At 64.6% G+C, this 908962-nt stretch carries 896 protein-coding genes, 16 tRNA genes, 1 other RNA gene and 10 pseudogenes (2 of these 923 running past the window's edge); 481 read left to right on the top strand and 442 right to left on the bottom strand.

Going from position 1 to position 908962, the window contains the following annotated elements:
- From CP557_RS12950 to CP557_RS12915, 7 genes and pseudogenes are all read right to left on the bottom strand, one after another.
- Nucleotides 1-461, bottom strand: the start of a protein-coding gene (locus CP557_RS12950) for an ABC transporter permease (RefSeq protein WP_097380287.1). It extends 766 nt beyond the left edge of the window; 461 of the gene's 1227 nt are visible here — the first part of the coding sequence; the start codon lies at nt 459-461; its stop codon lies off the left edge, out of view.
- A gap of 2 nt (nt 462-463) precedes the next feature.
- On the bottom strand, nt 464-1744 hold the full coding sequence (locus CP557_RS12945; protein WP_097381638.1) for an ABC transporter permease: 1281 nt from the start codon (nt 1742-1744) through the stop codon (nt 464-466).
- Complete coding sequence (locus CP557_RS12940; RefSeq protein WP_097380286.1) at nt 1734-2495, bottom strand: ABC transporter ATP-binding protein; 762 nt, start codon at nt 2493-2495, stop codon at nt 1734-1736. Before CP557_RS12940 ends, CP557_RS12945 begins: the two co-directional genes overlap by 11 nt.
- 422 nt (nt 2496-2917) lie before the next feature.
- Nucleotides 2918-3064 (bottom strand): annotated as a pseudogene (locus CP557_RS12935) (IS5/IS1182 family transposase); the annotation flags it as partial.
- A gap of 159 nt (nt 3065-3223) precedes the next feature.
- Nucleotides 3224-3523: a hypothetical protein gene (locus CP557_RS12930; protein WP_169924379.1), complete on the bottom strand. Its 300-nt coding sequence runs from the start codon at nt 3521-3523 to the stop codon at nt 3224-3226.
- A gap of 168 nt (nt 3524-3691) precedes the next feature.
- Nucleotides 3692-4235: pseudogene (locus CP557_RS12925) on the bottom strand (ribbon-helix-helix domain-containing protein).
- Between the two features lie 817 nt (nt 4236-5052).
- Nucleotides 5053-5126, bottom strand: a tRNA-Tyr gene (locus CP557_RS12915).
- A gap of 126 nt (nt 5127-5252) precedes the next feature.
- Between CP557_RS12915 and CP557_RS12910 the strand changes: the two genes are divergently transcribed.
- The 3 genes from CP557_RS12910 to ftsZ all read left to right on the top strand — a co-directional run bounded on the left by CP557_RS12910 (nt 5253) and on the right by ftsZ (nt 7462).
- A complete protein-coding gene (locus CP557_RS12910; protein ID WP_097380285.1) occupies nt 5253-5897 on the top strand; it encodes a double zinc ribbon domain-containing protein in 645 nt (214 codons plus the stop codon).
- A gap of 195 nt (nt 5898-6092) precedes the next feature.
- On the top strand, nt 6093-6272 hold the full coding sequence (locus CP557_RS12905; protein WP_006185704.1) for a ribbon-helix-helix domain-containing protein: 180 nt from the start codon (nt 6093-6095) through the stop codon (nt 6270-6272).
- 2 nt (nt 6273-6274) lie between these two features.
- Complete coding sequence (gene ftsZ / locus CP557_RS12900) at nt 6275-7462, top strand: cell division protein FtsZ (RefSeq protein ID WP_097380284.1); 1188 nt, start codon at nt 6275-6277, stop codon at nt 7460-7462.
- A 334-nt stretch (nt 7463-7796) separates the two neighbouring features.
- Here ftsZ and ncsA read toward each other — a convergent pair whose 3' ends face one another.
- Nucleotides 7797-8756, bottom strand: coding sequence for a tRNA 2-thiolation protein NcsA (gene ncsA / locus CP557_RS12895; RefSeq protein ID WP_097380283.1), 960 nt, complete (start codon nt 8754-8756; stop codon nt 7797-7799).
- Between the two features lie 211 nt (nt 8757-8967).
- Here ncsA and CP557_RS12890 point away from each other — a divergent pair, with 211 nt between their 5' ends.
- Entirely contained in the window at nt 8968-9666 is a 699-nt protein-coding gene (locus CP557_RS12890) for a hypothetical protein (RefSeq protein WP_097380282.1), read from the top strand.
- Nucleotides 9667-9780: 114 nt separating this feature from the next.
- Here CP557_RS12890 and CP557_RS12885 read toward each other — a convergent pair whose 3' ends face one another.
- Complete coding sequence (locus tag CP557_RS12885; protein WP_097380281.1) at nt 9781-10500, bottom strand: alpha/beta fold hydrolase; 720 nt, start codon at nt 10498-10500, stop codon at nt 9781-9783.
- 160 nt (nt 10501-10660) lie between these two features.
- Here CP557_RS12885 and CP557_RS12880 point away from each other — a divergent pair, with 160 nt between their 5' ends.
- A complete protein-coding gene (locus CP557_RS12880) occupies nt 10661-11350 on the top strand; it encodes a DUF7095 family protein (protein ID WP_097380280.1) in 690 nt (229 codons plus the stop codon).
- Nucleotides 11351-11356: 6 nt separating this feature from the next.
- On the opposite strand, the gene CP557_RS12875 is transcribed toward CP557_RS12880, so the two are convergent.
- The 4 genes from CP557_RS12875 to CP557_RS12860 all read right to left on the bottom strand — a co-directional run bounded on the left by CP557_RS12875 (nt 11357) and on the right by CP557_RS12860 (nt 13703).
- Nucleotides 11357-11728, bottom strand: coding sequence for a DUF7344 domain-containing protein (locus CP557_RS12875; protein WP_097380279.1), 372 nt, complete (start codon nt 11726-11728; stop codon nt 11357-11359).
- Nucleotides 11729-12055: 327 nt separating this feature from the next.
- Nucleotides 12056-12361: a 2Fe-2S iron-sulfur cluster-binding protein gene (locus CP557_RS12870; RefSeq protein ID WP_097380278.1), complete on the bottom strand. Its 306-nt coding sequence runs from the start codon at nt 12359-12361 to the stop codon at nt 12056-12058.
- Nucleotides 12362-12649: a hypothetical protein gene (locus tag CP557_RS12865; protein WP_097380277.1), complete on the bottom strand. Its 288-nt coding sequence runs from the start codon at nt 12647-12649 to the stop codon at nt 12362-12364.
- A 1-nt stretch (nt 12650) separates the two neighbouring features.
- Nucleotides 12651-13703 (bottom strand): ribonucleotide-diphosphate reductase subunit beta, encoded by a 1053-nt coding sequence (locus tag CP557_RS12860; RefSeq protein ID WP_097380276.1) that lies wholly within the window; start codon nt 13701-13703, stop codon nt 12651-12653.
- Nucleotides 13704-14040: 337 nt separating this feature from the next.
- Between CP557_RS12860 and CP557_RS12855 the strand changes: the two genes are divergently transcribed.
- Nucleotides 14041-14766 carry an SCP2 sterol-binding domain-containing protein gene (locus CP557_RS12855; protein ID WP_097380275.1) on the top strand — a complete coding sequence of 242 codons (726 nt, stop codon included), beginning with the start codon at nt 14041-14043 and terminating at the stop codon, nt 14764-14766.
- A gap of 210 nt (nt 14767-14976) precedes the next feature.
- Here the strand turns inward: CP557_RS12855 and CP557_RS12850 are convergent, their stop codons facing one another.
- The 3 genes from CP557_RS12850 to CP557_RS12840 form a co-directional block, all read right to left on the bottom strand.
- Nucleotides 14977-15597: a hypothetical protein gene (locus tag CP557_RS12850; protein ID WP_097380274.1), complete on the bottom strand. Its 621-nt coding sequence runs from the start codon at nt 15595-15597 to the stop codon at nt 14977-14979.
- A 97-nt stretch (nt 15598-15694) separates the two neighbouring features.
- Nucleotides 15695-16345 carry a helix-turn-helix domain-containing protein gene (locus tag CP557_RS12845; RefSeq protein ID WP_097380273.1) on the bottom strand — a complete coding sequence of 217 codons (651 nt, stop codon included), beginning with the start codon at nt 16343-16345 and terminating at the stop codon, nt 15695-15697.
- A 170-nt stretch (nt 16346-16515) separates the two neighbouring features.
- Complete coding sequence (locus CP557_RS12840) at nt 16516-16881, bottom strand: class I SAM-dependent methyltransferase (RefSeq protein ID WP_097380272.1); 366 nt, start codon at nt 16879-16881, stop codon at nt 16516-16518.
- Between the two features lie 315 nt (nt 16882-17196).
- On the opposite strand from CP557_RS12840, the gene CP557_RS12835 reads away from it, so the two are divergent.
- The 3 genes from CP557_RS12835 to CP557_RS12825 all read left to right on the top strand — a co-directional run bounded on the left by CP557_RS12835 (nt 17197) and on the right by CP557_RS12825 (nt 18885).
- Nucleotides 17197-17820: a DUF6230 family protein gene (locus CP557_RS12835; RefSeq protein ID WP_097380271.1), complete on the top strand. Its 624-nt coding sequence runs from the start codon at nt 17197-17199 to the stop codon at nt 17818-17820.
- 5 nt (nt 17821-17825) lie between these two features.
- Nucleotides 17826-18368 (top strand): DUF6114 domain-containing protein, encoded by a 543-nt coding sequence (locus tag CP557_RS12830; protein WP_245853008.1) that lies wholly within the window; start codon nt 17826-17828, stop codon nt 18366-18368.
- 91 nt (nt 18369-18459) lie between these two features.
- Nucleotides 18460-18885 (top strand): hypothetical protein, encoded by a 426-nt coding sequence (locus CP557_RS12825; protein ID WP_097380270.1) that lies wholly within the window; start codon nt 18460-18462, stop codon nt 18883-18885.
- 10 nt (nt 18886-18895) lie between these two features.
- Here CP557_RS12825 and CP557_RS12820 read toward each other — a convergent pair whose 3' ends face one another.
- Both CP557_RS12820 and CP557_RS12815 read right to left on the bottom strand, forming a co-directional pair.
- The gene (locus CP557_RS12820; protein WP_097380269.1) at nt 18896-19693 is read right to left on the bottom strand and encodes a class I SAM-dependent methyltransferase; all 798 of its coding nucleotides are present in this window, start codon (nt 19691-19693) and stop codon (nt 18896-18898) included.
- A gap of 92 nt (nt 19694-19785) precedes the next feature.
- A complete protein-coding gene (locus CP557_RS12815; RefSeq protein WP_097380268.1) occupies nt 19786-20655 on the bottom strand; it encodes a deoxyribonuclease IV in 870 nt (289 codons plus the stop codon).
- Between the two features lie 137 nt (nt 20656-20792).
- Between CP557_RS12815 and CP557_RS12810 the strand changes: the two genes are divergently transcribed.
- Nucleotides 20793-21509 carry an SOS response-associated peptidase gene (locus tag CP557_RS12810; RefSeq protein WP_097380267.1) on the top strand — a complete coding sequence of 239 codons (717 nt, stop codon included), beginning with the start codon at nt 20793-20795 and terminating at the stop codon, nt 21507-21509.
- Between the two features lie 27 nt (nt 21510-21536).
- Here CP557_RS12810 and CP557_RS12805 read toward each other — a convergent pair whose 3' ends face one another.
- The gene (locus tag CP557_RS12805; protein WP_097380266.1) at nt 21537-23171 is read right to left on the bottom strand and encodes an ABC transporter permease; all 1635 of its coding nucleotides are present in this window, start codon (nt 23169-23171) and stop codon (nt 21537-21539) included.
- Nucleotides 23172-23401: 230 nt separating this feature from the next.
- Between CP557_RS12805 and CP557_RS12800 the strand changes: the two genes are divergently transcribed.
- The 3 genes from CP557_RS12800 (at nt 23402) to CP557_RS12790 (ending at nt 26393) form a co-directional block, all read left to right on the top strand.
- Nucleotides 23402-23947 carry a gluconate 2-dehydrogenase subunit 3 family protein gene (locus tag CP557_RS12800; RefSeq protein WP_097380265.1) on the top strand — a complete coding sequence of 182 codons (546 nt, stop codon included), beginning with the start codon at nt 23402-23404 and terminating at the stop codon, nt 23945-23947.
- The gene (locus CP557_RS12795; protein WP_097380264.1) at nt 23944-25581 is read left to right on the top strand and encodes a GMC family oxidoreductase; all 1638 of its coding nucleotides are present in this window, start codon (nt 23944-23946) and stop codon (nt 25579-25581) included. Before CP557_RS12800 ends, CP557_RS12795 begins: the two co-directional genes overlap by 4 nt.
- A gap of 62 nt (nt 25582-25643) precedes the next feature.
- Nucleotides 25644-26393, top strand: a complete 750-nt coding sequence (locus CP557_RS12790; protein WP_097380263.1) for a dolichyl-phosphate hexose transferase — start codon at nt 25644-25646, stop codon at nt 26391-26393.
- Nucleotides 26394-26490: 97 nt separating this feature from the next.
- Here the strand turns inward: CP557_RS12790 and CP557_RS12785 are convergent, their stop codons facing one another.
- The 8 genes from CP557_RS12785 to prf1 form a co-directional block, all read right to left on the bottom strand.
- A complete protein-coding gene (locus CP557_RS12785; protein ID WP_097380262.1) occupies nt 26491-27534 on the bottom strand; it encodes a pentapeptide repeat-containing protein in 1044 nt (347 codons plus the stop codon).
- A 64-nt stretch (nt 27535-27598) separates the two neighbouring features.
- Nucleotides 27599-29764, bottom strand: coding sequence for an ArnT family glycosyltransferase (locus CP557_RS12780; protein WP_245853005.1), 2166 nt, complete (start codon nt 29762-29764; stop codon nt 27599-27601).
- A gap of 54 nt (nt 29765-29818) precedes the next feature.
- Nucleotides 29819-30943, bottom strand: a complete 1125-nt coding sequence (locus tag CP557_RS12775; RefSeq protein WP_097380261.1) for an extracellular solute-binding protein — start codon at nt 30941-30943, stop codon at nt 29819-29821.
- Nucleotides 30944-30974: 31 nt separating this feature from the next.
- Nucleotides 30975-32135, bottom strand: coding sequence for an alpha-1 4-glucan-protein synthase (locus CP557_RS12770; protein WP_097380260.1), 1161 nt, complete (start codon nt 32133-32135; stop codon nt 30975-30977).
- A 7-nt stretch (nt 32136-32142) separates the two neighbouring features.
- The gene (locus CP557_RS12765) at nt 32143-33300 is read right to left on the bottom strand and encodes a lysylphosphatidylglycerol synthase transmembrane domain-containing protein (RefSeq protein WP_143825074.1); all 1158 of its coding nucleotides are present in this window, start codon (nt 33298-33300) and stop codon (nt 32143-32145) included.
- 112 nt (nt 33301-33412) lie between these two features.
- Nucleotides 33413-34342, bottom strand: a complete 930-nt coding sequence (locus tag CP557_RS12760) for an NAD-dependent epimerase/dehydratase family protein (protein WP_097380259.1) — start codon at nt 34340-34342, stop codon at nt 33413-33415.
- 192 nt (nt 34343-34534) lie between these two features.
- Nucleotides 34535-35392, bottom strand: coding sequence for a hypothetical protein (locus CP557_RS12755; RefSeq protein WP_097380258.1), 858 nt, complete (start codon nt 35390-35392; stop codon nt 34535-34537).
- Between the two features lie 65 nt (nt 35393-35457).
- Nucleotides 35458-36717 carry a peptide chain release factor aRF-1 gene (prf1, locus tag CP557_RS12750; protein WP_097380257.1) on the bottom strand — a complete coding sequence of 420 codons (1260 nt, stop codon included), beginning with the start codon at nt 36715-36717 and terminating at the stop codon, nt 35458-35460.
- A gap of 207 nt (nt 36718-36924) precedes the next feature.
- Between prf1 and minD the strand changes: the two genes are divergently transcribed.
- The gene (gene minD / locus CP557_RS12745) at nt 36925-37776 is read left to right on the top strand and encodes a cell division ATPase MinD (protein ID WP_097380256.1); all 852 of its coding nucleotides are present in this window, start codon (nt 36925-36927) and stop codon (nt 37774-37776) included.
- 285 nt (nt 37777-38061) lie between these two features.
- Complete coding sequence (locus tag CP557_RS12740; RefSeq protein ID WP_097380255.1) at nt 38062-38595, top strand: hypothetical protein; 534 nt, start codon at nt 38062-38064, stop codon at nt 38593-38595.
- Between the two features lie 105 nt (nt 38596-38700).
- Here the strand turns inward: CP557_RS12740 and argS are convergent, their stop codons facing one another.
- The 5 genes from argS to CP557_RS12715 form a co-directional block, all read right to left on the bottom strand.
- Complete coding sequence (gene argS, locus CP557_RS12735; protein WP_097380254.1) at nt 38701-40479, bottom strand: arginine--tRNA ligase; 1779 nt, start codon at nt 40477-40479, stop codon at nt 38701-38703.
- Nucleotides 40480-40564: 85 nt separating this feature from the next.
- Nucleotides 40565-41242: a uridine kinase gene (gene udk / locus CP557_RS12730; RefSeq protein WP_097380253.1), complete on the bottom strand. Its 678-nt coding sequence runs from the start codon at nt 41240-41242 to the stop codon at nt 40565-40567.
- A gap of 87 nt (nt 41243-41329) precedes the next feature.
- A complete protein-coding gene (locus CP557_RS12725; protein ID WP_097380252.1) occupies nt 41330-41866 on the bottom strand; it encodes an NUDIX domain-containing protein in 537 nt (178 codons plus the stop codon).
- A 25-nt stretch (nt 41867-41891) separates the two neighbouring features.
- Nucleotides 41892-43049 (bottom strand): pyridoxal-phosphate dependent enzyme, encoded by a 1158-nt coding sequence (locus CP557_RS12720; protein ID WP_097380251.1) that lies wholly within the window; start codon nt 43047-43049, stop codon nt 41892-41894.
- Entirely contained in the window at nt 43049-44005 is a 957-nt protein-coding gene (locus tag CP557_RS12715) for a succinylglutamate desuccinylase/aspartoacylase family protein (protein ID WP_097380250.1), read from the bottom strand. The genes CP557_RS12720 and CP557_RS12715 overlap by 1 nt, the downstream gene beginning before the upstream one ends.
- Before the next feature lie 229 nt (nt 44006-44234).
- Here CP557_RS12715 and CP557_RS12710 point away from each other — a divergent pair, with 229 nt between their 5' ends.
- The 8 genes from CP557_RS12710 to CP557_RS12675 all read left to right on the top strand — a co-directional run bounded on the left by CP557_RS12710 (nt 44235) and on the right by CP557_RS12675 (nt 51464).
- On the top strand, nt 44235-45479 hold the full coding sequence (locus CP557_RS12710; protein WP_245853003.1) for an MFS transporter: 1245 nt from the start codon (nt 44235-44237) through the stop codon (nt 45477-45479).
- 123 nt (nt 45480-45602) lie between these two features.
- The gene (locus CP557_RS12705) at nt 45603-46526 is read left to right on the top strand and encodes an ABC transporter ATP-binding protein (RefSeq protein ID WP_097380249.1); all 924 of its coding nucleotides are present in this window, start codon (nt 45603-45605) and stop codon (nt 46524-46526) included.
- Complete coding sequence (locus CP557_RS12700; protein ID WP_097381634.1) at nt 46519-47304, top strand: ABC transporter permease subunit; 786 nt, start codon at nt 46519-46521, stop codon at nt 47302-47304. Before CP557_RS12705 ends, CP557_RS12700 begins: the two co-directional genes overlap by 8 nt.
- Before the next feature lie 147 nt (nt 47305-47451).
- Nucleotides 47452-48936, top strand: a complete 1485-nt coding sequence (gene dnaG, locus CP557_RS12695; protein WP_097380248.1) for a DNA primase DnaG — start codon at nt 47452-47454, stop codon at nt 48934-48936.
- 90 nt (nt 48937-49026) lie between these two features.
- Nucleotides 49027-49824, top strand: a complete 798-nt coding sequence (locus CP557_RS12690) for a YqcI/YcgG family protein (protein WP_097380247.1) — start codon at nt 49027-49029, stop codon at nt 49822-49824.
- Nucleotides 49824-50417: a cysteine hydrolase family protein gene (locus tag CP557_RS12685; RefSeq protein ID WP_097380246.1), complete on the top strand. Its 594-nt coding sequence runs from the start codon at nt 49824-49826 to the stop codon at nt 50415-50417. The genes CP557_RS12690 and CP557_RS12685 overlap by 1 nt, the downstream gene beginning before the upstream one ends.
- A 99-nt stretch (nt 50418-50516) precedes the next feature.
- Nucleotides 50517-50984: a phosphopantetheine adenylyltransferase gene (locus CP557_RS12680; RefSeq protein ID WP_097380245.1), complete on the top strand. Its 468-nt coding sequence runs from the start codon at nt 50517-50519 to the stop codon at nt 50982-50984.
- Between the two features lie 75 nt (nt 50985-51059).
- Nucleotides 51060-51464: a hypothetical protein gene (locus CP557_RS12675; RefSeq protein ID WP_097380244.1), complete on the top strand. Its 405-nt coding sequence runs from the start codon at nt 51060-51062 to the stop codon at nt 51462-51464.
- Between the two features lie 35 nt (nt 51465-51499).
- Here CP557_RS12675 and CP557_RS12670 read toward each other — a convergent pair whose 3' ends face one another.
- Both CP557_RS12670 and CP557_RS12665 read right to left on the bottom strand, forming a co-directional pair.
- Nucleotides 51500-51943, bottom strand: a complete 444-nt coding sequence (locus tag CP557_RS12670) for a universal stress protein (RefSeq protein ID WP_097380243.1) — start codon at nt 51941-51943, stop codon at nt 51500-51502.
- Nucleotides 51944-52106: 163 nt separating this feature from the next.
- The gene (locus tag CP557_RS12665) at nt 52107-52904 is read right to left on the bottom strand and encodes a ZIP family metal transporter (RefSeq protein ID WP_097380242.1); all 798 of its coding nucleotides are present in this window, start codon (nt 52902-52904) and stop codon (nt 52107-52109) included.
- 237 nt (nt 52905-53141) lie between these two features.
- Here CP557_RS12665 and CP557_RS12660 point away from each other — a divergent pair, with 237 nt between their 5' ends.
- Nucleotides 53142-54782 carry a potassium channel family protein gene (locus tag CP557_RS12660; RefSeq protein WP_097380241.1) on the top strand — a complete coding sequence of 547 codons (1641 nt, stop codon included), beginning with the start codon at nt 53142-53144 and terminating at the stop codon, nt 54780-54782.
- Between the two features lie 61 nt (nt 54783-54843).
- Here the strand turns inward: CP557_RS12660 and CP557_RS12655 are convergent, their stop codons facing one another.
- The 4 genes from CP557_RS12655 to CP557_RS22595 form a co-directional block, all read right to left on the bottom strand.
- Nucleotides 54844-56106: a digeranylgeranylglycerophospholipid reductase gene (locus CP557_RS12655; protein ID WP_097380240.1), complete on the bottom strand. Its 1263-nt coding sequence runs from the start codon at nt 56104-56106 to the stop codon at nt 54844-54846.
- A gap of 262 nt (nt 56107-56368) precedes the next feature.
- Nucleotides 56369-57295: a hypothetical protein gene (locus tag CP557_RS12650; RefSeq protein ID WP_245853000.1), complete on the bottom strand. Its 927-nt coding sequence runs from the start codon at nt 57293-57295 to the stop codon at nt 56369-56371.
- Between the two features lie 110 nt (nt 57296-57405).
- Nucleotides 57406-57822 carry a universal stress protein gene (locus CP557_RS12645; RefSeq protein ID WP_097380238.1) on the bottom strand — a complete coding sequence of 139 codons (417 nt, stop codon included), beginning with the start codon at nt 57820-57822 and terminating at the stop codon, nt 57406-57408.
- A 208-nt stretch (nt 57823-58030) separates the two neighbouring features.
- The gene (locus tag CP557_RS22595; protein WP_169924378.1) at nt 58031-58180 is read right to left on the bottom strand and encodes a DUF7557 family protein; all 150 of its coding nucleotides are present in this window, start codon (nt 58178-58180) and stop codon (nt 58031-58033) included.
- 154 nt (nt 58181-58334) lie between these two features.
- Here CP557_RS22595 and CP557_RS12640 point away from each other — a divergent pair, with 154 nt between their 5' ends.
- The gene (locus CP557_RS12640) at nt 58335-58574 is read left to right on the top strand and encodes a hypothetical protein (protein WP_097380237.1); all 240 of its coding nucleotides are present in this window, start codon (nt 58335-58337) and stop codon (nt 58572-58574) included.
- Nucleotides 58575-58616: 42 nt separating this feature from the next.
- Here the strand turns inward: CP557_RS12640 and CP557_RS12635 are convergent, their stop codons facing one another.
- Nucleotides 58617-59408: a hypothetical protein gene (locus CP557_RS12635; protein ID WP_097380236.1), complete on the bottom strand. Its 792-nt coding sequence runs from the start codon at nt 59406-59408 to the stop codon at nt 58617-58619.
- Nucleotides 59409-59548: 140 nt separating this feature from the next.
- On the bottom strand, nt 59549-60637 hold the full coding sequence (nirK, locus tag CP557_RS12630; RefSeq protein ID WP_097380235.1) for a copper-containing nitrite reductase: 1089 nt from the start codon (nt 60635-60637) through the stop codon (nt 59549-59551).
- A 234-nt stretch (nt 60638-60871) separates the two neighbouring features.
- On the opposite strand from nirK, the gene CP557_RS12625 reads away from it, so the two are divergent.
- A complete protein-coding gene (locus CP557_RS12625) occupies nt 60872-61978 on the top strand; it encodes an aminotransferase class V-fold PLP-dependent enzyme (protein ID WP_211290204.1) in 1107 nt (368 codons plus the stop codon).
- A gap of 34 nt (nt 61979-62012) precedes the next feature.
- Here CP557_RS12625 and CP557_RS12620 read toward each other — a convergent pair whose 3' ends face one another.
- Together CP557_RS12620 and CP557_RS12615 are read right to left on the bottom strand one after the other, a co-directional pair.
- Nucleotides 62013-62942, bottom strand: a complete 930-nt coding sequence (locus CP557_RS12620) for a ferritin family protein (protein ID WP_097380234.1) — start codon at nt 62940-62942, stop codon at nt 62013-62015.
- 119 nt (nt 62943-63061) lie between these two features.
- Entirely contained in the window at nt 63062-63565 is a 504-nt protein-coding gene (locus tag CP557_RS12615; protein WP_097380233.1) for a hypothetical protein, read from the bottom strand.
- A gap of 396 nt (nt 63566-63961) precedes the next feature.
- Between CP557_RS12615 and CP557_RS12610 the strand changes: the two genes are divergently transcribed.
- On the top strand, nt 63962-64621 hold the full coding sequence (locus CP557_RS12610) for an HAD family hydrolase (protein WP_097380232.1): 660 nt from the start codon (nt 63962-63964) through the stop codon (nt 64619-64621).
- A gap of 55 nt (nt 64622-64676) precedes the next feature.
- Here CP557_RS12610 and CP557_RS12605 read toward each other — a convergent pair whose 3' ends face one another.
- The gene (locus CP557_RS12605) at nt 64677-64910 is read right to left on the bottom strand and encodes a DUF7385 family protein (protein ID WP_097380231.1); all 234 of its coding nucleotides are present in this window, start codon (nt 64908-64910) and stop codon (nt 64677-64679) included.
- 218 nt (nt 64911-65128) lie between these two features.
- On the opposite strand from CP557_RS12605, the gene uvrA reads away from it, so the two are divergent.
- The 3 genes from uvrA to CP557_RS12590 all read left to right on the top strand — a co-directional run bounded on the left by uvrA (nt 65129) and on the right by CP557_RS12590 (nt 69080).
- Complete coding sequence (gene uvrA, locus CP557_RS12600) at nt 65129-68092, top strand: excinuclease ABC subunit UvrA (protein WP_097380230.1); 2964 nt, start codon at nt 65129-65131, stop codon at nt 68090-68092.
- A gap of 49 nt (nt 68093-68141) precedes the next feature.
- On the top strand, nt 68142-68552 hold the full coding sequence (locus CP557_RS12595) for a hypothetical protein (protein WP_097380229.1): 411 nt from the start codon (nt 68142-68144) through the stop codon (nt 68550-68552).
- 156 nt (nt 68553-68708) lie between these two features.
- On the top strand, nt 68709-69080 hold the full coding sequence (locus CP557_RS12590; protein ID WP_097380228.1) for a hypothetical protein: 372 nt from the start codon (nt 68709-68711) through the stop codon (nt 69078-69080).
- Between the two features lie 24 nt (nt 69081-69104).
- Here CP557_RS12590 and CP557_RS12585 read toward each other — a convergent pair whose 3' ends face one another.
- Nucleotides 69105-69512 (bottom strand): CBS domain-containing protein, encoded by a 408-nt coding sequence (locus tag CP557_RS12585; protein WP_097380227.1) that lies wholly within the window; start codon nt 69510-69512, stop codon nt 69105-69107.
- A gap of 173 nt (nt 69513-69685) precedes the next feature.
- Here CP557_RS12585 and CP557_RS12580 point away from each other — a divergent pair, with 173 nt between their 5' ends.
- From CP557_RS12580 to CP557_RS12565, 4 genes are all read left to right on the top strand, one after another.
- The gene (locus tag CP557_RS12580; RefSeq protein WP_097380226.1) at nt 69686-71395 is read left to right on the top strand and encodes a thiamine pyrophosphate-binding protein; all 1710 of its coding nucleotides are present in this window, start codon (nt 69686-69688) and stop codon (nt 71393-71395) included.
- Nucleotides 71396-71482: 87 nt separating this feature from the next.
- Entirely contained in the window at nt 71483-73726 is a 2244-nt protein-coding gene (locus CP557_RS12575; RefSeq protein WP_097380225.1) for a PD-(D/E)XK nuclease family protein, read from the top strand.
- On the top strand, nt 73719-74771 hold the full coding sequence (locus CP557_RS12570; RefSeq protein ID WP_097380224.1) for a PD-(D/E)XK nuclease family protein: 1053 nt from the start codon (nt 73719-73721) through the stop codon (nt 74769-74771). Before CP557_RS12575 ends, CP557_RS12570 begins: the two co-directional genes overlap by 8 nt.
- Nucleotides 74764-78507 (top strand): UvrD-helicase domain-containing protein, encoded by a 3744-nt coding sequence (locus tag CP557_RS12565; RefSeq protein WP_097380223.1) that lies wholly within the window; start codon nt 74764-74766, stop codon nt 78505-78507. Before CP557_RS12570 ends, CP557_RS12565 begins: the two co-directional genes overlap by 8 nt.
- A gap of 102 nt (nt 78508-78609) precedes the next feature.
- On the opposite strand, the gene folP is transcribed toward CP557_RS12565, so the two are convergent.
- Entirely contained in the window at nt 78610-81201 is a 2592-nt protein-coding gene (folP, locus tag CP557_RS12560; RefSeq protein ID WP_097380222.1) for a dihydropteroate synthase, read from the bottom strand.
- A 205-nt stretch (nt 81202-81406) separates the two neighbouring features.
- Between folP and CP557_RS12555 the strand changes: the two genes are divergently transcribed.
- Nucleotides 81407-81778, top strand: a complete 372-nt coding sequence (locus tag CP557_RS12555) for a cupin domain-containing protein (protein ID WP_097380221.1) — start codon at nt 81407-81409, stop codon at nt 81776-81778.
- Between the two features lie 172 nt (nt 81779-81950).
- Nucleotides 81951-84617 carry a PAS domain S-box protein gene (locus tag CP557_RS12550; protein WP_097380220.1) on the top strand — a complete coding sequence of 889 codons (2667 nt, stop codon included), beginning with the start codon at nt 81951-81953 and terminating at the stop codon, nt 84615-84617.
- A 112-nt stretch (nt 84618-84729) separates the two neighbouring features.
- On the opposite strand, the gene CP557_RS12545 is transcribed toward CP557_RS12550, so the two are convergent.
- Nucleotides 84730-85512: an ABC transporter ATP-binding protein gene (locus tag CP557_RS12545; RefSeq protein WP_097381632.1), complete on the bottom strand. Its 783-nt coding sequence runs from the start codon at nt 85510-85512 to the stop codon at nt 84730-84732.
- Between the two features lie 178 nt (nt 85513-85690).
- Here CP557_RS12545 and CP557_RS12540 point away from each other — a divergent pair, with 178 nt between their 5' ends.
- Nucleotides 85691-87355 (top strand): hypothetical protein, encoded by a 1665-nt coding sequence (locus tag CP557_RS12540; protein WP_097380219.1) that lies wholly within the window; start codon nt 85691-85693, stop codon nt 87353-87355.
- A 90-nt stretch (nt 87356-87445) separates the two neighbouring features.
- Here CP557_RS12540 and CP557_RS12535 read toward each other — a convergent pair whose 3' ends face one another.
- Complete coding sequence (locus tag CP557_RS12535; protein ID WP_097380218.1) at nt 87446-87853, bottom strand: DUF5778 family protein; 408 nt, start codon at nt 87851-87853, stop codon at nt 87446-87448.
- A gap of 136 nt (nt 87854-87989) precedes the next feature.
- On the opposite strand from CP557_RS12535, the gene uppS reads away from it, so the two are divergent.
- Entirely contained in the window at nt 87990-88937 is a 948-nt protein-coding gene (uppS, locus tag CP557_RS12530; protein ID WP_097380217.1) for a polyprenyl diphosphate synthase, read from the top strand.
- 52 nt (nt 88938-88989) lie between these two features.
- On the top strand, nt 88990-90384 hold the full coding sequence (locus tag CP557_RS12525; protein ID WP_097380216.1) for a hypothetical protein: 1395 nt from the start codon (nt 88990-88992) through the stop codon (nt 90382-90384).
- Between the two features lie 50 nt (nt 90385-90434).
- On the opposite strand, the gene CP557_RS12520 is transcribed toward CP557_RS12525, so the two are convergent.
- Nucleotides 90435-91040: an undecaprenyl diphosphate synthase family protein gene (locus tag CP557_RS12520; RefSeq protein ID WP_097381631.1), complete on the bottom strand. Its 606-nt coding sequence runs from the start codon at nt 91038-91040 to the stop codon at nt 90435-90437.
- A gap of 186 nt (nt 91041-91226) precedes the next feature.
- Between CP557_RS12520 and CP557_RS12515 the strand changes: the two genes are divergently transcribed.
- Nucleotides 91227-92552, top strand: coding sequence for a DUF92 domain-containing protein (locus CP557_RS12515; protein ID WP_097380215.1), 1326 nt, complete (start codon nt 91227-91229; stop codon nt 92550-92552).
- Nucleotides 92553-92767: 215 nt separating this feature from the next.
- On the opposite strand, the gene CP557_RS12510 is transcribed toward CP557_RS12515, so the two are convergent.
- On the bottom strand, nt 92768-93508 hold the full coding sequence (locus CP557_RS12510; protein WP_097380214.1) for an SDR family NAD(P)-dependent oxidoreductase: 741 nt from the start codon (nt 93506-93508) through the stop codon (nt 92768-92770).
- Nucleotides 93509-93612: 104 nt separating this feature from the next.
- Here CP557_RS12510 and CP557_RS12505 point away from each other — a divergent pair, with 104 nt between their 5' ends.
- Together CP557_RS12505 and CP557_RS12500 are read left to right on the top strand one after the other, a co-directional pair.
- Nucleotides 93613-94068: a universal stress protein gene (locus CP557_RS12505; RefSeq protein WP_097380213.1), complete on the top strand. Its 456-nt coding sequence runs from the start codon at nt 93613-93615 to the stop codon at nt 94066-94068.
- Between the two features lie 474 nt (nt 94069-94542).
- Complete coding sequence (locus CP557_RS12500; RefSeq protein WP_097380212.1) at nt 94543-95007, top strand: universal stress protein; 465 nt, start codon at nt 94543-94545, stop codon at nt 95005-95007.
- 42 nt (nt 95008-95049) lie between these two features.
- Here the strand turns inward: CP557_RS12500 and CP557_RS12495 are convergent, their stop codons facing one another.
- Entirely contained in the window at nt 95050-95481 is a 432-nt protein-coding gene (locus CP557_RS12495) for a hypothetical protein (RefSeq protein WP_097380211.1), read from the bottom strand.
- A gap of 167 nt (nt 95482-95648) precedes the next feature.
- Between CP557_RS12495 and CP557_RS12490 the strand changes: the two genes are divergently transcribed.
- The 12 genes from CP557_RS12490 to CP557_RS12430 all read left to right on the top strand — a co-directional run bounded on the left by CP557_RS12490 (nt 95649) and on the right by CP557_RS12430 (nt 106079).
- Nucleotides 95649-96626, top strand: a complete 978-nt coding sequence (locus CP557_RS12490) for an ROK family protein (RefSeq protein WP_097380210.1) — start codon at nt 95649-95651, stop codon at nt 96624-96626.
- 96 nt (nt 96627-96722) lie between these two features.
- Entirely contained in the window at nt 96723-98258 is a 1536-nt protein-coding gene (locus CP557_RS12485) for an LVIVD repeat-containing protein (RefSeq protein ID WP_097380209.1), read from the top strand.
- Nucleotides 98259-98318: 60 nt separating this feature from the next.
- A complete protein-coding gene (locus CP557_RS12480; RefSeq protein ID WP_097380208.1) occupies nt 98319-98684 on the top strand; it encodes a NifU family protein in 366 nt (121 codons plus the stop codon).
- A gap of 157 nt (nt 98685-98841) precedes the next feature.
- The gene (locus CP557_RS12475) at nt 98842-99411 is read left to right on the top strand and encodes an amino acid-binding protein (protein WP_097380207.1); all 570 of its coding nucleotides are present in this window, start codon (nt 98842-98844) and stop codon (nt 99409-99411) included.
- Nucleotides 99411-100358, top strand: coding sequence for a homoserine dehydrogenase (locus CP557_RS12470; RefSeq protein WP_097380206.1), 948 nt, complete (start codon nt 99411-99413; stop codon nt 100356-100358). The genes CP557_RS12475 and CP557_RS12470 overlap by 1 nt, the downstream gene beginning before the upstream one ends.
- Before the next feature lie 346 nt (nt 100359-100704).
- Nucleotides 100705-101967, top strand: a complete 1263-nt coding sequence (gene tuf, locus CP557_RS12460) for a translation elongation factor EF-1 subunit alpha (RefSeq protein WP_097380204.1) — start codon at nt 100705-100707, stop codon at nt 101965-101967.
- A complete protein-coding gene (gene rpsJ / locus CP557_RS12455) occupies nt 101968-102276 on the top strand; it encodes a 30S ribosomal protein S10 (RefSeq protein WP_004215311.1) in 309 nt (102 codons plus the stop codon).
- Nucleotides 102277-102533: 257 nt separating this feature from the next.
- On the top strand, nt 102534-103220 hold the full coding sequence (locus CP557_RS12450; protein ID WP_097380203.1) for a rhomboid family intramembrane serine protease: 687 nt from the start codon (nt 102534-102536) through the stop codon (nt 103218-103220).
- Between the two features lie 177 nt (nt 103221-103397).
- Nucleotides 103398-103469: transfer RNA gene (locus tag CP557_RS12445), tRNA-Ala, on the top strand.
- Nucleotides 103470-104014: 545 nt separating this feature from the next.
- On the top strand, nt 104015-104266 hold the full coding sequence (locus CP557_RS12440) for a hypothetical protein (RefSeq protein ID WP_097380202.1): 252 nt from the start codon (nt 104015-104017) through the stop codon (nt 104264-104266).
- Nucleotides 104263-104466 (top strand): hypothetical protein, encoded by a 204-nt coding sequence (locus tag CP557_RS12435; protein ID WP_097380201.1) that lies wholly within the window; start codon nt 104263-104265, stop codon nt 104464-104466. Before CP557_RS12440 ends, CP557_RS12435 begins: the two co-directional genes overlap by 4 nt.
- A complete protein-coding gene (locus tag CP557_RS12430) occupies nt 104463-106079 on the top strand; it encodes a DUF7845 domain-containing protein (protein WP_097380200.1) in 1617 nt (538 codons plus the stop codon). The genes CP557_RS12435 and CP557_RS12430 overlap by 4 nt, the downstream gene beginning before the upstream one ends.
- A 487-nt stretch (nt 106080-106566) precedes the next feature.
- Here the strand turns inward: CP557_RS12430 and CP557_RS12425 are convergent, their stop codons facing one another.
- From CP557_RS12425 to CP557_RS12395, 8 genes are all read right to left on the bottom strand, one after another.
- On the bottom strand, nt 106567-106974 hold the full coding sequence (locus CP557_RS12425; RefSeq protein ID WP_097380199.1) for an HNH endonuclease: 408 nt from the start codon (nt 106972-106974) through the stop codon (nt 106567-106569).
- Between the two features lie 388 nt (nt 106975-107362).
- Complete coding sequence (locus CP557_RS12420) at nt 107363-107734, bottom strand: hypothetical protein (protein WP_097380198.1); 372 nt, start codon at nt 107732-107734, stop codon at nt 107363-107365.
- 156 nt (nt 107735-107890) lie between these two features.
- Nucleotides 107891-109096 (bottom strand): ATP-binding protein, encoded by a 1206-nt coding sequence (locus CP557_RS12415; protein ID WP_143825073.1) that lies wholly within the window; start codon nt 109094-109096, stop codon nt 107891-107893.
- Nucleotides 109089-109946, bottom strand: a complete 858-nt coding sequence (locus CP557_RS12410) for a hypothetical protein (RefSeq protein ID WP_143825072.1) — start codon at nt 109944-109946, stop codon at nt 109089-109091. Before CP557_RS12410 ends, CP557_RS12415 begins: the two co-directional genes overlap by 8 nt.
- Nucleotides 109943-110515: a hypothetical protein gene (locus tag CP557_RS12405; protein WP_143825071.1), complete on the bottom strand. Its 573-nt coding sequence runs from the start codon at nt 110513-110515 to the stop codon at nt 109943-109945. Before CP557_RS12405 ends, CP557_RS12410 begins: the two co-directional genes overlap by 4 nt.
- Nucleotides 110516-110560: 45 nt before the next feature.
- Entirely contained in the window at nt 110561-112168 is a 1608-nt protein-coding gene (locus tag CP557_RS12400) for a hypothetical protein (RefSeq protein WP_097380194.1), read from the bottom strand.
- Nucleotide 112169: 1 nt separating this feature from the next.
- A complete protein-coding gene (locus CP557_RS23285) occupies nt 112170-112304 on the bottom strand; it encodes a hypothetical protein (RefSeq protein ID WP_281255560.1) in 135 nt (44 codons plus the stop codon).
- 5 nt (nt 112305-112309) lie between these two features.
- A complete protein-coding gene (locus CP557_RS12395; RefSeq protein WP_097380193.1) occupies nt 112310-112699 on the bottom strand; it encodes a hypothetical protein in 390 nt (129 codons plus the stop codon).
- A 191-nt stretch (nt 112700-112890) separates the two neighbouring features.
- Between CP557_RS12395 and CP557_RS22195 the strand changes: the two genes are divergently transcribed.
- On the top strand, nt 112891-113325 hold the full coding sequence (locus tag CP557_RS22195; RefSeq protein WP_143825070.1) for a hypothetical protein: 435 nt from the start codon (nt 112891-112893) through the stop codon (nt 113323-113325).
- On the opposite strand, the gene CP557_RS22190 is transcribed toward CP557_RS22195, so the two are convergent.
- The 3 genes from CP557_RS22190 to CP557_RS12390 all read right to left on the bottom strand — a co-directional run bounded on the left by CP557_RS22190 (nt 113322) and on the right by CP557_RS12390 (nt 115261).
- Nucleotides 113322-114317 carry a hypothetical protein gene (locus tag CP557_RS22190; protein ID WP_143825069.1) on the bottom strand — a complete coding sequence of 332 codons (996 nt, stop codon included), beginning with the start codon at nt 114315-114317 and terminating at the stop codon, nt 113322-113324. The genes CP557_RS22195 and CP557_RS22190 overlap by 4 nt on opposite strands.
- Entirely contained in the window at nt 114314-114928 is a 615-nt protein-coding gene (locus tag CP557_RS22185) for a C39 family peptidase (RefSeq protein WP_143825068.1), read from the bottom strand. Before CP557_RS22185 ends, CP557_RS22190 begins: the two co-directional genes overlap by 4 nt.
- 66 nt (nt 114929-114994) lie before the next feature.
- Nucleotides 114995-115261 (bottom strand): winged-helix domain-containing protein, encoded by a 267-nt coding sequence (locus tag CP557_RS12390; protein ID WP_245852998.1) that lies wholly within the window; start codon nt 115259-115261, stop codon nt 114995-114997.
- 537 nt (nt 115262-115798) lie between these two features.
- Here CP557_RS12390 and CP557_RS12385 point away from each other — a divergent pair.
- The 6 genes from CP557_RS12385 (at nt 115799) to CP557_RS23070 (ending at nt 118826) form a co-directional block, all read left to right on the top strand.
- Nucleotides 115799-116809, top strand: coding sequence for a tyrosine-type recombinase/integrase (locus CP557_RS12385; protein WP_097380191.1), 1011 nt, complete (start codon nt 115799-115801; stop codon nt 116807-116809).
- A 492-nt stretch (nt 116810-117301) separates the two neighbouring features.
- Nucleotides 117302-117691, top strand: a complete 390-nt coding sequence (locus CP557_RS12375) for a Rid family detoxifying hydrolase (RefSeq protein WP_097380189.1) — start codon at nt 117302-117304, stop codon at nt 117689-117691.
- A gap of 7 nt (nt 117692-117698) precedes the next feature.
- Nucleotides 117699-117944, top strand: a complete 246-nt coding sequence (locus CP557_RS12370; RefSeq protein ID WP_097380188.1) for a hypothetical protein — start codon at nt 117699-117701, stop codon at nt 117942-117944.
- A gap of 47 nt (nt 117945-117991) precedes the next feature.
- Nucleotides 117992-118072: transfer RNA gene (locus tag CP557_RS12365), tRNA-Ser, on the top strand.
- 232 nt (nt 118073-118304) lie between these two features.
- On the top strand, nt 118305-118502 hold the full coding sequence (locus tag CP557_RS23075) for a hypothetical protein (RefSeq protein WP_245852997.1): 198 nt from the start codon (nt 118305-118307) through the stop codon (nt 118500-118502).
- 12 nt (nt 118503-118514) lie between these two features.
- Nucleotides 118515-118826, top strand: a complete 312-nt coding sequence (locus tag CP557_RS23070; protein WP_245852995.1) for a hypothetical protein — start codon at nt 118515-118517, stop codon at nt 118824-118826.
- 144 nt (nt 118827-118970) lie between these two features.
- Here CP557_RS23070 and CP557_RS12355 read toward each other — a convergent pair whose 3' ends face one another.
- Entirely contained in the window at nt 118971-119813 is an 843-nt protein-coding gene (locus CP557_RS12355; RefSeq protein ID WP_097381630.1) for a lipoate--protein ligase family protein, read from the bottom strand.
- A gap of 200 nt (nt 119814-120013) precedes the next feature.
- Here CP557_RS12355 and CP557_RS12350 point away from each other — a divergent pair, with 200 nt between their 5' ends.
- Entirely contained in the window at nt 120014-120922 is a 909-nt protein-coding gene (locus tag CP557_RS12350) for a serine/threonine-protein kinase RIO2 (RefSeq protein WP_097380187.1), read from the top strand.
- 61 nt (nt 120923-120983) lie between these two features.
- Here the strand turns inward: CP557_RS12350 and CP557_RS12345 are convergent, their stop codons facing one another.
- The gene (locus CP557_RS12345; protein ID WP_097380186.1) at nt 120984-121514 is read right to left on the bottom strand and encodes a hypothetical protein; all 531 of its coding nucleotides are present in this window, start codon (nt 121512-121514) and stop codon (nt 120984-120986) included.
- A gap of 222 nt (nt 121515-121736) precedes the next feature.
- Complete coding sequence (locus CP557_RS12340) at nt 121737-122372, bottom strand: IS6 family transposase (protein ID WP_097378791.1); 636 nt, start codon at nt 122370-122372, stop codon at nt 121737-121739.
- 462 nt (nt 122373-122834) lie between these two features.
- On the opposite strand from CP557_RS12340, the gene CP557_RS12335 reads away from it, so the two are divergent.
- The gene (locus CP557_RS12335) at nt 122835-123365 is read left to right on the top strand and encodes a hypothetical protein (RefSeq protein WP_097380185.1); all 531 of its coding nucleotides are present in this window, start codon (nt 122835-122837) and stop codon (nt 123363-123365) included.
- A 164-nt stretch (nt 123366-123529) separates the two neighbouring features.
- On the opposite strand, the gene CP557_RS12330 is transcribed toward CP557_RS12335, so the two are convergent.
- The gene (locus CP557_RS12330) at nt 123530-124126 is read right to left on the bottom strand and encodes a hypothetical protein (RefSeq protein ID WP_394340599.1); all 597 of its coding nucleotides are present in this window, start codon (nt 124124-124126) and stop codon (nt 123530-123532) included.
- 615 nt (nt 124127-124741) lie between these two features.
- Between CP557_RS12330 and CP557_RS12325 the strand changes: the two genes are divergently transcribed.
- The 3 genes from CP557_RS12325 to CP557_RS12315 all read left to right on the top strand — a co-directional run bounded on the left by CP557_RS12325 (nt 124742) and on the right by CP557_RS12315 (nt 128104).
- Nucleotides 124742-125332, top strand: a complete 591-nt coding sequence (locus CP557_RS12325) for a 50S ribosomal protein L15e (protein WP_097380183.1) — start codon at nt 124742-124744, stop codon at nt 125330-125332.
- A 142-nt stretch (nt 125333-125474) separates the two neighbouring features.
- Nucleotides 125475-127610, top strand: a complete 2136-nt coding sequence (pdhA, locus tag CP557_RS23400) for a pyruvate dehydrogenase (acetyl-transferring) E1 component subunit alpha (protein WP_097380182.1) — start codon at nt 125475-125477, stop codon at nt 127608-127610.
- Between the two features lie 59 nt (nt 127611-127669).
- On the top strand, nt 127670-128104 hold the full coding sequence (locus CP557_RS12315) for a universal stress protein (protein WP_097380181.1): 435 nt from the start codon (nt 127670-127672) through the stop codon (nt 128102-128104).
- 114 nt (nt 128105-128218) lie between these two features.
- On the opposite strand, the gene glmS (CP557_RS12310) is transcribed toward CP557_RS12315, so the two are convergent.
- From glmS (CP557_RS12310) to pyrE, 5 genes are all read right to left on the bottom strand, one after another.
- Nucleotides 128219-128665, bottom strand: a complete 447-nt coding sequence (gene glmS, locus CP557_RS12310) for a methylaspartate mutase subunit S (RefSeq protein WP_097380180.1) — start codon at nt 128663-128665, stop codon at nt 128219-128221.
- Between the two features lie 193 nt (nt 128666-128858).
- Entirely contained in the window at nt 128859-129569 is a 711-nt protein-coding gene (locus CP557_RS12305) for a phosphoribosyltransferase family protein (protein ID WP_097380179.1), read from the bottom strand.
- Between the two features lie 158 nt (nt 129570-129727).
- Nucleotides 129728-131674, bottom strand: coding sequence for a threonine--tRNA ligase (thrS, locus tag CP557_RS12300; protein ID WP_097380178.1), 1947 nt, complete (start codon nt 131672-131674; stop codon nt 129728-129730).
- 317 nt (nt 131675-131991) lie between these two features.
- Nucleotides 131992-132444 carry a DUF7344 domain-containing protein gene (locus CP557_RS12295; protein WP_245852993.1) on the bottom strand — a complete coding sequence of 151 codons (453 nt, stop codon included), beginning with the start codon at nt 132442-132444 and terminating at the stop codon, nt 131992-131994.
- Nucleotides 132445-132639: 195 nt separating this feature from the next.
- The gene (gene pyrE / locus CP557_RS12290) at nt 132640-133164 is read right to left on the bottom strand and encodes an orotate phosphoribosyltransferase (protein WP_097380177.1); all 525 of its coding nucleotides are present in this window, start codon (nt 133162-133164) and stop codon (nt 132640-132642) included.
- A 163-nt stretch (nt 133165-133327) separates the two neighbouring features.
- Between pyrE and CP557_RS12285 the strand changes: the two genes are divergently transcribed.
- A complete protein-coding gene (locus CP557_RS12285; protein WP_211290202.1) occupies nt 133328-134287 on the top strand; it encodes an alpha/beta hydrolase in 960 nt (319 codons plus the stop codon).
- Nucleotides 134288-134515: 228 nt separating this feature from the next.
- Here CP557_RS12285 and CP557_RS12280 read toward each other — a convergent pair whose 3' ends face one another.
- Nucleotides 134516-135061: a CDP-2,3-bis-(O-geranylgeranyl)-sn-glycerol synthase gene (locus tag CP557_RS12280; RefSeq protein ID WP_097380175.1), complete on the bottom strand. Its 546-nt coding sequence runs from the start codon at nt 135059-135061 to the stop codon at nt 134516-134518.
- Between the two features lie 170 nt (nt 135062-135231).
- Between CP557_RS12280 and CP557_RS12275 the strand changes: the two genes are divergently transcribed.
- The 3 genes from CP557_RS12275 (at nt 135232) to CP557_RS12265 (ending at nt 138549) form a co-directional block, all read left to right on the top strand.
- Nucleotides 135232-136413, top strand: coding sequence for a M24 family metallopeptidase (locus tag CP557_RS12275; RefSeq protein WP_097380174.1), 1182 nt, complete (start codon nt 135232-135234; stop codon nt 136411-136413).
- A 46-nt stretch (nt 136414-136459) separates the two neighbouring features.
- Nucleotides 136460-137767, top strand: coding sequence for a glutamate dehydrogenase GdhB (gdhB, locus tag CP557_RS12270; RefSeq protein ID WP_097380173.1), 1308 nt, complete (start codon nt 136460-136462; stop codon nt 137765-137767).
- A gap of 107 nt (nt 137768-137874) precedes the next feature.
- Nucleotides 137875-138549, top strand: a complete 675-nt coding sequence (locus CP557_RS12265; protein WP_097380172.1) for a DUF502 domain-containing protein — start codon at nt 137875-137877, stop codon at nt 138547-138549.
- A gap of 100 nt (nt 138550-138649) precedes the next feature.
- On the opposite strand, the gene CP557_RS12260 is transcribed toward CP557_RS12265, so the two are convergent.
- Nucleotides 138650-141826, bottom strand: a complete 3177-nt coding sequence (locus tag CP557_RS12260; RefSeq protein ID WP_097380171.1) for an FAD-binding and (Fe-S)-binding domain-containing protein — start codon at nt 141824-141826, stop codon at nt 138650-138652.
- 1 nt (nt 141827) lies between these two features.
- Complete coding sequence (locus tag CP557_RS12255; protein WP_097380170.1) at nt 141828-142805, bottom strand: NAD(P)-dependent oxidoreductase; 978 nt, start codon at nt 142803-142805, stop codon at nt 141828-141830.
- Nucleotides 142806-142916: 111 nt separating this feature from the next.
- Between CP557_RS12255 and CP557_RS12250 the strand changes: the two genes are divergently transcribed.
- From CP557_RS12250 to CP557_RS12240, 3 genes are all read left to right on the top strand, one after another.
- Nucleotides 142917-144272, top strand: a complete 1356-nt coding sequence (locus CP557_RS12250) for an amidohydrolase (protein WP_097380169.1) — start codon at nt 142917-142919, stop codon at nt 144270-144272.
- Nucleotides 144269-145537: a threonine ammonia-lyase gene (gene ilvA, locus CP557_RS12245; protein WP_097380168.1), complete on the top strand. Its 1269-nt coding sequence runs from the start codon at nt 144269-144271 to the stop codon at nt 145535-145537. The genes CP557_RS12250 and ilvA (CP557_RS12245) overlap by 4 nt, the downstream gene beginning before the upstream one ends.
- Nucleotides 145538-145635: 98 nt before the next feature.
- Nucleotides 145636-145917: a hypothetical protein gene (locus tag CP557_RS12240; protein WP_143825067.1), complete on the top strand. Its 282-nt coding sequence runs from the start codon at nt 145636-145638 to the stop codon at nt 145915-145917.
- Nucleotides 145918-146056: 139 nt separating this feature from the next.
- On the opposite strand, the gene CP557_RS12235 is transcribed toward CP557_RS12240, so the two are convergent.
- From CP557_RS12235 to CP557_RS12220, 4 genes are all read right to left on the bottom strand, one after another.
- Entirely contained in the window at nt 146057-147418 is a 1362-nt protein-coding gene (locus CP557_RS12235) for an aminotransferase class III-fold pyridoxal phosphate-dependent enzyme (protein ID WP_097380166.1), read from the bottom strand.
- A gap of 235 nt (nt 147419-147653) precedes the next feature.
- Nucleotides 147654-149297, bottom strand: a complete 1644-nt coding sequence (locus CP557_RS12230) for a BCCT family transporter (RefSeq protein WP_097380165.1) — start codon at nt 149295-149297, stop codon at nt 147654-147656.
- 390 nt (nt 149298-149687) lie between these two features.
- A complete protein-coding gene (locus CP557_RS12225; protein ID WP_097380164.1) occupies nt 149688-150335 on the bottom strand; it encodes a hypothetical protein in 648 nt (215 codons plus the stop codon).
- A 115-nt stretch (nt 150336-150450) separates the two neighbouring features.
- Entirely contained in the window at nt 150451-151731 is a 1281-nt protein-coding gene (locus tag CP557_RS12220; protein WP_097380163.1) for an amidohydrolase, read from the bottom strand.
- Between the two features lie 706 nt (nt 151732-152437).
- Here CP557_RS12220 and CP557_RS23055 point away from each other — a divergent pair.
- The 3 genes from CP557_RS23055 (at nt 152438) to CP557_RS12205 (ending at nt 154050) form a co-directional block, all read left to right on the top strand.
- The gene (locus CP557_RS23055; protein ID WP_245852992.1) at nt 152438-152728 is read left to right on the top strand and encodes a hypothetical protein; all 291 of its coding nucleotides are present in this window, start codon (nt 152438-152440) and stop codon (nt 152726-152728) included.
- 245 nt (nt 152729-152973) lie between these two features.
- Complete coding sequence (locus CP557_RS12210; protein ID WP_097380162.1) at nt 152974-153576, top strand: helix-turn-helix domain-containing protein; 603 nt, start codon at nt 152974-152976, stop codon at nt 153574-153576.
- 36 nt (nt 153577-153612) lie between these two features.
- Nucleotides 153613-154050, top strand: a complete 438-nt coding sequence (locus CP557_RS12205; protein ID WP_097380161.1) for a DUF4870 domain-containing protein — start codon at nt 153613-153615, stop codon at nt 154048-154050.
- Nucleotides 154051-154080: 30 nt separating this feature from the next.
- Here the strand turns inward: CP557_RS12205 and CP557_RS12200 are convergent, their stop codons facing one another.
- A complete protein-coding gene (locus tag CP557_RS12200) occupies nt 154081-154470 on the bottom strand; it encodes a Rid family detoxifying hydrolase (protein ID WP_097380160.1) in 390 nt (129 codons plus the stop codon).
- Between the two features lie 11 nt (nt 154471-154481).
- Nucleotides 154482-155864: an aspartate aminotransferase family protein gene (locus tag CP557_RS12195; protein WP_097380159.1), complete on the bottom strand. Its 1383-nt coding sequence runs from the start codon at nt 155862-155864 to the stop codon at nt 154482-154484.
- Nucleotides 155865-156347: 483 nt separating this feature from the next.
- On the opposite strand from CP557_RS12195, the gene CP557_RS12190 reads away from it, so the two are divergent.
- The gene (locus CP557_RS12190; protein WP_097380158.1) at nt 156348-158645 is read left to right on the top strand and encodes an amino acid permease; all 2298 of its coding nucleotides are present in this window, start codon (nt 156348-156350) and stop codon (nt 158643-158645) included.
- A gap of 90 nt (nt 158646-158735) precedes the next feature.
- On the opposite strand, the gene thiD is transcribed toward CP557_RS12190, so the two are convergent.
- Complete coding sequence (gene thiD / locus CP557_RS12185; RefSeq protein WP_097380157.1) at nt 158736-160097, bottom strand: bifunctional hydroxymethylpyrimidine kinase/phosphomethylpyrimidine kinase; 1362 nt, start codon at nt 160095-160097, stop codon at nt 158736-158738.
- A 171-nt stretch (nt 160098-160268) separates the two neighbouring features.
- On the opposite strand from thiD, the gene CP557_RS12180 reads away from it, so the two are divergent.
- Nucleotides 160269-161471, top strand: coding sequence for an outer membrane protein assembly factor BamB family protein (locus CP557_RS12180; RefSeq protein WP_097380156.1), 1203 nt, complete (start codon nt 160269-160271; stop codon nt 161469-161471).
- A 113-nt stretch (nt 161472-161584) separates the two neighbouring features.
- Here CP557_RS12180 and CP557_RS12175 read toward each other — a convergent pair whose 3' ends face one another.
- Nucleotides 161585-162625: an AIR synthase family protein gene (locus CP557_RS12175; protein WP_097380155.1), complete on the bottom strand. Its 1041-nt coding sequence runs from the start codon at nt 162623-162625 to the stop codon at nt 161585-161587.
- Between the two features lie 289 nt (nt 162626-162914).
- Between CP557_RS12175 and CP557_RS12170 the strand changes: the two genes are divergently transcribed.
- The 6 genes from CP557_RS12170 to CP557_RS12145 all read left to right on the top strand — a co-directional run bounded on the left by CP557_RS12170 (nt 162915) and on the right by CP557_RS12145 (nt 169226).
- A complete protein-coding gene (locus CP557_RS12170; protein WP_097380154.1) occupies nt 162915-163580 on the top strand; it encodes a heme NO-binding domain-containing protein in 666 nt (221 codons plus the stop codon).
- Nucleotides 163573-165189, top strand: coding sequence for a methyl-accepting chemotaxis protein (locus CP557_RS12165; protein WP_097380153.1), 1617 nt, complete (start codon nt 163573-163575; stop codon nt 165187-165189). The genes CP557_RS12170 and CP557_RS12165 overlap by 8 nt, the downstream gene beginning before the upstream one ends.
- An 85-nt stretch (nt 165190-165274) precedes the next feature.
- A complete protein-coding gene (locus CP557_RS12160) occupies nt 165275-166174 on the top strand; it encodes a dihydrodipicolinate synthase family protein (protein WP_097380152.1) in 900 nt (299 codons plus the stop codon).
- 86 nt (nt 166175-166260) lie between these two features.
- A complete protein-coding gene (locus tag CP557_RS12155) occupies nt 166261-167364 on the top strand; it encodes a putative sulfate/molybdate transporter (RefSeq protein WP_097380151.1) in 1104 nt (367 codons plus the stop codon).
- A 150-nt stretch (nt 167365-167514) separates the two neighbouring features.
- Nucleotides 167515-167994, top strand: coding sequence for a DUF7384 family protein (locus CP557_RS12150; protein WP_097380150.1), 480 nt, complete (start codon nt 167515-167517; stop codon nt 167992-167994).
- Between the two features lie 104 nt (nt 167995-168098).
- Nucleotides 168099-169226 (top strand): guanosine monophosphate reductase, encoded by a 1128-nt coding sequence (locus CP557_RS12145; protein WP_097380149.1) that lies wholly within the window; start codon nt 168099-168101, stop codon nt 169224-169226.
- A 30-nt stretch (nt 169227-169256) separates the two neighbouring features.
- Here the strand turns inward: CP557_RS12145 and CP557_RS12140 are convergent, their stop codons facing one another.
- Together CP557_RS12140 and CP557_RS12135 are read right to left on the bottom strand one after the other, a co-directional pair.
- The gene (locus CP557_RS12140) at nt 169257-169802 is read right to left on the bottom strand and encodes an XTP/dITP diphosphatase (protein ID WP_097380148.1); all 546 of its coding nucleotides are present in this window, start codon (nt 169800-169802) and stop codon (nt 169257-169259) included.
- 91 nt (nt 169803-169893) lie between these two features.
- Nucleotides 169894-170544 (bottom strand): helix-turn-helix domain-containing protein, encoded by a 651-nt coding sequence (locus CP557_RS12135; protein WP_097380147.1) that lies wholly within the window; start codon nt 170542-170544, stop codon nt 169894-169896.
- 83 nt (nt 170545-170627) lie between these two features.
- Here CP557_RS12135 and CP557_RS12130 point away from each other — a divergent pair, with 83 nt between their 5' ends.
- Complete coding sequence (locus CP557_RS12130) at nt 170628-172289, top strand: NADH-quinone oxidoreductase subunit D (protein ID WP_097380146.1); 1662 nt, start codon at nt 170628-170630, stop codon at nt 172287-172289.
- 146 nt (nt 172290-172435) lie between these two features.
- On the opposite strand, the gene CP557_RS12125 is transcribed toward CP557_RS12130, so the two are convergent.
- The 4 genes from CP557_RS12125 to CP557_RS12110 form a co-directional block, all read right to left on the bottom strand.
- Nucleotides 172436-172723, bottom strand: coding sequence for a DUF5808 domain-containing protein (locus CP557_RS12125; protein ID WP_097380145.1), 288 nt, complete (start codon nt 172721-172723; stop codon nt 172436-172438).
- An 88-nt stretch (nt 172724-172811) separates the two neighbouring features.
- Nucleotides 172812-174446, bottom strand: a complete 1635-nt coding sequence (locus CP557_RS12120; RefSeq protein WP_097380144.1) for a bifunctional N(6)-L-threonylcarbamoyladenine synthase/serine/threonine protein kinase — start codon at nt 174444-174446, stop codon at nt 172812-172814.
- A 55-nt stretch (nt 174447-174501) separates the two neighbouring features.
- Nucleotides 174502-174636 carry a 30S ribosomal protein S27ae gene (locus CP557_RS12115; protein ID WP_097380143.1) on the bottom strand — a complete coding sequence of 45 codons (135 nt, stop codon included), beginning with the start codon at nt 174634-174636 and terminating at the stop codon, nt 174502-174504.
- Entirely contained in the window at nt 174637-174963 is a 327-nt protein-coding gene (locus CP557_RS12110; RefSeq protein ID WP_097380142.1) for a 30S ribosomal protein S24e, read from the bottom strand. It lies immediately after the preceding gene.
- A gap of 152 nt (nt 174964-175115) precedes the next feature.
- On the opposite strand from CP557_RS12110, the gene CP557_RS12105 reads away from it, so the two are divergent.
- The gene (locus CP557_RS12105; protein ID WP_097380141.1) at nt 175116-176354 is read left to right on the top strand and encodes a PQQ-binding-like beta-propeller repeat protein; all 1239 of its coding nucleotides are present in this window, start codon (nt 175116-175118) and stop codon (nt 176352-176354) included.
- 2 nt (nt 176355-176356) lie between these two features.
- A complete protein-coding gene (locus CP557_RS12100; RefSeq protein ID WP_097380140.1) occupies nt 176357-177142 on the top strand; it encodes a hypothetical protein in 786 nt (261 codons plus the stop codon).
- A gap of 14 nt (nt 177143-177156) precedes the next feature.
- Here the strand turns inward: CP557_RS12100 and CP557_RS12095 are convergent, their stop codons facing one another.
- The 5 genes from CP557_RS12095 to CP557_RS12075 all read right to left on the bottom strand — a co-directional run bounded on the left by CP557_RS12095 (nt 177157) and on the right by CP557_RS12075 (nt 183058).
- Nucleotides 177157-178230 (bottom strand): WD40/YVTN/BNR-like repeat-containing protein, encoded by a 1074-nt coding sequence (locus CP557_RS12095; protein ID WP_097380139.1) that lies wholly within the window; start codon nt 178228-178230, stop codon nt 177157-177159.
- 106 nt (nt 178231-178336) lie between these two features.
- Nucleotides 178337-179452, bottom strand: coding sequence for a lipid II:glycine glycyltransferase FemX (locus CP557_RS12090; RefSeq protein WP_097380138.1), 1116 nt, complete (start codon nt 179450-179452; stop codon nt 178337-178339).
- A gap of 367 nt (nt 179453-179819) precedes the next feature.
- Nucleotides 179820-180887, bottom strand: a complete 1068-nt coding sequence (locus CP557_RS12085) for a zinc-dependent alcohol dehydrogenase family protein (RefSeq protein ID WP_097381628.1) — start codon at nt 180885-180887, stop codon at nt 179820-179822.
- A 262-nt stretch (nt 180888-181149) separates the two neighbouring features.
- Complete coding sequence (gene ilvA, locus CP557_RS12080; protein ID WP_097380137.1) at nt 181150-182361, bottom strand: threonine ammonia-lyase; 1212 nt, start codon at nt 182359-182361, stop codon at nt 181150-181152.
- A 259-nt stretch (nt 182362-182620) separates the two neighbouring features.
- Nucleotides 182621-183058: a gamma-glutamylcyclotransferase family protein gene (locus CP557_RS12075; RefSeq protein ID WP_097381627.1), complete on the bottom strand. Its 438-nt coding sequence runs from the start codon at nt 183056-183058 to the stop codon at nt 182621-182623.
- Between the two features lie 114 nt (nt 183059-183172).
- Here CP557_RS12075 and CP557_RS12070 point away from each other — a divergent pair, with 114 nt between their 5' ends.
- Both CP557_RS12070 and CP557_RS12065 read left to right on the top strand, forming a co-directional pair.
- Nucleotides 183173-184228 (top strand): DUF7490 domain-containing protein, encoded by a 1056-nt coding sequence (locus CP557_RS12070; protein WP_097380136.1) that lies wholly within the window; start codon nt 183173-183175, stop codon nt 184226-184228.
- Nucleotides 184225-184590, top strand: coding sequence for a hypothetical protein (locus CP557_RS12065; protein WP_097380135.1), 366 nt, complete (start codon nt 184225-184227; stop codon nt 184588-184590). Before CP557_RS12070 ends, CP557_RS12065 begins: the two co-directional genes overlap by 4 nt.
- A 113-nt stretch (nt 184591-184703) precedes the next feature.
- Here CP557_RS12065 and citZ read toward each other — a convergent pair whose 3' ends face one another.
- The 5 genes from citZ to CP557_RS12040 form a co-directional block, all read right to left on the bottom strand.
- Nucleotides 184704-185852 carry a citrate synthase gene (gene citZ / locus CP557_RS12060; RefSeq protein WP_097380134.1) on the bottom strand — a complete coding sequence of 383 codons (1149 nt, stop codon included), beginning with the start codon at nt 185850-185852 and terminating at the stop codon, nt 184704-184706.
- Between the two features lie 253 nt (nt 185853-186105).
- The gene (locus tag CP557_RS12055) at nt 186106-186480 is read right to left on the bottom strand and encodes a VOC family protein (RefSeq protein ID WP_097380133.1); all 375 of its coding nucleotides are present in this window, start codon (nt 186478-186480) and stop codon (nt 186106-186108) included.
- 91 nt (nt 186481-186571) lie between these two features.
- A complete protein-coding gene (locus CP557_RS12050) occupies nt 186572-187234 on the bottom strand; it encodes a helix-turn-helix domain-containing protein (protein WP_097380132.1) in 663 nt (220 codons plus the stop codon).
- An 86-nt stretch (nt 187235-187320) separates the two neighbouring features.
- Nucleotides 187321-188592: a Coenzyme F420 hydrogenase/dehydrogenase, beta subunit C-terminal domain gene (locus CP557_RS12045; protein ID WP_097380131.1), complete on the bottom strand. Its 1272-nt coding sequence runs from the start codon at nt 188590-188592 to the stop codon at nt 187321-187323.
- Nucleotides 188593-190980, bottom strand: a complete 2388-nt coding sequence (locus CP557_RS12040; protein ID WP_097381626.1) for a rhodanese-like domain-containing protein — start codon at nt 190978-190980, stop codon at nt 188593-188595.
- A 479-nt stretch (nt 190981-191459) separates the two neighbouring features.
- Between CP557_RS12040 and CP557_RS12035 the strand changes: the two genes are divergently transcribed.
- On the top strand, nt 191460-191654 hold the full coding sequence (locus CP557_RS12035) for a cold-shock protein (protein ID WP_097380130.1): 195 nt from the start codon (nt 191460-191462) through the stop codon (nt 191652-191654).
- A 199-nt stretch (nt 191655-191853) separates the two neighbouring features.
- On the opposite strand, the gene CP557_RS12030 is transcribed toward CP557_RS12035, so the two are convergent.
- From CP557_RS12030 to CP557_RS12020, 3 genes are all read right to left on the bottom strand, one after another.
- A complete protein-coding gene (locus CP557_RS12030; RefSeq protein ID WP_097380129.1) occupies nt 191854-192216 on the bottom strand; it encodes a cell division protein SepF in 363 nt (120 codons plus the stop codon).
- 312 nt (nt 192217-192528) lie between these two features.
- Complete coding sequence (locus CP557_RS12025) at nt 192529-192765, bottom strand: UPF0058 family protein (RefSeq protein WP_097381625.1); 237 nt, start codon at nt 192763-192765, stop codon at nt 192529-192531.
- A gap of 397 nt (nt 192766-193162) precedes the next feature.
- A complete protein-coding gene (locus CP557_RS12020; RefSeq protein WP_097380128.1) occupies nt 193163-193642 on the bottom strand; it encodes an RNA-binding protein in 480 nt (159 codons plus the stop codon).
- Nucleotides 193643-193755: 113 nt separating this feature from the next.
- Here CP557_RS12020 and CP557_RS12015 point away from each other — a divergent pair, with 113 nt between their 5' ends.
- Nucleotides 193756-194049: a DUF7562 family protein gene (locus tag CP557_RS12015; RefSeq protein ID WP_097380127.1), complete on the top strand. Its 294-nt coding sequence runs from the start codon at nt 193756-193758 to the stop codon at nt 194047-194049.
- Nucleotides 194050-194125: 76 nt separating this feature from the next.
- Here the strand turns inward: CP557_RS12015 and CP557_RS12010 are convergent, their stop codons facing one another.
- Nucleotides 194126-196201 (bottom strand): histidine kinase N-terminal 7TM domain-containing protein, encoded by a 2076-nt coding sequence (locus CP557_RS12010; RefSeq protein WP_097380126.1) that lies wholly within the window; start codon nt 196199-196201, stop codon nt 194126-194128.
- A 210-nt stretch (nt 196202-196411) separates the two neighbouring features.
- Between CP557_RS12010 and CP557_RS12005 the strand changes: the two genes are divergently transcribed.
- The gene (locus CP557_RS12005) at nt 196412-197710 is read left to right on the top strand and encodes an RNB domain-containing ribonuclease (protein ID WP_097380125.1); all 1299 of its coding nucleotides are present in this window, start codon (nt 196412-196414) and stop codon (nt 197708-197710) included.
- Nucleotides 197711-197735: 25 nt separating this feature from the next.
- On the opposite strand, the gene CP557_RS12000 is transcribed toward CP557_RS12005, so the two are convergent.
- The 4 genes from CP557_RS12000 to CP557_RS11985 all read right to left on the bottom strand — a co-directional run bounded on the left by CP557_RS12000 (nt 197736) and on the right by CP557_RS11985 (nt 201906).
- Nucleotides 197736-198266: a GNAT family N-acetyltransferase gene (locus CP557_RS12000; RefSeq protein ID WP_097381624.1), complete on the bottom strand. Its 531-nt coding sequence runs from the start codon at nt 198264-198266 to the stop codon at nt 197736-197738.
- Between the two features lie 193 nt (nt 198267-198459).
- Nucleotides 198460-199419, bottom strand: coding sequence for a bifunctional 2-dehydro-3-deoxygluconokinase/2-dehydro-3-deoxygalactonokinase (gene kdgK1 / locus CP557_RS11995; RefSeq protein WP_097380124.1), 960 nt, complete (start codon nt 199417-199419; stop codon nt 198460-198462).
- A 1015-nt stretch (nt 199420-200434) separates the two neighbouring features.
- The gene (gene rtcA / locus CP557_RS11990; protein WP_097380123.1) at nt 200435-201490 is read right to left on the bottom strand and encodes an RNA 3'-terminal phosphate cyclase; all 1056 of its coding nucleotides are present in this window, start codon (nt 201488-201490) and stop codon (nt 200435-200437) included.
- 56 nt (nt 201491-201546) lie between these two features.
- Entirely contained in the window at nt 201547-201906 is a 360-nt protein-coding gene (locus CP557_RS11985) for a VOC family protein (RefSeq protein ID WP_097380122.1), read from the bottom strand.
- Between the two features lie 229 nt (nt 201907-202135).
- Here CP557_RS11985 and CP557_RS11980 point away from each other — a divergent pair, with 229 nt between their 5' ends.
- On the top strand, nt 202136-203458 hold the full coding sequence (locus CP557_RS11980; protein WP_097380121.1) for an MFS transporter: 1323 nt from the start codon (nt 202136-202138) through the stop codon (nt 203456-203458).
- A gap of 26 nt (nt 203459-203484) precedes the next feature.
- Here the strand turns inward: CP557_RS11980 and mutL are convergent, their stop codons facing one another.
- The 5 genes from mutL to CP557_RS11955 all read right to left on the bottom strand — a co-directional run bounded on the left by mutL (nt 203485) and on the right by CP557_RS11955 (nt 211650).
- Nucleotides 203485-205707 carry a DNA mismatch repair endonuclease MutL gene (gene mutL, locus CP557_RS11975; RefSeq protein ID WP_097380120.1) on the bottom strand — a complete coding sequence of 741 codons (2223 nt, stop codon included), beginning with the start codon at nt 205705-205707 and terminating at the stop codon, nt 203485-203487.
- A 191-nt stretch (nt 205708-205898) separates the two neighbouring features.
- Entirely contained in the window at nt 205899-206699 is an 801-nt protein-coding gene (locus tag CP557_RS11970) for an SDR family NAD(P)-dependent oxidoreductase (protein ID WP_097380119.1), read from the bottom strand.
- Between the two features lie 168 nt (nt 206700-206867).
- Nucleotides 206868-208436 carry a PAS domain-containing protein gene (locus CP557_RS11965; protein ID WP_097380118.1) on the bottom strand — a complete coding sequence of 523 codons (1569 nt, stop codon included), beginning with the start codon at nt 208434-208436 and terminating at the stop codon, nt 206868-206870.
- 91 nt (nt 208437-208527) lie between these two features.
- Nucleotides 208528-211209, bottom strand: coding sequence for a DNA mismatch repair protein MutS (gene mutS, locus CP557_RS11960; RefSeq protein WP_097380117.1), 2682 nt, complete (start codon nt 211207-211209; stop codon nt 208528-208530).
- Between the two features lie 117 nt (nt 211210-211326).
- On the bottom strand, nt 211327-211650 hold the full coding sequence (locus CP557_RS11955) for a tRNA-binding protein (protein WP_097380116.1): 324 nt from the start codon (nt 211648-211650) through the stop codon (nt 211327-211329).
- A 107-nt stretch (nt 211651-211757) separates the two neighbouring features.
- Here CP557_RS11955 and CP557_RS11950 point away from each other — a divergent pair, with 107 nt between their 5' ends.
- Both CP557_RS11950 and CP557_RS11945 read left to right on the top strand, forming a co-directional pair.
- Nucleotides 211758-212516, top strand: a complete 759-nt coding sequence (locus tag CP557_RS11950; protein WP_097380115.1) for a universal stress protein — start codon at nt 211758-211760, stop codon at nt 212514-212516.
- A gap of 135 nt (nt 212517-212651) precedes the next feature.
- Nucleotides 212652-213815, top strand: a complete 1164-nt coding sequence (locus CP557_RS11945; protein WP_097380114.1) for an MFS transporter — start codon at nt 212652-212654, stop codon at nt 213813-213815.
- A 15-nt stretch (nt 213816-213830) separates the two neighbouring features.
- On the opposite strand, the gene CP557_RS11940 is transcribed toward CP557_RS11945, so the two are convergent.
- The 3 genes from CP557_RS11940 to CP557_RS11930 all read right to left on the bottom strand — a co-directional run bounded on the left by CP557_RS11940 (nt 213831) and on the right by CP557_RS11930 (nt 216984).
- A complete protein-coding gene (locus CP557_RS11940) occupies nt 213831-214538 on the bottom strand; it encodes a universal stress protein (protein ID WP_097380113.1) in 708 nt (235 codons plus the stop codon).
- A complete protein-coding gene (locus CP557_RS11935) occupies nt 214538-215956 on the bottom strand; it encodes an APC family permease (protein ID WP_097380112.1) in 1419 nt (472 codons plus the stop codon). Before CP557_RS11935 ends, CP557_RS11940 begins: the two co-directional genes overlap by 1 nt.
- 140 nt (nt 215957-216096) lie before the next feature.
- Complete coding sequence (locus tag CP557_RS11930; protein WP_097380111.1) at nt 216097-216984, bottom strand: ArsR/SmtB family transcription factor; 888 nt, start codon at nt 216982-216984, stop codon at nt 216097-216099.
- Nucleotides 216985-217160: 176 nt separating this feature from the next.
- Here CP557_RS11930 and CP557_RS11925 point away from each other — a divergent pair, with 176 nt between their 5' ends.
- The 5 genes from CP557_RS11925 (at nt 217161) to CP557_RS11905 (ending at nt 221319) form a co-directional block, all read left to right on the top strand.
- Nucleotides 217161-217448, top strand: a complete 288-nt coding sequence (locus CP557_RS11925; protein ID WP_097380110.1) for a DUF3311 domain-containing protein — start codon at nt 217161-217163, stop codon at nt 217446-217448.
- A complete protein-coding gene (locus tag CP557_RS11920; RefSeq protein ID WP_097380109.1) occupies nt 217445-218923 on the top strand; it encodes a sodium:solute symporter family protein in 1479 nt (492 codons plus the stop codon). Before CP557_RS11925 ends, CP557_RS11920 begins: the two co-directional genes overlap by 4 nt.
- A 133-nt stretch (nt 218924-219056) precedes the next feature.
- Nucleotides 219057-219725, top strand: coding sequence for a hypothetical protein (locus tag CP557_RS11915; protein WP_097381623.1), 669 nt, complete (start codon nt 219057-219059; stop codon nt 219723-219725).
- 159 nt (nt 219726-219884) lie between these two features.
- A complete protein-coding gene (locus CP557_RS11910) occupies nt 219885-220262 on the top strand; it encodes a cupin domain-containing protein (protein WP_097380108.1) in 378 nt (125 codons plus the stop codon).
- A 157-nt stretch (nt 220263-220419) separates the two neighbouring features.
- A complete protein-coding gene (locus CP557_RS11905) occupies nt 220420-221319 on the top strand; it encodes an HFX_2341 family transcriptional regulator (protein WP_097381622.1) in 900 nt (299 codons plus the stop codon).
- Nucleotides 221320-221436: 117 nt separating this feature from the next.
- On the opposite strand, the gene msrB is transcribed toward CP557_RS11905, so the two are convergent.
- Both msrB and CP557_RS22590 read right to left on the bottom strand, forming a co-directional pair.
- Nucleotides 221437-221838 carry a peptide-methionine (R)-S-oxide reductase MsrB gene (gene msrB, locus CP557_RS11900; protein ID WP_097380107.1) on the bottom strand — a complete coding sequence of 134 codons (402 nt, stop codon included), beginning with the start codon at nt 221836-221838 and terminating at the stop codon, nt 221437-221439.
- 124 nt (nt 221839-221962) lie between these two features.
- Nucleotides 221963-222124: a hypothetical protein gene (locus CP557_RS22590; protein ID WP_169924377.1), complete on the bottom strand. Its 162-nt coding sequence runs from the start codon at nt 222122-222124 to the stop codon at nt 221963-221965.
- 679 nt (nt 222125-222803) lie between these two features.
- On the opposite strand from CP557_RS22590, the gene CP557_RS11895 reads away from it, so the two are divergent.
- The 3 genes from CP557_RS11895 (at nt 222804) to CP557_RS22585 (ending at nt 225693) form a co-directional block, all read left to right on the top strand.
- Nucleotides 222804-224399, top strand: a complete 1596-nt coding sequence (locus CP557_RS11895) for a bacterio-opsin activator domain-containing protein (protein WP_097380106.1) — start codon at nt 222804-222806, stop codon at nt 224397-224399.
- A gap of 118 nt (nt 224400-224517) precedes the next feature.
- The gene (locus tag CP557_RS11890; RefSeq protein ID WP_097380105.1) at nt 224518-225471 is read left to right on the top strand and encodes a phytoene/squalene synthase family protein; all 954 of its coding nucleotides are present in this window, start codon (nt 224518-224520) and stop codon (nt 225469-225471) included.
- 69 nt (nt 225472-225540) lie between these two features.
- Nucleotides 225541-225693, top strand: a complete 153-nt coding sequence (locus CP557_RS22585; protein ID WP_169924376.1) for a hypothetical protein — start codon at nt 225541-225543, stop codon at nt 225691-225693.
- Nucleotides 225694-225810: 117 nt separating this feature from the next.
- Here the strand turns inward: CP557_RS22585 and CP557_RS22580 are convergent, their stop codons facing one another.
- From CP557_RS22580 to CP557_RS11875, 4 genes are all read right to left on the bottom strand, one after another.
- Nucleotides 225811-225972, bottom strand: a complete 162-nt coding sequence (locus tag CP557_RS22580; protein WP_169924375.1) for a hypothetical protein — start codon at nt 225970-225972, stop codon at nt 225811-225813.
- Nucleotides 225973-226063: 91 nt separating this feature from the next.
- Entirely contained in the window at nt 226064-227044 is a 981-nt protein-coding gene (gene cruF, locus CP557_RS11885) for a bisanhydrobacterioruberin hydratase (protein WP_097380104.1), read from the bottom strand.
- Nucleotides 227037-227909, bottom strand: coding sequence for a prenyltransferase (locus tag CP557_RS11880; RefSeq protein WP_097380103.1), 873 nt, complete (start codon nt 227907-227909; stop codon nt 227037-227039). Before CP557_RS11880 ends, cruF begins: the two co-directional genes overlap by 8 nt.
- Nucleotides 227910-227982: 73 nt before the next feature.
- Nucleotides 227983-229482 (bottom strand): phytoene desaturase family protein, encoded by a 1500-nt coding sequence (locus CP557_RS11875; RefSeq protein ID WP_097380102.1) that lies wholly within the window; start codon nt 229480-229482, stop codon nt 227983-227985.
- A gap of 120 nt (nt 229483-229602) precedes the next feature.
- Here CP557_RS11875 and CP557_RS11870 point away from each other — a divergent pair, with 120 nt between their 5' ends.
- Complete coding sequence (locus CP557_RS11870; RefSeq protein ID WP_097380101.1) at nt 229603-230301, top strand: SDR family NAD(P)-dependent oxidoreductase; 699 nt, start codon at nt 229603-229605, stop codon at nt 230299-230301.
- A gap of 52 nt (nt 230302-230353) precedes the next feature.
- Here the strand turns inward: CP557_RS11870 and CP557_RS11865 are convergent, their stop codons facing one another.
- The gene (locus CP557_RS11865; RefSeq protein ID WP_097380100.1) at nt 230354-231445 is read right to left on the bottom strand and encodes a sulfite exporter TauE/SafE family protein; all 1092 of its coding nucleotides are present in this window, start codon (nt 231443-231445) and stop codon (nt 230354-230356) included.
- A gap of 173 nt (nt 231446-231618) precedes the next feature.
- Between CP557_RS11865 and CP557_RS11860 the strand changes: the two genes are divergently transcribed.
- Nucleotides 231619-231810, top strand: coding sequence for a hypothetical protein (locus tag CP557_RS11860; RefSeq protein ID WP_097380099.1), 192 nt, complete (start codon nt 231619-231621; stop codon nt 231808-231810).
- A 146-nt stretch (nt 231811-231956) separates the two neighbouring features.
- Nucleotides 231957-232130: a hypothetical protein gene (locus tag CP557_RS22575; protein WP_169924374.1), complete on the top strand. Its 174-nt coding sequence runs from the start codon at nt 231957-231959 to the stop codon at nt 232128-232130.
- Between the two features lie 127 nt (nt 232131-232257).
- On the opposite strand, the gene CP557_RS11855 is transcribed toward CP557_RS22575, so the two are convergent.
- The 3 genes from CP557_RS11855 to CP557_RS11845 all read right to left on the bottom strand — a co-directional run bounded on the left by CP557_RS11855 (nt 232258) and on the right by CP557_RS11845 (nt 234122).
- Nucleotides 232258-232542: a translation initiation factor eIF-1A gene (locus CP557_RS11855; protein WP_081603348.1), complete on the bottom strand. Its 285-nt coding sequence runs from the start codon at nt 232540-232542 to the stop codon at nt 232258-232260.
- Nucleotides 232543-232684: 142 nt separating this feature from the next.
- The gene (locus CP557_RS11850) at nt 232685-233194 is read right to left on the bottom strand and encodes a YkgJ family cysteine cluster protein (RefSeq protein WP_097380098.1); all 510 of its coding nucleotides are present in this window, start codon (nt 233192-233194) and stop codon (nt 232685-232687) included.
- 166 nt (nt 233195-233360) lie between these two features.
- Entirely contained in the window at nt 233361-234122 is a 762-nt protein-coding gene (locus tag CP557_RS11845) for a fumarylacetoacetate hydrolase family protein (RefSeq protein ID WP_097380097.1), read from the bottom strand.
- Between the two features lie 250 nt (nt 234123-234372).
- On the opposite strand from CP557_RS11845, the gene glnA reads away from it, so the two are divergent.
- Complete coding sequence (glnA, locus tag CP557_RS11840; RefSeq protein WP_097380096.1) at nt 234373-235725, top strand: type I glutamate--ammonia ligase; 1353 nt, start codon at nt 234373-234375, stop codon at nt 235723-235725.
- 132 nt (nt 235726-235857) lie between these two features.
- Here the strand turns inward: glnA and CP557_RS11835 are convergent, their stop codons facing one another.
- Entirely contained in the window at nt 235858-236088 is a 231-nt protein-coding gene (locus CP557_RS11835; RefSeq protein WP_097380095.1) for a MarR family transcriptional regulator, read from the bottom strand.
- Nucleotides 236089-236256: 168 nt separating this feature from the next.
- Between CP557_RS11835 and CP557_RS11830 the strand changes: the two genes are divergently transcribed.
- Nucleotides 236257-236568 (top strand): hypothetical protein, encoded by a 312-nt coding sequence (locus CP557_RS11830; RefSeq protein WP_097380094.1) that lies wholly within the window; start codon nt 236257-236259, stop codon nt 236566-236568.
- A gap of 65 nt (nt 236569-236633) precedes the next feature.
- Here CP557_RS11830 and CP557_RS11825 read toward each other — a convergent pair whose 3' ends face one another.
- From CP557_RS11825 to CP557_RS11815, 3 genes are read right to left on the bottom strand one after another with little or no spacing between them, the layout of a single operon-like run.
- Nucleotides 236634-237473: a metallophosphoesterase gene (locus tag CP557_RS11825; RefSeq protein WP_097380093.1), complete on the bottom strand. Its 840-nt coding sequence runs from the start codon at nt 237471-237473 to the stop codon at nt 236634-236636.
- A gap of 10 nt (nt 237474-237483) precedes the next feature.
- Nucleotides 237484-239265 carry a hypothetical protein gene (locus CP557_RS11820; protein WP_097380092.1) on the bottom strand — a complete coding sequence of 594 codons (1782 nt, stop codon included), beginning with the start codon at nt 239263-239265 and terminating at the stop codon, nt 237484-237486.
- Nucleotides 239262-240548 (bottom strand): Single-stranded DNA binding protein, encoded by a 1287-nt coding sequence (locus CP557_RS11815; protein WP_097380091.1) that lies wholly within the window; start codon nt 240546-240548, stop codon nt 239262-239264. Before CP557_RS11815 ends, CP557_RS11820 begins: the two co-directional genes overlap by 4 nt.
- 147 nt (nt 240549-240695) lie before the next feature.
- Between CP557_RS11815 and CP557_RS11810 the strand changes: the two genes are divergently transcribed.
- A complete protein-coding gene (locus CP557_RS11810; RefSeq protein WP_097380090.1) occupies nt 240696-241034 on the top strand; it encodes a hypothetical protein in 339 nt (112 codons plus the stop codon).
- A gap of 3 nt (nt 241035-241037) precedes the next feature.
- Here CP557_RS11810 and CP557_RS11805 read toward each other — a convergent pair whose 3' ends face one another.
- Together CP557_RS11805 and CP557_RS11800 are read right to left on the bottom strand one after the other, a co-directional pair.
- Nucleotides 241038-242432: an aryl-sulfate sulfotransferase gene (locus tag CP557_RS11805; RefSeq protein WP_097380089.1), complete on the bottom strand. Its 1395-nt coding sequence runs from the start codon at nt 242430-242432 to the stop codon at nt 241038-241040.
- 191 nt (nt 242433-242623) lie between these two features.
- Nucleotides 242624-243619 (bottom strand): phosphate signaling complex PhoU family protein, encoded by a 996-nt coding sequence (locus CP557_RS11800; protein ID WP_097380088.1) that lies wholly within the window; start codon nt 243617-243619, stop codon nt 242624-242626.
- Between the two features lie 263 nt (nt 243620-243882).
- Here CP557_RS11800 and CP557_RS11795 point away from each other — a divergent pair, with 263 nt between their 5' ends.
- The 12 genes and pseudogenes from CP557_RS11795 to CP557_RS11740 all read left to right on the top strand — a co-directional run bounded on the left by CP557_RS11795 (nt 243883) and on the right by CP557_RS11740 (nt 255400).
- Nucleotides 243883-244989, top strand: a complete 1107-nt coding sequence (locus tag CP557_RS11795) for a substrate-binding domain-containing protein (protein WP_097380087.1) — start codon at nt 243883-243885, stop codon at nt 244987-244989.
- A 118-nt stretch (nt 244990-245107) separates the two neighbouring features.
- On the top strand, nt 245108-246160 hold the full coding sequence (pstC, locus tag CP557_RS11790; protein WP_097380086.1) for a phosphate ABC transporter permease subunit PstC: 1053 nt from the start codon (nt 245108-245110) through the stop codon (nt 246158-246160).
- Nucleotides 246157-248343: a phosphate ABC transporter permease PstA gene (gene pstA, locus CP557_RS11785; RefSeq protein ID WP_211290201.1), complete on the top strand. Its 2187-nt coding sequence runs from the start codon at nt 246157-246159 to the stop codon at nt 248341-248343. The genes pstC (CP557_RS11790) and pstA (CP557_RS11785) overlap by 4 nt, the downstream gene beginning before the upstream one ends.
- Nucleotides 248340-249260 carry a phosphate ABC transporter ATP-binding protein PstB gene (gene pstB, locus CP557_RS11780; RefSeq protein ID WP_097380085.1) on the top strand — a complete coding sequence of 307 codons (921 nt, stop codon included), beginning with the start codon at nt 248340-248342 and terminating at the stop codon, nt 249258-249260. Before pstA (CP557_RS11785) ends, pstB (CP557_RS11780) begins: the two co-directional genes overlap by 4 nt.
- Nucleotides 249260-249988: a phosphate signaling complex PhoU family protein gene (locus tag CP557_RS11775; RefSeq protein WP_097380084.1), complete on the top strand. Its 729-nt coding sequence runs from the start codon at nt 249260-249262 to the stop codon at nt 249986-249988. Before pstB (CP557_RS11780) ends, CP557_RS11775 begins: the two co-directional genes overlap by 1 nt.
- A gap of 92 nt (nt 249989-250080) precedes the next feature.
- A pseudogene (locus tag CP557_RS11770) lies at nt 250081-250527 on the top strand (arsenate reductase/protein-tyrosine-phosphatase family protein).
- A gap of 358 nt (nt 250528-250885) precedes the next feature.
- A complete protein-coding gene (locus CP557_RS11765) occupies nt 250886-251860 on the top strand; it encodes a PstS family phosphate ABC transporter substrate-binding protein (RefSeq protein ID WP_097380083.1) in 975 nt (324 codons plus the stop codon).
- Nucleotides 251857-252780 carry a phosphate ABC transporter permease subunit PstC gene (pstC, locus tag CP557_RS11760; RefSeq protein ID WP_097380082.1) on the top strand — a complete coding sequence of 308 codons (924 nt, stop codon included), beginning with the start codon at nt 251857-251859 and terminating at the stop codon, nt 252778-252780. The genes CP557_RS11765 and pstC (CP557_RS11760) overlap by 4 nt, the downstream gene beginning before the upstream one ends.
- Nucleotides 252780-253670, top strand: a complete 891-nt coding sequence (gene pstA, locus CP557_RS11755; RefSeq protein WP_097380081.1) for a phosphate ABC transporter permease PstA — start codon at nt 252780-252782, stop codon at nt 253668-253670. The genes pstC (CP557_RS11760) and pstA (CP557_RS11755) overlap by 1 nt, the downstream gene beginning before the upstream one ends.
- Before the next feature lie 2 nt (nt 253671-253672).
- Complete coding sequence (gene pstB / locus CP557_RS11750; RefSeq protein ID WP_097380080.1) at nt 253673-254542, top strand: phosphate ABC transporter ATP-binding protein PstB; 870 nt, start codon at nt 253673-253675, stop codon at nt 254540-254542.
- Nucleotides 254543-254715: 173 nt separating this feature from the next.
- Nucleotides 254716-255221: pseudogene (locus CP557_RS11745) on the top strand (metal-dependent hydrolase).
- Nucleotides 255218-255400: a hypothetical protein gene (locus tag CP557_RS11740; RefSeq protein ID WP_097380079.1), complete on the top strand. Its 183-nt coding sequence runs from the start codon at nt 255218-255220 to the stop codon at nt 255398-255400. Before CP557_RS11745 ends, CP557_RS11740 begins: the two are co-directional and overlap by 4 nt.
- 23 nt (nt 255401-255423) lie before the next feature.
- Here CP557_RS11740 and CP557_RS23050 read toward each other — a convergent pair whose 3' ends face one another.
- A complete protein-coding gene (locus tag CP557_RS23050; protein WP_245852987.1) occupies nt 255424-255561 on the bottom strand; it encodes a hypothetical protein in 138 nt (45 codons plus the stop codon).
- A gap of 291 nt (nt 255562-255852) precedes the next feature.
- Between CP557_RS23050 and phoU the strand changes: the two genes are divergently transcribed.
- A complete protein-coding gene (gene phoU / locus CP557_RS11735) occupies nt 255853-256524 on the top strand; it encodes a phosphate signaling complex protein PhoU (protein WP_097380078.1) in 672 nt (223 codons plus the stop codon).
- 118 nt (nt 256525-256642) lie between these two features.
- On the opposite strand, the gene CP557_RS11730 is transcribed toward phoU, so the two are convergent.
- From CP557_RS11730 to CP557_RS11705, 6 genes are all read right to left on the bottom strand, one after another.
- Nucleotides 256643-257278, bottom strand: a complete 636-nt coding sequence (locus tag CP557_RS11730; RefSeq protein WP_097380077.1) for a plastocyanin/azurin family copper-binding protein — start codon at nt 257276-257278, stop codon at nt 256643-256645.
- A 99-nt stretch (nt 257279-257377) separates the two neighbouring features.
- Nucleotides 257378-257815, bottom strand: a complete 438-nt coding sequence (locus CP557_RS11725; protein ID WP_097380076.1) for a hypothetical protein — start codon at nt 257813-257815, stop codon at nt 257378-257380.
- 1 nt (nt 257816) lies between these two features.
- On the bottom strand, nt 257817-259499 hold the full coding sequence (locus tag CP557_RS11720) for an FAD-dependent monooxygenase (RefSeq protein WP_097380075.1): 1683 nt from the start codon (nt 259497-259499) through the stop codon (nt 257817-257819).
- Complete coding sequence (locus tag CP557_RS11715) at nt 259499-261100, bottom strand: electron transfer flavoprotein subunit alpha/FixB family protein (protein WP_097380074.1); 1602 nt, start codon at nt 261098-261100, stop codon at nt 259499-259501. Before CP557_RS11715 ends, CP557_RS11720 begins: the two co-directional genes overlap by 1 nt.
- Before the next feature lies 1 nt (nt 261101).
- Complete coding sequence (locus CP557_RS11710) at nt 261102-261965, bottom strand: electron transfer flavoprotein subunit beta/FixA family protein (protein ID WP_097380073.1); 864 nt, start codon at nt 261963-261965, stop codon at nt 261102-261104.
- A 259-nt stretch (nt 261966-262224) separates the two neighbouring features.
- The gene (locus CP557_RS11705) at nt 262225-263082 is read right to left on the bottom strand and encodes a polymer-forming cytoskeletal protein (RefSeq protein ID WP_097381620.1); all 858 of its coding nucleotides are present in this window, start codon (nt 263080-263082) and stop codon (nt 262225-262227) included.
- Nucleotides 263083-263228: 146 nt separating this feature from the next.
- Here CP557_RS11705 and CP557_RS11700 point away from each other — a divergent pair, with 146 nt between their 5' ends.
- The gene (locus CP557_RS11700; RefSeq protein ID WP_097380072.1) at nt 263229-263426 is read left to right on the top strand and encodes a DUF5800 family protein; all 198 of its coding nucleotides are present in this window, start codon (nt 263229-263231) and stop codon (nt 263424-263426) included.
- A 134-nt stretch (nt 263427-263560) separates the two neighbouring features.
- Here CP557_RS11700 and CP557_RS11695 read toward each other — a convergent pair whose 3' ends face one another.
- From CP557_RS11695 to CP557_RS11685, 3 genes are all read right to left on the bottom strand, one after another.
- The gene (locus CP557_RS11695; RefSeq protein WP_097380071.1) at nt 263561-264124 is read right to left on the bottom strand and encodes a DUF420 domain-containing protein; all 564 of its coding nucleotides are present in this window, start codon (nt 264122-264124) and stop codon (nt 263561-263563) included.
- 106 nt (nt 264125-264230) lie between these two features.
- Nucleotides 264231-264479, bottom strand: a complete 249-nt coding sequence (locus CP557_RS11690; RefSeq protein ID WP_097380070.1) for a hypothetical protein — start codon at nt 264477-264479, stop codon at nt 264231-264233.
- 294 nt (nt 264480-264773) lie between these two features.
- A tRNA-Leu gene (locus CP557_RS11685) sits at nt 264774-264858 on the bottom strand.
- A 165-nt stretch (nt 264859-265023) separates the two neighbouring features.
- Between CP557_RS11685 and CP557_RS11680 the strand changes: the two genes are divergently transcribed.
- Nucleotides 265024-265764 carry a TVP38/TMEM64 family protein gene (locus tag CP557_RS11680; protein ID WP_097380069.1) on the top strand — a complete coding sequence of 247 codons (741 nt, stop codon included), beginning with the start codon at nt 265024-265026 and terminating at the stop codon, nt 265762-265764.
- Nucleotides 265765-265834: 70 nt separating this feature from the next.
- Here the strand turns inward: CP557_RS11680 and CP557_RS11675 are convergent, their stop codons facing one another.
- Complete coding sequence (locus CP557_RS11675) at nt 265835-266038, bottom strand: HVO_2523 family zinc finger protein (protein ID WP_097380068.1); 204 nt, start codon at nt 266036-266038, stop codon at nt 265835-265837.
- A gap of 110 nt (nt 266039-266148) precedes the next feature.
- Nucleotides 266149-269271 carry an adenosylcobalamin-dependent ribonucleoside-diphosphate reductase gene (locus CP557_RS11670; RefSeq protein WP_097380067.1) on the bottom strand — a complete coding sequence of 1041 codons (3123 nt, stop codon included), beginning with the start codon at nt 269269-269271 and terminating at the stop codon, nt 266149-266151.
- A 429-nt stretch (nt 269272-269700) separates the two neighbouring features.
- Here CP557_RS11670 and CP557_RS11660 point away from each other — a divergent pair, with 429 nt between their 5' ends.
- Nucleotides 269701-269886 carry a hypothetical protein gene (locus CP557_RS11660; RefSeq protein WP_097380065.1) on the top strand — a complete coding sequence of 62 codons (186 nt, stop codon included), beginning with the start codon at nt 269701-269703 and terminating at the stop codon, nt 269884-269886.
- Nucleotides 269887-269966: 80 nt separating this feature from the next.
- On the opposite strand, the gene trpG is transcribed toward CP557_RS11660, so the two are convergent.
- The 4 genes from trpG to trpD are packed head-to-tail and all read right to left on the bottom strand — an operon-like array spanning nt 269967 to nt 274001.
- A complete protein-coding gene (gene trpG / locus CP557_RS11655) occupies nt 269967-270596 on the bottom strand; it encodes an anthranilate synthase component II (RefSeq protein WP_097380064.1) in 630 nt (209 codons plus the stop codon).
- Nucleotides 270593-272326: an anthranilate synthase component I gene (gene trpE, locus CP557_RS11650; protein ID WP_097380063.1), complete on the bottom strand. Its 1734-nt coding sequence runs from the start codon at nt 272324-272326 to the stop codon at nt 270593-270595. The genes trpG and trpE overlap by 4 nt, the downstream gene beginning before the upstream one ends.
- Nucleotides 272327-272337: 11 nt before the next feature.
- Nucleotides 272338-272988, bottom strand: coding sequence for a phosphoribosylanthranilate isomerase (locus CP557_RS11645; protein WP_097380062.1), 651 nt, complete (start codon nt 272986-272988; stop codon nt 272338-272340).
- On the bottom strand, nt 272985-274001 hold the full coding sequence (gene trpD / locus CP557_RS11640) for an anthranilate phosphoribosyltransferase (RefSeq protein ID WP_097380061.1): 1017 nt from the start codon (nt 273999-274001) through the stop codon (nt 272985-272987). Before trpD ends, CP557_RS11645 begins: the two co-directional genes overlap by 4 nt.
- A gap of 188 nt (nt 274002-274189) precedes the next feature.
- On the opposite strand from trpD, the gene CP557_RS11635 reads away from it, so the two are divergent.
- Nucleotides 274190-274264 (top strand) — tRNA-Val (locus CP557_RS11635).
- Between the two features lie 234 nt (nt 274265-274498).
- On the opposite strand, the gene CP557_RS11630 is transcribed toward CP557_RS11635, so the two are convergent.
- Nucleotides 274499-274708 (bottom strand): hypothetical protein, encoded by a 210-nt coding sequence (locus tag CP557_RS11630; RefSeq protein ID WP_097380060.1) that lies wholly within the window; start codon nt 274706-274708, stop codon nt 274499-274501.
- A 334-nt stretch (nt 274709-275042) separates the two neighbouring features.
- Here CP557_RS11630 and CP557_RS11625 point away from each other — a divergent pair, with 334 nt between their 5' ends.
- A complete protein-coding gene (locus tag CP557_RS11625) occupies nt 275043-276485 on the top strand; it encodes a selenium-binding protein SBP56-related protein (RefSeq protein WP_097380059.1) in 1443 nt (480 codons plus the stop codon).
- Between the two features lie 112 nt (nt 276486-276597).
- On the top strand, nt 276598-277356 hold the full coding sequence (locus tag CP557_RS11620) for a hypothetical protein (protein WP_097380058.1): 759 nt from the start codon (nt 276598-276600) through the stop codon (nt 277354-277356).
- A 186-nt stretch (nt 277357-277542) separates the two neighbouring features.
- Here the strand turns inward: CP557_RS11620 and CP557_RS11615 are convergent, their stop codons facing one another.
- The 4 genes from CP557_RS11615 to CP557_RS11600 all read right to left on the bottom strand — a co-directional run bounded on the left by CP557_RS11615 (nt 277543) and on the right by CP557_RS11600 (nt 280554).
- Entirely contained in the window at nt 277543-278262 is a 720-nt protein-coding gene (locus tag CP557_RS11615; protein WP_097380057.1) for a prolipoprotein diacylglyceryl transferase, read from the bottom strand.
- A gap of 89 nt (nt 278263-278351) precedes the next feature.
- Entirely contained in the window at nt 278352-279134 is a 783-nt protein-coding gene (locus CP557_RS11610; protein ID WP_097380056.1) for a YihY/virulence factor BrkB family protein, read from the bottom strand.
- Between the two features lie 128 nt (nt 279135-279262).
- Nucleotides 279263-280003 carry a CAP domain-containing protein gene (locus CP557_RS11605; protein WP_097380055.1) on the bottom strand — a complete coding sequence of 247 codons (741 nt, stop codon included), beginning with the start codon at nt 280001-280003 and terminating at the stop codon, nt 279263-279265.
- Between the two features lie 251 nt (nt 280004-280254).
- Nucleotides 280255-280554 (bottom strand): lycopene cyclase domain-containing protein, encoded by a 300-nt coding sequence (locus CP557_RS11600; protein ID WP_097380054.1) that lies wholly within the window; start codon nt 280552-280554, stop codon nt 280255-280257.
- Nucleotides 280555-280660: 106 nt separating this feature from the next.
- Here CP557_RS11600 and CP557_RS11595 point away from each other — a divergent pair, with 106 nt between their 5' ends.
- Nucleotides 280661-281818 carry a CBS domain-containing protein gene (locus CP557_RS11595; RefSeq protein WP_097380053.1) on the top strand — a complete coding sequence of 386 codons (1158 nt, stop codon included), beginning with the start codon at nt 280661-280663 and terminating at the stop codon, nt 281816-281818.
- Nucleotides 281819-281912: 94 nt separating this feature from the next.
- Here the strand turns inward: CP557_RS11595 and radB are convergent, their stop codons facing one another.
- Entirely contained in the window at nt 281913-282662 is a 750-nt protein-coding gene (gene radB, locus CP557_RS11590; protein ID WP_097380052.1) for a DNA repair and recombination protein RadB, read from the bottom strand.
- 162 nt (nt 282663-282824) lie between these two features.
- Here radB and CP557_RS11585 point away from each other — a divergent pair, with 162 nt between their 5' ends.
- The 3 genes from CP557_RS11585 to CP557_RS11575 all read left to right on the top strand — a co-directional run bounded on the left by CP557_RS11585 (nt 282825) and on the right by CP557_RS11575 (nt 285088).
- Nucleotides 282825-283244 carry a hypothetical protein gene (locus CP557_RS11585; protein ID WP_143825066.1) on the top strand — a complete coding sequence of 140 codons (420 nt, stop codon included), beginning with the start codon at nt 282825-282827 and terminating at the stop codon, nt 283242-283244.
- Nucleotides 283245-283302: 58 nt separating this feature from the next.
- Nucleotides 283303-284121, top strand: a complete 819-nt coding sequence (locus CP557_RS11580; RefSeq protein WP_097380050.1) for an alpha/beta fold hydrolase — start codon at nt 283303-283305, stop codon at nt 284119-284121.
- A 193-nt stretch (nt 284122-284314) separates the two neighbouring features.
- Complete coding sequence (locus CP557_RS11575; protein WP_097380049.1) at nt 284315-285088, top strand: hypothetical protein; 774 nt, start codon at nt 284315-284317, stop codon at nt 285086-285088.
- A gap of 149 nt (nt 285089-285237) precedes the next feature.
- On the opposite strand, the gene CP557_RS11570 is transcribed toward CP557_RS11575, so the two are convergent.
- Nucleotides 285238-286737 carry a hypothetical protein gene (locus CP557_RS11570; RefSeq protein ID WP_211290200.1) on the bottom strand — a complete coding sequence of 500 codons (1500 nt, stop codon included), beginning with the start codon at nt 286735-286737 and terminating at the stop codon, nt 285238-285240.
- Nucleotides 286738-287492: 755 nt separating this feature from the next.
- Here CP557_RS11570 and CP557_RS11565 point away from each other — a divergent pair.
- From CP557_RS11565 to CP557_RS11555, 3 genes are all read left to right on the top strand, one after another.
- Nucleotides 287493-287975 (top strand): hypothetical protein, encoded by a 483-nt coding sequence (locus CP557_RS11565; protein WP_245852985.1) that lies wholly within the window; start codon nt 287493-287495, stop codon nt 287973-287975.
- A gap of 517 nt (nt 287976-288492) precedes the next feature.
- Entirely contained in the window at nt 288493-289305 is an 813-nt protein-coding gene (locus tag CP557_RS11560) for a hypothetical protein (protein ID WP_245852984.1), read from the top strand.
- Nucleotides 289306-289842: 537 nt separating this feature from the next.
- A complete protein-coding gene (locus tag CP557_RS11555; protein WP_097380046.1) occupies nt 289843-290085 on the top strand; it encodes a hypothetical protein in 243 nt (80 codons plus the stop codon).
- A 436-nt stretch (nt 290086-290521) separates the two neighbouring features.
- Here the strand turns inward: CP557_RS11555 and larC are convergent, their stop codons facing one another.
- Nucleotides 290522-291889, bottom strand: a complete 1368-nt coding sequence (gene larC / locus CP557_RS11550; protein WP_097380045.1) for a nickel pincer cofactor biosynthesis protein LarC — start codon at nt 291887-291889, stop codon at nt 290522-290524.
- 218 nt (nt 291890-292107) lie between these two features.
- Between larC and CP557_RS11545 the strand changes: the two genes are divergently transcribed.
- Nucleotides 292108-294336, top strand: coding sequence for a CDC48 family AAA ATPase (locus tag CP557_RS11545; RefSeq protein WP_097380044.1), 2229 nt, complete (start codon nt 292108-292110; stop codon nt 294334-294336).
- A gap of 185 nt (nt 294337-294521) precedes the next feature.
- On the opposite strand, the gene CP557_RS11540 is transcribed toward CP557_RS11545, so the two are convergent.
- Nucleotides 294522-296753, bottom strand: a complete 2232-nt coding sequence (locus tag CP557_RS11540) for an AAA family ATPase (RefSeq protein ID WP_097380043.1) — start codon at nt 296751-296753, stop codon at nt 294522-294524.
- Nucleotides 296754-296793: 40 nt separating this feature from the next.
- Nucleotides 296794-297426, bottom strand: coding sequence for a helix-turn-helix domain-containing protein (locus CP557_RS11535; RefSeq protein WP_097380042.1), 633 nt, complete (start codon nt 297424-297426; stop codon nt 296794-296796).
- 86 nt (nt 297427-297512) lie between these two features.
- On the opposite strand from CP557_RS11535, the gene CP557_RS11530 reads away from it, so the two are divergent.
- Both CP557_RS11530 and CP557_RS23280 read left to right on the top strand, forming a co-directional pair.
- The gene (locus CP557_RS11530; protein ID WP_211290199.1) at nt 297513-298415 is read left to right on the top strand and encodes a ribonucleotide-diphosphate reductase subunit beta; all 903 of its coding nucleotides are present in this window, start codon (nt 297513-297515) and stop codon (nt 298413-298415) included.
- 85 nt (nt 298416-298500) lie between these two features.
- On the top strand, nt 298501-298635 hold the full coding sequence (locus CP557_RS23280; RefSeq protein WP_277410040.1) for a DUF7128 family protein: 135 nt from the start codon (nt 298501-298503) through the stop codon (nt 298633-298635).
- A gap of 2 nt (nt 298636-298637) precedes the next feature.
- Here the strand turns inward: CP557_RS23280 and CP557_RS11525 are convergent, their stop codons facing one another.
- Both CP557_RS11525 and CP557_RS11520 read right to left on the bottom strand, forming a co-directional pair.
- The gene (locus tag CP557_RS11525) at nt 298638-298883 is read right to left on the bottom strand and encodes a DUF7508 domain-containing protein (protein ID WP_097380041.1); all 246 of its coding nucleotides are present in this window, start codon (nt 298881-298883) and stop codon (nt 298638-298640) included.
- Complete coding sequence (locus tag CP557_RS11520) at nt 298883-299314, bottom strand: DUF5796 family protein (RefSeq protein ID WP_097380040.1); 432 nt, start codon at nt 299312-299314, stop codon at nt 298883-298885. Before CP557_RS11520 ends, CP557_RS11525 begins: the two co-directional genes overlap by 1 nt.
- Before the next feature lie 125 nt (nt 299315-299439).
- On the opposite strand from CP557_RS11520, the gene CP557_RS11515 reads away from it, so the two are divergent.
- The 4 genes and pseudogenes from CP557_RS11515 to CP557_RS11500 form a co-directional block, all read left to right on the top strand.
- Complete coding sequence (locus CP557_RS11515; RefSeq protein ID WP_097380039.1) at nt 299440-299952, top strand: GNAT family N-acetyltransferase; 513 nt, start codon at nt 299440-299442, stop codon at nt 299950-299952.
- Nucleotides 299953-300037: 85 nt separating this feature from the next.
- Nucleotides 300038-300910 carry a shikimate kinase gene (locus tag CP557_RS11510; RefSeq protein WP_097380038.1) on the top strand — a complete coding sequence of 291 codons (873 nt, stop codon included), beginning with the start codon at nt 300038-300040 and terminating at the stop codon, nt 300908-300910.
- Nucleotides 300907-301242, top strand: a complete 336-nt coding sequence (locus tag CP557_RS11505) for a chorismate mutase (RefSeq protein ID WP_097380037.1) — start codon at nt 300907-300909, stop codon at nt 301240-301242. Before CP557_RS11510 ends, CP557_RS11505 begins: the two co-directional genes overlap by 4 nt.
- A gap of 277 nt (nt 301243-301519) precedes the next feature.
- Nucleotides 301520-302006: pseudogene (locus CP557_RS11500) on the top strand (GAF domain-containing protein); the annotation flags it as partial.
- Nucleotides 302007-302048: 42 nt separating this feature from the next.
- Here CP557_RS11500 and CP557_RS11495 read toward each other — a convergent pair.
- The 3 genes from CP557_RS11495 to CP557_RS11485 form a co-directional block, all read right to left on the bottom strand.
- Complete coding sequence (locus tag CP557_RS11495; protein ID WP_097380036.1) at nt 302049-303293, bottom strand: inorganic phosphate transporter; 1245 nt, start codon at nt 303291-303293, stop codon at nt 302049-302051.
- 460 nt (nt 303294-303753) lie between these two features.
- Nucleotides 303754-305004 carry a ZIP family metal transporter gene (locus CP557_RS11490; RefSeq protein ID WP_097380035.1) on the bottom strand — a complete coding sequence of 417 codons (1251 nt, stop codon included), beginning with the start codon at nt 305002-305004 and terminating at the stop codon, nt 303754-303756.
- The gene (locus tag CP557_RS11485) at nt 305005-306267 is read right to left on the bottom strand and encodes a multicopper oxidase domain-containing protein (RefSeq protein ID WP_097380034.1); all 1263 of its coding nucleotides are present in this window, start codon (nt 306265-306267) and stop codon (nt 305005-305007) included. It abuts the gene before it with no gap.
- Between the two features lie 598 nt (nt 306268-306865).
- On the opposite strand from CP557_RS11485, the gene CP557_RS11480 reads away from it, so the two are divergent.
- Entirely contained in the window at nt 306866-307213 is a 348-nt protein-coding gene (locus CP557_RS11480; RefSeq protein WP_097380033.1) for a hypothetical protein, read from the top strand.
- 365 nt (nt 307214-307578) lie between these two features.
- Complete coding sequence (locus CP557_RS11470) at nt 307579-309456, top strand: hypothetical protein (RefSeq protein ID WP_097380032.1); 1878 nt, start codon at nt 307579-307581, stop codon at nt 309454-309456.
- Between the two features lie 266 nt (nt 309457-309722).
- On the opposite strand, the gene CP557_RS11465 is transcribed toward CP557_RS11470, so the two are convergent.
- Together CP557_RS11465 and CP557_RS11460 are read right to left on the bottom strand one after the other, a co-directional pair.
- Nucleotides 309723-312260, bottom strand: coding sequence for an efflux RND transporter permease subunit (locus tag CP557_RS11465; protein ID WP_097380031.1), 2538 nt, complete (start codon nt 312258-312260; stop codon nt 309723-309725).
- A 3-nt stretch (nt 312261-312263) separates the two neighbouring features.
- Nucleotides 312264-313877 (bottom strand): COG1361 S-layer family protein, encoded by a 1614-nt coding sequence (locus tag CP557_RS11460; RefSeq protein ID WP_097381616.1) that lies wholly within the window; start codon nt 313875-313877, stop codon nt 312264-312266.
- Between the two features lie 268 nt (nt 313878-314145).
- Between CP557_RS11460 and CP557_RS11455 the strand changes: the two genes are divergently transcribed.
- The 3 genes from CP557_RS11455 to CP557_RS11445 all read left to right on the top strand — a co-directional run bounded on the left by CP557_RS11455 (nt 314146) and on the right by CP557_RS11445 (nt 321908).
- The gene (locus tag CP557_RS11455) at nt 314146-314763 is read left to right on the top strand and encodes a TetR/AcrR family transcriptional regulator (RefSeq protein ID WP_097380030.1); all 618 of its coding nucleotides are present in this window, start codon (nt 314146-314148) and stop codon (nt 314761-314763) included.
- A gap of 915 nt (nt 314764-315678) precedes the next feature.
- Nucleotides 315679-318765, top strand: coding sequence for a surface glycoprotein (locus CP557_RS11450; RefSeq protein WP_097380029.1), 3087 nt, complete (start codon nt 315679-315681; stop codon nt 318763-318765).
- 290 nt (nt 318766-319055) lie between these two features.
- Nucleotides 319056-321908, top strand: a complete 2853-nt coding sequence (locus CP557_RS11445; protein ID WP_097380028.1) for a COG1470 family protein — start codon at nt 319056-319058, stop codon at nt 321906-321908.
- Nucleotides 321909-322341: 433 nt separating this feature from the next.
- Here CP557_RS11445 and grxC read toward each other — a convergent pair whose 3' ends face one another.
- Nucleotides 322342-323667 (bottom strand): glutaredoxin 3, encoded by a 1326-nt coding sequence (grxC, locus tag CP557_RS11440; protein WP_097380027.1) that lies wholly within the window; start codon nt 323665-323667, stop codon nt 322342-322344.
- A gap of 312 nt (nt 323668-323979) precedes the next feature.
- Here grxC and CP557_RS11435 point away from each other — a divergent pair, with 312 nt between their 5' ends.
- The 7 genes from CP557_RS11435 (at nt 323980) to CP557_RS11405 (ending at nt 329351) form a co-directional block, all read left to right on the top strand.
- Nucleotides 323980-324255 carry an ArsR/SmtB family transcription factor gene (locus CP557_RS11435; protein WP_097380026.1) on the top strand — a complete coding sequence of 92 codons (276 nt, stop codon included), beginning with the start codon at nt 323980-323982 and terminating at the stop codon, nt 324253-324255.
- Between the two features lie 55 nt (nt 324256-324310).
- Nucleotides 324311-324622 (top strand): hypothetical protein, encoded by a 312-nt coding sequence (locus CP557_RS11430; protein WP_097380025.1) that lies wholly within the window; start codon nt 324311-324313, stop codon nt 324620-324622.
- A gap of 321 nt (nt 324623-324943) precedes the next feature.
- Nucleotides 324944-326944 (top strand): DUF7282 domain-containing protein, encoded by a 2001-nt coding sequence (locus CP557_RS11425; protein ID WP_394340610.1) that lies wholly within the window; start codon nt 324944-324946, stop codon nt 326942-326944.
- Between the two features lie 102 nt (nt 326945-327046).
- Complete coding sequence (locus tag CP557_RS11420; protein WP_097380023.1) at nt 327047-327334, top strand: DUF357 domain-containing protein; 288 nt, start codon at nt 327047-327049, stop codon at nt 327332-327334.
- Nucleotides 327335-327549: 215 nt separating this feature from the next.
- Nucleotides 327550-328536 carry a transcription initiation factor IIB gene (locus CP557_RS11415; RefSeq protein ID WP_097380022.1) on the top strand — a complete coding sequence of 329 codons (987 nt, stop codon included), beginning with the start codon at nt 327550-327552 and terminating at the stop codon, nt 328534-328536.
- A gap of 109 nt (nt 328537-328645) precedes the next feature.
- Nucleotides 328646-328825 carry a DUF7836 family putative zinc-binding protein gene (locus tag CP557_RS11410; protein WP_097380021.1) on the top strand — a complete coding sequence of 60 codons (180 nt, stop codon included), beginning with the start codon at nt 328646-328648 and terminating at the stop codon, nt 328823-328825.
- Between the two features lie 289 nt (nt 328826-329114).
- The gene (locus CP557_RS11405) at nt 329115-329351 is read left to right on the top strand and encodes a UPF0058 family protein (protein ID WP_097381615.1); all 237 of its coding nucleotides are present in this window, start codon (nt 329115-329117) and stop codon (nt 329349-329351) included.
- Between the two features lie 132 nt (nt 329352-329483).
- Here the strand turns inward: CP557_RS11405 and CP557_RS11400 are convergent, their stop codons facing one another.
- Nucleotides 329484-329957 carry a DUF555 domain-containing protein gene (locus tag CP557_RS11400; RefSeq protein ID WP_097380020.1) on the bottom strand — a complete coding sequence of 158 codons (474 nt, stop codon included), beginning with the start codon at nt 329955-329957 and terminating at the stop codon, nt 329484-329486.
- A gap of 141 nt (nt 329958-330098) precedes the next feature.
- Here CP557_RS11400 and CP557_RS11395 point away from each other — a divergent pair, with 141 nt between their 5' ends.
- Nucleotides 330099-330980: a DNA-3-methyladenine glycosylase family protein gene (locus CP557_RS11395; protein ID WP_097380019.1), complete on the top strand. Its 882-nt coding sequence runs from the start codon at nt 330099-330101 to the stop codon at nt 330978-330980.
- A 149-nt stretch (nt 330981-331129) separates the two neighbouring features.
- Here CP557_RS11395 and gvpO read toward each other — a convergent pair whose 3' ends face one another.
- The 3 genes from gvpO to gvpA form a co-directional block, all read right to left on the bottom strand.
- Complete coding sequence (gene gvpO / locus CP557_RS23045; protein WP_097380018.1) at nt 331130-331675, bottom strand: gas vesicle protein GvpO, halophile-type; 546 nt, start codon at nt 331673-331675, stop codon at nt 331130-331132.
- Nucleotides 331676-331754: 79 nt separating this feature from the next.
- Nucleotides 331755-332789 (bottom strand): gas vesicle protein GvpN, encoded by a 1035-nt coding sequence (gvpN, locus tag CP557_RS11385; protein WP_097380017.1) that lies wholly within the window; start codon nt 332787-332789, stop codon nt 331755-331757.
- Nucleotides 332790-332795: 6 nt separating this feature from the next.
- Nucleotides 332796-333080, bottom strand: a complete 285-nt coding sequence (gene gvpA, locus CP557_RS11380; RefSeq protein ID WP_097380016.1) for a gas vesicle protein GvpA — start codon at nt 333078-333080, stop codon at nt 332796-332798.
- Between the two features lie 363 nt (nt 333081-333443).
- On the opposite strand from gvpA, the gene CP557_RS11375 reads away from it, so the two are divergent.
- From CP557_RS11375 to gvpM, 8 genes are all read left to right on the top strand, one after another.
- On the top strand, nt 333444-334067 hold the full coding sequence (locus tag CP557_RS11375; RefSeq protein WP_097381614.1) for a GvpL/GvpF family gas vesicle protein: 624 nt from the start codon (nt 333444-333446) through the stop codon (nt 334065-334067).
- 2 nt (nt 334068-334069) lie between these two features.
- Nucleotides 334070-334324, top strand: coding sequence for a gas vesicle protein GvpF (gene gvpF, locus CP557_RS11370; protein ID WP_097380015.1), 255 nt, complete (start codon nt 334070-334072; stop codon nt 334322-334324).
- Complete coding sequence (locus CP557_RS11365) at nt 334324-334929, top strand: Hsp20/alpha crystallin family protein (protein WP_097380014.1); 606 nt, start codon at nt 334324-334326, stop codon at nt 334927-334929. The genes gvpF and CP557_RS11365 overlap by 1 nt, the downstream gene beginning before the upstream one ends.
- Nucleotides 334926-335840 (top strand): hypothetical protein, encoded by a 915-nt coding sequence (locus CP557_RS11360; protein WP_097380013.1) that lies wholly within the window; start codon nt 334926-334928, stop codon nt 335838-335840. The genes CP557_RS11365 and CP557_RS11360 overlap by 4 nt, the downstream gene beginning before the upstream one ends.
- Nucleotides 335841-335944: 104 nt before the next feature.
- The gene (gene gvpJ, locus CP557_RS11355) at nt 335945-336565 is read left to right on the top strand and encodes a gas vesicle protein GvpJ (protein WP_097380012.1); all 621 of its coding nucleotides are present in this window, start codon (nt 335945-335947) and stop codon (nt 336563-336565) included.
- The gene (locus CP557_RS11350) at nt 336562-336906 is read left to right on the top strand and encodes a gas vesicle protein K (RefSeq protein ID WP_097380011.1); all 345 of its coding nucleotides are present in this window, start codon (nt 336562-336564) and stop codon (nt 336904-336906) included. Before gvpJ ends, CP557_RS11350 begins: the two co-directional genes overlap by 4 nt.
- Nucleotides 336903-337847: a gas vesicle protein GvpL gene (gene gvpL / locus CP557_RS11345; RefSeq protein ID WP_097380010.1), complete on the top strand. Its 945-nt coding sequence runs from the start codon at nt 336903-336905 to the stop codon at nt 337845-337847. The genes CP557_RS11350 and gvpL overlap by 4 nt, the downstream gene beginning before the upstream one ends.
- Nucleotides 337844-338167 (top strand): gas vesicle protein GvpM, encoded by a 324-nt coding sequence (gene gvpM / locus CP557_RS11340; RefSeq protein ID WP_097380009.1) that lies wholly within the window; start codon nt 337844-337846, stop codon nt 338165-338167. Before gvpL ends, gvpM begins: the two co-directional genes overlap by 4 nt.
- Nucleotides 338168-338276: 109 nt before the next feature.
- On the opposite strand, the gene CP557_RS11335 is transcribed toward gvpM, so the two are convergent.
- Both CP557_RS11335 and CP557_RS11325 read right to left on the bottom strand, forming a co-directional pair.
- Nucleotides 338277-338492 (bottom strand): hypothetical protein, encoded by a 216-nt coding sequence (locus CP557_RS11335; protein ID WP_097380008.1) that lies wholly within the window; start codon nt 338490-338492, stop codon nt 338277-338279.
- 372 nt (nt 338493-338864) lie between these two features.
- Entirely contained in the window at nt 338865-339902 is a 1038-nt protein-coding gene (locus CP557_RS11325) for a Gfo/Idh/MocA family protein (RefSeq protein WP_097380006.1), read from the bottom strand.
- A gap of 130 nt (nt 339903-340032) precedes the next feature.
- Between CP557_RS11325 and CP557_RS22570 the strand changes: the two genes are divergently transcribed.
- A complete protein-coding gene (locus tag CP557_RS22570) occupies nt 340033-340203 on the top strand; it encodes a DUF7576 family protein (protein WP_169924373.1) in 171 nt (56 codons plus the stop codon).
- Nucleotides 340204-340389: 186 nt separating this feature from the next.
- Here CP557_RS22570 and glmS (CP557_RS11320) read toward each other — a convergent pair whose 3' ends face one another.
- A complete protein-coding gene (gene glmS / locus CP557_RS11320) occupies nt 340390-342201 on the bottom strand; it encodes a glutamine--fructose-6-phosphate transaminase (isomerizing) (protein ID WP_097380005.1) in 1812 nt (603 codons plus the stop codon).
- Nucleotides 342202-342877: 676 nt separating this feature from the next.
- On the opposite strand from glmS (CP557_RS11320), the gene CP557_RS11315 reads away from it, so the two are divergent.
- Nucleotides 342878-343057 carry a DUF5786 family protein gene (locus tag CP557_RS11315; protein WP_097380004.1) on the top strand — a complete coding sequence of 60 codons (180 nt, stop codon included), beginning with the start codon at nt 342878-342880 and terminating at the stop codon, nt 343055-343057.
- 302 nt (nt 343058-343359) lie between these two features.
- Here CP557_RS11315 and CP557_RS11310 read toward each other — a convergent pair whose 3' ends face one another.
- The 6 genes from CP557_RS11310 to CP557_RS11285 all read right to left on the bottom strand — a co-directional run bounded on the left by CP557_RS11310 (nt 343360) and on the right by CP557_RS11285 (nt 350130).
- A complete protein-coding gene (locus tag CP557_RS11310) occupies nt 343360-344136 on the bottom strand; it encodes a helix-turn-helix domain-containing protein (protein ID WP_245852982.1) in 777 nt (258 codons plus the stop codon).
- A 270-nt stretch (nt 344137-344406) separates the two neighbouring features.
- Nucleotides 344407-347601: a bacterio-opsin activator domain-containing protein gene (locus CP557_RS11305; RefSeq protein ID WP_097380002.1), complete on the bottom strand. Its 3195-nt coding sequence runs from the start codon at nt 347599-347601 to the stop codon at nt 344407-344409.
- Nucleotides 347602-347710: 109 nt separating this feature from the next.
- On the bottom strand, nt 347711-348133 hold the full coding sequence (locus CP557_RS11300) for a universal stress protein (RefSeq protein WP_097380001.1): 423 nt from the start codon (nt 348131-348133) through the stop codon (nt 347711-347713).
- Nucleotides 348134-348202: 69 nt separating this feature from the next.
- Nucleotides 348203-348886 (bottom strand): cytochrome c biogenesis CcdA family protein, encoded by a 684-nt coding sequence (locus tag CP557_RS11295; protein WP_097380000.1) that lies wholly within the window; start codon nt 348884-348886, stop codon nt 348203-348205.
- Between the two features lie 2 nt (nt 348887-348888).
- A complete protein-coding gene (locus tag CP557_RS11290; RefSeq protein ID WP_097379999.1) occupies nt 348889-349431 on the bottom strand; it encodes a TlpA family protein disulfide reductase in 543 nt (180 codons plus the stop codon).
- A complete protein-coding gene (locus CP557_RS11285) occupies nt 349432-350130 on the bottom strand; it encodes an SCO family protein (protein ID WP_097379998.1) in 699 nt (232 codons plus the stop codon). It abuts the gene before it with no gap.
- A gap of 249 nt (nt 350131-350379) precedes the next feature.
- On the opposite strand from CP557_RS11285, the gene CP557_RS11280 reads away from it, so the two are divergent.
- The 3 genes from CP557_RS11280 (at nt 350380) to CP557_RS11275 (ending at nt 354351) form a co-directional block, all read left to right on the top strand.
- Nucleotides 350380-351489 carry an iron transporter gene (locus tag CP557_RS11280; protein WP_097379997.1) on the top strand — a complete coding sequence of 370 codons (1110 nt, stop codon included), beginning with the start codon at nt 350380-350382 and terminating at the stop codon, nt 351487-351489.
- Nucleotides 351490-351657: 168 nt separating this feature from the next.
- Entirely contained in the window at nt 351658-351834 is a 177-nt protein-coding gene (locus tag CP557_RS22565) for a hypothetical protein (RefSeq protein ID WP_169924307.1), read from the top strand.
- A 1311-nt stretch (nt 351835-353145) separates the two neighbouring features.
- Nucleotides 353146-354351: an orc1/cdc6 family replication initiation protein gene (locus CP557_RS11275; protein WP_097379996.1), complete on the top strand. Its 1206-nt coding sequence runs from the start codon at nt 353146-353148 to the stop codon at nt 354349-354351.
- A 203-nt stretch (nt 354352-354554) separates the two neighbouring features.
- Here the strand turns inward: CP557_RS11275 and CP557_RS11270 are convergent, their stop codons facing one another.
- A complete protein-coding gene (locus CP557_RS11270) occupies nt 354555-355706 on the bottom strand; it encodes an aminopeptidase P family protein (RefSeq protein WP_097379995.1) in 1152 nt (383 codons plus the stop codon).
- Between the two features lie 288 nt (nt 355707-355994).
- Between CP557_RS11270 and CP557_RS11265 the strand changes: the two genes are divergently transcribed.
- From CP557_RS11265 to CP557_RS11255, 3 genes are all read left to right on the top strand, one after another.
- Nucleotides 355995-357686, top strand: a complete 1692-nt coding sequence (locus CP557_RS11265; RefSeq protein ID WP_097379994.1) for an alpha,alpha-trehalose-phosphate synthase (UDP-forming) — start codon at nt 355995-355997, stop codon at nt 357684-357686.
- Between the two features lie 6 nt (nt 357687-357692).
- Nucleotides 357693-358544, top strand: coding sequence for a trehalose-phosphatase (gene otsB, locus CP557_RS11260; RefSeq protein WP_097379993.1), 852 nt, complete (start codon nt 357693-357695; stop codon nt 358542-358544).
- A 423-nt stretch (nt 358545-358967) separates the two neighbouring features.
- The gene (locus CP557_RS11255) at nt 358968-359318 is read left to right on the top strand and encodes a winged helix-turn-helix domain-containing protein (RefSeq protein WP_097379992.1); all 351 of its coding nucleotides are present in this window, start codon (nt 358968-358970) and stop codon (nt 359316-359318) included.
- A 6-nt stretch (nt 359319-359324) separates the two neighbouring features.
- On the opposite strand, the gene CP557_RS11250 is transcribed toward CP557_RS11255, so the two are convergent.
- From CP557_RS11250 to CP557_RS11235, 3 genes are all read right to left on the bottom strand, one after another.
- Complete coding sequence (locus CP557_RS11250; RefSeq protein ID WP_097379991.1) at nt 359325-360047, bottom strand: zinc metalloprotease; 723 nt, start codon at nt 360045-360047, stop codon at nt 359325-359327.
- 520 nt (nt 360048-360567) lie between these two features.
- Nucleotides 360568-362574: a bacterio-opsin activator domain-containing protein gene (locus CP557_RS11240; RefSeq protein WP_097379990.1), complete on the bottom strand. Its 2007-nt coding sequence runs from the start codon at nt 362572-362574 to the stop codon at nt 360568-360570.
- A 138-nt stretch (nt 362575-362712) separates the two neighbouring features.
- A complete protein-coding gene (locus tag CP557_RS11235; protein WP_097379989.1) occupies nt 362713-362973 on the bottom strand; it encodes an MTH865 family protein in 261 nt (86 codons plus the stop codon).
- A gap of 165 nt (nt 362974-363138) precedes the next feature.
- Here CP557_RS11235 and CP557_RS11230 point away from each other — a divergent pair, with 165 nt between their 5' ends.
- Nucleotides 363139-363528, top strand: coding sequence for a ribbon-helix-helix domain-containing protein (locus CP557_RS11230; RefSeq protein WP_097379988.1), 390 nt, complete (start codon nt 363139-363141; stop codon nt 363526-363528).
- Between the two features lie 41 nt (nt 363529-363569).
- Here the strand turns inward: CP557_RS11230 and CP557_RS11225 are convergent, their stop codons facing one another.
- From CP557_RS11225 to CP557_RS11195, 7 genes are all read right to left on the bottom strand, one after another.
- On the bottom strand, nt 363570-365165 hold the full coding sequence (locus CP557_RS11225) for a cobyric acid synthase (RefSeq protein WP_097379987.1): 1596 nt from the start codon (nt 365163-365165) through the stop codon (nt 363570-363572).
- Nucleotides 365166-365354: 189 nt separating this feature from the next.
- On the bottom strand, nt 365355-366839 hold the full coding sequence (locus CP557_RS11220) for a hypothetical protein (RefSeq protein WP_097379986.1): 1485 nt from the start codon (nt 366837-366839) through the stop codon (nt 365355-365357).
- On the bottom strand, nt 366836-367588 hold the full coding sequence (locus CP557_RS11215; RefSeq protein ID WP_097379985.1) for an ABC transporter ATP-binding protein: 753 nt from the start codon (nt 367586-367588) through the stop codon (nt 366836-366838). The genes CP557_RS11220 and CP557_RS11215 overlap by 4 nt, the downstream gene beginning before the upstream one ends.
- An 81-nt stretch (nt 367589-367669) precedes the next feature.
- On the bottom strand, nt 367670-368143 hold the full coding sequence (bcp, locus tag CP557_RS11210; RefSeq protein ID WP_097379984.1) for a thioredoxin-dependent thiol peroxidase: 474 nt from the start codon (nt 368141-368143) through the stop codon (nt 367670-367672).
- An 84-nt stretch (nt 368144-368227) separates the two neighbouring features.
- Nucleotides 368228-369238 (bottom strand): DNA replication complex subunit Gins51, encoded by a 1011-nt coding sequence (locus CP557_RS11205; protein ID WP_097379983.1) that lies wholly within the window; start codon nt 369236-369238, stop codon nt 368228-368230.
- Complete coding sequence (gene priS / locus CP557_RS11200) at nt 369235-370410, bottom strand: DNA primase small subunit PriS (protein WP_097379982.1); 1176 nt, start codon at nt 370408-370410, stop codon at nt 369235-369237. The genes CP557_RS11205 and priS overlap by 4 nt, the downstream gene beginning before the upstream one ends.
- 138 nt (nt 370411-370548) lie before the next feature.
- A complete protein-coding gene (locus CP557_RS11195) occupies nt 370549-370923 on the bottom strand; it encodes an ABC transporter permease (protein ID WP_097379981.1) in 375 nt (124 codons plus the stop codon).
- A 214-nt stretch (nt 370924-371137) separates the two neighbouring features.
- On the opposite strand from CP557_RS11195, the gene CP557_RS11190 reads away from it, so the two are divergent.
- Nucleotides 371138-371830 (top strand): LiaF transmembrane domain-containing protein, encoded by a 693-nt coding sequence (locus tag CP557_RS11190; RefSeq protein WP_169924372.1) that lies wholly within the window; start codon nt 371138-371140, stop codon nt 371828-371830.
- A gap of 177 nt (nt 371831-372007) precedes the next feature.
- Here the strand turns inward: CP557_RS11190 and CP557_RS11185 are convergent, their stop codons facing one another.
- The 3 genes from CP557_RS11185 to CP557_RS11175 all read right to left on the bottom strand — a co-directional run bounded on the left by CP557_RS11185 (nt 372008) and on the right by CP557_RS11175 (nt 374954).
- Nucleotides 372008-372685, bottom strand: coding sequence for an FmdE family protein (locus CP557_RS11185; protein ID WP_097379980.1), 678 nt, complete (start codon nt 372683-372685; stop codon nt 372008-372010).
- Between the two features lie 73 nt (nt 372686-372758).
- Nucleotides 372759-374732 (bottom strand): heavy metal translocating P-type ATPase, encoded by a 1974-nt coding sequence (locus CP557_RS11180; protein WP_097379979.1) that lies wholly within the window; start codon nt 374730-374732, stop codon nt 372759-372761.
- A gap of 6 nt (nt 374733-374738) precedes the next feature.
- Nucleotides 374739-374954 (bottom strand): heavy-metal-associated domain-containing protein, encoded by a 216-nt coding sequence (locus CP557_RS11175; RefSeq protein WP_097381612.1) that lies wholly within the window; start codon nt 374952-374954, stop codon nt 374739-374741.
- A gap of 159 nt (nt 374955-375113) precedes the next feature.
- Between CP557_RS11175 and CP557_RS11170 the strand changes: the two genes are divergently transcribed.
- Nucleotides 375114-375650, top strand: coding sequence for a winged helix-turn-helix domain-containing protein (locus tag CP557_RS11170; RefSeq protein ID WP_097379978.1), 537 nt, complete (start codon nt 375114-375116; stop codon nt 375648-375650).
- A 30-nt stretch (nt 375651-375680) separates the two neighbouring features.
- On the opposite strand, the gene CP557_RS11165 is transcribed toward CP557_RS11170, so the two are convergent.
- Complete coding sequence (locus tag CP557_RS11165) at nt 375681-376157, bottom strand: GNAT family N-acetyltransferase (RefSeq protein ID WP_097379977.1); 477 nt, start codon at nt 376155-376157, stop codon at nt 375681-375683.
- 165 nt (nt 376158-376322) lie between these two features.
- Here CP557_RS11165 and CP557_RS11160 point away from each other — a divergent pair, with 165 nt between their 5' ends.
- Both CP557_RS11160 and CP557_RS11155 read left to right on the top strand, forming a co-directional pair.
- On the top strand, nt 376323-376805 hold the full coding sequence (locus CP557_RS11160; protein ID WP_097379976.1) for an archease: 483 nt from the start codon (nt 376323-376325) through the stop codon (nt 376803-376805).
- A 113-nt stretch (nt 376806-376918) separates the two neighbouring features.
- On the top strand, nt 376919-378430 hold the full coding sequence (locus CP557_RS11155) for an RtcB family protein (RefSeq protein ID WP_097379975.1): 1512 nt from the start codon (nt 376919-376921) through the stop codon (nt 378428-378430).
- Between the two features lie 272 nt (nt 378431-378702).
- Here the strand turns inward: CP557_RS11155 and CP557_RS11150 are convergent, their stop codons facing one another.
- Nucleotides 378703-378915 (bottom strand): hypothetical protein, encoded by a 213-nt coding sequence (locus CP557_RS11150; protein ID WP_097379974.1) that lies wholly within the window; start codon nt 378913-378915, stop codon nt 378703-378705.
- A gap of 210 nt (nt 378916-379125) precedes the next feature.
- On the opposite strand from CP557_RS11150, the gene moaA reads away from it, so the two are divergent.
- The 15 genes from moaA to CP557_RS11075 all read left to right on the top strand — a co-directional run bounded on the left by moaA (nt 379126) and on the right by CP557_RS11075 (nt 387236).
- Nucleotides 379126-380097, top strand: coding sequence for a GTP 3',8-cyclase MoaA (gene moaA / locus CP557_RS11145; protein WP_097381611.1), 972 nt, complete (start codon nt 379126-379128; stop codon nt 380095-380097).
- 267 nt (nt 380098-380364) lie between these two features.
- Nucleotides 380365-380447 (top strand) — tRNA-Ser (locus CP557_RS11140).
- Nucleotides 380448-380519: 72 nt separating this feature from the next.
- Nucleotides 380520-381047: a 30S ribosomal protein S13 gene (locus CP557_RS11135; RefSeq protein ID WP_097379973.1), complete on the top strand. Its 528-nt coding sequence runs from the start codon at nt 380520-380522 to the stop codon at nt 381045-381047.
- Complete coding sequence (locus CP557_RS11130) at nt 381047-381568, top strand: 30S ribosomal protein S4 (protein ID WP_097379972.1); 522 nt, start codon at nt 381047-381049, stop codon at nt 381566-381568. Before CP557_RS11135 ends, CP557_RS11130 begins: the two co-directional genes overlap by 1 nt.
- 1 nt (nt 381569) lies before the next feature.
- A complete protein-coding gene (locus CP557_RS11125) occupies nt 381570-381959 on the top strand; it encodes a 30S ribosomal protein S11 (RefSeq protein WP_097379971.1) in 390 nt (129 codons plus the stop codon).
- 3 nt (nt 381960-381962) lie between these two features.
- Nucleotides 381963-382712, top strand: a complete 750-nt coding sequence (locus CP557_RS11120; protein WP_097379970.1) for a DNA-directed RNA polymerase subunit D — start codon at nt 381963-381965, stop codon at nt 382710-382712.
- 129 nt (nt 382713-382841) lie between these two features.
- Nucleotides 382842-382926 (top strand) — tRNA-Leu (locus tag CP557_RS11115).
- A gap of 159 nt (nt 382927-383085) precedes the next feature.
- Nucleotides 383086-383439, top strand: coding sequence for a 50S ribosomal protein L18e (locus tag CP557_RS11110; RefSeq protein ID WP_097379969.1), 354 nt, complete (start codon nt 383086-383088; stop codon nt 383437-383439).
- Nucleotides 383436-383882, top strand: coding sequence for a 50S ribosomal protein L13 (locus tag CP557_RS11105; RefSeq protein WP_097379968.1), 447 nt, complete (start codon nt 383436-383438; stop codon nt 383880-383882). Before CP557_RS11110 ends, CP557_RS11105 begins: the two co-directional genes overlap by 4 nt.
- Nucleotides 383876-384274: a 30S ribosomal protein S9 gene (locus CP557_RS11100; RefSeq protein ID WP_076145159.1), complete on the top strand. Its 399-nt coding sequence runs from the start codon at nt 383876-383878 to the stop codon at nt 384272-384274. Before CP557_RS11105 ends, CP557_RS11100 begins: the two co-directional genes overlap by 7 nt.
- A 12-nt stretch (nt 384275-384286) precedes the next feature.
- Complete coding sequence (locus tag CP557_RS11095; protein ID WP_097379967.1) at nt 384287-384481, top strand: DNA-directed RNA polymerase subunit N; 195 nt, start codon at nt 384287-384289, stop codon at nt 384479-384481.
- A gap of 4 nt (nt 384482-384485) precedes the next feature.
- Entirely contained in the window at nt 384486-384671 is a 186-nt protein-coding gene (locus CP557_RS11090) for a DNA-directed RNA polymerase subunit K (RefSeq protein ID WP_097379966.1), read from the top strand.
- Nucleotides 384668-385873 (top strand): phosphopyruvate hydratase, encoded by a 1206-nt coding sequence (eno, locus tag CP557_RS11085; RefSeq protein ID WP_097379965.1) that lies wholly within the window; start codon nt 384668-384670, stop codon nt 385871-385873. The genes CP557_RS11090 and eno overlap by 4 nt, the downstream gene beginning before the upstream one ends.
- Nucleotides 385870-386679 carry a 30S ribosomal protein S2 gene (gene rpsB / locus CP557_RS11080; RefSeq protein ID WP_097379964.1) on the top strand — a complete coding sequence of 270 codons (810 nt, stop codon included), beginning with the start codon at nt 385870-385872 and terminating at the stop codon, nt 386677-386679. The genes eno and rpsB overlap by 4 nt, the downstream gene beginning before the upstream one ends.
- Nucleotides 386680-386846: 167 nt before the next feature.
- A complete protein-coding gene (locus CP557_RS11075; RefSeq protein ID WP_097379963.1) occupies nt 386847-387236 on the top strand; it encodes a hypothetical protein in 390 nt (129 codons plus the stop codon).
- 18 nt (nt 387237-387254) lie between these two features.
- On the opposite strand, the gene CP557_RS11070 is transcribed toward CP557_RS11075, so the two are convergent.
- Nucleotides 387255-388178 carry a thiamine-phosphate synthase family protein gene (locus tag CP557_RS11070; protein WP_097381610.1) on the bottom strand — a complete coding sequence of 308 codons (924 nt, stop codon included), beginning with the start codon at nt 388176-388178 and terminating at the stop codon, nt 387255-387257.
- Nucleotides 388179-388290: 112 nt separating this feature from the next.
- Here CP557_RS11070 and mvk point away from each other — a divergent pair, with 112 nt between their 5' ends.
- Together mvk and CP557_RS11060 are read left to right on the top strand one after the other, a co-directional pair.
- Nucleotides 388291-389277, top strand: coding sequence for a mevalonate kinase (gene mvk / locus CP557_RS11065; protein WP_097379962.1), 987 nt, complete (start codon nt 388291-388293; stop codon nt 389275-389277).
- Nucleotides 389274-390014: an isopentenyl phosphate kinase gene (locus CP557_RS11060; RefSeq protein ID WP_097379961.1), complete on the top strand. Its 741-nt coding sequence runs from the start codon at nt 389274-389276 to the stop codon at nt 390012-390014. The genes mvk and CP557_RS11060 overlap by 4 nt, the downstream gene beginning before the upstream one ends.
- Nucleotides 390015-390055: 41 nt before the next feature.
- Here the strand turns inward: CP557_RS11060 and CP557_RS11055 are convergent, their stop codons facing one another.
- A complete protein-coding gene (locus CP557_RS11055) occupies nt 390056-391594 on the bottom strand; it encodes a TrkH family potassium uptake protein (RefSeq protein WP_097379960.1) in 1539 nt (512 codons plus the stop codon).
- 207 nt (nt 391595-391801) lie between these two features.
- Here CP557_RS11055 and CP557_RS11050 point away from each other — a divergent pair, with 207 nt between their 5' ends.
- The 4 genes from CP557_RS11050 (at nt 391802) to CP557_RS11035 (ending at nt 394761) form a co-directional block, all read left to right on the top strand.
- A complete protein-coding gene (locus CP557_RS11050) occupies nt 391802-392044 on the top strand; it encodes a hypothetical protein (RefSeq protein ID WP_097379959.1) in 243 nt (80 codons plus the stop codon).
- 146 nt (nt 392045-392190) lie between these two features.
- Entirely contained in the window at nt 392191-392877 is a 687-nt protein-coding gene (locus CP557_RS11045; RefSeq protein ID WP_097379958.1) for a potassium channel family protein, read from the top strand.
- 127 nt (nt 392878-393004) lie between these two features.
- Complete coding sequence (locus tag CP557_RS11040) at nt 393005-394561, top strand: TrkH family potassium uptake protein (protein ID WP_097379957.1); 1557 nt, start codon at nt 393005-393007, stop codon at nt 394559-394561.
- Nucleotides 394558-394761: a hypothetical protein gene (locus tag CP557_RS11035; RefSeq protein WP_097379956.1), complete on the top strand. Its 204-nt coding sequence runs from the start codon at nt 394558-394560 to the stop codon at nt 394759-394761. Before CP557_RS11040 ends, CP557_RS11035 begins: the two co-directional genes overlap by 4 nt.
- Before the next feature lie 115 nt (nt 394762-394876).
- Here the strand turns inward: CP557_RS11035 and trkA are convergent, their stop codons facing one another.
- Nucleotides 394877-396208, bottom strand: coding sequence for a Trk system potassium transporter TrkA (gene trkA / locus CP557_RS11030; protein WP_097379955.1), 1332 nt, complete (start codon nt 396206-396208; stop codon nt 394877-394879).
- 361 nt (nt 396209-396569) lie between these two features.
- On the opposite strand from trkA, the gene CP557_RS11025 reads away from it, so the two are divergent.
- From CP557_RS11025 to CP557_RS11015, 3 genes are all read left to right on the top strand, one after another.
- Nucleotides 396570-397922, top strand: a complete 1353-nt coding sequence (locus tag CP557_RS11025; protein WP_097379954.1) for a ribonuclease J — start codon at nt 396570-396572, stop codon at nt 397920-397922.
- Between the two features lies 1 nt (nt 397923).
- Nucleotides 397924-398976: a geranylfarnesyl diphosphate synthase gene (idsA3, locus tag CP557_RS11020; RefSeq protein ID WP_097379953.1), complete on the top strand. Its 1053-nt coding sequence runs from the start codon at nt 397924-397926 to the stop codon at nt 398974-398976.
- Between the two features lie 213 nt (nt 398977-399189).
- Complete coding sequence (locus tag CP557_RS11015) at nt 399190-400929, top strand: glutamate--tRNA ligase (RefSeq protein ID WP_097379952.1); 1740 nt, start codon at nt 399190-399192, stop codon at nt 400927-400929.
- Nucleotides 400930-400976: 47 nt separating this feature from the next.
- Here the strand turns inward: CP557_RS11015 and CP557_RS22560 are convergent, their stop codons facing one another.
- Nucleotides 400977-401141: a hypothetical protein gene (locus tag CP557_RS22560; protein ID WP_169924371.1), complete on the bottom strand. Its 165-nt coding sequence runs from the start codon at nt 401139-401141 to the stop codon at nt 400977-400979.
- A gap of 42 nt (nt 401142-401183) precedes the next feature.
- Nucleotides 401184-401669 carry a DUF456 domain-containing protein gene (locus CP557_RS11010; protein ID WP_097379951.1) on the bottom strand — a complete coding sequence of 162 codons (486 nt, stop codon included), beginning with the start codon at nt 401667-401669 and terminating at the stop codon, nt 401184-401186.
- Nucleotides 401670-401745: 76 nt separating this feature from the next.
- Here CP557_RS11010 and CP557_RS11005 point away from each other — a divergent pair, with 76 nt between their 5' ends.
- The gene (locus tag CP557_RS11005; protein ID WP_097379950.1) at nt 401746-402486 is read left to right on the top strand and encodes an SDR family NAD(P)-dependent oxidoreductase; all 741 of its coding nucleotides are present in this window, start codon (nt 401746-401748) and stop codon (nt 402484-402486) included.
- 87 nt (nt 402487-402573) lie between these two features.
- On the opposite strand, the gene tmcA is transcribed toward CP557_RS11005, so the two are convergent.
- The gene (gene tmcA / locus CP557_RS11000; RefSeq protein WP_097379949.1) at nt 402574-404835 is read right to left on the bottom strand and encodes a tRNA(Met) cytidine acetyltransferase TmcA; all 2262 of its coding nucleotides are present in this window, start codon (nt 404833-404835) and stop codon (nt 402574-402576) included.
- Nucleotides 404836-405141: 306 nt separating this feature from the next.
- Between tmcA and CP557_RS10995 the strand changes: the two genes are divergently transcribed.
- The 7 genes from CP557_RS10995 (at nt 405142) to sod (ending at nt 410141) form a co-directional block, all read left to right on the top strand.
- On the top strand, nt 405142-406740 hold the full coding sequence (locus CP557_RS10995; RefSeq protein WP_097379948.1) for an oleate hydratase: 1599 nt from the start codon (nt 405142-405144) through the stop codon (nt 406738-406740).
- Between the two features lie 441 nt (nt 406741-407181).
- Entirely contained in the window at nt 407182-407544 is a 363-nt protein-coding gene (rpl7ae, locus tag CP557_RS10990; RefSeq protein ID WP_097379947.1) for a 50S ribosomal protein L7Ae, read from the top strand.
- An 11-nt stretch (nt 407545-407555) separates the two neighbouring features.
- Nucleotides 407556-407780 (top strand): 30S ribosomal protein S28e, encoded by a 225-nt coding sequence (locus CP557_RS10985; RefSeq protein ID WP_006064297.1) that lies wholly within the window; start codon nt 407556-407558, stop codon nt 407778-407780.
- On the top strand, nt 407780-408148 hold the full coding sequence (locus CP557_RS10980; RefSeq protein WP_097379946.1) for a 50S ribosomal protein L24e: 369 nt from the start codon (nt 407780-407782) through the stop codon (nt 408146-408148). The genes CP557_RS10985 and CP557_RS10980 overlap by 1 nt, the downstream gene beginning before the upstream one ends.
- Entirely contained in the window at nt 408145-408609 is a 465-nt protein-coding gene (gene ndk / locus CP557_RS10975; RefSeq protein ID WP_097379945.1) for a nucleoside-diphosphate kinase, read from the top strand. Before CP557_RS10980 ends, ndk begins: the two co-directional genes overlap by 4 nt.
- A 307-nt stretch (nt 408610-408916) precedes the next feature.
- On the top strand, nt 408917-409336 hold the full coding sequence (locus CP557_RS10970; protein WP_097379944.1) for a DUF7344 domain-containing protein: 420 nt from the start codon (nt 408917-408919) through the stop codon (nt 409334-409336).
- Nucleotides 409337-409538: 202 nt separating this feature from the next.
- Nucleotides 409539-410141 carry a superoxide dismutase gene (gene sod / locus CP557_RS10965; RefSeq protein ID WP_097379943.1) on the top strand — a complete coding sequence of 201 codons (603 nt, stop codon included), beginning with the start codon at nt 409539-409541 and terminating at the stop codon, nt 410139-410141.
- Nucleotides 410142-410240: 99 nt separating this feature from the next.
- Here sod and CP557_RS10960 read toward each other — a convergent pair whose 3' ends face one another.
- Entirely contained in the window at nt 410241-412049 is a 1809-nt protein-coding gene (locus CP557_RS10960; RefSeq protein ID WP_097379942.1) for a histidine kinase N-terminal 7TM domain-containing protein, read from the bottom strand.
- 122 nt (nt 412050-412171) lie between these two features.
- Between CP557_RS10960 and CP557_RS10955 the strand changes: the two genes are divergently transcribed.
- Nucleotides 412172-412438 (top strand): DUF5827 family protein, encoded by a 267-nt coding sequence (locus CP557_RS10955; protein WP_097379941.1) that lies wholly within the window; start codon nt 412172-412174, stop codon nt 412436-412438.
- Nucleotides 412435-413265, top strand: a complete 831-nt coding sequence (locus tag CP557_RS10950) for an ATPase (protein ID WP_097379940.1) — start codon at nt 412435-412437, stop codon at nt 413263-413265. Before CP557_RS10955 ends, CP557_RS10950 begins: the two co-directional genes overlap by 4 nt.
- A gap of 41 nt (nt 413266-413306) precedes the next feature.
- On the opposite strand, the gene CP557_RS10945 is transcribed toward CP557_RS10950, so the two are convergent.
- Complete coding sequence (locus tag CP557_RS10945) at nt 413307-413885, bottom strand: MBL fold metallo-hydrolase (RefSeq protein WP_097379939.1); 579 nt, start codon at nt 413883-413885, stop codon at nt 413307-413309.
- 112 nt (nt 413886-413997) lie between these two features.
- Here CP557_RS10945 and CP557_RS10940 point away from each other — a divergent pair, with 112 nt between their 5' ends.
- Together CP557_RS10940 and CP557_RS10935 are read left to right on the top strand one after the other, a co-directional pair.
- Nucleotides 413998-415257 carry a DUF7343 domain-containing protein gene (locus CP557_RS10940; protein WP_097379938.1) on the top strand — a complete coding sequence of 420 codons (1260 nt, stop codon included), beginning with the start codon at nt 413998-414000 and terminating at the stop codon, nt 415255-415257.
- A gap of 116 nt (nt 415258-415373) precedes the next feature.
- Nucleotides 415374-415448 (top strand) — tRNA-Glu (locus CP557_RS10935).
- Nucleotides 415449-415743: 295 nt separating this feature from the next.
- Here the strand turns inward: CP557_RS10935 and CP557_RS10930 are convergent.
- Both CP557_RS10930 and CP557_RS10925 read right to left on the bottom strand, forming a co-directional pair.
- On the bottom strand, nt 415744-415977 hold the full coding sequence (locus CP557_RS10930; protein ID WP_097379937.1) for a hypothetical protein: 234 nt from the start codon (nt 415975-415977) through the stop codon (nt 415744-415746).
- 132 nt (nt 415978-416109) lie between these two features.
- Complete coding sequence (locus CP557_RS10925) at nt 416110-416544, bottom strand: hypothetical protein (RefSeq protein WP_097379936.1); 435 nt, start codon at nt 416542-416544, stop codon at nt 416110-416112.
- Nucleotides 416545-416652: 108 nt separating this feature from the next.
- On the opposite strand from CP557_RS10925, the gene CP557_RS10920 reads away from it, so the two are divergent.
- Entirely contained in the window at nt 416653-417387 is a 735-nt protein-coding gene (locus CP557_RS10920) for a fumarylacetoacetate hydrolase family protein (RefSeq protein WP_097379935.1), read from the top strand.
- A gap of 66 nt (nt 417388-417453) precedes the next feature.
- Entirely contained in the window at nt 417454-418158 is a 705-nt protein-coding gene (locus CP557_RS10915; protein ID WP_097379934.1) for an MBL fold metallo-hydrolase, read from the top strand.
- Between the two features lie 29 nt (nt 418159-418187).
- Here CP557_RS10915 and CP557_RS10910 read toward each other — a convergent pair whose 3' ends face one another.
- Nucleotides 418188-418493, bottom strand: coding sequence for a hypothetical protein (locus tag CP557_RS10910; protein WP_097379933.1), 306 nt, complete (start codon nt 418491-418493; stop codon nt 418188-418190).
- A 312-nt stretch (nt 418494-418805) separates the two neighbouring features.
- Between CP557_RS10910 and CP557_RS10900 the strand changes: the two genes are divergently transcribed.
- Nucleotides 418806-420161, top strand: coding sequence for an Nramp family divalent metal transporter (locus CP557_RS10900; protein ID WP_097379931.1), 1356 nt, complete (start codon nt 418806-418808; stop codon nt 420159-420161).
- Between the two features lie 1222 nt (nt 420162-421383).
- On the opposite strand, the gene CP557_RS10890 is transcribed toward CP557_RS10900, so the two are convergent.
- The 9 genes from CP557_RS10890 to CP557_RS10850 all read right to left on the bottom strand — a co-directional run bounded on the left by CP557_RS10890 (nt 421384) and on the right by CP557_RS10850 (nt 432275).
- Nucleotides 421384-422475 carry a DNA topoisomerase IV subunit A gene (locus CP557_RS10890; protein WP_097379930.1) on the bottom strand — a complete coding sequence of 364 codons (1092 nt, stop codon included), beginning with the start codon at nt 422473-422475 and terminating at the stop codon, nt 421384-421386.
- Nucleotides 422472-424958 carry a DNA topoisomerase VI subunit B gene (locus tag CP557_RS10885; RefSeq protein WP_097379929.1) on the bottom strand — a complete coding sequence of 829 codons (2487 nt, stop codon included), beginning with the start codon at nt 424956-424958 and terminating at the stop codon, nt 422472-422474. The genes CP557_RS10890 and CP557_RS10885 overlap by 4 nt, the downstream gene beginning before the upstream one ends.
- Nucleotides 424959-425080: 122 nt before the next feature.
- Complete coding sequence (locus CP557_RS10880) at nt 425081-425437, bottom strand: DsrE family protein (protein WP_097379928.1); 357 nt, start codon at nt 425435-425437, stop codon at nt 425081-425083.
- Between the two features lie 146 nt (nt 425438-425583).
- Entirely contained in the window at nt 425584-427020 is a 1437-nt protein-coding gene (locus CP557_RS10875) for a dihydrolipoyl dehydrogenase (RefSeq protein WP_097379927.1), read from the bottom strand.
- 112 nt (nt 427021-427132) lie between these two features.
- The gene (locus CP557_RS10870; protein WP_097379926.1) at nt 427133-428131 is read right to left on the bottom strand and encodes a potassium channel family protein; all 999 of its coding nucleotides are present in this window, start codon (nt 428129-428131) and stop codon (nt 427133-427135) included.
- Nucleotides 428128-429387, bottom strand: coding sequence for a hypothetical protein (locus CP557_RS10865; RefSeq protein ID WP_097379925.1), 1260 nt, complete (start codon nt 429385-429387; stop codon nt 428128-428130). Before CP557_RS10865 ends, CP557_RS10870 begins: the two co-directional genes overlap by 4 nt.
- 265 nt (nt 429388-429652) lie before the next feature.
- Nucleotides 429653-430081 (bottom strand): universal stress protein, encoded by a 429-nt coding sequence (locus CP557_RS10860; RefSeq protein WP_097379924.1) that lies wholly within the window; start codon nt 430079-430081, stop codon nt 429653-429655.
- Between the two features lie 107 nt (nt 430082-430188).
- Nucleotides 430189-430968 (bottom strand): sulfite exporter TauE/SafE family protein, encoded by a 780-nt coding sequence (locus CP557_RS10855; protein WP_097379923.1) that lies wholly within the window; start codon nt 430966-430968, stop codon nt 430189-430191.
- 68 nt (nt 430969-431036) lie between these two features.
- Nucleotides 431037-432275, bottom strand: coding sequence for an NRAMP family divalent metal transporter (locus CP557_RS10850; protein ID WP_097379922.1), 1239 nt, complete (start codon nt 432273-432275; stop codon nt 431037-431039).
- Nucleotides 432276-432668: 393 nt separating this feature from the next.
- Between CP557_RS10850 and psmA the strand changes: the two genes are divergently transcribed.
- The 4 genes from psmA (at nt 432669) to gyrA (ending at nt 438842) form a co-directional block, all read left to right on the top strand.
- Nucleotides 432669-433409 (top strand): archaeal proteasome endopeptidase complex subunit alpha, encoded by a 741-nt coding sequence (gene psmA / locus CP557_RS10845; RefSeq protein WP_097379921.1) that lies wholly within the window; start codon nt 432669-432671, stop codon nt 433407-433409.
- Nucleotides 433402-434118 carry an archaeal proteasome endopeptidase complex subunit beta gene (gene psmB, locus CP557_RS10840; protein WP_097379920.1) on the top strand — a complete coding sequence of 239 codons (717 nt, stop codon included), beginning with the start codon at nt 433402-433404 and terminating at the stop codon, nt 434116-434118. The genes psmA and psmB (CP557_RS10840) overlap by 8 nt, the downstream gene beginning before the upstream one ends.
- 115 nt (nt 434119-434233) lie before the next feature.
- A complete protein-coding gene (gyrB, locus tag CP557_RS10835; protein WP_097379919.1) occupies nt 434234-436165 on the top strand; it encodes a DNA topoisomerase (ATP-hydrolyzing) subunit B in 1932 nt (643 codons plus the stop codon).
- Between the two features lie 196 nt (nt 436166-436361).
- The gene (gene gyrA / locus CP557_RS10830) at nt 436362-438842 is read left to right on the top strand and encodes a DNA gyrase subunit A (RefSeq protein WP_097379918.1); all 2481 of its coding nucleotides are present in this window, start codon (nt 436362-436364) and stop codon (nt 438840-438842) included.
- A gap of 99 nt (nt 438843-438941) precedes the next feature.
- On the opposite strand, the gene CP557_RS10825 is transcribed toward gyrA, so the two are convergent.
- Together CP557_RS10825 and CP557_RS10820 are read right to left on the bottom strand one after the other, a co-directional pair.
- Nucleotides 438942-439475: an Rrf2 family transcriptional regulator gene (locus CP557_RS10825; RefSeq protein WP_097379917.1), complete on the bottom strand. Its 534-nt coding sequence runs from the start codon at nt 439473-439475 to the stop codon at nt 438942-438944.
- Between the two features lie 213 nt (nt 439476-439688).
- Nucleotides 439689-440369: a metal-dependent transcriptional regulator gene (locus CP557_RS10820; RefSeq protein WP_097379916.1), complete on the bottom strand. Its 681-nt coding sequence runs from the start codon at nt 440367-440369 to the stop codon at nt 439689-439691.
- Nucleotides 440370-440464: 95 nt separating this feature from the next.
- Between CP557_RS10820 and rocF the strand changes: the two genes are divergently transcribed.
- On the top strand, nt 440465-441385 hold the full coding sequence (rocF, locus tag CP557_RS10815; protein ID WP_097379915.1) for an arginase: 921 nt from the start codon (nt 440465-440467) through the stop codon (nt 441383-441385).
- A 104-nt stretch (nt 441386-441489) separates the two neighbouring features.
- Complete coding sequence (locus CP557_RS10810; protein ID WP_097379914.1) at nt 441490-442659, top strand: NAD(P)/FAD-dependent oxidoreductase; 1170 nt, start codon at nt 441490-441492, stop codon at nt 442657-442659.
- A 161-nt stretch (nt 442660-442820) separates the two neighbouring features.
- Here CP557_RS10810 and CP557_RS10805 read toward each other — a convergent pair whose 3' ends face one another.
- The 4 genes from CP557_RS10805 to CP557_RS10790 all read right to left on the bottom strand — a co-directional run bounded on the left by CP557_RS10805 (nt 442821) and on the right by CP557_RS10790 (nt 445716).
- The gene (locus tag CP557_RS10805) at nt 442821-443465 is read right to left on the bottom strand and encodes a DUF4013 domain-containing protein (RefSeq protein WP_245852980.1); all 645 of its coding nucleotides are present in this window, start codon (nt 443463-443465) and stop codon (nt 442821-442823) included.
- A gap of 439 nt (nt 443466-443904) precedes the next feature.
- The gene (locus CP557_RS10800; RefSeq protein ID WP_097379912.1) at nt 443905-444450 is read right to left on the bottom strand and encodes an acyltransferase; all 546 of its coding nucleotides are present in this window, start codon (nt 444448-444450) and stop codon (nt 443905-443907) included.
- 165 nt (nt 444451-444615) lie between these two features.
- Nucleotides 444616-445398, bottom strand: a complete 783-nt coding sequence (locus tag CP557_RS10795; RefSeq protein WP_097379911.1) for an Nmad3 family putative nucleotide modification protein — start codon at nt 445396-445398, stop codon at nt 444616-444618.
- A gap of 57 nt (nt 445399-445455) precedes the next feature.
- Nucleotides 445456-445716: a hypothetical protein gene (locus CP557_RS10790; RefSeq protein ID WP_097379910.1), complete on the bottom strand. Its 261-nt coding sequence runs from the start codon at nt 445714-445716 to the stop codon at nt 445456-445458.
- Between the two features lie 277 nt (nt 445717-445993).
- On the opposite strand from CP557_RS10790, the gene CP557_RS10785 reads away from it, so the two are divergent.
- Complete coding sequence (locus tag CP557_RS10785; protein ID WP_097379909.1) at nt 445994-446728, top strand: MBL fold metallo-hydrolase; 735 nt, start codon at nt 445994-445996, stop codon at nt 446726-446728.
- Between the two features lie 149 nt (nt 446729-446877).
- On the opposite strand, the gene CP557_RS10780 is transcribed toward CP557_RS10785, so the two are convergent.
- The 4 genes from CP557_RS10780 to CP557_RS10765 all read right to left on the bottom strand — a co-directional run bounded on the left by CP557_RS10780 (nt 446878) and on the right by CP557_RS10765 (nt 451843).
- Nucleotides 446878-447366: a hypothetical protein gene (locus CP557_RS10780; RefSeq protein WP_097379908.1), complete on the bottom strand. Its 489-nt coding sequence runs from the start codon at nt 447364-447366 to the stop codon at nt 446878-446880.
- Between the two features lie 338 nt (nt 447367-447704).
- Nucleotides 447705-447789: transfer RNA gene (locus CP557_RS10775), tRNA-Ser, on the bottom strand.
- A 143-nt stretch (nt 447790-447932) separates the two neighbouring features.
- A complete protein-coding gene (gene ppc / locus CP557_RS10770) occupies nt 447933-450623 on the bottom strand; it encodes a phosphoenolpyruvate carboxylase (RefSeq protein ID WP_097379907.1) in 2691 nt (896 codons plus the stop codon).
- A 290-nt stretch (nt 450624-450913) separates the two neighbouring features.
- Nucleotides 450914-451843: an NAD-dependent epimerase/dehydratase family protein gene (locus CP557_RS10765; protein WP_097379906.1), complete on the bottom strand. Its 930-nt coding sequence runs from the start codon at nt 451841-451843 to the stop codon at nt 450914-450916.
- A 122-nt stretch (nt 451844-451965) separates the two neighbouring features.
- On the opposite strand from CP557_RS10765, the gene CP557_RS10760 reads away from it, so the two are divergent.
- Both CP557_RS10760 and CP557_RS10755 read left to right on the top strand, forming a co-directional pair.
- A complete protein-coding gene (locus tag CP557_RS10760; protein WP_097379905.1) occupies nt 451966-452418 on the top strand; it encodes a MaoC family dehydratase in 453 nt (150 codons plus the stop codon).
- Between the two features lie 264 nt (nt 452419-452682).
- Nucleotides 452683-453183, top strand: a complete 501-nt coding sequence (locus tag CP557_RS10755) for a molybdopterin-dependent oxidoreductase (protein WP_097379904.1) — start codon at nt 452683-452685, stop codon at nt 453181-453183.
- A gap of 42 nt (nt 453184-453225) precedes the next feature.
- Here CP557_RS10755 and CP557_RS10750 read toward each other — a convergent pair whose 3' ends face one another.
- Together CP557_RS10750 and CP557_RS10745 are read right to left on the bottom strand one after the other, a co-directional pair.
- Complete coding sequence (locus tag CP557_RS10750; RefSeq protein ID WP_097379903.1) at nt 453226-453510, bottom strand: sulfurtransferase TusA family protein; 285 nt, start codon at nt 453508-453510, stop codon at nt 453226-453228.
- On the bottom strand, nt 453503-454486 hold the full coding sequence (locus CP557_RS10745; protein ID WP_097379902.1) for a hypothetical protein: 984 nt from the start codon (nt 454484-454486) through the stop codon (nt 453503-453505). The genes CP557_RS10750 and CP557_RS10745 overlap by 8 nt, the downstream gene beginning before the upstream one ends.
- A 144-nt stretch (nt 454487-454630) precedes the next feature.
- Here CP557_RS10745 and CP557_RS10740 point away from each other — a divergent pair, with 144 nt between their 5' ends.
- Nucleotides 454631-455530, top strand: a complete 900-nt coding sequence (locus CP557_RS10740; RefSeq protein WP_097379901.1) for a hypothetical protein — start codon at nt 454631-454633, stop codon at nt 455528-455530.
- Nucleotides 455531-455575: 45 nt separating this feature from the next.
- On the opposite strand, the gene CP557_RS10735 is transcribed toward CP557_RS10740, so the two are convergent.
- From CP557_RS10735 to CP557_RS10720, 3 genes are all read right to left on the bottom strand, one after another.
- Complete coding sequence (locus CP557_RS10735; protein ID WP_097379900.1) at nt 455576-456208, bottom strand: hypothetical protein; 633 nt, start codon at nt 456206-456208, stop codon at nt 455576-455578.
- Nucleotides 456205-456846, bottom strand: coding sequence for a hypothetical protein (locus CP557_RS10730; protein WP_097379899.1), 642 nt, complete (start codon nt 456844-456846; stop codon nt 456205-456207). The genes CP557_RS10735 and CP557_RS10730 overlap by 4 nt, the downstream gene beginning before the upstream one ends.
- Nucleotides 456847-457378: 532 nt before the next feature.
- Nucleotides 457379-457714, bottom strand: coding sequence for a hypothetical protein (locus CP557_RS10720; protein WP_097379897.1), 336 nt, complete (start codon nt 457712-457714; stop codon nt 457379-457381).
- Between the two features lie 227 nt (nt 457715-457941).
- Here CP557_RS10720 and CP557_RS10715 point away from each other — a divergent pair, with 227 nt between their 5' ends.
- The gene (locus tag CP557_RS10715; protein ID WP_097379896.1) at nt 457942-458286 is read left to right on the top strand and encodes a thioredoxin family protein; all 345 of its coding nucleotides are present in this window, start codon (nt 457942-457944) and stop codon (nt 458284-458286) included.
- Between the two features lie 96 nt (nt 458287-458382).
- On the opposite strand, the gene CP557_RS10710 is transcribed toward CP557_RS10715, so the two are convergent.
- The 4 genes from CP557_RS10710 to CP557_RS10695 all read right to left on the bottom strand — a co-directional run bounded on the left by CP557_RS10710 (nt 458383) and on the right by CP557_RS10695 (nt 461013).
- On the bottom strand, nt 458383-458730 hold the full coding sequence (locus CP557_RS10710; protein WP_097379895.1) for a hypothetical protein: 348 nt from the start codon (nt 458728-458730) through the stop codon (nt 458383-458385).
- Nucleotides 458731-458764: 34 nt separating this feature from the next.
- The gene (locus CP557_RS10705; RefSeq protein WP_097379894.1) at nt 458765-459196 is read right to left on the bottom strand and encodes a hypothetical protein; all 432 of its coding nucleotides are present in this window, start codon (nt 459194-459196) and stop codon (nt 458765-458767) included.
- A 244-nt stretch (nt 459197-459440) separates the two neighbouring features.
- Nucleotides 459441-459668 (bottom strand): hypothetical protein, encoded by a 228-nt coding sequence (locus CP557_RS10700; protein WP_097379893.1) that lies wholly within the window; start codon nt 459666-459668, stop codon nt 459441-459443.
- Nucleotides 459669-460044: 376 nt separating this feature from the next.
- Complete coding sequence (locus CP557_RS10695; protein WP_097379892.1) at nt 460045-461013, bottom strand: PGF-CTERM sorting domain-containing protein; 969 nt, start codon at nt 461011-461013, stop codon at nt 460045-460047.
- 526 nt (nt 461014-461539) lie between these two features.
- On the opposite strand from CP557_RS10695, the gene CP557_RS10690 reads away from it, so the two are divergent.
- From CP557_RS10690 to CP557_RS10645, 10 genes are all read left to right on the top strand, one after another.
- On the top strand, nt 461540-462151 hold the full coding sequence (locus tag CP557_RS10690; protein ID WP_097379891.1) for a translation initiation factor IF-2 subunit beta: 612 nt from the start codon (nt 461540-461542) through the stop codon (nt 462149-462151).
- A gap of 209 nt (nt 462152-462360) precedes the next feature.
- Nucleotides 462361-463002, top strand: a complete 642-nt coding sequence (locus tag CP557_RS10685) for an HAD family hydrolase (protein WP_097379890.1) — start codon at nt 462361-462363, stop codon at nt 463000-463002.
- A gap of 39 nt (nt 463003-463041) precedes the next feature.
- Nucleotides 463042-464040 carry an adenosylcobinamide-phosphate synthase CbiB gene (gene cbiB / locus CP557_RS10680; protein ID WP_097379889.1) on the top strand — a complete coding sequence of 333 codons (999 nt, stop codon included), beginning with the start codon at nt 463042-463044 and terminating at the stop codon, nt 464038-464040.
- Nucleotides 464037-464801, top strand: coding sequence for an adenosylcobinamide-GDP ribazoletransferase (gene cobS / locus CP557_RS10675; protein ID WP_097379888.1), 765 nt, complete (start codon nt 464037-464039; stop codon nt 464799-464801). Before cbiB ends, cobS begins: the two co-directional genes overlap by 4 nt.
- Entirely contained in the window at nt 464801-465388 is a 588-nt protein-coding gene (locus tag CP557_RS10670; protein WP_097381609.1) for an NTP transferase domain-containing protein, read from the top strand. Before cobS ends, CP557_RS10670 begins: the two co-directional genes overlap by 1 nt.
- Nucleotides 465389-465390: 2 nt before the next feature.
- Nucleotides 465391-466443 carry a nicotinate mononucleotide-dependent phosphoribosyltransferase CobT gene (gene cobT, locus CP557_RS10665; protein ID WP_097379887.1) on the top strand — a complete coding sequence of 351 codons (1053 nt, stop codon included), beginning with the start codon at nt 465391-465393 and terminating at the stop codon, nt 466441-466443.
- Nucleotides 466433-467494 carry a threonine-phosphate decarboxylase gene (locus CP557_RS10660; RefSeq protein WP_097379886.1) on the top strand — a complete coding sequence of 354 codons (1062 nt, stop codon included), beginning with the start codon at nt 466433-466435 and terminating at the stop codon, nt 467492-467494. The genes cobT and CP557_RS10660 overlap by 11 nt, the downstream gene beginning before the upstream one ends.
- Nucleotides 467487-468287 carry an adenosylcobinamide amidohydrolase gene (locus CP557_RS10655; protein WP_097379885.1) on the top strand — a complete coding sequence of 267 codons (801 nt, stop codon included), beginning with the start codon at nt 467487-467489 and terminating at the stop codon, nt 468285-468287. Before CP557_RS10660 ends, CP557_RS10655 begins: the two co-directional genes overlap by 8 nt.
- Before the next feature lie 45 nt (nt 468288-468332).
- Entirely contained in the window at nt 468333-469304 is a 972-nt protein-coding gene (locus CP557_RS10650) for a D-2-hydroxyacid dehydrogenase (protein WP_097379884.1), read from the top strand.
- A 156-nt stretch (nt 469305-469460) separates the two neighbouring features.
- Nucleotides 469461-469895: a universal stress protein gene (locus tag CP557_RS10645; RefSeq protein ID WP_097379883.1), complete on the top strand. Its 435-nt coding sequence runs from the start codon at nt 469461-469463 to the stop codon at nt 469893-469895.
- Nucleotides 469896-469922: 27 nt separating this feature from the next.
- On the opposite strand, the gene CP557_RS10640 is transcribed toward CP557_RS10645, so the two are convergent.
- The 3 genes from CP557_RS10640 to asd form a co-directional block, all read right to left on the bottom strand.
- Complete coding sequence (locus CP557_RS10640; protein WP_097379882.1) at nt 469923-470231, bottom strand: HalOD1 output domain-containing protein; 309 nt, start codon at nt 470229-470231, stop codon at nt 469923-469925.
- Nucleotides 470232-470284: 53 nt separating this feature from the next.
- Nucleotides 470285-470929, bottom strand: coding sequence for a helix-turn-helix domain-containing protein (locus CP557_RS10635; RefSeq protein ID WP_097379881.1), 645 nt, complete (start codon nt 470927-470929; stop codon nt 470285-470287).
- A 266-nt stretch (nt 470930-471195) separates the two neighbouring features.
- Complete coding sequence (asd, locus tag CP557_RS10630; RefSeq protein ID WP_097379880.1) at nt 471196-472230, bottom strand: aspartate-semialdehyde dehydrogenase; 1035 nt, start codon at nt 472228-472230, stop codon at nt 471196-471198.
- 232 nt (nt 472231-472462) lie between these two features.
- Here asd and CP557_RS10625 point away from each other — a divergent pair, with 232 nt between their 5' ends.
- Nucleotides 472463-472729 carry a hypothetical protein gene (locus CP557_RS10625; protein ID WP_097379879.1) on the top strand — a complete coding sequence of 89 codons (267 nt, stop codon included), beginning with the start codon at nt 472463-472465 and terminating at the stop codon, nt 472727-472729.
- Between the two features lie 135 nt (nt 472730-472864).
- On the opposite strand, the gene CP557_RS10620 is transcribed toward CP557_RS10625, so the two are convergent.
- On the bottom strand, nt 472865-473056 hold the full coding sequence (locus CP557_RS10620; protein ID WP_006432730.1) for a 30S ribosomal protein S17e: 192 nt from the start codon (nt 473054-473056) through the stop codon (nt 472865-472867).
- Between the two features lie 423 nt (nt 473057-473479).
- Here CP557_RS10620 and CP557_RS10615 point away from each other — a divergent pair, with 423 nt between their 5' ends.
- The gene (locus tag CP557_RS10615) at nt 473480-480328 is read left to right on the top strand and encodes a carboxypeptidase regulatory-like domain-containing protein (protein ID WP_097379878.1); all 6849 of its coding nucleotides are present in this window, start codon (nt 473480-473482) and stop codon (nt 480326-480328) included.
- Nucleotides 480329-480561: 233 nt separating this feature from the next.
- Here the strand turns inward: CP557_RS10615 and CP557_RS22555 are convergent, their stop codons facing one another.
- From CP557_RS22555 to CP557_RS10600, 4 genes are all read right to left on the bottom strand, one after another.
- Nucleotides 480562-480699 carry a DUF7331 family protein gene (locus CP557_RS22555; RefSeq protein WP_169924370.1) on the bottom strand — a complete coding sequence of 46 codons (138 nt, stop codon included), beginning with the start codon at nt 480697-480699 and terminating at the stop codon, nt 480562-480564.
- 157 nt (nt 480700-480856) lie between these two features.
- Nucleotides 480857-481837 (bottom strand): alpha/beta fold hydrolase, encoded by a 981-nt coding sequence (locus CP557_RS10610; RefSeq protein WP_245852978.1) that lies wholly within the window; start codon nt 481835-481837, stop codon nt 480857-480859.
- The gene (locus CP557_RS10605; RefSeq protein ID WP_097379876.1) at nt 481824-482252 is read right to left on the bottom strand and encodes a hypothetical protein; all 429 of its coding nucleotides are present in this window, start codon (nt 482250-482252) and stop codon (nt 481824-481826) included. The genes CP557_RS10610 and CP557_RS10605 overlap by 14 nt, the downstream gene beginning before the upstream one ends.
- Before the next feature lie 265 nt (nt 482253-482517).
- Complete coding sequence (locus tag CP557_RS10600) at nt 482518-485379, bottom strand: efflux RND transporter permease subunit (protein ID WP_143825065.1); 2862 nt, start codon at nt 485377-485379, stop codon at nt 482518-482520.
- A gap of 146 nt (nt 485380-485525) precedes the next feature.
- Here CP557_RS10600 and CP557_RS10595 point away from each other — a divergent pair, with 146 nt between their 5' ends.
- From CP557_RS10595 to CP557_RS10570, 6 genes are all read left to right on the top strand, one after another.
- The gene (locus tag CP557_RS10595; RefSeq protein WP_097379874.1) at nt 485526-486167 is read left to right on the top strand and encodes a TetR/AcrR family transcriptional regulator; all 642 of its coding nucleotides are present in this window, start codon (nt 485526-485528) and stop codon (nt 486165-486167) included.
- 141 nt (nt 486168-486308) lie between these two features.
- Nucleotides 486309-486815: an LUD domain-containing protein gene (locus CP557_RS10590; protein ID WP_097379873.1), complete on the top strand. Its 507-nt coding sequence runs from the start codon at nt 486309-486311 to the stop codon at nt 486813-486815.
- The gene (locus CP557_RS10585) at nt 486816-489116 is read left to right on the top strand and encodes an LUD domain-containing protein (protein ID WP_097379872.1); all 2301 of its coding nucleotides are present in this window, start codon (nt 486816-486818) and stop codon (nt 489114-489116) included.
- A 92-nt stretch (nt 489117-489208) separates the two neighbouring features.
- Nucleotides 489209-490786, top strand: coding sequence for an aldehyde dehydrogenase family protein (locus tag CP557_RS10580; RefSeq protein ID WP_097379871.1), 1578 nt, complete (start codon nt 489209-489211; stop codon nt 490784-490786).
- Between the two features lie 255 nt (nt 490787-491041).
- Nucleotides 491042-492232, top strand: a complete 1191-nt coding sequence (glmU, locus tag CP557_RS10575) for a bifunctional sugar-1-phosphate nucleotidylyltransferase/acetyltransferase (RefSeq protein ID WP_097379870.1) — start codon at nt 491042-491044, stop codon at nt 492230-492232.
- A gap of 262 nt (nt 492233-492494) precedes the next feature.
- On the top strand, nt 492495-493217 hold the full coding sequence (locus CP557_RS10570) for a hypothetical protein (RefSeq protein WP_097379869.1): 723 nt from the start codon (nt 492495-492497) through the stop codon (nt 493215-493217).
- A 689-nt stretch (nt 493218-493906) separates the two neighbouring features.
- Here the strand turns inward: CP557_RS10570 and CP557_RS10560 are convergent.
- From CP557_RS10560 to CP557_RS10535, 6 genes are all read right to left on the bottom strand, one after another.
- Complete coding sequence (locus CP557_RS10560) at nt 493907-494761, bottom strand: carbon-nitrogen family hydrolase (RefSeq protein WP_097379867.1); 855 nt, start codon at nt 494759-494761, stop codon at nt 493907-493909.
- A gap of 26 nt (nt 494762-494787) precedes the next feature.
- Nucleotides 494788-495222: an SRPBCC family protein gene (locus CP557_RS10555; RefSeq protein WP_097379866.1), complete on the bottom strand. Its 435-nt coding sequence runs from the start codon at nt 495220-495222 to the stop codon at nt 494788-494790.
- Nucleotides 495223-495278: 56 nt separating this feature from the next.
- Nucleotides 495279-495503 carry a DUF7123 family protein gene (locus tag CP557_RS10550; protein WP_097379865.1) on the bottom strand — a complete coding sequence of 75 codons (225 nt, stop codon included), beginning with the start codon at nt 495501-495503 and terminating at the stop codon, nt 495279-495281.
- Between the two features lie 100 nt (nt 495504-495603).
- Nucleotides 495604-495789, bottom strand: a complete 186-nt coding sequence (locus tag CP557_RS10545) for a DUF7525 family protein (protein ID WP_097379864.1) — start codon at nt 495787-495789, stop codon at nt 495604-495606.
- A 74-nt stretch (nt 495790-495863) separates the two neighbouring features.
- Nucleotides 495864-496895, bottom strand: a complete 1032-nt coding sequence (locus CP557_RS10540; protein WP_097379863.1) for a phosphate signaling complex PhoU family protein — start codon at nt 496893-496895, stop codon at nt 495864-495866.
- Between the two features lie 234 nt (nt 496896-497129).
- The gene (locus CP557_RS10535) at nt 497130-498302 is read right to left on the bottom strand and encodes an ATP-NAD kinase family protein (RefSeq protein WP_097379862.1); all 1173 of its coding nucleotides are present in this window, start codon (nt 498300-498302) and stop codon (nt 497130-497132) included.
- A gap of 152 nt (nt 498303-498454) precedes the next feature.
- Between CP557_RS10535 and CP557_RS23275 the strand changes: the two genes are divergently transcribed.
- Complete coding sequence (locus CP557_RS23275; protein WP_281255557.1) at nt 498455-498589, top strand: hypothetical protein; 135 nt, start codon at nt 498455-498457, stop codon at nt 498587-498589.
- A gap of 15 nt (nt 498590-498604) precedes the next feature.
- Here the strand turns inward: CP557_RS23275 and CP557_RS10530 are convergent, their stop codons facing one another.
- Nucleotides 498605-499288, bottom strand: coding sequence for a competence/damage-inducible protein A (locus CP557_RS10530; RefSeq protein ID WP_097379861.1), 684 nt, complete (start codon nt 499286-499288; stop codon nt 498605-498607).
- A 183-nt stretch (nt 499289-499471) separates the two neighbouring features.
- Between CP557_RS10530 and CP557_RS10525 the strand changes: the two genes are divergently transcribed.
- The 5 genes from CP557_RS10525 (at nt 499472) to CP557_RS10500 (ending at nt 502760) form a co-directional block, all read left to right on the top strand.
- Nucleotides 499472-499828, top strand: a complete 357-nt coding sequence (locus CP557_RS10525) for a winged helix-turn-helix domain-containing protein (RefSeq protein WP_097379860.1) — start codon at nt 499472-499474, stop codon at nt 499826-499828.
- Nucleotides 499829-500155: 327 nt separating this feature from the next.
- A complete protein-coding gene (locus CP557_RS10515) occupies nt 500156-500644 on the top strand; it encodes a 6-pyruvoyl trahydropterin synthase family protein (RefSeq protein WP_097379858.1) in 489 nt (162 codons plus the stop codon).
- Nucleotide 500645: 1 nt separating this feature from the next.
- Nucleotides 500646-501446, top strand: coding sequence for a 7-carboxy-7-deazaguanine synthase QueE (locus tag CP557_RS10510; protein ID WP_097379857.1), 801 nt, complete (start codon nt 500646-500648; stop codon nt 501444-501446).
- 17 nt (nt 501447-501463) lie between these two features.
- Nucleotides 501464-502213 carry a 7-cyano-7-deazaguanine synthase QueC gene (queC, locus tag CP557_RS10505; RefSeq protein ID WP_097379856.1) on the top strand — a complete coding sequence of 250 codons (750 nt, stop codon included), beginning with the start codon at nt 501464-501466 and terminating at the stop codon, nt 502211-502213.
- A gap of 67 nt (nt 502214-502280) precedes the next feature.
- Complete coding sequence (locus CP557_RS10500) at nt 502281-502760, top strand: hypothetical protein (protein ID WP_097379855.1); 480 nt, start codon at nt 502281-502283, stop codon at nt 502758-502760.
- A 15-nt stretch (nt 502761-502775) separates the two neighbouring features.
- On the opposite strand, the gene CP557_RS10495 is transcribed toward CP557_RS10500, so the two are convergent.
- The gene (locus CP557_RS10495) at nt 502776-503993 is read right to left on the bottom strand and encodes an iron-containing alcohol dehydrogenase family protein (RefSeq protein WP_097379854.1); all 1218 of its coding nucleotides are present in this window, start codon (nt 503991-503993) and stop codon (nt 502776-502778) included.
- A 126-nt stretch (nt 503994-504119) separates the two neighbouring features.
- Here CP557_RS10495 and CP557_RS10490 point away from each other — a divergent pair, with 126 nt between their 5' ends.
- The 9 genes from CP557_RS10490 to CP557_RS10450 all read left to right on the top strand — a co-directional run bounded on the left by CP557_RS10490 (nt 504120) and on the right by CP557_RS10450 (nt 514949).
- Nucleotides 504120-504542 (top strand): universal stress protein, encoded by a 423-nt coding sequence (locus CP557_RS10490; RefSeq protein WP_097379853.1) that lies wholly within the window; start codon nt 504120-504122, stop codon nt 504540-504542.
- A gap of 108 nt (nt 504543-504650) precedes the next feature.
- The gene (locus CP557_RS10485) at nt 504651-505148 is read left to right on the top strand and encodes a universal stress protein (RefSeq protein WP_097379852.1); all 498 of its coding nucleotides are present in this window, start codon (nt 504651-504653) and stop codon (nt 505146-505148) included.
- A gap of 99 nt (nt 505149-505247) precedes the next feature.
- Nucleotides 505248-507242 carry an acetate--CoA ligase gene (gene acs / locus CP557_RS10480; RefSeq protein ID WP_097379851.1) on the top strand — a complete coding sequence of 665 codons (1995 nt, stop codon included), beginning with the start codon at nt 505248-505250 and terminating at the stop codon, nt 507240-507242.
- Nucleotides 507243-507374: 132 nt separating this feature from the next.
- Complete coding sequence (locus CP557_RS10475) at nt 507375-509585, top strand: bacterio-opsin activator domain-containing protein (RefSeq protein ID WP_097379850.1); 2211 nt, start codon at nt 507375-507377, stop codon at nt 509583-509585.
- A gap of 349 nt (nt 509586-509934) precedes the next feature.
- Complete coding sequence (acs, locus tag CP557_RS10470) at nt 509935-511914, top strand: acetate--CoA ligase (protein ID WP_097379849.1); 1980 nt, start codon at nt 509935-509937, stop codon at nt 511912-511914.
- Nucleotides 511915-511985: 71 nt separating this feature from the next.
- The gene (locus CP557_RS10465) at nt 511986-512438 is read left to right on the top strand and encodes a DUF4212 domain-containing protein (RefSeq protein WP_097379848.1); all 453 of its coding nucleotides are present in this window, start codon (nt 511986-511988) and stop codon (nt 512436-512438) included.
- Nucleotides 512435-514180 carry a sodium:solute symporter family transporter gene (locus CP557_RS10460; RefSeq protein ID WP_097379847.1) on the top strand — a complete coding sequence of 582 codons (1746 nt, stop codon included), beginning with the start codon at nt 512435-512437 and terminating at the stop codon, nt 514178-514180. The genes CP557_RS10465 and CP557_RS10460 overlap by 4 nt, the downstream gene beginning before the upstream one ends.
- A gap of 2 nt (nt 514181-514182) precedes the next feature.
- Entirely contained in the window at nt 514183-514644 is a 462-nt protein-coding gene (locus CP557_RS10455; protein WP_097379846.1) for a universal stress protein, read from the top strand.
- Between the two features lie 86 nt (nt 514645-514730).
- The gene (locus tag CP557_RS10450) at nt 514731-514949 is read left to right on the top strand and encodes a hypothetical protein (protein WP_097379845.1); all 219 of its coding nucleotides are present in this window, start codon (nt 514731-514733) and stop codon (nt 514947-514949) included.
- A gap of 167 nt (nt 514950-515116) precedes the next feature.
- On the opposite strand, the gene CP557_RS10445 is transcribed toward CP557_RS10450, so the two are convergent.
- Nucleotides 515117-515344, bottom strand: coding sequence for a hypothetical protein (locus tag CP557_RS10445; RefSeq protein WP_097379844.1), 228 nt, complete (start codon nt 515342-515344; stop codon nt 515117-515119).
- A gap of 80 nt (nt 515345-515424) precedes the next feature.
- Nucleotides 515425-515919 carry a DUF5804 family protein gene (locus CP557_RS10440; protein ID WP_097379843.1) on the bottom strand — a complete coding sequence of 165 codons (495 nt, stop codon included), beginning with the start codon at nt 515917-515919 and terminating at the stop codon, nt 515425-515427.
- Between the two features lie 192 nt (nt 515920-516111).
- Between CP557_RS10440 and tatA the strand changes: the two genes are divergently transcribed.
- Complete coding sequence (gene tatA / locus CP557_RS10435) at nt 516112-516423, top strand: twin-arginine translocase TatA/TatE family subunit (RefSeq protein ID WP_097379842.1); 312 nt, start codon at nt 516112-516114, stop codon at nt 516421-516423.
- A gap of 15 nt (nt 516424-516438) precedes the next feature.
- A tRNA-Arg gene (locus CP557_RS10430) sits at nt 516439-516511 on the top strand.
- A gap of 446 nt (nt 516512-516957) precedes the next feature.
- Here CP557_RS10430 and CP557_RS10425 read toward each other — a convergent pair.
- Complete coding sequence (locus CP557_RS10425) at nt 516958-518199, bottom strand: acyl-CoA dehydrogenase family protein (protein WP_097379841.1); 1242 nt, start codon at nt 518197-518199, stop codon at nt 516958-516960.
- A gap of 167 nt (nt 518200-518366) precedes the next feature.
- Nucleotides 518367-519134 (bottom strand): SDR family NAD(P)-dependent oxidoreductase, encoded by a 768-nt coding sequence (locus tag CP557_RS10420; protein WP_097379840.1) that lies wholly within the window; start codon nt 519132-519134, stop codon nt 518367-518369.
- A gap of 324 nt (nt 519135-519458) precedes the next feature.
- On the opposite strand from CP557_RS10420, the gene CP557_RS10415 reads away from it, so the two are divergent.
- From CP557_RS10415 to CP557_RS10385, 7 genes are read left to right on the top strand one after another with little or no spacing between them, the layout of a single operon-like run.
- A complete protein-coding gene (locus CP557_RS10415; protein WP_097379839.1) occupies nt 519459-523088 on the top strand; it encodes an ATPase, T2SS/T4P/T4SS family in 3630 nt (1209 codons plus the stop codon).
- Nucleotides 523085-525133 (top strand): type II secretion system F family protein, encoded by a 2049-nt coding sequence (locus CP557_RS10410; RefSeq protein ID WP_097379838.1) that lies wholly within the window; start codon nt 523085-523087, stop codon nt 525131-525133. Before CP557_RS10415 ends, CP557_RS10410 begins: the two co-directional genes overlap by 4 nt.
- A 1-nt stretch (nt 525134) precedes the next feature.
- A complete protein-coding gene (locus CP557_RS10405) occupies nt 525135-525689 on the top strand; it encodes a DUF7287 family protein (RefSeq protein WP_097379837.1) in 555 nt (184 codons plus the stop codon).
- 4 nt (nt 525690-525693) lie between these two features.
- Complete coding sequence (locus CP557_RS10400) at nt 525694-526302, top strand: DUF7288 family protein (RefSeq protein ID WP_097379836.1); 609 nt, start codon at nt 525694-525696, stop codon at nt 526300-526302.
- Nucleotides 526302-526751 carry a hypothetical protein gene (locus tag CP557_RS10395; RefSeq protein WP_245852974.1) on the top strand — a complete coding sequence of 150 codons (450 nt, stop codon included), beginning with the start codon at nt 526302-526304 and terminating at the stop codon, nt 526749-526751. The genes CP557_RS10400 and CP557_RS10395 overlap by 1 nt, the downstream gene beginning before the upstream one ends.
- Nucleotides 526748-527230 carry a DUF7266 family protein gene (locus tag CP557_RS10390; RefSeq protein WP_245852973.1) on the top strand — a complete coding sequence of 161 codons (483 nt, stop codon included), beginning with the start codon at nt 526748-526750 and terminating at the stop codon, nt 527228-527230. The genes CP557_RS10395 and CP557_RS10390 overlap by 4 nt, the downstream gene beginning before the upstream one ends.
- Complete coding sequence (locus CP557_RS10385; protein ID WP_097379833.1) at nt 527227-528003, top strand: DUF7289 family protein; 777 nt, start codon at nt 527227-527229, stop codon at nt 528001-528003. The genes CP557_RS10390 and CP557_RS10385 overlap by 4 nt, the downstream gene beginning before the upstream one ends.
- Here the strand turns inward: CP557_RS10385 and CP557_RS10380 are convergent.
- The 9 genes from CP557_RS10380 to CP557_RS10340 form a co-directional block, all read right to left on the bottom strand.
- A complete protein-coding gene (locus CP557_RS10380) occupies nt 527981-529231 on the bottom strand; it encodes a hypothetical protein (protein ID WP_097379832.1) in 1251 nt (416 codons plus the stop codon). The two genes, CP557_RS10385 and CP557_RS10380, sit on opposite strands and share 23 nt — an antisense overlap.
- 142 nt (nt 529232-529373) lie before the next feature.
- Entirely contained in the window at nt 529374-530300 is a 927-nt protein-coding gene (locus CP557_RS10375) for a CheR family methyltransferase (RefSeq protein ID WP_097379831.1), read from the bottom strand.
- Nucleotides 530297-530812, bottom strand: a complete 516-nt coding sequence (locus tag CP557_RS10370; RefSeq protein ID WP_097379830.1) for a chemotaxis protein CheD — start codon at nt 530810-530812, stop codon at nt 530297-530299. The genes CP557_RS10375 and CP557_RS10370 overlap by 4 nt, the downstream gene beginning before the upstream one ends.
- Nucleotides 530809-532077 (bottom strand): chemotaxis protein CheC, encoded by a 1269-nt coding sequence (locus CP557_RS10365; protein WP_097379829.1) that lies wholly within the window; start codon nt 532075-532077, stop codon nt 530809-530811. The genes CP557_RS10370 and CP557_RS10365 overlap by 4 nt, the downstream gene beginning before the upstream one ends.
- Nucleotides 532074-532679 (bottom strand): chemotaxis protein CheC, encoded by a 606-nt coding sequence (locus tag CP557_RS10360; protein ID WP_097379828.1) that lies wholly within the window; start codon nt 532677-532679, stop codon nt 532074-532076. Before CP557_RS10360 ends, CP557_RS10365 begins: the two co-directional genes overlap by 4 nt.
- Before the next feature lie 34 nt (nt 532680-532713).
- On the bottom strand, nt 532714-536382 hold the full coding sequence (locus CP557_RS10355; protein WP_097379827.1) for a chemotaxis protein CheA: 3669 nt from the start codon (nt 536380-536382) through the stop codon (nt 532714-532716).
- On the bottom strand, nt 536375-537580 hold the full coding sequence (gene cheB / locus CP557_RS10350; protein ID WP_097379826.1) for a chemotaxis-specific protein-glutamate methyltransferase CheB: 1206 nt from the start codon (nt 537578-537580) through the stop codon (nt 536375-536377). The genes CP557_RS10355 and cheB overlap by 8 nt, the downstream gene beginning before the upstream one ends.
- A complete protein-coding gene (cheY, locus tag CP557_RS10345; protein ID WP_006181855.1) occupies nt 537577-537939 on the bottom strand; it encodes a chemotaxis protein CheY in 363 nt (120 codons plus the stop codon). The genes cheB and cheY overlap by 4 nt, the downstream gene beginning before the upstream one ends.
- Nucleotides 537940-538065: 126 nt before the next feature.
- Complete coding sequence (locus CP557_RS10340) at nt 538066-538866, bottom strand: chemotaxis protein CheW (protein WP_097379825.1); 801 nt, start codon at nt 538864-538866, stop codon at nt 538066-538068.
- Nucleotides 538867-539106: 240 nt separating this feature from the next.
- Here CP557_RS10340 and CP557_RS10335 point away from each other — a divergent pair, with 240 nt between their 5' ends.
- Nucleotides 539107-539565, top strand: a complete 459-nt coding sequence (locus CP557_RS10335; protein WP_097379824.1) for a chemotaxis protein CheW — start codon at nt 539107-539109, stop codon at nt 539563-539565.
- Nucleotides 539566-539597: 32 nt separating this feature from the next.
- Here CP557_RS10335 and CP557_RS10330 read toward each other — a convergent pair whose 3' ends face one another.
- The 3 genes from CP557_RS10330 to tfe are packed head-to-tail and all read right to left on the bottom strand — an operon-like array spanning nt 539598 to nt 541586.
- Nucleotides 539598-540368: a DUF5803 family protein gene (locus CP557_RS10330; protein WP_097379823.1), complete on the bottom strand. Its 771-nt coding sequence runs from the start codon at nt 540366-540368 to the stop codon at nt 539598-539600.
- Between the two features lies 1 nt (nt 540369).
- A complete protein-coding gene (locus CP557_RS10325; RefSeq protein ID WP_097379822.1) occupies nt 540370-541062 on the bottom strand; it encodes a DUF2110 family protein in 693 nt (230 codons plus the stop codon).
- Entirely contained in the window at nt 541062-541586 is a 525-nt protein-coding gene (tfe, locus tag CP557_RS10320; protein WP_097379821.1) for a transcription factor E, read from the bottom strand. The genes CP557_RS10325 and tfe overlap by 1 nt, the downstream gene beginning before the upstream one ends.
- A 158-nt stretch (nt 541587-541744) precedes the next feature.
- On the opposite strand from tfe, the gene CP557_RS10315 reads away from it, so the two are divergent.
- The gene (locus tag CP557_RS10315) at nt 541745-542758 is read left to right on the top strand and encodes an MBL fold metallo-hydrolase (protein ID WP_097379820.1); all 1014 of its coding nucleotides are present in this window, start codon (nt 541745-541747) and stop codon (nt 542756-542758) included.
- A gap of 153 nt (nt 542759-542911) precedes the next feature.
- Here the strand turns inward: CP557_RS10315 and CP557_RS10310 are convergent, their stop codons facing one another.
- The 3 genes from CP557_RS10310 to CP557_RS10300 form a co-directional block, all read right to left on the bottom strand.
- Entirely contained in the window at nt 542912-543703 is a 792-nt protein-coding gene (locus tag CP557_RS10310) for a DUF2182 domain-containing protein (RefSeq protein ID WP_097379819.1), read from the bottom strand.
- 32 nt (nt 543704-543735) lie between these two features.
- Entirely contained in the window at nt 543736-544347 is a 612-nt protein-coding gene (locus tag CP557_RS10305) for a DUF1326 domain-containing protein (RefSeq protein WP_097379818.1), read from the bottom strand.
- A 294-nt stretch (nt 544348-544641) separates the two neighbouring features.
- Entirely contained in the window at nt 544642-546219 is a 1578-nt protein-coding gene (locus tag CP557_RS10300; protein WP_097379817.1) for a class I adenylate-forming enzyme family protein, read from the bottom strand.
- Nucleotides 546220-546475: 256 nt separating this feature from the next.
- On the opposite strand from CP557_RS10300, the gene CP557_RS10295 reads away from it, so the two are divergent.
- Both CP557_RS10295 and CP557_RS10290 read left to right on the top strand, forming a co-directional pair.
- The gene (locus CP557_RS10295) at nt 546476-547663 is read left to right on the top strand and encodes an MFS transporter (protein WP_245852971.1); all 1188 of its coding nucleotides are present in this window, start codon (nt 546476-546478) and stop codon (nt 547661-547663) included.
- Nucleotides 547664-547772: 109 nt separating this feature from the next.
- On the top strand, nt 547773-549065 hold the full coding sequence (locus CP557_RS10290; RefSeq protein WP_097379816.1) for an alkaline phosphatase family protein: 1293 nt from the start codon (nt 547773-547775) through the stop codon (nt 549063-549065).
- Between the two features lie 23 nt (nt 549066-549088).
- Here the strand turns inward: CP557_RS10290 and CP557_RS10285 are convergent, their stop codons facing one another.
- Nucleotides 549089-549922 (bottom strand): ZIP family metal transporter, encoded by an 834-nt coding sequence (locus CP557_RS10285; protein WP_211290197.1) that lies wholly within the window; start codon nt 549920-549922, stop codon nt 549089-549091.
- Nucleotides 549923-550159: 237 nt separating this feature from the next.
- Here CP557_RS10285 and aroC point away from each other — a divergent pair, with 237 nt between their 5' ends.
- Nucleotides 550160-551311 (top strand): chorismate synthase, encoded by a 1152-nt coding sequence (gene aroC, locus CP557_RS10280; protein WP_097379814.1) that lies wholly within the window; start codon nt 550160-550162, stop codon nt 551309-551311.
- A 139-nt stretch (nt 551312-551450) separates the two neighbouring features.
- Here the strand turns inward: aroC and CP557_RS10275 are convergent, their stop codons facing one another.
- On the bottom strand, nt 551451-552107 hold the full coding sequence (locus CP557_RS10275) for a lactate utilization protein (RefSeq protein ID WP_097379813.1): 657 nt from the start codon (nt 552105-552107) through the stop codon (nt 551451-551453).
- A gap of 219 nt (nt 552108-552326) precedes the next feature.
- Here CP557_RS10275 and CP557_RS10270 point away from each other — a divergent pair, with 219 nt between their 5' ends.
- The 5 genes from CP557_RS10270 to CP557_RS10250 all read left to right on the top strand — a co-directional run bounded on the left by CP557_RS10270 (nt 552327) and on the right by CP557_RS10250 (nt 556988).
- Nucleotides 552327-553106: a PHP domain-containing protein gene (locus CP557_RS10270; RefSeq protein WP_097379812.1), complete on the top strand. Its 780-nt coding sequence runs from the start codon at nt 552327-552329 to the stop codon at nt 553104-553106.
- A gap of 234 nt (nt 553107-553340) precedes the next feature.
- Entirely contained in the window at nt 553341-554387 is a 1047-nt protein-coding gene (locus tag CP557_RS10265; RefSeq protein WP_097379811.1) for a thiamine pyrophosphate-dependent dehydrogenase E1 component subunit alpha, read from the top strand.
- Nucleotides 554384-555385 carry an alpha-ketoacid dehydrogenase subunit beta gene (locus CP557_RS10260; protein ID WP_097379810.1) on the top strand — a complete coding sequence of 334 codons (1002 nt, stop codon included), beginning with the start codon at nt 554384-554386 and terminating at the stop codon, nt 555383-555385. The genes CP557_RS10265 and CP557_RS10260 overlap by 4 nt, the downstream gene beginning before the upstream one ends.
- 12 nt (nt 555386-555397) lie before the next feature.
- Nucleotides 555398-556411 carry an NAD(+)/NADH kinase gene (locus CP557_RS10255; protein WP_097379809.1) on the top strand — a complete coding sequence of 338 codons (1014 nt, stop codon included), beginning with the start codon at nt 555398-555400 and terminating at the stop codon, nt 556409-556411.
- A 67-nt stretch (nt 556412-556478) separates the two neighbouring features.
- Nucleotides 556479-556988, top strand: a complete 510-nt coding sequence (locus CP557_RS10250; RefSeq protein WP_097379808.1) for a VOC family protein — start codon at nt 556479-556481, stop codon at nt 556986-556988.
- Between the two features lie 30 nt (nt 556989-557018).
- On the opposite strand, the gene CP557_RS10245 is transcribed toward CP557_RS10250, so the two are convergent.
- Nucleotides 557019-558839 (bottom strand): 2-oxo acid dehydrogenase subunit E2, encoded by a 1821-nt coding sequence (locus tag CP557_RS10245; RefSeq protein ID WP_097379807.1) that lies wholly within the window; start codon nt 558837-558839, stop codon nt 557019-557021.
- Nucleotides 558840-559081: 242 nt separating this feature from the next.
- Here CP557_RS10245 and CP557_RS10240 point away from each other — a divergent pair, with 242 nt between their 5' ends.
- Both CP557_RS10240 and CP557_RS10235 read left to right on the top strand, forming a co-directional pair.
- The gene (locus CP557_RS10240; RefSeq protein WP_097379806.1) at nt 559082-560983 is read left to right on the top strand and encodes a 2-oxoacid:acceptor oxidoreductase subunit alpha; all 1902 of its coding nucleotides are present in this window, start codon (nt 559082-559084) and stop codon (nt 560981-560983) included.
- A 2-nt stretch (nt 560984-560985) separates the two neighbouring features.
- Nucleotides 560986-561921, top strand: a complete 936-nt coding sequence (locus CP557_RS10235; protein WP_097379805.1) for a thiamine pyrophosphate-dependent enzyme — start codon at nt 560986-560988, stop codon at nt 561919-561921.
- Between the two features lie 108 nt (nt 561922-562029).
- Here CP557_RS10235 and CP557_RS10230 read toward each other — a convergent pair whose 3' ends face one another.
- The gene (locus CP557_RS10230) at nt 562030-563199 is read right to left on the bottom strand and encodes a LolA family protein (protein WP_097379804.1); all 1170 of its coding nucleotides are present in this window, start codon (nt 563197-563199) and stop codon (nt 562030-562032) included.
- Nucleotides 563200-563272: 73 nt separating this feature from the next.
- On the bottom strand, nt 563273-563587 hold the full coding sequence (locus CP557_RS10225; protein ID WP_097381607.1) for a hypothetical protein: 315 nt from the start codon (nt 563585-563587) through the stop codon (nt 563273-563275).
- A gap of 154 nt (nt 563588-563741) precedes the next feature.
- Here CP557_RS10225 and lrpA1 point away from each other — a divergent pair, with 154 nt between their 5' ends.
- From lrpA1 to CP557_RS10205, 4 genes are all read left to right on the top strand, one after another.
- The gene (lrpA1, locus tag CP557_RS10220; RefSeq protein WP_097379803.1) at nt 563742-564170 is read left to right on the top strand and encodes an HTH-type transcriptional regulator LrpA1; all 429 of its coding nucleotides are present in this window, start codon (nt 563742-563744) and stop codon (nt 564168-564170) included.
- A 96-nt stretch (nt 564171-564266) separates the two neighbouring features.
- Nucleotides 564267-564746, top strand: coding sequence for an SRPBCC family protein (locus CP557_RS10215; protein WP_097379802.1), 480 nt, complete (start codon nt 564267-564269; stop codon nt 564744-564746).
- Nucleotides 564747-564834: 88 nt separating this feature from the next.
- Nucleotides 564835-565443 (top strand): nitrous oxide reductase accessory protein NosL, encoded by a 609-nt coding sequence (locus CP557_RS10210; protein WP_097379801.1) that lies wholly within the window; start codon nt 564835-564837, stop codon nt 565441-565443.
- Nucleotides 565444-565497: 54 nt separating this feature from the next.
- Nucleotides 565498-566409: a DMT family transporter gene (locus tag CP557_RS10205; RefSeq protein ID WP_211290196.1), complete on the top strand. Its 912-nt coding sequence runs from the start codon at nt 565498-565500 to the stop codon at nt 566407-566409.
- A gap of 80 nt (nt 566410-566489) precedes the next feature.
- On the opposite strand, the gene npdG is transcribed toward CP557_RS10205, so the two are convergent.
- Both npdG and CP557_RS10195 read right to left on the bottom strand, forming a co-directional pair.
- A complete protein-coding gene (gene npdG, locus CP557_RS10200) occupies nt 566490-567158 on the bottom strand; it encodes an NADPH-dependent F420 reductase (RefSeq protein WP_097379799.1) in 669 nt (222 codons plus the stop codon).
- Nucleotides 567159-567368: 210 nt separating this feature from the next.
- The gene (locus tag CP557_RS10195) at nt 567369-567626 is read right to left on the bottom strand and encodes a hypothetical protein (RefSeq protein WP_097379798.1); all 258 of its coding nucleotides are present in this window, start codon (nt 567624-567626) and stop codon (nt 567369-567371) included.
- A 106-nt stretch (nt 567627-567732) separates the two neighbouring features.
- On the opposite strand from CP557_RS10195, the gene CP557_RS10190 reads away from it, so the two are divergent.
- From CP557_RS10190 to CP557_RS22550, 5 genes are all read left to right on the top strand, one after another.
- The gene (locus CP557_RS10190; RefSeq protein ID WP_097379797.1) at nt 567733-568566 is read left to right on the top strand and encodes a glycerophosphodiester phosphodiesterase; all 834 of its coding nucleotides are present in this window, start codon (nt 567733-567735) and stop codon (nt 568564-568566) included.
- A gap of 280 nt (nt 568567-568846) precedes the next feature.
- Nucleotides 568847-571312 (top strand): cbb3-type cytochrome c oxidase subunit I, encoded by a 2466-nt coding sequence (locus CP557_RS10185; RefSeq protein WP_097379796.1) that lies wholly within the window; start codon nt 568847-568849, stop codon nt 571310-571312.
- A 102-nt stretch (nt 571313-571414) separates the two neighbouring features.
- Complete coding sequence (locus CP557_RS10180) at nt 571415-572182, top strand: Nif3-like dinuclear metal center hexameric protein (protein ID WP_097379795.1); 768 nt, start codon at nt 571415-571417, stop codon at nt 572180-572182.
- A gap of 66 nt (nt 572183-572248) precedes the next feature.
- Nucleotides 572249-572689, top strand: a complete 441-nt coding sequence (locus CP557_RS10175) for a GNAT family N-acetyltransferase (protein WP_097379794.1) — start codon at nt 572249-572251, stop codon at nt 572687-572689.
- A 115-nt stretch (nt 572690-572804) separates the two neighbouring features.
- Nucleotides 572805-572963: a hypothetical protein gene (locus CP557_RS22550; protein ID WP_169924369.1), complete on the top strand. Its 159-nt coding sequence runs from the start codon at nt 572805-572807 to the stop codon at nt 572961-572963.
- 104 nt (nt 572964-573067) lie between these two features.
- On the opposite strand, the gene CP557_RS10170 is transcribed toward CP557_RS22550, so the two are convergent.
- Nucleotides 573068-573409, bottom strand: coding sequence for a cupin domain-containing protein (locus CP557_RS10170; protein ID WP_097379793.1), 342 nt, complete (start codon nt 573407-573409; stop codon nt 573068-573070).
- Nucleotides 573410-573544: 135 nt separating this feature from the next.
- On the opposite strand from CP557_RS10170, the gene CP557_RS10165 reads away from it, so the two are divergent.
- Nucleotides 573545-573877: an SMR family transporter gene (locus CP557_RS10165; protein WP_097379792.1), complete on the top strand. Its 333-nt coding sequence runs from the start codon at nt 573545-573547 to the stop codon at nt 573875-573877.
- Between the two features lie 107 nt (nt 573878-573984).
- Entirely contained in the window at nt 573985-574509 is a 525-nt protein-coding gene (locus CP557_RS10160) for a DUF5817 domain-containing protein (protein ID WP_097379791.1), read from the top strand.
- Between the two features lie 28 nt (nt 574510-574537).
- Here the strand turns inward: CP557_RS10160 and CP557_RS10155 are convergent, their stop codons facing one another.
- From CP557_RS10155 to CP557_RS10140, 4 genes are all read right to left on the bottom strand, one after another.
- Nucleotides 574538-575668: an ATP-binding protein gene (locus CP557_RS10155; protein ID WP_097379790.1), complete on the bottom strand. Its 1131-nt coding sequence runs from the start codon at nt 575666-575668 to the stop codon at nt 574538-574540.
- Between the two features lie 208 nt (nt 575669-575876).
- The gene (gene hmgA / locus CP557_RS10150) at nt 575877-577154 is read right to left on the bottom strand and encodes a hydroxymethylglutaryl-CoA reductase (NADPH) (protein WP_097379789.1); all 1278 of its coding nucleotides are present in this window, start codon (nt 577152-577154) and stop codon (nt 575877-575879) included.
- Nucleotides 577151-577372: a hypothetical protein gene (locus tag CP557_RS10145; protein ID WP_097379788.1), complete on the bottom strand. Its 222-nt coding sequence runs from the start codon at nt 577370-577372 to the stop codon at nt 577151-577153. The genes hmgA and CP557_RS10145 overlap by 4 nt, the downstream gene beginning before the upstream one ends.
- A 91-nt stretch (nt 577373-577463) precedes the next feature.
- Nucleotides 577464-577850: a hypothetical protein gene (locus CP557_RS10140; protein ID WP_097379787.1), complete on the bottom strand. Its 387-nt coding sequence runs from the start codon at nt 577848-577850 to the stop codon at nt 577464-577466.
- Nucleotides 577851-578032: 182 nt separating this feature from the next.
- On the opposite strand from CP557_RS10140, the gene CP557_RS10135 reads away from it, so the two are divergent.
- The 3 genes from CP557_RS10135 (at nt 578033) to CP557_RS10125 (ending at nt 580959) form a co-directional block, all read left to right on the top strand.
- Nucleotides 578033-579622, top strand: a complete 1590-nt coding sequence (locus tag CP557_RS10135) for an amidohydrolase (RefSeq protein ID WP_097379786.1) — start codon at nt 578033-578035, stop codon at nt 579620-579622.
- Between the two features lie 55 nt (nt 579623-579677).
- The gene (locus CP557_RS10130) at nt 579678-580661 is read left to right on the top strand and encodes an LLM class flavin-dependent oxidoreductase (RefSeq protein ID WP_097379785.1); all 984 of its coding nucleotides are present in this window, start codon (nt 579678-579680) and stop codon (nt 580659-580661) included.
- Nucleotides 580662-580740: 79 nt separating this feature from the next.
- Complete coding sequence (locus CP557_RS10125) at nt 580741-580959, top strand: DUF2267 domain-containing protein (RefSeq protein ID WP_097379784.1); 219 nt, start codon at nt 580741-580743, stop codon at nt 580957-580959.
- Nucleotides 580960-581174: 215 nt separating this feature from the next.
- On the opposite strand, the gene CP557_RS10120 is transcribed toward CP557_RS10125, so the two are convergent.
- Nucleotides 581175-582104, bottom strand: coding sequence for an outer membrane protein assembly factor BamB family protein (locus CP557_RS10120; RefSeq protein ID WP_169924368.1), 930 nt, complete (start codon nt 582102-582104; stop codon nt 581175-581177).
- Nucleotides 582105-582430: 326 nt separating this feature from the next.
- Between CP557_RS10120 and CP557_RS23030 the strand changes: the two are divergent.
- Nucleotides 582431-582550: pseudogene (locus CP557_RS23030) on the top strand (IS6 family transposase); the annotation flags it as partial.
- A 53-nt stretch (nt 582551-582603) separates the two neighbouring features.
- On the opposite strand, the gene CP557_RS10115 reads toward CP557_RS23030, so the two are convergent.
- Nucleotides 582604-583503: a glycosyltransferase family 2 protein gene (locus CP557_RS10115; RefSeq protein ID WP_097379782.1), complete on the bottom strand. Its 900-nt coding sequence runs from the start codon at nt 583501-583503 to the stop codon at nt 582604-582606.
- Between the two features lie 71 nt (nt 583504-583574).
- Nucleotides 583575-584282 (bottom strand): class I SAM-dependent methyltransferase, encoded by a 708-nt coding sequence (locus tag CP557_RS10110; protein ID WP_097379781.1) that lies wholly within the window; start codon nt 584280-584282, stop codon nt 583575-583577.
- A gap of 222 nt (nt 584283-584504) precedes the next feature.
- Here CP557_RS10110 and CP557_RS10105 point away from each other — a divergent pair, with 222 nt between their 5' ends.
- From CP557_RS10105 to CP557_RS10090, 4 genes are all read left to right on the top strand, one after another.
- Nucleotides 584505-584786: a MarR family transcriptional regulator gene (locus tag CP557_RS10105; protein WP_097379780.1), complete on the top strand. Its 282-nt coding sequence runs from the start codon at nt 584505-584507 to the stop codon at nt 584784-584786.
- Nucleotides 584787-584917: 131 nt separating this feature from the next.
- A complete protein-coding gene (locus CP557_RS10100; protein WP_097379779.1) occupies nt 584918-585715 on the top strand; it encodes an MBL fold metallo-hydrolase in 798 nt (265 codons plus the stop codon).
- Nucleotides 585716-585744: 29 nt separating this feature from the next.
- Nucleotides 585745-586461, top strand: a complete 717-nt coding sequence (locus CP557_RS10095; RefSeq protein ID WP_097379778.1) for a YkgJ family cysteine cluster protein — start codon at nt 585745-585747, stop codon at nt 586459-586461.
- 65 nt (nt 586462-586526) lie between these two features.
- Nucleotides 586527-587192: an MBL fold metallo-hydrolase gene (locus tag CP557_RS10090; protein ID WP_097379777.1), complete on the top strand. Its 666-nt coding sequence runs from the start codon at nt 586527-586529 to the stop codon at nt 587190-587192.
- Between the two features lie 159 nt (nt 587193-587351).
- On the opposite strand, the gene CP557_RS10085 is transcribed toward CP557_RS10090, so the two are convergent.
- Nucleotides 587352-587792, bottom strand: coding sequence for a hypothetical protein (locus tag CP557_RS10085; protein WP_211290195.1), 441 nt, complete (start codon nt 587790-587792; stop codon nt 587352-587354).
- A 255-nt stretch (nt 587793-588047) separates the two neighbouring features.
- Here CP557_RS10085 and CP557_RS10080 point away from each other — a divergent pair, with 255 nt between their 5' ends.
- From CP557_RS10080 to CP557_RS09995, 18 genes are all read left to right on the top strand, one after another.
- Nucleotides 588048-589892 carry a cytochrome D1 domain-containing protein gene (locus tag CP557_RS10080; protein ID WP_097379776.1) on the top strand — a complete coding sequence of 615 codons (1845 nt, stop codon included), beginning with the start codon at nt 588048-588050 and terminating at the stop codon, nt 589890-589892.
- A 26-nt stretch (nt 589893-589918) separates the two neighbouring features.
- Entirely contained in the window at nt 589919-591079 is a 1161-nt protein-coding gene (locus CP557_RS10075; RefSeq protein WP_097379775.1) for a cytochrome D1 domain-containing protein, read from the top strand.
- The gene (locus CP557_RS10070; RefSeq protein WP_097379774.1) at nt 591076-592218 is read left to right on the top strand and encodes a YncE family protein; all 1143 of its coding nucleotides are present in this window, start codon (nt 591076-591078) and stop codon (nt 592216-592218) included. The genes CP557_RS10075 and CP557_RS10070 overlap by 4 nt, the downstream gene beginning before the upstream one ends.
- Nucleotides 592215-593435: a radical SAM/SPASM domain-containing protein gene (locus CP557_RS10065; protein WP_097379773.1), complete on the top strand. Its 1221-nt coding sequence runs from the start codon at nt 592215-592217 to the stop codon at nt 593433-593435. Before CP557_RS10070 ends, CP557_RS10065 begins: the two co-directional genes overlap by 4 nt.
- A 4-nt stretch (nt 593436-593439) precedes the next feature.
- A complete protein-coding gene (gene hemA, locus CP557_RS10060; protein WP_097379772.1) occupies nt 593440-594738 on the top strand; it encodes a glutamyl-tRNA reductase in 1299 nt (432 codons plus the stop codon).
- A gap of 243 nt (nt 594739-594981) precedes the next feature.
- A complete protein-coding gene (locus tag CP557_RS10055) occupies nt 594982-598143 on the top strand; it encodes a molybdopterin-containing oxidoreductase family protein (protein WP_097379771.1) in 3162 nt (1053 codons plus the stop codon).
- A complete protein-coding gene (locus CP557_RS10050) occupies nt 598143-599324 on the top strand; it encodes a 4Fe-4S dicluster domain-containing protein (RefSeq protein ID WP_097379770.1) in 1182 nt (393 codons plus the stop codon). Before CP557_RS10055 ends, CP557_RS10050 begins: the two co-directional genes overlap by 1 nt.
- 7 nt (nt 599325-599331) lie before the next feature.
- Nucleotides 599332-600033, top strand: coding sequence for a TorD/DmsD family molecular chaperone (locus CP557_RS10045; RefSeq protein WP_097379769.1), 702 nt, complete (start codon nt 599332-599334; stop codon nt 600031-600033).
- A complete protein-coding gene (locus CP557_RS10040) occupies nt 600030-601070 on the top strand; it encodes an ethylbenzene dehydrogenase-related protein (RefSeq protein ID WP_097379768.1) in 1041 nt (346 codons plus the stop codon). The genes CP557_RS10045 and CP557_RS10040 overlap by 4 nt, the downstream gene beginning before the upstream one ends.
- Nucleotides 601067-601957, top strand: a complete 891-nt coding sequence (locus CP557_RS10035) for a HEAT repeat domain-containing protein (RefSeq protein WP_097379767.1) — start codon at nt 601067-601069, stop codon at nt 601955-601957. The genes CP557_RS10040 and CP557_RS10035 overlap by 4 nt, the downstream gene beginning before the upstream one ends.
- The gene (locus tag CP557_RS10030) at nt 601954-602616 is read left to right on the top strand and encodes a hypothetical protein (RefSeq protein ID WP_097379766.1); all 663 of its coding nucleotides are present in this window, start codon (nt 601954-601956) and stop codon (nt 602614-602616) included. Before CP557_RS10035 ends, CP557_RS10030 begins: the two co-directional genes overlap by 4 nt.
- 1 nt (nt 602617) lies before the next feature.
- The gene (locus tag CP557_RS10025) at nt 602618-603895 is read left to right on the top strand and encodes a P-loop NTPase (RefSeq protein WP_097379765.1); all 1278 of its coding nucleotides are present in this window, start codon (nt 602618-602620) and stop codon (nt 603893-603895) included.
- 82 nt (nt 603896-603977) lie between these two features.
- Nucleotides 603978-604535: a molybdopterin-guanine dinucleotide biosynthesis protein B gene (mobB, locus tag CP557_RS10020; protein WP_097379764.1), complete on the top strand. Its 558-nt coding sequence runs from the start codon at nt 603978-603980 to the stop codon at nt 604533-604535.
- Between the two features lie 142 nt (nt 604536-604677).
- Nucleotides 604678-605631 (top strand): extracellular solute-binding protein, encoded by a 954-nt coding sequence (locus tag CP557_RS10015; RefSeq protein ID WP_097379763.1) that lies wholly within the window; start codon nt 604678-604680, stop codon nt 605629-605631.
- Complete coding sequence (locus tag CP557_RS10010) at nt 605628-606476, top strand: ABC transporter permease (RefSeq protein WP_097379762.1); 849 nt, start codon at nt 605628-605630, stop codon at nt 606474-606476. Before CP557_RS10015 ends, CP557_RS10010 begins: the two co-directional genes overlap by 4 nt.
- 142 nt (nt 606477-606618) lie before the next feature.
- A complete protein-coding gene (locus tag CP557_RS10005) occupies nt 606619-607287 on the top strand; it encodes a helix-turn-helix domain-containing protein (RefSeq protein ID WP_097379761.1) in 669 nt (222 codons plus the stop codon).
- A 156-nt stretch (nt 607288-607443) separates the two neighbouring features.
- A complete protein-coding gene (locus CP557_RS10000) occupies nt 607444-608208 on the top strand; it encodes an enoyl-CoA hydratase/isomerase family protein (RefSeq protein ID WP_097379760.1) in 765 nt (254 codons plus the stop codon).
- Nucleotides 608209-608316: 108 nt separating this feature from the next.
- Nucleotides 608317-608739 (top strand): hypothetical protein, encoded by a 423-nt coding sequence (locus CP557_RS09995; protein WP_097379759.1) that lies wholly within the window; start codon nt 608317-608319, stop codon nt 608737-608739.
- 136 nt (nt 608740-608875) lie between these two features.
- On the opposite strand, the gene CP557_RS09990 is transcribed toward CP557_RS09995, so the two are convergent.
- From CP557_RS09990 to pyrB, 4 genes are all read right to left on the bottom strand, one after another.
- Nucleotides 608876-610102: a hypothetical protein gene (locus CP557_RS09990; protein WP_097379758.1), complete on the bottom strand. Its 1227-nt coding sequence runs from the start codon at nt 610100-610102 to the stop codon at nt 608876-608878.
- Between the two features lie 261 nt (nt 610103-610363).
- The gene (locus CP557_RS09985) at nt 610364-611209 is read right to left on the bottom strand and encodes a hypothetical protein (protein ID WP_097379757.1); all 846 of its coding nucleotides are present in this window, start codon (nt 611207-611209) and stop codon (nt 610364-610366) included.
- 209 nt (nt 611210-611418) lie between these two features.
- Nucleotides 611419-611940: an aspartate carbamoyltransferase regulatory subunit gene (gene pyrI / locus CP557_RS09980; RefSeq protein ID WP_097381605.1), complete on the bottom strand. Its 522-nt coding sequence runs from the start codon at nt 611938-611940 to the stop codon at nt 611419-611421.
- Nucleotides 611933-612877, bottom strand: a complete 945-nt coding sequence (gene pyrB / locus CP557_RS09975) for an aspartate carbamoyltransferase (RefSeq protein WP_097379756.1) — start codon at nt 612875-612877, stop codon at nt 611933-611935. Before pyrB ends, pyrI begins: the two co-directional genes overlap by 8 nt.
- A gap of 158 nt (nt 612878-613035) precedes the next feature.
- Here pyrB and CP557_RS09970 point away from each other — a divergent pair, with 158 nt between their 5' ends.
- A complete protein-coding gene (locus CP557_RS09970; protein ID WP_097379755.1) occupies nt 613036-613662 on the top strand; it encodes an RAD55 family ATPase in 627 nt (208 codons plus the stop codon).
- 414 nt (nt 613663-614076) lie between these two features.
- On the opposite strand, the gene CP557_RS09960 is transcribed toward CP557_RS09970, so the two are convergent.
- Nucleotides 614077-615045: an FKBP-type peptidyl-prolyl cis-trans isomerase gene (locus CP557_RS09960; protein ID WP_097379754.1), complete on the bottom strand. Its 969-nt coding sequence runs from the start codon at nt 615043-615045 to the stop codon at nt 614077-614079.
- 88 nt (nt 615046-615133) lie between these two features.
- On the opposite strand from CP557_RS09960, the gene cyaB reads away from it, so the two are divergent.
- From cyaB to CP557_RS09940, 4 genes are all read left to right on the top strand, one after another.
- A complete protein-coding gene (cyaB, locus tag CP557_RS09955; protein ID WP_097379753.1) occupies nt 615134-615691 on the top strand; it encodes a class IV adenylate cyclase in 558 nt (185 codons plus the stop codon).
- Between the two features lie 162 nt (nt 615692-615853).
- Nucleotides 615854-617059 (top strand): methionine adenosyltransferase, encoded by a 1206-nt coding sequence (locus CP557_RS09950; RefSeq protein WP_097379752.1) that lies wholly within the window; start codon nt 615854-615856, stop codon nt 617057-617059.
- Nucleotides 617060-617137: 78 nt separating this feature from the next.
- A complete protein-coding gene (locus CP557_RS09945; protein WP_097379751.1) occupies nt 617138-618397 on the top strand; it encodes an MFS transporter in 1260 nt (419 codons plus the stop codon).
- 67 nt (nt 618398-618464) lie between these two features.
- Nucleotides 618465-619643 carry a tRNA sulfurtransferase gene (locus CP557_RS09940; protein ID WP_097379750.1) on the top strand — a complete coding sequence of 393 codons (1179 nt, stop codon included), beginning with the start codon at nt 618465-618467 and terminating at the stop codon, nt 619641-619643.
- 298 nt (nt 619644-619941) lie between these two features.
- On the opposite strand, the gene CP557_RS09935 is transcribed toward CP557_RS09940, so the two are convergent.
- The 3 genes from CP557_RS09935 to CP557_RS09925 form a co-directional block, all read right to left on the bottom strand.
- Nucleotides 619942-620370 carry a universal stress protein gene (locus CP557_RS09935; RefSeq protein WP_097379749.1) on the bottom strand — a complete coding sequence of 143 codons (429 nt, stop codon included), beginning with the start codon at nt 620368-620370 and terminating at the stop codon, nt 619942-619944.
- 361 nt (nt 620371-620731) lie between these two features.
- Nucleotides 620732-621616, bottom strand: coding sequence for a universal stress protein (locus tag CP557_RS09930; protein ID WP_097379748.1), 885 nt, complete (start codon nt 621614-621616; stop codon nt 620732-620734).
- A 397-nt stretch (nt 621617-622013) separates the two neighbouring features.
- Nucleotides 622014-622087: transfer RNA gene (locus CP557_RS09925), tRNA-Lys, on the bottom strand.
- A gap of 163 nt (nt 622088-622250) precedes the next feature.
- On the opposite strand from CP557_RS09925, the gene CP557_RS09920 reads away from it, so the two are divergent.
- Nucleotides 622251-623705 (top strand): DHH family phosphoesterase, encoded by a 1455-nt coding sequence (locus CP557_RS09920; RefSeq protein WP_097379747.1) that lies wholly within the window; start codon nt 622251-622253, stop codon nt 623703-623705.
- A gap of 1 nt (nt 623706) precedes the next feature.
- On the opposite strand, the gene CP557_RS09915 is transcribed toward CP557_RS09920, so the two are convergent.
- The 10 genes from CP557_RS09915 to CP557_RS09870 all read right to left on the bottom strand — a co-directional run bounded on the left by CP557_RS09915 (nt 623707) and on the right by CP557_RS09870 (nt 633734).
- Nucleotides 623707-624000, bottom strand: a complete 294-nt coding sequence (locus CP557_RS09915) for a PRC-barrel domain-containing protein (protein WP_097379746.1) — start codon at nt 623998-624000, stop codon at nt 623707-623709.
- A gap of 125 nt (nt 624001-624125) precedes the next feature.
- A complete protein-coding gene (locus CP557_RS09910) occupies nt 624126-625262 on the bottom strand; it encodes a phosphotransacetylase family protein (RefSeq protein ID WP_097379745.1) in 1137 nt (378 codons plus the stop codon).
- Nucleotides 625259-627370 (bottom strand): acetate--CoA ligase family protein, encoded by a 2112-nt coding sequence (locus CP557_RS09905; protein WP_097379744.1) that lies wholly within the window; start codon nt 627368-627370, stop codon nt 625259-625261. Before CP557_RS09905 ends, CP557_RS09910 begins: the two co-directional genes overlap by 4 nt.
- A gap of 101 nt (nt 627371-627471) precedes the next feature.
- The gene (locus tag CP557_RS09900; RefSeq protein ID WP_097379743.1) at nt 627472-627870 is read right to left on the bottom strand and encodes a hypothetical protein; all 399 of its coding nucleotides are present in this window, start codon (nt 627868-627870) and stop codon (nt 627472-627474) included.
- Between the two features lie 160 nt (nt 627871-628030).
- Nucleotides 628031-629047, bottom strand: a complete 1017-nt coding sequence (locus tag CP557_RS09895) for a metal ABC transporter permease (protein WP_097379742.1) — start codon at nt 629045-629047, stop codon at nt 628031-628033.
- Between the two features lie 5 nt (nt 629048-629052).
- Nucleotides 629053-629790, bottom strand: coding sequence for a metal ABC transporter ATP-binding protein (locus CP557_RS09890; RefSeq protein ID WP_097379741.1), 738 nt, complete (start codon nt 629788-629790; stop codon nt 629053-629055).
- On the bottom strand, nt 629787-630857 hold the full coding sequence (locus CP557_RS09885; protein WP_097379740.1) for a metal ABC transporter substrate-binding protein: 1071 nt from the start codon (nt 630855-630857) through the stop codon (nt 629787-629789). Before CP557_RS09885 ends, CP557_RS09890 begins: the two co-directional genes overlap by 4 nt.
- Nucleotides 630858-631044: 187 nt before the next feature.
- Nucleotides 631045-631467: a hypothetical protein gene (locus tag CP557_RS09880; RefSeq protein ID WP_097379739.1), complete on the bottom strand. Its 423-nt coding sequence runs from the start codon at nt 631465-631467 to the stop codon at nt 631045-631047.
- Nucleotides 631468-631542: 75 nt separating this feature from the next.
- On the bottom strand, nt 631543-632682 hold the full coding sequence (locus tag CP557_RS09875) for a YhjD/YihY/BrkB family envelope integrity protein (protein ID WP_097379738.1): 1140 nt from the start codon (nt 632680-632682) through the stop codon (nt 631543-631545).
- 98 nt (nt 632683-632780) lie between these two features.
- Nucleotides 632781-633734, bottom strand: coding sequence for a carbohydrate kinase family protein (locus CP557_RS09870; RefSeq protein ID WP_097381604.1), 954 nt, complete (start codon nt 633732-633734; stop codon nt 632781-632783).
- Nucleotides 633735-633857: 123 nt separating this feature from the next.
- Between CP557_RS09870 and CP557_RS09865 the strand changes: the two genes are divergently transcribed.
- Entirely contained in the window at nt 633858-635027 is a 1170-nt protein-coding gene (locus CP557_RS09865) for a hypothetical protein (protein WP_097379737.1), read from the top strand.
- 52 nt (nt 635028-635079) lie between these two features.
- On the opposite strand, the gene CP557_RS09860 is transcribed toward CP557_RS09865, so the two are convergent.
- Complete coding sequence (locus tag CP557_RS09860) at nt 635080-636549, bottom strand: aldehyde dehydrogenase family protein (RefSeq protein WP_097379736.1); 1470 nt, start codon at nt 636547-636549, stop codon at nt 635080-635082.
- A gap of 205 nt (nt 636550-636754) precedes the next feature.
- Here CP557_RS09860 and dpsA point away from each other — a divergent pair, with 205 nt between their 5' ends.
- Nucleotides 636755-637300: a DNA starvation/stationary phase protection protein DpsA gene (gene dpsA / locus CP557_RS09855; RefSeq protein WP_097379735.1), complete on the top strand. Its 546-nt coding sequence runs from the start codon at nt 636755-636757 to the stop codon at nt 637298-637300.
- Nucleotides 637301-637429: 129 nt separating this feature from the next.
- Here the strand turns inward: dpsA and CP557_RS22545 are convergent, their stop codons facing one another.
- Nucleotides 637430-637597 carry a hypothetical protein gene (locus CP557_RS22545; protein ID WP_169924367.1) on the bottom strand — a complete coding sequence of 56 codons (168 nt, stop codon included), beginning with the start codon at nt 637595-637597 and terminating at the stop codon, nt 637430-637432.
- A gap of 191 nt (nt 637598-637788) precedes the next feature.
- Between CP557_RS22545 and CP557_RS09850 the strand changes: the two genes are divergently transcribed.
- The 3 genes from CP557_RS09850 to CP557_RS09840 all read left to right on the top strand — a co-directional run bounded on the left by CP557_RS09850 (nt 637789) and on the right by CP557_RS09840 (nt 639281).
- Nucleotides 637789-638112, top strand: a complete 324-nt coding sequence (locus CP557_RS09850) for a hypothetical protein (RefSeq protein ID WP_097379734.1) — start codon at nt 637789-637791, stop codon at nt 638110-638112.
- Between the two features lie 69 nt (nt 638113-638181).
- Nucleotides 638182-638697 carry a macro domain-containing protein gene (locus CP557_RS09845; RefSeq protein WP_097379733.1) on the top strand — a complete coding sequence of 172 codons (516 nt, stop codon included), beginning with the start codon at nt 638182-638184 and terminating at the stop codon, nt 638695-638697.
- A 161-nt stretch (nt 638698-638858) separates the two neighbouring features.
- Nucleotides 638859-639281 (top strand): universal stress protein, encoded by a 423-nt coding sequence (locus CP557_RS09840; RefSeq protein ID WP_097379732.1) that lies wholly within the window; start codon nt 638859-638861, stop codon nt 639279-639281.
- A gap of 99 nt (nt 639282-639380) precedes the next feature.
- Here CP557_RS09840 and purM read toward each other — a convergent pair whose 3' ends face one another.
- The 4 genes from purM to CP557_RS09820 form a co-directional block, all read right to left on the bottom strand.
- Nucleotides 639381-640376, bottom strand: a complete 996-nt coding sequence (purM, locus tag CP557_RS09835; protein ID WP_097379731.1) for a phosphoribosylformylglycinamidine cyclo-ligase — start codon at nt 640374-640376, stop codon at nt 639381-639383.
- Between the two features lie 175 nt (nt 640377-640551).
- Entirely contained in the window at nt 640552-640986 is a 435-nt protein-coding gene (locus CP557_RS09830; protein ID WP_097379730.1) for an SHOCT domain-containing protein, read from the bottom strand.
- A gap of 205 nt (nt 640987-641191) precedes the next feature.
- Complete coding sequence (locus CP557_RS09825) at nt 641192-641839, bottom strand: zinc metalloprotease (protein ID WP_097379729.1); 648 nt, start codon at nt 641837-641839, stop codon at nt 641192-641194.
- On the bottom strand, nt 641836-643596 hold the full coding sequence (locus CP557_RS09820) for a TraB/GumN family protein (RefSeq protein WP_097379728.1): 1761 nt from the start codon (nt 643594-643596) through the stop codon (nt 641836-641838). The genes CP557_RS09825 and CP557_RS09820 overlap by 4 nt, the downstream gene beginning before the upstream one ends.
- A gap of 165 nt (nt 643597-643761) precedes the next feature.
- Here CP557_RS09820 and CP557_RS09815 point away from each other — a divergent pair, with 165 nt between their 5' ends.
- The gene (locus tag CP557_RS09815; protein ID WP_097379727.1) at nt 643762-644199 is read left to right on the top strand and encodes an acyl-CoA thioesterase; all 438 of its coding nucleotides are present in this window, start codon (nt 643762-643764) and stop codon (nt 644197-644199) included.
- A 230-nt stretch (nt 644200-644429) separates the two neighbouring features.
- Here the strand turns inward: CP557_RS09815 and CP557_RS09810 are convergent, their stop codons facing one another.
- Both CP557_RS09810 and CP557_RS09805 read right to left on the bottom strand, forming a co-directional pair.
- Nucleotides 644430-644657 carry a glycine zipper 2TM domain-containing protein gene (locus CP557_RS09810; protein ID WP_097379726.1) on the bottom strand — a complete coding sequence of 76 codons (228 nt, stop codon included), beginning with the start codon at nt 644655-644657 and terminating at the stop codon, nt 644430-644432.
- A gap of 103 nt (nt 644658-644760) precedes the next feature.
- Complete coding sequence (locus CP557_RS09805) at nt 644761-645540, bottom strand: HAD-IIA family hydrolase (protein WP_097379725.1); 780 nt, start codon at nt 645538-645540, stop codon at nt 644761-644763.
- A 219-nt stretch (nt 645541-645759) separates the two neighbouring features.
- Here CP557_RS09805 and CP557_RS09800 point away from each other — a divergent pair, with 219 nt between their 5' ends.
- The gene (locus CP557_RS09800; RefSeq protein ID WP_097379724.1) at nt 645760-646209 is read left to right on the top strand and encodes a hypothetical protein; all 450 of its coding nucleotides are present in this window, start codon (nt 645760-645762) and stop codon (nt 646207-646209) included.
- Nucleotides 646210-646329: 120 nt separating this feature from the next.
- On the top strand, nt 646330-646800 hold the full coding sequence (locus tag CP557_RS09795) for a hypothetical protein (RefSeq protein WP_097379723.1): 471 nt from the start codon (nt 646330-646332) through the stop codon (nt 646798-646800).
- Nucleotides 646801-646862: 62 nt separating this feature from the next.
- Here CP557_RS09795 and CP557_RS22170 read toward each other — a convergent pair whose 3' ends face one another.
- Together CP557_RS22170 and CP557_RS09790 are read right to left on the bottom strand one after the other, a co-directional pair.
- The gene (locus tag CP557_RS22170; RefSeq protein WP_143825064.1) at nt 646863-647003 is read right to left on the bottom strand and encodes a rubrerythrin-like domain-containing protein; all 141 of its coding nucleotides are present in this window, start codon (nt 647001-647003) and stop codon (nt 646863-646865) included.
- 404 nt (nt 647004-647407) lie between these two features.
- Nucleotides 647408-647590, bottom strand: coding sequence for a DUF7501 family protein (locus CP557_RS09790; RefSeq protein ID WP_097379722.1), 183 nt, complete (start codon nt 647588-647590; stop codon nt 647408-647410).
- A gap of 222 nt (nt 647591-647812) precedes the next feature.
- On the opposite strand from CP557_RS09790, the gene CP557_RS22165 reads away from it, so the two are divergent.
- From CP557_RS22165 to CP557_RS09770, 5 genes are all read left to right on the top strand, one after another.
- Nucleotides 647813-647944 carry a rubrerythrin-like domain-containing protein gene (locus CP557_RS22165; protein WP_143825063.1) on the top strand — a complete coding sequence of 44 codons (132 nt, stop codon included), beginning with the start codon at nt 647813-647815 and terminating at the stop codon, nt 647942-647944.
- 374 nt (nt 647945-648318) lie between these two features.
- Nucleotides 648319-649827: a phosphoenolpyruvate carboxykinase (ATP) gene (locus tag CP557_RS09785; protein WP_097379721.1), complete on the top strand. Its 1509-nt coding sequence runs from the start codon at nt 648319-648321 to the stop codon at nt 649825-649827.
- 135 nt (nt 649828-649962) lie between these two features.
- The gene (locus CP557_RS09780; RefSeq protein WP_097379720.1) at nt 649963-650154 is read left to right on the top strand and encodes an HEWD family protein; all 192 of its coding nucleotides are present in this window, start codon (nt 649963-649965) and stop codon (nt 650152-650154) included.
- Nucleotides 650155-650226: 72 nt separating this feature from the next.
- Nucleotides 650227-650529, top strand: coding sequence for a divalent-cation tolerance protein CutA (cutA, locus tag CP557_RS09775; RefSeq protein ID WP_097379719.1), 303 nt, complete (start codon nt 650227-650229; stop codon nt 650527-650529).
- 93 nt (nt 650530-650622) lie between these two features.
- Entirely contained in the window at nt 650623-651111 is a 489-nt protein-coding gene (locus CP557_RS09770) for a 50S ribosomal protein L11 (RefSeq protein WP_097379718.1), read from the top strand.
- A gap of 132 nt (nt 651112-651243) precedes the next feature.
- On the opposite strand, the gene CP557_RS09765 is transcribed toward CP557_RS09770, so the two are convergent.
- On the bottom strand, nt 651244-651852 hold the full coding sequence (locus CP557_RS09765; protein ID WP_169924366.1) for a hypothetical protein: 609 nt from the start codon (nt 651850-651852) through the stop codon (nt 651244-651246).
- A gap of 346 nt (nt 651853-652198) precedes the next feature.
- On the opposite strand from CP557_RS09765, the gene CP557_RS09760 reads away from it, so the two are divergent.
- The 4 genes from CP557_RS09760 to CP557_RS09745 all read left to right on the top strand — a co-directional run bounded on the left by CP557_RS09760 (nt 652199) and on the right by CP557_RS09745 (nt 655671).
- Nucleotides 652199-652831 (top strand): 50S ribosomal protein L1, encoded by a 633-nt coding sequence (locus CP557_RS09760; RefSeq protein WP_097379717.1) that lies wholly within the window; start codon nt 652199-652201, stop codon nt 652829-652831.
- 1 nt (nt 652832) lies between these two features.
- The gene (locus tag CP557_RS09755) at nt 652833-653876 is read left to right on the top strand and encodes a 50S ribosomal protein L10 (protein ID WP_097379716.1); all 1044 of its coding nucleotides are present in this window, start codon (nt 652833-652835) and stop codon (nt 653874-653876) included.
- Between the two features lie 15 nt (nt 653877-653891).
- Nucleotides 653892-654242 carry a 50S ribosomal protein P1 gene (gene rpl12p, locus CP557_RS09750; protein WP_097379715.1) on the top strand — a complete coding sequence of 117 codons (351 nt, stop codon included), beginning with the start codon at nt 653892-653894 and terminating at the stop codon, nt 654240-654242.
- 190 nt (nt 654243-654432) lie between these two features.
- The gene (locus CP557_RS09745) at nt 654433-655671 is read left to right on the top strand and encodes a tripartite tricarboxylate transporter permease (RefSeq protein WP_097379714.1); all 1239 of its coding nucleotides are present in this window, start codon (nt 654433-654435) and stop codon (nt 655669-655671) included.
- A gap of 14 nt (nt 655672-655685) precedes the next feature.
- Here CP557_RS09745 and CP557_RS09740 read toward each other — a convergent pair whose 3' ends face one another.
- A complete protein-coding gene (locus CP557_RS09740) occupies nt 655686-656525 on the bottom strand; it encodes a BtpA/SgcQ family protein (protein WP_097379713.1) in 840 nt (279 codons plus the stop codon).
- Between the two features lie 137 nt (nt 656526-656662).
- On the opposite strand from CP557_RS09740, the gene CP557_RS09735 reads away from it, so the two are divergent.
- Nucleotides 656663-657781: an NADH:flavin oxidoreductase/NADH oxidase gene (locus tag CP557_RS09735; RefSeq protein ID WP_097379712.1), complete on the top strand. Its 1119-nt coding sequence runs from the start codon at nt 656663-656665 to the stop codon at nt 657779-657781.
- A gap of 33 nt (nt 657782-657814) precedes the next feature.
- On the opposite strand, the gene CP557_RS09730 is transcribed toward CP557_RS09735, so the two are convergent.
- The 3 genes from CP557_RS09730 to CP557_RS09715 all read right to left on the bottom strand — a co-directional run bounded on the left by CP557_RS09730 (nt 657815) and on the right by CP557_RS09715 (nt 659750).
- Nucleotides 657815-658603, bottom strand: a complete 789-nt coding sequence (locus CP557_RS09730) for an HpcH/HpaI aldolase family protein (RefSeq protein WP_097379711.1) — start codon at nt 658601-658603, stop codon at nt 657815-657817.
- Nucleotides 658604-658719: 116 nt separating this feature from the next.
- A complete protein-coding gene (locus CP557_RS09725) occupies nt 658720-659283 on the bottom strand; it encodes a thioredoxin family protein (protein ID WP_097379710.1) in 564 nt (187 codons plus the stop codon).
- A 239-nt stretch (nt 659284-659522) separates the two neighbouring features.
- The gene (locus CP557_RS09715; protein ID WP_097379708.1) at nt 659523-659750 is read right to left on the bottom strand and encodes a hypothetical protein; all 228 of its coding nucleotides are present in this window, start codon (nt 659748-659750) and stop codon (nt 659523-659525) included.
- Between the two features lie 119 nt (nt 659751-659869).
- On the opposite strand from CP557_RS09715, the gene CP557_RS09710 reads away from it, so the two are divergent.
- Complete coding sequence (locus CP557_RS09710; RefSeq protein ID WP_097379707.1) at nt 659870-660517, top strand: hypothetical protein; 648 nt, start codon at nt 659870-659872, stop codon at nt 660515-660517.
- Nucleotides 660518-660697: 180 nt separating this feature from the next.
- On the opposite strand, the gene CP557_RS09705 is transcribed toward CP557_RS09710, so the two are convergent.
- Complete coding sequence (locus CP557_RS09705; RefSeq protein ID WP_097379706.1) at nt 660698-661852, bottom strand: ABC transporter substrate-binding protein; 1155 nt, start codon at nt 661850-661852, stop codon at nt 660698-660700.
- Between the two features lie 252 nt (nt 661853-662104).
- Between CP557_RS09705 and CP557_RS09700 the strand changes: the two genes are divergently transcribed.
- The 4 genes from CP557_RS09700 (at nt 662105) to CP557_RS09685 (ending at nt 667208) form a co-directional block, all read left to right on the top strand.
- Nucleotides 662105-662590 carry an Lrp/AsnC family transcriptional regulator gene (locus tag CP557_RS09700; protein WP_097379705.1) on the top strand — a complete coding sequence of 162 codons (486 nt, stop codon included), beginning with the start codon at nt 662105-662107 and terminating at the stop codon, nt 662588-662590.
- A gap of 2 nt (nt 662591-662592) precedes the next feature.
- A complete protein-coding gene (locus CP557_RS09695; RefSeq protein WP_097379704.1) occupies nt 662593-663750 on the top strand; it encodes a pyridoxal phosphate-dependent aminotransferase in 1158 nt (385 codons plus the stop codon).
- A 130-nt stretch (nt 663751-663880) separates the two neighbouring features.
- A complete protein-coding gene (locus CP557_RS09690; protein ID WP_097379703.1) occupies nt 663881-665113 on the top strand; it encodes a GNAT family N-acetyltransferase in 1233 nt (410 codons plus the stop codon).
- Between the two features lie 229 nt (nt 665114-665342).
- On the top strand, nt 665343-667208 hold the full coding sequence (locus CP557_RS09685) for a PAS domain-containing sensor histidine kinase (protein WP_097379702.1): 1866 nt from the start codon (nt 665343-665345) through the stop codon (nt 667206-667208).
- Between the two features lie 58 nt (nt 667209-667266).
- On the opposite strand, the gene CP557_RS09680 is transcribed toward CP557_RS09685, so the two are convergent.
- Both CP557_RS09680 and purL read right to left on the bottom strand, forming a co-directional pair.
- Nucleotides 667267-667854 carry a response regulator transcription factor gene (locus tag CP557_RS09680; protein ID WP_097379701.1) on the bottom strand — a complete coding sequence of 196 codons (588 nt, stop codon included), beginning with the start codon at nt 667852-667854 and terminating at the stop codon, nt 667267-667269.
- 136 nt (nt 667855-667990) lie between these two features.
- The gene (purL, locus tag CP557_RS09675) at nt 667991-670162 is read right to left on the bottom strand and encodes a phosphoribosylformylglycinamidine synthase subunit PurL (protein WP_097379700.1); all 2172 of its coding nucleotides are present in this window, start codon (nt 670160-670162) and stop codon (nt 667991-667993) included.
- 220 nt (nt 670163-670382) lie between these two features.
- Here purL and CP557_RS09670 point away from each other — a divergent pair, with 220 nt between their 5' ends.
- The 3 genes from CP557_RS09670 to CP557_RS09660 all read left to right on the top strand — a co-directional run bounded on the left by CP557_RS09670 (nt 670383) and on the right by CP557_RS09660 (nt 672675).
- Nucleotides 670383-670769: a hypothetical protein gene (locus tag CP557_RS09670; protein ID WP_097379699.1), complete on the top strand. Its 387-nt coding sequence runs from the start codon at nt 670383-670385 to the stop codon at nt 670767-670769.
- A gap of 95 nt (nt 670770-670864) precedes the next feature.
- Complete coding sequence (locus CP557_RS09665; protein ID WP_097381602.1) at nt 670865-671548, top strand: PHP domain-containing protein; 684 nt, start codon at nt 670865-670867, stop codon at nt 671546-671548.
- Nucleotides 671545-672675, top strand: coding sequence for an asparagine synthase-related protein (locus CP557_RS09660; RefSeq protein WP_097379698.1), 1131 nt, complete (start codon nt 671545-671547; stop codon nt 672673-672675). The genes CP557_RS09665 and CP557_RS09660 overlap by 4 nt, the downstream gene beginning before the upstream one ends.
- A gap of 83 nt (nt 672676-672758) precedes the next feature.
- On the opposite strand, the gene CP557_RS09655 is transcribed toward CP557_RS09660, so the two are convergent.
- From CP557_RS09655 to CP557_RS09630, 6 genes are all read right to left on the bottom strand, one after another.
- Nucleotides 672759-673085, bottom strand: coding sequence for a cupin domain-containing protein (locus CP557_RS09655; protein WP_097379697.1), 327 nt, complete (start codon nt 673083-673085; stop codon nt 672759-672761).
- A gap of 174 nt (nt 673086-673259) precedes the next feature.
- Complete coding sequence (locus CP557_RS09650; RefSeq protein ID WP_097379696.1) at nt 673260-674351, bottom strand: Mrp/NBP35 family ATP-binding protein; 1092 nt, start codon at nt 674349-674351, stop codon at nt 673260-673262.
- Nucleotides 674352-674493: 142 nt separating this feature from the next.
- The gene (locus CP557_RS09645) at nt 674494-674802 is read right to left on the bottom strand and encodes a hypothetical protein (protein WP_097379695.1); all 309 of its coding nucleotides are present in this window, start codon (nt 674800-674802) and stop codon (nt 674494-674496) included.
- Nucleotides 674799-676151, bottom strand: a complete 1353-nt coding sequence (nrfD, locus tag CP557_RS09640; protein ID WP_097379694.1) for an NrfD/PsrC family molybdoenzyme membrane anchor subunit — start codon at nt 676149-676151, stop codon at nt 674799-674801. The genes CP557_RS09645 and nrfD overlap by 4 nt, the downstream gene beginning before the upstream one ends.
- Nucleotides 676148-677809: a 4Fe-4S ferredoxin N-terminal domain-containing protein gene (locus tag CP557_RS09635; RefSeq protein ID WP_097379693.1), complete on the bottom strand. Its 1662-nt coding sequence runs from the start codon at nt 677807-677809 to the stop codon at nt 676148-676150. The genes nrfD and CP557_RS09635 overlap by 4 nt, the downstream gene beginning before the upstream one ends.
- Before the next feature lie 358 nt (nt 677810-678167).
- Nucleotides 678168-678842, bottom strand: coding sequence for a helix-turn-helix domain-containing protein (locus CP557_RS09630; RefSeq protein WP_097379692.1), 675 nt, complete (start codon nt 678840-678842; stop codon nt 678168-678170).
- 135 nt (nt 678843-678977) lie between these two features.
- Between CP557_RS09630 and CP557_RS09625 the strand changes: the two genes are divergently transcribed.
- The 5 genes from CP557_RS09625 (at nt 678978) to CP557_RS09605 (ending at nt 680810) form a co-directional block, all read left to right on the top strand.
- Entirely contained in the window at nt 678978-679205 is a 228-nt protein-coding gene (locus CP557_RS09625) for a DUF2249 domain-containing protein (protein ID WP_097379691.1), read from the top strand.
- Between the two features lie 69 nt (nt 679206-679274).
- Complete coding sequence (locus CP557_RS09620) at nt 679275-679508, top strand: DUF2249 domain-containing protein (RefSeq protein WP_097379690.1); 234 nt, start codon at nt 679275-679277, stop codon at nt 679506-679508.
- A gap of 114 nt (nt 679509-679622) precedes the next feature.
- Entirely contained in the window at nt 679623-679889 is a 267-nt protein-coding gene (locus tag CP557_RS09615) for a DUF2249 domain-containing protein (protein WP_097381601.1), read from the top strand.
- Nucleotides 679890-680011: 122 nt separating this feature from the next.
- Nucleotides 680012-680206: a methytransferase partner Trm112 gene (locus tag CP557_RS09610; protein WP_097379689.1), complete on the top strand. Its 195-nt coding sequence runs from the start codon at nt 680012-680014 to the stop codon at nt 680204-680206.
- A 13-nt stretch (nt 680207-680219) separates the two neighbouring features.
- Nucleotides 680220-680810: a DUF7524 family protein gene (locus CP557_RS09605; protein ID WP_097379688.1), complete on the top strand. Its 591-nt coding sequence runs from the start codon at nt 680220-680222 to the stop codon at nt 680808-680810.
- A gap of 22 nt (nt 680811-680832) precedes the next feature.
- Here the strand turns inward: CP557_RS09605 and CP557_RS09600 are convergent, their stop codons facing one another.
- The 5 genes from CP557_RS09600 to CP557_RS09580 form a co-directional block, all read right to left on the bottom strand.
- Nucleotides 680833-681990, bottom strand: a complete 1158-nt coding sequence (locus CP557_RS09600) for a DR2241 family protein (protein ID WP_097379687.1) — start codon at nt 681988-681990, stop codon at nt 680833-680835.
- A gap of 3 nt (nt 681991-681993) precedes the next feature.
- On the bottom strand, nt 681994-682899 hold the full coding sequence (locus CP557_RS09595; protein ID WP_097379686.1) for a CbiX/SirB N-terminal domain-containing protein: 906 nt from the start codon (nt 682897-682899) through the stop codon (nt 681994-681996).
- Nucleotides 682900-683075: 176 nt separating this feature from the next.
- Nucleotides 683076-683486: a TRAM domain-containing protein gene (locus CP557_RS09590; protein WP_097379685.1), complete on the bottom strand. Its 411-nt coding sequence runs from the start codon at nt 683484-683486 to the stop codon at nt 683076-683078.
- Nucleotides 683487-683621: 135 nt separating this feature from the next.
- A complete protein-coding gene (locus tag CP557_RS09585) occupies nt 683622-685349 on the bottom strand; it encodes a radical SAM protein (RefSeq protein ID WP_097379684.1) in 1728 nt (575 codons plus the stop codon).
- A gap of 117 nt (nt 685350-685466) precedes the next feature.
- Nucleotides 685467-685973 carry a hypothetical protein gene (locus tag CP557_RS09580; protein ID WP_097379683.1) on the bottom strand — a complete coding sequence of 169 codons (507 nt, stop codon included), beginning with the start codon at nt 685971-685973 and terminating at the stop codon, nt 685467-685469.
- A 159-nt stretch (nt 685974-686132) separates the two neighbouring features.
- Between CP557_RS09580 and CP557_RS22540 the strand changes: the two genes are divergently transcribed.
- Nucleotides 686133-686291 (top strand): DUF7559 family protein, encoded by a 159-nt coding sequence (locus CP557_RS22540; protein ID WP_169924365.1) that lies wholly within the window; start codon nt 686133-686135, stop codon nt 686289-686291.
- A gap of 206 nt (nt 686292-686497) precedes the next feature.
- Complete coding sequence (locus CP557_RS09575) at nt 686498-686983, top strand: Hsp20/alpha crystallin family protein (protein ID WP_097379682.1); 486 nt, start codon at nt 686498-686500, stop codon at nt 686981-686983.
- Here CP557_RS09575 and CP557_RS09570 read toward each other — a convergent pair whose 3' ends face one another.
- The gene (locus CP557_RS09570; protein ID WP_097379681.1) at nt 686984-688177 is read right to left on the bottom strand and encodes an NAD(P)/FAD-dependent oxidoreductase; all 1194 of its coding nucleotides are present in this window, start codon (nt 688175-688177) and stop codon (nt 686984-686986) included.
- Between the two features lie 321 nt (nt 688178-688498).
- Here CP557_RS09570 and CP557_RS09565 point away from each other — a divergent pair, with 321 nt between their 5' ends.
- Nucleotides 688499-689134, top strand: a complete 636-nt coding sequence (locus CP557_RS09565) for an IS6 family transposase (protein ID WP_097378791.1) — start codon at nt 688499-688501, stop codon at nt 689132-689134.
- 73 nt (nt 689135-689207) lie between these two features.
- Here CP557_RS09565 and CP557_RS09560 read toward each other — a convergent pair whose 3' ends face one another.
- On the bottom strand, nt 689208-689501 hold the full coding sequence (locus CP557_RS09560) for a DUF7521 family protein (RefSeq protein ID WP_097379680.1): 294 nt from the start codon (nt 689499-689501) through the stop codon (nt 689208-689210).
- Nucleotides 689502-689658: 157 nt separating this feature from the next.
- Here CP557_RS09560 and CP557_RS09555 point away from each other — a divergent pair, with 157 nt between their 5' ends.
- A complete protein-coding gene (locus tag CP557_RS09555; RefSeq protein ID WP_097379679.1) occupies nt 689659-689895 on the top strand; it encodes a CDGSH iron-sulfur domain-containing protein in 237 nt (78 codons plus the stop codon).
- Nucleotides 689896-689986: 91 nt separating this feature from the next.
- On the opposite strand, the pseudogene CP557_RS09550 reads toward CP557_RS09555, so the two are convergent.
- The 3 genes and pseudogenes from CP557_RS09550 to CP557_RS09540 all read right to left on the bottom strand — a co-directional run bounded on the left by CP557_RS09550 (nt 689987) and on the right by CP557_RS09540 (nt 693526).
- Nucleotides 689987-692451 (bottom strand): annotated as a pseudogene (locus CP557_RS09550) (heavy metal translocating P-type ATPase).
- Nucleotides 692452-692453: 2 nt separating this feature from the next.
- Nucleotides 692454-693296, bottom strand: a complete 843-nt coding sequence (locus tag CP557_RS09545; protein ID WP_097379678.1) for a sulfite exporter TauE/SafE family protein — start codon at nt 693294-693296, stop codon at nt 692454-692456.
- A gap of 17 nt (nt 693297-693313) precedes the next feature.
- Entirely contained in the window at nt 693314-693526 is a 213-nt protein-coding gene (locus CP557_RS09540; RefSeq protein WP_097379677.1) for a cytochrome-ba3 oxidase subunit, read from the bottom strand.
- 100 nt (nt 693527-693626) lie between these two features.
- On the opposite strand from CP557_RS09540, the gene CP557_RS09535 reads away from it, so the two are divergent.
- The 4 genes from CP557_RS09535 to CP557_RS09520 are packed head-to-tail and all read left to right on the top strand — an operon-like array spanning nt 693627 to nt 696566.
- Nucleotides 693627-693830, top strand: coding sequence for a hypothetical protein (locus CP557_RS09535; RefSeq protein WP_097379676.1), 204 nt, complete (start codon nt 693627-693629; stop codon nt 693828-693830).
- The gene (locus CP557_RS09530) at nt 693827-694636 is read left to right on the top strand and encodes a cytochrome c oxidase subunit II (RefSeq protein WP_097379675.1); all 810 of its coding nucleotides are present in this window, start codon (nt 693827-693829) and stop codon (nt 694634-694636) included. The genes CP557_RS09535 and CP557_RS09530 overlap by 4 nt, the downstream gene beginning before the upstream one ends.
- Nucleotides 694596-696362 carry a b(o/a)3-type cytochrome-c oxidase subunit 1 gene (locus CP557_RS09525; protein WP_097379674.1) on the top strand — a complete coding sequence of 589 codons (1767 nt, stop codon included), beginning with the start codon at nt 694596-694598 and terminating at the stop codon, nt 696360-696362. Before CP557_RS09530 ends, CP557_RS09525 begins: the two co-directional genes overlap by 41 nt.
- The gene (locus CP557_RS09520; protein ID WP_097379673.1) at nt 696363-696566 is read left to right on the top strand and encodes a CbaC protein; all 204 of its coding nucleotides are present in this window, start codon (nt 696363-696365) and stop codon (nt 696564-696566) included.
- Nucleotides 696567-696581: 15 nt separating this feature from the next.
- Here the strand turns inward: CP557_RS09520 and CP557_RS09515 are convergent, their stop codons facing one another.
- Together CP557_RS09515 and CP557_RS09510 are read right to left on the bottom strand one after the other, a co-directional pair.
- The gene (locus CP557_RS09515) at nt 696582-697610 is read right to left on the bottom strand and encodes a mannose-1-phosphate guanylyltransferase (RefSeq protein WP_097379672.1); all 1029 of its coding nucleotides are present in this window, start codon (nt 697608-697610) and stop codon (nt 696582-696584) included.
- Between the two features lies 1 nt (nt 697611).
- A complete protein-coding gene (locus CP557_RS09510) occupies nt 697612-697923 on the bottom strand; it encodes a DUF7091 family protein (RefSeq protein ID WP_097379671.1) in 312 nt (103 codons plus the stop codon).
- Between the two features lie 87 nt (nt 697924-698010).
- Here CP557_RS09510 and CP557_RS09505 point away from each other — a divergent pair, with 87 nt between their 5' ends.
- From CP557_RS09505 to CP557_RS09495, 3 genes are all read left to right on the top strand, one after another.
- A complete protein-coding gene (locus CP557_RS09505; protein WP_097379670.1) occupies nt 698011-698901 on the top strand; it encodes a dihydrodipicolinate synthase family protein in 891 nt (296 codons plus the stop codon).
- A gap of 170 nt (nt 698902-699071) precedes the next feature.
- Nucleotides 699072-700001 carry a replication factor A gene (locus tag CP557_RS09500; protein WP_097379669.1) on the top strand — a complete coding sequence of 310 codons (930 nt, stop codon included), beginning with the start codon at nt 699072-699074 and terminating at the stop codon, nt 699999-700001.
- A 1-nt stretch (nt 700002) separates the two neighbouring features.
- On the top strand, nt 700003-700647 hold the full coding sequence (locus CP557_RS09495) for an RPA family protein (RefSeq protein ID WP_097379668.1): 645 nt from the start codon (nt 700003-700005) through the stop codon (nt 700645-700647).
- Nucleotides 700648-700738: 91 nt separating this feature from the next.
- On the opposite strand, the gene CP557_RS09490 is transcribed toward CP557_RS09495, so the two are convergent.
- Together CP557_RS09490 and CP557_RS09485 are read right to left on the bottom strand one after the other, a co-directional pair.
- Entirely contained in the window at nt 700739-701416 is a 678-nt protein-coding gene (locus CP557_RS09490) for an alpha/beta hydrolase (protein WP_097379667.1), read from the bottom strand.
- A complete protein-coding gene (locus CP557_RS09485) occupies nt 701413-702393 on the bottom strand; it encodes a VOC family protein (protein ID WP_097379666.1) in 981 nt (326 codons plus the stop codon). The genes CP557_RS09490 and CP557_RS09485 overlap by 4 nt, the downstream gene beginning before the upstream one ends.
- Nucleotides 702394-702553: 160 nt before the next feature.
- On the opposite strand from CP557_RS09485, the gene CP557_RS09480 reads away from it, so the two are divergent.
- Nucleotides 702554-702976: a ribbon-helix-helix protein, CopG family gene (locus CP557_RS09480; protein WP_097379665.1), complete on the top strand. Its 423-nt coding sequence runs from the start codon at nt 702554-702556 to the stop codon at nt 702974-702976.
- A gap of 69 nt (nt 702977-703045) precedes the next feature.
- Here the strand turns inward: CP557_RS09480 and CP557_RS09475 are convergent, their stop codons facing one another.
- Both CP557_RS09475 and CP557_RS09470 read right to left on the bottom strand, forming a co-directional pair.
- Complete coding sequence (locus CP557_RS09475; RefSeq protein WP_097379664.1) at nt 703046-703258, bottom strand: hypothetical protein; 213 nt, start codon at nt 703256-703258, stop codon at nt 703046-703048.
- Nucleotides 703259-703407: 149 nt separating this feature from the next.
- Entirely contained in the window at nt 703408-703863 is a 456-nt protein-coding gene (locus CP557_RS09470) for a DUF5814 domain-containing protein (protein ID WP_097379663.1), read from the bottom strand.
- Nucleotides 703864-704042: 179 nt separating this feature from the next.
- Between CP557_RS09470 and CP557_RS09465 the strand changes: the two genes are divergently transcribed.
- Nucleotides 704043-704114, top strand: a tRNA-His gene (locus CP557_RS09465).
- 472 nt (nt 704115-704586) lie between these two features.
- Nucleotides 704587-706383 (top strand): L-aspartate oxidase, encoded by a 1797-nt coding sequence (locus CP557_RS09460; RefSeq protein WP_097379662.1) that lies wholly within the window; start codon nt 704587-704589, stop codon nt 706381-706383.
- A 90-nt stretch (nt 706384-706473) separates the two neighbouring features.
- On the opposite strand, the gene CP557_RS09455 is transcribed toward CP557_RS09460, so the two are convergent.
- On the bottom strand, nt 706474-707208 hold the full coding sequence (locus CP557_RS09455; RefSeq protein ID WP_097379661.1) for an MBL fold metallo-hydrolase: 735 nt from the start codon (nt 707206-707208) through the stop codon (nt 706474-706476).
- Between the two features lie 239 nt (nt 707209-707447).
- On the opposite strand from CP557_RS09455, the gene CP557_RS09450 reads away from it, so the two are divergent.
- On the top strand, nt 707448-707801 hold the full coding sequence (locus CP557_RS09450) for a hypothetical protein (protein ID WP_097379660.1): 354 nt from the start codon (nt 707448-707450) through the stop codon (nt 707799-707801).
- A 30-nt stretch (nt 707802-707831) separates the two neighbouring features.
- Here CP557_RS09450 and CP557_RS09445 read toward each other — a convergent pair whose 3' ends face one another.
- Entirely contained in the window at nt 707832-708680 is an 849-nt protein-coding gene (locus tag CP557_RS09445) for an alpha/beta fold hydrolase (protein ID WP_097379659.1), read from the bottom strand.
- Between the two features lie 100 nt (nt 708681-708780).
- Between CP557_RS09445 and CP557_RS22535 the strand changes: the two genes are divergently transcribed.
- A complete protein-coding gene (locus CP557_RS22535) occupies nt 708781-708948 on the top strand; it encodes a hypothetical protein (protein WP_169924364.1) in 168 nt (55 codons plus the stop codon).
- A gap of 103 nt (nt 708949-709051) precedes the next feature.
- The gene (locus tag CP557_RS09440) at nt 709052-710335 is read left to right on the top strand and encodes a hypothetical protein (protein ID WP_097379658.1); all 1284 of its coding nucleotides are present in this window, start codon (nt 709052-709054) and stop codon (nt 710333-710335) included.
- Between the two features lie 14 nt (nt 710336-710349).
- Here CP557_RS09440 and CP557_RS09435 read toward each other — a convergent pair whose 3' ends face one another.
- Complete coding sequence (locus CP557_RS09435) at nt 710350-711210, bottom strand: aldo/keto reductase (RefSeq protein ID WP_097379657.1); 861 nt, start codon at nt 711208-711210, stop codon at nt 710350-710352.
- Between the two features lie 273 nt (nt 711211-711483).
- Nucleotides 711484-711711, bottom strand: coding sequence for a hypothetical protein (locus CP557_RS09430; RefSeq protein ID WP_097379656.1), 228 nt, complete (start codon nt 711709-711711; stop codon nt 711484-711486).
- A 313-nt stretch (nt 711712-712024) separates the two neighbouring features.
- Between CP557_RS09430 and CP557_RS09425 the strand changes: the two genes are divergently transcribed.
- From CP557_RS09425 to CP557_RS09395, 7 genes are all read left to right on the top strand, one after another.
- The gene (locus CP557_RS09425) at nt 712025-713002 is read left to right on the top strand and encodes an AAA family ATPase (protein WP_097379655.1); all 978 of its coding nucleotides are present in this window, start codon (nt 712025-712027) and stop codon (nt 713000-713002) included.
- Between the two features lie 2 nt (nt 713003-713004).
- On the top strand, nt 713005-713940 hold the full coding sequence (locus CP557_RS09420; protein ID WP_097379654.1) for a DUF4129 domain-containing protein: 936 nt from the start codon (nt 713005-713007) through the stop codon (nt 713938-713940).
- Nucleotides 713941-714507, top strand: coding sequence for a DUF7269 family protein (locus CP557_RS09415; protein ID WP_097379653.1), 567 nt, complete (start codon nt 713941-713943; stop codon nt 714505-714507).
- On the top strand, nt 714500-715825 hold the full coding sequence (locus tag CP557_RS09410; protein ID WP_097379652.1) for a DUF58 domain-containing protein: 1326 nt from the start codon (nt 714500-714502) through the stop codon (nt 715823-715825). The genes CP557_RS09415 and CP557_RS09410 overlap by 8 nt, the downstream gene beginning before the upstream one ends.
- Nucleotides 715822-716334, top strand: a complete 513-nt coding sequence (locus CP557_RS09405; RefSeq protein ID WP_143825062.1) for a DUF7519 family protein — start codon at nt 715822-715824, stop codon at nt 716332-716334. The genes CP557_RS09410 and CP557_RS09405 overlap by 4 nt, the downstream gene beginning before the upstream one ends.
- Before the next feature lie 176 nt (nt 716335-716510).
- Nucleotides 716511-717116, top strand: coding sequence for a beta-class carbonic anhydrase (locus CP557_RS09400; protein ID WP_097379650.1), 606 nt, complete (start codon nt 716511-716513; stop codon nt 717114-717116).
- A gap of 270 nt (nt 717117-717386) precedes the next feature.
- Complete coding sequence (locus CP557_RS09395) at nt 717387-717836, top strand: DUF5790 family protein (RefSeq protein ID WP_097379649.1); 450 nt, start codon at nt 717387-717389, stop codon at nt 717834-717836.
- A gap of 74 nt (nt 717837-717910) precedes the next feature.
- Here the strand turns inward: CP557_RS09395 and CP557_RS09390 are convergent, their stop codons facing one another.
- Nucleotides 717911-718648, bottom strand: a complete 738-nt coding sequence (locus CP557_RS09390; RefSeq protein WP_097379648.1) for a creatininase family protein — start codon at nt 718646-718648, stop codon at nt 717911-717913.
- A gap of 132 nt (nt 718649-718780) precedes the next feature.
- On the opposite strand from CP557_RS09390, the gene CP557_RS09385 reads away from it, so the two are divergent.
- A complete protein-coding gene (locus tag CP557_RS09385; protein ID WP_097379647.1) occupies nt 718781-719125 on the top strand; it encodes a DUF5789 family protein in 345 nt (114 codons plus the stop codon).
- 48 nt (nt 719126-719173) lie between these two features.
- On the opposite strand, the gene CP557_RS09380 is transcribed toward CP557_RS09385, so the two are convergent.
- Both CP557_RS09380 and CP557_RS23025 read right to left on the bottom strand, forming a co-directional pair.
- Nucleotides 719174-721117 carry an ABC transporter ATP-binding protein gene (locus CP557_RS09380; RefSeq protein WP_097379646.1) on the bottom strand — a complete coding sequence of 648 codons (1944 nt, stop codon included), beginning with the start codon at nt 721115-721117 and terminating at the stop codon, nt 719174-719176.
- 37 nt (nt 721118-721154) lie between these two features.
- Complete coding sequence (locus CP557_RS23025; protein ID WP_097379645.1) at nt 721155-721898, bottom strand: DUF192 domain-containing protein; 744 nt, start codon at nt 721896-721898, stop codon at nt 721155-721157.
- Between the two features lie 62 nt (nt 721899-721960).
- Between CP557_RS23025 and CP557_RS09370 the strand changes: the two genes are divergently transcribed.
- A tRNA-Val gene (locus tag CP557_RS09370) sits at nt 721961-722034 on the top strand.
- Between the two features lie 300 nt (nt 722035-722334).
- Here CP557_RS09370 and CP557_RS09365 read toward each other — a convergent pair.
- Nucleotides 722335-722781, bottom strand: coding sequence for a DUF7344 domain-containing protein (locus CP557_RS09365; protein ID WP_097379644.1), 447 nt, complete (start codon nt 722779-722781; stop codon nt 722335-722337).
- A gap of 221 nt (nt 722782-723002) precedes the next feature.
- On the opposite strand from CP557_RS09365, the gene CP557_RS09360 reads away from it, so the two are divergent.
- Nucleotides 723003-723076, top strand: a tRNA-Phe gene (locus tag CP557_RS09360).
- A 206-nt stretch (nt 723077-723282) separates the two neighbouring features.
- Nucleotides 723283-723613 (top strand): annotated as a pseudogene (locus tag CP557_RS23570) (DUF7845 domain-containing protein).
- Between the two features lie 283 nt (nt 723614-723896).
- On the opposite strand, the gene CP557_RS22530 reads toward CP557_RS23570, so the two are convergent.
- Together CP557_RS22530 and CP557_RS09350 are read right to left on the bottom strand one after the other, a co-directional pair.
- Nucleotides 723897-724148, bottom strand: a complete 252-nt coding sequence (locus tag CP557_RS22530; RefSeq protein WP_169924363.1) for a hypothetical protein — start codon at nt 724146-724148, stop codon at nt 723897-723899.
- A gap of 195 nt (nt 724149-724343) precedes the next feature.
- Nucleotides 724344-725213, bottom strand: a complete 870-nt coding sequence (locus tag CP557_RS09350) for a HoxN/HupN/NixA family nickel/cobalt transporter (protein WP_097379643.1) — start codon at nt 725211-725213, stop codon at nt 724344-724346.
- Between the two features lie 112 nt (nt 725214-725325).
- Here CP557_RS09350 and CP557_RS09345 point away from each other — a divergent pair, with 112 nt between their 5' ends.
- On the top strand, nt 725326-725721 hold the full coding sequence (locus CP557_RS09345) for a CopG family ribbon-helix-helix protein (protein WP_097379642.1): 396 nt from the start codon (nt 725326-725328) through the stop codon (nt 725719-725721).
- A 44-nt stretch (nt 725722-725765) separates the two neighbouring features.
- Here CP557_RS09345 and CP557_RS09340 read toward each other — a convergent pair whose 3' ends face one another.
- A complete protein-coding gene (locus CP557_RS09340) occupies nt 725766-726143 on the bottom strand; it encodes a dihydroneopterin aldolase family protein (RefSeq protein WP_097379641.1) in 378 nt (125 codons plus the stop codon).
- A gap of 332 nt (nt 726144-726475) precedes the next feature.
- On the opposite strand from CP557_RS09340, the gene azf reads away from it, so the two are divergent.
- Nucleotides 726476-727249, top strand: a complete 774-nt coding sequence (azf, locus tag CP557_RS09335; RefSeq protein ID WP_097379640.1) for an NAD-dependent glucose-6-phosphate dehydrogenase Azf — start codon at nt 726476-726478, stop codon at nt 727247-727249.
- 166 nt (nt 727250-727415) lie between these two features.
- Nucleotides 727416-728387, top strand: a complete 972-nt coding sequence (locus CP557_RS09330; protein WP_097379639.1) for an aldo/keto reductase — start codon at nt 727416-727418, stop codon at nt 728385-728387.
- A gap of 30 nt (nt 728388-728417) precedes the next feature.
- On the opposite strand, the gene CP557_RS09325 is transcribed toward CP557_RS09330, so the two are convergent.
- The 4 genes from CP557_RS09325 to CP557_RS09310 form a co-directional block, all read right to left on the bottom strand.
- A complete protein-coding gene (locus CP557_RS09325; protein WP_097379638.1) occupies nt 728418-729290 on the bottom strand; it encodes an LLM class F420-dependent oxidoreductase in 873 nt (290 codons plus the stop codon).
- A 218-nt stretch (nt 729291-729508) separates the two neighbouring features.
- Nucleotides 729509-730123 carry a DUF309 domain-containing protein gene (locus CP557_RS09320; RefSeq protein WP_097381600.1) on the bottom strand — a complete coding sequence of 205 codons (615 nt, stop codon included), beginning with the start codon at nt 730121-730123 and terminating at the stop codon, nt 729509-729511.
- Between the two features lie 379 nt (nt 730124-730502).
- On the bottom strand, nt 730503-731591 hold the full coding sequence (locus tag CP557_RS09315; RefSeq protein WP_097379637.1) for an aminopeptidase: 1089 nt from the start codon (nt 731589-731591) through the stop codon (nt 730503-730505).
- A gap of 92 nt (nt 731592-731683) precedes the next feature.
- Nucleotides 731684-732409, bottom strand: coding sequence for a queuosine precursor transporter (locus CP557_RS09310; protein WP_097379636.1), 726 nt, complete (start codon nt 732407-732409; stop codon nt 731684-731686).
- 498 nt (nt 732410-732907) lie between these two features.
- On the opposite strand from CP557_RS09310, the gene CP557_RS09305 reads away from it, so the two are divergent.
- The 4 genes from CP557_RS09305 (at nt 732908) to CP557_RS09285 (ending at nt 735295) form a co-directional block, all read left to right on the top strand.
- Nucleotides 732908-733102 (top strand): cold-shock protein, encoded by a 195-nt coding sequence (locus CP557_RS09305; protein WP_006187181.1) that lies wholly within the window; start codon nt 732908-732910, stop codon nt 733100-733102.
- Nucleotides 733103-733483: 381 nt separating this feature from the next.
- Nucleotides 733484-733759, top strand: a complete 276-nt coding sequence (locus CP557_RS09295; RefSeq protein ID WP_097381599.1) for a PadR family transcriptional regulator — start codon at nt 733484-733486, stop codon at nt 733757-733759.
- Between the two features lie 171 nt (nt 733760-733930).
- On the top strand, nt 733931-734278 hold the full coding sequence (locus CP557_RS09290) for a DUF7471 family protein (RefSeq protein ID WP_097379634.1): 348 nt from the start codon (nt 733931-733933) through the stop codon (nt 734276-734278).
- 51 nt (nt 734279-734329) lie between these two features.
- Nucleotides 734330-735295, top strand: coding sequence for an AAA family ATPase (locus tag CP557_RS09285; RefSeq protein WP_097379633.1), 966 nt, complete (start codon nt 734330-734332; stop codon nt 735293-735295).
- Here the strand turns inward: CP557_RS09285 and CP557_RS09280 are convergent.
- Genes CP557_RS09280 through CP557_RS09260 form a run of 5 tightly spaced genes read right to left on the bottom strand, consistent with a single transcriptional unit; the run spans nt 735284 to nt 741444 of the window.
- Nucleotides 735284-736672, bottom strand: coding sequence for a hypothetical protein (locus CP557_RS09280; protein WP_097379632.1), 1389 nt, complete (start codon nt 736670-736672; stop codon nt 735284-735286). The genes CP557_RS09285 and CP557_RS09280 overlap by 12 nt on opposite strands.
- Nucleotides 736669-738018 (bottom strand): DUF58 domain-containing protein, encoded by a 1350-nt coding sequence (locus CP557_RS09275; RefSeq protein ID WP_097379631.1) that lies wholly within the window; start codon nt 738016-738018, stop codon nt 736669-736671. Before CP557_RS09275 ends, CP557_RS09280 begins: the two co-directional genes overlap by 4 nt.
- On the bottom strand, nt 738015-738692 hold the full coding sequence (locus CP557_RS09270) for a DUF7269 family protein (RefSeq protein ID WP_097379630.1): 678 nt from the start codon (nt 738690-738692) through the stop codon (nt 738015-738017). The genes CP557_RS09275 and CP557_RS09270 overlap by 4 nt, the downstream gene beginning before the upstream one ends.
- Nucleotides 738689-740347 (bottom strand): DUF4129 domain-containing protein, encoded by a 1659-nt coding sequence (locus tag CP557_RS09265; RefSeq protein ID WP_097379629.1) that lies wholly within the window; start codon nt 740345-740347, stop codon nt 738689-738691. Before CP557_RS09265 ends, CP557_RS09270 begins: the two co-directional genes overlap by 4 nt.
- Entirely contained in the window at nt 740344-741444 is a 1101-nt protein-coding gene (locus CP557_RS09260; protein WP_097379628.1) for a M48 family metalloprotease, read from the bottom strand. The genes CP557_RS09265 and CP557_RS09260 overlap by 4 nt, the downstream gene beginning before the upstream one ends.
- Nucleotides 741445-741880: 436 nt before the next feature.
- Between CP557_RS09260 and CP557_RS09255 the strand changes: the two genes are divergently transcribed.
- Nucleotides 741881-742816: a hypothetical protein gene (locus CP557_RS09255; protein ID WP_097379627.1), complete on the top strand. Its 936-nt coding sequence runs from the start codon at nt 741881-741883 to the stop codon at nt 742814-742816.
- 136 nt (nt 742817-742952) lie between these two features.
- On the top strand, nt 742953-744353 hold the full coding sequence (locus tag CP557_RS09250; protein ID WP_097379626.1) for an NAD-dependent succinate-semialdehyde dehydrogenase: 1401 nt from the start codon (nt 742953-742955) through the stop codon (nt 744351-744353).
- Nucleotides 744354-744440: 87 nt separating this feature from the next.
- Here the strand turns inward: CP557_RS09250 and CP557_RS09245 are convergent, their stop codons facing one another.
- Nucleotides 744441-744902 (bottom strand): hypothetical protein, encoded by a 462-nt coding sequence (locus CP557_RS09245; protein ID WP_097379625.1) that lies wholly within the window; start codon nt 744900-744902, stop codon nt 744441-744443.
- A gap of 292 nt (nt 744903-745194) precedes the next feature.
- On the opposite strand from CP557_RS09245, the gene CP557_RS09240 reads away from it, so the two are divergent.
- The 3 genes from CP557_RS09240 to CP557_RS09230 are packed head-to-tail and all read left to right on the top strand — an operon-like array spanning nt 745195 to nt 746892.
- Nucleotides 745195-745704 carry a MaoC family dehydratase gene (locus CP557_RS09240; RefSeq protein WP_342746476.1) on the top strand — a complete coding sequence of 170 codons (510 nt, stop codon included), beginning with the start codon at nt 745195-745197 and terminating at the stop codon, nt 745702-745704.
- Between the two features lie 5 nt (nt 745705-745709).
- A complete protein-coding gene (locus CP557_RS09235) occupies nt 745710-746333 on the top strand; it encodes a PH domain-containing protein (RefSeq protein ID WP_097379623.1) in 624 nt (207 codons plus the stop codon).
- Nucleotides 746311-746892, top strand: a complete 582-nt coding sequence (locus tag CP557_RS09230) for a PH domain-containing protein (RefSeq protein ID WP_097379622.1) — start codon at nt 746311-746313, stop codon at nt 746890-746892. The genes CP557_RS09235 and CP557_RS09230 overlap by 23 nt, the downstream gene beginning before the upstream one ends.
- A gap of 10 nt (nt 746893-746902) precedes the next feature.
- On the opposite strand, the gene CP557_RS09225 is transcribed toward CP557_RS09230, so the two are convergent.
- Both CP557_RS09225 and CP557_RS09220 read right to left on the bottom strand, forming a co-directional pair.
- Nucleotides 746903-747253 carry a DUF5658 family protein gene (locus tag CP557_RS09225; RefSeq protein WP_097379621.1) on the bottom strand — a complete coding sequence of 117 codons (351 nt, stop codon included), beginning with the start codon at nt 747251-747253 and terminating at the stop codon, nt 746903-746905.
- Between the two features lie 371 nt (nt 747254-747624).
- A complete protein-coding gene (locus CP557_RS09220; RefSeq protein ID WP_097379620.1) occupies nt 747625-749418 on the bottom strand; it encodes an acyl-CoA carboxylase subunit beta in 1794 nt (597 codons plus the stop codon).
- 457 nt (nt 749419-749875) lie between these two features.
- Here CP557_RS09220 and CP557_RS09215 point away from each other — a divergent pair, with 457 nt between their 5' ends.
- Together CP557_RS09215 and CP557_RS09210 are read left to right on the top strand one after the other, a co-directional pair.
- On the top strand, nt 749876-751048 hold the full coding sequence (locus CP557_RS09215; protein ID WP_097379619.1) for a hypothetical protein: 1173 nt from the start codon (nt 749876-749878) through the stop codon (nt 751046-751048).
- A 57-nt stretch (nt 751049-751105) separates the two neighbouring features.
- Nucleotides 751106-751345 (top strand): hypothetical protein, encoded by a 240-nt coding sequence (locus CP557_RS09210; RefSeq protein WP_097381598.1) that lies wholly within the window; start codon nt 751106-751108, stop codon nt 751343-751345.
- Nucleotides 751346-751375: 30 nt separating this feature from the next.
- Here the strand turns inward: CP557_RS09210 and CP557_RS09205 are convergent, their stop codons facing one another.
- The 12 genes from CP557_RS09205 to CP557_RS09150 all read right to left on the bottom strand — a co-directional run bounded on the left by CP557_RS09205 (nt 751376) and on the right by CP557_RS09150 (nt 764790).
- A complete protein-coding gene (locus CP557_RS09205) occupies nt 751376-752245 on the bottom strand; it encodes a class 1 fructose-bisphosphatase (protein WP_097379618.1) in 870 nt (289 codons plus the stop codon).
- Nucleotide 752246: 1 nt separating this feature from the next.
- Nucleotides 752247-753041, bottom strand: a complete 795-nt coding sequence (locus CP557_RS09200; RefSeq protein WP_097379617.1) for a class I fructose-bisphosphate aldolase — start codon at nt 753039-753041, stop codon at nt 752247-752249.
- A gap of 185 nt (nt 753042-753226) precedes the next feature.
- Entirely contained in the window at nt 753227-753976 is a 750-nt protein-coding gene (locus CP557_RS09195) for a DUF7409 domain-containing protein (RefSeq protein ID WP_097379616.1), read from the bottom strand.
- A gap of 303 nt (nt 753977-754279) precedes the next feature.
- Entirely contained in the window at nt 754280-755446 is a 1167-nt protein-coding gene (locus tag CP557_RS09190; RefSeq protein WP_097379615.1) for an XdhC family protein, read from the bottom strand.
- An 18-nt stretch (nt 755447-755464) separates the two neighbouring features.
- A complete protein-coding gene (locus CP557_RS09185; RefSeq protein WP_097379614.1) occupies nt 755465-756421 on the bottom strand; it encodes a Rossmann-like domain-containing protein in 957 nt (318 codons plus the stop codon).
- A complete protein-coding gene (locus tag CP557_RS09180; protein WP_097379613.1) occupies nt 756418-757845 on the bottom strand; it encodes a VWA domain-containing protein in 1428 nt (475 codons plus the stop codon). Before CP557_RS09180 ends, CP557_RS09185 begins: the two co-directional genes overlap by 4 nt.
- Nucleotides 757842-758861, bottom strand: a complete 1020-nt coding sequence (locus CP557_RS09175) for an AAA family ATPase (RefSeq protein WP_097379612.1) — start codon at nt 758859-758861, stop codon at nt 757842-757844. The genes CP557_RS09180 and CP557_RS09175 overlap by 4 nt, the downstream gene beginning before the upstream one ends.
- On the bottom strand, nt 758858-759994 hold the full coding sequence (locus CP557_RS09170) for an XdhC family protein (protein WP_097381597.1): 1137 nt from the start codon (nt 759992-759994) through the stop codon (nt 758858-758860). The genes CP557_RS09175 and CP557_RS09170 overlap by 4 nt, the downstream gene beginning before the upstream one ends.
- Before the next feature lie 182 nt (nt 759995-760176).
- Nucleotides 760177-762660 (bottom strand): aerobic carbon-monoxide dehydrogenase large subunit, encoded by a 2484-nt coding sequence (locus CP557_RS09165; RefSeq protein ID WP_097379611.1) that lies wholly within the window; start codon nt 762658-762660, stop codon nt 760177-760179.
- Nucleotides 762657-763316, bottom strand: coding sequence for a (2Fe-2S)-binding protein (locus tag CP557_RS09160; protein ID WP_097379610.1), 660 nt, complete (start codon nt 763314-763316; stop codon nt 762657-762659). Before CP557_RS09160 ends, CP557_RS09165 begins: the two co-directional genes overlap by 4 nt.
- Nucleotides 763313-764200: an FAD binding domain-containing protein gene (locus CP557_RS09155; protein WP_097379609.1), complete on the bottom strand. Its 888-nt coding sequence runs from the start codon at nt 764198-764200 to the stop codon at nt 763313-763315. The genes CP557_RS09160 and CP557_RS09155 overlap by 4 nt, the downstream gene beginning before the upstream one ends.
- Complete coding sequence (locus CP557_RS09150) at nt 764197-764790, bottom strand: CoxG family protein (RefSeq protein ID WP_097379608.1); 594 nt, start codon at nt 764788-764790, stop codon at nt 764197-764199. Before CP557_RS09150 ends, CP557_RS09155 begins: the two co-directional genes overlap by 4 nt.
- A 165-nt stretch (nt 764791-764955) precedes the next feature.
- Here CP557_RS09150 and CP557_RS09145 point away from each other — a divergent pair, with 165 nt between their 5' ends.
- Both CP557_RS09145 and CP557_RS09140 read left to right on the top strand, forming a co-directional pair.
- Complete coding sequence (locus CP557_RS09145) at nt 764956-766185, top strand: molybdopterin molybdotransferase MoeA (RefSeq protein WP_097379607.1); 1230 nt, start codon at nt 764956-764958, stop codon at nt 766183-766185.
- Nucleotides 766182-766781 carry a nucleotidyltransferase family protein gene (locus CP557_RS09140; RefSeq protein WP_097379606.1) on the top strand — a complete coding sequence of 200 codons (600 nt, stop codon included), beginning with the start codon at nt 766182-766184 and terminating at the stop codon, nt 766779-766781. Before CP557_RS09145 ends, CP557_RS09140 begins: the two co-directional genes overlap by 4 nt.
- Before the next feature lie 75 nt (nt 766782-766856).
- Here the strand turns inward: CP557_RS09140 and CP557_RS09135 are convergent, their stop codons facing one another.
- Together CP557_RS09135 and CP557_RS09130 are read right to left on the bottom strand one after the other, a co-directional pair.
- The gene (locus CP557_RS09135) at nt 766857-767009 is read right to left on the bottom strand and encodes an AbrB/MazE/SpoVT family DNA-binding domain-containing protein (RefSeq protein WP_097379605.1); all 153 of its coding nucleotides are present in this window, start codon (nt 767007-767009) and stop codon (nt 766857-766859) included.
- Nucleotides 767010-767088: 79 nt separating this feature from the next.
- Nucleotides 767089-767382, bottom strand: a complete 294-nt coding sequence (locus tag CP557_RS09130; RefSeq protein ID WP_097379604.1) for a hypothetical protein — start codon at nt 767380-767382, stop codon at nt 767089-767091.
- A 244-nt stretch (nt 767383-767626) separates the two neighbouring features.
- On the opposite strand from CP557_RS09130, the gene CP557_RS09120 reads away from it, so the two are divergent.
- Both CP557_RS09120 and CP557_RS09115 read left to right on the top strand, forming a co-directional pair.
- Nucleotides 767627-768481, top strand: coding sequence for a 3-hydroxyacyl-CoA dehydrogenase family protein (locus tag CP557_RS09120; RefSeq protein WP_097379602.1), 855 nt, complete (start codon nt 767627-767629; stop codon nt 768479-768481).
- Between the two features lie 92 nt (nt 768482-768573).
- Entirely contained in the window at nt 768574-769887 is a 1314-nt protein-coding gene (locus tag CP557_RS09115; protein ID WP_097379601.1) for a hypothetical protein, read from the top strand.
- Between the two features lie 38 nt (nt 769888-769925).
- Here CP557_RS09115 and CP557_RS09110 read toward each other — a convergent pair whose 3' ends face one another.
- A complete protein-coding gene (locus CP557_RS09110; RefSeq protein WP_097379600.1) occupies nt 769926-770345 on the bottom strand; it encodes a thiol-disulfide oxidoreductase DCC family protein in 420 nt (139 codons plus the stop codon).
- A 290-nt stretch (nt 770346-770635) separates the two neighbouring features.
- Here CP557_RS09110 and CP557_RS09105 point away from each other — a divergent pair, with 290 nt between their 5' ends.
- The 23 genes from CP557_RS09105 to CP557_RS08990 all read left to right on the top strand — a co-directional run bounded on the left by CP557_RS09105 (nt 770636) and on the right by CP557_RS08990 (nt 790347).
- Entirely contained in the window at nt 770636-771418 is a 783-nt protein-coding gene (locus CP557_RS09105) for a 3-oxoacyl-ACP reductase family protein (protein WP_097379599.1), read from the top strand.
- 201 nt (nt 771419-771619) lie between these two features.
- Nucleotides 771620-772228 (top strand): precorrin-6Y C5,15-methyltransferase (decarboxylating) subunit CbiT, encoded by a 609-nt coding sequence (gene cbiT / locus CP557_RS09100; protein ID WP_097381596.1) that lies wholly within the window; start codon nt 771620-771622, stop codon nt 772226-772228.
- Nucleotides 772225-773145 (top strand): cobalt-factor II C(20)-methyltransferase, encoded by a 921-nt coding sequence (locus CP557_RS09095; protein WP_097379598.1) that lies wholly within the window; start codon nt 772225-772227, stop codon nt 773143-773145. The genes cbiT and CP557_RS09095 overlap by 4 nt, the downstream gene beginning before the upstream one ends.
- On the top strand, nt 773142-774038 hold the full coding sequence (locus CP557_RS09090) for a cobalt-precorrin-4/precorrin-4 C(11)-methyltransferase (protein WP_097379597.1): 897 nt from the start codon (nt 773142-773144) through the stop codon (nt 774036-774038). The genes CP557_RS09095 and CP557_RS09090 overlap by 4 nt, the downstream gene beginning before the upstream one ends.
- A 210-nt stretch (nt 774039-774248) precedes the next feature.
- A complete protein-coding gene (gene cbiG / locus CP557_RS09080; RefSeq protein ID WP_097379595.1) occupies nt 774249-775247 on the top strand; it encodes a cobalt-precorrin 5A hydrolase in 999 nt (332 codons plus the stop codon).
- Nucleotides 775244-776137, top strand: coding sequence for a precorrin-3B C(17)-methyltransferase (locus CP557_RS09075; protein ID WP_097379594.1), 894 nt, complete (start codon nt 775244-775246; stop codon nt 776135-776137). The genes cbiG and CP557_RS09075 overlap by 4 nt, the downstream gene beginning before the upstream one ends.
- Before the next feature lie 18 nt (nt 776138-776155).
- Nucleotides 776156-777196: a precorrin-3B C(17)-methyltransferase gene (gene cobJ, locus CP557_RS09070; protein ID WP_097379593.1), complete on the top strand. Its 1041-nt coding sequence runs from the start codon at nt 776156-776158 to the stop codon at nt 777194-777196.
- A gap of 9 nt (nt 777197-777205) precedes the next feature.
- The gene (locus CP557_RS09065; RefSeq protein ID WP_097379592.1) at nt 777206-777472 is read left to right on the top strand and encodes a ferredoxin; all 267 of its coding nucleotides are present in this window, start codon (nt 777206-777208) and stop codon (nt 777470-777472) included.
- Nucleotides 777469-778176: a cobalamin biosynthesis protein gene (locus CP557_RS09060; RefSeq protein WP_097379591.1), complete on the top strand. Its 708-nt coding sequence runs from the start codon at nt 777469-777471 to the stop codon at nt 778174-778176. Before CP557_RS09065 ends, CP557_RS09060 begins: the two co-directional genes overlap by 4 nt.
- Before the next feature lie 30 nt (nt 778177-778206).
- A complete protein-coding gene (locus CP557_RS09055) occupies nt 778207-779439 on the top strand; it encodes a CbiX/SirB N-terminal domain-containing protein (RefSeq protein WP_097379590.1) in 1233 nt (410 codons plus the stop codon).
- Nucleotides 779440-779480: 41 nt separating this feature from the next.
- A complete protein-coding gene (locus CP557_RS09050) occupies nt 779481-779852 on the top strand; it encodes a DUF3209 family protein (protein ID WP_097379589.1) in 372 nt (123 codons plus the stop codon).
- Between the two features lie 2 nt (nt 779853-779854).
- Complete coding sequence (locus tag CP557_RS09045; protein WP_097379588.1) at nt 779855-781156, top strand: outer membrane protein assembly factor BamB family protein; 1302 nt, start codon at nt 779855-779857, stop codon at nt 781154-781156.
- A gap of 108 nt (nt 781157-781264) precedes the next feature.
- Entirely contained in the window at nt 781265-782335 is a 1071-nt protein-coding gene (locus CP557_RS09040) for a hypothetical protein (RefSeq protein WP_097379587.1), read from the top strand.
- Nucleotides 782332-782769 (top strand): hypothetical protein, encoded by a 438-nt coding sequence (locus CP557_RS09035; protein ID WP_097379586.1) that lies wholly within the window; start codon nt 782332-782334, stop codon nt 782767-782769. Before CP557_RS09040 ends, CP557_RS09035 begins: the two co-directional genes overlap by 4 nt.
- Nucleotides 782770-782813: 44 nt before the next feature.
- The gene (locus CP557_RS09030) at nt 782814-783593 is read left to right on the top strand and encodes a hypothetical protein (protein WP_097379585.1); all 780 of its coding nucleotides are present in this window, start codon (nt 782814-782816) and stop codon (nt 783591-783593) included.
- Between the two features lie 69 nt (nt 783594-783662).
- Entirely contained in the window at nt 783663-784478 is an 816-nt protein-coding gene (locus tag CP557_RS09025) for a hypothetical protein (RefSeq protein ID WP_211290194.1), read from the top strand.
- A 98-nt stretch (nt 784479-784576) separates the two neighbouring features.
- A complete protein-coding gene (locus CP557_RS09020; protein ID WP_097379583.1) occupies nt 784577-785035 on the top strand; it encodes a hypothetical protein in 459 nt (152 codons plus the stop codon).
- Nucleotides 785036-785147: 112 nt separating this feature from the next.
- A complete protein-coding gene (locus CP557_RS09015; protein ID WP_097379582.1) occupies nt 785148-786071 on the top strand; it encodes a substrate-binding domain-containing protein in 924 nt (307 codons plus the stop codon).
- Between the two features lie 43 nt (nt 786072-786114).
- Nucleotides 786115-786786: an ABC transporter permease gene (locus CP557_RS09010; RefSeq protein WP_097379581.1), complete on the top strand. Its 672-nt coding sequence runs from the start codon at nt 786115-786117 to the stop codon at nt 786784-786786.
- 2 nt (nt 786787-786788) lie between these two features.
- Entirely contained in the window at nt 786789-787592 is an 804-nt protein-coding gene (locus tag CP557_RS09005) for an ABC transporter ATP-binding protein (RefSeq protein WP_097379580.1), read from the top strand.
- Nucleotides 787593-787665: 73 nt separating this feature from the next.
- Nucleotides 787666-788370, top strand: coding sequence for a TOBE domain-containing protein (locus tag CP557_RS09000; protein WP_097381595.1), 705 nt, complete (start codon nt 787666-787668; stop codon nt 788368-788370).
- A 59-nt stretch (nt 788371-788429) separates the two neighbouring features.
- Nucleotides 788430-789413 (top strand): PLP-dependent cysteine synthase family protein, encoded by a 984-nt coding sequence (locus tag CP557_RS08995; RefSeq protein ID WP_097379579.1) that lies wholly within the window; start codon nt 788430-788432, stop codon nt 789411-789413.
- Nucleotides 789414-789597: 184 nt separating this feature from the next.
- Nucleotides 789598-790347 (top strand): hypothetical protein, encoded by a 750-nt coding sequence (locus CP557_RS08990; protein WP_097379578.1) that lies wholly within the window; start codon nt 789598-789600, stop codon nt 790345-790347.
- Nucleotides 790348-790456: 109 nt separating this feature from the next.
- Here CP557_RS08990 and CP557_RS08985 read toward each other — a convergent pair whose 3' ends face one another.
- Nucleotides 790457-790936, bottom strand: a complete 480-nt coding sequence (locus CP557_RS08985) for a cupin domain-containing protein (protein WP_097379577.1) — start codon at nt 790934-790936, stop codon at nt 790457-790459.
- A gap of 211 nt (nt 790937-791147) precedes the next feature.
- Here CP557_RS08985 and CP557_RS08980 point away from each other — a divergent pair, with 211 nt between their 5' ends.
- From CP557_RS08980 to CP557_RS08960, 5 genes are all read left to right on the top strand, one after another.
- Nucleotides 791148-791714 (top strand): tRNA (cytidine(56)-2'-O)-methyltransferase, encoded by a 567-nt coding sequence (locus tag CP557_RS08980; protein WP_097379576.1) that lies wholly within the window; start codon nt 791148-791150, stop codon nt 791712-791714.
- A gap of 328 nt (nt 791715-792042) precedes the next feature.
- On the top strand, nt 792043-793215 hold the full coding sequence (locus CP557_RS08975) for an MFS transporter (RefSeq protein ID WP_097379575.1): 1173 nt from the start codon (nt 792043-792045) through the stop codon (nt 793213-793215).
- Nucleotides 793216-793495: 280 nt separating this feature from the next.
- Nucleotides 793496-794071 (top strand): DoxX family membrane protein, encoded by a 576-nt coding sequence (locus CP557_RS08970; RefSeq protein WP_097379574.1) that lies wholly within the window; start codon nt 793496-793498, stop codon nt 794069-794071.
- Between the two features lie 86 nt (nt 794072-794157).
- Nucleotides 794158-794682: a DUF7342 family protein gene (locus tag CP557_RS08965; RefSeq protein WP_097379573.1), complete on the top strand. Its 525-nt coding sequence runs from the start codon at nt 794158-794160 to the stop codon at nt 794680-794682.
- Between the two features lie 56 nt (nt 794683-794738).
- A complete protein-coding gene (locus CP557_RS08960; RefSeq protein ID WP_245852968.1) occupies nt 794739-795131 on the top strand; it encodes a hypothetical protein in 393 nt (130 codons plus the stop codon).
- 183 nt (nt 795132-795314) lie between these two features.
- Here the strand turns inward: CP557_RS08960 and CP557_RS08955 are convergent, their stop codons facing one another.
- The 3 genes from CP557_RS08955 to CP557_RS08945 all read right to left on the bottom strand — a co-directional run bounded on the left by CP557_RS08955 (nt 795315) and on the right by CP557_RS08945 (nt 799473).
- Nucleotides 795315-796457: a thiolase family protein gene (locus CP557_RS08955; RefSeq protein WP_097379572.1), complete on the bottom strand. Its 1143-nt coding sequence runs from the start codon at nt 796455-796457 to the stop codon at nt 795315-795317.
- A gap of 270 nt (nt 796458-796727) precedes the next feature.
- Nucleotides 796728-798026, bottom strand: coding sequence for a 3-phosphoshikimate 1-carboxyvinyltransferase (aroA, locus tag CP557_RS08950; RefSeq protein ID WP_097379571.1), 1299 nt, complete (start codon nt 798024-798026; stop codon nt 796728-796730).
- Between the two features lie 292 nt (nt 798027-798318).
- A complete protein-coding gene (locus CP557_RS08945; protein WP_097379570.1) occupies nt 798319-799473 on the bottom strand; it encodes a LolA family protein in 1155 nt (384 codons plus the stop codon).
- A 102-nt stretch (nt 799474-799575) separates the two neighbouring features.
- On the opposite strand from CP557_RS08945, the gene CP557_RS08940 reads away from it, so the two are divergent.
- Complete coding sequence (locus tag CP557_RS08940) at nt 799576-800772, top strand: M24 family metallopeptidase (protein WP_097379569.1); 1197 nt, start codon at nt 799576-799578, stop codon at nt 800770-800772.
- A 136-nt stretch (nt 800773-800908) separates the two neighbouring features.
- Here the strand turns inward: CP557_RS08940 and CP557_RS08935 are convergent, their stop codons facing one another.
- The gene (locus CP557_RS08935) at nt 800909-801370 is read right to left on the bottom strand and encodes a cupredoxin domain-containing protein (RefSeq protein WP_245853075.1); all 462 of its coding nucleotides are present in this window, start codon (nt 801368-801370) and stop codon (nt 800909-800911) included.
- Nucleotides 801371-801473: 103 nt separating this feature from the next.
- Entirely contained in the window at nt 801474-802490 is a 1017-nt protein-coding gene (locus tag CP557_RS08930; RefSeq protein WP_097379567.1) for an aldo/keto reductase, read from the bottom strand.
- 310 nt (nt 802491-802800) lie between these two features.
- Between CP557_RS08930 and CP557_RS08925 the strand changes: the two genes are divergently transcribed.
- On the top strand, nt 802801-804429 hold the full coding sequence (locus CP557_RS08925) for a potassium channel family protein (RefSeq protein WP_097379566.1): 1629 nt from the start codon (nt 802801-802803) through the stop codon (nt 804427-804429).
- A 47-nt stretch (nt 804430-804476) separates the two neighbouring features.
- Here CP557_RS08925 and CP557_RS08920 read toward each other — a convergent pair whose 3' ends face one another.
- Together CP557_RS08920 and CP557_RS08915 are read right to left on the bottom strand one after the other, a co-directional pair.
- Nucleotides 804477-805046: a GrpB family protein gene (locus CP557_RS08920; protein WP_097379565.1), complete on the bottom strand. Its 570-nt coding sequence runs from the start codon at nt 805044-805046 to the stop codon at nt 804477-804479.
- A 122-nt stretch (nt 805047-805168) separates the two neighbouring features.
- Nucleotides 805169-806125 carry a TIGR03557 family F420-dependent LLM class oxidoreductase gene (locus tag CP557_RS08915; RefSeq protein WP_097379564.1) on the bottom strand — a complete coding sequence of 319 codons (957 nt, stop codon included), beginning with the start codon at nt 806123-806125 and terminating at the stop codon, nt 805169-805171.
- 158 nt (nt 806126-806283) lie between these two features.
- Between CP557_RS08915 and CP557_RS08910 the strand changes: the two genes are divergently transcribed.
- The 4 genes from CP557_RS08910 to truD all read left to right on the top strand — a co-directional run bounded on the left by CP557_RS08910 (nt 806284) and on the right by truD (nt 810182).
- Nucleotides 806284-806724 (top strand): DUF5518 domain-containing protein, encoded by a 441-nt coding sequence (locus tag CP557_RS08910; RefSeq protein ID WP_097379563.1) that lies wholly within the window; start codon nt 806284-806286, stop codon nt 806722-806724.
- A gap of 246 nt (nt 806725-806970) precedes the next feature.
- Entirely contained in the window at nt 806971-807960 is a 990-nt protein-coding gene (locus CP557_RS08905; RefSeq protein ID WP_097379562.1) for an ABC transporter ATP-binding protein, read from the top strand.
- Entirely contained in the window at nt 807957-808730 is a 774-nt protein-coding gene (locus CP557_RS08900) for an ABC transporter permease (RefSeq protein ID WP_097379561.1), read from the top strand. Before CP557_RS08905 ends, CP557_RS08900 begins: the two co-directional genes overlap by 4 nt.
- Nucleotides 808731-808814: 84 nt before the next feature.
- Complete coding sequence (gene truD, locus CP557_RS08895) at nt 808815-810182, top strand: tRNA pseudouridine(13) synthase TruD (RefSeq protein ID WP_097379560.1); 1368 nt, start codon at nt 808815-808817, stop codon at nt 810180-810182.
- A 15-nt stretch (nt 810183-810197) separates the two neighbouring features.
- Here truD and CP557_RS08890 read toward each other — a convergent pair whose 3' ends face one another.
- A complete protein-coding gene (locus tag CP557_RS08890; protein ID WP_097378791.1) occupies nt 810198-810833 on the bottom strand; it encodes an IS6 family transposase in 636 nt (211 codons plus the stop codon).
- Between the two features lie 355 nt (nt 810834-811188).
- Between CP557_RS08890 and CP557_RS08885 the strand changes: the two genes are divergently transcribed.
- Nucleotides 811189-811908, top strand: coding sequence for a helix-turn-helix domain-containing protein (locus CP557_RS08885; RefSeq protein WP_097379559.1), 720 nt, complete (start codon nt 811189-811191; stop codon nt 811906-811908).
- Nucleotides 811909-812060: 152 nt separating this feature from the next.
- The gene (locus tag CP557_RS08880; protein WP_097379558.1) at nt 812061-812798 is read left to right on the top strand and encodes an aspartate/glutamate racemase family protein; all 738 of its coding nucleotides are present in this window, start codon (nt 812061-812063) and stop codon (nt 812796-812798) included.
- Between the two features lie 35 nt (nt 812799-812833).
- Here CP557_RS08880 and CP557_RS08875 read toward each other — a convergent pair whose 3' ends face one another.
- Complete coding sequence (locus CP557_RS08875) at nt 812834-813100, bottom strand: MarR family transcriptional regulator (protein WP_097381593.1); 267 nt, start codon at nt 813098-813100, stop codon at nt 812834-812836.
- A gap of 125 nt (nt 813101-813225) precedes the next feature.
- On the opposite strand from CP557_RS08875, the gene pan1 reads away from it, so the two are divergent.
- Nucleotides 813226-814443, top strand: a complete 1218-nt coding sequence (gene pan1 / locus CP557_RS08870; protein ID WP_097379557.1) for a proteasome-activating nucleotidase Pan1 — start codon at nt 813226-813228, stop codon at nt 814441-814443.
- A gap of 337 nt (nt 814444-814780) precedes the next feature.
- Here the strand turns inward: pan1 and CP557_RS08865 are convergent, their stop codons facing one another.
- Nucleotides 814781-817375: a beta-alanine-activating enzyme beta-propeller domain-containing protein gene (locus CP557_RS08865; RefSeq protein ID WP_169924362.1), complete on the bottom strand. Its 2595-nt coding sequence runs from the start codon at nt 817373-817375 to the stop codon at nt 814781-814783.
- 146 nt (nt 817376-817521) lie between these two features.
- Entirely contained in the window at nt 817522-817659 is a 138-nt protein-coding gene (locus CP557_RS22525) for a hypothetical protein (protein WP_169924361.1), read from the bottom strand.
- 542 nt (nt 817660-818201) lie between these two features.
- On the opposite strand from CP557_RS22525, the gene CP557_RS08855 reads away from it, so the two are divergent.
- Complete coding sequence (locus CP557_RS08855; RefSeq protein WP_097379554.1) at nt 818202-818756, top strand: GMP synthase subunit A; 555 nt, start codon at nt 818202-818204, stop codon at nt 818754-818756.
- Between the two features lie 118 nt (nt 818757-818874).
- Here CP557_RS08855 and CP557_RS08850 read toward each other — a convergent pair whose 3' ends face one another.
- Complete coding sequence (locus tag CP557_RS08850; RefSeq protein WP_097379553.1) at nt 818875-819036, bottom strand: preprotein translocase subunit Sec61beta; 162 nt, start codon at nt 819034-819036, stop codon at nt 818875-818877.
- Nucleotides 819037-819122: 86 nt separating this feature from the next.
- Here CP557_RS08850 and CP557_RS08845 point away from each other — a divergent pair, with 86 nt between their 5' ends.
- Entirely contained in the window at nt 819123-819425 is a 303-nt protein-coding gene (locus CP557_RS08845) for a thioredoxin family protein (RefSeq protein WP_097381592.1), read from the top strand.
- A gap of 204 nt (nt 819426-819629) precedes the next feature.
- A complete protein-coding gene (locus CP557_RS08840; RefSeq protein ID WP_097379552.1) occupies nt 819630-820274 on the top strand; it encodes a molybdenum cofactor guanylyltransferase in 645 nt (214 codons plus the stop codon).
- A 113-nt stretch (nt 820275-820387) separates the two neighbouring features.
- On the opposite strand, the gene yqeC is transcribed toward CP557_RS08840, so the two are convergent.
- The 4 genes from yqeC to ffs form a co-directional block, all read right to left on the bottom strand.
- Nucleotides 820388-821137 (bottom strand): selenium cofactor biosynthesis protein YqeC, encoded by a 750-nt coding sequence (yqeC, locus tag CP557_RS08835; protein WP_097379551.1) that lies wholly within the window; start codon nt 821135-821137, stop codon nt 820388-820390.
- A gap of 151 nt (nt 821138-821288) precedes the next feature.
- Complete coding sequence (locus CP557_RS08830; protein ID WP_097379550.1) at nt 821289-822131, bottom strand: BKACE family enzyme; 843 nt, start codon at nt 822129-822131, stop codon at nt 821289-821291.
- The gene (locus CP557_RS08825) at nt 822128-822361 is read right to left on the bottom strand and encodes a hypothetical protein (RefSeq protein WP_097379549.1); all 234 of its coding nucleotides are present in this window, start codon (nt 822359-822361) and stop codon (nt 822128-822130) included. Before CP557_RS08825 ends, CP557_RS08830 begins: the two co-directional genes overlap by 4 nt.
- 245 nt (nt 822362-822606) lie before the next feature.
- An RNA gene (gene ffs, locus CP557_RS08820) (signal recognition particle sRNA) lies at nt 822607-822919 on the bottom strand.
- Between the two features lie 525 nt (nt 822920-823444).
- Between ffs and nadE the strand changes: the two genes are divergently transcribed.
- Nucleotides 823445-824296 (top strand): NAD(+) synthase, encoded by an 852-nt coding sequence (nadE, locus tag CP557_RS08815; protein ID WP_097379548.1) that lies wholly within the window; start codon nt 823445-823447, stop codon nt 824294-824296.
- Between the two features lie 80 nt (nt 824297-824376).
- Here nadE and CP557_RS08810 read toward each other — a convergent pair whose 3' ends face one another.
- From CP557_RS08810 to CP557_RS08795, 4 genes are all read right to left on the bottom strand, one after another.
- Nucleotides 824377-824703, bottom strand: coding sequence for a hypothetical protein (locus CP557_RS08810; protein ID WP_097379547.1), 327 nt, complete (start codon nt 824701-824703; stop codon nt 824377-824379).
- On the bottom strand, nt 824703-825065 hold the full coding sequence (locus CP557_RS08805; RefSeq protein WP_211290193.1) for a winged helix-turn-helix domain-containing protein: 363 nt from the start codon (nt 825063-825065) through the stop codon (nt 824703-824705). Before CP557_RS08805 ends, CP557_RS08810 begins: the two co-directional genes overlap by 1 nt.
- On the bottom strand, nt 825062-825745 hold the full coding sequence (locus CP557_RS23015; RefSeq protein WP_245852964.1) for a hypothetical protein: 684 nt from the start codon (nt 825743-825745) through the stop codon (nt 825062-825064). The genes CP557_RS08805 and CP557_RS23015 overlap by 4 nt, the downstream gene beginning before the upstream one ends.
- A 231-nt stretch (nt 825746-825976) precedes the next feature.
- Nucleotides 825977-826345 (bottom strand): Hsp20/alpha crystallin family protein, encoded by a 369-nt coding sequence (locus tag CP557_RS08795; protein WP_097379546.1) that lies wholly within the window; start codon nt 826343-826345, stop codon nt 825977-825979.
- A 145-nt stretch (nt 826346-826490) separates the two neighbouring features.
- Between CP557_RS08795 and CP557_RS08790 the strand changes: the two genes are divergently transcribed.
- Nucleotides 826491-826832, top strand: coding sequence for a DUF5798 family protein (locus tag CP557_RS08790; protein ID WP_097379545.1), 342 nt, complete (start codon nt 826491-826493; stop codon nt 826830-826832).
- Between the two features lie 102 nt (nt 826833-826934).
- Here CP557_RS08790 and CP557_RS08785 read toward each other — a convergent pair whose 3' ends face one another.
- The 4 genes from CP557_RS08785 to CP557_RS08770 form a co-directional block, all read right to left on the bottom strand.
- The gene (locus CP557_RS08785; protein ID WP_097379544.1) at nt 826935-827345 is read right to left on the bottom strand and encodes a CoA-binding protein; all 411 of its coding nucleotides are present in this window, start codon (nt 827343-827345) and stop codon (nt 826935-826937) included.
- Between the two features lie 168 nt (nt 827346-827513).
- Nucleotides 827514-828146 carry an RAD55 family ATPase gene (locus CP557_RS08780; RefSeq protein WP_097379543.1) on the bottom strand — a complete coding sequence of 211 codons (633 nt, stop codon included), beginning with the start codon at nt 828144-828146 and terminating at the stop codon, nt 827514-827516.
- Between the two features lie 182 nt (nt 828147-828328).
- Nucleotides 828329-829183, bottom strand: a complete 855-nt coding sequence (locus tag CP557_RS08775) for a geranylgeranylglycerol-phosphate geranylgeranyltransferase (RefSeq protein WP_097379542.1) — start codon at nt 829181-829183, stop codon at nt 828329-828331.
- 200 nt (nt 829184-829383) lie between these two features.
- Nucleotides 829384-829566, bottom strand: coding sequence for a DUF7511 domain-containing protein (locus CP557_RS08770; RefSeq protein WP_097379541.1), 183 nt, complete (start codon nt 829564-829566; stop codon nt 829384-829386).
- A gap of 149 nt (nt 829567-829715) precedes the next feature.
- On the opposite strand from CP557_RS08770, the gene CP557_RS08765 reads away from it, so the two are divergent.
- The 5 genes and pseudogenes from CP557_RS08765 to CP557_RS08745 all read left to right on the top strand — a co-directional run bounded on the left by CP557_RS08765 (nt 829716) and on the right by CP557_RS08745 (nt 833074).
- A tRNA-Arg gene (locus tag CP557_RS08765) sits at nt 829716-829790 on the top strand.
- Between the two features lie 471 nt (nt 829791-830261).
- Nucleotides 830262-830702, top strand: a complete 441-nt coding sequence (locus CP557_RS08760; protein WP_169924360.1) for a hypothetical protein — start codon at nt 830262-830264, stop codon at nt 830700-830702.
- A gap of 35 nt (nt 830703-830737) precedes the next feature.
- Nucleotides 830738-831568: an IS5 family transposase gene (locus CP557_RS08755; protein WP_097379168.1), complete on the top strand. Its 831-nt coding sequence runs from the start codon at nt 830738-830740 to the stop codon at nt 831566-831568.
- A gap of 33 nt (nt 831569-831601) precedes the next feature.
- Nucleotides 831602-832037, top strand: a pseudogene (locus CP557_RS08750) (SPW repeat domain-containing protein).
- Between the two features lie 263 nt (nt 832038-832300).
- Nucleotides 832301-833074: a response regulator gene (locus CP557_RS08745; RefSeq protein WP_169924359.1), complete on the top strand. Its 774-nt coding sequence runs from the start codon at nt 832301-832303 to the stop codon at nt 833072-833074.
- A 17-nt stretch (nt 833075-833091) separates the two neighbouring features.
- Here the strand turns inward: CP557_RS08745 and CP557_RS08740 are convergent, their stop codons facing one another.
- The gene (locus CP557_RS08740) at nt 833092-834090 is read right to left on the bottom strand and encodes a sensor histidine kinase (RefSeq protein WP_097379538.1); all 999 of its coding nucleotides are present in this window, start codon (nt 834088-834090) and stop codon (nt 833092-833094) included.
- Nucleotides 834091-834267: 177 nt separating this feature from the next.
- On the opposite strand from CP557_RS08740, the gene CP557_RS08735 reads away from it, so the two are divergent.
- The 4 genes from CP557_RS08735 to CP557_RS08720 all read left to right on the top strand — a co-directional run bounded on the left by CP557_RS08735 (nt 834268) and on the right by CP557_RS08720 (nt 837902).
- Nucleotides 834268-835932: a sensor histidine kinase gene (locus CP557_RS08735; RefSeq protein WP_097379537.1), complete on the top strand. Its 1665-nt coding sequence runs from the start codon at nt 834268-834270 to the stop codon at nt 835930-835932.
- Nucleotides 835933-836111: 179 nt separating this feature from the next.
- Nucleotides 836112-836471, top strand: a complete 360-nt coding sequence (locus CP557_RS08730) for a DUF7344 domain-containing protein (protein WP_143825061.1) — start codon at nt 836112-836114, stop codon at nt 836469-836471.
- A 269-nt stretch (nt 836472-836740) separates the two neighbouring features.
- Nucleotides 836741-837370, top strand: a complete 630-nt coding sequence (locus CP557_RS08725; RefSeq protein WP_211290192.1) for a DUF7437 domain-containing protein — start codon at nt 836741-836743, stop codon at nt 837368-837370.
- Nucleotides 837363-837902 carry a hypothetical protein gene (locus CP557_RS08720; protein WP_097379535.1) on the top strand — a complete coding sequence of 180 codons (540 nt, stop codon included), beginning with the start codon at nt 837363-837365 and terminating at the stop codon, nt 837900-837902. Before CP557_RS08725 ends, CP557_RS08720 begins: the two co-directional genes overlap by 8 nt.
- A gap of 5 nt (nt 837903-837907) precedes the next feature.
- Here CP557_RS08720 and CP557_RS23500 read toward each other — a convergent pair.
- A pseudogene (locus CP557_RS23500) lies at nt 837908-838915 on the bottom strand (tyrosine-type recombinase/integrase).
- A gap of 440 nt (nt 838916-839355) precedes the next feature.
- Here CP557_RS23500 and CP557_RS08710 point away from each other — a divergent pair.
- Nucleotides 839356-839766 (top strand): UPF0058 family protein, encoded by a 411-nt coding sequence (locus CP557_RS08710; RefSeq protein WP_097379534.1) that lies wholly within the window; start codon nt 839356-839358, stop codon nt 839764-839766.
- 46 nt (nt 839767-839812) lie between these two features.
- Here CP557_RS08710 and CP557_RS08705 read toward each other — a convergent pair whose 3' ends face one another.
- Complete coding sequence (locus CP557_RS08705) at nt 839813-840271, bottom strand: response regulator (protein WP_097379533.1); 459 nt, start codon at nt 840269-840271, stop codon at nt 839813-839815.
- 760 nt (nt 840272-841031) lie between these two features.
- Complete coding sequence (locus tag CP557_RS08695) at nt 841032-841988, bottom strand: PAS domain S-box protein (RefSeq protein WP_097379531.1); 957 nt, start codon at nt 841986-841988, stop codon at nt 841032-841034.
- 331 nt (nt 841989-842319) lie between these two features.
- Here CP557_RS08695 and CP557_RS08690 point away from each other — a divergent pair, with 331 nt between their 5' ends.
- Entirely contained in the window at nt 842320-842754 is a 435-nt protein-coding gene (locus CP557_RS08690; protein ID WP_097379530.1) for a hypothetical protein, read from the top strand.
- A gap of 450 nt (nt 842755-843204) precedes the next feature.
- On the opposite strand, the gene CP557_RS08685 is transcribed toward CP557_RS08690, so the two are convergent.
- Complete coding sequence (locus CP557_RS08685; RefSeq protein WP_097379529.1) at nt 843205-844110, bottom strand: helix-turn-helix transcriptional regulator; 906 nt, start codon at nt 844108-844110, stop codon at nt 843205-843207.
- A 150-nt stretch (nt 844111-844260) separates the two neighbouring features.
- Here CP557_RS08685 and CP557_RS08680 point away from each other — a divergent pair, with 150 nt between their 5' ends.
- Nucleotides 844261-845661, top strand: a complete 1401-nt coding sequence (locus tag CP557_RS08680; protein ID WP_097379528.1) for an FAD-binding oxidoreductase — start codon at nt 844261-844263, stop codon at nt 845659-845661.
- 441 nt (nt 845662-846102) lie between these two features.
- Here CP557_RS08680 and CP557_RS08675 read toward each other — a convergent pair whose 3' ends face one another.
- The gene (locus CP557_RS08675; protein WP_097379527.1) at nt 846103-846432 is read right to left on the bottom strand and encodes a DUF5789 family protein; all 330 of its coding nucleotides are present in this window, start codon (nt 846430-846432) and stop codon (nt 846103-846105) included.
- Nucleotides 846433-846583: 151 nt separating this feature from the next.
- Here CP557_RS08675 and CP557_RS08670 point away from each other — a divergent pair, with 151 nt between their 5' ends.
- Complete coding sequence (locus CP557_RS08670; RefSeq protein ID WP_097379526.1) at nt 846584-846916, top strand: 2Fe-2S iron-sulfur cluster-binding protein; 333 nt, start codon at nt 846584-846586, stop codon at nt 846914-846916.
- A 128-nt stretch (nt 846917-847044) separates the two neighbouring features.
- Here CP557_RS08670 and CP557_RS08665 read toward each other — a convergent pair whose 3' ends face one another.
- The 7 genes from CP557_RS08665 to CP557_RS08630 all read right to left on the bottom strand — a co-directional run bounded on the left by CP557_RS08665 (nt 847045) and on the right by CP557_RS08630 (nt 855471).
- Nucleotides 847045-847260: a hypothetical protein gene (locus CP557_RS08665; RefSeq protein ID WP_245852963.1), complete on the bottom strand. Its 216-nt coding sequence runs from the start codon at nt 847258-847260 to the stop codon at nt 847045-847047.
- Nucleotides 847261-847625: 365 nt separating this feature from the next.
- Entirely contained in the window at nt 847626-848639 is a 1014-nt protein-coding gene (locus CP557_RS08660; RefSeq protein ID WP_097379525.1) for an Acg family FMN-binding oxidoreductase, read from the bottom strand.
- Between the two features lie 333 nt (nt 848640-848972).
- On the bottom strand, nt 848973-849296 hold the full coding sequence (locus tag CP557_RS08650) for a hypothetical protein (protein ID WP_097379524.1): 324 nt from the start codon (nt 849294-849296) through the stop codon (nt 848973-848975).
- Between the two features lie 223 nt (nt 849297-849519).
- Nucleotides 849520-850176 carry a MaoC family dehydratase gene (locus CP557_RS08645; RefSeq protein WP_097379523.1) on the bottom strand — a complete coding sequence of 219 codons (657 nt, stop codon included), beginning with the start codon at nt 850174-850176 and terminating at the stop codon, nt 849520-849522.
- 352 nt (nt 850177-850528) lie between these two features.
- A complete protein-coding gene (locus tag CP557_RS08640) occupies nt 850529-851353 on the bottom strand; it encodes an alpha/beta fold hydrolase (RefSeq protein ID WP_097379522.1) in 825 nt (274 codons plus the stop codon).
- A 105-nt stretch (nt 851354-851458) separates the two neighbouring features.
- On the bottom strand, nt 851459-853054 hold the full coding sequence (locus CP557_RS08635) for a uracil-xanthine permease family protein (protein WP_097379521.1): 1596 nt from the start codon (nt 853052-853054) through the stop codon (nt 851459-851461).
- Nucleotides 853055-853269: 215 nt separating this feature from the next.
- The gene (locus tag CP557_RS08630) at nt 853270-855471 is read right to left on the bottom strand and encodes a VWA domain-containing protein (RefSeq protein ID WP_097379520.1); all 2202 of its coding nucleotides are present in this window, start codon (nt 855469-855471) and stop codon (nt 853270-853272) included.
- A 34-nt stretch (nt 855472-855505) separates the two neighbouring features.
- On the opposite strand from CP557_RS08630, the gene cobN reads away from it, so the two are divergent.
- The 4 genes from cobN (at nt 855506) to CP557_RS22520 (ending at nt 861520) form a co-directional block, all read left to right on the top strand.
- On the top strand, nt 855506-859393 hold the full coding sequence (gene cobN / locus CP557_RS08625; RefSeq protein WP_097379519.1) for a cobaltochelatase subunit CobN: 3888 nt from the start codon (nt 855506-855508) through the stop codon (nt 859391-859393).
- A 69-nt stretch (nt 859394-859462) separates the two neighbouring features.
- A complete protein-coding gene (locus CP557_RS08620; protein ID WP_097379518.1) occupies nt 859463-860209 on the top strand; it encodes a precorrin-8X methylmutase in 747 nt (248 codons plus the stop codon).
- Nucleotides 860206-861048, top strand: coding sequence for a cobalt-precorrin-7 (C(5))-methyltransferase (locus tag CP557_RS08615; RefSeq protein WP_097379517.1), 843 nt, complete (start codon nt 860206-860208; stop codon nt 861046-861048). The genes CP557_RS08620 and CP557_RS08615 overlap by 4 nt, the downstream gene beginning before the upstream one ends.
- 328 nt (nt 861049-861376) lie before the next feature.
- Nucleotides 861377-861520 carry a hypothetical protein gene (locus CP557_RS22520; RefSeq protein ID WP_169924358.1) on the top strand — a complete coding sequence of 48 codons (144 nt, stop codon included), beginning with the start codon at nt 861377-861379 and terminating at the stop codon, nt 861518-861520.
- A gap of 502 nt (nt 861521-862022) precedes the next feature.
- Here CP557_RS22520 and CP557_RS08610 read toward each other — a convergent pair.
- The 4 genes from CP557_RS08610 to CP557_RS08595 form a co-directional block, all read right to left on the bottom strand.
- Nucleotides 862023-864602, bottom strand: a complete 2580-nt coding sequence (locus CP557_RS08610; RefSeq protein ID WP_097379516.1) for a heavy metal translocating P-type ATPase — start codon at nt 864600-864602, stop codon at nt 862023-862025.
- Nucleotides 864603-864687: 85 nt separating this feature from the next.
- Entirely contained in the window at nt 864688-865434 is a 747-nt protein-coding gene (locus tag CP557_RS08605) for a helix-turn-helix domain-containing protein (RefSeq protein ID WP_097379515.1), read from the bottom strand.
- A 145-nt stretch (nt 865435-865579) separates the two neighbouring features.
- Nucleotides 865580-865948, bottom strand: a complete 369-nt coding sequence (locus CP557_RS08600) for a cupin domain-containing protein (RefSeq protein ID WP_097379514.1) — start codon at nt 865946-865948, stop codon at nt 865580-865582.
- 652 nt (nt 865949-866600) lie between these two features.
- Complete coding sequence (locus tag CP557_RS08595) at nt 866601-866951, bottom strand: nuclear transport factor 2 family protein (RefSeq protein WP_097379513.1); 351 nt, start codon at nt 866949-866951, stop codon at nt 866601-866603.
- Nucleotides 866952-867222: 271 nt separating this feature from the next.
- Between CP557_RS08595 and CP557_RS08590 the strand changes: the two genes are divergently transcribed.
- The 4 genes from CP557_RS08590 to CP557_RS08575 all read left to right on the top strand — a co-directional run bounded on the left by CP557_RS08590 (nt 867223) and on the right by CP557_RS08575 (nt 870224).
- The gene (locus CP557_RS08590) at nt 867223-868002 is read left to right on the top strand and encodes a DUF7847 domain-containing protein (RefSeq protein WP_211290191.1); all 780 of its coding nucleotides are present in this window, start codon (nt 867223-867225) and stop codon (nt 868000-868002) included.
- A 417-nt stretch (nt 868003-868419) separates the two neighbouring features.
- Nucleotides 868420-868677 carry a hypothetical protein gene (locus CP557_RS08585; protein WP_143825059.1) on the top strand — a complete coding sequence of 86 codons (258 nt, stop codon included), beginning with the start codon at nt 868420-868422 and terminating at the stop codon, nt 868675-868677.
- 591 nt (nt 868678-869268) lie between these two features.
- A complete protein-coding gene (locus tag CP557_RS08580) occupies nt 869269-869889 on the top strand; it encodes a nucleotidyltransferase domain-containing protein (protein ID WP_245852962.1) in 621 nt (206 codons plus the stop codon).
- Nucleotides 869886-870224 (top strand): hypothetical protein, encoded by a 339-nt coding sequence (locus tag CP557_RS08575; protein WP_245852960.1) that lies wholly within the window; start codon nt 869886-869888, stop codon nt 870222-870224. Before CP557_RS08580 ends, CP557_RS08575 begins: the two co-directional genes overlap by 4 nt.
- A 251-nt stretch (nt 870225-870475) precedes the next feature.
- Here the strand turns inward: CP557_RS08575 and mct are convergent, their stop codons facing one another.
- Nucleotides 870476-871651 carry a succinyl-CoA:mesaconate CoA-transferase gene (mct, locus tag CP557_RS08570; protein ID WP_097379510.1) on the bottom strand — a complete coding sequence of 392 codons (1176 nt, stop codon included), beginning with the start codon at nt 871649-871651 and terminating at the stop codon, nt 870476-870478.
- A 163-nt stretch (nt 871652-871814) separates the two neighbouring features.
- Here mct and glmS (CP557_RS08565) point away from each other — a divergent pair, with 163 nt between their 5' ends.
- The 7 genes from glmS (CP557_RS08565) (at nt 871815) to CP557_RS08535 (ending at nt 879358) form a co-directional block, all read left to right on the top strand.
- Entirely contained in the window at nt 871815-872270 is a 456-nt protein-coding gene (gene glmS, locus CP557_RS08565; RefSeq protein ID WP_097379509.1) for a methylaspartate mutase subunit S, read from the top strand.
- Between the two features lie 8 nt (nt 872271-872278).
- Nucleotides 872279-873712: a methylaspartate mutase subunit E gene (locus tag CP557_RS08560; RefSeq protein WP_097379508.1), complete on the top strand. Its 1434-nt coding sequence runs from the start codon at nt 872279-872281 to the stop codon at nt 873710-873712.
- Nucleotides 873713-874987 carry a methylaspartate ammonia-lyase gene (locus CP557_RS08555; RefSeq protein ID WP_097379507.1) on the top strand — a complete coding sequence of 425 codons (1275 nt, stop codon included), beginning with the start codon at nt 873713-873715 and terminating at the stop codon, nt 874985-874987.
- On the top strand, nt 874980-876041 hold the full coding sequence (gene mch / locus CP557_RS08550) for a 2-methylfumaryl-CoA hydratase (RefSeq protein ID WP_097379506.1): 1062 nt from the start codon (nt 874980-874982) through the stop codon (nt 876039-876041). Before CP557_RS08555 ends, mch begins: the two co-directional genes overlap by 8 nt.
- A gap of 54 nt (nt 876042-876095) precedes the next feature.
- Nucleotides 876096-877139: an L-malyl-CoA/beta-methylmalyl-CoA lyase gene (gene citE / locus CP557_RS08545; RefSeq protein WP_097379505.1), complete on the top strand. Its 1044-nt coding sequence runs from the start codon at nt 876096-876098 to the stop codon at nt 877137-877139.
- Between the two features lie 281 nt (nt 877140-877420).
- On the top strand, nt 877421-878491 hold the full coding sequence (locus CP557_RS08540; protein ID WP_097379504.1) for a glycerophosphodiester phosphodiesterase: 1071 nt from the start codon (nt 877421-877423) through the stop codon (nt 878489-878491).
- A 294-nt stretch (nt 878492-878785) separates the two neighbouring features.
- Nucleotides 878786-879358 (top strand): HalX domain-containing protein, encoded by a 573-nt coding sequence (locus tag CP557_RS08535; protein ID WP_097379503.1) that lies wholly within the window; start codon nt 878786-878788, stop codon nt 879356-879358.
- On the opposite strand, the gene CP557_RS08530 is transcribed toward CP557_RS08535, so the two are convergent.
- From CP557_RS08530 to CP557_RS08505, 6 genes are all read right to left on the bottom strand, one after another.
- On the bottom strand, nt 879355-881322 hold the full coding sequence (locus CP557_RS08530) for a PAS domain S-box protein (RefSeq protein ID WP_097379502.1): 1968 nt from the start codon (nt 881320-881322) through the stop codon (nt 879355-879357). The genes CP557_RS08535 and CP557_RS08530 overlap by 4 nt on opposite strands.
- 230 nt (nt 881323-881552) lie before the next feature.
- On the bottom strand, nt 881553-882704 hold the full coding sequence (locus CP557_RS08525; protein WP_097379501.1) for an acyl-CoA dehydrogenase family protein: 1152 nt from the start codon (nt 882702-882704) through the stop codon (nt 881553-881555).
- A gap of 95 nt (nt 882705-882799) precedes the next feature.
- Nucleotides 882800-883213, bottom strand: coding sequence for a hypothetical protein (locus CP557_RS08520; protein ID WP_245852958.1), 414 nt, complete (start codon nt 883211-883213; stop codon nt 882800-882802).
- Nucleotides 883214-883386: 173 nt separating this feature from the next.
- Entirely contained in the window at nt 883387-883764 is a 378-nt protein-coding gene (locus CP557_RS08515) for a cupin domain-containing protein (RefSeq protein ID WP_097379499.1), read from the bottom strand.
- 217 nt (nt 883765-883981) lie between these two features.
- Complete coding sequence (nikR, locus tag CP557_RS08510; protein ID WP_097381588.1) at nt 883982-884407, bottom strand: nickel-responsive transcriptional regulator NikR; 426 nt, start codon at nt 884405-884407, stop codon at nt 883982-883984.
- Nucleotides 884408-884662: 255 nt separating this feature from the next.
- Nucleotides 884663-885433 carry a creatininase family protein gene (locus CP557_RS08505; protein ID WP_097379498.1) on the bottom strand — a complete coding sequence of 257 codons (771 nt, stop codon included), beginning with the start codon at nt 885431-885433 and terminating at the stop codon, nt 884663-884665.
- Between the two features lie 730 nt (nt 885434-886163).
- Between CP557_RS08505 and CP557_RS08495 the strand changes: the two genes are divergently transcribed.
- On the top strand, nt 886164-886955 hold the full coding sequence (locus CP557_RS08495) for a mechanosensitive ion channel family protein (protein WP_097379496.1): 792 nt from the start codon (nt 886164-886166) through the stop codon (nt 886953-886955).
- Nucleotides 886956-887077: 122 nt separating this feature from the next.
- Here the strand turns inward: CP557_RS08495 and CP557_RS08490 are convergent, their stop codons facing one another.
- A complete protein-coding gene (locus CP557_RS08490) occupies nt 887078-887611 on the bottom strand; it encodes a hypothetical protein (RefSeq protein ID WP_097379495.1) in 534 nt (177 codons plus the stop codon).
- Between the two features lie 140 nt (nt 887612-887751).
- Between CP557_RS08490 and CP557_RS08485 the strand changes: the two genes are divergently transcribed.
- The 3 genes from CP557_RS08485 to CP557_RS08475 all read left to right on the top strand — a co-directional run bounded on the left by CP557_RS08485 (nt 887752) and on the right by CP557_RS08475 (nt 892388).
- Complete coding sequence (locus CP557_RS08485; RefSeq protein ID WP_097379494.1) at nt 887752-888201, top strand: hypothetical protein; 450 nt, start codon at nt 887752-887754, stop codon at nt 888199-888201.
- 120 nt (nt 888202-888321) lie between these two features.
- Nucleotides 888322-891816, top strand: a complete 3495-nt coding sequence (locus CP557_RS08480; protein ID WP_097379493.1) for a PAS domain S-box protein — start codon at nt 888322-888324, stop codon at nt 891814-891816.
- A gap of 122 nt (nt 891817-891938) precedes the next feature.
- Nucleotides 891939-892388 (top strand): hypothetical protein, encoded by a 450-nt coding sequence (locus tag CP557_RS08475; protein WP_097379492.1) that lies wholly within the window; start codon nt 891939-891941, stop codon nt 892386-892388.
- On the opposite strand, the gene CP557_RS08470 is transcribed toward CP557_RS08475, so the two are convergent.
- A complete protein-coding gene (locus tag CP557_RS08470; protein ID WP_097379491.1) occupies nt 892373-893041 on the bottom strand; it encodes an O-methyltransferase in 669 nt (222 codons plus the stop codon). The two genes, CP557_RS08475 and CP557_RS08470, sit on opposite strands and share 16 nt — an antisense overlap.
- 215 nt (nt 893042-893256) lie before the next feature.
- On the opposite strand from CP557_RS08470, the gene CP557_RS08465 reads away from it, so the two are divergent.
- Nucleotides 893257-893703 carry a dCTP deaminase/dUTPase family protein gene (locus CP557_RS08465; RefSeq protein WP_097381587.1) on the top strand — a complete coding sequence of 149 codons (447 nt, stop codon included), beginning with the start codon at nt 893257-893259 and terminating at the stop codon, nt 893701-893703.
- A gap of 38 nt (nt 893704-893741) precedes the next feature.
- Here the strand turns inward: CP557_RS08465 and CP557_RS22155 are convergent, their stop codons facing one another.
- The 3 genes from CP557_RS22155 to CP557_RS08455 form a co-directional block, all read right to left on the bottom strand.
- Complete coding sequence (locus CP557_RS22155) at nt 893742-893954, bottom strand: hypothetical protein (protein ID WP_143825058.1); 213 nt, start codon at nt 893952-893954, stop codon at nt 893742-893744.
- A gap of 136 nt (nt 893955-894090) precedes the next feature.
- Complete coding sequence (locus tag CP557_RS08460) at nt 894091-894891, bottom strand: enoyl-CoA hydratase/isomerase family protein (protein WP_097379490.1); 801 nt, start codon at nt 894889-894891, stop codon at nt 894091-894093.
- Nucleotides 894891-896459: a long-chain-fatty-acid--CoA ligase gene (locus CP557_RS08455; protein ID WP_097379489.1), complete on the bottom strand. Its 1569-nt coding sequence runs from the start codon at nt 896457-896459 to the stop codon at nt 894891-894893. The genes CP557_RS08460 and CP557_RS08455 overlap by 1 nt, the downstream gene beginning before the upstream one ends.
- Nucleotides 896460-896643: 184 nt before the next feature.
- Here CP557_RS08455 and CP557_RS08450 point away from each other — a divergent pair, with 184 nt between their 5' ends.
- Nucleotides 896644-897264, top strand: coding sequence for a universal stress protein (locus CP557_RS08450; RefSeq protein ID WP_097379488.1), 621 nt, complete (start codon nt 896644-896646; stop codon nt 897262-897264).
- 498 nt (nt 897265-897762) lie between these two features.
- A complete protein-coding gene (locus tag CP557_RS22515) occupies nt 897763-897933 on the top strand; it encodes a hypothetical protein (RefSeq protein WP_169924306.1) in 171 nt (56 codons plus the stop codon).
- Nucleotides 897934-898366: 433 nt separating this feature from the next.
- On the opposite strand, the gene CP557_RS08440 is transcribed toward CP557_RS22515, so the two are convergent.
- Nucleotides 898367-898627: a hypothetical protein gene (locus tag CP557_RS08440; protein WP_245852957.1), complete on the bottom strand. Its 261-nt coding sequence runs from the start codon at nt 898625-898627 to the stop codon at nt 898367-898369.
- Between the two features lie 321 nt (nt 898628-898948).
- On the opposite strand from CP557_RS08440, the gene CP557_RS08435 reads away from it, so the two are divergent.
- Nucleotides 898949-899293, top strand: coding sequence for a hypothetical protein (locus CP557_RS08435; protein WP_097379487.1), 345 nt, complete (start codon nt 898949-898951; stop codon nt 899291-899293).
- Between the two features lie 417 nt (nt 899294-899710).
- Here the strand turns inward: CP557_RS08435 and CP557_RS08430 are convergent.
- From CP557_RS08430 to CP557_RS08400, 7 genes are all read right to left on the bottom strand, one after another.
- Nucleotides 899711-899784, bottom strand: a tRNA-Thr gene (locus CP557_RS08430).
- A 12-nt stretch (nt 899785-899796) separates the two neighbouring features.
- Nucleotides 899797-900312, bottom strand: coding sequence for a GNAT family N-acetyltransferase (locus tag CP557_RS08425; protein WP_097379486.1), 516 nt, complete (start codon nt 900310-900312; stop codon nt 899797-899799).
- Nucleotides 900281-901501 carry a phosphoglycerate kinase gene (locus CP557_RS08420; protein WP_097379485.1) on the bottom strand — a complete coding sequence of 407 codons (1221 nt, stop codon included), beginning with the start codon at nt 901499-901501 and terminating at the stop codon, nt 900281-900283. The genes CP557_RS08425 and CP557_RS08420 overlap by 32 nt, the downstream gene beginning before the upstream one ends.
- Nucleotides 901502-901602: 101 nt before the next feature.
- Nucleotides 901603-902211, bottom strand: a complete 609-nt coding sequence (locus CP557_RS08415) for a CBS domain-containing protein (protein WP_097379484.1) — start codon at nt 902209-902211, stop codon at nt 901603-901605.
- A gap of 84 nt (nt 902212-902295) precedes the next feature.
- On the bottom strand, nt 902296-903066 hold the full coding sequence (locus CP557_RS08410) for a GTP cyclohydrolase III (protein ID WP_097381586.1): 771 nt from the start codon (nt 903064-903066) through the stop codon (nt 902296-902298).
- 73 nt (nt 903067-903139) lie between these two features.
- Nucleotides 903140-903466, bottom strand: coding sequence for a DUF5785 family protein (locus CP557_RS08405; RefSeq protein WP_097379483.1), 327 nt, complete (start codon nt 903464-903466; stop codon nt 903140-903142).
- A gap of 205 nt (nt 903467-903671) precedes the next feature.
- Complete coding sequence (locus CP557_RS08400; RefSeq protein ID WP_097379482.1) at nt 903672-904028, bottom strand: DUF555 domain-containing protein; 357 nt, start codon at nt 904026-904028, stop codon at nt 903672-903674.
- Nucleotides 904029-904332: 304 nt separating this feature from the next.
- Here CP557_RS08400 and CP557_RS22510 point away from each other — a divergent pair, with 304 nt between their 5' ends.
- Nucleotides 904333-904503, top strand: a complete 171-nt coding sequence (locus CP557_RS22510) for a hypothetical protein (protein ID WP_169924357.1) — start codon at nt 904333-904335, stop codon at nt 904501-904503.
- 153 nt (nt 904504-904656) lie between these two features.
- Nucleotides 904657-905388: an archaeal proteasome endopeptidase complex subunit beta gene (gene psmB / locus CP557_RS08395; RefSeq protein ID WP_097379481.1), complete on the top strand. Its 732-nt coding sequence runs from the start codon at nt 904657-904659 to the stop codon at nt 905386-905388.
- Between the two features lie 83 nt (nt 905389-905471).
- Here psmB (CP557_RS08395) and CP557_RS08390 read toward each other — a convergent pair whose 3' ends face one another.
- Nucleotides 905472-906596, bottom strand: a complete 1125-nt coding sequence (locus tag CP557_RS08390) for a Gfo/Idh/MocA family protein (RefSeq protein WP_097379480.1) — start codon at nt 906594-906596, stop codon at nt 905472-905474.
- Between the two features lie 362 nt (nt 906597-906958).
- Between CP557_RS08390 and CP557_RS08385 the strand changes: the two genes are divergently transcribed.
- Complete coding sequence (locus CP557_RS08385) at nt 906959-907654, top strand: ThuA domain-containing protein (protein WP_097379479.1); 696 nt, start codon at nt 906959-906961, stop codon at nt 907652-907654.
- A 55-nt stretch (nt 907655-907709) separates the two neighbouring features.
- Here CP557_RS08385 and CP557_RS08380 read toward each other — a convergent pair whose 3' ends face one another.
- Nucleotides 907710-908962 carry the 3' portion of a TIGR00341 family protein gene (locus CP557_RS08380; protein WP_097379478.1) on the bottom strand. The gene runs 40 nt beyond the window's last position, so the window shows 1253 of its 1293 coding nt (coding positions 41-1293); its start codon lies beyond the right edge, outside the window; it ends in the stop codon at nt 907710-907712.

Below are 908962 nucleotides of genomic sequence, written 5' to 3'. Positions count from 1 at the left end.
GGCGGTGGACTGGCGGCGGCCTCCTCGTCGACCTCGAACCCGCCACCCGCCTGAAAGTCGAACTCGTGGTGGGTCCGCTGGACGCCGACCGCAGGCCTGCGCTGGAGCGCAGTCGTATTCGTTCCGAGATAGACGTCGTACATCGCGATCGGGGATGCAGTCTGAACGTCGTCGCGTGCGGTCATTTCCGCCGCTATCCCGTGGGCCCCGACGATCGGGTTTTCGGTCCCGCTCGCGGCCGGATCGACCGGGTCGCTCGTCATCCAGATGTCCCGGTTCGCCCTGTCGAGTCCCTCCTCGCCCTTCTCGACGACGCCGACGCCGAGGCTCGCGAGCACCGTTACCGAGAGCACGGCCAGCGCGACCGCGAGCACGGAGAGTGCGGTTCGGCCGGGCGACCGCCGGAGCTGTGCGACGGCGAGCCCGATCACCGCACGGATTCGAACTGCCTTCCGCCACATCGTTATCGCCCCACCTCCTCGAGGACGGACGTTCGCGCGGCAACGGCAAGCGGGTACGGAACGGCGACCAGCCCCGATAGGAGCGCGACCGCGATCGCGTATGGGACGAACACCGGGTGAAACCGGGCGACCGTACCCGGTGCGACGGTCGCGCCGGCGACGGCATTGACGCCGACGATCCCCGCCATCCCGAGACCGATGCCGACGATCGACCCCACCAGCGTCGTGGTCCCCGTCGACACCGCGACGACGGCGAGCCGGCTCCGGGCGGGGAAGCCGACCGACTCGAGGACGGCGAGCATCCGACGGTCCTCGTCGATGGTCATCCCCATCGTCGTCGCAACGAAGGACGCACAGATCGTCACGCCGACCAGCAACGCGATCACGCTCGTTGCGAACGCCAGGCCGTCCTCGAACAGCGCCGACGGATCGGGGCCACTCACCGGTTCGACCGCCGCGGTCGGGTACGCGTCGGTGGCAGCCGACTGTGCCGCCTGAGGGTTCCCCCAGACCACCAGTCGATCGGCGAGTTCGCCGTCGTCGGCCCCGGCGAGCGACTGGAGCTCGCTCAGGTGCACGAGCGCGATCGGTGCCCCTGTTCCGCCGGTCCGCTCGTCCGCGATCGCCGTCACCGTCACCGAGGGTGCAGCGGCGTTCGTCCGCTCTTGTCCACCCCCCGAAACGGCGAGTTCGTCGCCCACGGACGCGCCGAGCCGGTCCGCTGCAGTGGGCGAGAGGACGATCTCCCTCGTCAATCGGCCGTCGTACGAGCCGTTGGCGTAGTGGGGATCACCCGGCTTGAGGGCGGCCGTCGACAGCCCCGCGACGGTCCGTGGCTCGTCGTCGGGAACGACGCCGACGAGACGGACCGGCCGTGGGTCGCCGTCCGACGACTCGAATCGGACCGTCTCGAGCAAGACCGGTGACGCGTGCTCGACGCCGCCCGCCGAACGGATCGTTTCGGCCCGTTCGTTGGTCGCCCCGAGCCGCGGCCCCTCGACTCCGTCGACGGACGACAGCGTCCCGCTCGCTTCGGGCGTCACGCGGATGTCGGCGTCGTCCGTGCTCGCCACGCCGCCGTCGGCAAGCGCCAGCGCGATCCCAGTGACGACTACCAGCAACGCGATCGTCAGCGCGACGGCGGCGATCGTCGATGCGATTCTGCCGACCGTCGTTCCCGTCGCCCGCTGCCACCACCTGCGTAGCGTCACCCCGACGATCCCGAGCCACCGGGTTCGTCGCGGACCGTCCGCCCTTCCTCGCCCGTCGCGCTCATCGGACATCGTCAACCCGTCCATCGCACAGTGTGACAACCCGATCCGCGACCTCGAGCGTCGCCTCGTCGTGCGAGGCCACTAACACCGCCCGATCCCGTCCGACGTCGGTCAACAACTCGAGGACGTCCGCGCCGGTCGCCGTGTCGAGTTCGCCGGTCGGCTCGTCGGCGACGATGACGTCCGGGTCCGTCGACAGCGCCCGTGCGATCGCGACGCGCTGTCGCTCGCCGCCGCTGAGTTCGCCGGGCAGGTGGGTCGTGCGGTCACCGAGACCGACGGCCTCGAGCAGCGCCGCCGCGCGCTTGCGCCGATCCCGGCGCGGGAGCCCCGTCTGCACGAGCGGCAACGCGACGTTCGCGCGGGCGGACAGCGACGGGAGGAGATGGAACCGCTGGAACACGATCCCGATGTGGCGTCGCCGCAGCCGCGTTCGCTCCGCGTCCGACAGCCCAGCGAGATCGGTTCCCAGGAGTTCGACGCTCCCGTCCGACGGCACCAGCAACCCCGAAACGGCATGCAGCACCGTCGACTTCCCGCTCCCGCTCGGTCCCTCGAGTCCGACGATCGTTCCCGTCGATACCTCCAGGGAAACGTCGCGAAGCGCGGTCACCGTCCGCTCGGCGCTCGAGCGGAACCGCCCGCCGGTGGCTCCGTACCGGTGGGTAACGCCCTCGAGTCGAACGGCGGTCGACGATTCGCGTTCGTCCGTTCGATTCTCCGCCGACGATCGCGAATCCGGAACTGAGTGGGTAAACATCCACAGCGGTCTCACTGCCAGCGGACGGGCCACCGACTCATTGTTTCGATCCCTTTACCCCTGTCAGACGACTGCTACACGTTTTGTATGGGGTCGTGTGGCCGGCGGGTCCGTGCCGAGAGACTCGTCACAGCGGCTGTCCGTCTCGTCGACTGGCCGTCGGCCGCTCGCGGACCGTCTGACAGAGTAGGTGTATGTTGTGCCCCGGTCGCCTACTGAAACGGGCCCGTACACGTTGCCGTTCGCGAACGTTTACGGCCCTTCGAGGATGTCCTCGATGTTCAGTTCCATCCCACCGAGTCATGAATAATGGAGCTGTCAGTACGGGAACCGACCCCGATCCGGTGACGAATCGTCCTCGAAGACCGGATTCGCGGACATACAGAATCGCGTGGCTGTCTGTGTCGATAAGCGCGGTGGGTTTCTCGGTACGCTTTCTCCAGATAAACCCGCGGACAGTGCAGCGACAGCACCGCGTACTCGGCGAAGCCGCCACCCCATTCGGGGGCGGCGACTTCGCATCGCCCACCAACAGCATTTTTAGCTAACTGGATCGCTTTACTTTCCAATAGTAGCTATTGAAACGAATTGCACACTGACCGCAACGCCATCATGCGGTCAGGTGTGCATTGACTTTCAGTGGCTAGTATAGTTCTGACGGTTAAAGTCGACGCTGTACAGCGATTCACCAGTGCTGTTTGATACTCTCTTAAGGATCACTCATAGAGTCACCCTCGGAAAAGAATTTCGGGAGCGAATACGATGAGGGCAAGTAGACCAATCAACAGGAGAATCGCGGAGACACGCAGTACACCTGCTGTCCGTCGCCGCTCCGTTGGGAGAAATTCAGCGGCCCCGGCCAAAGCGAATCCAACCGCCATAATGAGGAGATTCAAAGAGGGAACATCGAGTAGAATACCGTAGTAGACGTAGAAAACCAGTAAAAAGAGTGAGATGGTGAACTGTATAATTGGGTATAGTCCACCACTTGGCTCACTAAAAACAATATCTCTGATGTTGAAGGACACAGAACGGAATATTCTCTCGAAAATGTAAATAGCTATCGTAAACCGAAGACCGCTACTATGTGATTTTCGAGAGGATCGAACGGTACAGCCATCATCTCTACTTCTTGGTGTAGGTTACAAAAATCGGACTACTGAAAAAATCTGATGGAAAAAGCGGCGGGGTATCGCTTACACGGCAGCCTTTTCGTCAGGTGAGGCCACGTCTTCGCCGTCAGTGTCGGTCATTGGCGGGACGACGATCCACCCGTTTTCGTGCCCAGTCGCCACCGAGATGTAGTTCATACTCTCGAGCGGCTTGATGAGCTCCTCGAAAACGGCGATCTTGGGCGTACTGTTGTCGTAGAGCTTTTTTTCGCCGTCTCGAGTTTCATCCGTCGCTTGATCTTATGGGGAGCAGACGCTCTCTCATGAAGCATCCGGTAGGCTTCGGCGAGTCGCTCGTCATCAGGTAGTATTGGCTGGAGTTCGTTCAGATCGCCCCTTCGCCTCGACTTCTTTCTCGACTATAGTAGCAACTGAAACGATTTACACACTGATCGCAACGCTGTCGTGCGATCAGGTGTGCAATGACTTTCAGTTGCTACTATAGCTCGCGAAGCTTCTCGCTCCGATTCTTGTCCTCCCGGTCGGCGATCTCGTCGAGCGTCTCGAGCAGGTCGTCGGGACAACCGAACGAGACGCGACTCGAGGGGTCGTAATCCATCCGGGACATCAGTGGCTCACCCTGATTTGCATCTCCCGTGAATACGGGGACGGCGTTGGGATCGGCAGTTCGTATCAAGGGAGGAAGGGAGTCTTTGTCATGGCTTCGCGCGAGTGTGCGTGCACGCTATGCGAGACTCCACGTCCCGTTCATGCTGGGCCGCCCGTTCGATCGCGGTGTCGTGTGGCTCTCCCTCAAATGTCTCGCCGATAGCCTGTTACATCTTACACCTGTCCGACACGCTGCCGTCGGTTGGTTCGACATCGATCATCTCGAGGCAATCGGCCTTCCGAAGCGTGCAGAGATGCGCACAGGGGCCGTCGTGGTACTGCCAGCCTTTTGCAGTCGCACCGGCCGAGATACTCGTCGTCCTCAAGTTCGAGAGCGCAGTAGTGGACGTCCTTGCTATCTCTGAGCGCACCTTGTAACCGAGCCGTCCGAACGATTCGATCAGCGCCTCACGCGGGTGCGCTCGAGTCCACGACTCGCTTCTTTCATCGCGTTCTTCAAGGTAGTCGACGGGCTCCTCATCGGTAGTTCTGGGAAGGTATGCATTGGTCTCGAGACACCTCCTGAACGTCGTGAGGTCCGTTTACACAGACACGACGGAATACCGCCGGCTGATGTCTCGGTGACCATCCAGCCACCGCAGTGAGGACAGTAGCGGTTCACGCGGCCCCCTGTGGATAGCTCTGCAATTCGCAAGCGGGCGCGGACCATCGTTTTGTAACAAGTTCTACTCCGAATTTTGAGCCGTCTGAGATCGGGTAAAAGTGCGAGACGGCGGTCTATTCGGGGGTCAACCATACTTCGACAGGAAAGAGGATCCGCCCTCCCCGATTTGAACGGGGGGCAAGTCGATCTACAGTCGACTGCTCTACCAGTCTGAGCTAAGGGCGGGCAGGCACTTCTACGTAGTCCGCGAGGTGCACATAAGGGTTATTATTCGACGCCAGCTCAGGTCACTGATCGTGAACGGAAGAATGATTGATATAGGAGGCGTGATAACACGGGAGCAACTGGCCCATGAGCAAGATCACGTTCCGCGCCGACGACGACCTCGTCGAGGAACTCGAGGACCTCGAGACCTCCAAGAGCGAAGCGATGCGCGAGGCACTGCGTGCGTATCTCGAGGGCGACGGTGGAACGGCGGTCGGCGGCGAGCGGTCGGAACGTGACGGGGAGGGGGCGATCGAGGAACTGGTTCGCGAACTGGTCGACGAGCGACTCGCGACGCGACTCCGGGAGCTCGGAATCGAGCAGCCGAACTCGCGCGCACACGAACCGAGGTCCGCCGATCCCCGAGACGTCTCCGTCTCGATCTCGCTCGAGGGGGCGACCGTCCGGTCCGACGAGGGGGTCCGTGTCGACGACGAGCGGACGCGTGAGACACCGCCCGCGGACGGACGGCAGCCTGATCGAGGTCACCAGCGGAGTCAGACACAGGGGTCGAGGGATGCCCGAGCCGGCGAGGAGACCGTCCAGTGTACCCAGTGTGGTGACACTCTCGAGGGCGATCACGTCTACTGTCCCAACTGCGGCGAGAAGGCCTCGCGGCGACTGTTCTGTGACTGTGGCGACGAGATCCGGTCGGACTGGTCGTTCTGTCCCAGCTGCGGTCGTCGGACGCCCGCGGCCGACGTCCTCGAGTCGGACACTGGTCACTACTAATTGGTGTAAGACGATGAAAGTCACGTCTGACGAAAGTTTTATTATCAATGCCGGACATCCCCTTAGTCGCGTAAGACGGATTGTCTTACAACCGTCGGAATAAAAGCAAACCGCCCGATGTCGGGCGGTTCCGTCGTAAGACACGCCGCGTCTGACAGGGGCGCGCCACCGTCTTACCCAACGGGGAATACAACCATGGAGCGTGTGACACTGCGAATCCCGAAACAGCAGATCGAAGAAGTAGAGCAACTGGTCGACTCGGGCGAGTTTCCGAACCGGAGCGAGGCGATCCGGTCGGCCGTCCGCGAAATGATCAACGAGCAACAGGACGGGCCCAGCGAACAGTCCGGTAAACGCAACTGGGCGAAGGTGTAACGATGCAGGATATCGTTCAAGACGCCCTCGAGAACGCGGAAGAAGAGGCCCGGGAGATGGACGCCTCGATGGACGACGACGAGTTCGGCGACCCTCGAATCGTCATCATCGGCGCTGGCGGTGCCGGGAACAACACGATCAACCGGCTGTATAACATCGGCGTCGACGGTGCAGACACCATCGCGATCAACACGGACAAACAGCACCTCAAGATGATCGAGGCCGACACGAAGATCCTCGTCGGCAAATCGCTCACGAACGGGCTCGGCGCCGGCGGCGACCCGTCGATGGGCGAGCGTGCGACCGAGATGGCCCAGGGCACGATCAAGGAAGTGCTGGGCGATGCCGACCTCGTCTTCGTGACTGCCGGCATGGGCGGTGGCACCGGTACGGGTGCCGCCCCCGTCGTCTCGAAGATCGCCAAAGAACAGGGCGCGATCGTTGTCGGCATGGTCTCGACCCCGTTCAACGTCGAGCGTGCCCGCACGGTCAAAGCCGAGGAAGGCCTCGAGAAATTGCGCGAGCAGGCCGACTCGATCATCGTGCTGGACAACAACCGGTTGCTCGATTACGTCCCGAACCTGCCGATCGGGAAGGCGTTCTCGGTGATGGACCAGATCATCGCCGAGACCGTCAAGGGGATCTCGGAGACGATCACCCAGCCCTCGCTGATCAACCTGGACTACGCCGACATGTCCACGATCATGAACCAGGGCGGCGTCGCCGTGATGCTCGTCGGCGAGACCCAGGACAAGAACAAGACCGACGAGGTCGTCAAGGACGCGATGAACCATCCGTTGCTGGACGTCGACTATCGCGGTGCCTCGGGCGGACTCGTCCACATCACCGGCGGCCCCGACCTCACGCTGAAAGAGGCCGAGGGCATCGCCGACAACATCACCGAGCGCCTCGAGGCCTCGGCGAACGTCATCTGGGGCGCCCGAATCCAGGAGTCCTACAAGGGCAAGGTGCGGGTCATGGCGATCATGACCGGCGTCCAGAGCGCCCAGGTCCTCGGACCGACGACGCAGAAACAGGCCGACAAGTCCCGCCAGAGCATCGAGGGGCTGAACGAGGCCGACTTCGATGCGAGCAACAACGTCAACAACGCCGACTCCGGATACGGCGCACAGAGCGACGGCGGCCGTGAAGAACTCGAGCGACAGAACGGCGTCGACGTGATCCGGTAATCGCGACGGAGCGGACCGATCCGGCACGGACACGCGGTCGACACACCACCGTCGTGCCGGTCTCCGTTCGGTTTCGTCGGTCGTCTTTTCTCACAGTTCGACTCGCGAGTGACGACACGCGTCTCGACACGGTATCGCGTCGGACGACCGATACCGGCGGGCCGGCGGCGTAGCCGACTCCGCTCGCCGTTCGGTAACCCGTCCGTTTACGACCGTATACGGCCGAAAACCGGTCCGTTCGCGGGGCCGGCGGGCGGATCCCGATCGGCTGCAACCGGCGGTCGTCGCCGGCCGGGATCGAGTCCGTCGACCCGAGGAGGGAACGAGAGCCCCCTCAGACGAGCGACTCGAGCAGCGAACACTTTCGACAGACCTCGCGCGTGGTCGTCGATCCACACTCGACACACTCCTGCAGGTCGGCACCGCCGTCGCCGGCGTACTTCTCGGCGGCGATGTCCGCCAGTTCCTCGTACCCCGAGAGGATCGAGTGGCGAGTCCCGGGATGGTTCTCCTCGAGGTCGTAGAGGAGTTGCTGGATCTCGCCACGGTAGGCCTCGCTGGCGTGTGGACACTCGGTGATGTGGGCGGGAAGGTCGTCGATGTGGGCGTAGAGGGCGACCTCCTTTTCTGGCACGTCACGAAGCGGCTTCGCTCGCGGGACGAACTCGTCTTGCTCCTCGCGCTCGGAGAGTGGGCCGAGGCTGGCGTCGAAGTGTTTCGCCATCTGCTCGACGTCGCCTTCGAGGACGTTCATCAACGCGGTTTGGGCCTCGTCGTCCAGATTGTGGCCGGTCAAGAGGAGGTCGGCCTCGAGTTCCTCGGCGTATTTCGAGAGGAGGTCCCGCCGGAAGACCCCACAGTAGGCGCAGGCGGCCATGTTTTCGGGGTCGTCCTCGACGACGTCGTCCATTCGGACGCCGAACTCGTCCTCGTAGCTGACGAGTTCGTGGCGGATTTCGAGGTCCTCGCAGAGTTCGACGCAGGCCTCGACCGACTTGTCGCGGTAGCCCTCGATCCCCTCGTGAATCGTCAGTCCGACGAGTTCGATGCGGGGGTCGTCGGCGAACGTATCGTGGAGGATCCGCGTGAGGACGACGCTGTCTTTCCCGCCCGAGAGGCCGATCACCCAGGTCTGGGGGTCCGCTGGCGTTACGTCGTGGGGGACGAGGTCGTCCCGTCGGACCCGGCGACGCACCCGTTTTTCGACCGACTCGCGGAAGTGGTCTTCACAGAGGTGTGCCCCGGAGTAGGCGGCGTGCATGACCGCCTCCTCGTTGCACCGGTTACAGTCCATTAGCGGTCCGTTGTCGGTCGCTGCCAATCACGGTTTCGTCTGCCGGAGACGAAAGCGGCGGCTGCTACCGGTGTCTTACGGACCGTGTGACACGAAGATAGGACGCGTCTCTACCGTCTCGAGACGGCGCTGTCGACCGATTCGGCCCGAACCCGAAACCGAGATTCGGTCGTCCGAAAGTAACTTCGAGTAGCCTCGAGACGGCGAATACATGGTGATATACGACAGGTCGTCATCGGCCTCGACTCGACTGATCGACGAGTTCGACGGCGGTATCGGGTGGCTCGCCCATCCCGACGAAGCCGGGAGGCGGGCGAGTCACGCCCTGCTCGGCGACGAGGGCGGCGTCTGGCTGTTCGACCCGCTCGAGGCACCCGGAACCGACGAGGCGATCGACGCCCTCGGCGAGGTGGCGGGTGTCGTCGTCTGCTCGGCCTACCACGCTCGCGACGCCGATCGGTTCGCCCGTCGGTTCGACGTCCCCGTGTACGTTCCCCGGTGGCTGGAGCGGGTTTCCGAGCGACTCGACGCGCCCCGCGAGCGGTTCGACGGCGAACTCGAGGGGTCGGGGTTCGCGGTCCGCGAAGTGAGCCCGGTACCGGGCTGGTCCGAAGCGATCGCATATCGGCGCTCCGACGGCACGCTGTACGTCCCCGATCTCCTGGGAACTGCACCGCCGTATCTCGCCGGCGACGAACGGCTCGCCGTCTACCTGCTGCTTCGGCCGGTCGTCCCGACGGGCGTCTTCGAAGGAATCGCGCCGAAACGGATCCTCCTCGGACATGGAACTGGGGTTTTCACGGACGCCGCGGCCGTTCTCGCCGACGCGCTCGCGACTGCACGACCACGGTTTCCCCGTGCCCTGCTCGAGGGGAGGTCTCAATTACGTGCGCTGGTCGACGCCCTCTGAGCGAGTCGCCGAGGGTCGGATATCGAGCGGATACAGCCGGACTCCTGTCAATCAGTGCCGGCACACCCGCACGGCGGGCACGACTGGGCCGGGACCCAGTGGCACCAGCCCGTCTCAGGCGGGGAGCCGTTCCCGGTGCTCGACGGCTTCCGAGCCCTCCTCGAGTGCGGCGAGCAGGAGGTCGACGTACCGATCGCGACCGGACGAGGAAAACAGTTCGTGGCCGCCGTTGTAGAGAACGACGTGCTCGGCGGGAACCCGCTCGCCGATCGGCCGGAGACTCACGACGGGATCGCGCAGCGAGCAGAAAACGACCGCATCGTGGTCGATCGTCAATAGCTCGTCCTGTGCGCGGCGGGTTTCCCGGACGAAGGCGGGTGAGATCCACGACGGCGTCGTCTCGAGTTGGTGGTCGGTCGCCCGCTTCCCGAGTGCCTCCCTGTCGAAGCCGCCCGTCGGGAGACAGGGGAACGAGGTCGCGAGTTTCGAGACCGCGTCCAACACCGGTTCCGGGAAGCCCTCGCCGTAGCCCCACCACGGACTCAGGTAGACGTGGTTGTCCGCACCGTCGAGAGCCTGGGCGACGAGCGAACCCGCGCTGTGGCCCAGCAGCTGGTACTCCTCGAGGTCGCGGACGTATTCGGCGACGGGCTCGAGCCAGTCGGCTTTGAAGTCGTCGATGTTCGTGGGGAGTTCGAACGCGTGAACCCGGTAGTCGGCCTCGGTCAACTGGCCGATGAGCCAGCTGACGTTCTCGTGGGTCCAGCGGTTGCCCCAACCCATGACGAAGACGAGTTCCTCGTCGCCGTCCTCGTTGAAGATCCGGTGTCGCATAGCGTTCCGTTCACCGGGAACGGATAAAAAACCTGATCACTCGAGCCGGGTTGCGAGACGGTCCGGTCGCCGTGGGGATCGCCCTGCCGTCTCGTCGTGTCCGATTGCGCTTGCGACAGCGGAAGAAACGACTTTGCGCGTCCACACCAAAGGGCGATCGATGACTGGACTGGACCGCAGTGACGCGGTCGACCGCCTCGAGCGACTCGTGGACACCGTTGAAGCCGAGCGGATGCCGGTGCCCGTCCGCGAAGTATGGGCCTTCGGCGACGTCGCGCTCGGCCTCGATCCCGTCGAGCGACTGGACGTGTACGTGACCAAGGATATTTTGCTGGGCGACGACAGCGAGTCCGCTTCCGCGGGTCCCGAGGGGGATTCCCAAGCGCCCGCCGCGCGATTCCGCGAGTCCCACGGCGTCAGTGGCGTCGGCAAATCGGTGCGGGCCGACTGGGCCGTGGACTACCCCCACTACCTCCGGGCCAATCGAAACGGCCACGCGGCCCCCGAACGGTGTCTCGCCGCCCACCTCCTCGAGGAGGACGAACCGGTTCACCTCGAGGTCTGTAACGCGTCGTTCGAGGACAACGTCACCCAGCGGTTGCGCGGCGCCCAACTGCGCGAGGATTACACGCAGTTGCTCGACCCGCGTGGGGTCTGCCTCTGGGCCGACGGTACCAGGAGCCACGACGCGTTCCGAAAGCTTCGGGCGGGTGAACTGGCGTTGCCGACGCTGTCGGCCGCGCTCGAGATGCTCGGAATGGACGGTGACGAGGCCGAAACGGCGGCTCGAGAGCTGTCCGACTGGCGAGCCCAACAGGACGGGCGGACGGTCCGCGGCGACATCGTCTGACGGAAGTTACCGGTCGAGTTGCGTCCCCTGCAGCTCCGCGACGGTCGCACGGACCTGCTCGAGACACGCTTCAGTCGTCGCGCGATCGACGTGAACGGCGCCGCTCTCCCGGTCGTATTCGATGAGGCCGGCTTCGTCGAGCTTCGGCAGGTGAATATGGCGAAGCTCCGTCGCAACGGCCGTTCGATCCGGGGTCGTTTCGATCGATGCCGAGACTCGATCGACGACGTAGTCGACGGCTTCCTCGTGTGTGATGACCGCCGTCTCCGTTTGCATCACGTATCGACAGAGCGACCGGCGGCACGGATCGCGCAACACGTCGAACGACTGGTCGATCGAGTCGGGTTCTCTCGCTCGCTTCTTGTTCTGGTTACTCATGGGTGTTCGGGCGGATAGCTGTGCTTTCGGACGGCCACAGCAGGCGTCGGTTCTGCCGTGTAAACGAGCCGTGACGCCTCTCGGCCGCAGGATGGTGCTGATACGTACAACCGCTTCGACGGGGGCTGATGGAGAGACGGTCACGCGTGTGATACGGTAGTACCATACATGATCTGTAGAGGGCATCGCTCCGGATTATCGTTAGCGTGACCCCTCGGAAACGCGGTTATTTTAAACTGTTCCCGTCGTTCCCGAGCGCCATCGATGGCGCTCCCCGTCGGCCGGTATCGAAACTCGGCATCGATCGGGGGAAAGCGGGGCGTCCGATCAGAAGGCGTCGAGACCGAGTAGTTCGTCTTGAACGCGTTCCCCAACTCGAATCACGCAGTCGGTACGCGGGGACGAACAGCAAAGCAACACGTACCCGTCGGCTTCCTGTTCTGGGGAGAGCGCCGTTCCGTTGCTCTCGAGTTCGCCCGAAAGCAGTTCGCCCGCACAGGCGGTACACATGCCGTTCCGACAGGAGTGTGGGAGGTCGAGCCCCGCCCGTTCCGCCGCGTCGAGGACGGATTCGTCCGGGGCGACCGCGACGGTTTCCGCTCCCTCCTCGAGGGAGAACGTGACGTCGTACATCTAGAGCCGTTGGCGAAGTTTGTACAGTTCCAGCGCCTCGAGACGGGGATCACCGGTCCCGACCGCGTCGTGGTCCAGGCTGGCACCGCTGATGCTCTCGTTGAACGACGTGCTGACGCCCTCGTCCTCGAACGTCGAGTCCATGATATAGGCGACGTTGTCGCGAACGTCCTCGAAGCGCTGATCGAGTTCGTCCGCAGCCGTCTCGATCGCATCGCGTACCTCCTCCTCCGAGGCGGTAAACGCTGCACCGCGGGCCAGCTCGTCGAGTTCGGTCTCGCCGGACATGTTATCGCCCACCATCGATTTCGACGCCGCGCTGGCGCTGGTAGCGGTCCCGGTACTCCCGGACTGCCTCGTCGATGTCCGTCTCCAGACAGTCTTCGTGGCGGTCGGCGACGAGTTCGAGGATCGTGCGGTGGTCGATATCGAGGTCGAGCGCCTCGTTGAACTGGCCGTCGATGAGATGGCCGACACGGAACAGGAGATCGTCGAACTCGATCTCGAGGGGATCGCCGACGGCGTCCGTGAACATGTAGCCGAAGTCCGCGACCGCCCCGACGTTCTCGTAGAGGACGTCGACGATCGCCTCACTGACTCCCTGGAACTCGGGTTTGCCGGCGCGTTCCTTTTCGATCAGTTCGCCCAACGCCTCGACGCCGTGGGTGATGTGACGGCCTTCGTCGGTGCTGATGAGCTTGAACCCGTGGTTCAACAGCGGGAGCGGCGCGTTCGCCGAGAGCTTGTTGACCGAGTAGAAACCGCCGCGGGCGAGCAGCCCCTCCACGATCATGTGATACACCGTCAACGCCTCCGCGATGTCGACGGGGTCCTGTGAATGTGCGGCCCGCGCGGTTAGCTGTCCCTGTCGATCGAAGATCTCGCCGAGCCCGGTCGCCTGTACGATCGGGATTCGAGCACCGCCTCGTTTCGGGTTCAACTCGGCGAACACGTCCTGATCGCCCATCACCTCGTGCATGTAGACGTCGAGGAACTGCGTGTGTTTGTGTTCGGTCAGCGTAAACATCGTCATATACATCCCCATCTCCTCGCTGTGGTCGAAACACGGCGCTCCGACGATGCGCTGGAGGTGGTGACTCGCGTCCTCCCCGACCGCGAACTCGCCGTCGAGAAAGCCCGACAGCAGGTATCTGATTTGCTTTCGCTCGTCGGCCTCGAGGGACGCCCAGCGTTCGCGATCACGCCGGAAGTCGACCTCCTCGAACAGCGTTTCGACGTCCCAGGTTCCGAGTTCGACGCCCTTCTGGAAGAGGTCGTACCACTTGTTCGAGGTATCGATCCGCTCCGCCCGAAAGTCGGTTGATGTGATAGCTTGTGACACAGACGTAGTTTGACCGAGTCGCTGATCAACCTACTCGCTCGAATAACCAGTCGTTGAAGGCCAGACGAGCGCGTTCGAGCCCTCGGTTTCCGTCTTGGTGGGGTCCCCGCACGTGTGGGGCGTCATCACGTATGCGTCCGGGGGGAGACGTCGTGTTCGTCTCCTCCGTCACTAATAACAGCCCTCGGATGACTGGAGCAACCACAACAAGCGTTCACAGTAATCGTACACCCATATGGCCGGCCGCGAGTCGGTGCGGGGTTCGACCGAACGATAGTCGCCCTCCCGTATCCGTCTCGGCTCGGCCGTCGCTATCGGGGCGACCCGAACACACACAATGAGCACGCAACGAGTTCGACCGATCGAACAGTACTTCCCGACGGAACCGTGGCTCGAACAGTACCGGCGAGCGATCAACGAGAACGACGACTACGCCGATCGCTCGGAGGGGTGGGGCGTCGATTTCGACGGCTCGTTCGTCTTCCAGATCAAGGACGTGCCACTCGAGACGACGACGCTCGCCGGTTTGCCACCGGAGATCGTCGACGCGATCGAGGACGAGCTTTCGGATCGCTCGGCGGACGCGATCGAACCGATCGTCGAGGCGGCACCGGCGGACGTCCGCGAGCGGATCGACGCCCGCGAGGGTGCGCTCGAGGACCGGCTCACTGCCGAACTCTGCCGGACGACGATCGCGGACCTTCCCGCCCGGACGTGGCCGGAACTCCTGACGGCAGGTCCCGACATCCTCGAGGATTTGACCGGGCAAGCGGCGGCGAACGTCGTGGACGGGACCATCTACTCGTATCTGGATCTCTACGACGGCGAGTGCCGAGGGGTCGAGGTGCTCACCGAGCCCGACGAGCACGAATACGGCTTCCGGCTCGCCGGCGAGTACGAGACATGGACGAAACTCGTTCGGGGCGACGGCGGCATCGTCGACATGCTCATGGCCGGCGAGCTGGAGCTGGACGGTGACATCCAGCGGCTCCTGCAATACTCCGACGCGGCGGTCGGCCTGGCCGACGTCGCCGCCGCTGTCGACTCGCGGTTTCTGTTCTGAGTGCGTGGTCCCCATCGTAGCCACTGAACGTCACTGCACACCGGCTCGTACGATAGCGTTGCGAGTAGTGTGTCCTCGTTTCGGTGGCTTCCATCGTTCGAATCGCTGGCCCGCGACGAAGCGCCGGTTCATACGGTCTCCTCGCCGTCAGTGCCGGTGGGACGGGGACCGCCCTGCGGTCCCACCGGGAAATCGGGACAGCAAGCCGTATCAGTGTTCGAGGAGCAGCCCGTATACCAGCCCGAGCGTGCCACCGTAGACGGTCCACGCGACGACGGCGACGACTCGCTCGAGCGAGAGGATGGGAACGGCCGTCGGAACGTCCAGTACGACCGTCACCCACAGGGGCTGTAGGAGCAGCCCGAAGCCAACTCCCACGGCGGCTCCATAGCCGTTGCCGAGTCCGAACGTGATCGTCGCGAGGGCGGATCGATCGAGGAGCGCCACGAGTACCGCCCGGAGGGATGCGTTGTGACGGACGATTCCCAGCAGCCACTCCACGAACGGGTCGAGACAGATCGAGACGAACGCGATAAACGGCAGTGCAAACAGGACCCCGAGGGTGAACATCGCGAGCCAGCCGCCGTCGAGCGTCGAGGCACCGAAGACCGCGCCGACCCGTCTGATCGCGTCGGTATCCCACCGCTGGATCAACAATGCCGCCGGAAACGCCCCGGCGAGTCCGCCGGCGATCGCGGCTTCGACCTCGCGAGGGTCGAACGAGACCGAGTCGGCCGCCTCGAAGAACGGGGCCAGTGCCACGCGGTACGGCGGCCGATCCGCGGTCGCGTTCGAACCATCGGGTTCCGTACTGGCGTCGGCGTCTGTCATACTCGCCTCCTGTCGTCGTTCGTCGGTAACGTGTCTCAGTGTTGGTCCGGGTATCGACGGTGGTTTATACGGCTTGGCGGAGCGATCGTGAGCCGATTCACGGAACGATCTGTGAGAGGATTTTGGCCTCGATTTTCCGCAGATGACCGCCGACCGTCCCGCCCGTACAGTCCAGTTCCTCGCCGATGGCGTCGTGGGTCGCTTCTCGAGGAACGTTGTAGTAGCCCATATCGACGGCGGTCCGAAGGATCTCCTGTTGTCGATCGGTGAGCTGGGAGAACAATCGGTCCGTGTTCGGTTCGTAGGTCCCGGTCTTGAGGAGCTTGAGCGTGATCCCGTCGGGAATGTTCGGCACGGCGTTTTGAAAACTCACCACGTCGCCGATCAGCGTGACACAGAGCCCACCGCGTCGCGTGTACTCCAGGGGCGTATCGATGATGAATTCGAACTGTCTGAGCATCTTCATCAGTCGGACGAGCCTGTCGTATCGCTCGAGATGGAGATAGGCGTGTATCGTGTCGGCCCGCCCCGAGAGGTGAAACTTCCGAACCATCCGGGAGTCGGTCAGAACCTCCTCGAGGGCCGTTCGGTCACCCGACAGTTGAAAGAGGGTCACGATCGTTTCGTCCTCGAGGAGACTGACGTTGTGAAGGAGTTCACGCGTGAGGTCCGTGTGTTCGGCGATCCGCTTGTCGACGGGATGTAATCCCGCCTCGTCGGTAATGATGATGCACTTTGCGTATCTCATGGCACGATACTCACCGCGTTTCGAACTGGCCGGCCGCTGGGATGGGACTGCTCCGTGTCGCCCCGAGACGGTCGACGTCGACCGGTGACGACTCGACGGACTGATCGCCGTCGGCAACGATACGCCAACCGAACGCCTCGAGCGGTCATTGCTGTCATCATCGGTCTCATCTACGCCGGGAAATCCGCGGTGAAGTCGCCGTGAATCGCGATCCCGCCCTCGAGGATCTCGCACTGGTGGTACAGCGTCACGGCCTGCTCGACCGACGACTCGCTTTTGATGTCGATCGTGGCTGCGACCCGCGTGGGAACGCTGCCACGTCCCGTCCCGATGTCCAGCAGCGTATCCGTCGCGTCCACGTCGAGTTTGGCGGCGCAAACGCCGTTGGAGCGTTCCATGGCCTCCCGATGGCTCGTGTGGTCGTCGTCGTAAAAGCCATAGTGGAGGTTGGCGTCGCTCCGGAAGAAGCGATATTCCCACGCAGTGTCGTTGTAGAAGTCGACGATTGCTTCGGTGTCGAACCGCTTCCGTTGCATGCTCCCACAGGGACCACTCTCTCCAATAGTTATTACCCCGGAAATACACGTTTTTTTATACTATTCACTCGAGCGGCGAGCCGATCGGTCCCGCGTTGCTCCGTACTGAGGCGGGGAGGGTGTCGCTATCGGTCGCGCAGTGAGTCGGCCATACCACAGTATAAATGCCCCCGTATCCGAGGGGGAAAACAGATTGGAGGTTGCGTTGTGTGTGGTTCTGTGCCATGCGAGCGAAGTACCGATTCAGCCAGCGTGTGAATGGATCCTGCAATCGTCTGGGGAGGATGAACTCGTCGATCGAGCGGAGGACGGAGTATGTATGAAAAGAAGCGGCTAGTGGCCGGAACCGGTATCTCGATGCTCGCTGTTGCGATCGTGGGACTCATTATTCTCTCCTCGGCAACGGCGTACGCTGCACCGCTGGCCGGTGCTGGCGGGTTCACCGTCGAAGCCGACGAAATCAGATCCGATGAGTTCCTCCTCTATCCCGGCGTCGGAGAGAGCGATAACGCGGAAGCGACGCCAGCCCTCATCGTCGAACAACGGGATGTCGAAATCGACGGACTGAGACTGACCAGAGAACAATCGGTCGACGAACTGCCCGGACTCAGCGGCACGATGGAGATCTCGTTCACTGCCGACGAGACTGTCGAGGCGGATCAGCAGTACATCAAGATGACGGGACTCGACGCCGAGGAGGCGTCGTTCAACGGACAGGTCATCAAGACCCAGTACCACGACGATCCCAACCGGCAGTTCCAGCAGGCGGCCGGCGAGAACGCCAACCCCGAAGACGGCTTTATCACCGATATCGAAGGTGAGAGCCCCGGAACGGTACAGAAAGACGTCGAGATCGATATGCTGTACCTCGCCTCGAACGAGATTACGCTCCCCGGTCTCAGCGTCGACCTGAATTACAACCCCGATGGTGACGAGTGATTCCGATGGCAACGAAAGACGGTCGGGACGACTCCAGGCTCCCCACCCAGTGGATCGCGACTCGATGGCAGCGGTTCACACGATGGCGGTTGCAGCGGCCGTTCCTCGGCGGTATGTTGCTGTGCATTGCCGGCGTTTTGATCGCGTGGGTCCCGATGCAGATCCTGCCGGAGATCATCTTCATCGGCGGTGAGATGGCTGGCTTTCTCGCCATCGGAGCGGCGTTCGGGGTGTTCGTCTTTCTGACGGGAGTATTCGCACTGTACCGACCGGAGCTCGCCGACGTGATCGGAGTCGTCGGCGTCGCCCTCTCGATCCTCTCGATTTTCGGTTCGCTCGGCGGACTACTGGTCGGCATGCTGCTCGGGATCATCGGCGGGAACCTCTGTCTCGCGTGGAAACCCGATGACGAGAGCACGACGGACCCGAGCAAAGTCGACGCGACGGTTGCGCGAGTGTGTCGCCCGTTTCGATCGGTCGTCGCGAGGGCAACCTCGCAACTGCGCGAGCACGTCGAACACATCAAACGGCGGACCATGGGTAAGTGAAGGGGGATCGACCACATCGATGGACGCGTTCACTGCGCGAAATCGGCATGCGTTACCAGTACTCCGTTCGAATATCCGATGAGTGGTACGGATGACTGAATCCGAGGTGATCGACACGTGGATCATCGTTGGGGCGACTCTCGTCGGGATCCTCATCAATCTCAACGCGTTGCTGGTGCCGTTGCTCACTCGTATCGGCGGTGGCGTCGTCGCCGGATTCATCGCCGCCTACGCCGCCGGACGGGTTACGTCCGGCATCGTTCACGCGGCGATCGCGAGCGCGCTCGTCGGCGGCGTCGCGGGAACGGTGACCGCCTCTCTCGGAACGCTACTGGGACTATACAACGAACCGCCGCTGTTGATATTCGCATCCATCGGTCCGATCAGCCCGATGCTTTCAGGACTCGGACTGCCGAGTATCGTCCTGATCGCACTCGCGTTCTCGCTGCTGACCGTCGTCGACGGGCTCGTCGGCGGCGTCGTGGGCAGCCTGTTGCGCGCGTTGCTCCCGTGGTGACCCGTTCCGATCACGGCACCCGGCCGACCGTCACGAAAAACGGCACGACCTCTTCGCGGCGGTACTCCCGTGTTTCCATCTGGTCGATTACGTCCCGCCCCATCTCCCGCCACGAACCGCGAAGGTCGTCGTACTCCGATTCGGTCAACGCACCCGAAAGCATCGTCGCCCGGTCGTCGGCCAGCCCCTCGCCGGTCGCCTTCCGACGAGCGGCGGTCAGTGCACCGGTGCTGTAGGGCGGCTCGACCGTTCGAACGTGGTCGTACCGGCGGGTCGCGAGTACCTCGAGCCCCGCCGCTTCGACGGCCTCGCGGGCGTCGGCCCCGAGCGTGACGTCCGTGTCCACACCGTCGATGTAAGCCCGCCGTGCCCGGCCCTCGAGTCGACCTTCGGCGTCGACGCTCGAGTCGATTTCGACCGCGGCGTTGTCCGGTTCGACGGCCGCGACGAGGTCACTCGAGACGCGTGCGAACTCGGCGACGGCGCGTGCGGGTTCGGGGAGGTTGATCAACAGCGCCTGGCAGACCACGAGATCGAACGCACCGTCGGGAAAGGGCAGCCGACCGGCGTCGCCGGCCACGACCGGGACGTGCTCGCCGGCGGCCCCGAGCAGGTCGAGATCCGCATCGCAGCCGATCACCTCGCCCGGCGACTCCGCCGCGAGCACGCGACTCAACTCGCCGGTTCCACAGCCCACGTCGAGAATCCGATCGCGGGACTCGAGTTCGAGTGGCTCGAGCGCGTCGCGGGAATCGGCCCACATCCCTTCGCGGGTCCGGCTGAGATAGGATTCGGAGAACTCGCGCACGGCTCCGGATACGGCGCCTCGAGTAAAAACGGGTCGGTTTCTCGAACGATCGAGGGGGGACACGTGGTCGTGGGCTTCGCCGGTGCGACGGGTTACGACTCCTGCAGTTGCTTGACTTTCTCGATGTTCCACGCGAAGCCGCGGCCGTCTTCGGTCGGCGTCTCGAGTGCAAAGGGCAACTCCCGCAGGTCGGGATGGTTCACGATGGCCTTCATCCCGTCCTCGCCGATGTAGCCCTCGCCGATGTGGGCGTGTTCGTCCTTGTGCGTGCCGACGTCGTGTTTCGAGTCGTTGAGATGGATGTACTCCAGATACTCGAGGCCGACCTCGTCGTCGAACCGGCCGATCGTCTCGTCGACGGCCTCGGGCGTCGTGAGGTCGTTGCCCGCGACCAGCGTGTGGGCGGTGTCGATACAGATGCCGATGTCCGTTTCCGTGCGATCGATGATCCCCGCGAGGTGCTCGAACTCCCCGCCGAGCTTCGTCCCGCTGCCCGCGTCGGACTCGATGAGGATCCGTACGTCCTCGGGGACCTCGAGTTCGTCGATGACGCTCGCGGCGTTGTCGAGGCCACCCTCGACGCCGGCACCCGTGTGGGCCCCGAGGTGGACGTTTACGTACGGAATACCCAGTTTGTCGGCGGCGTCGAGTTCGGCCTGCATGCTTTCTATGGACTTCCGCCGGAGGTCGTCTTTGGGCGTACAGAGGTTCACGAGGTACGCGGAGTGGATCACCCACGGCCCCTCGAGTTGCTCGTCGCTCTCCGCGCGAAAGCCCTCGGCGGCCTCGTCGCTGAGGTCGGGCTGGGCCCAGACCTGCGGCGAGGTCGTGAAGATCTGCCCGCAGTTGCCGCCGAACGCGACTTGACGGTGGACGGCGTTGCGAACGTCGTCGTAGGGCGGCGTTTCGTCGTCCGAGGAGACGCGCGAACCGGAAATCGAAACGTGTGCTCCGACTTTCATGGCCACTCGTCAGTACCCGTTCGTGATAGGTACTTCGGAGCGGATTCACGCGGTGGTTCCGAGCAGGCCCGCGTGGTTCGATTCGTTCACGGTCGTGACCGGATAGGCCTTTGGGCCAGTGCTCCGAGGACACCAGTATGTGCGGTCGCTACACGCTCACCGTCACAGGGGACGACCTCGAGACCCGGTTCGACGCCCGGTTTCGAGCCGCTGAGTCGGGCTCGGGATCGGACGCGACGTTTACGCCGCGGTACAACATGGCGCCCGGCCAGGAGCTGCCGGTGATCACGAACGAAGAGCCGGAGACGATCCAGCGCCTCGAGTGGGGTCTGGTGCCGTCGTGGGCCGACGACGACAGCGGCGGGCTGATCAACGCGCGGGCAGAGTCCATCGACGAGAAGCCGAGCTTCGAGTCGGCCTACGAGCGGCGGCGATGCATCGTCCCTGCGGACGGGTTCTACGAGTGGGTCGAGACTGCGGACGGAAAACGGCCCTACCGGGTGACCTTCGAGGACGATCGCGTGTTCGCGATGGCGGGCCTCTGGGAGCGCTGGGAACCGGAAACGACCCAGACGGGGCTCGACGCCTTCGGTGGCGGCGTCGAGGAGCCATCCGAGAGTGGCCCCCTCGAGACGTTTACCATCGTCACGACCGACCCCAACGACCTCGTCTCGGAGCTCCACCACCGGATGGCCGTCGTTCTCGAGCCGGATGCGGAAGAACGGTGGCTGTCGGGCGACGAGCCCCAGGAACTGCTCGAGCCGTATCCGTCCGACGGGATGGCGGCGTATCCGGTCTCGACGGCGGTGAACGATCCGGCGACGGACGAGCCGTCGCTGATCGAGCCGATCTAGATCCGCGAGCGGAGCGGTGACCGCGGGTTACAGCCCCTCCCGACCGCCCTGGGTGAGGAGGACGAGCAGCGAGAGCCCGGAGACGGTGAGCAACAGCAGTGCGGGGATGACGGCGTACTGGAAGAACGCCTCGCCCTGTGCCTTCCAGATGATCGTGACGAGGGTTTCGAAGCCGGTCGGCCGAAGGAGCAGCGTTGCCGGGAGTTCCTTCATCGTCGTCAGGAAGACCAGTGCCGCGCCGGCGGTCACGCCCGGGGCGATGAGCGGCAGCGTCACCTTTCGGAACGTCCGCAGCGGCGTCTCGCCGAGCGTGTGTGCAGCTTCGACCAGTTTCGTATCGACCTGTAGCGTCGTCGTCCGGATCGAGCCGACGGCCTGGGGCATGAATCGGACGACGTAGGCGAACACCAACAGCGGAATCGTCTGGTAGAGCGCCGGGAGGGCGGTAAGGCCGTACGACTGTCGAAGGGTCTCGTAGGTCGTCGCAAACGAGACGAGCGCGAGCCCGAGTACGATACCCGGCACGGCGAAGCCGACGTAGGTCGATCGCTCGAACAGCGTCGACAGCGGCGACTCGTCTCTGGCCGCGACGTACGCGACCGGCAGGGCGACCAGGACGGCGACGAACGCGGCCGCGCCGGCCACCAGCAGGGAGTTCAGCGCGTACTCGAGTTCGAACGCGAGCTCGGGCCGTGCGTCCGGATCGGCGGTCACGAGCCAGAGGCCGAGGATCCACAGCGGCACCAGCAACGCGATGCCGGTCACGCCGGCGGGAAGGAGCGTCGCCGGCCAGCGCCATCGCCCGAGTTCCACGACGGGGCCGTCCGCCCCCTCCGACCCGTCGCCCTGGACAGTCCGGTCGGGTCGGACCCACCACTCGAGGACCAGGACGACGAGGACGATGACGAGCAGTTGCAACGAGAGAAAGGCCGCGTAGTCCCGGCCGAAGGAGCGATATTCGACGTAGATCTGCTGGGTGAACACGGGCAGTCGCATGATCGCCGGCGTCCCGAAGTCGGAGACGGCGTACAGCGCCGCGAGCAACGCCCCGGCGACGACGGCGGGCCGGATCTGTGGGAGCGTCACGCGGCGAAACGCCGTCCACGTATCGTGGTTCAGGGTGCGGGCGGCGTCGAGCAGCGTCGTGTCGAACGACAGCAACGCGGCCCGGACCGTCAGGTAGACGTATGGATAGGTGTAGAGCGTGATGACCAGGGTTGCACCGGGGAGGCCGTAGATTTCGGGCAACCGCTGGATCCCCAGTGGCTCGAGGATCGACTGGAACTCGCCCTGTGGCCCGAACGCCGAGACGAACGCGAACGCGCCGATGTAGCTCGGGATGACCAGCGGGAGGGCCGCGACGACGGACCAAAAGCGGCGAAACGGGAGGTCCGTCTGGACGGTGAGCCACGCCAGCGGGACGCCGAGCAGCGCCGAAAGGACCGTGACGCCCGTCATCAGCAGGAGGCTGTTCGTAACGATGGTCGCGGTTTGCGGGCGGACGAGCATCTCCCAGAGCCGGCCCGTGTCGACGGTCATCGCCTCGAAGAGGAGGTACGTAAGCGGGAACAGGACGATGACGGCGATGGCACCGGACAGGAACAACAGCCCGAGCGTCGGTCCGTCGGTCGTGTCGCGTCGTCGTGAGAGCAGAGATTTCATACGTAATTCGTCGTTGGTGGTACTGTTGGACGGGATTGGCGACCGTTGTGGGATAATCGGTCCGACAGTGCGGAATAGTTGGCGGTTCCGCGTCGACCGTCATCGACTCGTTACCCGACGGCGACCGTCGCCCTCGGGCCGACCCGAAGCCATTCCGCTGTGTCGGTGACCCATCACTGGAGCGTCTCGTTCCAACGAGTATAAGTTTTAGGTTTACCTAATCCGCTCGCATGGAGCTGACCAGACGGGACGCGGTCGCCGCGCTGGCTGCGCTCGGCGGGGGGACGCTGGCGGGCTGTGCCGCTCCCAGAGGAGCGCCTCCCGATGGGAGCGGCACCGATTCGGGGACCGACATCGACACCGAACGGATTCGGGAGACGATGGTCGCGGCTGCCGAGGTCGTCTATCCAAGCGCGGTTACCGGGACGCGACCGTTCGTCGAGCGGTTCCTCGAGGGTCGACTGGCGGATCCGGCACACGCCGCCGAACTGGACGCGGTGGTCGCGGAACTGGACGAACTCGCCGACGCGTGGTACGCCGACGGCGTCGCGGCGCTGTCCGTGGCCGAACGCGATCGGTTCTTCCGGGAACTCCGCGCCGATACCGCCGAGGAGAACCCGGACGGGACGACCGCCCAACGGGTCCGGTACTACGTCGTCAACGAACTCCTGGTGGCACTGTACGCCTCGCCGACGGGCGGGGAACTGGTCGGCATCGAGAACCCGCAAGGCCACGCGGGCGGGATCGAAAGCTATCAGCGGGGGCCACGGTCGTGAGCGGGGCTCGGTCGCCCCCCGAATCGGCGGCGCCCGCCACTGAGGAAGCTGTCGACCGAACGCCCGTCGCGGACGCCGACGTCTGCGTGATCGGCGCGGGGCCCGCGGGCGGGATCGTCGCGGACCGCCTCGCCGAGGCGGGTCGCGAGGTCGCGATCCTGGAGGCCGGGCCGCGGTTCGATCCGGCCGACAGGCTCGCCAGACAGGAGCGGGCGATCCGCCCGTTCTACGACCGGCCGGCCGTCTGGGACGGCGATCCCGAACGCGACGCGTACTCGTCCTCGAGCGACCGCTTCTATCCGCTCAATCACGCTCGAGCGCGCGGCGTCGGCGGTTCGACGCTCCACTGGCAGGGAATGGTGATGCGCCTCCACGAGGACGACTTCAACGCTCGAAGCGCCCGCGGCGTCGGCAGGGATTGGCCGATCGACTACGATGACCTCCGACCGTACTACGCGGCGGCCGAGCGGGAACTGGGCGTCGCCGGTGCCGACGACAATCCCTTCGCGCCGCCCCGAGAGGAGCCACATCCGATGCCGGCGTTTCCGCCCTCCTACAGCGACTCGCTGTTCGCCGAGGCCTGCGACGACCTCGAGATCGCGATGCACTCCGTTCCGAACGCGCGCAACTCGGAGGGGTACGACGACCGCAGCGCCTGCGTGGGCTATGGCACCTGCCAGCCGGTCTGTCCCTCCGGGGCGAAATACGACGCGACCGTCCACGTCGAACGCGCCGAGGAGAAGGGGGCGACGGTGATCGATCGCGCGCCGGTCCAGCGTCTCGTACACGACGCCGACGAGATCGAGGCGGCCGTCTACGCGACCCCCGACGACGAGCGCCACCGCCAGGAAGCCGACGCGTTCGTCGTCGCCTGCGGCGGCGTCGAAACGCCCCGCCTGCTGCTCCTCTCGGAGTCGACGCACTACCCCGACGGACTCGCGAACTCGAGTGGCCTCGTGGGGCGGTTCTTCATGGACCACCTCTTTGCGGGGACGGGCGGGGTTCTCGAGGAGCCGACCCGTCAGAACCACGTCGGCTTCCTGACCAGCGAGTCCCACCAGTTCTACGACGACGCCGACGAGGAGTTCGCGCCGTTCAAACTCGAGTTCTTCAACTACGCCGGTCCCTCGCCGGTCGAGATGGCACTGACCGGCGACGACTGGGGCGACGACCTGCTCGAGCGGCTCCGCGAGGGCTACGGGAACAACGTCGGCATGGGCGGGCTGGTCGAGCAACTCCCACGGGAGGACAGTTACGTCGGACTCGACCCCGACCGGACCGACGACCGCGGCAACCCCGTTCCCGACGTCCACTGGACGGTCGACGATCGGGCGCTACGGACCATCGAGCGCGTCAACGAGATCCAAGCGCGGATCCTCGCGGAACTCGGCGCGGAGATCACCTGGCAGGTCGGGCCCGAGAACACGGGCCCGGCCTACCATCACATGGGCACGACCCGGATGGGGACCGATCCGGCGGAGAGCGTCGTCGGCCCCGACCTGCGGACCCACGACCTCGAGAACTGCTGGATCGCCTCGAGTAGCGTCTTCCCCACCGGCGGGGCGATGAATCCGACGCTGACGATCGCGGCGCTCGCGCTCAAGGCCGGAGACCACGTCCTCGAATCGGTTTAGCGTCGACACTCTCTTTTAGGCAAACCTAAAAATATAAATACGGGGGGCCGAGAGTACCGCCAATGAGTAGCGGAGAGCAGACCGAGACGACGACCGAAACCGGCGAGGCGGAGTACACGTTCGACGATCTCAGCGTCGTCATGGGGACCTACAACGAGGAGGAAGCGATCGGCAAAGTGCTCGCGGACATCGAGGACGTCGCCGACGGGAAGGCGGCGGTCGTCTGCGTCGACGGCTCGGCCGACCGGACGCCCGAAATCGCTCGCGAGCACGGCGCGACGGTCATCGAGCAAGAACCGCAGGGGTACGGCGTCGCCGTGCGCGCGGCGATCCTCGAGCCCGATCGCCCGATCGTCGTGACGACCGACTGTGACGATACGTACCCGATGGAGCAACTCCCCGAGTTCCTCGCGTTGATCAACGAGGGCTACGACGTCGTCAGCGGCGACCGGCTCTACCACGGGGCCGACGCGATGCCGGGATTCAATCGCTTGGGTAACCACGCGTTCGCGGCGATCGCGAGCGTCCTCATGGGAACCCGCGTCCACGACACGACCACCGGAATGCGGGCCTACCGCCGCGACGTCGTCGAATCGATCGAGTGGACCGAGAACACCGGGCTATCGGCCGAACTACTGATCCGCCCGCTGATGCGAGGCTACGACGTTCGCGAACACCCCATCGAGTACCGCGAACGAGCCGGCCAGACGAAACTCGATCCGCTCAAAGGCGGCGCCGAAATCGCGCGGTCGATCGTCAAGGTCTCGCTCGAGGAGCGGTTGCGGGAGCTGCCACACCGGCCGACGCAGTAAGCACCGAGTCGAGCGTCGGCGATCCCTTTCGACCGAACGCACCCCAGCCCGCTCGACTGCTTCCCCCGAAGACCGATTGTCAGCGGTTCAGCGCCGCTCAATAGTGGACGCTCCTCGTCAGGACGAAAACGAGCAGCGCCATCAGTACCGAGCCGAGCAGGGTCTCGATGCTGGCGATCGCGCGAGCGAAGCCGGCGACCGGCTGGATGTCGCCGTACCCGAGCGTGGCGAACGTGATGATGCTGAAGTAGAGGCTCTTGAGGAACGCTCGAACGAGAACAGGGCCCGGCGTCTCGGCAGGGTCTTCGATCTGGTACGTAACCGCGGTCTCCGTCCCGACTTCCTGAATGCCGCCGGTCAGCGGGTACAGCGCGGCACAGACGAGAATCAGGAGCACCGACGTCGCCACGACGCGCCACGGGCTCGTCCCGTAGTGCATGACCCAGCGCGAGCCGGCGAGCTTTATCGCCTGGAGGTACGCACCGACCCGCCACGCCTGTTTCCGGCGAAGGTCCATCTCGCGGAGGTAGTACGCGTGGACCTTCTCCGGAAACGCGTTCTCGTCGTACAGTCGCTGTAGCTCCCGATACACCCATTTTGCGGAGTCGACCGGTTCGGTACCCTCGTCGCTCGGCGGCGACCCGACGATGTCGTCCTCGTACACCGACCGCTCGTCGAACGCCGTCTCGAGGTTCAGCCGGACGTCGGTCAGGCCCGCGCGATAGAGCCTCGCACCGCGGAAATCCGCACCGCGGAGATCGGCGAAGACGAACACCGCGTCGTGGAGGTTCGCGTTCCGGAACGACGTCCCGTGGGCGTCGATGTCCCGAAACGTGGCCCGCCGGAGATCCGTCTCCGAGAGGTCGGCACCGTCGAGGACTGCGTTCGTGAAATCCGCCTCGAGGAGTGATCGGCCCGCGAGGAACGACGCTCCGCTCAACGTCGTTTCTCGGAAGTCCGCCCCGTCGAGTCGTTCGTTTGGCTCCGGGGCGTTGCGCTCGTATTCGTTCCTCGGAACGACGCGCTCGGTGTGCCAGAGACAGTAGTCGGTCTCCCTCCACGTGGGCCGCCAGCAACAGATCGCCCCCACTTCGTCGACGCCGCTGCTGTTCGTCACGTGACCGCAACGCTTCTCGGTCATAGGCGTTCTGCGGGAAGTCGGCTCCTAACGTTGGTGCCTGAATTACCGCACTCCTGTCGACGGACTATTCGGGCTCGCTCGCCTCGAGTCGGGTCTCGAAGCGCTCCCACTCGCTGTGGCTGTCGGGCCGGTCGGGGAGGTAGGTCCCGTCGGCCCCGCAATCGGTAACGAGCGGACAGGCAGTCCGTTCGGGCGGCCAGACCGCCTCGACGCCGTCGTCGGTCGTCCGGACGGTTATCTCCTGGCGGTAGGTGTGGGTCGCCCCCTCCGGCTGGACCTGTGTGATCGTCAGGACGAGCTCGTCGGCCCCGTCGAACGACACCGTCTCGGTCGTCGATCCGTTCAGCCGAGCGATACCGCCGTCGCCGGCGCTCGCGTTCCCATCGGTTTCGGAGCCTGCAGCGCGCTCGAGCGACCACGCGATAGACAGTTCGTCGTCGGGATTCACGATCGTCTCGCTGGCGACTGCCCCGTCGTTCTCGAGTCGAACGTACGCCCGATCGACCCGGTTTGCGATCCCGACGGTGGTTTCGCCCTCGAGGCGCTCGCCCGATCGAACCGACAGCTCCTCGAGCTGGGCGGTGATCCGGTCGCTGGGAGTCGGTGTCCACTCACCGCGATACGCGTAGCGATAGGTGGTGCGATCGGGATAGGCGTCGAGCACGGCGAAGTCCCGTTCGGGCGGTCCGTCGAGCGCGTAGACGACCTCGCCGTCGAGATCGGGGTCGTTTCGGAGCGCCTGGAACGGATGGCCCTGCCACTGGCCGTACGGCGTCGGCAGGAAGACCAGCGCGTTCTCGAAGTCGCGTTCCTCGATGGGCTCGTAGGCGGACTCGAACCGATCGGTATGGGCGGCGTTGCGCTCGATCGGCGTCGACAGGACCGCGGCGTTGGCCGCGCCGGCGACGAGCACGCTAACGAGGAGGACGGAGAGGACCACAGCGCGGGCGGCTCGCGGCGATGCGACGGTGGCGATTCGGTCTCGAACCGCGGCGTCGCGCCACTGCTGCCAGCCAGCGACGACGGCGAACGCGGCGAAGATCGAGAGCGGAACGAGCAGGTCGAAGTGGTAGAACGGCCCGAACTGCGAGAGCAGCCCGGTCGTCGGGTCGTCGATCCCCGCGTGGATGTTGAAGTTGCCCCAGAACGGAACGTTTCCCAGCGGCACGGAAACGAGGAGTCCGGCCAGGAGGAGTCCCGAAGTTCGAGCGTGGTCGCGTTCGCGGTCGGATCGACGAGCGGCGAGCCAGCGCCGGAACGCGACCGTCACCCCGAACAGGGCGGCGACCGCCCCGAGCGGGCCGGCCGTGAACCACCGCGTGGCGAAGTACCAGAGCGCAGCCCCGTTCGCCTCGAGGGCGAGCGCCGGCGTGTACTCGAGGGAGTGGCCGGTGATCTCACGATAGCCGAAGCCGGGACCGTCCAGCGGGGCGAACGCTTCGTAGGGAAAGACGAGGGGCGAGCCGGTAAGCCGTGCGTTGTACGCCAGCGCCAGCCCGACGAACCCGACTCCGATCGCGGCGGTGACCGCGTTGCGCCGAAGGGGATCCGGAAGCGGGCGGAGCCGTCGGTCCTGCCAGCGACGCCGAACGGAGCCCAGAACCGTCCAGCCCGCGTGACAGATGAACGGGGCCGCGAACAGGACGGCGGTGTAAGGCCGGGCGAAGAAGGCGAGCCCGATCGCCGTGCCGGCCACGGCGGCGTCTCGAAGCCGGCCGTCGCGGACCCCCCGGAGGTACCACACCGCGAAGACGAGGTTCAGCAACGTCGTCGGCGCGTAGGGGAGAAACACGGACGACGTCAGCAGTGCCAGCGGCGAGGCGGCGAAGATCGCCGCTGCGACGACGCCGACTCGACGGTCGAAGACCATCGAGCCGAGCGCGTAGACGAGCGCGGCGTTGCCCGCCGCGACGGCTGCGAGGGTTACCCGTGGCTCGCCAAACAGCGCGATCGAAACGGCGTACATCGCGGGCACGACCGGCGAGTACTTCGCGTAGAGTCTGCCGCCGTCCTCGATGAAGAACCACGGGCGGAACGCGTCGGCGAGGTCGCCGGCGTGAATCTCGAGTTGCCCCTCGAGTAACAGTGCGGCCTGGAGGAGATAGACGCCCTCGTCGTCGTTGCTCGAGTGGTAGGGAAAGAGCTCCGTCGCGAGGACGAATACCGCGACGCCGGCGAGACAGGCGACGGTGAGTGCGGCCAGGTCGAGACGGCGTTGCCGGTCGGACACTACCGACCGGAACGTGTGAACGGGATCACGGATCACGAGGTCTGTGGCGGGTCGTTAGACGTTGATGCCCTCGACGCTGCGCATGAGATCCAGCGTCGGCTGGAGGTCGGACAGTTCGGACGGGTCGATGTCCGGAACGTCCAGTTCGGGGATCGTCGGGAGTTCGCCGACCGGATTGCCCTCGGGGATGAGCGGATATTCGAACGTTTCGACCGCGAAGTACTCCTGGACTTCCGCCGAGAGCAAGTGTCGGACGAAGTTCTCCGCCAGATCGGGCACGTCCGTGTTTTCGATAACGGTTGCGCCCGCGATGTCGAAGGTGGCGCCCGCGTCACCGTCGGTAAACACGGTGTCGAGGGGTGCGTCGGGCGATCCCTCGAGAACGCGCTGGATGTAGTAGTGGTTCGTGAAGCCGGCGTCGATCTCGCCGTCCGCGACGGCCTGACAGACCGCCATCTCGTTGTTGTACGCCGAGATTCCCGCGTCGACGACGCCCTCGAGCCACTCGCGGGTCGCCTCCTCGCCCTCGAGCAGCCGCATCGCGGTGACGAACGACTGGCAGGAGCCATAGGAGGGGGCCCAGCCGAGGTCGCCCTCGAAGTCGGTGTAGGCGTCGATGCTCGTCGGCATGTCGCTCTCGGAGAACGCGTCCGTGTTGTACGGAATCGTTCGGATACGGCCGGAGGTTCCGACCCACTGGTCGGTTCGGAACTCCTGGGGAACCATCTCCAGAACGTCGTCCGAGAGCGACCGCGACAGGCCCTCGTTCGCGACCTCGCCGAGCGCGGCCGAGTCGACGGTAAAGAAGACGTCCGCGTCCGTTCCCGCCCCCTCCTCGGCGATCTGGTTCGCCAGATTCGAGGATTCGTTGTATCGCGGCCCGACGACATCGAACCCGTCGTACATGTCTACGAGGCTGTTGATGAGCGTCCCGACGAGGAACTCGTTTCGCCCGGAGTAGATGTGGAGTTCCCCCTCGAGGTCGGGGAGGTCCGCCATCGGCGTCCCGCCCGGCTGGTCGCGACCCGCGCGGCCGGAGCCGATCTGGTTGAAGACGTTCTCTTCGGTTTCCTCTTCGCCCCCGATCAGGCCAGTACAGCCGGCCAGACCGGCCGTACCGAGCGCGGCAGAGCCGGCGAGAAACGCCCGTCGGCCCGCGGAGTCGTATTCCTTCGTCATGGGTTTTAGGCTGCCCTAAATGTACTTATAGTCATCGATTCCCCACAACGGCCGAGGGTCGCTCGAGGGCCGAGAGACACTCGAGCCAGTCGAGCATGTGTTCGCCGACGTCGTTGAAGAACGCGCCGTTGTTGTACGCGTCCCAGTCGCCGTCGGCGAGTTCAGTGGCCATCGCTTCGAAGACGTCGGCGTAGTCGTCCGCGTCGCCGCCGACATCGTCGATTACGCGCCAGAGATGCTCGTTGAGTTCGAGGCCCGGCACTTCGTTGTTGAGGTCGTCGAACGTGCTCCGGGGTGCCTTGTTGTGCTCGCACAGCGGCGCGCCGTTGTAGATCCGCTTGCCGAGCACGTCGCAGGCCCGTTTGAGGAAGACGCCCGACCAGATGTCGTCGAAGCGGCCGACCTCCCACTCGTTGTCGTCCATCGGCAGCTGGTAGAACGCGGGGATCACCTCGCGCCGGAAGGCGAGGTTCATCGAGCAGACGGTGAGGTAGTTGCCGCGAGCGGCGACGAAGTCGTCGCCGAAGTCGTCGCTCGAGGTGCGGGTCTGGGCCTGACCCTCGAGGTCGCCGTCCATGAGGATGCGGACGGCGTCGAGATCGGGGACGTTGGTCCACAGTCCCTGGGAGGCGACGACGTCGCCGCCGTCGATCTCGGTCGTCCCCGTTTCGACCGTTTCGTTCATCGCCGAGTAGGGGTAGCCACGCGGGTAGAGGCCGTGGTCGTCGGCGTTCTGGTAGAGAACGTTGACCCACTGTTCGTCGGAGGAGACTTCCTCGATCTCGCCCTCGAAAGCGATGTTTTCCATGTGCATCCCGAAGAAGTCCTGATCCTCGTGGGGAAGCGTGTCGTCGTCGATGAAAAAGCCGTAGTCGAACTCGTCGTGGGCCCACATGTAGAGCAGGCCGAAGCTCGTCTCGGCGTGACTGGCGGCCGGAACGACGTGGCCGTACTCCGCTACGTCGTGGTCGTCGTACCACTCCTCGCGACGGCTCCCGTCGAAGACCTCGCCCGAGACGCCTTCCGCCTCGAGCATCGCTTCCATCTCGTCGGTGTCACAGAAATCCTCGGTGACGAGGACGACGTGCAACCGTGAGAGGTCGAAGCCGTGGTTGCGAGCGTTCGCGAAGTACGAGCGCATGCACTCGTACTCCCGGATCGTCGGGACGATCACGCAGATATCCTGACTCATTGCTCCGCTATTTTTTAGGCTCTCCTAAAAGCGTATCGGTCCCCCGCGTCGCGTCCGTGTTCGACTCCGCAGCGTCGGAAAGCGAAATCCCAAGCGAGGCGACCGAACCGGCACCGCCGACCAGCGTGACGCCGTTTTTCAGTGCGTGATCGACGATCGCCGCGGCCAGGGCCGTACTCGCGCCGATCGGTGTCAGTCCGACGACCAGTGCCGTGAACGCGGCCTCGTAGAGCCCGACGCCGCCCTGGGACAGCGGCAGGACCTTCGCGAGGTTCCCCACGCTCACCGCCAGCGTTCCGACCGCCAGCAGCGGGCCGACCGCGAGCCCGCTGCCAAGCGCCGCGAGGACGAGGACCGCGGTGAGCACGTCGAGCACCCACACCAGTAGACTCCCCATCCCGATGGTTGCCAGCGCTCGCGGCTTCCGGGCGACCACCTGTACGTCGCCCGCGAATCGGAGCGCCGTCTCGAGCAGTCCTTCGAGGCGCGATCGACCGTCGACCCGCGTCCGAAGCCACGACCCAAGGCCGTGATCGGCTCGAGCGGACGTCACGACCACGAACCCGACGCCGACGGTCGCCGTACTCACGGCGGCTGCAGCGACGAGCGCGGTCCGCGCGCCGCCGGCCTCCGCGAGGATCTCGAGGGGACCGGCCGCGCCGCCCAGTGCGAGCCACGTCGTCGCGAGCCCCGCGAGGGCGGCGATCGTCGCCAGATCGAACACCCGTTCGACGGCCAGCGACGCGAAGCCGGCGGTGTAGGGAACGTCTCGATAGGTGTTCATCACGTATGCGCGGACCGCATCGCCTCCCCGCGCCGGGATCACGAGGTTCGCCGTCTGGCTGACGAAGACGGCTCCCGTGGCAAACGCCGTCCCCCCACGGTGGCCGATCGCGGCCAGCACGTCGCCGTACCGGCGACCTCTGAGCGGCCACGAGGCGACGTACACTGCGACTGCCGCCACGAGCACGAGCGGATCGGCACTCGAGATCTCGGCGGCGACGGTCCGGGGATCGATCTCCCGAAGGGCGACGAGCAGGCCGAGTACGACGAGAGCGGTTCCCGCAATCGTCAGTCGACGGCGGGTCAGCGCCCCGGCGAGCCCGCCGCTCCCGGAGCCGTCGGCGGGTGCTTCCGACCTCGATCGCTCCCCCCCGTCGTTCATAGCGATTCCTCTCGAGGCCAGATATTTAAGCCCACCTAAAACGGGATCGGAGGGGCTCGACTGTCGCTCTCGAGTTAGATTCCATCGGAACGGACGAGGACGGAGGCCGCGCTTACTGCAGCTCGTCGATGATCTCGCGCGTCGACCGGCGGACCGCCTCGTCGCTCGAGTGGCGGGGCTCCCAGCCAAGCGCGGAGAGCTTCTCGATCGAGAGGCGCATCTTCGGCACGTCGCCGGTCCACCCCCGCTCGCCGCCGGTGTATTCGTGTTCGGGATCGACGCCCAACTCCTCGGCGACGATGGCTGCGATCCGGTCGACCGAAGTCGTCGTACGCGTGCCGAGATTGTACGTGTTCATCGCGTCGTCAGCGTGCTCGACGGTGTGGAGAATCGCGTCGAGACAGTCCTCGATGTGGAGGTAGGACTTCTCCTGCCGGCCGTCGCCGAGAACCGTGAGGGTCTCCGGGTTCTCCCGGAGTTTCTCGATGAAGTCGGGGATCACCGCTCCCCGCAGGCGCGGCCCGACCACGTTCGCGAATCGGAAGTTCCAGACCGTCAGGTCGTGGCTGTGCGCCCGCGCGGAGAGTAGGCCCTCATCCGCGAGTTTGCTCGCCCCGTAGGCGCTGATCGGCTCGAGGGGCGCGTAATCCTCCGGCGTCGGCCGGGGGGCCTCGCCGTACACCGTCGACGAGGAGGTGTAGGCGATTTCGGTCACGTCGGCCTCGGCCATCGCCTCGAGAATGTTGCGGGTCATCCGCGTGTTGTCGTCGAACTGGGCGTGGGGCCGGTCCGTGTCGACGTGTTTCGACGCCGCGAGGTGGACGACGAGGTCGATATCGTCGAGGTGACCCTCGAGGGCGTCGGGATCGGTGAGGTCGGCCTCGAGGAACGTGGCCGCCTCGGGCACGCGGTCGGGCTCGCCGTTCGAGAGGTCGTCGACGACCGTCACGGTCGCGCCGTCCGCGAGCAAGCGCTCGGTGAGATGCGAGCCGATGAACCCGGCACCACCCGTGACGAGCACGTCTCGGTTCGAAATGGACATACTCGAGTGTTCACGGACGTGGTGTTAACGCTGTTGTGTTCCGGCATGGGCGGTGCCTGAAAGCGACGACGGCCGTTTTTCCACGGTCGCCGTTTTTCGATGGCGCGTGTTTCATCACCGCTTGTTCTCTTGGGAGATACCCGTCCCGAACGACATCGGAATCACCCGACGCTCCGGTCTCGACCCCTTCACCTACCATTCGACATAGGTGAGATACGCAACGCCCTCGTACTCCAGGAGCCACGTCCCGTAGAAATCCTCCACGTCTATCCCCTCGTGCTCCCGAATGCGGTCGACCACCGACCGGAAGGCGTCGTCGTCTTCGAAGTACCCGCCGTCGATCGCCTCCTCGACGACCGCCCTTTCGGCGTCGGAAAGACCCTCGAGCGTGAACAGGTACTGCTCTCGGACCTGGTCGGCGAACGTGTCGACGTCGGACGCGACTTCGGTCACCTCGTACCGATACTCGGCCTCGGTCGCGGTTCGCGAATCGACTGTGACTCGGGACCGATCCCCGTCGTGGATGACGATATCGTACTCGGGTTCCGGCACGAACACCGACCCGTTCCCGACCTCCTCGGCGGTTCCGTACTCGACGCCGATATCGTCTCCGTCCTGCGTCGGCGGGTCGTCTTCCGAGAAGAGTCGATCGAGGCGTTGGCGGTCCGCCTCGGGGAGGTCGCCGTATTCGATCTCGCCGCGCTCGGGCGTGGAATCGGCGGGGTCGAAATCGATGCGGAGTTCGTAGACGGTCTCCTCGTTGCTCCCGAGTCGAGTCTCCGAGACGTCGTAGAAGGAGTCGTCGACCCGAACCGTCTCGGTACGATCGAACAGTTCGGACCGCCCTCTCCGCGTTGCCGAGCCGTTCTCACGGGCCGACGAAACGACCGAGTACTCCTCGGAATCGGGCTCGACCGTCATCGAGACTTCGTTCGCGATGTCGTCTGTCGTCGCTTCGTCCATATCGAGGACGACGGGCGGGTGGCCACAGCCGGCGAGAGCGACGGTGAGGAGGGCTGTTCCGCTTGCGAGGAACTGACGGCGTCGCATACCATAACTGACAGCGAACCGGAACGAAAGCGTTCCGATTCGCCGATCGAGAGCGAAGGGAGTGGTTAGACCCCGGTCGAGTAGCGCAGGAGACCGGCGAAGCCGCCGAAGGCGTTGAGGAGCTGTTCGCCCTTCTCGAAGTCCGTGGAGATGAACTTGGTCTCGGTGCCACGCTGTTCGGCGATCTCGATGAGGTGGTCGATCGCGTCCTCGCGGTCCTCCTCGGACCCCTCGACGTCGGTGCCACACTCGGTGCAGGTGTGGGTCGGCATCGACTTGCGCCGATCGATCACCTCGCGCTCGGTGGCCCCGCATTCGGGACAGTCGTAGGTGATGACGTCCTTCCGGAGGTCCTCGCTGATCAGGAGTCGGTCGACCGACCCCATCATGAGGTTTCGCCGGGTCTGCTCGAAGCCGTAGGTCGCCAGCTCGCCGGCGTTGAGCTCCTCGAAGAACTCCTCCATCACCTTCTTGTCCTTCATCACCTCGGCGTCGGCCAGCGCGTCTTCGGCGTTGTCGACGAGGTCTTTCAGGCCGGATTCGTCCGTGTAAGCGACGTCGAACTTCCCGATGACGTTGTCCTGGATCTCGTGGTGAAGGTAGTCGCCGTCGAGGAACTCGTCTTTGGTCGGCGAGGGACCGCCGACGAGGATCCCGTCGAGTTCGTGGCGTCGCGGCACGAACAGGTCGTTTGCCATCCCCGCGACCTCCTGATAGAAGTTGTCGATGGCCTCGAGTCGCAGGCGGGCGAATCGCTGGGCGGACTGGCCACCTTTGCGCTGCTTGCCGGGGACCAGCGAGGATGCTGACTTGACCGGCTCGATGCGCTTGCCCTTCAGCCAGCCGACGTTGGCCTCGCGGCGGTCGAGGACGATCAGGCCGTAGAGGCCCTTGTCGGCCAGCATTTCCTCTAACGGTTCGGTCAGGAAGTCCGAGTCGCAGTGATAGCGGAACGATTCGATGGGCTGGGGCGGGCTCTCGAGGACCTTCGTGACCATGTCGGTCCGGCCGCCACCGGAGTCGACGGCACCCGAAAACAACACGATGCCGTTGTCCGGCGGAAAGGTATCGTAGTATCGCAGCCGGTCTTTGATACTCGTCAGCGCGTCCTGAACGGCCGTTCGCGTCTGCTTCGATTTGATGTTGGCCGCTTCGCTGTGTTCCTGGGTGACGTGTTGTACGACGTCACTGATCTGTCTGTCGTCGGGAACGTAGATCGTCACGAGCTGCGTTCCGGAGCCGTCGTAGTCCTTGAGGTCCTCGATGACCTTCCGGAACTCGTACTTTTTCCGGTCGGATTGCTCCTGTGCGGCCTCCTGGCTCATTAGCCGTATAAAACGGGGCTGTGGGTAAGAATCCTTTGACACACCGGTTGACGCGGGACCGGTGACGCTGCGGACGTGCTCGGCGGTGCTGGGCAGCCAAGCGACCGCATCGCCGTCGCTCACGATCTGTCGGCCACTCGCCACGACTCGTCGGGTGAGGTCACGATTTAAGGTGTTGCCGTTCTAGGATCCGGACAGTATCCGAATATGTCTCAGGAGACGGTCTACGCTATCGCGAGCGGGAAAGGCGGTGTCGGGAAGACGACGACGACGGTAAACCTCGGGACGGCGCTGGCCGAGGCCGGCAAGCGCGTCGCCGTCGTCGACGCCGACCTCGGCATGGCGAACCTCGGCGGGTTCGTCAGCCTCACCCCCGACTCGACGACCCTACACGACGTGTTAGCCGGAGATGCATCGGTCGACGACGCCACCTATCGACTGGCGGAGAATATCGTCGCGGTTCCAAGCGGTACCAGCCTCGACGACTACGCCGAAACCTCCCCCGAAGGGCTGCGGGAGGTCGTCGCGGATCTACGATCGAGGTTCGACTACGTCTTTCTCGACGTCGGTGCGGGCGTCAGCCACGAGACGGTCCTCCCGCTTGGACTGGCCGATTCCGTCGTCCTCGTCTCGACGCCCGAACCCGCCGCCGTCCACGACACGAAGAAAACCGTCGAGTTGACCGATCGCTCGGGCGGTGCCGTCGCTGGGCTCGTCCTCACCCGGACCCGCCCGGACGGCGATATCTCCCACACCGAAATCGCCGACCGCCTCGAGGCGTCCCTGCTGGGAACGATCCCCGAAGATCCTGCGGCCCGCGATAGCGTCTATGCTGGGACGCCGCTGGTCGTCTTCGAACCCCACGGACCCGCCGCGGTCGCCTACCGCCGTCTCGCAGCGGAGTTGACCGGGGTCGACATCCCGGTTTCGACGGCTGGCGAGGAGACCGACTCGACGGACGGTTCCGCGCCAGTCGATTCGGATTCCGACGCCGACGAACGGGAGGCTGCACACGACGACGTCTCGAGTGCGATCACGGAAGCCGAGTCCGACCCCTGAACCGCGAAATCGGTCGGTAAGCGGTGCCTTCCGCGCTCGAGTCGTCGCACAACGGCGTCACTGCCATCGAATGCGATGATTACCACCAGCACGTGACTGTCATCGTCTCTCACTCGGTGGACCGGTTTTCCGCCCGTTCCGACACGGAACGCGCTCGCTTTGGACGCGTTTGTCCGCCGTTTCCGCTCCCCGTTCCGCGAGCGCGAGCGGTCGGATTCGTCGGTCGCGAGAACAGAAACGATAACGAACTGATTACTAATCATGACTGTTCTCGATGGATCGCCCATGGAGCGACGAAAGATCCTCCTCGGCAGTGGCGCAGCGCTCGCAACCGTCCTCGCGGGTTGTTCCAGTGACGAGACCGACGACGACTCCGACCCGAACGACGACTCCGACCCGAACGACGACTCCGACGAATCCCTCAACGACGACGGGGGAGACGATACCGACGGCACTGACGACGACTCCGAGGTTCCGGGGCTCGACCGGGACAAACTGAAATTCGACAGCGACAAGCTGACGATCAAAGACGTCAACAAGGACGGCGACGAGGTCGATATCGTCGCGACGACGACCACGACGGATCCCGAGACGCTGGCCGCGGAACTGGAGTCACTTGGGGAGACCATCGCCGCGGCGATCACCGATCCCGACGCGTTCAAAGCCGCGATCAAGAGCGTCACGTGGGTGCTCGAAAACGACGGCGCGAAGGTGATGTCGTTCTACGTCGACGTCCAGTGGGCGATCGCATACATCAACGACGAGATGAGCGAGGACGAGTTCGTCGAGACCGTCCTCGAGACCAGCGACGAGACGTAGTCCGTACGGGAGCGCCTGCAGACGGTGTTCTTTCGGTCGCAACGGCGACCAGCCGTGTGGCCACCCGGCGTTACGGGAGCAGTGATGGCGGCGAGCGGCGGCCGCTCACATCGACCGCGGTGCGGCCACGCCGAGGATCGAGAGCGCGTTCGCGACTGCGTGTTTCGAGGCCGCGACCAGCGCCAGCCGCGCCTCGCGGACCTCGGGATCGACGTCGTCGGCTAGCACCGGACACTCCCGGTAGAAGCCGTTGAACCGATCGGCGAACTCGCGCGTGTAGGTCGCGATCCGGTGGGGCTCGAGGTCGTCGGCGGCCTCGTCGACGACCGCCGGGAACCGCGCGATCGTCTCGAGGAGGTCCCGCTCGGCCTCGGTCTCGAGGCGGTCGGCGTCGACGGCGGTCTCGACGTCGTCCATTCCGGCTTCGGTGTCGATTCCCGCTTCCTCGAGGATGCCACAGCACCGCGCGTGGACGTACTGGACGTAGGGGGCAGACTGGGCCTCGAAGTCGAGTGCCTGCTCCCACTCGAAGGTAATCGCCTTCGTGGGCTGTTTCGAGACGATGTCGTAGCGGACCGCCCCGATGCCGACCTGGTGGGCGATGCGCTCGATGTCCTCGTCGTCGAGTTCGTCGTCGCGGATGCGGTCGTCGAGCCGATCCTCGACTTCTTCGCGGGCGCGATCGATCGCCTCGTCGAGCAGATCGTCGAGGTCGACGCCGGTTCCGCGGCGGGTGCTCATCTTCCCCTCGGGGAGGTTGACGTACGAATAGAGGACCTGCCGGAGCTGGTCCGTTTCGTTGCCCAGCAGTTCGAGCGTCGTCCGGACCTGTTTCGCCTGGAGCTTGTGGTCCTCGCCGAGCACCGTCACCGCGCGGTCGTAGTTGTCGAACTTCCACTCGTGGTGGGCCAGATCGCGCGTGGCGTACAGCGAGGTGCCGTCCGAGCGCAGGAAGACGAGGTTCTTGTCGATGCCGTGATCCGCGAGCTCGAGTTGCCAGGCGTCCTCCTCGTAGACCGATTCGTCGAGTTCCTTGAGCCGGTCGACGAGGTCGTCGGTCGCGCCCGAGCGCATGAACCGCGTCTCCTTGACGAACTCGTCGAACTCCGCGGGCAGGCGGGCGAGACACTCCGTCATGCCCCCGAGTACCTGATCGACGACCTCGCTGACCCGTTCGTAGGCCTCGTCCTCGCCGGCCTCCAGGCCCTGCATGATCGACTCGATTTCGGCCTCGGCGGCCTCGACGTCCGACTCGGGGGCGTTCTCGAGGTAAGCGTTGCCCTTGCGGTAGTAGCGCACGAGGTCGTACTCTTTGCGGTCGCGCTCGGGCTCTCCCTCGAGATCGTCTTCGTCGAACGTCTCGTAGGCCCAGGTGAAGACGGCCATCTGCCGGCCGGCGTCGTTGACGTAGTAGTGACGGTCGACGTCGTAGCCGGCGAAATCCAGCAGGTTGGCCACGGCGTCGCCGATGATCGGGTTCCGAGCACGGCCGACGTGGACCGGCCCCGTCGGGTTCGCGCTCGTGTGCTCGACGGCGACCGATTCCTCGCGGTCGGCGAGGTGTCCGTACGTCTCGTCGGTCGCTTCGGCGAGCGTGTCGGCGAGATAGGCCTCGCTCGGCAGGAAGTTGAGATAGGGACCCTGCGTCCGAATTTCGGAGACGTAGCTCAACTGGTCGGCGTCGATCTCGTCGGCGATCTGCCCCGCGACCTGCGGCGGCGGCGCGCCGGCCTCGCTGGCGAGGCGAAAGGCGACGCTCGAGGCCAGAACGCTTTCGACGTCCTCGGGCGGTTCTTCGATTCCCAGATCGTCCGTCGGAAAGGCAAGCGTCGAGAGCGCCCCCTCGAGGGCGTCCTCGACCTCCGCGCGTAGGGAGAGGAACATACCCGCCCGTATTCAGGGCCGGAGTAAAGGAATGTCGGGTTCCGTCTCGGTACTGTCGGGGAGCATCGCTCCGAACCGACGGCCGTCAGTCCATCGACTGATCGACGACGGAACGCTCGCGGCCGGTGTCGCCGGGTCGTTGCGAGTCGTCCGACAACTCGGACTGGATCTTCTCGATCAGGAGATCGAGCGCCATCCGGTTTGCGCCCTCGGGAATGATCACGTCCGCCTGCTTCTTCGTCGGGGCGACGAACCGCTCGTGCATCGGTTTGACCGTCTCGAGGTACTGGTCGATGACGCCCTCGAGAGCGCGCCCGCGCTCGATGACGTCGCGTTCGATTCGACGCAAGATGCGGACGTCGGCGTCGGTCATCACGTACACTCGCAGGTCGAGCATCTCGCGGATCGCTTCGTCGTGGAGCGCGAGGATCCCTTCGAGGACGATGATGTCGGACGGCTCGACCGTGACGCGCTCGTCCGTCCGGTTGTGCAGTTCGAAGTCGTACTGAGGCATCTCGATCGACTGGCCGGTCAACAGTGCGTCGAGTTGCTCCCGGAGCAGTTCCCACTCGAACGCGGAGGGGTGGTCGTAGTTGATCTCCTCGCGCTCCTCGAACGTCAGCTGCGAGCGGTCCCGATAATAGTTGTCGAGCGGGATCCGCGTGACGGCCTCGCCGACGGTCTCCGCGACCGTGCGTGCGACCGTCGTCTTCCCGGCTCCCGTGCCGCCAGCGATCCCGATGGCGAACGACGGTAGACTCATCGTCCGGATCTGGATCGGATCGCTAATGAATCCCCTGATCCCGTCGTGTGCCGGTGCGTCGGACGGGGCCGACCGCCGGCCACGGTCCTACTCGAGGGCCGCGGCGGCCTCGCGGAACCGCTCCTCGTGGATCGGTCGAAACGTCTCCTCGGAGGCGTCGAACGCGGCCGGCGTCCAGAACCGAGCGTCCGTGGCGTCGCTGCCCGCGACCGGCTCGCCGTCGGCGTCGGCGCGGTCGGCCACGTAGTGGACCGTCACGACGTGTTTGCCCGCTCGAGGCGGCATCGCCGACGCGGCCAGGATCTCGAGGTCGGCCGGATCGACGGCGACGCCGGTTTCCTCTCGAAGTTCACGAGTGGCCGCCTCGGGGGGTTCCTCGCCGGTCTCCATGTGGCCCCCGGGGATCGTCCACTCGCCGACGCCCGGCGGGACGCCGCGTTCGACACAGAGCACGGCGGGCGCTGGACCCGATCGGTCGACCACGGCGACGCCGGCACAGGGGACCGGATTGTGCCAGACGATCGCTTCGCAACCGGGACAGCGCATCCGGTCGCGGTCCTCGATCGTCGTCGACTCGAGGGAGCGACCGCAGTCGGGGCAAAACGTCGGCGGGCGGCTGACCATCTACCGGGGTATGTGAACTCGACCGTCAAAGGGTTTTCAGTCCGCTGCCGGTCAGCGGTACGACGACGTCGTCGTCGGCGTCGATGACGCCGTCCTCGCGGTACTGCTCGAGGGCCGCGGGCGCGACCGCACAGGTCGGCTCGACGTAGAACCCGTTGCGGTGGAGTCGATCGAGTGCGGTCTCGATCGGATCCGAGCCGATCGCGATCGCGTCGCCGCCGGTTTCCTCGATCGCCTCGAGGATCTCGGTACCGCGGGCGGGCTCGGTGATCTGGATCCCGTCGGCGATTTCCGTTCGCTCGTCGTCCGCGTCAGTGGGATCGCCGCCGAGTGCGGTGACGATGGGTGCGTAGCCGGCCGCCTGTGCGCCGAGTAATCTGGGCATTTCGTCGACGATACCCGCCTCGTTCAGCAGCGAAAACCCCCGATATGCGCCGAGGAAGAGGGTTCCGTGGCCGATCGGGAGGACGAGGGCGTCGGGGGTCGTCCAGCCCTGCTGGGCGGCCACCTCGAACGCGAACGTCATCGTCCCGGCGTAGAACGCGGGGTTCCAGGCGTGGCTGGCGTACCAGCCTGGTCCCGTCTGATACGGCGCGTCACGCCCGCCGGTCGCCGTCTCGTCCGTCCTCGAGTCGCCCTCGACGGCGTCGAGACAGGCCGCCGTGACGTCCTCTCGCGCCCCCTCGATGCGAACCGGACGGGCGTCGGCCCGCTGGATCGCCATCAGTTTGGACTGGTTGACGTCCGCTGGCATGTATATCTCCGCGTCGAGCCCCGCTCGAGCAGCGTAGGTCGCGATCGACGCACCCGCGTTTCCGGAGGAGTCTTCGATCACCGTTTCGACGCCGAGTTCGACGGCCCGCGAGAGGGTCGTCGTCGCGCCCCGGTCCTTGAACGAGCCCGTCGGAAAGACGTACTCGAGTTTGAACTGGGCGTCCCACGCGGGGGCGTCGACCATCGGCGTAAACCCCTCGAAAAACGTGACGTGTTGTTCGATCGGGAGGAACTCGAAGAACGTCCACAGCCCGTCAGTGGTGTCGAGACTCTGCAGCGGGAGCGGTTCGCCCTGCGGATGGGGGCGTTCGGTAAACTCCAGGGCGCGGCCACAGGCACAGCGCCACGGCTCGTCCGGACCGGCCTCGTAGACGGCACCGCAGTCGGGACAACTGAGATCGGCGGGCATCAGTACTCACCGATGTCGGTCCCGACCGAACAAACGTACTCACCCGTCGCGACCTGGGGAAGTCGCCGTGCTCGCCAGAGGATGCCGTTGCCGTCGGCGGTCACCTCGGCTTTCGGTTCGCCGAAGGGGGTGGTGACTTCGAACAGCGTCTCGCCGGGGCGTACCGGATCGCCGAGCTCCTTTTGCAGGGTCACCAGCCCGCCCGCGGGAGCGCCGTACTGTTCGAACCCCGTGGCACGGGTCTGGGTCTCGAGGGAGTGACTCCCCTGGAGGAAGTCGTAGTATCGGAGCACGTTGAACACGCCGTCGACGCCTTTCCGAATACTCCGCTCGTCCCAGCCGACGGCCCCGCCGAGTTCGGGGTCGACGGTCGGGATCCCATCGTCGGGGGCTGCACGGGCCAACTGTCCGTCCGGCCCCTTCTGATCGAGGATGTAGCCACAGCCAAACGCTTTCGCGAGTTCGAGACACTGCTCGTGAAGGCGGTGTCGGTTCCCACACCGGACGCGGACCTCGTCGAGCATCCGACTGGTCGATCCCTGATGGAGGTCGAGGATCAGGTCCGCACGGGTGGCGATGTCGAACGTCGCGGCGGCGATCCGCTCGCTCGAGGTGCCCCCCTCGTTGCCGGGGTAGGCGCGATTCATCTTCGTGTCGTCGATCGGGTTGCGGTGTTCGGCGACCTGAAACGCGTGGTAGTTGACGATCCCCACGATGAGGATCGTCCCCGAGATCTCGGCAGGATCGAGCCGTGGGACGACCCGCTGGACGACGCCGACGCCGTTGAGTTCGTCGCCGTCGCTTGCTGCCTGCATGTAGAGGGTCTTCCCCGCGGCTGCCCCGTTTACCACGGCGACCGGAAGCCCGACCGGACTTCCGTCCCGCGTCTCGCCGACCTCGAGACGGCCCGTGTCGATCTCGCCGGGCCCCGCGCTCGCCGTTCCGAGCGTCGTCATGTCCCTGACGTAGCACCCGCTCGCCTTTATACTATCCTTTGCCGTCGAGTCCGCCGCTACCTGAGAACTGACTCCGCGAGTGCGAATCGAACGACAGCGTCGCGACCGCACCGGCGTGATCGGGGCAGTTGTGACACTCGCGTCGTCGGTCACAGCGACCTGCCCGGCTCGTGTTGAGAGGTCTCACGTACCAGAATATATAACTCGAACTCGCCGAATAGCAGACGGTGTGGACGACAACGATCGGTCGATCGTCGGGTTCGTTACCGTCGGACACGCGATGGTCCACACCTACGAGCTATCGGTTCCGATCCTGATGACGATCTGGCTGCTGGAGTTTTCGACGACGGCGGCGGTGTTGGGCGTCTCGGTCGCGATCGGCTACGGACTGTTCGGCATCGGCGCGCTCCCGGCCGGGCTGTTGGTCGACCGGTTTGGCTCTCGAACGTTGATTACCGCCTGTCTCGCCGGGATGGGGCTCTCGTTTCTGGCCCTGAGTCTGGCACCGGGCGTCGTCGGCGTGACGGTCGCGCTGGCGCTGTGGGGAGCCACGGCGAGCGTCTATCACCCGGCGGGGCTCACGCTCATCAGCAACGGCGTCGAGGAACGCGGACGGGCGTTCGCCTACCACGGAATGGCCGGGAACGTCGGCATCGCTGGCGGACCGCTGGTGACCGCCGTCCTGTTGCTCAGGTTCGACTGGCGGCTCGTGGCGGTCGTCCTCGCGGTTCCGGCCCTGGTCGCCGCTGCCGCCGGCCTGACCGTCGAGTTCGATCCGACCGCGGCGGTCGAGTTGACGAACGACGGCGGACAGCGTCGGATCCCCGCGTCGCCCGCCGAATTCGTCGGTGAGACGCGACGCCTGTTTAGCCTCGGCTTTCTGCTGGTTTTCGTGATCGTCGCGTTCAATGGGCTCTACTACCGCGGTGTGTTGACCTTCCTTCCCGACCTCCTCGGTGACTTCCTGACGGCGGCCGTCGGCGACGTCCGGCCCGGGTTCCTCGATCCCGACAGCCCGGTTGCCGAGGAGTTCGACCTCGCACAGTACCTCTACGCCGGACTGTTGACCGTCGGCATCGGCGGCCAGTATCTCGGGGGCCGGCTCACCGACGCCATCGAACCCGACCGCGGACTGATCATCATGCTGACCGCCCTCACGGTCGTCGCGTTGCTATTCCTTCCCGCAGCCCAGGCGGGCCTCTGGGGGCTGTTGATCGCCAGCTTCGTCCTCGGGTTCACCATCTTCGCGATGCAACCGCTCACGCAGGCGACGATCGCGAAATACTCGAGCCCGGAATCCAGGGGGCTCTCGTTTGGCTACACCTACCTCGCCATCTTCGGGATCGGTGCCCTCGGAGCGGCCATCGTCGGAACGGTGCTCACCTACGCCTCCGTTGCCGTTATGTTCGTCGTCCTCGCAGGGTTCTCCACCACTGGAGGGGTGCTGGCGATCAAACTCGTCACGAGAGCGTAGACGGTGTGTCCGAATCGAGGGTCGGTGACGACGCGTCCGTGTTGCCCGGTGGCCCTTTCTTCTGAGACCGCCATAGTGTAATGTAACCAATACAATCAAACCGAACGGTCGCGTAGGTATCACATGGCTGCCATCGAGCTCGAGGGGCTCACGAAGGACTACGGGGAGGTCCTCGCCGCGGACGAATTGACGTTCGACGTCGAGGCCGGCGAGATCTTCGGCTATCTCGGCCCGAACGGGGCGGGCAAGACGACGACGATTCGATTGCTCCTCGGGTTCATTTCGCCGACGGCGGGGACCGCGCGGGTGCTCGGCCACGACGTCCGGGATCGAAGCGGGCTGATCGAGGCGAAACGACGAATCGGCTACCTCTCCGACGAACCGGGGTTCGACGAACGGGCGACCGGTGCCGAGGTGCTCGACCTCCACGCGTCGGTCAAAGGCGACGACCGACGGGCCGAACTCCTCGAGTTGTTCGCTCCCCCGCTCGATCGCCCGGTCCGGGAGTACTCCAGCGGGAACGTCCAGAAGCTGGGGCTGGTGACGACGTTCATGCACGATCCGGACCTCGTCGTACTCGACGAGCCCACCAGCGGGCTCGATCCGCTGATGAAACAGCGCTTCGCCGAGTTTCTCCGCGCGGAAAACGAACGCGGCGTCACGGTGTTTTTCTCCTCACACGTCCTGAGCGAGGTGCGACGGCTCTGTGATCGCGTCGGCATCGTTCGCCAGGGGCGTCTCGTCACGGTCGAGCCCGTCGAGACGCTGCTGACTCGCAGCGGGAAGGCGGTTCGTCTCCACAGCGCGACCCCGATCCCGACGGCGGTGCTCGATCTCGAGGGGGTACACGACCTCGAGACGAGCGGTCCGGACCGGACGGACGACCCCGACTCGACCGGGACGTTCACCGAGTGTGCGTTCACGTTTACGGGCGATATCAACGCCCTTCTCGAGGCGCTCTCGACGCACGTCCTGCTTGACTGCTCGATCGAAGAAGCACCGCTCGAAGACGTGTTTCTGCGGTTTTATGGGGCCGACGATGCTTGAGTTCCTCCGGTACGACGGTCGCAAGCGGCTCACGGAGAGTGCGTCGCTGACCGTCGGAATGGCGCTCCTGGCCGCGATGATACTCTGGGTCTACCCCTCGTTCCGGGAGTCGTTCGCCGCGGACGAACTCCTGGCGGCGTACCCCCAACAGCTCGTTCGACTGTTCGACGTCGAGACGATGACCTCCCTCGGGGGGTTTCTCGCGTTCGAGTTGTACGTGTTCGGCTGGGTGATCCTGCTCGGCCTCTATTTCGCCTACAGCGGCGCGGGCGTGATCGCCGACGACATCGATCGGGGCCGGATGGATACCCTGCTGGCGATGCCGGTCTCCCGACGGCGGCTCCTCGCGGAGAAGTTCGCCGCACTTGGCGTTCCGATCGTCACGGTAAACGTCGTCCTCCCGCCCGTGATGGTCGTCGGTAGCCGACTCATCGACGAGCCCCTGTCGATCGCCGACGTGTTCGCGGTCCACCTCCTGTCGATCCCGTACCTGTTCGCCTGTGCCGGCATCGGGATCCTCTGTTCCGTCGTCTTCGACCGGGCGAGTATCGCACAACGGGTCGCGATCGGAGCCGCGTTCGGCCTGTTCTTGCTCGAGTCGCTGCTCGAGGGAACCGCCTACGAGGTCGTCGGGGCGCTGGCACCGATGCGGTACTTCGATCCCAACGAGATCCTGCTCGAGGGGACCTACGACCTCGTCGGGGCGGCGATCGGGATACTGATGACGCTCGTCCTCCTCGGTGTCAGTCAGTTCTGGTTCACTCGCAGAGACATCTGAGCGAGCGGCGGGTCGCCACTCGCGATCTCGATGCAGCCACCGCTCGACGGTCAACAACTATTTGCCCCCCACGGACGAACTCGTATATAAATCGGTCTCTGTACGCGATTCCCGCGTCACCGCACCCCTCGCGGGGACAGATCTCCAATGGAAGACACGTCGAAATACCTCATCCACGCGGACGTCACGGCTGACGGGGTCGTCGAGCGAAGCGACGTCGTCGGTGCGATCTTCGGCCAGACCGAAGGCCTCCTCGGCGACGACCTCGATCTCCGCGACCTCCGACAGTCCGGCAAAGTCGGCCGTATCGATGTCGAAATCGCAAGCACACAGGGCAAATCCCACGGAAACGCGACGATCGCGACCAGCCTCGACAAGGTCGAAACCGCCACGCTCGCGGCCTCCCTCGAGACGATCACCCGCGTCGGTCCCTGCCGGGCCGACCTCCAGATTCGAGAGATCGAGGACGTCCGTGCGGCAAAGCGAAAGGAAGTCGTCGATCGCGCCAAGGAGTTGCTCCGGACGGGCTTCGACGATACGATCATGTCCTCCGAAGAGATCCTCGCGGAGGTCCGCCAGCAGGTTCGCGTCGAGGACATCACCGAGTACGAGGGGCTTCCCGCGGGTCCGCGGGTCACCGATAGCGACGCCATCATCGTCGTCGAGGGCCGCTCCGACGTGCTCACCCTGCTCAAGTACGGCGTCAAAAACGCCATTGCCGTCGAGGGAACGAACGTCCCCGACGCGGTGGCCGAACTGACCCGCCACCGGACCGTTACCGCGTTCCTCGACGGCGACCGCGGCGGCGACCTCATCCTCGAGGAACTCGCGCAGGTCGGCGACATCGATTACGTCGCCTTCGCACCCGCCGATAGCTCCGTCGAGGATCTCGACCACCACGAACTGTTCGCCGCGTTGCGGAACAAGGTCCCCTACGAGACCGTCTCGGAACTGAACGAACCGCGGGAGGCGGTCGCCGCAACTGACGGGAGCACGACGCCGGCACCGCCGCCGTCCGAACCCAGGGCCGCGTCGCCCGCGACTATCGACGAGGAACCCGACCAGCCCGACGCCGATTCCATCGGAACGGAGACGACGGCCGATTCGGGCGGGAAGACGGCACCCGACTCGAGTAGCGATTCCACGGCGGCCGAGGCTGCCGACGGACCGACGGCGAAAGCGAAGACCGAACGGGCGGACGCGAACCCGGCGTCGGTCCGGACGCAGCCACCGGCAGAACCCGGCGACGGAACCGACGCCGAGTCGGCCCACCGCCACGGTGAGACGACGGGGTCGCAGGCGGAGTCGGATCGGAGTTCCGAAACCGTCTACGACCACGCGGCCGCGATCGTCCGCGCCGAAACAGACCGCGTTCGGTTCCTCGACGCGGACAACGAGCCGATCGCGGACGTCGACGCGAGCGATGCCTACAGCACGCTCGAGTCGCTCGAGTCGGTGCCGACGACGGTCGTACTCGATGACATTCTCGGCCAGCGGCTGCTCGATCTGGCGGCCGATCGCGGCGTCGATCGGATCGTCGCGCGCTCGCTCGGGCAGTTCACCAAGCGGCCGACCGCGGTCAGCATCCACGCGATCGACGACATCGCGGAGCGACCGCCCGAGACGGACTGAGTCCGTGCCACGGTAGCAGGGCGTCTTCGGTCGGGAGCCGATCGACGGAAACGGAAGCTACATTTTCTCGAACCCGAAGAAAATACTAGGATGAACGAACCAGGGATCCAGTCGCTGCTGGACCAGGAAACGCTCGATCAGCGCGTTCGGACCGGACGGGCACCGGAGTGGGTGGCCGATCACTGGCGCTCGTTCCAGGACGGACTACTCGGCGACCGAAACGGGACGCCGTTTCCGTGTTTTTTCGGCGCAGAATCCGTCGAGAACGGCGACCCGCTCTACACCGCAGTCCCATCGTTGAGCGATGCGGACGCGTTGTTGACGCTGCGTGATCGAATCCTCGAGTACCTCGCGGTCTACGAGGACCACTCGGAGCGGGCCTCGCTGGTCACGTTCTTCAAGCCGCCCGCGGAGTCGCTGTCCGAACGGGAGTACCACGACGCGCTGTGGCACATCCTGCAGACGCTCCACCTCCACGATCCCGAGCCCTGGCCCGCGGAGATCCCGACCGATCCCGACGACCCCTACTGGGAGTTCTGTCTCGGTGGCGAGCCCATGTTCCCGACCTGCCGGGCACCGTTCTACGACACGCGCAAGAGCCGATACTGTCCGGTCGGCCTCGAGATCACGTTCCAGCCGCGGGCGCTGTTCGAGTCGCTCGGCGTCACGGCCGAGACCGAAGCCGGCCAGCACGCCCGGGACGTGATTCAGGATCGACTCGAGGGCTACGATGGAGTCTGTCCACACGCCGACCTCGGCGACTGGGGCGTCGACGGCGACCGGGAGTGGCCCCAGTACATGCTCTCGGCCGACGACGAACAGGCCCCGTCGACGTGTCCCATTACGGTGACCCGTACGCATCCCAAACCCGCGGCGAAACTCCCGTGATGAACGGCGAGCAGCCGACTGACAACAGGGGCGGAGACGAGCGACTCGAGGACGCCGCGCTCGTCCTGATCGACTTCCAGCAGGGGTTCGACGACCCTTCGTGGGGAGAGCGGAACAACCCGGACGCCGAAACCCAGGCGGCGCGGCTGCTCGAGTACTGGCGCGAGCGAGCGCGGCCGGTAGTCCACGTTCGCCACGACTCGACGGACCCGGAGTCGCCGCTCCGGGCCGACGGGCCGGGCTTTGCGTTCGCGCCCGAGACGGCACCGGCCGAAGACGAGCCGACGCTGGTCAAGGACGTCAACAGCGCGTTCATCGGGACCGGCCTCGAGGACTGGCTGCGTGAGACCGGCGTCGAGACGGTCGTCATCGTCGGTCTCACGACTGATCACTGTGTTTCGACGAGTACGCGGATGGCCGAGAACCTCGGGTTCGAGCCGATCGTCGTCAGCGATGCGACCGCGACCTTCGATCGGCGCTTCGACGGCGAGCGCTTCGACGCGACGACGGTTCACCGGACCGCGCTGGCCCACCTCGAGGGCGAGTTCGCGACGGTGACGACGACCGCCGACCTGCTCGAGCGCGACTCCTGACGCCGGCGGCTCGGGACGGCGATCGACGACTGACAGTCGATTCGACCGGCGGGGTGTTCCGTCCCATACGTATAACTCCGCTCCTGCTCGACACCTCGTATGCGAATCGCAGTCGCCGGTACGTTCGGGCCGCTCCACGACGGCCACCGAACCCTCTTCGAGCACGCGCTCCGATTCGGCGAGGACGGCATCGTCGTCGCCCTGACCAGCGACGAACTGGCAGTCGAGACGCGCCACGAACCCCGCTTCGTCCCGTCGCTCGAGGAACGAACGCGGGGCGTGACGGACGCTATCCGCGACCTCGACGAGTGGGGCCGCGACGTCGAACTCCGCGTCCTCGAGAGCGAGTACGGGATCGCGACCGACGAGCCGTCGATCGACGCGCTGGTAGTCTCTCCCGAAACGGCCCCCGAACTCGAGGCGATCAACGATCGCCGCAGGGACCGCGGTTTCGAGTCGCTCTCGGGGGTCGTCGCTCCATACGTCTACGCCGACGACGGCGAACGGATCTCCTCGACGCGGATCGTGAACGGCGAGATCGACGCGCACGGACGGGTGCTCGAATAGCCCTGTCCGAGCCGTGTGGCCCTGAACGAGTCGATGACACAACAATAATAGCTCGGGAGACAGTCTGCGTAGCCAATGAGCGGAGATCAACGACCGCTGTTGGTCGTGTTGCTCGGGAGTGCGCTACTCGTAACGGTGGCCGTCCACGTCTCACTGGTGCCCCGATACGTTCCCAACGAACCGCTTTCGGGCGGGCTGGCGCTCGTCGCCGGCTGGGTGAGCTACACGCTCGTCTTTTATTCGATCGGGCGACTGCGGGCGGATCCCCAGGAGTTGCCCACCATGCGATTCGCGGACATCGGGATCGCACTCTTCCTCATTTCGTTGCTGCTCGCGCTCGCACTCGACGCGGTCGGCGTCCCGCTCGAGTCGATCGTCGGGCCGTACGTCCTGCCCGCGAGTGGGGTCTACGCCGGGCTCGCACTGATCGGCTGGTCGATCGGCCACCGGACGGCGGCGATCAACGAGATCGTGCGGTGATCGACGGCGGTCGATGCCGTCCGCGACCGCGACGCTCACTCCGGCTGTGACGCCGAGTTCGCGACGAAGACCGGAATATCGCCGAATCGGATCACGTGATCGGTGACGCTCCCGAGTGCCATCCGGTGGACGCCGCCACGACCGCGCGTTCCCATGACGATCAGGTCGGCGTCGATCTCGCGAGCGTACTCGAGGAGTGCCTCCTCCGGTGGCCCGTCGAGTACCGTCCCGGTGACCGCGAGTCCGGCTGCGTCGACTCGTTCGACGATCGCGTCGACGTACTCCTGGGCTCGGCCCCGGATCGCGTCTTCGGCGCTTGCGGCATCGCCCGGAAGACGGAGGTCACCCAGCGGGCCAGTATCGGCGACACAGGCGACGTGGACGGTCGCGTCGTGGACCGCCGCGAGCTCGATACCGGTTTCGGCGGCCGCGCGTGCGTGTTCGCTGCCGTCCGTCGGGAGCAAGATCGTGTCGAACATCGTACCGGTCGTACGGCGAGGACCGTGAAATTCCTGCCGAAGTGGCAGGTTAGTAGCCACTGAACGTCACTGCACACCTGACCGCACGACGGCGTTGCGGTCAGTGTGTCACTCGTTTCAGTGGCTACTATAGCTCTCGACTGCCAGAAGCCCCGTCAACGGGTCAGACGAACGTCAGGGGCACCATAACCAGAATCCCGACGAGGATACCGCCCGCGAGTTCCGGCTTGCCGCCGCTGGGTAGCCGCTCGCCGATATCCAGCGCTTCGGGGACGAACTCCGTGAGCACGAGGTAGATCATCGCGCCCGCGGCGAAGCCAAAGCCATAGGGGAGGAACTCGCGGGCGTACCGGACGAACCCGAACGCGAGGACGGCCCCGATCGGCTGTGGAAGGCTCGAGAAGACCGCCCACCAGACGAGCTTCCAGTTCGCGACGTCCATCGAGCGCAGGGGAATCGAGATCGCGGTTCCCTCCGGAATGTTGTGGATCGAGATCGCGACCGTCATGAAGATCGCCAGCACTGGAACGGTAAAGCCGAGGAACTGGGTCCCGCCCTCGAGCCCGAGATCGGCAAAGGAGACGCCGATCGCGACCCCTTCCGGAAAACTGTGGACGGTCAGGATGCCGAGGATGAGGACGAGCTTCTTGAAATCCGCCGTCTCGTACTGCTTTGGGTCGATATCGGTGTCCATCAGTACGTCGTGGGCGATGACGACGAGCGCGACGCCGGCCGCCATGCCGATCGCGATCTCGAGGGGCGTCCCCTCGGCCAGTCCTTCATCGACGAGGCCGAACGTCGACGCCGAGAGCATGATGCCCGAGGACAACCCCCAGAGAATTACGTTTCGTCGGTCGCTGATCCCCTCGAAGAAGAAAAACGGGAGCGCGCCGATCCCCGTCGCCAGCGCCGTGATCAGGCCGGCGACGAACACCAACAGGAGGTTCTCGAGGAGCACCATCTGCCGGAGTATTGCACCCGGCGTATAAATCGTCGGCGAAGGCGGACACGCTGGCCGTGTCACCGGCGTGAGACCCTCGGTATGGCGGTGCCTACCAGCGCCCGACGGGTCACTGCCAGTCCTGTCGGGAACCGATCAACGGCGCAGCCGGTCGTCGTCGGACACGGGAGACTGTCAGCAGCCGGTCGTCGTCGAACGACCGATACCGTCAACAGTCGTCCGCCGAATAGGTCGTGTATGTCCCTGTGGCGATCCCGCCGCACCCGCCACTATCTCGTTTTGGTGGCCGTGGCGACCGTTGGCTCCACGTTGCTGTACAATTACGGAATGGCAACGTGGGAAAACGACCCGCAGCCGCTCTTTCGATCGCTTGGAATCGTCTTTCAGTCGTTTACGACGACCGGCTATGGCGAGGATGCTGGGTGGGCGACGCCGCAAATGTACATGTTGACGATCGGGCTGCAACTCATGGGAATCGGCCTGATCCTCACCGCGGTCGACATCTTCGCGGTGCCGTGGCTCCGAAACACGCTGGCGGTCACGCCGCCGTCGGCGGTTACCGACCTCGAGGACCACATCGTCATCTGCGAGTACACGTCCCGCGGCGAGGCGTTCATCGAGGAACTCGAGTCCCGCGGCGAGGCGTTCGTCGTCGTCGAATCCGACGAGGAGACGGCGACGGGGTTACACGAGGCCGACCACCGGGTCGTCCACGGCGATCCGGAATCGACGACGGTGCTCGAGAACGCCGGGATCGAACGGGCGAGGGCGGTGGTGGCCGATTCGGCCGACGATACGAACGCGAGCATCGTCCTCTCCGCGCGCGAGGCGAACCCCGACGTGCGGATCGTGACGCTGGTCGAGGACCAGCGCCTCGCGGCGTACCACGAAATCGCGGGCGCTGACGAGGTCCTATCGCCACGCCAGTTGCTCGGCGAGAGCCTCGCCCACCGGGTGCCGACGGCCGTGACGACCGCGGTCGACGAGGGGATCGAGATCGGGAACGATCTGGAGCTGGTCGAGCTCTCGATCGCTGACGGAAGCGATCTCTGTGGGCGGACCGCGGACGAAATCCAGCCCCGCGAACGGTTCCGCGTCGACGGGATCGGTGCCTGGATCGACGGGGAATTCGAGAGTCCGATCCCGCCGGACCGCGAGTTCGACACGGGGATGCGGCTGCTCGTCGCCGGTGAGCCGGAACGGATCGACACCTTGCGGGCGGAAGCGATGTCGACGGTCCATCCGTTTTCGGCCCAGAACGTGATAATCGCCGGCTACGGAGAGGCGGGCGTGGCAGCGGGCGATGCGCTCGCCGATACGAACACGCGAGTAACCGTCCTCGACAGCGCCGACAGGGACGGCGTCGACATCGTGGGCGACGCCCGCGATCCAGCGGCGGTCCGTGAGACCGGTATCGACGACGCGTCCGCGGTGATCGTCACCCTCGACGACGACACGACCGCTATCTTCGCGACGCTGGTCGCGCGGGATCTGAACCCGTCGGTCGATATCGTCGTCCGAGCGAACGATACGGAAAACGTCCAGAAGCTGTATCGGGCGGGTGCCGACTACGTCCAGTCGCTGGCGACGGTCAGCGGGCGGATGCTCGCTTCGACCGTCTTCGAGGACGAGGAGGTCCTGGCGATCGACCGCCAGGTCGACGTCGTCAAACTCCCGGCGGGCCGGCTGACGGGACGGACGGTCGTCGACGCCAACGTCCGCTCGCGGACGGGCTGTACCGTCCTCGCCGCGGTGAGAGACGGCGAGACGATCACCGAGTTCGATCCGAGCTCGTTCGTTTTCGAGGAGCGCGACGAGGTCGTTCTCGCCGGGACGGACGAGAGCGTCCGGGCGTTCGAGGAGCGATTCCTCGCGTGAACCGTCTCGGGGTCAAGCCCCGAGGCGCTCGGCCTGCTCCGCGTGTAGAACGGTTGCGTCGCTATCGACCGATCGATAGCAGGGAGCCGAGATCGAGATCCAACTGCTGTTTCGCGAACCGGGCGAGCAACGGCGCGTCCTCGAGTTCGAGCAGGCGCGCGATGGCGAGGGGGTCGCCCTTGTTCGCCTCGGCCAGCGTGTCGTCGTCGAGCCGCTGGAGGTCCTGCATGAGCCTGTCGTAGCGGTCGTTCGGTGCCAGGTAGAGGAGCTGGGTCATCAGCAGCCGGCTTTTCGCGTTGGGGGCGACGTCTCGGTGCCAGAGGGTCTCGTACACCTCGAGGTTCTCGGCAGTCGGCTCGACGCTATCGTATTTGAGACAGCTGTCGGCGGTGGCGGCGGCCGCGCGACCGGACTGCATGCACTTGTTGATCCCCTCGCCCCAGAGCGGGTCGAGGCTCGGGACGGTGTCGCCGATCGCCATGAACCGATCGGTGTGGAGTGCGCCGGGTGCCTGAATGTGAGCCGAGCCCCGGTGTTGTTTGCCTTCGATCCGCTCGGCGTCCTGGAACCGTGGATCCGTCTCGAGCCAGTGGGAGAGGTAGTCGTCGATGGTGAAATCGTCGCGACTGTACTGGTCGTGGCTGCCGTTCTGGATGTAACAGAGGCCGACCTTGGCGGTGTCCTCGCCGGTGTGGAAGATCCAGGAGTAGCCGCCGGGTGCGATCTCGTGGTCTAACCGTAGCATCATCGCATCGCGCAGGTCCGCGAAGCCGGGACGATCGATATCGATCCCCTCGAACTCGTACTCGATCCCGATGGCGTGGTTCTCGCGTTTGAGATCGACGACGCCGAGTTTCTTCGCGAGGGGTGCGCTCGGCCCAGTTGCGTCGATGACGATGTCGCCGTACACCTCCTCGTCGCCGTTGTAGGTGACGCCGACGATTTCGCCGCCCTCCATGATCGGCGCGGTGACGCGGGCGTCGAAGCGGTACTCGGCACCGTCGTCGCGGCCGTCGTTCACCAGGAACCGCTTGAAATCGGCGAACTCCAGTACCGCGCCGCTCTGTTCGCGGACGTAGTGCTCCATCGGGGACTCGAGGACGACGCTGTCGGTGAACTGCATCACCACGTCGTCGGGGATCCCGAAGGCGGCCATCATGGAGGGGAACGTCCCCGCGGTGGACTTGTTACTCTGCCGCGGGAACTCGGCCTCGGCCTCGGTCTCGAGGACGACGACGTCGTATCCCCTAGCGACGAGGTCGCGGGCACACTGTGCGCCGGCGGGACCGGCACCGGCGATGACTACGTCGTAGCGGTCGTTCATGTAATCGGGACTGTCGTGGACCTTAATTAGTTTGTCCTGTTACGGTCGCCGGTACGTGGCGGGATCCCTTGAGTACCGGCCTTGACACTGGAAGAGCGTACTGCTGTGATCACCGCGTCAGTATCGCACGATAGTCCGTCGCTCGAATGGGTCGAACGACGAGTTACACGTCCGACGGACCAGCGTGATCGCGGGCGGTAACGGAGATCGATCGCTCGGTTCTCGGTGGAGTCCGTCCGACCCGGTTCGCACGCCGATACCGTCATTGATACGCTTGTGGTGGCCTGAGTTCCGCTCTGTACTCACTGCCGTCGTACCGGACGAACCAGTCTCCGGTCTCCTCGTTTCGCTCGAGCGCGGGTTGCGAGAGAAACCGTTCGGACAGCGACCGAAATACCTCGTCTCCCTCATCACCGACGTACCTGCTCTCCTCGATCGCCTCGGTGACGATTGCCCGCTCGTCGTCCGAAAGCCCGGTTAGATCGAACCGGTATTCCGATCGGAGCCAGGTCAGGAAGTCGTCGGCCGTCGACGCGACACGCTCGGCCTCGTAGTGATAGGTGTACCCCTGTATTTCCTCGGTACTCGCCAGTTCGACCGGATAGCGCTGCCCGTCCCGGAGGACGGCAGCGTATTTCGTCTCCGGGACGAGGACTGACGTTTCCATCTCCTGTGTGTCGTAGTATTCGTGAACGGATTCGTACTCCCGTTCGCCGGTTTCCGGCGGGAGAGCGCCACGAAGTGCTGCTCTGTCTTTCTCCGAAAGCGTCTCGTATTCGACCGCGTTCGTCGCATCGTCGGACCGCGGTTCCGACGCTTCGACCCGGAATTTGGCTTCGGTTAACGTCAGTTCGACCGTGTTCGTCACCGAGAGCGTATAGTACGCCCCGTCGTACTCGAGTGGCCGGTCGACCGACGAGCCGGCGACCGGCGTCGCGGGCCTCGGGTGTGGCTCCGGGGAGGGACTGTTCCGTTTGTTGGTGCCGTTTTCGATCGTCTCGACGATCGGACGGAGCCTGTCGGACGTGGTGTCGGCGGGGATCGTACTGACCGCGCTCGAGAGGAGATCCGAGTCGGACGTCTCTCGCATCTCCATGTGCGGCCCGTGAGCCACGCATCCGGCGATCATCGCGGAAATCGCGGCAGTGGCGGCCCCGAGGACCTGTCTTCGGTGGAGGGATGGCGGCATGTCGCGTCCGACTACTCCCATTCTCAGTAAATATTTTCTGTTTGACCGTTTCGAGGAGAGATAACGGGCGGTGAACGCGAGGCCGTCGATCGGACGCGTCCGGCCGACCGCTAGCGGACGATCGTCACCGGAACGGGCGCCTGTCGGGCGATCCGCTCCGCGACGCTGCCCAGCAACACCCTCGAGAACCCGGTCCGACCGTGACTCCCGACGATGATTCGATCGACCTCGTTTTCCACGGCGTAGTCGACGACGGCGTCGGATGGCTGTCCGACGACCGTCTCCGTCTCGATCGCACACCCCTCGTCGGCCGCGCGGTCCTCGGCCGCCGCGAGGAGTTCCTGTGACGCCTCCTGCTGGCGCTCGAGCAACACCTCCGGCCCCAGGTGTGCCGCCTCACCGTAGCTGCTGTTGGTCGGATCGACGGCGTGGACCACCGTCACCTCGTCGTCGGGATGTTCTCGACAGGCGAACTCGAGTGCCGCCCACCCCGGTTCCGAGTCGTCGAGTGCGACCAGCAGATGCATACTGACCCGTACGGGGAGCAATTACTTGAGTGTCATCCACTATCACGTGTTGCGGGCTGGCAATCACGGACCAGCAACTGTCGGCGGCGACGGCTGCAATTCCAGGACCCTCGAACTCCGTCGCTTCACACGGTCTGCTGTCACTGGGTCTCGTCGCATCCCCACAGCGGGTCGGGACTGAGTCGGCACCCACTGACAGGAGTCCGTCTCACTCGGAGTAGCCTTCCTGCAGGAACGTCCCTTCGGTCTCGTACACCGAGACCAGTTCCTCGATGAGTTCCGCCGGCGACTGCCCTTCTTCGCAGTGGCTGTCGAGTCGGTCCTTCAGATCGTCGCTGATCTCGAGTGTCTGTGTCATGGGTGGTGTGTGGGTCGGAACGCGTCGACCGTATCCGTCGTGGTGCAGCGGCAAATAGCCCCGGGGCGCGTGCGCAGCCGGCGTCGACGGGCCGGACCCACACCGGCACGGGACGGCCGTTCGGTTATCCGGTTCGTCGCGGTAGGGTTCGACGATGACAGCGCAACTGACCGACGACGACGTCGGCAAAACGGTCGTCGACGCCGAAGGAACGGAACTCGGTATCGTCGCGACCGTCGAGAACGGTCGGGCCGCCGTCGATCCGAACCCCAGTCTAGCCGAACAGGTACTCGCGTCGATCGGCTGGGGTAGCGAGGACGAGGAAGACTACGTCGTCACCGAAGACATGCTCGAGCGAGTCGACGCCGACGTCGTGTTGCGCGGTGAACTCTGAGACGCCCGCACGCCTCCTCCGCAAGATCGCACGGGGAATGACTTATTCGATGGAGCCGTCGTCGAAGGACTGTTCGCGCCAGGTCGTCCAGTCGTAGAGTCGCTCGAGTTCCCCGCCTTGCTGGCGGATCGCGACGGCGGTGTTGAACAGGAAGGCGGCGACGAGCGTCGTCCCGACGAGCCAGGCGGCATCGGCGAGCGCGCCGTACCCGGCCGCGTAACTCGTCAGCAAGTCGACGAAGATGACCGCAGTGACACAGACGATCGCCGGCAGCAGGTGGCGGGTCAACGCGGCGAACGTCGTTCCCTCGTGGACGCGGACGGCCCGAACGCCATAGAGAACCGCCCACGCGGAGGTGACGACCCAGCCGATCGCGACAACCAGCCGAGTCGAGGAGGTCTCGACGAGGAACGTCCCCCACCAGGCGGCGACGAAGCCGACGATGACGACGTAGTCCGCCCACGCGGGCAGCAGCCGAGAGCGGTCGCCCCCGGTCGGCTGGTCGTGGTACATCGCACGGATCGCCAGCGCGAGAAAGAGGATGAAAAAGAGGATCGCGCCGTCGACGAATCGGCCGATCCAGTCGGGCTCGAGCAGCAGCGAGGCGACGCCGGCGGCGGCGTAGACGATCGCCGCGCCGATCCCGATCAGGAGATACCACTGCTCGGTAGCCGCATCGACCGCGAGGACCTCGCGGACGTAGATTCGAGCGTAGTAGAGCAACACCACTGCTGCGACGCCCATCGCGAGATACGCGAACAGCCGCCCGATCGCGACCGTCGTGGCCGGATCGCTGGCATCGAACGTGATCGACGGAATCGGGGCGAACACCATCGGGTGAAACTGGCGGCCGAACCGGTATAAGTATATAGCCCCGTTTCCGGCGGTCGGGAAGTCACCGGCGTTCGCCGCCCGCTGGCTACCACGCGAGAAATCGATACCGGAAAAGAGCCGACGGTGTGCGTGTCGATCCCTTACGGGTCCTCGTCGTAGATGTCTCGAGTGGGCTCGCCGTCGACGTCGATGACGGCGAGGGCACCGCGGCGAGTGGCCCGCGTCAGCGCGTGGTCGACGATTTTGACCGGCCCGGGGACGGGGAACTCCAGCTCGCCGGCGGTGGTCGTCCCGGGGGCGACGGGCGCGGTCTCGATGTTCAGGTCGGGCTCGCTGAGGAGGTCGCCGTCGCGGTAGTAGCGGCTCCAGACGTTGCCGATGGGGTGAAGCGAGCTCAGCAGGTTGGGCCCGCCGTTGGCGAAGTACACGCGTGCGGTGTCGCCCGTTTCGGCCGTCATGGGCCCGACGCCGTTCTCGGTGAAGCCGTAGGCCTGGCCGTTGAAGACGACGTAGGTCGGCGACTCCTCGAGCATGGCGTCGAAGTCGAAGCTGTGGTGGCCGGCTTCGCCGACGTCGCCGTCGGTGTAGATCTCGTGTTGGCCGAGGTAGTACTCGTGGTCGACCTCGGGGAGGCCGTCTTCGGGCTCGACGAGGATCGAGCCGAACATCCCCGAACTGATGTGTTGATCCATGTTCGGGATCGCACAGTGGTAGATGAACACGCCGGCGTAGTCGGCGGTGAAGCTGATCCGGGCCGGGTCGTCGCCGGGCGCGATCGTGGTCGCCTCGGCTCCGCCGCCGGGGCCGTAGACCGCGTGGAAGTCCATGTTGTGAGCCGCCATGTTCAGGTCTTCCGGGACGTCGAACGTGAGGTTCACGCGGTCACCGCGCCGGACGCGGATCATCGGCCCCGGCACCTGGCCGCCGAAGGTCATGTACTCGAACGTGACGCCGGGCTCGATCTCGGCCGTCCGCCGAACCGTTTCGACCGTCACGTCGTGCTCGCGGGGCTCGTTCCAGTCGACCGGCGAGGGGATGTCCGTCGGATCCCGCGCGATCCGGTCGACGTCGACCGCCTTCGCTGCCGGCAGTCCCTCCGCATCGGCCGACTGGTTGGTTTCAGCGGCGTTCCCCGCTTCGTTGCCATCGAGGCAGCCGGCAACCGCCAGCGCGCCGGTCGCCCCGATCGCCTGCATCACCCGTCGTCGACTGAGTTGCGGTTGGGTCATCGTTCTACTTGGTCATAGTAGTGGACATATGATCAACCATCGCGACGGTTCCCGCGGCATAGTAATCCATTCGGAGAGTCCCCGTATATCGTGGTCATTTAAATGCCCATCCAGTCGACCGTGTGGCCAGAACGGGTTTCGGCCCCCTGTCGTCGGGTGATCGGCCGCTCACCGCCGACCAGCCACTCGAGAGCGACCGTCAGAACGAACACGAATCCGATGCATAGTCGTCGTATGAAACCGAGCGAGCTTCGCGAAACGATGCCTGCCCTCGAGTCGAGCGTCTACTGCAACTGGGGGGCTGGCGGTCCAAGCCCGCGCCGCGTCGTCGATGCGGCCGAATCGGCGCTCGAGTACCACGAGTACGAGGCCCCCGCGGCGGAAGGGGTGTATCCGGCTGCGTTCGACGCGTACGACGATGCGCGGACTGCCGTGGCCGACCTGCTCGGGGCTGCACCGAGCGAGATCGCGCTCACCCAGAGCACGACCGACGGGATCAACCGGGTCGCGGGCGCGTTCGACTGGACGGAAGGCGACGTCGTCGTCCGAACGGATCTCGAGCACTCCGCGGGGATTCTGCCCTGGCAGCGCCTCGAGCGGGAGTTCGGAGTCGACGTTCGGGTCCTCGAGACGGAGTCGGGGCGGCTCGATCTCGAGGCGGTGAAAGCGGCGGCCGACGACGCGAGGCTGTTCTGTGTGAGTTCGCTCACCTGGACCCACGGCACTCGGTTCCCGATCGCCGATATCGTCGACGTCGCTCACGACGCGGGGGCGCAGGTACTCGTCGACGCCGTCCAGTCCCCCGGCCAGGTACCCGTCGACGTCGGCGAGTGGGGTGCCGACTTCGTTGCCGGGGCGGGCCACAAGTGGTTGCTCGCCCCGTTCGGTGCCGGATTTCTCTACGTTCGCGACGGACTCGAAGCCGACCTCGTCCCGGCCGCGATCGGCTACCGAAGCGTCGCGGACGCAAACGCCAGCGACTATCAGTACGCCGCCGGGGCGCGGCGGTTCGAGGTCGGGACCACGAGTCCGGCACCCCACGCCGGACTGTCGGAAGCGATCGGGGTCCTCGAGGCGGTCGGAATCGAGACGATTCAGCGGCGCATCGAGAGGCTCACCGATCGGCTCAAGGACGGCGTTCCGGACGAGCGGCTGCTGAGTCCACGGGGATACGAGTCCGGGCTGGTGACGATCGCCGACGACGAGCCGACGGCGACCGTCGAACGGCTCGCCGATCGGGGAATCGTCGTTCGGTCGTTGCCGTTTCCGGACGCCATCCGCGCGTCGATCCACGCGTTCAACAGCAGCGAAGACGTGGACACGCTGCTCGAGGCGCTGTAGACCGCCCTCGAACGCGAGATCGACGGCGCATGTGTCAGTCCGCAGCCTGGCGTTCCTCGAGGGCAGCGCGAACGTCGCCGTAGCGCTCGAACCGATCGGCACCGATGTAGTCGACGGTGTCTTGCAGGTACTGGACGAGTTGTGTGCCGATCTTTCGTTGATCGTAGCCGTCGAACGGCTGGTCGTCGTAGAGCGGACCCGTCAGCAGTCGATTTTCGACGTACTCCTCGATGCGCGGTTCGTAGACGTCCGCAACGATGTCGGGGTTGGCCTCGGCCAGTTTAGCCAGGATCCACCGCCCGTTCTCGATGTGACGCGTCTCGTCCTGCCGGACCTTCCCGATGGCCGTCTGGAAGGACTCGAGGACGACGTCTCGGCCCATCTCCTCGGCTTTCAGTTCGATCATCTGATCGAAGCTGAGGTAGCCCCCGCGGGCGAGTTGCGCCTCGACGATGCCCATGTAGTTCAGATAGGCCTCGCCGAGCGCGTAGACGAGTTCCGTCCGGTCGCCGCTCGTGGTCGCCGCCAGGAGGTCGTCCGCAGTGTCGTAGAGGTCGTCCGTGCTGTACCCCTGGTCCTGATAGCCGCCCTCGCGGTAGGGATCGGTCTCCTGCGTTTCGAAGACCTCCTCGAAGTAGCGGCTGAAGAGGTCGGTGTGCTTGGCTTCTTCGTACACCTGCTGGGCGAGGTAGATCTCCTCTTGAACGGTGTCGAACGGCATCTCCTCGTTCGGCAGGGCGTCTAAGGCCATCATGTACGGCGCGAGCGTCCGCGTGACGTCCTCCTCGCCGTCGTAGAACCCAGCACACGTCGCGAGGAACCGCTGTTGCTCGGCCTCGGAGAACTGGTGCCAGTCCTCGCGGTCCGCTTCGAGGTCGTAGTCGTCGGGGTCCCACGTCCCCTCTCGCTTGCCCTTTCGGTAGAGTTCGTAGGACTTCTCGCGCTCGCTGTAGTCGATCGCCATATGTTGCCCGCACAACACGATCGACAATGAATATTTGGGTGAGGGTCACTACCAGTGTAAACTCGAGCGACGACCGATCCGCCGATCACGTCCGTCGGCGTCCAGTCCGCCCGCTCCGGCTATTCTGATCCGGAGTCGGCCGACTCGGCCGCGACCTCGACCATCGTCTGTCGCTCGTCGAAGTACGCCGGCGCGTCGGCGTCGGCCTCGAACTCGACGATGCGGGTCAGCGCTTCCTGGCCGTCCTCTACCTCCGAGACCAGCTCCGCGGCGAGCGTCGTGTATTCCGCTGCCAGATCCTGAAAGGCCTGCATCCGTGCCTGTTTGGCTTCCACGAGGAGTTGCTTCTCCTCGAGTTCTTCCTGGAGTTCCTCGATCGCCGCCACGTCGACGTCGGCGGCGTCCGGGACGTCCGCGGTCGACGGCGTTTCGGTCGCCGGGACCTCCTCGGGCAACGTCTCGAGGCGCGATCGGATGTCGGCCATCTCCTGGTCGATCTCGTCGAGGAGTTCGTCGGCCTCCTCGCCCATCGTCTCGACGTGTCCCGAGAGCAGGCCGGCCTGGGTGCGACAGTACTCGACGAATTCCTCGACCGCGAGTGTCTCCGCGGCGTCCTCGCTCATAGGTCCCCTTGGGACTGCCGGCCGAAGTCACTTTGGTCCGTTGCCCCCCGTGGGCGCGCGGGCAGCAGATTCGCGAGCATCGGTCGTGGGGACTTGGTCTAAAAGGGCTCCCGCAGAGTCGGTGAGAAGAACCGATTTGACGGGGAGTGTGTCGCCCGCTTCTTGCGATGAGATGAGCAGCACAACTGCGTCACTGGGGTATGGTGGCAGCCGATTACTGGAGGTCCCTCGAGAACCGTCCAGAAGACGAACGGCCGGTGATCGGTCGGAGACACGGGGCTGCACGACTCGCTCTCTAATTGACGCGGGGAGTCACATCGCTGGACACGGGTAGCCACATCGCTGGATTGAGGGCACCGGGAGACCGTCGGAACACTACTCACGAAAGACACACGCATGGAATACGAGGCCATACTCTTCGACAACGACGGCGTACTGCTCGAGCGAACGTCGAGCGATCGGTCCGTTTTCGAGGCTGCCATACGCGACGCGTTCAATGAACACGGGGTGACTGCGCCCGATCCGGAGCACGTCGCCGACCTCGTCTACGGTGTCACGGTCTCTCGCTTGACCACCATTTGTGAAACGTACGGACTCGAGACCGACTCGTTCTGGCTCTCCCGCGATCGAGCGTGTTCGCAGGTCCAACGCGATGCGATCGCGGCAGGGGAAAAAGGACTGTATCCCGACGTGAACGCCCTGAACGAACTCGAGCGGCCGACGGGTGTCGTCAGCACCAATCAGCACCCGACGCTCACGTTCGCGTACGATCGTCTGGATACTCCCTCGTTCGACGTCGTTCAGGGACGGCCCATGACCGTCGAGAGCCTTCGACGCAAGAAACCGAACCCCTACTATCTCGAGAAAACGCTACACGACATCGGTACCGAGGCCGCTCTCTACGTCGGCGACTCCGAACACGACGTGATCGCTGCACGGAACGCGGGGATCGACGCCGCGTTTTTGCGACGAGACCACAACGATGATGTGTCCCTGTCCGTCACGCCGGACCACGAACTCGCCAGTCTGTACGGCCTGTCTGCGATACTGGAGTGAACGGGTTGCTCGCTCGGCACGGACTCGAAAAGACGGACTCGACAGCACTGGATCGTTACTTCTTGTGCGTGAAAATGACCGCCTGACCGTCCGCCGATCCCACGCACAGATCCAGTTGTCTCGAGAGGTTGAGACTCGTCGGGTTCTCCTTGCACACGATGAGGTCGTCGAACCGCGAGTCACAGGCCGGACAGGACACTGCCACCGTGTTCTGGTAGCTCTTGATCGCCTGGTTTTCCTCGCGAAGCGTCAACGAAGCCACGAGTTCGTCGAGGTCGATGTCGTCCATACGCACCCTTCTGATCCAGCACGCATAAAAACAGGTGACGGTAGCGACCGCTTCGGCGGGACGGATCGTCCGCCGCTCGTCGGACCGCCCCACTGGTTGTCAACTGATACCATGGCATTGGGCTTTCAGACTCGTTAAGGTCTTCCGGCCACTGACTCAGACACAATGAATCCGGAACCGTATCGACAGGAGAGACAGTCCCGCTCCCGGATCGAACGATGAGCAAGGACTACATCGAAGTACGTGGCGCGGAGGAGCACAACCTCAAGGACCTCGACGTCACGATCCCCCGCGAGGCGTTTACGGTCGTTACCGGCCTCTCGGGCTCGGGGAAGTCCTCGCTGGCGTTCGAGACGGTCTACGCCGAGGGCCAGCGCCGCTACATCGAGAGCCTCTCGGCGTACGCCCGGAACTTCCTGGGGCAGATGGACAAACCCCAGGTCGAAACCGTCGAAGGCCTCTCGCCGGCGATTTCGATCGACCAGAAGAACGCCGCGAACAACCCCCGATCGACCGTCGGGACGGTCACGGAGCTCCACGACTACCTGCGCTTGCTCTACGCCCGCGTCGGCACGCCCCACTGTCCCGACTGTGGCCGCGAGGTCGGCGAGCAGAGTGCGCAAAACATGGTCGAGCGCATTCTCGAGTTGCCGGAGGGAACCAAAGCCAAACTCGCCGCCCCAGTGGTCCGCGACCAGAAGGGTGCCTTCGAGGACCTCTTCGAGGAACTCGTCTCGGAGGGGTACGCCCGGGTCGAGATCGACGGCGAGGAACACGACCTCACGCTCGACGAGCCGGACCTCGACGAGAACTTCGACCACACCGTCGACGTGATCGTCGACCGCGTGAAGGTCAGCGCAGAGGATCGTCCGCGCATCATCGACAGCGTCGAGACGGCGCTGGACGAGGCCGAGGGCGTCCTGAAGGTCATCCTCCCGGACGCCTCCGAAGAAGTGGCCGCGGATCTCGGCGAGGAAGCCCGCCGGACCGGCGCGCTCGGCGAGGAGACCGAGGAGAACGACCGCTTCGTCGTCGAGTTCTCGAAGGACCTCGCCTGCACGCACTGCGGGATCGACATCCCGGAGATCGAGACCCGGTCCTTCTCGTTCAACTCCCCGCACGGGGCCTGTCCCGAGTGTGAGGGACTGGGCGAGACCAAGGAGGTCGACGAGGCCCTCGTCCTCCAGGACGAATCCAAGCCGCTCAAACACGTCTTCGAGCCCTGGAGCTACAACCGCTCGTACTACCAGACCCGGCTGGACGCCGTCGCGGAGCACTTCGGCGTCTCACTCGAGACCCCGTTCGAAGACCTCGCGGACGATGTCCAGCAGGCGTTCCTCTACGGAACGGACGGCGAAGTGGTGTTCAAACGGAGTACGAAAAACGGCACTCGGCGGAAGCAAAAGCGCTTCGAGGGGGTCATTCCGAACCTCGAGCGCCGCTACATCGAGACCGACTCCGACTCGACCCGCGAGCACATCGAGGACTACATGTCGGTCACGGAGTGTCCGGCCTGTGACGGCACTCGCCTGAAGCCGGCCTCGAGAGCGGTGCTGGTCGACGATACGTCGATCACCGAAATCAACGCGATGAGCATCGGCGACGCCCGCGATCACTTCGAGGCGATGGAAGCCGACCTCACCGAACGCGAGAAGGTCATCGCCGAGGAGATCCTCAAGGAGATCCGCGCCCGCCTGGGCTTCATGTGCGAGGTCGGCCTCGACTACATCACGCTCGACCGGGAGGCCTCCACGCTGTCGGGCGGCGAGAGCCAGCGGATCCGACTCGCCACGCAGATCGGCTCCGGCCTCGTCGGCGTCCTCTACGTGCTCGACGAGCCCTCGATCGGGCTCCATCAGCGGGACAACGACCGGCTGCTGGACACGCTCGAGGAACTCCGCGATCTGGGCAACACCTTGCTCGTCGTCGAACACGACGAGGAGACGATGCGACGGGCGGACAACGTCATCGACATGGGGCCCGGCCCCGGCAAGCGCGGCGGCGAGGTCGTCGCCAACGGCTCCGTCGAGGAGGTCAAAGCGGCCGAAGGATCCGTGACCGGCGAGTACCTCTCCGGCCGGCGGCAGATCCCGGTGCCCGACGAGCGCCGCGAGCCGGACGGGACGCTGACGATCCGCGGGGCGCGCCAGCACAACCTCAAGGACCTCGACGTGGAGATCCCGATCAGCTGCTTTACCGCGATCACCGGGGTCTCGGGCTCCGGGAAGTCCACCCTCATGCACGAAGTGTTCTACAAGGGGCTGGCCCGCCAGATGAACGACAACACGTCGGTGATTCCGGGCGACCACGACGCCCTCGAGGGGCTCGATCGGATCGAGACTGTCCGACTGATCGACCAGTCGCCGATCGGCCGCACGCCCCGATCGAACCCCGCGACGTACACCAGCGTCTTCGACTACATTCGGGAACTGTTCGCCTCGACGAAGCTCGCGAAACAGCGCGGCTACGAGAAAGGGCGGTTCTCCTTCAACGTCAAGGGTGGCCGTTGCGAGGAGTGTGGCGGCCAGGGAACGGTCAAGATCGAGATGAACTTCCTGAGCGACGTCTACGTCCCCTGTGAAGAGTGCGACGGCGCGCGCTACAACGACGCCACCCTCGACGTCACCTACAAGGGCAAGACCATCGCCGACGTCCTCGAGATGTCCGTCGAGGAGGCCTACGACTTCTTCGAGTCCTCGAGCCAGATCCGCCGCCGACTGAAGCTGCTGAAAGACGTCGGACTCGACTACATGAAACTCGGCCAGCCCTCGACGACGCTCTCGGGCGGGGAGGCCCAGCGGATCAAGCTCGCCGAGGAGCTGGGGAAGAAAGACTCCGGCGAGACGCTCTACCTGCTCGACGAACCCACCACGGGCCTCCACAGCGAGGACGAACGCAAACTCATCGACGTCCTCCACCGGCTGACCGACAACGGCAACACCGTCGTCGTCATCGAACACGAACTCGACCTCGTGAAAAACGCCGATCACATCATCGATCTCGGCCCCGAGGGCGGCGAGAACGGCGGCGAAGTCGTCGCGACCGGGACGCCCGAGGACGTCGCCCGTCTCGAGGACTCCCACACCGGACGCTACCTGCGGGACCTGCTCCCGAAGATCGATCTCGAGGGACCACGTGGCGAGCGTGTCGAGCCCGTGAGTGCGCCGATGGACGACGACTGATCGCGACAGTCAGAAGGACTCATTGCGATTCGGGCCAACGAGGAGACAGATGAGTCGACTGAAAGACATCGTTCGTCGCGGGTTCGCCGGTGGCGGGATCGCGACGCTACTGCTGGCCGGGCTGTTCGTCCTCGGTGGCCCCGCTCCGTCGACGCTACTGGTGGCCGGCTGGCTCGCTATCGTCGGGCTCTCGCTGTTCCTCGCCGGCACCCGCGAGCGAGTCCCCGTTGCCGGCCGGCTCGTCGGCTGGCCCCGCGTTGGCGCTGCCGGCATCGCCGCGTTCGCGATCGGCGCGGTCGGGTTCGGGCTCTCGCAACTCTACACGCTCGAGGTCGCCAGCGGGACGTGGCTGCTCACTGTTGCGATCACGGTCTTCGTCCCGGGGTATCTCGCGTGGTTCGCCCTCGAGTGCTGGGCCGGCGGCCGTCGACTGGACGACGAGATGTTCGCGGTCGAGTAACGCGGCTCCCCGACGCTGCCGTGTGTCGCATCGACTTCCACTGGCGTTGTCCGAGCCGATACGACCGCCCACGACTGGGGTTGTCGACGATGGGCCCTCGCCGGGGCGAACCCGACCGGGAGCACAGTCAAGGGGGAGACTCGCCAAGGAGTACGTATGGCAGACGATTCCACACACTCCGAGGCGGGATCGGCACGGACCGTCGAAGATCCGACAGACTCGTTCGATCTGACCCGCTCGGAGCGCGTTCAGATCGGTGTCACGCGGGGCGAGACCGACCTCGAGATCGGACCGCCGCGTGACTATCCCGACCGGGCCGACATCTCGGTTCGACCGCGGTCTGACGACGGCCACCGAGTGGTGGTCAGTATCGATGCGATGGCGGGTGACCACGGGACGGGCCACGCCGACGTGGAGTTGACGCCGGCCGAGGCTCGCGCGCTCCGGGATCGACTCGACGAAACGGTGCGCTGGATGACCGAAGACGACGAGTCCGACTCTCCGGACGAGGCTGCCGATCGAAACTGATCCCGTCCGACGGGTTCGACGGCCTTACTCGTCGGGGCTGGGCGACTGGACGCGCGAGATGTAGCCGGCCAGGTCGGACGTCGTGACCATTCCGATGGCGCCTTCCTCGTTGTCGACGACGGGGATGTGATGGAAGCCCCGTTCGACCATCGCGTCCGCAACGTCGCGGACGCTGTCCTGGGCCGAGGCCGTGACGACGTCCGTACTCATGTACTTCGAGACCGGCGTCTGATCCTTCGGTTTCTGCTCGGAAACGATCCGGACGAAGTCCGTCGTCGTCAGGATCCCCTCGAGTTGGTTGTCGTCGTCGACGACGACGACCGATCCGATCCCGTTCTCGAGCATCAACTGGGCGGCGTCCTCGACCAGCGTGTCGGGCGTTACCGTGTGCAGGGACGTGGACATGACTCGAGCGACGAAAATGTCTTCCATATTGCGTGGTAGTCCGCACACCCTATAAGAACTGTCGAAGAATCTCGAGACTCCGGTGGACTGGCCGTCGACCGCGGAGTCGCAGCTGGAGCCGTCGGTGGATCGGCTACGCCCAGGGAGCACACGCGACGACGCGACCAGTTCATAAATAGTCGGCCGTCGAGGTGGCGGACATGCGCGTGAGCCATGCGATGGTCGAGCGACTGGCGGCCGCCGGGATCGACACCGTGTTCGGCATTCCTGGCACGCAGACGCTCCCGCTGAACGACGCGATCGAGAGGCGAGACGATATCCGGCACGTGATGGCCCGCCACGAGACCGCCGTCACGCATCAGGCCTGGGGATACGCCGAGACCTGCGGCGATCCCGCCGGGACGCTCGTCGTCCCGGGTCCGGGCGACATGAACGCGATGAACGGCCTGCAGAACGCGCGCAACGACTGTACGCCGCTGGTTCACATCGCCGTCGAAACCGACCCCGAGATCCGTGGCGGTGGGGGTATCCACGAGACGCCGCCGGAAACGTACGATACCGTCGTGAAATCGAACGTGGTCGTCGACCAGCCCGAGGGGACGGCCGCCGCGCTCGAGGCGGCGATCGCAACCGCGGAGCGGCCGCCGAAGGGGCCGGTCAGGGTCGGGGTTCCGAAGCGCTTTCTCTCGCTGGATCGCCCCGTCGCGACGCCCGGCGAGTACAGTCGCGAGTCCGTCTCGGGCGTTGCCGAGGACGATATCGACGCGGCCACCGATCTGCTCGCCCCGGCCGAGCGACCAGTCATCGTCGCGGGTGGCGGCGTCCGCGCTGGGAACGCCAGCGCCGAACTACGGCGCGTCGCCGACCGACTCGGCGCGCCGATCGTTACTACGTACAAGGGGAAAGGTGTCGTCCCCGACGGCTCCGGCGGGTACGTCGCCGGAACGCTGGCGGGCAGTGCGTCGCCTGCCCTGCTCGAGTTGCTCGCCAACGCCGACGCAGCGCTCGCAGTCGGAACGGATTTCGACGCGATGACGACCCGCACCTGGAGCGTCGACCTCCCCGCCGACCTCGTCCACGTCACGCTCTCTCCCGCAGACCTCGTCCACGTCACGCTCTCTCCCGCAGACCTCGTCCACGTCACGCTCTCTCCCGCAGACCTCGGAAACGGCTACGAGCCGGCGGTCGGGGTCGTCGCCGACGCTGCCGACGCGCTGTCGGCGCTCGAGGCGACGCTCGGAGATCGAGACGGCGGTCGGGCCGACGGGAGCGCCCGCGAGCGCGCCCGGCGCGTTCGACGGGCGACGAGCCGGCGACTCGAGGAGCTTCGGGGTTCGTCCCCGCCGCTGACCTCGGTGAGTGCACTCGAGACGATTCGGGACGCCGTGCCCCGAGAAACGATCGTGACGCTCGACGCCGGCGGCTTTCGCGTCTGGGCGCTGAACGCCTTCGAGGCGGCGGGGCCGCGGTCGTACGTCAATCCCGGCTCGTGGGCCACGATGGGGACGGGACTGCCCTCGGGAATCGGCGCACAGTTCGCGAACCCCGACGACGACGTGGTCGTGCTGACCGGCGACGGCGGGCTCTTGATGTGTGTCCACGAACTCCATACGGCCGTCGCCGAGGAACTGCCCATCACCGTCGTCGTCTTCGTCAACGAGGACTACGCGATCATCAGCGACGAGGCCGATCGGGCGTTCGAACTCGCCGCCGACACGTACGGCTGGGGCGACGCGCCGATCGATTTTACGGCGCTTGCGGCGAGCTTCGGCATGCGAGCCGAACGAGCGGAAACCCCGGCGGCGATCGAGTCGCGTCTCGCGGCGGCGATTTCTGCGGCCGAGCCGGTCCTGCTCGCGGTGCCGACGGATCCGGCCGAACCGCAAGCCAGCGACTGGATGGGCGAGTGACGGCTGGCGATCGCCCGGTCGACCGGGAATCGTCCTGATACTATATTTTAAATAGGAACTCCCCCATATTCGGTGACGTACCGACCGATGATCCCCGCATCGCCCGCCCTCGAGGGCCACTGCAAGCTTCTTCCCGCACCCGCGCCGACAACCGACGTATTCGCGGCCGTCGCCGCGGAGTACGCCGCGCTCGCGGACGAGTACGGCCCCCGGAACGTCCTGGTCCTGAAACGGCATCCGGCGGGTCTCGAGTCCCTGACGGCGGCGCTTGCCGATGCCGACCGCGAACGGCCCGCCGGTGGCCCCCGCTCCCCCCGCGTCGAATCGCTCCCGGAACACGCTTCGAAGACCATCGAGGAGTACGATCCGACGCTATCCCGCCTCGAGTACGAGGAACGGATCGAACTCATCTCGCTGGTGATCGACGGGGCGAGCCGAGCGATACCCGACTACCTCGAGCGGGCCGGGGCCCACGAGAGCTTCTCGCGTGACGTGGGGCAGCTGCTCCTCGAGGCGACGCGCCAGCGGATCCGCCGCGACGACCTCGAGACCGACGACCTCCACGACTGTCTGGCCTTCCTGTACGCGATGAACGACCGGTTCCACGCGGAACTCGAGGAGCGGGGCTACGTCGAGCGAGCGGACGTGGTGCCCCAGGCGATCGACCTGCTCGAAGCGAACGCGGACGGCGTCCGGACCCGCGTTACCGCCTCCTTCGACGCCGTCCTCGCGGTCGAGTTCGAGGAATACCGCCGGCTCGACCGTCGCTATCTCGCGGCCCTCACGGGGGAGGCCGATCTGGTCTGTTTCGGCGAGTGCCACGCCAGCGTCGAGCGGACGCGAGTCGAACCGGGCGGTATCGCGACCATCGCGACCGACGCGGGCCTCGAGGTCGAGCCCCTCGAGCCCGCATCCGACCGCGATGGGAACGAGACGCAGCCACACCGACCGATCACGCGATTCCTCGCGACCGGCGAGCAGCCGGCTCGAAACGAAGCGACCGAAGACGAGTCCACGGCGTGCGACCCGGCAGGACGGGCCCGACGAATCCGTGCCGAGACCGCCCGCGAACAGGGCCGGGCGGTCGCGACCGAGATCCAGTCGTTGCACGACCGCCGGGGCTGGTCTTACGACGAATTCGCCGTCGCCGTCCCGCGGATCGAGCGGGTACCCGAGACCAGACGGCGACTGCGGGAGGCCGGCGTTCCGACCGCGACGATCGGGACCCCCTCGCTGGCGGAGGATCCCGCAGTGAACGAGCTCTACGCGGTCGTCACGCTCCAGTGTGCCCGCGAGCGCGACGGGGAGCCCCTCTCGCGGCCGGATCCAGGACGGGATGCGAGCGACCCACGGGACGTCTCGCTGAACCGCCTCCGGGCCCGCGTTCCGGACTTCTCGCCGGACCTGCTCGGCGAAACCGCCGGCGCGAGCGTTCGGCGATCGCTCGAGCGCTGGATCCGACGGACGGACCTGAAAGGCCGGATCGCCCGCGACGAGGACTGGATCGACGCCCGCGAGGGGTACGAGGGCGTTCGCCGCGTGCTCGAGATCGCCCGGTTCGTCGAGGAGACGGACCTCGTGGGGCCGGACTGGCAGGGACTGCGCCGGATGCTTCGACGGACGATTCAGTACGACGCGCCCTACGTCCACGCGGTCGAGACGCAGCCGCCGACCGGCGGCGTCACCGTCTGTGCCGTCGACGACCTGAAGTACGACTCGCGCACCGCCGTCTTCCTGCTCGACCTGATCGACGGGACCTACCCCGGCGAGCAGTTTCTCACGCAGCTGTTCCCGCCGGCGTGGCTCCGGGCGATGCCGTCCTATCCCGCGGTCACGGATCCGTCGCTCGAGGAGATCACCGACACGTTCGACACCGTTGCTGCCGCCGACGTCGGGGATCCCTTCGAGAGCTATCACGCACAGCGCTCGCGTCGGCGACTCGCGCTCGGCTCCCGCGCGGCCGAACGGCTCCTCTACTGGTGTTCCTACGAACGCGGCTCCGGTGGGCTCCGTCGAACCTACGACGAGTCGCGCTATCTGAAACTGATCGAATCGACGCCCGGGCTCGCGCTCGCGGAGCGAGACGACGACGACGCTGCGATCCACGGCGAGACGAACGCACTCGACGCGTTGCTCGCCCAACCCCGCGGCGAACTCGAGCGGGTGCTCCGGGAGGCCAGCACCGGCGGTGAGGCGGATCTCGGCGAGACGGAGACGGTGTTCGAGGAGATCGCCGTCGTGCTCGAGGACGGCGACGTCGACGACGAACTCGTCGAAGCGGTCCGATCACAGTTCGAGTTCGCCGCCGGCGAGGTGGTCCGCGATGACTGACGGGACGACGACCGCCGAGTCGCTCTCCGTCGAGGGGCTCAGATCGGCACTGCACTGTCCCCGGCGGTACGAGTTGGCTCACGTCCACGGGATCGAGGACGACGAGGAGGACGCGGTCGGCGACCGCGTGGCCCTGCTTCGGACCGCGATCTGTGACGCGCTTCGGAGCGGTGAGACGGACCGCGAGGAACTCGAGACCGTCGCCCGCGATCGACTCTCGACGCTGTGGACCGACCACGAGGAACCCTTCCACTCCCGTGCCCAGCGTCGCCACGAACGACGGGTGCTCGAGGCGACGCTCGCCGCGTACGTCGAACGCGTCGGCGGCGAGCACGCCGGGGGGATCGAGCGGCTGGCTGCCGACGCGACCCGCGACGAACTGATCGGGCCGGAACTGCCGCTCTCGAGTACGCTCGAGCTCCCCGAACCGGCCGGCGGAGCGGACCCCGACAGCGAGAGGGAGACGGTGACGATCGATGCCACGGTCGACTACGTCTACGACGACGGCTCGTCGATCGTTGGCGTCCGATTCGTCCCGACCCTCGCGCCGCTTGGGCCCCTGCGCTACCGCTCGGAGTGGGAGGGTGACGTGGCGGAGCGATTCACCGACCACTTCGATACCGATTCGGACACGTTCGAGCCGGATCCGGTCGGCTCGCTCTTCGAGACAGCGGTCGTCCTCGACGGGCTCCGCACGCGTCGGGACCGCCTCGAGCTCGGCGACCGGACCTGTCGCTACGTCCAGATTCCGCTGGCCGATCGGTCGGGGACGGCAGTGAACTGGGTCCGAGAGACCGTCGAGACGAACCTCGAGGTCGTCGATCTCACCGACGTCTACGTCGATCACCACACCTACGGAATGACACACGATCATCGAAACGGAACCGTCGACGACCGGCTCGGACGGGTCGCTTCGGGCCTGCTGTCCGGCCCCTTCGACCCGTCGGACCGATGGGATCGGATCGCGGAACACGCCTGTCCGACGTGTGACTATACCGTCTGCTGTCAGGACTACATCGCAGGGGAGGTGCGGTTCGATGGGTGAGGAACCACGGCGAGCGGGCAGCGGCGGACAGGAGCTCGAGCCGGGGGCCGATCCGGACGACGACACGTTCGACACGGCAGCGACCGCCGGGCTCGCGTCCGCCGACGAGATCGAGCCGAAAGGGAATCAGCGGGCAGTCATCGACAGCCACGCAGCCTGTACGTCCGTCGACGCGGGTGCCGGGACCGGGAAGACGACGACGATGCTCGTCCGGATCGAGCGCGCCATCGAACGGGGCGAGGTCGATCCCGAGGACGTGCTCGTGTTGACGTTCGCGAACGAAGCCGCCGCGAGCATCCGGACGGCGGTCGGGGAGCGGCTCGATCCCGACGCAGCAGCCGCGATCGATGTCTACACCTACCACTCTTTTTGTTACCGACTCGTCCGCGAGTACGCCTACTACCTCGGCTACTCGCCCGAGTTCGACGTCGTGACCGAACGGGACCGCCGTCGGATCATCGGTCGCCTGCTCGCCGAGAACGACTACGACTTCGCGGCTGCGTCGACCCGAAACGACGGTTCCCCGACCGATCTCGTCGACGCGGTCGATCGGTTCATCCAGGCGATGAGCCAGGAGAACATCACGCCTGACGACCTACAGTCGGGCCTGCCACCGATTCGCACCCTCGAGCTGTGCAACGAGTTCGTCCTCTGGCTCGAGCGCATGGCTCGCGAGAACCTCTCCTTCGACAACGAGGCGCTGCGCTACTTCAACCGGGAGGAGTACCTCGAGACGGCCCGGGAGTCGCTGGTCGACTACGGCAAACTCGTCTCCTACTGCCGGGAGAAAATCGCGGAGGCGCCGGACGCGTTCCGCGAGGACGATCTGGTTCGGGAGATCGATCGCTACCTCCGGGTCCTCCAGCGGTGCGTGACGAACACGATCGACGCGCTCTCGTTGGACGACCGGACGACGAAACACCTGCCGCGGGCGCTATTCGGCAACGAAATCTGGGGGACGGCGACGAGCCGGATCGAACAGACCCCCTTCGGCCGGCTGAAACACGCCGTCGAGTTCCTCCGGCTGGCTCGCCACTACGCCGACGTCTACGCGGACTATCACGACCACCTCGAGGCCGAGCGGACGATGGACTTCGACGAGCTGGTACGGACGGCGACTGGACTGCTCGACGACGACGCGATCGCTGACGAAATCACGGGCCAGTGGACGCAGGTCTACTGCGACGAGTTTCAGGACACCGACGGGACCCAGTTTTCGCTGCTCACCGAACTCACCGACGGCCCAGATCGGCCGGATCTGTTCGCGATCGGCGACAAGGACCAGGCGATCTACGGCTGGCGTGGCACCGACCGCGAGGGACTCGATCGGCTGGCCGACGCCTACGACGACCACGAGGCGATCGAACTCGAGCTCAACTTCCGGTCGCGACAGGAAATTCTCGATCTGACCAACGCCTGTGACTACGGCCCTCAGTCCTCGAAGACGCTGCGGGAGGACGGCCGAACGCCCGGAACGTACGACGAGCCGGAGCCGTCGGACCGCGTCGTCAAAGTCGAGAGCGACGAGATCCCCCAATCGACGGCGGCACAGGTCGCGACGACGGTCTCGCGGCTCCTCAACGGCGCGGCCGAAACCGTCCCCCAGCGCTCGCTGGGCGATCTCGCGATTATCGTTCGGACGAACCGCCACGCACAGGCGGTCGCCGACGAACTCCGGGACCTGCAGATCCCCTACGAGATCTCCGGCTCGCCGCGTGGCGAGATTTCGCCCGGGATCCGGACCGTGGTATCGTATCTCCGAGTGCTCGTCGAGCCGGACGCGGACGCCCACCTCCGGCGCGTGTTACTCTATCGCTACCGACTCACCGAGGCGGATCTCGCGACGCTGCAAAGCCAAAGCGAGACCTTGTACGACGCGGTGGTAGACCCTGATCCGGACGTCGAATTCGAGCAACCGGAGCGGCTCGCGGACGCTCGGGAGCACCTCGCGACCCTCGAGCAGTTTCGGGACGTCTACCCGCTGTCGGGATTCCTCCGTCGGTTTCGGGACCTCACTCGGATCGAATGGTTCTGCTCGAGCGACGAGCGCGCGCAGTTCGATCGGATCGAGCGCTTCGTCGAGGCCTACGGCGCTGACGCCGTCGTCCAGTCGCTGTCGACCGAGTTCGTGGACGCGTTGGCGTCGACGTTGCAAAGCGGTGGCAGCGATCGAACCCGCGGAACGCGGTCCACGGACAGCGTCGACGTGATGACGGTCCACCAGGCCAAGGGCCTCGAGTTCGATACCGTTCTCGTCCCCTACCTCTCGGACGAGGAGTGGTGTGTCGACGGTGACTACGTCGAACGAGCCCGGTACCGGTTACTGGCCGCGACGCTCGACGCCGAGATCGAGTCGCCGTTGCTCGCCGATCTCGCCGCCGAGCGGGTCGGCGAGGAGTGGCGGGTGCTCCACGTCGCGCTCACGCGAGCCGAGAACCACCTGTTCCTGTTTGGCTCCGACTACGAGTACGACGGCGCGGACGACGAACTGGCGGCGTCGACGGCCGAGACCTGCTTGGCGAGCGAAATCGAGTGGTCGGTGACCGGCCAGCGGATGGATCTCTGGTCGTCGCTGACCGAGAGCTTCCGGCAGGTGCGAGAGAACTACCCCGAAACGGTCGTCGACCGGACGACCGAGATCGCCGCGTCCGCCGGAGAGAGCCCCGGAACCATTACCTACTACGCCGACTACGGTGATCGCCCGGTCGAGCCCCTCGAGACGCGCGAGGCGATCGAGACGGTCCACCGACTGGGGCGGCAGCTTCGCGACGGCACGCTGTTACCGGCTGCCGATGCCGCGAGCACCGCTCGGCTCGAGGACACCCCCGCCGATCGCTCGAGTGGGCTTTGGGTTCCCAGCGGCCGTCGATCGTCCGCGCTGACGACCGACACGGTTCGATTCCCCGTCGAAACGCTCGCGAGCGCGACTGAACTCCCCGTCGCGATGCGCCACAGCTACTCCGCGATGGACACGCACGACACCTGTGCCCGAAAACACTACCTCGATCACGTCGTTCGAGCGATCGACGATCCGCTCGAATCGATCGAGGGGGACGGGACGGCTACGCCGACGGTCGACGACTCGGCGTCGCGAATTGTCGGCACGGTCTTCCACGATGTCGCCGAGGAGGCCTTCCATCGCGAGTACCACACGCGCGAAGCGTGGCGGGAAGCCGCCCTGCGTCAGCTCACCGCACGCGACTTGCTCGCACACCGCGAGGCCGTCCTCGCCTGTATCGACCGGTACTTCGAGGCGAGCGTGCCCGGGTTCGACCGGCCGATCGCCGAGTGGGACGCCGTCGCCGCGGAGTTGCCGTTCTCGCTCGAGGACGTGACCGGCGTGACCGGAGACGTCGTCGGCTACGTGGACTCGATCAGGCGGCTTCCGGACGGCGGGCTCGCGGTCCTCGACTACAAGGCGACCGCGGGGCGGATCGATCCCGGCGATGCAGTCCAGTTGTCGCTCTACCTGCGGGCTTGCGAGAACCGGTTCGACGAACCCGTCTCGACCGTCGGCTACGTCTACGTCGGCGACGTCGACGGTCCGCGCGTCGACCTTTTCGAGCCCGAGGAGCTTCCCTCGTGGGAGTCGGTAGTCGAAACGCTCGCGGCGGTCGACGAGCCGTCGTTCTCCGAGACGACGCCGGGCGACCACTGCCGACACTGTCCGCATCGGTCGCTTGGCTGCGGACCGGCAGAACATGCCCACGGTGGAGACGGTTCGGAAGACGGCTGAGAACGGACCGGAGTAGTCGGAGCGCCCGTCGGGCGCAGCCAGCCGTCCTCGCCGGTCATCTCGTCTCCACACGACGAAAACGGGGAGCGATAGGGTCGCTGACTACGGCTCCCACTCGAACCGTTCCGGATCGCGCGTCGCAAGCGCCGTCCGGACCGCGGCGACGTTCTCCGCGGCGTCGTGAACGCGGACGATATCCGCCCCCCGATCGGCCGCCAGGGCGGTCGCCGCGACGGTCGCCTCGAGTCGGTCGCCGGCCTCGCGACCGACCTGTGCGAACATGGACTTGTGGGAGTGGCCGAAGAGAACCGGACAGCCCAGCGCGTGGAATTCGTCGATCCGATCGAGGAGCTCGAAGTTCTCGCTCGCGGACTTGCCGAACCCGATGCCGGGGTCGACGACGATCTGGTTCCGGTCGAGTCCGGCCTTTTCGGCCAGCAGGATGCGTTCGGAGAGCTGGTCGATCACGTCCGCGACGACGTCGTCGTACTCGATCTCGCGGTCCGGGACGACCGGCGCGTCGATGCTGTGCATCACGACCAGTCCCGCGTCGTGGTCGGCCGCGACGAAGCGCATCTCGGGGTCCTCGAGCCCCGAAACGTCGTTGATGATGTCGGCACCGGCCTCGAGGGCGGCGTCGGCGACGGCGGCTCGGCGGGTGTCGACCGAAATCAGCGCGTCGAGGTCGGCGACCCGTTCGATCACGGGGACGACCCGGTCCAGTTCCTCGTCGACCGAGACGGGGTCGGCACCCGGTCGCGTCGACTCCCCGCCGATATCGATCACGTCGACGTCGGCCGCGACCATCGCCTCGGCGCGGGCCACGGCGTCCTCGAGGGCGTCGTACTCGCCGCCGTCGTGGAAGCTGTCGGGAGTGACGTTCAGAATGCCCATGACGGCCGTCCGATCCGACCAGGGAGCGGGCGGGCCACTCGAGTTGGCGGTCCGCCAGTCGGGCCGGGCCGGCACGCGTTCCGTCCCCGCCGTCTCCGCGTCGCCGTCGATTGTGGTCCCGGCTCCGGCATCGATCCCCGCGTCGTCGCCGACGCCGGTTCCGGCATCGATCTCGAGGGTGTCTCGCAACGTTCGAGCGATATCGGTGACGCCCTCGGGACGGCTCCGGTCCTCGAGGCGTTCGACCAGCGTCTCGAACTGTGCGAGCGTTCCCATCAACACGGCGTCGACGGTCTCCTCGTCCCGGTCGAGACCGGAGAGGGCACACTCCCCGCCGAGGCGCAGCAGTTCCTCCTTCAGGACGGTCGCCTGTCGATCCCGCAGTGCAGTCCTGACGACCCGGTGGACGGCGTCGCCGTCCAGTCGGTCGACGTCGTCGCTGGCGACGTTTGCCTCCTCGAGGGCGTCGCGAGCGTCCGCCCGGTCGCGGATCCGCTTTGGAACGTCGGTGCGGGTCCACCGCGAGCGTGCCTCCGCCACTGCGTACAGCGACCCGGTCACGAGCACGCAGTCGTCGCTCCCGGCGTCGGCGAGCGCGGACGCGAGGGCATCCGCCACGGCGGTCTCGGTACGGACCGTTCCGGCACCGCCGTCGGCGAAGACGTCGGCGAGGACGGCCCGGTCCTCGGCGCGATCGAGTGCCGGCTCGGTCGTCACGACCGTATCCGGCGTCGGCAACGTGGCGGCCATCTCGCGGTGGTCCTTGTCGTGCATCGCACCGAAGACGAGGTGGAGACGGTCGTACGCGTACGTATCGAGGGTTTCGGCGAGCCCCTCGCAGGCACCCGGATTGTGCGCGCCATCCAACACGACCAGCGGGTCGGTGTCGAGTACCTCGAACCGACCCGGCCAGTGGGCGCTTCGCAGTCCGCGTCTGAGGGCCGCATCCGACACGTCGCCGACCTGGCGGGCGAGGACGGCCGCGATGCCCGCGTTTTCGGCCTGATGTTCGCCCAGCAGCGGAATCCGCGTCTCGAGGTCCCACTCGCCCGCGTCGACCGAGACGGCGGCCTCGGTGTGGTTGGTGCGGCCGCCGTATTCGACGTGGACGTCCGGTTGTGACTCCGCGCCGCTGCCATCGGCCACGTCCCGCCCGACGGTCACCACGTCACCGGCCACGTCACGGATCGCCTCGAGTGGCCCCCCAGTGACGCCGGTCACGAGCGGCGCGTCGGTCGGGGCGACGTGGGCCTTGTCGCGGGCGATCTCCGCAACGGTATCGCCGAGAATGCCCGTGTGTTCGAGGGTCACGCTCGTGACCGCGCTCGCGACGGGATCGACGACGCTCGTGGCATCGTACTTGCCGCCGATACCGACCTCGAGGACGGCGATATCGACGTTCTCGCGCCCGAACTGCCACAGCGCCATGGCGGTCATGGTCTCGAAAAAGGTCGGTGACTCGCCGTCGGCACCGCGCGCCGTGACGTACTCGCCGACGGCGTCGACGTACTCCCGGACCGCCGTCCGGGGAATCTTCCGGCCGTCGACGCGAATTCGCTCGCGGAGGTCGTCGAGATGCGGCGAGGTGTAGAGGCCGACGGAGTAGCCGGCCTCCCGCAGGGTCCGCTCGAGCAGTCGCGCCGTGCTCCCTTTCCCGTTGGAGCCGGCGATCTGGACGCAGTCGACGGCATCGTGGGGGTTCTCGAGGTGGGCCAGCAGGCGGGCCGTCGACTCCGTCCCCGGCTTCGGGCGGAACCGCCGCAGATCGAAGAGGAAATCCGCCGCCTCGTGATACTCCATATAGGAATAGGAGAGGCCGACCGTTTTTGAGTATTCTGTTCGGACGCCGTCGTCACCGCTCACCCGTCGCGGGCGTGGTCGCCGCCCGGTACACGACGGCGACCGGCGGCGCAAATATGTTCGGGAGAAGAGCGACTTCGGCGGCCGACCTCGGTTCGCCCACGGCTTTAGGCGGGCCTAAACCGCCGGCCGGAGGAGATACTGTATGCCAGCAACCGATTTCGACGCCGAACGGACGTACGACGAGCATCGATTCAGCACGCGGTCCGTCTTCCGGAGCGACCGAATGAAGGTGGTCCTCGGCTACTTCGAACCGGGGCAATTCATTCCGGTCCACGCCCCCGACAGCGACGTCACGATCTGTGTCCGGGCCGGTACCGGCGTCGTTCGCGAGGGGGAGACGGACCACACCGTCGGCCCCGACGACGTAGTCGTCGTCGAGGCGGGGGTCGAGCGCGGCGTTCGAGCCGACGAAGACGGGCGACTCGAGGCGCTCCTGGTCACGAGCCCGCCGCCGACCGACGCCGAACACGAGCCCGTTCGAGAGGGTCTCGAGCGCGGCGTCTTCGAGCCCTGAGACGGTCCCCCGTCTGAGCGACCGGCGACCCCGCGATCCGTCCGTGGAGTCGCCGGTACTGACTGGCAGTGGTCCGTCTCCCCCTCGCGAACGAATCGTTCCGTTCGACGGTATCCGTTGCCGACGTGCCGCCGGCAAGAAACTTATCTCGCTCAGTACCTAGCAGGTAGACATGAGTAGCCGACCGGGTGCCGCTGACGAGGGGTTGTGGGACGATACCGACCCCGACGTGGCGCTCCAGCGGTATCGGACGCTCGTCGATACGATCGATGACGGGATTTATCAGCTGGATGCCGGCGGGCGATTCGTCGCTGTCAACGACGCCGTCGTCGAGGTGACCGGTTATCCGCGCGAGGAACTCCTCGGCCAGCACGTCTCGATCGTCCTCGCGGACGAGGACGTCACTGCCATCGAACGAGAGATCGTCGTCCAACTCGCCACCGACGACGACGGGATCCCGACCTTCGAGTTCGCCATTCACACCGCCGACGGTGGCCGCCTCCCGTGTGAACTCCGGATCAATCCCCTCGTCGACGGCGAGGAGTTTCGGGGAACGATCGGAGTCGTGCGAACCCGCTCCGAACCGACCCACCGACTGCGAACGTTCGCGTCGACGGAGGCGTCGTCCGAATCGATCGCGAACGGATTGGACGAGGGCAACATCGGCGTTCTCGTCCTCGATCGCGCGTTCGAGATCGCGTGGGTCGACGAAACGATCGAGGAGTACTTCGACGTCGATCGTCAGGCGATCGTCGGCCGGGACAAACGGACGGTGCTTGAGGAGATCCTGACGGAGCGAGTTGCCGACCCCGGCTCGTTCGCCGACACCGTCCTGGCGGCCTACGACGAGGGTCGGTATCTCGACGGGCTCGAATGTCGACTCGGTGGTGACGGAGACGGGGCGTTCGACGGCCGCTGGCTCGAATATCAGAGCAAACCGATCGAATCGGGTGCGTACGCCGGTGGACGGATCGAGCTCTACGCCGATATCACCGAACGGAAACGGTCCGAAGGAGCCCTCCAGGAGAGCGAGGAGGCGTTCTACTCGCTGGTCGACGCCGTCGAGGAGTACGCGATCTTCCGGCTGGACCGGGACGGCCACGTCATCAGCTGGAACACGGGTGCCGAGCAGATCAAGGGCTACGACCGCACGGAGATACTCGGCGAGGAGTTCTCGACGTTCTACACCGAGGCGGACCGAGCGGCGAACGTTCCCGAACGGAACCTCGAGCGGGCGCTCGAAGCGGGTTCCATCGAGGACGAGGGCTGGCGCGTCAAAAAGGACGGCACGCGGTTCTGGGCGACCGTCACGATCACGGCGGTCCGGGACGACGACGGCACCCATCGGGGCTATCTGAAGGTGACGCGCGACATGACCGACCGCAGGGAGCGTCAGCAGGAACTCGAAAGCGAACTCCAGCGCGTCCTCGGGAGGGTCTCCGACGCGTTCTATGCGGTCGACGATGAGTTTCGATTCACGCACGTCAACGACCGCGCCGAAGACCTCCTCCGGCGCTCGGAGGCGGAACTCCTCGGGAAGCGACTCTGGGACGTGTTTCCCGACCTCGTCGAGACCGACGAGGTCTGGGACGCCTTTCACACGGCCCTGGAAACGCAAGCGCAGACCAGCTTCGAACTCTACTACGACACGCTCGACTTCTGGGTCGAGGCGAACCTCTATCCCTCCGAGACGGGCATCTCGGTCTACTTCCGCGACGTCACCGAGCGCAGAGAGCGCGAACGGGAACTCGAGGAATCCGAGCAGCGCTATCGTACCCTCGCCGAGCACTTCCCGAACGGGATCGTCACTCTGTTCGATCGCGACCTCGAGTACACGCTGGCGGCGGGCAAGGGGTTCGACAACATTCCTATCGAGCCGACGGATCTCGAGGGAGAGGCGGTCCACGACGTCTGGCCCGACGAAACCCTGACGGCGCTCGAACCCGCGTTCGAGGCCGCACTCGCCGGCGAGGAGCGCTCGGTCGAACTCTCCTATGCCGACCGGGAGTGGGTGCTCCACGCGGTCCCGATCACTGACAGCCAGGGGACCGTCTTCGCCGGCGTGACGATGGCCCACGACATCACCGAGCGCAAGGCAAACCAGCGCAAACTCGAGGAGACCGTCGCACAGCTCGAGGCGTCCAACAGGCGGTTAGAACAGTTCGCCTACGCCGCCTCACACGACCTCCAGGAACCGTTGCGAATGGTCTCGAGTTACCTCCAGCTCATCCAACGTCGCTACGTCGACGAACTCGACGAAGAGGGCGAAGAGTTCCTCGAATTCGCCGTCGACGGTGCGGACCGAATGCGAGCGATGATCGAGGGACTGCTCGAGTATTCCCGCGTCGAGACACAGGGCGCACCCCTCGAGCCGGTCGAACTCGATCCCCTCCTCGAGAGCGTTCTGGCGGATTTACAGATCCAGATCGCGGAGACGAACGCCGAGGTTGCGGTCGAATCGCTCCCCCGTGTCAGGGGCGATGCCGATCAGCTGCGTCAGCTCTTCCAGAACCTGCTCTCGAACGCACTCACGTACAGCGGCGACGAACCGCCACGGATCCACATCGACGCCGACCGACGAGGGCGCGAGTGGGAACTCTCCGTTCGGGACGACGGAATCGGGATCGAATCCACCGAGCAAGACCGCGTGTTCGAAGTCTTCCAGCGCCTCCACAGCCGCGAGGAACACCCCGGCACCGGTCTCGGACTCGCGCTGTGTCAGCGGATCGTCGAACGCCACGGCGGCGAGATCCGGATCGACTCGGAGCCCGGCGAGGGGACGACGGTTTCGTTCACGCTGCCCGCAACGGAGACCGACGACGGACCGACGCCGGACTGACGCCGAACACCCGTCGCCGAACTGACGCCACACGCCACCGCGGAGCGAAACCGTGGCCGAGCGACGGTCTCCATCGACGGCGGTCGACTGCTCGAGCGAGCCGACGGGTCCGTCACTCGGCAGTCCCCTCCGTCGCCAGCCCGTCGTCGCCGTGTTCGCGGGTTAGTTCGAGGAACGCGTCCTCCAGACTGCGGGGCCCGCCGGTTTCGGCGCGGGACTTGAGCCGTTCGGGGTCCCCCTCGGCGACGAGCGTTCCGTCGTGGAGGACGCCGATCTCGTCGGCCAGTTCGTCGACGACGGGCAGGATGTGCGTCGAGAGGAAGATCGTCATCTCCCGATCGGCGAGTTCGGCGATGGTGTCCCGCATCGTCCGGGCGGCGCGTGGGTCGAGTCCGCTCGTCGGCTCGTCGAGGAACGCCACGTCGGGTTCGTGCAACACCGCCTGGATGACGCCGACCTTCTGGCGCATCCCTTTCGAGTACTCCTCGATACGCTTGCTGGCGTCCGCGAGCAGGTCGAAGCGCTCGAGCAGCGATTCGATGCGTTCGCTCGCGGCCGTCTCGGGCATATCGCGGAGCCCGGCGGCGTACTCGAGTTGTTCCCGGCCAGTGAGTTCCTCGTAGATCGGCGGCTCCTCGGGTAGGTAGCCGATGTGGGGGGTAACCGACTCCCGCTCCGCGATGGGGTGGCCGGCGACGCGGGCCGATCCGTCGGTCGGGACGGTCAGCGTCGTCAGCATTTTCATCGTGGTCGTCTTCCCCGCGCCGTTGGGACCGAGGAAGCCATAGACCGTGCCGCGCTCGACGGTCATCGTCAGACTCGAGACTGCGGTCGTCTCGCCGTACCGTTTCGTCAGTCCCTCGGTTTCGATAGCGGGGCCGTCGGCAAGGCTCATACAGTTCCGTTCGTGGCAAGCGACGTAAACCTCGGCCATCCCCGTCGTCGCTGCGGGCGTGGGCTCGTCCGATCGATCGGATGCGGACAATGCCAATTATTTACTACCGCCGTGACACGATTGTACCCATGAACCCCGTCCGCTCTTGCTCTCCACGGCTGACCCGAGGTGTTCGCTGATGGGACGCGGTCGTCCGTCACTCGCCGTCACCGGAACGGAGTTCCGACGAACGGTTCGCGCAGTCAGCGGGAACCGGACGAAGCTCCTCCTGATGACGGCGGTCGCGATTGTCGCACTCGGTCCGATTACGGCCGTCGGGCTGCTCTTTCTGCCGACGCTGGGTGAGGAAGCCGCCGCCGGAACGCTTTCCTCGAGCGAGGCTACGATGGCGACGGAACTCGTGACCGGTGGCGTCGCGGTTCTGTGGGTCGCGCTGGTCGGGATGACGGTCATGCGGACGATCACGACGGTCGCCGATCTCGACGAGCCGGCCTTCCTCCTCCTGTCGGCGTCCGTTCGGAACACCGTCGTCGGCGTCGTCGGCGCGGAAATCGCACTCGTTGCGGTCTGGACGCTCCCCCCAGTGGTACTGCTCGCGGCCGCGTTCGCGTTCGGTGCGGGAACGGTGCTTCCGGTCGTCACCGCGCCGCTGGTGCTCGGTTTCGTCCTGCTCACCGCCGTTCCCGTCGGGTTCGCCGCCGGTATCTGGATCCGGCACGTGATAACCGCCTACGAGCCGATCGCGCGGTACCGAACGCTGCTGTTCGCCGGGTTCTGGCTCGTCTACTTCGGCGTGATCGCGACGGGTGAACTCGACGCAGTCACGAGTACGCTGTTCGCTCGGTTGCAAACCAGTCCGTTCGGATGGCCCGGCCACCTGTTGCTGCTCGGGATTCCCGGCATCGAACCATCGGTGACCGGGATCGGCGGGACGGTCGTCGGGTCGGCACTCGGTATCGCGCTCGCGCTCGCCGTCGCTATCGCCGGTGCGAGAACCCACTGGTTCGCGGATCCGGCCCGTCCCGACGACGAGGTCGACGCGGAGACGTCGTCGGACCGCCTCGAGGGGCTCCTCTCGGGACCGATCTCGCGACCGGTCCGAACGGTGACGGTAACCGCCATCCGCCGGACGAAACGATCGCCGATCCGGCTGGCCTACGCCGGCTATCCGCTCCTGGGCATCCTCGGGTTCGTCCAGCAAATCATCGAGGCGGGGACGATTCCGCCGTACATAGCCCTCCTGTTTGCACTCTACGTCGTCTGGGCGGCCGGCGTGTTGTTCACGCTCAACCCCCTCGGCGACCTCGGCCCCGGCCTCCCCGCCGTCCTGACCTCGACGCTCACCGGTCGGCAAGCGATTCGTGGACGAATCATCGCCGGCGCACTCGTCAGCGTCCCCCTCGCACTCCTCGTCTCGCTCGCCGTCGGGCTCGTCAGTCCGCTCTCGCTCGAGCGAACGGCCGCGTTAGTCGCCGGAACCGTCGTCGGCGCGGTCGTCACGCCGGCGCTGGCGACCGGGATCGGCTCGGCGTTTCCCCGCTTTGGGAGCGTCTCCGTGACCAACAACCGCGAGGCGGTGATGCCGAGCAAGACGGCGTTTTTCGTCTACACGCTCGCGATCGCACTCCCCACGGTCGCCGCCGTCGTGATATACCTCAAGGCCCCGGAACTGATCGCTAACGCGCTCACGTCGGTCGCGGCGTGGGCACCAACACCCGCGCTATCGATCTCCGCCCGCTCGATCTCGATCGGTGCCTGGACCGTCCTGATCGGCGGGCTGGTCGCCCCCCTGGTCTCCTATCGCTACGCGATCGAACGGTTCGACTGGTACGTCCTCGAGTAAGGGGGTCACCAACCGGGGACCCGCCGAGCGAACGAACGGCCACGAGATACTGGAAAGCGCGATACAATCGAACGCGGCCGTCTCAGGTGCTCACTCGTCGCCTTCGACGCCCGTCACGTCGAAGCCCAGGTCTCGAATGCCCTCGAGGATCGCCTCGTGATCGGCGCTCGCCTCGTAGTAGATGACGATGTCGAAACTCCCCTCGCGAAGCAGTTGCTGACACTCCCAAACGAATTCCTCGTCCTCGAGGGTCAGCCCCTGGTGCTGGTTCGAGGAGAAGTCGGAGTCGTCGTTGCCCGAGTAGACGTAACAGTCTCCCGGATCGTACCCCGAGTGTTCGGCGATGATGTCGCCGACGTCGATCGTCGCCTGCATCATCTTGACGTCTTCCTGGCCGTCGTAGTCGGTGTGGACGACCGCCCCGTTGAGGGCGATGTCGCCGGGCTCAAGCAGTGCCTTCGTCCGCTGGTAGAGGTCGTCGTCGATCGTGTCTGGCATTACGGTCGCGTTCGCAGTCGGGACGGATAGCCGTCACGATTCCCCCGTTGGGCCCCCAGCGGGAGACGGCGTTCGATTCTCACTGTCGACGGCTGTCACACAAGACACATAGTCGTCGGTGACCTTCCCCGAAACAATGAAGCGGTGGCTTCGTCAGCGCGTCGATGCGGCCTACGAGCGGCTCCTCTCCAGGGAAGTCTCCGGCGCACCGACCCACGTCGCGGTGATCCAGGACGGCAACCGTCGGTACGCGCGCAATCAAGGCGGCGACGCACACGACGGTCACCGTGCGGGTGCCGAGACGACCGAACACGTCCTCGAGTGGTGTCAGGATATCGGCGTCGAGGAACTGACGTTGTACACGTTCTCGACCGAGAACTTCGAGCGGCCCGCCGAGGAGAACGAGCCCCTGTTCGATCTCCTCTGTGAGAAACTCCGGGAGTTCGCCGAGGCCGACCGCGTCCACGACAACGAGGTTCGCATTCGGACCCTCGGCGATACCGATCAGCTCCCCGAACGGGTCCGCGAGGCCGTCGCCTACGCCGAGGAACGGACCCGCGGCTACGACCGGTTCGTGCTCAACATCGCGCTCGCCTACGGCGGTCGTGCACAGCTCCTCGAGGCCGCCCGCGGGGTCGCCGAGGGCGTCGATGCGGGCGAACTCGAGCCGAGCGAGATCGACGTCGAGGACATCGAACGGCGGCTGTACGACCGGCCCGTCCGGGACGTCGACCTGATCATCCGAACCGGCGGTGACGAGCGCACGTCGAACTTCCTCCCCTGGCACGCCAACGGTAACGAGGCGGCCGTTTTCTTCTGTGCGCCCTACTGGCCCGAGTTCTCGAAGGCCGACTTTCTCCGGGGGATCCGGACTTACGAGCACCGCCAGGAGTCCTGGCGGCGGACCCGCGCTCGACGCGCGCTGGCTCTGCTCGGTGCCCTCAGCGAGCCGGAACTCGCCGAAGCCCGCTCGATCGTCGACCGGTTTCGCGACTCGCTGCCCTCCGCCGAACGACCCGATTCGGGTGAGCTCGAGGCGGGAGAGCTCGAGACCGGCGACTCGAGCAGCCGGATCGCCGACTAATTTCGGCCGAGATACCATAGCATTCTAAACGGTTCGGCGCGGTCTGCGAGACATGCGTCGCCTCGCCGTCCGTCTCCTGTTCGGTGTCGCGGTACTCTGTGGGATCGTCGCCGGGTCCGCGGCCGGGACGACTGTCCGTCCCGATCCAGCCGACGGGAACGTGACGATGTATCGTGCACACGACGGCGTCGACCTCGAGAACGTCTCCGACGTCCGAGCGGGAATCGAGAACGCCTCGCGGCTCGTCGTGAACGAAACGCTGGTGGTCGAAATCGAGTCCGACCGGTTGGCCGCCGAACTCGAGGCCGAAAACGCTTCTCCGACGGCGGCCCTCTTCGACTCGAGCGGAACGGATCCCACCGACCGGGACGTCGTTCTCGAGTGGTCCGGTCCACCGGGATTGCAACGGAACAACGTCCCCCTCGGTCCCGAGAATACGACCGTTCATCGGCACGGAAACGAGACCTACGTGGTCGTCGATACCCGGTCCGTCGATCCGGAGAAGGGGTCGTTCTCGGACATACCGTCGTATTCCATTCGGGTGGGCTCTGGAGCAGAGGCCCTCGAGTGGCACGGGCAGAGCGTTCGGTTTTACCGGCACGCAGTCGAGGTGAGGGGGCTGTCCGACGGCGAACCGCTTCCGGCCGAACCGATCCGGCGACGCGTCGAGGTGCACGTCGGCTCGACCGACGACCTTGAGGCGCGTCTCGAACTCGAGGACGGCGGGACACGGACTGAGGGCATCGAACCAGCCGAAAGGGACGGTGAATTCGCGTTCGATCTCAGCGACGTCGATCACGGCACGGCATACACGCTCGAGGTGCGTCGCGCCGGCGAGACGGCTCGGACGATACGGGGTACGGTTCTGCAACCACATGCTCGGCTCGAGGTACGAGACGCGAACGCGACGACGAACGCGTCCTATCGAAACGCCTCGAAGGCGATCAACGCGACCGTTACACTCGCCAACGGCGGGGCGGTCAGGATACTGGACCCGACCGCCGATTCGACCTACGACAGGGAAGCTATCAGTCCGAACGAGACGCACAACGTGACGCTTTCGTTAGTTACGTCCGATGGTGTGGTCAGTCCCGCTGCCGAGGCGGAAGTTCACGTGTACCTCGATCGCGAATCGGACGCGTTCGAACCACACTATCCGAACGGATCGCCGGCAGCAGTCGTCCACGAGAACGGATCAGTGACCCAGTACGCTGCAGACTTCGAGGCACCGACTGCAGACGTCGTCGACGATCCGTCGGAAACCGAGCGTCCAACGGCGGACGAGAACGAGTCCGCGACGGAGCCGTCGGAAACCGAACACACGACCTCGAATACCACCCACCCTACCGACGAACCGTCAGACGAGGACGTCGTCCCCGGATTCACTGCAGCCGTCGCTGTGGCCGTTCTCCTCCCTTTCACGCGCCAGATCGGTCGTCGCACCTGACACCCACCCACGACGTAGCCGTGGGCTTTCGCCTCGAAACCCTGTCCTCCCTAGCGACCGAACCGCCGCGATCGGTTGCAGTACTCCCGGACCGCCCGCAGGAAGTCCCGCTTGCGGAAATTCCGCCAGTTGACGTCCGTGAAGTACAGTTCCGAGTAGACCGACTGCCAGATCATGAAATCCGAGAGCCGTTCCGCACCGGTCTTGATCACCAGGTCCGGCTCCGACGGGAACACGAGATGGTCCTCGACCTGTTCGTCGTCGATCTCGGCGGGCTCGAGTTCGCCCGCGTCGACGCGCTCGGCGAGCGTCCGGACCGCACTGGTGAACTCGTGTTTCCCGCCGAGACCGATCCCGATCCGGATCGGCGCGTCGGCCCGTGCGTCGTCTTCCGGCCCGCGGACGGCGACCGGCCGCGGCGCGTCGATCGTCTCGAGTTCGCGCTGTAAGGGCGGTACCGCCGCCGCGTCGAGGACGCTCACGTAGACCGTTATCTGCGTGGCGTACTCGGTCGCCCACTCGAAGAACTCCGTGAGCGTTTCGTAGGCGCCCCGCTCCAACAGGTCCCGTTCGGTGATCACGAGCGCGATGTGATCCGGCGGCACCCCCTCGTGGCGGCGGATCCGGAGGGCGAGATAGCGTTCGTACAGTCCCACGCTCGAGAGTTCCCCGGCCGGTGACATACCGGTTACGGGTTGCGTTCACCGAGCACCCGAACGGACTCGGTCAGCATCGTCTGTAGAAGACGACGGATACCGTTTCAGCCCACTGAAACCAACGAAAACCGGCTCACGCCGGGTTCACGAACCTTCAAGTGAACGCCACAGAAAGGGATCGATATCGTGACAGCACCCGTTCGGCGAGCCGGCGTGTTCGCGGCCCTCTGTACGCTCTCGCTCGCCGTTCCGCTCTTCGGTCCGCGGGTGGGGGCCGCCGTCGCGGGGGTCGTCCTGCTCGGGGCCTACGTGATCACCGACGGCCCGCTGTTCGAGCTGCTCGCCTATCCGGGCGATTACGAGGATTTCCGTCTCTATGGCCTCATCACGTTCGTCCTCTCGGGAGTCGCACTCGGCCTCATGGCGACCGCGGCGTCGATGCCCGTCGCCGTCTTCGTCGGGACGATACTGCTCGTCGGATACGGGAACCTCGGCGAGCAACTCGTCAGACTGCGGACGGAGAACGCGGTCGTTCGCGTGGCCAGCTTCTGTCTCGCGGCGATCGCGGCCGCCGTCGCCGGACAGGCGATCACGTACTCGCTTGCCGGCGACGCCGTCACATCGCTCCTCCCGGTGCTCCTCTTTCTGGCGGCCAGTGGCGCGCTTCTCGCCGCACTCCTCCGCGACGTCCTGTTACGTTCTGACGACCCGATCGTCGTCCTCTCCGTCGGGCTCTTGCTCTGGCTCCTCGCGGAACTCGAGGCGACGATCGGCACCGGCGAGGTCGTCGTCGCGATCGCGGTGACGGTCGCCTTCGGCTATGCGTCGTACGCCCTCGAGACGGCCTCTATCGCGGGGATGCTCACCGGGGTGTTGTTGGGACTGTTGACGATCGTCCTCGGGGGCTACGAGTGGTTCGCGGTCCTCATCTCCTTTTTCGCGATCGGTGGCCTCTCGACGAAGTTTCGCTACGACCGAAAGCAGGCGCTGGGCGTCGCCGAGGACAACAACGGCGCACGCGGCAGCGGCAACGTCCTCGGGAACGCGGCCGTCGCGCTCGCCGCAGTGCTCGGCTACGCCGCCAGCGATGCCGGACTCCTCCTCGGGGAGCCCGAACTGTTCCTCTTCGTCTTCGCCGGCTCGATCGCGACCGCGATGAGCGACACGCTCTCCAGCGAGATCGGCAGCGTCTTCGACCGGCCGCGACTGATCACGACCCTCGAGCAGGTCGAGCCCGGAACCGACGGTGGCGTCACGTGGCAGGGCGAACTCGCCGGTCTCGTGGGTGCCACCATCGTCGCCGGCCTCGCGTACGGGCTGTTCCCCGAAGTCGACGCCGTCGGGGCCGCGGTCGTCGTCGCCGCCGGCGTCGTCGGGATGACCGTCGATAGTCTCCTGGGCGCGACCCTCGAGGGCACCCTGTTGGGCAATCAGGGCGTGAACTTCCTCGCGACGCTGTCCGGTGCGCTCGTCTGTGCGCTGCTGGTGCTGTCGTTTGCCCTCCTCGGATAGGGAGCCGAGGCAGCGGAGAGTGGCGGCCGCGCGATCGCTTAGACCTGTTCGGGCAGCCAGCCGCCGTCGACCTCGATGTTCTCCACCCACCTTTTTACTGCGTCGGGCTTCTCGCTTCGCGCGGCGCGATGCGCCGCGCACTGCTCGAAACCCGCTCCTTGCAAAAATCTGGACCAAAAACTACCCGCGGCGCGACGCGCCGCGGTTCGATCGAGTCACACGTCTTCGGGCAGCCAGCCGCCGTCGACTTCGATGTTCTCACCGCTGACGTACTCGCTGTCCGGATCGAGAAAGAAGTACAGCGGCGCGATCAGATCCTCGAAGCTCGCGGGCCGGTCGCGGGGGAGCTCCTCGGGGAACTCGTCGGAGTTCTCCACGACGTACGGCGAGATCGCGTTGACGGTGATGCCGTCGTTCTGCGTGTCGGCCGCGAGCATGCGCGTGAACATCAACACGCCCTTCTTCGCGACGAAGTACGGGAAGTTCTTCGGGCTGACGAGCCCCTGTTCGCTCGAGGCGTAGCCGACGTTGACGATCCGGCCGTAGCCGCGCTCTCGCATCCCGGGGAGGGCCCGCTTCGAACAGAGGTAGGTGCCGTTGAGGTTCGTCTCGAGGACCCGGTTCCAGGTCTCGAACGCGATGTCGTCCCAGCGAGCGGGCGCGAAGTCGCCGACGTTGTTGACCAGGACGTCGACGCTCCCGAGCTCGGCCTCGACGCCGGCAAAGAGGCCGTCGACGCCCTCGGGATCGGTGACGTCCCCCTGGATCGTCATCGCGTCGGCGGCACCGCGCTCGAGGGCCTCGGCGGCCACCTCGCTGGCTGCGTCGGCGCTGGTGTGGTAGTGAACTGCCGTCCGCGCGCCACAATCGGCCGTCGAAAGCAGGAGTTCACGACCCACGCCCCTCGCACTGCCCGTCACCAGTACCGTCCGGTCCGAGAGCGCCGGTTCGTCCATGGATCCGTTCAGGTCGACTGTGTCGAAAAACCATTCGGAACTGAACCACGGTGGTCCGTTTTCAACGCACATATTTACGACAGTCCGTGTGAATAGTTTCTATCATGACGCTGGATACTGTGTTGCTGGCCGTCGGCCCCCACGACGCCGACCGAAGCGAGCACCTGGCCGAAGCGGTCCTCGAGGTAGCGAGCCCAGCCGACGCGACCGTCGTTCTCGCACACGTCTTCACCGACGGCGAGTACGACGACGTACTCGACCGCCTCGAGTTCGGCGAGAGCGCCGGGGAGGTCGATCCCGACAACGTCGCCGCGCGACATTCGACGATTCAGGACCTTCAGAGGGTCCTCGAGGAACACGACGTCGATTACGAGATTCGGGGTGCCGTCGGCGAACACGGGCCGTCGATCGTCGAGCTGGCGACGAGCACCGGCGCAGACCGGGTCGTCGTCGGCGGCCGACGCCGGTCGCCGACCGGCAAAGCCGTCTTCGGCTCGACCGCCCAGGAAGTGCTGTTGTCTGCCCCCTGTCCCGTCACGTTCGTCCGACACGACGACTAGTGGCGGTCCACGCCTGCACTGCAGGGTCGAATCGGACCATGCCGCCGGATTCGACCCTGCAGTCGACGGGTGGAACGGAACTATAGTCGCCACTGAAAGTCACTGCACACCTCATCGCACGACGACGTTGCGATGAACGTGTCACTCGTTTCAGTGGCTACTGTCGCTCGAGCGACATCCAGCCCGCGCTTCAGGGCGGGGCCTCCTCCTTTGTCTCACCGGCCCGACTCGAGGGGCACCGCTGCGTCGAGGCAACCGCCGTTTCGCTCCGAATTGGTCACACAGCCTGCGATGGCGCGCGCTGTGACGCGGTTCGTCGATGGAGGCTGACGAGATCATCGACGGAACCGGTGTGGAGACGGTGGGTGATTTCTGATCGATGGGATAGCAGTCCGCCCGCGCCGACGAACCGGTGTTTCCGTAATACTGCAACGACGAGAATACTTAAGCGGGTGGCCCCACCACTGTGACGGTATGGCAATCGATACGGTACTCCTTGCGGTCGGACCGATGGACTCAGTACGCGCACCGGAACTCGCCGAAACCGTTCTCGAGATCGCCGACCCTCTGGGTGCCACCGTCGTGATCGGACACGCCTTCACCGAAGACGAGTACGAGGACGTACACGAGGAACTCGGCTTCGACGCTCGCGCCGAAGACGTCGACCCCGACGAGGTCGCCGCCAAGCGTGCCCCGGTCCCCGAACTCGCGGAGCGGTTCGAGGAGGCCGGCGTCGACTACGAAATCAAGGGTGCGCTCGGCGAAGTCAGCAGCAAGGTCGTCGACATGGCGATCGACGTCGACGCCGACCGGATGGTCGTCGGCGGCCGGCGACGCTCGCCCGCCGAAAAGGCAGTTCTGGGCTCCGTCTCCCAGGAGATCATTCTCCAGGCCCCCTGTCCCGTCACGTACTTCCGCGACCTCGACGTCATGGAGTAACGACGCCTCGTTCCGTTCTCGCGTTTGCCGTTTCTCTCTCCGTTATGGGTCGTCAGCACGACGCTTCCACTCCCGCTCCTGCCGGCGCTCGCGGACGTGGCGCTGGCCGTCGGCTAGCTCCCGTCGAACCCGTCGCTCGAGCGACCGCGTCTCCGCCAGCAAGCTCTCCTGAAAGTTCTCCAGAACGTCGTAGGACCAGCGGTCCTCGTCGACGACGCCGTGGGGAAGCAGTTCGGTTCGGACCGCGTCCGCGAGTTCGTCGTGGCCGGTCGCTCTGAGCAACTCCTCGGCCCGATAGAGGTGGTCCATGCCGTGGCCCGTCGCGTGGTGGAACTCGAGGAGGCTCCCCTGGGCGCGCTGGACCCACTCGAGGCCGAGTTCGACTTCGTGGAGGGCGTCGAACTCCGCGTCGGACAACGCCGGTCCCGGCTCGGACGAACCGCTTCGATTCGGAGACGAATCGTCAGTGCCCATATCGCGGACTATGTCACATGGTGTCATACATGTGTCGTCGATCGATCGCCCGGCGTCGACCGCTCGTCACACCGGTCCGCGATCGCTCCGTAACACGTCGAAATCGCTACTCGTTGGCGAGTATAATCTGGGTAGTTAAGTACGGCGACGGTCGTTCATAGGACAACATGGTCTACTATGCGGGCGTCGATCTCGGCGCGACCAACGTCCGGGCGATCGTCGCCGAGGCCGACGGGACGACGATCGGCACGAGTCGTCGATCCACGCCGCGTGGCCCGACGGGTATCGACGTGACGGAAGGAGTACTCCGAACGCTTCGCGAGGCGTGTGGCGATGCCGGGATCGATCCCGCGCGGATCGCTGCCGCCGGTATCGGCTCGATCGGGCCGTTCGATCTCGCGGAGGGCGCAGTGATCGATCCGGCGAACCTGCCCGCTTCGATCGATCGCATCCCGCTGACGGGACCGATCGCGAAGCTGATCGATAGCGAGGACGTCTACCTCCACAACGATACGATCGCCGGCGTGATCGGTGAACGCTTTCACGCCGACCGAAACCCCGACGACATGGTCTATATCACCATCTCCTCGGGGATCGGTGCCGGGGTCTGCTGTGACGGCGAAATCATGTCCGGCTGGGACGGCAACGCCGGCGAAGTCGGCCACTGCGTCGTCGATCCCCGAGGTCGGCTGACCTGTGGCTGTGGCCGCGATGGCCACTGGGAGGCCTACTGCTCGGGCAACGCCATCCCCGACTACACCCGACTGCTCGCCGAGGACGATCCGACGATCTCGACGTCGCTCCCGCTCGAGGGATCGGAGTTTACGGCGAAGGACGTCTTCGATCTCGCGGGGGAGGACGAACTGGCCGATCACGTGATCGACCAGCTCGCCCACTGGAACGCGATCGGCGTGACGAACGTGGTCCACTCGTTCGCGCCGATCGTCGTCTCCTTCGGTGGCGCGGTCGCCTTGCACAACGAGGCACTCGTCGTCGATCGGATCCGCGAGCGCGTCTCCGAGATGGTGATGACGAACGTCCCCGAGATCCGCGTGACCGATCTCGGCGACGATGTCGTCGTCGAGGGAGCGCTGGCGAGTGCCCTGACCGAGGGAACCGGCGACCGACGGCGGCTCCGCGGCTGAGCCGTTCGGGGTCGCAGTCCCGGCGCCCGAGCGAACCGTGTTCGTCGGATGATCGAGTAATCAATCCTATATATACGCATCCCCTATCCAGTAATTATGGACCGGAGAGCGTTCCTTCGAGCGAGCGGTAGTAGCGGTCTCGCCCTCTCTGTGCCGGCCACGACTGCGGCAGCTCGATCGAGCATCGAGTTCCCCTCACGAGAGGGATACGAGCCACTCGGTCGGATTCCGATCACCGGCGCTGCGGAAGGCGTCGTCGGCGACGACGGCGAGACCGCCTACGTCGCCGCCACCACCGGGTTCGTCACCGTCGACATCAGCGACCCCGCCGAGCCGACGCTCCTCGCCGAGGAACGCGACATCGAACTTGAGGGGGGGTCCCTTTCGGGGCTCCTCGACGTGACCGTGGATGGCGATCGATTGGTCGCGGCGGGGCCGGCCAATCCGGGCTTCGGTGGAATGGGGTTTCGCTGCTACGACGTGAGCGACCCCGCAGACCCCGTCTCGACCGGCGCACTCGAAACCGGCTATCACATCCACAACTGCTATCTCGAGGGGGATCTGCTGTTCGTCGCCGCGAACACGCGAGGGGAGAATCGGCTCGTGATCTTCGACGTCGGCGGCGACGAAATCGAGCGGGTCGGCTACTGGTCGCTGCTGGAACGCGAGCCCGGCTGGCGCGATATCTACTGGCTCGCCCGCTACCTTCACGACGTCTTCGTCCAGGACGATCTCGCCTATCTCCCCTACTGGAACGCCGGCACCTACCTCGTCGACGTCAGCGATCCGACCGAGCCCGAGTACGTCTCCCACGTCGCGAAGACCACTCTCGAGGAGCAACGGGAGTGCCGTGATCCCGACGCGGCCGTCAGGGGGCTCCCGGGCAACGACCACTACGCTGCGGTAGACGAGACCGGCGACCTCATGGCGGTCAGCCGGGAAGCCTGGGCAACCGGCAGCGGGGAATCCGATAGGCCGGGCGGGATCGATCTCTACGACGTGACCGATCCCGGGGACCCGGTCCACCAGGGCTCGATCGGTGCGCCGCGGACGGACGACGAGAGCTATCGTGGCGGTATGTGGACGACCGCACACAACTTCGAGTTGCGTGACGGGCACCTCTACTCCTCGTGGTACCGCGCCGGGGTGAAGATCCACGACGTCTCCGATCCGACCGACCCCGAACAGCTCGCCTGGTGGCGCGACCCCGAAGCGACCGGGTTCTGGACGGCACGCGTCGTCGAACCCGGCGACGCGTTCCTCGCGACCAGTACCGAAGCGATTCCGAACGCCTCCCTCGAGGGCGCACTCTATACCTTCCCGATCGAGGCCGGCGAGCAGGCCGATCCCCCGTCGCTCCGGGATCCAGCCGGTGGAACGGACGGGAACGGAACCGACGACGGGACGACCGACTCCGCGGAAACCGACGGTGATGCGACCGGAGCCGCCAGTACTGGTGACAGGACCGACGGGACGGACGGCGGTCCGAACGGAACCACCGAGACCGATCGTGAGACGACCGGAACCGACGGTGCCGATTCGATTCCCGGATTCACCGGGCTCTCCGCTCTCGTCGGTGGCGGGGTCGCCCTCGAGTGGCTGCGCCGACGCGACGGAAACGTTCAGGATTAATTCGACTGATTTCGGCCGCGCGACCGAACTTATTCCCCGTTCGAGTTCCTAGCACGACCCATGACTGACTCCGAGGACGAGCCGCCCCTGAAGGAACGCGTCGAGCAGTGGATGGCACGCGAGATGCCGATCATCCAGATGCACGGCGGGACGAGCGCGGTCCGGTCGGCCGACCCCGACACCGGCGAGGTCATCATCGAACTCGGCGGCGGCTGCAAGGGCTGTTCGGTCAGCGACGTCACGACGGGCAACATCGAGGCCGAACTCATCACGTGGCCCGAGATCGACGAAGTGACCGTCCGCGTGCCAGACGCGCGCGACAGCCTCGGCGGTCCCGACCAGCCCGAATCGATCATGGGCGTCGACCGGACTGAGGGCGGCCGTGGTGACTGGGGATCGTCGAACCCGGGGAAAGACCACCTCTGAGCGGCCGCTCGGTCCGTTCCCCTGCGTCGGTGCCGTTCTGTGTGTCGCGTTGACAGGGGCGGAGAGTTTTGGGAAGTCCTATATCCTTTTACGCGCCCATTACGCACATCGTATATCATGACGACGAGTAGACGCCTGCAGGCTGGAGGTGTCGGCGATGGGTGACGCGCCCGCGCCCGGCGACGAGGACGAGCCCGACGCCGAGACCGACGGCGGTCTTCGTGCCTATACCGTTCGGCTCGAGCTCGTCGACGAACCCGGCGAGTTGCTGCGCGCGCTCGCTCCGATCGCCGACAACGGCGGTAATCTGTTGAGCATTCACCACGAACGCGGCAACATCACACCGCGAGGACACATTCCCGTCGAGGTCGACCTCGAGTGTCCGCCCGACCGGTTCGACGACGTCGTCGGGGGGCTCCGCGACGCCGGTGTCAACATCATTCAGGCCGGCGCGGAGCACTACGGCGAGGAGGTAAACGTCGTGCTGGTCGGTCACCTCGTCGAGACGGATCTCTCGGATACCCTCTCCCGGATCGAGGACGAGGCCGACGCCGCGGTGTTGGACCTCTCGCTTGCCGCGCCCGACGGGACCGACGGCGTCGCGAGCGCCCGCGCCCGACTCGCGATCGACTCCGGCCGGTCCGAGGAGGCACTCACGGCGATCCGCTCGATCGGGACGGACAAGGAACTGACCGTCGTCGAACCCCTACTCGGAGGTGATGCCTGATGAAACTCGCAATTCTCGGTGCCGGTGACGTCGGCCGCTCGGTGGCCGACCTCGCCGACGAGTACGGCCACGAAGTCGTCGCGCTCGCCGATTCTACCAGCGCTACCGTCGATCCCGGTGGGATCGCCGTCGACGACGTCCTCGAGCGCAAGGTCGGCGGCGAGCCCCTCGGCGCGGGCGACCCCGAAGACGTCTTCGATACGACCTACGACGTGCTCGTCGAGGCAACGCCGACGACGCTCGGCGACGCCGAACCCGGCTTTACGCACGTGAAACGTGCACTCGAGGCCGACCGCCACGTCGTCCTGGCGAACAAGGGGCCGGTCGCCGAACGCTACGAGGAACTCCGTGCACTCGAAGCCGAGAGCGCGGGCTCGATCCGATTCGAGGCGACCGTCGGCGGCGCGATCCCGGTGCTCTCGACGGTCGAGGACTGTACGCCACAGGCAGTCACCGCGGTCCGGGGCGTGCTCAACGGCACTGCGAACTTCATTCTTACGCGCATGGCCGCGGAGGGACTCGATTACGAACACGTCCTCGCGGAAGCCCAGGATCTCGGCGTCGCCGAAGCCGATCCGACGTTCGACGTCGACGGCACCGACGCCGCCCTGAAGTTCGTCATCCTCGCGAACGTGCTGGCCGACGGTGGCTTCGCGCTCGAGGACGCGACGGTCAAGGGCATTCAGGACATTCCGGGGAGTGCGCTCGATCTCGCCGCCGAAGACGGTCGGACGATCCGCCTCATCGGCGAGGCGACCCGCGACGGGGTCCGCGTGGGCCCCCGACTCGTCCCCGAAAACGGCGCGCTGGCCGTGACCGGCACGCGAAACATCGTCCAGATCGAGACGCGAAACGCAGGCTCGCTGCACTCGAGCGGTCGCGGTGCCGGCGGTCCGGAGACCGCGACGGCAGTCCTGTCGGACGTCGGTCGACTGCCGCCCCTCTGAGAGCGGGCCGCTGCTGTCTTCTGTCCTTGCTGTCGTCACCGTTCCTCGAGTCGTATCGGTGTCGCGACCACTCGAAACCGGGGCCGGTGCCGTCGAACGCCTGTACGGTCCGCTGGACGGCCTCATCGATCCGCGCGTCACGAGTTTGCCGCTCCCTCGAGGCGAGATCACCCGTTCGTGGCCGTCCTCCTGGGCGAAGTCGTCGCCTCTCGAACGTTCCGTGCCGTGTGAATCCTAGCCAAACCGCAAGACGGGATCGGGATCGACTGAATACGCTTTCGAAATGGTTTTAACCGCAACGAGCCAAAGAGACCGATATAAGCGCCTCTGCGCGTGAGCTACAACAATGAGCGACCAACACCAGAACCTGGCCATCATCGGTCACGTTGACCACGGGAAAAGTACGCTCGTGGGACGACTCCTCTACGAGACGGGGAGCGTACCCGAGCACGTCATCGAACAGCACCGCGAAGAAGCAGAAGAGAAGGGCAAGGGTGGCTTCGAGTTCGCCTACGTCATGGACAACCTCGCCGAGGAGCGAGAGCGTGGTGTCACCATCGACATCGCCCACCAGGAGTTCTCGACGGACGCCTACGACTTCACCATCGTCGACTGTCCTGGCCACCGGGACTTCGTGAAGAACATGATCACGGGCGCATCCCAGGCGGACAACGCCGTCCTCGTCGTCGCCGCCGACGACGGTGTCGCGCCCCAGACCCAGGAGCACGTCTTCCTGGCTCGAACCCTCGGTATCGACGAGCTCATCATCGGCATCAACAAGATGGACATCGTCGACTACAAGGAGTCGACGTACAACGAGGTCGTCGAGGAAGTCGAGCAGCTGCTCAAGCAGGTTCAGTTCAACACCGACGACGCTTCCTTCATCCCGATCTCGGCGTTCGAAGGCGACAACATCGCCGAGGAGTCCGACAACACGCCGTGGTACGACGGCGAAATCCTCCTCGAGGCCCTGAACAGCCTGCCGGAGCCGGAGCCACCGACGGACGCGCCGCTCCGACTCCCGATTCAGGACGTTTACACCATCTCCGGAATCGGTACCGTCCCCGTCGGACGTATCGAGACCGGCATCATGAACACCGGCGACAACGTCTCCTTCCAGCCCAGCGACGTGGGCGGCGAGGTCAAGACGATCGAGATGCACCACGAAGAGGTGCCCAAAGCAGAGCCCGGTGACAACGTCGGATTCAACGTCCGCGGCATCGGCAAGGACGACATCCGCCGCGGTGACGTCTGTGGCCCCGCCGACGATCCGCCAAGCGTCGCCGAGACGTTCCAGGCACAGATCGTCGTCATGCAACACCCCAGCGTGATCACGGCCGGCTACACCCCGGTCTTCCACGCTCACACGGCTCAGGTCGCCTGTACGATCGAGTCGATCGACAAGAAGATGGACCCCTCGAGCGGCGAGGTCGCCGAGGAGAACCCCGACTTCATCCAGTCGGGTGACGCCGCTGTGGTCACCATCCGACCGCAAAAGCCCCTCAGCATCGAGCCGTCCAGCGAGATCCCAGAACTCGGGAGCTTCGCCATCCGCGACATGGGTCAGACCATCGCCGCCGGCAAGGTCCTCGAAGTCCACGAGAAATAAATGCAGCAGGCACGCGTTCGACTCGCGGGCACGAGTCCAGACGACCTCGACGACATCTGCGACGACGTCCGCGAGATCGCGAACAACACCGGCGTCAACCTGAGCGGGCCGATCCCGCTGCCGACGAAAACCCTCGAGGTGCCGACCCGGAAATCGCCTGACGGCGAGGGCACTGCGACGTGGGAGCACTGGGAGATGCGCGTCCACAAGCGCCTGATCGATCTGGACGCCGACGAACGCGCACTCCGACAGCTCATGCGCATTCAGGTGCCAAACGACGTTTCGATCGAGATCGTCCTCGAAGACTGAGGCCGTCTCCGATCGCGGCTCGAAGAGGATATTTACCGTTTTTCTATAGTAGTCACTGAGAGTCAGTGCACTCCTGAGCGCACGACAGCGGTGCGATCGGTGTGTCAATCGTTTCAGTGACTACTATAGCCACCGAACGCCCGTCCGCAGCGACGGTTGCGTCCCGATCAGGCGCCGGGGTTTCCGGGTCGTCTTCCCGAGTCCCGTTCCACCAGTCCGTACCGGGACTTTTGTCGCTCGCCGTCCCAGCTATCCACATGGCGAGACGCTCGCGGTCGCGGTCGAAACCGGCCGTCCGATCCGGCGGAGAGGGGCCCGAATCCGGCTCGAACAGTCCGATCCTCGAACTCCTCGTCGTCTTTGCCGTCGTGTTCGCCGTCCAGAGCCTTACCGCGCTCGCGGGGCTGGTGGGCGGGTTGTTCGTCCTCGCGCCGCCGCTCACGGCGAATCCGTGGACGATCGTCACGAGCGTCTATGCCCACAACGGCGTGGGGCACCTGCTCTCGAACAGCGTCGCACTGATCGTCTTCGGCTGGCCGGTCGCGCGAGCCACGACTCGACTCCGATTTCACTCGTTCTTCGCGATCACCGGTGCGATCGCGGGGGTCGCCCAAATCCTCGTCACGGGGGTACTCGCAGCGGTTCCGTTCGTCCCCGTCGCGCCGACCGCGGGCGTCCTCGGAGCCAGCGGAGCCGTCTTCGCCCTGCTCGGCTATCTCGTCGCGTCGAACCGGCTCTCGAGCGGCCTCGCCTCGTTCGTCGACGTTCCACGCTGGCTGGCGATCCTCGTGTTCGTCGGGCTCGCGATCACGGTGACGGTCATGACTGCCTCGCCCGGCGTCGCAGTGATCGCCCACTTTACCGGGTTCCTCGTCGGGACGATCGCCGGTCGTGCTCGAGTGCTCGCCGCCGGTACCGACGCCGACGGTCGGTCGGCCGTTTGATACGGACGACCATCAGTCGGTGCCGGCACACCCACGACCCGCCTACGAGTGTGCGGGACCCAGTGACAGCAGCCCGTAGGAATCCCGCCGTCGACTCGAGACCCCATCGTGGTGCAGTGTCCCGATCCGGCCCCGAAACACAAGCTACAAATAGAAACCGGGGTTAGGAACGTGCGAGGGCTCGTAGATCAGTGGTAGATCGCTTCCTTCGCAAGGAAGAGGCCTCGGGTTCAAATCCCGACGAGTCCATCCGTAAAAAAGTCGGTTTCGAAGGTACCGAATTCGGTGCCCTCGGCCGCTTTTCCACCCCGATTTCTCGTCACACCCATCGTATAGAGCGGTGGGTCTCGTCGGGAGTTCAGCACTGTCAGTGCTGCACCCCCTCACCGTCTGCCGGTGAGACGAGTAAATCGGGGTGGTGCGCGTGAAGTCGCTGGACGAACTTCTCGCCGATATTGATCCGGATGAACTCGAGAGGCGGGTGTGGACTCACCCCGAACCGCGTACCTCTCGAGAGTTCACGTGTCCGGAGTGCGAGGCGCGCTGTACCCGGTTGATCAACAAGGACGGGGAGGCCGGCCATGCGAGAGGGTGTCCCCGCCGGATGCAGCGGACGGGCTCACAGCGGGTTCCGCCTGTACTCACCGATGGCGGGGAGGTGGACCGATGACGGACGAATTCGTCCGTGCCAGCCGTCTGTACGACGTGGAAACGAGGACCGTTCTTGTCCATCCAGCCTATCAGGCAACCGATGACCAGATTCGTCGCTCCCTCGAGAATCGAGGTGAATCGGCGTGACGGTCACGGTGCATCAGACCGGACTCGGCTACGAATACGTCCGGTGCCGTGTAGGTGACGACGACTCGACGGCGTACATTCACCAGCTGGTCGCCTGTCTCGAGAACGATCCGAGCGACGTGTTCGGCGACGAGTTCGACGTTCACCACTGCAACCACATCCCGTGGGATAACCGGCCCGAGAACATCGTTCTCGAGGAAGCGTACAACCACCGTTGCGCGCACCTGGAGGGACGATCGCCGGCATGACCGAGGACTTGACAGCCTTCGGTCTTGAGCCGCAGGACTCGTCTGACGAACTATCGGAAGCGGAATCGGAAACCGATTCGGAGCCGGTCTGGCCGGAGTGTGACGACTGCGACTACGTTGGGCCGGAAGTGAAGTGCCGACTCGGCCAATCGATCCCGCTCTGTACCGCGTGTTTCGCGGAGCGCGAGGGGCTGCTATGAAGGCCGTCGAACTGGCCTTCCACGAGTTCGCCGCGAACTACCTGTTCGACGACCACGCACTCAAGCCGTTCTTCGCCTGTGATTCGCGGGTCAAGGACGGTGACGGTTCACAGGTTGCCGAATTCGAGAGCGGGACCGAGCGGTGGATCGTCAAACTGTATTATCAGGACAGCGGCATCGTTCATCCTGGCCCCGAGAATCCCCAGGGAACACCGTTCAGAATCAACGAAATCCGCGAATTCCGGTTCTCTGTGGCTCGACATCCCGAGGAAGATCCAGTTGGTGAGCAGTCGTTCAACGCGCACCTCGCCCCACGGTGGCAAGGAATGGAGATCGAGAACGACCAGGGCGAGCGTTCGGAGTACAGCGTTCCCGAGACGATTACCGAGGCTGTGAACGTCAAAATCAACGGATCGAACATCGATTTTCGCCGGTACCACGAACTGCTTTGCCGAGCCGCGGAGTCCGTCGGAATCCACCGCCGCTACTTCGATCGGCCCCACCCGTTCAGCAACGTACAGGACGCCGAGCGGTACGTTCGTCTGGATAGTGACCGCTCCGGACCGATCCACGCTCGGGACGGACCCATCGCCAGCATGGCGCACTTGCTCGAGAACGACCGAGACGGGTATCGGAAACTCGTGCAGAACGAACGCGACGAGAAGGGCCGCCACCTGCCCGGCTACTATCATACGGTCACACTCGGCCCGAGACGAGTCGCTGAAGCGTTCCCGAGCCACACGTTTCCCCGTGAGGTGAAACACTACTACAGCCGCGAGGCTGCCGGGATGGACGACGACGAGACGCTGGCGAACCCGAAACTCGGTGCGTCGTATCAGGTGAGCCGGTGGGACGAAACGATCGGCGTTACCGACGACGACCTCGAGGAACTGATAGCGCAGTTGGACGAGACAGTGTGTTCGGTGATGGCCGACGCCGGCCTTCCGGTTCACCCTGCCGACGACGATCGTGGCAATGGACCATTCGTCGCGGATGCCTATTTCGATCCAACCGAAGAACAGGAGGTAAACATCGTCTCGCTGGATCTCACCCGGATACGTGAGACGCAAGAGAGCATCGTGGTGAAACACCTCTCGGACGGCCTCTCGCCCGTCGAATGGGAAGCCCTCGAGACGCTGGTGACCGATGGAGGACAGGTGTCGCCCCAGGAGATCGCCGAGGACCACGGTCGCCACGTCGATAGCGTTCGGCGGGCGCTGAAACGGATTCCCGAATTAGTCGAATCCGAGTACGGGTCCGTCTCGCTCCGATCGAACCACGTCGCCGAGATGGTCCACGACGCCGTTCAGCAAGCGCGAGATGCGACTCGGCGAGCCGTCGAAGCCGGAGCGAAGGCGATCGAAGCAGCCGAGCGAGGAATCGATGAAACGACGAGTGCGCTGGTAGCGTGGTGTGCGAAGCACGGGGTCGATGTTGATGACCGGCAGGAAGCGCGGGTGATGTTTCGACTCCAGGGCGTGGAGAACGTCGAAACTCGACTGAAGGAAGCCTACCGACTGTGGACGGAAGCCGGGAAAGATCCAGCACGGTTCCGCTCCGCACAGGTTGACCTCGGCGAGCGCGGCAAGAGCGCAGCCTGGCGCTGGTTGTAGCGCCGGGCCGACCAGTGGCAACACTATTCTAACCACCTTATTTCGCCGTTTTCAGCGTGTAATAGCCCCGGATGGGTCCCGATCGGCGCGCGCCGCGGGGTGGCCGGGGACAAGCCCCGGCCACACCTGACGGGGAACCACGACGGGGGCCGTCGGGTTCCCCGTTAGGGGTGTGGCTAAGGCCACATCATCAAAACACACCGCACCGCTCCGCGCAGCGGAGCGCATTCGCGCCCCCACCCCTTGAGGGTGCGCGAAAATTTGGCTCTGTTGAAACCCTCAACGCTTGATAGGAATTATGTGCTGAATACAGAGGCTGGATGCAGCACAACGGATACGTTCTGTTCAGAGGTTCTCGACTGAACCAGCCGTGAGCTGTGGCTGTAAACTGAGTACTGAAGTATTGATCAGGATTAGCCGATAACCAGTACACCGTACTGAACAAAGAGTGGGTAGTTATCACCAAATAATGAAGGTAATATAGCAATCACGCTTCTGAGACGGCCTTTTTCACCTTTTCCCATTTAGTGTTACTAAGCCCCTCAGGTCTACTGTATGGTAGTTCACATTTTGAAAAATGTTTCGCGTATGCTCTCCAGTCGCCTCTTCGAATAATAGAACTACAGGTTGGGCAAGCATACATTCTATCACTGCTATCGTTTTGGTTATCGCTTACCTGATTCCCATTATGGATAGAATCATGACACCTTTTGCAAACTGTTATTAGGTTGCTCAGCTTGTCACTTCCGCCTACACTTTTTGGAACAACATGGTGAGCGTGAAGTTCAGCATCCCCTTTCCCCCTACCTTTTCGGCCGCAATTTTGACATTTGTAGTTATCACGTTTATATACCTGTCGCCTTCGTCTATCCCAGTCACTCGGATAATCAGGCATAGAGCCGTGGTGAGACTACTAGTTAGTTAATCTAATGATTGTACTTTCACGACTTAGACGATGTAGCGCCACTTGGTGAGTGGCTGGTCGCCCGTTCCCGTATAGGGCCATCGATGAATGTACGCTCTGTATCGACTCTGTATCGACTGATCGGTACCAGCCGAACCTGACGTTTTTCCTGTGCGAGATATGCGCTCTGTATTCAGCACGACCGCTGAAACATATCACCGTATGAGGGTTTCAACAAGTCCGAAAATTTTGAGCACTCATCGACCGCGCTTGTCGTCAGCTGGGTGGCTCGGCGCTCCGAGTGGAGCTGCCTCTCGCGCCTCGGTCCTCCTCCTCAAGCGCGGTCGGCACGGTCGCCGCGATCGCGACTCGACGAGGATCAGAAAACGCGGTCGATCGCCAGTTTTGCTTGCTGGGTTCCCCGGTGATCGCCGCCGCCGTGCCACGATAGGCGCGGGATCTGTGACGAGTGCTTTCGTTTGAGCTTTAGGATTTTGAAGGGAGACGATTTGTAGACGCCGAAGACGTAATAGCCATCGTGACGCCGGAGCTTCCGATGATACTTCTCGTAGATCTTGAAGTTCCCGGATCCACCATCGGCGTGCTCGAGGCGTGTACTCTTGATTTCGACTGGTTTCCCGTTCTGCATGAGCGCATCGTGCCACGGCGATCGGGATAGCTCGAGCCGGTATTCATCGACCACTCGCTTCTCGACTGCAGTGCCGAATTTATTGGATTTGTGACTTGGCATCGGTGAACCTCTCGCGCGTATTATATATAGTTCGACCCCGGCTACTGTCCATGCTAACATCGCCCATAATCACCTATTCATCGCCCATCGTGCGGGATTCCCTTACTCTACGGGACGGGGTCGGTTGTTGTTGGAGCGGGTTGGAATCCATCGCTGTCATGCGATCGCCTGCTGAATCTCGGCAACTACCTCGCCGTGCTCGCCGTCCTGATACTCGTTCCACCGTCGTCGGACCCATTCCGCGGAATACTCGCCGTACAGCCGCTTACTTGCGATATCTCCATTCGACGGTGGATCGTCCGGATTCCTCGTCTTCTCCTGAACGACGGTCCATATTGCCAACTCCCGAAACGCGTCGTCTCGAGCGATATGACTGCCGTTTCCGTCGGTTTCGCTCTCCTGTCCGTCGTCCCACGACCACGGTGCCGGATCTTTGTCGTTGGGACTCCATTTCGAGTCGGGCCAGCCTTCGATCTGGGGTGTGATCGGTTGCTTTGGGTTCCGATTTGTGATAGTTTCGTAGAACCGCGCCTTCTTTTTCGACTCCTTATGGAGAACCATGCAGAGTTCCCGAACGGCCGGGTGCAGGTCTTTCCCGTCGTGACCGATGATGATGATCGCACCGCCGAACTTGCGGATCTTGTAAACGAGAGTCGCGAGTTTCGTCCCTGTCTCCCAGCCGTCCTTTCCGCCGCCGCTGGCCTGCGATGACGCTTCGTCAAACAGGAACAGTACCGGCGCGACGTTCTCCGCCAGTACATCCTCCATGTCGGCGTATACTCGCTCTTTCAGGTCTGGCCAGTTGTCTACCCAGATGATCGACTCGTCTTCGCTCGCGAGCGTTCGGATGTTCGTGATAACGTAGGCATCGTCATTCCCTTCGTCTCGCTGTTGCTCGAGCCAATGACGGGCAGCGAGACAGCCGGCACTGGTCTTCCCAGAGCCTGGCTCGCCGTACTCGTAGAGCCGAAGGTGCCGATCTGAGACGATGTCCCGGATTCGTTCGATGTCGTGCCAGCCGCTCACGTCGATCTCGTCCGACTGACTGCCGACGTGGTGCCGGATCTTCGCCATTTCGCCCTGCTCGAGCCGCCGACTGAACGTCTCGGTCTCGTGGTATCGCAGTCGGTCCTGGTACAGGTCAGTTTCCTCGAGCGAGTCGGGCCACTCGCTGTCGATCCAGCCGCGAGAGTATGCGCGTTCGTACGCCCGGCTGAGTGCCGTTAGGTGCCGCCTCGTCTTGCTATCCGAGACGATGGCCGCGTGCTGTTCGACGTGTTCGTTCGACCGCTTGTGACGGCCATCCTTCCAATCCTTGCTCTCCGACGCTGCCCACTCGCCGTTACTGTCGCTCTCACTCATCGGGCTGCCCTCCGTCCGTCGCTGCCGCCCGTCCACCCTCGGGACGGAGATCGTCCATCGCATCGTCAACCGAGTCGGCCACCTGGAGATCTAGCGCTCGCTCTCGAGGGGTTCGGTCGTCCTGAGCGGGAGCGTCCGGCAGGTCCTTCACGTCCGATTCCATGTCTTCGATTTCTTCGATAATCTCGACGCCTGGCACGAGGTCGCTTTGCTCGTGTTCTGCGATCTCGGTCATAATCGTCGCGTCGTGTACGTCGGTGATCTTCTCCGAGACGTTCCGTTTCAGGTGTGCGTATCGGCGCTTGAGCGACTGGTGGTGATCGAATATCGTGTCCACTCGACTCGCGTTGACCCACGCCTCGGCCGGCTCGAGCGTGGTCTGGTCCGCACCGCGCACTTCGATTTCGCCGATTTCCTCGTACCACTCGAATCGAGTCACCACGTAGTCGAACTTCCCTTCCGGCGGCTCGAGCGGAGACATCTCGACTTCGCTCCGGTCTTCCCACACATCCGGCTTGACCTTCTTGCCGTCATAGAGTCCGGTTTTCTCAGTCTGAGTCCCTGCCGTGCCGGGGTCTGCGATACCGACGTATACCCAGTTCGGGCCGGGATAGAGGTACCGAGCGATCCGCATTCCGGCCATGTACGTCGGGATGGCCAACAGGAACGCAGATATAGAGAAGTGAACGGCTGAGGCCGGTGGTTTCGGGACCTTTGGTGTCCACACTGCAAGGATAACCAGCGTCGCGAGGAACATCACTGACAGTGGGATCTTGTACTCGGCGACCAGGTAGACGAGACGGTCCCGGTTACTCGCGAACGTCGGCATTGGCTGAGGTTGGTCCGTCATTCTACCGTCACCACATCGCCGTGTTCCTCGTTTCTGACCTTGTACGCGGCCGCTCCCATCATCGCAACGGCCGTGAACGCGCCGCCGAACCACCCCGACGGTGATCCCGTCCGGTGGAACGGCGTTTCCGATTCCCCGATTCCCGTCGAAAGGACCGTGTAACTCCCGTTATCGATGGATTCCGGGGTTGTGATCGATACACCGGCCTTCCCGGCCGTCGGTTTGACGGGTAGCTTCACCTTGCTGGTCCCTTCCGGTATCTGCTTCTGCTTGATCCGTCCTTTACTCGCTCCTGCCTCGAATTGACGGGCCTCAGTCACTGTGACGGTCTTACTCTCGTCTGACTCGAATTCGATGTATACCATTTCTTCCTCGCTATCGTAACGCCACTCGAGAACGCGGAGAGTCTGGTCTACTTCGGTCACATACGACGTGTTCTCCGCGTTCTCTGCTGTCTGATTCCCCCATGTTGCGCCGTTTCCGGGGTTCTCCGGTGCCTCCTGTGCGGTCACTGGCCCAACGCCCATGCCCATGCCCACGGCGATCGCGACGACCGCGAGCCCGAACACTATCCGCCGTCCTGAGAGATACTGAAAAATCATTAGTCGTGAGTGTTAGGGACCGAGAGAGTCCACGATGTCCGATACCAGAGACGCAAGGATCGCCACGATGACGACCGCTACGACGAGTGCCGCTGCTGTCTGTTGAGAGGCCCCGTCTCCGAGATCGGGCCATCCAATCCCGGCACCTCCGTCACTGCCTCCATAGGTGTCGATGATGTTGGACTGTTCCCGCTGGGCATCGTCCATCGTCTGAGTGTACTCGGTGGCGTTGAAGGTCTGGTAATCCGCTCCGCTGTCCCAATCAGTGCTATTGATTTCGTTACCATCACCATCCGTCATTTTCTGGATCGTGAGAGTTCCCTGGTAGAGGTGAACGTCTTGGACAGTTCCGTTCACCGGAGTCGTCATCACCGGAGTCCCGTTTAACGCACCGACATCGTAGGATTCGCCCGTTTGGAATCCTCCAGGCGGCGTTTCGTCAGCGAACAGCATTCCCTCATAGGTCGTATTCACATGGCTGGAATACTCGAATCCTTGGAAGGTGCCGTTATCGGAGACGTTGCGATCGCGCTCAGTGGCACCATCGTAATGAGCAACGACGGTCGTGTTGAGACTGCCCCGGTCCATGTCAAACATCGACCGCAGAGCCCACTGATATCGTTGATCCGAGATATCCGCATCTCCGCTCTTATCCCGAACCGTTCCCTCAATCCCTCGGAGGTCTTCAGTGGACAACTCACCACTATCCAGTTTGGCGTAGAAGTCCTGTGCGGAGCCATCCGGGTAGTTTGACGTGAGCGTACTGGATTGGTCCGCGAGTTCGTCAAATCGGTCACGAACCAGACGGTAGTCGTAGACCATCTTACTGTCGAGATCGCCGGTATTCAGGAGGTGAACCGTTCCGGGCCACTCATACGTTCCGCCAACCGTGTCGAAATGCGTGACAGTCCCATCCGACTGTGTGCTAACCGGATCTTCGGTTATATTGACGCTGCTCGATTCCGTGAAGTTCGGTATCACATAGGTGTGAGTGGACCCGTTTGTCAGAGTCGCCGTTTTCGTAACCGTCCCGTTCTCAACCGGGTTGTCCGATACAGTCGCTCCGTCATCGGCTCCGTGAACGAACTTGTCATTGACATTAGGATGGGCTCGAGCAGTCTCAGCCCGGTCAGCAATTGCCTTGCTGTGAACGGACACGTCCTCGAGTAGATTGATCTGTTTTAACGCGTAGTAGTCCGAGATGGCCTGCTGGGCCTTGGAGTCAGCGACGGCCGGATCAGTCCCGTTCTCGTATGCATCCGCGAACTCTGCCCGCGCCTCGATGGAGGCGATCGAGCCGGTGTCCTCAACATAGTTCGAGATGATCGTATCCGTCGATTCGTAGCTCGCTTTGGTCGCGACCGAATCGTGATGAATCTGGGCTTCAACCGCGCTCGCAGATTGGTCCAGTGATATTTGGTCGGGGTTCTCATCGGTACAGGTGAAGATCCACCAGTTCATCCGATCATACATGCACTCGTTTTCAGAATCGGTGCTATTCTGGGCCGCGACCGTCCCCGTCGCCGCGATCGGCGCGACGAGCGAGCCGACCAGGAGCGCCGCGAGCAGGACGACCCCAACCCGTTGCCCGACCGTGGGCTGTGGGCTTTGGGCCGACATTTCAGAGTCCCCCCGTCGCGAGCAGCAGCGCGAGCATTCCCAGCTCGTACACGGCGATCGCCGAGACGATCCCGACGCCGAGCGTGACCAATCCATCCTCGAGCAGGGCCGCCGTCGATTTGATTGAGTCCGTCATCGTGATCACTCCGTGTACGACGTCCAGACTGCCCCGACACAGACGCCGAAGTACAGGACGACTCTGAACATTTCTGGTTCGAAGAACGTCGCGAAGAACGGGACGAGCGCGTAGAGGATCGGAGCCGCGAAGACGAAGACGATCGTATAGAATTCGGCTTGTGAGTAGTTCGTACCGTCGAATTCGTTGCTCCAGACGATCCACGCGAACGAGAGGATCGTCAGTGCGAGCGCGACCGAGATCTCCGTGCTACCGTAACTCCAGAATCCCTGACTGAAGTCGTACCCGCCGAAGACCGTCACCGACCACGTCCAGATGCCTAAGACCATCCCGGTCGTGATCGGGTACAGTACCAGTGACAGCATGTCGATGCCGTCGAATCTGTTTGATGCCATAGTGCAAGCCGGAACGTTCCGGAACTGAGTAATAAAGGCCCGTTTTGAGAGGTACTGGCCCCTCTAAGGCCAATATTTGCTGCCTCGTCAACGAGACATCTTCACTCATGGTTAATTAGGCCCTGGTATTGTATGAATGATATACCCACACTCTACAGTACATTTTTCACAAACAATTATAGAAAGGTACTATGGAGGAATCTGAGAGCTACGAATTTGAATCAGAATCTGAAAGGGAATCAACTTCTCATGAGGAGCAACCTCAAGTTGAAGGTGATGAGGAAGTCGACTTAGACAAATATCCTGTAGGGGAAAGCCCAGATGCAATATCTTCAGCAGTAGAAAGAGGATTTGAGCAAGGAGCGCTATCTGAAGTGCTATCCGATTATAGCCCTAGTGAATTTAATGAATTAATAGAGAAATTGTCGGGTGAGTATAAGGAAATACAATGGCGTAAAATAAAGTATCGAATATTTATCCTTTTTCTTAGTGTTGTTTTGGTCCTCGCACTCTTTGGAGGACTCGCTTGGATCACAATGGAACTTGGTCGTGATGGTGGTGCACTGATCTTTTTCGCAGGGACACTTTCCGGTTACTTCATGAGATTAGCTACTGAGTTGACCTAAGCCATCACGTCTGAAATAGGGGATAGAAGGTCATCTTGTCGAAGTAGATCCTCCTTGACCTCAGAACGTCCTTTCCATGCACCGTCACGATCTTCATCGCATTTGAGAATCTCTACTTCTTCAAGTTGGATCATGTATCGAGGAAGCTTGAACTGCTTTTGAGCACGGTTGTTCCCAGCGTAATTCTGGCTAATTTGTTCCCGAAACTCTGCTTCTGTAATCGATGGATGTCCATCCTCAACTTCTAAAGCACGCTGATAATAATATCCGGACAATATCAGGTACGGTCCAAGAATCTCACGAATTGTCTCAATATGATCTGCCCCTTGTCGGAAGAAATGAGCTAGTGCACCATCTAACATTTCAGTGTGTGTGTCCTTTTGTGCCTGAATCTCAATGAATATATTATCGGCTACAATTTCATCTCCACGAGTCCTAACTAAGTTCACCTGTTCAAGCATTTCGACATAATCATGGTATTTCTGTTTATCAGCTGCATTCATTGCATCTAAATCTTCAGGACGGACTGGACCCTGGAGAATTAGGTGCGAGAGCAAATCTGTAATTGGCGTATACCGGTGTTCAGGAAATGGCAATTTCGAAAACCGACCGGCAGATGACCGTACAAGGGCCTTTTCAACCGTTTTCTTTATCTCCTGCTCCTGACTTCGTATCTTTCGTTCAATCTCATATATGTGAGATCTATCTTTTAAATCGCCAGAGTTTCCATCAATCCTGATTTCCCCTACCTTTTCACTTGACATGAATTTAACATCAACTGGGGACTCCCGATCTTCATCAAATATAACTCGGGGCAAAGTAGTGACTATTGGAAATACATACTCTGTTTCCGTCTCTTTGGCGTCTCCTAGATGTGGAATATTCCCTATTTCAAAGGCCAAGACCTGTTCTGCTTCTCGTCTGGCCTCTGTCTCACTAATCAATTTTTTATTTGTGTCTTTAGACACGCCTCCCTTATTGTCTGGGCTCATGCCGGTTCAACCTCTGTTTGAACAGTATCCAGCGAGTCTTGTTGAACTGCTTCTATTGATATTAAACGATTTAATTTTGTGTCCCAAGCATCAGTTACAATCTCTCTTTTTAATCTGATTGCACTATCTCGCCAGGGATCGGCGACAACAACATGGGTTGGAGAAATTCCTGTTATAACAATAGCATGCTGCCCATCTTCAGAATTGAGTCCCTGAATCTGCTTTGCATCAACGATTGCTATTGTAGGCATATCTCTCTCTAATCCTGCTTCAACTATATCACCGAAGGCACCCATCGGTGGAGATCGTCGCCAGTATTGCATAGAGAGATCTAGTACGCCCAACTCATCTGATAGTGTCTGCAGATCATCGTTAGTAGGTGCCCAACCAGAATCACGAACCCTGATATATTCATTTTTCATTTCCTCAGGGCTCATGAACTCAGAGTCATCACGGATGGCAGATGAAGGATGAACATTAGAGCAGTATCGAAGACTCATAGCAACTGCGTAGAGGAGACATTCTTTTTCTCTATTAGGCTGAGTCATTAATGGAACGTAAAGTGCATCGACCCCACCCACTTCAATAGTATGTGACTGGTCGGATGACATAGAGTCCTAGTTCGATATACTTGTGAATCAACTTGAACCTTCTCCAAAGAAAACCGTTTAACTCTTTTATTGGTCAGATTGTTCAAGTTCATCAGCATCGAGTTCGCCCTTGAGATACGCATGGCCTCTATTGGTGATAGCATAGAAACCACCTTCCTCATACTCTTTCTCTACTAGTTCTGCCTCACGGAGAAGTTTCAGCCGTCGATTAACCGTCGAGTAGGAGATACTAGATTTGTGTCTTGTGTTAAGATTATATTCGATTACTCGAGGTGAAAGCGCCAACTCGTATTCTGAAAGGAACTCTAGAAGAGTATCATCGCTATCGGTCATCCATGCTGCTCTCGGACGCATTCATACCCATATTTCTCGGTTGCCGCTTAGTAATATCGTCTTCTTGGATGATTAGCAATGTATAGATCATTCTGTGATAACCTACATTGCCAAATCTATAAGTAATCCGAATACTACGATAGATCTACGGAAGCTACACGCGGACCTGACTCTCACGGGTCCTGAAATGTAGCGGACCGGTGTTAGGGCCACCGGGTCCGCGAGAAGCTCCCGTAACCACACTACGGAAGCATGATCGACAACACACACGCGGGGTATAAACTCCCCGTTCGATGGACGCCGTCTGGCAGTATCGGAAGTATCGGAAACGGCTCGGTTAGAATTAATATTACGCCGGCCAGTCGTTACAAATCACCGACGGACAGCAGCCGTGCACGCCCCCGCTCCTACACAGTGGCGTGCACGGTTCGTCCGCGGTCCCAATACACTGAGCACTGAGACCATGCCCGAATGCACTCCACACCACGGTAAGAGTACCGAATTCAACCATCCCGCTGACACGCTCGAGGTGAGTCGATGAGCGACGATCTCGAGCCGATGACGCCGACCGAGGGTGTCGAAGCGTTCCTGGCACACCGGAAGCCGAGCGTCGCGGAATCGACGTACTACAACAATCAGACGACGCTCGAGCAGTTCACTGCGTGGTGTTCGGACAACGAGATCGACAACCTGAACGACCTTTCCGGGCGGGACCTGGCACTGTTCGTCGCTCACCGCCGCGAGAAAGTGAAGCCGATCACCCTCCAGAAGAACCTGAGTGCGATTCGGGAGTTCCTCTCTTGGGCCGCCGATATTGAGGCCGTTCCGGAGGGACTGAACGAGAAGGTCCACGCACCGGTAGTTCCCGACGGGTCCGAATCCCGGAGTATCAAGCTCGAGCGCCCTCGAGCCGAGAAGATTCTGGAATACCTCGACCGGTACGAGTACGCGAGCCGGGATCACGTCATCATGGCGATCCTCTGGCGGACCGGGATGCGTCTCTCGGCGCTCCGGTCCATCGACCTCGATGACCTCGAAGGCGATCAATTCGCGATCTACCTCAAGCACCGTCCCGAGACGGATACGCCGCTGAAAAACAAGGACCGCAGCGAGCGGTGGGTATTCCTCGGTCCGGAGTGGTACAGCGTCGTCTCGGAGTACATCAAAGTCAACCGAATCGAGACGACCGACGACTACGGGCGTGAGCCGCTACTGACGACCAAACAAGGCCGTATCTCCGGTGGATCGATCCGCAACACCGTCTACCGCTGTTGCCAGCCGTGTTTCGTCGCGGACTGTCCGCACGATCGCGACCCCGAGACGTGCGAAGCGGTCGGAGCCGCGAGTGTTCCGTCTAAGTGCCCCTCGACGCGCTCACCCCACGCTATTCGTCGCGGCGCGATCACCGGCCACCTACTCGAGGACGTGCCGCCGGAGATCGTCTCCGACCGGATGGACGTGTCTCTCGATGTGCTGTACCAGCACTACGATGCGCGCCAACCTGACGAGAAAATGGAACAGCGGCGCAAGTTCCTGGAGGGGTTCTGAATGGCGGTCGCTGATACCCTCCGAACCCTACGCCGTCTGGTTAATTTCACGGTTCCCGACGAGTCCACTATTCTGCGCCGCGAGCAAATTCGCGAGCGGCGCAAACCGTCGTCGACATCCGGATGTGAGGCCCTGTGGGTCGTGGGTCGAGAGACGCCGTTAGCGTCTCTCGTTATCACGCGATCCGGAGTTCGTGGACGAGTGATTCCGACGGAATCGATTGCGGTCGGGCGACAACGCCGCCCAACGATAGCGAGCGATCTTCGTCCCTCGAGCAGTCGCCGCTTCGCGTACTCGTTCGCGAAGACCTGTCTGGAACTCGTCTCGCGGTTCGCTGACGACGAACCGTGCCACAGCGTTCGACACCGCAGGCCCGCTTTTCGGGTGGGTGAGACAGCGATTTCCGTCACCGATCGCGTTCCTCGAGGGAAGCGGCGTCTCCGGAACGGAACTTCGCCCGCTTTTAAGCCGTCTCGCTGTGAGGGATCGAGTATGAAACGAATTATCGAGACCGACGACGCGCCCGCCGCGGTCGGTGCCTACAGTCAGGCGACGACGAACGGCTCGCTCGTGTTCACCGCCGGCCAGATCCCCATGACCGCTGACGGCGATTTGCTCGACGACGAACCGATCGAGAACCAGACGAATCAGGCCCTTTACAACCTCGATGCCGTCCTCGACGAAGCCGGCGCGAGCTACGAGGACGTTCTGAAGGTGACCGTCTTCCTCGACGATATCGACGACTTCGAGGCGATGAACGAGGCCTACGCCGACTACTTCGACGACCAGCCGCCGGCACGCAGCGCCGTCGAGGTCGCCGCGCTCCCGAAGGGCGTCGGCGTCGAGATCGAAGCCATCGCGAGCGTCGAGCAAGGCGAGTGAGCCCACCGTGAGCGGGTATCCGTCCGGGAAGCGGGGGATCGATCCGCGATCCAAATCGGCGTTCCTGTGGGGCCTCGTCGGCTTCCTGTCGTTTCTGGTGCTCGTCCAGGGCTACGCGCTGCTCGCCGAGCCGATCGCGACGATTACACAGGCGCTGGCCCTCGCAGCGCTGGTTGGGCTCGGAGCGGGAGGTGGGGCGTATCTGCTCGAGCCACACGTCGCCGCATGGGCGGCCGATCGCGGGGACGCGTAAGCGTATCTCGTAACAGTTAAACGACGGACGTGGTTAGGATGACCTGAGCCAGGATGGCCGAACGGTAAGGCGCACGCCTGGAAAGCGTGTTCCCTTTGGGATTCAGGGTTCAAATCCCTGTCCTGGCGTATACCGTCACTGGAAACCAGTGAGCGCATTCGCCGCGCAGTCACGGCGAATGCGTGTAACCGTTACAGTTGACGATCTATTCTGTCGACATCGGCCGACGAGCGATGCTTCTCCCGATCACGTGGACCACGAGTGTCCCGATTCGTGGTCCGACGCGCCTGTCCCTTCGTCTTTCCTGTCCGAACGTCGTGATCGGAGGACTTTCACCCGTGGTGGTGTGATCCGTGACGGATGCGCCGAATACTGCTCGTCGTGACGCTGGCAGTATTCGTATCGATTGCCGATCGTTCGGGCTTTGGCGGTGACACGGCCGTCCCATCGTCCGATACCGGCGACACACTCGAGTCCGAGGATCCGTCCGTCAACGCGACGGCGACCAATCAATCGGTCCGAATCGAGGCTACCGAATCGGTCGTCGGCAGCGAGTGAGAGTCGCTCTCGGTGACGTATCCACGGGAGAACTTCACCGTCGACAGCGCCCAGCACGGGGAGATCGTGCTCGGCGTCGACACGAACGGTGACGGATCCGTGGACCGAACGCTCAACGAGACACACGTCAGCGGCGTCACCGACACGACTATTCGTAAATCATTGCGGGTTGTCGCTGACGAACGGGTCGGCGAAAAATGGAGCGTGATCGCGCTCGCATCGACAGGGGGATCGATCGCAAGTACCCAGTCGGAGTCACTCGATCGCCGCGTTCCAGAGTACCACACTGACACACCACCGTTTCGAATCGGCCGACCGGAATGACTCCGACGATGACTCCATCGGGATCGAATATCGTAACGGGGTCCGTACCGACCGGTCGGATCGCAGTAAGGACCTCGTACTACCGGTTTGGCGGTTACAGCCGTTTCCGATCGCTCGTCTACCGGCCAGCCGGTCGCTGGGTCGTCACCGTGTGCTGTCACCGGCCGCGAGCACTTCTCGATCTCGAACCCACTCGTCAGCGCCGAACTTCCGGTCGGCGAGTGCTCGAGCGGCCTCGAGTTCGCCGTCGCGCCAGCTCGATTCGTCGGCGTCACACCAGTCCCGTAGCGACTCGGCGATCGTCTCGACTGCGTCGTCACGATCGATCCCTGCCACATCGCGAACGCTCGTCACTCGATCGGTAAACGTCGACTCCGCGAGGGCGGCGTCGAAGACGCCGACGTGGTTCCGGGGCTCGAGGGCGTAGCTGATCGAACCGTGCTGGATGACGACGTCGCGCTGGCGATACTGGGCGTTGCCGCTGATCTTGTTCGCCCCGTCGCCCGCCTCCGTCGTCGCGACGATGTCGTGTGCCGGGTTGATGTCCCGGAGATAGCACGAGGGCTGGTAGATGGCGTCCTGTTCGACCGACGCGAAGGCGGCGTCGACGCCCATTCGATCGAAGGCCTCGAGGATGGGGTCACAGAACAGTTCGTAACAGTCCATCAGGTCCCCCGGGACTTCGTCAGCCGGGGCCACGATCGTATACGAGATGTCGGCGAAGCGGTCGTGATAGATCCCGCCGCCGCCGGTTTGCCGGCGAGTGACATCGATCCCCTCCCGCTCGCAGAACTCCCAGTCGACCGTGTCTGCGTCCTGTCGATACCCTAGGGAGAGCGTGCTCGGCTCCCACGAGTACGTGCGGACGGTTCGAACGCCGTCCTCGAGCGCCGTTCGCGCGGCGATTTCCTCGAGTGCCATCTGCATCGCGCCCTCGCGGGAGCCGTCTCTGATCACTCGCCACTCTCGATCGTCTAGTGCCGTCATGTACGAATCCACGCGGACGAGGTCGAAAGTCCTTCCGACAGCGTGCGATTTCATATATCGGAATGTAATTTATCGAGGAGGATTGCCAGTTCGAATCGATTCGAACGACCCGAAACGGGAGGGTCTCCGAGCGACCGACGGTTCCCGACTGCAGCCCGTCCGTCACGCCGTTTTTACGTACACGCCGGCTACCGGTATCCATGGTGCGAAACGTCGCCGGGTTGCTCCCGGAACTCGAGGATGAGGATTTCTATCTCCTCTCTGGGGTCGAACAGGGGATGCGATTCTCCGAGTGGGTCCAGCGGGAGAAACTCCCGAAGTTCACGGAACTGACCGACGAAGAGGTCGACTACCGGCTCGAGCGCTGTCTCAAGCGCGGCCTGATCGAAAAAAAGACGATCCAGTACGAAGGCTATACCCTGCAGTTCGAGGGATACGACGTCCTCGCCCTGCGGGCGCTCGTCGAGCAGGACACGATCTCGGAGTTCGGCTCGCCACTCGGCGTCGGCAAGGAAAGCGACGTCTACGAGGTCAAATCCTACAAACCGCTCGCGCTGAAGTATCACCGCGAGGGCTATACGAACTTCCGGGAGGTACACAAGGAGCGCGACTACACGTCGGACAACGACCACGTCTCCTGGATGTACACCGCCCGGAAGGCCGCCGAGCGCGAGCACGGGATTCTCGAGTCCCTCTACCCCGACGTCGCGGTCCCCCAGCCGATCGGGCAGAACCGCCACGCCATCGTCATGGAGAAGATGGACGGCGTCGAGCTCTCGCGGACCCGACTCGAGGACGAACAGATACTCGGTGTTCTGGAGCTGTTACTCGCCGAAATCGCACGTGCGTACACGAACGGCTACGTCCACGCCGACATGAGCGAGTACAACGTCTTCGTCGATGAAGCGGGAGTGAAAATCTTCGACTGGCCCCAGGCCGTCCCGACGGATCACGAAAACGCCGCCAAGTTCCTTCGGCGTGATCTGACCAATATCGTGGGATATTTCCGCCGAAAGTACCCACAGTACGTCCCCGACGACCTCGGGAGCGACGAACTGGCCGAATCGATTACTGCCGACTCCTTCGAGACGATTACCGACTTCGTCTGAGAGGCCAGCGCTGGTCCTCGTGACCCCCGAGTGTCTCGATTGACCGACTCGAACTCGGGAATTACCAGCCGGTCGTGATCCGACCGTAGAATTCGAGTTCGTTCTCGTCGGATACCCCGCCGAGCACCGTCTGGAAGACGAATTCCGTCCGATCGTCGGCTTGGAAGACGGTCCCGAACACGTCTTCGATGTATTCGCCGCCGCTGAGTCGAATGCCCCGGTCGTCGCTGCGAGACGGCTCGGTGACGGACGCGCTCCCGTATACCCGGATGCCGCTGTACGTCCCGACTGGTATCGGGCGCTTCTCGAGGAGCGTGAGTTCGCCGTTCGTGTCGTCCGTGGCGTCCGACCAGAGCTCGACGGTCCGATCCGCCTCGTAGACGACGGTGGGAACGTCGGCGCCGTCGAATTCGATGCGCGATACGTCCAGTGTCACGCCGTCGTCAGGCGTGTCGTAACTGATCGACTCTCTCGCCGTAACCGCCACCATGGCATCGCCGTCGGGGTCGGTTATCGCTGCCGGCTCACGATCACAGTTCCCGTCGCCGGAGTCGGCAGGTTCCGAACCGTCGGATTCGGCGTCACTGGGCACGGAATCGCCGGCTCCGGAGGTATTTGCCTCGGAACCACCTGGTCCAGCGTTCGGCTGCGAATCGGGCCGACTGCCCAGACACCCTGCCAGACTCCCAGCAGCGAGAGTGGTGCTGGCAGTTCGGAGCACCCGCCGACGGGAGCGGTCGTCCAGTGACCTCATTTCTCTTCAACTGACTCTATTCGTCGAGCAAAAACGTTCGGTCTCTCCGTCTGGTAGTGTTCAGATAAGCTGATTCCATGCGAAGCTGAACGATCTGAGCCAGTCGTCGGCAGTTTCTGCTTCGGCGTTGCTGAAGCAGTTTGAGAAGCAGAGTGTTCGTCGTTTTATCTCTCTAAAGACACGTTCAACAGCATTTCGATTTCCATGCTTTTCGTATCTGAAATCGAAGCCGTGGCGCTGACATGCATCTTGTAACGAGTGCGACCCATCAACGAGAAACACGGCGTCAGAGACGTTGTGTTTCTCGGATAGTTCCGTAAGAAACGAATGAGCGAGAACCTTCGTTGTTGTCGGTTCAAGCTTTGTATGGAGCAATTCGTTTGTCTCTGGATCGATTGCGGCGTACAGCCAATACTGCTCATCGTTCAGTCGGATCACGGTCTCGTCAACCGCAACGTGATCCGGACACCGGCCAGATTCGGGCTGTAGATCGGCCTTGTGTACCCAATTGTGAACAGTAGACCGAGCGCGTTTGACACCGAATACCTCAAGAACAGAGACAGTATTCGAAAGCGAAAGTCCAGCGAGGTGCAGTTGAATACTGAGCTTCATCAGCAATCGCGGTGTCGCTTCTCGTTCAACAAACTCTAAGTTGATCTCGTCTAAACAACCGTTGAGGCGGTCGTTTTCGGGCATAGATCACTCAGAAAACGAACCGCCTCATCCTTCATCCTTATCTGAACACCGCCCTCCGTCTTGGAGGAACCGATCCAGTACGGGGGTTCGACAGGACCGGCGGCAGCCGGTCTGGGATGCGAATCGCGAAACCAGGAGAACACGGTGGCGAAATCCGATTTGAGGCCGCGACGACCGTCTCGTCGGCGGCAGCGGCTTCGAGTGGACGCCCGTCTGCGGTCCCGTTCGAATCGTTGTAGGCACCGTGATATATTATATATCGATATATGGAATGTACGACCGTCAGTCCGCAAGCGATCATAACTCCTTCGAGGGCGGTGGAGTGGACGGCTCGAGGCTACACGAACGCGAGAATCGACGACACGAGTGGAGGGCAGATGCGGCGACACTATCGGGAAACCCGACTTTCAGGGATCCCCGTCGATGGTCGAATTGATTACACTCGCTTCCATAGCCCCACATATGGAAGATAATAACACACACGATCTGGACGGGATCGGGACCTGGGGCGGCGGCGTGACGGGCGGCGTCGTTGCCGGGATCGCCATGGGACTGGTCCTCCACTTCGGTGGGAACCAGATCGAGCTGCTTGGCGGGCTCGCGACCGATCCCGGCACGGCGGTCGGCGTCGGCTGGACGATCCATTTGATGATCAGCATCGCCTTCGGGCTCCTGTTCGCCGCGATCGCCTCGAGGCGGGCAGTTCAGCAGCTAGTGGACGATTTCAGCGACTACGTCGTCCTCGGGCTCGTCTTCGGTGCGCTCCTCGGGCTCTTCGCCGGCGGCGTCGTGTTTCCCCTGGCGATGGAACGGGCCGGTGTGGTGGCGTTGCCGCTTCCCTTCCTCCCGATTTCGGGGCCCGCAGCGGAGCTGTTCAGTGCGCTCCTCTTTGGCCTCGGCCACCTCGTCTACGGGCTGGTCCTGGGTGCCGTCTTCGCGACGATCAACGGGATTACGCCGAGTGGCGTTCGGGAGCGCGTCCCAGTGCGGTAATCAACTGCTGAGCGAACACACGGGTACACCGTATGTCCACTCGAGAAACGCGTGAACCGAAGACGAATCGGAGTAACCGAGACGTTGGGAGGGTTTGTGGCTACTCGAACGGCTGACTGAATCTGTAACTCACTAACGATTTCAACGGAGCCGTCATTGTGTGGTTACGTTCCTGAGACTCCAGTACTATTGACACGGCGGCCAAGCAGGCCGTTGACTCTCCGGCCGAGTGTTCCGAGTACGAAGCCGATTATCCCGAGAGGGATTCCCCACACGAATGCAAGGAAGAGGGACGTTCCCAGAGTCTCTACTGGACCGACTGTCGCGACGTGCAGATCCGTGATACCGAACCATCGGTGAAGTTTGCTCGGTGAGAAGTGCTCGATGAACGTCCCGTATCGTGCGAGGACGATCCCGAATACCGGTCCCATAACCAGGATGAGCGTTGGCACCAAACCGGAGTTTTTAGCAGCGAACGCCACGAGCATACCGATGCCGACGAGCGCTATTGCGTTCGCTCCCGTCCCGTTCAACGGACCTAGAACCAACTGTCTAAGGCTGTAGGTATTGCCCAGAACCCACCGCTCGATCTGGCTATACCCAACCGTGGTGGCTACCAGTGGGCCGGTCACAACTGCCAGTACCGGCGCGGACAGGATCGCTTTGACTGACGTCCGTCGTCGCCGGCCGACTACTCCATACCAGACGCGCTCGAGGGAGGAGCGGGATGTGACGGGATCCCTGAACGACGCGTACAACACGGCGATCGCTGCGATGACGTGTTTGACTGCCGCAACGGCGTGTTCGAAAGCGGTTCCTTCGGGGGGTTTACCGGGGGTTCATTTCGATCTGGGGACACAGCGACATGAGTTTTCTGAACAAAATAGACCTTGCTGTATTATTGAAACCACCTATGGATAATTGTCGCGTTGGGGAATCAATCGCGGTGCAAATCACAGGTACGTTCGTTTCAGTTCTGCTCGCTTCCGTTACTTCGGTGATGCCGTCTCAAAGCGTATTCCACAGACGGTATCGAGCACGTACGTGTTCGTCCGTGCGGCACGCGACGCCGGACCCGTTTTCGTGGGTGGTTGAGGGCATCCGTGCCGGCTTCGATCGGATCGACGAGTCGACGTTTAGGGATGGCCGCCTTCAGGTCGCCGTCGACGGCTCCAATGCCGTTTTCCGTACGGACTGAGGTGGCTCGTCGCTCGCTTCGAAGCGCTTATACACGGCCGCTGGATACGTTTGGGTGACTCGCTGGTTCGCGGGCATCAGCGGGCACCTGCACGGCAGTGTGCCACAGGTCGGGATGTGATCCGCGGGGCACGCGCCCCGGTCGGGATTGAACCACGCAACGCCCGCGGGTGAATACAATGGCAGAAAGCTTCTATTCCCACATCAAGGACGCATGGAAAGACCCCGACGACGGCAAGCTCGGGGAGCTGCAGTGGCAGCGCAAACAGGAGTGGCGCGACCAGGGTGCGATCGAGCGGATCGATCGCCCGACGCGTCTCGACAAGGCACGCGAACTCGGCTACAAGGCCAAACAGGGCATCATCGTGACCCGGGTCTCGGTCCGGAAAGGGACCGCCCGGAAACAGCGACACAAAGCCGGTCGGCGCTCGAAGCGCCAGGGTGTCAACCGCATCGGGCGGCGCAAGAACATCCAGCGCATCGGTGAGGAACGCGTCTCCCGGAAGTACCCCAACATGCGGGTGCTCAACAGCTACTGGGTCGGAGAAGACGGCTCGCAGAAGTGGTTCGAAGCGATCCTCGTGGATCCGAACCACCCCGCGATCGAGAACGACGACGACCTCAACTGGATCTGCGACGACGCCCACCAGAACCGCGCGTTCCGCGGGCTCACCAACGCCGGCAAGGCAAACCGCGGGCTCAACAACCGCGGCAAAGGTGCGGAGAAGGTCCGCCCGTCCAACACCGGCGGCCAAGGCCGCGCGAAGTAACGCAGTCACTGCAGCCGGTTTCACACCGATTTTCTGGGACTCGTTTCGAGAGCGCCTGCTTTCCGTCCTGGCCAGCGGCCCGGAACGCGAGCCGCGCAATGGCCGAGGCGGGCACTAAGTGGGCGACCGTGGTACCGGTCGTATGCCACGCTCTCAGCTCGCCACGTTCTCGATCGATCGCGTCGAGATACTCGACCAGGACGGCCGCGTCGACGAATCGCTCGAGCCCGATATCGACGACGAACGCCTGCTCGAGTGGTACCGGACGATGAAGCGCTCGCGGCGGCTCGATCAGCGGGTGATCGCGCTCCAGCGACGGGGTGAGCTGGGAACGTTTGCGCCCGCGACGGGTCAGGAGGCCGCTCAGGTCGGGAGCACCGCGGCGCTGGACGAGGACGATTGGACGGTGCCCGCGTTCCGGGAGCATCCGTCGGCGCTCGCCCGCGGCGGCTCCGCCCAGGAGATCATCGAGTACGCGATGGGCCTCGAGGAGGGGGGAGAGCCCCCCGACGACGTCCCGATGCTGCCGCCGTCGATCGCGGTGGGGACCCAGCCGCTACACGCCGCGGGGATCGGCTGGGCCGAGGCGATGAACGACAGCGATTCGGTCGCGCTCACCTACTTCGGCGACGGTGCCACGAGCGAGGGCGAGGTGTACGAGGCGATGAACCTGGCCGGGGTCTACGAGGCACAAACGATCTTCTTCTGCCAGAACAATCAGTACGCAATTTCGACGCCGCTGTCGAAACAGACGCGCGCGGCGACGCTCGCCCAGAAGGCCGTCGCGGCGGGGATCGAGCCGGTGCAGGTAGACGGGAACGACGTGCTCGGCGTCTACGCGGTCACGAGGAGGGCCCGCGAGCGCGCCCGTCGCGGCGTCCCGACGCTGATCGAGGCGACGACCTACCGCCGGGAGATGCACACGACGGCGGACGATCCCTCCGTCTATCGGACGACCGAGGAAGAAGCGTCGTGGGAACCACTGGACCCGATCCTGCGATTCCAACAGTACCTCCGGGAACGCGGACTCCTCGACGACGAGACGGTCGAATCGATCGACGCCGAGATCGAGGCCGACCTCGAGGATGCCCTCGAGGCGGCCCGGGAGACGAAAGCGAACGCCGATCCGGCGGACATGTTCGACACCGCCTACGCGGAGCGACCGCCCTATCTCGAGCGCCAGCGCGAGGCGTTCCGTGCGGACGAGGGCCGGACGGTCGCTCCCGCAAGCGGGGACCGTCGCGGTGACGGCGGGTCGTCGACGGCCGATACGAGGGCCGGTGCCGACGCTGCCACCGATGCGGATCTCGAGAGCGCCGACCGACTGAACATGGTCGAGGCGATCCGGGGGACGTTACACGCCGAACTCGAGCGGGACGACGACGTGCTCGTCTACGGCCAGGACGTCGGCGTCGACGGCGGCGTCTTCCGGGCGACGCAGGGGCTCCTGGAGGGCTTCCCCGGTCGGGTCCACGACGCGCCGGTGGCCGAGGCGGGCATCGTCGGCCTCGGCGTCGGTCTCGCAGCGGCGGGCTATCGGCCGGTAGCCGAGATCCAGTTCGCCGGCTTTAGCTTCCAGGCGTTCGCACAGATCCACCAGCACTGCTCGCGGATCCGCAGTCGGTCGCGCGGGACGATCACGTGTCCGATGGTGATCCGCGCTCCCTACGGCCTCGGGGTGAAGGCCCTCGAGCACCACTCGGAGAGCTACGAGGCGGGCTACGCCCACATTCCGGGACTCAACGTCGCGATTCCCTCGACGGCCAGGGACGCTGCCGGCCTGTTACGGTCGGCGATCCGCAGCCCCGATCCGGTCGTGTTCCTCGAACCCATGGTGCTGTATCGGGCAGCCAGACGGCCGGTTCCCGAGGAAACCGTCGTCCCGCTAGGTGAGGCGCAGCTGGTCGATCAGGGGACCGACGCCACCGTCGTCGCGTGGGGAGCGATGGTCCGGGAGGTCGAAGACGCAGTCGCCGATCTCGAGGCCGACATCGAGGTGATCGACCTGCGGACGATCAGTCCGATGGACACCGAGACCGTCCTCGAATCGGTCCGCAAGACCGGTCGCTGCGTCGTCGTCCACGAGGCTCCCCGAACGGGTGGGTTCGCCGGCGAAATCGCGGCCCGGATCGCCGACGAGGCCGTCTGGTACCTCGAGGCACCCATCGAGCGGGTGACGGGCTACGACGTGCCGGTTCCGCTGCCGGCCCGCGAGGAGTCTTACCGCCCCGGTCCGGATCGAATCCGTGCCACGATCGAACGGGTGCTCGCCGCGTAGCGTCCCACCGCGTCGGATTCAGAGGTGGACTTATTCCGTCGGCTGGTATACTGGGGCGTATGGCACGACACGTTCTCGTGGCGGTCGATGACTCGAATCAGTCGACTGAAGCGCTCGAGTTCGCCTGCACGGAGTATCCGGAGGCGACGATCACCGCCCTCTACGTCCTCGATCCGGGCGACTTCTACGCGGTCAGCGGCGTCGAGGGGACCGCGATGGCCAATTACGACGAGATACAGGGCCACCACGAGGACCGGGCCGAGGAGATCCTCGAGCGAGCACGGGAGCAGGCCGCCGACCACGGCGTCGAGATCGAAACCGAGCACGCCCTCGGCGGCGTCTCGCGCTCGATCGTCGACTACGCCGCCGAACACGACGTCGACCACATCGTCGTCGGCAGTCACGGCCGGACGGGCGCGAGTCGGATCCTCCTGGGCAGCGTCGCGGAGACGGTCGCCCGCCGGTCACCGGTCCCGGTGACGATCGTTCGATAGTCCGCGGGCTGGGACGTTGCGTCGTCCCGGTCGCACGGCTAACGTCGAAAAACAAGAGTAGCAACCACTCTCAGTCGGGTTAGAAGACAGCGTGTGACATGGACCCAGCGTCAGTTATGCGGACACCGTCCGGCCTTCCCGTTCGCCCTCCGTCGAGCGCATGTCGAGATCAGCCGTGAGGGCTTCGATGGCGTCCTCGGGATCGGTCTCCGAATCGAAGACGCGATCGAATCCCATCTCGCGGAAGAACTTGCGGGTCTCCTCGAAGTCGTCCTGCCCGACGGCGAGGTTGCCGCCGATGTAGGTCGTAACGTCGAGGTCGGCGTCCGCGATCCGCTGGTGGAAGCCCTCGCAGTCTTGTTTGGCGTGGCCATAGAGCGAGGAGACGAGTACAGCCTCGGCGTCGTTGGCGGATGCGGCTTCAACGAACTCTTCTTGGGAGCTTTGGACCCCCAGATTGACGACGTCGAATCCGGCTGCCTCCAGGGCCTGTTCCAGGATGGTAATCCCGACGACGTGAGCGTCGGACCCGATCACGCCGAGGATGACTGTCTTCGTCATGTGCGTACCACCACAAACTGGGGGCACCACCATAAACCTAATGATTAATAATGTGCTAATGGTTCACACGCCTCCCCTCGTGTGATTACTCGCCGTTTCTTTGCGAACTGCGTGCTCGAGAAATCGTCCGTACATCCTCGCAGCCGAATCCCGTCCGATCGTCCCGTCGATGATCGAAACGCGAGTCGATCGGTCACACGCTCGTGAGCGAGCCGATCGGGGCGTCGGTGCGTTCGCGGGCGCGCCGGATGCCGTCCTCGCCGGCCGCGATGAGCGCGAAGACACCTGCGACATCGGCCTCGGCGCTGTGGGCGATGTCGAGGAGCAGTTCCTGGGTCTCGCCCGACCGGATGAGGTCGTCGACGACCAGGACGGACTCGCCCGACTCGATCGCGGCGGCCGGAAGGTAGTAGGTGAGTTCGATCCCCGACTGCAAACGCTGGCGGGCCTCGATGAAATCCTCGACGGCAGTCTCCTTGCGCTTTTTCGCGTAGGCACAGCGGACTCCGTAGTAGCTCGCGAGCGCGGCCGCGAGCGTGATACCGTCGGTCGCAGCGGTGAGGACGACGTCGGGGCGATCGAAGTCGAACCCGTTTGCCACGACCGGTGCGGCCAGATCGAGGAACGGCTGGTCGAAGACGGTCGCGGAGTTGTCGACGTACCCCTCGTCGTCGACGGTGATTCGCGCGTCGAGTTCCGCCGCCAGCGCCTCCCGGCCGAGCTCCTCGACGACCTCGCGCGCCCGATCGGTCCCGGGGAGGACGTGCCCGTTGACGTAGCGATTGAGATCGCCCGCCGGAAGCCCGGTCGTCTCGGCAAGTTCGTCGTAGGTTCTCGTCTCTTTCAACATTCGCAACACGTCGACGGCCCGCAACTGAAGGGCTGCCTTCTCCGCTCTGTTCATACAGATATGCACGATCCCACAACTATGGGTATTACGATCGGATTCAGGCAAGCGAATCAGCACGAACGTGGTTCATCCGAGCGACCACCGCCTCGCTCGAACGGGTCGGCGGATCGTCGACGGTAGCCGAAAAACGCGGCGACGGGGTCTCGAGGGCGCTACTGCAGGAAGTCCGGTTCCGTCCGCTTTTCGTCGCGTTCGTCCTCGAGGTGAGCGCGGAACGCGTCGATCTCGACGTCGTACTCCTGGTCCTCGAAGCGATCACGGACCGAGATGTTACCGTCTTCCTCCTCGTTGTCCCCGACGATGATCTGGTAGGGGACCCGGTCGTCGTGGGCCGCGCGGATCTTGCGCTCGAGGGTGGAGTCGCGATCGTCGACCTCGACGCGGAAGTCGTCGAACTCGTTTGCGACGCGGTGGGCGTAGCCGAGGTTGTCGTCGGAGATCGGCAGCACGCGGACCTGTTCGGGTGCGAGCCACAGCGGGAACCGGCCCTCGTAGTGCTCGATGAGCACCATGAAGAACCGCTCGTAGCTGCCGTAGATGCCGCGGTGGATCATCACCGGGCGGTGCTCCTCGTTGTCCTCGCCGACGTAGCTCAGGTCGAAGCGCTCGGGCATGTTGAAGTCGAGCTGGACCGTCGGGCCGTCCCAGAGACGACCGATGGCGTCCTCGAACCCGAAGTCGATCTTCGGTCCGTAGAACGCGCCGTCGCCCTCCTCGACTTCGTACTCCATCTTCGACTCGTCGAGCACCGACTCGAGGATCGACTCGGCTCGCTCCCAGATCTCGTCGCTGCCGACGCTCTTCTCGGGACGCGTCGCCAGCGACACCTCGTAGTCGAGATCGAACGTATCGAGGACGGTAAAGATCATGTCGATGATCTGCCTGACTTCCCGCTCGATCTGATCGGGGCGGACGAACAGGTGGCCGTCGTCGATCGTGAACGCCCACACCCGCGAGAGTCCCGAGAGCTCGCCGCGTTGTTCCTTGCGGTAGACCTTGCCGTCCTCGGCGTACCGGATCGGCAGGTCGCGGTAGCTCCAGGACTGATCCTGGAAGATCGCGGCGTGGCCCGGACAGTTCATCGGCTTCAGACCGAACTCGTCGTCACCGACGTCGAAGACGAACATGCTGTCCTGGTAGTTCTCGTAGTGGCCCGACCGGTGCCAGAGATCCGTCTTGAAGACGTGGGGCGTCTCCACGTAGTCGTAGCCCGCGTCCTGGTTGAGTCCCTCGACGAACCCCTCGAGCTCTTTGAGGATCGTCTTCCCCGGCGGGTGATAGAGCGGGAGACCGGGGCCGGTGACGTCCTGGATCGAGAACAGGTTCATTTCGTTGCCGATCCGGCGGTGGTCGCGCTTCTCGGCTTCCCGCTTGCGCTCGAGGTAGGCCTCGAGGTCGCTCTCGTCCTCGAAGGCGGTGCCGTAGATGCGCGTCTGCATCGTGTTTTCCTCGTCCCCGCGCCAGTAGGCACCGGCGATCTCGAGCAGATCGATCGCGCCGATTTCGCCCGTCGACTCGACGTGGGGGCCGGCACAGAGGTCCTCCCACTCGCCTTGCGTGTAGAAGGTGACGGTGTCGTCCGTCTCGGCGAACTCCTCGAGGAGTTCGAGTTTGTAGGGCTCGTCGGCTAGTCGCTCCCGTGCCTCCTCGATCGAGACGACCTCGCGCTCGATGTCGTAGTCTTCGGCGACGATCGTCTCCATCTCGTCCTCGAGTTCGGCGAGGTCTTCCTCGTCGACGTCGAGGTTGTCGAAGTCGTAGTAAAAGCCCTCGTCGGTCGGCGGACCGATCGCGAGTTTGACTTCCTCGGCGTCGTATAGGCGCTCGACGGCCTGGGCGAGACAGTGGGCCGCGGAGTGGCGCATGACCTCGAGATACTCCTCGCTCCCGTCGGTGATGATCTCGAGTTCGGCCCCGTCGTAGACCGGCTCCTCTTTAGCGACGAGGTCGCCGTCGAGTTTGCCGGCGACCGTATCGCTACCGAGACCGGGCCCGATCTCGTAGGCACAGTCCTCGACCGTGGCGTCGGCGTCGACCTCGAGTTCGGATCCGTCGGGCAGTACGACCGTTAGCTGCTCCTGTGAGTCTGATTCTGACATGGCTGTGGATGTGGTGAAAATCCGGTGGCGTGTCCGCATCCGCGTTCCGCACACTGGCCGACTCGTGCCGACACAATACGCGGTAGGTGGGAGTTAGAAACGGGGGAACGCCCCTGTAAAGCGGACACCTACCATCGTGGCTACGCGTACTCTCGAGTCGGATAAAAGCGTTGTGATGGGGGGCGAGCGGCGGCGGCGTCACCGGACCTCGAGCGAACGGCCGGCGACGAAATCCGACGATCGATTTCGGAGACGCCCGCTGCGATCGAATGCAGCAACGAGGAGCGGACCGACCACAGTATGCCGTTCCCGCGTTCTCATCGTCGAAGGGGAATCTCGATCGTCTCGAGATGCCGGTCGTCCCGCTGCCCGTTCAGGAACTCGAGAACGGGCCTGACCTCGCCGAATCGCGGCCCTCTCGTGACGACGTGGTCGTCTCGGTTCCACTCGACGAAGCCGTACTCGGCCAGTTTGGGCAGGTGGATATGACGTTTCACGAGGAGTTCCTCGTCCGCTTCCGAAACGCGTCTGGACGCTGCCAGGTGCGTGCGGAGCAGTTCCTCGTCCGCCTGGGCGAGTTCCCGGGAAACGCCGGTCACTGTCGAAACGTGCTGGCGAGTACAGTGCAACAACTCGAACAGCAACCGGCGGCGGTGAACGTTCGCCAACGCGTCGAATATATCGTCGACGTCGCTTCCATCGTCGGTCTCGACTGTACTCCCCCCAGCGATCGTCCCGTCGACGTCGATTCTATCGGTCTTATCGATCATGGGCAGCCCCTCGGTCCCCGTCTACGATCCCATATTCCATAAGTAGCTGATGTTTTCACGATTCGCCGCTGTTTTGAGTAACCGAGTGACAACGATCGCGGGGGCAGTCCCACCGTCGGGCGATCGGTCCGGACGTACCCGTCGGCCGCGGACGTGCCCACACATCCGCTCGCCAACCGCGCTCGAGGACGTGCCTTACTGACTCTCGAGCAACTCGCTTGCCGTCACCAGCGACTCTAGTTCGACGCCGGCATCCTCGACGGTCTCGCGGCCGCCTTCCTCGCGGTCGACGACGACCAGTGCACGGTCGACGGTCGCGCCCGCGTCCCGCAGGGCCTCGACGGCCTCGACGAGGCTCGTCCCCGTCGTGACGATGTCCTCGACGACGACGACTTCCTCGCCGTCGGCGAGTTCCCCCTCGATCAGGTTCCCGGTACCGTACTCCTTGCGCTGCTTGCGCGCGATGACGTAGGGGACGCCGGCCGCGACGCTCGTCGCGGCGGCCAGAGGGACGCCACCGAGTGCGACGCCGCCGAGTTTGTCGTCCGCGTCGAGTCGCTGGGCGAAGGCCTCGGCGATGGACTCGAGGCAGTCGGGATCGGTCTCGAAGAGGTACTTGTCGACGTAGTACTCGCTGGTGCCGCCATGGGAGAGTTCGAACTCGCCGAATTGGACGGCGTCGGCCGCGCGAAGGGCGTCGATGAGGTCCTGATTCGTCATTGCTCGAGAGAGCGTCCCGCACCGAAATAAGCGGTGTGGAACCGGACCGGTCGGTCGCGCTCGAATCGGCGTCGAGGATCGGAGCCGATCGCTCGAGCGCGACGCACTGACTGCGTTCCGCTGGAGGTATCTTTTTATCCTCCACTCCCAACTGTTCCGTACGATGACACCAACCAGGGCGGACGAACCACACCCGGACGTGCAGGCGTTTCTCGAGCTATACAACTCCCTCGATACGCCCTCGTTCGACGAGGTTTCGGCACAGGAGGCTCGCCGGATGTTCGCCGAGATGCAGGTCACCGACGAGCCCGCCATCGACCTCGAGTCCGTCGCGGATCGGACCATCGACGGTCCCCACGGCGACCTGCCGATCAGGATTTACGATCCAGGAACCGACGGCGAGGACCGGCCGCTACTCCTCTACTTCCACGGCGGCGGCTGGGTCATCGGTAGTATCGACACCCACGACGGCACCTGCCGCAAGCTCGCCGCCGAGTCGGGGTATCCCGTCGTCAGCGTCGACTACGGCCTCGCGCCCGAACATCCCTTCCCCGAGGGGCTGGAGGACTGTTATGCCGCCCTCGAGTGGGCCGCCGACGCGGCCGACGAACTGGGCGCAGACCCCGAACGGATCGCCGTGGCGGGCGATAGCGCCGGCGGTAATCTGGCAGCGGGACTGTCCCTGTTCGTTCGGGATCACGGCGGTCCCGAGATCGCCTATCAGTTGTTGATCTACCCCAGTACGGGCGATGCGACCGAGACGGCAGCCTACGAGGAGAACGGCGAGGGCTACCTGCTCACGGCAGAGGAGATGGAGTGGTTCCGGGATCACCGCTTCGAGCGCGTGATCGATCAAGGGAACGTCTACGCGATGCCCCAGCTCGCACACGACCTCTCGGAGCTGCCGCCGACGACGGTCCTCACGGCCGGCTTCGATCCGCTCCGGGACGACGGGGCGAACCTCGTCGAGCGGCTCGAGGACGACGGCGTTCCCGTCGAGTACCACCACTACGATGACGTGATCCACGGCTTCTTCGGCATGGTTTCCGAGCCGGTCGATCTGGATCGGGCCCACGAGGCACACGCCCAGGCGGTTTCGGATCTGCACGCAGCCCTCGAGTGAGTTCGCCACCGCGGCGAGTCGTCGACGACGATCGAGTCCGACGTCGCGGAATCTGCGGACGGACCGACGCCGGACTTGATGGCGGATGGCCGCTATCGTAGCCACTGAAACGAGTTCCACACCGACCGCGACGCCGTCGTTCGGTCAGGTGTGCATCGACGTGCAGTGGCTACGATAGAACGAGCCGCCGCCGTTTCGAAGCGAACGCAGCCGACAACCGAGCGACGCCTACCAGGGCTCGTTCTTCAGCCCGAGTTTGTACGCGATCATGTTCGTCGTCACGTGGAGGATCGGCGTGAGGACGACGACGACGAGGATGACCTCGAGCGTGAACCACTCGCGGAACCAGTCGGTCGCCAGCAGCGCGGTCAGCGGCAGGGAGACGACGACGAAGTCCAACTGGTCGAGGCCGGGGAACATCGCGCCGCGCTCGCGGCCGCTTCGACGTTTCAGAAACGAGGCGAGGATGTCGCCGAGCATCGCGCCGCCGGCGAGACCGAGCGCCGCGGACGGGGAGAATTCCGGAACCGTGAAGCCGAGCAGACTACTGACGTCTTCCGCGAGGAGGGTCAACGCGGCCGCCAGCGCGAGGCCCGCAGTGACTCCGATCGCCGTCCCGCGCCACGTCTTGCCGTTTCCGAGTACTCGCTTCTCACCCCACGTCCGGCCCCCGTCGATCGGTCGGCCGCCACCCGCCAGTACCGCGGCGTTGTTGGGAACGTAGGCGGGCAACATCGCCCAGAACGCGATCGCGATAGTCTCGAGTACTGCCATATCGGCCGGGAGGAACCGACGTGTCTTAACGGGCGGTGGTTCGGCGGGAGCGATTCCCGACCGCATCGCCGGGGATCCGGCAGCTCACAATGTAAACAGTATCTGTGTTCTATATACACGAAAAACTTTTATTACTCCTGATCGATGCACCTCGTAGAGCCCCTGTCACCATGCCACGAGAGCATATTTTCGACGAAGCCGAGTACGAGCGGCGGGTCGCTCGAACGAAGGAGCGGCTGCGCGAGGAGGACCTCGACGCCATCGTCGTCGCCGATCCGGCGAACATGAACTACCTGACGGGGTACGACGGCTGGTCGTTCTACGTCCATCAGGCCGTCGTGGTCACGCCCGACCGCGAGGAGCCCGTCTGGATCGGCCGCGACATGGACGGCGGCGGCGCGCGAGCGACGACTCATCTCGCCGACGAGAGCATCCGCGCGTACAGCGACGACCACGTCCACTCGCCACACGACCTCCACCCGATGGACTACGTCGCGGGCGTCCTCGAGGAACTCGAGGTCGACGACGGTCGGATCGGTCTCGAGATGGACGCCGCCTACTTCACCGCGAAGTCGTACACTCGATTGCAGCAAAACCTCCCCGACGCCGAGTTCGAGGACGCGACGCTGCTGGTCGGCTGGGTCCGGATCAAAAAATCGGAGCAGGAACTCGAGTACATGCGCGAGGCCGCCCGCATTTCGGAGAACGCGATGCAGGCGGGCCTCGACGTCATCGAGGCGGGCGTCCCGGAGTACGAGGCCGCAGCGGCGATCTACGAGCAGTTGATCACCGGCACCGACGAGTACGGCGGCGACTACCCCTCGATCGTCCCGCTGATGCCCTCGGGCGATCACACCGGCACGCCACACCTGACCTGGACCGACCGCGAGTTCGAAGACGGGGATCCGGTCATCATCGAACTCTCGGGCTGTCGCCACCGGTATCACTCGCCGCTGGCCCGGACGACGTTCGTCGGCGACCCGCCCGAAGAACTCGAGGAGACCGCCGAGATCGTCGTCGAGGGACTGGAAGCCGCACTCGACGCCGCCGAACCGGGCGTCACCTGCGAGTCGGTCGAGAAAGCCTGGCGCGAGACGATCGCACAGTACGGCCTCGAGAAGGAGGACCGCATCGGCTACTCGATGGGGCTTGGCTACCCGCCGGACTGGGGCGAACACACCGCGAGCATCCGCCCCGGCGACGAGACGGTGCTCGAGGAGGACATGACCTTCCACATGATCCCCGGCATCTGGACCGACGAGATCGGCATGGAGATCAGCGAGACGTTCCACGTCACCAGCGACGGCGCGGAGACGCTGGCCGACTTCCCGCGACAACTGTTCACGACGTAACGCGATCCGTCTCGACCACCCCACCCCCGACACTATTGCCATACCAATGACGACACCATCGCCCGCAACCGAGAGCACATCCGAGGACGACCTCGATTCGGCGCTCGTCACCGCCCGCCGACAGTTAGAGCGAGCAGCGACCCACGCCGACGTCGATCCCGGCGTCGTCGAACGGCTGAAACACCCGACGCGGGTCCAGCAGGTATCGGTCCCCCTCGAGCGCGAGGACGGCACCGTCGAGGTCTTTACGGGCTACCGGGCACAGCACGACGACGTTCGGGGCCCCTACAAGGGCGGGCTCCGGTATCATCCCGAGGTCAGCGCCGAGGAGTGTACCGGGCTCTCGATGTGGATGACCTGGAAGTGTGCGGTGATGGATCTCCCCTTCGGCGGCGGGAAAGGCGGGATCGCCGTCGATCCCAAGTCGTTGACCGGCGAGGAGACCGAGCGGCTCACCCGTCGGTTCGCCGAGGAACTGCGCGACGCCGTCGGCCCGACCAAGGACGTCCCCGCGCCGGACATGGGGACCGACGCCCAGACGATGGCCTGGTTTATGGACGCCTACTCGATGCAACAGGGCGAGACGATTCCCGGCGTCGTCACCGGGAAACCACCCGTCGTCGGCGGCTCCTACGGTCGGGAGGAGGCTCCCGGTCGCTCGACCGCGATCGCCGCACGCGAGGCAATTCAGTACTACGATCGCGAGGTCTCGGAGATCACCGTCGCCGTCCAGGGATTCGGCAGCGTCGGAGCCAACGCCGCCCGCCTGCTCCACGAGTGGGGCGCGTCGATCGTCGCCGTGTCGGACGTCAACAGCGCGCTCTACGACGTCGACGGGCTCGACGTCGAGGCGATCCCGTCCCACCACGAGGAGCCGGAGGCGGTCACCAGCTTCGCGAACGACCTCGACGGCGACGACAGCGTCCGGCGGCTCTCGAACGCGGACCTGCTCGAGTTAGACGTCGACGTCCTGATCCCGGCGGCCGTCGGCAACGTCATCACGGCGGACAACGCCGACGCGATCGCCGCCGACATCGTCGTCGAAGGAGCTAACGGGCCGACCACGTTCGCTGCCGACACTATCCTCGAGGAGCGGGACGTGCCGGTGATCCCGGACATCCTCGCGAACGCGGGCGGCGTCACGGTCAGCTACTTCGAGTGGCTCCAGGACATCAACCGCCGCCAGTGGTCGCTCGAACGCGTCAACGAGGAACTCGAGGAGCACATGCTCGAGGCCTGGGACGACGTTCGCGCGGAGGTCGACGCCGAAGGACTGACCTGGCGTGACGCCGCCTACGTGGTTGCGCTCTCCCGAATCGCGGCGGCAAAGGAGACGCGCGGGCTCTGGCCGTAGTCGAACCCGACCAGCAGCCACGACGGGAGACGTGGTAGCGGAGTTCCCCGGCGATCCGGAACGGGAGAAGGGAAGGGCTCATGTCCCAGCGGTCACATGCGTCGATAATGGCGTCGTGGAAGCGGACGTTCGCGAGCGGGTTGATCCTCATCGGGCCGATACTCGTCACGCTGTACGTCGTCTACCGGGCCTACGCGATCGTAACCGGTATCACGCCGACGCCCACGTTCGACGCCGCGATGCTGGCCGGCACCATCGGTCACGAGCCGACTCGCATGCTGATCGTCCGCCTCCTCCAGATTACCGCTTCACTGAGCGCCTTTCTGCTGTTGACGATCGCGGTCGGCGTGTTGACCCGAACGACGATCGGTGACGTCTTCGCGCGGACCGTCGACGGCATCGCGAACCGCGTTCCCGGCCTGCGCGTCGTCTACAACGCGTCCAAGATCGCCGCCGAAACCACGCTCGGCACGGAACAGGCGTTACAGGAGCCGGTCAGGGTCCAGAGCTGGGACGACGTCGAGATGCCTGCCTTCAAGACCGGACACACGACCGACGACGGGCGAGTGGTACTGTTCATTCCGACGGCGCCGAACGTCTCCTCGGGGTTCGTGGTCGAAGCCGACGCCGACCGGGTCACCGAAACGGACGAAACTGTCGAAGAAACGCTCGCTCGAGTGCTGAGCGGCGGGTTCGGCGAGTCGAAACATCCCCAGAAGAGCGATCCAACGGTCCCGTTCGACACGGCCGACGATCGGACGACGGACGAAGAGCGACGGTAGGCGGACTCGAGAGCCTACCAGAGACGACGAGAGCGCGGGAGAGAACTCGAGTGGAGACGGCGAGACGCGACAGTGCGTCGATTCGATTCCGTGAGGGGGTCTACCGCGAAAGCGCAGCCGCGAGTTTTTCGATCGGGTGGGGCGGGTCGTCACAGCCGTCGTAGCCGGAGAGCTGGGTCCGGCAGGACGCCCCCGGCGCGACGACGGTCTCGCCGTCGCTGTCGTCGACCTGATCGAAGAGAATTCGCGCGATCGACTGGCTCAGCGAGTAGTGTTCGGCCTCGTAGCCAAAGGAGCCGGCCATGCCACAACAGCCCGAATCGAGCGCGTCGACCTCGTAGCCGGCCGTCCGCAGGACGGCGGCCGCGTGTCCGTCTTTCTTCGTCGCCTTCTGATGGCAGTGGCCGTGGTAGGTCAGCCGTTCGCCGGGCGCGGCGGTCGGCAGGTCGGCTGCCAGTTCGAACCGGTCGAGATACTCCATGACGCCGTAGGTGTTGGCCGCGACCCGCTCCGCGTCGCGTCCGGACAGTAGGTCCAGATAGTCCGACTGGAGCATCACCGCGTCCGAGGGCTCGACCAGGACGACCTCCCAGCCGTCCTCGATTCGGGGAGCCAGCGCCTCGACGTTGGTTCGGGCGCGCTCGCGCGAGACGTCGAGGAACCCCTTCGAGTGCGCCGGCCGGCCGGTCGAGGTCACGCCGTCGGGGAGTTCGACGCGGACGCCGGCCGTCTCGAGCACCTGCACGGCCGCCTTCCCCGCTCGCGGATGGTTGTAGTTGGTGTAGGTATCGGGGAAGAGTAAGACCGTGCGCGTGGCCTCCTCGAGCGGGACCCGGGAGCCGCCACGGGCCTCGAACCAGTCCGCGAAGCTCTCGCTCGCGAACGTCGGTAGGTCGCGTTCGCGCGCGATGCCGACCGTTTTCTCGGCGATCGTGCCGGCACCGGGCAGCGACGCGGCCCAGTTCGAGAGGGGCGCGAGCGCCGAGCCGACGGCGTTGAGTCGGTCGACGTTGGCGAAGAGCCGATCGCGGAGGGACGCCCCGTTTTCCTCGTGGTTCGCGTGCTCGACTTCGGCTTTGAGTTTGGCCATGTCGACCTCGCTCGGACAGTCCCGGGCACAGCCCTTGCAGCCGATACAGAGGTCCATCACCTCCGCCAGGAACTCCGGATCGGCGGTCTCCGCGTCGAGTTCGCCGTTCATCGCACCGCGAAGCATGTTCGCGCGCCCACGGGTGCTCAGACTCTCCTCTTCGGCCGCGCGGTAGGTCGGACACATCACGCCGCCGGTCGTCTCCTGACTGCCCCGACAGCCGGCACAGCCGTGACAGAGTTCGACCATCCCCTGCATGCCGTTGTCGACGTCCCACTCGAGGGCGGGCTCGAAGCCGGCATCGAACTCGTAGTCGGGCGAGAACCGGAGGTGCTCGGTCATGTCGTGATCGCCACAGACGGTGCCCGGATTGAGGAGCCAGTCGGGGTCGAAGGCCGTCTTCAGGTCGCGGAACAGCGACCAGACGTCCTCGCCGTAGAGTTTCCGGTTCCACTGGGTCCGAGCGCGCCCGTCGCCGTGTTCGCCCGAGACCGACCCGCCGTACTGGACGACGAGATCGGTCACGGCGTCGGCGATCGCCTCGAACTGGGTCAGCCCGGCCGGACTCTTGGTATCGACCAGCGGCCGCATGTGCATACAGCCCGGCCCGGCGTGGGCGTAGAAGCTCGCGAACGTGTCCTGTTCCTCGAGTACGTCCTGGAAGTCGGCGACGTAGTCCGCGAGGTTCTCCGTCGGGACGGCCGTGTCCTCGATGAACGAGATGTGCTTGGCGTCGGAGGTCCGCGAGAGCAGGATCGGTGCCGCGCTCTTGCGGAGCTTCCAGAGTTCCGCGCGATCGGCGGGCTCGTAGGCCTCGAGGGCGTCGAACGCGCGGACGGGGGCTTCACCGGCCTCCCGCTCCTGGACGGTCGTTCCGCCGTTCGGTGTCGGGGCCTGCGGTTCCGGGAGCCGGTCGGCGAGCATTTCGGACACGTTTCGCCGCGCGTCGGCCTCGCTGTCGGCGTAGAACTCGACGAGCAGCGCCGTCTCGGTCCCCTCGGGGAGGGTCGCCGCGAGGTCGGCGAACTCCTCGGTGTTCCGGGCGAGTTCGAGCAACACGTCGTCGATCGCCTCGATCGCCGCGGGGTCGTAGTTGCGGACGATCGTGTCGACGTCGGCCATCGCCTCGAGCAAGTCCTCGTAGGTCAACAACGCGACGCCCGTCGTCTCGGGAACGGGCTCGAGCGAGACGGTGGCCTCCGTGATCACGCCGAGCGTCCCCTCGCTGCCGGCGAAGACGCGGGCGAGGTTGACGGTCGCGTCGGGCTCGGGATCGCCGTCGATTTCGACCGTCTCGTCGGTGTTTTCGTCGAACGCCTCGGGCTCGCCGTAGGCTTCCGCGACCAACCGATCGAGGTTGTAGCCGGAGACGTTCCGTTTGAGTTGTGGGAAGACCTCGCTGATCGCCGCGGCTTCCTCGTCGACGACGCGGCGCAGTACCTCGGAGATCCGCTCGAGGAAGTCGCCGTCTGGATCTGCGTTCTCGCGGAGGTCGGCGACCGTCACTTCGCCGAAGCGCTCGACGGAGCCGTCGGCGAGGACGACCTCGACCTCGTCGACGTAGGCGTCGGTCTTGCCGTACTGCAGCGAGTGTGCGCCCGTGGAGTTGTTGCCGATCGCGCCGCCGATCGTGCTGCGATTTCCCGCCGCGGGATCGGGCGCGAACTTCAGGTCGTGGGCCTCGAGTGCGCCGTTGAGGTCCGCGAGGACGGTTCCGGCCTGGGCCGTCGCGTGGCGTTCGTCGGGCGCGACCTCGAGTACGTCGCCCATGTGCGTCGTGAAATCGAGGACGACGGCCTCGTTGACCGCCTGGCCGGCGAGGCTGGTGCCACCGCCCCGGGGGAGGACCCGTATCCCGTTGTCCGCGCAGTACTCGACGACTGCAGCGACGTCGTCGGTCGAGCGCGGAAGGACGACGCCGACCGGGGTCACCTCGTAGGCGCTCGCATCGGTCGCGTAGAGTCGCCGGCTGTACTCGTCGAACCGGACCTCCCCGTCGATCCGCTCGTCGAGGGCCGCGACGAGTTCGGGCCGATCGATATCGCCGCCCACGTAGTCGTAGTCGGCGCGCGGGTCCGCTGCGGGATCGCCGGTTCGCGGATCCGACGGCGGTCCGAGCTCCCGCTCGTCCGGGGTCGACGTCCGCTCGCTGTGGTCGGTCGTCGACCGCGAGTTATCGGTCGCCATCTTACGCTGCGTCGGCGTCCGGCTGGAAGACGGCGTTTTCGAGCTCGCCGCCGGTCTCGAGGGCGTCGACGTTGCCCGCGACGATGTCCGCCAGCCGGTCCCAGTGTTTCGGCGTGTGACCGCCGGTGTGGGGCGTGATGAGACAGTTCTCGAGGTCCCAGAGCGGGTGATCGGCGGGGAGCGGCTCGGGGTCGGTAACGTCGAGTGCAGCGCCGCGGATCCCCTCGAACTGCAGCGCCGAGACGAGCGCGTCGGTATCGACGATGCCGCCGCGGGCCGCGTTGACGACGACCGCGTTCGGGGGGAGCGTCGCCAGTTCGTCCTCGCCCACGAGCCCGCGAGTCAGGTCGTTGAGCGGACAGGCGAGGACGACGTAGTCGCTCCGGGAGAACGCCTCGTGAACGTCGTCCGTCTCGAAGCCGAGCACCTCGTCGGTGGGGCCGCCTTTCTCGGGGGTGTAGCGGATGCCGATCGTCTCGACCTCGAACCCCTCGAGGCGCTGGACGATCTCCTGCCCGATCGAGCCGAGACCGACGATCGTGACGGTGCTGTCGGTAAATTCGTGGGACTGGAAGTGCCGCCACTCGCTGTTCTCCTTGCGCCGCCAGCCCTCGTGGAGCCGGCGCGCGAAGACGAGCATGTTGCCGATCGATTGCTCGGCGATGCCGGGCGCGTGGATGCCCCCCGCGTTCGTCACGGTGACGCCGTGGTCGGCCAGCGCGTCCATCGGCACGTGGTCGGTGCCGGCGAAGGTACACGCGAACAGTTCGAGACGGTCGGCCCGCTCGAGGAGGTCGGCATCGATCGTGATCCCGGTGACGACCCGTGCCTTCGGAACGAGTTCGCGCTCCGCTTTCGGCGTCCGCGCGAGCGCGACGGTGTGGTCGGGCAACCGATCGCGAAGCGTTTCGGCGTACGATTCCATCGACAGCCCTTCCGTCCCCTCTCGAAGAACGACGACGTCTGGATCGGTGCTCATAGGGTTGGTACGTTGGCCTACGATTGTCATCGGCCGACTTATTCCTTTTGTGTATCCATCGTAAACACTGATTGTGTATAATTAAGTTGCTGGGGCGCGTCAGCGACTCGCATGAACGAGCCGATACGGGACCGCCTCGTGTCCCTCCGGCGGAGTCTGCACCGCTACCCCGAGCCCGCGTGGCGCGAGTTCTACACCACCGCTCGCGTCGTCGAGGAAATCCGGGCTATCGGCGTCGACGAACTGGCCGTCGGCCCGGACGCCTACGACCCCGCCGATCGGATGGCCGTCCCCGATGCCGATCTCACGCCGTGGCTCGAGCGCGCCCGCGAGCGTGGCGCGGACGACGCGCTCCTCGAGCGGATGACCGGCGGCAACACCGGCGCGGTCGCGGTCCTCGAGCGCGGCGAAGGGCCGGCGATCGGGCTGCGCGTCGACATCGACGCGCTGTTCATCGAGGAATCGACCGACGATGATCACGACCCCGTCGACGAGGGCTTTCGCTCGGAGATCGACGGGACGATGCACGCCTGTGGCCACGACGCCCACATGACCTGGGGGCTGGCGACCCTCGAGGCGATCGCGGAGAGCGACTTCTCGGGACGGCTGGTCGTCTTCTTCCAGCCCGCCGAGGAGACCGGCGGCGGGGGCTGTCCGATGGCCAAGAGCGAGTTCGCCGACGACCTGGACTACCTGCTCGCGATCCACGTCGGACTCGACCACCCGACCGGCGAAGTGGTGGCCGGCATCGAGAAGCCACTGGCGATGTGCCACGTCGACGCGACCATCGAGGGGACCTCCGCGCACGCCGGGAAGGCCCCACAGGAAGGCGACAACGCCATGCACGCCATGGGGACGGCGATCGAGAACGCGTACGGGATCCCCCGGCACAGCGACGGGATGACCCGCGTCAACGTCGGGAAAGCGGAAGCGGGGACCGCGAGCAACGTCATCGCCGAGCGCGCACACATGGAGGCCGAAGCCCGCGGCGAGACCACCGCGCTGATGGAGTACATGGAACGACGACTCGAGCGGACGGTCAAGTCGGCGGCGAAGATGCACGGCTGCCGCGCCACGGTCGACGTCGTCAGCAAGTCGCCGCGAGCCGACAGCGATCCCGAACTGCAGGCGCTGGTCAGCGAGATCGCCGGCGGCGTCGAGGGGATCGAGCACGTTCTGCCGGCCGCCGACTTCGGCGCGAGCGAGGACGCGACTTTCCTCATGGAGCGCGTCCAGCAGGACGGCGGCCTGGCGACGTACATGATCGTCGGCACTGACCACCCCACGAGCCACCACACGCCGACGTTCGACGTCGACGAGGAAAGTCTGCGACACGGCCTCGACGTGCTGGTCGGGACGATCCGGGAACTCGAGCACCGACATCCGGTTCCACAGGTCGACGCGATGGCGGACGACGGACAGGTCGACGACGTGGCAGGCGGCGGGGACGCCGAGATCGACGAATGAACGAGAGCAGCGACTCGACGGGGATCGACGGGGCCGGTGGATCCCGCGTCACTCGCGAGGACGTCGAGGCAGCCCGGGAGCGTCTCGCCGATGTCGTCCACCGGACGCCCCTGGACACCTCGCGGACGTTCGCCGAGATGAGCGGTGCGGCCTCGGTGGGCCTCAAACTCGAGAACGTCCAGCGGACGGGCTCGTTCAAGATTCGAGGCGCGTACAACACGATGGCACAGCTGTCGCCCGCCGAGCGCGAGGCGGGCGTTATCGCCTCGAGCGCGGGCAACCACGCCCAGGGCGTGGCGCTGGCTGGCGACCGACTCGATATCGAGACGACCATCGTCGTCCCCGAGGTCACCCCGGCCGCGAAGATCGAGGCCACCCGCGGCTACGGTGCCGAGGTGGTCGTCGAGGGCGACATCTACGAGCGCTCCTACGAGCACGCCCTCGAGCGCGCCGCCGAGACCGGTGAGACGTTCGTCCATCCCTTCGACGACGAGGCCATCGTCGCCGGACAGGGGACGGTCGGTCTGGAGTTGCTCGAGCAATACCCCAGCATCGACACCGTGCTGGTCGCCATCGGCGGCGGCGGGCTCGTCTCGGGCATCGGGACCGTTCTGAAAGCAGCCGAGCGCGACGTGCGCGTCATCGGTGTACAGCCCGAGGGCGCGGCGCACGCGAAACCATCGCTCGAGGGGGAGGAGATCCACGAACTCCCGGACGTCGACACCGTCGCGGAGGGGATCGCGGACACGCGCATGCTCGAGACCACCTTCGAGATCGCTCGCGACGTCGTCGACGACGTGGTGAGCGTGAGCGATCGGGAGATCGCCGCTGCCGTGACGCTGCTCGCCGAGCGCGCGAAGACGGTCGCCGAGAGCGCCGGGGCCGCCCCGCTGGCCGCCGCGCTTTCGGACGAGTTGGACCTCGAGGGAGCGCACGTCGGCGTCGTCGTCTCGGGCGGGAACGTGAACCTCACCGAGCACGCCGAACTCACCCGGACCGGCCTCCACGAACTCGAGCGCTACACCGAGGCGAGACTCGCGCTCGAGGGGTGGCCGACGGCGGTCGGCGACGTAGTCGAGACCGTCGAAGCCGAGGGTGCCGAACTGGACGTCCTCGAGCGCGCCCGTCGAACGTCGGTCGATCACCCGAATCGGACGCCGGTGACGATCGGGCTCGAGGGGAGCGGACCCAAGCATCTCGAAGGGGTGCTCGAGGCGCTGGCGGGGCTCGAGGACGTGGCGGTCGTCGAGCGCTCGATCGAGTAGCCGCCGGCCGTATTCCCGTTCGTCCGACGAGGAGGACCGGCCGGCGATCCGACGAATGTCAACGAAACGTTTTCTACACTGCGTAGACAAATCCGAACGTGAATCGACCGGTCGTCTATCACATCTCACAAATGGTCGTCGGCGTCGGCCTCGCCCTGATCGCGGTTTCGAACGTCGTGACTGGCGATCTCGACGGGTTCGTGATGCCCGTCAGCACGGCATTGATGATCATCGGCGGCGTCGGGATCGTGCTCGGTAACGGCTACCATATTCTGAACGAGAACGCCGACCGCGTCGACGTCGGGCCCGTGAGCTTCTGGCTCTCGATCGTCGCTGCGGTGCTCATTCTGATCGCGGGCGTGTTGTCGTTCGCGGTCTAACGCGGAGCGGCGGAGTCGTTCCTCGCGCTCCGGTCGATTCAGCGAGTCGGGATTCGGGTATCTGGCCGGCGAAAGGAGATCAGCGGGCTCGAATGGTGCGGTTAGGGAAACGACGTTCGATCGGCGGGAACGAGGACCGTCAGGCCGCCTTCGCGCTCGCGCCGACGGCCTCGATCGCCTCGAGGAAGATGTCGATCCCCATTTCGATCTCGCGTTCGGTCGAGTCCAGCGGCGGGAGCAGCCGAATGGTCTTCTTGCCGCAGCCGAGCGTCAGGAGGCCGCGCTCGAGGGCGGCCTGGACGACCGCACTCCGGCGCTCGGGGGTGTCGAACTCGACGGCGAGCATCAGGCCCTTGCCGCGGACGTCCTCGACGTAGTTGGGTGCATCGTCGCGCAGAAGCTCTTTGGCCTGCTCGCCGCGCCGAGTCGCGTTGTCGAGCAGGTCGTGTTCCTGGATCGCCTCGAGCGTCAACGCGCCCATCATCGAGCCCAGCAGGTCGCCGCCGCCAAACGTCGATCCCAGCCGGTTCTTCTGGCTGGGGAAGACCTCCGACCGCGAGATGGTCGCGCCGACGCGCAGGGCCTTCGCGCTGGCGATGACGTCGGGTTCGATGGGATAGTGATCGGAGGCCCAGATCTCGCCGGTGCGGCCCACGCCCGACTGGATCTCGTCGACGACCAGCGGGATGTCGTACTCGTCGGTGACGTCCGCGACCTCCTGCATGAAGGCCTCGCTGGGGAAGCGGTAGCCGCCGACGCCCTGGATGGGCTCGAGGGTGAGGAAGGCGATCTCGTCGGGATTGATGTGACCGCCCTCGGGCGACAGCGAGTTACGGAGTTGCGAGCCCGGATCGGTGAAGAAGCCACAGTCACAGCTATCGGCGTCACAGCCGCGATCGGCACAGAACGGGACCGTTTCGATCCCGCTGATCTCGGGGTAGTGGCGCGTGTAGACCTCCTTGGACTTCGTCAGCGAGAGCGTTCCGAGGGTGCGGCCGTGGAAACTCCCGGAGAAGGCGACGCCGTATTTCGCGGGCGCTCGCCGATCGTGGGTGATCTTCATCGCGTTCTCCATGGCCTCCGCGCCGGAGTTCGAGAGGAAGACGGTGTCCATGCCGTACTGACTCGAGACCTCGGTGAGCTTCGCCATGAGGTGACTCGAGCCGGGGAAGTCGGCGTCGTCGGGGCTCGGGCCGGAGCCGAAGTACATGTCCTGGCCGGCGATCTTCATCGGCTCGACGAGGTCGAACTCCCGGAGCTTTCCGAGGACCTTCTCGTTGTTGTAGCCAAGCGGTGCCGCGCCGATGTGGCAGGTGAAATCGAGGAGCACGTTGCCGTCGACGTCGGTGACGAACGGCCCGTCGGCCTCGCGAGTGATGTCCCAGACGAACTCGTGGGAGTACTCGCTGGGCGCGGAGTACTCCTGGTGGAAGTCCACCCACTGCTGGGCGTTCGGACCCGGAATCGCGTCCGCGTCGGGTTCCGCTGTGTCCCTGTCCATACACAGTTTATGTGTACCTCATACATTAAAACTTGTTATAGATTGTCGAGGTACCGACACGGGACGCGAACGGGTACACCCCGAACGCGAACTGACGGACAGCATGACGGTCGACGGATGCCGTCGACCGGCGAGGTAGAGGGCGTCGTCGATTCATACGGTTTGCTGTCCCGATGTCCCGGTGGGACCGCAGGGCGGTCCCGATCCCACCGGCACTGACGGACAGGAGACCGTCTCAGTCGTCGTCGGATTCGACGGTGCCGGGCGGTCCGGACGGCGAGTCGGTCTCGCTCGTTCGACTCGAGCCGATGAGGACGGTTTCGTCCTGCAGTAACACCCGGCCGTAGTTCGAGCTGAAGTTCTTGATCAGCGAGAGCATTGCCAGGAAGCAGACGAACGCGAACGGTGCCCCGGTGATGATGACCGCGTTCTGGAGCGCGCCCGTCCCGCCCTCACCGCCGATGATCATGAGGATCGCAGCGGTCATCCCGAGGACGACGCCCCAGAAGACCCGATTGATCGTCGAGGGTCTCGCTTTCCCGCCGGTCGTCATCATCGAGACGGCGAGCGTCGAGGAGTCCGCCGACGTGATGAAGAACGTCGTCACGAGGATCATGAAGGCCACCATGAACACGGTTCCCAGGGGGAACGCTTCGAAGAGGATGAACCCCGAAATTTCCGGGGTGCCGTTGGCGATCACGGAACTGAAGTCGGCCGTGCCGGTGTGGTGGTATTGTAACGCGGTGCCGCCGACGAACGTGAACCACGGGATGGTCGCGGCCGAGGTCGCGCCGATACCGGTAAAGGCGACTTCGCGGACGGTCCGACCCTTGGAGATGCGGGCGATGAACAGGCCGGCGAACGGAGACCACGAGAGCGCCCACGCCCAGTAGAAGACCGTCCAAGAGTTCATCCACCCGGTACCGCCGTCGGAGCCGGCTCCCGTGTAGAGGCTCATAGACGTGAAGTCGGCGATCATGCCGCCCATCGCCTGCGAGCCCAGCAGGAGCAAGAACAGCGTCGGCCCGAGGATGAACGTCGCGAGCATGAGCACGACGAACAGGATCATGTTGAAGTTCGACAGCCGGCGGATCCCCCTGTCGACCCCGAGCACCATCGAGATCGTAAACAGGAGCGTCATCGTGGTCACCACGAGGAGGATGCCGACGTTTCCGAGGTCGATCCCCCACTGGTAGTTGAGGCCGGCGATGAACTGGCTCCCGATGAAGCCCAGCGACGTCGCCACGCCGCCGATCGTCGCGAACACGGCGAGGATGTCGATGACTTTCGCGAACGGCCCATCGAGGTTCTCCTTCCCGATGATCGGCGTCAGCGCCGAGGACACCCGGAGCGGGACGTTCTCGTAATTGTACGCGAAGTAGCCGATCGCAAGGCCCATGATCGTGAACACGGCCAACTGGGGCAGCGCCCAGTGGAACAGCGTCTGCTGGATCGCGATCGGAATCGCTTCGCTCGTCCCGCCTTCGACGCCGAACAGCGGCGACGGGTTATCGTAGTAGAACAGCGCTTCGGTGGGGCCCCAGAAGACGACACCCGCCGCGAACCCGGCGGAGTACAGCATCGCGAAGAACGACAGAAAACTGTACTCGGGATCGGTGTCGCCCATCTTGATCTTCCCCCACGGGCCCACGATCAGGAACAACAGGAAGAGAACGATCAGGAACACGATCACCAGCAGTGCCCAGTTCAGATACGTGACCACCCACTCGTAAACGGTCCCGATCGTCTCGGTGACCAGTGTCTGGTTGATGAAGAACGCCGCGATCACGCCGACGGTCAACAATGCGCCGAACGCGAAGACGACCAGGTCGATCTCCTCGAGGAACTCGTCGACCATCCCCTTCTCGGCACCGCTCATCCGATCTCACCCCCCGGAGCCGGACGACAGCGTGCTGATTGCTCGTGACTCCACCTACCGTTCGCCATGCTGCATGATGGCATACCGCCACCATTGACAGCGTATACAATAAGTGTTTCTCACTCTGTTCATCCATCCACGGATTACGTTTATTTGACGTTTGATTAGATATCGAACAGAAACCAGAAGTATATGTGCATTCGGATCGCTATTCAACATATAGTAAAACAACTGGGCGGGAAATCCCACTATATTGTGGGAAATAGATGCATATAGGGCTGTTCGATATCTGATTACAACAGGACGAAACGAGGCGGATCGTCGATCGGTCCGGTGGCGTGCTGGCTCCGAAGCGTCGCGAGTCGTAATCGAAAATCGATGCGGCGGCTCTCAGTTCGTCAGTTCCTCGAGCGTCTGCTCTCGGGAGTCGGTGCTTTCGGCCACTTGCTCGGCGAACTCGTCGACGCGGTCTTTGATCTCCTCGCGGTTGTCCGACGGCGAGAAACCGTCGGACATCGTCAGTAGACGGACGAACGCGCGGAGTTCCTCGTCGGTGAGCTGAGCGAACTCTTCGTTCTCGAGCTTTTCGACGACCTCGTCGACGTCGATCTGGCCGACTGGCTCGACGTTGAACTCGACGTTGACCATCCGGTAGTTCGAGCCGGCGAGGCGCTGTTCGGCCTTGCCGACGCCCTCCGAAAGCATGTCCTTGAACGGCGTGTGATACCCCATCGTTCCCAGATGGAGGAATGCCAGCATGTCGGTGATCCCCTGCGTGTAGGCGTCGCGATCCTCGTCGTTGGGGTCGAAGACGGTCTCCCGGTCGCGTTCCTCCATGTACTCGAAGAGAATGCTGAAATCGAGAATCGCGTTCCGGACGCGTCGTCGGATCCGGTTTCGCTTCTGTTTCTTCGAGTGATCCGTGTAATCCGTCTTGCGGCCGAGCAGAAAGTCGCGATCGGAGGGGGTGAGGATTCCACGCGGGCGATCCGAGTCCGCCGCCATTCGCAGCGACTCCGGCACGTCGTCCTGGCTCATACGGGGTACACGGGGAGCGGGCGAATTAACGTTACTGATTCCCCGAACGTGGATTTAGACGAACAATCCATCACTTATCGTAATATGATTCCGGGCCGAACGCTGCCGACGGCAATCACGGCCGTCGCCGAGAGAGTTCGATCGCCGTCTCGGCGAGCAGTCCCACCCCGATCTCGAGGCTCGATTCGTCGATGTCGAACGTCGGCGTGTGGTGACTCGTCGGGTGGTCGGTGCCGACGAGCACGTACGAGGCGAGGCCGCCGTTGTCCTGGACGCGTTGCATGAGGTAGGTCACGTCCTCGCTGACGCCGAACTCCTCGGTCGGGATCACTCGGTCGACGCCCTCGACCTCCCAGGCGACGTTGCCCACGAGATCGCGGAGCGCGGGGTGGCTGTCGACGCGGGGCGACTCGCTGATCACTCGCGGCGCGACGTCGCAGTCGTGCATCTCCGCGGCGGCGTACAGCACCCGCTCGAGTTCCGTGCGCATGTACTCCATCAGCGCGGTGGTCTCGCCGCGGACCTCGGCCTCGATCGCGACCTCCTCGGCGATGACGTTGCTCGCGGTGCCCCCCTCGATGTGGCCGACGTTGATCCGGGTCATCCCGTCGCTGTGCCGGGGAATTGCGTACGCGTTCTGGACTGCGGTCGCCGCCGCCTGCATGGCGTTTGCCCCCTCGTTGGGAGCCTTGCCCGCGTGGGCGCTCGCCCCCTCGAAAGTCGCGGTCAGGTGGGCCATCGCCAGCGGTTTCTCGATGCCGGCGACGATCTCGCCCGTCGGATGGTCCAGGCCAACGTGGAGCGCGAGGAGGTAGTCGATGTCGTCGAGGTAGCCGGTCTCGGCCATCGCCTTCCCGCCGCCGGAGATCTCCTCGGCGGGCTGGAAGAAGATCTTCAGCGTCCCCTCGAACTCGCTTTCCTTGACCGCCTCGAGGGTCCCCAGCGCGATCGCGAGATGGGCATCGTGCCCGCAGGCGTGCATGTAGCCGTCGTGTTCGGAGCGGAATCCCTCGGTGGCTGGCCGGTGATCGCTCTCGGAGGACTCCCGCATCGAGATCGCGTCGAGATCGACGCGCAACCCGATACACGGCCCCGAACCCTGCTCGAGCACCGCCACGACCCCGGTGTGACCGTCGGCAGTGCGCTCGAGGATGTCCGATCGGACCCCCGCTTCCCGAGCACGTTCGAGCCACGGCTCGAGCTCCGATGCCGGCGGGACTGCCATGCGCTCGTCGACCGCCAGCGCCTCCCGGCCGACGGCGATCTCGTCGACGCCGATCCCCTCGAGTTCCTCGACGACGCGCGCGGTCGTCCGAAACTCACGCCAGCCGGGTTCGGGGTGGCGGTGAAACGCCCGCCGGAGATCGCTTAACCTGTTTCGCACGTCGTAAGGCATTCTTGCCGCTTCTACGCGCGGGAGATACTTAATCGTAGTCAATAATCGTGTACCGATTACGCACGATCGATGGAGGGATTCGGGAGACCGTTCACGAACGATAGCGGGAGTCACGGATCGATCTCGGTTCGATCCGAAGTCACCGGCCGCCGGACGGAGGCCCGGCGCACCAGACCGAAACCGCGTGGAGGGCCGAAGGGTGAGCCCGAGGAGCGTGCGGTACCGCTCCCGTCGGCGTATCATCTAGTTACCGGGGATAAATCCGGGCCTGAATTCGGTGGCCGCCACGCGCCACCCGGCGTCCGCGACCCAGTGACGGCGTCCGATTCGCGGCTCGAAATCGGACGCCGTCACTCGAGGCCCGGTCGGCGTCCGTCAAATTCGATAGGGGATTTATGCGACATCGCGTCGAGAGCCGCCATACACATGTCGACGCTTCCGACGTGGATCGAAGACCGGATCGAATCGGAGCCAACCAGCGCGCTCACTCAGCGCCGCGTCGCCGAGGCGATGCTAGCAGCGGATCGCCCGTTCTTTCTCGGCGTCCCAACTCGGTGCGCGGATCGGCCCGGACGCCACCGAAAAGCAGGTCCGAAATCGCCTCGAGGAACTCCGTGAACGCGACGTCGTCGCCGTCGAGACGTATCCGGCGTCGACGGCCCTCTACTATATCGATCATCCGGGCGGTGCCGGCGCAGGCCACTCGGTGGAAACGCGGGCACGACCACCGGCAAACCCGCTCGATCGGCTCTCGGCGAGGGACTTCCTGTTGCTTCGAGAGCCGGACGGGATCGGGACGCTCGTCCTCGCGGGGTACCAGCTCGCCCTGGTGTTGTTCACGCTCGGGATCGTGCTGGCGGCTGTCGGGATCGAGGCACCGGTCGACAGCAGCCACGGGCTCTGGGCAGCCGCGCTGAACCTCCTCTTGCTCTGTGTCGGGATTCGACTCGCCGAACGAACCGCACGACGGATCCGCTCGCGGCGCGATCGCTCCTGAGGCGGTCTGCTGTCAGTCAGTGACGGTGCAACCGCGACCCGTCTAGCGGTGGCACCGGGCCATCGTTACCACGGACCGTCTGACTCGAGCCCCCGACACCGGTCGAACGGGTGACTCCTGGAAGAGCCGGCTGATTCCGGTTTTCAATGGATAACTGTGTCGTTTTGCGGGCACGAATTCGAGTTTGGTGCCCGTCAAATCCGGGCAGGGGTTTACTGTTTCGCCAACCAATGGATGGACGAACGATGACGACCCTCCCGACGTGGATCGACGACCGAATCGATCCCGCGTTCGATAAGAAACTCACGCAACGACACGTCGTCGAGGTGATGCTCGAGTCCGACCGGCCGTTCTTTTCGATCCAACAGCTCCGGTCCCGCGTCAGCCCGACGGTCAGCAAGGAAACCGTGCGGAACCGACTCAACGAACTCCGCGAGATCGACGTCGTCGCCGCCGAAACGTATCCGGAAACGATCACCCTGTACTACATCAACCACCCCGAATCGAACTGGCCGCTCTCGCCGGCGGGCCAGCAGGCACTCGCCGTCGACTCGCCACTCGAGACACTGTCGCTGACGGACTTCCTCCGACTCCGGAATCCAGCCGGGATCAGAACGCTGGTGTTGGCAGGCTTCCAGCTCAGTCTGTTGTTGTTCTGTGTCGGCGTCGGCATGGCCGTGCTGACGATCGAGGCACCCGTCGAAGCGAGCCACGGACTGTGGGTGGCCGCTGGCAACCTCTTCGTCGTCTGTCTGGTCCTCCTCGGTGCCGAGCGCCTCGCTCGCAAAGTCCGCGACGACGGCCTCACCCGTGCCGTTCCGACGGCCGATCGTTCCGGGCAGCAGTAACGCACCCGTCTCAGACACCACTCACCAACGCAATCCATGTCAACGAATCCATCACCGACCGAATCGTCGCCGACCGAGCCCGGACCGTCGCTCCTCACGGAGCGGTCGCTCCTCGGGATCTTCGTCCATTTCATCGCAATGTTGCCGTTCGTCGGACTGATCGCCACCGTCGTCATTTACGTGGCATCGAACCACGAGTTCACGCGAGCCAACGCTCGGAACGCGCTCGACTGGCACCTGTTCGTCAGCGGATCGTTCCTCGCGACGTTCGTCCTCCTGTTCGGACTGGACGCGCTGTTCGAGTACGTTCGGCCGCCGGAGATAGTCGAAACCGTCGTCTTCCTTCCCGTCTTCGCACTGGCGTTCATCGCGATCCTACTCGGGTTCCTCAGCGTCTTCCTTTGGATCATCGCGATGGCGAAAGCCATCTTCGGCGAGGCGTGGCGCTACCCGTTCGCCCCGAAACTCGTCTAATAGGGCCGGCAGTGCTTGGCCCGGGACGGCTCAGCCCAGATACGCGGTTGCGTCCAGTTCGACGCGAACGTCGTCGGGGAGCCGTGAGACTTCGACGCAGACGCGTGCCGGCGGTTCCGCGCCGAATCGTGCGCCGTAGGCCTCGTTGACTCGCTCGTAGTCCTCGAGGTCGGTCAGGTAGACGGTGACTTTGACGACGTCCGCGAGTCCGTCACCGCCGGCGTCCGCGACGACGGCAGCGATGTTGTCGAGCACCTGGTCCGTCTGGGCTTCGATGTCGCCGTCGACGGGCTCGCCCGTGTCGGGATCGACCGGGCCGTAGCCGGAGACGTAGAGCGTGTCGCCGGCGCGAACCCCCTGCGAGTAGGGGTTGTCGTTGCTCGGTGCGTCGTCGGTTTCGATGGCGTGAGTCTCGGACATAGTGGTCCGGTTCAGGCGGCCCGATTCGCTTCGGCGGTCACTTCTTCGATCGCTTCGACGACGACGTCGAGTGCCGTTTCGGCCAGCTCGTGGGTGAGCACGAGCGGCGGCAGGAATCGAAGCACGTTGCCGTGGCGACCGGCCGTCCAGATCAGGACGCCGCGTTCGAAGCAGTACTGCTGGATCGCGTCGACGAGATCGCCGTCGGGCTTGCCGTCGCTATCGACGAACTCCGCGCCGATGAACAGGCCTTTGCCGCGGATGTCGGCGAGGTGTTCGTTGCCCGCGCCGGCCTCGCGGAGCCGACCCTGAATGTATTCGCCGAGGTCGCGGGCGTGTGCGAGCAGGTCGTGGTCCTGGATGTACTCGATGGCGCGAGTGCCGGCGCGCATGCCGACGACGTGGCCGCGGTAGGTACCGGCGTGGTCGCCCGACCCCCACGTGTCCAGATCCTCGTGGTACATCGTCGCCGAGAGCGGGAAGCCGACGCCGCCAAGCGCTTTCGCGGAGGTCATCGCGTCGGGGGTGACACCGTCCCAATCGCTGGCCCACCACTGGCCGGTGCGGCCCAGCCCACTCTGTATCTCGTCGAAAACGAGGGTGACGTCGTTGTCGTCGGCGATGTCGCGCAGTCCCTGGAGGAAGCCCTCCGGCGGCGTGACGATCCCGCCCTCGCCCTGGATCGGTTCGACGATGATCCCCGCGGGGTTCGCGAGGCCACCGTAGGGGTCCTCGACGATCGCCTGAACCTCCTCGAGCGCGTGATCGACGGCCGCTTCGGGCGTCTTGTCCTGTCGGAACGGGTGCGGATAGGGCGCGTGGACGACGTCGGAGAGCAACGGCGTGTAGTGGCCTTTGAACTTCTTGTTCGACGTGACGCTCATCGCGCCGGTCGTCGCGCCGTGGTAGGCACCGCGGAAGGCGATGAGGCCGTCGCCGCCGGTGTTGTACTTGGCGAGTTTGATCGACGCTTCGACGGCGTCGCTGCCGGTCGGGCCGCCGAAGACGACCTTGTTCTGGCCCTGGAGCCCGTCGGGTGCGATCTCGTCGAGTTTTTCGATCAGCTCGAGGCGCGCCTCGGTCGGGAAGTCGACCGTGTGGACGAACTTGTCCGCCTGCTCGTGGACCGCCTCGAGCACGTAGGGGTTCGAGTGTCCGACGTTGAGCACGCCGATCCCCGCGAAGAGGTCGATGTAGGTGTTGCCGTCGGCGTCCCGGACCGTCGCACCTTTTCCCTCCTCGAAGGCGATCGGGATGTCTTCGGGATAGGCGACTGCGCTGCTGTCGATCTCGCGTTGTTTCTCGAGCAAGGCCCGCGTGTTCGGACCGGGAACGGAATCGACGGTCGGTGCGTCCTCGAAGTGGAGTTCGTCTATCGGCGGTCCTGCCGTCATACGTATGGCCAGGTGGAACGATTATAAATAACTTGTCCACAATATCTATGCAGGTAGTATACAGTTATTGAATATCGATGTCGTGGCGAGCGGACCCCGTCGCTTCCTCGAGACGGCGAGCGGAAGCGAAGGGCGGCCATCGATCACGTTACGGCGGTCGTTTCGGACGATGTTTCGTCTTCGCCCCAACATTCGGATAATTGTAGCCGTGAATTATCCACGCCCGTCACTATTTTATCAGGAAAAACGGATCCAACGAGACAATCCGGGGGTTTATCATCGTCACCTTCACAACTCCGAATCAATGAATCCTCGTCATCGTGTGCGCAGTCCCCCCGGGAGGTCGGTATCGAACGCGACCGGCGGCCGGAGTCGGCGGCCGAGACCGCGTGGCGCGGGTGTGAGTCCGATCAGTGACGCCCGCGACGAGACGGATTCGGATTTCGATGTCGACGGAAACGGCACCGCCGGGGGTGGCCCCATATGAGCGCCGACGAGGAACTCGCGAAAGACCTCGGCCTGCTGTCGGCGATCGCGATCGGTATCGGGACGATGATCGGGGCGGGTATTTTCGTGCTTCCGGGAACCGCCGTCGCTCGAGCAGGGCCGCTCGCGGCGCTCACCTTCGTTATCGGCGGCGTCACTGCCCTGTTTACGGCACTGTCGGCCTCGGAACTCGGAACGGCGATGCCCAAATCCGGCGGGGCGTACTTCTACATCAATCGCGCGCTCGGTCCGCTGTTCGGGTCGATCAGCGGCTGGGCGAACTGGCTCGGACTCGCCTTCGCGTCCGCGTTCTACATGTACGGCTTCGGCGAGTACGTCAACCAGCTCGTGGGCGCGCCGGCGCTGGCACTGGGGCCAGTGACGATTTCGGCGGCCCAGACGATCGGACTCATCGGGGCGGCGCTGTTCATCGCGATCAACTACATGGGTGCCAAGGAGACCGGCGGGCTCCAGATCGGGATCGTGCTCACGCTGCTGGCTATCCTCGGGATGTTCACGATCGTCGGCCTCTTGAACGCCGACCTCGAGTCGTTGCGACCGCTCGCGCCGGCGGGAACGACCGGCGAAGTACTCCCGGTGACTGCGATCGTCTTCGTCTCCTATCTCGGCTTCGTCCAGATTACCTCCGTCGCCGAGGAGATCAAAAATCCGGGTCGGAACCTCCCGCTCGCGGTCATCGGATCGGTCGTCATCGTCACGATCGTCTACGCCCTGTTCCTCCTCGTGTTGCTGGCGGCGGTTCCCAACGACCTCGTCGCGAACAACGACACGGCCGTCGTCGAGGCCGCCGAGTTGCTGTTCGGACAGTACAGCATCTTCGGCTTCAGTCTGGGCGTGCTCGGCTGGGGATTACTGCTGCTCGGCGGATTGCTGGCGACGGCCTCGAGCGCGAACGCGTCGATCCTCTCGTCCTCGCGGATCAACTTCGCGATGGGCCGGGAGAAGATCATCTCGCCGTCGGTCAACGAGATCCACCCTCGCTTCGGGACCCCGTACAAATCCATCCTGATCACCGGCTCACTCATCATCGCCTTCCTCCTGTTTGGCAACCTCGAGATCCTCTCGACCGCTGGCTCGGTCCTTCACCTGATCGTCTACGGCCTGTTGAACATCGCACTGATCGTCATGCGGGAGGCCGAACCGGCCGAGTACGATCCCGACTTCGAGGTGCCGCTGTATCCGGTCGTCCCGATCGTCGGGACGATCTCGTCGTTCGCGCTGATCGCGTACATCGACCCGTCCGTTATCTTCCTTTCGGCGGGACTGGTCGTCTTCGCGACCGTCTGGTACCTGCTCTATGCCCGCCAGCGCGTCGAGAGCGCCGGCGTCTTCGCCGGCTGGATCCTCGATCGATCCGAGGCGATGCCCGACGCCGCCGTGACCGCGGCCGACTCGGTTCGCCCCGACGCCGCCAGGACACTCGATGCGAGCGCCGACGGCGGTGACTTCCGCGTGATGGTCCCGCTGTCGAACCCCCGTACCGAGAAGGAACTCATCACGCTCGCCGGTGCGATCGCGACCCAACGCGGCGGCACCGTTCACGCGGTCCACATCGTGCAGGTCCCCGACCAGACGCCCCTCCAACGCGCCGAGCAGGCCGAACGGATCGACGCCGAGTCCGAGAAGTTGCTCGAGCAAGCTCGAACCGACGCCGAGACGTTCGGCGCTCCCCTCGAGACGCACACGGTGCTCTCACACCGCTCCTTCGAGGAGGTGTTCGACGCCGCGCGGACCTTCGACGCCGATCAGGTCGTCATGGGCTGGGGGCCCGCCGCCCACGGTCGCGCCGAGTCCCGGATCGACGAACTGACTCACGACCTCCCCTGTGACTTCCTGGTGTTGAAAGAGCGGGGCTTCGACCCGTCGCGCATCCTGTTGCCGACTGCCGGCGGCCCGGACTCGGTGCTCGGCGCGGAGGTCGTCCGACTGCTCCGCGACGAGTTCGACTCCCGGATCACGCTCTTGCATGCCCTCTCCGGGGACGAATCCCACGAGGAGGGCGAGCAGTTCCTCGAGGAGTGGGCCGCCGAGAACGGGCTGGCCGATGCGGAACTGCTCGTCGACGATCGCGACGTCGAGACCGCGATCGAGGATGCGGCCACGGACGCGACGCTCGTCGTCATCGGCGCGACCGAAGAGGGGCTGCTCTCGCGGCTCGTCCGGGGGTCGCTGGTGCTGGACGTCCTCGACGACATCGAGTGTTCGGTGCTGCTCGCCGAGACGGCCCGAAAGCGGACCCTGCGGGAGCGGCTCCTGGGTCTCAAAGAGGAATAACCCAGCCGTCCGGCCTGGGTACGGTGGTCCGTGCCCTCCCGGTATCGGTCGCTGCCGGCGACGGAGGCCGTCGATCTCGAGGCCGGTCGCTCACTGGCCGAGCGTTGACTCGAGCGTCAGCGCTCGATCGGCGAGGGCGTCCGGATCGGCGGCGAGGAGTTTCACGAGCGCTTCTTTGCCGACCTCGCCGCGATCGATGACGGCGACCGGTGGCTCCTCGCGGTCCGCGAAGGCCTGCCGGGCCCCCCAGCCCATCGTACTACCCTCCGTGTCCCTGATTTCACTCGGCTGAGCGCCCCGGTCGTACTCGGCGACGGGCCAGTCGCGTTCCTCGAGGGCGACTTCCACGTCCGCGTCGAAGCGACAGTTGAGCGCGAACCGGAGGTCGGGGGCGAACTCACGGGCCGCGAGGAGGAAGCGGGCGACGTGACTCGAGGCACCGAACCGAACGCCGCGGTTGGGCTTGATTCCCGAGAGCGTGCGCGTGATCCGGCCTTCGACGGCCGCGGTCTCGGCGACGGATTCGGCGTAGGGCGTCGCGCCGACGACGTTCATCCCGACCTCGGGAACCAGCGACGAGACGTCGGCGTCGACGAACCGGTCGACGAGTGCGTGCACGTCCTCGGCGGTGGGCTCTCGAGCGGCCTGGTTTCGCAGCGGTGCCATGTGGTTGACCGCACCGTCGCCCTCGCCGACGTCGTAGGAGTACCGCACCGCGCGGGCGAGGAAGTCCGTCGCACCCTCGACGGCGGACTCGAGGGAGTCCCCGCTCGCGAGTCGCGCCGCGATCGCGGCGGCGAGCGCACAGCCCGAGCCGTGGGTCGCGTCGGTGTCGACGCGGGGGTGTTCGAACGCCCGGACACTGTCGTCGGTGACGAGGACGTCCCGAACCCGTTCCCCGGGGACGTGGCCCCCCTTGACGAGGACCGCGTCGACGCCGGTCTCGAGGATCGCCTCGCCGGCTTCGCGGGCGCTCTCCCCGTCGGTCACGGCGACGTCGGTCAGGACCGCGGCTTCGTCGGCGTTGGGCGTCGCCAGCGTCGCCTCGCCGAGTAGGTCCTCGTAGGCGCGTTCGGCGTCGGCCTCGAGGAGCCGATCGCCCGACGTCGCGACCATGACGGGATCGACGACCAGCGGGAAGTCGAACGCTCGAGCGCGGTCCGCGACGGTCTCGATCACAGTAGTCGTCGCGAGCATGCCGGTCTTGGCCGCCCCGACCGCGAAATCGTCGGTGACGGCCTCGAGTTGCGCCTCGATCTCCTCGATCGGCAGGACGTGCGAGGACTCGACGCCGCGCGTGTTCTGGGCGGTGACAGCGGTGACCGCCGAGGTTCCGAAAACGCCGTGGGCGGCCATCGTGGCGAGATCGGCCTGGATTCCCGCACCGCCGCCGGAGTCGCTACCCGCGATCGTCAGCGCGACCGGCCTGCTATCGGGTGCTGGTATTCTCATGTGGGACTGTATTCTCGGGTTATACTAAGCGGTGATGGTCAGCAACGGTGAGAATCGATCGGTTATCGGCGACAGTGGCCGGAGAGATCACCGTAAGTGACGGAAAACGAAAGGAGAATCGAGCGCGCAATTCACAAAATACATCACTTCTTCCGTCCCAATTATGGGAAGATGCCCTCCAGACGCGACGTTCTTTTCGGAATCGGAGCGGTCGGTACCGCGGCGGTCGCGGGCTGTCTCGGCGGACCGTCCGCCGACCCAGGGTCTCTCGAGTCCTACACGTGGACGACAAGCGGAGCCGATCGCCGCAACTCACGAGCGATCCCCGACGGTACCGCACCGCGAGACGAGCCGACTGTCGACTGGCGCGTCGAGTTCGGGTCACCCGTTGCTACCGACGAACCGATTGTGACCGACGATACCGTTCTAGTCGCGGTCGGAACTGACGTCGTGGCGTTCGACAGGGAAACGGCGGACCGACGGTGGTCTATCGACCCCGAGAACGATGCTTACATGTACAGAAGCTCGCCAACGGTGTTCGATGGCACGGCGTACGTCCCCGAAGTGACCTCCCTGACCGCCAGAGACCTCGAGACCGGCGAGATCGACTGGTCACACGAGTTCGACACGACGATCGGGCAAGGATCTCTGTTGGTTTCGGACGGCGGAGAGAACGGCCGCGTTTTCGCGGCCGGCGGCAACTATGTGCACGCGCTTGATGCCGAGACTGGCGATCACCTGTGGGAACAGGAGTTGTTCGGAACCGCGCGGTACTCGCTCGCGAAGTATACGGATTACCTGTACGTCGCGACGAGCGGCGGCGAATTGTACGCCATCACTCGATGGGGAGCCGTCGAGTGGCGGCGAACCGTCGAAGCGGGGATCACGAGTGCGCCGATAGCCCTCTCCTCGAGCGACGGTGACGCCGGACCGGGCGTGGCGGTCGCGGGCGGAGACGGCTCGATCACCTACTTCGGCATGGGCGGAGCACGAGAGTGGCAGACCGAGCTCGGCGGGTTCGGAGACGACGGATTGGCGATTGCCCACCGAACGCTGCTCGCCCGGTCGGGATCAACGCTGCACGCCCTCGATCCGAACGACGGAAGCGGCCGCTGGCGCGTCGATCTCGGTCGTGGCTCCAACAACCCGCCGATCGTCGTCGGTGATACGGTATACCTCGGCGGCGACAAGCTCCGAGCGATCGATATCGACGGCGGGATCGGCATTCGATCGCTTCGCGTCGGCGAACAACGATTCGAACACGACGAGGACGACGCGGTCTCCTTCGTTACTGCAGCTGACGGGAAGCTGTTCGCGACGACGAATGTCGAACGGTTCGGAGATGAGTCCGCAGAACTGGTCGTCCTCTCGTGACGACGCGCGTGGACATCCGTCGCGGTTCGTCAGTCGTCCGCCGTGACATTACGTCTGCCACCAAACGACTGGACTCCAGACGGACTCGAGTCCGGTGAAGTCGATCCGGGGCGTTACGATTCCCCGTCGTTGGTCTCCGCCGCGGCTAATGCGGCATATGCCTCCCACGACGGATCGACGCGCGGATGCTCGAGGCGGTCCCCGTCGACCAGCACGTCGCTCCCCTCGTCTCCAGGGGTCTCGACGCGACCGATTTCGGCAACCGGCGTGTTCCGGTCCTCGAGCGCACCACGCACGTCGTCGACACCGTCGGGGTCGACCGCGATCACGAGCGAGCCACAACTGGTCGCCGCCCAGGGGTCGAACTCGAGCGCATCGCAGACCTCGCGGACGCCGGGACGCATGGGGACGGCGTCGCGGTCGATTGCGAATCGGACCCCCGCACCGTCGGCCATCTCGTTGAGCGCGCCGGCGAGCCCGCCTTCGGTCACGTCGTGCATCGCCCGCACCGGCCCCGCAGCGGCCGCCGTGAGGGCGTCGCGGACCGCGAAGACCTCCTCGAGGCGGTCCTGGGCGGCCGCGATCACGTCGTCGGACAACTCGAAGCGGTCGCCATAGAGGGTGCTCAGGAGGCCGACGGATTCGACGGCGGGGCCGTTCGTCAGGAGGAGCCGATCGCCCGGCCGGGCACCGTCGGGGCGAACGATCTCGTCGTGGTCGCCGACGCCCATCGCGGTGGCGGCACCGACCCACGGATGCGAGGGATCGGCGTAGCGGGCGGTGTGGCCCGTCACGACGGCGACCCCCAGATCGGCACACTCCGCGTGGATCGTCTCCCAGACGGTCGCGAACTCCTCGTCGGTCATCCCCTCGGGAAGCGTGAAACAGATCGAGAGATGCGAGGGGGCGACGCCGCTGACGGCCACGTCCGCGAGCACGAGATCGAGGGCGAACCGTGCGGCTCGCTCGAGGCCCAGCGCCGGCAGGATCGACAGCGGATCGGTGGCGGTAACCAGTGCCTGGCCGCCGACATCGATGACGCCGAAGTCGACGCCGTGGGTCGGGCCGACGGCGACGTCGTCGCGGTCGGCACCCAGGTTCGGTGCGATGTGACGGTCGAAAAACGCCCGATCGATTTTTCCGAGGTCGCTCACGGGTACTCGATCCCGTCCGGTCACCTTATCCGTGCTGATTCGTCGATTGGATCGCGATCAACGGCGTCCACCGCCGATGCGATCGTTCCCGGACGGACGACTGCAACGACAGGTGTCGTCTCGCCACAGTCGATCGGCTCGAGAGCGGGACACTGTCGATCGATCGGTTCCCACCCAACAATGTAGGGAAAGCGATTAAACAGGAATAATTACAACAGAAGTTTTCAGTCATGAGTTCTGATTCGGACCGAACAGAGATCGCCGGGGGGACGGAAAAAAGAGGGGCCATATGCACGGAATAATTCTGAAGACGCTGCAGGCGTTCATCGTGGATACCTACGGCGAGGACGCCTGGCTCGCGATTCAAGCCCAGGCGGACATCGAGGAGAAAGTCTACGTTCCCGTCACCGTCTATCCGGACCGCGACGTCTACGAGATCGCGCGGACGGCCGGCGAGCTCACGGATCAGAGCCCGCGGACGATTCTGACCCAGTACGGCACGTGGGTCGTCCCCGCACTGCTCGAGACCTACGATCTCCACATCGACGACGAGTGGGAGGGGTTAGAGCTCATCGCGAACATCCAGCAGTTCCACACGTCCCTGCGGACGCGGGATATGACGACGTTGACGACGCCGCGAATTCGGTCGGAGCGAATCGACGACGATCGGGTCCGGATCACCTACGACTCCGATCGAAAGCTCTGTGACGTCGCTCGCGGTGCGATTCAGGGCGTCGCCGAGCGGTTCGACGAGGAACTGATCGCGGAGGAGCGAACGTGTATGCACGAGGGCGACGACGCGTGCCAGTTCGATATTCGACGAGCCGCGACTCCCGGAGCCACGCACGCGGCGAAGTCGGAATCGGACGCGAGCGCCGCCGATGAGACGGGAGCCGCGTTCGAATTCGACGCTCAATCGGCGACCGATGCTCCCAGTGGGGAAACGAATGACTGAGTCCGCAAGCGCCGCCGAGCGGTCGTCGCTCCCGTCCGCGATCCAGTCGGGGAGTCCGGTCGGGTTCGGCTTCGTGATCGCGGTCGTCGGTCTGGTCGTCGTGGCCACAGCAGCCGCCGCTCTCGGGGAGCTAACCCCGACGGTTCTGGGAGTCGGTGCCGGCGGCGTCGTCGCGGCCACCGGGGTCGCGGCGTCGATCGCTGCAGTCTCGGACGTTCGCGCTGCACCGCGCCAGCGCGAGGAACTCCGCGAGGGGATCGCCGACGTGGCCGAGCGGACGGCCCGTCTCGAGGACGGAGCGTACGATGTCTCCTTCGCGACCGACCGTGAGGACGCGCTCGGCCGACTCGGGGGGTCACTCGCGGGGATCCGGGACCAGCTCACGGCGGGCGAGCAAACGGATCGGTCGCTGGACGAACTCGAGAGCACCGTCTCGGCACACGCCGAGACGACGCGGGCGGTCGCAGCGGGCGATCTCACGCGTCGATTCGACCAGCAGGGGACCCACGATGCGATCGACGAACTGGCCAGCAACTCCAACGCGATGCTGGCGGAGTTCGAGGACACCTTCGGGACGCTGAAGTCGTTCTCCGGCGAGGTCGTCACCTACAGTCGCGAACTCAAAACGAGCATGGAGACGGTCCAGGCGGAAGGCGAGCGCACGAGCGAGGCGCTCACCGAGGTCGTCAGGGACAACAGGGAGCAAAACGACCAACTTCGGAGCGTCGCGACCGAGATGGAGTCGTTCTCGACGACGATCGAGGAGATCGCCGCGACGGCCTCGGAAGTCGCGGACACCGCGGATCAGACCGCCAGAGCCGGACAGGACGGGAGCAGTGCCGCCAGCGATGCGATCGAAGGAATGGACGTGATCGACAGGGAGAGCGAACGAACGCTCGAGGAGATCGAGGCGCTCGAGGCCGAGGCCGAACGGATCGACGAACTCGTCGATTCAATCAGCGACATCGCCGAGCAGACGAACATGCTGGCGCTCAACGCCAACATCGAGGCGACCCGATCGGACGAGGGCGGCGGCCAAGGCTTTGGCGCGGTCGCCGACGAGATCCAGAACCTCTCCGAGGAGGTCTACGACTCGGTCCAGGCCGTCGAGGAGCGCCTCGAAGGGCTCAAGCAGCGGGCGATGTCGGCGGCCGACGAGGTCCGGACGAGCCGCGACCGAATCACGGATAGCGTCGCCGACGTCGAGGAGGCGGCGAACGCGCTCGAGCGGATCGCGACCCTCGCCGAGCGGACGAACGACGGCGTCCAGGAGATCTCCGCGGCGACCGAAGAGCAGGCCTCGGCGACCGAGGAGGTCGTCGTCCTGGTCGAATCCGCCGCCGAAACGAGCGACAAGACGGCCGAGACCTCCGCGAGAGCGGCCCGCCGAGCCTCGGCACAGGCCGATGCGCTCTCCCACGTCGCCCGCAGCGCCACCGTGCTCACCGAGCAGGCCAGCGAGTTGAACGCCCAGCTCGAGCGTTACGTCACGGAGAGCGGGTACGATCTCCCCGAAGCGCGGACGGCCGACGACGTGGATCCGGAGGCAGTGTCGACCACCGATTCGGTGCCGGAGACGATCGGAGACGGCGCCAGCGGGTCCCGATAGCGGCGTCGTCCGGTCGCTCGAAACCGGGTGGCCGCTCTCGGAGCGAACGAGCAGTTTTAGGACCGTGTCGTTCGTGGCCCCCTGCATGCAGGGAACTGGTGTCCCGGTCGTCACGCCGTTCGATTCGTCCGGCCGCGTCGATCACGCGCGGCTTCGAAGCCTCGTCGACTGGCTCGAGGAAGCAGGCGTCGATTTCCTGGTTCCCTGCGGGTCGTCGGGCGAGGCACCGCTGTTGACGGCCGACGAACGGGTCGCGATCGTCGAAACCGTCGCGGAGGCTACCTCGCTGTCGGTGCTCGCGGGAACCGGATGGGAGGGGTACGAGCCGACGCTCGAGACCACCGAGCGCGCCGCAGCGGCGGGTGCAGAGGCGGCACTGGTCGTAACTCCCTCCTACTACGCCTCCGAGGACGCGGCGCTTGCTGCCTACTATCGATCCCTCGCCGACGAGTCACCGATTCCGATCTACCTGTACAGCGTCCCGAAGTTCACCGATCACGCCCTCTCGCCGCGGACCGTCGCGTCCCTCGCCACCCACGAGAACGTCGCGGGGATCAAAGACTCGAGCGGGAGCCTCGAATCGATCCAGCGACTCGTCCGTCTCACCGCCGACGAGTCCTTCGCGGTGCTCGTCGGCAGCGGAAGCATCTACGCCGCCGGCCTCGATGCGGGTGCCGATGGCGGTGTATTGGCGCTGGCGAACGTCGTCCCCGGACGGGCGAGCGAAATCTATCGTCGTCACGAGGGCGGTCGATCCGAGCGGGCACGATCACGGAACGCCGACCTCGTCGAACTCAACCACGCCGTCACGACCCAATACGGCGTGCCGGGGCTCAAAGCCGCCCTCTCGTTACGGGACCGGCCGGCGGGCTCGCTTCGGCGACCGCTCGAGCCCCTCGCGGAGACGGCCCGCGAGGAACTCGATTCGGTACTCGCGGACGCCCTCGAAGCGACGGACTCGACGAACCCGGATTCGTCGACGTAACCAAAACCACACTTCTGACGCCAGGGAACGAAATCGGTTGCGGTTACTGCCAAGAGTCAAGATGGCGGCACTCATAGCGGGGATAGATGGCGTACACGGTCCGATCGGGGGCGGAATCCGACCTCGAGTTCTCCGTCGGCGAACTCACCGGCGCGCTAGGTGATTCGGTTACGGTATTGCCGCTGGTGGTGGCACTCGGTGCGACGACGAGCGTCTCGCTTCCCCACGTCCTGCTTGGCTTTGGCGTCTTCCAGATCGTCTGGGGGCTCCACTACGGCATGCCCCTCTCCGTCGAGCCGATGAAGGCACTGATCGGCCTCGCGATCGTCGGAGCACTTTCCTACGCCGAACTCGCCGCCGCCGGGATACTCGCCGGCGGCGTTTTGCTCGCCGTCGGCCACCTCGGGCTCGTCGGTCGCCTCCAGCGGGTGGTCGGCGAACCCGTCATTCGCGGCGTCCAACTCGCCGTAGCGCTGCTCCTGCTCGAGGCGGCCGTCGATCTCTCGCTTGGAAACCCCGCCGTGGCGGCGGGCGGGCTGGTCGTCGTCGGGCTCCTGGCGCTGGTCGGCTACCGCCAGGCGAGCGTCCTGGTCGTGCTCGGAGTCGGCGGGATCGCTGCCGTCGTGACGGCCGGGGTCCCCTCGCCGGCGGTCCCCCAGCTCACCCTCTTTCCCGCCGGTGTGCCGTCGGTTACCGCGGCCGCACTCGAGGGGACCGTCGCCCAACTCGGAATGACCGTCGGGAACGCGGCGATCGCGACCGCGTTGCTCTGTGGCGATCTCTACGACCGAGATATCTCCGCGGATGAACTCTCGAGGAGTATGGGGGTTACCTGTCTCGCGGCGGTTCCCCTCGGCGGCGTGCCGATGTGTCACGGCAGCGGCGGCCTCGCCGGCAAGTACGCCTTCGGCGCGCGAACCGGCGGCGCGAACGTCCTGCTCGGGGTGGGCTATCTCGCGCTCGCGTTGGTCGCCGCCGGAGCCGTCCTCGCCGCCTTCCCGATGGCGATCCTCGGCGTCTTGCTCGTCGTCGTCGCACTCGAACTCGGGCGCGCGGCGTTCGCGCCCGTCAGCGACGGTCGCTCCCTCGCGCTCGTCGCGGGCGTCGGGATCGTCGGCCTCGTGGGCAACGTCGGCGTCGCGTTCGTCCTCGGCACCGTCGCGTTCTGGTTGCTCTCACGGCGGCCGTGAGGCAGGCTCGAGCCGGACGACCTTTGATGCCGTGGCTCCAACGGCCACCGATGAGCGCGAGCTGGGAATCCCTGTTCGACCGGGCGGCGGCGTACGACGGCGATCTCGAGCGAATCCATACCGAACTCGAGGCGATCCGAGAGGGCGACGATGACTGAGGACGAGCGACCGAATCCCGCTCGCGTCGTCGCGGACGCCGATGTCCTCGCGGCGGATCTCCTCGTCGGCGGCGAGGCACGCGAGGCGCTCGATCACGTGCGCGAGCATTCCTGGATCGACCTGATCGCCAGCGACCCGCTGCTCGAGGAGACCGAGCGACTCGTCGCGGCTCTCGCCGATCCAGCGCTCGCCGCCGCCCACCGCGAGCGACTCGCGGCCGAGCGCGTCGCGGTCGACCAGCCCGAGGGCGACCATCCGGCGCTGGCCTCTGCCTACCAGGGCGAGGCGGCCCACCTGCTCTCCTACGACGAACGGCTTCGATCGACGAAAGCCGGATTGACGCTTCAGCCCCGCGTCGCCGTCAGTATCCGTCCGCCCGACGCGTTCGCCCGGCTGTTCGATCCCGCGAGCCTGTACGAGGTCGTCGAGGGCGGCGAGTATCCGGGACCGGATCGGGATCCGCGAGCCTGACCGATCGAGATCGCCCCGCAAGCGCACCTGACGGGGCTCGATTTGCAGTTCCTGGACACTCGCCGACAGTCTTATTTGGCGGGAACACTGATCCGGTACGGGTTATGAACGATCTCCGCACCGGGTTGAGTTACGGCGACGTACTCCTCGTCCCGAAACGCTCGCCGGTCGATAGCCGCAGTACCGTTGACCTCTCGACGATGTTCACACCGAGCATCGAGTTGGAGCGGCCGCTCGTCTCCGCCGCGATGGACACCGTCACGGAGGCCGAGCTGGCGATCGAACTCGCACGCGCCGGGGGCGTCGGTATCCTCCATCGGTTCCTCACGCCGGCGGAACAGGCCACACAGGTCGAACGGGTCGCCGCCGCCGGCGAACAGGTCGGCGCTGCCGTCGGGATCAACGAGGATTACGTCGCTCGTAGCGACGCCCTGGTCACGGCGGGCGTCGACGCGCTCGTGGTCGACGTCGCCCACGGCCACCTCGAGCGGACGCTCGAGGCCGTCGAGATCCTGCGGGAGGAGTTTCCGGAGACCGATCTCGTCGCCGGCAACGTCGCGACGCCGGCGGGCGTCGAGGATCTGGCCGCGGCCGGAGCCGACTGCGTGAAGGTCGGTATCGGTCCCGGCTCCCACTGTACGACCCGGAAGGTCGCCGGTGCCGGCGTCCCACAGCTGACCGCCGTCGACGACTGTGCGACCGCGGCCGAGGAGCTGGACGTGACGATCTGTGCCGACGGCGGGATTCGAACGTCGGGCGATGCGGTGAAGGCGCTGATGGCAGGCGCCGACACCGTAATGCTGGGAAGCCTCTTTGCCGGGACCGAGGAAGCCCCGGGTGCGGTGGTCGAGGTCGACGGGACGCGGTACAAGCGCTCGCGGGGAATGGCGACCACGACGGCCGCCGAAAAACGCGACGACAAGGACGCCGACGTCCGCGCCGACGAAGGCGTCGAGGCGCTGACGCCGTACAAGGGACCGGTCGCCAACGTCGTCGACGAGTTCTGTGCCGGTATCCAGTCGGGGCTCTCCTACTGTGGCGGCCACACGATAGCCGACGCCCGCGAACGGGCCGAGTTCATCCGCGTTGCACCGAGTGCGAAAGAACGCGAGGGATACCACGCCGATCAGGACTGGGAGGGCGTCAGCGTGGATAGCACAGCGAAGATAGACACCGAATCGGGGGTCGGAGACGACGACACCGCAAACTCCGCCGCCGAGAGCGACGACTGAGGTCGGCCGATCGACCACCAGCAGGCCGTCTCAGCGGTCGGCGTACCACTCCGCGAACGCCGCCAGCGCGCGACCCCGATGCGAGATCGCGTTCTTCTCCTCGGTGCTCATCTCGGCCATCGTCTGCCCGTTGTACTCGAAGATCGGGTCGTAGCCGAACCCGCCGTCGCCGCGGGGGGCGACGAGCGTTCCGGCGACGCTTCCATCGAACGTCTCGGTGCCGTTCTCGTCCGCGTACGCGAGAACGGTTCGAAAGCGGGCACGACGGTTCTCCTCCGCCTCGGCGAGCCGCCAGAGCCGTTCGACGCCGACGGTGTCCTCGACGTACGCCGAGTACGGCCCCGGGAACCCGCCCAGCGCGTCGACGAACAGTCCCGCATCGTCGACGAGCACCGGATCGTCGCTCCCCAATTCCTCGAAGGCCTCGCGGGCTCCGTACGCCGCGATCTCCGCGAGCGAGTCGCTCTGTACCTCGGTGTAATCGTACTCGATCTGTTCGACGGGATCGATCCCCTCGAGGTACGCCCGCGCCTCGCGGACCTTCCCTTCGTTGCCGGTGACGAACCGAACGGTCATGTCGGAGGGAGCGTCCGCGACCGGAAAATAGGCGTCGATTACCCGCGTTCCGGCGGCGGTTTCCCCGGTTCGGCGGCCCGATCGTCGGACGCTACAACTCGAGGGCGTTCATGACGGTCGCCTCCGCCTTCCGGAGGTGTTCGGCGGCCGTCCCCGGTGCACAGTCGAGTTCTGCGGCCACGTCGTCGACGCTCGCCGAACGGGGAACCTCGAAGTAGCCCACCTCGCGGGCGATCCGAACTGCCTCGCGCTGGCGTTCGGTCAGCGCTCCGACCGCGGCGTCGCTCCCGTCGTACTCGCCGATCCGGTCGACGGTCGTCTCGATCCCCTCGGGAACCTCCTCGAGTGCCTGCCGGAGATCCGCCGGTTCGCCGACGACCGAGAACCGAGTCGTCCAGTCCGACCGATATTCGATCGGCGGGAGCGTCACGAGACTCCCCTGCGTGAACGATCCGAGCAGTCGCTCGTCGATTCCCTCGGGCGTGTCGCGAACGTAGACGGTAAACGACCGGTCACCGGTCCGCGTGAGTTCGTACTCGCGGACCCGGTCGGCGTCCGCGAGTGCGGCCTCGTAGACGTCCGGATCGCCGACGACGTGGAAGATGAAGGCATGATCGTCGCCCCCGGCGAAGTTTCCGTGGACCATCCGGTAGGAATCGAACGCGTCGCTGTCGGCGACGAACCGGTGCATCGGGTGGATCGTCTCCGCGTCGTACCGGAGCGTGAGCCGAACCGTCTTCACGACCGGATACTCCGGTCGGCGTATATAAATAGCCTCGCTCGTGACGCAGAACCGACACGCCGACCGCGTCCGAACGGGTAGCTATGTCACCGGATTCGACGCTCGAGTCCCGACCGGCCGACGCCGCGGCCGGCCGCGACCTCGAGGCCCTGCTCGGCGACGCCGTTCTCCGTCGCGACGATCACCTGAACGCACCGGGCTTCGTGATTCGGCCCGACGCGGTCCAGCGCGTCCTCGAGACGCTCCGCGAGGACGCGGGGTTCGACCACTGTTCGTGCGTGACCGCCCAGCAGTATCCCGATCGGTTCGAGACGATCTATCACCTGAAATCCTACGATGATCCGACCCGCGAGGTGAGCGTCGTCGTTCCGACGGCGGTCGCGGACCCGGTCAGCGAGTCCGCCGAACCCGTCTTCCGAACGGCGGACTGGCACGAGCGCGAAGCCTACGACCTCGTCGGCATCGCGTACGAGGACCATCCCGACCTGCGACGGATCCTCCTGCCGGACACGTGGCAGGGCCATCCGCTCTCGCTGTCGTACGATCAGGCCCAGCCCCAGGTCGTCACTCTCTCGGAGCACGAAAACCCCATCGCGGGCGACGAGCACGACGCCGACTCGGAGACGATGTTTCTCAACATCGGCCCGCACCATCCGTCGACCCACGGCGTCCTCCACGTCAAAGCGGTGCTGGACGGCGAGACGGTCGTCGACGCCGACCCCGACATCGGCTACATCCACCGCTGCGAGGAGCAGATGTGCCAGAACGCCACGTACCGCCACCAGATCATGCCCTATCCCGACCGGTGGGACTGGGTCTCCGCCGGCCTCCTGAACGAGTGGGCCTACGCCCGCGTCGCCGAGGATCTGGCAGACATCGAGGTCCCCGAGTACGCCCAGATCATCCGGACGATGGGGGCCGAACTCTCGCGGCTGGCCTCCCACTTCATCGCTCTTGGGACTTACGCGCTCGACATCGTCGGCGAATTCACCGCCACCTTCCAGTACGCCATCCGCGATCGGGAACTCGTCCTCGACCTGCTCGAGGCGCTGACCGGCCAACGGATGATGTTCAACTACTTCCGGCTGGGCGGGGTCGCTTGGGACCTGCCCGAACCTCGAGAGGAGTTCATCGCGGACGTCCGGGGGGTCCTCGACGGACTCCCGGCCAAACTCGAGGAGTACCACGACCTGCTGGTCACGAACGAAATCTTCCAGCGCCGGTGTATCGACACCGGTGTCCTCGAACCGGAGGTGGCCAAACAGTACGGCTGTACCGGCCCGGTCGCCCGGGGCTCGGGTATCGACTACGACCTCCGGCGAGACGACCCCTACGGCTACTACGAGAACCTCGAGTGGGACGTCGTCACGGAGCCCGACGGCGACAACTACAGTCGCGTGCTCGTCCGCATGCGCGAACTCGAGGAGTCCGCGAAGCTCGTCGAACAATGTCTCGACCTGCTCGTCGAGTGGCCCGACGACGACCGCGAGATCCAGAGCAACGTGCCCAGAACGCTCAAACCGGAGGCCGACGCCGAGAGCTACCGCGCCGTCGAGGGGGCGAAAGGCGAACTCGGCATCTACGTCCGTTCGGACGGCACCGAGACGCCGGCGCGGTTCAAGATTCGAAGCCCCTGTTTCTCGAACCTCTCCGTCCTCCCCGAGATCACTCGCGGCGAGTACGTCGCCGACCTCGTCGCGGCGATCGGCAGTCTCGACTGTATCATGGGCGAGGTCGACCGGTAATCGGCCCGCGGACGGCAGATCCGTGAGCTATCACGTGACCGCGAAAACGAATTTACAGCCGCTCGGACGGGCTGTTGTCACTGGCACCTGGCGCACCTGTACGGCGGGTTCGCGAGCGCGCCGAAACTGACCGACAGCAAACCGTCTCAGTCGTCCGTGTCGCCGTCGACGATGACCTCGACGGGTTCGTCCGTCGTGTCCTCGCTCTCCTGGCCGGAGCCACGTTCCTGGTGCCACAGGAGCGCGCCCGCGACGAGGACGACGATCCACGACCGCCAGTTGGCGAGGTTCAGGGTGTAGCCGACCCCGAAAGGCTTCTCGACGAGCATCCCCTCGCCGGGCTGCCAGTACGACGAGAGCATGCGACTGATGCTCGGTCGCTCGAAGTTGTACGGTACCCCAAGAATCTCACCCGAAGTCGGCTTCTCTGCCATGGCCGGTGATACGTCTTCCCCCGATAAAGGTATTGTGTGCTGCGACGATCGGTGCAAACAGTCGACTGCCGCCAGTCGATCCGCCCCGTCAGGATCGATAGCGGCCGCGCCCCTCGACGTCTCGCAACCGCTCGAGGACCCGCTCCTCGCCGACCTCGCGGTAGCCCTCGCGGACGGCCCCGCGGAGCGGCTCGGGCTCGTCGGCGGTGCCGACGAGGCTCTGATCGAAGACGTGCAGGTCCATCGCGTAGTCCTCGACGTGATCGGTGTGATAGCCGAGCCCGAAGTCGATGAGGTAGGTCCGGGCTCCGTTTACCCGTACGTTCCGGGTCGTCGGATCGCCGTGGACGAACCCCGCCCGATGGAGTCGAGCGAGATGACGGCCGACGTCGCGGACCCGTTCAGGGGACAGTCCATCGCGGAGATCCCGCTGGCCGACGTACTCGAGGTCGAGGCGCGCCTCGCGGGGATCGACGTCCGAGAGCACGGGCGTCGGAACCCCCTCGCGGCGGGCCAGACTCGTCAGGCGAGCCTCGAGCGTAGTCCGCTCCCTGCGGAGTCGGTCGTCGAGTTGGGGGTGGCGGTAGGTCTTGGACTCGCGGCGCTTCCGCACGCGCCCTCGCTCGGGCACGATGTCGACCAACGCTTCGGCCCCGCGGACCTGCCGCTCCGCCGTGGCCCCCTCGCCGCGTCCGGCCGCGAGCTCCGGTTCGTCGACCCGCCAGCTCACGGGTACCTGGTCGGGACGGAAATCGGGATCGACGCGCGAGTCCTCGAGCGCGAGCGTGTCACCGGCCGCGTACATCTTCGCCCCGAGGACGGCGATCATCCCCGCGTTATCGCGCAGGAAGCGCGGCTCGGGCGCGTGGAACTCGGCCCCGCGCTGGGCACACATCTCCGCGAGCATCTCGCGCAACCGGGCGTTCTGGCCGACGCCGCCGCCGAGGACGAGTTCGTCGCTGCCGGTCAGCGAGAGCGCGCGTTCCGACACCTCGGTCAGCATGCCGAAGACGTTCTCCTGCAGGGAGTAACAGACGTCTTCGACCGGCGTCCCGTCGTCGACGGCCTGCTTCGCGGCGCTCATGATCCCCGAGAAGGAGAAGTCCATTCCTTTGACGACGTACGGAAGGCTGACGTAGTCACCGTCCTCGGCAGCCGCTTCGACCTTCGGCCCGCCGGGATGTGACCAGCCGACGTGGCGCGTGAACTTGTCGATCGCGTTGCCGACGCCGGTATCCATCGTCTCGCCGAGCACGCGATACCGGCCGTTCCGGTAGGCCAGCAGGTGCGCGTTCGCCCCGCTCGCGTTGAGACAGACCGGGGAGTCGAACCCCGACGTGTGGCGGCCGATCTCGAGGTGTGCCACCATGTGGTTCACGCCGACGAGGGGTACCGCGAGTGCCTGACTCAGTGCACGCGCGGCGGTACCGACGACGCGCAGGCAGGGACCGAGGCCGGGACCGCGGGAAAAGGCGACGGCGTCGATCGGTGGCTCCGTCGCCGGGCCGTCGTGGCTCTCGCGGGCGTGCTCGAGGGCCCGCTCGACGACGCGGGGGATCGCGTCGTGCATGTGCTCGGCGGCTTCGCGGGGGTGAATGCCGCCGCTCTCGGGCTGGTAGGCGTCGCTTTCGATCACCACGTCGTCGCGATCGGCGTCGTAGACCGCCGCGCTGGCCGCCCAGGCGGTGCCCTCAATCCCGAGAACGCGAACGGTGTTACTCACGGATTAGAACGGGTGTGGTCGTGGTTCGATCTGCCGCTGTGGCCGACACAGCGCCTTACTCCCACTCGGTGTAACTGCACTTCCCGCAGTGCTTGCGGTCGCCGTGGTTGGCGAGGAAGACGTCGCCACAGCGGGGACAGAGTTCGCCCTCGGTGGAGCCGTCGTCGCCGTAGAGGTCGTAGCGCGCCATCTATGCTTCCTCCGCTTCGGCTTCAGCCTCGGCCTCGGCCTCTTCCTCGGCGCCGATCTTGTTGCGCTCGAGCATGTGGTCTTGCTCGACGTCGCGGGCGTAGTCGGCCGTGTCGTAGACTTTCGCCTGGCCGACGGTCTTGCGCATCCCGAACTTGGTGTCGAGTTTGCGGATGACGACCTCGTCGGCGTCCTTGTTCAACTTCGCCGCGAGGCTGTCCCGAACCTGCAGTCGTTCGGGGGTCGCGTCCTCGTGGGAGAGTTCGAAGGTCACGTCAGTCCGATGCAACATGGGGTTTTCCTCTTCGGAGATGATGTCGACGTCCATGATATCACTCAGTTACCCTACTATCCCCGTGTAGCGCCTAAAAGGATTTCGAAGCGCCCGACTCGCTCGCGACCGACCGGCTCGAGCGGACCGCGTTGCGAACCGGCGAGTTCACGAACTGTTTTTGTATCCGAACTGAGCATGTCGTAACAATGACCTCCAGACGTCGTGTGCTCGCCGTCGGTGGACTCGCTTTGACGGGCATCATCGGCGGAACGCACCGGCTCGACCGACCGGTGTCGGCCGCGACAGCCTCCGACACTGACTGGCCGATGGCCCGGTACGACGCCGCCGGAACCGGCTACAACCCCGCGGCATCGGGACCGAAAGACGGCGTGACGATTCGCTGGGAACGCGAGCCCGACGCGACCGTCAGGGGACCGGCACCGCCGACGCTACGCGGCGGGACGCTCTCGGTCGTCGGTCGAACGTCGCTGATCGCGCTCGAGCGACCGAGCGGCCGGCTCCAGTACGAACGGGACGGCTACTCGTACCTGTCGTCGCCGACGTGGGCGAATGCAACGGCCTATCGCACTGCCACCCTGGCCGTCAGGGGGATCGACGGGATCTACGGGCTCCAGGCCGGCGGCGGCTACGACGTCTTCGGCCGGAGCGTCGGCCTCGAGCGCTGGCACGCGCCGGGACAGCCACCGCCGATCAAGCGCATCGCGAATCCGACCGCGCCCGCTCCCGTCGCGGTCGACGGGGTGATCTACTCGGTCGTCCCCGAGACGAACCGCGTCGTCGCGCTCGATGCCAGCAGCGGCCGGGTCCGCTGGGAGATCGAGATCGGCGAAGGGTTGCACACCGCGAACCGACCGGCGGTTCGCGACGGCACCGTCTACGTGACGTGTGGGGCCGGTCACGTCGTCGCGGTCGACGCCGAGACCGGCGATCGCCGCTGGGACGGGCGGGTCGAACCCCTCGATCCCGACGACGAGTTCGTCGCTCGCCAGAGCAACCCACCGACTGCGACCAGTGCGGGGCTCGTCGTCCCGAACCGGCGCGCCGTGACGCTTCTCGAGCCCGGCGGCGACGATATCCGGTGGGAGTACGTCCACGACGGGGTCGCCAGCCACGGGAGCGTCGCCGTCGCCGACGGAACGGTCTACGCCACGGACGGCGACGAATCGCTCCATGCGATCGATCTCGAGACCGGCGACGAGGTGTGGACGGCCGAGTACACCCGCGACGTCCATCCGGTGGTCGCAGACGGCGTCGTCTACGTTGCGGATTTCTGGCTCCCCGAACTGCACGCCTTCGACGCCGAAACCGGTGACAGGCGATGGACGTACGAACTCTCACACGGTCCCTCCCAACCCATCGTCGGCGACGGTGCCCTCTACGTCGTCGCACACGGACGCGTGCTCGCCCTCGAGGAGGCCGAGTAAGCATGTCCGGAGAACACGATCCCGCGGCGGTGTGCGACGCCGAACGAACGCTGTCGCACCCTCTCCGGGCGGCGCTCGCCCGGCTTCGTCGCGATCCGGCGCTGTTCGGGCCCTTTCTCCTGGTCGGAATCGCGCTCTCGCTCGTCGACTGGCTCCGCCGACGCGATCCGCTCCCGGCACCCGAGCGCGCGGGGTTCGGAACGAACGGCATCGATATCCGGCTCGAGTTCGTCGGCTATCCGACGGGGATCGGCCAAACGATGCGTCCGCTCGAGTCCCTGATCGGGCTCGAGCCGGGGTATCTCGTCTGGGGGCTGGGACTGTACGGGCTCACGACCCTCGCGGTCAGCGTCGCTGGCGTCGTGACGATGGCTCACGCGATGGGGCGAGACGTTCGGCTCGGAGCCGTGCGCTCGCTGTTCGGGTTCGTCGTGGCAACGGACCTGTTCCAGCGGCTGCTGGGATCGATCGAGCTATTGCAGGCGATGGGGTTGTGGGGCGTCGTTCCGCTGGCGATCTATTGCTACCTGTTCGTTCGCTTCTTCGTCGCACCGGGGCTGCTCGTCGACGGACGCTCCATACAGGCAGCGATCCGGGGCAGTCTCCGACGGACGGCGGGCCGTGGCTGGCGGCTCTTCGGACTGGTCGTCGCGATCGGACTCTCGGCCTGGCTCCTCGCGAGCCTCCCCCTGGGAACGGTCCTGAGCAGTGCCCTCGTCGCGCCCGTTCACGCCGTCGCGATCGTCGTCGTTCTCGAGCGCGACCGGAGCCACCCCGCGTTCCGGTAACTGCTCCGGGTCGATTACGCTGGCAGTGCGACCAGCCCGCGTGGCGACTGCGTCTCGAGGGCCGTCGGCCACTCGGTCTCGATGCGCGTCCACGAGCCGCCAAAATCCCGCGTCAGGAACAGCCCGCGGTTGTTCACCGCGAAGACGACGCCCGGCTCGCCACTCGTCGCGAACACCGCTCGGACGACTCCCTCGCCGGTCGGTAGGCCACGGCCGTCGAGACGGTCCCACGGTCCGCCGTCCGTACGGCGGTAGACGAACGAGTCGGCCCTGCTCGCAGTGTGGGCCGTCGCTGCGCCGCGCGCGCTCGAGACGAGCACCCGATCCGGGTCGTCGGGATCGGGGACGACCGACCAGCAGTAGCGGTGCTCGAGCCCGTCCTGTGGCCGTCGCCACGACTGGCCGCCGTCGTCGCTCTCGGCGTAGCCGTCGCCGGCAGCCGCGTAGAGTCGCCCCTCGAGAGCCGGGTGCGTCGCCAGGCTGTGATTATCCCGACGGGAGCCTGGCGGCCGATCGCGCCAGGTCTCGCCGCCGTCGGGCGTGTAGACGAACGCACCGGCTTCGATCCCGACGGAGAGTCGGTCGGGATCGGTCGGATCGACCGCGAGACAGCGGACGTGATGGGTGTGCGGGCGCGGGGGGAACGACCACTCCTCGGCGGAGGGGAGGGCGGTCAGGCCCTCGAGGCGGGACCAGGTGTCGCCGCCGTCGCGGGAGCGGTAGACCCGGCTGGGTTCGGTGCCGGCGTAGACGACGGTCGGATCGTGAGGGCTGATCGCCGCGGCCATCACGGGATCGCCCCCGCGGTCGGCCGTCCCGCCGCCGGGTTCCCCTGCCGTGCGTCCGCTCGACGAGCCACCGGCGACGAATCGCGTTTCGAGGCGGTCGAACGACTCCCCGCCGTCGACGCTCCTGTAGAATCCCTCGTCGGCCCCGACGAAGATCCGGTCGGGTGCGCTCGCGTCGGCGGCGACGCATTCGAGGGCGTGGCCCTCGAGTCTCGTCTCGGTCGTCCAGCCGTCCGGGCCGATTCCGTCGGCCGTACAGACGAGCAGTCGATCTCGGAGGGCCGCGATCACCGTCGTCATACGGCTCCCAACGTGGTCGGTGCACATGAGTCGTCCCCCGGTGGGAGCGGTGACTCGAGGTATCGGTCCAGTGATCAGAGCAGGTCGAAGTCGATCACGACGACGCTCACGTGTAGTACGGCCAGTACAGCGCCCGCCCGGCTTTTACGAGCGGCCAGAGCGGACTACAGCCCCGCTCCCAGACCAGGATCGGCACGGCCCGCCCGCCGAACCCCTCTTTGAACCGAAACACGCCGTCCTCGAAGTCCGTGTTCGTACTCCCGAAGTCGTACGTTTCGTAGCCGTTCTCGATCCCCCACCGGAAGACGTAATCGTAGAGGAGTTCCGACGCGTGGTCGTCGAAGTACTCCCGGGGAACGGCGGCGAAAAAGCCGTGGATCGAATCGCGCTCGTCGTCGAGCAACTCGAGCATTCCGCCGGCATACTCGCCGTCGATCCGAAGCGTCACGAAGAGGAGCCGATCCTCGAACCCCAGGAGGGCCTCGAAGAACGAGAACGGATACACGCTCCCGCCGACCCGCTCCATAACGCGTTCGTACGTCCGATAGAACCGCGAGAGGTTCTCCCGCGTGAGCGGCTCCTCGGCGATCTCGACGTCGCCGTCGCGACCGCGTTCGATCCCGCGCCGCCGGGTCCGACTCATGTCCGCGAGGATCCCCTCGTGGCCCTTGGTGAGGTCGAGCAGGAACCGACACTCCCGCCGAAAGGGACGATAGCCCGACGACTGGAGCGCGTCGTTGTACCGCAGGTAGCTCGTATCGAGCCCGCGGATCTGGTGGACGATCGCCGTCCCCCGACAGACCGCCGGGACGGCCCCGAGGATCCGATCGAGCGCGTCGCTCGTGTCAGTCGGCAGCAACGGGCCACCGAAGCCGGGATAGAGCGACGAAAGCCGGTCGAACGGGGTTTTTTCGATTTCGACCACGAAGTTGGGCATCGCGCCGATCGTGTTCCCGTCCTTGGTGACCGTGAGGTGTCTTGGCTGATAGCCCAGCCCGGTCTCGATCGCCTCGAGCCACTCGTAGCGATGGAAGACGCTGCCGCGACTCGAGCGCTCGACGAGCCCGTTCCACTGGGCTTTCCCCACCTCATCTATCGATTCGACGACAGTCACCTCGAGACTCGACTCCCTGTTCCCCGTGGACCGCCCATACCGGTTCGAGAACAGCGACCCGATCCGATGCAATCTCGAGCGTGGAGTGCCGCCGGTCTGTTGTGCCATTGCCCGATGTCAAGAGGGGGATCCTATTTGGTAGTCCGTCCATTCCGTCTCGGGGCCGTGATGGTAACCACACCCAACCGGTATCGCGCTATCGTCACACTGCCGGCCCGGCGCGGGAGCGTCGCCGGTGACGGTCAGCGAACATTCGCTCACGAACTATAGTAGCAACTGAAACGATTTACACACTGATCGCAACGCTGTCGTGCGATCAGGTGTGCAATGACTTTCAGTTGCTACTATAGCGGCCAGCGACGCCGCCCCTGGAGACGCTTTGCACGCTCCGGGATCGGCGTGAACGTCACGCCATCCCATTCGACATGTGTGATTCGACAGACAGTAGCACCCACAAAAAGAACACAGGTGCGGGTTAGCTACTGAAATCGTTACAGACTGGGATGCCGACGGTGTTGAAATCGGTCATCGCCTCGAGTTCGTCCGGCACCTGATGAATGTCGATTTTCTCTTCGACGAGGGCGGTCGGGTCGAGTTTGCCGCTCTCGATCATATCGAGCATCTCCGAGTAGCGCGATGGCTGCAATCCGAGCGAGCCGACGAACTCGATCTCCTTGGCGACGATTTCGTCGGTCGGAAGCGGAATCTCGCCCCGTTCATCGCTGGTGGTGAGCCCGATCTGAACGTGACGGCCACCCTTTCCGAGCGAGTCGACGGCGTTTCGACAGGTCGTCTCGATTCCGAGCGCGTCGACGGAGACGTCGGCACCGCCGTTCGTGATATCGCGGACCTCCGTGGCAGGATCGTCGACGTCCTTCGCGTTGACCGTCGTCACGGCACCGAGTTCTTCGGCTCTGTCGAGTTTGTCGTCCATCAGGTCGACGCCGATGACGTTCGCACCCAGCGCGTTCGCAATGTGTATCGCCGAGAGCCCGATCCCGCCACAGCCGTGGACGACGACGTCCTCACCGTTGCCGACATCCCCCTGATGTGCCATTCCGTGATAGGATGTCATGAAGCGACAGCCACAACCGGCGGCGGTCTCGACGTCAATGCTATCCGGAAGCGGGACGGCGTTGATGTCTCCGTTCGGGATATGTACTTCCTCGGCGAACGCGCCCGGTGCCTCGTTCATAAAGCCGAGTCCGATGTGGTTCTCACAGATGTTTTCCCGCCCGTTCCGGCAGAGCGAACACTTCCCGCAGGCGAAATTGAAGGGGATCGCGATCTCTTGGCCCTCTTCGATGTTCTCGACGTCGTCACCGACCTCGACGACGGTTCCAGTGGGTTCGTGGCCGAGGATGTGCGGCAGATCGGGACGGTAGCCAAACCAGTCCCAGTCTCCCTGCCAACAGTGCCAGTCGCTCCGACAGACACCACAGCCCTCTACCTCCGCGATCACGCCGTGGGGCTCCGGATCTGGCCGTTCGACTTCCTGTACGTCGAGCGGTTCTTGAAATTCCTCGAGGACGACGGCTTGCATCGACATTACATGCTAGTCGATACCAAACCAGGGTATAAGTTGAGGGGGTATCCTCATCGATTGAAACGTCTCCCGGATTCCGAAGTCCCCCTGGATACAGCCGCTATTCAGCAGTTGTGTGACGCGAGGGAGGGACTGCTCGGTGCGACAGGAGTGTTTCATCGGTGCTCTCGCGATCAGAGATGTCGCTCGCTGACCCCGCTTACTACCCACAGCTCCTGAACTGCTGCACACCGGTAGCTCCGGGATCTGCTGGCGCCAGTCAGGCGAGCACGTCGACCTCGTACCCCGCCTCGCGGAGATCCGAGAGGAAGGCGTCGACGTGGTCCGGGCCGCGCATCTCGAGTTCGATCTCGACCTCGGTGTCGCTCATCTCGACCTCGCGGGAGGTCCGGTCGTGGTGGATCGCGTAGATGTTCGCCCGGTGAGCGGTGAAGATGTCCAGCAGGTCCTCGAGCGCGCCCGGCCGATCCTTCAGCACGGTCCGGATCTTCAGGTAGCGGCCGGTTTCGACGAGGCCGCGGACGATGACGTTGGTGAGCGTGTTGAGGTCGATGTTGCCGCCACAGAGCGCGGGGACGATGACCTCCTCTTTCTCGTAGTCGAAGTGCTCGAAGAGGACGGCGGCGAGTGCGACTGCACCCGCGCCCTCGACGAGGGTCTTCGAGCGCTCGAGCAGGTAGACCAGGGCGACGGCGATTTCGGGATCGGAGACGGTAACGACCTCGTCGACGTATTTCTGAATGTAGGGGAACGTTTGCTCGCCGACGCTGCGGGTGGCGATGCCGTCGGCGATCGTATCCACGCCGTCGAGCGAGACCCGTTCGCCTTTCTCGAGGGACGTCGCGGCGCTCGAGGCACCCTCCGCCTGGACGCCGATCACGCGCGCGTCTGGCTTTTGCTCCTTGATGGCCGTTGCGATGCCGCTGATCAGCCCGCCACCGCCGATCGGGACGACGACGGTCTCGACGTCGGGGCAGTCCTCGAGGATCTCGAGGCCGATCGTCCCCTGACCGGCCATGACGTACTCGTCGTCGAAGGCGTGGACGTAGGTGCGGTCCTCCTCGCGCTCGATCTCGTGGGCGCGCTCGGCGGCCTCGTTGTAGTCACGTCCCGAGAGGACGACCTCCGCGCCGTAGCTCTTGGTCGCCTTGACCTTCGAGATCGGCGCGTGCTCGGGCATGACGATCTTCGAGTCGACGCCCGACCGCGTGGCCGCGAGCGCGACCCCCTGCGCGTGGTTGCCCGCACTCGCGGTGACGACGCCCGCGTCCTTCTGGGCCGCCGAGAGCGTCGCGATCCGGTTGGTCGCCCCGCGGATCTTGAACGCGCCCGTCCGCTGGAAGTTCTCCAGTTTCAGGCGGATGTCTGCGCCGGTCATCGCGGAGTACGTGTGCGAGTGCTCGAGTGGCGTGTGCCGAGACGTCTCTCGGACCCGCTCGCGTGCCTCGAGGATATCGGAGAGTTCGAGCATATCCCCGTCTACTCGGCGTGTGGTGTAAGGATTACTGTCGGAGACCGTGAGAGCCGTTTCGGGCTCGCACCGTCGTCCGCTGACAGTGATGTGCCGCCAGATCTGGGCAACACGACAGGGAATACAGGGAATGCACGGCGTGTGACGTGCGAATGAGGAAGGGAACCCCGTCCATATAAATCTCATGCACCCGCGGTGAAAGTGAAAGCGCACTACTGCGGCGGGATTTTGGCGGCGTCAGACGCAAGACAGACGCGTGTCATTCGCGGGTTCGGACGGCGATCCCAGTCCGTGACACGACCGATCGAACGCGCTCTCGAAACGACCCGCCGCCGGGCCAGGTCGCGTCGACGTCGAGTCGATCCGGTTTCCCGACGTATGCCCAACACTGATCGCCCTCGGCCACCCCCTCTCCCCCGTCGTCTACGGCCGCCACTGGCACTGCGACCCGGACGTACAGCCCGTTTTCGACCCCCTCGTACCGATCGAGTGCGGCGAGTTCGGTCTCGTCGACCGCGAGCAAACGTCCGTCGACGCTGCCGCCGGGTGCGAGTGTCGGATAGCGGCCATCGACCCGGTGGAGTCCCTCGAGCGTCGCGTTGCCGACGAAGCGATCGGCCGCCGCCGGCGGTTCCAACTCGAGGACGGCTGTGACTCGAGCGGGATCAGTCAGGGTTCCGTAGACGAAGACGAGCACGCCGGATCGTTCCGTCTCCGACCCCTTGCTCGTACTGCTTCGGTTCACAGTCTCGGACGGTCGTGCTCGTCGTACTACACAAAACACTTATAGAACTGATTGGTGGTCTCTGACATGAACCGCGAGTCCCTCCTGGCCGTCGCGACGGTCATCGTCGTGGTCGGGGCAATCACGACCCTCGCTCTCGCCGGCGCGGTGTCCGATCCCGACGAGTCCGAGACCGCGGCCGACGTCGAGACTCCCGGCCACGTGTCGCTGACGGAACTCACGATCAGCGCCGACGAGATCAGCGGCGGCACCGCCACGCTCGCCGTCGACACGTATCTCGAGCACCGGGGCAACCCCGTCAGGAACGTTACCGTCGTCCACCGGGCGACCGATATGCAGACCGGGCTCGTCGAGGACACCACCGAGCGGGAGGTCGGGACGGTCGACGACGAATCCGAAGTCGTCGTCTCCGGGACGGTCGCAGTTCCACGGCAAAGTGGTTACGAAATCGAAACCTTCGTCTACCGCAACGGAACGCGGACCGAATCGGCCAGCCACACCGTCGAGGGAGTCGGTTCGCTGACACCCGCCTACGCCGATACCGACGTCGAGTTCCACCGCTTTGGCGGGGAGTCCGGTGGGAGCCTCGCGGACGTTCCCGCGATCAGCTACTCGGTCGCGTCGACGGCCGACGAGACGGCGACCCTGGAAGTCGATAGCTATCTCACGAATACCGGCGACGATACCGAGTCCGACCTCGTGCTCCAGGTGATCGCGCGACAGTCGGATTCGAACGTCGTCGCCGATTCGGCGACCGCCGAGCTGTCGGCGATCGAGCCCGGGAAAACCGCCTCGCCGAGCGTCGACCTCACGGTTCCCCAGGAGTACGACTACTACCTCGATGCGGTTCTCTGGCGGGACGACACCATCGTCGCCACGAACCGCGCGGTCGCGAATCTCGGTCCCGGATCGCTGTCCGTCGACGAACCGAACGGGTCCGAGGGGATCGAAGTGAGCGACTTTTCCAGCGACTCCGGGACGGCGGCGGGCGACGGGCGGGCCGCCGACGAAGGAGGCGACGCCGAGGACTCGACCGTCGACGGGACGCCCGGCTTCGGGATCGTCGCCGCCGCTGTTGCACTGCTCGCGACGGCCGCACTCGCACGGAGGGCCCACCAATGACTGACACACCGACACGAACGCAAACGGAGGCATCGATCGACGACGAGGCCGAAGAGACGGCCGACCGACCGGACGAGTGGACGGAGACACCGCAGCCGGCCGGCTCGAATCCGACGACTGGGTTCGATGGCGACTCCGGTACGATCCGACGTTACATCGCCTGGGGCGGGCTCGGCATCTGTTCGTTGCTCGCCGTCGTCGCACTGATCCGGTTCTACGGCAGCGTGACGGCCGCGATCGATCTCTGGGTCGATCCCAAGTACCAGCCCCTGATACACGCCGCGTTCAACCTCACCGTCCTGCTGACCTCCCTGATCGGGGTGTCGCTGCTGGTCCGCGAGCTGACCGATAGCCGCCGATAAGAGCCAGCGACCACTCGCTTGCGAACCTGCAGCCAAGCACGGGTACGATAGCCGATCCGGTCGCTATCGAACGGCGCGGAGAACGAGAGAGGAGATCGCTGGACTCGAGGCGGTTACCGATCCTCGAGCGGGACGAACTCCTGATCCTGAGGCCCGGTGTAGCGGGCGCGCGGGCGGATGAGGCGGTTGTCCTCCTGGTACTCGAGGACGTGGGCGATCCAGCCGCCGGCGCGGCTCATGGCGAAGATGGGCGTGTACATGTCGATCGGGATGCCGAGCTGGTAGTAGACGGAGCCGGAGTAGAAGTCGACGTTCGGGGCGATCCCCTTCTCGGTGAGACCCTTCTCCTCGGAGAGGTACTGTTCGATCGTCGTGGTGTAGTTGTACCACTTGTCCTCGCCGTTTTCGGCGAGTTCCTTGCTACGTTCCTGGAGGATCTTCGCGCGGGGGTCCTTGACGTTGTAGACCCGGTGGCCGAAGCCGGGGATCCGACGGCCCTCTTCGGTCGCCTGCTCGACCCACTCGCGGTGGTCGAGGTCGCTCTCGTCGATCTCGATGAGGACCTCCATGACGTCCTGGTTCGCGCCGCCGTGGAGCGGCCCCGAGAGGGCGCTGATGCCGCCGGTCACGGCGCTGTAAATGTCGGCCATCGTCGACCCGATGACCATCGAGGTAAACGTCGAGGCGTTCAGCCCGTGGTCGGCGTGGAGAATGAGCGCCTGATCGAACGTCTCGGCGGCGATCTCGTCGGGCTCCTCGCCGGTCAGCATGTAGAGGAAGTTGGCGGCCAGTCCCAGATCGGGATTGGGATCGACCGGCTCCTCGCCCAGCCGGTAGCGCTCGAAGGCCGCGAGCGCGGTCGGGATCTTGGCCGTGATGCGACGCCCCTTCCGGAGCGTCGCCTCGAGGTCGCCGGGGTCGGCGTCGTCTTCCGGTTCGGAGGCCGAGAACATCGAGACGGCGGTCCGCAAGGCGGCCATCGGCTGTTCGTCCGCGTCCGCGAGTCGCTCCATCGTCGCGAGCACGTCGTCGTCGACCTCGCGTTCCGCCAGGAGCGCGTCGGTAAACGGCTCGAGCTCGTCTTCTGTCGGGAGGTGACCGTGCCAGAGCAGGTACAGCACCTCCTCGTAGCTCGCGCCACGCGCCAGATCCTCGATCGTGTAGCCGCGGTAGATCAGCCGACCGGCGTCACCGTCGATCGAACTGAGCTCCGATTCGGCAACCAACACGCCCTCGAGCCCTTTCTTGAGGTCGTCAGACATAGTCAGGGATTTCGGACGCCAATGGAAAAGTATTATCGTTTGGCCGGTGGCGGCGGTCGGCACATTGGATGTGTGTATTTTGCCGCTTTTACGAACACGTACGGGTGGTATTTCGATGATCGAACGAACACACAGTCAGTCGATTCCCGACCGGGTACTGTAATCGTCTTTCATTGGGAATCGCGACTACGGTCCCGCGTTCGTCGTCGCGTCTCGAACCACGTGAGAACGCTCCGGACTGTAAGGACCGACCTCAATCGAGTGCTTCGACCAGTTCGACGACGTAGCCGTTCGGATCCTCGACGAACGCGACGCGGACGCCGATGTCGGCCATCGTCGTCGGCTCCGTGTGAACCGGCGGATCCTCTCGATCGACCAGTCGCTCGAAGGTCTCGTCGGTGCTGTCGACACTGACGGCGACGTGGGCCATCGTCCCCGAGTCGATCTCCGGTCCGTCCTCGGGATCGTATTTGAACTGGAACTCGCCGTTCTCGCCGCCGATGTAGACGTTTTCGACGCCGTCATCGGTCGAGAACGACCAGTTCTCCTCGAGTCCGAGCGCGTCGACGTAGAACTCCCGCGTTCGCTCGAGGTCCGATACCCACAGCGCAGTGTGAATGACGTCCATGTCCCTCTGGAGAGCGTCGTCCGTGAAAGCGTTACTGGCGGAGCGCTCGAACTGAGAGGTCCCGTCCACTGTCGTCACGGTAGCGGTGACCTTAGGACTGCCGACGTTCGTCTTCGAGGATCGCGTCCATGAGTTTCGTCTGGGCTGCTGCGAGGTGTTCGGTGAACGTCGATCGGGCGACGTCGAGTTCCTCGGCGACGTCCGTCGCGTTCGCCCCCTTCGGGTAATCGAAGTAGCCCATCTCGTGGGCCGTCTCGAGGATTTCCCGCTGTCTGGTCGTGAGCGCGTCGCGGTTGACGACGACGGGATCCGCGGTGGCGTCGTCGTGATCTTGCGTGAGTTCTTCGACGAGTACCCCGTCGAAATACATCCGCAGGTCGTCGACGATCTCGGCGATTTCGGCCAACTCGAGCGTCCGAAAGGAAAGGAGCAAGGCACCGTCCTGACCGCGGATCGACGATACCGGGGTTCCCGTTCGCTCGATGATTTCACAGGCACAGTCGACGTCACTGTCGCGCTCGAACCGATAGATCGACTCTCGGTCGGTAGACTGAACGGGCGTCAGCTCCACGTCGGAATCGCCGTCGATCGAGGCATCCGCGGCGATGCCGAACTCCTCGACGACCGTTCCGTCGGCCGTCGACTGGGCCGATCGGGAGACGGAGTCGACCGGTTCGCCGGTATCCCCGGAGATGTCGGCGACCGGACAGTCACCCGGTTCGTCGATAACGACCGTTGCACGAAAGCCCGTCATACCGAGTTGGTACGGCCGCACGCGCCATAACCGGCCCCGGGAATTCCCGCCGGATGAAAATACCTCACACGGACCGCGCGACCCGGTCAACACCACTCCTCGTACTGATGGACACGAGCAGGATTCAGTGGCTTCGGCTCGCGATCCGTCCCGTCGTAGGCTGCCCGATGGTGCTCGTAGCTGATGCCGATGCTGTCGTCCGGGTCGTACTCCCGCGGGAGGATCGATTCCGCACGCCGCCGGTTCCAGTCCGCCAATTTCTCGAGCGCCGCCGGCCGGTCGATCGCCGTCGTCTCGAGGCCGCCCGCGACGGCCCGATTCCAGGCGGCTTCTCCCGTTTCGGTCCGGACGATGGCGGTCGTATAGCCGTCTTCGCTGCCGACGTTGCCGACGCTGATGTCGGCCGCGCCGCCGACGAAATCGGCACACTCGTCGCAGCCGCGCAGTCCCGCCGCGTCGAACGCGTCGACGTCCGATTCGAGGAGGGTCTCGCCGTTCCCGTCGACCGCACGAAGCCGCCCGTCACTGATGTCGAGCGTGTCGACCGCATCGGGATCGACGCCGAACGACTCGAGACGCGAGACCAGACGGCGATGCTCGAAACTACGGGTACACATCAGCGCGACCGTGAGCGCGATGGGATCGGCCGGCGCGTGGTCGTAGCGATCGAGCGCGGTCGCCCCCTGTATCATACAGGGCGTGCCGACGAGCGCGAGGTCCGGGTCGTCGGTTCCGATGGCTGCATCGGCGAGCAGCGTCTCGATCTGTCCCAGCCCCATCGTCTGGTTGTAGATGCTGCCGCCCGCCTCGAGCAGGTCCTCGCGGGAGGTCGCGAGGAACGCCTCGCCACGGAGCGGGTCGTCGTCGCGCTCCCGGGCGACGACCGCGCCGTCCAGTTCGCCGCCCTCGATCAGCGCCGCGAGCAGCGCCGTTACGACGCCGCCGTCCTGTCCCGCCTCGGCGGCGTCACCGGTCGCTCGAGCAGCGTACGTGGCGGGCTGGGCGAGCCCGCGTTCCTCGCGCGCGAGCTCGAGGTGACGCTCGTAGCGCAGCCCGCTGCGGGGACAGAAATCCCAGCAGCGCGAGCAGCCGGTACACATCTTGACGAGGGTGGGACGGCCCTCGTCCTCGTCGATGCCGATGGAGTCGGAGGGGCAGGCGGCGACACACGAGGCACACTGGATACAGCGGTCGGCCTCGATGACGGCCTCGTCTAAGTCCCGGAACCAGATCTTACCGGGGGCCTCGGCGACGTCGCGGTCCTGTTCGCGCGGATCCGCGCCGACGCCCTTGACGCCCGCTTGCGGGATGCCCGGACGGGGACCGCTCGCCGCGTCCGACGGGTTCGTGCCCGACATCTAGCTCACCTCCGTCCCGATGGCGGGCGGGTCGCGCGCCGGCTCGTCCGTGACGATCTCCCGAAGCGCCGCGTTCGAGGTCCGGCGGGTCCACTCGGTAAAGGACTCGCCGGGCTCGCTGTCGGCGTCGTAGGCGCGCATCGTCGCCTTGACGACGCCGGGCACGTCGTCGATCGGGATTTTCCCGACGAGCCAGTCGATGAACTCGTCGTTCCCGAGGTCGCCGCCGAGTCCGAAGTCGGCCGCCCGCCCGGACTCGTAGTCGTCGCGGTAGACCTCGCCGCGCAGCCCGAAGTCACCCAGCTGGGGCTGGGCACAGGAGGCCGAGCAGCCGGACATGTGGATTCGGATCGCCTCGTGATCGTCGGCGATTCCGGCCTCCTCGGCCCAGTCGTCCAACTCGCGGGCCCACCTGATCGCCCGATTCTTCGTCTCGATGATCCCGTAGTTACAGAACTCCCGGCCGGTGCAGGTGACGATCCCGCGCGTGAACGGCCCCGGATCCGGGCTGTAACGCTCGAGTAGCGGGTCCGCGAGCAAGTCCTCGAGTGCGTCGTCGTCCAGATGCGGGACGAGGACGTTCTGGTTGGGCGTCAGGCGGAACTCGTCGTCGCCGAGATCCGCGGCCAGACGAGCGAGGTCGGCGAACTCCTCGCCGGCCAGACGGCCAGTCGGGACGTTCAACCCGACGTACGAGCGGCCGTCACCCTGTTCGTGGACGCCGACGTGGTCCCCGCGGTAGTCCATCGTCAGCGTCTCGTCGGGCTCGACGAACTCGAAGTCGGCGTAGGTTGCGAGTTCCTCGCGGAACGCCTCGGGTCCGAATTCGGCGACGAGGAATCGCAGCCGGTTGACCGCAGTGTCGAGGTAGCTCCCGTGGTCCATGAACAGGTCGGCCATCGCGGCGACGAGGTCCTCGACCCGGTCGGGTTCGACGAACAGATCGATGTCGCTGGCGACCCGCGGGCCGTCCGAGAGGCCCCCACCGACCCGCGCGACGAACCCATCGCGGCCGTCCTTGCGGGCAGGCGTCAGCCCGAGGTCCTGAATGCCCGATCGGGCGCAGTCCTCGTGACAGCCGGTGACGCTGACCTTGAACTTCCGCGGGAGGTTGGCGTAGTGGTGATCGCCGAGGAACCGCTGGCTCACCCGCTCGACGACGGGCCGGATATCGACGGTCTCGTCGGGGTCGAGTCCGGCCGCCGGACAGCCGACGACGTTGCGAACCGAGTTCCCGCAGGCCTGCATCGTCGAGAGCCCGACCGCGTCGTAGCGGTCCCAGATCTCGGCGATGTCCTCGATCTCGATCCAGTGCATCTGGACGTCCTGACGCGTCGTCACGTCGAGGTAGCCGTCGCCGAAGACGGGATTCTGATCGGGGCCGCCGTACGCCTCGGGAGCCCTCGCGAACTCGTCGGCGACTTCGCCGACGGTGCGGGTCTGCTCGGCGGTGAGGACGCCGCCGGGGGCCCGCGTCCGGAGCATGAAGTAGCCCCGCTGTTTCTGGTGGTAGAGCCCGATCAGCTTCAGGCGGCCGAGCACGTCCTCGCCCAACTCGTCGACCATCGCCTCGAAGCCGCCGTTGTCGGCGTAGTAGCGGACCTGCGCCTGCAACTCGAGGGGGTCCCACTCCGGCGCTTCGGCGCGCACCCAGTCCGTCAGGCTCCCCTCGTAGAACGAGACGTCCCCGTAGCCCAGGTGTCGGAGCGTGACGAAGGTGTGACTGAGTCGCCGAGCCGTGTTGCAGTAGAGGACGATCCGTTCGTCGGGCGTGAGTCCGTTCTCGGCGAGCAGGTCCTCGAGCACCCCCTCGTCTCTGAGCCGGCCGTCCTCGAGCAGGTCCTCCCAGTCGAGGTGGACGGCTCCGGGAACCCGCGACTGCTCGTACTCGGCGGCGGTGCGGGTGTCGACCACGACGGCGTCGCCTTCGACGGCAGCGTCGACGTCCTCGCGGTCGACGATCGGCGCGTCGTCCTGGAGCCGAGCCTCGTAGGCAGTCGGTTCGGGATCGGGGGCGTCGGTCGAGAGGGATCGATCACCCTCCTCGAGCCACGCCTCGAGGCCGCCGTCGAGTAGATAGCAATCCCCTTCGTGGCCGTAGACGGTGGCGGTCAGCAGAAACCGCGCCGCGAGCGGGCCGCCGTCGTCACCGTAGGCGACGATGGTATCCTCGCGATCGATTCCGACCGCGGACAGGAGCGCCGCGAAGTCGTCGGCGGCCGGGAGCTTCCCGTCAGCGACGCTGCTCGGATCCCGGAACCGATCGGCCGGGACGGTGACCGCGTCCGGGACGTGCCCCAGTTCCTCGTAGTCGCGGGTCTCCCGGACGTCGACGACGACCACCGAATCCGCGTCGCGGTGGGCCTCGAGCCACACCGGCGAGACGATTCCGAGGGCGGAGCTCACCGACGGTCACCCGCGTCGTGGCGGTCGGCGTCCTCGTCCGATCGTGACTCGATCGGGCTCCCGGTTATGGCGTCATATCGGATCTTCGATACTGTCTCAATCATGCTGTGGCTGGCGGTAGCATCCGAGACCCCTTTCAGCTACGCGTACGGGTAAGCAGTACCGTCGCTCCCGGACGACGGCAGCGAGCCGTCGTCGTTCGTGACAACTTCGTTACCCGTGGTATGGACTGCTTTTATTCGTCGCTCGAGACGAAACGGACTCCTCGGCGTCCGTCCGTCCCGGGTGGCCCCTCGCCCGGTCCGTCGCCGAATGCGGCAACAAACTCCTGGTCCGAGCGAACGGGGAGGACCGAACCGAGCCCTCGATCTGGAACGATCCGAAATCGACTCCCGCGGGGAGGTCGTGGTACCACGACTCTCGGAACTCTTATCCCCGAATCGGCCCTACGTTTGTTTGTAATGGCGAAAGGTAACGTTGATTTCTTCAACGACACAGGCGGCTACGGTTTCATTTCGACGGACGACGCGGACGACGACGTTTTCTTCCACATGGAAGATGTTGGCGGTCCGGACCTCGAAGAAGGCACAGAGATCGAATTCGACATCGAACAGGCTCCCAAGGGCCCACGCGCGACGAACGTCGTCCGAACGTAAGTTCGAACTAGGTAGTCGTCTCTGACGACACTTTACTACTGTTTATCGCACCGCTCCCAGTCCCCCATAGCGGCGTGACTGTATCGTCAGGCCGTCCGCACCTCGATAGGAGGATGAGCGGAACCACCGGAAAACAAGGTACCGGTCCGGTAACGGAACTGTGTCCTGTCCGGAGCGTCGACGCGACCTCGAGGCGTGACTACAGCTTCTGGCCCAGTTTTTCGCGGCTGATCCGAACCCCCGTCGGCGTGATGATCATCTGATCGTCGCCTTTCCGGACGATATCGCCGTCGACTTCCTGTGCGACCTGGCGCAGTTCGTCGACGATGTGTTCGACGGTGCTGTCCTCGGTCCGCAGGCGCGTGATGTCAGCGACGACGATATCGCCGTCGTAGACGGCGTCCTTGATGTCGATCGCATCGGCCTGACCTCCGACCTCCGCGATGTGTACTTGCATCGTCGCTTCGGCCGGGCTCGTCGAGGCGTCGTCGAGATCCAGTTCGGCGTAGTCCTCGACGGTTCTGGACTGGTCGCCACCGAGAATTTTGCTCATGAGTCCCATTGGCGATACCCACCGCCGCCGCGAGTATAGTTCTTACGTCAGACACGGTCCCGTCTCCGGAACCGTCCGGAAATCCGACCCGAACGGCTGCCTCGGGTCACGGGGACACGTCAGCGACGACGCCTCGGTCCAGAGCGCGGCAGTGGTCGTCGAGACGACCGAATCTCACGCCATCGAACCGCCGTACAACGGCGTCCGTTGGAGGGGATCCCACTCGGTCGCCGCGTTGGGTTCGCTATCAAAACAGCAGCGACAGCACTCCTCCGCGAGTTCCGTCGAAACCAGGGGTCGGTGTCGGAGGCGTCCGGCTCGTTACGTCGGCGGTGCGTTTTCCGGTGGTGGGTGTTTTTGAATGGATCGCCTAATCCCCTTCAACAGTAGCTTGATTCCGCTCTTGTGTGCTTCCTTTCCCTTGTGAATGTGAGTGGGGCGAACCGGTTGTTCATCGTAGGTGTCGAACGCGCCAGGCGGAACGGCCCCCTCCTGCTCGAGTTCTCGACGCACCTCGAACAGCAATGCATGAAGGTGGATGTGTTCTTGGCTCTTCATGGGGACATTCAACACTTCGCCATCCATAAAGAATTTTGCAGTATTTTCTTGATGTACTAATATGAGTGACTGTGACAGCAACGGGGCGGTTCGAGGGAATCGTGGTCTGCGTTCGGGGCGAGGCAACGTCCGACTCGAAGGGGGTCGATCGAGAGCGCCGTCGCTCAGAAGCGTCCAGCGACGAATCCGGGAGCCATGATCGGCGGACGGACGCGGAGCAGATGGGACGTGTGTACTGGCGATCAGCAGGCTATCGGAGCCACTGGCGGCCACTGCACACCGAACCGTACAAGCGTTGTGAGCAGTGTGTGAATCGTTTTAGTGCCTCCTGGAGACCACGGAACGTGTCCACGCAGCCGGGAGGTGGGAAGACGACCGTTCGTCGTCGCCGAGCGGACTACCCGGTAAACTCGTAGAGTTCGTCACCGACGTGGTGGAGCGAATCGACGACCTTGCCCTCGTCGCCGACCATGTCCGCGCCGTCGACGCGGGCGCGACCGATCGCGAGGACCTTCCCGTGGGATTCCTCGGCGATGACGACCAGATCGTCCGGCGAGACGTCGTCGGTCGCCTCGGTGATTCCCGGTCGCATCACGTCGGCCCCGTCGCTGACGAAGGAGACGGCCCCCGCGTCGACGGTGACCAGCCGTTTCTCGGGATCGTAAGCGTTCGCTCCGCGAACCGTCAGGAACGGGTCATCGTCGAAGTAGGCGACCTGTGGTTCGCCGTCGATGAGGATGACTTCCCAGTCGGTGTCCTCGAACTCGACGCGCTCGTAGGCCTCACCCGCAGGCGAGACGCCGAGTTGCTCCTCGAGGGTGTCCTCGAGATCCGAGACGGCGTCGCTGCGGAGGTGGTGTCGAGATTTGACCTGCATGGTCGGAGCAACGCGTGGTCCGGAAATAAAAGGCCCGTTCCCGGCCCTGCGGGTCATCAGTCGGCACCGCTTGCGTGCCAATTGCTAAGTGTATTCACGCCGTCGGACCGCGTATGTGGCCCTCTCGGACCCGTACCGAGACCGTGACGTGTCTCGCCTGTGGTATCGAGTGCCCGCGCGACGAGGCCCGCGAGTACGACAAGCACGGTGACCGCTGGGATCGCGCGGACAAGACGTTCGAACACCTCTGTAAGTCCTGTCACCGCGAGCTGTGCCATCACCCGCGGGCCGAACTCGAGGGGCTCCTAGTCGAACTCGAGGCCGGCGAACGGGACCGAGACGCCTTTCTCGCGAGCTATCTCTCGGCTGTCGAGGAGCGGTACGGAACGCTCGAGGAGGAGTCCTGACCATCGCACACCGACAACACGTGACGGAGGGTGACCGATATCGGCCGTCTCCGACGACTTTCGACACCGAACTCGACTACCCGTTGGAGAGTGCGTCTTCCTCCAGCGACTCCGTTATGGGCTGTGAGTCGGTCACGAATTCGAAACGGGCTCCGCCGTCGGTGCCCTCGGTGACCCGAATCGACCAGCCGTGGCCCTCGGCGATCCGACTGACGATCGCCAGCCCGAATCCGGTTCCTGCCTCGGTCTTGGTATAGCCGTATTTGAGGACGTCCCGGCGGTCGTCGGCGGGAATTCCGGGACCGTCGTCTTCGACGAAAAACCCGTCCGCGACCGTTTCGACCCGCACGTTGACGTCCGACCCACCGTGCTCGATGGCATTTCGAAAGAGGTTCTCGAGCAACTGGAGGAACCGGTCCTCGTCGGCGACGATCGGTCGGTCGCTTACCACCGTCAGCGACGCCTCGCCGGTATCGACGTGCGTCCAGGCCTGTTCGACGGCCTGTTCGACGTCAACCCGCTCGGTTTCGCCGATCGCCTGGCCCTCGCGGGCCAGAACGAGGACGTCCCCGATGATCGTTTCGATGCGGTCGTGTGCGAACTCGATATCGTCGTGGTACTCGCAGTCGACGGCGTCCCTGGCCGCCTCGAGGTAGCCCTGTGCGATCGTGAGCGGGTTTCGGAGGTCGTGGCTCACGACGCCGGCGAACTCCTCCAGTTGGTCGTTCTTTCGCCGAATCTCGCGCTCGCGCTTCTTGCGTTCGGTGACGTCGCGGGTGTTCAGGACGACGCCGTCGACGAACGGGTCGTCGAGCAGGTTTCGACCGACCGTCTCGACGTCCCGCCACTCGCCGTCGGCGTCCCGGATCCGGTACTCCTCTCGCTCGCTCGAGGACGGTTCCTCGATGCCCTGGGAAAACGCGCCAGCGATCCGCTCCCGGTCGTCCGGATGGACGAACTCGGTGTAGTTTCGGTCCTCGAGCGCCGACGGATCGTACCCGAGCACGTTCGTGCTCGACGGGCTCTGATAGCGGATGACACCGTTGTCGTCGATGACCGTAATCAGGTCGGACGCGTTCTCGATGAGCGCCTGATATCGCTGTTCGACGGCGTGTTGGTCCGTCACGTCCCGGAGGAGGAGGAGTCGAAACCGCTCATCGTTCGAGAGTCGCTGGACCTGGACTTCGAACAACCGACGACGATCGCTGCTATCGACGGCGATTTGGGCGTGGTCGGTCGAGGGGCCGTCGCGAACGATCCGCATCACCTCGGGAAACACGGCGGCGATGTCGCGGCCGATGATCGACTCGTTGTCGTCGTCAGCGATCTGCGATCGAACGGCCGCGTTGACGTCTCGAACGCGATTCGTTTCGTCGATCACGAGGAATCCATCGCGCATGTTTTCGACGACCGCAGTGCGGGCGACCGGGACGACATCGAGGAGCTGGTGCTGAGAGATCGCGACGGCATACACGAGCCCGGAGACGACGAACGCGACCGGGGTGAAATCGAGGTTCCCCATCGGCCCCAGCTCGAGGAACCAGACGACGTTCGCTAACAGCGGAACGAAGATGCTGAGCAACACTGCGCTGGCTTGCATTCTGTAGACGTGGTTCGCTCTGTAGATGGTCCTGAGCAAGAAGCCGGCGCTGAGGACGAGAAGGCCGTACAGATACAGGACGTGAACGATTCCCATCGGACCGAACGTCCGATCGATCATGACGAGGTCGGAAACGACCGCAGTATCGACCCGTTGGGTGTACAGGTTCCGATACTGCGTCGTGAACAGGACGAACGCGACGATCGGTTCGATCGCGAGCACGAGGGCGGTTCGTCGGGACAGCAACCGCTCGTTCCCGGAGTAGGCGACGGCAAAGGTAAAACAGGACACGGAGACCAGTACAGCGCCGAGAAACGCCACCGTCAGCCACCCCCGTTTGGTCGAGACGGTCACACTCAGTAACTGCATCGCGTACGCTCCGGCCCAGAGCGCACAGCCGACGTTCAGGCCGACGAACGCCCGAACAGTCGGCTGGTGCATCGCATCCGTCCACACGACGACAGTGTAGACGGTTAACCCTCCCGCGAGGAGCACCGAGAGGAAGAGCACACCGACGTACGGAAGGATTTCTGGAGTGTACTGCCAGGTCATGTCTGGATAAGTGTCACTTAATGATTCTACCCCGGACATATACCTATTTTGGCCACCAAATCACTCGAAAATCGATTATATAAAATGATATAAATACAATAAATCCGGCCCATAGTCGGATTTACCAGCCCCCAATAAGCTACCGGCCGCTCGAACTGATTCGATTCGGATCCCGACACGACTTTCACCCTCACGTCCGTAGCCATCGCCATGAGTGACGACGCACAGGCCGACGCCGGAACGGTGGAAGGCCAGGGCCCAGTCGAGATCTCCGAGGATCTCGCGCGCCATCTCGAGAACAAGCGCGAGGAGCTATTCGAGAAGTTCGAACTCCGCGACGAGTTCCCGCCCGAGGTCTTGGAGGAAGCCGAGGCCCGAACGGAGGGCGTGACGGCGGAGATCAGCGACGAGATCGAGGACCGACAGGATCTCCGTGACCTGACGACCTGGACGACGGACCCGATCGACGCCCAGGACTTCGACGACGCCCTCTCGATCGAGGAACACGACGACGAGTACGTCCTCTGGGTGCACATCGCTGACGTAACCCACTACGTCAACCCCGAGACGGCGATGTGGGACGAGGCCGTCGAACGGGGTAACACGGTTTACCTGCCCGGCTACACGGTCCATATGCTGCCGCCGGTGCTTGCCGAGACGGTCTGCTCGCTGGTCCCCAACGAGGACCGACTGGCACACACCGTCGAGATGCACCTCGACAAGGAGACCCTGAGCTACGAGAACATCGAGATCTACAAGTCGGTCATCGAGTCCGACGAGCGGCTCACCTACGCCCAGGCCGAGAGCCGGCTCGAGGACCCCGACGCGCCGCTCCACGAGGAGAACGCGCTGGTCTACGACCTCGCCGAGCAGATGCACGAACAGCGCAAGGAGGACGGCTCGCTCGTTCTCAACCCGAGCCGCGATCGGGCCCACACCATCATCGAGGAGTGCATGCTCAAGGCTAACAAGGCCGTCACGCACGAACTCATGTGGAATCGCGGCGTCGAGGCGATGTACCGGGTTCACCCCCAGCCCAGTCCGGACGAGTGGTCCGAGGCCCTTCGGGAGATCCAAGATCTGGACGGCGTCTCGATCCCCGGCAGTACCTGGGACGACCCGCGAAAGGCCGTCAACGCGACGCTCGAGGAGGCACCCGGTCGCCAACTGGACAAGATCCAGTGGGCGGTGATGAAGGTGATGCCTCGAGCGCGGTACATGAACGACCCCTTCGGCGGCCACCACGCGCTGAACTTCGAGATCTACGGCCACTTCACGAGCCCGATCCGACGACTCAGCGACCTGATCAACCACTGGATCGTCTACCAGAACGACGTCCCCGAGAACCTCATCGAACTCTGCGATCGCGCGAGCGACAAACAAAAAGACGCAGAACAGTGCGAACGCGAGTACAAGACCTTCCTGCAGGAGGTCGGTCTCGATCCGATGGCGGTCAACAACCGCGGGATCGAAGTCGTCGACGAGGCGGAAGCGGAGAAGACGTTATAGAGCCGTCCTACCGATCCCGGCGCGATCAGATCGATTTCTCGTACACCCGCTCCTCGAGGTCCGTCCCCAGATCCGACGGTCGCGTCTCGACGTGCTCGAAGCCCGTCGACTCGTAAAAGGAGATCCCGATCTCGTTCGCAGCGAGGACCGCCAGCCGGAGCCGGTCGAACGCCGCCGGGAGTTCGGTCACGAGGGCGTCGAGTAACGCCGTCCCGGTCCCGTCGTTCCACTTGTCGGGTCGAACGTACAGGCGCGCGAGAAACGCGACCGACCGATCTTCCGGCCAGGGAACGGCGTGTGCGAATCCACGGGAGTCGGTTTCGCCCTCGGTGCCGGCCGCCGGCGGGTCCGAAGCGACGAGAAACGCGGCGTCGCGACGGCCGTTCGCCTCCGTAATCGAAGACTCGAGGTCCCCGATCGCGTACCACTCGTCGACGACGTCGTCGACCGTCTCGGGGCCGAGAAGGTCGTCGTAGGCGGCGTGCCAGCTTTGGCGCGCGATCTCGTGGATGACCCAGGCGTCGTCGACCGTCGCGTGCCGGACAGCTCGAGACACACTGAACGGTATCACAGCGGCCGGCAAAAAGCGACGCCCGATCGCCTTCGATCCGTTACGTTCGCCAGCGGCGACGAATCGGGGAGGGTCGCGTTTCCCTCGCATCGTACGAGAGCCGGCTGTGATTGCGGATTCGAACGGTCCGGTGGACCTGATCACGACAGAGTGGGAGGCGACGGCACCGTTCGAGAGACTATCGCGAAATCGCTTCGTCCTGCTCGTTGACGACGGTCTCGACCTCGTCGGCCGTGACGAGCGCGACGTCGCCGGGGATCGTTCGCTTGAGCGACGCGGTCGCGGCGGCGTACTCGAGGGCGGTCGAGACGTCGTCGCCGGCGAGCCGGCGGGCGATGAACGCGCCGGTGAAGGCGTCGCCGGTCCCGATCGGATCGACGGTGTCGGTCTCGTAGGCGTCGTGGTCGTGGACGACGCTGTCGTGCCAGCCGACCGCGCCCTCGGAGCCGCGGGTCACGACGACGGTCGTGAAGTCGTACTGGGAGCCGAGTTTGTGTGCGAGCTGTCTGGGATCGCCCTCGAACCCGAGGACCGTCCGCGCGTCGCGAGCGGCGATCACGAGCACGTCGATTCCCGGGAACAGCTTCGTCATGGTCTCTCTGGCCTCGTCGGGCGACCAGAGCTTGCGCCGGTAGTTGAAGTCGAAGGCGGTCGTCGTCCCGCCCTTCCGGGCCGCTTTGAGCAGGTTGAGCGTCGTGTCCCGAAGCGTCGTGGAGAGGGCAGGCGTGATACCGGTCGTAAAGAAGACCTTCGCGTCCTGAATCCGGTCGATGTCGAACTCGCGGGCCTCGGCCGTCGAGATCGCGGTGTTCTCCCGATCGTAGATCACGTTCGTCCCGCGGGGTTTGCCCGCTTGCTCGAGGTAGTAGGTCCCCTGGCGGCCGCGGTGGCTCCAGACGACGTCCGTCTCGATACCGTGGCTCCGGAGTTCGCCGGTGACGCGCCGCCCGAGCGCGCTTTCAGGGACTTTCGATATCCAGGTCGCGGACGCACCCAGTCGACTCGCCGCGATGGCGACGTTGCTCTCGGCTCCGGCGGCACGCACCTCGAACTCGGCTGCGTTCTCGAGGCGTTCGTGATCGGGTGGCGATAGCCGGAGCATCGTCTCACCGAACGTGACGATGTCGGTCTGGCTCACGGCTCGACCCTCCGGATCGATCGACAGCGAACGGCAGTCTCTCCGTCGGTCATACGCGGGACAACGGTCGGCGATGCTATAAGTTGTGGCGATTGTTGACGACCGGCCGATCAGTACGCCGAACGGAAGGTGGTCACCGATCCGCCGAGGGAGGTGACGAGGTGCAGTTTCGGACCGGTACTGTCGGGAGCAACTCCCGTCGCTGGATTACGCCGACGGCGGAGCGGTTTCGCTCGTACCGACTGCAGTCGACTTCCGCCGATAAGTCCAAGTAGTCACTGTCCCCTCACGTACTCGTGAGATCGTACGTTCCAGAGGGAAGCAATCCACAGAGACACCGTATGGGATCAAAAATCGAACATTCATCAAACTACACATAGCCTACAGCGTGGATTCTCTTCTATATCAACTTCCGAGAAGAAGGGATCGTACTTCGACGAAAGTAGAATCATATGAAGAGAGTCATATACGCCATCTCGTTGGTTTTGGCTGACTATCCTGATTTCAGCAGTGTCTTCGTTCTCAGCATGGTTGGACTGGGGTGTTTCTCACTAGCGCTGTTAGGCCTTGATTGGCTCGTCGGCGCACCTTACTCCGATATAGACGCGTATAGCTGACCGAGTACTCAGCGTTCAAGTTGGAAGGAGTTACTTCCTACAGCGACCGAGAAGCGAAAGACCTTCGATAATACTGCGCCGCAGGCCTCTCTGTATGCATACCCAGTGACACACCGGCGGGCGGCGTCCCATCGGAGAAGGGCATGTCGAGCCCGTCGGCGCTGGTCGTGTGTTGGATCGGTAGAAGTTCGGTCGTATCTTCCCAAGTGCCTCCGCACCGCTTCAACGACTCGGATTGACGGTGTCTTCCCTCGAACAGCATAGTCCCGCTAGCCGCTGCGTCGAGGGATATCTACCAGCAGTCTCCCTCCGTATTTCGAAACGACTGTTCGGTGCAGGCGTTCCACGCCGCGTTTCGCGGCGCGCCCTCAGTTCCGTCACAGAAGGGTATTGGGCAACTACCCAAGTCCGCCCAGCGGCGACGCGACCGACACCATCGTCGTCTCGCCGTCGCACTCGAGGATCACTTCGACCCCGAACGCCTCGAGCAAGTCACGTCCCGCTTCGATGTGGTCGGTCACGGCCGGCACCCGGACCCGTCCGCCGGCGACAGCGAGGAAGACGAGCAGCTGATCGGCCATGTGCCGATCGACCGGGGCCGCCCCCGCGAGAAAGCGGTTCGCGGCGTCGGCCGCGTCTTCGCCGACCCGCTCGGCCGGTTTCCCGCGTTCGCCGAGGGCGGAGACGCCGGCGATCCCGGTCCCGTGATCGATGCGAATCACGATCGCGGAGCCCGGCGAGGGACTGGCCGCGGCAGTTTCACACTGCGTTGCGAGTTCGGGGGCGTCCGAATCGAGCCGCTCGAGCGCCCCTTCCGCCTGCCGGTGGGCGACGTCGCGGTCGGCCAGCGATTCCGACTCGGTCGAGTAGAGGTGCAGGGCTTCGAGTGACCCTCGCTCGACGAGGTCGATCGGCTCGAGAGCGGACGGCTCGAGCCGGAGCATGACCTCGCCGCCGCCGTCGGGGTAGAACCCGCGACGACCGGCCTCGCACGCGGCCTCGAGGCCGAACCGTCGGACCAGCGGCAGTTTCACCGCCCGTAGGTAATCGAACGGCGGGGACCACGCCACGTCCGTCCCGCCGGTGATCGTCACCGACAGCGGCGACTCGAGGACCGTCACCAGCGGGAGGAGCGCATTGCAAAGCAGCGTCGCGCTGCCGGCGGTCCCGATGTCGGCGGCGTACTCGCCCCCCTCGAGCCCGCCGTCGCCCTCGAGTCCGGGGTCGAACGCGACGGTCTCCGAGCCGAGTTCCGCGCCCGAGACGTCGGCGTCACAGGCCTCGGCCATCGTTTCGAGGACCGCCAGATGCTGGTGGCGAAGCCCGGGCGTCGGCCGGTCGCCGCGGACGTTCTCGAGGCGAACGGGCTCGTTCGCGAGGACCGATAGCGCGAGCGCGGTCCGGAGGAACTGGCCGCCGGCGCTCGCACCGTCGAGTTCGCGTGGGGTCGTCATCGGTGGTGGTTCGGCCTCGAGTCACCTACCAGTGGCGCTCGCCGGTCACCGACCGCCTACGGCTCGGTCACGCAGAACCCGTTGCCCTCGGGATCTTCCAGTATCGTCCAGGTCGACGTCCGGGACGCGACCGTCTCGGTCTTGGTCTCGCGGACGGACGCTCCGAGGTCGCGGAGTCGGTCGACGGTCGCCTCGCGATCGTCCGTCGCCAGATCGAGGTGGATCGGCAGGTCCTGCTCTGTGCCTTTCGGTAACTCCTTGAACAGCAGATCCGGCCCGTCGCCGGGTCGATCGACGACCTCGGGATCGATCGACGGCGGGAGGTCCCGCCGTTCGCCGTCGAGCGCCGCCTCCCAGAACGACGCCAGTCGCTCCGGATCGTTACAAGCGAAAGTAATAGTTTTGATCTTAACCATGCGTCACAAGCATATCTCGGGCCCGATAAACGCCTACTGGAAACGGCAATTTCCGTCACTCTTCCAACCATTCGGCGCGTTCAGCTCGGTCGAATGCGGCGGGTTCGAGGACTCGTTCCCGCACCGCCGTCACCCATCGTCGGTCCCACTACCGACGGAGAATCGATCGAGCCACCCTCGTTTCCGGTTGGTGAAGTTTTTCGGTGCTCGGCCGGGGAATTGGAGCGACATGCGACTCTGGCACGATCCGCTCCGGCGTCGGTGGCTCCTGTGGGCGATACTGGGGGTTCTCTTCCTGTTGGTCAACGTCAGTCGACTCTCGACGGCGGTCCTCTCGGAGGATCTGATGGCCGCATTCGGCACGACCGGGACACAACTGGGCACGCTCCACGCCGTCTTCTTCTGGGTCTACGCGGCGATGCAGATCCCGTCCGGCCTGCTGGCCGACCGGATCGGCCCCCGGCTGACGGCCACCGCCGGGGCGGTCGTGATGAACGTCGGCGTCGTCTGGTTCTCGTTCGCGGAGGGGTATCTCGCGGCGACGCTGGCCCGCGGGCTGATCGGCCTCGGCGGGAGCGTGATCTTCGTCTGCGTCCTCCGGTTCTGTGCGAACTGGTATCGGACCGACGAGTTTGCGACGATGAGCGGCGCGACCTTCGCCGTCGCCGGCTTCGGCGGCGTCTTCGCGACGACGCCGCTCGCGCTCGCAGTCGGGCGGTTCGGCTGGCGATCGACGGTCGCCGGACTCGGTGTCCTCGGCCTCGCGGTGACCGTCGTCGCGTTCGCACTCGTCCGGAACTCCCCGAGCGCCGCCGGCTTCGAGCCGCTCGAGGGCGTCCCCGGACAGGAGGTCCTGACGAACGCCCAGCTCAAATCCTCTCTCGCCACCGTCCTCCGGGACCGCTGGCTCTGGGTCGTCAGCGCCATGCTGTTCTGTGCGACTGGGGTGAACATCACCCTGTTCGGGCTGTGGGGCGTGCCCTACGTCGTCCAGACCTACGACGTGACGGTGACCAGGGCCTCCACGCTGACCCTGTTGGGCGGCCTCGGGCTGATGATCGGCCCGCCGGCCATCGGCTGGCTGGCCGACCGCCTCGAGCGCCGGATCGAACTGATGGTCGTCGGCGGGGTCTGTTACACCGCCTGTCTCGCCCTGCTCGCGGTGGTCGGGAACCCGCCGCTGCCGGTCGTCGGCGCGGTGTTTCTGATCGCGGGGATCATGCTCGGCACGTTCGTGCTGGGGTACTCGGTCGTACAGGAACGCCACCCCAGCAGCGCGAGCGGTATTTCGACGGGGGCGGCAAACGCCGCGGCCTTTACCGGTGCGGCGATCTTCCCGACCTTGATGGGGCGGGTGCTCGACGCCTACTGGACCGGCGACCTCGTCGGCGGCGTCCGGGTCTACACGGAGACCGGCTACCGGATCGCGTTCGGAATCGCCACCGTCGCCGGCGCAATCGCCTTCTGTTGTACCGTCTGGCTGTACAGACACCGCCGCCGAACGACCGCCGAGGCCGACGATCCGGCCCTCGAGGGAGCAAGCGGCGAGTGAGGAGCAGACGGGAGCGGTCGTGAGGTCTAGCCGCCGTGACCAGGGTAGTCGCGCTCGAATCGATCTTCGATTTCGCTCTCGTCGAACTGGACGATCACCGGCCGGCCGTGTGGACAGGAATAGGGATTCTCACAGTCGTCTAGCGCCGCCAGCAGGTCGACGACCGATCCCTCCGTCAGCGACGTGTTTCCGGTGATCGACGGGTAGCAGGCCAGATCGCCGAGGAACTCGTCGGCCAGCGCGTCGACCGTTTCGGCCCCCGCCTCGCGGTCGCCGGCGACGAACGAGGCCAGCACGTCCCGCAGCCGGTCGGGCTCGAGGGTCGCCTCGAGCACCGCGGGGACGGTCGTCACGGCGACCGTGCGGTCGTCGACCCGATCGGCGTAGAACCCCAGTCGCGAGAGCGCCTCGCTGTACTGTTCGAACGCTTCGGCTTCGGCCGCCGTCAACTCGAGTTCGACGGGCGCTGCGAGCGCCTGCGCGCTCGGATCGTCCGCGAAAGCATCCTGCAAGCGCTCGTAGTTGACCCGCTCGTCGGCGGCGTGCTGGTCGATCAGGACGAGTCCGTCGGGTGTCTCACAGACCAGATAGGTGTCGCGGAGCTGGCCCAGCACCCGAAGCGAGGGCAGCGACTCGAACTCGGATCGCTCGCCCGTCGCGGCCTCGCCGGTCAGCGTCCGCTGTTCGGTGGCCGCGTCGAACTTGCGTCCGGGGTCGAGATCGCGATTTGGCTCCGCCGTCGAGTCGTGGTCCCGACCCGATGCCGGTGGAGCCGAACCCGTCCCCGGCGACCCGGCCGCGGAACGGCCACTCGTCTCGGAGCCCGTCGCTGCATTCGGTTCCGTCGCGGTCGTCGATCCCTCGTTCTGGCTAGTCGAGCGCGGGCGTTGATCCGCGGACCGATCAGCCACGGCGGTGTCCGAGCTGCTTGGGTCGGGTTCCGTCTCCCCGCTCGAGTCGCCGTTTCCACCCCCGCTCGCGGGGTCGGTTGTCGGCGGTTCGGCGTCCGCTCCGGCGGTCGACGCCGAGGTCCCGGATCCGGTCTCGCGGTCGCCGTCGGCCGATCCGTCGGCGGGCGATGTGGGGCCGGCGCTGCGCTCGAGCGTGGTCGGCTCCGAGTCGGGTGAATCGGCCCCGCGAGTTCCGGGTTCGACTCGCGCCTCGCCCGGTGCCGATCGACCGCGGGGGGCGCGAGACCGGAGGAGGCCGTGCTCGAGCAGGGCGCTCTCGACCGCGGCGTCGACCTGCCGGCGGACCGCGTCGTCGTCGTCGAAGCGGACCTCCCGCTTGCGCGGGTGGACGTTCACGTCGACCGCGTCGCCGGGGACCTCGAGGAAGAGCGACACGAAGGGGTAGCGGTCGCCGCCCAGTTGCGTCCCGTAAGCCCCCATGATTCCCTCGCGGACGGCGTCGGCCGTGACGGCACGGCCGTTGACGTAGGTCGCGAGGTAGTCCCGACTCGAGCGGTTCGTCTCCGGGTGGGAAACGAGGCCGGAGACGGACTCGAGGGGTCCCGGCGGGAGGTCGTCGCCGTCGGCGTCGACGGGGATCATCGCCGAGGCCACTTCGCGGCCGTAGACGGCCAGGACGGCGGCCTGCAGGTCGCCTTGGCCCGTCGTCGAAAACACCTCGCGGCCGTCGTGGGTCAGCGTGACCGCCACGTCCGGGTTCGCGAGCGCGTAACGCGTGACGACGCGGTTGACGTGGGAAAACTCCGTCGCGGTCGTCTTGAGGAACTTCCGGCGAGCGGGGGTATTGTAGAACAGCTCCTCGATCTCGACCGTCGTTCCCTCGGGACAGCCCGTCGGCTCGACGCTCGTCACGTCGCCGCCCTCGTAGACGAGTTCCGTCCCCGCGCCCTCGCTCTCGCGGGGTCGCGAGCGGATGGTCAGCCGCGAGACCGAGCCGATGGTGTGCAACGCCTCACCGCGGAATCCCAGCGTCGCGACGCCCGACTCGAGGTCCTCGAGCCCTTCGATCTTGCTGGTCGTGTGCTCGCGGACGGCTGCCCGGAGGTCCGCCTCGGACATGCCCTCCCCGTCGTCGGCGACGCGAATCAGCTCGGTACCGCCTTCCTCGACGGTGACGTCGACGCTATCGGCGTCGGCATCGAGGCTGTTCTCGACGAGTTCCTTCACCGCGCTGGCGGGTCGCTCGACGACCTCGCCGGCGGCGATGCGGGCGACGGTGGCTTCGTCTAACTGGTGGATGTCGGTGTCGTGCTTGGATGGGGTACTCTCGTCGCTCATAGTGGAGGTGGCGTCGGTAACGCGGTGGGTCCGACGCGCCGAACGTGGTGCCTACTCGTACAGAAGGCGGGTGGTTAGGTCTTACGTCCCGGTCGGTTCGACTCGAGCCGTCGGCAGACGGACTCCTGTCAGTGCCGGCCCAGCCGCGACCCGCCGAGGGGTGTGCCGGGAGCCAGTGACGGCAGACCGTCTCAGTCCTGCAGCCCCAGATCCTGCGACATCGAGTTGCCGGCGCGGGGCACGCCTTTCACCGTCACGGTCTCGCCGTTCATGAAGGAGGCGGCGGGGCTGGCGAGGAACTGTGCGACGTCGGCGATCTCCTCGCCGTGGCCGATACGGCGGTCGGTCTCCTCGCGGGGCGGCATGTCCTCGCTGTCGATGCCGAGCGTCTCGGCGACGCCGGGCGTCTGGATGAGACCGGGCGCGATACAGTTGACGCGGATGCCGTCTTCGGCCCATTCCGTGGCGAGCGTCTCGGTCAGTCGGATGATCGCGGCCTTGGACGCGCCGTAGTGGCTCTCGCCGGGCGCGGCGTGTTGTCCGTTGACCGACGAGAGGTTGATGATGACCCCGCCGTCGCCCTCGCGCATGACCTCGCCGGCGAGTTGCGTACAGTGGACGGTGCTGTTGAGGTTGAGGTCGACGATGGTCTTCCAGCCGTTCGCGGAGATGTCCTCGAAGGGCGCGACGAACTCCCCGCCGGCGTTGTTCACGAGGATGTCGACGTCGCCGAACTCCTCGACCGTCTCGTCGACGAGGGTCTGGACCTGCTCGCGCTCGCGGACGTTGCACTCGACGGCGAGCGCGTCGCCAGCGTCCGCGGCCTCGTTGATCCCCTCGGCGACCGGTCCCACGCGATCCATCGATCGCGAGCAGATCGCGACGTTCGCCCCGCTTGCCGCGAGTGTTTCCGCGATCGATTGGCCGATTCCCTGGCTCGCACCGGTGACGATGGCGGTCTTCCCTGCCACGTCGAACGTTGCTTCGTGCATCGTGCTAACTGGTCCCCTACCAGCCCATAGTTGTATCGATCCAACACGTCAGCCGTCGGCCGATCACGCGACCCGATCGAGTACCGTCGCGGTTCGAAATATAATGACTGACTCACACTGCGTCGCTCCGTAGCGGTTCGGTGGCTCGGGGACCGTCCGCCATCTCGGTTAGCCGCTGGCGTCGGCGCGCGGTACTTCGAGGCAGATCGTCGTTCCGTTCGAACCGGTCTCCTCGACGGTGATCGTGCCCCGTGAGAGCGTCGCGATCCAGTACACGAGCCAGAGCCCCATTCCGAGGCCGTGGTAGAGGGGTTCGACAGCCTGATCGCCGGTAAGAATCCGCGCTTCCTCCGCGGGAAGGCCGGGGCCGTCGTCGGTGATTCGTATCCGGACGGTCTCGGGCCGACGGTCGACGCGAAGCACGACGACCGGTTGCGATCGCTCGCCGTGGGCGAGTCCGTTCTCGACGAGTTCTCGAATCGCCGTTTCGAGGGCCGGGATCGCTGAGACGGTCACGGCGGACTCTCCCTCGAGCGTGATCTCGGCGTCGGGATACTCCGTCGCGACGGTTCGAATCACTCGACGGCACAGCGACTCGATCTCGATCGGGCCCGGGGACGGACGGTCGCTCAAGAGGCGAACGATCGATCGATGCTTGTCCGTGATTCCCAGCAAGTGGTCCGTCTCCTCGATGATCGTTTCCGCGGCGGTCTCGGCGTCGGTCGCCCCCTCGAGGAGCTGTTCGGCAGTGCCCCGGACGATGTTCAGTTGATTGGAGAGGTTGTGACGTAAGACCCGGTGCAACACCCGGAGTTGCCGGGTCGCTTCCTTGCGGTCGGTGACGTCCTGCTGGAAGCCGACGTAATTCATCACGTCGCCGTCGTCGTTCGCAACCGGGGCGATGGTAACCCGGTTCCAGAATTCGCTCCCGTCCTTGCGGTAGTTGCGGAGTTCGACCGTACACGGCCGCTCGGCGTCGATGGCCGCCCGCATCTCCGCGAGCGGTTCGGGTTCGGTTCGAGGCCCCTGCAGGAACCGGCAGTTTCGCCCGAAAGCGTCTTCGCGCGCGTAGCCGGTGAGCTGTTCGAACTGTTCGTTCGCGTAAATGAGGGGATTATCGTCGTCGGGCGCACTGAGGGTGATCCCGATCGGGGCCTCGTCGATCGCTCGGTTCTTCAACTCGAGTTCCCGTCGCCGTTCGGCGCGGCGGTGGTTCCGAAGGGCGCGGTGCACGACGTCTGCCACGTCACCGGCGAACCGGATTTCGGCGTCGCTCCACTCGCGAGTCCGTCCCACCTGTTCGTGACAGACCATGCCGATCACGTCGCCGTCGGCCCGGACCGTCGCGTCTAGCAGCGAGTCGATCCCCGCTGGCTCGAGATACGCCGCCGTCAGTTCCCGCGTTCGCGGATCCGACCGGGCGTCGACGGCACTGATGGACCGATGCGTTCGGAGCGCCTCGAAGTACGCGGGATAGTCGGCTGCGGTTAGTTCGGTCCCGGCAGCGTGCTCGTCCGTGCGTCCGTCGTACCGATCGACACAGCGGACGTGATCGCCGTCGAAGAGCCAGATACTGGCGCGCGTGCAGTCGACGGTTCGGACGGCCGTTTCCGTAATCGAGCGCACTGCATCGTCGAAGTCGCCGTCGACGACAGTCTCCTCTCGCATGAGTTCGAGGACCGCCTCGTGGTGGCGGCGGTCCCGCTGCCGGTCGCCGCCCTCGTTCTCGACTGTCATCGAGTCATACCATGTTTCGTATCGGATCGAAAGAAACTTCGGGTCGGTCCGGATCGGGTTTCGCGTCCCCGAACGCGACGCTTCGAGGGCGCTACTCCTCGAGTCGGTTCTGTAGCTCCTGGACCTTCGAGACGAGTTCGATGGGTGGCGTCGCGTTGACGTCGATCGACTCGAACTCCTCGAGGACCGCCTCGGTGGCGGGATCGATCGGCTGTCCCTCGGATCCGGCCTCCGTGGGACCGCCGTCGGTCGATGCCGCCTGCCTCTGTGACTGCCCCTCGGCTTGCCCCTGGGTCTGCATCGTCCCGCTCCCCAGATCGAAGACCGCCTGAACGGGCTCGCTCGAGCCCCCGCCTTTGGCCTCGATGGCCTTTTCCTCGCGCAGGCGCTCCAGGACGTCCCGCGAGCGGTCGACGACGGGAGCCGGAACGCCGGCGAGGTCGGCCACGTGGATCCCGTAACTTCGATCCGTCGGCCCATCCCGGACGGTACGGAGGAACGTCACCTCACCGTCCCGCTCGTCGGCCGCGATGTGGACGTTGGCGACGCGAGGGAGCGTCTCGGCGAGCCCCGTCAGTTCGTGGTAGTGTGTCGCGAAGAGCGTTTTCGCCTGGACCTCGTTGTGAAGGTACTCGGTCGCCGCCCACGCGATCGAGATCCCATCGTACGTCGCAGTTCCGCGGCCGACCTCGTCGAGGATGACCAGCGACTCCTCGGTCGCGGTGTGGAGGATGTTCGAGAGTTCGCTCATCTCGACCATGAACGTCGACCGGCCCTGTGCGAGTTCGTCCAGCGCGCCGACCCGCGTGAAGATGCCGTCGACGAGGGAGATTTCGGCCGCCTCCGCCGGGACGAAGCTCCCGATCTGGGCGAGTAACACGATGCAAGCGACCTGTCGCATGTACGTCGACTTCCCGGACATGTTGGGCCCAGTGACGACCAGAAAGCCCCGATCCTCGTCCAGTCGCACGTCGTTGGGAACGAACTCCGTCGTCTGCTCGACGACCGGATGCCGACCCTGCTCGATCTCGAGTCGATCACCCCGATGCAGGGCGGGCTGAACCCAGCGGTTTTCGGCCGCGTGGGTCGCCAGACTGGCCAGTGCGTCGACCGTTGCCAGCGCCCGCCCGACGTCCTGGAGCAGTTCGGCTCGCGCGGCGACCGCCTCGCGAAGCTCCACGAAGAGTTCGTACTCGAGTTCGCCGCGGCGTTCCTCGAGCCGGAGGATCTCCCGTTCTTTCTCCTCGAGTTCGTCGGTGGTAAACCGCTTGGAGTTTTTGAGCGTCTTGATCTCCTCGTAGTGGTCGGGAACGCCGTCGGCGGCGGACTTGCCGACCTGGATGTAGTACCCGTCAGTTTTGTTCCGGTCGACGGTGACGTGGGAGAGCCCGTACTGCGCTTTCTCGCGCTCGGCGAGGCTACCGAGCCACTCTTTGACTTCCTCGTGACGGTCGATCACCTCGTCGAGTTCGTCGTCGTAGCCGTACTGGAGGAGTTCCCCCTGCGTCACCGTCGATGGCGGCTCGTCGGCGATCGCCTCCTCGAGGGTTTCCCGCAACTCCCGTGCGAGATCCCGATCCGGCCGATCGACGATCTCCGAGAGGGGTGAGTCGGCAAGCTCCGGGTTCGATGCGACGATATCGGCCACCGCGGGCAGGACCGCCAGCGTCTCCTGAACGGCGAGCAAGTTCCGCGCGTCCGCGCTGCCGTGGGTCGCCTTCGAGGCGAGCCGCGCGAGGTCGTATGCCTCGTCGAGCGTGTCCTGTATCTCGTCGCGGGCGAGCGCTGCCGTCGAGAGCGCGGCGACGCTCTCCTGACGGTCCTCGAGGCGCTCGAGCGAGCGCCGCGGCCGCTGGAGCCACTCCTTCAGCAGGCGGCCACCGGCGCTGGTTTCGGTGTGATCGATCGTCGCGAACAACGATCCCTCGCGCTTGCCCTGCATGGTCTCGGTGAGTTCGAGGTTGCGCTGGGTGGTCGCGTCCAGCGTGACGTGGTCGTCGCCGTGATGGGCCTGAATCCGGGTCATCGAGGCGAGCACGCCCGCACCGGTCTCGTCGACGTAGGAGAGGATCGCGCCGGCCGCTGCGACCGTGGGCTCCCCGACCGTTAGCCGGTCGACGGTCTCGGTGCCGAACTGCTCGCGAACGGCGTGATCGGCGCGCTTGGGCGCGAACGATTCCGTCTCGTGAAGGGTGAGCGCCGCGTCGACCCGCTCCCGGATCGTCCCCAGCAGTTCGTCGTCGGTTCGGACGTCCGGTCCCGGCAGGATTTCGACCGGATCGAACCGGTACAGTTCCGTTAGCGCGTCGTCGGCGTCCGTCGCGTCCGCGACGAGGAATCGCCCAGTCGTCACGTCGGCGAACGCGAGCCCGTACGCGTCCTCGGTCTCGCTCGAGCCGCCGTCGACGATCGCCGCGAGGTACTGGGCGTCGGCGTCGGTCGTCTCGAGCAGGGTGCCCGGCGTCACGACGCGGACGATCTCCCGTGCATGCCCGGAATCGGTCTCGTACTGGTCGGCGACGGCGACGCGATAGCCGCGCTCGACTAAGGCCTTGAGATACGGCGTGAGATCGTCGATCGGCACGCCAGCCATGGGGTAGGACGACCCGTGCGAGGACTTCTGGGAGACTTTGAGATCGAGCTCGTCGCTGACGGTTTCGGCATCGTCGCCGAAGAACTCGTAGAAATCGCCACACTGCATCGCCAATAAGTCGGCGTCGGTTCCCTCTTTCAGGGAGAAGAACTCTCCGACGATACCCGTCGCCTCGGTCATAGTCGGAGACTCTGCTTCCACTGCAAAAACCCTGCGGGATCCGCGGTGAAAGTGGTCGGTCGGCGACCGGCGACCCCATCAGGTTCAGTTCCCGGTACGCCCGAAGGGGAGTCCCGGTCAGTACAACAGCGCGCCGAGGGGCACGTCTTCGTCCGGCGACACTAACACCGGATACCCCTCCTCGCTGGGGACGCCGACGGTCAGCGCCTCGGATTTGAAGCCAGCGATCCGCACCGAACCGAGGTTCGTCGCACACAGCACCTGGCGACCGACGAGGTCGTCGGCGTCGTAGTGGTGGGCCAGTTGGCCGGCGGACTGGATCTCCTCGTCGCCGAGGTCGATCCACAGTTTGGTCATCTCGGGTTTCTCCGCTTCGGGGAACGGTTCGGCGTCGATCACGTCGCCGACCTCGATCGTTACGTCGAACGGGCTCTCGACCATGTCCCGGGATATCCTGCCGGCAACTACTATAGCTCCCGGTTCTCGAGACGGTGTCGCCGGCACGGGATCTATTATGCTCACCGTGGTAGAGGGATGGAACCCGAACGATGTCAGCACATCGAGACCACCGCGTCTTGGTTCCAGTCGACGTTCTCGAGGGCCAGAGCGTGCCACGAACGATCGTCGACGCGTTCGCATCGATTCCGGTCGTCTTGCTCGGCTATCGCGAGGTGCCCGACCAGACCGGGCCCGATCAGGCACGCGAACAGTACGGCGACCGCGTGCAAGCGGAACTCGCGGAACTCCGGACGGTGTTCGAAGACGCCGGCTGTGACGTCACGTCGCGATCGGCGTTCACCCACGACCGGCTGAAGACGTTCGAACGCGTCGCCGTCGACGAATCCTGTGACGCCGTCCTGGTGCTCAATCCGGCACCCGTCCTCGAGACGGTACTCGTCGCGATACGTAGCGACGTCAACGTCGAACACATCGCGGGACTGCTCGGAACGATCCTCACCGACACGGCCCTCGAGCTCACGCTGTTTCACGTCGTCTCGGACGAGGCAGAGCGTGACGGGGGAGTCGAACTCCTCGAGACGGCACGGTCGGAACTGGTCGCTGCGGGCGTCGATGCGAGTCGAATCGACAGCTCGGTCGTCGTCGACGACTCGCCCACGGCCGCCATTCTCGAGGCAGCGACCGACCACGACCTCCTCGTCGCGGGCGAAAGCCGACCGTCGATCCGTCGGTTCGTCTTTCGCGACCGGGCCGAACGGCTGGCCCGTCGGACGGTCGATCCGGTGCTCGTGATTCGCGGCGAGTATCTCGAGTCGGACAAAGAGGACGCGATCGACGGCGACGGATAACGGACGAACTGTCGTCCCCGTTCGATCGATCCGTCCGCGGCTGGACTCGCCACGTTCTGTCTGACTCGCGGCGAACACAACGCGGAGTGAAGATACAAGACTTATTTACTGGAGTTGGATTGATAGACCGAGCAGGTGAAACGGAACCGAACGGTACTGCTGATCGGACTACTGCTGGTCGCACTGAACTTCCGACCGGCGATCACGTCGATACCGCCGGTGCTCGAGGCGATCCGCGCCGATCTGGGACTCAGTTACACTGCGGTGAGCCTGCTTACGACGGTTCCAACGCTTCTGATCGGGCTCTTCGCGTTTTCCGCAGCACCCGTTTCGCGGCTGCTCGGGCGGGAACGTGCGATCCTGTGGGCGACCGTCCTCGTCGGTGTGGGGACAGCACTGCGGGTTTGGGGGGCAACCGCGGTCGTCCTGTTCGGGACCACCGTCTTGATCGGCATCGGGATCGCGATCAGTCAGACGCTCCTGCCGTCGATCGTCAACGATTACTTTCCCGAGCGGGCAGCACTCGTGACCGGGCTCTACACCACGAGCCTGGGCATCGGTGCGGCCGTGGCAGCCGGCGGAACCGCCCCACTGACCGGCGTTCTCGGATCGTGGCCCAGGGCACTCGCCGTCTGGGCGGTGTTAGCCGGTATCGCCGCCGCCGTCTGGGCCCCGATCAGTCGGTCCGACGACTCCGGGTCGCGTGGGGCGCAGTCGACGCAGAACCAGCTTCCGTGGCAGCACACCGGGGCGTGGATCACGACGCTGTTTTTCAGCGCGCAGACGCTTCTGTACTACTCGGAGCTGACGTGGATCGCACCGCTGTACGTCGATCTGGGATGGGAGACGGAACGAGCGGGGTTCGTCCTGACCCTGTTCGTGATCGCACAGCTGGGTGGTTCCCTCGGCATTCCGGCGCTGGCCGACCGCTGGACGGATCGCCGACCGTGGCTCGTGCTGGCGGGCGTCCTGAACGCGATCGGTCTCGTGGGGTTCGTCTGGTTCCCGTTCGTGAGTCCGTGGGGATGGGGCATCCTCACCGGCATCGGGATGGGAGGGCTGTTCGCGCTCGGTCTGACGCTTCCGAGCGATCTGGCCCCGAACGCGGACGCCGCCGGCCGGCTCACCGCGATGATGATCGGCGTGGGCTACGTCGTCGGCGCGGTCGGCCCCGTCGCCATCGGCGGGGCGCGTGATTTACTCGGCAGTTACGACCCGTCGTTCATCGTGCTCCTGGGACTCAACGTCGCGATGCTCGTCACGATGCTGTGGTTCCGGCCGAATCGGAGCGTCGCGTAGTCCGCCGCCTCTGTTTTAACGGCTCATATCGTCGGGTTCCTCGGGATTTCGGACGACGAGTACGGGCCCGACCGATTCGGCAGCGACGCGTTCGGCCTCCTCACCGAAGAGAAACGACCGGAGCGAGGGTGCCTGGTCGCCCATGACGACGGCGTCGTGGCCGGCCGCGGCGTCGACGAGCGCCTCGACGGGAGGCTCGTCGACGGCGAGTTCGGTCGCCACGTCGATGCCGTGCTCCGAGAAGAGCGCGGCGGCGGACTCGAGCGACTCCCGCCCGCCGGCCCCGTCGTCGGTCGCGAGGAAGAGCGTGACGTCGATTTCGCGCTCGTCGACCAGTTCGGCGACGAACGCACAGATCCGTTCGACGGCGACGGTGCCCGTCACCGTCACGAGAAGTCGATCGATCGGCCCGGTCACGCCCGTGATCGCGTAAGCGTCCGCCCCCGTCTCCGACGCGATTCGATCGATCGTTTGCTCCCGGTCGTGCGTGAACACGAGCCGGTGGTCGGCCCGCCCGCCGGCCGCCTCGAACTCCGCCACGAGATCGGTCAGCGCATCGGTCGCTTGGTCCTCGTACTGGAGTCGGGCCTGGTCCGGCGGCGTCTGCTCGGGCAGGACGTGGTAGCCCAGCACGGTCACGTCCATCGGCTCGAGCAGCGTCGTCAATCCGGCCGAAATCGATTCACCCTCGAGTATCGCCAGCGGAACGAGTACGTGTGTCATTATAATACCCCCTTCAGCGTCACGTCTCGGGCGTAGTAGGCGTGCCACCCGGCAGTCGCGATCATGATACCGATACCGATGAACTGTGACGTGCGTTGCATGAACCCGATCAGGGCGAAACTGGCGAGCGCGCCGAGTATCGGGACGGCTGGATAGCCGGGAACGCGGAAGTCGGGATCGTACCACTCCGGTTCGTCGCGACGCACCGCGAGCAGCGCCACGCAGATCAGCCCGTACATGACGAGGTGCAGAAACGAGGCGACTTCCGCGAGCAGTTCAACGCGGCCGGTCGCGACCAACAGGAGTATCGGCCCACCGGCCATCCCAAGCGCGACGTGTGGCGTGCCATAGCGGAGATTGATGTGACTCGCGCGTCGTGGTAACAGGGCGTCCTTCGAGACGGCGTAGATGGCTCGAGACGTGCTGAGGACCGACGCGTTGGCACTCGACATCGTCGCGAGCAGTCCGCCGAAGACGATCGCGAACGCCCCGGCCGCGCCGAGATAGTGGCGGCCGACCTCGACCATCGCCGTCTCGCCGAATTCCGAGAGTTGCTCGCTCCCGAACGCACTCGTCGCGACGAAGACCGTCACGACGTAGAGAACGCCGACGATGACCACGGAGCCGACCATCGCCAGCGGCAGGTTTCGACCGGGATTTTTCATCTCCCCGGCGACGGTCGCCACCTGTGCAAACCCGAGATACGAGGTGAACACGAGCGCCGCGGTCGTCAGGATGGGGAGCGTCCCGAACGGTGCGAACTGCTCGGGTGCGGTCGGTTCGCCGACGAGTCCGACTGCATCGAGTCCGCCGTATCCGAGGAAAACCACGAGAATCGACAGCAACAACGCGACGATTCCGTTTTGGAGTTTCGCCGCGTTTTCCGTCCCCGTGACGTTCAAAACGGTAAAGCCCGCGCCGAACAACAGCGCCAGCGGAATGACGAAGCCGTCACCGACCGTGACGCCGAGTTCCGCGAGCGTATCGACGGCGTAGTAGCCGAAGCCGACGAGGTAAAACGCCGTCGCGAACACCAGTCCGAACCACAGCGACAGCCCGACGACGGTCCCGGCGAGCGTGCCCAGCCCGCGGGAAATATAGTAGTAGCCGCCCCCGCTTTTCGGCATCGCCGTCGCGAGTTCGGAGGTCGGCAGCGCGACCAGGAGGGCGACGAGCGCGCCGATGGCGAACGACGCCGCCGCAGCGGGGCCGGCCTCCCCGGCTGCCAGCCCCGGAAAGACGAAGATGCCGGCGCCGATCATCGTCCCGATCCCGATCGCTAATCCACCGGAGAGCCCGAGCGTCCGCTCGAGTTCGGCGTCGTCCGTGATCGTGGCTTCGTCGGTCTCGACTGTCGGCTCGACCTGTGGGGACTCCCCTTCGATGTTGGTCCCACCGGTCGACGACGTGTCGCCCATGATGACAATGATTCGTGCGGTCCATAAATCTCTACTGCTGGCTGCACGTCGCTGGGACCGCCGCCGGCATCGAGCGATCGGGCCCTATCTAGCCGAGTCGACTCCGTTCGAGTCGTCGTTGTCCCCGCTCACACGCCGGTTCAGTTGATGCGATACCGCGGCCGATACCAGTACCAGTACACCACGATCACGAGCAGGACGGCCAGTCCGCCGAGGAAGAAGAGCAGTCCCGGTGGGACGGTTTCGAGGACCGGTTCCGCCGCGTCCGTGGCCCCGTCGGTGGCGTTTTGCAGCGTCTCGTTGTCGGCATCGAACCTCGGGTCTACCGACCCCGAATCCCCCGCCCCGGCGTCCCCGCCCCCGGCGTTTTCGGCGGCGCCGCCGTCTTGGTTCTCCACGTCCGCGATGCCGACGTCGTCTCCGCCGTCGGTCGTCTCGGCATCCATGCCATCGTCGGCCGAATCGACAGCCCGATCGTCCCGCGAGCGTTCGTCGGTCGACTCGGTGGCCGCTCCGTCCGGTTGCCCCCCGTCGCCTCCCGCTGCCGGCTGTTCGGTCCCGCCCGGCGTGGTGCCCGTGCTGGTTTGCCCGAGCCATCGGGTCACCCCATACTGGACCAGCAAGCTCCCGCCCGCCAGCACACCGATACCGCCGACCAAGCGCGAGAGCGCCTCCTTCAGTTGCGTCGCCCGCGATTTGTCGCTGGTAACGATCAACGGCCCGTCGGTCGTCGCGTAGACGCTCATCTCGTTGCCACGCGAGGAGTACCAGGTGTCGACTACCTCGACGAGTCCGGCGTCCTCGAGCTTCTCGAGGTGGTAGCGGACGTTCTGGATCGAGGAGTCGATCGCGTCGGCGACGTCGCTGGGGGCGCCGGGTTCGTCGTCGAGATGCGAATAGATCTCCCGTGCCGTCGTCGAGGAGAGCGCGCCGAACACCGCGTCGGCGTCCTCGCCCTCGAGGTCGACGACGCGGGGCTGGCCCTCTTCGGTAGCCGTCTCGGAGCGAAAGGGGAACAAACGGGCCATACGGGTGTCGATTCCTAATCGCTGTCAGACACACATACTCTTTTTCCTCGGTGAAAGCGCGATTTTAGCTACCGAAAACCACGGCACGCGATCGGGTGGCCCGACCGATGAATAAATCTCTTCGATATCCTGGATCGAATAGTAAGAGTTACCCATATCGCGACAAAGGGTCGCACATGCGTCGGAACGAACTGGGGCGCTGGCTCGTACTCGGAGTCGTTCTTGCGGGACTCGCGATCCCGTGGTTCCTGTGGGGGTCGGCGACCATCGTCGCCGGGCTTCCGGTCTGGCTCTGGTGGCACGTCGGCTGGATGGTGCTGGCGTCGGCCGTCTTCTGGGTCTTCACACAGCGAGCATGGGGAATCGGCGTCGAAACCGACGGAGGCGGTCGGGGCTCACGGGGCACGGGGCTGACCGATCCCGATCGTGCTCGAGACCGGCAACCCGGTGGTGATCCGCCGTGAGACCGGTCACGCTGCAGCTGGCTATCATCGTCGGCTACCTCATGATCGCGCTCGCGGTCGGGCTGGTCGCCTACCGACTGACCGACCGCACGGCCGAGGATTTCTATCTGGCGAGCCGAACGCTCGGGACGGTCGTCCTGCTGTTTACGACCTTCGCGACGCTGCTGTCGGCGTTTACATTCTTCGCCGGCCCGAACATCGCCTACGCGCAGGGCCCCGAGTGGATCCTCGTCATGGGGTTGATGGACGGCATCATCTTCGCGATACTCTGGTACGTCGTCGGTTACAAGCAGTGGCTGCTCGGCCAGCGATACGGGTACGTCACCCTCGGGGAGATGCTCGGCGACCGCTTTGGCTCGCGGTGGCTCCGTGGGCTCGTCGCCGGCGTTAGCCTCATGTGGCTCTTTCCGTACGTCATGCTCCAGCAGGTCGGGGCTGGGACCGCACTCGAGGCGCTCACCGAGGGCGCGGTCTCCTACGCCGCCGGGGCCGGCCTGATCACCGCGTTCATGATCCTCTACGTCGTGGTCGCGGGGATGCGCGGCATCGCCTGGACCGACACGCTGCAGGGTGCGTTCATGCTCGTCACCACCTGGGTCGCCGTGCTGTGGGTGCTCGCGGCCGTCGGCGGCCCCGGCGCTGCGACGGACGCGCTCGCATCCAACCCCGACACCGGCGGCTTCCTCTCGCTTGGCAGCGACTACTACACGGTCCCGTGGATGCTTTCGACGGCGATCACGATCGGCTTCGGCGTCGCGATGTTCCCGCAGGTCAACCAGCGCTTCTTCGCCGCGGGATCCAAAACGGTCCTCAAACGGTCCTTCGTCCTCTGGCCGATCCTCTGTGTCCTCCTCTTCGTCCCCTCGTTCATGCTCGGTGCGTGGGCCGCCGGCCTCGAGGTGGCGGTTCCGGAGGGTGCGAACGTCCTGCCGCTGGTCCTCGCGGAATTCACGCCGACCTGGTTCGCCGCGCTCGTCATCGCCGGCGCGATGGCCGCGATGATGTCCTCCTCGGACTCGATGCTGCTGTCGGGGTCGTCGTACTTCACGCGAGATCTCTACCGGCCGTTCATCGAGCAGGACCTCTCCGATCGCCGGGAGGATTTGATCGCCCGCTCCGGGGTCGTGATCTTCGCGACCGCTGCGTTCGTCGTCAGTCTCGTCCAGCCCGCAACGCTGTTCGAGATCGGTAACGCAGCCTTTAGCGGCTTCGCCCAACTCGCACTGCCGATCCTCCTCGCCCTCTACTGGCGCGGAACCACGCGAGCGGGCATCACTGCCGGAGTGGTAGTGAGCCAGCTCTTCTACATCCTGAGTCTCTTCCTCGCTGTCGTTCCGAACTCCTACGCCGGCTGGTCGGCCGGCATCGTCGGCATGGGACTCGGACTCGTCGTCACCGTCGTCGTGTCGCTCGTCACGTCGCCGGCGGCCGCCGAACGGCGCGCGATCTACTTCGACCGACTGGGCGCGGACTGAGGGGGTTTGCCGTACCGATCGACCGGCGCACCCGCAGGACGGGTCGTGGCTGGGCCGGCACTGACGTACGGTAGTCCGTCCGAGCGACTCGGAACCGCCACCCTGAACGGCCCCGCCCGTGTACGCGACGACGATGGCTATCGACCTGCCGCCCGCAGTCGCCGACGACTGGCGTCGTCTCGGCGGCCGAACCGACGAACGCAGCCTCTCGCTGGCGACGGTGACCGCCGAAACGACCGTCTTCGAACACCGACCGACCGCCGACGCCCTCGAGCGGCTCCGATCGGACGGTGATGTCCCGGCCCGATCGCTGTTCACCGTCGACCTCCACGTCAGTCCCTCCCTGTCGGCCATCGGACTCTCACCGGCCGACGCGCTCGAGCTGGCCGCCCCCAAAGCCCGCGAGGTGTTCGTCGAGACCGTCGAGGACGATGGCATCGCCGTCGGCGGGGAACGCGCGAGCGAATTCATCGACCGGCCCGATGGAGCCGTCGGCCATCTCACCGTCCTCGAGGCGTCGTATCCGACCGACGGAGCGACGGCGACCGACAGCGGTACGAGCGCCGACAGCGGTACGAGCGCCGACAGCGGTGACGAAACCGCGACGATCGACGCCGAAGCCCACGTCGCCGTCTGGCCCGCCGCCGACGCGTACGTGATGGCCGGCGGGATCGTCCCGCTGGAGGCCCCCGACGACGCGGACCTGCTCGCGGCCGCCCTCGACGTCGATCCGACCCGCGACCGCGAGGCGATCGTCGATCTGTTCCGGGGACTCGACCTCGAGCCCGCGTCCGACGGTTGATTCGGGTTCGCAAACGGGCTCGATCTTTCGTCGGCTCCTCGTCGCCAGCCCGGCCAGCCACATCACCCCGTCCGATCACGGCCGCGAAGTTATACATAATATTACACGACGATTATCAAAATCCGTACTAATTTATCCCCGGGGAGACAACCGGATGGTATGGATTACCAAGTCGTGGATCCAGAGACGCACGGTCGACTGTCGGATCGGCCATGCCGGACCCATTCGATCACTGGCGCCGACGACGGGATGACGTTCGACCAGCTCGGCGTTCGGCTGTACGTCGCCGAACCCGGCGAACAGCTTCCGCTCCAGTATCACTATCACGAAACGCAAGAGGAGGCGTTCTACGTCCTCTCGGGGACGCTCAACGTCGAAACCCCCGAGCGAACCTACGACGTCGAGGCGGAGAACGTGTTCCTCGTGGAACCGGGCAACCCACACCGCGCGTTCAACTCGGATGAATCGACCGACACCGTCCGCGTCCTCGCGATGGGCGCCCCGACGAACGACGGTGGGCAGCCATACGAGCCATAATGTACCGTTCGAATCATTAAAAAGGATACTAAATCGTCACGTCTCTTCTCCGTCCGGGAGGATGGCCACGGACGACGCATCGACGGACACCGACGATCCCCACACCAACGGTACGAGAACTGGTGCTTTTTATAAACGGCACCGCAACGTATCGGGTATGCAAACGCACATCGTTCCGGTCGGCTTCGACTACGACCGGCTGATCGCGCCCCTCGTGCGCGATCAGATCGACGTCGACAGCGTCATTCTCCTCGAGGGGGCCGTCGGGAGCGAGGCCAACGTCGAGTACTCGCGACATCTCTCGAAGAAACTCGAGACGGACTTCAAGAACCTGCTGGGGGCCGAGACCGAGCGGTTCGTCTTAGAGGACGTCTACGACTACGACGACGCCTTCGAGCAGGCCTACGAGCTCATCACCGCGGAGCTCGACCGGGGCAACGAGGTCTGGGTCAACGTCGCCGCGATGCCCCGGACCGTGAGTTTCGCCTTCGCCAACGCCGCCCACTCGCTGATGGTCGAACGCCAGGAGGACCGCGAGGGGATCCACACCTACTACACCGCCCCCGAGAAGTACCTCGAGACCGAACTCGCCGAGGAACTGCGCGAGCAGATCGCGCTGCTCGAAGACCTCGGCGAGGCCGACGACATCGCGGACGACCGGATCACGAGCCGCCTCGAGAGCGCGTGCGATCTGTTAGACGAGTTCGACGAGCGCGGGACGACGATCGGCGCGAAGGAGATCGACGGCAAACACATCGTCGAGTTGCCGGTTGCCTCCTTCTCGAACGTCAAGCCCTTCGAGGAACTCATCCTCTACAAGCTCGGCGAGGACGGCGAGTTCGACTCCGTCTCGGAGCTCGCGGAGTCGCTGGCCCGCGAACTCAACGAGGAGTACACCGATAGCTTCCGGTCGAAGGTCATCTACAACGTCGACCGGCTCGGTCCCGGCGGCAAGGGCTACATCGAACGCGAGGAACACGGCAAGTCCTACCGGACGCGGCTCTCCCGTATCGGCGAGTTGTGGGTGCGAGCCCATTCCGACGACGACTCGAGGTAGCGACGACCGGCCGATCGGTCGGCCGTCTCGCGTCCGCCGGATCAGAGCAGCCCGAAGCGTGATAGCCGAGAGAAGGAGACCACGGTTTTCGCGCGGCTGGTCCGTCGGGAACGGCGATCACTCCTCGTCGAACTCGAGGGCGAGGGAATTGATACAGTAGCGTTTGCCCGTCGGGTCGGGGCCGTCTTCGAAGACGTGGCCCAGGTGGCCGCCGCAGTCGGCACACAGGACCTCGGTACGGCGCATGCCGTGGCTGGTGTCGGTTCGGGTGTCGACCAGGTCGTCGTCGACGTCGTAGAAACTGGGCCACCCGCAGCCGGAGTCGAACTTCGTCTCGGAGTCGAACAGTTCGGCCCCGCAACCGGCACAGGCGTAGGAACCGTCCGCCTTGTGATCGACGTACTCTCCGCTAAACGGGGTCTCAGTGCCGGCCTCGCGGAGGATCCGGTACTCCGCGTCGCTCAGTTCCTCGCGCCATTCCTCGTCGCTCGTCGGGACGGCATTCGGCTCGTTGCTCATGGGTGGCCGTTAGTGGGAGACACTCAAGAGTCTGTCTGCCCCGGTTGCCGGTCGCGGCCCGATCGCCCATCGGGAGCGGTGTCCACAATCCATCGAGACGGAGCGTCGGCTCGAGCGGGCCGACTCACCGGCTGGTGATGACGTCCGTACTCTCACAGTCGGGACACTGGGTCATCCGGCCGAGTTTCGGAACCTCGATCCGCTGCCATTCGTCGTCTCCGCCGGGTGCTTCGAACCCACAGTTCCGACAGCGTGACCGTTCGCGCGTGCGGTGGTCGCTTGCCATAGTCCGTGATATGTCATAGGGTCACATAGGCGTTTATGCAGGCAGCTGCGAACGTCAGGGGTTCCAACGGGAGCTGTGACCGGTCGTCGAGCGGCGACCGGTCACCGCTACGCCACGATTGACAGGGGTGAGCGTGGATCGCGTTGCTCGTCCGGGCCGACCACGCCGACGCGTGCCGTCAGGCCCGTCGAGCCGCATTGGGTTCGATCGGAGACCGGCTCGTCGGTGTCGCTGTGCCCTCGAGGGCCCGACTTCGAGTGAATCGGTGTCGTCGTTCCCCATCCGGTGTCGGACGGACTACTGTAAGCCGGTGCAACCGGGACTATCCTGGGGTCGCACCGGTCGAACGGTACACCAGACCGTATCAGCGCTCGAATCGTCGCTCGCGTGGATGAGGAGTCCAGCACACCGGATCTCCGTGGTGGTTGTCAACGAACACCTATATAAATATTGACTGCCCAACGCGACCGCTCGGTCTCGAACCGGACGATCGGAGCCACCCCATTCGGCGACTGGCAGGACCGGACGGGAGCAGTCGCCTTTCTTGCAAACCGGCCGCTCGGCTCAGGAGACTCGATCGGCGTAGCGCACCGGAACGGTCGCCGAACTGTCGATTCTGACCCCGTGTGCGTACCACTCCTGTTAAGCGTTAAGCCAGGGCAGGACGTATTCGCAGGCGATGGCTTCCCGGCAGGACCTCGCTGCGGCGACGCTCGAGACGCTCCCGATCACCATCGCCGTCATCGACGACGACGGCGAGATCAGGCTGACGAACCGATCCTGGCGCGAGTTCGCTCCCGAGAGCGAGGACCACCTCGGTGTCGACTACATTGCGACTGCCACCACTGCGGACGACGAACACGCCACTCGAGCGGTTGCAGGGATCGAGCGCGTGCTCGACGGTGACCAGGAGTCCTTCGAGATGGAGTATCCCTGTCACTCACCGGCGGCAAAGCGCTGGTTCATGATGCGGGCCAGCCGGTTTCGCGACGGCGACGAGCGACTGGTGTCGATCGTCCACGTCGAGATCACCGAGCGGAAACTCGCCGAGATCGCCGCCGAGGAAAACGCCCAACAGGTCCGCGACGAACGGCAGGCGCTCGAACACGTCCTCGAGCGCGTCGACGGACTCGTCCGTGATGTCACCGACGCCGCCGTCGGTGCGGAGACGCGGGGAGAGATCGAACGCGAAGTCTGTGCGCGACTCACCGAAACCGATCCCTACGTGCTCGCGTGGATCGGCCGGGCCGACGTCACGAACCGGCGGCTGTCCCCCCAGGAGTGGGCCAGCGAGGGGGACGTTTCCCTCGAGGACGACGAACTCGTCATCGGGACTGACGAAAGCCATCCCGCGATTCGGGCGTTCGAGGACGGCCAGCCACGCGTTATCCAGGATCTCGACGCGTTCGACGCTGCCGACCGATGGTGGCCAGAGGGGGCCGGCGAACACGTCCAATCGCTCATCGCCTTGCCGTTGACCTACGGTGAGATCACCTACGGCGTCCTCGTCGTGTTCGCCGCCGACCCCGAGGCCTTCGACGAACGGGAACGCTTCGTTCTCGAGTCGCTGGCGGAGACGATCGCGACCGCGATGAACGCGCTCGAAGTCAGGCGGATGCTCACGACCGAGACCGTCGTCTCCATGGCGGTTTCCCTCGAGGATCCGTCGCTGTTCGTCACGGCGTTGTCGACTGCCGTCGACGCTACGATTACCTACCGCGGCGTGACCTACGACGCTAACGGGACGCCGCTCGTCTTCCTCCATGCCGATCGCGAACTCGACGCTGCCAGCGTGCAGGACGCGTTCGAGAACGGACGCGACGTAGAAATCCTCTCCGAGACCGAGAGCGACACCGTCCTCGAGGTCGAGGCCGAAGACGGACTCGTGACGGTGCTGAGCGAGTACGGTGGGGTGATCCAGGAGCTGACAGTCACCGACGGTGTCGCCGATCTCGTCCTCGAACTCCCGGACGGGCGATCCGCACGGTCGGCGTACGACCTGCTCGAGCGCCGATACGACCGTGTCGAACTCGATAGTTATCACGAAACGGAAGAACCCGCCCGGACCCGGAAGGACATCGTGACGCGACTCGAGTCGTCGCTGACCGACCGACAGCTCATGGCGCTTCGAAAGGCCTACTACGCGAACTACTTCGAGTGGCCCCGAGACATCTCCGGCGAGGAGTTGGCCGCGTCGATGGACATCTCGCGGTCGACGTACCACCAGCATCTACGGACTGCCCAGCGAAAACTCCTCGACGAACTCCTCGAGTGATCCGCCGTACTGACACTGCGTACAGCGGTCGTCCGAACATAGTGAGGGGGTGGTATTTTATATACATCTGTCGTATCGTATACATCCGTTCACTGTCGGAGGGTCAACGGGGCAGAGAATGCAACAGGAACACATCGACGCAGGCAAGACGATACAGAAGCGAACCGGGAAGACGTTCTATCTCGCGACGCGGTTCCTTCCCGAACGAGTGCGCCACGCCACGCACGTCCTCTATGCGTTCTTCCGGATCGCGGACGAGGTCGTCGACGATGCGGCGGACGTCGATCCGGAGACACAGCGCGCGCAACTCGAGGACATTCGGGCTCAGGCGCTGGGCGAGCAACCACCCGACGATCCGGTGCTCGAGGCGTTCCGGGAACTCACGGAGCGATACGGGATCGACGATGCGGAAATCAATACGTTCATCGACGCGATGGCGACCGATATCGAGACCAGCCGGTACGAAACCTACAGCGACCTCGAGTCCTACATGCGAGGGTCGGCCGCGTCGGTCGGTGTCATGATGACCGCGATCATGGAGCCGGAGGCCGAGGAGACGGCGATTCCCCACGCCGTCACGCTCGGCGAGGCGTTCCAGATGACGAACTTCCTGCGGGACGTCCGCGAGGACATCCTCGAGCGCGATCGGATCTACGTTCCACAGGAGACGCTTCGGGACCACGGGGTCGACACCGAGCAGATCGAACGGCTCGAGTACTCCGAGTCGTTCGGCGCGGCGATGGCCGCCGAGCTCCAGCGGACCGAAGAGCTCTATCGAGAGGGCGTCGCCGGGATCCGATACTTGCCCGAGGACTGTCAGCTCCCGGTCTTGCTGGCGGCGGTTCTCTACGCGGAACACCACACCGTCATCCGCAATCAGGAGTACGACGTGCTTTCGGCGGAGCCATCGCTGTCGACGGTACGAAAGCTGTGGTGTCTCGCGAAGACGCGCTGGCACTGGCACTGGAATCGAGATCCCGAAGCAGTGTTCCAGCGGGTCTCGGCGGTGCCGACGGCCGACCGAGATCGGCACAGCCCCGAACACGGGGACGGCGTTCCCACCCGGTCGTAACCGTCGCATTATCAAGCCCCTCGATATAGTGGCTCACCGTTCGTTGTCTTCACGGCCAAACGGCTGCGTATGTCCACGGAAACCAGTTCCGGGATCGGTGACGAAGAACGACAGATGGCACGCACGACGGCGATCGGGCTCGGTATCTGGCTCGCCCTGACGATCGCCGCCGTCGTGTTGTTGCTCCTGTTCGGCGACGCCATCTCGAGCCTGTTCGTGTGAGACGGTCTACTGTAAGTTATCGCCGGTGGGACCGCGACCGGTCTACGGTCCCATCGGTGAATCGTTATAGCAAACCGTACGAGCCCCCGAGTCGGTGCGACCGCGGTCGTGCTGGCGCTACTCCGAAATATCGTCGCTCGCGAGCGCGGTCGTTTCGGCGACGATGAACTTCGCGAGCTTGCGTTTTGGATGTTCGTCGACCAGATGCTCCTCGAGTTGTTGACCGGCGGCCGGCGGTTCCCGACAGACCGGACACTCGATCGGTTCACGAGTCACCATAGTGGTGACAACAGTCTCACACGCAAAAGTGACTCCCTGGCATACTCGTCCCGGCGCGATCCGTTCCGAATCGGTCCACGCCTCCGCCGTGTTAGGTTCCGAGCCACCTGTTCGCCATCGTCGCGAGGTCGTAACGGTCGGTCCTCAACAGCCCGAGACAGAACAGGCCCGCGACTCCAGCGGCCAGCCAGTTGCCGTACAGCGCGTTGATCGTCCCCCAGAGCAACACGAAGCTCACCAGATCGTCGAGTGCGAACGCACAGGTTCGGACCCGCTCGAGCAGCGCCGCGCGATCGAAGGCTAGCTCGACGAGGAGGACGGCGACGGTCCCGGAGAGGAGCCACCCCCGGTAATTCGAGGCGGGGACGCCGTAGTAGCCCCCGGGCGGCACGTATTCCCAGAAGCCGATCGCGACGGCTGCGGGGTCGAGTACGAGGTCGATCGCGACGACGGTGGCGATCGCCCCGGGCACTCGCACGAACACGTTCTCGGCCCGTTCGCCGAAGACCAGCAGCGTCAGCAGGTAGGCGTTGAGTACCAGGGGCACGAAAAACAGCGGGAGGGCGAGGGGGATCTCGCCACCCACCATCGGTCCGAGCCGAATCCCGTACTCGAAGGCGCCGTAGGGCCAGTCCGTCCGCACGCCAACGAGTTCGATCGCGTACGTGTACGCGGTCAGGAGGCCGAGAGAGGCGATCGCCCGCCGATCGATGCGGGGCAACAGGGCGACGACCAGCGGCGAGCGCATCACCAGCGTTCCAAACAGGATCAACAGGGGATTGTACGCGAGCGGCGGCGGCAACAGTTCCTCGGCGCTTGCGACCAGCGTCACTGCCCCGATCACCGGGAAGACCACCGCGATCGTGAACCGATTCGCGCGGACGAGCGCCTCCAGACGGCGCTGGACCGCCGCTCGTGTCGCGTCACGTTCGGTGTGAGCGCGCTCGCCGTGGGACCCGCCCCTGCTGTCCCGCTCGTGAGAGGACGGTCCCGAAGGAGCGTCCGTCCCCGACCTCGAGGCGGGGTCCGAACCCGGACTCGAGCGAGGTCGATTCGAGTCGCTGCTATCCATAGAGGAGCCTCCAGAGGCCGCCCATCGTCAGGAGCGCGCCGACGACGGTGTTGATCGCCGGGAACCACCAGTACGCTCGGTCGACGGCGACGCTCGCGGTGGCGATCGCGGCGACGAGTCCCGGATAGACCAGCATGAGCGCCCCCAGCCGGACGTCGAACGTTCCGAACGCGGCGGCGCTCGCGAGCCAACAGCCGGCACAGTAGCCGTAAGTCCGATGTTCGCCGAGTACCGTCGCGGTCGTTCGGATACCGGTCTCGCGGTCGGGCTCGATGTCGGGGATCGCCGAGAAGGTGTGCATCCCCATCGCCCAGAGCCAGCCGCCCGCGATCGCGAGGAGGGGCGGCTGTGTGCCCGAAACGGCGGCGTATGCGGCTGCGCCCGGCGTGATGTAGAGCCCGTTCGAGAGCGAATCGAGCAGCGGCGTCGTCTTGAACCTGGCCGGCGGCGCGCTGTAGGCCGCACCGAGGAGGAGAAAGGCGACGAGCCACGGTATCGCGGCCCTCGCCAGCAGCGGCGCGAACAGCAGCGGCAGGGCTCCACAGAGCCCGACGGCGAGGGGAACGTACTGCTGTCCCCGGTACCGCGTCTCCCGGTCGTCCTTCTTCGGGTTCGCCGCGTCGATCTCCCGGTCGTAGACGTCGTTGATCCCGTAGAGGAAGACGTTCGCCGGCAGGAGGAAGTACGCGAACAGGGCGATCGTGGCCGGGGTAAACAGGTCGTCGACGGACGCCGCGGCGTAGGCGACTCCGACGACGACGGGCCCGGCCAGATACAGCCAGAAGCGCGGCCGCGAGAGGGTCAACAGGTACGACAGCTGGTCGCCGACGCTGGCTTCACTCGCTGCCGCGGATTTCGAAGTCATCGTTGGAGTCTCGAGCGTGTGCGATCGTGGGTTCGGATCGGGCTCCGTTCGTCCCGACGACTCATTCCGTGGCTCACGACGGCCGCTTCGGGGTGCCGTGATCCTCGAGTACCTTCTCGGCCGTCAGGTCGCCGCTGATGAGACACATCGGGACGCCGATGCCGGGTGTGGTGTCACCGCCCACGAAGTAGAGTCCGTCGACCTCTTTCGACCGGTGTGGGGGTCGGAAGAGCGCGGTCTGCCGAAGCGTGTGGGCCAGTCCCAGCGCCGTCCCGCCGTAGCTGTTGTACCGGCCGGCGAAGTCTTCGACCGAGAACCGCTCCTCGAGGACGATCCGATCCCGGAAGTCGGTTCCCGTATTCGCGGCGATGTCCTCGAGGACGAGGTCGCGATACTCCTCGCGGCGTTCGGGGGTGTCCTCGAGTCCGGGTGCGATCGGCACGAGGACGAACAGGGCGCTGTGGCCATCGGGCGCGACGTCGTCGTCGGTTTCGGAGGACACACACAGGTAGTAGGCGGGGTCGTCGGGCCACTGGGGGTCCTCGAAGATCTGATCGAAGTGCTCCTCCCAGTCGGTCGGCAACACGAGCGTGTGGTGAGCGAGTTCCTCGACGTCGCCCTCGACGCCGAGATAGAGGAGGAACGCGGAGGGCGCGTAGGTCCGTTCGTCCCAGTAGTCGGCGTCGTGGCCGCGCCGTTCGGGAGTCAGCAGTTCCTGTTCGGTGTGTGCGTAATCGGCGTTGCTCACGACCAGATCCGATCGGACCGGCCCGGCGGGCGTTTCGACCTCGAATCCGCCCGTGCGACCCTTGATCTCCGTCGCGGGACGATCGGTGTCGTACTCGACGCCCAGTTCCGAACCCAGTTCCGCGACTCCATCGATGACCGCGCCGATCCCGCCGTCGGGGTACCAGACGCCGAGGTTGAAATCGACGTGGCTCATCAGGTTGTACAGCGCCGGCGTGTTCGTCGGCGAACCGCCCAGGAATACCAGCGTGTACTGCATTATCTGCTGGAGTTTCGGATGGTCGAAGTAGCCCTCGACGTGGCCCTGCATCGAGCCCAGCAGCGAGAGTCCCCGCGCCTGGCGAGCCACGTCGAGATCCAGATAATCGCGAAGGCGTTCCCGATCCTCGTAGACGAAGTGTTTCATCCCGACCTCATAGTTCTCCCGTGACTTCTCGAGGTAGCGCTCGAGTGTGTCGCTGGCACCCGGCTCGTACTCCTCGAAGACGGCTTTCGTCCGCTCGAGGTCCGGCGTGATATCGACCTGGTCACCGTCTTTGAAGAAGATTCGGTAATGGGGATCGAGATGCGAGAGCTCGTAGTAGTCGCTCGGCGTCCGATCGAAGTCGGCGAAGAACCGCTCGAAGACGTCGGGCATCAGATACCACGAGGGACCCATGTCGAACGTGAAGCCGTCTTTCTCGAGGCGACTCGCCCGGCCACCCAGCTGTTCGTTCTTCTCGATGACGCGGACGTCGGCACCCGCATCGGCGAGGTAACAGGCCGTCGAGAGCCCACCGATCCCGCTCCCGATCACGACGACCGACTCACCGGCCAGCGATTGCATGGTCGAACGTGAGTATCGGACGGATGTTAAACGTGTGTCATACATAGGTAGGGAATCGGATGATACCGTCCGAGCCGACCGGCCCGGTGGGTTCCTGTGGGTTGGAGCCGTAGGGTGCGTATGGACGGAACGACAGCCGTCGTGACTGGCGGCACTCGCGGTATCGGACGCGCCGTCGCCGAGGCGTTCGCAGTCGAGGGAGCCGCCGTCGTCGTCGGCGCTCGAGACGGCACGGACGTCGACGCGACCGTCGACGCGCTCGAGGCGACGGGTGCGACCGCAGACGGCCACAGGACCGACGTTCGCGACGAGTACGACCTCGAGCGGTTGACCGAGACCGCCTCGCGGACGGGCGGGGAAACGGGTATCGACGTCGTCGTCCCCGCGGCGGGCGTCTACCACGGCGAGGCGGGGCAGACGCCGACGGACGACGAGTCGTATGCCGCGTTCGACGATCACTGGCGGACGAACGGCCGCGGCGTCTACGCGACGATCCGCGAGTCGCTGCCGCACCTGAACGACGGGGCACGGGTGCTCGTGCCGACGGGCTCGGTCGCTCGAGACGGGGAGGCAGGATACGGCTCCTACGCGATCTCGAAGGCGACGGCGGAGGCCGTTACTCGCGGCTTCGCCGCTGACACCGATCACGTCGTGGGCTGTCTGGACCCCGGGATCGTCGCGACGGGGCTGTCGGGAGGGAACGGCCGCGATCCGGACGCCGTCGCTCCGATGTTCGTCTGGGCGGCGACCGAGGCGGAGCCGACGGCCGTCGACGGGGCGGTCGTCGGACTGCGCGAGTGGAAGCAAGCGACGCGGTAACGGTCGAGGACACGAGTGCCTCGAGTCGATCCCGAATGGGTGTCGTCGGCGCTCAGAAGCCGACGGCCATCAGGAACAGCGCGACTGCGATGATCGCGAACAGCCCGCCAACGCCTTTCTTGATCGTTCCCGTGTCCAGTGTGGCCGAGACGTATGGCGCGATCTGTCCGCCGAGTGTCGTCGCGGGAACCGTCCAGACGACCATGTTCCACGGCGTCGAGGCGAGGTCCATCGTATGGCCACCGGGGACCAGACCGCCGCCAAAGACGTGGACCATCGAGGCTAACACGGCCGTCGTCGCGACGACGATGTGATTCGTGCCGATCGCGACCCGGACGGGGACCTCGGTTCGGAGCATCGAGATGATGCCGAGTTCGCCGATTCCGAAGCCGGCCAGCCCCTGAAAGACGCCGCCGACGCTGTAGTTGGCGAAGCGCTCGAGATACCCCGCGCGAGAGTACCTGTAGTCGTTGCCATCACGGTCGACGCGGGTTACCGTGCCGGCATCGTCCGTTTCGACCCCGGCCGGACCGAGTTTGTTCGCGTCGTTGGGGAGTTCGCTCGCGGTGCCCCCGTCGGCTGCGGCCGTCTCGCCGCCGGAGCCACCGCCGGGTTCCTCGTGGCCGAGGTTCGCCCGGAAGAGGAGGTACGACGCCGCGAGGAGTGCGATCCCGAGTAGCGCGTGGAACAGCGGCTCCGGAATGACGAACGAGAGCAGTGCTCCCCCGACGACGAACGGAATACCGCCGAGAACGAGCGTCGCGCCGAGTCGGCGATCGACCAGTCCGTACTGAATAAAGGCGAGCGCGGAACTCGAGAGGCCAAAGGACTCGCTGATGAGGCCGATTTTCACCAGCGTATTGGGTTCTAACGGATACGCCAAAAGCGGGAAGACGAAGATGAGGAAGGGGACGAACAGCGCGGAGCCGCTGATCCCGACGGTATTGACGATCATCGCGCCGATGACGAACGCGATAAATAGCCACCAGTACTCGAGCCAGTAGGTGGTCCCTGGGTTGGCAGGCTCCGTCGGTGCGAAGAAGTACACACCGACGATGAACACGAGTGGTGCGAGAAATACGACGAGGTGTTGATACTTGAGAAAGGTCTTCTGGATGCTGGAAGTCGATGCCGAAGGTGTCATTGAGCCGTGAGCGCTGCTTTGTGAGGTCCAAAATAAGAATATTGTCGTCTATCGCGGCCCTGTGAACCGTTCGTATGGGGGGGTGTCGTGGGAACCGGCCGGCACCCGTTTCGTCCCACGCGCTCGGAATTTCCCCACTATTTATCACACTAGATGTGCTACATGCTACCACAATGAGTTTTCCAGAGGGGCCCCACAACCCGGGTGAACAGCCCGCAGTAGACGACAGCGGTGACGCGACCGATCGTGCCCCGACGGACGGACTCGTCGCGACCGTCCTCGAGTCGCTCCGGTTGCATTCCCGGACCTGGGCGGACCGCTACGTCGAGATGCGCGTCAGTGCGCGGACCGACCGTCGGGAGTAACGACTTCTCGTGGTTCGCTACGGTCGACTCGACTGGTTCTTCGGACACGCGACGGAGCGAACGCTCGCGTGAGCACCGTCTCGCGTCGTCCGGCTGACGGCAACGATTATACGGTCCCGTGTTGTGTGGTATCGTGGCGAACGAAGATGAACGAAGTTGCAACGAAAGCGGTCACCTGTCCGCACTGTGGGGAGAACGCGAGCGTCCCGCTCCCCGGCGGGGAGACGGAAGTGAAAGTGCGGAAATCGATCGCGGCGTTCGGCGAGCACACCACGGTCACGTGCTCACGGGGCCATACCTACTGGGTATACTTCTGTTAACACGCCTCGTTTTGGCGGTCCTATCACCGGAGTACCGGCGAGTCATCGAGTACAAGCGCCAGCGCGGCCGCTGCGGGCGATCTGTCGGTGGGAGAAATCTAGTAGTTAGCGGAACCGATACCGGGGATCAATCGATGTGGCCTTCACGACGCAGTTGATCTGCGTCCTGGCCGGTGTAGCGCCATTCGATGGTGGCTTTCTCGTCTTGCCAGTCCCAGGGTTCGGCGACGACGATGTCGTCTTGCTCGATCCAGGTTCGGTATTTCATGCGACCCGGAATGCGGCCGAGTCGCTCCTCGCCGTCCTCACAGCGGAGGCGAACGTGGTTGCCTCCGAGGTGTTCGGTTACGACGGCGAATACTTCATCGCTGTTGGGCATACGGAGGTTCCGTCGCCCGGAGTCTTCTGTCACAGTTTAACTACGTGCGGTAGACGTTTAAATGGTTGGGGAGTCGTGGTAGCGTGGGCCGTACTGCTACAAATCCGTGCACCGCTCATCCGAACGGCCCTCCGATCGTGACCGTTCGTCGGACGGATCACTGTCGATTCGGCGGCTACAACTCGCGGTCCGAATCCGGATTCTCGAGTTCCCACAGGAGTTCCGGCAGGAACGCCTCGAGGTTGTCGATAACGCTGCGCTCGCTGACGTTCAGTCCCTCGCAGTGCTCGTAGGCCGAGTCACGAATGTCGACGTGGAGGTCACCGTCCTCGAGCCAGACCCCGAGGGGAAAGACCGAACAGCGGGTGGGTTTCCAGTCCTCCTCGAGGTGGAGCGAACAGAGGCCGTCCTCCCGGAGGAACGCACAGGCCGAGCCGTCCTCGCCGACGTGGTCCTCGCGGTCTTTGCCCTCGCGCGTGACGAACTTCTCGCCGCGAAACTCCGTCGTGGTCTCGGCGAGGTTCGCCCGCTGGGCCAACTCGAGGAGGTCCCTGTCGTAGAGGAGCACGCCGTGATGACAACACCACGTGCAGTCGTCGACGCACTCGAAGGTAAGCTCGGGATCGAACTCGACGACGACTTCGCGGTCGGGATACACCTCGACGCGTCGGTGGTCGGCGCTCACGTGTCGTCGGTGGGCGGTCGCCGTGAAGTGCCTTTCTACCCGTCGTTTCGAACGGTCGTCTCCGAACTGTCGCCGCTTCCTCGAACACCCCTGCCCGTTGTCCCGCCCGGCGGCGGATCGGTCGGGACGCCGTCTCACGCCCTCGAATCCGTCGATTCGCGACGCGCTACGTGCGGACCGTCTCCCGCTCGAGCGGCAGGGTCTCGCGTTCGCTCGCATCGACCACGGTATTGCGGAGCGTGCCGACGCCTTCGTAGGTAATTTCGACGGTGTCGCCGGGTTCGACGAGACCGGGGTTGGCTGGGCTGCCGAAGGAGACGACGTCGCCGGGACGGAACGTGACCCGGCGGGAGAGGTGCGCGATGATCTCGTCGGGGTCGAACAACATCAGTTCGGTGTTGGCCTCCTGGCGGCGCTCACCGGCGACGTCGGTGTACATGTCGATGTCGGTCGGCTCGACGGCGGTCTCGATCCACGGCCCGAGCGGGCCGGACGCGTCGAATGCCTTCCGGGGCGTCCGCTCGCCCTGATCGAGCGCGTCCATGTCGTTCAGGATCGTGTAGCCACGGACGACCTCGGACACCTCCGCTTCCGAGAGGTTCCGACAGGGCTCGTCGATGACGGCCGCAAGCTCGCCGGCGTAGGTCAGTTCGTTCGTGACCGTCGGATACGGAATCGGATCGCCGTGGCCGACGAGCGACGCCGGCGGCTTGATGAAGAAGTCGGGCTCGTCGGGGCGTTCGTAGGACATCTGGTCGATCGTCGCCGCGAAGTTCCGGCCGATACAGTACAGCGCCGAAGGTTCACAGGGTGGCAGGAATCCGTCGTCCGCCCCGACCTCGTAGAGGCCGTCGTCGGCGTGAACGACGCCGTCCTCGTATCGTCCGGATACCGGGCCATCGTCGGTCGCGATCCGCGCGAGTTTCATTGTCGGCGGTCTCGAGGCCGGGAGATTAGTGGTACCGGTTCGCGGCCGAATCGGTCCGGTTCGACCGGGTCGCTCGAGACGACGGTACACGCGTATCCAATTGTGGTGCCCGTTTTCCGGTCGATGTCATCCTCGTTCCGAATACGGCATATTATAATATGCGTTTGACCAGTTTTACCTCTATTTGCGGATATTCGCCAACAACAATAGAACTTTAATAGTAGAATCCGTTTGCTTAGGCGAGCAGAAGATGACGAACGGAAATCTGACCGCCGCGGAAGAGGACGTACTGGACGAGATCGAAGACGAAGACATCGACTTCCTTCGGCTGCAGTTTACCGACATTCTGGGGACGGTCAAGAACGTCTCCGTGCCCGCACGGCAGGCCGAGAAGGCCTTCACCGAAGGGATCTACTTCGACGGCTCCTCGATCGAGGGGTTCGTTCGCATTCAGGAGTCGGACATGCGGCTCAAGCCCGACCCCGACACGTTCGCGATCCTCCCGTGGCAAAACCGCGAGGACGGTGCATCGGCCCGGATGATCTGCGACGTCATCGACACCTCGACGGGCGAACCCTTCGAGGGCGACCCGCGACGCGTCCTCAAGAACGCACTCGAGCGCGCCGACGATCTGGGCTACACCGTCAACGCCGCGCCCGAGCCGGAGTTCTTCCTCTTCGAGGAGGACGAGGAGGGCCGCGCCACGACGGAGACGGGCGATCACGGCGGCTACTTCGACCTCGCGCCGAAAGACCTCGCCAGCGACGTTCGCCGCGACATCATCTACGGCCTCGAGGACATGGGCTTCGAGATCGAAGCGAGCCACCACGAGGTCGCTCGCGGCCAACACGAGATCAACTTCGAGTACGACGACGCGCTCTCGACGGCCGACAACGTCGCGACCTTCCGCACCGTCGTCCGCGCGATCGCCGCCCAGCACGACCAGCACGCGACCTTCATGCCCAAGCCGATTCCGCGTATCAACGGCTCGGGGATGCACACCCACCTCTCCTTGTTCGAGGACGGCGAGAACGCCTTCCACGACGAGGACGACGAGTTCGACCTCTCGGAGACCGCTCACTCCTTTATCGCCGGCATCCTCGAGCACGCGCCGGCGATCACGGCGGTCTCGAACCCGACGGTCAACAGCTACAAGCGGCTCGTGCCGGGCTACGAAGCGCCGGTGTACGTCGCCTGGTCCGATCGCAACCGCTCGGCGCTGATCCGCAAGCCGGCCGCGCGCGTCCCGGCCGCCTCGCGCATCGAGGCTCGCTTCCCCGATCCGTCGTGTAATCCCTACCTCGCGCTGGCGGTGCTCATCCACGCCGGTCTCGACGGGATCGAACGCGACCTCGAGTGTCCCGACCCGGTTCGGGAGAACATCTACGAGTTCGACGAAGCGAAACGCGACGAGTACGGCATCGAGACGCTGCCGACGAACCTCGGCGAAGCCGTCGAGGCACTCGAGGACGACGAGGTCATCTACAGCGCACTCGGCGAGCACGTCGGGCCGAAGTTCGTCGAAGCCAAAGAACAGGAGTTCGAAGACTACCTCGTCGACGTCTCCGATTGGGAACTCGAGCGCTACCTCGAAACGTTCTGAGCTGCCGTCGAAACGGTCGCTCGCGGTCGGCTCGCTCGGGCACGGGGGTCGTCCGTTCGGATCCGATCCCGTTTGTATCAGCTGTCGCGAGAACGGCGACGCAGCCGTCGCTTCATGACGACGCCGTCGGGATCAGTTCGCGAGAACGTATTCCGATTCGGCTTGCTCGACGTAGCCGGCACTCGACAGCGAGTTCAGCACGCTCAGGATGTTGATCTTCTTCATCGCCAGTATCTCCCCCAGTTCTTCGATCGTCGCCCCGTCGGCGACCTCCAGGTAGATGTAGACGAGTTTCGCGCGGGCTGACTCGAGATCGTCGGGAACCGGATCGATGCGTGCTCTGTGGCGCGTTTGCGAGGCCATAGTCAGCCGTACGGACCTCGTTCTGGTATATAAATCTACACGTATTTGGAGTATCAATGAATATTAGGACTCCATATACTGCGTGGTATCACGCACCAATATCCTCCATCGGGGGGAGCCCGTCTCGAAAAACCATGGTTTACGGGCATCCTCGTCCCATCGGCGTATATGACCGCCGACGAGCGACCGACTCCCCCGCGGGAGTTGGACCAGGTGAGCCGCGACGTACTCGAGGAACTCGCCGGGCGAGACGTCGCCACCCTCCGGGCGATGAGTTCCTATCTCGAGGACGTGGCGACGTGGAAAGCACGACGAACCGACGACGGGGAAGCGACGTCGGCGACGGCCGATCCCGACGCGTACCCCGACGATGTCCCGGACCGAGCGAGCGTCTCGGTGACCGAGATCGGCGGCACCGAGTACTACTACTATCAGTGGCGCGAGGACGACGAGATCAGATCGCGGACCGAACAGCGGTAGCCGGACGCGACGCATCTCCCCGCTTAAACCGAGGCCACGCTGCATCGTCTCGGGTTGTGGGTGGCTCAAACCGACTCGTAGGGTCCGAGTCGCGTTCCGTCCAGCAAGTAGGCGTCGCCCTCCGCCAGCCCCGCCGGGATGAACGGCGAGAGAAACGACTGCCCGGAGACGTTGATCCAGGTTCCGCCGACGAGGTCGTTGAACGCCGGGAACACGACTACTCCGGGCGGCGATCCGTCCGCCCCCTCGAGCCACGACACCCCCTCGTACTCGGGACGGTCGCGAAACGGGTCGGGATCGAGCCGCCCCCGCAGCCACGCACGCTCGACGCGACTGCCGCCGACCTCGTCCTCGAGTCGCACGCAGGGATGTTCGTGGCCCAGGCAGATCACGTCGCTTTCGAGGACCGCCGGTGTGGGCCACGTGTGGCCGTGACAGACGCCGACGTCGCCGAGCGCGATGCCGTCGCCGGAAACGACGGTGACGTCCGCACCGATATCGTCACTGTCCGCGAGCCAGGTTTCGATTCGACCGTCGTGGTTCCCTTTGACGACGGTGACCGCGAACGCCGCCGGAAACGACTCGAACAGCACCTCGAGTTCGCCGCGTTCGGCCCCGCCCGGCTCGCCGATCGAGTGCATGAGATCGCCGAGGACGACCAGCCGATCCGGACGGACTCGCTCGAGGAGTGCCAGCAACTGCTCGCGCCGGTCCGGCGCTCGACTGGGAACGTCGACGCCGCGCTCGTATCGCAGGCCGGCCTCGTAACCGGCGTGATAGTCGGCGACGAACAAGACGCGTTGGCTCCCGACCGTGGCCGTCGCGGCCGGTTCGCCGGGGAGAGGCTCGACTCGCGGCGGCGTCGACGCGGGTCCGGACGCGGAGCGACGGTGACCGTCTCCCATCGTCGGCCGATCAGATCGCCTTCAGCGTCTCGTCGTCGGGTTCGTAACACTGGCCGCCCATCAGGGCATCCTGGATCGCGTCCTCGACCTCGTCGGTGGATGCCCCGGTGTCGGCGGCGACCCGCTCGATCAGCGCCGTTCGATCGGCACCGTCACCGTCGTCGAGGTCGGCCATGGTCTCGACGACGTAGTCAGCCAGATCGACGTCGTCGGCCAATTCGCCCTCGCCCTCGGCCCCATCGGCTTCCGAGCCCTCCTCGGCCGGCGACTCGTCCGCATTCGACTCCGGCTCCGACTCGTCCGCATCCGATTCCGGCCCCGACTCGTCCTCGTCTTCCGGCTCCGGCTCGAGGGAATCGTCCGCTCGGCTGTCGTCCGCGGCCTCGAGTCCCGATTCCGGCGGGGAGCCGAGATCGGTGTCCGGGTCGGCAGCGTCCGTCTCGCCCGCGCCGTCGTCGGCCGCAGGCTCGTCTTCGCCCAGCCCCGAATCGCGCTCCGTCTCGCCGACCTCGCCCGCTTCGGGCTCGGGCACGTCGATGTCGGCCGCGCCGGGCTCGTCGACCTCGCTGCCGGTCGTGAACTCCGCGCCGAACTCCGCCTCGAGCTGTTCGCGTTCCTCCTCGTCCATCTCGTACATGCCGTCGTCTCCGTCGCTGACATCGAAGTCGCCGAGTTCGTCGTCCCCGTCGGCGTCGTCGTTGGCCACGGCAGACTCGTCCGTCGACGCGTCGGCAGCCTCGTCGCCGGCTGCCGTCGCACCGTCGCCCTCGGCTGTGTCAGTCTCGGGTTCTGCCGTAGTCGTCTCCGTCTCGGGGTCGGCCCCAGCCGTCTCGGTCTCGAGGTCGGCATCGACGTCAGTCGTGGCAGCGGTATCCGTCCCGTCGCTCGTCGCCGTCCCGGCGGCGGAGCCGTGCTGTGTGTCCGCTGGGTCGGCCGCTTGTGGGCTCCCGCCGGCCGTCGCCACCGCAGGCTCCGTCGACTGTGGTTCGGACTCGGGTGTCGAGTCGGCGCTGGCTTCGAGGTGCTCGAGATCGACGCCGTCGAGATCGGCCAGCGATGCGACCGTCGTCTCGAAGTCGGGGCTGGTCGCGTCGGGTGCGATGTCGAGTCCGCTCACCTGATCGCGGTCGCCCGCGACGACCTCGACCGCCTCGAGCGCACACGCTCGCAGGGCTGCCAGGTACGACGGCGTCGTCCCGTAGTGGTCCTGTGCGAGCGGAACGCCCGCCGCGAGGCCGGATTCGACGCCGGCCTCGAGCAGGGCGTCGGTCAGGGCCTCGCCGCTCGCGTCTAGCTCGGCGGCTCCGGCGTAGGTGCCGATCCGATCGATCGTCTGTTCGGCCGCGCTGACGACCCAGCGGTCCCGGGTGTCGGCGTCGACCGTCGCGATGCTTTCCGGGCGGATCGAAGTGTACACCTGGTTCGAATCGTCGGGCTGGAAGGTTCTGGCCTTGCCCGTCACTGCGACGAATTCGGGGGGTTCCGTTCCCTCGAGGAAGGCCAGTTCGTCGGGCTGGTACTGGCCGGCGTAGACGACGAACGCGCCGGTCGGGTCGACGACGCGGGCACGGACCATCTCGTCGTTGACCGACGTGACTTCGGTGAGGGTCCCGACGACGAAGACGCGGTTGAGTCGGGCACCGGTCGGCGTGATCACGTAGTTGGGTGCCCGTTCCTCGTCGCTCTCGGCGTAGGACAGCGTCGCGTCGTCGTACTCGGCCGCGAAGAGTCGGTAGGCGAGTTCTCGTCCCGGAACCTCGTCGTCGCCGTTGCCGTCGCCGTTCGCGCTCATGCGTCCACCTCCTCGAGGAAGGCCGTCGCACGGTCGGCCGGATCGTCGTCGCTCTCCTCGAAGGTCTCGGCGTCGAGGTTCGCGCCGTACTCGTCGACGGAGAGGTGGCCGCGCACGCGGTATTCACGACCGACGATTCGCTCGCGGATCGTGTCCGCGACGACTTCCTGGTCCATGGCTTCCCGGGCCTGTTCGAGGGCGTCGTCCAAGGTGCCGTCGTAGACCCGCTCGGTGAGTTCGTCGTCGAGGACGACGGTGACGGTGCCGGTGCCGTCGTCGAGGATCGCCTTGACGCGGAGGTCGTCGATGCCCTCGACGTCGCCGTGCGTTCTGCACTGTCCCTTCTGGATGACCCGGTAACACTCGGGGCAGCGCTGGATCAGCCCCGAGCCGTCACGGACCGCGAGCAGGTTGCCCACGACCTCGACGTCGTAGATGCCGCCCGTGCCGACGGCGTCGCCGACATCCATCGTCGACGTGTCGCTGCCGACGTCGATCTCCCGGTCGAGTTCGGTGACCGTCGAGAACGCCGAGACGTTGACTTCGGGCACGCCACGGAACTCCTGGACGTACGCGTTCTCGATGCGGACCGAGCCGCCGTCCTCGATTTCGGGTGCGGGATCCCAGTTCGTAAACGGCAGGCGACCGCTCTCGTCGCCGAAGACGCCGCTCAGGATGTCCGTCTCGCCGTCCCGTCCGTCGATCGTCTTGCGCTCGCAGTCGACGACCGTGACCTCGATCGTGACCGCGCGATCGCCGGTCCGGAGGTCGGCCAGCTGTGCCTCGCCGCCGATCTCGTAGGAAATCCCGTCAGAGATTTCGAGCGAGCCGTCCTGAAACGACAGCGAGGTGCTCTCGCCGAGGTTGAGTTCGGGTTCGCCGTCCCACTCGCGGACGCCGGCGTTGCCCGCGGTGATCGTATCGCCGGGCTCGAGGCCGAAGTCCTCCCAGGCGGTGTAGTCGATGACGCCGGTCTCGTCGGCCAGTCGGCCTTCGACGATGACGTGATCGGCGCCCTGATAGCGGATCGATCGCTCGCCTGCCGTCAGGACGACGCCCGTCACGGTGACGTTGCTCTCGTCGGGCGTGATCTCGGCGATGTCCTTCGCGGACGGGGTCCCGCCACCGCCGCTGGATCCGTCGCCGTACTTCCGCCGGAGGCTCTGTTTGGCCTCGTCGACCGGGACGCTGTACTCCACCAAATTCTGCAGGTCGGCTTTGACCTCCTCTTTGTCAACACCGAGGTCGGAGGCGAGATCCTCGGCATGATCGTCGAGTTCCATCGTTTGCCTTTCGAGTTGGGGCATAAAAAGCGTTCCCGCAGGGCGGTGACCGTGATCCGGTCGGCGCTCGCGGAGCGCCGCTCGTCATATACCCTGTCGGATTGCAGGTCAAATCATAGAACGGGTCCCGGAGAAATTATCGGGCGTATGGCTACCGTCGAGACCATCCTTTCGTCGATCTTCAGTACTGTCCTCGAACTCCATTCGGGTCAGCTCGGACTCCTCTCGGGGATCCTCATCGGTATTCTCTACTGGCACGGCTACCGCCGGTCGTCGCTCGTCCTCCTCACCGCGTTCTATCTGCTGGCACTCGGTCTCGTACCTGCCTCCACCAGGGGCATGGCAGTGGTTCAATCCAAGCCGTGGTACTTTTGCTCGCTCCTCATTATCACCTCGCTCGGCGCGATTAGCGCGCGTATCGTCTGGACGCGAGTCTCCCCCTCGAGTCAGCCCCGCTCGCTGGACGTCGGACACGGCGATCTGTAACGCTCACTCGTGCTCGCGGGTGACCGGGAGCCGGACCCGAATACTCGATCCGCGGAGCCACCAGCGGATCTCGAGGCTGGCCCAGGTCAGCCCCGACAGGAGCCCGACAGCGATGGCGGCGGCCTCCGCCTTCCCGATCCAGACCGGCGCAACGAAAATCAACGCGTTGGTGAGCCGGTGAGGGAGAACGCGCTCGAGAAGTCGACCCACGAACTCGACCGGTCTGAACGCGCTGGCATCGGTGTCGCCGCCGTCGGTGACGGTCCGTGATTCGAGTCCGAGTTCCTGTGCGCTCTGCCCGCCCTCGCTTTCGGCACCCGTCTCGAGACGCTCCGCGTCGTAGGGGAGCGTGGAGCCGACTTGCCAGACGATGGCCCCGGATTCGTTGACTTCCATCACGCGATTGCCGTGGGTGTCGGTGATGAGCGTGTTGCCGTTGGGGAGTCGGTCGGCATCCCTGGGCCACTGGATCCGATCGTCTTCCCACTCCCAGGTGCGATTCCACTCCCCATCTTCGCGCTGGAACTCCTGGATACGTCCGTTCTCGGAGTCGGCGACGACGACGGCGGGACCGCCCTCGCTCTCGGGGATGTAATCGGGGTTGTGCTGTTCGTACTGCACGTCGTACTCGTTTTCCGCCCCGAGCGTCCAGTCCTCGAGCAGGCCCTCCCGACGGTCGAGGAAGACGACCTGATCCTGGTTGCGGAGGCTGACCATGATTCGACCCGCCATCGCTCCGCGCTCGATGTGTTCGACGTCGTTAATGTGGGCCCAGTCGTGGGGGAACGAATGGCCGCTCTCGAGGGAGAAGTCGCTCTGGGCGTCCCAGAGCCACTCGACGATTTCCGTCTCCGTGTTCACGATGAAGACCTGATCCGCCACGATATCGGCGACGACGACGTGGCTCTCGTTGAGACGATCCACGTCGTGCCACTCGCCGGCGGTTTCCTGGTGATCGTAGCGCTCGTAGAGTACCTCGACCTCGCCGGTCTCGAGGTCGGCCCGTTCGATGACGTTCAGCGCACACGGGGGCTCGGAGCAGGTGGGGCCCGCCGTGTGGATCGTGTCGGTCGCCGTGTACTCGACGGTCAGTGGATCGCTCTCGACGGGATCGACGTCGAAGTACTTCGTTCGCGAGTTGTTGTAGTAGCGGACCTCGCCGCTGGGACCGTAGGCAGTGATCGTCCCCGCTCGTCCCGATTCGGTGACGACAGTGTGGTTCTCGGTCGGCGGGGCCGCCGGAACAGCCGCTTTCGACGCCGTCGAGAGCCCGCCCGACGCCGAGCTGGCGACGACGGCAGCCGAGAGCAACACGAGGACGGCGAAGGCGATCCGGAGCCGACAGCGCGTGAGCGCCGATCGAACGCGAGCGAGCGACGGACGTGACCGGTCAGTCACGCGAGACTCCCTCGAGCGCAGGAAGATTCGTCTGGGAAGCCATCGATAGTCGGTTTCAGCGTGAGATACTAGTACGTTTTTTCACTCGTCGATGACTGTCACGGAATCGAACCGAGTAGAACGACTGGACAGCCATCGAGACGGCATCGTATTCGTCGGTCAACGCTGCCACCGGGTTCCGGACGGCGATCTCAGGGCCGCGGGGCGGCCTTCTGGAGTGCAGTCTCGGCGATGTTGCCGCCGTAGTCGGCGCTCCTGGACAGCGAGTCGACGATCAACCCCAGCGACTGGGCCTGTACCGGCTCGAGGTCGCGGAGCATATCGTCGATCTGGCGGGTGTGTTCGTCGATCTCGAGGACGGCCTCGCGGGCCTCGTGGCCGAGTCGGTTCGCCTCCTCGGTTTCCTCGGCGAACAGCGCGTCCATCGCCTTCTCGAGGACCGTCGAGGCGTCGGCTTGCAGTTCCTCGAGCCCCTCGGCGACGGGCTCGGGGATGTCGTCGAGTTTGAGCGCGAGGTTGCTGATCTTGGCGGCGTGGTCGGCGACGCGTTCGAGCTGGCGAGCGCTGGAGTGGAAGTCGAAACAGTCCTCTCGGGGGACGCCGAGTTCCTCGGCGGCCCGGGGTGATCGAAGCGTCGCGCGGAAGATCCGCGAGACGACGAGCCAGAGCCGGTCGACGTCGTCGTCGCGTTCGATCACGTCGTGTGCGATGTCGTCGTCGTTCGTAATCAGCGCCCGGACGGCGTCCTCGAGCATCGACTGGGAGATCAAGCGCATGCGCGTGACCGCGTTGACGATCGACAGCTCCGAGGAATCGAGCAGGTCCTGAATGACGACGCTGTCGGTCGTCTCCTCGAGTACCTCGACGCCGACCAGCCCCTGCGTCGCATCGCGGATCGCCCGGCGCTGGTCGGTCGTGATCCGCCCGGCCTCGAGTCGGATGATGTCGAAGCCGCTGACGTACATCGTCATCACCGCTCGGGTCAGCCGCTCGCCCTCGAGGTTCGAAATGTCGAGGGTGCCCTCCTGTCGTTTCGTCTCGCTACGAGGCGTCAGCAAGAGGGTCCCGTCTTCGGGATAGAACTCGACCGTCGTGCCGGCGCTGACGTCGTTGTCGGTCGCCCACGTCTTCGGCAGTGAGACGGTGTACGTCGATCCACCCGTCACCTGCACCTTGCGCGTCTCCATGTGGCGCGGTTTTTGACCGGCGGACTATAAATCTGTATTCGTCTATAGACTCCCGCCGAGCCGTTCGCTGTCCCGATCTCGCCGGCGAGTCGAACAGGGCGAGTACTCGAGCCTCCGTCCGGATCTATCCTCATATATATCTCTATATATCAGTACTGCTCGAACGATATCGATATGTACCGCTTAGTTCGCTACGTACCGATCATATTCGAAGGTACCCCTATTATAAACCGCTTTAATAAGTCATAGCCCCTTTTCTGGTGATGGCGCACGACTCAGATCGTCTGTCTAATCCGGTATCGCGGCGGAAATTCGTGGTGGCCTCGGGGGCGGCCGGCGTATCTGCACTCGCGGGCTGCTCGAGTCAGAACTCGGACGAGGGTAACGGTAATGGTAATGGTAATGGTAACGGTAACGGTTCGTCGAACGGGCAGACCTCGGCGTTGACCGCCGACGGTTCCTCGACGGTGTATCCCATCACGAACGACGCGTCCGCGCTGTGGAACGGCAATCCGCCGGCGGACGATCAGGAGTACTGGGGTCCCGGCCAGTACGACATCGATACCGATCAGAACCTCGCCGACTACTGGGCGGGGCGCTACGGTTTCGAAGCGACCGAGGAGCGTAGCGTCCCGCCGTTCCAGACGCAGGTGGCACTGAGTCACTCCGGGACCGGCGTCGAGGCCGTCATCAACGACCGCGTCGATATCGGTGACGCGAGTTCGACGGCACAGTCCATCCTCGGCGAAGACAGCGACGAACTGGACAACATCGTCGATCACGTTGTCGGCGTCGACGGCCAGCCGGTCGTCGTGAGCAGGGAGATCGCCGACGCCGGCGTCACGCAGGTCACCGGTGACGAGCTCCGAGCGATCTACAAACAGGAGATCACGAACTGGAACGAGATCGGCGGCCCGGACAAAGAGATTTACGCCGTCGGTCGTGCGGAGGACTCCGGCACTGACACCGCGTTTCGGGCGAACCTCTACGGCGACCCCGACGAACCGATCAGCCCCGATACGCGGCGCGGACAGAACCAGCAGGTGGCGACCCTCGTCGAGCAAAACGACAACGCGATCGCCTACATCGCGCTCGCGTTCGTCGACCCCGACGGCGCGACGCCGCCGATCGGCCTCGAGCTGGACGGCACCCTCTACGAGTACGGCGAGAACCTCGGTGCCAAGGGGTATCCGCTTAGCCGTGACCTCCACTGTTACACCTACGAGGATACCGACGAACGCGAGAGCGCGTTCCTCAATATGATCCTCTCGGACTTCGGACAGCAGAACTTCGTCGAACCGAACAACTACTTCATGCTCCCGGAGGAGCGCCGCGAGGAGGAACGCGGGAAGCTGGCCGATCAGGCGTAGTCGGGCTCGTCCGCGACGGTCGGTGACCGTCGTGGAACCGCGTTGATTTCACGCTATCATGTTCAATACGATTGGTATACGGACGATATCGCAGACGGTGTCGGGGGTATGGGGACAGATGCTGGCGATAATTCGGACGGCGGCGGAGCTTGACCGACCGAGTCTGCTTCTCGCGCTGGCACAGATACTGTTCGCCACCGTGGTGTTCGTCGGCTTCGTCGTACAGTCGGCGTGGACGATCACGTTCCTGTACGGGTTCCTGATGATCGCCGGTATTGGCTGGGTCGCCCGGCAGGCGCTGACCGCCAAGGTCGTGACGTTCCTGATGACGGTCGCGACGCTGTCGACGCTCGGACTCATCGCGGTGTTTCTGGTGATGGAGGCGCTACCGGCGTTTCGCACTGCCGGTCTCGACCTCGTGTGGCCGTTCGGTTCCAACGAGTGGAGTACCTCGGCGGAGCAGTACTCGCTCGTACCGATGATCTGGGGGACCGCGCTGACGACGGCCGTCGCCATCCTCGTGGCGGCGCCGTTCGGCGTCGCGGGCGCGTTGTTCATCAGCGACATCGCGCCCGACTGGCTCCGGGAAATCGTCAAACCGGCAGTCGAACTGCTGGCGGGTATCCCGTCGATTGTGTACGGGTTCATCGGCTTTACCCTCATCAACCCTTACGTCGGGAACCTCCTCTCGATCAACCCCGGAGCGCTGTTCGTGATCGGACTCGTGATCGGCTTCATGGCACTCCCGACGGTCGTCTCGGTAGCCGAGGACGCCCTCTCGGCGGTCCCGGAGTCGATGAAAGACGGCTCGCTGGCGATGGGTGCGACGGAATGGCAAACGATGAAGAGCGTCTCCGTCCCGACCGCGTTCTCGGGGATATCCGCGGGCGTCTTGCTCGGGATCGGTCGCGCGATCGGCGAGACTATGGCCGCGACGGTTATGATCTCGCACAGCCGCCGGTTGCCCCGGCCCGAACTGTACAACGCCTTCGACAGCACGGAGACGCTGACGACGTTTATCGCCGCGAGTTACGGCCACGTGACACCCGGTGAGATGTTCTGGAGTACGCTGTTCGCCGCCGGCGTCCTCCTGTTAGTCATCGTCACCGGGCTTGGTATCGTCTCGTCGCTCATCGAACGACGGATGCACCGCAAACTGGAGGGACAATGAGCGGCGCCTACGAAACGCGGCTCGTCGACGGTGGAGGGACGACCTACGAACGGGTCGCAATAGCGGTCGTCATCGGCTCGCTCGCGGCCTTTGCGCTCGGGGCCGCGGCGCTGTTCGAGTGGGTCCCGATCGACGTCACCGTCAGCGGCGCGTCGACGGCCACGTACTTCGGTGCCGTGTTGCTGGCGCTCGGCGCCGCGATCGGTGCGTTAGGCGTGCTTTCGCGCTGGGGTGGCGTGCGGACAACACCCGACCGATCTGTCGGCCTCGCCGGTGCGACCGTCCAGTTCGTTCTCTGGACGATCACTGCCGGTGCGATCGCGAGCAACACCCTCGGACTCGACGCGGTCGGCTGGCTCCTCGGCGTTCCGATCGGAGGGATCGTTGGCTATCTTACCCTCGTCGCACGCGAGGATATCAGCGCGACCCTCCCCGTCGCCGCGTTCGTCTGTTTCGTCGGCGTCGTCGTCACGACCGGCGTGATCGCGCCGAGTTGGACGTGGGAACCGTCGGGATTCGACGCCGTGATCCCCGGACGACTCGTGATCCCGCTGTTGACAATGGTCGGCGGTCTCTTCGCCGGCCGAGCGAGCGCCGCCGCCTACGCCGGCTTCGGGACGCGCGGCAGACAGAACGGGGCCTTTCTCCTGATCTCGCTTGTCGTCCTCCTGACGCTGTCCGTCCTCGCGTTCCTGCTCGTGTTCGTCTTCGAGCGCGGGATCACGGTCGTTCTCGAGAACCTCACGGTAGGCGCGGGGACGGCGCTGTTGCTTGTCGTCGGGGCGCTCGCGTCGCTGGTCCGCAGTGGCCGGCTCGATCCGGCGACCGCCGACGGCACCGACAAACTGCTTTCGTTCGTCGGGCTCGCCGTCGGAAGTACGCTCGCGCTCGCCGGGGCCGCGCTGGCGGTCGTCATCGTGAGGGGGCGGTCCATCTCCGGGTACGCGGTCACGATCGAACCGACGGCCGTGATCGGTGCGGCCCCGGGACTGCTCGTCGGAACGATCGTCCTGGCCGTGCTCCGGCGCTCGCGGTCACCGTGGGTGCCGACCACGGAGCGGGGGCGAACCGTCGCTCGCGGTCTTCGAGTCGCGGCCGGCGCGATGATCGTCACCGCGTTGCTCGAACTGGGAACCGGGGGCGAACTCGCGGTCGTCGGTATCGCGGTCGTTCCGACGATTGCGTTCACCGTCGCCGGCGTCGCGGTGATCGCCGCCGGAGCGCGTGCGGCTACGCGGCTCGCTGCGGATCGATCGCCGCCGGCGTGGGTGCCACCACTGCCATCGACCGGTAGCCTCGCACTGTGGGCGTTCGTCGTCGTCTGTCTCCACGGCGTCGTCACCGGCAACTCGTTCGGCGGGGCGGTCGGCATCGACGGCAGCGGCACCATCGACTGGCCGTTCCTGATGAATCCATCGCAGGGACTCGGCATCCAGAAGGGCGTGATGCCGGCGCTGGTCGGGACGGTCTGGATCGTCCTCGGGGCGGTCGTTTTCGCCGTCCCGTTGGCCGTCGGTGCCGCCGTCTTCCTCACCGAGTACGCCGAAAACAGCCGTTTTACACAGGCGGTCGACATAGCCACGAACGGGCTCTGGAGTACGCCCAGTATCGTCTTCGGTCTGTTCGGGCTCGCCTTCCTGGTGCCCCGGTTCGGCGACAGTCCCTCGATCTTCGTCACCCAGTTGGTACTGGGATTCATGCTGCTCCCGCTCGTGCTAATCACGAGCCGCGAGGCCATGAAAAGTGTCCCTGACGAGTACCGGGACGCGAGCGCCGCACTGGGCGTCTCGAAGTGGGACACGATCAAAAGCGTCGTCATCCCCGCATCGATGCCGGGGGTCATCACCGGCGCCATCCTCGGCGTCGGTCGAATCGCGGGCGAGACCGCGCCGCTCTTGCTCGTCCTCAACGGGCCGAACTTCCCGAACGCGTCCCCGCGGATTCTCGCCGGGTTCACCGTCGATGTCGGCCTCCGGCCGCCGTTCCTTCACGTCGCCAATCCGGCGTTGCTCGAGCGGGCGAGCGCGCTCCCCTACCAGCTGTACGCGGTTATCACCGCCGGCGTCGGCGCGGAGGAGTCGTTCGGCTGGGGGACGACGCTGGTGTTGCTCGGGGTCGTGCTGGCCTTCTACGCGATGGGGATCGCCTCGCGACGGTATTTCAGGAGTAAACTACACCAATGACGGAAACTAGCGTTACCACGACCGACGGCACCGAGTCCGACGCTACTGCGTCGAGCATCGAAACGACGACCGGCGAAAGCACCGAACGGACGAAAGCGGAGTGGCGCGAGTACTCGTTCTACGGCAAGCGGGTCCTGTCGGTCGAGGACCTGAACGTCTGGTACGGCGACGACCACGCGCTACAGGACATCTCGATCGACATTCCCGAAAAGAGCGTCACGGCGCTGATCGGCCCCTCGGGTTGTGGCAAGTCGACGTTCCTCCGGTGTCTCAACCGGATGAACGACCGGATCGATGCCGCCCGTATCGAGGGGGCCGTCGAGTTCAACGGCGAGGACATCTACGCCGACGGGACCAACCTCGTCGAACTCCGGAAGCGGATCGGGATGGTGTTCCAGCACCCGAACCCGTTCCCGAAGTCGATCCGGGAGAACGTCGCGTACGGCCCGCGAAAGCACGGCGACATCGAGCGGGGGCTCGTCCCCAAGCTGCTCGGCCGCGACGAGAAGGACAAGGAGGACGAACTGGTCGAGCAGTGCCTCCGCGACGCGGCTCTCTGGGACGAGGTTGCCGACCGCCTCGACGACAACGCGTTGGGTATCTCGGGGGGGCAACAACAACGGCTCTGTATCGCCCGGTGTCTCGCCGTCGATCCCGAAGTCATCCTGATGGACGAGCCAGCCTCGGCGCTGGATCCGATCGCCACCGCGAAGATCGAGGACCTGATCGAGGACCTCGCCGAGGAGTACACGGTCGTCATCGTTACCCACAACATGCAACAGGCCGCCCGCATCTCCGATCAGACCGCGGTCTTCCTTACTGGCGGCGAACTCGTGGAGTACGGCGATACCGATCAGGTGTTCGAGGATCCGCGGAGCCAGCGCGTCGAGGACTACATCACTGGCAAGTTCGGGTGATGGGCCGCCACGAGTATCGCGAACGCCTCGAGCGGCTTCGCGACGCCGTCGTCGCGATTGGCGATCGCGTCTGTGGGCAACTCGACGATGCCGTTACTGCCCTATTTACCGACGACCTCGCACTCGCACGCGTCGTCGTCGAGACAGACGCCACCGTCAACGATCGCTGTCTCGAGATCGAACGCGAGTGTCTCGACCTGGTCGCGCTACACCAGCCGGTCGCCGGCGACCTCCGTTTCGTCGTGGCCGCGTTCAAGATCGTTACCGACCTCGAGCGAGTGGCCGACCTCGCGGCGAACCTGGCCGAGTATGCGCTGGATTCGACCGGATCCGCCTCGCCGCTTCCGGACGTCGACTTCGAGCGAATCACCGCGCTCGCGCTCGAGCAGATCGAGCGCGCACTCGAGGCGTTCGTCACGGACGATGTCGAGGCCTGTTTCGCCGTCGCCGAGCGCGACGACGAACTCGACGCCCGCTGTGCCGGGGTCGCCGAACGGATCGTCCGGACCCTCATGGAGTTGCACGTCGAGGGCGGGACGGACGGGGAGCGGCGAGTCCAAGGCGATGCCGGAGGGCCACCGGTCGCGGACGTGATCGCGGACGTGATCGCGGACGTCTCGCGGACGTTCGTGATCGCGCGTGACCTCGAGCGCGTCGGCGATCACGCGGTGAACGTGGCCGCCCGGACGCTCTACGCCCTCGAGAATAGCGAGGAACTGCTTCGCTGATTCGACGACCGACGTAGATCGGAACCGTGCGGCAACGCCGGCAGTTCCGGCGTCGATGAGCCGATATCGACACGCGACCAACACACGAACCCATGTCCTCCGACACCGATTCCACCGACACGATTCGCATCGCCTTCATGTGCGTCCAGAACGCGGGCCGTTCCCAGCTGTCGACGGCGTTCGCGGAGCGGGAACGCGAGCGCCGGGAACGCACCGACGAGGTCGAACTCCTGACCGGCGGGACCCACCCCGCGGACCGCGTCCACGAGGAGGTCGTCGACGCGATGGCCGACGCGGGGTTCGATCTCGCCGATCGCACGCCACGAAAAATCTCCCTCGAGGAACTCTAATCGTGCGACTACGTCGCGACGATGGGCTGTTCGACGCTCGATGTTGGCGAGGTCGGCAGCGGCGTCGATGTCCGCGACTGGGGGCTCGACGATCCGGACGGCCGCGACCCCGAACGCGTCCGCGAGATCCGCGCCGAGATCGAACGGCGGGTGATCGCACTGTTCGACGAGTTCAGCACCGCCGAGTAACCACGTCGTTCGAGCCTCGCGTTTTCAGTCATCGTCAGAGCCCGCCGTCGAACGTATCCGTTCGATGCGAGACGTTCTACTACCGGTTCGTCTGCCAGCAGCCTGGCTCTCCAAGCGATTCTTGCGAGCCGCAGTACTACGCCGTCTATATATTCCCGGACACGCTCGACCGAACAATTCGGATCGACAGTGCGGTAGCTCACGTCGATTTCGGCCAGTGACAACTATTGTCATACATAAGTGCCAACCGGGGTATTATCTCCCCTGATCACTGAACGTCCCGACGGGACTATAGATAAATAGGTCTATATAGCGATCATAGTAGTATACTTATTTACTCTGTGGCTTCGATACGGTGATGTCGAGAGATTCCACGGCGTCTTTGTCGGCCGGACTCGGCCGACGTGATTTTCTCGCCGCGGCAAGTGTTGCTCTCTCCGGCGGACTGGCCGGCTGTACCGGCGTCTTCGCCGCGGAGGGCAACCAAGTGAACATCGCGGGAAGCAGTACGGTGTTTCCCGTGACCGAGGCGATCGCGTCAGCCTTCTCCGAAAAGAATCCCACTATCAACCTCTCGCTCAGTAAGACCGGGACGGGTGGTGGGTTCGGGAACTTCTTTTGTGCGGGGCGAACCGATATCAACAACGCAAGCCGTTCGATCGCGGATGCCGAGATCGACCAGTGTGACGACAGCGGTGTCACGCCACTCGAGTTCCCGGTCGCGACGGACGCACTGACGGTCGTCGTCAATCCGGACGCGGACTGGGTCGACTGTCTCACCGTCGAACAACTCCACGAGATCTGGCGTGCCGACGGCGCCGAGCGCTGGAGCGATATCAACGAGTCGTGGCCAGACCAGGAGTTCGAACTCTACGGCGCTGCGACGACCTCCGGCACGTTCGATTACTTTAACGAGGCGATCCTCGGGGAGGAAGCCAACCACACGGGCGACTACTACGCGACCGAGCGCGATCGATCGATCGTCCAGGGCGTTCGCGGGTCCCAGAACGCGATCGGGTACTTCGGCTTCGCGTACTACAGCGAGAATCCGGACCGAATCAAAGCCGTCTCGATCGACAACGGGAACGGCTGCGTCGAGCCGTCGATCGAGACTGCTAAAACCGGCGAGTACAAGCCCCTCTCGCGACCCCTGTTCATTTACGTCGCCAAAGAGTCGCTCACGCAACCGGCGGTCCGGGACTTCGTTCGCTTCTACATGGACCAAGCTACGACCGATCTGGTCTCCGACGTCGGCTACGTGCCAATTACCGAAACACAGCGCGACGAGAACCTCGAGAAACTCGAGAGCGCGATCGAGGAGGTAACCGAATGAGCCAGCCCGACTTCTCTCACGACGGGATTCGCACGGCACGCGGAACGGTGTTCCGATACCTCTTCATGCTGTGTGCGCTCCTGTCGATTCTGACGACCGCCGCAATCATTCTGACGCTGCTCGTCGACGCAATCGCGTTCTTCCAGACCGTTTCGCCCGTCGAATTCCTCACGGGAACGCGATGGAGTCCGACGAACGAACCGATCGCGTTCGGCGTCCTGCCGCTTATCTCGGGGACGCTGATCATCACCGTCGGCTCGGCGCTGATCGCGCTTCCCATCGGCCTGTTGACCGCGATCTATCTCAGCGAGTACGCTTCCGAGCGCCAGCGAGCGTACCTCAAGCCCGCACTCGAGGTGTTGGCGGGCGTCCCGACGGTCGTCTATGGCTACTTCGCGCTCGTCTACGTCACGCCCGTACTGGACACGTTCTTGCCGCTGTCGACGTTTAACGCGCTCTCGGCGTCGATCATGGTCGGAATCATGATCATCCCGATGGTCTCCTCGATCAGCGAGGATTCGATGAGTGCGGTACCGGACTCGCTTCGTGAGGCCAGTTACGGCCTCGGCGCGACGAAGTTCACCGTCTCGACGTCCGTCGTCGTCCCGGCGGCGCTATCGGGCATCTTCTCCTCGTTCATTCTCGCGCTCTCGCGAGCGATCGGCGAGACGATGATCGTCGCCATCGCCGCGGGACAGACCCCGCGGATGGCCGATGTGACCGACCCGGCAGGGATGTTCCTGGATTCGATTCAGACCATGACTGCCGCGATGGTCCAGATCGGAACGGGGGACATCGTCGGCCAGGGCGTCGCGTACAAGAGCCTCTTTGCGGTCGGACTGACCCTGTTCATCATCACATTCGTCATGAACCTCATCAGTGAACTGGTTGCGTCGCGCTATCGGGAGGTGTATCGATAATGGCGACTGACGCGAAGGACGCACCCGCCGACGCGGGCTTCGGTCGAATCAGCCGAACGAAGGACGTCGCCTTCCGCCTGATCGCGCTGGCAGCGACCCTCGTCGGTATCGTCTCGCTCGCACTGTTGCTTGCGAACGTCGCTATCGACGCCGTCGGCTGGCTCGACTGGCAGTTCCTCACGAACCCGCCCCATCCGAACCCGTACGAAGCAGGGTTCCTCCCGGCACTGATCGGCTCCATCGCGATCATGCTCTTGATCGCGCTCATCACGTTCCCGCTGGGGGTTGGCGCAGCAGTCTACCTCGAGGAGTACGCCAACGACAGCTACCTCACGCGATTCATCCAGCTCAACATCGCCAATCTCGCCGGCGTCCCGTCGGTCGTCTACGGCCTGTTGGGACTGGGACTGTTCATCGGTCTCCTGAACATCGGCTATGGGACGATACTGGTCGCCGCGTTTACCGTCTCCCTGCTGATTCTGCCGATCGTCATCATTTCGGCACAGGAGGCCATCCGGGCAGTACCCGACTCCCAGCGGCAGGCGTCCTACGGGATGGGCGCGACGAAGTGGCAGACGATCCGCAACGTCGTCTTGCCCCGGGCGATGCCCGGTATCATGACCGGAACCATCCTCGCGCTCGGCCGCGCGATCGGCGAGACGGCACCGCTGATCATGATCGCAGCTCCAACGACCGTTTTTGGAGCTCCGACCAGCCTCTTTAGCAAGGTCAGCGCCATGCCCCTGCAAATCTACAACTGGGCGTCCTACCCCCAGACGGAGTTCCAGTACGGAGTCGTCGCCGCCGGCGTCGTCACACTGCTCGTCGTCTTACTGACGATGAACTCGATCGCGATCGTCATCCGGAATCGGTATCAACAGCGCACCTGACAATGACTAACGAACAGATGACCTCCTCAGAAACGGAACCGACTGACGACCAGCCAGCCCCGACGCCGGGAACTGACAGCCTTACGGACACCACCGATACCGGCGAGCGGACGACGACGGATCGAACGCTCCTCGAGGCCCGTGACCTGAGCGTCTACTACGGCGAGGAGCAGGCACTCACCGATGTCGACATCGAAATACCCGAGAAGAAGGTCACGGCAGTTATCGGACCGTCGGGCTGTGGGAAGTCCACGTTCCTCCGGTGTATCAATCGGATGAACGACCTCGTCGACAGCGCTCACGTCGAAGGCGAACTGCTGTTCGACGGAAAGAACGTCTACGACAACGATGTCGATCCCGTCGCGCTGCGCCGGAAGATCGGCATGGTCTTCCAGTCGCCGAACCCCTTCCCCAAGAGCATCCGCGACAACGTCGCCTACGGGCTCAAAGTCCAGGGCAGAGACGATAACGTCGATGAGAAGGTTCGAACCGCCCTCGAGCGAGCGGCACTGCTCGAGGAGGTCGAGGATCAACTCGACTCGAGCGGGCTGGACCTCTCGGGCGGGCAACAACAGCGGCTCTGTATCGCGCGAGCGATCGCGCCCGATCCGGACGTCATCTTGATGGACGAGCCGGCGTCGGCGCTGGACCCGGTCGCGACCTCGAAGATCGAGGACCTGATCGAGGATCTCGCCGAGGAGTACACGGTCGTTATCGTCACCCACAACATGCAGCAGGCCGCTCGTATCTCGGACAAGACTGCGGTCTTCCTCACCGGCGGCGAACTCGTCGAATTCGACGACACGGACAAGATCTTCGAGAACCCCGAACACGACCGCGTCGAGGACTACATCACCGGCAAGTTCGGATAGCGCCATCGTCGCGCGCTATTCGGTCGCCGTTTCCGTTCGAACCACCCGTTTCTGTCACCGTGTATATTTCCTCAGACAGTTCCAATCAGTCCAAAGAAACCGTCTGAACGGAGAATGAGTCTTTCGTACTGACCATGCTACTTATGATCTGAGATGGTGTGGTTTCGGGGACGATGGTCGCCACCGGGGTACACGTCCTGCTCGGGATGGCACTGGTCACGGTGATCGGTCGGTCCAGGCGGGCCGAACCGTACCTCGTCGCGGCACTCGCCGCCGCCCTCCCCGACATCGATACGTTCGTCTTTGGCCCGCTGGTGGAGTTCGGACACGTCGGGGGAGTGCTCTGGAGTCACCGAGCGCTTACGCACTCGCTCCTCGTCGGGGTCGTCGCGTCGGGGTCGTCGTGATCGCCCTCTGTTCCGCTGTCGGCCCCTGGTGGGCCGCTGCCATCGGGTTCGGCTCTCACGTCGCGACGGATCTCCTGAGCGGCGGCGTTCGACTGCTCGCACCCGTCGACAACACGGTGTACGGACTGTCGATCGATTGGTTGCTACTGAATGCCCTCACGTCGATCCTCGCAGTGACTGTAATTCTCGGCGGGCTGATCGGTATGAAATCGGATCCCCGGTCTCGAGTCGCACCCCACACTCCGGATTCGGTCGTCGAGTGGCTCCGATGACGGCCGCCGTGTTGCAACGACGTGGCGTCCCGGAGCGACTCCCCGGCCGGTCTCGGTGGGACTCGTCCGGTGGCCTGCGCGTGATTTCCCACCGCACCGCCCTCGAGGACGTCCCCGAAATGGGCGAACGGTTCGACGAGCGCGAGGAGGGCGTGACGAAGGTCCTCCCCACGCCGTGAGCCGTGCCGACGAACAGTGACGGTCAGGCGGCATCGATGCTGCCGTCAGGACGGACCGTCACGACCGGGTGTCCGGTTCGAACGACCGGCGTCGCCCCGAGGCCGCGCGCTTCGGCGTCCTCCGCGAGGTCGGCCGCCCATCCGGTCGCGAGGTCAGTCAAATCGAATCCGACTGCCGCCGCTTTTTCGGCGTATTTACCCCATCCGTCGGAGTTACAACTGAGATATCCGTTGATTGGTTTTCGATATGCCAATATTAACTACGGTCGTACAGCGATTACTTTGCGAGCAAGGCTTCGAGAAGAATCGTCGACTGAGGTGGTGTGGTGAACGGTGACGGGGAAACTCCCGTCCCTCACACCCGATCGAGTCGGTTTCAATGGGGGACGGTCTCTCTCACGATCGCTGCGACGAGCACAAACTATATCCTTGCCCGCAAAGGTGGCTGCAATATGGCCAGACAATCCTACCAGGACAAGCTCACGGAACTCCGTGAGGACGTTCTCTACATGAGCGAAGTCGTCATGGAGCGGCTTCGCATGGGACTCGACGCGCTCGAGCAGAAAGACGAGGACCTCGCCCGCGAAGTGATCGAGGGCGACGGCGAGATCAACCGGATGTATCTCGACCTCGAGCAGGACTGTATCGACCTGCTTGCGCTCCAGCAGCCGGTCGCGAGCGATCTGCGATTCATCGCGGCCTCGTTCAAGATCATCACCGACTTGGAGCGGATCGCCGACCTCGCGACCAACCTCGGCGAGTACACGATGGACGCCGAACGGGACCTGTTCCCCGACGTCGACGTCCAGGAGATGGGGGAACTGACCCTCGATATGCTCGAGGACGCGATGATCGCCTACGACACCGAGAACACGGACGCCTGCCGGGAACTGGCCGGCCGCGACGACGACCTCGACCAGTTCGCCGAGCGGGCCAGCGAGATCGTCGTCCGGGATCTCATCGAGCGCGAACTCGAGTCCGCCGACGAGGTCGAACAGATCCTGCAGGACGTCTCACGGCTCCTGTTGACGATCCGTGACCTCGAGCGGGTCGGCGATCATACGGTGAACATCGCTGCGCGGACGCTGTACATGGTCGAAAACGACGACGAACTCATCTACTGACGCTGCGTGGACGACCGCCCGCTGCAGACACTGTCGGGGTACCCATCCCCCAGGTTCGACAGTGCAGTCGGCGCGTGGGTGTTCGGTTCGTGCGGTACGCTATCGACGGCGAACGCCGTCACTCGCTCGTCTCGTTGTCGCTCTCGTTACCACCGGTTTCGTTGGTAGTCTCGTTGCCACCGGTTTCGTTGCCCTCGGTTTCGTTGCCCTCGGTTTCGTTGCCCTCGGTCTCGTTGGCGGCGCCACCGTTACCGCCTTCGATCTGGAGGTCGCCGACCATCTGGGTCTCGTGGGGCTGACAGACGTACGTGGCCATCTCGCTGCTGGCCGTGATGTCCAGCATCTGGTTTTCGTCGGGTTCGGAAACCACTTCCGTCGAGAGGTCGCCGATGACTTCGTCGTTATCGTTTCGGATCTCGATGTTGTGCGGTTGGTCGTTACCCTCCGTCCAGCCGATCGTGTAGTCTTCGCCCTCCTGGAGGATGAGCGTCGGGTTCTCTTCGCCCTCGATGTCGGACGGTGCGAGTCCTTCCCAGTGGCTGGTCTGGCCGCTAAACTCGATCGTCGTACCGGGCTCGATTTCGAAGCCCTCGGCGCTCCCACCGTTGCCGCTTTCGTTGCCGTTTCCACCGTTTCCGCCGTTTCCGCCGTTTCCGCCACCACCGCCACCACAGCCTGCAATGACTGCCATCGATGCCGCGCCACCTGTCAACTGAAGTACTCGCCGTCGGGATAACCGATCATCTCGTGCCATCACGCTCCATTTGTGACCAACGAGGATAGTCGAACACCCGTCGACTGCGTGGGACTCAAGTGTGCGCCGGTTTGCACGAAATTCGTCGCGAGTTTCGGGTCAGCCGACGTGATCGGCGCGTCCGGCGTCTCGTCCCGCCGATTTCGTTCGCCGGCCACGCTCGGGAACGCGGGTCAGCAACTGCGCCGTGTCGTCGATATTTCGCGTTTCGAGCAGGAGTTGGGCCGCCTCTCGAACGGTGAAGTCGGCCTCGAGTGCGACGCCGTGACAGCATGTGTAACACTCGAGCCAGCGATTCATCGCGCCCTCGAGGGCGGTAAGCTCGGCCTGGGTAAACGGAACCAGCCGACCGCCGGTGCGTGCCTCGACGTAGAGCCAGATGGCCCGCCCTGCACCGTCCCGGAGGTACGCGTCGGCGTCCTCGGGGCTCCCGGTCGTATCGACCGCGTCGGCCGATCGACGATCAGGATCGAACGCCGCCCGCTCGCGCTCGGCTCGGCGGGCGAGTGCGGCTATTCGAGGCCCGTATCGACTCACGTTACCCCTCGCGGTATTCGACACCCTTGCCGCCCCGCGGGTGTTCCCACTCGGTATCGGCGACGATCGCGCAGGTCCCACACTCGACGCAGGGCTGGGTATCGAGGCTGATCAGCGTCTCCTCGGTCCCGTTCGTCTTGACAGTTTCCGACCGGTAGCAACCCCCGCCGAAGTCCTCGGCGCTGACCGGACAGGCGGTGACCGCCGCGCCGCTCGCAGCGGCTGTGGCATCGACGAGCTCGATATGGGGGTTCCCCACGTCGGTGTCGTACGTGAGATCGCCGATTCGCTCCTCGAGGCTCGGCGGTTCGATGTCGTTCTCCCAGTGGATCGTTTTGCCGTGTTCCTCGGCGATCAGCGTCGGCAGGGAGACGTAGCCGGTCTTCGTATCGGGGAGCATCGACACCAGAAACGGCGAGTTGTACGCCCGCTTCAGCAGGCGATCCGCGATCGGATTCCCGATCGCGAGCGAGCCGATCGGCGACTCGAGGACCCGCTCGACCGCGTTCGTCACGGCGTCGTGCTCGCCGACCGTTCGGGAGAGCTCGTATCGCCGGGGCCGGAGCTTGTCCATCGTCCCCGAGTCCTCGAGCATCTTGGTGTACCGGCGGCCGGCGGCCTCGGGATCCGTGTTCCCCCGGGTGACGGCGAACGCATCGGCCGCGAGCGCGCCGGCGGTGACGGCGTGGTTCATGCCCTTGATGATCGGTCCCTGGGCCTGCATCTGACCGGCGGCGTCGCCGACGAGCACGAGTCGGTCACGATAGGGCTCGCGGTGGGCGACCTTCTTCGAGTCGGGGACGAGCTTCGCCGCGTACTCCCGTTCGTGGTACTCGTTTTTGAACCAGCCCGCGAGCAGCGGGTGGGTCAGCAAAGCATCGAGCAGTTCGTGTGGCTCGGCTTCTTGCTCGACGAGACTGTCGAGGTGGAAGACGGTCCCGATCGAGAGCGACTCCTCGTTGGTATACAGGAAGCCGCCCCCACGGACGTCCTCGAAGAGGTCCCCCGAGAACAGGTGGGCGACGCCCTCGTCGGTCTCGAGGTCGAACCGGTCGTCGATCGCGTCGGGGTCCATGTCCACGACGGCCTTGACGCCCTGGAACCACTCCTCGGGCTCCTCCCAGTCCATCAACCCGGCCGCACGTGCGAGTTCCGAGTTGGCCCCGTCGGCCGCGACGATCAGATCCGCTTCGATCGGATCGAGCTCGTCGCAGGTGACGCCGACGATCTCGCCGTTTTCCTCGAGCAGCCCGTTGACCCGAACGTTCGTCAACACGCCGCCACCGGTCTCGCTCGTCTTCTCGTGGACCCGCCGCTCGAGCCAGGAGTCCATCTCCCGGCGGAGCACGGCGTCACACCAGTCCGTATCGTGCTCGTGGAGATCGGTCAGATCGTAGGTCTTGACCGTGTTTCCGGCGACGTTGTGGATGTAGTAGTCCGTGACGGGTCGTTCGGCGGCCGCCTCGCGAAAGCCGTCGAAGAGGTCGTCGATCGCGTAGGGCGCCGAGTCCTCGGCGTAGATCAATCCGCCGGAGACGTTCTTCGAGCCCGCTTCTGTCCCGCGCTCGAGGACGAGCGTCTCGACGCCGTGATCGGCCAGCCGCGCGGCCGCCGCGGCTCCGCCGGGGCCACAACCCACGACGACCGCCTCGTAGTGTTCGTAGTCGTCGGTCGCGGCGGCCATCACTCGTCACCTCCGTCGGCGACGGCCTCCGGCTCGAGATCCGTCTCACCCGCTTGGACGGCCGCCGTCAGACGCGGCAGGACCTCGAAGAGATCCCCCTGGATGAAGTAATCGCTGAAGTCCCTGATGCGGGCGTCGGTATCGGTGTTGATCGCGACGATCGTGTCGGACTCGTCCATGCCGACCTTGTGCTGGACGGCACCCGAAACGCCCGCCGCGATGTAGACATCGGGTGCGACGACCTGTCCGGTCTCGCCGATCTGGCGTTCCTCCTTGGAGTACTCCTCGACGTGGCCCTCGAACTGGTAGGTGGAGGTGACGATCCCTCGCGTAATGCCGAGTTCGGCGTCGTCGAACGCGTCCACGAGATCGAGACCCAGCTCCATCCCCTCGGTCGGCGCGTCGGCGATTCCGCGACCGAGACAGACGATCACGTCGTGGCCGGTGAGATCGATCCCGGCCTCGAGTCGGTCGTACTCGGTGATCGCGACCCGGAACCAGTCGTCCTCGAGGTCCATATCGTGTTCGACGACCAGCCCGTCCCGATCGTAGTCCGGCTCGAGCGGGTCGAAGCTGCCGGGGATGACCGAACACCCCTGCGGGTGGAAGTCCCGATCCGGATTATCGAGACAGAGAATCGTCGAGTACTCAAAGCCCGAGAAGTCCGGCCGCTTCATGTGCAGGACCTTCTCGACGGTCTTCTTGACGCCGGGCTCGCCGGTCTTGACCGGGTTCGAAATCTCGTTGTTCTCGATGAACAGGTCCGAACAGTCCGAAGCTAACCCGGAGTCGAGTTCGGCCTGGACCTTCGCCGAGAGGTCCCGCCCGTTGTTCGTCGCCGGGAACAGGATGTAGCGTGGCTCGTCGTAGTCCCGCCAGTCGGTGCTCTCGACGGTTCCCTGCCCACGAGCCATGTGGGCCGCGATCTCTGTGTAGGGCTTGTGCAGGAACCGCTCGAGACGCTCGTCGTCGTGATAGACGGCGACGTCGGCCCCGTAGGCGATACACTCCTCGGCGAGACCCTCGCAGTCGTCGCCCATCAGGAAGGCGACGACGTTCTCCTCGTCGCCGTACTCCGCTTCGAACCCATCCATCAGCTCCCGTGCCTTGCCGAGCATCTCCGTCGACACGTCGAGCAACTCTCCGCCCTGGGTCTCACAGAAGACCCACATGTCCGCGTAGTCGCCGTCCTCGAGCGCTCGAACGTGTTTCTTGTCCCGGGTCGGATGGCTGAGCCCGTCGTCCGCGTCGTCCTCGGCGTCCGTCTCCGCTTCTTCGTCCTCCGTGTCGTCCGATTCCGTCGCCGAGTCGTCGATCTCGTCCTCGTCGCGGTCCTCGCCATCCGCGTCCTCGCCGACGGCTTCGCTCGTCTCCTCGTACTCGCCTTCCGTCTCCGTTCCCTCCTCGACGCCGTCGCTCTCGCCGGCCCCGTCGGCACCGATCTCCTCGAGCCGCCGGTGGACCGCCTCCCGGGCCGTCGCCCGATCCTGGCCGGCCCGCTCGGCCTCGAGGATCGCCCCCAGTTCGTCTTCGTCGTCGATCGTTTCGAGTTCCTCGGTCAGTTCCTCGACCGTGTGATCGTCCGGATCTAGTGCTGTCATTTCACTCACCTGCTCCCGCTGCGTATGGTTGCATCTCTCCGAGTACCTCGTCCAGTCCGTCGTCGGGCTCGAGCATCGTCGCCTCCCGTTCGGAGGGCGCTTTGGGGATCGGATCGACCGACGAGACGATCGTGGGTGAGCCATCGAGCCCGATGTAGTCGGGATCGAGGTTCAAATCGGTGTGGTCCCACGTCGTCAGATGATCGTCGTGCTCGGCGGCCCGTTCCTCGGTTTCGGCTCGTAACTCCTTGTGCGTCAGCCGATGGGAGGCCTTCCGATAGGTCGGTTCGAACTCGGGATCGGTGACGACGAAACAGGGCAAGGGTGCTTCGACCGTCTCGATCTCGTCGACGTCTCCCTCGACGAGCCGTTTCGCCCGCAGCGTTCGCTCGTCGGGGTCGATGTCGAGCGCGATGACGTGGGTGACGATCGGCCAGTCCATCGCCCAGCACGTCTGTGGGCCGGTCTGTCCGGTCTCGCCGTCCGCGGTCTTGAATCCCGCGAAGACGACGTCGATCTCCGCGACCTCCGCCTGGTATTTCTCGAGGCCCGCACTGAGCGTGATTGCCGTCGCCCACGTGTCGGAGGCAGCCAGCTCCCGGTCGGAAAGCAGGTAGCTGTCGTCGGTGTACACCGTCTCCATGGCCCCTTGCAACACGTCGGCGTACCCCGGCGGCCCCATGCTCATCCCGCTGACGTGGCCGCCGTGGCGGACCGTCGTCTGGAGTGCGGCCCGCAGCGCGAACTCGTCGTTCGGGTTCATCACCGTCGGCGTCTTCCCGCGCTCGAGATGGCCGTCCTCGTCGAAGGAGACCGCTCCCTCCGAGAAGTCCGGGACTCCTTTCGTCAGTACGATCGATCGCATGGATCCCTCCGTCGCTGTTGTGTGTCTGTCGTTAGCATACTCGTCTCTCTCTATCGTAATTATCAGTATTAAGAATACGGGTGAAAATCACCGATAGAACGGGACGAATATTCCGAGTCCCCCCAGACTCCCTCGAAATGGGGACTCCACGCCCGCGCGACGCCGTCGCTAACGGATGCTATCCCATTCGAGTGACGGTCCCGCCGGCTGGCGCTCGGCCGTCGGTTCAGCGGGCACCGGCGTCGTCGGACGGATCGTGTTACTCCCGCTCGCGTTCGGTCGTCCCCATCGTGATCTCGCCGTCGGCCCGGATCGTGCCGTCGATTTCGGCGTCGGGCCCGATCTCGAGGTCGTCACAGGAGACGTCACCGAGGATACGGGCGTCGGGCTCGATGACCACGTCGCCGTCGCGGGTGGTCGCGTCGCCGTGGATACGGGTTCCCTCGCCGACGGTGACGTCGCCGCGCGCACGGAGACTGCCAAAGACGTTGCAGTCCGCGCCGACGTCGACCGTTTCGGCACGAACGTTGCCGTGAAGACGGCAGTCGTCACCGATGGTCGCCGGCGTCGAGACGCGCCAGGCGTCGTCGCCGACGGTCGCGTTCCGGGGGATCACGAGCGGCTCCGCGTCGGGTTCGCCGTCCTCGTCGTCGACGAGTTCGTCGATGAGTCGCTGTGCGGTGTCTTCCTCGCCGATCAACAGGAGATGTTTGAGGTAGACGAACAGGAAGACGATCGTCGGCATCGGGTTCCGAATGACGATCCAGCCGTTGGCCTCGAACCCCTCCTCGATCTCGACGTCGTCGCCGATGTCGAGGTCGCCGGCGACTTTCAGTCGGCCGCCGATGTGGACGCGCTCCCCGATGTAGGCGTCCTGGCCGACCAACACGTTCTCGACGACGTCACACCACATGTCGAGCCGACAGTCGCCGTCGGCCTCGATCGCACCGCCGAACTCGGCCGCTTCGCCGGCCAGGACGTTCCGACCGCGCACGCCGAACTCGACGGTCGAGCGACTCCCCACGAGGATATCCCCGTCGGTCACGAGGTCTCGTTCCTGGGCTTCCGTTCCGTCGGGAACGACGAGTTCGTCGAGCGGGTCCCTGCTGAAGGCCACACTCGCATCCAAAGGGAGTACCGCCTAATAAACCTCGCGCGTCGTCAGCCGCTCGTCTGACGTCCGTCCGCCCCCATCGGCCCCGTTTCCCGTTACTGTCGCGGGCAGTCGCCTTGCTTTTAGACCCCCACCCCGTACGACCGAGCATGACTACGCTCGCGTTCGACGACGACGGCGTCGACGTCGTCTACGAAGGCACCGAGTTCCGCCTCGAGCGGGACCTCGTCGAGGAAGCCACCGAAAAGTCCTACTACGACGTGACCGATCACGAAGTGCTGCAGATCGTCGCGGAACAGCCGAACCTGCAGGGCGAACCCCGACGCATCGGCGACATTCTCGACTGAGACGGGCTACTGTGCGTCATCGACGGCGCAATCGCGGACCGCCTGCGGTCGCGCCGGGACAGCGGTACAACGGATCGGATGACCTCTCGCGAGCGCGCCCGTCGATACCCGATCACTCCCGTGCTCCCGATCGGTCAGTAGACGACGTGGAGCAACACGAAGACGACGATCCCGAGCGAGAACGAGATCAGCCACAGCGTCGCCGCGATCCGGCCGACGCGGGCGTGGCTCGTCTTCGGAATGTCCGCGATCGGATGGGCGAACGCGAGCAACAAGACGTAGTAGAGCAGGGGGATACAGACGACCGCGAGGAAGATGTGAATCGCCAGCAGCGGGAGATAAACGAACTGGTAGACCGGGTCGGGACCGGGAAACGGCTGTGGCCCACCGGTCACCGTCAACCGATAGAGATAGAGCGCGAGGAATCCGACGAACAGCCCGAACGAGGCGACCATCGCGACCCGGTGGCGCTCGATCGCCCCGCGACGGATCGCCCGCCAGCCGATCGTGATCGTCCCGATCGCGACCGCGCTGATCACGGCGTTGACGAGCGGAATCGTTTCGATGACCCACTCCGGTGCCGCCGGCACGCTCGAGGACGGGATCCGCCCTCCTGCAGCCGCGAAGACGACCGCCAACGAGACGACGCTCAAGACGGCAGTGAGGAGACGCACGCGCTCTCGAGGGACGTATTCCATGTGCGATCGTTCGACCGGAGCGGCAAAGCGGTTACCTTCTGTACTGGAGACCGCCGCGAGGGTACAGGTCGACGAACCGGGAGCCGACGGCGCACGACGGATGCTCCTACCTCGCGGCAGGCCTTCGGTCGACGCGGTCCCTCAGCAATGCGGACACGACCAGGAGGAGGAAATCGACTACGATCGTCGCCAGTATCCCGTACTGAAACAGGACGACGATACCTGCGACCGCAGCGATCACTCCGGCGAGCACCCCGCTCACGCTCCCGGCGGCAGCGAGAGACTGGGAGACGTGATAGCCGATACCGAACTGGAGAACGATTACGACGAGACCGAACAGGGACAACGCGGGCATTACCAGCAACGGGGATTCGGAACGGCATACATGTTGCTGAACGAGGATGATCCGCCCCTTCCTGTGGTCGGTCCCAGTGCTCGTTAGGCGGCCGAGTCACGCACAGAAGCGTTCCATCGGATAGGAAAACGCCAGAATACTGCATCGGCCGTGAAAATGTCTCCGTGGGACGAACTCTCCGCCGCGCTTGGCGCTATCGCTCGTCGGTGTAGTGTCGGAAAGGATTATGCGTGGGTGATGTCCTCGAAGGGAGATCACCTGCATCGTTGGTGGCGGTGTTTCCGCCGTGTGCGATGCGTGGGACCGGATTTGAACCGGCGGACCCCTACGGGACAGCGCCCTCAACGCTGCGCCGTTGGCCTGGCTTGGCTACCCACGCTCGCGGTCTCTGTCTGCACTCACTCGTATCCAGTGTGATTATAAAAGCCCTTTCCTTTGGGTCGGCGACTGCGGCTGGGTCACACGAACTGCACCCCACAATCGACGGGTCGGTCGAACGACGGGAGACACAAAGCCTTCAACCCTCGAGCGAAACTGTCGATCGATGCCGGCCTCGTCGGTTCGGATGCGTGCGCTCGCAGGCGTCGTCGTGGCCAGCGGCGCGGTCGCCGCGGGCCTCCTCGTCTCGCCGTCGACGATCGTCGGGACCGTCGATTCCCTCGTTGCGGACCCGGTTCGCTTCGGTCTCCTCGTCGCCGGGCTCTACCTCGTGCGACCGCTGTTGGCCTGGCCCACGACGCCCCTCGCGGTCGTCGCCGGCTACGGCTTCGGCGTGGCGATCGGCGTCCCGATCGCACTCGCCGGCGTCGTCGTGACCGTCCTCCCCGTATTCCTCGCCATCCGATGGGCGACGACGCAGCGCGCTCGAGGCGGGCCGTCCGACCGGCCCGAGCGCGACGGCGACGGAGGCGGTCTCCTCGATCGAACGAGCGCTGTCGTCGCCCGGTACTACGACACGGCGGGGCCGCTCCGTGGAGTCACCGCCTCGCGCCTGGCACCGATTCCGTCGGACGTCGCGACGGGTGCCGCCGCTGTCAGCGGGGTCGAACTCCGGCACCTCGTCGTCGGGACGGTACTCGGCGAACTGCCGTGGACGATCGCCGCGGTCACGGTAGGGGCTTCGATGGCGACGATCACCTCGAGCGGGGTCGGCGAACTCGGGCTGACGTTCTCGATCGCCTGCGTCGGTGCTGCCGTCGTCCTACTGGCTGGCCCCGTCTACCGGACGCTTCGGGCGACGAACCGAACGCCAGCGGAGGAATCGAGTCGATCGACGGACGGGTGAGTGGTCGATCGGTCGCCGTCGCAATTCCGGGGCGGCTCACCGACCGGGTTACTCCCGACAACACGGGGGTTCAACGGAAGGGGTCGCTGCAATCGATAATGACTCCGTGCTGGGGACAGACGTACTTGCAGTGGCGCTTGTACATCGGCGCGTCACAGTGTGGACAGCGCGGCGCACCCGCCGTTCGGTCGCTCGAACGATCCGCATCGCCGCCACTCGCGGTGGCATCCGTCGTGGCACTCCCAGCAGCACCATCCACACCGTCGGCAGTCATACGAGACGGTTCTCGCCAGCCGGTGCTAAGTGTGGTGTTTGCGGTAGCCTATCGAAACCGAGGGAAAACGCACCGACGAAATACAGCGCCGAACCGACCTCACTCAGCGCTCAACACTCGCTCCAGCCACACGATTCGCACGTCTTGCAGCCTTCGGAGAAGTACAGGGTCATCGAGCCACAGTCGGGACACTCCGGCGACTCGCCGGCGTCGATGAGGTCCTGGGTCGTGTCGTCGGCGTCCGCGGGCGCACTGCCTTGTGCGGCGGCCCCACCGCCGTCGGTCTTGGGACCGTCGTAGTCGGCGATCTCGGCGTCGGCCGACTCCTCGAGGGTCTGCTGTTTCGGGTAGGGTTTGTCGATCTCGCCCTCGAGGTATCGTCGCATCGCGGTGCCGATGGCGTCCGGGATGGACTGGATCTGTTCGCCCTTGTCCCAGGCCACTTTCGGCGAGCGCGTGCCACAGAGTTCGTCGACGATCTCCTCGGGATCGACGCCCGAGCGCAGCGAGGTCGAGATGACCTTCGCCAGCGCCTCGGTAAAGGAGTTCGTGAAGCCACCGGAGTGGCCGATGTTCGCGAACAGTTCGAACGGCTGGCCAGTCTCGGGATCCTCGTTGATCGTCACGTAGATCTTCCCGTAGCCGGTGTCGATGCGCTGGCTGACGCCCTGGAGGGCGTCCGGTCGCTCGCGCTTTTCGGTGAAGTCGACCTCGACCGGCTGGCGGTCGTCGTCGGCCAGCGAGCCGATGTCTTCTTCGAGAACGTCCCGGACCTCGTCGCTCTCGAGGAAGGCCTCGAGGCCGCCGAAGATCTCGTCGATCTGCTCGACGAGGGCCTGGGCGGCTTCGGTCTCGTCGGCGAAGTCGGCGTTGTCCGCGCGCGTGGTCAGCACCTGCTTGCTGCGGGTGCCGTCGCGGTAGTAGGTGACGCCTTTCCCGCCGTTCTCGTAGACCCACTCGAAGACCTCCTTGGCGTCCTCGAGCGTGGAGTCGTTAGGTGCGTTGACCGTCTTCGAGATGGCGGAGTCGACGCCGTTCTGGCAGGCACACTGGACCGCCGCGTGCTGTTTCGCGGTGAGATCCGAGGTGATGACGAAGAGTTCGCCGATCGCGTCCGGAACGGTCGACAGCCCTTCGACGCCGTCGAACTGGTTGGTGGCCATCTGCTCTTGGGCCTCCTCCTTGACGGCGTCGACGTCGATGTCGTTGGCCTCCAGCGTGCGCAGGAAGTAGTCGTCGAACTCGACGAGCATCTCGTCGCCCTGGACGTCGTCGGTGACGTTCTTGTAGTAGGCGACGTTGTAGATGGGCTCGCAGCCACCCGTCGTGTTGCCGACCATCGAGGTCGTCCCGGTCGGGGCGATGGTCGTGACGTTGTGGTTGCGGATGGGGAAGCCGTCTTCCCAGTCGTCGGCGTCCTCGCCGGTCTGGCGCTCGAACCACTCGCGGTACTCGGTCGGGGTCGCGTACTTCGACTCGTCCCAGTCGTTGAACGACCCGCGCTCTTGGGCGAGTTCGTGGCTCTTGGCCTTCGCGCCGTGGTTGATGTGGGTCATCAGCTGGCTGGCGACCTCGTTGCCCTCGTCGCTGCCGTACTTGATGCCAAGCTGGACGTACAGCTGGGCGAGTCCCATGACGCCGAGACCGATCTTGCGCATGTCCCGGACCTTCTCCTCGATCTCCTCGACCGGGAAGTCCGACATCGTGACGACGTTCTCGAGGAAGCGCGTACCGTACTCGATGCGCTCGTCGAACTCCTCGAAGTCGATGGCCTCCTCGAGGAACGCCGAGACGGCCGCTTCTTGCGAGTCGTACTCGTCGCCGTGCTCGTCGGACCAGACGCGCCAGTCGGGGGCGTCGAGATCCGCCAGCGTCGAGAGGTTGATGTGGCCGAGGTTACAGGCCTCGTACTCCTCTAAGGGCTGCTCGCCACAGGGGTTGGTCGCGAGCATTCGGTGGTCGTCTTCCTTCTCGACGTCGAAGGAGTGTTCCTTGTTGACTCGCTCGAGGTAGATGACGCCCGGTTCGCCGTTCTCGTGGGCTCCCTGAACGATGCGCTCCCAGACGAGTTCCGCGGGAACGGAGAGCGGTTCGCCGACCTCGACGTGCTCGCCGAGGTCGTAGCGGCTGTACATCTCTTTGGTCTCCTCGGTGGCGATGTGGGGTTCCTCCGTTCGCGGGTTGGTGAAGGTGTACTCCTCGCCGTTCTGGACGGCGTCCATGAAGTCGTCGGTGACGCCGACGGAGATGTTGAAGTTCGAGAGATGGCCCTCGACGGCGTTGCGCAGGTGCTTGGGGACGCGCCCGTCCTCGTCGATCAGGTCCCGGGCTTCCTCGAGCGCTTCCGAGAAGGTCGTGTAGGTGTAGTCGTCGGGGTCGTTCAGTCGCAGCGTGTGCGCCAGCGAGACGTCCTTGTTCTTGGCGTGGATGAACTCGATGACGTCGGGGTGGGAGACGCGCATGATGCCCATCTGGGCACCCCGGCGGGTCCCGCCCTGGGCGATGGTCTCACAGAGCTGGTCGTAGGTCCGCATGAAGGTGATCGGGCCGGAGGCGATGCCGCCGGTCGAGCCGACCGAGTCGCCGTAGGGGCGCAACTGCCAGAAGCCATAGCCGACGCCGCCGCCGGACTGGAAGACCTCGGCCGCCTTCTTGGCGGTCTCGTGGATGTCCGAGAGGTCGTCGTCGGGCGACATGACGAAGCAGGCCGAAAGCTGCTGGAGTTCGTCGCCGGCGTTCATCAGGGTCGGCGAGTTCGGCATGAACGAAAGCGATTCCATGCCTTCGGTAAAGGTCCCGGCGACGTCCTCGACGTGGCTGCGTACCTCGTCGGGGAGTTCGGGGACGACCGTGTCGTAGGCGAACTTGTTGACGTTGCGCTCGGTGAGCGTCGTCTCGGCGTCGTCGTCCGCGGTGACGCCCTCACCGAAGACCTCCTCGGCGAGGTCGTCCCGGCGCGGGTGGTCGGGCTTGAGCTGATCGGGCGTGACCGTGATCTCGAGGTCACGCTTTTCGGCCTCGTAGACGGCTTCGGCCAGCGCGATGTTCTTGCCGACGCGGTCGAAGAGATCCTCTTGGGTCTCGATCAGGTCGCCGTTGGCGTCCTTGCGGAGATAACGAGCCGGGAGAATGTTCTGATAGGCGTTGTCGGTCAATCGCTCCTCGAGGGTGTCCCCGTCGGAGCGTTTGATCGGGAGGGTGAGATCGGCCGCAGATAGTTCGGTGTCGCTCATGCGCGCGCCACCTCGTCGCTATACCGGTGCCGCGTGCCGATTCTGGCGTGAGTCGGAGTCCTTGCTCTCATCATTCGTGACGAAGGTTCGGTATTCATGCATCCATCATAAAACGTGGTGTTGTTGTCCTACTTTTCTTGTAGTAATACAAATGTGGTTGTACAGATGAGTCTATAACCTATGGTTTCTGGGTCTCCCACGGCCGCCGAGACGGCCGCCTGCGTGGCTATCAACACCTACGCCGTCGACGCTCTTAACCATTTTCAGACCGGACTGAAAGTGACTGTCACCGACGAAACGGCCTCGCAGTCCGGTGATTTTCACTTTTTCCGATTGGAACCGACGCAGTCGTTGTCACGGATCGCTCATCCCGTCGAGACAGTCACGGTCTCCAGAAAGATTACGTCCGTGCAGCGCGGGTGATGTCGTATGATCGATGCACTGCCATCGGTACCACCGGTCCTCCTGGTGCTTGCCCTGCTCGCCGCGTTCGCGGTCGCCGTCATCGCGATCCGGATCGCAATCAAACTGGCCGTCCGCGTCGGGATCGTCGCCGCAGTCGTCCTCGCAGCCCTCTACGCGGTCGGCCAACTCGAGTTGCTTCCCGGCATCTAGTGGCGGTCCACGCCTGCACTGAGGAGTCGAATTCGGCGGTCTGCTCCTCGTCGACTCTGCAATCGACGGGTGGAACGGGACTAGACGCTCGAGAGGAAGTTCTCGATCACGTCGTGGCCCCGCGCCGTGAGTACGCTTTCGGGATGGAACTGCACGCACTCGAGTGGGAACTCTCGGTGGCGTACGCCCATGACGAGCGTCTCGTCTGCGTGGTCTGCGGTCGCCGACACCTCGAAGGAGTCGGGCACCTCGGTCGCGATAAGCGAGTGGTAGCGACCCGCCCGAAAGCCCTGCTCGAGCCCCGCGAAGACGCCTTGTCCGTCGTGCTCGACCGCGGAGGCTTTCCCGTGAATCGGTTCGGGTGCCCGGCCGACGCTGCCGCCGTACTCGTAGACGGCGGCCTCGAGCCCCAGACAGACGCCAAGCGTCGGTATCTCCGGGGAGAGTTCCCGAAGCACGTCCATCGTAACGCCGACGTCCCGGTCGTTCTTCGGGTGACCGGGTCCGGGACTGATGACGATCGCGTCGGGATCGACGGCGCGGATAGCCGCGAGCGAGGCGGTGTTCTTGCGTACCTCGGTCTCGGTGCCCGGCAGTTGGCTGACGTACTCCACGAGGTTGTAGGTAAAGGAGTCGTAGTTGTCGACGAACAGGACCGTGACGAGGTCGGCGTCACCGTCGGCCCGACGACTATCGCCAGTCGCACTCATCGACGCACCTCCGCCGTCGTTTCGGACTCGTCGTCCGCGTTCGATTCCGCGGCCGGGTGTTCGATCTCCTCGAGCGCGGCGAGGACGCCGCCCATCTTCTTCTCGGTTTCCTCGTACTCGGCGGCCGGATCGCTGTCGGCGACCAGTCCCGCGCCGGCCTGAACCGTGATCCGATCCCGCTCGCCATCGTCTCGCGGGTCGTCTCTCCCCGCTCGCCCATCCGCGGCGCGTGGCGCCGCGCCCTCCTCCACCGTTGCGGTCCGAATGACGATCGCGAAGTCCGTGTCGCCGGTCCAGGAGTAGTAGCCGACGCCGCCTCCATAGAGGCCGCGTGGCTCGGACTCGAGGTCGTCGATGATTTCCATGGCCCGGATCTTCGGCGCGCCCGAGAGGGTCCCGGCGGGGAACGACGCGCGGGTCGCGTCGAACCCGTCGGCGTCGGCGGCCAGTGTGCCCGTCACCGTCGACTCGATGTGCTGGACGTGGCTGTACTTGAGGACGTTCATGAATTCGTCGACGCGGACCGAACCCGGCTCCGAGACGCGGCGCACGTCGTTGCGCGCGAGATCGACCAACATCGTGTGTTCGGCACGTTCCTTCCCGTCGGCCAGCATCTCCCCTGCGAGCCGGCGGTCCTCGACGGGACTCGAGCCCCGGTTACAGGTCCCGGCGATCGGATTGGACATGACCTCACGACCGCGGACGGAGACGAGCGTCTCGGGGCTGGCTCCGACGACCGTCAGGTCGTCGTGGTCGAGGAGATACATGTAAGGCGACGGGTTCACCTCCCGCATCGCCTCGTAGAAGCCGATCGGATCGACGTCGCCGTAGAGTTCCCGCGTCCGCGAGATGACGCCCTGGTAGATGTCTCCGTCGAGGACGTGCTCTTTAGCCCGCCGAACGCTTTCCTCGTACGCCGCTCTGGAGCCTGCGACCTCGTCTTCGCGGACGAACCCACCCGTCTCGGGTCGGTCGGCCTCGCGAAGCGTCGCCGCCACGTCGGCGGCTTCCCGTCGCAGGGCGTCGTACACCGCCTCGGGGTCGTCGTCGGCCTCGAGCACGGGCGTGAAGACCAGCGAGACCGTCCCGTCGCGCTCGTCGAAGGCCAGCGTCTTCGTCGTCAGCAGGAACTGCGCGTCCGGGAACCGCGAGTCGGGCCGCTCGAGCCCGACCTCCTCGAGCCAGAGGTCGTAGACGGCGTCGTAGGCCAGAAAGCCGACCAGTCCGCCCTCGAGGTGCTGGCGCTCGTGGTCGGGCATGTTCGCGAGGCGGACGTCCGGCATCGCGGCTCGAAGCGCGTCGACGGTATCGCCGTCGGCATCGGTCCGGATCGCCTCCAGCGGTGCGTCGTCGGACAGTGCGTCGACGGTGGCCGCCCCGGATTCGACCGTCACGACGGCCTCGGGGTCGTAGCCGACGTAGGAGTATCGCGCGTGGCGCTCGGCGTCCGCCCCGCTCGGTCGGAACGCGCCGTCGGGATCGCTCGAGGCGGTCTTCTCCGCGCTCTCGAGCAGGAACGCGTACGGCGAGCGCTCGCGATCGCTCGCGTCGGAGCGGCCCGTCAACGCGGCGTAGGCTGCAAGCGGCGTCGTTTCACACTCGAGTGTCGCGACGGTGCGGACGACGACGGGCCGATCCCCTCGGTCCGCGTTCGTGCCCGCGTGGTCGCTGAACGTCTCCCGGTCGATGTCGAACGTCGGGTTGGCCGACGCGGATTCGGAATCGTGCATACTGGTCACCGTTAGGGCTCGACCGGTTTGCGGGCGTTCTTGGCTCGGTCGACGAACGATCGGACGGCGTCGATGTCCTTGACGCCGCCGCGCTCCTCGACGCCGCTCGCCACGTCGACCGCAAAGGGTTCGACGGTCCGGACCGCGTCCCCGACGTTCGCCGGCGTGAGTCCGCCCGCGAGGATCAGCGGCGACTCGAGATCCTCGATTGCCAGTCGGGTCCGGTCCCAGTCGTGCGTGCGACCGGTTCCGCCACCACCCTCCTCGCTCACGGTATCGACGAGGAGGGCGTCGACGATGTCGTCGTAGGCTTCGGCGGCCGTTGGATCGTCGGCGTCGACTGCGAGCAGGAGTTCCGTCTCGAGGTTCGCGCGCAGATATGCGAGGTCACCGGCACACAGTTCGCTGTGAATCTGAATCGCGTCGGGCTCGATCTCCTCGACGAGTTCGATCGCCTCCTCGGGATCGCCGGGCATCGTCACGAGCACGCTCGTCACGAACGGCGGCGTGGCCGCTGCAAGCGCCGTGGCCTGCTCGATCGAGACCTCCCGTGGCGTCTCGACCGAGACGTCACAGATGATGCCGACTGCGTCCGCACCCGCGTCGATGGCCGCCGCGAGGTCGGATTCGCTGGTCAGCCCACAGATCTTGACGCGCGTCATTGTCCCTCGGCCGTGGCCGTCGCGCCGCGGAGTTGCTCGAGTTTCCGGGCCGCCTCCTCGGCGTCGATCGCCTCGCGTGCGAGGTCGGCACCGCCCTCCAGCGAGTCGGTCTCCCCGGCGACGTAAATCGCCGCGCCGGCGTTCGCGAGGATGACGTCCCGTTTCGCACCGGTCACCTCGCCCTCGACGATGCCTCGCATGTCGTCGGCGTTTTCGGCCGGCGAGCCGCCGGAAATGTCCGCGATGTCGTGTTCCTCGAGCCCGAGATCGGCCGGCTCGAGGGCGTACTCCTCGACGGCGTCGCCATCGACTTCTGCGACGACCGTTTCACCGTGAATAGCGATTTCGTCGGTCCCTGCACCGTGGACGACCAGCGCTCGCTCGACGTCCATTCGAGCCAGCGCGTCCGCGAGGACGGGCACGAGGTCGGGGTCGTAGACGCCGACGACCTGTGCGTCCGCGCCGGCCGGGTTGGTCAGCGGGCCGAGCACGTTGAAGACCGTCCGCATCCCGAGTTCCTTGCGAGGGCCGATGACGGCCTTCATCGCCGGGTGAAACACCGGCGCGAGCATGAAGCCGATGCCGTCCGCTTCGATGGCGTCCTCGACTGCCGGCGGTTCGGCCTCGACGTTCACGCCGACCTCCTCGAGGACGTCCGCGCTGCCCGAGGACGACGAGACCGAGTAGTTGCCGTGTTTGGCGATCGGAACGCCGGCCCCGGCGGCGACGATCGCGCTCGTCGTCGAGACGTTGATCGTATCGTAGTCGTCGCCGCCCGTCCCACAGGTGTCGACCAGCGGGTCCCGATCGGGTGAGATCGTCCTGGCCGCGTCGCGCATCCCTTCGGCGAACCCGGCGATCTCGGCTTCCGTCTCGCCTTTCGAACGTAGCGCCGCCAGCAGTGCGCCGATCTGTGCCTCCGTCGCACCCTCGAAAACGGCCGTCGAGGCCGCTCGAGCGTCCGATTGCGTGAGATCCTCCCCGTCAGTGACTCGTTCGACGTATTCCTGCATAGTGGACACCAATGTACGTAGTTGTCTTGTAATGACCAAATCAGTACATCGACTTAAGCGTATCGACCGGGTGCGTGGTGGCGACTCGCGTACGGGGATCGATTCGAAACCTTCAATTACGGTGGCGGGCAACGAACGAGTGCAGTCAGGAAGCGTGGCGACGCGCGCCGCGAACGAACGCAAAACCAGGGTTGGTGGTCTAGTCTGGTTACGACACCTCCTTGACATGGAGGAGGCCGGCAGTTCAAATCTGCTCCAACCCACTACTTTTGCTGCGAGCAAATTCGCGAGCAGCGAATTCGTCATGTTGTGCATATTTGAACGAGACGAGACGCGCACAGCGTACGTCTCGCCGTAGTTCAACTCTGCTCCAACCCACTACTTCTGTCGCGAACCGATCCGTGAGCGACAGGATCGGCACCGCTCCGACCCATTGTTACCGACACGACCGAGAGGCCGTGCGTCGCAGTCGGAATACGGAGGCCGAGCAGTCGGTCCTACTCGTGGCTGTACAGGCCCCCGACGACGAGGACCACCGCGGCGAGCAGGACGAGGAGGAGTATCAGTTCGGACAGTACCCGAACCGGCCACGGGCCGACGTGACCGAGCCGAACGAATCTGGCCGCGAGAACCACGATATTCGCTCCGAGAAGCAGGTTCGTCGTCTCTTGGCTCCCGGCCCAAGAGCGTCCTGCGTCCGACGACATCAGTCGCCACTATTCAATACGGAGGTATTCCTATTCCGGTGACCGAAAACTCACAGTCGGATCGACTCGAGGTGCTCGAGAACGGGTGTGAAACGCCGTCGACGACCCGTCCTCGAGCGGGGGCGGACGCGGGGCTTGCCCCACGTCAGTCCCCTTCTCATCGGGTGCAGACCGCTCGAGCCGGTCGGGCGACCCGCTGCCGTTGGTCGCCTCTCCGTCTCTTGGAGTTCCACTTTTTGCTGCACGAACCCATCACACCGAAACACCTGACCGAGAAAATCCTCATTGTTTTCCACGATATTCGTTTATGCTGCTGGTCGTCGTAAGATAGGACATGAGCTCCCACTCAAAACCATCCGATGAGAGCCATGTCCACGAACACCACGCGAGTGCAGTCGGGTATGCGACGCCACAGGCCGCCATCGAGCAGGCTCCTCGAGAGACTGTCGCGTACGTGCCAGCACTGTACGTCGAGACCGAGACCGACGCCCCCGACGTGCTGACCGTCGTCGACGTCGATCCGGAATCGTCGACCTACTGTGAGGTCATCGACCGGATCGAGATGCCGACCGTGGGTGACGAACTCCACCACTTCGGCTGGAACGCCTGCTCGTCGTCCTGCCACGTCGAGGACGCGGAGCGACGGTACCTCGTCGTTCCCGGCAACCGCTCGTCTCGGATCCACATCGTCGACACCGACGACCGCGAGAACCCCGAACTCGTCGACGTCATCGAACCGGAGGAGGTCTTCGAGTACGATCTCTCGGCCCCCCATACCGTCCACTGTATCCCGGACGGGATGATCATGATCAGCATGCTCGGGAACGCCGACGGCGAGCTTCCGGGCGGGTTCCTCCTTCTCGACGAGAACTTCGAGATCGCGGGCCGATGGGATACGCCGGGGGACATTCAGATGAACTACGACTTCTGGTACCAGCCACGCCGGAACGTGATGATCTCCTCCGAGTGGGCCGCCCCGTCGACCTACCAGCCGGGGTTCGACCTCGAGGATGTCGAAGCCGGAAAGTACGGCCAGAAGCTCCACTTCTGGAACTGGGAGGACCGGACGGTCGAGCAGACGATCGATCTCGGTGACGAGGGGATGATCCCGCTCGAGGTCCGCTTCCTCCACAGTCCGGAGGCCGAGCACGCCTACGTCGGTGCTGCGCTCTCGTCGAACGTGTTCCACCTGTACAGGGAGGGGAGCGCGACGCGTGGCGGCGCGGATGAGACCAGCGGCGGCGAACCGAGAGCACGCGGCGAGTGGCACGCGGAGACCGTCATCGACGTCGAGGCGCGCGAGCACGAGGACTGGGACATGCCGGTCCCCGGACTCATCACGGACCTCGTGGTTTCGATGGACGATCGCTACCTGTTCTTCGTGAACTGGCTCCACGGGGAGGTTCGCATGTACGACATCTCCGACCCGTCGAATCCGCGACTGACGGACACGATCTCCGTCGGCGGGCTCTTCGGCGATGTCAGCGAGGTGAAGGAGCGGCCGATCAACGCCGGGCCACAGATGCTCCAGCTCTCCCTCGACGGCGAGCGGCTCTACTTCACGACGTCGCTGTACTCGACCTGGGACGACCAGTTCTTCCCCGCCGAAGGCGAGCAGGGCTCCGTGATGCTGAAAGCCGACGTGGACCCACGAAACGGAACGATGACCCTCGACGAGGAGTTCCTGGTCGACTTCGGGACGCTCCCCGAGGGGCCGGCTCGCGCCCACGAAATCCGGTGGCCCGACGGCGACTGCACGAGCGACGTGTGGATGTGAGCCGATCGTCGGGAACACCTCGAACTGCAACCTGTGGTCGCAACGATCGGACCCGACGGACACGAGAGATGAGTCAGCATTCGATCAATGAAAGCGCTGAGAGGCGGGAGAGATGAGGCGAGCCATCGCAACCGCGCTCGTCGCGATTCCGGTCTGGATCGTCGCCGGCTGGCCCGTTCCCGTCAGCGCTCACGACGTCGGCACGCACGCGGGGAGCCAGGAGCCGGCGGTTCCGTTCGTCGTCGCGATCGGCCTCTCGGTGGTCCTCAGCGTCGCGTTCGGACTCGGAATAGTCTCGTACTATCGATCCGCTCTCGGGTCCGCCGGCCATAACGGTGTGGGGACGCGGCGGGAAGTCGCGGTACTCGTGGTCGTGCTCGGCCTCGTGGCGTTGCTCGCGGCCCTCACACAGGCGTCGCTCCTGACGATCGGGGCCGGGATCCTCGGCGGTGTGATCGCGTGGGTCGGCCGAACTCGCGGGCTCTCACCGCACGCCGGTTGTGCGGACGCGGCGCTCGGCGCGATACTGGCCCACCGGGTCGTCGAAGGGATCCTCATCGCGGGCATCTATGCGACGACCACCTCCTTCGGAGTGCTCGCGCTGGCGCTCCTGACGGGACACGCCATCGCCGAAACGGCTGCCGTCGGTGGACTGTACGCGCCCGTCGGTCGCGGCTGGGGGATCGCGAGCGTCGTCGCGGTTCAACTCGGCTTCGTCGCCGGTGCCGTCGGCGGTGGCGTCCTCGCCGGGGGCCTCTCACCGCCGGTCGTCACTGCCCTCCTCGCGAGCGTCGGGGGGCTGCTCTTCGTCGCGGGCGCGACCGAATTTCGCGTGGTGACGGTTCGGAACCGGGACCACCTCCGGGCCTGACGCCATCACGACTCGAGTCGTCGGCGTGTCCCTCGAACGGAGGTGGCAGAGACAGCGTCTCGTCCCGGTGGTGTGCGAACTGGATTCCTCAGTGCAGGCGAACAGCGTTTCACTCCGGATTGAACCTCGAGCCGGCGGGCGAAATCGCACTTGGGAGACGGATTCTCCGACACCCGTCTCGAGATCCTATCGCGAGAAAAGCCCCTTGAGCCGGCCGAGCAGTCCGGTCCCGTCGGACTGTCGGTCGGCACTCGAGTCGGCGTCCCCGTCGCGATCGCTCGAGTCGGCAAGCGGGCCGGCGTCGTCGGGATCGATCGAACCGGCGAGCGGGCCGGCGTCGTCGGGGCGGGTCGCCTCGGCAGCGGTTCCGCTGGCTCCCGTCGTCTCGAGGTCGTCCATCGAGAGTTCGACTTCGTCGATGTCGGGAGTCGATTCGCGCCCGTCTCCGGCCTCGGCCGCGCGGACGTCCGCGCCGGTGACGGTTCCGTCCTCGACGCGGGCTGCGAGTTCCTCGAGCGACGGATCGTCCTCGGCGCCCGCGTCGGTCGCCGGGTCCGCATCTGTCGCCGAGTCCGCCTCGGTCGACGGCTCGGTGTCGTCCGTTGCCGCCGACGACTGCTCGTCGGTACCAGGTCCAGTCTCGGCGGCTGGGATAGCCGTCTCGTCGAACTCGCTCGTCACGGTGTCGTCGGCGTCACTCGTCGTCTCGTCGCTCGAGTCCGCCGACGCCGGTTTTGCCGAATCCGATTCCGTCGAGCCGAGGGAGTCGAGGATGTCGTCGACGCTCTCCTCGGAGACGACGCGCTGGGGACCACCGCCGGGCTCGAGGGGATCGCCCGCGTCTGCGTCGTCGGCCGTCGCGGGTCCATCGGCCGCGGCGGGACTGGATGATCGCTCGTCGCTCATGGTGGAGATCTGTCGCTGCTGGGGACATAATTGTTCCCCTGTACAGGGGGCTCGGGACCCACCGACCGACGGTCGGCTCGAGTCGATCCCTACGCGGCCAGCGAGGGGCGCGCTCGGACGACGTTGAGCACGGCACCGACGAGAATGATGATGCCCGCGAAGTAGAGCCAGGTGACGAAGAGGAGCACGGCACCGACGGCCCCGTAGGCTTCGTACTGGGCGGCGTTTGCCGCGTACAGCTGGAAGCCAAACTGGAGGACGGTCCAGCCGACGGCGGCGAAAACCGTTCCGGGGAGGATCTCGCTCACCTCGACCGGAACGGGCGGGAGGACGTAGTAGATCGGGAGGAAGACGAGGATGAGCCCGGCGAGCAATGTGAGCCAGCTCACGAACCCGGCGAACGGAACAGTGTCGGCGACGAGGCTGAGTACGGCCCCGATCCCGAGCATCAGGACGAGCGCGCCCGCGCCGGCGACGATCACCGTGAGCCCGTCCCGGATCTGATCGACGAGCGTGTCCTCGGTGACCTCGTCGTAGACCATGTCGAACGCCAGACTCAGGCCGCGAAAGACCTTGAGCGCGCCCCAGGTAGCGACGCCGAGTGCGACGACGGTCGCCTCGGCCCGACCGGACTCGGTCGTCAGGGCGTCGGTGACCAGTTGCTCGCCCGCTGCCGGAAGGAAGTCGCCGGCGACCCTGATCAGCCGCTGGGCCGTTTGCTCCCCACCCAACAGCGAGCCGACCACGAGCGCGAGCAAGACCAGCGGGATCAGCGAGACGAACGCGTAGTAGGCGAACCCGGCCGCGAGAAAGGTCAGATCGCGGTCGCTCGCCGTCCGATAGATCAGCGTGAGTGACTCGGGGAGTTCCATACAGTCACTCCGACGGTCAGGTCCAATAACGTGTAAGTCGTTCGCAGTTCCTGCGTGAGCCAGTCCCCGGTCCAGTCACCCCGTCACCGCTCGAGTGAGCGCGTTCCGGGCCGTCGACAGCGACAGCATCACCGCTCGTGACAGAAGTTCTGACCGGCGTAAACCGAGCCGTCCGGGCCGATGTAGACGCCGACGCCCGCTCGATCCCACTGGGGCGTCTCGCCAGTCTCGAGGATCGCTTCCCGGTGGGCCGTGGAGTTCATCCACTGATTGACCAGCCCGTTCGCGAGGGTTTCGGCAGTTCGGTAGCGGACGACATCGCCGCTGGAGCGCTCGACGCGCCGATCGACCCACGTCCTGGCGATGTTCTCGCCGTATCCCCGGCAGTAGTTGTCGACGCTCCGGAATCGGTCGTACGGCTGCTCTCCGTCGGGGTTCGTGTGCGCGAAGTAATCTTTTTGGGCCATCTCGTAACTGTGAGCGCGTGCGACGGACGCGATCGTCCCGTCCCACTCGAGGGGCTCCAGGCCGTGCTCGGCCCGGCGCTCGTTGATCTCGGCGTGGACGAAGTCCTCGACGGTCGATGAGGTAACCGTCTCGACGTCGGTTTCGTAACTCGAGTTGCCGGGATCGGCCGGATCGGTCACCGCGGGGTTGCGCTCGCCGGCCGGTGGCGGATCGGGACTGGGTTCGGCGCTGCCCCCGAGTTCGAGCCCGTCGACGAGCTGGGGTGCAAGCAGTGTGGTTCCGAGCGCGAGCGAGCAGACGATGAGTGCCCCGAGAAGGACCGTCACCAGTCCCCGCAGGAGGGCACGGTCAGGGTTGCCGTCAGTATCGGTCGCTGTCATCTCGGATCGCCGGCCGTCCATCGAATTACGTTTTGGTCTGTCGACACAAGATAGTCGCGGACGATCCCACTCAGTGAGAGACGACCGGTCGGCGTGTCGCGCCGCCATTTGGATCGACCCTGATCGGCCATACAGTCGATCGCGGATAGGAGACTGGCGGACGGTTACGACACCTGCGTTTTCGACCCGTCGTACGGACGTCCGTCAGTCAGTGCCGGCCCGGTCGCGACCCGCCGTGTGGGTGCGCCGGAACATCGGTACACCAGCCCGTCTCAGTCGTCTCCGAAGATCGTCTCGTGGACCCCGACGACGAGTCCGGGGACGACCGCCATGAAGAGGTGTTCCTCGAGCGGGATCCCGGCGATATCGATCCCGGTCCGGAGTTTGATGTCGAAGACGCCGACGGCGAGCGTGTATCGGTCCCAGACGTAGGCGATCGGATAGAGCGCGAGGATGGTAATCACAGCCTTCCGGCAGGCGTTTGCCCGCCGGAGCAACAGGGCGGCGACGGTTCCCCACACGATTTCGGTGACGAGGTAGGTGTAGCGACCGAAAACGCTGATGTCGAGCATTAGCCGCCGATTCAACGGCGTATATAAAAAGTCTCAGGTCTAGAGCCACCCGGATAAAACGGGCAGTATGTTAAATACCCCGGCGGCTCTACGCTCATGTAGAAGGATGAATATCGCTGATATTGCTACCACGGAGTTTATCGAAGTCGATGTTGGAACGCGCATGGGGAAGGTCCGTTCGATGTTCGAGAACGGCAACCCCAAGGGGATCATCGTCACCAACGATGGGGAGTACGAGGGCGTCATCAGCGAGCGAGAGGTCCTCCAGTCCCACGTCGAGGACGACGCCAAGGTGGCGGCGCTCACGAAACCCAGCCGGAGCACGCCCTCGCCCAAGGTCGACCGCCAGGAGGACGTCCGAGAGACCGCACGCGTGCTCGTCGAGAGCAACGCGAAGGTCGCGCCGGTCTTCGAGAACGGCGACCTCTGGGGCGTCATCACCGACGACGCCATCCTCGAGTCCATCCTCGAGAACCTCGATACGCTGACCGTCGCGGACATCTACACCGACGATCCGGTCACGCTGACCGAGGACGACGGAATCGGGAAGGCGATCAACCTCCTGCGCGAACACGGTATCTCTCGGCTGCCGATTCTCAACGAGAACGGCTACCTTTCGGGGGTCGTGACGACCCACGACATCGCGGACTTCGTCATCCGGGAGAACCACACGACGACGACCGGCGACCGGGTCGGCGACAGCCAGCGCCTGCTCGACGTGCCGGTCTACGACATCATGACCAGCCCCGTCGAGACGACGACGCTCGACGCGACTGCCAAGGAAGCCGTCGAAGCGATGCTCGAGGACGACTACGCGGGGTTGATGGTCACGCCCGAGGACGACGACCGGCTCGTCATCGGCGTCATCACCAAGACGGACGTCCTGCGCGCGCTGACGTTCACGGAGGAGGAACACATGGACGTTCAGATCACCAACATCTCGATGCTCGACACCATCACCCGTGAATCGATCGTCCAGGACATCGAGGCCGTCGCCGACAAGTACGCCGACATGCAAGTGATGCACGCCCACGTTCGGTTCCACGAACACAACGAGAAACTCCGTGGCACCCCGCTCGTGCAGTGTCAGATCCGCCTGCGAACCAACAAAGACCAGGTCGCCGGCACCGGCGAAGGCTACGGCTCGGAGAACGCCTTCCGCGTCGCGCTGGACAAACTCGAGCGCAACGTCTTGGAACTCAAAGGCGTTACCAGCGACGAGGAGTACCGCGGCCAGCTCCTGCGGAAGCTCAACCAGATCTAACGGTCCGGCGGCGCTGACCGACCGCGCCTCGACCGCTCCCGATCGTATTTTTACCGATGAGAATCCGACCCGACTACTCGACAGTGGACGCGGCTCAGGGCCGTCCGGTCTCGTCTCCGCCCTCGAGACCCGTATCCGTGATTCGGAACTGGACCGATTCACCGGCGGGTTTCGAGCGGTGTTTCTCGAGGGTCGCCCGTCGTTTGCCACCGCGAAACCGCTCGAGGCGGACGACGGTTCCCGTCCAGTGTTCCAAGGTATTGCCACCCAGTCCGCGGGTCCGATCGGAGTCGGGATCGGCGAAGACCTGATTCGTCAGGACGACCGCCAGGTCGTGTTTTCGGGCCAGCGAGAGGAGATGCGTCACCTGTCTGGTGACGCTGCGCAGTGCCTCGCCCTCGTCGCCGTCGGCCGTCCGCTCGAGCCGGTAGAAGCCGGTCGCGCTGTCGAGGACGATGAGTTCGGCGCGCTCGGCGAACTCCTCGGCGTCGCGGACGGCCTCGGCCTGTTCCTCGAAATCCAGCGCGTCCTCGATGACGATCCGCGAGGCGACGGCCTCGACGTCGTCGGTCTCGCCGTCTCGCGGTGCCCCGGTCCGATCGCGAGCCGGTCCGCCGACCGCGGCCTCGAGCAACTGCTGGAAGCGGTCGAGCGAGACGCCCTCGGTATCGATGTAGACCGCCGTGCCGCCGCCGACGGCCGTCTCGACGGCGGCCGACAGCGCGAGATTCGTTTTCCCGGCGGCCGGCGGGCCGTACAACTGCGTGACGGTGCCGCGTTCGAACCCGCCACCGAGCAACTCGTCGACCGGGCCACAGCCGGTTGGAATCGCCTCGTCGGTCACGGTTCGAGTTGACCGGGTATGCGCAAAAAGGCCCCGGAACCGACCCGGCTCGATCGTTCCGGCGTGTCGGATGTACGAGACATCGGCTCCACGCTTCGACTACGACCGATCCCGCACGCGGGTCGGGGTCTCGCCGTCGTTGGTTGTGAACGGTTTGGTAACGTGACTGCCAGGGCGCTGAGAGATGCGCCTGTTGCAGATCGCCTCCCCGTCGGGAAACGAAACGCCGTCGAGACGATGCTCGCGGCGTCCGATGTCGAGTATTTTCTCACCGACGAAACGTGCCGGCGGGAGTACGGTGCACTCGTGTTCGTTCCGACTGGGACGGCGGATATCGAAGCCCTCGTGGACGAACTCCGGGACATCTGGGTTCAAGAAGGGGGCTACGTGACGATCAGCACGCTCGAGAACGTCCTGTCGATCAACGTCGCGAGTCTCGGCACGCTCTGGGTGCAGGAATACCGGCCGGGTACTGGTTCGCCGAGCAAACCGCTCGGCGTGCCGGTATCCGCCGAGCAGCACCGCTCGTCGAACGACTGGTTCGGAGACCGGCCCTCAACCTGCGTCTATTCTGTTGACTAGTATCGAAATCTAATTACAATTCAACTACAATTCACGAATCACGACTCCGAGCACGACTATGACATCGGAACTGTCAACCGCTGAATGTACGCTCTCGGACGGACGAACGCTCTCCTACGCTATCGGCGGCGACCCGCAGGGGAATCCTGTCATCGTTCACCACGGGACACCTGGCTCTCGATTATTCGCAGCAGTGTGTTCCGATGCTGCCGCTCGGAACGACATCCAGCTCGTCGTTCCGGATCGGCCCGGGTACGGGCGATCGACGTCGCCACCGCATGACTGGACCTGGAACGACTGGCAGGACGACCTGCACGAACTGCTCGACGCCGAGTCGATCGATCGGGTCCCGTTCGTCGGATTCTCCGGTGGAGGCCCATTTGCACTCGCAGCAGCGACGGCCGACCGAACGAGCCAAATCGGACTGGTCAGTACCGTCGTTCCACCCGCCGAGAACAAACTCACCACGCTCTCGAGGGTCCCGTTCGCGCTGCGCATCCTCTTTCGACTCTCCAAGTCGATCGCCCGCGTCCGCGGGCCGGACGCGGTCGTCCAGCAATACACCGACCGGTCGGTGTCTGACCCTGTGCGGACGGCGGTCGCAGACGACTTTCATGAAGGAGTCCGACAGGGTGAAGACGCCGTTATGCGCGAGACCCGGATGTTCGCCGACAGTTCGTTCGACTCGGTTCGATCCGACATTCCAGTCCGCGCGTGGCACGGAGTCCAAGACGAGAACACACCACTCTCTCCCGTCGAGACATTCCTCGAGGATACGCACGGTACCCTGATAAGCAGGGACAGCGACCATCTCGGGACGTTGCTCGATTGTCGACAGGACGTTCTCGAGTGGGTCACCGACTATAGTAGCAACTGACAGTCATTGCGCACCTGATCGCACGACAGCGTTGCGATCAGTGTGTACATCGTTTCAGTTGCTACTATCGGGGTTGGGGGAAACCCGTAGGACGATTACCGAGTCGCTCTCCTGTCGGCGCACGGATACCATTTCCCACCGATCAGAACGGAGTTCGCGTACGTTTATTCCCCGTCGCTCCGAAGGTCGACCTGTGATCGTCGTCGCCACGGCAGACTTCGAGGTATACCACGGCGTCGTCAACGAACTTCGCGAGCGCGGAACGGCGTTTACGACCCTCGAGCCCGACGAGGAGTTGCCCGAGCGAGCCACCGTCGTCGTCACCGGGGCCGACAACGCCGAGACGTTCGCGGACGCAACGACGGTCGTCGCCGATCCGGACGAGCCACGGCGTGCGGTCGATCAGGCACTGGCCGCGGTTCGGGGCAACGGCGGCCGGACGGTCATCGGCGTCGACCCGGGCCAACGGCCCGGCATCGCCGTGCTCACTGGCGAGACGATCGTCGCCGCCTTTCAGGTCCCCCTCGGCGACGCCGTCGACGTGATCCAACGCGAAGCCGCCGACGCCCCGTCGCCGATCGTCCGAATCGGCGACGGCTCCCGCCTCGAGAGCGCGAAACTCGTCAACGAACTCGACGACGTGACGGTCGAACTCGTCGACGAAACCGGGACGACCCCGTATCTCGGGACGGGTGCCCGAGGGATGGGTGACGTCCTCGCCGCGGTCAACATCGCCCGACTCGAGGGAGACGTCGTCGATGCACGCGAGATCGAACCGACGGACGGCGAGATTCAGGTGATCAAGGATCGCTCCCGCGAGGAGAGCGAGCACAATCGGGCGATCGACGAGCTACTCGCCCGTCGAGTCGCTGCCGGCGAGTTGACCATCGACGAGGCACTCGCCGAGCATCGTGACGACGACACGGCGACGGAGACGACAGGAACGGACGGCTCCGACGGTTCGTAGCCACCCCGTAGAATGCGGTTCGTCGGTCCGAGCGGGACACACGTGGAACGGCGTCCCCGACCGCCGAGCAGAGCTCCCGAGCGAGCCGCCGAAAGAAACGGAAACTGTCAGTCACGTCGGTCGAAAACCGACCGTGTGACGGACTGTAATTATGCGCCGACCCAGGTGTTCGTCGAGGCGACGGACGTGAACTGGATGTTCTCGTTCTCCTGCATGGTGATCTGCGAGCTACCGGCACTCCCACCGTCTTCGGCGACCGCGACGGAGGTGTGTTGCTCGTTGATGTTCTCCTGGGTGATGAACTGGTGTTGTTCGATCGCCGCGCTCGCCGTCTGATCGCCGTCGTTCGTCTGCGTGGCGTTGCCGGCGTAATCGTACGACATGCCGGGGTTGGAGTCGCCCGCATTGCCGTCGATCGTCGCCGTCGTACTCGAGGTTCGGGTGATGTCGTCGGAGACGTAGCCCGGACTCGCGTAGACGTTGAGTGCGTCGGCGTAGGCGATCTGAGCGTTGTAGTTTTGCTGGTAGGCCAGCTGGATGGCCGTGGCATCGCTCCCGTTCTGTGCGATCGCCATGGCGCTGTTTTGCAGGTTGATGTTTCGCTGCTCGACCCCCTGCTCTTGGGCCACGCCGGCGGTCGCCGTCTGCTCGCCCCCGTCGTCGCTCTTCTTGTCGGGCTTGTGCGTGTCGGTGTGCGTCGAGAGGACGTCACTGCTCACGTTGCCCGCGGTCGCGACGTTCATCCCGACGCTCGAGGCCAGCAGGTTCGTGGCGTCGGCACTCCCGAGCTGTTCGTTGAGGTTGCTCTGGTCGGTGAACTGGATCGCCGTGGCGGTGCTGTTCTCGCCGATCGCGATGGCGACGGCACCGCGCTGTTCGTTGAGGTTCGCCTGTTCGACGTCCTGTTGTTGCGTGACCGTCGCGTCAGCGTCCTGGCCGGTGGACGGACCGTGGTCGCCTGACTTGTCCTTCTTGTGGCCGAACTCGCCGTCGCCGAGGTAGACGTTGGACGCGTTGGCGACCCCTTCCTGGAGGTTCTCGTTGCGCTGGTAGGACTGCTGGACGGCGGTCGCCTCGCTGTCGTCGACGGCGAGGGCGAAGGCGGTACTCTGGTTGTTGTAGTTGACCTGAGCGACCTCCTGTGACTGGGTCACGGAAGCGAGGGCCTCCTGGGTGATCGTCTCGTCGTCACCCTTCTTGTCTTTGACCCCCCAGCCGTCGAACTGTTGATCGCCGCCGTTGCCGATGATGATGTTGACGTCGCCGACGTCTTCGAACTGCGTTTGTGCGCTCTGGAGGCGACTCTCGGCGTTGGCCGACCCGCGCTGTTCGTTGTCGTTGTACTGGTTTGCCTCCTGAATGGCGGTCGCCTCGCCACCGTCGATCGATATCGACACCGCCGAGCCTTGCTCGTTGATGTTGACTTGATCGACGTCTTGGTACTGGATGACTTCGGCCGCGGAGTCGGCTTCGCCCTCCGCGTGCTCGTCGATATAGTCTTCGAGCGATTGCTCGCCGAGGTCCGCTCCGAAGACCAGGTACAGCTCCTCGCCATCCTCGAGCGCGTGGACCGTTCCGTTCTCGAGGTCGCCGTCGCCGCCTGCCGCGGCCGTCGGCACACCGGCCGCTACCATCGACAAGACGACCATACAGGCCATAAGGAGTGTCGTAGTTCGTGAGCGTCTCGTTGTCTTGTTTCTCATTGATCGTTTGATTTGTGTCGTGATTGTGATTTCTTGCTAGGTCTGTGCGTCGCAAACCCTCCTATCCCGATTACAGACTTTGTTATCTGTATATTTCCGCGGCGAAGAAGACTGATACCGAACTGAAGGGGGGCCATTACGCGAGCTGCCTCGAGACTGGCCCGAACCGCGACCGTCGGCACACTCGCTGAGACCCTCCCAGCACCACAGAAGACCCAGGTCCGATCGAACCCCCCGAAGCATCGTTTCCGCGGGACCATCGCGACGCCGATACTGTCAGAGTATCTGACCGGTAACTCGAGTAGCTGTTACATAGCGGAAAGTTCGGGTTAGGATCGGCGAGAGATCGAGTATACCGGCGGAAAATCCCCCTCTCGAGCCGGAAAACGCCCCACCCACGCATCGGTCCGAGCCCCAGCTTCGGATCGGTACGGACGCCATACGCGATCGATAGTCTCGAATTTCGAGTCTGCGCTGAAACGATCGGTCAATTCGAGATAGGAACTGAAACGATCTGGTCAACCGTTGCTATGGAACGAAACCATGCCCCGTCTTCATATGAATCTCCGAAGTGAGCCTTAGTCGGGAGACACGCAGCGAACGGGAGGCTAACGGCGGTTACGTCCGACGAGCCGCAGCTATCCGTCGCATGCCGGCTCGGTAGCGTTCGTGTCTCTCGAACCGATACCAAGATTCCAACTATGAATGTGACACGGAACACGATCCTGACGCTCGTACTCGTCGCCAGCCTGCTGCTGGTTGGCTTCGCCGGAACGGCAGCAGCAAGTGGTACCGCCGATACGGCTGACACAGCAGACGTCGACGACGATGACGATAATCAGCTCGCGGCAGCAGCTGTCGTCCAGAACCAAGAGGTCGCTCAGGTTAACGACATCGACCAGAACGCCAACCAGACTGCCGAGCAGGAGGCAACTGGATTCGAGGTCACTGTCGACGACAGCTTCAATGAAGATAACGAGTTCCCGTTCCCACTCGGGAGCGCAGCCGACAGTGGGGCTTCGACCGATAACGTCAACGATAACAACGATAACGGAGATGGCATCAGCGTCGAGATCGGCACCACTGGTGACCAGACGATAGAGCAGAACATCAGCCAGTCGGCCGAGGCGTCCAACACGAACTCCCAGGTTGGCACTGCGTCCGCTGCTAACTTCGGCTTCTAACGACGCGACTCGCCGCTCGATTCGGGATAGTACTTTTTTACCGAAGCGGGATGGAAACTGGAGCCGTTCGACCGACCGGTCTCGAGTCTCCTGACTCCGAGTCGACTCGCGAGGGGGCCGACTGTAGCAGTCGGATAGCAATCGATAGTACGACCCTGATTTCGGTGCCAGCCGTCAGGGGCTGGAGTCGCCGTCTGTGTTGGTTTTTACTACCGTTCGAAGCACTATGACTGATCCCAAACACTATTCTGTTCTCGAAATACAAGTGGTGATGCTATTCTGTAATTTTAGATAATATATGGGTCTGCACAATGTAGGAATCGGATAGCACTGTGAACAGTGATTTGCCTTCATATGGGCTGCTATGGTCCGATCTGACCGGGCGAGGCACCACGTCAATGCGGGAAGAGACCGAGACGCGGTCGGTACGCGGTGTCGTGTGTTGCGACGGCCAGTGTCCTATCGGAAATCCCGCATGACACGTGTGTGCCCACCCGGACAAACGATCTACCAAACTATGAGACGGACAATAACGGTACTGATGACGCTCGCTCTCGTCGGCAGCATGGCCTTCGTTGGCTTTGCAGGAATGGCTGCTGCAGGCGGCGGCCATCACGATGACGACGGCGACAGCAGCGACGATAGCCTTGCGGCCTCGAGCGTCAGTCAGTCACAGAGCGTATCGCAGACGAACGTGATCGAGCAGAACGCGAGCCAGTTCGCCGATCAGGACGCGACCGGGGTCGACATCGACCTCGAGGACATCATGGACGATGGCGACGACGGTGATGATGGTACTGACGGCGATAACGGTGAGGATACCCAAACCGGAATCCAGACCGTGACGTTCATTCGCGAAGAAGGAAATCAACCCTACGCTACGTTCGAATGGGATGGTGATGACGATGAGTTCGACCTAGCATCTAGTACGGGTCAGGGAGATAACATCGACCTAACCCCTGGAGAAGCGCGTGCCAGTGACGGCAATCCGCTGGCCGCTACCTGGACCTTCGACCCACCGGGCCAGAGCGAAGCCCAAACGCCGGTCCGGGCCCTTGTGACCAATTCTGATGGGACGACGTGTACCTTCGAGTATGGAGACGCCCAACTGGAAGGGAGTGTTGAAGCATGTGAGACGGACAACGGTGGCAACGGTGACAACGGCGACAACGGTGATAACGGCGACGTCACCGACGGCATCGAAGGATCCGTTGGTGACCAGACCGTCAACCAGCTAATCGAACAGAACGCCGACGCGTCGAACTCGAACACGCAGAGCGCCAGTGCGGACGCCTTCAGTGGCGACCTGGCCGCGATCGTCTCCGGCTGAGACGGTCACTCTCCGGACGATTCCACGTTCGCTTTTTTTTGTGCGCTGTGCTCGAGTCGACCACGTGACCGTCTCGACTACGAGTTCGTGACCGACTCGAGACCGAGTGACGGTGACTCCGGACCGACTCGAGGCCGAGTGACGGCGACTCTAAATTCCGCGCTCGGGTTCACGGGAGTCGCGTCGAACGACCGCTCGCGGTGGGAGCGATCCCAGCAACTGGTTTTGGAGCCCGTTCTCGAGTCGGGGTCGATCCCGGCGCGAGCCCCACCGCTCGAGGCGATATGATTACGAACTGTTAACAGTAGATATAAGTTACAACACGTCAAACCGAAAACTGGAAGCCGGTCTCCAGCGACAGGGGGCTGTATCGAAATGCCCCGGGTGCTGTGACCACCCGAGACTCGCTTCCAAACCCGCGAGGGTTTCGAAGCATGATTACGTTGATTCTACCGGGATATAAACGTCCCGCACGACGACAGAATCGCCAGACGCGACCAGTGTCGACGCCGCGCTCGATCGCGAGGTGCGATCGCGATGTGTAGCGACGAGACGGGGGATCACGACGATCGACGAGCGGACGACTCGGCGCTGCTCTCGTGTCCCAGTTGCGGCCAGCCCATTACCGCGCTGACGTCGACCGGGCCCCATACCGGCGTCGTCAGGCCCTGTGGCTGTTCGGTCGCCCCTGGGCTGATCCACCGCGAGGCCGACAGCGGCATCCACCGCGAGCGCGCCAGCAGCGTCCATCGCGAGCACGACGACGGGACCGACGAGTAACGCGGGGCTCGGCGCTCGAGCCCCGCCGGGTAGCCGACCGGTCGGCGGTGCGCGTCGAACGGACGACACACCACCACTCCGTCGACACGATCGGCGGCCGGTCGGCTCGGAACCGGGCCTCGAGTCCAGTCAGATCGGATCGGCACACTGTCTGCCACGGCGGACAGCGGTGAAACGCGTGAGCAAGATTCCAGTGTCTCGAGCGCGGTGTTCGATTGGGATGACCGGAACGAAGCGTCCTGCTCCCGTGGCAACAGGGAGTACCCACACCCTCCCCAGCCGATTCGCTCGCTCCCTGTGGTCGCTTGTCATCCATTGGAAGACGCGACGCGTCTTCCACGCCTTCGCTCACAGCGTTCGCGAAGACCTCGCACACTGTCGTCGACTGCCCTCGGTATCCCTCGGACAGTCGACAGCGCGCGCCACCGCATATCAGTTACTCGGGCCCGTGATCGGCTCGGACGGCCGCTTCCGCTCGCTCCATCACGGCTCGAACCGGGAGGGAAGTCTGGCCCGCGACTGCCAGCGCGTCGTCGTACTCCGCGCTGACGTCGTAGACCTCGCCGTCGGCGTCGCTCGCGAGTTTGACGCTGACCGCGTACTCGTCGCCGTCGATCTCGAGGGAGGCCGTCTCGAACTGCCGATTCGCGATCCATCGGTGGGTGGCCCCCGCATCCCGAACGCCCAGCGTGCCGGTCTCATCGGCCAGTTTCCGGGCGACGCGCTCCCGATCCGCAGGTTTGCAAATGACCTTCACCAGATGACCGGGTCGGGACTTCTTCATCGTCGCGGGGAGGATCGAGACGTCGCGTGCGCCCGCGGCAGCGAGCGTTTCCTGGAGGCCGCCCAGCACTTCGGGCGGTGCGTCGTCGAGGTTCGTCTCGAGGACCGCGATGTCGTCTTTGACGAGTTCACTGCCGCCCTCGTCCGAGCCGACCAGTACCCGCAGGACGTTCGGATGCGGATCGAGGTCGTAGCCGCCCGCGCCATACCCCGCGGCATCGACCGAGAGGGCGGGCACCGAATCGACGCCCTCGGCGACGTGGCCCAGGATCGCCGCGCCGGTCGGGGTGAGGAGTTCCGCGTCGACGGGCCCGCCACGAAGCGACCAGTCGGCCCGCTGGGCGATTTCGACGACCGCCGGCGTCGGCACGGGATACTCGCCGTGGCTCATCGAGACCGTTCCGCCGCCGGTCGCCAGCGGCGTCGTCACGACCCGGTCGGGCTCGAGGTCGTGGAGCAAGGCCGCGGCACCGACCACGTCCGCGATGGCGTCGTCGGCCCCGACCTCGTGGAAGTGGATCTCCTCGAGGTCCTCGCCGTGAACGCTCGCTTCCGCCTCGCCGAGCAACTCGAAGATCGCGAGTGCGTCGCGTTCGACCGCCGGCTCGAGGGCCATGTCGGCGACGATCTCGCGGACCTCGAGATAGCTGCGATGGGGGCCGTGGCCTTCGGCGTGGCTGTCGTCGTGCGCGTGTCCGTGGTCGTGCGTGTGGCCGTCGTGTGGACCGTCGCCGTGGTGATCGTGGCCGTCGTGATCCGAGTCGCCGTGATCGCGGTCCGAATCGTCGTGTGAGGTATCGTGGCCGTGATCGTCGTCGGCAGGGGACGCCGTGTCCGTCAGGAGCACGTCGACCGCCGTCGCGGCGATACCGCTCTTGTCGGCCTCGTCGATCCGGTACGCTACGTCGAGTCGGTCCGTAACGGGCTCGAGGGCGTCGGGGTCGCCGCCGGCATCGAGGAGCGTGGCGAGGATCATGTCGCCGCTGGCTCCCATGTGGCCGTCGAAGGCGAGAATACGCATGGCTACGTTCGGAACGCAAGCGGCAAAAAGCCATCCGTCTCCGCCCTGACGGGCGGGATCGATAGGGACCGAAACCAACCGATGCCGGTACATCTTTGTAGCGTCCAGCCCAACTAGGCATGGTAGCAACTAGCACAGGATTAACAGGAGATGACTTGCGCTAGCAAAAAACCTATCCGGTCACGAATCGGAGTCACTGACATCGCGGTTCCTAAATCATGAACGAAGTCCAACTGGAGGTTGCGAAGGCGTACCCGAACGACTCGGGTCGTGGTATCGCCCGACTCGACCCGGACACGCTGTTGCATTTAAAGCTCAGTCCGGGCGACATCATCGAGATCGAGGGTGCGGATACGACTGCGGCGAAGGTCTGGCGTGCGGATCGGCAAGACTGGAACACGGATACCGTCCGTATCGACGGGTTCACCCGTCAGAACGCCGATGTCGGTATCGGCGAGCGGGTAACGATCCGGAAGGCCGAAGCGACGAAAGCCGAGAAGCTGGTGCTCGCACCGCCCGAGGAGGCGTCGGTCCAGTTCGGGTCCGACGCTGCGGGCATGGTGAAACGCCAGATCCTCAAGCGCCCGGTCGTCGGCCGAGATATCGTCCCCGTGATGAGTTCGACGAACCACCCGTTCATGCGGTCGCCGGGGCAAGCAATTCCGCTGATCGCCGTCGAGACCGAACCCGAAGGCGTCGTGCTCGTCACCGAAGACACCGACGTCGAACTCCGGGAGGAGCCGATTTCGGGCTTCGAGAAGACCGGCGGCGGGATCACCTACGAGGACATCGGCGGCCTGCAAGGCGAGATCCAGCGGGTCCGGGAGATGGTCGAACTCCCGATGAAGCACCCGCAGATCTTCAAGAAACTCGGCATCGAGCCGCCACAGGGCGTCCTCCTGCATGGCCCGCCGGGCACCGGGAAGACCTTGCTGGCCAAGGCCGTCGCCAACGAGACCTCCGCCAGTTTCTTCTCTATCGCCGGTCCGGAGATCATCTCGAAGTACTACGGTGAATCCGAACAACAACTCAGGGAGATCTTCGAGGACGCGACCGAGGAGTCGCCGTCGATCATCTTCATCGACGAACTCGACTCCATCGCCCCGAAACGCGAAGACGTCACCGGCGAGGTCGAGCGACGGGTCGTCGCCCAGTTGCTGACGATGATGGACGGCCTCGAGTCCCGTGGCCAGGTGATCGTCATCGCGGCGACGAACCGGGTCGACTCGGTCGACCCAGCCCTGCGCCGACCCGGCCGCTTCGACCGCGAGATCGAGATCGGCGTCCCCGACGAGACGGGCCGCGAGGAGATCCTGCAGATCCACACGCGCGGGATGCCCCTCTCCGACGACGTCAGCCTCGGACATCTGGCCGATGAGACCCACGGCTTCGTCGGTGCCGACATCGAGAGCCTGACCAAAGAGGCGGCGATGAAGGCCCTGCGGCGTTACCTCCCCGAGATCGATCTCGACGAGGAGGACATCCCGCCGAGCCTGATCGACCGGATGATTGTCAAGCGCGAGGACTTCCGGGGTGCGTTGAACGAGGTCGAACCCTCCGCGATGCGGGAAGTCCTGGTGGAACTCCCGAAGATCTCCTGGGAGGACGTCGGCGGCCTCCAGGACGCCAAGGACCAGGTCCAGGAGTCCGTCGAGTGGCCCCTCTCGACGCCCGAACGGTTCGAGCGGCTGGGGATCGATCCGCCGGCCGGCGTCTTGCTGTACGGCCCGCCGGGCACCGGGAAGACGCTCATGGCGAAAGCCGTCGCCAACGAGACCAACGCGAACTTCATCTCCGTGCGTGGTCCACAACTCCTCTCGAAGTGGGTCGGCGAATCGGAGAAGGCCATCCGGCAGACCTTCCGCAAGGCCCGCCAGGTCTCCCCGACGGTCATCTTCTTCGACGAACTCGACGCGCTCGCGCCGGGTCGAGGCGGTGAAGTCGGCTCGAACGTCTCCGAACGCGTCGTCAACCAGCTGCTGACCGAACTCGACGGGTTAGAGGAGATGGGCAACGTCATGGTCATCGGCGCGACCAACCGGCCGGACATGATCGACCCCGCACTGCTTCGCTCGGGGCGGTTCGACCGGCTGGTCATGATCGGCGAACCCGACGTCGACGGCCGCGAACGCATCCTCGAGATCCACACCGAGGACACGCCACTGGCCGCCGACGTCACCCTGCGCGAGATCGCCGAGATCACGGACGGCTACGTCGGCAGCGACCTCGAGTCGATCGCCCGCGAGGCGGCCATCGAGGCGCTGCGCGAGGACGAGGAGGCGGACATCGTCGAGATGCGCCACTTCCGACAGGCCATGGAGAACGTCCGGCCGACGATCACCGACGACATCCTCGACTACTACGAGCAGATCGAAGAGGAGTTCCAGGGCGGCACGAGCGGTCCCGATCCGACGGGTCGTCGCGGCAGCCGGATCGGCTTCCAATAAGCCGACCGTCGCCGTCGGCGGGATTTCAGCGCGGTTTTTGCGGGTCTGCGTTCGGCGAGCACTATCGGACGGAGAGCACGGCGGATCGGCGGCCACCGTTCGACTGATATGGTCTCCTGTCCGTCAGTGCCGGTGGGACCGGGACCGCCCTGCGGTCCCACCGGGAAATCGGGACAGCAAACCGATTACGAGACGTCCGTCTCCTCGCGAGCAGTCTCGAGATGGCGGCGCTCGACGACGACGTCCGAGGCCCGTTCGTTCGCCGCTTCGGGACCGTGCTCGCTGGCGACCTCGCGGATCGCCCGCATCGAGGCGTTCCTCACCAGTGCCTCGAGGTCGGCACCGGTGTACCCCTCGAGTTCGGCGGCGAGTTCGGAGATGTCGACGTCGTCGGCCAGCGGTTTGCCCTCCGTGTGAACCGCGAGGATCTTCTCTCGAGCTTCCAGGTCGGGTTCGCCGACGAAGACGTGCGTGTCGAGTCGGCCGGGTCGGAGCAGTGCGGGGTCGATCTGGTCCTTGCGGTTGGTCGCGGCCAGTACCACGAGGTTGGGGTTCTCTCGCATCCCGTCGAGTTCGGTCAACAGTTGTGAGACGACGCGCTCGGTGACCTCGTGGCCCTCGCCGCGGGCGGCCGTGATCGCGTCGATCTCGTCGAAGAAGACGATCGACGGGGCCGACTGGCGAGCGCGTTCGAACACCTCGCGGATCGCCTTCTCCGATTCGCCGACGTACCGGTCGATGATTTCGGGGCCATCGACGCGGACGAAGTTGACGTCGGTTTCGCCCGCCAGCGCGCGAGCGAGCAGCGTCTTCCCGGTTCCCGGTGGGCCGTACAACAGGACGCCCGACGGTGGGGCGGTGTTCGTCTCCTCGAAGAGTCGATCGTAGGTCAGTGGCCACTCCACCGACTCGCGGAGCGTCTGTTTCGCCGCCTCGAGCCCGCCGACGTCCGCGAAGTCGGTGGTCGGCGATTCGGCGACGTACTCGCGCATCGCGGACGGTTCGACGGACGCGAGCGCGGCGTCGAAGTGGGCCTTTCGTACCGTCGGGTTCCGGTTCCAGTCGCGACGCTCGTCCGTGTCGGTCGGCCGATCGCGGATCGCGGCCATCGCGGCCTCGCTCGCGACGGCGTCTAAGTCCGCCCCGACGAACCCGTGGGTCCGCCGCGCGATCCCGTCGACGTCGACGTCGTCGGAGAGGGGCATCCCGCGCGTGTGGACCTCGAGGATCTCGCGGCGGCCTTCCTCGTCGGGGACGCCGATCTGGATCTCGCGGTCGAAGCGGCCGCCCCGTCGGAGCGCGGGGTCGATCGTATCGACGCGGTTGGTCGCGCCGATGACGATCACCTCGCCGCGGGCGTCGAGGCCGTCCATCAGGGTCAACAGCTGGCCGACGATCCTGTTTTCGGCGTCGCCGTCGTCGTCGCGCTGGCCGGCGATCGAGTCGATCTCGTCGAAGAAGACGATCGTCGGCGCGTTCGCCTCGGCGCGCTCGAACACCTCGCGAAGCCGTTCCTCGCTCTCGCCTTTGTACTTCGACATGATCTCCGGTCCGGAGATCGTCTCGAAGTTTGCGTCGACCTCGTTGGCCACCGCGCGGGCGATCAGCGTCTTCCCGGTGCCCGGCGGGCCGTACAGGAGGACGCCGGAGGGCGGTTCGACACCGAGTCGACGGAACAGCTCGGGCTCCGACAGCGGGAGCTCGATCATCTCGCGGACGAGCTCGAGTTCCTCGTCGAGCCCGCCGATGTCTTCGTAGGTAACGCCGGAACTCGGGGTCGGAGCGTCGGCATCGCCGTCGGAACCGGGGCCGCCGACCGCGGCCTCCGTCGATTCGGCGGTGGTGGGGTCACGGCCGGACTGTCCAGATCCCGCCGAGCGTGGGGTGCCACTCGGCCTGCCCCCGGTGTCGACGATCCGGATCGTCGTCGCTTCGGTGATTCGAACGTCGCCGGCGGGGTCCGTGTCGGTGACGCTGAACGGCTGCTGGTCGACTCCCTCGATTCTGATCTGCTCGCCGGCCCGGACCGGCCGATTGCGGAGCTTCTCCGTGGCTTCGCGTTCCGCGGCTCGACGCTGGCGCTCGGGGAGTGCCGACGGCGCGGCCAGCGTGACCCGCTTGGCGTCGGTAATCGTGGACTTGTCTTTGGCCCGGACCGCAACCGTCTCGCCCACGTGGACGCCGGCGTTCGCACGAGTGTCCCCGTCGATCTGAATCGCGGTGTCCGGGACCGACTGGTCGGCGGGCCACATCTTGGCGACGGTCGTCTCGTCGCCCTCGATGACGACGGTATCGCCGCTGAGAACCCCGAGCCGTCGCCGAACGGGCTCCGGTATTCGAGCGACGCCCCGGCCGGCGTCCCCTTTCTCAGCAGCGCGAACGGACAGCGTCACATCGTCCGATTCCGACGAGCTCATACCTGTTCCTTTCGGGCCAGTTCCCTTGAGAATTGTCCCATCACAGCGCGCTCTCGAGGAGCCGATCGATACCTCGTCGCAGTCGCTCGGAGGCCGACGGTGCCGAGATCCCCAGTCGATCGCCGACGTCCTCGGTCGACGCCTCGCGCGGGACCGCGAAGTATCCCTCGTCGCGGGCGACGAGCAGCGCCTCGTGTTGCTCCCGAGTGAGGCCAAACGGTGGGTCGTCCGTCGACGACTCGCGGGTGAGTCGTTCGAGCTTGAAGGTTCCACCACGGTCCGTACAGAAGCGCCGGTACTCAGCGAGGGCTTCCCTGTCGGGGAACCGTGCTCGCCCCCACCAGCCGTCGACGGTCACGATCCCTCCCAGCGGCGTGGTCCCCAGTTCGACGTACTTCCGGTAGATCGGGAGCGGGGGATCCCGTAACCTGATTCGATACATGTCACCGCCGTCCCGCGCGTCGAGCATCGTGTACGCGTCGACCGTCGGATCGCGTGCAAGCGCCTCCGAAAAGTCGTCGCTCGCCTCGACGGCCCGACAGAGGACGACCGGTCGGTCGGGGTCGACGACGAGGATCCGTTCGATATAGAGCGTGATGTCCGGAACGGCCGCGACTGCATCCGTCAACGGCAGGTCCGACGAATTGAGTTGGAACTCCGCGATCAGGCCCATACGACCACGTTCGCCCGATAGTACTTAAATGCCCTAATCCATGAGATACAGGTTGATCGGACGGCGACGCATATGTTCGGCTGACAATGGCCAGCAGCGAAGACCCCGCGATGCAACTCAGTACGGGCACTCGAGCGCACAACTACTACCGAAACGCCGTCGAGAAACACTGGGACCCTCACGAGATCGATCTCGAGGCCGACCTCGAGGGAGCCGCCGAACTCCCCGAACCGGCGTTTGTCGGACTCAAACAGTCCCTCGCGCTGTTCGGTGCGGGCGAGGAGTCGGTGACCGAAGACCTCGCGCCGCTGGCGGTCGTCCTCGAGGACATCGGCGACCAGATGTTCCTCACCACGCAACTCTACGAGGAGTCCAAACACACGGACTTCTTCGATCGCTACTGGCGCGAAGTGATCCACACCGAAGAGGAGCGCCGCGGGCAGGAGCTCTCGTCGCCGACCGACGAGAAGTGGTTCAACGAGCCCTACGACGAACTGTTCGAGCGCAACGAGCAGGCCATGGCTCGACTTCTCGAGGACGATACGCCCGAAAACCGCGCGAGGGCCCACTGTCACTACCACCTGACGATCGAAGGGATTCTGGCCCAGACCGGCTACTACGGACTCACCCTCGCGTACGGAGAGAACGAGCCCGAACTGCCGGACCTGCCGGGACTCGTCGAGGGGCTCAAACTGGTCCGTAGCGACGAGGGACGCCACGTCGGCTTCGGGATGGCGAAACTCAAGTCGCTCGTGAGCGAGGGCGAGGTCGAACCCGACCTCCTCCGAGAGACGGTCGACGAACTGGTGCCGCTGGTTCAGGAGAGTCTGGCGGGCGACGACGGAGCGAGTTCCGAATCCGGTCCCGGTCCGAGCCCCGCCGATCTGGCCGACTACGCGTACACGAAACACGAACAGCGGATGCAACAGATCACCTCCGCGAGCGAGCAGATCCCCGACGTCGACGAACTGACCGAACTCGAGGCCTGATCGCAAGATCGACCGCTTGGAGTGGGGGTCGCGGGCCGCCGGGGCCGGAGAAACGCCTTTTGTCGTTCGTGTCCCAGCAGGTACTATGGTCGTCCAGACAGAGCGCGACGACACCACCTGGTACGAGTGTGAAACCTGTGGCCTGCTATTCGACGAGAAGTCGGACGCGACGGAACACGAGAAGCGATGCGACGAGAGCGATCCGTCCTACATCCAGTAACGCTACTCGAGGCGTTCGCGATGCTCGGCTGCGAGCTCGCCGGCCCCATCGAGCGTGTGGGTCTCCGTCCAGCGGACGCGGTCGCCGTCGCCATAGGCCAGCGCGGTCTTGAGTTCGTCTCGGAGGACGCCGTGGTCGACCGCCAGCACCGTTCCCGAAGCGTCGCCGAGTTCGTAGACGCCGGGTCGATCCGGCGCGGCGGCGACCGTCTCCCGCTCGAGGTCGCGCCAGGGTTTTTGCAACGGCATCAGTCGGCGCTCTCGACGAGTTCGTAGGCGTGTTCGCTCATCTCGTCCTCGGCGAAGACGAACACGCGGCCGTCGACGACCGAGAGATCGGCTTCGACGCGGACCGAGTAGGCCTCCGTCGCGACGGTGACGCCGGGGAACAGCTCTTCCTCGTCGTCGCGCTCGAGCATCACGCGGCCGACCCCCGTGGTCTCGAGGATGTCGTCGTGGGTGTTGCGGTCGTTGACGTACGTCATGACGCCTTCGACGCCGTCGGGGTCGGTGACGAGGACGTGGACCTCCTTCCCCGGTGGGGTCGTCAGCGCCCCCTCGACGGGCTCGGGGGGGCCGTGGTAGAACACCTCTCGACCGTCGTGGTACTCGACGACCACGCCACCGTCGACGAGATCGACGCCGATCGTACTGGGGGGGACGTTGTTGCGCGCGCTCATTGTCACGTCTTGGATTGGCGGAGGGAAAAACAGTGTGCTCCGTCGTTCGTGGGGCCGAGTGCCCGCCCTCGTTTCCGGCCTGCGTTGGCGGAAGCTATTTGCGTCGGACGCGAGACTGTCGCCCCATGCCGGGTACACAGTTTCTTTCGGGAGACCGCCTCACGCTTCGGCCAGTCGAGCCGGACGATTACGGGTTCCTGGCCCGCCACTGGAACGATCCCATCGTCCGCCACGGGACCAACAGATACACCCCCGTAACCGAGTCGGACATCGCGGACCTCCTCGCGACCGACGATACGGTCCATTTCCTTTCCTGCCGAGACGGCGAGCCGATCGGCCTGACCTGGCTGTTCCAGGTGAGCGACGTCCACGGGAACGCCGAACTCGGCTACTGGATCGCGACCGCCGAGTCCGGGCAGGGGTACGCGACCGAGGCCGCACGGCTCTGTCTCCGCTACGCCGTCGACGAACGAAACCTCCGAAAGGTCATCGCCCGGGTCTTCGAGGACAACGACGCCTCGATGCGGGTGCTCGAGAAACTCGGCTTTCGGGAGGAGGGACGGCTCCGGGACCACTATTACGTCGACGGACGGCGCGTGAATGCCGTCCTCTATGGGATCCTCGACGCCGAGTTCTGAGTCCGGGGATCCCGGTCCAGACGCGCGCGAGCCGCGACTTCCACGGATCGTTAGCCGTAAGTACGCCCTCTGAGAGAGTCCGTGTATGGATGGCCGTGCTGTCGCTCCCGCAGCCGGAACGGTACTCAACGCGCTCGCGACCGGGACCGGCTCGGCGTTCGCGATCGACCTCGAGACGACGGCGACCGTCGAACTTACCGAGGACGGCGACGTCGTCGGCGAGGTCGCCGGCCAGCCCGAGGCCGACACGACGCTCGTCGAACGCTGTGCTGCGATGACGATCGACGATTACGCCGCGCAGGCCGGGCTGGACGAGTCGACCGTCGGCGCTCGCGTCCGGACCGACAGCGAGGTCCCGATGGCGTCCGGGTTGAAGAGTTCCAGCGCCGCGGCCAACGCGACGGTACTCGCGACGCTCGACGCCCTCGCGGTCGCCGATTCGGTCGAGCGAATCGAGGCCTGCCGCCTCGGCGTTCGGGCGGCTCGCGACGCCGGCGTGACGGTCACTGGCGCGTTCGACGACGCCAGCGCGAGCATGCTCGGCGGCGTGACGGTCACCGACAACACCGCCGATGCGTTGCTCGCCCGCGAGGAAGTCGACTGGCACGCACTGGTCTACACCCCGCCCGAACAGTCCTACAGCGCCGATGCCGATGTCTCGGCCTGCGAGCGCATCGCGCCGATGGCCCAGCTCGTCGAAGAACTCGCACTCGAGGGCCGGTACGGCGAGGCGATGACCGTCAACGGCTTCGCGTTCTCGGCCGCACTCGAGTTCTCGACGGGACCGATGATCGACGCCTTGCCCGACGTCGCCGGCGTCTCGCTGTCCGGAACGGGGCCGAGCTACGTCGCCGTCGGGGAGCGGGAGACGCTCGAGGCGGTCCAACGGCGGTGGGACGAGCGAGCGGGAACGACACGATTACTGGAGACGCGAACGGACGGAACACGAACGACATGACTCGAGAGCCAACGGACACGGTGACGGACGGGGGAATCGACGACGAGGAACGCACGCCCGAGGAGATGGACCTCGACGAACTCCGCGAGGAGATCCGGACGATCGATCAGGAGATCGTCGAGTTGATCGCCCAGCGAACCTACGTCGCGGACACGATCGCGGCGGTCAAAGACGAACAGGGGCTGCCGACGACGGACGAGAAACAGGAACAGCAGGTCATGGAACGGGCGGGCGACAACGCCGAACAGTTCGACGTCGACGCGAACCTCGTCAAGGCGATCTTTCGGCTGTTGATCGAACTGAACAAAGTTGAGCAGCGTGAGAACCGATAACAATACACGGGGAAGAGAATGGGACAGACCGATACTTGTATTTTGAGGTACGATTAGCGAACATCGATGACCCATCAGGAAGAGTTCGAGTTCTCCTCCGTTCGATTGGTCCCGAATTCTCCTCGTACTGTACGGACGAAAACATCGTGAGTTCAGCGAAACGGCTTCGTTTGTTTCGTGCTGAAGCCACTGAACCAGCCAATCGGTAGACCTGCGGACTGATCATTATGCTCAGTTGAGAAATAGAGGGTTTTACCCCTCTCTTTTAACCGTGGTAATGGATTCGACTTCTGAGCGGGCCACCGAACTCCATACTCGGATTCAGCAGCAGGAGGTGGTCGTCGAACTCGGAAAGCAAGCGCTCGAAACCGATGATCTTGACCAGTTGATGCACGATGCTGCTGTTGCCGTCGCAGAAACGCTCAACAACGAATACGCAAAGGTTTTTGAATTACTTCCTGGTGACGACGAGGTCTTCCTCCGATAGGGCGTCGACTGGAGCGATGGCCTCGTCGGAAACACTACCGTCCCAACAGATCGAGATTCGCAGGCAGGATTCATGCTCCACTCTGAGCAACCAGTCCTCGTCGATGATCTCCGAACCGAAGAGCGCTTCTCGGGTCCCGAGTTGCTCACCAGCCACAACATCGTCAGCGGGATCAGCGTCATCGTCGGATCGGTAGAAGAGCCGTGGGGTGTATTGAGAACACACAACCGAGTACCGCGAATTCACGGAATACGACGCCAATTTCGTCCAGAGCATCCGGGACTAAGAGCTTCGCTTCTGCAAGTTCCTCAACTCTCGCTCACAATAAGAATACGAATACCGGATAGGAAGCGGCAACCGATAGCGCTGGTGTCAACACCCAAAATACAACGATACGCTTGGCTGCTCTCGGATCGAAGAGACTTCGCTCGTCAAGATCAGCCGGTCCTTCCGCGCCGATATCCGGCACGTCCGGTATCTCCTTCGGTTTGTCCATTGGTTCCTCATGTCGGGCAATATCTCCGATTGTCGGGCTCGCAGGGGCTCCCTCGACGCGTGAGGTAACCAACGCTCCTGTCGAAACCTCCAGGTCCGGATTTTCAGGCGCAGGTGCCGCCAGTTCTACCAGTGTCGCCGCTCGACTTGCCCGACCCCACCCGAGCCCGATAATCGCCGATGTGGTACTCACCGCAAGACTCGCAGGTATCCCCAAATAGGAGAGGATCGTGATGACTGTGCCGCCCACGACGGAAACAATCAGCGACGCGAGGATTGGGAGCTCCGTAATATCGTCTCCGACCGTCTCCAGCGTGCGGCGGGCAATGGTGAAACTGCCCAGCCCGAAGGCGAACACCGCGAGCAGGACCCCCTGATTGACCGTCAGTGATCCTCCCTCACCAACGAGGGGAGCCACGGCGTTCGCCGCGTTTGACGCACCTGCGGAGAACGCCATATAACAGGCAATGACGACCACCGAGAGCGATCCAGCGATGTCCTGTAGTGACGCATTCGAATTAAATCGCGGACGTGGAATCGATCCCGAGCGGTCGAGTTGGATGAGATGGAGATTGAACGTCGTGAACGCTACGTAGCGATCGAGATATGGGTAGATGTAGCGGCCTACCACGACCCCGATGGTCAAACTGAATAGCGGCGCAATAATCCACGCCGAAACGATAGTAAACATGAGTGCCTGGTTGAGTGTCCCAGACGCAAGACCGAGCCCAACAATAGCGCCGACAGCCGTCATCGAGGTTGAGGCTGGAACGCCGTAGAGATTCGAGATGAGTAGCGACGCGCCGGTGAAAAACAAGACGGCAACACTTGCGGCAGGTGTGAATTGGGTTGCTGGCACGATGCTGCTACTCATTGTTGCGATGACGTTCCGACCAACAGTCCACGCACCAAGAAGGGCGAAGCCGACGAACAAGCCCCCCGCGGTTGTCTTCCGAACGAGGCGTGAGCCGACTGCCGGACCGAATGCGACGCCCGTTGATGACCCGCCAATATTGAACCCGACGAATACGGCGACAACGACACCAGCTACGGCGAGTAGTGACACCATTGTACCGTTCCTAACTCACAATGGTCTATCTCTCGTATATAATTCCCAGTATTTGCGCCAGGTTGCAACAGAACGTGGACACACACTTGCGTCTCAAAGCGCGGAGGAGTCGATCTTCTCGAGACTGTTCGGACGCGTCGGTCAAGTCGGTCGGCCTCGTGGAGTGCTGCATTCACACCCTGTATTCAGCACGGCTGTTTAAACCTATTAGCGATTGAGGTTTCCAACAAAGCCTCACATTCACCATCGACGATTCTTTGTATGCGGTTACGTTTCGAGGGCTGTAACAGCTGATATCGGCACCCTTAAACCGGAAACACACCCTATTTTCACAGACAGTCATTATGGTTTTATATGCCTGAACAAAGTAGAGCAGCGTGAGAAACGGTAGCTGAAAACGGCTATTTTAGACCGTGTATCGCCTGTCCGATTACGGAATCTCCTTCCAGTAGCTGTTCTATTAGAGAGCCACGAAGAGGTCGGTCGCGTACATCACACCGAAGCCGATCAGGAAGGCCAACAGGTTCGTGGCGCTCGCCACGCGCCCACCCGCGTCCCGAACCATTCGTGCGATTTCCCAATCGACCTGGAGGATCGCACCGACGCCGATCGCGAGGAAGAACGCACCGATCGTCGGCGAGTAGGCGAGACTCCCGATCCACCCGCCGAGGATGACGGGCGCGCCGGCGAGGAGCCCGAGTGCCGCGAAGTGCCTCAACGCCGGGCGCTCGTCGCGGGCAACCGGTGCGACGACCGCCGGCCCTTCGGTCACGTTATGGAGCATGAACCCGATGACGAGGAACGCACCGAGCGAGACACGCCCCAGCGCGAACGAACTACCGATCGCCAATCCCTCGGCGAGATTGTGGAGGCCGATCCCGAGGGCTACCAGATACGCGATCCAGAGCCCGCTGCTCGCTCGACTGTCACCGGCGGCGACGCGCCCCTCGCGCCACGAACTGATCGCCTGCACGAGTAACAGCGCACCGAGGATGCCGGAAACAACCAGCAGTTTGCCTTCGTAGGCGCCCGGAATTCGCTCGGCGAGTTCGAACGCCTCGAACCCGGCATCGAACGCGAGAAAGCCGAGCACACCGGTGGCGAACAAGAGGACGGCGTGCAAAGCGCGATCGCTCATCGTCCGGAGGAACGGGAACCACAGCATTCCAAGTACGACCGGGATCACCCCGACGAACAGCCCGATGAGCGCCAGCGTCCACAAGACGTCAGTACTGAATCCGGGCGACTGTTGGGGAGCTTCGACATCGTGGGGGATCGTTGTCCCGTCCGAGAGGACGAGATCGACTGCCAAATCCCATCCGGGATTCCAGTGATATGGAACAACGACGCGCGCGCTTTCTCGAGATTCGATCGTTTTGTCACCACCGGCTCCTTCGACCCGGAAGTTCCAGTAGGCTTCATCGACGAGCACCTGGGCGATCGTAACCTCCTCCGGGCCGTTGTTAGTGACATGGAGGACGACCGTATCGTCACTGGGCAAGGTAGCGTGGCTGACCGTCACATCGGGGAGTGGGTCGCCGCTTCGAACGTCGGCGAGCGGCGACGTGAACACAAACACGCCCAAGACCAGTGCGAGCAACACGATGGGGAGCAACGCGAAGACCCAGCGAGGGAGCCCGAGAGGCTGTGCGATCTCTTTGTCAGCCGTTACCCCGCCGTCTGTCGTCGTCTCTCGGTCTTTGCCCGTCATTTATATCACCTCGAAGAAGCTCATCCAGCCGAGTTCGGCGAACTCCGACTGGTGAGCGTGGAACATATATAGCCCTGGCTGGTGATCGGCGTAATCCAGTTCGATGATGCCGCGCTGAGCCTGCGTCTGCATGATCGTATCAACGGTTTGGCTCGTCGGCATCAGGGTCGTTCCGTGGTCGTAATAATCGAAGAACTGAGAGTGCGTATGGAACGAATTGATGAAGTCGAACTCCGTTGCATTGACGAGATACACCCGCTGTCGTTCGTTCTTGTCGATCTGAATGGGACGTTTTGTCTCGCCCGCCGTCCAGTTACCGTTGGCATCGGTTTCGCCGACGCCGTACGCGAAGGCCCGCGTATTCGCGGCGTAGACCTCGTTCTCACCGTCGAAATTGGTATCGAACGAGTTCATCACCATCACCATCTCGTTGACGGCATCGTTCTCCGCGTACTCGTGGTTCCGCGTCTTGGCTTCGTCGACCAGATCATCACGCATCGCGTCAGTGATCTGGCTCGGATGATCGGTTACGTAGTCGCCCGGATTGTCGCTGACGCGTTCGGGGTCGGGATCGACGATAATTGTCCCGTAGAGCCCTCGATGGAGGTGTTCTTTCAGCGGGAGTGAGTGGCAGTGATAGAAGTGAACACCGGCGGGTTGGGCGATCCACTCGTACGTGAAGGACTCGCCAGTATCGAGTACCCCAGGACCATTCGGCGGCGTGCCATCCATCTCTGGATTGAGATTCTTCAGGTGTGGATGGATTGTGTGGGCGTGCTGCCCGAAATTCGTGAACTCGATTCGAACGAGATCGCCCTCGACGGCTCGAATCGTCGGCCCGGGAACTTGCCCGTTGAACGCCCATGCTTCGAACTCGAGGCCCGGTGCGATCGTAATCGTCGTGTCGACTGCGTTGAACTCGAACTCCCGAACAGTCCGCCCGTTCTCTTCGGAGACTCGTTGCGGGACGGACGCTTGACCGCTCTCTCCGGTGTTGAACGTAGTCAGAAACTCGTGTGGGTCGAAGTCCGTATCACGATATTCGTCGACTGCACCGAAGTTGCCGTGTTCGTCCTCGTCATCGTGGGCGGGGCCGGCACTCCCCCGAGTGCTCCCGAACCCTACTGCTGCACTCCCAGCGATACCGAGACCGCCGAGTACCGTCCGCCGGTCGACGCTCGTATCACTCCCGAGTGACTTGACGAGTCGCTGTTCGAGCCGTTCTGTGATTTCAGCTGCGCTATAGTACTCTATCGGTGTCATATGCTCATCTCCACACCGTGTTTCGGCTCCTCATACGACGCTGTTAGACGACTGCCTATTTGTATTTGATGGGGCTAAACTTTGATTGCGTCTAGGCTAATTTTCGGTACGGTCGAAAACTCGCTTGGTGGGGTCGAGAACCGACAGATCGGATCAACGTGGCGTACGATATACACAGAGACGGTCGAGCAGCACCCAATTACGGCCTACAAGGGCCTGACAGACAGTGAACGCACTGGCTCCCCCTGAAGACGCTGTCAGATCACTCCGAGTTGGACCTCGCTGATGAGCGTCAGAGATCGATCGCCTCCAGAGCAGCCCTACAGGTATCACATAGATATTAGATGTGTCTAAACCCTTGTTTGGCTGGTGTGATCAACTGGCGGCAGGCAGAAACACCGATCGATGCACGAACCAGCTTCTAGTCAGGGTGCAGAACTACCTTCTAGACGACTCGCACTCGCAGGTACGACGGAACTCATAGAACGACGTTCAACGGCGGGAGTTCGAGAAGTGGGCCGATTGCCAGAACCAGTGAACACGATACGTGCGAACAGCACTCCGGAACTGTTATCGACTTATTCGAGTCATCTAACGTATGGGAGACGAAATATCGTTTGATGGCCGGACACTCGCTGGCGTTGCAAATGACGAAGACGGGGAAGTGGGTGCAGATACCGTCTTCCACTTCGAGCAGACCGGTGAACGAATCTATGCGAACTACGCTGGTGGCGAGATCGTGGATGGACACTTGGTTGGGACGTTCGACGGGGAGCAATGGGACATCAGATACACCCAAATAAATACGGATAACGAAACCGCAACTGGCCACTCCGTCGGTGACGTCGAACACCTCGACGATGGACGTATTAGAGTCGTGGACGAGTGGGAGTGGGAATCAAAACCCGGTACTGGCGAGTCGATTCACGAAGAAATCGACCAGTAGATAGCACCAACGAATCACGTCTCGACTGGTCACTACGTGACCGATACTCGTTCCGCAGTGAGACGGTCACTCCGTTCTCTAGACGTCGTTGGCCCCTCTTCGATGGCGGCCTCGAGGGCTGGCGCCTCGGAACGAATGCCTGCGACCTCGTTCCAGAACCGTTCTCCTGCGAGGCGCTTGACGGGTTCACTGAAGCGTTGTCCGCCCTTCTTCCGAGCCTTCAGCGCTCGGAAGCTTCCTCGTCGAGTCTCTTCTGTGTACCGTTCAGTCGGTTCTCGCTCGTTCTCCGATGCTCGAGTGGAATACAGTCTCGTTCGTTAGAGATACACACACTTAATACCTTCCGAAACATATATACGTCGTTTATGGAGAATACGCAGCGCATCGAGACGCCGGTGGGCGATCGAAACCCGACTGTGACGCGCCGACAATTACTCGCAACCGGTGGCATTCTCGCCGCAGGTGGGCTGAGCGGGTGTCTCGAGCGGGTTGCGGGCGCGACGACGAACACCGGGGCCTCACCGGCCGCATACTACGACGGCGACGCCACACGCGCGACGTCGGGTACCGAGGCGATCCGCGCGTACGGGGCAGGCCCGACGGACGTCCGGTACGTGCCGGCCACGATTCGGGGCGGTGCCGGCTTCCTCTCCGGCGAGCTCGATCTCGAGGGGTGGAGCACCAGCGCCGTCACGAAGGCACAGGACTACAACTCCTCGCGGTCGAACAAACCGAGCAGCGAGTGGTGGGACCAGTCCGACGACGGCGACGACGCCAACGACGACAGCCACGCCACGGTACTCGAGGTCGAACGGGAACTGTTGGGCCACGTCGATTCGGCGCTGGACGCCGTGAGCCGACGATCGAAAGCCGATAGCAAGAAGGCCCTCGACGCCTTCATCAACGCTACGACCAGGGCGCTCAGGCCCGAACTCGACCGCTGTACCAGCGACGTCTGTTCGGCCGTCAGAGAGAGTTCCGACGGTCGAGTAAAGAGCATTCGCGCCACGATGGACGCCGTCGACGCCGAGGACTGGGACGAGGCGGACGGACTGCTCGAGGAGGTCCGGGGCGTCGTCGAGGGAGACATCACGCGGTTGGAGGACGCCCGTACAAACGACAACACGCGGAGTAACGGATCCGGATCGACGATACGGACTCCGGACTGGATTGACGACATGGACGACGACGGCGACGGCATTCCCGACGAAGTCACAGCGCTGTACGACTATCTCGACGACGACCCGACCATCGGCGAGCGGTTCACCGTCTGTCTACCCGACGCCCGTCTGCCGGCCGACCGCGGCGCGCTGGTCGACGAACTCACGCCACGACGGGTGATCGAATACTTCACCGGCGAGCCAAACGGCGAGCGGTGCGAAGCGAACGGACGCGAGGGGGCTGCCAGAATCCACCGAGATATCGCGTGCCGGAATCTCCTTTCGGCAACGCTCGACGAACAGTCCTACAAGGGCAGCCGGGGCGTCGCTGCGTTCACGACACGCGGTGGCGTCTGCGTCACGGGCGTCCTGCCGGATGCCGACGGTGCCGAAACGATGCTGTACGTTACGGAGGACAGAACGACGCCGAAGCTGTACCAGGGTGTCGCGTACGCGCCCGACTCTCTCGATGAGTGGGGGGAGGAAACGGTGGCAGATGGCGTCGCCGTGACGCCGACGCTGGTCTGTCCCGTGCTGGCGACGCCGCCGGGTTGCCCGTGCCCGATGCCCGCGCTGTTCTACGTTCGGCGCTGTAAGCACGACGAGCAGTACCTCTTCACCGGCGGGTGGCTGATCGACGACGGCGCACTCTACGAGAACACCATGACCCTCCTGGCCAGCGAGGGCCCGACGGAGGTGGTCGCTGTTTCCGCGGCCGACGTCGACGGCGACGGCTACGGCGACCTCGTCGCCCGTCGCCTCTCACGTCCCCGCAGTCACTACGGAACGACGATGGTCAGCGGTGAGCACGACCGGGACGCCGACTACTTGCCGGCGGCACTCCGGACCGAGGACGGAGCAGACGGGCTGAACGCGTTGCGAGAAGGCAACGACCGGGTCGTTCGCAAAAAGCCGGGTCGGACACGCGGAGAACAGGCCGGTGATGACGCTACCGATGACGGCGATTCAGCCGAGATGCTCGTGATGGCGTTGGATGCGCCGGTCGTCCATCTCGCCGCTGTCGAGGCCTCGAACGACGTGAAGTTCAAGGCCGGCGCCGAGCTTTCGAAATCGGTTAACTGAGGGGTCCCTACTCGAGTTGGACGCCCGGCCGAACGAGCTGACCGGGCGAGTACGTCACGCGTTCCGTTCACGCGGTATCTACGATACGCGACATGGGGAACCCGAGCGGACCGACCTTCCGTGTAACTCACGGCAGGCAGGAGCCCGAACTGCTGACGTCCTGACTGCGATCGCCAGTCGACTGTCATGGGAATCGAGACTGGCTTGCAGCGATCCGACGAGATCGGCACGCGGGAAACCGGCGTGTGACGCCGGTTCGAGAGACGCTACTTCCGTCCGGTCAAGGCGCGAGCCGATTCCCGCCACTGCAGGTCACCGATCGTCCCGAATCGCCGCTCGAGGCGGTCCCAGACGACGATCGTCGACGGAAGCAAGAGGAGCGACGTGAGGTAGGCGTAGAAGACCCCAAGCGCGAGCAGGAGCCCGAACTCCATGATCAGCGGGATCAAAGCGAGATACAACACGCCGAGCCCACAGACGGTCGTGAGCATACTGCCGGTCAGGGCACCGGCCGTTCCGCGGACGGTCACCGCGAGCGCATCGTGAACGTCGGCTCCTCGCTCGTACTCGTCGACGAACCGATGCATGAAGTGGACGGTGTAGTCGACGCCAAGCCCGATCGAGACCGACAGAATGGGTGCATTGAACGGGGAGAGCGGAACGTCGAAGAGCCGCATCGACCCCGCCAGCATCGCGACGGTCACGAGGACCGGCACGAGGTTGATCACGCCGTAGATCATCCGTCCCTCGAGCCACCAGTAGGACAGCATCAGGAAGACGGCGGTGAGGATGAACGCGACGACCAGACTCCTGATCGCCGAGTCGCTGATGCGGTCGATGAGGGCCTGGTTGACCACCAGACTGCCCGTCGCCGTCGCGTCCATCTTCATTTCGTCCGCGACCGCTTCGGCGGCGTTCGTCGCCTCCGTCTGGTCCGCGTCGACGTCTACCTGATACACGATGCGGGTCGCGCTCCGGTCGCTCGTGACGTACTGGCGAGCCGCGTCTTCCTCGAGCAGTTCGTCGTAGACCCGGTCGACGTCCCGGTCCGGAAGTCCGTCACCGTTCGAATCGGTCCGACGGACTGTCGCCGCGAACTCGGGATCGGTCTCCTTGCGTTGCTCCATCGCGCTGATCATGCTATCGGCTTCCGCGCGGCGGTCGGTTTCCTTGAACGCGTCGGGGGGGTCCCTGATCGCACGGTCGACGTCCCGAAACGCACTGTCCGATCTGACGTCCGGATCGTCGATGTAGACGGTGACCGACCCCACGAATCCCTGATCGAAATCCTCCTCGAGGTAGTCGAGGACGGCCATGAACGTGTAATCGCTGGGTGCGAACGGCTCGGGAAGCCGTTCGTACTGGGCGATCCGGTCCTCGTCCGGGAAGAACGCCTCCTGTGAGAACTCCGTATCCACGCCCGTCCCGTAGGCTGCCGCTGCCCCACCGAAGACGAGCGCGCTCACGAGCACGACGGCGGGCGCAATCCGTGCGAGCTTCGCTCCCACGGGAAGGACGTACCCGAGAACCGAGTCCTCGTTTCCGAGCGGCGCAGATCCGAAGTTCGGGATTCGCGTTCCCTCCCGAAGTCGATCCAGCCCGACCTTCCCGGCCGGCAGGAAGACCCCGAAGATGAGGAACGTGAAGATGATACCGACGGCGGCGACGATACCGAAGTCACGCAGCTGGGAGAGCGAACTCGTCAGGTTCGCGGCGAATCCGATGACGGTCGTGATCGTGACGATCAGGAACGCACCGGAAAGCTGGCGCGTCGTGATGCCCATCGCGTCGCCGATCGCCGCTCCCGCCGCTCGTTCCTCTCGATACCGGTTGATGATGTGAATCCCGAAGTCGATTCCGACGGCGAGCAACAGCGGAAAGACCGTGACGAGCGAATCCGAGAACGGGATCCCCGCGTACCCCATGAACCCGAACGTCCAGATCAGCGTCATCACCAGCGCCAGCAACCCAAGCGAGAGGTCGATCGGGTCGCGGTAGGCGACGAGCAGGAAGAACATGATCAACACGAGCGCCGCCGGGAACACGACGATCGCGGTGTCTCCGAGCAACTGCACCGTCTCTTCCTGGATGAGCGCGTTGCCGAAGACCTCGACGTTCTGGCCCGTCTCGTAGCCGTCGATCTCGCCGGCCAGTTCGGCCGTTCGCGTCTGTAGTTCGGCCTTGTCGGAATCGTCCGCGTTCGGCGGCGTATCGTATGTGACGGCGATCTGAGCGACGTCCGCCTGTGCCGACTCACGAGTAAAGTCCGTGCTTACCGGCAGCCCCCTACTCTCGTCGGCGTCTGCGATCGCCGCCTCCAGTTCTCCCTGGGAGGCCCGCTCGATGGCACGTCGCTGTGTTTCGGCCGTGTCGGCCTCCGGATCGAGTTGCTGCGCGACGAGCGAGGCCGGACTCGTCGAGGAGACGATCCGGAGCCCGTCCTCGTTTTCCGCACGCTCCTGAAACTCGAGCATCCGAAGCAGACTCGGCTTCGAGAGGGTGTTGTGGTCGTCAGTGATAAACAAGCTCGCGGACGATCCGCCGTCGTCACGACCCCCGCGTTCGAAGTCGTCCTGCATGTCCTCGAGGGCTTCCTGTTCCTCTAGACCCTCGGTGAACTGGTCGGTGCCGGCTTCTTGCTCGCCACCGCCTCCGATGCCACCGATGAACAGGCCGGTCACCACGACGAACGCGAGGACGATCCGCCAGGGGTGGTCGGTGATCAACGTGTTGACTCGATCGGCGAGATCGAGACCGTCCCCACTCGAATCGCTACCTTCAGGGCGTTTCTCGAGGTCCCTCATCCGTTAGCTCCGTCGCAACCAGAGGCCGACGCCGAGTCCGGTGACGGCGAGTGCACCCGCGATTCCGACGATAGTCGACGGGAAGCCACCCCCGTCGTCCTCGCCGGGCTCGACCTCGATGGGATGCTGGTAGACGTCCGAGAGGACCGTCTCCCCGCGCTCGGTTTCGTACTCGAAGTCGAGTTCGACGGGGTGGGTCTCGACGCGTGCACCGTCCCCCGCCGAGACTTCGAACGGTAGCTCCGCCGACTCGCCGGGCTCGAGTTCGTCGACAAAGGCCTCGTCGTCGGGGGCGTCGAGATCACCTTCGGTGTAGAGTCTGGCGTCGATGTTCGACAGCGTCTCCGCGCGCTCGTTCGTGATCTCGAGTACGAGATCGCCGGTTTCGCCCTGGCGGACGGAGACGCCGTCGTCGCTGATCGAGAACTCGTCGGTGCGCTCGTCGACGACGACTCGCTCGGAGATCGGACCGTCCTGGAGCATCGTATCGCCGCTCCCGGTGTATTCGACGGTAAACCGAAGCTGTCGTGCACCTGCGTCGGCCTCTCCGCTGACGTCGGTCGGATAACGGAACGTCGCGGCTTCACCCGATTTCAGTTCGGGCAGCGCGTAGCGGGTATCCTCGACGAACAGCGAATCGCTCATCGGCTCGACGATCAGCACTGCGTCGTCGACGGGTTGTGGCCCGTCGTTGACGACTTCGCCGGTCACCTCTCCCTCGTAACCGACCGAGAGGGTGTCCTCGAGCGTTCGAATCGAAAACGACTGCTCGCCCGCGGGCGTAAACGTCGATCGGGTGGGGGGTGACGTCCGCTCGATTCCCGACCCGTCTTCGTACGTGAACATCGCCTCGACCGACTTGGCCGTCTCACTCGTCGAGTCGGCGATTGCCGCCTTGACCGTCGTCGTCGTCGACTCGTTGGGCGCGAGATCGCCGATGGCGTTCTCGCTTGCCCCGCCATCGATCGTCACGCCACCGAACCCGGTCACGGAGACGCGGGTTTCGTTCGCGGGTTCCGTTCCCGTGTTTTCGATCTCGAGCGTCATATCGCCGTTTTCGCCGGGCGCGACGTCGGTCTCGACGTTCGAGATCGAAAACCGTGGTTCGTCGGGAACGACGACATCTAGCTCGAGCGTTTCCGTCGTCGTGAACCGCTGTTGGGACTCCGACACGCGGTTCGTGTAGGCGTACCTAACTTTAACGTCGACTTCGTATTTGCCGGGCTCGACGTCCTCGGGAACCTCGAGTTCGAGCGGCGCAGTCGCGATCGTCCCGTCCTGGATCGGACCGACGGCGACCTCGCCGGAGCCGGATTCGAAGGGACCGGCGTCCTCGATCTCGGCGGTGACGCCGCGGGCCGTCAGGACCAGATCGGCCTGTGAGCCGGTTTTGAGATCTCCGTCGTTTTTGATCTTGACTTCGAGGGTCGTCTCGGTACCCGGCGTCACTTCGGGGTTCGAGTTGACGACCTCGAGTTCCGGTTCACCGCGGGTCAAATCGTTGCCGGACTGCTGTGGTGCCTGTTGTGCCAGCGTTGCGGTCGCGCCAAGCGGGGCGAGGAATCCGACGACGGTGATCGCAGCGAGGGCCAGGGCGAGACGCCGACGGCGGCTCACGGGAACCACCTAGTGGGTGTGTCGCGAGCGGGTGACGCGTCGCGCGGCGACGGCGTCGCCCCCGATACATGTTCGGCGGTGTTACTTTCGCTCATTGTCAGATGTCCGGGAGGGGCAGGCTATAACTCTTTTGAATGAACGTTCAATCAAACCGGTTATGGTGTCCGACGCTGTGCTGTCACTAGATGCAACCCTTCGATCTGGTCGCGCCGTCGAGACTCGCCCGGGGACAGTCGGGCGGACCGACGCGGTTCAGAGGTGGCCCGCCGTGACGATCGACGTGTTCGACGACCCGGCGGATACCCGCGAAGAGATCCTGGCAGCGACCTATCGCAGTCTCAGGGACCACGGTTACGCCGGGCTGACGATACAGACGATCGGCGAGGAACTCGACCGGAGCCCGTCGCTGATCTACCACCACTACGAGGACAAGGACGCGCTGGTACTCGCGTGCCTGGAGTACCTCCTCGAGTACTTCCAGGACGAACTCGGGCAAGGCGGCGTCGACGAGCCACGGGCGCGACTCGAGGAACTCCTCGAGTGGTGGTTCACGGTGGACCAAGAAGAGGAGTGGGGAGCGTTCGTGACGACGATCCTCGAACTCCGGAGCCAGGCGGTCCACGACCCGGCCTATCGAGAACACTTCACCCGGAGCGATCGGCTGTTCAGCGAGTCGATCACGGCGATCCTTCAGGCGGGTATCGACGACGGGGCCTTCCGCGAGTGTGATCCGGAGGCCGTCGCCGAGACGATCCAGACGACGGTTCTCGGGACGGTGTTGCGCCGCTCGAGTACGGAGGACGATGACTGGCTCGGAGGAATTCACGATGAACTAAGCTATTATCTTCGGACGCGCGTGTACGCGAAGACGGTCTCCGATGAGTAAGCAGCTCTTTCCCGGATCGGTTGCCGAGGAACACGGGACCGGTAGCCGTCCCCGATCGTGGGAATCACCCAGCTGAGGACCAGCACCGGCAGTACTCGGCAACGGCCTCGCCGCCAGTTTCAGGTACGGTATTACTCTCGCTATCGATCCAGTTGCAACCTATGATAGTCAACATTGGACATAAGACAAGTTGATAAGCGGCGAGTCGATAGCCTCCGATGGCGGGGACGGATGGGATCTCACCCTGCTCACCCACACTCGATCGATCCCGCCCTGTGGGTAGGGGTACCAGGGTGTGTATCACCAACCATCCGACTTTCGGTGCAGCCAACCATCGTTTCTTGTCATCGGAGTAATTGTGTCAACTCGGCACAATTACTGCTTCCCGAAATCCCCGTTCCTCCGTATGGGACGTGGGTACACGACCCCCACCTGGAGGGATCTCCGCTCGAGCGGTGCAGATCGCGGTTGTAATACCGTCTTACCGTACTCTACTAACTCTTTTTCAGTAGTCATAATAGTGATACCGACAGTCTCGATAATTATACAATCCGTATCAGACCTCTAAATAAGTATTTCCTACCGAATTCGTGACATAGGTCTGATCCGGGTGTCGATTTCGGCCAAGTAGCGGGTTGAACGGTTTGATGCGGGCATAATCGGAGATATTATACCCGCCATAATAAGAGACACACGACTGTTCCTGTATGTCATAGAGTATACTCATCTGTCGTGACGTACAACAAAGTATTTAAGACACGCCTATGAAATATCGTCCGTACCCCTACCCATGGTCATGCAAGCTAGTAGGATCGGACGGCGTCTTTCGGACCGCATTCAACGTTCGATTACCCGGACTCACGATCGGAACGCAAGCGTGGCCACTCAGGAGAAGCAACCCAACTAACATAACATATGACAAGAAACGACAAACCAACCTATCGCGAGAAGGGACGCGCAGTGTTCCTGACCGTGATGATGGTACTGTCCGTTGTCGCCATGTCCGCAGCGTTTGCGGGCGGGGCGGCGGCGGCAGCGACCGCGGTTAATTCGGACGATACAGCCTCAGGCGAATCGGATATTACGGTCACTCACGATGCGGGTGACTCGAACGTAGCATACGTGGTGAGTGCCGACGCCACTTACGACGCTGGTACCGACCTCTACGCCAGCGCATCGGCAGATAGCTCCGGCGAAACCACCTTCGAAAGCGTAGACATCACTAGTCTCGCTGCAGACAGCTACAACGTCTACGCGGTTTCGGGTAGCTCGAGTGCGACTGCCGAACCAGCCGATGGTGGCAGCCTTGCTACAGCTGACTGGTCCGACGTCGAGAACGTCGACGAGCTGACCGTCGACCCAGCCAACTATCAGGTTTCGAACATCGATGCACCACCGTACGCACCGTACGGTGCGGACATCACGGTCAACGCAACGATCGAGAACACCGGTGACCTCGCAGGAGATCAGACGGTCTCCTACCACGTGACTGGTGTCGGAAACGGGGCAGGTACCCTTGCCTTCGACGGAACTGACGAGAAGGACAGCCAGACCAACGTTGTGATCTCGCCTGGCGAAGAGGCGAACGTTGAGTTCACGCCGAACACGGGAGACGATACCGTCTTCAGTGGCGCTACTACTGACTCCAACGACAACTACGGTCACGGTGTCGCCACGGCCAACTCCAACGCTGGAGTAGACCTGACGATCGCAACGGACGACAAGGGGACCGTGAGCACTGACGTCATCAATGCTGACACCCGTGAACCCGTCGCGGATACTACCGTCAACATCTACGATGCTGACGAGTACAACACGGACCCGTCCACTGCAGTTCCGCTCGACTCTCTCACGACTAACGACGACGGATTCGTCCGCTTCGAGGGCCTCGCTGTTGGTCCTTCGCAGGCAGACTCGTACGACTACGTCGTTGAAGCTGAAGGGAGCGCCCTCCTCGTCTCGAACACCCGTACGGCTTCGCTCTACACGCCGGGTCAAACTGGTGACAGCGTCGAAGTCGAACTCGAGAGCGACGAAGCGCCACAGGAGATCGGCATTGGCGTCTTCGACGAAGAAGAGCAGGAAATCGTCAGTAACGAAACGACGCTTCTCGCAGACGGGGAGCTCGACAACACGCAGACGTACGTCGTCTACTCGCAGACGCAGAACGACGACAACCGCGCTGTGAACCGCGACGTTACGGTCGACCTCAGCACTGCTGAAATCGATCCCGTGGCTGCAGGTACCTTCGACATCGCGACCTTCCTCGATGAACAGGGTAACTCCACGCAGGACCTGACCGTCACGATCACGCCCGACAGCCCCGAAGGCAACATCGACGACAATGCCGCGACGGGCAACTGGTCGTACGAAACGTTCGAAGTGAGTGCTGACTACGCCAACGAGAGCAACATGACGGACGGCGCCGGAGACATCCAGCCGATCGTCAAAAACCTCATCGACGGCGAAGCAGTTTCCGGCCTCGACGATGACGCCACTGCAGACGACGCGAGTGCTGCAGCTAACGTCACGTACGTCCTCGAGGGCGACGAAGTCGTCACCGGTGAGATCCGCGACGGCGAAACCCAGGAGCCGATCGAAGACGCTAACGTCTGGGTCGCCTACGACGGACAGGTCGACCAGTCCTACGATTACATCAACGACACCTTCGTTAACGATGAGGGAGACTCCTTCCTGACCGCCGAGACCAACGAGGACGGCGCTTACGTCGTCAGCGGTCTCGCCGGTGAGCAGACGGAGTTCAACCTCTACGTGTCCTACAACGACCAGTACGACCAGATCAACCTGTCCTCTGAGGCAGCCGGTCAGTTCGTCGCTGGTACGGACCAGAACCTGAACACTGGCGCTGCGAACGACCAGGTGACCCAAGACGTCGCTATCTTCCAGGAAGACGTCGTCTTCGACTACCGTACGAACGTGTACGTCGAAGAGGATGGCGAATGGGTGAACGCGACCTCTCTGCCGCTCGACGACACGACCAACGTTCAGGTCGTGACCGAGCGCAACCCACAGACCGGCGACGACGAGTGGAGCCCCGCTCCGGGTCAGGACGTTGAGCTTACCACCAACGACGGTACCGTCGGTGCACTCGACGCTACCAACCTCACGACCGACGATAACGGTACGGCGATGACGACGTTCGTCAGTGGCCCGAACACGGGCGTCACTGACATCAACGCCACTACCGAGAACTCCGAAGACACGGAGTTCACCACCGACGAGAACCAGAACGCCGAAGTCGAAGTCTTCGGTGTCGGTCAGATCACTGGCGACGTTGTTGACGCAGAAGACAACAACATCCCCGGTGCAAACGTCGAACTCTACGTCTGGAACGTAACCAGCCAGGAGTACGACCTCGTTGGCCAGCGTGAAACTGGTGCCACTGGTTCGTACGCGTTCACGGACCTCCGAACCGGTATGGACTACCGTACTGAAGCGACGTTCAATGAACAGACTGGTTACACGATCGACGAGAACCTCCCGCTCGGGACGACCAACGCTGACATCGTGATCGAGGGTGTCGAGGCCCCCGAAGGCTTCGCGGTCTCCGACCTGGCTGCACCTGCGGACGCAGCCCAGGGTGACACGATCACGGTGACGGCAAACGTCACTAACACCGGTGCCGAGAGTGCCACCAACACGGTCGACTACATGTTCGACGGTGCAGTCGTGGACTCCACCGATGTCACGATCGATGCTGGAGAGAGTACCACGGTCGAGTTCGAGTACACCGTCGACGCCGAAGCTGGTGACTACGAGCACGGCGTCTCGACGTCGCTCAACGACCAGACTGCTACGCTGACTGTCACTGAAAACGACGGCAATAACGACTTCGACGTGTCGCAGTACGACACGAACGATAACGGCCAGATCGATATCAACGAAGTCCTTACCGCAATTCAGGACAACAACAACGGCGATATCGGCACGACCGAAGTGCTGACCGTCCTTCAGGCGTACAACACCGACCAGGAAGTCTGAATTCGCTCAGACTCTCCAGTCGGCTCGCGAATTGAAATGTAGCTTATTTTTTGACGTCCGCTGAACGATTACTTATAAGTGAATTGCTATTCACTCCGGCGAATACATATTGGCGTTCGAAATACGTTATTACTCCTTTGCTTTCCACAACTGTTACTAAGAGGCGCTATACTGTGCGTCTACACCAGCCATTAATACCTCTCTACCACTCGGTGAATGATCTATTTATAAACATAACAGGGGAACACAAAGCATTTAATAGATGGTGCGCAACCAACGTCTGGAGTAGCATGACAACTACAAGAAAACAACTTATTGGGATCACACTGTCGCTGATGATGGTGCTATCCGTGTTCGCTGCTGTGCCGGTTTCGGCACAGGAGTCGGGCGCGAACGCATCTCTCGACGCGTCAGTCGATGATGCGACTGTGGCCCCTGGCGAAGAAGTAGAGATTACCTATACCCTGGAGAATACTGGGGATGAGGATGGAACGGCAACTGGTATCGAACTGAGCGAGCTTCCCTCCGATTGGGACGTGACGTCTGACAGTAGCGACTGGCAGAGCGGTTCCCAGTCGTGGCTCAGCACGTCCGAAACGGTCGCCGCTGGCGAGTCCTACGAGGTCTCCGCTACGGTTACCGTTGACGACAACGCTGCTGACGGAGACTACGACATCGCTGCAACCGGCTTCGTGACGCCGGACTCGAGCGATGACGCGACCGTCACGATCACCGTCGACAGCAGCGACGGCGACGACGGCGACGATGGAGACGACTCCGACGAGGAGGACTCCGACGAGGCTGACGTGTCCTTCGACGACACGTCCGACCTCGCTGGTGACCTCGTCTGGAGCGGCCAGGAAGTCCGCGTTGGCGGCTTCGAGGCTGGCGACACCGTCGTGCTCCGAAAGAGCACTGGTGACAGCTCCTCCGACCCAGCAAACCAGCTGACTGCTGACGAGGACGGCTACATCACCTTCGACACCAGCGGCGAGGAGACGGGTCAGTACTTCATCGACGACCGGGACAACATGTTCGACATCCTGGTCCAGGAGTTCGACACCGCCGAATTCGAGGCTGACAGTGTCGACGACACGACCGACGACTTCGAACTCGAGTTCGAGTCCCGGCGTGCTGCCTACAACATCAACGTCTCCGCCGACGGTCTCGACGTCGAGGAACTCGAGCACATCTTCGGAGACGACTTCGACATCTCGGAGACGTACGACGATGACGAGATCGTCACGCTCGAGGACGTCGAGGACGACACCTACGAGACGAACTTCACGAACATCGACGCGGACGAATACACCTTCGACTTCGAGGTGACGGACACGACCGCCGAAGCCTCGGATACGGTCAACGTCACCGAAAGCGACGGTGCCGACCGCTCGATCGACGGCAACCCAACAGGCGCACAGGGTGACAACGTTGTCATCCCGATCGACACTGACGGAACCGACAGCAGCGTCATGCAGGTCGGTGACCACGAAGAGAACAACTACGAAATCGGCCTCGATATCGACTCCTCGGACTACGACGAGGATCAGTTCGGTATCTCGATGAACACGTACATCGCTGGTACCACCGAGGACGAAGCGAACGTCTTCAACCCGATCTACCTCGAAGGTGAGGACGCAGGCGACGTCATCGACGACGTCGACGTTGAGGTCGCTTACACGAACGTTACCGAAGACGGTGACGGTCCGCTCGGCGAACGTCTCGGCGACGGTGAATACCTGGTCAACATCGGTAACGACTGGGAGTCCACCCCTGAAGACAACCACGGCGAGATCGACGACGAGCAGGACACCGGCTTCCTGTACCTCAACGAGCGAGCCGAACCCGGCGCGCTCGCGGCTCACACCGCACCGAACAGTGACTCCGTAGACAACCTCGAAGACTTCGAGGACGACGACACGACGGTCACGCAGACGTCGACCATCGCACAGGAGGACCACCTCCTCGTGACGGTCGAGGATCTCGGCATGACTGGTGTCTTCGCCAATACGGAGAACGGCGACGACGTCACCGAAGAACTCGCCAACGCAGGCGTTTCCTTCGAGATGGAGCAGGCAGAACCCGGTACGAACCGGGACCCACAGGTCCTGAACCTCACGGCCGCTGACGACGCTGACCAGCTCAACGTCGTTGCGGTCAACGGTGACGATTACAACGGCAGCCAGCTCATCCTCGTCGTTGAGGACGCTGGTAACAACCTCATGTGGGACGACGAGGATTACACCGCGAACCTCACGATCACTGAGGACAACCCGTACATCGACGACGAGGACGACGAAGTCTCCTCGGAAACCAATATCACGCTCGAAGAGCGTGATATCGAGTGGACCGACAGCGCCGAAGAAGTGCCCGCAACCGATGGTGCAACCATCGAGGGTGACACGAACGTCGCCCCCGGCACGGAACTGCGAACGCGTGTCCGTGCGGAAGGTACCTTCACCGACACCGCTGACGGTATGGTCATGAGCGATGGCGGTGACCGGTACTTCGTCGCCGAATACGACTTCGGTGACTACGAGCCCGGTACTGAGTTCACGCTCCGCGCAAGCGACGTTGTCGCGAACAACGGCGCTGGCGAGAACGAGATCGACTCGGTTCTCATCGAAGCGACCGAACCGCAGCCGTTCAACTACGACGTCTCCACCGACCCGGCCGAACCCGTGCCTGGTGACGACGTGAGCGGTACGGTCACTGCTGAGAACACCAACGACGACACCGTCACCGAGAACGTCCAGTTCGTCTTCGACGGCGACGAACTGTACAACGACACCGTCGAACTCGAGGGCGGTGCCTCCGAGACGATCGTTGACGCAACCCTCCTCGAAAACGCTTCGGCTGGCGACTACGAGTGGGAACTGATCGTCGACGGCGAATCCGAGAAGGACGGTACGCTGACGGTCGAGAAAGACCCCGGCTCTGACGACTCCGGCAAGGACGACTCCGGCTCGGACGACTCCGGCTCGGACGACTCCGGCTCGGACGACTCCGGCTCGGATGACTCCGGCTCTGACGACTCCGGCTCTGACGACTCCGGCGACGACACGACGCCCGGCTTCGGTGTCGGCGTCGCTCTCGTCGCGCTGCTCGGCGCTGCCATGCTGGCACTCCGCCGTCAGAACTAAGTCGTAACACTACCGGCTCACGCCGGCCCTGATAGTCGCGGTTTTCTTTTATCGACCGTTACACGATCACCGACAGGTATCTCGATCGAGTCGACCGGTGACGAGAAGTGACTCGAAACACGGTCTCTGCCGTCCGTCCGCGGCTCGTGGATCGCGGCTGTGTACGAGGAGGTACTCAAACGGGAAGCGCTTGATAGTGGCGTCGGTGCCCCCGTATGGAGGCCGGTTGGTCTTGCGAGCGCACTATGGGCGTGGTTCCACTAGTGCCGTGCGATGAATGAGCGGCCAACGGGCCCGGACGAACGATCCGGTGTGATGGTCGTTCGCGAGCTACGCCCTTCGGGACCGCCCAGTTCTCGTGACGTCGGAACGCGACGGCGGACCGTAGAACCCCGACCCACACGCTCGAGCGAGCGGCGATAGCGGAGAAGAGTTAGTCGTCGGCGGCAGCGGCTTCCGCGTCCGCGACGCTCGAGTCGGCTCGCTCGAGGTCCTCGAGGTATTCGTCGGCGTCCAGTGCGGCTTTCGACCCCATCCCGGCGGCGGTCACGGCCTGCTGGTAGTGATAGTCGACGACGTCGCCAGCGCCGAAGATGCCGGGGACGTCGGTTTCGGTCTGGCCGCCACCCTCGCCGCCCGTAGTCTTCAGGTAGCCATCAGCGTCGGTTTCGACGCCGGTGCCCTCGAGATAGTCGGTGTTGGGCGTGTGACCGATCGCAAAGAAGACCGCGCCGACGTCGAACTCGAACTCCTCGGTTTCGGGGTCGTCGAGGCGGTCGGTGGGGTGGCCCTGCTCGTTTTCGACGAGAGTAACGTGGTCGACGCCCTCCGCCTGGGAGCCGTGGATCTCGATCAACTCGGTATTCTTCATGATCTCGATCTCGCCGTTTTCGACCTTCTCGTGGACGCGGTCGATCCAGTAGTCCTCCGCGCGGAACTCCTCGCGGCGGTGGGCGATGTAGACGGTATCGGCGAACTTCGTGAGGAAGGTCGCTTCCTCCATCGCGGCGTCGCCGCCGCCGACGACGAGCATATCCTCGCCGCGGAAGAACGCGCCGTCACAGGTCGCACACGTCGAGAGACCGTAACCCATGAGTTCGTCCTCGCCGGGGATACCGAGGGTTCGGGCGCTGGCACCCGAGGCCGCGATGACGGCGTCAGCGGTGTAGACGTCGCCGTTCGCGAGTTCGACGCGGAACGGGCGACTCGAGTCCTCGACCGATTCGATAACCCCGTTTTTCAGGTCGGCACCGAACTGCGTGGCCTGTTCTTTCATGTTGTTGACCAGCTCCGGACCGCCGATGCCCTCGGGGAAGCCGGGGTAGTTGGCGACGTCGGTGGTCAGGGTGAGCTGGCCGCCGGGTTCGTCGCCCTCGATGACCAGCGGCTCGTTGTTCGATCTGCCGGCGTAGATGGCGGCGGTCAGGCCGGCGATGCCGGTGCCGGCGATGATCAGTTTTCGATGCTCGACGATTTCCTCGTCGGTTTCCGTGGCGATGCCGAGTTTCTCGTCGAGTTCGCCCGTCTCGTTCAGCGCGGCGGTGTCGTCCCAGCCGCCGATCAGTTCGTCGTCGATGAACACTTCGGGGGCGGTCTGGCGACCGTCCGCGCGCTCGACCATCTCCTCGAAGCGTTCGTCGTCGCCGGTGACGTTGTACGTCTCGTACTCGACGCCTTTGCTGTCGAAGAGGTCCTTTGCCTTCTCACAATAGGGACAGTCCGTTTTGGTATAAATCTCGACGCGTGGCTGGTCGCTCATGTATCAGGTGTAGGGTAGAGTATCCTAAACCCCTTGCGCTCTCAGCAAGTGCTCCCTGTTGCGACGACGGCCCTGCTCCCCGTTCTACCCGATCGAGAGGGCTCACTCGAGTGGACAGCACTGGGATCCACTCCAGTGGGACGTCCCCGATTCGAGCACACGGGAGTTCGAAATGTCACGGCGGCGGTCCGTAGTCAGTGGCTGTCGATTCAGCGGACATCTGAACCGGGGCAAACGTGCCCCGTCCGTCGATTGCGGTTATGCTTCCCCATACGTCATAGTTTAAGACAGTCGAGTGAGTTGGCCCGGATAATGGAGGCGGCACTGTGGTACGTGCTGACCGGCACTCGCGGCGGCACGAACCGCGTCCGCATCCTCAACGCGCTCGACGAACAACCGCGAAATGCCAACCAACTCGCGGAGGCGCTCGAGCTCGATTACAAGACGATTCGTCATCATCTCGACGTGCTCCTCGAGAACGATATCGTGACGAAGAGCGGCGACGATTACGGTGCGATTTACTTGCCAACGGATCGCACGCGCCGTCATTGGGAAACAGTCGAGCAGATAATCGAACAGGTGGAGTAATTATGGACGAATTTGGGAAAGAGTATATCGCATATCGTTTCCAACGGAGGAATAGATGAGCCTCTGGATCGCCGCTGCGAAGATCGCAACTGCCCTCAACGTCGTGCTACTGGTGGGTTTGGGCTACATTTGGGGCCGCAACTACTTGACGTTCAAGTCGAAGCACACGCTCGGCCTCCTCGTCTTCGCGGCGTTTCTGTTGCTCGAGAACGCCCTCGTTCTCTACTACTACCTGATCGATCCGGATCTCTCGGCGTGGTGGCACAACGAGTCGCTGGTTCCGATGATCGTCTGGCAGACCCAGATGGCGATCAACATCGCGCAGACGGCTGGCCTGAGCTTTCTGCTGTGGATCACGCTCGACTGAGGGCGCTCACCGCTTCCTGCTGGTTTCATTCTTCGCGATAGTTCGGGATCCGATACCGACGGTTCGTGCTCTCTCACCGACGACTACGACGGTAGTGACTGCACAGTGCGATGCCTGCGCCGATGTCTTGTGCTGTTGTATTTTACAGAAGACAGTCACCTTCGAACGGACGTTTTGGGTCGAATTTGGGTACAAGTCCGGTCGGAGTCCCACGGGAGTGCGGTCCGAGTTCGGAAAATCCTTTTTTAAGTACTCCGGGCAGGGTAGGCCATGCGCCAATACAGCGCAGTACTGATGGGAGCCGTCGTTTTGGTCAGCGCGATGCTGGCCGGGACGGCGGGTGCAGCCGGCGCGACCGATGCGTCGCCTGCGATAGCACAGGACGGACAGGCAGCAGTCACGTTCGATGGGCAGACGTCAGGCGGGTCGACCGTCGTCGACGAAGTACGGCTCCCCGAGGGCGGCTTCGTGACGATCCACGACAGCTCGCTGGGTGACGGTGCGGTGCTCGGTAGCGTCGTCGGCTCGAGCGCGTATCTCGAGTCCGGCACGCACGAGGACGTCACCGTCCACCTCGAGAAACCGCTCTCGGAAGACGACACGCTGTTCGCAATGGCACACACCGACTCCGACGACGATCGAGTCTACTCGTTCGTCTCGAGCAACGGCGAGGCGGACGGCCCGTACACCGTCGACGGTGACATCGTGATGGCGGACGCCGAGGTCACCGTCTCAGCCGACCTCGAGATGAGCGAGCAGCCGACGACCGGCGACAGCGTCGTCGTCGATCGCGTCGAACTCGCGGAGGGCGGCTTCGTGACGGTTCACGACAGCACCATCGCGGACGGTGCGGTCTTCGAGAGCATCCGCGGCACGAGCACCTACCTCGAGGCCGGCGTTCACGAGAACGTCCGCGTCACGCTCGACGACCCCCTCACGGGCGACGAGACGGTGTATCCGATGGCGCACCGGGATTCGAACGACAACGAAGCGTACGACTTCGCGACGAGTGAGGGAGCCGAGGACGGGCCGTACGCGAACGGCAACGGCGACCCGGTGATGGCCCCGACTGGCGTGACGGTGAGCGACGACGCGGCGGTCTCGTTCGAGAACCAATCCACCGGCGGCAGCTCCGTCGTCGTGGACGAGATCTTCGTCCCCGAGGGCGGCTTCGTGACGATGCACGACAGCACGATCGCAGACGGCGCGGTCTTCGAGAGCATCCGCGGCACGAGCGCCTACCTCGAGGCGGGACTCCACCGCGACGTCGTGGTCCACCTCGACGACGAACTCGACGAGGACGACACGCTGTTCGGAATGGCACATCAGGACACGAACGACAACAACAAGTACGATTTCCCCGCCAGCGAGGGCGAGGAGGACGGTCCGTACACGACTGACGGCGATATCGTGATGGACGACGGCGACGTCACCGTCTCGGCCGCCGTGTCCGCCTCGGCGCAGTCGTCGGACGGCACCACGATGACGATCGATCGAGTCGATCTCTCCGAGGGCGGCTTCGTGACGGTTCACGACGCCAGTCTCTTCGAGGGAGACGTCTTCGGGAGCGTCGTCGGCACGAGCGAGTACCTCGAGGCCGGCACGCACGAGAACGTCGAGGTCACGTTCGACGAGCGCCTGACGGCCAGCCAGACGGTTGTGCCGATGGCACACCAGGATACGAACGGCGACGAGACGTACGACTTCGCCGCGAGCGAGGGCGAGGACGACGGCCCGTACACCGCAAACGGTGAGGCCGTCGTGGACACGGCCAAGCTGACCGTTCCGGCGACGGTCGATGCGATGGATCAGGAGGGTAACGGCGAGACGATCACCGTCGAATCGGTGACGCTCCACGACGGCGGGTTCGTGACGGTTCACGACAGCACGCTCGCGGACGGCGCGGTCTTCGACAGCGTTCGCGGAACGAGCGCCTACCTCGGCCCCGGCACGCACGAGGACGTCGAGATCACGCTGGATGAGCCACTGACGTCCGACGACGACGTCTTCGCGATGGCACACCAGGATACCGACGCCGACGAGGCGTACGATTTCCTCGAGAGCGAGGGCGCAGCCGACGGTCCCTACGCGGCTGCTGGGGGACCGATCATGTCGCCCGCTAGCATCACGGTCGAGGGTGACGATACGGACGGCATGGACGACGGATCGATGGACGGCGAAGATGGAAGTAACGAAATGAGTGATCAAGATGGCGACGACGAGATGGCCGAAGAGTCGGGCGACAGCGTGCCCGGCTTCGGTATCACCGCAGCACTCGTCGCCCTGCTCGGCGCAGCAGCGATCGCCCGACGCGCCGACTGAGCGATTCGAGGGATCGAAATCCACCAGTAACCCAACCGTTCCCGCGATGACGAGAATCGACGGAGACGACGCACTTACGGACTCGAGGGACGAGGAACGACCATGGCCGCCGATCTCGAGGAGAAGACGAACCGCTACGGCGAACTGCTCACCGAAGCGCTCGAGGCGGCGACTGTCGCACCGCCGGAGGGAACTCCGATGGCTGACGCAGCCGCCGACTGCTACGAGATGGCGGCGTCCTATCTGGAGGACGGCAATCATTTCCGGGAGCAAGACGACCTCGTCAACGCACTGGCGTCATTTTCATACGGGCACGCGTGGCTCGACGCCGGTGCTCGAGTCGGACTGTTCGATGTGCCGAGGGACGGTCACCTCTTTACCGTCGAGTGAGTGGGACGGCGTATCGGATCGATTCCGCCTCCTGTCCCGCACATTCTAAACGATTAATAACTATATAACCGGAACCTATATAATAGCAAATCCAGTTAGTTTATAAAGTAGGCGAAACATTTATATGCCTTACGACCTTACCCTATGTTAGCCGAGGCGACCGGGTTTCTTCTGGATTACCCCACCCGGGAGCCCCGAGTAACCCACCCGACACAATGACAGATACGAGCATCCGAACTTATACGAACGAACGAGAGACCGAGACGGAAACCGAAGACGAAACGACGTCGGTGACCGACGAGCAAGAGCACTGTCCGGAATGTGGCGGCCGACTGATCTCCGACGACGAACACGCCGAAACGGTCTGTACGGACTGTGGACTCGTCGTCGAGGAAGACGAGATCGATCGTGGCCCCGAATGGCGTGCGTTCGACGCCGCCGAAAAGGACGAGAAGTCCCGCGTCGGTGCGCCGACGACGAACATGATGCACGACCAGGGGCTCTCGACGAACATCGGCTGGCAGGACAAGGACGCCTACGGCCGCTCGCTCTCGAGTCGCCAGCGCCAGAAGATGCAGCGCCTGCGCACCTGGAACGAGCGATTCCGCACTCGCGACTCCAAGGAACGCAACCTGAAGCAGGCACTCGGCGAGATCGACCGGATGGCCTCCGCGCTCGGGCTCCCCGAGAACGTCCGCGAGACCGCGTCGGTCATCTACCGTCGCGCACTCGAGGAGGATCTGCTACCGGGCCGTTCGATCGAAGGCGTCGCAACCGCGTCGCTGTACGCCGCCGCCCGCCAGGCCGGTACCCCGCGTAGCCTCGACGAGATCTCGGCCGTCTCCCGCGTCGAGAAGATGGAGCTGACCCGTACGTACCGCTATATCATCCGGGAACTCGGTCTCGAAGTCAAGCCGGCCGACCCCGAACACTACGTCCCCCGGTTCGTCAGCGACCTCGATCTCTCCGACGAGACCGAGCGGATGGCCCGCGACCTGCTCGAGTCGGCCCGTCAGGAGGGCGTCCACAGTGGCAAGTCGCCGGTCGGCCTCGCCGCCGCGGCAGTGTACGCCGCCGCGCTCTTGACCAACGAGAAAGTCACCCAAAACGAGGTCAGCGAAGTCGCGAGCATCTCCGAAGTCACTATTCGAAACCGGTACAAGGAACTGCTCGAGGCATCGGACACGGCTGCACCCGCGTAAACGAGAACTACCGTCGCGTCGACATCTGTCGGTCCGCAAACGCGGGTGGCGTTTTCGGTCGAACGGAACTGCGACAAAGCTTTTCATGTCTCGTGTGAAAGGGAGTGGCATGGACCAGACGACCGTCCAACTGTTGTGTCCAGAGTGTGCGAAAGACTGGCAGGTGTCTCCGGACGAACTCCCCGCGGCCGCCGAAATGTTTCACTGCCCGAACTGTCATGCCTCTCGCCGGACTGCGGAATTCATGCGAACGGATCGTGATCTACAGACGCTGAAACAACTCGGATAGGCTGCTGTATCGATTTCGAGGACAGTTCCGATAGCAGCAGCGTTTTCAACCCGTCGTTCTCGCAATACCTACAGTTTCGGTCCCGGTGGGAGCGTGTCGGATGATGTCTGAAAGAACTCGTTACTGTGGTAAATACGATCGTAACACGCTGTTATGATTCCGTTTTCTTCACGTAGGGGGGACGTTCGAATCGTTTCGATCGATGCTACTCCGGCCGGTGAAGCGGGACAGCGTGTTAACGCGACTCAAGATAATAATATAACCCTGCAGTGGATAGGATTGCATGGTTATGAAGAAACAGGAGCTCATTCACCTTCACGGCCTTCTTGCGGAGGTATCCAATCAGTGTGCCGAGTGGGACGATTGTCAGATCGACCTCGAAACGTACGAATCGAAGGGGATCCGGCCGACATCCATTCACAAGTCGAAAACCGATCACAAAGCCGCTGTTTTTGCACTCGCTGGCGGGATCACGAAGAACATGCGCGAAGAAGAGCAGGAAGCAGTCCCCGCCACCGCGGACTGAGATTCTCGTCGTATCCTCGAATAGATCAATACGGCAACTGGCGAGACTGCGCTCGATACACGGAGCCACGAGCTAAACGGCAGCCCCTTCTCACTCACACTACGGGTGCCAAGAAAGACGAACGGTTACTGATTATTCGACGAGGTCTTCGAACTCGGGGAGGATTTCCTCGTCGTCGGACTCATCGTCACTGGCGTCTGGGGTGGGAGCCGTCTCCGTCCGGTCGGTGTCCGACGACTCGTCGGTCTCGTCCATTTCGTTGTCGTCTTCGTCTTCGAGGATGTCGATCTGCGTGACTTCGAGCGGGATGTTCTCGAGGCGTTGCCCGATCTCTTTGCGTGCGATACGCGAGGCGTGCTCCTCCCGCTCGACGTTGAAGACGGTCATCTCCAGTTCGAGCGCGACGAGCGCTTCGTCGGCCGCGATAAACGCTGGTGGGAGCTCCTCTCCCGATGGGGACGTCCGCTCTCCCATGTTGATTTCGACGTAGTTGAGGTCAGGGTTCAACATTTCGCCGGTCTTCGAAATGGCAATACGGATCGCTTCGTCTTCCGTTTCAACGTCGAATACCGGCACGGCAGCTTCGACGACGACCCTGCAATTCATACATAATCATTGTATCGCCTCCAGTAAGAAGGTTCGCCCCAACGGCTGAACGCCCGCTCTGGCTCCCGTGGACCATCGACAGCGTCGTCTCGCTCGCCCGGTCCGAAAGGCAAAAGCCCACACCCTCGAAGGGGCAAGCGAATGGCAACCGGGACGATCCCACTCGACGAACTCGCCGGTGGACTCGATCTGTATCGAACGCTCGAGAGCGGGCAGAGCTACCTGTGGCGACGCGAGGACGGCGATATGTACACCGATACGCCGGCCCCCGGGACGTGGTACGCGACGGTCGTCGACGGGGCGGTGATCCGGGTCCGGACTCGCGACGGTCGCCTCGAATGGGAGTCGACGACCGATGCCGAGCCGACCGTGCGCAGGCTGTTGGGTCTCGACGACGATCTCGAGGCGATCGTCGCGGCTGGACCGGACGATCCACTGCTCGCGGAGGCTTACGAGGCCCATCGTGGGATGCGAATCGTTCAGGATCCACCCTTCGGGACGTTGATCTCGTTTATTTGTTCGGCACAGATGCGAGTCGGTCGCATTCACACGATGGTGTCGACGCTGGCCCGCGAGTACGGCGACGAGGTCGCGTTCGACGGTCGGACCTATCGCGCGTTCCCGACGCCGGCGCAACTCGCGACCGCGACCGAAAGCGACCTCCGCGAGCTCGGTCTCGGCTACCGGGCCCCCTACGTCGTCCGGACCGCCGAGATGGTTGCCAGCGGCGACGCCGATCCGGCCGATGCGCGGGACCGCGAGTACGAGTCGGCTCGGGAGTACCTGACCCAGTTCGTCGGCGTCGGCGACAAGGTCGCCGATTGCGTCCTCCTCTTTTCGCTCGGGTTCGACGAAGCCGTGCCGCTGGATACCTGGATCAAGTCCGCGATCGAGGAGTACTATCCGGACTGCGATCGGGGCTCCTACGCCGAAACGTCGCGGGCGCTTCGCGAGCGCTTCGGGAACGAGCACGCCGGCTACGCCCAGACGTACGTCTTCCACCACTTGCGAACCGCCAACTGAGTCTCCCTGTTGCACCGGCGGCTGAGGACGGGCGGACTCGTACGAACTCGAGATAACAATCATCGTTCTGATGGATCAAGCGGACGGTAGTGAGCGACAGGCCGGATACCGTTGTCACTCGAGTCCCCTCGAGAGCGACTCACTCAGGCTCACTCGAACTGGGCGGTGTCGCCCCGTCGGTACCGGTCGACTCGTCGGTAGCCGTGGACGGTCGCGTCGGTGTCGAGTTCGATCTCGTAGCGCCCGATGATGTCCTGGGTGTCGGGAACGGCTCGTCGTTCGACGACTTCGACGACGGACCGCCAGCCGTCGTCGGTCGGCGAGATTTCGCTGACGCCGTCGAACTCGTGGCCGATGAGCTGGCTCGCCGTCGACTGAACCGTCCGTCGGACCGCGAGCACGCCGGCGATCTCTTCCCGATCGGTATCGACGTCGGCGTCGACCTCGTCGGGATCGGTCATCTCCTCGGCGGTCATGGGAGCCGTCCCGCGGGATCGCGGCTCCTCGATGTCGCCGGATTCGGCCTGTTCGTCAGCCTGTTCCTCTTCTTGGGCTGCCTGACTGTCGCTCACTGTTGAATCACTCTCGTCGTGCTGGTAGCAGAAGCCGTCCTCTCGGGCCGGCCGCGAGCAGCGCTCGCCGTCCGTAGTGAGGGCCTTGCACTGCTCCTGTGATTGCGTGTCGGCTTCGGCCATTGGTCTGAATTCGTGCTTCGTGTCGTTAGATTCGGTCGCCGATGGATCGTGTGGTTCGGTTCTGTCGCCGTCGCGTCGCTCAGATCGTCTCGACGATTTGCGTTCGCAGCTCGTCGATGTTGCCCTCGCCATCCCCGGCGATCTTCGGTGCGAGCACGTCGGTGAAGACGTTGGTCAGCGTCTCGTCGTCGAACCCGCCGGCCTCTCGGGGTTCGCCCTGGCCGTCGAAGACGGCAAGCCCTTTCGCGGCCGTGATCGCGGCACGGGTCCCGACCACGATCTCGAATTCGTCCCGAAGCGCTCGCGTCGTTTCGACGACGGTCGCGATGTCGTCCGCTGAGAGATCGACGTGTGCAGCGACGATCTCGCGTTCGGTTTCCGCATCGTAGTAGTCGACGTGGACGCCGACGAACCGGTCGAGCAGCGCGTCCTGTTGTTCGTGGACGCCGGCGTACTCGGCGTCGTTCGACGTGAGGATCGCCCGGAATTCCGGATGGACGTCGATCGTCCGGTCCTCGCCGCGTTTGCCGGGTCGCTCCAGAACGCCCTCCTCGAACACCGACAGCAAGACGTTGTGGGCGGCGGGGTCGCTGCGCGAGAACTCGTTGTAGACGAGCGTCGCGCCCTCCTGGACGGCGACGGACAGCGGGTTGTCCACCCACCGCTCGCGGACAATCTGGGTCTTCTTGTCGACACCGCCGACGTATTGGTCGTGTTCTTCGTAGCGTTCGCCGCCGGCGTGGGAGCCAACGAGTGCGGCCGTGTCGACTGCCTCGTCACCGTTGAGCCAGACGACCGGACGACCGCGTTCGGCGGCGGCCGACAGCGCGAGCGCCGTCTTGCCACAGCCGGTCGGCCCGATCAGGTGAATCGGCTGATCCGCCTCGAGCCAGCCCGTGATCCGCTCTTGGAGGGTCCGGACGGCGTCGGTCTCGACGAACGGCTCGGGCACGACCGTTTCGGGATCGGCGAGGGGGCTGTCACCGTTCAGTTCGCCGACACTCGCTGCCGATCGCGCGAGCTCTTTCTTCGCTCTGCGGCCTTCCTTCTGCTCGCGGCTGGCCCTGATTTTCTTCCCGCGGACCTTGCGCTTGCGCGAGGCGTCGTCAGCCATGGGGAGTTACTCCGCGGATTTCGGGGACGATTCCGGGCGGGGCTCGACCTCGAGCTCCTCGAGTTCCTCGAGGTCACCCTCGGCGGTGGCTTGCTCTATTTTCGCGATTTCCTCCGCGTAGTGGAGGAAGGTGTCGACCGAGGCGACCACGACGCGGGCCTCGATCGTTATGAGCTCGATCCCGACGACCGAGATTCGCGCCCAGACGTCGATGACGACGCCCTTGTCGAGGACGCGGTCCAGTACTTCCGCGAGACTCGAGGAGTCGGGTCTGCGTTGTGGTTGTGCCATGCAACGGACGTTATCCGGCCCGTCGTAACATGACTTGGACTGCGACTGCAAGCCGGTCGGTCCGCGAGATTTCCATCGGCCGAGAAATAGGGTTCCCGGCCGAGAGGCCCTGCTTTGGAGCCGGTAGGCCGGCCTTGCGAATGCGGGCTGCGACTGCAAGCACTACGGTAACCCGACAGCGCGACGAATCGTCTGTGACGATACTCGAGTGGTCGTCACGGCAGTCGTCGGTCACGAGACGCACCGTTATCGTATACCCATGTCATTCAGCCGCCCAATCCCCGATCGAACTCCATGCAACTCGATGCACAGTCAGCGAGTGATTTCGAGGATGCCCGACGAGCGGTCGACGGAGGCGCGTCGATGAGCAACCGATACGTCTACGGCGTCGTCGCGTCCGATACCGTCGAGTTCGAGACGGAGGCCGTCGCCGGGGCCGAGCGCGTGTACACGATCTCCCACCGCCGACTCGGTGCCGTCGTCTCGGACATCGACACCACCGATCCAGAAGAGACGGACGAGGACGCCCAGCGTCACGACGACGTCCTCCGGGAGATCATGGAGTACGACGGCGGGACGACCGTCGTTCCGATGCAGTTCGGCATGGCCTTCGAGAGCGATCGGGCGCTGAAGAACGTCTTGCGCGGTGCGAGGCCGGCGTTCAGGCGCGCGATGAACGACATCGAGGGAAAGATCGAACTCGGCCTCAAACTCGTGCGCGAGGAAGACGCCGATGTCGACCCCGAAGCGATCGAGACGGCGGTCGCCGACCTGCTCGAGCCGATTGCGGCGCAGTCAGTCGCGAACGACCTGTTCAGTGATCGGCTCGTCCTGAACCGCTCGTATCTCGTCGCGGAATCCGACCGTGAACGTTTCGACGACGCGATCGCCCGCTTCGAGGACGAGCACGACGAGCTCATGGTCAAGTACACGGGTCCGTTCGCGCCGTACAGCTTCGTCGACGTGAAAATCGGAGCCCAGCAATAGCCATGTTCGTCATCGACGACCTCCTGTTTCGGCCGTTCGTCGGTATCATCGACGCGCTGCACACGATCGCGCTCGACGAGTTGTACGACGTGGACGCCCTCGAGGACGACCTCAAGGAGAACCAGCTGTTGTACGAACTCGGCGAACGCTCCGAGGCGGAGTATCGCCGCCGCAAGGAAGAACTCGAGGCGGAGCTCGAAACCGCCCGCGACGTCCACGAGCGGCTCTCGAGTGGCCGCGTGGAGGTAAAACGATAATGAGCGACAGGGTTCCGCCGGACGACCGCGACGAATCGGACGACGACCACCGATCCGACGACAGTCGGATCGACGACGAGCACTGGCTCTCGAGCCTGCTATCCGCGCTCGAATCGCTCGAGAGCGGATCGACCTCGGGGCGTCGGCGGGGTGATCGGGCGATCTTCGATTACGACATCTCGATTCGCTCCGGTGACGACCGCTCGGCGGACGACTCGCCACTCGGTAGCAACCCGTTCGGTGGCGAGGAGAGACGAGACCGTGACGGCGATCGGTCGCGAACGCGCCGCATCCGATCGTCGGGCTCCTCGAGCGATCACAACGTATCAACCCGGAGCTACGACGACGAACTGGTCGTCACCGCGGATGTCGCCGGTGCCGATCCGGACGACGTCACGGTCGGGTTCGACGACTCGATGCTGGTCATCGCCATCGAGGGGCGCGAACTCGATCGCATCGAGATCCCCTGGCGAGAGAACTCGTCGGAGGCAATGATGAAAAACGGCGTGCTCACCGTCCTGGTCAGGCCGAGGACGGCCGAGAGCGAGGACGCTGACGAGACGGCGAAAACAGGGGCGGACGAAAACACGGAGGACGAAACGTGAGCGACGCCGAGCCCGGGGACACGTTCGACGCACTGCTCGAGGACGCCGAAGAGAGCCTCGAACGACTCGAAACGGCCCTCAGCGAGGGCGAGGCGATCGACGACCTCGACGACGAGAACCTCGAGACCGTCGTGGGCGACGTCGAGACCCTCGTACGGGTCGCCGAGGAGACCGTCGAACTGCTCGAGGCGATGGATCTGAGCGAGTTGCCGGACGCGGTCGACGGGGACGAACTCCTCGAGGCGATCGAACTCGGCGAGATCCCGGACGTGCTGGCGAACGAGGACGAGGGCGTGACCGATCTCGTCGACTTCACGGAGCTGTTCGACGCGGTCGACCTGCTAAACGCCTGGAACGCCGCGGACCTGGGCGACGTTTGGCAGGAGAAAGGCGAACTCGAGGACGCGCTGGACGACCTCGAGGACGGCGACGACGCCGGGATGGTCGAAGGCGCGGTATCGGACGTCGCGACCGGCGACGAGGACGGCGACGGACTGGTCGGCGACGACGAGGACGGCATCCTCGACACGGGAATGGACGCCGGCTCCGCAGCCAAAGAGGCGCTGGGGGGCATCGACGTCGCCGAGGATCCGGAGGCCTATCAGGTCGCCATCCAGCAGCAGGCGATGCGCGGAATCGACGCCTTCCGGACGGCCCTGCTCGAGACCCACGAAACGTTCGAGCGACTCTACGAGTTCAACCGCGAGAAGATGCGGACCAAGGACACGAGCACGAACTCGCGGAACCCGACGGCGTCGTCGACGATCCCTACCGACCGACGTGATCTCGGCGGCGGGGCCCGCTACTCGACGGTCCCCCGGGATGTCAAGCTCTCGACGGCACCCAGCCGAACGCGGATCTACGGCCGTCGGTTCGAACTCGAGCGGGAACGACAGCGGCGAAACGACTGAGCTACCAACAATGACCGATCTACTGAACCGACACGTACACGGATGCGAGGTGAGCCCGACGACCGACTCGGACCGAGGAGTACCCGACACCGGGGGTGAGCGCGATGGTACATGACTTCCAGCCCAGCCGCCAGAAGACCGACCTCGCGGAAGTGGTCGAAATGCTGCTGGACAAGGGGATCGTCATCAACGCCGACATCGCCGTCTCGATCGGCGACACGCAACTGCTCGGCGTCCAGGTTCGGGCCGCGATCGCCTCCTTCGAGACGGCGGCGAAGTACGGCCTCGAGTTCCCCGAGGGGACGGACATGCGCCGGGTCGCCGAAGCAGCCGGGGATCCCGAACTCGCCGAAATTGATCGGCCGAACCCGGTGATCGACCCGACGAGAGGCGTCAACGTCACGGCGGACGAGTCGGAGACGGCTCGTGAGCGGAGTGACGCGAGCGAGAGCGACGACGGTTCGACGGAGTCCAGCGGGCGTGATTCGGCCGTCGACGACGAGAAACGGGCGAGCAAGCACCTCGGTACCAGACCGAATCCGGACCGTCCCACCAGCGGCGGCTTCGATCTACTCAGTGACGATTCGGGGGCCGACGCGGAATCGGGTGACGAGGTGGGGTCGGAGACCGACTCGAGCGACGACGGGGCGGAATCGCCCGACGAGTCCGAGACCAGCGAGGGAGCTCCGGAAGCGGCGGCGGAATCGGAGGACGAGGAGTCGTGACGGCGATCGACGTCGGCGACGGCGAGGACGCACGGGATGGGCTGATGACGCTGATCGTTACCGTCGTCGAGATCCTGATCGAAGCACTCGAGCGGGAGGCGGTTCGCCGCATGGAGTCGGGAAACCTCACCGACGAAGAGGTCGAGCGCCTCGGGGAGCAACTCGCGACGATCGAGGCCGAGATCGAACGGCTCAAGCAAGACGAGGGGATCGAAAACGGCGTCGACGACCTCCGAGGCGACCTCGACGGGCTGGTCAACGACGCGATCGAAGGGCTTCACGGCGAACCGACGGCCGCTCGCCGACCCGGGTATTCGGTGTTCGGAGGTGACGACAAATGAGCGACGGCGAATCCGATACCCCCACCGGACGCGCCGAGGCGATCGAAGAGCAGGCGACCGCCGAACCGGCGGAGGCACCGACGATCGACGAGGGGCGCTACCTCTATTGTATCGTTCGGGCCGACGAGGACGCCGACCTCGAGACGACGGGCGTTGACGGCGAACCGGTCTCGGTCGTCGTCGAAGACGGTATCGGTGCGGTCGTCCACCCCTGTGACGGGATCTACGACTCGGCGGACATCGCGACGATCAGGCGCTGGCTCGTTCGTCACCAGACGGTCGTCGACGAGTCAGGACAGGCCTTCGGCACGCCGATCCCGTTCCAGTTCGATACGATCCTCCGAGGGGACGACGACCGGGTCAGGGAGTGGCTCCGCGAGGAGTCGGATACCCTCGAGCGTGCGCTCTCCGGACTCGCCGGCCACTGGGAGTATCGCGTCGAGGTCGTCGAAGTCAACCCGATCAGTGACGAGGCGCTGATCGAACGCGACGACCGCTTGCGCGAACTCGACGAGCAGATCGGCGACTCCCAGGAGGGGACCGCGTTCCTGCTCGAAAAGCAGTTCGAACAGCGGTTGACGGAACTCCGGGCTGCTCGACGGGAGTCGCTGACCGCGGACCTCGAACGGCGGTTGGCCACCGAGGCGCGCGAAGTCCACGCGCTCGAGCGGTCACCGAGTGCGAAACTCTCGAACGACGTAGCCGGCAGCGGTTCGGAAACTGACGGCGCCGACGACGGCGAGACCCTCTCACGGCTCACGCTGTTAGCTCACGAGGACGACGAGGGGGCGGTCGGCTCGATACTCGACGACGTGGCCGCGAACGAGGGACTCGAGGTCAGGTTCACCGGCCCGTGGCCGCCGTACACGTTCGCGCCAGAACTGGGCAGTGATAGCGACGGAAACGCACCCGCCGCGGACGATGCGAACCCACACCCATGAGACCGCGACGGGACGACGAATCGTTCGTCGACGTGATCGACGTGCTGCTCAGGGACGGTGCGATCCTCCGAGCGGACGTCATCGTCTCAGTTGCCGACATCCCGCTGCTGGGAATCAAACTCACGGCGGCGATCGCCGGCATGGAGACGATGAACGAGTACGGTATCTTCGAGGAGTGGGACACCACTCGACGACTAGCGGGTATAAGCCGCCGTCAGAACGACGACCGCGAGCAGAACGGGGAATTCGACGAACTGACCGAGCTCGGTATCGGCAGTACTCACGACGGTGTCGAAGAGAGCGACGAATCGGAGAACTGACGGAGAACTCGAGCGGAGAACGGAAGGGAGACCGAACGGCGAGAATCACACCTGTCTTCGATCCGGGAGAGCGAACGGGTCGACTGCGCCCCCGAACGGGGGCCGACCGTCAGGCGTACTTCGGCCGTTCCGTCGTCCGTTCGACGTCGCCGGTGACGGTCTCCTCGTCGCTGTCGTCGTCGTAGACGTACTGTCCGGTCGCCCCACAGAGGGTACACTCGTAGGTCTCGGAGATCTCGTTGATCATCTCGCCGTCCTCGAAGTAGACGCGACTCTGCGTGATCTGCAAGAACTGAGGGGTCTCGCAGTTAGTGCAGGTGATCATACCCGTTCGATAGCCGTCACCGGTTGTAGTTATCCGGCTTGTAACCGAAAGGGACGGGAGACTATCACTGTCTTACCGGGACGTCGATCGCTTCGCTGCCGATCGGCGGGTCCGGAGGCGATCCTCGGCGGCTCGAGCCCGAAACCTCGCGAGTAATAACGTCATAATCGCACGACTTCGTCGGTATCGACGACGACGATTCGACGACGCGTTTCCGTAACGAAAAACGATTTTTCTCGACGAAATACGTTGTTAGACCCGCGCTCGTACTGGCGAACACGACCACGGAACCTGCCAGTTGCGGCGGCAGGGGAACGGGGGCGGTGCGATCGCCCTGGGACGGTGGCGTCGATCGGTTCGTGGCCGGCACCCTCAGTCACCGTCCGTGACCGACGAGTCCAGCGAATCGATGCTGATCCGCTTTCCCGTCCTCGCTGCCTCGTATGCCGCTTCGGTCAGTGCCGTCACCCGGAGGGCGTCGCGGACCGTCGCCGGCGGTTCGGTTCCCTCCCTGACGCTCTCGAGGAAGGCGTCGGCGCGGGACGGCTCGCCGTGGGGATCGATATACGGAGCGTACTCGCCGGCGTCGGAATCGATCTCGAGGACGGTTCGAGACCCCCACTGGACACCCTCGAGATAGACCGCTCCCTGCTGGTCCCACAGGTGGACGTGTTCACGGACCGACGGCACGTCACCGTGAAACGAGAACGTGCCGGTCGCGCCGTTCGTAAACTCGACGTCGAGGTGGGCACGACGGTCGATCCGCCCGTCGTCGTCGTGAAAGTCCATGCTCGCGGCGACGGACGCCGGCTCGAGGCCGGTCGTCCAGAGGACGCCGTCGAGGACGTGACTCCCCGTGTCGTACAGGAACCCCCCGCCCGACAGCTCCGGCTCGAGCCGCCACGTTCCCCGCGAGTCGTCGATCCAGTCCTGTGTGATCGACGCGGTCAGCCACTGTGGCTCGTGTTCGAGGAACCGCTCACGGGCCGTCCGAAACGCGGCTTGCAGGTGTCGCTGATAGCCGACCATCACCGTCAGCTCGGTCCGCTCGGCCCGCTGGGCGAGATCGCGGGCGCGCTCGAGATCGGTCGTCAACGGCTTGTCACAGTAGACGTGGACGCCCCGATCCAGGGCGGCGACGACCTGATCGTAATGCAGGGTGTGTGGTGTCCCGACGAGGACCGCGTCGACCGACGCGTCCTCGAGCATCGCTGTATAGTCGGCGTACTGGCGGTCGTCGGGGACGCCGAGGGTTCGGCCGACTCCCTCGAGACGGTCAGTATCGAGATCGCAAATCGCCTCGACGGTTGCGTTCGGATGGTGGTAGAACTGGCTGCCGACGGTCGTCCCGATGTAGCCGAGTCCGACGATGCCGAGACGAATCGGGGGGCGTGCTGTCCCGTGGCTCATACCACATGCTACGGACTCGAGTACCGTCCTTCTGGAGGCCGTCAGAGGCAAGCACGAACAACTTCGCCCGGCCTGGCCGAATCCGCCGCAATGGATTCGTTCAAGTGGGTCTCGTTCTACCTGTCAACCGATGACTGACTCGACCGACGAGGACTCACCAGCGTGTCGACAGTGTGGCAACCCCGTAGGACCGTCTTCCGAACAGCGCGTCATCACGACCGTCGAGGACGGAACGACCGTGTATCGACACTTCTGTACCGACGAGTGTCGCGAACAGTGGGAGTCCTCGAACACTGTCTGAGCGGCACGCGAGAGAGGCGTGTGCCCCGGAGAGCGTCTCGCGAGGTACTGGGGGCGACCGGACTCGGCTGCACCCGCGGCGACGGCGACTGCCAGGGGTGCCCACGAAAACGAATCGAGCCGACAGTTTCGGTGGCCCCGGGACGACTCGAGGTCGACCGCGCTGGAACGGACGGTGAACCCGGCGTCACTCGACGGTGACGCTCTTGGCGAGGTTTCGCGGTTTGTCGATCGGGCGATCGAGGAGGTCGGCGGCGTAATAGGAGAGCAACTGGAGCTGGACGTTCGCGAACAGACCGGCGAGGTCGGAATCGGTTTCCGGGATCGACAGGTGCTCGTCGGCGGCTTCGACGGCCGGATGGCCGTCGGGACAGACCGCGATGACGGGTGCGCCACGGGTCCGGGCTTCCTCCGCGTTCTTCAGCGTCTTCTCGTCTTCCTGGCCGGTAAAGATCGCGAACACCGGTGTCTCGGGAGTCACCAGGGCCAACGGGCCGTGTTTGAGCTCACCCGCGGCGAACCCTTCGGCGTGTTCGTAGGTGATCTCCTTGAACTTCAGTGCCCCCTCGAGCGCCACGGGGTAGCCCAGGCCCCGTCCGATGAAGAAGTACGACCGGCTGTCCCTGTACTGCTCGGCGATCGCTTCGGCGTCGGAGTGCTCGAGCAACTCGTGGATCCGACTCGGCATCGACTCCAGTGCCGGCAGCAACGACTCGAGGTCGGCCGACGGCTCCCCGCGGAGGTCGGTGGCGATGCGGTGACCGAGCAAGGTGAGTATGACCGCCTGTGAGGAGAACGTCTTCGTCGCAGCGACACCGATCTCCGGTCCCGCGCGGATGAAGAGCGCGTCGTCGGCCTCGCGGGCGGCCGTCGAGCCGACGACGTTGGTCACGGTGAGCGTGCGAGCACCCTCGGCAGTGGCTTGCCGGAGTGCGTTGAGGGTGTCGGCCGTCTCGCCGCTTTGCGTGACTGCGATCACCAGCGTCGTCTCGTCGACCGGGGGCGCGGCGACGCTGTACTCGTTCGCCAGCAAGGCGGTCGCCTGCACGCCCGCCTGGTTCAACGCGAGCGAGCCGTACAGCGCGGCGTGATAGGAGGTCCCGCAGGCGACGAACTGGACGCTGTCGATCGCTTCGAAGCTGCCCGGTTCGAACGCGGACAGTCCGATCCGGCCGCTCGTGGGATCGATCCGTCCCTCGATCGCCTGCGCCAGCGCGGTCGGCTGCTCGGTGATCTCCTTGAGCATGAAGTGGTCGTACTCGCCTTTCCCCGCCTGTTCGGGGTCCCAGTCGACCGTCTCCGTCGTGCGCGTGATCGGATCGCCGTCGAGATCAGTGAACTCGACGCCGTCCTCGTCGACGATGACGACGTCCCCGTCCTCGAGATACACCACGTTGTCGGTGTACTCGAGGAAGGCCGGCACGTCGCTCGCGAGGAAGTACTCGCCGTCCTCGATTCCGACGACGAGCGGCGAGCCCTGACGGGCCGCGTAGAGGACGTGCTCGCCGGAGACCATCGCGGTGACGGCGTAGCTGCCCTCGAGTTCGTCGATCGCCTGTCGGAACGCCCGCTCGCTGTCGAAGCCCGCGTCGAGATAGTACTGTACGAGATGCGGAATGACTTCGGTGTCGGTGTCGCTCGTGAACTCGTAGCCGTTGGCCGCCAGCCGCTCCCTGAGTTCGGCGTAGTTCTCGACGATCCCGTTGTGGACGACCGCGACGTCCTCGCTTTCGTCCGTGTGGGGATGGGCATTTGCGTCGGTCGGCGGGCCGTGGGTACTCCAGCGGGTATGCCCGATCCCGACGTCACCCTGGAGGGGTTCGCCGATCGACTCCTTCAGTTCCTCGACCTTCCCGGATCGTTTTTCGACGTTGATGCCGGTCCCGTTCTGGACGGCGACGCCCGCCGAATCGTAGCCGCGATACTCGAGGTTTTCCAGTCCCCGCAACAACGGCTCGAGGGCGTTGCCGTCGCCGACGCGGCCGATGATGCCACACATCGGTTACTCACCGACCGTCGGGCCGTTCGGTGTGGTCGTGTGGCCCGGACACGGTATCGATTCCAGTCGACGCTTCGTCGACGCGACGATGCTTAGAACGTGATCGGAGGGACGGCGTCGTCGCCTGCCGATCCCCGGCGATCGGTCGAAACGATGGGGAGTACGCAGCCATACACGGAGTTCAACCCTCCCGAACCCATTACTATAGACGGACTACTGAATCGCGTAGTCTCCGGGTACCCCGGCGCTGACTGACGGTCTCGCCGCGGACGACCGTCGTGGTCGAACTCCGCGACGATCCGTAATTTCCAACGACTGTTCGATGAGACCCGTTCCCGTTGCGCTTTTTGGTCGGTTGTTGCCATCAGTTGAAACGTATGCCAAACGAACAGCTGATTCCCGATCGGTACGAACGCGACTAGTCGGCACCGACCGGGGCCGATACTGTCGGATACGAGCGGGTGATTGCCGGACGCGAGTACGCAGTTTCCAGGCGAAGGTCCAACTCACCGCTCTCGCACGGACAGAGACGGGAACGGGAGGCCGTTCGGAACGGTTACCGGCGGTCCTCGAGTCGACCGTGTCCCGTCACGGAATCGTCGCGTGTCGACCGGGAACGAGCGACGGAGATGGACCAAACCGGCACACCTTTTGCAGTGGCGCGGGACGTACGGGTATGGGTTTTGGTAGCTACGACGAATCCGAACAAAAAGAGCAGACGACCGACGACGAGGACGTCGAAGCCGTTAACGTCCACGAAAACGATCATCACGGCGAAATGTCGTTCGAGTCCGACGTCTCGACGGACGAGCTGGTCGACCAGCTCGGGTCGATGAAAAGCGACGACGAAGAGTAAACCACCGCAGTCCGTCGCTGTCCGGAACGGTCCCGTCGATTTGCCTTTTCTCGCGTCGACTCGACACGTATCGACCGATACGGCTCCGGCGAACGAACGTCACGGGCTCACCGGGTGGCATCTTCCCCGGAACGCCCGTTGCTACCCGATCGAACCTACAAAGAGATGTCGGCTAATCGGCAGGAAACGTCGGTTCGACGCGATAAGCAAGGTATGGGGCCCTAGCACCGCTCCACCCGTCGGCTGCAGGGTCGACTCGGATCACGCCGCCGGATTCGGCCCAGTGGAGGCGTGGACCGCCACTAGGTGAGTTTTGCGGCACAGAGTTCACCGATCGCCCGTCGTAGCCGCTGGGAGACGGCCGACTTCGAGACGTCGAGTCGATCCGCGAGTTCGTCCTGGGAAATACCGCGCGGGACATCGAAATACCCTTCCTCGTGGGCGACCGCGAGTAGCTCCTGTTGTTTGTCGGTGAGGGCGACGACGCCGTCGTCTTCCTCGTCGGAGACGCGAAGGTGGTCGACAGTGACCGAAATATCGATGTCTCGACAGTAGTCGTTGAACGCGACGAGACGGTCCCGGTCGGGGAACCGAAGCTGGACGAGCCAGCCGTCCCGAGTGCTCGAGTACTCGAGCACTCGGCCGCCGACCGCGGCGGTTTTGGCGGTAAACGGGAGCGCACGGTCGGTGCGCTCGACGCGGTAGACCCGTCTGTCCGGGTAGCGATCCACGAGAACCGGATCGGCGACGGTCGGGTCCGTCCCGAGGGCGGTTTCGAACGCCTCGAACGCGGAGCCATACACGGTGACGAACACGAGCGTTCGGTCCGGTTCGACGGTCGTCCAGTAGTCGGGCTGGACGGTAACGGCCGGAGCGTTTCGGAGCGTCGGACCCAAGAACAGGTTCGGATGCTCGAGGCGAAGTTGGGCGACGATGCCACCGTCTGCCGTCGATGGGACTCCGGGCTGGTCGTTCTCGGCTGGCGCTGCGGTGTCGGTGGCGCTCTCAGCGGCACCGATGTCTTCGGTCACATCCCCGGTCTCGGCGACGTCCTCGGTATCGGCGATATCGATACTCACGGGTCCATCCGCCATCCGGGGAGATGGCCGCCGTAATCGTCACTTACCTCGAACGCGCTCATTGAATGCCATATTAGGAGCCGCGGTGATGATTGTAGACGCTATACACCCAACCCGAGCTGGAATCGCTGCCAATACATATTCATCCGGCCGTTCGGCGTCGCCGGTTGCCGGGGCGGAAAGGCATGATTTCCCCGGGACGAGTCGAGGTTAATCCGTGCTACTGGCCGGTGCTGGCAGGTCGGAGAGCCGACCGGCTCGCTCTTCGAGTCACTCGTCGAACAACGACTCGAATAGCTTTCGTTGGGCGACTCGGAGATGGCGGCTGAACGTCGGCTGTGAGATACCGAGGGAGTCGGCGACCTCCTCGCCGGTATGCTCGCGGGGCCACTCGAAGAAGCCGCTATAGTAGGCCGCCTCGAGCGTCCGCCGTTGTCGCTCCGACAGCGCCGCGATCGGGTCGGCGAACGAGCGCGCCGTTCGCGGCGACCGATCCCGGTCTCGTCGGGCGACCAGCTCCGTTTCCGAATGGACGTTCTCGAGTGCCCGCAGAAACGACCGGACGTCGATCGGATTCCCGAGGTCGATCTCGAGTCTGCTCCGATCGTCGACGGGGGTCAGCGATCGGAGGACGCCACCGTTGTCCGCGATCGTCCGCCCGATTGGCGGGTCGTCGGACTCGCGGAGCCCGATCTCGAGGACGGTCTCGCCGTTCCCGTCGCCGACGACCGAGACCGAATCGACCGCGGCCACCGACGCGATCGGCACCTGAACCGCGTCCGCATCGCCCGGAACCGAGCAAAACACCGTCGACCCACCGGACGAGCGGGGGATCACGGCGCGGAACTCGATGGGGCGGCCGAGCCGATGGGCGATCGACGAAAGCGGCTCCGAGGCACCGTCCCGAACGACGACCTCGAGTTCGGTGACCCGATCGGCGAGGAGCGCATCTCTCCGCTCGATCGCGCCGATCGACTCGCCGGCGATCGACGCGAGGCGTTCGCAGGCTCGTCGGATCGCGTCGTCGAACGCGGCTGGCTCCTCCGCGTACGCCGTGAGCGTGCCGTATCGGAACTCGCCCGACTCGAGCGGGACGCTCAGTGCGGAGCGAAACCCCCGATCCAGGAGGCGCTCTCGCCACGCATGCGCCTCGTCCGTGCCGTCGTTGCCGATGGCATTGTCCGTATCGAGACGGTCGAGAACGACCGGCTCGCCGGTCGCCGCCGCGTTTCCGGCCGGGAAGTCGCCACGTTCCAGCGGCAGTGTCACCGACTCGAGGACGTCTCCGTCGCGACCGGCCCACGTCTGGGGAACGATCCGCTCGCGCCCGTCGTCCACCCGACCGACCCACGCGAGGTCGATTCCGGCGGCCGATTCGGACGGGGTCAACGAGACGATTCCCTCGCAAAGCCGTTTTTCGACCGCATCACGCGTGGGTGCGTTCAGCAGCGATCGCATCGTCTCCCACGCTCGCTGGGTCCGCGCGACGGTCGTCCGAAGTCGATCGACCTCCTGTCGACACGTTCTGCGGGCCGCGGCGTGTTCGAGGCCCTCGAGGGCCATCGCCGCCGCGTCCGACAGCGTCTCCACTGGCCCCAAATCGATCCCGTCGAACGCCATCGGTTCTTCACTGGTCGCGACGACGATGCCTCGGTCCGCGACCGGGACGACCAGGAGTCGTTCGGCACGGAGGCCCGTCCGAGCGAGCACGTCCTCGAGGGCCGTCCGCTCGTAAACGGTCGGCTCCTCGCTCTCGAGGGCGGTTGCCAGTGGGGTGTCGTCGATATCGATCGGGGGCGGATCGAACGATGTCCGGCCGCTGGCCGACCGTCCGTCCGTCGCCGTCGTAACTGTCGCGGGGCGAAGGCGGCCGTCGTCGACGAGAAACCAGATGGCGGCATCGGCATCGACACACTCACGGATGGCGCTGGCGACGCGCTCCCGAACGGGGGTCGGCGTGTCCACACGACGAAGCGTCGCGACCGTTTCCTGGAGCGTCGACAGCGCGGCACCACGAGAGCCGCGTCTGTCGCGGACGAGACAGAGCGTTCGATCGGGAGCCGACAACGGCGCGACGAACACGTCGACCGGGCGGCTCGCGTCGGTCGCGAGTTCACCCGTCGCGGGTTCGACCCATCTGACGACCGGCGACCGTGCCCGTTCGCGAACCGCCGCCGCGAGATCCTCGTCGAACACCGCCTCGAGGCCCCGACCGGCGAGTGCGTCCGTCTCGGCGAGTGCCAGCAAGGCGGGGTTCGCCAGTCGGATCGTCTCCCCCTCGAGGACGGCGATGCCGTCGTCCAACGCGTCGACGATGGATTCGTAGAGCGCGAGGCGATCCCGGTCCGTCGAGCGATCGGCAGCCGGTCGCTGTCTCGCAGTGAGCGTGACGCCGTCGTCGCCGGGATGGACGGAGACGGAGAGCGCTCCCTCGAGTTCGGGAACGGTCGTCTCGAACTCGACGACGGAGTCCGTCGCCTGCGCCTCGTGGATCCGGTCGGCGACCGTTTCGCCGAACTCCGCCGGGAAGCGATCCCAGACGATCGCCCCGCTCGAACGGTCGCCATTCCCTCGATCGTCGGAAAACAACTGTTCTGCCGCCTCGTTTGCGTACTGCACTTCCCCCCGCGGGCCGACCGCGATGACCGCATCTGCGAGCCGGTCGACCCCGTCTCGAGCGGGAGTATCCGACTCGGACCCCGAAACGCCGGTCCGGGTGACGACGATCCCCTCGACGGACGGGTCCGCGAGTCGGTTGGTATAGGTGAGCTCCGAGACGTACCAGCTCCCGTCGCCGTGGCCCAGTCGGACGGTCACGCGCTCGGTCGTCCCGAGCGGGGCGGCGGCGACGGACGCACGCGTCTCGCGGGCCGTCTCGCGGTCGTCCGGGTGGACGAGCCGGCTCATCGCCGTCCGCTCGAGTTCCGTCGGGGTGTACCCCATCCGCGATTCGACGGCCGGGCTCGCGTACTCGATGTCGCCGTCGGCATCGAGGACCCAGACCACGGCCGTGGCGTGCTCGAGGATCGACCCGGGCTGTCGGTCCGCGTTCGCCGCGGCCAGACGGTACCGTTCCCGCTGGGCAGCGGTTCTGACGCGGGCGGTCAGTACCGCCGCCGATGCGTCCCGATCGACGACGTCGGTCGCCCCGGCCTCGAGCGCCCGGTCGGCGTTCTCGTCGTCGACCACGGCGAGTATCGGCCGCTCGTCGGTTCGGGCAGCGAGCGCCGCCAGCATCGAATCGGACGCTGCCGATCCGTCGGCGACTGGGAACGGACAGACGAGACAGTGAACGTCTCGGTCGTCGAGTCGCTCGAGCGCTCCCTCGAGCGTTCGCTCCCTGAGGAGCGAGACGCGGTCGAACCGTGTCGCGAGCGCTGCCATCGCGTCGTCGGCTGGTTGGGAGTCGCCGACGACCAGCACGCACGAGACATCCCCGAGGACGGTTGCGGTGCTGTCGCTCATCGGATCGGGACGCTGGGTATCGGTCTCGCCTCCGCGCCGACCGCAGGATTCGGCGTCCGAGCCACCGATGTGGCGTCTCGGCGTGGGACGGGACGAGCGCTCTGGTCCATCAGGTCCGTTCGCGAACGGTGAGGACGGGAACCGGCGCGTTCCGGACGATCTCCTCAGCGACGCTGCCCGAGATCAGATGGTCGAGGCCGGATCGGCCGGCCGTTCCGACGATGACCATGTCGATCGGGTTCGTCTCCGCGTAGTCGACGATCTGCTCCTGGGGAACGCCCTGGCGGATATCCGTCGTCACGTCGACGCCCTCCCGACCCGCCGCCTCTCTGGCGCTCTCGGCGGCCGAGACGGCTTCGTCGTCGGGCTCCGACCGGAGTCGGTCCTGTTTCTCGGTCGCTTGGGGGCCCGCTTCGGAAACCGACAGCACGTGCAGGGTCGCCTCGAGTTCCCCCGCGAGTTCGATACCGTGATCGGTCGCTCGACGAGCGGCGTCGCTCCCGTCAGTCGCGAGCAGCAAATCCTGATACATCGTTTGCACACCCGTTCGGGAGACGACGGGATAGCTCCCGGACCTGCCGTTGCCTGCCGGGTGGCCCGGTCAGCCCAATCGAAGTACCTCGAGAACGACGATAGCGAGATAGAGTTGACCGATCCCGGCAACTATCATGACCGCGCCCGCGAGGCGTTTGAGCTGTCCCGTATAGGCCGCAATCCGGCTGGCACCGGCGCTCAGTCCCATCCCCGTTGCGACGGTCAACGAGACCATGAGCACGACGAAACTCCCGACGTACGTCGCGAGGAGGATCGCCGCTGCGGTCGTCGGCAAGGAGAGCGCACGGGTGACGACGCCGAAGAACACCGGTGCGACACAGCCCGCCGCCGCCAGGGCGTAGCCGACGCCGAACACGCCAAAGCCGAGCACGCTTGAACGGCGTTTGGGGAGCGCGATCGACGGCGATGGAGCGCGATCGAAGACGAGTAGCAGACCGAAGGCGATCAGGGCGACTCCGGCGATCACTTCGAACCACGTGATGTTCGATAGCGTCGAGTAGCCGACCCAGAACGTCGCTCCGAGCAGCACGGCGAGCGTGACGAGGCCGCCGATACCGGCGACCAGTCCCCGACTCAATGCACCGCCGAGTGACGCCTGCTCACCGTCGGTCTGACTGACGTAAAAGCCGACGTACCCCGGCAGGAGGGGATACGAGCACGGGGAGAAAAACGTCCCAACCCCGGATATCAGTCCGAACGTGATCGTCGCCGCGAGCGGAGCATCGACCATTCTTACTCCGCCTCGGCCTCGAGGGCCCGTTCGATGCCGTCGACGAGTTCGTCAGCGGACTTCCGCCCGCCCTCCGACCACTGGATGCGTCCGTCCGCGTCGATCGCGACGGCGTAGGGGACCCCGCCGATGGAGTACTCGGCGCTCAGTTCGGCGGTCGGATCGATGCCGACTGTCCAGTTCCCGTCGTGGTCGGCCCACCAGTCGGCGACCTCGGCTTCCGTCACCGACCCCCCGACGTTCTCGTTCGTGACCGACATGAACAATACGTCGTCGCCGAGACGCTCGTGGGCCTCGACGAGGGCGGGCATCTGCTTGGCACAGGGAGCACACCACGTCCCGAAGAAATCGACGAACGTCGGGCGGTCGGTCGCCGGGACGCGTACCTCGCCGGCCTCGCTGCCCCGTGCGTCGATCGTCTCGATGGTGTAGGGATCGACAGTTGGCTTCCCGAGGAACGACGGCATCCCCTGTATCGCCACCGCGCCTGCGCCCCCGATCACGGCCAGGCTGCCGACGCCAGCGAGGAGATCCCGCCTGCGCATCTACCCCGTCACCACCGTTTCGAAGTCGTCGACGAGCCGTGAGATGTCCACGGTGTGTCCTCTGACGTATACCCGTTCGACGATCCCCTTTTCGTTCACGAGGAAAATGTAGGGGAGATGCGGGAACGTGTACTCGAGTTGCTCGTATTCGGTGTCGTACTGCTTCTCGAGGCTTCCCTCCGGCAGTCCGTACGTGTCACTAATGATCGATTGTGCCTCTTCGTACCGTTCGGGCCGCAGGAAGTGCCAGTTCCCGGCGTCGAGATCGACGCTTCGTTCTTCGCCGAAGGTACGCAGCGTCTCCGCGGTATCGCGCTCTGGATCGAACGTCATCGCGAGGAACGCGGCTTCGTCACCGTACCCCTTCTCGGCGGCGACCTCCTGTGCCCGTCGCAATCGGAGCGTCAATGCGGGACACATCCCGTCGGGACAGTTGGTATAGAGAAAGGTCATCAACACCGTACGGTCTCCCTCGAACTGATCGGTCGAGATCGTCTCACCAGACAGGGGATCCGGCACGCTGACTGCCGGGTATTCGTCGCCGTAGCTCGGATGCGTCGCCTCGCTTAGGTCCGTCTCTGGCGGTCCGAGCACGGTGTCGTCGTCACCCCTGATGCTCTTGAGCGCTCCGCCGAGGCAGCCGGCGACGCTTGTGAGTCCTGCAACACCAGCCGAGCCGAGGTATGTCCGCCGGTCCATGTATAAATCGTAGGAACCACCGATCAAAGGTTCGTTGGTTCGGTTCACGAAGACGGACGGTATACCGAAACCAACGGACTGCTGGCGGGCTGACGCTGACGACCGTCCGGATGGAGTCGACGACCGCTGGTCGAACGGATCCCGGTAACTGCTGGCCGGATGGACACGGTGGAGCACACCGTGGCTGCCTCGGCGCGTTCGACCCGCGAACCAACAGGCGTTTCCTCGCTGCGTTCCAAGCGATGGCCAATGAATCGTCGGGGTTTCCTCCGTGGAACGACCGGGATCGGAACCGCCGGGATCGCCGGCATCGCCGGCTGTCTCGAGCAACTGGGGTTCGAGGAGGAGTCCGCTTGGGCGAATCCGCCGCTCGTCGAGAATCGGCCCGACGCCGTCTATCTCCCGGCCTCCAGAGAGGAGATGGGGATGTACGGCATGGCGACCGACGGCGACTACGCCGTCGCGCTCTCCTATACGTTTCCACACCGGTTCTGGATCGTCAGCGGCGGCAAGGAGCTAGTCGAGGTCAACGCCGACGATAGCCTCCATCTCATGGTCACCCTCTGGGATCGCGAGACCCACACCGTCCTTCCGGTGGACATGCGCCTCGAGATCCGACAGGAGGGGTCGCCGATCGACGGCGGGGTCTTCTCGCCGTGGCCCATGATCTCCCAGCGGATGGGCTTTCACTACGGCGACAACGTCCGGCTCCCCGGCGAAGGCGAGTACACGGTCCACGTTCGAGCCGATCCCCTCACGGGCACCGCTCGAACCGGCGCGTTCGAGGGGCGACTGAAAGCACCCGCATCGCTCGAGGTCGACTTCGAGTACGCCCGATCCGACATCAACGGCCTCTCGTTCGAGACGATCGACGAGGATCGGCGGGGAAGCCGCGATGCGCTGTCACTGATGGCTCACGGGGAGGAGGGGAGTGACGGTGAATCCGACGGTCAGGGAGCCGGGCCGCCGACGGGGCAGGGGCCGTCGGTCGATGAGCTACCCGGTGAACTGCTCGGGACCGAGCGCAGCGGTGACGCGAAACTCCCCGCAGTCGTGACCGATGCCGATCGGTTTACCGACGACGGATCGTATCTGGCCGTCTTTCCCAGAACGCCGTACAACGACGTTATACTCCCGTTTACCTCCCTGTCGGCAGCCATCGAACGCGAGGGAGAGCGCCGCGACGACGGCTCGCTCACGGCGACGCTCGACGACGAGTTCGGGTATCACTACGGGCTCGCGGTCGACGACGTGCGCGAGGGGGATCGTGTGACGATCACCGTAGACTCTCCACCGCAGGTATCCCGCCACGACGGCTACGAGACGGCGTTTTTCGAGTTCGAAGCCGTCACTTACTAGCCGGTTCGAGAAGGGGCACGCAGGAAGAGGAAGATCGAGTCGCCGGCGTTCGGGCCGCGTGTTTCGCGGGTAAACCGGACTCTGCTCGAACTGAACGGTCGGACGGAACTGCCAGCGGTGCCGTATGGTTGGGATAACAATCACCGATCATGGAATACCCATGGGTCCATGTCTCGGACAGGCAACACGGATATGGATATCGGTTGTCCGGAGTGTGATGCCACCGTCACTGCGTCCCTCCCGCCAGGCCCTGGGATCCATCCGGAGCGCGACTCGAACCGACTGCTCGGCAGTGAGACCCAGTGTCGGAACTGCGGCCACGAACTCGAACTCTACTACTATTGATCTCCTGTACTCGGCGTACGACCGATTTTACTCCCCTCAAGTACACAGGCGGTCTCACGACGTTGTGCCGGTTTCCTGTCGGTCCAAACGACGTCCGTGGTGAAGTTGGAAACAGGCGTCTCGAACCCTGCGGGACGGATCCAGGGACGGAAGCGAGTTCGACCCTCGAGACGGATGCGAGAGGCGGGTCCGGTTCCCACACCGCGTTTCCGGTGAAATCCGTCCGGCGGCATCCGGCCGGTGATCCGGTTTTCGTCGGACACACCGGGTTTCCGGTGAAGCGGCGTCGCATTGCCGGCGGATTGCCGTTCGTTTTGCCGATAGACCGCCGTCCGTTCTGCCGGTATCCCCGTGCGTTCGATCCGACCGGTCCGGGGGCGTGGACACCGTGTTTCCGGTGAAGTGGGATCTCGTTCGGTCGTCCGATACTCGAGTATCGCTTGGCGAAGTGTTCACGGGAGGGGAGAAGCCGTGAAGTCAACTGTCCGGTCCATTCTGGTCGTACTGCAGTGTGTCGCGCCGTACCGGGCTGGTGAACGGGTGTTTCGGATGCACACACCGGGTTTCCGGTGAATCGACGCGGACCGCTGCGTGTGAGAGCACCCGAACTGTAGAGCTAGTAATGATGCTAGGACTAATCACCCCACACCGGGTTTCCAGTGAAACGCCGATGTATCCTGCGAGGGGTGTTAGTGAGCTACGGTACCACGACCACAGTTGTGGAAGCAGTCAGGACGGGCAACGACGTATTCCGGTGGTGGCAGGGGCCGTATTCCGGATCGGTGCTACAGGGACACACCGTGTTTCCGGTGAAGGTCTCGGACTACTGTTTGGAGGGATGTTCTCTCGAACTTGATAATCTATAAGTAGCACTTATGACTATAGTCCATTAGCTGGATCAGTTCCCTACTTAGATCCTGGTCAGTAACCGACCGCACTCGATCCAGGGGTTGCTTCCATTTCGATCGAGAGCGGCGGCTTCGGTCACAGGTGCAGTGTTTTCGGGTGAGCTGTCCGATCTTCGATCTCGGTTGCGCTCGATGCCGTCCCGACCACGTTTCCGGTGAACCCAACCCCCGTTTCAATTCCACCCGCCACGCCACCTCACCTCATTTCACCGGAAACACGGTGTGTGTCCACCTCGATCCAGTCTCCCACCGACCCACAGAGCGCGAGCCGATTTCCATCGGCCGAGAGCGTGAACCGACCGGTTCTACCGCCGCTCGAGCCCGTTCGGAGCGCGGTCCGTCTCGACGCCGGACCAGGAGAGCAAACGGAACAGCTATTTCACCGGAAACACGGTGTTCGATTATGTCGAGTTCCGGCGACGATCTGTTTACCCGCGACGATCCGATCTTCGAGAACAAGGAACTGCTCGAGATCAACCATCTCCCCGCGGAGGGACGAATCGTCGGTCGGGACGACGAGATTTCGGAACTCGCGAACGCGGTCAACCCGGCGATCTTCGGTCAGAGTCCGAGTAACCTCCTCATCTACGGCAAGACGGGGACGGGCAAGTCCCTCTGTGCGAAGTACATCTCGGAACGGGCCGTCCGCGTTGCTGGTGACGAGGAGATCACTGCGGCGTTTGCGTACGTCGACTGTGCACAGGACAATACGGAGACACAGGCCGTCCAGACGATCGCACACACGCTCAACGAGCCGTCCGTCACCGACGTTCGAATCCCCGACAAGGGACTCAGCACCTCGACGTACTACAAGCGCCTCTGGACGGTGCTCGACTCCCAGTACGACGTCGTCCTCGTTATCTTAGACGAGGTCGACAAACTCGACGACGACGACATCCTCATGCAACTTTCGCGGGCGGGCGAAGCCGGCAAACTCGAGTCGTGCAAGATCGGCGTCATCGGGATCAGTAACAAGATCAAGTACAAGGATCGGTTAGACGAGCGGGTCAAGTCAAGCCTCTGTGAACGGGAGTTCGTCTTCCCGCCCTACGACGCGAACCAGCTCCGGGACATCATGCAGGCCCGCAGCGACGCGTTCAAGGACGGCGTGCTCGAGCCGTCAGTGATACCCCGTGCTGCCGCACTCGCGGCCCGCGAACACGGCGACGCGCGGAAGGCGATCGATATCCTCCGGTACGCCGGGGAGATCGCCCAGTCGAAGGGGAGCGAGACGGTCCGGGAGGACTTCGTGGTTCAGGCCCGCGAACGGGCCGAAACCGACCGGTTCCGTGAGCTCATTCGTGGCTCGACGCCCCACTCTCGATACGTCTTACAGGCGCTTGCCGTCCTCTCGCTCAACGCGGCCGAGGAGGACGGGTTCCGAACGACGAAGATCTACGACGTTTACGAGGAGATCTGCCGCCAGGAGAGCTCCGACCCGCTCTCCCTGCGACGGGTCCGGGATCTCTTGAAAGAACACGCGTTTCTCGACATCTTGGAGCAGACTCGCCGGAGCGGCGGGAGCGCGGAGGGCAGCTACACCGAACACCAATTGCTCGAGGACCCGGAGGTCGTCCGGACGGTCCTCGTGGAGACTGGCGATCCGTAGCCGTCACAGTACGTCTCCTGGTCGTCACGGCACTCGTTTACTGGTGGGTCACAGTACGTCTCCTGGTCATCACGACACTCGTTTACTGGTGTCGTGTCAACCAGTCTCCTCAGCCGCCAACACGCCGACATTTCATCGGAAATCCGGTGTCCCCTGTTCGACGGTGTCCCGCCTCACTGGGTCGGGCCGTTCACTCCGTCGTCTCACTCGAGGTCGGTCTCCCAGCCACGTGACGTCTCGTTCAGCCGCGTTGCTCCGCCCTCGGTCACCACGACGAGGTCCTCGATCCTGACCCCGAATTCGCCCTCGAGGTAGATCCCCGGCTCGACGCTGAAGACCATTCCGGGCTCGAGTTCCCGATCGCTGCCCGCGACGATGTACGGCGGTTCGTGGACCTCGAGACCGACGCCGTGGCCGGTCCGGTGGACGAACGCGTCACCGTAGCCGGCCTCGTCGATGACCGATCGCGCCGCGTGGTCGATCGAACTCGCGGTAGCACCTGGCTCGACGGCCTCAATCGCGGCCCGTTGTGCCTCCCTGACGATCTCGTGAATTCGCTCGTACTCGGGCGCTGGCTCCCCGACGACGATCGTCCGCGTCTGATCGCCCGGATACCGGCTCGTTCCGGCCTCGAGATCGGCGGGCACGAACGCACCGAAATCCAGCACGATCGGATCGCCGGCCTCGATCTCCCGCGTGCCGCTGTGGTGGTGTGGCCGTGCGCTGTTCGGCCCGGCGGCGACGATCGTGTCGAACGCCGGCTCCTCCCCGCCCGCCGCTGCGAGCAGTCGGTCGATCTCGCTGGCGAGTTCCGATTCGGTCGTGCCGACGAGGTCGGTCCCACGCCCCCGAATCTCGAGCGAAACGCGATCCGCGATCTCGCCGGCCCGCCGGAGCGCCTCGCGTTCGACCACGTCCTTTCGGAGTCGGAGCCCCTCGAGAACGGCACTCGCGAGGTCGAACTCGGCGTCGGGAAGCAGGTCCCGGAGATCCTGCGTGAACGTCGCCCACATCCGGTCGTCGACGAGGACGGTCGCCGGCTCGGATCCCCCGAGCGAATACTCCTCGAGGACGTCCACGACGCATTCGAGTGGATCGTCCGTGTCGTCCCAGAGGCGCAGTTGTCGGGCCGCGATCGGAAGAGCCGACAGTTGCGCCGCGTACATCGCCGGCGCGACCAGCGTGGGGTCGCCGCGTTCGGGGACGAACAACAGCAGGTGGCGTTCGGACGGCGACTCCTCGAAACCGGTCAGATAGGTCAGGTTCGGGCCCGGGAAGCAGACCGCGAGGTCGGCTCCCGTCTCCGCGAGCCGTCGCTGACAGGCCGCGATCCGGCGCTCGAAGGGCGTTTGCATGGGAGATAGTTCGCTCGAGCGAGAAATCAACGTTTGGTTGCCCGTCGGTGAGTGGCTCAGAGCCCTCACACAGCTTGCCCGGGTGCCCTCACTATCGTTCGGTCGCTCGACGGATACGCCACCGCCCCGTCGATCGTTCGATACGTCGAGCGGGACGGCGGGTGCGGAGCGGTGACTGTCGCCGCGAGCGGATAGTCGGTTGCCCGCGACCGCTAGCGGGAACGTATTAACCCCCCGGCGGTCGCAGGCCGCGAAGCAACCAGGCGGGATGCTGTGGTATTTCAGCGAATGCGAGTTACCGAGCGGTTGTCGTCGACGACTGTGCGTAATCGACAGCGACTGGCGGACGGCCGTGGACGGGCGGACGAGGCGTTCGCGTCCGACGGCCCTAGCTGTCCCGGTTCGTTGATCGTTGTCTCGAACCGGCAACCGTATCGTCACGAGTACGAAGACGAGGCTGCGGATTCGAACACTGGTTCCGCGAATATCAGTGAAGACGAAGCTCCGCCAGCGGGGACCGATGGCGGTGCTCGTTCGACGGCCGAGACGCGATCCATCACGGTCGACGAGCCGACTGGCGGCTTGACCGCCGGCCTCGATCCCGTGGTTCAGCGGACCGACGGGACCTGGATCGCCTGGGGGGACGGCGACGCCGACTTCGCGGTCACGGACGAGCGAAACTGTGTCGCCGTTCCACCCGACGACGAGGCCTACACGTTGCGCCGGCTCGACCTCTCCGAGGAGGCGATCGACTCCTACTACTACGGGTTCAGCAACCGCGTCCTCTGGCCGCTCTGTCACGGCTTTTCGGACTTGATCGAGAACCGACCGAACGACTTCGAGTGGTACCGGACGGTCAACGAGCGCTTCGCCGAGGCGGTCGCCGATCACGCCACGAACGACTCGGTGATCTGGCTGCAGGACTACCATCTCGCGCTCGCGCCGCGGCTGATTCGGGACGCGGTCCCCGCAGGCGCGACGGTCGCCCAGTTCTGGCATATTCCGTGGCCGACGCCGGCGAGGTTCCGGCAGTGTCCCGGCCGCAGGCAACTCCTCGAGGGACTGCTCGGGAACGATCTACTCGGCTTTCACGTCACCCGGTACGCCGATCAGTTCCTGGCGTGTGTCGATCGCTTCCTGCCGGAAGCGACCGTCGACCACGCGCATCGAACGGTCCGGTACGATGGCCGGACGACTCGCGTCGTGGCGACACCGATGGGGGTCGACGCCGAATCGTATGCCCGTGAGGCCCGGTCGATCGATCCGGATCAGCTCTCGACGTTGTTCGAAACGTATGGCATCCCCCGGGACGTGACGATCGGACTCGGCCTCGACCGCCTCGATTATACCAAGGGGATCCCCGAACGCCTGACCGCGCTCGAGCGGTTCTTCGAGCGCAATCCCGACTGGCGTGGCGAGTTCACGTTCGTCCAGAAGGCGACCCCCTCGCGGACGGATATCGAGACCTACGAGCAGTACGGCGAACTCGTCCGCAGCGAGGTCCAGCGGATCAACCGTCGCTTCGAGACCGCCGACTGGCGGCCGATCGTCTACACGGAGGATGTCCTCCCGAAGGAGCAACTCTGTGCCCTCTACCGGTGTGCGGACGTAATGGTCGTGAGTCCGCTGGCCGACGGCATGAACCTGGTCGCACAGGAGTACGTCGCCGCCAGCGTGGACGGCGACGCCACACTGTTGTTGAGCGATCGGATCGGCGCACACGAGCGACTCGGCTCACACGCCCTGACGATCGATCCGACCGACGCGGTCGGCGTGGCGGCCCAACTCGAGACCGCGCTCTCGATGCCGCCGTACGAACGCAAGCGACGAATGAACACCCTTCGACAGCGCGTCTGCAACGGGGACATCGAGTCCTGGATGGAGACCCAGTTCGACTGGATACGACGCGTACACGACGACCGGCGGGGGGACGAAACGGACCGTGATTCCGATTCTCGGGAATCGACGTCGCTCGTGTAGTCGATCATGGAGAGCGAGTCACCGCCGCCACGACTTGCGGCGCGTCTCCCGGCGATCCGGGCGAGGATCGAGGCCGCTGCCCGACTGCTCGTCTGTCTCGATTTCGACGGCACGCTCGCACCGATCGTCGAGGATCCGGACGCCGCAGCACCGACCACGCGGAATCGGAACGCCGTGGCCAGGCTCGCGGAACGCCCCGACGTGACCACGGCAATCGTCAGTGGCCGTGCGTTGACCGATGTCCACGAACGCGTCGACGGGCCATCGATTTACGCCGGCAACCACGGACTGGAACTCGCGCGCCACGGATCGATCGCCGTCCACCCTGTCGCACGAAAACGCGCTGCTCGAATCGAACGGATCTGTTCGCTCCTCGAGACGGCCCTCGCCTCCGTCCCGAACTGCCGGATCGAGAACAAGCGGCTGACCGGGACGGTCCATCTCAGAGCCGTTCCGGCGGCCGCCGAACCGATCGCACGACGGATCACCCGCCGGACCGTCGATCGGTTCGGCGGGGACGAACTCGAGATTTCGACCGGCAAACGAATCCTCGAAATCGGGCCGGACTTCCGCTGGGGAAAGGGAAACGCAGTCGAGTTGATCGCCGCCGACGAGCCACCGGGGACACCGGTCGTCTATATCGGCGACGACGTGACCGACGAATCGGCGTTTCGAGTCGCCGAGTCCGACGGGATCGGGATTCGGGTCGGTGGCGATGAGCCCTCGAGTGCGTCCGCCCGGGTCGAGTCACCCGCTGGCGTCGCATCGGTTCTCTCGTGGCTCGATTCGCTCGCGATCGAAGCGGCTGATCGAACGGAGTCGGTGCCAGTAGACTGCCCCGAGAACCGGTCGCGGTAGCGTCTCCTCGTTTCTCACGCGTTGGCTGGTCGTCGCTCGCGCGTTGGCCGGTATCGACCCGATAGCCGGACGGCTTCGACGCCACAGACGTGGGCCGGGACTACCCAGGAGTGGTATCGGCGCTGTCGGCTCCGTTCGCCGGCCGTCCGGAAAGGGGATGGGGGGATGGGGAGCGGGTGGGTGCCGAGTAGCGGGAGGTGACGACCGAACACGGGTCGGAGGGGGGAACTCCAGACCCGCGCTCGGTTCGGCTGAGGCGGTGTAGGGGGGAGTCCGTCTGGGGTCGCTCGGCCCACCCAGTCGGATCGTTTTGTCGCCTCCCACTTAACGATACCGATACGAATTACCACAACAAATACCGGATCTCGAGCCGAAAGTATTAGTTACCACTGGAAATATAGTCCGGTACGAGAGTGAACGAGAGTGAAACTCCGACAACCAACTGATTTCCTGATCCTCGAGGCACTCGAGGATACGGGACGAAACGTCGCAACGAACCTAGCCGCACACACGGGAAAGAGCCGAAAGAACATCAACACCAGACTCCCGGTGCTCGAGGATTACGGTCTCGTCGACAAGATCGGGCCCGCCGAACGGTCCGGTCTCTACGAGATCTCTTCGACGGGAAAAGCAGCGCTGGTCTACCGTGACCAGTACGACGAGGTCGACGATTTCGAGGCGCTCATCGAAGGGCCAAACGCCGGCACGGACCAAGACGGGGACGCGCAGGCGAGTTTCGCCCGCGGCGAGAACGACGGCGAGGACGACGAGTAAGACGCCTTACTCGAGCTCGCGACGGGCACAGGACGAAAACGCCAGGCTGAGTTTTCGTTCCAGACCGTCCGTGCTCGGATGTATCGTTCCACAGCGAGAGCGATCAGTATCGTAGGTCGGATCCCACGCGTAGCTGCTGAGCATCGGCGTCGCGATCACGGCCCCACCATCGCGAAACGCAACGCCGTGGTCGTGTTCCAGTCCGAGCGCGTGGCCGATCTCGTGGGCGAGTACCTGTATCGTTCGTGCCGGTGTCGTGTTCGGAACGATCCAGTCGTCGTCGACCAGGTCGTCGAACGGCTCGAGAGCGGCGATCTGTCGCGCCCCGCCGACCGAGGCGATGTGGGGAATGCCGTACCCGGTGGGAGCCTCTTCCATCCCGCCATCGGTCACCAACAGATTGACGTCCGACACCGGCTCGAGGTTCCGCCGGCTAAGTTCGCCCGCCGCGACGGCCATCGGCCATTCGCCACGAGTGGTGAGACGAGCGGCGTTTTCCGTCGAGACCGGGACCGTTCCGCCGACGGAGAGCTTCAGTGTCCAGTGGTCGAACCCGAATATTTTCTCGAGATAGTCGAAGATACGGTCGGTCACTCCCTCGTAGCTGGCGGCCTGCTCGGAGAGCCAGACCCGAACGGCGAGCGTCTCGAGGGGGTCACGTGTCGCGTATGCCAGCGTCCCAAGCGAGGCTATCGAGCCGACCGATCCCAGGAGCACGCGACGATTCACGGTCGAAGTCGTGTGGGAGGGCCCCAGATTCTAGGTGTGAACATAGACGGCTATTACGACCCAGGCGTCGACGAACCCGATGTCCGGGCTCGACCGACCCGCCCGGCGGCGATCCACGCCGCGTATCGACGACGCGGGCGTGAGTATCGGAAACGCGAACGTGGATGCCGGCGGGCAATCCGGACGGGTCGACGGGCGTGAGCAGGAGAAGCGCTTCGTCTTCGGTTTCGACCAGCACCTTGTGGGGTTCTCGTTGCCGAATGCAGAGCGTCCAGACGCCCGTTCGAAGCCGGTTCCTGACTTGCCAGCCGGTGTAGTACCGGCCGTTTGCCCCTTCGAAGAGCGTTCCAAACGGTCGCCCGATCACGGGACATCTGCCCACCATCGAGTGAGGGCCTGTCTTTTCCAACCGGGCATCGTCATTCGTACCCGACCGGTCGGCCGTCGTGACTATCCACACTGGGGTTCACATAGGCTACGTTTAAGAAAAGATGACTGTCAAGGGAGAGCGAACGGTTCCCTAATCGTGTCTGCTGTCCTCGAAGAACTCATCGAGGATCGCCCTGAGCCCCTTCCGAAGGTGTTGGTGCATCGTCGGCGGCGAGATATCCATCGCCTCGGCGATTTCCTCGCCCGTGCTCTCCCGCGGCCAGTCGAAGAAGCCGCCGTAGTAGGCGAGCCGAAGCGTCGTGAGCTGACGGTCGGTGAGTCCATCGAGGATTCGATTTCGCCGCTCGGCCGCCGTTCGAACCGGCCGATCGACCTCTCGTTTGGCGACGAGTTCGGTGTTCTCGTAGATGACGGTCAGTGCCTCCGCGATCTCTCGAACGTCGGCGTCCTGTGACACCTCGACCACGCACGTCCCGACGCCGCGTTCGACCGTCACATCCCGGATCGTTGCGCCGTGATTCCCGAGCGTTCGGACTCCCGACCTCGTCAATCGTATCTCGATCGTACAGCGCTGTTCACCGTCGTGAATGAGCCGACACTCCTCGATGGAGTCGTGATCCCTGGCCGCTTCGAGGACCGTCTCGCTGTCGATCCCGTCGATCGTCACGTACTGGAAGGTTCGTCCGTTCGCGGTCGTCCCGGCCCACTCGAGCGAGCAGGTACAGCCGTATTCCTCGGACAGGTCGAAAGAGAACGTATCGCCGCCGTCGATCCGAAACTCGAGTTCGACGACGGTGTCCGCAAAGAGCAGTTGGCGGTTCTTGACGGCCATGATGGTGAAGCCGATCGTCTCCCCGAGAAGTCTGAATCCGGCTCGTTCGCGTTCGCTGAAGGCATCGGCTCGGCTCGCCAGAACGGTGAGGACGCCGTAGGTCGCGTCCTCGTGGGTGATCGGGACGGCGATCGCGGATCTGACGTCGTCTTCGTCGGCGGCTTCCCTGAGTGGCTCTGGGAACGTTTCGTCCTCGAGAATGCGGTTGGTCGTCCGAATCTCGCCGGTTCGCGCTGCCTTCGTCACCGGTCGCTCGTGATCGCTCGAGCGGCCACGGACGCGCTCGAGATAGCGCTCGGCCTCCCCCGCGCCGGTTCGATAGGACAGCCGTCCGTCGCCGGTCCGTTCGGCGATCCACGAGCCACAGTACAGCTCCGAATCGACGAGTTGTGCACAGACTTCGCTCTCGATCGCATCCCGAGCAGGTGCCTCGACTAACGTCTCGATCACCTGTCGAACGACCGCATTGATCCGGTTGAGCGTCTCGAGTTGATCCTGTCTCGATCGGAGTTGTCGTTCGCGTCGGACCCGTTCCGTGATATCTCGAGCCAGCCAGACGACGGCCCGTTGACCCTGGACTCGCTGATCGATCGGAACGACACGGGCCTCGAATCGCCGGCGGCCCTTGGTCGTCTCCGTATCGTACTCGACCGACTGGACGTCGTCAGTTCTGATCGCCCGATCGACGCAGTCCTGGAGTTTCGCCGCGACCTGGTCGGGGAACGCGTCCGCGAGCCTCGTTCCGCGTAGTTCGTCGGCGTCCGTCGAGTACAGGTCCGCCGAGTCGGGCCGGACCTTCGCCTCGAGATAGGTACCGTCCTCGCCGATGACGAAGGCCTCGTCGGGCAGTTCGTTGGCGAGAATTCGGCTATGTCGTCGCCCGTCGCCGTCCGATGGCGGTTCGGGTACGGACCGAACTGTCGCCACGATCCGGTCGACGGGGTCCTCCTCGCGCTCCGTCGGGACGTATTCGGTTGCATCCGCCCTGAGTGCAACGGTCGCAAGCCGTTCGCTGCCCTCGCGTGGTGCAACGATCGTCGGGATCTCCGGCCATCTGGCGTGGACGCGCCGGAGAACGGTCCGTATTTCGCCCGGACAGTCGATTTCGAGGACCACGGCGCTCGGGGTCTCCAGTACGGACCCACTGTCGGAGGCCGGGTCGACGGCGTCCTCGAGATCCCCGGCTGTGGAAACCGTTCGAACGTCACGATCGATCGCGTCGTCGAGTCGCGTCCGAAGATCGCTTGCTTCTTCTTGACGGCCCGTTACGACGACGATCGGTTTCGATCGATGGACAGCGGTCATCCTTTTTATTCCACACAGTTGCCCACGTTTTACTCACTACTCGACACTATTCTATCAAGAACAATTCGAGAACAAAAGCTTGCTGGTCGGCTGCTGGCATCCCTTCCGACACGAGATCCATTGGCACGACCAGCCGGGTCAAGCGGCTTCCAACTCACCCTGTTCCTGTAACTCTTCGATGATATCGTCGACGAACGACTCGACGTCGTCGTACGGGAAGTCGCCGCCGGAGGTCTTCGCGTTCAACTCCATCACAGTCATCGAGAACTCACCGGATTCGAACCTCGTTCCGGGGCCGTTCGGAAGCGCCGGGAGGAGCTCCATCGGACCTGAGACCGGGTAGTCAGCGTCCTCGAACGCCTCGGTCAGTTGCTCTCGGAGGTGGGCTTCGTCCGCCATTACGTGCTGTCGTTCTCGGCCCGAAACAATAAATCTGAAGGGCGAATGCTCCCGTCCGTCGTCCACCCGCCGATTCCGGTCTCGTGGGGAAGACGCGAACGGTGGTCGGTCGATTCCCTCGAACAGTAGAAACAATAATTAGTCAGTAGTGAACAGTATCGGTACATGGCGAAAGATACCGTCAGGTATCCCGACGACGTGGTCGAGGAGATCGACGCGCTCGTCGAAGACGGTATGTTCGAGAGTAAATCCGAGTTCTATCGGTTCTCCGCGGAGTACGTGTTGACCTTGATCGACGACGAACACGAGGTCAAGACGTTCAACTTCGACGAAATCAGGTCCGAACTCGATATCAGCGACCGCGACCACGCCGAAGCGCTCGGGGCCGACGGTGGAACCTTCTTCCTCGATGCCGTGATAAACGTCCGCAAACACGGTCTGCGTGGCAACTACGAGGCCGCCGAACGGTTCATCGACACCCACTACGACGAGACCGACCAGGAGTGTATCATCCTCGAGGAGTTGCTCGGTACCTACCGCGACGGATCAGCGTGATCGGCCGGGTGACGATCGACCGCACCGTTTCTCCCGCGATCTCACTCGCCGAAGGGGTCGCCAAGCGCCGCTAGATCGACGTTTTCGCGGACGAGTCGCGCTGCCCGATCGTACGGCGTCCGTTCGGATACCCCCGGTTCGGTCGACGACGACGACCCATCAGTAGCGACTGGCGTCGGCCGGTCGACGCCTGCCCTCGCGGCGACGGCATCGAGAAACGTCGTTCGAACCGATTCGTTGTCGAACAGGCCGTGGAGGTAGGTTCCCAGTACCCGTCCGCGGGCCGCACTCGAGTCACCCAGCGGCCGCGTCACGTCCTCGAGCGCCCGCGTCCGGCCGGCGTGGATCTCGTAGCCCGACGCCGGGCCGTCGGCCCCCTCGAGGAGCGGTGATGCGCTTCCGTCGACCGGAACGGTCGTTTGCTCGAGGCGCTTGCTCCCCTCGAAACGGGTTTCGACCGGGAGCAGACCCAATCCTGTGACGACATTGTCGTCCTCCGTCCCCTCGAGCGCGGCGTTGGTGATCCGCTCGCCGAGCATCTGATACCCACCGCAGACGCCGACGATCGGCCCGTCGAAGGCCACGAGGGCCTCGGCGAACCCGGCTTCTTGGAGCGCCAGCAGATCGTCGACCGTGTTCTTGGTTCCCGGAAGGACGACCGCGTCGGCGTCGACGCCCGCGAGGGGACCGGCGGAACTGCCGTCGACTGGGACGTACACCACCGAGACGCCCGGTTCGTCGGCCAGGGCCTCGAGATCAGTCGCGTTCGAGATCCGCGGCAGCCGCGGCACGGCGATCCGAATCCGGCGGTCGGCTGCAACGCCGTCGTCGTCGCCGACGATGCCCCGCTCCTCGCTTCCGGGCAGTCCGACGCTGTCCTCCTCGGGGAGGCCGGGGTCGTCGTACGGCAGGACGCCCAGGATCGGCACTCCCGTCCGCGATTCGATTTCCTCGATGCCGGGCTCGAGCAGGGACCGATCGCCGCGAAACTTCGTGATGAGCGCGCCGACGATCCGATCGCGGAGCGCGTCGGGGACGAGTTCGATCGTGCCGTAGAGGCTGGCGAAGGCTCCGCCGCGTTCGATGTCGACCAACAGGAGGATGTCGGCGTCCGCGAACCGGGCGGTTTCGACGTTTGCAAGGTCGCGATCGTGCAGGTTGATCTCGCCGATGCTCCCCGCACCCTCGGCGACGATCACGTCGTTGTCGGCCGCCAGCCTCCGATACGATGCTTCGGCGGCCTCGCACGCCCGTTCCCAGTACTCTTCGTAGTAGGTCCCGGCGGGCACGTGATCGTGAGCCTCCCCGTGCAACACGAGCTGGCTCTCTCCGTCGCCGCGCGGTTTGAGCAAGACCGGATTGCAATCCGTTGTGGGGGTGGTTCGAGCCGCTCGAGCCTGGACGAACTGGGAGACGCCGATTTCACCCCACCGGTCGACGGTGCTGCCGTTGGATTCGCTGCCGTCCTGGCCGGCCACGTCCGGCCGAACGACGACGCGAGCGTTGTTGCTCATGTTCTGGCCCTTGAACGGCGCGACGTCGATCCCCCGATCGGCGAGCAGCCGACAGAGGCCGGCGGCGACCGTCGACTTGCCGACGTGGCTCGCGGTTCCGGCGACGAGAAGGGTTCTGGTCATCCGCGTTGGGCGGTAGTCGCGGGGCCGGGAGTATCGTCCTATCGGTTCCGGTCGTACGCGGGGGTCGGCGCGACTCGAGGCCGTTCGAGTTCGTCCGGAATGGAAAAGGCCGACGAAATCGAGCGGTACGAGACCGCACCGCGACCCGACCGAGAGGGTCGTGCCGGGATCGCAGCGCCTCCAGACCGGCTATTCTGCCCGATACCGCGCGTCCCAACGCGGCCCGGCCCGACTCGAGAGGACGAGCCCCACGATACCGAGTCCGATCCCCGCGAGCGCGAGTCCGACGGCGAGTTCGAGCGACGGCGGGACGACGACGAAGCCGGCGACCAGCGTCGGCACGAGCGCAACGGCGACGCCGACGGTAAACGTCGTAAAGCGGACGGCATCGAAGAGGAACTCGTTGGGATCGAAGCCGGCGATGTAGACGGTGAGGCCGTAGTAGTACAGCGCGTAGCCCGCCAGCAGAACGGCTCCGACGACGGCGTCGACGAGCGTCGCGTCGAACCAGCGGACGGCCGCGAGGTATGGCAGGGCGACCGTCGGCGCGCCGACCAGGACGAACGCGATCCGTTTGGCCCGGAAAACGTCCTCGATCGAGACGGGGTAGACGAGGTAGGCCTCGAGCGAATCGAACTGGGTCAGCCAGTTGTACGTCGTAAACGCCGAGAGGCCGAGCACGCCGCCGAAGAAGATTCCGGGCGCGGGTTCGATACCGGTAATCGCGTCGACGACGCCGACGAGCGCGGCCACGAGCGCGAGCAGGATGCTCGCCGAAACGAAGGGCTTCCAGACGCCCCCCGAGGAGCGCGCGAGATCGAGCAGCGACTTCGTGACCAGCGGCGCGTCGTCGATCGGAAGGGCGGTACTGAGTCGAGCGAAGCGATCGGTTGCGGTCCGCGAGGGACGACCGTACGTCGGATCGTAGACCGCGAGCGATCCCGTCGCCACGAGAAGCGTCGCGACGGACAGTCCGACAGCGGGTAGCGCCGCTCCGCTGATCGGAACGAGCACATTCCGAAGCGCCTCGAGTCCGCCGGTCGTCCAGCCGCCGACGACGGCGAGTCCGATCACCAGGCCGATCGCCCACGACGGCACGCCGCGAGTTCGAACGGCGATCACCGCGACGGTCACTGCCATCCCGGCCGCGAAGACGAGACAGAGGGAGAGCCAGAACAGGAGGATCGAAAGCGGCGTCGTCGCCGACACCCCATCGACGGCGACGCTGCCCAGTGCCATCGGCAACACGAACGCGACGCCGTAGAACAGCCCGTCCTTCAGGAGGAACACCCCCAGTAATCGCCGCCGCGAGAGCGGGAGCGTCGTCGACGACGAGAGCAACAGCGACAGCTCCCCGAAGACGTTCTCGAGCATGTCCGAGCCGGCAAAGCCCGCGGTCCCGCTGTAGAGTCCGAACCCGACGGCGAGAACGTGGAGTCCGCCGACGACCGTCGCCGGCGCGGTGCCGGTCTCGACGAGCGCGATCGTCGCGCTGATCGTGAGCAGTGCGATCACGAACGGGAACAGGGCGAAGCGCCAGCCGCCGAACAGCTGGGTGTGCAGTCGCCACTCCTCGCGGAAGAGGACGGCGAGCAACTGCGCGGTCGAGAGTCCCGATCCGGATCGGCCCGACTCCGTCGCGCTCGTCCGGTCAGTCGTATCGATCCCGCTCATCGGTCGATCCGTTCGAGCGTCGGGGTATCTCGTACGTCTTCACCGTCGACGCGGTCGAGGAACACCTCGAGTAGGGATTCGTCGCTGCCGTCTTCTACGGACCGCTCCGTGACGAGTTGGCCGTCGGCGACGATGCCGACGCGGGTGCAGATCTCCTCGGCGACGTCGATGTTGTGCGTCGAGACGAAGACGGCGTTGTCGCCGGCCGCATAGGAGACGAGAAAGCGCTTGACTTGCTCCTGGACGAGCGGGTCGAGGTTCGCCAGCGGCTCGTCGATGAAGACCACGTCGGGTTCGTGGAGAAACGCCTGCGAGATCATCACCTTCTGTTGCTGGCCCCGGGAGAGATCGGTATGGAGCGTATCGAGCTTGCGCTCGAATCCGAGCCGTTCGGCCCAGGCATTGGTCCGGTCGGCGACCCGGTCGGGCTCGAGGTTCCGCACCTCGCCGACGAACTCGAGGTACTCACGCGGCGTGAGAAAGCTCGGCGGCGATCCCTGTTCCGGCAGGATACCGACCTGCCAGCGCGTCTCGAGTGGCTCCGCGACCGGGTCCGTCTCGAGAACGCGTACCGAACCCGAATCCGGCCGTATCTGGCCGGTCAGTATTCGAATCGTCGTGGTCTTCCCGGCACCGTTTGGGCCCAGAAAGCCGTACAGCTCCCCCCGTTCGACGGTGACGTTCATCCCGGCCACTGCCTCGACGGCTCCGTATGACTTCCGCAGTCCGTCTACGCGAATTGCACCCATCGAACGGGACTGTTCACGAGAATTGATAATAACACTACTGGTAACATACTGGGACGATAGACGAAACGCCCGTAAACGCCGTCAGTGTGCGATGTCCGCCGGCTGGAGATCCGCGAGGACCTCGTCGGCGTGGCCGTCAGGAGAGACGCCTTCGTAAGCTTCCTCGATCCGCCCGTCCGGACCGACGACGTAGGTGTTCCGGAAGACGCCATCGAACGTCTTCCCGAACATTCGCTTCTCGCCGTAGGACTCGTAGAGCGTCGCGACTTCGCCGAACTCGTCGGACAGGAGGTCGAACTCGAGGCCGTAATCGGCCGCGAAGTCGTCGATATCGTCGACGGGATCGTCACTGATGCCGACGACTGCGACGTCGAGGTCGTCGAGGCGCGGGAGCGCGTCGTTGAACCCGCAGGCCTCGGTCGTACAGCCCTCCGTGTTAGCACGGGGATAGAAGTACACGACGAGTCGCTGCCCCTCGAAATCGGAGCGGTTGACGGTCTCGCCGTGCTGGTTTGTCAGTTCGAACTCGGGTGCCTCGTCGCCGACATCGAGCATGCATGCGAGTTAGCGAGCGGTAATGTATGCGTTACGATTTCACACGACTCCCGACTGCGACCCGGCCGGGGAGAAACCTGGCGCTCACTCGAGTCGTTCGGCGGCCTCTCGATCGACGAGGGGAGCGGCGTTCTGTTCGGGCAGTGTGACGACGTCGTCGGTCGTCAGGGTGTATTCCCGGTCGTCGACGCCGAGAATCGCGCCGATATCGCTGGTGATGCGGACCGTCGTCCGGTCGACGGCAGCGTCGGTGGGGCTCAAGTCGGCGGTGTCGTCGGTGCGGTTCGAGCCGGCCGTTCCGCTGGGAGCTGCCGCCGGATCCGATGGCGTCTGTGTCTCGTCGGGATCGGCAGGTCGGTCGCCCCGTGCGTGCTCCGACGACCGTTCGGACTGTCCGGTCGGCTCCCCGGCGGCGTCGGTCCGATCGCCGCCGCTCGCGTCCGCCTGATCGATCGAACGGCCGGTCCCGCCCATGACGTCCGCGGGGGAAACGCCGCTTGCCTCGTCCGCTTTCGGTCCGTCGGCGGCTGCAGCGCCGGCGTCCGTCGGTGGTTCCTCGGGGGGAGCCGGCGGGACGTCGTCCGCGGTCGCGTCGCGTGGCGACTGCGGCTCGGATCGCGACTCGGCATCGTCGGGGAGAGCTGGCCCAGCGGGATCGGAGCCGGTCGCGGAGTCGGTGCCCGCGTCGGGGGCGACGGCCGACTCCTCCGCGCTCTCGAGGACGTCCAGCACGCGGCTCTTGTTCGAGCCGATGCGGTCGACGAGGTCGTCGAAGAGGTCCGCTTCTTCGGCGGTCAGTCCCTCGTCGTCGGCCGCCATTCCGGCCGCGGCGAGGCTGGCCTGCTTGACGAGTTTCCCCATCCGGCGCTCGTAGATCGCTTCGACGACGTCCTTGGCGGTCTCGATCTCGTCGGTGAGTCGGCCCACTTCGGGCGAGGAGAAGGGATCCTCGGCCCGCTCGGCGACGCGATCGCGTTCGTCCTCGAGGTCGGCGATGTACTCGCCGACCTCCTGGTAGAAGGAAGGGCGCAGGTTCTGGAGGCTGTCCTTCTGGCGCTCCTTGCTCTGGACCGAACGCAGTTCGTCTAGGTTCATTCTTTCTCCTTCTCGGCGCAGCCACGTGCCATGAGGAACACGGCGACGTACTCGGGTAGTGACTGGTCACCCTCCGAGACCGTAAAAGTATCTCCTCCGAGTTCGACCTCGCCGCCATCGCTCACGTCGACGGTGATTTCGTGGCCGACGAACGTCTCCGGGACGGCGTCCACGAGGGGATCGAAGTCCGCGATCTCGTCGCGCTCGAGTCGAACCGTTTGCAGCCCGCTGCCGCCGTGTAGGCTGCCCGGAAGCCTGATCAGCCGGTTCGTGTCCGTCGTAACCGGTTCGTCGATCGGGGCGTTGTCCTGCTGGACGGCCTCGCTCGCGAACCGCTCGGCCAACTGCGCGACGGCGGTGTGGACGGTGACGTTGCCCGCCTCGAGTTGCGCCCGATTGTTGCGGGCCGCGTTCAGCGTGGCCTGGGCTTTTCCGTCGCCGATGCCGTCGAACGACTGGAGCCGCTCGAGTGCGGCGTCCTCCTCGAGTTCGAGCAACTCGTCGACGAAGGCCATGAAGTGGTCGTGGGTCCGAGCGCCCCAGCCCCCCTCGATCTGGAGGGTGCGCCGTTCCGTCGGCGTCTTCCGTCCCAGTCCGGCGACGGTCTCGGTCTCGATCAGTTCCTCGAACTCGAGACCGATGCCCCGAACGTAGTCGACGATCTCGCGGCGGTGCTCCCGTTCGAGGTGGAGGACGTTCTCGTCGCGGACGTGGACGTGATACCCCCGGCCGCCCGAGAAGACGATCTCGAGGTCCTCGAACGCGAAGTCGTCCTCGAGGAACTCGAGGAGCCGACGCAGGGCGTCCTGACACTTCGCGAGCATCTCCCCGTAACTGTCCTCGCCGAGCGTGACGCTGGGCAGGTGGTCGGCGTCGAGATCGAAGACGAGGTCGGCGGACTGCCAGTCTTTCTCGTGCATCGAACTCGCGCCGGGATCGCGAAAGCGTCCCGCGGAGAAGTAGACGTGTCGCGGGCGCTTTCGGACGAGAAACTCGGAGAGATCGCCCAACTCGAGCAGCGAACGGTGACGGACCATCGTCGTGTCCGGTCCCTCGGTCCAGGGGATGTACCCCCACTCGCGTTCGTTGGCCGCGGGCGGCGGCGTGATCTCCGTCCGTCGATAGTGGTCGCGGAATCGCCCCCGCAGATAGGCCCTCGTTCGCTCCTCCATACGACTCGAGTAGTCGTGGATGGGGGCGTATAATCTTGCCGAATGTTCGACCTCGTGGGGGGACGTTCCGGTAACCGAATATCCGATCGACGGTATTCCGGGGTGAGCGATCGCGGACGGTCCGGGAAAGAGGGTCGTTTACAACCGAAGGTGGACGAGGAGTAGCCCCAGAATCCCCAGATTGGCGACGACGCCAGCGTAGGCCACCGTCCAATCGAGGACCGTCAATGCCAGTGAAAATAGCGTGACCGCGACCAACAACCACCGCCACGATTGCCAGTCCGTGAGGAACGCGCCAGCCGACACGACGAAGCCGACGGCGGCCACTCCCCAGAGGACACCGAAGACCCGAACCCCTCCGTCGCCGACGTCGACGGCACCACCGAGCAACGTCGTCTTGTATGGAAATTCGGCGACCGTCGCGAGGTCGAGGTACACCGTGAATCCGAGCAAGTGGACGAGTCCGTGAGCCGCGAGCACGAATGCAATCAGGTACGTTACGATTCCTGCCATACGCACATGTAAACTGGTGTGATTATCATTTGATCGATTGGTGGTGACGGATACCGCGAGTGGGTCACAGAACCGCCGTAATGGGGCACATTGCGGACGTACAGAGCGAACGCTCGTCGGGTAGCCCGGGCGGACGGTGACCGATACCCATCGAATTCCTGACCAGAGAGAACCGTACACCCTCTATATCGTCTCTCTCGCCGTCTTTACCTGTATGGCTACATCAACGACCGCACGTCGACTCCCGACCGCCCAGTTTCTCCTCGGGACTGTCGTGATTCTGGTGGGGATATTGCTCCTGCTCGAGACGACTGGTCTCTCACCGACGCGGAACATCCTGCTGTACGTCCCGTCGTTGTTCGTCCTCGTCGGTGGCTGGGGGCTCGTCCGGAGCCGGTTCCGCAACGTCGTCGGGCCAATCGTCCTGATCGGTGTCGCCGGAGCGTGGCAACTGGTCGCGCTCGACTACGCGACGGTCGATCAGGTCGTCGTCTTTTGGCCGGTCTTCGTCATCGCGTTCGGACTCTCGATCATCGCGGGTCAGTTCCAGTCGCGCGTTCGCGCTACCGACGACACCTTCACGTCCGCGTTCGCCGCGTTCGGCGGCGTCGAGAAACGAATCACCTCCAGGACGTTCACCGGCGGCGATCTGACGGCCGTGTTCGGCGGCACCGAACTCGATCTGCGGGACGCCGAGATCGACACCAAACCGGCACGGGTCACCGTTCTCGCCGTGTTCGGAGGGGTCGAGATCGTCGTCCCTCGAGAGTGGAACGTACAGATGGACGTCTTCCCCGTGCTGGGTGGTGCCGCCGACGACCGGCCACGGCGGGAGGGAACCCACGAGGAGGTCGATCTCGTGGTAACTGGATTCGCCGCCTTTGGGGGCGTCTCCGTGACGGACTGATCGTGGGCTGTCCGGTTGGCCCTCGTAGCGTACCCGTTCGGATCGTTTTGGAACACCCCGTCTGACGTGATTTCTCGCACGGATCGTCCTGCGTCCCGACACCGGATGCCGAGAGCATCCCGGCACTGGCGGCCGAGACGGACTCGAAACGGGAGGGACGATACGGGGGTCGCGAGGCTACTGATCGGCGGAATTCGGATTGGGCGATCGCTCGACGGTCACGTATCGGTCCCCGTTCAGGACCGCGTCGACGCGGCCGTGCCAGTCCTCGGCGAAGGCCTCGCGTTCGGCGTCGGTCGCGGTGCCCTCGATCAGTTTCGGCAGGTCGTCGACGGCCGGTCCGCCGGATGGGACGTCCGCGACGTGGTAGATCACCCGAACCGTCTCGTCCGTGTCCGTGCGCGTGAATTCGAATGCAATGCCGTCGGTGCCGATGGCACCGTAGTGGAGCAGGTTCTTCCGGCCGCCGTGGCCGCCGGCCAGTCCGGCGAAGCCGTCCTCGCCCGCCGCACCCGTCACGTACGAGATCAGGCGCGCGGTGACGCCGTAGGCGGGGTCGTCCCGCGGCCCGCCAGCAAGTACGTCGATGTCGCCGCGGACCGGGAGTTCGTCGCCGGGGTAGAGGGCCTCGAGGCCCGTCTTGGCGATCCGGTACGCGCCAGCCGCCGTGGGACAGGAGTGGCCCGCCGCTTTCACCACGTCCGCGTACGTGATGACGATCGGATCGCCGGACTCGAGGACGGCCAGGGCCTCTGCAGCGGGGTCTCGCAGTCGGATCGGATCGATATCGTAGTCGACGTTCCAGTCGGTTCGGTCTCGGTTCGAGGGGTCGGATTCGTGGGTGGAATTGCTCATTGATGGATCGATGTGTTGTGTTGATCGTTCGGTGTGGTTCGATTCGCGACGCCGTCGGGGAGCCGTCCCGCTGTCAGTACCGCAACAGCCGCATCCCGTTGAGGATGACCAGCAGGACGCTGCCGATGTGGATGAGCATGCCGCTTGCCATGTGGACGTAGCCGGCGAAGACGCCGGCCAACAGCAGGCCGACCGTCGCGACCGCGATGGCGACGTTCTCCGTGACGTTCCACCGGGTCGCCTTGCTGAGTCCGACGGCGTAGGGAATGCGTGCCAACTCGTCGGCCATCAGCGCCATGTCTGCGGTCTCGATGGCGGTGTCGGTCCCCGCCGCGCCCATCGCGATCCCGACGTCGGCGGTCGCCAGCGACGGCGCGTCGTTGATCCCGTCGCCGACCATCGCGACGACGTAGCCCTCTCCCTGGAACGACTCGATCGCTGCCTGTTTCTCCTCGGGGAGCAGTGTCGCACGGTAGTCGTCTATTCCGACCGTCTCGGCGACCGCGCGAGCGGTCCGCTCGTTGTCGCCGGTCAGCATCACCGTTCTATCGAGTCCATTGGCGTCCTGCAGCGCCGCGACGACGTCCGCCGCGGCGGGCCGGAGTTCGTCCCTGATCGAGATGACGCCGACGATTTCGCCGTCGAGGGCGACTGAGACGGCCGTCTCGCCGCGTTCCTCGTACTCGCGGATCTGGGCGGCGATCCGGTCCGGAACGTCGATCTCGCGTTCGGCGAGAAGCGCGCGGTTGCCGACCACGATCCGCCGCCCGTCGTGGCTCGCGACGACGCCCTTGCCCGCGACGACCTCGAACTCGTCGGGATCGGGAATCGTCCGCGCGTCCCGTTCGAGGTCGACGCCGGCGGCAGCGGATTCGACGGCACCGCCGTCGGTGGCGAGATCGGAGCCGTGACGGTTCCGGGCGGCCGCGAGGATCGCGTCCGCGAGGTGGTGTTCGCTCTTCTTCTCGGCGATGGCCCCGTTGCGGAGCACGGCGTCCTCGTCGAGGCCAAAGCCCGTGACGCTCGAGACGGTCGGCTCGCCCTCGGTCAGCGTTCCCGTCTTGTCGAACGCGACGAGGTCGATCTTGCCGGCGGTCTCGAGGTGTTCGCCGCCTTTCATCAGGACGCCCGAGCGCGCCGCCGAGCCGATGGCGCTGACGATGCTGACCGGCGGCCCGATGACCAGCGCGCCGGGACAGCCGATGACGAGCAGCGTCAACGCCGTGACGGCGTTGCCGGTGATCGCGTAGGACCCGACCGCAAGCACGACGATCGCGGGCGTGTAGTAGGTCGCGAACCGCTCGATGATCGTCTCCGTCGGCGCTTTCGCCTCCTGGGCCTCCTCGACGCGGCGGATGATTCGCTCGAGGGTCGTATCCCGGCCGGTGCCGGTCGCGACGACCTCGAGGGCTCCCTCCTGGTTGATCGTCCCCGCGTACACCTCGTCGCCCGCGGCCTTGGGGACGGGCGCGCTTTCGCCGGTGACGGGAGCCTGATCGACCGTGCTCACGGGGTCCCCGTTCGCTCGAAGGGTCTCCGACCCGTCGCTACTCTCGCCGTCAACGACCTCGCCGTCGACGGGGACCTTCGCGCCCGGCTTCACGATGACGGTCTCACCGGGCTCGACCTCGTGAGCGGGAACTTCCTCGGTTACGCCATCGCGGCGGACGATCGCCGTGTCCGGGGTCATCTCGAGCAACTCCTCGAGTGCCGACCGGGTCTTGTTCATCGTCCGTGCCTCCAGGTAATTTCCCAGCGAGAACAGGAAGACGACGGCGGCGGCCTCCCAGTACTCGCCGATGACGATCGCCCCGAGCGCGGCCAGCGTGACGAGGGTGTTGATCCCGACGGTTCCGGTACGCAGCGTGTAGTAGGCCTTTTTCGCGACGTCGTACCCGCCGACGACCGCCGCGATGAGCAGCAGCGCCGCGCTCAGTCGGGGCAAATCGTGAGCGGTGCCGACGCTCCAGCCGACAGCGAGCAGCAGGCCGCTGGCCGCGACGACGATCGGCGTTCGGTGGGCCCGGACGTATCGCTCGACGTTCACGGTCGGTCACCGGGGACGGGGCGTGTACCCCTGGTTCGTGATGGCTCGCTCGAGGCGATCGGCGTCGACGGCCGTCTCGTCGAACTCGATTTCGACGCGACCGGTCGTGTAGTGGACCTCGACGCGCTCGACGCCGTCCGTTTTGGACAGGGCTCGTTCGACGTGGCTCGCACACGTCGGACAATCGAAGTCGGTGACGCGGTATTCGGTGATCTGGGTCATCGGTGCTCGAATACTCGTACGAACCTCGTCCATAAATACATCACTCAAATGATTTGTTTGACTTCTATCACGGCCGTTTCCACCGGTGAAACGACCCGTCTAGACGGCCGCGCGGCCTGAGCGACTTATACGGATCGCCACCCAACGACCGGGTAACCGATGCCCGAATTCACGTCGGACGTGACGATCGACGACATCGCGGTCCGGGATACGAACGTCTCGAGCGCCGTCGACGAACCGGTTCGTGCGATGATCCTCGACATGCTCGCCGACACGACGCTCTCCGTGACGGAGATCGACGAGGAGCTCGCGGGACGGGGGTACGATCGGACGCTCAATACGGTGCGCCACCACGTCAACGAACTCCGCGATGCCGGCCTCGTCGAGGTCGCCCGTCTCGAGGAGCGAAACGGCGGCACGACGAAGTACTACCGCGCGAATACGATCGTCCTCTCGTACGCGCTACCCGAGGACGCACGGGCGGACGTCGACTCGATGGCGCGGGAACTCGCACCCGACGTCGCAGCGCTCGTCGCGGACCTCGAGGCGGCCCACGGCGAAACGTTGGATCGGATCGCCGACGAGATGGCACCCTGTGAGCACTGTCGAAGCCAGAAGTACGAGACGTACCTGCTGTTGACGATCCTTCGACGGGCGTTCGTGGCGGGAACCCTTCGAGACGACCCCGTACAGTAGTTCCGTCTCGCCGAGCAGTAGCGTCCCGTTTTAACGCCGTATCAGATCGGAAATCCGGTCGGCGATACCGACGTCGGCCCCGAGTTTCAGGTAGTAGGCGTCGCCGCCGTCCTCGTAGTAGCCGTCGATCCGGCGTTTGATCTCGAAGCCGAGATGTTCGTAGAACTGGAGGGCGTTCTCGTTGCTCGTCCGAGCGTGGCACGTGATCGTATCGTGGTCGTCCGCGACGTGGGCGACGAGGCGTTTTCCGACGCCTTCGCTGCGGAATTCGGGGTCGACCGCGAGAAAGAGAATGTAGCCGTCGCGTCGAACGGCGGCGAAGCCGATGAGGTCCCCCTCCCGGACGTAACAGTGTACTTTCGACCGGCGATACGCGTCAGTAAAGAAGTCGTGTCGCTGCTTGAGCACACCTTCCTGACGGTTGATCTCCTCCTTTAGCTGCCAGGCTTGGTCGACGAAGTCGTCGCTCCCCGGCGCGACGACCCGACTGTCGATGTTGACGCTCACTACCATACACTACCAGCGTCGTCAATATAATTCCACCGGCAGCCGATGTCGTCGACCATCGGAGGCGACCTGTTCGTCGCGCTGTCCGTTCGATCGGAGCGAACCGACGACCGAGACGCTCCGAAACGACGCACATAGGTCACCGGCCGTCGAAGGAACGCCACGATGGGATTCGACCTGTGTGACCACACGGCCGACATCGCGGTGTCGGCGACCGGCGACTCGCTCGAGGCGGTTTTCGCGGCGGTAGCCGACGGCCTCGCGGCCGCATCGTGTGACGGGATTCCGGCGGACGCCGGCGACCGGTTTTCCCTCGCCGTCACGGCCGAGAGCCGCGAGGCGCTGCTGTTCGACTACCTCGACGAACTGATCTACCTGCGGGACGTCCGGTCGGAACTCCCCGTCGACCACCGCGTCGAGTCGATCGAGCCGCCGTCGACACCCGATCGCTCGGCCGGCGGTGACGGGGCGGCGGGCGACGGATCCGACGAGTGGCAACTCGACGCCAGCGCCCGCGGCGTCGGACTCGCCGAGATCGACGCTCGCGAGATCAAGGCCGTGACGTATTCCGAGATGCGACTCGAGCGGGTCGAGACCGACGGGAACGAACCCGGCGGCTGGGAGGCATACGTCGTCTTCGACGTGTGACCGCTGTCCCGGATGCCGGAACCGGATTCGCAGTCCGACGGTGACAGTGACAGTGACTATCGGGGAGGCCGAAGAGACGAACATCTTTCATCGCTGCCACCCGAGTTCCGCGTATGACGACCTTCGACGCCAACGGCATCACGCTCGAGCGGGTGCGCGAGCACGTCTGGGAGATCCCACAGGAAGGCGATATGCGCGTCCCTGCGCGGGTACTGGCGAGTGAAGCACTGCTCGAGGAGATCCAAGACGACAAGACGCTCGAGCAGATCACGAACACGACTCACCTGCCGGGGATCACGAACTACGCGATCTGCATGCCAGACGGGCATCAGGGCTATGGCTTCCCGGTCGGCGGGGTCGGGGCGCTCGACGCCGAGAACGGCTGTATTTCGCCGGGTGCGGTCGGCTACGACATCAATTGCGGCGTCCGGATGATGCGGACGAACCTGACCTACGACGACGTACAGGGCCACGAGGAGGAACTCGTCGATTCGCTCTTCGCCAACATCCCATCGGGCCTCGGTGGCGGGGGGATCGTCGAAGGCGGCGTCGACACCATCGACGAGATCCTCGCGCGCGGGGTCGACTGGGCCCTCGAGAACGGCCACGCCGTCGAAGACGACCTGCGCCACTGCGAGGACGAAGGGATGCGCGAGGGCGCAGCGCCCGAGAAAGTGAGCCAGAAAGCCAAAGATCGCGGGAAGAACCAGATCGGGTCGCTGGGGTCGGGCAACCACTTCCTCGAGGTCCAGCGCGTGACCGACGTCTTCGATTCGGGCGTGGGCGAGGCCTACGGACTCGAGGAAGACCAGATCGTCGTGTTGATCCACTGTGGCTCCCGCGGATTGGGCCACCAGACCTGTAACGACTACCTGCGGAAGATCGAGCAACAACACAAGGGACTGCTGGACCGCCTGCCCGACAGGGAACTCGCGGCCGCGCCCGCGGGGTCACAACTCGCCGAGGACTACTACGGCGCGATGAACGCGGCGATCAACTTCGCGTGGGTCAATCGGCAGCTGATCATGCACCGCACGCGGCAGGTCTTCGAGCGCGTGTTCGATCGGTCCTGGGAGTCCATGGAGATGGACCTGCTCTACGACGTGGCTCACAACATCGCGAAGAAGGAAACGCACACGGTGAGCGCGGAGCCGCGCTCCGCGGACGGAGCGAGCGGCGTTGAGCCGCGAATCGACGGCGAGGAACGCGAGCTCTACGTCCACCGCAAGGGTGCCACGCGGGCCTTCCCCGCCGGCCACCCCGAGGTGCCCGACGCCTACCGCGACGTCGGTCAGCCGGTGATCATCCCCGGCAGTATGGGCGCGGGCAGCTACGTCCTCCGCGGGGGCGAGAATTCGATGGACCTCACCTTCGGCTCGACCGCGCACGGTGCGGGGCGACTGATGAGCCGCACGCAGGCGAAAAACGAGTTCTGGGGCGGCGACGTCCAGCAGGACCTCGAGGACCAGCAGGCGATCTACGTCAAGGCCCAGTCCGGAGCCACGATCGCCGAGGAAGCGCCGGGCGTCTACAAGGACGTCGACGAGGTCGTCCGCGTCTCGGACGAACTCGGCATCGGCGACAAGGTCGCGCGGACGTTCCCGGTGTGTAATATCAAGGGCTGATTTGGAACGACGGTCCTCTCTCCATAATCGACCTCCAATTCCGCTATAGTTTCGTCACGTACTCCGTGCCACGCGCGTTAGTACCACGAGACGACGTGGAAGACGTGATCGCCGCGGCGAGTTACGTCGCGGACGACGGATTTCCTCCACTCGATGCCGTGCATCTCGTCGCATCTAGGATAGTTCGATCGTCTCGAGCGGGTCGGAGTCCGATGGCGACTCCGAACGGATCAACGTAAAAGAACTGGACTGATCGTCGGTGCGTTTGCTCCTCACTTCAGCCGATATGGACTTTCGTCGTCTTCGTCAGTATCGTCGTCGCCCTCGTACGGTTTCCGAGCAGTGATCGTCACGGTCGCCTCCGGGTCGTCCTCGTCGGCCCACGGGCTGTCGTAGGCCGAGATCTCGAGGTCGGTGACGTCCCAGCCCTCCGCTTCGATGAGTTCCACGAGGCGACGCTGGTCGGCGAGCATGTCCTCGTCCATGGGCGCTCGTTCGGTCGGAACCGGGGTAGTTCTTCCGCCGAGCGAAACCGCCGTGGACTGTGTCCGCTCCGACGATGTCCCGTCGACGAGCGGCGGACTGGGCGAGACCACGATCCATCCAACGGGCTGACACCATTTGTGAACCGAAACCGGTTACGAGACGTCGAAATCCCCCGCGCGTTTAAGCGGATCCGGATGCAACTCGGTGACATGCTCGCCGACGAATTCGGTCGGGAGGTTACTGGGGTTCGCGTCTCCCTCACCGATCGATGTAATTTCGACTGTGTCTACTGTCACAACGAAGGGCTGGGGGATACCCGGGGACCGATGGATCCACAGGACGACGAGATGTCGACCGACGACGTGGTTCGGTTCCTCGAAGTCGCCGCGGAGTTCGACGTCGACGCGGTCAAGTTCACCGGGGGAGAGCCGATGTTGCGACAGGATCTCGAGGAGATCATCGAACGCACGCCCGACGAGATGGAGGTCTCGCTGACGACCAACGGGACGTTCCTCCCCGGTCGCGCCGCGGATCTCGTCGATGCCGGCCTCGAGCGGGTCAACGTCTCCCAGGACGCGCTCGATCCGGAGGACTTCGCCGCCGTGACGAAAAGCGGGGCCTACGAAAAGGTCCTCGAGGGAGTCGAAGCGGCACTGGACGCGGGGCTGGACCCGGTCAAGCTCAACATGGTCGTTTTCGAACACACGGCGGGGTACGTGCCGGAGATGGTCGATCACGTCGCGGCAAACGACGGGCTCCAGCTCCAGTTGATCGAATACATGCCCGAGCTGACGGGCAAGCCGGAGTGGAACATCGACATCGGGCGGGTCCACGACTGGCTGGCCGAGCGGGCCGACGAGATCGAACACCGGGAGATGCACGACCGAAAGCGGTACTGGGTCGACGGCGGGATGGTGGAGATCGTCGATCCCGTCGAGAACCCGACCTTCTGTGCGAACTGTCACAGGGTCCGTGTGACCCACGAGGGGCACCTGAAGGGGTGTCTCAACCGCAACGACGACCTCAAGTCGATGGGCGAGATGACGAAGCCGGAAATCCGCGAGGCCTTCCGCGACGTCGTCGCGAATCGGGTCCCATACTACGGCGAGTACATGATCCAGAACGGTGACGGCGAGTGGGAGCTCAACGAAAAGTACATCGAGGAGTACGCCGGCGTTTGAGGCGGTCCCCTGTCACTGGGTCCCGGCCCACCCACAGGGCGGGTCGCGGCTGGGTCGGCACTGATCGACAGGAGTCCGTCTGGGCCGTTGGGAGAGCGGTCTTCCGTCCCCCTGTTTCGAGACGCAAGCGCGATCACCACGAGTATGTGACTCACTCCCGTCTGGCCACCTTTCGTTGCCCTTAAGTAGTCGACGGGGGTAGGTTCGGGTGCAATACGTGTAGGGGAGCGATCCCCGAGTCCGCGAGGGCGACGATAGACCGACGGTGTTGTGGTAGCCAAGCGGCCCAAGGCGCATGGTTGCTAACCATGTGGCGTCAAGCCTCCGGGGTTCGAATCCCCGCCACAACGTCGGACACTTCACTGGCGCTTTCCCGCCAGTCGATTTGCAACGCAGGCAGACCAGATACAGATACACGACATATGAGCGCCGAAGAACCTCAAGAACAAGAAGACGACGAAGATCTTCGATACTTCGTCCGCATCGGGCAAACCGACCTCGATGGGACGAAGTCCGTCGAGCGCTCGCTTTCGGAGATGAACGGGATCGGTCGCCGAACCGCCCGGCTCATCGCCGATGAAGCGGGTGTCGACCGAACGGCGACGTTCGGCCGACTCGACGACGACGTCATCGAGACGGTCGTCGAGGTCGTCGAAAACTACGCTGCGGAAGTTCCGGACTGGCTCAACAACCGCCAGGACGACTTCTACAGCGGCGAAACGACCCACGAGATCGGTAACGATCTCCAGTTGACTCGACAGCACGACATCAACCGGATGAAGATGATCGACTCCTACAAGGGAACTCGCCACAAGCGCGGCCAGAAGGTCCGTGGCCAGCGAACCAAGTCCACCGGTCGGACGGAGGGCACCATCGGAGTCAACGTCGAAGAGATCCGCGAAGAACAGGCCGAAGAGGCCGCCGCCGAAGAAGAGGACGAGGGTGAATAATGCCACTCGGCACTGACACCAAACAATACGAGACGCCGAACCACCCTTACCAGGGTGAACGCATCGCCAGCGAGCACTCCCTCGTCGACCGCTACGGTCTCAAGAACAAAGAAGAGCTCTGGCGCGCCCAGTCCGAGCTTCGCTCCTACCGGCGCGAGGCCCGCGAACTGCTCGGCCAGGCCCAGGACGACGACACCGTCATCCGCCGCTCCGACGAGTTCCTCGGACGGCTCAAACGCGTCGGCATCCTCGACGAAACCGACGAACTCGGCGACATCCTGTCGCTCGAGGTCGAGGACATCCTCGAGCGTCGACTGCAGACGGTCGTCTATCGAAGCGGACTGGCTAACACGGCCCAGCAGGCCCGTCAGTTCATCACCCACGGCCACATCGTGGTCGACGGACAGCGCCACCTCGTCCCCTCCTACGTCGTCGACATCGACGAAGAGGATCTGGTGGCCTTCGACGAGAACAGTCCGCTCGCGGACGAACTGCATCCGGAACGCGCGGAGGGTCAGTAACATGAGCCAGAACGACGAAAAGTGGGGCATCGCCCACGTGCACGCATCGTTCAACAACACCGTCATGACCGTGACCGACCTCACGGGCGCGGAGACGATCGCCAAGTCCTCCGGCGGGACGGCGGTCAAGCAGAACCGCGACGAAGCGTCGCCGTACGCGGCCATGCAGATGGCCGAATCCGTCGCCGAAGAGGTCAAATCGGCCGGCATTACGGGTCTGCACGTTCACGTGCGTGGCCCCGGCGGCAACCTCCAGAAGTCCCCCGGTCCCGGCGCGCAGGCGACGATCCGCGCGCTCGCCCGCTCGGGCATCGAGATCGGGCGCATCGAGGACGTCACGCCGATCCCACACGACGGATCGCGCGCTCCGAAAGGTAAGGGCGGCTACTAGATCATGACTGAAGCGTACGACGTCGAGTTCGTCGAACGCGAGGATCGTGAGGCACGATTCCTCGTTCGCGGCGTGACACCCGGGTTCGCAAACGGCATCCGTCGAGCGATGGTCGCCGACGTGCCGACGATGGCCGTCGATACCGTTCGGTTCGTCGAGAACTCGTCGGTCATGTTCGACGAGCAACTCGCCCTCCGTCTCGGGCTCGTCCCGCTGACGACGCCGCCGGTCGGCGAGTTCACCGAGGACGACACCGTCACGCTCTCGATCGACGTCGAAGGGCCGGCAACCGCCTACTCCGGCGATCTCGTCAGCAGCGACGAGCTCGTCCAGCCCGCGGACGAGAACGTTCCGATCATCGAACTCAAGGACGGCCAGCGCCTCGAGGCCGAGGCCGACGCCGTGATCGACCGCGGCAAAGACCACGCCAAACATCAGGGCGGGGTCGCGGTCGGCTACCGACACCTCCAGCGCGTGGCGGTCGAGGGTGACCTGCCGGAGTTCGAGGATCAAGAGAGTCAGATCATCCGTGGCGTCATCGAGGACGACGGCGAGCTCGTTCCGACGAGCGAGTTCGACCACGATCTCTCGAATCGCTATCCGGGCAAAGAGGTCCGGGTCGAGGACGTGCCAAACGCGTTCGTCTTCCACGTGGAGACGGACGGCTCGTTCCCCGTCGAGGAGCTCGTGACGCGGGCCGCGGAGACGCTCGAGGCGCGTGCGACCGAACTCGAAGACGCAGTACAGCTGTAGCAATGAACCGACGCCCCCAACCCACTCAGGAGACGCTTCTCGCCGGCGCCGTGAGCGACGAGACCGGCGATCGCGTTTCCACTGGAATCGAAAGGGGTTTGAAGGGGCGACGGGTAGACGGAAGTGCGAGCAGGGATAGCCAAGTCAGGCCAACGGCGCAGCGTTCAGGGCGCTGTCTCGTAGGAGTCCGCAGGTTCAAATCCTGCTCCCTGCATCACTTCTCTACGACCGAACGATACTCGAGGAGCAGTCGATCGTGTTTCGATCACGATCGCTCCTCGAGCGGTTTCGTTCGGCAGTACAACGATTTCGATTCCACAGTCGACGACGTGGTTCCTCGCGTCGTCGATCAGTTAGCAGTTGGAGGATACCAATGAGTAGCAAGACTAATCCGAGGCTCAACGATCTCATCGCCGAGCTAAAGTCGACGTCCCGCGAAACGGACGCCGACGTCTGGCGAGACGTTGCGGATCGACTCGAGAAGCCCCGACGCACCCACGCTGAGGTGAACCTGGGCCGCATCGAGCGATACGCACGCGAAGAAGAGACTGTCGTCGTCCCCGGCAAAGTGCTGGGATCCGGCGCACTACAGAAGAACGTCACCGTCGCCGCCGTCAACTTCTCTTCGTCCGCGGAGACGAAGATCGATCAGGTCGGCGACCCGGTACCGCTCGAGCAAGCGCTCGAAGAGAACCCCGACGGCTCCGATGTCCGGGTGATTCGATGAGTCTCGCAGAGTTCGACGCGGATCTCGTCGTCGACGCACAGGACTGTATTCTCGGTCGAGTCGCGAGCGAGGTCGCCCAGCGCGCGCTGGACGGCGAACGCGTCGCGATCGTCAACGCCGAGGACGCGGTCATCACCGGCGACAAGGAAGACATTTTCGAGACGTACCGCACGCGGCAACAGCTCGGCTCGGACCGCGGGCCGTACTACCCCAAACGACCGGACACGATCTTCAAGCGGTCCGTTCGCGGGATGTTGCCGTACAAGAAACCTCGCGGCCGCGAGGCACTCGACAGCGTCCGGGTCTACGTCGGCAACCCCTACGAGAACGACGACACCGAGTCGGAGGTCCTCGAGGGAACGTCGCTGGATCGCCTGTCGAACATCCGCTTCGTCCACCTACACGAAGTGTCCGAACAGTTAGGTGCTAACGTCACATGGTAACCAACACGAGTGGCAAGAAAAAGACGGCCGTCGCTCGCGCCACGGTGCGCGAAGGCGAGGGTCGCGTTCGAATCAATTCCCAGCCGGTCGAGCTGGTCGAACCGGAGACCTCTCGCCTCAAGATGCTCGAGCCGTTCCGCATCGTCGGCGAGGACCTGCGCGGCGAGATGGATATCGACGTTCGCGTCGAAGGCGGCGGCATCAGCGGCCAGGCAGACGCCGTCCGAACCGCTATCGCACGCGGGATCGTCCAGCACACGAACGACGCGGAACTCCGCGACGCGTTCATGGAGTTCGACCGCTCGCTGCTGGTCAACGACGTTCGTCAGTCCGAACCGAAGAAGTGGGGCGGCCCGGGCGCTCGGGCGCGCTACCAGAAGTCCTACCGCTAAGGTGATTCAAGCATGATGGTACCGGTCCGGTGTTTCACCTGTGGCAACGTCGTCGCCGAACACTGGGAGGTGTTCGACGAGCGGGCCAACGAGGGCGACGAGGACCCCGAGAAGGTTCTGGACGAACTCGGCGTCGACCGCTACTGCTGTCGGCGCATGCTCGTCAGTCACACCGATCTCGTCGATATCGTCTCCCCGTACCAGTAAGCCAATGCAACAGCAAGAGCACAACCGCTACGAGAAGGCACGCATCCTCGGCGCTCGAGCGCTGCAGATCTCCTACGGTGCGCCGGTGTTGATCGAGACCGAGCAGACGGAACCGATCCTCATCGCCGCCGAGGAGTACGACGCCGACGTGCTTCCCTTTACCGTCAAGCGGGGGTACGACCGGAAATGACGCGTATTACCGACGTTCGGCTGCGCCGGATTCTCGACTCGCGAGGGAACCCGACGGTCGAAGCGGACGTCCTGACGGAAAGTGGCGGCTTCGGCCGCGCTGCAGCACCAAGCGGTGCCAGCACCGGCGAGTACGAGGCCGTCGAGCGGCCGCCGAACGAGGCGATCGCCGCGGCCCGGGAACACGCCGTTCCCCGGCTCGTCGGCGAGGTCTACGCGGGCAACCAGCGCGACGTCGACGCGGCGCTCCACGCCGCCGACGGGACCGACGACTTCTCCGAGATCGGGGCCAACAGCGCGGTCGCGATCTCCATGGCCGCCGCGAAGGCCGGTGCCGACGTGCTCGGTGCACCGCTCTTTCAGCACCTCGGTGGCACGTTCCGCGGCGAGAACTTCCCGATTCCGCTCGGGAACGTCGTCGGTGGCGGCGAACACGCCGCCGACGCGACCGACATTCAGGAGTTCCTGGCTGCACCCGTCGGCGCTCCAAGCGTCGCGGATGCCGTCTTCGCCAACGCGGCCGTCCACGCCGCCGTCGCCGACCTGCTCGAGGAACGCGACGTTCCGTGCGGGAAAGGCGACGAGGGCGCGTGGGCACCGTCGATCGACGACAGCGAGGCCTTCGAGGTCGTCGACGAAGCGGTTTCGATGGTCGCCGACGAGGTCGGCTTCAACATCGGCTTCGGGCTGGACGTGGCCGGCGCAGAACTGTACGATTCCGACTCCGGGACGTACGAGTACAGCGACCGAAGCCGTGACACCGACGAGCAGATCGCCTACATCGCCGAGCTCGTCGAGGAGTACGATCTGGTCTACGTCGAGGATCCCCTCGACGAGGACGATTACGACGCCTTCGCCGACCTCACCGACGAGGTCGGCGATCAGACGCTGGTCTGTGGTGACGACCTGTTCGTCACCAACACCGAGCGTCTCGTCGAGGGAATCGATCGCGGCGCGGCAAACAGCATCCTGATCAAGCCAAACCAGATCGGGACGCTGACGGACGCCTTCGACGCGATCGAACTCGCGACGCGGAACGGTTACGATTCGGTCGTCTCCCATCGGTCGGGCGAGACCGAAGACGCGACGATCGCACACCTCGCTGTTGCGACCGACGCCCCCTTCATCAAGACGGGTGCCGTCGGCGGCGAGCGAACTGCAAAGCTCAACGAGCTCATTCGAATCGCAGACGACGCGACATGACAGAGAACGATGCAACCCAGGAAGGGCTCGACGCCGCCGAGGAGGCGATCGACGAGGAGCCAGCCGAAGGGGCTGGCCCCGCCGCCGACGCCGACGACGTCGAGCCAGTAGACGAACAGTCCGCCGACGCCGAGGGAGCCCCCACGGCCGACGCAGAACAAGCCGACGACGCCGAAAGCGAGGATGCCGGGCCGACCCTCGACGACGACGTGATGTCCGACGAGGAGGCCGACCTCCTCATCCCCGTCGAGGACTACCTCGGCGCTGGCGTCCACATCGGGACCCAGCAAAAGACTCAGGACATGGAGCGGTTCATCCACCGCGTCCGAACCGACGGGCTCTACGTGCTCGACGTCTCGAAGACCGACGGCCGTATCCGGACGGCCGCGGACTTCCTCGCGAACTACGACCCCGAGCAGATCCTCGTCACCTCGAGTCGCCAGTACGGTCGGTTCCCGGCGGAGAAGTTCGCCGAAGCCGTCGGCGCTCGCGCCCGGACCGGTCGCTTCATCCCGGGAACGCTGACGAACCCCAAGTACGACGGCTACATCGAGCCGGACGTGCTGGTCGTCACCGACCCGATCGGCGACGCCCAGGCCGTCAAGGAAGCTATCACGGTCGGCATCCCGGTCATCGCGATGTGTGACTCGAACAACCAAGTCAGTAACGTCGACCTCGTCGTCCCGACGAACAACAAGGGTCGCAAGGCCCTCTCGGTCGTCTACTGGCTGCTCGCCAACGAGGTTCTCGATCGACGCGGTGCCGAGCCGTCCTACTCGCTCGAGGACTTCGAAAGCGGCGTCTGATTCGGTCGCGTTCGGCACTGTTCGTTTTCCCACTGCCCGCTTCGAACAGCGACTGGTTCGGGGCGTGCGCGGTGACTCGATTGCCGGTCTCGGCGTCCGCCGATCACGACCATTGGTGAATGATAGCTCACCACAATGTTTAGTGGTCGCGTATCCATTTCGGGAGCATGTGCGGATCACTGTCCGGCGGACCGGCGGCCGTCATCGATCGATGGAATCGGATATTCGAGGTACTCGCTTCGGGGCCGCGACGACAGATCGTGGCCGCGCTGTTAGACGCTCCGGCCGGCGAGTCCGTCTCGCTTCCGGAAGGCGCGGCGAACCCGAACCTCGAAACGGATCGCAAGGAGTTGCGGGTTCGCTTGCGCCACCACCATCTCCCGCTTCTGGAATCGGAACGCATCGTCCGGTGGGAGCGTGAACCGCTATGTGCCTACCGCGGCTGTGATTTCGAAGACGCCGCTATCGTCCTGCAGAGCCTGTACGCGAACGCGGAGGAAGTACCAGAGCGTCTGCTTGTGGACTGTCGGACGCTCGAGAGCGAACTCAGCGGCTAACACGAGGTCGTCGGCCGCCTACCTGGATCGGGCCTCGAGCAGGGCCTCGATCAGTTCGGCGGCCTCGACTGCCGTCGCCCCGAAGACGTAGCTTACGGGCTCGATCCCGAACGCGCCCTGGTGGTAGGCGACGGCGGGAACGGTGCCGCGGGCGGCGAACCGCTCGCGGAGGTGTTCGCCGCGGTCCTCGTAGTCGGCGTCGAACTCGAGTGGCTCGAGCCCCAGCTCTCGAGCGGCCTCGAGCAGGCCGTCGTCGGTGGCGACGTTGATCGCCGCCCGGATCTCGGAGTCGGCGTCGTTCGCGGCCAGGACGGCCGTCGCGACGTGTTGCGACGCGCCGAACTCGGGGTTCGCAGGAATTTCGATGCGGCCACCCATGGCGTAGATCCGGCCGGGGACCGCGGCGACGTCGGTTTCGTCGCCTGGTTCGGGAAGCGACATTCCGACGTTAGTTCCGACGTTCGGGACGATGTCGGCCATTCCGGGAATCGAGGCGAGCGTACGCGCGGCGGTCCGGACGTTCGCGAGGACGTCCCGTTCGGCGCGGACGTCGGGATCGAGGCCGCGAACGCACAGATCACAGCCCAGCCCCCGAAGGGCAGGCATCTCCTCCTCGTGGAGTTCACAGATCGGACCCCGATCCTCGAGGGTACGGACGAGCGAGAGGAGTTCGGCCAGCGCGTCGTAGCCGTCCATCTCGCCGCTGGCCAATCCGTCAGCGATGCGTTCGACGGTGGCGACGGTTTCGGGATCGTCTCGAAACCGGTCGTCACCGCCGCTCTCGCCCCCGACGTACTTGCTGACCGCAGCCTGGGTCACGCCGAGTTCGGCGGCGATCTCCCGTTGGGTCAGCCCGCGGTCGGCGAGGCGTGCGGCCAGCATCGCCCGGACCGTCGGCAGGAACCGATCGACGACGAGTTCGCTGGGCAAGACGAGCGACATACGACCGACGTTCGACTGCACGATCATAAGTCCGCCTACGCGACGGGCCGACGGACCGCCAGCGGGCGACGACACAGACAGCTATTACTCCCCCTCGGACGAACGCCCGGGCATGACACGCTCGAGCGCTCCCGGGAAGGTGTACCTGTTCGGGGAGCACGCGGTGGTTTACGGCGAACCCGCCGTTCCATGTGCGATCGAACGGCGGGCGCGAGTGGAGGTCCAGCGACGCGACGACGGGCGGCTCCGGGTCAACGCCGAAGACCTCAGCCTCGATGGCTTCACCGTCGAGTACGGTGCCACGGCCGACAGTCGTCCCGACGTGGACGTCCCCGAATCGCTGGTGACGGCGGCGACGCAGTACGTCGACGGCGCGATCGAACAGGTTCGAGAAGTGACCGGCGAAGACGACGCCGGCTTCGACGTCACGATCGAGAGTGACATCCCGTTGGGTGCAGGCCTGGGGTCCTCGGCGGCGGTCGTCGTCGCCGCCATCGATGCGGCAACCCGCGAACTCGGCGTCACGCTCGAGCCCGCGGAACTCGCCGAGCGAGCCTACCGGACGGAGTCGCAGGTGCAGGACGGCCAGGCCTCGCGGGCCGATACGTTCTGTTCGGCGACCGGCGGCGCGGTCCGCGTCGAGGGCGACGACTGCCGCTCGCTCGAGGCACCCGAGTTGCCGATCGTGATCGGGTTCGACGGTGGCGCGGGGGACACCGGCAAGCTGGTTGCAGGCGTCCGCGACCTGCGCGAGGAGTACGATTTCGCGGCCCACACGGTCGAGGCGATCGGCGACGTCGTTCGGAACGGCGAGGACGCGCTCGCGGACGGGGAGATCGACGAAATCGGCCGACTGATGGACTTCAACCACGGCCTGCTCTCCGCGCTGGGCGTCTCCTCGCGTTCGCTCGACACGATGGTCTGGGCGGCCCGTGACGCGGGTGCCCGCGGCGCGAAGCTCACGGGAGCCGGCGGCGGCGGCTGCATCGTCGCCCTCGATCCGACCGAGGAGACGGAGACCGCGCTGTCCTTTACGCCGGGCTGTGAGGACGCCTTCCGCGCGGAACTCGCCGAAACGGGGGTGGAGCGACTCGAATGATCGTTCTGAAACTCGGCGGCAGCGTCATCACTGAGAAGGACCGGCCGGAAACCCTCGACGGCGACGCCCTCGAGCGCGCGGCCGACGCGATCGCGGCGACACGAGAGAGCGGTACCGAGGACCTCGTGATCGTCCACGGCGGCGGGAGCTTCGGCCATCACAACGCCAGCGAGCACGGCGTCACCACGACCGAAGGGACCCACGACGCGTCGGCAGCGCTGGACATCCACGGCGCGATGACGACGTTGAATCAGTTCGTCCTGCGTCGACTGCTCGAGCGCGACGTCGAGGCGGTGCCGGTCCATCCCTTTTCGGCAGCCGCCCGCGATAGCAAGGGGGAGCTCGACTTGCCGACCGGCCAGGTCGAAACGATGCTCGCGGAGGGGTTCGTCCCTGTTCTCCACGGCGACGTGATCGCCCACGCCGGCGCGGGTGCGACCGTCGTCAGCGGCGACGAACTCGTGGCGGAACTCGCTCGAGCGCTCTCGGCCGATCGGGTGGGGCTGTGCTCGACGGTCCCTGGGGTGTTAGACGACGGTGACGCCGTGATCGACCGGATCGCCGACTTCGAGACCGTCGCCGACGTGCTCGGGACCAGCGAGGCGACCGACGTGACCGGCGGAATGGCCGGCAAAGTGCGGACGCTGCTCGGACTCGAGGCCGCGGCATCGATCTTCGGCCTCGAGTCGCTCGCGTCGTTCCTCGAGGGCGAGAATCCGGGGACGACGATCGACTGAGAACGATAGCGGGAGACGAGCGAAGAAACGGCGAGACCGTCTCAGCGGGTCCAGAACCCGCCGGTGAAGAGGACGAGAACGGGGATGATCTCCAGTCGGCCGATCCACATCAGGAAGACCATCAGGAGTTTCGAACTGTACGGGAACTCGAGGTAGTTCCCGAAGGGGCCGAGCGAACCGAACCCGGGGCCGATGTTCCCGATCGTCGCGAGACTCGCACTGAACGCCTCGATGGGCTCGAGGGAGTAACCGATTCGGCTGGCGTCGAGCATGATGACCAGCGTGGCGAGAGCGAAGATGAAGAGGTACATGAACGTGAATCCGAGGACGCCGCGAATGGCGTCCTCGTCGACGACGTTGCCGCCGAGTCGAATCGGGCGGACGACCTCGGGATGAGACGCCGTGAACAGCTCTCGGCGCAGTACCTTGAAGACGATCAACCATCGAACGACCTTGACGCCGCCACCGGTCGAGCCCGCACAGCCGCCGACGAGCATCGCGAACAGGAGCACGACCTTGCCGGTCGCGGACCACGCCGCGAAGTCGCTGGTCGCGTAGCCGGTCGAGGTCAACAGTGACGCGATCTGGAAGGCGCTCTGTCGCAGCGAGTTCTCGACCACGCCTTCCGTCACGCCGCCGAGATCCCCGAGCGCCGGCGCGGTACCGACGTAGAGCATCCCGGCGAGGAGGACCGTCAGCCCGGCGATCGCGCTCACGTAGGCGCGGAACTCGGAGTTACGGACGAAGCGATGACCTTCGCCGCTGAAGACGTGCCAGAACAGGGCGAAGTTGGTCCCGGCGATGATCATGAACGGAATGGCGGTCCACTGGACGATCGCGGAGAACGCCGCGACGCTGTCGGCCTCCGGCGAGAACCCGCCCGTCGGGAGCGTCGTGAACCCGTGGGCGATGGCATTGTAGAGGGTCATGTTGTCGGCCATCCCCGCCAGATGGAATCCGTAGAGAATGACGATGTAGAGAACGGTGAACGCGAAGTAGACGAGCCAGAGGATGCGCGCCGTCTCGGCGATGCGCGGCGTGAGTTTCTGTAACTGCGGTCCCGGCGCCTCCGACTCGACCAGTTGCGCGCCGCTGACCGCTAACTCGGGGAGGATCGCGACCATCAACACGATGATCCCCATCCCGCCGAGCCACTGGGTGAGCTGTCGCCACATCATGATCGCGTGGGAGTGATCCTCGAGCGAGATGCTCCCGAGGACCGTCGCCCCGGTCGTCGTAAAGCCGGACATCGACTCGAACAGGGCGTTGACCGGATGTGCGAGCGTCGATTCGGTTCCCCAGCCCGCGACCACGTAGGGAACTGCACCGATCATCGCGACGGCCAACCACGATATCGCCACGAAGAGCATTGCTTCCCGGACCTGTAGATCCGGCTCGGGACTGAGTTGCTCGAGGCCGTGGCCGATGGCGATCGTAAGAACGATCGTCGCGACGAACGGGAACACGGGGTCGCTATAGATCAGCGCAACGACGATCGGAATCACCAGTGGGACGGAGAGATACTTGAGCACGGTTCCGACGAGCGCGACGCTGGCGCGCCAGTCAGTACGGATCCGCATAGTACACCCCACTCGCGCAGTCACGTCTGGACACGGTATATAACGGCATTTTGGTTCGGTCTCATTAATCCATCGTAAGTCGCCGTCCGTCCCGACCGGGCCCTCGTACGGATCACTACTGGTGGAACGCGGGCAGTTCCGGCCAACGAGTACCGTTCCCCGGCTATGGGACGAGGGTCTATATACGAACTGTGCGTATACTATACCATGAGCGTTCGATTACCAAGCGTTCGTCACCCACACTCGTTTTACGACGTGTTCGGCGTCGTCGCCGCCGCGGTGACGATTATGGCCCTCGTGCTCGCCGTTCGGTACGGGTCGGTCGTTCGGCTCGAGATGGCCGTCTTCATGACGGCCGTCTTCCTGTGGGCCGGCTGGGCGATCGAGCGGATTCTGGCGGAATCCAAAGACCGAGCGAGAACACAACGGCGGGATCCACCCTGGGACTGATGCCGTCGCGGCAGTAGACCGTCCGTTGCAATCCGTGGGTCGACGGGACACGAAGGGAATCGTTCGGTTCCCACGCGATGCCGACGCCGCCGACCGAGGTCCCCAAAACGATATATTTTCAATGGTCACGCAAGAAAGCCGATGCAATGTATATCGTCATCGTCGGCGCGGGCGATATCGGGATGCCGCTCATCGATATCGCAACTCGGTCGGGAAACGAGGTCGTCGTCATCGAGAACGACCCCGAGCGAGCGGACCGAGTCGCCGGTCAGTACGACTGTCTGATCCTCAACGACGATGCGACGGCTCACGATACGCTTCAGGACGCCGGGATCGAGAAGGCGGACGCGCTGATCAGTACGACCGATCGGGATCCGACCAACATTATGGTCTGTTTGCTCGCGCAGGAACACGAGGTGCCCAATATCGTCTCGGTCGTTCACGACCCCGAACACATGAACGTGTTCCGCCAGATCGGCGTCAATACGATGGAAAACCCACAGGAACTCATTGCCGAATACCTCTACCGGGCGGTCGCCCGCCCGGCGATCGTCGACTATATGCGAATCGGCGAGAAGGCGGAGGTGTTCGAGATCACCGTCACTGAAAACGCGCCGATCGACGGGAAGACGCTCATCGAGGCAGCGGACGACGACCTCCTCCCCGAGGACGTTCTGATCGTTGCGATCGAACGCGAAGGGGAGGATCCACCGATCACGCCGCGAGGGAACACGAGAATCGAGACCGGCGATTTGCTCACCGTCTATTCGGCGTTCGGAGCGGAACCTACCCTCACAGACGTGTTCGGCCACCCAGAAGACCGGGCAGAATGATGGTCGCACACAACGGATCGCAGCCCCGCGTCGGGCAGCCACGATGGTCGTCCTCTAACGACTGCCCGCGATCGTCTCATCACGATTTCGTCGTGTATTTGAGCCCGGATCGGGCAAGGTATAACGGATGAATGGGGCAGCGGAAACTATCGGCCGGGACCTCGGTCGCATACTCGAGGCGCTGGCCGGCCTCATGTTCGTCTCGATTCTCGTTCCGGTCGTCTGGGGCGAATACTACGCGATTCCCGCGCTGATCGTCTCCGGAGTGATCCCGTTCGCTATCGGCTACTCCTTCAGAACGAGGTTCCGGAAAGCGGCCAGACCCGGAAAGTTACACGGGATGATCATCGCCGCAGTGGGGTGGTTCTGCGTCGCGATCTTCGGATCACTGCCCTTCTACCTCATCGCGTGGACGGTCGAGTTTGCGCCGCCGGTCCTCGAGCAAGCGTCACAAGCGTCGTCGCCGACGCTCGCGGCGTTTACCAACCCGCTAAACGCGCTGTTCGAGAGTATGAGCGGCTTTACTGGCACCGGGCTGACGATGACCGACAACGAGGAGGTGCTGCCGCGGACGCTGCAGTGGTGGCGCTCGTTCATCGAGTGGGTCGGCGGCGTCGGTGTGATCGTCCTCACGACGGCGATCCTCGCTCGTCCGGGGAGCGGATCGCTCACGCTCTACGAGAGCGAGGCGCGATCCGAACGGATCCATCCGAGCATCGTCTCGACCGTCCAGACGATCTGGTGGATCTTCATCCTGTTTACCTTCGTCTCGATTCTCCTCCTCTGGGTCGTCAAAATGCCGCTCTGGGGTGCGATCAACCACGGCATGACGGGGCTCGCGACGGGTGGATTCTCGATCAAAGACAATTCGATCGCAACCTACGATAGCGTGGCCATCGACTTCGCTCTCTTGCCAGTCATGCTCCTCGGCAGTATCGCGTTCCCGGTCCACTATCTCATCCTGCAGGGCGACCTGCGGAACCTCTATTCGGACCTCCAGACCCGGTGGGTGTTCATCTATATGAGTATCGGGACGGCCCTCCTCACCGCGTTAGTGTACGTGGGCGACACCTACGACTCCCTGTTCACCGCCTTCCGGTATGGCTCGTTCCAGTTCGTCTCGGCGGCGACCTGTGCCGGCTTCCAGACCGCCGTCGATTCGACCAACGTGGCGCTGGGACGCTGGTCGGCCCAGGCCCAGCTCACTGTCGCGTTCGGCATGCTCATCGGCGGCGCGGCCGGATCGACGGTGGGCGGGATCAAGCTGATCCGTGCACTGACGCTATTGAAAGGCATTCGATTCCGTATTGCGGATGTCTTCTATCCCGAGACGGCCGTTCGGCGGCTGAAGATCAACGGACGCCGCCTCGACGAACGGGAGGTCCGCCAGGAGTTCGAGGAGGCGGCGATTATCGCGGCTCTCTGGTTCTTCTTCCTCGGTATCGGGACCTTCGTACTCCTCCTGATACTCCCGCAGGGCGAGTACACGCTCGAGAACGTCATCTTCGAAGTCGCGAGCGCACAGGGTAACGTCGGCCTCTCTGCGGGGATCACTGGACCGGAATCGCTGCCGACGCTCGGCAAGATCATGTTCCTGTTCAATATGTGGATCGGCCGCCTCGAGATCATTCCCGTCCTGGTGACGCTGCGAGCGGTCTTCGACCGCGGAGGGCTGTACCGATGACCGTCGGCGAGATTCCGATCGTGGGCGAACTCCTCGAGGCGGGTGCCGAAGATCGGGTCTTCGATTCGCTCTTGCTGCTCGGTCCCCTCCTGATCCTCGTCATTGCGCTCGTCGGTCGGTCCCGTCTCACGACCGGACTCGCGGCCGCCTACGTCGGTTTCTTCGCCGCGTACGTCCTCTTTCGCGGTGTTCGCACCTGAAGCGGGTCGATCGCGTTCGGCTACTCGAGCGGTCTCGAGCCGTGGTCGGCCGCGTCGCTCACTGAGACGACTCGGTGCGACAGCGGTGCGCAGAGCGCGAAACGGGCGGAGTCGGCTAGATCAGTTCGATGACCTCGTCGAGGACGGCCGCGTCGACGAAGACGATCACGTGATCGCCGGACTGAACGACCGTCGAGCCACGCGGCGTGATATGCTCGCCGCTTCGTGAAATCGCGCCGATGACGACGCCCTCGGGGAGGTCGTCGGTCGCCTCGGCGATCTCCCGACCGACGAGGACGCTCTCCTCGCCGACCTCGATCTCGATGACTTCCGCGAGGTCGTGCTCGAGCATGGCCACTTTCTCGGTGTGGTCGGTTCGGGTAAAGCGGATGATCTCCTCGGCGGTCTCCTCGCGGGGGTTGATCGCGACGTCGACCCCGACGGTCTCGAAGAGGTCGGCGTACTCGGGGTTCTCGATGATCGCGACGGTGCGGTCGACGCCGAGCCGGTCGGCCAGTAGGGAGACGAGCAGGTTCTTCTCGTCGCTGTCGAGGGCGGCGACGACGACGTCGGCTTCGCCGACGTGCTCGCGGGCGAGGAACTCGGAGTTGGTCGCGTCGCTTTCCATGACCATCGTGTTCGGGAGCGATTCGGCGACCTCACGGGCCCGGTCGTGGTCGCGTTCGATCATTCGCGGTCGAAAGCCGTGATCCTCGAACTCGCGGGCGGTCTGGTAGCCGATTTCGCTCGCGCCGACGATGACGACTTCTTCCGCCTCCTCGGGCATCGTGGCGACCTCGTCGGCAAACTCGTTGATCGAGGCAGGGCTGCCGATGACGACGACGCGGTCGCCCGCCCGGATGACCGTGTCACCCCTCGTGACGACCATCTCGTTGTCCCGAAAGATCGCGGCGAAGGTGAGCGAATCGTAGCAGTCGGCTTCGCTTACGGTCCGGTCGGCGATCGGACTCTCCGGGGGGATGTCGAACTCGGCCATACGGATGAGGCCGCCGGCGAACGTATCGACGTCGTGTGCGCTCGGCAGTCCCGAGATCCGAAAGATCGCCTGCGCAGTCAGCAGGTCGGTACAGACCATGAAGTCGACGCCGAAGGCACCCTGCGAACCCTGCCAGGTTTCCAGCAGCGTCCGTCGTCGAACCCGGGCGATGGTAAACACCTCGGCCGTCGCCTTCGCCGCCCCACAGACGACGGCGTTCGTCTCGTCGTTGTCCGTACAGGCGATGACGAGCCCCGCTTGCTCGAGACCAGCCTCGCGCAGTACCTCGAGGTCCGTTCCGTCGCCACGGATCGTCAGCACGTCCAGCGAGTAGGTGAGTTCATCGACGACATCGGCATCCCGATCGATAACGACCACGTCGTGGGTCTCTTCCAGGTTCGCGGCGATCGAGCGGCCGACCTCGCCGGCACCGACGATGATTACGTACATGACGATCCCTCCGAAAGCATAGTTAGTGAGAGCCGCTTTTGGTGCGACCGTCAAATGGATTGCGGTGTCCCGAAGCGACCAGATCTGCCGGTGAGATGCGATAACCCGCCGGTAGGCGGTGCCACCGGCGGCGAGTGAACCCACTGCGTTTTTAACACCTGGGCGTGTACGATGCCATAGCGAAACCCGCGGGCAAGTGCGTTCGGGCTTGCGATGTCGCAAGCGACGGACGACGGAACCGCCGTCACCGAGCGCATAGCGGGATGGCCGACGTGCTGTAAGACGCCGGGGCCGGACACGACTAGGCGTCCGCGGACCGTTTCGATGAGAGTCCAGACAGCGGCTTTCAGTGCTACGAACCATGGAAATCGAAATCGCAACCATCGGCGGCTACGAAGAAGTCGGTCGGCAGATGACTGCCGTCCGCGCCGGCGACGACGTCGTCATCTTCGATATGGGTCTGAACCTCTCGCAGGTCCTGATCCACGACAACGTCGAAACCGAACAGATGCACAGTCTCGATCTGATCGATATGGGCGCTATTCCCGACGATCGGGTCATGAGCGACCTCGAGGGCGACGTCAAGGCTATCGTGCCGACCCACGGCCACCTCGACCACATCGGCGCGATCAGCAAACTGGCCCACCGGTACGACGCCCCCGTCGTCGCGACGCCGTTTACGATCGAGCTGGTCAAACAGCAGATCGAGGGCGAACAGAAGTTCGGCGTCGAGAACGACCTCGTCAAGATGGAGGCCGGCGAGACGATGTCGATCGGCGACTCCGGCAAGGTCGATCTCGAGTTCGTCAACGTCACCCACTCGATCATCGACGCGATCAATCCCGTGCTTCACACGCCCGAGGGCGCGGTCGTCTACGGACTCGACAAACGGATGGACCACACGCCCGTCATCGGCGACCCGATCGATATGGAGCGCTTCCGCGAGATCGGCCGCGAGGGAGAGGGCGTCCTCTGTTACATCGAGGACTGTACCAACGCCAACAAGAAGGGCCGAACGCCGTCCGAAAACGTCGCCCGCGAACACCTCCGGGACGTCCTCTACAGCATGGAGGACTACGACGGCGGCATCGTCGCCACCACCTTCTCGAGTCACATCGCCCGCGTGAAATCGCTGGTCGAGTTCGCGGACGATATCGGTCGCCAGCCCGTCTTGCTTGGGCGCTCGATGGAGAAGTACTCCGGGACGGCGGAACGACTGGACTTCATCGACTTCCCCGCGGATCTCGGGATGTTCGGCCACCGCAAGTCCGTCGACCGCACGTTCAAGCGCATCATGAACGAGGGGAAAGAGAAGTATTTGCCCGTCGTCACCGGTCACCAGGGCGAGCCCCGCGCGATGCTCACCCGGATGGCCCGCGGCGAGACTCCCTACGAACTCGAGGACGGCGACAAGGTCGTCTTCTCCGCTCGCGTCATTCCGGAACCGACCAACGAGGGCCAGCGCTATCAGGCCGAGAAACTACTCGGCATGCAGGGCGCACGGGTCTACGACGATATCCACGTCTCGGGTCACCTCAATCAGGAAGGCCACTACGAGATGCTCGACGCCCTCCAACCCCAGCACATCATCCCGGCACACCAGGACATGAGCGGCTACTCGAGCTACGTCAACCTCTGTGAGAGCGAGGGGTACAAGATGGGCCGAGACCTCCACGTCACGCGTAACGGGAACCTCATTCAGCTGGTCGACTGATATGACGAGTCCCGAGGCACGCGAAGAGGCGGTACTCGAGGCGGTCCGACAGCGCCGCGAGCAGGTCAACGAGGCGATTCCCGACGAGTTGCCGATCAAGCGACCGGAGCGGCTCTACGAGGCCTCGCGATACCTGCTGGACGCGGGCGGCAAACGACTGCGGCCGACCGTTCTGTTGACGACCGCGGAGGCGCTTGCCGACGCCGAGCCGCTGTCGACGGAGTACCGCTCGTTTCCCGCGCTCGACGAGAGCGGACCGATCGACATGATGGCAGCCGCCGTCAGCGTCGAGGTCATCCAGTCGTTTACGCTGATCCACGACGACATCATGGACGACGACGATCTCCGGCGTGGCGTCCCCGCCGTCCACAAGGAGTACGACCTCGAGACGGCGATTCTGGCCGGCGACACGCTCTACTCGAAGGCCTTCGAGATCATGCTCGAGACGGGGGCGAAGCCGGATCGCATCGTCGAGGCGCTGGGCGTGCTCGCGACGACCTGTACCAAGATCTGCGAGGGCCAATCGCTGGACGTTACCTTCGAGGAACGGACCGACGTCTCGCCCAACGAGTATCTGGAGATGGTCGAACAGAAGACGGCCGTGCTGTACGCCGCCTCGGCGTGTCTCCCGGCGATCCTGCTCGGAGCCGACGACGAGACGATCGACGCACTCTATGGCTACGGCCTCGATATCGGCCGGGCCTTCCAGATTCAGGACGACGTCCTCGATCTGACGGTGCCAAGCGAGCAACTCGGGAAACAGCGGGGGAGCGATCTCGTCGAGAACAAACAGACGCTGATCACCGTCCACGCCCGCGAGCGCGGTGTCGACGTCGACGAACTGGTCGACACCGACGACGTCGACGCGGTCACCGAAGCCGAGATCGACGACGCAGTCGCCGAACTCGAGTCGGCCGGCTCGATCTCCTACGCCAACGAGACCGCCCGTGACCTCGTCGCCCAGGGGAAGGACCGACTCGAGGTCCTGCCGGACAACGAAGCACGCGCGCTGCTCTGTGACCTCGCTGATTACCTGATCGAACGCGGCTATTGAGACGGTCCCCTGTCCCGACTGGACACCACGGACGGGTTCGTTGGTCGCCGGCACTGCCCGACGGCGCTCCGTCTGAGCCACCTCGGGCGTCGCTTTCGAATCGGATCGACGCTCGGGCCGGTGACCGGCCGTCTCTCCGGACGGCAAGCGCGGAGCCGGCCGAGTCGCGAGGAACCGCGAGGGTTTTGAGATGGGCACGACTAGTCCGTTGTAATGAACGACGAGTTACGCGAGCGCGTCGAGCGCGAAGCCGAGAAGCACGCGCTGTTGAACGCCGTCAAACACGAGAGCGACGCCGCGGTCGGTGCCGTCATGGGGCCGCTGATGGGTGACAACCCCGACTTCCGCGAGCACTCCGACGCCGTCCCCGGCGTCGTCGGCGGCGTCGTGAGTCGCGTCAACGACCTCGACTACGAGGAAAAGCGGGCCCGGCTCGAGGACCTCGCACCCGAGGAACTCGCCGAGATCGAAGCCGAGGAGGAGGAAGACGAACACGACCTCCCCGATCTGCCCAACGCCGAGGAGTACGACGAGATCCGGATGCGGTGTGCGCCGAACCCGAACGGCCCGTGGCACGTCGGCCACGCCCGGATGCCCGCCGTCATCGGCACCTATCGCGAGCGCTACGACGGCTGGTTCTGTGTCCGATTCGACGACACCGACCCCGAGACCAAGCGGCCGGATCTCGAGGCCTACGACGCGATCCTCGAGGATCTCGACTATCTCGGCTTCGAACCCGACGCGACCTACAAAGCCAGCGACCGCCTCGAGACCTACTACGATCACGCCCGCGACCTGATCGAGATGGGCGGAGCCTACACCTGCTCGTGTTCGGGCGAGGCGTTTTCGGAACTGAAGAACTCCGGTGAGCCCTGCCCGCATCGCGACAAGGACGAGGAAACCGTCCGCGAGGAGTTCGACGCGATGGTCGACGGCGAGTACAGCAGCGGCGAGTTGGTCCTGCGGGTCAAGACCGACATCGAGCACAAGAACCCGGCGCTGCGCGACTGGGTGGCTTTCCGGATGATCGACACGCCACATCCGCGGGAGGCAGCCAGCGAGTACCGCTGTTGGCCGATGCTCGACTTCCAGTCGGGGGTCGACGACCACCTGCTCGAGGTCACACACATCATCCGCGGGATCGACCTGCAGGACTCCGCGAAGCGCCAGCAGTTCGTCTACGATTATTTCGGGTGGGACTACCCCGAAGTCATCCATTGGGGACACGTCCAGCTCGACGACTACGACGTCAAGATGAGCACGTCGACCATCTCCGAACTGATCGAGGACGGCGCGCTCGATGGCTGGGACGACCCGCGAGCGCCGACGCTCAAGAGTCTGCGACGGCGCGGTATCCGCGGTGAGGCCATCGTCGAGGCGATGACCGGCCTTGGTACCTCGACGACGGACGTCGACCTCGCGATGAGTTCGATCTACGCGAACAACCGGGATCTGATCGACGAGGAGACCGACCGCCGCTTTTTCGTCCGCGACGGCAACCAGCTCCCCCTCGTCGGGGATCCGCCCGCCGAAGCGAACCCGCCGCTCCATCCCAACCACGAGGAGCGTGGGGTCCGCGAGATCCCCGTCGGCGACTCGGTCATGCTCGAGGTCGACGACGTTCCCGACGACGAGAGCGGCGATCAGCGCATCTGGCTGAAGGGACTGGGCTGTTTCCGGTTCGACGACGGCGTCCTGCGATACACGGACGACGACATCGACGTGGTCCGCGAGGGCGGCGTCGACGTGATCCACTGGGTTCCCGCAGACGGGAGGGTCCCGGTCCGTATGCGAACGATGGACGGCGACGTGACCGGCCACGCGGAACCGGGGGTCGGCGACCTCGAACCGGACGAGATGGTCCAGTTCGAGCGGGTCGGGTTCGCGAGAATCGACCGGCAGGAAACCGACGACGAAGACGAGGAGACGGTCGCGTACTACGCGCATCCATAGGATTACGTCCGCCAACTCGGCGACGCTGGCTCGCTCGCCGTGCGATCTCACTCGAGCAGGTCGTCACTCAGCTCCGGATCCGGATCGGCGACGACGCCGTCCTGCCGACCGAGGACGCGGGCGTGGGCGGCACAGACGAAGCGGTTGTCCGCCCAGGGAATGTGCAACTCGACCGCAGCCGGCCGATCACAGTCTGACTCGGAACACTCCATTCACGAATGACAACGACACCCACAGCTTCAGTGTTTCCCAGGTCACAGCACGAAGACGGCCACGAGGAATCCCAGCAGGATCGACGCCGTCAGCAGGACCTGGACCGCCGTCGATGCGAGGGTCCCGATGGTCGTGTAGACCGCCGAGCGCGCGCTTCCCTCGAGTTCCTCGCCGCGGACGAACTCGAGGACGAAGACGGTCCCGAAGAGGCCGACGAGCAGTCCCAGCGGCCCGGTGACGACCATCAGGAGGAGACCGACGACGGCGGCGACGGCGGTGGTCAGCCACGATGCCCCGCCGGCCCGTGCGGCGATCGAGCCGCCGAAGAACTCGACGAGTGCGGTGATGACGGCGATGAGGGCAAGGACGGTGAAGGTGAGCGCGCTCAGTTCCGCGGATCCGGCTCCGACCCAGTAGACGACGAGGCCGGCCAGCGAGAGCAGGCCGCTGGGGACCATCGGGACGGCCGCGCCGACGATTGCACCCACGAGCAACGCGATGGCGATGACGAGGACGGCGTCGACCATATTAGGGGGACGACGGACCGCGGCAAAGGCGTACCGCCTTCAGTAGCATTAGGTGACCGCCTCCGAACCCGTGGATATGACCCACTCGCGTGGAGCGATCATCGTTGGCGCGTCCTCGGGTATCGGCGAAGCACTGGCTCGGCGACTCGCGGCGGAGGGGTACGAAATCGGTCTGGCGGCCCGTCGAACGGAGCGGATGCAAGCGATCGGTGCCGAACTGCCGACCAAATCGTCCGTCGCGACGATGGACGTTACCGACGTCGACGACGCTCGAGACGGCTTCTTCGAACTGGCCGAGGCGATGACGTCAGTCGACCTCGTCGTCATTAGCGCCGGGGCTGCGACCGTCAACCGGGACCTCGAGTGGGTGCCCGAGCGACGAACGATCGACGTCAACGTCCGCGGCTTCACTGCCATCGCGACGGCCGCAATGGAGTTCTTCGAGGACGATCCCGAACACGCGAGCGAGAGCGACGGTCACCTCGTGGGAATCTCGTCCATGGCGGCTCACGTCGGTAACGGCGACGCGCCGGCGTACAACGCCTCCAAGGCCTACGTCTCGACGTATCTCGAGGGGCTTCGCTATCGAAGGACCGGTCGCGACGTCGACGTGACGATCACGACCATCGAACCGGGGTTCGTCGACACCAAGCTATCGCTGGGCGGGTTCTGGGAGTGTTCGCCCGAGACGGCGGCCGAGCAGATCGCTCGAGCGATCCGTAACGAGCGGGCTCACGCCTACGTGACGCGGCGATGGCGGGCCATCGCGTGGCTCGTGGATCTCGCTCCGGAGTGGCTGCTCCGACGACTGTTCTGAGTCGCCTCTCGATGTGGTGCCAGCGGCTCACCACGACCCAGCGTGCGCCACCGCCTGCCGTGTTCCGGTTCGGACGGCCACGAGCGATCACTCGTCGACGAATCGCGCTCGCACCTCGAGTGCGGCGTCCGTTCCGTAGTGGTCGACCAGCGGACAGAACGCGTCGCCGAGCGCGCGCATACACTGTCCCGAGGAGTGGTACTCGAGGCGGTCGGCGACCGTCTCCCAGCCGTGGCCCTGGAGTGCACGCAGGACCAGCAACCGCTCCTCGCGGTCCGTCAGGGTGACGGTGTCGGGGTCGTCGACGAGGTATCGGACGACGAGGTCCCTGAACGGCCCGGGATCGACGTCGAACAGCCCCGGACCGTAGGCCGCACCGGCGACGACTCGCCACTCGTGGTCCGTCATCGAGAGCGGCGGGCCGGCGTCGGCGTCGACGGTTCGGAGGAGCGCTCGAGCGACGTCGGGCGCGAGGTCGTCGAGCGCGTCCGAACTGAGTGCGGCGACCCGGCGGACGAACCAGTCGGCGTGGCGATCGTGGAGCGCACGGCCGTCGTCGCCGGTCGGCGCGAGCATGAGCGCGGAGTACTCGCCGCTGGCGTCGTTTCTGGTCGTCGAGACGTGGACCGTTCGATAGCCGTTCTCGTGCCAGAACTCGAGGAGGCCGGGCGTCGCGCCGAAGCCGGTGCCGAGCCAGTCGAGCGCGGACTCGTACTCCGCGTGGACGCGCTCGAGCAGGTGCGAGCCGAGCCCGCGCGAACGGGCCGCGTGGTGGGTCGCGATCCGGACGACGCGGCGGCCGACGGGCTCGCTCGCCGCCTCGTCGCGCAACTGGCTCGTCAACACGTCCGGCAGCATGTTGCCGCGGACGCGGCCGCCCTCGTACATCATCGCCCGCGTCTCTGCCGGGAGATCCCCCTCGCGAGCGAGCAGGGCGACGCTGACGACGTGGCCGTCGTGGAGTAGCGCGTGAGCCGCGAGGTTCGGGGCGTCGAGTAGTCGCGCGAGGTCGTTTGGCTCGGTCCGATAGTGGGCGAGGACGAGCAGGCCGAAGGCCTCCCGGAGCAGTCGGTCGTCCGCGAGGAGGTCCTCGGGCTCGAGTCGTCGGTACTCGACCGTTTCGGGCGTGGCGTCGGCCACGAGCTGGTCGACCGGCGGCCGGGCGTCGAGCAACAGTGCGCGGAAGGCCCACACCTCCACGGGATCGCCGGCCGCGTACCGGATCGGTTCGACCAGCGTACGGTCGGTCACCTCGTGGTCGCTCTCGGCGAGTCGATCCCGAAAGCGGACCGAGAAGCCCCGCCCCGCGCCCTCGTAGCCGTGGATCGTCGTCGCGAACGCGACCCTGTCGGCCCCGAGCAGCGACTCGAGGGTTGCGACCGGGAGCGCGGCAGCTTCGTCGACGATAACGACGTCCGCCGACTCGAGGGCCTCGATGGCGTCCGACGGCTCGAGGTATCGGACAGCGCCACCGGCAGCCGTCTCGATTCGGCGGGTGTCGACGGTGGCGTCGTCCCCCTCGAGTCGCTCGCAGAGTTCCCCCGCCCGCTCGAACAGTTCCGCCACGTTCCGCGCGGCGGGGGCGGTCACCAGCACGTCTTTCCCGCCAGCGGCGAACGCCCCTGCGGCCAGCCCTGCGGCGCTCGACTTGCCCCGGCCGCGGTCGGAATCGACGACGACGGCCCGATCGTCCTCGAACAACGATTCGAAGGCGGCAACGGCGTCGACCTGATCGACCGTCAGGCAGGCCTCGTAGGCAGCGGCCGGAAACCGATGGTTCGTGGGTGGTGTCGGCGCGGCCGCTGCAAGCCGCGGAGCGGGGTCCGTCAGGCCGTCGGCCTCGAGGCGATCCGCCTCGAGATCCACGATCGCGATACCGCGGTGTGCCCGTAGCGTCTCGACGAGACGGCGTTTGAATCGGCCGGTGACGTCGTCCAGTTCGAACGGCGGGACCGCGAGCGATTCGTCGAACGCACCGCGGCGGTCCGGCCACGTCTCGAGGGAGGGCGTCAGAAGAACGAGGAGGCCACCCCCGTCGACCGCGCCGGTGACTGTGCCGAGCGCGTTCGGCTGGAGCCCCTCGTGGACGTCGACGGCGATGACAGCCCGCGTGGTCCCGAGGAGGTCGCTCGCGTTGACCTGTCGGCGGTGTTCACACCGGAGCCGATCCTCGGGACCGACGAGCGTCGTGCCGGTGATCGGGACTGAGAGGGCGTCGAGGATCGACTCGAGGCGGTCGTACCCACGGTTCCGGCCTCCTGCAAGCACCAGCACCCGGCGCTCGTTGGCTCGCGTGGCTTCCGTGCGGAGCGCTCGTGCGAGCGTAACGACATCCGCGTCCGCGTTCATACGGCCGCTTTGTGGGCTCGAATATAATAATCTCGCATGCGTGTTCCCTCCCCTCGAGAACAGCGACGTCCGTTCCGCCGAACGCCGAGCGTGTACAGCGGTTACCACAGCAGCTTCTGATTGGTGTGGGCGATATCTAAAAACATATAACTGGTTTATGATTTCCGCCCCACGAGAATCGCTTCACCCTTTCAATACCATTCGTATCAAAAATTTGAACGTGATCGGAAATGTACAGCAACACGGAGCTGCACCGGCTACACCTGGGAAACGAGACGACGGTCGAGAGCACGGAGAGTGAGTCATATGAGTAACGAGAGTACCCAACGACAGGACGGCTCGGAACGGGAAGCGTACTTCGTCGGCGGGGGCATCGCGTCCCTCGCCGGGGCTGCGTTCCTCGTTCGTGACGGCGAACTGCCCGGCGAGAACGTACACGTGCTGGAGAAACTGGACGTGATGGGCGGGGCACTCGACGGGGCCGGCTCGCCCGAAGAGGGGTACGTCATCCGTGGCGGCCGGATGATGAATTTCCCGACGTACGAGTGTACCTGGGACTTGCTCGAGACGATCCCCTCGCTCGAAGACCGCGACAGGTCGATCAAGGACGTGATGGACGAGTTCAACGAAGCACACCAGACGTATGCGATCGCACGGCTGCTGGGCGACGATCAGGACGTACTGGACGTTTCGTCGTACGACTTCGAGATAGAGCATCGGCTCTCGTTATTACAACTGGTCTTGACGCCCGAGGAGCAACTCGGCGACACGCGGATCGAAGAGTGGTTTTCGGAGTCGTTCTTCGAGACGCCGTTCTGGTACATCTGGGCCACGACGTTTGCCTTCCAGCCCTGGCACAGCGTCGCGGAGATGCGCCGATACATGCACCGCTTCATGCACGAGTTCCCCCGGTTGAACACCATGGAGGGCATCCACCGGACCAAGTACAACCAGTACGACTCGATGGTGCGCCCCATTCGGCGGTGGCTGGAAGACCACGGCGTCGAGTTCCGGGGCGGCTGTGAAGTGACGGACATGGACATCGTGCCCGGTCGGGAAGGCAAGACCGTCGAAACGATCCACTACGAGGCCGACGGAACGGCCGAGACGATCGACGTCGAGCCGACCGATCTCGTCTTCGTGACCAACGGGTCGATGACCGATGGCTCGGATCTCGGATCGATGACCGAAGCGCCCGAACTGAACACGACGGGGGCGTCCTTCGAACTCTGGACGAACATCGTCGAAGACAACCCCGAGTTCGGGACGCCGTCGGCCTTCGCCGACCACGTTCAGGAGACGAAGTGGCCGTCGTACACCGTCACGCTGGACGAACCGGACCTGCTCGAGCACATCGTCGAGGTCACCGGCGAAGCGCCCGGAAACGGATTGATCACCTTCACCGAGTCGAACTGGTTGATGTCCATCGTCGTCGCCGCCCAGCCCCACTTCGCGAACCAGCCCGACGACGTGAAGGTCTTCTGGGGATACGGACTGTTCCCCGAAGAGGAGGGGAACCACGTCGAGAAGAAGATGGAGAACTGTACCGGCGAAGAGATCCTCGAGGAACTCTGCTACCACCTCGGATACCTCGACGAACTCCCGGCGGTTCTCGAGGACGCGAACTGTATCCCCTGCAACATGCCGTTTATCACGAGCCACTTCATGCCCCGAACCCCCGGCGATCGACCGGACGTCGTTCCGCCGGGATCGAACAACCTGGCGTTTATCGGACAGTTCGCCGAGGTCCCACAGGACGTGGTCTTCACGGTCGAGTATTCGGTGCGATCCGCGATGATGGCAGTCTACGACCTCATGGACGTGGATCGTGAGGTTCCGCCCGTGAGTACACATCAGTACGAACCCGAGGTCCTCGTCGACGCCGCGAAAGCCGCGTTCAGGTAGGTCTCGAACGAACGACGGCGGAACCGATCGGACTCGGGACGGGGCGGCTCTCGTCGCCACCGCACACTCGGATCGCACGACCGTCGTGCGATCGGTGTGTAATCGGTCCAGTGACGACTATAGGGCCTCGCGGAAGCGGGCGTTTCGACGGAGTCCGACGGCGGGACCGCGAGCCTGCACCACGAATTGAAAGCGGGCGTCGAGGAACGAGGGGCTGGCTGAACCTGAACGGGAGACCGGTCCGCCGTGCGGTGGTATCCCACGGCGTCATGCGTTTGAACACGCTTTTAAGGGGGGCAACGCTATTCAGGTGTACACCCTACGCGGGGTTGATGATGCTCCTAGCTTCACAGGACTTTCGCCGGGATCGACCCGGTACGGGTACCCAGTGCCCGGACGGCAGGGGAGCGCGAGCCCACGTGTAGGAGAGGTGAACAACCAATGTCAGTTTACGTAACCACCGACATCCCAGCAGACCTCGCCGACGACGCCCTCGAGGCGCTCGAGGTCGCACGAGACACCGGACGAGTAAAGAAAGGAACGAACGAAACCACGAAGGCGATCGAGCGCGGCAACGCCGATCTCGTTTACGTCGCCGAAGACGTCTCCCCCGAGGAGATCGTCATGCATCTCCCGGAGCTCGCCGACGAGAAGGGCATTCCCGTCGTCTTTATCGAGACCCAGGACGACGTCGGCCACGCAGCCGGTCTCGAGGTCGGCTCGGCCGCTGCGGCGATCGTCGACGCTGGCGAAGCCGAAGACGACGTCGAGGACATCGCCGACAAGGTCGAGGACCTCGACTGAGGTGATCAGAGATGAGTGCTGAAGAGGAAGAAAGCGGCTCTACGCCCGCCGAGGTCATCGAGATCGTCGGCAAGACCGGCATGCACGGCGAAGCCATGCAGGTCAAATGCCGAATCAAGGAGGGCGAGAACCAGGGACGCATCATCACCCGTAACTGCCTCGGGCCGGTCCGCGAAGGGGACGTACTCCAACTTCGTGAGACCGCCCGCGAGGCCGACTCCATCGGAGGACAATAATGGTCGAGAAACGAACCTGCGACTACACGGGCGAAGAGATCGAACCCGGAACGGGCATCATGTACGTCCAGACGGACGGCACCGTGCTCCACTTCGTCGACTCCAAGGCGGAGAAAAACTTCAAGCTCGGGCGCGAACCGCGCGACCTCGAGTGGACCGAAGAAGGTCGTCGCGGCAAGGGTCCCGCACAGGCTGACACGCCTGCCGACGAGGAAGTCGACCGGACCGAAGAGGTCGAGGCCGGCGACGACGAGGACCTCGAGACGGATGCCGTCGACGACGAGGACGACGTGTCCGCGGGGGACGAAACCGTCGACGAGACGGAAGAAGCCAAAGCGGCTGACGAAGCCGAGGAAGCCGAACAATGAGCGATCACGAGCGCACCTTCGTGATGGTCAAGCCCGACGCCTTCGCACGCGGACTCGTGGGCGAAGTCGTCTCTCGACTCGAGGACCGCGGGCTCAAGCTCGTCGGTATCAAAGTCGAGAACATGCCCCGCGAACGGGCAGAAGAACACTACAGCGAACACGAGGACAAGCCGTTCTACGACGACCTCGTGGACTTCATCACCTCGGGACCGGTCGTCCCGATGGTCTGGGAGGGCCAGGACGCGACCCGTCAGGTCCGCCAGATGATCGGCGAGACCGACCCGCTCGAGGCTGCACCCGGAACGATCCGGGGCGACTACGCGCTCGATCTCGGTCGGAACGTGGTTCACGCCGCCGACCACGAGGACGAAGGCGCAAACGAACGCGAAATCGCGATCCACTTCGACGACGACGAGTTGATCGACTACGATCAACACGACGCCGAGTGGCTCTACGAGTAAGGAGACGCGACATCGGGTGCCGTTTTTCTCACGTCGTTTCAGACGGTTCCCTGTCCCGAGCGACCGGCGACCCGCGACCCGTCTCTGGGGACGCCGGCACTGACAGCGGTCCGTCTCAGTCGTCGTGTCGCCGTGAAATGCCGATTGCGGTGATCGGCTGCGACGGCGGGAGTACCCGCCCCACTACCGATAGTTCGTATATTATTAGATATATGTACTTTTCTAGAGATACGTAAAGTCTAATGTGGCGGCTGTAGTAGAGGTGGTTGGTGGTTTCGAATGGTAATACACGGTAGGTGGTTCGTGAATGCGTGATACGGAGGGTATGGCCATGGTGAGGGCGGAGGGGACGCCATCACTCGACCTCGTTTTCGATCTCCTTTCGAACCGTCGACGGCGGTACGTGCTCTACGCTCTCGCCGATCAGTCGGACGGCGTCGCAACGATCGAACGACTCACGGAGGCCGTCATCGCGTTCGAACGGACGGCAGCAGACGACGACGTGGGGGCGGAGCCGAACGCGAACCCGGAGTTCGATGGGACTCACGACTCCGTCTCGTCGGACGAACAGATGGCGGTACGGATGGAACTCCAACACGCCCACCTTCCGAAACTCGAGAACGCGGGGATCCTCGAACACGACCGGCGAAGCGAGACGGTTCGGTACTGGGGCCAGCCCTCCGTCGAGGAGTGGCTCGAACACGCACGGTACAAGGAGATCGGATAGCGCGACGCGAACGGTGCTCTACTCGTGGCCGTACTGAATGCCGATCGGAACCGCCGAAAGGTTTACTACTCAGTTCGTGGTGGAACCAGCGGAGTGTCGGTAAATCGCCGGACGGGGCGGTCGAGACTTATGTGGTGTGATATCGTCCCACTCCTCAAAACTTAACAGGCGAGATACCGATACAGAACGTGAGGTGCATACTATGACTGACCACGAACTTCCACCACTCCCGTACGATTACGACGCGCTTGAACCATCACTGTCCGAACAGGTACTGACCTGGCATCACGACACCCACCATCAAGGGTACGTCAACGGCCTCAACGCCGCCGAGGAGACCCTCGCCGAGAACCGCGAGGAGGGCGACTTCGGCTCGACGCCCGGAGCCCTCAGCAACGTCACCCACAACGGCTGTGGCCACTATCTCCACACGCTGTTCTGGGAGAACATGTCGCCAGACGGTGGCGGCGAGCCGGAGGGCGACCTCGCCGATCGCATCGAAGCGGACTTTGGCTCCTACGAGGGCTGGAAGGGCGAATTCGAGGCCGCTGCCGGTGCTGCCGGTGGCTGGGCACTGCTGGTATACGATCCGGTTGCGAAACAGCTTCGCAACGTCGCGGTCGACAAGCACGACCAGGGCGCACTCTGGGGCTCCCACCCCATCCTCGCGCTGGACGTCTGGGAACACTCCTACTACTACGACTACGGTCCGGACCGCGGTGACTTCATCGATGCCTTCTTCGACGTCGTCAACTGGGAGAAGGCCGCAGACGAGTACGAGAAGTGCCTCGACCACTTCGAGTAGACGACTCGGTCGAACCCTGATTTTTTGGCGGGTCAATGCGCGTAGCATCGACGCCGCATGCGCTGTGAGAGTCTCCTATAGCGTCTTTCCCGTCCGCCTTCAGGACCCACCGTTCGGGTTCGTGTCCGCTGGCTGCCGGGGTGTGGAACCGGTCGCGTCGTCTCCCGTCTCGATCCCGCGGAACTCGAATCGGGCACCGCCGTGCTCGCTCTCGCCGGCTTCGACGGTCCAGCCATGGGCAGCGGCGATCCCGGAGACGATACTCAGACCGAATCCCGTTCCGTCCGGATTGGTCGTGTAGCCGTCCTCGAAGACGTCTCCATCGTCCGGCAGTCCACGGCCGTCGTCGGCGACGTAGAACCCGGTCGGACCGCCGGTCCCATCCGTCCCGACGGTCCCCACTTCGACAGTGAGCGACGACCGCTCCGAGGCCTCGGTCCCCGTCGTGTCCTCCGAGCCGTCGGCCGGCCCGTGTTCGACAGCGTGGTGGTCCGCCTGCGAAGTGGGTTCGTTCGCGCCGTGTTCGATGGCGTTCCGAAACAGGTTCTCGAGCAGGCGCGTTACCCGATCGGCATCCGCGAGGATCGTCGTCTCCGATGCGATCACGAGGCCGGCGTCGCCGGTATCGACGCTCTCCCATGCACGCCCGGCGAGAGCGGCCAATGAGGCCGGTTCCGGATCGGTGATCGTCGTCCCGTCGCGAGCCAACGCGAGGACGTCCTCGATGATCGCGGCCATTCGATCGTGTGACTGTTCGATCTCGTCGAGAGACGGCTCGGGGTCGTCGGCCTCGCGAGCGAGATCGAGGTATCCCTCGGCGACGTTCAGCGGGTTCCGCAGGTCGTGAGAGACCACGCTGGCGAAGCGCTCGAGGCGTTCGTTCTGCCGTTCTACCTGTGCTTCCTGGCGCTTTCGGTCGGTGATATCGCGGACGATACACAGCCAGCCGATGTGGCGATCACGTCCGTCCTCGAGCGGTGTCATCCGGAGGTGATAGTGGCCGCCAGCGACCGCGACCTCGCTGTCTCCGTCGGTCCGAGTCGCGGTCAGCGCTCGGTACTCGTCCCATAACTCGGGGTAGTCGGCCAGCAGTGACTCGAGACGCTTGCCGATCGGTGCGGGATCGATATCTTCGAGGAGGGCCCGTCCGGCGGGGTTCAGGTCGATCAACCGATCCTGTTCGTCGACGACGAAGATCCCGTCGGAGACGTTATCGAGGACGCGATCTCGAGCGATCGGGACGAGATCGGTCAGTCGGTAGTGAACGATCCCGATCGCGTACAGAATTCCGGTTACGAGGAAGCCAACCGGGGAGACCTCCACGTCGACCAGATCGAAGACGTACACGCTGTTGGCGGCCCAGGCTGCGATCGTTCCGACGAGCATGACGGCGATCTGTCCCCGGTAGACTGCCTGGGACCGATAGAGCAGTCCGAAGATCAACATCGTGACGACGGCCAGAATCGTGTAGGCGTAGGCCGTGTGGATCCAGAACCCGATTCCCCACTCGACGGTGCCATCGACGACGTCGAAAAAGAACCCATCGGGGTTGACGGCGACGAAGATGATCACCAGAATCGGCTCGATCGAGAGCGCAGCGACTATCGACGGTCTGATAAAGCGCTCCCGACCGGTATACTCGAGCGTGAACACGAGTAGCGTTAGCAAATACAGCCCGATACTGAGAAACACGATCACTAGAAACACGCGAGCCACGAGGCCGCGGTCGACGACGGTTCGAGCGAGCAACGACCCGGCCCACAGTCCGGTCGACAGAACGTTCACGAGCAACGGCACCGCCCCGGTCCGGCCACGATGTCGCCAGAGGATGCCAGCGAGGGCAACGCTGTTGAAGACGACGATCAGGTAAATCAGTTGAATGGGTGCGATACCCGTCGGAAAAGCCATCACCCCTACTCGAGTAGCAACGCTGTAAAATGCACTGGCCGTTTCCGCTACGGACCGGTCGGTCCGGCCTCCAGGCGAACGCGAACGAACCATTTAGGCGTCGGCCGCTGATACGTGAGCGTATGCCCGTCCCGAAATCCGAGTTCGAGAGCCGTCCGCCGTGTGACTTCTACACGCCGGCGGAACTGTTCGAGGACGACCAGATGTATACCGTCTACGAGATCGCCCGCATGCTACAGGGGGTCGAACCCGACGCGGATATCGACCGCGAGACCGAGGATGTCCTGCTCGACTGGGCGATTCCGTGGATCATGACCAACGCCGACGACCTCGTGGTCGCCGAGCCACGAGACGAGGACGAACCCGGCTACTACGGCCTGAAAGAATGATCTTCCTCGTGGTCGGGGCGGATCGCGTCGACGCCGGCAAGACCACGTTCTCGGCCGGTCTGCTCGAGCGAACCGGCGCGGTCGGCTACAAACCCCGCGCCGGGAACGACTTCTGGTTCGACCACGACGATTGTCGACGCGCGCTCGCCGACGGACGGCTCTACGGAAAGGATGCGGCGCGTCTCTCGGCGGCCGACGGCCGCGAGCGTCCGCCCGAGCGCCTCAATCCCGTCCACCGGCTGTGGCAGCCGGCACCCGGCGGTGGGACCGGCCTGCTCGGCCGGGCGGACAGGGAGTTCGTCGTCGACCGTGTCGGACGTGATGGCGACGACCCGCTGTTCGTTCGCAACGCGACCGCCACGGTCCCGGACGCGGTCGCCGACGCGCTTTCACTCGCCGAGGCCGTCCCCGTCGAGACCGTCGACGAGTTCAACGACCTCGCGAGAGAGCGGTACGTTCCCGCGTTCGAGGGAGTTGCCGCGGAGATCGAGGCGACCGACATCGCCGTCGTCGAATCCTACAGCGATATCGCACGGCCACTCGAGACTCTTGAGCCGGCGTCGATCGCCGCCGTCGCGGCCGTCGAGCCGGGGCGCGTACGGATCTATCGGGGCGATCGCTACTGTCGTGCATGCGAGATCGCCAACTCGAGCCCCAGAGACGGGGCCATCGAAAAACGCGTCCCCGACGTCCTCGAGTATCTCGACCCGCTCGAGCGGGTGTCACTCCCGGCGCTTTCCGGTCCCGAACGGGACGACCCCGCTCGGATCGCCCGTGCGTACGCGGACGCCTACGAGGCGGTCCTCGACGCCGCCGGCGGGGTGTAGGCCCCGCCCTCGAGTCCGGCACGATTCGAACCCGGACGAGATCACGCTTGCCGGGCCATCCGTGCCGAGAGTTCGACGTGATCGTAGGGGTCGGTCGTCACGCTCGGTCCGTGTCCGGTATGCATCTCCTCGAGCCCCGGATCGATCCACTCGAGCACGCGGTCGATACTCTCGATCAGGGCCTCGCGGTCGCCCTCTTCGAGATCGGTTCGACCGAAGCTCCCGTTCTGGAAGACGAGATCGCCCGCGAACAGTACCCTCGCCGCCTCGGAGTGAAAGCAGAGGTGGTCGTTTTTGTGGCCGGGGGTGTGGAGCGCAACGTACTCGTGGTCGCCCAGCTGGACCCGTTCCTCGTCCGCGATAGTGCGATCGACGCCGTCGATCGACGTATCGTATCCCCACGCGTCGATGTCGAAGGCGTCCGTGACCGCAGCGAGATTGCCCACGTGGTCGCGGTGTGTGTGCGTGAGGATCACGGCTTCGAGGTCGTCGACGCGGGAGCGGACGGCATCGACGACGTCGAAGTTCGCTCCCGTATCGACGAGGACCGGCCGATCGCCGGAGACGAGGAAGACGTTGCTCGTGAACGCCTGCACGCCCTGTGCGAGATTGGTTATCACGAGAATCGATACGCCGTCGATCGATTTGTACGTGTCGACACGGAAGGGTATCCGGTCCCGTCGACTCGTGTATTCACAACCATTTTTAGCTCCGGCACGTAGTGGTAGACGAATGAATCGGTCGGCCCCTGTCGGAATCGTCGCTCTCGTCTTCCTCGTGTCGGTCGCGAGTGTCAGCGGGCCGATCGTTCTCGCGACGCCCGGGCCGGCCGATCCGTCAGCGCCGGAGCCCGCTGCCGTCGAGCCCCGGGCCGAACAGGTGACCGACGCTGCGGGTACCAGCCCGTTCGTCTCACAGGAGACACAGCGGTTCGACAATCGGACCTTCGAGATTACGATTCACGAGAACGGAAGCGCGACGTGGACGTTCCGATACGAACGGCAGTTCGCGAACGAGGACAACGAAACGGAGGCGAAAGCGAACTTCAGAGCGTTCAAAGAGGAGTTCGAAGCGAACGAAACCGGCCTGTACGATCGATTCATCAATCAGTCCCGGTTACTGGTCGAGGCTGGATCGCGGGAGACCGGCCGTGAGATGGAAGCGACGGACTTCGACCGATCGGCGCGGGTCGACGGGTGGCCAAACGAGCGAGGGGTAGTCGAAATGTCGTTCCTGTGGGACGGCTTCGCGGATGTCACCGACGAGACCATCGTCGCGGGTGACGTCTTCCAGGACATCTATCTGTCCGCCGACCAGGCGATCGTCTTCGAGGCAGGTGGTGATCTCACGTTCCGTACGATCGAGCCCGAGGGAGAGTACGCCGGCTCCTCGCTCGAAGACGCGGATTCGGTCCAGTGGAACGGCCAACAGGAGTTCGTCGACGGCCGGCCGCGTGCGGTTCTCGATCGTCCCGACGGTGCCACAGTCGGAGGCGGTGATACCGAAGGGATCGGACCGACGGACACCGCTGATACGACCCGGTATCTCGTGGGGGCCCTCCTGCTAACCGGACTCGGTATCGCAGCCGTGATCTGGTACCGGCGGTACGGTCCCGGCGCTGACGATACTGCTGTGAGCGGAGCGACGGATCCCGCAGCTCCGTCGGCCCAACCGGCAGCCGGAGCCGACGGCGCCGGCGAATCCGGAACGGTCGCGGAGACGACCGACTCGAGCGACGGTGCGACCGCCGTCGCCGACGAGGAACTCATGTCCGACGAGGATCGCGTCGTCGCTCTCATCCGGGAGAACGGCGGCCGCATGAAACAGGTCAACATCGTCGACGCGACCGGCTGGTCGAAATCCAAGGTCAGCATGTTGCTCTCGGAGATGGAAGACGACGGAACCATCAGCAAACTCCGCGTCGGCCGCGAGAACATCATCAGTCTCGAGGGCTTCGAACCCGAAGCGACGAAGTCGCCGTTCGACGAGTGACGACCTCGATAGCCACGCGTCGGTGACTGGCTCTCACGTGAGAAGGGACACCACTCCCGGGACGAAACGGAATGCTTAAACATCGTACGCTGCTACGATTGAGTGCGAAGCACCGCGCTCCGATGGTGTAGTCCGGCCAATCATATTGCCCTCTCACGGCAATGACCAGGGTTCGAATCCCTGTCGGAGCATCCCCACTTTTCCAGCAGTTCTACCTTCGTTACTGTCCGGTGGGTTTCCCGTCTATTGACCGAATTCCCACTCCGTGTGGTAGCGGCCCCCGTCTCCGAGGAAGGGTCGGACACTCTAACTCCACGCCAGCGAGAAGACGACGATCCCGCTTCGATTGGCTTCTCGACCGGGATAAAATTCGAAAACGGATACAGTGAAGACGGCGGCACGGTGGGTGTGATGGGAACCAATCGGGGAGGTGACTGCGGTGGTCGATTGGACGCAGTTCGGACGGGGACGCTCATCGACCGACGTTCAGTCCGCGATCAGCAGATACGTTCGGCCGCCGCGGTGCTCGAGCGAGACGGCGTCGGTTTCGACGTTCGTGCGGACGAACTCGTCGAGTCCCGCCGCATCCAGGTCGGTGACGTCGATCCGTCGGCGCTGGCCGTGGGCCGTCGTTGGCGGTTCGACGCTCGGTCGAGCGTCGGAACGCCCGCCTTCGTCGCGATCGGTCCGTTCGTCAGCGGCCTCGACGATCAGTGACATATCTCTCAGTTGGACTGAACGTACGTCAAACCGATCCGTCCGGAGTGAAAGTGAAAGTACGGGAACGCGTCCGGTTCGACCGAACGGAGCCCATGGGCTCGGTGACCGGGAGTCCGTTCGGTCGACTACGGCCTAGCCGAGCGGTTTGAGTTCGACCCGGTGTGTCCCGTCGTCGGTCTCGAGCGCGACCGAATCGACGATCCCGTCACGAGCGCGCGCTCGCCAGTCGTCGACGGCGTCGGCGTGACGCTCGCGGATCCGATCGGCCTCGGTCGAGTTCTCGGCGTCGAGGGTCGACTCGAGGTCGGGGTACGCGTCGATGAGGTCGTTCGCGATGATCGCCGACGGCGAGAGGTGGACCGCACCGGTCAGTTCGGTGTCGTCGACGCGGTAGACGTGAAGGCGGGCCCGCATCCGACCGTGGAACGGCGGGGTAACTCGAAGCACGGCCTCTCCGGGGTTTTCCTGGCTGTAGATGAACGCGTCGACGGCGTCGTCCGGCGACAGCGCGATCGAGCGGATCGCCGCTGGGTCGTCCTCGGATGCGGAATCGTCGTGCTCGGCCATCGTCCGACCGTAGGACGTGTGACGGGTTAATTGTCGGGTTCGAGTCGACGATCCCCGTACACGCCGTCTTCTCAACCCTTTTTACCCCCCTGTGACTATCCATCGACGATGAAATACGTCCGCTTTCGCGATCCGGCCGGTGCAGTCCGCCGCGGCGAGTACGAGAACGGGCACGTCCACTTCGGAAACGAGAGCTACGCGCTCGACGATGACATCGACGTGCTTTCGCCGACCGACCCTTCGAAAATCGTCTGTATTGGGCGCAACTACGCCGACCACGCTGCGGAACTGAACTCCGACGTCCCCGACCGACCGTTGCTCTTCTTGAAGCCACCGAACGCGCTCGCGGCCCACGGCGATACCGTGACCCTCCCGGCAGGTAAAGAACGAATCGATCACGAGGCCGAACTCGGTGTCGTGATCGGCGAGCAGTGTCGCCACGTCTCCCAAGGGGACGCGATGGACGTCGTCGAGGGCTTTACCTGCGTCAACGACCTCTCGAACCGCGACGACCAGCGTCAGGAACAAAACTGGGTACGCGGGAAGGCCTTCGACGGCGCCGCGCCGATGGGCCCCGTGCTCGCGACGCCCGAAGAAGTCCCCGCCGACGCCGCGGTTCGGACCCGCGTCAATGGCGAGACGAGACAGGACGGCTCCCGGGACCAACTCGTGTTCTCGGTTCCGGAACTCATCGCCGAGATCACCACCTACCTCACTCTCGAGCCCGGTGACGTGATCGCGACTGGCACGCCCGAGGGTGTCGGCCCCCTCTCCGACGGTGACGAAGTCGAGATCGAAATCGAGGGCGTGGGCACGCTCGAGCACTCGGTCCGGGTTCCCTGAGCTGGACTCGCGTCGCAGACGATCGAGCGTCAACACTTTTCGGCCCGCTCGAGGAATGGGTCAGCAATGACTGTTCGCTTCGATGCAGTGACCATCGACTGGTTCGGCCTCGGAACCGTTCGACTCGAGGGACAGACCGGCGCGGTCGTCTATACCGATCCGGGTCCGGAACGGTACGGCCTCCTTGACGGCTTCGAGGCCCGCGACGGCGACCTCGTTCTCGTCAGTCACGGCCATCACTACGATCCCGCGTCGATACGACGGGTCGCACACGAGGACGCGCTGGTCGTCGTCCACGACTCGGTCGACGCGACCGAGATCGATCACGCCGACGAGGGGCCGGACGAGCTGCCGTTCGACGTCGAACGCGTCCGTGCGGACGAATCGTTCGTTCTCGGGCCGCTCGATCTCTTTACGACACCGGCGTATAACGATCCCGACGGCCCCCACACGGCCGAGGACGGAACTCCCTATCATCCCGACGGAGAGGGCTGTGGATTCGGTGTCACTATCGACGGCATCACCGCGTTCTGGCCCGGCGATACCGACGCCCTCCCGTTCCACGAGCGCCTGGACATCGATCTCTTCCTCCCGCCGATCGGGGGCACGTTCACGATGGATCGCCACGAGGCGGCGTCGCTGGCCGAAACCATCGGGCCCGACCTCGTCTTGCCCGTCCACTACGATACCTTCGACGCGATCGACACCGACGAAGAAGCGTTCGTCGTCGACGTCGCGAAACGCGAGGTTCCGGTCGTCCTCGACGAGTAGCGGTCGAATCGGCGGCGAGTCGACGGAACTCAGACGCCCATTCGCGACCAGGCGAACGCTGCAATAGCGATGAGTACCAGGACCCCGAACGCGGCCCACTGCCCGAGACCGGTATCCGCGATCGGCGCGAAGACGTCGACGAGCCCGGTCCCCTGCAAGAGCCCGAGCGCGAGGAGGACCATCGCACCGATCGCGACGAGGCCGACCGTGATTCCCTCCTTCATCATCCACGCGGTCTCGTCGGCCTCCTGTGCGCTCGAGGTCGTGGGTTCGTCGATCGCCTCCTCGTCGGGGTCACTGTGCAACGGCCGTTCGCTATCGTTTTCGTCCGCCATGTCACCAGTCTAGCGAATTGGACCCGCCACAGACGGGTACCGATTGTACCTGCAGTCACAGGCCATCGCCGGCGAACCGGTCGCGTTCCGCGACGAAAGCGACAGTGGGGGACGTCGACGCGGTGGTTCCGCTGACGTGAGCGTTGGACCCCCTGGCGGGAGCGGTCGCCTCCCGGCGATTCGCACGATATAAGTGGCCCCTGCGGAATTCTTCGACACCCATGATTCGTATTCCCACAGTGAAAACGACGAAATCCCCCATCTCACCGGTTTCGGGCGGCGGGATGACGGCAGCCACGATCGGTGATCGCGATGGCCGGTGAGGGGGCCACGGACGTTTCCAACGCGGACCTCGAGTATCCGGAACGGGACTGGCGGGGGTTCTTCAGGGAACACTTCGGGCCGTCGATGCTGTGGGCCCTGATCAGTATCGGCGGGAGCCACATCGTGCTCGCGCCCACTCTCGGCGGGACCTTCGGGCTCGTTGCGATCTGGATGTTCGGACTCATCTACGCCGCGAAGTACGGGGCCTGGGAGCTCGGCATTCGGTACAACTACGGCGTCGGCGCGAACCCGATCGAAGCCTACGACCAGCTCCCCGGTCCCAAGAACTGGGCGCTCTGGGTGACGATCCTCGTGTTCACCGGGATGTACACGTTCATCACGGCCAGCGTCGGGATGAGCACGGCGGCGTTCGTCGCCGCACTGACTCCCGAGTGGTTCACTGCAACCATCGCGTACGTCGTCTTCGTCGGCGGCGCAGGGCTACTCGTCGTCGTGTCGCGGTACAGCCTGCTCGAGACGGCCCTGATCGCCTTCACTATCGCGTTGGGCCTCCTCGTCTTGCTTGGCGTGATCGTCGGCCCGCCGTCGGGCGATGTCGTCCTCGAAACGGCCTTTGCGGTGCCCGATCTGACCGGGCCGGTCTTTATCGGACTGTTCGCCGCCGCCGCCGGCTTCGCGCCGACCGGCTTCAGCACGAGCATCCTGATCGGCAGCTGGAGCATGGCGAAAGGCGACGGCGCGAGCGAACTCGAGGAGCGAGACCTCGATCCCGAGGACCCGAAACACCACGACTACATCCGGGCGTGGATCCGGACCGGTCGGCGCGACTTCAACATCGGCTACGTGTTTAGCTTCCTGCTGATCGTCGCGATGGTGATTCTGGCGTCGAACGTGCTCTATCCGGAGCCGCCGACGGATGCGAACCTCGCGGTCGCGATCGGGTCGATCCTGAGCGACTCCTTCGGCGAGTGGTCGTACTACGCGATGTTGCTCGGCGGGTTCGCCGCGCTGTACTCGACGGTTATCACGCTGCTGGACGGCGCTGCGCGCGCCACCGGAGACATCCTGCCGATGGCCCTCGAGAACGACGACATCGACAGTGAACGGGTGCGGAAGCTGGTCGTCGTCGGCGTCGTCGCCGTCAGCAGCGCCATGGTCATCGCGCTCGGCGAGGTCCCGGTGACGCTGTTGCTCTACGTCGCCGCGGTGCTGGCGGTCACGGAGATCTTCTTCTACCCGGCCAACTGGTACGTCGTCGAGAAGAACCTGCCCGAGCCGTTCCGCCCCTCGCGGGCCTGGCACGCGTACTACGTCGTCAGCCTGCTCCTGGTGTTGGTCTTCGGGGCCATGGGAGCGGCGGTTCGACTCGGGTTCCTCGGCTAACGCTGCCCGAATTCTCGATTCGGCCCCCGAACCGACACCACGTCCGCCCGGCGTTCGTCGAACGGCGGACCGTGATCGATCGACGGCGGGGCACTCCCTGCCGCTCTGGTTGGAATGTCGATAGCTCCAAAGAGTTAGTGTCGCAGTCGGCGACGGTCGACTATGCGCAGTGACCGTCCTCGACGCCGGCGTCACGGCCGAACCGGGTCGCTGTACTGCACCGACTGCGGAGCGCCCCTCGAGTCCTCGATGCACTACTGTCCGAACTGCGGCGTGCCGATCGACCGCTCGAGCGAACGCTTGCGGTCGGCTTCGGTGCCGAAATCGCGGTCGGCTTCCGAGAGGCGACTGCGAACGAACACGAGCCGCGACGCAGCGAGGACGACCGGCCGCGACGCGACCGAGGCGGCGGACCGCGACCGACTCGAGCGGCGAATCGCCGCCGCCTCGCGGGACGGCTGGCGACTCGAGCGCGACTTCGGCGATCAGGCGGTGTTGGTCCGACGAACGTTCGGGGGCGTGGCCGATCACCTGTTGATCGCGCTGCTCACCGTCTGGTGGACGATGGGGATCGGGAACGTCCTCTACGGCGCGTACCGATACGTCGACGGTACCGAGCGGACGGTCCTGCGAGCGGAGCCGATCGGCAGGGAGGAACCCGACGACGCCACGACCGACTCGAACCTGCTTGCGCGGGCGTCCGCAGCCGTCGCGTGGCTGCTGGCGGGGCTAACCGTCGCGCTCGGCGTCCAACTGGGTGCATCGACTGTGGGGTTCGTCCTGTTCGCGCTCGCACTCGGCCTCGCAGTTGCGGGGACGAGCGTCCTCCCCTCTGTCAGTCGCCGCCTCGAGGATCGCCACTCGGTGCTGACGAACGGGCGGACCCACACGGTCGACGAACGAACCGTCGCCGCCCCCGAGCAGCCGTGTGCCGCGTGTGCCGGCCCCGTCGACCGCGGACTCGAGCGGAGCTACCGCTCGGAGGTGTGCGTGCTCGGCGTGCCGGTGACCGCCAGCGGCGGTCGCAACTACTACTGCCGGCAGTGTGCGAACGCGGAGTCGGCCACGACCGGCGCGAGCAACCGTTCGGCGGTCGCGGAACCGCGGGTGGACGGCCCGCCGACGGATTCGAACCCGGATCGAGAATCGGAGCCGGACCGGGTCTGGCGGACGAGAGACTCGAGTCCGCCACGAAGCGTCGGAAGGCGGTCCGGTCGTGATCTCAGAGGACGCCCATGTCGTCCAGCCGCTCGGGCAGATAGGTATCCGTCACGAAGTCCAGTCCGTGAGATGCCAGCGACTGCTGTTCGGACTTCTTCCCGAGATCGAGTTGCAGTTCGATCTGTTCCTCCCAGTAGTCGGTCTGGAATCGCGGGTCCTCGAGTTCGCTCTCCAGGGCGTTGATGTCCGAATCCGAGAGGGGGTCGGTCGGCAGTTCGTACTCGACGATGTCGGCGGGCTGGATGCCGATGAAGTCCGCTTCGGGGGTCGCGAGGTACTCCGAGAGGTGGGCGGACTTGATCGAGCCGTAGGCGACGGAGCCGTAGATGCGGTACGACCACGGGTCGCCGTCGGTAAAGACCGTGACCGGGAGCCCGAGTTCGTCGTGGAGTCGCTTGGTGATCCGGCGGGTCGCCCGCGCGGGTTGGCCCTTGAGGTGGACGATCAGCGCGTTGTACTCCTCGTCGAAGCCGTTCTCGACGAGCCGATCGCGCATGCCACCGGTTTCGACGGCGAGAATGAAGTCGGCGTCACAGTCCAGAAACTCGATCGTGTCGGGGTTGTTCGGGATCTGGTAGCCGCCCTCGCCGACGTCCTCCTGGCAGTGGATCTCGCGTTCCCCGCGGCGTGTCTGCTCGCGGAGGTGCAGGGGCCCCATGAGGGTCGCACCGGACTCCTCGGGGCGCATGTGGAAGTCCTCGCGGGTGACGCCCGAGACGATTTCGAGGTCCTCGACCATGCTGTTGGACTCGTCCTGATCGTTGAACTGGGCCTCGTCGTTGTCCCAGCTCTCCGAGAGGTAGTAGAGTTCACGCAGGGTCGAGGAACGGTCCTCCTCGAGCTGGTCGGCGAGGAACTCGATCGTATAGACCGCCTTCAGGAGTTTTCGTGCGCCGCGGACGGAGTTGGCCGACCGAGTCGACTCGCGGTCGCCGTAGACCCAGACGTCCATCTCCTCGTCGTACTCGATGTTGTTCTTCGTCCGCGTCGGCACGGACATGTGGGGAATCTCGCCCAGTTCGAACTGGTCGTAGAACTGCGCCGCGAGATCGATCAACTGTTCTCGTGCCTGCTGGTTGTCGTCTGCGCTCATTGGTTTACGGTCAGCTTCTCGCTCTCGACGCCTTTGACGTCCAGATCGAACGTCGCGTCGTCCGATACCTCGTACTCGAGGGCCGCCTCGTCGTCGCTTCCGACGTCGGGTTCCCACTTGACGAACCACTCGCCGTCCATCTCGACGACGGACGCGCCATCCGAGAGGCTCGTCGGCTCGGCCGAGACGATGTCAGTGACCTCCAGTGATTCGTTCGTACTCGAGTTGTTCTCGACGACGACGGAAACCGCCTTTCCGTCGCCGTTTTCCTCGACGGTCCGCTCGACGAGGACGTTGTTCATGATGCGGGCGATCGCGTCGTCGATGTCGGGTTCCTCGCGGCCGGTGACCTCGGCGACCTTCGTGGCCATCTCCGGGAGGATCTTTCCGAGGACGTTCTGTTTCTTCCGGCGCTGTTGCATCGACCGGCGCTTGTTGAGGAAACTCTTGAGCTCCCGAGCCGCTTCCCGGACCGCGAGTTCGATCTCGTCTTCGATCTCGGGAACGTTGGCGACCGCGTCTTTCGATTCGCTCGTGAAGGGGACGTTCGTCGAGGCGACGTGGACCATGATTACGACCGGCCCGTTGGGGAGCCCCGAGCCGCCCGGCTGGTCGAGCCCGTAATTGCGCCAGCCGATCGATTTGACGACGTCGGTCGTCGCACAGGCACCCCGCTGGTAGACCAGCGGAACCCGGTTGGCAAAGCGCATGACCTCGGCGGTTCCCTCGGCCGGCAACTCGCCGCCGTAGGCGATCCCTGCTTCGACGATGAACGGATCGCCCCCGGAGACGCCGGCGTCCCGCGTCGCCGAGGCGTAGAAGTCGGCGTCGAACTCCTTCTCGAGGCCGGCGGTGATGAGCTCCTCGGAGATGGGCGCGAGACACCGCGTCGGCGGTGCCATGATGTCGGTCGCGCGCATGGCATCGACGAGGTTGCTGGTGGCGTCGCGGTCGCCGTCGAGTTCGCGGACGAGCGGCGGGTCGTCGGGGACGGTTGCCATCACGTCCCAGATCGCCTTGACGACGTTCTCGCGGGCCGTCTCGCCAAAGGAGACGTCGTCGTACTCCTCGGTGAGGTCGGCGACCCGGTCGACGTGCTCCCGAAGTCGCCGGTGGGTGAGCCGGTGACGGACGTTCCCGTCGTCCTCGTCGTCGCTCTCGAGTTCGTCCTCGAACTTGCCGGCGAGCCGGTCCGCGAAGGCCGTGATGACTTCGTCGTCCTTGCGGGTACTCGTCGCGTCGTCCGCGAGGTCGTAGAGATCGGCGACCAGCCGAGAGTCGCCGTCTCCCTCGGGACCGTCGCTCTCCTCCGTTTCCGGGTCTCCGTTGCCGGCGTCGATCAGTTCGAACCAGACGGCCTCGACGGCGTTTTCGCGGACGGTGTCGCCGAACGTCGTTCCGTGGTCGTCCTCGACCGCCTCGGCGGCCGATTCGACGATCTCGAGCAGTTCGTGGTGGGCGATGCGATCGGCGTCAGCGACCGCGTCGGCGATCGAGTCGGCGAAGGCAGCCGTCGGCTCGGGACCCTTGTTCGCCGTCGCGTCCTCGACCGCCGCGTGGAGGTCGATCCCTTCGTGACTCGCCGGCGGCCGCCAGCGCATCTCCCGTCCGTAGTGGCGATCGCGGAACGCGTCGATGATCGAGTCGGCGGTCTTCTTCCCGACGCGGGTGAACTCCTCCTGTACGAATCCCGACACCGTCTGGGAGTCCGTCGCCGCCAGCATTTTCATCACGGTGCCGAGTTCGACGCCGTGGGGATGGGGGCGGATCTCCTCGGTCTCCGCTGGGAGCTGGTCGGTCGCGCGTTCGAACTTGAAGTGCTCCTGTGGTTCGCGAAGCTCGAGGCGGGCGTGGGGGTTGACGACTGCCGTGTGCTTGATGTAGTCGTGGAGCTGCTGGCGGGCGCGCATGTTCGCCTCCATCTCGAGTTCGATGCGGGTCCCGTGGGGCCGATCCCAGGTGGTCGTCTCCTCGACGCTGATCTCGGGCTCGTTGTCGTCCGTATCGACGATGAGCTCGAAGTATTCGGCCTCGCTCGAGCCCTGCGTTCGGCTCGTAATTTTGGCGGGTTTCCCGCTGGTCAGCTGGGCGTAGAGAACGGCGGCAGAGATACCGATCCCTTGCTGACCGCGGGACTGTTCGCGTGCGTGAAAGCGAGAGCCGTAGAGTAGTTTCCCGAAAACCTTCGGGAGCGATTCTTTCGTGAGTCCCGGACCGTTATCCTCGACGATCAGGCGGTAGTAGTCACCGGCTTCCTGGATTTCGACGTAGATATCCGGGAGAATGCCCGACTCCTCGGCGGCGTCCAAGGCGTTGTCGACGGCCTCTTTGACGGCCGTGACGAGGCCTCGAGCGCCGCTGTCGAAGCCGAGCATGTGCTTGTTCTTCTCGAAGAACTCGGCGATGGAGATCGACTGCTGGCTTGCTGCCAGCTCCTCGGCGATCCCCTCCTCCTCACCGAGTGTCGACTGGAACGACGTCATCGTCTCCCTGTACTAACGGGGAGGCTAAAAGGTGTGTGCTACCGGAGTGAAAGTGGTGCCGCCGCGTGTTCCCGTCCGGTTCGATGTCGGTTCAACGGGCGATATCGGGGTTGAACGCCCGATTAGAAGGTGATGATCTCGTAGTCGTCACCGATCAGCGAGCGGATGCTCGGGTGGCCGTTGTTGTCGTCGATGGTGACGACGCCGGCGTCGTCGACAGCGTCGTCGACGCCGAACGCGCCGGCACAGTAGTCGCAGGCGGCCGCCTCCTCGCTGACGGACTGGTAGAGGTCGTGGTAGTCGTGCGCTTCGTCTTCCAGTTCCGGGATCCATTGGGTCCCGGCTCCGTCGAAGATCAGTTCCAGATCGTCATCGGGATTCTCGGCGAACTCCCTCGCTGCCTCGAGGCCGTTGACGAGACGGCCGAGGTCACTGTGCGATTCGGTCCCTGCCAGAATGATAATCGCTGCGTTCGTCATTACGAAGGGTAATACAGCCCGTGATGGAAAAAGGGGAATGCGGTCGTGTACGGCGGACGCAACTCCGGTCGGCTGTGGGATGCCGGTGACCCGACCGATCCCGCGGGCCGGGATGAGCCGGTGAGTGCCGACCGAATGACCGTCGATCAGTGGCTGTGTCTGTGATCGTGTCCACCACCTTTGGTGAACTGCCCGGAGAAGGCACGCTGAACGACCTCCGAAAGCGCAGGATGGATGTGGACCGACTGGCGGATGTCCTGGACCGTTCCGGAGCCGGCCGTCATCGCGACGACGACCTCCTGGATCAGATCCGAGGCTTCGGGGCCGATGATGTGACAACCGAGGATCTCGCCCTCGAGATCGATGATCGGTTTGACGAACCCCTCCGCGTTCATCGCGCTCCCGCGAGCCGTCTCCTCGTAGCGGTAGGTTCGTGTGGCGTACTCGCGGTCGGTGGCTCGCAGTTCCTGTTCCGTGAGTCCGACGCCGGCGACTTCCGGGGAGGCGAAGACGGCGAAGGGCATCGCCGAGTAGTCGACCGGCTCGAGGTCCTCGCGGAAGAGGTTTCGCGCGACGGCCCGCGCCTCGTGGTTCGCGTTGTGTTTCAGCAGGTACTCGCCGACGATGTCGCCCAGCGCCCAGACGCCGTCGGCGGTCGTTCGCAGGTACTCGTCGGTCCGGACGAACCCGGCTTCGTCGGTTTCGATGCCGGCGGTTTCCGTGTTCAACGTATCGGTGTTGGGTACGCGGCCGGCCGCGACGAGCAGTTCGTCGCCGGTGACCGAGACCGGTTCGTCCGAGCCCGCGTCGCCCCCGTCGGGGTACGTGTAGGGGCGAGCCTCGACGGTGATCGAGCCGTCCGCCGCCGAGACGGCGGTGGCCTCGTAGCCGGTGTAGACGTCGAACCGGTCGGCGTAGCGTTCGGTGAACGCGGCGGCCACCTCTTCGTCGGCGTCGGGAAGCAGGGTCGGTCGCCGACCGATGATCGACACGTCGCTGCCGAACGTCCCGAAGAACTGTCCCAGTTCGGCGGCGATGTAGCCCCCGCCCACGATGACGAGGTGGTCCGGTGGGGCCTGCAACTGCAGCGCCTCCGTGCTGGTGAGGTAGTCGACGGTCTCGATGCCGTCGATCGGCGGAATCGCGGGACGGGTCCCCGCCGCAACGAGGACCGTCTCGGCAGCGAGGCGCTCGCCGTCGTGGTCTCCGCCGGTTAGCTCGAGCGTGCGTTCGTCGACGAATCGCCCCTCCGCCTGGTAGAGGTCGTGGCGGTCGGAGGAACTGAGACCGCGCCGGATCGAGTCCGAACTCCCGTGGACGTCCTCGGTTACCTCCCGGACGATCTCGGCGAAGTCAACGTCGGTGACCGTCGCGTCGATCTTGAACTCGTCCGCGCGCTCGATCGTCTCCATGACGTCGGCGTGGTACAGCAGCTGCTTCGATGGAATACAGCCCCGATTGAGACAGGTACCGCCGAGTCGCCCCTTCTCGACGACCGCGACCGATTGGCCCTGATTCGCCGCCGCGTTCGCCACGTCGAGCCCCGATCCGGAGCCGATGACGAGGAAGTCGTACTCCTCCATGGGTACGAGTGGGTCCGGAGCGCAATGAATACCGTTCCCCGTTTCCGGCGCGGTCGGGATGAATACACCCGATCCGTGACCGGAACCCGAGCGGATCGTCGAACGGCCTGCCTCACTCCTCGACGGGCGGCCACTCCCAGGCGTCGGCTTCGACCACGGCGAGCAGTCGCCGTCGTCGGTCGGTCAGGTCCGTGAGGGCCTCGGCGAACGCGTCGTCGGAGACGGCCGGGATGTCGTCGTCGCGCAAGCGCTCGAGGTCCGGGGCTCGCGGAACGGACGGCGCGGGTTCGATGAACGCCGTATCGAGCGTCTCGAGGTAACTTTGTGCACTCGACCGGCCGGACTCGACGACCGCGGGGTCGGGGCTGTGCTCGTCCGGAACGCCGTATCGAAGAAGCATGAGCGCCTCGTCGAAGATCGGCACCGCGACGGCCGAGGCTCGATCGGCCTGTTCGCTGTGGTAGTAGTGCAAGATCGGATAGGATTTGTGCTGTTCGGCGAGCAGACTCAGCTCCGTCGCGAGCGACTCGAGAGCGAGGTCCAGTCCCTGAAAGTCCTCGCCGGTCCACCCCGTTCGAACGATCGATTCGCTTCGTTCTCCCAGTCCCGTGACGGTGCTGGCAAAGGACCGTTTGTCCGAGACGGCTCCGAGGACGGTGAGGATGTAGGAGACGCCGAGCGTGACGAAGGCCATTCCGGTAGCCGTCGTGAACGAACTGGCGATCTCCCAGACGTCGCCGAGGGGGCTATAATCGCCGTTACCGTCGGTAAACATCGTGTACGCGACGTAGTAGAACCGCCCCGACCAGTCGGCGACTGCGCCGGTGCGCGTACTGATGAGCGAGGCCGGATAGCTGGCGAAGACGAGCGTCCACCCGAGCCAGATGAGGCCGATCCACATCGCGAGGGTGAGGATGAGAATGAGCGGCCCGGCGATACTGAGTACCCTGTCGCGGTCACCGCTTCCAATCCGGAGTCCGTGCCAGACGGCGGTCGTGAGCCGGCCGGAAATCGGTCCGGAACCCCCGTCGACCCAGAGGGTCGTCCAGATGATGTCGACGATCGCAGCGACGAGGATGCCGATCCCGGCGACGAGATAGAACGGATTCATTCTGCGACTGCCCGCTCTTCGACGACGTCTGCTAGCACCTGCGCGATCTCCGCGTTCGTCTCGGGACTGTAGTGGCCCCCTTCTCCGCGTTCAACGTACAGGGACTCGACCTCGCCGTCGTCCGGTGAGAGGTGAGTGGCCATATCGATCGTCGTCAGGTCGTCGTAGCGCTCGTCGAGCCGATCCATCAGATCGCCGTAGATGGGGCCGTGCTCGGACTCGTACTTCGCGTATCGGAGCTGCTGGACCATCACGAACGTCGCCTCGAAGCCCCGTTCGTCCGCGTAGTCGACGAACTTCTCGACGAGCGCGTCCAAGAGGTATTCGTGAGTCTCGAACAGCCGCTCGTGGTATCGAACGCGAGGTTGTTCTAACCGCAGTGCGGACTGTGTCTGGGCCAGATCGAAGTCGATCCCCGGGATCGAGCGCTCGAGTCGGCGCTCGAGTTCCTTCCCGGCGGTATACGCGGCGTAGCGGACGTATTCGTTTTTCTCGAGGAAATCCGCAGTGTACGGCCGCGACGCGACGTGTGGCTCGAACCAGTGTTCGTAGTGAAAGTCGTATTCCCGGAGGAAGTCGGCTTTCGACTCGAGATCGAGCAACTCCTCTTTCTCGTCGACGGGGCTCTCGATGCGCTCGAGTTCGCCGTCCTCGAGGACGTACCGGGGTTTGACGGCGAGGACGTTGCCGAACTCCTGGTAGTGTTTCCAGACGCTGAGGATGCGCGCGATCGAGGAGGCAGTGACGACCACGAAGACGTGATCGGTCGGGTCCTCGGGATACCGGCGCTCGAGTCGCATGAGCGCCTGATCGAGGCCGTAGTTGCCGCCGCCGTAGTTGGCGACGTGGGTGTCGAGTTCTTCGGCGAGGTAGTGTTGGAACGTCTCGTCGTCGTCGACCTCCCGGCAGAAACAGTAGGAGTCGCCGTAGGTCGAGACCGTCAACTCGGCGTCGGGGTCGCGCTCTTTCGCAGGGCAAACTCGACTCGCGTACTCGTCGGTCGAGTACGTCACGACGCTGCGGAGTTCCTCACCGGGGAGGTGATCGCCGGTGTCCTTCTGTTTCTCCCGGCTCGGCTGGGGGCACCAGCCCAGTTCGGCGTCGAAACTGCTGAACTTCCCCAGTAATTCGCGGTCGATCTCGGGAAACTCCTCGGTCGCAACCGACGGAATCCGTTCGAGGGCCCGGTACGACACGGCCTCGAGAACCACCACGCCGACGACGAGAGCGAGTGCGGTCGCGACGAGCGGAAGCATCGGACCACCATACCAGAACGGGGGATAAGTCGATTGTGCCGGAGTATGCCACTTTCAGGATTGTGGAGAGGAAGGGGCGTGGATCGGTCCGTCGACGGGAATCGGCGGTTCAAGTCGCCGTTCGTCGCACGTCGACCCGGCGACAGCAATCGCGGATCGCGTAGGCGCTGTAGCCACGTCCCGCGTTCGCTCGGATTCGGTTCGAAGGGCGTTCTGTCGGGGCCGGTCAGCTCGTCGTCACCGCGGAATTCGCCACGGCAGCCTCTCACCGAACCACGGTAACCGGTACCGGCGAGTGGCGGACGACGACTTCCGCGACGCTGCCGAGCAGGATCCGTACGACGCCCGATCGACCGTGACTACCGATGACGACGTGATCGACGGGATTCCGTTCGATGTACTCGAGAATTTCCTGGGCCGGGATCCCTATGCGAGTCCGCGTTTCGACCGCCGTTCCGTGCTCGTCCGCGATGGTCTCGGCCGCGTTTCGGTGATCAGTGGCTTCGCCGAGAAACGTTCGGGCGTCGTCGCTCGATCTGGTATCGTCCGCAGCGTTCGGAACGAACGGCAGCGAAGACGTATCGACGACAGTCAGAACGACGATGTCGCCGTCGGGAAACAGGTCGAAGGCGTACTCGAGGGCGTCGGCGGCAGGCTTCGAATCGTCGAACGGAACGAGGACCCGTGGAACCATAGCTACCTCCGTCTATCCGTGTCCCCTTCAGTCTGTGTCAGGCGATTTCACCGTCGCCGAGGACCGGTCGGAAACGACCATCCGCAAACTGGCGATCGGCTCGGCGATCAGAGGGCGAGATAAGGGCCGACGCCCAGCAGGACGACCCCGAGAACGACTTTCAGCCGCTCTGGGTCGATGGCGTGGGCGACCCGCCAGCCGATGACGACGCCGAGCAGGAGCGGCGTACCGATGACGACCGCGAGCGGAACGGAGACGTTCCCCTGCAGGAAGTAGCCCGACGCCGCGAACGTCGCGATGAAGATCGACTGGACCTGTGCCGCGGCGACGGCGAGCAGCATCGGCACCCCGACGAGCACCAGGGCGGGGACGGCCAGCACCGGGCCACCGATCCCGAGCAGGCCGCTACAGGCTCCGAGGACGAACCCCAGCGCTCCCAGAACGATCCGGCCGGACCGGGTCAGCGGTTCGAGGTCGTAGCTCGGTCGAAAGCCCCGACGCTCGCGGTAGAGAATGATACCGCCGACGGCCATCGCGACGCCGCCGAGCAGGAGTCCGAACAGGGAGCGCGAAACGAAGGAGTTCACGTACGCGCCGACGAGCGCGCCGAAGACGCTCGTCGCGCTGAGGATGATCGCGATGGCACGGCCCTCCCCGGTGTCCATCTCGCCGGAGTAGACGTAGGCGGCGCTCCCGACGAGACCGGTGACGATGAACGTCGCGTGAGCGGTTCCGGCGACCTGACTCGAGGCCAGCGGCGTCAGCGAGTAGAGGGCGATCGTCACGAAGATACCGCCGGGACCGATGGTCGTGATTCCGATGCCCGAGAAGAAGGCGATCGAAACGAGCAACAGCACCAGTGAGAGTTGGAAGGGCAGTTCGAACATGGAGGGGCGGTGTTATTCACGTGTCCGTCCCAGCGCGCCTGACTCTTCCGGTCGGACCCGGTCCAGTCTCAGAGGAGTTCGAGGATCGAACGAGTCAGCGATTCGGCCGTCACGAGCGACGTGAGGAATATCAAGACGACGACCGCGAGGAAGAGCGCGCGCTCGAGTCGAGTCGGCTCGAAGTACCGGTTGATCGCGGCGAACAGTGCAAGCGCCGTGATCGGCAGGCCGATGACGCCATTGACCGCGGGCATCAGTAGAGCCAGCCTCACTGGCGTAAAGTCGGTGAAGGCGAGGATCGGGATGACGAGAAGGACCGACAGTCCGATCAGGAAGTGGACGGTCCGCCGGAAGTACATGTCGCCGAAGTGGGTCGTCAGTTCGTAGGATTGTGGCACCATGAAGCCGGCAGCGAACAGCGTCCCGGTCGCGCTCGTGAACGACGCAGCGCCGACGGCGAGGACGAACACGCCCAGCACCCACGGGCCGATCATATCGGTGAGCGGTTCTGCGGGTGCGGTCAGCGTGAGCGTCTCGTCAGGGACGGCCATCGCGGCCGCGATAATAACCGTCGCACTGAGGGCGACGACGGCGGCCAGTCCGACCGTGTGGTCTTTCCGATATCGGGAGACGTCCGTCCAGTCCTTCTCGTGTTGCATGCTCGTCTGAATGAAGAAGTTCGGGTAGTAGACCGTCGTCCCCAGCAGTGCGATAATCATCGTCAGGTAGTTGAGGTCGGCGGAGATCGTCGGAACGAACCCGAGGGCGACGCCGCCGAGCGACGGCTGGAGGTTCGCGACGATGACCAGATAGGAGGCGAAGATCGCCAGCACGAGCGTTGCGATGACTCCCTCGATACGGCTATAGACGCGAAGTTCGACGAGCGAGATACCGAGTGCGGCCGTGATGATAATACCCACGTACAGATTCGAAACCGGAGTGAGAAAGACCAGCGCAGCTCCCGCGAGTGCGTAGTTGGCAACACTCCAGAACTGCATAATGAATGCGATGCCGAACGCGAACGGTTTCGCGGCCCCCGGTCCGATCACGTCCCTGATGTAGTCCATCAGCGGTTCGTTCTTCGCTGCCAATCGAGCGGACATCTCGTGCATCGTCAGACCGACGCCGAGCGTCAGCGGCAAGACCCACAGGAGTCCGAAGCCGAAACTAGTTCCGGCCTGCGTCAGGATATAGACGGACCCAGCTCCGAAAATATTCGCCGCAAAAAGGAGCCCGAGCCCGTATTGGTGAATTGTTTCTTTTGCCTTTTCGACAGGAATGTCGACCGCGGTACTGTGTTCTTCCATATGTAATCGTGCCCTGAAAAGCTCGGGCGTCTCAGCCCCTCGAGCCCGCGACCGACCGCGAGGACTGGGGGACTGCCACCGGTATGCTGTTTACTGGAGTCCGAAATCCCGTACTGACCCAAGGAACGGGATTCGTTTCAGCGGAAAGCTTGAGATAGCAGCCTACCCTGCAGATAGCTGGATCGAGTAAGATGGAATTGACGCGAGTACGGTACGAGAGCGACGAGCGAACTCGAGTGGCGACGAATACTGAGTGGTCACTGAGAGCGGACGCACTCGGGAGGCTGCCGGCAGTACGCTCTTACTACTCCAGGGCGAACGCACCGATGGAGAGGAAGTTGCCTTCAGAAGAAGGCATATATATTTCTATCCCTTACCCAAGGTGAAGACCAAATGCAAGGACAATCCCAACAGCAGGCCTACGATCGGGGGATCACGATCTTCTCCCCGGACGGACGCCTCTACCAGGTCGAATATGCACGCGAGGCCGTCAAGCGTGGGACCGCGAGCGTCGGGCTCCGGACGCCCGATGGCGTCGTCCTCGCCGCCAACCGACAGGTCAGTTCGCCGCTCATGGAGCGCTCGAGCGTGGAGAAAATCCACAAGGCCGACGAGCACATCGGCGTCGCAAGCGCCGGGCACGTCGCCGACGCCCGCCAGCTCGTCGACCTCGCGCGTCGCCGCGCACAGGGCGAACAGCTCCGATACGGTCAGGAGGTCGGCGTCGAAACCCTGACGCGATCGATCACGGACCACATTCAGGAGTACACCCAGACCGGTGGCGCGCGCCCCTTCGGCGTCGCGCTCCTCGTCGGCGGCATCGACGAGGGCGAACCGAAGCTGTTCGAAACCGACCCGTCGGGGACGGACTACGAGTGGAAGGCAGCCGCCATCGGCGGCGATCGCGACACCATTCAGGGCTACCTCGAGGACCACTATCGTGAGGATCTCGACGTCGACGGTGGCATCGAACTCGCCGTGAGCGCACTCAGCGAGCCCGAGGAGGAGGTCGTCGACGCCGAAGCGGTCGACGTCGCCACGATCACGACCGACGACGAATCGTTCCACTCGGTCGAGGAGAGCCGACTCGAGTCGATCCTCGCGGAAATCGACACGGAGGAGACCGATGAATAACTGGAGCCAGCCGTCGACGCCCCAGGGGAACGGCGATCCCTCGCCCTACGAGCCCGAACTGGGCTCGCTTCCCGACGGGAACGGGGGCGACGACTACGGCGAGAACGTCAACTCCACGGGGACGACGACCATCGGCATCACGACCGACGAGGGCGTCGTCATCGCGACGGACATGCGCGCCAGTCTGGGCGGCCGGTTCGTCTCGAACAAGGACGTCCAAAAGGTCGAGCAGATCCACCCGACCGGCGCGCTCACGCTCGTCGGTTCGGTCGGCGGCGCGCAGTCGTTCATCCGAACGCTGCGGGCCGAAGTTAACCTCTATGAATCCCGTCGCGGCGAGCCGATGCCCATCGAGGCACTGGCGACGCTGGCGGGTAACTTCGCCCGCGGCGGGCCGTTCCGAGCGATCAACCCCATCCTCGGTGGCGTCGACGCCGAGGGGAGCCACGTCTACAGTATCGACCCCGCTGGCGGGGTCATGGCCGACGACTACACCGTCACTGGCAGCGGGATGCAACTCGCCTACGGCCTCCTCGAACAGGAGCACGAGGACGACCTCTCGCTCGAGGACGCCAAGTCGGTCGCGGCTCGCGCCATCAAAAGTGCCGTCGAGCGCGACACCGGCTCCGGGAACGGCGTCTTCCTCGCGGAAGTGACCGACGAGGGCGTCGACATTCAGGGCCACAACGAGTTCGACGCGGTCATCTAGGCCGCGGTTGGTCGTTTATCGGGGCAGGCCGTTTATTGGGGCCATCCGGCTCGCGCTCGCGCGCGTACACGTGACTTTTATTAGGGCCGGACTGCTATCCGAAAGCAGGTTTTACATGTCCCAGGAAAGCGAGTACGGAGCCGGGCAGATTCAGGTCCTCGAGGGCCTGGAAGCCGTCCGAAAGCGACCGGCGATGTACATCGGCTCTACCGATTCTCGAGGACTCCACCATCTGGTCTACGAAGTGGTGGACAACTCGATCGACGAGGCACTGGCCGGCCACTGCGACGACATCACCGTCACTATCCACGAGGACGAGTCGGTGAGCGTCGCTGACGACGGCCGTGGTATCCCCGTCGACACACACGAGGAGTACGACCGCCCTGCACTCGAGGTCATTCTGACCGTCCTCCACGCCGGCGGCAAGTTCGACAACAAGTCCTACCAGGTCTCCGGCGGCCTCCACGGCGTCGGCGTGAGCGTGGTCAACGCCCTCTCCGAGCGTCTCGAGGCCGAGGTCAAACGCGACGGCGGCGTCTTCCGCCACGCGTTCGAGGGTGGCGAACCTATCGGTGACATGGAACGCGTTCGCGAGATGCAGCCCGACGAGGAGACAGGGAGCCGGATCCGGTTCTGGCCCGATACGGGTATCTTCGAGACGGGCGACGTCTCGTTCTCGACGCTATCGAACCGGCTTCGGGAACTGGCCTTCCTCAACTCGGGCGTCCGCATCACGCTCCGTGACGAGCGCGCGGACGACGACGAGGGCGAGGCCGTTACCGAGACCTACGAGTACGACGGTGGCATCCGCGAGTTCGTCGACTACCTCAACGAGACGCGCTCGGCGATGCACGAGGACGTCATCTACTTCGAGGACGAAGCACAGAACATCCAGATCGAAGTCGCGATGCAGGCCACCCAGGAACTGCAGGGGTCGATCCACGCCTTCGCGAACAACATCAACACACGCGAGGGGGGGACCCACCTCACCGGGTTCAAGACCGCGCTGACGCGGTGTGTCAACGATTACGCCAACGACAACGACCTCCTCTCGGATCTCGACGACAACCTCACGGGCGAGGACATCCGCGAGGGGCTGACCGCAGTCATCTCGATCAAACACCCCGATCCCCAGTTCGAGGGTCAGACGAAGACGAAACTCGGCAACTCGGAAGTACGGGGCATCGTCGAGAGCGCCATGCACGAGGGGCTCGGAACCTACTTCGAGGAACACCCCGACACCGCCGAGGCGATCGTCAACAAAGCGGTCGAAGCCGCGAAGGCACGCATGGCCGCCCAGAAGGCCGAAGAGCTGACCCGGCGGAAATCCGCCCTCGAGTCCACCTCGCTGCCCGGGAAACTGGCCGACTGCCAGACCAAAGATCCCGAGGAGGCCGAACTGTTCATCGCGGAGGGTGACTCCGCGGGGGGGAGCGCGAAACAGGCTCGGAATCCGGATTTCCAGGCCATCCTGCCAATCAAGGGGAAGATTCTGAACGTCGAGAAACACCGACTCGACCGCATCCTCGAGAACGACGAGATCCGGAACATGATCACCGCGATCGGCGCGGGGATCGGCGACGAGTTCGACGTCGAGGACGTCCGCTACAAGAAGATCATCATGGCGACGGACGCCGATGTCGACGGGGCACACATCCGGACGCTCCTGTTGACGTTCTTCTACCGGCACATGCGCCCGCTGCTCGAGGGCGGCTACGTCTACGCGACCCAGCCGCCGCTGTACCGCATCCGCTATCGCGGCGAGACCTACGACGCGATGACCGACGCCGAACGCGATCGGATCGTCGAAGAGAAGTGCGACGGCAATCCCTCGCAGGTCCAGCGGTTCAAGGGGCTCGGCGAGATGAACCCCGAACAGCTCTGGGAGACGACGATGAATCCCGACAACCGCATTCTCAAACAGATCACGATCGAGGACGCGGCCGCGGCGGACAAGATGTTCTCCGTCCTGATGGGCGACGCCGTCGAACCCCGCAAGCAGTTCATCAAGGATCACGCGCCGGAGGCGGAGTGGATCGACATCTAAGAACGGACTTTCACCCTGCGTACGGTCGCGAAGCGACCGCACTCGGTGAAAATTCGATGAAAAGGACTCCCCCTTCCCCTCCGTGCGGGCACGCCGCGTTCCGGGTCGGTCGTCGGCCCGCTCGAGCGTCCCCAGAGCGGACGCTCTCACGGATGCAACACTTTGCAGATAACCACCCCACCAATCAGCTGAGAATATGAGTTCAGACGTACCCGATCCGACGGACATAGAGGCCAGAGCGGTCGAAAACGTCCGTATCGAAGACGAGATGGAGCAGAGTTACATCGACTACGCGATGAGCGTCATCGCCGGTCGCGCACTCCCCGACGCCCGCGACGGACTCAAACCCGTCCACCGGCGCATCCTCTATGCGATGCACGAGATGGGCGTCTCCTCGGGGAGCAGCCACCGCAAGTCCTCCTCGATCGTCGGGGAGACGATGGGTGACTACCATCCCCACGGCGACAGCGCGATCTACGATACCCTGGTCCGGATGGCCCAGGACTTCTCGATGCGGTATCCGCTGGTCGACGGCCAGGGGAACTTCGGCTCGATGGACGGCGACCCCGCCGCCGCGCCCCGATACACGGAGGCTCGGATGGCCTCCGTCGCCGAGGAACTGCTCGAGGACATCGACAAGGAGACGGTCGACTTCTCGGCGAACTACGACGACCGCCTCCAAGAGCCCGACGTGCTTCCGGCGGCGTTTCCCAACCTGCTGGTCAACGGCTCCTCGGGGATCGCGGTCGGGATGTCGACGAACATCCCGCCCCACAATTTGGGCGAGGTAATCGACGCGACGATCGAGCTGATCGACGACCCCGACGCGACCGTCGACGACCTGATGGCGCACGTCAAAGGCCCGGACTTCCCGACGGGTGCGAACATCGTCGGCCGAGACGCGATCTACTCGGCGTACAAGACCGGCCGCGGGCGCATCCGCGTCCGCGCCGAGTTCGAGGTCGAAGAGTGGAAGTCGGGTCGCGAACGGATCGTCGTCACGGAACTGCCCTTCCAGGCCAACAAGGCTCGACTGGTCGAACGCATCGCCGAGGACGTCAACGAGGGCGAGATCGAGGGAGTTTCCGACCTGCGCGACGAGTCCGACCGCGACGGCGTCCGCGTCGTCATCGAACTCAAACGCGGCGCGAACGCCGACGTCGTCAAGAACAAACTGCTCGAGAATCACCTCGAACGAACCTTCGGCGTCATCAACCTCGCGCTGGTCGACGGCCAACCGCGCGTGCTCTCGCTCACGGAGACGCTCGAGGAGTACATCTCCCACCGCCGCGAGGTCGTTCGCCGACGCAGCGAGTACGACCTCGCGGCGGCCGAGGATCGGGCACACATCCTCGAGGGACGGCTGACGGCCGTCGAGAACGCCGAAGACGTCGTCGAGCTGATCCGCAACAGCGAGGATCGGTCGGCAGCGAAAGCGGCGCTACAGCAGTCCTACGACTTCTCCGAGGAGCAGGCCACCCACATCGTTCGGATGCAACTCGGCAGCCTCACCTCGATGGAGGCCGCCGAAATCGAAGACGAGTACGAGGAGGTCCAGGCCGAGATCGAACGCCTGACCACGATCCTCGAGAGCGAGTCGGAACTGCTCTCGGTCATCAAAGACGAGCTCCGCGAGATCAAAGACGAGTACGCCGACGACCGCCGCACCTCGATCGTCGAGGACGAAGGGACGGTTACCCACGAGGACCTCATTCCCGAGGAGGAGGTGTTCGTCGTCATGACGGAAGACGACTACGTCAAGCGAATGCCGATCGAGCAGTTCGACCCCCAGGGTCGCGGTGGGAAGGGGATCATCGGCGCGGACGTCAAGGAAGACGACCGCGTCTCGGCGGTCTTCCGGGCGAACACCCACGACTATCTACTCTGCTTTACGAATCAGGGCGAGGTCTACCGACTCAAGACCTACGAGATCCCGGAGATGGGCCGGACCGCGCGTGGTAAATCCGCGGTCAACATCCTCGATCTCGACCCCGGCGAGGACATCACGGCCATCGTCGACACCGACGCGTTCGGCGACGACGAGTTCGTGACGATGGCGACTCGGAACGGCTACGTCAAGCGCACCGCCGGCGAGGAGTTCGACAACATCCTCTCGACGGGGATCATCGCCGCGGACCTAGAAGAAGGCGACGAACTCGTCGACGTCGAGGTCACCGACGGCTCGCAGGACCTGGTCATCGCGACCGAGGGCGGGATGACGATCCGCTTCGACGAGGACGAAGTCCGTGCGATGGGCCGGAACGCCCGCGGCGTCAACGGCATCAAACTTCAAGAGGGCGACGCCGTCGCAGGACTGGTCGCGACCGACGAGGGCGACGAGCAGGCGCTGCTGACGGTCACGAAGAACGGCTACGGCAAGCGGACTCCCCTCTCGGAGTACAACACGCAGTCCCGCTACGGGAAGGGATTGATCGACATCAAGACCGGCGAGCGAAACGGTCCCGTGACGGCCGTCAAGGCGGTCTCCGACGACGATCAGCTCGTGATGATGAGCGAGCGCGGACAGATCGTCCGGACCCGCGTCGACGAGATCTCGACCGTCGGGCGGAACACGATGGGCGTGATCGTCATGGACGTCGAAGACGGCGACGCGGTCGCCGCAGTCGACGACCTTCCGGCGTCGGCGACCGCCGACGCAGCCGACGACGCGAACTGAGCCGGTCGGCTTCGGCACGGCCTCGGCTCGAAGCGGATTCGTTCGTCGATCGGGAGGGCAGTCACTAGAGAGAATCGAAGCAAACGCGGCGACCGTCCCTCAGTGGGCCGGTTCTTCGGCGGGCGCAACCATGTCGTCGATCCGTAGGATGAGGATGTTGTTCGTGTCGTCTTTCCCGTCGACGGTGCCCTCGATGACGAGTTTCGAGAGCGGCGTCGGGCCGACGGTGACGGCGTCGTTCTCGTGAATGTCGCCGAGCGTGCCCTGAATGTGGATCTCCGCGCGACAGAGTTCCGGGTGATGGACGCTCGAGAGGTCGATCTCTTCGATAATCGTATCGTCGACGGGTTCACCTTCGTGTTGCATCGGAACGGCCGCTGGCTCGTCCATCTGCTGGATCTCGAGCGCTTCGTAGGCAGCGGCCGTGGGTTTGTAGCCCCCTTTGGGTCCGGGTACACCCTCTACTAGTTGGAGGGCTTTGAGACTCTGCATTTGGTTACGAATCGTCCCCGGATTGCGATCGACCTGCTCGGCGATATCCTCGCCTTTAATCGCGTCTTCGGTTTCTTTGTGAAGATTCGTCAGTGCACGTAGAATTTTCTTCTGGCTCGGGGTGAGTTCGATGGATGACATAGGTATTTATTCGTATTTGGTTTCCTTAAACCCGACGGGTAGACCCGGCCGGGTGGTGGGATCCTGGCCTTCGAAGCGGGCACGGGAAGGTGTTTCTTTTCCGGTTTCGGAGGGAAAGCGGCGTCCGTCGGTAATTAACGACAGGTGTCGTTTCGGATTTAATCCGGGAGCGACCGATGGACTCGAGACGGGTCCCGCGTACAACGCCACCGGCTACGGTTCGGGTTCGACGGGTTGTGCGACTCGGACGTGGTGTGCGACGGATTCGGGCAGCGAAACGGGTTCTGCAGCCTCGCTCGAGCGAGCCGTCACCATTCCGAAGGGCGCGATTTCGAGTATCTCGAGTTCGACGCCGGGTTCGACGCCGTGCTCGGCGAGATAGGAGAGGACCTCCGGATCGCGGTCGGCGACCTCGGCGACGGTTACGACGGTGCCTGCCTCGAACTCGGTGATGGCCTCGCCCTCGGGTCGTTCCGGCGGCTCGAGGTCGGCACCGGGGATCGGGGAACCGTGCGGATCGACCGTCGGCTCACCGAGGGCATCGGCGACGCGATCCTCGAAGTCCTCGCTGATGTGGTGTTCGAGCCGGTCGGCCTCGGCGTGGACTTCCGACCAGTCGTAGTCGAGGTGCTCGGTGAGGTAGGCCTCGAGCAGCCGGTGGTGACGGACGATCTCGAGGGCGACCGTTTCGCCTTCGTCGGTCAGGGTCACCCCGCGGTACTTCTCGCGGTCGACGAGTTCGCGCTCCTCGAGTTTGTCGAGCATGCTGGTGACCGTCGGCGACGTGACGTCCAGCTCTCCGGCGATTTCGGAGGTTTTGATCCGCTCGTCGGTCTCGCGCTGGAGCTGATAGATCGCTTTCAGGTAGTCCTCCATCACGTCGCTCAGCATCATGCTGTAGCGAAATTAGATCGGTCTAACCCTAAAGCTGTCGCCAGCGAATCGGCGTGGATCGTCACGATCAAACCAGCCGACGGCGTACCAGGGGTATGGAACGAACCGTCAGAATCATCGGTGCCCCGATGGACTACGGGGCGAACCGCCGCGGCGTCGACATGGGACCGTCCGCGATCCGCTATGCCGACCTCGCGGACGGCCTCGAACGCGCTGGCGTCGAACCGGTCGACGACGGCGATTTGTCGATGCCGCGGGCGGAAGAGCGCGATCCGGACGCCGACCAACCTACCGGCGGGAACGCGAAGTTCCTCCGGGAAGTCGAGGATGTCTGCCGGCGAGTGAGCGATCGGGTCGCGGCGACGCTCGCGGACGGCGAGTTCCCGCTCGTCTTGGGCGGGGACCACTCGGTCGCGATCGGCTCGCTCAACGGCTCGGCACATGAGGCCGACCTCGGTGCCATCTGGTTCGACGCCCACGCCGACCTCAACACGCCGGAAACCTCTCCCAGCGGTAACGTCCACGGAATGCCCCTGGCTGCGGCGCTGGGTCGGGGTGCGTTCGGCGAGACGGAGTGGGCACCTGCTCCCCGATTGCGAGAGTCTTCGATCGCCTACGTCGGGCTCCGGAGCATCGACGACCGCGAGCGCGAACTGATCCGGGAGAGCGATATGACCGCCTTTACGATGTCCGACATCGACCAACGGGGCATCTCCGCAGTCGTCGACGACGCCCTCGCGGTCGCGACCGATGGAACCGACGGCGTCCACGTCAGCCTCGACCTCGACTGGCTCGATCCGAAGGCGGCACCCGGTGTCGGTACCCCCGTCCGCGGCGGCGTCACCTACCGGGAGGCCCACGCCGCCCTCGAGAGCCTCTCTCGGCGTCACGACGCCGACGGGGTGCTCCGATCGATGGACGTCGTCGAGGTAAACCCGATTCTGGACGAAGCAAACGAGACTGCGACGCTGGCGGCCGAACTGACCGCGAGTACGTTCGGCAAGCGCATCCTCTGAACCCGTTGCATACAGTGTGTGCCACACCATCGTGGCACGAGAACGGTGAGCACACTCACTCGCGTTTCAACACCTTTGTATCATAGTGATTCTCAGTGTGGGGTATGACTGAGAACGTCGTCGTGCTCGGAGCCGGATATGCCGGAACCGGTACGATCAACAAGCTGCAATCGGAGCTCGGGGGCAACGTGCGGCTAACCTGGATCGCTGACGTCGACTACCACCTCGTTCTCCACGAATCCCACCGCGTGATTCGCGATCCGAACGTCCGCCCTGACATCACGTTCCCGATCGATCAGATCGCGGACCCGTCGACGCGGTTCATCCAGGACGAGGTTACCGGCCTCGACGTCGACGAACAGGTCGTCAAACTCGAAGACAGCGACGACGTCGAGTACGATTACGTCCTCGTCGGACTCGGCAGCCAGACCGCCTACTACGGCATTCCCGGCCTCGAGGAGCAGTCCCTGACCCTGAAGAGCCTCGACGACGCCCTCGAGATCCACGACGCGGTCAACGACGCCAGCCAGGCGGCGACCCGCGGCGACCCCGCACAGGTCGTCATCGGCGGTGCCGGCCTCTCGGGCATCCAGACCGCCGGCGAGATCGCGGAGTTCCGCGACAACCACCGTGCGCCGATCGAGATCCACCTCGTCGAAGCCCTCGAGGAGATCTTCCCCGGCAACGATCCGGAGATCCAACAGGCCCTGCGCGACCTGCTCGAGGAGGCTGGCGTCCACATCCACACGGACGACCCGATCACCGAGGCGACCGACGACGCCATCGAGTTCGACGAAGGCGAGCCGCTCGAATACGACGTGTTGGTCTGGACCGGCGGGATCACCGGCCGCGACGCGATTGACGATGTCGACCTCGAAAACGAGCACAACCGAATCAACACCGGTGCGAACTTCCAGACCTCCGACGAGCGCGTCTTCGCGATCGGTGACTCGGCGATCATCGATCAGGGCGACCAGCCCGCGCCACCGACGGCACAGGCCGCCTGGCAGGCCGCGGAGGTCGCCGGCGAGAACATCGTTCGTGCGATCCAGAACCGCCCGCTGAAAACCTGGGAGTACGACGATAAGGGGACCGTCATCTCCGTCGGGGAGGAAGCCGTTGCCCACGACGTCAAACCCGCGTTCGGCATCTCCCTTCCCGTCGATACCTTCGGCGGCTTCCCGGCCCAGAACCTGAAGAAGATGATCGCCGCCCGCTGGATCGCCGACATTACCTCCTGGAACGAAGCCCGACGGTCCTGGTCGTCGCTGTAACTCGGTTTTGTCTCGACGTCGTTTTTGTCTCGATGCTCTACGATGACGACGCTGTGTTCGATGGCGTGGGCCGCAAAATCGGTACTCGAGGGGGTGGCTCCAAGCGGCCCAACGGGGCTCCCGTCAGTGTATCCTCGATGTCTGAAACGGGTCGTCGGCCGTCACTCGAATCCGAGTGATGCGTCCGGCTCGACGGGTTCGACGTCGCCCGCTTTTGCTGCCTCGTTGTAAATGTAGCCCCACAAGGCAAACGACAGGTTCACGAGATACACCGGGAACACGATGTACAGTACGAGCACCAGGGGGATGCCGATGATCGTGATCGCGAGTATGAACGCACCGATCGCGAACGCAATATACAGGCCGATGGATATCACGAACAGCAATAGGATCCCCTTGAGATAGTGCATCGAGAGTGCGAACTCGAGAATTCGACGGTCGGAAAACGTCTTACTGAGGCTTCCCGTCCCGATCAACACCGGTACGATCGCGCCTGCGATATAGCTGCCAGCCAGTACGGCGATCGTTCCGATCCCGATGATCGGGAGCGCAAGCGTCGACGACTCCCCGACTGCGCTGACCGCCAGGGAAATGACCGCTGTCACGGCCGCGAGTGCGATCACTACAGCGAGATAGACCGCCACGAGAATCAGGCCGTCCCTTCCCATACCGGGCCAGTCGTCGAACGACGGGACTTCCTCGTCGCCGCGTGCGGCGGCACGACCGACTCGATAGGAGTAGCCATACGAGACGATCAGCGGTATCAAGAGGAGAAACCAAAAGAACGTGAAGACGGAATCGATCACCAACGGTTTCCCGCCTTTCCCGAGGGGGTATTTGAACGAGAAGGTAAAAATATCAATACTGTGGTATTTCGGCTCTGACGGATCGGGCGATCCTGGACCCGATGCCGCTGCCGGATCCCGGTTCCGATCGGTCGACCAGCCTGCCGTCGAATCGTCGATCCCCGAATCGTCAGTTGACCACCCGGACGTTGCGTCGCTCCCGTCCGAACTGCCGTCTGACCACCCGGCCGATGCGTCTCCGACGTCCCCCTCTGCCAGTTTCCCCCCACAGTTGGGACAGAGAATCGTCCCCGTTTCGAACTCCTCATCACAGTCGTGACAATACGACATAGCCGAGGATTCGTTCACGGCTGTATATGTGTTCTGCTTTCGGATACGATCGGGGTAAAACGAAGGAGAGGATACGGAGTGGGCGAACAACAGCGATTTGATAGATCGGTTATTCGGCTCGAGTGGAATCGGCCTCCGCGTCGCTATCGCCGCCCATCGGTCGGGCCGGGACGCCCGCAACCGTCGTGTCCGGCGGCACGTCACGGGTCACCAGCGAATTCGCCGCGACGCGAGCCCCCGAACCGATTTCGACGCCGGGAAGGAGGATCGCACCGGCACCGATCATCGCCCGTTCGCCGACGACGACCTCGCCCGTCCGGTACTCGTCCTGGAGGAACTCGTGACAGAGAATCGTCGCGTCGTAGCCGACGATCGCGTCTGCCTCGACGGTGATCAGCTCCGGCCAGAAGACGTCCGGCGTGGCCTCGAGTCCCCAGGAGACGCCGTCACCGACCGTGACACCGATGGCGGTCAGGAGCCAGCGCTTGAGCCGCAGGCTCGGCGAGATCCGAACGAGCCAGACCACGACGTAGTTGATCGCGATCCGGAACGGGTTGCGAGCGGTGGTCCAGTGGGCCAGCGAGTTTCGCGGGCCGGGCGTTGCGTGGCGCTCGACGCGGTCGTGTCGGGGTGTCGTATCGTCGGAAGCCGTCACTGGCTGTCCCGTTCGACGTGTTGGTACATCAATCCGATCGATGCGGAAACGGCTCCCGTTTCGCCGTCGCTCAGATACCGTTCGCGTGTAGGAACGATCGCTGTCGGGCCCGCCGATCGTCGCTCTCTCCCTCACTGCCCCACCCGGCCACCCTCGTGTTCGCTGTCACGCGTCGGGAGTCCCGACCAGCTCCCGGAACGCAGCGCCCGAGAGCGCACAGCGGTAGGCCGGCTTGAACATCATGTTCGCGCCGCCGGCCCGTACGTTCCACTCGTCCGCAATCTCCTCGCGCAAGTAATACTGCGGGCGTTCGTTTCCGTCCCTGACGTAGTACTCGCTGAGACGAATCGGCTCCCGTTCGAAGAGCCCACCCGGCTCGCGGCCGTCGACGATCACGACCGGTTTCTCGAGGTAGAGGTCACCGTTCTGGGCGCGTTTCGCGTGTGCGTTGTCCGGATGGGCAGCGAGGATGGCCTGCCGTTCGCCGGGCGGTGTGTCGGGGCCGACGACGAGCACCTCGTCGACGGTGAAGTAACCGATCAGGTACCTGTGGGCGCGGTCCCCGCTGGGCCGTCGCAGGCCGGCGTAGAAGCCGACGACATCGCCCGACTCGAGCGCACGGAGCCGCGAGACGTAGCCGCTGGTTCGGTGTTCGCCGTACGTCAGCGCCTCGAAGTTCGGATCGTGGTGGAGCGGCCAGGACGCGAGTTCGTCGCCGGCCACGGTTTCGGTCCCCTCGTGGACCGGCTGGGGGGTGATACGGGTCGTCAGATCCGCTGCGGTGCCGTCGTCGGCTCGGAGCTCCCACGAGCCGAGTGTTTCGGATTCGGTCGTCTCACGTGTTTTCTCCGGGATCGGAACGTACTCGAAGCGGCCGTCGTCGTACAGCGGCGCCAGCGCACCGAGGTTCGTACTGTCCGCACCGACGCCGGCGAGAACGACAGTCATTGGTTCGTCCCGCTACTCGAGCCGAGACGGCGATAAAACCGCCGATCGGCCGTTCCATCAGCGATCCGCCGTTCGAGCGGCGTAGTACAGCGGGAGGGAGATGACGAGAAATACCACCCCCATCGCGGCCATTCCGATCCAGGCCGTCGACAGCAGGTGTGCGGGGAGCATACCAGCGATCTCGAGGATCCAGAGGAGGCTGTACCCGCCGATGACCAGCAGGCTCGCAACGTACGCTCGAAAGAGCCAGCCGACGGCGCGGTACAGCGTCGTCTTCGTGACCGACGCCGGGAGCGACGCCTGGAAACGCCCGCTCATTCCGTCACCGTCCGGTCGGCGTCACGGATCGCGCCCGCTGTGTCGTCAACGGCGGGACGACCCGCAGGGTTCGGAACCGAGTTTCGATCGTGGTCGGTAGCGCGTGAATCCATCGAGGCGATACCGTAGGGTGACGGGTCAATCCGCTTGAATCTTTGTACCGACTCGAGCGCTGTCGACGAGCGTGGTGCAGCGGTCGACCGCCGATCAGTGACCAACCAGCGCTCCGGCGGCGCCGAGAGACACCCTTTTCGGGACGGGCGTTCCACACTCGCGTATGCGTGTCACCTTTCTGGGCACGGGCAGCGCGATGCCCACCGGCGAACGCTTTCAGGCTGGTATTCTCCTCCAGGACGACGGTCGAACGCTACTGGTCGACTGCGGTGCCGGCGCGCTCCAGCGACTCCAGCAGTCCGGCGTCGGCTACGAGCACGTCTCGAGCGTCCTCCTGACACACCACCACCTCGACCACGTCACCGACCTGCTCCCCCTGATGAAGGCCCGCTGGCTCGCCGGCGAGGAACACCTCGAGATCGTCGGCCCGCAGGGAACCAAGGGCCTGGTCGACGGCCTCCTCTCGGTCCACGAGTACATGCAGGACAAACTCGAGGTGCAGATCCGGGAGGTCGTCCCCGGGGAGTTCTCGGTCGCGGGGTTCGACGTGACCGCCTACGAGACGCGTCACTCGCTGCCGTGTCTGGCGTATCGGTTCGGCGACCTGTTTACCTTCAGCGGTGACAGTGAGGCCTTTACCGGGCTGGCGAACTTTGCGGAGGGCTCGGCGATCCTGGCCCACGATTGCTCGTTTCCCGACGACGTCGACGTCTCGAACCACCCCACGCCCGAGAGCCTCGGCCGCGCGCTCGCCGGCCACGACATCGGCCGCGTCTACCTGACCCACCTCTACCCCCACACTGAGGGCCGACACGAGGAGATGCTCGAGTCGATCGGCGCTCACTACGACGGCGACGTCCGATTCGCCGAGGACCTCAAAACGGTCTCGATCGAGTAACCGTCAATCGGTGAGTGTCAGAGAGGCCCTCTCTCGGTTCCGAGTACAGCCACGGTTACGGTCAATTGACCGAGACATACGTGTGTGTACTGAGCGCGAGTTTCATGTCCAACTCTGAATAACGGAACCGGATCACCAACTACTGCTAATTAATCCCTTTCGCTATTGAACGTTCTATCCGTTCCAAAGGGATAATTTTGGAGCCCAGTCTGTTGTGTCGTATTATCCGTTATACGGTAGGTGACTGAGTAGGTAAACTCCTCCGATGCAGCCAGTTGCGATGCGTCGGTAACACCGCCACGACACTCTAATTGGGCGTGAAACTCGTCCGTACTACCGTTTGAGACTGAAATAGAGGTACAGTTAGCTATCACTCTGTCATCGTCATCGAGCCTGTGGTTATTGCTTGCGAGTAGGTCGTTATAGAAAAGGCGCTCTTCGTAAGTAACAGTATAGTCAACGCCATTCGAGGAGTTTAACGGGGTCGGTTTCTCCGGACCAACGGGATAACTCTCGACATTCGAAACACCCTCACCCGGCGTATCAGGCTGAATCTGGAACACGATACCCATCCCCGCTCCAACAAGAAGTACGAAGACAAGAAACCCGAGTGGGATAATCGCCCAGTCCGAATCCATCAGTTCATGTTCTACTTCTAATACAATAGGTGTTGTGCAGATTAAGAATCGGTGTACCGAGTGTTACGTCTCCTGTCTGTACTTACCGGTTCGTCGATTCGAAGAGAGATGGTGTGCGACGAGTTCTACGGACACCCCGTTCGACCGGCGAATTTCGCCATCGAGGGCGTCACGCTCCGCTCACCGTCTTGTGCTGCTGCAAAAGCGCCGAGAGGGAGAGTTGAACCACGGTCGTTTCGCTCCGCTTCACTCCCTGATTCGAATCTCCGTAGCCGTTTACAGCGACTGACTAACTCGCGCCGCTACGCGTCGCTCGTTGGGTGGGGCCGCTGCAAAAGCGCCGAGAGGGAGATTTGAACTCCCGAGTCCGTGAGGACAGTAGATTTCGAATCTACCGCCTTGGCCGGGCTAGGCTATCTCGGCTCACTCGTATATATCGGGGAGACGTTTTTACCCGTTTCGATTTTTCGCTCCCACTGTGATTCGTTCTCTCGCGATCGGCCAACAGCTTCGGCCCCGCTCGAGTCGCGGGAGCGGACCGGCCCGAGCGGGGCCGGCGCGCTCGATCAGCCCGTGTTCTTCATGCCGGCCGCGATCCCCTTGACCGTCAGTCGCAGGGTTCGTTCCTCGATGTCCGTCCGATGGGTCCGATTGAGCAGGTAGACCTGGAGCATGTTCAGCGGGTCCACGTAGGGATTGCGCCGCTCGAGGTTTTCACCGAGCCAGTCGCGGGTATGCAGCTGGTCGCGCTGGCCGATCTCGGTGATCAGGTCGGCCGTCCGCTCGTACTCGTCGGAGACGCGGGGGAAGAACCGATCGCGAAGCTCTTCCTCGGCCATGTCGGCGTACCGCTCGGCGATCTCGAGTTCGGTTCGCGACAGCGAGAGGGCGGCGTTGTCCAGCGTCGTCCGGAAGAACGGCCACTCGTCGTACATCTCCTGGAGGGTCTCCATCGAGCCACCGTCCTCGAGGTAGGCCTCGACGCCCGTCGCGATGGCGTACCAGCCCGGCAGGATACACCGCGACTGGGTCCAGGAGAACACCCACGGGATCGCCCGCAGGTCCTCGACGGTCCGCTCGCCCGACCGGGAGGCCGGCCGCGATCCCAGATCGAGGTCTTCGATGACCGTAATGGGGGTCGCCTCTTCGAAGTACTGGACGAACCCGTCGCTCTCGAGGAGGTCGCGGTACTCCTGGCGAGCAGCGTCGGCCATGGTCTCCATGGCGTCGACCCACTCGTCGTGGACCTCCTCTTCGGGTTGGTCCATCGCCTGCTTGCGTGCCCGTAGCTGGGCGTTGAGCATCTGTTCGATGTTGCGCTCGGCGATGCGCGGGTTGGCGTACTTCTCGGCGATCGCCTCGCCCTGTTCGGTGAACTTGACCTGGCCCGTGACCGTCGAGTTCGGCAGCGCCAGCAGCGCCTCGTTCATCGGACCGCCACCGCGGGAAATCGAGCCGCCCCGGCCGTGGAACAGCCGCATGGTCACGTCGTGGTCGGCACAGATCTCGCCGAGCCGGCGCTGGTTCTTGTACAGCGACCAGTTCGCGGCGAGGAAGCCGTTCTCCTTGTTCGAGTCCGAGTAGCCCAGCATGATCTCCTGGGTCCGTCCGCGCGCCTCGAGAGCCTGTGCGTAGGCCTCGTTCTCGAACAGCGTGCCCATGATCCGTCGGGCTCCCGAGAGGGCGTACTCGGTCTCCAAGAGCGGGACGATGTCGATCCCGGCGTGTTCGGGCAGGGAGACGACGCCCGCCTGATCGGCCAGGAAGAGCACCTCGAGGACGTGGCTGGGTTCCTCGGTCATCGAGATGGCGTAGGTGTCGATGGCGTGGCTGCCGTACTCCGTCTGCCAGTCGGCGAGGCTGTCGAAGAGTTCGAGGACCCGACCGGAGTCGTCCGAAAGCTCCGCGGTGTCCTCGAGGTCGATGACGGTTTCCTCCTGCAGGACGGCGTCGGTCAGGAACTCGACGCGCTCGTCCTCCGAGAGCCCGTGGTAGTCGATTCCCTCGCGCTCGAGTGCCTCGGCGATCGCGTCGGTGTGTTTCGCCTGGTGCTCGCGCAGGTCGAGGCTCGCAAGCGAGAAGCCGAAGGTGGCGACCTGGCGGCGGATCGGATCGACGTGGGCGTCGACGACGCTCTCGGCCCCGTTGTTCCGCAGGCTCTTCGCGATGACCTCGAGATCGTCGAGGAGTTCGTCGACGTCGTCGTAGCCGCCGGGGCGGACGTCGCCGACGCGGCGGAGCCGCTCGCGCATGAGCTTGAGTTTCTGTCGGTAGGGTTCGCCAGGGTAGCGCTCCTCGGCGGTGCGGGCGCTCCCTGGCAGGCGCTCGCGATCCGCCTCGAGGGTCGCCTGGAAGGCGGAGCCGGCGTCGATCCGGCTGCCGTCCTGGCTCAGCACGCCCGAGAGGCGCTTGAGCTGCTCGCGATACTGCTCGAGGACGACCGAGCGCTGGCGCTCGAGGGTGTTGGCGGTGACGTCGGGCGTCACGTAGGGGTTGCCGTCGCGGTCGCTGCCGGCCCACGAGCGGAACTCGAAGAGCTTCGGAATCTCGAGGTCGCCGGGGATTTCGGCGTCGATCGCGTCGTCGAGTTCGTCGTAGACCTCCCCGACGACGTCGAACAGAGTGTTCTCGAGGTACCACTGGACGTTGCGGGCTTCGTCCTCGGGTTCGGGCTGGCGGTTGCGCACCTGTGGGGTCTGCCAGAGGCTCGTCACCTCGGCGTCGATGTCCCGCCAGACCTGACTCTCCTCTTTGTCCGTCAGCAGTCGTTCGTCCAGGGTCTCGAGATAGGTCGAGATCTCTCTGAGTTTGGATTTGACGGTCTTGCGCCGGGCTTCGGTCGGGTGGGCGGTAAAGGTCGGCTCGATCAGGACGTCGTCTAGCACCTGTCGGACGGTCTCGATGTCTGCCTCGCCGAGCTCTTCGGCAGCGGTCTCGAGGCTGTCGTCGAGGGTCCCCTCGTGGGAGGCCGTTCGAATCGTTCGGACTCGCTCGCGTTCCTCCGCGAGGTTGATCAACTCGAAGTACGTCGTGAACCCGCGAGCGACGACCCGCTGGTGGTGGGGCGAGAGCCCCTCGAGTTCGGTGACCAGCGGCTCTCGTGAATCGCGCTCCCCGGACCGGTACTCGATCGCCGCTCGCCGACATGATTCGACGGTCTCGAACGCGCTGCGGGACGTCTGATCCTCGAGGACGTCTCCCAGCAGCGCTCCGAGTTCTCGGACGTCCTGCCGGACATCCCGATTGTGGAGTCGCATATCTGTGGATATGTGTGCCATGGTAAAAACCCCTCGCAGGAGAGTTGGCGGCTCATACATCGTTTTCCGTGATAGTTATCGCTCGAGCCACTCCGCTGACTGCCGGCTCGTCCGCTCGGCCGACCGACAGCTCTCGAGTTCGTAGATCGTCTGACGGCGTCGATGGTAGCCACTGCAACGATTCCCGTACAGACCGCAACGCCGTCATTCGGCCAGATGTGCAGTGACGCTCGGTGGCTACTATAGAAATCGTTTTCCCGCTGCGTCGATCCGGATCGAAGGGACAAGCGCTACGCGTCGGTATACTGCGCACAGACGCGACGGATCCCGTCCTCGAAATCGATCTTCGGTTCCCAGCCGATCGCTTCGCGAATCTTCGAGGCATCGGCACAGGTGTCGTGGACGTACACCGAATCGGGAATCGGGTTCTCGACGTACTCGGGCTCGACATCCGTTCCGAGTTCGTCGTTGAGCATCTCCACGACCGTATTGAAGTCGTACGCCTCTCCCGTCCCGAGATTGTAGATTCCGTCGAGTTGGGCGTCGGCAGCGCCCTCGAGCCCGCGGACGATGTCGGAGACGTGTGTGAAATCCCGCGTCTGCGTGCCGTCGCCGTAGAGGACGGGCGACTCGCCGGTGGCGATGTCGTCGGCGAACTGCGCGATCACGTTGGCGTACTCGCCTTTGTGTTCCTCGGCACCGCCGTAGCCCTGATAGACCGAGAAAAACCGCATTCCGGCCATCGACATGTCGTAGTGGTTCGAGAAGTACTCGCCGTAGCGTTCCCGGGCCAGTTTCGAGGCCTCGTATCCGGTGTTCACGTGCACGTCCATGTCTTCGGGCGACGGGTCGGTACGGCTCCCGTAGATCGACGACGTCGAGGCGTAGACGACCGTCTCGCAGCCCTCCTGTCGAGCCTGCTCGACCACGTTGACGAATCCCTCCACGTTCACCCTGGCACCGGTCGTCGGGTCCTCCTCGTGCATCGCGTACGAGGACAGCGCCGCCAGATGGAACACCACGTCGACGTCGGTCGGGAGATCGTCGTCCAACACGCTCGCATCGACGAATTCGACGTCGTCGGAGAGGTTCTCCGGCGTTCCCAGATAGCAGTCGTCGACGACGGTCACGTCGTTGACCTCGACGAGTTGGTTCGCCAGATTCGACCCGATAAATCCCGCACCCCCGGTGACGAGGACGGATTGCGCCTCGAGAGTCATACCAGGAACCCCCATTCGGCAATCCATAGGTGTTGTCATCTCCCGACAGCGGATCTCGCCGTCGCCAGTCGATCCTGCCCCGTCCCACAGGTTCTTGATGAATCGTCTCACACCACACGATAATGCAGTACTACGAGGACATCGAGGTCGGCGACACCCAGGAGTTTGGCGAGTATCACGTGACGAAAGAAGAAATCATCGAGTTCGCCGAGCAGTACGACCCACAGCCGTTTCACGTCGACGAGGAGGCTGCGGGCGACTCCGCGTTCGGCGAACTGGTCGCCTCCGGCTGGCACACCGCCGCGATGTGTATGCGGCTGCTTGTCGACGGTCCGCTGGACGACCGAGCCAGCATGGGTGCCGGCGGCGTCGACGAACTTCGCTGGAAACAGCCCGTCAGACCCGGTGATACGCTTTCGATCCGGACGGAAATCATCGACAAACAGGTCTCCGAGAGCGATCCGAATCGGGGGTACGTCGACAGCCGTCTCGAGGGGATCACCCAGGACGGCGACGTCGTCATCTCCTGGATCGCCCACGGCATGATCGCCCGTCGGAATCCGGGCGGCGACTGAGACGGTTTGCTGTCCCGATTTCCCGGTGGGACCGCAGGGCGGTCCCGGTCCCACCGGCACCGACGGACAGGAGACCGTATGAGCCGTCACGGCTCGTGACTCTCCCTCGAAGTCGATGCGATTCGAGGGAACCGTTCTCCGCGCACCGACGATCATATCGGTAACGCTCTCCGTTCGCGGACGACCTCGAGAGAGCGATTGCCGGTGTCCGTGACCGGAGATGTTCGGATCTGCCCTTATCACCTGTGGGACCGTCCGCTCCGTATGAGCGATCTCAGGGAGTTCGATGTCCGATCAGGCGTCGACGAGGATGCCTGGCAACTGTCGGTCACGGGGACGGTCGAGCAGTCCGTCGCGCTCTCCATCGACGAGCTCCGGGCGCTTCCGCTCGAGACGTACACCGAGGACTTCGCGTGTGTCGAGGGGTGGGTCGCCGAGGACTGCTCCTGGCGCGGGGTTCGCGTCGCGAGCGTGCTCGAACTCGCCGAGCCGACCGACGCGAGCACGTACGCGCTCGTCCACGGGATGGACGACGAGTACGCCTGTTCGTTCCCGCTGGCCCGGCTTGCCGACGCCGTCCTCGCCGTGGAACTCGACGGCGAGAGGCTCCCGGTCGAACACGGCGGCCCGGCGCGACTCGTTCCCACGGCGTCGGAGAGCGACTGCTGGGAGAGCATCAAGTGGGTACGTCGGATCGACCTGCGGGAGACGGAACCGATCGCGGATGACACCGCCGAAGAACTGGCGCTCTCCCGAATCGAGTGAGTGAGCGGCCGGACGGTCACCTCACGGCCACCAGTCGTCGATCTACGGCTCTCCGATCTCGAGATACGTCGTATACTCCTTCCTGAGCAGCCCGTTCCGGTTCGTTTCGATCGCGAGCAGGTCGTGATCGGTCTGTGCCGCCAGGCGACCGTACTCCTGCTTTGCCCGCCGGTCCGTACTTCGAATGCGCAGTATCGACCCCGGCCCCAGGTCCTCGAGCGCACGCTGGACGCGGGCGATGCCGCTCGCACAGCCCCGTCCCCGGTTGTCGACCGTCAGATCGGGTTCGACGTCGGGTGCCGTCTCGGGGATCTCGATCTCAGTCATCGGCGTTCCCTCTCGCCCGTAGTTCGGCCGACCGATCCGACTCTCGCTCCTCGAGGTCACAAACCCCATCGATCGGCGAGCAGGCGCGCCACATCGGACAGAGTTTGAAAATGACCGCCAACACCCCGATACTGGCAACCTTGGCGAGGACGGCCACGCCAATCGGCGTCGCCACGTAGCTCTCGACGCGGACGCCCAGGACGGTGACGGCCTGGAAGAGCCCGGTCAGAAACAGGAACGGAATGATGAACCGAACCGCCCAGCGGAACCGCTCGAGTTGCTCGCCGGCGGCCCGGGCGACGGCGGCGGTCGGTCGCTTCTGGCCCGTCGGGACGGCGACGAAGATGTTCCAGACCGCGCCGCCGAGCCACGCGACGAACGCGAGGAGGTGTCCCGTTCGGATGCCCGCTGCGATCGGCTCGAACCCGCGCAGGCTCACCTCCGCGAGTCCCGTGCCGACGACGACGGCCAGCGCCAGGCCCAGTGCGAGGAGTCCGGCCGGACTCCGGAACTGCGCGTCGACAGCTATCGAGCGCCGCGTCGTCACGACGAGGGTTCCGATCCACATCGCGAACAACGCGCCGAGGGCGATCACGAGCGGCCCGATCCCGAGGACCGAGACGTACGCTGCGAGGACGACGGGCCCGGTCGCCACGAGGACGACGACGGCTCCGGTCGCGATCCTGTCGAATCGGGCGTACATCTCAGCACAGTACTCGCTGGCTGCCGTCCCGAGATCCTGCGGCCGCACGAAGCAATGTTTCCAGACGAGCCCACCCGTGAGCACGCCGAGTGAAACCAAGTACGACCACTTGGCGAGCGTCACGACTGCCGACTGGCCGCCCAGACGTCCCGTTACCCACGTTCCGATCAGCGAGCCGGTCAGAATAACCACGAGTGCGATCTTTGGCAGTACGTACTTGTCGAAGAGATCAGTCGAGACGGTGGGTTGGACCCCCGTCGATGAATCGGCCATCGAGCAATCACCTGCTCGAGGGTTGTGGCTCACCGGGGCTAAGTTCGGTCACGGACATATTCGGATTCCGTCAGCGACGATTGCCCGAACATCTCCGGAAACAGCGTTTCGATCGTCCGTATCCGACCGGTACCGTGGAGGCCGATGAGCGAACCAATGGCGGCAGTCGATCGGACGACGGAGAGGCGCTGGAACCGGTCGTCCCACGCGGCGTATCCGGAACCGATCGTCGAGCGCTCTCCCTACGTCGAACTCGCACTCGAGCACCGCGACCTCGAGGCGACGGAGTACGGGGAGTCGTTCTTTCCGGACGCCGTGCCGTACACGTGCGCGGGCACCCATCGGGTCTTTTACTGGCGGCCGTCGCTACCGGCGGCGGCCAGTGAACCGGCAGCCTGGGACGGGACCTGTGCGACGACGGACTCGCTCTCGACGGTCACGGCGACCGATCCGAACGGGATCGATCTCGTTTCGCGACGGCGCGGGGCGACGGCGGTGACCGTCGACGCGACGATCGCCGGCGAGTCGACGAGCACGCTCCTCGAGTCGTACGCCGTTCCGGACGTTCGCGTCCGAGCACTGGCCGAATCACGCCTTCGACTGGGCGTCGAGGGAACCACGTTCGTCGTTCCGGCGGGAACCCGACGACGAGTCTCGCTCGCCGAGCAGACGGTCGCTCGAGTCGACGGCGGCGGTGAACCAGCGACCACGACGCCAGAACTCGTCGTTCGGTTCCCCGGCGACCGAGAACTACACCATCCGGCCCTCGGAGCCGACTATCGATTGTTCCCCTCGTTCGGGTTGGACCTCGAGTCCGTGCCCAACCCCCTTTCCGTTCCGACGGTGAACGGCGAACTCGATCACGAGGCCCTCGCGGAGTCGCTGGCCGTCGACCTGACCGCTCGTCCCTATCCCGAACGCGTCCTCTGGCAGGCCTTTGCCTACACAGCGTTCGATCCACATGCCGACACCGACCCGCGTCTCTGCCAGTTCCCGACGGGCCATATCGCACTCCCGGACGAGCCGGCTGCCGACGGCGGGTGACGGAGTGACGGCTGGCCGACGGTCGCGGGACGACCCGCGACGGGGTCAAGAGTCGACCGATACCAACCGTTCGCGGACCGTTTCGGCGACGTCAGTCAGATGGACCTGACCGAACACCGCGATGATGAGCGCGCCGACCGAGTTAAACATGATATCGCGGATCGTGTCGTCGAGTCCGTGCTGAGCCAGTGGCATCGTGAGTCCAGTTTCGAGGGCGACGAGATCGAGCGCGAACTCGAACAGTTCCCAGATGACGCCGAAGGCCATCACGATCACGAAGATGTAGACGAACGCGATCCGACTGGGGATGTGAATGTCGTCGACGTGGAGGTCGACCGCTCGAGCGGCCGTATAGCCGGCACCGGCGACGAGAGAGGCCGATAGCGCGTGCGTGAGGTGGTCCCACCACTCGATCTGGCCGTACAGACCCGCCGAGCCGAGCGTGTGGAGGAACACGGCGGACGTGATCCAGAGGCCGAGCCACGGATCCAGCGGAACGCCGTAGTTGCGCTCGAACAACGCCGGAAGGAACGTAATCAGGAGTGCAACGCCGCCGTTGACGATCGCTTTGGGCTGGCCCGCGAGGAGACCGTAGCCGACGAGACCGACGAGGACGAGTTGCATCAGTCCCGTCAGCAGCCGCTGATTTCGTACCGAGGGCCGTGGGAGGAGCGTCATCGACGGACCACCCGTCTGAGGGCCCGACGGAGCCGTCGGTCCCGTCGTCTGAAGTACGCGTCGAACAACACTCCGGCCGCCAGCCCGGCGACGGTCACGGAGAGCCACTCGTACATCAGCGCCTCGTTCGTCGAGAGATACGACGTTCCGAACGCCCGATCCAGGTTCCACCGCAGCACGGACCACGCCGCGACCGATGCCAACGTCGTCAACACGACCAGTGCCACGGCGAACCAGTGGGTGACGCGAAGCGACGTGAACATGTGTAGCTCGACCGTGACGAGCAAAGCCAGGCCCGCGACCGCGAGATACGCGGCGAACGTCCCGACGCTGCCGCCGAACAGCCCTCTGACGAGGATCGGCAACGTCGCGAGGACGAGCAACTCCCAGGGGAGCATGACTCGCCAGTCGCCGTAGGCAGCGGGCGGAATCAGTACGATCACACCGACGCTGGTGACGAAGCCGAGCCACTGGAGGTCGAACTCGAGTGCACTCTCGATGAAGACCGTCGCGAGGACGGCGACGACCAGCCACGCGATGAGTCCGTTCAGCCGACTGCTCCGGAACAGTTGCTCGAAGAGTTCCGCCGAGCCATCCGAACCGTCACCTCGGGAGGAATGTCCGTCGTTGTCGGGCATATCGGAGTTCCAGACACTACCGCAGGATAAAGCCGGTGGGATGATTCGGTGACTCCTCCCCGAGATCAGCCGTGTTGCTCCCGACAGACGCGCTGGCGGGGCTGGCGATGGCAGCGCCGCTCGTCTCCCCATCCCGAGCTTGTATCGGTGGCGCTCGTGGGCGCGTTCGCTGGCAGCGTCTGTCAGTCCACTGGTCGGATTCGATCCCGCTGTGGGGCATCCGCGACGGCTACACGACCCGACGATCGACGCGTTCGTCGCCCTCTCGGTCGCCACTACAGCAGTTCTCGTCACGACGCCGTGGCTCGTCGATGAGTCGCTCCTCGTCGGCGGCACGTACGGCGTTCTCCGACGGCTCGCACGTATCGCGCCGCCCGTCTCGGGTTGGTGTCGGACTTACTCGGCGAGTACGTCCCGAGTCACGCAGACACTATCGTAGCCGCTGCAAGTCACTGCACACCCGATCGCACGACAGTTGTGCGATCGGGTGTAAACCGTTGCAGTTGTTACTATAACCGGTCTGGTCGCGGCGCTACGAGCCGACCCACGATCTGGCACCGATCGCTGCGTTCAGATTCGTGTAGCCGACGGTGATGGACGCCCGCCAGAGGGTCGCCGAGCTACGGAAGGCCCGCTGCCAGGCCGTCAGAAACGGTGCAGGCGTCCGATCCGGTGTCGGGTCGTGCCGACGCGGCCGTTTTACGAGCGTCGTTTCACAGGCCGGACAGACGTACGCGACGTCTCCGTCCTGTGACTGCAGCCGCCAGTCGCCATCGATGGGACTCGAGTGGTCGCACTCCCAGCAAAACAGCGTCGCTTTCCGCCGTTTCGGCCTCCCGTCGCTTCGGCTGGATGCGGGCTGGGTCATCGAGCATGGATACAGGCCCCAGCCATAAAGCCGTCCCCTGTAAGTTGATACCACGGCGCTTCGGCGACGTGGCACCGGTCGCCGCGACACACCTCGGCTGCGGGATCCCGCAGTTCGTAGGGGCACGGACGTTCGGATCCCGGGATTCTCGGGGTCGTCGATCGATCGCGCCGACTCCCGGTCGTCCCAGCCGTCAGGCGTATTTGGGGCCGGTCCCTAGTGCGACCATGACAACCACCCCACGCCGACTCGAGGGCGGCAGTGAACTCGACGACTTCATCGCGAGCCACGACGTGGCACTCGTGGAGTTCTATACCAGCGGGTGTACCCTGTGTCAGGCGATGGAACCGGTACTGGGGAACGTCGCCCGCGCGACCGCAGTCGACATCGGGATGATCAACCCCGGCAACGACATCGAACTCGTCGACCGGTTCGACATCCGATCGGTTCCGACACTGATCCTGTTCGAGGACGGCTCGGAGATCGCACGGCTGGCCGAGGGGTTCCAGGGCGGCGATGCCGTCACCGACTTCCTCGCGACACACGTTCCGACCGCGGTCGGGAGTTCGTAAGCATACCGCCGGATCCCCCTTCTCTCGGGCGCGAACCGAGACGAGCGGTCCCATCCCCGCACTGTCCGGTGGCCCTTGCAGTCACCGAGAGGGAGACTACTCGTCGGGCTCGAGTTCGCTCGGATCGAGGTCGCCCGCGAGGTAGCGTTCGCCCGCGTCGGTCACCTCGTAGACGCCCGGGATGTGCTGTTTCAGCAGTCCGTATTTCGTCAGTTCGCGACACCGATACGAGCCGTACCGCGCGGGACAGATCCCTTCGTCGTCGAACTGTGTCGGTTCGAAGGCGTCCTCCGCTTGCATGAACTCGAGGAGTCGCCTGTCGACGGGTTCCATCCAGTCCGCGTCGGTCTCCGACTCAGCGTCGTCGGCGTCGGTCTCCGCCGCAGTATCGACAGCGCCGTCGGCGTCGGTCTCTTCGTCGGCGTCGGGAGTCGGTTCGTCCATTGGCGGTCGGTACGTCCTCCTCCCGGGAGTATGTTTACGTCTGGGATCGTTCCGGGCCGTCGTAATCGACGTGAACGTTCGGCGTGGTCGTCGGTGCCAGGCCCGTGATCCCGCGATCGACGAACGTGACGTCAGTTAGGTCACCGGCAAATCGGAACTCTACCGTCCCGGTTCCGATCGTCCCTTCGATGGTCGTTCCCGAAACGACAGTCACGTCCGCCGCTTGCGCCGCGTCGACCAGTTCGATGTCGTCCTCGACGGTAACTTCGAAACTCGAGGGCGTTCCCTGGCCGATGATCGTCAGCGTGTTCGGCAACTCGCCGTCCGCGTCATCGGCACCCGCTGCCGTGCTCGTCGCCGCGATCGTCGCGGTCCGTTCGGCGCTGATCGGCGCTGGGGCCTGCTCCCCTGTCTCGGCTGTGGGGCGTCCGGAGTCCTGATCGGCTGTCGCGTTCTCGTGTGGCATATAGTGGACACAGTCGGGTATCACAGTATAAGCCTTCTCACTGAACCAACGGTTGGATTAGACGAAATATAACGTCTCGAGCAGCGATGTCGCGAAATTTTGGACGGCAGGTGAATCGCTGTTGCACATTCGCAGGCGGTCCTCGTCGATTGGTATCGGTTCGAACCCGCCGATCGACGGCTCGAGGAGAGCACCGGCGGCGTTTCGTGGGCACACGGGATCGGTCCCCGTCTCGTGTGTCCGTTCAGTCAGTTTCCTCGAGGAGGCCGAGTTCGGTTGCGACGAGATCCGCGATTTGATCGGCGATATCGGGGTCGACTTCGGCGACATCGTCGCCGTCGTGGAGCTGGTCGTTGTGCCGTTCGATGGCGTCGGCGACGTCCGAGAGCGCAACGCGGGAGGTCGTCTCGCAGTCCGGACAGACGACCGGGACGCGTGGCGTCTCCTCGTCCGGCTCGCTTGCGTTCGTCATTTGTCGGCTATCTCGCGGCGACCGTCAAAACCTAATTGGTTCGGAGCGCCTCGTTCTGACATGGTATGTCAACACATAACTCTCGATCGTGGGGTTTTCCCACCCGTTTTCGCCAATTCTGCCGGCATTCGGCCAGCAGTATTATTGTGATCCGGTCGAATCTTCGGATAGACGGGGGGTACGACAGTCTGGTGGTGGGTTGCTCCATCCGTTCGGTTCACCCCGTCATGACGTGCGAGGAGCTCCATGGTTCCCGGCTACATCCGTAGCCGTTCCCTGTCTTTCGTGGTACCAATCTGCGCGTAGAGCGCCAGTTCTACTCCCGTCGGCCGGATCCAACCTCGGATAGCCGACGCCGTCTCGACCGGTCTCGAGTTCAGTGGTCTCCTCGAGAGCGAGCGAGGACGGCGATCGAGAGGGCGAGAACGGCTGCGAGCGCGCCGAATCCGGGCATCGAATCGGTCTCGTCGCTGTCGTTTCCGCCGGTGTCGTCCCCGTCGGTCGCGTTCGTGGACTGGTCGGACGACCCCGAATCGGAGGCACTCGAGCCGTCGGGATCGAACCGCTCGTCGGCTGGTGCGTCGAGCTGGAGGATGACGTCTACCTGTCCGTGGGTGGACCCGTTCCGGTAGGTCCAGCCGCCGCCGGCGTCCGCGTAGGGTTCTGCAGCAGCGACCGGGTCGATATCCGTGTCCCAGCCATCGCCCTCGGGGACCTGCTGGATGTAGCCGGCAACGTCGATTCGGTCGGCGTATTCTCCCGAGACCTCCGCTTCCCCGTACTCGACGGTCGCGTCTTCGGGAAGTCCGTGTAACTCGATGCAGTGCGAGTCCATGTAGCCGTCGCCCTGTGCGATGTCAGGGCTCGTTCCGAACTGGTCGGCGTCGAGCGGGCGATCATAGTGGTCGGTCATGGGGAACCGGACGGTCATCGGGTCGGCGTGGGAGTGCCAGCTCGTGACGTCGTTCGTCGGAATCGTTACCGACGTGTTCGGTACCGATTCGCCGACGACCGGGTCGCCGTTTTCGTTGACCAACGTGACACAGACTTTCCCAGAGCCGTCGCCGAGATACGGGCTTCGATACTCGTCACGTGGGTTCTCGTAGCTGATCCAGCTCCCATCGTCCGCTGCTGCCTCGAAGTACGCGTCTCCCGGCTCCGGTGCTTGCTCGACGTACGCTTCCTCCGAGACGGATTCGTTCGGATCGGGACTGACAGCGCCTGTGGATGCACCCGCAGCGCCCGCCACGACGAGACTCGCGATCACGGCCAGACCGATCCCGAGGACGAGGACGGCCCGCTGTCCGCCTGGCAACACACCCCGAAGCGTTCGTGCTCCGAACATGGTCACGCTCCGTACCCCGCTGTGGCTACTACGTCCGTGATCGTGCGACCGTTCCGTGACGACGACTGTCGTCTGGGAGGACTGGTCATCGAATTGAGGTACCCGATTCCCCGTCCTATATATGAGCCACATACTCGAGCGGTAGCGAGAGGCTATACGGAGTAGGCACCGTTTACACGGCGACGAGGGGACCGGAGCGCCACGCGAGTGCCGGCCGGGTGCGTTTTCGAGGGGTGGTACTAGCCCCGCTATGAGCGACGACGAACCGAGCCGCGATCGGGTTCAGGATCGGTCCGAACGACGCAAATCGAACGCGCAGCCCACACCGAATCGATCCTCGAGGACGTCGAGCGCCACCTCGAGGAACTCGACGCCGAAACACAGGGAGCGCTCGGCGAGAGCGGGGTCAGCACGGGCTGAGGAATCAGGCCGTCAACCCGGGGGGCGTCGTCCCGTGGTCTCTCGCCGAGCGCCGGTGGATCGTGATAGCAGAACGGATTTACGTTCCGATCACCTGTTCTCGCGTATGGATTACGAATCGAGTCTCGACCGAGCGATGGAGGACGTCCCCGATATCGGGGGCGACGAACAGCGGCTACAGATCCCCGACCCGCAACCACAAAAAGACGGCGCGTTCACGCGGGTGACGAACCTCGACGAAATCGCCGATGTCCTCTCTCGAGACACCGAACATCTCCACCGGTTCATTCAGCGCGAACTGGGGACCAGCGGGAAACTCGAGGACGGTCGCGGCCGGTACAACGGGACTTTTTCCCAGACGGATCTCGATGCGGCTATCGACGCCTACGTCGACGAATACGTCCTCTGCTCGGAGTGTGGCCTGCCCGACACCCGGCTCGTCCGCGAGGACCGGACGCCGATGTTGCGCTGTGACGCCTGCGGTGCGTTCCGACCGGTCACCAAGCGCTCGACCAGCAGCCAGCAGCAACAACAGCAAGACGCCGTCGAGGAAGGGAACACCTACACGGTCGAAATCACCGGCACCGGTCGCAAGGGCGACGGGGTCGCGGAGAAGGGCAACTACACGATCTTCGTCCCCGGCGCGGAGGAAGGTGACGTCGTCGACATCTACATCAAGAACATCTCGGGCAACCTGGCGTTCGCTCGGCTCGACTGAGGCGGTCCCCCTGTCTCGATGTCCCGCGCAACCCCAGGGCGGTTCGCGGTTGCGCCGGCACTGACCGACAGGAGTCCGTACGAGACCGCCGATTCGAACGGTCGATTTCCGCGGCGGGCTCGGGCGGATCGGTAACGAGACGCCGATCGACGGCCCACCGATACGAGGGGATCGCGAAATTAAAGTGAGTTTGTCCTAGTCACACTGTCGTGGGAGTATCGTTCGACCTCTTCGGAACGCTGGTGACCGCCGACCGGCCAGACGATCCTGCGACGGCCGTGGCAACCGAATTAGCAAACCGGGACGTGACGGTGCCCGACGACTGGGCCGAGGCGTACGCCGAGCCCCACGTCGACGCTCCCGACGGGGCGGAAGTACCGCTTCCGGCACACGTCTCGCGCGCGCTCGCGAGCCGTGGCGTCGACAACGAACACAACGCAGCCAGACGGGCCGTCGTCGCGGCCTTCGATCCGGTCGTCGAGACGAGGCCGGGCGCGCTCGAGGCGGTGGCCGCTGCTCGAGAGCGGGGGCCGGTCGCGATCTGTTCGAACTGTAGCGTTCCGGAGCTGGTCGGGCGGACGCTCGTCAGATCCGCGTTCGACCGCGACGACTTCGATGCGATCGTGACGAGCGTCGGCTGTGGCTGGCGCAAGCCCGCACCGGAAATCTTCGAACTGACCGCCGACGAACTCGGCGTCGACCCGGCCGATCTCGTTCACGTCGGTGACGATCCACGCGCCGACGGCGGGGTCGAGGCCGTCGGCGGGACGGCGCTGCTCCTCGATGAGGGTTCCCTCGCCGACGTCCCGACGCAACTGACGTCGCTGGCCGAACAGAGCAGTCATGACTGAGCGTCGATTCTCTCAGGATAGCATGGAGGCGGTGACGGAGTGTTGACGACGCTGGCAGTCATCGGCCTGGCGTTCAGTCTCGACCTCCTGATCGGGGAGCCGCCGACCCCGATCCATCCCGTCGCCTGGTTCGGCCGGCTCGTCGGCGTCCTCGATCGTGTCTGGAGCACGGACGACCGCCGGCAGCGGCTGGCGGGCCTCGTGATCGCTGCCCTCTGCCCGCTCGTTCCCGCTACCGTCGCCGCTGGAGCCGTCCTCGCAGCGACCGAACTCCATCCGATCGGCGGGGGCATCGTCGCCGCACTCCTCCTCTTTCTGACGACGAGCCTCCGCTCGCTGCTCGAGCTCACCGAGGGCGTCGTCGCAGCCACTGACGGCTCCCTCGAGCGGGCTCGGGAGGACGTTCGGGGGCTCGTGGGCCGAGACGCATCGACGCTCTCGGCCGGGGAACTTCGCAGTGGTGCCGTCGAGAGTGCGGCGGAAAACCTCGCGGACGGGCTGGTCGCGACCCTCCTGGCGTTTGCGGTGCTCGCACCGGTGTCACTGCCGGCCGCCGGGGCGATCGCAGCCTGGATCAAGGCCGTCAACACGCTGGACTCGATGCTGGGTTACCCCTCGAAACCGATCGGCACCGCGAGCGCACGTCTGGACGATCTCGTCATGTACCTCCCCGCCCGCATCGCGGCAGGCGCGATCACGATCGCCGCGGGGGACCCGCTCGCGCTCGTTCGTGCCAGGCAGTGGGCACGGGTGCCGCCGTCGCCCAACTCCGGCTGGCCGATGGCGACGCTGGCCTGTGCGTTGGCGGTTCGCCTCGAGAAGCCGGACGTGTACGTGCTCAATCCCGGCGGCGAACTCCCGACGCTGGCGGACGGTCAGCGGGCCGTCACCGTCGTCGGCCGGGCGGCCGTCGTCTCGATCGTCCTCGCCGTCGTCCTGGCGATCGTCGTCTCCGAGTTCGGACGGGACCTCGAAGCTTACTGGCAGGCACTGGCGACGCTGAACACGGAGCACGCTGCGAGGGTGAGACCGAAATGACCGTGATCGGGCGCTGGATCGGTGCGGTTCGCGGCGCGCTCGGATTTCTGACGCGGCTCCCGATCGGGTACCGCGACGGCGACTGGGAGGCCTTCCGAGCGACGCCGGCGGCGTTTCCGCTCGTCGGCCTGTTCGCGGGTGCGCTGGCGGCGATACCGCTGCTCGGGACCGAGCGACTCGCGGCCCCGACCGTCGCGCTTGGCTACCTGCTTTCGGTGTACGCGGTGACCGGTATCCATCACCTCGACGGGATCGCGGACCTGGGCGACGCGCTGGTGGTTCACGGCGACGTCGAGCGCCGTCGCGACGTGCTCAAGGACACGACGACCGGCGTCGGCGCGCTGCTCGCGGTGACGATCACCGTCGCCGCGCTGGCGCTGGCGGGCCTCGGACTGGCGGAACTCCCCGTCCCCGCGGCGATCGGCGTCGCGGTCGGGGCCGAAGTCGGGACGAAATTCGGGATGGCCGCGATGGCCTGCTTCGGACACGCGGCCTACGAGGGAATGGGAAAACAGTTCACCGACGCAGCCACCGCCGGATCGTTGTTCGTCCCCATGGCCGTCGTCCTCTCAGCGGCCACGTTCGTCTGGCCCCACCCCGGTGTACTCGCCCTCTGCGGGGCCGTCGCCGGGATCGGGCTCCCCTGGTACTGGGCGAATCGCTATCTCGGGGGGATCAACGGCGACATCTTCGGCGCAGCGAACGAGATCGGCCGCGTCGCCGGCGTCCACCTGGGGGTGATACTGTGGACGCTGTCGTGATGTGTGGCGGGAAGGGCACCCGCCTCGAGAGCCCTCACGAAAAGCCCCTGCACCCGATCGACGGGATCGCGATGATCGATCGCGTCCTCGCGGCGCTCGAGACGAGCCGGATCGAGACGAGCTACGCCGCCGTCTCGCCGAACGCACCGGCAACGCGGTCCCACCTCGAGCGAACTGACGGCGTCGCGACGATCGAGACGGCCGGCGACGGCTACGTGGCCGACCTGCTGGCGGTCCTCGAGCACCCCGACCCCTCACCGCCGATCCTGACCGTCGCCGCGGATCTGCCGCTGCTCGAGGGGTCGGTCCTCGACCGAATCCTCGCCGCCCACGGCGACGGCGACGCGTCGCGGACGGTGTGTGTCCCTGCGGCGCTCAAACGGCGACTCGGCGTCAGCATCGATACGCGACTCGAATCCGACGACTACCTCGCGCCGACCGGGGTCAACGTGGTCGGCACGACCGACGAATCCACGACGATGACCGACGTGTACTACGACTCACGACTGGCAGTGAACGTGAACCGACTCGAAGACGCCCGTCTCGCAGCCGACCGACTGCGGAACCGTCCCACGGAGGGCCGGTAGCGATGCGTCTCATCCTCCCCGCCGGAACGACCGAGACGGCCCTGATCGACGGCATCAGCGCCGCCGGGGCCGCCCCGGAGCTGATGGAACACACGCCCTCGGCGGACGTCGAGATCCTCGAGTACGGGGAGCCGGTCGCATCGCCGGTGACGCCGGTGAGCCCGAACGGTTGTCCGACGCCCGCCGCCGTGACCCGGGCCGTCCGGGACGTCGTCGGCTTCGACGTGGCGGTGGTCGATGCAGGACTCACCCGGTCGACGGCCGCGCCGACGGTCGAACTCGGCGGCGAGCCTGGCACCGACATCCGAGAGGCGTCCGCCGTGCCGGCCGCCACCGCCGCCTTCGACCGGGCCTACGATTACGGCGCGAGTCTGCCGGACGATCGGCTCATGATCGGCGAGACGGTCCCCGGTGGAACGACGACCGCGCTCAGCGTCCTCACCGCGCTCGGCGAACCGGCCGGCGTCTCCTCGTCGCTGCCGACCAACCCGGTCGAACGCAAACGACGGGTCGTCGACGAGGCCCTGGCCGCCAGCGACCTCGAGCCCGGCGACTGCGAGGACGCCCCGCTCGAGGCGATCGAAGCGGTCGGGGATCCCGTTCAACTGACGGTAGCCGGGATCGCGGCGGGCGCACTCGAGGCCGGGACTGCGGTGACGCTGGCCGGTGGGACCCAGATGGTCGCCGTCGCTGCCGTGTTGCGCCACGCCGGCATCGATGCGGGCCTCTCGATCGCGACCACCTCGTTCGTGGCCGACGAGCAGGGGGATCGGCTCGCCGAGGCCTGCGAGCGGTTCGACTGCGAGCTCACCGTCACCGATCCCGGCTTCGACGAGCGCGACCACGTCGCGATGCAACGCTACTGTGCCGGCGAGGCCAAGGAAGGCGTCGGCATGGGCGGCGCACTCTCGCTCGTTCCAGACGGCGAGATGGCCGCCGTCAGGGATCGACTCGAGACGATCTGTGCTCGGCTGGGAATCGAGAGCGGGCCCGAGGACGACCCGACCACCGAACGGACTGCCGACGAGCCAGCGGAGGGCGGCCGTGGACCCTGACGCCGTCCGAACCGGGAGCCGGGTCCCCCACGGCGGCGAACCGGACCCGGACCTGCTGGATTTCTCGGCCAACACTAACCCGCGAGCCCCGGACGGCGTCGGGGACGTCTACGCGGCCGCACTCGAGGAGTCGCGGCGCTATCCGGACGACGACTATCCGGCCTACCGCAGGGCTGCAGCCGAGTTCGTCGACTGCGATCCGGCCGCGGTGATTCCCACCCCCGGCGGGCTGGCCGCGATCCGACTCGCAATGGAATGTACCCTCGAGCCCGGCGACGAAGCGCTGGTGCCGTACCCGAGCTTCGGCGAGTACGCCCGTGAAGTCAGCCTCCAGGGTGCGACCCCCCGGTTCGTTCGCTACGACGAACTGTGTGAGATCGGCCCCGCCGTGCTCGAGGCGTGTGCGCTCGCCGTGGTCTGTACGCCGAACAATCCGACCGGCGACGCGATCGATCCCGACGCGCTCGAGGCGTTTGCGACCCGATGTGGGGACGCCGGGACGACGCTGCTCGTCGACGAGGCGTTCCTCGGCTTTACCGACCGCTCGTCGGCCGCCGAACTCGACCTCGAGCACGTCGTCGTCGCCCGGTCGCTCACCAAACTGTTCGGCCTGCCGGGGCTCCGTGCCGGTTTCGCCGTCGCGACCGGCGATCGACGGGACGCACTCGCGACGGCCCGCCGCGCGTGGTCGGTCGGGACGCCCGCTGTGCGGGTCGGCGCGTACTGCCTGCGACAGGACGCGTTCGTTCGCGAGACCCGCGCTCGCGTCGCCCATGAACGCGAGCGGATGCGCGAGGCACTCGCGGAGCGATTCGAGGTTCATTCGTCGGACGCGCCCTATCTCCTCTGTGACGTCGGCGACCGCGACGTGTCGACGGTAATCGACGACGCGCGGGCCGCCGGCGTCGCGATCCGCGACGCAACGACCTTCCGCGGGCTCGATTCCCACGTCCGCGTCGCGGTCAAGGACCGCACGGCAAACGATCGGTTGCTCGCGGCGCTGGGCGTCCACAACCGCGACGACGCCGATCGCGAAACCGAACATGACTGACTCCGACCCGGCGTACGCCGCGATTCGCCGGGACGGCGTCCTTCGAATCACGCGACCGAACACGGAGTGGCTCTCGACCGGCTGGAACGGGGGGCGTCGCGTCGCCGACTGCGCGTACAACGTCTCGGTCCCCGAGGGCTGGGATCGGACGGATCTCGAGGCCTACGTCGACGAACGGCTCGAGCGCGCGGGGTTCGAGACCCCGGAGAACGCGACCGGGCCCACGCTGCTGACCGGCGTCGACATCGGCGACGCTCGCGGTGCTCGCCGCGGTCCCGTGACGGCGTATGCGACCGCCGGTATTTCGAATCCGGCCGCGTTGCCCACGACGGTGGAACCGGAGAGCGAACCGGCGTCCGAGACGCCGGCGTCCAGTGAGGGTAAACTCGAGCAGGGTCGGGGAACGGTCAACGTCGTCGTCGGGACGACGCGAGCGCTCGCGGCTGGGGCCCTGGCGAATCTGGTCGCCGTCACGGCGGAGGCGAAGGCAGCGACGCTCCTCGCCGAAACGGGCTTTCCCGGCACGACGACGGACGCGATCATCGTCGGACACGATCCGGACGGCCCGTCGGCGGCGTTTTCGGGAAGCGGCACCGAGGTCGGCGCGGCGACACGTGCCTGCGTCCGGGATGCCGTGCTGGCATCGCTTCGTGCCCACTACGCGGCGGCCGACGCGGCCGCTCCGGAATCGGTCGCGGACGCGCCCTACGGCGTTTCGACGGACGAGCGGGCGACGGTTTTTCGACCGCCCCTCGAGACGAACGTCGACGACGATCGAACGTCGACGCGCTGACGGCGAAGACGAACGCTTTTGATCACACCGGCCGACGGGTGGGACATGACTGCAGTTGACACGCCGGACGTGCTCGTGTTACGCAAGGGGACCCACGGGATACCGATCGAACGGTACGCCGACGCGATCCGCGAACGACTGCCCGATCACACCGTCGCGCTCGCACGAACTCCGGCCGAGGAGCGCGACGCGATTCGGGACGCGCGCTTCGTCACCGGCATGACCTTCGACGACGAACTGCTCGAGGCCGCCGAGAACCTCGCGGTCTTCGCGTGTGCCTACGCGGGGACCGGCCACCTGCCCCTCGATCGACTCGAGGAGCGCGGCGTCGCGGTGACGAACGCCTCGGGCGTCCACGGGCCGAACATCGGCGAGCACGTCCTGGGTGCGATCCTCCGATTTACCCGACGATTCCACGTCGGCGCGCGCCGGCAGCGCCGTCGCGAGTGGCGCCACTACAAGGCCACCGAGCTACAGGGGTCGACGGTCACCGTCGTCGGCCTCGGCGCGATCGGCCAGTCGGTCTGTGAGCGCCTCGAGCCGTTCGGCGTCGACACGATCGGTGTGCGATACACCCCCGAGAAGGGAGGGCCGACGGACGAGGTGATCGGCTTCGAGGGCGAGGCGTTCGACGACGCGCTCGCGCGGACTGACTACCTCGTGCTCGCGTGTCCACTGACGGAGACGACGCACGGACTGATCGATCGAGAGGCCCTCGTCACGATAGATCCCGAGGCGGTACTGGTCAACGTCGCCCGCGGCCCGGTCGTCGACACCGACGCGCTCGTGGCGGCGCTGCGATCGAACTGGATCCGCGGCGCGTCGCTGGACGTCACCGACCCCGAACCGCTTCCCGAAAAGCACCCGCTGTGGACCTTCGAGAACGTCCAGATCACGCCCCACAACGCGGGCCACACGCCCAACTACTACGATCGATTGGCCGACATCGTTGCCGAAAACCGCCGGCGGTTCGACGACGGGGACTCCCCGTCACTCAGAAATCAGGTCCTGCCCTGATCGAACCGATCGAATGGCGATCGGAATCCGCATGGCCGCGGTCGGTTCCAACTCGCTCCGTTCGAGCCGTTCGGCCCATCTTTTTGATCCCCTGTGGCGAATGACGAGTATGGACCGTTCACTAGCCGGTCGATGCGCCCGAGCGGAGGGTATCCAGTGTCGCTAACGTTCGACGGGACGATCCTCGTCCCCGCAGCCGACCCCGACGACGGGGAGCGGACGGCGGCGGCACTCGCACCGTATCTCGAGCCCTCGAGTCGAGTGATCGTCGTCAACGTGATCGAGAAGGCCGGCGGCGCGCCCGACAAGGCCTCGGTCGAACAGCGCGAGGAATACGCGCGGGAGATCTTCGACCGTGCCCGCGGCCCCCTCGAGGAGCGGGCCGGAGCCGTCGAAACGGCGATCCTCTTCGGTACCGACGTCGTCGAGACGATCTCCGAGGCGGCGATCGAACGGAACGTCGACGCCGTCGTCTTCGAGCCCCGCGACGGGAACCGGTTCGTGGAACTACTCACCGGTGACGTGGCTCGCCGGCTGGTGAAAAACGCCTCGGTTCCGGTGGTCGCGCTGCCGCGAAACGAAGAGGAGTAGCGGAGCAGTCGTCCCGAGTTTCGTCCGTTATGCTCGGTCTTCGAGTACTACTTCGCCGTCCTGATCGACCGTTACTCGATAGGTGGCGTACTCGAACGTGACGGTGCCGACGGACCGCTCCGTCTTCAGGCCCGACTGAAAGAGCGAGTCCAGTGCGGTCGGATCGATCACGTCGTACAGCGGGCCGAACTCGTCCGCGAGTTCGAGCGTGTCCAGTTCGGATTCCGATGCGATCGCCGCGAGGACCGCTTCGCTGAGTGGCTGGTCCGGGTCGGCCTGGTAGGTGTGATCAACGGTGTGCAGTTGCGTCCCGTCGGCTGCGGTGTCGGTTTCCATACCCGTCATACCGGTGTGACGGGGGAAACAACCCCGATTGGAGCGCCAACGGTTTAAGAGGGGGGAGAACTTCCGAGCGTGTTCCGGAGTAGGTTGGCCTGTCCCCGTCGGAGACGCGCCGAGAGTGCCTGATCCGAAATATCGAGCTGTCCGGCGACCGCGGACAACGTCGTCTCTCGTGGGACGTCGAAGTACCCCTCCTCGAGTGCGATGAGGAGTGCTTCCTGCTGTCTATCGGTGACCCCGTATCGATCCCGTGCCTGGTCCGATTCCTGGAAGATACGTAGGATCCGAAACGGAATCCCCTTCTCGAGACAGCGATCGCGATACGCGAACAGCGCCTCCCGCGTCGGGACGCGGGCACGGATTCGTGTCTCCTCCGTGACGGTGATCTCGCGGTAGCCGATATCGTACTCCGCCGCCGTGGGATATGTCAGATGACTTTCGCCGTGTTCGGATAGCGTGACGCTGTAGAGACGCCGGTCGGCCGATTCCTCGAGCAGGGTCCATCCCCGTACGGTGTCGTCGTCGGCCAGCGTCCCGTCGACCCGCTCGAGGTCGTCCCCGTAGACCCAGCAGATGAGCTTCGTTTCACCCGTTTCGGACCGGTAGATCTCTTCGACGTCGATCCTCGAGACGGTCTCGACGGTCTCTCGGAGGATCGGCGTCTCGATTTCGAATTCGACGATGAGGACCATGGTACTCTCACGCACTGTCGACGGTCCGAATAGCTGATCGACTGTCCGGACGGCCGAGTCGATACATACCGAACGTGTGGTTTGCCGTCCGTCGAGTACTTCCCATAGTATCGGCGGTCGTACGTACTTACCCCTTGCAAGTGAACAGACACCGTGACCGCTCGGCGTGGTACCGGCCTCGAACCGGACCCGAACGGAAGAGTCGATCGATCCGACGAAATCGCCCGCTGTCCGCAGCGATAGCCGTTCTCGAGCAGCAGTCGTCCTCAGAGATAGCCGTTCTCGAGCAGCAGTTCGCCGTTGAGCACGCTCGCACCGGCGGCACCGCGGATCGTGTTGTGGGCCAGACAGTTGTACTGCAGGCCGAACGGCGATGCCTGAAGGCCGCCGGCGGCGATTGCCATCCCGTCACCCAGCGTGCGGTCCATCCGTGGCTGTGGTCGATCGGGCTCCTCGAAGACGTGGATGAGCGGGTCGGGCGAGGAACGCAGGTCGAGCGAGGGGTACTCCCGCATGGCCTCGGCGGCCGCGTCCGTGGTCAGTTCCTCCTCGGTCTCGACCCAGACGTTCTCGAGGTGGCCGTCGATCGTCGGGATGCGGTTACAGGAGGCCGCGACGTCCATGCCGTTGTGCGACAGCTCGGCGCCGTCGAACTCGCCGAGTAGCTTGCGGGACTCGGTCTCGAGTTTGTCCTCTTCGCCGCCGATGTAGGGAATCGCGTTGTCGATGATCTCCATCGAGGTGACGCCGTCGTAGCCGGCCCCGGAGACGGCCTGCAGGGTCGAGACGTGGACTTTTTCGAGGCCGTAGTCGGTCAGGGCCGCGAGCGTGGGGACGAAGGTGATCGTCGAGCAGTTGGGGTTCTTGACCATCGCGCCGTCCCAGCCGCGCTCGTCGCGCTGGACCTCGAGCAGGTCGAGGTGGTCGGCGTTGACCTCCGGAATCACGAGTGGGATGTCGTCGTCCATCCGACCGTTCGAGGAGTTCGAGGAGACGACGTAGCCGGCCTCACAGAAGGCAGGCTCGACGTCCGCGCCGACGCTCGAGGGGAGCGAGGAAAACAGCATGTCGACGTCGCTGGGGACCTCGTCGGGATCGGTCGCCGTGACTGTCATCTCCGCAACGTCCGCCGGGATCGGGCTGTCGACGCGCCACTTCGCGGCCTGTCGATACGTCTTGCCGGCACTGGCGTCGCTCGCGGTGAGTGCGGCGATCTCGAACTCCGGATGGGGATCGAGCAGCTGAATCAATCGCTGTCCAACAGCGCCAGTCGCACCGAGTACGCCTACTCGTACTGCCATTTTCCGCCACTCCGAGTTGTGTCCGCAAAACCGTTTGGGTTTTCGGTAGCAGGTGTCAATCGGCGGAGACCGCGCCGTCGTTCCTCGTCGCCGGTCCGGCGACAGCATCGTCCGCCACCACCGACGGCTGCTGCCAGCGTCCGCTGAACGGATAGAAGCTATTAAGAAACGGGAGTGGCACCTAGAGACCGATGCACTATCGACAGGATCGACGCGAGGTCGCCGGCCAGAGGTGGTCCCGATGACGAGTTCGACCGCGAGTACGAGCGATCGAGGACTGTTCGAGACGCGGTTTAGCGTGGGTGCAGCGGCCATCGGTGCCGTCGCGGCGCTGCTCGGAATCGTCTTCGCCTGGACGGGCTACAACGATTCGGCACTGCCGGGTATCGGCATGGAACTGTCCATCTTGACGGGTCTTATCGGCCTTCTCTTCGCGTTCGGGATCGCTCTCGTCGCGTTCGTCGCCGCGCTCTACATGGAGCCCGGCTTCGACGAATAACGGCTCGCCGACTCCTCTGTACGATCACCCTCCTCGAGAATCCGTTCGATGGCGTCGCCGTGGCTACGACCGCAGCGCTAACGACAGTTGCTCGCGTCCGTCCGAAGTAACTTGCTGGACGTCCTCAAGAACGACTTACGCGGGAACTTCAGCGCCTTTCTTTCGAGTTACGTAGCCCGCGATACGGTTGCGGACGCCCTTGGACTCGACGTTCGTGAGTTTCGTGACGCTTTCTTTGTTCTGCTCGAAATCGGTCGTGAACGCTTCCGGATACCGCTCTAAGAGGAGCGTTCCGGTCTTCTTGACGTAGGCCGGTTTGATTGCCATACGAGACGATTCCGTCCAGAGGCTCTTAATCCCTTTCTCTTTGGCGCTTGGACCCCTCCCTTGCTGGCACCCTCTCGGACGGTCTCCCGTCTCGACTCGAGTTCTCGAAACTCGTTGGCTATCCCGTGACCACGACCGAGACACAGCGAGACTGGTATAGTAGCCACTGCAAGCCACTGTACGCCTGGCCGCATGGCGGCATTGCGGTCAGATGCAAATCGTTCTCGGTGGCTACTATGTTGTACGTAGACGCTTCAGCATCCGGTTTTCGGTGGCTTTCGATCGAAGCCCCTCTAGAGCCGGCATCGCTTCCTTCGCGGAGATGATTCACTCCCTGTAACCCGTTCCTAATTAAAAGTTACAGCCATATACGGGCAAAAATACAATCAGGATGTCGTTGACTCCCCAGACGGCGTGATAGCCATGACAGACAGACAGATCCGGGCAACACTACTTGCTGCCCTGGTGGTTTTATCACTCGTCGCTGCCCCCATCGGGGCCGCAGGGATGAGTGGCGGTGCAGTACCGGCCACCGAACGAATTCAAGTACAGAACGACGACCCCACACAGGTCGTCGAGAGCGTCAACGACAACGAGATCGCGACCACAAACGACGCGATCACGTCGTTCAACGACGAACTCCAGCAGAAAGCTGGACTCGTCGGTGCCGACGTCGAGAACGTCGAACAGGTCGACCCGGTCGAGGCCGAGAGCGTCTCGGAGGCACAGGCGGAAGCCGATCGCCTCCGGACCGACGCTGACGACCGACAGGCCGCGATCTTCGATCGAGTCGTCGCAGTGATCAATCAGGGCGGCATCGCCGATGTCGACCCTGCGGAGGTCCAGTCGCCGGCCGACGCACGTGACGTCGCCGACGACCTCGAAGAACAGGGCGGGCTCGCCGGGACGGCAGCCCAGTCGCTGCGCGACGCCGCCGACATCGTCGAAACCGACATCCAGTCCAACCTGAATAGCGCGGCCGACCAGCTCGAGGCACTCGAGGAGCCCGAGTCGGCGGTCGGGACGGTCGAAGGGACCGTCACCGACGCCGACGGCGCACCGATCGCGGGCGCGACCGTGACCGTCGGCGACGAGCAGACGACGACCGACGACAACGGGAGCTATGCGCTCGAACTCGAGGGCGGCGAGTACACCCTCGAGATCACCGCCGACGGCTACGAGGACGCCACCGAGAACGTCACCCTCGAAAGCGATTCGACTGTAACCGTCGACGTGACGCTGAGCGAGCCCGAGCCGGCGGTCGGGACGGTCGAAGGGACCGTCACCGACGCCGACAGCGAGCCGGTCGCCAACGCGACCGTCACCGTCGGCGACGAGCAGACGACGACTGCCGACGACGGCAGCTACGCGCTCGAACTCGAGCCGGGCGAGTACACGCTCGAGATTACCGCCGACGGCTACGAGGACGCCAGCGAGAACGTCTCGGTCGAGGCCGATTCGACCGCGACAGTCGACGTTACCCTCGAGACCCCGGACGACGACGGGGACGAGGGCGACGAAGACGACTCGGGTGAGGGATCGGACGAGGTCGCCACGACCGTCGAGAGCGTCAACGACAACGAGATCGCGAGCGCCAACGACGCGATCGGCTCGTTCAACGCCGAACTCCAGCAGAAGGCTGGACTCGTCGGGGCCGACGTCGAGAATGTTTCGGAAGTCGATCCGGTCGAGGCCGAGAGCGTCTCGGAGGCACAGGCGGAAGCCGATCGCCTTCGAGCGGATGCTGACGACCGCGAAGCGGCCATCTTCGATCGAGTCGTTGCAGTGATCAACCAGGGCGGCATCGCCGACGTCGACCCTGCGGAGGTCCAGTCGCCGGCCGACGCACGTGACGTCGCCGACGACCTCGAAGAACAGGGCGGACTCGCCGAGACGGCAGCCCAGTCGCTACGCGACGCCGCCGATATCGTCGAAACCGACATCCAGCCCAACCTGAACGGTGCGGCCGACCAGCTCGAGGCACTCGAGGACGACGACCCGACGCCGACTGTCGGCACCCTCGAGGGAACCGTCACCGATACGGATGGCGAGCGGGTCGCCAACGCCACTGTGGCCGTCGGCGACGAGCAGACGACGACCGCCGAGGACGGCTCCTACGCGCTCGAACTCGAGAGCGGTGAGTACGAACTCACCGTCTCGGCAGCGGGCTACGAGGACGCCAGCGAGAACGTCACGGTCGAAGCTAACTCGACTGTGACCGTCGACGTCTCGCTGGTGCGATCCGACGATACCGACTCGGCTGTCGGCACAGTCGAAGGAACCGTCACCGACGAGGACGGCGAACCGATCGCCGGCGCGACCGTCAGTATCGACGACAAGCAGACGACGACCGACGACGACGGCTTCTACGAGTTCGAGATCCAGCCAACCGTCGGGACAGTCGACGGGACTGTCACCAACGCCGACGGCGAGCCGGTCGGCGACGTGCCAATCACCGTCGGTGACAAGCAGACGACGAGCGCCGACGATGGCAGCTACGTCCTCGAACAGGGACTGGACGAGTACACCCTCGCAGTCAGTTCTGAGGGGTACGGAGACACCAGCGAAACCGTGACCGTCGTCTCCGGTGAGACGACTGTCCTCGACATCACCGTCGACGAGGAAGACGTCGAGCCGCCCGTCGGGACGGTTGCGGGGACCATCACCGACGCCGCCGGCGAGCCGGTCGCCAACGCGACCGTGACCGCCGAGGGTCAGGAGACGACGACTGCCGACGACGGCTCCTACGAACTCGAACTCGAGCCCGGTAACCACACGGTCACGATTTCGGCCGAGGGATACCAGAACGTCAGCGAAGTCGTGACAGTCGAGGCCGACGAGACGAACACTGTCGACGTGACGCTCGAGGAACTCGAGCCGACCGTCGGAACGATTGACGGAACCGTCACCGACGCCGATGGCGAGCCGATCGCCAACGCGACCGTCACCGTCGGCGACGAGCAGACGACGACCGCCGACGACGGCTCCTACACCCTCGAGCTCGAGAGCGGTGAGTACGAACTCACCGTCTCGGCAGCAGGCTACGAGAACGCCACGGCAAACGTCACGGTCGAGGCCGACTCGACCGTGACCGTCGACGTCTCCCTCGAGGACGACTCGGATGAGGGACCGGGGTCGGTTGCGGAAGTCGTCGAAAGCGTTAACAACAACGAAATTACGGCTGCGAACGACGCGATCGGCTCGTTCAACGACAAGCTCCAGCAGAAGGCTGGACTCGTCGGTGCCGATGTCGAGAACGTCGAACAGGTCGACCCGGTCGAAGCCGAGACCGTCTCGGAGGCCCAGGCGGAAGCCGATCGCCTCCGAGCCGACGCTGACGATCGACAGGCTGCGATCTTCGATCGAGTCGTTGCAGTGATCAACCAGGGCGGCATCGCCGACGTCGACCCTGCGGAAGTCCAATCGCCGGCCGACGCACGTGACGTCGCCGACGACCTCGAAGAACAGGGCGGACTCGCCGAGACGGCAGCCCAGTCGCTGCGAGACGCTGCCGACCTCGTCGAAACCGACATCCAGCCCAACCTGAACGGCGCAGCCGACAAGCTCGAGGCACTCGAAGACGACGACCCGGCCCCGAGCGTCGGGACCCTCGAAGGAACCGTCACCGATACGGATGGCGAGCCGATCGCCAACGCCACTGTGGCCGTCGGCAACGAGCAGACGACGACCGACGACAACGGGAGCTATGCGATCGAGCTCGAGGAAGGGGACTACACCCTCGAGATCACCGCCGACGGCTACGAGAACGCCACGGCAAACGTCACGGTCGAGGCTGACTCGACTGAGACCGTCGATGTCTCTCTCGAGGACGACTCGGACGAGGGATCGGAGTCGGTCGCCGAAGTCGTCGCGAGCGTTAACGAAAACGAGATCGCGAGCGCGAACGATTCGATCGGCTCGTTCAACGATAAGCTCCAGCAGAAAGCTGGACTCGTCGGTGCCGACGTCGAGAACGTTACGAAAGTCGATCCGGTCGAGGCCGAGACCGTCTCGGAGGCCCAGGCGGAAGCCGATCGCCTCCGAGCCGACGCTGACGACCGACAGGCTGCGATCTTCGATCGAGTCGTCGCGGTGATCAACCAGGGCGGCATCGCCGACGTCGACCCTGCGGAAGTCCAGTCGCCGGCCGACGCACGCGACGTTGCGGATGACCTCGAAGAACAGGGCGGACTCGCCGAGACGGCAGCCCAGTCGCTGCGAGACGCTGCCGATATCGTCGAAACCGACATCCAGCCCAACCTGAACGGCGCAGCTGATCAGCTCGAGGCACTCGAGGACGGCGACCCGACGCCGGCCGTCGGAACGATTGACGGAACGGTCACTGATGCCGACAGCGAGCCGATCGCCAACGCGACTGTCGTCGTCGGCGACGAGCAGACGACGACCGACGACAACGGGAGCTATGCGATCGAACTCGAGAGCGGTGAGTACGCCCTCACCGTCTCGGCGGAGGGCTACGAGGACGCCACCCAGAACGTTACGGTCGAGGCGAACTCGACCGTGACCGTCGACGTCTCCCTCGAAGAAGATGACGGGAGCGAACCGTCCCCGGACGTCGGCACGGTCAACGGGACCGTCACCGATACGGACGGCGCACCGATCGCGAACGCAACCGTCACCGTCGGCGACGAGCAGACGACGACCGACGACAACGGGAGCTATGCGATCGAACTCGAGGAAGGAGAGTACACCCTCGAGATTACCGCCGACGGTTACGAGAACGCTACGGCAAACGTCACGGTCGAGGCTGACTCGACTGTGACCGTCGATGTCTCCCTCGAGGACGACTCGGACGAGGGTTCGGAAGTCGCCGAAACGGTCGAGAGCGTTAACGAAAACGAGATCGCGAGCGCGAACGACGCGATCGGCTCGTTCAACGCCGAACTCCAGCAGAAGGCTGGACTCGTCGGGGCCGACGTGGAGAACGTTTCGGAAGTCGATCCGGTCGAGGCCGAAAGCGTCTCGGAGGCTCAGGCGGAAGCCGATCGCCTCCGAGCGGATGCTGACGACCGACAGGCTGCGATCTTCGATCGAGTCGTCGCGGTGATCAACCAGGGCGGCATCGCCGACGTCGACCCTGCGGAAGTCCAGTCGCCGGCCGACGCACGTGACGTCGCCGACGACCTCGAAGAACAGGGCGGACTCGCCGAGACGGCAGCCCAGTCGCTACGCGACGCCGCCGATATCGTCGAAACCGATATCCAGCCCAACCTGAACGGTGCGGCCGACCAACTCGAGGCACTCGAGGACGACGACCCGACGCCGACTGTCGGCACCCTCGAGGGAACCGTCACCGACGCCGACGGCGCACCGGTCGCCAACGCGACGGTCACTGTCGGCGACGAGCAGACGACGACCGCCGACGACGGCTCCTACACCCTCGAGATCGAGAGCGGCGAGTACACCCTCACCGTCTCGGCGGAGGGCTACGAGGACGCCACCCAGAACGTTACAGTCGAGGCGAACTCGACTGCGACTGTCGACCTCACCCTCGAGGAAGATGGCGGAAGCGAACCGACCGTCGGCACGGTCAACGGGACCATCACTGATGCTGACGGTGAGCCGATCGCCAACGCAACCGTGGCTGTCGGCGACGAGCAGACGACGACCGCCGACGACGGCTCCTACACCCTCGAGATCGAGAGCGGTGAGTACACCCTCACCGTCTCGGCGGAGGGCTACGAGGACGCCACGGCGAACGTTACAGTCGAGGCGAACTCGACTGCGACTGTCGACATCTCTCTCGAGGACGACTCGGACGAGGGTTCGGAAGTCGCCGAGACAGTCGAAAGCGTCAACGACAACGAAATCGCGAGCGCCAACGACGCGATCACGTCGTTCAACGACAAGCTCCAGCAGAAGGCTGGACTCGTCGGTGCCGATGTCGAGAACGTCGAACAGGTCGACCCGGTCGAAGCCGAGACCGTCTCGGAAGCTACGGCGGAAGCCGATCGCCTTCGAGCGGATGCTGACGACCGCGAAGCGGCCATCTTCGATCGAGTCGTTGCAGTGATCAACCAGGGCGGCATCGCCGATGTCGACCCCGAGGAAGTCCAATCGCCGGCCGACGCACGCGACGTTGCGGATGACCTCGAAGAACAGGGCGGACTCGCCGAGACGGCAGCCCAGTCGCTTCGCGACGCTGCCGACCTCGTCGAAACCGACATCCAGCCCAACCTGAACGGCGCAGCCGATCAGCTCGAGGCACTCGAGGACGAGGACCCGACGCCGACTGTCGGGACCCTCGAGGGAACCGTCACTGACACGGATGGCGAGCCGGTCGTCAACGCGACTGTCAGCGTCGGTGATGAGCAGACGACGACCGACGACAACGGGAGCTATGCACTCGAACTCGAGAGCGGTGAGTACGCCCTCACCGTCTCGGCGGAGGGCTACGAGGACGCCACCCAGAACGTTACGGTCGAGGCGAACTCGAACGTGACCGTCGACGTCTCCCTCAAGGAGGACGATGGCGGGAGCGAACCGACCCCGAGCGTCGGAACGGTCGCGGGGACCGTCACCGACGAGGACGGCGAACCGATCGCTAACGCGACTATCAGCGCTGACGATGAGACGGTGACGACTGCCGACGACGGCAGCTACGAACTTGAGCTCGAGGAAGGCGAGTACACGCTCGAGATCACCGCCGACGGCTACGAAGACGCAAGCGAGACCGTGAGTGTCGACGCCGACACGACCGTCACCGTCGACGTGACGCTCACCGAAACGGACGACGAGAGCGACGTCGATGTCATCGTCGACGCGGATGTCGACGAGGACAGCGCTGCGGTCGGCGAGACCGTCACCGTCGACACCGACATCGAGTCCGCAACTGACAACACGACGAAGATCAGTGCGTACACGCTCGTTCTCCGGTACGACTCCGACGCCCTCGAACTCGAGGATATCGATCGACCACACTGGCAGGTCGTCGATATCGAGAACGAGGGGATCCTGGTCATCGCTCCGAACTGGGCGCCACCGCGACAGGACGACACACCGGTCGACGCGTTCACGGCCGAATTCGAAGTCGTCGATGGTGCCGGTGACGATGCGACGTTCGAGTTCGAGCCAGACGCCTCGGGCGTCCAGTCGGTCATCGTCGAAGACGATGGGTACCTGTGGCGGACCGAGATGCTCGACGCCGAGTACGATGGTGCGTCCGTCACGATCGAGGACGGTGAAGAGACCGACGCTGCGGAACTGATCGCGGACGCCGGTAGTACCGCGCAATCGGGCCTCGCTCCGTGAGGTCGACCCAGGACCTGCCACGACCGACAGTGTAGGACGGACACTCGCTGGCGGCGATGGGAGTCCAACGGTATCGGACGACGAACGCACGAATCGATGGACGAGGGTGAGAACCCCTCTCCGTCACGCTCGTTTTTTCGCCTGGACGGAACGGAATCGACGTACTACATCGGACTACCGGTTCGCGAGCGTGTCCACTGACGTGGAACGACTGTGATCGCGGCTCCGTGTTCTCAGGTCTGCCAGGCGATCGATAGCGTCGTATCCGATTCGATCCAGGCTGCATCGTTTCTCCGGTCGAAGATGCGGACGGTTCCCTCCTCCGTCTGGTGCTCGGCGTACCGATCCGGTTCGGATGTCGTTCCTGGCATGAATGTTGTTGCATGATAACTGTCAACAGGTAGTATCAGTCTTGTGTTCGACCGGCTGCTCTGTCCGCCGTTCGATAGCGTCGAAAAACGGATCCCGAAGTGAGACCACCGACGGGTGGCCAGGACGGGAACCGATCGAAAATCGGGTTGGGAGCGACTATTCGGCGTGTTTCTCGCGTGCTGGCCCCTGCTGATGGAGTTCGATGCCGACGTCGTCCGGCTCGAGGACGTCCGGAAGCTCCTCGTCCCGGTCGCCGGTGACGTCGGCGAGCACCTCCTGTATGTATGCGTTGAACAGTTCCGGGTGTTCGCTCATCGGGAAGTGCCCGATCTCGGCGAACTCGATCGCGGTCGCACCCTCGCCGATCCCCGCTGCGGTCTGCCGACCGTCTTCGGGTGTGGTCAGATAGTCGTACTCGCCGTTGGCGATGTAGAGGGGACACTCGTCGGCGTTGACCTGATCGAGCTTGTCGCGGTAGTCGTGATCGACGGAGTAGTAGTAGAGGTCGCCCTTGAACACGCCCGTCGCGCCCTGTTCGTAGAGATACATCGTCTCGCGGCGGGTCTGTTCGGGGCTCTGGGGTGCCATCAACCCCCAACAGGCGTAGGCGTTGACCTCCGTCGTGTTCACTTCGGGGTGGTCGAGCCAGTCGATGTAGAACCCGGGGCTGTGGGCACCGCACTCGAGTCCGATCAGCGCCCGGAATCGCTCGGGGTACCAGTCGGCCAGCTCGAGGGCGATGTTGCCGCCCATACTCGAGCCCATGTAAATCGGGTCTTCGAGCTCGAGGGCGTCGGCGAGGTTCACGAGCGTCTCGGTGAACCGCTTGGCGGTCATGGTGTAGTCGTCGGTCCACCACTCCTGGGTGGTCGGGGGGACCGACTTGCCGTGATACGGCAAGTCGTGAGCGATGACGCGGAATTCCTCCGTGATGTCCTCGTTCGTCAGGAGGTGACGCCACTCCTGGCAGTTGTTGCCGGCCGTGTGCTGACAGACCAGCGGGATGCCATCTTCGGGCCCGTTCTCCTCGAAATAGATCCGGTGATCGACGCCCTCGACGTCCACGTGGACGTACGACCCGTCGATCGGTTCGACGTCGCCCTGCTGGTAGGTTTCGGCCATCTCAGCTTCCCCCATCGTTGTGTGCGACCCGCATCAGATCGAGCGTTCGCTGGAACGCGCGCAGATGCTGGAAGATCTTCTTGTTGTCGCCGGTCAACTCGAGGTGACCGTCCTCGTTGCGAACCGTCGTTCGATAGTGTGACGCGATGATCTCGTGGTTGAACGCGGGTGGCGTCTCCCGGACGAACTCCTCCCAGGTCTCGCGGTCGCCTTCGACGCCGAACGACCACTGGTGGTTCATCGTCGGGTTGGGCACGAGGGTTTCGATCTCGCCGTCGTCCATCTCGAGGAGGACGCGCTCGTCGCCGATCTCGACGTAGAAGTTTTCGGAGAACTTGCCGTGTCCCCTGACGTTCAGTTCGGGATCGCTGTTTACCGTCTCCTTGTACGATTCCCACCACTCGTGAGTGCCGAGTTCTGTTTCCGTCATGAAACCACACGCCACCTTTGCCGACCCACTCAATGTAGCTCACACAATATAATCAGACATCTAAGACGTAAATACAACGACGAGGGACCGCAATATGGTTCCACCGCGCGCTGGTATACTGCCGAACCAAACGGTTCACACCGATCGTTCTCGAGACGCCGTTCCCGGCGGCGACGGGCGTCGAAACACGATCGAGTCGTCGCGGGATGGGTGTTCGATGGGTTCGTTCAGGAGCGGTCTCGGGCGTCGCAACGGTTCGGTGCCGTCAGTCGTCCTCCGCGGTCGACGTCGCGGGGGGCTGTGACGCCCGTTCGGGTCCCGACGGCCCCCGATCGGGAGCGGCGAACCGCGTCCAGTAGACGAGGAGCGTCGGGAGGATGATCACGCTCGCGACGAGCGCGTATCCGATCGAGATCGCCGCGATGAGCCCGAAGTACTGCAGCGAGGGGAGAAAGGCGAACCCGAGGATGCCGAACCCGCCGGCCGTGGTTGCCGCGCTTCCAAGCAACGCACCGCCAGTCCCGGTCACCGTCCGTTCGAGGGCGTCACCGATCGTCCCGCCCCGCTCGAGTTCCCGGTGGTACCGTTCGCTCACGTGGACGCTGTAATCGATTCCGAGCCCGATCGTGAGACTCGCGATCATGCCGGTGATGTAGTTGAAGGGGATCTCGAGTAGCCACATCGTCCCGAGGACCCAACAGAGGGTCAGGAGGACGGGAATCAGTGTGACGAGTCCGAGCGTGGCTGATCCTGCCGTCCGGCGGGAGACGACCACCAGCAGACAGCCGACGACGGCGAGCGTAGCGAGCAGGCTCGTGACGATCGTTTCGACGATGGCCCGTTCCGTCTGATAGTTCAGTACGGTTCCCTGCCCGGTGACGGTGGCAGTCACCCCGTCACCGTCGACAGCCGTCGCGGCGGCTCGCGTTTCCGTCGTCACCGCCCCGTTGGAGGCGTCGCCGGCGGCCGTGACGATCAGTCGAAGCGCCTCGTACTCGCCCTCGTCGGTCCGGTGGATGACCGTCTCGGCGGTCGCGGAATCGGCGGCGAAGAACTCGTCATAAAGGGGTGCCAGTCTCGAGTTGGGAACCCCGTCGCCGTCCGTATCCGCATCGTGGAACGTCTCGTTGAACGATTCGTTCGTCGCGGCGACCGATTCCATCGCGGTAACTGGGCTCCGGATGGCGGGGGCGTCGTTCGGGAGTCGTGCGACTGTATCGCTCGTCGCCGCTTCCCGTCCGGCGGTATCGACCCGTTGTAACGTCTCCGAGTCGGTGATATCACCCGCGACGAGTATCTGTGCGCGCCTGTCCTGACGGACGAACTCCTCGTTGAGGGTTTCGATCGTCGGAGCCGCGGTGTACGTACGGGGGGCCACCGAATCGGGGAGTTCGTGGGTCCACTCGGGTTCGTCGGGCAGGAACGCGGCCGTGTCGAAGCTGGTGTCGACCTGCGTCCCGCCGTAGGCCCCACCCGCACTGAGGACGACTGCGACGACGAGAAGCGCCAGCGGTGCCCGATTGGCGATCCGCTTCCCGACCACGAGTACTGGACGGAGCCGGTCGCCCGTCCCGAGAGCGGATCGGCGACGGTCGATTCCTCGTGTCTCGAGGAAGTCGTCGATCGAGACGGTTACGGCTGGGACGAACAGACCGAACACCGCGAGCGCGGCGACGATCCCGATAGCGCAGACGATGCCGAACTCCCGAAGCGGACCGATCGGGCCCACGACGTTCGAGAGGAAGCCGACCGCCGTGGTCAGCGTCACGGTGACGAGTGCGACACCGACGCCGACGAGGCCGGCAGCCATCCCGGCGTCGGCGTCGAGCGTGCCGTCGGTTCGTTCCTCCCGATACCGCATGAGGAGGTGGATCGCGTAGTCGATCGACAACGCGATCAGGAGTACGGGAACCGGGACGAATACGAGGGCGAAATCGATACCGAGCCAGCCCATCGTGCCGAACGTCCAGACGAGGACGAGCACGATGCCGACGAGTCCGACGACGACGTCGATCGGATCCCGGTAAGCGATCGACAGGACCACGAGGACGAACGCGAACGCCAGCGGACCCACGACGGCGAGGCTGTCCGGAGCCGCCGATTCGATCTCGTCCGCGGTCATACCGTTGCCGAACACGGACGCCGATCCCTCGAGTTCCGCCTCGCCGATTTCGGCGATCGCTTGCTGGCCAGTGACGATCGATGCCGGGGCGCTGTCCACCGCGACGTACTCGCCCTCGGTATCCTGGACGACGGCGACGATCGTTCCCGACGCCGTCGGCTCGCCGGGTTCGTACGCGGTCGGCATGAGCGCGAACAGTTCGTCGCGACCCTCGTCCGCGCCGAGTACCCGTTCGATCGTCGCCGCGAGTTCGTCGTCGCTCATCGACTCCACGTGATCGATCTGGGCCGTGAGCGACGGCTCGAGGCCGTCGTCGAGAGCCGCCCGATCCGCCGCGAGCGCATCGTACTCGTCGCCGAGGACGCCACGCGTTCCCTGTCGATACGCCGTCTCGCGCTCGGACTCCGTCTCGGCTCGACGCAGCCGCTTGGCCGCCGTCTCGAACGTGTCGGCGTGGTCGTCGGTGAGTTCGACCGGCGTCCGTTCGTCGACGGCCTCGAACTCGGCTTCGATGGCAGCGTCCGGATCGGCTTCGAGGCGCTCGAGCGCTCCGGCGAGTTTCGCTTCGGTCGCGTTCAACTCGGCGGCCCGCGATTCGAGCTCCCTCGCACGGTCCTCGTGGATCGCCGTCGTCGCGATCGCGCTCGGAACGCTGACGATCGGGTCGTCGTCGACCAGCGTCCGGGAAACGCGGTCGTCGTCGTGGAGCGCCCGCTGGAACTCGAGGACGGAGACGAGGGACTCGCGCTCGAGGACGTTCCCGCTGTCCCCGTCCGCTTCGACGACCACTTGTGCCGTCGTCGTCTCGCCACCGCGCGTCGCGAAGTGTTCGTCGATGTACTCGAGTGTCTCGCGCTCGTCGGACTCGGTCCGGAACTCGTCCATCGCAGTGTCTTCCTCGATCGCGGTAGCTCCGGCACCGAGTCCGGCCGTGAGCAACAGTATCGCGACGAGAACGACCCGTCGATTCTCCGTGATCGCCGCTGCAATCGTCTCGGCGCTCATCGTGACCACGCCACCAACCGAACGTTCGGTATCATAGTTAACCGAACGTTCGGTCGGGTAGAAAAAGATGGGGGTTCGTTCCCGCGTCGAAACGGAGCGGCGAGCCCGCGGCCTTCTTGTATCGGTCGACCGAACAGTCGGTCAGGATGGACCAGGGAATGCTGCTGTTCGACGAGTCGGCCGGCGGGAAAGAAGCGATCTTCGCGGCTACCTACCGGACGCTCGAGGAAGACGGCTACGCCGACCTCTCGATCAGCCGCGTCGCCGACGAGGCGTCGGTGAGCAAGTCGACCATCTATCACCACTTCGAGAGCAAGGACGAGCTGTTACTCGAGTTCGCCAACTCGCTGCTCGTGACGTACGCCGACGAACTCATCTTCGAGACCGGGGAAAACGCCCTCGAGAGTCTCGACCGACTCCTCGATCTCGCCGTTCTGGGGGAGACGGCCGACGGTGACCGACTCGAGGACTACGCCTCGGAGACGATCGATCGCGTCATCCTCGAGTTGCGAACCCAGGCGGTTCACGATCCCGCCTATCGGGATCACTTCGACTCCTTCGATCGGATGGCCCGGAACCGACTCGCCGCCCTGATCGAAGCGGGTATCGAGGAGGGAACCGTTCGCGAGGTCGACCCCGACGCTGTCGCCGGGATGCTCTACCTCTGTATCGAGGGGGCGCTCCTCCTCGGCAGTACGACCGACGACGACGGGTGGATCGCGGGCGTTCGGACGCAACTCGATCACTATCTCGATGGGCTGGCTCGCGACGGCGTCGGCGACAAGTGAGGGTCGCGGGAACGACCGGACCGCTCGCCGTCTCCCCTGCCGACGTGCCGATCGACGGATCCCTCGAGACCGTCCCGTTCCACGGATGGGTGAACGAATCGACCGTCAGTATCTTGCCCGTTCACCACTACCTGTGGGACGATGACAGTCGACACTGTCGGTCGGTTCGAACGCGTACTCGAGGGACTCGACGTCGAACTCGAGCGCGTTTCGGCTGCCGATGCGACCGAGCGGATCGAAGCGATCGTCGAGGAGCCGGCCGTCGGTGCGCCGCTTCCCTTCGAGGGCGTCTCGCTTCCCGACGACGTGACGACCGGGCCGACGACTGCCCAACTCGAGGCAGCCCGGACGGGCGTTACGCCGGTTGGCTTCGCGATCGCGGAGTACGGAACGGTCGCCATCGAATCGACCGCCGACGGTGCTGAACCGATCAGTCTCTATCCGGACCGACACGTCGCGGTCGTCGCCGAAAGCGACGTCGTCCCGGATCTGAGTGCCGGCTTCACCCGTCTCGCCGACGGGTTCGACGCCGGCCGGGAGAGCGTCGTCTTCGCGACCGGCCGAAGTGCGACGGCCGACATGGGCGATCTCGTCCACGGCGTCCACGGCCCGGGTACCGTCCGCGTGATCGTCCTGGAGGATCGGTAGATGGCACAGCGCACGCGCTCCCAGCAGGCCGATCGCATCCGACACCTGCTCGAGACCGAAGGCGACGCGATCCACGCGCAGACGAGTGCCTCGAACGCGCGCCGCGGTGACGTCTACGACGCGACCGACGACCTCGAGGCGTTGCGAACCGACGCGCGAGCGATCAAGGAAGACGCCATCGACGATCTCCCCGAGCTGATCGAGACCGTTCGCGAGGCGGTCGAGGCAAACGGCGGTACCGTCTACGTCGCGGACGACGCCGCGGACGCGAACGCGTACGTGGCCGACGTGGTCGAGCAAAACGGGCCGACGGACGCTGTGGACGAGCCGTCGGTCGTCAAATCGAAGTCCATGACGACCGAGGAGATCGATCTCAACGACGCGCTCGAGGCCGACGGGATCGCGGTCACCGAGACCGACCTCGGCGAGTGGGTCCTGCAGGTCGCCGACGACACGCCCTCCCACATCGTCGGCCCGGCGATGCACCTCTCTCGAGCGGAGATCGCCGACCTGTTCAACGAGCGGTTCGATCCCGACGAGCCCTTCGAGACGGCCGGAGAACTGACCCGCTTCGCGCGTGACCACCTCGGCGAGATCATCACGGATGCCGACGTCGGAATCACCGGCGCGAACTTCGTCGTCGCCGACAGCGGGACGATCACGCTGGTCACGAACGAGGGCAACGCCCGCAAGTGTGCGGTCACGCCCGACACGCACGTCGCGATCGCGGGCGTCGAGAAGCTGATCCCGACGCTGTCGGACCTCAAGCCGTTCGTCGATCTCATCGCCAAGAGCGCGACGGGCCAGCCGATCTCCCAGTACGTGACGATGCTCACGCCGCCGACTGACTCCCCGACGCTGGAGTTCGATTCGCCGGATGAGCCGATTACGGCTGGCGGGGGCGGGGGAGCGGCGGGCGCAACCGGGGACCCGGACCGCGAGTTCCACCTCGTCTTGCTCGATAACGGCCGCATGGACATGCGCGAGGACGACCAGCTCCGGGAGACGCTGTACTGCATTCGCTGTGGTGCCTGCTCGAACTCCTGTGCGAACTTCCAGTCCGTCGGCGGCCACGGCTTCGGCGGCGAGACCTATTCGGGCGGCATCGCCACCGGCTGGGAGGCCGGCGTCCACGGCCAGGACTCCGCAGCCGAGTTCAACGACCTCTGTACCGGCTGTACGAACTGCGTGGACGCCTGCCCGGTGAAGATCGACATCCCGTGGATCAACACCGTCGTCAGGGATCGGGTCAACCGCAGCGACGAGCCCGAGGCCTACGACTTCCTCGTCGACGGCCTCACGCCCGACGAGGAAACGGGCGGGCTCGACCCCGGCAAGCGCTTTTTCGGCAACATCGGCACCGTCGCGAAGGCCGCCAGCGCGACCGCGCCGGTCTCGAACTGGCTGGCCGACGCCGGCCCCGTCCGCGCAGCGCTCGAGCGAACCCTCGGTATCGATCGCCGGCGCGACCTCCCGACCTTCCGGCGGGAATCGCTCGTCGACTGGTTCGAGAAGCGAGGTGGCTTCGCCGCCTCGAGCAGACGGGCGGACCAAGCCGCGGCTCGGGGCGGCGGGGCCGACGTCGACCGCGAGGTCGTCCTCTATCCGGATGTCTACACGAACTACGTCGACACCGAGCGCGGGAAGGCAGCCGTCCGCACGCTCGAGGCGCTGGGCGTCCCGGTCCGCGTGCCGGACCTCCCCGAGAGCGGACGAGCGGCTCTTTCCCAGGGGATGATCGCGACGGCGGACCGGCAGGCGAGTCGGGTCTACGCCGCGCTGGCCGAGGACCTCGACGCCGGCCGGGACGTGGTCGTCATCGAACCCTCGGATCTGGCGGCCATGCATCGCGAGTACGAACGCCTGCTGCCCGAGAGCTCGTCCGAGCGCCTCCGGGAGGGCAGCTACGAGATCTGCGAGTACGTCTACGGGCTCCTCGAGAACGGTGCCGACCCGTCGGCGCTGTCGACCGGCGACGGCGCGGAGCCGGTCGCCTATCACTCCCACTGCCAGCAACGCACGCTCGATCTCGAGGCACCGACCGTCGCCGTCCTCGAGCGGTGTGGCTACGCACCCACGACCTCCGACGCCGAGTGTTGTGGCATGGCCGGCTCCTTCGGTTACAAGCGAGAGTATTACGAACTCAGTATGGACGTCGGCGAACGACTGGCTGGGCAACTCGAGGGCGCGGACACGGTCGTCGCCTCCGGAACCTCCTGTGGCGACCAGCTCGAGACGCTGCTCGAGCGGGACGTGCCACATCCGATCGAGTTGCTCACGCCCGGTAGCTATCGGGCGTAACGACCGTCTTTCAACGCGATAGGGGTTCGAGGCCGACTCGAACTGTGTGAACGACCACCAGGATTTTCACTGCGCCCGTCCTCCGTTCGAGCATGAGCGAGCACGTCACCGAACAGCGACACGGCCACTACATCGGCGGCGAGTGGACGGACGGGCCCAGCGCGGGCGGCCGTCCCGCGAGCGGTCGGACGGAGTCCGCCGAGAGCGACTCCTTCGAGAGCGAGAACCCCGCAACCGGCGAGACGCTGGCGACGTTCGAGCGCGGGACGGCGGCCGACGTCGACGCGGCTCTCGAGGCCGCAACGGACGCCTTCGAGGAGTGGCGCGCACTGTCGTATATCGACCGTGCGGAGTACCTCTGGGAGATCTACCACGAACTGCGTGACCGCCACGAGGAGTTAGGAGAGATCGTCTCGAAGGAGTGTGGCAAGGAGATTTCGGAAGGGAAAGCCGACGTCACCGAGGCCTGGCACATGGTCGAGTGGGCGGCCGGCAACGCGCGCCATCCCCACGGCGACGTAGTCCCCTCCGAGGTCGCGGGGAAGGACTCCTCTATGCGGCGCAAACCCCGCGGCGTCGTCGGCTGTATCACGCCCTGGAACTTCCCGGTCGCGATCCCCTTCTGGCATATGGCCATCGCCCTGGTCGAGGGCAACACCGTCGTCTGGAAACCGGCCGAGCAGACGCCCTGGTGTGGCCAGATCATCGCCGAGATGTTCGAGGACGCCGGAATCCCGGAGGGTGTCTTCAACATGGTACAGGGCTTTGGCGACGCCGGCGCGGCGATCACCGACGACGACCGAGTCGATACGGTCCTGTTTACCGGCTCCGCGGAGGTCGGCCACGAGATCGCCGGCAAAGTCGGCGGCGAGCCCGGCAAACTCGCGGCCTGCGAGATGGGCGGCAAGAACGGGATCGTCGTCACCGGGGAGGCGGACCTGGACATCGCCGTCCACTCGGCAGTCATGTCGAGCTTCAAGACGACGGGGCAGCGCTGCGTCTCGAGCGAGCGCCTGATCGTCCACGAGGACGTCTACGACGAGTTCAAAGCCCGCTTCGTCGACATCGCCGAGGGGATCGCAGTCGGCGATCCGCTCGAGGAAGACACCTTCATGGGGCCGGTCATCGAGGCCGACCACGTCGAGAAGATCCGAGGGTACAACGACCTCGCCCGCGAGGAGGGCGCGACCGTGCTGGTCGATCGGTTCGACCTCGCGGACGAGGAGGTTCCCGACGGCTACGCGGACGGCCACTGGGTCGGCCCGTTCGTCTACGAAATCGACTACGAATCCGACCTGCGGTGTCTGAACGAGGAGTGTTTCGGCCCCCACGTCGCGCTCATCGAATATTCGGGCGACATCGAGAACGCGGTCGAGATCCACAACGACACCCCCTACGGGCTGGCGGGGGCGATCATCTCGGAGGACTACCGCCAGATCAACTACTTCCGGGACCACGCCGACCTCGGCCTCGCGTACGCGAACCTGCCGTGTATCGGTGCCGAAGTGCAGTTACCCTTCGGCGGCGTCAAGAAGTCCGGCAACGGCTACCCGAGCGCTCGGGAGGCCATCGAAGCCGTCACCGAACGCACCGCGTGGACGATGAACAATTCGACGGACATCGAGATGGCCCAGGGACTCTCGGCCGACATCAAGACGTCCGAGGACTGACACCAGTCGGCGAGACCCGGCGAACCCACGCACGGTTCCGGCGGATCGCTGTCGCATCGTCAGCACTGCCCTGGCATCGTTCCAGCGCCTATAGTAACGACTGCAACGATTTCCACACTGATCGCACTGCTGTCGTGCGATCGGGTGTGCAGTGACTTGCAGTGGCTACTATATTACCATAAGCAATGCCTATCGCTCTCAGTGTTCATTGGTAAACGAACCGCTTATCCGACGATTCGTGGAAGGGGCGAGTACATGAAGGCAGTCGTTCTCGCCGCAGGTCAGGGGACACGGATGCGACCGCTGTCGGAATCGGTTCCGAAGCCGATGCTTCCGGTCGCCGATCGACCGCTCGTGGCGCACACCGTCGACGCGGCCATCGATGCCGGGGCCGAGGAGATCGTCCTCGTCATCGGCTACGAGGGCGAGACGGTCCGGGACTACTTCGGTCCCGAGTATCGAGGCGTGTCCGTCTCCTATGCGCTCCAGGACGAACAGGCCGGGACAGCCGACGCGGTCAACGCCGCTCGAGACCACCTCGAGGGTCCCTTCGCCGTCCTGAACGGTGACAACCTCTACGACCGGGCCGCGATCGACCGGTTGTTCGATGCGTGCCCGGCCGTCTGTGCGATCGAAGTCGCCGAGCCGAGCAATTACGGCGTGCTCAGTACCGACGGAAGCGGTGAGGGCTGCGTAACGGGGATCACCGAAAAACCCGACGACCCGCCGACGAACCTGGCCAACGCCGGGGCCTACGCGTTCCCGGCCGCGGCCCGCGAGTGGCTCGACGTTCCGGCGAGCGAGCGGGGCGAACACGAGATCACCGACGTCGTCGCGCGGGTGATCGACGAGTACGAGACGACGCCGATCACCCTCGAGCGGTGGCTCGATGTCGGCCGCCCCTGGGAGTTACTCGAGGCCAACGAGTGGAAACTCGCCGACCTCGACCGGCGGATCGACGGCGACGTGAGCGAGGACGCGACCCTCGAGGGGGCGGTCGTCGTCGAGGACGGCGCGACGGTCGAACCCGGCGTCGTGATCGAAGGGCCGGCGCTGATCCGCGAGGGAGCGTCGGTCGGACCCAACGCCTACGTGCGTGGTGCGACGCTGATCGAGCCCGATGCGGAAGTGGGTCACGCCGTCGAAATCAAGAACAGCGTGATTTCGCGCGGGACCTCGGTCAGCCACCTCTCCTACGTCGGCGACAGCGTCCTCGGGCGAGACGTCAACCTCGGCGCGGGGACGAACGTGGCGAACCTCAGACACGACGACGCCGATATCCGGTTCACGGTCAAGGGCGAGCGCGTCTCGACGGGGCGACGGAAGTTCGGCGTCGTCGCCGGCGACGGGGTCAAGACCGGTATCAACACGAGTCTGACGCCGGGCCTGAAACTCGAGACCGGGGCGACTACCCGTCCCGGCGAAACCGTCGAGCGGGATCGGTAACTACCGGCTCGGTCGACGAAAGCGCCTCGAGGCGGTTTCAACGTCTCCCTCGGCGGCATCGCCATCCGGCTCCGTGATCGGTCTTCCGGAACGCAGGAATTATTTTTGTACTGAAATGATCGCAAATTCACGATTTGTACACGTTACCGGGTACGTGTACGCTTTTCCGGTAGCCGTTGCTCCAGGAACATGATTTATATCGCATTAGTTGTAGTAGCTTCCCGATATGTCGACGGCGACTGTTCGCGGAACGATCAGGGGAATGGGACAGCGGGCGAATCCGGCCTTCGCCGTGGCCGTCGTATTGCTGCCGTTGGCTGCGCTCGGCTACGCGGTGACGGTCGCGACGGTACAGGGGCACACCTACGTCCACGTGATGGCTGGGGTCCTCTGGACGGGGATCGATGTCTTCATGGGTGCCGTTCTCGGCCCGGTCGTCGGCGGCCTCGACGACGAACAGAGTTCGGCAGTGTTCCAGCGGCTCACGCCCAAGACGGCGTTCCTCCTGCCGTCGCTGGCGTTCGTCACGATCGGGGGTGGCATCACGCTCGCCCAGCGGATCGGCATCTTCCCCCACGCCGAATCGTGGCTGGCGCTGTTCACCGCGGTGAACCTGATTCCGATCCTCCTGTTGCTGGGCTGGCGATTGAACGCGTGGGGCGACCGGCGCTGGCAGGTCCCCTTCGCCCTCGCCACGGTCGGCTCGCTGGCCTGGGTCGCGCTCACGATCGACGAGTTCGCGATGACCGAGCCCACGGTCGCCGTCGCGCTCGGCATCGTCACGGTCCTCTCGGTCCAGGGCTTTGGCTTCCTGTTGCCCGGGGAGCTTCGGATGTACCGGGAGATGCGCTCGGCCGACCCCGATCCGTCGCTCATCGCCACCATCGGCCAGCAGAACGCGATGCTCGGCGGTGTGCAGGGCGTCTTCCAACTCCTCTTGATCCTCGATATGGTCTATCTCCGTTACGGCGGTTTCCCGTTCTGACTCGAGGACTCCGAGACGGTTCCGCCCGCCCCATCACGATCGGTCGCAGCTACTCGAGACGGATGGTCAACCGGTATGCGGTGGCGCGCGCCGTGGCGCGGTGAACGACTGTGAGCCGCGGCTCGAAGCCGCGCGAGGTCGTCGCGAGCGAAGCGAGTGACGGTTCGGAAGACGCAAAGCGTCTGCCGTCGGGCGTGAGCGAATCGGTTGGGGAGGGTGTGGCGATTCCGTGTTGCCACGAGAGCACCACACTCGTCTCCGTTGAGATCATGTCACACCCGCGACTGTTCCATTCGTACAACTGGTCGAACTGTTGCCACAGTCCGCTCGGACGAACTCCACTTCGCGGACGGGGCCGTGTGATCCGGATCCGGGTCAGCGAATCCCAGGTTCGAAACGGCTCTCGAACGAGTTACAGCGAGCGCGTCAGCTACAGCGAGAGCGCGAGTGACAGCGAGAGCGCGAGTGACAACGAGAGCGATCGTGAAAGGTGGGACGAGGAGACGGGTGCGGGCGTGGATGCTCGGTTCCCGGGAACCGAGCGCGCGACGGGCCGGAGCGACGCGCAATGCCGGAGTAGACGTGAAAAGCGTCCGTGCCGGCAACCGTAGGGAAGACGCGCCGAAATAAAAAATCAGCGGTCGCAACCGCCCGGTGATACGTCCTCACCTGCCAGTGTCACTGGGGAGTCAGTACCGACGATCCCGCAACGCCGGGAACTCCTCGCGGACGTCGGCGACCGTTTCGGGGTCGATCTCGGTCGTCACCAGCGCCGGCTCGTCGCCGCTCGAGGCCAGCGAGACTCCCCAGGGGTCGTAGACGCTCGAGCGACCCAGCAGCGTGGCGTCGTCGAACTCCCCGGAGCCGTTGATCGTCGCCACGTAGGCCTGATTCTCGATCGCGCGGGCTCGCGAGAGGGTCATCCAGTGTTCGATACGCGGGTAGGGCCACGCGCTCGGGACGAGCACCAGTTCGACGCCGCCGTCGATCAGCTGTCGGTAGAGTTCGGGGAATCGCAGGTCGTAACAGGTCGTCACGCCGACGGTGAACTCGCCGACCGTCGCCGTCTCGAGGCGTTCGCCTGGGACGAGCAGCTCGGATTCGGCCGACTCGTAGCCAAAGAGGTGGTGTTTTCGGTAGACGAGTCGGCACTCGCCGTCGGCGTCGAACAGCGCGGCGGTGTTCGCCAGACCGTCGTCGGCCGGCGTCTCGACGGTTTCGGTCGCGGCCAGGTCCTCGACGATGCTGCCCGCGAGGACGGCGATCCCGTGTTCGGCCGCCGCCTTCCGAAGCCGGGTGAACGTCTCGCCCGCGAACGGCTCCGCGTTGCGCGCGTAGAGGTCGAACGCGAAGTAGCCCACGTTGAACAGTTCCGGCAAGGCGACCAGCTCCGCGCCGCGGTCGGCGGCTTGCGACACCGCAGCGAGCGCCCGATCGACGTTCGCGTCGACCGCACCCGCTTCCACGCGGATCTGTGCGAGCGCGAGCGTGAGCGACCCGCTGCCACCGGCGTCAGCGCCGTCGACGTCCGTCGTCTCAGTCATGGTCTCAGTGTGGCCACTCAACTACGTTACTGTGTCGTCTGTAGATCCCGCTCGAGTGCCCGCCGGAGGTTCTCGAGTTCGGAATCGAGATTCCGCTTGAAGAACTTCTCGACGCCCGGCAGTTTGCCGTCGACGACGAAGTGGTTCTCGAGGGACACGCCGGCGTCGGTGTCGACGATTTCGTGTTCGCCGGTGACCTTGAGCACTTTCGATTTGCCGACGAACTTGACGTACTCCGGCGGTCTGCGCGTCACGTCTTCGGTTTTTACCGTCACCGTCTTCCGGACGAGTGGAATGGGAAGTTTCACGTGCCAGGTGACGCGTCGTCCATCGGGATCGTCGACGGAATACTCCTGGACGACGCTGATCGCTCGAGCACGGTTTTCGGGATCGGCGATGAACTCCCAGACCCGTTCGGGTGATGCCGCGACGTCGAACGACCGGTCGACCCGTACAGTCATGCCAGTACGTGAGCGATTGTCGGATAAAAAGACCGTGGACCGCGGGCGGCCGTTCGTCAACTGATCGTGACTTTCCAGGTGGTCGACCGGGCGCGGCCCCACTTCTCGATATCGACTTCGTCTGCCTTCTCCGCGAGATGGGGGAGCCGAACGCCGACCTGTTTCGACGAGAGTCCGATCGCGTCCGCGATGTTTTTCGCCCGGAAGTACTGCTCGCCGCGGGCGGCGCTCTCGCGGAGGTACGAGATGATTCGCTGCTCTTCGTCGGAATAGTCGGTCATCGTCCGTAAGGCAGTCTAGGTGGTCGTTGGTCTTAACTCTTGACGGCCGATTCCGATCCCCCGAATCGGTTCGTCGTTCGATCGACGATGCCACCCGGCGTCAGTTCCCGTAGAGGTGGATGCCCACGATCGCCAGCGAGCTAAAGAGGACGGCCCCAGCGAATCCCCACGCAGCCGTCACGTCGGGCGCGCCAGCGTACATTACCAGTGCGCCGATCACCGCGAGGGCACCCAGTGCGAGCGCCAGTCCAACGCCCTTGTCCGTCGTCTCGGATTCCGTAGCCATGCTCGGGCGTTGTGCGTGGGGTCTCTTAACTTCACTCATTCCATCGAACGCGTCCGCCTGCTCGCGGCGAGGGACTACTTGATCGTCGTGTGTTCGGACTCCTCGTTGAGCGCGAGGTTCGCGGCGATTTCGGCGTTTCGCATCGCGTACTGGGCCGTCTGCTGGAGGCTGACGAGCACTTCACGGACTCGCAGCAGGTCCTCGTTGTCCATCTCGGGGAGCCCCGAGAGGATCTCCTGCTCGAGATCGGAGATGTCGTGGAACAGCTCGCGAACTTCGTTCGATTTGTTGTAATCACGCTCGACGGCCGCCTCGACGGCCCTGGACGTGATCTCGTCGACCAGTTCGTTCAGCTCTCGAATCTCGCGCATCACGGAGCTGTCGACGTTGAGCGAGTGGCCCTCGGTCTCGATGACGATCTCGGCGATGTCCTCGCCGTTGTCGGCGGTCAGTTCGAGGTTCTTCGCGATCGAGCGGTAACCGATCAGCGGGAAGCCGGTGTTGAGGCCGACGGCACGCGCGAGGTTCGGGTTCTGGTAGGCCGTAAAGATCAGCCGCAAGAGGAGGACGAAGATCTTGTTCGCCTGTCGCTCCCGGTTCAGGGCGCGCTGGGCGAGATCGGGATTGCCGTGGGCCAGTGCCTTGATCCCTTCACCGCGCATCGTCTGGCCGGTCCGCTCGAGGCGCTCGAGCAAATTGTCGAGCGTGAAGTCCTCGGGGTCGACCGAGCACCGAATCGAGATGCTCTCGGGGGTCTCCTCGATGACGCCCAGCCCCATCAGTTGCGTTTCGGCCTGATAGACCGCGTTGATGTGGTCGGACTCGAGGGCACCGTCCTCGCGTTCGATGCGGATGATTCGACGTCCGAGGACGTACTGAGCGACGATCGCACGTTCGACGGCGCCGGCGTCGAGATCGTCGGTGTGGATGATCGCTTCCGTCTCCTCCGTACTCGCGGATTCGGGCATGACCGTCAGGGTTCCCTTGCCGCTGGTCCGAAGCGATACCTCGTCGCCTTTTTCGACGGCGTGTTCGGACGCCCACTCTGCGGGAAGCGTCATCGCAAGTGTCGACGGACCGAGCCGTTGCACTTTTCGCGTTTCCATGGGACACCCTAGGATCGACCAGGCCTTAATCTTGACTATATGGTCATTATCTATAGTCGAATCGTTATATGGTTGATTTCAGCACGCCCTTCTACCCGTTACCTTATATAATAGCGTACAACGGGTCGTCCCTCGACGCGACGGAGACCGAAACCCGTCCCAACCGTCGACTCGCGAGTGGACCCGGCCGATCGCTCGAGTGGTTCCACTCGTAAGGTCAGGCCCGGACCGCCACTAGACGACGTTCACGAGCCGAGTCGTAAACCGGCCGATCCGGACCTGCACCCATCCCCGAAGGCTCTCGTTGACCTCCTCGTCGTCGGTATCGACGCGCAACGAGTCGATGTCGTCGAGTTTCTCGCCGCTGGCGACGACCGTGATCTCGTCGGCCCGTCGAATGACCTGCGGGGATATCTGGTGGTTTCCGCGACCGAAAACGAATCCCTGGCCGCCGATCGGCGAAACGACGATCGTGACCGGATCCGTAAGTACTTCGAGGATCCCCGTCTCGGCGGCGTCACGGGCGAGCAACTCGCCGCGCTGTGAGCGTGAGTCGGTGCCGTCTCCGCCGTCGTCGCCGGTCCGAGCGCGCCAGACGTCGACGCCGAGCGGCGAGGGTTCGATACCCAGTTCCTCCTCGATCGCGCCGACGGTGCTACCGGGGCCGAACACGTAGGTTCGTCCGGGTTCGACCTCGCGGGCGAACCCCGCGGCCAGCGAGTCGACGCTCCCACTCGAGACCTGCTTGCCCGACTGAACATCCGGCGCGACGGGGACCGGAACGATGGCTTTGAGTTCCGTCCGGACCGTTCCTTCGCGGTAGGCGTCCTCGTCGATGTCGTTGACCTCTCGGTTCTCGACGCGGTCGAATTCGGCGGCGATCCGGCCCGCGTCGGCCGGCGTCACGCCGAAGACCGACGAGTAGATCTTGACCCCCGCCGGCACGCCGAGCATCGGCGTCTCGCTCCCATCGGCCTCGAGCACTTCGGCGACGTCGACGGCGGTCCCGTCGCCGCCGACGAAGAAGACGAGGTCGACGTCGCGCTCGAGGAGCGCTCGAACGGCCCTTCGGGTGTCGGCCGCAGTCGTCTCCGCGGTCGTCGGATCGTCGACACGTCCCGGCTCGCCCGCTGGGGACTCACTGGTCGCGTCCGCCGGATCGTAGACGATCTCGGGCTCGTAGCCGGCATCCCGCGCTGCGCGTTCACCCATCACGCCGGCGGCCGTGAAAACGGCGATATCGGGTGCGCGCCGGTGTAACGATCGCAGGGCATCGCGCGCCCGATCCGGCGCTCGCGGCTTGGCACCCCGGCGGCGTGCCTCCTCGACGTTCCCGTCGGTCCCCTTCAGCCCGACCCGCCCCCCCATCCCCGCGATCGGGTTGACCACGACGCCGATGGACTCCATAGCGGGGATGGGGACGCCAATCGGAAAGCCGTATCGCAGACGGATCGCCGGTTCCGTCGTCGGGGAGTCACGCGCCGCCCGCAACTCGAAACCGGTCGGGAGACCGGATCGGTTTCTGAAAGGTTAAGGGGGATGCGAACCGATCGCCGATCATGTCCACACTGATCGAGGCAGCTATTCTCACGACGGAAACGGAACCGGTGTTGCCGATGCAACTCGTCGGCTGGGGCACGCTCGCCCTGAGCCTGTTGGTGACGATCGCCTGGGTCGTCTCCTTCTATCGCTGAAGGTCCCTCGTTCGATCACGGGGATTCGACCTGGTCACGGAGCCACGCGGCCGCATCCGTGACCGTCGCCTCGTCGCCCGCCTCGAGTTCGATCCGGACTGACTCGCCCGGATAACTCCCCACCGAAACGTCGAACCGATCGCGGAGTTCGGCGATCCGGTCGAGCAAGGCACTCTCGGGTTCGTCGGCCACGACGGCTTCCCGGTAGGTCGGCGTCCCCGTGAACTCGTCCTCGATCGACTCGAACATCGCCTTCATTTCGGCGGGAACGCCGGGAAGCACGTAGATACCCTCGAGGGCCGCGCCGGGGGCGACGCCCGCATCGTTGTGGAGTGCGCGCGCGCCAGCCGGGAGCTCGGCCGTCCCGGACGCGAGGTCGCCACGGCTGTAGCCGTCCGCCTCGAGCCAGGCGAGCGCATCGTCGTGTTCCTCGACCGACCGGCCGAGCGCGGCCGCGACGCCGTCCATGGTGACGTCGTCGTGAGTCGGTCCGAGACCGCCCGTGACGATGACGGCGTCGTACTCGGCGCGGTATTCGTTGACGACGCGAGCGATGTCGCCGACGCGATCGGGAAGCGTGGTCACGCGCTCGACGGTGACGCCGCGCTCGGCGAGTCGTTCACAGAGCCACGTGGCGTTCGTGTCCGTCGTTCGTCCCGCGAGCAGTTCGTCTCCGATCGTCACGACCGCGACGTTCATACCGACTCGTTCGGTCCGAGACCTCAAATGCGTCTCGCCCTCGTTGGCCGCTGTCGCCGCCGCATCGGTTTCTCAGGGGCCACACCCAGTGGAAGTTTCGCCCTCGGTCGTCGCGACTATCGAATTGTATGATACTCACGACAACCACAAGATTCAATCTTGATAATTAGTAACGGGGAGAGTATGTCTCGGAGTCGGACAGAACGGAACGAGGTGGATTCGGCCGTGGTCCTCTCTGCGCTGGGGAGCAAATATAGCGCCGAGATCCTCTGTGCAGCCGGAACGCCGAAATCCGCGCAGGCACTGAGCGAAGATATCGAGATTCCGATCGCGACCTGCTATCGCCGGATCGAAGAACTCGTCGATGCTGGGTTGTTGACCTGCGAAGGGCGACAACTGTCCGAGGAGGGGCGTCGAACGAACATCTACCGACGAACCCTCGACGAGATCGAGATCGATTTCTCGGACGACGAGCCCTCGTTCTCGCGGAAACACCGGACGGAGGCGAAAAACAGGTTACAGGACCAACTCGAGGACTGACGACGGGAAGCCCCGCTGCTGCTCCGATCCGACCGGTGAGACGTCCTCCATTTGCGATCGAAACCGGGCGGCTATCCTTCGATCCCGATTCGAATCCCCAGATACGGCCCGTTGGAACTCACCGTGTGAGAGCATCGGTTCCCCCTCGGAATCCTGCAGTCTCTCGCCGGCGGCCGCCTTTTTGACTCGGTCCCCGATCACGACACCGCAGTAAACGTAGCCGACTGAAAAGTGGGTGCTCGATCCGACTCGGTGGGACGAAACGACGTGGTCGATGTCGCAGGGCCGATCATCCACCTTTAAGTATTCTCGAGGGAATATCGAAGTATGACTGAACGCATAGGGCATCGTGCGGCCGGCGGAGACGTCGACGCGGCTGGCGTCGACGGAGCGGTCGTCGGGACCCGGCGTGTCCTCACCGTTGGCCACGACCGGCCGATACGGATCAGCGCCGGGCACCGGATTCAACACCACGACGGCAAGTGCTCGCGACCCCACGGCCACAACTACGAGGTCGCCGTCACTGTCACGGGCGAGCTGACGGCGGAGGGGTGGATCGCGGACAAAGGAGATATTACTGACGTGATATCAGAGTGGGATCACATGTTCCTACTCGAGGCCGGCGACCCGCTCGTCGAAGCCTTCGAGGCAGCCGGCGACGACGACGGCGTCGTCGTGCTCGAGCACCCACCGACGGCAGAGGTGATGAGCGTGCTCCTGGAGCGCAAACTCGAGGCGGCGCTGCCCGAGACCGTCACCGATGTCGCCGTCCGGGTCAGCGAGACGAGCGAACTCTGCGGCGGGAGCGAGATCTGAGATGCCGGTTTCCGACTCCGTCGACCTCGAGTCCGCGGCCGATTCCGGGACCGCAGCCGAGACCGGGAGCGAGGGGAGACCCGCCGGACTGCCAATCAACGAGTTGTTCTACTCCCTGCAGGGTGAGGGAACCCTCGCCGGCGTGCCGTCAGTGTTCGTCCGCACGAGCGGCTGTAACCTCCGGTGTTGGTTCTGCGATTCCTATCACACCTCCTGGGAACCGACTCACGCGTGGCTGGACCTCGAGGAAATCCTCGCCGAGATCGACGCTCACGACGCCGATCACGTCGTTCTCACCGGCGGGGAACCCCTGCTCCACGAGGAGAGCGTTGCCTTGCTCGAGGCCCTCGACGACCGGGGCTACCACACGACCGTCGAGACCAACGGCACGATCTACCGGGACGCACCGATCGATCTCGCCTCCGTGAGCCCGAAGTTAGCGAGCAGCACCCCGACGCCGGAGCGCGATCCGGACGGCGAGGGCGAATGGGCGGAGCGCCACGAGCGCGACCGGATCGACATGGACGCGCTCGCTCGGCTGGTCGCGGAGTACGACGTCCAACTGAAGTTCGTCGTGACCGACGCCGAGGACATGCCGGAGATCCTCGACCTGCTCGCGGACCTCCGCGCCGCCGCCGACGTCCCGGTCCCCGATGACGACGTCCTGTTGATGCCCGAAGGGGCGACCCGGGAGCGTCTCGCGGAGACTCGCGATCGAGTCGCCGAACTGGCGATGGAGCATGGCTTCCGGTACACGCCGCGACTGCACGTCGACCTCTGGAACGACGCGCCCGAAACGTAACCACCACTCGAGCTACGATGACCGATACCACCACAACCACCGCGTCTGCGACCGACGAACCGACCGCCAAACGCGCCGTCGTCCTCCTGTCGGGCGGGATGGACAGCGCCACCGCCGCCGCCGAGGCCCGCAAGCAGGGCTACGAGATCTATTGCCTCCACACCTCCTACGGCCAGCGGACCGAAAACCGCGAACACGAGTGTGCCCGCCGACTCGCTGACCACTTCGATGCGGCCGATTTCCTGCGGGTCGAGACGGGACACCTCTCGGCGATCGGTGCCTCGAGCCTCACCGACGAGGAACTGAACGTCGCGGACGCCGACCTCGAGAGCGACGAAATTCCCACCTCGTACGTTCCCTTCCGGAACGCGAACCTGCTCTCGATGGCCGTCGCGTACGCCGAAGCCAACGACTGCGAGGCGGTCTTTATCGGCGCACACAGCGAGGACTTTTCGGGGTATCCCGACTGCCGTCCCGAGTTCTTCGAGGCCTTCGAGCGGGTGGTCGACGTCGGCACGAAACCCGAGACGGAGATCGCGATCGAAGCGCCCTTCGTCGAGTGGTCGAAGACCGACATCGCCGAACACGGCGTCGAACTCGAGGTCCCCTACGAGCACACCTGGAGTTGCTACCGCGAGAACGAGCCCGCGTGTGGGACCTGCGATGCCTGTGCGTTCCGACTCCAGGCGTTCCGGAACGTCGGCGTCCGCGATCCGATCGAGTACGCCCAGCGGCCGTCGTACGTCGGAGAGACCGGCGGCGAATAACGGGCCGATCGGCGATCGTCCCAGCCACACAAAACGATTTTTACCCGACATATCCTATCGGACGACGATGAGCAGGCCCGGCCTCGAGTGGTTCCGTGACGACGACGGGTGGACGATGCCCGACGGACGCCGCGGCGAGTTCGTCGGTATCTGCTGTTGGCTCCCCGTTTTCGCCTTCCTCGCGACGCGAGAAACGAGCATCCCAGCGCCGACGGCGTATCCGGTCGCGGCGTCCCTCGGGGTGCTCTGTGGCTTCGTGTACGCCGTGTACTGGCGGGATCGGTTGTACTCGCTCGTTCCGGAGGGAGTCCGTACCGTCGTCGTCAGTGGGCTGTTCGGTAGTGGAATCGGCCTCACCCTGCTTCGGATCGTCCACTTCGCGGAACCGACGGTTCTGTTCCTCCTCGTGGCAGGGGTCACGATCCTCGGGATCTATGGCACGTGGCTGCTCTCTCCGCTGCACGACGGCCTCGAGCCGCCGCCGCGAGGCGTCGAGCCGCCGTCGTCGCTCGAGCCGCGCCACCGGCGCGCTGAAGCGAGGGAGTGACACGTCCCAGGTGGGCTACCACGCCCGCTCGAGGATACCGTCGATCTCCGCGACGGTCGGCTCCAGGCCCGGCGGTGCGTTCGCCATGAACGCGTCGTTCAGGATCGCGTCCGCGACCGCGGCGAACTCGTCGGGTTCGGGACCGTCGACGTCCCGCAAGCGCGACGGGAGTCCGAGCCCGTCCCGGATCTCGGTCACCGCCTCGACGACTGCGGCGGCCTGATCCGTGGCGTCCCCGACCCCGAGCGCGTCGGCGAGCGCCCCCGCTCGTGCGTCGACGCCGTCCTGCTCGAAGCAGTACTCGAGGACGTGGGGGACGACGATCCCGTGGGCGGCCCCCTGCTGAACCTCGCCCGTGCGTGTGAGTCCGTGGCCGAAGGCGTGCACGATCGACAGCGTGGTCTCACCGGGACGGGAGATGCCGTACTGAACGAGGACGGTCCCTTCGAGGATCCGCTCGAGGGTCTCGAGGTCGCGACTCCCGTCGCCGAACGCCCGGAGACCGTCCGCGAGCGTCTCGAGTCCGTCGCTGGCCGTCGCGTCGGTCACCGGCGTCGCGTTGGCCGTGTAGAGCGTCTCGACTCCCTTGTCGAAGCCGTTCATCGCCGAGCCGGCGAGCACCGGGTCCGGCGTGGTCGCGACCAGTTCGGGGTCGTAGAACGCGGCCGTGGGCATCAATTCGGGATCGGAAATGCCGCCACCGATCTCCTCGTCGAGCCCCGAGTCCGGTCCGGCAGTGACGCCGGCCACCGTCGAGAGGTCGGCACCGGCCAGCGTCGTCGGAATCGACACGATCGGGAGCAGTCCCTCGTCGGGAACCGTAATCGTTCCCGTCTCGACGACCTCGTCGGCCACGTCTCGGGCCGATCGATCGCTCGCCGCGAGCACGCTGATCACCCTCGCGACGTCGAGACTGCTGCCACCGCCGAGACTGACGAGCACATCCCCGTCGTCGTCTCTCAGGCGCTCGCGACCGTCGACGGCCGTTGCGAGCCGTTTCTTTGGCGTCGTCTCGTCGAAGACCCCGGCCAGCCGATCGCCGAGGCCTCGCGTGACCGGCTCGATCACCGCGGGCGTGGTCCCGACGGTCGAGCCACAGACGACCAGGGCTCGCTCGAGCCCCTGCGCCGCGAGTTCGGTCTCGAGGGCGTCGACGCAGTCGGTGCCAAATCGGATCGTCGCGGGGTCGTATTCGAATCGGAATGACGGATCGCGGTCGCTCGCTCGGGTCATGGCGTCCCTTCGGGCCGATCGGTGTTAAAACGGCGCACAGCGGTCAGCCGTTCGCGTCGAGTCCGGTATCCTCGGCCGACGCGAACGAGCCACAGGCCTTTCTCGAGGGCGTCCGTATCGACGAGCATGTACGATTCGATTCTGGTTGCGACCGACGGGAGCGAGGCCGCTGGGACGGCAGTCGACCACGCGATCGAACTCGCGAAGCGATTCGACGCGCCGCTGTACGGGATCGCAGTCGTCGACGAACGGACTGCCTACGACACGGGTATCGTCGACCCCGAAGAGGCCCACCGCCACCTCGAGGAGCGCGCGGCGGAGTGGCTCGAGGCCCTCGAAGCGACGGCAACGGCAGCCGACGTCCCCGTCGAGACGGCGGTTCGGTCCGGCGTTCCACACGAGGAGATCCTCGACTACGCCGGCGAGCGGGACGTGGATGCGCTCGTCCTCGGGTCCCGGGGGCGCTCGTCGTTCAAGGGAGCGTTGCTCGGGAGTACCGTCGACAGGGTCGTCAGGACCACGGACCGTCCGGTGTTGGTCGTCGGCTAGGGCGGCGGTTGGCCCGCGTTCGGATACCGCGCGACGACGGGCCCACCGCGAGTGAGCCCCGGTGTCGGAGGGAGAACATTTACCCTTCCTGTCGTGTGATATGATCGTATGTCACTACTCGTTCCGTTCGATGGCTCGGAGTTGGCAACGCACGCACTCGAGCGGGCGTCGATGTTCGGCGACCTGCTCGACGAGGAAGTCGTCGTCCTGACGGTGATCCCGGACGATGCCGACTACGCGCGCGACCGGGGCTGGATCGCTCACGGCGAGCCGTTCGACGCGGAGGCGATCGCCGAGGGGATCGAGAGTCGCGCCCGGGAGGTTACCCCGTCGGCGACGTTCCGGACCGAACGGGTCAGTTCCGACGAACCGACCGCGACGTCGACGACGGAGACCGTCCGCGAGATCCGCCGGGTCGCCGCCGACGTCGACGCGTCGGTGGTCTTTATCGGCTCGGAGAACGCGGGCTCGGTGATCGCACCGCAGTCGAGCGTCGGCAGTCCGGTCGCGAACGACCAGCGCTACGACGTCTACGTCGTGCGTCGTCCCGGTACCGACCCGGATTCCGAGGAAATCTCGGATATCGATTCGACGAACGAGCTGTAGCCGGGCGACCCGAGCCGAATCAGGATACTGTCACTGCCCCCAGGGATGGCGGTTCGGAGGAACGTTTATTCCTCTGACTCACCACGGTTCGGACGAGACATGGTCGATCGGAACGGGTGGGACCGAGATGCATCCGAACCTATCGGGTCCACCCACACCCCGTCCGACTCGTTCGTCGAACAGGCGAACGTCTCGGATTCGGGGATCTACGACGAGTTCGAGGCGAACTGGCCCGGCTGCTGGGAGCGAGCGACCGATCTCCTCTCGTGGGACGAGCCCTACGAGACCGTCCTCGAGGACGACGACGCCCCGTTCTATCGGTGGTTCCCGGACGGACGACTTAACGCCGCCTACAACTGTCTGGATCGCCACCTCGAGTCGGGCCGGAAAAACCACGCCGCGATCCGCTGGGAGGGCAAACAGGGCGAGCGCCGGACCTACACCTACCGCGATCTCTACGTCGAGGTCAACGAGTTCGCGGCGGCACTGCGGGACCGCGGCGTCGAGGAAGACGACGTCGTGACGATCTACCTGCCGATGATCCCCGAGTTGCCGATCGCGATGCTTGCGTGTGCCCGGATCGGCGCGCCCCACAGCGTCGTCTTCGCCGGGCTTTCCGCGGACGCGCTGGCGACGCGGATGGACGCCGCCGACAGCGAGTATCTGGTCACCTGCGACGGCTACTACCGCAGGGGCGACGCGTTCAATCAGAAGAGCAAGGCCGACAACGCCCGCATCGCCCTCGAGCAGGACGTCCGGACGGTCGTGGTCGATCGGCTCGGGGACGACCTGCCCCACGTCCTCGGCGAAAACGAATGGGATTATCACGACCTCCGCGACGAGTTCGCGGGCGAAACCGTCGATCCGGTCTCGCGGGATGCCGAGGACATGCTGTTCCTGATGTATACGTCCGGGACGACCGGCAAGCCAAAGGGCGTCGTCCACGCGACGGGGGGGTACCTCTCCCACGTCGCGTGGACGAGCCACGCGGTCCTCGATATCAAACCCGAGGACACCTACTGGTGTGCGGCCGACATCGGCTGGATTACGGGCCACTCGTATATCGTCTACGGCCCGCTCGCACTCGGGACGACGACGGTGATGTACGAGGGGACCCCCGACTACCCCGACCGGGACCGGCTCTGGGAGATCGTCGACCGGAACGCCGTCGATATCTTCTACACCGCACCGACGGCGATCCGTGCGTTCATGAAGTGGGGATCGGACTACCCCGACCGTCACGACCTCTCATCGTTGCGTCTGTTGGGGACCGTCGGCGAGCCGATCAGTCCCCGTCCCTGGAACTGGTACCGTGAACACATCGGCGGGAACTGTCCGGTCGTCGACACCTGGTGGCAGACCGAGACCGGCGCAGTGACGATCTCGACGCTGCCGGGGATCGACGAGATGAAGCCCGGCTCCGCGGGCCCGCCGCTGCCCGGGATCGATGCCCGAATCGTCGACGAGGCGGGCGAGGAGGTCGATCCCGGCCGGACCGGCTATCTCACGATCGACCGCCCGTGGCCGGGGATGGCCCGGACGCTGTACGACAACGACGAGCGCTTCGCCACCGAGTACTGGCAGCGGTTTTCCGATCCCGACGCAGGGGAGTGGCGCTACTTCAGCGGCGATACCGCTCGGATCGACGACGACGGCTACATCACCGTCCTCGGTCGGGTCGACGACGTGATCAACGTCTCCGGTCACCGGCTGGGAACCATGGAAATCGAGAGCGCGATCGCCGACGTAGACGGCGTCGCCGAAGCCGCCGTCGTCGGCCGCTCGAGCGAAACCGGCGACACGGAAATCTACGCGTACGTGAGTACGAAAAGCGGCCAGGACGACGATGCGACGATTCGGCGGGCGATCCGCGACAACATCGAATCCGCGATCGGGCCAATCGCACGGCCGGCGACGGTAATATTCACGTCGGAGCTCCCGAAGACCCGGTCGGGCAAGATCATGCGTCGCCTGCTCGAGGACGTGGCCAACGGCGAAGAGCTGGGCGACACGAGCGCGCTCCGGAATCCGGAAATCGTCGGCGAAATTCAGGCCGCGATCGGCGAGGAGGGAGGCGGCGGCTCGTCGGGTTGAGATTTCGCTCATTCTACGGTCCCGAAACGGTCCACCTCCCGATAACCTCCGCGTTGGTGAGAATCGTCCGCGAATGCCGATTACGGGCGATAGAATTATGTTCGAGTCGTTAGAAGCAACGAAAGGAATGCCATGAGTCTCGAGGGGGATTCGGGGGCGGTACTCACGCGACGGGCGTACGACTCCCTGCTGGATGCCGCGGAAACCTATCGCGAGGCCCTGGTGCTTCGGCTCTGTGGGGACGTCGGGCTTCGGCCGGCCGAGCTGACCCGTCTCACGATCGACGACATCGAGCAGGTGCGGATCGATCCGCCGCGATACCTGATGCGAGTTCCGACCGGTGACGGCGGACGCCGCACTGCCTACCTGCCGACCCGCGTCGAACGCGAACTTCGACGCTATGCCCGCAGTAACGACCTCTCGACCGACGACCGGATCTTCAGCGTGACGCCGCGCCGGCTCCAGATGCTCGTCTCCGACGTCGCCGATCGGGCGGCCGACCTGTTCGAGGATCCCGGTCTCACCGACGTTTCCACGAGCAGCCTCCGACAGTACTTCGCACACACCGCGCTGGTCGAACACGACGTCAACCCCCGCGTCGTCAAGACTGTGGGTGGCTGGCGCAGCTTCGAGGCCCTCGAATCGTACATGCCCGAACCGACTGACGGCGAAATCGTCGACGCCTTCGACGCCGTCGAGGAGCCATCGGGCCCCCGGTCCGGCGACCCGCGTTCCGGCCCCGCGGTGAGCGACGATAGCGTCGTCCGGCTGCTGTTGGCCGCGAGCGAACGCTACGCGCTCGTCCGCATCGACGCCGACGGCTACGTCGAACGCTGGAACCGGAGCGCGGCCGCGATGTTCGGCTATCGAGCCGGCGAAATCGTCGGCACCCACGTCTCCGCGTTTTACACCGACGACGCCGTCGAGGACGGTGCGCCCGAACGCACGCTCTCGAGGGCGCTCGAGGAGTCCGGCTGCGAGACCGATGGCTGGCGCGTCCACAAGGACGGCTCGCAGTTCCGTGCGACCGAAGTCGTCTCGCCGCTCCGGGACGACCAGGGCCGACACCGCGGGTTTGCCGTCTTCGTCCGCGATATGACGACCGCCTACGAGGAACTCGAGGACGTCCGCGAGCAGCGAAACGAACTCGACGGATTGTATGCGATCTCCCGGCGTCACCGGGCAGTGACGGCTGCGCTGCTCGAGTCGACCGATCACGAGGAGATCGAGACGGTGACGTGTACCACACTCACGGACGGACGGGGCTACGAGTTCGCGTGGATCGATCGAACGACGCTCGCGGATCGCCCCCGCGAGAGTCGCGCGTCCAGCGGAATCGATCTCGATGCGGTCGAGGGGGTCGTTCCCGACGAGTGGCACGCGGACGAACCGATCGCTGCCCTCGGGGGGCCGGAACCGGCGGCTGACACCGACGCGACCGACCAGGTGATGGTTGCGGGCGAGGTTACCGCGACCCTCGAGGACGGCGAGCGGTTCGAGGGGACCGTCGGGAGAGTCCCGCTCGCGTACGGCGACACCGTCTACGGGGCGCTTTCGCTCGCGACTGACCGCTCGAACGCCTTCGGCGAGGAGGAGCGGACGTGGCTCACGACGATCGGCCGGCAGGTCGGCTACGCGATCGGTGCCGTTCGCCGACGGAACCTCCTGCTGTCCGACCGGGTCCTCGAACTCGAGGTCGCCTGTCGCGACGACCGCTCCTTTTTCGTCGACGCCTCGCGTCGGCTCGATTGTCGGTTCGAACTCGATTCGCGGGTTCCGATCGGCGAGTCGACGCAACTCTACTACGTCCGACTCGAGGGGGCATCGCCGGTCGACGTCTTCGACCTCGCCGACGCCGCCACGGAAATCGAGGACTGTCGGTTGGTCGAAACCGACGAGGACGGGTGGCGCGTCGAGTTCGTCATCGAGGGTTCCTGTCCGATCGTCACGTTGTCCGAGTACGGCGTGACCGTCCACGAGGCGCTCTTCGAGGGCGGTACCGCGACGATCATCGGCGATTGTGCGGCCGACGCTGACCTCCGGACGATCGTCGATGGACTCCGCTCGTCGTTCCCCGACTCCGAACTGCTCGGGAAACGCGACGCCGAACGGACCGTCCAGACGGCCCGCGAGTTCCGCGAAGGGCTCGAAGATCGGTTGACCGACCGCCAGGTGGCTGCGCTTCGGGCAGCGTATTTCGGCGGCTACTACGACTGGCCACGGGAGAGCACGGCCGAGGAAATCGCCGACGCCATGGGTGTCTCCTCGCCGACGTTACACAACCACCTCCGGAAGGGACAACACGAGTTGCTTCGGACGTTCTTCGACGATCCGGCCGACTAGACGCGGCGATCGGGGCCCGCGACACGGAGCGAGCGGTCGGTACTCGTGGCTTCTCACGGACCTGTCGCATCGATTTCGCAGGGAGTGTCAGTTTGAGCGTCACCGCCTGGGATGGATACTAGCTCTCTAGGGCCGCGTCCTGGAGCGGACAGAATTGTCCCACATACTGGGACCACATCACGAACCGTGGCCCCTCTCGCCGGCAATAGCCGAATATATCGCGGACGATGACCCTCTCTCGCGTATTAATACAATACGGATTTGCTAGATCACCCTGTGAGAATCCGATCGGTTTTGCACAACTAGAGGCCGGCTTTACTATCATGGTTATCAATGATGTGGATGGACCATGTCACAGGACGATGCCAATCTCGAGGCACGACTCGAAGAACAGGAGGCGTTCGACCCTCCCGAGTCGTTCGTCGAGCAGGCAAACGTTACGGATCCGGGGATCTACGACGAGTTCGAGGAGAACTGGCCGGAGTGTTGGGAGCGGGCAGCCGATCTGCTCACGTGGGATGAGGCGTACGACTCGGTACTCGAGGACGGAAACGCACCGTTCTACGAGTGGTTTACCGGCGGAGAACTCAACGCGTCGTACAACTGCCTCGACCGGCACGTCGAAGACGGCGCCGGCGACAGCGTCGCGATCGAGTGGGAGGGAGAACTCGGCGAAACGCGGACGTTCACCTACGCGGAACTCCTAGACGAGGTCGAGGACTTCGCCGCGACCCTGCGAGACCTCGGCGTCGAAGAAGACGACGTCGTCACGCTGTACATGCCGATGATTCCGGAGTTGCCGATCGCGATGCTGGCGTGTGCCCGGATCGGCGCACCTCACAGCGTCGTCTTCGCCGGCTTCTCGGCCGACGCGCTGGCGACGCGGATGAACTCCGCCGACAGCGAGTATCTGGTCACCTGCGACGGCTACTACCGTCGCGGGGACGCGCTCGATCACATCTCGAAGGCCAACGAGGGACTCGAGGGCGTCGAGCACGAGGTCTCCGACGTCGTGGTCGTCGACCGACTGGGCGACGAGTTAGAGCACGACCTCGCGGACAACCAGCACGACTACGACGAGCTGGTGGCCGACCACGAGGGGGCGACGGTGGAGCCCGTCCCGCGGGACGCCGAGGACATGCTGTTCCTGATGTACACCTCGGGGACGACCGGGAAGCCGAAGGGGGTCAAGCACACGACGGGTGGCTACCTCGCGTACAGCGCCTGGACGAGCCATGCGGTGCTTGACATCGAAGCCGACGACACCTACTGGTGTTCGGCGGACATCGGCTGGATTACCGGCCACTCCTACATCGTCTACGGCCCGCTCGCGCTGGGCACGACGTCGGTGATGTACGAAGGAACGCCGGATTATCCCGACAAGGATCGGCTCTGGGAGATCGTCGAGAAGAACGGGGTCGACATCTTCTACACCGCGCCGACGGCCATCCGTGCGTTCATGAAGTGGGGCGAGGAGTACACGCAGAACCACGACCTCTCCTCGCTGCGCTTGCTCGGCACCGTCGGGGAACCGATCAACCCGCGTGCGTGGAAGTGGTACTACAAGCACATCGGCAACGAGGAGTGCCCGATCGTCGACACCTGGTGGCAGACCGAGACCGGGGGGATGATGATCACGACGCTCCCGGGGATCAACACCATGAAACCCGGCTCCGCGGGGCCGCCGCTGCCGGGGATCGACGCTCGCGTCGTCGACGCGCAGGGTGAGGAGGTCGACGCCGGACAGGCCGGGTACGTCACGGTCAACAACCCGTGGCCCGGCATGCTCCGCACGCTGTACAACAACGACGACCGATTCATCTCGGAGTACTGGCAGGAGTACTCCGATCCGGACGCCGACGAGTGGGTCTACTTCCCCGAAGACGGCGCCAAGATCGACGAAGACGGCTTCATCACCGTTCTCGGCCGGGTCGACGACGTGATCAACGTCTCCGGCCACCGGCTGGGAACCATGGAAATCGAGTCGGCCGTCGTCGGCGTCGAAGGGATCGCCGAGGCCGCCGTCGTCGGTGGCGACCACGAGGTCAAAGGCGAAGCGGTCTACGTCTACGCCATCCCCGAAGACGGCTACGAGGATCGAGACGACGAACTCGAGGAGAAGGCCATGGAGGCCGTCCTCGACTCGATCGGGCCCATCGCCAAGCCCGAAGAGATCATCTTCACGCCCGAACTGCCCAAAACCCGGTCGGGCAAAATCATGCGTCGCCTGCTCGAGGACATCGCGAGCGGGAACGAACTCGGGAACACCTCGACGCTGCGCAATCCCGAGGTCGTCGACGACATCGCAGCACAGGTCGAATCGGACTGAGGCGGTCCGGTTCGAACATCGACATTTCGGACCGACGAAACGACACTGATCGACAGACGCTACACGAAACTATGCCAGATAACACCAATCACGATACGGAAGACGGTTCCCGTGACATAGCGACCGACGGCGGGATGAGCGACGTCGAGCGCGAACAGCAAATCGACTACATGGACGTCGAGATCAACCTCTTGAAGCCGGCGACCCCGTTCATGCGGGATCACCTGCGGATCATCTGGATCGGCTTTGGCATCTGGGTGTTGACGACGTTCGCACCGATCACGGCGACGCGTCTCGCGCCCGATACGATGACGCAGTCGATACCACTGATCGGCTTCCCGTTGCACTACTTCCTGCTCGCGATCGTCGGACCGGGAGCAGCGCTCGTCCTTTCGGTGTGGTATGCACGAAAGCGCGACCAGATCGACGAGAAGTACGGGATCGAACAGGGCGTCGTCGAACCGGAGACGACCGACACCGTCCCCGACGACGCGGCCGCGACTGACGGAGGTGTCGACGAATGATCGACGCTGCCCCGCTGGTGGCCGATCTCGCGATCGGCGCGGCGGAATTGATGCCGCTGCAGTCGGGTTCCAAACTACTCCCGGAGAGTCTGAACGTCTCGTTCAAATTGCTGCCGGCGATCATCGTCATCGGGATGATGTTGCTGTTCATCGTTGCCGGCTTCATGTTCCAGGTCGCCGACACCGACGACATGTGGGTCGCCGGTCGGTCGATCGGGAACATCGAGAACGGGATGGCCATCGGGGCCAACTGGATGTCCGCGGCGACGTACCTCGGCGTGGCTGCAACGGTTGCGACAGCAGGCGTCTACGGCCTCGCGTACGTCATCGGCTGGACGACGGGCTACTTCATCCTGCTGATCTTCATGGCCGCCCAGATGCGGCGGTTCGGGAAGTACACCGCACCGGACTTCGTCGGCGACCGATTCAATTCCGACACCGCACGCGCCCTTGCGGCGCTCACCACGTTCCTGATCGGGTTCGTCTACGCGCTCGGTCAGGCCCGCGGGATGGGGCTCGTCGGGTTGTACATCCTCGGTGACTGGTCGGCGCTCACCGGCGGCTTGCTGACCGCGTACCAGACGATGATGGTCGTCTTCATGGTCATCACCGTCGCCTACCTCTCGCTGTCGGGGATGCTCGGCGCGACCAAGAACATGGTCCTGCAGTACGTCATCCTCATCGTCGCGTTCCTGCTCGGGCTGGTCGCGACCGGCTGGGCGGGCGGCTTCACCACGGTGCTCCCCCAGCTTCAGTACGGGATGATGATCGACAGTCTCGCGAGCGAGTTCTCGGCCCCGTTCGCGGGCGGGAGCTACTACCTGTGGGTCGCGACCTGTTTCAGCCTGGTCTTCGGGACGTGTGGACTGCCCCACGTGCTGGTCAGGTTCTACACGGTCAAGAACGAACGCGTCGCCCGCTGGTCGTGTACCTGGGGGCTGTTCTTCATCTCGCTGCTGTACCTCAGCGCGCCCGCCTTCGCTGCGGTCGGGACCGCGCTGTACGGCGATCAGATCGGTGCCGTCTACGGCGATCCCGGCATGACGAGCGCCGCCGGTGACGTCCTCGTCGTGTTGGCCGCACAGCTCGCCGGCCTTCCGGAGTGGTTCGTCGGCTTCGTCGCGGCGGGCGGCATCGCCGCGGCGGTCGCGACGACGGCCGGCCTGTTCATCGCCGCCTCGTCCGCGATTTCCCACGACATCTACGCGAACATCATCAACGAAGACGCGACGCAGCGCCAGCAGGTGCTCGTCGGTCGCCTGAGCATCATCCTGATCGGTCTGCTCACGATCATCTTCGCGTTGAACCCCCAGCAGCCGATCGCGGCCCTGGTCGGGTTCGCGTTCTCCCTCGCGGCCATCGTGCTGTTCCCGATGTTCTTCCTCGGACTCTGGTGGGAGAACACGAACCGGCAGGGCGCGCTCAGCGGCATGGTGACCGGCATCGTCGTCTGGTTCATCCCCATGATCAACGAGGGTAACTTCGGCCTCGTCAACGGTGGTGCGGGTCTCGGCATCGAGGCAATCTCGACGTGGATGCCGGCCATCGGCTCGGCACTCATCGGCACGCCGATCGTGTTCGCAGTGACGATCGCCGTCTCACTCGTGACCACCGAGCCGCCACTCGAGACCAAACAGATGGTCCGCCAGTGTCACAGCCCCGATCCGATGCCGAGTGACAAGACCGCGGCGGACATCGTCGCCGAGAAGAACCGGGACGGAAACGCACCTGCGGACGACTAATCATGTACGAGCGCATACTCGTTCCGACCGACGGAAGTAGAGTCGCGGAAGCAGCGGTCGATCACGCGATCGATCTCGCCCGGCAGTACGACGCGGAGGTCCACGCGCTGTTCGTCGCCGACACCGACGCGATCGCGTACGGGCTGGGTACCGAGCAGGTCGACCGGATCCGACAGGGTCAGTTCGAGGGAATGACGGAGTTACGCGAGGACGCCGAGGAGGCGACCGGCTACGTCACGGAGGCGGCCGAGACGGCCGGCCTGACTACCCACGAGCGCCACGCCGGTGGCGAGCCCCACCGAATGATCGCCGACTACGCCGAGGACAACGACATCGACCTCATCGTGATCGGCAGTCACGGCCGCTCCGGCGTCCGGCGAGCGCTGCTCGGGAGCGTCACCGAGCGCGTGCTCCGCTCGACGCACGTCCCCGTCCTGGTCGTCGACTACGAAGGCGAGGACTGACTCGGACGCACAAGAGTAACCTACGACCGACCCGATTCTTTCGACATGACACGGCCATTATCCACACGGACAGGAGGGCTCCCGCGATGAGCGTCGTCGATCGCCTGCGTGAACACGTCGAGGACAACGGATCCGGCATGATCTACGACCTGCTGTTCGCCGTCATCTGGGTCGCGCTCGTGAGCTTCCTCTTCGATTTCGTCTTCACCGGCGCTCCCAGATGGGTCTTCTACATGTTCATGCTCGCAGGCATCGTCGCCTACTTCGGCTTTTTCTTCTCGCTCGAGCAGGCCAAACAGCAGTGACGACAGGAGTCGTTCTCGGAAACGCTTCAGCGACGAAGTCGTTCTCGGAAACAATGCATCGACGGGGGAGGATCGGTCGCTCGCGTCTCAGACGGTCTGCTGTCCCGATGGACCAGCGCACCCGCAGGCGGTTCGCGGTTGCGCCGTCACTGACACGGTAGTCCGTCTCACCCGTCCTCTCGGGCCGCGATCGCCCGCTGTCGCACGCGGAAACTCAGCAGGGCGACGGCGGCGAAAATGACCGGTGTCGCCAGATCCGACGGCGAGCCGGACAGGGCGGGTAGCACGCTCATTCCCGCCATCGTGGCGAACAGCAGCGCAAGTAGTCCGGCGATCGGGACGACGAATCCCTCCGTGAACGTCGACCACCGCTCCTCGCTTGGCTCGTTGCTCATAGGTACCATTGATCGTATGCTACCTAATAGCTATGCTGTTCCACGGTCGTCGGCGCGACGACGGACGGCCCCCAGGGGGCTTACGAGGAGTATTCGGCCTCGGTCAAACGGACGATAAGCGTCTCTTCGACGTCCCGAAGGTCGTACTCAGGCCGGCCCCCGTCGGTCCGTCGAACGTACAGCGGTTCGACGAGTCGATAGGTCGGCCCGGCATCGGCAGTCGGCACCGAGTCCGGATCGATGCGCTCGAGGCCGTAGATCTTGCAAAATTCCGCGGTATCGTCGGGGTCGATATCGCCGTTTCGGAGTCGGATAGCCAGCGGCCGCGAGAGCCACTCTCGATCGCTGACGCTGGGCTCGGAGACGAGTACTTCGTCGACGAACCGTGTGAGATACCAGTTCAGATCGTTCAACAGTGAGACGGCAGCACCGATGCTGACGGTTCGGACGGCAAGCGAGTTCTCGAAGGGGCGCTCCAAATCGTAGGTCGAAAGCGCTTCCCGGGCCGTTTCGCGGGAGAGCAACTCGTACTGGAGGTTGGTCCCGGCCTCGCCGATCAGACAGACGCGGGTCACTACGCTGTGGTGGGACCGACGGTGTAATGTGGGTTTCGGCTTCCGGATGTCACCGGTGTCGGCGTCCGTCGATACTGCTGACGGTCGAACGGTTCGCCCCGAATTTCGTTCTCAAACGGACTGTCTCGGGGTCTTGTTTGCCTGAGTGGTCCAAAAAGGTTATAATTGCCAGCGGGTAAGCCACGCATAGAGATGGTAGCCGAAATTGCACCGCTGTTCATTCCCGGCGGCATGGGGCCTCCGGAGCTCGCCATCATCCTTATCATCGCGATCCTGCTCTTCGGGGCGAACAAGATCCCGAAGCTGGCACGATCGACTGGTGAGGCGATGGGTGAGTTCCAGAAAGGTCGCGAGAAGGTGGAAACGGAACTCGAAGAAATGCGCGAAACCGGCGAGTTCGAAGGCGACAAAACCGAGGCCGACCTCAACGAGGACGACGAGTTCGTCGAGACGGAGCCCGTCACTAGCGAGGGCGAGACGAACACCGAAACGGAAACCAACTAACGTTCTTTTTGCGCTGGGCGTGTGGCCTAGCGGATAGGGCAGGAGGTTCCTAACCTTCTGATCGTGGGTTCGAATCCCGCCACGCCCGTTCTGCGAGGAGCGGACGCGACGAGCGAACGGGCACGGATTCGAAGCAGACCGAGGTTCCGCGAGCGGGTTCTCGGGCGTGGTTCGAATCCCGCCACGCCCGTTATCCTGCGAGCGACAGCGAGCACTGAAAGCGGCTCTGCTTGTTCTGGTGGTGACGAGAGCGAAATCGACGACCGATCGTCTTGCCCGCTCACAGTAATGGGACGCGTCAGCAATCGATGCTCGGATAGTTCGAAGCCTGTCACACGCCCGCAGTGGACGTCGCTCGTGAACCCGGGAACGCGATCTCGAGCCAACACGCGACCCACAGAGGGGCCTCCGGTTCGAGTCGACCTGACACCCATACTAGTCGTGACCTAGCCGATCGTCCCAGCCCGATCCGGCCAGCGTCGTGCCGCTCGTCGATGCGGGCCGTCGCTAGCGACCGGTATCGTGATCGTGCCGTCAGTGGCTCCCGCCCCGTTCGCGGTTTGGCTCACCGAAGCGGGTTAGCACCTCGAGTTCCTCCTCGGGGACGTCCTCGAAGGCAGCGCGGGCGATGACGCGGCGGTGGACCTCGTCTGCGCCGTCGACGATGCGGAACTGGCGGACCGATTCGTAGAACTCCGAGAGCGGGAGGTCCTTACCGATGCCGTTCGCACCGCAACACTGCACCGCGAGGTCGATGGCATCCTGGGTGACGTTCGCAGTGAACACCTTACACATCGAGACGGGGACGCGGGCCTCGTCGCCGGCGGCGATCCGGTCGGCGGCGTCGCGGATGCCCGTTCGGGCCATGTGGAGTTTCGTCTCGGCGTCGGCGATCCGGTGGCGAAGGGACTGCTTGTCCGAGAGTGTGGTATCGAACCCCTCCCGTTCGCTCGTGTAGGCCTTCGCGATGTCGAGCGAGCGCTGGGCCATCCCGGAGTAGCGCATGCAGTGGGTCAGTCGCGCAGGACCGAGTCGTTCCTGGGCGTGGACGAAGCCCTGGTTCAACTCGCCGAGCAGGTGTTCCTCGGGAACGCGGACGTTCTCGTAGCGGATCTCGGCGTGTGAGGCACCGTGGCTCCCCCCGCCCATGTGGGGGACATCGCGAACGACGTCGACCCCGTCGGCATCGCTCGGGACGAGAAACAGCGAACACCCTTCGTAGGGATGGGCGTCGGGATCGGTTCGGGCCAGGACGATCAGCACGTCCGCTTCGACGCCCTGTGTCGTCCACCACTTGTGGCCGTCGATGACCCACTCGTCGCCGTCTTTCTCGGCGACCGTCTGGATCATTTTCGGATCCGAGCCTGCACCCTGCATCGGCTCGGTCATCGAGAACCCGGACTTGATCTCGCCGGCGACCAGCGGTTCGAGGTAGGTCTCTTTTTGCAGGTCGTCGCCGGCCAGCTCGAGGAGATGCATGTTCCCCTCGTCGGGGGCGTCGACCCGCATCGCGACCTGTCCGAGGAGGCTGCGGCCGGCTTCCTCGAAGGCCGGGAGCGAATCCCGGAAACTCAGCCCCATGCCGCCGTATTCCTCGGGGATCTGCGGGGCGTACACGTCGTATTCGCGAGCGGCCTCGCGGAGGTCCGCGATGGTGCCACCCGAAACGGCCATCCCGCCGGCCCGCTCGCGCTCGATCGGCAGAACGACCTCCTCCATTAATGCGTTGGCACGGTCGGCGACCTCGCGTGCCTGGTCACTGTCATTGTAGCGCATAGTAGGGGTTCCCCCGATCGAAGACTAAGCGTTGGGAGAACACCCACGCGGTCGCAACTATCCCCATGATTTTTGATGGCGAACTGGGGGACCGAACTTGATCGGTTCGGGCTGGCGATATATCGGTTCCGGCGGGGTTCCAGAACGCGGGACACGTGCCTGAACGATTATCGTGCCGTCCAGCCGCCGTCGGCCGCGAGTACGGAGCCGGTCACGTAGCCGGCGGCTTCGCTCGCGAGGAAGACGACGGGACCGGCGATCTCAGAAGGTTCGGCGAACCGGTCTAACGGCGTTCGATCGACGATCGATTGGCGCAGCCGGTCGTTTTCCTCGAGGTCCGCGGTCAGTTCCGTCGAGACGTAGCCCGGCGCGACGGCGTTGACCCGAACGTCGGGGGCCCAGTCCAGCGACATGCTTTTGGTGAGCCCGACCAGTCCGTGTTTGGAGGCGACGTAGGGATGTTGGCGTGGGAGTCCGACCAGACCGCCGACGCTCGCGACGTTGATCACCGAGCCGCCGTCGCTCTCGAGGAGGTGAGCCGCCGCCGCGTGCGTGACCTCGTACGCGCCATTCAAATTAACGTCGAGCACGCGATCGAGGCTCTCGGTATCGACCTCTTCGGGCCGACCGAGCGCGTCGTCGGGATTGAAACCCGCGTTGTTGACGACGACATCGACGCCGCCGAATTCGGCCGCCGCCCGGTCGATGACGTCATTGACGTCGGCCGAGTCCGTTACGTCCGCGGAGACGGCGACTGCGTCCCCACCTGACTCCCGAATCTCCCCGGCGACGGCTTCGATTTCGTCCGTCGATCGGGCGCTCGGCACGACGGCGGCGCCTGCGTTCGCCAGTTCGATGGCGATCGCACGGCCGATGCCACGTCCGCCACCCGTCACCACTGCAACTCGTCCGTCGAGATCGAAGAGGTCGCTCATCGGTCCTCCGTTTCGGCGGCACCACCCTCAAGCTTTGGCACAGTTCGTGGCTCGGTGGATTCTCGGCCCCTGGAGTACCAAGGGTTCCCCAACGACGGCCAAACGTGGCGTGGACAAGCCATCGTAGCTCCGCCCCGTCTCGATCCGTCGTCGAATACCACTCCGTTTCGAACACTCCCAACGGCCACTCGCCGGAACATACCAATAACCCAACCAAACTTTGTACCGAATCATGTCATATCGTAAAAAATAGTTGGTTCGGAATTATCAGAACTGGTAATTGGCGGATGAGTTTTTTGAAGGGGGAGGGTTAGTGTGAACTCAATGGCTATTGACGAGGCTGACCAGTCGGATGCCGGGGACTTTTCTGAGGGGGAGGCATCCGACCCTGAATCGGAAGACAAGCGCCTTAATGAAACTGAACTGACATCTGGTTCAGCGGTCAGAGTCGGCGAGTACACCTGGGAAGAGTTCATGGACGAGCACGGGTACGGCGACGAAGTATCTTCGCTGTATCCCGACGACAGCACGGGGACGGACGGCCAGCTCGGGCTCGATACCGGCGAGGTCGGATCGACAGCCCCCAGCGGGGACGACTGGGACCGAGTCGAGTTCGATCCGGAATCGTACCTCGGCTATCACCCGGACGACCTCGAGGAGCAACTGCTGCCCATCGCCGGCGACAACGCTGCCACGCTCTACCCCATCGTCCAGAAGTACGTCGATCCGGAGACGACCCCGGTGGTCAAGGACATCTGGACCTGGGAACACTACAAGCGGGAGTACGGCTACGACGATGACGCATCGTCGCTCGACAAATCGGAGGCGCTTGGCTTCGATCCCGACACGTTGACGGACCGTCTCGCCGCCGGCAACGACGCTGCACTCGCGGTCGACGACATCGTCGAGGAACGAACCGTCAACGTTCAGGAGGAACTCGACGAGGACGAGTTCTTCTCGACGGTCGCGGGCAACACCACCGTTTCCAACCGGTACGACCTCGAGAAGGCCGTTCCGTTCGAGAAGAAGTCACACTTCCGTGAGGTCGAGCGCTACTGGGTCAACAAACCCTACGCATACGTCGTCATTTTCCACTCGGAGAAGGAAAACGAGAAGAAGTACTACATGATCGAGCCCTACCAGAACGAGATCGAGACGGAACTCCAGGAGTTCCTCTCGGGCAAGCTCAGGAAGGCGATCAAATACTCCGAGGAGGGGATCAAGGAGAAGACGAGCGAGGACGGCCGCCGAAGCGTTATCGAGGACGAGACCCGACGGTTACTCAAACGGTACGACCTCTTCGAGGCGACCTCCGGCGATGCGTCCAAGGGGATTTTCCAGACGCTTCAGGGACTGCTCGACGACGACGAGGATGGGACGATCGAGAACGACGGCCCAGGGCAACTTCAGGGAATCGAGGTCCGACCGGAGCCGGTCATTCTCGAGGAGGATCCGGACACGCTGAGCGAGTACCAAGTCGAGAAGCTCCTGTACCGACTCAAGCGTAACTTCATCGGCTACGAGCGCATCGACGGGATCAAACACGACATCAACGTCGAGGACATCTCCGTCGACGGCTACAACTCGCCGGTGTTCGTCTACCACTCCGAGTACGAACAGATCATCTCGAACATCTACCACGGCGAGGACGAACTCGACGACTTCGTCGTCAAACTCGCCCAGCGGTCGGGCAAAGGGATCAGTAAACGACTTCCACAGGTCGACGCGACGTTGCCCGACGGCTCTCGTGCACAGCTTACGCTCGGCAAGGAAGTCTCCGACCACGGGACCAACTACACCATCCGTCAGTTCAAAGACGTCCCCTTCACCCCGATCGACCTCATCAACTGGAACACCTTTAGCCTGGACGAGATGGCGTTCCTCTGGCTCGCGATCGAGAACCACAAGAGCCTGATCTTCGCCGGTGGTACTGCATCCGGGAAGACCACCTCGCTGAACGCCGTCTCGCTGTTTATCCCCTCGAACGCGAAGATCGTCTCCATCGAGGACACCCGCGAGGTCGAACTCCCACAGCGAAACTGGATCGCCAGCGTCACCCGCCCCTCCTTCTCCGACGACGAGCAAGGCGACGTCGACGAGTTCGACCTGCTCGAGGCCGCGTTGCGCCAGCGACCCGACTACATCGTCATGGGTGAGATCCGTGGTGAAGAAGGCCGAACGCTGTTCCAGGTCATGTCGACCGGTCACACGACCTATACCACGTTCCACGCCGACTCGGTCGACGAGGTTCTCAAGCGATTCACCACGGACCCGATCAACGTCTCGAAGACGATGTTCACGGCACTGGATCTGGTTTCGATCCAGACCCAGACGCGAGTGCAGGGGAACAAGGTGCGCCGGAACAAATCACTGACCGAAATCAACCATTACGAGGCCGAACACGACGAGATCAACGTTCAGGACGTCTACCAGTGGCAAGCCGAAACCGACGAGTTCCTCAAGATGGGGGACTCGAACACCTTGGAGGAGATCCAGTTCGACCGCGGGTGGAGCAAAGAGAAACTCGAGGAGGAACTGTTCAAACGCGAAGTCATCCTCGCGTACCTCATCAAGAACGGGCTCAATACGTACGCCCAGGTCGCTGCAACGGTTCAGGCGTTCATCAACGATCCCGACACCATTCTCACCCTCATCGCGAACGGCCAACTCGAGGACAGCCTCGAAGACCTCCGCGAGATGGAAAGCGTCCTGATCGACGTCGATCAGGAGAAAGAAGAGCTCGTCCCCCGTCCCGAGGCGACGGACGAGACGTACAACCTCTCGACTGATCTCCTCGAACGGGCCGAGGAATCGGTGTTCGAGGAGTTTCGCGGGGAGGTCCCAAGCGGCCTCGCGAGCGCGCTCGGCAACGTCGAATCGGACGATCCGATCGAAGTCGACCGTGGTGATACGGATGACTTCGAATTCGACAGCGCTCTCGACGAGTCCGTCGAGGAGGAAACGTGGGAGTTGGGCGACGGCTCCGCCGAGTTCGCGGTCGAAGCTGATGACGGTGGGGCGGGCGGTAACGAGCCGGCATGGCTGAGCGACGACAGCGGATTCGACATCGGGAGCGACGATAGCGAGCCTACGGATACCGTCGCTGCCACAGCCAGTAGCGCGTCCACTGGGGATCCAACGACTGACTCCGACTCCGACTCCGACTCCGAATCAGGCACCGCTGCGCCGGCGTCGACGGCGGACGGAGACGCCACGTTGCCGGCCGCCTCGAACCGAGAGACCGGGACTGGTGACACTGCAGGATCGACAGCGGGCGACTCGACGGTACTCCCGTCCGACGACGCCGAGGACGGTGATCTCGGTGGACTGTTCGACGATATGGGCGAAACCATCGACGAGATCGGCGATCAGGACCCGGAGACGGCACCGACACGCGAGGGGTCGACGGCGACACGTGGAGCGGACGCCGACGAAATCGATTCGATGTTCTCGGACGACGACATCGAGTCGATCTTCGATCCGGAATCGGGCGACAACGCGTCGACCGGTGACTTCAGCGAGCAGTTCGAGGACGATGGAGCGTCGACGAGCGACGGCGAGGAGGCGGGCGAAGCCGACACGACGTCGATGACAGCTGCCGACACTGCCGGGGAACCCACGAGCGAGAAACGGGAGCCGCCGACGATCGAAATCGACGACGGTACCGAGGAACCCCCGGACGACACGGATTCGGCTGCCGAGCCGACGACCGATGAGCCGACGGCTGACGAGGTCGACGACGACGGCGAATCGATCTTCGGCAACGAATCCGATTCCATCTTCAGCGAGGACGATACCGCGGACGCGGCCGACGATGACAGTTCGATGTTCGACGGCGCTGATTCGAGCGACGACGCGTCGATCTTCAAAGACGACGCTGCCGACGAATCCGTGGCTGACGACACCGGCAGCATGTTCGACGCTGACGGAAGCGACGAGGAGAGCGACTCATGAGCCTCCAAACGCAAGACGGTGGCGGCTCGGGTATGTCCGCCAGTTCCGACGCGCTCGGTGACCGATTCTATCCGCTGTACGAACGGCTGTTCGGTGACGACAGCGAGTTCGTCTCCGACGTCGAAACGAAACTGGCACAGGCCCGGATGACGGACACGGTCGAGCTGTACCTCTCTCGGGCGCTCGGGATCGGCTTTATCAGCGGAGCGAGTCTCTGGCTGGTCGGACTCCTCCTGGGCTATGGCGTCTTCGCCTTCGGTCTCCTCGAAAACGAGACGCTCATCGGTATCCCGGTCGGTCACGGATTCCTCCTCGACCTCATCGAGTTGCTTCGCGTTCCGGCGATCGTCTTCTTCACAGGGCTTGTATTGGGATCGATCGGCTTTCTGATCGGGTTCGGATCGATGGTCGCGATCCCCTATTCGCGTGCGTCCGCCCGGAAACGCGAAATCAACATGCTGTTGACCGACGCAGTCTCGTTTATGTACGCGCTGTCGGTCGGTGGCCTCAACCAACTCGAGATCATCGATGCGATGGCCCAGGCCGACGACACCTACGGCGAAGTCGCAATGGAGTTCCAGAGTATCGTCAAGGAGACCGAGTACTTCGACATCGACTACCGGACTGCTATCAGAAAGCAGGCCCTCGAGACTCCCAGCGACGATCTCTCGCAGTTCCTGACGGACATGCTCTCGATCGTCAACAGCGGCGGTGACATAGAGAGCTTTCTCGAGGACAAGAAAGAAAAGCACATGCGGACTGCAAAGCAGGAACAGGAACTGACTCTCGAGACGCTCGAGTTGTTCGGCGAGATGTACATGACGCTGTCTCTGTTCCCGCTGTTGTTGATCATCATCATGGTCATCATGCAGATGATTCCGAGCGCAGACGTGTCGAATCGGATGCTTTACATGGTCGTCTACGGCCTGATTCCGATGATCGGCGTCGGCTTTATCGTCCTCGTTTCCACGGTCAAACACGACGAACCCGGCGACGGTTACCTCTCGATGGGGGCGACGGACCAGCGGACCGAAACCGGCCAGGAAGGCGGGTTGCTCAGTCTCGGACTCATCGAGCAGTTCACCGGGACGCACAGCGTCTTCGATCGGATCAAGAACCGGGAAGGAACCTACGAGACGATGGAAGTCCTCCGGAAACCCCATCTGTTCTTTCGGGACAATCCGCTGGTAACGCTCGCGTTGACCGTCCCGACGGCACTGGTCGTCGTCGTCACGGCCATGGTCAACGGGATGGCACCGATGTCCTGGGAGGAACTGCTGGATCAACCGATCTGGGGGACGTTCCTCTATCTCTACTTGCCGTTCTATATCATCGCACTCCCGCTCGCTATCTTCCGGGAGTGGAACGTTCGGTACAGAAACGCCATCGTCAACAAACTCTCCGAGAACCTCCGGAAGCTCTCGAGTTCGAACGAAACCGGGCTGACGCTACTCGAGTCACTCAAAGCAGTCTCCGATACGACCAGCGGGAAACTAGCCCGCGAGTTCGAGGAGATGCACACGAAGGTCAACTACGGGACGAGCCTCAAAGAGGCGCTCATCGAGTTCAACAACAAGTACCACATCCCACGGCTCGCTAGGACGACCCGTCTGATAACCGAGGCACAGGAAGCGTCGAACCAGATCTCTGAGGTGCTGCGGACGGCCGCAACTGCAAGCGAGAATCACGACGACATCGAACGGGAACGGAAGTCACGAACCCGGATGCAGATCGTGATCATTATCATGACGTTCATGACGGTGCTTGCAGTGATCGCGATCCTCAAGACGCAGTTCATCGATACGATGGCCGGCCTCGAGACCAGCGGTGGTGGCGGCGGCGCTGATGGGATGGGGCAGGCAAACTTCAGTGAGAACGTCAACGTCAATATGCTGTCAGTGTTGTTCTTCCATGCGGTAACGCTGCAGGGGATCATCTCCGGGTTCATCGCCGGCTATATCCGCGATGCAAGCATATTGAGCGGGTTGAAATACGCGATCGCCCTCTCGGCGATCGCTCTCATCGGCTGGACGCTGGTGGCCTAACATGAGTCGGAAGCGAACTCCCGATCGACGTCAGGATCGAACGCGGGCTCGCCGGCCCCGAACGGTTTCCCTCTCGATGGACGATCGAGGCCAGACCACGCAGGACTTCGCCGTCGGGATCGGTCTGTTCCTGCTGGCGGTCGCGTTCGTCTTTTTGTTTCTCCCAACGATCGGGACGCCGTACGAATCGTCGGCTGGCGCGGACAGAGCACAGGCCGATCGGATCGCCGATCGGATCGTATACGACCTCTCGACGGAGACGCCCAACGAGATCGATGGAAGCGGGTTCAACAGCGAATACAACGAGAAGGATCTGTCCACCCAGCTCGGCCTGCGTGCAAGCAGCAGCGACGACATGGTCTACGATCGAATAAACGTAAGTATCGAAGCGTTCGACGGAACGCCCGTCGACGAGTCCGAACTGTCGGGCGGTGATGTATATCACAACCAATCCGCAGCGAGTTCTGCGCGCATCGTAACGATCGACGACGATGGGATTTCGGCCGATAGCAGTGACTGTAACCCAGGATGTCGACTCGTCGTGAGGGTCTGGTGATAGCATGTTCGGAACGAACTCGTCCGACACCGACCGCGGACAGGCCTACACACTCGAGGGACTCATCGGCGCGATGATCGTGTTGATGGCCGTCCTCTTTGCGCTACAGTCGGCCGTCATCATGTCGTCGACGGGTGGAGAGGGCGACCAATCGGTCCAGGAACAGGTCCAACAGGAGGTACAGGACTCGCTGATCGTCGCAAACCAGGAGGGGAACCTTTCCGAACTCGTTCGAAACTGGAACGCTGAGGGAGAGTTTGAAAACGCGAGCCAGCCGATCAACGGGACGAACACCTACACCGTATCGGAGTTCGAAAACGAATCCAAACTAGGGCGGATCCTGAATCAACGCTTCCAAGACCCGAAATACAACGTCGAACTCCATCCGGTGAACAGTTCCAAGCGTCACCTCGTCTATCAGGCCAGTCCACCACCGAGTGCCTCGATAGCGAGCTACACCGTCACGCTGTACGATAACCAGACCGTGACATCGGCATCGGTTTCCAAGGAACTCCATGCCACCGATTCGGACACACGAATTATCCCACGGGAGTATCAGGACGAAACATCGCTCTACAACGTCGTCGAGGTGCGGGTGATCGTATGGCGATGATGAGCGACGATCGTGCGCAACTGATCCTCATCGGTGCGATTGCCCTCGCCTTCGTCATTCTGGGTATCGTCGTCGTGTACAACGGCGTTCTGTTCACGGAGACGCTTTCCTCCAGTGAAACGAGTCAGAGCGCGAGTTCCGCTGCCGTAACGGAGCACGAACTCAACCAGAGCGTTGGCTGTCTGCTCGTGTGGGTCGAAGCGGAGTCGAGTGCGGAGGACGAGTCGTTAGAGGACCTTGCGGAGACGAACGTATCGAGGTTCGATAGTGCCTATCGGAATGCGACCGTACAGTCGACGCCGGCTGTGGTTCAGCTCAGCGACATCGATGCGAACGCGAGTGGGGAGGACTTGCAAAACGTAACCGTGACAACTGAGTACGAGTCACATTCGCTCAGCTACAACCGAACTCGGACGATCGACAAAGGATGTCCCGGTGGTGGAACGTGATCGCGCGACGTGGCGATCGAGATCGTGCGGTCTCGATTACGATCACACACGTTCTCACGATCGCTGTCACGACGATTCTGATAGCCATGCTATTGACGAGTGCCAGTACGATGCTCGATACCGAAACCGACCGGAGTACCGAGTCCTCCCTCGAGACGATCGGCGAACGACTCGCCGACGAGATCGGGAACGTCGATCAGATCGCGGGAGCGAGCGACGATACCGTGGCGATGGTCGCAGACCATCCACGGCGGGCAGCCGCCTCGGGATATACCGTCGAATTAGAAACGAGCTGTTCTGCATCCCTGCTCGACGGGTCGACGGACTGTCTGATACTGACGGCGAACAGCGCTGACGTCGTCGTTTACGTTCCGATCAAGACGGATCGGCCGATCGCCGACGGCAGCGATGCGGCCGGTGGACCGATCGAGATACGGTACGACAGTACCGAAATTTCGATCACGGAGGGGCCCCGATGAGATCAAACCGCGATCGACCGGCCACGTTCACGGACTCTCGGGACCGTGGCGTCTCGGAGGTACTCGCGTTCATTCTGGTGTTCGCGACGATCATGGGCTCGGTGGCGCTACTGTCGACGGTCGGCTTTCAGACGATGGCCGACTTTCAGGAGGGAGAACAGCTTCGAAATAGCGAACGGGCGATGATCGCACTCGCGGACAATTTCAACACCGCCTTGCATTCCGACAGTATCGAGACACGGAACAGTGAACTAGCAGTACGAGGCGGAACGGTTACGACCGGTAATGGCGGGACAGTCGTTTCTATCGATTTCGAATCGAGCGAGAGCGGGACTATCGATAGAGACGTCCCGCTGGGCGTCCTGGCGTACCAATCCGGGTCGGATACGATCGCATACGAAGGCGGTGGCGTCGTCCGATCCGACGGCGAGGGGAGCGTCGCGCTCAAAAACCCCCAGCTCAGATGTACGCCTGGGTCGGGCGGTTCCGATAACGGAACGGCGATCATCTCGCTCGTGGCGATCGATTCTGCCAATCGGTCGATCCAAACCAGCGGGACGCTCGAACTGGAGATGAACGTAACGAACCACGAACGAACCGTCTACGACGTGACCGGCAGCAACGAAGTAACGGTAACGTCAAGCAGCGACTACACAACCGCGTGGGACGGCATTCGTTCGACCGGTGGCTGGTCCGGTGGGACCTGTGAACACGTCGATCAAGCCGCCGTCACCGTCGTCACCGTCGATATCACGTATCCCAATCCCCGGTAAGCATCGCCCGCAACCCCGCTCGAGCGGCCAGCGCCTGGACGCGGGCGGCTCGTTCCTCGACGGTCCCTGCAGTCTCGAGATAGAGGCCGTTCGAGAGCTGTGTCGACGCGGCCATCGGTGAGCCGTCGGCGTGGACCGGGTCGCTGTTCAGCACCGTGCCGTCGGCCTCGTCCGGGCTCCAGGGAACGGTGACCCCGGAGAGGCCACGCTCGAAGAGGTACTCGGCTGCTCCCACGAGTGCCCCCTCCGACGTCGAGTGGCCGATCGCACCGATCGAGCCGCGGTCGTTGAACAGCCGGACGACGTACTCACTTTCCTCACCGTCCTCGGTCCCGTTCTCGGCGTCCGTGTCGTCGTCGGGCTCCCGTCGCTCGGCGTCGTCGTCTCGAGCGGGAGCCTCCCGGCCGTTCGATTCGGTCGACGCTGCCGTGTCCGCGACTCGTCCGGTCCCAGCGTCCTCGTTCGCGTCCGTCGTGGTGTGCCGGCTCGGGTCGGTCGCGGATCCGGTTTCGGCGGTATCTCCGTCGGTCGGTGTCTCGCTGGAGATCGTCGATTCGTCGAATCGAACCGAAACGTCCGCGACGGCGTTCGGTTGCTCGGAGTCAGCGTCGGTGAACGCCACGACGAGCTGGTCGAGAAACCGATCGATCGCGGATTCGAACTCGTCGTCGTAGACGTCGCCGTGAGCGGTTGCCGCCGTGAGCTGTTCGCCGATCGAATCGACGAGCCGTGACCGCTCGATCGCGAGCTGGCGGGCGACGTGATTCCGCGAGTGCTGTGCGAGGCGACGACCCAACGCGTCTCGCGAGTAGAGACCGACTGTCGATTCCCCGTCAGTGAGTTCCGAAAGCCTGAGTGTGTGGTACTCGATGTCCGTCGTTCCCGCGAGCAGGAGGTACTGGCGGCCGTTCGTGTAGATCGCGCGGTCGACGCCCGTCCAGGCCATCGCCTGCTGGAGCGCGTTTGCTCGCGTCTCCTCGAGGGGCTCGTCGGCTGCCTCGACGGCGACGAACAGCGCTGGAACCGAATCCACCAGCAGGACGTACTCGAGGGGGGTATCGTCGATGGACCGGTCGGTAACACACGACTCGGCTCGGAGGTCCCAGCCAAGCGTTTCGAGGAAGGGTTCGACGAGCCAGGTACGGGTCTCCCGTCGCGACGCTGGCGGCGAGGAGTCGACCAGCGTCCCAGCGCGGGCGACGAACGAGCGGAGGTCGAGCGAAGGCATCCCTGGGGGGTATTCGGCGGACCGGCATGTAATACCTGGTTGCGTTCCACCCACTGAACTGGCGTCCGTCGGCGTCGGGGAGAGCCACAGCTCCAGGCGTTGTCTCGGGAGGTGGCAATCGGCGTCCTCGCCGGTAGCTGCGTTACGATTCGGGGCTCGAGTTCACACGCCGATCGGGGGCTCCATCGTTCGGCTCCGTCAGTTCTCGTTGATAGATCCGGAGTCGGGCCTCGCGGACGGCGAAGGCCGACTGGAGGGTCGGCGGTATCGTCTCGGCCTTTCCGATGACGAGGTAACCGTCCGTCCGGAGGGACCTGGCGATCGTCTTGAGCATCGGCTCTTTGTACGCGTTGTCGATGTAAATAAACAGGTTCCGACAGATGACGAGATCGAACCCCGATTTGGGCCCGTCGTTGATCAGGTCGTGGCGCTGGAAGCGAACGTTTCGCTGGACGTGATCACTGATCCGGTAGGTTCGATCGTCGACGTCGACGTACTGGCGGTAGTCATCGAGAAAGGAAAGTTGGTCGTCGAGATCGATCGTTCGGGATTCCTCGTAGACGCCCGCTCGGGCGGTCTCGAGTGCTGGTGTACTGATGTCGGTTCCGAGAACGTAGACGTTCGATTCGTCGATCTCGGGGTCGTCGTGGGCGAGCATCGCCAGCGAGTACGGTTCCCGTCCGTCGGCACACGCGGCGCTCCAGACGCGGACGGTGGTCGTACTCGTGGAAAGCGTCCGGAGGACAGCGCGAATCCCTTCCCAGACGTCCGGGTTTCGAAAGAAGCCCGTGACGTTGATGCTCAACGCCTCGAGCAGCGCCTCCTGTTCGGTCGGATCGGTTCGGAGCTTCTCCAAGTACGTCCCGTAGGTTTCGCGTTGCGTCCGACGCATCCGCGAGGAGACCCGCCGGTCGAGGTAGCTGTCGTTGTAGTGGCTCGTCGCGAACGACAGCTCGTCCTCGACGAACGTAAGAAGGGCTGTGAACGCCTCGTCGTCAGCAGTCGTCTCGGCACGTCTTCGATCCCCATCGGAATCGTTGCCAGCGTCGCCGTCCCCGTTGCCGATCACAACTTCGTCACTCCGTTGTTGCCGTCGGAGGTCTTCACGACGAGCGTCCCCGTTCCGGGCGTGAACTCCACGGTCCGGCCGTACTCACCGCCGACGTCCTCGGCCTCGAGTGGCACCCCGAGTTTCTCGAGTTCCGTCTTTGCGGCGGCGATGTTTCGCTTTCCGACACCGTCACCGAAGCTCTCGAATTCGAACATGTCGCTGCCGCCGGCGATCTTCGCCTCGACGGCAGTGTAGTTGGCCCCTTGTTCGACCATTCGGCGTAGCAACGCCCTGATCGCCGTGTCGGCGTACTTGCCGGGTTTGCGGTCGCTGTTATCCGCGGCGTCGCCGTCGGGCAACATTACGTGTGCCAATCCGCCGATTTCGGCGTTCGGATCGTAGAGTGCGATGGCAAGACACGAGCCGAGCCCGTAGGACTTGAGCGTGTCGTCACCGTCGCTGACGACCAGTTCGGAGATCCCGACCTGGACCGGCGTCGGTGCCCCCGGTTCGGTGCCGTAGGTTTTCATGTGTTATCGACTTCCTGAAACTCCGCCGTCGTCTTGGCGTCTTCGATCCGGTCGACGTCGAGGCTGTTCAGCGCCCGCTCGAGGTCCGACTCGTCGGGGATCGCGTACACTTCACAGTCGAACTCGCGGCCGTCGGCCATGACGACCGTGTCGAAGACGAACGCGAAGTCCTGATTCTCGCCGAGTTGAATAATAACCGGATCGACGGCCGCAGCGCCGATATCGTGGATGAACTCCGGCGTGGAGTGGTCGATCGTCGTATCGAGTACGTTCGCCCACCCATCGAGGAATCCGCTGGCCATGATGTTGCCCAGTTCCTTGATCGCGCTCGTTCCCATCTCGCCGAACCCGTCTTCATCGACCTCCATGGGAACCATCGCGTCGACGATCTCGTGAGCCGACTCCTCGTCGAACAGGAACAGCAGATACCCACTGGGCATGCCGTCGAACTCGAATGCGACTCCGACCAGTTTCTCTTCGGCGACCTGTTCGGGGATCGCCTCGAGCGAGACGAAGTTGAGCCGACGGATCTCGACGCTCGTATCGATCCCGGTCAGGGTAGTCGCGGTCTTGGCGACCTCTTCGGCACCGCGCTCTGCCATCCGATCGAAGCCATCGAGCTTGTCGTACTCGATGCCGTCGCTCGTCCGCAGCCGCTCGAGGAGTTTCGACATCGACTCGCGTTTCGGGAAGAGGTAGTGGCTGAACCCGACCTCGGTGCCGACGGTCTCGATCTGGCTCTGGAAGAGCAATGCGAGGTCGTCGTCGGCCGGCGCCTCGTCGATATCGCCGAAGAACGGTTCGGAGGATTTGCCTTCGACGAACTCCGGGGTGGAGACGTCGATGACGGTCTCCAAGACGTCGGCCCAGCCGTCGATAAAGCCACTGTTCATGATGTGGCCGACCTCCGTCGCGGCGCTTTCGGTCATCTCGTCGAACCCGTCTACGTCGCCGACGTCGGCGTCGACATCAGCATCGGGCCCGGCCTCGGCGAGCAGGGTTTCGACGATCCGAATCGCGTTTTCGCGCTCGAAGACGACGACCGAGTATCCCTCGATCCCACCGGTCAGCTTGACCCGAACGCCGACCTTTTCGGTCGAATCCTCGAAATCACGCCGGATCTCCTGGCCTCGCATGAAGTTGAGTTTCGTCACGCCGACCTGTGTCTCGACGCCCAGCATATGGGTGAGTCGGCCCGCGGCCAGTCCCGCTCCTTCTCGAGCCATCCGGTAGAACGTGCCGAGTGCATTGACGTCGAGTTTCATGCGGGTTGGACTTCGATGCCGTTGACCATTTCGACGAACTCTTCTAAGTCGGGGAAAGCGTAGATCTCTGCTTCGATCTGATAGCTGGGAACCGCCAGGTCGGAATCGAAGAACAAGGCGAGATCGTCGCCGCCGAGACTCGCCGTCCGGGTGACGATGTCGCCCGTCGGCGCGTAGACGAGCTGTGGCGCGGCGATATCGATTGCGCGGCCGAGCACGTCGGCCCAGCCGTCGATAAAGCCACTGGCCATCATGTTGCCCATCTCCTCGACGGCGCTGCGAGCCATCTTGCCGGAGACGTCGCCCATGTCGTCGACGACCTCGCGAAGCATGATCGCCGTGATCTTCTTTGCGCTTGCCTCGGGGAAGAGGATCAGAATGTGCCCGTGGGGTGGGTCGAGCAGCCGGACGCGGACGCCGACTCGCTTGCCGCCGTCGAGCTGGGACTCGATGTCGTCGACGTCGATGAAGTTAGTTTTCGTCACCTCCATCTGGGCGTCCTCGCCGGTCAGTTTGCTCATGTTATCGGCGACGCCGTTCGTCCCGACCTTCGCCATCTCGTTTATGAAACTCAGCTTTCGAATGTCGACCATCATCGTCATGGATTACTCCGTAGGGTTTGGTGTTCGCGTTCGTTCATAGTGTCGTCACATCCAGGATGTTGACCACTTCCCCCCTCCCCCGCACCGTCGCACCGCTGATCCCGGGAATGCCGCTCATAATGCCCTCGAAAGGCTTGACGACGACCTCCTGCTGGCCGTGAACGTGATCACAGTGCAGGGCCACTTCCCGGACTTCGTCGCGGATGCGAACGACCATCCCGTCACCGTTCGCGCCTGGGGCCGGCGTCTCGAGGACGTCGGCAAGCGAGATGACGGGGAAGTCGCCCCCCTCACCGGGGAGCACGGATTCTCCCTCGGCCGTCTCGATCGATCCGGCGGACTCGATGTCCTGGACGGCCTTGGTTGGAACGCCGAACTCCTCACCGCCGCTCTCGACGAACAGGATCTCGTCGATCGCGACCGTTACCGGGAGCGTCATCGTGACGGTCGTTCCGTCGCCCTCGTCGCTGTCGATCGAAACCGTTCCGTCGAGATCCTCGATCGTCCGTTTGACGACGTCCATCCCGACCCCCCGGCCGCTGACGTCCGTCACCTCATCGGCCGTCGAGAGCCCGGAGTGGAAGATCAGATCGTACGCGTCCTCGTCGGGCATCGCGTCCGCTGCGTCCGCGTCGAGAATCCCGGCCTCGACGGCCTCGTCGCGCAGTCGATCGGGGTCGAGTCCGCCGCCGTCGTCCTCGACGGTGATCGTCACGCGGTCGCGCGCGCGGTCGGCGTGGACCTCGACGGCTCCCTCGCGGGGCTTGCCGGCCTCCTCGCGCTCTGCGGGCGATTCGATCCCGTGATCGACGGCGTTGCGGACGAGGTGAATCAGCGGATCGCCGATTCGGTCGAGGATACTGCGGTCGATCTCGACGTCCTCGCCGTGTATCTCGAAGTCGACCTCCTTGTTCTGATCGCGGGCGATATCACGGACGACCCGCGGTAAGCGGTTCGTTACCGTCTGGAGCGGCACCAGTCGGATGTCCATCACGGTCTCCTGAAGATCCGTCGTCAGGTCCGACAGCGCGTCGAGTTCCTTCTCGAGTGCCGTCCCACCGTCGTCGGAGTCCGCCGCGTGCCGGAGCCTGACACGACTGGTCACCAGTCCCTCGACGAGGGTCAACAGCGAGTCGACCTGTTCGATGTCGACACGGACCGACTGACTCTCGTCTCTTTCAGCGTCTGCGTCGGGCTGATCGCTCGTTTCGGGGATGGAGAGGTCCGGAATCTCCATCTCCGGCTCGTCGACGATCCGTACGTCACCGGACTCGTCTTCGTCGCCCGAGTCGGCCGTATCGCTGCCGAAGGACGCTTCTGAGGCCTGATTCGAGTCGTCATTCGTCTCGGGGGTCGAAGTCGGCGAGTCGAAGCCGGCATCGGCGGTATCGAACTCGTCCGTTCCCCCGAACATCTCGTCGTCGAAGCCGTCGTCGAAGTCGTCGTCGGCGTCCAGGTCGGCCCCGACCGGATCGTCGTCGACGTCGTCGAACGGATCGTCGGCATCCACGTCGAAGCCGTCGGTGTCGTCGAACGCGTCCGTCTCGGACGACGAATCGACGTCGCCGGTATCGTCGAACCCTGCTGTCGGTTCGAACGCATCGTCGGCGTCCGCTCCGAACGAGTCGCTCGCACCGTCGTCGTCAGGGTCGACGGACTCGGTCGCGTCATCGACCGACTCGGTATCGACTGAATCGGCGTCGACAGGGGTTGTCACGGCGTCGTCGCTGCTATCGTCTCCCGAACCGAAGGCATCCGATTCCCCGTCGTCATCGAGCGGATCGACGCCGTCCGTCCTACCGGTGTCGGCCACGGTTGCATCGTCAGTGACGGCTGATTCACCCGTCTCGTCGTCCGAGACGGCTTCCTCACCCACCTCGTCATCGACGACGGGCTCGTCTACCACTTCAGCGTCGCTGCCGGCTTCGTCAGCCACTCCGTCGCCGGGACTCGGTTCCTCAGCCACGCTGTCGTCGGCAACGGCTTCGTCTCCCGTCCCGGCGTCACCCGCGGCCGTTTCACCGTCGGCTCCACCGACTTCGCTCTCACTGGCTGTTTCGGGTTCCGAATCGACCGGAGCCGTTTCGGGCTCCACACCAGCTTCGGCGGCGGCCGATTCGGGTTCGCCATCCGGTGGGGCGTCCCCTGGGTCCTGGGCTGTCGCCGTATCGTCGTCGAATCCGGTATCGTCGGCACCTTCGAAATCGGCGCTCGGGGCGTCCGCGGCGTCTTCGGCGGTCGCCACTCCCTGGTCGGGGCCGATATCGTCGGTGGCGGTCTCGAGGTCGTCTTCGGCCGGCTCCAACGCTTCGTCGGCGTCGGCATCGGCATCGGCGGTCGTCGGGTCGGCACCGACCTCCTCGACGGCTGCGGCGTCGTCGGTCGGCCCCGAATCGACCAGCACGTCGTCGACCGCGTCCTCCGATGGCTCCGCCGCGTCGAGGAAGGAGTCGTCGTCGGCGTCCTCGCCGAGCAGTTCGTCCATGTCGACTTCCTCTTCCTCGTCGAACTCGTCGAACTCGAGTTCCTCGAGTTCGTCCTGGAGTTCGTCGAACCCGACCATCTCGACTTCGTCTTTGAGTTCGTTGAAGACGGCACCGGCATCCTCGACGTCCTCCTCGGCCGATTGGGCGGTCCCCGCCGCGTCGTCGTCAGCTGCCGGTTGGGAATCGCCTGCCGGGCCGGATCCCCCCTCGTCGCCTACGTCTGGCTCGGTCGGTGGGTCGCCCGCCCCGCCCTCGAGTTCGGTGACGTCCTCGTCGTCGAGCAGGTCGTCGAACGAGCCGGCCTCGCCCATGTCTTCGAACGCGTCGAGCTCTTCGTCCTCGACGTCCTCGACCATCTCGTCTAGGTCGTCGAACTCGGTGAACTCGTCGAGCAGGTCGTCGACCTCGAGATCCTGTGCCTCGTCGGCGGTGATCCCGTCACCGGGTTCGGCGGCCGCGTCCGTCTCGCCGGCCCCGGCCCGCTCGTCGACGGCGTCGAATCGATCGGTGACGGCGACGATCTCGAAGTCGTCGACCTCCTCGACCGGCTCGAGGCCGGAGGCGATCGCCGTTTCGCCGACCGCAGTGGCGAAGACGGCATCGAAGCTGTCGCCGTACTCCCCGGCCTCGATCGTCTCGCGGGGCGGGTCGGTACCGATCAGATCGAACGCGTCGATCAGGGCCTCGACGACCAGCTCCCCGTTGTTGACGCCCTCCTCTTTTGCGATCGCGAGGCGGGCAAGATAGGCGTTGTGACTGTCGTCGGTGGGCGGCTCGAATCGAGAACAGATGTCGTCGATCTCGTCCGCCGTCGGCGTCGTGATTCCCGTCGCCGGTTCGGCCGACTCCGACAGATGTTCCCGAAGCGAGCCGATCGTCGCCGACGGATCGGTCTCGATCTCGCCGGCCGCGCCGACTTCCGCGACCATCGTCTCGAGTTCGTCGACGCCATCGAAGATGTCGTCCATCAGCGCCGGCGTCACCTCGAGGTCGTCACCGCGGACGGCATCGAGCAGGTCCTCGATCGCGTGGGCGAGATCGCTGGCCGGCTCCAGCCCCATCGCCCCAGCGTTCCCCTTGAGGGTGTGTGCGATCCGGAAGATCTGGTCCATCGCCTCCTCGTCGTCGGGGTCTTCCTCCAGCGTGAGCAAGGCGTTGTTCAGTTCGGTAATCCGTTCTTCGCTCTCCTGAACGAAGTCTGTCAGATAATCACTCATCGTTCTCACCGTCCGTGGTAAACGCGTCGACGATTGCGTCGATGATGCCCTCGGCGGGCGCGATCGTGTCGACACAACCCGTTTCGATTGCCTGACAGGGGATGCCAAAGACCGGGCTCGTCGCCTCGTCCTGGGCGATCGTGTGTCCTCCCACGCCTTTGATCGCCTCGATCCCGGCCGCACCGTCGCGGCCCATACCGGTCAGGACGACGCCACAGAGCCCGTTCGAGACCCGTTTGGCGGCACTTTCCATCGTCACGTCGATCGCCGGTCGGACGCCGTGGACCCGATCGCCGTCCGTGAGTCGCAGCCGGAGCGAGTCGCCGATTTCGGCTGCCACCTCGAGGTGGACGTTCCCCGGCGCGACGGCGGCCTCGCCGGGTTGGAGCCGATCCCGGTCCGTGGCCTCACGCACGTCGTACGCGCTGCGTGAGTCGAGCCGGTCGGCGAACCGCTCGGTAAACCCCGGCGGCATATGCTGGACGACCAGCAGTTTCGCCCCGAGTTCGGCCGGGAGTCGCTCGAAGAGCCGTTCGACGATCTTCGGACCGCCAGTCGACGCGCCGAGGGCGATCGTCGGTGCGTCCGCGGGCTCGCCGTCGACGGTGACCGGCGTCGGGTCCTCGGTAGCGGTGGACCCGGTTCCGATTCCGGGCGTACTGCCCGGCCCGGTCTCGAGGTTTATCTGCGTGTCCGAACCGCCGGCGACGGCGTTCCCTGTCGTGGGTCCCCGCCCGGCACCGCCGGCGCGCTCGGACCGAGTTGCGTATGCTGCCGCGGAGGCTCGAGCGAGCGCCACCGACGACACGTTGGCCTCGGCGAGTTCGTCGACCTTCTCGACGACCTCGTCGGAGAGGTGTGCGATGTTTCGCGAGTCGGAGCCGTCGGGCTTGTGAAGGAAGTCGACTGCCCCACGCTCTAAGGCGTCGAGCGTGGCCTCCGCTCCCTGTTCCGTGTGTACGCTGAGCATGAGAATGACGGTCGGATTCGTCGCCATGATCCGCTCGACGGCATCGATCCCGTCCAGTTCCGGCATTTCCACGTCCATCGTCACGACATCCGGATCGAACGTAGCGACGGCGTCGACGGCGTCGGATCCGTTCGCAGCCGTTTCGACGTCGTAGTCGGCCGCCTCGAGCGCGTTGCCGATGACTGTCCGCATAAACTTCGAGTCGTCGACAACGAGTACTCGCGTCATGCAGCGACGACGTCTGAAAGGGCTTTTCTGACGCTGGGCTCTTCGAACGGTTTCGTGACGTAGCCGTCGGCGCCAGCCTTCACGGCGAGTTTCATTTTCTCACGCTGTCCGACGCTCGTACACATGATGACGCGGGCGTCCGGATCGATCTTCTTGATCGCTGCGGTCGCCTTGATGCCGTTGCATTTGGGCATCACGATGTCCATCATGACGATGTCGGGATCGTGTTCTTTGTACAGTTTGACGGCTTCAGCGCCGTTGGACGCCTCTCCCAGAATGCGGTAGTCCTGCTCTAAGATCTGGCGTAGCAAGTTCCGCATAAAATGAGAGTCGTCCACGATGAGCACCCCTGTCGACATTCAGTAGTACACCAAATTCTGGTAGCCATACAACTACCATAAATGCTTTCTCTCGATTATCAGTCGTGATAAACGTCGAATCCGCCCCGGAGAGCCCCTTCAGATCCGCTATCGTAACTCGGCCGATTACGCCGTTTCTTCGGATTGACCGGACGCCAACAGCAGCCGGTCGACATCTACCAGCGCTGTTGCCTCGAGGACGATCTCCCGCGTCGACTCGGCTTCGTCCTCGTCCGGTTCGGCAGTCGTCTCCTCGGTGGGTTCGATCTCGAACGTTTCACCGATCGACTCGCCGAGTCCACCGCTCGTCCCTCGAGAGGGCGACAGCGTCGCGGAGCCGGCTCCTCCGGCTCGACCGGTCTCGGGACCGGCCGTCGGACTGGCACCGCCGTCGATCGAGCCGTCGCTCACTCCGGTTCCGGCGCCGACGCGTGACTCCCGTTCCTTCGTCACGAGTGCGACGATCAGGGGGTGTTCGAGGACGTCGCCGGAGAGTTCGCTGGTGTCGATCGTCTCGTCGTCGAAAATATCACTTTCGGGGACAGTCTCGACGCCGATGACGTCGTCCACCCGGATCGCAACCGATTGTTCGTCGCTCGGCCGGTCGAGTACGAGCAGTCGCTCGCGCCCCGAACCGGGGTCGGTCGTGGGGAAGTGTACGCGTGGATCGATGACCGCGGTAACCTCCCCACGAAGGTCCATGAGCCCTTCGATAGCGGGGGACGAACGCGGTACCCGCGTGAGTTCTGCCGGCGGTTCGGTGATCGTCCTGACGGCATCGACCGGGAGCGCCAGCCGATGTTCGCCCACAGCGACGAAGACGAATTGGGCGAGTTGTTCCTCCTCACCGTCTTCGCCGCCCGAATCGCCGGGTCGGTCGTCGTCGACATCCATTCCGAGAAGTTTTTCCGAGAGGTCCGGGGCCATGGTCCTGTTCGTGTATCAGGTTCCACCAATAAAACGTTGACTCCACGAGTATAATCTCGTCTCCTAACAGGTATTCGGCGCCGATCGGCCTCCGTGTGCGTGAGTTTGTTCGCGTGTGGACCTCTCCGATACCGGTCCCGGGAGGCGGTGACGGCTCCGTTCGACCCACCGACGGCGCGATTGGATACCGATGGGTGTATCGGCGAACTTATTTTTCTGGCCGGGCATCCATCATCCGGAATGGGATCGGAATCGGACGACGACGGAGCCGACGCTACCGAGCGAGTTACCGTGCTCGCGTTCGACCTCGAGGAAACGGGCTACTGTGTCAGGGCCGAATCGGTCCTCTCCGTCCTCGACGTCGCGGTCGATTCCGACCTCGCCGGTACCGACGATCCGTGGGATGCGGGGACGGTTACTGCCGCCGGAGCACGCATCGGCGTCGTCGATCTGCCGCGAGTGTTCGGATCGTCGGCCCGGATCTCGGCGCGGATCGACGAGCCCAAGCTGCTCGTCTTCGCCGAAACCGATTCGGACGGTCGCCACTACGGCTGGCTCGTCGATGCTGTCGAGACGACGACAACCGTCCGCGTCACGTCGCTCGAGTCGACGGAGACGACGACCACCCACGTCAAGGGACGACTCGCGGTCGGTAAGAGAGACCTCATCTGGCTCGACGGGCGGACGATCAACGACTGAGTCGGCGTCCTCCCGGACTCGAATCGGACCGGCTACGGAAACCCTGGCGGGCCGCCATCCGAATCGTCATCGGTATCGATGTCGAGTCCGAACTTCTCGCGTTGCTTCCGCAGTTGTTTGACCTGCCGATAGTAGTAGCCGATTCCGATTCCGCCGAGTACGGCGACCGTTCCGACGAGGCCGAGGAACAGCGGAATGTCTCGCGTGAGATAGTATCGCAGCGAAATCGTGTTCTCGAGTTCGGCCCAGGAGAGACGTTCCCGATCGTCGATCACCTCCCGTTCGTACCCGTTCGGAGACACGTCGCCGAACAGGAAGTTCGACGTCCGATGCCCTTCGGGCACTGTCACTACGTAGGAGCCCTCGACGAACGCCGGCAACTGGAACGTCTTCCGGCCGGCCTCGCCGGAGAACGCGAGGGTGCCGTTCCCGTCGGGGACCTGAACCGTCGTTTCGGACTGGCCTTGTTCGACGGTGAGTTCCGACCCCGTCAGTTCGGTGCCGTTGGGATACCAGTAGCGGACGCTGTTGATGTCCAGGGGCTCGTCGCGATAGAGCGAGGAGCGGTAGAGGGACAGTTCCTCGGTCTCGTTGAGATCGTAGACCGCCCGGAACTCGCCGTCCTCGATCATGCTGCCGTCCTCGAGATCGATGGCGACGTCGGCCTCGCTGTCGCGCAGGTCGCCGTACTCCGCCTCCTGATCGAGCTGTTCGTCGGAGATCCCACCCGAGAGTGCCGAACAGCCGGCTAACGTCGCCAGCAGTGCGATCGCGACCGCCGCGAGAACGAGCCGTCGATTCATGCTATGGAACGACACACCGGAGTTCGGCCGGGAGATACTCGCCGACGCTCGCGAGCAGTCCCGGCGGGTCGGTGGTTTCGGTACAGATGACGCTTTGCTCGAGCAGGCCGAGTCGCTCGACGGTCACGTAGTCCTGTGCGTGGCCCGCGCGGTTGAGCGTGGCCCGCACTTCCGCGCGCGTCGCGCTGTTGACGTTGAGCCGGCCGTCACCGCGGGTCCACTCGTAAAGGCGGTCCTGTTCGGCATCGGCGAGACGGGAGGTGGCGTCGGGGTCGTCACTGTCGCCGCCGTACACGAACGTCAGCGGGAGGTGCTGGACCAGCCCGTAGCGTTCGCGGATCTGCGTCGCTGACCCCGGGCCGAGCCCGAGTTCCGCGGTCGGAATCCGTACTCCCTCGCCCTGTCCCGCATCGAGGACGAACCCGTCCTCGTCCCAGGACTCGAGCGTGCCGACGTACGTTTCGCCGGCCTCGAGATCGGGGACGATTTCGCCGAACTCCTCGCGGAGGACGTTGCGCGCGACGGTGGCGTCCTCGCCCTCGATCGTCACGGAGGGGAAGTCGTCGTGGCGGATGCCGATCTCGAACTCGACGTCGAGTTCGCCGATCTCGTTGGTAACGAGGGACCGAAGCGAGTCCAGCGACCGCTCGCGGGCCTCGCCCTCGACGTAGAGTTTCGTTGCGAGTACGACCATTAGGCGTCCGCGTCGATGTTGAGTTCGTCCTCGAGGGAGTCGAGGCGGTCGTCCATCGCAGTGACCAGTCGGTTGTTGTCCATCGATTCGAGCGGCGAACCGCATTCGGGACATTCGAAGCCGAAGTCCATCGCCTCGCCGAACTCGAATCGAATCGAGCAGATCTCACAGAGGTAGAACTCGTGGTTGCGCTCGTACTCGCGGCGCTCCTCGAGTGCTTCGTGAAGCCGGTACATCTCCTCTTCTAGGTTCTCCGGGATGTTGTCGTACTCGAAGGTCCAGAGGTAGGTCAGCCAGCCCGAGTCCTCGTCGCGCAGCCGTCGATAGGTGGCGAGATCGTTCTCGTAGAGAATGAACAGCGCGCGCCGCACGTCGTTCAACTCGAGGTCGAGCTCCTCCGCGAGCTCCTCGTCGGTCACTTCGCCGTCCGGGGGTGCCGCCGCGACGGGCATCCCCTTGGGACCGACCAGCTCGTGCAAATATTTCTGGATCACCGGGTCCTCGAGCAGGTCCTCAAAAGCCATTACCCCCATGTAACGCCATGGAGCCATTAAAGCTTGTCAACTGGCCCCGCCCGCGATAGCACGTGATTCGGAAGACGCAAAATCACCGCAACGGTCTCGGACCCCGTCGGCACCTTCGAGCGCGGCGCTTATGGTGCTGGCTGGGCGTTTTCGAGACGATGACTCCCGACGCTTCGTGCGGTGCCGCTCGTCCCGATACTGCCTGCTCGCGGATCCATCGTCTCGAGTTCGACGTTCCCTGGCCGCCCAAACACGTCGCCGCCTACCTGCTCGAGGGGCCGGAACCGATCCTGATCGACGCGGGCGCACCCGACGAGACGGGCGGATCGGACCACGCCGGCGAGACGGCACTGCGCGAGGGACTCGCCGAGGTCGACTCCGAACCGGCGGCTATCGACCACGTCATCGTGACCCACATCCACAGCGACCACATCGGCCAACTCCCCGCGCTGCGGGCGGCCGGCGCGACGGTTCACGCACCGAAAGCGGGGATCGAACGACTCGAGGACGACCTGGACGCCGTCGAGTCCGGGCTTCGAGAGACGGCGATGTCGGCCGGCTACAGCGGCGACGACCTCGAGACGGTGATCGAGGAAGAACTCGAGTCGCGTCGTCGGGACCGACGACTGGTCGACGGCGAGAGCGCCCAGCCGATCGATCCGACCGAGCCGTTCGCCGTCGGCGGCCGCGAGTTCAGGGTTTTCGAGACGCCGGGCCACGAGATCGACCACCTCTGTTTCGAGACAACCGTCGAGGGGACGGACGTCCTCTTCGCGGGCGACGCGCTCATCGAACCGTTTCGCGCCGGGGCCTTCCAGGTCGGGTTCAACCACGGTGCCTACGACGCCGTCGACGCCTACTACGAGGCCATGGACCGACTGGAAGAGACGACTGCGACGCACGTCTTCCCCGGCCACGGCCCCGTCTTCGAGGACCCCCAGCGAGTCGTCGAGACCACGCAGGAACGGCTGGACACGCTGCTCGAGGAGACGCGGGCGGCCCTCGAGACGATCGAACCCGCGACGCCGCTGTCGATCGCCGAAGCGCGCGTCGGCAACGTCCGGTATCACGCGCCGGTACTCGACACGCTCGGGGCGCTGGGGACGCTCGAGGGGCAGGGCAGGGTGTCCCACGACAGTGAGCACGGTGCCCGCTACTACGAAACGACGTGAGGGTACGTTCCCGTACGTACAGTCGGGTTCGGACAGTGAGACGATTCCGCCGGCGAGTCCCTTGTTGCACGGCGAGAGCGTTCTCAGCCGTGATGGGGGGTTGCGGGCGTACTGCATGCGGAACTGGTCTCGCCCGATGGGTCCCAGATAGCGTTAGATCAGTGTGAGGAGGGCGAGGACTACCCCGGCTACGCCTGCGAGGACGCCGACCGCGGTTGCGAGTTGCTCGCCCCATGCGACCGTCCGCTCGAGCGAGAGCACCACCGCGATGAGTGCCATCCAGACCAGGTTCATGGAGCCGACGACCACCATGAACGCGAAGAGGGCCCAACAGCACCCGACGCAGAACACGCTGAACTCCCACCCCATCCGAACGGCACCGCGGACTCCTGGCTGGTGGTGTCCCATAAGGAAGCCAAGCGGCGATCGGCAGTGTCGGAGACACCGATATTTGTACGGCGAGAGCTGGTATCCCGACAGCAACAGCAGTGATCCGCCCAACAGAAGGCCGCCATCTCCGCCTGCGAGGGTGGCGAACGGAACCACGGCGGTGACGAGCAGCGGGACGATACCCGTCAGCGTCCACACGACCGCGTACGTTCCCATGAACGCCCCGACCCGAATTGCTTTGCCTGGGGTCGACGTCCCCGCGAGCGTCTTGTAGTACAGTTGGAAGAGCGGTACCGACGAGGGGTACATCATGGCGATCATCATGACTCCCCACATAGTCAGGTAGAGGCCGACGCCCGTCGCTCCGTTCGAGAGGGCCATCGTCTCCGGGGCAGCGGGATCGGACAGTTGCATGGTCATCGCTTCCCCTGTCATCGGCAGCAAGCGACTGGCGACTGCCACCCACGCGAGCAACGCGATTACGTAGGCGACGAGTGCGACGATTGGAACGTGCCGGAAACGGAATCGGATCCGCAACGGCCCTCGTGTGTGCATGAACGATCGTTCGAACGGTGGCTCGGGCGGTCTCAGGCGTTTGCCAACTCGAACTCCGAGAAGTACGAGTTGTTCCCCGCGACGTCCCACGCGAACTCGTCACTGTACGAGACGTCCGCAGTGGTCGACTTCCCCACCTTCGGCGTCATGTCTTTCGCGAGGGGATGGGGCGAAACCGTCCCGACGTCCTCGTTGAAACCGGGTTTCTCGACTACCTCCATCGAGACGATATCCCCCGCCGTGGCCACGATCTCGCCGTCCGCTCGAGAGATGCTGATGGGAGCGGTCGTCACTTCGGCGCGTTCGACGTGAGTGTCGGCGAGGGCAGCAAAGATCCCGCCAGCGCGGCCGAGATAGATGTCCTCGATGGCAGCCTGCTGATCGCTACTCGCCGTCTCGTCGACGAGGAGCACCATCTGCCATGCGACATCCGGATCGAACATGACGCCCGCTTCGGAGCGGGCGAGCATCGCCACGTGCAGCCCGCTCAGGTCCACAGGTCCGTACTGTCCGTCCCGAATCTTCCACGCCAGCGAGGCCGTACAGGCGTCGTCGTCGGGTGGTTCCAACCAGAGACACTGGCAGGCGACGTCACAGTTGCAGGTCTCTACGTATTCTCCCTCGATGGTCCAGTCTTGTGGCATCGACGCTCACCATGTTGTCTGCCAACTCATGACGCGATAAAGTCATCTACTGAAAGACGCCCGCGGCATGAAAGCTCGCCACAGGCCGCGACTTTTCGGGAGAGCAAAAGCGTCCGGCCACGTGGCCGCGTGATAGTTGCCAGCCGTCAGGGGTGGGGCGACGGCGTCTGTCGCTCTCGCACATCGACCGGCCGCTTCGCGACCACCCGTTTCTGGACACCCCGCGGGCAACGACCCAGGCCGCACGCTGCCGATCGGGCAACCGTGGCCCTCGACGGGAGGGCGTCACTGCCGCTACGCTTCGCCCTCCTCGAGTTTGTACTTCTGGACCTTCCCGCTCGTCGTCCGCGGGAGGTCCTCGATGAACTCGATCTCGCGAGGGTGTTTGTAGCTGGCGACCTCCTCGAGACAGAACTCCGTGAGCGCCTCGCTCGTCACGTCGCTGCCGGGCTCGACGCCCGGTGCGGGAACGACGAACGCCTTCGGCACCTCGTTGCGCCGCTCGTCGGGAATCCCGACCACGGCGGCGTCCGCGACGGCCTCGTGCTCGAGGAGGAGATCCTCGAGTTCGCTGGGGTAGACGTTGTACCCGCCGGAGACGATGACGTGTTTCTTCCGGTCGACGATCTCGTAGTAGTTGTCCCGATCGCGACGGGCGACGTCGCCGGTCCGAAAGTAGCCGGTCTCGGTGAACGCGGCGTCCGTGGCCTCGGGCATGTCGTGATACCCCGTCATGACCTGCGGGCCGCGGACGAGGAGTTCCCCCTCCTCGCCGGGGGCGACTTCCGCCCCCGAATCGTCGACGATCTTGCAGTCGGTCATTCGGAGCGGCTGGCCGATCGTCCCGTGTTGCAGCCCGAAGGTCGACCCCATTTGCGTATGGGTGGCACCGTGGGTCTCGGTGAGGCCGTACCCCTCCGAGATGTCCACGCCGGCGGTCTCCTCGAATCGCTCCTGGACCGCAGCCGAGAGCTTCGCACCGCCCTCGGAAGCCGACTCGAGGCTGCTGAGATCGTACTCGCCGAAGTCGTCGGCCTCGACCATGTCGGCGTACATCGTCGTCACGCCGACGAAGTGGGTGATCCCCTCGTCCTCGATGAGTTGCATGCACTCCTGGGCGTCCCACTCGAGCGCGCTGCGGAAGTAGAGCCGGCCGCCGCCGACCAGCGGCTGGAGCGCGGTGTGGGTAAAGCCGGTGATGTGGTACAGCGGGAGCCAGGTGAGACTGCGGACGTTTTCGGGGTCGACGTCGACGTTGGATGCCGTCAAGGGCCACATGAGCTGGGCTCGCGTATTGCTGTGGGTGAGCTGGACGCCCTTCGGATCGCCGGTCGTTCCGGACGTGTAGGGCAACAGCGCCACGTCGTCGTCGGCCCGCTCGACCAGCGTCGGCTCGCCCCGTAGCTCTTCGAAGGCGTGGTCCGCTGGGTCACGGGGCCACTCCTCGCTCTGGATCGTGATCACCGCGGGATCCATCCCGGCGTCCTCGGTCGCCTCGTCGACCACCTCCCGCAGGGCCGGATGGGTGACGATCGCTTTCGCGTCCGTATCCTCGAGCTGGTAGGCCACCTCGCGGCGCTTGTACTGTGGGTTGACCGGTGAGATCACCACGCCGGCTTTGAACGCCCCGATCGATGCGACCAGATACTGCGGACAGTTCGGCAGGAAGAGCAGGAGTCGATCGCCGGGCTCGAGGCCGATCTCGTGGAAGCCACCGGCGAGTTCGGCGGTCCAGTCGCGGACCTCCTCGTGCGTCCAGCGCCGCCCGTGGTGTTCCATCGCCTGTGCGTCCCCGTGGTGGGCCGCGGTCTGGTCGAACAGCTTCGCGACGTTTCCGTGTCGTGCGGAGCGATCGATGGCATCCAGATCCATGATTCGTGATACCGAAAGCCACGATAAAAGTGTTCCTCACAGACATCTGTCGGCGGAAACGAGCGCCGGTTCGGCCGATCGGACAGCGGAACGGACGAGTAATCGGGGCTCATACGGTCTCCTGTACCGATGTACCGGTATACCCGCGAACTGTCTTGCGGTTACACCGTCAGTGACGTACGGCAGACCGTCTCAGTTCAATCGGACCCACGGCCGAATCAGAACGTTTTCACCGGCTTGCGAGCTACGCGTTCTCGTGCCCGCCGCTCTCGGAGAGGTCCCCGATAGCCGTCGTAGCTGGGTCGTGGCGTTCGTCGGTGCGGTCGCGATGGTGTTTACGTTCGGAACGCCGTTCTCGTATGGGGTGTTTCGGCAGCCGCTCAGTGACGCCATCGGGGTTTCGCCGGTCGCGCTCTCGAGTGTCTTCTCCGTGATGTTGTTTACCTTCTTTATGGGGTCGGGAGTCGTCGGCGTGTTCGCCGCGCGTGTGCCGGCTCGAGCCGTCCTCCTGGCGTGTGCGGCAGCGACCGGACTGATCGCGCCGTCGCTGTACGTCGTCGACTCACAGTTGGGACTGACGGTCGTCTTTGCAGTCCTCGGCCTCGCCCTGGGATCGGTGTTCGTCCTGCTCGCGTCGATCGTTCCCCGCTGGTTCGAGACCCGTCGTGGTGCCGCGACCGGGCTCATCTTCGTGGGGAACGGGCTCGGCCTGGCCGTTTTGCCGCCCGTCTGGCAGTACGTCCTCACGCAGTTCGGCGTCGACCGTGGCTTTCTGCTCGTCATGACTGCGACCACGATTGCGTTTGCCCTCGCCGGTGTCACGTGTCGACGGCCGCGGTGGGCCGATCGGGCGGCCGCGACCGTCGGCGACCTCCTCGAGTGGGTCGGCGGGTTGCTCGGAACCCGGACGTTCCAACTGTTGTTCGTCGGTATCGGGCTGGCTTTTGCCTGGTATCAGCTCCTCGCCGCGTACGCCGTTGACCTGTTCGCGTCCCGGGGATTGACGGAGCCAAACGCCGCGGCGGCGTTCGGATTGATCGGCGGCGTGAGTATTATTTCACGGATCGGGAGCGGCTATCTCACGGATTTCGTTAGCTCCGAGCGGGCCTTCCTCGGCTCGATCGCGTGTTCGGCCGTCGGAATCGCCCTGTTGTTCGTGCCACAGACCCCGGCGCTCGCAACGGGGATCTTCCTGATCGGACTCGGATTAGGCGGGTGTGCAACGTTGTATATCCCCGTGCTCATGGGGATATACGGCCCCGAGAGGGACACCGCGATCATCGGCGTGTTCAACGTCGCGATCGGGAGCAGCGCACTGGCCATGCCACCGATCGGTGCCGCGAGCATCGCTCACACGGGCGGGTACACCGCCGCCCTGGTGCTCACGTTCGGCGTGACTGTCGTCGCCTTCTGGGCGACAGTCGCTGGAACGGCCGCCTCCTGATACGGTTTGCTGTCCCGATGTCCCGGTCCCACCGGCACTGACGGACAGGAGACCGTCTGCCGCCCTCGAGGCCCGTGACGTTTTCTCGGTTGGGTCCGTGCGTCGACGTATGCGTCCCGAGCTCGAGTCGCAGCTCAGACGCCGGCTGTTCGAGGAGGGGTATCTGTTCCCCGATTACGAGCGATACTGTTTCGCAAACATCCCCGGGACGGCGCTGTCGGTCCTCGAGACCGACGGGATGCCAGTCCCTCGTCGACAACTTCCCGACGACGTCCTCCGGGGCCTCGGCGGCGAGTACGACCGCGTCCTCGTCGTCCTGGTCGACGGCTTCGGCCTCCGATTCTGGAATCGCCACGATCATCCGCTGCTCGAGCGACTCGAGACCGACGGGACCGTCTCGCCGTTGACGTCGATTTATCCCTCCGAAACGGCAGCGGCGGTGACCACGTTCCACACGGGTCGGCTCCCCGCGTCCCACGGCGTGCTGGGCTGGGACGTCTACGACCCGGCGGACGACGCCTCCTACGAGGCCTTCACCGTCGACGCGAAAGCCGGCGCTGAATCGATCGATCACGGGTTACAGGACGTCTTCGAGGGAGATCCGATCTATCCGGACCTCAAAGCGGCGGGTATCGACTGTCGGCACGTGGTTCCGTTCCCGGAGACGTACGACGGGGCGGCCGTCCACTCCTACGGCGGTGGCGACGCGGCGGCCCGGAAGCACGGCCTCGAGGGGTTCGAGTCCGCGCTTTGGGCGGCGTTCGACGCTGCCACGGATCCCTCCTATCTGTTCGCGTACCTCCCACAGATCGACACCGCGGCCCACGCCGCCGGAACCGACAGCAAAGCGTACCGAGATACCGTCACGGAAACGCTCGACACGCTCGAGCGGGCGCTCACGGGGCTCGTGGCCGACGAGACGACGGCTGCCGGCGACACGCTCGTCCTCGTGACGGCCGATCACGGCCACGTCGACACCGATCCCGACCGAACCGTCGACCTCGAGACGTACGATACGGTGATGGCGACCCTCGAGCGCTACGCGGACGGGGAACCGGTCCGGTATGCCGGCAGTCCGCGAAACGTGCACCTCCATCTGCGGACGGACGACGAGGGCCCGGGAGCGGGTGCGGACGTGCTCGAGACCGTTCGGTCGGCGCTCGCCGACCTCGATGCTCGCGTCTTCACCGCCGACGAGGCCCGCGATCGCGACCTCTTTGGCGACTGCGAGGAAAGCGAGACCTTCCGCCGTCGACTCGGCGATCTCGTCGTCTGTCATCGCGAGCAGGCGGTCTGGTACGGCAGCGATCCCGCCACACTCGAGTTGATCGGAATGCACGGCGGGCTTCACCCCGACGAAATGCTCGTCCCGTTCGGGGCGATCGACCTCGAGTTGCTGTGACGCGATCCTCCTTCAGTCGTCGACTACCCCAGACTCACGTCGAGGTAGAGCATCACGATGGTGCCGGCCATCAACCCGAGTGTTGCGATTCGCTCGTATCCGCGGGTGTGAGTTTCGGGGATGATCTCGTCGGAGATCACGAAGAGCATCGCGCCCGCGGCGAATCCCATCGCATAGGGAAGGATGGGCTCGGCGACGCTGACTGCCAGCGCACCCACGACCGCGAGCGGGATTTCGACGATTCCCGAGCGCACCCCCGCAAAGGCCGCGTAGAAGCGGCGATCCAGTCCGGCGTTGATCGCGGCCACCGAGACGGCGAGCCCTTCGGGAACGTTTTGCATGCCGATCGCGATCATGAGTGGGATCGCGTTCTCGACGTTACCGGAGCCAAAGCCGACGCCCACGGCCAATCCCTCGGGCATATTGTGGAGCGTAATCGCCAGGATGAACAGGACGACGGGCGTCAGCCGCTCGTTGTCGAGTGGCAGTGACGTGCTCGGGTTGGCTTCGTCCGGTCGCTTGCTTCCGGTCAGCAGATAGTGTGCGTGTGGGACGATCACGTCGGCCCGGTCGAGAAAGGCCGCGCCCAGTGCGACGCCGACGAGCGTGGGTATCGGATTCCCCCCGGAGTATTGCTCGATACCCGGGATGATGAGACTCGTGAACGCTGCGGCGAGCATCACGCCGGCCGCGAACCCGAGCGCGCCGTCGAGTGCACGCTCGGAGGGGTCCCGCCACACGAGTACCAGCGACGCGCCAAAGAGATTCAGGGTCGCGATAACGATCCCGCCCACGAGTCCCTGAACCACTGGATCTTCGCCGGCGATCCGAACGAACAGTTCGACTACTGAAACCACGATTCGATCCCTCTCCTCGGTGAGACGCCATCGCGTCGTCCCTTCGCTCGAACCATTGTCACGGGATACAGTCACGACTGACAAATAAACCCACGACATGCGACGGTCGGTTTCGGGAAAGACCGAACTGTCGCGGAACGCTTCGCTGCTGGCGACGGGCCCGGTGCTCTCGAGGGACGGCCGGCTCCGGCCGTGAATCCTGCACCGCTAAGTGTCCGCGTCCCCGATGACGTGGTAATGAACGGCAACCGCTTCGGTCGCCTCTTTCAGGTGACCACGTTCGGCGAGAGCCACGGGGAGGCGATGGGCTGTACCGTCTCGGGCTGTCCGGCCGGCCTCGAGCTCTCCGCGGAGGACATTCAGGAGGACCTGGATCGGCGCAAGCCGGGCCAGTCGATGATCACCACCAGCCGCGGCGAACCCGACGCCGTCTCGATCAAATCGGGGATTCAGGACGGCTACACGACGGGGACGCCCATCGGGCTGGTCATCCAGAACAAGGACGCTCGCTCGGGCAAGTACGAGCCGTTCATCACTGCACCCCGGCCGAGCCACGGCGACTTCACGTACTCGGCGAAGTTCGGCACGCGAAACTGGGGCGGCGGCGGCCGCTCCTCGGCGCGGGAAACCGTCAACTGGGTCGCAGCCGGCGCGATCGCGAAGAAGCTCCTCGCTCGAGAGGGTATCGAACTCAAGGCCCACGTCAACCAGATCGGCGACATCGAAGCGCCGGACGTGAGTTTCGAGGAGATCAAAGACCACTCCGAAGCGAACGACGTTCGCTGTGCCCACCCCGAGACCGCCGAGCGGATGCAAGATCGGATCGCGGAGTACCAGGAGGAGGGCGACTCCATCGGCGGGAGCATCTACTTCGAAGCGCGTGGCGTTCCGGTCGGCCTCGGCGCACCCCGATTCGACTCGCTGTCCGCGCGGCTCGGACAGGCGATGATGGCAGTGCCGGCGACGACGGCCTTCGAATTCGGCCTCGGCCGCGAGGCGCGGGAGTGGACCGGTAAGGAACGAAACGACGACTGGGAGTTCGACGACGAGGGGAATCCGACGCCGGTGGAGAACGATCACGGCGGCATTCAGGGCGGTATCAGCTCCGGGGAGCCGATCTACGGCGAGGTCACGCTCCACGCGCCGACCTCGATCCCCAAGTCCCAGCAGACCGCCGACTGGGAGACCGGCGAACTCAAAGACGAGCAGGTCATCGGCCGCCACGACCCCGTCCTCCCGCCACGAGGCGTTCCCGTCGTCGAAGCGATGCTCGCGCTGACGCTGGTCGACTTCATGCTGCTGTCCGGTCGGATCAACCCCGACCGCGTCGACGACCAGCCCGGCGAGTACGATACCGAGTACCACCCGAGCAGCCCACGTAACGAGTAACCCGCCAGTCAGTGCGTTCTCTCGTGCGTTCGGTTCTCAGACGTCTACGGGAGGCGGAACCGGGAGCGTTCGAAGCCACCCGAATCGTCCCGGGTGACGTCCCTGCACTGCAGGGACCCGCTTCCTGAGCGCGATCGAGTTAGTATCCCAGCTGATCGCGGATCAGGACGACGGTCGTGCGACCCGCTTCGAGTTCCTGTCGGAAGACGAGTTGCTTGGCGATCGCGGAATCGACGCCATAGGCTTCCTTCGCTCGTTCGTTCTCGAGGGGGTAGGCCACCGACTCGAGGCGATCGAGTGCGTCGTCGAGCGTCGGCACGATCTTGTTGATGCCACTGACGATAACGAGGTTACTCGCGGCGAAGGGATACGCGCCGATCCGGCTGCCCGAGCGGTCGGCTGCGACGAGTTCACCGGTCTGGGCGATCGCGTTGATACCGCCGAGGAAGTAGTCGGCAGTCTGTGACTCTCGACGAGCGGCCTGGCGTTTCGCATCGTCATCGATACTCCAGATTTCGTCGGGGAGACTCTCCCACTCGTGGTCGCCCTCGGAAAGGTAGTCGACGAAGCCGATCTCTTCGAGCGTCGTGGAGTGGCCGTTCATCACCGACGCGTCGGCGGGAATATGCGACTGTAGCGTCGTCAGGGCGTCCTCGGGCGAGTCGGCGACGACGACCTCGAAACCGTTGGCCTCGAGGTTTTCCACGGTCTCCTCGACGGCCGCATCGGTCGGGAGGTCATCGAGTGCTGCGTCGATCTCCGTGTCGGCGACGTAATCGGATTTTTGCTGTGACATTTGTGCTGTATCCGTACATTCGTCTGGGGCTGAGACCGACTTAAGCGCTCGCGGATACCAGGGTTAGCTGATTACACCGGTGTTACTTCGTCCGCTCCGCGACCGGTGCACACCGTCTGACGGGACCGAAAGACACCGCCCACGGCCCGCGAATCCCACACGATTCGAAACGCGTTCCGCGAGCCAAACGACTAACACGTCGCCCGTGGTCGACGACGTATGCGGGATTTCCACGTTCACTCGAACTACTCGGACGGCGACTTTCTCAGGTCGATGGTGCGAGCCGCCGAGTCGGCTGGCCTCGAGGGCGTCGGCATCGCCGACCACTGCAACGTGGCCACTCGCGAGAAGCCGGCATCGATGCGGAACGTGTACGGATTCAACCTCGATCTGACCTACGAGCGACGGCGACGGGGGATCGAACGGCTGCGGGACGATTTCGACCTCGAGATCTACGACGCCGTCGAGATGGACTACGATCCACGGGACGAGGGGGCGATCGACGCGTTCCTCGCGGAGGCGGGCTTCGAGTACGCGATCGGGAGCGTCCACGGCGTCGACGGCAGAAACGTGCAGGTCCCGACACAGTTCACGGACATGTCCGAGGCAGAGCGTCGAGCGGTCGTCGATCGGTACTTCGACAGACTGGTCGCGCTCGTCGACTCGGAACTGTTCGATATCGCGGCCCACGTCGACCTGCTCGAGCGCACGTCGCCGCTACGGGGGCTGGCGACGGACGACCACTATCGACGAGTGGCGGAGGCGTTGGCCGACTCCCGGACGATCCCGGAAATCAACGCCGGGCGGGCGCTGACCGACGCCGCGGTCGTCCATCCCGCCGAGCCGTTCCTGACCGTGCTCCGCGACCACGATGTCGCCGTGACCGTCGGCACCGACTCCCATCAACCGGGCGAGATACCCGATCGGGCGGACTTTCTCGCCGAGTTCGTCGACGAGACCGGACTCGAGCCGGTCGCTCCCGACTGCCTCGAGCGGTAATCGCGGGAATGCGCGGCGCGAACGGCAACTGTGAGGGCGAACCGCGACCCGATCACGTCGGACAGCGGTCGGCAGGTCCCGTAGCGACGACGGCGTGACGAACCGACCGGTTGCCGTCGATCACGACACGTTCTGACCGATGAACTCCACGTTTTCTAGATCGTTTATCGAGTGGTACCACCAAGTTATAAATGCTAGATATATGTGGAATGGTATCGTACCTCAAGATGGCTCATGGCAGATTTCGACCTCGACAGTGCGGACGGCCGGCGAGAGGCGTTGCGCCGGATGGTAACCATCCGGGCGTTCGACGAGGAGGCAGGTGATCGGTTCGCTGACGGCGAAATACCGGGATTCGTCCACCTCTATATCGGCGAGGAGGCGGTCGGCGTCGGTGCCTGTGCGTCGCTCGACTCCGACGACTACATTGCGAGCACGCATCGCGGTCACGGCCACTGCATCGCGAAGGGGCTGGACCCGAAATACATGATGGCAGAGCTCTACGGCAAGGCCGAGGGCTACTGCAACGGCAAGGGTGGTTCGATGCACATCGCCGACGTCGACGCCGGGATGCTCGGCGCGAACGGCATCGTCGGTGCCGGGCCGCCGCTGGCGACCGGCGCGGCCCTGTCGATCGACTATCAGGACCGCGATCAGGTCGCGGTCGGCTTCCTCGGTGACGGGGCCGTCGCCCAGGGGCAGATCCACGAAGCGATCAACCTCGCTTCGACCTGGGACCTGCCGGCGATCTTCGTCATCGAGAACAACCACTACGGGGAGGGAACCCCGGTCGAGAAACAGCACAACCTCGAGAACCTGAGCGACACGGCACAGGCCTACGACATCCCCGGCGTGACCGTCGACGGCATGGACATCACTGCCGTCGCGGAGGCAGTCGCTGAGGCCCGGGAGCGAGCCCGTGCCGGCGACGGGCCGACGATGGTCGAGGCCCAGACGTACCGCTACCGCGGTCACTACGAGGGCGACGAGGAACCCTACCGCGACGAGGACGAGATCGAACGCTGGAAGGACCGCGATCCGATCGAATCGTTCAAAGATCGACTGATCGAGCGCGGCGAGCTAACCGACGAGGAGTTCGACGAGCTCCGATCCGAGACCGAGGCGACGATCGAAAACGCCGTCGAGTACGCACAGGAGACGGACTCGCCCGAACCGAGCGCGGCCTACGAGGACATGTTCGCCGACCGGCCGCCGGAACTCGACCGCTTTGCGAACGTCGCGCGTACCGACGGCGGAGCGAACGGAGGTGACCACCGATGACGGCACAGGCAGAACTCGAACTCGAGACCGAGACGATGACCGTACGGGAGGCGATCCGCCAGGCGCTCCGCGAAGAACTCGAGCGCGACGAGGACGTCTACCTGATGGGCGAAGACGTCGGTCTCTTCGGCGGCGTCCTCGAGGTGACCAGCGGCCTCTTCGAGGAGTTCGGCGAGGAACGGGTCCGGGACACGCCGATCAGCGAGGCCGGCTTCATGGGCGCGGCGACCGGCGCGGCGGCGACCGGCACGCGGCCGGTCGTCGAACTCATGTTCTCGGACTTCGCGGGCGTCGCGATGGAACAGATCATGAATCAGATGGCGAAGATGCACTACATGTTCGGCGGGAAGGCCGAACTGCCGGTCACCGTCCGGACCACCGAGGGCGGCGGGATGGGAGCTGCCAGCCAGCACTCGGGGACGGTTCACACCTGGATCGCACACTTCCCGGGGCTAAAAGCCGTTGCGCCGGGAACCGCCGCGAGCGCGAAGGGGCTGACGAAGGCGGCCATCCGGTCTGACGACCCCGTGTTCGTCTTCGAGAACAAGATGATCTACGAGCAGTCGGGCGAGGTTCCGACCGACGACGACTTCACGGTCCCGATCGGCGAGGCGGCCGTCGAACGTGAGGGTGAGGACGTCACCGTCGTCGCCACCCAGCGACTCGTCGGCGAGTCCCTCGGCGTGGCCGACTCCCTCGAGGGGGATGTCAGCATCGAGGTCATCGACCCGCGCTCGCTGTACCCGCTCGATACCGAGACGATCGTCGAGAGCGTCGAAAAGACGGGGCGACTGGTCGTCGCCGACGAGAGCCCCCTGTCGTATGGCACTCACGCGGAGATCGCCACGCGCGTTCAGGAGGAGGCGTTCTTCAGCCTCGACGCGCCGATCCAGCGGGTCGGCACGCCGGATACGCACATTCCGTTTAGTCCGCCACTCGAGCAGGAGGTCCTGCCCGATGGCGACGACGTCAGAGCCGCGATCGAGCGGATCGCATAACGGGGTCACCACGTGGCGACTATCGGACTGATCGTCAACCCCGCTGCGGGCCGCGACATCCGCCGGCTCACCGGCGGCGCGAGCGTCGTCGACAACTACGCGAAGCGCCGGGTCGCCGAGTGCGTCTGTGACGGGCTGACCGTCGCGGGCGAGCCCCTCGAGGTCTTGATCATGCCCGACCGGACGGGAATCGCCGACCACGCGGTCACGGAGGCTCCCGCTGACATCGAGGCAGCGAGGCTCGAGATACCGATCGAGGAGAGCGCGGAAGACACCCGTCGGGCGGCGGCCCGATTTCGGGACGCGGCTGACGTCGCTGTCGTCCTCGGCGGCGACGGGACGACCCGCGACGCCGCGCTCGAACTCGGCGACGTCCCGCTGGTCGCGGTCTCGACGGGGACGAACAACGTCGTCCCGTCGGCCGTCGACGGTACCGTCGCGGGTGCGGCGGCAGCGCTCATCGCGACCGGGACGGTCCCGGCCGAAACGGTGACCACGCGACACGGGATGGTCGAGGCGCGCGCCGAGACGCCGACCGGCGAGCGACGGCTGACGGGGCTCGCGGCCGTCGAGGTCTCCTCGCGGTCGTTCATCGGGACCCGTGCGCTGCTCGACCCGACCGATCTCCGCGGCGGGGTCGTTTCGCAGGCGCATCCTGACGACATCGGGCTGCCGGCCGTCGCAGGCAGCCTCGAGCCGCTTTCGCCCGCCGAGCCCGGTGGCGTCGCCGTTCGCCTCGCCGAGCCGGCGGACGCGCCCCGATCCGTCCGCGCGATCGTCGCGCCGGGGGTCACGGCGACGATCGGTGTCACGTCGTGTGCCCGACTCGAGCCGGGCGAGTCCGTCTCGTTCGACGTCCCCGACGGGGTCGTCGGTGCCGACGGCGAGCGCGAACTCGAACTCACCGACGCAACGGTCGAGTTGACGCCGGTCCCGGAGGGGCCGCGACTCGTCGACGTCGACGCGACCCTCGAGCGGGGCACACGGGTCGGCGGCTTCGGGGCTGCCGGGATCGACGAGCGCTAGGGAACGTCGGTCACATCCAGCCGACACAAAGTACTACTTCGACGTCGTGGTAGCGGCGGTCGTTACAATGGTGTACGATACCATTCCACAAGTAGACGTCGAGGTTCCGGAGCTGTCCCAGGTCGCGTTCGTCGTCGAGGATATCGACGACGGGATGGACCGGTTCGGATCGATCCTCGGGGTCGGCCCGTGGGAGGTGTACCGGTTCGAGCCGCCGACGCTCACCGACCGGACCTACCGCGGCGAGTCCCACGAGTATTCGATGGTGCTCGCGCTTACCCAGCTCGGCGAGACGATGGTCGAGCTGATCGAACCGCTCGAGGGGCCGAGTATCTATACGGATCACCTCGAGGACCACGGCGAAGGGCTCCACCACGTCGCCTGTTTCGCCGTCGACGATCCCCACGCGGTCGTCGAGGAGTTCGAAGACGCCGGACTGCCGGTCATCCAGAGCGGCAACTACGGCGGCACCGAGTTCTGGTACTTCGATACCGCCGACGAACTCAACGGCGCGATCTTCGAGACCGGGGCGAACGTCGACGCGATGCCGGAGCCGGACCGGACGTACCCGGAGTAACGGACCGCCAAACGGGCCGTTCCCCCGATTTCAGAGGCGCTCCCAGGAGAGGTCGAGTTCCAGGTCCTCCCGAAGCATTTGCGAGACGTGACAGCCCCGTTCGCCGAGGTCGACGAGCCGGTCGATCGTCTCGTCGTCCGCGTCGGCCTCGAGTCGGATCGTCGCCGCAATCTCCTCGACTGTTCCCTCTTCGGGCGTCGCGTCCACATCGACTCGGATCTCGTCGACCGACATGTCGCGTTTGCGCGCCTGGAATCTGGTACTCAGCGAGAGACACGAGGCGAGGCCGCCGAGGGCGACGTCGACCGGAGTCGGGCCGGTCTCTGTGCCGCCGCTGGATTCGGGTTCGTCGTAGATCCACTCGAAGGAGCCGGCCTCGATACGACCCCGCATTCCGTCGGGGTTCGTTGCGGTGACCGACCGGCCGGGCATCTCCGTCTCGGCTTCGCCGGTGGTCCCGCGTTCGCCCGCTCGATCCGCCGCCGTGGCGACGTCCTCGGGAAGGACCGGCCACGGATTCTCGACGTAGTCGACGAGCGTCTCGAGGAAGCGGGCGGCGTCCGCGCCGTCGACGACCCGGTGGTCGAACGTCAGATCGAAGGGGAGGTGCCGTCGCCACTCGAGGCCGTCCTCGCCGCGGGTCGGCTGCTCGGCGATGGCGTCGACGCCGAGGATGGCGACCTGCGGCGGGTTGATGATCGGATCGAACGCCTCGACGCCGAGGACGCCGAGATTGGTCACGGTGAACGTCCCACCCTGCAGATCGTCCATCGTGTAATCGCCGCTCGTCGCGCGGTCGACGAGGGCCCGTCGCTCGTCGGCGAGTTCCGTCAGCGACTTGCTCTCGACGTCAGGAAGCACCGGCGCGATCAGTCCCTGCTCGATGTCGACGGCGATCCCGAGGTTGTGTTCCTCCCAGAGATGGTGGACGTCGTCTTCGAACGTCGCGTTGAACGCGGGGTGGTCCGCGAGCGTCGCCGAGACGACCCGGAGGAGGAGGTCTTGGACCGACACATCGGTCTCGAGGGCTTCGTCCGCCGCGGCGGCGGCAGCTAGCAGCGCCTCGGCGTCGGCCTCGCGGTGGACGGTCACGTGGACGGCCTCGCGATAGCTCTCGCTCAAGCGGGCGGCGATCGTCCGGCGCATCCCGCTGAACGGCCGTTCGTCCGCGACCGTCCGGCTCGTTCCACCGGTTTCGGCCGCGGCCGCCTCGACGTCGTCCTCGGTGATCGATCCCTGATAGCCGGTCCCCTCGACGTTCGCGAGGTCGACGCCGAGTTCTTCGGCACGGCTGCGCGCTCGCGGCGACGCGTCCGGCTCACCAGCGCCCGCGCCCTGGCTGGCCGCTCGTTCGATGTCGTCCTCGGTGATCGATCCCTGATAGCCGGTTCCTTCGACGGCCGCCAACTCGACGTCCAGTTCCGCCGCCCGGTCCCGAGCGCGGGGAGAGGCTTTGACGTCGTCCGTCGCCTCGCCCCCGGCGCTGGCTTCGCGTCCGCTTGCGGCCGCATCGGCCGCGCGCTCGTCCGGTTCGGGTTCGGACTCGTCGGCAACTTCGACGTTGGCCTCGAGGTCAGCCGTCGCTTCGGCCTCGAGCTCGTCGATGTCGACCTCGGCCGCCGCGACGATCCCGATGGGCGTCCCCGGCGGTACCGTCTCGTCGGCCTCGAGGTACGTCCGTCGCAACACCCCGTCTTCGCGAGCTTCGACCTCCGCGATACTCTTTTCCGACTCGACTTCGGCGATCGGGTCCCCTTCGGAGATCGAATCGCCCTCGTCGATCGCCCACTCGAGGAGCGTCCCGCGTTCCATCTCGAGCCCGAGTTTCGGCATCCGAACGATGTAACCCATGGGATTGAGTAGCATGAAATGGATATAAAATGTATCGCCGATCGAACCGCTGAGACGTGAGCGGGCCGGACGAATGCGGACAATTATAAACGCGTTTCGTACCAATAGTAATGATCTTCCATACATATTCTTCAATGGATGTCCATTCTTCACGAAAGATCCTTGGTAATCTATAGCAAAGGCTTTAGGCCCGGTGGTCCGAAATTCCGGGTACGGTTGGCCCACCGGCCACTGATCCACCTATGAGCGACGAACTTATCTGGCGAATCGCGGGCGGTTCCGGCGACGGGATCGACTCGACGAGCCAGAACTTTGCCAAGGCGCTGATGCGCTCGGGACTCGACGTGTTTACACACCGCCACTATCCGTCGCGGATTCGCGGTGGCCACACGTACGTCGAGATCCGGGCCGCAGACCGGGAGGTACAGTCACGTGGTGACGGCTATAACTTCCTGCTCTCGCTGGGCGACTCCTTCGCCCGCAATCCACAGGAAGACGCCTACTACGGCAACGAAGAGGTCAAACCCCTCTCGGAGAATCTCGACGATCTCCGCGAGGGCGGCATCATCGTCTACGACGAGGGTCTCATCAGCGAGGAAGACGTCGAGGCGATCGACCTCCACGAGCGCGCCGAGGAGAACGACTGGCACGTCTTCCCGATGGACCTTCGGTCCCTCGCGCGGGAGCACGGTCGCGAGGTCATGCGCAACACTGCCGGCGTCGGCGTGACGGCGGCGCTGCTCGAGATGGACCTCGAGCACATCGAGGACCTGATGTCCGACGCCATGGGTGGAGACGTTCTCGAGGCGAACCTCGAGATCCTCCACGAGGCCTACGAGACGATCAACGAGGAGTACGAGTTCGAGCACGAACTGCGCGCCCCAACGGGCTCTCACGAGACCGAACAGGCGCTGCTGTCGGGTTCGAACGCGATCGCCTACGGTGCCATCGACGCCGGCTGTCGGTTCATTGCCGGCTATCCGATGACGCCGTGGACGGACGTCTTCACCATCCTCGCCCAGAACTTCCCCGACATGGGCGGCGTCTCCGAGCAGGTCGAAGACGAAATCGCCGCCGCGGCGCTCGCCCTCGGTGCGAGCCACGCGGGTGCGAAGGCCATGTCCGGCTCTTCGGGCGGTGGCTTCGCGCTCATGAGCGAACCGCTCGGCCTCGCCGAGATGACCGAGACGCCGCTGGTTCTCGTCGAGTCGATGCGAGCCGGCCCCTCGACCGGGATGCCGACGAAACCCGAACAGGGCGACCTCGAGTTCGTCCTCTACACGAGTCAGGGCGACTCCTCGCGGGTCGTCTTCGCTCCGGGCAACATCGAGGAAGCCTACGAACAGACACGACTCGCCTTCGAGATCGCGTGGGATTATCAGATCCCGTCGATCATCATCTACGATCAGAAACTCTCCGGCGAGAACAAGAACGTGGACGTCGAGTTCTTCGACCGCGAGCCCGAGCCCGATCTGGGAGCGACGCTGACCGAGGACGAGCTCGCGGAAGCGGCTCACGACGCGAGCGGCAAATTCAAGCGGTTCAACTACGCTGACGCCGAGAACAACGTCGCCCCACGGTCGTTACCCGGCCAGAAGGGCGGTCGCTACCTCGCAACCGGGAACGAACACTCGCCCGTCGGCCACATCAGCGAGGATCCCGACAACCGCGTCGCACAGATGACCCGCCGCATCGAGAAGCTCGACTCCATCCGCGAGGAACTCGACGAGGAACACGAGTCCAACCAGACCTACTTCGGCGACGAGACGGCCGAGTACGGAATCATCACGTGGGGCTCCTCACAGGGTGCCGTTCAGGAGGCCGTCGAACGGCTCAACGAGAACGGCCACTCGGTGAAAGGCATCGGCGTCTCCGACATGATGCCGTTCCCCGAGACCGAGGTGACCGAGTTCCTCGAGAGCGTCGACGAGGCGATGGTCGTCGAAATGAACGCCACCGCACAGTTCCGCGGCCTGATCCAGAAGGAACTGGGCCGCTTCGGCGAGAAGATGACCAGTCTGCTGAAGTACAACGGCAATCCGTTCGAGCCCGCCGAGATCGTCGAGGGCTACGAGGTCAACCTCGCCGAGGAGGACCGCGAACCGACCGCACAGGTACGAATCGAACCCGCAGCAGGTGACTAACCATGAGTGCATTTAACGCGATCGGAGAGGAACGGGAGATCGACCGGGACGAGTTCACGCCCGGCGTCGAACCCCAGCCGACCTGGTGTCCGGGCTGTGGCGACTTCGGCGTCCTGAAGTCGCTGAAACAGGCGCTGCCGGAGGTCGGCAAGACGCCCGAAGAAGTACTGACCGTCACCGGGATCGGTTGTTCCGGCAAACTGAACAGCTATCTCGACACGTACGGCTTCCACACGATCCACGGGCGCTCGCTGCCCGTGGCCCGTGCCGCCAAACTGGCGAACACCGACCTCGAGGTCATCGCCGCGGGCGGTGACGGCGATGGCTACGGGATCGGTGGAAACCACTTCATCCACACGGCCCGGGAGAACCACGACATGACCTACATCGTGTTCAACAACGAGATCTTCGGCCTGACGAAGGGCCAGACCTCGCCCACGAGCCCGAAGGGTCACAAGTCCAAGACCCAGCCATCCGGCAGCGCGAAGACGCCGCTGCGGCCGCTGTCGCTGTCACTGACCGCCGGTGCGAGCTACGTCGCCCGCACCGCCGCCGTCAACCCGAACCAGGCAAAGGAGATCATCGCGGAGGCCATCGAACACGACGGCTTCGCCCACGTCGACTTCCTGACCCAGTGTCCGACCTGGAACAAGGACGCCCGGCAGTACGTCCCCTACATCGACATCCAGGAATCCGACGACTACGACCACGACGTCACCGACCGGCGCGAGGCCGCGGAAATGATGCACGAGACCGAGGACGTCCTCAACGAGGGGACCGTCCTGACCGGCCGCTACTACGTCGACGAGGATCGGCCGTCCTACCAGGCGGAGAAGTCCGCCGTCGGCGAGTTGCCCGACCAGCCCCTTGCGGAACGGTACTTCGACGACGACGCCGAGTGGGAGCGCAGCTACGATCTGCTCGAGCGTCACACCTGATCTCGCGAACCGATTCGCGAGTCCCATAGCCGGCAGTCGGTCGCCGTCTCGTTCCCGACTGTCGTCAGCCGTTTTTTGTGTCAGTCTCCGGTGAGACGATGACACCAGTCAACAGTCGAGATCGAGGGATTCACCGACCGTGACTGCCGTTCCGTCGTCGAAGCTGTCCTCGACGAAAACCGAGTAGTACGATTCACCACACGACCACTGCAGTTCCGTCCCTTCGTCGGTTTCGGCGATCGTTCCCGTCGCGGTTCCGACCGGGACCGCCTCGCCGCCGACCGCGAACCGACGCGGGCCGTCGCTCGTGGTGACCGACACCGTCTCGTCGTCCCCGCTCCGGTACTGGAGCGACACCTGCGTTCGATTCTCGTCCGGGAACTCGTATCCCGTAATCGAATCGAGTTCGACGCCCGCTGGCAGCGCGCTCGCCGGCGGTTCGGCAACCGTGAACGGGACGGCTTCGTCGGCTGCTGTGAGGGTTTCGTAGTCGTCGATCGATGGCAGTGCGATCGACTCGACGTCGGTCTCGGTGCCGCCCACGGCCGCCGGATCGAATTCGAACCGCTCGTCGTCGATTCCACCGTCGATCGAGAGGTTTCGGTAGGTTCGTTCCAGTACGACACCGTCGCCCTCGATCGTCTGTTTGACCGGGAACAGCGTCTCCTGATCGTACCAGACCTCCACGCGATCAGCGCCGCGTTCGGCGTGTTCGACGTCGCTGGTCGCCAGCGGGATGACGTACTCCGTATCCTGGATCAACACGCTGATCGATCGTTCGATCGTCTCGTTCGCCGGCGGGTCGAACGTGACGTGGTAGGTGTCCCGGCCATCGACCGCGTCCTCCTCGACCGCCGTCATCTCGTACGCCTCGAGGTATCGTTGCTGCTGTACGTACAGCCCTTCGAGGATCGACAGCGCGGTCGGATCGGTCTCGAGTCGAGTCACCCAGTCACGAGTGGCATCGTAGTGCCAGCGTTGGGTTCCGTCGTCGACGATGACGGTACCGGCTCCGCTCGATTCCGTCTCGATCCGACTCCGTCCATCCGCACGGAGCCAGACCGCCTCGGTAGTTCGGATCGTTTCACCGTCGACCGTCCGGGTACTGACGACCGTCGCGGTGACCTCGTCGGGCGGGTCGGCCGCGGTGACCTCGTCCTCGAGGGCCGCCGGATCGGGACCGGCACTCGGCACGGAGACACAGCCTGCCGTGAGGAGGACGACTGCGAGCGCCAGAGCCGGGAGGACGGAGCGGACGTCTCGATCGCCGACGAACATGTACCCTCACTCACCTGTTGTGTGACTTCAATATGTCGGTCCGTTCGATACCGCTGCCGGGATCGCGTGTCAACTACTCACGGCTACCGAATCCGCCGGCGAACAGTTTCGAAACGTAGCTCAGGACGAGCAGGGCAACGATCAGCCCGGCGAGCAGGCGCGATTCGAAGCCGTAGCGCATCTCACGGACGCCATACGCCACGACGAGCACCCCCATGAGCAGGCCCGTCCCGCCGGCCCACCGAGCGGCGTACGTCGGGTCGACCGACTCGTCGTAGTTCGCGTGTAGTTCCACTCGCCCACGGACCGCGATGAGCCAGCCCAGGCCCACGATCGCGAACCCACAGACTACCCAGACGGCACCGCTAACGAGATTCGGATCGACCATCCAGTGTCCGAACAGGCCCCAGTGAGCGATAAGTCCGGCGGTTACGACTGTCGGTATCCGATCCTCGAGACGGCCGTCCCAGCGCGCTTCCGTTCGGATATCCGTCGTTTTCGGATACAAAAGATATTTTTCCGCCGGAGCAAAACATACTCTCATGAGTACCCAGGCGACGGAAGATCGTATCCTCGAAGTCCTCGAGGAGGACGCACAGGCGTCCTACGCCGAGATCGCCGAGCGGGCGAACGTCTCGAAACCGACGGTCCGAAAATACATCAATCAGCTCGAGGAGGAGGGCGTCATCGTCGGCTACTCGGCCGACGTGGACCCGAAAAAGCTCTCGAGCCAGACGATCGCGCTGGTCGGACTCGACGTCGCGAGCGAACGCTACGTCGAGGCGACACAGGCGATCAAGGATCTCGCGGAGGTCGAAGCACTGTACAGTTCCAGCGGTGACCACATGCTGATGGCCGAAGTGCGCGCCGAAGACGGCGACTCGCTTGGCGAGATCATCTCCGACGAGTTGCTCGAGATCGACGGCGTCACTGCGGCCCACCCGTCTTTCCTGCAAGAGCGGTTGAAGTAGGTACTCGGGGCTCTCCGTCGCCACCGGGGTTCGGGTCCGTGGCGTTCGCCGTTTGGGACCCACGTTTTTATGTTGGCTGCCCGAGGAGACCACGCCATGCCGACCTACGAACGCGAAACGACCGTTGACTCGCCGTTCGAAGACGTCTGGGCGTTCAACTCCCGTGTTTCGGGGCTCGAGGCGGTAACGCCCGACTGGATGGGGATGCGGGTCGAGCGCGTGATCGGCTCCGAGGGCGAGTCAGACCCGGACGTGCTCGAGCCCGGGGCGGAAATCGCGCTGTCGATCCGCCCGTTCGGCGTGGGACCGCGCCAACACTGGACGTCGGTGATCACGGCCCGCGAGCGCGACGATGGCTCGGCGTACTTCCGCGACGAGATGGTTCACGGCCTGTTCGACCACTGGGTACACACCCACACGTTCCACGCCGACGGCGACCGGACGGTGATCCACGACCGCGTCGAGTACGAACTGCCGCTTGGCGGACTCGGCGACGCGGTCGCGCCGCTGTCGAAGGTCGGCTTCGAGGCCATGTTCCGGAGTCGTCATCGCCTCGCGAAATCGCGGCTCGAGTAGCCGACCCGGATCCGGGATCGATGGCCGGACCGTCGCATTCGATAGCTGAACCACGTCGGCTTTGATCGGTGGGGCCCTAGAGGCGGGTATGTGTGACGACGCGCTCGAGCGGCGGGGGCTACTGGGTGCGCTCGGGGTCGGCGTGGCCACGGGTATCGCGGGCTGTCTGGGCGGTGCCCGACCTGGGAACGACGGGAACGGAGACACCGACGACGAGCCGCCACCGCAGGTGTACGAGCCCTCGATCGAGAACGTCGAGGACGGTCCATTCGAGTTTCCCGAGGGGCACCGCTGTGCAGTCTGTGGGATGCCAGCGACCAAGTACTACGGCAAGGGCCAGCTCGTCCACGAAAACGGGCTGGCGGCCGTCTTCGACTCGCCGGGCTGTCTGTTCGCCTACAAAGTATCGTCGACGCCTGACTCGCCGATCGCCGGTGCCTGGACGACCGACTACGAGACCGCAGACCTCATCGACGCGACCGAAGCCAACTTCGTTCTCATTACCGACAAGGAAGCGGCGGAGGACCCGATGGGGATCGATCCCCGCCCCTACGCTGCCCGCGAGGACGCCGTCGCCTTCCTCGAGGGGTGGGAGGCCGAGGACCTCTCGCCCGAGGAGGACATCATCGTCGGTCTGGACGACGTCGACCTCGAGCTCGCGTCGATCTACCGCGGGACGCAGCTGCCCGACGAGTAAGGATCCCGCTTCGTTTCGGAATCCGTTTAGTTTCGCGGCCCCGTCGACATCGATGTGACCGTCGATTTCGAGGCCACGCCGACGCTCGCGCTCGCCGTCGCGGTGGTCGCGACGAGCACGAGCGCGATTCTGGTCCGTTGGAGCGACGCTCCCAGTTCGGTCGCGGCCTTCTATCGCGTGCTCTTTACGACGGGACTCGTCGCCCCGCTGGCCGTTACCCGTCACCGCGGGGCCTTCGCTGGCCTCTCGCGTCGCGACCTCGTGGGGGCCGTCCTCGCCGGCATCGCGCTGGCCGTCCACTTCGCGGCCTGGTTCGCGAGCCTCGAGCGGACGAGCGTCGCCGCGAGCGTCACGCTCGTCCAGAGTCAGCCGGTCTTCGTGGCGCTCGGGGCGGGGCTGTTCCTCGGCGAGCGGATCGGCCGCGGGACGGTTGTGGGGATTGCTGTCACGATCGCCGGAGCCACCGCGATGTCGCTGGGGAGCGTCGGACGGAACGGCCTCGCCGGCGTGACGCTCCGTGGGAACGCGCTCGCGGTACTCGGCGCGATAACCGTCGCCGGCTACGTACTGGCCGGTCGTTCGATCCGCCAGCGCGTTCCCGTGTTACCCTACGTGACCGTCGTCTACGGTGTTTGCGTCGTCACGCTGTTCCTCCTCGTCGGCGTCCAGGGCCATTCCTACGTCGGCTACTCCCCCCGCGAGTGGCTGCTCTTTCTCGGCCTGGCCGTCGGCCCCGGCATCGTCGGCCATACGGTGAGTAACTGGGCCCTCGAGCACCTCGAGTCGGTCGTCGTCAGCGTCGCCTGGCTGGGCGAGCCCGTCGGTGCGACCCTCCTCGCGCTCGTCTTGCTCTCGGAGGTCCCCGACGCGATCACGGTGATCGGCGGGGTCGTCGTGATCGTGGGGATCGCCGTGACGACGCTCGAGCGGGAGTCATCGCGAGGCGTCGACGTGAGTCGGTCCTAGTCCCGTTCCACCCGTCGACTGCAGGGTCGACGGGGAGTAGACCGTCGGATTCGACCCCCCAGTGGGGGCGTGGACCGCCACTAGATCCACTTCACGCCGACGTCGTGCATTCCCTCGTTGTACTTCGCGATGTTGATGACCAGCGGCGTGACGCTCTCGACTTCGGCGGCGTTGGCGAGCGGCCCGGCCTCGAGTGCGCGCAGCCCCTCGATCTCGTTCGAGACCGACAGGACGGTTTCTTTGGCGTCGTCGTCGTCGGCGACGACGAGCGTGTCGAGGTCCAGATCGTTGTCCAGATTCGATAACGCGTCGGCCGCGAGGTTGTGGAAGGCACCGACGACCGGTACGTCGTCGGGAGCCCGGCCGGCGACGAGCTGGGTGACGCTCCCGGCGTCGGGCGGGTGGTAGTGGAGCCCGTCCTCGTCGCCCTGCATGCCGACCGCAGGGGTGACCAGAACCGAGTCGGAATCGAGACTGTCGGCGACCGCCTCGACGGTGTCGCCGGCGTAGTACGGCGGGACGCTGAGGACGACCACGTCGGCGCGGTCGGCAGCCATCTCGTTTCCGAAGCCCTTGATGTCCGCCTCGGCACCGCGCGCCTCGAGTTCGTCCTCGTACTCCGCGACCGCGTCGCGGGCCTTCTCGGGATCCCTCGAGCCGATGAGGATCTCGTGGCTCGTATCGCGTGCGAACCGAAGTGCGAGTCCTTCGCCGATGTCGCCAGTGCCGCCAAGCAGTGCAATTCGCATACGTCCCCCTCGGGACGGCACCCGAATAAAGGGGCCGGAGATCGGCCGATATCGCCGGCTCCTCGGACGGAGTCGACAGTGGATCGACGGTCACAGAGACGGAGACGTCCAAGCGACGTGTCTCTCTCCCCGCCGGAGCGCTCCCGCACGCGATAGTGTCCAGCGTTCACGACCGTGGGCGACGCCGTTAGACGGCGCTCGGACACGCTCTTATGGGGCGTCGTCCTCGGCCGGGTTCATCGCCGATCCCAGCCCGCTGTCGTAGGCGTCGCGCTCTTTGACCTCGCGGATCCGCTGCTCGAGTCGGGTTTCCAGTTCCTGTCGCCGCTCCTCGTCCACGTCAGGGTTGTTCGCCAGATCCCGAACGTCCTGTCGGGCCGTTCGCAACACCGAGACGGCCTCCGCGGTCTCGAGGCCGGCGGCACGATCGAGGGCGCGTTCGACGTCCGTAAGGGTGGGCTCGGTCATACCGGACGTTCACGGAGCAGACGCATCAACGGCTGGCCGGGAGACGCCACGTCGCCGCTCCGTCCGTCTTCGGAGCTTCCATTAGCCGGCCGATCGTCGATCCGCTATGCCCCGTCCCGCCGTCATCGCACACCGCGGCTACGCCGGCGTCGCGCCCGAGAACACCGTCGCTGCTGCCCAGCGGGCGGCCGCTCACGAGGAGACCGCGATGCTCGAGATCGACGTCCAGCCGGCGGCCTGCGGGACGCCGGTGGTCGTCCACGACGAGCGTCTCGGGGAACGTCGCGACGGGCGAGCGCTCACCGACGCCACCGGACTCGTCTGGGAGACGCCCCTCGAGGAACTACGGGAGACGCGGGTGTTGGGCACCGATGCCACGATCCCGACGCTGTCGGAGCTACTCGCGGCGGTTCCAGAGACGGTCGGTATCAACGTGGAACTGAAGACCCCCGGGACGACCGACCTGCGAATCGGGGAGTCGCTTTCCCCGGACGAGCGTGCCCGGCGACGGGCGGTGTGGCAGCCGTTCGTCGAGCGCGTCGTCGCCGACTGTAGGGCCTTCGACGGCGACCTCCTCTTTTCGTCGTTTTGCGAGGGGGCGATCGCGGCGCTCCGGGCGGCCACGACCACGTACGCAGCCGCACCGTTGATCTGGGACGACCTCGAGGCCGGCCTCGAGATCGCGCGTCGCTACGACTGCGAGGCGATCCACCCGCCGCGAAACGCGATTTCCGGGACGGAACTGACCGCGACGGCGTACGCAGGGCTGTCGGACGAAGCGCCCGCGGTCGACGTTCTCGCCGTGGCCCACGACGAGGGGCGGGCGGTCAACGTCTGGACGGCGACGAACTGGATCCAGTTCGACGACCTCGCAGCCGCCGGCGTCGACGGGGTCGTCGCCGACTATCCGGGGCTGGCTGGGGGCTCGAGCGATCGGTAACGCCGGCGGATGGGGCGTCGACCCGCTATCGTCCCGCAAGGAGGTCTGACGGCTGCTACTGGCAACATCCTGGATTCGAGGAGAACCGATCCGTCGAGTACTGCTTGCAAACGCACCGGACATCTTGATACGGCGAATCGTAATGAGGATGTGTTGAGTATGGTTTCAGTCGTGTCTTCGACGAGTCGTCTCGACCGGTGGGACGTCGGCCGCTCCGACACGCCATCGGTCGGGGACGGCGCGGACTCGAGACGCCGACTAGGGTGGGAGGTGGCCACCGATGAGTGAGTTGCCCCCGCGGACGACGATCAAGCGGTGGCTGGTGACGACCAACCACAAAGACGTCGGGATCCTCTATCTGGTGACCGCGCTGTTCTTGCTCGTGGCGGGCGGCGTGCTGGCACTGGTGTTTCGCCTCCACCTCTGGGAGGCCGGTGGGACCGGACTGCTCACGAACACCGAGTACAATCAGGCGGTTTCGGTCCACGGACTCCTGATGGTGTTCTGGTTCATTTCGCCGCTTGGCTTCGCGTTCGCGAACTACGTCGTCCCCTTACAGATCGGGGCGAAAGACCTCGCGTTCCCACGGCTGAACGCATTGAGCTACTGGTTCTACCTGTTTTCGGGGATTCTCGTCTTGCTCTCGTTCTTTCAGGGAACGTCGTGGGCCAACGGCTGGTACATGTACGCCCCGCTGAACGTGCCGATCTACAATCCCGGCTACGCGCTGACCACGGGCGGAAACACGACGATCCTCGCGTTGGTCCTGTTTACCATGTCGGTTACCCTCGGTTCCGTGAACTTCCTGACGACGATCCACTGCTGTCGCGCCGAGGGGATGGGGCTCTGGAACATGCCCCTGTTCACCTGGGGGACGCTGCTGACCGTCTGGATGATGCTGTTTGCCTTCGCGGCGTTGCTGGCCGCATTGATCCTCATGCTCACCGACCGTATCCTGCTGACGCAGTATTTCTCGTCGACGGAGCAGGGCTCGAGCCTGCTCTGGGGACACATCTTCTGGTTCTTCGGCCATCCGGAGGTCTACATCGTCTTCTTCCCCGCGCTTGGGATCATATTCGAGACGGTACAGACGTTTACCGGACGCCGACTCGTCGGTCGGAAGTGGGTCATCATCGCGATGGTGCTGGTTGCGGTGCAGTCCTTCCTGGTCTGGATGCATCACATGTTCCTGACCACGATCAACCTCCCGATCAAGACGCTCTTTATGGCGACGACGATCGGGATCTCGTTACCCTTCGACCTGATGGTCTTCGCGATAATCTATACCATGGTCAAGGGCCGCGTCCGGTTTACGACGCCGTTTCTCTTCACGCTGGGTGCGCTCGTGTTGTTCATCATCGGCGGCATTACGGGCGTCTTCCTTGGTGCCGTCGTCCTCGACTACGAGTTCCGTGGCACCTACTGGGTCGTCGCTCACTTCCACTACGTGATGGTCGCGGGCGTCACCGCGCTGATCGGCGGGCTCTACTACTGGTGGCCCAAGATCACCGGGAAGATGTACTCCGAGCGGCTCGGCAAACTCAGCTTCGCCGTCTACTTCTTCGGGTTCAACCTGCTGTACTTCCCGATGTTCATCGCCTGGGAGACGCCCCGGCGTGTCTTCCACTACGGCGAGGGAGCACAGCTCTACCACCAGCTGGCGACCGTCGGAGCGTTCGTCCTCGGTCTGTCCGTCCTGCTCGTCTTCGTCACGCTCGCAAAGAGCCTGGTTTCGGGCCCCGACGCACCCGACAACCCGTGGGCGTTTTCCCGAACCGCCGAGTGGGCGACCACCTCGCCGCCGCCCCTCGAGAACTGGCCCGATCGGCCCAGCTACGCCAGCGGCCGCCTCGAGTTCGTCGACGATGCGACCGCGACCGACGGCGGCGCGACCGGCCACGAGCGAGTCGACCACCCCGAGCCCCTCGAGGCGGGCCACGAGGATCACGCGAGTATCTGGCCGTTCGGAATCGGGATCGGCATGTTCGTCACGTTCCTCGGACTGTCGGGGCTGACCCCGTGGGTCGCCGAGTTCGCCATCCCGCGCGGGGCGGAGGTTTCCGGCGTCGGTTCGACCACCCTGGTCTATCCCGCGCTCTCGGTCGTCGGTGTCGGCATCCTCCTGGTCACGCTCTTCCAGTACGGTCGCGAGCGGTTCGACGCCCCCGAGATGGCGATCGCCGAGCGGTGGCCCTTCGAGGGCGTCGGAACCACGAAAACCGGTGTCTGGTTCTTCCTCGCATCCGACGTCGTCGTCTTCGGTGCCGTCATCGGGGCGTACGTGTTCATGCGGCTCCACACCGGCTGGGGCGAGATCGAGCCCGTCCCGCCCTCCGAGGTGGTCGGTCTCGTCAACACCTACGTCCTGTTGACCTCGAGTTTTACCGTCATCCTCGCGCTGGTGATGGCCGAACGCGAGAATAAGCGCGGCCTGCTGGCGTCGATGGGGGCCACGCTGTTGCTCGGGCTCACGTTCCTCGGAATCAAAGGCTACGAGTGGGGCCAGGAGTTCGCCCACGGCATCTACTGGTTCACCGAACTCCAGTACTCGATGTACTTCGTGACGACGGGGCTGCACGCGCTCCACGTCATCCTCGGCTTGCTCATCGCCGGGTTCATGATCTACCGCGTCGTGTCCGTCGATGCCTACCTCCGGGACCACCGGCCAGTCGAGTACTTCGGGCTCTACTGGCACTTCGTCGACATCGTCTGGGTGATCCTGTTCCCGCTGTTCTATCTCATGTAGCACGGTCGTGATTTCTACGCGTGAGAAGCGAGCCACACTCGAGGCCGTCGTACGACCGGCTGAAACCAGCCGATACAAGGAGATCCCCGGCCAACGAGTGGTATGGAACTCTCACGGATCGTCGACCGACTCGACGAGGAGCTTGGAACCGCCGACTACGCCGACCTCGACGCCAGCGCGAACGGCCTGCAGGTCGGGCCGGATGAGGGCGAGATCGAACGCGTCGCCGTCGCCGTCGACGGCGTCCGCGAGACGTTCGAGAGGGCGATCGAGGCCGACGCGGATCTGCTCGTCGTCCACCACGGGCTCTCGTGGGGCGGTTTCGACCGCGTGACCGGACGAACCTACGACCGGATCGCCCCCCTGATCGAGAACGACCTCGCGCTGTACGTCTCGCACCTCCCGCTGGACGGCCATCAGGAGCTGGGCAACGCCGCCGGCGTCGCCGACCTGCTCGACCTCGAGGATCGGTCCCCCTTCGGCGAGCTCGGTCCCGAGTACGTCGGCCAGCGCGGGCGGACAGCCGACCCCTACGCGGCCGACGAGGTACGCGAGCGACTCGAGGCCACCCTCGATACGGGCGGCCAGCCGATCCAGCACCTCGATTTCGGCCCCGAGCGGATCGAGGACGTGGCGATCGTCACCGGCAGCGGCACCGACTGGCTCGACGACGCCGTCGCGGCCGACGCCGACGCGCTCGTCACGGGTGAGGGGAAGGGGAAAGCCTACCACGAGGCCCAGGAGGCCGGGATTCACGTCTTCCTCGCCGGGCACTACGCGACGGAGACGTTCGGCGTGCGGTCGCTTCAGGAACTGGTCGGCGAATGGGGCCTCGAGACGACCTTCCTCGACGTGCCGACCGGGCTGTAGCGATCGGAACCGCGCCGACGCCCCATATCGGAACGTTCTCGGACGTGGTCGCCCTACGGTGGGGCGATGCTCGAGGTACGAGTCGCGGAGAGTGAGGCCGATCGGGAGGCTGCGTTCGCAGTTCGTCGGGAGGTGTTCGTCGAGGAACAGGGCGTCGACGAGGCGCTCGAATACGACGACCACGACAGCGAGGCGACGCACCTGGTCGCCGTCGACGACGACGAAGCGATCGGAGCCGCGCGGCTCCGACGGCTTACGGACGGCGCGGGCGATGTCGGCAAGGTCGAGCGCGTCGCCGTCCGTCGTTCGCGCCGCGGTGAGGGGGTCGGCCAAGCGCTGATGGACGCCGTCGAAACGCGCGCCGAATCGCGGGGTCTCGAGACCCTCGTGTTGCACTCTCAAACCCGCGTCGTCGGGTTCTATCGAGAGCGCGGGTACGAACAGGTCGGCGACGAGTTCGAGGAGGCAGGCATTCCACACGTCGAGATGCGAAAGCGACCGCAGTGATCGACGAGCGGACCTGCGGACCGCCGTTCTCCCCTGGCTCACCGGCAACCCGGTCGAGAGGGCGTCTGTCGTCCGTCTGACTGAAATTCAAGTCCGTGCATCTGGTGTCGCCGGTATGGCACAGGCGATGCACATTCCCACGAAAGCGGCGTCGACAACGGCAGCTGCGGTCCGGAAGACCCTCCGTATCGCCCTTCCCCTCGGGCTCGCGGTCGCGATTACCGGCGTCGGGCTGTTCGTCTTCTTCCAGCTGGTGACCGCACTCCTATCGTAGTCACTGAAAGTCATTGCACACCCGATCGCACGACGGCGTTGCGATCAGTGTGTAAATCGTTTCAGTGACTACGATAGTGTGACGGCTCGAGGCTTCTCGCCCGATCAGTCGGACTGCCAGCTCGGGTTTTCGCGCGGCGGGCTGAAGATGTCGATCCCGCGGACGGTCTCGTCGCCCCGGTTCTCCGCGGCGTGGGGCTGGTCGCCCGGAATCGCGTAGGAATCGCCCGGTTCGCAGACGAGTTCCGTCCCGTCGACGAGAAAGACGAGTTCGCCCGCGACGATGAAGCCGGTTTGCTCGTGTGGGTGGCTGTGCTCGTCGACGACGGCACCGGGCTCGATCTCGAAGTGTTGGACGTTCATCGAGTCGGTGCCGGCCATCAGTGCCAGGTGGACGCCGTCAGCCGCTTCCGACGGCTCGCAGTCGTCGAGCGAAACGCGTTCCATACGCAGTTCCGACGGGGGCGACCGACATAATTCCGCGGATAGCGGCGGCTGCGCCCCACTCGGTCGATCGTCTCGTGGGTTCGGTCCGCATCACGTTTCGAAACAAATATCAACTTTCTATATATATGGGCTCGTATGAATCCGTACGCCATACTCGCCGGAGCGATCCTCTCCGAGCTGTTGGGAACGACGGCGCTCAAGCTCTCCGAAGGCTTCTCGCGGCCACTCCCCAGTCTCGGCGTTCTCGTCGGCTACGGCCTCGCGTTCTACCTCCTCTCGCTCACTCTCGAGGAGTTGCCGGTCGGCATCGTCTACGCGACGTGGGCCGCGCTCGGTATCGTCGGTATCGTGTCGGTCGGGGTGGTGGCGTTCGACGAACGGCTCGACGGAGCGGCCGTCATCGGCGTCGGCCTCATCCTCGCGGGCGTCTACTGTCTGAACATCGTCTCCGACGTCTCCGCGCACTGACCGCCCGGTTTCTCGGCGGCGATACCCGCTGGACGGCCGTCGACGAAACCGACCAGTTTCACTCCGATTGCCGAACGTTGAACTGTCCCGAGGGACCACTGCGAGACATGTACGCCGTCGTCGGCTGTAGCGAGTGTTCGAACCTCTGGATCATCGAGGGCCGATCGGAGACGACCCAGTGTCCCCGCTGTGGCTCGCGCCGGGCCTTCGAGAAGCGCAAGAAGTTCGTCGAGACCGACGACGCGGCCCACGCTCGCGACGTGCGAGCGTCGATGCTCGCGAACCGACAGGGTGAGGGCGAGGCCTTCGCCGAACTGGACTCCTTCGCCGCGCTCGAGGACGACGTGGCCGACGGCGTCGTCGACGACGACGAGTACCTCGAGGAAGCCGGACTGAACGTCGACGAGATCGACGCGGCCGGCGACCGGGATCCGCGCGGGCCCACCCGGAGTGGCAGTAAGAAAGAGATCGTCGAGCGCGCACTCGAGCGCCTCGAGGAACCGACCGAAGCCGACGTCGTCGACTACGCCGCCGAACGCGGGGTCGGGGCCGACTCCGTCAGGAAGATACTCGAGACGCTCACGCGACGCGGCGTCGTCAGCGAGAGTCGCGGACGGTACCGACTGCTCTGAGTCGCGGACGGTACCGACGGCGCTGCGGTCACCCGGCTGCTCTCGACCGGGCTGTTTCGACCGCATCGACTGGATCGTCGTTGCTGTTCGGATCGGTCACTCGGGGAAGTTCCACGACGAAAACCGTGCCCCGAGGGTCGTTGTCCTCGACCCATGCCCTCCCACCGTAGCCGTCGATCAGGGTGCCGACCAGCGAGAGCCCACCCGTGGATCCCTCCGCGTTGGTATCGAAGACCGCTCCCTTCCGTGCGTCGGGAATCCCCGGTCCGTTGTCGCGGACGGACAGTCGGACCGTCTCCGACGCGACCGTCACCTCGACGTGGATCCGTGGCTCGTCGGCATCGTTGTGTTCGGCGGCGTTCTCCAGGAGGTTGTCGACGATCGATCGCAGTCCGGAGTTGGCGGTGACGTAGGCCCGCTCGGGGAGGGCAGTCGTTACGTCCACCTCGAACGTCTCGTCGACTCGAGTGGCCATCTCGGCGGTGATCGCCGCGAGGTCGACCGGCTCGAACGCCGGATCGCCGATCAGGATGTCGGCGATCGCTTCCGTCGTTTCGATACGGGTGAGCGCCTCGTCGGTTTTCTCGAGGATGACTGTTGGGTCGTTGGGATCCGGTTCGGTAGCCGTCGAGTCGGCTGCGGTCGCCATCGAGTCGGCGTAGCCCTGGATTACGTTCAGGTCGTTGCGCAGATCGTGACGGATGAGGGTATTGACGAACGCGAACGCGCCAGTCACCGTTTCGGCCTGCCGGGCATCCGCCCGTGCTCGAGCGTTGTAGTAGCCGGCGACGCTGCCCGCGATGGCCCCCGCCTCGACTGCGACCAGCAGCGGGAAGACGGGTTCGGCGATGGTCCGCCCTTCGAGCGCCCGTACGAGGACCGTGGCACCCATGACGGCCCCGATCAGGACGGCTCCGGCGAGACACCAGAGCCACACGGTCCACCGGCCATCGGTCGAGAGATCGCTGGCCGAAAGCCAGTACCCGACGAAGACGAGGCCCAGTGCCGGGGTGCCATCGAGAAGCACTGCGAGGATCGGCCCTATCCCGTCGTGGGTGGACAACTCGGTCGCGTGGTGCCCCACCGCGAGCAAAAACAGCGCCGTTCCGAACGCGCCAACGAGGAGGGCGGCGTTCGTCCGGAGCCAGCGCTGAGCCATGTGATCGATATGCCCCCACTACGCTTATACGTTCTGGCAGGTTCGATGTGGATGTTCCATTACCTGCCGAGTAAAGCGCTCTCGAAGGCGCTAGTTCTACACGAGGAAATAACTGAAATATGAGTATTTCCGATTAGTTTTACGCGTCGAGGGCGGACGCTCCCCGGAGCGTGCTCGCGACCGGGACATCGACCTCCGCCCCCGATTCCTACCGACCCAGATCCTCGTGGGCGCTCGCGAGGTGTCGCGAGGAGAGCGCCCCGAGCAGGGAGAGTTCGCCGGCGAGCGCGCCGACCGCGATGATCTCGGCGAGTGCGTCGGCGTTCGACCCCGGCGGATCGCCCCCGCCGCGGAGACCGAGGATCTCGAGCGCTTCGGCCTGCGTCGACAGCGTCGTCCCGCCGCCGACGGTACCGACCTCGAGGGAGGCAAGCGAGACGCTGGCGTAGAGGTCGGTGGAGCCGTCCTCGCGCTCGCGGGCGTCCATCGTCGTGATCGTGTTGGCCGCTTCGACGACCTGGGCCTCGTCCTGTCCGGTCGCGAGGAAAGCCGCACCGACCACGTTGGCTGCGTGAGCGTTGAACCCCAGACTGCCCGCCTTGGCGCTGCCGATCAGGTTCTTGCGGGTGTTGGCCTCGGCGATGGCGTCGGCGGTCGTGTGGAGTCGCTCCTCGAGGAGGTCGCCGGGGATCACGGCGTCGGCGGTGACAGAGCGGCCCCGTCCCTCGACGGCGTTGACGGCAGCGGGTTTCTTGTCCGAACAGAGGTTGCCCGAGAGCGCCACGAGCGAGGCAGGGGTTTCAGCTTCGACGAGTTCGCAGGCCTCGCCGGTCGCGATCGTCGCCATGTTCATTCCCATCGCGTCCTTGGTGTCGTAGGCGAACCGGAGGTAGACCGAGTCGCCGACGACGTACGGCTCGATGTCGAGCAGTTCGCCGTGGCTCGTCGTCGATTCGGCGGCCTCGCGCAGGGCCTCGAAATTCGCTTCGACCCACTCGACGGTCTCGGCGGCCTCGACGACGCCCCCAACCCGAAAGACCGGCGCTCGAGTCATCCCGTTTTTCGTGACGCGGGCGTCGGCTCCGCCGGCCGCGCCGATCACCGAAAGGCCGCGGTTGACCGACGCCAGGAGCGCGCCTTCGGTCGTCGCGAGCGGCAGGTAGTGTTCGCCGTCGGCCGCGCCGCCGTCGTTCGCAGACCTCCCCGAGTTCTGCGAGGTCGGTGAGGTTTCCTCACCGTTGACGGGGACGGGACCGACGACCCCCATCGGCACCTGTGCGGCGCCGATCATGTTCTCGATGTTCGGATCCGCCTGCTCGGCGGGGAAGGCGTACTCCCCGATCGCTTCGAGGTCCGTTCCCGTCTCCCGTTCGATGAACAGCCGACGCGCCCGGGCCGCGGTGTCGTAGTCGGCGTGATCCTCGAGTTCGTGAATGCGGAGGTCGCCCTCGCGCACCCGCTCGGCGAGTTCCTCGGGGTCTGTCATGGATGGGCCAAGAGGGTGGTGGGCCCTAACAGTTGCTGATCGTCGTGGCTCGAGTGCGGTCGACCGGGTTCGCTCCGTGGCTCCGCTGCCTTCGAGTCCCGACAGCCCGCGACGAGTTCGTAGCCGACGAGCACGAGGAACGCGCCGCTACCGATACCGATGAGTAGCCGGTCTTGAAGTCGACCGGAACCGTCGGCGGCTATCGCCGCGACAGCCACTGACCGTGATCGCCAGCCATCGTTCCGCGAGTACCACCTCGGCGAAGACGACTCCAGCGGGGGGGACCGAACCGATGATACCGCGACCCGACTACGAGAGGCCGATCACGGGCCCGTCGCTGGCGGCGCGATAGTCCGCGAGGACTTCATAACAGAGCAGTCCGAGGAGCGAGGCGGTGCCGATCGTCGCGATCAGGAGATTGCGAAGGCCGTCGGCGTCGGCGGCGAACGCGACCGCAAACGTGGCCGTGGCGACCGCGACGAACCGGAGCCTGCTTCGCGGGGACAGCCCGCCGTCCGTGACCGCGAGATACAGCTGGGGGAGTGCGACGGCGACGCCGGCAAACAGGAGAAACGACAGCAACGGCCGCCCGGTCAGCGCGATCCCGAACTGGCGATCGACGATGCTCGAGCCGGCGTGCGCGAGGACGAACAGGAGCAACGAGCCGAACACGATGCGGCTTTCGCGATCGATCATAGGTGGACAGTCCACGAACGGCTACGTCAACCTTGTGCCCGGATCGCGTTTGTAGGCCGGCGTTACGTCCGTATTTCGGCGTTTGGCGTTCCTTACACTCGAGCTTCCGATCCCCTGGGTCGCGTCCAACCGATCCGTTCTCGGTCCCAATTCTTTTCCTACTCGACCGCGGGCTCACTCCCATGACGGAGGCCGCCGATCGCTTGCTGCTCGACGCGGAAGTCCATACGCTCACCGAACCCGACAGCGTCCACGAGGCAGTCGCGATCCGCGATGGCGAACTCGTCCGGCTCGGAACCACGGACGAACTCGAGTTCCTCGCGGGAATCGAAACCGACGTGATCGACTGCGGCGGTCGCGTCGTTCTGCCGGGGTTCATCGATGCGCACACGCACATGGAGCAACTGGGACAGCACCTGGTCCACGCGGATCTCTCGACCGCCGACTCCGCCGGGGAGTGTGTCGATCTGCTTCGGGCAGACGCGGACGACGACCCCGATCGCGAGTGGGTCCTCGGGTTCGGCTACGACGAGAGCGAGTGGTCGGCGGCGGATTCGACGCCGCTCACGCGGACGGAACTCGACCGCGTCAGCGAGGAGCGGCCGGTCGTCGCGATGCGGGTCGACCTGCATACCGCGTCGCTGAACACGGTCGCCCTCGAGCGCCTCGCGGACGACCTTCCCGACGCCGACCTTCGACGCGAGGACGGCGAGCCGACCGGCGTCGCCGTCGAGGATGCGGCCACGGTGGTCAGAGAGCGGCTCACGGCCGACCGCGAGGAGATGCGAGCGCTTCTCGCGGCGGCGACGGCGGACGCGGTCGAACGCGGTGTCACCGGCGTCCACGACAAGGTTCGTGGCTCCGTCGCCCCGCGCGTCTACCGCGACATGGCCGCCGACGGCGACCTCCCGCTGCGCGTCCGGATCGATTACTGGAGCGACCACCTCGAGGCACTCGTCGAGGTCGGAGTGGGAACGAACGACGGCGACGGACGCGTCCGGACCGGCGCGATCAAGTCCTTCTCCGATGGGAGTTTCGGGAGTCGGACGGCGAAGTTGCGGGAGCCGTATGCGGACGCCGGTCGCGACGACGCCGAACTGGCAGCTTCCGGCGACGCGATGGACGAGCGGGGGCAGTGGGTCGTCCACCCCGCCGACCTCGCCGACCTCGTCGAGCGCGCCAACGCGGAGGGATTCCAGCTCTGCGTCCACGCCATCGGCGACGAAGCGATCGAGGAGACGCTGTCGGCCCTCGAGTCGACCGCCGATCCCGGCGGCTCGCGCCACCGGATCGAACACGCGGAGCTGGCGACCGACGACCACCTCGAACGCATGGCCGAGGCCGGGATCGTCGCGTCGATGCAGCCGAACTTCCTCCGCTGGGCGGCGGCGGGTGGGCTCTACGACAGGCGGCTGGGCGAGGACCGACGCGATCGGACGAACCGGTTCCGCCGAGTCCTCGAGGCGGGCGTCACCCTCGCGTTCGGGTCGGACTGTATGCCTCTCGACCCGCTATTGGGGGTCCAGCATGCGGTAAACGCGCCGACGGAAGCGCAGCGACTGTCCGTTACGGAGGCACTCCGCGCCTACACACAGGGCGGGGCCGAGGCCGGCTTCGACGGCGACCGGCTCGGGGCCATCGAGCCCGGCACGCGAGGGGATCTGGTCGTGCTCGAGGAGTCTCCGTGGGCCCACTCGGATCGGATCGACGAGATCGAGGTCACGATGACGCTCGTCGACGGCGATGTGGTCTTCGACGACCGACCGACGTGACCGTCGCCCCCTTCTGGGGAGTCGATTTTTGTCGCTGGGGAGCAACGGCGGGAGCATGGACGTTGGACTCATGGTCACGTCGTTCGGCGACGTGAATCTCGGGGATGTCGCCGTTCGAGCCGAATCGCAGGGATACGACGCCGTCTGGGTCGGCGAGCTCTGGGGCGAAAGCGGCGTGGTGCAGGCGACCGAGATGGCCTGCCGGACCGACGAAATCGGCATCGGAACCGCGATTTTGAACGTCTACTCCCGGTCGCCGGCCGTCCTCGCGATGACGGCCACCTCGCTTGCCCGTTCCTCCGAGGGACGGTTCACGCTCGGGCTCGGGACGAGTACGGCGACCGCAGTCGAGGGCCTCCACGGAATGGCGTTCGATCGACCGGTACGGCGTGCTCACGAGACGATCGAGCTGATTCGCGAGTTCACCGCCGGTACCGGCGAGGCCGTCGAGTACGAGGGCGAGGTGCTCGAGGCGGCGAACTTTCCGTCGGTCGAAACCGACGTCCCGATCTACCACGCCGGACTCGGGCCGGCCAACCGGCGCGTCGTCGGCCGACTGTGCGACGGCTGGATCCCGCACAACATCCCCTTCTCGCGCCTCGAGGACGCGTTCGAGGAGGTCGCGACGGCTGCGCGGGAACGCGACCGGGAGCCCGACGAGATCACGATCGCGCCGTACGTTCCGTCGGCGGTCAGCGAGGAGCCGGCCGACGCTCGCGAGACCCTGCGCCGACACGTCGCCTACTACGTCGGGAGCGGTGAGGGGTATCGCCGGGCCGTCGCGACGGCGTTCCCGACGGCGGCGGACCGGATCGCCGAGGCGTGGCGCGAGGGCGACAAACGGGCTGCTGCGAGCGCGGTGACCGACGACATGATCGCCGATCTCGGCGTCGCCGGCACGCCTGAGGAAGCCCGCGACCAGCTCCGGACGCTCGTTGCCGAGACGGGAATCGACCACCCGATCGTCGTCGTTCCGGAGCCGGCCTCGAGCGAGGTCACGGAGACGACGATCGAGGCGCTCGCGCCGGCTCGGCTGTAACGTTCCCGCAGGTTCGATCGTCGCGTCGGTAGCGGTAGGTTTTGGGGGCCCCCGAACCGTTCGATCACTGTCGACACCGATGAGTACGAGCTACGGTGATTTCATCGGCGAGGTACAACACAGGCTCGAGGGCGGTCGGCAGGCCGAGGCGGTCTACCGGATCAAGGCCGTCGTCGACCTCGTCAGCGGACGGGTTCCCGGCGGGGAACTGGCTCACGCGGATGCGCAGTTGCCCGAGGAGTTCGAGGAGCTATTCGAGTTCGTCGACCTCGAGACCAAGCCCTGGGAGGCAGCCTGACGGCAATCGGGGCAGTGCTACGACGGATCGTAGTACTAACTGGTATCCGGACATCGTCCACTCCCTACTGGTGGACGCTGCGGTTCAGCGAGTTATAGACGAACTGCGAGCTATGACTCGAGGAAAATGTGCGGGAAAGACGGCGTGACTAATCGACGATTTGTCGACGACACAGGCACCAACGTACTCCCTCGTTCATATTCCCACACAAAGTTCTACGGCAAATTGAGGGCTGCTAGCTGGTCGCCATCAACTGCAACCGCGATGTCGCCATCAACTGCAATTGCTGTTCTCGTTCCATTCCCTTCGTAGTGATCCAACCGCTGCCCATCATTTGCTGACACCAACGTCATCGTTCGCCCGATAGAACCGGTTATTACTGTGTTTTCGACGATCACGGGATCGGTGTATGAGTCGCCGTGAAGCCCATAGTCGCCGAGCCGCCATCGTGTTTTACCGTTCGTCCGATCGAGCGCAAGAACATCAGTTCCAGAGGTAACATACACAGTTTCGTCATCAACTTCGGGTGCGGTCCACGATCCAGAGATACTTCTCCGCCAATTTTGCTTACCTGTGTTTTTATCAATGGACGTAACGAGCCCCTCATTTGATGTACAGTAAATGGTTTCTCCAGACACTGTCGGCGTCGCTGCTACTTGTCTCTGTAGCGAGGTCCATTCTCGTACCCCCGTTTCGCGGTCCCGTTTATTCAGTCCGTTAGGAGAGGGTATAAACACAGACTCGTTATGAAGTATGGGTGAAAGATCAGCTAATCGCATCAGATAATCATGGTTGACTGTTGGTGTTTCCACCTCCCACTTAATTGTCCCATCCTCTCTAAGCAAAAACACCATAGATTCAGTACGAATAGAAATGGTATTCTCGTGGACATCCATAGAAAATGGATACCCGCCAGACAAGTTTCGTTTCCATATAACTTCACCATCGTCATTGAGTTTCGTTAACGCGCTCTCTTCATTCTCTTCATTGAAAACAGGAATTAATAGTTTGCCATCAACAATACTAGGTGTTGCAGTGAGAGTCCCCAATTCATCAAACTGAAACGCTATCGGGTCTCCGTCCTCTATCGAATAAGCTAGTAGCTGGTTGTCTGCGCCAATATAAACGGTGCCGTCAGCAATCACTGGAGAAGTCCACGGACCGGAAGGGAGACTAGCCGTCCATTTCACCAAATCATCGGACAACAGTGAAAGCGGTGATCCGATACATCCGGCTAGCACAGCGCTTCCACCTAGGGCCAGATATTTTCGTCTATCCACTATGCGATAATAGATGCTTTTGCTCTTACTTATAATTTCACACCGATATCTGAAAAACAACTATCACTGTCTAGTTGCGCCAGTTTGAGAGGAGAGCAGGCCATGACGTTGAGTTGGATTGATGCTCGCAAATCTGCTCATCGAGAGCTATGAGGCGGATTTAGAAGGCTCTCGGGAGAACGAGCGTTCCGGCGACGCCGTCGCGGGTCGGTATTGACGAAACCGCTGTCAAAATCAACGGCGACTGGTCTCGAGAATATACTGCAATAGCTATCGACTCAAAGATGATCCTTAAGCACGGTTCGTGGCCAAGGAGCCCGATTTCCGGGGCGAGTGAGTGGCTGCCAATCACCGCAGCAATCGACTACCGACGATCGTAGATCTGGACTGCCCGGTCGTGTCGCTCCGAAATCCCGTTGGGATTTCGCTGGGTCGATCGATCGGCGTATCGGGCCCGGACGCCGTCCCACAGCCCACGGGCAATGTTCGTGACCACGTCGGTCCCGTCCGACACCCAGCCCGTCGGCGTCGCGTCGCCGGACGCCAACCGACAAACGCCGCTGGCACCGTCCCGGAGCGCGCTTCCGACGGTCCGAGCGAGGACGCTCGGTCGCGGACCGTAGTTCTTCGCGAGCCGATAGGACAGCGATCGGTAGGTTGCCCCCCAGTCGGGATCGGCACGACCGCCGTCGGTTCCGACCTCACAGCGGGCGGCCATCGACTCCGACCACGTCACCTCACAGCCCAGCGTTGCCATGCGATGGGCACAGTCGCGTTCGCTTTCCTCCCCGAGGTACTCGTCGAACCCGTCGATGGCCTCGAGGACCGATCGCTCGAACGCGACGTTTTCGCCGTGGAAAAGCGTCACCGTCCGTCCGGCGATCCGCTGTGAGGACTGGTCGGTCGTTCCGACCGGGCCGCCGGTGACGGGCCCGGTAACGATCGCCGTCTCGGTGGTGATCGCGTCGTCGATGGCCGAATACCAGTCGGTGTCGATCGCGTACTCGCCGTCGAGGAAGGCGATGATATCTCCGGTCGCGACCTCGAGGCCGGCGTTCCGAGAGACGCTGCGGTTTCGTTCGGAAATCTCGACGAGGACGTCGACGTCGTCGCGCTCTCGGACCGTCCCGGTCGTTCCGTCCGAGGAGGGTCCGTTGACGACGATGATCTCCGTCGACGGCGGCGTCCGGTCCCCGAGGGCGTCGAGACACGACAGCAACCGCTCCCGGTCGTTAAGCGTCGACACGACTACCGAGAGCTCCATACGGGCCAATAGGAGGTCCGAATAGTAAATAGGTGGGTTTCAGATCGAACCCATCGTTCGGATCGATCCGGTCATCGAACCTTCGCGTTCCAGTACGAGACCGACGCGAAGTGGTCGCTGATCGGGAGTTTCCCGACCGCCTCGTCGAGCGCCCGGAGCGGTGACGCGAACCCGTTGGGGATCGAGCGGTAGAGCCCGTACGGAAGGAGGAAGTCGTCCTCGACGTCGACGAGCGTGAGGTTCGTCTTCGCGAGGAGCACCGCGACTTCGCTCTTCGAGTAGAGTCGCGATCCCATCGGGAGCGCCCAGTTGTAGACGCTCCGCGTCGAAAACCGGTTGAACGTATCGAAGACGATCTGATCGCGGGAGACACGGCGCATCTCCTCGAGGAAGCCCTCGGGATCGTCCGCGAGATGGAAAAACCGCATCGCGACGACGGTATCGAAGTGATCGTCCGGAAACGGCAGCCGGCCCGCGTCGCCCCGGAGGAACTCGAGGCTGCCTGCGAGCTCGGTATCCTGCGTCTTGCGTCGTCCTTGCTGTAACATCGCCGCCGAGATGTCCAATCCGACCACGTCGGCGCCCTGGTGGGCCAGCATGACCGTGAACCGCCCGGTACCACAGGCGATTTCGAGGACCTTCCGGTCTTCGACGGGCATGATGGCCTCGAGGACGGCCTCCTTTTCGCGGCGGTCGATCAGCTGTCCGCCCCGGGAGAACCGTTTGTCGTCGTATTCCTCGGCGATATCGTCGGCTTGGTACCACTCCTGTCCTTTCACACTGGGCGAATCTACTATTGTGAGAGGATAAAACGATACTGGAGTCCGCCGAGGGTCGCTGGCAAATTCGCCCGACCGTTCCGCGACCCACGCGCCGAGACCCGTCGAGCGCTCCCTTTCGATCATATGTGTTAATACACCATTCATACCCCTTATACAAACTACAGTATTCGTATCCACATATAGGGAAGCTTTACCATCAGCGATTCCGCTCGAGTAGGTATGAGCATGAGTACAGCTGAGGATCGTGCCGCTGCCGCCGAAGATACCCTTTCGAAGGACGAATACCGCGACCGTCTCCGTGAGCTGCCACCGAGTGCGAAGCTCGTCGCGAAAGTGCTCGAGACCGACTCGCCGCTCTCGCAGGGCCAACTCGCCGAGGAATCGCTCCTCCCCGACCGGACCGTTCGCTACGCGCTCAATCGCCTCGAGGACGTCGGCCTCGTCGGCTCCCGATACAGTTTCCGTGACGCGCGCAAGCAGGTGTACTTCCTGAAACACTGATTCGAGAGCGGATCGATACCGTCGGGAACGCGACACGGGCAGGTCACACCGGTCGCTGACGCGTCCGATTCGATCACAGGGCATCCACCGGCTGCCGACATACACTTTTTCCCTCGGTGTCACGTCGAGGTATGGATGTCGTTTCCCGCTCCGTTCCAGTTGCGACACGCGCCCCCAGTGGCGAAACGAACGCCTATCTACTCGGGACGGACCCCGCGGTCCTCGTCGATCCGGCGGCGCGAACCGACGCGCTCGACCGGCTGGTTGCCGAGCGCAACGTCGAGCACGTTCTCCTCACGCACACGCACCCGGATCACGTCGGTGGCGTCGAATCCTACGCCGCGGAGACCGGTGCGACCGTTTGGTCCCGGTACGGTCGAACCGGCCGATTTCACGACGCGACGGGGTGTGATCCCGATCGGACGTTCACGCCGGGGACGGCGATCCGACTCGGCGACGAGCGCGTTCGAATCCTCGACGCGCCCGGCCATGCGCCCGACCACGTCGCGCTCGAGGCCGGCCTCGACGGCCCGATCCTCTGTGGTGACTGTGCCGTCCGCGAGGGCAGCGTCGTCGTTGGTGCACCCGAGGGCGACATGCGCGCGTACGTGTCGACGTTGCGCCGCCTCTGGGCGATCGATCCGCCGGCGCTCTATCCGGGCCACGGGCCCGACATCGACGCCCCGCGAGCGACCCTCGAGCGACTGCTCGCCCACCGGGCCGAGCGCGAACGACGAGTCAACGAGGCAGTCACTGCGGGTGCAGAGACGCTCGAGGAGATCGTCGACGCGGCCTACGAGAAGGATCTGTCGGGCGTTCGTGACCTCGCGACGGCGACGGTGGTCGCCCATCTCGAGAAACTCGCCGTCGAGGGAGCGCTGGCGTGGGACGGTGACCGCGCCACGGCGACCGCGGGCGAGGGCGACTGACTTTTCCGCGTCGCCGCGTAGGTTGGGGTGTGCAATCGCTCGAAGCCGACCTCGAAGAGGCACGCCAGCTCGCCGTCGACGACCTCGCGGATGCGATCGAGTCGATCGGCTTCGAGTGTACCCGCTGTGGGGCCTGCTGTCGGGGCCACGGTGAGGAGGACCACACCGCGACGGTGTTTCCGGACGAAGTCCGCGCTCTCGAGGAGGGCGACAGCTATGGCGGCGACTACGACTGGCGCGACGTCGCTCGGCCCATGCCATACGGGCTCTCGGAGGGTGACGACGGGCTCGAGGGCGAGACCTTCGAATGGGCGCTCCAGACCGACGGCTGTGGTGACTGTACCTTCTACGAAGAGGACGAGTCGGGCACGGGGGCCTGTACCGCCCACGACGACCGCCCGCTGATCTGTCGGACCTACCCGTTTAGCATCGCGCTCGCCGGCACCAGCCAGCCGATGGGCGAGGCCGTCGACAGCGTTGCGCTGGAAGCGCAACGGGAAGCCGGCGAAACCGACGACGAGGCGGGAATGGTCCGCGCCCACGAGTGCGAGGGGCTCGGTCGGGACATCTCCCGTACGGACGCCCGAGAATTGGCGCGAGCGCTGAAGGAACGCGCCGTTCGGGAACTCGAGGAAGCCATCGCGGTTCGAGACGAGTACGAACCCGCCGACCCCGACCCCGGCGAGGTGGTCGTCCACGACTCCGAGGGCGCGAAACGGATCGATGGGACGCCCCGCGATGAGTGACGCGAAGACAACCGATCGCGGGTGCGGTACATAAAAGCTGATCCGGACCGTCCACTCGAGTAGCCATGTCCGTCGACTACGAGGGAATCACGTTCGAACGACTCGGCCACGCAAGCATTCGTCTCGAGACCGACGACGGCCTCGTCATCTACGTCGACCCGTGGGGAGAGGTACTCGCTGACGATCCGAGCGACGGCGACGTCGTGTTCGTCACGCACGACGACATGGACCACTACGATCCGGACGCGATCGAGGCCGTCGCGGGACCGGACGCGACCGTCGCTGTTTACGAGGCGGTGGACACCGGTGACCTCGCGCTCGACGTGATCGACCTGCCTCACGATGGCGAGGCGACCGTTGAAGGGCTCGACGTCCGAACGGTGCCTGCATACAACGACCCTGACGGCGACCACCTCGACGAGGACGGCGCGCCGTTCCACGCCGAGGGCGAGGTGATCGGGCTGGTGGTGACTCTCGAGGGGACGACCGTGTTCGTCCCGTCGGATACTGACTTCCTCCCACACCACGAGTCGATTACGGCGGACGTGTTCGTCCCACCCATCGGCGGCCACTTTACCATGGACCGTCACGAGGCGGCCGACTTCGCGCGGAGCGTCGAGCCCGACCTGGTCCTTCCCGAGCACTACGACACGTTCGAGCCCATCGAGACCGACGCCGAGGCGTTCGCCGACGAGCTCGCAGACGACGGAATCCGCGTCGAACTGTTCTGAGAAGCGGACTCGAGGGCCGGCGTGACGCCGGGCACCTCGCTCACCGTTCGCGTATCGGTTCGGTTCGCGGTAGTATTTCGTGACGATCACGGAGCCCGTCCCGAGAGACGACGATTGCGGTCCGACGGGGCTCCCCCGAGTCGCACCGCTCGGTGCGTCTCAGTCGGTCGTCGCGTCCATTTCGTCGGTCGGTTCCGCAGGAGTCTCGTCGCCGGCCATCGCGTGGAGGTGTTCGAGCAGGAGTCCGAACCCCTCCGGCTTGATCCAGGTCGTGACCGCCCCTTCGTCTTCGACTTCCTCGAGGACCTGTTCCTCGTCCCGGACCGGGACGGAGAACTCGACCGGTTGGTCGAAGCGATCCTCGTTTTCGTCGATCAGGTGCTGTACTTCCTCGAGTTCGCGACGGACGTATTCGAACGAATCCATCGACTCGGTGTCGTCGCCGATGACGAACCGACGAGTTCGCCCGTTGTCCAGGCGGAGTCTCACGACGCCGTCCTCGATGCGGTCGTCCTCGAGATACTCGGTCAGGACGTCGTCGAAGAAGTCAGTCGTCATCCGGTCGCCCCGCGGTTTCGACTTCGTGCTGTCTGTCGTCATGTGTATATGTATCGGTTCATTTAGACATGTTTGTACCGCCGAATCCTACGCGGTGGGAACTGCTGCCGATCAGGTTCGGCGGCAGAACTCGATGTAGAGGGCGTTAGGGCACGATATTTCGCAGCCACGGATATCGTATCGGAACGACGGAAAAACCCCCCGACGAACATCTTCCCGTGACCTCTCGCGAACTCGAAACGTTGCTGCCCGGTTATACGTGTGTGGTCCAGAGCCTCACCCGTAGAGGTGTCCGAAATGTCACAATCCGAGTCAGCGGCCCAGTCGATGGCGGACCACGAGGAACGAATCAAGCGCCACTTGAGCGCTTCGAGAGAGATCGCGAAGAACCTGGATTTCGACGACGAACTCCACTTCGAGATGGGGATCCCGAGTCCGGGTCGTCGGACGTTCCTGAAGACGAGCGGCATCGTGGCGGCGTCGGCAGCACTCGCGGGCTGTGCCAGTAACGACGACGACGATGCGCCGGGGCCGACGGACGACGACGACGAAGATGGGGACTCGTCGAACGAAGAGACACCGGACGCACAGCAAAGCGAGACCGTTCAGCTGTCGGCACATCAATACGAGTTCCGACCCCAAGAGATCCGAGTGGCTCCGAACACGGAGCTCACGATCGAGTTCACGAAGGCGACCTTCGAGCAGAACCCGGACTTCAAGTACCACACGTTCTACCTCGAGGAGCCGTACGACGTCGGGCCGGTCAATCTCCCCGAGAGCACGGACGACGAGGTGATCGATTCGGTCACGTTCGTCACCGACAAGGAGGGGACCTTCGACTTCGAGTGTAACATTTACTGCGGGGACGGTCACGCCCAGATGAACGGCCAACTGTACGTCGTTCCCGAGGGCGAGTCCGTCGACAGGGTCGACTTCACCGACATGGAGACGCTGAAAGAGCGCCACGAGATCCTCAAAGAAGAGAGCGAACTGGCCCAAGAGCCCCAACACGACCTCGATCTGCGGGACATCATGGTCGTCACCGAACGCAACAACGGTTCGGTGGCGATGATCGACACGGTCAACGACGAGTTCATGCAGCGGGTCGAGAACGTGGGGAAGGCGATCCACGTTCACGACTTCCATCCCGACCTCCCCGAGCAGACGCGTGAGGGCGCGTACGTGTACACGCAATCGAGACAGGGGGAGATGTACAAGATCGATCTGTTCGACTTCGAACGGGTCGCCGTCGCCGACGCCGGGACGGACGCCCGGGACATCGCGGTCTCCCGGGACGGCAACTACGTGATCGGCGGGTTCTACAACCCGAACCACCTCGTCATCTGTGACGCCGAGACTATGGAGCCGATCAAGCGGATCCCGACCCACACCGTCAACCCCGACGGCGAGAGTCTCGGGAGCCGCGTCTGCTCGCTGTACGACGTTCCCCACGAAGGGCTGTTCCTCGCGGGGCTCAAGGAGGGCGGTGAAGTGTGGCTCATCGACTACACGCAGGAGGACTTCCCGGTCGTGGCGACCATCGAATGCGGTCGGACCCTCCACGACGGATTCTTCACGGAGGACGGTCGCTACTTCATGATCGCCTCGCAGACGGACAACCAGATGGACGTCATCGACACGCAAGAACGGAGCCACGTCGCCGCGATTCCGATGGACGGGGTGCCACACCCCGGCCCCGGCGCGCTCTACCCCGACGAGGACCTCGCCTTTACTACCCACGCTGGCGCGCCGAGCGTCGGCGTCTGGGACACGGAGACCTGGGAGGTCGAAGAGATGATCGACGTCAGGGGATCGGGGCTGTTCATCAGGAAACACGAGAACAGCGACTACGTCTGGGCCGACGTCATCCTCACCGACAGCGAGGACGACGCCTACGTCTACACGATCGACCCCGAGACCCTCGAGGTCGACCAGGAGATCGATTGCAGCCAGTGGGGTGCCGCCGCCGCGATCCATCCCGAGTTCAGCCGCGACGGCGAGAAGGTGTACATCAGCGTCTGGATGGGCGACAACGAATCGATCCTCGTGTTCGATCCGAACACGGGCGAACTGCTGACCCAGATCGAGGACCTGCTGGCACCGACCGGGAAGTTCCTCGGCGTCCGCGCTGAGGGACACTGAACGCAACCGACCGTTCCCACAGGCACATGTCCGACACCCACACCGAAACGACGGCAGCGACCCGGCACGCACGGGGGCCACTCGCGCTCGTCAAGCACCTCCGCGGAGCGGGGCTGACCGTGATCGATGCGGATCGCCACGAGCCGATCGGCCGAGTCGGCGAGGGACGCCAGCCTCACGCGCTCGCGGCCCACCCGGGCGGACGCTGGGCGTACGTCCCCTACATGGCGTCGAACGCGCTCGAGATCGTCGATCTCCGGACGCTCTCCGTCGCGGATCGCGTCGAGACGGTCGGTACTGCGCCGGTGGGAGCGGTCCTGACCCGGACCGGACGGTACCTGTTCGTCAGCACGTACGGGGGCCTTCCCGGGGACGATCGGCCCGGACTCGCCGTCTTCCGAACGGACGGCGATGGGCTCGAACTGGTCGAGGAACTCCCGACGGGGAAGGCCGCCGGGCTAACAGTCGACGTCCGAAACGACGTCTGGGTCGCACTGAAAGACGCCGACGAGGTCGTCCGCATTTCCGGAACGCCGCCGTTCGCGGAACGCGACCGGTTCGCGGTCGCCGGCGGTCCCCAGGACCTGGCGTACGACCCGGCGTACGGACTGGTGGGCGTGAACAACGTCGACGCGGGAAGCGTCACGTTCGTGGACGCACTCGAGGCGTCGGTGCTCGGCTCGGTTCCGGCTCCGAACCCGCGAGGGGGGACGGCCGTTCCGGCCAGCGATCGGTGGTTCGTCGGGAACACCGACGGTGACGGCGTTACGGCGGTCGACGTGAACGCGGTTCGACGCGGCGACGCCGATTCGACGGCCGTCGAACGCGTCCCGCTGGGAACGGCCACCGCGTTCACCGACGCGACTCCCGACGGGGCGCTGGTCGCCGTCGATGCGTACGACGACGACCGCGTCACGTTCCTCGAGCCGGCGACCCTCGAGATCGTCGCGCGAGTCGAAACTGGCCCGACGCCGCGTCATCCGCGGTTCAGCGCGGACGGCCGGGTCTGTTACGTTCCGAGCGTCGACGGCGACGCGGTGACCGTCATCGATGCCGACGTGGTCCGCTCGACGGGCGATTCCCCCCGATCCGAACCCGCCCACGATCCGATCGTGGCGAAGATAGATTTGCCCGACGGGGCCGGGCCTGCGGGCTGTTTCCGTACCGACAGAGGGAGATATCCATGACTTTCGATACCGATAGCGCAGCCGTCGCGACCGAGGGATCGTCCCGCACGCCGACGATAGTCAAGAACGCCGCGAGCAGCCACTTCAGCGCGGCCGATCTCTCCGAGGGCGAGGTCCTCGCGGAGGTCGGCGAGGGACGGTACCCGCATACGGCGCTGTTCCACCCGGACGAACCCGTCGCGTATCTGCTGTACATCGCCAGCGCCCATCTCGAGGTACTCGACCTCGAGCGCCTGGAGACCGTCCAGCGCGTCGACCGGCTCGGAACGATGCCCGTCGGGAGCGCGCTGGGCCCCGGCGGTGACTCGCTGTTCGTCGGGACTGCCGTCGATCTGCCGGCGGCGTCCGATCCGGGCGTCCTCGCGTTCGATATCGACGAGGACGGCCGACTCGAGCCCGCGGGGACGCGGCCGCTTTCGCGGAGTTCCGGCATGCGAATCGGCCCGGACGACCGCCTCTACGTGGGCCAGAAGATCGAGGACGAAATCACCGTGCTCGGCGCGGACCCCCGGCTCGAGGTCGAGGCGCGGATCCCCGTCGGCGCGGAGCCACACGACCTGTACGTACTCGACGACGACGGGCTCCTGGTCGTTAACCACGCCGGCGGCTCGTCGGCCTCGTTCGTCGACGCGGCCGCCGAGCGCGTCCGCTGTACCGCCGAGACGGGGACGAACCCCCACGGCTTCGCCGTCGCGGACGGGCCCGAGTATCGGTACGGGCTGTTCCCGGCCCGCGAGGACGAGCGGGTCGGCGTCGTCGATCTCGAGGCGGCCGCGGCGGGCGAGGCGTCGCCGACCGAAACGCTGCTCGACGTCGGAACGACGACCGGCTTTGCCGGCGTGACGCCGGACGGCCGCTACGCCGTCGTCGACTCCTACGACGAGCCGTTCGTGACGATCCTGAACCTGACAGACCTGTCGGTCGCCGGCCGCGTCGAGATCGGCGGGGAACCGCTCCACGTCGTCTTCGGACCCGACGGCGAGGAGTGTTACGTCGGGAACATGGAGCGGACCGACCTCGCGGTGCTCGACACGCGACCGCTGGCCGACGATCGCCCGGCGGACGTCGCAGTCGGTCGCCGAATCGACGGTTTCGGGGAGAAACCGAGCGGCATCTTCCGCCCGGAGGTGGACCAATGATCGATCTCACACGACTCATCAGAGGACTCGACAATCGACCGGAACAGATCCGTTACGAGAAGCGTCACACGAGCGATGCGCTCGTCCCGCTCGTCGTCTGGAATACGACCCCCGCGTGCAACCTGCGGTGTAAGCACTGCTACTTCGGGGCCTGCGACGAGCGCGACAGCGAGGAGCTGTCGACCGCCGAGGCCAAGGCCTTCATCGACTCGCTGGCCGCGGTGAACGTGCCGGTACTCGTCTTTAGCGGCGGGGAGCCGTTCTTCCGCGACGACATCGCCGAACTCACCCGGTACGCCTCGGAACAGGGATTGCGTCCGATCGCCTCGAGCAACGGGACCTTCCTCACGGAGGAACGCGCCCGAGACGTGGCCGACGCGGGGATGCAGTACGTCGGCGTTTCCTTGGACGGCGTCGGGGCGACGAACGACGAGTTCCGCGGCGTTGACGGGGCCTTCGAGCGAGCGCGCAACGGGCTCCGTAACGCCCGCGACGCCGGGATGGGGACGGGGATCCGGTGTACGATGACCCAGGGAACCGTCGACGACGTCCCCGCGGTGATCGATCTCGCCGTCGAGGAGGAAATCGACCGCGTCAACCTCTTTCACCTCATCTATTCCGGGCGCGGCGGCGACATCACCGACGCCGACCTCTCCGTCGAGCGCACGCGCGAAATCGTGGACTACCTCTACGAGCGCACCAAAACGCTCGCCGAGACCCACCCCGACATGCAGATCCTGACCGCCGGCAACTACGCCGACGCGGTCTACCTCTATCACCGCATCCGCGAGGACATGCCGGCTCACGCCGAACGGGCTCGAGAGCTCCTGTTCGACGACGGCCCCGGTCGGGTGGTCAAGAACGGCGACGCCGGCCCGAAGGTCGTCAACGTCGACCACCGCGGCGACGTCCACCCGAGCATGTTCCTCTCGCAGTACACGCTCGGGAACGTCCGCGAACAGCGCCTCGACGAGATCCTCGCCGAAAGCGAGCTCTGGTCCGAGCTGGCCGAGCCGACAGACCACCTGAACGGGAAATGCGGCCGCTGTCCGTGGAAGGAGGTCTGCGGCGGGAACTCCCGCGCCCGCGCCGCCGCGGTCTACGACGACCTCTGGGCCGAGGATCCGCGGTGTTATCTCACGGACGCCGAGTACAGGACGGAGGAACTACCGACCGACCACGCGCCACCGGTCGACGCGCCCGCAGTACTCGAGTAGACAGATGCACGCACCCGACTTGGCACCCACCGACGCGAGAACCGACCTCGACTCGGCGACGGTCGCAACGACGCCGAAGAGCGTCCGCCGGCTCGCGTGTTGCCGGGTCAGTTGCGCCACGCACTCGACGGACGAGTTGGGAACGATCCGGCCGGCCGAACCGCTCGAGGTCGCCCGTCGGATCGCAGGCCACGACCGCGTCACCGAGGCGGTCGTCCTCTCGACGTGCAACCGGGTGGAGGCGTACTGCAGCACTCGGACGCCGGCGGATCGGGACGAGGGGCTTCGCGTCGCAGGCGAGGCGCTCGGCGATCCCGACGGCGCTCGAACGGAGACGGGACTCGACGTCGTCGACCACCTGTTCCGCGTCGCCTGCGGACTCGAGAGCACCGTCGTCGGCGAGGCCCACGTCCTCGGACAGCTCCGTCGAACGTTCGAGACGGCACTCGAGGCGGGACTCGCCGGCGGCGTGGTGACGCGGACGGCGGACGCAGCCGTCTCGGTGGGACGGCGCTGCCGCGACGAGACCGACATCAACGAGGGGGCGGTCAGCTACGGGAGTGCGACCTGTAAGCGACTCGAGGCTCGCGGCCGAGTGCCGGACCGTCTCGTCGTCGTCGGCGCGGGTGAGATGGCGACCTCGGTCGCGAAGGCAGCCACGCATCGATGGGAGAGTCGCATCGACGTGGTCAACCGCTCGAGCGCGCCGGAGATAGCCACGGCGGACGGGCGGTACTGGCCGCTCGAATCGCTGGGAGCGGCGATAGCCGACGCGGACGCCGTCGTGACGGCGACGGGTGCGGCGGACCCAGTGGTGACCGCCGAAACGATGCGGGAACTCGAACACGGGACGGTCGTCGTCGACCTGGCGAACCCGCCGGACGTCGCCGAGGCGGTTCGACACTCCGCCGTTCCGGTCGTGGATCTCGACGAAATCCAGGCCGGGATCGAGGCGGCCGTCTCGGGTCGGCGGGACGCGATCCCGGCAGTCGAAGCTGCGGTGACCGACGCGGTCGCGTCGTTCGTCGATCGGGAACGCGAGAACCGCGCCGAGGACACGCTCCGCGGACTGCACCGCACTGCGGCGACGATCCGTGAGCGCGAACTCGAGCAGGCGCGGGCACGCCTCGAGAACGGGGACGATCCCGAGGCCGTCCTGGAGGACTTCGCCAGCGCGCTGACCGGGTCGCTCCTCGGAACGCCGACCGAACGCCTTCGGACGGCTGCACGCGACGGCGACGATGCGATCATCGAGGCCACACACCGGCTCTTCGATCTCGACGCCGGCCTCGAGGAGTCGTGAGCCGGCGACCGCGTCGATTCACCGCTCCTTCGGTTTCGATCGCTTGCCGAATAGACGGTCTCCTCCTCGCGGATGCCCGAGAATCACGCTCGAGAGAGTCGCCCCCATATGAATACCCCCCATTAGCAGGATTTCGGCGGTAGCGTCCTCAGAGCGTGGGAACGTGCAATCTCGGTTAAAGAGTCGAATCGTAACGTCGGCGTGTATGCAACCGAAGCGCTCCGCCACACGAGGTGGTCGGCGATGAGTCTCTCGCGACGCGATTTCCTGGCGGCGGCCGGGACGGGGGCAGTCGGGTCCCTCATCGGCTCCGCGTGGGGAGCGACGCAAACGGTCGACTCGATCACGCAGGTCGACAACCCGCTCAAGTCCTATCCGAACCGGGACTGGGAGCAGGTCTATCACGATATCTACTCGTACGACAGGGTCGACTGGACGGTCTGTCACCCCAACTGTACGCAGTCGTGTGCGCTGAACTTCTACATGAAAAACGGCGTGCCGATCAGGGCGGAACAGATCTACCACGAAGAGGAAGGGAGTCCCGGTCCGGGGAGTCCCGGCGGATACGAGGAAGCGGGCGTCAGCCGCCACTGGAACCCCCGCGGCTGTATGAAGGGACTGACCCTCCACCGCCGAACGTTCGAGCCGAGCCGGATCAAGTATCCCATGGTCCGCAAGGGGTGGAGTCCCGACGATCCAAACCCCGAGGGCCGCGGCGAGGACGAATTCGAGCGCGTCTCTTGGGACGAAGCCATCGACCTGATAGCCGAGAAGATGGCGAGTCTGGAGGACGAAAAGCGGTTCCACATCTTCAACGCCATCAAGGCCGACGGGCTGATCACCCGTCACGGGGCCGGACGGCGACTGGCCTCGATCTTCGGCGGCTGCGAGTGGACGGAGTACGACTGGTACGCCGACCTCCCGCCGGGCCACGTCATCACGACGGGCTATCAGACCAGCGACGCCGATGCGTCGGCCTGGCGGGCCGCCGACTACACGATCATGCAGGGGAAGAACCTGATCCACAACAAGCTCGCGGACAACCACTTCCTCCAGGAGACCCGCGAGCGCGGCGGGAAGATGGTCGGCGTCTACCCCGACTACTCACCGACGGTCCAGAAGTGCGATCGGTGGCTTCCCGTTCGGCCGGGCAGCGATCCCGCCTTCGCGTTGGGAATGGCCCACGTCATCATCGACGAGGAACTCTACGACGAGGAGTTCATGCGGAAGTTCACGACCCTGCCGCTGTTGATCCGGCAGGACAACGGGAAGTACCTCCGCGCCCACGAGGTGTTCCCGGACCACGAACCGCCCGCAGAAGACAGCGAGGAACGTCACGAGGAAAACGACTGGGGCGATTTCGTGATGCTCGACGAGAACGGCGACCCGGTCCCCGTCACCCGCGAAGAAGTGGGCGACGAGATGGGAGCGACACCGCAACTCGAAGTCGACACCGACGTCAGTCTGGCCGACGGCGGGTCGGTGGCGGTCCACACCGACTTCGTCCGCCAGAAGTCGAACATCATGGAGAACTACGATCCGGAGACGGTCGAGGATATCACGACGATCCCGGCCGATGCGCTCCGGACGACCGCCCGGGAGTTCGCCGACGCCGAGAAGGCCCAGTGGTTCACCGGCGAGGGGATCAACCACTGGTTCCACTCGAACGACTCGCTCCAGCGGACGATCTTCTTCGTCCAGTCGATGCTGGGCAACATCGGCGAGCGAGGGGCCGGCTACTACAACTACTCCGGCCAGTACAAGATCGAACTGCTGGACGGCTACCCCTCCTACGTCAACCCCGACGGCAACGCAGCCCACGGGATGTATCCCGGCTACGCGTTCGCGTTCTTCGGCGGCGAGCAGCTAGACGCCCACGAGATCCGCGGCGACTTCGACCGCGAACTCGATCTCGTGCCACAGGGCGACGCCGAGGAGCCGGTGGTGCCGACGAACGCCGAGTCGTACACGATGTCGAAGCCGACGATCCTGTGGACGATGAACTGCAACCTCCTGAACCAGACCAAACATCAGGAGCACGTCATCGAGAACTTCGTCAAACACCCCGACACCAGCAACGAGCTTTCGATCGTCTCGGACATGCACATGACCTACTCCGCGCGCCACGCGGACATCGTGCTCCCGGTCCCCTCCTGGCTCGAGTGTGACTATCCCGACATCACCGTCGGCCCGGAGAACCCGTTCATCCACATGGACCACGGGGTCATGGATTCACTCTACGATACGAAACAGGACGGCGAGGCCGTCGCGCTCGTCGCCGAGAAACTCGACGAGAAGATCCCACCGGAGGAACGCAACGTCGACTCCTACCGGGCGTACTTCGATAAGTTCCTCGACGACGACAAGGACGTCCGCGACTACATCCAGCAGACGCTGGACGCGGGAATGACGACCCGCGACATCGACGTCGAGGACATCGAGGACGGCCCGGAACGGCTCCAGTTGAAGACCTATCCGCGGATCCCCTTCTACTCCCAGATCAACGAGGATCGGCCGTTCTACACCAAGACCGGCCGCATGGAGTTCCACAAGGAGGAAGACCGCTTCCTCGAGCTCGGCCGGGCCGATCTGGATCACATCGAGAGCCCCGAGGGGACGCCCTACGGGGTGAACAAGAAGTGGGACGAGGCGAAAGACGAGGAGAACCCGCTGTATCACGACGAGGAGTATCAGTTCTACTTCAACACGCCCCATCCGAAGTACCGCACCCACTCCTCGTGGGGGATGACGGACTGGAACCTGATCTGGGCGTCGCGCGACTTCGGGTCGACCAACGCCGATCCGGAGGGCACCGAACGGCTGGTCGACGACTTCTCGTTCCCGCAAGGGGAGGGCGAGACGGAGGAGACGCCGCCGCTCGGCGAGGCCTTCGTGGAGATGCATCCCGAAGACGCCGCGGACATCGGCGTCGAGAACGGCGACTACGTCCGGATCAGCGGCAAGCGCGGCGACCTCGTCGTGCGCGTGATGATCAGCGAACGCCAGCGGCCGCGCTCGGCCGGCGACATGGGCCAACTGACCATCTGGCACGGCTGGTGGCCCCAGCACTTCCCGGACGACGAAGAGAACGATGACAGCGTCAAGGGGTACAACGTCACGACGAACATCTGGCTCGACCCCGCACAGGAGACCGACGACCTCGTCCACAAGTCCGTCTTCGGCGATCCGAACATCTCCGAGGAGGTCGAGGACGACATCGTCTGGAAGGGGGCCGAACTCGAGCACGGCTACGAGGAGACCGTCTGGGCACCGACCGGCACGAACCGGGACGACCTCGTGGAAGTCGAGAAGTACGAGGAGGCGGACTGGTGGCCCGGCGACGCGCGGAAGGACGAACTATTCCAGGACTACGTGAGCGGTTCGTTGCAGGGAGGTGACAGCTGATGCCGGAAACCTACAATCCACAACTCGGGCGCGAGCACAGCTACCCCTACGAACACCGCGACGAAGAGCGGGACTGGCACTGGGGGATGATCATCAACATCAACCGGTGTATCAACTGCAACACCTGCTCCTTTGCCTGCAAGTCCACCTGGACGAGCGGGAAGGGCGAGGAGTACATGTGGTGGATGAACGTCGAGACCGAGCCCTACGGCGGCTACCCGATGGGCTGGGACATGCGGCTGCTCGACGATCTCGGCGACGACGAGACGATCTTCGAGGCCGCCGAGGACGGCGAGAAAGTCAAAGGCTACATCGCACAGAAAGAGGAGTGGGAGTACCCCGCGCTGGGCGACGACCAGGTTCACGGCGAGTACCCCACCGGCGACGTCGTCGAGAGCGACCTCGAGAACGACGAGTACCACGACATGTGGCAGTTCTACCTGCCGCGGCTCTGTAACCACTGCAAGAACCCCGCTTGCCTCGCCGCGTGTCCGCGGAAGGCGATCTACAAGCGCGAGGAGGACGGGATCGTCCTGCTCGATCAGGAGCGGTGCCGGGGCTACCGGAAGTGCGTGAAGTCCTGTCCGTACCACAAGCCGATGTACAACCCCGAGACGGGCGTCTCGGAGAAGCCGGTCGGCTGCTTCCCGCGCATCGAGGAGGGGAACGTCCCGCGGTGTGTCTCCTCGTGTATCGGGAAGACGCGCCTGCACGGCAACATCAATCGCGGTCCCGACGCCGGCCACCCCGGCGGAAACACGTCGGCGGCGGCCGGCCGGAGTCCGGTGAACTACCTCGCCAAGAGCGACGAGAAGATCGCGCTCCCGCTGTACCCGCAGTTCGGAACCCGGCCGCAGGTGTTCTACATGCCGCCCTACCACGTGCCACCGGAGTTCCTCACCCAGATGTTCACGCCGAACACCGCGGACAAACAAAACGAGTGGCCCGGCAGCACCTTCGAAGAATCGATCAAGATCGTCCAGGATCGCGTCCGAAATCCGAGCCACCACACCCTCGGGATCCTCCAGCTGTTCGGCGCGACCACCCGCCTCATCGAGACCTACACCGTCAAAGAAAATCGCGTGAAGGGGTGGGACCGCAAGGGGAACAAGGTCGTCGACATGCCCTTCGAGGAAGAGATGGAGGTCCGCGAGGGCGAGATGTGGACTAACCAGCCCTAACAGACCAATGACACCGACAACCACTCCCGACCCCGAGTATCACGCCGCGCGGGCCACGCTGTACTGTACCGCCGCCGCGGCGTTTACCTACCCGACCGAGGACACCGTTCGCGAACTGCTCGACCCCGAGGCCCGAGCGGGGATCGAACGGGCCGCCGAGCAGCTCACCGTCGCCGAGGAGGCGACCGCACTGCTCGAGGCCCTCGCGGAAACCGACGTCGAGGACCTCCGGACGGCGTACAACGAGCTGTTCGGCCTCCCAAGCGACGACGGGACCTACGCCGTGATCCCTTACGAGGCCCACTACACGACCCGTGACGAGATTAGCAGCGAGCAGCGCCGGATCGCGACCGTCGTCGGCCTGATGGAGGAGTTCGGCCTCGAGCCCAGCGACGACTTCGCGGAGCGGCAGGACCACGCCGCCGCCGAACTCGAGTTGGCGCAGGTGCTGGCCGGCCAGCGGGCCGTCGCACTCGAGTCGGGCGAGTCCACCGCCGCCGAGCGCGTCGGGCAGGCCGAGGCGACGGTACTCGCCGACCACCTCGTCGAGTTCGTGCCGGCGCTCGCACACGACCTCCGTCGGGCGACGGACGAACCGGCCTACGAGGCTGCGGCGGACCTCGTCGAGGAACTGGTGACCTACGATAACGGGAAGCACCCGGACCCGAGCGTGTCGGCGGACGCGGCGAACGGAGGTGAGACGCCGTGAGCTCGGACCCAATCGAGATCGGTCCGCTCTCGATCGATCGTACGGCCGCACGCGAGGCGACGAAGCTGGCCGCGATCGTGTTGTGTCTCGTGATGGTCGTGCAGGTGGTCGGAATCGCCGTCCTCACGGGCGGTCCGCTGTCGATCCTGTCGGTCAACGAGGTGCCGGCGGAGCCGGACGCCGAGGCGTGGAAGGACGCGCCGACCGAGACCGTCTCGCTCGAGAACCAGCAGATGATTGCCCCCTATGGCGGCGGCAGCGTCGACGACGTGACGGTCCAGTCCGTGACGAACGACACGCACGTCGCCTTCCGGATGGAGTGGGAGGACCCGACGATGGACACGGAGATCAACGAGCCGAACGCCTACAGCGACGCCGCGGCGATCATGCTCCGGAGCGGGGACGAGCCGCCGATCACGATGGGGGCAAACGGTAATCCGGTCAACATCTGGTACTGGCGCTCGAGTTGGCAGTTCTCGGAGTCCGACCCGGGCGGCGACATGTACACCTATCCACACCCGGATAACCGAACGAAGCCGGGTCAGGCGGCGGGGAACCCGCTCTCGCAGTCCGCGTATAACCGGTACGGGCAGAACTACTACGCGATGGGCTATGGCTCGCTGACGAACGCGGAGACTCAGCCGGTCGCGGCGAACGGCGAACGGACCGACGATGGCTGGGCCGTCGTGTTCCAGCGCGAACACGAGGCAAGTGGCGAGTACGACGCCTCGTTCGAGGGCGACGAGCGGATGTACCTCACGTACGCGATCTGGAACGGGAGCGCCGACGAGGCGAACGGACAGAAGTCACTGTCCTACGAGTTCCTCACGCTCGATACGGAGGACGGAACGCTCGCAACGGCCGATTCCGGCGGGAGCGGCGACAACAGTGACGGCGAAAGCGCCAACAGCGGTGCCGTGGCCAGCGCGACTGAATCCGCGAGTTGGCTGGCCGGTGCCGCGACGAACTGGCCCGCTGCGATCGTCCTCGCGACGGTCGCCGCGTGGCTCGTCAGCTACTGGAGGATCAAGGAATGACCGACTACGCGAACCGAAGTGCCCGCGGCCGGGCACCCGACGACGACGAAGCAACGCTCCGGACTCGGCTCGAGGCCGATCGCGAGCGCGATCGCCGCCGCGCCGCGCTCGGATTGGTCGATCCGGCCGACGACGGCGGGCTGGAACCCGCGACGATCGCGGGGCTTGCCGAGCGGGTAGGTGAGGACGAATCGGCCGATGTCAGACAGTTCGCGGTCGAGGCGCTCGGCCTCGCCGCGAGTTCTGATGGTGGTGACGCGGCCGAGGCAGCGATTCGGGCGGCGCTGAACGACGACCACGAGTGGGTCCGCGCCGAGGCGGTCGTCGCCCAGTCGCGGGCCGAACCCGAAAACGACGAGCCGCTTCGGGCGGCTCTCGAGGACGACAGCGGCTGGGTGCGGCGCAACGCCGTCATCGCCCTCTCGAAGACGGGTGCGGCCTCGGAGGAGTTGCTGATCGAGCAACTCAAACACGATCCCCACTCCGGCGTTCGGGAGTACGCGGCCGACTACCTGCGGGAGTACGCCGACGACGTCGGCGAGACGGTTCGGATCCTCGCCGCAGTGTTGGCCCGCGATCCGGAGGCGTTCGTCCGGGCGAAGGCCGCGACCAGCCTCGGCGACCTCGGGACGGACCGGGCAGAGGAGGTCCTCGAGCGCCACGGATTGAACGACCGCAGCGACGACGTGCGGCGGTCGGCGAAGCGAGCGCTCGCGACGGCACGCGGCGTCGACCCCGAGCAGATCGACGCCGAATTGGACGACGATGCCGCACCCGGCGGCGGGCCGGGATCGCGACGGGAACGAGAACGGCAGGGCCCCGGCCCGGGGCGAGGGCCAGCCGGCTCGATCGACGGCCTGACGCAGGGACAGCGTGATCGACGATGACCTACGAACTCGACAGCACACCCACGGACGAGCCACGGAACGCGAACGGCGAATCGGATGCAAACCGCGACCACGACCCCGATGCGGGCTGTACGACCGACACCAGTGCTGGGGGGTCACCCATCGAGGAATCACTCGGCGTCACGATTCCCGACGACCACGTCGGCGCGTTCGTCGCGCAGGCGTTCGAGGACGTCGAACGCTCGACGGAGTGGACCGAAGCCGTCGACGCCGTCGTCGCCGACGATGCCCGCAACGCCTGGCAGTCGCTTACCCCGAAGAAACAGGTCGTCGAACTGTTGAAGATGGCCGGTCAGTTCGACGAGCGGGCGACCGAGTTGCTCGAGGGAATTCCCCTCGATCGGGGCGGGCTCGACGACGACATGCGCGAGCAGTTCGACGAAGCAACGCGGCTGCGCCGGAACGCCGACATCCTCCGCGACGGCATCGCGGCGGGCTACGCCGAGGGACGGGTGACCGACGAAGAGTTGGTCGCGGCCATCGAGGCCTTCGAGTTCGATACCGCGACGATCGCCGAGCGGGAAGACGCGCTGGATACGGTCGCCAACACCTACGACCTCGACTACCGTCCCTACGGCGGGACGCTGATGACCGAGCGCGAACCCGACGAGGACGCCGACGAATTCGAGGCCTGGTAACATGGCGAAACACGATATCGTTCCCGACGACGTCCCGACCGACGACCTCGCCGACCGCGTCCGGAACGGCCTGCGCGACGTCGAAGATCCGGACCTGGGCGGCAACGTGCTCGACTCCGGGCTGGTGACTGCCGTCTCGGTCGACGAGCGGGTCGTGCGGATCGACGCGGATCTCACCGGCTTCGACGAACCGACCGCGGAGGACGTCACCGAGGCAATCCGCCGGCGGGCCCTGGCAACGCCCGGCGTCGAGCGTGCGACGGTCGAAGGCGACGCGCCCGATGGGGCCGCCGACGACGAGATCGACGGTCCCGCGGGCGTCGACACCGTGATCGCCGTCGCGAGCGCCAAGGGCGGCGTCGGCAAGACGACCGTCTCGACGCAACTCGCCCGGGCGCTGGCGGCCGAACCGGACCACGACGTCGGCCTGTTCGACGCCGACCTCTACGGGCCGAACGTGCCCGAACTACTGGATCTCGAGGGGCCGATTGCCGCCGACGCCGAGGGGAACGCCGAACCGATCGACGCCGGCGATCTCACCGCGATGAGCGTCGGCCTTATCGCGAACGACGAGCCCCTGGCCTGGCGCGGCGCGATGGCTCACGAGGCCGTCAGCGAACTGTTCGAGGACACCGCGTGGGGCGAGCTCGACACCCTCGTCGTCGACCTGCCGCCGGGGACCGGTGACATCGTCCTGACGGCGCTCCAGTCGCTTCCCATCGACGGCGCAGTGCTGGTCAGCACGCCGCATCCGACCAGCGTGGCCGACACGTCGCGCAGCGCCACGCTGTTCGAGGAAAACGGCGTCCCGCTGCTGGGAACGGTCGTCAACATGCGCGGGTTTACCTGCGACTGTGGCCGCGAACACGATCTCTTCCCGGACACGGACGTCGAGCGGGAACTCGACAAACCGGTACTGTGCGAACTACCCTTCGACGAGCGGGTTCGCGACTTCGACGACGGCGTGCCAGCCGAGATGATCGACCTCGCCGACGCCGTCCGCGAGCGGCTCGAGGACGTCGACGATTTCTCGGTGCCCGATCACGCGCTCGACCTGCGCGGGCTGCCGAAGCCGATCCGCCACGAGCAGGCCACCGAGGAGTTCCGCGTGACCGAGCCCGGCGAGTGGTTCTACCTGCTCAACGATCACGATCCGTCGCCGCTCGCGGCGGAGCTCGTCGCCGCGGTCGGTCGCGACGGACCGCCTGGCGACGCGTTCGAGGAGTACGAAGTCCGCCGGCGCGGGCCGAACGAGTGGGTGATGGCCGTTTCGCGGTAGTCCCGGCGAGTCGAAGGCAACGCGATCCACCCACCGTCGACCGTTCGAACGGGTCTTGTAGCCGTACACCGAGATGAGAGCTATGTGTCAGGGTTCGCGTCTCCGTGTCGTCTGTCTGGCCGGCCCAAGCGACGCCGGCAAGACGTCGCTCGTCGAGCGGCTCGTCCCGCGGTTGGCAGAGACCGGCCGCGTCGCGACCGTCAAATCGATCCACCACGACATCGAGATCGATACCCCAGGGACCGACACGCATCGCCACCGGACCGCCGGTGCCGAAACCGTCGTCGGGGTGACGCCCGCGTTGACCTTCGAGGTCACGACACGGGGAAAGCGGAACCCGCCCGATCCCGACGACGCGGAGTCGCTCCTCGAGTCCGACGACCCCGAAATTCGAGCGCTGACGAGTTCGCTCGAGCGGCTCGCCCGCTGCGGATACGACACCGTCATCGTCGAAGGGTTCGCCGACGCGCCGCTGCCGACGGTTCTCGTCGGGGATCGGGACGCGTCGGCGGTCGGCGGTACCGTCGTCGGCCGCGGCGACGACCCGATCGACGAACTCGTCGAAACGATCCGTGGGCTCGACAAACTCGATGCCTCGACCGACATCGCTGAGCACCCGAGCGACGAACCGACCGAGTAAGCCGCTTCGACGGCCGCGACGGGCCGTGGTCGGGCGACCGTGTAGCCGTCGTAGATCCGCTGTCGAAACCACCTTCGGTTTAGTTCCCACAATACTGGAACCAATACCAGTTATATTTATACCGGGGATAGAAAGGAGTGGTATGGATACCCACGACGGTCGCGGTCGGAGCCCCTCGAGGAGCCGTCGGGAGGTACTCGCGGGGGTGGGCGGCCTCACCGCGGGACTCGTCGGGACCGCGGGTTGTCTCGGCAGCACCGACAGGGTTCGGGTGCTCGCTGCGGGCAGCCTTGCTATCGCCCTCGAAGAGCGGATCGGCCCGGCGTTCGAAGCCGGGTCCGACGTCCACTACGAGGGCGAATATCACGGAACCAACGCGGTGTTGCGGCTGGTCGAGGACGGAACGAAGTATCCGGACGTCGTGATCGGAGCCGACATCGAACTCCTGCGGGATCGACTCTACCCCGACCACGCCGACTGGGACGCCTCGTTCGCGGCCAACGAGGTCGTGATCGCCTACGAACCGGAGACCGACCTGGGTGCGTGTCTCGAGACCGATCGCCCGTGGTACGAGTGTTTCGACGACGCCGACGAAGGTGCGATCGCGATCAGTGATCCGGATCTCGACCCGCTTGGCTATCGGGCGCTCCTCCTCTTCGAACTCGCCGAACGGGAACACGGGCTCGACGGGTTTCGCGACGCGATGGCCGAAACGGTCGCTCACGTTCCCAACGAATCGCAACTGCTCGCCGGTGTCGAGAGCGGGAATCGTGCCTGTGCGGTCGCCTATAGCAACATGGCGTCCGAGCGTGAGGTTGCCGTCCGCCGGCTTTCCGACGCGTACAACTTCGGTGCTCCCGCCGCCGCCGACCGGTACGCGCAGGCGAGCTACACGACCGCCGACGGCCACACCGTCGAGGGGTCGCCCGTCGTCTACAACGCGACGGTCCGTACCGATGCGGACAATCCCGAGGCGGGACAGGAGTTCGTCGCGTTCCTCCTCGAGAACGACGACCTGCTCACCGAGTCCGGGCTGCGGGTCGACGGCTCGTTGCCGCGATTCCACGGCGATCCGCCGGAGGCGATCCAGCCGTGAGCAGGGCCAATTCCGCCCGTCAGGAGGATCCCGATGACGGTCACACTCGTCGTACCGCTAGCCTCGAGTGGCTCCCGACGGTGCTGGCCGTCCCGGCGCTACTCGGCGCAGTGTTGCTCGCGTACTTCGTCGTCCCCGTCGCCGTCTTTCTGCTTCGAATGCGGGCGGTCGATCTCGTCGCCGGGCTCACGGATCCGACGATTCAGGACGCGATCAGAACCTCGCTGGTGACGGCCCCGGTTTCGACGACCATCGCGACCGTCTTCGGCGTCCCGCTGGCGTACGTCCTCTCGCGGGGCTCGTTTCGCGGCAAGCGGCTGGTCGAAGCGCTCGTCTTGCTCCCGCTCGTCGTCCCGCCGATCGTCGGCGGCGTGATGTTGCTGACCGTCGTCGGTCGATACACGCCGATCGGCGCGGCCGCCGTGGCGCTCGGGATGCCGCTGACGGGAAGCCACGCCGGCGTCGTCCTCGCCCAGACGTTCGTCGCCGCGCCGTTTCTCGTCGTTACCGCCCGCGCGGGCTTCGACGGCGTCGATCCCCGCCTCGAGGAAGCCGCGCGGACGATGGGGTATGGGCCACTGCGAACGATACGACTGGTGTCGCTGCCGCTTGCGCGCAACGCCATCGCCGCCGGGATCGTACTGACGTTCGTCCGGGCGATCGGCGAGTTCGGCGCGACGATGATGGTCGCGTACTCACCGCGAACCATGCCCGTGCAGATCCGCGTCTCGTTTATCGCTCGTGGGATCGACGCCATCGTCCCCATCGCGCTCGCCTTGCTCGCGATCGCCGTGACCGTCGTCGTCGCCGTCCAGTTGCTGGTCGGAACGCCCAGGCAACACTGAGACGGACCGCCTGAGCCGTCGTCGTGTGGCGTGTCGTCTCGTCCTTCGAACCCATCAAAACGCGTGTAATTCGCTCTGAACGGTTCTAAGTGCTTTGGAAGTGGGGTTATGCAGTTCGTAGTCGTATCCACGGGTGAGACTCATGACATCCATCGCAGACATCGAGATCCCGGCTGACGGAACCGGAACGGGCGAGCTGTTCGCGGCTGTCCCCTCCCTGACGTGCGAAATGGAACGGGTGATCGCCTCGAGCGGCCACGGGCTCTGGCTGTCGGGGCCCTCGCGGTCGGAACTCGAAGCGGCCCTCGACGGGGCCGCCGCGATCGGCGCGTATTCCCGGATCAGCAGCGACGAGGACCGGTGGCTGTACGACATCGAGTTCGAACCCGATACCGTCGACCCGTTCGAGCTCACCCTCGAGGAGGGCGGGACGGTACTGAGCGCCGCCGCGTCGAACGGCACGTGGCTGCTCACCGTCCGCGTGGTCGACCGCGAGAGCGTGAGTTCGCTGTACGACCGCCTCGACGACAACGACGTCACGCCGACGATCGTCCGGCTCTTCGATCTCGCCGAGGAGAGCCACTCCCAGTGTGGGCTGACGGCCCGCCAGTACGAAACGCTGGTCGCAGCGATCGACCACGGCTACTTCGAGATCCCCCGCGAGGTCTCGATGCAGGAACTGTCCGAGGAGCTGGGTATCTCCCATCAAGCCCTCTCCGAGCGACTCCGGCGGGCCTACCGCGCACTCGTCACGTCCGAACTCAACGTGACCGAAGAAGAGACCGCCGCACCGCCGGTCCCGTCGAACTGAGCCCCCTCGAGGGAACGGGGTTCGTCCGACGGTCGAAGCGATGGTTTTCGCCGATCGGTCTGTTGATCGCCGATCGGTCGACTGAACGAACTTGACACCGCTGCTCGAGAAGAGAAGTCTCCAACAGTTAATATCCGGCCGACCAACACCTGCGGCATGGAGATCAACAGCGACGACGGCGTGTTGCGACTGGCGTTCGATCGACCCGCTGCGCTCAACGCGCTCACGATGGAGACGGCCGACGAGCTAGCCGACGAGATCGAAGCCGCCACGCCCGCGGAGTACGACGCGATCGTCATTACCGGCAACGGCGACGCGTTCAGCGCCGGGGGCGACCTCGAGTCGATGGCGGAAACACCCGACTCCTCGAAGGCGGCCTACGAGCGGGTCACCGAAACCTTCGGCCGCGTCGTCGAAGCGATGCTCGAGTGTCCCGTTCCGATCGTCGCGAAGGTAAACGGCGACGCCATCGGTGCGGGCCTCTCGATCGTCGCGCTCGCGGACATCGCCTACGCCGCCGCCGATGCGACGTTTTCCTGTGCGTTCGTCAGAGTCGGCCTGATTCCCGATACCGGCGGTACCGTCATCCTCCCGCACATCGTCGGACTGCGGGCCGCAAAGCAACTCGCGTTCACCGGCGAGTTCTTCGACGCCGAGCGTGCGGCCGACCTCGAGTTGGTCAACGAGTCGGTCCCTGCCGACGAACTCGACGATCGCGTCGCCGAAACCGTCGCGGGACTTGCCAGCGGCCCGACGGCCACCATCGGCATGATGAAACAGGCCATGCACGAAAACATGGGTCGCGCCTGGGACGACGCGCTCGACTACGAGAACCTGCTGCAGGCACAGGCCCGGACGTCGGACGCCCACGAGGAAGGCGTCACTGCGTTCCTCGAGGACCGGGAGCCGGAGTTCGAGTAATCGGCCCCTCCGACACCGTTTCGGCATCGAGACTCGAGTCCGACCGTCCGGTCGCAAGCGCGCGCAAGCACCACGACCTTGCGCGGATCGGCCGCTGATGACACTGTAATGACCCCGCAATTTACCGACGACGACGTCGGCAAACGCGTCGTCAACGCCGACGGTGACGAGGTCGGAATGGTCGCAGCCGTCGAACACGGAACGGCCCACGTCGAACCGGACCCCGGCATCACGGACTCGATCAAGGCAACGCTCGGATGGAGCGACAGCGGGGCGGATACCTACCCGCTTCAGGAAGAGGCTGTCAGTCGCGTCACCGACGACGAAATCCACCTCGAGCACGACCTCTCCGGTGTCGGCGCGTCCGGCGGAACCGGCGATATGGACACCGGGACCGGCACAGCCGGTTCCGGAACGGGACAGGATCGCGGTATCGACCGGGACGACGACGATATTAGCGGCTCGGACGACGAGGGGCTGATCCGCGACGACGATGACGACGACCTCCTCGGCGACGACCGAAGCCGGTAACACCGTTTCGAACTTCTTTCGGCGACGCCCCAAGTACGAGGAGCGACGGTTCGACGGACCGGGTCGGCCTCGAGTCCCGGCCTCGAGCGACGAAACGACGCGGATCGTTGATCGGCCCGACTGATCAGTCCTGCGCTTACTCCTCGTCCTCGTCGCTGTGGTCCCGTTCGGACTGTCCTTGCGTGTCCTTGCTCTCGCCCGTCTCGTCGGTCCGATCCATCTCGCCGCCACTTCGGCCCTCGGTTAGTTCCCCGCCAGGCTCCGGAGAACCACGAGCCCCCGACTGTGGACTCTCCCCCTGGTGCCCCCGTGCACTCGGTCGTCCCCGCTCTCCCCGCTCGCGGTGCTCCGTCTCGATGCGCTGTGAGTACTGGTCTCTAACCCGTCCCTGACCGGTCGTCCGTGGCTGCGACGATTCCCGTCCCTGCATCGGTTGTTCGTACTCGCTGGCGCGTCCGCCCTGTTCACCGCCCCGAGGCTGGCCACCGTGCTGGCCCTGGGGACCCTGTTGCCCGCCCCGAGGCTGTGGTTCCTGGGAGTGACGCTGCGGCTGCCCTTCCTGGCCGTATTGCCCACGCTGTTCGAACTGGCCGGTCGTGGGTGATCGACCCGGCTCCTGTGGAGGGCCGCCGGTCTGACTCCGTTGGGACCCACCCAGCCTGCCCTGCTCGATCCGACTCTCCTGAGGGGAGATGTCCGGCTGTCCCGAGCGTGTCTGCGCTCCCGTCATCGGTCGTTGCTGGAAGCCGGAGGCGCTCGCCGACTCGCCACCGTACTCCTGTGGCGAGACCCACTCCCCGGTCCCAGCGGAACCTTGTGGCTGCGATCGTTCGCTCGAGGCACGCTGCTCGCCCGGCTGTGTCCGTGGCGTGTCTCTCGATCGTTCAGTACTGGCCTGTTCCCCGCCGAATTGCTGTCTGCCGGCCTGCTGGCTCCCCATCTGCTGGTCGGCCATCCGACCGCCCGCCCCGCGTTGGCTCGGTTCCCCTTCGCTGGCCCGGCCCTGACCGATCGGCTGCGAGCCCATCTCCTCCATCTGGGGCTGCGTGGCCGCCTGCATGCCCTTTTCCATCGCCCGCTCCATCTCCGGCATGACGGCCTCCATCCCCTGGAGATAGCTCTGGACCATCGATTCGGTGAACTGCGAGCCCGGCGCGCTCTCGAGGATCGTTTTCGTCATTTCGAGGCCCTGTCGCTGGGCAGTGTCCTGCCACTCGAGTGCACTCAGCGTCATGCGGGCCATATTGCGCTGGAGGTCGATCAGCTGTTCGATGGTCTGCTGGCCCTGGTTCATCGTCGACTGTGCCATCTGCTGTGTGTCCCTGTTCGTGTTCCGGGACTGCTGACGTTGTTGGTCTCTCATACCACTCACCTGAGGATCCGTCGCCGCTGTCGATCCTCGGTCACGACTGGGGGCAACCGAGACGCAGATAAAGGGGGTCGTCGGTTCCAGTCGGTAGTACGTCACCAATTCGCCGTAACAGGCTGTCGCCCATCAGTCAATTGGCGAGACGATACCGGCGTCCCATCCCGGAGTAATCGATCCTGTCGCGGCGTCCGACGGCGTAATTACTGCTTGGGAGCCGGCAGCGAACCGAGGACGGAACGACGGCCGGGGCCGCGGTTAGCCGTCCGAATCGGACGTCGGTTCGCCGTGTGTCACGCCCTCGCGTTCGTCGGCCCGCATCCGGCGCAGCGCCGCGCGCCCGTTGCTCGCCTCGTAGCCGAAGAAGACCCCGTTGGCGTATTCCTCGGCGACTTCGGTCGCGTGGATCAGGTCGTCGACATCGACGTTTACCGCGTACAATTCGATATTAAACGGCGTCTCGAGGGCGCTCTCGAACCCCTTTGCGATCGTCTCGAGCCAGTAGGTCGTCCCGTAGGCGGTATCGTAGAGGGGGACGACGAACTCGTCGACGTACTCCTCGATGGCCGCGAGGTCGATGCCGGCGCGTTCGTAAAGGTGGCCGGGATACGGATCGGGATAGAGGGTCATGTAGACCGTCCCGGGGATGTGTTCGACCGCCTCCGCGACGAAGTCGGTGATGACGCTCGCACGCCACGCCATGCGGTCGTCGTACCCGCTCGCTTCGAACTCCTGCTCGCAGACGCCACAGCGACAGTATTCCGCGCGGGGAAAGCCGATGTCGTCGAGGCGCACGTCCTCGTTTTCTGCGACGCAGTCGTCGATGACCTCGAGCAGTCCCTCCCGGTAATCCGCTCGAGTCGGACAGATGTAGGCCCAGTCGAAGTACGACCGCTCCCGATCGGCCGGCCGTCCCATGTCGTCGACGGGGACCAGCGACGGATCGGCGTCGGCCGCGGCGTTGTCGCCGAAACAGGAGACCATGTTTACCCCGTCGGCGATCGGTTCGGCGGACCGGCCGGTCACGTCTTTGACTTCGTAGAACCCGCGGTCGAACTCCGGCCACCGTACTTCTTCGGCGTTCCGAGTGACGACGCCGTACATAACTCAGTGTACGACGCCGGCACCGTAAGCCGTTCGGAATCGTGCGTTATTCTTCGGTCGGTTCGTAGTCGACTTCGACGTCCGACGAGCCGCCAACGGTGAGTTTGTAGAGGACGGCGACGACGAACAGGGCGAGTACGATCTTGACGGTACGTGACATGTCCAGTGGAGCCTTCGGTCGGAACACACTTAGAGATTCTGGATAGTCGTCAGTCCCGGAAAAAAGCGCGCTCGCCGTGGCCCCACGTATCGATCAGCGACGCGATCTCTTCTCGAACGATCGTCTCACAGTACGAACAGCGAACGCCATCCTCGAGCACGGTAAAGCGGGACGTGACCGGTTCGTCGCCGGTCGTGATACAGCCGGCGTTCGGACAGGAGAGCACGCCCTCGACGACGTCGGGTCGTTCGACGCGGTGTTTCTCGACGACGTCGTAGTCCCGAACGATGTTGATCGTCGCGTCCGGCGCGATCAGCGAGAGGACGTCGACCTCGTCCTGGCTCAGTTCGCGCCCTTCGACCTTGACGATGTCCTTGCGTGCGAGCCGATCGGAGGGGACGTTCATCCCGACGGACACCTCTTCGCCCTCGCTGCCGTCGATCCCGAGGATCGCGAGGACGTTCAGTGCCTGCCCGCCGTGGACGTGATCGATGACGGTGCCATCGCGGATTTTGCTCACTCGCAGTTCGTGGTCGTCGTTCCCGTCGTGGTGGTCGTGATCGTTACTCATCGTCATCACCGCCGATACGCTTGTCGTCGCTCAACAGCAGGTCCAGCAGCGCCATTCGGACCGGGACGCCGTTGTGTGCCTGTTGGAAATACGCGGCGTAGTCGGTCTCGTCGATCTCGGGCGCGATCTCGTCGACTCGCGGGAGCGGATGCATCACGGTTAACTCGTCGCTTGCGGCCTCGAGCGTGTCGGCGTCGATCTGGTACTCGCCGGCGACCTTCTGGTACTCGTTTTCGTCGGGGAACCGCTCGCGCTGGATCCGCGTGACGTAGAGCACGTCGAGCGATGGCAGGACCTCCTCGAGGGAGTCGTGTTCCCGAATCCCCGTGCCGTCCTGTCGCTGGTGGAGGTCGTAGACGACCTCGCGGGGCAACTGGAGGCTCTCCGGGCTGATGAAGTGCTGGCGGGTGTCGAAGTTCGTCAGCGCGTAGGCCAGCGAGTGGACGGTCCGACCGTACTTCAGATCGCCCATGATGCCGATCGTCAGGTCGTCCAGGCCGGCGTTCTCCCGGATCGTGTAGAGGTCGAGCATCGTCTGTGTCGGGTGGTGGCCCGCACCGTCCCCGGCGTTCACCAGCGGAACGTCGACGAACTCGCTGGCCATCGTCGCCGCTCCCTGCTTGGGATGGCGCAAGACGAGCGCGTCGGTGTAGCCCTCGATGACCCGGACCGTGTCGGCGAGCGTTTCCCCTTTCTTCACGCTCGAGGACTCGATGGATCCCATATCGACGACGTCGCCGCCGAGCCGTTTCATCGCGGTCTCGAAGCTCATCTTCGTCCGCGTGCTCGGCTCGAAAAAGAGCAGGCCGAGCAACGTTCCCGCGTGGCGGTCGGCGACGGTCGACGGGTCGGCGTCGAGCTCGGCTGCGTAGTCGAGGACGGTTTCGATGTCTCCCCGAGAGAGTTGTTTGCTCGTGATGAGGTGATCGTGGCGCATTCGTTCGTGTAGGCTGTGGCGTGCCCCTTGAATCTCTCCATTCGGCACGGCGAGTTCCCCGACTTCGAATCACCGATCGGCGGAAAATCATTGCATCCAGCTGGTGTGTATTGAAAGCAAAGAGTTATACAGCCGCTACAATAATAAGTCGTAATCGTATGGTCGGCCGGCTGGATACGGGAATCGACGTGTTGGACCGGAAGCTCGACGGTGGGCTCCCACCGGGGTGTATCGTCGCCTACACCGCCGAGCCAGCCAGCCAGTCGGAACTCCTCTTGTACGAACTCACGGCCGCACGCGGGACGCTCTATCTCTCGACCGAACGCTCCGACGACGCCGTCCGCCACGCCATCGACTCCTCGCCGTCGGCCGTCGGAAGCCCGACGGTCAGACACGTCACGAGCGACATGCCTCTCGAGGAGGCGACCCAACTCATCGGTGCCTTGCCCGACGGCGCCAATCTCATCATCGACACGATGGACGTCTTGGAGCGGTGTGACACCGACGAGTACGTCCGCTTTCTCAACGACCTCAAAGACAAGATGCTCGAGACGGGGAGCATCGCCGTGTTGCACTGCCTGAAAGGCGACGACGAACCCCTCAACCGGGCACGGACCTACCACGCTGCCGACGCCGTCTTCGATCTCCGGACCGAGGTCGCCGGCACCGAACTCGAGAATCACCTGACGATCCCCAAGTTCCGCGGCGGCAGCCAGCCGACCGACGCGATCAAGCTCGAACTCATCGAGGAAGTGGCGATCGACACGAGCCGCGACATCGCGTGAGGAGCGTCGCCGCTCCCCCGATCCGGTCACGGCTCTTGCTCGGGCGTCGTAACGGCGTACTCGCGGCGGTCCGCTCGGTCACCGTCGCCGTTCGCAGAACGTACGCGACCAGCAACGCGAGGGGAAAGACGCCGACGGCGACGCTCATCGGAACGAGGACCACACGGACCGGTTCTCCGAAGGGCGGACCCTCGCTGCGGTCATGACAGACAACGCGGCGATGGCGGTACCGACGGCCGGGACGCCGCCGTAGAGTACGTATCGCGAGAGCCGGGAAAATTCGACCCGCAGAGACACCGATCTGAAGTACTGGTCCGGTTCGACCGCTACGTTCCCGCGGGCGAAAAAGGGGAGACGCGCACGTCCATGGTCGGTGTCAGTACGCTACAGAACGGCCAGCGATCGCCGGGTGCGTTACTCTTCTGCGCCTTCGAGCTCTTCGACGATCTCGTCGGCATCAACGTCGGCGTCCTCGAGGGCCTCCTCGATGTCGCCACCGCCCATGCCGCCCATGCCGCCCATCATACCGCCCATGCCCATGCCACCCATGCCGTCGATGACTTCCTGGACGATGACGCGGTCGACGCCGACCTTCTCGATGATGTCCTGACCGATCTGCTGTTTGCCCATCATCCACTGCTGGTTCATGGTCATCTGGGGCGTGGCCTCCAGATAGAGCGTCTCCTTCTCGACCGTTTCGGTCTCGAACTCGGGTTCTGCGTCCTCGTCGGCGTCCTCGTCGGGTTCGACGGGAACCTCCTCCTCGACCTCGTCCGTTTCGATCCAGAGGTCGGGCTCCATCCCGAGGTACATCTCGAAGAGGCCGGCGGCCTGCTGTTCGCGGTCGTCGACCTCGTCGGCGACCGTGTACTCGTACTCGACGTCCTCACCGGCCAGCGGGTGGTTGAAGTCGACGCGGGCGCGGCCGCCGATGATCGTGCTGATGTAGCCCTGCTGGCCGTCGATCTGCACGTTGGCACCGGGGTAGCGGTCGTCCTCGTCGATCTTCTCGGCGCTGACGGTCTGGACGTCGTCCGGGTCGTACTCGCCGAAGGCGTCCTCGGCGGGAACGGTCACGGTGCCGGAATCGCCGGGTTCGGAGCCGGTGACCGCCTGTTCGACGGCCTCGAAGATGTGGCCCTCGCCCAGAACGATCGTTCGCGGCTTGAACTCCTGGCCCTGATCGTCGACGCCCTCTTCCTCGGCGACCTCGGGGTCGGTCGTGTCGACCAGCTGTTCGTCCTCGGTGGTGTACGCGGTGTACTCGAGTTCGACGAAGTCGCCTTCCTGCAGCCCCTCGGCTTCGTCGGCGGTTTCCTCGGTTACTTCTTCGTCGACGTCATCGGCCTGCTCCTCGAGCTCGGCCTCTTGATCCTCAGTCATACGTTGTACGTCCCGCCGTCGACATTTAAGTACGACGTTTTCGAGCGAGAGCGACCGATACTTATTACAGCTCCACCTCCCCCCGAGCATGTACGAGGTCGAAGTGAAAGTCCCCGCCGATCTCGAGCCCGTCCGAGACCGCCTCGTGGCGCTCGAGGCGACGCCACGGGGTGCCGTCGTGCAGGTCGACACCTACTACGACGCACCCCACCGGGAGTTCGCCGAGACCGACGAGGCGCTTCGGATCCGGTCGGAGCGACCAGAAGACGGCGAGGCGGAGACCCGCGTCACCTACAAGGGGCCACTGGTCGACGACGAGTCCAAGACCCGCGAGGAAGTCGAGACCGCCGTCGGTGACGGGGAAAAGACGGACGCGATCCTGACGAACCTCGGCTTCGAGCCCGCCGCGACGGTCCGCAAGGATCGCGAGCGGTTCGCGCTCGAGGAATACACCGTCACCCTCGATTCGGTCGACGACGTCGGCGAGTACGTCGAGGTCGAGACCGACGTCGAAGTCGAGACGGATCTCGAGACGGCCCGCCAGGGGGCCTACGACGTCCTCGAGCGACTGGGACTCGATCCCGACGACCAGCTCCGGACCTCCTATCTCGGCTTACTGCTCGCCGCCGACGATAGCAGCCACTGACAGTCACCGTACACCTGATCGCACGACAGCGTTGCGAGTAGCGTGTCAACCGTTTCAGGAGTTGCTATCGGCCGTCCGTCGATCGCGACATAACCTACAGGCATTTTCTGTCCCGTATCTGTTTCCGCAAGTTATACGAACTCGCTCCGTCAAGTCCCGACAATGAGCGAGCGGAACATCCGGATCGAGTCCATCGACCGGCAAGCGGTCGAGGACCAGGAGGTCGAAATCGTCGAACGAAAGGGCATCGGACATCCAGACTCTATCTGCGACGGAATCGCCGAGAGCGTCGCCGGGGCGCTCGCACGCGAGTATCTGGACCGCGTCGGCGAAGTGTTGCACTTCAACACCGACGAGACGCAACTCGTCGCGGGCGAGGCCGCGCCCGCCTTCGGTGGCGGTGAAGTCGTCGATCCGATCTATCTGTTGATCGTCGGCCGCGCGACCAAACACTACGACGGCCAGACCATCCCCGCCGAGACGATCGCGCTGCGAGCGGCACGGGAGTACCTCGAGTCCGAGATACCTCAGCTGACCGTCGGCGAGGACATCGTCGTCGATGTCAAACTCGGCGAGGGTAGCGGCGACCTCCAGGAGGTCTTCGGCGAAGACGAAGTCAGCGTCCCGATGGCCAACGACACGAGCTTCGGCGTCGGTCACGCGCCGCTGACCGAGACCGAGCAGATCGTCCTCGAGGCCGAACGTCGGCTGAACGGGGAGTACGCCGACGAGAACCCGGAACTCGGCCCCGACGTGAAGATCATGGGCAAGCGCGAGGGCGACGAGATCGACGTCACCGTCGCGGCGGCGATGGTCGACGAGTACGTCGCGGATCTTGACGAGTACGTCGAGGCCGTCGAGTCCGTCCGGGAGTTCGTCGACGGCGTCGCACGCGAGTACACCGACCGCGCGGTCGAGGTCCACGTCAACACGGCCGACGACTACGACGAGGGTTCGATCTATCTCACGGTGACCGGAACCTCCGCCGAACAGGGCGACGACGGCTCCGTGGGGCGCGGTAACCGCGCGAACGGTCTCATCACGCCCAACCGGTCGATGTCGATGGAGGCGACCAGCGGGAAGAACCCGGTCAATCACATCGGAAAGATCTACAACCTGCTCTCGACGGAGATCGCGGAGTCCGTCGTCGACGAGGTCGACGGCATCCGCGATCTGCGTGTGCGCCTCCTCTCCCAGATCGGTCGCCCGATCGATCAGCCCCACGTCGCCGACGTCCACGTCGTCACCGACGACGGGGTCGCGGTCTCGGATGTCGAGGCCGACGTCGAAGCCATCGTCGACCGGGAACTCGCGGACGTGACCGGGATCACCCGCAGCGTGATCGAGGGCGAACTCTCGACGTTCTGAACGAACACGCCGCGTTTTCTTCGACCAGCGTGAGCCGCGATGTACGCCAGTGCGAATCGAACCAGCGAGTGACTGCACGTGTCCGACTCGAGTTCCGAATCGACTGCCAGATCCGTCGTCTACGCCGTCGTCGCGAGTACCTTCTTCGTCGGCTTCGGCGGCGGCGTCGTCTTCCCGATTCTGCCGAACCTCGGCGAGGTACTGGGGATCTCGGGGTTCATGGTCGGCGTCATCCTCTCGGCGAATCGCTGGACGCGACTGGTGGCAAACGGGCCGGCGGGCGTGCTCGTCGACCGGATCGGGACCCGGAAACCGTTCGTCGTCGGCCTGGCGATCGAGGGGCTCGCGACCGTCGGCTACGTGATCGCCATCCGGTCTTCGATGCCCGAACTCTGGTTCGTTCTCGCGCGAATCATGTGGGGCATCGGCAGCGCGCTCGTGTTCGCGACGGCGTACACGATCACCGCCGACGTCAGCGAGGCCAACTCGCGCGGGACGAGCATGGGCATCGTCCGAGCCGGGATCACGTTCGGGTTCCCCGCGGGCATGGTGCTCGGCGGCATCGTCAGCGAAGTGTACAACAACGCCACGGCGTTCGCCATCGCGGCCTCCTTCGCCGGCCTGGCGAGCGTCATCGCCTACTTCATCGTCCCCGAAACCCACGTCGAGTCGACCGACTCGTCGATCAACCCGCTGGACTTCGAGACGACCCTCCCCGCACTGACCGTCGGCCTCGTCAACTTCGGGCTCTACTTCGCGTACATCGGCGTCCTCTTCTCGACGCTGGTTCTGTACCTGCAAATCGAGTCGTTGACGCTCTCGCTCGAGGTTGCGGGCTACGGCATTGACTACGGGGAACAGGGGACCTCCGGACTGCTGATGGCGGTCTCCACGCTCTCGGGCGCGGTCTTTACGATCTCTAGTGGCAAGATCAGCGACGGCGTCGGCGCACGCATTCCCGTCCTGATCGTCTTCCTCGCGACGAGCTGTGCCGGGTTCGTCGTACTCACGGTCGCGCCGTCGTTGGGGGCCGTCGTGCTCGGGTGTATCCTGATCGGTGCGGGACAGGGCGGGGTCGGCGGTCCGCTGACGGCACTGCTCGCCGACCTCACGCCCGAGGATCGGATGGGCAGGGCGATGGGCACCAACAACATCTTCGGCGACGTCGGCGGCGGTCTCGGACCATTGATATCGCTCCCCTTCGCCAACGCAGTCGGCTACAACGTGCTGTACGCCCTCAGCGCGATCATCCCATTGATCGCCGGTGCCGTTCTCGTCGTCGGGATCTACTCCTATACCGGCAGTCTGAGCCCAACGGTCGAGGAATCGATCGCGTGACCGACGTACGAACCCCTCGAGGCCGACCTCGTAACCCCCTTATAGCCGCAACCATCTATCACAGCCCATGCACCCTCCGGGAGCCGACACCGTCCTCGTCCGCCACGGGGACCTCAACACCAAGAGCAACACCGTCAAGCGGTATATGGAGGGTCTTCTCGCGGAGAACCTCGAGGCCGTACTGGCCGACCGCGCGATTCCCGGCACGATCGAGCGCCGGTGGAACCGGCCGCTGATCCACACGAACGAGGCAGCCGTCGAGGCCGCGACCGCGGCCGCGACGGACACCTTCGGGGTCGTCTCCGCGAGCCCGGTGCTGACCGTCAGCACCGAGAAAGCACGGATCCTCGAGGCGCTGGCGGCGACCGCCCGCGAGCACTACGACGGCGGGACGTTCGCGGTCGACGCCCGCCGGGCCGACAAGACCCTCCCCTACGATAGCGAGGACCTCGCCCGCGAGGCCGGGACCGTAATCTGGGAGGCCGTCGAAGACGAGTTCGAACCCGAAGTCGACCTCGACGAGCCCGACCTCACCTTCGGCGTCGAAGTCCGCGAGGACGTGGCGTTCGTCTACCTCGAGACGGTCGACGGCCCGGGCGGGCTCCCGCTTGGTTCACAGGAGGCGGTGGTCGCGTTGGTCAGCGGCGGCATCGACTCCCCCGTCGCGGCCTACGAGATGATGAAACGCGGCAGCCCGATCGTCCCGGCGTACGTCGACCTCGGCGACTACGGCGGGATCGATCACGAGGCACGCGCGATGGAGACGGTTCGGCTCCTCTCGGCGTACGCACCCAACTTCGACATGCAGGTCTACCGGGTTCCGGGCGGCGAGACGGTCGACCTGCTGGTCCGGGAAATGGAACAGGGACGAATGCTCTCCCTGCGGCGGTTCTTCTATCGCGCCGCCGAGACGCTCGCCGAACGCGTCAACGCGGACGGCATCGTCACCGGCGAAGCCGCCGGCCAGAAGTCGAGTCAGACGATCCGGAACCTCGGCGTCACCAGCCGCGCAGCCACGCTCCCCATCCACCGGCCGCTGTTGAGCCGGGACAAACAGTACATCGTCGCACAGGCCCGCGAGATCGGCACCTTCACCGACTCGACCATCGACGCCGGCTGCAACCGCGTCACCCCCGACCAGGTCGAGACCAACGCCCGCCTCGAGCCGCTGCTGGCGGCCGAACCGGACGACCTGCTCGAGCGCGCCGAGGCGGCCGCCAAGGACGCCGAACTGGTCGACCCCTGAATCCGATCGCTTTGTGGGTTCTCCGTGCCGCCGGCCCGGTCGTCGACTCGCGGAAGGAGTCGATTCCCGTCGGTTTCGTGATCCCTACTCGTGGCAGGGGTTCACAAGTTCGATCTACGCTTCGCCGGCCAGCACGATGCTACGAAGTGAACACGAGCCCGCTCGTTCTCCCACGAGTCTTCCAAATCCGGGCTATCGCTCTCGCCGAACGGGTTTGTGAGCATCCAAGCGATTCACGCGCCGACCTGTTCGTTGCCCAAACTGGCCCGACTAGACAGTAAAGAGCGTGAGCGACCCGTCATCGGACCACTATTACCGGCACCGGTGCCCGCTTAACCACCGTTTCGGCAACGTTTCCGACGAGGAACTGGCGTGCCGTGCGATGCCAGTCCTCGCCGTGACTCCCGAGTACGATCGTGTCGTAGTCGTCAGCACGATCGATGATCGCTCGGGCGGGATGTCCGACCCCCACGTCCGTGTTAATCTCCCGGTCCCGTTCAGCCGCGACTTCGTGTGCGCGTTCGAAGACAGGTTCAGCACGTTCGGCAGCCGCCTCCTCCAAGTCGTCCTCGAGGCTCAGTCCCACCGCACTTCCCATCATCATGGAGGGGACTCCGACGATGTGTAGAACGGTGACGTCGGCGTCGGGATGATTATCGAGCGCGTACGCGAGCGCACGTTCGGCCGGCTCAGAGTCGTCCATCGGAACGAGAATCCGCGAGAGCATAGGTGAGGTTTCATCCTCCGGGCATATAAGGTCGTGTACGCTCGGCTACGATCACGACTCGAGAGCTGAACGCAAGAGACGGGCAAGCCCTGCGTCAGGTCGAGACGACCAGTACACCCGTTTCGTTCACGTAACGTCGGGGATTGCCACGAAGAACACGGACGCCAAAACGGTGGCCAACGTCGGCCCGATACGCCACATCGAGCAGACGTTATACGGCCCGCGGGTCGAAGAGACCGCTCGCCTGAAGCGCTTCCTCAGTCTCTTCTTCGCCGATCGACGGTGCTTTTTCACCCTCCTCTCGGGCAGCCGTTTGTACTGCGGGTTCGGTAGTCACGATCGGGCGTCGATCACGAACAAATCAGACCCACGGCAAGCGTTTTTTGAGAGGGGTGTCAACGACATCACCAGCGCGAGCGAGAAGTACCGTTCGGTCAGTCCGATGGACGACCGTCCGAGGAACCGAACCAACGAGACGACGGTGTAAGACCCCCTGGCGTGTTGCTCCGAAAACGATCACATCGTGGTCGAGAGCGACCTCGATAATCGACTCGGCTATATCGTCACCATCGCCGATCTCTGATTCCACCTGAAGACGAGGACCGGGCGCTTCTTCGAGACTCAGTTCTGCATCTGCGATGTACTCGCGTGCTGTCTCGGGAGCCGTATGGGAAGCGTCGACTGCGAAGACGTGTACGGTGGCGTCGTTGCGAGCAGCAATCGCTTTCGCGACGGACGCTGCTGGACGAACGTGAGGGCCGCCAGCCACGGGCAAGAGGATGGAATCGACGCTGTTCGCCTCTTGACCGATCCGTTCGACGTAGAGGTCACACGGTGCACGCTGGATAAGTCGATCGACGGTGGTACCGAGGACAGCGTCCGTTCGGCGTTTTCGCTCTTGCCACCCCACTACGAGTGCGTGCGCCTCGGTCTGTCCGACTGCTGTGAGCACGCCATCGGCAATCGATCGGCCGACGATCTGCTCACTTGTTACCGTGACATCGTCGGGGGCGACTCTCGTTGCTTTGTCGAGTATTTTCCGACTGGTTCCCGAATACTGCTCGAGGATCGTCTCATCAGTGTACAGGGAAAACGGTGAGTTGTGGGGCTTGGAAACCACAGAAACGATCTGTACGAGGCCATCGGTCACCCGGGCGAGGTCGCCAGCTGTCCGGACCAACTGCTCTACGTGGTCAGGGTTACCAACTGCGACCAGTATCGGTCGAGGTTCCGGGTTGTTTCCCATACGTGTTACATCGTGACACAGTGGTGAATACCTTGGGTCGAAGTACGACCTCGAGATGTGCAATTTCTGTGAACGCGTGGCGCATACGCGTGTTCTCTCCGGACTGTTCGTTCTGTGTGAAAATCGTCAAAACCGGTGTGCCGATTACGGAGGATCTGGTCAGTATGACGGCTTTGTTTGTTTCATCCTGAGACCAATGAACCAGCCGTTCAGTAGATCTGCGAACTGAGTACCTTCCCATACGAAAGCGAGTCGTAGGATGGTCATGGGTGTCACAAGATCGGACCGGGCGCGATTCGAACACACAGTCGGACGTGCTCACTCCGTTTCACACGACCGCCCTGCGATTCAAATCGCGGTCGCCCCTCTGCTCGTCACGAACTGTTCCTCGCAGAAGCGGGCCGGGCGCGATTTGAACACGCGACCGTCTGATTAAGAGTCAGACGCTCTGCCGGACTGAGCTACCGGCCCTGTGCTTCCGACTTTCCCTCGGTCGTTCAAATACGTTTCCCTTGGCGGGCTCCGTGACAGCGATCCACGCGCGAATCGCTCCCTTCGAGGCGCTCGATTCGACCCATCAGCCTGTACCAATCTCCGGGAGCGTTAAGTACGGTCGGTCCGACCACTCGGGCATATGAGTACGGGGGTTACGATTTCGTCGATCTCTGACTACGCTATCTTGGGCTGTGGGAGCGTGGGGTACGCCGTCGCGGAGGAACTCGTCGAACAGGGCAAGGACGTCTTCATCGTCGATCAGGACGACAGTCGGGTCGAATCGCTCCGCGATCAGGATCTGGACGCCCGACGGGCCGACATTCGGGAACCCGAGGTCGCCGAACTGGTCGCCGACCGCGACGTCGTCCTCATCCTTGCATCGGACGTCGAATCGAACAAACGCGCCGTCGAACACATCCGCAACGGCGACGACGATCAGTTCATCGTCGCCCGCGCGAGCGATCCAGTCTCCGGCGACGAACTCTCCGAACTCGGAGCCGACATCGTCATCAATCCGTCTTCGGTCATCGCCGAGTCCGCCCTGCGGGCGCTCGAGTCGGGCGAACTCGAGTACAACGCGGGCAAGCTCGCCGACCTGGTCGAGGAGACGTCGACGCGGCTCGCGATCATCACCCAGGACAGCCCGGATCCGGACTCGATCGCCAGCGCGGCGGCCTTACAGGCGATCGCCGACCACCTCGGGGTCGAATCCGACATCATCTATCTGGGCGACGTCGGCCACCAGGAGAACCGCGCGTTCGTCAACCTGCTCGGCATCGATCTGGTCCAGTGGGACGAGATCGAGGATCACTCGATCTACGACACCGTCGCCCTCGTCGATCACGGCACCGCGGGCGAGATGGAACTGCCCGTCGATATCGTCATCGACCACAACGAGTCCGAATCCGAGTCCGAGCCCGAGTTCGTCGACATCCGGCCCAACATGTCCTCGACGTCGACGATCATGACGAAGTACATCCAGGAGTTCGATATGAACGTCTCCGAGGAGGTCGCCACGGCCCTCCTCTATGGCATCCGTGCGGAGACCCTGGATTTCAAACGCGATACGACTCCCGCCGACCTGACCGCCGCCGCCTACCTCTACCCCTTTGCCAACCACGATACCCTAGAGCAAGTGGAGTCCCCGTCGATGTCCCCCGAGACCCTGGACGTGCTCGCGGAGGCGATTACGAACCGCGACGTCCAGGGCAGTCACCTCGTCTCCAACGCCGGCTTCGTCCGCGACCGCGAAGCCCTCACGCAGGCGGCAAGTCACCTGCTGAACCTCGAGGGGGTTACCACGACCGCGGTCTTCGGGATCGCCGACGAGACGATCTTCCTCGCGGGCCGCTCGAAGGACATCCGTATCAACATCGGGAAAGTGCTCGCGGACGCCTACGGCGAGATCGGCGAGACGGCCGGTCACTCCACGCAGGCCAGCGCGGAGATCCCGCTGGGTATTTTCACCGGGATCGAAATCTCGGAGGACACGCGGGACACGCTGCTCGAATTGACCGAAGAGGCGGTCAAACGGACGCTGTTCGACGCGATGGGCGTCGAGGGAAGTAGCAATGAAGGGTCCAACGGCGGCTAACTCAGGCCAGTAGCTCGTCCTGTTCCTCGTCCGGCTCGCGAACGCGTTCGACGACATCGTTGATGAGGATCACGTCACCGACCGCACGGACCCAGCGGTAGGGAACGATGATCCCCTGGCCGCTGCGGGCTTCGTCCGCGAACAGTTCGCCGTTCAGGTTCGCCAGCGCCAACCCGGTGACGGCTTCGCCGTCGATGTTCAATCGGAGGTCTTCGACTTCGCCGACGAAGACGCCGTTGTTCGAGTACACCTCGCGGCCGACGAGAGACGTGATCTCTTGGGGAATGTCGTCCATAACTGGCCTCATGCGTGGCGGACTCTTTAATCTTAGTCAGACGTGACAGTCGTCGAGAGCGGCCTGCTCGGTCGACCATCGGCGGACGCGTTCTCGAGCCACGCTAACGAGTTCGATCGCCGTCCCTACCCCAGAATCGAGTCGACGGCCGCGTGATCGGACAACAGCTGTTCCAATCGATCGACGGTCTCGACGTCTCGAGTCCGCCCGCTGTGGACGATATCCTCCGCGCGCTCGACGGTGGTGAGCGTGTCCGTCTGGACTGAAAGGATCGGGACCCCTTTCTCGCTGGCCTGACCGAGGATCGCTCCCGATGGTCGGTGGCCGCCGGTGAGGATGAGACAGCGGACGCCGGGGGCCTCGAGGGCGGCGGTATGGATCTCGGCGCGGTCGCCGCCAGTGATGACGGCGGCGTCTTTCGTCCGCCGGAAGTGTCGGAGGGCGCTGTCGGACCCCATCGCACCGACGGTAAAGCGCTCGACGTAGGCGTCCTGGCCTTCCTCGACGAGCATCGACGCACCGAGTTCGGCTGCAAGGTCGGCGACGGTCACGCCCGCGAGGTCGCGTTCGCTCGGGAGGACTCCGTGAACCGGAACGTCCCGCGCCTCGAGGAACGGGATCACGTCCGTCTCGAGGCCGTCGTATGCCGCGTCGGAGACGTCGTTGAAGACGACGCCGGCGAGGCGATCCCCGAACGTCTCGGCCGCGGCGAGCAGGTCGTCGACGTCCGCCGGGATCTCGTATGGTGCGACCAGCAGGACGCGCGCATCGAGCAACTCGGCGATATCGGCGTCCGTGAGATCGACGATCCCGCCGATGTCGTACCGGCCGCCGCCCTCGACGAACATCCGATCGTGAGCCGCCGCGAGCGTCGCGAACGCTTCCTGGACGCGCTCGCGGAGCGCTGCGGGGTCCTCGCGGCCGCGGATCGCCTGTTCGATGAACGTCGGCGAGTAGACCACCGGCTCGAGGTCGTGTATCTCCGCGTCCAGCTCGAGCAGGTCGCGGGCGAGCAGCGGATCCTCGTCGAGGGTCTTCCCGACGTTGCTCTGGAGCCGGGTGCCCTTCGGTTTCATGTAGCCGACGCTGTCCCCGTCGGCGGCGGCGAGCCGGGCGAGCGCCAGCGTGATCGCCGTCTTTCCGGTGCTCTCCTCGAGCGAGCTGACGAGCAGCGTCTCGGTTTCGCCGTCGGTGGTGTGGGTGTTGGCCTCCTCGTCGGTCTCGGTCGTCGTAGAGTCGGGTGTTGAATCGGTGTCGGTCATGGTTCCTCCGTGTCGAGTTCGTTCGGATCGACGGTCAGTCGCAGATCGATCGCCTGTACGCCGTCGGGGCCCGCTACGAGCGGGTTGACGTCGAGTTCGAGGATCGACGGGAAGTCCGTCACCAGCTGGGAGAGTCGCTGTATCGTCTCGACGACGCGCTCGACGTCAGCCGGTTCGCGGCCGCGAGCGCCCCGCAACAGCGGTGCTGCCTTGATTTCGTCGACCATCTCTCGGGCCTCGCCCTCCCCGATCGGAGCCACGCGGACGGCCGTATCCTCGAGGATCTCGACGAAGATGCCGCCGAGTCCGAACAGCAACAGCGGGCCGAACTGCGGATCGCGGTTCATCCCGACGATGGTCTCGGTCGCGGTCTCGAGGTCGAGCATCTCCTGGACCTGGACGCCGAGTATCGTCGCGTCGGGTTGGTAGTTTCGCGCTCTCGCGACGAGATCCTCGTAGGCGTCGTAGACGTCTTCGTCGGCGACGCCGACCGTGACGCCGCCGATGTCGGACTTGTGGGAGATATCGGGGCTGACGATCTTCATGACGACGTCGCCCTCGATCCCCTCGGCGACCTCGCGAGCGCGGTCGGGGTCGTCGACGATCTCCCCCTGGGGGGTCGGAATCCCGTAGGCCTCGAGGAGGTCCATCGACTCGACGCCGAGCCGGTTGTCGTCGCGTCGCGTGGCACGCGCCAGGATGTCGCGAGCACGCTCGCGGTCGACGTCGAAGCGCTCCGGCTCGTCGGTCCGCAGCTCGCGGATATCCCGGAAGCGAGCGAGCGCGTCGAGTCCCGAGACCGCCCGCGAGGGATCGAAGTAGTTCGGAATCCCCGACTCGCGCAGCGTCGCCTCGGCCTCGCGGGCTCGTTTGCCGCCCATCAGGCACGTGACGACCGGGGTCTCGTGTTCCTCGAGCTTCTCGATGACCGTCTCGGCGAGGGCGTCGTAGGAGAGGACTGCCGTCGGCGCGGCGACGACCACTGCGCTGCCCACGTTCGGGTCCGCGAGTGCGATTTCGAGGGCCTCGCCGAATCGCTCGACGTCGGCGTCGCCGATCGCGTCGATCGGGTTGTAGACGTTGGCTTCCTCGGGCAGTGCCTCGGCGAGCGTCTCGATCGTCTCGTCGGCGAACGAGGCCATCTCGAGCCTCGAGTCGCCGACGGCGTCGGTCGTGAGCACGCCGGGACCGCCCGCGTTCGTGACGACGGCGACTCCGTCGGACTCGGGTTGGGGCAAGCCCGCAAGCGCCCGCGCGTAATCGAACAGTTCCTGGACCGAGCGGGCGCGGAGCACGCCGGCCTGGTCGAGGCCGGCCTCGTAGGCCCGTTCGCTGCCGGCGATCGCGCCGGTGTGCGAGGAGGCCGCCTGCGCGCCGGCGTCCGTTCGGCCGGATTTGACGAGGACGATCGGGGTATCCGCAGTGACCTCGCGAGCGGCCTCGATGAACCCCTGCCCGTCGTCGATGTCCTCGAGATAGCCGATGATGACGTCGGTTTCGGGATCCCCACCCCACTCGCGGACGAAATCCGTCTCGTCGAGCACCGTCTTGTTGCCCAGCGAAACGACGTCCTGAAAGCCGATCCCCTGTTCGTTGGCCCAGTCGAGCACGGCGGTGATGAACGCCCCCGACTGACTCATGAAGGAGATCGATCCCTCGAGTGCGTCCTCGGGGCCGAAGGTTGCGTTCATGCCGTTGGGCGTGGCCATGATGCCGAGGCTGTTCGGCCCGACGACGTTGAGGTCGTGCTCGTCGGCGAGTGCGCGGAGCTGCCGTTCGCGTTCGGCCCCCTCGCTCCCGGTCTCGGCAAACCCAGCCGTAATCACGACCACGTTCTCGGTGCCCGCGCCCGCGAGGTCGCGAATCGACTCGATGACGATATCGGGCGGTACGACGACCACCGCCAGATCGATCGGCGGTGCGCTCTGCGCGTCCTGATAACACTCGAGCCCGAGTACCTCCTCGCGGGAGGGGTTGATCGGGACGACCTCGCCGGCGAACCCGTCTCGCAGGTTCTCGAGGATCGCCCGACCGACTGCGCCCTCGCGGTCGGTCGCGCCGACCACGGCGACGGTGTCGGGATCGAAGAGTGCGGATAACCGTCCCATCGGTCGATCGTTACTCGGGAAGCGAGTTAAGCGTAGGGCGTGTTCCCGCCGTCCGACATCGTGGATGGGGACACACCGGATTCAGCTGCTAGAGACGGCCCTCACTCGGTGGACGGACGTTCCGACCGGGAGGCACGGTCACCGGACCCTCGTCGCCGGAACGCACCGATCGACACACCGAGACTGAAACAGAGCAATAGCACGCCGTACAGGAGGAAGTGGACCGGACTGTCCGTCGTGAGGACGTACTCGATGAGCGCCATTCCGGCCGCGTAGGCGATCACCCCGCCCGCGACGAACTCCACGATCGAGAACTCGAGGAGACCACCAGCTACGAGACCGACACCCACGGCTAGCAGTCCGACGAGCGCGAGGGTAAGCGGTTCGCCGATGACGCGTGCGACCCCCTCCCAGTAGACGTGTCTGGGCGGCCAGAGGGCGTATCCGACGACGAACGCGAGGAGGCTGCACACGAGGACGCCGGTCGATCGTCGACTCATACCTGGCTGTTGAATCCCAGACACGTAAGCGGCAGCGATCGTATTCGGAGACGGAACCGGGAGACGATCGGGGCTTTCGGCCGAGCGGAGGCCGTGAGACGATCCCTTCCGGGTGGATCATGTCGCCGTCGAATCGTGCGTGTGACTCCCGCCCCGACGGTCAGCGGGTCGAAATAGCGGCCGTGGAGCGACTCGAGGCGAGGATCGCGAGCAGGTAACAGGCGATTGCGACGACGACGATCGAGCCGCCGGTGGGAAGGCTCTGAGAGATCGAGACGACGAAGCCGCCGATGACCGCTACCTGTCCGAAGAGAATCGAGAGAAACAACGTCTCTCGGAAGCTGTGGGCGATCTGGGTGGCGGCCGCGACGGGAACGACGAGCATCGCGGCGACGAGGATCACGCCCAGGATCTGGAGCGCGCCGACGACGACGACGGCCGTCATCACGATCAGCAGGGTGTTGTACCAGGTGACGTTGAGGCGAGCGACCCGGGCGGCCTGCTCGTCGAACGTGATGAACAACAGTTGCTTGTAGGTCGCGACGACGACGAGGACGACGAGGACGCTGAGGACGGCCATCAGTCGCGCCCCGGAGGGGGTGACGACGGAGATATTGCCGAAGAGGTAGTCTCTCACGTTGATCCCGCTCGTTCGGTCTAAACTGATGATGAGCGTCCCGACGGCGAAACTGCCGGTTAGCATGATCGCGATCGGCACGTCGCCGTAGGTGTCGGTCCGCTCGATCAGCCACTGAACGCCGAGGGCACCGAGGATCCCCACGACCAACGCGACGACCATCAGCGGGCCATCCCAGCCGGTCATCGCGTTTACGAGGAGACCGACTGCGACCCCAGCGAAGGCGGTATGGGCCAACGTCTCGCCGATCAGTGCCATCTCTCGGTGGACGAGATAGGTGCCGACCAGCGGTGCGACGATGCCGATCAGGATCCCCGTCGCGATCGACCGCCACATAAACGGATGCGCAAAGACGTTCGTTCCGAGCGCGTGATCCAGTAACTGGCCCGCGAGCCGCGCCTGATCGTACATCCCGCCTGCGACGGGGACCGACCGCAGTGCGTCGACGGCGAGCAAGCCGACCATCGCGACCGCGAGGACCGCGGTCAGACCGATCCCGACGTGCTCGAGCCGTCGACGGAGGGAAGAGCCGTGACTCATCGGTTTCAGTGGTGGTGATGGACGACCTGGCCCGTCGCGCCGTAGGCCTCGGTCAACGCCTCGCTTTCGACGAACGATTCCGTGTCACCGTGGTGGTACAGCTCCGTATTGATGCAGGCGATCCGGCTCGCGCGGTCCGTGACGACGCCGATATCGTGTTCGATCAGGATGATCGTGATTCCCGACGCGTTGAGCGACTCGAGCAGTTGATAGAACGCGTCGCGGGACTCGGCGTCGACCCCGACGGTCGGCTCGTCGAGCGCCAGGAGGTCGGCCTCGGAAGCCAGCGCCCGGGCGATGTAGGCTCGCTGGCGCTGGCCGCCCGAGAGCTGGTTGACCTGCCGGTCGGCCAGTTCGGTGATGCCGACCGTCTCGAGGGCGTCGTCGACCGTCGCGCGGTCCTCGTCGGTCAGTCGCCCGTGTCCCGCGTGGGCGAACCGGCCCATGGTGACGGCCTCGCGGACGGTCACCGGCATCGAACCGCCGGCGCTGGTTGCCTGCTGGGAGACGTAGCCGATCCGTTCGCCGTCGTCGAACTGGGAGACGGGGTCACCGAATAGCTCGATCGAGCCGCGATCGGGACTGCGCAATCCGAGCATGAGATGCAAGAGGGTCGTCTTGCCCGAGCCGTTGGGACCGATCAGTCCCAAAAAGTCGCCCTCCTCGACCGTCAGCGAGACCTCCTTGACCGCCGGCTGCTCGCCGTAGGCGAACGTCACGTTGTCGAGATCGACGACGGTCACTGTGCGTCTAGTACCTCCCTGAACGCGGGCAGGTTTATTTCTTCCATTTGCTCCCGGTAGCCCAATCCCTCCTCGTGCCACTTCGCGAGGGTCCCGGACAAGTGCGTAATCGGCATCGCGTCAGTGGCGTTGCTCCCCTCGAGGATGTTCTCTACCATCTGATACGACCCGTCGGTCGCTTTGAACGGGTTGTAGAGGATGGTCTCGATTCCCTCCTCGTCGACGAGGTCGATCGTCGCTGCCATCGCGTCGGTGGTAACCTGCGCCTGCGCGGAGACGCCAACTGGCGTGTGGATTTCGAACCCGTATCGCTCCTGGAGGTAGGTAAACGAGTCGTGGCCGGCGAAGACGGCGACTCGCCGATTCGCCGCGTCGATCAGGTCCTCGAACTGCTGGTCGAGGGACTCGAGTTCGGCGGCGTACTCGGCGGCGTTTTCTTCGTAGGTCTCGGCGTTGTCCGGGTCGGCGTCGGCGAGTCCGTCGGCGATGGCGGTGACCATCTCCCCTGCGAGTACGGGATCGAGCCAGGCGTGTGGGTCGACCGACGACGGGTCGTGGTCGTGGCCATCGTGCGCGTTTTCGAGTTCCTCGTCGTGTCCGTCACCGTCATGGTCGTCGTGTCCATCGCTCTCGTGGCCACCGTCGTCGTGTTCGTGACCGCCGGTCTCCACCTCGTGGTCCCAGCCGAGTAACTGATCGTCGAGTCCCTCGAAGCCGTCGATCACGGCGACGGTGTCGTAATCGCTCTCGAGGGTCGCTGCGATGTCCTGTGCCCACGAGAATTCGGCGGTATCCAGATAGACGAAGGCACCGGAGTCGGCGATGTCCCGGGTGAGATCGCCACTCGGCGACCAGCCGTGGCCGGCCTCGCCCGTGCCGACCGGGTTTTCGAACTCCATGGCGTCGCCGCTGATCTGCTCGGTCCAGTCCCAGAGGGTAAAGAAGGCGGCGTAGCCCGAATCCATCGTCGCGGTCGCGTTGCCGACGTCGTCGAGGCAGCCCGCAACAGTGCCGGTCGCGAGCGCGCCGGCCCCCGTTTTCACCAGCGCGCGCCGTGTCAGGTTCATATCTGTGACTAGTTCCTCCCGTGTATAAGAGTTATTATCTTAGAGGTGTATTTTATTAAAACACCGCCCGCGATATCTGCGCTGTTAACAAGAACTGACGATATAGCGCGCCGAATTGTTATCGGTCGCTGGGCCGGGGGGCGCGCTCCGGCGGAAATCTCGGACGCGCGCTGGTTCGAGACGAACGCTATTCGAGTGCGATCTCGAGTCTGGTCCCCTCGAGGCGACGGTAGGTCGGTGGCAGTTCGGGACCGTCGTCGCGAACGACCTCGAACACGTCGAACCGAATCACGAGGCGGCCGGGCTCGATCGTCGCCCGGAGAACGGGTCCGCGGCTGGTCACGACGACGTAGGGCGGCCCCGCAACGGGACGGGCCTGGAGGTCGCATCCCGTCGCGTCGACCGCGTCGGCGAGCACGCGCGGGAGCACCTCGTGTAGCCCGGTCTCCGTGAGGGATCGCTGCAGGCCGTCGACGACCGCGTCGCGGTCGGTCGTTCGGGCGGTATCCCAGGGCTCGGCGATCGCGTCGGCACAGGCGTCGATCCCCTCGATGACCGACGCGTGGTCGGTCCGTATTCGACGCCGAGCGGCCCGGACTGGATGGGACACGGTCGTCGGTGGGACGGGGGCACACTAAGAAGTCTCGACTCGGATCGTGACATATCGTCGCCGAGTTGCCCTGTCCTACTCGTTGCGATTTTCGACGACACCGACGTTCAGCGTCCGTACCCGCCTCAACACGCCGCGTAGCCGCCGTCGCCACGACGACCCCTGCCGAGCCGCGAGTTCGTGGCGGAGCCGTTCGTTCTCCGCCTCGAGCCCGTCGATCCGCGCCTCGAGTTCGTCGACGCGGTCCTCGAGCCGGTACCGGCGGGTTCGCTGGGCCCGGCGATCGTGTTGTAACTGGTCGCGTTCCCGCCGGAGCGCCGTGAGTCGACGCTCGAGGCGCTCGCGTTCGCGCTGGCCCGTCTCGACGACGGGACCTCGATCCGAGTCCTCGGGGATTCCGGCTCCCGACGCCGTCTCCTCGCGGGCGACGTCGATGTGCCCCGAGTGGGTGGCGTTGACGACGGCACCGACGAGCAACACGAGCCCGCCGAAGTACAGCCAGGTCAACAGGAGGAGGATCGCGCCGATCGGTCCCGCCGACTCGGAGCTACTCGAGACGGCGACGTAGACCTGAAACAGCGACTGGAGGAGCGCCCAGCCGACGGCGGCGACGACGACCCCGGGAACGACCTCGCGGACGGAGACGTCGACGTCGGGGAAGAAGTAGTACATCGGGAGGAAGGCGATCGTCAGTCCGATCACGAGCAACAGCGGGTTCACCAAGCCGATGAAGAGACTGTCGGGGAAGAACGCGAAGACGATGCTGGTCACCCCCGCTGCCACGAGCGCGACCCCGATGGCCCCGAAGACGACGATCCCGTCGCGCAACTGGTCGACCAGCGAGTTGTCCTCGGTCGACGCGTAGATCTCCGAGAACGCGGTGTCCAGCCCCCGAAATATCTTCAACGACCCCCACAGGAGGACGAGTAGGCCGATGATCGACGTTCCCGCGCTCCCGGTCGTCCCCTCGATCCCGTCCTCGAGAACGATCTGTCCGCTCTCGGGGAGGAACCCTTCGGTCGCCGATGAGACCTGCGTGGCGAGTCCCTCGTCGCCGACGAACGAGACGAGAAAGAAGACCAACACGAGGAGCGGAATCAACGAAATGAACGCCTGATAGGCGATACTGGCGGCCATGAACGTCACGTTCTTCTCCTGGATTCCCGTGGCGACGGACTTCGCGAAGGGAATCGTTCCACGAGCGGTAAACCCCATACGGGTTCGTTCGTGAGGGGACCGGATAGCGCCCCGGCTTGCACCCACGTAGCGATCCCGCGGCGACTCGCTCGATTCGGTTGAGGTCGGTTCGACACCTACCCCTCGAGCAACGGAGCCACCGCGTCGCGAGTCGGCAATGCCGACATCGCCCCGGAGCCGGTCGTCGCCGTCGCCGCGACCGCGTTCGCGAACGCGACCGTCTCCTCGAGGGCCTGTCCCTCCCGGAGGGCGGCGATCGCTCCGGCGACGAAGGCGTCACCGGCACCCGTCGTATCCACGGTCTCGACCTCGTAGCCGGCGTGCTCGACGCGTCCGGGCCAGGGCGCGTCGTCGCCAGCGACGGCAACGGCACCCTCGCCACCCCGCGTCAGGAAGACGGTGTCGACCGTTCCCCGATCGACCGCCGCGCTCGCGAGTTCCGTCGGCGTCCCGCCGCTGAACCCGAGGGCCTCGAGTTCCGCGGCCGTCGCGAAGCAGACGTCGACGTGGGCAAGCCCATCGCGGACGACGCTCGCGAACGTTTCCGCGTCGGGCCAGAGTTCGGGTCGCAGGTTCGGATCGAACGAGACCGAACAACCCGCCGCTGCCGCGCGCTCGAGCAGGTCCATCGTCGCTCCGCGGGACGAGCCACTGGAGAGGGTGACGCCGCCGGCGTGGACCCACTCGCAGTCCGCCAGCGTCCTATCGGGGATTCGGCCGGGCTCGAGGCGGGTGTCGGCCGTTCCGTCCCGGTAGAAGGTAAACTCGCGATCGCCGCTCTCGTCGTGGGTGACGAACGCGAGCGTGGTCTTTGCAGCCCCATCGCGTTCGACGAATCGGTCGGGAAGGCCGTACTCGGCGAGCACCCCCTCGAGGTACCGGCCGAACGGGTCCGCGCCGACACGGGTCCAGAACAGCGGCGGCGCTGCGAGTCGCGCGAGCGCGACTGCGACGTTCGCCGGCGCGCCGCCGGGCCGGCGTTCGAACCCCGCGACGTCCTCGAGGGGGCCGGGTCGCTCGGGAATGCAGTCGATCAGTGTTTCGCCCGCGACGAGCACGTCCTGGGACATACGCGAGACTCCCTCGTCGACGGCGGTAGTTCTGTCGTCGACGTGGCGTGATACTCGCGTCCGGCGCGAGTAGTCGAGACGAGAATCCATAAATACCGCCGGTTACGACGTGTTAGTATTCGTATGGAACACATTTCACGCCGCAGACTACTCGCGACCGCAGGGACCGGGACGGGTCTTACTGCCCTCGGCGCGGGGTGTCTCGACCAGTCGGCCGAGACCGGTCCCGACGAGGCCACCGACACCGACGAACCCGACGGGGCGGACGAACCGGACGAGACCAGTGCGAGCGATCGGCCGCCCCTCGAGCGGTGGGTTCCCGCGTCGGGGAGTGCCGAACTCGGGTTTCAGTATCGGGACCTCGCGACAGTCCGTGCGTACGAGGAACACCTCCAGTCGGACGTGGTCGCGGCTATTCCGTCGCTCCCCCGGGGAGAGCGCGGCGAGATCGTCGAACAGCTGGTGGACGGCGAGTCGGCGGTCGACTCCGTCCTTCGGTTCGGGTCCGCGGACGCCGTCGGAAACGTGGTCGTCTCCGGCTCGTTCGATTCCGATTCGGTCGACGTTGACCTCGAGTCGGCAGCGGGCGAGTTCGGGGTCTTCGAGCGCGATGGCACATCGGTTGCCGTCTCCGAGGAGACGGTCGTCGTGAGCGACGCCGACGGTGCGGATATCGACGCGATCCTCGCGGCGGGCGTCGAGGGAACCGACCGTCGGGTCGACGCGGACGTGACGTTCGCCACGACGGCCGACCAGGTCGCCCAAGCCACGTTCGTCCAAGGAGAACACGACCGGCGTGACGAGACCGACGCGAGCTGGGTTGGGGTCGCGAACGCGTGGTCGATCGGCTCCGAAACGACAACTCACTCGATAGTTGCCGTGTATGACGACGCCGATACCGTGTCCGAATTCGAGACGCAGATCCCAGCGACGTTCGACGACGAGGCGATAGAAATCGACGGTACCGTCGGCGTGGCGACGAGAACCGTTCCGACCGACGACTACGAGTATCGGAATCGGTTCGCTGACCGCGGGACCCAGCCGGCCCCACCGCAGGCGGGCGTGACGATCGAATCCGACGCGTCAAGCCGGACGGTTACCGTGACCTACGTCTCGAGGAGCGGAGCGGATCGACTCGAGATACGCGACGAGAGCGGGAACAGCGACGAAATGACCGAGGTCGGGGAGACGACGACGTTCGAGTACGAAGCGGGGGCGTCGGGAGAACTTACCGTCGTCGGCGTCAGGGGCGAGACGAAGGCAGTCGTCGCTGCGCACTCGTATTCGTTCTGAGTGCGGGCGGGGACTCGAGTGAATTCGCTCCGAGTCCGACGGTGACGCCGACTTAGAGGATGATACTCTTCTTGCGCATCATCTCGTGGATCGAGGCGTCGAGGCCCTCGCGGCCGATACCGGAATCTTTGTTGCCGCCGAAGGGAACGTCGCCCAGGCCGTGACTCGGTGCGCCGTTGATCCGGACCGCGCCGGCGTCGATGCGCTCGGCCATCCCCATTGCACGCTTGTAGTCGGCCGTAAAGACCGCCGCGTCGAGCGCGAGGTCGGAACCGTTCGCGATCTCGAGGGCCTCGGCCTCGTCTTCGAACGTGGTGATGGCGGCGATGGGGCCGAACTGCTCTTCGTCGACGATGCGGGCGTCCTGGGGGACGTTCGCGAGTAGCGTCGGCTCGAAGAACTGGTCGGCGAGTTCGTCGGGGACGCCCTCGGGGGCACGTCGCTCCCCGCCGCGGACGATCTCCGCGCCCTTCTCGACGGCGTCCTCGACGAGCGTTTCGACCCAGTCGGCCTGCTCCTCGCTGATGAGCGGGCCGAAGGCGGTGTCTTCTTCGAAGAGATCGCCGGCCTGCCAGGCGTCCATCTGCCCGTCGATCAGGTCGACGAGGTCGTCGTGGACCGACTCGTGGGCGAGGACGCGCGAAATCGCCGAGCAGCGCTGGCCGGCGTACTTGAACGATCCCTTGGCGCAGTTGCCCGCGACGTCGGTGAGGTCGGCGTCGTCGAAGACGATCGCCGGGGCGTTGCCGCCAAGTTCCATGTGCAGGTTGACCATCCCGCTCTCGCGGGCGACGTGTTTACCCGCACCCGAGGAGCCGGTCATCGCGATTGCGTTGACGCGGTCGTCGCCCGCGAGGACGTCGCCGATCTCGCTGGCTTCGCCGGGAACGAAGTTGAACGCGCCGTCGGGAATCCCGTCGACGTCGGCGATGACGTCGGCGAGGATCGCAGCCGAGATGGGCGTCTTGCTGGCGGGCTTGAGCAGCACGCTGTTGCCGGCCGCGAGCGCGGGCGCGACCTGCAGTGCCGTCGTCGCGAGCGGGTAGTTGTACGGCGTGATACAGAGGACGGCACCGATCGGTTCGTGCTTGACGATCGCCTGCCACCCCTCGTGACCCTCGGTCGACCCCTCGCGGTACTCGCCCTTGCTGACGATGTTGCGCGCCTCCTCGGCCGCGCGGTCGAAACGCTCGGCGGCCTGCTCGACTTCTCCGCGGGCCGACGAGATCGGTTTGCCGGCCTCGCGAACGATGACCTCGGCGAGTTCCTCCTCGCGCTCGCGCAGTCCCTCGGCGATCGTCTCACACCACGTCGCGCGTTCGACGACCGTCGTCTCCCGGAGCTCCGGTTTTATTTCGTGGGCCGCGCCAAGCGCAGTTCGAGCCGCTGCTGGCCCTGCAGCGGCGACCTGTGCGAAGGTCCCCCCCTCTGCGAGATCGGACACTGATAGTACGTTCTCGGTCTCGAGCCATTCGCCGTCGACGTAAATCCGCTCTCGACGCTGTGCGACTCTGGTTGCCATATCCCCTTCTTGGAACCGCGCACTGAAAATGTTTACTCAGCCTCGAAAAAACGAAGAACAGAGTGACGGTGTCGTTTGGTAACACGAACAGCCACCCCATACACAAATAAAACGCTTGAAGGCGAAAGAAGTCTTTCTTATTTTGGAAGAAATATTTATTACTGGGAAATCTTTAAGTGCTAAGCGAGCGTACGTACGTCGTACGATGAGCACTCAGAAAACCGTCCGTCAATCGGCTGACAACGTCGAGGGGAACGAGCTCCGCCTCGAGCAGGAGAAGGCCGAACAGATCGTCGACGCGCTGAACACGGAGTTGGCCAACTCGTACGTGCTCTACCACCAGTTGAAGAAACACCACTGGGTGGTCGAGGGTGCCGAGTTCCTGCCGCTCCACGAGTTCCTCGAGGAGGCCTACACGCACGTCGAAGAAGGCGCGGACATGATCGCCGAGCGCGCACAGGCGCTCGGTGGCGTCCCCGTCTCGGGCCCATCGAACCAGGAAGAGCGTGCCACCGTCGAGTTCGAGGGCGAAGACGTCTACGACGTCCGTACGATGTTCGAAAACGACCTCGAAATCTACGGGGACATCATCGAATCGATGCGCGACAGCATCGAACTCGCCGAGAACCTCGGGGACCACGCCACCGCCCAGATCCTGCGGGAGATCCTCGTGACGCTCGAGGAAGACGGGCACCACTTCGAACACTACCTCGAGGACGATACGCTGGTGCTCGAGGAAGCGACCCACTAGTACCCCCCGAAATCGCGTCGACGACCGAAAAACGGTACCGACAGCGCAGACCGCTTTTTATCGACGAGTCAAAAGAGATAGTTCAGGGTCGATACTAGCCATGCAACCGATCGTTGCCCCCGCGACACGTCAGGGCTCGAGTTCGACGGCGAGATCCGTTGCGATCCAGCCGTCGGTGTTGTCTCGTTCGGTAAAGACGATCTTGCCGGGGCGGGTTTCGTGACTCGTCACGACCGCCGCCGGCTCCTCGCGTTCGGCGTCGGTGTCGGGATCCTGCCTGCGGGCGGGTACGTCCATCAGGTTGAGTTAGGCGAGCCTAAATCTAAAAAGGTTTTGGTCGGCCTAAGATCCTGAGACTGACACGTTCGGCGGGACGATCTCGGTCCCGTCGCGTCCTCTACGATCGAGTTCGTGGTCCACACGATCGTGGTAGTGAAGGCCAGACCAATATAGTATCATTTTTCGGGATTCAGTGAAATAGTCATCACATGAGTTCACACGAGAGTCGATCACAGGGAACAACCGGTCGGCACGGTCGACCCCTGATCGCGGACCTCTTCGACATCGATATCGAACGCGTGGAGTCGCTGAGTTGGTCGCTCGGTAACCGCGTTACAGTCGAAGCGGACGCGGACCGCCGCTTTCGGTTGGCCCACCAGCAGTCCACTCGAACGGTAACTGCGTTCGAGGTGACCGACGCGACCTGTGTCCTGCGGCTCCGGACGCCCGTCGGCCGGGAGAAATTTTACGGGGTCGCAGCCGCCGACCTCATGCCCCAACCGGTTCGGAACGGTTGGATTCGAACCGACTGAGCGTCGCCCGCGCGGGACCGTTCGGTGACCACGATCAGTTTCATTGGGTTCGATCGGGTATCCGTCCGTATGGAGTACGATGTCGTTCAGGGAGACATCGCTGCACAGTCCGCCGACGCGCTCGTCAACGCCGCCGGGACGAGCCTCGAGATGGGGTCGGGCGTCGCCGGGGCGCTCCGTCGGGGTGCAGGCGAGGCGATCAACGAGGAGGCCACGGAGAAGGGACCCGTCGACCTCGGCGAGGTCGCCGTCACCGACGCCTACGACCTGAACGCCGAGTACGTGATTCACGCCGCCGCCATGCCCCACTACGGGGACGGCCAGGCGACGGCGGAAAGTATTCGCGACGCCACGCGAAACGCCCTGGAGAAAGCCGACGACCTCGGCTGTCGCTCGCTCGCGTTGCCGGCGCTGGGCTGTGGCGTGGCCGGCTTCGAGACTGCCGAAGGTGCCGAACTCATCGGCGAGGAACTCGACCGCTACGAGCCAGATACGCTCGAGGAGGTTCGGTTCATCGCCTACAGCGACGCGGAGTACGAGACGGTTCGTTCGGTGACGGCCGAGGGTAGCGACGTGGATCGGTGACGGGCACGATCGACCGGCCGGGGATGCCGAGCCCCGTGGAGTACCGCACGGTCAGGTTGCCACGCAGCGAGGGACGACCGTCGGGGGTTGGTTTCTACGCACTGAGAACGGTTGCTAGTTTTACCACCACCGCCGTCGAACCATCACACGGGTGATAACTGATGTACGACACGATCCTCATCCCGACCGACGGCAGCGAACAGGCGGACCGCGGGGTCGAGCAGGGGTTGAGTCTCGCTGCCAACTACGACGCGGAGGTCGTGCTTCTCTACGTCGTCGACGAACGCCGGCACGGACGGACGCCGGCGCTTGGCAGTACCGCGGTCGAACACGCGAAAATAGAGGACGATGCCATCGAAATGCTCGAGGAGATCGCGGACCGGGCCACAGATCAGGGCCTCGACGTCGACTGCGAGTGTCACCGGGGACTCCCCTGGGAGGAGATCACGTCCCTCGCGGAACAGCGGGACACCGATCTGATCGTGATGGGACGACGAGGAGCGACTGACGACCGACGAACGGCACTCGGGAGCGTCGCCGACCGGGTGATGAGACACACTGACATCCCCGTTCAGGCCGTCTGACAGTACAGTTCGCCCCGTCGGCCACCGATCCGTGTCGTCCGAGCCGCGTCCGTCCGCCGGGAGACACCACCCTGTTTTTCGAACGGTCCGTTCCGGGTTTCAGGACAGCGAGAGCCCGCGAATCTCGACCGAATCCCCGTCCTCGACGTGTCCGATGATCTGCCCTTCAGTCTCGGCGACCAGCTCGTCGGCCCGGTCCTCGGGAACCGCGACGACGAAGCCGGTGCCCATGTTGAACGTGCGGTGCATCTCCGCGTCGGTCACGTTCCCCTCCTCCTGGACGAACTCGAAGATCGGCTGGGCCGGCAGCGGGTCGTCGATGACGTACTCGTGTTCGCCCATCCGCAGCAGGTTCGTCCAGCCGCCGCCGGTGATGTGGGCCGCCGCACGGACTTCGTGGTCGCGCATCGGCTCGAGCAGGGCCGTGTAGATCCGGGTCGGCTCCAGCAGTTCCTCGCCGATCGACCGTTCCGGGTCCAGTGGGAACGGCTCCGTATAGTCGTGCTCGCGGGTCACCGCTTCGCGGGCGAGCGTCAGCCCGTTCGAGTGAATCCCGTTCGAGGGGAAGCCCACGAGGACGTCGCCAACCTGGGCCTCGCCCTCGAGAATGTCGTCTTTCCCGGCGAGACCCACACAGGTACCCGCCAGATCGAACCCCTTCACGACCTCGGGCATGACCGCCGTCTCGCCGCCCAGCATCGTCAGATCGGCCTCCTCGAGCCCCACCGCGAGGCCTTCACCGATCTGATTCGTCAGCGTTTCGTCGGGCTCGTCGATGGCGAGGTAGTCGACGAACGCGACGGGTTCGACGCCGGCCGCGACGAGGTCGTTGACGTTCATCGCGATACAGTCGATCCCGATCGTCGAGAAGTCCGCGATCGCTTCGGCGACGAGCAGCTTGGTCCCGACGCCGTCGGTCGCCAGCGCGAGATACCTGTCGCCGATGTCGAGCAGGCCTGCGTATTCGGTTCGCAGATCGCTGCCGAAGGCCTCGAGGAGCGCCGCCGTCGCGTCCTCGCTGGCATCGATGTCGACGCCAGTGTCGGCGTAGGTGAGTCGGTCCGCCTGGCTCTCGTCGTCCGCTGGTCCGGTCATGTGCGAACGACTGCGTGGGGCGAGCAAAAGGTCACCGGTCCTCCAGAGGGTCCCGTGTGGGCCGCGAGTGCCGACTGTCGACGATCCCGATGCCATAGGCGACGGCTTCGAAACCCAGAAGCAGGGTGCGAACGACTCATCCCAGCGCGGTCACGGCTCCGTCCGAGCCGACACGCTACCGTTCGAACGCTGGTTCCCGCTCGTACTCGCCGTCGACTCCCCCCGGATTCGGTTCGTCGCCACTCCTCGAGCCGTCGGAAAACACGTCCGCGAACGATTCCTCGACACCGACGAGTCGCTCGAGTCGGTGTTCGAACTCCGCGTCGTCGATCTCCCCCTCGGCGTAGCGGCGTTTGAGTTCGGCAAGCGCGTCGTCTCCGGCGGCGTGTTCGGTCGTCGCCGTGTCGTTCCGTCCCGCAACCAGCAGCGCGGCGATTTCCTCGCCCCAGAACAGGAATATCGGGGCCAGCAGGAACCATCCCACGAGCGCAATCGCGCCGGCGAGTTCGTCACCGCCGACCAGACCGGTGAGGCTGATGAGGACGAACGTCACGAGCCCGATCAGGAGCCAGAGATCGTCGGCCACGAACTCCTCGACGTCGATCGCCATATGGATACGTCGACCGAATCACACAAAATACCACTGGTGGAAACGATCGAGCATCGCGTGAGAGACCACGCGCCAGGGCGGCCCCACTCGAGGAGCCTGTTACGGTCGATAGCCCGGCCACGGAGTGGCCGCGTCGTCCCGTCGCCTTCGGACCTCGTGAGCCGCTGTCGCTCGGGGCTGAAAGACGGTGCCCAGCGTGACGTTCTCAGAACAGCCCGAAAACGACGAACGCCGCGAGCAGAACGCTCGGGACGAAGACGATCGCGAAGACCCCCTTGTGCCACTCGAAGACGGACTTGCCGTCCAGCGGGCCGAAGGGGATCATGTTGAACGCGGCCAGGAAGAGGTTGATCCAGATCCCCATCTGGCCGATCGTTGCGAGCATTCCGGGTAGAAAGCCGGGTGTTGCAGCGAACATCAGCAACGGCGCAAAGAGCACGGCGAGCAGGAGGTTCGTCACTGGGCCTGCCAGTGCGATCAGTCCGTTCTCCCGTTGGGTGGTCCGTCCTCGGTGGTAGACCGCGCCGGGGGCGGCAAAGAGAAAGCCGACCAGCCCGCCCATAATCGCCAGGAAGAGCATCTGGTAGTCCGCCCTGAACTCCGCAACCTGGCCGAACTCGACCGCGACGACTTTGTGTGCGAGCTCGTGGAGGAGGAAGCCGACGCCGACGGTTACGAAACTCAGGCCGACTCGCGTCACGAAGTAGCCGAGACTCGCCTCGCCCAGATGTACCGGCGCGAGTAGTAACGCGAACGCGACACTCAGTACGGTCCACGCCACCGCGAGGTCCCGCAGCTCCGTGTCGCTGAAGGTCAGTTCGCGATCGGGACGGCGCTTCGTGGGATAGCTCATAGCAGCCCCCGAATCAGCTCGACGCTGTTCCTGGCGCCCTCGAAGAGTTCGCTCATCAGGGCGTCAACGCCGCCGAACTCGGGACCAGCCAGCCACGGGAGCACCACGAACGGAAAGAGCCCCGTCGCGATGATGCTGCCGATGTTCGTCAGCGCGACGATCATGATCAGCCGGAACAGGGGCACGTTGAACATCGCCGTGATCGCCTCGCCGATCGGTCGCTCCGTATCGTCGACGATCTCGTTGAGCGTCTGGATGTCCCGGACGTTGACCGGGCGGTGCTTGAGTTCGACGTACCCGGCGAACCAGCCGGGTGCGAGCAACGGATTGATGCTCGTCAGCCAGGCGACCGCGCCGCCGACGCCCGCACTGGTCCAGCGCGCGCCGGCCAGCCGCGCCAGCGTGAACGCGAAGAGCCCGTTGAACAAGAACCAGGCGGCGAACAACTTCAACAGGAACGTGTCCCTGACCCCGGCCATGATCAGCAGGAAAAAGAACCCGAAGAAGCCGAGCATGACGAGGTAGCCGACGATCTTCAGCGGCGAGAACCGGCGACTCGAGGCGGTTCCCGACAGCGACTCGAGCGAGGGAATGTCCTCGGGGTTCCGGAGGTGGCGTTCGATGCCGGCCTTGTGGCCGGCACCGACGACGGCGAGGACGTCGTATCCCTGTTCGCGGAGGTCGTGGAGGTTGTGTGCGATGTAGGCGTCGCGCTCGTCGATCAGGGCGTTTGCGCCACGGGGGCTGAACCGGCGGAACTCCTCCATCATGGCGGCGACGACGTCGCCGTCGGTCATCTCCTCGATGTCGACCTCGTCGATATCCTCGACGTCCGCGCCGACCGCGTCGAGGACGAGTCCGAGGATGGCACCGATCGTGACGCCGACGCCGAGCCCGGCGAGCATCCCGGCCGTCCCACGAACGGCGTAGATACCGGTCCCTTCGACCGTCGAGGCCGAGAACGGGCCGATGAACGTCCCGGTTGCGACCAGTGCGAGACAGCCCGCAACGCCGAGGACCAGTCCGCCGGCCACTCGTATCGAGAGTCCCGAAAGGGAGCCGCCGGCGGCGTCGACCGGTGGCAGAAAGAGGAGGCCCACGAACGCCCCGACGAACGCGCCGATCGCGCCGCCGCCGACGTACTGTAGCGTCGTGGTATCGGTGATGCCGATCAAAAGGAGATCGCCGAGTCCGAACAGTGGGGCGAGAAACGCCGCGAAAACGAACCCGAGGACCGCCCCGCTGACGGCACCGAAGGTGAGCCCGATCGTTCGAGGATCGGTGATCCCGAGCGCGAGCCCCCCGACCATTTTCAGCTTCTCGGTCACGGAGAGGCGGCTCCAGAACCGCTGGATCGTGACCTGAATGTCCCGATCAACCAGGGCGACGCCGCTCCCGTTGGCTTCGGCGGCCTCGATGCCGGCCCGCATATCGGAACCGGGCTCGATGTCGAACTGGTCGCCCAGCCGCGACTGGACGTACGACAGCATCCAGTAGGCCAGGAACTGGAAGACGGTGTTGCCCGAAAGGAGGTCGCCGGCTTCGATGTCGTCGGGCGTCCCGCCTTGCATCTGGCGATACCGCCCTTCGTCGAGTTCGACGGCGACGACGTCGGGGTCCTCCCGGTCGATCGTTTCCCGAACCTCGTCGACACTCGCTTGCGAGACGTGTGCCGTCCCGAGGACCTCGACGGAGCCTCGCTCTCGGTCTGGTGGCGCTGGGGGCTCCGGCACGTCGGCCTCGCCTGCATCGCTCATTACTGGCCCCAACTGGGCGGCGACTTTTACCAGTATCGGACCGCGAAGGGGAACGATACCGATACGTTCGCCCCCTCGATCTCCCGACGCTGTCAGTCGAGCGGGCTCAGGTCCGATGAGCCGGTGATCACAAGACTGAGTACCGCCCTGGAAGAACCTCGCCCAATGACTGACCTCATGGAAACGGTCGTCGAGAACCGGGAGATGGTACAGCCAAACCACGCCAACACGCTCGACGTCGCTCACGGCGGCAACGTCATGAAGTGGATGGACGAAGTCGGCGCGATGAGCGCGATGCGGTTTTCCGGTGAGATGTGTGTCACCGCACGGGTCAATCAGATGAACTTCGAACAACCCATTCCAGTCGGCGATACGGCCTACATCACCGCGTACGTCTACGATGCCGGCACCTCGAGCGTGAAGGTCCGCTTGCTCACCGAGCGCGAGGACCTCCGGACCCGCGAGCGCGAACGGACCACCGAATCACACTTCGTCTACGTCGCGATCGACGAGGACAATACGCCGACGACGGTTCCGGAACTAACGGTCAGCACCGAGGAAGGTAACCGACTCCGACAGGCCGCGCTCGAGGACGAACTCTGAGACGGTCCGCCGTCCCGAGCAACCGGCGACCTCACGACCCGGTGTGGGTCGCCGGCACTGACTGACAGCGATCCGTCTGGGGAGGGGGAGTGATCGCGACCGGGAACGTCGATCCACGAGCGTATCCGGATCGAAAAATCGAATCGGCGGTCGGACCGGTCCGGCCCACCCGATCGGGGACGGACCAATACCGTTCATACGGTGACCGCGGGCGCGGGATGGTGGAACGATTACTCGGCGTCGAGGTCGTCCGATCGGGGGTCGCGCTCTCTGATGTCTTCAAGGAGGGTATCGACGGTCCCGCGCGTATCGGCGACGGTCGCGCCGACGAGACCACCGATCGCACCGCCGGTGCTCGCGGCGTTACGGCTGAACAGTCCGCCGATGGCCGCACCGACGGCAGCGCCGATCGCTGCATACCGGGCACGCAACAACACGGCAGTTATACGTTCTCTCATATATCGTCCTTGGTGACTGGTACGGATAAATATACCTCTCGAGTGTTGCACGTCGCCTCCGACTCGCCGAGTCGGAGCGACAGAATCGGTGGTGGGACCTCGCTCAAAGAACCGTTTCGACCGCGGCGAGGGAGTCGAGGACGTGGTCGGGTTCGACCTCGGCCGCCGCGAGGTCGGCACGGTCAGTGACTCCGGTGAGAACGAGTGCCGTATCCATGCCGGCGTTGCTCCCGAGTGCGATGTCGGTATTGAGACGATCACCGACGACCAGCGTGTTCGAGGGGTCGGCATCGAGCCGATCCATCGCCGCTGTCGCTGCGATCGAGGACGGTTTGCCGAGGATCGCGTCCGCCTCCCGGCCGGCGACGGCCTCCATTGCCGCGAGGATCGCACCCGATCCCGGAATCTCTCCGCCGTCGACCGGGATCGTCACGTCCGGGTCGGTTCCATAGAAGGCCACCTCTCCCTCGAGCGCCCGCAGGGACTCCCAGAGCGTGCCAAACGAGAACTCGCTGTCGAACGACCCGAGGACGACCTCGGCCGCATCCGGGTCCGCCGTCAGCTCGACGGCCGCGTCGTCGAGGATCGTCTCGAGTCGCTCCTCGCCGACGAGGTAAACCGCCTCGCCCGGATGGGTCGTCGCGAGGTACGCCGCCGAAACGGTTGCGGACGTGAGAACGGCGTCCGGGTCGATGTCGATCCCGTGGGGTGCGAGCTTCGTCCCGTAGTGGTCGGCCCCCCGCGTCGGGTTGTTCGAAAAGAGCAGCCGGGAACAGCCCGCCGCCTCGAGCGCGCGCAGGCCGTCGGTCGCACCGGGCAGCAACTCCTCGCCGCGGACGATCGTCCCGTCGACATCGAGAATCACCGCCTCGTAGTCCGTCATCGCTCGTCGCTAGGGACGGCCGGCGATTGAGTGTTTGGATGCCGGTCGCCGACGACGAGCGTGATCGGGATCGACGGAAACGCCCGCGGACTGTGGCGATCACCGCTCGCACTCCAGGGACAGCTCGTCGGTCTCGAGACCTGCCGAATCGGCCCAGTTCGATCGCTGACTTGCTGACCGACGGGAAAACCCCATACGGCTGCCAGCCGAAGCGGGTATATGGCACTCGACGTCGAGAGACCCGAGCCGCCGACCCTCAGCGGCCCACAGGATCCGGGCGACTACGACGCCGTCGTCGAACCCGACGAGCGGACGGGCGACACTGCTCGCCGCGAAGATCTGGCCGACTTTCTGGAGGCGGGGGCCTGGGAAGACGCGTTCGACGAATGGGCCAGGGACACCTATCTGACCGAAACGGAGTTTCGGGCCGTCCTCGAGTTCGGGTTGATCGACGAGTTCGACTTTTACTGGAATCAGTCCGCAGAGGACGTCGGCTACCGTGCGCCGGCGGTGCCGGAAGCGTCGGTAGCCGGTCACGAGGAACTCGACGAAGCCGATATCGAAGACATCGAGGAAGAACTCGACACGCTCGGCCTGACGGTAAGCGAAGTGCTGGAAACCGATTACATCCACCGCGACGGGGAGGAGTTCGGCTACACCTGGGAGTAACGGGGGCGTGGATGTCCACTCGTCCTCAACCGATCCCGCGACCACTCCGTCGGTGATCGACAGCCCCTGTCCGATCCAGCGGTGGGAATTCTTATCCGGGAACCCGACCTACGACCGGCTATGACACTCGAGGTCGAGCCCCCCGAGCCGCCGGAACTGGAGTTCGTCGATCCAAACGAGTACGAGGACGCGACCATCAGCGCCGACGGTGCCGAGGAGATCGACTACCGGCGCGAGGAACTCCAGGGGTTCCTCGAGGAGGGCGCCTGGACGGAAGCGTTCGACGAGTGGCGCGAGGGGACGGACCTCGAGGAGCGCGAGTACGGTATCGCTCGTGATCTGGATCTCTTCGCGGGATTCGATTTCTTCTGGGACGATTTCGCCGATCGCGTGGGGTACCACGCGCCCGGAATCCCCGAGGATTGGCAGGCTCGGGAGTACCACCCCGAACTCGATACCTGGGGGACGGTGTCCTCGATCAACGCCGAACTCACCGAGTTCGGTCAGATCGTCTCGGTCACCCTCAAAGCGGAGTACGTCGACTGGGAGGCCGAGTACGAACCGCCCGAGGACCTGCCGGACTTCGACTGATCGCGAGTGCCCGGCCCTCGAGACGAGGGCGATCGGTACAGCCGAGCCACAAATCGGCTGAATCAGTCGCGTGGAACCGCGAGGTTTCGGGTTCGTCCGCCACATTCCGGGCAGGTGCCCAGGGAATCGGTCGCTTCTCGGTGGCCACAGGTCCGGCATTCGTAGTACGATCGCTCCGGCGTGTACGGGTCCGTGTAGACCATGAACGGTGACACCGAGTAACACGAAAAAGTGTTGTGTTGAATCAGTAGCGCACGAATATATACAATCGAGTGCCACCATATACGTCTTATTATTGGACATATGCTTACAACGAGGTCCCAACTCCGCGTTGAGACGATTGCAAACGTCTGTGCTTGAGGAGAGCGCGGAGACACACCGAGGGTTGCGATCGACTTCGGATCGCCTCGAGCGAATACTGGTCCGTCACACTACCGTTTCCGTGGTCCGACCGACAGCATACTGGCCGAGGGGCCTATTTCCGCAAAACTGAACTACTGGAACGGAGACACGGACGTGTCACTGATCGCGGACTACTTCGTGGTCGGTACTGTCTCACTCGGTCCCGAGAATCGCAGCGTCTCGAGCGCCAAAACACACCAGCAGTCTACCCTGACCATTCGCCGGCGAGATCACCGGCGATGTTCTCTCGCCACAGGTCGAAGCCGTCCTCACAGGCGGCGTTGTCGTCGATGTGATCGACGAATCCAGCACCAGGCGACGCGAGTTCGTCTCCACAGAACGGGCACGTGACCGGATCGGTCCAGTCGGTCGTCGTATTTGTTGCCATTCGTACCGAAATCTATCAGGAACTATCATATAAGTCTCGTCCGTTAGGATTCATTATAATTTGAATGGCATATAATGACATTAATTACGACAGCGGCGATTCCCGGACTGGCGGACGGTTCGCCAGCGACGGCGCATACGGGATCTCGGTCACTGGCTGGACCGAGAGGCCGGGAGAATTACTGTGTAAAGAGTTAACATGGTTCGAGGCGTACGTTACAACATGACACTCGAAGAACAACGCGAGTACGAGTGTCTCCAGTGTGGTCGACGAGAGACGGTCGGCGACGCACTCGTAAGCACCTGTTCACAGTGTGGGGGCGAAATGCGAAACGTCGAGTTGATCCACGACTGATACGGTCTCCTGTCCGTCAGTGCCGGCGCGCCCGCGGCCCCTGTGTGGGTGCGCCGGCACTGTCAGTAATACGTCTGATCGGCCCCACCCGTCGGACGTCCCCGCTCCCGCCGCAGCCAACTGTCGAACGGATACAGTCGAATCAGTGCGAATTGGTTCCCAACGCCGCTTCGCGTGTCCTCGTGACCAGTATCACTCGAGAAGATACGGCCATCGTGCGAAGTACACACCCGCTTCGCAGCGTAAGAAGCTCCTACGCACCGCCATTCCAGCGGTACGAACTGCCATACGCCGCCGCGTCGTTGGATAGGGTCTGACACACGACGAGACCAATCCTTCATATTTATACATGGGGGTAGTAGTAGCGTACGTATATGTCCGAAACCGGGGCGGAGTCCCGTCCACTGGTCCGACGACTTCCCGATCCGACTACAGCGTCGAACGTCCGGTACGATCCGTCGCTCGCGGAATTGCGCGAATTCGCCGCGCCCGAGGAGACGACGACCGAGTTCGGGTCGGCCTCCTACGTCAGCGAAGTTCGCTCGCGGAGCGCCGACCGGACGAAAAACGCCGTCGATGACGAGTTCGACGACCGCGATCACGAGTTGATCGACGTCGCAGTCGACAGCACGGACGACACGGAGTTACTCTGCGTCGACCGTCGGATGGGGCGCCATCCGGAGGCGAGTTTCTGCTGTCGGCTCTTCGTTCCCGTCGAACACGCCCGAATCGCCTACGCGTGGGCGACGCTCTTCGAGCCGGCAGACGGACAGGACCCCGATCTCTACACCGTCCAGCTGCCAGACCACGACGAGACCGCGATCCGCGTCCTCCCCGACGACGGGTTCACCGCCGTGCTGGGCAGCGACTACATCGGCGAGGCCAAGAAGTCGTTCCTGCGGTTGTTCATGTATCGCATCAAGCAACAGGGCGGGCTCGGACTTCACGCGGGCAGCAAGCGAGTTCGCGTCCGCGACGACGACGGCGAACTCCGGACCGTCGGTCAGGTGTTCATGGGCCTCTCCGCGACCGGCAAATCCACGCTGACGTCCCACGGCTGCTGGCTCGAGGAGCCCGAGGACGCCACCATGGTGCAGGACGACGTTTGCGGTCTTCTCCCGGACGGCTCCGTCGCCGGCAGCGAGGGCGGGGGGCTGTTCATCAAGACGATCGGTCTCGACGACGAGCAACCCGAACTCTACGAGGCCGCGACCGACGAGTCCGCGATCCTCGAGAACGTCGCCGTCGACGACGACGGCACCGTCAACTTCGACGAGGACCGCTATACCTCGAACTCGCGGGCGATCATCCGACGCGACGACCTCGAGAGCGCGGCGTCGGAGATCGATCTCGACCGACTGGATCAGGTGTTTTTCATCACTCGGAACCCACTGATGCCGCCGATCGCCAAACTCGACGCGGCCCAAGCCGCCGTCGCGTTCATGCTCGGCGAGTCGATCGAGACCAGCGCGGGCGACCCGTCGCGAGCCGGCGAGTCGATTCGCGTCGTCGGGACGAACCCGTTCATCATCGGCTCCGAGGGCGAGGAAGGGAACGCGTTTCACGACCTCGTCGACGCCCTCGAGGTCGACTGTTACGTCATCAATACCGGGTATCTCGGCGAGGAATCGAAAGACATCGGCGTCGCCGAATCCGTCACGATTCTCACCGAGGTCGCCCGTGGTACCGTCGAGTGGACCGACGACGAGCGAATGGGGCTGACGATCCCCCGATCGGTCCCGGGACTCGACGTCGACGACTACTACGTGCCCGACCACGTCGACGACTACGACGCCGCGCTCGCGGAACTGCGTGCCGATCGTCGTGACTATCTCGAGCGATTCGACGACCTCCGCGAGGAACTCACGGACGCCGTTTATTGACCGACCGCTCGGCGTTCGGTGGTCGCGTCGGTCGCGGACGATCCGAGTCCGGATCGGCCCACGACACCCGAATTGAGAGGCAGTAGTTGCCGCACACGGATACCGTTATATGTGTCGAGTTCGCACGGTTCGATAATGAGTGCACAGGTACGAAAACCGACCGCGAGAATCTGCGAAGCGTGCGGTCGCGGCGAACAGTGGGACGAAGAGCTCGAGGCCTGGCAGATCGCCCGCGAGGACGGCGAAAAACAGGTCGGCAATCCACACTGCATTCACGAGTGGGACATCACCGGCACGTTCACACCGGTCGGCGCGAGCGACAGCTAACGGGTCTTCCTGTCGGGACTGATCCGGGATCGCGACAGTGCTCTTTTCCCCGGCTCGAGCGTAGCCGCGATCATGCCGACGGTATACATCACGGCCCCGCCGGATGCGGCCGACGAACTCGCGGAGACGCTGGTCGAAGAGCGACTCGCCGCCTGCGTCAATCGACTCTCGACGACTTCGACCTACCGTTGGGACGGCGAGGTTCACCACGACGAGGAGGCGGTGTTGCTCGCGAAGACGACCGACGACGCGTACGACGACCTCGTCGAACGCGTCCGGGAGTCCCATCCCTACGACATCCCCTGCCTCGAGCGATTCGACGAGAGCGACGTCCTCGAGTCGTTCGCCGCGTGGAGAGCGGACGTCGTCGAGTAGCAGCGTGGGAGACGGAGGCGTGCGCCAACCGCTCACAGGCGATGACTGCCCGAATTAGCAACCCTTAAAACTCGCGCACGGGTTGTGACGGGTATGGCTGGAACCATCGAAGTGCTCGTTCCGGGTGGCCAGGCCAACCCTGGCCCACCGCTCGGTCCCGAGCTCGGACCGACCCCCGTCGACGTGCAGGCTGTCGTACAGGAGATCAACGATCAAACCGAAGCGTTCGACGGCACCGAAGTCCCCGTCACCGTCGACTACGAGGAGGACGGCTCCTTCGAGATCGATGTCGGTGTCCCGCCGACGGCGGCACTGATCAAAGACGAGGCCGGTTTCGAAACCGGCAGCGGCGAGCCCCAGAAGGATTTCGTCGCGGACCTCTCCGTCGATCAAGTCAAGACGATCGCGGAGCAGAAACATCCGGATCTGCTCGCCTACGACACGATCAACGCCGCGAAGGAAGTCGTGGGTACCTGCGCCTCGATGGGCGTAACCATCGAAGGCAACGACGCCCGCGAGTTCAAGCAACGCGTCGACGACGGCGAGTACGACGACGTGCTCGCTGGCGAAGCGAACGCGTAGATCGCCGGTCTCGACCACGAGCGCATGGAGCGTTTCGCTGTTTTCCACGTGTCTCGATCCGTGATCGACGGCATCCGTCCCCGAACTCGAAGTCGGAACCGTCCCAGTGCCACGGACGACTGAGAACGCAGCTCAGATCTTGTTTGCGGGTGGGACGGTCCGATCGTCCGGGCGCGCCGCCCCGGACGCACCGAAGAGGACGCGAATGCTCGCACCGACGCCGAGCGCAGCGGCGAGTCCAGCGAGAGCCAGCGTCGCCGGAAGCGACCAACCGGCGATCCCGGTGAGCAGTGCCCCCACGAGGACGCCGGTCCAGGGCCGATCAGCGGCGACTTTCGAGACGAGCGTGCGACCGATCGCGACGAGACCGATCGCCGTTGCAGTCGGAAGCACCGCTGCACCGACGATCACCAGTGGGATGCCGAAGAACGTCCCGATCCCCGTATCGACGATGAGATATCCCGTACTCGCGAGCCCGCCGATCACGAGTAGGCCCGGCAGCCCGATACAGAGCGAGATGATCGGGCTGTGGCGTGATTTCGTCACTGCCCGTGTGCCGTAGTTCTGAAGCAATCCGAGCACGATCATCACGACGAGGAGGGATCCCGCAAACTGGACACCCATCCGCACGACCGGCTCGAGGGACCGATACGCCTCGAGTTCGCCGCCGGGCGCTGCCAGCATTACGATCGGATCGACGACCGGCGACCCAATCATAGTATATAAGTCTAATGGCCACATGGATACACGATACATCACCACGGATAATAGTGTTTTTGGTTAGTATACTAGTATCTACGGCCTGATTAACACGAAAGGTAGACTGTCCAATAGCTTTGACCGATTGCCAACGACAGCCGACGCCGGGCTCGGCTGGACGACCGTCGAAGGGACACATCGACGACGTACTCACGGCACGACCGGTTCCCGACAGCGTCGTGGTCAGCCAGTCGGAGCGGACGCCGGGAGGCGAGCGTGCTGGCAGTTCGACGGGTTTAAGTTCGGCATGGCACTTGGTCCAAGGGAGACAGGCATCGCCTGTTTCACTGACCCGTAGGAGCAGTCCTGCGCACTACGGAGGTGAACAATGGCAGATTCGGATATTGAAACAGCAGTAGCCCGCGCACTCGAGGATTCGCCGGACCGGAACTTTACCGAGACGGTAGACCTCGCGATTAATCTGCGCGACTTAGACCTGAACGAACCGTCGAACCGCGTTGACGAGTCGATCGTCCTGCCGTCCGGAACCGGCCAGGAGACCCGTATCGTCGTCATCGCCGAGGGAGAAACCGCAGTCCGCGCCGAGGAGGCAGCGGACGAGGTCCTTTCGGTGGACGACGTGGCCGACCTGGACGACGACGACGCCAAGGACATGGCCGACGAGACGGACTTCTTTATCGCCGAAGAGGCGATGATGCAAGACATCGCCCGGCACCTGGGTACCATTCTCGGTCCCCGAGGGAAGATGCCGGACCCGCTCGCGCCCGACGACGACGTCGTCGAAACCGTCAACCGACTCAAGAACACCGTCCAGCTTCGCTCCGGCGACCGACGAACCTTTCACACGCTCGTCGGTGCCGAAGACATGGACGCCGAGGAGATCGGCGACAACATCGACGTCATCCTGCGTCGACTCCACGCCGACCTCGAGAAAGGCCCCCAGAACATCGATACCGTCTACGTGAAGACGACGATGGGGCCGTCCGTGGAGGTGGCCTAACATGAGCGCACAGGCCGAACGCAAAACCGAGAACCTTCCCCAGTGGAAGAAAGAGGAAGTCGACGACCTCGCACAGATCATCGACGAGTACGAGAGCGTCGGCGTCGTCGGCATCGCCGGCATTCCCTCGAAGCAGCTCCAGGATATGCGTCGTGACCTCCACGGCACCGCCGTGTTACGCGTCAGCCGCAACACCTTGCAGACGCGTGCGCTCGAGGACGCCGGGCTCGGCGACCTCGTCGAACACATCGGGGGACAGGTCGGCGTCATCGCGACCGACGAGAACCCGTTCTCGCTGTACAAGGAGCTCGAGGCGTCGAAGACGCCCGCGCCGATCAACGAGGGCGAAGTCGCCCCGAACGACATCGTCATCCCCGAAGGGGACACCGGTGTCGATCCGGGGCCGTTCGTCGGCGAACTCCAGGGCATCGGTGCGAACGCACGCATCGAAGAGGGTTCGATCCAGGTCATGGAAGATTCGACGGTCCTCGAGGCCGGCGAGGAAGTCTCCGCCGATCTGGCGAACGTCCTCAACGAACTCGGCATCGAACCAAAGGAGGTCGGTCTCGACCTTCGAGCCGTCATCGCCGACGGCGTGCTCTTCGACCCCGAGGACCTCGACATCGACGTCGAGGCCTACGAAAGCGACGTGTCGACGGCTGCCGCCCGCGCTCGGAACCTCGCGCTCAACGCGAGCTTCCCGACCGCGTCGACGGCCCCGACGCTCATCGCCAAGGCCACGGGCGAGGCCAAGAGCCTCGGCCTGCAGGCCGCGATCGAGGACGAAGACCTGATGCCCGACCTCGTCAGCAAGGCCGACGCACAGCTGCGTGCGCTCGCCGGCCAGATCGACGACGAGGAGGCGCTTCCTGACGAGCTTCAGGACGTCGAGGCCCCCGCCGAACCGGCGGCGGCCGACGACGAAGACGAATCGGCAGACGACCAGACTGACGATCAGACCGAGACCGAAGACGCCGATACCGACGACGATGACGACGAAGACGACGGCGACGGCGCGGCCGGTCTCGGCGAGATGTTCGGTTAATTGGAGGATCCAACAATGGAATACGTATACGCTGCACTCATCCTGAACGAATCGGGCGAAGAGATCAACGAAGACAACCTGACGAACGTCCTCGACGCTGCCGGCGTCGACGTCGAAGAGTCCCGAGTCAAGGCGCTCGTCGCCGCACTCGAGGACGTCGACATCGACGAGGCAGTCTCCGAGGCCGCTGCCGTCCCCGCTGGCGGAGCCGCCGCAGGCGGTGCCGCAGGTGGCGAGGCAGCTGCCGACGAGGCCGACGAGGCCGACGAAGCCGAAGAGACCAGCGACGTGCCGGACACGACGGACGAGGACGACGACGAGGACGACGAGGCCGACGGCGAGGGTCTCGGCGAACTCTTCGGATAACGGTCCCGTCGATCCGGTTCCGACGAGTTGCAATCCCGACTTTTTATCGACGCTCGAGGGTGAGTGGCGACGCCGACGTCCCTGAGCCGACGGCAGGTCGCCCACGCGAGAGCCGGGCCGGATTCCCGCACTCGACGGCCGGGATCGACGATCCGAGAGTATATAACCGAGGGGGCGGCCAGAGTCGGCGATGGTCGCCCCAGTCGAGATCGGATTCCAGCCGGCCCTGACGGGACAGCTCCTCGCGTGGGTGGTCGCCGGTTCGCTGCTGGGGTGCTGTAGCGGACTCGTACCGGGGCTGCACGCCAACAACTTCGCGTTCCTTCTGGCGGGGATCGCGCCGTCGGTTCCCGGCCCACCGCTGTTCGTCGGCTGTGCGATGCTGGCGGCCGGTGTCGTCCACACGTTTCTGAACGCCGTCCCCGCGATGGCGCTTGGCGTCCCCGACGCGGAGATGGCCGTTACCGCCCTCCCCGGACATCGGATGGTTCTCGAGGGGCGGGGGTACGAGGCGATCCGACTCTCCGCAGTCGGGAGTATCCTCGCCGTGCTCGCGGCGGTCCCGCTTGCCGTCCCCGTGACCTGGGCCGTGATGGCCGTTTACCCGACGGTTCGGGCACACCTCTCGCTCGTCCTGGCGATGGTCGTCGTCGCGCTGATCGCGTCGGAGCACACGTGGCGGGGGCGGTTCGGTGGTCTCCTGTCGTTTTGCCTGGCCGCTGCGCTCGGGACACTGACGCTGGATCTCTCCACGAACGCTCCCCTCGAGGCGGGAGGGACGCTCGCTCCACTCTTCGCCGGGCTGTTCGGTGCGCCGGTGTTGATCGATGCGATCCGGGGCAGTGGCATTCCGAGACAGGACGGCGAGGAAATAACGACGTCTCGCCGGTTCGTCGGGACGACCGCCGTTGCGGGCGCACTCGCCGGTGCCGTCGTCGGGTACATCCCCGGCATCTCGGCGGCTATCGCCGCCGTCGCGGTGTTGGCCGCCGTGCCAAACGGGGCGAGCGATCGCGGATACATCGTCGCAACCAGCGGCGTCGATACGGCGAATACGATCTTCGCGCTCTTCGCGCTGGTCGCCATCGGCCAGCCCCGAACCGGCGTGCTGGTCGCCTTCGACGGGACGGCCGCACCCCTCGAGCTCCCGATACTGCTCGCGGGGGTCGTCATCGCCGGCCTGATCGGCTTCGTGCTGGTGATCGTCGCCGGAGACGCCTACCTCGAGTTGATCGGTCGACTGACCTACTGGAAGATTTCGGCTGCAGTTCTCACGTTGTTGTGCGTGCTTTCGTTTCTGTTCACCGGCCCGCTGGGTATCGGGATCTTCGCCATCGCGGCCGCGATCGGACTGGTTCCGGTTCGCTTACGGTGCCGTCGCGTCCACCTGATGGGTGTCCTGATCGGGCCGCTCATGCTGGGCCTCTGAGCCGGGTTGATCAACTACTCGTCCGAGCGCCACTCTCGAGCAGCCCCGACGAGGGCCGCGACGCGTTCGTCCGAAACGGGAGCGGTCGTCTCACACCCCCGTTTCAGCGCGGTGCCGACGATGACGCCGACCGCACCAGCCTCGAGGCAGTCGCCGACCGTCTCGGCGGTTACCCCGCTGCCGACGAACACCGGCGTCTCCTCGCTGTCCCGTTCGTCGAGCGCGTCGACGACCCGTTCGATGTCCTCGAGGGCGGTGTCGGCACCCGTTCCGGGACCGGAGACGATGACGCCGTCGGCCTTGCCGCGCTCGACGGTTTCGATCGCCGCGCGTTCGATATCGTCGTCGCCGACCGGCGTCGCGTGTTTGACGTGGACGTCGGCGAGAATCGAGACGTCGGTCTCGAGTCGGTCACGAAGCCGGAGCGTCTCGTGAGCGCGACCCTCGATGAGTCCCTGATCGGTGGCGGCGGTCCCCACGTGGACGTTGACGCGAACGAACTCGGCCCCGGTAGCTGCGGCGATCGACACCGCCGCTCCGGCGTCGTTTCGAAGTACGTTGATCCCGACCGGGAGATCGACGGCGTCGGTCAGAGCCGTCGCGATCGCGGTCACCTCTGCGACGACGTGGGTGGGGACGTTGTCCGGGTAGAACGGCGAGTCGCCGAAGTTCTCGAGGACGATCCCGTCGACCCCGCCCGCCTCGAGGCGGCGTGCGTCCTCGAGCGCGCGGGCGCGGAGCGCCTGGCGGTCGCCCTCGAACGCGGGTGCGCCGGGCAGAGGCGGGAGATGGACCATCCCGATGACGGGACGATCGCTGTCGAAGCGTTCGAGAACGGCCCGTGTCGCGGTCATATCGGCGCTGGGGTCGGACGGGAGATAAGTGGTCGTGGTACGCTTCGGGGGCGCGACGAGCGGGGCGAGTCCGTACGAGGCGGCAAGCCCCGCTCCCTCCAAGGGTGTTTTGCCCGCGCCGTCGTTACGTCCGCTCGATGACTGATCTGCTTTCTTCGGTATCGTTGCGGGACGTAGAACTCCCAAACCGAATCGTCGTTTCACCGATGTGCCAGTACTCCTGTGAACCGGACGGGATCGCGACCGAGTGGCACCGCGTCCACCTCGGGAGTCGAGCCGTCGGCGGTGCCGGGATCGTCATGACCGAAGCGACCGCCGTCGATCCGATCGGCCGAATCACGCCCCACGACCTCGGGATCTGGAGCGACGAGCACGCGGCCGCGCTCGAGCCGATCACCGAGTTCGTCCGCGACCAGGGCGGGGTGCCGGGGATCCAGCTCGCCCACGCGGGCCACAAAGCGAGCAAGGAACGCCCCTGGGAGGGCCACGTCCCGATTCAACCCGACGGGACCGGTCCCAGCGGGGCATCGGGGTGGGAAGTCCTCACGCCGTCACCCGAGGCCTATCCGCCGTTCGACGGCGATCGCCCCGCGATGAGGAAGGCCGACCAGGACGACATCGAGGGCGTCATCGACGCCTACCGCGGGGCGGCCGAGCGCTCGCTCGAGGCCGGCTTCGAGATTGTCGAAATCCACGCGGCCCACGGCTACCTGTTCCACGAGTTCCTCTCGCCGGTCACGAACCACCGCGAGGACGATTACGGCGGGAGCTTCGAGAACCGCACCCGGTTGCTCCGGGAGGTCGTCCAGGCGGTCCGCGAGGTCTGGCCCGACGACAAGCCGCTTTTCGTCCGCCTCTCCGGCACGGACTGGCTCGACGACCGCGAATCGTGGGATATCGACCAGACGGTCCGGCTGGCCGACAACCTCGCGGCTCTGGGCGTCGACCTGATCGACGTCAGCTCGGGCGGGCTCCACCCCGAGCAGACGGTCCCGGGCGGGCCGAACTTCCAGGTGCCGCTGGCCGAGCGAGTTCGGGATGGAGCCGACGTGGCGGTCGGTACCGTCGGGGGCGTCACCGAGCCCGAACAGGCCGACGCCCTGATCCGAAACGGCCGGGCCGATCTCGTGTTCGTCGGCCGTGAGTTTCTGCGTGATCCCTACTTTGGACTGCGCGCCGTCGGCGACCTCGAGCGCGATTCCGAGGCAGTCAGGGACCAGTGGCCGGCCCAGTACCGGCGTTCCGTCCAGCGGTAACGCGGCGGGTTCGACCGCGACTCGAGGCGCCGATCACGCGCCGTCGTAGTCGTCCAGCCAGCCACTGACCGAGGAGCGCAACGCACCGGTCGTCGTCCCGATGTTCAGGAGTTGGTAGCCGTTCCGCGCCTTTTCGTTGACGTCGTCCATGCCGAAGCCGAGGCCGCCGACCGGAACGTCCGCTTCGACGGCAGCCGATCGAATCGTCTCGACGGCCTCCTCGATGTCGGGATGGTCGAACTCGCCCGGCTGTCCCAGCGACACCGAGAGATCCAGCGGGCCGATGAAGACGAAGCCGAGTTCGGGCACCGCGAGGATGTCGTCGAGGTCGTCGAGCGCGGACCGGGTTTCGACCGTGACGCCGACGACGACGGACTCGTCTTCGGTGGACACGTAGTCGTCGGTCAATCCCCAACGGCCCGCTCGCGGATTCGCCATTCCCCGCCGGCCGGGTTCGTCGTCGTACTCGAACCGACTGGCTCGTACCGCCGCCTCGAGCTCCTCGGCGCTGCCGACCCGCGGGAGGAAGACGTTTCGAACGCCGGCGTCGAGGGCTTTCCGAACCAGTGAGGGATCGGTATCGGGAAGCCGTACCAGCAGCTCCGTGTCGGTTCCGTCCACTGCGCGGAGTAGTGCCTCCAGTTTGCCGGCGTCCCGGGGACTCGGGCCGCCGTGTTCGAGGTCGATCCAGACGAAATCCGCACCCAGCGCCGCGTAGAGTTCGACGACCGTTGGGCTGTACGTGTTCTCGAGGACGCCGAGTGCGACCTCGCCGGCCTCGAGCGTCTCGCGGAGCGCGTTGCCACGCGGTGCCTGACTCATACGGCCGAACGTCACGCTCGCCCGCGACTAAAGTCTGGGGCCACCGGCGTTCCCGGCCTGAACCGAAGGGTCGAAACACCGTCGAAGGGTTCGAAAAACAACCGCGGACGGGCACGTCAGTCGTCCGTCCACTTGATCGAACAACCCTGGGAGGGCTGCCACTCGAGGTCGACGGCCTCGCCCGCCAGCACGGCGTCGATCGCTTCGCGGATCTGGAACCGGCTCGGTTCGTCGTCGGGGTTGGGGGCATCGTCGAGTCGGCCGTGGTAGACCAGTCGGAACTCCCCGTCCTCGTTTTCGAAGAGGAACGGATCGGGGGTGCACACTGCGCCGTAGGCGCGGGCGACGTCCTGACTCTCGTCCCGGAGATAGGCGTCGTAGTCGACCGTCCCGTCCGCGACGACCTCCCGCATCTTCTCGAACGAGTCGTCGGGGTACTCCTCGGCGTCGTTGGGATTGATCCCGACGACCGAGACGTCCTCGTACTCGGCGGCCAGTTCGTTCAGCAACTCGAACTTCGCCTGCGCGTACGGACAGTGATTACACGTGAACACGACCAACAGCGCCTCGTCGTCGGCGAAGGACTCGAGCGTGTACGTCTCGCCGTCGACGCCCTCGAGTTCGAACGCGGGAGCGGTATCGCCGGCCTCGAGTTCGGACTCCGACTCTTTCAGGACCATACGAATGGTTGTGCTTGTTCGTTCTTAATCGTCACGTTCACAGCAGTCGTGTCGTTCGGGCTGGGAGTCGTCCCTCGAACCGTCTCGGCGATCGTGATCGCACGGGTTCGATTCCCGGATCGTCCGAGGACAGACGTACGGATTGTGCTGGCCCCGGACGAGGAATCGGCGCGATACGAGCGCTGTACGTCCGTCTCGTCCCTGACTGCGAACCGGCGCGCAGTTCGGCGGGATCGAGCCTAGCCGAACAGTTCTGCGACCGACAGGAGTATACCGGGCACGACGAGCAACACGAGCCCGCCGACCATCAGAACCAGCGGCAGGACGAGCAACCCCATGTCGGTCAACAACCAGAGTCCCAGCCCGGACAGGACCGCAACCAGCCCGACGAGTCGAAGGATCCACACGAACAGCCCCTCGAGTTCCGACTCGGCGATGATGTCTACGACTTCGAGTGCATCGTCCATCGGGGCCTGAATCTAACTATATCAGTCGGTTAATTCTAGTGGTTTCGAGACGAGATCGACTCCCGTTCTCGGATCGTGACGACTTACATATTAGTAGCCCCGGCCGCATCGAGTAGGATATGAAGACGCTCGAGGTCACCGACGAACAGTACGCGTTCATCCAGCACCTCCGCGAGGAGATTTCCGAATCGGTCGTCGGCAAGTACGGCTTCGTCCGCGAGCGCGACGCCGTCCAGTTCCTGATCGACAACCTCGACGAGGAGGTCGACATCGACGCCGGCGAGTTCGACTCCTCGGCAACGGACGACGTCACCGCGTCCGTCGGGGCCGCAATCGAGGGCGACGACGATCCCCACGAACTCGAGGAGGTCTCCTACGTCGAAGACGAGACGCCGGCACCGGACGACGCTCGGGACGGTGAAGCCGCCGATTTCGACGGAGAGCCCGACGGGTCGGACGCGGCCGACTCGAGTGGCGGCGACGAAGCGGCGGCCGAGACGGACGCCGATACCGACGCGGGTGCGGACGGTGCCGACGACGGTGACGATTCGGCCGACGAGGGCGATGTGGCCGACGACGGTGACGGCTCGGCCGACGACGACGATATGCTCGACGAGATGATGAGCCTGCTCGAGACTCACGACGACAAGTGGGGGGAATCGGACTCGGCGGACTACCGGTACACGGTCGAACTCCCCGACGGCTCGTCGGAACAGGTACAGACGAAAGACGACGTGCGTGCGCTGCTGTTCAAGAATTATCGCTGATACAGCCGGGACAGCGCCGTCTCGCCGGGTTCCGTCGCCGCAGCCGACGGGACCGTCGGTATCGTGACGCGAGTCAGGTGAGCGGCCGCTCGAGTGTGGGCCTGCGACGGAGCGCCCTCGTATCGCGTTCCGAGAACCGATCTCGCTTGCGGGACTGCCGTCGTTCGTGGGTGCGTTCGGTCAGATCGCTCCGTTGATGATGTCCGCGACTTCCTGCCGATCGAAGAGGTGTTCGTCGCCGGTCACATCGCCGAACTCTTCTGGGAACAGTTGCTTCGCTGCCCGTTCCGTCAGGAAGAGGTTGTGAATCGGGCCCTGGTTGAGGTAACCGCCGCGATACACGCGCCCGTTCTGTACGGCAGTGAGTTCACTCCCGACGGGATGGCGCTGCATATAGTCGAGAACCGTGTCACGGAATTCCGTCGCGGACTTCCGCTCGTGGCCGCGGATGAGGATCACATCAGGGTCGATTTCGAGCAGGTTCTCGTAATCGAGTTTTCCCCTGTTCGTGGTGCTGAGATTCTCGGTTCCCGTCCCCGCCAGCGCGTCGTGGATACCGAGGTCCCGCCACTGTTTCTTGCTCGTCCCCTCGTCGTCGAGCCGGTACGGCGAGAACGCCTCCGGCTCTTCGGCACCCTCGAACGTGAGGAAGACGGACGGACGGTCGTCGGCCGGTGGGAGCCGCTCCTGCACCGACGCGATGAACGCGGTGTGGAGTTCGCGAAACGCCTCGTAGCGATCACGCTGTTGGAACACTGCCGCTACTTTCTCGAAGGCCTCGTATAACGTGTAGTAGCGGTAATCGTGCCATTCGTCCGATCGACGGAAGATCAGGTTGCCGACGAACGGCGCGACCATCGACGTGATTTCGTCGATATCCGCATCGTCCCACCCGAACCAGTTGATGAGCATCTGTGGGTCGTACAGGTGCACGTCGCTGTCGAGTTCGTAGAACTCCTCTTTGGTCCGGACCTCCGGATAGGACTCGAGGACATCTCGATCGACTGTGACTCCGGGGAGTTCGTCGTACACGTCGGTGTAGTACCGGTTCGCTCCGCCGAGCCCCGCTAATCCATCAGCTTGCCCCAGTGTGACGGCCATATCGGCGTATCCGCCGTCGTACGCGACCCAGCGCTCGGGTACCGTCTCGAAGGTGACGCTTCCCATCGGTTCCATCGACACCGAGTACGAGTCGTTCCCACTCGTCTCGCCCTGCTTGCTCTGGTCGGCCAACTCTGAACAGCCGGCGAGGGCAACGCCGGTCGCGAGCGTTGCGCCGTATTTTAGCGTGTCTCTGCGTGTCGGTACATCGTGTGTTGTCTCATCTATTCCCATGGTTTTAGGCTGACCTAAATCACGATAAACGCTCCGGTTATTAGGCAAGCCTAAAATTACCGCCGACGGAACCGCGGGGCGTCTTGAGGAGACTGGGCATCGCACCGGTTTCACCGGCTTGACACCCTACAGCGTCGCGTACGGACCGTCCATCGCGAGTACCTCGTCGTGGTCCCGCACTCGACGACCGTCCCCGCAGGCCGCCGGCCGAACAACGTTAAACCTTTACTCGCGCTCGCGCTTCCAAGCGGTATGAGCGAACGCGAGGTGCTCGAGTTGCTCCGTGAGAACGCGCGCTACTCCACGGCGGATATCGCGCGAATGACCGACCTCGAGGAGAGCGAGGTCGAGGCAACCATCGAGGAGCTCGAGGCAGCGGGCGTCGTCCGGGGCTACCAGGCGGTCGTCGACTGGGACAAACTGGAGGACGAACGCGTCCGGGCCGAGGTGGAGTTGAACGTCACGCTCGACCGCGAGACGGGCTACGACGACATCGCGGAGCGCCTCGCTCGGTTCCCGCAGGTCAAAGCGCTGCGGCTGATCAGCGGCGACTACGACTTCGATATGGAAGTCGAGGGCGACTCCATCCGCGAGGTCTCCCAGTTCATCAGCGAGAAGGTCGCGCCGGTCCCCGAGATCACGCAGACGGTCACCCACTACGTGATGACCTCCTACAAGGAGAACGGCATCGAACTCGGCGACGGCGAGGGCGACGATCGCCTCTCGTTCTCACCCTGACCATGACGTTCGAACTGTCAGACCGCGTGCAGGCGGTCCCGCCGTCGGGCATTCGGCGCTTCTTCGAGATCGCCGAGGAACGCGACGAGGTCATCTCGCTGGGTGTGGGCGAGCCCGACTTCGCGACGCCGTGGGCCGCCCGCGACGCCGCGATCACCTCCCTCGAGCAGGGCAAGACGTCCTACACGGCAAACCGAGGGAAACGCGAGCTCCGCGAGGCGATCGCCGACTACGTCGCGGACCGATTCGAGCTGGGCTACGACCCCGACGAGGAGATCATCGTTACGGCGGGCGCGAGCGAGGCGGTCGATCTCGCCTTCCGGGCGTTCGTCGATCCCGGCGACACGGTCGCGATCGCCCAGCCGTCGTACATCTCCTACGAGCCCGGCGTCATCTTCGCCGGCGGCGAGGTCCTGCCGGTCCCGACCACGAAAGACGACGAGTTCCGCCTCACCGTTGAGGGCCTCGAGGAGGCCGGCGCGGCCGACGCGGACGTGCTCGTCCTCTGTTACCCCAACAACCCGACGGGCGCGATCATGCCCGCCGAGGACCTCGAGCCGATCGCCGACTTCGCCCGCGAGCACGACTTGATGGTCTTCTCCGACGAGATCTACGCCGAGTTGACCTACGACGGCCACCACACCTCGATCGCGAGCTTCGAGGGGATGCGCGAGCGAACCATCGTCTTCAACGGCTTCTCGAAGGCCCACGCGATGACCGGCCTTCGGCTCGGCTACGCGCTCGGCCCCGCCGATGCGATCGGCGCGATGAACAAGATCCACCAGTATACGATGCTCTCGGCCCCGACGACGGCCCAGTACGCCGCCCTCGAGGCCCTGGATTCGTGTGCGAACGACGTCCAGGAGATGGTCGACCAGTACGACCGCCGCCGACAGTTCGTCCTCTCGCGCTTTCGCGAAATCGGGATGGACGTCTTCGAGGCCAAGGGCGCGTTCTACTGCTTTCCCGAAGTCCCCGAGGGCTTCACGGCCGAGGAGTTCGCCGAGGCGGTCCTCCGCGAACAGGGGGTGGCGGTCGTTCCCGGCGACGTCTTCGGCGATGTCGGTGAAGGCCACCTGCGGGTTTCCTACGCGACCGGGCTCGGTGACCTCCGGCAAGCGCTCAACCGTATCGAGGCGTTCGTCGACGAGCACGTCTGAGACGGCGGCCGTCACTGGGGCCACGCCATCCCCTGGTCGGTGTGGTGGGACTGACTGACGATCGCCCAGACGGGTCGCGGATCGCTTTTGATCGGGAACAGTTTTCCCGGTCGCCGCCGCTTTCGTTTGCATGGTCGACTATCGTCCCATCCCGGACGAACGGGACGTCTTTCACGAATACCGCAGCTACGCGTTCAGGCCCGAAGAGGGGGTCCCGGCGTACGATCCCGACGAACACGAGCGGCCCCGAGCGACGCTCGGATCCCGTCGCGGCGTGTACGAAACCGATGAAGCCGACGACGCGGAGCCACGCTGTGTCTGTCGGCACTACTGGCTCGAGTCCCGTGTTCGCGAGGAGGGCCACCGAACCGCCGGGCTCGCGTCCGTCGCGACGCCACCCGAGTACCGCCGTCGGGGGTACGTTCGGCAGTTACTCGCCCGCTCGCTCGCGGAGTATCGCGACCGTGATATCCGATTTTGCGTGCTGTGGCCGTTCAGCTATCGGTTCTACCGCCGATATGGCTGGGACACGTGCAACCGGATCGTCACCCACGAATGCGAGCCGTCGGTGTTTTCGTTCGCGACCGACGCCGTCGACCGGGACGCGGGTTCGATCCGCCGACTCGAGGCCGACGAGTTCGGGTCGCTCACACCGGCCTACGAAGCCCACGCCGACCGATACTCGCTGTCCCTCGAGCGTGAGGAAGACTGGTGGCGCTATCGCGTGTTCGGCGGCCACGAACGGGACCCGTTCGTCTACGCGTACGAACGCGACGGTCGGGTACGGGGATATCTCGTCTACACGATCGACGGCGAGATGGGCGACCGGACGATGGCTGTCTCCGAACTCGCGTCCATCGATCACGAGGCCACCCTGGCGTTGCTGTCGTTCTGTCACGACCACGAGTCGCAGGTCGAGCGTGTGCGGCTTCGCGTTCCTGCCGGCGTTCCGCTCCGCGATCTCGCTCGCGACCCCGACGAGATCGAGACCGTCGTCGAGAACGGCCCGATGGTCCGAATCGTCGACGTCGCGGCGACGCTCTCCGCCCTCTCGTATCCGGATCTCGATGTCAGTACGACGATCGCCGTCGAGGACCCGCTGGTCGAGTGGAACGAGGGCGTGTTCGAGCTGGCGGTCGCGGCCGGCCAGGCGGACTGTACCCGGCTGGACGGTCGGTCGAACGCGGCGGCCGACGCCGATGTCCGCCTGGAAATCGGTGCGCTCTCACAGCTCGTCGTCGGATTCCAGTCCGCGGAAGCCCTCGAGCGAACGGGTCGGATCGAGACGGCAGCTCCGGAGGCGAGAGCGGTGCTTTCGACGCTCTTTCCGCAAACCGATGTCTATCTCGGCGATCGGTTTTGACCCCTCGAGCCGCTGCGTCGGACGCTCCGTCCGACTGGCAGGGGACGGGGACCGGCCGCGGACGGGGCATATGTCATCTAGTACCATTCGGGCGCTCGGCCACGACACTGAAATAGGGGATTCACTTACTATGTGCTGACTGTCCGCCGATGATCGCAACGGCTGTGAGAGGCGATAGCCTCGAGCGGGGAGGGGAGACGAATCCGTCGCTGGGCGGGGGTGAAGAGCCGTGACGACGCGATCGGTACCGATCGTCGACCGGGTCTCCGACGCGTTCTTCGCACTCGATACGGGGTTTCGATTCACCTATCTCAACGAACGGGCCGAGACGTTGCTCAAACGGTCCCGCGAGGACCTGATCGGGCGGGTCATGTGGGACGAGTTCCCCCAGACCGTCGAGACGCAGTTCCCCGAGGGGTTCCACCGCGCGATGGACGAGCAGGTGTCGGTCTCCTTCGAGATCTACCACACGCACCTCGAGACCTGGTTCGAAGCTCGGGCCTACCCCTCCGAATCCGGGCTGTCGGTGTTCATGCGCGACGTCACCGAGCGGAAGGCCCAGGAGACGACGTTGGCCCAACACGCTGCGGTCGTCGAGGCGGTCCACGACGCCGTCGTGACGCTCGATCGCAACCGCGAGATCGTCACCGTCAACGGCGCGACGGAGACGATCCTCGGTGCCGATCGAACGGAACTCGTCGGCGAACACGTGGAGACGCTCACCGAGTTAGCGGGAATCGACGGCGAATCCGCGGTCGATATCGGCCGGGCGATCACCGACGTCGACGTCGGAAACGCCGACCGCAGCCAGCTCGAGGTCGCCTATGTCGGGCCGGAGGGCGATGCGCGGATGGCCGAGTTCAGATTCGTCCCGATCGAGGACAACACCGCCACCGTCGCCGCCGTCATCCGGGACATCACCGACCGATACGAGTACGACCGCGTCGTCACGTCGCTCCACGAGATTACCCGGTGGCTCCTCGAGTCCGACGATCCCGAGGAGATCTGTGCGATCGCCGTCCACGCCGGGAGCGATCTGCTCGATCTGCCCATCAGCGGCGTCTGGCTGCTCGAGGAAGAACGGGGCTACCTCGAACCCGTCGCCGGGACCGCCGGTGCACACGACGAATTCGGCGGTCTCCCGCGGTTCAACCCCGGCGAAGGCCTCGTCTGGGACGTCTTCGAAGCCGGCGAAGTCCAGCTGTTCGACGATCTCGGGACCATCGATAACCTCTACAACCCGGATACGCCCCTCGAATCCGAGATCATCGCACCGATCGGGACACACGGTATTCTCATGACCGGCTCGCTGGATCCCTACCGGTTCGACGAGACCGATATCGATCTCATCTCGACGCTCGTCGAGAACACGCGAGCTGCCCTCGATCGAGCCGATCGGGAGCAGGTCCTGCGGGATCGGACGGCCGAACTCGAGCGCCAGACCGACCGCCTCGAGTCCATCGCCGACGTCCTCTCGAGTGATCTGAAAGACCAACTCGAGACCGTCGCCGACGCCTTGGAAGAGGAGACGACCGACGAATGGGAGTTTCCGCTCGCGGAGGACACCGTCGAAACGACGCTCGATCGGGCCGAACGACTCGTCGACGACATCCGGGAGTTCGCCCGCAACGCCTCGACCGTCGGGACCCGCACCAGACTCGATCTCGAGGCGGCGATCGAAGACGCCATCAGCGACTCGCAACTCGAGATGGATTCGGTCGTTGTCGTCGACGGCTCGGCCACGCTCCGGGCAGATCCCGACCGGTTCGGCCATCTCCTCGAGACGGCGTTCGACAGTGCCGCCGCGCGGGCCAAGGGCGACGTAACGATCCAGATCGGCCTCGTCGGGTTCGACGACGGCGGCAGTCGAGGGTTTTTCCTCCTCGACGACGCCGCCGAGATTCCGCCGACCGCACACGACCGCGTGCTCGATCCGACCGCCGACGACGAAACCGCGATCGACGGTCTCGGCCTCGCACTCGTCCGGGCCATCGCCAAAGCCCACGACTGGGAGTGTTCCGTCACCAACGGGGACAACGGCGGAACGCGGATCGAAATTCGAGACGTAACGACCCTCGAACGGACCCGCGAGTGAGTCACGGATGCGACCGACCAGTCCGGCGGGCCGACGGTCGCTTCCGGGACTCGAGCGATTACTCCTGCAGTACCGATTCGTTCGTAATATCCCGACAGAGCTGTCGGTAGCCGTCTTGCTCGAGCAGTTCCTGCATCGTATCGTTGACTTGCACTCGACGGACGGCCAGCCGGTCTTTGAGTTCGGCGTACTCCTGACTCGAGCGGCGTTCGGCCTCCGTTTTCTGATCGTCTAGCAGCGCTTTCTTCGAGGCCAGTGCGAAGAACTCCTGGAGCTGTGCGTCGTAACTCGTCCGGAGGAGCAGTTGATCGATGATCTCGACCAGTTCGTCCTTCGAAACCGGCTTGACGAGGTAGTCGTCGAATCCCATCTCGATGATGTCGAAATCGGGTTCGACCGCCGTCACCATCGCGACCCGGCAGTCGAGGCCCCGTTCCCGAATCGTATCGAGGACGGTATCGCCCGAGAGGCCCGGCATCCGCCGGTCCAGCAGGACGACGTCGATCGATTCGTCGATCGCATCGAGGGCTTCGGTACCGTCGTAGGACGTTTCGACGTCGCACTCGGCCTCGAGCCAGGCGGCATAGAGGTTCGCGAGGTCGGGCTCGTCTTCGACGATCAGGACGGACGGGGTATCAGTAGTCATCGGCGTTCCTCTTGGAGTGTCGGCTCGTTGGACGAATCGTCCCGACCGCATATCAATATACCGGACAGTCGGTGAAAAATTCGAGCGACTGAATCGGCATCCGGGTTCCCGAACCCTTACTCGGATTTGCGAACCGTCACTCGAGTTCCCGTTCGATCGTCCCGCGACGGTCGCGGATCTCGGCCGCGTCGGCCGTCAGCGTCCGACCGGCGTCGACCGTGAGTCGACCGTCGTCGGTCGCCGAGCCGAGTTCGACGACCGGCGCGACGCCGTCGAACGCCTCGCGGACTGACTCCGGCGACTCCGTTTGGACGAGTGCGCGCCCCGGCTGTTCGTGGAACAACGCCCCTGCCGGCTGGTCGCTCGGAATCGCCACCTCGAGCCCGGCGTCCTCGGTGACCATCTCCGCGAGCGCGACGGCGAGGCCGCCGTGGCTGACGTCGTGGACTGCGAGGGTCGCGTCGTCGTTCGCGACCGCAGCGAGGGTCTCGACGACGGCCGCCGGATCGGTCGGGAGTTCGGGGAAGGCGTCGCTGCCGTCGAACCGGGCGAGATACTCGGAGCCGCCGAGCCGTGGGGAACCGGTCTCGAGGCCGAGGTCGCCGACGAGAAGCAAGTCGCCCGCCGGCTCGACCGCCAGCGGCGGTGCGTCGTACCCGTCCTTGGAGCCGACCATCGCCAGCGTCGGGGTCGGCGGGATCGGTCCCGCGACGGAGTCGTTGTACAGCGAGACGTTCCCGCCGACGACCGGCGTGGAGAGGGTTTCGCACATCTCGGCGAGCCCGTCGACGATCCCGGTGAAGCCGCCGTAGACGTCGGGCTTCTCGGGATTGCCGCCGTTGAGACAGTCGACCGCGGCCAGCGGCGTCGCCCCCTTGGCCGCGATGTTCGTCGCGTTCTCGAGGGCCACCGCGCGGGCACCCTCGTACGGTGCGACGTCGGTCCAGTTCGGTGCGCCACCGGAGGAGAGGGCAAGTCCCTGTTCGGCCTCTCGGACCGCGATGATCGCGGCGTCGTCGCCCGGCCCGACGCTCGTGCGCACGCCGACCTCGTGGTCGTACTGTCGGTAGACCCACCGCTTCGAGGCGGTGTTCGGGCTCGAGACGACCGTTTCGAACGCATCCTCGAGGTCGACATCGGGCAGATCGGTTTCGGGTTCCGCCGGGTCTTCGGTCGAGAGGTCGTTCATCGGCGCGCCCTCGCCGAGGAAGTACGCGTCGACGTCGACGACGGACTCTCCATCGAACGTGCAGACGTAGTTGCCGTCGGTGACCTCGCCGATGACCGAGCAGCCCAGATCGAACCGCTCGGCGATTTCGCGCACGCGGTCGACGTTGTCCGGTTCGACCTCGTAACACATCCGCTCCTGGGATTCCGCGAGGAGGATCTCCAGCGCGTTCATGTTCGGCTCGCGCTGGTGGACCCGCTCGAGTTCGATGTGTGCACCGAGGTCGGCCTTGGCGACCATCTCGCTGGAGGCACCGCCGAGGCCGGCGGCACCGAGGTCGCGGGCGGACTCGATGAGGTCCTCGTCGACGAGGACCTCGTTGGCCTCGATGAGCAGCTTTTCGGCGTAGGGGTCGCCGACCTGGACCGCGGGTCGATCCTCGGTCTCGGCGTCCTCCGCTAAGTCCTCGCTGGCGAAGCTCGCACCGCCGAGTCCGTCCCGACCGGTCCCGTTCCCGACGAGTACGAGCTTGTTGCCGGGCTCTTGGGCTTCGGCGGTGACGAGGCGCTCCTCGTTCGTCAGGCCGACGCAGGCGACGTTAACTAGCGGATTCCCCTCGTAGTCGGAATGGAAGTCGACGCTGCCCGCGACCGTCGGAACGCCGATGCAGTTCCCGTAGTGGCTGATCCCCTCGACGACCCCCTCGAAGAGGTACTTCGAGTGTTCGTCGTCGAACTCGCCGAAGTACAGCGAGTCCGCGAGCGCGATCGGGTAGGCCCCCATCGAGAGGGTGTCCCGGACGATGCCGCCGACGCCCGTCGCCGCGCCGTCGAACGGATCCACGTAGGAGGGGTGGTTGTGGCTCTCGATTCCCATCGTGATGTAGGTTTCATCGTCTGCGCGCCCGCCGGCGCGATCGCCGTCGGTGTCAGGCGACGGCAGTGCGACGACCGCCGCGTCGTCGCCCGGCCCGACGACGACCTGCTCGCCCTCGCTGTCGAACGCCGACAGCAGCGGTCGCGAGGAGCGGTACGCGCAGTGCTCGCTCCAGAGATTCTCGAACAGCGCCGCCTCCGCTCGAGTCGGTTCCCGCCCCAGCTCGGAAACGACGAGTTCGCGGTCCGAATCGGCAAGACTCATTCATGTCGGTGGTGGAAGTCGGACAGTAAAGGGGTTTCCATATACACGGTCGTGCATTGATCGACGAGGCCGCCGGGACGAACTCGTCGCCGTTCGGGCGTTGACCCCGCCGACCGACGAGGACGGCACCAAGTTGCCGACGACATCCCCGTCAGTAGACGGCGAAGCAACGATGCCGTCGGCAACGTTTACTATCACGCGGTGACCACCTGGGAGACGAATGGCCGACGAGAGCGTCGAATACCCGGAACTGGTCGACGTACTTCGATACGAGACGACGGCGGGGGCCAGCTATCGGTCGGTTCCAGCGGGAGAGGGGAAACGAATCGTGGCCGTCCACGAAGACGAAGTACGAAAGCAACAGTGGGTCCGACGGATCGTCCTCGGAATCGTCGCAGCTGTGGTGGTGGGCTATGGAGTCCTGACGGGAAACGCGCTTCTGGGTACGATCGGTGCCGGCATCGTCCTCGTCGTCGCCTGGCAAACCGGTGCCGATTACGCGGCGGCGACACCGGAGCTGGTCGACGAACGGATCCGGCAGGCACGGGCAACGTCGACGTACGAGATCGACACGCACACGACGGACCCCTGGAGCGACGAGGAGTAACGTGGCACTCCGCCGAATCCGATCGGATTCTCGACGAGCGGTCACCGAACGGGAGGATCGAGTCGTTTTTGATCGGGCCGCCGAAACGTGCGTTCGTGCTGTCGGTCGAACTTCACACGCACTCGTCGTTGTCCTACGACGGCCGCGATCCGATCGAACTCATCCTGGAGCAAGCGGAAGCCGTCGGACTCGACGCGATCGCGGTGACGGACCACGACGAAATCGACGCCAGCCTCGAGGCCGTCGAGCGCGCCCCCGAGTACGGCCTGGTCGGCATTCCCGGGATAGAAATCTCGAGCAAGGCGGGCCACGTCCTGGGACTGGGGGTCGAGGAGGCCATCCCGCCAGGCCTGTCGTTCGAATCGACGCTCGAGGCGATCCACGAGCAGGACGGGCTCGCGGTGATTCCCCATCCGTTTCAGGAGTCACGCCACGGGGTGATGGCCCGGATCTCCCGCGAACAGCTCGCCATGGGAGACGCGATCGAAGTCTACAACTCCCGGCTGTTCACCGGCCGGGCGAACCGGCAAGCCGAACGCTACGCGCGGTCGCGGAACCTGCCCATGACCGCCGGCAGCGACGCCCACATCAGCGAGATGGTCGGACAGGCGATCACCCGCGTCGACGCCGAGGATCGCTCGGCCGACGCGATCCTCGCAGCGATCGCTGACGGGCGAACGACCGTCGAAGGGAAGCGAACGCCCTGGCGGATCAGCATCCGACAGTTCGCCGGCGGCGTCACGCGACGACTGAGTCACGTTTTGAAACTCGTCCGATGACAGAGCCAGACCTTCGCGGTGCCGACTCGACGACCGTCCGCGACGCGCTCGAGCGTGGCGACTCCCTCCCCGGAACCGCCGGCTTCGCGGGGATGGTCGACGGCCTGCTCGTTCGCGACGTCCTCGGACGGGTGCCGCTGTTCGTCGACGACGGAGCCGATACGGACGCGACCCGGAACTGGGCGTTCGAGCCGAGCGCACTCGAGGAGCCGACGCTCTTTCCGGCCGGTGGGGCCACGGCCGTCGACGGTCCACTCCCCGAGCCGGAATCCCAGTGGTCGCTGCCCGATCCCGAGCCCGTCGCCCACGAGGCCGCACTCGAGAGACTCGAGACGGCGATCGAAACGGCGGCCGACGCCGTCGACTCGGCGGATCGCGATATCGCCGTCGCGTTCTCGGGCGGCGTCGACTCGGCGCTGGTCGCCGAACTGCTCGACGCGCCGCTGTACGTCGTCGGCTTCCCCGACAGCCACGATGTCGAGGCCGCGCGGACGGCCGCCGACGCGATGGGGCGTGAGCTCACCGTCGTCGACCTCGAGCCGGCGGACCTCGAGCGTGCGGTTCCCCAGGTCGCGCGAGCGACCGGGCGGACGAACGCGATGGACGTCCAGATCGCGCTCCCGCTGTCCCTGGTCGGCGAACGCGTGGCCGCGGACGGGTTCGACGCGCTCGCGGTCGGCCAGGGGGCCGACGAACTGTTCGGCGGCTACGAGAAGGTCGTCCGGCTCGACCATCGGGTCGACGCCGAGACGGTTCGGGGAGCCGTCCGGGAACAGATTCGGAGCCTGCCCGATCAACTTCCACGGGACGTGCTGACGATCGAAGCGACTGGTCTCGAGCCGGTCGCACCGTTCCTCCACGACGCCGTGGTCGAGGCGGCGCTCCGGCTCCCGGACGTGCTACTGGCCGACGAGGACGAACGAAAGCGCGGGTTCCGACGGGTTGCGGCCGAGTATCTGCCGGCGGACGTCGCCAGCAGGGACAAGAAAGCGGTCCAGTACGGCAGTCTCGTCGCGCGCGAACTCGATCGGCTGGCCCGGCAGGCCGGCTACAAGCGCCGGATCGACGATCACGTCAGCAAGTACGTCGCCGCGCTGTGCTCGGACGGCCCGACGAGACGCGAGTGAGACGGTCCCCTGTCCCGAGTGACCGCGACCCCCAGGATGGGTCGTGGGGTCGCCGGCACTGACTGACAGCGGTCCACCCGGCGTCAGGACGGCAGCGGACAGAGGCTCGCAGTGAAAATCACCGTCTCGTCGGTCTCGTTTCGCGCGCCGTGGGCGACGCCGCGCTCGTGATGGACGACGCCGGGCGCGTCGATCCGCTCGCGTTCGTCGTCCTGCAGTACGGTCACCGTTCCCTCGAGTACGTGGAAGACGTTCGTACTCCCGGGATGATCGTGGGCCTCGAGTTCGCCACCGGGACCGAGGGCGAACGCCTTGACGAGGACGTCGTCGCTGACGACCAGTTCCGCGGTTTCGACCTCGCCGTCGGCGGGCTCGAGGTCGGCGATGGCATCGGCGTCGGTATCGAGCATGTGGGTCGATTCGATCGAGCGCACTATAACAGCACTGGGAGCGCCAAGCGGAAAGCGAGACCGGCGCGGACGTACCTGTGGCGAGCGAGCGCTCAGACGGTCTCCTGTCCGTCAGTGCCGGTGGGACCGGGACTGCCCTGCGGTCCCACCGGGACATCGGGACAGCAAACCGTCTCAGTCTTCGGTCTCGGTCGGCAGCTTGTTCGTAGGTTCGTGCGTGACGTTCTCCGAGACCCGTCGGCGGTTCTGCTCGCCGATCCGGTCTGCGACCTCGCCGACGACGTCCTCGAGGTGGCTCTGAACTTCGCTGTCGTCGTCCTTGACGAGTGCCCCCTCGCTACCGTCGGCCCCGAAGTCGGGGTGAATCGGAATCCGGCCCAGCAACGGCACGTCGTACTGGTCGACGATGGTATCCGCGCCGCTGGTCCCGAACAGCCCGTGCTGGTCGCCACAGGACGGACAGATAAAGGAACTCATGTTCTCGACGACGCCCAGCACCGGGGTGTCGTGTTTGTTGAACATCTGGATCCCCTTTCGGGTGTCGTCCAGTGCCATCTCCTGGGGCGTCGTGACGACGACCGAGCCCGCTACCGGCATCGACTGCAGCAGGTTCAACGTCGCGTCGCCGGTGCCCGGCGGCAGATCCACGATGAGGTAGTCCAGCTTGCCCCACTCGACGCCCTCGAGGAACTTCATCATGAACTTGTTGACCATCGGCCCACGCAAGATCGCGGGGTCGTCGTCTTCCTCCATCATGATTCCCATACTGATGACGCGGACGCCGTCCGAGCGCGGCGGGACGATTTCCTCGTTGGGTGTGACGCCGGGTTCGCTCTCGACGGGGAGGATCTGCGGGATGTTCGGGCCGTGAATGTCGGCGTCGAGCAGCCCCACCATCGCACCGCGTTTCTCGAGTCCGGCCGCGAGGTTGGCCGCGACCGTCGTCTTGCCGACGCCGCCTTTCCCGGAGGAGACCGCGATGACGTTGCGAACTCGCGGCAGGACCTCGTCGTCGAACCCGTGTTCCTCGCCGACGTGTGCTCGCAGGTCGGGCTCGAGGCCGGCGTCCTCGATGACCTCGCGGATCCGATTACCCAGCTCCAGTTCGGAGGGGGCATACGGGGCGTTGAACGCGAGCGAGATCCGGGCCGTCTCGTCGTCGATCGTAACGTCGTTGACCAGTCCCAGCGAGACGATGTCTTCGCCGATGTCCGGATCCTCGACCTCCTCGAGTTTGATTTCGAGTTCGTGTTCTGTGATGCTCATAGTGACTGTGTGCTAGCCGATTAGAGGGTGTGGAACGGGATACGTGTGATGGTTCGAAACTCGAGAGTCACCGGAGACGACCCGCTGGCGACTCGATCGAGCGCGAAAAATAAACGCGGTGTTCGGATGCGGTTCCTGACGGTTACGGCGGACCGACGCTGCTGAACGGTTCGGGCACGCCGCCGTAGAAGACGAAGCCGATCAGCATGGTCAGGACGAACATTCCGACCCACATCGACGTCGTCAGGCCGACGAGGTAGCTCACGCCGAGCAGTCCGGACTTCGTATCGCGGGGTTCACCGAGGAACCACGCCGCGATCATGATGTAGACCGGAACCAGGATGACCGCGAAGATGATCCAGGTCCCCTCGTTGGCGAAGCCGGTGAAGCCGCTCGTTCCGTCGTAGCCGTGGTACAGGAGCGTCGACGCCACTGTCAATGCTGAACTCATGCTTCCACCTCCGGTTCGGTTGCTTCCTCACTGTGCTCGTGGTCGCCGCGCAGGTGTTCGATCGCGTGGAGTTCGACCACCGGGACGAGCTTCGAGAGGTTGAGGAATAAAAGTGCTACCAGCGCAGTCGTCCCGACGAGCGAGAGCCACTCGATCGCGCTCGGGAAGTAGGTCCCGGGCGTGTTGGCGTAGATGTCGAAGGTCGGGTGCAGGAAGCCTTCGACGACGAAGAGGACTTTTTCGGTCAGGGTCCCGGTAAGGATGATCGCACTGGCGAGAAGCGCTCGCTTCTTACTGAACAGGGCTGGACGGATCCCCTGCAGGAAGATATAGACGAGCGTACCGAACATCATCGCCATCGCAACTCGGTAGACCGGGTGGGCGATCTTCGCCTCGATTGCGACCGCCTTGTTGGTCGGACCGAGGAAGACGCCGTTGATGATCGTCTGGAGCTGGAACCACAGGAACAACAGGGTGAAGAACCCGAGCCAGAGGAGCATCCCGCGGAAGATGTCGTCGGTGATGATGTGGTCCCAGTCGTAGGCTCGGCGGAACGCGTAGGAGATGATCGTGATGCCGCTGATCGCCGACATCAGGGCGATACTGAGGAACATCGGCCCCTGAATCGCGCCGGTCCAGCCGGGCATCGCCGGGAGCAGCGCGAACAGCCACGGGATCACGCCGCCGTGGAGCAAGAGCGGGGCCATGATGATGACTGCAGCCGCGAGCCACCAGACCATTCGGTCGATGACCTCGTCTTCCTTCTTCGTGTAGCCGATGGTCATCAGCTTGTAGACCGGCTCGAACATGTCCGGCAGATCGTCTCGCAGACGGCTGATGTCATAGCGTAGCGTCAGGGCGAGATACGTCGCCGACAGCACGAAGTAGGCCGTGATGACGGTCACGTCCCACACGAGCGGCGAGTTATTGACCGTGATGTGGTAGTGTCCGATGACGCTCGTCACCATCCGGTCCGGACGGCCCATGTGGACCAGGATGTAGAAGCCGGCGGCCGAGAGGCCACCGATCGTGGTCATCTCCGCGAGGCGAGCGACCGGCATGTATCGGTCCATGCCCAGCAGGCGGACGGCGGCCGAGAGGATGATCCCGCCGTGTGCCACCCCGACCCACCAGATGAACGCGCCGATGTACAGGCCCCAGGTCGAGCCGCCACCGCTCCCCCAGTCGCCGAGGCCGGTGACGACCAGCCCCTTCTGGAGCTGGACCGCCCAGGCGATGAGGAAGGCAACGAGGCCCAGTGCCGCGACACCGTACAGGATGAAGTACTTCTTCGTGAGCGTATTGATCGGCCGGAGAATGTCCGCTTCTGATGGCTCCTTCGTGCTCATAGCGACACCCCGTCAACGCGACCGATCGTTTCTTCGTCGAGAGCCTCCTGGCGCTTGTCGAGGAGGTCCTGATCCTCGTACTTGGTCGGTCCTTCGACCTGATGGGCCTCCGGTCCGGGTTGCTGGCCGAGGTAGGTGACGTTCGGGTTCGTCCCGATGTCCTCGAGCAACTGGAACGAACTCGGGTCGCCAGCGTACTGCTCGAGTCGGAACTGGGCCTGCTGTTCGCTGCCATCGCCGAGTCCCAGTTCGGCGTACGCCTCCTCGGTCTCGAGGTCGACGTACTGCTCGAAGGCCTCGACGGCGGCGAGGATCCGCTGTTCGTTCTCGAGAATGGAGTTGTTCTCGGCGTCGCCGGGTTCCATCCCCTCGCTGACGATGTCGATCGCCTTCATAACCGCGAGGATGTCCGAGGTGAGGCCGTCGATATTCTCGATCGCGGTCTCGAGGTCGTCGCCGTCGCTGAGGGCCTCGTTGACCTGGTCCGCCGACGGAGCGGCTTTGGTACTTTCGACGCTGTTCGTCAGGTGGATGATCGAGCGACTCTTGGTCGGGTGCTCGCGGTGTTGGGATGGATCGCTCTTCTCGTCTTTCACGTTCCCGAACTGGATCGCACCCGGCGGGCAGGCAGCTTCGCAGGCACTCGTTCCCACTTTCTCCTCGCCCTGCTTGCCGTCCTGCATGGACGGACACATCGTACACTTGCTCATCACGCCGCGGGGTGCGCGGCTGTCGACCCATCGCTCGCCGTATTCGTAATTTGCGTGAGTGATCTGGTCGGGATCTTCCGGATCCTCGTTCCCGTCGATGTCCTCGTAGTCCACGCTCGGTTCGCCCCACTGGAAGTAGTTGACGCCGTAGGGACAGGCGACCTGACAGTACCGGCAGCCGATACAAACGTCGTAGTCGGTCAGGACGAGTCCGTCCTTGTCGCGGGTGTGACGGGCCGTCGTCGGACAGACCTTCTCACAGGGAGCGTCCGTGCAGTGCTGGCACGGGCGCACGAGCATGTTGAAGTCGCTCCCCATGTTGAAGTCGGTGTAGACGTCGGTCCCGCCGTCTTCTCCGGGACCCTCGTGGTTCTCGTCCTCCCAGGCCATGACGTACATCCAGTTGACCCCTTTGTCGAGGTCGTTCTCCTGGGTACAGGCCGTCATACAGGTCAGACAGCCGTCACAGCGCTCGAGGTCGATCGTCATCCCCCACTGGGTGTCCGATTCCTCGGTAGTCTCCTGTCGGGGTCCGTGCCCTCCTTCGGCCGCCGCGAGGGGTTGTTCCCCGTCGTCGACGGTCCCCCAGGCACCGAGCCCGACGGCCGCCGCGCCGACGCCCATCTTTTTCATCGTTTCGCGACGGGTCTCGTCGCCGTCGCCGTCGAAGGCGTCGAGCATGTTGGAGACGGTGCCGCTCGCCTCCTCTTGGGCCGCTTCGTAGGCCTCTTTGGTCGGGCGCTGGTCCTCGCCGAACTCCTCCATCACGTCCTCGTGATAGCGTTCGTGGAATTCGGCTTCGGAGAGTTCGCCCTTCGTGACCCGCATCGCGTCCTGGGCCATCTCCATACCGAGTTCGTTGTCGTACTCGGTATCGTCGAGCATCGCCTCGAGGTCGTCCTCCCACTCTTTTCCGAGCGGATGGAATGATTCATCGTCCGTGCTCATTAGATCAGAACACCTCTGAATATGACGCTGGTGTCATGCCGGAGGTACTCGACGGCATGCACTTGAAATCGTTCATTTGTGGATCCTCATTCCCCGTCTCACAACCGTACTTTGATGTACTATCGAGTCGATTTCCAATACGTGAGAACCAATGCGAATATGTTCGCAGGTATTTAAGTGAGTAGCGGGTATTCTATCCGCCTCCCTCGAACCCGTTCGAAGCGATCAGCGTGTCTAAATCGTTCCAACGCCGTATACCGCTCGAGGAGGAAACCGGGAGGACAGCAGGATCGGTGAGAGCAACGCCAAAACACGAGCGAACACGGCGGCCCCCGCTCCGGTGTGCCCAGTGGATCAATCAACTCGTCGCGAGTTGCTCCTCGAGCGATTCCTCGCGGTCGATGTTGGGGAGATCCTCGACGAACCGCTTGATGATCGCCTCTTCCGCCCGGTGGAGCGTTTCGCTACAGGTCGATTTGGCGATGTCGAGGTGGCCCGCGAGGTCGGTCAGCGAACAGCGCCGCGGGGTGTCGTAGTACCCCTCGTCGACGGCGGCCGCGACGACCTCGAGCTGGCGCTCCGAGAGGAGTTGGCTCTCGTGGAGTCGCTCGCGTACGTGTTCGATCCGATACTGGAGGCCGAAGTGTTCGAGCTGTTCGGCGAGTTCGGCCAACCGTTCTCGGGAGCCAGTGACCTCGATCGACGCCTCGCCGTCCTGAATCTCGACCGGGAGCTCGATCGGCATCCCCGACTCTCGAGAGGAAAACATCAGGAGGGGCACCGTCGTCTCGAAGTGAACCGTCGCCTCGTTGTCGCTCCACTGGGCGAGCGTGATTTCGGTGAGCTGTGGGTGATCGTTCATCGCCTCGATCACTTCAGGGACCGCCGGACCGGAAATCCGGACGAGTGCGAAGCCGGACTCCGTCCCCGGGACGGCTGCAAGGACCCGAAAAGTCGCCGCTGGATACTCCGTCGATATCTGTTGAATCCAGATCTCCTCGGGCATTGTGAGAGTAAGGGTTGCTTGGGCCATACGAACGTGTTCCGTTCGAATCTATATACGGGTGGTTACGAATATGTTCGGCAAATTCCCACCCGCCGGGAAGACTGTGGTAGTCGAACACGTTCGGACGAACGACCAACGGAGCGCGGACCGAACGCGGAACCGATGGCAACCAAACCGACCGAACGAACGCTGGACGTCAGGGAGATCGATGGCCCGCCGTTCGACGACATCATCGCCGCACTCGGAGACCTCGAGTCCGACCAACGACTGCGGTTGATCGCGCCGTTCGAACCCAGACCGCTCTACGAGGAACTCGACGAGCGCGGGTTCACCCACGAGAGCGAGGAACGCGACGGCGGCGTCTGGCACGTTCTCATCGAATCCGCGTAGCCGGCCGAGGCGAAGCGCGAATATGTTCGCACAAAGGCCGATGGCTGACTCGGACCCAGGAAGAACTACATGACACGACTCGATGTCAGAGATATCCCGCCGGTGAACCGCCATCCGAAGATCCACGACGAGTTCGACGCCCTCGAGCCGGGCGAGACGTTGACGATCGTCAACGATCACGAACCCAAGCCGCTGTTCTACGAGTTCGAAGCGGAGGTCGAGGCGTTCGACGCCGACGGCTACGAGGTCGAACGGGTCGCCCCCGACGAGTTCGTCGCCAGGTTCCCGAAACAGGAAGCGTAGCTCCGGAAACGCCGTCGGTCCGGTCGAGTGAGTTCCGCTGATCCCCCGACGATCACTGCTCGGGGGAACATGTACGGGACGAAAGATAGCAAGCGAGGGATCGAACAGTCACGTATGCAATCGCTCACCAGCGTCGTCGACCGGACCGCCGCACCGAGCGATCGACCCCAGGAGCACCTCGACGTGCGATCGCTCGGCCCGCCGAATCCGCTCCAGCAGACGCTCGAGCGACTCGTCGAGCTACCCGACGAGACCGTCTTGATCCAGCAAAACGATCGGGTTCCCCAGTTTCTGTTCCCGAAATTGGACGACCGCGGTTACCGATACGAGACGGTCGAGCGCGACGACGACGTCGTGACCGTCATCTGGCGTGAAGATTGACGGACGAACGCGACTGAGACGCCGCTCGCTCGAGTCGCCACGATGGGATCGAGTGGTTCGATCCCACCGGGGACGAGCAACGTTCCCGAAACCTTTTGCTCCAGGCGGCAAGCATATCTAGTATGAACGAGTCGTTACTGGATATCCTCTGCTGTCCGCTCGACAAACACGATCTGGAACTCGAGGACGCCGAGTACGACGACGACGATGTCGTCGGCGGCGAACTCGTCTGTACGGAGTGCGGAGAGGCCTACCCGATCGAAGACGGGATTCCGAACCTATTGCCGCCGGATATGCGCGAAGAGACGCCGGCCTGAGGCTGCTCCGATCATGTCCGGGACCGAGGTCACCGTCCACGTCAATCGCGAGGCGGCCAACACGCTCGAGCCAGCCGGCACCGCCCTCGAGACCAGCGAGTCGTTTACGCTCCTGCTGGAAGGCCACGAGACGCCCGCCCACGTTCACTGTCGCCTCGATGGTGGCCTCGGACGAATCGCATCGCTCGATGAATCGAACTACTACATCGAGCCGAGTACCGTCACGCCCGTCCCGGTCGCCGTCAATACCGGCGGTATCGATAGGCCCGTCGACGGTCACCTCGAAGTGGTAACCGGTTACGGCTCCGAATCCGTCTCGATCGACGTCACCGTCCTCCCCGGCCCACCGAACGTCGACGTCGACGAGTCGCTCGCGAAACCCGCTCGATCGGAGCCGGACCCGACGACGCTCGAGCGAGGGCTGGATCGGGTGACCGGTGCAAGCGGTTTCGAGCCAGCGACGCTCGGGGTCCTGGCACTCGGAGTGGTCGCGATCGGTATCGCGGCGCTGACGACGGCGACGATCGGCGGTCCCGTCGCAACGGCCGGACTGGCGATCGTCCTCGTCGGTACCGTCGTCGCACTGTTCTTGCTGGTTCGGTAACACGGCGACCGCGGCTCGACGGTCAGTCGTCGACTCGCGTCGCCTCGAGCTCGCCCTCGTCGTCGAATCGCTTGGCACGGAGGTATCGTGCCCGGTATCGGTTCGCACCGTCGTAGACATCAGCCTCGCGTATTTCGTCGGTTCGGTCCTCCGCGACGGCGTCGATCAGTTCCTCGAGTTGATTCAGTTCGCTGGTCGTGAGTTCGAGTTCGTAGGTGTGTTCCGTCTCGGACTCGAGGGTCGTCCACTTACGAGCGGCGGCGACCACGAGCGAGCACGGTTCGCGACAGGGGAAGTGGCCGTCACCGCCGTCGGCGTCGAGTTCGTCGCCCGCCTCGTACTGCCACTCCCGGCGGCGGAGACACTGGGAATCGACGCAGCAGGCCTCTGCCATCCACTCGACGGCCTCCCGGGGGAGTTCGTCGATCACGTCGTAGATCCCCGTCTGCCGCTCGGCGGTCTCGAGCCAGTGATCGACGTCGAGGGTCCCCTGCAGTTCGCGGTGCCAGTTGGCGACCGTCGCGGGATAGAAGAACTCGACCGTCTCGACGAGGGCCGCGCCCGAGAGACCGGTAAAGGCCCAGCCGGCGGGCAGCGTCGGCGCGGTCTTTAGCGGTCGATACCGGCCGTCGTCGTCGTAGGTCGCGAGTTCTCGCGCATCGCGGGGATCATCGTACACCTCGAGGTCCGCGACGTCGCTACCGGCGTCGTCGACGTGCCACAGGTCGTAGACCCGCTCCCCGTCGGGCTCGTCGATGTCGAGGTAGCGGGTCGTGATCGACAGCTGGCCCCACTCGCGGTCGATGCCGTCGCGGAGGGCGTCGTATCGTTCGGGTACTGCGAGTGTCTCGGTGCCGGCGTCGTCCTCGCTCCAGGGACCGGTCATCGCGTGGTCGGTCTCGGCGTCCGCGAGCGGCGCTCGTTCACACCACCGAAGGAACGCGCGGCGGGCGGTCCCCGCTCCGCCGACGCGCTCTTGCCAGTACCGCCAGTTCGTCACGTACTCCTCGCAGGATTCGAGTGCGTGGTGCAACTCGGTCTCGTCGAGACCGGTCCACTCGTTGTCCGGCGTCTCGAGGCGGTATCCGTCGGCGGATGCGTCGACGTGCAGGCCGTCGAACGCGACGCCCGAGGATGCGTGTTCGAGCAGCGTCTCGAGGTCGTCCCTCGCCACGGTCACGCGTCAGTCCCCCGCACCCGTTCCCGCGCTCGGTTCGGGACCCGTGTCAGCGACCGAGGCGGCCAGTTCGCGGACCGCCTCGCGAGCGTCGCCGATATCGGCACCGGCGTCCGCCGCCCGCTCGAGGACGACGTCGGCCATCAGGTCCTCGGTGCCGACCGCGCCGGTGTACCAGATCCGGTGGCCGTCGACCGCGGCCGGCACGTCCCACCCGAGCCGGTAGTCCTCGGTCAGTCCCATGTCCTCGGGGATGTCCTCCTGGGTGTGGTAGCCGTCGGCGATAAAGAGCGGCACGACGACGATATCCTCGCTCTCGAAGTAATCCGTCACGTCGTCGACTTCGGGCTCCTCGTCCATGAACAGCGCCTTCACCTCGTCGAAGCGGTCGCGTTCGGCGATCCGGTCGCTGTGATATTTGATCGCCTTCGCTGAGTTCTCGTTTCGGTCAGTCCCGTGGCCGACGACGGACAGGCCGAATCCCTCGCCGACGTCCGGATCCTCGGTCGCGGTCTCGGCGCGCTGGACGATCACGTCCGTCATCGCGTCGTGGGTCCCGACAGGTCCACAGTAGTGGATCGTCTTGCCGACGTCCTCGGCCTCGAGCGTGGCCTGCGAGGCGCTCGTCCCGTCCGATTCCCATCTGTCCGGATCCCACTCCTCGAGGCGCAGTTCGCGGGGAATGACCTCCTCGGTGAAGTACCCCTCGCTGATGAAGAGGGGAACGACGAACACTTCGTCGGACTCGAGGGTCCGGATCACCTCGCGGAAGTGTGGTTCCTCCTTCCAGAACGCCTCGCGAACCTCGTCGAACGCACCCGTTTCGCGAATGGTGTCCGCGTGGGCGTAAGTCGGATCCGACGCGTCTGGATTCAGATGCGATCCGTGTGCCGCGATGACCAGCGCTTGCATGGCTGGCGCTTAGGATGGAGATGGTATAGGGACTTCGCTGCCGGACCTCGTCGCCGGGTCCGGCGGCGGCGGTTGTCGAACCGCGGTCGGCCGATCCTCCGCGCGTAGGGTTACAGCGTGACACCCCACACGGTCGGCCACCGACCGTCCGGCCGAACGTCGTCCGAGACGTCGTTCTAGAACGTCTCTTCGATGATTTCGCCGACGGCGAAGTTCGACTTGACTTCGGTCACTTCGATCTTGACGCGGTCGCCGACGTCAGCGCCGGGAACGATGATGACGTAGCCGCGTTCGACCCGGGCGATACCGTCGCCCTGTTTGCCGATGTCTTCGATCTCGACGTAGCGCGTTTCGCCGACGTCGACCGGTGGTTGTGGCTCGGATGGCACACTTCCGGCCGTGGCGGTCGCCGACCCGCCGTCGGTCTCGTCCTCGTCCTCGCGGGAAATGAGCGCGACGCGGTACACGTCCCCGGGGTCGACATCGCCGGTTTCGATTTCCTGACGCGGTACTTCGATGACGTATCGATCCTCTTCCTCGGAAACGTCCGTACTGAACAGACACAGCAGTTTTTCAGATATCTCCACAGGTAGACCCTCTATTTCAGTGCAGATTCCCATCCATAATAGAACTACCGACACGGAACCACCGATCCACCGACGAATCGGGCGCGTCCGGATCGAGCACCCCGGCAAACCGGACCGAAGCGAGAGGGTCCTCCGTTAGTCGGCGGTCTCGAGCGGGCGCGTCGTCACGAACCGAGAGAGGTCGAACTCCGTCCCGAGGTCGGCATCGGTGACCGACTCGTAGGGGCGGTTGACGACGATGTCGCCGGCGGTGCTGTCGCCGATACCGGGAATCGCCGTCAGTTCGTTCATCGAGGCCGCGTTGAGATCGAGCGGGTAGGGAACGCCGGTCACCGAGCGGTAGCCGTGATCGACGATGGCGATGTCGACCGTCTCCCCGAGTTGGCGCTCGCCCGGAATCCCGACCAGCAGCGGGTAGGTCCCCAGTTGGCGACCGAAGGTCTTGCCGTCCTGGTGGTACTCGAGGTGAACGTCCGGGAGGACGGTCCCCGGCGGGGCGACGCGCTCGAGCATGGGGTTGTCGATTTCCTCGCGGACTTGCTTCTTGTAGCGTTTGAACAGCTGTTTGTGCTCGTTCGCGATCTCGGCCCCCGTGTCGCTCATGTCGGTCCCGTCGAAGGCCATCACCTGTCGGATGTTGATCCGCCGGAGCATGTAGCCCTCGTCGTAGACGCGCTGGAGGAACGCGCGATTGTGCTCGTAGGTCTCCTCTCGTTCGCCCTTGAGGCCGTGCAGGAGGTTGATCCCGGGGAGGAGCTTCGGGAGCCGTCGCGGCGCGTCGTCGCCGAAGGTGGGCGCGTCCTCGGGGTCTTCACCGGGCCGCCAGCCGGCTTCCTCGTTGACGATCCGTACCGCTTCGAAACACTCCTCGGCGGTGACGTTCAGGTTGTTCTCCGCCTGAACCACCGGATCGGCCGACTCGAGGCCGAAGGCGGCCGTGTCGCCGGGCGTGTTGTGCTCGGCGATGATCCGGATCCCCTCGCGGCTCTGCTCGGGCCACTCCACGATCGTGATGGGGTTCATGTTGTCCAGATGCAGCGTCTCGAGGTCGGGCGCGACCTCGCGGATCCCGCTGTAGAGCTGGCGCAGGGCGTCCGGGTTGGGCGCTTCCCCGTCCCCTCCGTAGGCGAGGATATCCGCCTGACGGCCGATCCGGAAGTGTTTGACGCCGTGGTCCGATAGCGCGTCGACCTCGCCGACGACCGTCGGCGGCGGCCGGAACTCGGGGTTGCCGTACAGCGGCTCCGTACAGAACGAACAGCGATACGCACAGCCCCGCGAGGTCTCGAGTTCCGCGATGAGGTACTCGGGATGGTTGGGATGTTGGTCGACGATGAACGCACCCTCCTGGGCCCACCGCGACACCTCGTCGATGTCGCGCATTCGGTTGTTGAAGCCTTCGAGACCGCTTTCGACGAGGTCGTAGACGGCGGCCTCGACGTCACCTTTGGCGACGAAATCGAAGTCCAGATCCTGCCGTTCGGTTTCCGTCGCGCCGGCGTTTTCCTCGCCGACGCCGAACTTGACGGGCCCGCCCATCAGGCTCGTCCCGGTGGCGGTCCAGGCGAGCTTTCGGACTTCGTCGGGTTCGGCCGGCGTGCCGCCGACGTACTTGCCGGGAACGGTCATCCCGCCGAGGTAGACCAGGAGGTCCGCCTCGTCGACGTCGCGCCAGTAGTCGGGCTGGTCCCGAAGCCGATCGATCGTGTGGTAGGTGATCCGCTCGCGTGGGACGCCCGCGTCGACGAGCGCACCGGCCGCGTACCGGGGATACGTCGAAATATACGGTGGCACCCCGAAGTGAGCGGGTTCGTCGACGTAGCCGTCGACGATCGTCACCGACAGCGTCTCGGGGTCAGTCATGGCTCCCGGTAGCGCCTCGAGGAGTAAAACAATGACTACACGCGGTCCGGGTCCCCCAGCGGTCACTCCAACCGCTGTGAAACCGAAACCCGGGCCGCTCGAGACCGGTCGACTCGATCACAGCCGTTTCGAAGCCTCCGCTTCGAGATCCGCACCGACTTCGATCGCCCTCGTGATGCCGTGTTCCAGCGTTCCGTTGGAGTGGTCCGCTTTGGACGGACGAACGAGCGGTTCCGCGTCCGTCATCATCTCCATCTCGTCCGTTATTGCGTGGCACTCGTCCGCTAGCGCTTTGGCTGCCTCGAGAACCTCCTCGTCTATCCCGTCGGATTCGTATCGCATCTCGTCTAACCGGTCCGCGATGCGACCGATTTCCGCGTGCGTCTCCGCATCGGCCCGGACGAGATCGGTCGTCGGTCGGTTCCAAACGGACTGTGCGCGTTGCCCGATCTGTGCTGCCTCGCGATACCACTCGGTTCGCCGCTCCCTTCGCTCCGTTCGTCCGTCCTGCCACGCCTCGTAATGATACGGAAGGACGGTATCAGCGATCCAGCCCGCGACGAGGCCGACCACCAGTCCGACCGAAACGCTTGGGATGTCGACTGCGACCACGTGGACGTACACCTCGGGGGCCGTCTATGGGCTCACGGATATTCATTAACTCGGATTGTGACGATCGCTCTCGCCGCGTGACGGTCTCGATGAAGACGCTCGCTGTGTGCCATCTCGAACTGGCGTGCCGCAACCCCGACGTTGATAGTCGTCGTGACGCTAGACGTGCATATGCCTCCGACAGAGGAAATCGTGTGTACTGCCGAGGATTGCTTTCTCGACATCTTCGAGAACCACTACACGTACGACGTTCCCGACGAGTTCGCCATCTCGGAACTGTCGTGCCCGGTCTGTGGGGGAACCGACTGTCTCGAGCGGGTCGAACTCTGATCGGTGTCGTCTCGAACCACGACACCGGCGCGTTCGACCCGAAAACGGGGGACGTCGTCAGACGTTTCTTTTGAAAGCATAGAAAAGGATATAATGCGGACTATCGTAGCCGTCACTACGGTCATGCTTGCTATGTACTGTCAGGCCCTTCTCCCGGTCCCCACGACCGTCGCCACCGTCGCACGTACCGCCTGGGGTGACCCCCCGTGAGCCTCAAGAAGTTCGGCCGATCGGTCGGGAACGCACTCTATCGACAGATCGGCCGCACGAACAGTCGCCTCCAGAACCACAGATCACTCCCAGTCGACGTTCTCGAGGACGATACCTCGTATCACGTCGTTTTCGACGCACCCGGTGCCGAGCCGGACGACGTTCAGGTCCGGTACCTCGAGGGCAACGTCAAGGTTCGAATCGACCGGTTCCGACAGTTCCACGAGGGATACGAGATGCGCTTCCCCGGTCGCGGGATGGGACTGTCCGGCGAAGCCGAGCTCCCGGCCGATGCGGTCGTCGATCCGAACGCCGGAACGGCACGGCTCAGCGAAACCGGCACGCTGAGCGTCGAAATTCCGAAAGGCTCGGCGATCGACGACGGCGGAGCCGACACGGCGGACGGGCTCGAAGCGGCCGACGAATCCGACGCCGAACCGGAACCCGACACGGATACGGAACCGGTCGCGATCGACGACTGATCACTCCCGGTCGAGGGCCATCCCCTCGACGATCTCGAAGGCTTCGTCGCCGTCGAACCGCAACGGATCGAAGGCGTCGATCCCCGATCCGCCGAGTATTTCTTCCGCGATCCGCTCGCCGATCGCCGGCGCACGCATGAAGCCGTGCCCCTGGAACCCGGTCGCGACGTACAGCCCATCGGCGACCCGTCCGACCAGCGGATCGCGGTCCGGGGTCGCCGTACAGAGGCCGGCCCACGCCCGTTCGAGCCCATCGTCGCCCGCCCGCTCGAGCGCCGGAACCCGGTGTGTGACCCGCTCGAGGAGATCGTCGGCGAAGGTTGGATCCGCCTCCCGGTCGTAGGTATCGGGATCTGCCACACGGTGTTCGACGCCGTCGCCGGCGAGAATCCCGCCGGCGTGGGGCCGCAGGTAGAAGTCGCCGGTCGCGTCGTAACACATCGGTTCCGCGAGGTCGCCGGCAGCGACGAGCGCCTGCACCCGATAGGGTTTCACGGCGAGGGGGATACCCGCATCGTCGAGCAGTTCTCCGGTTCGAGCGCCGGCAGCCACCAGCACTGCATCGACCTCCCGGATCGTCCCATCCGGACGGATCACCCGCGCGGGATCCGTCCGTACCTCGACCGGCGTGCCGGTCTCGAGGGTCGCGCCGGCGCCGGTGGCCGCGGCCGCGAGACAGGCCGTGTACCGAGTCGGATCGGTGTAGCCCGCAGCGCCGGCGATCCCCGCGACATCGACGTCGTCCGTTCGCAGGGACGAAAAGCGGTCCGCGAGCGTCTCGCCGTCCATTTCGAAGGCGACGATCTCGTGTTCCTGCATGCGACGTACCTGTTCGCGAATGGCGTCGGCCCCGTCGGCGTCACCGTCACGAGCGAGCCAGACGTAGGGACATTCGACGAACGGGAACGTGTCGTCCCCGGAGAGCGCGCGAAATCGCTCGATCGCGTCGCTGGCGATCTCGGCGTCGAGGCCGTCGGCAAAGGCGTCGTAGCAGATGCCGGCCGCCCGCCCGGTCGCGTCGCTCGCGACGTCGTCACGATCGTACAGGGTCACGTCCGCACCCTCGCGCGCGAGGTCGTAGGCTGCGGTCGCGCCGATGGCACCTGCACCGACGACCGCCACCTCGAGGCCGGCTCCCGCCCGAGTGAACGCGTCCGCACCGACGGCCAGTTCCGGCTCGTCGGGCCCGCTCATGGCCGATCACCCGTGGCTATCGATCGGTGAAATCGACTCGAGACGCGACCGCTGGGTTTCGTGGCGTCGAGTTGCATGGACGACACTCGTGGTGCGGTCTACTTACGTCTGGGTGGTCCCGAGGAAAGACGACTGGGGGACGGGAGGAAGGGGGGGTACGACGGCAGGGGCAAGCTCCATGGTTCAGTGTCGCTTCGCCCTGCCGTACGAACAAAGACGGCGACATCCCTCATACAACTGTTCCCAAAATGGTTTGGTGTCCCCGGGAGGCGGTGTTCAGATAAGGATGAAGGATGAGGCGGTTCGTTTTCTGAGTGATCTATGCCCGAAAACGACCGCCTCAACGGTTGTTTAGACGAGATCAACTTAGAGTTTGTTGAACGAGAAGCGACACCGCGATTGCTGATGAAGCTCAGTATTCAACTGCACCTCGCTGGACTTTCGCTTTCGAATACTGTCTCTGTTCTTGAGGTATTCGGTGTCAAACGCGCTCGGTCTACTGTTCACAATTGGGTACACAAGGCCGATCTACAGCCCGAATCTGGCCGGTGTCCGGATCACGTTGCGGTTGACGAGACCGTGATCCGACTGAACGATGAGCAGTATTGGCTGTACGCCGCAATCGATCCAGAGACAAACGAATTGCTCCATACAAAGCTTGAACCGACAACAACGAAGGTTCTCGCTCATTCGTTTCTTACGGAACTATCCGAGAAACACAACGTCTCTGACGCCGTGTTTCTCGTTGATGGGTCGCACTCGTTACAAGATGCATGTCAGCGCCACGGCTTCGATTTCAGATACGAAAAGCATGGAAATCGAAATGCTGTTGAACGTGTCTTTAGAGAGATAAAACGACGAACACTCTGCTTCTCAAACTGCTTCAGCAACGCCGAAGCAGAAACTGCCGACGACTGGCTCAGATCGTTCAGCTTCGCATGGAATCAGCTTATCTGAACACTACCCCCGGGATCTCTCAACCGAGACAGGGAATCGGAGCGCAACCGCCGGCCAGCGACGGAGCCGTCGATCAGGTGACGTACAGCGAACGCGCGATCACGAGAAAGCCCGCGAGCACCAACAGACTCTCGAGGAGGATACCCGTCGCCAGCGGCATGGAGAACAGTTCGGTCAGCATGCCAGCAAGCACCAGGCCCAGCGTGATGAGTCCGAACCCAAGGGAGAGATAGCCAAGCGCCGGCTGCTGGGTTCGCCGATAGGCTTTGTACGCGATGAACGTGATGACGCCGCCGACGATGAGAACGAGCGTCTTGACGACCGTAAGCGCGATCGCGATCGGCAGTCCCGCGGCGTCAAGCGACATTGTTGTTCGTGATTCGATATTCAATAGCGGTACCAAGAACCTTGCCGTTGCCGAACGCTATGGTGACTGTCAGCTAGCCACGTACTTCGTCGTCGGATCGGAATCACCCCGTCCCGCGAGCGAACCGTTTAGGAGCCGGGGCACGGAGCCGATTACGATGACGCGACTGGTCGAACTCGAGGAGACGGGACCGCGCAAACTCGATCCGTCGGACCTCGACGACGAGAACGGTGACATCGCGGTCTGTCAGTGCGGGCTCTCGGAGTCGTTTCCGTTCTGCGATGGGAGCCACCGGCAGACGCGCGACGAGGACGACGGAACGACCTACGTCTACGAGGACGGCGACCGTCGGGCCGTCGAGCGGCTCGTGACGGCCGAGGGCGACGCCGAGTAGACGGCTCGCGGTCCGATGACGAGTCGACGACTGCGCGTCCCCATTGACGGCTGCACGTACGGATTCGGAGACGCGACTGGTCGTCCGTCCGTCAGATCGATCGCGCCGAGTTCACGACGACGAGCGCGCTGCTCGTGGCCATCGCGACGGCGGCGAACAGCGGGTTCAACAGCCCGGCGACCGCGAGCGGGATCGCGACCGCGTTGTACGTAAACGCCCAGCCGAGGTTCTGGCGGATCCGCCGGTGGGTGGCCGTCGCGATATCGAACGTCTCGGTGACCGCCTCGAGGTCGTCGCCGACGATCACCGCGTCGGCCGCATCGGTCGCGAGCTTCGTCCCGCTCCCCATCGCGATGCCGACGTCGGCAGCGGCCAGCGCGGGCGCGTCGTTGCTCCCGTCCCCGACCATCGCGACGGGTCCGCGGGCACGCAGCCGGTCGACGGTCTCGGCCTTCGCTTCCGGTGGGACGCCGGCGAAGACCTCGTCGACGCCGGCCAGTTCGCGGAACGCGTCGGCAGCCGCCCCCTCGTCTCCGGTGAGGACGACGACCTCGCGGCCCGCAGAGAGCGTTTCGAGTGCATCCTCGAGCTCCTCGCGTGGGGAATCGCCGACGACGATGACGCCGCGGGCCCGGCCGTCCCAGCCGGCGACGACCGGGACGTGGCCGGCATCGCGGGCCTCGTCGATCCGGGGCTCGAGGGACTCGGGAACCGTGTGACCCTGCTCGCGGAGGAAGTCGGGGTGGCCGACGGTGACGCGCTGCCCGTCGACGAGCCCGCTGACGCCGCGGGCTGCTCGCTCGAACCCGTCGACTGCGCCCGCGTCGGCGGTGGGATCGTCCTCGGTTTCGGCGTCGGATGCGGCGTCGGCCACGGCGTCCGCGACCGGATGCTCGGAGAGGGACTCGACCGCACCGGCGCGTCGGAGCAGTTCGTCGGCGTCCCCGTCGGCAGCGTGGACGGCTTCGACCGCCATTCGCCCGGTCGTGAGCGTCCCCGTCTTGTCGAGGACCACGGTCTCGATCGCCGGCGCGTCCTCGAAAATCGTCTCCGCGGCGACGACGATTCCCCGCTCGGCGGCAGCCTGAATGCCTGCGGCGATCGCAAGCGGCGTCGCGAGCCCGAGCGCGCAGGGACAGGAGACGATCACGACCGTCAGCCCGACGAGCAACGCCCTCGATACGCTCGAGCCGGTCGCGAGCAACACGGCAGCCGTTCCGACAGCGAGAGCGACGACCAGCGGGACGAACACCGTCGCGAGCTTGTCAGCGAGCCGCTGGACGCCGGGTCGGGCGCTCTGGATCGACCAGAGGACCGAAACGAGTCGGTCGAGCGTGCTCTCGGCTCCCTCGCCGACTTCCAGGACGATCGGGGCATCGGTCACGACGGTGCCGCCGCGGACGAAATCGCCGGGCTCCTTCCCGACGGGCAGGGATTCGCCGGTCACGAGCGACTCGTCGATCGCGGCAGTCCCTTCGGCGATCTCGCCGTCGAGGGGGACCCGTTCGCCGGCCCGCACCAGGAGCCGGTCGCCGGCGTCGACCGTCTCGAGGGGGACGGTCTCGCCGTTCTCGAGGCGTGCCTCGTCGACCTGTCGTTCGGTCAACTCCGAGAGCAACCCGGTCGCGCGGCGCTTGACGGCGCGTTCGTAGTGGCCCCCGCAGTTACCACGAGGACGATCGCGACGGTCACGTCGAAGTAGAGATGCATGTTTCCAAGCAGCGTCGCGACGACGCTGAAGGAATACGACCCCAGGGCGGCGATCGCGACGAGCAGATCCATGTTCGGTTGCCCCGCGCGGAGGCTCACGTACGCGCCACGGAGGATCGAGTGGCCGGTATAAAACAGAACGATCGAGGTCAGCAGCCAGATGTTGGCCGCGAGGAAGGTACCCTCGTAGCCGCCGAAGTCGGCGACCGGCTCGAAGCCGAAGTAGACCGGATAGAGAAACAGGACGTACCACACCATGACCATCATCCCGAAGAACACACCCAACAGGAGGCCGATGGAATCGTCGGCCGAGCCGGCGTCGTCGCCGTCGGCCGACCGCTCGGCTGCGGTGTAGCCGTAGCCCGAGACGACGTCCGGAAGCTCATCGGCCGCGAGCCGGTCGGGATCGTAGACGAGCCGGATCGTGTCCGTCGCGTAGCTGGCGGTCGCCCCGACCACGCCGTCCTCGCGCTCGGCGGTCGTCTCGAGGAACGCCTCGCAGGTCGAACAGTGCATGCCCTCGACCGCGAGATAGGCGTCCTCGCCCTCGAGTTCGTCGAGCGATCGCCCGGTCCCGTCGTCTCCCCCTTCCAGACGCGACCGCAACGCCGACTCCTCGGGCGCGTCGTCGGTTCCCTCGAGCGTGCGAGAGACCTCGAGACAGCCCCGACAACAGAACGAGCCGTCCACGTCGGCGTCGGTGATCGGTTCGGCGGGGGTGGGCAGCTCACAGAGGTCGCACGTCTCGGTATCCGCGGCGCTCCCGCTGTGTGCGGTATCCTGGCTTGTAGCCGCCCGTTCCGGGGGCGGAACGGATGCGTTCGTGGTTCGTGGGTCCTGACTCATCGTTAGAACGGTTGGGCGAACGGCAGCGGCAGGTGTGGTAGGTGGATTCCGTACAGCATCAGTCCGTGTGAGAGGGGAATGTAGCCAAGGAGGAGGAACGCTGCGCCGAGTCCACGATGGAGGCGCAGTCGCGTCTCCGTCTCGATCGAGGTCAGGGCGGTCCCGTAGACGAACAGCGTCGGGATCGTCCCGATTCCGAGCGCGGCCAGCGAGAGCGCCCCGCGGGTCGGCGACCCCAGGGCGAACGCGTAGAGGTAAGCGGGGTAGATGATCGGACACGGCATGAACCCGTGGATCGCGCCGAGTGCGACGATCCCCGGCGAGGTCGCGAGCCGATCGATCCGGCTCGAGAGCAGCCCCGAAAGCCGGGCGAACAGCGAGCCGACGACGGGGAGTCCGTGGCCGGGAACGGCGGTTTGTCCCCGCAGGTAGTAGAGGCCGCTGACGATGATCGCGATCCCGACGAGAATCCCCGTTGCGCCCCTGACGCTATCGCCGACCGCGGCAACTGCTTCGGTCGAGGCGACCGTGATCGCGCCCAGGAGGCCGAACAGGCCGCCGATCACGGCGTAGCTCGCCGTCCGCCCGAGGTTGAACAGTGCATGCTGGCGGACCTCGTAGCCGGAGAGCGTGTCCTCGCGGCGCTTCTCACTCGCGGCTCCGATCCGATCGGCGTAGGTCGTCACCAGCGGGCCACACATCCCCAGACAGTGTGCGCCGGCGAACAGTCCCACGACGACGAGGACGAGCAGATCCGCGTTCTCGAGGGCCACTCCGGACCCCGAAGCGGCCTCGAGTGCGAACAACGGTGACTCCGGAGCCGCTGGGAGTGGTACTGGAATCATCTGGGCGAAAAGAACGCTCAGCTCGCGGTGCCGTCACCGGGATGGCCGTGTCCGTGCCCGCCATCGACCGGCGTCGTCGCGATGTACAGCGAGCTAAAGATGATGAGCAGATTGATCCCACTGACGATGCCGGCGAGTGGCGAGTGGGTGATCCCGTAGACGAGTACCGGAACGAACGCGAGCAACCCGGCGGCCGCGGCGTGTCGCGGCGTGACGTTCTCGAGAGTCATACCGACGAGTGGGGGCGTAGACTGCTTAAACCGTTTCGGTGTTCCCAGGAACCGGGAAGGACGGTCGAGAATAAGTGACGGCCCTCCCCTATCACCCGATATGGCTTCGGCAACGGAAAAAAGCGAGACCGATCAGGTTCGTGAGATCGGTCACGACGAGTACGATCCGGTCGGGACAGCGATCCTGATCACGATCTACTTTCTGATACTGGTACTGCTATGGGTGTTCATGTACTTCGTCGAGTTCCTCGGCAACGGTCCAACCGTCGTCGGGACGCTTCTGACGGTGGTGGGACTGGCATGAACATTCACACCTACGAAAAGGTCTGGCTGGCCGCAGCCATGGTATTGATCGTCGGGTTCATCGCGACGATCACGTACGGCGCGGTCGGTCCCGGGATCGCGATGATCGACGACAATGGCGGGACGATCGACCCCGCCAATATCAACGACCACGAGCGATTCGGCGACCCCGGCGTCGAACACGTCGGCGGCAACGAATACGAAGTCAACGTCGTCGCCCAGGCGTGGCTGTACACGCCCGATCAAATCGAGGTTCCGGAAAACAGCGAAGTGACGTTTTACGTCACGAGTCGCGACGTGACACACAGCTTCTCGGTGGTCGGAACGAACATCAACACGATGGTCGTCCCGGGTCAAGTCTCGGAGATGACCGTCCAGTTCGACGAACCGGGCGAGTACGGCATCCTCTGTAACGAATACTGTGGAGAAGGTCACCACACCATGGAAGGATTACTCACCGTTGTTCCCGAAGAAGAGTTCGACCTGACCGAGCTGTCGGTCGATGCCCCACGGGAGGTCGAGGCAGGCAACGAGACGACGATCAACGCGACCGTGAGCAACGGCATGCAGGAAGACCTCGAGACGACCGTCACCCTCGAGATCGGCGATCAGCAGTACGAAGAAGACGTCACGGTCGCCGGCGACGGGAGCGAGACCGTCGAGTTCCCGGTCGATACGACGGAGCTCGGGACGGGAGAGTACGACTGGACGGTGACCGCCGACGGCTACGAGGACAGCGGTACCCTCTCGGTCGTCGAGCCGACCGATGGCAGTGACGGTGGCGACGGAGGTGAGGGCGATGCGTAACGCCTACGTCGACCAGTTCCCGGCCGAAGCGGGAGTGATCAAGGCGGCCTTCTGGAGTTCCTTCCTCGCGCTCGCGATCGGGGGTTCGCTCGGTCTCCTGCAGGCGCTTCACCGGACCGACTTCCTCCGCATTATGGACTCGGCCGACTACTACACGGTCCTCACCGCCCACGGCGTGTTGCTGGCGATCACCTTCACGATCTTCTTCCTCGTGGGGATCTTCACCTGGGCGGTGACCACCAGCCTCGATCGGGGTGTCGTCGACATCCGATTCACCTGGGGCTGGTACGCGATGATGGTCGTCGGGACGGTGTTAGTCGGGATTTCGATCCTCGGCGGGGTCGTCGACGCGATCCCGACGAACGCCGACGTGCTCTTTACGTTTTACGCGCCGCTGCAGGCCCATCCCGCCTTTTACATCGGGCTGGTGCTGTTCGTCGTCGGCTCGTGGCTCGCCGGGGCGGACTGGTTCCGGACGTGGTGGGCCTGGCGGAAGGAAAACTCCAGCGAGCGGATCCCGCTGCCGACGTTCATGGCGCTGACGACGACGCTGTTCTGGTATCTCTGTACGCTCGGCGTCGCCCTGTCGATCCTCGTCTTCCTGCTGCCGTGGTCGCTGGGGATCGTCGACTCCGTCAACCCGCTGTTGACCAGAACGCTGTTCTGGTACTTCGGTCACGCCGTCGTCTACTTCTGGTTGATGCCGGCGTACATGATGTGGTACATCATGCTGCCGAAGCTCTCCGGCGGGAAGCTGTTCAGCGATCCGCTCGCGCGGGTCGTCTTCGTCCTCTTCCTGTTGCTGTCGACGCCGGTGGGCATCCACCACCAGTACTTGGACCCCGGCATCGCGGAGGGGTACAAGTTCATCGCGATGACGAACACGATGTTCCTGCTGTTGCCCAGCCTGCTCACCGCCTTTACTGTCGTCGCCAGCATGGAACACGGCGCTCGCCAGCGCGGCGGCAAAGGCTATCTCGGCTGGTTGAAGGCCCTCCCGTGGCGTGACCCGGTGTTCACCGGGATGGCGCTTGCGGGCCTGATGTTCGCCGCAGCCGGCTTCTCCGGGATGATCAACGCCGGGATGAACATCAACTACCTCGTCCACAACACGTGGTGGGTCGTCGGTCACTTCCACCTCACCGTCGGCACCGCCGTCGCCCTGACCTTCATGGCAGCGGCCTACTGGTTCATCCCGCAGGTCACCGGCAAAGAGCTGTGGAACCGCTCGGTCGCGCTGGGGCAGGTCCTGATCTGGTTCATCGGCATGACGTTCATGTCCAACGCGATGCACCGCTCCGGGCTGTTCGGCGTGCCCCGACGGACCGCGGAACCTCAGTACCAGAACTTCTCGTTCGAGCCCGCAGCCGGCAGCATGGGCGAGATCAACGCTCAGGTCGCCCTCGGTGCAGTTCTGTTGACCGTGTCGCTGGCCCTGTTCCTCCTGAACATGGTCATGACCTCGTTCAACGACAGCAACGGTTCGATTCCCGAGAACACCTACGCTGGCACGCTCTCGGGTCCCGAGGATTCGCCGGCCATCCTCGACAACCTCAAGCTCTGGACGGCAATCGCCGTCGTCCTCGTGATCATCGGCTACACCCTCCCGCTGGCGAGCATCGTCGACGCCGGCGGGCTGTTCGGCCCCGGCATCGACGGCTTCCAGCTCACCATCGGCACCGATCCCGCGCTCGTGCTCGAGTCCGTCAGTGAGGTGATGCCGTAGATGCGCATCTCGAAGGGGGCGCTGCTGGTCGTCATCGCCGTCCTCATCCCGTTCGTGGTCGAGTTCCGGACGGCGCTCTCGTGGTTCGGGATCGAGCTCTCGGTCCTCGAGTCGCTCGTCCTCGGTGGCGCAGCCGTCCTCGCGATCGTACTCTGGGCGGTGTGGCCGCCCAACGGGAACGCCGGGCCCTCAGGCTCGAGCTAACTCCGGACCGTTTTTTCAAAAGGCGTCCCGATCGCGGAGTCGAGTGACCACGTCGCGAACTCGCTGTGAGGCGTCCCGCGGGGCGACGAGGATCCGGTCGTCGAACGCGGCGACGATCAGGTCGTCGACCTCGAGTACGGACACGTGCGAGTCGGGTGCGGCGACGACGTTGTTCGCGGCGTCGATCGAGAGGATCTCTCCCGCAACGAGGTCGTTCGCCGTGTCGTCGCGCGTGGTCTCGAATACCCGTCCGACGGCGTCCCACGTCCCGAGATCGTCCCATCCGACCGACAGCGGCGTCACGGAGACGTCGGTCGAACGCTCCATGATCGCGTAATCGACGCTGATGGAGTCGACCGCGTCGAACCCACCGTCGGGATCGCCGTCCTCGAGTGCATCGACCAGCGGCGCGAGCGGGGAGTCACGCGCGTCCTGCAGGAGCGCGCTCGGCGTCCACGCGAAAATCCCGGCGTTCCAGTACGCACCGGCGTCGACGAGGCGCGTCGCCGCCTCGCGGTCGGGTTTTTCGGTGAATCGTTCGACTGCAGCGTAGCCGTCCTCGTCGAAATCGCTCCGCGTCGGGACGATGTAGCCATAGCCCGTCGCCGGCCGGGTCGGCTCGACGCCCAGCGTGACCAGCCCGTCCGTTTCGACGGCGATCTCGGCGGCGCGCTCGAGCCGAGCGGCGAACACCGCCTCGTCGGCGACGTGGTGGTCGCTGGGGAGACAGACCAGTACCGGCTCCCGCTCGAACCGATCGCGCAGCCGCCAGGCGGCGTAGACCAGCGCCGGGCCGGTGTCCTTTCCGTCGGGTTCGACCAGCACGCCCGCCTCGGGCGCGTGGTCGTGGATTTCGTCGGTGAACGAGTCGCGAGTCAGGACGTACCGTTCGTCGGCAAAGGCCGTTCGATCCATCGTCCGGGAGAGCAAGGAACGCTCGCCGCCAAAGGAGTGGAACTGTTTCGGGCGATCGCTCCGGCTCGCGGGGTAGAGTCGGCTTCCGGTTCCGCCGGCGAGGACGCAGGCGACGATTGGACGGTCCATACTACCAGGTCTCGATCCGTCCGTTGCGGACGTCCTCGGCACACCCTTCGCAGTCGGGATGGCCCTCCTCGTAGCAGGCCGGCCGGTACTCCTCGTCGAGCTTCGCCGCCCGTTGTTCGGCGTAGCGCCGGCAGACGATCTTCGCCCGCCCCGCATCGTCGGCCGGCAACCCGCGGGCGTTTTTCGCGACCGCGTAGGAGTCCCGCGCCTCCTCGAGTTGCTCGTCGGTCGACCTGCGGAGCTCCTCGAACTGCTCGCCCGCCTCCTGCAGCGTCGAGCGGAGGAACCGCTCGAGTCGACGCCGATCCGCCATTGGCTCACCGTTTGGCCCCCGGGCACATATACTGTCGGACGGCACTGCGATGCCAACGACTTTGATCGAATGGCCCAAGTCAAAAACATGGCCATCACCGATGCGCTCCGGGGAATCACCTGCCCGATGGTGACTCCCTTCGACGACGGATCGATCGACGACGCGGCACTCGCCGAGTTGCTCGAGCACCTTCATGCGGGCGGCATCGACGCGGTCTTCCCCTGCGGGACGACCGGCGAGTTCCCGGCCCTGACGGCCGCCGAGCAACACCACGTTGTCGAGACGACCGTCGAACACGCCGAGGTCCCGGTCGTCGCCGGGGCCGCGGCGACGAGCGTCGACGACACGATAGCAGCTATCGACCGGGCTGGCGATGCGGGTGCCGACGCCGCCGCGATCGTCGCACCCTACTTCACCACGGCGAACGCCCCCGCTGGCAACCACCAGTTCTTCGAGGCAGTCCTGCAGGACGCGTCGCTCCCGATCTTGTTGTACAACATTCCCCAGTGTACGGGCCAGCGCATCGAGCCCGAAACGGTGGCCGCCGTCGCTGAGCACGACCAGGTCGTCGGGATCAAGGACTCGAGTGGCGACCTCGAGTATTTCCTCTCGGTGCTCGAGAAGACGCCCGCGGAGTTCCTGTGCCTGCAGGGGTACGACGCCTTGCTGGTCCCCGCGCTCCGGATGGGTGCGGACGGCGGGATCAACGCGCTGTCGAACGTCGTTCCCGACATACTGCGAGCGGCCTTCGAGCGGGCCGACGACGAACGCGGGCGAGCGCTCCAGCGTGATGCCATCTCGCCGCTGTTCGAGGCCTGCACGACACACGGCTTCGCCCCGGCGACGAAGACCGCGCTCACCGAACGCGGCGTTATCCCATCCGACGAGGTTCGGCCGCCACTCGTGGCCGTCGACGACGCGGGCACCGAAACGATCGCCGGCGCTCTCGAGACCGCACTCGCGGTCGGCGAGCGGTAACGGGGAGCCGACCGTGCCGGTCTCGATCGCCGTACCGAACACGCCCCTCGACGCAGTCCGGCGGTTTCTTTCGCGGGCCTTCACTTTCGCTCCGGTGGCGGTACTTTAAATACTATCGGGCGCGAACGGACGTATGCCTCCCAGTGAAACCAAAGAGGAGGCGAGAAACCATGAGCGACGTACGCCAACACGCCGACGACATACACGAGCAGTTTTCGGACCACCTCGACGTGAGCGTCGAGGACGTCGAGGAGCGCCTGACCACGCTCGTCGACGAATACAAAGTACCGATCGACGAGGCACGCCGGAGCGTCACCAACCATTACCTCGAGGAGGCCGGCCTCGATCGCGAGGACATCTCGAGTGGCGACAGCGAGAAAGCCAACGTCGAGGACGTCGACGAGCCCGAGGAGTGGATCGACCTCACCGCGAAGGTCATCGAACTCTGGGATCCCCGCAGCGACTCCGTCGCGCAGGTCGGCCTGCTGGGCGACCCGACCGGGACGATCAAGTTCACCAAGTGGGCCAAATCCGATCTCCCCGCGCTCGAGGAAGGGGGCGTCTACGAACTTCGCAACGTCGTCACCGACGAGTACCAGGGCCGGTACTCGGTCAAACTCAACTCGACGACGGTGATCGAGGAACTCGAGGAGGACCTCGAGGTCGGCAACGACACCAGCGAGGTCGAGGGCGCACTGGTCGACATGCAAAGCGGCAGCGGGCTGATCAAGCGCTGTCCGGAGGAGGGCTGTACCCGCGTCCTCCAGAACGGGCGCTGTAACGAACACGGCGAGGGCGAAGGCGAGTTCGACCTCCGCATCAAGGCCGTCGTCGACGACGGCATCGACGCCCACGAGGTCATCTTCGACAAGGACGCGACCGAGGAGCTGACGGGTCTGAGCCTCGAGGAAGCCAAGGACATGGCGATGGACGCGCTCGATACGACCGTCGTCGCCGACGAGATCCGGGACGATATCGTCGGGACCTACTACCGCATCGAAGGGCCGACCTTCGGCCGGTACGTCCTGGCCGACGACGTCGAGGAACTGGACGGGCCAGCCGATCCCGAGGAACTGCTGATCAAAGCGAGGTCGATGTGATATGAGCCAGTCAGAACTCACGCGCGAAGTCGCCCGCCGCGTCTTCGCCTCCGAATTCAACGATTCGACGTACGCGTTCAAAGAGAGCGACGACGAGCGAGCGCCGAACTTCGCGCTCCTGCCGACGGGCGACCGCGCGAACCGCGTGTTCGTCGTCGGGACCCTCACCGAGACCGAAGACGTCGGCGACGACAGCGAGTACTGGCGCGGACGGGTCGTCGACCCGACGGGAACGTTCTTCGTCTACGCCGGCCAGTACCAGCCCGAGGCCGCCTCGGTGCTGCGTGACACGGAGCCGCCGGAATACGTCTCCATCGTCGGCAAACCGCGCACCTACGAGACCGACGACGGCACCGTCAACGTCTCCCTGCGACCGGAGTCCATCGCGGTCGTCGACGACGACACCCGCGACCGCTGGGTCGTCGAAACCGCCGAGCGCACCCTCGATCGCATCGAGTCCTTCGAGGAGTGGGAGGCCGAACAGGAAGCGCCCGAAAGCGCCTCGACGGCACCGACGAACGAGTACGCCGAGATGGCCCGCGAACGCTACGACTCACCGGTCGTCAACTACCGCAACGACGTGATTCAGGCACTCGAGAGCCTCGAGGCCATCGAGGAGACCGACGACGCGGAAGCGACAGTCTGAACGCGACTCACGGACGGTTCTTTTTCCCGACTCGAAAGCGGCGGCCATCGTAGTCGGACGACGGCGATCCCAGCAGTGACCGTCGACGGCATCACTCGTCTAGCACCCGCTCGAGCATCGCTCCGATCGCCGTGAACTCGTCGGCGGTGACTTCGTGGCCCGTGTCGGGATAGCAGCGTTCGTCGACCGCTGTATCCCCCTCCTCGAACACTCGGATCGTCTCCGCAATGTGTTCGGACTCCACGTGTGGATCGGCGTCGCCGTAGCCGACGAGCACCGGCGTTCCTTCGAGCGAGCCGTCGATCGCGGTCGAACGGATTTCGGCGGCCGATCCGGGGAGCAGTCCGGAGAGGACGGCGAGCCCGCCGTAGCGAGTCGGGGTTCGGCGGACGAACTCCGCGGCGACGCAAGCTCCCTGTGAAAAACCGGCGAGGACGGTCCGCTCGGGCGGGACGTCGATCGCTCGTGCCCGCTCGAGTGCGAGCCCGATACGGTCGACGCTTGAGGAGAGCCACGGCTCGTTGTCGGCTCGCGGTGCGGTCGACGGGTGCGGATACCAGCGGCTTCGCTCGGCCTGTGGCGCGAGGACGGCGACGCCGTGTCGAGAGGCAGGATCCATGAGGTTGATGACGCCCTGCGCCGTCGCGCCGCGGCCGTGACAGCAGATCAGCGCCGCGTCCGCCGCCAGTGCGGGTGCGCCGGCGGTACGCAGCGGCTGGCCGGTGTGGAGTCCCGCTACGGCGTCCGTCGGACGACCTGATTCCGTCATCGCCCCTCGAAACCTGTGCGTTCCTCGCTATCCCAGCGAGCCGTCGGAACCGTCAGCGTCGGGAGCTGGCTCTCGATCAGGTCGCGATCCTCCTCGAACCAGTCGGGGAGGTACAGCGACTCGCCCTGGTCCGCCCCGTCCTCGCCGGCCGCGACCCCGTCAGTCTCGGTCGCCAGTTCGAAGAGGATCCCGCCCGGTTCGCGGACGTACAGCGAGTGGAAGAAGCGGCGGTCTTTGACCCGCGAGACGCTATAGTCGCGGTCGTCGAAGCGTTCCCGCCACTCGTGGAGTTCGTCTTCGTCTTCGACGCGGACCGCGACGTGATGGAGCGTTCCCTGCCCCTCCCGGCCGAACGGGGCGTCGCGATCGAGAACGTCGACGACCGTCGCTCGCGATCCGTCGGTGCGATATCGAATCCGATCGCCGTCTTCCGCGTCGTGCTCGAATCCCAGGGTCTCGAGCGTGCCCGCGGTCGCGTAGGGGTTGACCGACAGCGTCGCGACGCCGTGGAGTCCGCGGATCGCGTGGGCGGTCGGAATCGGGCCCGCGGTCCAGGGCTCGATATCGTCCGGCACCGGCGGCCCGGCCACGAGTTCGATCTGCGTGCCCGCAGGATCCTCGAACCGCAAGACCCGTTCGTCGAACCGTTCGAACGGTCCCTCGACTGCGATCCCGTGGTTCCCGAGCCGTATCCGCCAGTACTCGAGGGAGCCGGCCGGAATCACGAACGAAACCGATTCGATCTGTGGGGTTCCGGCCCGGCCGGGATCGCCGTGTGGATCCGGGAAGTGCGTCAGGACCGTTCCCGGCGTCCCGTTTGCGTCGCCGAAGTAGAGGTGATGTTGGAGGATGTCCTCGAAGTTGACCGTCTGCGTGACGAGCGCGAGGCCGAGCACGCCGCCGTAGAAGTCGATCGCTGTCTGGGCGTCCCCGACGATCCCCGTCACGTGGTGGAGGCCCGGCGTATCGGTCAGCATGAGTCGAAAATTGGGCCTCGAGGCAGATAGCCTGCCGGGTCGCTGCCGGTCTACCGGTTTACGCAGCGGTTCGAGCGCTCGAGCGGGCTCGACCAGTTCGTCGGTCGTACACACCGTCTGACAAATGGTTAAGTGGCGTGAACGACGACTAGGGGTATCGATGGGGAACAAGAACAAGACGATCTCGTTTCGGGTCAACGAGGACGCCTTCGAGGCACTTCAGGCGATCGCCGAGGAGCGCGACATCTCGCTGTCCGCCGTCTTTCGGGATTACGTCGACCAGCTCGTCGAACACGACGGCCAGGTCGAAGTGGTCCCCGAGACCGAACTCGAGGCCCGAACCGGCGGCGACGGAGATGGCGACGACATCTCGTTCCCGCCGACCGTCGAAGTCCCGAAGCGGTTCATTCGCGAACACGAACGGCTCGAACTCGAGGCCGAACACCTCCGGGAGCAACTCGAGGAGTACAAGGGATACGTCAACGACCTGCAGGACCGACTCGAGGACGAGGAAGACGAGGTACTGCTGCTCGATGAGTTAGACGAGTTGGACGACGAAGACGAACCCTACCAACTGCGGTAACGAACGGGGGTGGTCGAAACCGGGTCCGGAACGGTTCTACCCGTCCGATCGTGGGACAGCCAGCGGTTTCTATTCGAGATATCCTAACTGTTCGAGGTTTTCACGCGTCGAGTCGTCGAGATCCGTCTCCGCCAACGCCTCGCGTCCCGCCTCCTTTTGCTCTTTCAACAAGCGGAGCAGCTGTCGGGACGTCCGGAGCTTGAAACGGAGTTCCGGATCGTCGACCTCCGATTGAACGCTCGTGAGCATCGTTTCAACGGTCTCGAAAGCCGTCTGGGGCATCACCGCCGACTAGCTGGCAGATACGTATATAATCGGTCACGATTCCGATCCGGTCGGAACCACGGGCGGCGTCTTAGACCCTTCAGGATGGCTCCAATCAGAAGTCTTCACGGAGCCCTCTCCGGCAGTACGAAATCCTCGAGAGCGATCTACCGCTCGAGTTCCCGTTTTGCTTGCCGGATCTCGTCGTACTTCTCGTCGGCCCCGTCGACCCGCGCGAGTCCTTCCGCGGCCTCGAGCGTGCGAACGCCGTTGTCGAGGAAGGAGAGGACGTCGCCGGAGTAGGCATACACCATGTAGTCGTCGGTCATCACGTCGACGATCGCGTCCGGTCCCAGACCCTGGGCGCGCAACTCGAGGAGGTATCCGACGAACTTCCGCTCCGGGCACCCACAGTAGGGGTTGTTGTCACAGCCACAATCGAGGAAGTCCTGCGTGAAATCCAGCACCCGATCGCGCGTCGCGTCGTCGAGTTTCTCGAGGCCGTCGCCCTGGAAGAGCATGTCCAGCGTCGCACCCTTGAACGCGCCCTTGGGGATGTTCGTCTCGAGCTGGGAGCTGAGCTGACGGTGGTTTTTGATGTAAATCTTGTCGGTGATGGCCACGCTTGTCGGTGTTACCGCGCGTGGGCCGAAAAACGTCTCGGTCGCGAGCGGGCTCGAGTGCGCCGAGTTACCAGGAATCGCTCACGCCGGGCGAAATCCCACGCGACAGTGTCCCACACCGCGTCGCAGAGTCGTAACGTATTTTAGTCCAACCGGCTGTAGGTTCACGTGTAAGCGTGTCCGGGTTGGGGTAGTGGTTATCCTTCAGCCTTGTGGAGGCTGAGACGCGGGTTCGATTCTCGCACCCGGACTTTCTGAGGAACGTAGTGACGAAGAAGGCCGGAAGGCGAGATCGAACCACGCGAGACGAGTGAAACGAGTCTCGCAGTCGGGTTCGATTCTCGCACCCGGACTTTTTCACGACGTCGTCGCGAGCGAAGTGAGCGACTGCTCGGAGCGGCAATGTCGCTCCGGGAGCCACAGGGAGGAGTGGAGGAGCCGGAAGGCGAAATCGAACCAGGGAGCGAAGCGAACGCAGTGAGCCGAACGGCCGTGGTTCGATTCTCGCACCCAGGCCGTTCGTGAACCTCGCTTGAAGATACCGAGGCCGACTCGAGGCAGAAACCGCCGGCGACGAGTGACGGCTGTCCGAACGACGACCAAGGAGGTCGCGGTGTTGAGCGTTCCTTCCGCAGGTAACGAAACAGCCTCCAAGACAGTTAAGCGGCGCTCACAAAGCGGGTTTGGCGAGAGAGTTAACAGTGTCGCGTCCCTAGCGATAGCGTGAACAAATCACCCCCAACAGACGCAGGTACGCGGGCCGATACGGTCGATTACGAGACCGTGGACCGGCGCGTGCTCGTCATCGGCGCGGGTGCCACAGGAGCACGGACCGCGATCGAACTGGTCGAACGCGGCGTCGACCCGACGGACGTGCTCGTCGTCGGGAAGCGTGCCCACGGCGACGCCCACACGACGTGGGCCCGCGGCGGCATCAACGGGGCGCTCGGGACCCTCGACCCGGAGGACGACTGGACGATCCACGCCGCCGACACGCTGACCGAGGGCCACCACCTCAACGATCCGGGGAAGGTCGAGACGGTCACCCGCCGAATGCCGGACATCCTCCGCGAACTCGAGGAATGGGGCATGGAGTTCAGCCGCACCGAAAGCGGCGACATCGACCAGCGCTACTTCGGCGCACAGTCGTTTCGCCGGACGGCGTTCGCCGGCGACTACACCGGGGAGGCGCTCCTCGACGCGCTGGTCGACCGTGCACAGGCGCTCTCGATCCCCTACCGCGAGAACGTCTTCGTCTCCCGGATACTCGCCGACGACGGCCGCGTGCTCGGGGCAGTCGGAACGGATCTCGACACTGGGGAGTTCGTCGTCTTCGACGCCGAGGTGGTGGTTCTGGCCGCGGGCGGGTACACCGGGCTCTACCGCCGCCACTCCTCGCGCGACGACGAGAACACCGCCGACGGGCCCGCACTCGCCTATCAGGCGGGTGCGACGCTGATGGACATGGAGTTCGTCCAGTTCCACCCCACGGGCATGGTCGGCAAGCGGTACGGGGAGTCGTGGGACGGGCGGCTCGTGACCGAGGCCGTTCGCGGGGAGGGCGGTCGACTGTACAACGCCGAGGGGGAACGGTTCATGGAACGGTACTCGCCGGACCAGATGGAGCTCGACGCCCGAGACGTCGTCGCCCGCGCCATCGCGAAAGAGATCGCCGACGGCCGCGGTACGGACTCCGGCGGCGTCTATCTCGATATCTCCCACCGGGGGCGCGACTTCATCGAAACGAGGCTCCCGCGGATGGACGAACGGTTCGCCGAACTGGGCGTCGACATGGCCGAAGAGCCTGTCGAGGTCGCGCCGACCGCCCACTACGGAATGGGTGGGGTTCGTGTCGACGACGAGGGCGAGACCGACGTCGACGGGCTGTACGCCATCGGGGAGACGATGGCGGGCGTCCACGGTGCGAACCGGCTCGGGGGAAATTCGCTCGCAGAGACGGTCGCGTACGGCGCGGTCACTGGCGAAGCCGTCGCCGACCGGCTCGCCGAACGCGAGGTGCGCGGAGCCGACGAACTCGGCGAGCACGCCGCGTTCCACCTCCACGATCTCGCCGATCTCGCAAACAGCGACGGGACGCACGACCCGGCGGCGGTGTTCGACGACCTCCGGTCGTTGCTCTGGGACCACACGGGCATCCTGCGCGACGCGGACGGACTCGAGAACGGATTGGCCGGCCTCGACGAACTCCGTGAGCGGGCGTCCGATCTCGCGGTCGGGGACAGGACGAGCGCGTCCTACGAGTTCGCGCTCAACCTCGGGTTCGCCCTGCTCACCGCGGATGCCGTGCTCCGCAGTGCGCGGGAGCGAACGGAGTCACGCGGCGCACACTTCCGCACCGACTTCCCGGACACGACCCCCGAATGGCGACGCAACGTGGTGGTTCGCTCGGACAGCGTCGGCGCGATGGACCTCTCGACTAGCCCCGTCGGCACGCCGAGCGATGCGGTACAGGCGGCCCTCGATAGGGGGTACGAACTCGATTACCACCAGCTCGAATGAGCGGGGTCACTGCGGAGCGGTCGATCGCTCGAGGAAAGCGTGTCCCCACGATCGGCCGATTCTGACCGCCGTCGCACGATGTCGTTCGCGCTACAGCGTGATCGCTTCTCCATCGTCGAGGACGTGGACGTTCTCAGTTTCCGACCGCAATTGGTCGCGTGTGAGCAAGCAGTGGTTGATCGCCTCCATGTGAACGACGACGACCGTCGCATCGGTGGCCTCACGGACGGCGGAGACGTCCGCGACGCCCATCGTGATCGGCTCGCCGTGATCGAACTGTGCTTCACCGCCGTTGAGAACGACCATGTCGGGTTCGAATTGCTCAAGCGTCCGTTTCACTTGATCGTACCAGACCGTGTCGCCGGCAAGGTACAGCGTCTCCTCGGCCTCGAGAACGAATCCCGAGACGGGCCCCATCTCTTCGGCTAACTCGCCGTGTCCGTGGCGACCCGGCGTCCGGGAGATGGTGACGCCGCCGAACGAGACCGAATCGTCGACGGGCCGCACGTCGGTGAACCCCTCGTCTGTGAACGCATTCGCCTCGACGGGCTGACAGAACAGTGGAACGTCCGCGTCGAGTTCCGCTTTCGCCGCGTCGTCGAAGTGGTCGGGATGACGGTGGGTGACGATCACGGCATCGTACGACAGTTCGACGTCGGGCATCGGGACGAGGGGATTCCGACGATCGTTCGGCGTATTTTGTATCGACGGATTCGCTCCGGGAGACGCAAACAGCGGATCGACGAGAAACGTCGTCTCTCCGATGGTCACGAGGAGCGTTGCGTTGCGGACGAGAGAGACGCTGGTATCGAGGTTCGGTGACATACGACAGGCCCTTCGGCGAGCGTCGGGTTGTGGGTTACGGTGAGTCGACCGGGATGTACGTGCTGTCCGCACTCGAGGTCGTCGCGACCGAAGTGAGTCGGGCCCGTTCGATTCTCGAATCGGACGGCCATCCGCCTCTCTCGAGCGACTGCGGCCGCTCGGAATCGCGTTCTCGAGCGCCCCTTCCCTCGCCTCGCTGAAGCGCAACTTTTTGTCGCGTCGTTCCGACAGTAGATGGCATGAGCCATGGGCTGGAGCCGACCGAGGAGTACGACGGCTCCATCGTCGTCCGCCTCCTGGACGACACGGCGGGGAGAGAGCAAATCCGTTGTACGTCGTACGAAGAGGCCATCGCCGTCGTCAAGGAGAACCACCGCTCGGTCACGGTCGCGAAGATCGTCGACCGGGACGGGGCCGTCGTCTTCACCTCCGCCGAGATGAGTATCGACGACTGGGAGACGGAGTGGGAGCACGCCAAACGGCGCCTGTCCGTCGACGTCGAGGCGTACGACTGCCCGTACGACAACGTCGCCTGTTTCGCCGACGATCACTGTATTCAGTGCCAGATCGACGCGGTCAAAGACGACTACTGACCGCGAGCCGCCGTCCCCTAACGCCTCCGCCTACGCCGCCTCCTCGAGGAACTCGGTCAGGCGCTCGACGAAGTACTCCGGCCGTTCCTCGGGAATCCAGTGGCCGGCGCGCTCGACGACCTCGCTCTCGACGTCGGTTGCGACCGCCTCCATGTCTCTGATCGGGAGTTCGCGGAAAGACGCCGCGCCGCCGAGGGCGAGGACGGGCATCTCGAGGGGATCTTCGGCGTGGTCCTGATTGTGCTCGGCGTCGGCGTCGTAGGCCCGGTAGTACTCGAAGCCACCCCGCAGTCCGCCGGCCTGTGCATAACAGCGGACGTACTCCTCGCGGGCGTCGTCGTCGATCGCCGTGGGATCGTACGCCCCTTCCCCGTAGAACCAGTCGAGATAGAGCCGTTCGCGACCGGCGACCAGCCGTTCGGGGAGGTCGCGAACGCTGTGAAAGCGGGTGTGCCAGAGCTTGAGCTTCTCGTCCTCGTTGATGCCCGGCAGTCCGGCCTCGAGAACGCAGAGCGCGCGGACATCCTCGCGGTACTGAGCGGCGTAGGCGTAGGCGGTCGGCATCCCCCAGTCGTGGCCGACGAGCGCGATCGGTTCGTCGTCGAACCCGAGGTGGGAAACGAGTTCTCGGACGTCGGTCGCGACGGTATCCTTGTCGTATCCCGAGACGGGCGCCTCGGAGTCACCCAATCCGCGGAGATCCGGTGCGATGACGGTGTGGTCCGCCGCGAGTTCCGGGATCACGTCCCGCCATTCGTACCAGGTCTGTGGCCAGCCGTGGAGCAACACCAGCGGTGGCCCCTCACCGGCGGTGACGTAGTGCAGTTTGACGCCGTTGACGCGGGCCTGTCCGTGCTCGAAGTCGTCGTGTTCGACCATACGACACTGTTACGAGGATTAACTATCAGTCTTCCGTCGGAACCGGCGCGGACGTGAGCCGTCGTCAAACCAAAGCGCGTTCGGACCGTCCCATCGATCGATGACCGAGACGGACGACAGCCTCGAGTGTGGTTCCTGTGGAGAAACCGTCCCGTTCGACGACGCTCGACGGACGAAAACGATCGGTGGACTCGACCCGGCCACGTGGCAGACGCTTTGCTGCCCGTCCTGTGGATCGCGACTCAAGACGGTCTTCGTCGGCGAGTGAGTCGACTGCGAGCGGTCGAACCGTCTCCCCCCGGACGTGTCGCTGCCCGCTCGATGGCTCTCGCATGCTCTCGCGTTTAGGCGCGTCGTCTCGTAGGGGACACATGGCGGACGCTCGATTCGGCGGCCCGTTCGACAAAACGCAGCGAAACGCCGCGCTCGCCTGGGCAATCACGATCGCGCTCGTCGCGCTCGCGATCATTCACGGCCTCGCCGACTCCTACCGATGGTTCGCGTTCACCGGGTTCGCGACCGTGATCGTGATGCTTCCGGCCGTCGCGTTTCGAGATCCGCTGATGATGCCACCCTGGGAGCTGTTGGGCCTCGTCTCCCTGCCCGTCGTCGACGCGACGGTACTCGGTGAGTCGTTCCTGACGTCGATCGCCGTCTACGTCGCCGTCGCCGCAGTCGCGCTCGTGGCCACCGTCGAGATCGACCGGTTCACGACGGTCCGGATGAACCACGCGTTCGCGGTCGCGCTCGTCGTGCTGACGACGCTCGCCGTCGCCGGCGCGTGGAACGTCGCCCAGTGGGTCGCCGACGTGACGTTCGGGACGGACTACATACTGGACGGCCGCTCGCAGGACGCGGCCAACCGCGCGCTGATGATCAACTTCGCGTACGCAGCGGCCGCCGGGCTGTTCGCTGGCGTCGTCTTCGGTCGCTACTTCGGGTCGTACGGTACCGAGATCGAGAGACAGCGGACGCCGACGCCGCGGGACGCGTCGCCCGACGAGGAATCGGACCCCGTCCCGACGCTGATCCGCGATCAGCTAGACGTCCCCGACGAGATCGTTCGGCGACTCTCCCGAGTCATGCAGGCGGCCCTGGGGGTCCTCCTGCTGTATGGGATCGTCAGCCGCGACCTGACGACGGTCTCGAACGCCGCCATCGCGCTCGCCATCACCTTTCTCTCCGCCCTCCTCGAGCGGGATGCCAAACTACCGCTCGAGCCGGGACTCGTCTTCTGGCTCACGGCGGCCGTTTTCCTCCACGTACTCGGCTCTGCCGGGTTGTACGCGATCGTTGGCCCGTGGGATAGCCTGACGCATACGGTTTCGGCGTCGATCGTCGCCGCGGGGGGCTATGCGGTCGTCCGGGCGATCGACCTCCACACGGACGAGATTTACGTTCCCCCGGCGATGCTGTTCGCGTTCATCCTCGTGTTCGTCCTCGCATTCGGCGTCGTCTGGGAACTCATGGAGTTCGTCATCGACTGGAGCGCACGACGGTACGGCCTCGAGGCGGTTCTCGCCCAACACGGTCTCAACGATACGATCGTCGACCTCGTGTACGACGTCGTCGGCGCCGTCGTGGCCGCGATCTGGGGGTTGTTCTACCTCACCGAACTCTCCCAGCGCATCGCCGGCCGACTCGCAGCGTCGTAATCGGGTTCGGTGCCCTAGTCGGCCGCGTCGGTCAGTCGCTGCACCTCGTCGTCGGACAGCGAGAGCTGTGTGGCGGCGACGTTCGACTCGAGGTGAGCGGGATCGGACGTCCCCGGAATCGGCAGCATGACGTCTGCACGCTCGAGGAGCCACGCCAGCGCGACCTGTCGTCGCGTCGCGTCGTGTGCCGCTGCGATGTCGTCGAGGAGATCGTCGTGTGCGGCCAGATCGTCGCCGTTGATCGGGGCCCACGGGATGAACCCGATATCGTTCTCGGCACAGACCTCGAGGGAATCGGCGGCCCCGCGGTCGTTCAGGTTGTACCGGTTCTGGACGGTCGCGACATCGACCTGCTCGCGAGCCTGATCGATGAGTTCGGGGGAGACGTTACTGAGACCGACTTCGCGGACGAGTCCCTCGTCTTTGAGTTCGGCGAACGCAGCCACGGAGTCCTCGAAGTCGGTATCGCCGTCGGGCCGGTGGAACTGATAGAGGTCGATGGTGTCCGTCCGGAGCCGGTCGAGCGAGGTAAGCACCTGATTGCGGATGTAGTCGGGATCGCCGTGGGCGATCCACTCGCCCTCCCGGTTGCGCAACAGGCCGGCCTTGGTCGCGACCAGGACGTCGTCGGGATCACCGATCGCCTCGCCGATGAGTCGCTCGCTCACGGCCGGGCCGTAGGAGTCGGCCGTGTCGATGAGGTCGATGCCACAGTCGACGGCGCGCTGGACGACCTCCCGTGCGGTTTCTTCGTCCTCGGGCGAGCCGATGATGTCGTCGCCACAGAGCCGCATCGAGCCGAACCCCAGCCGATGGACCGTCGTCTCGCCGATCTCGAACGTCCCACTCTCGTTTGTGATCGAGTTGCTGCTCACGCTTGCAGTACCACACCGAGCGGGGATAATCGTTGGCGGTTGCGAGGTGCTTGCCGGAACCGAAGCGTCACCGGGACTCGAAAATCGCTGACGGTCGCGTGATCGATCGTCGAGTCGGCCTCGTCGATAGTATCTCGGTCCACAGCCGCCCTCGTGTCCGTCTCAGCCGGGATCCGATTGAGCAGACTATCCCTGTCGTATCGTGACCACTCGCTGTCGAACCACGCAGTTGTGATTCCGCCGTCGGTTTCGGGGTGTCGGGTTCACGACGCCTTATCTGGTAACGATCCAGAGGAGAAGTCCGATGACTCCGATAGCAGTCCCGACGACGAAGTACGTCGTCTGGTGTTCCGAAAACAGGGCGACGTAATGCATCGCGAACCCGATCGCCGCGTACAGTCCGATACCGACGAAGAGAATAGACAGGTTCAGGACGCGAGCTACCTGCCTCGATTTGGTTGCTGTCGATTCCGACGCCGCGGATTCGGATACGTTTGACATCTGCACTTACTTTGCTTCTAACCGGTCTTAATTCCTTTCATGGTTCCGGTCGATCCGAATTTGACCCGGTTAGCGAGGACGTCCGTTCCGACGCTCGGGCCGATGGCCGAACGCGAGCCGTTCGTCGATTGCGATCCGTCGGGACGAGTCCCGGCGGAGTCCGCTCCTGGCAGGACATCCGGTCGGCCGATTCGGCCCGGGATCGATCACGATGGATCGCGAGTCGGTGTCGATGACTTGCCGTGGGCTCCCGTTCGGTGCGAACCACCCGTTCGAGCGGAATACCTAACTCAGTGGCGTGCCGTGAATTGTCATGGACATCGCGGAAGCGAGCGCGGTTTGCAGCGACGTCCTCGACGAAGTAGCGACCGCGGTGGTCGCAGACCGGTCGTTTTTCGAGACCGTCTTCATCGGGGTGCTTTCGCGCGGCCACGTTCTTCTCGAGGAGGTCCCGGGAACCGGCAAGACGCTTACGGCGCGGTGCTTCGCGACGGCGTTGGGCCTCTCGTTCTCCCGAATCCAGTTTACGCCCGATCTGCTGCCGACGGACGTGACCGGGAGCCAGCTCTACGACGAACGCGACGGCACGTTCGAGTTCAGCGAGGGCCCGGTCTTCGCGAACGTCGTTCTGGGCGACGAGATCAATCGAGCACCGGCCAAGACACAGGCTGCACTCCTCGAGGCCATGGCCGAGCGGCAGGTGACGACGCAGGGTGAAACGCGGCCGCTCCCGGATCCGTTCGTTGTCATCGCGACCCAAAACCCCATCGAGAGCGAGGGCGTCTTTCCCCTCCCCGAGGCACAGATCGATCGCTTCACCGTGAAAGCGCAACTGGGTTACCCCGATCACGAGGGCGAAATCGATATCCTCCAACGGCGTCTCGACCGGGAAACCCGGAGTCCCGACGTCGAACCCGTCCTGTCCGGAGCACAGGTGCGAGAACTGCAGCGCGTGCCCGAGACGGTACGGGTCGACGCCGACACCCTCGATTACATCGGTCGACTGGCACGCGCGACTCGGGAGGACCGCCGTGTCGATATCGGCGTCTCACCCCGCGGGACACAGCAACTGCTCGAAGCGTGTCGTGCACGTGCCGTCATGCAGGGTCGGGGTTTCGTCACGCCGGACGACGTCAAGAGAGTCGCCCACCCGGTACTGGCCCACCGACTCGTGCTTACCGCCGACGCGCGCATCGATGGCATCGACGGCCGCACCGTCATCGACGGCGTCCTCGGATCCGAACCCGTTCCGACGGTCGACGGAATCGAACGGAGTGGGAACGGGACGTAGCTATGCGGCCACGGCAACACCGTCTCCTCATCGTCGCGGCGGTCTGTGTGCTCGCGCTCTCGCTGGCCGCGGCAACGCTCGATTCGACAGTGGATCCCGCCCCTGGCGGCGGCGGAACCGGTGACGGAGCGAGCCCATCCCCGGTATCGAACGGGGATCGGCCCGGTGTCTCCCCAGGTCCCCCCTGCGTTTCCTGGCTCGCGACGCCCTGGGCGACGATGGGGCTCCTCGGTGCCCTCGGCGGCGGGAGCCTGCTCGTTTGGCACCGCTACAGTCGCCTCGAGGCGATCGCGGTCGGGGCTGGCGTCGGTGGCCCTGCCCTCGGCTTGTATCTGGTGCTCACCGACTGCGCAACCGGTGGCGCAGCGACGATCGTGTACAGACAGTTCGATCGACTCCCGCTGGGTCGCGTCGGCGACTCCGCGAGCGGGTCCGGTCCAGTCGTCCCGGCCGTGCTCCTCGGCGCGGTCCTCCTCGCGGGACTTGCCCTCGCCGCGATATCGTTCTCCGTTTCGCTCGTCGATCGTGGCGCTGCGTCGGCCTCTCCCGTCGAGGCGGACGACGATTCGGACGGGGCGGCGGCAGCACGTGCCGCCGGCGACGCGGCCGAGCGTCTCGAGGGCAGTGCTGGTTTCGAGACCGAGATCCATCGGGCGTGGCGAGAGATGGCGGTCCACCTCGACGTTCCCAGTCCGGAATCGAGTACGCCGGGCGAGTTCGCCGACGCAGCTATCGAAGCGGGCCTGAATCCCGACGCCGTGCGCGAGCTGACTGCACGCTTCGAGGAAGTACGCTACGGCGGGTTCGACGCGACGGCCGATCGGGAAACACGCGCGCGGAACGCCCTCGAGCGCATCGAAGCGAGTTTCCAGAGCGTCGGCGAGGGTCCCACGACAGCTGACGACTCGGACGGCGTACCCCCGAATGGAGGGAACTAGATGGGAAGTCCAGTGGTCGGACGCGCGTTGATCGCCGGCGGCGTCGTCGCCGTGGGGCTCGGGATCGTTGCGATGTGGATCCCCGGCGTCGCAACGCTCTTTGGCGGTAGCGATGCGTTCGTCCCGCTGCTCGGAATACTCGCCCTCGTCCAGACGGTCCGGACCGCGAGTGCCGTCTGGAACTCCCCGTGGGAGCGTGCGACGCTCCCGGACGCCCACCGGGTCGAATCGCCGACGTTCCCGGGCGAGACGTTCGATCGGACGTTCGAACTGAGCAGCTATCAGACGCAGACTGGCCGCCGTACCCGCCTCACGCGCTATCTCAGACACGCCGCCGTTCGGATACTCGTCGCGGAAACCGGCGATTCGACCGAGGTCGTCCGAAGGCGTCTCGAGCGTGGGACGTGGACCGACGATCCCGTCGGAGCCGCCCTGTTCACCGAGGAATACGTCCCGACGTGGCGCGATCGAATCCGTTCGCTACTGGGCCGTGAGACGCTGTTCCAGCGACGAGTACGACACGCCGTCGCCGCCCTCGAAGAACGCATGGAGGGCCCCGATGAGTGAGACGGCGACCGAACGGCCGACGAACCGGTGGGCGGGCGTCGACGCAGTCGCGTGGGCCGCCGCCGCAGTCGGATTACTCGCGCGCGAACCGGGCGTCCTCCTCCTCGCCGCCGTCGGTGTCGTGTTCGCGGCCTACGCCAGACTCGGAACGCAGCCGGAACCCGAGATCCGAATGACGAGGGAATTAGACGATCGAACGCCGACGCCGGGCCAGCACGTCACCGTCCGACTGACCGTCGAAAACCGCGGCAACCGGCTGTTGCCCGACGTACGCATCGTCGATGGAGTCCCCACAGCACTCGACGTCCCCGAGGGATCGCCACATCTCGGGACCGTGTTGCATGCTGGCGAATCACTGACGCATACGTACACGATCCGGGCGGAACGCGGGACCCACGAGTTCGATCCTGTCCGCGTCGTCTGCCGGAGCTTCAACGGAGCCTACGAGACGGCGCTACGCGAGCCCGTCGAAACGACGCTCACCTGCTCGCCGTCGATGGACGGCTCGAGCGAACCACCGCTTCGACGGCTGGTCTCCCACTACGGCGGGCAGATCCCGACCGACAGCGGCGGCAGCGGAACCGAATTCTACGGGGTTCGTGACTACCGACCTGGCGACCGGGTGAACCGCATCGACTGGGCGAGACGCGCACGGACCGGCGAGCTAACGACGCTCGACTTTCGCGAGGAACGAATGGCGACGGCCCTCCTCTTCGTCGACGCACGGCCGCCGGCCTACGTGGGAGTCAGAGACGATGCGACCGGGACGCATGCCGTGGAATGGAGCGTTCGGGCGGCCGGAGAGATCTTCGCTGGGCTGCTCGACGCCGGTAACCGGGCGGGCATCACGGCGGTCGGATCCGAGTTCGTATGGCTCGGCCCGTCCGCGGGAGAGACGCACCGCCAACGCGCACGCGACCTGCTGGCAACGAATCCGACGTTGTCCTCGAGTCCGCCACGCGAACGGATCCGAACACACAGGTTGTCCACGCCCTCACCCGAAGTCGACCGCCAAACCGCGTTGCAACTTCGCCGGCTCGAGGTTTACCTCCCGGACGACGCACAGGTCCTCTTTTGCTCACCGTTGGCCGACGACGCCGCTGTTACGATCGCCCGACGCTTGCAGGCCGCCGGGACTGCCGTAACGGTCGTCAGTCCCGACGTCACCGACCGGAAGACGCTGGGGGCTCGAGTCGCCCGACTCTATCGGAAAGAGCGGATACAGACGCTGCAACGGGCGAACGTCCGCGTCATCGACTGCCAGATGTCGGAGCCACTCGCAGTCGCCTTCGAGCGGGCCGAGGAGGGATGGCAATGACCGACGCCGGAATACGGACCACCCCGTCGAGAATCAGTTCGAGCCTCGCAGTCGGGGCTGCAGGAGTGGCGGGCGTGACGGGACTCGGCGGTGCCGGCTGGTCGATCCTGCTCGCTCCGCTCGGCGTCGCCCTCGTCGCCGGCGGCCTCTGGCGGTCGGACCGGCGAATCGTGGTCGGTGGCTGTGCAGCCCTCTGGTGTGCCACGCTGGCAACGGGGGTTGCCGGCGGTGAGCCCGCACGGATCGTCCTCGCAGTCGCAGCTACCTTCGTCGCCTGGGACTTCGGGGAACGTGCGATAACTCTCGGCGACCAACTCGGCCCGCGGGCCAGGACGCGGCGTCTCGAGTTGGCCCATGCGGCAGTCACCATCGCGGTCGCCACAGTCGGGGTCGGTCCCGTTTACCTCGTCTTTCTGTTCGCCAGCGGCGGGCAATCGGTACTGACTCTGGTCTCGTTACTTATCGGTGCGACAGCGCTGTTGGCTGCCCTCCGCGAACTCGAGCAGTGACGCTGGTTGAGACGCGCCGATCTTTCGCGTCGACACGGACGGCTAATCGGAACCTGGCCGGCGAATGACCGTCGATCACCGGATCAGTACCGGTAGCATTCTCCGCACCTTCCCGATAACGGTAATCGCGAGGGCAACCGGAACTATTCAGCTACTGGCAGCCGTGTCTGTTCTCGATGTCCGACGACCACTCCGACCACGACCACCACCACGAACGGGTCGACGCGACCGTCGACGACCGGGAAACCTGGGCCCGCCGCCGTCGGGAGGGCGTCCCGACGAACGAGAACCTGCTCGTCGTCGCCTGCATGGACGAACGGATCCCCATCGAGGAGACGCTGGGCCTCGAACTGGGGGATGCGCAGGTGTTCCGGAACGCCGGCGGCAAGGTAACGGACGACGTCATCCGTTCGGCCGCACTGACGACGAACTTCTTCGACACCGACGAGATCATCGTGATCAATCACACCGACTGCGGAATGATGAGCGCACCCGACGAGGCCGTTCGCGAGGGACTCGAGGCACAGGCCGGTGACCTCGACGAGACGCCCCTCGATCCGTCGCTGCCCGAGTTGACCATCGGGGACGCCGACATCATGGACTGGGTGAAGATGACGGACGACATCGACGAGGCCTGCGCCGCCCAGGTGGAGCACCTCCGCGAGTCGTCGTTCGTTCCGGACGATGTGACCGTGACCGGATACGTCTACGAGGTCGAGTCGGGGGAACTCCGCCGGCCCGGCGACCGCGTCGGCGACGAGATTAGCGAGCGACGGACCTGAGAATTCGTCAGCAGGGACTCGCTTCGATGGGCGACTCGAGCGTTGTCGCCGTCGACTGCCCCTCGTACTATCGTAGCAACCGAAAGTCATTGCACACCGAATCGCACGACAGCGTTGCGATTAGTGTGTCACTCGTTTCAGTGGCTACTCGACCCACCGACGTTTCTTTCGAAATTCTGTCGCCGTTCGACCGATATCGATCCGCTCCCGACCGATTTCACTTTCACTTTCGGGCTATCTTTTAACCATGGTGCCCGCAAACACGATGACATGAGCCAAGCCACGCTCGGCGACGACGAGGAACTGTTCGGGGAAGCAGCCAACGAAATGCGCGAGGACGTCGAGTCCTCGCTCGAGGACGCTTGGGCCACGCTGCCCGACGCCGACGACGTCTGGGAGACCGACGCGGATAACGTGCTTGGCGTACTCAACGGACTCAACTCGACGCTCGAGGCCGGCGACGCCGAGGAACACCTCCGCGACGCGAAGAAGTGGTTCACGATGGGCCAGCGGGCCGACGCCTTCGACGACGCCGACGATCTCGAGGAAGAGATCGCCGACCTCGAGGAGGCGATTACGGACATCTCGGAGGCGGGTGAGCAGGTCGGCGAACTCACGTCGACGATTCCGGCGCTTCGCGGGACGCTCCAGGACGCCGGTCCGGCAGGCGACTCGGAAGCGACGGACGACGGTGACGACGCGGACGAAGACGAGGAGTAATCGAATCGCCCCTCCGTCTTATCGCCGACGAATAGATCGCCACCGTCGACCGCCGGCCAAAGCGGTCTCGGACGTTATCGGCTCTCGGGGCGGGACACGTCACGCTCGGCGACCGCCTCGAGTAGCCGAGCCAGCGCGTCGGCGGCTCCCTCGAGCAGTTCTTCCCCTCGCCCGTCGTCGCCCTCGTCCGGATTACCGACGACGCCGTTTTCGGTAAATTCCGCCGCATCGTAGGCGAGATTCGCGTGACTCGTCCACTCCCCCCAGCCGTCGGCAGCGCCGGCTCGCGCCTCGTCGATCCGGTCTTCCCGGATCAGGTCCGGCTCGCAGTGGCGCAGGAGCGCGGTCTCGAGGGGGCCGCCGTGGCCCATGTCGGCGGCGTGCTCGCCGACAGCTTCGAACCAGGTGAAGGGAACGGCGTAGGCGTCACCGTCTCGCGTGAGCCGCCCGCCGACCTCACGGAGGGCGTCGACGTTGCCGCCGTGGCCGTTGACGAGGACGACGCGGTCGAATCCGTGAGAAGCGAGGCTCGTGACGGCCTCGCCGACGTAGTCTCGGAAGGTATCCGCGGAGACCCACATCGTACCGGGAAACTGGCGGTGTTCCTCGGCGATCCCGACCGGAATCGCCGGCGAACGAACGACCTCGCGATCGACCCGCTCGACTCCGGCGTCGGCGACCGCCTCGGCCGTCAGCACGTCCGTCCCGAGGGGCGCGTGGGGGCCGTGCTGTTCCGTGCTGCCGACGGGGACGACCGCGAGATCCGTCTCGAGATCCTTCACGTCCGTCCACGTCGCGTCGGAGAGGTTCATGCGCGAGTACACCGACCGGACGGTGATGAAACTCCCGGTGGGTGCGATCGGCGCGAACCCACGGACGGCTTGGGTCGCTCCCGTGGCGTGCGCAGGGCCAACCGGTTTCCGCTCCGTGACCAATCACCGAGTATGCCAGACGACAGCCGCGAGCTCGGCGTCGAACTCGGCGACTTACAGGAGACACTCGAGAACCTGGAGTACCCGATCGGCCACGACGAACTCCTCGAGGCACACGGCGAGGAAACGGTCGAGATGAGCGGCAATACGACGACCCTCGAGGACCTCATCGGGCCGCTGAACGAAGACGAGTATCAGGACTACGGCGAGGTCGAGGGGGCGATCATGAACATGGTCGGCGACGAGGCCATCGGTCGGAAGAACTACAGCGACCGCACGCCGCCCGCGTCGGGCGAGGATCGCCAAGAGGAGGGGGCACCGGATCAGGGCGGCCAGGAAGGACAGGAATCGTTCTAGCCCGACGCCCGGGAGTCGATCGATCTCGGATTCGATCCGTTTCGATCGTCAGTCGTCGTCGCCGACTTCCGTCCGCGCCTGCCGGCGCTGGGCGCGTTCGATGAACTCCTGTGGTAACTCGTCGATCTCGCCGGCTTGTACACCCCAGAGATGGGAGTAGAGCTCGCCGTTTGCGAGTAGTTCCTCGTGGGTCCCTCGTTCGACGATCTCGCCGCCTTCGAGGACGAGGACCTGATCGGCGTCTTTGATCGTCGAGAGTCGGTGGGCGATGGCGAACGTGGTTCGGTCCTCCGCGAGCTCGTCGATCGAGCGCTGGATGAGCATCTCCGTCTCGGTGTCGACGTCGCTGGTCGCCTCGTCCAAGACGAGGATGTCGGGGTCTTTGAGGATCGCGCGGGCGATGGAGAGCCGCTGGCGCTGGCCGCCGGAAAGCTTGACGCCGCGTTCGCCGACCTCGGTATCGTACCCCTCCGGCAGGTTCCGAATGAACTCGTGGGCCTCGGCCATCTTCGCGGCCTCGATCACGTCCTCGCGGTCGGCGTCGAAGCTGCCGTATGTGATGTTCTCCTCGACGCTGCCGTAGAAGAGGAAGGTGTCCTGACTGACGTAGCCCAGCGACTCGCGGAGACTCCGGAGGGTTACGTCCTGGACTCGCTGGCCGTCGACACGGATCTCGCCCTCGTCGACGTCGTACATCCGCAAGAGGAGCTTGAGTACCGTCGACTTGCCGGCTCCGGTGGGGCCGACCAGGGCGAGCGTCTCGCCGCCCTCGACCGTGAAGTCGATGTCCTCGAGGATCGTCTCCTCGTCGTACCCGAAGGAGACGTCGTCGTACTCGACGCGGCCGTCGGTCACCTCGAGATCGGGCGCGTCGGGCTTGTCCCCGACCCGGTTTGGTTCGTCCATCAGCCCGAAGATGCGGGCGCTCGAGGCGCGAGCGCGCTGGTACATGTTGATAATCTGGCCGAACTGAGCCATCGGCCAGATGAAACGCTGCGTGTAGAGGATGAAGACGACGAACATCCCGGTGGTGAGCTCGCCCGAGAACGGGCCCGGCGGCCCCTCGATCACCCAGAGGCCGCCGACGAGGAAGGTGATGACGAAGCCGATCCCCGCGAGGACGCGCAAGCTGGGGAAGAACTTGATCCGGGTTCGAATCGCGCCCCAGTTGGCGTCGAAGTACTCCCGAGAGACGTCTTCGACCCGGTCGGACTCGTACGACTCGGTCGTGCTGGACTTGATGACCTGAATGCCCCCGAGGTTGTTCTCGAGTCGGGAGTTGACTTTGCCGACGGTCGAGCGAACCTGCGCGTATTTCGGCTGGATAGTCTGAATGAACAGATAGGTGAAAACGGCGATCAACGGGACGGGCAGCAAGGCGACCAGCGCGAGCTGTCTGTTGATCGCGAACAGGAGGCCACCGATGCCGAGTACCATCACGAGCAACCGAAACAGGGAGTTCATCCCGTCGTTGAGGAACTTCTCGAGGCGGTTGACGTCGTTCGAGAGGATCGACATCATCTCGCCGGTCTGTTTGTCGGCGAAAAATCCCATGTCCAGGCGCTGCATCTCGTCGTAGGTGTCGGTCCGGACGTCGTGTTGGACGTTCTGGGCAAAAGTGTTGAACCCCCAGTTTCGAGTCCAGTGAAAGACCGCGGAACAGAGAAAGGCAGCCGCGATGATCCCGATCGTCAGCCAGAACTGGGCCATCCGTCCGTCGGGGACGTAGGGTGCGATGAACCCGCTGCCGACCGGGAACGCCTCGGCGTACCCGATATTCGAATCCTGACGGAGTACGGCGTCGATCGCGACGCCGAGCATGAGCGCGGGAAGCAGATCCAGGATCCGGGCGAAGAAACTCGCGATAACACCGATGGTTGCCGCACCGATGTAGTCCGACCCGTACTCGAGGAACAGTCGCTTCATCGGGTTCTCGATCTCTTCCCGTTGTTCCTCGAAGGGGTCGTCTTCGTCCCAGTCGGCACTACTCATTGCACTGGCTTCGGGGGCCGCAGGCAATAAGAATTACCTACGAATCGAAATAGGTCCCCGCGGCGACGGCTTCGGGTGCGACCACGTCGCGATCCGCCGTCGCGGCGACTCGCTCGGGCGCGTCGGTACCGACACTGGTAATGATCGTTCGGTTCGACTCGAGGTCGATCTCAACCTCGTCACCGACTTCGATCCCCGTTTCGTTCGTGTACCCGCGTGGCACCTCGAGGACCCACTTCGCCTGGCCCGAGTACTGGAGATCGTTCCCGTTCTCGTTTGGACCGGGCGCGCGGGCGTGGTGGATCGTCGTGATCTCGCGGTCGGCACCGATGAAGATAATATCGATATCGAAGTCCATCTCGCGCATCACGTAGGTTTGCTCGTCCTCGCTACTGTGGATGAACAACATCCCAGTGCCCCGCTCGAGGGTGTCGTGGTCGCTTAGGCCGGTGTACCGTTCCGTAGCGGAGTCCGCGATTTCGACATCGACGACGGCTTTCGGTTCACTAGCGTTGCCATCGGGGCTGTCGGGTTCGTCTCTCGAGTCGTCGGTCCCATCGGTGTCGGTTGCGGAGTCACCGCTGTCGGCGGTGGCTTCAGTGCCCGGTTCGTTTTCGACTTCGCCGGTCGATCCGCCGTCGGAGTCGTCCCCGAAAACGCGAACCTCTCCCTCGTCAGGGCCCCAGGGAGCAGAAACGAGTCCCGCCTGAACGAGGACGACGCCGGCGATAGAAAGGATCGCAATCACCAGCACTCCCTTCCATACGTACTCGAAGGCCATGGACGATAGCTGCGCGACGAGAGAGTAAAGGTTATTCGGACGGATCTACTCGTCTCGGGTACGGGCTCGTGGTCTAGCTGGTCATGACGCGGCCTTTACAAGGCCGAGGTCGGTGGTTCGAACCCGCCCGAGCCCACTATTGCTGCCGCGAACAACTCGTGAGCGGCAGCATTGTGATCGAGCGGCGGTTCGAACGACGGAACGAGCGAGCGCAAGCGAGCGAAGTTCAGGTGGTTCGAACCCGCCCGAGCCCACTTCCTGCTGCGAGCACTCTCGCGAGCAGCAGGTGTGTGACGCGAAACCTCGTGAGCAACAGAGACGGAGACGAGTGCGGACGCGGTACGCTCGAGCGAGAGACACAGCCCGACCGAATTCGACTCACGCACGAACGCGATTCGACCCGATCGCTGTCACGATCGCGACACCTCGAGGGGAGTCACTGCTTGAGTCGCGCGACGTTCTCCCGAATCTGCCCGAGCAGGCCATCGCCGGACTCGGTCTGGAGGGCGGCGTACAGCGTGGAGTTCTCCGGTTCGTCCTCGACGACGACCTGGAGGTACGGCTCGAGTTGCTCGAAGCTGTCCGCGAGGACGACGGTGTGGTTGTCCTCGTTGTGATTGACGACGCCCGCGTCGTCCAGTTTCGGAACGTGGCACTGAACCGACGAGACGTAGACGCTCTTGTACTCGTTTTTCGCGACCTCGTCCGGCGGCACGTCGTGTTCCCAGCCCGCGACCGTTTCGGCCAGCGTCGAGAGTTCGATGGGATCGTCCTGTCCGCGCAGCGCATAGAGGAGATATCGACGCCGGCGGTTCGCTAACAGCTCGAGGATCGTGTCGGCATCGAGTTCTTGGTTCTCTTGACTCGAGGTAAGGGCTGCCATAACACGATATTACCTTCCAGGGCGCAAAAGGGTGTCTTGAATATCCGATGTTCCAACAGACGGCAGGTAATCGAACATGGATGTCACAGTATCGTCCCTCTTCTCGAGTTTTCGAGATCATACTCGAGTGTTCGGATCCCGGTAGGGCTTCGTGTAAGCTGGGCGGAACAACGATTCCGATTCGAAATCCTTTTTTATACCATGGACGGAGATAGAGGTGCGCCGCCTTAGCTCAGACTGGGAGAGCACTCGACTGAAGATCGAGCTGTCCCCGGTTCAAATCCGGGAGGCGGCATATTCTGAGGCTACGAACGAAGTGAGTAGCCGAAGAAACGACGCCGAACGGATTTTGAACCCTATCAGTCGCGCGCAGCGAAGCGAGCACGTCTGATTTCGGTTCAAATCCGGGAGGCGGCATGACCGTCTCGGTTTACACGCCGGAACGACACCCCCCCTACTCAGGGGTCTGTTCGTCGCTTCTCGTCACGGGAGTGAGCGCGGGTGCAACCGATCGAGACCGCGCCCCACGAGTTCGCGGCCCACTATCGCTTCGCCGCACACGGTCTCGATCCGTTCTTCGCGTGGGACAGTCGGATCAAGGACGGCGACGGGAGGCAGCGTAGAGAGCGGCGACGACGTCGTCGGTGAGCGATCGCTCCAGACTCACATCGCTTCGCGTTGGCAGGAAATGCCGAGCAAGGGTGGCGGGACGATCTCCATACCCGATGATCTCGAGGAAGGGGTGAATCTCCACGTTCAGGGCTCGAATATCGAATTCGATCGCTATCATCCGCTGATCCAGCACGCTCTCGCCCCAGGAGATATTCAATGACAACCCGTTACAGTGCTTGAGCGTGTTTTTAATATCCGCGAAGGACTGTAACGAAAACCGTGCAAGCCCTATCCAAACGAGTTGTCCGAGTAACGCTCTGGAATCAACGCTTCGCTGGAGTTATGTCATGCTTACTCGAGTTACTTTGGGACTGCACCGCACGTGGGCCCGAGCGTAATGATTCGGAGAGTTCGCTTTCACCGGCAGTAGATCGAACCTGTCTACCAAGCGTCCGAGACGAATGGGTGGGCACTCTCGAGACAGTCCGTTATTATATATAGAGTCAAAACTCACTGCCGTGAATATAATCAAGATACTGGCTGAAATAGTCGAGGGCTATATCTCCGGTGGGGTAGATGAAGCCATAGCAGAAGGTGCCGAGGAGACGGCGGAAGAAGCGACCGACAGGGAGTTCTAACAGCGGCCAAACCGGCCGGAGCACGGTCTCGAGTTCGAATTCCGGCGAACGGGAGTCCCGCTGATCGCTGCGACCGATTTCGGTGCCGGCGATAGTAGCAACTGAAACGAGTGACACACTGATCGCAACGCTGTCGTGCGATTCGGTGTATAGTGACGTGCGGTGATTATTACAGGGACGGCTCGGTCAGTGGCCACGAGCTGCGTCCCAGACCCGGCCGTGCCGTGGTTTCATGCGGTCTGCTGTATCGATTGACCGGCGAACCCACGGACGAGACGTGGATTCGTCGACACTGACTGACAGCAGTCCGCATCAGAAGACGCCAAGAACGAATCCACCGCCCATGCCGACGAGAACCACGGCGGAGACGAGGGGCAGGTAGGGCGTGTATTTTTCGACCCGCTCCTCGGAGTGGTGATAGCCTGCGATCAAGAGCATCGTGAGACTAACGATTCCGAGGACGACCGTGATCGCGTACGCACTCATCAACTCGAGACAGTGGGTCGAGCCGGCACAGAGTGCGATGATCTCGAACTCCTCTTCGTGGGCGAATCCGAGGACGAACGCGACCCACGCGATGTCGAGCAAACCGCGGTCGGCGGCCGCCTCGAGGTCGTCTCTCGAGTGGGAGTGAGTGTGCGAGCGGGAATCGGTATCGACGAACGGGAGGGAGCGCGACAGTCGAGCGAGGACGCCACCCTCCGAGCGGGACTCGTCGTGGTTGTGGTTGTGGATGTGGTCGTGGTCGTGGTCGTGAACCCGGTCGTCGTGGGAATGCGCTTCGTCCGCGCGTGGGTGCGTTTCGTCCGCATGAGGGTCCGTCTCGCCCGCGTGTGAGTGGCCGTGGCGGTATTCTCGAATCCCGAGGGCGATGAGGACGACCCCGGCGACGATACTGACGGGACCGCCGATTCGAACCCCACCGAGGACGGTGAGCGGTTCGTTGAGCCGCGTCAGGTCGAAATACGATGTCGCGTAGAAGAACGCGCCGACCATCGCGATGCTGCTTATCAGGTGGCCGATCCCGATGAGTAGACTCGCCGCGAGCCCGTAGGCCCACTTGTTGGTCCGATCGAGGGCGTACGCGGCGGCGATCGGCCACCCGTGGCCCGGTTCGATACCGTGTATGACCCCGAGCGTGATCGCCCCGACGAACAGCCCGGATGCGTCCGTCCCTATCATCGAGGTGTAACGTGCGAGAACATCCGAAACCTGGGTTCATAGGGGTTGTTAATATCCAACCGGGGGTATCGTCATACGAGCTATCTTGTGTCCTCGTGGCGAACCGGTTCGTATGCGGACGAGTTTTAACATTCCCGACGAGATCGTCGCGGAGTTCGATCGGGTCTGGACCGAAGAAGGAATCGAGAACCGCTCGCGGGCGGTGCGAGAAGCGATGTCGGAGTATATCGAATCCCACTCGAGGCTCGAGGAACGGGCCGGTGAGGTCGTCGCGCTCGTCGGCTTCGACTATCGCCACCACGAGGTGATCGGCGAACTCCACACCGTCCAGCACGACTATCAGGACGTAATCCAGAGCACGAGCCACACCCATCAGGGGGAGTGGTGTCTCGAGTCGCTGTTCTGCCGCGGGGACGCCGAACAGGTGCGGGAACTGACCTACCAACTCCGTGATTTCGACGGCGTACAGCGGGTAAAGGTCATGGTGATTCGAAATCCAACTCCGTAGCGGCCGAGTTGCGAAGTCGTCCTCGACCTACCCGGCGGACTCGATTACCGATCCGACGACGCCCGTTCGCGAACCGACTCGAGTCGCATCAGCGGATAGCCGTCCTCCATTTCCATCCGGGTAACGACCGTCCACCCCTCGTAGTCGACGACGATCTCGACTTCGAGGAAGCGACCGGTCAGTTCGGTGTAGTCGGCCGTCGACTCGGCGAGTTCGGCCTCGAGTTCCTCGGTTCGAACGGCGACGGTCACCTCGGTACAGTGGGGCTGGTTCTCGATCGATTCTTCGATGGCGGTCGCGAGACTCGGCGCGCTCTCGGGCGAGACGGGCGTGCCGGCGAACTGGTGGTACAGCGAGCCGAACTTGATACCGGCCTCGAAGCAGGCGGTCTGGGCGTCGGTCGGCGGTTCGGTCGGTGACATGCGTGAGTGCTCGCGTGCGGTCGGGAAGGGGATTGCGATGCGGGTGGAGTTCTCGGCCGAGACCGTCGATCGGGGACGACGAGCGGTCTGCGACCGTCGCACCACGATGGGCCACACGTTCCCGAGTCGACTGCGGTCCGCTCCGCCCAGCCCTCGCACTCCGCACCGTGACACAGCGTGCACACCGCACGGAAGAGCAGCGGCGGGGAACGGACGTGACGAAACCGAGACGATAACCGAGTGTCTCACCGCTAGGGAGACGCGTGCCATTACCGCACGCGCCGACGGCGAACCGCATGGTACTTATCGACGCTGTCCCTCACACCGAACGAATGGCACAGTCAGTCCTGCTCACGGGGGCTGCGGGGCGGGTCGGAGAGGCCATCCTCGGCGGCCTCGCGGACGACCACGAATGGCGGTTACTGGATCGGGATCCGCCGACGGACGACCAACCGGGCGAGTTCGTCGTCGCGGACATCACCGACGAGGAGGCCGTCCGCGAGGCGATGGCGGGGATCGACGTCGTGATTCACCTCGCGGGCGATCCGCGTCCCGAGGCCCCCTGGGACAGCGTACTGACCAACAACATCGACGGCACGCAGACGGTCTTCGAGGCCGCCGTCGACGCGGGCGTCGAGAAGGTCGTTTTCGCCTCCTCGAACCACGCCGTCGGGAACTACGAGACCGACGAGCGGACGCCCGATCTCTACCGCGAGCACGACGACTACCTCCTCGACGGCACCGAACTCCCCCGGCCGAGCAACCTCTATGGCGTCTCGAAGGCCGCCGGCGAGACGCTGGGTCGCTACTACCACGACGAATACGACCTCTCGGTCGTTTGCGTCCGCATCGGGAACCTCACCCGAGGCCACCCGCCGATCGACTACGAGCGCGGGCAGGCGATGTGGCTCTCCTATCGGGACTGCGCGCGCCTGTTCGACCGCTGTATCCGCGCCGACTACGAGTACGAGATCGTCTACGGCATCTCCGACAACGACCGCAAGTACTACTCGCTCGAGCGGGCCCGCGAGGTCCTGGGCTACAGGCCACGAGACAACTCCGCACACTTCGACGGCGAGGAGCAGGTCGTCGAACCCGATACCTGATCGGCCCCACGTCGCCGAGTCACTCCCCACCCGGACTGACGACTGTCACAAACCGCTCGACAGCGGCGCCATCGCAGTACCGACGCGCCGACCCTGCGCCCGCGAGAGTCGGCAATCCGTTCGGACGAGCCACGACGTTTTGGTGCCGGCCATCGCAACTGGTTCTATGGAATACACGACGCTCGGATCGACGGGGATGACGGTCAGTCGAATCTGTCTGGGCTGTATGAGCTTTGGCACCGGCCAGGAGTGGATGCTCGAGCCCGAGGAAAGCAAAGCCCTCATCGAGCGCGCGATCGATCTCGGGATCAACTTCTTCGACACCGCGAACGTCTACTCCACGGGCGAGTCCGAGGAAATTCTGGGCGAGGCCCTCGCGGGCTACGACCGCGATTCGCAGGTCGTCGCGACGAAGGGCTTCGCCGAGATGGATCCCGACAATCCGAACGCGAGCGGGCTCTCGCGGAAGGCGATCGAACAGGAACTCGAGGCCAGCCTCGACCGACTGGGGATGGACACCATCGATCTCTATCAGACCCACCGGTGGGATTACGAGACGCCGATCGACGAGACCCTGCGCGCGCTCGACGACGCGGTCCGACGGGGGAAGGTGCGGTATATCGGCACCTCGTCGATGTGGGCCCACCAGTTCGCCGACGCACTCCATACCAGCGACGCGCTGGGCCTCGAGCGGTTCGCGACGATGCAGAACCACTACAACGTCCTCTATCGCGAGGAGGAACGCGAGATGCTGCCGCTGTGTGACCGGGAAGACATCGGCGTCGTCCCGTGGTCGCCGTTGGCCCGCGGCGTCGCCACCCGTCCCCACGAGGAGATCGAGTCGACGACGCGCGGCCAGACCGACCAGTACCTCGAGCAGATGTCGTACCTCCAGGGCGGCGGCGAGGCGATCAACGAACGGATTCAGGAACTCGCCGCCGAAAAGGGCGTCTCGATGGGCCAGATATCGCTGGCCTGGCTGTTGCACAAGGAGTGGGTCGACGCCCCCATCGTCGGGACGACCAGCATCGAACACCTCGAGGACGCCGTCGAAGCGCTCGAGATCGATCTCTCCGACTCGGACATGGAGTACCTCGAGGAGCCGTACGAGCCGCTGCCGGTCGCGGGCCACGAGTAGGGGTGGGAACCGATCGCGGCCGCCTGCACGTTACAACAGCCCGGTTTCGGTCAGTACCGCCGCGACCCGCTCGACGTGGGCCGTGTGCTCCTCGCCCTCGAGCCCCTGGTACATCGTCGTGATCGAGAGGAAGTCGGCCCCGAGGTCCCGCCAGGCCTGTGCGCGCTCGATCCACTCGTCTTCCTCGCCCGGAACGGCGTACATTCGGCCGCCGAGGCCGATCTCGTCGGGGTCGCGGCCGGCGTCCTCGGCGTATTCGTAGAGGTCCGCGAGGTGCTCCTGGGCCTCGTCGCCGGGCTGGAACTGCGGCAGCCACCCGTCCGCGATGCGGGCGACGCGGCGTTTGACCGGGTCGGCCATGCCGCCCATCCAGAGCGGGATCGGCTGCTGGACCGGTAGCGGTCGGATGCCGGCGTCGGGGATCTCGTGGAACTCGCCGTCGAAGTCGACGAGGTCGTCCGTCCAGAGCCGTCGGAGCACCTCGACCTGTTCCTCGATGCGGTTCCCTCGCCGCGAGAAGTCCTCGCCGAGGGCGACGTACTCGGGCTCGTTCCAGCCGACGCCGACTCCCATGCGGAACCGGCCGTCGGTGAAGCGATCCAGTTGGGCGGCCTGCTTCGCCGCGAGCGCCGTCTGGCGCTGTGGCAAGACGAGAATCCCGGTCATAACGGCCAGCTCGTCCGTCCGCCCGGCGAGATAGGAAAACGTCGTCAGGGGCTCGTGGAACGTATTTTCGTAGTCGTAGGGCCCGTCCCAGCCCTCCCGATCCGGGTTCACGCCGAGGACGTGATCGTACGCCAGGACGTGCTCGTAGCCCGACGCCTCGACCCGCTGTGCGTAGCCGGCGATCGTCTCCGGATCGTGTCCGATCTCGAGTTGCGGGAGTACGGTACCGATTTCCATACACGGCCTTCGACCGGGTCGAACTTGAAAATGTACCTGTCGCTGAAGCTATCACGATCCGACGACTCATGCGATCGTCCACGCGCGGTGGCGCGCGCTGTCGAACGGTAGCACGGAACCCGCGGTTCCGCGAACAGTCGGATGGGTAGCGGCAGGTCACATCGCTCCAGTACACGGAACTGCCACACGACTCGAGTCTCCGCCGAGATTTCAAGCGATTAGAACAGCCCTTCGACGTCCCCCTCGCGAGCCCGTCGCCTGCCGACGTGATCCGTCAGCCGCTGGTAGATGATGCCGCGAGTCTCGTCCTCGCGAACGAAATCGAACAGGAGCGTGATGAACACGCTCCCGTCTTCGCCGGCCTCGAGATCCTGCCGTGCGTACCGTCGGGCCTGCTCGACGGGGTCCTCGTCGTAGCCGAACTCCTCGGCGAGGACGACGGCAGCGATCGCGGTCGGCTCGAATCCAAGCGCCGACAGCGTCGGGGCTCGACCCTCGTGCTCGATCCACACCGGCGGCCGGCGCTCGATGCATTCGGGATCGGCCGCGAGCCGAGACAGAAACGAGCGGACGGGATCGAGCCGAAGCTCGCGGTAGTCGGCCGGCAGCGCCGCGAGGTAGTCGCCGGCGCCTTTCGCGAGCCCGACCGCGCCCTCCCAGTTGCGCTCGCGGGCGTGGAAGACCGCGCCGCTGTACTGGATCAGTCCGTGGAGCAGTCGTTCGTCGTCGCTCCCCGATTCGAGTTCGAGCCAGCGGCCCTCCCAGGCGTCGTGGGCGGCGTGGTAGTGACCATCGTTGAAGACGGCGACGCCGGCCCGGAGCCGATCGCGCATAGGTGTCCGTTGGGGCTCGAGACTCGAGAACGTGACGAAAACGGTGTCGGACGATCGCTCGTCGGCAGCGGCGACCTGCGTCAGGTGAGGCTGACGAACCGCCGGTCGCCGGCCGATAGCCACCGTCGACACCAGCTGGGTGGGGCAGACTGTGGACGGGTGGATTCCGGGACGCGGTATCCCAACCGGTTACTGGCCGCCACCGGTGTGGCGGGAGTCGATGTAACGTTCGTCGTAGATATTAGTATGCTGTTATTTACGGGTCGCTGGTAGCCATCTGCGGATCGTAATCACTTCCTACCGGGCAACGCGGCGTTGCCGAGTTCGACCGAACGATCCAGCCCTGTCGACTCGCCCGCGACGCGAGCGCCCGCGAAACTCATTCCTCCTCGAAGCGGAAGGTGCCGTCGCGCTGGACGACCTCGCCGTCGATCTCGAGGCGGGAGTCCTCGCTGACGTCGGTGATCAGATCGACGTGGACGGCCGACTCGTTGCCGGATTCGCCTTCGGGGAGACAGGCGTCGTAGGCCCGGCCAAGCGCCAGGTGGACGGTCTCGCCCATCTTCTCGTCGAAGAGGATGTTGTCCGTGTAGCGGTCGATCCCGCGATTCATGCCGATCCCGAGTTCGCCGAGTCGGCGCGCGCCCGCGTCGGTCTCGAGGATGTCGCCGATGACCGCCCCTCCCTGGTCGGCGTCGTAGTCGACCACCTCGCCGTCGGCGAACGCGAGGCGGACGTTCCGGACGGACTCGCCACGCACCGTCATCGGCACGTCGAAGGTCACCTCGCCCTCGGTCGCGTAGGGGGCGGTGAAGACCTCGCCGCTCGGGAGGTTGTGGGAATCGTAGGCGACCGAGGCGGCGCTGTTGACCGCCGTCCGTCCCTCGATGTTCATCGTGAGATCGGTGTCCGTCGAGACCAGCCGCACCTCGGAGCCGGCATCGAGAAGCTCCTTCAATTGGGCCATCTCGTCGGCCAACGACTCCCAATCCCGGAGGATCGCGTCGTAGGCGAACTCCTGGTACTCCTCGTAGGCCATGTTGGCCTGCTGGGCGAGCGAGCGGGTCGGGTGGACCGTCGACACCCAGCGGGTTCCCAGCCGCGTCTCGCGGATGTCGCTTCTGGCACCGTTGTAGGCTCGGCGCTGCTCGCCGGGAACGTCGGCCGTTGCACTCGTGTTCCGCCCCCCGCCAAGCGAGAGGTAGACGTCGGCGTTCTCGAGGAGTGCGAGTTCGTGGGCCGGATTTTCGTCGAACTCACCGTCGTGGGCCCGGAGGTAGGCCCGCGTGATCTCGCCGGCGCTGTACGTCGCAAGCAGATTCGCCCCCCGTTCGCCGAGTTTCTCGGCGACGGCGACCGCCAGTTCGTGGGCGTCGGGTCCCACCGAGCAGACGACGTTGTCACCGGCCGCCACGCGAGCGCTCCAATCGACCAACACGGCGGCGTGTTCGCGTACGCGTTCGTCCATACCCGTCACTCTCGAGCGGGCTACTAAACGCTCCCCGTTCGGACCGAAAACTCCGGGCAACTGTGAGGAGAGTGGCTGCGAGCCGTGAGCGATCAGGCGGTGCTGGCGTCCTCGGCCGGACCCCCCTCGCGCGAGCGCACGAGCGAGACGATGGCGTAGACGACCGGCGTATCGAGGAAGGCGATCGCGAGTTTCAGCAGGTACTGGCCGACGATCAACGAGAGCAGGAGATCGGGCTTGAGGACCCCACCGACGCCAAGGACGGCGGGTGCGACGGCGAACGCGACCGTGACGAAGATGACGGTGTCGATCGCCTGACTGCTCGCCGTCGAGGCGATATTACGGAGCCAGAGCTTCTCGGGGCCGGTGTACTCCCGAATGCGGTGGAAGACGATCACGTCCCAGTTCTGGCTGACGACGTACGCGAGCAGACTCCCGATGACGATGTTCGTCGACGCTCCCAGCGCCGTCTCGAACGCGGCGGGATCGACGCTCGTGGGGGCCGCCGGCGCGGCGATCGTCGACCAGACGAGCGCGAGGACGACGAAGTTCAACACGAAGCCGACGTTGACGACGACCTGTCCCGCGCGACGGCCGTACAACTCGGTATAACAGTCGCTCGCGAGGAAGGTCAGCGCGTACGCGAGTGCAGCCCCGGGCAACGCGAGTTGTGCACCCGTGACCGGAAGCGCGACCGGTAGTTCGAACGCGAGCACCTTCGATGCGGTCAACTGTGCGGTTACGAGCGCCGTGACGAAGAGGCCGATCAGCGCGACCTGCGCGACCGTCGGGACGCCACGGGGTTGTGTCCGGCTCATGCCGCGGCGTATCCGTCGGAACTACCTAAACGGTACTATTCCAGTACACTTCGTGGGAGATTGGGATCCGTACTCGATATTCTCGAGGGAACACCACGGGTCAGGGTCGGCTCCTGTCGAGTCGCTCCCGCCGATGGACGCCCCGATGATCGATTTCGACGATCGTCCTCGAAGGGATCGTCCCCGGCGACTCGCTGCTGGATCTGGACGGACGGTCGGTCCGAGTTCAGGCGGACCGGCGCGAGCGGCCCGTGATCAGCCCGCTCCAGGGTGTGACCGGCGGCCGAATAGTACGGTGAATCGACTCGTGTCCCGTCTCGAGAGGGTACTGGAGTGCTCTCGGCGGGACGGACTTCTCGAGGGACGGGAAAACCCGCATCTCTCCGTTCACCCTGATTGAACCCGGTGGTCATCGTATTTTCCCAGGAATTATTTTTGTTTCGACAGGATATCTATAACACAACTGTTATACGTATCGGTGGCCTCTCTTGAGTTGCAATGGCGAAAGGAAACGTTGATTTCTTCAACGACACAGGCGGCTACGGTTTCATTGAGACGGACGACGCAGACGATGACGTTTTCTTCCACATGGAAGACGTTGGCGGTCCGGACCTCGAAGAAGGCACAGACATCGAATTCGATATCGAACAGGCCCCCAAGGGCCCCCGCGCCACCAACGTCACCCGCCTGTAATACGGCTTTTTACGTTCGGTAACGGGTTTCACACTTCGATTAATCATTCTTCAGCGACCTACTACGACAGCGGCCGCTACGGCTGACACTGATTCACCCCCTCGAGACGGGTATTTCCGCCCAGATACCGCTCGTGGACAGCGCTGTCCACGTCTCGAGGACGCTCGTCGACCCACTGTGGCGGTTGCCACGAGCCGTCGGCCGCCGCCTCGAGAGCGAACTGGATCGAGCGGGGACGACCGGTGGGCGTATGCTCTCGTTACCGAGCGAAACGACAGTCCGTGTCACAGTTGCCTCAGTTAGCTTCGCTGAATGTACTGAAAACGGTCGATACGAAATCGATAACAAATAGTGGGGTTCCCGTTCGTCCACCCGCCCAACATGAACGATCTGACAGGGTTCCAACGGGACCTGCTGTACGTGATCGCAGGAGCCGATCAGCCGTCGGGACAGGACGTCAAAGACGAAGTCGAGACGTATTACAACAGCGAGATCAATCACGGGCGATTGTATCCCAATCTCGATACACTCGTCAACAAGGAACTCGTCGAGAAGGGACAACTCGATCGCCGAACCAACTACTACGAAATCAGTGATCGTGGCCGGCAAGCGATCGAAGAACGTCGAGAGTGGGAACAACAGTACATCGAGCAGTAGCTCCTGTAGCGTAGCGATACTGCCGGCTCCCATGTAAGCGTCACAGTTTCCACGGAACGCCACGACGACGGCCGACAGTCGATCAGGATCCGGTTCCGATCGGTCCCTCGGCTCGGTGGGAAACACCGAAGCGAATAGGTGGATGTCCGACCGAGTACCAGTATCGATCGTATGGTGCTCGCAATGTCGGTCGCCAGCGAGTGGCTGAACCCACAGCTCACCCCTGTCCTCATCTGTGTGATCGCTCTCGCGGTGCTCGGGACGACGGTGCTGTTCGTCGCCGGGGTCGTCGCGTATTCCCGCCGTCGGACGGTCCGGTATCTACTGATCACGGTCGTCCTGGGGCTGCTCGTCGTCCGTTCGGTGACCGGGCTCGGGACCGTCCTCGGACTCGTCCCGATGACGGTCCACCACCTCGTGGAACACGGGTTCGACTTCCTGATCGCCGTGTTGGTCCTCTATGCGGTCTACCGCAGTGGAGCGTCGAACAACGCCGTTTCGATCGACTCCGACGATTGATATCGTGCCGGTCGGCGTGAGATATAAGGTGCCGTAGGAACGGGTATCGATATGTCAGTCCCCGACGCCGCGACGACGGCGGAGGCCGTCGTCGACGAAATCCTCTCCGCAGTCGTCGCCGATCGAACCGTTCTCGAGGAGGTCATCGCCGGCGTCCTCGCCCGTGGTCACGTGCTCCTCGAGGACGTGCCCGGAACGGGCAAGACGCTCACCGCCCGGTCGTTCGCGACCGCGCTCGGACTCGAGTTCTCCCGGATCCAGTTCACCCCGGATCTGATGCCCGCAGATATCACCGGCTCGTACGTCTTCGAGGAGGACACCGGCGAGTTTCACTTCACGCCCGGTCCGATATTCGGACACGTGGTTCTCGCGGACGAGATCAATCGTGCACCGCCGAAGACCCAATCGGCGCTGCTCGAGGCGATGGCGGAAGGACAGGTGACCGTCGACGGTGACACCCACGATCTCCCCGACCCGTTCGTCGTCATCGCGACGCAAAACCCCGTCGAGCAGGAGGGGACGTTCGAACTTCCGGAAGCCCAGCGAGACCGCTTCATCGTGAAGACCTCGCTTGGCTACCCCGACGCCGACGGGACGCGCGAGCTGATCGATCGACGGGCCGATCGCGACCGTCCGGAGCCGACCGTCGATCCCGTCATCGATCGCGACCGCGTCCTCGAGCTTCAGGCAGTCCCCGAGGAGATCACCGTCGACGGCCCGGTCCGCGACTACATCGGCGACGTCTGTCGCGCGACTCGAACCGACGGCCGCGTCGACGTCGGGGTGTCTCCACGAGGCGTCCAGCGGCTGTTCGAGGTGAGTCGGGCCCGGGCCGTCCTCGAGGGCCGCGAGTACGTCGTCCCGGCTGACATCAAACGGATCGCCGGCCCGACGCTCGCCCACCGCCTCGTGTTGACTCCCGAAGCGAGCGTCGAAGGGGTCTCCCGCGCCGAGGTGGTCGACTCCGTCCTCGAGGAGTGTACGGTGCCGGCGATGGAGCCGCCCTCATCGCGCTAGGAGCCAGGTGCCGGTGACGATCGCACCCAGGGCGGCGACGACGCCCGCTGTCGCCGGAATCGACAACGTCGGGGCGAGGAGGGCCGCTCCCGCCACGCCGAGGGCCGCGATCGGAACGCCGACGGCCGCCGCCACCCCGCTCCAGCCAACCCTGACGAGCTGTGGACGACGGGACGCCGACGGCCCGATCTCGCGCGTCAGGGTGTGCCCGTACCGACCGACATCGTACGTGAACAGTGCGGCCGCGAGCGAACCGAACGTCGCCGTCGCCGCCCGAACGGTCTCGAGGCCGAGCGTCACGGGCTCGGCGCTCGCACCGGTGACGATACCGCCCGCTGCGAGCGCACCGGCCAGCACGATCGCAGGCTGGAGTCGATCGATATCGCCGCTCGTGACGAGCCCCTCGTACAGCCAGGCAATCAGCCAGCCGATGCCGAGAACGACCGCCGTCGCGCCGAAGAGGGTGGCCACGAGGGTCGTCTCGGCACCGTCATGGCCGGTGATCGCGACGAACGGGACGGCCACACCGGAAACCGCGCCGGCGACGATCGCGACGGTGGCGTTGCGTCGGCCCGCTGCCTGCACCCACGAGCCGCGAACGGCCGTCGCGATCGCGGCGAGGGCGAGCGCTACGATCGTGACGGTCGCGAGCAGTCCGCGAACGACACCACTGCCGGCGATCGCGTCGACGACCCCCCCGAGAAGTGGGACGTACCGGGAGAGCCCCAGCAGTATCGCCAGTCCGACGACTGCGAGCGTCGTCGCGACCCCCACGCCGATCGCGAGCGCGTTTCGAGTGCCGGCGTAGGCGGAGCGCCTCGAGGGGACGGTCACTGCCGCCGGCGGGACGAGGAAGAGCGCGATCGCCGCTGCGAGGGCGGCGCCGACGACCGCGAGGATCGCGCCGGACATCCCCCTGCCGGTGAGCCACAGCGTCGCGGCGAGTGTCGATCGTGGTCCGCCCATCGCATCGATGCCGAACGCGAGCAGCGTCGCGCCGCCGGCGAGGACCGACGAACAAAGTGTGGCCGTCACCGATCGAGAGAGCGCGGACGGCCTCGGCTGCCCGAAGACGACACCGCAGGCGAAGAGGCCGAGTATCGCGCCCAGGATCGTCACGACAGCCGCGCCCGGCGCTCCCGCGAGCGCGACGACGGCGACGCCACAGAGGACGACGATCGGCAGCAGCGCCGACGCGATCAGTACGCGGCGGTTCGAACCGGCGAACGATCCGATCGCCGCCGCGAGCCCGACTCCGAGGAGGGCTCCCCCGATCACCAGCGGTTCGTGGACGGCCAGTGCGATCGCGCCGACGGTCGCGGCGATCGCGATCGCCCGCCGCGTCGTCGTCGGGACCGCCGCCTCGGGATTGCTCATCGGGTCCTCACCTCCCCGACCGCGTTGCGAAGGAGGACGCCGAGTGACTGATCGCGATCCCAGTCGACGACGCGAGCGCCGGCCTTGCGGGCACGAGCGAGTCGCGTCCGCCGATCGAGCGCCTCGAGTCGGGTCGCGACGTCGTCGCCGTCGGCCGTAACGTCGGGCGAGACGACGCGCACGGCGTAGTCTCGCGCTCGGAGCGCCTCGACGAGCTCGACGGGATCGTCGTCGACGAACGAGGAGAACAGGAACACCTGCGCTTCACCGGGAAGACGACGGGGGAGATCGGTCACGAAATCGTCCGTTCGCGTCCGAAACGTGGACCAGTTCCCGGGCTGTGGGGAATCCTGCACGGTGTTCAGTATGCGAGAGACCGATCGTCGGGTTTCGGCGTCGGTGCCCGGAGGGACGGTTGCTACCTGATCGTTGTAGACGCCGACGACGCCGGTCGGATGACCGGCTGCCACCAGCGTTTCGAACGTCCGCTTGGCGGCATCGGCCGAGTGCTCGATCGGGGGGCAGTGCGTCGTCGTCGCGGCACGGTACTGACTCGAGCGGGCATCGACGACACAGACGATCCGCGTCGCTCGCTCGGCGCGATATTCGACGGTCGCCAGGTCCCGCGTGGCGGCGTATCGCCGCCAGTCGATCGATCCGACCGGATCCCCCGGCTCGTACTCGCGAACGGCGTAGAACTCGATGCCGCTGCCGCCCTCGTCGGTCGGTACCTCGCCCGCGTAGTCGTTCGTTCCGTCGCCGAGTGACACCGCGTCGACGACCGGCGTACAGCGGACCGTGTCGTCGCCGGCCGCGCTCGCGTACCACGTCTGGGCGACCGTCCCCGTCAAATCGCGCGTTCGAATCGTCGGATCGGCGAAGGCGTACTCCCCGCGCCGGAGTTCGACTTCGTACTCGAGGGTCGTCTCCTCGAGGGGTTCGAGGGTGTCACACGCACGCGGCGAGCCGGAGACGACCGGCAACGCGCCCGGAACGCCGTCGATAACGCGCAGATCGACGATCGTCTCCGAACCGGTGTTCTGGACGGTCGTTCGAACGGTGACGGTCGTCCCGGGCTCGGCGGACACCGCGCCGGAATCGGTCCCATTCCCGGCATCGGCGTTCTCGCGACCCCCCGGGTCGTCGGACACGACGAGCTGGCGCTGCACGCGGACCATCGCCGTCCCCTCGGATCCCAGGACGGCCCCAGCGGCATACCACAGCGGAAGCGTCGCAGCGACGACGAGGAGCTGGCTGCCGACGGCGATCCCCAGCCCCGCAAGCGAGAGCGTGGCGGCGAGCGCCCACTCGCCGCTCTCGAGCCGTTCGACGGTCCGGGCGGTCATCGATCCACCTCCTCGTCGCCCCGCACCGTCCCGTCGGCGACGCCGTCGATGGCCGCGAGCGTGCGACGGACGCGGCGATGATACGCCGCGCCGGGATCGACCACGGCACGGAGCCGCTCGTCCCCGGGCTGACGGCGATCGTCGGAGAGGAACGCTGCAGCGACCGGGTCGTCGGTCCAGGTCCCCGATCGAACGGCCTCGCGGGCCGCCTCGGCCGTAAGCCCCCGGTTCGTGGTGAGAACGCGAACCGCCCCGTCGGCGAGCCGACCGCGAACGTCCGCGATCGGTTCGGTGGGCCGACAGCGGTACCACCCCTGCGTGGCGTCAGTGAGTGTTCGCTCCGCGTCCTGGCCCACCGGGTACGTCGTCTGGGTGACGGCCGTTTCGGGCGGTGGTCCCTCGAGCATCGCCGTCGCGCCCCCCTCCTCGAGCGTCCATGCCCACCAGCACGCAGCCGCCGCGATCGCCACGCCGAGCAGCGGAAACAGCGTCGCGATCGGATACAGCAGCCAGGAGAGCAAGCGGACGGACGGCACGAACCCCCCGAGTAGCACTGCACCCACTGCCAGGAGGGCACCGGCACCGACCACCGCGGTCGCGACTCGCTCTGGATCGAGGCCCTCGATCCCCGCGATCAACCGCCGCCACCAGCCGCCACTCGATCGGCGACTCACGTCGATCCCTCCTCGTCCGAATCGGACTCGAGTAGTTCCCGTACCGTAGCCCGAACGGCAGCCACTCGATCGGGGGACGGCTCGTGGCCACCGTATTCGATATCGCGAACGACCCCGACGAGCCGGTCGACGCGGTCGGCCCGGAATCCGGCGGCGAGTGCGTCGCGAGCCACCTCGCCGGGGGTCGTCGTCTCGCGGTCCTCGACGCCGAGCCGGTCGAGGAAGGCGTGCCAGGCGGCTCGGACCTCCGCACGCGGGCCGCGTGGCGTGAGCGGTTCGGCTGCCAGGGTAGGCCCGCCGTCCTCGGAATCGGTCGATTCGTCGGACTCGTCGCTACTCGATCCGAGCAACTCGCCGAGTACTGACCGCTCGCTTCCGTTCGACGACCAGCCAAGCAAGCCAGGCGACCCAAGCGACGGGAGGGTCCCGAACGTCCGTCCGATCGACGGGAGGGCGGGGAACCCGCGGCCGAATCCGCCGAATTCGAGTCGTGGAATCGACAGGGTCGGGAACGACACCGACGGCACTGGCAGCGACAGCGAGGGCCAGTTGCCACCGCCAAGCGTACGGAGGAACCGCGCGAACGCCTCGGCAAGCCCGTCGAAAAACGCCGCCAGCGCGACGAAGAAGCCGGCCCACGCGTCTCCTCGACGGCGCTCGCGAGCAGCCACGACCCGGAGGTACGTCAGTACCCCGCCGATACAGAACCCGGGGACGAGCACCACGACCGCCGTCAGCCGAAGGTAGAGGTTCCCGACGGTCGCTGTCGCGGTCTCCGCACCGACGTCGACCGTCACCGTCGCCTCGTCCCCGACCGGCAACCAGAGCCGCGCCTTCCCGTCGGATCCGGTCGTCGCCGTCCCGCCGTTCTCGAGGCGGACGGTCGCGTCCGAAACGGCCTCCCCGCCGGCGGACACCTGTACGGGGGCGGGCATCCCGGGGAACAACAGCGGGGAGACGAACCTGACCGTCGGCTCGGCGACGTCGACGGTTCGGGTTGCCGTCACCGGCCCGCGTTCGACCTGCAGGTCTACGTCCCTCGCCGTCTCCGGCAGCGTCACGTTCGCGTGGCCGTCCTCGTCGGTCGTCGCGACGGCCTCCCCGTCCCGTCTCACCGTCGCGTCGGGGACCGGCGTCGACCCGACCGCGGCCGATATCTCGAGGTCGCGGGCCGGCGCGGCCCCGCCGTGTGTCTCGAGGGTGGCGTCGGTTCGGACGTCGACCGTCCGCGAGCGGTTCTCGTCGGGAACCGAAACGGTCATCTCCTCGGCGTAGGGGACGGTGATATTGGCGTTACCGAACATATCGGAACTCGTGACGTTCTCGCCGTTGACTGCGATCGTTCCCTCGTCGAAGTGGCCGACGTGACCGATATCGACCGTCACCTCGTTGCCCGGTTCCACGGCCCCCTCGATATCGATCTCGTCGTCGTTCGGTTCACGGTCGCGCTCGTCGGTCGTCTCGTTCGTGTCGGGTGCGGGGTTCGTCTCGAATTCGGGCGTCTCGTCGATCGACTCCCAGTCGCCGGCGATCGGCTCGCCGCCGGCTTCGCCGGGACCCTCGATCCGCGGATCGGCCGCCGGAAGCGCGCTCGCGACCGCGAGCAGACAGCACAGACAGCCGACGACGAACAGAAACCGGCGCGTCCCCGTCACGAGTTCACCTCCAGTTGGGCAGCCAGCTCGGTTAGTTGGCGGACGCGAGCCTCGACCGACGGGTGGGTCGGGGCCGAGTCGCCGGGGTCGCGGGGTCCCGATGGTGTCTCCCCCTCGAGCCACGAGCGGACGTGCTCGCGCCGTCGCGTCGCATCCATCGGTCGCCCGATTGCGGGCAGCGACGTCGTGTCCTCGCCAGTTACGGGATCGGTCGGCACGATACACAGTGCGCGGGTCCGTGTGGCCCGAAGGTCCATCGCCGGCGTTTCCGTCGTCCCGGCGAGGCTCACCAGCGCGCTCGCGAGCGCCATCGGCTTCCCGGTGATCCGGGCGGCTCCAGCGTCCGCGGCGAACTCCCGGGACTGCGACAGCGTTCGCGTCGCCCAATCGGCGATCGTCGGGAACACCCACAGAATCGGGGCGACGAAGACGTACGTGAGCGCGACCAGCGGCAGGAACCAGTAGAGCGCGAGCCGTCCGCCGTCCGAGAGCGCGTCGGGGTCGACCAGGGCGCGCCGGGCGAGCCGCGCCGCGTGGTACGCTCGATCGGCGATCTCGAGGAATAACGTCGTGATCGTCATCAGCGTCACGTCGCGGTTGGCGACGTGGGCGATCTCGTGGGCGAGGACCGCCTCGAGTTCGTCGGCGTCGAGCGACGCGACGAGCCCCGTCGTGACGACGATCGTCGCGTCGGTGAGTCGACCGACGGTGTAACAACTCGCCGTCTCGTCGGCGACGACGCGAACGTCGGGCTCCGGGATGTCGGCACTCATCGCCAGTCGGCGGACCGTCCGGGCGACGGCGTGGTTCCCCTCGCCGTCGGTACCGCTCGTCCCGGAGAGTACGCGCTGGTAGCCGTAATACGTCTGTGCGGCGAGGAAGCCGGCGATCACCACCAGCGCCGTCCCCCACGAGACCGGCAACTGGAAGAGGTCGAACTCGACGGCACCGTGCTGTAGAAAGACGATCGTTCCGCCGACGACCCCCGGCAGCAAGACGCCGTACGCCCACAGCAACGCGAGGACGAACACGGCGGTAATGGCGACGAACACGCCGAGAACGGCACAGATCCGAACGCGAAGCTTCGTGGAGGGCACTGGGTCTAATTCTCATCTCTACAACCAAAAATTTTCCTCGAACGGTCTGGGTGGTAGTCATCCGTGACGCGTTCCGACTGGTGATCGGTCCCGCGACACCGGTGGAAGCACGTGTCCGTCCCCCGTCGGGATCGAATCGGGAGGCCACGTCCAGCGAAGGCCACCGTATGGTTCCCATACGACATCGAAACCGACACCGTAACGGACGAATCGAGTCCCGGGATTTATGTGGCAAACGGCTGACGTTCGCCTCGTCGTGTTGGGGAACCAGTCCCTCCGTCACTCGCCGTTCCCGGGGAGATGTCCCGTCGGGTTCGGTCGGACGGCCGGACGTAATCGGGTTCCGGAATTATACGATACTATTATTATCTCTGCAAACATGTCCATCGTCGGAGTTTGAAGCGGACGTAGTCGTTCCGACAGATTCCGTTCACCAATGCCACGAGAAACAAGCAGGAAGCGAACGTGTGACGCCGACCGGCACCGCGTCGGGAGACGCCGGTTCATCGCGACCGTAGCTGCGACCGGCACAGCCATCGGGACGAGTGGGCTGGCGAGTGCGGACACGAACACCGAATTCCCACCGGCCGGCGTAACCGAGTGGAGTGATCCCGTCGCGCTTGGAAACGGCGACGCGACGGCGTTCACGACGGTGACGCCGGCAGGGATCCCGAAATACCACGGCCTCTTGCTGGAGCGGGACGCACTCGAGGGGCTCCCGTCGGCCGACGAACTCGCGAGTTCCGGCGACGAGTACGCGGACAAATACGGGTCCACCGGTGAGTCGGTGATCATCCACCACGAGTGGTCCCAGGAGTTTTTCATCCCGTTCCCGTCGACGGACGCGACGCCGTTTACGTTCCTCGGACTGAACTGGAACCCCGGCGGTCACCCGCCGGCGGGCGTCTGGACGGTGCCCCACTTCGACATCCACTTCCACATGCTGTCGACCGACACCGTCGACGCGATCACCGGGCCGGCCGCACCGACCTACGACCTCCCCGACAGCTTCGTTCCCGAGGGGTACGCTCGAGGGCCGATCGTCGACGAACGGGTCATCACCGACATGGGCGAGCACATGGTCGACCCCACGGTCCCCGAGATGACCGGTGGGACGTTCACGAATACGCTCATCTGGGGGGCGTCCGATCCGGACGGCGACGGCACTGCGGAACTGACGTTCGTCGAACCGATGATCACGCGGGCGTTCCTTCGAGGGCATGCCGATACCGATCGCCGACCGATCGCACAACCCGAGACGTATGCCAGAGCCGGCAGCTATCCGACGGCATACGCAGTTCGCGACGTCCCGGATCGAGACGCGATCGCCATCACCATCGAACGGTTCGAGCAGTTCGAGGGAGAGGACTAGGCCCTGATCCGTACAGTGGCGGCGTCGATTCGCGTCGCCGGACGACAACTGCCCGGCAGGGATCGGGCCACTCCCGGCGCGGACCTGGCAGTCCCCGGCCCCATGTACTAAGCAGTTCGTCGTGGTCGGTCGCGCCATGTCTATCGAGAGTACCAATCCGGCGACGGGAGACGTAGTCGACAGCTTCGAGGAGACCTCCGACGAGGAGCGAGACGAACACATCGCGCGGGCGACCGAGACGTTCGCGGAGTGGAGCGAGACGCCGATCGAGACGCGCCAACGACTGCTGGCGAAGGCGGCCGACGTCCTCCGGGAGAACGAGGACGAGTACGCCGAGTTGATGGCCGAGGAGATGGGGAAACCGATCGGACAGGCCCACGACGAGGTCGAGAAATGCGCGTGGGTCTGTGACTACTACGCCGAAACCGCGGCCGAACACCTGCAGGACGAGGTCGTCGCGAGCACGGAGCAGGCACGGACGGTCGTCGCCTACCAGCCGATCGGCCCGGTACTCGCGATCATGCCCTGGAATTTCCCCTTCTGGCAGGTCTTTCGCTTCGCCGCACCCAATCTCGCCGCGGGCAACGTCGGTCTGCTGAAACACGCCTCGAACGTCCCCGGCTGTGCCCGGGCCATCGAGGACATCTTCGAGCAGGCGGGGTTCCCCGAGGGTGCGTTTACCTCCCTCCTGATCAGCTCCAGCGAGATCGACGCGGTGATCGAGGACGACCGGGTTCGGGCCGTCACCATCACCGGCAGCGACGGTGCGGGCCGATCCGTCGCCGAGACCGCCGGGAGCCAGCTCAAGAAGACCGTCCTCGAGCTCGGCGGGAGCGATCCGTTCGTCGTCCTCGAGGATGCGCCGATGGACGAGACGGTCGAGACGGCGGTGCAGGCGCGGCTCATCAACAACGGCCAGTCCTGTATCGCAGCCAAGCGGTTCGTCGTGGTCGAGGACGTCTACGACGAGTTCGTCGACCGGTTCGTCGACGAGATGGCGGCCCAAACGGTCGGCGACCCGACGGATGAGGACACCGATATCGGCCCGCAGGCTCGCGAGGACCTCATGGAGGACCTCCACGAGCAGGTCGAAGAGACGGTCGAACAGGGCGGCGAGATCGAACTCGGCGGCGAGCCGATGGACCGCGACGGCGCGTTCTACCCGCCGACGGTGCTCACGGACGTTCCCGAAAACGCGCCCGCGGACCAGGAAGAACTGTTCGGCCCCGTGGCGACGGTCTTCCGGGTCCCCGACGAGGAGGCCGCGATCGAGAAGGCCAACGACACGCGCTTCGGGCTCGGCGCGAGCGTCTGGACGGATGACCTCGAGCGCGGCGAGCGGGTCGCCCGCCAGTTCGAGTCCGGGCTCGCGTTCGTCAACGAACTCGTCAAGTCCGATCCGCGGGTGCCCTTCGGCGGCGTGAAGGACTCGGGGTATGGCCGGGAACTCTCGCGACACGGAATCCGGGAGTTCGTGAACACGAAGACGATCTGGGTCCAGCAGGACGCCGGCGAGGAAACCGACGTGGTCGAGTGACTCCGCCATAATAAAATATCACGCAAAACTTACACCGGACGGTCCGTCACGCTCCATTCGGACGACCGCTGCCGAACGGTAGCGCGGTTAATAGACGAGGTCGTCGGCGTGGAACCGTTCGGAGCGCATCCCGCCAGGACCACCGGCGAGGCGCGTTTGGAAGACCACGTTCGATACCGTCGGTTGATCGGGCCACGATCGTGTACAGTGAAGGTCGGTTTCGAGGCGCTCGGAGACTGTTTCTTCGGGCAAGTTGTAGGCGTTCGAAACGGCATCGACTAGCTCGGCGAACACTCCCTCACGGCCGAGGGCTTCGACCAGTGGGGTTGCTTCCCCGCGGTCGTCGACGGCGGTGACTGGGACGATATCGTCGGGCACGTCCGTCTCTCTCACGGACACCGTAACAGCTATCTCGAACCGCTCGAACCCCGTTTCCGAGACGTTGACGAACAGTACGCGTTCGTCGTCGCAGGCAGGTTCCAGTTCGTAGCGGTCGCCGTTCCGTACGGTAGCGATGGCAGCGGCGATGTCGGAATTCTCGTCGGGCATACGTTCTTGAATCTATACAGGAACTCGATCATGTAATCGATTCCGATCGGGATCGCCCGTGGTCGGACCGTCCCGCATACGACTGCTACCGGCGCTACTGGCGCTTCACTCGAGAGCCGCTGGGGGAATCGCGGCGGGTCCGAGCGACCGATATCCGACCGCGGAGCGGTCTCGGTCGAACTCCGCCGGGAACGCCGTCGGATCGGCCGGGAACCGATCGAATAGTCGTCGTCCTCGAGCACCGGACGAACGCGGACCGGACCCACATACCTTTCGAAGTGTCGACACGTTTTTGTGCGTACTGCGCGATTCCGAACCTATGACCGGACTGTACTACGAGGAGTTCACGGTCGGCGAGACCATCGAACACGAACGCCGGCGGACGATCTCCGAAAGTGACAACCAGCGCTTTTGTGACATGACGATGAACCAACAACCGCTGCACCTCGATTCTGAGTTCGCAGCCGACACGGAGTTCGGCGAGCGGCTGGTCAACGGGCTCTACACGATGTCGCTGGCGGTCGGCGTCTCGATTCCCGAAACCACCGACGGGACCATCGTCGCGAACCTCTCCTACGACAACGTCGAACACCCGAATCCGGTCTTCCACGGGGACACGATTCGCGTCCAGTCGACGGTCACCGACAAGCGCGAGACCAGCGACGGCGAGCGCGGGATCGTCACTCTGCACGTCGAGGCGTTCAAAGTGAACGACTCGGAGGAACCGCTCGTCTGCGAGTTCGACCGAACCGCACTCTCGCTGAAACAGGAGCATACTAACGGGAACGGAGCGGAGGAGTGACCAGAATGAGTACCGAGACGTCAGCCGTCGATGCGGGGGTCGACCTCGAGTGGCTCTCGCTGGACGACGACGAGGAGATCCTCTGGGCCGGCGGCCCGGATCGGCGAACGCTCGTTCCGGCGTTCGTGATCGGAATCCCGCTCACGATCGTCCTGATCGGACTCCTCATCATCGCCAGCGAGTACCTCCGCGTGACGAACACCCACTACGTCGTGACGACGCGAGCGCTCTACAAGAAAACCGGCGTGTTCTCGCGGGACGTCAAGCGGATCGAACACGGGAAGGTACAGGATATCTCCTACAGTCAGAGCGCGCTGGGAACTCACTTCGGCTACGGCTCCGTCGAGATCAGCACCGCCGGCGGCTCCGGCGTCGAGATGTCGTTCGACTCGGTTCCCGATCCCAGAGCCATCCAACAGCGGATCGGCGAACGGATCAAACGCGAACGCGGCGACTCCGCCGACGAGCGCACGAAAGACGAGATCCTCGAGGAGATCCTCGCCGAACTCCGCGCGATTCGGACGGCCGTCGAGGGGGGAGCCGCGGGCCGATCCGACGCCGGGACGAGTACTGGGACCCGACGAACCGACGACCAGTCCTACGAGTATGACGAAGACCGATCGATCTGACGCCGTCACGGATGGCCCACCCTGGCTCCCGATGGAGGCCGGCGAGCAGGTCCGCTGGCAGGAGCGCCCGCGGATCCAGACCGTCCTTCCGTGGGCCGTCTTCGCGGTCGTGGGGACGATCGGCCTCCTGGTTGCAGTCGCCATCGATGTCGTGCCGGTCTTCGCCGCCGTCGGGATTCCGATCCTCGTCACACCCGCGCTGTGGCAGTACGCTCGCGTCTCGCGAACGGCGTTCGTCGTCACGAACGCGAGAGCCGCGACGCGCCACGGCGTCCTCGGGCGAACCGTTCGAACCGTCTCGCTCGAGCGGATCCAGAACACCACCGTCGAGCAGGATGCGATCGGCCGGTTCGTCGGCTACGGGACCGTCACGATCGAAACCGCGGGCGGCCTGGAACTCGCGTTCTGGAACGTCGAAGACCCCAACGCGATTCACGACCGGCTGGAGGCCCAACGCGAGGGGCTGACGGACGCCGAGATTCCGGGGCGGCGCGATCAGTGGGAGGGCGTCCTCGCCGAGGTTCGAGCGTGGCGACGCGACCTCGAGGGGAAGCCATAACGCCGGTCGTTTACAGGACGGTCGCGATCGTATAGACGTTCAGGAGCGCGGCGGCCAGCCACGGTACTGCGAGCCCAGCCGGGACGATCGGCCGGTAAACCTGCTCGAGGAGGAGCCGACAGACGAGCCCAACACCGACCGCGAACGCCTTCAGCGCGAGCATACCGCCCACCCCGTATCCCTCGATCGCCCCGCGAGCAGCCGGGTTCGACTCGGACAGCCCCAGATGGAGGCCGACGAACGTCGTCGCGACGTCGGCGGCCAAAGCAAGGACGACGGCTCCCCAGAGCAGTCGCTCGAGATCGACGGGCGTCAGATCGCCGGGGAGACGGTGGTGCAGGGACGCGCCCTCGGAACTCATAGGCCCCCCGCCGGGGTCGAACCGGCTCGTCGTGCCGTCGGGAGCACGCGCCGATTCTACCACGCGGGCTATTGTTATGCCAGGCGTAGGGGGAGTTCCGTCGTCGGTAAGCGATCATAACTATAGTCGCAACTGAAAGTCATTGCACACCTGATCACACGACAGCGTTGCGATCAGTGTGGAAATCGTTTCAGTTGCGACGATAGCGATGGGACCGATCTCGTGGGTGTGCATACCTGCTCGACGGACCCGGTCTCGTAGCAGGGTCTCGAGACGGTCGAGAAGCAGGTCGCGGAGGGGGCCGCTGGGACGGAAGTCGGGTCGACAGAAAGGCCCACTGGGACGCCGAACAGGGGGGATTCCGGGCGCGTTCAGAGTATCGTCCCGTGTTTCTTGTCCGGCAGGGACTTCTCGACGCCTTCGTAGAAGTCGAACCGGGCGGCCAGTTCCGCGCGCAGCGTGCTCGGCGGAACGATCTCGTCGATGACGACCTCGCTCGCCATTCGATGAACGTCGATGTCCTCGCGGTACTCCTCGCGGAGTTCCTGTTCCATCCGTTCGCGTTCGTCTGGATCGTCGATCTCGGAGAGCTTGCGCGCGTAGACGGCGTTGATCGCCGCTTCGGGCCCCATGATGGCGATTTCGCCCGAGGGAAGACTGATGACGCTCTCGGGGTCGTAGGCGGGCCCGCCCATCGCGTAGATCCCCGCGCCGTAGGCTTTCCGGACGACGACGGTCTGTTTGGGAACCGTGGCTGAGGAAGTCGCGTAGATCATCTTCTTGCCCTGCTCCAAGATGCCGTCTCTCTCGACCTGCGAGCCGGCCATGAAACCGGGCGTGTCGCAGAGATAGAGTAAGGGGATATTGAACGCGTCCGATTTCCAGATGAACTCCGCAGCTTTCTCGGCCGCGTCCGGGAAGATCGCGCCGGCACGGTGGGCTGGCTGGTTGGCGACGATGCCGATCGGACGACCGTCGATCCGGGCGTACGCGGTGAGTATCTCCGGACCGTAATCGGGCCGTAACTCGAAGTACGACCCCGCATCGACGATTCGGTCGATGACGTCGGTCATGTCGTACCCCTTGTTCGGTTGCTGGGGGACGATGGCGTCGATTCCGTCGGGGGACCCGGCTGGCTCGGCCGGCTCCCGCTGTGGCGGTTTCTCGTCGGCGTTGTCCGGCAGATACGTTATCAGTCGTGCCACGAGTTCGCGGGCGTGTTCCTCGTCGTCGGCGATCAGGTCCGCCGACCCCGACTCCTGCATGTGGACTGCCGGCCCGCCGAGTTCCTGGAGATCGATGTCCTCGCCGGTGACCATCTGCACCATCCGCGGGGAGGCGATCGCCATCGCGGACATCCCCTCGACCATGATCGTGAAGTCCGCGAAGACAGGTGTGTAGGCCGCCCCGGCGATGCTCGGCCCATAGAGGACACAGATCTGGGGCACCCGTCCGGAGAGCATCGAGTGGTTGTAGTAGTACTTCCCGATCCCCTCGCGGTTGGCGAAAAAGCCCGTCTGCTGGTCGATCCGCCCGCCCGAGGAGTCCATCAGGTACAGCACCGGATTGCCGGTCTTGAGCGCGCGCTGTTGCATTCGGAGGAACTTCTCGACGCCTTTCGCGGCCATGCTGCCGCGCTTGACCGTGTAGTCGTTGGCCATCACGTGGAGGTCCCGGCCCTCGAACGTGGCTGCGGCCGTGATGAGGCCGTCCGCCGGGAGGCGGTCGCCGTCACCGTCGTCTTCGTCGGTGTTTGCACCGCTTGGGTGCCAGTCGTCGAACGCCGCGAACCGACCGTCCTCGAAGTGTATCTCGCTGTCGTCGCCGGCAAACCACAACTCGAGTCGATCGCGGACGAACAGCTTGCCCTCCTCGGAGAGTTGCGTTTTGTACTTCTCGGGGCCACCCTCGAGGATGTCTTCGATCTCGTCCCACAGACGCGCTTCGCGCTCGGTGGGGCCGAGATCGCGCTCGGCCTCGGTGGGCTCCGTCTCGGGATCGGCTGCCGATTCGCCGTCGGCTGGTGACTCGATTTCGTGGACCACCGTCGGCTCCGTCTCGTCGCCGAGGAACAGCTCGACCGTCTCGCCGACGTGCCCTGCCAGCGCGGCCGCGATCGCCGCAGCCTCGTCGTCGTCGGCACCGGCCGCGATACGAACTCGCATGCTACGTGCTGTGTCGGGGGACCAAATACCGTTTTCCCCGATCCCCGGTCGCACAGTCGTTCGGACTCCCGCTGGATTCCGGGCGTCAGAGACGGAACCGAGAGAAAAGGGGCTCGTGCCCAGTCGATCACCCCCAACGGCCGGCGGTCGCCGCGAGCGGCGGACGCACGCTCGCAGTCACGACAGGAGCCGACGGAACGCGTGCCGTCTCCGTGATCGTCAGCGCGGCGACTCCACGTACTGAACGGACGGTGGGACGAACGCCGCATTCAGTTGCCCAGCCCTTCGGTCCGGTCGATCGTTCGTCGGCTCGTGGCGACGATATCGTCGGCGGCAACTGCAGGCAGAACCGATTTTATCGCGTTTGTCGTTCGTTGTATCGGTTATCGATTCCGTGTCCGTATACGGAGGGTTCGGCGGAGCGGGGCGCATAGCGACTGAAGACCAGCATTGCCGCATGCCGTCAGCAAACATCGAACATCTCGGCTCCCAGCTCGCATCGCTTCGCGATCGACTCGAGTCGGGAATGGATCGGCGGGAGTTCCTGCGAACCATCGTCAGCGGCGGCTTCGCAGTCGGGATGGCACAGTGGCTCGGCGTCGACGACTTCCTGGCAGCCGACGACGGCGACGTCCCCATCGTCACCGCACTCGTCAGGGAGGTCCCCGACGATCCGTGGTCGCTCCAGGAACGGACCAGATACGTCCCTGCGGAGTGGTACGCCGCTGTCAAGAAAGCCCTCGAACTGAACGAGCGACTCGCCAGTCTCGCCTTCACCGGCTATCTCGGTAGCGCCGTCGTCCCGGGCGACTACTCGAGCGGAACCGCCACCGTCTCCGTCGGTCTCTCGAGCGACAGCCACTCCCTGCGAGAACTGTTCAGTGAACTCGCCGACGGGATCAGTATCGATACGGAGACGATCATCGATATCGAAGCGATCAAGGACGATCCCGAATTCAGCGAACCACGGTTCGCGGAGGCGCCCTCGGACGGAACCGTCCCGAGCGGCGTCGCCTGTGAAACGCCCTCGAGTATCGCGACGCTCGGACCGGCGCTGTATCATCCCGACGGCCAGCGACGGCTCTTCGTGACGGCCGAGCATGCGTTTCGTGAGAATCACGACTCCGCGGACGACGCCTTGCTGTTGCCCCGCGAGGAGGCCGACCCCATCGAACTGGGACGGGTCGTCCACTACCATCCCATCGAGGACGTCGCGGCCGTCGAACCAAGCGGCTGGGTCGAACCCGCAAGCAGGATCGACGCGCCGTCGCAGCCTCGCATTCGAGGCCAGTTCACCAGGTTCGGCCTCGCCGACCTCGCCGCTCGCGACGAGGAACTCGAGAAGGTCGGCGCCCTGAGCGGGCACACGACGGGGAAGATCCAGGGGGTCGATGCGGTTACCTGCTTTACCGACGAGTTCTGTCGGCGCGGGCAGATCCGTTGGGGCGGCGAGATGGATCTGACCGACGGCGACAGCGGCTCGGTGAGCTATCACACCGACCCCGAGGGCGACGACGGCGAGGTGCTCGTCGCGGGTTTCAACAACGCCCGGACCTGGTGGCCCGGACAGAGCTACGTCTGGGGCGTCGGTGCCTACCGACTGACGGAGAACCATGGCTATCACTTCTGACTACCGCCCACTGGCTCGCTTCCGGCTGACCGTCCGATGGCGAACACCGACTCGAATATGAGCAACGATACCGCCCGTAACTCGCGATCCGACCGGAGTCGCGTCCGAAGCGTCGCGAGCGGTGTCCTCCGACTCCTCGGCGACCTGCTCGCCGTCTCGCTGTGGGTCCTCTTGCTGACGCTCCTCTTCCTCGAGAACGCCTGGCCCCGCTGGGCGTTCTACGCCATGCTCGTGGGGGGCGTCGCTCTCTACGTCACCGTGACGGCAGCCTGGGTGAGCGGCGACGACGAGCCCTGAAACCGGCGGCGACGAGCCCTCGAGACGGCGCTACGCGACCGTCGACTCGAGCCGGTCGATCAGATCGTCGTTGCCGACGTGTAACGGCGTTCGGTCGTGCAGTTCGTCGGGGTCGACGGTCAGCAACGACTGCGTGCCGTTCGAGGAGCGACCGCCGGCCTGCTCGACGACGTAGCCGATCGGATTCCCTTCGAACTGGAGCCGGAGTTTACCCTCGGGTCGGGACTCGAGTGCGGGGTAGCCGAAGGTGCCGCCGTAGGTGAGTACCTGGTTGACGTCGCCGATCAGTGCGCCGCCGTACCGGAGCTTGAGTTCCCGCTCGATCTCGCGGGCGTACTCGCGGAAGTCCGCGGGCCAGTCGGGGACGCGACCGCCGAAGCCGTAGACGACCGGCTCCGCGGGCAACGTGACGTCGCGCTCGACGATCGTTCGCTCGCCGCCGGTGAGTTCGTACTCCGAGACGGTATCGTCGGTGGCGATCACCATCGTCGTGATCGGGCCGTAGAGGACGTAGCCGGCGGCGACGAGGGTGTCACCGCGGGCGGGGAGCGCGGCGTCGTAGACCCCGAAGATCGTCCCCATCGTGTTGTTGGATTTGAGGTTCGACGAGCCGTCGAGTGGGTCCACTGCGACGGCGTACGCCGCCGACGCCGCGGGATCGTCGCCGCAGTCGACGATATCGGCTCGCTCCTCGCTGGCGTACTGGCCGACGCCGTCGATCCCGGCGATTCGATCGCCGAGTAACTCGTCGGCCCAGACGTCGGCCTCGGCTTGGGTATCGCCGCTTGGGTTTTCCCCCTCGACCGTCCCGCGGCGGCCGATCAGCCCCTGTCGAATCTCGGTCGCCGAGCGGCTGATCGTCGTCACTACGTCCTCGACGACTGGATCGGACACCGTCATCCTATTCGGTGGCCTCGAGTGCCGCGTCGGCGGTCGCTTCCTCGTAGATGACCTCCTCTAAGGCGTCGAGGATCCGGGTCGGGTCCTCGCGCTGCCAGATGTTGCGGCCGACCGCGAGCCCGCTCGCGCCGGCGGTGACGGCGGCCTCGACGGTCGAGCAGAAGTCGTAGTCGGAGGTCTTCGAGCCGCCGCTCATGACGACTTTCATGTCGCCTGCGGCCTTGCACGCGTGCTCCATGGCGTCGGCGCTGCCGGGGTACTTGACCTTCGCGATGTCGGCACCGACCTCGAGGGCGATACGGGTGGCATAGGAAATCGTGCTCGGCTTGGTGTCGTTCTTGAGCCCCTGGCCGCGGGGGTAGGACCACATGACGACCGGGAGGTCGTACTCGCGGGCTTTCTCCTGTACCCGACGGAACTCCTCGTACATCTCGACCTCGTGGTTCGAGCCGCTGTAGACGGTGAAGCCGACCGCGTCGGCACCCAACTCGGCCGCGTAGTCGACCGAGCAGTTGATCGCGGAGTCGGGCTCTCCCATCCACATGTTCGACGTCCCGTTGAGCTTCAGGAGGAGGTTGACGTCGTCCTCGTAGCTCGGATAGTACCCCTCCGCGATCCCCTTCTGAACGGCCATCGACGTGACGGCGTCGTGGGTCGCCGTCTCGAAGACCGTCGCTGGATCGAGTTTCTCCGGAACTGCTTCGAAGTCGACAGGGCCGTGCTCGAGCCCGTGGTCCATCGCCAGAATCAGTGACTTGCCGTCGCGAACGATCGGAGAGTCGTCGATCGGAATCATCTGTTAGACGGTCCAACAGGCCGCTATAAATCTCTGATGGTCCGAGTTATCGAAATTACGTACAACTGTAGTAAACGTGCCTGTTTTCGCGGAAACGGTCGTCGAATACTTTCGGGAACAGCCGTTGCGGATCGAACCGCCCCCGCGTGACATCGGTTCGATGGGTTTCGGTCGTCGTCGCGGTTTCACTCGAGTAGTTCGCGCGCGTTGTGTCGCCACGTCCGGACGTGCAACACGTTCAGATCGAGGACCGCCGCGACCGTCATCGCGTCGATGGTCGCGAGTCGCTCCGCCGATCGCACCCCGGCCTCGGCCAGCGCGTCGGCGTCGTCGGGGCCGACCCCAGTGACCGCCGTGACCGGGGTCGGTCTGGGATAGGGACGCTCCGAGGGGCGGTCCCGCCCGACCGAGACGAGCCCCGAGTGATCGTACTCGAAGGCTTGCCACTCCTCGTCGGCGCTGACGGCGATCCACTCGCGTTCGGCGTCGCCCAGCCCCCGGACCTCGCTCGAGCGCCGGTCGAGATCGCCCTCTCCCTCGAACGACCACGGCAGCGAGTACCGTCTGCGGAGGCTGGCCGCGATCCCTTCGTCGAGACCCGCATCCAGCAGCATGCGATAGGAGTATTCCTTGCCCGCGACCGCGTCGGGATCGATATCGGCAGCCTCGAGGGCCTGGCGCTCGTCGGTACCGATACCCGTATCCCTCCCTGTGGTGGCCGCCGTGTCGGTCGTCCGTTCCCCCTCGATCGCCTCGAGCAGTTCCCCCTCCTCGAGTTCGGGTTCGGCCCCACTGAGATCCGCAGCCGGATTCCTGTCGTCGCTGACGTCGACGGAGATGCCGATGTCGACGACCGCGCTCTCGCTGGTCTCCGTCTCACCTGCGGCCCCCGAACCCGTGTTGTTCGCGCTGTTTCTTTCACTCACGCGATTCATCAACTCTGTCTCGAACTCTCGGGCGTCGACCTTGAAAGTTTCTCTGGCCGCGGATCAGCGGCGTTCGTCCCCGCTCGTGGACGGGCGTCACCACGCGAGGAACAGCGATGTCCAGGTATCCGATCGTCACAGAACGCTGCCCGCCAGGGGAACGACCTCATCGGACAGGCGGTACTGGCCCGTCCCTGCCGACCGTCCGCGATCGGCGCGTGATACGGTCTCCTGTCCGCCAGTGCCGGTGGGACCGGGACCACCCTGCGGTCCCACCGTGAAATCGGGACAGCAAACCGTATGAAACGCGGGCTACTGCGAGGGGGCACCCTCCTTCGAATCGACCGTCACTCTGTCGTGAATGTGTCCCTCGCGGCGTTTCAGGTGTCGGGGCGTCCGATCGTTGGACACCGCCAGCATCTCCGCGACGATACTGTGTGCGATCTGGTAGGGGGAGCCGCCGCCGAGGTCGAGCCCGATCGGCGTGTACAGCGGCGACAACTCCCCTTCCTCGAACGACCGTCCCTCGTCCTCGAACGCCTCGAGCATCTCCTCGAACCGCTCGCGGGGCCCCATCAGACCGATGTAGGGAACCGGCGACTCCAGTAACTGCTCGACCGTCAACCGATCGTCGACGAAGTTGTGAGTCATGACGACCGCGTAGGTGCGGTCGTCGAGGTCGAGCTCGTCGTCGACGGCCGCCGGCGAGGTCGTTATCGTTTCGTCGGCGTCCGGAAACCGGTCCGCGAGGTCGACGCCACCGCGGAACCCGACGACGGTCACGCGGAAGTCGTTTTTCGCGGCCAGTTCGGTGACCGGCCCCACGTCGTGGCCGGTTCCGAACACGACCAGCTCCGAGGGCGCTGCGAGCCCGTCGATGAACACCTCGAGTTCTCCGTCCGACTCGAGTTCGACGACGTCGGCTCGGCCGCGCTCGGCGAGATCCGCCGCGGGTCCCGACAGCGCGGCGGGCCAGTCCGTCGCCGGCTCGCCGTCCGGGGTCGCGAGCCGCCCCTCTTTGGGATGGTAGTACGCGCGGTCGCCACGGCCGAGGGGGCCGTCCGCTCCCTCGAGAACGGTGAGAACGGCGACGTTCCGTCCGTCGGCGAAGGCCTCGACGGCGGGACGATAGGTCTCGGTCAACGGCTCCAGCAGGACGTCGATGATCCCGTTGCAGCCGACGCCGAGCCCCCAGACGTCTTCGTCGTCCTCCATCAGGTCGTAGGTCACCAGCTCCGGACGGCCGCGTTCGCGAACTGACTCGGCTGCCGCGAGCAGGTCGTCCTCGAGGCAGCCGGCCGTAATGCTGCCGACGCCCTCGCCGGCGTCGTCGAGGAGCATCTTCGCGCCCGGCCGCCGGTAGGCGTTCCCCTCGACATCGACGATCGTCGCTAAGACGTCCGTTCCCGCCGCGTCGAGTCGCTCGTGAATGCGCTGTACCACCTCGGTCTCCGGTAGGCTCCAGTTGCTTCGTGTCATTGGTCGGTCCGCTGTCGGTCAGTCGTCTGTCGTCTCATCTCGGTTGGATCCCCCGCTCCGCGTGTGTGTTAGTCCCTGGCTCGGATCAGTCGATCGGTCGGCAGCCACGTATACTTTCCGAACGCCGGCGTCGTGCAGGTCCGTCCCGCAGGCACCGCTTGCGACGGCCTCGCGGACGCGAGCCCGATCGGCCACCGACGCTCCGGCGACGACGTCCACGCCGGCGTCGAAGACAGGGTCGGGGAGGACGGACGCGGTCGCACCGATCAGGACGACCGTCGCCGCCGCCGGTGCAGCCGCGAGATAGCGCTCGAGACCGCCGTAAACGAACGTCGAGCCGGTGACGAAGACGACGTCCGCGCCCGCCATCGCTGCGCTCGCCGCGTCCGGTTGAAACGTCGCGACGCGGACGCCCGCAGGTGCCGTCACCGACCCGACGTCGGTCCGTTCGATGACGCGAACGTCGACGTCGTCGAACTTCCGGAACGCGGGCCGGAAGAGGCCGACCGTCGCGATCGTGTCGACGCTCGGGTCCAGCAACGCCATCGGATCGCCCGTCTGCCAGTCGATATACGGGGCCGAGAGGGCGTTGATCGCCGCGACGCCGAGTGCGTTCTCGAGCAGTCCGTCGGCGGACGTCGCCCCATCGCCGGCCCCGCCATGTCGGTCCTGTCCGTCGATCGACGACTCGCGGCTCGTCCGCGTCGCCCAGCCGACGAGCGTGTCGATATCGAGATCGTCTTCCGGTCGCGTGGGTCCCGAGGGTCGGTGAGCGAGACCAGCGGTCGGCTGGCTTCCTCGAGTCGCTTCCGAACCGGTAGCGGCCCGCGCTTTGGCACCGGATCGCGCCGCCACGCCCCCGACTTCGACCATGACCGCGGCGTCGCCGATCGTTACGTCCTCGACCGTCGCCGCCTCGAGGGTGCCGATCGACCGGAGGCGGTCGACGACCGCGGGGAGGATCGGCTCGATCATCGGTCCCCTCCGTCGGTCGGCGCGTCGTTTTCGGTCCCGATGCGGCGGCGATCGTGTTCGTAGCCGATCGGTCCGTCGATCCCGTGGCGCTCGAGTTGGCGAGCCGCTTCGTCGAGATCGGCAGGTTCCGCGAAGCCGAACAGGCCGTCGACGTGGGGGAGACACGTCGCCATCCCCCGCGAACGGGGTTCGTACGCCGACGAGACCGCCAGCGGATTGAGCCAGAGGATCGCGTCGGCCCGGCGTGCGAGCCAGGTGATGCCCGTTTCCAGGGTTTCCCGGTCACCGACGTCGAGGCCGTCGCTGACCACGACGACGACGGTCCGGCGGTCCACCGCGTTGGGGTAGTTTCGCCGGAGGGTGTCGAACGCATTACCGATCCGTGTCCCACCGCCCCACTCGATTTCGGCATCGTGCAGGGCCGCGGCCGGATCGCCGGCCGCCCGCTCGAACTGTTCGGTCGCGTCGACGAGGTCCGTGTCGAACAGAAACACCGACCCCGATCGTGCGGTGTCCTGCAGTCGGTCCGCGACGGCCAACAGCGTGTCGCGGTCGATCGTATCGAGAACGGAGCCGCTGACGTCGATCAACAGACAGCAGTGAAGTTCGCTCGGAACGGGTTCGCGTGTCGGCAGTTCGATCGCCGTCCCGCCGGTCCCGAGACTCGATCGGAGTGCTCGCCGAGCGTCGATGCGATCACCGCTCGCAGCCAGCCGGGTCCGTCGACCGGGAATCGTCGCCAGCGCATCGACGAACCGATCGATCGCCGTGACCTCGTCGTCGGTCAACGAGACCCCCTCGACCGCCACGGGTTCGCGCCCACCGACCGGGCTGTACCGCCGTGCGTCGTCGCCGCCAGTGTCGCTCGCCCGCTCACCGGTCGCGTGCCGGCGGCCCGTCGAGATCCGGACGTCGACGTCCGCCGGCCCATCGTCCGAGTCGGGCGATGGCAGTTCCGCGTCGGCGGGGAGTTCGGCCTCCGGCTGCTCCGTCTCGAGGGAGACCTCCGGCTTCGACCCTGCGTCGCCGTCCGGCGATTCGCCTCCCTCGTGGGTCGCGATTCGATCGAGTCCGGTCCGCAACCGGTGCCAGAAGGTGGGAAACGCCTCGTCGAAGATCTCGCGGTCGTCCGGCTCGGTGAGCAGCGTCGCCCGAAGCGCGTCTCCGGCGGGCTTTCGGTCCCCGAGTCCGACCACGGCGAGCGCTCGCCCCGCCTCGAGGGTGCCGTCGGCCGGGACCGTCGCGCCCTCACGCCGGAGTCGCCCGACGAAGCGGACGAGTTCCGTCAACACGTGGTTGCGGGCCGCCTCGAAGTCGGGCACGCCGGTCCCGGTCGCCCGCTCGAGTCCGCCCCGTTCGGCAGCCCCGGCCTCGGCTCGGTCGGGCTCGTCGGCGGGTCCGGAGGGTGGCCGGTCGGGGGTCATGTGTCGGTCGAATCGACTCGTTCGTCGGCAGCGGCCGCGGCCGCCTCGAGCTGTTCCAGCAAGGCGGTGTCGACGCGGGTGACGTCTTGGACTTCCTTGAGGAGACAGCCGATCGTCCGTTCGATCTCGGCCGTCGAGAGCGAGTCCACCTCGCCTTCGGATCGGAGCGCCGCGATCGCTCGCGCCCAGTCGAGCGTCTCGGCGACGCCCGGTTGCTTGAGGAACGACTCCTCCCGGAGGCGTTCGACGACCGCGCACACCTCGGCCGCGATCGCCGCGTCGAGTTCGGGAACTTTGCGGGAGACGATCCTGTACTCCGTCTCGAACGACGGCGGTTCGACGTGCAGGTACAGACACCGCCGCTTGAGTGCGTCGCTGAGCCCGCGGGTCCGATTCGACGTGAGGACGACGATCGGCGGGTTGTCCGCGCTGATCGTCCCCAGTTCCGGAATCGACACCTGATAGTCCGAGAGGAGTTCGAGCAGGAACGCCTCAAACGCCTCGTCCGCCCGGTCGATCTCGTCGATCAGCAACACCGGCGACCGGTCCTCGCCGGCGGTGAGCGCCCGCAAGAGCGGTCGCTCGAGCAGGAACTCGTCGTCGAACACGGACCGCGGACCGTCGGTTTCGGCGTCGGTTTCCGACGGGGTCACCCCGCCCGTAGATACAGATCCGGAGCCCGCGCCGGATCCACCGGCGACGGTCCCTTCGTTCGATTGGACCGCGAGCAGCTGTTTCGTGTAGTTCCACTCGTACAGTGCGTTCTCGGCGGTGAGCCCCTCGTAACACTGGAGCCGAATCAGCTCCGTGTCGAACCCCTCAGCGAGTACCTTGCCAAGTTCGGTCTTGCCGCTGCCGGGCGGCCCTTCGACCAGTAGCGGCCGGCCCAGCTGAAGCGCGAGTTGGACGGTCGTGATCACGCGGTCGTCCGCGACGTAGTTTTGCCGCTCGAATCGCTCCCTGATCCCCGACTCGGATATCGCATCGACCGGGAGGACCGGATTCTCTCTCGTCATGTAGACTCTAGTACCCCGTTATCAGTCGACGCGAGATAGTCGTCCGGGTCGTTCCGAAACGAGTCCGCACAGCCGGGACAACAGAAGTAGTAGGTCGTCCCGTCGTGGGCGACGCTCGGAGCCCCGTCCGGATCGACGGTCATGCCGCATACGGGGTCGACGACCGATTCGTCGTCGGGTTCGGCCGACGATTCGGTCTCCGGATCGGGTTCGGTGGTGTCCGTCGTCTCCGTCCCAGCCCCCGATTCGGCCGTCGAATCGGCTCCTGCTGTGGCCCGTCCGGTAGCGGCGCGCACCTCGACCAGTTCGGCGAGCAGACTCGTCGCCAGCTCGGCCGCGGTATCGGCCGAGATGTCGACGCCTGCCGGGTTCGTGACCCCCTCACGGACGACTGCCGGATCGCGCTCGAGCAGTCCTGCGGCCCGCTCGACGACCTCGTCGGCGCGGGTCTCGCTCGCGACGAGCCCGACGTACGGCGCGTCCGACAGCATCCCGGCGGCGACGCCCCGAGCGTCGTACTCGCCCATCGAGGCCACGACGACGAACGGCCCCGCACCGACCGCATCGGCGATCTCGTCCGGCTCGAGCGTGGCGACGACGGTCGTCCCGTCCGGGAGGTCGGCGTCCGCGCCGTCGGGGTCGACGATCGTCACGTCGACGGCGAGTTCGCTCGCCAGCCTGACCAGCGAGTGGGCGATCGGCGACCCGCCGACCACGAGGAGCTCCCTCGTCGGGAGGACCGGCTCGATGAACACCTCGAGAGTCCCCTCGCTGTGGCACAGCATCGGGAACGCCGCGAGCCCGGGTCGATCGACCGCGTCGGGATCGGGTGCGAGACCGATCAACCGCGGGTCGCCGTCGGCGATCGCGGCCTGGGCCTCGCTGACGACGCGGGACTGTGCACAGGAGACGCCGCCGATCCAGCCGTGAATGTCGCCGTCGGCAGTGACGAGCGCGCGATCGCCGACGGTGGCGGAAACCGGCGGTTCGCGCCGAACGACGGTCGCTCGAGCGTACGGCTCCTCACGGGCCTGCAGGGCTCGCTCTCGCTCGGCGAACTCCCCGTCGGTCGCCGTCGCTGATCGATCGGACGTCTCGGTCTCGTCGCCGTCTACTGGTGTGTCTGCGGTCATTTCGGTGAAATCATATCCGCGTTCGCTCTCCTCCAGCGGGCCTGAGATGCGCCCGGGTCCGATCGGGGGGACGCGAGACGGTCCCGTTCGCGGTCGATCCGCGCGGTCGTCGTCCGACACGCAGCGTCCCGGTCGATCGGCACAGGTGTCGTTCGACACGCCGGGTCGCGGTCGGACGACGCTCAGTCGTCCGCCGTTCCGTCGCTTCGCTGTCCATCGAACTCGAGTGCGATGTTGTCGGCGGGGTCCATCGCGAGCCCCGCTTCGTCGAGTTTCTCCCAGACCGTGTCGGGCGTCATCGGCATCTCGACGTGGCTGATCCCGCCGTGGGACATCGCGTCGACGACGGCGTTGACGATCGCCGGCGGCGAGCCGACCGTCGGCGACTCCCCGACCCCTTTCGCCCCGATCGGGTGATGGGGCGACGGCGTGACGGTGTGTCCCGTCTCGAACTCGGGGATCTCCATGGACGTCGGCAGCAGGTAGTTCATGAAGTCGCCGCCGGTGACGTTGCCGTTGTCGTCGAACGTGACGTGTTCGAGCATCGCCGTCCCGATCCCCTGGGCGAGCCCCCCGTGGATCTGGCCCTCGATGATCATCGGGTTGATGCGGTTGCCACAGTCGTCGACGGCCACGAACTTCTCGAACTCGACCTCGCCGGTCTCGCGGTCGACTTCGACGATCACGATGTACGAGCCGAAGGGGTACGTCATTTCCGGTGGATCGTAGTAGTTGATCGCCTCGAGGCCGGGCTCCTCGCTCGAGGGGTGGTTCATGTACGCGCCGGCGGCGATCTCGGTGATCGTGATCGAACGATCGGGCGCGCCGGCGACGTGGAATTCCCCGCTCTCGCGGTCCCAGTCGATGTCCTCCTCGGCGGCCTCGAGTTCGTTGGCCGCGATGGCTTTCGCCTTTTCGCGGACCTTCCGGGATGCGACGGCGGCTGCCGCGCCGGCGACCGGCGTACTCCGGGAGCCGTAGGTCCCGAGGCCGTAGGGATCGGTGTCGGTGTCGCCGTGTTCGACGGTGATGTCGTCGACGTCCATCCCGAGTTCCTCGGCGACGATCTGTGCGAACGTCGTCTCGTGGCCCTGTCCCTGCGTCTGGACGCCCACCCGGACGGTGGCGTTCCCGGTCGGGTGGACCCGGATCTCCGCGGAGTCGAACATCTCGACGCCCGCGATGTCACAGGACTTGCCGGGGCCGGCCCCGACCACTTCGGTGAACGAGGAGACCCCGATACCCAGCAGTTTGTCGGCGTCCTCCTCGATCCGACGCTGTTGTTCCTCGCGGTAGTCCTCGTAGTCGGCCATCTCGAGGGCCTTGTCCAGGGCCTTCTCGTAGTCGCCGGAGTCGTAGTTCCACCCGGTCGCGCTCTCGTAGGGGAACTGCTCGGGCTGGATGAAGTTCTTCCGCCGGATCTCGGCGGGGTCCATGTCGAGTTCGTCCGCGAGGACTTTCACCATCCGCTCGATGAGGTAGACCGCCTCCGTTACGCGGAACGAGCAGCGATAGGCCACCCCGCCCGGCGCGGTGTTGGTGTAGGCCGCCGTCAGCGTGCCGTAGGCCGTGTCGATGTCGTAGGACCCGGTGAAGATGTTGAAGAACCCGGCGGGGAACTTCGAGGGCTGGGCGACGGCGTTGAACGCGCCGTGGTCGGCCAGCACGTCGGTCCGGACCGCCTGGATCTCGCCGTCCTCGGTGGCGGCGAGCTCGCCGGTCATGTCGTAGTCCCGGGCGAACCCGGTCGACTGGATGTTCTCCGAGCGCTCCTCGACCCACTTGACGGGCTCCTCTAAGACGTACGACGCTGCCGCGGCGACGACGTAACCCGGGTAGATCGGCACTTTGTTGCCGAAGCCGCCCCCGACGTCCGGGCTGACGATCCGGATCTTGTGTTCGGGGATCCCCGAGACCTGCGCGAACAGCGTCCGGTGGATGTGAGGGGCCTGCGAGGTCATGTGGACCGTCAGCTTGTCCTTGCCGGGATCGTAGTCCCCGACCGCGCCGCAGGTCTCGATCGGCGCGGGATGGAGTCGCTGGTAGAGCATGTCCTCTTTGACGGTGACGTCGGCCTCCTCGAAGGCCTCGGCCGTCGCTTCCTCGTCGCCGGTCTCCCAGTCGAGACAGTGGTTGTCCTCCTTGCCCTCGATGTCGTCCCTGATCACCGGCGCGTCGTCCTCGAGTGCGTTCTCCGCGCCGATGACCGGGTCGAGGACGTCGTAGTCGACGACGACCTTCTCGGCCCCGTCTTTGGCCGTGTACCGGTCGGTCGCGATGACGGCGGCGACCTCCTGGGACTGGAACTTGACCTTGTCGTTGACCAGGACGTCCTGGGTGTCGTCCATCAGCGTCGGCATCGTCGCGAGGTCGTGCTCGAGCAGGTCCTCGGCGGTGAGGACGGCGACGACGCCGTCGACGGAAAGCGCTCGCGACTTGTCGATGTCCTCGATCCGTGCGTGTGCGTGGGGACTGCGGACGATCTCGCAGTGAAGCATCCCCGGCTTCTTGATGTCGTCGACGTAGTTGCCCCGGCCGGTGATGAAGCGCTGGTCTTCCTTTCGTTTGACCTCCTCGCCCATCCCGCCGCGGCCGTGGCCGCAGTGTTTCTCGGGCTGTGGGCCGCCGTCTTCTGCCTCAGCGAACCGTTCGGAGTCGCTGCTCATTCGCTCTCACCTCCGGCAATCGAGTCGTGATCGCGATCGGTCGTCGGCCCGCCACAGCAGTTCTCGACGCCGCAGTCGAACTCGCCGTCCGCGTCGGTCATCTCGGCGGGCGTGATCGTCGAGCCGTCGGCATCCGTGACGACCCCGCCGTCCGCGGCCGCGATCTCTCCCGCCTCGAGTTCCTCGGCGGCGTACTCGATCGAGCGGACGATGTTCTGGTAGCCGGTACACCGACAGAGGTTGCCGCTGATCGCCTCGCGGATCTCCTCCTCGCTCGGGTCCGGGTTCTCGTCGAGTAGTGCTTTCCCGGACATGATCATCCCGGGCGTACAGTAGCCACACTGCAGGCCGTGTTCCTCGCGGAACCCTTCTTGCAGCGGGTGGAGGTCCGCGCCGGCTTCCGGGAGGTCCTCCATTCCCTCGACGGTCATGAGTTCGCTCCCGTCGGCCTGCGTCGCGAACATGAGACAGGACTTGATCGGTTCGCCGTCCTTGAGGACGGTACAGGCCCCGCAGTTCCCGGTGTCACAGCCGATGTGAGTACCGGTCAGGTCCAGTTCCTCCCTGATCGCGTGGACGAGCAGCTGTCGCGGCTCGACGTCGATCGTGTGTTCGGTGCCGTTAACCGTCAGCGTGATTTCGCGCGTGTCTGTCACTGTGATACCCTCCGTTTGACCAGTCCTGCGCGTTCGGCCGCGTCGCCGAGCGCGCGCTGGGTGAGGACGTTTACCATGCGTTCCTTGTAGCCCGCGTCGCCGTGCTCGTCCGATTCGGGGTTGGACTGCTCGGCCGCCAGCTCCCCGGCGCGTTTGAACACCTCGCTGCCGGGCTGCTCGCCCTCGAGGTGGTCCTCGGCGTCGGTCGCCCGGACGTTCGTGATGTCGACGGCCGTGAGCCCGATGGCGGCGTTCTCGATCCGGCCGTCCTCGTCGAGAACGAGCCGTGCCGCCGAGCCAGCCATCGCGTAGTCGCCGACCTTCCGTTTGAGCTTGTGGTAGGCGCTGCCCTCGCGTGGGGCCGGCGTCGGGACCCGGACCTCGGTGATGAGTTCGTTCTCGTCGAGGGTCGTATCGTAGGGCAGCAGGAAGAAGTCCTCGGCGGGGATGACTCGCTCGCCGTCCGGACCCTGCGCGACGACCTCGCCCTCGTGTGCGAGCAACACGCTTCCCCAGTCGCCTTTCGGATCCGCCTGTGCGATCGCGCCGGCGACCGTGCCGCGGTTCCGAATCTGTGGATCCGCGACCAACGGTGCCGTGTCGGCGAAGCTGCCGTACTTCTCGTCGATCAGCGCCGACTCCTCGACGTCGGCGTGGCGTGCGAGCGCACCGATCCGGAGCCAGCCGTCCGCTTCCTCGAGGTAGTCGAGTCCGTCGATGCAATTGATGTCGATGACGGTCTCCGGAACCGCGAGTCGGAACCGGAGCATCGGCACCATGCTCTGTCCGCCCGCCAGGATCGCCCGGTCGTCCAGGCTCTCGAGCAAGCTCACGGCTTCCTCGACGGTATCGGGCTCGTGAGTCTCGAACTGTGCCGCTTTCATAACATGCCACGGATCCGGTCCGTGATGCCCGAATCCGTCTCGTCGACGTCGCTCATCTGCTTCTCGATGTCGCTGAAGAAGTTGTTCACGATCTTGTTGGCAACGGGGTTGATGACTCGCGAGCCGAGCTGGGCGATCCGGCCCGAAATGTCGGCCTCGGTCCACCACTCGATACGGGACCCCGCCCCGTCCTCGAGGGGGTGGATATGCATTCCCGAATCCATGCTGAAGCTACTCCCGCTTGCGGTCCCGGTACCGGTCGCGGTCATGATGAACTCCTCCTCGTCGCGTTCCTGAATCGTCACCGACGTCTCGAAGCGGGGCTTGACGCTTCCGACGCCGACCTGCATCAGCGCGGCGTACTCCTGGCCCTCGACGAACGCCCGCGCGGCGACGGCCTCCGGATCGGCATCGGGCAGCGTCTCCGCGTCCTCGTCGGCCTCGTAGTCGTCGTAGCTGAAGTCGTCGTCCATCGGCGTGATGTACTGACAGCCCTTCAGCGAATTTCGTACCGCGATCGGATCCGAAAGGACGACCCACGCCTTCTCCGGCGGGACGTCCTCGAGTTCGAACTCCCCATCGAACTCCATTTATATCCCCCTCCGTCCGAACCGCGATGGTCGTGTGTCGGTCGCCGTCATCTTTTATAACCCTGCACTATGTGCATACTATTTACCACAGTATATGATATCCCGTACCACACAAATAAACATGAGTGTTTGCCGACAAACAGGTTCGACCGTTCAGTTAGACCGATGACGACCGACAATCCCCACGACGGCGACGATCTGATCGACCTCGATGCGGCCGTCGACCACGTTCGGACGCTCCGCACGGAGTTGCTGCCGGCCCTCGAGACGGAACGCGTCTCCCTGGACGAACTGGCCGGCCGGACGCTCGCGGAACCGATCCACGCGCCGGTCGACGTCCCCGCACACAGTCACGCGACGATGGACGGTTTCGCGTTCGACGCGACCGACGAGTATCCGCTGGCGGTCGTCGACGACCCGGTCTGCCCGGAGGACGAGCCACCCGCCCTCGAGTCGGGCACGGCGATCCGGATCGCGACCGGTGCGCCGCTGCCACCGTCGGCGAACGCGGTGCTCAAGCGCGAGGAGGCCACCGTCGACGACGGCCAACTTACGGGGACGGCGATCGAACCCGGAACCTACGTCTACCAACGCGGCAGCAACGTCAGCGAGGGGGAGAAGTTGTTCGATGCGGGCGAGCGACTCGGCGCGAAGGACGCGTTGCTACTTGGCGACCTCGGGATCGACGATGTCGCCGTCCGCGAGCGCATCTCCGTCGGCCTGCTGGCGACCGGCACGGAGATCCACGAGGGACGCCACCGGGACCTCGACTCGCCGATGCTGGCCGGACTCGTTCGCTCGTGGGGACACGAGGCGACCTACGAGGGGTCGGTCCCCGACGAAAACGACCGGGTCGAATCCCGAATCGACGAACTGGCCCGCAAGCACGACGTCGTCGTCACGACCGGCGGGACGAGCGTCGGCGACAAGGACTACGTGATCCGGACGCTCGACGCGCTCGGAGACGTCCTGTTCCACCGCGTTCGGCTCCGACCGGGGAAACCGATCGGCGTCGCACGGCTGCCCGACCACGACGCGGTGGCGGTCGCCGTCCCGGGGAAACCGGTAGGTGCATACCTCGTAACGGCACTCGTCGCCCGCCCGTTCTTTACTGGCGACGCGTCCCTACCGACGGTGTCCGCTCGGATGGCCCACGACGTGGGGATCGGTACGGCCGGCTTCACCTACGCGATTCCCGTCACGCTCGAGGACGGGACCGCGACGGGACTCGGCCACGTCGACTCACCGCTCCCGATCTACGAGGAGACGTTCGATCCGAGCGTCCTCTCCTCGAGTACGCGCGCGAGCCGAGCCGACGGGTTCGTGCTGACGACGAACGGCGTCGCCGCCGACGAGCCGGTCGACGTCGTTCCGGCGACGGCGCTGGAGCGATGACGACGGACGCGTCCGATTCGCCGGCCGTGGCGGGCCTCCTGCTCGCCGCCGGGACGAGCAGCCGCTTCGGGAACGAAAACAAACTGCTGGCGACGCTCGAGGGGGAGCCGATCGTCCGCCAGGCCGCGCGAACGCTCGTCCGCAGCGGCGTCGACCCGGTCGTCGTCGTCCTCGGTTACGAGGCCGACCGGGTCGGTGACGCGCTCGAGGGCCTTCCCGTCGAAACCGCCGTCAACGAGGCCTACGACACCGGACAGGCGTCCTCGCTCCGAACCGGGATCCGGGCGATTCGCGGACGCGATCGCGAGTACGACGCGGCCGTCATCGCGCTCGGGGACATGCCGTTCGTCGATCCGTCGACGGTCGATTCGCTGGTCTCGGCGTACGCCGCGGACGCCGGTGACGCGCTCGCGGCGGCGTTCGACGGGGAGCGGGGAAACCCGGTGTTGTTCGACGAGCGGTTCTTCGACGCGCTCGCCGACGTCGACGGCGATATCGGCGGCCGCGAAATCCTTCGCGAGAGCGACGCGAGCGCGCTGGTCCTCGTCGACGATCCGGGCGTGCGCCGCGACATCGACAGCCCCAACGATCTGTGACCGACCCGCCGAATGCGTCTCGTGAGTTCTCCGCTCGTCGAAGCGGGCGTTCGACCCCGGCGCGGTCCGGCCGTACTACTCGGACTCGAGTTTCCTCACGACGATCTGTCCGTCCTCGACGTGCCACTCGACCCGATCGCCCTCGCCGACATCGAGGAAATTGCGAACCGGTTTCGGCACTGTTGTCAGGTTCTTTTCGGAAACCTTCGTATCGGTGAGTATACCCATTCTACGTGGGGTACAGCCCTAGTCAATACATAGTTTACGCTATGTGGAGGGAACGCGGTCACCGACGGCCGGAGCGGGGTCACCCGCTCGAGCGCCATCGGTGTGCGCCGCCGTCGGACGCCTTGGTGAAGTCGAGGTCGTATCGGTCGGATTCGACGAGAACCGGTCCCGGAACGTACGTGTCCTCGGAGCTATCGACCGACTCGAGGAGGTTCCGGTCCGCCATCGTCGAGAGGACGTCCCGAACCGTCCCCTCGCGGCCGGGAATCAGATTCGCTTCTTCCATCACGCCGTCGACGTCGACCTGCCCCCGGAGGAATGCCAGCCGGATCGCCGACACCCACGCAGGTTCGCGCTTCGTCTCCCGACACATGACGCGTACGTCACAGGGGACGGTGTTATAGTTTCTGACGAGAACGTCCAGGTCCGTTCGTGATACTGTCGGACAGAAGTCAATACGAAGTCGGTCGCGAATTCGTGGCCGTCCCCACCGGTGACGGCCACAGCAGAGCGACCGATCTTCACGTCGTTCTGTCCGGCAGTATGAATCGACCCCACGTTCGCGGCCGACGGCGACTACCGCCAGGCTTACGCCGGTCTCCGGGCATATAGGGCGTATGGTTCGCCAGCAGATCGACAGTGTCGGCGTCGTCGGTGCGGGGACGATGGGCAGCGGGATCGCACAGGTCGCAGCGGCGGCCGGCTACGAGGTCGTGATGCGCGACATCGAGTCGACGTTCGTCGAGAACGGGTTCGACACCATCGACGATAGCCTCTCACGGCTGGACGCGCGAGACGATCTCGCGGAATCCCCGGCGACCATCCGCGACCGGATCGAGGGAACGACACTGCTCGACGACCTCGCCGACTGCGACCTCGTCGTCGAGGCCGCCCTCGAGGAACTGAGCGTCAAACAGGAGATTTTCGCCGACCTCGAGCGGATCTGTGCCGACGACGTCCTGCTCGCGACGAACACGAGCACGATTTCGATCACCTCGATCGCGTCGGACCTCGAGACCCCCGAGCGCGTGATCGGGCTGCACTTCATGAACCCGGTCCCGATTATGGAGGGCGTCGAGGTCGTCGTCGGCGAGAAGACGACCGCGGAGGCGACGGAGCTGGCACACGAACTCGCCGACGACCTCGGGAAGACGACCTGGGAGGCCGACGATAAGCCCGGCTTCGTCACCAACCGTATCCTGATGCCCTGGATCAACGAAGGCATTCGGGCGTACGACGAGGGCGTCGCCACGAAGGAGGACATCGATACCGGCATGGAACTGGGGACCAACGTCCCGATGGGGCCGCTGACGCTGGCGGATCACATCGGTCTCGACGTCTGTCTCCACGCCTCCGAAACGCTTCACGAGGAGCTGGGCGACCGCTACAAGCCCGCGTACCTCCTCAAACGGAAGGTCGAGGCCGGCGACCTCGGCAAGAAGACCGGAACCGGGTTCTACGAGTACGAGTGATCGTCGGCGTCGCGGCGACGGCACCGCGATCGGTTGCGATTCGATTCAGTTTCCGATAAAGTATTTCACGCTGACACTCGTTGCGGGAAACGATGCGCCTCGCACGCCTCGCTATCGCCCTCCTCTGTTGTAGCCTCGTCGGAGCGACCGGTGTCGCCGCCGTCGCCGGCGCACCACCGCCGACGCAACTCTGTGGGGTTTGTGGCCCCGGCACCGCCAACGATGCCGAGATCGCGGGCGCGACGGAGCAGGGAACGCTCGACATCTACGTCGACGAAACCGGGGATTCGCGCTGGCACGCCCGCGTGCCGGTCACCGAGGCCGCCGCCGAGCGCTACCGCACCAACGCGACCGCACTCGAGGCCGCGGTCGACGACGCCTGGGCACGATACCACGCCGCCGACGACGACGTCCGCGAGGTCGAGCCGTCGCTCGAGGACGATACCGTCGTCGTGAATTATACGGTCGACGACATCGCCCGATCCGGGGTCGGAGACACCTGGATCGTCGACTACTTCGCGGTCGGAACCGCGTCCACTCGCTACGAGATCGTTGCGCAGCGAGTCACGCTACATACTCCCGCGGGGACGAGGGTCACGAACCACGTCCGCGCCGCCGACGTCGATGGCAACGCCGTGACGTGGACCGGCGGGACCGACCGCGATCCGGGCGACGACTTCGGCGAGCAGACGTACGTCACCTACGGCAGCGGCGGCGTTCTCGACGCCGCGAGGGGCTACGCGACGCTCGCCCTCGAGACCGGACCGACGGCGCTCGCACACGGCGTGAGCGGCGGCGCCATTCCGGGGGCGTTGATCGCACTCGCCGGGGTCGCAGCCGGGCGGATCGGCCTGGGAGTCGCCGCCGTCGACGACGCGACGCTCGAGCGACTGATCGTGGCAGTAGGGAGTATCGGAGCAGTGGGCTTCCTCGTCGTCGGGTCGACCGCGGCCGGTCCCGGCCTCGCGCCGGGTGCCGTCGCGCTGGCGTCGCTCGGGATCGGCTACGCCCTGCTGGGAAGCGTGGCACGCCGGTTCGGCAGACGCTTCGAAACGCGCGGGCTGGCGGGCCTGTCGCTGCTCGCGACGACGACCGCCGGGGGAGTCACTCTTCTGCTCGCCGGACCGCCGCTGTACGCGTTCCCGATGTGGTTCGGACTGGCAACCGCACTCTGGCTACCGATCGGACACGCGTTCGAACGCGGCCGAACGCCGATCGCGCTCGTGGTCGTGGCAATCGCTGGACTCACGCCGATCGCCGCGATCGGGGCCATCGCTCCGGTCACGGTGTTCGGATACGGGCCGACGATATACGGGCTCCTGTTGTTGCCGTGGGTCGTAAGCGTCGCCGTGTTCGGCTACCCGCTCGCGCTTCTGGGCCGACAACTCGCGCTCGGCGACGACTGACCTGCGCGACATCGACGAGCGACGGAGCCGCCGCGTCGTCACTCGAGGAATCGCGCACCGACGTCGACGTCGGCCGGCGGCATCGCACACTGGTCTTTCTTGCCGAACCAGCGATACCGGCGAGCCGCGACGAAGTCGTACGCCCGATCCCGAATCGACCGCGGCAGGAACCGAAACGGGCCGAGCAGCGCGTAGACCCCACCGAGGAGCCTCGCGATTCGGATGACCGCCGCGGACTTCACGTAGCAGTCGTCGCCCTCGATCAGGACGATCGACTCGAGTTCGTCCGTCGGGAGGTCGTGTTCGGCGAGCAACTGTTTGCCGACATCGGACTGGAGCGAGGCGAACCGAAATTGCCCGTCCGTATCCCGCGGCAGGATGAACTGGACGAACCCGTTACAGAGGTTACAGACGCCGTCGAAGAGGATGATCGGGTCGTCCGGGATGTCCGTACTCATGGGGTAGCTGTCCGTTGGGACTCCTGCCAATTCACGATTCCGGTCGTCGCAGTAGCGGTCCGGATCGACACTGCGACGGCAGCGGGAACCGACGACTTCCACACCACGTCCTCATACGGACCGCTGTCAGGCAGTGCCGGCGACCCCACGACTCGTCCGTAGGGTCAGGTCACTCGGACGGAGGACCGTATCAGACGTACGACAGTGGAGAAGAGAACCACTCAAACTGCCATTCAATCATTCTGAAAACGGATTAAATAGTTAATGCAAACAACGGTGTGGGTGCAGATATGGCTGAAACGGTTCACCGACTCGAACCGCTCGAGCGTCGACCGCTGACCGACCGTACCTGTCTCGTCACCGGCTCCTCGCGTGGAATCGGTCGCGAAATCGCGTTCGAACTCGCCCGCTGTGGTGCGAACGTGGCAGTGAACTACCGCTCGTCCGACGCGAAGGCACGCGACGTGACCGAGCGGATCGAAGAAAACGGTGAGTCGGCGATCCCCGTCCAGGCCGACGTCTCCGACCCGACGGAGGTCGAACGGATGGCCGCGGACATCCGCGAGGAGTTCGGCGCGATCGACGTCCTCGTCAACAACGCAGGAATCACCGTCGATCGAACGTTCGAGGAAATGACCTACGAGGACTGGCAGGCGGTCATCGACGTCAACCTCCACGGAACGTTCAACTGCACGAAGGCGTTCTACGAGGACATCAAAACCTCCGACCACGGGCGACTGATCAATATCTCGAGCGTGGTCGGCCAGCAGGGCAACTACGGACAGGCCAACTACGCGACCTCGAAGGGGGGCCTGTTCGCGTTCACTCGGACGCTCGCTCTGGAGTTGGCGAGTCACGGCTCGACGGCGAACTGCGTCGCGCCGGGCTTTACCGAGACGGACATGCTCGAGACGGTTCCCGATCGGGTTCGAGAGAAGATCCGCGAGGACATTCCGCTGGATCGGTTCGCCCGACCCGAAGATATCGTCGGGATGGTCCGGTTCCTCGTCGGCGACCGGGCCGAGTACATGACCGGCCAGGTCGTCGGGATCAACGGCGGCATCGAGTGGTGACGAGTCGCCGAGCCAGGCGATCCGATTCGGCAGGCAGCCTCGAGCAGCCGGTATCCGCCGAATCCCGAAGCAGCCGGGACCCGCTAACTCCGATTTCGGGGCCGTGACTGTCCGTCCGGCCGCGGTCACGCACCTCGAGCAACCACAGTTGTTCTACCCCAAACAAAATTGTTTTACGGCCGGGATCTGTTCCACCGGATGATGCCACCCATCGCGCTTCCACACGACGCGAAGGCCGGACCGACCAAATCGGAGGTCCGCGCCGTCGTCGGTTCGAAACTCGCACTCGAGCCGGACGATCACTTCGCGGAGGTCGGCTCCTGTACAGGGGCCATCACGATCGAAGCCGCACAGCGAGCCGGGCGGGTGACCGCCCTCGAACGGAAACCCGAGCGACTCGAGACGACGGAAAAGAACCTCGCGGTCAACGAGGAGTCGGTGCGCGCCGATGTCGAACTGCGAAACGCGGAAGCGCCCGAGGGGCTGCCCGCCGACGCCGACGCCCTCTTTCTGGGCGGGAGTCGGAACTTCGAGGCAGTACTCGATCACGCCGTCGAAACCGAAATCGACCGCGTCGTGATGAACGTCTCGCGCCTCGAGGTCGCGGGCAAGGCGACGGAGGCCTTCCGCGAACGGGGCCTGCTCGAGGAGGTCGTCCAGTTCCAGGTGAGCCACGGCTACGAACTCGCCGGCGCGACGAGTTTCAACTCGGACAACCCGGTGTACATGCTGGTCGGGAGCGCGACGGCCGACGACGAGGATGATGGCGAGAGAGGTGCCACCGACGGGAGCGGGGGGAATCACCGATGACTCTCTACGGCGTCGGGCTCGGTCCCGGCGAGGCCGACCTCGTGACCGTTCGCGGGAAGGAGGTCCTCGAGAACGCCGACGTGGTTTACTCGCCCGGCCGCCTGTCGCGGACGGTCGCACTGAAACACGTCGACGAGTCGAAGATCGGGGATCTCGACTTCCCGATGACGAAAGACGAGGAGAAGCTCCGTGCGGCGTGGAAGGAAGCCGCGGCGGAGATCGCCCCGAACGCCCGCGAGGGTGACGTCGCCTTCGTCACGCTGGGCGATCCCAACGTCTACTCGACGTTCGGCCACCTGCGCCGGACGATCGACGCCTTCCACTCGGACGTCGAATTGGAGATCGTCCCGGGCGTGAGCGCGGTGACGGCGTTCGCGACCGCGATGGGGGTCGAGATCGAAGCCGGCGCGGGCCTCTCCTTGCGGGAAGCCGCCGCCGGCCACAGCCCCACGGGGCCGGATCGGATGATCCTGTTCAAAGTCACCGACGCACCGGCGACCCACGAGGGACTCGTCGAGGCCGGCTACGACGTGACCTACGGCCGCCGGCTGTTCATGGAACAGGGCGAGACGATCGTCACCGACGATCCCGCGGACATCGACGAGCGGGACTACTACACGCTCGCCTACGCCGAAAAGGCGGGCCTCGAGGTCGAGCAGGCGACGGCAGCCTTCCAGACTGAGGGCTCCGACGACTCGAGCGAGGACGACTCGACGACGAGCGGTGAGCCAGTGACCGATGGCGGTGAGCGAATCGAAGGTGAGCGCGAGCGAAGCGAGCGCGATCCACATCGGAACGCGAAGCGTTCCGAGGAAGGTTCGCGATCCTCGTCGGAGGTACCCTCCGACGTAGGCAGGCTGGTCGACCTCGAGCACGCCGAGGGCTGCGAAGGCGGCGACTGTGGAGGCCACCGATGACTGACGACGCACAAAACGACCCGCAGGACGCGATCGATTCCCAAGGCGAGCGCCGCCGCGAGGAACTGGACGACCGGATCTTCGAGCACAGCGCGGGCGACGAACAGGAGGGGATTCCCTTCGTCGGTGCCGGCCCCGGCAACCCGCGCCTGCTGACCGTCGCGGGGAAGGAACTGCTCGAGGAGGCCGACCTCGTCGTCCACGCGGGTTCGCTGGTCAACAGCGAACTCCTCGAGGAATACTGTGCCCACGCCGAACTGGTAAACTCCGTCGGGAAGGACCTCGAGGAGCTGATCCCGCTGATGAGAGACGCCTACGAGGACGGCGACAACGTCGTCAGGCTGCACAGCGGTGATCCGGCGATCTACGGAGCCGCGCTCGAGCAGATGGACGCCTTGGAACACGAGGGCGTGCCGACTCACTTCGTGCCCGGCGTCACGTCGGCCTTCGCGGCCAGCGCAACGCTTCGGACCCAGTTGACGCTCAACGAGGTCTCGAACCACGTCGCCTTTACCCGGCCCCAGGGCAAGACCCTGACGCCGGAGGAGGACCACATCTCCGACTTCGTCGAGATGGGCGACGTGACGACCTGTATCTACCTCGGAACCCACGCGGTTCGGGACACGATGGACCGGTTGCTCGAGGACGATCACGACCCCGAGACGCCGGTTGCGGTGATCTACCACGCCTCGTGGCCGGACGAGGACGTGATCATCGGCTCGATCGGTGATATTGCGGATAAAGTGGAAGAGGCCGGATACCGGGCGTCGGCGCTGGTCGTCATCGGCGATGCGGTTACGGGGGCGGGCTACGAGCGCTCGTTCCTCTACGGCGACTGGGCCAATCGAGGCTCGTCGGGAGAGTCCGGCGAGACCGAGGCGGGTGACGACTGAGATGACTCGGAGTCACTACCGCGAACACGGTGAAAGCCCCCAGCCCGCTCGAGTCGGAGGACTCGCTGCGGTCCTCGGCCGTCGGCCTGCGGTCCTTGCGTCGTCCGCCTTCCTCGAGCGGGCTGGCCCCTTTCAGTCCCACCCGAACGGTGGATTGGACGGGGTCGTGGAACGCGGAGCGGACGATTTCGATTCGATGGAGGTTACACAATGAGTTCAGGAACTGAGAACGCGGATACGATGGACGATTCGGGATCGGACTCCGGCGGCGGACACTGTTCGACGGCGGATTCGGACGGCGAAGTCGCCGAGGAGATCGCGATCATCTCCTTCGGGCGGAAGATGGATACCGCCGAGGAGATCAAAGCCGAGATCGGCGATCGCTACGAGTCGATCGACATCATCGAGTACCACGGCGATGTCTTCGAGGAGCACTGGGGCGAGTACGACTGCTTCATCGGCCTGATGGCGTCGGGCATCGCGATGCGGAAGACGGCCCACCTGCTCGACGACAAGTGGGAGGACCCCGCGATCTGCGTCGTCGACGAGGAACTGACGTGGGCCATTCCGATCACGGGCGGCCACCACGGCGCGAATCAGGTCGCACAGGACCTCGCGACGATGGGTGCCGTGCCGGCGATGACCACCGCGAGCGAGGCCGCGGGCAAGCAGGGCGTCGAGTCCCGCGCGAAGGCGATGGACACCCACGTCGTCAACGGCGACTCGACGGTCAAGACGAACCTCGCCGTCCTCGACGAAAACCTCGGCCCCGTCGCCAGACTCGACGGGCCGAAAGCGGTCCTCGTCGGCGACGACGTGACGGTTCTCAAGCGCAACAAAGGGGACGGCGTCGTGCTCGGTACCGGCAGCGTCTCCGGTGCGAGCAAAGAGGCCTTCCTCGCAGCCTGGGAGGCGGCCCTCGAGCAGACCGACTACGACGTCGACGACGTCGAGTTCGTCGGGACTGCGACTCGGAAGGAAGACGAAGAAGGGCTGCTCGAGGCCGCACAGGAACTCGACCTCGGCGTGGTCGCCTTCGACAAGGAGACGCTACTCGAACACGAGGGGCCGACGCCCTCGAAGTCGAAGGAGCTGATCGGCTGGCCGGGCGTCTCCGAGGCTTCGGCGATCGCCGGCGGGGCCGAGCAGGAACTGGTCCTCGAAAAGATCAGCTACGAAAACGAGGTTACGGTGGCGATCGGTCGATGAGTTCGGACGCAGACGCCACCGAGATGGATGCGAACGCGGACGCCGCCGGCGGTACCCCCGACGACCACGGCACCCTCTACGTCGTCGGCATCGGCCCCGGACTGCCAGAACACATGACCAAGCGAGCCAAGGAGGTCATCGAATCCTCGGAGGTCGTCATCGCCTCGAGCCTCTATCAGGAGTTCCTTCGCGACGACGGCACCCTGCTGCCGGAGGAGGAAACCGACGAGGACGGCATTGCAATCCGCGAGGACGGCTTCGAGCAGGAAATCGTCCGCTCGACGATGGGCCGCCAGATCGAACTCGCCCGCGCGGCGTTCGACCACGTTCGGGAGGGAAAGGACGTGGCCCACGTCTCCGGCGGCGATCCGTCGGTCTACGGCAAGTCCGACCTCATCTTCAAGATGGCCGAGGAGGACGACGCGACGGATATTCCGATCGAGATCGTCCCCGGCTTGACGGCAGCACTGGGCGGGTCGGCGAACGTCGGCGCGCCGCTGTGCAACGACTTCTGTACGGTCTCGCTGTCGGACAAGTGGCGCGGCTGGGACGAGATCGAGGAGAAGCTGCGGGCGGCCGCGGTTTCGGACTTCGTGATCGTCCTCTATAACTGCTGGCGAAATTACGAGAAAGCGGTCGAGATCGTCCGCGAGGAGCGGACCGACGACGCCTACGTGGCCATCGTCAACGATGCCGGCCGCGCGGACGCCGGCCGAAACGGCGAGAGTCAGTTCATCACCACCCTCGGCGAGGCCGCCGATCACGACGACAAGGTCTCCGGGATGGGCACCTCGCTGATCATCGGCAACCACGAGACCGAAACCTGGCGCAACGACGACCGAACGTACCTCGTCACCCCGCGCGGCGGGCGTGACGTCGACGACTTCTGAATCCAACACCAGACAACCATGAGTACGGACACCAACGCGGACGCTGACGACGAATCGACTTCCAAATGCGGAGCCTCGAGCACGGAGAGCAGTGCCAGCGGGGCGAGCACCGATAGCTCGAGTAGCTGCGGTGCCTCGAGCAGTACCGACGACTCCAGCAGTTCCAAGTGCGGTGCGAGTTCGTCGAGTTCCTCCTCGTCCTCGAGTAGCTGCGGGGCCTCGAGTTCCGACGACGACAGTTCGAACGAGAAGGAGGTCGGCTCCACCGTCGACGACTTCGACGCCGACCCCGGCAAACTGAGCGCCGTCGGCCTCGGTCCCGGCCATCCGGAAGGGATGACCGACCGCGCGAAGACGGCGCTGCTCGAGGCCGAGCACATCGTCGGCTACACGACTTACATCGACCTCATTCCGGACGAGATCACCGAGGAGGCCGACGAGCTGTACGACACGCCGATGTGTGGCGAAGTGTCGCGAACGGAGGAAGCCATCGACCGCGCGCTGGCGGGCAACGACGTCGCCATCGTCGGCAGCGGCGACCCCAACGTCTACGCGCTGGGCGGGCTCGCACTCGAGATTCTCGAGTCCAAGGGCGCGACGGCGTCGATGGTCGATTTCGAGGCCGTGCCGGGCGTCCCGGCGGCCCAGTCCTGTGCGGCCCGGCTGGGTGCGCCGCTGGTCAACGACACCGTCTCGATCTCGCTGTCGGACCACCTCGTCCCGATGCCCGAGATCGAGTCGCGACTCCACTCCGCGGCCAAGGAGTCCTTTACGATCACGATCTACAACCCCTGGAGCCGCAAGCGCCGGGAGAACTTCGAGAAGGCCTGTGAGATCCTGCTGGCCCACCGCGACGAGGACACGCCCGTCGGCATCGTTCACGGTGCCGGCCGCGAGGACGAGCAGGTGATGATCACCGAACTCGGCGAACTCGAGGAGCTCGGCGAGAGCGAGATCATCGACATGACGACGACGATCGTCGTCGGCAACGAGGACACCTACGTCTGGGACGACCGGATGGTCACCCCGCGTGGCTACGAGACGAAGTACGACTACTGAGAGCACACCATGTCACGATACGAAGTCACCATCGAGAAAGACGCCTGCGACGGCATCTTCGCCTGCCTGACCCGCGATCCGCGGTTCGTCGAGGGCGAGGACGGCCTCGCGACGATCGATCCCGGCGCGGATCCGGTCTACGACTGCGAAGGCGAGGTCACCGACAACGAAGACCGGGTCGTCGCGACGTTCGACGACGACCGCATCGACGAAGCCCAGCAGGCCGCCGCGGCGTGCCCGACCGATGCGATCGTCGTCGAGGAGGTTGGCGAATGAGCGAACCCCGTAGTAAAATCGAGGTTCCGTCCGATCCGCTCGCCGGCCACGCCGCGACGGCGTACTTCTGGGGCCACGTCGCCGGGAGCGGCGACGTCTCAGACGACCGTATCGAGGTCGTCACCAACGACGAGGCGTCCGCGCAGGTGCTCGCCGCGATCGCGGGCGGCGACCTCGAGCACGACACGACCACTCGCGACTACGCCCACGACACGTCCATTACGCGAACCGAAGACGAGTACACGCTCTCGATCGGCGGTGACGGAGGCGGAAGCAGCGAGAACGGCGATTCCGGGCTGCTGGGTCGCAGCGGCGCGCTCGGACTCCCCGTCGACGGCCGCGGCAACTACCGCTTCGGCGCGTTCTCGAACTACGACCGGGAACTGCTCCGGGGACTGCTCGAGGGCTGTGGCACGATCTGCTTCAAGTCCTCGAGTGGCACCGTCGGCATCTCCTTCGTCCACGACGACGCGGACCTGCTCGAGTTCGCACAGGACCTCATCGCCGACTGTCCCGTGACGGCTCCCGTCGACGACCTCTCGGAGACGTCCTCGGGTGGCTACTGGTTCGGCGTCGACGACGACGCCGCACCCGACTTCGGCACGTGGCTCTACGAGAACTGCGAGGAGACGGGCCTGTTCGCGCCGAGTCGCCGCCGCAAACTCGAGCGGAGCCTCGAGCAGGCCGAGGCGTACGACGAGTAGCCAGCTGAACGATCGAGACATCCGATACTGATGAGCACACCCGACCAGACAATACACGCATCTACAGCCGGGTTCGACGACGAGGCCGTCCTCCTGATCGGCCACGGCTCCCGGCGCGAGAAGTCCAACGAACAGGTCCGCGAACTGGCCGCCGACCTCGAGTCGCGGCTGGGGATCCCCGTCGACGCCGCGTTCCTCGAGCTCGCGGAGCCGGCGATCGACGAGGCGTTCGCCCAGCTCGCACCCGTCACCTCGCAGGTAACGGTCGTCCACTGTTCGCTGTTCGCCGCGAGCCACGTCAAGAACGACGTGCCACTCGCCATCGAGCAGGCCCGCGTCGAGCACGACCTCGAGATCAACAACGGCGCACACCTCGGTGTCCACCCGGCGATCCTCGAGTTGCTCGACGACCGCGCCGCAGCCATCGAGCGCGAACTGGGCGTCGACCGCGAGGCCGATGAGGTCGCGGTCGTGGTCTGTGGCCGCGGCTCGAGCGACCCGGACGCCAACGGCGACGTGCACAAGCTGGCCCGCCTGCTGTTCGAGGGTCGCGAGTTCGACCGCGTCGAGGCTTCCTTTATCGGCGTCACGGAGCCGACGCTCGAAGACACCTTACACGGGCTCTCGAAGCACCGCCCCGACGCGGTCGTCGTCCTGCCGTACATGCTCGGCGACGGCGTCCTCACCCAGCGGGTTCGAGACTGGACGGCCGAATTCGACGACGAGTATCCGTACGTCGACGCGCTGGCCGGGGATCCGCTCGGGACCGACTCCCGACTGCTCGACGTCTTCGCCGACCGCTGGGAAGAGGCGCGGACCGAGAGCGTCGAGATGTCCTGTGACACGTGCAAGTACAAAGTCGACCTCGAGGGCTACGAGGAAGACGTCGGCGGCGCGCGGGCCATGCTCCGCGCGCTGGCCCACCAGGAGGCCCACGCCGACCGCGACGACATCGACGAGGAACCCGACAGCCACGACGCGCCGGAAAAGCACGTCGCGGTCTGTACCAACCAGACCTGCGCCAAGATGGGGTCGCCGGCGGTCCTCGAGCGCCTGCGCCAGGAGGTGCGGGACTCCGAGCACTGCGATGCCCGCATCACGCGGTCGTCCTGTCTGGGTCGCTGTGGCGACGGGCCGATGGTCGCGGTCTACCCCGATGGGGTCTGGTACGGCGGCGTCGAGGACGACGACGCGGAACGGATCGTCGGCGACCACCTCGATCGCGACCGTATCGTCAGCGAACTCGTCGATCAGACGCTGTAACGCCGTTCGAAACACACGCACGCGAAAATCACTATCCACCCATGAGCTGCTACGAAATCGAAGCGCTACGACTCGGATTGATGACCGTCCTCGGCGTCGGGGACGACAGCACCCGCGATCACGCGGAGAAAGAACTCGAGGGCCATCTCGACGGCCCCATCAAGGGCCTCGCGGAGGCCGACAGCCTCGCGGCGATCGAGCGCCATCTCGACGCGGCGCTGGTCGACCTCGAAGAGGAGGTCGCCGCGATGGACAGCGACGACCCCGAGTACGACTACACGCGGGGGCGGCTGCTGGCGGTCCGTGACGCCGAGCGAGCGGTCCAGCGATTGAGTGCGCAAGGCGAGAGCATCGTCGACGGGCTCGGCGACGCCCACGACACCCTCCACGAGACGTTCCCCGTAGAGGAGTAATCATGGCCGACACTGCCGATACCGAACGCGACCGGTCCCTCGAGTTCCGGTCGGTCCCGCTCGGCGAGATCGAGACGGCCCGGAGCCGCCATATGTGGACCCGATCCGCGGTCGAGGTGGCGGCGTCCGGAAATCTCGTCGTGACCGGCGAGTGGGACGGGACCGTCACCGCCCGCGATGCCGACTCGCTCGAGGTCCGGTGGACGGTCGAGCATCCGGATCACGCGGTCGGGATCGCGTCGCTGGAGGGGAGCGTGGCTGACGGAGACGAGCGCGGCGGCACGGTCGTCGTCGCCGGCCGGGGCGATACCGGGGCGATCGCGGCCTACGACGCCGCGACGGGCGATCGGCGCTGGCGGTACGACACCGCCGACGACATCGGCGAGGCGGTCAAAGACACCGTCTTCTACTTGCCCTATGTCGTCTCCCTCGAGACCGGCACCGACGCCGACGGCAACGAGCGGCTCTACGCCGCTGCGCGACGCTACGAGCGCGACGGTGAAACCCGACGGTGGCACAGCACTGTCTACGCGTTCGATCCCGACGGGTCGGTCCGGTGGACCGACGAGACCGACGCGTCGCCGATCGCGCTCGACCTCGACGACGACGGCGAGCGCCTCGCCGTGGGCTACAACCGCTGTATGGGTGATCACGACACCGGGCTCGTCGTTCTCGAGGCCGAGTCGGGCGACACCCTGTGGAACTGGGATCCCGGAACGGAAGGCGACCGCCGCGTCGGCGACGTCTCCTTCGACGGGAAGTCGATCGCCGTCTCGAGTCACGGCGACAAACGCGGCTACCTGTTGGGTCCCGGCGGTGCCGAGCGCTGGCGCGTCGACCTCGCAGTCGAGACCGAACTCGAGGACGAGACGCTGTACGCCTACCCGAACCACGCCTACGCGAACGACGGTCGTGTGGCGTTCGTGACCGGCAACACCTACGCGATCGAGAGCCGCGAGACGGAGCGTCGACATCCGCACGAACACCGGGTCGCCGCGTTCGACGCCGACGGTGCCCTCCTGTGGGACGACGAGGTTCGCGGCTTCGTCCACGGCCTCGCCGCCGACGGCGGGCGACTCGTCGCTCCCTGCGCCCAGAACTTCCGCGTTCGCGACCCGGACACCCACGCCGTCCGCTGGTTCGACCTCGAGTCCGGCGCGAGCGCCACCGAGCATCTCGACGGAATCGCGACCGCGGCCGCTGTCGAGGGCGGAACGGTCGCAGCCATCGAGGAACCCGTCGCATACCACGACGAGGGCGAGACGCGCGGCGAGTACGCAGTCTGGGTCGGCTCGCTCGAGTAGCGCCGTCGATCGGTCGGTTTCTCGGATGGGTCCACGGCGATACTGTTGACTAGTCGCATACGCAAGGCCAACCCCCACAACGCTCACGAGCGTCCGCTCTCCCGTATAATGACCGAGAGTTCTGCACGCGACGGTCGCGAGGTGCGTTCCGATCCCGGGCGGGTCGAACGCTCCTCGAGCCGTCTCGACGAAACTGAGCGGACGACGGGACCGCCATGCCGGGTGATGACCGACGGCGGACAGGCGGGGATGGAGGAGTCCGGCGACCAGCCCGAGGAAGCGGAAGCCGACGCCGAGGAAGGGGAGGCGGACACTGCCGAAAGCGAGGAGACCCAGGGAGGGGAAGACGAATCCGAAGGCGCAGTCGAAAGCGAAGACGAGGACGAAAAAGAAGAGACCGAGGAAGAAACCGGGACCACGGAAGGAGAAGACGAAACGGAAGCCGAGGAGGAGGGCGAAGAAGAAGCTGAAACGGACGGGGAGGACACCGACGACGAGGAAGAAGACGAGTACCACGTCGAAGACGCCGACGATGTCTACCAGGACGACGAAACGGCCGGCGTCCTCCACCTCGACCTCGACGGCCTCTTCCTGGATCTGCTCGGCCTCGAGGTGAACCTGAATCCGGTCACGCTCGACGTCTCGGCGCGACCCGGCGGGAACAACCTGCTCGGGAACCTGCTATCGGCAGTCACGGGACTTCTCGACGGCCCCGGCGCCCTGCTTGACAAGGTCCAGTCGCTACTGGGCAAACCAAAAGAGCTGCTCAGTTCCCTGGTTAGCAAGCCAAAAGAGCTGCTCAGCAACGTACTTGGCAAGCCCAGAGAGTGGCTCAATAGCGCACTCAGCAAGCCCGGGGAGTGGCTCAGTGGACTCGTTGGCGGTGGCGCTGGCGAACCGGCGGAGACTGACGAACCGGACGCCGAGGAAGCGGAACCAGCAGCCGACGACGAGGAAGCGGAACCGAGCGAGGGCGACGAGACGCCGGGTCGCATCTCCAGGGCGGCCAGCTGGCTCAGAGAGAAGCTGTCCGGGCTCGTTCCCAGCTTCCCGACCGAGGAGATCGTGGCGATGATCGTCAGCGAAGTAATCGAACAGCTAATCGAACGACTCGAGCCGGAGCGTGAGGAAGAGGCCGGCGGACAGGCGGAGCCGTCACAGGCGGAAGCATCATCATGAGCGACGATTCAATCACACAGCGGATCGATACCGAGAAGATCACCGAAAACGTCGACGTCGACGAACTGGTCGAGGGGACCCAGTGGGAGGACGAGATCGACGGGGACAAGCCGCTCGGGGAAGCGCTTGGCGGACAGATCGGCGCGATCCTCGGGCGAGCGATCGGCGAATCCCTCGGACGAACGATCGGGAACATGGTCGTCGACGAACTGCTCAGTTCCGGCGACGAGGAGGAAGGCGAGGAGGCCGCCGAGGAAAGCGAGGAAACGGCTGCGGAGGGTGAGGAAGCGGACGAGCCCGAGACCGAAGCGGACGACGAGAGCGGCGAAGACGAGGCCCAAGACGATTCCGAATCGGGCGAGGAAGGCGAGGCATCGGCGGACGAGGAATCGGCGGACGAGGAATCGGAGCAGGCGACCGAAGCCGAGGAGTAACACCGTGATGCAGCACACGCTCCCGCTCGACGGCCCGGCTCGAGGTGGTCGCCGTGAGTGACGGATCCGGACTGAAGGGGATGGTGGCCAACGAGGTGAGCAATCAACTCGATGTCGCCGATATGCTCGGCGACGGCCCCATCGAAGACAGCATCGACGGCGGCGAGGTCGGCGCAGCGGTCGGTCGACAGTTCGGCGAACAGTTCGGCCGCGAGGTCGGGGCGGCGGTCGGCCGAGAAGTCCACGAGACGATCGCCGAAGGCGTCGACGAGGGGAAAGGACTCGGCGAGATCAGAACCGAATTATCGGCGGCGATTCGGGACGCTCTCGGGGACTCGATCTCGGAGATCACGGGCCGCGATTCGCTCGAGTCGGTAGCCAGGAGTGTGACCGACGGCAGCAGCGTCGAGGGACTTCTCGATAGCATCGGCGGCGACGGACGTGACGAGCCTGCCGAAGACGAGTCGGAGAGCGATGCGCAGGCGGCACCCGAGGAGGACGTGTCCGAGAGCGACGCCGACGGTGAAGACGAGACGGCTGCGGCCGAGCAGGAAGCGACGGAAGCCGAGGCGTCCGACGAAGCCGAGACGCCCGACGAGCCCGAGGCGGAGCCGTCGATGGATGACCTCGAGGACCTCAGGACGGACACCCTCGAGGACTTCCTCGGGGTGATGTCCTACAGCGACTTGCAGTCGGTCGCGAAGGACGTCGGCGTGAAGGCGAACCTCAGCCGGGAGGAGATGACCGACGCAATCATCGGGGCAGTGATCGACGAGGAGAGCGACGACGACTCGGGGTCAGAAGCGGAGGCAACAGCCGAGTAGTCGACCGACACGTCTCTCCCCATCACGGATCGCGGGACCGACGCCGTGCGGTCATACCAGGAGACAACTATGAACGACTCACGACTACGGGATCGAGTGGACGAGGTATTGAACCGGGCCGCCGCGTCGAGCCACTCGGTCGTCGCCGACGACGACTCGGCTGGCGAGGACGAGTCCCCCAAAATGACCCTGCTCGAGACCGCCGAGGAAGCGAACGAGCTACTCGAGACCGCCGACCCCGCCGACCTGCTCGCGGCGGTGGGGCTGGACACGCTCGCGGACGGAACCGAACCGAAGTCGATTCCGGAGGCCATCGCACGGGGCGACCAGGAGAACCTCGAGGACCTGCAGCGGTTGCTCCACCTCGCGAAACTCGCCGACCGAGCGGACGAACGTGATCTCGAAGCGACCGCCGACGGCCTTCGGGAGACGATCGGTGACCGGGAGGAATCCGCGAGGACGGACGCGGACACGGAGGCATCCGGAGGCGACACGGCGGAGGAGACGTCCGACGACCTCGGGGATCGACTCCGATCGTCGATGCGGTCCTCGTTCGAGCAATTCGGCGACGATGTGGCGCAACTCAGAGAGCGACTCGACTCCGCGAGTGAGGGACCCGCCCGCAGCGACGCGTCGGCGGCCGACGAGACGGCTGCCGACGCCGGGTCCGGGGACGAGGGTGGTACCGAAGAAGCGGCTGACGAGGCAGAAACGGCGGACGAAGAGGAAGACGAGGGAGTTCTCGGATCGGGGCTCGGCGGCGACCGGACTCGCGGAACGTCGGGCGGTCCGAGCCGCCATTCGACGATGCCACCACCCCCGTCCGAGCGGGCGGACATGCATGGGGTCACGCGTCACTCGACGATGCCGGACAAGCACGGCTAGCGGATCGGTTCGGTCTCGAGCGAGGCTGAAGCAGCCGGAACCGCGGACAGGCCATCGCCCGCTGAAGCCTTATCCAGACCCTCGTCGGCGAGTCGTGTATGGCGAGACACATCAGCGAGACGCAGGTCCGTCACTGGCTGGACGATACGGCGATCCGGAACGTGACTTCCCACGCCGGCGAGGATACCGAGTTCAACTTCCAGGTCGAACTCTCACAGCTTCCGGTCCACGTCATCAAGGAAGACGAGTTCGGGCCGGTTCGAATCGTCGGCCAAAGCGGGTTCGACACCGAACGAGCCAGGAACCTGCTTCGCGACGATCAGCGACGCGGCGAGTTACTCGAGTACGTCGGACCGATGCTGGCGGCGACGCCGGGGTTCTACACGTTCCTCGACGAGGACGGCGCGTCCTGCCAGTTGCGCGAGGCGGAGACGGTACAGGTGGAGTATCGGATCTATCCCGACGGTGCCACCCAGCAGGCGCTGATGGACGGGATCATGGCGATCGCGACGAGTATGCGGTACGTCCAGAACGTCGTGGTCGCGGTGGCGGCGTAACCGGATATCGTTACGCGTTCGCCCGCAGTAAGTCCTCGAGAGCGATCCGTAACCACCGACGGGTTCCTCGAGCGGTACGTTTATGATACCGTATTCCATCGTTATTCCGTATATGGAATATCGAAGGCGGGAGGTTCTCGGGGCGGGTGTGGCCGGGATCGCTGCGGCCGTTTCCGGGTGTCTCGGAGGGCGGAACGCGGAGGGCGACGGGTCGATTACCGGCGAAGAACTCGCGCTCGCGACGACGACCAGTACGTACGATACGGGGCTGCTCGACGAGGTCAACGAGGCGTTTCAGGAACGGTTCGGAACGCCCGTCGCGGCCAACGCACAGGGGACGGGGAAAGCGATCGAATCCGCCCGCAACGGCAACGCGGACGTCATCCTCGTCCACGCCCGTTCACAGGAAGACGAGTTCATGCGAGATGGCTACGGCGTCAACCGACGAGATTTGATGTTCAACGACTTCGTGGTCGTCGGTCCGAGCGACGATCCCGCTGGCGTAAGCGAAACCGAAGGGGCGACCGCCGCGTTCGACGCCATCGCCAGCGCTCGGGCGACCTTTATGTCTCGCGGCGACGACTCCGGGACGCACACCAAGGAGCGCGTGATCTGGAGCGAGGCCGGCCTCGAGCCCGGCGGCGAGTGGTATCAGGAAACCGGCGACGGGATGGGAGACACGTTGACGGTCGCAAGCGAGTCGAGCGCCTACACGCTGGCCGACCGCGGAACCTATCTCTCGATGCAGGACAACGTCGACCTCGAGCTTCTGCTCCAGGGACCGATCAAGGGCGGGCCGTCGCTCCTCGCGAACCCCTACGGCATCATGGCGATCAACCCCGAGATCCACTCGAACGTCAACTACCAGCTCGCCATGGCCTACATCGGCTTCGTCACGAGCCCCGACGGGCAGGCGGTGATCGGGGAGTTCACCGCAAACGACCAACAGTTGTTCTATCCCGAAGCGCTGTCCGAGGATCCGGACTTCCAGCAGTACGTTCCCGAAGGATGGCAGTCGAACGCCGACGCGGACTGATCGGTACGAACAGAACCCATCGACACGAACCGACAACAACCAGATGCCACTCGAGCCCATCGTCGAACCCAACTATCTCCGGAGTATTATCCGGGTCTCGCTGACGGTCAGCCTGACTGCCGTCGCGCTGAGTACGCTGTTGAGCCTGCCGATCGCCTTCCTCGTTGGCTTTGCAGACTTTCGGGGGAAGCGCCTCGTCACGGCCGTCATCAACACGGGAATGGGGTTCCCCAGCGTCGTCGTCGGACTACTCGTCCTGCTGGCGATCTCGAACAACGGCCCGCTGGGATCGCTGAATCTCGTCTATACGCCCGAGGCGATGATCATCTCCCAGTGCATCCTCGCCGCGCCGGTCATCACCGGCGTCGCGCTGTCGGCCGTCGAGAGCGTCGACGACACCGTCCGGAACGCGGCCTACGGGATCGGCGGGACCCGCACGGACGTCGCCCTCATCACGCTCAAAGAGGCCCGATACGGCGTTATTACGGGTATTCTCGCCGGGTTCGGGCGCGCGGTCAGCGAGGTCGGCTCCGTCCTGATCGTCGGCGGCAACATCGCCTACGCCGACGGCACCTCGAAGACGCGAACGATCACGACCGCGATCACGTTCGAGACGAGACGGGGCGAGTTCGAGACGGCGCTGGTACTCGGTGCGGTGTTGCTCGTCCTCGTCTTGCTCGTCAACGGACTCGTCTTGCGGCTCGGAGGTCGATAATAATGAATCTCGAACTCGAGGGCGTTTCCTACGGCGTCGACGGGACCCGAATTCTGTCGGACGTCTCGCTCGCCGTCGAACCCGGCGAGGTCGTGACGATCATCGGCCCCTCGGGGGCCGGCAAGACCACCCTGTTGCGGCTGGCGTCGCTATTCGAACGGCCAACCGACGGCGCGGTCCGGAGCGATAGGACGGACCCGTGGTCGCTCCCGCGAGACGAGCGACTCACACTCCGCCGGCGGATCGGGGTCGTCTTCCAGCAGGCGAGCCTGTTCGCGACCTCGGTGGCGCGCAACGTCGATGCCGGCAGGCGGGTTCGTCGGCCGTGGTCCAGCCGGATCCGTGACTTCGCCGAGCGGCTCGCGAGTCGCTGGATCCACGGGTCGCCGACGGTCGACGACCGAACGCTCGAGGCCCTCGAACTCGTCGGGCTCCGGGAGGAGTGGGATCGGGCGGCGAGTTCGCTGTCGGGCGGAGAGGCCCAGCGGGTGTCCTTCGCTCGCGCGCTCGCCCCGCGACCCGATCTGCTCGTCCTCGACGAGCCGACCTCGGATCTCGACCCGCGGAACACGGCCATTCTCGAGCGCGCGATCGAGCGGGTCCGCGACCACGATCACGGCGTCTTGCTCGCGACCCACGACATGCACCAGGCCGAGCGGATTTCCGATCGCGTTGCGTTCTTGCTCGAGGGCGAACTGATCGAGGTCGGCCCGCCCGAGCGGGTCTTCGATACCCCTCGCGACGAACGAACCGCACGCTTCGTTCGCGGTGATCTCCTGTACGATGAAAACGAACTTCTCGCCTGAGCGCGAACGGGGACTCGAGCGGCGTCGATCACTGGCCCCGATTCGGCTGGGAGTGCCGTGAGTACCGATGATCATGGAAAAGGAGTTCGACCCCTATCTGCGGATCGACGACGTGACCGTCGACCGCAGCGACGTCGAGATGCTGCATGCGATCGACGACTGTGGCTCGCTGTCGGGTGCCGCCGACGCCCTCGAGCGGTCCTATCCCCGGCTCCAGCAGCGGGTGGTCGCGCTCGAGGAAGCGATCGGGCCGCTGGTCGAACGAACGCGCGGCGGCGCCGACGGCGGCGGCAGTTCCCTGACGGGAACGGCCAAGGATCTCCTGTCGCGATTCGACCGGCTGGTCGCGGCCTACGAGGGCGTCGCCCGCGTCGACGAGACGGTGCTCACGGGCCCGGTCGTCGACCGCGATGGCGAACTGGCGACCGTCGAGACCGACGTCGGAGCGATTCTGGCGGTCGTTCCGGCCGATACCGTGACTGCGGCCGTGACGATTCGGTCCGACGCCGTCAGTCTCCACGCGCCGAGCGACGTCCCGCGTGCCGAGGGAACGAGCGTTCGCAACCGCTTTTCGGGGACCGTCTCGTGGCTCGAGGCCGGCGACGCAGTCGCGCGGGTGGGAATCGAACTCGAGGCGGACGTGGACGACGACGGAGGCACCGAACTCGTCGCCCTGGTCACCCGGCGCAGCGTCGACGCCCTGGGGCTCGAGCCCGGCCGATCGATCGTCGCCTCGGTGAAGGCAACGGCGGCACGTGGCGTCGGCGTGACGGAGTAGCCGGCAGATCCTGTCGAGGTCCAACACGGGTTTACCGCTGGAACGCCTACGAAATCCGCATGAAAGGGAGTATCCTGGACACTATCGGCTCGCCGCTCGTCCAGGTCGACTCGCCGGAGGGCGTGACGGTCGCCGCGAAGATCGAATCGTTCAACCCCGGCGGCTCGGCGAAGGACCGACCGGCCCGCGAGATGATACGAGCGGCCGAGCGCGACGGACTGATCGAGCCCGGCGACTGGCTGGTGGAACCGACCAGCGGGAACACCGGCATCGGGCTCGCACTCGTCGCTGCCGCCCGCGACTACGATCTGACGATCGTCATGCCGGGCTCGAAATCCAAGGAGCGCCAACAGATCATGGCCGCATACGGGGCCGACCTCGAGCTGGTCGACGGCGACATGACGGACGCTCGCGCTCGCGCCGACGAACTCGAGGCAGCGGGCGCGGTTCAGCTCGGCCAGTTCGAGAACCCCGCGAACCCGGAGGCCCACTACCGGACGACCGGGCCGGAGATCCTCGAGCAGGTCGGCGACCGCGAGATCGACGCCTTCGTCGCCGGCGTCGGGACCGGCGGCACGATCTCGGGGATCGGGCGCCGCCTCCGCGAGGAGTTTCCCGACGTCGAGATCGTCGCCGTCGAACCGGCCAGAAACGCCGTTCTCTCGACCGGCGAGGCCGGCACGGACGAGTTCCAGGGCATGGGACCCGGCTTCGTCAGCGACAACCTCGATCTCGACCTGCTCGACCGCGTCGAGACCGTGACGCTCGAGGACGCCGAGGAGGAGTGTCGTCGCCTCGCACGCGAGGAGGGAGTCCTCGTCGGCCAGTCCAGCGGTGCGACGAGTCTCGTCTCCCAGCGGATCGCACGGGAGATCGCAGCACCCGACCTCGAGTGTCCGGAAATACCGACGGCGTTCGACGAGGGAACGGAACCGCCATCGCCCGAAACCGACGGGGGAGCGACGGCCGACGACTGCCCGCTGGTCGTCACCGTCTTCTGGGACAGCGGCGAGCGCTACCTCTCGACCGGTCTCTTCGACTGAGACGGTCTGCTGTCCCGATTTCCCGGCGCACCCGCAGGACGGGTCGCGGGTGCGCCGGAACTGACTGACAGGAGTCCGTATGAGACGGCGTCGCCGGGCGCTCGACCGCGGATCGGGACGACCAAAAAGCGTGTTTTAGCTAGCCGAACTACCTTTAGTCACCCTCGCGTATGGTCAGGTAGCGATGACAAGTCCCTCCAGACGAACGTTATTGGGTGCGACCGCCTCTCTGTGTGCGATCTCGGCCGGCTGTCTCGGCGACCGTCTCGGAAGCGAGTCCGACGGTAACGGTGACGGCAACGGTTCGCCCGATACCGACGAGACGGGTACCGAAACCGACGACGGCTCGGACGACAGTACCGATAGTTCGGGCAACGAGACTGACGGCTCGAGCGAAACCGACGACGGTTCGGACGACACACCCACCGAACTGGTGGACCACGAAACCCACGCCTACCGATATCCGAAACGGTCGACGTCGCCGGACGTGGCGCTGTTGCAGAACCGTGACCGTGCCCAAGAGTGGCTCGCCGAACGAGAGCCAACGCCGGAGGAGATCGCCGACGTTATCGACGACACGGACTTCGAGACGTCGATCCTGGTCCCGATCGAAGCCGGCGCACCGAACCCCTGCCACGAGCTGGTCCTCGAGTCGATCGAGATCGACGACGGCGACGGCGACGACACGCTCGCGCTCGAGGCGGCAGTACAGGAGCAAGAATCCACCGGCGAGGAAGCAGCGGCCTGTATCGCCCAGGAAACGACCGTCGGACGGCTCGTTCGGGCGACGTTCGAGCCCGAGCCCCTGACGCGGATTTCGGCCAGCGTCGTCGATCGACACGGCAAGGTCCACGGGATGGGGATGGCGAGCGGGAGCGCGTCCGCAAGCGAGAGCGCGAGTTCGTCGCACGATCAAACGGAGAGCGATACCTAGACGGCGTCGGTTGTCGTGGGCGCGGAGCAAGCGGCGGACCGGTAGTCGGCACGGATTTGATGGCGGAACGGTGGTCGGTACGGACCTGATAGCCGAGCGGTCGACCGCGCTACTCCTCCCAGTAGGCCGTCTCGTCGTCGATGTAGTAGTAGTAGCCCTCGAGCGATCGGTCGTCGCGACCGCCCGGGGGCGACCCGACGTACACGCCGAACTTCCCCATCTCCGGATAGACGGTGACGTCGGGCTCGTTCATCGTCGACATCGCCAGATAGCGGAGCGCGCCCTCGCTGTCGTTGACGACGCGGTGCCCCCCGCTCTCGTCCGCCGGAAGGGTCACGTAGTCGCCCGGCGTCAGCGGCTCGAGGCCGGTCTCGGTTTTGAGTTGGCCGTCGCCGGCCAGGACGTAGATCGCTTCCTCGTTGGCCGTGTGGTAGTGGTAGGGCCACGATCGCATTCCGGAGGGAAGTTCGTAGAGGCTACAGCCGAGACCGGACGCGTCGACGGCGTTCGAGAGTTCTTTTCGGCGGAACGCGGTCTCCTCGCGGTCGTACTCTTTCCAGTCGATCTCGGCTTCGTTCGTTTTGTCCATACGATAGCCAACTCACGTCAATCACTTACAATTTCGCGTCGCACTCGAACGCGTCGTCCCGACCGTTCCGTCATGCGCCCGGAACGACTGGCTCCGATCCGGAGCGAGACGGAGACCGCCGATTCTGAGCACACCCACGATTCCGAACACGCTCAGCCACGACCTCATCCAAAACGAAACCCCCTAACCTCCGCCGAGAGTGAGGTCGGACATGCACGACGATAGCGAGGTCGCCGTCCTTCGACTCGGTCACCGACCCGGTCGGGACGACCGGATGACGACCCACGTCGGACTGACCGCGCGGGCACTGGGGGCCGACCGCGTCGTCTTTCCCGACAACGCCGGCCAGTCACTCGAGACGGTGGCGGACATCACCGACCGCTTCGGCGGCCCCTTCGAGGCCGAACTCACCGGCTCCCCGCAGGGGCTCATCCGCAACTGGGCGGGACGAGTCGTCCATCTCACGATGTACGGCGAGCGCGTCCAGGACGTCGAAGACGAGATCCGAACGGCACACGGGAGCGACGGCGAGGCGCTGTTGCTCGTCGTCGGCTCCGAAAAAGTCCCCTTCGACGTCTACGAGGAAGCCGACTGGAACGTCGGCGTGACCAATCAGCCCCACTCCGAAGTCGCCGGGCTCGCGGTCTTTCTGGATCGCCTCTTCGAGGGACGAGAACTCGAGCGGGAGTGGGACGACGCCGACCGGCGGGTGATCCCGATGGAGACGGGCAAGCGCGTCGAATCGCCGGATTCGGACGCGGACTCGGAACGGGAGTAAGATCGTCGCGAGCGCGGATATCGGCTTGCGGACGCGAACGGAGTCGACGGCGGCGACCGCGATCGGAAGGCGGACGGAACCGCCGCGCGACGCCGCTTTGGCTGCCGAAATTTCTGCGCTGGCGGGTACCGATCTCCAAAGGAAAACCGCATTGGAATATCCCGACGTCTCCCCCTTCCCGTGGAACGCGAGCATCGCGGCTGAGAGACCGCCCGTCGATAGTGTGCGAACGACTCGAGGCCACCCGCAGCGGTCGAACGACTGGTGGACGCGTTCTTTCCGATGTCACTACACTTATACAGGCCACTCCGGGACCCAATAGACAGGAATGCGCTGGCAGTACCGAACGACTGTTCTCGTGCTTTGTCTACTCGCGTTTTTCGTCACGTACTTCGCCAGGATGGCGATCAGTCCGGTCATTCCGTTCATCATCGCGGAGTTCGACGTCTCGAACACGCGGATCGGGCTCGCGCTGACGGGGATGTGGCTCGCGTACGGCCTCTCGCAGTTCCCGAGTGGTGTCCTCAGCGATCGGTACGGCGAAAAGCAGATCATCCTCGTCGCCGTCGGCGGGACGGCGATCGCGAGCCTCTTGCTCGCGTTCGCGCCGGTCTTTGCCGTGTTCGTCGTGGTCGCTTTCCTCCTGGGATCGGTCGCAGGACTGCACTACTCCGTGGCGACGACGCTGCTGTCGCGGACGTACGACGAACTCGGCCGCGCGGTGGGGATCCACTCGATGGGTGCTCCGATCGCGGGACTGGTCGCGCCCGTCGCGTCGGCCTGGGTCGGCGTCCGGTACGGCTGGCGGCCGGCGCTCGCGCTCGCGCTGGTCGTCGGCCTCCCGGTTTTCGTCCTCTTCGCCTGGCGAATCAACCCCACGGAGCCCCGGCGGCCGGAGCAGCCGATGCGCGACCGGTTCGAACTCACCGTGCTGTTCGACCTCGTCTCGCGGCCGGCAGTCGCGTTTACCCTCGTGATCGCGATGCTCGGTACGTTCGTCGTCCAGGGGTTGCTCACGTTTCTGCCGACGTTTTTCGTCGACTACCACCGCTACTCGGCGACCCTCGCCGGCACGGCCTTTTCGGCGTTTTTCGTCGTCCGCACCGTCGGCCAGCTCCTGCTGGGCGAACTCTCCGATCGGTACGGGCGCGACCTCGCCATCGCCGGATCGATGTTCGCCGGTGCCATTGGACTCCTCGGACTGGTCGTCGGACAGGCCCCTGTGACACTCGGTGTCGCCGTGGTGTTGGCGGGATTGGGCTCGAGTTTCTTCGCCGCGATCGATCCCCGGTTTCTCGATCAGTTCGGCACCAGTGAACGCGGTGCCGGCTTCGGACTCGTGCGGACGTGTTACACTGTCGTCGGCTCTGCGGGCTCGGTCGGCGTCGGCCTGTTCGCCGACCTGTTCAGCTGGGGGACGGCGTTTCTCATCCTCGCCGGACTGTTTTCGGTGACGTTCCTCGCGCTCGCGGTCAACTGGCTGTTCGATCTCGGATACTGACCCCGGAGGCCGTCTCGAAAACCGCAGTTCCGATCCTCGAGGGTCGCCTCCGAGGCCCCGTCTCACCGGTGACGACGTCTCAGGGACGACGAGCCACACAGTCGGTGACAGCCGGGACGGCGGCGGCGGACCGTTCGGCTCCCCCACCCGCCACGCGTTCGTCGATCTCGAGACGGTGGATAATATTCGTATAACTTATTGATAGCCACGAATGAGAATATGGAATAGATTTATATAGTATCCTATCCTTCTAGGAAGTAGGAAGTTTCCTTCCTTCATCATGACTTCATCCACGATTTCCGCAGACGCGCGTAACACCTTCGAAAGCACCATCGGCGGCTACACGGTCGGCGGCCGCGCGCACAGCCTCTCGGCCTGGTTCGTCCTCTCGCTCCGGCTCATGATGGGCTGGGCCTTCGCTTACTCCGGGTTCACGAAGATCGTCGCGGCCGAACCGTTCAGCGCCGGCGGCTACCTGACCAACGTCGCAGCGACCAACGGCAACCCGCTCGCGGGCCTCTTCGCCTGGATGGGCGCGACGCCCTGGTTCGTCGAATTCGCGAACGTGGCCGTCCCGTGGGGCGAACTCCTGATCGGCCTCGGCCTGCTCGTCGGCGCGCTCGTCCGCCTCGCGGCGTTCTTCGGCGCGCTCATGATGCTCATGTTCTACTTCGGGAACTGGGACATCGCCCACGGCGTCATCAACGGGGACTTCGCGTACATGCTCGTCTTCCTCGCCGTCGCCGCCTTCGGCGCCGGCCGGATCCTCGGCCTCGACGCGTACATCGAGAACTACGACCTCGGCGGCCAGACGCTCCTCGAGCGCTACCCCCGCCTCGAGTACGTCCTCGGGTAGGCGGCTCCGTTCTTTTCTCCCGGCCAGTAAAACAGATATCTGAGTTGTGGAGAAGATCTATGCGCTCATCGCTCGAAGGGGGGACTATGTCGGACCGTTTCGAATCCGCTGAGACCCCGCCTGAGGATCGGAGCGGGGATCGGACGACGTTCCAACGAGTCTACGACTGCCTCGTCGGTACCACCGAACCCGCTTCCGCCGAGGAGTTCGCGTCGCGGGCCGACTGTTCCGAAAACGGCGCTCGACGAGCGCTCGAGCAACTCGTCGAGATGGGGATCGCGGATCGATCGAACGAGCGGCCAGCGCTGTACCGGCGGAATCAGTCGTACTTTCGGTGGAAACGCGTCGAAACGCACGTCCGTGACCACAGCGCGAGCGAACTTCGCACCCGCCTCGAGGAACTCATCGACGCGGATCGAGAGCGACAGGAACGATACGGCGTCCCCGAACCGGACGCCGTCGTCCCGGACGACTCGATCGAGGACCACGAGACCCTCCACGATCGCTGGGAGGATCTCACGGAGTGGCGGACGATTCGGCGGGACATCACGCTCCTGAAACGAGCCGTCCAGCGGGCGGAATCGTCAGCCGACGAACGGGCACAGGTCTGAACCGTGACCGCTCGAGAAGAGGGACCGAGCGAGAGGGACCGAGCGGGCCGCTCGACGTGCCGACGCTCGAGGTACTCGCACGGCGTGCGACCACGCGGTCGCTCGTTTCGAACTGGGAGTTTCGACCCGATTCGATCTCTCCGAGAGTCCTCGAACTCCGACTCGACGAGAAACGGTATCCGGCGAGCGTGAACGGCAGTCGACTCGACGTTCGCTGGTTCGTCGGCGGCGACTACACGATTCACTACCTCGAAGCCAGCGACGACCGGACCTGGCAGTGTCGGTGGGATCGCCATCCGAAACCGACCGCCCCTCGCAAGCATTTTCATCCGCCGCCGAACGCGTCGTCGTCTGTCGACCCCTCATCGCTCGAGTCCGATCACCACCTCGGCGTCCTCTTCGACGTCTTGGAGTACGTCGAAACCCGAATTCGAGAGCGACACGAGTGATCCGACGACGGAGTTCGAACCCGGTCGCAAAGCCCGGACGAAAAAGCCCAGTCGACTCGCCTCAGGGCAGTTCGAACTCGATTGCCGCACCCTGACACGACCACCTTTTGTCTCGGTCGACACGCTCACGTCGTTCGCGGTCTCCCTCGCAAAAGCTGGACCAAAATACCTCGGTCGGTCGTCTCAGGGCAGCTCGAACTCGATCGCCGCACCCTGACCGAAGCCGACACACTCCGTCGCGATACCGCGGTCGACGCCCTGACGGTTCATCTCGTGGACGAGCGTCACCGGCAGTCGCGCGCCGGAACAACCCAGCGGGTGCCCGATCGAAATCGCGCCGCCGTTGACGTTCAACTGGTCGTCCGGAATGCCCAGTTCCTGCTGAGAGTACAGCGTCTGGCTGGCGAACGCCTCGTTGATCTCGACGAGTCCGTAGTCGTCGATCTCGCGGCCGGCACGCTCGAGCAGTCCTTCAGTCGCCGGCACGGGGCCGACGCCCATGATGGTCGGATCGACGCCCGCGACGTAGCTGGTGCCGACTTCCGCCAGCACCTCGAGGTCGTTCTCGTCGGCGAAGTCCCGACTGGTGAGCATGACGCCGGCCGCGCCGTCGGCGATCTGGGAGGCGTTGCCGGGCGTGACCGTGCCGTCCTCCTTGAACACCGTGGGTAACTCGGCGAGCTTTTCGGGAGTCGTGCCGGGGCGGAGTCCCTCGTCCTCGTCGTGGACGCCGTCCTCGGTCTCGATGGGAACGATCTCGTCGTCGAACTTGCCTTCCTCGGTCGCTTCGACCGCGCGCTGCTGGCTGCGCGCGCCGTACTCGTCCTGTTCCTCGCGGCTGATGTCGAACTCCTCGGCGACCTTCTCGGCGGTCATCCCCATCTGGAGGTTTCGCATCCCGTACGTCTCGTCGAGTGGGGGATACATGTCGTCGCTATCACCGCCGCCCATCTTGACGCGGCTCATGCTCTCGACGCCGCCGGCGATGACCGCGTCGTGGCGACCCGCGGCGATCGAGTCCGCGGCGCTGATGATCGCCTGCGCGGAGGAGGCACACTGTCGGTCGATGGTCGTCGCGGGAACCGACTCGCCGAGTTCCGAGAAGAGCGCGATCTGGCGCGCGATGTTCGTCCGCTGCTCCGAGCGCTGCTGGGCACAGCCCCACATCAGGTCGTCGACGGCCTCGCCCTCGACGCCCGTCTCGGCGAGCATCTCGTCGACCAGCGGGATCGAGAGGTCCTCGCTGCGGATATCCGAGAGCGCACCGTCTTCTTTCCCCTGTGCGGTTCTAACAGCGCTAACGATTACCGGCGTATTGGCTGACATTGTATGCCATCATTTTTTGTGGACATAAATAGCTATCTTTGTCGGAAGAACGTGTGCCGTTCGTCGAGAGGGAGGCCGTCCGGGTGGGGGCCCAGGACCGCATACGATCCGCGAGCGAGCAACCAGTGTCAGTTGTGGCCCACGACCATCGCTCGACCGGACGGACACGACGTGAGTTGCCTGATTTCTGAGTGTCTCACTGGCAACCACTTCCAGAACGGATGGACTATCGAGCGGTTCGTCGTCGCGTGTTTTCCGTCGCCTCCGGGACTAGTCCCGTCGCTCCAGTTCCACGCCTAACTCCTCGAGCAGCCCGAAGAAGCCGGGGAACGAGACGTCGACGTGGTCGGCCCCTTCGATGGTGGTCTCGCCGTCGGCGACCAGTCCCGCGAGCGCCAGCGCCATGATGATGCGGTGGTCGGCCCGCCCCTGGACGGTCGCGCCCTCGAGCGTCGATGCACCGCCGTGGACCGTCAGCGAGTCGCGCTCTTCGGTCGTTTCGACCCCCATCGTTCCTAACTCGGCGGCCATCGCGCTCACGCGGTCGGTCTCCTTGTACCGGACGTGCTCGGCGTTCGTAATCCGCGTGTCGCCGTCCGCGACCGCGCCCAGCGTCGCGATCGTCGGCAGCAGATCCGGGGTGTCCTCGACGTCGACCTCGATCCCGGAGAGCGGGGCCGCCGAGACGTCGATCGTCCCCGCGTCTCGATCCCAGTCGACGTCGGCACCCATCCGCTCGACGATGTCGACGATGGCGCTGTCACCCTGCGCACTGGGGTGTGCGCCCTCGATGCGGACGTTCTCACCCGCATTGCCGGCGATCGCGCCCGCGGCAAGCGGGTAGGAAATCGACGAGAAATCGCCGGGAACCGCGTACTCGCCACCCGCCGGCGCGTACGATTGCCCGCCATCGACGTGGAAGCCCGTCTCCGTCTTCCCGGCTTCGACGCCGAACTCCGCGAGCACCTCGAGCGTGATGTCGACGTACGGCGCGGACTTGAGTTCGGTCTCGAGGTCGATGGTGATCCCCTCCTCGGTGACCGCACCGGCCATCAGCAAGGCGGTGATGTATTGAGAGGAGACGTCGCCGGGGATCGACACGTCGCCGCCCGCGAGGGGGCCGGTGACGACCAGCGGGGCCTGTCCGTTCCCGCGGGTGCTGTACGCCTCGGCCTCGAGATCGGCGAGCGCCTCGAGGAGCGGACCCTGCGGGCGCGAGCGCAGGGATTCGTCGCCGGTCAGTACCGAGGTCCCGTCCGCGAGTGCGGCCGCCGCCGTGACGAGACGCATCGTCGTCCCGCTGTTCGCGCAGTCGATGACGTCCGCCGGCACCTCGGGACGGCCGTCGAAGCCGTCGATCTCGAGGGTCCCGTCGTCGTGTCGGTCGACATCGCCACCGAACAGTCCCACCGCCCGGGCGGTCGCCTGCGTGTCCGCGCTCCAGAGCGCGTCGTGGACAGTCGCCTCGTCGGCGTAGCCCGCCGCGAGGATCGCCCGGTGGGTATAACTCTTCGAAGGCGGTGCCCGCGCCGTCCCCTCGACGCTCGAGGGCCTGATCGTGACGTTCATGCTCGAGGTGTCGTACGGTCCGCCTATGACGGTACCGATTGCGGGCGTTTCTCGATCCGCGACGGTTCGGGATCGATACCGGTGTCGAACGGAACCCGGCTCCGGGACCTATCGTAGCAACCGAAAGTCATCGTACACCTGATCGCACGACAGCGTTGTGATCAGTGTGTGAGTCGTTTCAGTTGCTACGATAGTACCGTTCCACCCGTCGACTGCAGGGTCGAATCCGGCGGGCTGCTCCCCGCCGACCCTGCAGTGCAGGCGTGGACCGCCACTAGTCACATAGCCCGCCTCAGGAACAGTCGATCGACGATGCGATCTCGAGCAGCGGCGTCTCCGCTCGCAGGCTCGAGACCTCGTAGGACAGGTCGGCACAGTTCCAGAAGATGGTCCGGACCCCCTCGTCGCGATGGTATGCGGTCCGGCCGTCGAGATCGATCTCCTCGAGGGCCGGCGCGGTCGGCCTGAACCGCTGGGACTCCCGGACGGTCACGTAGAGTTCGCGCGCGATCACGTTCGGATCGTTGTACCACAGCGTCGTGGTCAGTCCACCGTACTGGTCGCCCATCTCGACGACGGTGATCCGATCGAGTACGTACGGGCCAGGCACGTCCGGATCCGGCAAGTCGTATGGGAGCCCCGTCGCGGCGGCCGACCGGGAGTCGAAGACGCCGTCGGGTTCGGGACCGTCGGTGACGACTGTCGCGTCTGCCGGCGGCAGGAACGTAAACGTGTCCTCCTCGATCCCCTCGTCGATCGCGAGGTCCTGATACGTGACGGCCAGTTCGTAGCGCGTCTCCTCGTCGTCAGCGATGGAGGTTCGCTCCTTGATCGGATACCGGTACTCATCGTCGATCCAGACTGTTCGGTTAACAGACATGTCCTCGCCGTTCTCGGTCGCGTCCAGCGGGATGACGAACTCCGTATCACCGACGACGAGGTTGATCGATCGATCGATGTCCTCGACCGGCGGTCGCGTCTCGATGACGTGGGCCGTGCGGTCGTCGACGGTCTCGGTCCCCTGGTAGTCGAGCCGGTACGCCGACCGCAATTCCTCGAGTTCGCGTTTCGTCCCGTCGGTGTCGACCTTGTTCGGGTGATACTGCCTGTCCGCGACGTTCGTCGCCGGGTTATACTCCCAGGTCGTCGTCCGATTCGTCACGATGATCGAGCCGGCTGGAACGTCCGGATCGGTCGACTCGACGACCTCGATACGCTGCTTGGCCGGCGGCTCTCGAGCGATTGCCTCGGTCCGCTGGAACGCGTCCTCGGTGGTTTCGACCCGGATGGTTCGGCGCGCTTCGAGATCGGTCATGCCGCGGCGCTGCTCGATTGCCTCCCGGATGAGTGTCTCGCTCGAGGGGGATGCATCGGTGTCGCCCGTATAGCTGACACAGCCGGCGAGTGCGACTGCAGCCCCCGTTGCCAGGAGCCGGCGACGTTTCATACGCGTGATACAGTATCCTCTATTGATAAGTTTGTGGATTCGAATCGGTCCGGAACGGCTCGGAACCCCGATATTATGTAGTCGGCACTCGCACGGTCGTCTATGAACGTCGACGTCGATCTCGCCGCGCTTCGCGAGTATCTCGCGGCCGAGGGGCTGGACGGCTACCTGATCGATGACGATGCCTCGGATTCGGACCAGCGATACGTCTCCGGCTTTACCGCACCGGATCCCTACCAGACGCTGGTGACCCAGGACGGCGTCCACCTGCTCGTCTCCGGCCTCGAGTACGGTCGCGCGAGTGCGGACGCAAACGCGGCGTCCGTGACTCGGCGAGCCGCGTACGACTACCAGCAACTGGTCGGGGAATACGGCCAGTACGAGGGGAAAATACGCACGCTCGCGGCCTTTCTCGGGGACCACGAGGTAGCGTCGGTCGCGGTTCCCCGAAACTTCCCGACGGGAACGGCGGACGGGCTCCGCGAGGACGGACTCACGGTGACGGTCGAACGCGAGGGCATCGTGACGGACATCCGCGCGACGAAAACCGACTGGGAGGTCGACCAGATTCGGGCGAGCCAACGTGCTAACGAGGCCGCGATGGCGACCGCCGAGGAACTGATCGCGACCGCGGACGTCGAAGACGGAATCCTCGTCCACGACGGCGAGGCACTCACCAGCGAGCGCGTCACGGAGGAAATCGAAGTCACACTGCTCCGACACGGCTGTGCGCTCGACGAGACCATCGTCGCCTGCGGGGCCGACGGCGCGGACCCCCACGATCGGGGCAGCGGCCCGCTCGAGTCCGACGAGTTGATCGTGATCGACATCTTCCCGCGGGACAAGGAGACGGGCTACTTCGCCGACATGACCCGGACGTTCGCTCGCGGCGACCCCGGCGAGGAAGCCCGACGGCGCTACGAGGTCACGCGAAGGGCCTACCAGGCCGCCCTCGAGACGGTCGCAGCGGGTGTGACGGGGGCCGAGGTTCACGACACAGTCTGTGACGTGATCGAAGCGGCGGGCTACGAGACGCTGCGGAGTGACCCAACCACCGAGACGGGATTCATACACAGTACCGGCCACGGCGTCGGCCTCGACGTCCACGAACAACCCAGCGTCTCGCCCTCCGGCGGCGAACTGAAACCGGGCCACGTGATCTCGATCGAACCCGGCATCTACGACCCCGCGGTCGGCGGCGTCCGCATCGAGGATCTCGTGGTCGTCACCGCGGACGGGTACGAGAACCTGACGGAGTACCGAATCGGGCTCGAGCCGACGGCTGGCGGTCGACAGTAAGGAAGGACGGACAGGCGAGACGGGGACCGTTGGAGACAGGGCAAGCCCTGTCCCCGAACGAGGTCCGTCGAAACGGCCCCGTCGTTCGGCGGCACGCAACCGTCTCGCGTTCGCGATCTATCGCGTCGCGACTGCGCTATTGGACTCGAATATCGGCGACCATCGTCGTCGGATGGACCTCGCAGATGTACGTGACCATCTCGCTGCTGGCCTCGAACTCGAGCCACTGATCGTCGCCGGGCTCAGTCACCTGCTCTGTCTGGAGGTCGTCGACGACGTCGTCGTTTTCGTCGTAGATCGCGATGTTGTGCGGGGCGCCGTCGCCGGTCGTCCAGCCGATCTCGTAGGTTTCACCCTCTTGGAGAGTGAGGGTCGGGTTTTCCTGGTCGGCGATCGAGTCCGGTTCGATGCCGAGCCAGCCGGACGTCTGCCCGTCGAACTCGATCTGCGTCTCGGGCTCGAGCGCCTCACCGCTCTCGCCGTTGCCGTCGGTACCACCGTTACCGCCATTCCCACCGTTACCGCTGCCACCGCAGCCGGCGATGAACGCTGTCGACCCTGCGACACCTGTTAGCTCGAGCATCCGTCGTCGGGACATGCCCCTCTCTCGTGCCATCACGTTCGCTTGGGGTCCAAACAGCAATAAATGCCTGTAGAAATCCGAACGAATGGGAACGTCACTCCAGCGACGAGTGGCGAGGTTAGCGATAGTCGCGGCCGTCCGCGCCACGCGCCGCGTCGATCCGCTCGAATTGCTCGGCGGACAGTTCGAGGTCGACCGCGCCGAGGTTCTCCTCGAGCTGGTCGGCCGTCCGTGCGCCGACGATCGGCACGCAGGTGAACCGATCCTGCGCCATCAACCACCGCAGCGACACCTGTGCCGGCGTGGCGTCGATCTCGTCGGCGACGGACTCGACGGCCTCGAGCACCTCCCAGGCGGTGTCGCTGGTGTAGCGATCCTCGAACAGATCGGTGAGGCTGCCCCGGGCACCGTCCGGCGCGATCACGGTGCCGTCGTCGGCCCGCTCGTACTTCCCGGTAAGGAAGCCGCCAGCGAGCGGCGAGTACGGACAGACGGCGATATTCTGCTCCGCACAGACGTCGAGGTAGTCGCTCACGTCGTCCGTATCGGCGGCGTTGAACATCGGCTGGGTCACGTCGAAGCGCTCGAGACCCTCGACGTCGCTGGTCCACAGCGCCTTGGTGAGCTTCCAGGCGGCCATGCTCGAGGCCCCCAGGTAGTGGACCTTGCCCTCGCGGACGAGTTCGGTCAGCGTTCGCATCGTCTCTTCGATCGGCGTGTCATCGTCCCAGCGGTGGATGTAGTAGAGGTCGAGGTAGTCGGTCCCCAATCGCTCGAGGGTACCCTCGATCTGGGCGCGGATGTGCTTGCGGCCGAGTCCGGAGTCGTTCGGCCCGGGTTCGCCCCGGCCGTCGAAGGGGAAATAGACCTTCGAGGCGAGGACGAGGTCCTCCCGATGGTGGCCCCGGTCCTCGAGCCACTCGCCGATCCAGCGCTCGCTTTTGCCGTTGGGATTGCCGTAGACGTTCGCGGTGTCGATGAAGTTGATGCCGTGCTCCCAGCAGGCGTCGAGCAGTTCGTGCGCTTCCTCGCGGTCGGTCTCGACGGTGCCGTCGCTTTGCTTGCCAAAGCGCCACGTTCCGAAGCAGAGCTTCGATACTGTCGTACCCGTATTTCCGAGCGTCGTGTACTCCATGGACGCGGGTTCGCCCCCCGAGTGCAAAACGCATGGGGAAGCGGCGAACGGCGGTCACTCGAGCGCGTTGACGATCCGACGACCGCGTTGTCGATGACCGTTCGACCGGCGCGTACGGCGTTCGGAAACGATCCGTTCGAGGTCGACCATCCTCTCCATGGTCCACGCTCCGTAGTACTCCTCGAGCGGACGAGACACAGAGCCGAATACGTCCGCGAGCGATACTTTTCTCTCGACGAACAGCCGTGTCTCCTGCGATCCAGGAGCCGGTTTCCGAAGCTACAAACCGCTCGACAGTCACTACCCGGTGATGAATCACTGGTGGCGGCGGATCGTCCTCTCACTGGTTGCCGTTCTCGGCCTCGTCCTCGTCTACGCGTGGCTCTACCAACTGGGAATGGCCACGTTCGAGGGTGAAGCGAAGACGTACGCCCAGGCGATCCAGACTGTCATCGAGACGCTGACCACGGCCGGCTTCGGCGGCGACGCGGACGACTGGCAGAGTACCCCCATGAACCTGATGGTGGTCGCGATGAACCTCACGGGCGTCTTGCTCGTCTTTCTGGCCCTGCCGCTCATCGTCGTCCCGCTCTTTCAGCAGGCCCTCGAGGATCGGCCGCCGGAGTCGACCGACCTCACCGACCACGTCGTCATCTGTTCGTACACGCCGCGCTCGGACGTCCTCGCGGGGGAACTCGAGGCGGCGGACGTTCCCTACGTCTTCGTCGACGACGACGCCGAACTCGTCGTCGACCTCAACAACGAGGGGACGAACGCCATCTACGGCGAACTGGACCAGGAGGAGACGCTGCGGGCCGCCAACGCCGAACGGGCCGACGCGCTCGTCACCGACATCGACGACGAGACCAACGCGATGGTGATCCTCACGGCGCGGGAACTCTCGAGCGACCTCGAACTCGTCAGCGTGGTCGAAGACGCCGAGGTCGCGAGCTATCACCGCTACGCCGGGGCCGACGAGATCGTCCGGCCGCGGCACGTACTCGGCCAGAGCCTCGCGACGAAGGCGACGACGACCGTCTCGGCCGAACTCCGGGACACGATCGAACTCAGCGAGGACCTCGCGGTGACCGAACTGCTCGTCCAGGACCACAGCGACCTCGTCGGCCAGACGATCCCCGAGTCGGGCATCCGCGATCGGATGGGGATCACCGTCATCGGCGCGTGGTTCAACGGCGAGTTCGTCCCCGTTCCCGGCTCCGAGAACGTGATCGACGGGAACACGATCCTGCTCGTTGCGGGCCGTCGCGACGACCTCACGGAGCTGAAATCGCGGACGGTATCGGCGTTCCGACACAACCCGGACCGCGTCGTCGTCGGCGGCTACGGCGTCGTCGGACGGACCGCGGTCGAAACGCTCGCATCCGGCGGCGTCTCGACCTGCGTCGTCGACCTCGCGGACGAACCGGGCGTCGACATCGTCGGTGACGTCACCGACGAATCGGTCCTCGAGGCCGCCGACGTCGACGACTCCCGAGCGATCATCCTCACCCTCGACGACGACGCGACGACGATCTACGCGACGCTGGTCCTCAAGCAGGTCGCGCCCGACGTCGAAATCATCGCGCGAGCGAACGAGACCGAGAACATTCCGAAGTTCTACCGGGCCGGAGCCGAGTACGTCCTCTCGCTGTCGACGGTGACGGGCCGGATGCTCGGCTCCATCCTGATCGAGGACGAAGAGATCCTCACGCCCGAGACCCAGTTCGAACTCATCAGGACGACCGCCCCCCGGATCGCCGGCCGAAGCCTCGGCGAGGTTGACCTGCGAGCGCGAACCGGATGTACCATCGTTGCGGTCGAACGCGGCGAGGAACTGCTGACCGATCTCGGGTCGGAGTTCGTCGTCCGCGAGGACGACATGCTGATCGTCGCGGGGAGCGACGACGCAGTCAACCGGTTCGTCGCGTTCGCTTGCTGATACGGGAGAACAGGGGGTTCAGAGTGTTCGCCATCGATTCGGTCGAGCTATGACTCAACTGTCGGAATCCGGAACTCGAACGTCAGATCGTCGTCCGTCCGTGCGGCGTCGAGGATGCGCTCGATAAACGCGGTCTTCCCTTCGGAGTAGGCGACGAGGTCGTCGTGATCGTCTGCTAAATCCCGTTTCAGGGTTCCGTACTCCGAACGGAACGCGGGATACGCGCGAAGGACGTCGCGCGTGACGACGCTGATCTTCCAGCCGTCGGCCGACGCCGCGAAGACGTGGTCGTTGAACCGCTGGTCGTTCTCGCGTCGAAACACGGGCTGCCAGTGGTCGCCGTTCTCGATGCGGCCACCGCCGAGTTCGGACTCGAGCGCTAGCGAGACATCGCTCACCGCATCGTCCGCGACGACGATATCGAGGTCGACGATATCTTTCGCGGCGAGGTCGGGGACGGCGGTCGATCCGACGTGTTCGATTCGCTCTACGGCAGTCTCGAGAGATGCGCTGGTCAGCGCGTCGGACACGCGGTCGCGTTCGGCGGCGAAGCACTCGCACCACGCGTCGTGTCTGGCTGGAACGAGTTCGATCGGATTGTCGTTCGCATTGACCATTGTCTCGCCTATACCTGTGTGATACGTAAACCCTGCCATCGCAACCGGGACCCGACACGCACCGGCGGTCGCAGTTGTGATGGTCTCCGCACTCGGCCAGTAGCAAAACTACCGGAACGGTTTCACTCGAACGACGGCAGTACCTCCTCCTCGTAGAACTCGATCGCCTGCTCCTGTTCCGGACCGATCTGGTGGAAGTAGACGTGGTCGTAGCCGGCGTCGATCGCCCCCTCGATGCTGTCGATGTGGGCCTGCGGGTCGGGTTTGGTGGTGGTGCCCGCCTCGGCGATGTCCGCCTTCTCGACCAGCTGGGCCGCCTGCTCGAAGTGTGCCGGCGTTGGCAACTCCTGTCCGAGTTCGCCCGGAATCGAGCCGTTGGGCCACTGCTCGAGGACCGTTTCGATCGCTTCCGCCTCGCTGTCGGCGTAACAGCCGTGGAGTTGGGTGTATTTCGGCCCGTCGCCGCCGGCGTCCTCGTAGGCCTCGACCGGCTCCGATTTCGGGCCGGAACACCAGAGTCCGTCGACGGTCTCGGCGACCCACTGGGCCGTCTGCGGGCCGAACGCGCTCCCGATCGTCGTCGGCTGCTCGTCGGGGGCGGTGTAGAGGTGCGCGTTCTCGACCGTGTAGTGTTCGCCGTGGTGACTCGTCGTCTCGCCGGTCCACAGCGAGCGCATCACGTCCATCGCCTCGTCCAACATCTCGAGGCGCACGTCGTGTTCGGGCCAGCGTTCGCCGGTGACGTGTTCGTTTAAGTTCTCGCCGGTCCCGACGCCGAAGGTGAAGCGGTCGCCGAGCATCTCGTCGACGGTGGCGACCGCGTGGGCGACGTTGACCGGATGGATCCGGATCGTCGGGCAGGTGACGCCGACGCCGACCTCGATCTCGTCGGTCACCGTCGCGATCCCGCCGAGCGTCGACCAGACGAACGGTGACTCCCCCTGGGCGGACACCCACGGATGGAAGTGATCGGAAATCGAGAGGAAATCGAAGCCGGCCGCCTCGGCGCGACGGGCGATGTCGACCAGTTCCGTCGGCCCGTGTTCCTCGCTCGAGAGGGTGTACCCGAGGTGGGTCATTCTCGACCCGCTACCACGGACCGTCGGGTAACGGTTGCACCTGCGAGGGCAAGAGCGAGCGGCGATCACCGGCCCACTCGGCTCGTCTCCGTGGGGATCACTGGCAGGACAGCGACTCGAGCGAGGATCTAATAGAGGATCGCCAACAATACCCGCGTATGGATCGTCTCGAGACGATCGGGTCGATACTGGCGGAAGAGGCGTGGCGCTACCCGATTATTGCGGGTCTCGCGTCCATTCCGTTCACGCTTGCCCTCCAGACGCTCGCTGCGGATAACTATATACTCGCGCCGGTACTCGTCGCCGGGTCGTTCGTCGGGTACCTGTTTCGGAGCCGACCACCGGAGAGCAGACGGGTCGGTTGGCGAACCGGCCTCGTCGGTGGGTTGGCCCTCTCGTGGGGGCTAGCCGGCTTTTCGACGCGGGTTCCCGAAACCGCTCGAACCGCCTCTACTGGTGCCTTTATGCTCGTCGGACTGGCTGCTGTCGGTGTCGTCTATATCGTCCTCTATGGCGCACTCGGAGCGCTGGGAAGCATAGCCGGTGCGTGGATGGGCAACCGAATCGATCGGCTTCGAGCACCTGCGAGTAGTAATTGAGGAGCAGTTCGGAGTATCGTCGACCGAGATCCAGCCTGCGGTGGCGCGTGCTGTCCCCACACCGTGACCAGCGGGTGCGCCAACGGCGAATAACGCGGCACCGTCGATTCCGCGTTGCGACGATAGCAGGGCGCGTTGTTGCCTTCGAACCCGTGTCCGAATCCCCGATTCAGTACGCGGTCGACGGCGAGCCCACTCGAACACCGAACCGAACCCCTTACCCACGCCGCGCCGGAACCGACCCGTATGGAAGCCGTAGTCGAAGCGACGGACCTCGAGAAGGCCTACGGCGAGACGGTCGCCCTGTCCGGGGCCTCGCTGTCGGTCGAGGGCGGCGAAGTCTTCGGCCTGATTGGCCCGAACGGGGCCGGCAAGACGACGCTCGTCCGCGCGCTAACGGGGACGACCGACCCCGATAGCGGGACGGCCCGGATCCTCGGCGAATCGCCGACGGCAGTCGACCGCGACCGCCTTGGCGTGTTGCCACAGGACTTCTCGCCGCCGGGGCGACTCAGCGCTCGCGAGCTACTGTCCTACTACGCGGGGCTGTACGACGACCCGCGCGATCCCGACGACGTTCTCGCCGACGTCGGCCTCGTCGACGCCGGCGACACCTGGTACGAGGACCTCTCGGGCGGGCAGCAACGACGGGTCTGCGTCGGCTCCGCGCTGGTCAACGACCCCGATCTGCTCTTCCTCGACGAGCCGACGACCGGCATCGACCCCGCCGGCCGCCGGACCGTCTGGCGGCTGATCGAGGACCTCGCGGCCGGCGGAACGACCGTCGTGCTCACGACACACGACATGGCCGAGGCCGAGCGCCTCGCCGACCGTGTCGGCCTGCTGGCCGACGGCTCGCTCGTCGCACAGGGTTCCCCCGAACGCCTGGTCCGCGACCACGGCGGCTCGAGCCGGCTGACCGTCGAAACCGCGGCCGATCCGGCGGTCTTCGTCGACCTCGAGTATCCGGTCGAACGCCCGGAGAGCGGTCGACGCCGAAGTACGGACGGCGCGGTCGTCGTCCGCGACATCGAGCCCGCGGCGATCGGGACGGTGGTCGACTACCTCGAGGCACGCGACGTCGAGTACACCCAGCTTTCGTGGGCCGAACCCGACCTCGAGGACGTCTATCTCGAACTGGCCGACGCGACCGAGCGGGCGCGGACGGATCGCATCGAGAGCGACGACGGTGGGGCGGGGGAGTCGGATCTCGCACGGGCGGGTGAGACGGCATGAGCCGGATGGGACGCGTCCGGTCCGAGACGAGCGCCGGCTGGCGGTCGTTCGTCCGCCGGCGGACGGCGGTCTTCTTTACGTTCTTCTTCCCCGTTATCTTGATCGTCATCTTCGGGGCGTTGATCCGCACCGATCCAACGGGTGGCGGGCTGTTCACCGAACCCCCGGCGTTCTACGTGCCGGGCTATCTCGCCGTCGTCGTCCTCTTCACGCCCCTCTCGCGGATGGGCAGCGAGGTCGCGCGCCACCGCGAGGGGAGCCGCTTCGAGAAGCTCGCGACGACGCCGCTCGGGCGGGGAGAGTGGCTGCTCGCCCAGACCGTCGTCAACGCGGCGATCATCGGACTGGCGAGCCTGCTCATCCTCGGACTGGTAATCGTGCTGACCGGCGCGTCGATCGTCTTCTCGCCGCTGCTGGTCCCCTACGTCCTCGTCGGCGTCGTTTGTTTCTGTGGCGTCGGGGCGATGCTCGGCAGCTACACCGATTCACAGGACGGTGCGGTCGCCGCCAGCAACGGGATCGGCCTTCCCCTCCTGTTCCTCTCGGAGACGTTCGTCCCGCTGTCCCAGCTTCCGGCCTGGTTCGAGCCGCTCGTGCACCTCTCGCCGCTGACGTACTTCGCACGCGGCGTACGGGCCGCGACGTATTCGGGTGCGGAGACGCCCGCAGTCGCCGGGATCGACCCCGCGATCGCGAATCTCGCGATTCTCGCGGTCCTCGCAGTCCTCGCGTTCGCGTTGGGTGCGCGGTCGATCCCACAAACGGACTGACCGCGGCCCACAGGTGACTCCGCGACCGATCGCCTGCGAGAACGAACCGATTTACGCGCGGCACTCGAATCGTCGCCAATCAGTATGCGCCCAGGCCACCCCACGGAGCAGGCTGTCGGGATGGAGTACTACGTCAGCGACACCGACGGCGTCGGCGGCCGTCTCCGCGAGGACGACGCCGACTTCCGGGTCCGCGAACTCGAGCGCTTCGACACCGAACCCGTCGACGCGCCGACGGACGCCTACCCCCACCTCGTCTTTCGAGCGACGCTGCGGGGGTGGGATACCAACGATTTCGCCTCGCGGCTCTCGAACGCGCTCGGCATCTCTCGCGAGCGGGTCAACTGGGCTGGGACGAAAGACAAGTACGCCGTGACGACGCAACTGTTCTCGGTCTACGGGGCTGATCCCGAGGACCTGCCCGAGATCGACGATGTCGAGATCGAAGTACTGGGCAAGGCCGGCCGAAACCTCGAGTTCGGCGACCTCGCGGGTAACGCGTTCGAACTGGTGGTCACCGATCCCGAGCGGCCCGACAACGCTGGGGCGATCACCGACGAACTGTGCAACTTCGGCGGGCTCGAGACCGACGGCGATGGCGTGGACGCCGACGACTCGGTCGGTTCGATCGGCGTTCCGAATTTCTTCGGTCAGCAGCGCTTCGGCAGCCGTCGGCCGGTCACGCATAGGGTGGGCCTCGCGATCGCCCGCGACGACTGGGAAGGAGCGGTGATGGCCTATCTCGGGAACCCGACCGACGCGGAGCCGGCGGGGACCCAGGAGGCCAGAGCGTTCGTCGAGGACACCCGCGACTGGCAGGCGGCCCTCGAGCGAGTGCCACATCGGCTCCGCTACGAGCGCTCGATGATCCACGCCCTCGCGGAACACGACGGCGAGCCAGGCCCCGAGGCCTTTCGGGAGGCCCTCGAGCGGGTGCCCTCGAACCTCCAGCGATTGTTCGTCCACGCGGCACAGTCCTACGCGTTCAACCTGATGCTCTCCGAACGGCTCGAGCGCGGGCTCCCGTTCGATCGCCCCGTCGCCGGCGACGTCGTCTGTTTTGCCGATACCGACGCGCCCGACGGGCTCGAACTCCCCGACACCGACCGGCTCCAGCGCGTCGACGAGCGCCGGGTCGACTCGGTGACCCGCCACTGCGAGCGCGGTCGGGCGTTCGTCACCGCGCCGCTGGTCGGCACCGAAACGGAACTGGCCGACGGCGAACAGGGCGAGATCGAACGCGCCGTCCTCGATGAGTTGGGCCTCGAGCCCGCGGCCTTCGATCTGCCCGGCGAGTTCGGCTCGACGGGGACCCGGCGCGCGATGCTCTTGCGGACGGATCTACGCCTCGAGACGGAGCCGCTGACGCTCGCGTTCGCGCTGCCGAAGGGGTCGTACGCGACGGTCGTCTCGCGTGAGTATCTGAAGGTGGACCCGATCGACCTCGGTTGAGATCGATGGTAGTGTTCAGATAAGCTGATTCCATGCGAAGCTGAACGATCTGAGCCAGTCGTCGGCAGTTTCTGCTTCGGCGTTGCTGAAGCAGTTTGAGAAGCAGAGTGTTCGTCGTTTTATCTCTCTAAAGACACGTTCAACAGCATTTCGATTTCCATGCTTTTCGTATCTGAAATCGAAGCCGTGGCGCTGACATGCATCTTGTAACGAGTGCGACCCATCAACGAGAAACACGGCGTCAGAGACGTTGTGTTTCTCGGATAGTTCCGTAAGAAACGAATGAGCGAGAACCTTCGTTGTTGTCGGTTCAAGCTTTGTATGGAGCAATTCGTTTGTCTCTGGATCGATTGCGGCGTACAGCCAATACTGCTCATCGTTCAGTCGGATCACGGTCTCGTCAACCGCAACGTGATCCGGACACCGGCCAGATTCGGGCTGTAGATCGGCCTTGTGTACCCAATTGTGAACAGTAGACCGAGCGCGTTTGACACCGAATACCTCAAGAACAGAGACAGTATTCGAAAGCGAAAGTCCAGCGAGGTGCAGTTGAATACTGAGCTTCATCAGCAATCGCGGTGTCGCTTCTCGTTCAACAAACTCTAAGTTGATCTCGTCTAAACAACCGTTGAGGCGGTCGTTTTCGGGCATAGATCACTCAGAAAACGAACCGCCTCATCCTTCATCCTTATCTGAACACCGCCATGAAATGATCCCGGACTTTCAAGTATAGTAGTGCAACCGGCTGTCAGGACGACACCCACTCCAGCGATTTGTTGGAGGGCTTGACGGCGATTCATATAGTTCGCTGTTCCGTATCCAATGACATATATGCTGACATCTAAATTGGAGCCAGTCTATTACATTATATATTAGTATGGGTTGGGAAACAAATCTAACGTCTAAATAAAGTCATCTGATAATATCTGTGACCGAACCGGAAGCGAACGCGGATGCAATCCGGCCTGCCCCACAACTATATGACAATCCATCTACCATAGTACTCATGAGCGAATCGAGCGCGGAACTCCTTCAGGTCACCGTCGATGTCTGGCACCCCGACTGTTGGGGCATCGTCTCGACGGATCGGACGGGCACTGGGATCGTCGGTCACGGAGCGGCGATCGACGGCGATTCCGGATACGAACGGTGTACGCTCTACGGCGACACGACTGATCAACTCGAGCAGGCGATCGCGGTCGCGGACGAACTCTCGTTCATTCGGACGATTCATCCGTTCGAATCCGCCGCGGACGCGATCCGGCCCGTGATGGGGCAATCGACCCAGGACGTGTTCATCGAGTACGACGCGAACGAGGGGATCGGATCAGCCGTTCTCTCGCATGGATTCGTCCTCGATAGCAGCTACCGAATCGAGGACGGCATCGAGACGTGGACTCTCCTCGTGTACACGACACGGTCGTCGGTCGAGCGATCGCTGGACGAGATTCGACGAGCCCGTGACGCGGACATCTCGCTCGAACACCTCTCGACGGCTGAACGAACGATGGCACCGACCTCGCCACCCGATCGGCGGGAACGGCGTCTCACGCCGCGCCAGCGTGAAGCGCTCGCAGTCGCACGTCGACGAGGCTACTACGAGTGGCCGCGACGAGTGTCGGCGGGTGACCTGGCGACGGACCTCGGCGTTTCGAAGTCGACCTATCTGGAGCACCTCCGAAAAGCCGAAGCCGAATTGCTCGGTCGACATCCGTTCGACGACTGATCGGCACCGGGTGGTCCGCGACCCGCGTATGTGAGGGTGACGCTAACGATCCTCGATCGCGTCGGAACGGGTATGCACGGACCGACGACCGCTCCGGAACCGGCGAGTGACGGAATCGAACGGACGGATGGAGAGCGCGACGGGGGATCTCGATGACCGATCCTCGCACGGCGACCCCTCGAACGATCGGCGTTCTCGGTGGGATGAGTAGCCAGTCGACGGTCGAGTACTACCGATTACTCGACGCGGGAATCAACGATTCCCTCGGCGGACACAGTAGCGCGAACGTGCTCGTTCGTAGCGTCAATTTCGAGCGTATCGTCCGGTACATACGAACCGAGCAGTGGGAGGCCGCAGGCGAGTACCTCGCCGACGCTGTGATGGACCTCGAGGCGGGCGGTGCGGCCTTCGTCGTGATGGCGACGAACACAATGCACCGGGTCGCACCCCAGCTCGCCGAGCAACTCTCGATACCGTTTCTCCACATCGTGGACGTGACCGCTGACGCGATCCGTGACGACGGTCTGGATACCGTCGGCGTGCTCGGGACGCAAGCGACGATGGAAGGGGAGTTCTACCGGGATCGGTTTGCCGACCACGGAATCGACGTGGTCGTCCCGGACCGAGGGTCTCGCGAGGAAATCGACCGGATCGTCTTCGACGAACTCACCCGCGGACGGATCCGAGACCCGTCACGGTCGACGTATCTCGATGTTATCGACGATCTCGTCGCAAATGGCGCGAACGGTGTCGTGCTCGGTTGTACCGAGATCACCGACCTCGTTTCACAGTCGGACTGTCCCGAAACGCCGCTTTTCGACACAACTGAACTTCACACCGCTCGCGCCGTCGAACGGAGCCTCGGTGGTGTCGAATCGGAACGAAAATAGATCGAGTTCGAGACGACCGTCGAGGAGGGTCACAATTACTCGAGTTCGAGACTATACAAACGCTTACGAGCGTCAGAGAACGAAAAGCGGGAGTCGATGACGTTTTTCTCGTCGAGCCGATTGAGCGCGTACCGAACCGTTCGCGAGGGCAGGAGCGTCTCGTCGGCGATCTGCTGTTGGGTCATCGTCTCGTTGTACTCGAGGACTTTCGCGACGAGTTTCGCGCTCGGGGGCAGCTCCCGAACGTCGTCCCATGTTCCCCGATTGCTTGTCTCCCCTCGAAGCGACTCTGAAGCACTCATCGTATCTCCCATTCCGAATACGAGGTAATAATATTTTCCATTCGTTCTAATGCTTTGCAGTTATATCGCGTTCGCGAGTGCACCTACCCGAAGTCTCTTATGAACCAACTTCCAAAGGACGGGTAATGAGCGATACTGTGGACGACGTCGACCTCCCATACGACGAGGACGAGGCGTCCCAACAGGAGAAGATCCAGGCGCTCGAGGACCGGCTGGAGATCCTCGAGACACAAAACGAGGAGATGCGCGACAAACTCCTCGATGCCAACGCCGAGAACAACAAGTACCAGCAGAAACTCGAGCGACTCACCCACGAGAACAAGAAACTCAAGCAGTCCCCGCTGTTCGTCGCCACCGTCCAGGAAGTCACGGACGAGGGCGTCATCATCAAACAACACGGGAACAACCAGGAGGCGCTGACCGAAGTCACCGACGAGATGCGCGACGACCTCGAGCCCGACGCCCGGGTCGCGGTCAACAACTCGCTGTCTATCGTCAAACCGCTCTCGAACGAGACGGACGTCCGCGCCCGCGTGATGGAAGTCACCGAGAGCCCCGAGGTCAGCTACGAGGACATCGGCGGGCTCGAAGAGCAGATGCAGGAGGTCCGCGAGACCGTCGAGATGCCCCTCGAGAAGCCCGAGATGTTCGACGACGTCGGGATCGACCCGCCGAGCGGCGTTCTCCTCTATGGTCCGCCGGGGACGGGCAAGACGATGCTCGCCAAAGCCGTCGCCAACCAGACCGACGCTACCTTCATCAAGATGGCCGGCTCGGAGCTGGTCCACAAGTTCATCGGCGAGGGCGCAAAACTCGTCCGCGACCTCTTCGACGTCGCCCGCGAGCACGAACCCGCGGTCATCTTCATCGACGAGATCGACGCTATCGCCGCCAAGCGAACCGAGTCCAAGACCTCCGGCGACGCCGAGGTCCAGCGGACGATGATGCAGCTCCTGAGCGAAATGGACGGCTTCGAGGAGCGGGGCGAGATCCGGATCATCGCCGCGACCAACCGCTTCGATATGCTCGACCGCGCCATTCTCCGACCCGGCCGGTTCGACCGTCTCATCGAGGTCCCAAAGCCCAACGCCGAGGGCCGCGAGATCATCTTCGAGATCCACACCCGCGGCATGAACGTCGCCGACGACGTCGACTTCGCCGAACTGGCGGTCGACGCCGAAGCGGCATCGGGTGCCGACATCAAGGCCGTCTGTACCGAGGCCGGCATGTTCGCGATCCGCGACGATCGCACCGAAATCCGGATGGAGGACTTCCGCAGTGCCTGGGACAAGGTTCAGGCCGAATCCGACGAGAGCGAACAGGTCTCGAAGACCTTCGCCTGAGTCCCCTCCCTCCGAGATCGACGGCGGCTCGTTGCGTTCTGTGTGCGTTCGTTTGGATGGAGTGGTTCGGCAACCGGGTTATTTCTCGACCGACGCAACGTAACTTTAGGTATGTTTTCTCCAGTGGCGTCGGTATTCGATAGACGACGGTTGCGCGTGCCAAGAAACCAGTATTTCGGACACGATCTGAATCTGCTCCGGATCGCACCAGTGACGGTGAGTGCTGCTGACTGGAATCGCTTCCTAATTTGTTCGAACTCCGTCCGAACGAACGGTGGTTGATCCTTGTATAGGCAGGGTCTCGATTCGAGATCGATGGGTTACAGCCCTCGTAGCCCTAACCCGCATTATACGCACTAACCACCTCTAAAACGTCCTGGAATCCCACATCTACTCCATTATACTGTTCTCCAGTATTGTGGGCCTGAAGCACTTCCAGTACCTCTTGGAACGACGGTTCGCCAGGGTCGGTTGGTAATCCGTCATCGGCGACGGTTGAAGGGGATCTAATAGTATAGCCGTCGGACGGGATCGACTGGATCTGCTCTTTGTCGGCCAACTGAGTGTCTCCGCCATCACTACTTACACCAATCGAATAGCTATCCGTAGTGTCCGCGTTCTGTTCGGCCGTTACATCGACATCATACGATCCGGGTTGTCGATCCTGTATCACGATCAACTCTTCCGTTGATCCTGCTCCATCAAGTGTGACCTCGTGATACGACCCGTTCGGGATTTCGACTCGGTCCGGACCAACGACACGTCCCTCTGGATCCGTAACGGTGGTATTGACTGGTGAAGCCGTAAGAGTAAGCATCGATGAGGAGAGTGCCGTGACATCTACAAACGTCGTGATCGCTGTCGTATATTCGTCGACGATCGTTTGGACATCCTCCGCAGTTGCAGGAGTTCCGTTTTGCAGTGCTTTTTTGAACGCGTGTCTATCACTGTTCAGTCCCCCATCACCAACCCATTCATCCGCGAGTTCACGTACTTTCGATATTCCATCATCGAACTTCTTCGCTGCTTCCTGGTTGCTATGATCTTCTTCGAGTCTGGTGGCAGCGGTTTCGAAATTAGATGCAGCAGATGTGTATTTATTGTAATAGTCGTCCTCTTGAAAGCCTTGAGCATAGTTAAGTGCAGAACCAATCGAGGTCGAATGCCTAATATTGTTTATATTGTCGCGGAAAGCTGTAAGTTCGTCTTCCGCATCACTGTAATCCTTGTCGCTCAACTCGTACGTTATTTGAGCAATATTGATATATGCATTAGAGAGTTCTTTGACGCTTTCTTTTTTCGCAGCTTCGCTGCTAAACATCTCTGCCGTGCGTTGGGCAGCCGTTGCCATTTCGTCCAGCGTATCGGGATCGTCGAGAATTGCCGCCTCAACCGAGATCGTCGCGACCGTTTTCTCGTTCGCATAGAACGGAATCGAGAGCGAAACGTCCGACCCCTGGCTCTCCAAGGCTTCTGTTGTATCTAGTTCGACGGTTAGCGGGACTGTCTCTCCTTTTGGAATGTCGAATGGTGGAACGCTCGAGTCGTACTCGTCGACCATCCACGACTCCTCGATGAACGTGATTTCGTCCATTGATTCAGGTGTTATCCTAACCTCTCTTTCGGAATCGTTTGTAATAGTGAATTTTTTTGTTGGCGTTCCGCCAACAACGTTTGCACCGAACTGGAGCGTATCACGATCCACCGTGATTTCTGCAGGCGGAGAGTCGGAAGAGCCTGTATCCGCTGCCTTAGAGTGGTGCCCCAGTGTTCCAAGGGTGACGCGACTGCCCTCGCTTGAACCCTCGACACCCGCATCTAGTGCATAGACTGTGCCATCGTTGCTCCCGACGTAGACGGTGCCGTCCACGACTGTTGGAGACGAATCAATTACACCGTCAGTTGAAAACCGCCACTGTTCGACTCGATCCGCGGTCTTTGCCGTTGGATCGAACGCATAAACCGTTCCGTCGCCGTCACCGATGTAAACGATCCCATCTGCGACTGTGGGCGACGATCTGATTGGATTGGCCGTTACGTCAGGTGCAATTGGTGTTCTCTCACCGGAATCGGCCTGTAGTTCGAAGAGCGTCCCAAACGAATAATCTGCTGCATAGACTGCCCCATCAGCGACCGTTGGTGAGGAGTAGACACCGGAATCCATGTTCGTTCTCCATTCTTTCTCACCACTGTCAGCGTCGATCGCGTAAAAGTGGAAGTCGTAACTTCCGACATAGACCGTCCCGTTAGCAACCGTTGGGGACGAAACGATGGAGTCGCCCGTCTCAAACGACCATTTCACCGACCCGTCATCTGCAGTAATGGCATAGACGCTATTATCGTTACTTCCGACATAAACTGTCCCGTCACTGACTGTCGGAGACGAATCAACGGCACCGTCAGTCGAAACCGGTGAGTCCCATCGTTCGGTCCCGTCAGCAGCGTCTACTGCATAGACGTTCTGATCCCCCGCGCCGATATAGACCGTCCCATTCGCTACTGTTGGTGACGAATTGATGTCGCTGGCTCCTGTCTCGTACTGCCACTGTTCGGTACCATCGTCGGCGTTTATTGCATACACGACCCCGCTCCCGTCAGCGATATAAACCGAATTATTGGTAACTGCGGGCGACGAGTATAGATCACCACTCGTTTCAAACGGGGAGTCCCATTTCTCGGCACCTGTGTTCGCGTCTAATGCATAGACATTATGGTCATCACTGCCAACAAAAACGGTCCCATCAACAACCGTTGGTGAACTTTGAACGGCACCCTCTGTCGAGAAGGTCCACTGTTTCGCCCCACCAGACGTGCCTCCCCCGTCTTGCCCGCTGACTATTCCAGTCGTACTAAAGAGTGCACCAGCACCTGCTACTTTCAGCAACTCACGACGCGTATTATTAATAAACATACCTGAATTTCTTTCAGACATGTATGTCGTTCTCATTCGACCACTGGCTTCAGTCTTGGGGCCAAAGCGGATTAGCCGCAGTCAGACGCGCTCTGAACGCAGGAATTAAATGTCGATGTTTGAGAACACACCGGTAGTTGTCGGAAAAAGTGTCTATCGGTCCGCCGCTAGAGCGCCGAGAAGACGAGGTACGGCACGATGAACATGGCCACCGTCAACGCTGCGAGGATTAGCACGTATCCGATGCCCGTTCCTGCCGCAGTGAGCCACGACGGATGCTCGAATTCGCTGAGATCGACTGCCATGTGTCTGCCATCCGGTGACGAACGCATAAACGTACCGGAACTCCGAGTCGAAAAGCAGCGTTTACCGTTGCGATTCCGGTCGCAACTAGTCGCGTTTCACCCGTCGACTGCAGGGTCGGCGGAGAGCAGACCACCGGATTTGACCCTGCAGTGCAGGAAGACCGTCACTAGCGATAGTTATCCCGATACCGCTTACGGAACTCCCGAAGAGCGAGCCGGGCCTGTCGCCGCGAGGTGAAACCAAAGCCGACCGCGTCGCATCGATCGGCGTCACACTCCCACCGGAACGTCCCGGAATCGGGATCCCTCGAGACCGATGCGTCCGTCCCACACACCGGACAGCGCCACCCCCACCGCATATCGCCGGCATCCACACGCGGTCGATTCATTGGTTCTATGGCGGGATTGGAGCAGGTACTCAAAAATCGTTCCATCGAGTGGTGCGTCCGTTATTTGCGCGTGGTGACATCGATCCGGCAGCTCGTCGGACTCGAGATCGATTTTCGGACTCCTTTTATCGGGTGGCCCGCTACGAGCACGCAATGACGAAGATCGTCGTGGTGGACAACCACGGACAGTTCACCCACCTCGAGCGCCGGGCGCTTCGTGACCTCGGCGTCGATACGGAACTGATCGACAACGACACGCCACCCGAAGACGTCGACGCGGACGGCGTCGTCCTCTCGGGCGGGCCGGACATGGATCGGATCGGGAAGTCGACCGACTACCTCGCGGCCGACGTGCCGGTCCTTGGTATCTGTCTGGGGATGCAACTGATCGCCGAGGAACTCGGCGGCCGCGTCGAGAGCGGCGAGTACGGCGGCTATGCCGACGTCACCGTCGATATCGTCGACGAGGAGGATCCGCTGACCGGCACGCTGCATCCCGAAACCCGCGTCTGGGCGAGCCACGCGGACGAGGTCACTGAACTGCCCGACGGGTTCGAGCTAACCGCGAAAAGCGACGTCTGCGACGTCGAGGCGATGAGCGACACTGACCGGGACCTCTACGGCGTCCAGTGGCACCCCGAGGTCGCCCACACCGAGGAGGGCGACGAAATCTTCGAGAACTTCCTGGCGATCTGCGAGTCGCGATAGCCCCCCTCGAGTACCGCCGTTTTCTCCGAGCGGGTAGAGTACTACGACGAACGGTTAGCAGCCGGAACGACGGTCCGGCGCTGGCGCTACGGCGAAGCGATTTCGGAAGAAGGCGGCGTTACGAAACGAACGTCAGTAGCTGGACCAGTACACCCAGCATGACGCCGAACGCGATGACCGTCTTGGGGTCGATACGGATCGCGTTCGAGTCCTCGGAGTCGAAGTACCGGACGAGTCCGGCACTGGACATCAGGCCGCCCGTGTTCTGTCCTTTATCCATACCCGTTCCTATGTGCCCCTGAAACTAAACCTTTCGACCGGACGCCGTCGGCGATGACGGCAATGCAGTGGCAGTGGGAAACCCTTATGCGCGGCGCGTGGCAACTAGCGCTGAACCGTATGACTGTCACACTCAAGGACTTCTACGCGGACTGGTGTGGCCCCTGCAAGACCCAGGATCCGATCCTCGAGGAGCTCGAGGACGACTGGGAGGGCCGATTCGAAGTCGAGAAAGTAAACGTCGACGAACAACAGGACATCGCAAACGAGTACCAGGTACGATCGCTGCCGACGCTCATCATCGAGAACGACGACGGCATCGTCGAACGCTTCGTCGGTGTCACCCAGCGCGACGACATCGAAGACGCCCTCGAATCGGCCGGCGCGTAAACGACGATCACGTTCGTTTCCTGTCGATTTTCCCTCGGAGGAGCGGTTGCCTCGAGCGATGTCGTTCAGTTGTCGATCGGTTCGAACGCGGCCTGTGGACGCTCTTTCGTGGCTTCGACGGACGCTCGAACTACGCAAACGAAGTCGGCTATAGCCCGGCTATTCGACCGGACGTTTTTCGTATCGCTGGACGAACGGTCGACCATGACCCTCGAGACCGGTCGAACCGAGCGAACGGCTATCGTCCTCGCGGGTGGCTACTCGACTCGCTTCGGCGAGGCGGACAAAGCCGTCGCCCACCTCGCCGGGACGCCGATGATCCGCCGCGTCGTCGACCGGATCGAGCCCGTCGTCGACGACCTCGTCGTCAACTGTCGGGAAGAGCAGGTGCCAGCGATCCGAGACGCCCTGGAGGGGAACCCCGAACCGGACGCGTCGTTTGCGGTCGACCCGATTCCCGATCGCGGACCCATGGCGGGTATCACGACGGGGCTTCGAGCAGCCGGCGGAGCGGACGCGTTCGTCGTCGCTTGCGATATGCCCTTCGTCGATCCCGACCTCGCCGCCCATCTCTTCGATCGGGCGGCCGACCACGAGGCCGCGGTGCCCCGGCTCGACGACCAGTGGTTCCAGACGACCCAGGCCGTCTATAGCGTCGAGCCGATGCTCGCCGCCTGCGAGCGCGCTCTCGAGCGCGACGAGCGACGGATCGTCGAACCCCTGCTGGAACTCGACTACGTCGTCGTCGACGAGGACGAAATTCGCGAGTATGCGGCCCTCGAGACGTTCGAGAACGTCAACACCCGCACGGAGCTCGAGGCGGCAATCGATCGACTCGGTGATGAGTGAGTTGACACCACAGTCGTCGGCGAGCCGACTTCCACCGCTCCTACCTGAACGGCCAGTGCCGGGGTCGCTTGCCCCCGGTTCGCGAGCGCGCGCTCGCTGACCGTCAGCGACGGCTATCTCTCGAGTACGTCGACGACCGGTTCGTCGGCGATCATCCGCGTCAGGACGACTCGCGTGACGCGCGGCGCTCGCTCGAGTACCCCCGCCGCGATCTCCTCGGCGATCGCTCGTCGGTCGGGATCGTCCACCTTGTTGAGCAGCGGGACGACCGTCGCCCCGTCGGGAACGCCGTTCAGCCCGCCACGCTCGCTCGCGAGCACACGAACCACGTCCGCTGGTCGGACCGGATCGCCGAGTTCGAGTCCGGTGATCGCTGCCACCCGCTCCGGTCGGTGGACGTACTCGGTCGAGAGCGGCTTCCCGACGGCGTGGACGCTCGCGATCGGGACCACGGTGTCGACCCGCTGGGGAAGTTGGGGTTCGTCGTCGTCGGGCGCTTTGAACTCCCGCGTCCGCGCACCGTCGGCTTTGACGAGGACGAGATCAGCGGCGTCGGCCGCCGCGAGATCGTCGATGATCGCGGGGTCGTATCCCACGTACCGGTCCTCGCGCTCTCGCTCCGGGACGACGCCGACTGGCCACGTGTCCGTTTGCGCGAGGGCTGTAACCGGGTCGTCGGTCACGACGACCGCCTCGACGTGGCGATCGAAGATGGGGATCCGGACCGTCGCCGTCACGACCGCTCGACGAGCCGAATCGCCCCTCGTCCGCTCAGCCAGCGTGTAGAGCGTCGTCTTCTTCCCGCCCGCACCGACGACGGCGACGACCCCCGACTCCGCCCGAAGTGCCTCGAAGACGTCCATATCGCTCCTTGTTGCGGGTATCGGCTAATGGTTTGGGCTCGGGACCGACTCCGCCCGATTCGGACGGTGGATCGATCCACGAACACGAGGGTCTCGAGTGTCAGACGGTCCGTCACGACGCGGGGTTCGTGGGACGACGGTAACGCCGATTTCAGAGGCCGAGGATCTCCCGCGCTCGTGCCGGCGTCGCGACCTCCCGGCCCAGTTCCTCGGCGACGCGGCCGACGCGTTCGACCAGTTGCGCGTTGCTCTCCGCGAGTTCCCCCTGCCGGTAGTAGACGTTATCCTCGAGTCCCACGCGAACGTGACCCCCGAGGAGTAGCCCCAGCGTGGCGAACGGCAACTGATGGCGGCCAAAGCCGAGCGTGTTGAACCGTGCCCCCTCGGGCAGGTTGTCGACCGCGTTCAGGAAGTTCCGCGGCCGGGGCGGGGTCAACGTACCGGGTCCGAAGATCAGCGTCGCGTAGACGGGGGCGGCGAGATCACGACGGTCGAGCAGGCCGTGAACCTCGTTCAGGTGGCCGTCGTTGAACACCTCGAGTTCGGGCTTGATCCCTCGGTCGACCATCTCCGCGTGGAGCGAGTCGACCAGTCCACGCGTGTTCTCGCTGGTGAGGTGGTCGTAGCGGTTCAGCGGCCCCATATCGAGCGAGGCCATCTCCGGTGCGGGATCGGTTCGTAGCGGGAGATGCCGGGCCTCGTCCGGTGCTGCCGTCCCGCCGGTGGAGTGCTGGATGATCACGTCGTCGGCGTGGCTGCGGATGGCGTCGTCGATCTCCTGGAACCGCTCGGTCGCGAAGGTCCGCTCGCCGTTCGGACGGCGCGCGTGGACGTGGACGACGGCAGCTCCAGCGGCTTCCGCCCTGGCTGCCGCCCGCCCGATTTCCGCGGGCGTCTCGGGGAGCTGTGGCGTCGTTTCCTTGCCGTGGACGCCGCCGGTCAACGCCGCGGTGACGATGCAGGGCTCGCCGGCGAGGAAGTCCCCGTAGGTCATTCGTGATCGTCCTCCGGGGCCGTCGCTCGAGGGTCGTTCTCCGCGAGTCCGTCGTCGTGGTCGCGATAGATCTCGCAGTCGCGCTCGTGGACGAGCTCGTAGCGATCGGTACAGATGTCGGCCCGCATCGGCTGGACGAACCGATCTGCCGCCGTACAGTACGCCCGCGCCTCGTCGAACGGACCGCGGTCGGCCGACTCGTCCCTGTATTCCAGGTATGGACACACCATACGGTCCGGTACGACAGAAGGGTGTTAACAACCGTCGTTCTCCCGGAGCCACTGCAAGGCAATGCACGCCTGATCGCACAGCTGTCGTGCGATCAGGCGTACATCGGTACAGTTGTTACTAGAGGAGTCCGGCTCTCGACGCGGCCTCGCCTCGAGCGTGGCGCAACTCGTACCGGGTTCCGTCGACGCCGTCGCGGAGATCGGACTCAGCAATCGAATAGTACTGTCGGACTCGAAATAGTATGAGTGTGGACGGCCACGGTTGCCCGGCGTTCCGGACGGGGGAATCTCGGTTGCCTTCTCCACCCCGCGACCCGTCGAGCGACAGGTGTCCGGCGGTCCACTGCTCGCTTCCGCGCCTGATGGGCTGTCGCCGACTAACCACGATGGGTCGTCCCTGCGGACGGCCATCGTAGACCGCTGTCCCCGACGGACGAGGCTTCCATGTTGGCTCCCGAGGCCCCGGCCGGTCTGACCGGACGCCCACGGTGTTCGGTCCCCGCTGATGACCATAGCGCGGGTAACGAGCAGGGCCAAACTGCCCGACCTAGTCCATCTCATTGTAGACGACTGGTACTTAAGGGCCTTTCGTCTCGCGAACCGCCCGAGCCAGCGGCGATCGAGCGATTCGAGGGGTACCACAGGCGGTTGGTGCGAATCCCCCGCCAGACCGTCGCTCGCGGCACGAGATCGCGTCCGGTAGGGACGCCGGTCGGCACGCCGGAGTGAATATCGAGCGGGACGAACACCGATTGACACCGCGGGACGATTCCGTCTCGGAATCGACCCGGCCCGCGTCGAGTTCGTTCATCTTTTTTTTTTGTGGCCGAATATTTTGGATGTTACAATACTTTTCCGGATATATATTGTAGTATAGTCCACCAATCCTCGGCAATTGGCTAATCATTTGGTCAGAAACTGTTATATCGCGTGACCGGCCTCCCTCGAGTGAACGATGAGCTATCGACTCCACGATATAGCCGTCGACCGTCCGTTCTCCGGCCTCTGGCCGGGAGATCGCTGTGACCGTCCCGGCGTCCAACGGAGGACCGTCGCTCGAGGGGTCGTCGCCTCGCCAGTCCGATGACGATGGCCGATTCCGACGCGCCCCTCGCCGATCTCCCCCGCAGTTCGGACGGACTCGCGACCACCGACGACGCGCTGGCACGGCTCCGGGAGCGACTCCCCCGGTTCCTCGAGGAACGGGTCGCCGATGCCGGCGCGGACCGTCTGGTCGTGAGCCTCGACGGCGGCGTCGAGACGGCGTTGGCAGCGACGTTCGCAGTCGAGGCTGTCGGACAGGATCGCGTAACGGGTCTCGTGATGCCGGCGTTTCTGAGTCACGAGGCGGTGTCCCGAAACGCGGAGGCGATCGCGACGGCGCTTGGCATCGAACACAGGCGCATGCAACTCCAGCCGGTCTTGGCCGCGTTTCAGGAGACGGTCGGTGGCTCCGACGGACCGGCCGACGACCTGGTCGCGACGAACAACGCGCTGTCACGGCTTCGGATGGCCTGTGCGTACTACGTCGCGAACACGACGAACGCGCTCGTCGTGGGAACGGTCAACCGCACGCAGTCGCTTCTCGGCTCGGTCACGAAACACGGCGAGACGGGTGCCGACTGCCTCCTGTTCGGCGACCTCTACCGAACCGAAGTCGAGGCGCTCGCTCGAGCCGTCGGGATCCCCGAGGAGTTGACCGTCGAGACGTCGGGGTCGCCGCTTCACCCGGGCGAATCGCCGGCGACGGAACTCGATGTCGACCCCGAAACCGTCGATCGAATCCTTCGTTGCAGAATCGACGAGGGCGTCGATGCGGCAGTCGTCGCCGAACGGGCCGGCGTCGACGTGAAACTAATCGAGCGACTCGAGACGTGGTCCGAGCGGACGAGTCACAAGCGCTGCCGTCCGGTGCGGCCGTCGACGGGAGCCTGACGAGGCACCTCCGCTTCGGTTTCGAACGAGCAGTCGAAGCAGGTCGAGGCCGGAAACGGGCGGCATCCGCTTCCTGTCCGCTACCCTCGCCGGTGCATCGCATACGCGAGACAGCACAGTCCGGCGAACTGCAGGACGTGGGCGACCGTCGAGAAGTAATCTTGCTGTGGAAGGGACATGAGACGCAAGTGAACCAGCAGGGACCCAAGAAAGGTGAACGTGTAGGTCACGGTCGTCAGCAGGATCAGTCCGACGCCGAGATACCACATCGACGGATCACTGTGGCGTTGCAGACCCCTGAACGCCTGATAGCCGATGTAGAGGCCGACGCCGGCTGACCCGGCCGCGAAGACGCCGGCGAGGAGTTCGACCACGCGAAGGCCGAAGACGATCCGTTCCAGGGCCATCAGAAATCACTCCAGAGCTGCTGAAGCCTGTCCGCGACGTCCTCGCTCGGCCGGTCCAGTTCGAACTCGAAGTGGCCGTCGTCTAACGTAATGTGGATCCCCGACAGGTTCGCCGCATACACCGTATCGTGGTGACCGTCGCGTCGCGGCCGCGTCTGTCGCTCGAGGAGACCGACCCGCTGCAACCGCTCGACGCGGCGGTACAGCGTCGACGGCGATGCCTCCGACACGTCCCGTAACTCTTGGACGGTCATTGGGGTGCGACTCGTCGCCCGTAACACGTCCCTGGCGTAGTCGTCGTCGAGCACCTCGGCGAGCGTCTTGAAGTCTAACTCCGCCGTCACGTCGTCCGTATCCGTCATCCATTCGGTAAAATTACTGTCGGTTTGCGGGGGAACCGTCCGGTCGATGGCCGGTGAACCACCCCCGAGAGCGATACGCCCGTGGGAGTCGATGGCTCGGTCCATCTTCGATCACCCGTCGAACCGCTCGGGACCGACGTTGAACTCGGTCCAGCGCTCGTCGGTTCCGGGAACCGTTCCCGAGAGGACGACGTGCCACTCGTCGCGATCGCCGACATCGACCGACAGGGAATCGCCGGGACCGATACGACGGCCGTGATCGGCAGCTGCCGGCCGGAGCGCGTCGAGATGAGGCCGAAGCCAAGCGACAGCGAGAACGTGTCGCCGGCGCTGACGGCTCGCTCGGAGAGTTTGTCCTCCAGGTAGGAGCCGACGTCGCCCTGACTGCGAACGTTCCCGGGCAGCGCGAGCGCGATTCGCTCGGCCTGTTCGATGTCGGCCGCCTCGACCGTCACCGCATCGTCGATCCGAACGCCGGCGGCCTGTCGGAGCCGGCCGTCGATGCGGACGATACCCCGACCGGTGTCCTCGCTACGCCCTGGCCAGACGCGCGCGACGACGCGCCCGTCGGGACCCTCGATCGCGACGAACTCGCCGCTCGAGACCCCGAGTTCGGCCATCGTCTCGCGGTCGATCGCGGCCAGGCCACTGCCTGCGTCCTTCCGTTCGAGTGGTTTCACGCGGAGTCGCATGGACACTGTGGCGTGCTTTGGACGTTCGTATCGGTGCCGTTCGTCGACGCGGTCGAACGTCAAACGACGGATTCAGGACAGGAGCCGACCGGCCGACGTGCGAGAGTCGAACGGTCGACGCGGAGGTGGTTCACTGGGGTGGTCCCGGGAAACGATTCACCGGAGTGGACGTGGTGGCAACGGCGACGCTCGGTTCGCCCGTGCCGAGTTCGGGGGCGGTTACCCCTCGAGTGGGATCTCCTTCCCCTGGGTGGTCGAGTCGGCGGTCGGCAGCCGGACCTCGAGGACGCCGTTCGTGTACTCGGCGGCGATCTCCTCGTCGTCGATCACCTTGGGGAAGCGGAACCGACGATGGTAGGTCTTCTTCCGGCCGCGACTCTCGTCGGAGTGCTCGGCGGCGACGTTCAGGATGCCGTCGTCCCACGCCAGATCGATCTCGTCGGTTTCGAAGCCCGGCATGTCGATCGTGAGGACGAACTCGTCGTCCTCCTCGTACAGTTCGTAGTCGCTGCCACCAGCGTCACCGAACAGTTGGGAGGGCAGGTCGAGGCCTTGCATCCATGTGCTTGGTGGGCTCGTTCGCACCATGGCTAATCACCTCGAATTCAGTAGATGATTGTCGGCGCTTCGTGATAAATTCATCGGATAATGTCCATTGGTAGCATATGACGTTCCAGTCGATCGACTGCAACGGAGGAAAAGGCCCATTAGTTCCCCAACACATCGGACAGGTATGGGACTCGGCAGCACTGCAAAGAAGATTCAGGCGCTTTCGGACCGGGCCGAAGCGATGTACAAACAGGTACAGAAACTCCAGCAACGGGTCACCGGGCTGGAAGAGAAGACGGACGAAACCCACGATACGGTCACGCGCATGGACCACCAACTCACCGAGCAGCGCGCGCTCTTGCTCGCGATCGCCGACGAGCAGGGGATCGATGGGGAGGCGATCCTGGCCGACGCGGCGATCGACGACGCCGAACTCGAGGCCGACGCCGACGCCGAGGACGCCGAAACGACGGCGAACTCGGAGTCAACGGACGACGCGACCACAGCCGACACGCCGGCAGAATAGCGCCACGGGACGTGCCGCCTCTCCGCCGTCGAAAACGCGTCGGCGCGGTCGAATCGAGTCGGACGCAGCGTCGACGGCCCGTTCGTCGCGCCGGATTCCTCCTCAGGCGACGAGCCGCCGGTGTTGTACCTTCATACACTGATCCTGAACGACGGCCCGACCGTCGGTTTCCGCGCGGGCCGCTGCCTCGTCGTCGCGAATGCCTTGCTGGGTCCAAATCGCCGCCACGTCGTCGCGCTCGAGGGCTGCATCGACGATCTCACTGACCTCGTCGCTGGGTCGAAAAATACAGACCACGTCGATCTCTGCCTCGACGTCCGCGAGGGAGTCGTAGACGTCCCGGCCGAAGATTTCGTCGGCGAACGGGTTGACCGGAATGACGTCGTAGCCGTGTTCGAGCAGGTACTTCGGCACGTCGTGGGCCGCTTTTCCAGGTGTGCTCGAGCAGCCGACGACGGCGATGGTGTCGTACGCGAGTATCTCCTCGAGTTCCTCCGGGGAGTCAACTGGCATGCGTGACCGTATGGGTTCGATCAGTAAACCTCTCGGGGTTCATTCGGTCTCCTGTCCGTCAGTGCCGGTGGGACCGGGACCACCCTGCGGTCTCACCGGGACATCGGGACAGCAAACCGTGTCAGTCGACAGTCCCGAGCGAGTCGTCGGCCCAGCGCTCGCGTTCCACTACGGTGAGAGACCGGCAGTCCGAATCGTGGGCTCGTCGCCGTCGGCCGACTCCTCGAGTTCGATGACGGCGTCGAACAGCTGTTTGAGCGTGTTCATCGTCTGGTCGTCGTGGGCGGTCGAGTCGATGACGTAGACCCCCAGCGCGTCGGCGCTCTGGATCCGTCCCGTAAAGACGTGAAGGAACCGGAAGACCGTCTGGAGGTCGGAGTACATCAACAGCGTCGAGACCGAATGCAAGAGGACCCGGTTTTCCGTGAGCCCTCGACTCTCGTAGAACTCCTGGAGGAACTCCGAGAGCTTGATTCCGATTCCGGTCATGTCGACGGGGGAGGAGGCGTACTTGATCCGCGGGTCGTCGTCGATCGTCCCGATGCCACGCTGTTTCGTGACGCAGTCAACGACGCCGATATCCGGTTCGATCCCCTCGGAGACGGTATCGGCGAAGCTCTCGAGGACCTTGTCGGCGCTGTCTTTCGTGGTGACGATGATCGACCCGTCACCGCGGTTCGCGCCGCTCGCGAGGATATCGAAGGCGATCCGTCGTTTCCCCGTCAGTGGCGGGCCTGCGACGAGTACGTTCGTCCCCGGATCGAGTTCGGCATCCGGAAGGACATCTGCGAGGTCATACATACGAGATACTCACATCCATCGCCGTGGCAGCGACCGTTACTGGTTCCATAGCCCACTCCGGTGTCCGGCGTGTTGTTATTGAAATACGCGAAGCGGCATATAGTACTTTTGATTATAAAACCGATAGCGCATATGTAAGCCGATGGGACGGCTTCGGGCGCCGTCCCGTCTCGACCCCGTTGCTATAGCGAGATCGGGAGGGCTCGGACGCCGCGGCCGACGATAAACGCCAGTGCAGCGAGAAACATCCCGTACTTGAGACGTGATTGGCCGCTGCTTGGATCCGCGAAACTCTCGTATGCGGCGACAAGCATGACGGCATCAGCCGGGACGACGACCACTAGATAGGCAAGCCCGAAGTCACCACGGAGGTAGGGGACGGGACTCGCGACGACGGCGACGACGAGGAGGCCAGCAGCGACGGTGAGCGCTCGCCGTTCCCCGATCGCGATCGGGAGCGTGTTCAACCCTTCCGCGCGGTCTCCCTCGATGTCCTCGACGTCTTTGACTATCTCTCGAGTCAACGTCGCGACTGCCGCGAGGACGAAGAGCACGACCGCCGGACCGATCTCCTCGACCGCCGCTGCCCCGAAGAGGAACGTGCTGCCGACCAGATACGCGACGAGCGCGTTCCCGAGGCCGGGCAGTCCCTTGAACAGTTCCGTATACGCGATCAACGCGAAGAGATTGACGGCCGCAATGGCGATCGCCAACGTGGGAAGGGTAACCGCGAGCGCGACCGCACCGGCGAACAACAGGAGGCTGAACGCGAGCGCGCCGCGGGGACTCACCGCACCGCGGGGGATCGCCCGCTCGGGCTGATTGATCCGGTCGATCTCCCGGTCGAAGTAGTCGTTGATCGCGTTGCCCGCACCGACCGCCAGCGCCGTCGCGCCGACCGCCGTGGCGGTCGCAAGCGGCTTCTCGGCGAGGCCGCCTGCGACGAACGAGCCGATGAACGTCAACACGCTCGCTGCGATCACGTTTACCGGCCGTGTCAACTCGAGCAACCCGCGACCCGTCTCCCCGGCAGTCATACCCGGCAGTGGTCATTCAGGCTGGTTAAACGGTACGGTCCGCGAGCATCGGCCTCGGTCTCTCCGCTCCCAGCCCGAACCGCCATCAATAAGTATTATTCGTCGCGCTCAGGGCACATACCGCGCGGTTTCGAACGGACATACGACCGCAAATAGCGTCGGACCCCACCCTGGAGACCGCACTGCTCCGACCCGGCGTCTCAGCGCCACGCTTCGAGATCACAGAGCCCGCCACTCTCGATCTCGAGCCACTCGCGTACCCGCTCGTCGCCGCTGGCGTCTGCGGGGACGGCGGTCCAGACACCCTCGTCGTCCGAGAGCAACTCAAGGGGTGTCACGCCGGACTGCGTCTCGTCTGGGACTTGGGTCTCGTTTCTAGTCATGGCCCACATCGTCCGTGGCGCCCCAACCTAAAGACCCCCGGAGCCGATTGTCACCGGCTGAAAACTCCTCGAGAGGGGGTGTGTCGGTCCCTGTCTCATTCGGTGCAAATCGAGTGACTTATACGGACCCGCCCGGAATAACGCGATGCGGGCGCTTAGCTCAGCCTGGACAGAGTACTTGGCTTCGGACCAAGCTGCCGCGGGTTCAAATCCTGCAGCGCCCATCCTTCAGTCGCTTTCTCCAAATCCAGAAGAAAGCGCAGTACGGCATGGGGGTTATTTAAACACATATCATTCTGATGATGCCAGAGCGCAAGTTGTATCGGGTCGCCCTTGTCGCCGCATGTCGATTCGAGTAATACAAAACGCGGCAAGATTATCATTCTTGTCGACGCGGCAATGACTTTCAATAACATTGTTGGATTCGCAGGTCAGGGATATGGCCCGCGGTGGTTGGTCGTCGGACTGCTGGTAGGCTACTGAAGAAAAGAAATAGAGAGCCTTGTTGAAACCCTCAGTCGGTGATAGATTACAGAAGCCGTGCTGAATACAGAGCATGAGGTCAGCACGATACCTTCGTTGTTTTACGCCGAACTGGCGAACAATCCGCTTAGTAAACGTGCGAATTGAACGAAGTATCTATAAATTGAATAGTTGTGATAAAGCATATAGTAGTCACCTTCACACTATTCGGCATGGACCGGCGAACCCTCCTCAGGGCGTGTGCTATCGGTAGTGTCGCGTCCTGTGCTGGGTGCGTTTCTCGTCATGATATTCCAATCATCGGTAGCCCGGCAACGGTAGTGAGAGAGGCTGACCGAGCAGGTAATTTGACGGGGTACGACGAGTTAGATTGTGATGTCTCTCAGGAAGAGTCACTGGCAACCCCGGTGAGTGCGATGGAGTTCGGGGCGGGTGACGGCGAGCATTGGGTATATCTGCTCGTCGATAATCAGGAGCCCACGTCAGTCAGAATCGAAGTGTCTGTCCGTTCAGAGGTGATCTACGAGGAGACAGTCGAATTGGGGGGCGACAGATACACGTCCTACGAGTTCAAGTATCCGGCATCTTACTCCCTCTCGATCACTCTCAATGGCTGCGTTGAATCACTAGATGGCGTCGGGGAAGGTCAGTAAATCGAAGGAGTTGAAGCGGGAAAATTTGGTTGTCCATGACACAAATCTCCCGCTTCACCGAGCGTTGCGTCTCGATTGCACAAAGAGTTACGGGTGAACGAGGCGAATCCGCCGCCCCGACTGGTGGCGGCGGATTCGCCGACTATGCCCTCATTTCGCTGCATTGCCTCCGGATTTACCTCGATACGTCCTACCGGATGACGATCGATCTGTTGAAGGAAATGCCGCAAATAACAGGGGATATCGGCCTTGACGTGGCCGATCTCCCCGCTCCATCTACGCTGTGTAAGGCGTTTGATCGGATCGAAATGAGTGTCTGTCGAGTGCTACTGCACCAGTCGGCGCAGTTGCACAACCCCTCTGAACACGCTGCTATCGACGCAACATTCTACGAACGTGATCGTGCGAGCCGCCACTACTGCCACCGAACCAATTACCGCGTTCAAACGCTCAAAGTTACAAAACTCGTCGATACAGCAACGCAAGCTGTTCTCGATCTTCACTGCTCGACGACGTTAGAAGGAAGCGACGCAGACCTCGCCGAGCAGATCGCCCGCCGGAACGCGGGCGATCTGCGATCCCTTGCCGCTGACAAGGGCTACGATAAGCAAGCGCTCCGCGACCAGCTCCGCAAACTCGACATTCGCCCGCTGATCAAACACCGGATCTTCGCTCCCTACGATCACGCTCACAACGCTCGTATTGACGAAGATCGGTACGCTCAGCGATCAATGACTGAAACCGTGAACTCCGCCATCAAGCGCTCGCTCGGCTACGCCGTGCGAGCGCGTACCTGGTATCGAGAGTTCCGTGAAATTACCCTGATGTGTGTCGTCTATAACATCAAGCGGGCTGTCAAACAGTGAAATCCACCGCTGTATGGCGATTCAACACAGCCTATGAGTGGCACACCGACTAACAGACGAACAAATACCGAATCCGGAACCAGTCGTGATACCTTGAACACGGACGTAATACAGTGGCTGAGCGCGCTCGTTGCGCTGGTCGGGCTGTGGCTCGTCGCTTCGCCGTTTGTCTTCGAAGCCACAGAGACAGCCGTCTGGAACAATACCATGGTCGGGACGGCGATCTTCTTGCTCGCTGGCTACAACTTCTACCGGTTGTCGAAAGACCGGCTAGCAAGCGTTGGCGTTGCCTCGTTGGCTGTCCTGCGGGCTGTGGGCGCTCCTCTCACCAAACGTCATCGAGATGGGAAGCGACTCACTGGCGACGGGCACACTCATCGCAGGGTTAGTCGTTGCAGCGCTCTCCGCCTACAACGCATACGCGAACGGGAAGGCCGACGCGCCAGACCGCGCTCGAACTCGTGCCTAACGACCCAGTGGTTCTACTTTTAGGGCTCTCCAAATGTATCGTCGCCCGAATACGGTCCAGAACAGGTCACTCTCCTTATGACGGAGATACCTAAGCGTTCCATACGCACGTGTAGCGTACACGCATTCCTCGCTAAAGTACATCTGAAGAATAGAACCTCAACAGAGCCAGATACCTTTAGTTTTCAGTCACCTAGTCATTCACAGTGTATCAGAACACATACCCTACGTGATTATATTGGTCCAGCAACTTGTCGTTGCATAATGGATTCTCTTCCGCCCGAAATTCGTGTTCTCCATGTTGATGATGAACCGAGTCTGGCAGAACTAACAGCGACGTTTCTTCATCGAGAAGATGATCGCTTTGCCGTCGAATCGGCGACAAACGTGACCGAGGGTCTAGAGAAGTTCGCGGCGGGGGATTTCCACTGTATCGTCTCGGACTACGATATGCCAGGACAGACAGGCATTGATTTTCTCACAACACTCCGAGAAACACACCCTCGTATCCCATTTATTCTGTATACGGGGAAGGGGAGCGAGGATGTTGCAAGTGAGGCTATCTCCGCTGGTGTTACCGACTATCTTCAGAAGGAAATCGGAACTAGCCAGTACGCAATCCTCGCCAATCGAATCAAAAACGTCGTTGCCAGCTACAATGCACAGGAATCGACCCGAAAAGCAGAACAGTGCTTCTCGGAACTCGCGGAGAACTCGGATGACATCCTGTTCAGTTTTACTGCCGATTGGAGAGAGTTACTCTTCATCAATTCCTCGTTCGAAGATCTTTGGGGGGTTCCAGCCGAGGCACTTGAGAAAAATCCAGAGATGTTCCTCGATCAGATTCACGAGAATGACCGCGAAAAAGCGCGGGAATCAATGCACAAACTATCGAATGGGGAACCGGACGAGATCGAATATCGCGTGATACATCCGGAGCGGGGGCTGCGGTGGGTTCGTGGACAAAGCAAACCAATCTTTGACGACGACGGAGCTGTTGTCCGGATCGTTGGGTCTGTTCAAGAGGTGGCGCACTAACGGCACCCGCGTAACAGTTACTCAGCGAGTTCGACACCGGTGAAATCGAAGCGTGCGCCGCCGGACGCCTCCTCGCTCAGCTCAATCGACCAGCCATGATGATTAGCAATGCGACTGACGATGGTGAGCCCGACACCGTTGCCGCCGTATCCTGTTGAAAACCCGTGCTCGAAAATATTCTCGCGCTTCTCTTTAGGAATTCCTGACCCTGTGTCTTCGACGTAGAAGCCGTCGTCAATGGGGTCGATTCGAATCGTGACATCGTTACCGCCGTGGCCGATTGCGTTCCGGAACAGATTTTCGAAGAGTGCTTGCAGTTGTCCGTGGTCTGCCTGAATCTGGAACTCCGAGACGTCTAGGGTTGCATCGCGGGTATCGATCATCTCCCACGCGTTATGTGCAACTATATTAAGCGCGACTGTCTCGGAGGTGGGATTCGAGTCGTTCGACTGGGTAAGCGCCAAGAGATCTTTTGTGAGTTCATCAAGGCGGGAGAGTGTCTCTTCGACTTGTCTCAGATGATCGGTGTCACCAGTTTCCTGATACAGTTCTAAGTGTCCGGTAGCGATAAAAAGTGGGTTTCGCAGGTCGTGTGAGATCATGCTCGCAAACTGATCGAGGCGTTCATTCTGTTGCTGCAACGCAGTTGCGGTCTCGCGTTCCTGAGTCACATCCTGTGTGACAAGAACACCGTACGCGTCGTCGTCGATCTCTACGGGCTTCGTTTCGATGTGGTGGACGTGGTCACCGTACTCAACGTCGAAGGAGCATGATTCGCCCTGAACTGTCGCTCGCATCTTCGGTTGGAGACGACTGACAGTGTGTTCTGGAAACAGTTCATGAATGGACTGTCCGAGTAATTTGGTCGCCTCTGTATTCGAGAACGGGAGTATATCGGGACCGACAACCCGATATCGCAAGTCGTCGTCGAAGAGAACGAGGACGCCGTTCGGAAAATTCTGTATAAGGGCCATAGCCCTCTTTCCCACGGCGGCCTGTGTTGAGATGTCTGTCATTTAGTTGGTAGTTACTTCGTTCCCGAGAACGAATAACCTTCCGTGAACTACACCGGAATCACATATTCTTGATTCTGATACCAGCATCAATGAAGAGGTCGTGTCCGGATAAACACAGGACCCAGAGAACGGCTATCAAAACCACTAACAGACACCTAGCAAATACTCATAACAGATATGGAACTCAGTCTTCTTGTGTATGTCGTACTCTTTGGTCTCTCTGGAGTCGCTTGTCTTGCTAGTATTCCACGCGCACGGACAATCCAACATTCTGGAACACGGAACGCACTCATCGTCTTTTTCGTCTCCGCCGCACTGTGGTGTGGTGGATATCTTGGCTACTTGCTTGCACCAACGACGGCAAGCAAAGTCGCGCTGTACACTATCGGATTCATCTCCGCGTTCGTCGCGGTCGGTGCATGGGTATGCTTTTGTGTGGAGTATACCGGACGATCAGTACAAGACATGCCATTTCTCTACCCAGCACTAGCTGTTTTTCTCTTCTTCATCGTACTCAAGATCACGAACCCGCTGCACAACCTCTACTTCACGACTGAGTGGACGACAGAGCCGTTCCCGCATCTTGCAATCAATCATCAGTTATTGTACTGGGTTGTTCTTGGACTTTCATACTCGGTCATTATGGTCGGGTTCTTCATGCTCGCTGAGCGGCTGTACCATACCGGGACAGATAGCCGCCCACTCGCTATTCTGTTTGGAATTACGGGTGTCCCAGCACTCGCTACGATTCTGAGCAGCCAAGTAGAAACACTACTTCCTCTCATGTATGAGCCACCTGGTGTGGCGGTGTTCGCTGTTGGCACACTGTTCGTGTACTTCGACCGGTTCGAGGCAATCCGGCTAACTGGTGGGGCAACTGACCCAACGATCTACCTTGACCAATCGAAGCGAGTTCGAGACTACAACCAAGCTGCAGAAGCAATTTTTCCGGCACTTACCGACGCAATTGGAGACTCGATTGACGACATCAGCTCTACGCTCGCAGACCACATCTCAGAACCAGGCGTTGTACCCGTTACAGAAAATGGAGAGACACGGTATTACGAGGTCACCACAACCTCATTCTTGTCGGGAGAAATAGAAACTGGACGACTGGTGACCATCACTGATGTTACGGATAGGGAGACCTATCGCAAGCAACTTGAACAGAAAACCGAACAGCTTGAAGCATTAAATCGGGTCGTCCGTCACGATATCCGGAACGATATGGCCGTGGTTCTCGGATGGGCAGAAACCTTGCGAGATCACGTGGACGAAGACGGTGAAGCAGCACTCGAACATGTCCTTCAGAGTTCTAGCCATGTGGTTGAGTTGACTGATACTGCACGCGTTTTCGTCGAATCTCTTACAGGCGATAGTACTGTAAAATTGAAACCAGTTAACTTACGTAGCACAATAGAGGCGGAACTCACCACAGTCCAAGAAACACATTTCGATGCGCACTTCGAGATCGTCAGCGGGTTCCCACAAGTCACTGTGCAGGCGAATGAAATGCTGTCGTCAGTGTTCAGGAACCTATTGGGGAACGCCGTTCGACACAACGACAAAGCAGTACCAGAAATCACCGTCACTGGGTGCCTTAATGGAAACTCTGTCCAAATACGGGTTGCTGATAATGGGCCGGGAATTCCAGACGAACAGAAAGAGCATATTTTTGGGAAAGGTGAGAAAGGGGTTGATAGCCCTGGTTCCGGAATTGGACTCTATCTTGTCTACACACTAATGGACCAGTTTGACGGTGATGTTTGGGTCGAAGACAACGAACCGACCGGGTCAGTATTCGTCGTGAAACTCCCGATACACGATCCTACGCAACTCTAGCCGACAAGCAGTTTCAGTCTTCTCTTTCCAGGCTCTGTTGAAAACTTCAGTATCTGGCATATTTCCTCTGGTTGCAGTCAGTCCAGAGGTTGTATCCAGCAGATTGTTCTCAATTGGTACTGCCGATTTCGAAGCGTTGGGAACAACTATTATTACTCTCTCCCATGTTAACAGCCACCATGGACCAAACAGAGTGTTACCCGGAGAAGGCCCCGAGGACGAATCAATTGCTGAATACATTGTGTCACAATCTCCGCCGGGAAGTCATCCGCTATTTCGAGAATATCGAGTCAAAGAATACAGCCACCGTGGAGGATTTGGCCACACATATTGCCCAGCGTGTCCCCGAGATGGATCACGAACAAGTCTCTCTCGAACTAACGCACAGCCACCTCCCAAAGCTCGAATCGAACGGGTGGGCCGAGTACGATACTCGTACGCACCACGTCCGATACCGTGGCCATGATTCGGCCGAGGAACTGCTGGCTGAACTTGCCGAGATGCTCTCCGACCAACCCTATTCCTCTTACTCGGAATGACACGAGTTGGACCACCGAGACAACGTGCCGGATAATTCTAACCTCGTTAGCAAGCTGTAAACGCATTCTCTATTCAGCACGGTACTATAGATATGAGTCATACCCGAGAGAACTCTTAGTGGTCAGTTCGCATACCTATTTAACGACTGTTTCAGTCGAAAGAATATCGTACGAGGAGTGTTCAGCCGACTCCAATTGGTGTGAGAGCCGTAGTTGGCTGGTTCGAAATTCCCGGAACACTTTAGACCATAGTTCGCGTACTATGGACTATGTCGAACGCTCCAACCCCAAACCAACCACCAGACGCGGGACACACTGCACAGCGGTTTTTCGTCATCCAAGACCTGCTGGGGACTCCTGATCTCGCGCGGCTCTACACAGATCTCTTGATCAACTCCCCGACAACGGTCAAGGCAGCCCGTGAACGTCAAGGCTTCTCCAAGAGTACTGCCTACAAGTACGCGAATACACTGGCCGAGTTGGGTGTCGCAGAGGAATTGGATGAGTACGAAGATGGCTCTTCACTTTGGCGTGCCGACCCCGTGAGTGGAGACTGGACAGACGAAACAACCCTCGAACTGGGACCTGCCATCATCTCCGTCTATGGGGCGACCAGCGTTGACGACGATCTCGAACTCTTCGTTGACCGCCACGGGAAAGCGGCACTCGCACCCGCGGTCATGGCGACGCTCACTTATCTACAGGGTGAGACAACGCGTCGTGGCGTCGCGGATGAACTCAGTGTCCCTGCTGTGGAGGCCATCGCGGTCACCCAAGCAATTGAGCGGATCATTGCTCTGGTGAAAGACCACGACCCAACCCTCAGCGACATCACGTTCGAGGTGGACGTTCACGACCGCGCAATCAAACAGGGACCGTACCAGCGAGCCGATGAGTGAAGAGCATCCGTCTCCGTTCCCGACAGCCCTTATTCTCGATACAAGCTTTCTTCGAACCATCGGGGGGACAGAATCCTCCTCGTATCAAACATTCATACAGTACGTCAGAGAGGAGGGAAGTGATCTGTATCTAACACCAGGTATCGTGGAGGAACTCGCGGAACAACGCGGATACATTAGTATCGATTGGGTTGACCGAGCGGACACAACAGCGTGGATCAATCTCATCGATACCGTGCAGCCAGGGGTTCGGGTCCACAACGGGCTGCGTGCTGGGGAGATCATGGATCGGGTTCATGAGCGACTGGCGAAGTTTGAGCAGACAGATCCAGACGAGCTGAGGAAGACTGATTCAGAACTTCCAGCGGCTGCCGTGATGCTTCTTGGTTCGACAGTGCATGAGTCCGTCGGGATTTTGATTGACGACCGGAACGCTGAGCGGGCGATTTCTGGTGTGATCGACAATACGTATTATGAGGGGCGAATTCGAGTACTCAGCATCTGGGATGCAATAGAGTATATCGAGTCCTGACTGCGTCAGAGATCGTCTAAGTAATCCCTCCGCTGTTCCATTTTTTCTTCCTCTGAACGCGAATCATAGTGCATCGAGAGTACGGTTTCTGAGACGTTCGCCCGGTCCCCAACCGCCTTCATTGGCCAATCTTCTGAGAGCGCGTGTGTGATGCCACCCCGTCGAAGAGCATGAGGACTCACAGAGGAAGGTCACTCAGAAGCACCGTCGTAGTCAGCCGCTGAACACTCATCGATATCACGTCCGTGGGGACACTCCATTGTCGGTATACACGGGCGAGTGTATCTATAGTAGTCTCCACGAAGTGTCGTCGTATGAGCGCGCCCTTCCAGCGTTGTCACGAGTGGTTCGCGGCCGTGTTCGTCGGTGACCGCCGGGCGTTGGTGCTCGATCCAGTTGTCCAGTACCTCACAGACATCTTCCGAGAGTGCGACAAACCGCTGTCCTGTCTCACCATTCTTCAATGGCGTTCCAGTCTCTGGTCGATGGATTACTTCGAGTGCTTGGTTCGCGGGATCGTAGTCAGCACAGTCCAGCGCGTGGACTGCACCGACTCGCAGCATTGTGTGCCACATCAGTTCCAACGTGACGTGGGGCCGTGACGCGTACTCATATTTCCGTAGATATGCCAGAATATGATTGGCTCGTTCTGTGTCTAGCATTACACTCCTAATATTAGTTGCCGGTCAGCGTTGGGGACAGCACTTTCGTGTGCAAATCCTGTTCGATACCGTCTATCGACTCCAGCCATTTGATGAACACCCGTAACGTGTCCATCTGGGTCTTCTCGGTAGCCGGAGCCAGATCGCCTTCGATGCGTCGCCAGATGCGGAACTTGTGGAGCTGCCGTCCGCTCAGTTTGTTCAGGCTCTCGATGCCTTCCCCGTTGTACAACGGATGAAGTGGCCCAATCGTGATCGGTGGGAGTAGAGCGTGGCCTGGGTTACACTGTTTTCACGGTCGGCTAAGTACAGTTCGAGTGCGTGGTCGGGGTTGATTGGTTCGAGACTCATTGGTCGTCTCCACACGAGCCCCCGTCAGAAACACCATTTTGAGACAGCCGATTTCGGTCGCCTCACGCCTCAAAGGTCGATTCGTTCGACACTCGAACCGGAGCCTGCAGCGCCCATCGTATTCCTGACATCGCTCCTGTAGGAGTTCATGGGTCTGCTGGACGACACAGATGAGGACGAGGATGACGAGGACGACGAAGAGGAAGGGCAGGCAGCAGTAGTATAACGGGTATACAGAGGGTGTCTAGAAACGGTTTGAACACCTTCTCCGCAACTCCAAGACAAACGATCAGTACGGGTCATAGAGTGGCTGCTAACCTCACAAAAACACGTCAAAATTTATTATGATTTAAATATAACATTTTATTCTTCACCCAGATGATTACACCCAAAGATTTCACCAAGAAACTCTAAGAAGAGAGAGTGCGTTATATGAGATCATGAGAAAACAAGAACTCCTACATATGCATGCATTGTTGTTGGAAATACGCAGCTATCTTGAACAGGAAGATACACTCTCCACTAGTGCATTTGCCGCCTACGACGCACAATCGGTTTACCCGACTCACATTCATTGTAGGAAAGAAGCACACGAGAAAGCGATTAACTGTTTATTGGATGATCTCATCTATTCCGTGCAGAGACATTCCACAGATCAGACGATAGTCTCTAAAATGAACTCGAGATTTGAAAAGCTGAGTCCAATAGAAGTGAATGCTGTTGTGACTGAAGACGCAAATTCGGCCGATGTGTGTATTCTCTATCCCGCGGATACGACTGACGAGCAACTTGAAACGATATGGATTCGTGCAGAGGAAGGTGACTACATCTGTGTAGAAGATCTGCAATAATGAGTCAATCACTCAGTACAGGTCTGACATCCGTAAAAGGTGAACGTTATTGCGGAATTGGTGGGAGATGTACCTTCTCAACCCAGAACCGTGCAAAAATATCTACAAGAGAGATAAACTCAGCAGGATCTGTTGGCTTTGTCAGATAGGAATTAGCACGGGCATCATAGCACCGCGCAACATCCTCGTCTGCCTCTGAACTCGTGAGCATAAGCACAGGAAGTGGTCTGAGCCGGGGATCATCCCGGATTACTTCGAGGACATCGCATCCATCTCGCCCGGGAAGGTTCAGATCCAGTAAGACCAAATCTGGAAGATCGGTATCTGAGGACTGCTGCAAAAATTCCACAGCGTCGTCTCCATTGGTGACTGTCTGTAGTGCTATCTCTTGTTCGGCTGTTTTGAATGCCTCTTCAGTGAGACGGACGTCGACGGGGTTATCTTCGACAAGCAAAATATCGATCTTATCGTCGCTGTAGGACTGGTAGGAAGGAGTGTCGTACATGGTAGATGGGCGAGTATGGTATCTGTGATGCGCCCGTGATTGTTACACGACCATTCACCGGCAGACTCCCTTTCTGCAAAGGGAGACGCACAGTGCAAAATCTCTCGCTATAGACTACTGGGGCTGGCCACGTATAAAGACCGGGAAGATATCACTCTGATTATCAAAACAACCCAATAACGGTCAGTTCAGGCGATTCACAGAACAATTGTTTTCAAACATTCTTTTGAGTTAATTCACCCAACTGCTACATGTCTACGTCTTCGAGAACAGTCCTGTCGTTGCTCATGATACGAAGTTCGTCATTTCTACATGAGCAAGCTGGCCCCCTTCTAGTCCAAATTAGCCGTATTTCGCCGTCAGGGTCGAAATGTGCTGTAAGACCAGTTCCACAGTTATCACACACGACTACTACCTTCTGTATTTCATTATTACTAGCCATCTCTACCGAAGCGTAGGAGGCGACGGCCCTTATGCTCCTGACATTTTCACCAACTCGCTGTGTTTTGATTAACTGGGAGAATCAATCTACGTTCAGTCTGCACACGTAGTTGCCGTTCAGTATAGAGTAGATAGGTATCGGACTTCATACAACCCATTCGTCTATTGGTAATACTGAAGTGATGAATACAGTGCGCGTGATCACCGGCCATACGATGCGTCACGAATCAACCGTCATGTGGGCTGGCCGTGAATCCCTCTCACGAACCAGTGAGTTCAGGGATCGTACCCCGACGAACCTCACGGAATGTCTCCCAGTTTACGAACTAACGGATAGTTCAGACGTTTCACTAATCACCGTCCCGAACCCTCGAATCGTCCCCGCGTCGTCGTAACTCGCAACCATCGTCATATCGGCCCAGAACTGAGTTCCGTCGTTCCGGACCCGCCATCCCTCGTCAGTCACCCTACCTTGGTTTTTCGCGGTCTCGAGGAGCCGCTCGGGGAGGCCCTGATCCCGGTCTTCGTCGGGGAAAAATTTCGATACGTGTTCCCCGAGAATCTCGCACGGTTCATATCCTTCGAGGCGCCCTGTTTCTTCGTTCCATCGGGTGACATAGCCCTCGTGATCGAGAGTGAAGAATGCGCTCTCCTCCATATTGTCGACCATGCCGTCAAAATCGCGCGCATCTAACCCAGATGCGGTCCTATCAAGTGTGATGTCGGTGGCGGTGCAGAGAATTACGTCCTCGTCGGTGAGCGCGAGGCGGTGATCCGTAACGCGTGGCTCGCCGTGTTTCGTGAGCCGGACCGTCTCACCCGACCAATACCCGGTTTCTCGGACGGCTGGGAGAATGTCTTCTTCTAACCGCTTCGCCTCCCCCTCGTGATACAACACGGTCCAATGTTCTCCGAGTAACTCGTGGCGATTGTATCCGAACAAGTTCGCGAACGCCGAGTTCACAAACGCGAACGTTCCATCGGACCTGACAAGGCTCATCCCCTCCCGGGCGGTTTCCATCACCCGGTGCGCGTCAACGGACTTCCGGCCCTGAGATGGTTTGCTATTCACAGATTCGATGTTGACAACACCTCGATGATCTACAGTCACCGTATATCCATGATAGTTGAATCGAACTTGGCTCTCATTCTTGGATAATAATAGATCAAGGGCCTCAGGGTCGATGGCATCGGAGAGGGGCGAGAGATCAGTCGGATCGGCACCCTCGGCGTCAGCTACAGCCAATATCACTGCATAACTGAGCGAATCATCCATAGTAGCTCTCTAAAGCGTTTAAGAAATCCGGCCTATTCAATGTTGGTCTGCCCTTGATGCCCTATGGGTCCCGGTCGGTATTCCATCTGGCCGTCAGAACGTTCTGGTGACTCTACCCTCTGTATCTCGCACGCCGGTTTTTGAATATATCGATTTTTACATTATTTGAATGATAACTACGTATCTGTAATTATCGCTCAGTGCAGAAGAACAACATACCGTTCTACTACGGTTTGGCTGACTCTGGCTGAGATAGAGTGCTAGTCAGATCGAATGTCACGGGCGAGAGAGATGGTGGTCGAATAATGTAGTGATAGATCGATCATAGAACATGACCCAAGGGCAAATCAAGCGTTTGCTTGAATTCTTCATAATAGGGATCGTATTCGGTGTAGCCGAAGATGTCCTCGCCGTCTTGATTGCTACTGATGCACAACTGTCATTCGATCTCGTAGTAGTAGTGGTGGTAATCGCAATTCCGTTTGCCATAATCTCAGAGCTTATTGTTGACCACCCAAAGTTCCTGCATTTTGATGTGATATCGATGCGAATCAGTTCATCAATCCTCGGCCACGAGAGTATCCAAAACAAGAATCCACCCGGTAATTTTCAGAAAGAGACCGCGCCATGGCCACACCATCAGTATTACTGTGACATCTGTAACATCGAATTCGAAACAGGAGCACTACTCCGGGAACATCTCGACCACCAACATCCCGGTGTACATATCCATTGGTATATCCATGCCAATAAAGCTAGCCAGTAGTCTAGTAAGCCGTTCAGTCTGCACGTGTAGAGAACGGATAGTTCAGTCCAAGTGGAGTGAAACGAACACAAGAGGGAATAGTTCACACCCTAGGTATACACCCTGTCAAACGAGTGGTTTTTGCGTCGGAGATATCATGATATGGGTGATAACGCCCCTGCAACGCCCATATTCTCGAGGAAGCAATCGATCGACAGCGGTGGGGTTGTCTTCCACTCGAGCGCAGCGCCGTTGCTCTCGTTCGATGGTCGAACGAGCGAGTAAGTGCCACTGGTGCTCGTCTAAACCCCACTCGTCTCCCACGTGGGGAATAATTCGCCGAGTGGCGAGCAGTCTCCTGCTTGCGCTGGATAGCAATAGCAGGCCGGGATCCGCTCAAATTCTGTCGGAAACGCCTGCTAACTATAGCGGCTGTAGTCAGTAGCCTACGTCTTCGCTGGGTGCAGAACATCAGGTCGAATCCGTTCTGTTGAGTGGGTCGGAATCCGCTTTGACCGAGGTGTAGACCCGCTCGGCCCACTCACACGCGATCGGTGCGTCCGTATCGACGAACACCTGCATGAGCCCGGTGGCATCGTCGTAGCCACCGATACCAACGCGTTCGTCGAAAATTGCGAGGCCATACGGCAGGTCATCACGCGTTCGGAGGGCTAAGTGCCCGCGATCGATCGCCTCTCGAGCGCGCTCCGGGTACGTCTCGAATAGGTTCTCGACGATATGGGGAAGGGAGACGATTTCAGTGTCGGTCTCTTCGAAGATCTGCTGGTGGAACTCCCCGAGGATGAGTGGTGCCATGTGCGTCGTGTTGAACCCGCGGAACCTTTCCGACTCGCTGAGCAACGAGAGGAATCGCTCGATCGGTTGATAGGGATCCTCCGGTTCAGCATGGGTTACCCTCGCGTCTACGAATGGTTCGACGATGAACTCCTGGTGGTCCTCACAGATGATGTCCAGTAGTGGAGCGAGCCGGTGGACAGTCTGTACGTTCGCCTCGAACCGGAGTACCTCGTCGGCGACGGCCTCACCTCGCCCGGTCAACTCGAATCGGCCGTCGACCTTCTCGACGAAGCCCTGTTCGTCGAGCCACTGCGTAAAGCGGTGGCTCGTCGCCCGCGAGACGTCGAGGTTTTGTTCGATCTCCCGGCGGTCGAGCGGTTCCGTGCGGAGAGCCTCCAAGACCGGCCTGTGTCGCACGATATCGCCGAGCAGATCCGTCTCAACACGATCGCCCGCCGCACCGAGGCGCTGTCCGAGATACTGCTGATTTCGAGCGTTCTCTAGGAGGGCCTCCAAGACCGGTGAGCCAGGTGGTGGGCGTCCGTCATCGGTCGGTTGTTCGTCTTCTTGGAACTCCATGGGAACTCACTAGCTTGTCAAACGATGGCACAGGTTGTAATTCTATCCCGTCCACGAAGCGAGATCCGTCTCACGACCTGAAACCGTGCGGATGCTGCCGAACGCTTCTCGGTGAATGAGGCTAACAGCTCCGCAGCCGACCGTGTGTATATGGCACAATCGATTATCGGCGACGAACGGATCGAACTGTTTCGAGCAAGCGTGCACGGGGACGTGGTTCGGCCCGATGATGTCGACTACGACGATGCCCGGACGGTCTGGAACGGGATGATCGACAAGTATCCGAACCTACTCGTCCGCTGTCGAGGCACGGCAGACGTCATCCATGCAGTCGAGTTCGCTCGCGAGAACGATCTCCGTGTGGCGGTCCGGGGCGGCGGTCACAACGTTGCCGGTACGGCCGTCTGTGACGATGGCCTCGTTATCGACCTTTCGGAGATGACGGGTGTGTGGGTAGACCCTGACGAACGAAAGGCGTTGGTCCAGGGGGGTGCCACGTGGGCTGACGTCGACCACGAAACACAGGCGTTCGGCCTGGCGACGCCCGGCGGCGTCGTTTCGGAGACGGGCGTTGCGGGACTCACTCTCGGTGGTGGCATCGGCCACCTCCGGTGTAAATACGGATTGAGCTGTGACAACCTCGCGTCCGTCGATGTCGTCACGGCGGATGGCGAGTACTTGACCGCCAACAAAGACGAGAACGAGGATCTCTTCTGGGGTCTTCGAGGGGGCGGTGGCAACTTCGGGATCGCCACCGGATTCGAGTTCGACCTCCATCCCGTCGGACCGGATGTTGCGACCTGTTTCGTGTTGTATCCGGGCGACAGGGCGGCTGACTGTCTGCGGGCGTATCGTGAGTACACCTCGACAGCGCCTAACGAGGTTAGCACGCTCACCTCGACTGGCATAATGCTCGACGAGGAACTCTTCTCAGAAGACGTACTGGACGATCTCAAGATCGGCTTCCTGGGGTGTTATGCGGGACCACCTGAAGAAGGTGAGGACGTGCTTGCGCCGCTCCGAGCGTTTGCCGAGCCGATCGCCGATTTCAGCGGAACGGTGCCCTATACCGAGTTCCAACAGATGCTCGACGACGACTACCCGGATGGGATGCGATATTACTGGAAATCGCTCTATCTCGATGGGCTCTCCGAATCAGCCATCGAGCGGATCTGCTACTGGGCAGACGCCGCCCCGTCGCCGCTATCGACTGTTGATGTCTGGGAATTGGGCGGCGCGATCACAGCGGTCGGTATCGATGAGAGTTCCTTCGCAGGCAGGCACGCACCGTTCCTTCTCGGTGTCGAGGCGAACTGGGAGGAACCCACGAACGACGATGCCAACATCGGGTGGGTCCGCGACTGTCTGGCCGACATGCGGCAGTTCTCCGACGGTTCGGTCTACCTGAACTTTCCGGGATTTCTGGAGGACAATGACGAGTTGATAGAATCCACGTTCGGGTCGACGTACGAACGGTTGGTTGCGGTAAAAGACGAGTACGATCCGACGAACCTCTTCAGTCTCAACCAGAACATCAAGCCCACGGCCTAACGACAGCCGGACGTGTTCAGTTTCCTCTCTCAGTAACGAATACGCGCCCACTCTCTTACGGGACGACGGCGAACTGGCTTCCAAGCTGGGACATCCCTCATTTTCAGACCCTCGAATTCGGCCGTCTCGAGCCACAGAAGCCGATTCGGTCGACGGTCGAACCGGCCCCTGCAGCGCCCATCGTTTCGAGGATGGTATAGCCCGACAGCGGCGGGGCTGCGTTCGATTGAACGCAACACCGGTGCTCTGGTTCGATGCTCGAGTGGGCGAGTGGGCGTCACCGGGATTTGCGACCATCCAAACTGGTCAGGACGGAGAGCGTCACGCATCGATCGACGATCAGTCCTCCGCAGACGCTGGATAAGCGATTACAAACCAGGGTGCCTCCAGGTCCTTTCAGGATCGCCGTGGTGAATATCCGGAATGGTCGTTCAGGAGGACTCAGAACGATTCGTCCGGTTCCTCGGTTTGCTCACCGAGCGCCGGCGGCGTGCGATCACTGTAGCCTTTCCGTCCGATGGCGCCCTCGGAGACGTTGCTGAAGATGGCTGTACGGGCCTCCGCGGGCGAATCGAATTGCTCTTCGGGCACCGGGTTCAGCACCTCCTCCAGCGTCTGTTCGCCGTCTTGGAACCGGAGGATCGAACTCCCGTATGCCTCGACCAGTTCTTCACACGTCGTCGGGTACTCGTGTTGATCGAGCTGGTGGGCGAGGGGGCCGAACTCGACCCCGTGCTCTCTGAGGCGTTCGCTATCGGTTGGGTCGGACATGACGAGGGATTTTACATCATCGATCATAATAAATGCCACACGTGATTTCTCGGCCTGGGTCGTTCGTCACAGATGTGATTCCGTGTGTCCTGTTGAATAGAGTGGAAGGGTCGGTCAAACGTATTTGTGCGTGGGAGTGGCAGCGTTTCACATGCCTACAATCGAATTCGAGGGTGAAACGCTCGAGGCCAACACCGGGGACGACCTCCGTCGAACACTCCTCGATGCCGGGCTTACCCCGCACAACGGGAAAGCACAGTATACGAACTGTCACGGCAACGGGATCTGCGGAACGTGTGCCGTCGAAATCGTCGCGGGCGAGGTTGCCGATCCCACAAAGAAAGAGCGCCGCCGTCTCAGATTCCCGCCTCACAGTCCCGACTCCGGGCTCCGGTTAGCGTGTCAACTCCAGATCGAGGACGACCTCGTCGTTCGGAAACACCCGGGCTACTGGGGTCAGAACATCGAACACGATGAGCCGTGACTATCGTGAGTCATCCGTGCCGTCTCCGTAGCAGAACTGGATCGAACCGTCCCGATACTGTCAGAGCCACTCCGCTAAATAAAACGGATGGACGCGCCGGTTGTGGGTTAGTCTGCGGAGAACGGGGGTTACTCCGCCGCGCCCTCGACGGGTGACTGGCTCTCGTTTATATACGCCAGGGCCGCGTCGAACGCGTCGTCGGCCGCCTCGAAGGTCCCTCTGTGATCCCACTCTCCGTCGGGAGTCGCGACATACACGTCGAAATCCCCGCCCCGGTACTCGTGGGACTCGACGTAGAGTTCCTCCTCGACACTCCCGTCGTCGAGGAGTAACCAGACACCCATTTCCTTTCCTCCTTCCAGGTCACGCCGTCTTTGCCACTGCATGTGTGACCGTTGGTCGGTGCCCATCTAAACACCGACCCTGCCAGATCCGGCCGCCCGATTCGGCCCGAAGCTGAAATGGCTGCAAGCTCCGCGCCGTGTCTTCAGCGACTGCTCTGGCCGACAGAGTCTTCGGACAACCGAGCGCGGGCAGCCACGGCGCTGCTCGAGGGGTCACTCCGTCAGCTTCGACCGGAGTTCCGGTCGACAGTAACGGGCGGTCGAGGCGCTGCTTCGGCGTTCCTGAGCGTCTCCGGTCCCCAGATCACCGCGAGAGATGGACGTATCGCCGATCGGCCGACGTCTCCCCGCTTGGACACCGAGCGTTACCGAAGGACCTCTTCGAGGGGCCGCCGAGGTGTTCGAGTCGTCTCCGGCTCCGCATACCCGAGCCGGAAGAGATGCAGTGGGCTCCCCTCCTCGAGCGCGAGCAGCGCCGCCAGATCGTCGCGAAACTCGCCGACTTCCAGGATCTGACTCATCGGGTGGACCGCGAGGCCCTCGCTTGCGGCGGTCAGCGCGATTCGTTCGAACGCTTGCCCGGCCCGGAGTCGGGCCGCTTCGTCGTCCGACGCTGCAGTGAGCACCCCGATGACGGGAGCGCTCGTGACGAGCGTCGAGTTCTTTCGGCCCTCGCGTTCGCCCATGTCGAGGTGGCGGACTGCAAGCTGGCTGAGCCGGGCCGTGAGCCACTTCGTACCGAGGGCCCCCGATCCGATCCAGTAGCCCAACTCCGCGCGGTACTCCGGGTCCGCGAACTGTCGCTCGTCGGCACTGGTCTGTAAAGCCGCGATCTCCGCTCGCTTCGCGGGATCCGTGACCAGTTCGAGCCCCAGCCCGGCCGCGTTTGCGTATCGCTCGAGCCGCGCGAGGAGCGGCTCTGGAACCGTCGTGGATTCGAAGGGACGATGGTTCGTGTGCCGATCGGTGATGGCTTCGAACAGCGCCGAGTCCGTCTCAGAGGGTGACGACGAGCCCGAATCGAGCCCGACTGTCGCAACATGTCGTAGTCCGTCGTCCCCCGCTGGTTGCGTATCATCGGTCGCCACGTACTCGAGGGTGTATTCGAGCCCGAACCGTTCGGCAGCGATCAGGAGGTTCTCGATGGCACAGCCCACGCTGAGGAACAACTCCCGGCCGTCCGGATCCGCGACGGTGAGTTGACGCGACAGGTCGGCATAGACTCGGATCGCGTTCTCCGTGACCTCGAAGGCCCACGGCTGAGAGTTGTGGCTCGATGGCGCCAGAATCGCATAGTCGAGGAGGAATCTCGCCTGTGCCGCTATCGGTTTCGCCGACGGAAACTCGGCCGGATCGGGTGATGTGGTAGTGTCTGCCATGACAGTAGTGACTGATGAGACGGGCGATCGATGCATAACTGTATCTTGTGGCACCCTTCGCGCAGGAACGTGAACGGGCCGAACGGCGGTGAGCCACCAGCGGCGGGGACACGGGAGGGGAGTACCCAGGGAGCGATGTCGCTGTCCCCGTCGTCGCACGCGGGGTAGAGCAAACGGTCTGGGCTCGTCTCAGAGTACGCCGCTCGCGGCGAGTGGCACGTTCTCCAGCGCCTTCCGGTGGAGGGGCATGGCCTCGTACTCCTCGCGAAACGACTCGAGGTTCGCCTCGTCGTAGAACAGTGGGGGAACCCCACGGCTAGCCGTGGAAGGGTATCAGGCCGCTGCGTTGCCCTCGAGCCACGACTCGAGGCGAGCGATGACTGCTCGTGCGATGGCGTCGCCGATTCGGTCGGGCGCGTCGGAGAGGTCCCAGACGTAGTCGCCGGTCCCGGTGATGGAGACCCACTCGACGTAGCCGTGGCGATCCAACTCGAGCAAGAGCGTCTCGAATACGGATTCGTCGAGGCGACACCCCAGCGATTCTTCGATCGACGCGGCCAGTTGGGAGGTCGTTGTGACGATATCGCCCTCGAGGGTGGTATCGGCGATTGCGGGTCCGGATGTCGGTGTCGGCGGGGATGGCGGCCGATCGGTCATTCTCGGACGCTGGATCTGGGCCAGGGAGTATTAACAGTGGTGTATTCGGGCTGAACAGCGGGGCCGTCAGCTATCCCGCCAGGGGCAGCGGCCGGGCTGGCGGCTCCGTGGGACACGAGTAAATCGGATGCTCTCGTCGTCACTGCTACCTGCGCGTCTCTGTTCCGACCGTGGGGATCGCACTACAGTGGTCTCGGTGTGGGGCAGTCCGACTACTCGACCGTCATTCGGCGGGCAACTCGTTGATCATGACGACGGCCTCGCCATCGATGACCGTCTCGCCGTCCTCGTCGCTGACTATCGTCCGCAACCGATACTGATCCCCGCCGAGGCTCTCGACGATTTCGCACTCGGCGGTGACGTACTCGCCGATGCGCACCGGGCCCGTGAACTCGAGATCCTGGGAAAGATAGACCGTTACGCCGGGGAACCGTGCGAGCGCGGCGCTGATCGTTCCGGCGACGAGCGTCCCGTGGGCGATCCGCCCCTCGAACCGAGTGGCGTCGGCGAACTCGGGCTCGAGGTGAAGCCGGTTGGTGTCGCCGGAGACCTGTGCGAAGGCGGTGACGTCGGCGTCCGTGATCGGTTTCCGAAAACGGACGTAGTCGCCGATCCCGAGCAAGTCGTAGTCATCCGTCGAGCGCTCCATGACCCAGGTTTCGTCGCCGAACGCGATCTCCACAGCCGGTGTCGACGTCGTCGAGTCGACCTCCGGTTGGGTAGCGGACGCGTCTCCAACCGAGGGGCTGAACCCCATCGCGGCGAGGAGCGCGTTGTTGGCCTCGACGTAGCTATTGACGACGTGTTTCGAGATGCTGGACCACTGCTCGGCCGCTGGAAGGGGGGTATCGGTGTCGGCGTCCGGACATTGACTACTCATAGGTGTTGTGGGAAGTCCCGTTCGGCGGGAGGCGCGATTCCGAATAGAGCTAGTACGGTCGCTGCCTTTGTCGTGTCGCCAAAGTATATTGGTTGGTTGGGTGGTACTCTCCCGACCGCTGACCGGTTCCCTGCGCCTCCGATCGCTTCACGCCGAACAGTTGCTTCCGGACGGCGCTGGTCTGTGCTCGGTCGAAGCCGTGGGAGAGGAGCCCCGGAAATCGAACGGAGGAGCGACAGCCGGGTGATCGAACGGACGGAAGACGGCCGGGTTCTACTGCAGTCTTCGAGGAAGCATCTGGCAGGGCGCGTGATCGATCGGGACGGCGCTACTGCCGTCCGCGATGCGTGGCCTACGCCGGGAGCCCCGCGAGAAAGTCACTCGTTGCCGCGTTGAACGCACGAGGGCGGTCTCGATTGACGAGGTGTCCCGAATTATCGAGCTCCAGTTGGTCGCCGTCGGCGACCGCCGAGACGATCTGTTGCCCCTGTCGCTTGACAAGCGGGGCTTCCTGCTCGCCGTGGACCACCAGCGTCGGCGTTTCGACACCGGTCAGCGCGGGCGGTTCGTACCGATAGAGGGCGTCGAAGATCTTCCGAAACTCGGCGGTCGAGATGTCGCCGACCTCCCCGATCGCGTCGGCCCTGATCTCGGGATCGACCGACAACCACCGTTGCCCGGTCGTCGCCTGAATCGAATACAGCATCGATCGGAACGTGGCTTCGGTTCCCGATAGCGACAGCGACGCGGACAGCGCCGGGAGCGGTGACCAGAACGACTTCACGTCCGTCGGCAGTTCGATCGGGGGCATCGACCGCACTGCGCCGCCGAGAATCGCGCCCGCCGCGCCGTCGGGATGCCGATCCAGATACTCCTGGACGACCATCGATCCCAGCGAGAGGCCACAGAGGATCGGCCGGTCGATCGCGAGTTCCGAACACAGCGCCTCGAGGTCGTCGGTAAAGAGCCCGATCGAGTACTGGCCGGGCTCCGTTCGACCGGTCTCTCCGTGGCCCCGAACGTCGGGCGTGACGACTCGATAGTCGTCGGCGAAGTGCTCGACCTGGGGTTCCCAGGCCGTGCCGTCCATCCAGCCGCCGTGGACGAACACCAGCGGCGGGCCGTCGCCGTTCGTCTCGTACCAGATGGTCCCGTCTTCGAGTTCGAGTTCTGCCATGCGACGACTAAGGCCCGATCGCTCTTACAATAACGGGTTGCGGGTGACGGACCCGTATGCGCGCTCGAGTCGGTGCCGGCGCGATCGGGCGTCCGGCGTCGCGGCTCACCGCTCCTGGGTCGAGTCGGTCGAAACCCAGCGGTCCCAGAACGAGTCGAAGTCGGACTCGTCTTCGGTAACGCGGTCCCACGCCGCGAGCCCGCGTTCTTCGCGAGAGCCGGGGACGGTGTTGTCGAGGACGAGCGCCGCGAGTCCGCCGATGGCCATCCCGGTCGAGCCGATGATGTAGACGGTGTCGACGACGGCCAGTCCGATGGCCGAGACCCAGCCAGCGCCACCCGTCGCCGCGAGTCCGGTCGCCTCGACCAGCGTCGTGATCGTCGCCTCGAGGCCGACGGCTTCGCGGAACGCGATCGTACTCTCGAAGTTGCCCATGTACGCCGGAATCGCCAGCCCGACGAAGAGGGCAAAGCCGATGATGAAGGTGTTACGGGAGGAGGTGAGATCGACGTGGCGCAGGTTCGAGATCCCGACGGCGACGATCTGGCCGAACATTGCGATGAAGAGGCCGCCGACGATCGGGTCCGGAATCGTCGCGATCAGCTGGCCGAAGTAGCCGACGAAGCCGACGAACAACATGATGACCGCGCCGATCTGGACGACGTATCGCGAGGCGACGCCGGTGAGGCCGATCGCGCCGATGTTCTCCGAGTAGGAGGTCGAACCGGCGGTGCCCATCACACCCGAGAAGACGTTCATCAGCCCCTCCATCCCGATGCCGTGATTGATCCGTTTCTCGCTCGGAGCGCCCGCTCCCGAGAGGTTCGCCACCGCGTAGTAGTCGCCGATGCTCTCGACGATCGAGGCGAGGACGCCGGCGAACATGCCGACGACGAACGCGGTCGTCACCTGCGGGACGCCCCACTGGAAGGGGTAGATCACCAGCAGTGGCTGGGTATCCGTAACCCGCTCGAGATCGACGAAGCCCGGATGGCTCCCGCCGATCACGCCGAGGACGGACAGCGCAGCCGCGACGAACCAGGCGATGGCCAGCGCCAGGATGACCGGATAGAGGCGGAACGCTCTGTGCATTACGTTGAGATACTGTGAGAACAGCAGGATGAGGCCGAGCGTGAGGCCGAGCAGGCCCCAGCTCTGGTTCGCCGCAGTGATCTGGGGCGCGTTGAACAGCGCCAGGCCGATCAGCGCGATCGTCGGCGCGATGACGACCGGTGAGAGGAAGCGACGGAGTCGGCCGACCAGTCCGAAGTATCCCATCGCGACCTCGACGACCGCGGCGACGATGATCGCCCCCTGTAACTGCAACAGCGCGGTTTCCCAGCCGGAGCCGCCCGAAACGCCGCCGGCCGTCACGACGCCGACGATCGCCAGTGCCGGGGCCAGCATCGAGAACGGCGCACCCTGTACGATCGGATATCGGTTGCCGAACGTCGTCTGGGCGAGCGTCGCGATCCCGGAGACGACGAAGAACGTCCCGATGAACCGCGCGGTCACGCCGGGATACTCCGTCATTCCCATCGCGCTCGCGAGGATCAGTGGCACCGCGATGTTCGCCCCCACCATCGTCAGATAGTGTTGCATCCCCAGCACGATCGATTCGCCCAGCGGCGGCTGTTCGTCGATCCCGTATTCGATACCGTCACCGACGGCCTCGTCGGCCACTGGTTCCTCCCCCGTCATCGATTCTCGTCGGAAAACGATCGTGGGTACTCAAAGGGGCGTTGGTACGCCCTCGATTTCGAGAGGTATGGTAGCCCCTGACGTCACCTGATCGCACGACAGCGTTGTGATCAGTGGAGCAATCGTTTCGGGGGTTCCGAGAGCTGTCGTCCCGTCCACCCGAGCGTCGTCGCACGAATCGCTCGGTCACGGTGCCCGTTCGCTCGAGCGACCGACTACTGGCGCTCGTCGGCTGCGCTCTCGGCGGCAGCCCGAACCGTGTCGACCGACAACGAGGCGAGGTCGACCAGTTCGCCGTCGGTCTCGCTTGCGACCAGATCCGAGAGACCGGCGCGGGAGTCGTCGCCGGCGTCGACGACGATCACGCGAGTATCGCTCGCGGCGAGCCCTCGTGCCGCGGTTCGCGTCGCTTCGGTCGGGCTCCCGTCGGCGACGTTTGCCCGCCCATCAGTGACGAGGACGACGACCGAGACGTCGGTGTCGGCACGCTCGAGGACTCGCCGCGAGGTCTCGAGGCCGGCCGGCAGCGGCGTCCGATCCCCCGAGGGAAGGTCCTTGAGGTGCCGAGCCGCCAGCGAGACGCTGTCGGTCGGCGGAAGCAGGACGTCGGCGTCGTCGCCGGCGAAGGCGACGAAGGCGACCTGATCGCGGTGTTCGTAGCTGTCCCGCAGGAGTTCGAGGACCACGCCTTTCGCGGTCCGCATCGCCGGGCGCATCGAGGCGCTGGCGTCGACGGCGAAGACGATCGTTACGGCGGTCTCGCCGGTCCGAACGGACTGTCGGAGGTCCCGGTCCGCGACTCGAGACTCGCCCCGGCTCGCTGCCGACCGGACCGACGCCGCGGCGTCGATCGCACCGTCGCCGGAGGCGGGTTCGGTGCGGATCCGAGCGCCCCGGTTGTCCGTACTCGGTGTCGTACTCGCCCGGGTTCCCGTCGCTGCCGCGTTCCCGGTGCGCTCGGTGGTCGGCGTCTCGAGGTCCGGTGCCCGTGCGTCGCCCACGCCGGCGCGTTGCTGGCCGGGGACCAGCGGCTGGCCGGTTTCGTCCTCGGCGTCCGCTGGCGACTCGTCCGCATCCGACTCCTGCTCGCTCGAGTCGTCGTCCGACCCCTCCCCACCGGTATCGGCGGGTGACTGATTCGGCGAGGCCGGTTCGTCGCCGCCCTGCGGTCGCTGCTCGGGTTCGGAGTCGCCGTCGGACTCGTCGCCAACTTCGTCACCGTCCGCACCGTCGTCGGGGCCCTCGTCTCCGTTTCCCTCGCCGCGATCACCGCGTTCGTCACCGTCCCCGGGTTCGGGGTCGGACTCGTCGTCGGCTTCATCGCCGTCACCGTCGTCCGCGTCGCTTTCGGTCCCGTCCCCATCCCCCTCGTCGGGCGACCCGTCGTCGAACCGGTCCTCGAGCAGGTCGTCGAGCTCCGGTTCGTCTTCGAAGGGCGTGCTCCGCAGGCGGTGTGGGAGCGCGTAGGTCGCCGCCTCGTACACGTCGGACTCGATGACGGTTTCTCGCCCCTCGAGTGCGGCCAGGGTCATGGCGGTTCGAGCGGTCGCGACGTCGCCGCGGTGGCCGTCGACGCCGGCCTCGAGACAGAGTTGGGCGATCTCGGCTTTGAAATCGCTCGGGAGGTCGACGCTCGAGAGGCGGTCCCGTGCCGCGGCCAGGTCGTTGCGGAGCCGCTCGATCTCGTCGGTATAGTCCGTCCCGGCGTCCGTTTCACTCCCGCCATCGGCCTCGAGTGCCCGATCGATGATTTCGACCCGATCGTCGATCTCCCGGCAGCCCTCGACGCTGGCCTGGAGGGCAAAGCGGTCCCGCAGTTGGGGACGCAGATCGCCCTCCTCGGGGTTCATCGTCCCGATCAGGGTGAACTCCGCGGGGTGGGAGACGCTGATCCCGTCGCGCTCGACGGTGTTGACGCCGCTGGCGGCCGCATCGAGGACGACATCCACGAGGTGGTCGTCGAGCAGGTTGACCTCGTCGACGTAGAGGATGCCGCGATTCGCGCGAGCCAGCAGTCCGGGATCGAAGTCGGCCTCGCCCGCCAGCGCGTCCTCGACGGAGAGGGTGCCGACGACCCGGTCTCGAGTCGCCCCCAGCGGCAGGGTCACGAGGGGGACGGGTCGCGTCTCGATCGGCAACTCCTCGGAGTCGCGGTCGCGACAGTCCGCACACTGGTTGGTCGAATCGTCGGGCGAACAGCCGTAGGGGCAGTCGGCGACGGCCCGCTGCTCGGGCAGGAGATCGACGAGCGCCCGAACGGCCGTCGACTTCGCGGTCCCTTTCTCGCCGACGATCAGGGCCCCGTCGAGGCCGTCGTTGGCCGCGACGGTGAGCAACACGCGTTTTAAGTCGTCCTGTCCGACGATCGCCGGAAAGGGGAGTGACGACAGCTTTTTGCCCCCGGCGTTTGCAACCATACTTGAGCTAATACAATAGAGGTTTAAAAACGCGATGACAACGATCGGGATATATACCGCGACGGAGAACGAACTCGGCTCGATCGGCCGGGCCGCCGGGCGTCTCGAGGACGTCGAACTCGAGGTCCGCTCGGAGAGCGACCTCGAGGACGAGGCCGACGTCGAGGAGTTCGTCGAGGAATTGCACGACGCCGCGGCAGCGATTTTCTGGCTGCACGGTGCCGAAGACAGCATGCCAGGCTACGACTACGCGACGGGTGCCCTCGCGGAGGCGGGCGTCCCGCTGATCGTGAAAGCGACTGGTGACGCCTTCGCGTTCGAGGACACGACGGTCTCGGACGCCCATCGGGATCGCGTCTACGACTACCTCGAGAAGGGCGGGACGATCAACGTCGAGAACCTGTGTCGGTTCCTCGCCGCCGAGTACGAGGGTCGGGACGTGGCGTACGACGAACCGACGGAACTCCCCACGGAGGGCGTCTACCACCCCGACCATCCGGGAATCGAGTACGAGGAACTCCTCGAAACTCACGACCCCGACAAGCCGACGGTCGCGGTCTGGTTCTACGAATCGCACTGGACGCACGAGAACACCCGCTACGTCGACGCCCAGGTCCGGGCGCTCGAGGAACAGGGTGCCAACGCCCTGCCGATCTTCTGTAACCCGGCCACCGATACGGACGAACAGGAAGACGCCGAGTGGGTGACCGACAACTGGCTGCTCGATGACGGCCAGTCCGTCGTCGACGCCGTGCTCTCCTCGTTTATGTTCTCTCTCTCGATGGACGAGCGCGGCCGCAGCGCCAGCGACGAAGGAAGCAGTGCGGAGGACGTCTTCCTCGATCGGCTCGGCGTGCCCGTCCTGCAGACGGTCACCACGATGCGCTCGCGCTCGCGCTACGAATCCAGCGATACGGGCGTGATGGGCTTCGAACTCGCCCTCTCGGTCGCACTGCCGGAGTTCGACGGGAACGTGATTACCCACCCCATCTCGGGGAAGGAGCGCACCGACGACGAGGCCGGCATCGGCTCCGCGCCGAAACACCACTTCCCCATCGAGGATCGGATCGACCACGCGACCCGCCTCGCCGTCAACTGGGCCGAACTGCGCCACACGCCGAACGAGGACAAGCAGGTCGCCGTGGTCCTCCACAACTACCCGCCCAGCGACGACGGGATCGGCACCGCGTTCGGCCTCGATTCGCCGGAGTCGACGGTCAATCTGCTCGCGGAACTCGACGCTCGAGGGTACGATCTCGGCGACGAGATACCAGAGGACGGGCAGTCGCTCGTCGAAAAACTGACCGCACAGCTCACGCTCGATGACCGGTGGGTCGCCCCGGAGGACGTGCGCGACCGCTCGGTCGACGTGGTCTCACCGGAGACGTACGAAGCGTGGTTCGACGACGCCGACGAGCGGTTTCAGGAGAACATCGTCGAAGAGTGGGGCGAGGTTCCGGACCGCCCGTTCGCGATTCCCGGCGTCGAGTTCGGGAACGTGCTCGTCACCGTCCAGCCGCCCCGTGGGTTCGGCATGGATCCCTCGAAGGTCTACCACGACTCGGACCTGCAGCCGCCACACGACTACTACGCCTTCTACGGCTGGCTTCGAAATACGTTCGAGACCGATGCAGTGGTCCACCTCGGGACCCACGGCAGCCTCGAGTGGCTCCCCGGGAAGACCGTCGGGCTCGACGGCGAGAGCGCGCCCGACCAGCTGATCGACGACATCCCGAACGTCTACCCCTACATCGTCAACAATCCGGGGGAAGGAACGCAGGCAAAACGCCGTTCCTACGCCGCGATCGTCGACTACCTGACGCCCGTCATGCGAAACGCCGGGACGTACGACGAACTCTCGGAACTCGAGGAACTGGCAAACCAGTACCGCGAAGCCGGAATGGAGGACGCCCGCGCCGACGACGGCCAGCACCTCGAGGCCCTCATGCGGGAGAAAGTCGAGGAACTCGACCTCGCCGTCGAACTCGGCATCACGGGGACGATCGACGAGAAGGCCGACGTTCGCGGACCCGACGAGGCCGGCTCGAGCCTCGCCGAAGGCGAAATCGATGGCGACGAGGTCGACATCGACGAACTCGTCGAGCGCATCCACGAGTACCTCACGGACGTGAAGACGACCCAGATCCGGCTCGGGCTGCACACGATGTCCGAGCCGCCGGCGGGCGAGCGCCTGACGGAGTATCTGGTCGCGCTGACGCGACTCGAGAACCCCGGCGCGCCGAGCCTGCGCGAGAGCGTCGCCGGTGCACTGGGGGTCGACTACGAGAAAATGTTGAACGCGCCCGGCGAGTACGACGACGACCTCGGAATGACCTACGCCGAGGCCGCCGACGAGGTCTACGAGACCAGCGTCGACCTGATCGAGACGCTCGCCGAACACGACTTCGACATCCCGGTCTCGGAGCGGGAGGCCGGCCCCGACGACGAGGTGAACGTCAACCTGCTCATCGTCGACCTCGAGACGATCGGCGACGGGCGCGCGAAGTCGGGAGCACACAACGACCTCCGGGAGGTCCTCGCGTACATCTGCGAGGAGGCCCAGCCCCGCGTACAAGGGGCCGAAGACGAGATCCCCAGAACCGCGGACGCCCTCTCGGGCGAGTACGTGCCGCCGGGCGGCTCCGGCGCGCCGACGCGGGGCGGCGTCGACCTGCTGCCGACCGCGCGGAACTTCTACACGCTCGACCCCCGCAAGGTACCGGCGAAGGCCGCCTGGCAGGTCGGGAGCGAGGTCGCGGAGGGCGTCTTAGAGCGCCACCACAGCGAAACCGGCGAGTACCCAGAGGAGATCGGCGTGGTCGCCTGGGGGACCCCGACCGTGCGCACTCGGGGCGAGACCATCGCGCAAGTACTCGCGATGCTTGGGGTCGAGCCCCAGTGGACCGACGCCGGGCGGATCGACGACGTCGAACCGATCCCGCTCGAGGAACTCGACCGGCCCCGAATCGACGTGACGACGCGCGTCTCGGGACTGTTCCGCGACGCGTTCCCGGCCGCGGCGGGCGTCATCCACGACGCCGTGGACGCGGTCGTCGACCTCGAGGAACCCCACGAAATGAACTACGTGAAGAAACACGTCGAGGAAGAGCAGGCGGAACTCGAGGACGAGGAAGGACTCGACGAATCCGACGCTCGGAAGGCGGCGAAACACCGCGTCTTCACGACCCGGCCCGGCGGCTACGGTGCCGGGACGAACAAGGCCGTCGACGAGGGTAACTGGGACGACCGCTCGGATCTCGCCGACGTCTACGTCCAGTGGGGCGGCTACGCGATGGGCTCCCGCGGTCGGGTGTCCGACGCCCACGACGCCTTCGAGCGTCGCCTCTCGAGCGTCGACGCGACGGTCAAGCTCGAGGACACGATGGAACAGGACGAGTTCGACTCCTCGGACTGGTACGCCTTCCACGGCGGCTTCATCTCCGCCGTGTCCGAGATTTCCGGCGCGGAACCGGCTTCTTACGTCGGCGACTCGTCCGACCCGGACAACGTCGACGTCTACACGAACGAGGAGAAGGTTCGCAAGGCGATGCGCTCGCGCGTGCTCAATCCCGACTGGCTCGAGTCGATGGAGGACCACGGCTACAAGGGCGCGGGCGATCTCTCGACGACGGTCGACGTGACGCTTGGTTGGGATGCGACCACCGGCGTCGTGAGCGACACCATCTGGGAGGAGGTCGCCGAGAAGTTCGCCTTCGACGACGACCGACAGGACTGGATGCGCGACGTGAACCCGTGGGCGCTCGAGTCCATCACGGACACGCTCCTCGAGGCCATCGAGCGCGACCTGTGGGACGCCGACGACGAGACGGTCGACCGACTGCGCGATCTCAACCTCGCGGTGGAGGGCGACCTCGAGGCGCGGACGACAAACGAGGCCGTGGGGGCAGCGACCGATGACTAACGGAATCGAACCGGCGACCGAACGGATTCGGCCGACAGCCGATAGCCGCTACCGAGCGAGTGATACCCGATGACTGATCAGGACTTCGAAGAGGAGTACGCCGATCTGGGAGCAACGACGCAGAACGCGATGGACATCGCGGAGACGAGCATGGACATCGTCAGGCAGTTCACGCCCGACGAGACGCTGGCCGACCGCGTGCGACAGAAATCGGTCCACTCGATGGGCGACATCGAGTTCCAGCATCTCATCGAGTTCACGGGGAGCGACGACCTCGGTGCCGACGAGGACGCGCCGGTTCGTGCCGGCGCGCGAGCCGTACTCGAGACGGCCGACATCTTCACGGACATCACGATGGTGAAAGCCGGCGTCACGGGCCGGGGCCACGACTGCGACGTCTCGAAGGCCATCGGTCACGGGAAGGAACTCGCCGCCGAAACCGGAATGACCCGAACCGCCGCGGCGATGCTCGAACTCGACAAGGAGGACGCCTTCGAGGACGCGATCGTCACGATCGGGAACGCGCCCACGGCCGCGCTGGCGCTGGCGGACTGCATCGAGCAGGGAACGCGCCCGGCGGTCGTCGTCGCGAACCCGGTCGGCTTCGTCAAGGCCGAGGAGAGCCGCGGGCGCATCCGCGAGGTCAGCGAGGAGTACGGCGTGCCCGCGATCACCCACCGCGGCCGCCGCGGCGGCAGCGGCCTCGCCGCGGCCCTGACGAACGAACTGATCCACGTCGCGACGGACGCCCGAACCGACGAGATCGACCTCGAGATGGACGCGGAGACGCGGGCCGCGGACGGCCGGAACCGATGAGCGACGAGTACGACCTCGACGCGGGACCGGATCCGGCGACGTTCGCCGCGGACGCTGCAGAGCCCGATATCGACGAGGAGGGCGCTGCGCCGGAGGGGCAGCGAGACGGAGGCGGTGAAACCGCCGAAGCCGACGACCCCGTCTACGCCGTCGGCGTCGGCCCCGGCAATCAGGAGTATCTCACGCCCCGCGGCGAGCGGGCGATCCGCGAGGCGGACGTCGTCGTCGGCTTCACGACCGTCGTGGAGTTCATCGAGGACCTGACCGACGCCGACCTGCTGACCTGTGGCTACAGGGACGAAGCCGAGGCGCTCGAGGAGTTCGCCGAGCGCGTCGCCGCCGGCGAGTCGGGAACCGCGGTCGCGATGGGCGATCCCAACCACTCGGGCTACCAGTTCGTCGGCAAGGTCCAGGCTGCCGTCGAGCGGGAGGCGGGGAATCGAGGGGCCGATCCGAGACTCGTCCGCGTCGTCCCCGGCATCTCGTCGCTCCAGGTGGCCGCCAGCCGCGCCCGGACGCCCATGGAGGACACCGAGTTCGTCACGCTGCACAAAAGCGGCGACCTCGAGTCGGAGATGGACAGGCTCGCCGCCGCGGTGGGCGAGCGCCACCTGCTCGTGCTCCCGCGACCCTACGACCGGATGCCCGGCGACATCGCGGCGTTCCTGCTCGAGTCGGGTGCCGATCCCGACCTCGAGGCGCTGGTCCTCGAGAAGTTGACCCACGACGACGAGGCGATCCATCGGTTCACGCTCGACGAGTTGTCGGCTCACGCCGGTGGGAGCGGGACGGACGACACGCCGTTCTCCGATCTGGTCGTGCTGGCAGTTCGACGCTGACGACATCGGCTGCCCGCTCGAGGGAGGGCAGTCGTTGCTCGACCGTCCGTCCTGCAGTGGCTTCCCGAGAGTTCGGGCGCTCCAAACGAGTAGCAACGAACGAGCCCCGTCTCTCCTCCGACGACAGATCGCGCTGGATCAGCCCGGACGGACACGAGCGAACTGGCCGTTCTCGCCTGCGACACTCGGGCGGCCACTGTCGTCGCAACTGAAACGGTTTCCACACTGATCGCAACGCCGTCGTGCGATCTGGTGTACGAGCTTCAGTTGCTACTATCGACCGTTCCGATCGGAGCGGCTCCGCTCACGTTTGCGTGGGTTCGTTTCGGTGCCGTACGAAATCGCGTCCACGATGGACGAGGACACCACCGATGTATGCGATCGTACCGAAGACGATCGACGCGCCTGCAGCGACCGCAAGTCCGACTGGATCGAGGAGAAACGCGAGTTGTCCGACGAACGAATGACTTGAAAGTCCGAGGAACGCCCACTCAGCGTAAAATCCTTGGTAGGCGGCGAATAGCGAGACCCACGCAGCGATCAAGCCACCACGCCGGTATCCAACGGTGGCAGCCACGATGAGCCCGACGGACGTTGCAGTAGCTGGGAGAAAAATGACCCCACCCGCTACGGTGAACAATCCGATCGCGTACGCGGCGAAAGTCCCGAAGAAGACGATAGGTGCGGCGAGAAACGTGAGATTTCGCTCAAACCGGTTGCCGAGGAGGTGGCTACGGAGGGCACGTCTCATACACTGGTCTTCTTATGTATCTGTCATAGTAGTTGGGACGGTTGCACCACTCCGGGAAAGCGAACTGGTCGGCGATATATCTTCTGAGTGCTGTGTAATTCACCGAAACTACTCGGTCCGATCGGTCGTGGGCGGCCTGAGAATCGCTCGACGACGGCCCTCCTGTATCCGGCTTTGGCCACCGATATCGCCGCTCGAGTCGACCGAGACCGGGTTTCGATCGTCACTCGTCGGCGGGTTCGATCGCGTCCCCGTCGCCGTCGGCCAGAGCCGCCGGGAGCTCCGGCTCGACGTTCGCCAGCCGCATCGCGTTGCCCGTCACGCCGAGGCTCATCCCCATGTCGCCGATGACGACCGCGTGGATGACCGTCACGATGCCGGGCACCGCACCGACGGCGAGGACGGCCTTCACAGCCAGACTCGCCCAGATGTTCTGCCGAATGACGCCGTTGGCCGTGTTCGAGAGCCGGTAGAGGTACGGCAAGCGCGTGAGATCGTCGCCCATCAGCGCGACGTCGGCCGTCTCGAGGGCCGTATCTGTCCCCGCCGCGCCCATCGCGATGCCGACGCCCGCCGTCGCGAGGGCCGGCGCGTCGTTGATCCCGTCGCCGATCATCGCGACGCGGCTCCCGTCCCCATCGCCGCCGTCGTCGCCGTCGAGTCGCTCGATCCACTCGAGTTTCTCGTCGGGGAGCAACTCGGCGTGGTACTCGTCGATCCCGACCTGCTCGGCGATCGCGCGGGCGGTCCCCTCGTTGTCGCCGGTGAGCATCACGACGCGGATCCCCCGTTCCTGCAGCCGCGAGACGGCCCACTCGGCTTCGGGCCGGACCCGGTCCGCGACGCCGATGACCCCCAGCGGGCCGTCCTCGGTGCCGACGACCACCACGGTCTTGCCCTCGGCCTCGAGCGTCGGGACGATGTCGCTCGCCACGTCGAGACAGCCCTCGCGCTCGCAGTCCGGTCGGGCGTCGGCCGACTCGAGGATCGTCCCGCCGTCGGTCGTCGCGTGCGTGTGCTCGAGGTCCGCAAGCCCCTCGAAGAGGGCGGGTTTCCCGACGTAGTGGGTCTCTCCGTCGATGTCGGTTCGCACGCCCTTGCCGGTCAGCGCTTCGAACGCCGAGACCTCCGGCTCGGCCGGGTCGATCCCCCGTTCCTCGGCGTAGCCGACGATCGCCCGCCCGAGGGGGTGCTCGCTCCGACGCTCGGCCGCGCTCGCACGCCGAAGGACGTCGTCCTCGTCGGCTCCTTCCAGCGGGATGACGTCGGTCACCGACAGATCGCCCGTCGTGAGGGTCCCCGTCTTGTCGACCGCGAGGGTGTCGCTCTCGGCGACCGCCTCGAGGTGGCGACCCCCTTTGATCAGCACGCCGTTACGCGCGGCGCTCGTGATCCCGGAGACGACGCTGACCGGCGTCGAGATGACGAACGCACAGGGGCAGGCGATGACCAGGAGGGTCAGCCCGCGCAGGAACCACGTGTTCCACGACGCGTCCACGAGCAGCGGCGGGCCGGCGGCGACCGCGATCGCGAGGACGACGACGATCGGCGTATAGACGCTCGCGAAGCGGTCGACGAACTGCTCGCGTTTCGTCCCCTCGCGCTCGGCGTCCTCGACCAGCCGGACGATCCGGGCGATCGTCGAGTCCTCGGCCGCCTGCTCGACCTCGACCTCGAGATAGCCCGACTCGGCGATGGTCCCGGCGAAGACCTCGTCGCCCTCGCTCCTATCGACGGGGACGCTCTCGCCGGTGATCGGCGACTGATCGACCGCGCTCTCGCCCGCGAGGACGGTGCCGTCGGCGGGAATCTTCTCGCCCGGCCGAACCGTGACGACGTCGCCGATCGCCAGCTCGGCCGCCGGGATCGTCTCCTCGGAGCCGTCCGCACGCTTGACGGTGGCCGTGTCCGGCGAGAGATCCATCAGCTCCCGCAGGGAGTCCCGCGCCCGGTCCATCGAGTACTGCTCGAGGAGTTCGGCGACGCTGAAGAGGACGGCCAGCGTGGCCCCCTCGAAGGGGTGGTGGGCCCCGACCGCGGCGATGATGCCGACGCTCATCAGGAAGTCGATATCGAGGCTCCGATTGCGGACGGAGTAGTAGCCGTTCCGGAAGATCGGCACGCCGGCGACGGCCGCAGTGAGGATAAAGAGCAGCGACGAGAGGTCGTAGTTCCGGCCGACGACGCTAAAGAGGGTCGGGTCGGCCCCGGTGAAGACGAACTCGAGGGCCATCCCGACGGCCACGAGGACGGCACCGACGCCCGTAATGACGGCTCGCCGACTCCGCCAGACGGGTTGCTCGTCGCCGATCCCGTTGCCGGTCTCCCCGATCGGCGTCGCGTCGTAGCCTGCGGCCCCGATCGCGTCGACGACCCGCTCGGGATCGACCGTCTCGTCGACCGTCACCGTCACGCGGCCGGTGGTGGGTCGGGTCTCGATCGTTCCGATCCCGTCGACGCCCTCGAGGGCGTTTTCGACCTTGGTCGCACACGAGGCACAGTCCATGCCGGGGACGGAGACCGTCAGCTCCGTGTCCGCGGCGACGATCTCGTAGCCGGCCGCACGAACCCGCTCGCGGATCGCGTCGTCGCTCGTCCGGGTCGGATCGTAGTCGACGACGAGCCGACCGCTGGTCACTCGCGCGTCGAGGTCGTCGATCCCCTCGAGTCGCTCGACGCTGTTCGTTACCTTCCCGGCACAGGACGGACAGTCCATGTCGGGGACGCGAAGCTCGAGGGTCCGACTCGAGCCCGCGTCGTCAGCGGCCGATCCCGGCGGTGTCGGTGGTGAAGCGTCACTCATTACCTGTCCCTACTCACTCGTTACCTATACCGGTTATTCGGCGTGCGCCAACTTCCCCTTCGTCGCACGAGAAACTCGGTCCCGATCAGTGGCCCGCTGCGAGCGTCTCGAGCGAGTCGTCCTCGTCGACGAACGTCGTCGCGAGGCTCGCTTCGGCCCGGCGGAGCCGGTAGGAGAGCGTCGACCGCGGCACGTCGAGTTCGGCCGCGAGTTCGGAGAGGTCGATCCGCCGGGGCGTCTCGTAGTAGCCGTGTTCGACGGCGGCCCGCAGTGCGTCCCGCTGTTCGGCCGGGAGCGCGTCCTCGGCCTCGAGTCGGTCGCGGTCCGGATCGAGGTCGGTCAGCCGCAGCATCTCCATGCCGGTACACTCGCCGACCTCGTCGCCGAGTGCGTCGAAAAACTCGTGGACCGGTGCGTCGCTCCCGAGGACGATCCGCCAGCGGTAGCGCCGCCCCTCCCGGTAGGTCTCGAACAACAGCCCTTCGCCCAAGCGCTCGAGGGCGAGGTGGGGGACCGACGTACAGACGTCCGTCCGATCCCAGTAGGTGTAGACGACGAGTTCGTCGTTGCCGCGATCGAGGACCTGCGTTTCGCAGTCGGCTCCGCAGTTGTCTCGAACCAGACAGTCCGCACAGAACGTCGGCTCGCGGTAGGCGTCTTCGAGGGCTTCGATCCCCGCCGCGGACCCGGTCGCGTGGTCGACCCGCCAGAGGCTCTCGGGCGTGACGTGACACGACAGCGACCGAACCGTCGTCTCCGGATGCGACTCGAGGGTGTCCGCGACCGGGTTCGTTCCGGGATCGTACTCGAGGGCGAAGACGAGTTCTCTCACGGGTGACTAGTGGTGCTCGCGGGATGAATTGGGTTTCGGTCGTCGCCGTAGCGGGTCGGTCCGTTCGACGAACCGCCGGGGTCGCCGCTCAGCGCTCGCGGCTCGTGACTGCACTTCCGGCGTCGCTTTCCTCGGGTCACCCGTCTCAGCGATCCGGCTCGTACGGATCGAAGTCGTCGAGTTTGGCGTTCAACAGCAGGGCACGAACGGTGCCCTCGGCATCGGCGGGATTGAACGGACGGAGCGGGTGGCCCGGTTCGACGGCGAACCACTCGCCGCCGGCAACGACGTACTCCTCGTCGGGCGTCTCGACGTGCAGGTGGCCGTCCAGTACGTAAAACACCTCTTCGCTCTCCCGATGCGAGTGATACGGCGCGAACGACTCGCCGGGGTCGGCCTCGACGAGTTGGACGGAAAGCCGATCCAGATCGACCGCATCGTCGAGATAGTAGTGGTCGCCCGACAGGCCGTCCCTCGGTTCGACGGCCGTCGCATCAATGACAGTGTATCCCATGGGAACTGTAAGCATCGGGAAGTAATATACTATTTCCTTATTTACGGCATCGCTCCCGTGTACTGCAGTCGAAAACGGGACGTCGGTCGCGGCCGACGGCCCGTATTTGCAAGCGGGACGATTCACCCGAGCGCTTGGAACTCCGTCGACCCACAGGAACAAGCCGGCGTTCCGATGGGTCGGATACGGCCGTCCAAGAGCTCCTTCGCTGCGTATACCGAGTCGCAGCTGACGCACACGGCCACAACGCGGTTGTGGTCGCACAAGGCGATCACCCCATCGATACCAGGGGGAGATCGGTACTTCAATTCTCGTGCAGGATCCCCCGTCACTCCCTCGAGCCAGACAGTCATCGGCAGCGACAGGACGGGGACGGCTACAGTCCTGTGGCCCCTCGCGGTCGGATCCGGGACGTGTGTCGAATCGACCGCGATGCGTCCGTTTCCGCGAGCCGAGCGCTCGAGCGGGCGTGAGTTCGGACGGTTCGCTGTCCCGATGCCCGGCGCACCCTCAGTCGGTTCGCAGTTGCGCCGGCACTGGCTGACAGGAGTCAGTCTCACAGCCGATCGTCACCCGAGGCGGGAACGGAACGCCGGTGCTCACGGCGCGTCGAACGACGGGACGACGAGGGGGTGACCCCCGGCCTGTCGCGTCAGTCTTTCGGGGAGAGCTTCCCGGCGAAGCTCTGGAACAGGATCTCGTCGTCCGGGACGTAGAACGTGTCCGTGGCGAACTCGTAGACGTTCTCGGGCGTTTCGGCCTGCCAGACGATGTAGGCGAACTCGTCTTCGACGGTCTCCTGTTCCATGTCGATCGTGGCCCCCTCCTGTGAGAACTCGGCGAAGAGGTCCTCGAAGAGCCCCTCGATCTCGTCGAGCCCCTTGAAGGTCCCCATGTTGGTCACGACCACCGACTCCTCGGTGTAATCCTCCATGATGCCCGCCAGGTCCTGCTCGCCGAACGTCGACAGGTGATGCTCCAGTACCGCGTCAGTTGATGCCATGTGATAGCACACCCCTGTGGGGGCACAACACACACTGCTATGAAGATTTGGGACGGCGACGCCCGGCTGGCCCGCCGCTTTGGTCGGTCTCCGCCGCCCGTTCGACCGCTCGTCGACCCCGTGTTCGGGCCTCGAGCGTGGGGCCATCGATCCGGATCGGTTCGGGTCGCGGGGTCTCCGGCCACCCGTCGCGTCGTCGGTTCCGATCCCGCGTCCGCGTTCCTCGAGTCGTTCCCACACTTATATGTATAGGTGGTTGAAAAGTCAGGATATGGCAGTTGTTCAGGCCCTTCGGCGGTCGCCGGGCGCGCTCGTTCGGACGCCCGCACTCGTGGTACCCGCGATCGTGTTGTTGGCGTTCCAGCTCCCCCAGGTGCTCCTCCAGTCGACGAGACCGCTGTTGGCCTCGGTGCTGTCGCTTGGCGCGTCGGTGCTCCTCCTGGTCGCCGCCCCGTTCTTCCAGGGTGGGATGATCGGCATGGCCGACGAGGCACTCGAGGGGCGCAGTTCGCTGGGGACGTTCGTCGCCGCCGGGAAGGCACACTACGTCCAGATCCTGATCGCGTATCTGTTGCTCCTCGTGGTGAACATGATCCTCGGCGTGGTGTTCTTCTTCGCCGGGTTCGTCGCCTTGTTGTTCGGCCTCGCGGAGCTGGGGGCGCTCCCGGTGGTCGTGCTGGGCGGGGTCGCCGCCATCGTCGCGCTCATCTACCTCGTGTTCCTCTTCTTCCTCCAGTTTTACGCGCAGGCGATCGTCATCGATGGGGAGACGGCGCTCGACGGCCTCAAGCGGAGTTACCGCGTCGTCCGGTCGAACCTCCTGGCGACGATCGGGTACATGCTCGCGGCGGTCGTCGGCGGCGGCCTGGTCGGCCTCTTCGTCGGGGGCCTGTCGATGCTGGCCACGCCCGAGGCCGCGGAGCTGGGACTGCCCGTCCTCTCGACGGGCGGGCTGATCGCCGCGGGAGCGGTCGCGACGCTGATCAGCAGCGTCGTCTCCGCGTTCCTGCTGGTCTACTCGGTTTCCTTCTACCGGCTCGTCACCCAGTGAGGTGGCGGCCGTCGGTCGTGGTGGCCGACTCGAGGCCGTCGTCCCCGTCGTCGATCGAGACGCCGGCTCGAGGGTTCGGTTTCGGGCAGCTCGAGGGGGTCTCGAGTCCGGGACGGGAGGATCTCGAGCTGGTGTCTGGCGGTCGGCAGAGCTCGATCGCGGATCTTTTCCAACGTATTTGCAATAGATATAAGTTTCAACAGATAAACTCCCAAACTGGAAGCAGTCTCCAGAAAAGGGGGCTAGATGAAAACGCCCCGGGTGGGTGCACACCCGAGACTTGCTTCCAAATCCCATAGCCGGGATTTCGAAGCATGATTACGTTCATTCTACCGGGATATAAACGTCCCGCACGACACCCGAATCGCCCGACGGAACGAGCCCCAGCGCCAACCACAGTCGCGAGCGGTGAGTCCGATGTGTAGCGATCCTGACTCGAGCGATGTCGACCCTGGCTCGAGTACTGCCGAGTCCGGCACGAGCACCATCGCGTCCGACTCGAGCGATGTCGACCGCGACGAGAGCGAGCCCGTCGACCGCGGCTCGCAGTTCCTCCCCGACTGCCCGCGCTGTGGCACGCCCGTCGCCATCGTCTCCGTGACCGGCCCCGGTCGAGCCACTGCGGGCCCGTGTGGCTGCCTCGTTTCGCCGGGACTGATGAACCGCGAGCGCTAAGTGTGACCGCGGGGCTCGAGCCCCGGCGGTCAGCCGGCCGGCCGACGCGTTGAGTCGAACCACCTGACACACCACCCTATCGTCGACAGCACCCGTCTGCCGGCCGGTTCGCAAACGGGCCTCGAGCGTATTTTTGGACGCTGGAACCTCGAGAGACGCGTGATTCGGATGGCACTGAGACGACGAAAGCCCTCGGCGCGCCCGCAGCCGCGCTGGCGGATATCCGCGCGCGCTCACGGATCGCGTCGCGCTCCGTTCGCGGTGCTCGGATAGGGCCGCCAGCGCGACTCCCTTGCAGTGCGAGCCCGCCTCGCCCTTTCAGTCCGCCAGGGGGCTGCAGGCCTGCCCTTCCCCGAGTCGCGTGCCGCCGCGCGGGATCGCGCGGCGACACGCTCCCGGCCACGTGGCGCGCAGTTCAGTCCCCGAACCTCGAATTGTCACACTAAGAAAGCACTGGTAAGAGAGGGTCCTCGAGACCCGCTGTTCACGACCACAACTCATTTTCCAGGGTGGATACCAATTTTATCCATGGATAACTAGAATATCCGAACCGGACCCTCGGTTCGGCTCTCGCTTCCGGTTCCGGACGAGGTGTTCCGTCACTCCGCCTGCGGGCCGATCCTGTCCCTGCTCGCGGAGACGCCCCACACCGCGCTCGGGATTCGCGAGATCGGCCGTGCCGTCGACCGCCCCCATCGAAGCGTTTCGCTGGCCGTCGACGATCTCGAGTTGCTGGACCTCGTCACGACCCGCGTCGAGGGCGGGAAGAAACTCGTCCAGATCGACCGGACTCGACTCAGTACACCCGACGATCCGATCGTTCAGATTCCACAGGACGAGTTCCACGATCCCGTTCGGCGGCTCCGCTCCGAACTGCTAGAGCGACTCGAGGACGTCGCGGGAATTCTGCTGTTCGGCAGCGTCGCCAGGGGCAAAGCGGATCGAAAGAGCGATATCGACTGTTTCGTGCTCGTCCGGTCGGAACGCGCGACGAATCAGAAGCGCGCACACGAACTTGCACAGGAACTGGGCGAGGAGCAGTTCGACGGCGACCGGTACGAGTTTCAGGTACTGGTCGAATCTGACGACTCTGCGAGCAGGCAGCGAGACCGACTGCGGGAAATCGTCGCCGACGGGATCACGGTGTACGACACGTCGGAGTTGGCCGCCCTCAAAACGGAGGTGCTCACTGATGGACGGGAGCGACGTTGACGACGCGCTCACTGCCACTGAGGCGGTGTTCGAGGATACCCGCGGCCAAATCACCCGAAGTCGGACTCGACGTTGACGACGAGGCACTCGTCCAGCTCCGGAAGGCGTGTCGACTGCTCGAGACGGCGACGACGCTTCGCGAGCAGAACGGACACTATACCGTCGTCATCGAAACGAGTTTCGTCGCGATCGAGCGCAGCATCCAGTTCTACCTCATCCATAGAAACGCGGCGACCGGTGCCGGCCTTCGGCACGACCACGCCGCGGTTTACGAGCGAGCAGCCGAAATGAACCTCTTCAGCGAGTCCTTCGGCGATCGATTGCTCGCGCTCTGAAAAACGAACCGGGCGGCAGTATACTATCGCGAGGCGGCCGCAACCGCCGAACAGGCCGACGCGATCCTCGCACTTGCCGCGGCAGTCCACGGCTGCGTTCTCGAGTTCGCGTCAGCAGGGCACGACTGCATCTGTGACGTGTGATTGCCGTCCGTACAGAACAGCTCCTCATACGGACTCCTGTCAGTCAGTGCCGGCCCAGCCGCCAACCGCCCTGGGGGTGCGCCGGGACATCGGGACAGGGGACCGTCTCAGTCGTCGGCCGTCTCGGCTTCGGACTCCTCGCCCAGTAGCTCCTCGCGGTGCTCGTCGAGCAGCGGCGCGCGACCGCGGGGCTCGGGGTTGGTCTCGCTCATTTTGATCGGGGTGCCCGCGATCTCGACGTCCGTGTCGGCACCGGGCTGTTCGACCGGCACCAGCATGTCCCGCGCGTGGACGTGGTCGTCTTCGAAGATCTCTTCGGTGGTCTGGACCGGCGCGGCGGGGACCAGTCCCTCGAGCTGGCCGACGAGTTCGTCGTTGGTCTGCTCGATGGCCCACTCCGAAATCTCGCCGCGGAGGTGATCGCGGTGCTCGAGGCGCTCGGCGGTCGTGGGATACTCCTCGGCGAGGTCGTCTCGCCCCATCACGTCACAGAGTTCGGCCCAGTGGTTGTTGTTGAACGCGGCGATGACGGCGTAGCCGTCGGCGGTCTCGAAGGCGTTGTAGGGGAACAGCGTCGGGTGGGAGTTGCCCCGCCGGGTTGGGGCCTCGCCCGTGTACGACTGCTGGTAGATGGCGCGTTCGGTGAAGCTGAGCATCGAGTCGTACATGGCGGTGTCGACGTACTGGCCCTCGCCGGTCTGTTCGCGGTGGTTCACGGCGGCGAGGATCCCGATACAGTTCAGCGTCGCGGTAAAGAGGTCGCCGACGCCGGGCCCGGTCTTGGTCGGCGGGCCGTCGGGCTGGCCGGTGGTTTCCATGACGCCGCCCAGCGCCTGCGCGATGAGGTCGAAGGAGGGCTGGCCCTGTCGGTGGGTCTCGCCGGTCCGCGGGTCGCCAAAGCCCCGAATCGAGGAGTAGATGATGTCCTCGTTGTACTCTTTCAAGGTCTCGTAGCCCAGGTCGTACTTCTCCATCGTCCCCGAGCGGTAGTTCTCGACGACGACGTCGGCCTCCTCGACGAGCGAGAGGAAGTCCTCGCGGTCTTCCTCGTCGCCGAGGTTCAGTTCGAGACTGCGCTTGCCCCGGTTGACGCTCTGGAAGTAGCCGCCGTAGGCCTCCTCCTCGGGATCGTCGACGAACGGGGGGTTCGATCGGATCATGTCGCCGCCCGGCCGTTCGATCTTGACGACGTCCGCACCGAGATCCGCGAGTAACATCGTGCAGTACGGCCCAGCGAGCACCTGGGTCAGATCCACAACGCGAAGGTTCGAGAGCGCTCCCATGTGTGTATACCACCCTTCCGAAACCACTACCAAAACCCTTACCATCGATCATGTAGTTGTCTCCGGGTACCAATGGTCGTGTGATCATTCGACATTGAGATGGTGAAAGGATCTTTAATGAGTATTATCATGGAAGATCATTAGGTTTATACGGGGGTCGCTCATGGTTTCGGATACGATGTCCCAAACGGTCGTCCTCGGCGTGATCGGCTCCGATGCCCACGTCGTTGGCATCACAATCTTAGAGCAAGCCTTCAGTGCAGCCGGCTTCGATGTCGTGAATCTCGGCGTTCAGACCTCCCAGGAGGAGTTCGCCGAGGCAGCAGTAACCCACGACGCGGAGGCTGTACTGGTCTCCTCGCTCTACGGCCACGCCGAGCAGGACTGCCAGGGATTCCACGGCGTCCTCGAGGACGCGGACGTCGACGCGGTCACGTACATCGGCGGCAACCTCGCCGTCGGTCAAGACGAGTTCGAGCAGACCCGCCGTACCTTCCGGGAGCTCGGCTTCGACCGCGTCTTCGATTCCGAAACCGACCCTGAGGACGCGATTGCCGCGCTCCGCGAGGATCTCCAGATCTCACCGACGGAGTCGGAACGGGCGACTATCACTTCGTAGATGCCCAGATGATACGAGACGAACGCATTCCATCCGACGAGCTACGGCGTATCGACGAAGAGATCCGGTCGAACTGGCCGACGGGTGCAGACGTCGACTTCGAGGACGCGATCGAATACCACGAGTCGCTTCCGGACCACAAGCGATTCGCGGACGTCCTCGAGTCGGCCGACAAGCCCCTCCTCCAGCCACGAGCCGGCGTTCCCCGGCTCGACGACCAGATCGAACTCCTCCAGTACCTTCTCGAAGAGGGACAGGCCGATCTCCTGCCGACCACTATCGACTCGTACACGCGCGACAACGAGTACGAGAAGGCCCAGCAGGGGCTCGACAAAGCCCTCGAGACGGGCGACGACACCCTCAACGGCTTCCCGGCCGTCAACCACGGCGTCGACGGCTGCCGCGAACTGATCGACGCGGTCGACGCGCCGATCGAGGTCCGTCACGGCACGCCCGACGCCCGGCTGCTCGCGGCGATCACCTTCGCCGGCGGCTTCCAGAGCTTCGAGGGCGGCCCGATCTCCTACAACATTCCGTACACGAAACGCCACGGGTTAGAGGAAACGATCGAGAAGTGGCAGTTCGTCGATCGACTCGCGGGGGCCTACACGGAACGCGGCGTGCGGATCAACCGCGAACCCTTCGGTCCGCTGACGGGGACCTTGGTCCCGCCGTCGATCGCGATCGCGGTCATGCTTGTCGAGGGCAAACTCGCCGCCACGCAGGGCGTGCGATCGATCACCCTCGGCTACGGACAGGTCGGCAACGTCGTGCAAGACGTCGCCGCCTTGAACGCCCTCAAGAAGTTGGGCAACGAGTACCTGCCCGACGAAGTCGTCGTCACGACCGTCTTCCACGAGTGGATGGGCGGCTTCCCGCCGGACGAGGCACGCGCCAACGGCGTCATCAGTCTCGGCGGCATGACCGCCGCCATCGCCCAGCCGGACAAGGTCATCACCAAGTCGCCCCAGGAGTTCCAGGGGGTCCCGACCAAGGAGGCCAACTCGGCCGGCCTGCGCACGACCCGGCAGGTCATCGACATGGCCATCGAGCAAAAGATCGACATCGACGGCATCGAGGAGGAACAGGACCTCATCGAGCGCGAGACCCGCTGTCTGATGGACACCATCTTCGAGCACGGCGACGGCGACGTCGTTCAGGGGACGCTCAAGGCCTTCGACTCCGGCGCACTCGACGTTCCCTTCGCACCCAGCGACAGCGCACGGGGTGCCGTCCTTCCCGCACGGGACGACGACGGCCGCGTCCGCATCTTCGAGTGGGCCGACCTCGCGATGGACGACGACATCAAGGAGATTCACAGAGCCCGACTGTCCCAGCGTGCGGACACCGAGGGCCGCGATCAGTCGTTCCGGATGGTCGCGGACGACGTCGACGCGATCAGCGACGGAAAACTCATCGGTCGACCCCAGGGTGACGTCTAAATGGAGATTACAGGAATACACGCCACGCCCGGCTACTCCGGGTTCTTCTTCGACGACCAGCGCGCGATCAAGCAAGGTGCCGAACACGACGGCTTCACCTACGAGGGCGAGCCCGTTACCGACGGCTTCGACGAGATTCGCCAGGCCGGCGAGTCGATCATCGTCGATATCGAACTCGCCGACGGCACCGTCGTGCGGGGCGACTGTGCCGCGGTCCAGTACTCCGGGGCCGGCGGGCGCGACCCGCTCTTCCAGGCCGAGGCGTACGCTCCCGTCATCGAAGGGCCCGTCGCCGACGCACTCGAGGGTCGGGACGCGACCGACTTCCTCGACAACGCGGAACTGCTCGAGGAGATGGAAGTCGACGGCGACCGCCTGCACACCGCGATCCGATACGGCGTCTCGCAGGCGCTGCTCGCCGCCGCGGCCGAGGCCGAAACCACCACGAAGACGGACGTGATGGCCGACGCGCTCGGTACCGAGCCCGCGACGGAGCCGGTTCCGGTCTTCGGCCAATCGGGCGACGACCGTTACAACAACACGGAAAAGATGTTCGTCAAGGGCGTTCCCGTCCTGCCCCACGCGCTGATCAACAGCGTCGAGAAGATCGGCGAGAACGGCGAGGTCCTCCTCGAGTACGTGGAGTGGCTCGTCGAACGCTCCCAGGAACTGGGCCCGGAAAACTACGAGCCCCGCTTCCACATCGACGTCTACGGCATGATCGGGGAAATCTTCGGTGCCCCCTACGACCGCGAGGAGGTCGTCGACTACTTCGCCGCGCTCGAAGAAGCCGCCGCGCCCTACCCGATCCAGATCGAGGGGCCGATGGACGTCGGCGACCGCGCCGACCAGATCGACGCGATGGTCGAGCTCCGCGAGGGGCTCGCCGAGGCCAACGTCGGCGTCGACATCGTCGCCGACGAGTGGTGTAACACCTTCGAGGACGTGCAGGCGTTCGTCGACGCCGGGGCCGCGGACCTCGTGCAGGTCAAAACGCCCGATCTGGGCGGCATCCACCGCAGCGGACAGGCGGTCCGCTACTGCGAGGGGACCGACACCCGCGCCTATCTCGGTGGTACCTGTAACGAGACGGAAACCTCCGCACGCGCCTGCGCTCACGTCGCGCTCGCGACCAACGCCGCGCAGGTGCTCGCAAAGCCCGGGATGGGCTTCGACGAGGGGTACATGATCGTCGAAAACGAGATGCGACGCACGATCGCCCGCCGCAAGCGGGACCGACAGCAACAGACCGACGAGGTGACTGCAGATGACTGACTGGACCGATCCGGACACGTTCGCACAGGCACTCGAGGAAGTCGAGACGAAAGAGAAGGGCAACTGCTTCGAGGACTTCGAGGAAGGGGACCTCATCGAGCACGATCCCGGGCTCACCCTCACCCGCTGGGGCAACGAACAGTGGATGGGCCAGACCTTGAACCACGACCCCGCCTACTGGCGGACCGACGCCGCCGAGGACCGCGGGTTCGACGAACCGCCGATCCACCCGGACTATCTGACCGCGGCGACGCTGGGCATCACCGTCGAGGATCTCAGCGAGAAGGGGGGCTACTTCCTCGGACGGACCGACGTACGGTTCCCCGAATCACCCGTCTACGCGGGCACCGAACTCCACGTCGAGAGCGAGGTCGTCAACTGTGCGACCTCGAGTTCCCGACCCGAGTACGGCATCGTCTCCTGGCGCACCCGCGGCACGGACGCCGAGACCGGCGACGTGCTCTGTTCCTACGAGCGGACGAACATGATCCCGCGTCGCGAGCCGATGGCGACCGACGGAAGCGGCACAGCGGCTGCCGAGGACGAGGACGAACCCGACCTCCCCGAGGAGTTCATCGCGCCCGAGGGCGGTTACTACGAGGACTTCGTCGCCGCCCTCGAGCAAGCCGACGACGAGAACGCTGCCGTCGCCTACCGCCACGAGCGCGGCCGCACGCAGGACGACGTGACCGTCGCCTCGCTTCCGTTGGCGACGCTGAACACGGCCAAACAACACCACAACGTCGACGTGATGAGCGACTCGCCGTCGGGCAACATCGTCACCTACGGGGACGTGACCCGATCGACGGCGCTTGGCCACGCCCGCTCGGACGAACAGACCTGGCGCGAGGTCGGCTTCGACGACGAATCGTTCCACACGTTCGTCGCCGTCGGCGACACCGTCTACGCCTTCACGCGCGTCATCGAGGCCGAGGACGACGCCTCGAGCGACGAGGCGGGGACGGTGACGTTCGAACACATCGCGTTCAACCAGAACGACGAACCCGTCTACTCGGGAACACGAACCGCCGAAATTCGAAAGCGTTCTAACTAACACGATCGAACATCATAAACGAACGCAGACAGATACGCACTCCGATACATACACATGACCGACGACATTCGACTCTGCCGTACGTTCCAGACCGCACCGGCCGCCGTTCCGAAAGACGACTCGGCGAAGTATCTCACCTCCGCGCTCGAGGCGGAGGGCTTCCAGGCTCCCGACTGGCTCGTTCCCGACATGGAAGACGGGACGGCACCGGACATGAAAGCCGAGGGGCTGGAGAATACCATCGAGAAGGTCCCCCAGTACGACTTCCCCGGCGAGATCTGGCCCCGCGTCGAGTGGAGCTACGAGGACGAGGAGTACTGCGAGAAGGGCCGCGATCAGATCGACCGGCTCGTCGCCGAGATCGGTGACGAGATCGACGGCGTCGTCGTCCCCAAGGTCGGCCGTCTCGAGGACGTCCAACGTGCCGCCGAGGTCGTCGCCGAAGCGGAAGCCGAACACGGCTACGACGACGGCTCGATCGGACTCTCGATAATCATCGAAACCGGTCGCGCCCGCTCGGACCTGCGCGAGATCGCCAAGTTCGGCGAGGACTCTCGACTCACCGCGCTCGTCTTCGGCCCCGTCGACTACGCGGCCGAACTCGGCGGCCGCGATCTGGGCGACGGCATGCCACGCTGGGACGGCCTCCTCGAGGCCCTCTCGAACGAGGCCAGCGCCGGCGGCCTGCTTTCCATCGGCGGTCCCTTCGACGACCTCTTCAAGGAACGCGCCGGGCTGACCTATTACAACGCCGACGAGTACGCCGACCAGGTCGAACACGAAGCCCAACTCGGCCTCGACGGCTCCTGGTCGCTGTACCCCAAGCAGACGATCCAGGCGAACACCGTCCACATGCCCACGCCCGACGAACTCGAGCGCGACGTCCACAAGATCGAGCGCTTCAACGAGGCCAAACGCGAGGGGACCGGCGCGGTCACCATCGACGGCCAGATGGTCGACGAAGCCACCTTCAAGAACTTCCGAAACACCGTCCAGCAGGTCCGCGCGATCGACGACATGCGGCCCGCACAGACCGAGGACTACTACGACGAGGAGCTGCTGACGCGCGCCCGCGAGCTCGAGCTGTCCTATCGCTGAGGGCCTCGAGACACGCCGTCGGGCATCCGGTCGTGAGCGAGAGGAGCCACTGCGAGTCAATGCAGACCGGATCGCACGACAGGGTGCGATCGGTGTACAAATAGTTGCAGTCGTTAGTTTTCGTCGCTGTCCGTCGATTCCGAGCGACCGCTCTCCTGGCTCGGGTCGATTGCGTTCCGTCCAGTGGCAGACGCCGGGTCCCGTCGAACGGAGCCGCGACTACATACCTCTCTGGAGCCCTCATAGCAGCGGCTATACTCGAGACGCAGCCACGGTCGGCCATGATCGAACACACCGCTGCGGAGCGACCGTCGTGTGGAACGTCGATTCCGGATCGGACGAACTGCGTCGACGATCGAACGGCTCCACCGATCCGAACTGGGGAACGAGACGTGGCGGCGGCGACGGGTCGTCGCCGAGGGATCCTGATCGGCGCAGCGGGACTCACGGTGGCGAGCGGACTCAGGCTCACCGACGGGCTGGGCGAGGGGACCGACGAGGACCGCGAAACGGGGGAGCCATCGCGGGAGAGCGACCCGACGCTCATCGCACACCGCGGGTTCGCCGGAGAGAACCCCGAGAACACGATCGCGGCCGTCGAAGCGGCCGCGAACGGCGACGGAGCGACCGCCCGGCAGGCCGACCTCGTCGAAATCGACGTCGTGCCGACGGCCGACGACGACGTGGTGGTCTTCCACGACGACCGGCTGTCCGAGCGCGGTGGTGACGGTCTGACCGACGCGAACGGCATCGTCTGGGAGACCGACACTGGAACCGTGACCAGCGCGGAAGTACTCGACAGCGGCGAGACGGTCCCGCTCCTCACGGCGGTACTGGACGCGATCCCGGCGAGTGTCGGCGTGAACGTCGAGTTGAAGAACCCCGGCAGTTCGGACCTGCGGTTCGGCGAGAAACTCTCCAGTAGCGAACTGGACGGCCAGAAAGAGATCTGGCGGCCGTTCGTCGAACGCGTCCTCGAGATCGGCGACGACTACGAGAACGAGATTCTCCTCTCGTCGTTTTACGAGGCGGCACTCGCGACGAGCCGCGAGGCGTCGACGTATCCGATCGCACCGCTGGTGGGAGACTCGATCACGGACGGGCTCGAGATCGCCCGGACGTACGACGCGGAGGCGATTCATCCGCCAACGGGAATGATTCAGGGGACGCCGTTCGTCGACGCGTCGGACGTGGCGGACGTCGATGTGGTTGCCCTCGCCCACGAGGAGGGTCGCGACGTGAACGTCTGGACGGTCGAGACGAGCGAGCAGGCCCACCAGCTCGCGGCAGCCGGCGTCGACGGTATCATCGCCGACTACTCGGATCTGCTCGATCGCTCCAGTGGTCGCTGACCGGCGATGACCACCCGCTCCCGAAAACCGGGGGCCAGGCGCTGGCCCCTGGCTGCCAGCGTCGCCTGCATCGTTTCACGGCTCCGAGAGACCGCCGACCGGGCTCGAGAGTCGTCGCATATTCGATGTGACCAGCTGACGTTCGCCACGGTAATTGGACAAACAACCGAGCAGTCGGGCGTTTTTGAGAGTATCAGGTATCCGAAAATTGATAGCTGGGGCGAGATTTATCATGCAGAGGTACCATTGGTGACGCGTGGCTGTAATCGATGAAAGGAACGGAGGGGTTACCAAATGAGTGACGGGCCGGAGGTGCTCGTCGTCGACGACGAAACGCGGCTCGCGGATCTGTTCGCCGCGTGGCTCCAGGGTGATTGGGTCGTCGAGACGGCCTACGACGGGGAGGAAGCGCTCGAGAAGATGGCGGACTCCGTCGAGGTCGTCCTGCTAGACCGCCGGATGCCAGGACTCTCCGGCGACGAAGTCCTCGAACGGATCCGGGAGCACGGGTACGACTCTCGGGTCGTCATGGTGACGGCAGTCGATCCGGACTTCGACATCATCGAGATGGGGTTCGACGACTACCTCGTCAAGCCGGTTTCGAAGGACGAACTCGTCGAGATGGTCGAGGAGGTCGGGGACCGCTCGGAGTACGAGACGGATATCCAGGACTACTACGCACTCGTCTCGAAGAAGGCGTTGCTGGAGTCCGAGAAGGCCGAGCGAGAGCTCGCGGACCACGAGGAGTACCAGGAGCTCTGTGGCCGCGTCGACGAACTCGAGCAACGCGTCGACGAGACGGTATCCGGCATGTCGTCCCACGACGATTTCGTCGGCGCGTTTCAGGATCTCCAGTCGGAGAACTAACCCGCGGTTTCGAACTCGAAGCGGGCCCCTCCGTCGTCGCTTTCGGTCGTGACGACCGACCAGCCGTGTCCGGTAGTGACTTCCCTGACGATCCACAGCCCGATTCCGAGGCCGTCCATCGACGACGAAACCGACGGATCGAACAAGTCGTCCTGTAGTTCCGCCGGCAGCCCCCTCCCGTCGTCCTCGATGAAGAACCCCTGTCGGTGCGCCGTGCCCTCGGTCGTCTCGAGGGGACCGACGCGAACGACCGCGGTCGTCTCGCCGTGTTCGATACTGTTCCGGAAACAGTTCTCGAGGAGCCGCAGGAGTCGCGATCGATCGGCCTCGAGCGTCATCGTCTCCGGGACCGACAGGCGCACGTCGGCCGTCGAGACGTGGTCCCAGGCCTCTCGCGCCGCCGATTCGAGGTCGACCGGATCGGTGTCGGCGGCCCACTCGCCCTCGCGGGCGATCGCCAGGACGTCCTCGATGATCGACTCCATCCGGTCGAGTCCGTCGTGGATCTTGGCGGCGTACTCGGGGCTCTCGCTCTCCTCGAGGAGGTCGAGATAGCCCTGCGCGACGCCGAGGGGGTTGCGAAGGTCGTGACTGACGATCCGAGCGAACGCGTCGAGTCGCTCGTTGCGTTCGCGGAGCTTTCGTTCCTGGCGCTTCCGTTCGGTGACGTCCCGGAGGACGCCGACCGAACCGAGAAACTCCCCGTCGGGCACGAGGACGGCGATCTGGGCCTCACACGGGATCGGCTCGCTGGTTTTCGTTCCGACCGCCAGTTCGAGGGTATCGGTCCGCTCTCCGCTCTCGAGAAGCGATCTGATGATCTCCTTGCCGGCGGCGATATCGTCGTCATCGAACAGGAACGAGGCGTGTTCCCCCAGCAGTCCTTCGCGGCTGTAGCCGGTCATGTCGACCAGCGCGTCGTTGACCGTCATGAAATGGCCCCCGTCGTCGAGGATGTACATCCCGTCGCCGGCCGTCTCGACGAGTCGTTCGTACCGGTGGAGCGTCCGTTCCTGTTGTTCGAGTCGGCCCCGCAGGGCGATCGTCTCGAGGACGTGGGACGCGGCGGCGACGCTCATTCGGATCGCGTCGCGTTCGTGCTCCGAGAGCGGGACCGTCGCGTAGATGGCGGCCACCCCGTATAGATCGCCGTTTGCGGCGAGCGGCGCGACGGCAACCGATCGAATCCCGCGCCGGAACGCACGATCTCCGAACGGGACGGCGTCGTGCTCGTTCTCGCCGTACTGTTGGATCTGCAGGGTTCGGGTCCGGATGGCTCGCTCGAGCAGCGGGTGGTCGCCGTCGCCGATACTGAACGAGTTCCGGAGCGGCCACTCGGCCCTGTCGTGGTCGGAGAGCCACGGAATGACCGCTCGTTCACCGCGATCGTACTCCCCGAGCCAGGCGAACGTAAACGAATCGTGACCCGTCAGTTCTTCGCGGAGCGTCCGTTCGACGGTACGGGGTGAGGTGGCATCGACCAGTCGGCACCGAGCCCGGCTGACCAGTCCCATCAGGTCCGCAGGGAGGTCCCGGACGGCATGTGTGCTCTCGGTATCGTTGTGGGAACCGTCGGCGTTCGGGTCGGTCTCGATCGGTATTTGCGCGTTCGTTTCGGTCGCGAGACGGTCGGTAATCGTATTCGCCAGCCGCGTTGCCGAATCGTCGGCCGCGCGAGCGAGCACGTCGCTCAAAACGACGCTGTCGTCGCCGTCCCCGTCCCAGTGGACGAACGTCGGCGTTTCGGGGGCCTCCGATTCGACGGTATCGACGAGTCCCGGGACGTTCGCGACGGTGCTCGCATCGATGACGACCGCGTCGATCTCCTCTTGTTCGAGTCGGTTGGCCGCTTTGGCGGATCGCTGGGCGATGACGACGTCGACTGGGGCGTCCGTAAGCGATAGCGTAAGCGACGCCCGCGTCGAGCGATTGCTACTGACACAGAGCACGCGCGGCCGGCTCATACTGGTTGCGTTCCGGTTGCAGACATCTGAATTCTCGGTTTCGCCCTCCGAATATTGGCCCTAGACATGTCAATCACGACGGTAGCGAGCGTGCCAGTATAGTGGATAGCCAACGGGATTGTTCTTTCGACCACGCCATGACCGACGAGAAAAACGGTGCGATGACGGTTCGACGGGCTGGGAGTCGTGCCACCGGGCGTATTCTGCCGGTGGAAACGAGCCGAGTCGACTCAGGGCGCTTGCCCGTAGATCAGGTTGCGCTGGATTTCGTTCGCCCCCTCGTAGATGACCGGGATCCGCGCGTCCCGATAGACGCGGGCGATCCGACGTTCGTCCAATACCGAACGGCCGCCGTGGAACTGCATGCCCTGTTCCGCGACGTCGACCGCCGTCTCGGTCGCCTTCGTCTTCGCCATCGCGGCCCAGTAGCCCGCGTTGTCCTCGTTGGCCACCTTCTCGCGGGCGCGCCACGTGAGCGTCCGGGCGCTCTCGAACTCGACGAGCATGTCTGCAAGGCCGTGTTGGACGCTCTGAAAGTCGCTGATCGTCCGCCCGAACTCCTCGCGGTCGTGGGTGAACTCCCAGGCCTCTTCGATAGCGGCCGCGGCGATGCCGAGTCCGTGGCCGGCGACGGCGACGCGACCGTGATTGAAGAAGTCCGCGAGGAGCATGAAGCCGTCCCCCTCCGAGCCGATCAGGTTTTCTGCGGGAATTCGGCAGTCGTCGAACTCGATGTGGGCCTGCTTCGAGGCGCGCATCGCCATCTTTTCGGGGATGTGCTCGGCCTCGTAGCCGTCCGTATCCGTCGGGACGATGAACATCGAGTGGTTGCCGTAGCGGTTGTCCTCGTCGTCCCCGGTCCGCGCGTAGAGCGTTATCCAGTCGGCCTCGACGCCGTTGCCGATCCAGTACTTTTCGCCGTTGATGACGTACTCGTCCCCGTCTTTCTCGGCCGTGGTCTGCATCCCCGCGAGGTCGCTGCCGGTGTCGGGTTCGGAGACCGCGAGTCCGGACCGCTGTTCCCCCTCCGCGACGGGACGGATGTACTCCTCGCACTGTTCCTCGGAGCCGTGTTCGTACGTGATTTCACAGCCGAAACTCGCCAACTGGAGCGTCAGCGCGATCCCCGCGTCGGCCCGGTAGAACTCTTCGGTCATCGCGAGCAACTGCGCGAGATCCAGGCCCCGGCCACCCCACTCCTCGGGAATGTCCTGTGCCACGAGATCCGCTTCCCGGCCCGCCTCGAGGATTTCCTCGGGGTACTCGCCCGACTGGAAGTACTCCTGGGCGTTCGGTTGGATGTGTTCGCGTGCGAACTCGCGAGCCTCGGCTTTCACGTCGCGTGCGTGCTCCGGGACGATGCTGTCGTCGAGCAGTTCCATGTGACACGTGATGGTTCGACCGTCCAAATAGCCGGGGGCGAATATTGCAACTCCCGGCCCGGTATCGGCCCGACTCTCGCCCGAAGCCCCCACCGTTATCGAAGTGTTCGAACGAGATCGTCCATCGAGGCGGCTGCGTTCGCGTGATCCTCGAGCAGGGCGATGTCCCAGATCAGATCGGCAAGCAGGTGGGCATAGAGCACTGCGCCGGTCACGATCGCGAGGGGAGCGCTGACGAGAGCGAGTGCCGCTACCACGAGGCCGCCGACCACCACGTGACTCAGGAGCCGAGAGAGGACGCCGACGTCGCCGGGGTCGAAGATCTCGGACTGGTCGGCGACCGCCGTTCGTGGATTGGACAGACAGAACCGAACGGCGCTCCAGTTCCCGGTCTTGAACCGGGCGATGAGGAAGTGATCGAGGTCGATGAAGACGCCGATCGCGGTGCCGTAGGCGACGACGATCCCTGCCGGGACCGAATAGCCGAACGGAGCGATCGGCGGGAGCAACGCGGTCAGAACCGCTGCGACGACGACCGAGATGACTGCGTGGTGTTTCGAGTAAATGGACCCTCACCTGCTCCCGGCGACCACGCCGACGACCAAAACCGTCCCGCCGATTTTCCGGACGGCTCTCGATCCACGCGGGCCCTCGAGGAACCGTCCGTCCGGACGGCGCTCGGTTATCCGGCGAAGCCCGAAAGCAGCCACTCCCCGTCGTCGCCGTCGTCGTCGGCGATGCTCGGGGCGCTCACGAGGACGAACGCGCTCTCCTGGTCGTCGTTGCGGATCTGGCGCGTCGATGCCGGCGGAATCCACAGCGCATCGCCCGCCTCCATCTCGACCGGTTCGTCGTCGACGACGACCGTCGCTGCTCCCTCGATGAGGACGTAGACCTCCTCGTGGTCGTTGTCGGTGTGGTCGTGGGGTTTGCTGTTCCAGCCGGGGTCACAGCGTGCGATCGTCACGCCCACCTGTTCGGTCTCGAGTGGATCGCTGAGGAAGTGCATCGCGCTCGAGACCTCCTCGACGTCTTCGTAGTTTACCTTCCGGTAGGACATACGTCTCCATTCGCCGGGACAACAGTAAAACTACGCGTTCCGTTTCGATTCGTTCACTGCGGCCGGTCGCGGTAGCCGCCACGAGACGGCAGGACCGCTCCGAGCGCGTCCGGGGAAACGGTCGGTCCGGCGAATCGACCGCCTGCTCGTCGGGATGCGTGTCGCCGCCGGCGGCTATAGTAGCGATCCACGCCTACAGTCGACGGCCGAAACGGTACTAGCCCTGCGCGAGCGGATCGAAGCTATCGACCGGGATCACGGAGTAGTCGACGGTCAGTGCGTCCCTTGTTGCCCGGATCTTCCCGACGAACGCCGAGATGTCCTCGAGTTCGCCCTCGAGGACGAACAGCTCCATGCAGTAGTGGTCGCCGACGTGGCTGTGGAAGTTCGAGGCGACCAGGGACTCGTGTTCGTGACGCAGGTGCATCATCCGCTCTTCGACGCTCGTGGTCTCGTAATCGAACAACACCGTGACGATCCCCATCAGGTCCCGATCCTCGAGTCGGGTATCCTCGAACTCTCCGAGCAGGTTCCGCGAGGCCTCCCTGACGACTTCGCTCCGCCCGGTGTAGCCGTGTTCCTCGGCGAATTGGTCGAGTCGATCCAGGAGTTCGTCCGGCATCGAGACGCTGACGACTGCCATGTAATAACTCATGGGCAGTTCCCTATTAAGGATTATTATCTCATTCGGTTCTCGATATGATAGTGGACGAGACCACCCGCCGCTACAGACATCGTCGAGCGACGCGGTCGGGGGATCGGCGGCGGGCATCTCGAGTCGGGCAGCGACTCGAACTGATCTGCTGGGCAGCGGCTCGGACGGGCTGCTGTCACTGGGTTCCGGCGCACTCACACAGCGGGGCGAGGCTGGGTCGGCACTGACTGACAGTCGGCCGTCTCACACGTGGTCTCTCGGGAGCAGATCCTCGAACGGCTGGGCGTCGAGCCACTCGCAGAGCCCGACGAGTTGGTCGCTCGCGGCGTCGAAGAGTTCCCTGCCCTTCTGGGCGGACGCGTCGGTTTGGTCGCCCAGAACGCCGTTGTCGGTGTTGTCCGCCGCATCGTAGAACGTCCGCGAGCCGTGTCTGACCGTCTCGGCGTCGTCGACGCTCGGAACGCCGCCGTCTCTGGCGTCCTGCAGGCGGTCGTCGTGGACCAGCGTCGGCTCGAGGAACTGGATCATCGAGGTCTCTTTCGGGCCGCCGTGGGGCCCGTTCTGCTCGAATAGTTCGTCGACGAGGTCCGGAATCGACTCGTCCCACATCCATTCGATCGCGTACGCGACCTCGTCTTGCCGGAGCCGTGCCCCGACCTCCCGCAGATGTGGGACGTTGCCGCCGTGAGCGTTCACGTAGATGACCCGATCGATTCCGTGAGCGGTGAGGTTTCGGGTCAGCGACTCCATGTACGATCGAAACGCCGGTGGTTCGACCCACATCGTCCCGTGGAACTGCCGGTGATGTCCACTGACACCGATGTTCACCGTCGGCGTGCAGAGATAGCCCGTTCGATCGGCGACCTCGCGTGCGAACGCCTCCGCGATCAGGTGGTCGGTCGCCTCCGGCAGGTGGGGGCCGTGTTGTTCCGTCGATCCGAGCGGCACGAGCGCGAGCGATTCCGAATCGAAGTACGTCTCGAGGTCCGGCCATGCTTCGTCGCCGAGATACATGTCAGTCCCTCGTATGCGCAACACCAATAGCGTAGTGACCACGGGCGAACCATCGGATCGACGGACACGACAGACCACTCGAGCAGCGACCGAAATCCCCGAACCAGCGGTGAACGGAGTCGCTGGCGGACGGTCGATGGTAACACCGTATTACCGAACGCGACGCGTCTGACGAAACGCTTTCGACTACTCGCCGTCATTTTTCGAGGAAGAGCTTTTCTCTCACCCATAACTCGATGATCGTTCGATGATCGACACTCAAACGGACGATCGACACTCGCTTTCATCGAATAGCGGCCGACCCGGAGGGCGACGGCTCGGCCGACCGTCGCTGCCGTTTCGAACCGGAATCGATCGAAATCGGGACCACGATTTCGACTCGGATTCGACCCAGCACCGCTGCCGCCCAATGAGTGAAACTGGACACGTTCGGTCGGCCGATGACGGTGCCGATCCTCGCGTACGGCAGCGCCGTTTCTGTCGTGACACCGTGTTCGGTCACAAAACGCGTTTATCGCACGCCCGCTCGAGGGTCGTCTCGCGATCGATCCGGAACGGGTTCGCCGTCGCGTCGGGAATCCGTATCGATCGATCACGGTACGGTCTTCGCACAATTCGCGGTAACGGACACTTCAATTCCGGGACCGTCATCGGTCTCGATTGGTTGGTTTCATGATCGATTGATAGGCACTCAATTACAAAGGATGGCGGCCGACAACCGAAGTCGTACATGTTACCACCGTACCCCGCACAAGCACAGGTTCCCGACTGGCTACAGGATCCGATCGCGGAGCTACTCACGTTCCTCCCGCGGATAATCGGCGCAGTGGTGATCCTCTTCATCGGCTGGGTCATCGGCCGGCTGGCCGCCCGCGTCGTGGGACGAATCGCCGACGGCATCGAACTCGACCGCATGGTCCTCGAGACGCCGCTCGGACGCATCCTCGGCGGAACGGAACAGGCGGTCTCGAGCGCGTTCGGCAAACTCGCGAAGTGGTTCGTCTACGCGCTCGCGTTCCTCGCAGCCGCGAACGCGCTCGCGATACCGACGCTATCGGAGTGGATCTCGACGGCGGTCTCGTACCTGCCGGCGTTCATCGCGGGGCTGCTCGTCATCACCCTCGGCTTCGTCGTCGCCGACTTCATCGGTGATGCCATCGAACGGACCCGGGCCGCGACCCAGACGGCATACGCCAGCTGGTTCGCGACCGGAACGCGGATGTTCCTCTACTTCACGGCGGTCGTCATCGGTCTCGACACGATGGGGATCGACGTGGGCATCCTCTACGTCTTCGCGCGAGCGCTCGCGTGGGGGATCGGCGCGGCCCTCGCGATCGGTGCGGGCATCGCGTTCGGCTGGGGCGGCAAGGACTACGTCGCCAACAACATCGATAACTGGATGGGACGAACGAGTAGCGTCAGGCCGGACGAGGAGAGCACCAGCGGCCGCTCGAGCGGCGGTCAGCGGCAGCGTTCCGACCGGGAACGCGGCTCGGGCTCCGGTCCGAGCGACGACGACTGAGACGGTTCGCTGTCCCGATTTTCCGGTGGGACCGCAGGGCGGTCCCGGTCCCACCGGCAATGATGTATCGAAGACCGTATGAGCAGCGTTGCGACCGATCGAGGGTAAGACCGGCGTGGCGATCAGTTGGCTTCGATTCCGGCCGCGGCTCGATCCGCGTCCGGCTCGTCGGTCTCGCCGCGCGGAAACAGCGGCTTGACCGGGACGATCACGTGGGCTCGCACGAGTCGCCCGTCGTTCCGTCGCCACTTTTTCAGGTGTGCGATCGAGTGTGAACCGTCGTAGCCGTCCTCGATTCGCTCACAGATCTCGACGAACTCGTCCTCGTCGAACAGTTCGGCGGAAACGCGATCCGTCTCGACCGCGACGCTCCCGCGACGGGCATAGACGTCGAGGCGTCCCTCGAACGCGTACTCGAGGTCCTCGATCCAGTCGTGGATCTCGGCGACCGTCGGCTGTGTCGGTGCCGTCGGAAAGGTGATCGACGCTTGATACAGATCCGGGCGCTCCCGCACGTGTCGCTGCCAGACCCGGTACAGGGACCGGGTGGTTCCGATACCGGGGACTCGCGAGATGGCAGTGGCTGCTCGATCGGCCGCGGCCGCGGCGCGTTGTCGGAGGGTCGTCACGGAGTCGGTTCGATCGTGTTCCGGCATTCGTTCTCACCTCCGACTTGCGGGCACCGGTAATACGTCCTTTGTTGTAGCGGCGTCCTCGAGCCGCCGTCGCTGCGAGCGATCTCCCGCGCCGACGGTTCGCGAGAGTTTTGTACAATCCGTTACTACCACTGTACAGAATGCCTCGTACAGGGTCCAGCCCCTCGATTCCGCTCCTCGCCGGCTCCCTCGCGACCGTCGCCGCCGGCGTCGCCGTTAATACCGGCTTTGAGACGTCGGTCCGAACGCTTCCAGCCCTCTTTTTGATCGCGCTCGGCGTCGCCGGGGTCACGAGCACGACGCGAGAGTACGGGCGAGCACGGCTCCGCCACACCGCGAAACGATGGTGGCTACTCGCGTTCGCTACGTTCGTTCCCTACGCGCTGGCGACGGCCCCCGCGAGCGACGCGGCGGCGGCGGTCGGCGAGGCCTTCGCGGGCCCGATCGTCGGTCTCGTCCTCGAGTCGCTGGCAGGGGCGACGGTCCTCTGTGCGGTCTCGACGACGGTCCTCTACTGTGTCGCCTGCTATGGACTCCATCCGGGTCGGCCGACGCCCGAAGACCGCGTTCTCGTCGACGGCGACGACTAACCGGGCGCGCGAGCGAAGGTGGCCCCGTTCTCGAAGACGTGCTCTGGCCGCCGCTCCCGACATACCCTCGAGGCGGCGATAGGCGCTGGACTTATCCGTTCGAACGGCTTTCCTTGTCTAATGACCGAACGGGTGGAACCGACCGATCGAGTACCCTGGAGCGACGGCGACGAACGAGCGCCACTCCAGTGGTACCAGACTCTCGTCGAGACGGTTCCGGACGGCGTCTTCCAGCTGGATGCGGACGATCGGATCGTCGCGGTCGATGACACCCTCCTCGAGTTGACCGGCTACACACGCGAGGCGCTTCGCGGCGAGCACGTCTCGCTACTGGTCGACGAGCCGGCCATCGAGGCCGGCGACGAAACCAGTCACACCCCCTTCGAGGGGACGATTCGGACGGCTCGAGACACCGAGATCCCCTGTAAACTACGCCTCGAGACCGTGTCGGGCCCGGACAGCCGCCGGGGTACAATCGGAACTGTCCGCGAACGCGACGCCTCGGAGCGTGACCAGGGGTCGGCAGCCGAACCGACCGAGACGGCCGACCGGGCGGACCCGGCAGTGGAATCGACGCCGGTTCCGGACCCGTCGTTGGAGGCGATCACCGCTGTGCTCGAGGAAGCCGACGTGGGCGTGTTCGTCCTCGATGAGGCGTTCGAGATCGCGTGGATCAACGAGGCTACCGAACGGTACTTCGGGATCGACTCGACGGCCGTGGTCGGGCGAGACAAGACGGCTGTTGTCAACGAGACGATCCGTGACCGGGTTGACGATCCGGACCGATTCATCGATATCCTCACTACGGCGTACGACGACAACAGCGACACGGAGCGATTCGAGTGCCGTATCACGCCCGGCGAGGATCGCGAGGAACGCTGGGTCGAACACCGGAGCAAACCGATCGAATCCGGCCCATACGAAGGGGGCCGGGTCGAACTCTACTACGACGTAACCGAACAACACCGGCGCGCATATCAGCTCCGTCGGCTGAACGAGGCGGTTCGCGAGTGGCTCGCCGCCAGCACGCGCGAGGCCGCAGCGGAGCAGGCCTCCTGCCATCTCCTCGACATCCTCGGTCTCGAGATCAACGGCGTCTTCCTCTACGATCCGGAGTCGGCAACACTCGAGCCGGTTGCCCAGTCCGAACCGGCCGTGGCGCTGTTCGACGAGGTGCCGACGTTTGCGGAGGGTGAGGGGATCGCCTGGCGCGTCTTCGATACCGGCGAGCCGGCGATCTACGACGACGTCAGGATGGATTCGGACGTCTATAATCCCGACACACCGATCCGCAGCGAGCTCTGCCTTCCGATCGGGGACCACGGCGTCGTCATGATCGGCTCGGAAGAACGCAACGCGTTCGACGACGGCGATCTCTCGCTGGCCAAGATCGTCGCCTCGAGCCTCGAAGTGACCTTCGATCGAATGAGTCAGGAACGGTCCCTCGAACGCGAACGGGGCCAGACCGAAACACTCCTCCGGACTGCGCCGGTCGGGATCTCGGTCGAGGACGCCGATGGAGAGGTGGTGCTGGCGAATCGGCACGCGCAGACGGCGCTCGGGCTCGGCGATCGGGACCCCCTCGGCGAGACCGAACTGCTCGCCGAACTGACCGTCGTCGACGCCGACGGCGAGCCGATTGGGCCCGAGTCCGGCCCCTCCGCACGCGTGAGGGAAACCGGGGAGCCGGTCTCCGACGAGGAAGTCGTGATCGAGGATCCGTCGGGCGAGCGGAAGTGGTTCTCCATCACCGCCGTTCCCATCTTCGGCCCCGATGGCTCGCTCGAGCGGGTCATCTCCGCGGGCGAGGACGTGACGGCACTCAAAACACAGGAGCGTCGCCTCGAGCGCCGCAAGCACGAACTCGAGACCGAACTGAGCGAGATCCTCGGCCGCGTCTCGGACGCGTTCTACGCCCTCGACGACGAGTGGCGGTTTACGCACGTCAACGAACGGGCCGGGGAGCTGCTGGGACGTGACCCGGCGGAGCTCGTCGGCGAGAACGTCTGGGAGACGTTCCCGACCGGAACGAGATCCGACCTCATCGAGCGCTATCGAGCGGCAATGAAGTCACAACACCCCGCCTCGTGGCAGCGATACTCCGACTCGCTCGACATCTGGATGGAGATCAGGGCCTATCCCTCCGAGACGGGACTCTCCGTGTACTTCCAGGACATCACGGACCGGAAACGTCGGGAACGCCAACTCGAGCAGTACGAACGGATCATCGAAACGATCGAGGACGGCATCTACGTCCTCGACGAGAACGGCCGGTTCACGATGGTCAACGAGGCGTACACCGACCTCACCGGCTACGATCGTGACGAGTTGATCGGGAGCCACGCCTCGCTCGTCGCCGACGAAGCGGTCATGGACCTGGCCGAGCGAATCGTCGCCAACGAGAGCGACGAGCCGACGATAGAGACCGAAATCGAGACGAAATCCGGCGATTGGTGCCCGATAGAGGCGACCGTCACGTCGCTGACGACCGCGGAGACCGGATGCGAGCGGATCGGCGTCGTTCGCGATATTACGGAACGGCGGGAACGACAGCGCAGACTCGAGGCGAGCGAGCAGCGCTACCGTACCCTCGCCGAGAACTTCCCGAACGGCATCGTCGCACTGTTCGACGACGAGTTGCGGTACACGGCGGCCGGCGGCCAGCTGCTCGGCAAGATGGGTATCGAGGAGGAAACGGCGATCGGCAAGACGATCTACGAGCGCTATCCCGATGACCTGGTCGAAGCGATCGAACCTCGGTTTCTGGCCGCCCTCGACGGGGAGGAACAGTCCTTCGAACTGTCCCACAACGACCGGGAACTCCGCGCCCACACCCTCCCGGTCCGGACCGGTGACGAGGTCACCGCCGGAATGCTCGTCGTCCAGGACATCACCGAACGGACCGAGTACCAGCGCAAACTCGAGGAATCGAACAAGCGCCTCGAACGGTTTGCATACGCCGCCTCCCACGACTTGCAAGAGCCCCTGCGGATGGTCACGAGCTATCTCCAGTTGATAGAGCACCGCTACGCTGCCGACCTCGACGAGGACGGCCAGGAGTTCATCGACTACGCCGTCGACGGAGCCGAGCGCATGCGCGAGATGATCGACGGCCTGCTCGCGTATTCCCGGGTCGAAACGCAGGGAGAACCCCTCGAGCCGGTCGACCTCGAGGCGGTCCTCGACGACGTCCGCGAGGACCTGCAGTTTCGAATCACCGAACAGGATGCCGACATAACGGTGGACTCGCTTCCCCGCGTCGTGGGCGACTCGAGCCAGCTCCGGCAGGTGTTCCAGAACTTGCTGTCGAATGCGATCGAATACTGCGGCGAGGACCCACCGCGGATTCACGTCAGTGCCGAACGGACCGGCGACGAATGGGTGATCTCCGTTCGCGACGAGGGGATCGGTATCGATCCCAAGGATCAGGATCGAATCTTCCAGGTGTTCCAGCGACTCCACAGCCACGAGGAACATCCGGGGACGGGGATCGGGCTCGCGCTCTGTCAACGGATCGTCGAGCGCCATGGCGGCGAGATTCGAGTCGACTCCGCGTCCGGGGAGGGCGCGACGTTCTCGCTGACGCTCCCGGCCGTCGACGCCACTGGCTCCTGATCGCTATCGGCCGTCGGTGGGACGGGCCCGGTTGGATCGACAGCGCGACCGAGCGATCGAGGCGCGTACTCGCGGTCAGCCAACAGCTATATATCCGACCGCCTACTGAACCCGCCAAAGCGGTGCACGACGTGATCCCGACAATACGCGGTTCGGATCGATTCCTGCTCGTCGCCTCGCTCGCCTGTTTCGCTGTCGTCGGCGTCGCGAACGTCGCCGTCGACGGGGTTGGACTGACGCTGGGAGCGACAGGGCTCGCCATCGCTGGCGTCTACGGCGTCGCTCGCTACGCACGGTCCGTCAGTCGGCAGACGCTCGCTCGAACGGCGCTGGGACTGTGGCTGGCGTTCCTCGCGGTCGCCGGCACTCATGCGCTCGGCGTCGAGACGATCGGTTCGATCGCGCCGGGTCCCACCGCCGCGACGGTCGTCGCCGTTTCCGCGGCGACGTGGGCCACGCTGCTCGCCGCTGCGGGGTCGACGACCTTTCTTTGGTTTCGGGAGTACGGGTCCCCGTCGCGGGCCGACGAACAGGTCCTCGATGGCGAGGCCTCCGACTACTCGACGCGGTAGCTCACCGCGATTCCTTCGCCGAGGGGAACGACGACCGTCTCGAAAGCCGGATCGGCACGGACGGTCTCGAGGTAGTCGATAACGCCCTGCGTGTGCTCGTTGACGGTCGTCGGGGAGCCGCCCGCGGCCCACTCGAGCAAGCGGTCGAAGTCGACGACGCTGGCCGTGATCGCGTTGTCGGCGACGACGACCCCGCCGACGGGGACTTTCGATCGGACGGCCTCGAAGGCATCCGCGTAGCGCTCCTTCTGATGATCGATCAGGACGACATCGAACGGTCCCTCGTAGCGGTCGATCGTCTCCATCGCGTCGCCGAGTTCGTACGCCGTGAGGCCGTCGTAGCCACCTGCGGCCATGTACTCGCGGGCGAGTTCGAGTTCGTCCTCGTCGACCTCGGTGAGTACGATCTCGCCGTCGTCGGGGAGGGCGTCGGCAAACCAGTACGCCGAGTAGCCATACCCCGATCCGAACTCGAAGATCCGTTTCGGGTCGCTCAGGCGGGCCACGAATCGGAGGAACGCGCCGACCTCGGGACCGACGTGGGGAAAACCCTCGGCGGCGGCGTACTCGTCCATCTCGATCAACGTCTCGTCGGGATCCGGGCCGACCGCGCGAACGAAGCGAGCGATTTCGTCGGTGAGAACGTCGGTCATACGACGGCATACGGGCCCCAGCCTATAGGGTTCCGGGAGGCAGACCGCCTCCGCCACGCGTCCCGGCCGCTTCCCGGTTCCAATCGGCGGGGGAACGAGACGCAGGAACGCAGTTCCTGCAGACTGTGCCCGACCGTCCGTGTGTCTGTCGAGACGGACCCACAAAACGTCCGACAGTATCCTTTTTGATGCTCGGAAGCGTCGTATCACCCGACATGTCTACCGAACACCCTCTCACCGAGTACGTCGACAATCTGGTGTACGAACCGGTTCAGGTCTCCGAAGACGGGATCGACTTGACGGTCAGCGCCATCTACGAGGTGGCCGCCCCCGGCCGGCTGGACTTCGGCGGCGACGAACTCACGGACGCCGACCTCGAGCCGGTGCCGACGGAACTCGATACCCCCCAGGACGAGTACGGCTGGTGGCACCTCGAGGGCGGCCAGTACGTCCTTCAGCACAACGAGTTCCTGACGGATCTCGAGGAACCGGTACAGCTCCAGCCACGGAACGAACTGTTAGCTCGTGGCGGCTCGCATCCGTCGATGCAGGTACGAGACCACCTCCCGTTGATCCCGCTGACGGTCGCCGACGGGGGGCTCAAGATCAAGGAGAACGCGCGGGTGTCGACGCTGGTTCCCGTCGGAGGGATCACGCAGTAACCGGCGGCTGGGGCGTCTGCGCCCTCGACCCGACCCCGCTACGATTCGTAGGCGATGTGTTCGATAGCGACGACTAATCGGTAGAACAGGGACAGCAGGACGACGCTTCCGACGAGGACGAGTGGCAGAATCGAAAAGAGCAAGAGACTACCGGGGCCGATGAACCCATAAACTGTACTCAAAAGCCACAGGAGACCGATCGCGGCACCAGCCCGTATCCGGCTCCGGTCTCGAAACGGAGGCGATGTCATTGGTATACGTTCCAACAACTACGAGAAAACAATTACGGATATCGGTGCCGGTTCGAGCGGGCCGAGCGACACATCGAGGAGATCGCTCGTCGGTTCCGAACCGGCTGCTGGTCCGGACAGAAACGGCGTCGACCGCCTATCGCCCTTCGTACTCCGGATCGCGATCCTCGAAGAAGGCGCTCACTCCTTCCTCGTGATCCTCGGTCTCGAAGACGATCCCCTGTGCCGTGGCCTCGTCGGTGAGGGCTTGCTCGAGGGATTTCTCGAGGCCCTCGCCGAGGAGGCGGTTGGCGTGACGCAGCGCGATCGGCGGGCCGGAGACGATCCGTCCGACGAACTCCTCGACCCGCTCGTCGACCTCGTCGCTGTCGTAGACGTGGTTGACGAGGCCGATCTCCAGTGCGTGCTCGGCGTCGATGATGTCGCCCGTGAGCACGAGTTCCTTCGCGACGTTTTCCCCGACGACTCGGGGGAGCAGATAGGAGGTGCCGGCGTCGACGCTCAGGCCCACCTGCCGGAAGACGAAGCCGAAGACGGCGTCCTCGGTGGCGAGTTGCATGTCACAGGCCAGCGCCAGGTTCGCACCGGCACCGACGGCGGGGCCGTCGATGACCGCAACCGTCGGCACCGGGAAGTCGATCAGCCGCCGCATCAGTTCGTTCGTCGACCGCTCGAGCGTGCGGACCCGTTCGTCGGCGGGGACATCGTTTTCGATGCCTTCGACCATCGACTCGATGTCGCCGCCGGCCGAGAACGAGCCGCCCGACCCCTCGACGATCACGCAGCGGGCGTCGCTGTCTTCGATTTCGTCGAGGGCCTCGGTGAGTCCGGCACTGATCCCCTCCGAGAGGGGGTTGCGTCGGTCCGGCTGGTTGAGCGTGATCGTCGCGACCCCCTCGTCTTCGATCTCGAGGAGGACGTCGTCGCCGAGCGACATTATGCGTCCCCCTCCTCTTCGCGAAGTTTGAACTTCTGGACTTTCCCGGTCGTCGTTCGGGGGAGTTCGTCGACGAACTCGACTTCACGCGGGTGTTTGTACTCCGCGAGGTTGGTCAGGCAGTACTCTTTGATCTCGTCTTCGGTGACGTCGCCGTTGGGCGTGCGAACGATGAAGGCCTTGACCGTCTCCCCGCGGCGTTCGTCGGGGATGCCGGCCACGGCGGCGTCGGCGACGTCCTCGTGCTCGAAGAGGAGTTCCTCGACCTCCCGCGGATAGACGTTGTAGCCGCCGGTGACGATCATGTGCTTCTCGCGGTCGACGACGTAGAAGAAGCCGTCTTCGTCCTTGTAACCGATGTCGCCGGTGTGGAACCAGCGGCGGCCACCCTCCTCGGTGAAGGCCTCCTCGTTGGCCTCGGGCAGGCCGTAGTAGCCTTTCATGACGTTCGGGCCGGCGACGACGATCTCGCCGGTGATCTCGCGGATGTCGGCCTCTTCCTCGTCGATCGGTCCCTCCTCGACCGGCGATACCTCCTCGAAATCCTCGTCGACGACCTTGGAGTCGACGCCGGGGACGGTCTTCCCCACGCTGCCGACGCGGCGGCCGTCCAGCGGGCTGTTGAAGTGCGTGATCGGACTGGTCTCGGTCAGTCCGTATCCCTCGTAGACCTTCGGCTCGTAGAGGTCCTCGAACCGACGCAGGACCTCGACGGGGATCCCGGAGCCCCCGACGCCACAGAGCCGCACCGACGAGAGATCGAACTCCTCGGCGTTGGGCTGGTTGATGACGTCGTTGTACATCGCCGGCACGCCGTGGACGATCGTCAGTTCCTCGTCCTCGACGAGCGAGACGGCGTCCTGTGCGTCCCATTCGGGCATCGGGTAGAAGGCAGCGCCGTTGAACAGCGCCGTGTTCATCACGACGGTCATCCCGTAGATGTGGAACAGCGGCAACACGCCGAGCTGTTTGTCGTCCGGCCGAATCCCGTCCGGAATGAGCTTCGACGCCGCGTTCGCGTTCGACGCGAGGTTCGCGTGGGTGAGCTGGACGCCCTTCGGCTGCCCGGTCGTCCCCGAGGTGTAGGGCTGGACCGCGACGTCGTCGTCGTCGCGGTCGGCGACGTCGGGATCACCCGGCTCGAGGAACTCCTCGAGCGTGCTCGCACCGTCGGCCTCGCCGCCGATGCTGACCACGTGCTCGACGGCCGTCTCGTCTTTGACCTCGTTGACGAACGGAACGAGATCGGCCAGCGCGACGACGACTTTTGCCTCGCTGTCCCCCAGCAGATGACCGATCTCGCGGGATTTGTACTGCGGGTTCATCGGGACGACGACCCCGCCGGCTCGAAGCGTTCCGTGGAAGGCGATCAGAAACGGCGGAACGTTCGGCAGATAGAGTGCGACGCGGTCGCCCTCGCCGAGGCCGCGTTCCTCGAGTGCGGTGGCGAACGCCCCTGTCTGCCCCCAGAACTCCTCGTAACTCGTTTCCGAGCCCCGAAATCCGATCGCGGTATTGTCGCCGTATTCATCGACGGCATCCGCAAGATTAGTGACAAGATTTGTCATGCTCCGTGCGATACGTTTGCGCGTATCGTAAAAAAGATTTACATCGTTCGATAGGACGACCGGAATCACTTTCCAGCGATAATGAGGGAGGGTGTAACTGAATTGAAAAGAACGCGATCTGGCGTTCGAATGCGAGCCCTCACCGAGGGAGTATTTAGGGACAGACAGCTTATGTCCCCGTGTCATGTATCAGGACATCCTCATCCCGACCGACGGGAGCGACGGGACCCGTCAATCGATCACACACGGGTTGACGATCGCGGATCGGTTCGACGCGACGATCCATGCGCTGTCGATCGTTCCCGAAGGACCCCTCGGGACGCTCCAGACCGATGAAGCCATCCCGGCGGCCGAACGGGCAGTCGAGCGCGTCGAAACCGAGGCGACGAGGGAGGGAGTCGACGCCGTCACCGCGGTCGAACAGGGTGTCCCCCACGAAGAGATCCTCGCGTACGTCGACGAACACGGGATCGACATGATCGTCATGGGAACACAGGGCCGGACCGGACTCGACCGCGTGCTGGTCGGCAGCGTTACGGAACGGGTCGTCCGCATGGCCGACGTGCCGATCGTGACCGTCCGCCTGACCGACGACCTCCGGATCGAAGACGCCGACGAGGCGGAACGGGTCGCCAGAAAGACGGCCGAACAGGAGGGGTACAGCGAGGTCTCCGTCCGAGAGGACCCACACCGGACCAGCGCATCCTGGATCGTCCTCCTCGAGACCGACTCGGGACCGGTTCACGTCCACGTCGACGCCCTGACGAGCGAGGCCCGCGTTGCGAAGGGGCCGAAAACCGAATAGGGTCCGCCGGCGCTCGAGTGATCACCCAAACGGTTCGTCGCCGTGTTGTGGCTGCGATATCGATCGGTGTACCCTGGGTTCGGAGTCGTCCGTCCTCGCCAGTCGGCGTCGGTGTCCCACACGGTCCGTTCACCACCGCTGCTGACGTGGCAATCGACGTGTCGTCTGGAACGTCGTGTTCGGTCGCTCCACGAGAATCCGTCGCGCCGTCGGTCACGGAGGGCACGCCGTTCACTGCCCGGAAACCGTCGCCCACGGTGGCGGTAGGTGGTAGTTTTCGGGGGATCCCGCGGACAGTTACATGGGAGCGGTGTACGATGATAAAACTGCCAACATCGAGACTGTCCGCATCCATCCACGCCCGATATCGAATCTCCCGTTCGACTCCGCTGACAGTGACGATTGGGTGTGTCTCGACGGTCACCTCGCCCGATACTCGGTCCGGAATGACAGGAGCGCTACAAACAACTTTTAGTCAAAGACAACCCATGACATCACATGGCAAGCAAGGAGGGTGAGCGATTGATCGTCAGCGGGAAGAGGATGGGATCGAGACGACTCACGCGCTTTTTCCACTCGTCAGGTTCGCCCGAGTCGGTAGTGCTCGTGGCCATCGCGCTGGTGCTGTTCGCCGTCCTCGTCACGGGGAACCTGCTCGGCCTCTGGTGAGGGTTTCGACCGATCCGTTCGCGTTCCGAGCCTGTCCGACTCGAGGCCGCTCGTGTCGGGCTCGACCGTTTGAGACAGTGGGAACCTGGCCCGCTTGTCGGATACCGACCACTCCGCCCCGAGGCCGTTGTGCTGTCACTGTCTCACGCTCGGCGAATCGTCGCCGGACCGCTGTCGAAACATCGACTCGGTCGAACTCCTAAATGAAGGCCATTGGATCGGTATTTTATATGTAGCAGCTCCGATAGCAGTGCATGGGGTGTTCGAATGACTGACGGGCCGTTCCCGCCGGACACGGCATCGATCAATTACAACTCGTGTACAAGCAACGAAACCGCTCTATCGGACGCTCGAGAAACTCGACGCGCGGGGTTCCCTCGAGTACGAACCGATCGGTGAGACCTGGGAAGGGCGACCGGGACAGCCGACGGGCTTAGTTCTGTGCGGAACGCCCGCGAACCGCGACCTCACGGTCGGCGGTAATATACCCTCGAATCGACAGCGTTACCGAGTCCGGTGTCTCGGTCGTGTACTTCGTATCGAGCTCGAGGGAGAACGTCGCATCGTCGCCGGCGGACACCTCACGCTCGAGAATGTGCGATTCGTCGTCGTCCGCGATGCGTTCCGTCGGCCAATACGGGGCTGCGAGAAACCGGCCGTCGGTCTCCGAGGTGTTCGTCACGGTCAGCGACACCGGAAGTGACTCTCCGCGGGACACCGTCTGCCGCGCCGATCCGCCCCCACCTCGTTGTGATCGCTGTCGTCGAGAAGATCGGTCAAGAGGTCCGATGGTGACGGCTGGTGAGAGTCAGTCATCGGCGCTGTCAGTCCGTGACTGGGTTCGATGACCAGTCGTTTCAATTCGGTGGCTCTGCACTGGCGCATCAACAACGATAAGAGATCCGACCCTGCACCACCGTATTTACTACTTTTAATAACTGAACGATATATGTATATGATAAAACTAGATCTAGCAAAGATTTATCATTTCCACCGATGTCTACTCTATGAAGTCATGTCAGATAATGATGCAGGTATCGATCGACGTAGCGTCCTTCGAACGACCGGCATCGGACTCGCCAGCGTCGGCGGCATCGCGATGGCAGCCGGAAGCGCTTCGGCGACCCATCTCTCCGTCGGCGACACAATCACGTACAGTCCCTGTAGTGACTGTGACGACTGCTATCAGCTGATGGAGGACCCGCCGAACGGAGACTGGAGTCGAACCGGCCCCTACGCCTGCCGCGGGTGGGAGACGGAAGTGCTCAGCATCTACGAATCGTCGGGTGAGCAGTTCGTCGAACTCGATTTCGGCAAGGGAGCCGGCTGGGACTCCGAACACGCCGTTAAGAAGGTCTAATTCGGCCACGAACCCGGGGGCATTCACAACTTTTTGCAGCTAACGGCGCTTCCTCTCTCAGCTACGGCCGGGGATACGAGATGTCAGGATCAGCTCCGAGAAGGATTCGGCTCAGTAAGTCGGTTGCGTTCCCGGACCTGTGACGTATCGGCGGACAACGCAAACCTCCTCGTCAGCCGCGGTCCAGCCGGAACAGACCGTTCGCTCACGTGTTTCGGATGGCCGATGACGGACTCGGCGTTCCTGGTGTCGCTCTGCAGAACGGACCGACCCCATCGGTCGCGGTGCTCGAGCGACAACACCCTCGTTCGATCCGGCGGTAGAATGAACGTTGACTCGTCGATTCGGAGTCCCCGGTTTGTGGAATACCAAAAACAGGCGGTTTCAGCCAGTAAGAGCTTGGTACCTGCGGGTTCAAGCCAGGGGTGGGATTTGAACCCACGAAGTCTCGATTACAAGTCGAGTGCATGAACCGCCCATGCTCCCCTGGCGCACTCCGTGAGTTAGCCGTCCTCCTTTGAATGTGTATCGTTTTCGTCCCGGTCCGCGAGCGAGCGTCGCATCGTCACCCGGAACTCGTCGTAGCCGTTCCGACGGTAAAACTGCCGTGCACCTCCGTTGTCGGCCATCACTTCGAGGAGCATCACGTCGGCCCCCTGTTCGAGGAGTGACTCCTCGGCGGCCTCGAGCAGTGCGGAGCCGATTCCCCGATCCCGGGCGGCGGGTTCGACGTAGATGTTCGAGAGGAGGCCGCGTGTGGTCTCGAGTTCGAGGGTTCCGCGTTCGATCGAGACGGAGGCGAACCCGACGATCCTGTCGCCAAGGCGGGCGACGAGCAGCCCGTCGTTGACGAGGTACGCTCCGAGCGTCTCCCGCATCGCCTCGCGGTTCGCTTCCGGGCGAACGGCGGAATCGTGCTGGCGCTGGTCGCGGGCGAGGCGGACCCACAGGTCGGCGACGGTGTCGATATCGTCCCGCGTGGCGGGCTCAATCGTGGGCTGCGGGTTGCTGGGGGGCATTCTCGAGTGCCGTGACGGCTGGAAGTGATTCCGCGGTGAGCATCCGCAACGCGGCGCCGCCGCCGGTACTGACGTGAGAGAAGCCCGTAACGCCGAGTTTGCGCAGTGCGGAGGCCGTATCGCCACCGCCGACGATGCTCGTCGTGGTCTCCGTGGCAGCGCCGTAGAGTTGCTTGGTCCCGTTCTGGAAGCGGTCGTCCTCGAAGACGCCGGCCGGCCCGTTGAGGATCACCGTTTCGGCATCCGTGAGGATCCGCCGGTAGTAGTCGAGCGTCGACCCGCCGATATCCATCGCGGACTCGCCGTCTCCGGGTGGCAAGGCGTTGACACCGAGTTCGTGGCGGCTGCCATCACGAGCGACGGCGACGTCTCTCGGAAGCGCGATTCGGTCACCGTAGGCGTCGAGTAAATCCGCGGCACGGTCGATCTCGTCCCAGTACCCCTGGTCGTAGATGAAATCGGAACTGGCGTCGCCGAGGTCGACGCCGTCCGCGATGAGAAAGACGTTGCCGACGACGCCCGCGGTGAGGACGTGATCGGCCAGCCCCTTCTCCAGGACGGACCAGGCGACGTCGATCGAATCCGATACTTTCGCGCCACCGAGAACGTACACTCGTGGTTCGGGGGTCGCTTCGATAGAGCCGAGAATATCGAGTTCGGACTCCATCACGCGGCCAGCGTAGCTGGGAAGGACCGTCGGCAGTCCGACGAGCGAGGGTTGAGAGCGGTGGGCGGCGGCGAAGGCGTCGTTGACGTACGCGTCGAGGACGGGTTCTAGTCCCTCGACGAGGTGGGTCCGGGCGGCTCGTTCGGGCTCGAATTCCATGTACTCCTCGCTGTAGAAGCGCGTGTTCTCGAGGACGACGCAGTCGCCGTTCGTAAGCTCCTCGACGGCCGTGCGAGCGGCGCTCGTAAAGGTCGAATCGGCGTACTCGACGGGCTGGTCGAGCAGTTCCGAGAGGCGATCGGCGTGGGGCTCGAGGCAGACGAAATCGTCACCGCCGGGCCGGCCCTGGTGGGCGAGAACGGCGACGCGGCCCCCGCGTTCGAGCAGTTCCGAGAGGGTGTCGACGTGGGCGCGGAGTCGGGCGTCGTCCGCGAGCGTGCCGTCGTCGATCGGACTATTAATGTCGACGCGAACGCCGATAGTAGTCCCGTCGACGGCCAGATCGTCGAGGGTCTCGATCATTACCACTCTGTCCACCGCGGCACCCGAAAGGTCTTTCTATCGGAGAGATACGGGTCGGTGACTGGTGTCACGGCACACGCTGTTATCGTCACCGATAGCGGTCACACCGTTCGGCAGTCCGCACAGACCAGTTGACCGTTGGCGTCCCAGAGCGCATCCGCAAGCGACCCACAGACCTCGCAAACTCCCTGAGTGGTGTACTCGTCGCCGCCGTTGGGAAGCATTGCGGTGCCGGCCTCGTCGGGGGCACGAGCGGCCGCGGGGTCGGCTGCCGTCTGCGTCCGGTCGATCGGTGGTTCGCTCGAGCGGGCAGGGGTCATCGTGGCCTGGAACGAACCCGCGGCGGCAATGACGTCGCGTTGAGTTACCAGACCGACGATGCCGTCATCGCCTTCGACGACGACGTTACGGATGTTCTGGCGGGCCATCGTGGTTGCGACATCGGTCAGCGACCGGTCGGGACTCACCGTGATGACGGGCGTCGTCATCACGTCACCGACGGTCGTCTCGTCCGGATCGTCGGCGTCGGCGACGAGTCCGAGCACGTCCCACTCGGTCACGATGCCGACCGGCTCCGTGCCACGGACGACGAGCGCACAACTCGTCCGTTCGTCCCGCATGAGTCGAACGACACCGCGAAGGGCGTCGGACTCGCTGACGCCGACGTAATCGCTCGTCAGCACATCTCTGACTGACAGTTCCGATTCCATGTGTGAATTAACCCCACGGACGGGCTAAAAGCTACCCCCGTCACACTTAAGCGAAGCGGCGGCGAAGTTCCCTGCGTCTCGTTTTCAGACCGTTTCCCACTCGAGTTCGACCCTTGTGCCGTCCGCTCGACAGGTTTCGAGGGCGTGTTTGGCCTCGAAGCCGGCTTCGTGGGCGCTTTTGCCGCGGCCGACGCCGACCTGCATTCCGACGTCGACGGCCTCCTCGACGTGAGTGATCGCCTCTTCGTAGTCGTCTGCCGTCAGTTCGGGACAGACGACGATGACGTTGTCCCCGCCGACGAAAAACGAGAGGCTGTCGTGGGAATAGCGCATGTGCCGCATGAGTTCCGCGTACCCCTGCTCGATCTCGATGAACGTGTCGAAGGCGTTGAGTTCGTCGGTGTAGTTGCCGGTCGCGTTGATCACGTCGAAGTGGGCGATCTGGACGTCATCGTCGGTTCGGTGGTCGTCGTCGATATCCCGACCCTCGAGACACTCGCGACGGTTTTTGTCCTGTGCGCTGCCGGCTTCCTGCAGTCGGTTTGTCGCGTCGGACAACGCCTGGACGGGACTCGTGCCGGTCGCGACGCCGAGGCTGAGCGTCACGGGGTATCGGTTCCCGACGGACTCCTGGAGAAGCGCATGGTCCTCTAGCGAGCAGCCGTTCGTGACGGCGACCATGTTGTCGAAGCGAGTGAAAAAGACGTACCCGCCACGATTACCGACGAACTGTGAGATGTCCGCGAACAGCCGGGACTGCATAGTCTGCAGGTCGGCTTCCCGCCGGGGCTCGGGCGTTACGGTCCAGGGCCCGTAGTTATCGATCTGAACGAGCGTCACTTGCGTGTTTGTCACGGTGTCCAACTCTTTCGAACGGTGTCGTATAAGCGATACGCAATCCAGATTCGTGATGGGGCCGGACGGACGTCTAGGCGTGTTTCTTCTCGGGATTTTTGCCCTGTGGGTGGTACGTCCAGAAGTCGCCCGCACGCATCGCAGCGCCGACGGCCTTGTGCATGTCGAGCATCGTTTCGAACTCCGCGGGCTCGACGTACTCGAAAATCTCGCTCATCGGGACGACCGTCTCGTAGTTGATCCGGATCGGGTAGTCGCCGTACTCCTCGACGAACTCGTCGCGGTCCATCGGGAAGTCCTCCTCCTCGTCGACCTTGTCCGCGATGATCCGCATGTCGAACTTGCGCATCCCCTCGCTGCCTTCCTCGCCATCGGGATCGACTGGCCAGTTGCTACTCATGCTCGGACGTGTGTAGGGGACCCGCAAAAGGATTTCTCCTCGCCGCTGGCAGTCCGGTTCCGATCGACCATACTGTCCGGGTGTAATCGGTGCGATAGCGTCACGAACCGACCCCACATCCCCGACTGCTGACTCGAACTACCGGTCGTCCGTACACGACCGTCGTTCGTCTAATTAATTGTACGTCGGCGCGCCTGCGGGCGCACTAGTCGTCTTCCGTCTCCGTCTCGATTATATCGACGACCGACAGCGGCACGTCGCGTAGCGCGCCGCCGACCTCGCTTTTCGCGATCCGAGAGGCGTGTTCCTCGCCGTCGGCGTTGAACACTTCCATCTCGAGCGCGAGGCCGACGAGTGCGGTGTCGGCCGCGATAAAGGCCGAGTCGAACGGCTCCCCGCAGGCCGGACAGCCCGTCGCGCCGACCTCGACCTCGACGTAGTCCATGTCTTCGCTGTTGAGTCGCTTCCCGGCTTCGCTGACGGCGACGCCGATCGCGTCGTCGATCGCATCGACGTCACGAACGAGCCATGCCGCTTCCATCGCGACGAGATAATTGCCCATACCACCTGGTCGGTCCGGGGGGTTTCCTGCTTTGCGGTTCGTCGGCGCTCCCGTTCGCTCGGGACACACGCAATTCGAGCGTGCGCACGTGAATCGGATGATTCCCATAACTTATGGGAAATCCCCGGATCGATTCTCACCGACATACCCGTAGATCGACGCGGGTACTCTCTCAATTGTTTTGTAAACAAGTGTGATTGAATCGCATGCAAGCGTCGACCTTGTCGAACAGCAACGATCATTATGAAAGTCACACAGAAGGAACTTTTATATATGCCCTCGGCCAGAGCACGGATGAACGCTGATGATATCCCGCGCGTACCACGCGACGCTGTTCGCACTGTACCAACTCTGTATCGTGATCGGCATCGTCGCGATGCCACTCGCGATCGCCGCCCGTCAGGCAGGGGTTACCCTGCCGGTCCACCGCATCCTCGAAAACGTCGAGGAGGCCTACGAAGCCACGACGCACTGATCGACCGAACCGAGCCCGACTCGTTTTCCCGCTCGTCGACCGGTGAGCTACGGAACTCCCGCGCCAGCGGCCCCGCTCTCGAGGTCGGCGAAACCGGAAACCGGAATGGTGACCGCCGGTGTTTTATACCGTCCCGGCCGTAGATGACGATCAATGCGTACGCCCACCCACGACTCCGATTTCTCTCGGACAGTCGATAAGTTGGCCGACGATCCGAACCCCTACGAGCCGGAAGTCGGATCGATGCCCCAGAACGACCTGACACAGGCCGATCTGGACAACGTCAACAAGACCGGGACCACGACGATCGGCATCTCCACCGCCGACGGCGTCGTCATCGCGACCGATATGCGTGCCAGCCTCGGCGGTCGGTTCGTCTCGAACAAGAACGTCCAGAAGGTCGAGCAGATCCACCCGACCGCCGCGCTCACCCTCGTGGGCAGCGTCGGCGGTGCGCAGTCGTTCATCTCGACGCTGCGCGCCGAGGTCAACCTCTACGAGGCCCGCCGCGGCGAGGGCATGAGCATCGACGCGCTGGCGACGCTGGCCGGTAACTTCGCTCGCGGCGGCCCGTTCTTCGCCATCCATCCCATCCTGGGCGGCGTCGACGACGAGGGCAGCCACGTCTACAGCATCGACCCCGCCGGCGGCGTCATGGAAGACGACTACACCGTCACCGGTAGCGGGATGCAACTCGCCTACGGGCACCTCGAGCAGGCTTACGAACCGGACATGTCGAACGAGGAGGCGAAGACGGTCGCCGCCCGCGGGATCAAGTCCGCCGTCGAGCGCGACACCGGTTCCGGGAACGGCGTCTTCCTCGCGGAGATCACCGACGAGGGCGTCGACATCCACGGTCACCACGACTTCGACGAAGTCCTCTAGCGCGGCCGAAACAGGCGTTTTCCAGTGTTCTCCGCTCAGTAGCCGTGTCTCTCGGGTCTCGAAGTGACGGAAAACCGGGTTCGTTACTCGAGTCGCGCCGCCTGCTCGAGTTGCGCTTCGCTGACACGGGGGTCGGCGAGCGTCGTCGCCCGCCCCGTCTCACTCGAGCGGTAGATCGCGTCGATCACGCGTTGGACCGTCAACGCTTCCTCGACCGTGTTCGTCTCGGGCGTCGTGCCGGCGGCGACGGTCTCGAGGAACTGTTCGTCCTGCTTGCCGTAGCCGGTGAGGGTGCTGTCGCCGGTCATAGTGACGTCGGCGTAGTGGTCGCAGCCGGCGGTTCCGGCCTCGAGAATCCGAAGATCGGTGTCGCCGATGTCGAACTGGGCACCGGATTGCGTGCCGCGGACTTTGAAGTCCATGCTCTCCTCGCGATTGGTCGCCCACGCAGCCTCGAGCGAGATCGTTTGGCCGTCTTCACAGCGGATGAAGGCGCTGACGGAGTCGTCGACCTCGTAGGTCTCGGCCTCGGCGTCCCAGTTGTCACCGAAGCCCTCGGGGTCGGCGTACTCCTCGCTCGTTCCGAAGGTCGTTCGCGCGACGCCGCTGACTTCGACGATCTCGGGGAAATCGAGCGCGTAGAGCGCGAGGTCGAGCGCGTGGACGCCGATATCGAGCAACGCGCCCCCGCCAGCGAGTTCGCGATCGGTAAACCACGAGCCGGGACCGGGAACGCCGCGTCGACGGACGTAGTCCGCCTCGACGTGGGTCAGATCGCCAAAGCGACCGCGGGCGTGTTGTTCCTCGAACATGGCCATCGACGCGGCGTGGCGGTTGTGAAACCCGACCATACAGATGCCCGCCGATCGAGCCGCCGCTTTGGCGATCCGCTCGGCGCTTTCCAGCGTGTGTCCGAGGGGCTTCTCGACGAGAACGTCCAACCCCGCCTCAAGGGCGGCGATGGTGATGGGTTCGTGGAACCGGTTTGGCGTCGTCACGATGACGGCGTCGACTGCGTCGTCGGCGACGAGTTCCTCGTGGGTCTCGTAGGTCCGTGCGCCGAACTCGTCGCCGAACCGGTCGCGTTGCTCCGGAACGAGGTCGACGCCGGCGACGATAGCGGCACCGAGTTCCTGCATGTTTCGCGCGTGAAGGTTACCCATGCCGCCGAGGCCGACGATCCCGATCCCGACCTCGTCCCCGATCATGTCCAAACACCCGAGTTCGTCTCAGCAACAATGGAGGTACGGTGAGAAACAAGCCATTTCGACATCATTCGTACTCGATCCCGGTCCATACAGAGTTGCGGTCAGCGATCGAAATAAGGGTTGTGACCGATTAATCTATACAACCATTGCGTAGTTCACGTATTACTATATTATTATGGCACCACATCCCAGATGTATTGACCGAAATCGTATTCTATATCGGCGATACTAATCTATTAGTTGACAGACCGATTCGGTGTCCCCGTCGGTACTCGCCACGGTGGTTCGGGGCGCGAATCGCGACGGAGTAGAACCGAGTTACTGCCACCAGTATAAGGTCCCGGAGAGCGGACCGATCCGCCATGGTCGCAGTCACGATCTGGAACGAGTTCCGACACGAACGGGCGGACGCCGACGTCGCAGCGGTCTATCCGGACGGTATCCACGAGACGCTCGCCGACGCGCTCGAGGACGACCACGCCGTCCGGACCGCGACGCTCGACGACCCCGAGCACGGCCTCACCGAGGACGTCCTCGCGTCGACGGACGTGTTGCTGTGGTGGGGCCACGAGGCCCACGACGAGGTCGCCGACGAGGTCGTCGACAGGGTTCAGGAACGCGTCCTCGAGGGAATGGGCCTGATCCCCCTTCACTCGGCTCACTACTCCAAACCGTTCAAGCGACTCATGGGAACGTCCTGTAGCCTGCAGTACCGGGAGGACGGCGAGACCGAACGCCTCTGGGTCGTCGATCCCGGCCATCCGATCGCCGACGGACTCGGGGAGTCGATCGAACTCCCGGAAACGGAGATGTACGGCGAGCCGTTCGACGTCCCCGAACCCGACCGACAGGTGTTCGTCAGCTGGTTCGAGGGCGGCGAGGTGTTCCGCAGCGGCTGCTGTTACCGGCGCGGAAACGGCCGGATCTTCTACTTCCGACCGGGCCACGAGACGTATCCGATCTACGAGGACGACGACGTTCAGCGAGTGCTCCACAACGCAGTCGAGTGGGCCGCGCCGACCGAGGGTGCGCCACGGACGTTCGGAAAACGGGACTGATGGCGGTCCACGCCTGCACTGGGGGGTCGAATCCGGCGGTGTGATTCGAGTCGACTCATCCGCTGCGTTGTGTCTCGACCAGTTCGACGACCACCTCGAGGTCGACGCCGGTCGCCACCTCCAGGCGCTCGCGAACGTCGTCGGCGAAGTCGTCGGGGAGTTGCTCGCCCGGCGGTCGTTCGACGAGGACGGTAACCACCGGGTCAGCGCCGGTGTAGACGTCGACGAGTTCGTAGTCGACGCCGAGTTCCTGGAACTGGAGGTCAGCGCCGTCGGCCAGTCGTTCCTCGCTCATCGTCTCGAGTTCGGTCCGAACGTCGTGTTCGACTGCCGCGGTTCGGTACGTCCCGTAGGTGACGCCGCCGAGAACGGCAGTGAGGATGACGATCGCGACGAAGAGGACGGCGACTCGCGAACGTAGTCGCCCATAGGCGCGCTCGACGTCCGCGGACCGGTGGGGTCGGTAGCCTGAGAGCCACAACAAGAGCAACGCCGCGAGATTGATCGAGAGCATGTTGACGAGCACGAGCGTGCCGGCGGTGAGCACGACCTCCGGACGCCCCCAGGCGATGCCCAGTCCCGCGGTGGCAGCCGGCGGAACGAGCGCGACGGCGATCGCGACCCCAACGAGGACCGACCCGACGTTGCGAGTGAGGCTGACGACCGCGGCCACGCCGGAGCCAAGAGCGAGAAACAACGCGAGGAGGTCGGGGGTGATCCGCTCGCTGATCTGGGGAACCGTCGTGATGTCGAATCCCGGCGGAAGCAATACCGTTCCCCTGAGTACCCAACCGATCGTCGCCGCCGTCGCGATCGAGACCACGAGTCCCGCTCCCTGGAGCACGACGCCCCGCGTCGCGAGCGATTCGTCGTCGACGACGACGCCGACGCTCGCCGACAGCGCCGGCCCCATCAGCGGTGCGACGACCATCGCACCGATGATCGTCGCCGCGGAATCGAGCAACAGTCCCGCCGTCGCGATCGCCGTACTCACGACGAGCAGGCTGAAGTAGGTCGACGCGGCCGGTGCGAGATCGACCGCCCGCGATCGGAGTTCCTCCCGAGAGATCCTCGTTCCCGAAATTCGACTGGACAGATCGTCGGTCCGATCCGAGACGATCGTCTCCGCGGCCGTGACGACCGTGTACGAGCGTTCGTCGAGCCCGGCGGCCCGAAAGTCGGCCACCAGCCCCTCCACAGCCGGCGGCGGGACGAGAATCGAAACGAGGGCCTCGAACTCGCCACGGTCCGTATCCCGTGACACGGTGTAGTCGACGCCGGCCTCCTCGGCCGCCTCGAGGACGAGGT

Origin of the sequence: Natrinema ejinorense (assembly GCF_002494345.1) — an archaeon.
Classification (GTDB): domain Archaea; phylum Halobacteriota; class Halobacteria; order Halobacteriales; family Natrialbaceae; genus Natrinema; species Natrinema longum.
This window is presented reverse-complemented; position numbering and strand designations above follow the sequence as displayed.

Coding starts and splice junctions, on each gene's coding strand:
- CP557_RS12755 (WP_097380258.1), bottom strand. CDS start 35,392: ATGCGACGCCGTCAGTTCCTCGCAAGCGGAACAGCCCTCCTCACCGTC.
- asd (WP_097379880.1), bottom strand. CDS start 472,230: ATGGCAGTACGAGTAGGCGTACTCGGTGCGACTGGCGCTGTTGGACAG.
- CP557_RS22525 (WP_169924361.1), bottom strand. CDS start 817,659: ATGGCAGTCGATCTCAGCGAATTCGAGCATCCGTCGTGGCTCACTGCG.
- CP557_RS11940 (WP_097380113.1), bottom strand. CDS start 214,538: ATGACACACGTACTCGTTCCGCTGGCGATACTCGAGGGTGAATCGATT.
- CP557_RS09540 (WP_097379677.1), bottom strand. CDS start 693,526: ATGACTCTCGAGAACGTCACGCCGCGACACGCCGCGGCCGCCGGGTTG.
- CP557_RS11055 (WP_097379960.1), bottom strand. CDS start 391,594: ATGCGGATCCGTACTGACTGGCGCGCCAGCGTCGCGCTCGTCGGAACC.
- CP557_RS09755 (WP_097379716.1), top strand. CDS start 652,833: ATGAGCGCACAGGCCGAACGCAAAACCGAGAACCTTCCCCAGTGGAAG.
- CP557_RS09205 (WP_097379618.1), bottom strand. CDS start 752,245: ATGACGGTGTCCGATCCAGTCGTCGAGGACGTAGTGACGACGATCAGC.
- glnA (WP_097380096.1), top strand. CDS start 234,373: ATGACGAACGGAAATCTGACCGCCGCGGAAGAGGACGTACTGGACGAG.
- CP557_RS10635 (WP_097379881.1), bottom strand. CDS start 470,929: ATGGTCCTCATCGTCGAATTCGAAATCGAGACGCCGATCCTCCGAGAG.
- CP557_RS08980 (WP_097379576.1), top strand. CDS start 791,148: ATGCACGACGATAGCGAGGTCGCCGTCCTTCGACTCGGTCACCGACCC.
- CP557_RS10485 (WP_097379852.1), top strand. CDS start 504,651: ATGTCACTACTCGTTCCGTTCGATGGCTCGGAGTTGGCAACGCACGCA.
- CP557_RS12065 (WP_097380135.1), top strand. CDS start 184,225: ATGACTGACACACCGACACGAACGCAAACGGAGGCATCGATCGACGAC.
- CP557_RS12095 (WP_097380139.1), bottom strand. CDS start 178,230: ATGACGACGGTGATCGCGGCCCTCCGAGATCGACTGCTCGTCTGTACG.
- CP557_RS10225 (WP_097381607.1), bottom strand. CDS start 563,587: ATGGTCGATCCGAATCTCGTTAGCGGTGCCGTCTGGGTAGTCTGTGGG.
- CP557_RS08670 (WP_097379526.1), top strand. CDS start 846,584: ATGCCTACAATCGAATTCGAGGGTGAAACGCTCGAGGCCAACACCGGG.
- CP557_RS10135 (WP_097379786.1), top strand. CDS start 578,033: ATGACGGAGGCCGCCGATCGCTTGCTGCTCGACGCGGAAGTCCATACG.
- CP557_RS12570 (WP_097380224.1), top strand. CDS start 73,719: ATGACTGACGGGACGACGACCGCCGAGTCGCTCTCCGTCGAGGGGCTC.
- CP557_RS12810 (WP_097380267.1), top strand. CDS start 20,793: ATGTGCGGTCGCTACACGCTCACCGTCACAGGGGACGACCTCGAGACC.
- tmcA (WP_097379949.1), bottom strand. CDS start 404,835: ATGAACGCGGACGCGGATGTCGTTACGCTCGCACGAGCGCTCCGCACG.
- CP557_RS12200 (WP_097380160.1), bottom strand. CDS start 154,470: ATGTCCGAGACTCACGCCATCGAAACCGACGACGCACCGAGCAACGAC.
- CP557_RS09440 (WP_097379658.1), top strand. CDS start 709,052: ATGGCGGACGCTCGATTCGGCGGCCCGTTCGACAAAACGCAGCGAAAC.
- CP557_RS12055 (WP_097380133.1), bottom strand. CDS start 186,480: ATGGACGTCATTCACACTGCGCTGTGGGTATCGGACCTCGAGCGAACG.
- CP557_RS12590 (WP_097380228.1), top strand. CDS start 68,709: ATGGCAGACGATTCCACACACTCCGAGGCGGGATCGGCACGGACCGTC.
- sod (WP_097379943.1), top strand. CDS start 409,539: ATGACTGACCACGAACTTCCACCACTCCCGTACGATTACGACGCGCTT.
- udk (WP_097380253.1), bottom strand. CDS start 41,242: ATGAGTCTACCGTCGTTCGCCATCGGGATCGCTGGCGGCACGGGAGCC.
- CP557_RS08460 (WP_097379490.1), bottom strand. CDS start 894,891: ATGTCGCTCGGCGACGACGTCCTCCTCGAGATCGAAGACGAGGGGGTC.
- CP557_RS09515 (WP_097379672.1), bottom strand. CDS start 697,610: ATGGACCGTCCAATCGTCGCCTGCGTCCTCGCCGGCGGAACCGGAAGC.
- CP557_RS11105 (WP_097379968.1), top strand. CDS start 383,436: ATGAGTCTCGCAGAGTTCGACGCGGATCTCGTCGTCGACGCACAGGAC.
- CP557_RS09715 (WP_097379708.1), bottom strand. CDS start 659,750: ATGGACGATGCACTCGAAGTCGTAGACATCATCGCCGAGTCGGAACTC.
- CP557_RS11290 (WP_097379999.1), bottom strand. CDS start 349,431: ATGCGCAGGCGGGATCTCCTCGCTGGCGTCGGCAGCCTGGCCGTGATC.
- CP557_RS12180 (WP_097380156.1), top strand. CDS start 160,269: ATGCCCTCCAGACGCGACGTTCTTTTCGGAATCGGAGCGGTCGGTACC.
- CP557_RS09905 (WP_097379744.1), bottom strand. CDS start 627,370: ATGGGACGGTTATCCGCACTCTTCGATCCCGACACCGTCGCCGTGGTC.
- CP557_RS10450 (WP_097379845.1), top strand. CDS start 514,731: ATGAGCGTCGTCGATCGCCTGCGTGAACACGTCGAGGACAACGGATCC.
- CP557_RS09570 (WP_097379681.1), bottom strand. CDS start 688,177: ATGAGCGGGCCCGACGAGCCGGAACTGGCCGTCGGTGCGGACGCGTTC.
- CP557_RS09035 (WP_097379586.1), top strand. CDS start 782,332: ATGAGCGACGATTCAATCACACAGCGGATCGATACCGAGAAGATCACC.
- CP557_RS11015 (WP_097379952.1), top strand. CDS start 399,190: ATGAACGACGAGTTACGCGAGCGCGTCGAGCGCGAAGCCGAGAAGCAC.
- purM (WP_097379731.1), bottom strand. CDS start 640,376: ATGACCGGACCAGCGGACGACGAGAGCCAGGCGGACCGACTCACCTAC.
- CP557_RS11795 (WP_097380087.1), top strand. CDS start 243,883: ATGGCGCACGACTCAGATCGTCTGTCTAATCCGGTATCGCGGCGGAAA.
- CP557_RS22190 (WP_143825069.1), bottom strand. CDS start 114,317: ATGAGCCCAGACAATAAGGGAGGCGTGTCTAAAGACACAAATAAAAAA.
- CP557_RS09960 (WP_097379754.1), bottom strand. CDS start 615,045: ATGACTGAGGATCAAGAGGCCGAGCTCGAGGAGCAGGCCGATGACGTC.
- CP557_RS09235 (WP_097379623.1), top strand. CDS start 745,710: ATGAGTACCGAGACGTCAGCCGTCGATGCGGGGGTCGACCTCGAGTGG.
- CP557_RS10695 (WP_097379892.1), bottom strand. CDS start 461,013: ATGTTCGGAGCACGAACGCTTCGGGGTGTGTTGCCAGGCGGACAGCGG.
- CP557_RS11400 (WP_097380020.1), bottom strand. CDS start 329,957: ATGAATTGCAGGGTCGTCGTCGAAGCTGCCGTGCCGGTATTCGACGTT.
- CP557_RS12490 (WP_097380210.1), top strand. CDS start 95,649: ATGGTCTACTATGCGGGCGTCGATCTCGGCGCGACCAACGTCCGGGCG.
- CP557_RS22550 (WP_169924369.1), top strand. CDS start 572,805: ATGGCACAGGCGATGCACATTCCCACGAAAGCGGCGTCGACAACGGCA.
- CP557_RS10310 (WP_097379819.1), bottom strand. CDS start 543,703: ATGCACACACGAGGGCCGTTGCGGATCCGATTCCGTTTCCGGCACGTT.
- CP557_RS12825 (WP_097380270.1), top strand. CDS start 18,460: ATGACTGAATCCGAGGTGATCGACACGTGGATCATCGTTGGGGCGACT.
- CP557_RS09730 (WP_097379711.1), bottom strand. CDS start 658,603: ATGAGTCAGGCACCGCGTGGCAACGCGCTCCGCGAGACGCTCGAGGCC.
- minD (WP_097380256.1), top strand. CDS start 36,925: ATGTCTCAGGAGACGGTCTACGCTATCGCGAGCGGGAAAGGCGGTGTC.
- CP557_RS12910 (WP_097380285.1), top strand. CDS start 5,253: ATGAGCAAGATCACGTTCCGCGCCGACGACGACCTCGTCGAGGAACTC.
- CP557_RS09400 (WP_097379650.1), top strand. CDS start 716,511: ATGTCCGACGACCACTCCGACCACGACCACCACCACGAACGGGTCGAC.
- CP557_RS09155 (WP_097379609.1), bottom strand. CDS start 764,200: ATGAAAGCGGCACAGTTCGAGACTCACGAGCCCGATACCGTCGAGGAA.
- ilvA (WP_097380168.1), top strand. CDS start 144,269: ATGAACGAGAGCAGCGACTCGACGGGGATCGACGGGGCCGGTGGATCC.
- CP557_RS09615 (WP_097381601.1), top strand. CDS start 679,623: ATGCAATCGCTCACCAGCGTCGTCGACCGGACCGCCGCACCGAGCGAT.
- yqeC (WP_097379551.1), bottom strand. CDS start 821,137: ATGGACGTCTTCGAGGCACTTCGGGCGGAGTCGGGGGTCGTCGCCGTC.
- CP557_RS12545 (WP_097381632.1), bottom strand. CDS start 85,512: ATGAGCCTTGCCGACGGCCCCGCTATCGAAACCGAGGGACTGACGAAA.
- CP557_RS10885 (WP_097379929.1), bottom strand. CDS start 424,958: ATGACGTCGTTCCAGTCGACACTCGGTGAGGAGGAGGGGATCGCCGAG.
- CP557_RS12625 (WP_211290204.1), top strand. CDS start 60,872: ATGAAACCGAGCGAGCTTCGCGAAACGATGCCTGCCCTCGAGTCGAGC.
- CP557_RS12945 (WP_097381638.1), bottom strand. CDS start 1,744: ATGTCCGATGAGCGCGACGGGCGAGGAAGGGCGGACGGTCCGCGACGA.
- CP557_RS22510 (WP_169924357.1), top strand. CDS start 904,333: ATGATATCCCGCGCGTACCACGCGACGCTGTTCGCACTGTACCAACTC.
- CP557_RS08585 (WP_143825059.1), top strand. CDS start 868,420: ATGTGTAGCGATCCTGACTCGAGCGATGTCGACCCTGGCTCGAGTACT.
- CP557_RS22575 (WP_169924374.1), top strand. CDS start 231,957: ATGAACGAAGTTGCAACGAAAGCGGTCACCTGTCCGCACTGTGGGGAG.
- CP557_RS10170 (WP_097379793.1), bottom strand. CDS start 573,409: ATGGAACGCGTTTCGCTCGACGACTGCGAGCCGTCGGAAGCGGCTGAC.
- CP557_RS12390 (WP_245852998.1), bottom strand. CDS start 115,261: ATGACCGATAGCGATGATACTCTTCTAGAGTTCCTTTCAGAATACGAG.
- CP557_RS11605 (WP_097380055.1), bottom strand. CDS start 280,003: ATGGACGGCCGGCGATCCGAGATGACAGCGACCGATACTGACGGCAAC.
- CP557_RS12045 (WP_097380131.1), bottom strand. CDS start 188,592: ATGTCGGGCACGAACCCGTCGGACGCGGCGAGCGGTCCCCGTCCGGGC.
- CP557_RS10710 (WP_097379895.1), bottom strand. CDS start 458,730: ATGGACGAACCGACTCCCGACGCCGACGAAGAGACCGACGCCGACGGC.
- CP557_RS08865 (WP_169924362.1), bottom strand. CDS start 817,375: ATGTCTGAAAGAAATTCAGGTATGTTTATTAATAATACGCGTCGTGAG.
- CP557_RS11615 (WP_097380057.1), bottom strand. CDS start 278,262: ATGAGCGACGAGCGATCATCCAGTCCCGCCGCGGCCGATGGACCCGCG.
- CP557_RS12495 (WP_097380211.1), bottom strand. CDS start 95,481: ATGGGCACTGACGATTCGTCTCCGAATCGAAGCGGTTCGTCCGAGCCG.
- CP557_RS09595 (WP_097379686.1), bottom strand. CDS start 682,899: ATGCAAGCGCTGGTCATCGCGGCACACGGATCGCATCTGAATCCAGAC.
- CP557_RS09340 (WP_097379641.1), bottom strand. CDS start 726,143: ATGTCACCGACCGAACCGCCGACCGACGCCCAGACCGCCTGCTTCGAG.
- CP557_RS08810 (WP_097379547.1), bottom strand. CDS start 824,703: ATGGCCCTGGAACGGATCGTCTTCGGCCTTCGCGTGGTCGAACTCCTC.
- CP557_RS11835 (WP_097380095.1), bottom strand. CDS start 236,088: ATGGCCTCGCAAACGCGCCACAGAGCACGCATCGATCCGGTTCCCGAC.
- CP557_RS12865 (WP_097380277.1), bottom strand. CDS start 12,649: ATGTCCGGCGAGACCGAACTCGACGAGCTGGCCCGCGGTGCAGCGTTT.
- CP557_RS10410 (WP_097379838.1), top strand. CDS start 523,085: ATGAGCCTCCAAACGCAAGACGGTGGCGGCTCGGGTATGTCCGCCAGT.
- CP557_RS09895 (WP_097379742.1), bottom strand. CDS start 629,047: ATGAGTCACGGCTCTTCCCTCCGTCGACGGCTCGAGCACGTCGGGATC.
- CP557_RS10035 (WP_097379767.1), top strand. CDS start 601,067: ATGACCGACTACGCGAACCGAAGTGCCCGCGGCCGGGCACCCGACGAC.
- CP557_RS11225 (WP_097379987.1), bottom strand. CDS start 365,165: ATGACCAGAACCCTTCTCGTCGCCGGAACCGCGAGCCACGTCGGCAAG.
- CP557_RS10160 (WP_097379791.1), top strand. CDS start 573,985: ATGTACGCCGTCGTCGGCTGTAGCGAGTGTTCGAACCTCTGGATCATC.
- CP557_RS10465 (WP_097379848.1), top strand. CDS start 511,986: ATGCCAGATAACACCAATCACGATACGGAAGACGGTTCCCGTGACATA.
- CP557_RS10105 (WP_097379780.1), top strand. CDS start 584,505: ATGAGCATGAGTACAGCTGAGGATCGTGCCGCTGCCGCCGAAGATACC.
- CP557_RS10875 (WP_097379927.1), bottom strand. CDS start 427,020: ATGGAGGAGTACGACTTCCTCGTCATCGGCTCCGGATCGGGGCTCGAC.
- CP557_RS09245 (WP_097379625.1), bottom strand. CDS start 744,902: ATGCCCGACGAGAATTCCGACATCGCCGCTGCCATCGCTACCGTACGG.
- CP557_RS08660 (WP_097379525.1), bottom strand. CDS start 848,639: ATGGCAGACACTACCACATCACCCGATCCGGCCGAGTTTCCGTCGGCG.
- CP557_RS11125 (WP_097379971.1), top strand. CDS start 381,570: ATGAGCCAGAACGACGAAAAGTGGGGCATCGCCCACGTGCACGCATCG.
- CP557_RS09845 (WP_097379733.1), top strand. CDS start 638,182: ATGGAGTACGATGTCGTTCAGGGAGACATCGCTGCACAGTCCGCCGAC.
- CP557_RS09395 (WP_097379649.1), top strand. CDS start 717,387: ATGAGCCAAGCCACGCTCGGCGACGACGAGGAACTGTTCGGGGAAGCA.
- CP557_RS08685 (WP_097379529.1), bottom strand. CDS start 844,110: ATGGAGTTCCAAGAAGACGAACAACCGACCGATGACGGACGCCCACCA.
- larC (WP_097380045.1), bottom strand. CDS start 291,889: ATGCGTATTCTCGCCTTCGACGGCCACATGGGAGCCAGCGGCGACATG.
- CP557_RS10910 (WP_097379933.1), bottom strand. CDS start 418,493: ATGGCGGACGAAAACGATAGCGAACGGCCGTTGCACAGTGACCCCGAC.
- CP557_RS12110 (WP_097380142.1), bottom strand. CDS start 174,963: ATGGACGTCGACATCATCTCCGAAGAGGAAAACCCCATGTTGCATCGG.
- CP557_RS12420 (WP_097380198.1), bottom strand. CDS start 107,734: ATGCCAAGTCACAAATCCAATAAATTCGGCACTGCAGTCGAGAAGCGA.
- rpsJ (WP_004215311.1), top strand. CDS start 101,968: ATGCAGCAGGCACGCGTTCGACTCGCGGGCACGAGTCCAGACGACCTC.
- CP557_RS11540 (WP_097380043.1), bottom strand. CDS start 296,753: ATGAGCTCGTCGGAATCGGACGATGTGACGCTGTCCGTTCGCGCTGCT.
- CP557_RS11820 (WP_097380092.1), bottom strand. CDS start 239,265: ATGAGCGCGAACGGCGACGGCAACGGCGACGACGAGGTTCCGGGACGA.
- CP557_RS12285 (WP_211290202.1), top strand. CDS start 133,328: ATGACACCAACCAGGGCGGACGAACCACACCCGGACGTGCAGGCGTTT.
- CP557_RS12125 (WP_097380145.1), bottom strand. CDS start 172,723: ATGGCAGAGAAGCCGACTTCGGGTGAGATTCTTGGGGTACCGTACAAC.
- CP557_RS09485 (WP_097379666.1), bottom strand. CDS start 702,393: ATGCTGACCGATACGCCGGGCCTCCACCACGTGACGGGGATCGTCGGG.
- tfe (WP_097379821.1), bottom strand. CDS start 541,586: ATGGCTTTTGAGGACCTGCTCGAGGACCCGGTGATCCAGAAATATTTG.
- CP557_RS09840 (WP_097379732.1), top strand. CDS start 638,859: ATGTACGACACGATCCTCATCCCGACCGACGGCAGCGAACAGGCGGAC.
- CP557_RS10715 (WP_097379896.1), top strand. CDS start 457,942: ATGACAACCACCCCACGCCGACTCGAGGGCGGCAGTGAACTCGACGAC.
- CP557_RS11220 (WP_097379986.1), bottom strand. CDS start 366,839: ATGAGCGGGATCGATACGACTGACCGGACGAGCGCGACGGAGTCGGGC.
- CP557_RS08680 (WP_097379528.1), top strand. CDS start 844,261: ATGGCACAATCGATTATCGGCGACGAACGGATCGAACTGTTTCGAGCA.
- CP557_RS08490 (WP_097379495.1), bottom strand. CDS start 887,611: ATGCCGGAACACGATCGAACCGACTCCGTGACGACCCTCCGACAACGC.
- CP557_RS10900 (WP_097379931.1), top strand. CDS start 418,806: ATGGCCGGTGAGGGGGCCACGGACGTTTCCAACGCGGACCTCGAGTAT.
- CP557_RS11150 (WP_097379974.1), bottom strand. CDS start 378,915: ATGGACGAGGACATGCTCGCCGACCAGCGTCGCCTCGTGGAACTCATC.
- CP557_RS12835 (WP_097380271.1), top strand. CDS start 17,197: ATGTATGAAAAGAAGCGGCTAGTGGCCGGAACCGGTATCTCGATGCTC.
- CP557_RS12655 (WP_097380240.1), bottom strand. CDS start 56,106: ATGAACGACCGCTACGACGTAGTCATCGCCGGTGCCGGTCCCGCCGGC.
- trpD (WP_097380061.1), bottom strand. CDS start 274,001: ATGCAGGAATACGTCGAACGAGTCACTGACGGGGAGGATCTCACGCAA.
- CP557_RS12195 (WP_097380159.1), bottom strand. CDS start 155,864: ATGACGGCAGGACCGCCGATAGACGAACTCCACTTCGAGGACGCACCG.
- CP557_RS11005 (WP_097379950.1), top strand. CDS start 401,746: ATGACCCACTCGCGTGGAGCGATCATCGTTGGCGCGTCCTCGGGTATC.
- CP557_RS08485 (WP_097379494.1), top strand. CDS start 887,752: ATGCCTCGTACAGGGTCCAGCCCCTCGATTCCGCTCCTCGCCGGCTCC.
- CP557_RS12470 (WP_097380206.1), top strand. CDS start 99,411: ATGAAACTCGCAATTCTCGGTGCCGGTGACGTCGGCCGCTCGGTGGCC.
- CP557_RS12940 (WP_097380286.1), bottom strand. CDS start 2,495: ATGTTTACCCACTCAGTTCCGGATTCGCGATCGTCGGCGGAGAATCGA.
- CP557_RS22155 (WP_143825058.1), bottom strand. CDS start 893,954: ATGACATCGCCTCCGTTTCGAGACCGGAGCCGGATACGGGCTGGTGCC.
- CP557_RS22545 (WP_169924367.1), bottom strand. CDS start 637,597: ATGGACGTACCCGCCCGCAGGCAGGATCCCGACACCGACGCCGAACGC.
- CP557_RS10045 (WP_097379769.1), top strand. CDS start 599,332: ATGACACCGACAACCACTCCCGACCCCGAGTATCACGCCGCGCGGGCC.
- CP557_RS12350 (WP_097380187.1), top strand. CDS start 120,014: ATGGTGCGAAACGTCGCCGGGTTGCTCCCGGAACTCGAGGATGAGGAT.
- CP557_RS09390 (WP_097379648.1), bottom strand. CDS start 718,648: ATGAACCTCTCCGACGCGACGTGGACGGACGTGAAGGATCTCGAGACG.
- CP557_RS09670 (WP_097379699.1), top strand. CDS start 670,383: ATGGCCGACGAGAGCGTCGAATACCCGGAACTGGTCGACGTACTTCGA.
- CP557_RS12650 (WP_245853000.1), bottom strand. CDS start 57,295: ATGCCGCCATCCCTCCACCGAAGACAGGTCCTCGGGGCCGCCACTGCC.
- CP557_RS11010 (WP_097379951.1), bottom strand. CDS start 401,669: ATGGTCGACGCCGTCCTCGTCATCGCCATCGCGTTGCTCGTGGGTGCA.
- CP557_RS12740 (WP_097380255.1), top strand. CDS start 38,062: ATGGAGCGACGAAAGATCCTCCTCGGCAGTGGCGCAGCGCTCGCAACC.
- CP557_RS22170 (WP_143825064.1), bottom strand. CDS start 647,003: ATGGTCTACACGGACCCGTACACGCCGGAGCGATCGTACTACGAATGC.
- CP557_RS09145 (WP_097379607.1), top strand. CDS start 764,956: ATGACGACCGACAATCCCCACGACGGCGACGATCTGATCGACCTCGAT.
- CP557_RS12325 (WP_097380183.1), top strand. CDS start 124,742: ATGGCAGAAAGCTTCTATTCCCACATCAAGGACGCATGGAAAGACCCC.
- CP557_RS08540 (WP_097379504.1), top strand. CDS start 877,421: ATGATCGAACACACCGCTGCGGAGCGACCGTCGTGTGGAACGTCGATT.
- CP557_RS10825 (WP_097379917.1), bottom strand. CDS start 439,475: ATGTCATCCATCGAACTCACCCCGAGCCAGAAGAAAATTCTACGTGCA.
- CP557_RS09115 (WP_097379601.1), top strand. CDS start 768,574: ATGCGCCTCGCACGCCTCGCTATCGCCCTCCTCTGTTGTAGCCTCGTC.
- CP557_RS09805 (WP_097379725.1), bottom strand. CDS start 645,540: ATGACGGACTACGAGGCGGTGATTCTCGATGTCGACGGGACGATCGTC.
- CP557_RS10620 (WP_006432730.1), bottom strand. CDS start 473,056: ATGGCAATCAAACCGGCCTACGTCAAGAAGACCGGAACGCTCCTCTTA.
- pstC (WP_097380082.1), top strand. CDS start 251,857: ATGAGCCAGCCCGACTTCTCTCACGACGGGATTCGCACGGCACGCGGA.
- CP557_RS10155 (WP_097379790.1), bottom strand. CDS start 575,668: ATGGCTCAGCGCTGGCTCCGGACGAACGCCGCCCTCCTCGTTGGCGCG.
- CP557_RS11765 (WP_097380083.1), top strand. CDS start 250,886: ATGTCGAGAGATTCCACGGCGTCTTTGTCGGCCGGACTCGGCCGACGT.
- CP557_RS10915 (WP_097379934.1), top strand. CDS start 417,454: ATGACTGTTCGCTTCGATGCAGTGACCATCGACTGGTTCGGCCTCGGA.
- CP557_RS12085 (WP_097381628.1), bottom strand. CDS start 180,887: ATGCAAGCCGTCGTCCTCGAGGAATTTCAAGAACCGCTCGACGTACAG.
- CP557_RS09010 (WP_097379581.1), top strand. CDS start 786,115: ATGCCACTCGAGCCCATCGTCGAACCCAACTATCTCCGGAGTATTATC.
- CP557_RS10600 (WP_143825065.1), bottom strand. CDS start 485,379: ATGAGCGCCGAGACGATTGCAGCGGCGATCACGGAGAATCGACGGGTC.
- CP557_RS08795 (WP_097379546.1), bottom strand. CDS start 826,345: ATGGTGCGAACGAGCCCACCAAGCACATGGATGCAAGGCCTCGACCTG.
- CP557_RS12485 (WP_097380209.1), top strand. CDS start 96,723: ATGGACCGGAGAGCGTTCCTTCGAGCGAGCGGTAGTAGCGGTCTCGCC.
- CP557_RS11485 (WP_097380034.1), bottom strand. CDS start 306,267: ATGACACCGATAGAGTACTATAGCGCAGCTGAAATCACAGAACGGCTC.
- CP557_RS09045 (WP_097379588.1), top strand. CDS start 779,855: ATGGCCGACACTGCCGATACCGAACGCGACCGGTCCCTCGAGTTCCGG.
- CP557_RS10750 (WP_097379903.1), bottom strand. CDS start 453,510: ATGACTGAGATCGAGATCCCCGAGACGGCACCCGACGTCGAACCCGAT.
- CP557_RS12115 (WP_097380143.1), bottom strand. CDS start 174,636: ATGGCGCGCTACGACCTCTACGGCGACGACGGCTCCACCGAGGGCGAA.
- CP557_RS08455 (WP_097379489.1), bottom strand. CDS start 896,459: ATGACAAATCTTGTCACTAATCTTGCGGATGCCGTCGATGAATACGGC.
- CP557_RS10100 (WP_097379779.1), top strand. CDS start 584,918: ATGGATGTCGTTTCCCGCTCCGTTCCAGTTGCGACACGCGCCCCCAGT.
- CP557_RS12015 (WP_097380127.1), top strand. CDS start 193,756: ATGTGGCCCTCTCGGACCCGTACCGAGACCGTGACGTGTCTCGCCTGT.
- CP557_RS08420 (WP_097379485.1), bottom strand. CDS start 901,501: ATGATCGAGACCCTCGACGATCTGGCCGTCGACGGGACTACTATCGGC.
- CP557_RS10890 (WP_097379930.1), bottom strand. CDS start 422,475: ATGAGCGCAGACGACAACCAGCAGGCACGAGAACAGTTGATCGATCTC.
- CP557_RS10880 (WP_097379928.1), bottom strand. CDS start 425,437: ATGACGAACGCAGCGATTATCATTCTGGCAGGGACCGAATCGCACAGT.
- CP557_RS09185 (WP_097379614.1), bottom strand. CDS start 756,421: ATGATCGAGCCGATCCTCCCCGCGGTCGTCGACCGCCTCCGGTCGATC.
- CP557_RS09995 (WP_097379759.1), top strand. CDS start 608,317: ATGACCCCGCAATTTACCGACGACGACGTCGGCAAACGCGTCGTCAAC.
- CP557_RS10400 (WP_097379836.1), top strand. CDS start 525,694: ATGTTCGGAACGAACTCGTCCGACACCGACCGCGGACAGGCCTACACA.
- CP557_RS09415 (WP_097379653.1), top strand. CDS start 713,941: ATGGGAAGTCCAGTGGTCGGACGCGCGTTGATCGCCGGCGGCGTCGTC.
- CP557_RS09455 (WP_097379661.1), bottom strand. CDS start 707,208: ATGTCACCGAACCTCGATACCAGCGTCTCTCTCGTCCGCAACGCAACG.
- CP557_RS10340 (WP_097379825.1), bottom strand. CDS start 538,866: ATGGCCCCGGACCTCTCGGAAAAACTTCTCGGAATGGATGTCGACGAC.
- CP557_RS10415 (WP_097379839.1), top strand. CDS start 519,459: ATGGCTATTGACGAGGCTGACCAGTCGGATGCCGGGGACTTTTCTGAG.
- CP557_RS10315 (WP_097379820.1), top strand. CDS start 541,745: ATGACTCCCGACGCTTCGTGCGGTGCCGCTCGTCCCGATACTGCCTGC.
- CP557_RS09605 (WP_097379688.1), top strand. CDS start 680,220: ATGTCCGGGACCGAGGTCACCGTCCACGTCAATCGCGAGGCGGCCAAC.
- CP557_RS09785 (WP_097379721.1), top strand. CDS start 648,319: ATGTCCGAAACCGGGGCGGAGTCCCGTCCACTGGTCCGACGACTTCCC.
- CP557_RS11865 (WP_097380100.1), bottom strand. CDS start 231,445: ATGACACCTTCGGCATCGACTTCCAGCATCCAGAAGACCTTTCTCAAG.
- CP557_RS09695 (WP_097379704.1), top strand. CDS start 662,593: ATGACGTTCGAACTGTCAGACCGCGTGCAGGCGGTCCCGCCGTCGGGC.
- CP557_RS10870 (WP_097379926.1), bottom strand. CDS start 428,131: ATGAATCCGTTCTATCTCGTCGCCGGGATCGGCATCCTCGTCGCTGCG.
- CP557_RS11530 (WP_211290199.1), top strand. CDS start 297,513: ATGGCCAGCAGCGAAGACCCCGCGATGCAACTCAGTACGGGCACTCGA.
- CP557_RS10585 (WP_097379872.1), top strand. CDS start 486,816: ATGGCACAGCGCACGCGCTCCCAGCAGGCCGATCGCATCCGACACCTG.
- CP557_RS08930 (WP_097379567.1), bottom strand. CDS start 802,490: ATGGAGTACACGACGCTCGGAAATACGGGTACGACAGTATCGAAGCTC.
- CP557_RS12340 (WP_097378791.1), bottom strand. CDS start 122,372: ATGCCCGAAAACGACCGCCTCAACGGTTGTTTAGACGAGATCAACTTA.
- CP557_RS11325 (WP_097380006.1), bottom strand. CDS start 339,902: ATGAGCCACGGGACAGCACGCCCCCCGATTCGTCTCGGCATCGTCGGA.
- gvpA (WP_097380016.1), bottom strand. CDS start 333,080: ATGGCACAACCACAACGCAGACCCGACTCCTCGAGTCTCGCGGAAGTA.
- CP557_RS08855 (WP_097379554.1), top strand. CDS start 818,202: ATGACGAAGATCGTCGTGGTGGACAACCACGGACAGTTCACCCACCTC.
- CP557_RS08975 (WP_097379575.1), top strand. CDS start 792,043: ATGCGCTGGCAGTACCGAACGACTGTTCTCGTGCTTTGTCTACTCGCG.
- CP557_RS11950 (WP_097380115.1), top strand. CDS start 211,758: ATGTCAGCACATCGAGACCACCGCGTCTTGGTTCCAGTCGACGTTCTC.
- CP557_RS09420 (WP_097379654.1), top strand. CDS start 713,005: ATGCGGCCACGGCAACACCGTCTCCTCATCGTCGCGGCGGTCTGTGTG.
- CP557_RS22570 (WP_169924373.1), top strand. CDS start 340,033: ATGACTGACTCGACCGACGAGGACTCACCAGCGTGTCGACAGTGTGGC.
- CP557_RS10490 (WP_097379853.1), top strand. CDS start 504,120: ATGTACGATTCGATTCTGGTTGCGACCGACGGGAGCGAGGCCGCTGGG.
- CP557_RS09825 (WP_097379729.1), bottom strand. CDS start 641,839: ATGAGCTATCCCACGAAGCGCCGTCCCGATCGCGAACTGACCTTCAGC.
- CP557_RS09705 (WP_097379706.1), bottom strand. CDS start 661,852: ATGGGAATAGATGAGACAACACACGATGTACCGACACGCAGAGACACG.
- CP557_RS12800 (WP_097380265.1), top strand. CDS start 23,402: ATGGAGCTGACCAGACGGGACGCGGTCGCCGCGCTGGCTGCGCTCGGC.
- CP557_RS10820 (WP_097379916.1), bottom strand. CDS start 440,369: ATGATGCTGAGCGACGTGATGGAGGACTACCTGAAAGCGATCTATCAG.
- CP557_RS11670 (WP_097380067.1), bottom strand. CDS start 269,271: ATGAGCGACACCGAACTATCTGCGGCCGATCTCACCCTCCCGATCAAA.
- mch (WP_097379506.1), top strand. CDS start 874,980: ATGACTGACTGGACCGATCCGGACACGTTCGCACAGGCACTCGAGGAA.
- CP557_RS10700 (WP_097379893.1), bottom strand. CDS start 459,668: ATGACGAACGCAAGCGAGCCGGACGAGGAGACGCCACGCGTCCCGGTC.
- CP557_RS09910 (WP_097379745.1), bottom strand. CDS start 625,262: ATGACCGACACCGATTCAACACCCGACTCTACGACGACCGAGACCGAC.
- CP557_RS10865 (WP_097379925.1), bottom strand. CDS start 429,387: ATGCTTCCGCTCGTCGCGACCGCACTCGCTCTCGTCGTCGGCGTGGTG.
- CP557_RS11720 (WP_097380075.1), bottom strand. CDS start 259,499: ATGGCCGCCGCGACCGACGACTACGAACACTACGAGGCGGTCGTCGTG.
- citE (WP_097379505.1), top strand. CDS start 876,096: ATGACCGACGACATTCGACTCTGCCGTACGTTCCAGACCGCACCGGCC.
- CP557_RS22590 (WP_169924377.1), bottom strand. CDS start 222,124: ATGGCAAGCGACCACCGCACGCGCGAACGGTCACGCTGTCGGAACTGT.
- CP557_RS08600 (WP_097379514.1), bottom strand. CDS start 865,948: ATGGGATACACTGTCATTGATGCGACGGCCGTCGAACCGAGGGACGGC.
- CP557_RS08530 (WP_097379502.1), bottom strand. CDS start 881,322: ATGAGCCGGCCGCGCGTGCTCTGTGTCAGTAGCAATCGCTCGACGCGG.
- CP557_RS09165 (WP_097379611.1), bottom strand. CDS start 762,660: ATGAGCAGCGACTCCGAACGGTTCGCTGAGGCAGAAGACGGCGGCCCA.
- CP557_RS10395 (WP_245852974.1), top strand. CDS start 526,302: ATGAGCGACGATCGTGCGCAACTGATCCTCATCGGTGCGATTGCCCTC.
- CP557_RS09760 (WP_097379717.1), top strand. CDS start 652,199: ATGGCAGATTCGGATATTGAAACAGCAGTAGCCCGCGCACTCGAGGAT.
- CP557_RS11860 (WP_097380099.1), top strand. CDS start 231,619: ATGAGTTTTCCAGAGGGGCCCCACAACCCGGGTGAACAGCCCGCAGTA.
- CP557_RS08920 (WP_097379565.1), bottom strand. CDS start 805,046: ATGGTCAATGCGAACGACAATCCGATCGAACTCGTTCCAGCCAGACAC.
- CP557_RS11535 (WP_097380042.1), bottom strand. CDS start 297,426: ATGGGCCTGATCGCGGAGTTCCAACTCAATTCGTCGGACCTGCCGTTG.
- thrS (WP_097380178.1), bottom strand. CDS start 131,674: ATGTCAGAATCAGACTCACAGGAGCAGCTAACGGTCGTACTGCCCGAC.
- CP557_RS10215 (WP_097379802.1), top strand. CDS start 564,267: ATGCCGACCTACGAACGCGAAACGACCGTTGACTCGCCGTTCGAAGAC.
- dnaG (WP_097380248.1), top strand. CDS start 47,452: ATGGAAGACACGTCGAAATACCTCATCCACGCGGACGTCACGGCTGAC.
- CP557_RS08890 (WP_097378791.1), bottom strand. CDS start 810,833: ATGCCCGAAAACGACCGCCTCAACGGTTGTTTAGACGAGATCAACTTA.
- CP557_RS10195 (WP_097379798.1), bottom strand. CDS start 567,626: ATGACCGAGCCCACCCTTACGGACGTCGAACGCGCCCTCGATCGTGCC.
- CP557_RS12170 (WP_097380154.1), top strand. CDS start 162,915: ATGCACGGAATAATTCTGAAGACGCTGCAGGCGTTCATCGTGGATACC.
- CP557_RS09175 (WP_097379612.1), bottom strand. CDS start 758,861: ATGACGAGAGAGAATCCGGTCCTCCCGGTCGATGCGATATCCGAGTCG.
- CP557_RS11170 (WP_097379978.1), top strand. CDS start 375,114: ATGCCCGAATTCACGTCGGACGTGACGATCGACGACATCGCGGTCCGG.
- CP557_RS12525 (WP_097380216.1), top strand. CDS start 88,990: ATGCGTCGCCTCGCCGTCCGTCTCCTGTTCGGTGTCGCGGTACTCTGT.
- CP557_RS11935 (WP_097380112.1), bottom strand. CDS start 215,956: ATGGGCGACACGTCGTCGACCGGTGGGACCAACATCGAAGGGGAGTCC.
- CP557_RS10305 (WP_097379818.1), bottom strand. CDS start 544,347: ATGCCACAAGACTGGACCATCGAGGGAGAATACGTAGAGACCTGCAAC.
- CP557_RS12425 (WP_097380199.1), bottom strand. CDS start 106,974: ATGCCTGATTATCCGAGTGACTGGGATAGACGAAGGCGACAGGTATAT.
- CP557_RS22535 (WP_169924364.1), top strand. CDS start 708,781: ATGACCGAGACGGACGACAGCCTCGAGTGTGGTTCCTGTGGAGAAACC.
- CP557_RS08885 (WP_097379559.1), top strand. CDS start 811,189: ATGAGCGAATCGAGCGCGGAACTCCTTCAGGTCACCGTCGATGTCTGG.
- CP557_RS11680 (WP_097380069.1), top strand. CDS start 265,024: ATGCCGGCCTCGTCGGTTCGGATGCGTGCGCTCGCAGGCGTCGTCGTG.
- CP557_RS10185 (WP_097379796.1), top strand. CDS start 568,847: ATGAGTGAGTTGCCCCCGCGGACGACGATCAAGCGGTGGCTGGTGACG.
- CP557_RS11700 (WP_097380072.1), top strand. CDS start 263,229: ATGACTACGCTCGCGTTCGACGACGACGGCGTCGACGTCGTCTACGAA.
- CP557_RS09850 (WP_097379734.1), top strand. CDS start 637,789: ATGAGTTCACACGAGAGTCGATCACAGGGAACAACCGGTCGGCACGGT.
- nirK (WP_097380235.1), bottom strand. CDS start 60,637: ATGACCCAACCGCAACTCAGTCGACGACGGGTGATGCAGGCGATCGGG.
- CP557_RS09180 (WP_097379613.1), bottom strand. CDS start 757,845: ATGACCCCCGACCGGCCACCCTCCGGACCCGCCGACGAGCCCGACCGA.
- CP557_RS12155 (WP_097380151.1), top strand. CDS start 166,261: ATGGCGTACACGGTCCGATCGGGGGCGGAATCCGACCTCGAGTTCTCC.
- CP557_RS10745 (WP_097379902.1), bottom strand. CDS start 454,486: ATGGCCGATTCATCGACGGGGGTCCAACCCACCGTCTCGACTGATCTC.
- CP557_RS08900 (WP_097379561.1), top strand. CDS start 807,957: ATGAGCCGGATGGGACGCGTCCGGTCCGAGACGAGCGCCGGCTGGCGG.
- CP557_RS10615 (WP_097379878.1), top strand. CDS start 473,480: ATGACAGACAGACAGATCCGGGCAACACTACTTGCTGCCCTGGTGGTT.
- CP557_RS09560 (WP_097379680.1), bottom strand. CDS start 689,501: ATGTCGCTTGACGCCGCGGGACTGCCGATCGCGATCGCGCTTACGGTC.
- CP557_RS11880 (WP_097380103.1), bottom strand. CDS start 227,909: ATGACTTCGAAATCCGCGGCAGCGAGTGAAGCCAGCGTCGGCGACCAG.
- CP557_RS12690 (WP_097380247.1), top strand. CDS start 49,027: ATGAACGAACCAGGGATCCAGTCGCTGCTGGACCAGGAAACGCTCGAT.
- CP557_RS09200 (WP_097379617.1), bottom strand. CDS start 753,041: ATGATTCCGATCGACGACTCTCCGATCGTTCGCGACGGCAAGTCACTG.
- CP557_RS09210 (WP_097381598.1), top strand. CDS start 751,106: ATGAGCAACGATACCGCCCGTAACTCGCGATCCGACCGGAGTCGCGTC.
- CP557_RS09225 (WP_097379621.1), bottom strand. CDS start 747,253: ATGAGTTCCGAGGGCGCGTCCCTGCACCACCGTCTCCCCGGCGATCTG.
- CP557_RS10735 (WP_097379900.1), bottom strand. CDS start 456,208: ATGACGCTCCTCCCACGGCCCTCGGTACGAAATCAGCGGCTGCTGACG.
- CP557_RS10290 (WP_097379816.1), top strand. CDS start 547,773: ATGCGTCCCGAGCTCGAGTCGCAGCTCAGACGCCGGCTGTTCGAGGAG.
- CP557_RS12580 (WP_097380226.1), top strand. CDS start 69,686: ATGCGCGTGAGCCATGCGATGGTCGAGCGACTGGCGGCCGCCGGGATC.
- CP557_RS10075 (WP_097379775.1), top strand. CDS start 589,919: ATGTCCGACACCCACACCGAAACGACGGCAGCGACCCGGCACGCACGG.
- trpE (WP_097380063.1), bottom strand. CDS start 272,326: ATGCACGATTCCGAATCCGCGTCGGCCAACCCGACGTTCGACATCGAC.
- CP557_RS12700 (WP_097381634.1), top strand. CDS start 46,519: ATGCTTGAGTTCCTCCGGTACGACGGTCGCAAGCGGCTCACGGAGAGT.
- CP557_RS12275 (WP_097380174.1), top strand. CDS start 135,232: ATGCCACGAGAGCATATTTTCGACGAAGCCGAGTACGAGCGGCGGGTC.
- CP557_RS09480 (WP_097379665.1), top strand. CDS start 702,554: ATGGGGAACAAGAACAAGACGATCTCGTTTCGGGTCAACGAGGACGCC.
- CP557_RS11035 (WP_097379956.1), top strand. CDS start 394,558: ATGACCGTCGGCGAGATTCCGATCGTGGGCGAACTCCTCGAGGCGGGT.
- CP557_RS10495 (WP_097379854.1), bottom strand. CDS start 503,993: ATGACCCGAGCGAGCGACCGCGATCCGTCATTCCGATTCGAATACGAC.
- CP557_RS23025 (WP_097379645.1), bottom strand. CDS start 721,898: ATGGCCTTCGAGTACGTATGGAAGGGAGTGCTGGTGATTGCGATCCTT.
- mutL (WP_097380120.1), bottom strand. CDS start 205,707: ATGAGCGACGAGAGTACCCCATCCAAGCACGACACCGACATCCACCAG.
- CP557_RS12815 (WP_097380268.1), bottom strand. CDS start 20,655: ATGAAAGTCGGAGCACACGTTTCGATTTCCGGTTCGCGCGTCTCCTCG.
- CP557_RS08845 (WP_097381592.1), top strand. CDS start 819,123: ATGCGCGGCGCGTGGCAACTAGCGCTGAACCGTATGACTGTCACACTC.
- CP557_RS10130 (WP_097379785.1), top strand. CDS start 579,678: ATGGACGTTGGACTCATGGTCACGTCGTTCGGCGACGTGAATCTCGGG.
- CP557_RS08725 (WP_211290192.1), top strand. CDS start 836,741: ATGTCGAACGCTCCAACCCCAAACCAACCACCAGACGCGGGACACACT.
- CP557_RS12450 (WP_097380203.1), top strand. CDS start 102,534: ATGGCGAGACGCTCGCGGTCGCGGTCGAAACCGGCCGTCCGATCCGGC.
- CP557_RS12885 (WP_097380281.1), bottom strand. CDS start 10,500: ATGCGACACCGGATCTTCAACGAGGACGGCGACGAGGAACTCGTCTTC.
- CP557_RS08450 (WP_097379488.1), top strand. CDS start 896,644: ATGTATCAGGACATCCTCATCCCGACCGACGGGAGCGACGGGACCCGT.
- CP557_RS09535 (WP_097379676.1), top strand. CDS start 693,627: ATGGCTTCGGCAACGGAAAAAAGCGAGACCGATCAGGTTCGTGAGATC.
- CP557_RS08880 (WP_097379558.1), top strand. CDS start 812,061: ATGACCGATCCTCGCACGGCGACCCCTCGAACGATCGGCGTTCTCGGT.
- CP557_RS10640 (WP_097379882.1), bottom strand. CDS start 470,231: ATGGAAACCGACACCGCAGCCGACGGGACGCAACTGCACACCGTTGAT.
- gvpL (WP_097380010.1), top strand. CDS start 336,903: ATGAGCGACGGCGAATCCGATACCCCCACCGGACGCGCCGAGGCGATC.
- CP557_RS11025 (WP_097379954.1), top strand. CDS start 396,570: ATGGAAATCGAAATCGCAACCATCGGCGGCTACGAAGAAGTCGGTCGG.
- CP557_RS11985 (WP_097380122.1), bottom strand. CDS start 201,906: ATGGTTAAGATCAAAACTATTACTTTCGCTTGTAACGATCCGGAGCGA.
- CP557_RS09655 (WP_097379697.1), bottom strand. CDS start 673,085: ATGCTCGATACCGACGCCGATGCCATCGCCGACCTCGAGCCCGCCGAC.
- CP557_RS12645 (WP_097380238.1), bottom strand. CDS start 57,822: ATGCATCTGCTGGTCGCACTCGACGACTCGGAACCGGGGTGGGCGGCA.
- CP557_RS10325 (WP_097379822.1), bottom strand. CDS start 541,062: ATGGTCGTACTCGCAACGAAACTCTACGTCGAGGGCGAGGCCCGCGAG.
- CP557_RS12295 (WP_245852993.1), bottom strand. CDS start 132,444: ATGATCGATAAGACCGATAGAATCGACGTCGACGGGACGATCGCTGGG.
- CP557_RS11515 (WP_097380039.1), top strand. CDS start 299,440: ATGCCGGGTACACAGTTTCTTTCGGGAGACCGCCTCACGCTTCGGCCA.
- CP557_RS08780 (WP_097379543.1), bottom strand. CDS start 828,146: ATGTATGACCTCGCAGATGTCCTTCCGGATGCCGAACTCGATCCGGGG.
- CP557_RS10925 (WP_097379936.1), bottom strand. CDS start 416,544: ATGGCCGAGCACGACGATTCCGCATCCGAGGACGACCCAGCGGCGATC.
- CP557_RS12585 (WP_097380227.1), bottom strand. CDS start 69,512: ATGGAAGACATTTTCGTCGCTCGAGTCATGTCCACGTCCCTGCACACG.
- CP557_RS12640 (WP_097380237.1), top strand. CDS start 58,335: ATGACAGCGCAACTGACCGACGACGACGTCGGCAAAACGGTCGTCGAC.
- glmS (WP_097380180.1), bottom strand. CDS start 128,665: ATGACGAAGACAGTCATCCTCGGCGTGATCGGGTCCGACGCTCACGTC.
- CP557_RS12430 (WP_097380200.1), top strand. CDS start 104,463: ATGAAGGCCGTCGAACTGGCCTTCCACGAGTTCGCCGCGAACTACCTG.
- CP557_RS09345 (WP_097379642.1), top strand. CDS start 725,326: ATGCGGACGAGTTTTAACATTCCCGACGAGATCGTCGCGGAGTTCGAT.
- cobJ (WP_097379593.1), top strand. CDS start 776,156: ATGAGTACGGACACCAACGCGGACGCTGACGACGAATCGACTTCCAAA.
- CP557_RS09255 (WP_097379627.1), top strand. CDS start 741,881: ATGCCACGAGAAACAAGCAGGAAGCGAACGTGTGACGCCGACCGGCAC.
- CP557_RS08555 (WP_097379507.1), top strand. CDS start 873,713: ATGGAGATTACAGGAATACACGCCACGCCCGGCTACTCCGGGTTCTTC.
- CP557_RS10765 (WP_097379906.1), bottom strand. CDS start 451,843: ATGACTCTCGAGGCGCAATCCGTCCTCGTCACCGGGGGTGCGGGATTT.
- CP557_RS08710 (WP_097379534.1), top strand. CDS start 839,356: ATGAGAAAACAAGAACTCCTACATATGCATGCATTGTTGTTGGAAATA.
- CP557_RS11135 (WP_097379973.1), top strand. CDS start 380,520: ATGAGCGCCGAAGAACCTCAAGAACAAGAAGACGACGAAGATCTTCGA.
- CP557_RS08770 (WP_097379541.1), bottom strand. CDS start 829,566: ATGACTAGAAACGAGACCCAAGTCCCAGACGAGACGCAGTCCGGCGTG.
- CP557_RS11875 (WP_097380102.1), bottom strand. CDS start 229,482: ATGCAATCGCTGGCCGGTGAGTCGGTCGTCGTGATCGGGAGCGGGATC.
- CP557_RS11075 (WP_097379963.1), top strand. CDS start 386,847: ATGTGCGGATCACTGTCCGGCGGACCGGCGGCCGTCATCGATCGATGG.
- CP557_RS10065 (WP_097379773.1), top strand. CDS start 592,215: ATGATCGATCTCACACGACTCATCAGAGGACTCGACAATCGACCGGAA.
- CP557_RS12150 (WP_097380150.1), top strand. CDS start 167,515: ATGACTGAGGACGAGCGACCGAATCCCGCTCGCGTCGTCGCGGACGCC.
- CP557_RS08650 (WP_097379524.1), bottom strand. CDS start 849,296: ATGACCGATCGGCCGCCATCCCCGCCGACACCGACATCCGGACCCGCA.
- CP557_RS10425 (WP_097379841.1), bottom strand. CDS start 518,199: ATGCGCTACAATGACAGTGACCAGGCACGCGAGGTCGCCGACCGTGCC.
- CP557_RS09385 (WP_097379647.1), top strand. CDS start 718,781: ATGCCAGACGACAGCCGCGAGCTCGGCGTCGAACTCGGCGACTTACAG.
- CP557_RS09765 (WP_169924366.1), bottom strand. CDS start 651,852: ATGTGGCCATTAGACTTATATACTATGATTGGGTCGCCGGTCGTCGAT.
- CP557_RS10080 (WP_097379776.1), top strand. CDS start 588,048: ATGTCACAATCCGAGTCAGCGGCCCAGTCGATGGCGGACCACGAGGAA.
- thiD (WP_097380157.1), bottom strand. CDS start 160,097: ATGAGAATACCAGCACCCGATAGCAGGCCGGTCGCGCTGACGATCGCG.
- CP557_RS12785 (WP_097380262.1), bottom strand. CDS start 27,534: ATGACCGAGAAGCGTTGCGGTCACGTGACGAACAGCAGCGGCGTCGAC.
- CP557_RS11915 (WP_097381623.1), top strand. CDS start 219,057: ATGGCTATCGACCTGCCGCCCGCAGTCGCCGACGACTGGCGTCGTCTC.
- CP557_RS10995 (WP_097379948.1), top strand. CDS start 405,142: ATGAGTAACGAGAGTACCCAACGACAGGACGGCTCGGAACGGGAAGCG.
- grxC (WP_097380027.1), bottom strand. CDS start 323,667: ATGAGCGACCAGCCACGCGTCGAGATTTATACCAAAACGGACTGTCCC.
- CP557_RS10705 (WP_097379894.1), bottom strand. CDS start 459,196: ATGCCACACGAGAACGCGACAGCCGATCAGGACTCCGGACGCCCCACA.
- CP557_RS12255 (WP_097380170.1), bottom strand. CDS start 142,805: ATGAGCACCGATCCAGACGTCGTCGTTCTTCGAGAGGGGACGGAAGGG.
- CP557_RS12105 (WP_097380141.1), top strand. CDS start 175,116: ATGACCTCCAGACGTCGTGTGCTCGCCGTCGGTGGACTCGCTTTGACG.
- CP557_RS12315 (WP_097380181.1), top strand. CDS start 127,670: ATGGCACGACACGTTCTCGTGGCGGTCGATGACTCGAATCAGTCGACT.
- CP557_RS08615 (WP_097379517.1), top strand. CDS start 860,206: ATGAGCGACGAGTACGACCTCGACGCGGGACCGGATCCGGCGACGTTC.
- CP557_RS09950 (WP_097379752.1), top strand. CDS start 615,854: ATGAGCGAGCGGAACATCCGGATCGAGTCCATCGACCGGCAAGCGGTC.
- CP557_RS10590 (WP_097379873.1), top strand. CDS start 486,309: ATGACAGTCGACACTGTCGGTCGGTTCGAACGCGTACTCGAGGGACTC.
- CP557_RS12385 (WP_097380191.1), top strand. CDS start 115,799: ATGAGCGACGATCTCGAGCCGATGACGCCGACCGAGGGTGTCGAAGCG.
- CP557_RS08470 (WP_097379491.1), bottom strand. CDS start 893,041: ATGACCGACGTTCTCACCGACGAAATCGCTCGCTTCGTTCGCGCGGTC.
- CP557_RS08735 (WP_097379537.1), top strand. CDS start 834,268: ATGGAACTCAGTCTTCTTGTGTATGTCGTACTCTTTGGTCTCTCTGGA.
- CP557_RS09740 (WP_097379713.1), bottom strand. CDS start 656,525: ATGACCGCGACACGGGCCGTTCTCGAACGCTTCGACAGCGATCGTCCC.
- CP557_RS11230 (WP_097379988.1), top strand. CDS start 363,139: ATGGCGAAAGATACCGTCAGGTATCCCGACGACGTGGTCGAGGAGATC.
- CP557_RS11060 (WP_097379961.1), top strand. CDS start 389,274: ATGATCGTTCTGAAACTCGGCGGCAGCGTCATCACTGAGAAGGACCGG.
- CP557_RS12680 (WP_097380245.1), top strand. CDS start 50,517: ATGCGAATCGCAGTCGCCGGTACGTTCGGGCCGCTCCACGACGGCCAC.
- nadE (WP_097379548.1), top strand. CDS start 823,445: ATGACGATGGCCGATTCCGACGCGCCCCTCGCCGATCTCCCCCGCAGT.
- CP557_RS11095 (WP_097379967.1), top strand. CDS start 384,287: ATGATGGTACCGGTCCGGTGTTTCACCTGTGGCAACGTCGTCGCCGAA.
- CP557_RS11895 (WP_097380106.1), top strand. CDS start 222,804: ATGGCTTCCCGGCAGGACCTCGCTGCGGCGACGCTCGAGACGCTCCCG.
- CP557_RS09290 (WP_097379634.1), top strand. CDS start 733,931: ATGGTGCTCGCAATGTCGGTCGCCAGCGAGTGGCTGAACCCACAGCTC.
- CP557_RS12770 (WP_097380260.1), bottom strand. CDS start 32,135: ATGAGTCAGGATATCTGCGTGATCGTCCCGACGATCCGGGAGTACGAG.
- cutA (WP_097379719.1), top strand. CDS start 650,227: ATGCCGACGGTATACATCACGGCCCCGCCGGATGCGGCCGACGAACTC.
- truD (WP_097379560.1), top strand. CDS start 808,815: ATGCGCCCAGGCCACCCCACGGAGCAGGCTGTCGGGATGGAGTACTAC.
- CP557_RS12715 (WP_097380250.1), bottom strand. CDS start 44,005: ATGACGACGCTCGGAACGGCGAGCGCGGGGCCCGGCGAGATCGACACG.
- CP557_RS09690 (WP_097379703.1), top strand. CDS start 663,881: ATGGTCGACTATCGTCCCATCCCGGACGAACGGGACGTCTTTCACGAA.
- CP557_RS10420 (WP_097379840.1), bottom strand. CDS start 519,134: ATGAGCGACCTCTTCGATCTCGACGGACGAGTTGCAGTGGTGACGGGT.
- CP557_RS12620 (WP_097380234.1), bottom strand. CDS start 62,942: ATGGCGATCGACTACAGCGAGCGCGAGAAGTCCTACGAACTCTACCGA.
- CP557_RS12210 (WP_097380162.1), top strand. CDS start 152,974: ATGACGACCCTCCCGACGTGGATCGACGACCGAATCGATCCCGCGTTC.
- CP557_RS12145 (WP_097380149.1), top strand. CDS start 168,099: ATGAACGATCTCCGCACCGGGTTGAGTTACGGCGACGTACTCCTCGTC.
- CP557_RS08910 (WP_097379563.1), top strand. CDS start 806,284: ATGGATCGTCTCGAGACGATCGGGTCGATACTGGCGGAAGAGGCGTGG.
- gyrB (WP_097379919.1), top strand. CDS start 434,234: ATGTCCCAGGAAAGCGAGTACGGAGCCGGGCAGATTCAGGTCCTCGAG.
- CP557_RS12850 (WP_097380274.1), bottom strand. CDS start 15,597: ATGACAGACGCCGACGCCAGTACGGAACCCGATGGTTCGAACGCGACC.
- CP557_RS11965 (WP_097380118.1), bottom strand. CDS start 208,436: ATGACAGTCGAGAACGAGGGCGGCGACCGGCAGCGGGACCGCCGCCAC.
- CP557_RS10780 (WP_097379908.1), bottom strand. CDS start 447,366: ATGGATTCGGACTGGGCGATTATCCCACTCGGGTTTCTTGTCTTCGTA.
- CP557_RS11435 (WP_097380026.1), top strand. CDS start 323,980: ATGGAGGCGGCACTGTGGTACGTGCTGACCGGCACTCGCGGCGGCACG.
- CP557_RS09645 (WP_097379695.1), bottom strand. CDS start 674,802: ATGAGTTCAGCATTGACAGTGGCGTCGACGCTCCTGTACCACGGCTAC.
- CP557_RS09745 (WP_097379714.1), top strand. CDS start 654,433: ATGGTCGCCCCAGTCGAGATCGGATTCCAGCCGGCCCTGACGGGACAG.
- CP557_RS11690 (WP_097380070.1), bottom strand. CDS start 264,479: ATGCCCGCGTTGTCCCTGTTCGGTCTCGTCGTAATCGTTCTCCAGTTC.
- CP557_RS10855 (WP_097379923.1), bottom strand. CDS start 430,968: ATGTTCGAACTGCCCTTCCAACTCTCACTGGTGCTGTTGCTCGTTTCG.
- CP557_RS09635 (WP_097379693.1), bottom strand. CDS start 677,809: ATGAGCACGGACGATGAATCATTCCATCCGCTCGGAAAAGAGTGGGAG.
- CP557_RS08610 (WP_097379516.1), bottom strand. CDS start 864,602: ATGAGTGACGCTTCACCACCGACACCGCCGGGATCGGCCGCTGACGAC.
- CP557_RS11630 (WP_097380060.1), bottom strand. CDS start 274,708: ATGTCGTCGGACGCAGGACGCTCTTGGGCCGGGAGCCAAGAGACGACG.
- CP557_RS09215 (WP_097379619.1), top strand. CDS start 749,876: ATGCCGTCAGCAAACATCGAACATCTCGGCTCCCAGCTCGCATCGCTT.
- CP557_RS08590 (WP_211290191.1), top strand. CDS start 867,223: ATGGCAGTTGTTCAGGCCCTTCGGCGGTCGCCGGGCGCGCTCGTTCGG.
- CP557_RS08955 (WP_097379572.1), bottom strand. CDS start 796,457: ATGTCAGCCAATACGCCGGTAATCGTTAGCGCTGTTAGAACCGCACAG.
- CP557_RS10405 (WP_097379837.1), top strand. CDS start 525,135: ATGAGTCGGAAGCGAACTCCCGATCGACGTCAGGATCGAACGCGGGCT.
- CP557_RS12130 (WP_097380146.1), top strand. CDS start 170,628: ATGTCACCGGATTCGACGCTCGAGTCCCGACCGGCCGACGCCGCGGCC.
- folP (WP_097380222.1), bottom strand. CDS start 81,201: ATGGAGTATCACGAGGCGGCGGATTTCCTCTTCGATCTGCGGCGGTTC.
- gvpO (WP_097380018.1), bottom strand. CDS start 331,675: ATGGCCGAAGCCGACACGCAATCACAGGAGCAGTGCAAGGCCCTCACT.
- CP557_RS10360 (WP_097379828.1), bottom strand. CDS start 532,679: ATGACGATGATGGTCGACATTCGAAAGCTGAGTTTCATAAACGAGATG.
- CP557_RS12140 (WP_097380148.1), bottom strand. CDS start 169,802: ATGACCGTTCGGTTCGTCACCGGCAACGAAGGGAAGGTCCGCGAGGCG.
- CP557_RS12550 (WP_097380220.1), top strand. CDS start 81,951: ATGAGTAGCCGACCGGGTGCCGCTGACGAGGGGTTGTGGGACGATACC.
- CP557_RS12025 (WP_097381625.1), bottom strand. CDS start 192,765: ATGAAGAGCCAAGAACACATCCACCTTCATGCATTGCTGTTCGAGGTG.
- CP557_RS12050 (WP_097380132.1), bottom strand. CDS start 187,234: ATGACGGGCTTTCGTGCAACGGTCGTTATCGACGAACCGGGTGACTGT.
- CP557_RS10380 (WP_097379832.1), bottom strand. CDS start 529,231: ATGCCTTCGCTCGACCTCCGCTCGTTCGTCGCCCGCGCTGGGACGCTG.
- CP557_RS10355 (WP_097379827.1), bottom strand. CDS start 536,382: ATGAGTGATTATCTGACAGACTTCGTTCAGGAGAGCGAAGAACGGATT.
- CP557_RS12760 (WP_097380259.1), bottom strand. CDS start 34,342: ATGTCCATTTCGAACCGAGACGTGCTCGTCACGGGTGGTGCCGGGTTC.
- CP557_RS09610 (WP_097379689.1), top strand. CDS start 680,012: ATGAACGAGTCGTTACTGGATATCCTCTGCTGTCCGCTCGACAAACAC.
- CP557_RS09425 (WP_097379655.1), top strand. CDS start 712,025: ATGGACATCGCGGAAGCGAGCGCGGTTTGCAGCGACGTCCTCGACGAA.
- CP557_RS08560 (WP_097379508.1), top strand. CDS start 872,279: ATGATACGAGACGAACGCATTCCATCCGACGAGCTACGGCGTATCGAC.
- CP557_RS11980 (WP_097380121.1), top strand. CDS start 202,136: ATGCGACTCTGGCACGATCCGCTCCGGCGTCGGTGGCTCCTGTGGGCG.
- CP557_RS12280 (WP_097380175.1), bottom strand. CDS start 135,061: ATGGCAGTACTCGAGACTATCGCGATCGCGTTCTGGGCGATGTTGCCC.
- CP557_RS23075 (WP_245852997.1), top strand. CDS start 118,305: ATGCGCCGAATACTGCTCGTCGTGACGCTGGCAGTATTCGTATCGATT.
- CP557_RS09985 (WP_097379757.1), bottom strand. CDS start 611,209: ATGTACGGCGTCGTCACTCGGAACGCCGAAGAAGTACGGTGGCCGGAG.
- CP557_RS11090 (WP_097379966.1), top strand. CDS start 384,486: ATGCAACAGCAAGAGCACAACCGCTACGAGAAGGCACGCATCCTCGGC.
- CP557_RS11645 (WP_097380062.1), bottom strand. CDS start 272,988: ATGACGCGCGTCAAGATCTGTGGGCTGACCAGCGAATCCGACCTCGCG.
- CP557_RS12635 (WP_097380236.1), bottom strand. CDS start 59,408: ATGGTGTTCGCCCCGATTCCGTCGATCACGTTCGATGCCAGCGATCCG.
- CP557_RS09410 (WP_097379652.1), top strand. CDS start 714,500: ATGAGTGAGACGGCGACCGAACGGCCGACGAACCGGTGGGCGGGCGTC.
- CP557_RS10240 (WP_097379806.1), top strand. CDS start 559,082: ATGAGCGACGAACTTATCTGGCGAATCGCGGGCGGTTCCGGCGACGGG.
- CP557_RS09040 (WP_097379587.1), top strand. CDS start 781,265: ATGACCGAGAGTTCTGCACGCGACGGTCGCGAGGTGCGTTCCGATCCC.
- gyrA (WP_097379918.1), top strand. CDS start 436,362: ATGAGTTCAGACGTACCCGATCCGACGGACATAGAGGCCAGAGCGGTC.
- glmS (WP_097380005.1), bottom strand. CDS start 342,201: ATGTGTGGCATCATCGGCCGCGTCGGCGACGGCAACGCCCTCGAGCCG.
- CP557_RS12230 (WP_097380165.1), bottom strand. CDS start 149,297: ATGAGCGGTGCCGAGAAGGGGATGGTCGACGAGTTCCTCGAGGAGATC.
- CP557_RS08760 (WP_169924360.1), top strand. CDS start 830,262: ATGGACCGGCGAACCCTCCTCAGGGCGTGTGCTATCGGTAGTGTCGCG.
- CP557_RS09015 (WP_097379582.1), top strand. CDS start 785,148: ATGGAATATCGAAGGCGGGAGGTTCTCGGGGCGGGTGTGGCCGGGATC.
- CP557_RS11675 (WP_097380068.1), bottom strand. CDS start 266,038: ATGACTGCCGACGGTGTGGATGGTGCTGCTGGGAGTGCCACGACGGAT.
- cheB (WP_097379826.1), bottom strand. CDS start 537,580: ATGACGCGAGTACTCGTTGTCGACGACTCGAAGTTTATGCGGACAGTC.
- CP557_RS12510 (WP_097380214.1), bottom strand. CDS start 93,508: ATGGACGAACCGGCGCTCTCGGACCGGACGGTACTGGTGACGGGCAGT.
- CP557_RS08925 (WP_097379566.1), top strand. CDS start 802,801: ATGAATCACTGGTGGCGGCGGATCGTCCTCTCACTGGTTGCCGTTCTC.
- CP557_RS11205 (WP_097379983.1), bottom strand. CDS start 369,238: ATGAACCTAGACGAACTGCGTTCGGTCCAGAGCAAGGAGCGCCAGAAG.
- CP557_RS10755 (WP_097379904.1), top strand. CDS start 452,683: ATGAGCGATCTCAGGGAGTTCGATGTCCGATCAGGCGTCGACGAGGAT.
- CP557_RS08425 (WP_097379486.1), bottom strand. CDS start 900,312: ATGCCCCCCAGCAACCCGCAGCCCACGATTGAGCCCGCCACGCGGGAC.
- CP557_RS09280 (WP_097379632.1), bottom strand. CDS start 736,672: ATGAGCAATCCCGAGGCGGCGGTCCCGACGACGACGCGGCGGGCGATC.
- CP557_RS08690 (WP_097379530.1), top strand. CDS start 842,320: ATGACCCAAGGGCAAATCAAGCGTTTGCTTGAATTCTTCATAATAGGG.
- CP557_RS09790 (WP_097379722.1), bottom strand. CDS start 647,590: ATGGCAACAAATACGACGACCGACTGGACCGATCCGGTCACGTGCCCG.
- CP557_RS12190 (WP_097380158.1), top strand. CDS start 156,348: ATGAGCGCCGACGAGGAACTCGCGAAAGACCTCGGCCTGCTGTCGGCG.
- CP557_RS09810 (WP_097379726.1), bottom strand. CDS start 644,657: ATGAGAGAACGTATAACTGCCGTGTTGTTGCGTGCCCGGTATGCAGCG.
- CP557_RS11270 (WP_097379995.1), bottom strand. CDS start 355,706: ATGCAAACGCCCTTCGAGCGCCGGATCGCGGCCTGTCAGCGACGGCTC.
- acs (WP_097379849.1), top strand. CDS start 509,935: ATGTCACAGGACGATGCCAATCTCGAGGCACGACTCGAAGAACAGGAG.
- CP557_RS11120 (WP_097379970.1), top strand. CDS start 381,963: ATGACTGAAGCGTACGACGTCGAGTTCGTCGAACGCGAGGATCGTGAG.
- CP557_RS09330 (WP_097379639.1), top strand. CDS start 727,416: ATGGAATACACGACGCTCGGATCGACGGGGATGACGGTCAGTCGAATC.
- aroA (WP_097379571.1), bottom strand. CDS start 798,026: ATGAACGTCACGATCAGGCCCTCGAGCGTCGAGGGGACGGCGCGGGCA.
- CP557_RS11295 (WP_097380000.1), bottom strand. CDS start 348,886: ATGGTCGATGCTCCGCTCGCGGCGACGATCACGTTCGGACTGATATCC.
- CP557_RS09795 (WP_097379723.1), top strand. CDS start 646,330: ATGACACTCGAGGTCGAGCCCCCCGAGCCGCCGGAACTGGAGTTCGTC.
- CP557_RS08620 (WP_097379518.1), top strand. CDS start 859,463: ATGACTGATCAGGACTTCGAAGAGGAGTACGCCGATCTGGGAGCAACG.
- CP557_RS09275 (WP_097379631.1), bottom strand. CDS start 738,018: ATGACCGCCCGGACCGTCGAACGGCTCGAGAGCGGCGAGTGGGCGCTC.
- CP557_RS08785 (WP_097379544.1), bottom strand. CDS start 827,345: ATGCCAGTTGACTCCCCGGAGGAACTCGAGGAGATACTCGCGTACGAC.
- CP557_RS09625 (WP_097379691.1), top strand. CDS start 678,978: ATGGCAACCAAACCGACCGAACGAACGCTGGACGTCAGGGAGATCGAT.
- CP557_RS12765 (WP_143825074.1), bottom strand. CDS start 33,300: ATGAACGACGGGGGGGAGCGATCGAGGTCGGAAGCACCCGCCGACGGC.
- CP557_RS22585 (WP_169924376.1), top strand. CDS start 225,541: ATGTCCACGGAAACCAGTTCCGGGATCGGTGACGAAGAACGACAGATG.
- gdhB (WP_097380173.1), top strand. CDS start 136,460: ATGACGACACCATCGCCCGCAACCGAGAGCACATCCGAGGACGACCTC.
- CP557_RS10190 (WP_097379797.1), top strand. CDS start 567,733: ATGCCCCGTCCCGCCGTCATCGCACACCGCGGCTACGCCGGCGTCGCG.
- rtcA (WP_097380123.1), bottom strand. CDS start 201,490: ATGACGACCCCACGCGAACTCGACGGTGCGAGCGCCGGCGGCCAGTTC.
- CP557_RS08965 (WP_097379573.1), top strand. CDS start 794,158: ATGTCGGACCGTTTCGAATCCGCTGAGACCCCGCCTGAGGATCGGAGC.
- pstB (WP_097380085.1), top strand. CDS start 248,340: ATGACGGAAACTAGCGTTACCACGACCGACGGCACCGAGTCCGACGCT.
- CP557_RS12665 (WP_097380242.1), bottom strand. CDS start 52,904: ATGGTGCTCCTCGAGAACCTCCTGTTGGTGTTCGTCGCCGGCCTGATC.
- CP557_RS12610 (WP_097380232.1), top strand. CDS start 63,962: ATGGAATACGAGGCCATACTCTTCGACAACGACGGCGTACTGCTCGAG.
- CP557_RS10330 (WP_097379823.1), bottom strand. CDS start 540,368: ATGAATCGACGGCTCGTTCTCGCGGCGGTCGCGATCGCACTGCTGGCG.
- CP557_RS09875 (WP_097379738.1), bottom strand. CDS start 632,682: ATGGGGTTTACCGCTCGTGGAACGATTCCCTTCGCGAAGTCCGTCGCC.
- CP557_RS12205 (WP_097380161.1), top strand. CDS start 153,613: ATGTCAACGAATCCATCACCGACCGAATCGTCGCCGACCGAGCCCGGA.
- CP557_RS12235 (WP_097380166.1), bottom strand. CDS start 147,418: ATGGACAGGGACACAGCGGAACCCGACGCGGACGCGATTCCGGGTCCG.
- CP557_RS11570 (WP_211290200.1), bottom strand. CDS start 286,737: ATGGTCGTCTTGTCGATGGTAGCGGCCGGTGTGCCGACGGCCGCGGCA.
- CP557_RS11505 (WP_097380037.1), top strand. CDS start 300,907: ATGACTCGAGAGCCAACGGACACGGTGACGGACGGGGGAATCGACGAC.
- CP557_RS10180 (WP_097379795.1), top strand. CDS start 571,415: ATGGAACTCTCACGGATCGTCGACCGACTCGACGAGGAGCTTGGAACC.
- pan1 (WP_097379557.1), top strand. CDS start 813,226: ATGAGCGATACTGTGGACGACGTCGACCTCCCATACGACGAGGACGAG.
- psmB (WP_097379920.1), top strand. CDS start 433,402: ATGAATAACTGGAGCCAGCCGTCGACGCCCCAGGGGAACGGCGATCCC.
- CP557_RS10610 (WP_245852978.1), bottom strand. CDS start 481,837: ATGGGGGAAGCTGAGATGGCCGAAACCTACCAGCAGGGCGACGTCGAA.
- CP557_RS09530 (WP_097379675.1), top strand. CDS start 693,827: ATGAACATTCACACCTACGAAAAGGTCTGGCTGGCCGCAGCCATGGTA.
- CP557_RS12165 (WP_097380153.1), top strand. CDS start 163,573: ATGACTGAGTCCGCAAGCGCCGCCGAGCGGTCGTCGCTCCCGTCCGCG.
- CP557_RS11620 (WP_097380058.1), top strand. CDS start 276,598: ATGAGGCGAGCCATCGCAACCGCGCTCGTCGCGATTCCGGTCTGGATC.
- CP557_RS22515 (WP_169924306.1), top strand. CDS start 897,763: ATGGCAAGCAAGGAGGGTGAGCGATTGATCGTCAGCGGGAAGAGGATG.
- trpG (WP_097380064.1), bottom strand. CDS start 270,596: ATGAGTGCGACTGGCGATAGTCGTCGGGCCGACGGTGACGCCGACCTC.
- CP557_RS22560 (WP_169924371.1), bottom strand. CDS start 401,141: ATGGAGTGTTCCGAGTCAGACTGTGATCGGCCGGCTGCGGTCGAGTTG.
- CP557_RS09495 (WP_097379668.1), top strand. CDS start 700,003: ATGAGCCAGTCAGAACTCACGCGCGAAGTCGCCCGCCGCGTCTTCGCC.
- CP557_RS08720 (WP_097379535.1), top strand. CDS start 837,363: ATGAGTGAAGAGCATCCGTCTCCGTTCCCGACAGCCCTTATTCTCGAT.
- CP557_RS09475 (WP_097379664.1), bottom strand. CDS start 703,258: ATGCCCCAGACGGCTTTCGAGACCGTTGAAACGATGCTCACGAGCGTT.
- CP557_RS09305 (WP_006187181.1), top strand. CDS start 732,908: ATGGCGAAAGGAAACGTTGATTTCTTCAACGACACAGGCGGCTACGGT.
- CP557_RS11465 (WP_097380031.1), bottom strand. CDS start 312,260: ATGAGGGACCTCGAGAAACGCCCTGAAGGTAGCGATTCGAGTGGGGAC.
- cyaB (WP_097379753.1), top strand. CDS start 615,134: ATGTACGAGGTCGAAGTGAAAGTCCCCGCCGATCTCGAGCCCGTCCGA.
- CP557_RS09865 (WP_097379737.1), top strand. CDS start 633,858: ATGGAACACATTTCACGCCGCAGACTACTCGCGACCGCAGGGACCGGG.
- CP557_RS09650 (WP_097379696.1), bottom strand. CDS start 674,351: ATGAGCATCACAGAACACGAACTCGAAATCAAACTCGAGGAGGTCGAG.
- CP557_RS09710 (WP_097379707.1), top strand. CDS start 659,870: ATGAAGACGCTCGAGGTCACCGACGAACAGTACGCGTTCATCCAGCAC.
- CP557_RS09220 (WP_097379620.1), bottom strand. CDS start 749,418: ATGCGAGTTCGTATCGCGGCCGGTGCCGACGACGACGAGGCTGCGGCG.
- CP557_RS08495 (WP_097379496.1), top strand. CDS start 886,164: ATGTTACCACCGTACCCCGCACAAGCACAGGTTCCCGACTGGCTACAG.
- CP557_RS09050 (WP_097379589.1), top strand. CDS start 779,481: ATGAGCTGCTACGAAATCGAAGCGCTACGACTCGGATTGATGACCGTC.
- CP557_RS10005 (WP_097379761.1), top strand. CDS start 606,619: ATGACATCCATCGCAGACATCGAGATCCCGGCTGACGGAACCGGAACG.
- pstB (WP_097380080.1), top strand. CDS start 253,673: ATGACTAACGAACAGATGACCTCCTCAGAAACGGAACCGACTGACGAC.
- CP557_RS08990 (WP_097379578.1), top strand. CDS start 789,598: ATGACAAGTCCCTCCAGACGAACGTTATTGGGTGCGACCGCCTCTCTG.
- CP557_RS10550 (WP_097379865.1), bottom strand. CDS start 495,503: ATGACCGACTATTCCGACGAAGAGCAGCGAATCATCTCGTACCTCCGC.
- CP557_RS10760 (WP_097379905.1), top strand. CDS start 451,966: ATGCAGTACTACGAGGACATCGAGGTCGGCGACACCCAGGAGTTTGGC.
- CP557_RS10670 (WP_097381609.1), top strand. CDS start 464,801: ATGTGTGGCGGGAAGGGCACCCGCCTCGAGAGCCCTCACGAAAAGCCC.
- CP557_RS12805 (WP_097380266.1), bottom strand. CDS start 23,171: ATGAAATCTCTGCTCTCACGACGACGCGACACGACCGACGGACCGACG.
- CP557_RS11870 (WP_097380101.1), top strand. CDS start 229,603: ATGGACGGAACGACAGCCGTCGTGACTGGCGGCACTCGCGGTATCGGA.
- nrfD (WP_097379694.1), bottom strand. CDS start 676,151: ATGAGCACGAAGGAGCCATCAGAAGCGGACATTCTCCGGCCGATCAAT.
- ftsZ (WP_097380284.1), top strand. CDS start 6,275: ATGCAGGATATCGTTCAAGACGCCCTCGAGAACGCGGAAGAAGAGGCC.
- CP557_RS10455 (WP_097379846.1), top strand. CDS start 514,183: ATGTACGAGCGCATACTCGTTCCGACCGACGGAAGTAGAGTCGCGGAA.
- CP557_RS08525 (WP_097379501.1), bottom strand. CDS start 882,704: ATGGAACTGCTCGACGACAGCATCGTCCCGGAGCACGCACGCGACGTG.
- CP557_RS10460 (WP_097379847.1), top strand. CDS start 512,435: ATGATCGACGCTGCCCCGCTGGTGGCCGATCTCGCGATCGGCGCGGCG.
- CP557_RS12720 (WP_097380251.1), bottom strand. CDS start 43,049: ATGCCCGCCGATCTCAGTTGTCCCGACTGCGGTGCCGTCTACGAGGCC.
- CP557_RS12660 (WP_097380241.1), top strand. CDS start 53,142: ATGTCCCTGTGGCGATCCCGCCGCACCCGCCACTATCTCGTTTTGGTG.
- CP557_RS09920 (WP_097379747.1), top strand. CDS start 622,251: ATGAGTACGGGGGTTACGATTTCGTCGATCTCTGACTACGCTATCTTG.
- uppS (WP_097380217.1), top strand. CDS start 87,990: ATGAAGCGGTGGCTTCGTCAGCGCGTCGATGCGGCCTACGAGCGGCTC.
- CP557_RS09630 (WP_097379692.1), bottom strand. CDS start 678,842: ATGGCCCAAGCAACCCTTACTCTCACAATGCCCGAGGAGATCTGGATT.
- CP557_RS11195 (WP_097379981.1), bottom strand. CDS start 370,923: ATGGCAGGAATCGTAACGTACCTGATTGCATTCGTGCTCGCGGCTCAC.
- CP557_RS10090 (WP_097379777.1), top strand. CDS start 586,527: ATGTCCGTCGACTACGAGGGAATCACGTTCGAACGACTCGGCCACGCA.
- cruF (WP_097380104.1), bottom strand. CDS start 227,044: ATGGATAGCAGCGACTCGAATCGACCTCGCTCGAGTCCGGGTTCGGAC.
- CP557_RS12775 (WP_097380261.1), bottom strand. CDS start 30,943: ATGACGAAGGAATACGACTCCGCGGGCCGACGGGCGTTTCTCGCCGGC.
- CP557_RS11925 (WP_097380110.1), top strand. CDS start 217,161: ATGCGTCGGAACGAACTGGGGCGCTGGCTCGTACTCGGAGTCGTTCTT.
- CP557_RS12435 (WP_097380201.1), top strand. CDS start 104,263: ATGACCGAGGACTTGACAGCCTTCGGTCTTGAGCCGCAGGACTCGTCT.
- aroC (WP_097379814.1), top strand. CDS start 550,160: ATGAACGGCAACCGCTTCGGTCGCCTCTTTCAGGTGACCACGTTCGGC.
- mutS (WP_097380117.1), bottom strand. CDS start 211,209: ATGACCGAGGCGACGGGTATCGTCGGAGAGTTCTTCTCCCTGAAAGAG.
- CP557_RS10265 (WP_097379811.1), top strand. CDS start 553,341: ATGGCAGATTTCGACCTCGACAGTGCGGACGGCCGGCGAGAGGCGTTG.
- CP557_RS08935 (WP_245853075.1), bottom strand. CDS start 801,370: ATGTCCCGACGACGGATGCTCGAGCTAACAGGTGTCGCAGGGTCGACA.
- CP557_RS10860 (WP_097379924.1), bottom strand. CDS start 430,081: ATGGTTCCACGGGTCCTCGTTCCGTTCGACGATTCGAAGCCTGCCGCC.
- pdhA (WP_097380182.1), top strand. CDS start 125,475: ATGCCACGCTCTCAGCTCGCCACGTTCTCGATCGATCGCGTCGAGATA.
- CP557_RS10655 (WP_097379885.1), top strand. CDS start 467,487: ATGACTGACTCCGACCCGGCGTACGCCGCGATTCGCCGGGACGGCGTC.
- CP557_RS09585 (WP_097379684.1), bottom strand. CDS start 685,349: ATGACTGACCCCGAGACGCTGTCGGTGACGATCGTCGACGGCTACGTC.
- CP557_RS09770 (WP_097379718.1), top strand. CDS start 650,623: ATGGCTGGAACCATCGAAGTGCTCGTTCCGGGTGGCCAGGCCAACCCT.
- tatA (WP_097379842.1), top strand. CDS start 516,112: ATGGTAGCCGAAATTGCACCGCTGTTCATTCCCGGCGGCATGGGGCCT.
- glmS (WP_097379509.1), top strand. CDS start 871,815: ATGGTTTCGGATACGATGTCCCAAACGGTCGTCCTCGGCGTGATCGGC.
- CP557_RS11040 (WP_097379957.1), top strand. CDS start 393,005: ATGAATGGGGCAGCGGAAACTATCGGCCGGGACCTCGGTCGCATACTC.
- CP557_RS08830 (WP_097379550.1), bottom strand. CDS start 822,131: ATGACCTACGGGGACTTCCTCGCCGGCGAGCCCTGCATCGTCACCGCG.
- CP557_RS12505 (WP_097380213.1), top strand. CDS start 93,613: ATGACGCTGGATACTGTGTTGCTGGCCGTCGGCCCCCACGACGCCGAC.
- CP557_RS09735 (WP_097379712.1), top strand. CDS start 656,663: ATGACTGATCTGCTTTCTTCGGTATCGTTGCGGGACGTAGAACTCCCA.
- CP557_RS09110 (WP_097379600.1), bottom strand. CDS start 770,345: ATGAGTACGGACATCCCGGACGACCCGATCATCCTCTTCGACGGCGTC.
- CP557_RS09135 (WP_097379605.1), bottom strand. CDS start 767,009: ATGGGTATACTCACCGATACGAAGGTTTCCGAAAAGAACCTGACAACA.
- CP557_RS12875 (WP_097380279.1), bottom strand. CDS start 11,728: ATGAGTAACCAGAACAAGAAGCGAGCGAGAGAACCCGACTCGATCGAC.
- CP557_RS08970 (WP_097379574.1), top strand. CDS start 793,496: ATGACTTCATCCACGATTTCCGCAGACGCGCGTAACACCTTCGAAAGC.
- CP557_RS12100 (WP_097380140.1), top strand. CDS start 176,357: ATGTCCGGAGAACACGATCCCGCGGCGGTGTGCGACGCCGAACGAACG.
- CP557_RS10570 (WP_097379869.1), top strand. CDS start 492,495: ATGGGACAGCGGGCGAATCCGGCCTTCGCCGTGGCCGTCGTATTGCTG.
- CP557_RS10335 (WP_097379824.1), top strand. CDS start 539,107: ATGGGATCGGAATCGGACGACGACGGAGCCGACGCTACCGAGCGAGTT.
- CP557_RS11110 (WP_097379969.1), top strand. CDS start 383,086: ATGAGTAGCAAGACTAATCCGAGGCTCAACGATCTCATCGCCGAGCTA.
- CP557_RS08805 (WP_211290193.1), bottom strand. CDS start 825,065: ATGACGGATACGGACGACGTGACGGCGGAGTTAGACTTCAAGACGCTC.
- CP557_RS10300 (WP_097379817.1), bottom strand. CDS start 546,219: ATGGATCTGGATGCCATCGATCGCTCCGCACGACACGGAAACGTCGCG.
- CP557_RS09105 (WP_097379599.1), top strand. CDS start 770,636: ATGGCTGAAACGGTTCACCGACTCGAACCGCTCGAGCGTCGACCGCTG.
- CP557_RS10175 (WP_097379794.1), top strand. CDS start 572,249: ATGCTCGAGGTACGAGTCGCGGAGAGTGAGGCCGATCGGGAGGCTGCG.
- CP557_RS11740 (WP_097380079.1), top strand. CDS start 255,218: ATGACGGCCGCCGTGTTGCAACGACGTGGCGTCCCGGAGCGACTCCCC.
- CP557_RS12335 (WP_097380185.1), top strand. CDS start 122,835: ATGGAAGATAATAACACACACGATCTGGACGGGATCGGGACCTGGGGC.
- CP557_RS10920 (WP_097379935.1), top strand. CDS start 416,653: ATGAAATACGTCCGCTTTCGCGATCCGGCCGGTGCAGTCCGCCGCGGC.
- CP557_RS10245 (WP_097379807.1), bottom strand. CDS start 558,839: ATGGGTTACATCGTTCGGATGCCGAAACTCGGGCTCGAGATGGAACGC.
- CP557_RS10445 (WP_097379844.1), bottom strand. CDS start 515,344: ATGAGCAACGAGCCAAGCGAGGAGCGGTGGTCGACGTTCACGGAGGGA.
- CP557_RS08400 (WP_097379482.1), bottom strand. CDS start 904,028: ATGGGCAATTATCTCGTCGCGATGGAAGCGGCATGGCTCGTTCGTGAC.
- CP557_RS12305 (WP_097380179.1), bottom strand. CDS start 129,569: ATGAACAGAGCGGAGAAGGCAGCCCTTCAGTTGCGGGCCGTCGACGTG.
- CP557_RS10125 (WP_097379784.1), top strand. CDS start 580,741: ATGAGTACGAGCTACGGTGATTTCATCGGCGAGGTACAACACAGGCTC.
- CP557_RS09525 (WP_097379674.1), top strand. CDS start 694,596: ATGGCAGTGACGGTGGCGACGGAGGTGAGGGCGATGCGTAACGCCTAC.
- CP557_RS11825 (WP_097380093.1), bottom strand. CDS start 237,473: ATGGGAGACGGTCACCGTCGCTCCGCGTCCGGACCCGCGTCGACGCCG.
- CP557_RS11565 (WP_245852985.1), top strand. CDS start 287,493: ATGAATGTGACACGGAACACGATCCTGACGCTCGTACTCGTCGCCAGC.
- CP557_RS22555 (WP_169924370.1), bottom strand. CDS start 480,699: ATGCCAGGAACGACATCCGAACCGGATCGGTACGCCGAGCACCAGACG.
- CP557_RS10025 (WP_097379765.1), top strand. CDS start 602,618: ATGGCGAAACACGATATCGTTCCCGACGACGTCCCGACCGACGACCTC.
- CP557_RS11130 (WP_097379972.1), top strand. CDS start 381,047: ATGCCACTCGGCACTGACACCAAACAATACGAGACGCCGAACCACCCT.
- CP557_RS12225 (WP_097380164.1), bottom strand. CDS start 150,335: ATGAGCCAGGACGACGTGCCGGAGTCGCTGCGAATGGCGGCGGACTCG.
- CP557_RS09060 (WP_097379591.1), top strand. CDS start 777,469: ATGAGCGAACCCCGTAGTAAAATCGAGGTTCCGTCCGATCCGCTCGCC.
- CP557_RS12845 (WP_097380273.1), bottom strand. CDS start 16,345: ATGAGATACGCAAAGTGCATCATCATTACCGACGAGGCGGGATTACAT.
- CP557_RS11285 (WP_097379998.1), bottom strand. CDS start 350,130: ATGGACCGGCGGACATACCTCGGCTCGGCTGGTGTTGCAGGACTCACA.
- CP557_RS08825 (WP_097379549.1), bottom strand. CDS start 822,361: ATGGTGTGTCCATACCTGGAATACAGGGACGAGTCGGCCGACCGCGGT.
- CP557_RS11175 (WP_097381612.1), bottom strand. CDS start 374,954: ATGACCCAGATCACCGAATACCGCGTCACCGACTTCGATTGTCCGACG.
- CP557_RS11415 (WP_097380022.1), top strand. CDS start 327,550: ATGACAGATACGAGCATCCGAACTTATACGAACGAACGAGAGACCGAG.
- CP557_RS10985 (WP_006064297.1), top strand. CDS start 407,556: ATGAGTGCTGAAGAGGAAGAAAGCGGCTCTACGCCCGCCGAGGTCATC.
- gvpN (WP_097380017.1), bottom strand. CDS start 332,789: ATGGCTGACGACGCCTCGCGCAAGCGCAAGGTCCGCGGGAAGAAAATC.
- CP557_RS10140 (WP_097379787.1), bottom strand. CDS start 577,850: ATGATCGATCGCGAAAGCCGCATCGTGTTCGGCTCGTTGCTCCTGTTC.
- bcp (WP_097379984.1), bottom strand. CDS start 368,143: ATGCTCGATGTCGGCGACGAGGCACCCGAGTTCGAACTGACAAACCAG.
- CP557_RS08480 (WP_097379493.1), top strand. CDS start 888,322: ATGACCGAACGGGTGGAACCGACCGATCGAGTACCCTGGAGCGACGGC.
- CP557_RS09885 (WP_097379740.1), bottom strand. CDS start 630,857: ATGAACCTGACACGGCGCGCGCTGGTGAAAACGGGGGCCGGCGCGCTC.
- CP557_RS09545 (WP_097379678.1), bottom strand. CDS start 693,296: ATGATTCCAGTACCACTCCCAGCGGCTCCGGAGTCACCGTTGTTCGCA.
- CP557_RS10250 (WP_097379808.1), top strand. CDS start 556,479: ATGGTGTACGATACCATTCCACAAGTAGACGTCGAGGTTCCGGAGCTG.
- CP557_RS11610 (WP_097380056.1), bottom strand. CDS start 279,134: ATGGAACTCCCCGAGTCACTCACGCTGATCTATCGGACGGCGAGCGAC.
- CP557_RS10795 (WP_097379911.1), bottom strand. CDS start 445,398: ATGACTGTCGTTCTCGCCGGCGTCGGTGCGGACAGTACGAACCTCGGT.
- mvk (WP_097379962.1), top strand. CDS start 388,291: ATGACACGCTCGAGCGCTCCCGGGAAGGTGTACCTGTTCGGGGAGCAC.
- CP557_RS10475 (WP_097379850.1), top strand. CDS start 507,375: ATGAGTCTCGAGGGGGATTCGGGGGCGGTACTCACGCGACGGGCGTAC.
- CP557_RS09075 (WP_097379594.1), top strand. CDS start 775,244: ATGAGTTCGGACGCAGACGCCACCGAGATGGATGCGAACGCGGACGCC.
- CP557_RS09900 (WP_097379743.1), bottom strand. CDS start 627,870: ATGAGTCGACGATCGACCGGCGTCCTCGTGTGCAGCCTCCTCGCGTTC.
- CP557_RS12500 (WP_097380212.1), top strand. CDS start 94,543: ATGGCAATCGATACGGTACTCCTTGCGGTCGGACCGATGGACTCAGTA.
- CP557_RS10210 (WP_097379801.1), top strand. CDS start 564,835: ATGTGTGACGACGCGCTCGAGCGGCGGGGGCTACTGGGTGCGCTCGGG.
- CP557_RS11275 (WP_097379996.1), top strand. CDS start 353,146: ATGTCGAGTTCCGGCGACGATCTGTTTACCCGCGACGATCCGATCTTC.
- CP557_RS10370 (WP_097379830.1), bottom strand. CDS start 530,812: ATGAAAACCTACGGCACCGAACCGGGGGCACCGACGCCGGTCCAGGTC.
- lrpA1 (WP_097379803.1), top strand. CDS start 563,742: ATGAGTACCCAGGCGACGGAAGATCGTATCCTCGAAGTCCTCGAGGAG.
- cobN (WP_097379519.1), top strand. CDS start 855,506: ATGACAACGATCGGGATATATACCGCGACGGAGAACGAACTCGGCTCG.
- CP557_RS11710 (WP_097380073.1), bottom strand. CDS start 261,965: ATGCGATCGATCGTACTGACGAAAGGAGTCCCGGACTTCTCGGAGGGA.
- CP557_RS22595 (WP_169924378.1), bottom strand. CDS start 58,180: ATGACACAGACACTCGAGATCAGCGACGATCTGAAGGACCGACTCGAC.
- CP557_RS12090 (WP_097380138.1), bottom strand. CDS start 179,452: ATGGCACAACAGACCGGCGGCACTCCACGCTCGAGATTGCATCGGATC.
- CP557_RS11470 (WP_097380032.1), top strand. CDS start 307,579: ATGGAGAATACGCAGCGCATCGAGACGCCGGTGGGCGATCGAAACCCG.
- CP557_RS09430 (WP_097379656.1), bottom strand. CDS start 711,711: ATGTCAAACGTATCCGAATCCGCGGCGTCGGAATCGACAGCAACCAAA.
- purL (WP_097379700.1), bottom strand. CDS start 670,162: ATGAGTCTTGCCGATTCGGACCGCGAACTCGTCGTTTCCGAGCTGGGG.
- CP557_RS09325 (WP_097379638.1), bottom strand. CDS start 729,290: ATGGAAATCGGTACCGTACTCCCGCAACTCGAGATCGGACACGATCCG.
- CP557_RS09700 (WP_097379705.1), top strand. CDS start 662,105: ATGAGCGAACGCGAGGTGCTCGAGTTGCTCCGTGAGAACGCGCGCTAC.
- CP557_RS10085 (WP_211290195.1), bottom strand. CDS start 587,792: ATGACGACAGACAGCACGAAGTCGAAACCGCGGGGCGACCGGATGACG.
- CP557_RS08740 (WP_097379538.1), bottom strand. CDS start 834,090: ATGACAGACATCTCAACACAGGCCGCCGTGGGAAAGAGGGCTATGGCC.
- otsB (WP_097379993.1), top strand. CDS start 357,693: ATGGAGAGCGAGTCACCGCCGCCACGACTTGCGGCGCGTCTCCCGGCG.
- pstA (WP_211290201.1), top strand. CDS start 246,157: ATGAGCGGCGCCTACGAAACGCGGCTCGTCGACGGTGGAGGGACGACC.
- CP557_RS11830 (WP_097380094.1), top strand. CDS start 236,257: ATGACCGCCGACGAGCGACCGACTCCCCCGCGGGAGTTGGACCAGGTG.
- CP557_RS12480 (WP_097380208.1), top strand. CDS start 98,319: ATGACTGACTCCGAGGACGAGCCGCCCCTGAAGGAACGCGTCGAGCAG.
- CP557_RS12265 (WP_097380172.1), top strand. CDS start 137,875: ATGGCGTCGTGGAAGCGGACGTTCGCGAGCGGGTTGATCCTCATCGGG.
- CP557_RS11970 (WP_097380119.1), bottom strand. CDS start 206,699: ATGCACGAAGCAACGTTCGACGTGGCAGGGAAGACCGCCATCGTCACC.
- CP557_RS12880 (WP_097380280.1), top strand. CDS start 10,661: ATGACTGGACTGGACCGCAGTGACGCGGTCGACCGCCTCGAGCGACTC.
- CP557_RS12160 (WP_097380152.1), top strand. CDS start 165,275: ATGCAGGGAACTGGTGTCCCGGTCGTCACGCCGTTCGATTCGTCCGGC.
- CP557_RS09120 (WP_097379602.1), top strand. CDS start 767,627: ATGGTTCGCCAGCAGATCGACAGTGTCGGCGTCGTCGGTGCGGGGACG.
- CP557_RS12725 (WP_097380252.1), bottom strand. CDS start 41,866: ATGGTCAGCCGCCCGCCGACGTTTTGCCCCGACTGCGGTCGCTCCCTC.
- CP557_RS11430 (WP_097380025.1), top strand. CDS start 324,311: ATGAGCCTCTGGATCGCCGCTGCGAAGATCGCAACTGCCCTCAACGTC.
- psmA (WP_097379921.1), top strand. CDS start 432,669: ATGCAAGGACAATCCCAACAGCAGGCCTACGATCGGGGGATCACGATC.
- CP557_RS10260 (WP_097379810.1), top strand. CDS start 554,384: ATGACGGCACAGGCAGAACTCGAACTCGAGACCGAGACGATGACCGTA.
- CP557_RS09315 (WP_097379637.1), bottom strand. CDS start 731,591: ATGGACGAACGCGTACGCGAACACGCCGCCGTGTTGGTCGATTGGAGC.
- CP557_RS09930 (WP_097379748.1), bottom strand. CDS start 621,616: ATGGGAAACAACCCGGAACCTCGACCGATACTGGTCGCAGTTGGTAAC.
- CP557_RS09365 (WP_097379644.1), bottom strand. CDS start 722,781: ATGGCAGCCCTTACCTCGAGTCAAGAGAACCAAGAACTCGATGCCGAC.
- CP557_RS08940 (WP_097379569.1), top strand. CDS start 799,576: ATGAACGTCGACGTCGATCTCGCCGCGCTTCGCGAGTATCTCGCGGCC.
- CP557_RS11800 (WP_097380088.1), bottom strand. CDS start 243,619: ATGGAGACGCGCAAGGTGCAGGTGACGGGTGGATCGACGTACACCGTC.
- CP557_RS08775 (WP_097379542.1), bottom strand. CDS start 829,183: ATGACTGCCGGGGAGACGGGTCGCGGGTTGCTCGAGTTGACACGGCCG.
- CP557_RS11545 (WP_097380044.1), top strand. CDS start 292,108: ATGAACGAAGTCCAACTGGAGGTTGCGAAGGCGTACCCGAACGACTCG.
- CP557_RS12220 (WP_097380163.1), bottom strand. CDS start 151,731: ATGCCTTACGACGTGCGAAACAGGTTAAGCGATCTCCGGCGGGCGTTT.
- citZ (WP_097380134.1), bottom strand. CDS start 185,852: ATGTCTGACGACCTCAAGAAAGGGCTCGAGGGCGTGTTGGTTGCCGAA.
- CP557_RS11600 (WP_097380054.1), bottom strand. CDS start 280,554: ATGCTCGACATCAGCGTTTTCGGTCGCTACACCTACCTCGTCACCGAA.
- acs (WP_097379851.1), top strand. CDS start 505,248: ATGGTCGATCGGAACGGGTGGGACCGAGATGCATCCGAACCTATCGGG.
- CP557_RS11810 (WP_097380090.1), top strand. CDS start 240,696: ATGGCTACCGTCGAGACCATCCTTTCGTCGATCTTCAGTACTGTCCTC.
- CP557_RS12670 (WP_097380243.1), bottom strand. CDS start 51,943: ATGTTCGACACGATCTTGCTCCCGACGGACGGCAGCGAACACGCACGC.
- cbiG (WP_097379595.1), top strand. CDS start 774,249: ATGAGTTCAGGAACTGAGAACGCGGATACGATGGACGATTCGGGATCG.
- CP557_RS09565 (WP_097378791.1), top strand. CDS start 688,499: ATGCCCGAAAACGACCGCCTCAACGGTTGTTTAGACGAGATCAACTTA.
- CP557_RS11525 (WP_097380041.1), bottom strand. CDS start 298,883: ATGCCGTTGCAAAAACCCTGGCGCGACCTCGAGCGGGAGACGGTCGCC.
- ilvA (WP_097380137.1), bottom strand. CDS start 182,361: ATGCTCGAACTCTCCGATATCCTCGAGGCACGCGAGCGGGTCCGAGAG.
- CP557_RS10385 (WP_097379833.1), top strand. CDS start 527,227: ATGAGATCAAACCGCGATCGACCGGCCACGTTCACGGACTCTCGGGAC.
- pyrI (WP_097381605.1), bottom strand. CDS start 611,940: ATGAGTAACGATCACGACCACCACGACGGGAACGACGACCACGAACTG.
- CP557_RS12250 (WP_097380169.1), top strand. CDS start 142,917: ATGAACGAGCCGATACGGGACCGCCTCGTGTCCCTCCGGCGGAGTCTG.
- CP557_RS08755 (WP_097379168.1), top strand. CDS start 830,738: ATGACACAAATCTCCCGCTTCACCGAGCGTTGCGTCTCGATTGCACAA.
- glmU (WP_097379870.1), top strand. CDS start 491,042: ATGAAGGCAGTCGTTCTCGCCGCAGGTCAGGGGACACGGATGCGACCG.
- CP557_RS08985 (WP_097379577.1), bottom strand. CDS start 790,936: ATGGACAAAACGAACGAAGCCGAGATCGACTGGAAAGAGTACGACCGC.
- CP557_RS09490 (WP_097379667.1), bottom strand. CDS start 701,416: ATGACGGAATCAGGTCGTCCGACGGACGCCGTAGCGGGACTCCACACC.
- CP557_RS09130 (WP_097379604.1), bottom strand. CDS start 767,382: ATGTGTCGGGAGACGAAGCGCGAACCTGCGTGGGTGTCGGCGATCCGG.
- CP557_RS09780 (WP_097379720.1), top strand. CDS start 649,963: ATGAGTGCACAGGTACGAAAACCGACCGCGAGAATCTGCGAAGCGTGC.
- CP557_RS10030 (WP_097379766.1), top strand. CDS start 601,954: ATGACCTACGAACTCGACAGCACACCCACGGACGAGCCACGGAACGCG.
- CP557_RS11300 (WP_097380001.1), bottom strand. CDS start 348,133: ATGTATCAGGATTTGCTGCTCGCGACTGACGGGAGCGACGCCGCTCGT.
- CP557_RS09680 (WP_097379701.1), bottom strand. CDS start 667,854: ATGACTACTGATACCCCGTCCGTCCTGATCGTCGAAGACGAGCCCGAC.
- CP557_RS08385 (WP_097379479.1), top strand. CDS start 906,959: ATGGTCGCAGTCACGATCTGGAACGAGTTCCGACACGAACGGGCGGAC.
- tuf (WP_097380204.1), top strand. CDS start 100,705: ATGAGCGACCAACACCAGAACCTGGCCATCATCGGTCACGTTGACCAC.
- CP557_RS08790 (WP_097379545.1), top strand. CDS start 826,491: ATGGGACTCGGCAGCACTGCAAAGAAGATTCAGGCGCTTTCGGACCGG.
- CP557_RS10980 (WP_097379946.1), top strand. CDS start 407,780: ATGGTCGAGAAACGAACCTGCGACTACACGGGCGAAGAGATCGAACCC.
- CP557_RS11365 (WP_097380014.1), top strand. CDS start 334,324: ATGAGCGACAGGGTTCCGCCGGACGACCGCGACGAATCGGACGACGAC.
- queC (WP_097379856.1), top strand. CDS start 501,464: ATGACCGATACCACCACAACCACCGCGTCTGCGACCGACGAACCGACC.
- gvpM (WP_097380009.1), top strand. CDS start 337,844: ATGAGACCGCGACGGGACGACGAATCGTTCGTCGACGTGATCGACGTG.
- CP557_RS09055 (WP_097379590.1), top strand. CDS start 778,207: ATGAGCACACCCGACCAGACAATACACGCATCTACAGCCGGGTTCGAC.
- CP557_RS08630 (WP_097379520.1), bottom strand. CDS start 855,471: ATGGTTGCAAACGCCGGGGGCAAAAAGCTGTCGTCACTCCCCTTTCCG.
- cbiT (WP_097381596.1), top strand. CDS start 771,620: ATGCCACCCATCGCGCTTCCACACGACGCGAAGGCCGGACCGACCAAA.
- CP557_RS10605 (WP_097379876.1), bottom strand. CDS start 482,252: ATGACGGAAACAGAACTCGGCACTCACGAGTGGTGGGAATCGTACAAG.
- CP557_RS11305 (WP_097380002.1), bottom strand. CDS start 347,601: ATGAGCGACAGCACCGCAACCGTCCTCGGGGATGTCTCGTGCGTGCTG.
- CP557_RS12705 (WP_097380249.1), top strand. CDS start 45,603: ATGGCTGCCATCGAGCTCGAGGGGCTCACGAAGGACTACGGGGAGGTC.
- CP557_RS09250 (WP_097379626.1), top strand. CDS start 742,953: ATGTCTATCGAGAGTACCAATCCGGCGACGGGAGACGTAGTCGACAGC.
- CP557_RS11910 (WP_097380108.1), top strand. CDS start 219,885: ATGGATTACCAAGTCGTGGATCCAGAGACGCACGGTCGACTGTCGGAT.
- CP557_RS08745 (WP_169924359.1), top strand. CDS start 832,301: ATGGATTCTCTTCCGCCCGAAATTCGTGTTCTCCATGTTGATGATGAA.
- CP557_RS09170 (WP_097381597.1), bottom strand. CDS start 759,994: ATGACCGCAGACACACCAGTAGACGGCGACGAGACCGAGACGTCCGAT.
- CP557_RS09660 (WP_097379698.1), top strand. CDS start 671,545: ATGACAGAGCCAGACCTTCGCGGTGCCGACTCGACGACCGTCCGCGAC.
- CP557_RS11335 (WP_097380008.1), bottom strand. CDS start 338,492: ATGATCACCTGCACTAACTGCGAGACCCCTCAGTTCTTGCAGATCACG.
- CP557_RS10785 (WP_097379909.1), top strand. CDS start 445,994: ATGCGTGTCACCTTTCTGGGCACGGGCAGCGCGATGCCCACCGGCGAA.
- priS (WP_097379982.1), bottom strand. CDS start 370,410: ATGGAGGAGCGAACGAGGGCCTATCTGCGGGGGCGATTCCGCGACCAC.
- CP557_RS08505 (WP_097379498.1), bottom strand. CDS start 885,433: ATGTATCTCGGCGACGAAGCATGGCCGGACCTCGAGACGTACTTCGAT.
- CP557_RS11510 (WP_097380038.1), top strand. CDS start 300,038: ATGGATGGCCGTGCTGTCGCTCCCGCAGCCGGAACGGTACTCAACGCG.
- CP557_RS22540 (WP_169924365.1), top strand. CDS start 686,133: ATGCCTCCGACAGAGGAAATCGTGTGTACTGCCGAGGATTGCTTTCTC.
- gvpF (WP_097380015.1), top strand. CDS start 334,070: ATGTTCGTCATCGACGACCTCCTGTTTCGGCCGTTCGTCGGTATCATC.
- CP557_RS11495 (WP_097380036.1), bottom strand. CDS start 303,293: ATGGTGTCACTACTCGCCGTAGCTGGTGTCGTTGTCGCCGTATTCGTC.
- CP557_RS09500 (WP_097379669.1), top strand. CDS start 699,072: ATGAGCGACGTACGCCAACACGCCGACGACATACACGAGCAGTTTTCG.
- CP557_RS12555 (WP_097380221.1), top strand. CDS start 81,407: ATGCCAGCAACCGATTTCGACGCCGAACGGACGTACGACGAGCATCGA.
- CP557_RS09620 (WP_097379690.1), top strand. CDS start 679,275: ATGACACGACTCGATGTCAGAGATATCCCGCCGGTGAACCGCCATCCG.
- CP557_RS10650 (WP_097379884.1), top strand. CDS start 468,333: ATGACTGCAGTTGACACGCCGGACGTGCTCGTGTTACGCAAGGGGACC.
- CP557_RS12535 (WP_097380218.1), bottom strand. CDS start 87,853: ATGCCAGACACGATCGACGACGACCTCTACCAGCGGACGAAGGCACTG.
- CP557_RS11580 (WP_097380050.1), top strand. CDS start 283,303: ATGACATCGGAACTGTCAACCGCTGAATGTACGCTCTCGGACGGACGA.
- CP557_RS09025 (WP_211290194.1), top strand. CDS start 783,663: ATGAACGACTCACGACTACGGGATCGAGTGGACGAGGTATTGAACCGG.
- CP557_RS10730 (WP_097379899.1), bottom strand. CDS start 456,846: ATGCCCGACAACGACGGACATTCCTCCCGAGGTGACGGTTCGGATGGC.
- CP557_RS10850 (WP_097379922.1), bottom strand. CDS start 432,275: ATGGAAGAACACAGTACCGCGGTCGACATTCCTGTCGAAAAGGCAAAA.
- CP557_RS08695 (WP_097379531.1), bottom strand. CDS start 841,988: ATGGATGATTCGCTCAGTTATGCAGTGATATTGGCTGTAGCTGACGCC.
- cheY (WP_006181855.1), bottom strand. CDS start 537,939: ATGTCGACAGGGGTGCTCATCGTGGACGACTCTCATTTTATGCGGAAC.
- CP557_RS10510 (WP_097379857.1), top strand. CDS start 500,646: ATGCCGGTTTCCGACTCCGTCGACCTCGAGTCCGCGGCCGATTCCGGG.
- CP557_RS10720 (WP_097379897.1), bottom strand. CDS start 457,714: ATGACCCAGCCCGCATCCAGCCGAAGCGACGGGAGGCCGAAACGGCGG.
- CP557_RS10580 (WP_097379871.1), top strand. CDS start 489,209: ATGAGCGAGCACGTCACCGAACAGCGACACGGCCACTACATCGGCGGC.
- rocF (WP_097379915.1), top strand. CDS start 440,465: ATGGAACGAACCGTCAGAATCATCGGTGCCCCGATGGACTACGGGGCG.
- CP557_RS12070 (WP_097380136.1), top strand. CDS start 183,173: ATGAACCGCGAGTCCCTCCTGGCCGTCGCGACGGTCATCGTCGTGGTC.
- CP557_RS09405 (WP_143825062.1), top strand. CDS start 715,822: ATGACCGACGCCGGAATACGGACCACCCCGTCGAGAATCAGTTCGAGC.
- CP557_RS09295 (WP_097381599.1), top strand. CDS start 733,484: ATGAACGATCTGACAGGGTTCCAACGGGACCTGCTGTACGTGATCGCA.
- CP557_RS11410 (WP_097380021.1), top strand. CDS start 328,646: ATGGACCAGACGACCGTCCAACTGTTGTGTCCAGAGTGTGCGAAAGAC.
- CP557_RS08945 (WP_097379570.1), bottom strand. CDS start 799,473: ATGAAACGTCGCCGGCTCCTGGCAACGGGGGCTGCAGTCGCACTCGCC.
- CP557_RS09870 (WP_097381604.1), bottom strand. CDS start 633,734: ATGTCCCAGGACGTGCTCGTCGCGGGCGAAACACTGATCGACTGCATT.
- CP557_RS12575 (WP_097380225.1), top strand. CDS start 71,483: ATGATCCCCGCATCGCCCGCCCTCGAGGGCCACTGCAAGCTTCTTCCC.
- CP557_RS08405 (WP_097379483.1), bottom strand. CDS start 903,466: ATGAGTAGCAACTGGCCAGTCGATCCCGATGGCGAGGAAGGCAGCGAG.
- CP557_RS08595 (WP_097379513.1), bottom strand. CDS start 866,951: ATGGCATCAACTGACGCGGTACTGGAGCATCACCTGTCGACGTTCGGC.
- moaA (WP_097381611.1), top strand. CDS start 379,126: ATGCTCGCCGACGAATTCGGTCGGGAGGTTACTGGGGTTCGCGTCTCC.
- CP557_RS10070 (WP_097379774.1), top strand. CDS start 591,076: ATGACTTTCGATACCGATAGCGCAGCCGTCGCGACCGAGGGATCGTCC.
- CP557_RS11480 (WP_097380033.1), top strand. CDS start 306,866: ATGGGAGACGAAATATCGTTTGATGGCCGGACACTCGCTGGCGTTGCA.
- CP557_RS10500 (WP_097379855.1), top strand. CDS start 502,281: ATGAGCAGGCCCGGCCTCGAGTGGTTCCGTGACGACGACGGGTGGACG.
- CP557_RS09005 (WP_097379580.1), top strand. CDS start 786,789: ATGAATCTCGAACTCGAGGGCGTTTCCTACGGCGTCGACGGGACCCGA.
- pyrE (WP_097380177.1), bottom strand. CDS start 133,164: ATGACGAATCAGGACCTCATCGACGCCCTTCGCGCGGCCGACGCCGTC.
- CP557_RS10270 (WP_097379812.1), top strand. CDS start 552,327: ATGCGGGATTTCCACGTTCACTCGAACTACTCGGACGGCGACTTTCTC.
- CP557_RS22165 (WP_143825063.1), top strand. CDS start 647,813: ATGACACTCGAAGAACAACGCGAGTACGAGTGTCTCCAGTGTGGTCGA.
- CP557_RS12890 (WP_097380282.1), top strand. CDS start 8,968: ATGGTGATATACGACAGGTCGTCATCGGCCTCGACTCGACTGATCGAC.
- CP557_RS12685 (WP_097380246.1), top strand. CDS start 49,824: ATGAACGGCGAGCAGCCGACTGACAACAGGGGCGGAGACGAGCGACTC.
- mobB (WP_097379764.1), top strand. CDS start 603,978: ATGTGTCAGGGTTCGCGTCTCCGTGTCGTCTGTCTGGCCGGCCCAAGC.
- azf (WP_097379640.1), top strand. CDS start 726,476: ATGGCACAGTCAGTCCTGCTCACGGGGGCTGCGGGGCGGGTCGGAGAG.
- CP557_RS08875 (WP_097381593.1), bottom strand. CDS start 813,100: ATGAGTGCTTCAGAGTCGCTTCGAGGGGAGACAAGCAATCGGGGAACA.
- CP557_RS08730 (WP_143825061.1), top strand. CDS start 836,112: ATGGACCAAACAGAGTGTTACCCGGAGAAGGCCCCGAGGACGAATCAA.
- CP557_RS12905 (WP_006185704.1), top strand. CDS start 6,093: ATGGAGCGTGTGACACTGCGAATCCCGAAACAGCAGATCGAAGAAGTA.
- CP557_RS09445 (WP_097379659.1), bottom strand. CDS start 708,680: ATGGTCGAACACGACGACTTCGAGCACGGACAGGCCCGCGTCAACGGC.
- CP557_RS10535 (WP_097379862.1), bottom strand. CDS start 498,302: ATGGAGTCCATCGGCGTCGTGGTCAACCCGATCGCGGGGATGGGGGGG.
- CP557_RS12375 (WP_097380189.1), top strand. CDS start 117,302: ATGAAACGAATTATCGAGACCGACGACGCGCCCGCCGCGGTCGGTGCC.
- CP557_RS11625 (WP_097380059.1), top strand. CDS start 275,043: ATGAGCTCCCACTCAAAACCATCCGATGAGAGCCATGTCCACGAACAC.
- CP557_RS10955 (WP_097379941.1), top strand. CDS start 412,172: ATGCCCGTCCCGAAATCCGAGTTCGAGAGCCGTCCGCCGTGTGACTTC.
- CP557_RS11730 (WP_097380077.1), bottom strand. CDS start 257,278: ATGGCACGAGATGATCGGTTATCCCGACGGCGAGTACTTCAGTTGACA.
- CP557_RS12475 (WP_097380207.1), top strand. CDS start 98,842: ATGGGTGACGCGCCCGCGCCCGGCGACGAGGACGAGCCCGACGCCGAG.
- CP557_RS08840 (WP_097379552.1), top strand. CDS start 819,630: ATGACCCTCGAGACCGGTCGAACCGAGCGAACGGCTATCGTCCTCGCG.
- CP557_RS11695 (WP_097380071.1), bottom strand. CDS start 264,124: ATGGAATACGTCCCTCGAGAGCGCGTGCGTCTCCTCACTGCCGTCTTG.
- CP557_RS12595 (WP_097380229.1), top strand. CDS start 68,142: ATGAGTCGACTGAAAGACATCGTTCGTCGCGGGTTCGCCGGTGGCGGG.
- CP557_RS10970 (WP_097379944.1), top strand. CDS start 408,917: ATGCGTGATACGGAGGGTATGGCCATGGTGAGGGCGGAGGGGACGCCA.
- CP557_RS09830 (WP_097379730.1), bottom strand. CDS start 640,986: ATGGCGATCGACGTCGAGGAGTTCGTGGCCGACGATCTCTGGCTCCTG.
- CP557_RS12840 (WP_097380272.1), bottom strand. CDS start 16,881: ATGCAACGGAAGCGGTTCGACACCGAAGCAATCGTCGACTTCTACAAC.
- CP557_RS08515 (WP_097379499.1), bottom strand. CDS start 883,764: ATGTCCTACCGGAAGGTAAACTACGAAGACGTCGAGGAGGTCTCGAGC.
- CP557_RS12355 (WP_097381630.1), bottom strand. CDS start 119,813: ATGACGGCACTAGACGATCGAGAGTGGCGAGTGATCAGAGACGGCTCC.
- CP557_RS11315 (WP_097380004.1), top strand. CDS start 342,878: ATGGGTTTTGGTAGCTACGACGAATCCGAACAAAAAGAGCAGACGACC.
- CP557_RS09505 (WP_097379670.1), top strand. CDS start 698,011: ATGGCCATCACCGATGCGCTCCGGGGAATCACCTGCCCGATGGTGACT.
- CP557_RS10515 (WP_097379858.1), top strand. CDS start 500,156: ATGACTGAACGCATAGGGCATCGTGCGGCCGGCGGAGACGTCGACGCG.
- CP557_RS11100 (WP_076145159.1), top strand. CDS start 383,876: ATGGTAACCAACACGAGTGGCAAGAAAAAGACGGCCGTCGCTCGCGCC.
- CP557_RS10690 (WP_097379891.1), top strand. CDS start 461,540: ATGGATTACGAATCGAGTCTCGACCGAGCGATGGAGGACGTCCCCGAT.
- CP557_RS11520 (WP_097380040.1), bottom strand. CDS start 299,314: ATGAGCGCGCGCAACAACGTCCCCCCCAGTACGATCGGCGTCGATCTC.
- CP557_RS08675 (WP_097379527.1), bottom strand. CDS start 846,432: ATGTCCGACCCAACCGATAGCGAACGCCTCAGAGAGCACGGGGTCGAG.
- CP557_RS10545 (WP_097379864.1), bottom strand. CDS start 495,789: ATGGCTACGGAATCCGAGACGACGGACAAGGGCGTTGGACTGGCGCTC.
- CP557_RS23285 (WP_281255560.1), bottom strand. CDS start 112,304: ATGACGGACTCAATCAAATCGACGGCGGCCCTGCTCGAGGATGGATTG.
- uvrA (WP_097380230.1), top strand. CDS start 65,129: ATGAGCAAGGACTACATCGAAGTACGTGGCGCGGAGGAGCACAACCTC.
- CP557_RS12615 (WP_097380233.1), bottom strand. CDS start 63,565: ATGAGCGAGGACGCCGCGGAGACACTCGCGGTCGAGGAATTCGTCGAG.
- ncsA (WP_097380283.1), bottom strand. CDS start 8,756: ATGGACTGTAACCGGTGCAACGAGGAGGCGGTCATGCACGCCGCCTAC.
- CP557_RS09065 (WP_097379592.1), top strand. CDS start 777,206: ATGTCACGATACGAAGTCACCATCGAGAAAGACGCCTGCGACGGCATC.
- CP557_RS10000 (WP_097379760.1), top strand. CDS start 607,444: ATGGAGATCAACAGCGACGACGGCGTGTTGCGACTGGCGTTCGATCGA.
- CP557_RS12605 (WP_097380231.1), bottom strand. CDS start 64,910: ATGGACGACATCGACCTCGACGAACTCGTGGCTTCGTTGACGCTTCGC.
- CP557_RS11045 (WP_097379958.1), top strand. CDS start 392,191: ATGTATATCGTCATCGTCGGCGCGGGCGATATCGGGATGCCGCTCATC.
- CP557_RS11955 (WP_097380116.1), bottom strand. CDS start 211,650: ATGGTCGAGAGCCCGTTCGACGTAACGATCGAGGTCGGCGACGTGATC.
- phoU (WP_097380078.1), top strand. CDS start 255,853: ATGGCCAGACAATCCTACCAGGACAAGCTCACGGAACTCCGTGAGGAC.
- CP557_RS10530 (WP_097379861.1), bottom strand. CDS start 499,288: ATGAACGTCGCGGTCGTGACGATCGGAGACGAACTGCTCGCGGGACGA.
- pstC (WP_097380086.1), top strand. CDS start 245,108: ATGCTGGCGATAATTCGGACGGCGGCGGAGCTTGACCGACCGAGTCTG.
- CP557_RS08535 (WP_097379503.1), top strand. CDS start 878,786: ATGAGTGACGGGCCGGAGGTGCTCGTCGTCGACGACGAAACGCGGCTC.
- CP557_RS09095 (WP_097379598.1), top strand. CDS start 772,225: ATGACTCTCTACGGCGTCGGGCTCGGTCCCGGCGAGGCCGACCTCGTG.
- hmgA (WP_097379789.1), bottom strand. CDS start 577,154: ATGACAGACCCCGAGGAACTCGCCGAGCGGGTGCGCGAGGGCGACCTC.
- CP557_RS12400 (WP_097380194.1), bottom strand. CDS start 112,168: ATGTCGGCCCAAAGCCCACAGCCCACGGTCGGGCAACGGGTTGGGGTC.
- CP557_RS10235 (WP_097379805.1), top strand. CDS start 560,986: ATGAGTGCATTTAACGCGATCGGAGAGGAACGGGAGATCGACCGGGAC.
- CP557_RS12010 (WP_097380126.1), bottom strand. CDS start 196,201: ATGACCTGGCAGTACACTCCAGAAATCCTTCCGTACGTCGGTGTGCTC.
- CP557_RS08850 (WP_097379553.1), bottom strand. CDS start 819,036: ATGGATAAAGGACAGAACACGGGCGGCCTGATGTCCAGTGCCGGACTC.
- CP557_RS09555 (WP_097379679.1), top strand. CDS start 689,659: ATGACGCGACTGGTCGAACTCGAGGAGACGGGACCGCGCAAACTCGAT.
- CP557_RS09725 (WP_097379710.1), bottom strand. CDS start 659,283: ATGGTCCTGAAAGAGTCGGAGTCCGAACTCGAGGCCGGCGATACCGCT.
- CP557_RS08645 (WP_097379523.1), bottom strand. CDS start 850,176: ATGAGTAGTCAATGTCCGGACGCCGACACCGATACCCCCCTTCCAGCG.
- CP557_RS12410 (WP_143825072.1), bottom strand. CDS start 109,946: ATGACGGACCAACCTCAGCCAATGCCGACGTTCGCGAGTAACCGGGAC.
- CP557_RS12870 (WP_097380278.1), bottom strand. CDS start 12,361: ATGTACGACGTCACGTTCTCCCTCGAGGAGGGAGCGGAAACCGTCGCG.
- trkA (WP_097379955.1), bottom strand. CDS start 396,208: ATGTACGTAATCATCGTCGGTGCCGGCGAGGTCGGCCGCTCGATCGCC.
- CP557_RS08905 (WP_097379562.1), top strand. CDS start 806,971: ATGGAAGCCGTAGTCGAAGCGACGGACCTCGAGAAGGCCTACGGCGAG.
- CP557_RS10165 (WP_097379792.1), top strand. CDS start 573,545: ATGAATCCGTACGCCATACTCGCCGGAGCGATCCTCTCCGAGCTGTTG.
- CP557_RS10740 (WP_097379901.1), top strand. CDS start 454,631: ATGAGCGAACCAATGGCGGCAGTCGATCGGACGACGGAGAGGCGCTGG.
- CP557_RS11155 (WP_097379975.1), top strand. CDS start 376,919: ATGACGACCTTCGACGCCAACGGCATCACGCTCGAGCGGGTGCGCGAG.
- argS (WP_097380254.1), bottom strand. CDS start 40,479: ATGTTCCTCTCCCTACGCGCGGAGGTCGAGGACGCCCTCGAGGGGGCG.
- CP557_RS10365 (WP_097379829.1), bottom strand. CDS start 532,077: ATGAAACTCGACGTCAATGCACTCGGCACGTTCTACCGGATGGCTCGA.
- CP557_RS09860 (WP_097379736.1), bottom strand. CDS start 636,549: ATGGCAACCAGAGTCGCACAGCGTCGAGAGCGGATTTACGTCGACGGC.
- CP557_RS11185 (WP_097379980.1), bottom strand. CDS start 372,685: ATGAGCAATTCCACCCACGAATCCGACCCCTCGAACCGAGACCGAACC.
- CP557_RS08635 (WP_097379521.1), bottom strand. CDS start 853,054: ATGACGGGGGAGGAACCAGTGGCCGACGAGGCCGTCGGTGACGGTATC.
- CP557_RS09140 (WP_097379606.1), top strand. CDS start 766,182: ATGACGACGGACGCGTCCGATTCGCCGGCCGTGGCGGGCCTCCTGCTC.
- CP557_RS08435 (WP_097379487.1), top strand. CDS start 898,949: ATGTCAGATAATGATGCAGGTATCGATCGACGTAGCGTCCTTCGAACG.
- prf1 (WP_097380257.1), bottom strand. CDS start 36,717: ATGAGCCAGGAGGCCGCACAGGAGCAATCCGACCGGAAAAAGTACGAG.
- CP557_RS09285 (WP_097379633.1), top strand. CDS start 734,330: ATGTCAGTCCCCGACGCCGCGACGACGGCGGAGGCCGTCGTCGACGAA.
- CP557_RS09935 (WP_097379749.1), bottom strand. CDS start 620,370: ATGCTCTCGCGGATTCTCGTTCCGATGGACGACTCTGAGCCGGCCGAA.
- CP557_RS11240 (WP_097379990.1), bottom strand. CDS start 362,574: ATGACCGCTGTCCATCGATCGAAACCGATCGTCGTCGTAACGGGCCGT.
- CP557_RS09310 (WP_097379636.1), bottom strand. CDS start 732,409: ATGAGCCGGACACAACCCCGTGGCGTCCCGACGGTCGCGCAGGTCGCG.
- CP557_RS22565 (WP_169924307.1), top strand. CDS start 351,658: ATGTCTCGGACAGGCAACACGGATATGGATATCGGTTGTCCGGAGTGT.
- CP557_RS12855 (WP_097380275.1), top strand. CDS start 14,041: ATGAGCACGCAACGAGTTCGACCGATCGAACAGTACTTCCCGACGGAA.
- ppc (WP_097379907.1), bottom strand. CDS start 450,623: ATGCGACTCCACAATCGGGATGTCCGGCAGGACGTCCGAGAACTCGGA.
- CP557_RS11775 (WP_097380084.1), top strand. CDS start 249,260: ATGGGCCGCCACGAGTATCGCGAACGCCTCGAGCGGCTTCGCGACGCC.
- msrB (WP_097380107.1), bottom strand. CDS start 221,838: ATGAGCAACGAGCCGAATGCCGTCCCGACGAGCGACGAGGAATGGCGC.
- CP557_RS10810 (WP_097379914.1), top strand. CDS start 441,490: ATGACTGAGAACGTCGTCGTGCTCGGAGCCGGATATGCCGGAACCGGT.
- CP557_RS12030 (WP_097380129.1), bottom strand. CDS start 192,216: ATGGGACTCATGAGCAAAATTCTCGGTGGCGACCAGTCCAGAACCGTC.
- CP557_RS08665 (WP_245852963.1), bottom strand. CDS start 847,260: ATGGGTGTCTGGTTACTCCTCGACGACGGGAGTGTCGAGGAGGAACTC.
- rpl7ae (WP_097379947.1), top strand. CDS start 407,182: ATGTCAGTTTACGTAACCACCGACATCCCAGCAGACCTCGCCGACGAC.
- pstA (WP_097380081.1), top strand. CDS start 252,780: ATGGCGACTGACGCGAAGGACGCACCCGCCGACGCGGGCTTCGGTCGA.
- CP557_RS23275 (WP_281255557.1), top strand. CDS start 498,455: ATGTCCACACTGATCGAGGCAGCTATTCTCACGACGGAAACGGAACCG.
- CP557_RS12565 (WP_097380223.1), top strand. CDS start 74,764: ATGGGTGAGGAACCACGGCGAGCGGGCAGCGGCGGACAGGAGCTCGAG.
- hemA (WP_097379772.1), top strand. CDS start 593,440: ATGCACGCACCCGACTTGGCACCCACCGACGCGAGAACCGACCTCGAC.
- CP557_RS22195 (WP_143825070.1), top strand. CDS start 112,891: ATGGAGGAATCTGAGAGCTACGAATTTGAATCAGAATCTGAAAGGGAA.
- CP557_RS22185 (WP_143825068.1), bottom strand. CDS start 114,928: ATGTCATCCGACCAGTCACATACTATTGAAGTGGGTGGGGTCGATGCA.
- CP557_RS09000 (WP_097381595.1), top strand. CDS start 787,666: ATGGAAAAGGAGTTCGACCCCTATCTGCGGATCGACGACGTGACCGTC.
- CP557_RS11160 (WP_097379976.1), top strand. CDS start 376,323: ATGGGATTCGACCTGTGTGACCACACGGCCGACATCGCGGTGTCGGCG.
- CP557_RS11815 (WP_097380091.1), bottom strand. CDS start 240,548: ATGGAACTCGACGATCATGCCGAGGATCTCGCCTCCGACCTCGGTGTT.
- CP557_RS11450 (WP_097380029.1), top strand. CDS start 315,679: ATGACAAGAAACGACAAACCAACCTATCGCGAGAAGGGACGCGCAGTG.
- CP557_RS12415 (WP_143825073.1), bottom strand. CDS start 109,096: ATGAGTGAGAGCGACAGTAACGGCGAGTGGGCAGCGTCGGAGAGCAAG.
- CP557_RS11905 (WP_097381622.1), top strand. CDS start 220,420: ATGCAAACGCACATCGTTCCGGTCGGCTTCGACTACGACCGGCTGATC.
- CP557_RS09970 (WP_097379755.1), top strand. CDS start 613,036: ATGGTCGGCCGGCTGGATACGGGAATCGACGTGTTGGACCGGAAGCTC.
- CP557_RS12395 (WP_097380193.1), bottom strand. CDS start 112,699: ATGGCATCAAACAGATTCGACGGCATCGACATGCTGTCACTGGTACTG.
- CP557_RS22580 (WP_169924375.1), bottom strand. CDS start 225,972: ATGGTGACTCGTGAACCGATCGAGTGTCCGGTCTGTCGGGAACCGCCG.
- idsA3 (WP_097379953.1), top strand. CDS start 397,924: ATGACGAGTCCCGAGGCACGCGAAGAGGCGGTACTCGAGGCGGTCCGA.
- CP557_RS11890 (WP_097380105.1), top strand. CDS start 224,518: ATGCAACAGGAACACATCGACGCAGGCAAGACGATACAGAAGCGAACC.
- CP557_RS12830 (WP_245853008.1), top strand. CDS start 17,826: ATGGCAACGAAAGACGGTCGGGACGACTCCAGGCTCCCCACCCAGTGG.
- CP557_RS09450 (WP_097379660.1), top strand. CDS start 707,448: ATGAGCCATGGGCTGGAGCCGACCGAGGAGTACGACGGCTCCATCGTC.
- CP557_RS09020 (WP_097379583.1), top strand. CDS start 784,577: ATGGCGAGACACATCAGCGAGACGCAGGTCCGTCACTGGCTGGACGAT.
- CP557_RS09150 (WP_097379608.1), bottom strand. CDS start 764,790: ATGGAGTTCGATGGGGAGTTCGAACTCGAGGACGTCCCGCCGGAGAAG.
- CP557_RS09380 (WP_097379646.1), bottom strand. CDS start 721,117: ATGAGTAGTGCCGACTGGGACGAAGACGACCCCTTCGAGGAACAACGG.
- CP557_RS10560 (WP_097379867.1), bottom strand. CDS start 494,761: ATGACTGAGACGACGGACGTCGACGGCGCTGACGCCGGTGGCAGCGGG.
- CP557_RS09520 (WP_097379673.1), top strand. CDS start 696,363: ATGCGCATCTCGAAGGGGGCGCTGCTGGTCGTCATCGCCGTCCTCATC.
- CP557_RS10055 (WP_097379771.1), top strand. CDS start 594,982: ATGAGTCTCTCGCGACGCGATTTCCTGGCGGCGGCCGGGACGGGGGCA.
- CP557_RS09915 (WP_097379746.1), bottom strand. CDS start 624,000: ATGGACGACATTCCCCAAGAGATCACGTCTCTCGTCGGCCGCGAGGTG.
- CP557_RS12675 (WP_097380244.1), top strand. CDS start 51,060: ATGAGCGGAGATCAACGACCGCTGTTGGTCGTGTTGCTCGGGAGTGCG.
- CP557_RS11215 (WP_097379985.1), bottom strand. CDS start 367,588: ATGGGTGCAATTCGCGTAGACGGACTGCGGAAGTCATACGGAGCCGTC.
- CP557_RS10050 (WP_097379770.1), top strand. CDS start 598,143: ATGCCGGAAACCTACAATCCACAACTCGGGCGCGAGCACAGCTACCCC.
- CP557_RS11050 (WP_097379959.1), top strand. CDS start 391,802: ATGAGCGTTCGATTACCAAGCGTTCGTCACCCACACTCGTTTTACGAC.
- CP557_RS11375 (WP_097381614.1), top strand. CDS start 333,444: ATGAGCAACCGATACGTCTACGGCGTCGTCGCGTCCGATACCGTCGAG.
- CP557_RS09510 (WP_097379671.1), bottom strand. CDS start 697,923: ATGGCGGATCGGCGTCGACTCGAGCGGTTCCTCCGCTCGACGCTGCAG.
- CP557_RS10230 (WP_097379804.1), bottom strand. CDS start 563,199: ATGTTCGTCGGCGATCGAGACGTCCGCTCCGTCCTCCCGGCTCTGGCG.
- CP557_RS11715 (WP_097380074.1), bottom strand. CDS start 261,100: ATGACAGCACTAGATCCGGACGATCACACGGTCGAGGAACTGACCGAG.
- cobT (WP_097379887.1), top strand. CDS start 465,391: ATGCGTCTCATCCTCCCCGCCGGAACGACCGAGACGGCCCTGATCGAC.
- CP557_RS10555 (WP_097379866.1), bottom strand. CDS start 495,222: ATGACTGTACGGGTCGACCGGTCGTTCGACGTCGCGGCATCACCCGAA.
- CP557_RS12790 (WP_097380263.1), top strand. CDS start 25,644: ATGAGTAGCGGAGAGCAGACCGAGACGACGACCGAAACCGGCGAGGCG.
- CP557_RS10940 (WP_097379938.1), top strand. CDS start 413,998: ATGAATCGGTCGGCCCCTGTCGGAATCGTCGCTCTCGTCTTCCTCGTG.
- CP557_RS10115 (WP_097379782.1), bottom strand. CDS start 583,503: ATGGAGCTCTCGGTAGTCGTGTCGACGCTTAACGACCGGGAGCGGTTG.
- CP557_RS08640 (WP_097379522.1), bottom strand. CDS start 851,353: ATGGCAGAACTCGAACTCGAAGACGGGACCATCTGGTACGAGACGAAC.
- ndk (WP_097379945.1), top strand. CDS start 408,145: ATGAGCGATCACGAGCGCACCTTCGTGATGGTCAAGCCCGACGCCTTC.
- CP557_RS10540 (WP_097379863.1), bottom strand. CDS start 496,895: ATGGAAACGCGAAAAGTGCAACGGCTCGGTCCGTCGACACTTGCGATG.
- CP557_RS08415 (WP_097379484.1), bottom strand. CDS start 902,211: ATGGAATCGGAACTGTCAGTCAGAGATGTGCTGACGAGCGATTACGTC.
- CP557_RS10950 (WP_097379940.1), top strand. CDS start 412,435: ATGATCTTCCTCGTGGTCGGGGCGGATCGCGTCGACGCCGGCAAGACC.
- CP557_RS12540 (WP_097380219.1), top strand. CDS start 85,691: ATGGGACGCGGTCGTCCGTCACTCGCCGTCACCGGAACGGAGTTCCGA.
- CP557_RS10525 (WP_097379860.1), top strand. CDS start 499,472: ATGTCTCGGAGTCGGACAGAACGGAACGAGGTGGATTCGGCCGTGGTC.
- CP557_RS09350 (WP_097379643.1), bottom strand. CDS start 725,213: ATGATAGGGACGGACGCATCCGGGCTGTTCGTCGGGGCGATCACGCTC.
- CP557_RS11420 (WP_097380023.1), top strand. CDS start 327,047: ATGGCCGCCGATCTCGAGGAGAAGACGAACCGCTACGGCGAACTGCTC.
- CP557_RS09090 (WP_097379597.1), top strand. CDS start 773,142: ATGACTGACGACGCACAAAACGACCCGCAGGACGCGATCGATTCCCAA.
- pyrB (WP_097379756.1), bottom strand. CDS start 612,877: ATGCGCCACGATCACCTCATCACGAGCAAACAACTCTCTCGGGGAGAC.
- gvpJ (WP_097380012.1), top strand. CDS start 335,945: ATGGTACATGACTTCCAGCCCAGCCGCCAGAAGACCGACCTCGCGGAA.
- psmB (WP_097379481.1), top strand. CDS start 904,657: ATGCGTACGCCCACCCACGACTCCGATTTCTCTCGGACAGTCGATAAG.
- CP557_RS09815 (WP_097379727.1), top strand. CDS start 643,762: ATGACTGACCTCATGGAAACGGTCGTCGAGAACCGGGAGATGGTACAG.
- CP557_RS12035 (WP_097380130.1), top strand. CDS start 191,460: ATGGCGAAAGGTAACGTTGATTTCTTCAACGACACAGGCGGCTACGGT.
- CP557_RS11930 (WP_097380111.1), bottom strand. CDS start 216,984: ATGGCCCGTTTGTTCCCCTTTCGCTCCGAGACGGCTACCGAAGAGGGC.
- CP557_RS12260 (WP_097380171.1), bottom strand. CDS start 141,826: ATGGCGACCGATAACTCGCGGTCGACGACCGACCACAGCGAGCGGACG.
- CP557_RS09820 (WP_097379728.1), bottom strand. CDS start 643,596: ATGAGCGATGCAGGCGAGGCCGACGTGCCGGAGCCCCCAGCGCCACCA.
- CP557_RS09195 (WP_097379616.1), bottom strand. CDS start 753,976: ATGAATCGCGTGAGTGAAAGAAACAGCGCGAACAACACGGGTTCGGGG.
- CP557_RS11395 (WP_097380019.1), top strand. CDS start 330,099: ATGGCAACCGGGACGATCCCACTCGACGAACTCGCCGGTGGACTCGAT.
- mct (WP_097379510.1), bottom strand. CDS start 871,651: ATGGGAGCGCTCTCGAACCTTCGCGTTGTGGATCTGACCCAGGTGCTC.
- CP557_RS11235 (WP_097379989.1), bottom strand. CDS start 362,973: ATGGCGGACGAAGCCCACCTCCGAGAGCAACTGACCGAGGCGTTCGAG.
- rpl12p (WP_097379715.1), top strand. CDS start 653,892: ATGGAATACGTATACGCTGCACTCATCCTGAACGAATCGGGCGAAGAG.
- CP557_RS11845 (WP_097380097.1), bottom strand. CDS start 234,122: ATGAAACTCGCGCGGATCGCGACCGACGATGGCCCGGTATCCGGACGA.
- CP557_RS08705 (WP_097379533.1), bottom strand. CDS start 840,271: ATGTACGACACTCCTTCCTACCAGTCCTACAGCGACGATAAGATCGAT.
- CP557_RS12020 (WP_097380128.1), bottom strand. CDS start 193,642: ATGCAGGTCAAATCTCGACACCACCTCCGCAGCGACGCCGTCTCGGAT.
- npdG (WP_097379799.1), bottom strand. CDS start 567,158: ATGCGAATTGCACTGCTTGGCGGCACTGGCGACATCGGCGAAGGACTC.
- dpsA (WP_097379735.1), top strand. CDS start 636,755: ATGAGCACTCAGAAAACCGTCCGTCAATCGGCTGACAACGTCGAGGGG.
- CP557_RS09940 (WP_097379750.1), top strand. CDS start 618,465: ATGCACCCTCCGGGAGCCGACACCGTCCTCGTCCGCCACGGGGACCTC.
- CP557_RS10930 (WP_097379937.1), bottom strand. CDS start 415,977: ATGTCACTGATCGTCGAGGCCGCTGACGAACGGACCGATCGCGACGAA.
- CP557_RS11425 (WP_394340610.1), top strand. CDS start 324,944: ATGCTGGCCGGGACGGCGGGTGCAGCCGGCGCGACCGATGCGTCGCCT.
- CP557_RS08390 (WP_097379480.1), bottom strand. CDS start 906,596: ATGATCGGGGACGAGGTCGGGATCGGGATCGTCGGCCTCGGCGGCATG.
- CP557_RS11280 (WP_097379997.1), top strand. CDS start 350,380: ATGAATCGTCGGGGTTTCCTCCGTGGAACGACCGGGATCGGAACCGCC.
- CP557_RS10595 (WP_097379874.1), top strand. CDS start 485,526: ATGGACCAGGGAATGCTGCTGTTCGACGAGTCGGCCGGCGGGAAAGAA.
- CP557_RS09320 (WP_097381600.1), bottom strand. CDS start 730,123: ATGCGCGATCGGCTCCGGGCCGGCGTCGCCGTCTTCAACGATGGTCAC.
- CP557_RS10015 (WP_097379763.1), top strand. CDS start 604,678: ATGGATACCCACGACGGTCGCGGTCGGAGCCCCTCGAGGAGCCGTCGG.
- CP557_RS11405 (WP_097381615.1), top strand. CDS start 329,115: ATGAAGAAACAGGAGCTCATTCACCTTCACGGCCTTCTTGCGGAGGTA.
- CP557_RS11265 (WP_097379994.1), top strand. CDS start 355,995: ATGCGAGTTACCGAGCGGTTGTCGTCGACGACTGTGCGTAATCGACAG.
- CP557_RS11490 (WP_097380035.1), bottom strand. CDS start 305,004: ATGACGGGCAAAGACCGAGAGACGACGACAGACGGCGGGGTAACGGCT.
- CP557_RS11190 (WP_169924372.1), top strand. CDS start 371,138: ATGGCTACATCAACGACCGCACGTCGACTCCCGACCGCCCAGTTTCTC.
- CP557_RS08995 (WP_097379579.1), top strand. CDS start 788,430: ATGAAAGGGAGTATCCTGGACACTATCGGCTCGCCGCTCGTCCAGGTC.
- CP557_RS10790 (WP_097379910.1), bottom strand. CDS start 445,716: ATGAGCGGGCGTTTCCAGGCGTCGCTCCCGGCGTCGGTCACGAAGACG.
- nikR (WP_097381588.1), bottom strand. CDS start 884,407: ATGGCAGTCGTCAGCGTCTCGATGCCGGACGAACTCCTGGATCGACTC.
- CP557_RS11070 (WP_097381610.1), bottom strand. CDS start 388,178: ATGTCGCTCGTCTTGCCCAGCGAACTCGTCGTCGATCGGTTCCTGCCG.
- CP557_RS11595 (WP_097380053.1), top strand. CDS start 280,661: ATGAATATCGCTGATATTGCTACCACGGAGTTTATCGAAGTCGATGTT.
- rpsB (WP_097379964.1), top strand. CDS start 385,870: ATGACAGAGAACGATGCAACCCAGGAAGGGCTCGACGCCGCCGAGGAG.
- CP557_RS10275 (WP_097379813.1), bottom strand. CDS start 552,107: ATGTCACAGCAAAAATCCGATTACGTCGCCGACACGGAGATCGACGCA.
- CP557_RS10960 (WP_097379942.1), bottom strand. CDS start 412,049: ATGGCTTTTCCGACGGGTATCGCACCCATTCAACTGATTTACCTGATC.
- CP557_RS09190 (WP_097379615.1), bottom strand. CDS start 755,446: ATGACACGAAGCAACTGGAGCCTACCGGAGACCGAGGTGGTACAGCGC.
- CP557_RS09990 (WP_097379758.1), bottom strand. CDS start 610,102: ATGAGAGACCAACAACGTCAGCAGTCCCGGAACACGAACAGGGACACA.
- CP557_RS09230 (WP_097379622.1), top strand. CDS start 746,311: ATGACGAAGACCGATCGATCTGACGCCGTCACGGATGGCCCACCCTGG.
- CP557_RS11560 (WP_245852984.1), top strand. CDS start 288,493: ATGAGACGGACAATAACGGTACTGATGACGCTCGCTCTCGTCGGCAGC.
- eno (WP_097379965.1), top strand. CDS start 384,668: ATGACGCGTATTACCGACGTTCGGCTGCGCCGGATTCTCGACTCGCGA.
- CP557_RS08915 (WP_097379564.1), bottom strand. CDS start 806,125: ATGACCCACCTCGGGTACACCCTCTCGAGCGAGGAACACGGGCCGACG.
- CP557_RS09800 (WP_097379724.1), top strand. CDS start 645,760: ATGGCACTCGACGTCGAGAGACCCGAGCCGCCGACCCTCAGCGGCCCA.
- CP557_RS11555 (WP_097380046.1), top strand. CDS start 289,843: ATGTGTAGCGACGAGACGGGGGATCACGACGATCGACGAGCGGACGAC.
- cobS (WP_097379888.1), top strand. CDS start 464,037: ATGACCGTGATCGGGCGCTGGATCGGTGCGGTTCGCGGCGCGCTCGGA.
- CP557_RS08465 (WP_097381587.1), top strand. CDS start 893,257: ATGTCTACCGAACACCCTCTCACCGAGTACGTCGACAATCTGGTGTAC.
- CP557_RS12005 (WP_097380125.1), top strand. CDS start 196,412: ATGAGTGACGACGCACAGGCCGACGCCGGAACGGTGGAAGGCCAGGGC.
- CP557_RS23280 (WP_277410040.1), top strand. CDS start 298,501: ATGGTCGTCCAGACAGAGCGCGACGACACCACCTGGTACGAGTGTGAA.
- CP557_RS11660 (WP_097380065.1), top strand. CDS start 269,701: ATGATCGATGCACTGCCATCGGTACCACCGGTCCTCCTGGTGCTTGCC.
- CP557_RS11445 (WP_097380028.1), top strand. CDS start 319,056: ATGACAACTACAAGAAAACAACTTATTGGGATCACACTGTCGCTGATG.